Annotated in this window: 821 protein-coding genes, 15 tRNA genes, 2 other RNA genes, 17 pseudogenes and 1 riboswitch (2 of these 856 cut by a window edge); of the genes and pseudogenes, 467 read left to right on the top strand and 388 right to left on the bottom strand. The window is 60.3% G+C overall.

What is annotated here, in order from left to right; genetic code table 11:
* A protein-coding gene (gene alaS / locus H3L91_RS09360; protein WP_040659087.1) for an alanine--tRNA ligase crosses the window boundary here: on the bottom strand, positions 1-13 show its start. Its footprint begins 2876 nt before the window's first position; 13 of the gene's 2889 nt are visible here — the first part of the coding sequence; it begins with the start codon at positions 11-13; its stop codon lies beyond the left edge, outside the window.
* 218 nt (positions 14-231) lie between these two features.
* Between alaS and H3L91_RS09355 the strand changes: the two genes are divergently transcribed.
* On the top strand, positions 232-1083 hold the full coding sequence (locus H3L91_RS09355; RefSeq protein ID WP_040659086.1) for a 23S rRNA (adenine(2030)-N(6))-methyltransferase RlmJ: 852 nt from the start codon (positions 232-234) through the stop codon (positions 1081-1083).
* A gap of 94 nt (positions 1084-1177) precedes the next feature.
* On the opposite strand, the gene H3L91_RS09350 is transcribed toward H3L91_RS09355, so the two are convergent.
* The 4 genes from H3L91_RS09350 to H3L91_RS09335 all read right to left on the bottom strand — a co-directional run bounded on the left by H3L91_RS09350 (position 1178) and on the right by H3L91_RS09335 (position 4878).
* Positions 1178-1924, bottom strand: coding sequence for a TatD family hydrolase (locus tag H3L91_RS09350; protein ID WP_007343547.1), 747 nt, complete (start codon positions 1922-1924; stop codon positions 1178-1180).
* A 506-nt stretch (positions 1925-2430) separates the two neighbouring features.
* The gene (thiD, locus tag H3L91_RS09345) at positions 2431-3252 is read right to left on the bottom strand and encodes a bifunctional hydroxymethylpyrimidine kinase/phosphomethylpyrimidine kinase (protein ID WP_007343545.1); all 822 of its coding nucleotides are present in this window, start codon (positions 3250-3252) and stop codon (positions 2431-2433) included.
* A 97-nt stretch (positions 3253-3349) separates the two neighbouring features.
* Positions 3350-3982 carry a pyridoxamine 5'-phosphate oxidase gene (pdxH, locus tag H3L91_RS09340; RefSeq protein WP_040659083.1) on the bottom strand — a complete coding sequence of 211 codons (633 nt, stop codon included), beginning with the start codon at positions 3980-3982 and terminating at the stop codon, positions 3350-3352.
* Between the two features lie 92 nt (positions 3983-4074).
* Positions 4075-4878: an outer membrane protein assembly factor BamD gene (locus tag H3L91_RS09335; protein ID WP_007343543.1), complete on the bottom strand. Its 804-nt coding sequence runs from the start codon at positions 4876-4878 to the stop codon at positions 4075-4077.
* Here H3L91_RS09335 and rluD point away from each other — a divergent pair.
* The 5 genes from rluD (at position 4877) to tatC (ending at position 8621) form a co-directional block, all read left to right on the top strand.
* Positions 4877-5998 carry a 23S rRNA pseudouridine(1911/1915/1917) synthase RluD gene (rluD, locus tag H3L91_RS09330; RefSeq protein ID WP_007343542.1) on the top strand — a complete coding sequence of 374 codons (1122 nt, stop codon included), beginning with the start codon at positions 4877-4879 and terminating at the stop codon, positions 5996-5998. The genes H3L91_RS09335 and rluD overlap by 2 nt on opposite strands.
* 626 nt (positions 5999-6624) lie before the next feature.
* Positions 6625-6957: a histidine triad nucleotide-binding protein gene (locus H3L91_RS09325; RefSeq protein WP_040659081.1), complete on the top strand. Its 333-nt coding sequence runs from the start codon at positions 6625-6627 to the stop codon at positions 6955-6957.
* A 53-nt stretch (positions 6958-7010) separates the two neighbouring features.
* A complete protein-coding gene (gene tatA, locus H3L91_RS09320) occupies positions 7011-7214 on the top strand; it encodes a Sec-independent protein translocase subunit TatA (RefSeq protein ID WP_007343538.1) in 204 nt (67 codons plus the stop codon).
* 3 nt (positions 7215-7217) lie between these two features.
* The gene (tatB, locus tag H3L91_RS09315; RefSeq protein ID WP_007343537.1) at positions 7218-7682 is read left to right on the top strand and encodes a Sec-independent protein translocase protein TatB; all 465 of its coding nucleotides are present in this window, start codon (positions 7218-7220) and stop codon (positions 7680-7682) included.
* 177 nt (positions 7683-7859) lie between these two features.
* Positions 7860-8621 (top strand): twin-arginine translocase subunit TatC, encoded by a 762-nt coding sequence (tatC, locus tag H3L91_RS09310; protein WP_040659077.1) that lies wholly within the window; start codon positions 7860-7862, stop codon positions 8619-8621.
* Positions 8622-8909: 288 nt separating this feature from the next.
* Here tatC and H3L91_RS09305 read toward each other — a convergent pair whose 3' ends face one another.
* Together H3L91_RS09305 and H3L91_RS09300 are read right to left on the bottom strand one after the other, a co-directional pair.
* Positions 8910-9548: a hypothetical protein gene (locus H3L91_RS09305; protein WP_040659075.1), complete on the bottom strand. Its 639-nt coding sequence runs from the start codon at positions 9546-9548 to the stop codon at positions 8910-8912.
* A 387-nt stretch (positions 9549-9935) separates the two neighbouring features.
* Complete coding sequence (locus H3L91_RS09300) at positions 9936-12764, bottom strand: Rne/Rng family ribonuclease (protein ID WP_182109827.1); 2829 nt, start codon at positions 12762-12764, stop codon at positions 9936-9938.
* A 446-nt stretch (positions 12765-13210) separates the two neighbouring features.
* Between H3L91_RS09300 and H3L91_RS09295 the strand changes: the two genes are divergently transcribed.
* From H3L91_RS09295 to galU, 5 genes are all read left to right on the top strand, one after another.
* Positions 13211-14203, top strand: coding sequence for an RluA family pseudouridine synthase (locus tag H3L91_RS09295; RefSeq protein WP_040659074.1), 993 nt, complete (start codon positions 13211-13213; stop codon positions 14201-14203).
* 91 nt (positions 14204-14294) lie between these two features.
* Complete coding sequence (ampD, locus tag H3L91_RS09290; RefSeq protein WP_007343530.1) at positions 14295-14873, top strand: 1,6-anhydro-N-acetylmuramyl-L-alanine amidase AmpD; 579 nt, start codon at positions 14295-14297, stop codon at positions 14871-14873.
* Positions 14874-14959: 86 nt separating this feature from the next.
* Positions 14960-16315: a cell division protein ZipA C-terminal FtsZ-binding domain-containing protein gene (locus H3L91_RS09285; RefSeq protein WP_007343529.1), complete on the top strand. Its 1356-nt coding sequence runs from the start codon at positions 14960-14962 to the stop codon at positions 16313-16315.
* 265 nt (positions 16316-16580) lie between these two features.
* Positions 16581-19055 (top strand): NAD-dependent DNA ligase LigA, encoded by a 2475-nt coding sequence (gene ligA, locus H3L91_RS09280; RefSeq protein ID WP_040659072.1) that lies wholly within the window; start codon positions 16581-16583, stop codon positions 19053-19055.
* A gap of 88 nt (positions 19056-19143) precedes the next feature.
* Positions 19144-20049: a UTP--glucose-1-phosphate uridylyltransferase GalU gene (galU, locus tag H3L91_RS09275; RefSeq protein ID WP_050783159.1), complete on the top strand. Its 906-nt coding sequence runs from the start codon at positions 19144-19146 to the stop codon at positions 20047-20049.
* A gap of 307 nt (positions 20050-20356) precedes the next feature.
* On the opposite strand, the gene H3L91_RS09270 is transcribed toward galU, so the two are convergent.
* Positions 20357-21424: an MBL fold metallo-hydrolase gene (locus H3L91_RS09270; protein WP_040659070.1), complete on the bottom strand. Its 1068-nt coding sequence runs from the start codon at positions 21422-21424 to the stop codon at positions 20357-20359.
* A 141-nt stretch (positions 21425-21565) separates the two neighbouring features.
* Between H3L91_RS09270 and waaA the strand changes: the two genes are divergently transcribed.
* Positions 21566-22837, top strand: coding sequence for a lipid IV(A) 3-deoxy-D-manno-octulosonic acid transferase (gene waaA / locus H3L91_RS09265; protein WP_007343524.1), 1272 nt, complete (start codon positions 21566-21568; stop codon positions 22835-22837).
* 731 nt (positions 22838-23568) lie between these two features.
* Here the strand turns inward: waaA and H3L91_RS09260 are convergent.
* From H3L91_RS09260 to H3L91_RS09250, 3 genes are all read right to left on the bottom strand, one after another.
* The gene (locus tag H3L91_RS09260; RefSeq protein WP_007343522.1) at positions 23569-24201 is read right to left on the bottom strand and encodes an NAD(P)H-binding protein; all 633 of its coding nucleotides are present in this window, start codon (positions 24199-24201) and stop codon (positions 23569-23571) included.
* 71 nt (positions 24202-24272) lie between these two features.
* Complete coding sequence (hutW, locus tag H3L91_RS09255; protein WP_007343521.1) at positions 24273-26099, bottom strand: heme anaerobic degradation radical SAM methyltransferase ChuW/HutW; 1827 nt, start codon at positions 26097-26099, stop codon at positions 24273-24275.
* A 401-nt stretch (positions 26100-26500) separates the two neighbouring features.
* Positions 26501-27172, bottom strand: a complete 672-nt coding sequence (locus tag H3L91_RS09250; RefSeq protein ID WP_007343520.1) for an RBBP9/YdeN family alpha/beta hydrolase — start codon at positions 27170-27172, stop codon at positions 26501-26503.
* An 88-nt stretch (positions 27173-27260) separates the two neighbouring features.
* Here H3L91_RS09250 and H3L91_RS09245 point away from each other — a divergent pair, with 88 nt between their 5' ends.
* Positions 27261-27608, top strand: coding sequence for a MerR family DNA-binding transcriptional regulator (locus H3L91_RS09245; RefSeq protein ID WP_007343519.1), 348 nt, complete (start codon positions 27261-27263; stop codon positions 27606-27608).
* Between the two features lie 136 nt (positions 27609-27744).
* Here H3L91_RS09245 and ftsH read toward each other — a convergent pair whose 3' ends face one another.
* Both ftsH and H3L91_RS09235 read right to left on the bottom strand, forming a co-directional pair.
* Positions 27745-29793 (bottom strand): ATP-dependent zinc metalloprotease FtsH, encoded by a 2049-nt coding sequence (gene ftsH / locus H3L91_RS09240; protein ID WP_007343518.1) that lies wholly within the window; start codon positions 29791-29793, stop codon positions 27745-27747.
* 75 nt (positions 29794-29868) lie between these two features.
* The gene (locus H3L91_RS09235) at positions 29869-30489 is read right to left on the bottom strand and encodes an RlmE family RNA methyltransferase (RefSeq protein ID WP_040659068.1); all 621 of its coding nucleotides are present in this window, start codon (positions 30487-30489) and stop codon (positions 29869-29871) included.
* 124 nt (positions 30490-30613) lie between these two features.
* Here H3L91_RS09235 and yhbY point away from each other — a divergent pair, with 124 nt between their 5' ends.
* The 8 genes from yhbY to H3L91_RS09195 all read left to right on the top strand — a co-directional run bounded on the left by yhbY (position 30614) and on the right by H3L91_RS09195 (position 39496).
* The gene (yhbY, locus tag H3L91_RS09230) at positions 30614-30898 is read left to right on the top strand and encodes a ribosome assembly RNA-binding protein YhbY (protein WP_040659630.1); all 285 of its coding nucleotides are present in this window, start codon (positions 30614-30616) and stop codon (positions 30896-30898) included.
* 67 nt (positions 30899-30965) lie between these two features.
* Positions 30966-31616, top strand: coding sequence for a DMP19 family protein (locus H3L91_RS09225; RefSeq protein ID WP_007343515.1), 651 nt, complete (start codon positions 30966-30968; stop codon positions 31614-31616).
* An 89-nt stretch (positions 31617-31705) separates the two neighbouring features.
* On the top strand, positions 31706-32551 hold the full coding sequence (gene serB / locus H3L91_RS09220) for a phosphoserine phosphatase SerB (protein WP_007343514.1): 846 nt from the start codon (positions 31706-31708) through the stop codon (positions 32549-32551).
* A 295-nt stretch (positions 32552-32846) separates the two neighbouring features.
* Positions 32847-34796 (top strand): RNA polymerase sigma factor RpoD, encoded by a 1950-nt coding sequence (gene rpoD, locus H3L91_RS09215; protein ID WP_007343513.1) that lies wholly within the window; start codon positions 32847-32849, stop codon positions 34794-34796.
* Between the two features lie 192 nt (positions 34797-34988).
* The gene (locus tag H3L91_RS09210) at positions 34989-35132 is read left to right on the top strand and encodes a hypothetical protein (RefSeq protein WP_169310111.1); all 144 of its coding nucleotides are present in this window, start codon (positions 34989-34991) and stop codon (positions 35130-35132) included.
* Positions 35133-35319: 187 nt separating this feature from the next.
* A complete protein-coding gene (locus tag H3L91_RS09205) occupies positions 35320-37326 on the top strand; it encodes a site-specific recombinase (protein WP_040659628.1) in 2007 nt (668 codons plus the stop codon).
* Between the two features lie 299 nt (positions 37327-37625).
* On the top strand, positions 37626-38249 hold the full coding sequence (gene tmk / locus H3L91_RS09200; RefSeq protein ID WP_007343510.1) for a dTMP kinase: 624 nt from the start codon (positions 37626-37628) through the stop codon (positions 38247-38249).
* Between the two features lie 239 nt (positions 38250-38488).
* Positions 38489-39496 (top strand): IS5 family transposase, encoded by a 1008-nt coding sequence (locus H3L91_RS09195; RefSeq protein ID WP_182109825.1) that lies wholly within the window; start codon positions 38489-38491, stop codon positions 39494-39496.
* A gap of 295 nt (positions 39497-39791) precedes the next feature.
* On the opposite strand, the gene dapC is transcribed toward H3L91_RS09195, so the two are convergent.
* Positions 39792-40979, bottom strand: a complete 1188-nt coding sequence (dapC, locus tag H3L91_RS09190; protein WP_007343509.1) for a succinyldiaminopimelate transaminase — start codon at positions 40977-40979, stop codon at positions 39792-39794.
* A gap of 98 nt (positions 40980-41077) precedes the next feature.
* Positions 41078-41281, bottom strand: a complete 204-nt coding sequence (locus H3L91_RS09185; protein WP_040659065.1) for a heavy-metal-associated domain-containing protein — start codon at positions 41279-41281, stop codon at positions 41078-41080.
* 350 nt (positions 41282-41631) lie between these two features.
* Here H3L91_RS09185 and lnt point away from each other — a divergent pair, with 350 nt between their 5' ends.
* Positions 41632-43185, top strand: coding sequence for an apolipoprotein N-acyltransferase (gene lnt / locus H3L91_RS09180; RefSeq protein ID WP_007343507.1), 1554 nt, complete (start codon positions 41632-41634; stop codon positions 43183-43185).
* 310 nt (positions 43186-43495) lie between these two features.
* Here lnt and H3L91_RS09175 read toward each other — a convergent pair whose 3' ends face one another.
* Both H3L91_RS09175 and H3L91_RS09170 read right to left on the bottom strand, forming a co-directional pair.
* Entirely contained in the window at positions 43496-44380 is an 885-nt protein-coding gene (locus H3L91_RS09175) for a lysophospholipid acyltransferase family protein (protein WP_040659626.1), read from the bottom strand.
* A gap of 113 nt (positions 44381-44493) precedes the next feature.
* Complete coding sequence (locus tag H3L91_RS09170; RefSeq protein ID WP_007343504.1) at positions 44494-44757, bottom strand: helix-turn-helix domain-containing protein; 264 nt, start codon at positions 44755-44757, stop codon at positions 44494-44496.
* A 75-nt stretch (positions 44758-44832) separates the two neighbouring features.
* Between H3L91_RS09170 and dndC the strand changes: the two genes are divergently transcribed.
* The 4 genes from dndC to H3L91_RS09150 all read left to right on the top strand — a co-directional run bounded on the left by dndC (position 44833) and on the right by H3L91_RS09150 (position 49855).
* Entirely contained in the window at positions 44833-45951 is a 1119-nt protein-coding gene (gene dndC, locus H3L91_RS09165) for a DNA phosphorothioation system sulfurtransferase DndC (protein WP_007343503.1), read from the top strand.
* On the top strand, positions 45948-46166 hold the full coding sequence (locus tag H3L91_RS09160; protein ID WP_007343502.1) for a DNA modification system-associated small protein: 219 nt from the start codon (positions 45948-45950) through the stop codon (positions 46164-46166). The genes dndC and H3L91_RS09160 overlap by 4 nt, the downstream gene beginning before the upstream one ends.
* A gap of 6 nt (positions 46167-46172) precedes the next feature.
* Positions 46173-48215, top strand: coding sequence for a DNA sulfur modification protein DndD (dndD, locus tag H3L91_RS09155; RefSeq protein WP_007343501.1), 2043 nt, complete (start codon positions 46173-46175; stop codon positions 48213-48215).
* A 74-nt stretch (positions 48216-48289) separates the two neighbouring features.
* Positions 48290-49855 carry an FtsK/SpoIIIE domain-containing protein gene (locus H3L91_RS09150; protein WP_007343500.1) on the top strand — a complete coding sequence of 522 codons (1566 nt, stop codon included), beginning with the start codon at positions 48290-48292 and terminating at the stop codon, positions 49853-49855.
* 207 nt (positions 49856-50062) lie between these two features.
* On the opposite strand, the gene infB is transcribed toward H3L91_RS09150, so the two are convergent.
* From infB to rimP, 3 genes are read right to left on the bottom strand one after another with little or no spacing between them, the layout of a single operon-like run.
* On the bottom strand, positions 50063-52912 hold the full coding sequence (infB, locus tag H3L91_RS09145) for a translation initiation factor IF-2 (RefSeq protein WP_007343498.1): 2850 nt from the start codon (positions 52910-52912) through the stop codon (positions 50063-50065).
* Positions 52909-54429, bottom strand: coding sequence for a transcription termination factor NusA (nusA, locus tag H3L91_RS09140; RefSeq protein WP_040659063.1), 1521 nt, complete (start codon positions 54427-54429; stop codon positions 52909-52911). Before nusA ends, infB begins: the two co-directional genes overlap by 4 nt.
* 15 nt (positions 54430-54444) lie before the next feature.
* Entirely contained in the window at positions 54445-54876 is a 432-nt protein-coding gene (rimP, locus tag H3L91_RS09135) for a ribosome maturation factor RimP (protein ID WP_040659624.1), read from the bottom strand.
* 294 nt (positions 54877-55170) lie between these two features.
* Here rimP and serC point away from each other — a divergent pair, with 294 nt between their 5' ends.
* On the top strand, positions 55171-56271 hold the full coding sequence (serC, locus tag H3L91_RS09130) for a 3-phosphoserine/phosphohydroxythreonine transaminase (protein ID WP_007343494.1): 1101 nt from the start codon (positions 55171-55173) through the stop codon (positions 56269-56271).
* A gap of 744 nt (positions 56272-57015) precedes the next feature.
* Here serC and aroA read toward each other — a convergent pair.
* Positions 57016-58305: a 3-phosphoshikimate 1-carboxyvinyltransferase gene (gene aroA, locus H3L91_RS09125; protein WP_007343491.1), complete on the bottom strand. Its 1290-nt coding sequence runs from the start codon at positions 58303-58305 to the stop codon at positions 57016-57018.
* An 81-nt stretch (positions 58306-58386) separates the two neighbouring features.
* Here aroA and cmk point away from each other — a divergent pair, with 81 nt between their 5' ends.
* The 14 genes from cmk (at position 58387) to der (ending at position 71742) form a co-directional block, all read left to right on the top strand.
* Positions 58387-59043, top strand: a complete 657-nt coding sequence (cmk, locus tag H3L91_RS09120) for a (d)CMP kinase (RefSeq protein ID WP_007343490.1) — start codon at positions 58387-58389, stop codon at positions 59041-59043.
* Between the two features lie 79 nt (positions 59044-59122).
* A complete protein-coding gene (rpsA, locus tag H3L91_RS09115; protein WP_081458593.1) occupies positions 59123-60886 on the top strand; it encodes a 30S ribosomal protein S1 in 1764 nt (587 codons plus the stop codon).
* Between the two features lie 15 nt (positions 60887-60901).
* The gene (locus H3L91_RS09110; RefSeq protein ID WP_007343487.1) at positions 60902-61210 is read left to right on the top strand and encodes an integration host factor subunit beta; all 309 of its coding nucleotides are present in this window, start codon (positions 60902-60904) and stop codon (positions 61208-61210) included.
* A 138-nt stretch (positions 61211-61348) separates the two neighbouring features.
* On the top strand, positions 61349-62503 hold the full coding sequence (gene zapE / locus H3L91_RS09105) for a cell division protein ZapE (protein WP_007343485.1): 1155 nt from the start codon (positions 61349-61351) through the stop codon (positions 62501-62503).
* A gap of 111 nt (positions 62504-62614) precedes the next feature.
* Positions 62615-63040, top strand: a complete 426-nt coding sequence (gene ndk, locus H3L91_RS09100; protein WP_040659061.1) for a nucleoside-diphosphate kinase — start codon at positions 62615-62617, stop codon at positions 63038-63040.
* Positions 63041-63183: 143 nt separating this feature from the next.
* On the top strand, positions 63184-64272 hold the full coding sequence (gene rlmN / locus H3L91_RS09095) for a dual-specificity RNA methyltransferase RlmN (RefSeq protein ID WP_007343483.1): 1089 nt from the start codon (positions 63184-63186) through the stop codon (positions 64270-64272).
* A 9-nt stretch (positions 64273-64281) separates the two neighbouring features.
* Complete coding sequence (pilW, locus tag H3L91_RS09090; protein WP_007343482.1) at positions 64282-65040, top strand: type IV pilus biogenesis/stability protein PilW; 759 nt, start codon at positions 64282-64284, stop codon at positions 65038-65040.
* 5 nt (positions 65041-65045) lie between these two features.
* A complete protein-coding gene (locus tag H3L91_RS09085; RefSeq protein ID WP_007343481.1) occupies positions 65046-65879 on the top strand; it encodes a helix-turn-helix domain-containing protein in 834 nt (277 codons plus the stop codon).
* A gap of 12 nt (positions 65880-65891) precedes the next feature.
* Entirely contained in the window at positions 65892-67157 is a 1266-nt protein-coding gene (ispG, locus tag H3L91_RS09080) for a flavodoxin-dependent (E)-4-hydroxy-3-methylbut-2-enyl-diphosphate synthase (RefSeq protein WP_007343480.1), read from the top strand.
* A gap of 57 nt (positions 67158-67214) precedes the next feature.
* Entirely contained in the window at positions 67215-67595 is a 381-nt protein-coding gene (locus H3L91_RS09075) for a hypothetical protein (RefSeq protein WP_007343479.1), read from the top strand.
* A gap of 82 nt (positions 67596-67677) precedes the next feature.
* Positions 67678-68970 carry a histidine--tRNA ligase gene (gene hisS / locus H3L91_RS09070; protein ID WP_007343478.1) on the top strand — a complete coding sequence of 431 codons (1293 nt, stop codon included), beginning with the start codon at positions 67678-67680 and terminating at the stop codon, positions 68968-68970.
* The gene (locus H3L91_RS09065; protein ID WP_007343477.1) at positions 68971-69600 is read left to right on the top strand and encodes a YfgM family protein; all 630 of its coding nucleotides are present in this window, start codon (positions 68971-68973) and stop codon (positions 69598-69600) included. It abuts the gene before it with no gap.
* Between the two features lie 158 nt (positions 69601-69758).
* Positions 69759-70184, top strand: coding sequence for a hypothetical protein (locus tag H3L91_RS09060; RefSeq protein WP_007343476.1), 426 nt, complete (start codon positions 69759-69761; stop codon positions 70182-70184).
* An 85-nt stretch (positions 70185-70269) separates the two neighbouring features.
* Positions 70270-71742, top strand: a complete 1473-nt coding sequence (gene der, locus H3L91_RS09055) for a ribosome biogenesis GTPase Der (RefSeq protein ID WP_007343475.1) — start codon at positions 70270-70272, stop codon at positions 71740-71742.
* A 655-nt stretch (positions 71743-72397) separates the two neighbouring features.
* Here the strand turns inward: der and H3L91_RS09050 are convergent.
* The 6 genes from H3L91_RS09050 to H3L91_RS09025 form a co-directional block, all read right to left on the bottom strand.
* The gene (locus tag H3L91_RS09050) at positions 72398-72922 is read right to left on the bottom strand and encodes a C40 family peptidase (RefSeq protein WP_007343473.1); all 525 of its coding nucleotides are present in this window, start codon (positions 72920-72922) and stop codon (positions 72398-72400) included.
* 465 nt (positions 72923-73387) lie between these two features.
* Positions 73388-74122, bottom strand: coding sequence for a toxin-antitoxin system YwqK family antitoxin (locus tag H3L91_RS09045; protein WP_007343471.1), 735 nt, complete (start codon positions 74120-74122; stop codon positions 73388-73390).
* Positions 74119-75468: an aldehyde dehydrogenase family protein gene (locus tag H3L91_RS09040; RefSeq protein ID WP_007343470.1), complete on the bottom strand. Its 1350-nt coding sequence runs from the start codon at positions 75466-75468 to the stop codon at positions 74119-74121. Before H3L91_RS09040 ends, H3L91_RS09045 begins: the two co-directional genes overlap by 4 nt.
* 71 nt (positions 75469-75539) lie before the next feature.
* Positions 75540-76007, bottom strand: a complete 468-nt coding sequence (locus H3L91_RS09035; protein ID WP_007343469.1) for a lysozyme inhibitor LprI family protein — start codon at positions 76005-76007, stop codon at positions 75540-75542.
* 74 nt (positions 76008-76081) lie between these two features.
* Positions 76082-76669, bottom strand: coding sequence for an XAC2610-related protein (locus H3L91_RS09030; protein ID WP_007343468.1), 588 nt, complete (start codon positions 76667-76669; stop codon positions 76082-76084).
* Between the two features lie 72 nt (positions 76670-76741).
* On the bottom strand, positions 76742-77293 hold the full coding sequence (locus tag H3L91_RS09025) for an XAC2610-related protein (protein ID WP_007343467.1): 552 nt from the start codon (positions 77291-77293) through the stop codon (positions 76742-76744).
* Positions 77294-77543: 250 nt separating this feature from the next.
* Between H3L91_RS09025 and cysT the strand changes: the two genes are divergently transcribed.
* From cysT to H3L91_RS09010, 3 genes are read left to right on the top strand one after another with little or no spacing between them, the layout of a single operon-like run.
* On the top strand, positions 77544-78371 hold the full coding sequence (cysT, locus tag H3L91_RS09020; protein ID WP_007343465.1) for a sulfate ABC transporter permease subunit CysT: 828 nt from the start codon (positions 77544-77546) through the stop codon (positions 78369-78371).
* The gene (gene cysW, locus H3L91_RS09015; protein ID WP_007343464.1) at positions 78368-79219 is read left to right on the top strand and encodes a sulfate ABC transporter permease subunit CysW; all 852 of its coding nucleotides are present in this window, start codon (positions 78368-78370) and stop codon (positions 79217-79219) included. Before cysT ends, cysW begins: the two co-directional genes overlap by 4 nt.
* On the top strand, positions 79216-80280 hold the full coding sequence (locus H3L91_RS09010; RefSeq protein ID WP_007343463.1) for a sulfate/molybdate ABC transporter ATP-binding protein: 1065 nt from the start codon (positions 79216-79218) through the stop codon (positions 80278-80280). The genes cysW and H3L91_RS09010 overlap by 4 nt, the downstream gene beginning before the upstream one ends.
* Before the next feature lie 130 nt (positions 80281-80410).
* Here the strand turns inward: H3L91_RS09010 and H3L91_RS09005 are convergent, their stop codons facing one another.
* From H3L91_RS09005 to parE, 4 genes and pseudogenes are all read right to left on the bottom strand, one after another.
* Positions 80411-80842: a hypothetical protein gene (locus H3L91_RS09005; protein ID WP_007343462.1), complete on the bottom strand. Its 432-nt coding sequence runs from the start codon at positions 80840-80842 to the stop codon at positions 80411-80413.
* 106 nt (positions 80843-80948) lie between these two features.
* Positions 80949-81920: a protein C- splicing region gene (locus H3L91_RS09000; protein WP_007343461.1), complete on the bottom strand. Its 972-nt coding sequence runs from the start codon at positions 81918-81920 to the stop codon at positions 80949-80951.
* A gap of 190 nt (positions 81921-82110) precedes the next feature.
* Positions 82111-82212 (bottom strand): annotated as a pseudogene (locus H3L91_RS12635) (IS1595 family transposase); the annotation flags it as partial.
* 38 nt (positions 82213-82250) lie between these two features.
* Entirely contained in the window at positions 82251-84236 is a 1986-nt protein-coding gene (gene parE, locus H3L91_RS08990; protein ID WP_040659058.1) for a DNA topoisomerase IV subunit B, read from the bottom strand.
* 383 nt (positions 84237-84619) lie between these two features.
* Here parE and H3L91_RS08985 point away from each other — a divergent pair, with 383 nt between their 5' ends.
* Positions 84620-85627 (top strand): IS5 family transposase, encoded by a 1008-nt coding sequence (locus H3L91_RS08985; protein WP_182109823.1) that lies wholly within the window; start codon positions 84620-84622, stop codon positions 85625-85627.
* A gap of 192 nt (positions 85628-85819) precedes the next feature.
* Here the strand turns inward: H3L91_RS08985 and H3L91_RS08980 are convergent, their stop codons facing one another.
* Entirely contained in the window at positions 85820-87979 is a 2160-nt protein-coding gene (locus H3L91_RS08980) for a TonB-dependent siderophore receptor (protein ID WP_007343459.1), read from the bottom strand.
* A 229-nt stretch (positions 87980-88208) separates the two neighbouring features.
* On the opposite strand from H3L91_RS08980, the gene tenA reads away from it, so the two are divergent.
* The 3 genes from tenA to H3L91_RS08965 all read left to right on the top strand — a co-directional run bounded on the left by tenA (position 88209) and on the right by H3L91_RS08965 (position 91053).
* Positions 88209-88862: a thiaminase II gene (gene tenA, locus H3L91_RS08975; protein ID WP_040659618.1), complete on the top strand. Its 654-nt coding sequence runs from the start codon at positions 88209-88211 to the stop codon at positions 88860-88862.
* 168 nt (positions 88863-89030) lie between these two features.
* The gene (ispF, locus tag H3L91_RS08970) at positions 89031-89549 is read left to right on the top strand and encodes a 2-C-methyl-D-erythritol 2,4-cyclodiphosphate synthase (protein WP_007343456.1); all 519 of its coding nucleotides are present in this window, start codon (positions 89031-89033) and stop codon (positions 89547-89549) included.
* Between the two features lie 133 nt (positions 89550-89682).
* On the top strand, positions 89683-91053 hold the full coding sequence (locus H3L91_RS08965) for an FAD-binding domain-containing protein (RefSeq protein ID WP_007343455.1): 1371 nt from the start codon (positions 89683-89685) through the stop codon (positions 91051-91053).
* On the opposite strand, the gene H3L91_RS08960 is transcribed toward H3L91_RS08965, so the two are convergent.
* Entirely contained in the window at positions 91032-91178 is a 147-nt protein-coding gene (locus tag H3L91_RS08960) for a hypothetical protein (protein ID WP_007343454.1), read from the bottom strand. The two genes, H3L91_RS08965 and H3L91_RS08960, sit on opposite strands and share 22 nt — an antisense overlap.
* A gap of 511 nt (positions 91179-91689) precedes the next feature.
* Here H3L91_RS08960 and H3L91_RS08955 point away from each other — a divergent pair.
* Positions 91690-93690 carry a TonB-dependent receptor domain-containing protein gene (locus H3L91_RS08955; protein ID WP_007343451.1) on the top strand — a complete coding sequence of 667 codons (2001 nt, stop codon included), beginning with the start codon at positions 91690-91692 and terminating at the stop codon, positions 93688-93690.
* A 387-nt stretch (positions 93691-94077) separates the two neighbouring features.
* Here the strand turns inward: H3L91_RS08955 and H3L91_RS08950 are convergent, their stop codons facing one another.
* On the bottom strand, positions 94078-95559 hold the full coding sequence (locus H3L91_RS08950) for a surface lipoprotein assembly modifier (RefSeq protein ID WP_007343449.1): 1482 nt from the start codon (positions 95557-95559) through the stop codon (positions 94078-94080).
* A gap of 116 nt (positions 95560-95675) precedes the next feature.
* A complete protein-coding gene (locus H3L91_RS08945; RefSeq protein ID WP_007343448.1) occupies positions 95676-96602 on the bottom strand; it encodes a Slam-dependent surface lipoprotein in 927 nt (308 codons plus the stop codon).
* 554 nt (positions 96603-97156) lie between these two features.
* On the opposite strand from H3L91_RS08945, the gene H3L91_RS08940 reads away from it, so the two are divergent.
* The 4 genes from H3L91_RS08940 (at position 97157) to orn (ending at position 103721) form a co-directional block, all read left to right on the top strand.
* Positions 97157-100447: a TonB-dependent receptor domain-containing protein gene (locus H3L91_RS08940; RefSeq protein ID WP_007343445.1), complete on the top strand. Its 3291-nt coding sequence runs from the start codon at positions 97157-97159 to the stop codon at positions 100445-100447.
* Between the two features lie 514 nt (positions 100448-100961).
* The gene (gene hisC, locus H3L91_RS08935) at positions 100962-102029 is read left to right on the top strand and encodes a histidinol-phosphate transaminase (protein WP_007343442.1); all 1068 of its coding nucleotides are present in this window, start codon (positions 100962-100964) and stop codon (positions 102027-102029) included.
* 37 nt (positions 102030-102066) lie between these two features.
* Positions 102067-102987: an imidazoleglycerol-phosphate dehydratase HisB gene (gene hisB, locus H3L91_RS08930; protein WP_007343441.1), complete on the top strand. Its 921-nt coding sequence runs from the start codon at positions 102067-102069 to the stop codon at positions 102985-102987.
* Between the two features lie 179 nt (positions 102988-103166).
* Positions 103167-103721 carry an oligoribonuclease gene (orn, locus tag H3L91_RS08925; protein ID WP_007343440.1) on the top strand — a complete coding sequence of 185 codons (555 nt, stop codon included), beginning with the start codon at positions 103167-103169 and terminating at the stop codon, positions 103719-103721.
* A 339-nt stretch (positions 103722-104060) separates the two neighbouring features.
* Here the strand turns inward: orn and H3L91_RS08920 are convergent, their stop codons facing one another.
* The 4 genes from H3L91_RS08920 to ubiA form a co-directional block, all read right to left on the bottom strand.
* A complete protein-coding gene (locus H3L91_RS08920; RefSeq protein ID WP_040659055.1) occupies positions 104061-106229 on the bottom strand; it encodes a primosomal protein N' in 2169 nt (722 codons plus the stop codon).
* Between the two features lie 146 nt (positions 106230-106375).
* Positions 106376-106744, bottom strand: a complete 369-nt coding sequence (locus H3L91_RS08915; protein ID WP_007343437.1) for a VanZ family protein — start codon at positions 106742-106744, stop codon at positions 106376-106378.
* On the bottom strand, positions 106741-106947 hold the full coding sequence (locus tag H3L91_RS08910; RefSeq protein WP_007343436.1) for a hypothetical protein: 207 nt from the start codon (positions 106945-106947) through the stop codon (positions 106741-106743). The genes H3L91_RS08915 and H3L91_RS08910 overlap by 4 nt, the downstream gene beginning before the upstream one ends.
* Positions 106948-106981: 34 nt before the next feature.
* Positions 106982-107887, bottom strand: coding sequence for a 4-hydroxybenzoate octaprenyltransferase (gene ubiA, locus H3L91_RS08905; RefSeq protein ID WP_007343435.1), 906 nt, complete (start codon positions 107885-107887; stop codon positions 106982-106984).
* 466 nt (positions 107888-108353) lie between these two features.
* Here ubiA and H3L91_RS08900 point away from each other — a divergent pair, with 466 nt between their 5' ends.
* Positions 108354-108515 carry a hypothetical protein gene (locus H3L91_RS08900; protein WP_239665502.1) on the top strand — a complete coding sequence of 54 codons (162 nt, stop codon included), beginning with the start codon at positions 108354-108356 and terminating at the stop codon, positions 108513-108515.
* A 258-nt stretch (positions 108516-108773) separates the two neighbouring features.
* A complete protein-coding gene (gene lolA / locus H3L91_RS08895) occupies positions 108774-109379 on the top strand; it encodes an outer membrane lipoprotein periplasmic chaperone LolA (protein ID WP_007343432.1) in 606 nt (201 codons plus the stop codon).
* 102 nt (positions 109380-109481) lie between these two features.
* Here the strand turns inward: lolA and folE2 are convergent, their stop codons facing one another.
* On the bottom strand, positions 109482-110255 hold the full coding sequence (gene folE2 / locus H3L91_RS08890; RefSeq protein WP_007343431.1) for a GTP cyclohydrolase FolE2: 774 nt from the start codon (positions 110253-110255) through the stop codon (positions 109482-109484).
* Between the two features lie 256 nt (positions 110256-110511).
* On the opposite strand from folE2, the gene H3L91_RS08885 reads away from it, so the two are divergent.
* The 8 genes from H3L91_RS08885 to H3L91_RS08850 all read left to right on the top strand — a co-directional run bounded on the left by H3L91_RS08885 (position 110512) and on the right by H3L91_RS08850 (position 119400).
* Positions 110512-110760, top strand: coding sequence for a BolA family protein (locus H3L91_RS08885; protein WP_040659053.1), 249 nt, complete (start codon positions 110512-110514; stop codon positions 110758-110760).
* A 39-nt stretch (positions 110761-110799) separates the two neighbouring features.
* Complete coding sequence (murA, locus tag H3L91_RS08880; RefSeq protein ID WP_007343429.1) at positions 110800-112050, top strand: UDP-N-acetylglucosamine 1-carboxyvinyltransferase; 1251 nt, start codon at positions 110800-110802, stop codon at positions 112048-112050.
* Between the two features lie 165 nt (positions 112051-112215).
* Positions 112216-113184, top strand: a complete 969-nt coding sequence (locus tag H3L91_RS08875) for an IS256 family transposase, variant Zn-binding type (protein ID WP_425325896.1) — start codon at positions 112216-112218, stop codon at positions 113182-113184.
* Between the two features lie 446 nt (positions 113185-113630).
* Positions 113631-114599, top strand: a complete 969-nt coding sequence (locus tag H3L91_RS08870; protein ID WP_040659051.1) for a hypothetical protein — start codon at positions 113631-113633, stop codon at positions 114597-114599.
* Between the two features lie 62 nt (positions 114600-114661).
* Complete coding sequence (locus tag H3L91_RS08865) at positions 114662-115102, top strand: DUF6636 domain-containing protein (RefSeq protein ID WP_050783141.1); 441 nt, start codon at positions 114662-114664, stop codon at positions 115100-115102.
* Between the two features lie 674 nt (positions 115103-115776).
* On the top strand, positions 115777-117252 hold the full coding sequence (gene trpE / locus H3L91_RS08860; RefSeq protein ID WP_040659049.1) for an anthranilate synthase component I: 1476 nt from the start codon (positions 115777-115779) through the stop codon (positions 117250-117252).
* Positions 117253-117368: 116 nt separating this feature from the next.
* Positions 117369-118508 (top strand): 5-(carboxyamino)imidazole ribonucleotide synthase, encoded by a 1140-nt coding sequence (locus H3L91_RS08855; protein ID WP_007343422.1) that lies wholly within the window; start codon positions 117369-117371, stop codon positions 118506-118508.
* Between the two features lie 409 nt (positions 118509-118917).
* Positions 118918-119400, top strand: a complete 483-nt coding sequence (locus tag H3L91_RS08850) for a GNAT family N-acetyltransferase (RefSeq protein ID WP_007343421.1) — start codon at positions 118918-118920, stop codon at positions 119398-119400.
* Positions 119401-119475: 75 nt separating this feature from the next.
* Here the strand turns inward: H3L91_RS08850 and H3L91_RS08845 are convergent, their stop codons facing one another.
* The gene (locus H3L91_RS08845) at positions 119476-119829 is read right to left on the bottom strand and encodes an arsenate reductase (protein WP_007343420.1); all 354 of its coding nucleotides are present in this window, start codon (positions 119827-119829) and stop codon (positions 119476-119478) included.
* 125 nt (positions 119830-119954) lie between these two features.
* Here H3L91_RS08845 and H3L91_RS08840 point away from each other — a divergent pair, with 125 nt between their 5' ends.
* Positions 119955-120599, top strand: coding sequence for an SEN1982 family lipoprotein (locus H3L91_RS08840; protein WP_007343419.1), 645 nt, complete (start codon positions 119955-119957; stop codon positions 120597-120599).
* A gap of 112 nt (positions 120600-120711) precedes the next feature.
* On the opposite strand, the gene H3L91_RS08835 is transcribed toward H3L91_RS08840, so the two are convergent.
* The gene (locus H3L91_RS08835) at positions 120712-122232 is read right to left on the bottom strand and encodes a succinyl-CoA:acetate CoA-transferase ScpC (protein ID WP_007343418.1); all 1521 of its coding nucleotides are present in this window, start codon (positions 122230-122232) and stop codon (positions 120712-120714) included.
* Positions 122233-122459: 227 nt separating this feature from the next.
* Between H3L91_RS08835 and H3L91_RS08830 the strand changes: the two genes are divergently transcribed.
* The 3 genes from H3L91_RS08830 to H3L91_RS08820 all read left to right on the top strand — a co-directional run bounded on the left by H3L91_RS08830 (position 122460) and on the right by H3L91_RS08820 (position 133060).
* The gene (locus H3L91_RS08830) at positions 122460-123293 is read left to right on the top strand and encodes an FKBP-type peptidyl-prolyl cis-trans isomerase (protein WP_007343416.1); all 834 of its coding nucleotides are present in this window, start codon (positions 122460-122462) and stop codon (positions 123291-123293) included.
* Positions 123294-123490: 197 nt separating this feature from the next.
* Positions 123491-124504, top strand: coding sequence for a 2Fe-2S iron-sulfur cluster-binding protein (locus H3L91_RS08825; RefSeq protein WP_007343415.1), 1014 nt, complete (start codon positions 123491-123493; stop codon positions 124502-124504).
* 675 nt (positions 124505-125179) lie between these two features.
* Positions 125180-133060: a YadA-like family protein gene (locus H3L91_RS08820; protein ID WP_007343411.1), complete on the top strand. Its 7881-nt coding sequence runs from the start codon at positions 125180-125182 to the stop codon at positions 133058-133060.
* 369 nt (positions 133061-133429) lie between these two features.
* Here H3L91_RS08820 and H3L91_RS08815 read toward each other — a convergent pair whose 3' ends face one another.
* Both H3L91_RS08815 and H3L91_RS08810 read right to left on the bottom strand, forming a co-directional pair.
* Positions 133430-134128: an SIMPL domain-containing protein gene (locus H3L91_RS08815; RefSeq protein WP_007343409.1), complete on the bottom strand. Its 699-nt coding sequence runs from the start codon at positions 134126-134128 to the stop codon at positions 133430-133432.
* A gap of 91 nt (positions 134129-134219) precedes the next feature.
* A complete protein-coding gene (locus H3L91_RS08810) occupies positions 134220-134945 on the bottom strand; it encodes a YebC/PmpR family DNA-binding transcriptional regulator (protein WP_040659044.1) in 726 nt (241 codons plus the stop codon).
* A gap of 165 nt (positions 134946-135110) precedes the next feature.
* Between H3L91_RS08810 and H3L91_RS08805 the strand changes: the two genes are divergently transcribed.
* The 3 genes from H3L91_RS08805 to H3L91_RS08795 all read left to right on the top strand — a co-directional run bounded on the left by H3L91_RS08805 (position 135111) and on the right by H3L91_RS08795 (position 139781).
* Positions 135111-135695 (top strand): YqgE/AlgH family protein, encoded by a 585-nt coding sequence (locus tag H3L91_RS08805; RefSeq protein WP_007343407.1) that lies wholly within the window; start codon positions 135111-135113, stop codon positions 135693-135695.
* On the top strand, positions 135688-136149 hold the full coding sequence (gene ruvX / locus H3L91_RS08800) for a Holliday junction resolvase RuvX (RefSeq protein WP_007343406.1): 462 nt from the start codon (positions 135688-135690) through the stop codon (positions 136147-136149). The genes H3L91_RS08805 and ruvX overlap by 8 nt, the downstream gene beginning before the upstream one ends.
* Positions 136150-136364: 215 nt before the next feature.
* On the top strand, positions 136365-139781 hold the full coding sequence (locus H3L91_RS08795) for a PilC/PilY family type IV pilus protein (protein WP_007343405.1): 3417 nt from the start codon (positions 136365-136367) through the stop codon (positions 139779-139781).
* Between the two features lie 101 nt (positions 139782-139882).
* Here H3L91_RS08795 and H3L91_RS08790 read toward each other — a convergent pair whose 3' ends face one another.
* The 3 genes from H3L91_RS08790 to H3L91_RS08780 form a co-directional block, all read right to left on the bottom strand.
* Positions 139883-141019 (bottom strand): methyltransferase, encoded by a 1137-nt coding sequence (locus tag H3L91_RS08790; RefSeq protein WP_007343404.1) that lies wholly within the window; start codon positions 141017-141019, stop codon positions 139883-139885.
* 255 nt (positions 141020-141274) lie between these two features.
* Positions 141275-142084: a 4-hydroxy-tetrahydrodipicolinate reductase gene (gene dapB, locus H3L91_RS08785; protein ID WP_007343402.1), complete on the bottom strand. Its 810-nt coding sequence runs from the start codon at positions 142082-142084 to the stop codon at positions 141275-141277.
* 18 nt (positions 142085-142102) lie between these two features.
* Positions 142103-142483, bottom strand: coding sequence for an outer membrane protein assembly factor BamE (locus H3L91_RS08780; protein WP_007343401.1), 381 nt, complete (start codon positions 142481-142483; stop codon positions 142103-142105).
* Between the two features lie 154 nt (positions 142484-142637).
* Here H3L91_RS08780 and fur point away from each other — a divergent pair, with 154 nt between their 5' ends.
* The gene (gene fur, locus H3L91_RS08775; RefSeq protein ID WP_007343400.1) at positions 142638-143069 is read left to right on the top strand and encodes a ferric iron uptake transcriptional regulator; all 432 of its coding nucleotides are present in this window, start codon (positions 142638-142640) and stop codon (positions 143067-143069) included.
* A gap of 216 nt (positions 143070-143285) precedes the next feature.
* Here the strand turns inward: fur and H3L91_RS08770 are convergent.
* The 12 genes from H3L91_RS08770 to H3L91_RS08715 all read right to left on the bottom strand — a co-directional run bounded on the left by H3L91_RS08770 (position 143286) and on the right by H3L91_RS08715 (position 155483).
* A tRNA-Asn gene (locus tag H3L91_RS08770) sits at positions 143286-143361 on the bottom strand.
* A 92-nt stretch (positions 143362-143453) separates the two neighbouring features.
* Complete coding sequence (locus H3L91_RS08765) at positions 143454-143984, bottom strand: hypothetical protein (protein ID WP_040659036.1); 531 nt, start codon at positions 143982-143984, stop codon at positions 143454-143456.
* A 65-nt stretch (positions 143985-144049) separates the two neighbouring features.
* Positions 144050-144562 carry a YbjQ family protein gene (locus H3L91_RS08760; protein WP_007343399.1) on the bottom strand — a complete coding sequence of 171 codons (513 nt, stop codon included), beginning with the start codon at positions 144560-144562 and terminating at the stop codon, positions 144050-144052.
* Positions 144563-144572: 10 nt separating this feature from the next.
* Complete coding sequence (locus H3L91_RS08755) at positions 144573-145037, bottom strand: YbjQ family protein (RefSeq protein ID WP_244958456.1); 465 nt, start codon at positions 145035-145037, stop codon at positions 144573-144575.
* Between the two features lie 90 nt (positions 145038-145127).
* Positions 145128-145781: a lysophospholipid acyltransferase family protein gene (locus H3L91_RS08750; protein WP_007343397.1), complete on the bottom strand. Its 654-nt coding sequence runs from the start codon at positions 145779-145781 to the stop codon at positions 145128-145130.
* Between the two features lie 333 nt (positions 145782-146114).
* Positions 146115-147383, bottom strand: coding sequence for an RsmB/NOP family class I SAM-dependent RNA methyltransferase (locus H3L91_RS08745; protein WP_007343395.1), 1269 nt, complete (start codon positions 147381-147383; stop codon positions 146115-146117).
* 4 nt (positions 147384-147387) lie between these two features.
* Complete coding sequence (locus H3L91_RS08740) at positions 147388-148248, bottom strand: phosphoribosylaminoimidazolesuccinocarboxamide synthase (RefSeq protein WP_007343394.1); 861 nt, start codon at positions 148246-148248, stop codon at positions 147388-147390.
* A 73-nt stretch (positions 148249-148321) separates the two neighbouring features.
* Positions 148322-148822 carry a DUF1841 family protein gene (locus H3L91_RS08735; protein WP_007343393.1) on the bottom strand — a complete coding sequence of 167 codons (501 nt, stop codon included), beginning with the start codon at positions 148820-148822 and terminating at the stop codon, positions 148322-148324.
* A 76-nt stretch (positions 148823-148898) separates the two neighbouring features.
* Positions 148899-149360, bottom strand: coding sequence for a hypothetical protein (locus H3L91_RS08730; RefSeq protein ID WP_007343392.1), 462 nt, complete (start codon positions 149358-149360; stop codon positions 148899-148901).
* Between the two features lie 160 nt (positions 149361-149520).
* Positions 149521-150522, bottom strand: a complete 1002-nt coding sequence (holA, locus tag H3L91_RS08725; protein ID WP_007343391.1) for a DNA polymerase III subunit delta — start codon at positions 150520-150522, stop codon at positions 149521-149523.
* Between the two features lie 84 nt (positions 150523-150606).
* The gene (locus H3L91_RS08720) at positions 150607-151077 is read right to left on the bottom strand and encodes an LPS-assembly lipoprotein LptE (protein ID WP_040659032.1); all 471 of its coding nucleotides are present in this window, start codon (positions 151075-151077) and stop codon (positions 150607-150609) included.
* A gap of 563 nt (positions 151078-151640) precedes the next feature.
* A complete protein-coding gene (locus H3L91_RS08715) occupies positions 151641-155483 on the bottom strand; it encodes a DUF3683 domain-containing protein (protein WP_007343387.1) in 3843 nt (1280 codons plus the stop codon).
* 220 nt (positions 155484-155703) lie between these two features.
* Between H3L91_RS08715 and ffs the strand changes: the two genes are divergently transcribed.
* Positions 155704-155800: signal recognition particle sRNA small type (ffs, locus tag H3L91_RS08710), an RNA gene on the top strand.
* A gap of 129 nt (positions 155801-155929) precedes the next feature.
* On the opposite strand, the gene H3L91_RS08705 is transcribed toward ffs, so the two are convergent.
* Both H3L91_RS08705 and H3L91_RS08700 read right to left on the bottom strand, forming a co-directional pair.
* Positions 155930-156736: a basic amino acid ABC transporter substrate-binding protein gene (locus H3L91_RS08705; RefSeq protein ID WP_007343386.1), complete on the bottom strand. Its 807-nt coding sequence runs from the start codon at positions 156734-156736 to the stop codon at positions 155930-155932.
* A gap of 71 nt (positions 156737-156807) precedes the next feature.
* Positions 156808-157056 carry an NGO1151 family protein gene (locus H3L91_RS08700; RefSeq protein WP_007343385.1) on the bottom strand — a complete coding sequence of 83 codons (249 nt, stop codon included), beginning with the start codon at positions 157054-157056 and terminating at the stop codon, positions 156808-156810.
* A 66-nt stretch (positions 157057-157122) separates the two neighbouring features.
* Here H3L91_RS08700 and H3L91_RS08695 point away from each other — a divergent pair, with 66 nt between their 5' ends.
* The 3 genes from H3L91_RS08695 to scpB all read left to right on the top strand — a co-directional run bounded on the left by H3L91_RS08695 (position 157123) and on the right by scpB (position 159360).
* Complete coding sequence (locus H3L91_RS08695) at positions 157123-157803, top strand: hypothetical protein (protein WP_007343384.1); 681 nt, start codon at positions 157123-157125, stop codon at positions 157801-157803.
* A gap of 85 nt (positions 157804-157888) precedes the next feature.
* Positions 157889-158659 carry a DNA repair protein RecO gene (recO, locus tag H3L91_RS08690; RefSeq protein ID WP_007343382.1) on the top strand — a complete coding sequence of 257 codons (771 nt, stop codon included), beginning with the start codon at positions 157889-157891 and terminating at the stop codon, positions 158657-158659.
* A gap of 92 nt (positions 158660-158751) precedes the next feature.
* On the top strand, positions 158752-159360 hold the full coding sequence (gene scpB, locus H3L91_RS08685) for an SMC-Scp complex subunit ScpB (protein WP_007343381.1): 609 nt from the start codon (positions 158752-158754) through the stop codon (positions 159358-159360).
* Positions 159361-159794: 434 nt separating this feature from the next.
* Here the strand turns inward: scpB and H3L91_RS08680 are convergent, their stop codons facing one another.
* On the bottom strand, positions 159795-160700 hold the full coding sequence (locus H3L91_RS08680; RefSeq protein ID WP_007343380.1) for a MetQ/NlpA family ABC transporter substrate-binding protein: 906 nt from the start codon (positions 160698-160700) through the stop codon (positions 159795-159797).
* Positions 160701-160881: 181 nt separating this feature from the next.
* Between H3L91_RS08680 and H3L91_RS08675 the strand changes: the two genes are divergently transcribed.
* The 4 genes from H3L91_RS08675 (at position 160882) to H3L91_RS08660 (ending at position 164456) form a co-directional block, all read left to right on the top strand.
* Entirely contained in the window at positions 160882-162573 is a 1692-nt protein-coding gene (locus H3L91_RS08675; RefSeq protein WP_040659030.1) for a glutamine--tRNA ligase/YqeY domain fusion protein, read from the top strand.
* 118 nt (positions 162574-162691) lie between these two features.
* Positions 162692-163162: a hypothetical protein gene (locus H3L91_RS08670; RefSeq protein WP_007343378.1), complete on the top strand. Its 471-nt coding sequence runs from the start codon at positions 162692-162694 to the stop codon at positions 163160-163162.
* Positions 163163-163362: 200 nt separating this feature from the next.
* Entirely contained in the window at positions 163363-163824 is a 462-nt protein-coding gene (locus H3L91_RS08665; protein ID WP_007343377.1) for a hypothetical protein, read from the top strand.
* Positions 163825-163931: 107 nt separating this feature from the next.
* Positions 163932-164456, top strand: coding sequence for a hypothetical protein (locus H3L91_RS08660; protein ID WP_040659606.1), 525 nt, complete (start codon positions 163932-163934; stop codon positions 164454-164456).
* An 86-nt stretch (positions 164457-164542) separates the two neighbouring features.
* On the opposite strand, the pseudogene H3L91_RS08655 reads toward H3L91_RS08660, so the two are convergent.
* The 8 genes and pseudogenes from H3L91_RS08655 to yajC form a co-directional block, all read right to left on the bottom strand.
* A pseudogene (locus tag H3L91_RS08655) lies at positions 164543-164794 on the bottom strand (DNA topoisomerase IV subunit B); the annotation flags it as partial.
* 415 nt (positions 164795-165209) lie between these two features.
* A complete protein-coding gene (gene ylqF / locus H3L91_RS08650) occupies positions 165210-166142 on the bottom strand; it encodes a ribosome biogenesis GTPase YlqF (RefSeq protein ID WP_007343374.1) in 933 nt (310 codons plus the stop codon).
* Positions 166143-166294: 152 nt separating this feature from the next.
* Positions 166295-167155, bottom strand: a complete 861-nt coding sequence (rapZ, locus tag H3L91_RS08645) for an RNase adapter RapZ (protein ID WP_007343373.1) — start codon at positions 167153-167155, stop codon at positions 166295-166297.
* Positions 167136-168098 (bottom strand): HPr(Ser) kinase/phosphatase, encoded by a 963-nt coding sequence (gene hprK, locus H3L91_RS08640; protein ID WP_040659604.1) that lies wholly within the window; start codon positions 168096-168098, stop codon positions 167136-167138. Before hprK ends, rapZ begins: the two co-directional genes overlap by 20 nt.
* On the bottom strand, positions 168098-168547 hold the full coding sequence (gene ptsN, locus H3L91_RS08635) for a PTS IIA-like nitrogen regulatory protein PtsN (RefSeq protein WP_007343371.1): 450 nt from the start codon (positions 168545-168547) through the stop codon (positions 168098-168100). Before ptsN ends, hprK begins: the two co-directional genes overlap by 1 nt.
* Positions 168548-169111: 564 nt before the next feature.
* Positions 169112-170047, bottom strand: a complete 936-nt coding sequence (secF, locus tag H3L91_RS08630) for a protein translocase subunit SecF (protein ID WP_007343368.1) — start codon at positions 170045-170047, stop codon at positions 169112-169114.
* 3 nt (positions 170048-170050) lie between these two features.
* Positions 170051-171901, bottom strand: coding sequence for a protein translocase subunit SecD (gene secD / locus H3L91_RS08625; RefSeq protein WP_007343367.1), 1851 nt, complete (start codon positions 171899-171901; stop codon positions 170051-170053).
* A gap of 60 nt (positions 171902-171961) precedes the next feature.
* Positions 171962-172261, bottom strand: a complete 300-nt coding sequence (gene yajC, locus H3L91_RS08620; RefSeq protein WP_049260637.1) for a preprotein translocase subunit YajC — start codon at positions 172259-172261, stop codon at positions 171962-171964.
* A gap of 290 nt (positions 172262-172551) precedes the next feature.
* Between yajC and H3L91_RS08615 the strand changes: the two genes are divergently transcribed.
* From H3L91_RS08615 to H3L91_RS08605, 3 genes are all read left to right on the top strand, one after another.
* Positions 172552-173532 carry a class 1 fructose-bisphosphatase gene (locus tag H3L91_RS08615; RefSeq protein ID WP_007343365.1) on the top strand — a complete coding sequence of 327 codons (981 nt, stop codon included), beginning with the start codon at positions 172552-172554 and terminating at the stop codon, positions 173530-173532.
* Between the two features lie 291 nt (positions 173533-173823).
* The gene (dut, locus tag H3L91_RS08610; RefSeq protein ID WP_007343363.1) at positions 173824-174276 is read left to right on the top strand and encodes a dUTP diphosphatase; all 453 of its coding nucleotides are present in this window, start codon (positions 173824-173826) and stop codon (positions 174274-174276) included.
* 49 nt (positions 174277-174325) lie between these two features.
* Positions 174326-175396, top strand: a complete 1071-nt coding sequence (locus tag H3L91_RS08605) for an AI-2E family transporter (RefSeq protein ID WP_007343362.1) — start codon at positions 174326-174328, stop codon at positions 175394-175396.
* A 410-nt stretch (positions 175397-175806) separates the two neighbouring features.
* Here the strand turns inward: H3L91_RS08605 and mltB are convergent, their stop codons facing one another.
* Genes mltB through H3L91_RS08590 form a run of 3 tightly spaced genes read right to left on the bottom strand, consistent with a single transcriptional unit; the run spans position 175807 to position 177672 of the window.
* Complete coding sequence (gene mltB / locus H3L91_RS08600) at positions 175807-176880, bottom strand: lytic murein transglycosylase B (protein WP_007343360.1); 1074 nt, start codon at positions 176878-176880, stop codon at positions 175807-175809.
* Positions 176877-177308 (bottom strand): protein YgfX, encoded by a 432-nt coding sequence (locus tag H3L91_RS08595; protein ID WP_007343359.1) that lies wholly within the window; start codon positions 177306-177308, stop codon positions 176877-176879. The genes mltB and H3L91_RS08595 overlap by 4 nt, the downstream gene beginning before the upstream one ends.
* A gap of 4 nt (positions 177309-177312) precedes the next feature.
* Positions 177313-177672, bottom strand: a complete 360-nt coding sequence (locus tag H3L91_RS08590; RefSeq protein WP_007343358.1) for a hypothetical protein — start codon at positions 177670-177672, stop codon at positions 177313-177315.
* 717 nt (positions 177673-178389) lie between these two features.
* Here H3L91_RS08590 and sdhC point away from each other — a divergent pair.
* The 9 genes from sdhC (at position 178390) to lpdA (H3L91_RS08545) (ending at position 189110) form a co-directional block, all read left to right on the top strand.
* Positions 178390-178773, top strand: a complete 384-nt coding sequence (gene sdhC, locus H3L91_RS08585; protein ID WP_007343357.1) for a succinate dehydrogenase, cytochrome b556 subunit — start codon at positions 178390-178392, stop codon at positions 178771-178773.
* Positions 178767-179111: a succinate dehydrogenase, hydrophobic membrane anchor protein gene (sdhD, locus tag H3L91_RS08580; RefSeq protein ID WP_007343356.1), complete on the top strand. Its 345-nt coding sequence runs from the start codon at positions 178767-178769 to the stop codon at positions 179109-179111. The genes sdhC and sdhD overlap by 7 nt, the downstream gene beginning before the upstream one ends.
* A 14-nt stretch (positions 179112-179125) precedes the next feature.
* Positions 179126-180889: a succinate dehydrogenase flavoprotein subunit gene (gene sdhA / locus H3L91_RS08575; protein ID WP_007343355.1), complete on the top strand. Its 1764-nt coding sequence runs from the start codon at positions 179126-179128 to the stop codon at positions 180887-180889.
* A gap of 13 nt (positions 180890-180902) precedes the next feature.
* The gene (locus tag H3L91_RS08570) at positions 180903-181610 is read left to right on the top strand and encodes a succinate dehydrogenase iron-sulfur subunit (RefSeq protein ID WP_007343354.1); all 708 of its coding nucleotides are present in this window, start codon (positions 180903-180905) and stop codon (positions 181608-181610) included.
* A 100-nt stretch (positions 181611-181710) separates the two neighbouring features.
* Positions 181711-181959 carry an FAD assembly factor SdhE gene (locus H3L91_RS08565; RefSeq protein WP_007343353.1) on the top strand — a complete coding sequence of 83 codons (249 nt, stop codon included), beginning with the start codon at positions 181711-181713 and terminating at the stop codon, positions 181957-181959.
* A 55-nt stretch (positions 181960-182014) separates the two neighbouring features.
* Positions 182015-183298, top strand: a complete 1284-nt coding sequence (gene gltA / locus H3L91_RS08560; RefSeq protein WP_007343352.1) for a citrate synthase — start codon at positions 182015-182017, stop codon at positions 183296-183298.
* Between the two features lie 167 nt (positions 183299-183465).
* The gene (locus tag H3L91_RS08555) at positions 183466-186294 is read left to right on the top strand and encodes a 2-oxoglutarate dehydrogenase E1 component (protein WP_007343351.1); all 2829 of its coding nucleotides are present in this window, start codon (positions 183466-183468) and stop codon (positions 186292-186294) included.
* Positions 186295-186359: 65 nt separating this feature from the next.
* On the top strand, positions 186360-187538 hold the full coding sequence (gene odhB / locus H3L91_RS08550) for a 2-oxoglutarate dehydrogenase complex dihydrolipoyllysine-residue succinyltransferase (protein WP_007343350.1): 1179 nt from the start codon (positions 186360-186362) through the stop codon (positions 187536-187538).
* Between the two features lie 135 nt (positions 187539-187673).
* Positions 187674-189110 (top strand): dihydrolipoyl dehydrogenase, encoded by a 1437-nt coding sequence (gene lpdA, locus H3L91_RS08545; protein ID WP_007343349.1) that lies wholly within the window; start codon positions 187674-187676, stop codon positions 189108-189110.
* Positions 189111-189927: 817 nt separating this feature from the next.
* Here lpdA (H3L91_RS08545) and H3L91_RS08540 read toward each other — a convergent pair.
* From H3L91_RS08540 to H3L91_RS08530, 3 genes are all read right to left on the bottom strand, one after another.
* Positions 189928-190638, bottom strand: coding sequence for a hypothetical protein (locus H3L91_RS08540; RefSeq protein ID WP_154647218.1), 711 nt, complete (start codon positions 190636-190638; stop codon positions 189928-189930).
* 275 nt (positions 190639-190913) lie between these two features.
* Positions 190914-191228, bottom strand: coding sequence for a hypothetical protein (locus H3L91_RS08535; protein ID WP_007343346.1), 315 nt, complete (start codon positions 191226-191228; stop codon positions 190914-190916).
* A gap of 196 nt (positions 191229-191424) precedes the next feature.
* On the bottom strand, positions 191425-193674 hold the full coding sequence (locus H3L91_RS08530; RefSeq protein WP_007343345.1) for a nitric-oxide reductase large subunit: 2250 nt from the start codon (positions 193672-193674) through the stop codon (positions 191425-191427).
* Between the two features lie 64 nt (positions 193675-193738).
* On the opposite strand from H3L91_RS08530, the gene H3L91_RS08525 reads away from it, so the two are divergent.
* From H3L91_RS08525 to H3L91_RS08495, 7 genes are all read left to right on the top strand, one after another.
* Positions 193739-193939, top strand: coding sequence for a hypothetical protein (locus H3L91_RS08525; RefSeq protein ID WP_154647217.1), 201 nt, complete (start codon positions 193739-193741; stop codon positions 193937-193939).
* Between the two features lie 98 nt (positions 193940-194037).
* The gene (nirK, locus tag H3L91_RS08520) at positions 194038-195276 is read left to right on the top strand and encodes a copper-containing nitrite reductase (protein ID WP_007343344.1); all 1239 of its coding nucleotides are present in this window, start codon (positions 194038-194040) and stop codon (positions 195274-195276) included.
* Positions 195277-195552: 276 nt separating this feature from the next.
* Positions 195553-196077 carry a c-type cytochrome gene (locus H3L91_RS08515; RefSeq protein WP_040659028.1) on the top strand — a complete coding sequence of 175 codons (525 nt, stop codon included), beginning with the start codon at positions 195553-195555 and terminating at the stop codon, positions 196075-196077.
* Between the two features lie 34 nt (positions 196078-196111).
* Positions 196112-196858: a formylglycine-generating enzyme family protein gene (locus H3L91_RS08510; RefSeq protein ID WP_007343342.1), complete on the top strand. Its 747-nt coding sequence runs from the start codon at positions 196112-196114 to the stop codon at positions 196856-196858.
* A 127-nt stretch (positions 196859-196985) separates the two neighbouring features.
* Positions 196986-197369 carry a hypothetical protein gene (locus H3L91_RS08505; protein ID WP_007343341.1) on the top strand — a complete coding sequence of 128 codons (384 nt, stop codon included), beginning with the start codon at positions 196986-196988 and terminating at the stop codon, positions 197367-197369.
* A gap of 21 nt (positions 197370-197390) precedes the next feature.
* Entirely contained in the window at positions 197391-197669 is a 279-nt protein-coding gene (locus H3L91_RS08500) for a hypothetical protein (RefSeq protein ID WP_007343340.1), read from the top strand.
* 17 nt (positions 197670-197686) lie between these two features.
* Positions 197687-197947 carry a hypothetical protein gene (locus tag H3L91_RS08495; protein WP_007343339.1) on the top strand — a complete coding sequence of 87 codons (261 nt, stop codon included), beginning with the start codon at positions 197687-197689 and terminating at the stop codon, positions 197945-197947.
* Positions 197948-198808: 861 nt separating this feature from the next.
* Here the strand turns inward: H3L91_RS08495 and recC are convergent.
* Positions 198809-202009, bottom strand: a complete 3201-nt coding sequence (recC, locus tag H3L91_RS08490; RefSeq protein ID WP_007343336.1) for an exodeoxyribonuclease V subunit gamma — start codon at positions 202007-202009, stop codon at positions 198809-198811.
* A 201-nt stretch (positions 202010-202210) separates the two neighbouring features.
* On the opposite strand from recC, the gene tsaE reads away from it, so the two are divergent.
* The 9 genes from tsaE (at position 202211) to tkt (ending at position 211131) form a co-directional block, all read left to right on the top strand.
* A complete protein-coding gene (gene tsaE, locus H3L91_RS08485) occupies positions 202211-202696 on the top strand; it encodes a tRNA (adenosine(37)-N6)-threonylcarbamoyltransferase complex ATPase subunit type 1 TsaE (protein ID WP_040659026.1) in 486 nt (161 codons plus the stop codon).
* Entirely contained in the window at positions 202666-203952 is a 1287-nt protein-coding gene (locus H3L91_RS08480) for an N-acetylmuramoyl-L-alanine amidase (protein WP_007343334.1), read from the top strand. The genes tsaE and H3L91_RS08480 overlap by 31 nt, the downstream gene beginning before the upstream one ends.
* 167 nt (positions 203953-204119) lie before the next feature.
* Positions 204120-204371, top strand: a complete 252-nt coding sequence (locus H3L91_RS08475; RefSeq protein ID WP_007343333.1) for a type II toxin-antitoxin system Phd/YefM family antitoxin — start codon at positions 204120-204122, stop codon at positions 204369-204371.
* Positions 204368-204625, top strand: coding sequence for a Txe/YoeB family addiction module toxin (locus H3L91_RS08470; RefSeq protein WP_007343332.1), 258 nt, complete (start codon positions 204368-204370; stop codon positions 204623-204625). The genes H3L91_RS08475 and H3L91_RS08470 overlap by 4 nt, the downstream gene beginning before the upstream one ends.
* Before the next feature lie 73 nt (positions 204626-204698).
* Positions 204699-205136 carry a YiiD C-terminal domain-containing protein gene (locus H3L91_RS08465; RefSeq protein WP_007343331.1) on the top strand — a complete coding sequence of 146 codons (438 nt, stop codon included), beginning with the start codon at positions 204699-204701 and terminating at the stop codon, positions 205134-205136.
* 320 nt (positions 205137-205456) lie between these two features.
* Positions 205457-205912 carry a c-type cytochrome gene (locus H3L91_RS08460; RefSeq protein WP_007343330.1) on the top strand — a complete coding sequence of 152 codons (456 nt, stop codon included), beginning with the start codon at positions 205457-205459 and terminating at the stop codon, positions 205910-205912.
* A 504-nt stretch (positions 205913-206416) separates the two neighbouring features.
* Positions 206417-207526 (top strand): glutamate 5-kinase, encoded by a 1110-nt coding sequence (gene proB / locus H3L91_RS08455; RefSeq protein ID WP_007343329.1) that lies wholly within the window; start codon positions 206417-206419, stop codon positions 207524-207526.
* Positions 207527-207536: 10 nt separating this feature from the next.
* Positions 207537-208805 (top strand): glutamate-5-semialdehyde dehydrogenase, encoded by a 1269-nt coding sequence (locus H3L91_RS08450; RefSeq protein ID WP_007343328.1) that lies wholly within the window; start codon positions 207537-207539, stop codon positions 208803-208805.
* A 340-nt stretch (positions 208806-209145) separates the two neighbouring features.
* Complete coding sequence (tkt, locus tag H3L91_RS08445) at positions 209146-211131, top strand: transketolase (protein ID WP_040659599.1); 1986 nt, start codon at positions 209146-209148, stop codon at positions 211129-211131.
* A 308-nt stretch (positions 211132-211439) separates the two neighbouring features.
* Here the strand turns inward: tkt and H3L91_RS08440 are convergent, their stop codons facing one another.
* From H3L91_RS08440 to H3L91_RS08430, 3 genes are all read right to left on the bottom strand, one after another.
* The gene (locus tag H3L91_RS08440) at positions 211440-212633 is read right to left on the bottom strand and encodes an amino acid aminotransferase (RefSeq protein ID WP_007343324.1); all 1194 of its coding nucleotides are present in this window, start codon (positions 212631-212633) and stop codon (positions 211440-211442) included.
* 150 nt (positions 212634-212783) lie between these two features.
* On the bottom strand, positions 212784-213260 hold the full coding sequence (nrdR, locus tag H3L91_RS08435; RefSeq protein WP_007343323.1) for a transcriptional regulator NrdR: 477 nt from the start codon (positions 213258-213260) through the stop codon (positions 212784-212786).
* A 10-nt stretch (positions 213261-213270) separates the two neighbouring features.
* Positions 213271-214113, bottom strand: a complete 843-nt coding sequence (locus H3L91_RS08430) for a class II glutamine amidotransferase (RefSeq protein ID WP_007343322.1) — start codon at positions 214111-214113, stop codon at positions 213271-213273.
* A gap of 262 nt (positions 214114-214375) precedes the next feature.
* On the opposite strand from H3L91_RS08430, the gene H3L91_RS08425 reads away from it, so the two are divergent.
* On the top strand, positions 214376-214723 hold the full coding sequence (locus tag H3L91_RS08425) for a hypothetical protein (RefSeq protein WP_050783140.1): 348 nt from the start codon (positions 214376-214378) through the stop codon (positions 214721-214723).
* Between the two features lie 87 nt (positions 214724-214810).
* On the opposite strand, the gene H3L91_RS08420 is transcribed toward H3L91_RS08425, so the two are convergent.
* From H3L91_RS08420 to H3L91_RS08335, 19 genes are all read right to left on the bottom strand, one after another.
* Positions 214811-215986 (bottom strand): IS4 family transposase, encoded by a 1176-nt coding sequence (locus tag H3L91_RS08420; protein WP_182109807.1) that lies wholly within the window; start codon positions 215984-215986, stop codon positions 214811-214813.
* Positions 215987-216156: 170 nt separating this feature from the next.
* On the bottom strand, positions 216157-216288 hold the full coding sequence (locus tag H3L91_RS12510; protein WP_007343320.1) for a hypothetical protein: 132 nt from the start codon (positions 216286-216288) through the stop codon (positions 216157-216159).
* Positions 216289-216748: 460 nt separating this feature from the next.
* On the bottom strand, positions 216749-217375 hold the full coding sequence (locus tag H3L91_RS08415; RefSeq protein ID WP_007343319.1) for a TonB-dependent receptor domain-containing protein: 627 nt from the start codon (positions 217373-217375) through the stop codon (positions 216749-216751).
* 118 nt (positions 217376-217493) lie between these two features.
* A complete protein-coding gene (locus tag H3L91_RS08410) occupies positions 217494-217937 on the bottom strand; it encodes a phage virion morphogenesis protein (RefSeq protein ID WP_007343318.1) in 444 nt (147 codons plus the stop codon).
* 3 nt (positions 217938-217940) lie between these two features.
* Positions 217941-218846: a phage head morphogenesis protein gene (locus tag H3L91_RS08405; RefSeq protein WP_007343317.1), complete on the bottom strand. Its 906-nt coding sequence runs from the start codon at positions 218844-218846 to the stop codon at positions 217941-217943.
* A complete protein-coding gene (locus tag H3L91_RS08400; protein ID WP_007343316.1) occupies positions 218843-220345 on the bottom strand; it encodes a DUF935 domain-containing protein in 1503 nt (500 codons plus the stop codon). The genes H3L91_RS08405 and H3L91_RS08400 overlap by 4 nt, the downstream gene beginning before the upstream one ends.
* Before the next feature lie 33 nt (positions 220346-220378).
* Entirely contained in the window at positions 220379-221893 is a 1515-nt protein-coding gene (locus H3L91_RS08395) for a terminase large subunit domain-containing protein (RefSeq protein WP_007343315.1), read from the bottom strand.
* Positions 221890-222435, bottom strand: a complete 546-nt coding sequence (locus tag H3L91_RS08390; protein WP_007343314.1) for a DUF3486 family protein — start codon at positions 222433-222435, stop codon at positions 221890-221892. The genes H3L91_RS08395 and H3L91_RS08390 overlap by 4 nt, the downstream gene beginning before the upstream one ends.
* 1 nt (position 222436) lies before the next feature.
* Complete coding sequence (locus H3L91_RS08385) at positions 222437-222742, bottom strand: hypothetical protein (RefSeq protein WP_007343313.1); 306 nt, start codon at positions 222740-222742, stop codon at positions 222437-222439.
* The gene (locus H3L91_RS08380; RefSeq protein WP_040659594.1) at positions 222739-223062 is read right to left on the bottom strand and encodes a hypothetical protein; all 324 of its coding nucleotides are present in this window, start codon (positions 223060-223062) and stop codon (positions 222739-222741) included. Before H3L91_RS08380 ends, H3L91_RS08385 begins: the two co-directional genes overlap by 4 nt.
* Before the next feature lie 2 nt (positions 223063-223064).
* Positions 223065-223274: a TraR/DksA family transcriptional regulator gene (locus tag H3L91_RS08375; protein WP_007343311.1), complete on the bottom strand. Its 210-nt coding sequence runs from the start codon at positions 223272-223274 to the stop codon at positions 223065-223067.
* Positions 223271-223456, bottom strand: a complete 186-nt coding sequence (locus H3L91_RS08370) for a hypothetical protein (protein ID WP_007343310.1) — start codon at positions 223454-223456, stop codon at positions 223271-223273. Before H3L91_RS08370 ends, H3L91_RS08375 begins: the two co-directional genes overlap by 4 nt.
* A 10-nt stretch (positions 223457-223466) precedes the next feature.
* A complete protein-coding gene (locus H3L91_RS08365) occupies positions 223467-223895 on the bottom strand; it encodes a hypothetical protein (RefSeq protein WP_007343309.1) in 429 nt (142 codons plus the stop codon).
* Positions 223873-224133, bottom strand: coding sequence for a hypothetical protein (locus tag H3L91_RS08360; RefSeq protein ID WP_007343308.1), 261 nt, complete (start codon positions 224131-224133; stop codon positions 223873-223875). The genes H3L91_RS08365 and H3L91_RS08360 overlap by 23 nt, the downstream gene beginning before the upstream one ends.
* A complete protein-coding gene (locus H3L91_RS08355; protein WP_007343307.1) occupies positions 224134-224289 on the bottom strand; it encodes a hypothetical protein in 156 nt (51 codons plus the stop codon). It lies immediately after the preceding gene.
* Complete coding sequence (locus H3L91_RS08350) at positions 224286-224816, bottom strand: N-acetylmuramoyl-L-alanine amidase (protein WP_007343306.1); 531 nt, start codon at positions 224814-224816, stop codon at positions 224286-224288. The genes H3L91_RS08355 and H3L91_RS08350 overlap by 4 nt, the downstream gene beginning before the upstream one ends.
* A gap of 126 nt (positions 224817-224942) precedes the next feature.
* A complete protein-coding gene (locus tag H3L91_RS08345) occupies positions 224943-225197 on the bottom strand; it encodes a hypothetical protein (protein WP_007343305.1) in 255 nt (84 codons plus the stop codon).
* Positions 225198-225206: 9 nt separating this feature from the next.
* A complete protein-coding gene (locus H3L91_RS08340; RefSeq protein WP_007343304.1) occupies positions 225207-225797 on the bottom strand; it encodes a hypothetical protein in 591 nt (196 codons plus the stop codon).
* A 114-nt stretch (positions 225798-225911) separates the two neighbouring features.
* Positions 225912-226565 (bottom strand): LexA family transcriptional regulator, encoded by a 654-nt coding sequence (locus H3L91_RS08335; protein ID WP_007343303.1) that lies wholly within the window; start codon positions 226563-226565, stop codon positions 225912-225914.
* 135 nt (positions 226566-226700) lie between these two features.
* On the opposite strand from H3L91_RS08335, the gene H3L91_RS08330 reads away from it, so the two are divergent.
* The 15 genes from H3L91_RS08330 (at position 226701) to H3L91_RS08270 (ending at position 234539) form a co-directional block, all read left to right on the top strand.
* A complete protein-coding gene (locus H3L91_RS08330) occupies positions 226701-226892 on the top strand; it encodes a DNA-binding protein (RefSeq protein ID WP_007343302.1) in 192 nt (63 codons plus the stop codon).
* Positions 226893-226901: 9 nt separating this feature from the next.
* Positions 226902-227192: a helix-turn-helix domain-containing protein gene (locus H3L91_RS08325; RefSeq protein ID WP_007343301.1), complete on the top strand. Its 291-nt coding sequence runs from the start codon at positions 226902-226904 to the stop codon at positions 227190-227192.
* Between the two features lie 40 nt (positions 227193-227232).
* Positions 227233-228087: a DUF3102 domain-containing protein gene (locus H3L91_RS08320; protein ID WP_007343300.1), complete on the top strand. Its 855-nt coding sequence runs from the start codon at positions 227233-227235 to the stop codon at positions 228085-228087.
* A gap of 3 nt (positions 228088-228090) precedes the next feature.
* Positions 228091-229866 (top strand): DDE-type integrase/transposase/recombinase, encoded by a 1776-nt coding sequence (locus tag H3L91_RS08315; RefSeq protein ID WP_007343299.1) that lies wholly within the window; start codon positions 228091-228093, stop codon positions 229864-229866.
* 9 nt (positions 229867-229875) lie between these two features.
* On the top strand, positions 229876-230049 hold the full coding sequence (locus tag H3L91_RS12380; protein WP_007343298.1) for a hypothetical protein: 174 nt from the start codon (positions 229876-229878) through the stop codon (positions 230047-230049).
* An 85-nt stretch (positions 230050-230134) separates the two neighbouring features.
* Positions 230135-231034, top strand: a complete 900-nt coding sequence (locus tag H3L91_RS08310) for an ExeA family protein (RefSeq protein WP_244958455.1) — start codon at positions 230135-230137, stop codon at positions 231032-231034.
* Between the two features lies 1 nt (position 231035).
* Positions 231036-231302 carry a hypothetical protein gene (locus tag H3L91_RS08305; RefSeq protein WP_007343296.1) on the top strand — a complete coding sequence of 89 codons (267 nt, stop codon included), beginning with the start codon at positions 231036-231038 and terminating at the stop codon, positions 231300-231302.
* Entirely contained in the window at positions 231299-231793 is a 495-nt protein-coding gene (locus H3L91_RS08300) for an HI_1489 N-terminal domain-containing protein (protein ID WP_007343295.1), read from the top strand. The genes H3L91_RS08305 and H3L91_RS08300 overlap by 4 nt, the downstream gene beginning before the upstream one ends.
* The gene (locus tag H3L91_RS08295; RefSeq protein ID WP_007343294.1) at positions 231777-232235 is read left to right on the top strand and encodes a hypothetical protein; all 459 of its coding nucleotides are present in this window, start codon (positions 231777-231779) and stop codon (positions 232233-232235) included. The genes H3L91_RS08300 and H3L91_RS08295 overlap by 17 nt, the downstream gene beginning before the upstream one ends.
* Positions 232228-232839: a DUF3164 family protein gene (locus tag H3L91_RS08290; RefSeq protein WP_007343293.1), complete on the top strand. Its 612-nt coding sequence runs from the start codon at positions 232228-232230 to the stop codon at positions 232837-232839. Before H3L91_RS08295 ends, H3L91_RS08290 begins: the two co-directional genes overlap by 8 nt.
* A gap of 10 nt (positions 232840-232849) precedes the next feature.
* Positions 232850-233104 carry a hypothetical protein gene (locus H3L91_RS08285; RefSeq protein WP_007343292.1) on the top strand — a complete coding sequence of 85 codons (255 nt, stop codon included), beginning with the start codon at positions 232850-232852 and terminating at the stop codon, positions 233102-233104.
* 44 nt (positions 233105-233148) lie between these two features.
* Positions 233149-233280, top strand: a complete 132-nt coding sequence (locus tag H3L91_RS12505) for a hypothetical protein (protein WP_007343291.1) — start codon at positions 233149-233151, stop codon at positions 233278-233280.
* Between the two features lie 2 nt (positions 233281-233282).
* Complete coding sequence (locus H3L91_RS08280) at positions 233283-233576, top strand: HU family DNA-binding protein (protein ID WP_007343290.1); 294 nt, start codon at positions 233283-233285, stop codon at positions 233574-233576.
* A gap of 155 nt (positions 233577-233731) precedes the next feature.
* Positions 233732-234187, top strand: a complete 456-nt coding sequence (locus H3L91_RS08275; RefSeq protein ID WP_007343289.1) for a gp16 family protein — start codon at positions 233732-233734, stop codon at positions 234185-234187.
* Positions 234177-234539 carry a Mor transcription activator family protein gene (locus H3L91_RS08270; RefSeq protein ID WP_007343288.1) on the top strand — a complete coding sequence of 121 codons (363 nt, stop codon included), beginning with the start codon at positions 234177-234179 and terminating at the stop codon, positions 234537-234539. The genes H3L91_RS08275 and H3L91_RS08270 overlap by 11 nt, the downstream gene beginning before the upstream one ends.
* 108 nt (positions 234540-234647) lie before the next feature.
* Here H3L91_RS08270 and H3L91_RS08265 read toward each other — a convergent pair whose 3' ends face one another.
* Positions 234648-234893 (bottom strand): hypothetical protein, encoded by a 246-nt coding sequence (locus H3L91_RS08265; protein ID WP_007343287.1) that lies wholly within the window; start codon positions 234891-234893, stop codon positions 234648-234650.
* Positions 234894-234981: 88 nt separating this feature from the next.
* On the opposite strand from H3L91_RS08265, the gene H3L91_RS08260 reads away from it, so the two are divergent.
* From H3L91_RS08260 to H3L91_RS08215, 10 genes are all read left to right on the top strand, one after another.
* On the top strand, positions 234982-236058 hold the full coding sequence (locus H3L91_RS08260) for a hypothetical protein (protein ID WP_007343286.1): 1077 nt from the start codon (positions 234982-234984) through the stop codon (positions 236056-236058).
* A 27-nt stretch (positions 236059-236085) separates the two neighbouring features.
* Positions 236086-237024, top strand: a complete 939-nt coding sequence (locus tag H3L91_RS08255; RefSeq protein ID WP_007343285.1) for a hypothetical protein — start codon at positions 236086-236088, stop codon at positions 237022-237024.
* Between the two features lie 49 nt (positions 237025-237073).
* Positions 237074-237412 carry a capsid cement protein gene (locus H3L91_RS08250; RefSeq protein WP_007343284.1) on the top strand — a complete coding sequence of 113 codons (339 nt, stop codon included), beginning with the start codon at positions 237074-237076 and terminating at the stop codon, positions 237410-237412.
* Between the two features lie 2 nt (positions 237413-237414).
* Complete coding sequence (locus H3L91_RS08245; protein WP_007343283.1) at positions 237415-237750, top strand: hypothetical protein; 336 nt, start codon at positions 237415-237417, stop codon at positions 237748-237750.
* A 3-nt stretch (positions 237751-237753) separates the two neighbouring features.
* Positions 237754-238188 (top strand): DUF1320 domain-containing protein, encoded by a 435-nt coding sequence (locus H3L91_RS08240; protein WP_007343282.1) that lies wholly within the window; start codon positions 237754-237756, stop codon positions 238186-238188.
* A complete protein-coding gene (locus tag H3L91_RS08235) occupies positions 238188-238667 on the top strand; it encodes a Gp37 family protein (RefSeq protein ID WP_007343281.1) in 480 nt (159 codons plus the stop codon). The genes H3L91_RS08240 and H3L91_RS08235 overlap by 1 nt, the downstream gene beginning before the upstream one ends.
* Before the next feature lie 19 nt (positions 238668-238686).
* Positions 238687-240087, top strand: coding sequence for a phage tail sheath family protein (locus H3L91_RS08230; protein WP_007343280.1), 1401 nt, complete (start codon positions 238687-238689; stop codon positions 240085-240087).
* 12 nt (positions 240088-240099) lie between these two features.
* On the top strand, positions 240100-240618 hold the full coding sequence (locus H3L91_RS08225) for a phage major tail tube protein (protein ID WP_007343279.1): 519 nt from the start codon (positions 240100-240102) through the stop codon (positions 240616-240618).
* A 116-nt stretch (positions 240619-240734) separates the two neighbouring features.
* Positions 240735-241034, top strand: a complete 300-nt coding sequence (locus H3L91_RS08220) for a phage tail assembly protein (RefSeq protein WP_040659586.1) — start codon at positions 240735-240737, stop codon at positions 241032-241034.
* A gap of 43 nt (positions 241035-241077) precedes the next feature.
* Positions 241078-241194: a GpE family phage tail protein gene (locus H3L91_RS08215; protein WP_239669511.1), complete on the top strand. Its 117-nt coding sequence runs from the start codon at positions 241078-241080 to the stop codon at positions 241192-241194.
* 1 nt (position 241195) lies between these two features.
* On the opposite strand, the gene H3L91_RS08210 is transcribed toward H3L91_RS08215, so the two are convergent.
* A complete protein-coding gene (locus H3L91_RS08210; protein WP_154647215.1) occupies positions 241196-241375 on the bottom strand; it encodes a hypothetical protein in 180 nt (59 codons plus the stop codon).
* Between the two features lie 142 nt (positions 241376-241517).
* Between H3L91_RS08210 and H3L91_RS08205 the strand changes: the two genes are divergently transcribed.
* The 15 genes from H3L91_RS08205 (at position 241518) to H3L91_RS08135 (ending at position 254104) form a co-directional block, all read left to right on the top strand.
* Positions 241518-244208, top strand: coding sequence for a phage tail tape measure protein (locus H3L91_RS08205; RefSeq protein WP_007343276.1), 2691 nt, complete (start codon positions 241518-241520; stop codon positions 244206-244208).
* Positions 244208-245107 (top strand): phage tail protein, encoded by a 900-nt coding sequence (locus H3L91_RS08200; protein ID WP_007343275.1) that lies wholly within the window; start codon positions 244208-244210, stop codon positions 245105-245107. Before H3L91_RS08205 ends, H3L91_RS08200 begins: the two co-directional genes overlap by 1 nt.
* Complete coding sequence (locus tag H3L91_RS08195; protein ID WP_007343274.1) at positions 245104-245319, top strand: tail protein X; 216 nt, start codon at positions 245104-245106, stop codon at positions 245317-245319. The genes H3L91_RS08200 and H3L91_RS08195 overlap by 4 nt, the downstream gene beginning before the upstream one ends.
* A gap of 9 nt (positions 245320-245328) precedes the next feature.
* On the top strand, positions 245329-246495 hold the full coding sequence (locus H3L91_RS08190) for a phage late control D family protein (protein ID WP_007343273.1): 1167 nt from the start codon (positions 245329-245331) through the stop codon (positions 246493-246495).
* A complete protein-coding gene (locus tag H3L91_RS08185) occupies positions 246479-247102 on the top strand; it encodes a phage baseplate assembly protein V (RefSeq protein WP_007343272.1) in 624 nt (207 codons plus the stop codon). Before H3L91_RS08190 ends, H3L91_RS08185 begins: the two co-directional genes overlap by 17 nt.
* A 90-nt stretch (positions 247103-247192) precedes the next feature.
* Positions 247193-247552: a GPW/gp25 family protein gene (locus tag H3L91_RS08180; protein ID WP_007343271.1), complete on the top strand. Its 360-nt coding sequence runs from the start codon at positions 247193-247195 to the stop codon at positions 247550-247552.
* A gap of 40 nt (positions 247553-247592) precedes the next feature.
* A complete protein-coding gene (locus tag H3L91_RS08175) occupies positions 247593-248726 on the top strand; it encodes a baseplate assembly protein (RefSeq protein WP_007343270.1) in 1134 nt (377 codons plus the stop codon).
* A 3-nt stretch (positions 248727-248729) separates the two neighbouring features.
* A complete protein-coding gene (locus H3L91_RS08170) occupies positions 248730-249308 on the top strand; it encodes a phage tail protein (RefSeq protein ID WP_007343269.1) in 579 nt (192 codons plus the stop codon).
* Positions 249308-250708 carry a phage tail protein gene (locus H3L91_RS12500; protein ID WP_280525956.1) on the top strand — a complete coding sequence of 467 codons (1401 nt, stop codon included), beginning with the start codon at positions 249308-249310 and terminating at the stop codon, positions 250706-250708. The genes H3L91_RS08170 and H3L91_RS12500 overlap by 1 nt, the downstream gene beginning before the upstream one ends.
* 124 nt (positions 250709-250832) lie before the next feature.
* Complete coding sequence (locus H3L91_RS08160; protein ID WP_007343265.1) at positions 250833-251561, top strand: hypothetical protein; 729 nt, start codon at positions 250833-250835, stop codon at positions 251559-251561.
* A 15-nt stretch (positions 251562-251576) separates the two neighbouring features.
* Positions 251577-251876, top strand: coding sequence for a hypothetical protein (locus tag H3L91_RS08155; RefSeq protein ID WP_007343264.1), 300 nt, complete (start codon positions 251577-251579; stop codon positions 251874-251876).
* A gap of 176 nt (positions 251877-252052) precedes the next feature.
* A complete protein-coding gene (locus H3L91_RS08150; protein ID WP_007343263.1) occupies positions 252053-252235 on the top strand; it encodes a Com family DNA-binding transcriptional regulator in 183 nt (60 codons plus the stop codon).
* Positions 252208-252399, top strand: a complete 192-nt coding sequence (locus H3L91_RS08145) for a hypothetical protein (protein WP_007343262.1) — start codon at positions 252208-252210, stop codon at positions 252397-252399. The genes H3L91_RS08150 and H3L91_RS08145 overlap by 28 nt, the downstream gene beginning before the upstream one ends.
* On the top strand, positions 252396-253523 hold the full coding sequence (locus tag H3L91_RS08140; protein WP_007343261.1) for a hypothetical protein: 1128 nt from the start codon (positions 252396-252398) through the stop codon (positions 253521-253523). Before H3L91_RS08145 ends, H3L91_RS08140 begins: the two co-directional genes overlap by 4 nt.
* Complete coding sequence (locus H3L91_RS08135; protein ID WP_007343260.1) at positions 253520-254104, top strand: formyltransferase family protein; 585 nt, start codon at positions 253520-253522, stop codon at positions 254102-254104. The genes H3L91_RS08140 and H3L91_RS08135 overlap by 4 nt, the downstream gene beginning before the upstream one ends.
* Before the next feature lie 197 nt (positions 254105-254301).
* On the opposite strand, the gene H3L91_RS08130 is transcribed toward H3L91_RS08135, so the two are convergent.
* From H3L91_RS08130 to H3L91_RS08120, 3 genes are read right to left on the bottom strand one after another with little or no spacing between them, the layout of a single operon-like run.
* On the bottom strand, positions 254302-255111 hold the full coding sequence (locus H3L91_RS08130) for a TonB-dependent receptor domain-containing protein (protein ID WP_007343258.1): 810 nt from the start codon (positions 255109-255111) through the stop codon (positions 254302-254304).
* On the bottom strand, positions 255047-255559 hold the full coding sequence (locus H3L91_RS08125; protein ID WP_007343257.1) for a TonB-dependent receptor: 513 nt from the start codon (positions 255557-255559) through the stop codon (positions 255047-255049). Before H3L91_RS08125 ends, H3L91_RS08130 begins: the two co-directional genes overlap by 65 nt.
* A 9-nt stretch (positions 255560-255568) precedes the next feature.
* Positions 255569-256756 carry a TonB-dependent receptor plug domain-containing protein gene (locus H3L91_RS08120; protein WP_007343256.1) on the bottom strand — a complete coding sequence of 396 codons (1188 nt, stop codon included), beginning with the start codon at positions 256754-256756 and terminating at the stop codon, positions 255569-255571.
* Between the two features lie 64 nt (positions 256757-256820).
* On the opposite strand from H3L91_RS08120, the gene H3L91_RS08115 reads away from it, so the two are divergent.
* Positions 256821-258041, top strand: a complete 1221-nt coding sequence (locus tag H3L91_RS08115; protein ID WP_244958454.1) for a porin family protein — start codon at positions 256821-256823, stop codon at positions 258039-258041.
* A 434-nt stretch (positions 258042-258475) separates the two neighbouring features.
* Here the strand turns inward: H3L91_RS08115 and recD are convergent, their stop codons facing one another.
* The 3 genes from recD to H3L91_RS08100 form a co-directional block, all read right to left on the bottom strand.
* A complete protein-coding gene (gene recD, locus H3L91_RS08110) occupies positions 258476-260281 on the bottom strand; it encodes an exodeoxyribonuclease V subunit alpha (protein ID WP_040659577.1) in 1806 nt (601 codons plus the stop codon).
* Between the two features lie 229 nt (positions 260282-260510).
* On the bottom strand, positions 260511-262778 hold the full coding sequence (gene clpA, locus H3L91_RS08105) for an ATP-dependent Clp protease ATP-binding subunit ClpA (protein WP_007343252.1): 2268 nt from the start codon (positions 262776-262778) through the stop codon (positions 260511-260513).
* Positions 262775-263080, bottom strand: coding sequence for an ATP-dependent Clp protease adaptor ClpS (locus H3L91_RS08100; RefSeq protein WP_007343251.1), 306 nt, complete (start codon positions 263078-263080; stop codon positions 262775-262777). Before H3L91_RS08100 ends, clpA begins: the two co-directional genes overlap by 4 nt.
* A gap of 330 nt (positions 263081-263410) precedes the next feature.
* Between H3L91_RS08100 and H3L91_RS08095 the strand changes: the two genes are divergently transcribed.
* The 3 genes from H3L91_RS08095 to mfd all read left to right on the top strand — a co-directional run bounded on the left by H3L91_RS08095 (position 263411) and on the right by mfd (position 268329).
* On the top strand, positions 263411-263857 hold the full coding sequence (locus tag H3L91_RS08095) for a hypothetical protein (RefSeq protein ID WP_007343248.1): 447 nt from the start codon (positions 263411-263413) through the stop codon (positions 263855-263857).
* Positions 263858-263931: 74 nt separating this feature from the next.
* Positions 263932-264375, top strand: a complete 444-nt coding sequence (locus H3L91_RS08090; RefSeq protein WP_007343247.1) for a lysozyme inhibitor LprI family protein — start codon at positions 263932-263934, stop codon at positions 264373-264375.
* An 81-nt stretch (positions 264376-264456) separates the two neighbouring features.
* Positions 264457-268329, top strand: coding sequence for a transcription-repair coupling factor (gene mfd, locus H3L91_RS08085; protein WP_007343246.1), 3873 nt, complete (start codon positions 264457-264459; stop codon positions 268327-268329).
* Between the two features lie 151 nt (positions 268330-268480).
* Here mfd and H3L91_RS08080 read toward each other — a convergent pair.
* Positions 268481-268603 (bottom strand): annotated as a pseudogene (locus H3L91_RS08080) (IS1595 family transposase); the annotation flags it as partial.
* Between the two features lie 96 nt (positions 268604-268699).
* Positions 268700-269569, bottom strand: coding sequence for a DUF4184 family protein (locus H3L91_RS08075; RefSeq protein ID WP_244958453.1), 870 nt, complete (start codon positions 269567-269569; stop codon positions 268700-268702).
* Positions 269570-269774: 205 nt separating this feature from the next.
* Between H3L91_RS08075 and H3L91_RS08070 the strand changes: the two genes are divergently transcribed.
* A complete protein-coding gene (locus tag H3L91_RS08070; RefSeq protein ID WP_007343242.1) occupies positions 269775-270455 on the top strand; it encodes an XAC2610-related protein in 681 nt (226 codons plus the stop codon).
* Between the two features lie 171 nt (positions 270456-270626).
* A complete protein-coding gene (locus tag H3L91_RS08065) occupies positions 270627-270968 on the top strand; it encodes a barstar family protein (protein ID WP_081458589.1) in 342 nt (113 codons plus the stop codon).
* A gap of 292 nt (positions 270969-271260) precedes the next feature.
* Here H3L91_RS08065 and H3L91_RS08060 read toward each other — a convergent pair whose 3' ends face one another.
* Both H3L91_RS08060 and H3L91_RS08055 read right to left on the bottom strand, forming a co-directional pair.
* Positions 271261-271506 carry a hypothetical protein gene (locus H3L91_RS08060; protein ID WP_040659011.1) on the bottom strand — a complete coding sequence of 82 codons (246 nt, stop codon included), beginning with the start codon at positions 271504-271506 and terminating at the stop codon, positions 271261-271263.
* Positions 271507-271577: 71 nt separating this feature from the next.
* Positions 271578-273401: an ABC transporter ATP-binding protein/permease gene (locus H3L91_RS08055; RefSeq protein ID WP_007343238.1), complete on the bottom strand. Its 1824-nt coding sequence runs from the start codon at positions 273399-273401 to the stop codon at positions 271578-271580.
* A gap of 211 nt (positions 273402-273612) precedes the next feature.
* Here H3L91_RS08055 and H3L91_RS08050 point away from each other — a divergent pair, with 211 nt between their 5' ends.
* Positions 273613-273915, top strand: coding sequence for a hypothetical protein (locus H3L91_RS08050; RefSeq protein ID WP_007343236.1), 303 nt, complete (start codon positions 273613-273615; stop codon positions 273913-273915).
* 100 nt (positions 273916-274015) lie between these two features.
* On the opposite strand, the gene cysI is transcribed toward H3L91_RS08050, so the two are convergent.
* The 3 genes from cysI to argF form a co-directional block, all read right to left on the bottom strand.
* Positions 274016-275794 carry an assimilatory sulfite reductase (NADPH) hemoprotein subunit gene (gene cysI, locus H3L91_RS08045; RefSeq protein WP_007343235.1) on the bottom strand — a complete coding sequence of 593 codons (1779 nt, stop codon included), beginning with the start codon at positions 275792-275794 and terminating at the stop codon, positions 274016-274018.
* Between the two features lie 154 nt (positions 275795-275948).
* Complete coding sequence (locus tag H3L91_RS08040) at positions 275949-277133, bottom strand: multidrug effflux MFS transporter (protein ID WP_154647212.1); 1185 nt, start codon at positions 277131-277133, stop codon at positions 275949-275951.
* A gap of 280 nt (positions 277134-277413) precedes the next feature.
* Positions 277414-278418, bottom strand: coding sequence for an ornithine carbamoyltransferase (gene argF / locus H3L91_RS08035; protein ID WP_007343233.1), 1005 nt, complete (start codon positions 278416-278418; stop codon positions 277414-277416).
* 479 nt (positions 278419-278897) lie between these two features.
* On the opposite strand from argF, the gene cls reads away from it, so the two are divergent.
* The 4 genes from cls to H3L91_RS08015 all read left to right on the top strand — a co-directional run bounded on the left by cls (position 278898) and on the right by H3L91_RS08015 (position 283449).
* A complete protein-coding gene (gene cls, locus H3L91_RS08030) occupies positions 278898-280391 on the top strand; it encodes a cardiolipin synthase (RefSeq protein ID WP_040659574.1) in 1494 nt (497 codons plus the stop codon).
* A gap of 336 nt (positions 280392-280727) precedes the next feature.
* Complete coding sequence (locus tag H3L91_RS08025) at positions 280728-281945, top strand: uracil-xanthine permease family protein (RefSeq protein WP_007343229.1); 1218 nt, start codon at positions 280728-280730, stop codon at positions 281943-281945.
* Positions 281946-282239: 294 nt separating this feature from the next.
* A complete protein-coding gene (locus H3L91_RS12370) occupies positions 282240-283187 on the top strand; it encodes a hypothetical protein (RefSeq protein WP_007343228.1) in 948 nt (315 codons plus the stop codon).
* Entirely contained in the window at positions 283174-283449 is a 276-nt protein-coding gene (locus H3L91_RS08015) for a hypothetical protein (protein WP_007343227.1), read from the top strand. Before H3L91_RS12370 ends, H3L91_RS08015 begins: the two co-directional genes overlap by 14 nt.
* Before the next feature lie 140 nt (positions 283450-283589).
* Here H3L91_RS08015 and H3L91_RS08010 read toward each other — a convergent pair.
* Positions 283590-283709: pseudogene (locus H3L91_RS08010) on the bottom strand (IS1595 family transposase); the annotation flags it as partial.
* Positions 283710-284169: 460 nt separating this feature from the next.
* Here H3L91_RS08010 and H3L91_RS08005 point away from each other — a divergent pair.
* The gene (locus H3L91_RS08005) at positions 284170-285534 is read left to right on the top strand and encodes a PFL family protein (RefSeq protein WP_007343224.1); all 1365 of its coding nucleotides are present in this window, start codon (positions 284170-284172) and stop codon (positions 285532-285534) included.
* 266 nt (positions 285535-285800) lie between these two features.
* Here H3L91_RS08005 and H3L91_RS08000 read toward each other — a convergent pair whose 3' ends face one another.
* A complete protein-coding gene (locus tag H3L91_RS08000; RefSeq protein ID WP_040659571.1) occupies positions 285801-286613 on the bottom strand; it encodes an NUDIX domain-containing protein in 813 nt (270 codons plus the stop codon).
* 270 nt (positions 286614-286883) lie between these two features.
* On the opposite strand from H3L91_RS08000, the gene ubiU reads away from it, so the two are divergent.
* The 6 genes from ubiU to H3L91_RS07970 all read left to right on the top strand — a co-directional run bounded on the left by ubiU (position 286884) and on the right by H3L91_RS07970 (position 292879).
* Entirely contained in the window at positions 286884-287894 is a 1011-nt protein-coding gene (gene ubiU / locus H3L91_RS07995; protein WP_040659006.1) for a ubiquinone anaerobic biosynthesis protein UbiU, read from the top strand.
* Between the two features lie 21 nt (positions 287895-287915).
* Entirely contained in the window at positions 287916-288848 is a 933-nt protein-coding gene (gene ubiV / locus H3L91_RS07990; RefSeq protein WP_007343221.1) for a ubiquinone anaerobic biosynthesis protein UbiV, read from the top strand.
* Entirely contained in the window at positions 288835-289278 is a 444-nt protein-coding gene (ubiT, locus tag H3L91_RS07985) for a ubiquinone anaerobic biosynthesis accessory factor UbiT (RefSeq protein ID WP_007343220.1), read from the top strand. Before ubiV ends, ubiT begins: the two co-directional genes overlap by 14 nt.
* Positions 289279-289430: 152 nt before the next feature.
* Positions 289431-291746, top strand: coding sequence for a DNA polymerase III subunit gamma/tau (gene dnaX / locus H3L91_RS07980; RefSeq protein ID WP_007343218.1), 2316 nt, complete (start codon positions 289431-289433; stop codon positions 291744-291746).
* Between the two features lie 305 nt (positions 291747-292051).
* Complete coding sequence (locus tag H3L91_RS07975; RefSeq protein WP_007343216.1) at positions 292052-292387, top strand: YbaB/EbfC family nucleoid-associated protein; 336 nt, start codon at positions 292052-292054, stop codon at positions 292385-292387.
* A gap of 57 nt (positions 292388-292444) precedes the next feature.
* Positions 292445-292879 (top strand): hypothetical protein, encoded by a 435-nt coding sequence (locus H3L91_RS07970; RefSeq protein ID WP_154647211.1) that lies wholly within the window; start codon positions 292445-292447, stop codon positions 292877-292879.
* Positions 292880-293217: 338 nt separating this feature from the next.
* Here the strand turns inward: H3L91_RS07970 and H3L91_RS07965 are convergent, their stop codons facing one another.
* The 3 genes from H3L91_RS07965 to H3L91_RS07955 form a co-directional block, all read right to left on the bottom strand.
* Positions 293218-293517, bottom strand: coding sequence for a hypothetical protein (locus H3L91_RS07965; protein WP_007343214.1), 300 nt, complete (start codon positions 293515-293517; stop codon positions 293218-293220).
* Positions 293518-293565: 48 nt separating this feature from the next.
* On the bottom strand, positions 293566-294072 hold the full coding sequence (locus H3L91_RS07960; protein WP_007343213.1) for a hypothetical protein: 507 nt from the start codon (positions 294070-294072) through the stop codon (positions 293566-293568).
* Between the two features lie 251 nt (positions 294073-294323).
* On the bottom strand, positions 294324-294614 hold the full coding sequence (locus tag H3L91_RS07955) for a hypothetical protein (RefSeq protein WP_007343211.1): 291 nt from the start codon (positions 294612-294614) through the stop codon (positions 294324-294326).
* Between the two features lie 154 nt (positions 294615-294768).
* On the opposite strand from H3L91_RS07955, the gene H3L91_RS07950 reads away from it, so the two are divergent.
* The 6 genes from H3L91_RS07950 to H3L91_RS07925 all read left to right on the top strand — a co-directional run bounded on the left by H3L91_RS07950 (position 294769) and on the right by H3L91_RS07925 (position 300440).
* Positions 294769-295386, top strand: a complete 618-nt coding sequence (locus H3L91_RS07950; protein WP_007343210.1) for a trimeric intracellular cation channel family protein — start codon at positions 294769-294771, stop codon at positions 295384-295386.
* A 299-nt stretch (positions 295387-295685) separates the two neighbouring features.
* A complete protein-coding gene (gatB, locus tag H3L91_RS07945; protein WP_007343208.1) occupies positions 295686-297116 on the top strand; it encodes an Asp-tRNA(Asn)/Glu-tRNA(Gln) amidotransferase subunit GatB in 1431 nt (476 codons plus the stop codon).
* A 91-nt stretch (positions 297117-297207) separates the two neighbouring features.
* Positions 297208-297696 carry a hypothetical protein gene (locus H3L91_RS07940; protein WP_040659005.1) on the top strand — a complete coding sequence of 163 codons (489 nt, stop codon included), beginning with the start codon at positions 297208-297210 and terminating at the stop codon, positions 297694-297696.
* A gap of 130 nt (positions 297697-297826) precedes the next feature.
* The gene (locus H3L91_RS07935) at positions 297827-298681 is read left to right on the top strand and encodes an ABC transporter six-transmembrane domain-containing protein (protein WP_007343206.1); all 855 of its coding nucleotides are present in this window, start codon (positions 297827-297829) and stop codon (positions 298679-298681) included.
* Positions 298682-299015: 334 nt separating this feature from the next.
* Positions 299016-299963, top strand: a complete 948-nt coding sequence (locus H3L91_RS07930; RefSeq protein ID WP_007343204.1) for a glycosyltransferase family 2 protein — start codon at positions 299016-299018, stop codon at positions 299961-299963.
* A 141-nt stretch (positions 299964-300104) separates the two neighbouring features.
* Complete coding sequence (locus H3L91_RS07925) at positions 300105-300440, top strand: hypothetical protein (protein ID WP_007343203.1); 336 nt, start codon at positions 300105-300107, stop codon at positions 300438-300440.
* A 511-nt stretch (positions 300441-300951) separates the two neighbouring features.
* Here H3L91_RS07925 and H3L91_RS07920 read toward each other — a convergent pair.
* The 3 genes from H3L91_RS07920 to H3L91_RS07910 all read right to left on the bottom strand — a co-directional run bounded on the left by H3L91_RS07920 (position 300952) and on the right by H3L91_RS07910 (position 304509).
* Positions 300952-302577 (bottom strand): ABC-F family ATPase, encoded by a 1626-nt coding sequence (locus H3L91_RS07920; RefSeq protein WP_007343199.1) that lies wholly within the window; start codon positions 302575-302577, stop codon positions 300952-300954.
* 108 nt (positions 302578-302685) lie between these two features.
* Positions 302686-303180 carry a DUF456 domain-containing protein gene (locus tag H3L91_RS07915; RefSeq protein ID WP_040659003.1) on the bottom strand — a complete coding sequence of 165 codons (495 nt, stop codon included), beginning with the start codon at positions 303178-303180 and terminating at the stop codon, positions 302686-302688.
* A gap of 354 nt (positions 303181-303534) precedes the next feature.
* Positions 303535-304509, bottom strand: a complete 975-nt coding sequence (locus tag H3L91_RS07910; protein WP_007343197.1) for an asparaginase domain-containing protein — start codon at positions 304507-304509, stop codon at positions 303535-303537.
* Positions 304510-304887: 378 nt separating this feature from the next.
* On the opposite strand from H3L91_RS07910, the gene H3L91_RS07905 reads away from it, so the two are divergent.
* On the top strand, positions 304888-305814 hold the full coding sequence (locus H3L91_RS07905) for a pseudouridine synthase (protein WP_040659001.1): 927 nt from the start codon (positions 304888-304890) through the stop codon (positions 305812-305814).
* A 68-nt stretch (positions 305815-305882) separates the two neighbouring features.
* Here the strand turns inward: H3L91_RS07905 and H3L91_RS07900 are convergent, their stop codons facing one another.
* Positions 305883-306974 carry a hypothetical protein gene (locus H3L91_RS07900; protein WP_007343195.1) on the bottom strand — a complete coding sequence of 364 codons (1092 nt, stop codon included), beginning with the start codon at positions 306972-306974 and terminating at the stop codon, positions 305883-305885.
* A 289-nt stretch (positions 306975-307263) separates the two neighbouring features.
* Here H3L91_RS07900 and H3L91_RS07895 point away from each other — a divergent pair, with 289 nt between their 5' ends.
* Both H3L91_RS07895 and H3L91_RS07890 read left to right on the top strand, forming a co-directional pair.
* The gene (locus H3L91_RS07895) at positions 307264-308625 is read left to right on the top strand and encodes a murein hydrolase activator EnvC family protein (protein WP_007343193.1); all 1362 of its coding nucleotides are present in this window, start codon (positions 307264-307266) and stop codon (positions 308623-308625) included.
* A gap of 334 nt (positions 308626-308959) precedes the next feature.
* Entirely contained in the window at positions 308960-310489 is a 1530-nt protein-coding gene (locus H3L91_RS07890; RefSeq protein ID WP_007343191.1) for a S41 family peptidase, read from the top strand.
* A gap of 336 nt (positions 310490-310825) precedes the next feature.
* Here H3L91_RS07890 and H3L91_RS07885 read toward each other — a convergent pair whose 3' ends face one another.
* Positions 310826-311596, bottom strand: a complete 771-nt coding sequence (locus H3L91_RS07885; RefSeq protein ID WP_007343190.1) for a DeoR/GlpR family DNA-binding transcription regulator — start codon at positions 311594-311596, stop codon at positions 310826-310828.
* A 175-nt stretch (positions 311597-311771) separates the two neighbouring features.
* Here H3L91_RS07885 and ruvB point away from each other — a divergent pair, with 175 nt between their 5' ends.
* From ruvB to H3L91_RS07870, 3 genes are all read left to right on the top strand, one after another.
* The gene (gene ruvB, locus H3L91_RS07880; RefSeq protein ID WP_040658999.1) at positions 311772-312800 is read left to right on the top strand and encodes a Holliday junction branch migration DNA helicase RuvB; all 1029 of its coding nucleotides are present in this window, start codon (positions 311772-311774) and stop codon (positions 312798-312800) included.
* A gap of 67 nt (positions 312801-312867) precedes the next feature.
* Positions 312868-313074, top strand: a complete 207-nt coding sequence (locus tag H3L91_RS07875; RefSeq protein WP_007343188.1) for a hypervirulence associated TUDOR domain-containing protein — start codon at positions 312868-312870, stop codon at positions 313072-313074.
* Positions 313075-313076: 2 nt separating this feature from the next.
* A complete protein-coding gene (locus tag H3L91_RS07870; RefSeq protein ID WP_007343187.1) occupies positions 313077-313610 on the top strand; it encodes a DUF488 domain-containing protein in 534 nt (177 codons plus the stop codon).
* Between the two features lie 432 nt (positions 313611-314042).
* On the opposite strand, the gene H3L91_RS07865 is transcribed toward H3L91_RS07870, so the two are convergent.
* From H3L91_RS07865 to H3L91_RS07830, 8 genes are all read right to left on the bottom strand, one after another.
* Positions 314043-314720 (bottom strand): response regulator, encoded by a 678-nt coding sequence (locus H3L91_RS07865; RefSeq protein ID WP_007343185.1) that lies wholly within the window; start codon positions 314718-314720, stop codon positions 314043-314045.
* Entirely contained in the window at positions 314717-316618 is a 1902-nt protein-coding gene (locus H3L91_RS07860) for a type IV pili methyl-accepting chemotaxis transducer N-terminal domain-containing protein (protein WP_007343184.1), read from the bottom strand. The genes H3L91_RS07865 and H3L91_RS07860 overlap by 4 nt, the downstream gene beginning before the upstream one ends.
* A gap of 155 nt (positions 316619-316773) precedes the next feature.
* Positions 316774-316863: transfer RNA gene (locus H3L91_RS07855), tRNA-Ser, on the bottom strand.
* A 23-nt stretch (positions 316864-316886) separates the two neighbouring features.
* Positions 316887-316977 (bottom strand) — tRNA-Ser (locus H3L91_RS07850).
* Positions 316978-317028: 51 nt separating this feature from the next.
* Positions 317029-317805, bottom strand: a complete 777-nt coding sequence (yaaA, locus tag H3L91_RS07845) for a peroxide stress protein YaaA (protein ID WP_007343183.1) — start codon at positions 317803-317805, stop codon at positions 317029-317031.
* Positions 317806-317886: 81 nt separating this feature from the next.
* Positions 317887-318453 carry a dCTP deaminase gene (gene dcd, locus H3L91_RS07840; protein WP_007343182.1) on the bottom strand — a complete coding sequence of 189 codons (567 nt, stop codon included), beginning with the start codon at positions 318451-318453 and terminating at the stop codon, positions 317887-317889.
* 71 nt (positions 318454-318524) lie between these two features.
* Positions 318525-318950 carry an MORN repeat-containing protein gene (locus H3L91_RS07835; protein WP_007343181.1) on the bottom strand — a complete coding sequence of 142 codons (426 nt, stop codon included), beginning with the start codon at positions 318948-318950 and terminating at the stop codon, positions 318525-318527.
* An 89-nt stretch (positions 318951-319039) separates the two neighbouring features.
* Positions 319040-319939 carry a recombination-associated protein RdgC gene (locus H3L91_RS07830; protein ID WP_007343180.1) on the bottom strand — a complete coding sequence of 300 codons (900 nt, stop codon included), beginning with the start codon at positions 319937-319939 and terminating at the stop codon, positions 319040-319042.
* Between the two features lie 172 nt (positions 319940-320111).
* On the opposite strand from H3L91_RS07830, the gene H3L91_RS07825 reads away from it, so the two are divergent.
* The 3 genes from H3L91_RS07825 (at position 320112) to H3L91_RS07815 (ending at position 321746) form a co-directional block, all read left to right on the top strand.
* Positions 320112-320187 (top strand) — tRNA-Glu (locus H3L91_RS07825).
* A gap of 69 nt (positions 320188-320256) precedes the next feature.
* The gene (locus tag H3L91_RS07820; protein WP_007343179.1) at positions 320257-320844 is read left to right on the top strand and encodes an aminodeoxychorismate/anthranilate synthase component II; all 588 of its coding nucleotides are present in this window, start codon (positions 320257-320259) and stop codon (positions 320842-320844) included.
* 50 nt (positions 320845-320894) lie between these two features.
* Positions 320895-321746, top strand: a complete 852-nt coding sequence (locus H3L91_RS07815; RefSeq protein WP_007343178.1) for a DUF1853 family protein — start codon at positions 320895-320897, stop codon at positions 321744-321746.
* A gap of 371 nt (positions 321747-322117) precedes the next feature.
* Here H3L91_RS07815 and H3L91_RS07810 read toward each other — a convergent pair whose 3' ends face one another.
* Positions 322118-322573 carry a hypothetical protein gene (locus H3L91_RS07810; RefSeq protein WP_152902437.1) on the bottom strand — a complete coding sequence of 152 codons (456 nt, stop codon included), beginning with the start codon at positions 322571-322573 and terminating at the stop codon, positions 322118-322120.
* 56 nt (positions 322574-322629) lie between these two features.
* Between H3L91_RS07810 and H3L91_RS12495 the strand changes: the two genes are divergently transcribed.
* Complete coding sequence (locus H3L91_RS12495) at positions 322630-322755, top strand: hypothetical protein (protein WP_007343175.1); 126 nt, start codon at positions 322630-322632, stop codon at positions 322753-322755.
* Positions 322756-322772: 17 nt separating this feature from the next.
* Here H3L91_RS12495 and tsaD read toward each other — a convergent pair whose 3' ends face one another.
* On the bottom strand, positions 322773-323840 hold the full coding sequence (gene tsaD / locus H3L91_RS07805; RefSeq protein WP_007343174.1) for a tRNA (adenosine(37)-N6)-threonylcarbamoyltransferase complex transferase subunit TsaD: 1068 nt from the start codon (positions 323838-323840) through the stop codon (positions 322773-322775).
* Between the two features lie 242 nt (positions 323841-324082).
* Here tsaD and H3L91_RS07800 point away from each other — a divergent pair, with 242 nt between their 5' ends.
* The 3 genes from H3L91_RS07800 (at position 324083) to accD (ending at position 326849) form a co-directional block, all read left to right on the top strand.
* Positions 324083-324835 (top strand): endonuclease/exonuclease/phosphatase family protein, encoded by a 753-nt coding sequence (locus H3L91_RS07800; RefSeq protein WP_007343172.1) that lies wholly within the window; start codon positions 324083-324085, stop codon positions 324833-324835.
* Between the two features lie 120 nt (positions 324836-324955).
* On the top strand, positions 324956-325747 hold the full coding sequence (gene trpA / locus H3L91_RS07795; RefSeq protein WP_007343171.1) for a tryptophan synthase subunit alpha: 792 nt from the start codon (positions 324956-324958) through the stop codon (positions 325745-325747).
* A 238-nt stretch (positions 325748-325985) separates the two neighbouring features.
* Positions 325986-326849, top strand: a complete 864-nt coding sequence (accD, locus tag H3L91_RS07790; protein WP_007343169.1) for an acetyl-CoA carboxylase, carboxyltransferase subunit beta — start codon at positions 325986-325988, stop codon at positions 326847-326849.
* Positions 326850-327279: 430 nt separating this feature from the next.
* On the opposite strand, the gene clpP is transcribed toward accD, so the two are convergent.
* The 4 genes from clpP to H3L91_RS07770 form a co-directional block, all read right to left on the bottom strand.
* Positions 327280-327915, bottom strand: coding sequence for an ATP-dependent Clp endopeptidase proteolytic subunit ClpP (gene clpP / locus H3L91_RS07785; RefSeq protein WP_007343167.1), 636 nt, complete (start codon positions 327913-327915; stop codon positions 327280-327282).
* Between the two features lie 113 nt (positions 327916-328028).
* On the bottom strand, positions 328029-329339 hold the full coding sequence (gene tig / locus H3L91_RS07780; RefSeq protein ID WP_007343166.1) for a trigger factor: 1311 nt from the start codon (positions 329337-329339) through the stop codon (positions 328029-328031).
* A 250-nt stretch (positions 329340-329589) separates the two neighbouring features.
* Positions 329590-330366 carry a ferredoxin--NADP reductase gene (locus tag H3L91_RS07775; protein ID WP_007343165.1) on the bottom strand — a complete coding sequence of 259 codons (777 nt, stop codon included), beginning with the start codon at positions 330364-330366 and terminating at the stop codon, positions 329590-329592.
* Positions 330367-330439: 73 nt separating this feature from the next.
* A complete protein-coding gene (locus H3L91_RS07770) occupies positions 330440-331258 on the bottom strand; it encodes an HpcH/HpaI aldolase/citrate lyase family protein (RefSeq protein ID WP_007343164.1) in 819 nt (272 codons plus the stop codon).
* 151 nt (positions 331259-331409) lie between these two features.
* On the opposite strand from H3L91_RS07770, the gene H3L91_RS07765 reads away from it, so the two are divergent.
* Both H3L91_RS07765 and H3L91_RS07760 read left to right on the top strand, forming a co-directional pair.
* Entirely contained in the window at positions 331410-331796 is a 387-nt protein-coding gene (locus tag H3L91_RS07765) for a deaminase RidA (protein WP_040659569.1), read from the top strand.
* A 96-nt stretch (positions 331797-331892) separates the two neighbouring features.
* Complete coding sequence (locus H3L91_RS07760) at positions 331893-332813, top strand: LysR family transcriptional regulator (protein ID WP_040658996.1); 921 nt, start codon at positions 331893-331895, stop codon at positions 332811-332813.
* Between the two features lie 53 nt (positions 332814-332866).
* Here the strand turns inward: H3L91_RS07760 and H3L91_RS07755 are convergent, their stop codons facing one another.
* Together H3L91_RS07755 and H3L91_RS07750 are read right to left on the bottom strand one after the other, a co-directional pair.
* Positions 332867-333487, bottom strand: coding sequence for a PepSY domain-containing protein (locus H3L91_RS07755; protein WP_007343160.1), 621 nt, complete (start codon positions 333485-333487; stop codon positions 332867-332869).
* Positions 333484-333768, bottom strand: coding sequence for a PepSY domain-containing protein (locus H3L91_RS07750; protein ID WP_007343159.1), 285 nt, complete (start codon positions 333766-333768; stop codon positions 333484-333486). The genes H3L91_RS07755 and H3L91_RS07750 overlap by 4 nt, the downstream gene beginning before the upstream one ends.
* Before the next feature lie 175 nt (positions 333769-333943).
* On the opposite strand from H3L91_RS07750, the gene H3L91_RS07745 reads away from it, so the two are divergent.
* The 4 genes from H3L91_RS07745 (at position 333944) to panB (ending at position 339683) form a co-directional block, all read left to right on the top strand.
* Entirely contained in the window at positions 333944-334606 is a 663-nt protein-coding gene (locus H3L91_RS07745; protein WP_007343158.1) for a response regulator, read from the top strand.
* 43 nt (positions 334607-334649) lie between these two features.
* On the top strand, positions 334650-337826 hold the full coding sequence (locus H3L91_RS07740; protein ID WP_007343157.1) for a J domain-containing protein: 3177 nt from the start codon (positions 334650-334652) through the stop codon (positions 337824-337826).
* 215 nt (positions 337827-338041) lie between these two features.
* Complete coding sequence (locus H3L91_RS07735) at positions 338042-338689, top strand: deoxynucleoside kinase (protein WP_040658994.1); 648 nt, start codon at positions 338042-338044, stop codon at positions 338687-338689.
* Positions 338690-338897: 208 nt separating this feature from the next.
* A complete protein-coding gene (gene panB, locus H3L91_RS07730; protein WP_040658992.1) occupies positions 338898-339683 on the top strand; it encodes a 3-methyl-2-oxobutanoate hydroxymethyltransferase in 786 nt (261 codons plus the stop codon).
* A 630-nt stretch (positions 339684-340313) separates the two neighbouring features.
* Here panB and carB read toward each other — a convergent pair.
* The 20 genes and pseudogenes from carB to H3L91_RS07635 form a co-directional block, all read right to left on the bottom strand.
* The gene (carB, locus tag H3L91_RS07725; protein WP_007343152.1) at positions 340314-343523 is read right to left on the bottom strand and encodes a carbamoyl-phosphate synthase large subunit; all 3210 of its coding nucleotides are present in this window, start codon (positions 343521-343523) and stop codon (positions 340314-340316) included.
* Positions 343524-343542: 19 nt separating this feature from the next.
* A complete protein-coding gene (locus H3L91_RS07720; protein ID WP_007343151.1) occupies positions 343543-344637 on the bottom strand; it encodes a hypothetical protein in 1095 nt (364 codons plus the stop codon).
* Positions 344638-345251: 614 nt separating this feature from the next.
* Complete coding sequence (locus H3L91_RS07715) at positions 345252-345782, bottom strand: REP-associated tyrosine transposase (RefSeq protein ID WP_040659565.1); 531 nt, start codon at positions 345780-345782, stop codon at positions 345252-345254.
* Positions 345783-346102: 320 nt separating this feature from the next.
* Positions 346103-346370: pseudogene (locus H3L91_RS07710) on the bottom strand (SemiSWEET family transporter).
* A gap of 334 nt (positions 346371-346704) precedes the next feature.
* Entirely contained in the window at positions 346705-348150 is a 1446-nt protein-coding gene (locus H3L91_RS07705; RefSeq protein WP_007343148.1) for a LutB/LldF family L-lactate oxidation iron-sulfur protein, read from the bottom strand.
* On the bottom strand, positions 348147-348848 hold the full coding sequence (locus H3L91_RS07700) for a LutC/YkgG family protein (protein ID WP_007343147.1): 702 nt from the start codon (positions 348846-348848) through the stop codon (positions 348147-348149). The genes H3L91_RS07705 and H3L91_RS07700 overlap by 4 nt, the downstream gene beginning before the upstream one ends.
* On the bottom strand, positions 348845-349615 hold the full coding sequence (locus H3L91_RS07695; RefSeq protein ID WP_007343146.1) for a (Fe-S)-binding protein: 771 nt from the start codon (positions 349613-349615) through the stop codon (positions 348845-348847). Before H3L91_RS07695 ends, H3L91_RS07700 begins: the two co-directional genes overlap by 4 nt.
* Positions 349616-350157: 542 nt before the next feature.
* A complete protein-coding gene (locus tag H3L91_RS12630; protein WP_040658990.1) occupies positions 350158-350394 on the bottom strand; it encodes a surface lipoprotein assembly modifier in 237 nt (78 codons plus the stop codon).
* Positions 350395-350444: 50 nt separating this feature from the next.
* Positions 350445-351587: pseudogene (locus tag H3L91_RS07690) on the bottom strand (surface lipoprotein assembly modifier); the annotation flags it as partial.
* A 268-nt stretch (positions 351588-351855) separates the two neighbouring features.
* The gene (locus H3L91_RS07685) at positions 351856-352494 is read right to left on the bottom strand and encodes a factor H binding protein domain-containing protein (protein ID WP_007343143.1); all 639 of its coding nucleotides are present in this window, start codon (positions 352492-352494) and stop codon (positions 351856-351858) included.
* Between the two features lie 607 nt (positions 352495-353101).
* Entirely contained in the window at positions 353102-353935 is an 834-nt protein-coding gene (locus H3L91_RS07680) for a TonB-dependent receptor domain-containing protein (RefSeq protein WP_182109912.1), read from the bottom strand.
* Between the two features lie 26 nt (positions 353936-353961).
* A pseudogene (locus tag H3L91_RS07675) lies at positions 353962-354608 on the bottom strand (IS1595 family transposase).
* A gap of 645 nt (positions 354609-355253) precedes the next feature.
* Positions 355254-356216, bottom strand: a complete 963-nt coding sequence (locus H3L91_RS07670) for an IS256 family transposase, variant Zn-binding type (protein ID WP_425325895.1) — start codon at positions 356214-356216, stop codon at positions 355254-355256.
* A complete protein-coding gene (locus tag H3L91_RS07665) occupies positions 356189-356908 on the bottom strand; it encodes a TonB-dependent siderophore receptor (protein WP_182109818.1) in 720 nt (239 codons plus the stop codon). The genes H3L91_RS07670 and H3L91_RS07665 overlap by 28 nt, the downstream gene beginning before the upstream one ends.
* A 946-nt stretch (positions 356909-357854) precedes the next feature.
* Positions 357855-358748 (bottom strand): ABC transporter permease subunit, encoded by an 894-nt coding sequence (locus H3L91_RS07660; protein ID WP_007343138.1) that lies wholly within the window; start codon positions 358746-358748, stop codon positions 357855-357857.
* Positions 358741-359718 (bottom strand): ABC transporter permease subunit, encoded by a 978-nt coding sequence (locus H3L91_RS07655; protein ID WP_007343137.1) that lies wholly within the window; start codon positions 359716-359718, stop codon positions 358741-358743. The genes H3L91_RS07660 and H3L91_RS07655 overlap by 8 nt, the downstream gene beginning before the upstream one ends.
* Before the next feature lie 13 nt (positions 359719-359731).
* A complete protein-coding gene (locus H3L91_RS07650; protein ID WP_174258208.1) occupies positions 359732-360856 on the bottom strand; it encodes an ABC transporter ATP-binding protein in 1125 nt (374 codons plus the stop codon).
* 256 nt (positions 360857-361112) lie between these two features.
* A complete protein-coding gene (locus tag H3L91_RS07645; protein ID WP_007343135.1) occupies positions 361113-361655 on the bottom strand; it encodes a bacteriohemerythrin in 543 nt (180 codons plus the stop codon).
* 218 nt (positions 361656-361873) lie between these two features.
* Positions 361874-362368 carry a thiol peroxidase gene (tpx, locus tag H3L91_RS07640; protein ID WP_007343133.1) on the bottom strand — a complete coding sequence of 165 codons (495 nt, stop codon included), beginning with the start codon at positions 362366-362368 and terminating at the stop codon, positions 361874-361876.
* A 91-nt stretch (positions 362369-362459) separates the two neighbouring features.
* Positions 362460-363053: an MlaC/ttg2D family ABC transporter substrate-binding protein gene (locus tag H3L91_RS07635; RefSeq protein WP_040658982.1), complete on the bottom strand. Its 594-nt coding sequence runs from the start codon at positions 363051-363053 to the stop codon at positions 362460-362462.
* A 190-nt stretch (positions 363054-363243) separates the two neighbouring features.
* Between H3L91_RS07635 and H3L91_RS07630 the strand changes: the two genes are divergently transcribed.
* Positions 363244-364302 (top strand): HlyD family secretion protein, encoded by a 1059-nt coding sequence (locus H3L91_RS07630; RefSeq protein WP_182109816.1) that lies wholly within the window; start codon positions 363244-363246, stop codon positions 364300-364302.
* A gap of 544 nt (positions 364303-364846) precedes the next feature.
* Here H3L91_RS07630 and paeA read toward each other — a convergent pair.
* Positions 364847-366142, bottom strand: a complete 1296-nt coding sequence (gene paeA, locus H3L91_RS07625) for a polyamine export protein PaeA (RefSeq protein WP_040658980.1) — start codon at positions 366140-366142, stop codon at positions 364847-364849.
* A gap of 202 nt (positions 366143-366344) precedes the next feature.
* Between paeA and H3L91_RS07620 the strand changes: the two genes are divergently transcribed.
* Positions 366345-367118, top strand: coding sequence for a DUF6796 family protein (locus H3L91_RS07620; RefSeq protein ID WP_007343126.1), 774 nt, complete (start codon positions 366345-366347; stop codon positions 367116-367118).
* Between the two features lie 902 nt (positions 367119-368020).
* Here the strand turns inward: H3L91_RS07620 and H3L91_RS07615 are convergent.
* The gene (locus H3L91_RS07615) at positions 368021-368590 is read right to left on the bottom strand and encodes a FixH family protein (protein WP_007343123.1); all 570 of its coding nucleotides are present in this window, start codon (positions 368588-368590) and stop codon (positions 368021-368023) included.
* A 3-nt stretch (positions 368591-368593) separates the two neighbouring features.
* A complete protein-coding gene (gene ccoG / locus H3L91_RS07610) occupies positions 368594-370126 on the bottom strand; it encodes a cytochrome c oxidase accessory protein CcoG (RefSeq protein WP_040659562.1) in 1533 nt (510 codons plus the stop codon).
* A 234-nt stretch (positions 370127-370360) separates the two neighbouring features.
* Here ccoG and hemA point away from each other — a divergent pair, with 234 nt between their 5' ends.
* Both hemA and H3L91_RS07600 read left to right on the top strand, forming a co-directional pair.
* Complete coding sequence (gene hemA / locus H3L91_RS07605) at positions 370361-371623, top strand: glutamyl-tRNA reductase (RefSeq protein ID WP_007343121.1); 1263 nt, start codon at positions 370361-370363, stop codon at positions 371621-371623.
* A gap of 140 nt (positions 371624-371763) precedes the next feature.
* On the top strand, positions 371764-373401 hold the full coding sequence (locus H3L91_RS07600) for a CTP synthase (RefSeq protein ID WP_007343119.1): 1638 nt from the start codon (positions 371764-371766) through the stop codon (positions 373399-373401).
* Between the two features lie 315 nt (positions 373402-373716).
* On the opposite strand, the gene H3L91_RS07595 is transcribed toward H3L91_RS07600, so the two are convergent.
* Positions 373717-374769, bottom strand: a complete 1053-nt coding sequence (locus H3L91_RS07595) for a sulfate ABC transporter substrate-binding protein (RefSeq protein ID WP_040659559.1) — start codon at positions 374767-374769, stop codon at positions 373717-373719.
* 182 nt (positions 374770-374951) lie between these two features.
* Here H3L91_RS07595 and H3L91_RS07590 point away from each other — a divergent pair, with 182 nt between their 5' ends.
* Entirely contained in the window at positions 374952-376334 is a 1383-nt protein-coding gene (locus H3L91_RS07590) for an OmpP1/FadL family transporter (RefSeq protein ID WP_007343116.1), read from the top strand.
* A gap of 376 nt (positions 376335-376710) precedes the next feature.
* On the opposite strand, the gene H3L91_RS07585 is transcribed toward H3L91_RS07590, so the two are convergent.
* The 3 genes from H3L91_RS07585 to H3L91_RS07575 all read right to left on the bottom strand — a co-directional run bounded on the left by H3L91_RS07585 (position 376711) and on the right by H3L91_RS07575 (position 379243).
* Entirely contained in the window at positions 376711-377493 is a 783-nt protein-coding gene (locus H3L91_RS07585; RefSeq protein WP_040658977.1) for a glycosyltransferase family 2 protein, read from the bottom strand.
* A 116-nt stretch (positions 377494-377609) separates the two neighbouring features.
* Positions 377610-378170, bottom strand: coding sequence for a chorismate--pyruvate lyase family protein (locus H3L91_RS07580; RefSeq protein WP_007343113.1), 561 nt, complete (start codon positions 378168-378170; stop codon positions 377610-377612).
* 2 nt (positions 378171-378172) lie between these two features.
* The gene (locus tag H3L91_RS07575) at positions 378173-379243 is read right to left on the bottom strand and encodes an AI-2E family transporter (protein WP_007343112.1); all 1071 of its coding nucleotides are present in this window, start codon (positions 379241-379243) and stop codon (positions 378173-378175) included.
* Between the two features lie 196 nt (positions 379244-379439).
* Between H3L91_RS07575 and purM the strand changes: the two genes are divergently transcribed.
* Positions 379440-380474 (top strand): phosphoribosylformylglycinamidine cyclo-ligase, encoded by a 1035-nt coding sequence (purM, locus tag H3L91_RS07570; RefSeq protein ID WP_040658975.1) that lies wholly within the window; start codon positions 379440-379442, stop codon positions 380472-380474.
* 338 nt (positions 380475-380812) lie between these two features.
* Positions 380813-383092: an NADP-dependent malic enzyme gene (locus H3L91_RS07565; RefSeq protein ID WP_040658973.1), complete on the top strand. Its 2280-nt coding sequence runs from the start codon at positions 380813-380815 to the stop codon at positions 383090-383092.
* Positions 383093-383632: 540 nt separating this feature from the next.
* On the opposite strand, the gene H3L91_RS07560 is transcribed toward H3L91_RS07565, so the two are convergent.
* The 4 genes from H3L91_RS07560 to pheA all read right to left on the bottom strand — a co-directional run bounded on the left by H3L91_RS07560 (position 383633) and on the right by pheA (position 386942).
* Positions 383633-384205 (bottom strand): hypothetical protein, encoded by a 573-nt coding sequence (locus H3L91_RS07560; RefSeq protein WP_050783138.1) that lies wholly within the window; start codon positions 384203-384205, stop codon positions 383633-383635.
* Between the two features lie 151 nt (positions 384206-384356).
* Entirely contained in the window at positions 384357-385157 is an 801-nt protein-coding gene (locus H3L91_RS07555) for a Rossmann-fold NAD(P)-binding domain-containing protein (RefSeq protein ID WP_007343107.1), read from the bottom strand.
* Positions 385154-385762, bottom strand: coding sequence for an LOG family protein (locus H3L91_RS07550; RefSeq protein ID WP_040659553.1), 609 nt, complete (start codon positions 385760-385762; stop codon positions 385154-385156). Before H3L91_RS07550 ends, H3L91_RS07555 begins: the two co-directional genes overlap by 4 nt.
* A 97-nt stretch (positions 385763-385859) precedes the next feature.
* Positions 385860-386942, bottom strand: coding sequence for a prephenate dehydratase (gene pheA / locus H3L91_RS07545; protein WP_007343105.1), 1083 nt, complete (start codon positions 386940-386942; stop codon positions 385860-385862).
* Positions 386943-387426: 484 nt separating this feature from the next.
* On the opposite strand from pheA, the gene H3L91_RS07540 reads away from it, so the two are divergent.
* A complete protein-coding gene (locus tag H3L91_RS07540; protein ID WP_007343103.1) occupies positions 387427-388530 on the top strand; it encodes a hypothetical protein in 1104 nt (367 codons plus the stop codon).
* Positions 388527-388991 carry a low molecular weight protein-tyrosine-phosphatase gene (locus tag H3L91_RS07535; protein WP_007343102.1) on the top strand — a complete coding sequence of 155 codons (465 nt, stop codon included), beginning with the start codon at positions 388527-388529 and terminating at the stop codon, positions 388989-388991. The genes H3L91_RS07540 and H3L91_RS07535 overlap by 4 nt, the downstream gene beginning before the upstream one ends.
* Before the next feature lie 395 nt (positions 388992-389386).
* Here H3L91_RS07535 and clpB read toward each other — a convergent pair whose 3' ends face one another.
* On the bottom strand, positions 389387-391960 hold the full coding sequence (clpB, locus tag H3L91_RS07530; RefSeq protein WP_007343101.1) for an ATP-dependent chaperone ClpB: 2574 nt from the start codon (positions 391958-391960) through the stop codon (positions 389387-389389).
* A gap of 161 nt (positions 391961-392121) precedes the next feature.
* Here clpB and H3L91_RS07525 point away from each other — a divergent pair, with 161 nt between their 5' ends.
* From H3L91_RS07525 to H3L91_RS07515, 3 genes are all read left to right on the top strand, one after another.
* Positions 392122-392571, top strand: coding sequence for a peroxiredoxin (locus tag H3L91_RS07525; protein WP_007343100.1), 450 nt, complete (start codon positions 392122-392124; stop codon positions 392569-392571).
* 4 nt (positions 392572-392575) lie between these two features.
* Positions 392576-393448 (top strand): site-specific tyrosine recombinase XerD, encoded by an 873-nt coding sequence (gene xerD, locus H3L91_RS07520; RefSeq protein WP_007343099.1) that lies wholly within the window; start codon positions 392576-392578, stop codon positions 393446-393448.
* Between the two features lie 135 nt (positions 393449-393583).
* Entirely contained in the window at positions 393584-394051 is a 468-nt protein-coding gene (locus H3L91_RS07515) for a hemerythrin domain-containing protein (RefSeq protein WP_040658971.1), read from the top strand.
* Positions 394052-394096: 45 nt separating this feature from the next.
* Here the strand turns inward: H3L91_RS07515 and H3L91_RS12490 are convergent, their stop codons facing one another.
* From H3L91_RS12490 to H3L91_RS07470, 10 genes and pseudogenes are all read right to left on the bottom strand, one after another.
* The gene (locus H3L91_RS12490) at positions 394097-394231 is read right to left on the bottom strand and encodes a hypothetical protein (RefSeq protein ID WP_256998604.1); all 135 of its coding nucleotides are present in this window, start codon (positions 394229-394231) and stop codon (positions 394097-394099) included.
* A gap of 249 nt (positions 394232-394480) precedes the next feature.
* A complete protein-coding gene (parC, locus tag H3L91_RS07510) occupies positions 394481-396784 on the bottom strand; it encodes a DNA topoisomerase IV subunit A (RefSeq protein WP_040659551.1) in 2304 nt (767 codons plus the stop codon).
* Between the two features lie 557 nt (positions 396785-397341).
* Positions 397342-398103, bottom strand: a complete 762-nt coding sequence (gene kdsB, locus H3L91_RS07505; RefSeq protein ID WP_007343094.1) for a 3-deoxy-manno-octulosonate cytidylyltransferase — start codon at positions 398101-398103, stop codon at positions 397342-397344.
* A complete protein-coding gene (locus H3L91_RS07500) occupies positions 398100-398282 on the bottom strand; it encodes a Trm112 family protein (RefSeq protein WP_007343093.1) in 183 nt (60 codons plus the stop codon). Before H3L91_RS07500 ends, kdsB begins: the two co-directional genes overlap by 4 nt.
* A 10-nt stretch (positions 398283-398292) precedes the next feature.
* Positions 398293-398841, bottom strand: a complete 549-nt coding sequence (locus H3L91_RS07495) for a DUF2059 domain-containing protein (protein WP_007343092.1) — start codon at positions 398839-398841, stop codon at positions 398293-398295.
* A gap of 3 nt (positions 398842-398844) precedes the next feature.
* On the bottom strand, positions 398845-399891 hold the full coding sequence (gene lpxK / locus H3L91_RS07490; RefSeq protein WP_007343091.1) for a tetraacyldisaccharide 4'-kinase: 1047 nt from the start codon (positions 399889-399891) through the stop codon (positions 398845-398847).
* 1 nt (position 399892) lies between these two features.
* Positions 399893-401455, bottom strand: a complete 1563-nt coding sequence (locus H3L91_RS07485) for an ABC transporter ATP-binding protein (protein ID WP_007343090.1) — start codon at positions 401453-401455, stop codon at positions 399893-399895.
* A 23-nt stretch (positions 401456-401478) separates the two neighbouring features.
* A pseudogene (locus H3L91_RS07480) lies at positions 401479-401652 on the bottom strand (ATP-binding cassette domain-containing protein); the annotation flags it as partial.
* A gap of 64 nt (positions 401653-401716) precedes the next feature.
* The gene (locus H3L91_RS07475; protein WP_007343088.1) at positions 401717-401995 is read right to left on the bottom strand and encodes an ACT domain-containing protein; all 279 of its coding nucleotides are present in this window, start codon (positions 401993-401995) and stop codon (positions 401717-401719) included.
* A 408-nt stretch (positions 401996-402403) separates the two neighbouring features.
* Positions 402404-402649 carry a DUF4926 domain-containing protein gene (locus H3L91_RS07470; protein WP_040658967.1) on the bottom strand — a complete coding sequence of 82 codons (246 nt, stop codon included), beginning with the start codon at positions 402647-402649 and terminating at the stop codon, positions 402404-402406.
* A 293-nt stretch (positions 402650-402942) separates the two neighbouring features.
* Here H3L91_RS07470 and gdhA point away from each other — a divergent pair, with 293 nt between their 5' ends.
* Positions 402943-404280, top strand: a complete 1338-nt coding sequence (gdhA, locus tag H3L91_RS07465) for an NADP-specific glutamate dehydrogenase (RefSeq protein ID WP_040658965.1) — start codon at positions 402943-402945, stop codon at positions 404278-404280.
* A 412-nt stretch (positions 404281-404692) separates the two neighbouring features.
* Here the strand turns inward: gdhA and nrdB are convergent, their stop codons facing one another.
* The 5 genes from nrdB to H3L91_RS07440 form a co-directional block, all read right to left on the bottom strand.
* Entirely contained in the window at positions 404693-405826 is a 1134-nt protein-coding gene (nrdB, locus tag H3L91_RS07460) for a class Ia ribonucleoside-diphosphate reductase subunit beta (protein ID WP_081458614.1), read from the bottom strand.
* Between the two features lie 181 nt (positions 405827-406007).
* Positions 406008-407066 (bottom strand): Gfo/Idh/MocA family protein, encoded by a 1059-nt coding sequence (locus H3L91_RS07455; RefSeq protein ID WP_007343083.1) that lies wholly within the window; start codon positions 407064-407066, stop codon positions 406008-406010.
* Between the two features lie 320 nt (positions 407067-407386).
* Positions 407387-407593 (bottom strand): hypothetical protein, encoded by a 207-nt coding sequence (locus H3L91_RS07450; RefSeq protein WP_007343082.1) that lies wholly within the window; start codon positions 407591-407593, stop codon positions 407387-407389.
* A gap of 11 nt (positions 407594-407604) precedes the next feature.
* The gene (nrdA, locus tag H3L91_RS07445) at positions 407605-409884 is read right to left on the bottom strand and encodes a class 1a ribonucleoside-diphosphate reductase subunit alpha (RefSeq protein ID WP_007343081.1); all 2280 of its coding nucleotides are present in this window, start codon (positions 409882-409884) and stop codon (positions 407605-407607) included.
* Between the two features lie 319 nt (positions 409885-410203).
* A complete protein-coding gene (locus H3L91_RS07440) occupies positions 410204-411736 on the bottom strand; it encodes a helicase HerA-like domain-containing protein (RefSeq protein WP_007343079.1) in 1533 nt (510 codons plus the stop codon).
* A gap of 247 nt (positions 411737-411983) precedes the next feature.
* Between H3L91_RS07440 and H3L91_RS07435 the strand changes: the two genes are divergently transcribed.
* Positions 411984-413999: a TonB-dependent copper receptor gene (locus H3L91_RS07435; RefSeq protein WP_040659549.1), complete on the top strand. Its 2016-nt coding sequence runs from the start codon at positions 411984-411986 to the stop codon at positions 413997-413999.
* A 541-nt stretch (positions 414000-414540) separates the two neighbouring features.
* Here H3L91_RS07435 and zwf read toward each other — a convergent pair.
* Positions 414541-415953 (bottom strand): glucose-6-phosphate dehydrogenase, encoded by a 1413-nt coding sequence (gene zwf, locus H3L91_RS07430; protein ID WP_040658963.1) that lies wholly within the window; start codon positions 415951-415953, stop codon positions 414541-414543.
* A 155-nt stretch (positions 415954-416108) separates the two neighbouring features.
* On the opposite strand from zwf, the gene H3L91_RS07425 reads away from it, so the two are divergent.
* Entirely contained in the window at positions 416109-416342 is a 234-nt protein-coding gene (locus H3L91_RS07425) for a hypothetical protein (RefSeq protein ID WP_007343074.1), read from the top strand.
* A gap of 310 nt (positions 416343-416652) precedes the next feature.
* Here H3L91_RS07425 and ypfJ read toward each other — a convergent pair whose 3' ends face one another.
* Positions 416653-417498, bottom strand: coding sequence for a KPN_02809 family neutral zinc metallopeptidase (gene ypfJ / locus H3L91_RS07420; RefSeq protein WP_040658961.1), 846 nt, complete (start codon positions 417496-417498; stop codon positions 416653-416655).
* A gap of 174 nt (positions 417499-417672) precedes the next feature.
* Positions 417673-418071 carry an RNA-binding S4 domain-containing protein gene (locus tag H3L91_RS07415; protein ID WP_007343071.1) on the bottom strand — a complete coding sequence of 133 codons (399 nt, stop codon included), beginning with the start codon at positions 418069-418071 and terminating at the stop codon, positions 417673-417675.
* A 167-nt stretch (positions 418072-418238) separates the two neighbouring features.
* Between H3L91_RS07415 and H3L91_RS07410 the strand changes: the two genes are divergently transcribed.
* The 6 genes from H3L91_RS07410 to H3L91_RS07385 all read left to right on the top strand — a co-directional run bounded on the left by H3L91_RS07410 (position 418239) and on the right by H3L91_RS07385 (position 425123).
* On the top strand, positions 418239-419198 hold the full coding sequence (locus H3L91_RS07410) for an acetyl-CoA carboxylase carboxyltransferase subunit alpha (protein ID WP_007343070.1): 960 nt from the start codon (positions 418239-418241) through the stop codon (positions 419196-419198).
* 72 nt (positions 419199-419270) lie between these two features.
* Positions 419271-419831, top strand: coding sequence for a hypothetical protein (locus H3L91_RS07405; protein ID WP_007343069.1), 561 nt, complete (start codon positions 419271-419273; stop codon positions 419829-419831).
* A 157-nt stretch (positions 419832-419988) separates the two neighbouring features.
* Positions 419989-421587: an FAD-dependent 5-carboxymethylaminomethyl-2-thiouridine(34) oxidoreductase MnmC1 gene (gene mnmC1, locus H3L91_RS07400; RefSeq protein WP_007343068.1), complete on the top strand. Its 1599-nt coding sequence runs from the start codon at positions 419989-419991 to the stop codon at positions 421585-421587.
* A 539-nt stretch (positions 421588-422126) separates the two neighbouring features.
* Entirely contained in the window at positions 422127-422597 is a 471-nt protein-coding gene (locus H3L91_RS07395; protein WP_040658959.1) for a Dps family protein, read from the top strand.
* 111 nt (positions 422598-422708) lie between these two features.
* Positions 422709-423797, top strand: a complete 1089-nt coding sequence (locus H3L91_RS07390) for a metallophosphoesterase (RefSeq protein WP_007343064.1) — start codon at positions 422709-422711, stop codon at positions 423795-423797.
* Between the two features lie 723 nt (positions 423798-424520).
* Complete coding sequence (locus H3L91_RS07385; protein ID WP_244958451.1) at positions 424521-425123, top strand: DUF2459 domain-containing protein; 603 nt, start codon at positions 424521-424523, stop codon at positions 425121-425123.
* Between the two features lie 234 nt (positions 425124-425357).
* Here the strand turns inward: H3L91_RS07385 and H3L91_RS07380 are convergent, their stop codons facing one another.
* From H3L91_RS07380 to H3L91_RS07360, 5 genes are all read right to left on the bottom strand, one after another.
* The gene (locus H3L91_RS07380) at positions 425358-426422 is read right to left on the bottom strand and encodes a tetratricopeptide repeat protein (RefSeq protein WP_007343059.1); all 1065 of its coding nucleotides are present in this window, start codon (positions 426420-426422) and stop codon (positions 425358-425360) included.
* Between the two features lie 128 nt (positions 426423-426550).
* Positions 426551-427825: a hypothetical protein gene (locus H3L91_RS07375; protein ID WP_182109814.1), complete on the bottom strand. Its 1275-nt coding sequence runs from the start codon at positions 427823-427825 to the stop codon at positions 426551-426553.
* A 183-nt stretch (positions 427826-428008) separates the two neighbouring features.
* Positions 428009-430651, bottom strand: coding sequence for a S8 family serine peptidase (locus H3L91_RS07370; RefSeq protein ID WP_081458587.1), 2643 nt, complete (start codon positions 430649-430651; stop codon positions 428009-428011).
* A 184-nt stretch (positions 430652-430835) separates the two neighbouring features.
* Complete coding sequence (locus tag H3L91_RS07365) at positions 430836-431141, bottom strand: hypothetical protein (protein ID WP_154647209.1); 306 nt, start codon at positions 431139-431141, stop codon at positions 430836-430838.
* Positions 431142-431233: 92 nt separating this feature from the next.
* The gene (locus tag H3L91_RS07360; RefSeq protein WP_040658957.1) at positions 431234-431707 is read right to left on the bottom strand and encodes a hypothetical protein; all 474 of its coding nucleotides are present in this window, start codon (positions 431705-431707) and stop codon (positions 431234-431236) included.
* A gap of 538 nt (positions 431708-432245) precedes the next feature.
* Between H3L91_RS07360 and H3L91_RS07355 the strand changes: the two are divergent.
* Positions 432246-433252 (top strand): annotated as a pseudogene (locus H3L91_RS07355) (IS5 family transposase).
* Positions 433253-433293: 41 nt separating this feature from the next.
* Here H3L91_RS07355 and H3L91_RS07350 read toward each other — a convergent pair.
* Complete coding sequence (locus tag H3L91_RS07350; RefSeq protein WP_182109812.1) at positions 433294-433572, bottom strand: hypothetical protein; 279 nt, start codon at positions 433570-433572, stop codon at positions 433294-433296.
* 638 nt (positions 433573-434210) lie between these two features.
* Between H3L91_RS07350 and H3L91_RS07345 the strand changes: the two genes are divergently transcribed.
* From H3L91_RS07345 to H3L91_RS07335, 3 genes are all read left to right on the top strand, one after another.
* Positions 434211-435947, top strand: a complete 1737-nt coding sequence (locus H3L91_RS07345) for an LTA synthase family protein (protein ID WP_040658955.1) — start codon at positions 434211-434213, stop codon at positions 435945-435947.
* A 235-nt stretch (positions 435948-436182) separates the two neighbouring features.
* Positions 436183-436641: an HIT family protein gene (locus H3L91_RS07340; protein WP_049255934.1), complete on the top strand. Its 459-nt coding sequence runs from the start codon at positions 436183-436185 to the stop codon at positions 436639-436641.
* Between the two features lie 91 nt (positions 436642-436732).
* Positions 436733-437899, top strand: a complete 1167-nt coding sequence (locus H3L91_RS07335) for an LD-carboxypeptidase (protein WP_040659540.1) — start codon at positions 436733-436735, stop codon at positions 437897-437899.
* A 651-nt stretch (positions 437900-438550) separates the two neighbouring features.
* Here H3L91_RS07335 and ppsR read toward each other — a convergent pair.
* Positions 438551-439369, bottom strand: a complete 819-nt coding sequence (ppsR, locus tag H3L91_RS07330; protein ID WP_007343047.1) for a posphoenolpyruvate synthetase regulatory kinase/phosphorylase PpsR — start codon at positions 439367-439369, stop codon at positions 438551-438553.
* A gap of 399 nt (positions 439370-439768) precedes the next feature.
* Between ppsR and ppsA the strand changes: the two genes are divergently transcribed.
* From ppsA to H3L91_RS07300, 7 genes are all read left to right on the top strand, one after another.
* The gene (ppsA, locus tag H3L91_RS07325; RefSeq protein WP_007343045.1) at positions 439769-442156 is read left to right on the top strand and encodes a phosphoenolpyruvate synthase; all 2388 of its coding nucleotides are present in this window, start codon (positions 439769-439771) and stop codon (positions 442154-442156) included.
* A gap of 181 nt (positions 442157-442337) precedes the next feature.
* Positions 442338-445913 carry an exodeoxyribonuclease V subunit beta gene (gene recB, locus H3L91_RS07320; RefSeq protein ID WP_040658953.1) on the top strand — a complete coding sequence of 1192 codons (3576 nt, stop codon included), beginning with the start codon at positions 442338-442340 and terminating at the stop codon, positions 445911-445913.
* A 138-nt stretch (positions 445914-446051) separates the two neighbouring features.
* Complete coding sequence (locus H3L91_RS07315) at positions 446052-446597, top strand: TIGR00645 family protein (protein WP_007343043.1); 546 nt, start codon at positions 446052-446054, stop codon at positions 446595-446597.
* 119 nt (positions 446598-446716) lie between these two features.
* On the top strand, positions 446717-447685 hold the full coding sequence (locus tag H3L91_RS07310; protein ID WP_007343042.1) for a PhoH family protein: 969 nt from the start codon (positions 446717-446719) through the stop codon (positions 447683-447685).
* A 47-nt stretch (positions 447686-447732) separates the two neighbouring features.
* Complete coding sequence (locus H3L91_RS12485) at positions 447733-447861, top strand: hypothetical protein (RefSeq protein ID WP_007343041.1); 129 nt, start codon at positions 447733-447735, stop codon at positions 447859-447861.
* Positions 447862-447937: 76 nt separating this feature from the next.
* Positions 447938-448525: an acyltransferase gene (locus tag H3L91_RS07305; protein ID WP_007343040.1), complete on the top strand. Its 588-nt coding sequence runs from the start codon at positions 447938-447940 to the stop codon at positions 448523-448525.
* A 22-nt stretch (positions 448526-448547) separates the two neighbouring features.
* On the top strand, positions 448548-449636 hold the full coding sequence (locus H3L91_RS07300; protein ID WP_007343039.1) for a DegT/DnrJ/EryC1/StrS family aminotransferase: 1089 nt from the start codon (positions 448548-448550) through the stop codon (positions 449634-449636).
* A gap of 206 nt (positions 449637-449842) precedes the next feature.
* On the opposite strand, the gene H3L91_RS07295 is transcribed toward H3L91_RS07300, so the two are convergent.
* On the bottom strand, positions 449843-450037 hold the full coding sequence (locus H3L91_RS07295) for a zinc-finger domain-containing protein (RefSeq protein WP_040658951.1): 195 nt from the start codon (positions 450035-450037) through the stop codon (positions 449843-449845).
* Between the two features lie 201 nt (positions 450038-450238).
* Here H3L91_RS07295 and queA point away from each other — a divergent pair, with 201 nt between their 5' ends.
* The 4 genes from queA to H3L91_RS07275 all read left to right on the top strand — a co-directional run bounded on the left by queA (position 450239) and on the right by H3L91_RS07275 (position 454263).
* A complete protein-coding gene (gene queA / locus H3L91_RS07290) occupies positions 450239-451273 on the top strand; it encodes a tRNA preQ1(34) S-adenosylmethionine ribosyltransferase-isomerase QueA (RefSeq protein ID WP_040658949.1) in 1035 nt (344 codons plus the stop codon).
* 131 nt (positions 451274-451404) lie between these two features.
* Entirely contained in the window at positions 451405-452514 is a 1110-nt protein-coding gene (locus H3L91_RS07285) for a pseudouridine synthase (RefSeq protein ID WP_007343036.1), read from the top strand.
* Between the two features lie 241 nt (positions 452515-452755).
* On the top strand, positions 452756-453523 hold the full coding sequence (pssA, locus tag H3L91_RS07280) for a CDP-diacylglycerol--serine O-phosphatidyltransferase (RefSeq protein WP_050783137.1): 768 nt from the start codon (positions 452756-452758) through the stop codon (positions 453521-453523).
* A 38-nt stretch (positions 453524-453561) separates the two neighbouring features.
* Positions 453562-454263, top strand: a complete 702-nt coding sequence (locus H3L91_RS07275; RefSeq protein WP_040659536.1) for an epoxyqueuosine reductase QueH — start codon at positions 453562-453564, stop codon at positions 454261-454263.
* Between the two features lie 78 nt (positions 454264-454341).
* Here H3L91_RS07275 and grxD read toward each other — a convergent pair whose 3' ends face one another.
* On the bottom strand, positions 454342-454650 hold the full coding sequence (grxD, locus tag H3L91_RS07270; RefSeq protein WP_007343033.1) for a Grx4 family monothiol glutaredoxin: 309 nt from the start codon (positions 454648-454650) through the stop codon (positions 454342-454344).
* A 178-nt stretch (positions 454651-454828) separates the two neighbouring features.
* Between grxD and H3L91_RS07265 the strand changes: the two genes are divergently transcribed.
* From H3L91_RS07265 to H3L91_RS07245, 5 genes are all read left to right on the top strand, one after another.
* The gene (locus tag H3L91_RS07265; protein WP_007343032.1) at positions 454829-456748 is read left to right on the top strand and encodes an ABC-F family ATP-binding cassette domain-containing protein; all 1920 of its coding nucleotides are present in this window, start codon (positions 454829-454831) and stop codon (positions 456746-456748) included.
* Between the two features lie 4 nt (positions 456749-456752).
* Positions 456753-457256 (top strand): hypothetical protein, encoded by a 504-nt coding sequence (locus H3L91_RS07260; protein WP_007343031.1) that lies wholly within the window; start codon positions 456753-456755, stop codon positions 457254-457256.
* A 308-nt stretch (positions 457257-457564) separates the two neighbouring features.
* Positions 457565-458317: a 23S rRNA (guanosine(2251)-2'-O)-methyltransferase RlmB gene (gene rlmB / locus H3L91_RS07255; protein ID WP_040658947.1), complete on the top strand. Its 753-nt coding sequence runs from the start codon at positions 457565-457567 to the stop codon at positions 458315-458317.
* 195 nt (positions 458318-458512) lie between these two features.
* Entirely contained in the window at positions 458513-460699 is a 2187-nt protein-coding gene (locus H3L91_RS07250; RefSeq protein WP_007343029.1) for a malate synthase G, read from the top strand.
* Between the two features lie 582 nt (positions 460700-461281).
* Entirely contained in the window at positions 461282-461572 is a 291-nt protein-coding gene (locus H3L91_RS07245; RefSeq protein WP_007343027.1) for a hypothetical protein, read from the top strand.
* 360 nt (positions 461573-461932) lie between these two features.
* Here the strand turns inward: H3L91_RS07245 and H3L91_RS07240 are convergent, their stop codons facing one another.
* On the bottom strand, positions 461933-462592 hold the full coding sequence (locus H3L91_RS07240) for a MarC family protein (protein ID WP_007343025.1): 660 nt from the start codon (positions 462590-462592) through the stop codon (positions 461933-461935).
* Positions 462593-462761: 169 nt separating this feature from the next.
* On the opposite strand from H3L91_RS07240, the gene H3L91_RS07235 reads away from it, so the two are divergent.
* The 4 genes from H3L91_RS07235 to H3L91_RS07220 all read left to right on the top strand — a co-directional run bounded on the left by H3L91_RS07235 (position 462762) and on the right by H3L91_RS07220 (position 466103).
* Positions 462762-463397, top strand: a complete 636-nt coding sequence (locus tag H3L91_RS07235; RefSeq protein WP_040659534.1) for an alpha/beta hydrolase — start codon at positions 462762-462764, stop codon at positions 463395-463397.
* A gap of 90 nt (positions 463398-463487) precedes the next feature.
* Positions 463488-464300 (top strand): glutamate racemase, encoded by an 813-nt coding sequence (gene murI, locus H3L91_RS07230; RefSeq protein ID WP_007343023.1) that lies wholly within the window; start codon positions 463488-463490, stop codon positions 464298-464300.
* A 309-nt stretch (positions 464301-464609) separates the two neighbouring features.
* Positions 464610-465248 (top strand): UPF0149 family protein, encoded by a 639-nt coding sequence (locus tag H3L91_RS07225; RefSeq protein ID WP_007343022.1) that lies wholly within the window; start codon positions 464610-464612, stop codon positions 465246-465248.
* A 120-nt stretch (positions 465249-465368) separates the two neighbouring features.
* Positions 465369-466103 carry a hypothetical protein gene (locus H3L91_RS07220; protein WP_040658944.1) on the top strand — a complete coding sequence of 245 codons (735 nt, stop codon included), beginning with the start codon at positions 465369-465371 and terminating at the stop codon, positions 466101-466103.
* 424 nt (positions 466104-466527) lie between these two features.
* On the opposite strand, the gene argC is transcribed toward H3L91_RS07220, so the two are convergent.
* Positions 466528-467673, bottom strand: coding sequence for an N-acetyl-gamma-glutamyl-phosphate reductase (gene argC / locus H3L91_RS07215; RefSeq protein ID WP_007343020.1), 1146 nt, complete (start codon positions 467671-467673; stop codon positions 466528-466530).
* Between the two features lie 158 nt (positions 467674-467831).
* Between argC and panC the strand changes: the two genes are divergently transcribed.
* Both panC and pip read left to right on the top strand, forming a co-directional pair.
* On the top strand, positions 467832-468668 hold the full coding sequence (panC, locus tag H3L91_RS07210; RefSeq protein WP_007343019.1) for a pantoate--beta-alanine ligase: 837 nt from the start codon (positions 467832-467834) through the stop codon (positions 468666-468668).
* Positions 468669-468875: 207 nt separating this feature from the next.
* Positions 468876-469814: a prolyl aminopeptidase gene (pip, locus tag H3L91_RS07205; RefSeq protein ID WP_040658940.1), complete on the top strand. Its 939-nt coding sequence runs from the start codon at positions 468876-468878 to the stop codon at positions 469812-469814.
* Between the two features lie 503 nt (positions 469815-470317).
* On the opposite strand, the gene leuS is transcribed toward pip, so the two are convergent.
* The 3 genes from leuS to queF all read right to left on the bottom strand — a co-directional run bounded on the left by leuS (position 470318) and on the right by queF (position 474321).
* On the bottom strand, positions 470318-472948 hold the full coding sequence (gene leuS / locus H3L91_RS07200; protein WP_007343015.1) for a leucine--tRNA ligase: 2631 nt from the start codon (positions 472946-472948) through the stop codon (positions 470318-470320).
* A 192-nt stretch (positions 472949-473140) separates the two neighbouring features.
* Positions 473141-473842, bottom strand: a complete 702-nt coding sequence (locus tag H3L91_RS07195; RefSeq protein WP_007343014.1) for a 7-cyano-7-deazaguanine/7-aminomethyl-7-deazaguanine transporter — start codon at positions 473840-473842, stop codon at positions 473141-473143.
* 8 nt (positions 473843-473850) lie between these two features.
* Positions 473851-474321, bottom strand: a complete 471-nt coding sequence (gene queF, locus H3L91_RS07190) for a preQ(1) synthase (RefSeq protein WP_007343013.1) — start codon at positions 474319-474321, stop codon at positions 473851-473853.
* A gap of 4 nt (positions 474322-474325) precedes the next feature.
* A riboswitch (PreQ1 riboswitch) is annotated at positions 474326-474370 on the bottom strand.
* Positions 474371-474896: 526 nt separating this feature from the next.
* Here queF and H3L91_RS07185 point away from each other — a divergent pair.
* The 3 genes from H3L91_RS07185 (at position 474897) to H3L91_RS07175 (ending at position 477598) form a co-directional block, all read left to right on the top strand.
* Complete coding sequence (locus H3L91_RS07185; RefSeq protein ID WP_040658938.1) at positions 474897-476495, top strand: isocitrate lyase; 1599 nt, start codon at positions 474897-474899, stop codon at positions 476493-476495.
* A gap of 323 nt (positions 476496-476818) precedes the next feature.
* A complete protein-coding gene (trxA, locus tag H3L91_RS07180) occupies positions 476819-477148 on the top strand; it encodes a thioredoxin TrxA (RefSeq protein ID WP_007343009.1) in 330 nt (109 codons plus the stop codon).
* A 213-nt stretch (positions 477149-477361) separates the two neighbouring features.
* On the top strand, positions 477362-477598 hold the full coding sequence (locus H3L91_RS07175; RefSeq protein ID WP_007343008.1) for a hypothetical protein: 237 nt from the start codon (positions 477362-477364) through the stop codon (positions 477596-477598).
* 92 nt (positions 477599-477690) lie between these two features.
* On the opposite strand, the gene guaA is transcribed toward H3L91_RS07175, so the two are convergent.
* From guaA to H3L91_RS07155, 4 genes are all read right to left on the bottom strand, one after another.
* Positions 477691-479256, bottom strand: a complete 1566-nt coding sequence (guaA, locus tag H3L91_RS07170) for a glutamine-hydrolyzing GMP synthase (RefSeq protein ID WP_007343007.1) — start codon at positions 479254-479256, stop codon at positions 477691-477693.
* Between the two features lie 314 nt (positions 479257-479570).
* Positions 479571-480296 carry a pyridoxine 5'-phosphate synthase gene (gene pdxJ / locus H3L91_RS07165; protein ID WP_007343006.1) on the bottom strand — a complete coding sequence of 242 codons (726 nt, stop codon included), beginning with the start codon at positions 480294-480296 and terminating at the stop codon, positions 479571-479573.
* Between the two features lie 550 nt (positions 480297-480846).
* Positions 480847-482076, bottom strand: a complete 1230-nt coding sequence (locus H3L91_RS07160) for a DUF711 family protein (protein ID WP_007343005.1) — start codon at positions 482074-482076, stop codon at positions 480847-480849.
* Positions 482077-482346: 270 nt separating this feature from the next.
* Positions 482347-483312: a phosphatidate cytidylyltransferase gene (locus H3L91_RS07155; RefSeq protein ID WP_007343003.1), complete on the bottom strand. Its 966-nt coding sequence runs from the start codon at positions 483310-483312 to the stop codon at positions 482347-482349.
* Positions 483313-484094: 782 nt separating this feature from the next.
* Between H3L91_RS07155 and H3L91_RS07150 the strand changes: the two genes are divergently transcribed.
* The 6 genes from H3L91_RS07150 (at position 484095) to H3L91_RS07125 (ending at position 488906) form a co-directional block, all read left to right on the top strand.
* Positions 484095-484481: an MAPEG family protein gene (locus tag H3L91_RS07150; RefSeq protein WP_007342999.1), complete on the top strand. Its 387-nt coding sequence runs from the start codon at positions 484095-484097 to the stop codon at positions 484479-484481.
* A 127-nt stretch (positions 484482-484608) separates the two neighbouring features.
* Positions 484609-485481, top strand: a complete 873-nt coding sequence (locus H3L91_RS07145) for a DMT family transporter (RefSeq protein WP_007342998.1) — start codon at positions 484609-484611, stop codon at positions 485479-485481.
* A 38-nt stretch (positions 485482-485519) separates the two neighbouring features.
* On the top strand, positions 485520-485876 hold the full coding sequence (locus H3L91_RS07140) for a SpoIIAA family protein (protein ID WP_007342997.1): 357 nt from the start codon (positions 485520-485522) through the stop codon (positions 485874-485876).
* Positions 485877-485900: 24 nt separating this feature from the next.
* On the top strand, positions 485901-486515 hold the full coding sequence (locus H3L91_RS07135; RefSeq protein WP_007342996.1) for a lytic transglycosylase domain-containing protein: 615 nt from the start codon (positions 485901-485903) through the stop codon (positions 486513-486515).
* A gap of 267 nt (positions 486516-486782) precedes the next feature.
* Positions 486783-487481, top strand: a complete 699-nt coding sequence (locus tag H3L91_RS07130) for a DUF4190 domain-containing protein (RefSeq protein ID WP_007342995.1) — start codon at positions 486783-486785, stop codon at positions 487479-487481.
* A 444-nt stretch (positions 487482-487925) separates the two neighbouring features.
* Positions 487926-488906, top strand: coding sequence for a malate dehydrogenase (locus H3L91_RS07125; RefSeq protein WP_007342993.1), 981 nt, complete (start codon positions 487926-487928; stop codon positions 488904-488906).
* 198 nt (positions 488907-489104) lie between these two features.
* Here H3L91_RS07125 and H3L91_RS07120 read toward each other — a convergent pair whose 3' ends face one another.
* A complete protein-coding gene (locus H3L91_RS07120; protein WP_040659530.1) occupies positions 489105-489347 on the bottom strand; it encodes a glutaredoxin family protein in 243 nt (80 codons plus the stop codon).
* A 357-nt stretch (positions 489348-489704) separates the two neighbouring features.
* Here H3L91_RS07120 and H3L91_RS07115 point away from each other — a divergent pair, with 357 nt between their 5' ends.
* Both H3L91_RS07115 and H3L91_RS07110 read left to right on the top strand, forming a co-directional pair.
* A complete protein-coding gene (locus H3L91_RS07115) occupies positions 489705-490835 on the top strand; it encodes a M14 family metallopeptidase (protein WP_040658936.1) in 1131 nt (376 codons plus the stop codon).
* A gap of 95 nt (positions 490836-490930) precedes the next feature.
* The gene (locus H3L91_RS07110; RefSeq protein ID WP_007342988.1) at positions 490931-491800 is read left to right on the top strand and encodes a DMT family transporter; all 870 of its coding nucleotides are present in this window, start codon (positions 490931-490933) and stop codon (positions 491798-491800) included.
* 468 nt (positions 491801-492268) lie between these two features.
* On the opposite strand, the gene rpsO is transcribed toward H3L91_RS07110, so the two are convergent.
* From rpsO to greB, 5 genes are all read right to left on the bottom strand, one after another.
* Positions 492269-492535 carry a 30S ribosomal protein S15 gene (gene rpsO / locus H3L91_RS07105; RefSeq protein WP_007342987.1) on the bottom strand — a complete coding sequence of 89 codons (267 nt, stop codon included), beginning with the start codon at positions 492533-492535 and terminating at the stop codon, positions 492269-492271.
* 434 nt (positions 492536-492969) lie between these two features.
* Positions 492970-494208, bottom strand: a complete 1239-nt coding sequence (locus H3L91_RS07100) for a multifunctional CCA addition/repair protein (protein WP_007342984.1) — start codon at positions 494206-494208, stop codon at positions 492970-492972.
* A 287-nt stretch (positions 494209-494495) separates the two neighbouring features.
* Positions 494496-498104, bottom strand: a complete 3609-nt coding sequence (gene putA / locus H3L91_RS07095; RefSeq protein WP_007342983.1) for a bifunctional proline dehydrogenase/L-glutamate gamma-semialdehyde dehydrogenase PutA — start codon at positions 498102-498104, stop codon at positions 494496-494498.
* 343 nt (positions 498105-498447) lie between these two features.
* Positions 498448-499974: a sodium/proline symporter PutP gene (putP, locus tag H3L91_RS07090; protein ID WP_007342981.1), complete on the bottom strand. Its 1527-nt coding sequence runs from the start codon at positions 499972-499974 to the stop codon at positions 498448-498450.
* A gap of 411 nt (positions 499975-500385) precedes the next feature.
* Positions 500386-500874 carry a transcription elongation factor GreB gene (gene greB / locus H3L91_RS07085; protein WP_040658934.1) on the bottom strand — a complete coding sequence of 163 codons (489 nt, stop codon included), beginning with the start codon at positions 500872-500874 and terminating at the stop codon, positions 500386-500388.
* Between the two features lie 233 nt (positions 500875-501107).
* Between greB and H3L91_RS07080 the strand changes: the two genes are divergently transcribed.
* The 5 genes from H3L91_RS07080 to H3L91_RS07060 all read left to right on the top strand — a co-directional run bounded on the left by H3L91_RS07080 (position 501108) and on the right by H3L91_RS07060 (position 508540).
* Positions 501108-502730 carry a peptide ABC transporter substrate-binding protein gene (locus H3L91_RS07080; protein WP_007342978.1) on the top strand — a complete coding sequence of 541 codons (1623 nt, stop codon included), beginning with the start codon at positions 501108-501110 and terminating at the stop codon, positions 502728-502730.
* Positions 502731-502831: 101 nt separating this feature from the next.
* Positions 502832-504631 carry an aminopeptidase P family protein gene (locus tag H3L91_RS07075; RefSeq protein WP_007342977.1) on the top strand — a complete coding sequence of 600 codons (1800 nt, stop codon included), beginning with the start codon at positions 502832-502834 and terminating at the stop codon, positions 504629-504631.
* 298 nt (positions 504632-504929) lie between these two features.
* Complete coding sequence (gene oppB / locus H3L91_RS07070; protein WP_007342975.1) at positions 504930-505850, top strand: oligopeptide ABC transporter permease OppB; 921 nt, start codon at positions 504930-504932, stop codon at positions 505848-505850.
* A gap of 126 nt (positions 505851-505976) precedes the next feature.
* A complete protein-coding gene (oppC, locus tag H3L91_RS07065) occupies positions 505977-506885 on the top strand; it encodes an oligopeptide ABC transporter permease OppC (RefSeq protein ID WP_007342974.1) in 909 nt (302 codons plus the stop codon).
* A gap of 23 nt (positions 506886-506908) precedes the next feature.
* The gene (locus H3L91_RS07060) at positions 506909-508540 is read left to right on the top strand and encodes an ABC transporter ATP-binding protein (protein ID WP_007342973.1); all 1632 of its coding nucleotides are present in this window, start codon (positions 506909-506911) and stop codon (positions 508538-508540) included.
* Positions 508541-508994: 454 nt separating this feature from the next.
* Here H3L91_RS07060 and H3L91_RS07055 read toward each other — a convergent pair whose 3' ends face one another.
* On the bottom strand, positions 508995-510329 hold the full coding sequence (locus H3L91_RS07055; protein WP_007342971.1) for a DEAD/DEAH box helicase: 1335 nt from the start codon (positions 510327-510329) through the stop codon (positions 508995-508997).
* Between the two features lie 328 nt (positions 510330-510657).
* Between H3L91_RS07055 and H3L91_RS07050 the strand changes: the two genes are divergently transcribed.
* Complete coding sequence (locus tag H3L91_RS07050; RefSeq protein WP_007342970.1) at positions 510658-511605, top strand: class I SAM-dependent methyltransferase; 948 nt, start codon at positions 510658-510660, stop codon at positions 511603-511605.
* Positions 511606-511947: 342 nt separating this feature from the next.
* On the opposite strand, the gene H3L91_RS07045 is transcribed toward H3L91_RS07050, so the two are convergent.
* The 7 genes from H3L91_RS07045 to H3L91_RS07015 form a co-directional block, all read right to left on the bottom strand.
* Positions 511948-512571, bottom strand: a complete 624-nt coding sequence (locus tag H3L91_RS07045) for a DUF2238 domain-containing protein (protein WP_040659527.1) — start codon at positions 512569-512571, stop codon at positions 511948-511950.
* Between the two features lie 93 nt (positions 512572-512664).
* Positions 512665-513450: a hypothetical protein gene (locus H3L91_RS07040; RefSeq protein WP_040658932.1), complete on the bottom strand. Its 786-nt coding sequence runs from the start codon at positions 513448-513450 to the stop codon at positions 512665-512667.
* Positions 513451-513529: 79 nt separating this feature from the next.
* Positions 513530-514018 carry an energy transducer TonB gene (locus tag H3L91_RS07035; protein ID WP_007342966.1) on the bottom strand — a complete coding sequence of 163 codons (489 nt, stop codon included), beginning with the start codon at positions 514016-514018 and terminating at the stop codon, positions 513530-513532.
* Between the two features lie 127 nt (positions 514019-514145).
* The gene (locus H3L91_RS07030) at positions 514146-516305 is read right to left on the bottom strand and encodes a heavy metal translocating P-type ATPase (RefSeq protein ID WP_007342965.1); all 2160 of its coding nucleotides are present in this window, start codon (positions 516303-516305) and stop codon (positions 514146-514148) included.
* A 230-nt stretch (positions 516306-516535) separates the two neighbouring features.
* A complete protein-coding gene (gene lipA / locus H3L91_RS07025; protein WP_007342964.1) occupies positions 516536-517528 on the bottom strand; it encodes a lipoyl synthase in 993 nt (330 codons plus the stop codon).
* Between the two features lie 75 nt (positions 517529-517603).
* Positions 517604-518218: a lipoyl(octanoyl) transferase LipB gene (gene lipB / locus H3L91_RS07020; protein WP_007342963.1), complete on the bottom strand. Its 615-nt coding sequence runs from the start codon at positions 518216-518218 to the stop codon at positions 517604-517606.
* Complete coding sequence (locus tag H3L91_RS07015) at positions 518218-518487, bottom strand: HP0495 family protein (RefSeq protein WP_007342962.1); 270 nt, start codon at positions 518485-518487, stop codon at positions 518218-518220. The genes lipB and H3L91_RS07015 overlap by 1 nt, the downstream gene beginning before the upstream one ends.
* A 194-nt stretch (positions 518488-518681) precedes the next feature.
* Between H3L91_RS07015 and lon the strand changes: the two genes are divergently transcribed.
* From lon to H3L91_RS07000, 3 genes are all read left to right on the top strand, one after another.
* Complete coding sequence (gene lon / locus H3L91_RS07010) at positions 518682-521117, top strand: endopeptidase La (protein ID WP_007342960.1); 2436 nt, start codon at positions 518682-518684, stop codon at positions 521115-521117.
* Between the two features lie 191 nt (positions 521118-521308).
* Positions 521309-521578, top strand: a complete 270-nt coding sequence (locus tag H3L91_RS07005; RefSeq protein ID WP_007342959.1) for an HU family DNA-binding protein — start codon at positions 521309-521311, stop codon at positions 521576-521578.
* Positions 521579-521746: 168 nt separating this feature from the next.
* Positions 521747-522730 (top strand): tRNA dihydrouridine synthase, encoded by a 984-nt coding sequence (locus tag H3L91_RS07000; RefSeq protein WP_040658930.1) that lies wholly within the window; start codon positions 521747-521749, stop codon positions 522728-522730.
* Positions 522731-522893: 163 nt separating this feature from the next.
* Here H3L91_RS07000 and H3L91_RS06995 read toward each other — a convergent pair whose 3' ends face one another.
* Together H3L91_RS06995 and H3L91_RS06990 are read right to left on the bottom strand one after the other, a co-directional pair.
* A complete protein-coding gene (locus tag H3L91_RS06995) occupies positions 522894-523709 on the bottom strand; it encodes an undecaprenyl-diphosphate phosphatase (protein ID WP_007342956.1) in 816 nt (271 codons plus the stop codon).
* Between the two features lie 130 nt (positions 523710-523839).
* Positions 523840-524322 (bottom strand): universal stress protein, encoded by a 483-nt coding sequence (locus H3L91_RS06990; RefSeq protein ID WP_007342955.1) that lies wholly within the window; start codon positions 524320-524322, stop codon positions 523840-523842.
* 129 nt (positions 524323-524451) lie between these two features.
* Here H3L91_RS06990 and H3L91_RS06985 point away from each other — a divergent pair, with 129 nt between their 5' ends.
* Both H3L91_RS06985 and H3L91_RS06980 read left to right on the top strand, forming a co-directional pair.
* The gene (locus H3L91_RS06985; protein WP_007342954.1) at positions 524452-525216 is read left to right on the top strand and encodes a tRNA threonylcarbamoyladenosine dehydratase; all 765 of its coding nucleotides are present in this window, start codon (positions 524452-524454) and stop codon (positions 525214-525216) included.
* 93 nt (positions 525217-525309) lie between these two features.
* Positions 525310-525690, top strand: coding sequence for a hypothetical protein (locus H3L91_RS06980; protein WP_007342953.1), 381 nt, complete (start codon positions 525310-525312; stop codon positions 525688-525690).
* Positions 525691-525845: 155 nt separating this feature from the next.
* Here H3L91_RS06980 and H3L91_RS06975 read toward each other — a convergent pair whose 3' ends face one another.
* On the bottom strand, positions 525846-526046 hold the full coding sequence (locus H3L91_RS06975) for a hypothetical protein (protein WP_154647208.1): 201 nt from the start codon (positions 526044-526046) through the stop codon (positions 525846-525848).
* A gap of 49 nt (positions 526047-526095) precedes the next feature.
* Between H3L91_RS06975 and trhP the strand changes: the two genes are divergently transcribed.
* The 8 genes from trhP (at position 526096) to H3L91_RS06935 (ending at position 531902) form a co-directional block, all read left to right on the top strand.
* Positions 526096-527451 carry a prephenate-dependent tRNA uridine(34) hydroxylase TrhP gene (gene trhP / locus H3L91_RS06970; RefSeq protein WP_007342950.1) on the top strand — a complete coding sequence of 452 codons (1356 nt, stop codon included), beginning with the start codon at positions 526096-526098 and terminating at the stop codon, positions 527449-527451.
* Between the two features lie 112 nt (positions 527452-527563).
* Positions 527564-528640, top strand: coding sequence for a peptide chain release factor 1 (gene prfA, locus H3L91_RS06965; protein ID WP_040658926.1), 1077 nt, complete (start codon positions 527564-527566; stop codon positions 528638-528640).
* A 74-nt stretch (positions 528641-528714) separates the two neighbouring features.
* Positions 528715-529119, top strand: coding sequence for a hypothetical protein (locus tag H3L91_RS06960; protein WP_007342948.1), 405 nt, complete (start codon positions 528715-528717; stop codon positions 529117-529119).
* Between the two features lie 66 nt (positions 529120-529185).
* A complete protein-coding gene (locus H3L91_RS06955) occupies positions 529186-529332 on the top strand; it encodes a hypothetical protein (RefSeq protein WP_154647207.1) in 147 nt (48 codons plus the stop codon).
* A 63-nt stretch (positions 529333-529395) separates the two neighbouring features.
* Positions 529396-529767, top strand: coding sequence for a hypothetical protein (locus tag H3L91_RS06950; RefSeq protein ID WP_007342946.1), 372 nt, complete (start codon positions 529396-529398; stop codon positions 529765-529767).
* 133 nt (positions 529768-529900) lie between these two features.
* Entirely contained in the window at positions 529901-530464 is a 564-nt protein-coding gene (locus H3L91_RS06945) for a peptidylprolyl isomerase (protein ID WP_007342944.1), read from the top strand.
* Positions 530465-530586: 122 nt separating this feature from the next.
* Positions 530587-531258 carry a hypothetical protein gene (locus H3L91_RS06940; protein WP_007342943.1) on the top strand — a complete coding sequence of 224 codons (672 nt, stop codon included), beginning with the start codon at positions 530587-530589 and terminating at the stop codon, positions 531256-531258.
* Between the two features lie 164 nt (positions 531259-531422).
* On the top strand, positions 531423-531902 hold the full coding sequence (locus H3L91_RS06935) for a hypothetical protein (RefSeq protein ID WP_040658923.1): 480 nt from the start codon (positions 531423-531425) through the stop codon (positions 531900-531902).
* 354 nt (positions 531903-532256) lie between these two features.
* Here H3L91_RS06935 and H3L91_RS06930 read toward each other — a convergent pair whose 3' ends face one another.
* Positions 532257-532517 (bottom strand): hypothetical protein, encoded by a 261-nt coding sequence (locus tag H3L91_RS06930; RefSeq protein ID WP_154647206.1) that lies wholly within the window; start codon positions 532515-532517, stop codon positions 532257-532259.
* 129 nt (positions 532518-532646) lie between these two features.
* Entirely contained in the window at positions 532647-533075 is a 429-nt protein-coding gene (locus H3L91_RS06925) for a hypothetical protein (protein WP_007342940.1), read from the bottom strand.
* Here H3L91_RS06925 and smpB point away from each other — a divergent pair.
* The 3 genes from smpB (at position 532995) to H3L91_RS06910 (ending at position 535900) form a co-directional block, all read left to right on the top strand.
* Positions 532995-533624 (top strand): SsrA-binding protein SmpB, encoded by a 630-nt coding sequence (gene smpB / locus H3L91_RS06920; RefSeq protein ID WP_256998603.1) that lies wholly within the window; start codon positions 532995-532997, stop codon positions 533622-533624. The two genes, H3L91_RS06925 and smpB, sit on opposite strands and share 81 nt — an antisense overlap.
* A 96-nt stretch (positions 533625-533720) precedes the next feature.
* Positions 533721-534164 (top strand): hypothetical protein, encoded by a 444-nt coding sequence (locus tag H3L91_RS06915; protein ID WP_007342938.1) that lies wholly within the window; start codon positions 533721-533723, stop codon positions 534162-534164.
* A gap of 77 nt (positions 534165-534241) precedes the next feature.
* A complete protein-coding gene (locus tag H3L91_RS06910) occupies positions 534242-535900 on the top strand; it encodes an electron transfer flavoprotein-ubiquinone oxidoreductase (protein WP_007342937.1) in 1659 nt (552 codons plus the stop codon).
* A gap of 600 nt (positions 535901-536500) precedes the next feature.
* Here H3L91_RS06910 and H3L91_RS06905 read toward each other — a convergent pair.
* On the bottom strand, positions 536501-537526 hold the full coding sequence (locus H3L91_RS06905) for an ABC transporter substrate-binding protein (RefSeq protein ID WP_007342935.1): 1026 nt from the start codon (positions 537524-537526) through the stop codon (positions 536501-536503).
* Between the two features lie 143 nt (positions 537527-537669).
* Here H3L91_RS06905 and H3L91_RS06900 point away from each other — a divergent pair, with 143 nt between their 5' ends.
* Entirely contained in the window at positions 537670-538260 is a 591-nt protein-coding gene (locus tag H3L91_RS06900; RefSeq protein ID WP_007342933.1) for an NAD(P)H-dependent oxidoreductase, read from the top strand.
* Between the two features lie 389 nt (positions 538261-538649).
* Here H3L91_RS06900 and H3L91_RS06895 read toward each other — a convergent pair whose 3' ends face one another.
* Together H3L91_RS06895 and H3L91_RS06890 are read right to left on the bottom strand one after the other, a co-directional pair.
* The gene (locus H3L91_RS06895) at positions 538650-539453 is read right to left on the bottom strand and encodes an ABC transporter ATP-binding protein (RefSeq protein ID WP_007342931.1); all 804 of its coding nucleotides are present in this window, start codon (positions 539451-539453) and stop codon (positions 538650-538652) included.
* Positions 539454-539753: 300 nt separating this feature from the next.
* A complete protein-coding gene (locus H3L91_RS06890; protein ID WP_007342930.1) occupies positions 539754-540752 on the bottom strand; it encodes a FecCD family ABC transporter permease in 999 nt (332 codons plus the stop codon).
* Between the two features lie 740 nt (positions 540753-541492).
* Between H3L91_RS06890 and H3L91_RS12365 the strand changes: the two genes are divergently transcribed.
* The 11 genes from H3L91_RS12365 to H3L91_RS06840 all read left to right on the top strand — a co-directional run bounded on the left by H3L91_RS12365 (position 541493) and on the right by H3L91_RS06840 (position 555058).
* Entirely contained in the window at positions 541493-542458 is a 966-nt protein-coding gene (locus H3L91_RS12365) for a TonB-dependent receptor plug domain-containing protein (protein WP_007342927.1), read from the top strand.
* On the top strand, positions 542406-543878 hold the full coding sequence (locus tag H3L91_RS12360; RefSeq protein WP_007342926.1) for a TonB-dependent receptor domain-containing protein: 1473 nt from the start codon (positions 542406-542408) through the stop codon (positions 543876-543878). Before H3L91_RS12365 ends, H3L91_RS12360 begins: the two co-directional genes overlap by 53 nt.
* Positions 543879-544464: 586 nt before the next feature.
* The gene (locus H3L91_RS06880; RefSeq protein WP_007342923.1) at positions 544465-548175 is read left to right on the top strand and encodes a nitrate reductase subunit alpha; all 3711 of its coding nucleotides are present in this window, start codon (positions 544465-544467) and stop codon (positions 548173-548175) included.
* A gap of 95 nt (positions 548176-548270) precedes the next feature.
* The gene (locus H3L91_RS06875) at positions 548271-548627 is read left to right on the top strand and encodes a cupin domain-containing protein (protein ID WP_007342922.1); all 357 of its coding nucleotides are present in this window, start codon (positions 548271-548273) and stop codon (positions 548625-548627) included.
* A 73-nt stretch (positions 548628-548700) separates the two neighbouring features.
* Entirely contained in the window at positions 548701-550272 is a 1572-nt protein-coding gene (narH, locus tag H3L91_RS06870) for a nitrate reductase subunit beta (RefSeq protein WP_007342921.1), read from the top strand.
* Positions 550272-550922 carry a nitrate reductase molybdenum cofactor assembly chaperone gene (narJ, locus tag H3L91_RS06865; RefSeq protein WP_007342920.1) on the top strand — a complete coding sequence of 217 codons (651 nt, stop codon included), beginning with the start codon at positions 550272-550274 and terminating at the stop codon, positions 550920-550922. Before narH ends, narJ begins: the two co-directional genes overlap by 1 nt.
* Before the next feature lie 22 nt (positions 550923-550944).
* Positions 550945-551649 carry a respiratory nitrate reductase subunit gamma gene (gene narI, locus H3L91_RS06860; RefSeq protein ID WP_007342919.1) on the top strand — a complete coding sequence of 235 codons (705 nt, stop codon included), beginning with the start codon at positions 550945-550947 and terminating at the stop codon, positions 551647-551649.
* A 382-nt stretch (positions 551650-552031) separates the two neighbouring features.
* On the top strand, positions 552032-552796 hold the full coding sequence (modA, locus tag H3L91_RS06855) for a molybdate ABC transporter substrate-binding protein (protein WP_007342918.1): 765 nt from the start codon (positions 552032-552034) through the stop codon (positions 552794-552796).
* A 133-nt stretch (positions 552797-552929) separates the two neighbouring features.
* The gene (locus H3L91_RS06850; RefSeq protein ID WP_007342917.1) at positions 552930-553547 is read left to right on the top strand and encodes a DJ-1/PfpI family protein; all 618 of its coding nucleotides are present in this window, start codon (positions 552930-552932) and stop codon (positions 553545-553547) included.
* Between the two features lie 154 nt (positions 553548-553701).
* Entirely contained in the window at positions 553702-554379 is a 678-nt protein-coding gene (modB, locus tag H3L91_RS06845) for a molybdate ABC transporter permease subunit (RefSeq protein WP_007342916.1), read from the top strand.
* Entirely contained in the window at positions 554372-555058 is a 687-nt protein-coding gene (locus H3L91_RS06840; RefSeq protein WP_007342915.1) for a sulfate/molybdate ABC transporter ATP-binding protein, read from the top strand. Before modB ends, H3L91_RS06840 begins: the two co-directional genes overlap by 8 nt.
* A gap of 163 nt (positions 555059-555221) precedes the next feature.
* Here the strand turns inward: H3L91_RS06840 and H3L91_RS06835 are convergent, their stop codons facing one another.
* The 9 genes from H3L91_RS06835 to H3L91_RS06795 all read right to left on the bottom strand — a co-directional run bounded on the left by H3L91_RS06835 (position 555222) and on the right by H3L91_RS06795 (position 565793).
* Positions 555222-555650 (bottom strand): TOBE domain-containing protein, encoded by a 429-nt coding sequence (locus H3L91_RS06835; RefSeq protein ID WP_007342913.1) that lies wholly within the window; start codon positions 555648-555650, stop codon positions 555222-555224.
* Positions 555651-556033: 383 nt separating this feature from the next.
* Positions 556034-556786, bottom strand: coding sequence for a molybdenum cofactor guanylyltransferase (gene mobA / locus H3L91_RS06830; protein WP_007342911.1), 753 nt, complete (start codon positions 556784-556786; stop codon positions 556034-556036).
* A gap of 467 nt (positions 556787-557253) precedes the next feature.
* Positions 557254-557775 carry a molybdenum cofactor biosynthesis protein B gene (gene moaB / locus H3L91_RS06825; protein ID WP_007342909.1) on the bottom strand — a complete coding sequence of 174 codons (522 nt, stop codon included), beginning with the start codon at positions 557773-557775 and terminating at the stop codon, positions 557254-557256.
* 2 nt (positions 557776-557777) lie between these two features.
* A complete protein-coding gene (gene moaA, locus H3L91_RS06820) occupies positions 557778-558764 on the bottom strand; it encodes a GTP 3',8-cyclase MoaA (protein WP_040658919.1) in 987 nt (328 codons plus the stop codon).
* 665 nt (positions 558765-559429) lie between these two features.
* Positions 559430-560659, bottom strand: coding sequence for a molybdopterin molybdotransferase MoeA (locus H3L91_RS06815; protein WP_007342906.1), 1230 nt, complete (start codon positions 560657-560659; stop codon positions 559430-559432).
* 398 nt (positions 560660-561057) lie between these two features.
* Positions 561058-562431 carry a NarK family nitrate/nitrite MFS transporter gene (locus H3L91_RS06810; RefSeq protein ID WP_040658917.1) on the bottom strand — a complete coding sequence of 458 codons (1374 nt, stop codon included), beginning with the start codon at positions 562429-562431 and terminating at the stop codon, positions 561058-561060.
* Between the two features lie 393 nt (positions 562432-562824).
* Complete coding sequence (locus H3L91_RS06805) at positions 562825-564072, bottom strand: MFS transporter (protein WP_040658915.1); 1248 nt, start codon at positions 564070-564072, stop codon at positions 562825-562827.
* A gap of 365 nt (positions 564073-564437) precedes the next feature.
* Entirely contained in the window at positions 564438-565031 is a 594-nt protein-coding gene (locus H3L91_RS06800; RefSeq protein WP_007342902.1) for a hypothetical protein, read from the bottom strand.
* A 93-nt stretch (positions 565032-565124) separates the two neighbouring features.
* Positions 565125-565793, bottom strand: coding sequence for an NAD(P)H-dependent oxidoreductase (locus H3L91_RS06795; RefSeq protein ID WP_007342901.1), 669 nt, complete (start codon positions 565791-565793; stop codon positions 565125-565127).
* A gap of 233 nt (positions 565794-566026) precedes the next feature.
* Between H3L91_RS06795 and moaC the strand changes: the two genes are divergently transcribed.
* The 5 genes and pseudogenes from moaC to znuD all read left to right on the top strand — a co-directional run bounded on the left by moaC (position 566027) and on the right by znuD (position 570915).
* Entirely contained in the window at positions 566027-566500 is a 474-nt protein-coding gene (gene moaC / locus H3L91_RS06790; protein ID WP_007342899.1) for a cyclic pyranopterin monophosphate synthase MoaC, read from the top strand.
* Complete coding sequence (gene moaD, locus H3L91_RS06785) at positions 566484-566738, top strand: molybdopterin converting factor subunit 1 (protein ID WP_007342898.1); 255 nt, start codon at positions 566484-566486, stop codon at positions 566736-566738. The genes moaC and moaD overlap by 17 nt, the downstream gene beginning before the upstream one ends.
* A gap of 1 nt (position 566739) precedes the next feature.
* On the top strand, positions 566740-567174 hold the full coding sequence (locus H3L91_RS06780; protein WP_007342897.1) for a molybdenum cofactor biosynthesis protein MoaE: 435 nt from the start codon (positions 566740-566742) through the stop codon (positions 567172-567174).
* Positions 567175-567388: 214 nt separating this feature from the next.
* Positions 567389-568395, top strand: a pseudogene (locus H3L91_RS06775) (IS5 family transposase).
* 231 nt (positions 568396-568626) lie between these two features.
* Complete coding sequence (znuD, locus tag H3L91_RS06770) at positions 568627-570915, top strand: TonB-dependent zinc receptor ZnuD (protein WP_007342895.1); 2289 nt, start codon at positions 568627-568629, stop codon at positions 570913-570915.
* A 336-nt stretch (positions 570916-571251) separates the two neighbouring features.
* On the opposite strand, the pseudogene H3L91_RS06765 reads toward znuD, so the two are convergent.
* The 4 genes and pseudogenes from H3L91_RS06765 to nadA all read right to left on the bottom strand — a co-directional run bounded on the left by H3L91_RS06765 (position 571252) and on the right by nadA (position 575360).
* Positions 571252-572258: pseudogene (locus tag H3L91_RS06765) on the bottom strand (IS5 family transposase).
* A 70-nt stretch (positions 572259-572328) separates the two neighbouring features.
* On the bottom strand, positions 572329-572589 hold the full coding sequence (locus H3L91_RS06760) for a transposase (RefSeq protein WP_007342893.1): 261 nt from the start codon (positions 572587-572589) through the stop codon (positions 572329-572331).
* 62 nt (positions 572590-572651) lie between these two features.
* Complete coding sequence (gene nadB, locus H3L91_RS06755; protein ID WP_007342892.1) at positions 572652-574196, bottom strand: L-aspartate oxidase; 1545 nt, start codon at positions 574194-574196, stop codon at positions 572652-572654.
* A gap of 51 nt (positions 574197-574247) precedes the next feature.
* Complete coding sequence (gene nadA / locus H3L91_RS06750; protein WP_040659521.1) at positions 574248-575360, bottom strand: quinolinate synthase NadA; 1113 nt, start codon at positions 575358-575360, stop codon at positions 574248-574250.
* Positions 575361-575560: 200 nt separating this feature from the next.
* Between nadA and H3L91_RS06745 the strand changes: the two genes are divergently transcribed.
* The 8 genes and pseudogenes from H3L91_RS06745 (at position 575561) to H3L91_RS06710 (ending at position 586589) form a co-directional block, all read left to right on the top strand.
* Positions 575561-576523, top strand: coding sequence for an NUDIX hydrolase (locus tag H3L91_RS06745; protein WP_040658912.1), 963 nt, complete (start codon positions 575561-575563; stop codon positions 576521-576523).
* A 49-nt stretch (positions 576524-576572) separates the two neighbouring features.
* Complete coding sequence (nadC, locus tag H3L91_RS06740; protein ID WP_040658910.1) at positions 576573-577454, top strand: carboxylating nicotinate-nucleotide diphosphorylase; 882 nt, start codon at positions 576573-576575, stop codon at positions 577452-577454.
* Between the two features lie 79 nt (positions 577455-577533).
* Positions 577534-578540: pseudogene (locus H3L91_RS06735) on the top strand (IS5 family transposase).
* A gap of 484 nt (positions 578541-579024) precedes the next feature.
* Positions 579025-579555 (top strand): PqiC family protein, encoded by a 531-nt coding sequence (locus H3L91_RS06730; protein WP_007342886.1) that lies wholly within the window; start codon positions 579025-579027, stop codon positions 579553-579555.
* A 15-nt stretch (positions 579556-579570) separates the two neighbouring features.
* The gene (locus H3L91_RS06725; protein ID WP_040658908.1) at positions 579571-580902 is read left to right on the top strand and encodes a GTPase/DUF3482 domain-containing protein; all 1332 of its coding nucleotides are present in this window, start codon (positions 579571-579573) and stop codon (positions 580900-580902) included.
* A gap of 185 nt (positions 580903-581087) precedes the next feature.
* On the top strand, positions 581088-582923 hold the full coding sequence (uvrC, locus tag H3L91_RS06720; protein WP_040658906.1) for an excinuclease ABC subunit UvrC: 1836 nt from the start codon (positions 581088-581090) through the stop codon (positions 582921-582923).
* Positions 582924-583385: 462 nt separating this feature from the next.
* The gene (ilvD, locus tag H3L91_RS06715) at positions 583386-585245 is read left to right on the top strand and encodes a dihydroxy-acid dehydratase (RefSeq protein WP_007342880.1); all 1860 of its coding nucleotides are present in this window, start codon (positions 583386-583388) and stop codon (positions 585243-585245) included.
* Between the two features lie 129 nt (positions 585246-585374).
* Positions 585375-586589: a pyridoxal phosphate-dependent aminotransferase gene (locus tag H3L91_RS06710; protein ID WP_007342879.1), complete on the top strand. Its 1215-nt coding sequence runs from the start codon at positions 585375-585377 to the stop codon at positions 586587-586589.
* Positions 586590-587170: 581 nt separating this feature from the next.
* Here H3L91_RS06710 and H3L91_RS06705 read toward each other — a convergent pair.
* The 3 genes from H3L91_RS06705 to H3L91_RS06695 form a co-directional block, all read right to left on the bottom strand.
* Positions 587171-588346, bottom strand: coding sequence for an IS4 family transposase (locus H3L91_RS06705; protein ID WP_182109807.1), 1176 nt, complete (start codon positions 588344-588346; stop codon positions 587171-587173).
* Between the two features lie 268 nt (positions 588347-588614).
* Complete coding sequence (locus H3L91_RS06700; protein WP_182109809.1) at positions 588615-589268, bottom strand: IS1595 family transposase; 654 nt, start codon at positions 589266-589268, stop codon at positions 588615-588617.
* 117 nt (positions 589269-589385) lie between these two features.
* Complete coding sequence (locus tag H3L91_RS06695) at positions 589386-591179, bottom strand: 2-isopropylmalate synthase (protein ID WP_040658904.1); 1794 nt, start codon at positions 591177-591179, stop codon at positions 589386-589388.
* 248 nt (positions 591180-591427) lie between these two features.
* On the opposite strand from H3L91_RS06695, the gene H3L91_RS06690 reads away from it, so the two are divergent.
* Positions 591428-592264, top strand: coding sequence for an RnfABCDGE type electron transport complex subunit B (locus tag H3L91_RS06690; RefSeq protein WP_040658902.1), 837 nt, complete (start codon positions 591428-591430; stop codon positions 592262-592264).
* Here the strand turns inward: H3L91_RS06690 and H3L91_RS06685 are convergent.
* Together H3L91_RS06685 and H3L91_RS06680 are read right to left on the bottom strand one after the other, a co-directional pair.
* Entirely contained in the window at positions 592261-592437 is a 177-nt protein-coding gene (locus tag H3L91_RS06685) for a hypothetical protein (protein ID WP_154647205.1), read from the bottom strand. The genes H3L91_RS06690 and H3L91_RS06685 overlap by 4 nt on opposite strands.
* A 290-nt stretch (positions 592438-592727) precedes the next feature.
* Positions 592728-593903, bottom strand: a complete 1176-nt coding sequence (locus H3L91_RS06680) for an IS4 family transposase (RefSeq protein WP_182109807.1) — start codon at positions 593901-593903, stop codon at positions 592728-592730.
* Between the two features lie 469 nt (positions 593904-594372).
* Here H3L91_RS06680 and H3L91_RS06675 point away from each other — a divergent pair, with 469 nt between their 5' ends.
* Together H3L91_RS06675 and H3L91_RS06670 are read left to right on the top strand one after the other, a co-directional pair.
* Complete coding sequence (locus H3L91_RS06675; RefSeq protein WP_244958450.1) at positions 594373-595356, top strand: TonB-dependent siderophore receptor; 984 nt, start codon at positions 594373-594375, stop codon at positions 595354-595356.
* 242 nt (positions 595357-595598) lie between these two features.
* A pseudogene (locus tag H3L91_RS06670) lies at positions 595599-596245 on the top strand (IS1595 family transposase).
* Positions 596246-596269: 24 nt separating this feature from the next.
* On the opposite strand, the pseudogene H3L91_RS06665 reads toward H3L91_RS06670, so the two are convergent.
* The 3 genes and pseudogenes from H3L91_RS06665 to H3L91_RS06655 all read right to left on the bottom strand — a co-directional run bounded on the left by H3L91_RS06665 (position 596270) and on the right by H3L91_RS06655 (position 599388).
* A pseudogene (locus H3L91_RS06665) lies at positions 596270-597544 on the bottom strand (HlyD family secretion protein).
* An 85-nt stretch (positions 597545-597629) separates the two neighbouring features.
* A complete protein-coding gene (locus tag H3L91_RS06660; protein ID WP_154647204.1) occupies positions 597630-597965 on the bottom strand; it encodes a hypothetical protein in 336 nt (111 codons plus the stop codon).
* Positions 597966-598221: 256 nt separating this feature from the next.
* Entirely contained in the window at positions 598222-599388 is a 1167-nt protein-coding gene (locus H3L91_RS06655) for a JmjC domain-containing protein (protein WP_040659519.1), read from the bottom strand.
* Between the two features lie 199 nt (positions 599389-599587).
* On the opposite strand from H3L91_RS06655, the gene aroC reads away from it, so the two are divergent.
* Together aroC and tehB are read left to right on the top strand one after the other, a co-directional pair.
* Positions 599588-600682: a chorismate synthase gene (aroC, locus tag H3L91_RS06650; RefSeq protein ID WP_040659517.1), complete on the top strand. Its 1095-nt coding sequence runs from the start codon at positions 599588-599590 to the stop codon at positions 600680-600682.
* A gap of 90 nt (positions 600683-600772) precedes the next feature.
* The gene (gene tehB, locus H3L91_RS06645) at positions 600773-601636 is read left to right on the top strand and encodes an SAM-dependent methyltransferase TehB (protein ID WP_007342868.1); all 864 of its coding nucleotides are present in this window, start codon (positions 600773-600775) and stop codon (positions 601634-601636) included.
* Positions 601637-602058: 422 nt separating this feature from the next.
* On the opposite strand, the gene H3L91_RS06640 is transcribed toward tehB, so the two are convergent.
* From H3L91_RS06640 to gatC, 10 genes are all read right to left on the bottom strand, one after another.
* Complete coding sequence (locus H3L91_RS06640; RefSeq protein ID WP_007342866.1) at positions 602059-602616, bottom strand: toxin-antitoxin system YwqK family antitoxin; 558 nt, start codon at positions 602614-602616, stop codon at positions 602059-602061.
* 244 nt (positions 602617-602860) lie between these two features.
* The gene (locus tag H3L91_RS06635; protein ID WP_007342864.1) at positions 602861-603730 is read right to left on the bottom strand and encodes a VirK/YbjX family protein; all 870 of its coding nucleotides are present in this window, start codon (positions 603728-603730) and stop codon (positions 602861-602863) included.
* A gap of 92 nt (positions 603731-603822) precedes the next feature.
* The gene (locus H3L91_RS06630; RefSeq protein ID WP_007342862.1) at positions 603823-604365 is read right to left on the bottom strand and encodes a hypothetical protein; all 543 of its coding nucleotides are present in this window, start codon (positions 604363-604365) and stop codon (positions 603823-603825) included.
* Positions 604358-605167, bottom strand: coding sequence for a DNA-methyltransferase (locus tag H3L91_RS06625; RefSeq protein ID WP_007342861.1), 810 nt, complete (start codon positions 605165-605167; stop codon positions 604358-604360). The genes H3L91_RS06630 and H3L91_RS06625 overlap by 8 nt, the downstream gene beginning before the upstream one ends.
* Positions 605160-605969 (bottom strand): DNA adenine methylase, encoded by an 810-nt coding sequence (locus tag H3L91_RS06620; protein ID WP_007342860.1) that lies wholly within the window; start codon positions 605967-605969, stop codon positions 605160-605162. Before H3L91_RS06620 ends, H3L91_RS06625 begins: the two co-directional genes overlap by 8 nt.
* Before the next feature lie 5 nt (positions 605970-605974).
* A complete protein-coding gene (locus H3L91_RS06615) occupies positions 605975-606289 on the bottom strand; it encodes a hypothetical protein (protein WP_007342859.1) in 315 nt (104 codons plus the stop codon).
* A 190-nt stretch (positions 606290-606479) separates the two neighbouring features.
* Positions 606480-607928, bottom strand: coding sequence for an Asp-tRNA(Asn)/Glu-tRNA(Gln) amidotransferase subunit GatA (gene gatA, locus H3L91_RS06610; RefSeq protein ID WP_007342858.1), 1449 nt, complete (start codon positions 607926-607928; stop codon positions 606480-606482).
* 196 nt (positions 607929-608124) lie between these two features.
* Positions 608125-608694 (bottom strand): hypothetical protein, encoded by a 570-nt coding sequence (locus tag H3L91_RS06605; RefSeq protein WP_007342857.1) that lies wholly within the window; start codon positions 608692-608694, stop codon positions 608125-608127.
* Between the two features lie 31 nt (positions 608695-608725).
* The gene (locus H3L91_RS06600) at positions 608726-609085 is read right to left on the bottom strand and encodes a hypothetical protein (protein WP_007342856.1); all 360 of its coding nucleotides are present in this window, start codon (positions 609083-609085) and stop codon (positions 608726-608728) included.
* A gap of 75 nt (positions 609086-609160) precedes the next feature.
* The gene (gene gatC / locus H3L91_RS06595; protein WP_040658898.1) at positions 609161-609451 is read right to left on the bottom strand and encodes an Asp-tRNA(Asn)/Glu-tRNA(Gln) amidotransferase subunit GatC; all 291 of its coding nucleotides are present in this window, start codon (positions 609449-609451) and stop codon (positions 609161-609163) included.
* Positions 609452-609648: 197 nt separating this feature from the next.
* Here gatC and H3L91_RS06590 point away from each other — a divergent pair, with 197 nt between their 5' ends.
* The 21 genes from H3L91_RS06590 to H3L91_RS06490 all read left to right on the top strand — a co-directional run bounded on the left by H3L91_RS06590 (position 609649) and on the right by H3L91_RS06490 (position 634371).
* Positions 609649-610692, top strand: a complete 1044-nt coding sequence (locus H3L91_RS06590) for a rod shape-determining protein (RefSeq protein WP_040658896.1) — start codon at positions 609649-609651, stop codon at positions 610690-610692.
* A gap of 31 nt (positions 610693-610723) precedes the next feature.
* The gene (mreC, locus tag H3L91_RS06585) at positions 610724-611608 is read left to right on the top strand and encodes a rod shape-determining protein MreC (RefSeq protein ID WP_007342853.1); all 885 of its coding nucleotides are present in this window, start codon (positions 610724-610726) and stop codon (positions 611606-611608) included.
* Positions 611605-612108 (top strand): rod shape-determining protein MreD, encoded by a 504-nt coding sequence (gene mreD / locus H3L91_RS06580; protein ID WP_007342852.1) that lies wholly within the window; start codon positions 611605-611607, stop codon positions 612106-612108. Before mreC ends, mreD begins: the two co-directional genes overlap by 4 nt.
* A complete protein-coding gene (gene mrdA, locus H3L91_RS06575) occupies positions 612105-614195 on the top strand; it encodes a penicillin-binding protein 2 (RefSeq protein WP_007342851.1) in 2091 nt (696 codons plus the stop codon). Before mreD ends, mrdA begins: the two co-directional genes overlap by 4 nt.
* A complete protein-coding gene (gene rodA, locus H3L91_RS06570) occupies positions 614192-615316 on the top strand; it encodes a rod shape-determining protein RodA (protein ID WP_007342850.1) in 1125 nt (374 codons plus the stop codon). Before mrdA ends, rodA begins: the two co-directional genes overlap by 4 nt.
* Before the next feature lie 738 nt (positions 615317-616054).
* A complete protein-coding gene (locus tag H3L91_RS06565; protein ID WP_182109805.1) occupies positions 616055-616768 on the top strand; it encodes a tRNA-specific adenosine deaminase in 714 nt (237 codons plus the stop codon).
* A gap of 197 nt (positions 616769-616965) precedes the next feature.
* Positions 616966-617226 (top strand): putative hemolysin, encoded by a 261-nt coding sequence (locus H3L91_RS06560; RefSeq protein ID WP_007342846.1) that lies wholly within the window; start codon positions 616966-616968, stop codon positions 617224-617226.
* A 137-nt stretch (positions 617227-617363) separates the two neighbouring features.
* Positions 617364-618404: a tRNA dihydrouridine(20/20a) synthase DusA gene (gene dusA / locus H3L91_RS06555; RefSeq protein ID WP_007342845.1), complete on the top strand. Its 1041-nt coding sequence runs from the start codon at positions 617364-617366 to the stop codon at positions 618402-618404.
* Positions 618405-618829: 425 nt separating this feature from the next.
* Positions 618830-619390, top strand: coding sequence for a nitroreductase family protein (locus H3L91_RS06550; protein WP_007342843.1), 561 nt, complete (start codon positions 618830-618832; stop codon positions 619388-619390).
* Between the two features lie 66 nt (positions 619391-619456).
* Positions 619457-620251 (top strand): thymidylate synthase, encoded by a 795-nt coding sequence (locus tag H3L91_RS06545; RefSeq protein WP_007342842.1) that lies wholly within the window; start codon positions 619457-619459, stop codon positions 620249-620251.
* 10 nt (positions 620252-620261) lie between these two features.
* The gene (locus H3L91_RS06540; RefSeq protein ID WP_007342841.1) at positions 620262-621773 is read left to right on the top strand and encodes an HsdM family class I SAM-dependent methyltransferase; all 1512 of its coding nucleotides are present in this window, start codon (positions 620262-620264) and stop codon (positions 621771-621773) included.
* Positions 621774-621797: 24 nt separating this feature from the next.
* Entirely contained in the window at positions 621798-622511 is a 714-nt protein-coding gene (locus H3L91_RS06535; RefSeq protein ID WP_007342840.1) for a hypothetical protein, read from the top strand.
* Between the two features lie 82 nt (positions 622512-622593).
* Complete coding sequence (locus H3L91_RS06530; RefSeq protein WP_007342839.1) at positions 622594-623391, top strand: ABC transporter permease; 798 nt, start codon at positions 622594-622596, stop codon at positions 623389-623391.
* Positions 623391-624083 carry an ATP-binding cassette domain-containing protein gene (locus tag H3L91_RS06525; protein ID WP_007342838.1) on the top strand — a complete coding sequence of 231 codons (693 nt, stop codon included), beginning with the start codon at positions 623391-623393 and terminating at the stop codon, positions 624081-624083. The genes H3L91_RS06530 and H3L91_RS06525 overlap by 1 nt, the downstream gene beginning before the upstream one ends.
* A gap of 179 nt (positions 624084-624262) precedes the next feature.
* Positions 624263-625372 carry an NnrS family protein gene (locus tag H3L91_RS06520; RefSeq protein ID WP_007342837.1) on the top strand — a complete coding sequence of 370 codons (1110 nt, stop codon included), beginning with the start codon at positions 624263-624265 and terminating at the stop codon, positions 625370-625372.
* Between the two features lie 189 nt (positions 625373-625561).
* On the top strand, positions 625562-627298 hold the full coding sequence (locus H3L91_RS06515) for a potassium/proton antiporter (RefSeq protein ID WP_007342834.1): 1737 nt from the start codon (positions 625562-625564) through the stop codon (positions 627296-627298).
* Between the two features lie 74 nt (positions 627299-627372).
* Positions 627373-629040 carry an AMP-binding protein gene (locus H3L91_RS06510; protein ID WP_007342833.1) on the top strand — a complete coding sequence of 556 codons (1668 nt, stop codon included), beginning with the start codon at positions 627373-627375 and terminating at the stop codon, positions 629038-629040.
* Positions 629041-629373: 333 nt separating this feature from the next.
* The gene (ribBA, locus tag H3L91_RS06505; protein WP_040659513.1) at positions 629374-630480 is read left to right on the top strand and encodes a bifunctional 3,4-dihydroxy-2-butanone-4-phosphate synthase/GTP cyclohydrolase II; all 1107 of its coding nucleotides are present in this window, start codon (positions 629374-629376) and stop codon (positions 630478-630480) included.
* 126 nt (positions 630481-630606) lie between these two features.
* Positions 630607-630810, top strand: coding sequence for a hypothetical protein (locus H3L91_RS06500; RefSeq protein WP_154647203.1), 204 nt, complete (start codon positions 630607-630609; stop codon positions 630808-630810).
* 80 nt (positions 630811-630890) lie between these two features.
* Positions 630891-632660 (top strand): DNA primase, encoded by a 1770-nt coding sequence (gene dnaG / locus H3L91_RS06495; RefSeq protein WP_007342830.1) that lies wholly within the window; start codon positions 630891-630893, stop codon positions 632658-632660.
* A 328-nt stretch (positions 632661-632988) separates the two neighbouring features.
* A complete protein-coding gene (locus tag H3L91_RS06490; RefSeq protein ID WP_007342828.1) occupies positions 632989-634371 on the top strand; it encodes a uracil-xanthine permease family protein in 1383 nt (460 codons plus the stop codon).
* Between the two features lie 377 nt (positions 634372-634748).
* On the opposite strand, the gene coaBC is transcribed toward H3L91_RS06490, so the two are convergent.
* On the bottom strand, positions 634749-635936 hold the full coding sequence (coaBC, locus tag H3L91_RS06485) for a bifunctional phosphopantothenoylcysteine decarboxylase/phosphopantothenate--cysteine ligase CoaBC (protein WP_007342827.1): 1188 nt from the start codon (positions 635934-635936) through the stop codon (positions 634749-634751).
* Positions 635937-635995: 59 nt separating this feature from the next.
* On the opposite strand from coaBC, the gene H3L91_RS06480 reads away from it, so the two are divergent.
* The 3 genes from H3L91_RS06480 (at position 635996) to H3L91_RS06470 (ending at position 640731) form a co-directional block, all read left to right on the top strand.
* Complete coding sequence (locus H3L91_RS06480) at positions 635996-636751, top strand: SDR family NAD(P)-dependent oxidoreductase (protein WP_007342826.1); 756 nt, start codon at positions 635996-635998, stop codon at positions 636749-636751.
* A gap of 254 nt (positions 636752-637005) precedes the next feature.
* Positions 637006-639795, top strand: a complete 2790-nt coding sequence (gyrA, locus tag H3L91_RS06475; RefSeq protein WP_007342824.1) for a DNA gyrase subunit A — start codon at positions 637006-637008, stop codon at positions 639793-639795.
* A 156-nt stretch (positions 639796-639951) separates the two neighbouring features.
* Positions 639952-640731 carry a TrmH family RNA methyltransferase gene (locus H3L91_RS06470; RefSeq protein ID WP_007342823.1) on the top strand — a complete coding sequence of 260 codons (780 nt, stop codon included), beginning with the start codon at positions 639952-639954 and terminating at the stop codon, positions 640729-640731.
* Between the two features lie 1154 nt (positions 640732-641885).
* On the opposite strand, the gene H3L91_RS06460 is transcribed toward H3L91_RS06470, so the two are convergent.
* The 15 genes from H3L91_RS06460 to H3L91_RS06395 all read right to left on the bottom strand — a co-directional run bounded on the left by H3L91_RS06460 (position 641886) and on the right by H3L91_RS06395 (position 651604).
* On the bottom strand, positions 641886-643580 hold the full coding sequence (locus H3L91_RS06460; RefSeq protein ID WP_182109803.1) for a DUF927 domain-containing protein: 1695 nt from the start codon (positions 643578-643580) through the stop codon (positions 641886-641888).
* A 95-nt stretch (positions 643581-643675) separates the two neighbouring features.
* Positions 643676-644461 carry a DUF7146 domain-containing protein gene (locus H3L91_RS06455; RefSeq protein ID WP_007343961.1) on the bottom strand — a complete coding sequence of 262 codons (786 nt, stop codon included), beginning with the start codon at positions 644459-644461 and terminating at the stop codon, positions 643676-643678.
* Positions 644462-644962 carry a primase-helicase zinc-binding domain-containing protein gene (locus tag H3L91_RS12355; RefSeq protein WP_007343960.1) on the bottom strand — a complete coding sequence of 167 codons (501 nt, stop codon included), beginning with the start codon at positions 644960-644962 and terminating at the stop codon, positions 644462-644464.
* Complete coding sequence (locus tag H3L91_RS06450) at positions 644959-645204, bottom strand: hypothetical protein (protein ID WP_182109801.1); 246 nt, start codon at positions 645202-645204, stop codon at positions 644959-644961. Before H3L91_RS06450 ends, H3L91_RS12355 begins: the two co-directional genes overlap by 4 nt.
* A 3-nt stretch (positions 645205-645207) precedes the next feature.
* Positions 645208-645429 (bottom strand): hypothetical protein, encoded by a 222-nt coding sequence (locus tag H3L91_RS06445; RefSeq protein ID WP_007342819.1) that lies wholly within the window; start codon positions 645427-645429, stop codon positions 645208-645210.
* Positions 645430-645571: 142 nt separating this feature from the next.
* On the bottom strand, positions 645572-645889 hold the full coding sequence (locus H3L91_RS06440; protein WP_007342818.1) for a hypothetical protein: 318 nt from the start codon (positions 645887-645889) through the stop codon (positions 645572-645574).
* 256 nt (positions 645890-646145) lie between these two features.
* Positions 646146-646631, bottom strand: a complete 486-nt coding sequence (locus H3L91_RS06435) for a DUF1804 family protein (protein ID WP_007342817.1) — start codon at positions 646629-646631, stop codon at positions 646146-646148.
* 11 nt (positions 646632-646642) lie between these two features.
* Positions 646643-647059 carry a Mor transcription activator family protein gene (locus H3L91_RS06430; protein ID WP_040659511.1) on the bottom strand — a complete coding sequence of 139 codons (417 nt, stop codon included), beginning with the start codon at positions 647057-647059 and terminating at the stop codon, positions 646643-646645.
* A gap of 99 nt (positions 647060-647158) precedes the next feature.
* A complete protein-coding gene (locus tag H3L91_RS06425) occupies positions 647159-647443 on the bottom strand; it encodes a helix-turn-helix domain-containing protein (protein WP_007342815.1) in 285 nt (94 codons plus the stop codon).
* Positions 647440-647658, bottom strand: coding sequence for a helix-turn-helix transcriptional regulator (locus tag H3L91_RS06420; protein ID WP_007342814.1), 219 nt, complete (start codon positions 647656-647658; stop codon positions 647440-647442). Before H3L91_RS06420 ends, H3L91_RS06425 begins: the two co-directional genes overlap by 4 nt.
* Before the next feature lie 284 nt (positions 647659-647942).
* On the bottom strand, positions 647943-649139 hold the full coding sequence (locus tag H3L91_RS06415; protein ID WP_007342813.1) for a tyrosine-type recombinase/integrase: 1197 nt from the start codon (positions 649137-649139) through the stop codon (positions 647943-647945).
* Positions 649140-649361: 222 nt separating this feature from the next.
* Positions 649362-649447 (bottom strand) — tRNA-Leu (locus H3L91_RS06410).
* 15 nt (positions 649448-649462) lie between these two features.
* Positions 649463-649801, bottom strand: a complete 339-nt coding sequence (gene secG, locus H3L91_RS06405; protein WP_007342812.1) for a preprotein translocase subunit SecG — start codon at positions 649799-649801, stop codon at positions 649463-649465.
* Positions 649802-649805: 4 nt separating this feature from the next.
* Entirely contained in the window at positions 649806-650561 is a 756-nt protein-coding gene (tpiA, locus tag H3L91_RS06400; RefSeq protein ID WP_007342811.1) for a triose-phosphate isomerase, read from the bottom strand.
* Positions 650562-650734: 173 nt separating this feature from the next.
* Entirely contained in the window at positions 650735-651604 is an 870-nt protein-coding gene (locus H3L91_RS06395; RefSeq protein ID WP_040658889.1) for a lipid A biosynthesis lauroyl acyltransferase, read from the bottom strand.
* Positions 651605-651775: 171 nt separating this feature from the next.
* Between H3L91_RS06395 and rbfA the strand changes: the two genes are divergently transcribed.
* The 4 genes from rbfA (at position 651776) to H3L91_RS06375 (ending at position 654501) form a co-directional block, all read left to right on the top strand.
* Positions 651776-652147, top strand: coding sequence for a 30S ribosome-binding factor RbfA (gene rbfA / locus H3L91_RS06390; RefSeq protein WP_007342808.1), 372 nt, complete (start codon positions 651776-651778; stop codon positions 652145-652147).
* A 4-nt stretch (positions 652148-652151) separates the two neighbouring features.
* On the top strand, positions 652152-652682 hold the full coding sequence (locus H3L91_RS06385; protein ID WP_007342807.1) for a hypothetical protein: 531 nt from the start codon (positions 652152-652154) through the stop codon (positions 652680-652682).
* A 170-nt stretch (positions 652683-652852) separates the two neighbouring features.
* The gene (gene truB, locus H3L91_RS06380) at positions 652853-653770 is read left to right on the top strand and encodes a tRNA pseudouridine(55) synthase TruB (RefSeq protein ID WP_007342806.1); all 918 of its coding nucleotides are present in this window, start codon (positions 652853-652855) and stop codon (positions 653768-653770) included.
* Between the two features lie 86 nt (positions 653771-653856).
* Positions 653857-654501 (top strand): TetR/AcrR family transcriptional regulator, encoded by a 645-nt coding sequence (locus H3L91_RS06375; protein ID WP_007342805.1) that lies wholly within the window; start codon positions 653857-653859, stop codon positions 654499-654501.
* Positions 654502-654613: 112 nt separating this feature from the next.
* Here H3L91_RS06375 and H3L91_RS06370 read toward each other — a convergent pair whose 3' ends face one another.
* The 5 genes from H3L91_RS06370 to xseA all read right to left on the bottom strand — a co-directional run bounded on the left by H3L91_RS06370 (position 654614) and on the right by xseA (position 662882).
* Positions 654614-655450 (bottom strand): DUF4198 domain-containing protein, encoded by an 837-nt coding sequence (locus H3L91_RS06370; protein ID WP_007342804.1) that lies wholly within the window; start codon positions 655448-655450, stop codon positions 654614-654616.
* A 430-nt stretch (positions 655451-655880) separates the two neighbouring features.
* Entirely contained in the window at positions 655881-656474 is a 594-nt protein-coding gene (locus tag H3L91_RS06365; protein WP_007342802.1) for a tetratricopeptide repeat protein, read from the bottom strand.
* A 192-nt stretch (positions 656475-656666) separates the two neighbouring features.
* Positions 656667-658553, bottom strand: a complete 1887-nt coding sequence (locus tag H3L91_RS06360; protein WP_007342801.1) for a tetratricopeptide repeat protein — start codon at positions 658551-658553, stop codon at positions 656667-656669.
* A gap of 71 nt (positions 658554-658624) precedes the next feature.
* Positions 658625-661423, bottom strand: coding sequence for a DNA polymerase I (polA, locus tag H3L91_RS06355; protein ID WP_007342800.1), 2799 nt, complete (start codon positions 661421-661423; stop codon positions 658625-658627).
* A gap of 106 nt (positions 661424-661529) precedes the next feature.
* Positions 661530-662882: an exodeoxyribonuclease VII large subunit gene (xseA, locus tag H3L91_RS06350; protein WP_007342799.1), complete on the bottom strand. Its 1353-nt coding sequence runs from the start codon at positions 662880-662882 to the stop codon at positions 661530-661532.
* A 134-nt stretch (positions 662883-663016) separates the two neighbouring features.
* Here xseA and H3L91_RS06345 point away from each other — a divergent pair, with 134 nt between their 5' ends.
* The 3 genes from H3L91_RS06345 to H3L91_RS06335 all read left to right on the top strand — a co-directional run bounded on the left by H3L91_RS06345 (position 663017) and on the right by H3L91_RS06335 (position 665593).
* The gene (locus H3L91_RS06345; RefSeq protein ID WP_040658887.1) at positions 663017-663430 is read left to right on the top strand and encodes a hypothetical protein; all 414 of its coding nucleotides are present in this window, start codon (positions 663017-663019) and stop codon (positions 663428-663430) included.
* Positions 663431-663481: 51 nt separating this feature from the next.
* Positions 663482-665080, top strand: a complete 1599-nt coding sequence (locus H3L91_RS06340) for an NAD(P)-binding protein (protein ID WP_007342797.1) — start codon at positions 663482-663484, stop codon at positions 665078-665080.
* Between the two features lie 210 nt (positions 665081-665290).
* The gene (locus H3L91_RS06335; protein ID WP_007342796.1) at positions 665291-665593 is read left to right on the top strand and encodes a hypothetical protein; all 303 of its coding nucleotides are present in this window, start codon (positions 665291-665293) and stop codon (positions 665591-665593) included.
* A gap of 546 nt (positions 665594-666139) precedes the next feature.
* Here the strand turns inward: H3L91_RS06335 and H3L91_RS06330 are convergent.
* Together H3L91_RS06330 and H3L91_RS06325 are read right to left on the bottom strand one after the other, a co-directional pair.
* Entirely contained in the window at positions 666140-667723 is a 1584-nt protein-coding gene (locus tag H3L91_RS06330) for a tetratricopeptide repeat protein (protein WP_007342794.1), read from the bottom strand.
* Positions 667724-667823: 100 nt separating this feature from the next.
* Positions 667824-668288, bottom strand: coding sequence for a DUF5339 family protein (locus H3L91_RS06325; protein WP_040658885.1), 465 nt, complete (start codon positions 668286-668288; stop codon positions 667824-667826).
* 209 nt (positions 668289-668497) lie between these two features.
* On the opposite strand from H3L91_RS06325, the gene ubiB reads away from it, so the two are divergent.
* The 7 genes from ubiB (at position 668498) to H3L91_RS06290 (ending at position 677362) form a co-directional block, all read left to right on the top strand.
* The gene (gene ubiB, locus H3L91_RS06320) at positions 668498-670009 is read left to right on the top strand and encodes a ubiquinone biosynthesis regulatory protein kinase UbiB (protein WP_007342792.1); all 1512 of its coding nucleotides are present in this window, start codon (positions 668498-668500) and stop codon (positions 670007-670009) included.
* Positions 670010-670104: 95 nt separating this feature from the next.
* Complete coding sequence (locus H3L91_RS06315; protein ID WP_007342791.1) at positions 670105-671595, top strand: YifB family Mg chelatase-like AAA ATPase; 1491 nt, start codon at positions 670105-670107, stop codon at positions 671593-671595.
* Between the two features lie 112 nt (positions 671596-671707).
* Positions 671708-672535, top strand: a complete 828-nt coding sequence (locus H3L91_RS06310) for an SPOR domain-containing protein (RefSeq protein WP_007342790.1) — start codon at positions 671708-671710, stop codon at positions 672533-672535.
* Positions 672536-672555: 20 nt separating this feature from the next.
* Positions 672556-673251, top strand: a complete 696-nt coding sequence (locus H3L91_RS06305; protein ID WP_007342789.1) for a thiol:disulfide interchange protein DsbA/DsbL — start codon at positions 672556-672558, stop codon at positions 673249-673251.
* Between the two features lie 310 nt (positions 673252-673561).
* Positions 673562-673762 (top strand): hypothetical protein, encoded by a 201-nt coding sequence (locus H3L91_RS06300; RefSeq protein ID WP_007342787.1) that lies wholly within the window; start codon positions 673562-673564, stop codon positions 673760-673762.
* A gap of 22 nt (positions 673763-673784) precedes the next feature.
* Positions 673785-674264 (top strand): DUF4124 domain-containing protein, encoded by a 480-nt coding sequence (locus H3L91_RS06295; protein ID WP_007342786.1) that lies wholly within the window; start codon positions 673785-673787, stop codon positions 674262-674264.
* Between the two features lie 386 nt (positions 674265-674650).
* Positions 674651-677362 carry an FG-GAP-like repeat-containing protein gene (locus H3L91_RS06290; protein WP_007342784.1) on the top strand — a complete coding sequence of 904 codons (2712 nt, stop codon included), beginning with the start codon at positions 674651-674653 and terminating at the stop codon, positions 677360-677362.
* Positions 677363-677824: 462 nt separating this feature from the next.
* Here the strand turns inward: H3L91_RS06290 and rph are convergent, their stop codons facing one another.
* Positions 677825-678550, bottom strand: coding sequence for a ribonuclease PH (rph, locus tag H3L91_RS06285; RefSeq protein WP_007342783.1), 726 nt, complete (start codon positions 678548-678550; stop codon positions 677825-677827).
* A gap of 99 nt (positions 678551-678649) precedes the next feature.
* Between rph and H3L91_RS06280 the strand changes: the two genes are divergently transcribed.
* The 5 genes from H3L91_RS06280 (at position 678650) to H3L91_RS12480 (ending at position 685583) form a co-directional block, all read left to right on the top strand.
* Positions 678650-679522: a YicC/YloC family endoribonuclease gene (locus tag H3L91_RS06280; RefSeq protein WP_007342782.1), complete on the top strand. Its 873-nt coding sequence runs from the start codon at positions 678650-678652 to the stop codon at positions 679520-679522.
* A 121-nt stretch (positions 679523-679643) separates the two neighbouring features.
* The gene (gene trkA, locus H3L91_RS06275; RefSeq protein WP_007342781.1) at positions 679644-681038 is read left to right on the top strand and encodes a Trk system potassium transporter TrkA; all 1395 of its coding nucleotides are present in this window, start codon (positions 679644-679646) and stop codon (positions 681036-681038) included.
* Positions 681039-681359: 321 nt separating this feature from the next.
* Positions 681360-682817, top strand: coding sequence for a TrkH family potassium uptake protein (locus H3L91_RS06270; RefSeq protein WP_007342779.1), 1458 nt, complete (start codon positions 681360-681362; stop codon positions 682815-682817).
* Positions 682818-683078: 261 nt separating this feature from the next.
* Positions 683079-684191 carry an ABC transporter permease gene (locus tag H3L91_RS06265; protein WP_040659507.1) on the top strand — a complete coding sequence of 371 codons (1113 nt, stop codon included), beginning with the start codon at positions 683079-683081 and terminating at the stop codon, positions 684189-684191.
* A gap of 15 nt (positions 684192-684206) precedes the next feature.
* Positions 684207-685583, top strand: coding sequence for a hypothetical protein (locus H3L91_RS12480; RefSeq protein ID WP_040658881.1), 1377 nt, complete (start codon positions 684207-684209; stop codon positions 685581-685583).
* A gap of 427 nt (positions 685584-686010) precedes the next feature.
* Here the strand turns inward: H3L91_RS12480 and H3L91_RS06255 are convergent, their stop codons facing one another.
* Both H3L91_RS06255 and ppk2 read right to left on the bottom strand, forming a co-directional pair.
* Positions 686011-687495 carry an efflux transporter outer membrane subunit gene (locus H3L91_RS06255; protein WP_007342776.1) on the bottom strand — a complete coding sequence of 495 codons (1485 nt, stop codon included), beginning with the start codon at positions 687493-687495 and terminating at the stop codon, positions 686011-686013.
* A 463-nt stretch (positions 687496-687958) separates the two neighbouring features.
* Positions 687959-688822 carry a polyphosphate kinase 2 gene (gene ppk2, locus H3L91_RS06250; protein ID WP_007342774.1) on the bottom strand — a complete coding sequence of 288 codons (864 nt, stop codon included), beginning with the start codon at positions 688820-688822 and terminating at the stop codon, positions 687959-687961.
* A gap of 118 nt (positions 688823-688940) precedes the next feature.
* On the opposite strand from ppk2, the gene mpl reads away from it, so the two are divergent.
* The 3 genes from mpl (at position 688941) to H3L91_RS06235 (ending at position 691012) form a co-directional block, all read left to right on the top strand.
* Complete coding sequence (gene mpl / locus H3L91_RS06245) at positions 688941-690320, top strand: UDP-N-acetylmuramate:L-alanyl-gamma-D-glutamyl-meso-diaminopimelate ligase (protein ID WP_040659503.1); 1380 nt, start codon at positions 688941-688943, stop codon at positions 690318-690320.
* 102 nt (positions 690321-690422) lie between these two features.
* Entirely contained in the window at positions 690423-690665 is a 243-nt protein-coding gene (locus H3L91_RS06240; protein ID WP_007342772.1) for an AbrB/MazE/SpoVT family DNA-binding domain-containing protein, read from the top strand.
* Positions 690665-691012: a type II toxin-antitoxin system PemK/MazF family toxin gene (locus tag H3L91_RS06235; RefSeq protein WP_007342771.1), complete on the top strand. Its 348-nt coding sequence runs from the start codon at positions 690665-690667 to the stop codon at positions 691010-691012. Before H3L91_RS06240 ends, H3L91_RS06235 begins: the two co-directional genes overlap by 1 nt.
* A 177-nt stretch (positions 691013-691189) precedes the next feature.
* Here the strand turns inward: H3L91_RS06235 and H3L91_RS06230 are convergent, their stop codons facing one another.
* From H3L91_RS06230 to H3L91_RS06215, 4 genes are all read right to left on the bottom strand, one after another.
* Positions 691190-692785, bottom strand: a complete 1596-nt coding sequence (locus H3L91_RS06230; protein ID WP_007342770.1) for a peptide chain release factor 3 — start codon at positions 692783-692785, stop codon at positions 691190-691192.
* A 151-nt stretch (positions 692786-692936) separates the two neighbouring features.
* The gene (locus H3L91_RS06225) at positions 692937-693587 is read right to left on the bottom strand and encodes a glutathione S-transferase family protein (protein WP_007342768.1); all 651 of its coding nucleotides are present in this window, start codon (positions 693585-693587) and stop codon (positions 692937-692939) included.
* 247 nt (positions 693588-693834) lie between these two features.
* A complete protein-coding gene (locus H3L91_RS06220; protein WP_154647201.1) occupies positions 693835-694014 on the bottom strand; it encodes a hypothetical protein in 180 nt (59 codons plus the stop codon).
* Between the two features lie 32 nt (positions 694015-694046).
* A complete protein-coding gene (locus H3L91_RS06215; protein WP_007342766.1) occupies positions 694047-694748 on the bottom strand; it encodes a helix-turn-helix transcriptional regulator in 702 nt (233 codons plus the stop codon).
* 345 nt (positions 694749-695093) lie between these two features.
* Between H3L91_RS06215 and H3L91_RS06210 the strand changes: the two genes are divergently transcribed.
* Positions 695094-695693 (top strand): CDP-alcohol phosphatidyltransferase family protein, encoded by a 600-nt coding sequence (locus H3L91_RS06210; RefSeq protein WP_040659501.1) that lies wholly within the window; start codon positions 695094-695096, stop codon positions 695691-695693.
* 257 nt (positions 695694-695950) lie between these two features.
* On the opposite strand, the gene H3L91_RS06205 is transcribed toward H3L91_RS06210, so the two are convergent.
* Genes H3L91_RS06205 through H3L91_RS06195 form a run of 3 tightly spaced genes read right to left on the bottom strand, consistent with a single transcriptional unit; the run spans position 695951 to position 697886 of the window.
* Complete coding sequence (locus H3L91_RS06205; protein WP_007342763.1) at positions 695951-696271, bottom strand: hypothetical protein; 321 nt, start codon at positions 696269-696271, stop codon at positions 695951-695953.
* 32 nt (positions 696272-696303) lie between these two features.
* Positions 696304-697173, bottom strand: a complete 870-nt coding sequence (locus H3L91_RS06200; RefSeq protein ID WP_007342762.1) for a segregation and condensation protein A — start codon at positions 697171-697173, stop codon at positions 696304-696306.
* Entirely contained in the window at positions 697170-697886 is a 717-nt protein-coding gene (locus tag H3L91_RS06195) for an S-methyl-5'-thioinosine phosphorylase (protein ID WP_007342761.1), read from the bottom strand. The genes H3L91_RS06200 and H3L91_RS06195 overlap by 4 nt, the downstream gene beginning before the upstream one ends.
* A 116-nt stretch (positions 697887-698002) precedes the next feature.
* Between H3L91_RS06195 and H3L91_RS06190 the strand changes: the two genes are divergently transcribed.
* The 9 genes from H3L91_RS06190 to H3L91_RS06150 all read left to right on the top strand — a co-directional run bounded on the left by H3L91_RS06190 (position 698003) and on the right by H3L91_RS06150 (position 708261).
* On the top strand, positions 698003-698884 hold the full coding sequence (locus H3L91_RS06190; RefSeq protein ID WP_007342760.1) for a DMT family transporter: 882 nt from the start codon (positions 698003-698005) through the stop codon (positions 698882-698884).
* 152 nt (positions 698885-699036) lie between these two features.
* Positions 699037-699504, top strand: a complete 468-nt coding sequence (gene ribH / locus H3L91_RS06185) for a 6,7-dimethyl-8-ribityllumazine synthase (RefSeq protein ID WP_040659499.1) — start codon at positions 699037-699039, stop codon at positions 699502-699504.
* 81 nt (positions 699505-699585) lie between these two features.
* Entirely contained in the window at positions 699586-700014 is a 429-nt protein-coding gene (gene nusB, locus H3L91_RS06180; RefSeq protein ID WP_007342758.1) for a transcription antitermination factor NusB, read from the top strand.
* Between the two features lie 105 nt (positions 700015-700119).
* Entirely contained in the window at positions 700120-700767 is a 648-nt protein-coding gene (locus H3L91_RS06175; RefSeq protein WP_040659497.1) for a Smr/MutS family protein, read from the top strand.
* 426 nt (positions 700768-701193) lie between these two features.
* Complete coding sequence (gene aceE / locus H3L91_RS06170) at positions 701194-703869, top strand: pyruvate dehydrogenase (acetyl-transferring), homodimeric type (protein WP_007342755.1); 2676 nt, start codon at positions 701194-701196, stop codon at positions 703867-703869.
* A 123-nt stretch (positions 703870-703992) separates the two neighbouring features.
* Entirely contained in the window at positions 703993-705627 is a 1635-nt protein-coding gene (gene aceF, locus H3L91_RS06165) for a dihydrolipoyllysine-residue acetyltransferase (RefSeq protein WP_007342754.1), read from the top strand.
* A gap of 92 nt (positions 705628-705719) precedes the next feature.
* A complete protein-coding gene (locus H3L91_RS06160; protein ID WP_007342752.1) occupies positions 705720-705977 on the top strand; it encodes a SemiSWEET family transporter in 258 nt (85 codons plus the stop codon).
* Between the two features lie 54 nt (positions 705978-706031).
* Positions 706032-707825, top strand: a complete 1794-nt coding sequence (lpdA, locus tag H3L91_RS06155) for a dihydrolipoyl dehydrogenase (RefSeq protein WP_007342751.1) — start codon at positions 706032-706034, stop codon at positions 707823-707825.
* Positions 707826-708087: 262 nt separating this feature from the next.
* Positions 708088-708261: a hypothetical protein gene (locus tag H3L91_RS06150; protein WP_154647200.1), complete on the top strand. Its 174-nt coding sequence runs from the start codon at positions 708088-708090 to the stop codon at positions 708259-708261.
* A 112-nt stretch (positions 708262-708373) separates the two neighbouring features.
* On the opposite strand, the gene H3L91_RS06145 is transcribed toward H3L91_RS06150, so the two are convergent.
* Positions 708374-708955 carry a superoxide dismutase gene (locus H3L91_RS06145; RefSeq protein ID WP_040658878.1) on the bottom strand — a complete coding sequence of 194 codons (582 nt, stop codon included), beginning with the start codon at positions 708953-708955 and terminating at the stop codon, positions 708374-708376.
* A 205-nt stretch (positions 708956-709160) separates the two neighbouring features.
* Between H3L91_RS06145 and serS the strand changes: the two genes are divergently transcribed.
* The 8 genes from serS to H3L91_RS06105 all read left to right on the top strand — a co-directional run bounded on the left by serS (position 709161) and on the right by H3L91_RS06105 (position 717070).
* Entirely contained in the window at positions 709161-710453 is a 1293-nt protein-coding gene (serS, locus tag H3L91_RS06140) for a serine--tRNA ligase (protein ID WP_007342748.1), read from the top strand.
* A 212-nt stretch (positions 710454-710665) separates the two neighbouring features.
* The gene (gene eno / locus H3L91_RS06135) at positions 710666-711952 is read left to right on the top strand and encodes a phosphopyruvate hydratase (protein ID WP_007342746.1); all 1287 of its coding nucleotides are present in this window, start codon (positions 710666-710668) and stop codon (positions 711950-711952) included.
* Positions 711953-711961: 9 nt separating this feature from the next.
* Entirely contained in the window at positions 711962-712240 is a 279-nt protein-coding gene (gene ftsB, locus H3L91_RS06130) for a cell division protein FtsB (protein ID WP_007342745.1), read from the top strand.
* Positions 712241-712497: 257 nt separating this feature from the next.
* A complete protein-coding gene (locus tag H3L91_RS06125; RefSeq protein ID WP_007342744.1) occupies positions 712498-713418 on the top strand; it encodes an energy transducer TonB in 921 nt (306 codons plus the stop codon).
* A 105-nt stretch (positions 713419-713523) separates the two neighbouring features.
* Entirely contained in the window at positions 713524-714186 is a 663-nt protein-coding gene (locus H3L91_RS06120; protein WP_007342743.1) for a MotA/TolQ/ExbB proton channel family protein, read from the top strand.
* 3 nt (positions 714187-714189) lie between these two features.
* Positions 714190-714651, top strand: coding sequence for an ExbD/TolR family protein (locus H3L91_RS06115; RefSeq protein WP_007342742.1), 462 nt, complete (start codon positions 714190-714192; stop codon positions 714649-714651).
* Positions 714652-714990: 339 nt separating this feature from the next.
* Positions 714991-716283 carry a histidinol dehydrogenase gene (gene hisD, locus H3L91_RS06110; RefSeq protein WP_040659495.1) on the top strand — a complete coding sequence of 431 codons (1293 nt, stop codon included), beginning with the start codon at positions 714991-714993 and terminating at the stop codon, positions 716281-716283.
* A 325-nt stretch (positions 716284-716608) separates the two neighbouring features.
* Complete coding sequence (locus H3L91_RS06105) at positions 716609-717070, top strand: hypothetical protein (protein WP_040658876.1); 462 nt, start codon at positions 716609-716611, stop codon at positions 717068-717070.
* Between the two features lie 48 nt (positions 717071-717118).
* Here H3L91_RS06105 and H3L91_RS06100 read toward each other — a convergent pair.
* Positions 717119-717194, bottom strand: a tRNA-Thr gene (locus tag H3L91_RS06100).
* Between the two features lie 64 nt (positions 717195-717258).
* On the opposite strand from H3L91_RS06100, the gene H3L91_RS06095 reads away from it, so the two are divergent.
* The 10 genes from H3L91_RS06095 to xth all read left to right on the top strand — a co-directional run bounded on the left by H3L91_RS06095 (position 717259) and on the right by xth (position 732878).
* Positions 717259-717465 (top strand): hypothetical protein, encoded by a 207-nt coding sequence (locus H3L91_RS06095; protein WP_007342739.1) that lies wholly within the window; start codon positions 717259-717261, stop codon positions 717463-717465.
* 391 nt (positions 717466-717856) lie between these two features.
* The gene (gene earP, locus H3L91_RS06090) at positions 717857-718993 is read left to right on the top strand and encodes an elongation factor P maturation arginine rhamnosyltransferase EarP (RefSeq protein ID WP_007342736.1); all 1137 of its coding nucleotides are present in this window, start codon (positions 717857-717859) and stop codon (positions 718991-718993) included.
* A gap of 45 nt (positions 718994-719038) precedes the next feature.
* The gene (gene efp, locus H3L91_RS06085) at positions 719039-719599 is read left to right on the top strand and encodes an elongation factor P (protein ID WP_007342735.1); all 561 of its coding nucleotides are present in this window, start codon (positions 719039-719041) and stop codon (positions 719597-719599) included.
* A gap of 184 nt (positions 719600-719783) precedes the next feature.
* Positions 719784-722552: a preprotein translocase subunit SecA gene (gene secA, locus H3L91_RS06080; protein ID WP_007342734.1), complete on the top strand. Its 2769-nt coding sequence runs from the start codon at positions 719784-719786 to the stop codon at positions 722550-722552.
* 295 nt (positions 722553-722847) lie between these two features.
* Positions 722848-724722 (top strand): tetratricopeptide repeat protein, encoded by a 1875-nt coding sequence (locus H3L91_RS06075; RefSeq protein WP_007342732.1) that lies wholly within the window; start codon positions 722848-722850, stop codon positions 724720-724722.
* A 327-nt stretch (positions 724723-725049) separates the two neighbouring features.
* A complete protein-coding gene (locus tag H3L91_RS06070; RefSeq protein WP_007342731.1) occupies positions 725050-726336 on the top strand; it encodes a hypothetical protein in 1287 nt (428 codons plus the stop codon).
* A 1000-nt stretch (positions 726337-727336) separates the two neighbouring features.
* Complete coding sequence (locus H3L91_RS06065; protein ID WP_040658874.1) at positions 727337-729583, top strand: DNA internalization-related competence protein ComEC/Rec2; 2247 nt, start codon at positions 727337-727339, stop codon at positions 729581-729583.
* A 433-nt stretch (positions 729584-730016) separates the two neighbouring features.
* Positions 730017-731465 carry an NAD-dependent succinate-semialdehyde dehydrogenase gene (locus tag H3L91_RS06060; RefSeq protein ID WP_007342727.1) on the top strand — a complete coding sequence of 483 codons (1449 nt, stop codon included), beginning with the start codon at positions 730017-730019 and terminating at the stop codon, positions 731463-731465.
* A gap of 205 nt (positions 731466-731670) precedes the next feature.
* Positions 731671-732090, top strand: a complete 420-nt coding sequence (locus H3L91_RS06055) for an ArsR/SmtB family transcription factor (protein ID WP_049256651.1) — start codon at positions 731671-731673, stop codon at positions 732088-732090.
* Positions 732087-732878, top strand: a complete 792-nt coding sequence (gene xth / locus H3L91_RS06050; protein WP_040658872.1) for an exodeoxyribonuclease III — start codon at positions 732087-732089, stop codon at positions 732876-732878. Before H3L91_RS06055 ends, xth begins: the two co-directional genes overlap by 4 nt.
* Positions 732879-733063: 185 nt before the next feature.
* On the opposite strand, the gene mobB is transcribed toward xth, so the two are convergent.
* Positions 733064-733582, bottom strand: coding sequence for a molybdopterin-guanine dinucleotide biosynthesis protein B (gene mobB, locus H3L91_RS06045; RefSeq protein ID WP_040659491.1), 519 nt, complete (start codon positions 733580-733582; stop codon positions 733064-733066).
* A 187-nt stretch (positions 733583-733769) separates the two neighbouring features.
* On the opposite strand from mobB, the gene H3L91_RS06040 reads away from it, so the two are divergent.
* Entirely contained in the window at positions 733770-735065 is a 1296-nt protein-coding gene (locus H3L91_RS06040; protein WP_007342722.1) for a phosphatase PAP2/dual specificity phosphatase family protein, read from the top strand.
* Positions 735066-735104: 39 nt separating this feature from the next.
* Positions 735105-735485, top strand: coding sequence for a hypothetical protein (locus tag H3L91_RS06035; protein ID WP_007342721.1), 381 nt, complete (start codon positions 735105-735107; stop codon positions 735483-735485).
* A 378-nt stretch (positions 735486-735863) separates the two neighbouring features.
* Here the strand turns inward: H3L91_RS06035 and H3L91_RS06030 are convergent, their stop codons facing one another.
* Positions 735864-736886, bottom strand: a complete 1023-nt coding sequence (locus H3L91_RS06030; RefSeq protein WP_007342720.1) for an ABC transporter permease subunit — start codon at positions 736884-736886, stop codon at positions 735864-735866.
* A 198-nt stretch (positions 736887-737084) separates the two neighbouring features.
* On the opposite strand from H3L91_RS06030, the gene H3L91_RS06025 reads away from it, so the two are divergent.
* Both H3L91_RS06025 and ykgO read left to right on the top strand, forming a co-directional pair.
* Positions 737085-737360, top strand: a complete 276-nt coding sequence (locus tag H3L91_RS06025) for a type B 50S ribosomal protein L31 (RefSeq protein WP_040658870.1) — start codon at positions 737085-737087, stop codon at positions 737358-737360.
* On the top strand, positions 737360-737485 hold the full coding sequence (gene ykgO / locus H3L91_RS06020) for a type B 50S ribosomal protein L36 (RefSeq protein WP_007342718.1): 126 nt from the start codon (positions 737360-737362) through the stop codon (positions 737483-737485). Before H3L91_RS06025 ends, ykgO begins: the two co-directional genes overlap by 1 nt.
* Before the next feature lie 76 nt (positions 737486-737561).
* On the opposite strand, the gene H3L91_RS06015 is transcribed toward ykgO, so the two are convergent.
* Entirely contained in the window at positions 737562-738122 is a 561-nt protein-coding gene (locus tag H3L91_RS06015) for a pseudouridine synthase (protein WP_007342717.1), read from the bottom strand.
* A 303-nt stretch (positions 738123-738425) separates the two neighbouring features.
* Between H3L91_RS06015 and icd the strand changes: the two genes are divergently transcribed.
* The 15 genes from icd to H3L91_RS05945 all read left to right on the top strand — a co-directional run bounded on the left by icd (position 738426) and on the right by H3L91_RS05945 (position 749491).
* Positions 738426-739664, top strand: a complete 1239-nt coding sequence (gene icd / locus H3L91_RS06010) for an NADP-dependent isocitrate dehydrogenase (RefSeq protein ID WP_040658867.1) — start codon at positions 738426-738428, stop codon at positions 739662-739664.
* 137 nt (positions 739665-739801) lie between these two features.
* Positions 739802-740164, top strand: a transfer-messenger RNA (tmRNA) gene (gene ssrA, locus H3L91_RS06005).
* 278 nt (positions 740165-740442) lie between these two features.
* Positions 740443-741618, top strand: coding sequence for a tyrosine-type recombinase/integrase (locus H3L91_RS06000; protein WP_007342714.1), 1176 nt, complete (start codon positions 740443-740445; stop codon positions 741616-741618).
* A gap of 651 nt (positions 741619-742269) precedes the next feature.
* On the top strand, positions 742270-742578 hold the full coding sequence (locus H3L91_RS05995; RefSeq protein ID WP_007342711.1) for a type II toxin-antitoxin system HigB family toxin: 309 nt from the start codon (positions 742270-742272) through the stop codon (positions 742576-742578).
* On the top strand, positions 742575-742940 hold the full coding sequence (locus H3L91_RS05990) for a helix-turn-helix domain-containing protein (RefSeq protein ID WP_007342710.1): 366 nt from the start codon (positions 742575-742577) through the stop codon (positions 742938-742940). Before H3L91_RS05995 ends, H3L91_RS05990 begins: the two co-directional genes overlap by 4 nt.
* 147 nt (positions 742941-743087) lie before the next feature.
* Entirely contained in the window at positions 743088-743870 is a 783-nt protein-coding gene (locus H3L91_RS05985) for a hypothetical protein (protein WP_007342709.1), read from the top strand.
* Between the two features lie 170 nt (positions 743871-744040).
* Positions 744041-744274, top strand: a complete 234-nt coding sequence (locus H3L91_RS05980; protein WP_007342708.1) for a helix-turn-helix transcriptional regulator — start codon at positions 744041-744043, stop codon at positions 744272-744274.
* Positions 744275-744368: 94 nt separating this feature from the next.
* Entirely contained in the window at positions 744369-744656 is a 288-nt protein-coding gene (locus H3L91_RS05975) for a helix-turn-helix domain-containing protein (protein WP_007342707.1), read from the top strand.
* 81 nt (positions 744657-744737) lie between these two features.
* The gene (locus H3L91_RS05970; RefSeq protein ID WP_007342706.1) at positions 744738-745043 is read left to right on the top strand and encodes a hypothetical protein; all 306 of its coding nucleotides are present in this window, start codon (positions 744738-744740) and stop codon (positions 745041-745043) included.
* Positions 745030-745437, top strand: coding sequence for a terminase small subunit-like protein (locus tag H3L91_RS05965; protein ID WP_007342705.1), 408 nt, complete (start codon positions 745030-745032; stop codon positions 745435-745437). The genes H3L91_RS05970 and H3L91_RS05965 overlap by 14 nt, the downstream gene beginning before the upstream one ends.
* Before the next feature lie 277 nt (positions 745438-745714).
* Positions 745715-746044, top strand: coding sequence for a hypothetical protein (locus H3L91_RS05960; RefSeq protein WP_007342703.1), 330 nt, complete (start codon positions 745715-745717; stop codon positions 746042-746044).
* A gap of 107 nt (positions 746045-746151) precedes the next feature.
* Positions 746152-746406, top strand: a complete 255-nt coding sequence (locus H3L91_RS05955) for a hypothetical protein (RefSeq protein ID WP_182109900.1) — start codon at positions 746152-746154, stop codon at positions 746404-746406.
* Complete coding sequence (locus H3L91_RS12345; protein ID WP_007343960.1) at positions 746403-746903, top strand: primase-helicase zinc-binding domain-containing protein; 501 nt, start codon at positions 746403-746405, stop codon at positions 746901-746903. The genes H3L91_RS05955 and H3L91_RS12345 overlap by 4 nt, the downstream gene beginning before the upstream one ends.
* The gene (locus H3L91_RS05950; RefSeq protein ID WP_007343961.1) at positions 746904-747689 is read left to right on the top strand and encodes a DUF7146 domain-containing protein; all 786 of its coding nucleotides are present in this window, start codon (positions 746904-746906) and stop codon (positions 747687-747689) included.
* A gap of 95 nt (positions 747690-747784) precedes the next feature.
* Positions 747785-749491 carry a DUF927 domain-containing protein gene (locus H3L91_RS05945; RefSeq protein WP_182109898.1) on the top strand — a complete coding sequence of 569 codons (1707 nt, stop codon included), beginning with the start codon at positions 747785-747787 and terminating at the stop codon, positions 749489-749491.
* A gap of 802 nt (positions 749492-750293) precedes the next feature.
* Here H3L91_RS05945 and H3L91_RS05940 read toward each other — a convergent pair.
* Positions 750294-751334 (bottom strand): lysozyme inhibitor LprI family protein, encoded by a 1041-nt coding sequence (locus H3L91_RS05940; RefSeq protein WP_007342700.1) that lies wholly within the window; start codon positions 751332-751334, stop codon positions 750294-750296.
* 145 nt (positions 751335-751479) lie between these two features.
* The gene (locus H3L91_RS05935; RefSeq protein ID WP_007342698.1) at positions 751480-752811 is read right to left on the bottom strand and encodes a sodium/glutamate symporter; all 1332 of its coding nucleotides are present in this window, start codon (positions 752809-752811) and stop codon (positions 751480-751482) included.
* A 423-nt stretch (positions 752812-753234) separates the two neighbouring features.
* Between H3L91_RS05935 and H3L91_RS05930 the strand changes: the two genes are divergently transcribed.
* Entirely contained in the window at positions 753235-753396 is a 162-nt protein-coding gene (locus H3L91_RS05930; protein WP_182109896.1) for a hypothetical protein, read from the top strand.
* Between the two features lie 49 nt (positions 753397-753445).
* On the opposite strand, the gene H3L91_RS05925 is transcribed toward H3L91_RS05930, so the two are convergent.
* From H3L91_RS05925 to H3L91_RS05890, 8 genes are all read right to left on the bottom strand, one after another.
* A complete protein-coding gene (locus tag H3L91_RS05925) occupies positions 753446-754648 on the bottom strand; it encodes a heme biosynthesis HemY N-terminal domain-containing protein (RefSeq protein ID WP_007342695.1) in 1203 nt (400 codons plus the stop codon).
* Positions 754645-756135: a uroporphyrinogen-III C-methyltransferase gene (locus H3L91_RS05920; protein ID WP_007342694.1), complete on the bottom strand. Its 1491-nt coding sequence runs from the start codon at positions 756133-756135 to the stop codon at positions 754645-754647. Before H3L91_RS05920 ends, H3L91_RS05925 begins: the two co-directional genes overlap by 4 nt.
* Positions 756132-756905: a uroporphyrinogen-III synthase gene (locus H3L91_RS05915; protein WP_007342693.1), complete on the bottom strand. Its 774-nt coding sequence runs from the start codon at positions 756903-756905 to the stop codon at positions 756132-756134. The genes H3L91_RS05920 and H3L91_RS05915 overlap by 4 nt, the downstream gene beginning before the upstream one ends.
* Positions 756906-756931: 26 nt before the next feature.
* Entirely contained in the window at positions 756932-758317 is a 1386-nt protein-coding gene (pntB, locus tag H3L91_RS05910) for a Re/Si-specific NAD(P)(+) transhydrogenase subunit beta (protein ID WP_007342692.1), read from the bottom strand.
* 324 nt (positions 758318-758641) lie between these two features.
* On the bottom strand, positions 758642-758905 hold the full coding sequence (locus H3L91_RS05905; RefSeq protein ID WP_244958487.1) for a hypothetical protein: 264 nt from the start codon (positions 758903-758905) through the stop codon (positions 758642-758644).
* 124 nt (positions 758906-759029) lie between these two features.
* A complete protein-coding gene (locus H3L91_RS05900) occupies positions 759030-759467 on the bottom strand; it encodes a hypothetical protein (protein ID WP_007342688.1) in 438 nt (145 codons plus the stop codon).
* 156 nt (positions 759468-759623) lie between these two features.
* Entirely contained in the window at positions 759624-760253 is a 630-nt protein-coding gene (locus H3L91_RS05895) for a hypothetical protein (protein WP_007342687.1), read from the bottom strand.
* A gap of 93 nt (positions 760254-760346) precedes the next feature.
* Positions 760347-761891, bottom strand: coding sequence for a Re/Si-specific NAD(P)(+) transhydrogenase subunit alpha (locus H3L91_RS05890; protein ID WP_007342686.1), 1545 nt, complete (start codon positions 761889-761891; stop codon positions 760347-760349).
* 195 nt (positions 761892-762086) lie between these two features.
* Here H3L91_RS05890 and gloA point away from each other — a divergent pair, with 195 nt between their 5' ends.
* The 5 genes from gloA to H3L91_RS05865 all read left to right on the top strand — a co-directional run bounded on the left by gloA (position 762087) and on the right by H3L91_RS05865 (position 770515).
* Positions 762087-762494 carry a lactoylglutathione lyase gene (gloA, locus tag H3L91_RS05885; protein ID WP_007342685.1) on the top strand — a complete coding sequence of 136 codons (408 nt, stop codon included), beginning with the start codon at positions 762087-762089 and terminating at the stop codon, positions 762492-762494.
* A 435-nt stretch (positions 762495-762929) separates the two neighbouring features.
* The gene (locus H3L91_RS05880) at positions 762930-763214 is read left to right on the top strand and encodes a hypothetical protein (RefSeq protein ID WP_182109894.1); all 285 of its coding nucleotides are present in this window, start codon (positions 762930-762932) and stop codon (positions 763212-763214) included.
* Between the two features lie 23 nt (positions 763215-763237).
* Positions 763238-765463 carry a TonB-dependent receptor gene (locus H3L91_RS05875; protein WP_182109892.1) on the top strand — a complete coding sequence of 742 codons (2226 nt, stop codon included), beginning with the start codon at positions 763238-763240 and terminating at the stop codon, positions 765461-765463.
* A gap of 491 nt (positions 765464-765954) precedes the next feature.
* Entirely contained in the window at positions 765955-767613 is a 1659-nt protein-coding gene (locus H3L91_RS05870) for a site-specific DNA-methyltransferase (RefSeq protein ID WP_007342679.1), read from the top strand.
* A 181-nt stretch (positions 767614-767794) separates the two neighbouring features.
* Entirely contained in the window at positions 767795-770515 is a 2721-nt protein-coding gene (locus H3L91_RS05865) for a DEAD/DEAH box helicase (RefSeq protein WP_007342678.1), read from the top strand.
* A 63-nt stretch (positions 770516-770578) separates the two neighbouring features.
* Here the strand turns inward: H3L91_RS05865 and H3L91_RS05860 are convergent.
* From H3L91_RS05860 to H3L91_RS05850, 3 genes are all read right to left on the bottom strand, one after another.
* Positions 770579-770654: transfer RNA gene (locus tag H3L91_RS05860), tRNA-Lys, on the bottom strand.
* A gap of 125 nt (positions 770655-770779) precedes the next feature.
* Positions 770780-771583 carry a glycosyltransferase family 2 protein gene (locus H3L91_RS12475; protein WP_040659487.1) on the bottom strand — a complete coding sequence of 268 codons (804 nt, stop codon included), beginning with the start codon at positions 771581-771583 and terminating at the stop codon, positions 770780-770782.
* A gap of 70 nt (positions 771584-771653) precedes the next feature.
* Entirely contained in the window at positions 771654-772232 is a 579-nt protein-coding gene (locus H3L91_RS05850) for a dual specificity protein phosphatase family protein (RefSeq protein WP_007342676.1), read from the bottom strand.
* 105 nt (positions 772233-772337) lie between these two features.
* Between H3L91_RS05850 and H3L91_RS05845 the strand changes: the two genes are divergently transcribed.
* The 5 genes from H3L91_RS05845 to recN all read left to right on the top strand — a co-directional run bounded on the left by H3L91_RS05845 (position 772338) and on the right by recN (position 778813).
* A complete protein-coding gene (locus tag H3L91_RS05845; RefSeq protein WP_007342675.1) occupies positions 772338-772958 on the top strand; it encodes an L-threonylcarbamoyladenylate synthase in 621 nt (206 codons plus the stop codon).
* A gap of 137 nt (positions 772959-773095) precedes the next feature.
* Positions 773096-773800 carry a CPBP family intramembrane glutamic endopeptidase gene (locus H3L91_RS05840; protein WP_007342674.1) on the top strand — a complete coding sequence of 235 codons (705 nt, stop codon included), beginning with the start codon at positions 773096-773098 and terminating at the stop codon, positions 773798-773800.
* 98 nt (positions 773801-773898) lie between these two features.
* Positions 773899-774561 carry a site-2 protease family protein gene (locus tag H3L91_RS05835; RefSeq protein ID WP_007342673.1) on the top strand — a complete coding sequence of 221 codons (663 nt, stop codon included), beginning with the start codon at positions 773899-773901 and terminating at the stop codon, positions 774559-774561.
* Between the two features lie 107 nt (positions 774562-774668).
* Entirely contained in the window at positions 774669-776744 is a 2076-nt protein-coding gene (gene metG, locus H3L91_RS05830; RefSeq protein ID WP_007342671.1) for a methionine--tRNA ligase, read from the top strand.
* 404 nt (positions 776745-777148) lie between these two features.
* On the top strand, positions 777149-778813 hold the full coding sequence (gene recN, locus H3L91_RS05825; protein ID WP_040658864.1) for a DNA repair protein RecN: 1665 nt from the start codon (positions 777149-777151) through the stop codon (positions 778811-778813).
* A gap of 144 nt (positions 778814-778957) precedes the next feature.
* Here the strand turns inward: recN and H3L91_RS05820 are convergent, their stop codons facing one another.
* Positions 778958-779638 (bottom strand): tetratricopeptide repeat protein, encoded by a 681-nt coding sequence (locus tag H3L91_RS05820; protein ID WP_007342668.1) that lies wholly within the window; start codon positions 779636-779638, stop codon positions 778958-778960.
* A 136-nt stretch (positions 779639-779774) separates the two neighbouring features.
* Between H3L91_RS05820 and H3L91_RS05815 the strand changes: the two genes are divergently transcribed.
* Positions 779775-780998 carry an aspartate kinase gene (locus H3L91_RS05815; protein WP_040659486.1) on the top strand — a complete coding sequence of 408 codons (1224 nt, stop codon included), beginning with the start codon at positions 779775-779777 and terminating at the stop codon, positions 780996-780998.
* 188 nt (positions 780999-781186) lie between these two features.
* Here H3L91_RS05815 and H3L91_RS05810 read toward each other — a convergent pair whose 3' ends face one another.
* Together H3L91_RS05810 and H3L91_RS05805 are read right to left on the bottom strand one after the other, a co-directional pair.
* Complete coding sequence (locus tag H3L91_RS05810) at positions 781187-781615, bottom strand: EamA family transporter (protein WP_007342666.1); 429 nt, start codon at positions 781613-781615, stop codon at positions 781187-781189.
* A 79-nt stretch (positions 781616-781694) separates the two neighbouring features.
* A complete protein-coding gene (locus H3L91_RS05805) occupies positions 781695-782207 on the bottom strand; it encodes a thioredoxin family protein (protein ID WP_007342665.1) in 513 nt (170 codons plus the stop codon).
* 173 nt (positions 782208-782380) lie between these two features.
* On the opposite strand from H3L91_RS05805, the gene pcnB reads away from it, so the two are divergent.
* The 4 genes from pcnB (at position 782381) to H3L91_RS05785 (ending at position 785276) form a co-directional block, all read left to right on the top strand.
* The gene (gene pcnB, locus H3L91_RS05800; RefSeq protein ID WP_040659484.1) at positions 782381-783730 is read left to right on the top strand and encodes a polynucleotide adenylyltransferase PcnB; all 1350 of its coding nucleotides are present in this window, start codon (positions 782381-782383) and stop codon (positions 783728-783730) included.
* 75 nt (positions 783731-783805) lie between these two features.
* The gene (locus H3L91_RS05795) at positions 783806-784582 is read left to right on the top strand and encodes a ferredoxin--NADP reductase (protein WP_007342663.1); all 777 of its coding nucleotides are present in this window, start codon (positions 783806-783808) and stop codon (positions 784580-784582) included.
* 11 nt (positions 784583-784593) lie between these two features.
* Complete coding sequence (locus H3L91_RS05790) at positions 784594-784866, top strand: hypothetical protein (RefSeq protein WP_154647198.1); 273 nt, start codon at positions 784594-784596, stop codon at positions 784864-784866.
* Positions 784863-785276 (top strand): hypothetical protein, encoded by a 414-nt coding sequence (locus H3L91_RS05785; RefSeq protein ID WP_154647197.1) that lies wholly within the window; start codon positions 784863-784865, stop codon positions 785274-785276. Before H3L91_RS05790 ends, H3L91_RS05785 begins: the two co-directional genes overlap by 4 nt.
* A 474-nt stretch (positions 785277-785750) precedes the next feature.
* Here H3L91_RS05785 and H3L91_RS05780 read toward each other — a convergent pair.
* The 7 genes from H3L91_RS05780 to H3L91_RS05750 all read right to left on the bottom strand — a co-directional run bounded on the left by H3L91_RS05780 (position 785751) and on the right by H3L91_RS05750 (position 786624).
* Positions 785751-785827, bottom strand: a tRNA-Asp gene (locus tag H3L91_RS05780).
* Positions 785828-785861: 34 nt separating this feature from the next.
* Positions 785862-785937 (bottom strand) — tRNA-Val (locus H3L91_RS05775).
* 41 nt (positions 785938-785978) lie between these two features.
* Positions 785979-786055: transfer RNA gene (locus H3L91_RS05770), tRNA-Asp, on the bottom strand.
* Between the two features lie 34 nt (positions 786056-786089).
* A tRNA-Val gene (locus H3L91_RS05765) sits at positions 786090-786165 on the bottom strand.
* Positions 786166-786206: 41 nt separating this feature from the next.
* Positions 786207-786283 (bottom strand) — tRNA-Asp (locus H3L91_RS05760).
* 34 nt (positions 786284-786317) lie between these two features.
* A tRNA-Val gene (locus tag H3L91_RS05755) sits at positions 786318-786393 on the bottom strand.
* Positions 786394-786453: 60 nt separating this feature from the next.
* Entirely contained in the window at positions 786454-786624 is a 171-nt protein-coding gene (locus H3L91_RS05750) for a hypothetical protein (protein ID WP_007342660.1), read from the bottom strand.
* On the opposite strand from H3L91_RS05750, the gene H3L91_RS05745 reads away from it, so the two are divergent.
* The 8 genes from H3L91_RS05745 to H3L91_RS05710 all read left to right on the top strand — a co-directional run bounded on the left by H3L91_RS05745 (position 786623) and on the right by H3L91_RS05710 (position 794549).
* Positions 786623-788179: a GH3 family acyl-acid amido synthetase gene (locus H3L91_RS05745; RefSeq protein WP_244958486.1), complete on the top strand. Its 1557-nt coding sequence runs from the start codon at positions 786623-786625 to the stop codon at positions 788177-788179. The genes H3L91_RS05750 and H3L91_RS05745 overlap by 2 nt on opposite strands.
* 210 nt (positions 788180-788389) lie before the next feature.
* Positions 788390-788554 carry a hypothetical protein gene (locus tag H3L91_RS05740; protein ID WP_154647196.1) on the top strand — a complete coding sequence of 55 codons (165 nt, stop codon included), beginning with the start codon at positions 788390-788392 and terminating at the stop codon, positions 788552-788554.
* Positions 788551-789591: a Rieske 2Fe-2S domain-containing protein gene (locus tag H3L91_RS05735; protein WP_007342657.1), complete on the top strand. Its 1041-nt coding sequence runs from the start codon at positions 788551-788553 to the stop codon at positions 789589-789591. Before H3L91_RS05740 ends, H3L91_RS05735 begins: the two co-directional genes overlap by 4 nt.
* On the top strand, positions 789588-790166 hold the full coding sequence (locus H3L91_RS05730; protein WP_007342656.1) for a hypothetical protein: 579 nt from the start codon (positions 789588-789590) through the stop codon (positions 790164-790166). The genes H3L91_RS05735 and H3L91_RS05730 overlap by 4 nt, the downstream gene beginning before the upstream one ends.
* Complete coding sequence (locus H3L91_RS05725; RefSeq protein ID WP_007342655.1) at positions 790163-790888, top strand: hypothetical protein; 726 nt, start codon at positions 790163-790165, stop codon at positions 790886-790888. The genes H3L91_RS05730 and H3L91_RS05725 overlap by 4 nt, the downstream gene beginning before the upstream one ends.
* Before the next feature lie 120 nt (positions 790889-791008).
* Positions 791009-791533 (top strand): 3-hydroxyacyl-[acyl-carrier-protein] dehydratase FabA, encoded by a 525-nt coding sequence (fabA, locus tag H3L91_RS05720; RefSeq protein WP_007342654.1) that lies wholly within the window; start codon positions 791009-791011, stop codon positions 791531-791533.
* A gap of 113 nt (positions 791534-791646) precedes the next feature.
* On the top strand, positions 791647-792861 hold the full coding sequence (gene fabB, locus H3L91_RS05715; protein ID WP_007342653.1) for a beta-ketoacyl-ACP synthase I: 1215 nt from the start codon (positions 791647-791649) through the stop codon (positions 792859-792861).
* A gap of 275 nt (positions 792862-793136) precedes the next feature.
* Positions 793137-794549, top strand: a complete 1413-nt coding sequence (locus H3L91_RS05710) for an SLC13 family permease (protein ID WP_370992035.1) — start codon at positions 793137-793139, stop codon at positions 794547-794549.
* 311 nt (positions 794550-794860) lie between these two features.
* Here H3L91_RS05710 and H3L91_RS05705 read toward each other — a convergent pair whose 3' ends face one another.
* Positions 794861-797173, bottom strand: coding sequence for a TonB-dependent siderophore receptor (locus H3L91_RS05705; RefSeq protein WP_007342650.1), 2313 nt, complete (start codon positions 797171-797173; stop codon positions 794861-794863).
* 394 nt (positions 797174-797567) lie between these two features.
* On the opposite strand from H3L91_RS05705, the gene H3L91_RS05700 reads away from it, so the two are divergent.
* Complete coding sequence (locus H3L91_RS05700) at positions 797568-799094, top strand: polyamine aminopropyltransferase (RefSeq protein ID WP_007342648.1); 1527 nt, start codon at positions 797568-797570, stop codon at positions 799092-799094.
* Between the two features lie 585 nt (positions 799095-799679).
* Here the strand turns inward: H3L91_RS05700 and H3L91_RS05695 are convergent.
* Together H3L91_RS05695 and ttcA are read right to left on the bottom strand one after the other, a co-directional pair.
* Positions 799680-801416: a Pycsar system effector family protein gene (locus tag H3L91_RS05695; RefSeq protein WP_007342646.1), complete on the bottom strand. Its 1737-nt coding sequence runs from the start codon at positions 801414-801416 to the stop codon at positions 799680-799682.
* A gap of 209 nt (positions 801417-801625) precedes the next feature.
* Positions 801626-802567: a tRNA 2-thiocytidine(32) synthetase TtcA gene (gene ttcA, locus H3L91_RS05690; RefSeq protein WP_007342644.1), complete on the bottom strand. Its 942-nt coding sequence runs from the start codon at positions 802565-802567 to the stop codon at positions 801626-801628.
* A 129-nt stretch (positions 802568-802696) separates the two neighbouring features.
* Here ttcA and H3L91_RS05685 point away from each other — a divergent pair, with 129 nt between their 5' ends.
* From H3L91_RS05685 to leuB, 10 genes are all read left to right on the top strand, one after another.
* Entirely contained in the window at positions 802697-803944 is a 1248-nt protein-coding gene (locus tag H3L91_RS05685; RefSeq protein WP_040659478.1) for a lipoprotein-releasing ABC transporter permease subunit, read from the top strand.
* Positions 803937-804638, top strand: coding sequence for a lipoprotein-releasing ABC transporter ATP-binding protein LolD (gene lolD, locus H3L91_RS05680; protein WP_007342642.1), 702 nt, complete (start codon positions 803937-803939; stop codon positions 804636-804638). The genes H3L91_RS05685 and lolD overlap by 8 nt, the downstream gene beginning before the upstream one ends.
* Positions 804639-804879: 241 nt before the next feature.
* Positions 804880-806049, top strand: a complete 1170-nt coding sequence (gene metZ / locus H3L91_RS05675; protein ID WP_007342641.1) for an O-succinylhomoserine sulfhydrylase — start codon at positions 804880-804882, stop codon at positions 806047-806049.
* 189 nt (positions 806050-806238) lie between these two features.
* On the top strand, positions 806239-806442 hold the full coding sequence (locus H3L91_RS05670) for a DUF2788 domain-containing protein (protein WP_007342639.1): 204 nt from the start codon (positions 806239-806241) through the stop codon (positions 806440-806442).
* A gap of 40 nt (positions 806443-806482) precedes the next feature.
* On the top strand, positions 806483-807529 hold the full coding sequence (locus tag H3L91_RS05665; protein ID WP_007342638.1) for an ABC transporter permease subunit: 1047 nt from the start codon (positions 806483-806485) through the stop codon (positions 807527-807529).
* Between the two features lie 356 nt (positions 807530-807885).
* Positions 807886-808317, top strand: a complete 432-nt coding sequence (locus H3L91_RS05660; protein WP_040659476.1) for a type II toxin-antitoxin system RatA family toxin — start codon at positions 807886-807888, stop codon at positions 808315-808317.
* Complete coding sequence (locus tag H3L91_RS05655) at positions 808310-808606, top strand: RnfH family protein (protein ID WP_007342636.1); 297 nt, start codon at positions 808310-808312, stop codon at positions 808604-808606. The genes H3L91_RS05660 and H3L91_RS05655 overlap by 8 nt, the downstream gene beginning before the upstream one ends.
* The gene (gene pth / locus H3L91_RS05650) at positions 808603-809175 is read left to right on the top strand and encodes an aminoacyl-tRNA hydrolase (protein WP_007342635.1); all 573 of its coding nucleotides are present in this window, start codon (positions 808603-808605) and stop codon (positions 809173-809175) included. Before H3L91_RS05655 ends, pth begins: the two co-directional genes overlap by 4 nt.
* A gap of 70 nt (positions 809176-809245) precedes the next feature.
* A complete protein-coding gene (locus tag H3L91_RS05645; protein ID WP_007342634.1) occupies positions 809246-809797 on the top strand; it encodes a hypothetical protein in 552 nt (183 codons plus the stop codon).
* A 116-nt stretch (positions 809798-809913) separates the two neighbouring features.
* Positions 809914-810984 carry a 3-isopropylmalate dehydrogenase gene (leuB, locus tag H3L91_RS05640; RefSeq protein WP_007342633.1) on the top strand — a complete coding sequence of 357 codons (1071 nt, stop codon included), beginning with the start codon at positions 809914-809916 and terminating at the stop codon, positions 810982-810984.
* A 188-nt stretch (positions 810985-811172) separates the two neighbouring features.
* On the opposite strand, the gene H3L91_RS05635 is transcribed toward leuB, so the two are convergent.
* Complete coding sequence (locus H3L91_RS05635) at positions 811173-812333, bottom strand: NnrS family protein (RefSeq protein WP_007342632.1); 1161 nt, start codon at positions 812331-812333, stop codon at positions 811173-811175.
* Between the two features lie 138 nt (positions 812334-812471).
* Positions 812472-812840, bottom strand: coding sequence for a hemerythrin domain-containing protein (locus tag H3L91_RS05630; RefSeq protein ID WP_007342631.1), 369 nt, complete (start codon positions 812838-812840; stop codon positions 812472-812474).
* A gap of 83 nt (positions 812841-812923) precedes the next feature.
* Between H3L91_RS05630 and H3L91_RS05625 the strand changes: the two genes are divergently transcribed.
* From H3L91_RS05625 to H3L91_RS05615, 3 genes are all read left to right on the top strand, one after another.
* A complete protein-coding gene (locus H3L91_RS05625) occupies positions 812924-813385 on the top strand; it encodes an RrF2 family transcriptional regulator (RefSeq protein ID WP_007342630.1) in 462 nt (153 codons plus the stop codon).
* Positions 813386-813474: 89 nt separating this feature from the next.
* Positions 813475-814428, top strand: coding sequence for a hydroxymethylbilane synthase (gene hemC, locus H3L91_RS05620; RefSeq protein ID WP_007342629.1), 954 nt, complete (start codon positions 813475-813477; stop codon positions 814426-814428).
* Between the two features lie 229 nt (positions 814429-814657).
* The gene (locus H3L91_RS05615) at positions 814658-814909 is read left to right on the top strand and encodes a hypothetical protein (RefSeq protein ID WP_007342628.1); all 252 of its coding nucleotides are present in this window, start codon (positions 814658-814660) and stop codon (positions 814907-814909) included.
* On the opposite strand, the gene H3L91_RS05610 is transcribed toward H3L91_RS05615, so the two are convergent.
* The 5 genes from H3L91_RS05610 to pyrF form a co-directional block, all read right to left on the bottom strand.
* Complete coding sequence (locus H3L91_RS05610) at positions 814887-815291, bottom strand: hypothetical protein (protein ID WP_007342627.1); 405 nt, start codon at positions 815289-815291, stop codon at positions 814887-814889. The genes H3L91_RS05615 and H3L91_RS05610 overlap by 23 nt on opposite strands.
* 144 nt (positions 815292-815435) lie before the next feature.
* Positions 815436-816383, bottom strand: a complete 948-nt coding sequence (gene rfaE1 / locus H3L91_RS05605) for a D-glycero-beta-D-manno-heptose-7-phosphate kinase (RefSeq protein WP_040659470.1) — start codon at positions 816381-816383, stop codon at positions 815436-815438.
* Between the two features lie 94 nt (positions 816384-816477).
* Positions 816478-817215, bottom strand: a complete 738-nt coding sequence (locus tag H3L91_RS05600; RefSeq protein WP_007342625.1) for a hypothetical protein — start codon at positions 817213-817215, stop codon at positions 816478-816480.
* Positions 817216-817218: 3 nt separating this feature from the next.
* Positions 817219-818196 carry a hypothetical protein gene (locus H3L91_RS05595; RefSeq protein WP_007342624.1) on the bottom strand — a complete coding sequence of 326 codons (978 nt, stop codon included), beginning with the start codon at positions 818194-818196 and terminating at the stop codon, positions 817219-817221.
* Positions 818197-818228: 32 nt separating this feature from the next.
* A complete protein-coding gene (gene pyrF / locus H3L91_RS05590) occupies positions 818229-818978 on the bottom strand; it encodes an orotidine-5'-phosphate decarboxylase (RefSeq protein WP_007342623.1) in 750 nt (249 codons plus the stop codon).
* A 209-nt stretch (positions 818979-819187) separates the two neighbouring features.
* Between pyrF and H3L91_RS05585 the strand changes: the two genes are divergently transcribed.
* Positions 819188-819430, top strand: a complete 243-nt coding sequence (locus H3L91_RS05585) for a hypothetical protein (protein WP_007342621.1) — start codon at positions 819188-819190, stop codon at positions 819428-819430.
* Between the two features lie 155 nt (positions 819431-819585).
* Here the strand turns inward: H3L91_RS05585 and H3L91_RS05580 are convergent, their stop codons facing one another.
* The 3 genes from H3L91_RS05580 to H3L91_RS05570 form a co-directional block, all read right to left on the bottom strand.
* Complete coding sequence (locus H3L91_RS05580) at positions 819586-820221, bottom strand: SgcJ/EcaC family oxidoreductase (RefSeq protein ID WP_040658859.1); 636 nt, start codon at positions 820219-820221, stop codon at positions 819586-819588.
* A gap of 120 nt (positions 820222-820341) precedes the next feature.
* Positions 820342-821514, bottom strand: a complete 1173-nt coding sequence (lapB, locus tag H3L91_RS05575; protein ID WP_007342620.1) for a lipopolysaccharide assembly protein LapB — start codon at positions 821512-821514, stop codon at positions 820342-820344.
* Between the two features lie 7 nt (positions 821515-821521).
* The gene (locus H3L91_RS05570; protein ID WP_040659468.1) at positions 821522-821851 is read right to left on the bottom strand and encodes a LapA family protein; all 330 of its coding nucleotides are present in this window, start codon (positions 821849-821851) and stop codon (positions 821522-821524) included.
* Between the two features lie 191 nt (positions 821852-822042).
* Here H3L91_RS05570 and ilvE point away from each other — a divergent pair, with 191 nt between their 5' ends.
* Positions 822043-823041: a branched-chain-amino-acid transaminase gene (gene ilvE / locus H3L91_RS05565; protein ID WP_007342618.1), complete on the top strand. Its 999-nt coding sequence runs from the start codon at positions 822043-822045 to the stop codon at positions 823039-823041.
* 201 nt (positions 823042-823242) lie between these two features.
* Positions 823243-824250 carry a bestrophin family protein gene (locus tag H3L91_RS12470; RefSeq protein WP_280525958.1) on the top strand — a complete coding sequence of 336 codons (1008 nt, stop codon included), beginning with the start codon at positions 823243-823245 and terminating at the stop codon, positions 824248-824250.
* A gap of 296 nt (positions 824251-824546) precedes the next feature.
* Here H3L91_RS12470 and leuD read toward each other — a convergent pair whose 3' ends face one another.
* From leuD to H3L91_RS05535, 5 genes are all read right to left on the bottom strand, one after another.
* Complete coding sequence (gene leuD, locus H3L91_RS05555) at positions 824547-825188, bottom strand: 3-isopropylmalate dehydratase small subunit (RefSeq protein ID WP_007342615.1); 642 nt, start codon at positions 825186-825188, stop codon at positions 824547-824549.
* 164 nt (positions 825189-825352) lie between these two features.
* Entirely contained in the window at positions 825353-825574 is a 222-nt protein-coding gene (locus H3L91_RS05550) for a hypothetical protein (protein ID WP_007342614.1), read from the bottom strand.
* A gap of 126 nt (positions 825575-825700) precedes the next feature.
* On the bottom strand, positions 825701-826066 hold the full coding sequence (locus H3L91_RS05545) for a VOC family protein (RefSeq protein ID WP_007342613.1): 366 nt from the start codon (positions 826064-826066) through the stop codon (positions 825701-825703).
* A 172-nt stretch (positions 826067-826238) separates the two neighbouring features.
* Positions 826239-826313 (bottom strand) — tRNA-Glu (locus H3L91_RS05540).
* A 14-nt stretch (positions 826314-826327) separates the two neighbouring features.
* Positions 826328-826404: transfer RNA gene (locus H3L91_RS05535), tRNA-Arg, on the bottom strand.
* Positions 826405-826516: 112 nt separating this feature from the next.
* On the opposite strand from H3L91_RS05535, the gene H3L91_RS05530 reads away from it, so the two are divergent.
* Entirely contained in the window at positions 826517-827905 is a 1389-nt protein-coding gene (locus H3L91_RS05530) for a 3'-5' exonuclease family protein (protein ID WP_040659466.1), read from the top strand.
* Positions 827906-828134: 229 nt separating this feature from the next.
* Here the strand turns inward: H3L91_RS05530 and H3L91_RS05525 are convergent, their stop codons facing one another.
* Complete coding sequence (locus H3L91_RS05525; protein WP_007342611.1) at positions 828135-828620, bottom strand: DUF4124 domain-containing protein; 486 nt, start codon at positions 828618-828620, stop codon at positions 828135-828137.
* A gap of 162 nt (positions 828621-828782) precedes the next feature.
* Between H3L91_RS05525 and guaB the strand changes: the two genes are divergently transcribed.
* On the top strand, positions 828783-830246 hold the full coding sequence (gene guaB / locus H3L91_RS05520; RefSeq protein WP_007342610.1) for an IMP dehydrogenase: 1464 nt from the start codon (positions 828783-828785) through the stop codon (positions 830244-830246).
* Between the two features lie 460 nt (positions 830247-830706).
* Here the strand turns inward: guaB and hflX are convergent, their stop codons facing one another.
* The gene (gene hflX, locus H3L91_RS05515; RefSeq protein ID WP_050783155.1) at positions 830707-831840 is read right to left on the bottom strand and encodes a GTPase HflX; all 1134 of its coding nucleotides are present in this window, start codon (positions 831838-831840) and stop codon (positions 830707-830709) included.
* 348 nt (positions 831841-832188) lie between these two features.
* On the opposite strand from hflX, the gene H3L91_RS05510 reads away from it, so the two are divergent.
* Positions 832189-832734, top strand: coding sequence for a hypothetical protein (locus H3L91_RS05510; RefSeq protein ID WP_239669487.1), 546 nt, complete (start codon positions 832189-832191; stop codon positions 832732-832734).
* A gap of 191 nt (positions 832735-832925) precedes the next feature.
* On the opposite strand, the gene H3L91_RS05505 is transcribed toward H3L91_RS05510, so the two are convergent.
* The 8 genes from H3L91_RS05505 to adhP all read right to left on the bottom strand — a co-directional run bounded on the left by H3L91_RS05505 (position 832926) and on the right by adhP (position 838880).
* A complete protein-coding gene (locus tag H3L91_RS05505; protein ID WP_007342606.1) occupies positions 832926-833564 on the bottom strand; it encodes a 7-carboxy-7-deazaguanine synthase QueE in 639 nt (212 codons plus the stop codon).
* Positions 833561-833932, bottom strand: coding sequence for a DUF1304 domain-containing protein (locus H3L91_RS05500; RefSeq protein ID WP_007342605.1), 372 nt, complete (start codon positions 833930-833932; stop codon positions 833561-833563). The genes H3L91_RS05505 and H3L91_RS05500 overlap by 4 nt, the downstream gene beginning before the upstream one ends.
* A gap of 3 nt (positions 833933-833935) precedes the next feature.
* On the bottom strand, positions 833936-834358 hold the full coding sequence (gene queD / locus H3L91_RS05495; RefSeq protein ID WP_007342604.1) for a 6-carboxytetrahydropterin synthase QueD: 423 nt from the start codon (positions 834356-834358) through the stop codon (positions 833936-833938).
* Positions 834359-834492: 134 nt separating this feature from the next.
* Positions 834493-835356: an alpha/beta hydrolase gene (locus tag H3L91_RS05490; protein ID WP_040658857.1), complete on the bottom strand. Its 864-nt coding sequence runs from the start codon at positions 835354-835356 to the stop codon at positions 834493-834495.
* Between the two features lie 224 nt (positions 835357-835580).
* Positions 835581-836327 carry a class I SAM-dependent methyltransferase gene (locus H3L91_RS05485; protein ID WP_040658856.1) on the bottom strand — a complete coding sequence of 249 codons (747 nt, stop codon included), beginning with the start codon at positions 836325-836327 and terminating at the stop codon, positions 835581-835583.
* Complete coding sequence (locus tag H3L91_RS05480; RefSeq protein WP_154647195.1) at positions 836320-836490, bottom strand: hypothetical protein; 171 nt, start codon at positions 836488-836490, stop codon at positions 836320-836322. The genes H3L91_RS05485 and H3L91_RS05480 overlap by 8 nt, the downstream gene beginning before the upstream one ends.
* A gap of 129 nt (positions 836491-836619) precedes the next feature.
* Complete coding sequence (locus H3L91_RS05475; protein ID WP_007342601.1) at positions 836620-837594, bottom strand: ABC transporter substrate-binding protein; 975 nt, start codon at positions 837592-837594, stop codon at positions 836620-836622.
* A gap of 242 nt (positions 837595-837836) precedes the next feature.
* Positions 837837-838880 (bottom strand): alcohol dehydrogenase AdhP, encoded by a 1044-nt coding sequence (gene adhP, locus H3L91_RS05470; RefSeq protein WP_007342600.1) that lies wholly within the window; start codon positions 838878-838880, stop codon positions 837837-837839.
* Positions 838881-839243: 363 nt separating this feature from the next.
* Between adhP and H3L91_RS05465 the strand changes: the two genes are divergently transcribed.
* Entirely contained in the window at positions 839244-840719 is a 1476-nt protein-coding gene (locus tag H3L91_RS05465) for an aldehyde dehydrogenase family protein (protein ID WP_007342597.1), read from the top strand.
* A 75-nt stretch (positions 840720-840794) separates the two neighbouring features.
* Here the strand turns inward: H3L91_RS05465 and H3L91_RS05460 are convergent, their stop codons facing one another.
* The gene (locus H3L91_RS05460; protein ID WP_007342596.1) at positions 840795-840971 is read right to left on the bottom strand and encodes a hypothetical protein; all 177 of its coding nucleotides are present in this window, start codon (positions 840969-840971) and stop codon (positions 840795-840797) included.
* Between the two features lie 116 nt (positions 840972-841087).
* On the opposite strand from H3L91_RS05460, the pseudogene queC reads away from it, so the two are divergent.
* Positions 841088-841741 (top strand): annotated as a pseudogene (gene queC / locus H3L91_RS12190) (7-cyano-7-deazaguanine synthase QueC); the annotation flags it as partial.
* A gap of 42 nt (positions 841742-841783) precedes the next feature.
* A pseudogene (locus tag H3L91_RS12185) lies at positions 841784-842242 on the top strand (SMI1/KNR4 family protein); the annotation flags it as partial.
* A gap of 555 nt (positions 842243-842797) precedes the next feature.
* On the opposite strand, the gene tilS reads toward H3L91_RS12185, so the two are convergent.
* From tilS to H3L91_RS05440, 3 genes are all read right to left on the bottom strand, one after another.
* The gene (gene tilS / locus H3L91_RS05450; RefSeq protein WP_007342594.1) at positions 842798-844123 is read right to left on the bottom strand and encodes a tRNA lysidine(34) synthetase TilS; all 1326 of its coding nucleotides are present in this window, start codon (positions 844121-844123) and stop codon (positions 842798-842800) included.
* Between the two features lie 336 nt (positions 844124-844459).
* Complete coding sequence (locus H3L91_RS05445; RefSeq protein WP_007342592.1) at positions 844460-844807, bottom strand: hypothetical protein; 348 nt, start codon at positions 844805-844807, stop codon at positions 844460-844462.
* A 130-nt stretch (positions 844808-844937) separates the two neighbouring features.
* Positions 844938-847124, bottom strand: coding sequence for an AsmA family protein (locus H3L91_RS05440; RefSeq protein WP_007342591.1), 2187 nt, complete (start codon positions 847122-847124; stop codon positions 844938-844940).
* 341 nt (positions 847125-847465) lie between these two features.
* On the opposite strand from H3L91_RS05440, the gene acnB reads away from it, so the two are divergent.
* On the top strand, positions 847466-850054 hold the full coding sequence (acnB, locus tag H3L91_RS05435) for a bifunctional aconitate hydratase 2/2-methylisocitrate dehydratase (protein ID WP_007342589.1): 2589 nt from the start codon (positions 847466-847468) through the stop codon (positions 850052-850054).
* 115 nt (positions 850055-850169) lie between these two features.
* On the opposite strand, the gene H3L91_RS05430 is transcribed toward acnB, so the two are convergent.
* The 10 genes from H3L91_RS05430 to H3L91_RS05385 form a co-directional block, all read right to left on the bottom strand.
* The gene (locus tag H3L91_RS05430; protein WP_007342588.1) at positions 850170-850388 is read right to left on the bottom strand and encodes a hypothetical protein; all 219 of its coding nucleotides are present in this window, start codon (positions 850386-850388) and stop codon (positions 850170-850172) included.
* A gap of 182 nt (positions 850389-850570) precedes the next feature.
* Positions 850571-850915 carry a hypothetical protein gene (locus H3L91_RS05425; RefSeq protein ID WP_152902369.1) on the bottom strand — a complete coding sequence of 115 codons (345 nt, stop codon included), beginning with the start codon at positions 850913-850915 and terminating at the stop codon, positions 850571-850573.
* Positions 850916-850992: 77 nt separating this feature from the next.
* Positions 850993-851646, bottom strand: coding sequence for an HAD family hydrolase (locus tag H3L91_RS05420; protein WP_007342585.1), 654 nt, complete (start codon positions 851644-851646; stop codon positions 850993-850995).
* 645 nt (positions 851647-852291) lie between these two features.
* Positions 852292-854496, bottom strand: a complete 2205-nt coding sequence (locus tag H3L91_RS05415) for a TonB-dependent siderophore receptor (protein ID WP_007342582.1) — start codon at positions 854494-854496, stop codon at positions 852292-852294.
* Positions 854497-854728: 232 nt separating this feature from the next.
* Positions 854729-855355 carry an NAD(P)H-hydrate epimerase gene (locus H3L91_RS05410; protein WP_007342580.1) on the bottom strand — a complete coding sequence of 209 codons (627 nt, stop codon included), beginning with the start codon at positions 855353-855355 and terminating at the stop codon, positions 854729-854731.
* A 151-nt stretch (positions 855356-855506) separates the two neighbouring features.
* Positions 855507-856676, bottom strand: coding sequence for a sugar transporter (locus tag H3L91_RS05405; RefSeq protein ID WP_007342579.1), 1170 nt, complete (start codon positions 856674-856676; stop codon positions 855507-855509).
* Positions 856677-856947: 271 nt separating this feature from the next.
* Positions 856948-858243: an adenylosuccinate synthase gene (locus tag H3L91_RS05400; protein WP_007342577.1), complete on the bottom strand. Its 1296-nt coding sequence runs from the start codon at positions 858241-858243 to the stop codon at positions 856948-856950.
* Positions 858244-858579: 336 nt separating this feature from the next.
* Positions 858580-859734: an ATP phosphoribosyltransferase regulatory subunit gene (locus tag H3L91_RS05395; protein WP_007342574.1), complete on the bottom strand. Its 1155-nt coding sequence runs from the start codon at positions 859732-859734 to the stop codon at positions 858580-858582.
* Between the two features lie 638 nt (positions 859735-860372).
* Complete coding sequence (locus H3L91_RS05390) at positions 860373-860966, bottom strand: hypothetical protein (protein ID WP_007342570.1); 594 nt, start codon at positions 860964-860966, stop codon at positions 860373-860375.
* A gap of 637 nt (positions 860967-861603) precedes the next feature.
* Positions 861604-862773 carry an alpha-hydroxy acid oxidase gene (locus H3L91_RS05385; RefSeq protein ID WP_040659459.1) on the bottom strand — a complete coding sequence of 390 codons (1170 nt, stop codon included), beginning with the start codon at positions 862771-862773 and terminating at the stop codon, positions 861604-861606.
* A gap of 244 nt (positions 862774-863017) precedes the next feature.
* Between H3L91_RS05385 and iscR the strand changes: the two genes are divergently transcribed.
* From iscR to iscA, 7 genes are all read left to right on the top strand, one after another.
* Complete coding sequence (gene iscR, locus H3L91_RS05380) at positions 863018-863461, top strand: Fe-S cluster assembly transcriptional regulator IscR (RefSeq protein ID WP_040659457.1); 444 nt, start codon at positions 863018-863020, stop codon at positions 863459-863461.
* Positions 863462-863492: 31 nt separating this feature from the next.
* Complete coding sequence (locus tag H3L91_RS05375) at positions 863493-864707, top strand: IscS subfamily cysteine desulfurase (protein ID WP_003764834.1); 1215 nt, start codon at positions 863493-863495, stop codon at positions 864705-864707.
* Between the two features lie 76 nt (positions 864708-864783).
* Positions 864784-865251 (top strand): hypothetical protein, encoded by a 468-nt coding sequence (locus tag H3L91_RS05370; protein WP_007342567.1) that lies wholly within the window; start codon positions 864784-864786, stop codon positions 865249-865251.
* 198 nt (positions 865252-865449) lie between these two features.
* Positions 865450-865578 carry a hypothetical protein gene (locus H3L91_RS12465; protein ID WP_002234986.1) on the top strand — a complete coding sequence of 43 codons (129 nt, stop codon included), beginning with the start codon at positions 865450-865452 and terminating at the stop codon, positions 865576-865578.
* A gap of 68 nt (positions 865579-865646) precedes the next feature.
* Entirely contained in the window at positions 865647-866039 is a 393-nt protein-coding gene (gene iscU / locus H3L91_RS05365) for a Fe-S cluster assembly scaffold IscU (protein WP_007342565.1), read from the top strand.
* Positions 866040-866134: 95 nt separating this feature from the next.
* On the top strand, positions 866135-866383 hold the full coding sequence (locus H3L91_RS05360) for a hypothetical protein (RefSeq protein ID WP_007342564.1): 249 nt from the start codon (positions 866135-866137) through the stop codon (positions 866381-866383).
* 53 nt (positions 866384-866436) lie between these two features.
* Positions 866437-866757 carry an iron-sulfur cluster assembly protein IscA gene (gene iscA, locus H3L91_RS05355; RefSeq protein WP_007342563.1) on the top strand — a complete coding sequence of 107 codons (321 nt, stop codon included), beginning with the start codon at positions 866437-866439 and terminating at the stop codon, positions 866755-866757.
* On the opposite strand, the pseudogene H3L91_RS05350 reads toward iscA, so the two are convergent.
* Positions 866717-866940, bottom strand: a pseudogene (locus H3L91_RS05350) (alternative ribosome-rescue factor A). The gene iscA and the pseudogene H3L91_RS05350 sit on opposite strands and share 41 nt — an antisense overlap.
* Before the next feature lie 70 nt (positions 866941-867010).
* On the opposite strand from H3L91_RS05350, the gene hscB reads away from it, so the two are divergent.
* From hscB to dinB, 7 genes are all read left to right on the top strand, one after another.
* Positions 867011-867520: a Fe-S protein assembly co-chaperone HscB gene (gene hscB, locus H3L91_RS05345; RefSeq protein ID WP_007342561.1), complete on the top strand. Its 510-nt coding sequence runs from the start codon at positions 867011-867013 to the stop codon at positions 867518-867520.
* Between the two features lie 55 nt (positions 867521-867575).
* Positions 867576-869438, top strand: a complete 1863-nt coding sequence (gene hscA / locus H3L91_RS05340; RefSeq protein ID WP_007342560.1) for a Fe-S protein assembly chaperone HscA — start codon at positions 867576-867578, stop codon at positions 869436-869438.
* 94 nt (positions 869439-869532) lie between these two features.
* The gene (locus tag H3L91_RS05335; RefSeq protein ID WP_007342559.1) at positions 869533-869910 is read left to right on the top strand and encodes a TIGR02328 family protein; all 378 of its coding nucleotides are present in this window, start codon (positions 869533-869535) and stop codon (positions 869908-869910) included.
* A 112-nt stretch (positions 869911-870022) separates the two neighbouring features.
* Complete coding sequence (gene fdx / locus H3L91_RS05330; RefSeq protein ID WP_040658848.1) at positions 870023-870364, top strand: ISC system 2Fe-2S type ferredoxin; 342 nt, start codon at positions 870023-870025, stop codon at positions 870362-870364.
* A gap of 238 nt (positions 870365-870602) precedes the next feature.
* Positions 870603-870800, top strand: coding sequence for a Fe-S cluster assembly protein IscX (gene iscX, locus H3L91_RS05325; RefSeq protein WP_007342557.1), 198 nt, complete (start codon positions 870603-870605; stop codon positions 870798-870800).
* Positions 870800-871588 carry a polyamine aminopropyltransferase gene (locus H3L91_RS05320; RefSeq protein ID WP_007342556.1) on the top strand — a complete coding sequence of 263 codons (789 nt, stop codon included), beginning with the start codon at positions 870800-870802 and terminating at the stop codon, positions 871586-871588. The genes iscX and H3L91_RS05320 overlap by 1 nt, the downstream gene beginning before the upstream one ends.
* Positions 871589-871747: 159 nt before the next feature.
* Positions 871748-872824 (top strand): DNA polymerase IV, encoded by a 1077-nt coding sequence (gene dinB, locus H3L91_RS05315; RefSeq protein WP_007342555.1) that lies wholly within the window; start codon positions 871748-871750, stop codon positions 872822-872824.
* Positions 872825-873135: 311 nt separating this feature from the next.
* Here dinB and H3L91_RS05310 read toward each other — a convergent pair whose 3' ends face one another.
* On the bottom strand, positions 873136-874740 hold the full coding sequence (locus tag H3L91_RS05310) for a tetratricopeptide repeat protein (RefSeq protein WP_007342553.1): 1605 nt from the start codon (positions 874738-874740) through the stop codon (positions 873136-873138).
* A gap of 180 nt (positions 874741-874920) precedes the next feature.
* On the opposite strand from H3L91_RS05310, the gene mnmA reads away from it, so the two are divergent.
* On the top strand, positions 874921-876018 hold the full coding sequence (gene mnmA / locus H3L91_RS05305) for a tRNA 2-thiouridine(34) synthase MnmA (protein WP_007342552.1): 1098 nt from the start codon (positions 874921-874923) through the stop codon (positions 876016-876018).
* Positions 876019-876410: 392 nt separating this feature from the next.
* Here mnmA and H3L91_RS05300 read toward each other — a convergent pair whose 3' ends face one another.
* The 13 genes from H3L91_RS05300 to H3L91_RS05240 all read right to left on the bottom strand — a co-directional run bounded on the left by H3L91_RS05300 (position 876411) and on the right by H3L91_RS05240 (position 886927).
* The gene (locus tag H3L91_RS05300; protein ID WP_007342551.1) at positions 876411-877979 is read right to left on the bottom strand and encodes a TerC family protein; all 1569 of its coding nucleotides are present in this window, start codon (positions 877977-877979) and stop codon (positions 876411-876413) included.
* A gap of 100 nt (positions 877980-878079) precedes the next feature.
* Entirely contained in the window at positions 878080-878658 is a 579-nt protein-coding gene (locus H3L91_RS05295; RefSeq protein WP_007342550.1) for a hypothetical protein, read from the bottom strand.
* Positions 878659-878896: 238 nt separating this feature from the next.
* Positions 878897-879433, bottom strand: coding sequence for a CreA family protein (locus H3L91_RS05290; RefSeq protein WP_040658845.1), 537 nt, complete (start codon positions 879431-879433; stop codon positions 878897-878899).
* 276 nt (positions 879434-879709) lie between these two features.
* Positions 879710-880477, bottom strand: coding sequence for an imidazole glycerol phosphate synthase subunit HisF (gene hisF, locus H3L91_RS05285; protein ID WP_007342547.1), 768 nt, complete (start codon positions 880475-880477; stop codon positions 879710-879712).
* Positions 880478-880517: 40 nt separating this feature from the next.
* Positions 880518-880841, bottom strand: a complete 324-nt coding sequence (locus H3L91_RS05280) for a hypothetical protein (protein ID WP_007342546.1) — start codon at positions 880839-880841, stop codon at positions 880518-880520.
* A gap of 48 nt (positions 880842-880889) precedes the next feature.
* Positions 880890-881633, bottom strand: a complete 744-nt coding sequence (gene hisA, locus H3L91_RS05275) for a 1-(5-phosphoribosyl)-5-[(5-phosphoribosylamino)methylideneamino]imidazole-4-carboxamide isomerase (RefSeq protein ID WP_040658843.1) — start codon at positions 881631-881633, stop codon at positions 880890-880892.
* Positions 881634-882367: 734 nt separating this feature from the next.
* Positions 882368-883012 carry an imidazole glycerol phosphate synthase subunit HisH gene (gene hisH / locus H3L91_RS05270; RefSeq protein WP_040658841.1) on the bottom strand — a complete coding sequence of 215 codons (645 nt, stop codon included), beginning with the start codon at positions 883010-883012 and terminating at the stop codon, positions 882368-882370.
* 72 nt (positions 883013-883084) lie between these two features.
* Positions 883085-883861, bottom strand: a complete 777-nt coding sequence (locus H3L91_RS05265) for a TatD family hydrolase (RefSeq protein WP_007342542.1) — start codon at positions 883859-883861, stop codon at positions 883085-883087.
* Positions 883862-883928: 67 nt separating this feature from the next.
* Entirely contained in the window at positions 883929-884318 is a 390-nt protein-coding gene (locus H3L91_RS05260) for a PilZ domain-containing protein (protein ID WP_007342541.1), read from the bottom strand.
* A 20-nt stretch (positions 884319-884338) separates the two neighbouring features.
* Positions 884339-885316 carry a DNA polymerase III subunit delta' gene (gene holB / locus H3L91_RS05255; RefSeq protein ID WP_007342540.1) on the bottom strand — a complete coding sequence of 326 codons (978 nt, stop codon included), beginning with the start codon at positions 885314-885316 and terminating at the stop codon, positions 884339-884341.
* Positions 885317-885439: 123 nt separating this feature from the next.
* Entirely contained in the window at positions 885440-885646 is a 207-nt protein-coding gene (locus tag H3L91_RS05250) for a (2Fe-2S)-binding protein (protein ID WP_007342539.1), read from the bottom strand.
* Between the two features lie 190 nt (positions 885647-885836).
* The gene (crcB, locus tag H3L91_RS05245) at positions 885837-886226 is read right to left on the bottom strand and encodes a fluoride efflux transporter CrcB (RefSeq protein ID WP_007342537.1); all 390 of its coding nucleotides are present in this window, start codon (positions 886224-886226) and stop codon (positions 885837-885839) included.
* Complete coding sequence (locus H3L91_RS05240) at positions 886223-886927, bottom strand: energy-coupling factor ABC transporter permease (protein ID WP_007342536.1); 705 nt, start codon at positions 886925-886927, stop codon at positions 886223-886225. The genes crcB and H3L91_RS05240 overlap by 4 nt, the downstream gene beginning before the upstream one ends.
* A 119-nt stretch (positions 886928-887046) precedes the next feature.
* Between H3L91_RS05240 and H3L91_RS05235 the strand changes: the two genes are divergently transcribed.
* The 3 genes from H3L91_RS05235 to H3L91_RS05225 all read left to right on the top strand — a co-directional run bounded on the left by H3L91_RS05235 (position 887047) and on the right by H3L91_RS05225 (position 891860).
* Positions 887047-890421: a DNA translocase FtsK gene (locus tag H3L91_RS05235; protein WP_182109890.1), complete on the top strand. Its 3375-nt coding sequence runs from the start codon at positions 887047-887049 to the stop codon at positions 890419-890421.
* Between the two features lie 198 nt (positions 890422-890619).
* Positions 890620-890841 (top strand): hypothetical protein, encoded by a 222-nt coding sequence (locus H3L91_RS05230; protein WP_007342533.1) that lies wholly within the window; start codon positions 890620-890622, stop codon positions 890839-890841.
* Positions 890838-891860: a hypothetical protein gene (locus H3L91_RS05225; protein WP_007342532.1), complete on the top strand. Its 1023-nt coding sequence runs from the start codon at positions 890838-890840 to the stop codon at positions 891858-891860. The genes H3L91_RS05230 and H3L91_RS05225 overlap by 4 nt, the downstream gene beginning before the upstream one ends.
* A gap of 566 nt (positions 891861-892426) precedes the next feature.
* On the opposite strand, the gene H3L91_RS05220 is transcribed toward H3L91_RS05225, so the two are convergent.
* The 4 genes from H3L91_RS05220 to purL all read right to left on the bottom strand — a co-directional run bounded on the left by H3L91_RS05220 (position 892427) and on the right by purL (position 898357).
* The gene (locus tag H3L91_RS05220) at positions 892427-893152 is read right to left on the bottom strand and encodes a nitroreductase family protein (protein ID WP_040658836.1); all 726 of its coding nucleotides are present in this window, start codon (positions 893150-893152) and stop codon (positions 892427-892429) included.
* Between the two features lie 45 nt (positions 893153-893197).
* Positions 893198-893677, bottom strand: a complete 480-nt coding sequence (locus H3L91_RS05215) for an SEL1-like repeat protein (RefSeq protein ID WP_007342529.1) — start codon at positions 893675-893677, stop codon at positions 893198-893200.
* A 64-nt stretch (positions 893678-893741) separates the two neighbouring features.
* Positions 893742-894302 carry a hypothetical protein gene (locus H3L91_RS05210; RefSeq protein ID WP_007342528.1) on the bottom strand — a complete coding sequence of 187 codons (561 nt, stop codon included), beginning with the start codon at positions 894300-894302 and terminating at the stop codon, positions 893742-893744.
* Positions 894303-894355: 53 nt separating this feature from the next.
* Positions 894356-898357 (bottom strand): phosphoribosylformylglycinamidine synthase, encoded by a 4002-nt coding sequence (purL, locus tag H3L91_RS05205; protein WP_007342527.1) that lies wholly within the window; start codon positions 898355-898357, stop codon positions 894356-894358.
* 312 nt (positions 898358-898669) lie between these two features.
* Here purL and H3L91_RS05200 point away from each other — a divergent pair, with 312 nt between their 5' ends.
* The 3 genes from H3L91_RS05200 (at position 898670) to H3L91_RS05190 (ending at position 900840) form a co-directional block, all read left to right on the top strand.
* Positions 898670-899008, top strand: coding sequence for a P-II family nitrogen regulator (locus H3L91_RS05200; RefSeq protein WP_007342525.1), 339 nt, complete (start codon positions 898670-898672; stop codon positions 899006-899008).
* Positions 899009-899184: 176 nt separating this feature from the next.
* A complete protein-coding gene (ygfZ, locus tag H3L91_RS05195) occupies positions 899185-900048 on the top strand; it encodes a CAF17-like 4Fe-4S cluster assembly/insertion protein YgfZ (RefSeq protein ID WP_007342524.1) in 864 nt (287 codons plus the stop codon).
* A gap of 180 nt (positions 900049-900228) precedes the next feature.
* Complete coding sequence (locus H3L91_RS05190; RefSeq protein WP_007342522.1) at positions 900229-900840, top strand: riboflavin synthase; 612 nt, start codon at positions 900229-900231, stop codon at positions 900838-900840.
* 456 nt (positions 900841-901296) lie between these two features.
* On the opposite strand, the gene argS is transcribed toward H3L91_RS05190, so the two are convergent.
* Together argS and H3L91_RS05180 are read right to left on the bottom strand one after the other, a co-directional pair.
* The gene (gene argS, locus H3L91_RS05185; RefSeq protein WP_007342519.1) at positions 901297-903015 is read right to left on the bottom strand and encodes an arginine--tRNA ligase; all 1719 of its coding nucleotides are present in this window, start codon (positions 903013-903015) and stop codon (positions 901297-901299) included.
* Positions 903016-903122: 107 nt separating this feature from the next.
* Positions 903123-903752 (bottom strand): GDSL-type esterase/lipase family protein, encoded by a 630-nt coding sequence (locus tag H3L91_RS05180; protein ID WP_007342518.1) that lies wholly within the window; start codon positions 903750-903752, stop codon positions 903123-903125.
* Between the two features lie 99 nt (positions 903753-903851).
* Between H3L91_RS05180 and hemF the strand changes: the two genes are divergently transcribed.
* The 3 genes from hemF to H3L91_RS05165 all read left to right on the top strand — a co-directional run bounded on the left by hemF (position 903852) and on the right by H3L91_RS05165 (position 907278).
* The gene (gene hemF / locus H3L91_RS05175; protein WP_007342517.1) at positions 903852-904760 is read left to right on the top strand and encodes an oxygen-dependent coproporphyrinogen oxidase; all 909 of its coding nucleotides are present in this window, start codon (positions 903852-903854) and stop codon (positions 904758-904760) included.
* Positions 904761-905114: 354 nt separating this feature from the next.
* Positions 905115-905483: a DUF2069 domain-containing protein gene (locus H3L91_RS05170; protein ID WP_007342515.1), complete on the top strand. Its 369-nt coding sequence runs from the start codon at positions 905115-905117 to the stop codon at positions 905481-905483.
* Positions 905473-907278, top strand: coding sequence for a PglL family O-oligosaccharyltransferase (locus H3L91_RS05165; protein ID WP_007342514.1), 1806 nt, complete (start codon positions 905473-905475; stop codon positions 907276-907278). The genes H3L91_RS05170 and H3L91_RS05165 overlap by 11 nt, the downstream gene beginning before the upstream one ends.
* A gap of 99 nt (positions 907279-907377) precedes the next feature.
* Here H3L91_RS05165 and gshA read toward each other — a convergent pair whose 3' ends face one another.
* Together gshA and H3L91_RS05155 are read right to left on the bottom strand one after the other, a co-directional pair.
* Positions 907378-908715 (bottom strand): glutamate--cysteine ligase, encoded by a 1338-nt coding sequence (gene gshA / locus H3L91_RS05160; RefSeq protein WP_007342513.1) that lies wholly within the window; start codon positions 908713-908715, stop codon positions 907378-907380.
* A 307-nt stretch (positions 908716-909022) separates the two neighbouring features.
* A complete protein-coding gene (locus tag H3L91_RS05155; protein WP_040659451.1) occupies positions 909023-910765 on the bottom strand; it encodes a bifunctional alpha/beta hydrolase/class I SAM-dependent methyltransferase in 1743 nt (580 codons plus the stop codon).
* Positions 910766-911060: 295 nt separating this feature from the next.
* On the opposite strand from H3L91_RS05155, the gene H3L91_RS05150 reads away from it, so the two are divergent.
* Complete coding sequence (locus H3L91_RS05150) at positions 911061-912101, top strand: NAD(P)H-dependent flavin oxidoreductase (protein WP_007342509.1); 1041 nt, start codon at positions 911061-911063, stop codon at positions 912099-912101.
* 408 nt (positions 912102-912509) lie between these two features.
* Here the strand turns inward: H3L91_RS05150 and H3L91_RS05145 are convergent, their stop codons facing one another.
* Positions 912510-913123 carry the final stretch of a TolC family protein gene (locus H3L91_RS05145; RefSeq protein ID WP_007342508.1) on the bottom strand. 769 nt of this gene lie beyond the right edge of the window, so only the last 614 of its 1383 coding nucleotides appear in the window; its start codon lies beyond the right edge, outside the window — the gene reads right to left on this strand; its stop codon occupies positions 912510-912512.

Below are 913123 nucleotides of genomic sequence, written 5' to 3'. Positions count from 1 at the left end.
CGGAGGTTTTCATGGTGGTGTGTTCCGTTAAAACGGTTTTCAGACGGCCTCTGCGCAAGCGGTGAGGCCGTCTGAAAACAACAGTTTGAAATAAATGAATCAAAGCCGCGCATTTTATAGCAGAAACGGCGGCAAGCCTATTGCGGCGGCGGAAAACAGCCGCGCCGCGCCTTATCTTTGCGCCGCCCTTGCCGTAGAATCCGCCGTTTCCCTTTTTCAGACGGCCTCACCATGCTCAGCTACCGCCACGCCTTCCACGCCGGCAACCATGCCGACATCCTCAAACACTTCGTCCTCTGGCTGGTGCTCGACTATTTCGGGCGCAAAGACAAGCCCTATTGGTATATCGACACCCACAGCGGCGCGGGTTTGTACGACCTGGGCGGCAGCGAGGCGCAGAAAGTCGGCGAATACCGCCACGGCGCCGCCCGTTTGTTTGCGGCGGCGGAACAGGGCGCGCTGCCCGAGGAGCTGGCGCGGTTTGCAGGCCGTCTGAAAACCATCCTGCCCCGCCCCGGCCTCTATTGCGGCTCGCCCTGGCTGGCGCAGGCCGAAACGCGCGAGAGCGACAAACTGCGCCTTTTCGAGCTGCACCCCGCCGATTTTTTATTGCTGGACAACAACATGCGCGAAGCAGGGCTGAAACGGCGCGGCATCCTCAAACGCGAAGACGGCTTCAAAGGGCTGCTCGCCCTGCTGCCGCCGCCCACCCGCCGCGCCGTCGTCCTCACCGATCCGCCGTATGAGGAAAAACAGGACTACGCCCGCGTGGTGCAGACGCTGAAAGACGCGAAAAAACGCTTCGCCCAAGGCTGCTACCTCGTCTGGTATCCCTGCCTCAGCCGCGAAGAAAGCCGCCGCCTGCCCGAACAGCTGAAAAAACTGTCGCCCGACAAATACCTGCTTGCCGAACTCCACGTCGCCGCCCCCCGCGCCGACGGCTTCGGCATGCACGGCAGCGGCATGTTCGCCATCAACCCGCCCTACCTGTTGCGCGAACAGCTCGCCCGCAACCTGCCCGCGCTGGCAAACCTGCTGGCGCAGGACGCGGGTGCGTGTTTCGTGTTGGACGGCGCGGGATGAAAACGGGCGTTTGGTTTGGATATTCTTTGAGGCCGTCTGAAAAGCAGATTCTGTTTTTCAGACGGCCTCAAAGCGTATTTGAAGCATATGCGGTTCAGCCGAGCAGTTCGGTTGCGTTGTGTTCGGTGGCCTCGGCGAGTGCTTCGAGGGGGATGCCGCGCAGGGTGCGGACGGTTTCGGCGACGGCGCGGGTGTTGGCGGGAGTGTTGGGGGTGTTTTTGAGCATGAAGGGGCTGTCGGTTTCCAGCACCAGCGAGGAGAGGGGCATCTCGGCGGCGGTGCGGCGGGCTTTTTGGGCGCGGGGGTTGAGCACGAGGACGCCGATGCCGATTTTCAGCCCCTGCGCGGCGAAGGCGCGGGCTTCTTCGAGGCTGCCGGAAAAGGCGTGGACGATGCCGCGCCGGATGTTGTGCGCGCGCAGCAGGCGCAGGAGGTCTGCGCCGGCGCGGACGTTGTGCAGCAGGGCGGGACGGCGGTATTGGGCGGCGATGTCGAGCTGGGCGGACAGGCGGTCGCGCTGCCGCCGCCGTTGGGTTTCGTCTGCCGCGTGCAGGTAGTCCAGGCCGGTTTCGCCGAGCATGGCCTGGGGGTGGCGGCGCAGCAGATCTTGCAGAGCCTGTATGTCGTCTGCGCCGCCTTCTTCGGCGGCAAACCAGGGGTGGATGCCGAAGGCGGGGACGATGTGCGGCGCGGCCAGTGCGGCAACTGCCGTCCAGTCGGCGCGGCGGGCGGCGGGGACGAAGAAGCGGGTTACGCCTGTGGCGGCGGCGGCGGCGAGGATTTGCGGCAGTTGCCCGGCCAGCGGGGGGGAGGCAAGGTGGGTGTGGGTGTCAGTGAGCATGGAGGGGTTGGAGGGCGCGGGGTGTTTGGAAAAGCGGCGGTGCTTGGTTTTGCCGCAGGTGGATTTCGGCTGCGCCGACGCGGCATTTTCAGACGGCCTTTTTTATACAAGGGATGAGGCCGTCTGAAAGGTGCGCTTTGGTGGGACGGAATGCGCGATTCTATGGCGGCGGATGCAGACGGCCTTCGTTTGCCGTGCGGCAGGTGGTTTGCGGGGCGGGCGGGTTTTCTTTCCGAGAGGCCGTCTGAAAAACGTCGGACAGGTTTCGGCTGTGCGGTAAAGCTGTGTTTTATAGCGGGCACAAATAAAAAGTGTCCGATGCAGGCCGGGTTTCGGCTCGGCAAAATGTCGGGGAAAGGGCGTTAGCCGGGCTGAAGCCCGGCCTAGGGCGTAAAAGCCGCCAAAATGTTGATTGTCAACACACCCTACGATGTTTATTCCACTATAACTGCGTTGAGGTTGTGCTTTCAGACGGCCTTTTTGTGTGTTTGCCGGACGGTGGCGGTTCAGCGCACGGTGCGCCAGAAGTGGGCGACGGGGCCGTTGCCGTGGCCGAGGTGCCAGTGTTGTCCGGCGTCGATTGCGCCGTGCAGGTAGCTTTTGGCGGCGGCGACGGCGAGATGGAGCTGTTTGCTGTGGGGGTAGAGGGCGGCGATAGCGGAGGAGAGGGTGCAACCCGTGCCGTGCGTATTGCGGGTGGGAATGCGGCTGCCGATGAAGCATTGCGGGTCGGCGTTTTGGCGCACGAGCCAGTCGCGGGCGAAGCCGCCGCTCCAATGGCCGCCTTTGAGCAGCACGGCTTTTGCGCCGCTTTGGAGCAGGAGGCGGCCTTGTTCGAGCATTTCGTTTTCGTCGCGCGGCAGGGAGCGGCCGCTGAGGGCGGCGAGTTCGCTGAGGTTGGGGGTGAGCAGGTCGGCGAGCGGCATGAGTTCGCCAAGCAGGGCTTGGGTGGTGTTTTCGAGGGCGAGGCTGTCGCCGGAGGTGGCGACGAGGACGGGGTCGAGCACGGTGAAGGGTGCGGGGTGGCGGCGCAGGGCGGCGGCGACGGTGCAGATGGTTTCGGTGTCGGGCAGCATGCCGATTTTGACGGCGTCGATGCGGATGTCGGTGAAGACGGATTCGCATTGGGCGCGGATGATGTCGCTGGGGACGGTGTGCACGGCCTGCACGCCTTGGGTGTTTTGCGCGGTTACGGCGGTGATGACGCTCGCGCCGTATGCGCCGAGCGCGCCGAAGGTTTTGAGGTCGGCCTGGATGCCCGCGCCGCCGCCGGAGTCGGAACCGGCGATGGTGAGGACGCGGGGATAGGGTTTTTCGTTGGGCTGCATGGGTGGCTCCTTTGCTGCGGGTCGGTTTGATTTCGTTGGGGGCTTGGTTTTCAGACGGCCTCTGTAATGTTTGGATGCAGGCCGTCTGAAAACAGTGTCAGGGGGCGAGGCGTTCTTTTGTCCACCGGCCGTCTGCGAGGCGGTAGAGGATGCGGTCGTGCAGGCGGCTGGGGCGGCCCTGCCAGAATTCGATGCGCTCGGGGATGACGAGGTAGCCGCCCCAGTGCGGCGGGCGGGGAACGTGCAGGGGGTGTTTGAGGCCGAAGGCGGCGGCGCGGCGCACAAGGACGTTTTTGTCGCTGATGACGCTGCTTTGCTCGCTCGCCCACGCGCCGAGGCGGCTGGCGTAGGGGCGGGAGGCGAAATATTCGTCGGAGGCGGCTTCGGAGAGGCGTTCGACGCGGCCTTCGGCGCGCACCTGCCGTTCGAGTTCCGGCCAGAAGAAGGTGAGGGCGGCGAAGGGGCGGACGGCGAGGGCGCGGCCTTTGCGGCTGTGGTAGTTGGTGAAGAAAACAAAGCCCCGCGCGTTCACTTCTTTGAGCAGCACCATGCGGCTTTGCGGGCGGCCGTCTTCGCCGACGGTGGCGACGTTGACGGCGGTGGGCTCGGCGGCCTGCGCGGCTACGGCTTCGTTCAGCCATTGCTCGAATTGGGCGATGGGGCTGGCGGCGCAGTCTTGTTCGGAGAGCTGGCGTTTGCTGTAATCTTCGCGGATGTCGTGCAGGTTCACCGTGCGGCCTTTCTGTGTTCGGGTGCGGCTATTGTAATACTGTAACAGGCCGTCTGAAAACTTGGTTTCAGACGGCCTGTCCGGTTTGGCGGCTATTTCCAGTAACGCCACCACGGGGCGTCGTTGTCTTTCCACGGGCGGGTGAGGTAGGGGCTTTGCGGGAAGTTCTGCTGCAAGATGCGGCGGGTGTCTTCGGCCAGCTGCGGCCGCCCCATTTTCTGATAGGACAGCTCCATAATCGCCAGGGCTTCTTCGACAAAGCGGGTGTTTTGGAAGCCGGTTACGATGTTTTGCGCGCGGTTGGCGGCGGCCAGATACGCGCCGCGTTTGGCGTAGTAGCGGGCGACGGCCATTTCGTTGCCTGCCAGCGCGTCCACCAGTTTGGCCATGCGGGCGGAAGCGTCTTCCACGTATTTGCTCTGCGGGTAACGCTGCACCAGCTCGGAAAACGCCTGATAGGCTTCGCGGTTGGCCTTCGGGTCGCGGTCGGACCAGTCCTGCGCGGCCAGTTTGTTGAGGAAGGAGGGGTCTTCGTTAAACAAAATCAGCCCTTTGAGGTAGAGGGCGTAGTCCATGTTCGGGTGCTGCGGGTGCAGCTTCTGGAAGCGTTCCACCGCCGCCAGGGCTTTTTCGCGTTCTTCGTCCTTATAATAGGCATAGGCCGTATCGAGCTGCGCCTGCTGCGCGTAGCGGCCTTGCGGGAAGCGCGATTCCAAAAGTTCGTACAGCTTGACAGCGCGGGTATAATTGCTGCTGTTCAACTCGTCCTGCGCTTCGGCGTAGAGTTTTTCCACCGACCAATCCTGAGTGATTTGCGCGTCTTTGTCGCTGGTGCCTTTGCTGGCGCATCCGGCAAGGGCCGCGCCCAATGCCGCTATTAAAAGAATTTTTTTCATGCAGAACTCTTCATTAGAAAACGCCGCGGATTATAGCGACGATTTTGACTTTGGGGCAGCCCCCGCCGGCGAAACTTGCCTCAATTTAACCGTGCCGCTGGAAATGGCCGGACAGCGGCTCGACGCCGCGCTGGCCGCGCTGCTGCCCGACTATTCCCGCTCGCGCCTTGCCGGCTGGATAAAAGAGGGCGCGGTGGCGGTGGACGGCAAAGCCGCCCGCCCGAAAGACAAGCTCATCGGCGGCGAAACGCTGGCCGTGCGGGTTAGGGAGCGTAACGAAACGCTGGCCTTCACGCCCGAGCCCATGGATTTGGACATCGTGTACGAAGACGACAGCGTGATGGTGCTGGACAAGCCCGCCGGACTGGTCGTCCACCCCGCCGCAGGCAACTGGTCGGGCACGCTGCTCAACGGCCTGCTGGCCTACTGCCCCGCGCTGCAAAACGTGCCGCGCGCCGGCATCGTCCACCGCCTCGACAAAGACACCAGCGGCCTGATGGTGGTGGCCAAAACCCTGGCCGCGCAAACCGATCTGGTGCGGCAGATGCAGGCGCGCAGCGTCAAACGCATCTACCGCGCCGTGGCCGACGGCATCGTGCCCTTCGACGGCAAAATCGAAACCCTCATCGGCCGCGACCCGCACAACCGCACCAAAATGGCCGTGGTCGGCTTCGGCGGCAAAGAAGCCGTAACCCACGTGAAAGTGCTCGAACGCTATCTTGCGCACAGCTACATCGAATGCGCCCTCGAAACCGGCCGCACCCACCAAATCCGCGTCCACATGCGCGAAGCCCGCCACCCGCTCGCGGGCGATCCCGTGTACGGCAACCTGCGCCACCCCGCCTCCGACATCGTGAAAACAGCCGTCCGCGGCCTCGGCCGGCAGGCACTGCACGCCTACCGCCTCAGCTTCGCCCACCCGCAAAGCGGCGAAACCATGCGGTTTGAAGCCCCGCTGCCGGCGGACATACACCACCTGCTCTCCGTCCTGCGCCTCGAAAGCGGCATGGATTCGCCGTTAAGCCGCGAAGCGCAATGGCAGGCGCATGCGGCGGCGGAAGAAGACGACGGCTGGAACGAAGACGACTACGACGTGGAAACCGTTTACGTGCGCGACTAGGGGCTGTTTGCATTTGGTATTGCGGCGGTGTTTTTGGTAAAAATCCACGCCTGCCGCGTCAAAAATGCTGGCAAGGTGTCCAACCTTGCTGCGCTTTTTTTCTTGCAGGCGCGGATTTTTCCTCAAAAAACCGTTTCGCAAACCAAATGCAAACAGCCCCTAAGCCGCCGCGCCGCCGCCTCCGGAGGCCGTCTGAAAATACGGATCCGGCGTTGCCGCTGCGGCCGCGCCGCGTTTTATAGTGGATACAGATCAAAAGTATCTATCGCAGGCCGGACTTCAGCCCGGCAAAATATCGGATAAATAGCGAGTTAGCCGGGTTGAAGCCTTTTATTTTGTCCGACCATAACTTCCTTGAAGCCGCGCTTTGAAGCCGCGCTTTTCAGACGGCCTGTGCCGCGCATGGTTCAGGCCGTCTGAAAAACAGATTTGCCAAAACAGGTTTGCCGGACACCGCTGTCGCACGGGCGGCAGAACCCGCCGTGCAACGGAACGTGCGGGCGCAAGGCACAGGCCGTCCGAAATGCGGCGCCCCCTCTTTTGTATTACAATCCGCGCTTTTGCGCCGCAGGGCACGGAGGCCGTCTGAAAAAGGCTTTTTGTCCGGCGGCAACACGGAGAACGATATGGCCGACTGCATTTTCTGCAAAATCGCCGACGGAACCATCCCCGCCGACGTCGTATACGAAGACAGCGAAATGCTGTGCTTCAAAGACATCCGCCCCGCCGCCCCCGTGCACCTGCTGCTGATCCCGAAAACGCATTTCGACTCGCTCGCCCACGCCGCGCCCGAACACGAAGCCCTGCTGGGACGGATGATGCTCAAAGTGCCGCAAATCGCCGCAGAACACGGCCTCGCAAACGGGTTCAAAACCCAAATCAACACCGGCAAAGGCGGCGGGCAGGAAGTGTTCCACCTGCACGTCCACATCCTCGGCACGCCGCAAAAGGCCGTCTGAAAAAAACGCCGCCGGCGTATTCGTCTGAACAAATCACACAAGGAAACAACGATATGGGTATAAGCAGCATTTGGCACTGGCTGGTGGTTCTGCTGATTGTGGTGCTGTTTTTCGGCACGGGCAAACTGCGCAACCTCGGCAAAGACCTCGGCGGTGCGGTGCACGATTTCAAAAAAGGCATCGAAGAAGGCGCGGACGGCGGCAAGGAAGAAACCGCCGCCAAGCAGGACGAATCCGACAGCAGCGGCAAAAGCTAGGCCATGTTCGAACTCGGTTTCAGCGAACTGCTGCTGACCGGCATCGTCGCCCTCGTCGTCCTCGGCCCCGAGCGGCTGCCGAAAGTGGCACGCACCGCCGGACAATGGCTGGGCAAAATCCGCCGCTTCGCCGCCGACATGAAGGGCGAATTCGGCCGCCAAATCGAAGCCGCCGAGCTGCGGGAAGTGAAAGACGGCGTCGAGTCCGCCGTGCGCGGCGTGCAGGAGAGCCTGCCCGACATTCAAATGCCCGCGTGGGAACGCCTGCCGCCGCAGCGTACCCCCGCCGATTTCGGCATCACCGACACTGGCGGCTCGGGGCAGGGCGGGGCGGCGTACGACCACAGCGCGCCCGTCCACCTCTTCACCCTGCGCCGCCGCGCCATGAACCGCCGCCGCGATCTGCGCCCGCGTTTCCACCCCCGCCCGCAGCTGCGCGCGCGCCGCAGAGGCCGTCTGAAAAAGTAGTTCCAACAAAGCTAACCCGGCCGCACCTTAGGGTCTGTTGACAATCAACGTTTTGGCGGATTTCGCGCCCTGAAACGGCATCTGCCGCGTTGAGAATACTCCCCTATGGGCGGCACAGGCTCGTATTCCCGCCTTGTATCTGCCGTTTTATGACGCAAAATCCGCGTCAAAAGTTGAATGTCAACAGACCCTATGAACGAAGAAACCCAAACCCTGATCGAGCATCTGATCGAGCTGCGCCGCCGTCTGGTGTGGATTATGCTGGTGATGCTGGCCGCCTTCGCCGCCGCCATGCCCTTCGCGCAGCAGCTTTACACCTTCGTCGCCCACCCGCTGATGGCGACGCTGCCGCAGGGCACGCAGATGATCGCTACCGACGTGATCGCGCCGTTTTTCGTGCCGGTGAAAGTAACGCTGATGACGGCCTTCCTCCTCACCCTGCCGCACACGCTCTACCAGATTTGGGCCTTCGTCGCCCCCGCGCTGTACCAGAACGAAAAACGGCTGGTGCTGCCCCTGGTGCTGTCCAGCCTGATTCTGTTTGCCTGCGGCATGGCCTTCGCCTACTTCGCCGTGTTCCCCATCGTGTTCAAATTCCTCGCCGGCGTAACGCCGCAGGGCGTGAGCATGGCCACTGACATCGACAAATACCTGTCCTTCGTGCTGGGCATGTTCGTCGCCTTCGGCGCGGCGTTTGAAGTGCCCATCGTCGTCATCCTGCTGTTCCGCATGGGCGCGGTGTCGCTCGAACAGCTCAAAAGTGCGCGCCCCTATGTCGTCGTCGGCGCATTCGTCCTCGCCGCCGTCATCACCCCGCCCGACGTGCTCTCGCAGGTGCTGATGGCCGTGCCGCTGGTCATCCTGTACGAACTCGGCCTGCTTGCCGCGCGGCTGTTCAAACCCGTGCGCAGGGAAAACGAAAGCGCGGATCAGGGGTGAACGGGCTGTTTTTAAAGACACAGGCCGTCTGAAAACGGGTTTTCAGACGGCCTTATGCTTGTTAGGGTCTGTTGACATTTAGCTTGCGAGACGGTTTTTTGACGCGGCAGGCGGGTGTTTTTTGCCAAAAACACCGCCGTAAGGCTGATTGTCAACAGACCCTGCGGCCTATCAGGCAGGGTGCGTCGCTGCGCGACACGCTGCAATAAGCGGCGGAGGCCGTCTGAAAACACTGTTTCGGTGTAGCCGAAATCGGTTTTCAGACGGCCTCTTTGCGTGTGCGGCCAATCAGGGCAGCGGGCGCACTTCGACCAGTTCGAGGTTGTCGGCGTTGTCGATCAGGATGGCTTTGGTGCGTCCCTGCCACAATGCTTGGAACAGGCGCAGCTCGTCCGGCGTAGCGGTGCCGGCGACGGCTTTGGGCATGACTTCGGCCATTTCGGGGGCGAAGGGGACGCGGTTGGCGTGGTAGAACACTTCCACCGCTGCGCCGGTGTCGCGGCGGAGCAGGGCGAGCGTGCCTTCGATTTGGCCGTCGAACGACAGCAGGTTGCGGCGGGCGAAGCGTCCCTGCATGCCGATGCCGCCGAAGCCTTGTTCGGCGGCCGCGCCGGTGAGCAGGGTGGCGACGGCGGCCACGACGCCGGTGGTGCCTTCGCTGCGGCCGCCCTGCATCTGCACTTCGATGCCGCCGCGCTCGGGGGTGTCGCTGCCGTAGAGGGCTTGGAGGCCGCGGTACACCATCAGGTAGGCACCGGCGACGGTGGGGCAGGAGTGGCCGGCGAGTTTGACGGCGTCGAGGTAGCGGTAGGTGATCAGGCCGTGTTCGGACGCGCCGAGGAAGGCGGCCAGCGGGTCGCGCAGGGTGATGGCGGGGGCTTGGGCGAAGTATTCGGGAAAGCCTTCGGGGTTGAAGTTGAGGCTCATGGGTTGGCTCCTTCGTTGGGTGGGGAAAGGTTTTGGCTGCGCCGAAGCTGCGCTTTCAGACGGCCGTTTTTTCAGATGGCCATAGGGTCTGTTGGCAATCAACGTTTTGGCGGCTTTTCCGCCCTAAAACGGCATCTGCCGCGTTGAAAATACCCGCAATGGACGGCATAGGCTCGCATTTTCGCCTTGCATCTGCCGTTTTATGACGCAAAATCCGCTGCAAAAGTTGAATGTCAACAGACCTTGGGGTCGGTTGGCAATCAGCTTTGCGGCGGTGCTTTTTTACTCGAAAAACCAAACCGCCTGCAAGCCGGATGTCGGCAGACCCGAGGCAAAACAGCGGCAGGCCGTCTGAAAAACGGCTGCCGCTGTCCGTTTGCCCTGCCGTCAGTCGCGGCGGGTTTCGATCTGCACCATTTCGGCGGCGGGCGCGGCGGCTGCGGCGTGGTGCGCGCGGTCGGCGCGGCGGGTGCGTTTGGGCGGCTCGGGTTCGGCTGCGGGCGCGGCCAGGGCGTCAGGGCGGGTCTGCACCAGGGTCATGCCGGCGGGGGCGTCGGGCAGGGAGGTTTGCGCTTGTTCGGCCTGCGTTTTGCGGGCGGGTCTGCCGCGTCTGCCTTTGCCGTTTGCGGTTTCGTTTTCAGACGGCCTGTCGGCGTTCGCGGCCTGCTCCTGCGCATCTGTCGCCTGCGCCGCGCCGGTTTCGCTTTGCGCCATGACGTGTTCGACGGCGGCGCGCACTTTCGCGCTGCTTTGGACGACGAGGCCGCTTTCGGCGGCGGGTGCGGCGGGGGTGTCGTCCTGCGGCGCGGGGATGGTGATGACCAGCGGCGCGGTGTCGTCGTTGCGCGGCAGGGCGGCGGGGGCGGTTTCGCCGAAGACGTGGGCGACGGCGGCGCGTACTTTCTCGGCCGCGTCGTCTATCATCAGATACTGCTCGATTTTGGCGGCGGAGGGGATGTTGCGTTTTTTGTCGTTGCGGCGGTTGTTGCCGTTGCGGCCGCCGCGTTCCTGACGGCCGCCGTCGCGGCCGTTGCTGCGGGCGGTTTTCTGCTCCGGCCGCGCTTCGGCGGTTTCGGCGGGCTTGCCGTGTCCGTTTTGTCCGTTTTCAGACGGCCTTTGCGCCGCAACCGGCTGTTCGACGGCGTTGGGCGCGGCGGGGGCGTCGCCGCGTTTGCCGTTGCGGCTGCGGTTGTCGCCGTTGCGGGCGGCGCGTTTTTCGTTGGGCGCGTCCTGCGGCGCGGGGGTGTCGGGCAGGGCGGCGGTTTCGACGGCTTGGACGGGGGCGGCGTCGGGCGTTTGCCGCTCGTTGTTCGGGCGGCGGTTGCGGCGTTCGCCACTGTTGCCGTTACCGTTGCCGTTGCGGCGGGCGCGTTCGCTGTCTTCACCGGCGGTTTCGTCCTGCGCTTGGGCGTCGGCATTCGGGCGCGGGTTGCGGCCGCTTCCGGCGTTGCGGCGGCGGTTTTGCGCCTGGCCGCGTCTGAGCTCGGGATTGCGGCGCGGCTCGGGCTGGGGCTCGGGCTCGGTTTGCTGTGCGCCGCCGAACAGGCTTTTGAACCAGGCTTTGAATTTGTCCCACCAGCTTTCGGGCTGCGGCTCGGCGAAGACGGGGGCGGGCTGGGTGTGTTTCACGCCTTTGACGGCGGGCTCGGGGCGGGCGGCTTTGACGCGTTCGCCGCCGAAGGGGCGGGCGGTGTCGTCGGCTTCGGGTTCGGCGACCTGTTTGTAGCTGGGCGGCGCGTCTTCTTCGACGTCGTCGGTGCGGATGCGGCTGATTTCGTAGTGGGGGTTTTCTAGATGGATGTTGGGAATCAGCATGACGTTGACGTCGAGCCGCTCTTCCATGGCAAACAGCTCGGCGCGTTTTTCGTTCAAGAGGAAGGTGGCAACGTCGACGGGCACTTGGGCGTGCACTTCTCCGGTGTTGTCCTTTATGGCTTCTTCCTGAATGATGCGCAGAACGTGCAGGGCGGTGGACTCGATACCGCGTATCACGCCGGTGCCGGCGCAGCGCGGGCAGGCGGTGTGGCTGGATTCGCCCAGCGCGGGTTTGAGGCGTTGGCGGGAAAGCTCCAACAGGCCGAAGCGGGAGAGTTTGGCTGTCTGCACGCGGGCACGGTCTTTTTTGAGGGCGTCGCGCAGGGTGTTTTCGACTTCGCGCTGGTGTTTGGGGTTTTCCATGTCGATGAAGTCGATGACGATCAGGCCGCCGAGGTCGCGCAGGCGCATTTGGCGGGCGACTTCTTCGGCGGCTTCCATATTGGTTTTGAAGGCGGTTTCTTCGATGTCCGCGCCGCGTGTGGCGCGGGCGGAGTTGACGTCGATGGAGACGAGGGCTTCGGTGTGGTCGATGACGATCGCGCCGCCGGAGGGCAGGTTGACGCTGCGCGAGAACGCGCTTTCGATTTGGTGCTCGATTTGGAAGCGGGAGAAGAGGGGGGTGTGGTCTTGGTAGAGTTTCAGACGGCCTGTGTTGGCCGGCATCACATACGACATGAATTCGGAAATTTCTTCGTACACTTCGGCGTTGTCGACCAGGATTTCGCCGATGTCGGGGCGGAAGTAGTCGCGGATGGCGCGGATGAGCAGCGAGCTTTCCATAAAGAGCAGATAGGGCTCTTGGTGGGCGTTGCCTGCTTCTTCGATGGCCTGCCACAGTTTGAGCAGGTAGTCGAAATCCCATTGCAGCTCTTCCACGCTGCGGCCGATGCCGGCGGTGCGGGCGATGAGGCTCATGCCGCGCGGCACGTTCAGTTCGGCCATTGCGTCTTTGAGTTCCTGCCGCTCTTCGCCTTCGATGCGGCGGGAAACGCCGCCGCCGCGCGGGTTGTTGGGCATCAGCACCAGATAGCGGCCTGCGAGGCTGATAAAGGTGGTGAGTGCCGCACCTTTGTTGCCGCGCTCGTCTTTTTCCACCTGCACGATGACCTGCATGCCTTCTTTGAGCACGTCTTGGATGCGGACTTTGCCGCCTTCGTAGTCTTGGAAATAGGCGCGGGAAACTTCTTTGAAGGGGAGAAAGCCGTGGCGGTCGGTGCCGTAATCGACGAAGCAGGCTTCGAGGGAGGGCTCGATGCGGGTGATGACGCCCTTGTAGATATTGCCTTTGCGCTGTTCCTTGCCCAGCGTTTCGATGTCCAGATCGAGCAGGTTCTGCCCGTCCACGATGGCCACGCGCAGCTCTTCGGCCTGCGTGGCGTTAAACAACATACGTTTCATGATGGCTCCCGGCAGGCGCGTTTTCAGACGGCCTGCCCGTTGGTACCCACGAAGCGCGTAACCGGTTTCCGGCTGTTCCGCCGCAGGATTCCATGCCCTTGCAAAAGCGGCCATGTGCGGCTGTGAAGCGGATGAAAAAGAAGGGATTAAAGAACGCCGCCGGAACAACCGGCGCAGCCCGCACCCCTTTGCGAAAGGCGGCGGGACGGGAAGGAAACTGCCGACATCTTCTTATTATCGTCTGCCTGTTTGCGCCGCGCGGGAAACTGCCGCGTCTTACGCGAAAAAACCGGGCACATACGGACTTCGGTTACTGCCTGCCGTCCGTTTCGCTGCGGGCGGCGGGGAAATGCTTTGCGGAATACGTTTTTAATATAAAATCGCTTTTTTCAATATGTTTTGCGCCGCGAAAGGGCGGCCGCAAAACGCCGCAGATTATAGAGAAAATGCTCCCGACAAGCAAAGTTTCCGCCCGGCCGCTTGCCGTTGCCGAACACGAGGCGGGGCAACGCCTTGATAACTATCTGATAAAAATCCTCAAAGGCGTGCCCAAAAGCCATATCTGGCGCATGATACGCGCGGGCGAGGTGCGGCTGAACAAAAAACGCTGCAAGCCCGAGAGCCGCATTGCGGCGGGCGACATCGTGCGCATCCCGCCGGTGCGGGTGGCGGAACGGCAGAAGCCGTCTGAAAAGGCAGCCGCGCCCGCCCGCGAGTTTGACATTGTTTACGAAGACGACGCGCTTTTGGTGATCGACAAGCCCGCAGGCGTGGCGGTGCACGGCGGCAGCGGCGTGAGTTTCGGCGTGATCGAACAAATCCGCCGCGCCCGCCCCGAAGCGCGTTATCTGGAACTGGTTCACCGTCTCGACAAAGACACCAGCGGCCTGTTGATGATTGCGAAAAAACGCAGCGCACTGGTGAAACTGCACGAAGCCATCCGCAACGACCACCCGAAAAAAATCTATCTCGCGCTGGGCGCGGGCAGGCTGGAAAACGACCGCTTTCATGTGAGGCTGCCGCTCTTCAAATACACCGGCGCGGCGGGCGAGAAAATGGTGCGCGTGAGTGAAGACGGACATAGCGCGCACACGGTATTCAAAGTGTTAAACCGCTTTTCAGACGGCCTGTTGCACCGCGTCGGCCTCTCAAACCTCACGCTGGTGGAAGCCACGCTGAAAACCGGCCGCACCCACCAAATCCGCGTGCACATGCAGTCGCAGGGCTGCCCGATTGCGGGCGACGAACGCTACGGCGACTATCAGGCCAACCGCCGCCTGCAAAAGCTGGGCTTGAAACGGATGTTTCTGCATGCCGCCGAGCTGCACCTCGACCACCCGCTCACGGGCGAAAAACTCGTGCTCAAAGCCCCGCTGCCGCAGGATTTGGCGCAGTTTCTCGCTGTGTTGGAACACGGCGCGGCGGCGCGGGCGCAGTGAACGAAAGGCCGTCTGAAAAACGTGTCGTAAGGTTTTCAGACGGCCTTTTGCTGTTGGGTTATTCGTTTTTTTGTTTTTTAAAGGATAAAAAATGAACGAAACACAAACAGACCGATGGCAGGCCGGCCGCTGGCAGGGGGCGCGGCAGGCGTTTTCGCCCAACTGCGCACCGCGCCCCGAGGGGGAGCGGGTTACGCTGGCGGTGATCCACAATATTTCGCTGCCGCCGTTTGAATACGGCACGGGCGCGGTGGAAAAGCTGTTTGCCAACCGGATTAACGAGGCGGAGCATCCGTTTTTCAGCGTGATTAAAGACTTGCGCGTGTCCAGCCATTTTTTCATCGCCCGCACGGGCGAGACGGTGCAGTTTGTTTCCTGCGACGAGGCGGCCTACCATGCGGGCGTGTCGTCGTTCGGCGCGCGGGAGGGATGCAACGCCTTTTCGGTGGGCATCGAGATGGAAGGCTGCGATTTCGAGCCGTTTGCCGAGGCGCAGTACGACAGCCTGCGCCGCCTGCTGGCCGCGCTGTTTGCGCATTATCCGATCGAGGCGGTAACGGGGCACGAGCACATCGCGCCGGGGCGCAAAACCGACCCGGGGCGTTTTTTCGACTGGGGGCGGGTGGCGCGATGGGGTTTTCAGACGGCCTGTTATGACCGTCTTTTATGACCGTAAAGTAACAGCGGCTGATAGGGGCGGCGGTTTCCGTTATAATCGCCGCCATTTTTGATTCGAGAAGCGACAGACAGACCACTATGGACGGAAAAATCTGGATGGCGGCGGCGTTGGGCCTGCTGGTGATTTTGGGCGTAACCGCCTACAACATGTATCAGGAAAACAAATACCGCCGCAAAGTGCGCGAGCAGTTCGGCCATTCCGACAAAGACGCGCTGCTCGAAGGGCAGCCCGATTCGGTGCGCGACGGGCGCGGCGGCGCGGGCTTGGGAAGCTGGCAGAACAAAGAAGGCCGACAGGGCAAACCGCTGGTGGTGGTGCGCGAGGCCGACGTGTCGAAAAACACCGCCGAAGAACACGCCGCCGCCCGCGCCGCCGACCTGTTCGCCGGTGCGGAGCGGCCGTCTGAAAAACCGGAAACCCCGCCGGTCAAGCCTGTCGGCATGCTGGTGATGGAGGAATTCGGCGGCGACGGCCTCGATGTGGAAGTGGAGGAAGACGAAATCGTCCTCTTGGAAGAGCCGGAAGCCGAGGGTGGCAAATTCGCCTTCTCCGCCGTGCCCTCGCCGGCGCGGGAGCAGGAAAAAACAGCCCGCCGCGAACGCCTGCTGATGGATTTGGACGACATGGTCAAACAGGATTTGCCGTGGTTCGAGCCGCGCTTCGACTACATGGCCTACATCTCCCTGCGCGAGCCGCAGGAATTCCGCACCCTGCCGCGCTTTTCCGGCCGCCACCGCTTTTTCATCGCCGGCTGCACCATGGACGGCCTGTGGCAGGAAGTGGAGCCCGTGCCCAACGTGTATTACCAGGGCTTTATCGTTTCCTTGCAGGCCATCTCGCGCCGTGGCTTGGCCAGCGTGCAGGAGCTGGAAGACTTCGGCGCGCAGGTGGACGCCTTCGCCGCCCGCCTTGACGCGGGCATCAAACTGATGGACATCGCCGCCTTCCTCGACACCGCCCGCCCGCTCGACGAATTGTGCGAACGAGTGGATCAGACCATCGCCATGCACCTCGTTTCCCGCAGCACCATCAGCGGCAGCGAGCTGCGCGCCGCCATGGAGCGCGCCGGTTTCGCCCTCTCGCACGACGGCGCGTTCCACCTCGAAGAAGACGGCCGCACCCTGTTCAGCGTGGTAACGATGGACAACAGCGCGTTCACCGCCGCCCTGCTGGCCTCGCAGCACTACAAGGGGTTCAGCATCCTGTTCGATATCCCCCACGTTCCCGTCGGCAGCCGCAATTTCGACCGCTTTATGGACTTGACCGTGCGTTTTTCCAGCGAACTGGGCTTGGATTTGGTCAACGACAAACTGGAAGAGCTTTCGATGGAATGGCTCAAAGACGTCGGCCGCTACGTTGCCGCGCGGCAGGAGGAGATGCAGAAAGTGGGCATCGAACCCGGCGGCGAGCTGGCGCAGCGGCTGTTTTCTTAGGGGCTGTTGGCATTCGGCTTGCGAGCGGTTTTTTGAGTAAAAAATGCCCGAATGCAAGGAAAAAAGCGCAGCAAGGTTGGACACCTTGCGAGCATTTTTGACGCGGCAGGCGGGTATTTTTTGCCAAAAACACCGCCGCAAGGCTGATTGCCCACAGACCCCAGGCCGTCTGAAAACAAGATACAGGCCGTCTGAAAACCGTTTTCCCCGTTTTCAGACGGCCTCAAACATTTCCGATTCCCTTACGTTTCAAATTGATACCCGTATGAACGACCCCGCCGCAAAAATCCGCGAATTAACCGACCTCCTCAACCGCTACGGCTACGAATACTACACGCTCGACGCGCCCAGCGTGCCCGATGCCGAATACGACCGCCTGTTCCGCGAACTCGAAGCCCTCGAAGCCGCGCATCCCGAACTGAAACTGCCCGACAGCCCCACCCAGCGCGTCGGCGGCGCACCGCTGGCGGGTTTTGCCGAAGTGCGCCACGAAGTGCCCATGCTCTCGCTTACCAACGCCTTTTCGCCGCAAGACGAAAACGGCGTGTTCGACCATGCCGAAATGACCGCGTTTGACGAGCGCGTGCGCGGCGGCTTGGGCGGTGCAAACCCGCAATATGTGATCGAACCCAAATTCGACGGCCTTGCCGTTAGCCTGCTCTACCGCGACGGCGTGCTGCAACAGGCCGCCACGCGCGGCGACGGCGCAAGCGGCGAAGATGTAACGCAAAACATCAAAACCGTCTCCAACATCCCGCTGCGGCTGCACGGCGCAGACACGCCCGCGCTGATCGAAATACGCGGCGAAGTGTTAATGCTCAAAGCCGATTTCGCCGCGCTCAACCGCCGTCAGGAAGAAGCCGGCCAAAAACCGTTTGCCAACCCGCGCAACGCGGCGGCGGGCAGCCTGCGCCAGCTCGATTCGCGCATTACCGCGCAGCGCAAACTGCATTTTTTCCCGTACAGCATCGCGCGGCAGGAAGGCGGTTTTGCCGCCGAATCCCATATTCAGGAACTGGAATACTGCGGCACACTCGGTTTCAGCCTGCCCGAGGGCAATTACGGCTGTTTCGGCAATATCGCCGAAGTTTTGGCGTTTTACGAACAAATGCAGCAAAAACGCCCCGCCCTGCCCTATGAAATCGACGGCATGGTCGTCAAAGTGAACAGTTTGGCGCAGCAGCGCGAACTCGGTTTCATCTCGCGCGCGCCGCGCTGGGCGATCGCGCACAAATTCCCCGCCGAAGAAGCCCTCACCACCGTGGAAGCCATCGACGTGCAGATCGGCCGCACCGGCGCGGTTACGCCCGTCGCCCGTTTGCAGCCGGTGTTTGTCGGCGGCGTAACCGTTACCAATGCCACGCTGCACAATCAGGACGAAGTGTCGCGCAAAGACGTGCGCGTGGGCGACACCGTGGTGGTGCGCCGCGCAGGCGACGTGATTCCCGAAGTGGTGCGCGTGGTGTTGGAACGCCGCCCGATGAAAGCGGCGACGGTTTCAAACGACACAAACGCACAAAACGATTTGTTCGAACAAAGGCCGTCTGAAAAAACACAGCCCGCCTACCCGCCCTACCGCCTGCCCGAAAACTGCCCCATCTGCCGCAGCCCCATCGAGCGCGAAGAGGGCGAAGCCGTGGCGCGTTGCAGCGGCGGTATGCTGTGCAGCGCACAACGCGCACAGGGCCTGATCCATTTCGCCTCGCGCAAAGCGATGGACATCGACGGACTGGGGCAGAAACAGATCGAACAGCTTGTCGCGCAAGACCTTGTGCGCCACTTCGCCGACCTCTACCGCCTCGATGTGCCGGTTTTGCAGAAAATGAAGGAAACGGCGGAACAGAGTGAAAATGTTTCAGACGGCCTTTCAAACACGTCTGCCGCCAAACCCAAAAAACAGCCGACCAAATGGGCGGAAAACATCATCGCGGGCATAGAAAACAGCAAAACGCCCGAGTTGGCGCGTTTCCTGTTCGCCCTCGGCATCCGCCATGTGGGCGAGCGCACCGCCAAAACGCTCGCGCAGGCGTTCGGCACGCTCGACACCGTGCGCCGCGCCCCCGAGCCCGTTTTGGCCTGCCTGCCCGACATCGGCGAAGTCGTCGCCCGCTCCGTCGCCCACTTTTTCGCCCAAGACGCGCAGCAGGCCATGATAGACGAACTGCTCGCCGCAGGCGTCGCCCCAAAAACGCAGCCCGCCACCCTGCCCGTGTTGCGCCATGCCGAACCCCAACGCTGGCTCGCCCGACTGCCCGATTTCAAAATCAGCGAAACCAAAGCCCAAGCCCTGTGGGAGCTGGCGGGCAAAAAAACCGACGCACTGCTCACCGACCAAGCCCTGCCCGCCGACTGGCAGGCGTGGCGCAGCGTGCCGCAAAACGAAACACTGCTGCGGCACACCATCGCGTTTTTAAACGAACTGGATCAAAGGTCGTCCCGAGGGCGGGAGGCTGCGCACTCTGAAAGCTCTATCGCCGATACCGCAAACCTTTCAGACGGCCTCAACGAAGCTGTGGCAGGCAAAACCTTCGTACTCACCGGTACCCTGCCCACCCTCAAACGCGACCAAGCCCAAGCCATGATCGAAGCCGCCGGCGGCAAAGTCTCCGGCAGCGTGTCGAAAAAAACCGATTATGTGATCGCCGGCGAAGCCGCAGGCAGCAAACTGGAAAAAGCCCTCGCGCTGGGCGTGGCCGTGTTGGGCGAAGAAGAACTGCTGGCCATGCTCGGGCGCGGGTAACATGGTTGAGGCCGTCTGAAAAACACGTTTTCAGACGGCCTCAACCATGCCGCCGTCCGGCAAACCCAAACGAATGCAAAGGAAAAACATGACCCCGAAACCCATCAGAAAAGCCGTTTTCCCCGTGGCCGGCATGGGCACCCGCTTCCTGCCCGCCACCAAAGCCAGCCCCAAAGAAATGCTGCCCATCGTCGACAAGCCCCTGATCCAATATGCCGTGGAAGAAGCCGTGGAAGCCGGCTGCACCGAGATGGTGTTTGTAACCGGCCGCAATAAACGCAGCATCGAAGACCATTTCGACAAAGCCTACGAGCTGGAAAGCGAACTCGAACTGCGCCACAAAAACAAGCTGCTCGAACACGTGCGCAACATCCTGCCCGCCGGCATCACCTGCCTCTACATCCGCCAGGCCGAAGCCCTCGGGCTGGGGCACGCCGTCCTGTGCGCCCGCGCCGCCGTCGGCGACCAACCCTTCGCCGTCATCCTCGCCGACGACCTCATCGATGCCCCCAAAGGCGCATTGCGGCAAATGATTGAAATCTACGAACAAAGCGGCAGCAGCGTCTTGGGCGTGGAAACCGTCGACCCCGCCCAAACCGGCTCATACGGCATCGTGGAAGTGGAAAAAACCGAAAACTTCCAACGCATTACCAGCATCGTGGAAAAACCCAAGCCCGAAGAAGCCCCCTCCAACCTCGCCGTGGTCGGCCGCTACATCCTCACCCCGCGCATCTTCGAGCTCCTGACCAACCTGCCGCGCGGCGCGGGCGGCGAAATCCAGCTCACCGACGGCATCGCCCGCCTGCTCGACACCGAACCCGTCCTCGCCCACCCCTTCTCCGGCAAACGCTACGACTGCGGCAGCAAACTCGGCTACCTCGAAGCCACCGTCGCCTACGGCCTCAAACACCCCGAAACCGGCACGGCCTTCGCCGAAATCCTCGGCCGCTACGCCGTGCGCCAAACAGGCGTGGATGCGGAACAGGCCGTCTGAAAGCGCAGCTTCGGCGAAGCCAAAACCGCAAAACAACGGAGTAGGTCGGGCATTTATGCCCGACAAACCGGCGGATTTGAAAAACGTCGGGCATAAATGCCCGACCTACTGACCCATGCCGAAACAAACGTAGGGTGTGTCGCCCCAAGGCGACGCACGCGTTCTCTGCCGCGTAACGAATCCGCGCGTTTCCCGAGAAACCCAAACCGCGTGCGTGGCTTGCGCCACCCTACATAAACGGCAAGAGGCCGTCTGAAAAACCGTAAAACAGGTTTCAGACGGCCTCTTGCCGTTTCTCGGCGGGGGTTTACAGCGGTTCGGCGAACCAGTCCTGCGTTGCCGTGTCGGCATCGAACACCTGCCCCATCAGCGGGGTGAGCGGGTTGACGCCGAGTTTGCGGGCAAGCGGGATGCTTTGCAGCACGGGTTCGTTCCAGGTGTGCAGGGCCATCGGGTATGCGCCCCAGTGGATGGGCATAAAGCGTTTGGGCGCGAGTTTGGCGGCCAACTCTGCGGTTTGTTCGGGGAAGAGGTGGTTGTTCGGCCAGCGTTCGTTGTATTGGCCGTTTTCGATAAAGGCGATGTCGAAGCCGTTGAACTTTTTGGCGATTTCGTCGAAGTGTTTTCCCTGCGCCGAGTCGCCGTGGTAATAGAATTTTTCGCCGCCGTGTTCGATGACGAAGCCCGACCACAGCGATTTGTTGTGGTCGGTCAGGCTGCGGCCGGAGTCGTGGCGGGCGGGCAGAGCGGTGTAGCGGATGCCGTGGATTTCGGTGCTCTGCCACCAGTCGAGTTCGGTGATTCTGTCGGGCGGCACGCCCCATTTGCGCAGCAGAACGCCCAGACCGAGCGAGACCACAAAGCGGCTGCCGCGTGCGGCCAGCTCTTGAACGCTGGCTTTTTCGAGGTGGTCGTAATGGCTGTGCGAAATGAGGACGACATCGGGGGTGGGCACGTCGGCAAGCGGGACGACGGGCGGCTGGAAGCGGTGCATCATGACGGGCACGGGCGAGACGGTGTTGCCGAACACGGGGTCGGTGATAATGGTTTGGCCGCCGATGCGCATCAGCAGGGTGGAATGGCCGAACCAAACAAAGCGGCTTTTGCCCTCGGGCGCGGCGAGGAAGGCCGGCCAGTCTGGCTTGACGGCGGGCAGCGGTTTGGGCGGGCGTTGGGCTTGCTCGTTGACCAGCATTTGCCACATGGCGGACACGAGGTCGGTGGGCGCGGCCTGCGGCTCGGGGTTGAAAAACGTGCGGCTTTTCGGATCGTAATGGTCGCTTTCGGGGTAGGCGGGATAGCTGTCCGGCCACAGCCACCAGAGGGCGGCGGCCACGGCGAGGAAGGCGAGGGCGGATTTCTTTTGGTGTTTCATCAGGTATCTTGGAGGCCGTCTGAAAAGCGCAAAACGCGTTTTCAGACGGCCTGATTGCGGGGCGGGCATTATAGCAAGGGCGCGGCGCGGACGTTGCCGCTACAATACGCCCGTTTTCATCTTTTCAGACGGCCTCTCCCCATGCTCGCTTGGATTTACCGCCAACTCTGGCGCGCCGCGCCGCCGCTTGTCCGCCGCTACCTGCGCCGCCGCGCCCGCAAAAACCCCGCCTATCTCGACCACTGGGGCGAACGCTTCGGCGCGCCGCATCCCGCGCCGGTGCAGAATCCGCTGTGGATACACGCCGTGTCGGTCGGCGAAACCCGCGCCGCCGCGCCGCTGGCCGCCGCGCTGCGCCGCCGTTTTCCCGACGCGCCGCTGCTCATCACCCAGATGACCCCCACCGGCCGCGCCGCCGCCGAAAGCCTGTTTCCCGACGCGCAATGCCGCTACCTGCCCTACGACAAGCCCGAATACGTCGCGCGGTTTCTCGCCGAACACCGCCCGCGTCTGGGCGTGCTGATGGAAACCGAAATCTGGCCGCACCTGGCCGCCGCCTGCGCGCGCGCAAACGTGCCGCTGTTTCTGGCCAACGCCCGATTGTCGGAAAAATCCCTGCGCGGCTACCGCAAAGCCGCCGCCCTCATCCGCCCCGCGCTGCAATCCCTGCGCGGCTGCTACGCCCAAACCGCAGCCGACGCAGGCCGTCTGAAAACGCTGGGCGCGGCCGATCCCGTCGTGTGCGGCAACACCAAATACGACATCGCCCCGCCGCCCGAACAGCTCGAACTCGGCGCGCAATTCCGCGCGCAGGCACTCGGGCGCAAAGTGCTGGTGTGCGGCAGCACCCGCGTTTACCACGGCCAAGACGAAGCCGCGCTGCTTTTGCGGGCATGGCGGCAATACGCCGTCGACGCGCTGCTGGTGATCGTTCCCCGTCATCCCGAACGCTTTGACGACGTTTTTCAGACGGCCTTATCGCTCGGCCTGCGCGTGCAAAAACGCAGCGGCGGCGAAAACATCGCGCCCGACACGCAGGTGTGGCTGGGCGACAGTATGGGCGAGCTTTTCGCCTACTACGCCATGGCCGACGCGGCCTTTGTCGGCGGCAGCCTGGTGGACGCGGGCTGCCAGAACATCATCGAACCGCTCTCCTGCGGCGTGCCCGCCCTGTTCGGCTTTTCCACCTACAACTTCGCCGCCGCCTGCGCCGAAGCCGCCGCAGCGGGCGCGGCGCGGCAGGTGCAAACGCCTGACGAATGGCTGCACGCCGCCGAAGCATGGCTCGCCGACGACACACTGCGCACAGGCTACGCCGCCAACGCCGCCGCCTTCGTCGCCCGCCATCGCGGCGCAAGCGAAAACATGGCGCGGCGGATTGCCGAGTCCGTAACCGCCGATGCCGTGGGATGAGGCCGTCTGAACAACGGATTTCGGCTGTGTTGCGTCGGGTAGGGTGTATGGCGCAGCCACGCACGCGGTTTGGTGTTTGGTGAAACGCGCGGATTCGTTGGGAGGCACAGAATGCGTGCGTCGCACGGGGCGGGGTTGTCCGGGATTTCGCAGGTCGGGCATTTATGCCCGACAAACTCCGGCAAGTTTGAAAAACGTCGCCATAGTCGGGCATCAATGCCCGACCTGCGGGCTGCGGTTTTGGCTGTGCCGAAGCTGCGCTTTCAGACGGCCTTTTGTTTAAACGGCAGAGACCGCGTGCGTCGCCTTGGGGCGGCACACCCTACGTCAGCCCCGCCACACCGTCATTCCCGCGCAGGCGGGAATCTTCTCCGACATTCGATAATGTTTGGATAAACAATCAGTTGCCAGAATCCGCCAAGATTCCCGCCTGCGCGGGAATGACGGGATAAGGGGTTTCAGACGGCCTTTGTGCGGTAGGGAACGTATGCGCCGCTTTGGGGCGGCACCCCCTACCTTGGCTGCCGGTTTGTCGGGCATGAATGCCCGACCTACTCTGTTGCAAACTGCCGCCGCAAAACGGTGGAGGCCGTCTGAAAATGCGTTTTCAGACGGCCTTGTTTGGTGATGCGGCAAAGCATCGTGTCCGCGTGCGTGGCTGCGACGCACCCTGCATGAATGGCTGAGGCCGTCTGAAAAACGGGTTTTCAGACGGCCTTTTTTGCAGCGGTTTAGGCGGTTACGGAGTAGACGGTTTCGGACGGCCATTGTTCCGCCGCGATGAGGGCGGCGATGGCGGCGGCGAGGCCGTTTCTGTCCATGTAGTCGCGGGGAATTTCGTCGATTTGGCGGTGGAGGGTGTGGCTGCCGCCGGCGTCTTGGCCGAGGCCGCAGGGGCGGAGGATGACCCAGGGGAGGCCGCTTTGGCGCAGGTGGTTTTCGGCTTCGGTTTTGGCGAGGACGGCTTCGCCGAGGGCTTGTTTGAACATGGCGCTTGTGCCTTCGTATTGTTCGCCGCAGCCCATGCTGGTTACGAGCAGGAAGCGGGCCTCGGGGGCGGCGGTGCGGGCGGCTTCGATGATGTGGATGTTGCCTGCGGCGTCGCTGCGTTGTCCGGCTTCGTTTTTGCCGCCGACGAAGCTGACGATGGTGTCAGGCTGTGTTCGGCGCACGGCTTCGAGGACGGCTTGGGGGTCGAGGGCGTCGGCGGTGAGGGTTTGGGTGTGGTGTTGGGCGTAGAAGGGGTCGGCGGCCTGTTCGGGGCGGCGCAGGACGGCGGTGAGGCCGTCTGAAAAGCCGTTTTGGCGCAGGCGGGTGATGAGGGCGCGGCCGCTTTTGCCGTTTGCGCCGAATATGGTGAGCATGTTTGTTCCTTTGGTGTGGGGTTGGAGGGTGTCCGGCCGCGTGCGGTGCGGCCGGGGACGGGTTTTGCGTTTTATGCTGTTACGCCGAACAGGGCGCGCATGGCTTGGATTTGGCGTTCGATGAGTTCGCCGTTTTGGTCGCGGCCGACGTAGATTTTGAACATGGCGCCGCCTGCGCGGTTGATGAAGTTGAGGGAGACGGTGCGTTTGCCCATGAAGGGGCGTTCGATGAGGTAGATGGCGGCGCAGTTTTCGTAGTAGATGTGGCCGTGGATGCCGCCGGGTTCGCTTTCTTTGAAGTTGTAGAAGCCGCGTGCGACGCTGCCGTCGGGCAGTTTGCCGGTTACTTCGGCGATGACGTCGGGGGTGTGGGCGATGAAGGTTACGGCTTCGTTCCAGGCGGCAACGGTCTGCATGATTTCGACGAAGCGGCCGCCGTCGGTTTTGTGTACGGTGCCCTCGGGCAGGCAGTTGATGATTTCTTCAAAGCTGCACTGGTGTTTGCCGGCGAGCATTTCGAGGATTTGGCCGGGGTTTTCGGCCAGGGTGTTGCGCAGGACGGTTTTTTGTTCGTCGGAAAGGGGGGTGTTCATGGTTTGCTCCTTGTCTTCGGTTGCGGGTAACGCAAGCATGAGCCTGCGGGTGAGGGTGGGCGACCAGTAGCGGCCGCTGGTGTTGAGACGGATGAGGCCGTCTGAATCGGGTGTGCCCATGAGGCCGAGTCCGGCCCACTGTGCCAAGAGGGCGGCGGCGCGGGGGTGGGGGGCGAAGAGGCGGCTGTCGATGTATCCGAGTTCGATGTCGTGCTGCAAGCGGCCGAGCAGGTATTTGTTGTCGCTGTGGCGGCTCATGTAGGCGATGTTTTTTTCGCCTTCGGGGGTGGCGAGGTAGCTGTCGAGGTCGCTTTGCACTTGGTAGTTGTATCCGCCGCCGTTGCCGCCCGCGCCGGAGCCGAAGGCGAGGCAGGGGATGTTGGATTTGACGAGGCGGTTGTAGAGGTTGCGTTCGCCGCGCCCGGGGTAGGCGAAGTGGTTGTTGCTGATTTGTTCCCAGCCCTGCTCTGCGAGGTAGGCGACGGCATGGGCGTATTGCAGCGACTGGGTGTCGAAGCCGGCCGGCGGGGGGAACGCGCCTTTTTCGATCATGCGGTTGATGGGGAGGAAGGGGTAGCAGTTGAAGGCGTAGGTGTCGAGTCCGGCCAGGGGGAGGGCGGCGGCAATGTGCAGGTCGTTTTGCCAGATTTCGCCGCTCTGGCCGGGCAGGCCGAAGATGAGGTCGGCCACGAGGACGGTGTTCAGACGGCCTAGTCGTTCGAGGTAGGCGGCGGCTTCTTCGCCGCTGTGTTTGCGGCCGAGGCGGCGGCGGATGGCGGTGTCGAAGGTTTGCACGCCGATGGAGATGCGGGTAACGCCGGCGTCGATGGCGGCTTGGGCTTTGTCTGGGTCGAAATGGCTCATGCGGCCTTCGAGGGTGAATTCGCAGTCGTCGGCTAGCGGCAGATATTGATAGCAGGCGCGGATAAGGCGCACGAGGTCGCCGGTGAGTAGGGCGGTGGGGGTGCCGCCGCCGAAATAGACGGCGCGGATTTTGCCGCCGCCTTGGCGGATTCCGGCTTCTTGGGCGAGTTCTGCGATGACTTTGTCGGTGTAGGTTTTGCTCTGCTCGTCTTTCCAGGCGTTGCGGTAGAAGCCGCAGAACACGCAGTGGTTGGCGCAGAAGGGGATGTGCAGGTAGGCCAGCGCGTCTTCCTGCAACACGCTTTCGGCCTGCTGCCGCCAAAGCTGCTGCCATTGGGCGGCGGGCACGGGCAGGCCGCCCCAGATGGGCATCAGTGCCTGCCGCTCGGGAAAGGCATCGGGCACGGCTTGGTCGTTGCGGATGGTGATGGTTCGGCTCATATCATGATATTGTGAAATGAATAGGAATAGTTACTATTTTGTGATAATAGGCCGAAACGGGGCTTGATTCAAGTCAAAGCTTGGGATGGGAAGAGACCGTCTGAAAACTTGGCAGGGAAACCGCGGGCGCGGTTTGCACCATATGTGTTGCGTAAGCGAAGGAGGCCGTCCCCGCCTGCGCGGGGATGACGTTTCTGAAAAACGGGTTTGTGTTTCAACTTCGTTGAAGCTGTGTTTTCAGACGGCCTCTTGTCTGCCGCCCGTGTTGCGGCGCGGCGGGTTGAGTGATGCGGCAGGGAACGCGTGCGCCGCCTTTTGGCGATACACCCTGCGTAAGCGGCGGAGGCTGTCCCCGCCTGCGCGAGGATGACGTTTCTGAAAAACGGGTTTGGGTTTTAACCTTATTGAAGCTGCGCTTTCAGACGGCCTGCGACCGCCTCCACCGCCCGCAGCACCGGCGGCAGTTCGGTGAAGCCTTCGCGGTCGAGGAAGTGGCCGCCGTTCGGGATGACGTGCAGGCGGCCGCCGAGGGCGTCGGCCAGGCGGCGGGTGTTGTCGGGCGGGACGATGGTGTCGTTGTCGGCGGTGAACAGCTCGATGTGCCGCGTCATGCGGCGGATGACGGCGAAATCGATGCGGCAGCGGGCGATGTAGGCGTCGAGGTCGAAACCGTTGATTTCATGCAGCGTCGGAATCGGTGCGCCGAAGGCGGACACCAGCACCAGCCCGCCGATGCGCGGCGGCCGGGTTGCGCTCAGGTAGTGCAGCAGCGAAACCGTGCCCAGGCTGTGGGCGACGAAAATGCTGTTTTCAGACGGCCTGCCGACATACTGCGCCAGCGTCTGCTGCCAGCGGTCGAAATCGGGCGATTCGCTCTCGGGCAGCGGCACGGACACGGCGCGGATGCCCTGCGCCCGCAGCTGGGCGTGCAGCCACGGGAACCAGTGGTTTTCAGTTGTGGCACCGTAGCCGTGGATGATGTAAACAGTGGTTTTTTCAGGCTGCCCTGCCGTGCCCGCGCAGGCGGCGAGTACGCCCGTAGCGGCGGCGGTGCAGAATTGTCGGCGGTTCATATTTGCGCTCCGTTGGGAAAAACGGCAGCATAGGGGCTGACACCGTGTTACGGTCAAGCAGACGGAAACGTATGGAAAGGAAAACGGGATGAAAATCGGCGAATTTTCGCGGCGCAGCGGCCTCAGCGTGCGGATGCTGCGCTTTTACGAAACGGCGGGCGTGCTTGCGCCCCGGCGCACGGCGGCGGGCTATCGGGACTACGACGCGGCAGACGCGGACTTTGTGCGCAAGGCGGCGATGCTCAACCGCGCGGGCGTGCCGCTCAAAGACCTCGCGCTGATGCGCGACTGCCTGCGCGACAAGCCGCAGGATTTCTGCCCCGAACTGCGCGGGCGGCTGGCGGCGGCGCGCGAACGGCTGACGGCGCAGATGGCGGAACTGGCGCAGTCGCAGCGGCTGTTGGAGGAGCTGCTTGCGGCGCGGCAGGGCGGGTAAATGTGAGAGGCCGTCTGAAAACGCCTGCCGCGCAAAGGGTAGGGCGGCGGTGCGTCGGATGAAGCGGATGAAGCGGCGGCAGACGGCAAAACAGCCCGCGTGTGTACGGGCTGTTTTCTTGCGCCGTTGGCACGGTTCAGGCTTGGGGCGGTTTGCCGTTATTGCCGTCGGGTGTGTCGCCGTCGGGACGGGCGGGCGCGTCTTCGTCGGCATCCGGTTGCGCGGAGAGGCCGTCTGAAAGCACTCGGGCTTCTGCGTCCGCTTCGGCCGTGCCGCCGTTTTGCGCGGCGGTTTGTGCCGGTGCGTCGGCGGCTTGTCCGTCATCGGTTTTGCCGTCCTGCCGCACGTTGTGGCTGTAATCCTTCGGCGGGCTGGGCTGTTTGCCGGCCATGATTTCGAGTACCTGGTCGCGGTCGATGGTTTCCCATTCGATCAGGGCGCGGGTCATGGTTTCCATTTTGTCGCGGTTTTCGTCGAGGATTTTGTAGGCCACAGCGTATTGCTCGTCAACAATGCGGCGGATTTCGGCATCCACTTCCTGCTGGGTTTTTTCGGAAATGTTCTGCGAACGGGTTACGCTGCGGCCGAGGAAGACTTCGCCTTCGTTTTCGGCATACACCATCACGCCCATTTTGTCGCTCATGCCGTAGCGGGTAACCATTTCGCGGGCGATTTGGGTGGCGCGCTCGAAGTCGTTGGACGCGCCGGTGGAGATGCGGCCGACAAACAAGTCTTCGGCGATGCGCCCGCCGAACAGGATGGAAATCTGGTTGAGCATCTGGTCTTTGTACATGCTGATGCGGTCGCGCTCGGGCAGCTGCCAGGTCAGGCCGAGGGCGCGGCCGCGCGGCATGATGGTTACTTTGTGCACGGGGTCGGTGCCATCCAGCGTTTCGGCAACGATGGCGTGGCCGGATTCGTGGTAGGCAGTGGCGCGTTTTTCGTCTTCGTGCATCACCATGCTGCGGCGTTCGGGGCCCATGTAGATTTTGTCTTTGGCGTCTTCAAAATCGCTCTGGTCGACTTTGACTTTGTTGCGCCGGCCAGCAAACAGGGCGGCTTCGTTCACCAGGTTGGCCAAATCCGCGCCGGAGAAGCCGGGTGTGCCGCGCGCCAGCGAGACCAAATCCACGGATTCGTCGAGCGGCACTTTTTTGGCGTGCACGTTCAGAATCTGCTCGCGGCCGCGTATGTCGGGCAGGGGGACGACCACTTGGCGGTCGAAGCGGCCGGGGCGTTGCAGCGCGGGGTCGAGTACGTCGGGGCGGTTGGTGGCGGCGATGACGATGACGGTTTGGTTGCTCTCGAAGCCGTCCATTTCCACAAGAAGCTGGTTGAGGGTCTGCTCGCGTTCGTCGTTGCCGCCGCCCAAACCCGCGCCGCGCTGGCGGCCGACGGCGTCGATTTCGTCGATAAAGATGATGCAGGGGGCGTTTTTCTTGGCCTGCTCGAACATGTCGCGCACGCGGCTCGCGCCCACGCCGACAAACATTTCCACGAAATCGGAGCCGGAAATGCTGAAAAACGGCACGCCCGCTTCGCCGGCGATGGCTTTGGCCAGCAGAGTTTTGCCCGTGCCGGGGCTGCCGGCCAGGAGGATGCCGCGCGGCATGCGGCCGCCGAGGCTCTGGTAGCGGTTGGGAGCTTTGAGGTAGTCGACGATTTCGCTGACTTCTTCCTTGGCTTCGTCGCAGCCGGCCACGTCGGCGAAGGTAACTTTGTTGTTGTCGCTGTCGAGCAGGCGGGCGCGGCTTTTGCCGAAGGAGAACGCGCCGCCTTTGCCGCCGCCGCCGGTCTGCATGCGCATGAAGTAGAACCACGCGCCGATCAGCAACAGCACGGGCAGCAGGCTGAAAAACAGGCTGCCGAGCATGCTCTGGCGTTCTTCGGGGGTAACCTGAACGCGGACGTTTTTCGCCAGCAGGCGTTCAGACAGTTTGTAGTCCATCGGCGCGTTGGTTACGAATTTGCTTTTGTCGGTGCGCTCGCCTTTGAGCGTGTAGCCCGCCAGTGCCGAGCCTTCGATGGTTACCGAGGCGATTTCGCCTTTGTCGACCTGCTGCACAAACTGCGAATAATCCACCTGCCGGGCTTCTTCCCGTTTTTCCTTCACGGCGTTGAAGGCGGCCAAGAGGCCGACGATCAATGCAGACCAAATCAAAAGGCTTTTTACGATGCTCCTCACAAAAACGGGCTCCCAAATAATGAAAAATGAAGTGAAAAAACAGGGGCGCGATTGTAATTGACCCCTGTTGCCTTGTCAGCGTTTATTTTTGCCCAGCAGATAGGTTTCGCTGGAACGGCCGCGCGAAGCGTCGGGCTTGCGCGTCTGCACCGTGGCGAAGGTTTCGCGCATCTGTGCCGTGAATTCGGGATAACCCGCGCCTTGGAACGCTTTGACCAAAAAACTGCCGCCGGGTTTGAGGCGGCAGCGGGCGAAGTCCAGAGCCAGCTGGCACAGGCAGAGGCTTTTGGCCTGGTCGGTTACCGAATGGCCGCTCATATTGGGCGCCATGTCGCAGATTACAAGATCAAGGGCGCGGCCGCCGAGCAGTTCTTCGAAACGCGCCAGCACGTCCGCCTCGCGGAAGTCGCCCTGAACGAAGGACACGCCGTCCACCGGTTCCATCGGCAGGATGTCGAGCGCGAACACTTTGCCCGACGCGCCCGCCAGCTTGGCTGCCGCCTGCGACCAGCTTCCCGGCGCGCTGCCCAGGTCGGCCAGCACCGTGCCGGGCTTGATGAGTTTGTCTTTTTCGTTGATTTCCAAAAGTTTGTAGGCGGCGCGGGCGCGGTAGCCGTCTTTCTGCGCCTGATGGACGTAGTGGTCGTTCACATGTTCGCGCAGCCATGCTTTCGACGATTTGGAGCGTGCCGCCATTTGGGTATCCCGAAACACAAAAGGCCGCCATTCTACACGATTTTCAGACGGCCTCCGCCGCCGCATGACGCACCAGGTGCTTTCGCGTAGAATGCCGTTTTTTTCCGACAAACGGCACAATACGATGAGCAAAGCCCCCGACAGCAAGCAAATCCTCGCACTCAAAGCCCGCGCCCACCATCTCAACCCCGTGGTGATGATCGGGCAGCACGGCCTGACCGATTCCGTAATCAAAGAAACCGATGCCGCGCTTTCGGCGCACCAGTTGATCAAAGTGCGCGTGGCCGGCGACGACCGCGCCGAACGCGTGCAGATTGCCGCCGCGCTGTGCGAGGCCGCGGACGCGCATCTGGTGCAGCACATCGGCAAGCTGCTGGTGCTGTGGCGCGAGAAGCAGGACGAAGAATAAACGTGAGGCCGTCTGAAAACCGCAAAACGGCTTTTCAGACGGCCTCAATATAAGATAAGGACACGACATGAAAAACACCGATTTCGACGCGCTGTTTGACGCGTACGACGACGAAGACTTCCAAAATATGCTCTCCGGCATGAGCGAAGCGGAACGCGCCGAATTCAGGCGCGAGTCCGAGCAGCTGTTCGCCGAAGTGGCCGAAATGTTTGAAGCCTTCGACAAGCGCGTCATCCACGAAAAGCTCACCGCCGAAATTCTGGCGCAAACGCCCGACGAAGAGCTGGTGCTCACCGTGTTCGACACCCTCGCCGTGCAGGCGCCGGAGTATTTGTCGGAAGAGGAATACCTCAAAACCCTCAGCCCCGCCCGCCGCGCTGTGTACGCGCTCTATATCCTCGCCGGCGAAGTGGACAACGGCGGCTTCAACCAGTATTACTACAACACCGAAGCCGAAGCGGCCGCCTATCTGCCCGCAGCCTGCGAACTGGTCGGCGCGCCCAAATACGCCGATCTCGTGCGCCGCGCCAACGCCTGCTACGAACGGGAAAAACTGGCGCAGCGGCAGGACGGCTCGCTGGAAACCTTCTGCGCCTCCTACGAAAACAACCCGCTCGAAGCCTTCGACGACGAGTTCTACCTGCTGGAAAACTGCCGCCCGCTCGACAAGCTGCTCACCGCCTTCATCCGCGCCAACCCGGCCGAATTCACCGGTTGAGCGCACCGCACGGCAAAGAGGCCGTCTGAAAAGTCCGGCAGAGCGGTTTGGTTTTCAGACGGCCTCTGCAATAAAAAAGGAGAAAACACATGACCGGCTACCATCTGGTTTTGCAGCACCCGAACATCGACGGCTGCGATTTGTCGTGCCTGCACGCGTTGAGGCCGTCTGAAATTGAAAGCCCGTTTCCCGACAGTGTGCGCCGTTTCGCCGCCAACCCCGGCGACATCCTCGCGCCCAAGGTCGCCGCCGCGCTCGACGCGCAGCAAATCGACTACGCCCTGCTGCCCGCGCTGCCGTTTTCCGCCTTCGGCCTGATTGTCAGCGACATGGATTCCACCCTCATCACCATCGAATGCGTGGACGAAATCGCCGCCGAGGCCGGATTGAAAGAACAAGTGGCCGCCATCACCGAACGCTCGATGCGCGGCGAAACCGATTTCAAACAGTCGCTGCACGAGCGCGTCGGCCTGCTTGCCGGACTGCCCGAAACCGCCCTGCAAAAAGTGTACGACGAAGTTTTGCGGCTCTCGCCAGGCGCGGAATACCTGCTCTCCGAATGCAGAAAACACGGCGTGAAATTCATGCTGGTGTCCGGCGGCTTCACCTTCTTCACCGACCGCCTGCGCGAGCGGCTCGACCTCGACTACGCCTTCGCCAACGTTCTGGAAACCGAAAACGGCCGCCTCACAGGCCGTCTGAAAGGCCGCCCCGTGGACGCGCATGCCAAACTGCGGCTGCTGCGCGAATACCGCGCCCGCCTCGGCCTGAATCCCGAACAGGTCATCGCCGTCGGCGACGGCGCGAACGACATCCCCATGCTGCGCGAAGCCGGTTTCGGCATTGCCTACCACGCCAAACCCAAAACGCGGCAGGCGGCCAGGCTGCACATCAACTACAACGGCCTCGAAGCCCTGCGCCGCTGGTTTTTGTAAACCGAACGCACACAGCCGCCGAAAACCGCCAAACAGGCCGTCTGAAAAAACGCCGCAGCGTTTCAGACGGCCGCCGTTTTCAGTATAATCCGCCCCTTTTTCCTGCTGCCCCTTGTTTTTCCGCAAGCGCGGCCCTACATGGCGGCAACACGCATTTCCCGGGCCTGAAAGCCACGCGCTATCGCAGGCCGTTTCCCCACGGCGCGGCAGACCTTACCGACAAGCTGCACAATACAAACAGGCAGAACACCCCCCCGCACACTCCGCCCGCCGCCCAAACCACCGGAAGCAAAACATGAGCAACCAACCCGACAACCAAGACTACGAAGAACAGGAAGACGGCAACCGCCCGCTCACCCCCGAAGAGCAACGCCAGCGGCTGCGCCTGCTCATCCTGCAAGGCAAAGAGCGCGGCTACATCACCTACGCCGAAATCAACGACGCGCTGCCCGACGACATGTCCGACGCCGAGCAGATCGACAACATCGTCAACATGATTCAGGGTCTGGGCATCCAGGTAACCGAAGAAGCCCCCGACGCCGACACCCTGCTGATGAACGACACCGGCACCGGCATGACCGACGACGACGCCGTGGAAGAAGCCGAAGCCGCCCTCTCCAACGCCGACTCCGAATTCGGCCGCACCACCGACCCCGTGCGCATGTACATGCGCGAAATGGGGCAGGTTGACCTGCTCACCCGCGAAGACGAGATCATCATCGCCAAAAAAATCGAAAACGCCCTGAAAAACATGATACAGGCCATCTCCGCCTGTCCCGGCTCCATCGCCGAAATCCTCGGCCTCATCGAACAGGTGCGCAGCGGCGAAATCAAAGTTGACGAAGTGGTGGAAGCCATCCTCGACCCCAACGAAGTGCTGATGCACGAATTGGGTGTGAGCGATCTGGAAGTCATCCCGCCCGGTAGTAGGCCGTCCGACCGCGCCGCCGAAGAAGAAAACGACGAAGACGGCGACGAAGAAGACGGCGCGTCCTCCGAAGAAATCGACCGCATCAACCTCGAAGAGCTCAAACAGGACGTACTGGCGCACTTTGCCGGCATCAGCGAAAACTACGGCCTGATGGTGGAAGCCTTGCAGGCCAAGGGCAGCAAACACCCCGACTACCTCAAACACCGCGACGCCATCGCCCACAAACTGCTCGAAGTGCGCTTTGCCACCCGCCAGATCGAAAACCTCAGCGGCAGCCTGCGGCAGAAAGTGGACAACATCCGCAAACTCGAACGCGAAATCCGCGACATCTGCCTCGACCGCGTGCAGATGGACAGAGACTACTTCATCGCCCAATTCCTGCCCAACATCACCGACCTGGGCTGGCTCGAAGGCGAAATCGCCCGCCGCCGCGTGTGGGGCGACGCCCTCGAACGCTTCCGCCACGCCATTCTGGAAAAACAGACCGAAGTGGCCGAAATGGAAAAAAGCGCGCAGATTTCCATCGAAGAATTGAAGGAAATCAACAAAAACATGCAAAACAGCGAGCGCGAAACCGCACGGGCGAAAGAAGAAATGATTCAGGCCAATTTGCGTCTCGTCATCTCCATCGCCAAAAAATACACCAACCGCGGCTTGCAGTTTCTCGATTTGATTCAGGAGGGCAACATCGGCTTGATGAAGGCCGTGGACAAGTTTGAATACCGGCGCGGCTACAAATTCTCCACCTACGCCACATGGTGGATACGCCAGGCCATCACCCGCTCGATTGCCGACCAGGCGCGCACCATCCGCATCCCCGTGCACATGATCGAAACCATCAACAAAATGAACCGCATCTCGCGCCAATATCTGCAAGAGCACGGCGAAGACCCCGATTCCGCCAAACTGGCCGAGCTGATGGAAATGCCGGAAGACAAAATCCGCAAAATCATGAAAATCGCCAAAGAGCCGATTTCGATGGAAACCCCCATCGGCGACGACGACGATTCGCACCTGGGCGACTTCATCGAAGACGTCAACAACGTCGCCCCCGCCGAAGCGGCCATGTATTCCAGCCTGCGCGAAGTAACCGCCGACGTGCTCGAAAGCCTCACCCCGCGCGAAGCCAAAGTGCTGCGTATGCGTTTCGGCATCGACATGAACACCGACCACACGCTGGAAGAAGTGGGCAAACAGTTTGACGTAACCCGCGAGCGCATCCGCCAAATCGAAGCCAAAGCCCTGCGCAAACTGCGCCACCCCACCCGCAGCGACCGCCTGAAAAGTTTCCTCGACAGCGAAGAGGGCAAATAGCCGGAGGACGTGTTGACTGGCCGTCTGAAAACCGCATTGCGGGATTTTGGCTGCGCCGAAACCGCGTTTTCAGACGGCCTTCCCGATTTCCATTTCAAATTTCTATCAAAACAGCGGCGGCGATAGTGGGGCGGCGCGCGCTTTTGCCGTACAATGCCTCCGTTTTTAACCCGACAACAGAAAGGTCTCACCATGAGCGAACAGGAAAACAAAATCAAAGTGGACACCGGCGACAACGCCCAAGCGCAGCCGAAAGAAGAAATCGAACTGCCGCTGGCCGACGACAACAAAGGCGAAACCACCGAAAGCGGCTGCTGCGGCGTCTGCGGCGGCTGAGGCCGTCTGAAAGCGCAGCTTCGGCGCAGCCAAAATCCGCTTGCCGCTGCAAACCGCTTCCGAAAACCAAACGGCACATCTGCGTGCCGTTTTTTCTTCGCCCGCATTTTTTCAGACGGCCTTTACAGCCCGCCGCCTTTCCGCTATTTTCCCGCCCCTGTCCGCCAACGCACACAAACCGCCGCATATGAAAAAAATCACCGCCGACAACCTCGCCCCCCTGCTGACCCGCGCCCTGCCGAAAAAAGACATGGCCTGCATCCTCAACGCGCTGGTACAGTTTCTGCGCGGCGGCGGCGCGAAGCGGGCGGGGCAGCGGTTCGACCTACTGCTTGACGCACTGCGGCAGCATCCCGATCTGGCCGCCGAATTCGGCACCCGCTTCCACCAGTGGCTCGGCAGCATCCACATCTATCCCGCCCTCGTCGGGCTGGGCATCTTCTCGCGCAGCGGCTTCGCCCGCGAAATCGCCATCCGCGTTTACGAACGCTTCATGCCCTCGTTCAAAGACCTGAACAACCTGCGCGACGTATTCCTCTATCTTTTCCGCTCGCAAAACGACGAAAAATGGCTGCAAACCGTCAGCCTGCACCAATGGCTCTCACTGTATGAACTTCTGCGCGAACACAGCGAGTCCGCCGCCGTCCAAACCGCCTCCCGCCACCTGCAACAGGCGCGGTTGCACGCGCTGGAAATGCTTTCCGTGTGGGTGGCCGCCGAAGAACTCGAACCCGAATTCACCCGCATCGAACCCAAACTGATGGAAGTGGATTCCGCCTTCGTCGCCCTGCACCAGGAAATCAGCCGCCTCGTCGCCCACTACCGCAGCGGCGCGTCCGAAGCCTTCGACACCGCCCACATCGCCGTCATGATGGAACAATGCCGCGCCCAAGTGGAACGCCTGCGCCGCAAAGGCACCGGCGCGGGCGCGGGCTCCTCGGTAAAAGTGGCGCACCTCTTGGAACGCCTGTCGCAAACCCTCGACCGCATCGCCGTACTGCTCGACATCCAAACCGCCCCCGACGAAAAAACCTGCCGCCGCCACTGCGTGCTGCTGCTCAACTCGCTCACCATGGCCGCCGTAGAACAACACAGCACCGAACTCTTGCGCCGGCGCAGCATCCAAATGCTCGCCAAAAGCATCAGCGAAAACACCAGCGGCCACGGCGAACACTACATCACCCGCAACAAGCGCGAATACTTCGGCATGCTCGCCTCCGCAGCCGGCGGCGGTGTCATCATCGCCCTGATGGCCGGCAACAAAATCCGCATCACCGGCCTCGGCCTGGGCGACTTCACCACCGCCTTCCTCGCCGGCCTCAACTACGGCATCGGCTTCATGTTCATCCACATGGTGCACTGCACCGTCGCCACCAAACAGCCTGCCATGACCGCCGCCCGCATCGCCGAACATGTCGAACAAAACGACAAAGCCCGCGCCGTGGAAAGCAAACTGGCCAAACTCCTCATCGACGTCGCCCGCTCGCAGGCCGTGGCCGTGTTCGGCAATGTCGTCGTCGCCGTCATCGTCGCCTCCATCGTCGCCGCCTCCGTGGCCGAAAGCACCGGCTCCCCCATGCTCGACGCGCACAACACCGCCTACCAGTTCAAATCGCTGCAACCCTTCACCCAGCCCACCCTCTGGTACGCCGCCATCGCCGGCGTGTGGCTGTTTTGCTCCGGCATCATCTCCGGCTTCTACGACAACCGCGCTGACTACCTCAACCTGCGCAAACGCCTCACCGTCCAGCCCCTGCTCAAACGCATCCTCCCCCTGCGCGTGCGCAGCTGGCTGGGCGACTACCTGCACCGCCACTACGGCTCGCTGGCGGGCAACTTCATCTTCGGCATGCTGCTCGGGATGACCGGCTGGTTCGGCCACCTGCTCGGCCTGCCGCTCGACATCCGCCACGTCGCCTTCTCCTCCGCCAACCTCGGCTACGCCACCGTCAGCGGCCACAGTGGCTTTTTCTACTTCATGATGAACCTCGTGTTCGTACTCATGATCGGCATCGTCAACCTCGTCGTCAGCTTCTCCCTCGCCCTCATCGTTGCCCTGCGCTCGCGCGGCGCGCGCATCGAAAGCCTCTCCAAGCTCAGCGACACCCTGTGGCAGCAGATCAAAGCCAACCCGCTCAACCTGTTCTTCCCCGTGCAAAGCCCCGCCGCCGCGAAAGACAAAGCGAAAGAATAAACAAAGGCCGTCCCCGTGAAGACGGGGACGGCCTCTGCCGCTAAGGCAGGGTGTGTGGCGCAGCCACGCACGCGGTTCCGGCTTCTCGGAAAACGCGCGGATTGCTGATGCGGCACAGACCGCGTGCGTCGCCTCGGGGCGACACACCCTGCATCCGCTTCGACATAGCGGCATAAACAGGCCGTCTGAAAACACAGCTGCACCGCAACCGAAACCCGTTCCGAAACCCTGTTTTCAGAAACGTCATCCCCGCGCAGGCGGGGACGGCCTCCCGACACCAACCAACCCAAAGGACACCCATGCACCCCCGCTTCATCACCCTCGACGGCATCGACGGTTCCGGCAAATCCACCCACCTGGCTGCCATGCGCGACTGGTTCGCCGCACGCGGCCTGCCCGTCCTCTTCACCCGCGAACCCGGCGGCACCCCGCTGGGCGAAGAACTGCGCCGCCTGCTGCTCGACCCCGCCGCGCAAGTCGGCCTGCGCACCGAAACCCTCCTCATGTTCGCCGCCCGCCAACAGCACCTTGACGACGTCATCCTGCCTGCCCTCGAACAAGGCGTCCACGTCGTCTCCGACCGCTTCACCGACGCCACCTTCGCCTACCAGGGCGGCGGGCGCGGCCTGCCCGAAGCCGACATCGCCGCGCTGGAACACTGGGTGCAGCGCGGCCTGCGCCCCGACCTCACCCTGATACTCGACGTGCCCGCCGAAGTCTCCTTCGCGCGCGTCGCCAAAGCCCGCGATAAAGACCGCTTCGAGCAGGAGCAGGCCGCCTTCTTCCTGCGCGTGCGCCAAGCCTACCTCGACCGCGCCGCCGCCGACCCGCAGCGTTACCGCGTCATCGACAGCAACCGCGACAAAACCGAAGTCCGCGCCGCCGTGGAAACTGCGCTGGCCGCATGCTTCGAGGCCGTCTGAAAACAAATTCGGATGTTAATGCAGGGTGTGTGGCGCAAGCCACGCACGCGGTCTCCGTTTGCCAAGCGGTTTCTGCCGCAGGGACACGAAAGGCCGTCTGAAAGCGCAGCTTCGGTGCAGCCAAAACCGGAAAACGGGCTTTCAGACGGCCTTTTGTTTTGATTCGGCAAAGACCGAGACCTTTGCAAAAGCCCCCCAAAATCCCCTAAATTCCCATCAAGACATTTAGGGGATTTCTCATGAGCACCTTCTTCCAACAAACCGCACAAGCCATGATTGCCAAACACATCGACCGCTTCCCACTATTGAAGTTGGATCAAGTGATTGATTGGCAGCCGATCGAACAGTACCTGAATCGTCAAAGAACCCGTTACCTTCGAGACCACCGCGGCCGTCCCGCCTATCCCCTGTTATCCATGTTCAAAGCCGTCCTGCCCGGACAATGGCACAGCCTCTCCGATCCCGAACTCGAACACAGCCTCATCACCCGCATCGACTTCAACCTGTTTTGCCGTTTTGACGAACTGAGCATCCCCGATTACAGCACCTTATGCCGCTACCGCAACTGGCTGGCGCAAGACGACACCCTGTCCGAACTGCTGGAACTGATCAACCGCCAACTGGCCGAGAAAAACCTAAAAGTAGAGAAGGCATCCGCCGCCGTCATTGACGCCACCATTATTCAGACCGCCGGCAGCAAACAGCGTCAGGCCATAGAAGTCGATGAAGAAGGACAAGTCAGCGGCCAAACCACACCGAGTAAAGATAAAGATGCCCGTTGGACAAAGAAAAACGGCCTCTACAAACTCGGTTACAAACAACATACCCGCACCGATGAGGAAGGCTATATCGAGAAACTGCACATTACCCCCGCCAATACCCATGAGTGCAACCATCTGTCGCCTTTGCTGGAAGGGATAGCCGAAGGCACGACCGTCTATGCCGATAAAGGCTACGACAGTGCGGAAAACCGGCAACATCTGGAAGAGCATCGGTTGCTGGACGGCATTATGCGCAAAGCCCACCGCAACCGTCCGCTGACGGAAGCGCAAACCAAACGTAACCGATATTTGTCGAAGACCCGTTATGTGGTCGAACAAAGCTTTGGTACGCTGCACCGTAAATTCCGCTACGCCCGGGCAGCCTATTTTGGGCTGATTAAAGTGAGTGCGCAAAGCCATCTGAAGGCGATGTGTTTAAACCTGTTGAAAGCGGCTAACAGGCTAAGTGTGCCTGTTTGCGCCTAAAAGGCGGCCCGGATGCCTGATTATGGGGTATCCGGGGAGGATTAAGGGGGTATTTGGGTAAAATCAGGAGTGATTTGGGGCGGAAACAGCCGAAAACCTGTGTTTGGGTTTCGGCTGTTGGGGGAAAGGCTTTTTTGCAAAGGTCTCAGACCGCGTGCGTCGCGGGGCGGGACACCCTACCTCACGCGCCGCATTTGCGTTGTCGGCGGAATAGCTGTTTTTTGTTGCTTCACGATCAAACAGGCCGTCTGAAAAACCGTTTTGCGGCTTTCAGACGGCCTGTTTCCGTTGCGCGTCAGCTTTGGCCGAACAATTCCACCATGCGGCGCGCGCCTTCGAGGCAGTCTTCGAGGGGGGCGACGAGGGCGATGCGCACGTAGCCGCGTCCGGGGTTGCCGTGTTCGGTGTCGCGGGCGAAGAAGCGGCCGGGCAGCACCTGTACGGCGGCTTCGCGCCACAGTTGCTGCGCGAAGGCCAGGTCGTCGCCGCCGGGCACTTTGAGCCAGATGTAGAACGAGGCTTCGGGCATGTTCACTTCAAACGCCTGCCGCAGCAGGGGGACGACTCGGGCGAATTTTTCGCGGTAGAGGCGGCGGTTTTCGATCACGTGGGCTTCGTCGTCCCAGGCGGCGATGCTGGCGTGCTGTATGGGCAGGCTCATCGCGCTGCCGTGGTAGGTGCGGTAGAGCAGGAAGGGGCGCAGCAGGTCGGGGTCGCCGGCGACGAAGCCGGAGCGCAGGCCGGGGGCGTTGGAGCGTTTGGACAAGCTGGTGAACATGACGATGCCTTTGTTGCTGCGGCCGAGTTCGGCGGCGGCCTGCAACGCGCCTATGGGTTTTTGGTCGAAATAGATTTCGGAGTAGCACTCGTCGGCGGCGATGACGAAGCCGTAGCGGTCTTGCAGCTCGAAGAGTTCGCACCAGTCGTCGAGCCGCATCACGCTGCCGCTGGGGTTGTCGGGCGAGCAGGCGAACAGCAGGCGCACGTGCGGCCAGACAGATTCGGGCACGCTGTTCCAGTCGGGCAGGCAGCGCGGGGGTGTGCTGTTGGCAAAATGGATTTCGCCGCCGCCGAGGAAGGCTGCGCCTTCGTAAATCTGGTAGAAGGGGTTGGGGCAGGCGACGATCTGCCGCTCTTGCGCGGCGGGGTCGAGGATGACTTGGGCGAAGGAAAACAGGGCTTCGCGGCTGCCGAGCACGGGCAGGATTTCGCTTTCGGGGTCGAGTGTCAGGCCGTCGTAGCGGCGGTGCAGCCAGCGGGCGCAGGCTTGGCGCAGTTCGGGCAGGCCGGCGGTGAGGGGGTATTGGGCGAAGCCGGCGGCGGCATCGTTCAGGGCTTGGGTGATGACGGCGGGGGTGGGGTGCTTGGGTTCGCCGATTTGCAGCATGACGGGTTTGAGGTGCGCGGGCGGTTCGATGCCCTGCATGGCTTGGCGCAGGCGGGCGAAGGGGTAGGGTTGGAGTTTGTCGAGCAGGGAGTTCATGGTCGGCGGGCGGCTGGTGGAAAACGCGGATTCTAGCAGAACGCAAAGAGGCCGTCTGAAAAGCGGTTTTTTCAGACGGCCTCTTTGCCCGGAGGCGTTTAGGCGGCGTTAAAGCCTGCGTCGGCGATGGCTTTTTTCACGGCGTCCACATCCAAGCCGTCGGCATGGGTTATCACGACCACGCCGGTTTCAAAATTGGCGTTCACCATGCGCACGTTCGGCACTTCTTCGGCCTTGGCGATGAGTTTGCGCGAGTCTTCTTTGCTTGCCATTCCGGTTACGTTCAGTTTCAGTTGCGGCATATTCTTTACCTCTTTCAAAAGTATCCAATAAAAAATGAGTAATCCATCAGCTTTCCCAGCATCGTCGTTATTTGCTGCCCCGGCAGATTGGGCCGGAAAGGAGATTCGCGGGATTTTGCCTTTATTCCGTCGTATTGTCCAGCATGACAGAGCGGTTTTCCGCCGCGCTTTTCCCGCGCCGCAAATGCCTATGTACCTATTATCGCTTGCGATATTTTCCGCCGTCCGTCCGTGCCGCCGTTTTTTTACAAAACCATTGCAAATGTATAACATTTTTCACACGCGGCGGCACGGCGGAATTTCGGTACAATCCGCGTCTTTGTTTTCACACGCACCAACGGGCGCATCATATGGCCGACATTTTCTCCAAACTCGAAAACCTGTGGCGCAAACCCGCCGTGTACTGGCCGCTGCTGCTGGTGCTGGCCGCCGCCACGCCGCTCTCCTTCGCCCCGTATTACTGCTTCTGGCTGATGCCGCTGCTGTTTGCCGCCTTCGTGCGCCTGCTCGAACTGCGCCCCGAAGTGCACGTGCGCAGCGCGTACCTGTTCGGCTTGGCCGCCTACACCTGCCAGTTTTACTGGATACACACCGCGCTGCACGACATCTCCGGCCTGCCCAACCTCTACGCCCTGCCGCTCACCGCCCTGCTGCCCGCCTACCTCGCGCTGTATCCCGCCGCCGCCGTGTGGCTGTGGGGCAGGGTGCGGCGCAACCGCTGGCTTTCTGTCGGCCTCGCCCTGCCCGTGTTCTGGACGCTGGCCGAGTTCGCCCGCGAACGCCTGCTCACCGGCTTCGGCTGGGGCGCGCTGGGCTACTCGCAGATTGCCGACGCCTCGCCGCTGGCTGGATTCGCCCCGATAGGCGGCATCCACCTCGTTACCTTCGCCACCGCCCTTGCCGGCGCGTGGCTGGTGCTGATTGTGGACAGCAGAGGCCGTCTGAAAACCCGCGCTGCCTTCGCCTGCGCCCTCGCCGCCCTGCTGCTCGCCGGCCACACCGCCCGCCACACCGCCTTTACGCAGCCCACCGGCCAAAGCAGCACCGTCGCCCTCGCCCAGGGCAACATCCCGCAAACCCTCAAATTCCGCGAAGACCAAGTCCTGCCTACCCTGCAACGCTATTTGTCCCAAACCGCCCAAGCCCGCGCCGACATCGTCATCCTGCCCGAAACCGCCATCCCCGTGATTTTGCAGGACCTGCCCGAGAGCGTGCCCGAAGCTTTCGCCCAAGCCGCGCGGCAAAACGGCAGCGCACTGGCCGTGGGCGTCATCCGCTACACCGACGACGGTACCGGCTACCAAAACAGCGTCATCGACCTGACCGGCTACTCGGCACAAAACGCGCAAAACCTGCCGGCCTACACCAAAAACCACCTCGTCCCCTTTGGCGAATACAAACCCCTGCCCGCCCTCACCACCGGTCTCTACACCCTGATGGACATGCCGCTGGCCGACTTCCGCCAGGGAGGCGGCAGCCAAGCCCCGCTGACCATGAAAAACCAGCGGGTCGCCTTCAACATCTGCTACGAAGACGGCTTCGGCGACGAACTCATCCCCGCCGCCGCGCAATCCACCCTGCTGGCCAACGCCAGCAACCTCGCCTGGTACGGCCGATCCAACGCCATGTACCAGCACCTGCAACAGTCCCAAGCCCGCGCCCTCGAACTCGGCCGCTACATGGTGCGCGCCACCAACACCGGCGCAACCGCCGCCATCGACCCGCAGGGGCGCATCACCGCACAGCTCCCCGCCGACACCGCCGCCGTGCTCCCCGCCGCCGTGGAAGGCCGCAGCGGCCAAACCCCATACATGAAACTCGGCGGCTCATGGCCGCTCATCAGCCTGCTCGCCCTCACCGCTGCCGTGCTGTTGCTTGTCGGGCGCGGCAAAAAGGCCGTCTGAAAAACGGATTCCGCATTTTCAGACGGCCTCTGATGTTCGGATAGGGTGTGCCGCCTCGGAGACGCACACGGTTTATGGGGCGGCGTGTTGTAACAAGAAACGAAAGGCCGTCTGAAAAACGGTTTCGACTGAGGGGAACTGTATTTCAGACGGCCTTATCCTATTTTACGGCAAGACCGCGTGCGTGGCTGCGCCACATACACTACCTAAACGGCAGAGGCCGTCTGAAAAACAGTTTTCAGACGGCCTTTGTGCATATGGCGGCCAACACGCTTGGGCGACCCGGTTTTCAGCTTTGCTGAAACGTACTTCACCCGTTTTCAGACGGCCGCTCGGGTGCGCCGGCGGGCTGTTTGTAGCGGTTGTAGGCGAAGAGGTACTGCTGCGGGAAGCGGCGCACCCAGTATTCGACGTTTTCATTGACCACGCGGGCGTCGTGGGCTTTGTCGCCGTTGAGCGTGCCGCGCATCGGTTCGATGTGGAGGGCGAAACCCGCGCCGCCTGCGAGGCGTTCGCCGCAGAAAAACAGGGTTTTCACGCCTTTGACCTGCGCGAGTTTGCCCGCCAGCGTCATGGTGTAGGCGTAGCGGCCGAAAAATTCCGCCCACACGCCGTCGCCGCCTTCTTCGGGCGAGGGGACGTGGTCGGGCAGGAGGATGACGGCTTCGCCCGAGCGCAGGGCTTTGATGAGCTGTTTCACGCCCTGCACGCTGGTGGGGGCGGTTCTGCCTTTGCCGCGCACGCGGCCTGCCTGCATTACGGCATCGAAGGCTTTGATTTTCGGCGGTTTGTACATGGCGGTGAGCGGGAAGGGCAGCCGCTGGCTGATACAGCGTCCGGCCAAATCGTAGCTGCCGATGTGCGGGGTGATGAGCAGCAGCCCTTCGCCGGCAGCAACGGCATCTTCTATGTGCTGCCAGCCGTGGGTTTCTTGAAACAGGGCTTCGATGGCTTCCGGCCGTCTGAAAAAGGCCACGGGCAGCTCCAAACCGCTCTTGGCGGTTTCGCGCAATACGGCTTTGACGGCGGCATTGTCGGCAGCCAGATTGGCGGTGCGCAGGTTGGCGCGTATGGTTTCGCGGTCTTCTCGGCGCAGATAAAAAGCCAAGCCGCCCCAGAAATATGCCAGCGCGTGCAGGCATTTGAGCGGCAGAAGGGCGAGGAGGCGGCAGAGTAGGAAAATCAGGCTTTGCATGGTAAGGGCGGCCGGGTGCGGTGTGGGGCGGGGATTGTAAGGCAAAAGGCCGTCTGAAAAAAAGGCGGCGGGCGGGGCAGGGCGGTTTGGCGGCTTTTGGGTTTTCAGACGGCCTATTCGCTGCTCGTTGCGGTTTGATTGATCACATTGCGCAACACCTCCGGCGCATCCCATTCCAAACCCGCGCAGTAATCCGCGAACTCGAATACGTCCAGCCGCCGGTCGCCCGTTTCCACCTTGCCCACAAACGAATGGATTACGCCCAGCCGTTCGGCCAGCGCACGCTGCGACAGACCCAAGTCCAGCCGCCGCTGGATCAGAATCTGCCGCAGGTAAGTGTGTTCGGCCGAATGCACCGACAGGCGTAAGTTTCCCATTGCACCGATTTTAGGTACAATCCAATCCGCACCTGTTTTGGGTGCAAACAAGACAAAAACACACGCACTGAGCCAATGGACGCCATCCCCATCCACGCCGAAACCCCGTTTGACCGCATCCGCAGCAACATCATCGGCGAATACCTGGACGAAACCCAGATTTACCCGTGGATCGTTACCTTTTCCGGCGGCAAAGACAGCACGCTGGTCGCCCATCTGGTATTTGAATCCCTGCTCGCCCTGCCGCCCTCGTTGAGAAAGCGGCAGGTATATTTTGTATCCAACGACACCCTGGTCGAAAGCCCGCTGGTGGTGGAGCACATGCGCACCATGCTCGGAAAAATCCTGCGGGCGGCGCAAATCTGCAAGCTGCCCGTCGGCGGCGAAATCACCACACCCAAGATCGGCGAAACCTTTTGGGTGCTGCTTATCGGCAAAGGCTACCCATCGCCCAACCGCAGCATGCGCTGGTGTACCGACCGCCTGAAAATCCAGCCCACCAGCCAGTTTATTTTGGACAAAGCGGCCGAAAACGGTGCGGCGGTGATTGTGCTGGGCGTGCGCAAAGACGAATCGGCCACCCGCAAGACCAGCATCAACAGCCACCGAAACCTCGAAGGCAGCAACCTCACTCCGCACGGCAGTCTCGCCAATGCCTTTGTGTACCGCCCGATTGTCGATTTGAGTACCGACGACGTATGGGAATTTCTCGCCGCCAACAACCCGCCCTGGGGCGGCAGCCACAGCGATCTCATCCGGCTCTACCGCGAAGCCGCAGGCGGCGAATGCCCGATAGTGCTATCGCAGGAAGAAGCCCCCGGCTGCGGCACCAATTCCAGCCGCTTCGGCTGCTGGACCTGCACCGTCGTCCACAAAGACAAAAGCCTGCAAGGCTTTATCGATGTGGGCAAAACCGAATTCCAACCCCTTTTGGAATTTCGCGACTGGCTGGTGGAAATCCGCAACCAACCCGAATACCGCCAGGTCGAACGGCGCAACGGCACCGTAACCCTCAAAAGCGGCAAACACATCCCCGGCCCCTTTACCGTTCCCGCGCGACAGATGATTTTGGAGCGGCTGCTGGCCGTTCAGGCTGCCTACGGCAAGCAGCTGATTTCTCAGGAAGAGATTGATTTGATCAAACGGATTTGGGCAGAAGACCTCATCCGTACCCATACAAGGAAAAACGCATGAAAACCGAAACGCAGGAACAAGTGGCCGATCTGCTGCTGTGGAGCGACCCCGCCGCCCGCACCCTGATGGAGCAGATTGCTGCCGAGCACCAAGTCGCCCCCGACGCACTGGCCGAGCTTGTGGCTTGGGAGCGCGAGCAGCAGGAGCGCGTCCGTCGGCGCGGCATGGTCGAAACCTTCGACGAAATATTTGAAAACAGAACATATTGGAGATAAACCCGAATGTGGATTCATTCCATCCGCCTGCGCAACTTCAAATCCTACGACAACGTGCAGTTCACCTTTCCCGAACCCAAAGACGGCAGAAACATCATCCTCATCGGTGCGCAAAACGGCCACGGCAAGACCACGCTTTTGGAAGCCGTTTACCTGTGCCTGTACGACAAAGACGCCGTTACCCACCTGCAACGCGCCGGACTGAACTCCGGCGAAAACGGCTATTCCAACTTCCTCCAATCCGCCCTGCACCATCAGGCTGCCTCCCGATTCGGCCAATACCTGATGGAGCTGGAAATCGAAATCCGCCAAAACCGCCCGCACGGCCAATGCGGCCTGCGCATCCGCCGCAAATGGCATTTCGACCACTACCACAAGCCGACCGGCGAACAGGAAACACACATCGAAATCAGCAAAGACGGCTGCTACGAACCGGTGGACGAAGAACACATCGGCAAATACCTCAACAGCTACGCCCTGCCCATCGACTACGCCCCGTTTTTCTTCTTCGACGGCGAAAAAATCGTTCAAACCGCCCAGCAGAGCGGCACCGGCATCTGGCTGAACACCGCCCTCAAAGGCCTGCTCGGCATCACCCTGCTCGACAAACTGCGCGAGAGCCTGAAAAGCTACCGCAACAAATGCATTTCCGAAAACGCCAGCCAGAAAATGCAGGACGATTTGGAAAAAGCCGAACGCGCCCTGCAAACCGCGCAGGCCGCACTGGACGTATTCCAAACCGAACTCGACCAAACCGCCGAACGCTGGGAAGAGCGCGTACAGGAGCGCGACCGCCTCACCCGCCAGCTCGGCGGCAGCACCGACATCCGCACCTCGCAAGACCTCATCACCCTGCGCGAAAAACTCGAAAAAGAAACCGCCGGATTTGAAGAAAAAATCAAAGCCGCCGTCCAAGCCATGCCGCTGGCCTTCCTGCCCAGAGGCCGTCTGAAAACCTTGCAGACACAGTTGGAACGCGAAAAAAACCGCCTCAACCACGAAGCCGGCAAAAACCAAATCGCCCAACGGGTAAACGACTTCTGGGGCGCGTTTGTCGCCAGCGACAAAGTCAAAGAAGTGCTCGGCCGCTCCGCCGGTATGATTCTCGACGACCCGCTGATGAAAGAAGCCGTCAAAGACTGCTGGGAAGAACTCTTCTACCCCTTGCCCGCCGATTGTGCCGAAACCATCGAACACAACTACCTCTCCGTCAACGCCCACGCCGAAATCCAAAACGAAATCGCCGGCCTTACCGGCATGCCGCAGGACAAAATCGGCAGCTTTCTCGCCGAAATCGACAAACGCGAAGACGAGCGCAAACGCATCGCCGCCGAAATCGAACTGCTCAAAGGCACCGACAACGACGAACTGGTCAGACAGCTCAAAACCGCCAACACCGAAATCGACAAACTCGCAGAAGAAACAGGCCGTCTGAAAAGCAACGTCAGCCAGCAGAGCCGGACCCGCGACCGGCACAAAGACGAAGTCGCCCGCCTGCAAGACAACATCAGCCACAGCAACCCCCGCCTCGTCAAATCCCAACGCGCCGGCAACGTAGACAAAACCATCACACGGCTCACCGAAGAACTGATGAAACAGAAAGTCGGAGAAGTCAGCGAAGCCGCCACCCGCATCAACCGCAGCATCGCCCACGACGAGCGCATCCACAAAATCCGCATCGAAAACAACGGCGGCATGACCCTGTTCGGCCGCGACGGCTGCGAATCGCGCGTCGATTTGTCTGCCGGACAAATGCAGATACTCATCATGTCCCTCGTCTCCGCCCTGGCCGAAGTAACCCGCTACCACGCCCCATTCATCATCGACACCCCGCTGGCACGCCTCGATGCCGGCCACCGCGAAGGACTGTTCCGCCATTGGAGCAGCCTGCCCCAACAAGTCATCCTGCTCTCGCAGGACACCGAAATCACCCCCGAAGTCTCCCGCCGCCTCGAAGCGCACACCGGCCGCACCTATCTTGTAGAAGCCGAATCGCTCGACAGCACCGGCGCCCGCTCCCGCGTCATCCCCGACGTCTATTTCCAATAAGCCCGCCCGCTTTTCAGGCTGCCTCCGATACGCACAAAGGCAGCCTGAAAACACAAAACCACAGGAAAAACAAAATGTACCAACTCAACACCGCCGAAGAATGGGACACCGACTACTTCCACACCCTGATGAGCGAAAAACGCATTTTTTCCAGCAAAGAAGCCAAAGACATCCGCGCCAAACTCATCGTAGAAGGCGCACTGCCCCACCTGAACAACAACTTCGACTGGGCCATGCTCTGCATCGGATACAGCCTCGCCAAAGGCTTTGCCGAACACACACAGCACCTGGTTCCCGCCCCCGCCGCACAAGGCGGCATCGAAATCCCCTCCTTCCAAACCTGCTTCCAAGAACACGCCCGCCTGTGGCTCGTCATCCTCAGCGACACCCTGTTCAAACTCCACCCCGGCAAAGCCCTTAGCAAAGACGACCTCTACCAATTTATCCAAACCCTCTGGCACACCGGCGCCGTAACCCTCGAACGCTTCTGGGAAGACTGCAAACGCTTCAAACGCGAAGACCATCTCGCCGCCCGCCAAGCCTTTCTCAACGAACTGGCCGAAATCGCCGTCAAAAACGCCGGCATCGGCTTTTCAGACGACCTCAACAACAGCGGCGGCCCAAAGCAGCCTGAAAACCAAGAACCCCGCCTGCGCCGCGCCTTCGAGCGGCTCAACATCCCCGTCAGCGAACTCAGCTTCCTGCACAGCGGCGCTCGCTACGACATCTACCGCCTACGCCTCTCTCGCTATACCGACCTCGACCGCCACCACCCCGGCCTCTGCTCCGAACTCGGCATCCAAAGCGAAGCCCTGCACATTGTCCCCTGCCACAACGGTGAAAGCCACGCCTACGACCTTAAACTCCTGCGCGACGAAAAATACTGGCACAAACTCGGCGCGCAAAAATTCGCCCAAGCCCTCGAATCCTACAACGCAGACTACACCCTGCCCGTCTGCCTCGGCATAGACGAATACGGCTGCCCCCGCTTCGCCGACCTCGCCCAAGCTCCGCACCTGATGATCGGCGGTACCACCGGCTCCGGCAAATCCGTCTTCGTCCGCACCCTGCTGCGTAGCCTGTTCGACCTCAACAAAGGCCAAGATAAAATGGAAGTCGCCATCCTCGACCCCAAAAAAGTCGACTACCTTGTCTTTGAAAACGAAGAAGACCTATGGGACGAACACATCATCGATGACTACGAAGAAATGTACCAATTCCTCACCGACACCGTCGCCGAAGCCGAAAACCGCTACCTGCTGATGAAACACTACGGCGTACAAAAACTCGTCCAACTGCCCGAATTCGTCCGCCCCCGCTACCGCGTCATTGTCATCGACGAACTGGCCAACCTCAAAAAACAGCACGACGGCATCGAGGCGCAACTCATCCAACTTGCCGAAAAAGCCCGCGCCAGCGGCATTCACCTCATCCTCAGCACCCAACGCCCCGACGCCCAAACTTTCAACGGCACCCTGCGCAGCAACCTCCCCAGCCGCATCGCCCTCAAAGTGCAAAAAACCACCGAGTCCAAAATCATCCTCGACGAAACCGGCGCGGAACAACTGCTGGGCAAAGGCGACCACCTGGTCAGATGGAACGGCAGCCCCACTGTCTTCCTGCACGGGTTTGATGTGTAATCAAACAGATGAAGACGGTAAGAGGCCGTCTGAAAGCGCATTGCCATGCTTTCAGACGGCCTGAAATTTTTGCAGGATGGCCGGTGATGATTTCCGACCTGTTTCCGAGATTTGCTGATACAGATAATAAAAAGGCCGTCTGAAAACCCGTTTTGCAGTTTTCAGACGGCCTTTTTGCCTATCGGCTTGGTTTCAACAACAAACCGTTTACAGCGAGCGCGCCACTTCGACGATGTCGAAGCATTCGAGCTGGTCGCCTTCCATGATTTCGTTGTAGCCCTTGATCATCAGGCCGCACTCGAAGCCCATGCGCACTTCTTTGACGTCGTCTTTGAAGCGTTTGAGCGAGGAGAGTTCGCCGGTGTGGATGACGACGTTGTTGCGGATGAGGCGGATGTGCGAATCGCGTTTGACCAGGCCGTCTGTAACCATGCAGCCGGCGATGTTGCCCACTTTGGAGACGCTGATGACCTGGCGGATTTCCACCGTGCCTGTAATCTGCTCTTTCTCTTCGGGCGCGAGCATGCCGCTCATGGCGGCTTTCACGTCGTCGATGGCGTCGTAGATGATGTTGTAGTAGCGGATTTCCACGTCTTCGTTTTCGGCCAGCTTGCGGGCGGGGGCGTCGGCGCGCACGTTGAAGCCGATGATGAACGCGCCGGAGGCGATGGCGAGGTTGACGTCGGATTCGGTGATGCCGCCCACGCCGCTGTGCAGTACGTTGACTTTCACTTCGTCGGTGGACAGTTTTTTCAGGCTGCCCGCCAGTGCTTCGTAAGAGCCCTGCACGTCGGCTTTGATGATGACCGACAGCGACTGCGCCTGCGTTTCACCCATGTTGTTGAACATGTTTTCCAGCTTGGCGGCCTGCTGTTTGGCCAGGCGCACGTCGCGGTATTTGCCCTGGCGGAACAGGGCGATTTCGCGGGCTTTTTTCTCGTCAGCCAGTACCATCGCGTCTTCGCCGGCGTTGGGCACGTCGGAGAGGCCGAGGATTTCCACGGGGATTGACGGGCCGGCTTCGGTGATGGCTTTGCCGTTTTCGTCGGTCATGGCGCGGATTTTGCCGAAGGCGGTACCGGCCAAGAGCATGTCGCCTTTTTTCAGCGTGCCGCTCTGTACCAGCAGGGTGGCGACTGCGCCGCGTCCTTTGTCCAGACGGGCTTCGACGATGATGCCTTTGGCGGGGGCGGCCACGGGGGCTTTGAGTTCCAGCACTTCGGCTTCGAGCAGCACGGCTTCGAGCAGCTTGTCGATGTTCAGACCTTTTTTCGCCGATACGTCGACAAACTGCACGTCGCCACCCCATTCGTCGGGCACGACTTCGTGCGCGGTCAGCTCTTGACGGATGCGCTCGGGGTTGGCGGCGTCTTTATCGATTTTGTTCACGGCAACCACAATCGGCACGCCCGCCGCTTTGGCGTGGGCGATGGCTTCGATGGTTTGCGGCATCACGCCGTCGTCGGCGGCCACCACCAGAATCACGATGTCGGTGGCTTTCGCACCGCGCGCGCGCATGGCGGTAAAGGCTTCGTGTCCCGGCGTGTCCAGGAAAGTAATCACGCCTTTGGGTGTTTCAACGTGGTACGCGCCGATGTGCTGGGTGATGCCGCCCGCTTCGCCCTGCACCACTTTGGCACGGCGGATGTAGTCGAGCAGCGAGGTTTTGCCGTGGTCGACGTGCCCCATCACGGTAACGACGGGCGGGCGCGGCAGGGCTTCGGCTTCGGAAACCTGCGCATCGTCGCCCAGGAAGGCTTCGGGGTCGTCTGCGGCGGCGGGTTTGCCGATGTGGCCGAGTTCTTCCACCACAATCAGCGCGGTGTCTTGGTCGATGGACTGGTTGATGGTAACCATCATGCCCATCTTCATCAGGGTTTTGACCACTTCCACGCCTTTGACCGCCATTTTGTGCGCCAAATCGGCCACGGTAATGGTTTCGGGCACCAGCACTTCGTGCACCACGGGTTCGGTCGGGGCTTGGAAGGCGTGCTGGTTGGGTTCGAGTTTGAGTTTTTTGCCTTTTTTGCCGCCGCGCACGCGCTCGTCGTCGCCGCGCCCCGCATTGCGGTCGCGCCCGCCTTTGCCGCCTTTGCCTTTGGCGTTGCGGCTTTGGCCTTCATCGTCGCGACTGTTGCGGCGGTCGTCTTTTTTACGGCTGCCGCCGCTCGGGTTGGCGGCGTTGGCGGAGGTGTCCGCCGTTTTGGAGGAGGGCTGGGCGGCGGCGGCCAGCGGTTTTTGCTCGCTGGGTTTCGCGCTGCGGTTTTCGCCCGCTTTGCCGGCTTTGGCCGCCAGTGCTTCTTCCTGCGCCTGTTTTTTCGCGGCTTCGCGGCGTGCCTGCCGTTCGGCGCGTTCGAGTTTTTCGCGTTGCAGTTTTTCCTGGTGCTCGCGCAGGGCGGCGGCGCGGCGTTCTTCTTCGGCGCGGCGTTCGGCTTCGGCGGCGTTCACCACTTCCACCGGTTTGGGCAGCGGCTTGGCTTTTTTCTCTTTAGCTTTTTTCGCCGGTTTGTCTTCTTTGGCCGCTGCGGGTTCCGCTGCTTCGGCTTTGGCCGGCGCGGGGGCTTCGGAGGCCGTCTGAACGGCGGCCTGCGGCGCGGCCTCGGGCGGTTCGGCGGCTTCGGCCTCAACCTGCACACTCTGCGCTTTCTGCTGCACGGCGGTGCGGACTTTGGCGGCCTCGGCTTCGGCGGCTGCACGGGCGGCGGCGCGGCTTTCGTCTTCACGCGCGGTTTCGGGCGGGGTTTCGGCAGGGGCGGGGGAGGCCGTCTGAACGGCGGCCTGCGGTGCGGCGGCGGCCTGTCCGGCGGCGGAGGGAATCACGACCTTGCGGCTGCGGCGGCGTTCCACGGCCACGCCGGCCACGGTGGTTTTTTCCACTTTGGTGCGGCTGATGCTGATGGTGCTGCCGACGGTTTGTTCGCGCAGTTTGGCTTTGTCGGCCTCAGTCAGGGTGTCGCTGCCGCTGCTTTTGGCGATGCCGTGTTTTTTCAGGTGTTCGAGCATGCGCTCGACCGACATTTTGGATTCGGCGGCAAATTGTCCTACGGTGCTGCTCATACGGCCTCTCCTTGTTCTTGGTTGTTTTCTTCAAACCAGTGGGCGCGGGCGGCGAGGATGATTTTCTCGGCCTCGCCGGTTTCCACGCCGGTGATTTCGATCAGTTCGTCCACCGACAGCTCGGCCAGCGCGTCGCGGTCGGTGATGCCGGCCTGCGCCAGATCGCGCAGCATGTCTTCGTCGGTGCCGTCCAGCGTGCGCAGGTCTTCGGCGATTTCCTGCAATTTTTCCTCTTTGGCCATCGCCAGCGACAGAATCGCGTCGCGGGCGCGGCCGCGCAGGGCGTCCACCGTGGCTTCGTCGAAGCCGATTTCCACCAGTTCTTCGGAGGGTACGTAGGCGATTTCTTCCAGCGAGGTGAAGCCTTCTTCCACCAGCACGGTGGCGGTTTCTTCGTCTACGTTCAGGTGTTCGGTAAACAGGCTGCGGATGGCGGCGTCTTCGGCGGCGTGGCGTTCTTCGGCTTCTTTCACCGTCATGATGTTGAGCTGCCAGCCGGTGAGGTCGGCGGCGAGGCGCACGTTCTGGCCGCCGCGCCCGATGGCGGGGGCAAGCTGGTCTTCGGCCACGATGACGTCTACCGCGTGGTTGTCTTCGTCGATGACGATGCGGCTGACTTCGGCAGGCGAGAGGGCGTTGATGACGAACTGGGCGGTGTCGGGCGACCACAGCACCACGTCGATGCGCTCGCCGCCGATTTCGTTGGTAACGGCGTTGACGCGGCTGCCGCGCACGCCGATGCAGGTGCCCTGCGGGTCGATGCGCTGGTCGTTGGCTTTGACGGCGATTTTGGCGCGGTGGCCGGGGTCGCGGGCGGCTTCGCGGATTTCCAAGAGGCCGTCGGCGATTTCGGGCACTTCCTGCTCGAAGAGCTTGGCGAGGAATTCGCGCGAGGCGCGGCTCAAAATCACCTGTTTGCGGCCGGACTGGCCGATTTCTTCCACGCGCAAAAAGAGGGCGCGGATGCGGTCGCCGCTGCGGAAGTTTTCGCGCGGGATGCACTGGTCGCGCGGAATCAGCGCGTCGAGTTTGCCGGGGATAAGTTCGACGACGATGCCGTGGCGTTCGGTGCGTTTGACCGTTCCGGTGATGATGTCGTCGCGGTTTTCGAGGAAGTCGTTCAGGACTTTTTCGCGCTCGGCGTCGCGGATGCGTTGCAGGATGATTTGCTTGGCGGTCATCGCGGCCTGGCGGCCGAAGCTTTCGTTTTCGATCTGTTCTTCGTAATACTCGCCGATTTGGATTTGCGTGCTGGGGATTTCCTCTTGGATTTCCTCGATGGTTTTTTCCTCGTCGGGGTAGGTGTAGTCTTCGTCGGCCACGATCAGCCAGCGGCGGTAGGTGCGGTGTTCGCCGGTGTCGCGGTCGATTTCGACGCGCACGTTCATGTGTTCGCGTCCGGATTTTTTGCGGGCGGCGGTGGACAGGGCGACTTCAAGCGCGTCGAACACGACGTCGGCATCCACGTTTTTCTCGCTGGCCAGCGCTTCGGCCAGTTGCAGCATTTCACGGCTCATGGTGTATCTCCAAGTTTAGAATTTGAATTCGGGTTTCAGCCGCGCTTTGTCGATATTATCGAGCGCGAGGGCGGCGGTTTTGCCGTCGAAGGACAGGACGACGGTTTGGCCGTCGCAGCTTTCGATGCGGCCGATGAAGTTTTTCTGCCCGTCAACGGGCAGGCGGGTTTTGATTTTGGCCTCTTGTCCGGCGAAGCGGGCGAAGTCGGCGGCTTTTTTCAGCGGCCGGTCGAGGCCGGGGCTGGAAATTTCGAGGTTTTTGTAGTCCACGTCTTCCACGGTGAAGAGGCGGGAGAGGTGGTTGCTGACGGCGGCGCAGTCGTCGATGGTGATGCCGCCTTCTTTGTCGATGAACACGCGCAGCGTGCCTTGCGCGGTCAGCTCGTGATCGACCAGCTCGCAGCCCAGGCCGGGCAGGGTTTTTTCCAACAGGTTTTGAATGTCCATTTTGCTTTCATAGAAAATAAAAAAAATGGCCGCGCGGCCATTTCTCAGAGTTACTTGAAAAATTTGGCGGATTATAGCGCGGCGCGGCGTAAAAGGAAAGATGGCGGCGGACAATTTGTTTTTTTGTTTTTTTTCAGACGGCCTCAAACCGCCAAACCGTTTGAGGCCGTCTGAAAACGTGGCGTGCCGCGCTTTCGGACGACCTGCTTGCCGCCCGTGCGCGGCGGGGCATAAAATCGGCGGCCTCGCGCCTGTATCCGTACGGCCGTTTAAAAAACAAGAAAGCACACAACCATGACCACTGTTTACAACTTCTCCGCCGGCCCGGCCGTGCTGCCCGAAGCCGTGCTGCAAACCGCGCGGCAGGAAATGCTCGATTACCAGGGCACGGGCGTTTCCGTGATGGCGATGAGCCATCGCAGCGACACTTTCCAAAGCATTCTTTACCACGCCGAACAGGATCTGCGCCTGCTGCTGGACATTCCCGCCAACTACAAAATCCTGTTTTTGCAGGGCGGGGCGAGTGCGCAGTTTTCGCAGACCGCGATGAATCTCGCGCACGGGTTTGCGCGCATCGATTCGGTGGTGAGCGGCAACTGGTCGCAGATTGCGCACCGCGAGATGGGCAAACTGGTTGGCGCGAAAGTCCATTTGGCGGCCGACGGCGGCGCACGTTACGGCTTTCTCGACGTGCCGCCGCCCGAGAGTTGGGACATCTCGCCCGATTCGGCCTTCGTGCATTTCGTGGCCAACGAAACGGTGCACGGCGTGCAGTACGGACGGATGCCGCGCCTTGCAGACGGCCTGCCGCCCCTGGTGTGCGATATGTCCAGCGAAATCCTGTCGCGCCGCATCAACGTGGCCGACTTCGGCCTGATTTACGCGGGGGCGCAGAAAAACCTCGGGCCGGCGGGGGCGACCATCGTCATCATCCGCGACGACCTGCTCGACCGCTGCCCCGACACCGTCCCCGCCGTGTGGCGTTACAAGGCGCACGTTGAAAAACAGGGCATGTACAACACGCCCGCCACCTATCCGATCTACATCGCGGGGCTGGTGCTGCGCTGGCTGCACGCGCAGGGCGGTGTGGACAAAATCGAACGCCTCAACCGGCGCAAGGCCGAAACGCTGTATGCCGCCATCGACGGCAGCGGCGGCTTCTACCAAAACCTCATCGCCGCCGGGGCGCGCTCGAAGATGAACGTGGTCTTCACCACCGGCAACGCGGATTTGGACAAGCGTTTCGCGCAGGAAGCCGACCTCGTCGGCCTGCGCCAGTTGCAGGGCTACAAAACCCTCGGCGGCATGCGGGCGAGCATTTACAACGCCATGCCGCTGGCGGGCGTGGAAGAGCTGGTACGCTTTATGGACGAGTTCCGGCGCAGGAACGGCTGAGGCGCGGAATGTCGGGGCATTGAAATAAGGAGAGGCCGTTCCCGCCTGCGCGGGAATGACGTTTCTGAAACCGTGCGCCCCGAGAGGATAAGAGGCCGTCTGAAAAACGGGAAAACGGTTTTCAAACGGCCTCTTGCCGCATTGGTTCGCCAAATTTATTGGGGAAACAACGCAAAGTCGGATGATGAGGCAGGGTGTGCCGCCCCGAGGCAACGCACGCGTTCTTTGCATGGCGACGGATGCTTGCACGGCGGAGAAACATAAAAGAGACCGTCCGAAAACACTTATTCAGACGGCCTCATACCGTAAAAAACCAAAACCGCGTGCATCGTCTCGGGGTAGCACACCCTGCGGCGGATTCGGCAGAGGCCAAACAAAGCAGAGGCCGTCTGAAAATCTGTTTTACGGTTTTCAGACGGCCTCTTGTTGTTTGGGCAGGGATGTGGCGCAGCCATGCACGCGGTCTTTGTGCAACAGGCGCAGTGAGGGTTATACGTAGGGTGTGTCGCCCAAGCGACGCACGCGTTCTTTGCATGGCGGCGGATGGCTGCATGGCGGGGAAACAGAAAGAGGCCGTCTGAAAACACTTATTCAGACGGCCTCATGCCGTAAAAAACCAAAACCGCGCCATCTCGGGGCGGTATACCCTACGACGGGTTCGGTATGTACTAAACAAACAAGAGGCCGTCTGAAATTCGTTTTTCAGACGGCCTCTTGCCTTGAAAACCCATTCGGGCAAGCCGTTTACGCGGTGAGCGACTCGAATACTCGGAAATAGTCGGGAAAGGTTTTAGCGACGCAGCCGGGGTCGTTGATGGTAACGGGCACGCCCAGCAGGGAGACGAGGGAGAAGCACATGGCGATGCGGTGGTCGTCGTAGGTGTCGATGACTGCGTTAGGCGTGAGGGCGGCGGGCGGGGTGATGCGGATAAAGTCCGCGCCTTCCTCCACTGCCGCGCCGATTTTGCGCAGCTCGGCGGCCATGGCGGCGATGCGGTCGGTTTCTTTGACGCGCCACGAGGCGATGTTGCGGATGGTGCAGGGCGCGTCGGCGGCAAGGGCGACGACGGCGAGGGTCATGGCGGCGTCGGGGATGTGGTTGGCGTCGATGTCGAAGGCGCGCACGGGGCGGTCTGCGGGGCGGGAGGCTTGGATGAAGTCGTCGCCCCAAACGATGTCCGCACCGGTTTTTTCGAGTTCGCGGGCGAAGGCGGTGTCGCCCTGCACGGCGTTTTTGCCGACGCCGCTTACGCGGACGGGGCAGCCCGAGAGCAGGCCGGCGGCGAGGAAGTAGGAGGCGGAGGAGGCGTCGCCTTCCACGTTGAGGACGGCGGGGGCATGGTAGCGGGCGTCGGGCGGCAGGCGGAAGGTTTGGTAGCCGTGGTTGGCAACGGCCACGCCGAACTGCGCCATCAGGTTGAGGGTGATGTCGATGTAGGGCTTGGAGATGAGTTCGCCCGCCACGCGGATGTCGAAGGCCGCGCCGGTGAGCGGCAGGGCCATGAGGAGGGCGGTGAGGAACTGGCTGGACACGCTGCCGTTGACGCTGACGCTGCGGGTGCCGTTGTCGCGGCGTTGTCCAATGGCGAGCGGGGGGTAGCCGGGGTGTTCGAGATAGCGGATGTCCGCGCCGATGCTGCGCAGGGCATCGACGAGGTCGCCGATGGGGCGTTCGTGCATGCGTGGGATGCCGCGCAGGGTGTAGCGGCCGCCGAGTACGGAGAGCGCGGCGGTGAGCGGGCGGAAGGCGGTGCCGGCGTTGCCGAGGAACAAGTCGGCCTCCTGCACGGGGAAACGGCCGCCGCAGCCGTGCACTTTGAGGCCGTCTGAAAGGGTTTCGCTGCGGATGCCGAGCGCGGCGAGGGCTTCGAGCATGCGGGCGGTGTCGTCCGATTGCAGCAGGGAGCGGACGGTGCAGGCGTTGTCGGACAGGGCGGCCAGAAGCAGGGTGCGGTTGCTGATGCTTTTGGAGCCGGGCAGGGCGACGGTTGAGGGTTTGAGGCGGCGGGGGGCGAGGCGCAGGGAATCGGTCATGGCGGCGGGCTGGAATAAGCAGGCAAGGCTTGCTATTATGCCAAGAATTGTTAATTTTGTTAATTTTAAGGAACGGACGAGATGGCGGACGTAATCGCAATCGACGGCCCGAGCGCGTCGGGCAAAGGCACGGTGGCTTCGCGTGTGGCGGCGGCTTTGGGCTGGAATTATCTGGATTCGGGCGCGCTCTACCGGCTGACCGCGCTTTATGCGCGGCGGCAGGGCGCGGCATGGTCGGACGAAGCGGTGGTGGCGGCTTTGGCGGCGCGGCTGCCGGCGGCGTTTGCCGGCGGCAGGGTGCTGCTTGACGGCGAAGACGTGGAAGACGAAATCCGCAGCGAGGCCGTCGGCATGGGCGCGTCGGAAGTGGCGCAGCATCCGGCCGTGCGCGCCGCGCTGCTGCAACGCCAGCGCGGTTTTCAGACAGCCTCGGGGCTGGTGGCCGACGGGCGCGACATGGGCTCGGTGGTGTTTCCCGATGCCGCGCTCAAAGTGTTCCTCACCGCCTCGGCGCAGGTGCGGGCGCAACGCCGCGCCAAACAGCTCGGCCTGCCCTGCGAAGGCGTGGCCTTCGCGCGCATTCTGTCCGACATCGAGGCGCGCGACGAAGCCGACCGTCGCCGCGCCGCCGCGCCGCTCAAACAGCTCCCCGACGCGCTGCTGTTGGATACTTCCGATATGGGCATCGAAGAGGCGGTAAAAAAAGTGATTGATTGGTATGAACAAAAACAAAATTAGGATATAATCCGCGCGCTTTCGTTTTCAGACGGCCTCAAACGATAAAAAGGCCGTCTGAAAACATTATGCGGCTTGCAGCATCGGCCGGCCTGCCGGAAGGCCGCGCCGTTTCCCAACCCAAACCCCGCGCCATCCGGCGGCGCAAAAGAAAGATTTAGCAAATATGGAAAATTTTGCCCAGTTGTTGGAAGAGTACTCCGCCGTTCAGGAAATGAACCAGGGAGAAGTGATTACCGCCGAAGTGGTGGCGATTGAAGACAAATTCGTCATTGTCAACGCCGGCCTGAAATCGGAATCGCTGATTGACATCAACGAGTTCAAAAACATGCAAGGCGAAGTGGAAGTCAAAGTTGGCGACTTCGTTACCGTTACCATCGAATCCGTGGAAAACGGCTTCGGCGAAACCAAACTCTCGCGCGAAAAAGCCAAACGCGCCGCCGACTGGATCGCTTTGGAGGAGGCCATGGAAAACGGCGACATCCTCTCCGGCCTGATCAGCGGCAAAGTCAAAGGCGGCCTCACCGTCATGATCAACAGCATCCGCGCCTTCCTGCCCGGCTCGCTCTTGGACGTGCGCCCCATCAAAGACACTTCCCACTTTGAAGGCAAAGAAATCGAATTCAAAGTCATCAAACTGGATAAAAAACGCAACAACGTCGTCGTTTCCCGCCGCGCCGTGCTGGAAGCGACTTTGGGCGAAGAGCGCAAAGCCCTGCTGGAAAACCTGCAAGAAGGCACCGTGGTCAAAGGCGTGGTCAAAAACATCACCGACTACGGCGCATTCGTGGATCTGGGCGGCATCGACGGCCTGCTGCACATCACTGACTTGGCATGGCGTCGTGTGAAACACCCGAGCGAAGTGCTGGAAGTGGGTCAGGAAGTGGAAGCCAAAGTGCTGAAATTCGACCAGGACAAACAGCGCGTTTCCCTCGGCGTGAAACAGCTTGGCGAAGACCCGTGGAACGGCCTCGCCCGCCGCTACCCCGCCGGCACCCGCCTGTTCGGCAAAGTGTCCAACCTGACCGACTACGGCGCGTTCGTCGAAATCGAGCAGGGCATCGAAGGCTTGGTACACGTTTCCGAAATGGACTGGACCAACAAAAACGTTCATCCGAGCAAAGTCGTGCAGCTGGGCGACGAAGCCGAAGTGATGATTCTGGAAATCGACGAAGACCGCCGCCGCATCAGCCTGGGCATGAAACAGTGCCAGGCCAATCCGTGGGAGGATTTCGCCGCCAACTACAACAAAGGCGACAAAATCAAAGGTGCGGTCAAATCCATCACCGACTTCGGCGTGTTCGTCGGCCTGCCCGGCAACATCGACGGTTTGGTGCACCTCTCCGACCTGTCTTGGAGCGAAGCCGGCGAAGAAGCCGTGCGCAAATACAAAAAAGGCGAGGAAGTGGAAGCCGTCGTCTTGGCCATCGATGTGGAAAAAGAACGCATTTCTTTGGGCATTAAACAGCTCGAAGGCGACCCGTTCGGCAACTTCATCAGCGTCAACGACAAAGGCTCGCTGGTCAAAGGCACGGTGAAATCCGTGGAAGCCAAAGGCGCGGTTGTCGCGCTGGCCAACGAAGTGGAAGGCTATCTGCCCGCTTCCGAATTCGCCGCCGACCGCGTGGAAGATTTGACCACCAAGCTCAAAGAAGGCGACGAAGTGGAAGCCGTAGTTATCACCGTCGACCGCAAAAACCGCAGTATCAAGCTGTCGGTGAAAGCGAAAGACGCGAAAGAAAACCGCGAAGCCCTCAGCTCGGTGAATGCGGCCGCCGCATCCAACGCCGGTACCACCAGCCTGGGCGATCTGCTGAAAGCCAAGCTGTCCGGCAATCAGGAATAAGCGCGGGAAACAGCTATGACCAAATCAGAGTTGATGGCTCGTTTGGCCGATGTTTTCGCCGACAAGCACCCCCTGTCGCCCCTTATGTCGAAAGACGTCGAATACAGCGTCAAAATCCTGGTCGATACGATGACCCGCTCGCTAGCGCGCGGGCAGCGTATCGAAATCAGGGGTTTCGGCAGCTTCGATTTGAACCACCGCCCCGCTCGGCAGGGACGCAACCCGAAAACGGGCGATAAAGTGGACGTGCCGGAAAAACACGTTCCGCACTTCAAGCCCGGCAAGGAATTGCGCGAGCGCGTCGATCAGTCGGCCGGTGTCTGACGCACCGTTTTGACAAGTAAGGGTGCCGTATCATGCGGCACCCTTTTTGCGTCCGCGCCCGATGCGTTTGCGTGCGAATAGGCGGGGCGAACATTGTGTATAATGCGCGCCACATGCTAAAAGGCCGTCTGAAAAACCATGTCCGACCACCAATCCAACCGATTCATCCCCCCCTCCTACCAAAACCACAGCCCCCTCACCTGGTATCAGGCCGCCGCCCAGCAGCCTGCGTTCATCCGCGATGCCGCGCAGGCGCGCGCCATCGAGCATCTAGACCGCCTGTGGACGGAACTGATGATGTTCAAACGCAAGCGCAACCGCTTTCTCGGCCGCAGCCTGCGTTCGCCCCAGCTGCCCAAAGGGCTGTATTTCTACGGCGGAGTAGGGCGCGGCAAAAGTTTTCTGATGGACGCGTTTTACGGCTGCCTGCCCTACCGCCGCAAACGACGCGTCCATTTCCACGCCTTTATGGCGGAAATCCACCGCAGATTGCAGGGACTCAAAAGCGAAGCCAACCCGCTCAAAGCGGTAGCCGTTGAAATTGCCAAAGAAACGCGCGTTTTGTGTTTCGACGAATTCCACGTCAGCGATATTGCCGACGCCATGATTCTGGGGCGGCTGCTGGAAAACCTGTTCAACGAAGGCGTGGTGCTGGTGGCAACCTCCAACTACGCCCCTTCAGAACTCTATCCGCAGGGGCAGAACCGCAGCAGCTTCCTGCCGACCATCGCGCTGATTGAAGACAAACTCACCATCCTCAACGTGGACGGCGGCGAGGACTACCGCCACCGCTCGCTCACGGCGGCGGATGTCTTCTACATTCCCGCCGATGCGCAAAACGAACGCAGGCTGGCCGAATTGTTTGCCCAAGTTACTGTCGGACAAGAGAAAAGGCCGTCTGAAATCGAAATCCACGGCCGCACCCTCCAATGCAAAAGCCATACGGAAAAAGCCGTCTGGTTTGATTTCCGCACCCTGTGTTTCGGCCCGCGCTCGCAGGCGGATTACCTTTATCTGTCGGAACGTTATGAGATGATTTTTGTTTCCGGCATCGAAAAACTCAGCGAAAACGAAAAAGCCGAGGCTCGGCGGCTGACTTGGCTGATCGACGTGATGTACGACTACCGCGTCAAATTCTGCGCCACCTGCGCAGTGCCGGCCGACGAAATCTATGTCGAAGGCGATTTTGCCGCCGAGTTCGTGCGCACCGCCAGCCGCCTCACCGAAATGCAGTCGCAGGAATATCTCAACCTGCCCCACCTTGTGTTGGCGCAAACGCCGCCGCAGGGCTGACCGGCAGTGCGTTTTGGCGGCAGGGTCGCCAACAAATTCAGCGTAATTCGGAAAAACTTGCTACAATTCGGCGGCTTTTTGCAGCCCGTTTCAACCGATAAGGAGAATTTCATGACCATCCAGCGCACCCTTTCCATCGTCAAGCCCGATGCCGTCGGCAAAAACCTGATCGGCAGGATTTACAGCCGCTTCGAGGAAAACGGCTTGAAAATCGTCGCCGCGAAGATGAAACATTTGAGCAGGGAAGAGGCCGAGGGCTTTTACGCCGTGCATAAAGACCGCCCGTTTTTCGCCGGACTGGTTGAGTTTATGACCAGCGGCCCGGTCATGGTTCAAGTGCTGGAAGGCGAAAATGCCGTAGCGAAAAACCGCGAACTGATGGGTGCGACCAATCCGCAGGAAGCCGCAGCGGGCACGATCCGTGCCGATTTTGCCGATTCGGTCGGCCAAAACGCGGTGCACGGTTCGGACAGCGCGGAAAATGCCGCCTTGGAAATTGCCTACTTCTTCGCCGCAACCGAAATCTGCCCGCGCTGAATCTTCCCAACTGACCGCTGCCGCATTCCCTGCGGCAGCGAAACCGTTAACGTAAGGCCGTCTGAAAAACAATAAAAAGGCATCGGGCACACCCGCAAGATGCCTTACTTTAACGGTTTGGATAAGTCGTTATTAAAAAATATATGAAAAACAATCTGCTGAATTACGATTTGAAAACCCTGACGGAATGGTTCGCCGAAATGGGCGAGCGTCCCTTCCGTGCAAAACAGGTCATGCGCTGGATGCATTGGGGCGGCGCGGCGGACTTTGCCGAGATGACCGATCTGGCCAAATCGTTGCGCGCCAAGCTGGAAGAGCATGCCTGTGTCGGCGCGCCCGCCCTGATGGCGTCGCAGGAATCGCGCGACGGCACGCGCAAATGGCTGCTGGACGTCGGCACCGGAAACGGCGTGGAAACCGTGTTTATCCCCGAATCGGAACGCGGCACGCTCTGTATTTCGTCGCAAGTGGGCTGCGCTTTGGAGTGTACGTTTTGCTCGACCGGCAGGCAGGGTTTCAACCGCAATCTGACCACCGCCGAAATCGTCGGCCAGCTTTGGTGGGCGAACAAAGCCTTGGGCGCAACGCCAAAAGACGAGCGCGTGATTTCCAATGTGGTCATGATGGGCATGGGCGAGCCGCTGGCGAATTACGACAATGTCGTCCGCTCGCTGTCGGTGATGCTGGACGACCACGGCTACGGGCTCAGCCGCCGCCGCGTTACCGTGTCCACATCCGGCATGGTGCCGCAGATGGACAGGTTGAAAGAAGACATGCCGGTTGCGCTGGCCGTGTCGCTGCACGCCTCCAACGACCATGTGCGCGACCAAATCGTGCCTTTGAACAAAAAATATCCGTTAAAAGATTTGATGGCGGCATGCAGGCGGTATCTTGTGAAAGCCCCGCGCGATTTCGTTACGTTTGAATATGTGATGCTCGACGGCGTCAACGATAAGGCGGAACACGCGCGCGAACTGTTGAAATTGGTGGAAGACGTACCCTGCAAATTCAACCTGATACCTTTCAATCCGTTTCCCCATTCCGGCTATGAGCGTTCGTCTGCCGAGAATATCCGTATTTTCAGAGACATATTGCAACAGGCCGGCTTCGTGGTTACCGTGCGCAAAACGCGCGGCGACGACATAGACGCGGCATGCGGCCAGCTGGCAGGTCAGGTAAAAGACAAAACCCGCCGCCAGCAGAAATGGCAGCAGTTGCTGGTTCAACAATAAGGTGTGGACATGAAACATTTTTGGAAAGCAGCATTATTGGCATGCGTGTTGAGCGCGTGCGGCGGAACTTCGGTAAAACAGCCGAGCAGGCAGGAGCGCACCGAAGAAATCTCGCGCATCAAAACACAGCTGGCAGCCGAATATATGAATGCGAAAGACTACCGGCTGGCCGTTACCACCATTGAAGAGGCTTTGCAGGCCGACCGCAAAAATTCCATCGCCTGGCTGATGCGCGCGCAGATTTACCAGTTTCTCAAAGTGAACGACAAGGCGGATGCCAGCTTCCATGAGGCATTGCGTTTGCAGCCGGACAGCGCGGAAATCAACAACAACTACGGCTGGTTTTTGTGCAGCGTGATGAACAATCCCAACGCGGCCATTCCCTATTTCGACAAGGCTTTGTCCGACCCCACCTATCCCGCGCCCCAAGTCGCCTATATGAACAAAGGCATTTGCAGCGCGAAAATGGGGCAGTATTCGCTGGCGCAGGCTTATTTGGAAAGAGGCATTGCCGCCGCGCCGGACTTCATGCCGCTGCGCAAAGAGCTGGCGCGCACCAAAATGCTGGCTGGACAGATTAAAGAGGCGGACAAACTGTTCCGCCAGTACCAAAGCCAGGTGGACAATCTGGATGCCGGCGACCTGCTGCTGGGATGGCAGCTTGCGCGGGCAACCGGCAGCTCGCAGGCGGCTTACGAATATGAAGCGCAGCTGCGGGCGAATTACCCCTATTCGGAAGAGTTGCAAACCATTTTGGCAGGACACTGAAACAAATGAGCGAGAATATGGAAAACCAAGTGTCGGCGAATCCTGCCGGAGAATTCGGCAGACTGCTGCGCACGCAGCGCGAAAGCAAGGGACTGTCCATCGGCGAAGTGGCGGAACGTCTGAAACTCTCGGCCAAGCAAATCGAAGCGTTTGAGGCCGGGAATTACGAAAGCATGCCGGAATCCGTGTTTGTCAGAGGGTTTTTGCGCACTTACGGCAGATTTCTTGATTTGGACGACGCGGTCGTCTCATCGCATCTCGACCGCATCATGCCCGCTTCCGGCGTGCGCAGCCGCGCACCGGAGGCCGACCGGCAGGGAGGTTTGAATTTTCAAAATCAAAAAACCGGCAGACAGTTTCCGACGTGGATTTTCGGCCTGCTGCTGATTGCCGCCATCGGCGCGGGCGTTTATGCCTGGCAGGGCAAATCCCAGGAAGAAAACAACAGGCAGACCACCGCCAGCGAAGCCGGCGCAGGCTTGGGGCAGGTGGCCACGCCGAATATTGACACCGCCAATGTTTCCGTCGTGCCGATGCAGGCCGCCGCCTCGGCAGCTTCCCAGCCGGAAGAGGCGGCAGCCGACACCGGCGCTGCGGCAGGCGAGCTGCTGCTTAAAATCCGCTACCGTTCGATGCTGGTCGTCAAAGACAAAACCGGCAAAGAGCTGCTGCACCGCATTGTGCCGGCCAACAGCGAACACCGTTTTTCCGGCGGCGCGCCCTATCAGGTTTCAATCGGCATCGCCCGAGGGGCGCAGGCCGCCTATGGTTCGCAAACCATCAATCTTGCCGATCATATGACCGACAAAAAATCAGCCTCGTTCAGTGCCGGCAATTAAAAAACAAACAATATGAACACACCATCGCGCCGCCAGACACACCAGGTCAAAATCGACCACATCACCGTAGGTTCAGAATCCCCCGTCGTTGTCCAATCCATGACCAACACCGACACCGCCGATGCTGCGGCCACTGCCGCGCAGGTTAGGGAGCTGAGCGAAGCCGGTTCGGAAATGGTGCGGATTACGGTAAACAATCCCGACTCCGCCGCCAAAGTGGCCGAAATCCGGCAACGCTTGGACGACATGGGCTGCAACACGCCGCTGGTCGGCGATTTCCATTTCAACGGCGAACGGCTGCTGGCCGAATTTCCCGAATGCGGCAGGGCACTTTCCAAATACCGCATCAACCCGGGCAATGTCGGCAAAGGCGCGAAAGGCGACGAGAAATTCGCCTTTATGATCCGCACAGCGGCGGAAAACGGCAAAGCGGTACGCATCGGCGTCAACTGGGGTTCGCTCGACCAAAGCCTGGCCAAACGCATGATGGATGCCAATCTGGCATCGCCTGCGCCGCAGCCCCCCGAAGCCGTGATGAAGGAAGCTTTGATTGTTTCTGCGCTCGAATCGGCGGAAAAAGCCGTCGCGCTGGGTTTGCCGGAAGACAAAATCATCCTGTCGTGCAAAGTCAGCGCGGTGCAGGATCTGATACAGGTTTACCGCGAACTTGCCGCCCGCTGCCGCTATCCGCTGCATCTGGGGCTGACCGAAGCGGGCATGGGCAGCAAAGGCATCGTCGCTTCCACCGCCGCCTTGTCCGTATTGTTGCAGGAGGGTATCGGCGACACCATCCGCATCTCGCTGACGCCCGAACCCGGCACCTCGCGCACGCAGGAAGTGGTGGTGGCGCAGGAAATCTTGCAGACCATGGGCTTGCGCTCGTTTACACCCATGGTTACCGCCTGCCCCGGCTGCGGCCGCACCACCAGCACCGTGTTTCAGGAATTGGCGCAGGACATCCAGCGGTATCTGCGCGAGCAGATGATCGTTTGGCGTTTGCAGTATCCGGGTGTGGAAAACCTGAATGTGGCGGTGATGGGCTGCGTGGTGAACGGCCCGGGCGAGAGCAAGCTGGCCGACATCGGCATCAGCCTGCCGGGCACAGGCGAAACGCCGATTGCGCCGGTTTATGTGGACGGCGAGCGCAAAGTTACCCTCAAAGGCGACAATCTGGCAGCGGAATTTTTGGCGATCGTGTGCGAATACGTCGAAACCAACTACGGCGAAAACGGCAGAAAGCGCGACCGCAGCCGCATCATCCCGATTCAGACGGCCTGAACGTCCGAACAAGCAAAAAGGCCGTCTGAAAAAGCACAATAAACAAGAGAACACCATATGAAACACGACCTGCGGGAACTCCTCTTGCTGCTGTATCTGAAAAACAACCCCAAGCTGGCGCACCAGATATACATTTACTCCTACCTCGGCATCACCGACGCAGTGCACAACCCCTTCCAGTTTGTCAGCGCGGATCTGCCGCCAAACATGAGAAAAAGCGTCATCCTGCAAAACATCCCCGCCGGCGAAATGCTGCAAGCCTTTATCTCGCCGATAGAGGGCGGCGGATACGAAATCGAAAACTCGGTGATTTACGGCAACAAAGCCGGCGTGCTGGTCGAAATCGGCCTCGACAAAAGCAAAATCGACCGCTCCGGAAAATACAAACAGTTCCAGCAGCTTGCCGACAGCATGCTGCGCCAGTACCGCGATTTCTGAATCCGCCGCACCCTCTTTTCAGACGGCCTCTGCATACCATCAGGCCGTCTGAAAAACGTTTCAACAGAAAGCCATACGATTTATGGGACAAAAAATCCAAGCCGTCAAAGGCATGAACGACCTGCTGCCCGCAGAACAGAAAGATTTCAAACTCAGCTCCGCCTTCTGGCAGGCGTTTGAAGACACCGTCGTCCGCTGGACACGCCGTTTCGGATACAGCCAGATCCGCACGCCGATTGTCGAGCAGACCGGCCTGTTCGTGCGCTCCATCGGCGAAGAAACCGACGTGGTCGGCAAAGAAATGTACACCTTCGCCGATTCCAATGACACGCTCAGCCTCAGCCTGCGCCCCGAAGGCACCGCCTCCTGCCTGCGCGCCGTGGTCGAACACAACCTGCTGTACAACAGTCCGCAGAAACTCTGGTACATGGGGCCGATGTTCCGCCGCGAACGGCCGCAGAAAGGCCGCTACCGCCAGTTCCACCAAGTCGGCGTGGAGGCCTTGGGCTTTGACGGCCCCGACGTCGATGCCGAAATGATCGCCATGTGCGCCGACCTGTGGCGCGAACTCGGCATAGCCGGCGAGCTGACGCTGGAAATCAACAGCCTGGGCAACCGGGAAGAGCGCGCCGCCCACCGCGCCGCGCTGGTGGCCTACCTGCAAACGCACGAAAACACGCTGGACGACGACAGCCGCCGCCGCATGCACACCAACCCACTGCGCGTGCTCGACAGCAAAAACCCCGCCTTGCAGGACATCTGCAACGCCGCCCCGCACCTCTCCGACTACCTCGGCGCAGACTCGCTGGCGCACTACACCGGCTTCAAACGCCTGCTGGACGCGCAGGGCATTGCCTACACCGAAAACCCCCGCCTCGTGCGCGGCCTCGACTACTACAACCTCACCGTTTTCGAGTGGACGACCGACAAACTCGGCGCGCAGGCCACCGTCTGCGGCGGCGGCCGCTACAACGGTCTGATCGGCGAACTCGGCGGCAAAGACGCCCCCGCCATCGGATTTGCCATGGGCATCGAACGCCTGCTGCTGCTGGTGCGCGAATACGGCCGTCTGAAAACCGAAGCCGCGCCCGACATCTACCTCATGCAGCAGGAAGAAGGGCAGGCGGCGGCCATGCGCTGCGCCACCCTGCTGCGCGCGGCGGGTTTCAACGTCTTGCAGCACAGCGGTGCCCAGAGCCTGAAAAACCAAATGAAAAAAGCCGACGCCAGCGGCGCGCGCTTTGCAGTGATTGTCGGCGCAAGCGAAGCGGAGCAGGGCGCGGCCACCCTCAAAGACATGCAGGGCTGGAACGGGCAGCAAACCGTTGCCGCCGCCGCGCTCCCCGAACTCATCAACCAATGGAAGAACGCATAAATGGCCGCGCATATCGACGAACAACAGGAACTTGAAAACTTCAAATATTTCTGGCGCAACTGGGGACGCTGGCTGTTTGCCCTGCTGATTGCCGGCGCGGCGGCCTACTTCGCCTGGGTCATGTACCAGCAGCACCAAAAAACCAAAAACGGCGAAGCCGCCGCCGCCCTGGCCGCGCTGGTCGGCAAAGCGCAAAACAGCAAAGACGACAAAGCCGTGCAGGCCGACCTCTCCGGATTGCAACAAAACTACCCGTCCAGCATCGCCGCCGCCCAAGCCACCATGATGGTGGCCGCCGACGCCTTCGACAAAGGCCGCTACGACGAAGCCGAAAAACAGCTTTCATGGGTGCTGCAAAACCAAAAAGAGCCGTTCGTCCAAGCCCTCGCCGTCCAGCGGCTCGCCACCGTGCAGATGCAGCAGAAAAAATACGACGCCGCCCTCGCCACGCTGAACACCCCGACCGACCCCGCCTTTGCCGCCGCCATCGACGAAACGCGCGGCGACGTGTACGGCGCGCAGGGCAAAGCCAAAGAAGCAGCCGCCGCCTACGCGCAGGCTTTGGACAAAACCCCGCAGGACGCCCCCGGCCGCCCGCTGCTGCAACTGAAAGCCGACACCGCCCAATAAAGCAGACACAGGCCGTCCCCGCCTGCACGGGGATGACGTTTCTGAAACACAGTTTCGGCGCAGCCAAAACCGCCGCCGTTTCCGTCCGCCAAATTTTGCGGGCTTTTCAGACGGCCTCACCGTGATTTTTTATCGCAACAAACCACAAGGAGATACCGATGAAACTTCCCCTCATGCTGATGCTCGGCAGCGGCATCCTGCTGGCCGGCTGCCAAAGCGGCCCGTCGCTGGGTACCGGCGGTACGGAGCTGGCAGACATCCGCCACGTCTGCATCCTTGCCCGTCCGCAGGCCAAAGACCCGAATCCCGAATTAAAGGCAGAGATTGCCGCCGCCCTCAACAAATACGGCATCAGCAGCGAAACCGTCGATGTCGATACCCAACGGCAGCGGCTGTACGAACCCGACTGCCGTTACAACCTGCGCTACAACACCAGCGGCAAAGGCAACGGCACCAACTATATTGCCCTGCTCATCCGCACCCCCGAACACTCGGTCGCCAGCCTGCGCGCCTATCCCGATTTCAAACGCGGCCGCCAGGCGGAAATCGACCGCATCATCGGCCAACTGTTAAACAAAAAATAAACCGTAAGGCCGTCTGAAAAGCGCGGCTTCGGCGCGGCAAAAACCGAACCCCACTTTTTCAGATGGCCTGTATAAAAAGCAAAGCATGAAACCAACCATCGCCCTCGTGGGCAGGCCGAACGTCGGCAAATCCACCCTCTTCAACCGCCTCACCCGCAGCAAAGACGCCCTCGTGCACGACCTGCCCGGCCTCACCCGCGACCGCCACTACGGCCACGGCCGCCTCGGCAGCAAACCCTACCTCGTCATCGACACCGGCGGCTTCGAGCCCGTTGTAGACAGCGGCATCCTGCACGAAATGGCCAAACAAACCTTGCAGGCCGTGGACGAAGCCGACGCCGTCGTGTTTCTGGTGGACGCCCGCACCGGCCTCACTCCGCAGGACAAAATCATCGCCGACCGCCTGCGCCAAAGCCCCCGCCCCGTCTATCTGGCCGTCAATAAAGGCGAAGGCGGGCGGCACGACGTGCTGGCCGCCGAATTCTACGAACTCGCGCTGGGCGAGCCGCGCGTCATCTCCGGCGCGCACGGCGACGGCGTCTACCACCTCATCGAAGACATCCTCGACAGTTTCCCCGACGCGCAGGAAGAAACCGCCACCGAAAAACACCCCGTCTTCGCCGTCATCGGCCGCCCCAACGTCGGCAAATCCACGCTGGTAAACGCCATCCTCGGCGAAGAGCGCGTGATTGCGTTCGACATGGCCGGCACCACCCGCGACAGCATCCACATCGACTTCGAGCGCGAGGGCAAACCCTTCACCATCATCGACACCGCCGGCGTGCGCCGCCGCGGCAAAGTGGATGAAGCCGTGGAAAAATTCTCCGTCATCAAAGCCATGCAGGCCGTGGAAGCCTCCAATGTCGCCGTTCTGGTGCTCGACGCGCAGCAGGACATCGCCGACCAGGACGCCACCATCGCCGGCTTCGCCCTCGAAGCAGGCAGGGCACTGGTCGTGGCCGTCAACAAATGGGACGGCATCAGCGAAGAGCGGCGCAACGACATCAAACGCGACATCGCCCGCAAACTCTACTTCCTCGACTTCGCCAAATTCCACTTCATCTCCGCCCTCAAAGAAAAAGGCATCGACGGCCTGTTCGACAGCATCCAGGCGGCCTACGACGCGGCCATGATCAAAATGCCGACGCCGAAAATCACCCGCGTGCTGCAAAGCGCGGTCGAACGCCAGCAGCCCCCACGCGCCGGCCTCGTGCGTCCCAAAATGCGCTACGCCCACCAGGGCGGCATGAACCCGCCCGTCATCGTCATCCACGGCAACGCCCTGCAACACATCTCCGAGAGCTACACCCGCTACCTCACGCAGACCTTCCGCAAAGCCTTCCACCTGCAAGGCACGCCGCTGCGCATCCAATACAACGTCGGCGAAAACCCCTACGAAGAAACCGCCGAAAAAACCAAATCCAAACCCCTGCGCCGCGCCACCCTCAGCAACCGCATCGCCAAACGCGAAAACCGCAAGGCCGAAAAAGAGCGCAACAGCGGCGGCAAAAAGAAAAAACGCCAAGTGAGCGTGAAAAAGCAGCAGGGCGGGAAGTAGGCATAACGACTGAGGCCGTCTGAAAATTATTTTTCAGACGGCCTTTTGCTGTTCAGATTCAGGCTTTCTTGAATTTCCCCAAATCCGGTAGCCGTAGGTCGGATGCTTGAATCCGACAATCCGGCAGTTCGGCCGAGAGTGTTTTCCCTTGCGGGAAAATGTCGGATACAAGCATCCGGCCTATGGGTTTTCAGACGGCCTTTGCGGTAGATTGAGTTGCAAACCCGACATTGCCCGAATGTCCGCAAATGTCGGGTCAAACTCCAACCCGCCTTGCTGCGCCAAGATTTCCGCCTGCGTCGGAATGACGCTGTTTGGACGATACGGGATTGCACGGGCTTCAGAGTGTGCCGCAGCGGCGCATGGATATTGCGTCCGACAAACAACAGGCCGTCTGAAAAACAGATTTTGTTTTTCAGACGGCCTGTTGCCGTTTGCGCGGGTGTAGTAGCCGTAGGTCGGATACTTGTATCCGACATTTCCCCGCAGGGGAAAACAGCCACGCCCAAGCCGGATCGTCGGATTCAAGAATCCGACCCACGGCTTTTCAGACGGCTCGGACGGCAAAGAACGCGTACGCGGCTTGCGCCACGCCCTACCTCAATCGGTCGCATTTGCGTTGTTGGTTTAACCATAAGGAAAACCGGCGGCGGATTCAGAAAAACGTTCCTGCTTTGACCAGGCGTTTGGCGTAGTAGGGGGTGCTGAGGCTTTCGGTTTGGACGGTGCTGCCGGAGCGGGGGGCGTGGAGGAATTTGCCGCCGCCGAGGTAGAGGCCGACGTGGGAGATGCCGCGTCCGGAGGTGTTGAAGAAGACGAGGTCGCCGCTTTGCAGTTCGCGGGGGCTGATGGTGCGGCTGGCGGCGGCCATATCGCGGGAGCTGCGCGGCAGGTTGACGCCGATGGCGTTTTTGTAAACGTATTGCACCATGCCGCTGCAATCGAAGCCGGTGTCGCTGCTGCCGCCCCAGCGGTAGGGCGTGCCGACGAGGTCGAGGCTGTGCAGCATGAGTTCCTGTCCGCCGACGGTGCGGCCGATGTGGCTGATGCGGATGGTTTTGGGCGCGGGGGTGCGGGCGGTTTGGGTGCGGGCGGCATGTGTTTTGGGGTGTTTGGGGGCGGTGCCGCAGGCGGCAAGCAGGAGGGCGGCGGCGATGAAGGGGAGGGCGGTGTGTTTCATGGGTATGGCGTGCGGGATGGGAAAGGGGGACTGTATCGGGCGGGCGGTGCGGCGGCAGGCGGGCGGGACGGAAGGTTTTCAGACGGCCTGTGCGGTGCGGGCGGGGGCTTTGAGGCCGTCTGAAAAGCGGGTAGGTCGGGTATTCATGCCCGACATGTTTCAATTTCCTGTGCCTGCCTGTCGGGCATGAATGCCCGACCTACGCATAAGCGGCCGTCTGAAAAGTGCAAAAACGCTTTTTCAGACGGCCTCAAACATAGGAGGAGTGTGCCGTCGGCGGGGTGGGTGGGTTTTGACCCGCCATTTGCGAAAGCCAACATGATTGTGGTGGGTCGAGACCCACCCTACGGCATTGCGCAAAACGGCTGTCGTTTATCCGATAACCGCGTGCGTGGCTGCGCCACACACCCTACCTAACGGCAGAGGCCGTCTGAAAACGTTTTTTCAGACGGCCTCTTGCGCGGGTCAGTATTGGTCGGCGATGAGGCCGTTTTCGTCCCAGACGGTGCGGCTGACGAGTTCGTCGTCGTGGTAGACGGATTCGGATTTTTTCGCGCCGTTGTCGTGCCATTCGAGCATGATGCCGCTGCGTTTTTTGCCGGTGAAGGTGAGTTCGGCGGTGAGGCGGCCTTTTTCGTCCCAGGACACCATTTCGGCGGGTTCGTCGTTTTTCATGAGGACTTCGCTTTTGGGGCTGCCGTCGGGATACCATTGTTTCCATTTGCCGTTGGCTTTGTCGGCGTGGAATTCGATTTCGCTTTCTTTGCGGCCGTTGGGGTAGTAGCGCGCGCCGGTGCCTTCGGTTTTGCCGTTTTTGTAGGGCATGACGGCGGATTTGCCGCCGTTGTTGTACCAGTTGGTCCATTCGCCGTCGGGTTTGCCATTGCGGTAGGGGGCGTGCATTTTTTTGCGGCCGTTGAGGTGCCAGAGGGTGAGGGTGCCATTGTCGAGTTTGGGGACGAACTGGCGGATTTGGGTCAGGGCGGTGCGGTAGGGGTCGGAGTATTTGCGGCGGGAGGGGTAGTAGAAGTCCTGCACGCGGGCACTCGCGCCTTCGGGGGTGTATTCGCGCACGTAGGCGTAGGCGGCGGGCTGGTCGGTGGGGCGGCCTTGTTGGTTGAAGTAGATTTTCTGCGGGGCGGCGGTTGCGGCGGCGGTGCAGAGGGCGAGGGCGGCGAGGGTGAGGTGTGTTGTTTTCATATTTGGTTTTGGCGGTAGGTTTTGATGTTGGCGAATTCGTAGAGGCCGAACTCGGAGAGTTCGCGGCCGTAGCCGGAGTGTTTGACGCCGCCGAAGGGCAGTCGCAGGTCGCTACTGGTGTGGCGGTTGATGCAGACTGCGCCGGTGTGCAGTTTTTCTGCCAGGCGCAGGGCGGCGGTTTCGTCGGCGGTGTAGATGCTCGCGCCCAGGCCGTAGGGGTTGCCGTTGGCGAGGGCGAGGGCGTGTTCTGCGTCGCGGGCGCGAAGGATGGCGGCGGCGGGGCCGAAGAGTTCTTCTTGCGCGGCGGGGCTCTCGGGTGGGACGTGGTCGAGGACGGTGGCGGGGTAGAAGGTGCCTGGCCCGGGGGGGATTTGGCCGCCGCAGAGGAGGGTTGCGCCGCAGGCGAGGGTGTTTTGCACTTGTGTGTGGAGTTTTTGGCGCAGGTCGGCGCGGTGCATGGGGGCGAGGGTGGTGGCGGGGTCGAGGGGATCGCCGTATCGGAGTTTGGCGCATTCGGCGAGGAAGAGGCGGATGAAGGGTTCGGCGATGGGGTCGGTGAGGATGATGCGTTTGGCGGCGTTGCACGATTGGCCGGCGTCGCGGAAGCGGGAGTGGCAGGCGTCGCGGGCGGCCTGCTCCAAATCGGCATCGGGCAGGACGATGAAGGGGTTGCTGCCGCCCAGCTCCAAAACGCTTTTTTTCAGACGGCCTGCGGCGGCGGCGGCGAGAAGGCGGCCGGTGGCGGCGGAGCCGGTAAAGGCGAAGGCGTCGGCTTCGGCGATGGCGTGTTCTACATGTTGGTGGGCGAGCCAGGCGGGGATGAGGGGGAGGGCGTCGCCTATGGTGTCGAACAGGGCGGCGGTGATGCGGGGGACGCTGGGGGCGGGTTTGACGGCGCAGGCGTTGCCCAGGGCGAGGGCGGGGACGGCGAAGCGCAGGATTTGCCAGACGGGGTAGTTCCACGGCATGACGGCGAAGACGACGCCCAGGGGCTCGAAGCGGATTTCGCTGCGGGCGGCGGGGGTGGAGACGCGGCGGGGGGCGAGCAGGGCGGGGGCGGTTTGGGCGCAGTGGCGGACGAGTTCGACGGATTTGGCCAGCTCGGCTTGGCATTCGCGCAGGCAGCGGCCGACTTCTTCGCAGATCATGTGTGCAAGGCGGGGGGCGGCGGCTTCGAGGCGGTCGGCGAAGGTTGCAAGCATGCGGGCGCGTTCGGCGGCTTCGAGCGCGGCGAAGGCGGCCTGTTTTTCGCGCAGGGCGGCGAGGGCGGTTTGAAAATCGGCTGGGGTTTGCGGCGGCCTCTCGTAAAGTGTTGCGCCGCTGAGGATGTGGGTGCTGCGGAACAAGGGCGGGTTCTCCGTGTTGCTGGCGGGTGTTGTTGTTTTCGGAACGGGCGGGCGGGATGCCTGCTGGGGTTTCAGGGCTGCCGCGCGGGCGGTTCTTCGGCTGCGGTGTCGGGCTGTGCCGCACTTGGTTTTTCAGACGGCCTCTGCGGCAGGCTGTCGGCGAGGGCGCGGATTTGTTCGGCGCGGCGGTTGTTCAGCTCGGCTTTGCAGGTGTTGCGGCGGATGTTTTGCGCCGCTGCGGGCGCGCCGGAGAGGGTGGCGGCGAGCTGGCATTGGGCGGCGCGGTATTGTTTGAAGGTGTGGCGGGCGTAAATCATGTATTGGCCTGCGGCGTGCGCGCTTTGCTCGTCCGCGCCCCATGCGGCGAGTTTGTCTGCCAGCTCTTTTTCGGCTGCGAGCAGATTGCGTTTGCTCCGGCTCATTTGCGCTTTGGCGCAGCGGGCGGCGTCGGCGCGGGGCAGTCCGTCGGGGCAGGGCTGTGTTCCGGCGGCGGATGCGGCGGCGGTGTACAACAGCAGCAGGCAGGCGGCGGCGCGCATGGGGTGTCCTTTCGTTTGCGGTTTTGGCTTCGCCGAAGCTGCGCTTTCAGACGGTCTTGGTTTTTCAGACGGCCTTATTTGTGTTTGCCGCCTGTGTGGCTTTTGCGGGCTTTGGCGTTTTTCAGGCGCAGCATCTCCCAGCCGCCGTTTTTCCAGCAGTAGTCGTCGTGGCTGTAATCCATGATGCTGCTTTTGTATTCGACGCGCACGCAGCCTTTGCGGATGACTTTGACGTCGCCGTCGTAGGCGAAGCCTTTGCCGTCGGGGACGGGTTTAAACTGCCGCGTGGCGGGGTCGAACAGATACAGCTCGTCGGCGGTGTTGCCGTAGGCGCCGCTGATCGGCACGGCGATATCGGGATGGCCGTCGCCGTTGTAGTCGGTGCTGACATCGGCCAGCCTGCCGGCTACGTCTGCCAGTTTGAGACCGCCGACGGAAGACGGAACGACGCTTTCGGAGGTGATTTGCACTTTGCCGGTTTGTTTGTCGGTGATTTTCAGCCGGTAGCCGTTTTCGGGCAGGATTTGCGCTTCGACGGTAAAGGGAAAGCTGTCCGGCGTGGCGACGGCGTGGGTTTCGACAACAGTGTCGTCGGTAGGCGCGTCGGCGGCGAAAGACGGAAGGGCGGCGGCTAAGAGCAGGGTGGGGATGAAATGTTTCATAGTGTCCTTTCGCGATGGGCTTTCAGACGGCCTTTTACCATCCGGCAACAGGCCGTCTGAAAAACGGTTGGCTTATTTATGGCGTGCTTTGGCTGCTTTGTGCGCTTTGGCGTTGTTCGGGCGCTGTAATTGCCAGCCGCCGTTTTTCCAGCAGTAGTCGTCCTGCGAGTAATCCCTGGCGCTGTTTTTGTAATCGATGCGCACGCAGCCTTTGCGGATGATTTCGACGCTGCCGGTGTGGGCAAAGTCTTTGCCCTCGGGCACGGGCTCGAACTGCCGTGTGGCGGGGTTGAAGAGGTACAGATCGTCGGCGGGCAGGGTGTAGCCGCCGATTACGCGTACAGCGATGTCGGGATGGCCGTCGCCGTTGTAGTCGCGGATGTCGACCGGGCTGCCGGTGTTGCCTTGAATGTAGCCGGGGAAGATGACGATGTCTTCGATGATTTGCGCTTTGCCGGTTTTGCGGTCGGTGATTTTCACTTGGTAGGTGTTTTCGGAGAGGATTTGGGTTTCGACGGCGAAGGGGAAACCGGCGGGGGCTTGGGCGGGGATGGCGCGGAGGGTATCGGCGGCGAAGGTATGGGCGGCGGCGGAGAGCAGCAGGGCGGGGAGGAGGCGTTTCATGTCTGTCCTTTCGGTTTGGTTGGTTTTTCAGACGGCCTCGACGGCAAACCGCGCAGAGGCCGTCTGAAAAAACGCGATGATACGCTGTTTGCGGTTCGGAATGAATCCGTGCGGGCGGCGGCGGATTGTACTGCGGACGGGCGGCGGCAAATATAACCAATCCGTCTTAACATACAACCAGCCGTTCCTTGGTTTTTCAGACGGCCTCCGATAGAGTGGCGGCCTGTTTTTATCCTGCGGAAACCTGTTTATGCGCCTGCTCAAAACCCCTACCGTGCTGCCCGGCTTCAACATCAGCCTGGGGATAACCGTGCTGTGTCTGTCGCTTTTGGTGGTGCTGCCCTTTGCCATGATGGCGGTGTCGGCGGCGCAGGCGGGTTTTGCCGCGTGGCTGGACACGGTGTCCGAGCCGCGCGTGCTCTCGGCGGTGTGGCTGACGCTGAAAATGTCGCTGCTGGCCACGCTGGCCAATGTGGTGTTCGGCACGCTCACGGCCTGGGTGCTGGTGCGCTACGAGTTTCCCGGCCGCGCGCTGGCCAACGCGCTGGTGGATCTGCCCTTCGCGCTGCCCACGGCGGTTACCGGCATCGCGTTGGCCACGGTGTACGCGCCGGGCGGCTGGCTGGGGCGGCTGTTTCCCTTCAAAATCGCCTTCACGCCTTTGGGCATCTGGATTGCGCTGGTGTTTGTCAGCCTGCCGTTCGTGGTGCGCGCAGTGCAGCCGGTGCTGGAAGAATTGTCGGGCGAATACGAGGAGGCGGCGGCCACGCTGGGCGCAAACCGCTTCACCGTGTTCCGCCGCGTGCTGCTGCCGGAAATGCTGCCCGCGCTGCTGATGGGGGCGGGGATGATGTTCGCGCGGGCGACCGGCGAATACGGCTCGGTGATCTTTATCGCGGGCAACGTGCCCAAAGTGTCGGAAATCCTGCCGCTGATCATCATCGGCAAGCTCGAACAGTATGACGTGCAGGGCGCGTCGGCCGTGGCCCTGTTTATGCTGCTGATTTCCTTCGCCATCCTGATGGCTTTAAACATCGGCCAGTGGGCGCTCGGCCGCCGCGCGGGAGCGAAAGCATGAAGCCCAATCCGAACATCACCGAACCGCGCCTTCTGCAATGGCTGCTCACCGCCGCCGCGCTGCTGTTTTTGGCCGTGATGCTGGTCGTGCCGCTGGCGGCGGTGTTCGCCGAAGCCCTCAAAGGCGGCTGGCGGCTCTATTTCGCCGCCCTCGCCGACCCCGAAGCCCTCGACGCGGTAAAACTCACCCTGCTCACCGCCGCCGTGGTCGTGCCCGTCAACGCCGTATTGGGCATCGCCGCCGCCTGGCTGCTCACCCGCTTCGACTTTCGCGGCAAACAGCTCCTCACCACCCTGCTCGATCTGCCCTTTTCCGTGTCGCCCGTGGTCGCCGGCCTGATGTTCGTGCTGCTTTTCGGCGCGCACACCGCCTTCGGCGGCTGGCTCGAAGCCCACGGCATACAGATTATCTTCGCCATCCCCGGCATCATCTTGGCCACCCTGTTCGTAACCTTCCCCTTCGTCGCCCGCGAACTCATCCCGCTGATGCAGGCGCAGGGCGACAGCGAAGAACAAGCCGCGCTGATTCTCGGCGCCAGCGGCTGGCAAATGTTTTGGCGCGTTACCCTGCCCAACATCAAATGGGCGCTGCTCTACGGCATCATCCTCACCAACGCCCGTGCAATGGGCGAATTCGGCGCGGTCAGCGTGGTATCGGGACACATACGCGGCGAAACCAACACCATTCCGCTCCTGGTCGAAATCCTCTATAACGAATACAACTTCACCGCCGCCTTCGCCCTCTCCGGCCTGCTCGCCCTGCTGGCCCTCGCCACCCTCGCCGTGCAACACCTCATCGCCAAAATCCAGGCGCGCAAACTCGCCGCCGCGCAAAGGAACGAACCATGAGCATCACCATCGAACACATCAGCAAACACTTCGGCGCGTTCCACGCCCTGAACAACATCTCCCTCACCGCCCCCACCGGCCACCTCACCTCCCTGCTCGGCCCCTCCGGCTGTGGCAAAACCACCCTGCTGCGCATCATCGCCGGCCTCGAAAACGCCGACAGCGGCCGGATTTTGTTCGACGGCCAAGACGTTACCGCCAAACACGTGCGCGAACGCAAAGTCGGCTTCGTCTTCCAGCACTACGCCCTGTTCCGCCACATGACCGTGGCCGACAACATCGCCTTCGGCCTCACCGTCCGCCCCAAATCCCAACGCCCGCCCAAAGAACAAATCCGCGCCAAAGTGGCCGAACTGCTGCAACTCGTGCGCCTGCCCCGCCTCGCCGACGCCTACCCCCACCAACTCTCCGGTGGCCAACGCCAGCGCATCGCCCTCGCCCGCGCCCTTGCCGTCGAACCCAAACTGCTGCTGCTGGACGAACCCTTCGGCGCGCTCGATGCCAAAGTGCGCAAAGAGCTGCGCGCCTGGCTGCGCGACATCCACCACCAGCTCGGCATCACCAGCATCCTTGTAACCCACGACCAAGAAGAAGCCCTCGAAGTGTCCGACCAAATCGTCGTCATGAACCACGGCCGCATCGAACAGACCGGCAGCGCGGACGACATCTACCTGCGCCCAAAAAACGCCTTCGTAACCGAATTCCTCGGCCACACCGAAGCCTTTGAAGGCCGCATCGGACAAGGCGCGTGGCATTACGGCGGCTACACCCGTGCCCTCGACGGCAAATGGCAGGAACAGACCGCCACCGCCTACATCCGCCCGCACGAATGGCAGATCGAGAGCGAAAAACCCATGCTGCGCGGCACCATCCGCGCCCTGCACCACGCCGGCGCACTCGCCCGCCTCACCATAGAAACCGCCGACGGCCGCCGCATCCGCGCCGACCTCCCCGCCGCCGAAGCCGCCCGCCTCAACCTGCAAACCGGCCAAACCCTGCCCATCGCCCCCCGCCAGATATACGTCTTCGGCCAAAGCGAACTCATCGACTTCGCCATCTGACCGCTTTCAGACGGCCTCTACCGCTTTGTAGGGTGTGTGGCGCAAGCCACGCACGCGGTCTTCTGCGGCCGTTCGGGCAGGGTGTGTCGCCCCGAGGCGACGCACGCGTTTTCTGTGCAGCAGCGGATGTTTACACGGCAGGGAAACGAAAGAGGCCGTCTGAAAACTGCGCTTTCAGACGGCCTATTGGTAATATTCGGCAAGGCGCGCGGCTGCTTTGTTCGGCCTGCTCGGTTACGGCGGCAAGGTCTTGCAGCGAAAGGTCAAAATACTGCGGCGTGGCGGCGGGGGCGTCGGGTTGGTAGTTTTTTACCAGCTCGGCCAGATGCGGCGGCAGGGTTTCGGCCGCCTGCGCGGCTTGGTAGGCAAGATAAGCGGCTTGGTATTTGTAGTAACCGTCGTATTGCTGTTGAGCCTGTCGCAGCAGGGTTTTGCCGTCGGGCTGTTCGGTTTGGTCGGGGGCTTGGCTGGGGCTGGCGGTCATGGCGGGCGGCTCGTGGATGTTTAGATTGGAATCGGTGCAGGCGGCGAGCAGGATAAGGGCTGTGATTAGGGGGCGCATGGGGTTTTCTTTCGGGCGGGGCGGCTTTGATGCCGTCTGAAAATGCAGCCTGAAAAAGGTGGGGCAGGGTTTTCAGGCTGCATTTTGTCGGGTTTTGCAACCCAACCTACGCTTGCTTACCCCTGTGTGCTTCGGGGTTACGGCCGATAAAGTCGCTCAATTCCTTCTTACCGCGGATTTCCAGGCTGTCCACCCGGCTGCGCCGCTCTGCGCCGCAATTCTGGTTGTGCACCAGGATGCCCGGATAATCGACACAATAGGTGTGGTAATCCTCGACCTCGATATTGTAGACCGTGGTGCGGTAGCGGCGGTAATGCCGTTGTCCGTCCTCGTCCACATACAGCAGGTTCTCGTCGTTCGGCACGTCCAGCCAATCCCGTGTCGGACGGTTCCGCGATTCTTCATCCAGCACCATATCATAGGTGTTGCCCCGATCCGACTGCTCCCAGCCGTAGGCCAGATTGATCGGCTGTATCCAAGCCTGGTCGGTATCGCGGTAGGCATACAGCGGGCGGTAATCCTCTACTACATAATAATCACGAACACCCAACACCACATCGCCGCGCTCGAGCTGGTCGGCGCGCTTCCACACCGGCTGTTCGTACAACCGCATTTCATAGGGGGTGTGCTTAAATGCCCACAGGGCTTCGTATCTCGCCCTGCCTTCATCTCCGGCAAACACGTATTCGCCGTCGTCGTAATCGCAGCCCTTCCAATAGGCGCCGAGCTTACCGAATTGGGGATGCTCAAGAATCAGGTTGGTAACCACGCCGTACACGCAGAACGGGTGGTTGGGAGTAACGGCCAGGATTCCCGCCCCCCCCCCGTTCCTTTCGGGGAATTGGGAGAAATTCAACATTACCACTTCCTTGTCTTCATAACGGAAGGTGTTCACCACCCGCTTGGGCACGGCCTCGCCGATGCCGTTTTCCGGCCGCGACATGACAAGGTCGCCTACCTTCAACTCGTCTATCGGCGTCCAGCCTTCTTCCGTTTCTACCAAGGTGCCCTTCATAAAGCAGCCCATGCTGGAGGATAGGGCGTTTTCTTTGGCCTGTTTGTAGATAAATTCGTGCATTGCATCTCCCGAGAGATTGTTTTTCAAGGCATCCGCCTTGAAGTCGTTAAAGGATTTCGCCGATACTACGGCATGTAAGCTAGACCGCTACCCCATGCAGGCTACGCTTGCTGCTTTTTGTTGGGGTGGGCAAGACGAGCTGCGCTCACCTGATAACGTCATATTAATCCAGGGGCTTAGAAAGCAAAAATCATTTCAAAGGATCTTTTCGCAGCATTTTCAGCAGTACTTTGTACAAATCATCATGCCTGTGATTAAAGCGGAATTCGGTTTCTTTCAAGTGCAGGTAAAACGTATGATGAAGCTGTTTTCAGACGGCCTCCTGCCGCATCAGACATCCACTTCGGCGGTGTCGCCCTCGCGTTCCATCCAGCTTCGGCGGGCGGCGGCTTCGCCTTTGCCCATCAGTTTGACGAAGATGCCGTAGGTTTCTTCGCCCGCGCCTTCGGGGATTGCTACCCGCAGCAGGCGGCGGGTGTCGGGGTGCATGGTGGTGTCTTTGAGCTGGTCGGGGTTCATTTCGCCCAAGCCTTTGAAGCGGCTGATGGAATAGGCGGTTTCTTTCACGCCTTCTTTTTGCAGCCGCTCCAAGATGCCGTCGAGCTCGTTTTGGTCGAGCGCGTAGAATTTGCGCGCGGGTTTGCTTTTGCCCTGCGCGTTCACGTCCACGCGGAACAGCGGCGGCTGGGCAACGTAAATATGGCCGTCGGCAATGAGTTTGGGGAAATGGCGGTAAAACAGGGTGAGCAGCAAAACCTGGATGTGCGAGCCGTCCACGTCGGCATCGGAGAGAATGGCGATTTTGCCGTAGCGCAGGCCGGAGAGGTCAGGGCTGTCGTTTGCGCTGTGCGGATCGACGCCGATGGCGACGGAAATGTCGTGGATTTCGGCGTTGCCGAAGAGTTGGTCGGGATGGACTTCGAAGCTGTTGAGCACTTTGCCGCGCAGGGGCAAAATCGCCTGCGTCGCCTTGTCGCGGGCGAGTTTGGCCGAGCCGCCGGCGGAGTCGCCTTCCACCAAAAACAGCTCGTTTTCGCGGATGTCTTCGCTTTCGCAGTCGGTGAGTTTGCCGGGCAGTACGGCCACGCCGCTGCCTTTTTTCTTTTCGATTTTTTTCACGGAACGCATCCGCGCCTGCGCCTGACGAATGGCGAGTTCGGCGATTTTTTTGCCGTATTCGACGTTTTGGTTCAGCCACAATTCGAGCGGGTCGCCCGAGACGGCGGCGACGAGTTTGAGCGCGTCGCGGTTGGTGAGTTTGTCTTTGGTCTGGCCTTGAAACTGCGGGTCGAGCACGCGGGCGGACAACACAAACGCCACTTTGCCGAACACGTCGTCGCTCTGCACTTTCACGCCGCGCGGCAGCAGGTTGTGCAGGTTGATAAAGTTGTTCACGGCTTGGAACACGGCCTGTTTCAGGCCGGCTTCGTGCGTGCCGCCCAGCGGGGTGGGAATCAGGTTGACATAGCTTTCGTTGGCGCACGAGCCTTCTTCCAGCCATGTGAGCGCGAAGGCTGCGCCCTCGCCTTCGCTGAAATCGCCGTTATGGCCGTCTGAAAGATAGTTTTCGCAGGCAAACAGCGGCACGGCTTCCTGCGCTTCGCTGATGAGGTCGTTCAGATAGCCTTTCAAACCCTCGGGATAATGCCAAACCTGCGTTTGCGGCTGGGCCTCGCCTTTGACGGGGCGGGTGAGCGACACGGTAACGCCGGGCAGCAGCACGGCTTTGGCGCGCAGCAGGCGTTCGAGTTCGGCAATGCTGTAATTGGGGCTTTCAAAATATTTGCCGTCCGGCCACACGCGCACTTCGGTGCCGCTGTCTTTGGCGGCGCATTTGCCGGCTTCGTGCAGTGGCTCGATGACATCGCCGCCGGAAAACGCGATGCGGTGGATTTTGCCCTCGCGTTTGACGGTTACTTCCAAGCGGGTGGAGAGCGCGTTGGTTACGGACACGCCCACGCCGTGCAGGCCGCCGGAGAAGGCATACGCGCCCTCGCCGCTTTTTTTGTTGAACTTGCCGCCCGCGTGAAGCCGGGTGAACACGAGTTCGATCACGGGCAGCCCTTCGGTGGGGTGGATGCCCACGGGAATGCCGCGCCCGTTGTCGCGCACGGAAAGCGAGCCGTCGGCGTGGATTTCCACTTCGATGCGGTCGGCAAAACCGCCCAAGGCTTCGTCAGCGGCGTTGTCGATGACTTCCTGACAGATGTGCGTCGGGCTGTCGGTGCGGGTGTACATGCCGGGGCGTTCTTTCACCGGCTCCAAGCCTTTGAGCACGGTGATGCTGGATTCGGAATATTGGCTGTTTCTGCTCATGGCGGCGTCGCTGCGTGCGGAAAAAAAGGCGCGTATTCTAGCACGAAGCCCGCCCCCGCCCGCGCGGCACGGGCGCACGGCGGGTTCGGGGCGGAAAAGGCCGTCCCCGCCTACACGAGGATGACATTTCTGAAAACACACTTCAACGAAGTTGAAACACAGCACACGTTCTCGCCACAAAGCGGTGCACGCGTTCCCTGCCGCATCACGAATCCGCGTGTTTCCCGCCAAACAGAAACCGCGTGCGTGGTTGCGCCACACACCCTACATAGGGTTCGGCACGGGTGGAATGTCGGAAAGGCCGTCTGAAAAACGGTAAGAGACCTTTGCAAAATCCCCCCCAAATCCCCTAAATTCCCACCAAGACATTTAGGGGATTTCTCATGGGCACCTTCTTTCAGCAAACCGCACAAGCCATGATTGCCAAACACATCGATCGCTTCCCACTATTAAAGCTGGATCAAGTGATTGATTGGCAACCGATCGAACAGTACCTGAATCGTCAAAGAACCCGTTACCTCCGAGACCACCGCGGCCGTCCCGCCTATCCCCTGCTGTCCATGTTCAAAGCCGTCCTGCTCGGACAATGGCACAGCCTCTCCGATCCCGAACTCGAACACAGCCTCATCACCCGCATCGACTTCAACCTGTTTTGCCGTTTTGACGAACTGAGCATCCCCGATTACAGCACCTTATGCCGCTACCGCAACTGGCTGGCGCAAGACGACACCCTGTCCGAACTGCTGGAACTGATCAACCGCCAACTGGCCGAGAAAAACCTAAAAGTAGAGAAGGCATCCGCCGCCGTCATTGACGCCACCATTATTCAGACCGCCGGCAGCAAACAGCGTCAGGCCATAGAAGTCGATGAAGAAGGACAAGTCAGCGGCCAAACCACACCGAGTAAAGATAAAGATGCCCGTTGGACAAAGAAAAACGGCCTCTACAAACTCGGTTACAAACAACATACCCGCACCGATGAGGAAGGCTATATCGAGAAACTGCACATTACCCCCGCCAATACCCATGAGTGCAACCATCTGTCGCCTTTGCTGGAAGGGATAGCCGAAGGCACGACCGTCTATGCCGATAAAGGCTACGACAGTGCGGAAAACCGGCAACATCTGGAAGAGCATCGGTTGCTGGACGGCATTATGCGCAAAGCCCACCGCAACCGTCCGCTGACGGAAGCGCAAACCAAACGTAACCGATATTTGTCGAAGACCCGTTATGTGGTCGAACAAAGCTTTGGTACGCTGCACCGTAAATTCCGCTACGCCCGGGCAGCCTATTTTGGGCTGATTAAAGTGAGTGCGCAAAGCCATCTGAAGGCGATGTGTTTAAACCTGTTGAAAGCGGCTAATAGGCTAAGTGTGCCTGTTGCTGCCTAAAAGGCGGCTCGGATGCCTGATTATCAGGTATCCGGGGAGGATTAAGGGGGTATTGGGGTAGAATCAGTGGATATTTGAAACAAAAACAGCCAAAAATCTTTATTTAGGTTTCGGCTGTCGGGGAAAAAGGAATTTTGCAAAGGTCTCGGTAAAACGGTTTTCAGACGGCCTTTTTGCAGGTGCGGCGTTGTTTTAGAACCGGTATTTGAACCCCAGCACCGCGTTGCGCCCTTCGCCGTAGGCGAGGAAGGTGGAGAGGGTGCGGTAGCGGGTGTTGAACACGTTGTTCACGTTCAGCGTGGCTTCGGCGTTTTTGCTGATGCGCCATGCGGCCATCACGTCGAGCAGGGCGTAGGATTTCTGCGTGGCCGATGCTCTGGCGCGCGCGAGGGCGGCGGAGTCGGTTTCGTCGGTGAGCGCGCTTTTGTTGATGTTGGACGTTTTGCTCTGCCAGCGCAGGCTGCCGCCGAGGGTGAATTTCTCGTTCAAGTCGTAGGTGGTGGCGAGTTTGATTTGGTGTTTGGGCAAATCGGCTTCGTAGGAGTCTTCGCCGCCTCTGCGGTTTTGCACGGTGTAGCCTGCGCTGACGAACCAGTTGTCGTTAATGCGGCCGGCGGCTTCGGTTTCAAAGCCGCGTGTGCGGATGTTGTCTTCGGAGACGTAGTAGTCGCCGCTTTCCACGTATTTGGGCATGCCGTTTTTACGGGTGTCAAAGAGGGCGGCGGAGACGTTGAGGCGTTGGTCGAAAAATTCGCCTTTGAGGCCGACTTCGATGTTGCGGCCGGTGGTGGGCTTGAGGAATCGTCCGTCTTGGCCTTTGTCGAACACGGGCTCGAAGGAGGTGCCGTAGCTGGTGTAGGCGGAGAGTTGGTCGGTGAGGTCGTACACGGCGCCGATGTAGGGGGTGGCTTTGCTGCGGCTTACTTTTTCGTTTGTGCCTTCAACGTGTTCGGCTTTCTGCATGGTGATGCGGCTGTACCGTGCGCCGCCGATCAGGGCGAGGCGCTCGGTGGGGCGGAAGCGGGTGGCGAAGTAGCCGCCGAACTGGCGGGCGCGGATGTCGTCGTCGGCGGTGTATTCGTAGTCGGCGGGGTTGGCGGGGCGCAGGCTGCGGTCGTTCAGGAAGTCATGCAGGCCGAAGGCGTTGTCGTAACGGGCAAAGCGGCTGGGGGCGCGGTTTTTGGTGTTGAAGCCGCTGATGCCGAACAGGATGTCGTGTTTGCGGCCGAGAAGGTTGTATTTGCCGTCCACCGAGGCGGCGAAGCTGTGGGTGGTGCTTTTTTCGCTCGAATCGGTTTCGAGCAGGTCGATTTGGCGGGTGTCGTGGTCGGTTTTCATCGCCGCGTAGCCTTGGCGGTCGTGTATGGTGTTGCGCGTCCAGTTGTATTCGAGCTTGGTTTTCCAGTCGGGCGAAAAGCGGTGGCGTACTTCGGCGAACACGTTGCGGCTGCTGTATTTGTAGGATGTGCCTTTGGGCGAATTGTTGGCGTGGCGGCTGATTTCGTTTTTCAGCGGGTAGCCTTCGCTGTCGTAGGCGGTGGGCAGGAAGATGGGGGTGTCGGTTTCGCGGCGGTTTTGCAGCTGGGTGCCGACGGAGAGGGTGGTGGCGGGGGCGGCATCCCATTCGGCCACGGCATAGAGGCTGCTGTTGCGCATTTTCGCGTCTTCGGTTTGGTAGCCGCTGCGGTCATGCCCCGCCACGATGCGAGCGCGCAGGCTGCCCTCGGCGTTCAGGCTGCCTGAAACGTCGCCGTTTACGCCCCAACGGCTGTGGTTGCCGATTTCGGTGCCGATTTCGGCTTTGAAGTCTTTGGTGGGACGTTTGCGCACGAGGCTCACTTGTGCGGAGGGATCGCCCGTGCCGCCCAAGAGGGCGGACGCGCCGCGCAGCACTTCCACGCGGTCGAGCGCGCGGGTATCCACGCCGCCCCAGCCTGTCCACGAGTCTTTGCTGAAACCGGAGCTGCGGTAGGGTACGCCGTCCATCTGGAAGTTTTTCACTTCCATGCCGCGCGAGTGCAGCCCGACATAGCGGTCGCTGCCGCCGCTGCCGCTTTTGACGGTTACGCCGTTGGTCTGCTCCATCACTTTGCGCAGGCTGTCGAGCTTCCAGTCTTCCATCTGTTTGGAGGTGGTTACGCTCACGCTCTGCGGCGTTTCGCGCAGGGTCATGGCGATGCCCAGCGGGGCGTAGGTGCCGTCGGTGGAGTAGCCTTGGTTGAGGCTGGCGGGTTTGCTGCCGGTTACGGTTACGGTGTCGAGGCCGGCGGAAGTTTGCGCGTCGCCGTCGGCTTGGGCGCAGAGCGGCAGCAGGGCGAGGGCGAGCAGGGAGAGGCGGAAGGGAGTTTGCACGGTTTGTCCTTTGAAAATTGGCGGTTAACAGATAACAGAAAATCAATGTGTCGGGATTTTATTACAGAATCACGTGTTATGTCGGGAAAACGTTGCCAAACGGCAAGATATGTTTGCCTTTGCGGACGTTTGGCCGCAACACTCACCCGTTTGCCCGCCCGATGCCGCCGCCGCTATAATCGCCGCGCCGTTTTCAGACGGCCTTATGTCATGCAAACAGGAGCAAACGATGTCCGCCACCCGACGCTTTATCGAAGAATCCGCCGCCCAATGGCAGGCCTATACCGAACACGAATTCGTCTGCCGCCTCGCCGACGGCAGCCTGCCGCCCGAGTGCTTCCGCCACTATCTGAAACAGGACTACCTCTTTTTGCACCACTACGCCCGCGCCCTCGCGCTGGGCATGTACAAAAGCGGCAGCTTCAACGAAATCCGCGCCTTGCAGCAGAGCCTGAACGCCATTCTTGACGAAACCCTGCTGCACGTCGGCTTCTGCGCCCAATGGGGTCTGGCCGAGGCCGACCTGCTGCGCGAACCCGAATCCGCCGCCTGCGTCGCCTACACCCGCTACGTGCTCGACTGCGGCATGCAGGGCACGCTGGCCGACCTCTACGCCGCACTCGCCCCCTGCGTCATCGGCTATGCCGAAATCGGCCGCAACCTCGCCGCGCGCGGCCCCGTGGCCGACAACCCCTATCAGGCGTGGATCGACACCTACGCCGACCCCGCCTTCCAGTCCGCCGCGCAAGACTTTGCCGCCGCCCTCGACGCGCTGTGTGCAGACCAAAGCGCAAACCGCCTCGCCGAGCTGTCCGCCGAGTTCCGCACCGCCACCCGCATGGAAGCCGCCTTCTGGCAGATGGGGCTCGATTGCAGCCTGTGAACGGCATTTGAGGCCGTCTGAAAAACGGATTTTCAGACGGCCTTATATCCGCCAAGCAAATAGGCCGTCTGAGAGCGCGGCTCTACCATAAAAAAACCGTTTGAAGTTTTTAAAAAACAGATTTTCAGACGGCCTCCAATCCCAAGCCAAACCACAAAAGGAAACCCCATGACCCTGCGCATCGGCCAAGGCTACGACGTACACCAACTCACCGCCGGCCGCCCCCTCATCCTCGGCGGCGTGCACATCCCGCACGAAAAAGGGCTGCTCGGCCACTCCGACGCCGACGCGCTGCTGCACGCCCTCACCGACGCCCTCTTGGGCGCGGCCGGCCTCGGCGACATCGGCAGCCACTTCCCCGACACCGCCGCCGAATTCAAAGACGCCGACAGCCGCGCCCTCCTGCGCGCCGCCTGCCAAAGCGTGCGCGATGCGGGCTGGCGCGTCGTCAACGCCGACACCACCCTCATCGCCCAACAGCCCAAACTCGCCCCCCACATACCCGCCATGCGCGCCAACATCGCCGCCGACCTCGGCCTTGCCGAAAGCTGCGTCAGCATCAAAGGCAAAACCAACGAAAAACTCGGCTACCTCGGCCGCTGCGAAGCCATCGAAGCCCAAGCCGTCATCCTGCTGGCACGCGACGACGGCAAACCGCCGCGCCCGCCCGTTTTTCAGACGGCCTGAGGCTGTAAAGGCCGTCCCCGCCTGCACGGGGATGACGTTTCTGAAAAAGGCGGAACACATGTTTTCAGACGGCCTCAGCCTTCCCGCCCGCCAACCCGCCGCGCGATAACGTATAATCCGCCGCAACCGTTGATTGTCAACAGGCCCTGAGAGGCCGTCTGAAAAAGCCGGAAAAGCCAACCCCGCCCCCAACCCGTCCGCCGATATGCCCGAACAACCGAAACTGCTCCTGCTCCACTTCACCCGCAACCTGCGCCTGGCCGCCAACCCGCTGCTGCACGCCGTGCAATACGGCATCCCCGCCGCCGCCGTCTACTTCCTGCCCGCCCACAGCAACCCCCGCCAAATGTATTTCCTGAGCCAGACGCTCGCCGAGCTTTCAGACGGCCTCGCCGAATACGGCATCCCCCTGCACGTTTTCGAGGGCAGCCCGACCGAACACCTCAACGCCCTGATGGCGCGTTACCCCACCGCCCGCCTGATTACCGCGCAACACATCCGCCTGCCCGACGACCCGTCCTGCCGCGTGCAGTATGTGCAGGAAGAAATCCTCCCCCTGCCCGTGCGGCGCACCACCCTCGACACCTCCCTGCCGCCCGACCTTGTCGTCTACCGCGACGCATGGCTGCGCAAAGCGGCCAAAAGCGCGGAGGAAACCGACAGCACGCCCGACAAAGCGGCGGTGCGCCGCGTGCAGCAGCACCTGCCGCCCGAGTTGCGCGACGCCCCGCCGCCGCCCTCCGTGTCCGCGCAAACCCTGCCGCAAACCGGCGGCGAAACGGCGGCCTGGACGGCGTGGCGCGCCTTCACCCCCAAGCTGCCGTATTACGGCCTGATGCGCGACTTCCCCGCGCAAAAAGGCACCTCCCAGCTCTCCGCCGCCCTGCGCTTCGGCCTGCTGCCCGTGCGGCGGCTGGCGCGCACGGTGCAGGTGATGGGCGGCGAATCGGCCGAAAAATGGCTGCACAGCGTGTTCTACGGCGACTACTGCCGCCGCCGCATGCCGTTTGCCGCCGGCCTGTGGGCATGGGAAGACGGCGCACTGGTCGAAATCCGCCCGCCCGCCGCCGCGCCCGCCATGCCCGCTTTGAGCGAAGAACAGGCCGCCGCCTTCGACCTGTGGCGGCGCGGCCGAACCGGCGTGCCCCTCATCGACGCGGCCATGCGCCTGCTCGACGGCGGCGGCTGGATGCACCCCCGCCTGCGCTCCCTGTGCGCCGCCTTCGCCGTCTCCGCCCTCGGCATCCCCCAGGCCGCCGGCGAAGCCTGTTTCGCCGCCGCGCTCACCGACTACGACTATTCCGCCAACCGCGTCGGCTGGCAGACTGCCGCCGCCGCCCGCATGAAAAACCCGTTCGCCGAATCGCAAAACCTCGACCCCGGTGGCCGCTTCATCCGCAGCCACCTGCCCGAAATCGCCCACCTGCCCGACAACATCATCCACGCCCCCCACCGCGCCGGCAGCGGCGTCTCCCTCAACGGCTACCCCGCGCCCATCGTTTGAAACAAACACTGTCGTGCGCCGTAAGTCTGAAACAAGAGGCCGTCTGAAAAACCTGTTTTCAAGGTTTTCAGACGGCCTCTGCTTTGTTTGCCCATGCCGAACCCGTTGCAGAGTGTGTCGCCCAAGGCGGCGCACGCGGTTTATGCCGCTTTCGCGTCAGGCCGTCTGAACAACGTTTTTTCAGACGGCCTCTGCGTTTTGCGCGATTCGGCAGGGTGGGTCTCGACCCGCCATTCGCAGGAAGCGGCACGGTTGCGGTGATTGCGGTGGGTCAAGACCCACCCTACATCTCAACCAATACCGAACCTGCCGTAGGGTGTGTCGCCCCGAGGCGACGCACGCGTTTTCTGCCGCTTAACGGCAGGCCGTCTGAATAATGTTTTTCAGACGGCCTCTTTTAACTATGTTCGCCTCCCCCAATGCGTGCGTAGCTGCGCCACACACCCTACCCGAACGGCAACAGGCCGTCTGAAAATGTGTTTTCAGACGGCCTCTTCTTTCGTGCTGGTGTTATAAAATACAAATGTAAACAAGTCATAATCAGCTATACGGAACAATCAAACTCGTTTACACTACGCTTCGTTTCATCCGATTTGTTTAACCGTTTTCAAGCAAAACCACAAAAAAGGTATTTTTATGTCCGCATCGTCCTTACCTGTCAGACTCAGCCTGCTCACCCTCGCCCTCGCCGCAGGCTTCGCCCATGCCGAAGACCCCGCCGCCGCCGAAGGCAGCCTCGAAACTGTTACCGTCAAAGGCGCGAACCTCTCCACCCACCGCATCACCACCCAGAAAATCGACGAATCCACCGACACCGACCTCAAAGAACTGCTGTTCAGCGAGCCCTCCATCGGCTTCGGCGGCGGCAACGGCACCTCCCAATGGGTCAACATCCGCGGCCTCGGCCAAGACCAAATCGACTTCAAAGTGGACGACGCCTACATGGACACCTCCACCTTCCACCACCAAAGCCGCTTCCTGCTCGACCCCTCGCTGGTGAAAGTCGTCGCCGTGCAAAAAGGCTCCGGCTCGGCCTCCGCCGGCATCGGCGCCAGCTCCGGCGCGATTGTGGCCGAAACCGTCGATCCTTCCGACCTCTTGCGCCCCGACCAAAACTTCGGCTTCAAAGTGAACGCCGGCGTATCCAGCAACAAAGGCTGGAACAGAGGCATCTCCGCCTACGGCCGCGCCGGCGGCTTCGACGGACTTGTCGTCGGCAGCTGGAACACCGAAAAAGACTACAAAGCCGGCAAAGGCTACACCAACCCCGGCGTAACCGGCGGCGAACGCGTCCCCTTCTCCGCCTTGGGCGAACGCGGCCTCTTGGCGAAAATCGGTTACAGCTTCAACCCCGACAACCGCGTCGAACTGAGCCGCCGCCAAGAAAGAACCTACGGCCAGCGCACCATGCGCGAAGAATTCGTCGACTTCGGCCGCAACCCCGCCTCCTACCGCCGCTACACCCAAGACACCACCAACCTCGAATACCAGGGCGCGGACTTGGGCTTCGTCAGCAAAATCAAAACCAACGTCTACCAAATGCAGACCAAGCGCGAAGACGGCGATGACGGCGCAGTCAAAAGCAAAGCCACCGGCGCGAACCTCAACCTCGACAGCCGCATCTTCGACAAACACACCCTCAAATACGGCGTGAACTGGCGCAAAGAGAAAAACCACCCCGACCTCACCGGCAGCGCGGCGGCCAACGAAAACAAAACCGACTACGGCGTCTACCTCGAAGGCATCTGGGACTTCCACCCTGTAACCCTCACCACCGGCCTGCGCTACGACCACTTCAAAGTCAACACCACCGGCCACACCTCCGCCTCCAAAGGCAACGTCAACCCCAGCCTCGGCATCATCTACGACCCGCTGGACAACCTCTCCCTGCGCGCCAGCCTCAACTACGCCACCCGCAGCCCGCGCCTGTACGAAGCCATGCTCGCCGGCAGCCGCAACATCGTCGTCGATCCCGACCTGAAAGCCGAACGCTCGCGCACCACCGAAATCGGCTTCAACTACCGCCCCATCCGTGACCTTTCCCTCACCGGCAGCTACTTCTGGCAGCACATCAGCAACGTGCACGACTTCGTCTGCCTGAGCGGCAGCTGCGGCGGCGGCCGCGCCACCTACCGCAGCGGCATCACCCAGTCCACCAACAACGGCTACATCAAAAACAAAGGCTACGAACTCGGCGCGAACTACCGCTGGCGCGGCCTCACCGCCCGCATGGGCGTCGCATACAGCGACCCCAAACACCACGCCGAAAAAGAGTCTTACGACCTCAACACCAAAGCCCACGCCGTCGGCCGCACCTGGACGGCCGGCCTCGCCTACCGCTTCGACAAACCCAACCTCGAAATCGGCTGGCGCGGCCGCTTCGTCCAAGCCCGCACCGGCACCCCCGACCGCGGCGCGTCGTCCAACACCACCGAACGCCGCGCAGGCTACGGCGTGAACGACATCTACGCCAACTGGAAACCCACCGGCAAAGACAACCTCAAAATCAACTTCGCCATCAACAACGTGGCCAACAAGTACTACTACTCCCACAGCCAGCGCAGCTCCTCCTCTTCCGGCAACTCCCTGCCCGAAGTCGGCCGCGACGTCCGCTTCGCTGTGAACTACAAGTTCTAAACCCGCCCGTTCGGGCACAAACAGGCCGTCTGAAAATCCGTAAAACGGGTTTTCAGACGGCCTGTTTCTATGGTGCGGCGGGGGCAGCCGAATCTTCCGTAGGGTGTGTGGCGCAGCCACGCACGCGGTTTTTCGGGACGCGGGCAGCGGGATTGGTGATGCGGCAGAGAACACGTGCGCCGCCTTGGGGCAACACACCCTGCCTACACGACAGTCGTAGGTCGGATACTTGTATCCGACATTGCCGTTGCGGCGGGATTTTCCCCTTGCGGGAAAACGTCGGATTCGGGAATCCGGCCTGCGGTTAAACAACAGAGGCCGTCTGAAAACTGTTTTTGGCTGCGCCGAAACTGCGTTTTCAGACGGCCTCCTGCATGTCTGCCGTGTTTAAAAACGGTATTTCAAAGCCAGGGCGTATTCGTTTTGGCGGTAGGCGTAGAAATCGGAATTGCTGCGGGCAAGGGTGCGTTTGAAGCGCAGCTCGGGGTAGATGTTTTTAAACGAGAGTTTCGATGCGCCGAGGGCGGCGGTGAAGATGGTTTGGCGGTCGCGGCGCGGCTCGCCTGCGGTGAGGTAACTGCCCGCGTCGTAGCGGCTTTTGCGGTAGAGGGCGGCGGCGTTGAAATAGATGCCGTTTTGGAACATTTTGTAGCCGCCGATTCGGGCGGTGTATTCCTTGCTGCTGGACGCGGCGTAGGGATATTTGCGGCGGGTGAGGTCGATGCCGCCGTAAAGGCCGAGGCCGTCTGAAAAGGTGTAGCCCAGCCCCACGCCGCCGGTGTAAAGCGTGTAGTCGCTGTAATACTGCCGCTCCTGTTCGAGGTATTTGACGCGGCGGCCTTCGGCGCGGGCGTTGAGCGACCATTTGGCGTTGAGATTGCGCTCCCAGCCCGCTTCCGCGCCCCATGCGCGGTAACGGCTGCGGCTGCCGCGATAGTAGTGCTCGAAATAGGGGGTAAGGGTGAAATCGTTGCGGGCATCGGTGTATTCGTAGCCCGCATACAGCGCGGCGGTGTTTTCGCTGTACGGCTCGGGCGGTTCGGACTGGGTGTCGTCGCGGCGGTATTTGGTGCCGTAGGAGAGGCCGCGCAGCAGCAGGTTGTGGTGGCCGCGCAGGGGGATTTTTTTGGCGGCAACCGCGCTGTACTGCCAAAACGCCGAGCCGACCGGCTCGGGCAGGCTGCGGTAGCTGAAACACTGCCCCATAAACATGCCGACGCATTCGCGCTTGCCATTGCCCTGGTTGATGTTGTCGTTGTAGCCGCCGCCGATGCTGAGGCTGCCGTGCCAGCGGCGGCGGCGGTCGAGCGCGGCAAGATAGCCCTGCACCATTTCGCGGGTTTCGGGCGGGATGTCTGTTTTTACGACTTGTTCAAACTGCGCCTGCGATTCGCGGGTTTGGTTGTCCTCGCCGTAGAGCCGCGCCAGTTCCAAGTTGATCCGCACATCCTCGGGTGCGGTTTCATGTGCGGCCTGCATTTTTTCCAGCGCGGCGGCGGTTTTGCCCTCCGAGCGCGCCAGCAAGCCTTCGGCCATCAAGACCAGTTGCGGCTTGTGGTCGGACAAGTTGCGGTAGCGTTGGAGGAATTCGCGCACTTTGCCCCACTGCCTGCCGTCGATTGCGTAGTAAATGCCCAGTTTCAAATCGTTGGCGGTGTTCGGCACGAGATAGGTTTCGCCGTCGATTTCGATGCTGCCGCTGTCGGAGAGGCAGTCCCGAGGGCGGGAGGCTTCGCACTCTGAAAAGGCTTCGGCCTGCTGCTGGCGCATTTGGAAACGCGCGTTGTCGAGCAGCAGGCGGGTGTCGTCGTCGTCGGCAAAGGCGGCGGCAGACAAGAGCAGGGCGGGCAGCAGGGCATATTTTTTCATCGTCGCTCCAAATAAGCGGGGGAAACCGGATTATCCGGTTTCCCCTTGGCTTTGGCATTTTTCAATCTTTAACTTTAAAAGGAGTTCTTGAAACATCTAACCGTTTTCAGACGGCCTTACTGCTTGCGGCCGCCGAAGGCCACATCGTCTTTGCGGTCGTTTGTGCCGCGTGTGGCGATACCGGCCATCGCTTCCGCGCCTTTGCCGAAGAACTGGCCGCTCATGCCTTGCGAAGCATCGGCGAATTTGCCGTCGTTGTTGGTAATCACAGCTTTGTTAAAGCTCAAACTGTCGCTGCCACGGGTAATTGCGCCGCTCATACTGCCTTCTTTTGCTGTGCCGAACTTAGCGGTTACTTTGCCGCGATAGAAGTCGTTCTGACCCGGAACATGCTGGTTGATACCGACCACATCATAGGTAACATTGGCCAAACCTTTGGTGCTGCCGGTCGGATTGTCGCCTGCGTACCAAACGGTATGGTTATTGTCTTTCAGATTCAGGTCAGTGCTTTCTTTGACGACTGCCCCAGATTTACGCGGCGCCCATTCGCCGAAATATACGCCGCTGCCGTCAGAGAGGTTTTTTACTTGGCCGATCACCAAGCCGCCGAATTTCGGAGCAATGGGCAGGAACGGATCACCAAGCTGGCGTACGGAATAGACATCAATATTTTGCGCCCGTTTTTCATACCAAATCTGACCCAAGGTGTCGTTTTTAAAGAATCCGGCTACGGGATTGACATCTTTAACAGTCAGATAATTCTTGAAGTTTGCACCTTGCACATTGGCGGTAAAGTTATTGCCGTTAATGGCTTTACCGCCGTATTTTTTGTTGATGTGTTTGACCGGACCATCACCGATATTGATACGGATAGAACTGTTGTTAATCTGCAAAGCGGCTTTTCCTGCGCCAAACGGGATGGCAGTTGATTCCTTGCTGGTATTTACCAAGTTCGGATTTGACGATTCGCCGCCCACTGCCATTGCAAAAGCGGATGAAGTCAGAGCCAGGGTTGCGGCCAATAATTTGATTTGGGGATTCATAGTAGATTTCCTTTTACGTAAAAAATACAGAAAAAGGCTGTTGTCAAAACCAGCCTGCGTTTTTTGCGCGGGGCGCAAAACTTGCGGCAGATTTGTGTTTCCGAAGATTGGCCGCTTTTTTCAGACGGCCTTATTTTGTTTTGGCGGGGTAAAATTTGTGAATTCCGACGGTGTTTCCGGCAGTGTTGCGATAAGCCGCCGCTGCTGTCGGATTTATGGATGCGGATAATAATCCCGCTTTTTCGGATTTGCAAGCATTTTTTCAAAAAAATTTTATGTGAAGGTTTGTCATTGAAAAATAATATGAAAGTGAAAATTATGATTTACGATATATATGAGCGCAGGTAAGAAAGTCTGTGTATTCCAATCGGGGAAAACCGTTTTCAGACGACCCAAATGTAAAGAAAGCCACTTGCCCTTATCAAATCTTTGCAAATACCGTACTATCTGCCCCAGCCGTCGCAGAACGGTTTTATTTTCTACGAATCCCAAAACACAAACCGCTCCGAAATCCGGCCGCAAAGGCCAAACCCCAATAAAACCAAGGAGCAAAAATGAACAACAGCAAACCCAAAATCCTGGCCGCCTGTCTCGGCCTGCTTTTCTGCGCACCCGAATTGTGGGCGGCGGATGAAGCCTCCCCCCCGCAAAAACCGTCCGAAAGCAACGCGCTCGATGCCATCACCGTGCGCGGCAGGCGGCTGAAAACCGATGAAAAAGGCGAGGCGCAGCAGTTCCGCAAAAACGTGTCCAACGCCTATCTGGGCAAGGAGTATCTCGAACGCTACCAAACCGATGCGGCGGGCGACATCCTCAAAGGCTTGAACGGCGTGTACAACATGAATACCCGCAACGCGGGCAGCGCGATCACACCCAGCATACGCGGCATTTCCGGCAAAGGCCGCATCCCCGTTACCATCGACGGCACGGAACAAACCGTGGATGTGTGGATGAACAACTACGGCACGGCCGATAGAAATTATGTCGATCCCGCCCTGTTCCGCAGCATTGCCGTGGAAAAAAGCCCCGCCATGACGCGGGGCGTGAAATCGGGCGTGGGCGGCTCGGTGGCGATTTCCACCATTGAGGCCGACGATATTGTGCCCGAAGGCGACAAATGGGGCGTGCAAATCAAGGGCAGCTTTTCCGACAATACCGCCAAGCCGCGCGTGGATAATTTGAAATATTTGGGTTGGGAAGATTACCGAACCATTCCCGGCCATCCGATTGCAGACGGTCCTGCGGGCGGAGTGGAAAGCACGGGTGAACGTTATCGGGCGTTGACCTTTACCAATTATGTAACTCCGAGCAGCCGCACCCATAAATTATCCGATTTCAAGGGCGACCGATCGGGGATGATAGCCACAGCCTTTAAAACCAGTCTTGCAGACGGCCTGATTGCATACAGCGATCGTAAAAAGGGCAATTATTTCTCCGGCAAGCGTGGTGCGGGCGGCTATCTCTACAACCCCGTTTACGATTCCGACTATGCCGATTTCGGCAATACATCGGGCACGATGATTCCCAATATGGCCAAGCTCTACCGGCCGGGCGAAGAGGTGTTCAACACCAATGTCGAAAGCAAAAGCCTGCTGCTGAAAAACAACTGGCATCTGCCCGACAATCAGAAAGTCAGCCTCAGCTACCTGCGCACCCGCGTGCGTTTCGGCGAAAACAACCCGTTTTACAATGCGCTGGTGCTCGGTTTCAGCAACGCATACAATTTTGTCGGCCAGCAGCCAAGCTATTATCCGATTCAGGGGCTGGATTCTCGCATCCAAAGCAAAAGCCACAAAATCGGCTATGAATGGAAGCCGGAAAACAGCCGCTGGATAGATTTGCAGGCCAATATCTGGCGCACCCGCACCGACAGCAGCCGCCATCAGAGCGGCGGCCCCGAATTGAATGTCGGTCTTGCCGACAACAACTACGACAACTGGGTTGCCTGCCATATCCGCCACGAAACGCCGGAAGAGCTGCGCCGCTTCGGCATGACTTGCGCGGATGTGCCCAAAGAAGAGCCGAAAAAGGAAGACCCGCCGATTCCCGGCGCATACCGTGTCCGATCGGGTTCGGAACAATACACCCGCGCTACCCGTCTTGGCGCGGACATCAGCAACCGCTTCCGTCTCACCGACAATCTGAGCATGACCGTATCGGCCAATATCCAGCATGAAAAACTGGACGAAAGCACGCAGATTTCCAATAACGACAACGACTTCTACAACATCATCGGCGCAGTCAGCACCGCCACTGCCATTGCCGGCCCGCGTGCCGGCCGCCGCCACGAATGGGGCGGCGGCGTGGTGTTCGACTGGCAGCCGACCGGCCGTCTGAACATTCAGGCAGGCGTGCGCTACGACAAATTCTGGGCATACGACGACGCGCTGGCTAAGGCGCGGCGGGAAAAGAAAAACCCGTTTTATTCTTCCGATATGCAGGGCGGACAGGGTGAGGGCTATATCATTGGTACGAAACTTCCCTACTACGAACTTATTGCCAACAGGGAAGAAGCCGACGATGTACGCCGAATCCAGGGTGCACACAATGGTTCGGATATCGATGAATTGAACAGACTGATCGATCAGTTTAGGAATAAATACGGTTACGAATACAACTCGGTAGACGGCGTAACCAACTTCACAAACTACGATGATATTTTAATTACTGATCCCAACGGAAACCGATCACCGTATGATAAGTTGGATGGTGCCGTTTACCGCCTGAAATTTGCCTACGCACCCTATGTCAACGGCCAGTATCAAGGCCCAATATTTCGCAAGGAACAATTTGACGAAAGAATCGATAATCCTCAGGGGTTAAAAGAGAGCTATTTCAAATATCTGAACGGTATGGCCGAGCATTATCACGGAAGAGATGCGAATTACTTGGAAACAAAAAATTTGCCTTATCAGGCGCGCAATGCTTCTCCGGTCAGAAAGAAACCCGAAACCGAAGAAGAAATCTGGCCGACGCCCAAACACCTCAAAGCGCACGCCTGGTCGCCGATGCTGGCCGTCAGCTACGATTTGACCGACAACGGCCGCCTGTTCCTGCGCTTTGCCCAAGCCACCCGCTTCCCCAGCATCTACGAGGCCACCACCACCAACGTCAACCTATTTGATCCCTACAACACCGAATTCCACCTCAAACCCGAGCGCAGCACCAACTGGGAAATCGGCTATGCCTTTAACTTCGCTCCGTACAGCAAACGGCTCAAAGCAGGCGATGTGCGGCTGACCTACTACAACAACACCATCAAAAACGCCATCGACATCAGCGAAAACAAAAACCTTGTCCAATACGACAAAAAACAAACCGCCGGCATCGAGCTGCAAAGCCGCATCGACAGCGGCAGATGGTTTGCCTCCTTCGGCGCGAATTACCGCCTCAAACAGCGCACCTGCGACAAAACAACGGCGTGGAACTACGACATCTACAACAACCGCATCCCCGAATGCATCGACGGCGGCTTCGGCGCAACCCGCTTTTACCAGAGCATGCAGCCGAAATACTCGCTCAATCTCGATGTCGGCACTCGCCGCTTCAACAACCGCCTGGAAATGGGCATGCGCGGCACCTACCACAGCACCGTTAGCACCAAACAGCAGGACGAGCTGGCCGCGCAGGGTCTGGCGCGCATCCTCGAAGCCAGCGGCCGCCCCTACCACTGGCGCGCCGCGCTGGTATTCGACATGTACGCCAAATACCAAGTCGGCAAACGCTTCGGCCTGAACTTCGGCATCACCAACCTCACCAACCGCTACTACCTCGACCCGATGTCCAACGTCCCCATCCCCGCGCCGGGACGGGCGGTAACATTCGGATTTACTGGGAAATTCTAACGCGCTCGTGAACGATGCGCGACAAAAAGGCCGTCTGAAAACCTGCAAAACGGGTTTTCAGACGGCCTTAAACCTCTGCGCCAGCTTGGATGCCTCTCAACAGCGTCATTCCCGCGCAGGCGGGAATCTTGTCGGAATTTTAGCAAGGGTTTGTTTCTTCAAAATTTATTCAAACTCAGCCAAGATTCCCGCTTGCGCGGGAATGACGGCATTTTCTGATGTTTGGCTGTGAGACAAATAAAACAAATGCTCGTGCCGACAACAATAAAGCCGTTTATGAGGTAGGGTGTAGACGGTAAAACGGGTATTTTCGTGTTGTTCCTATATATAAAAACCACGATTTGATACCGTATGCCGGCATGAGTAATGGGAAAACAGGTAAATATTGCAGTATATTCCCTGTGTTTATGTATAATACGGCAGATGGTTTTATGAATTTCCCCAATGTATTTATATAAAGCATGCCGCTTTGCCAAAACAAAAACGGCATGTCCGATAAAGGAAACAGCCAAGCATGGACGCAATACAAAATCTTGTCCGAGAAAATATCAGAAACATGGCGGCCTATGCCGTGGCCGACGTGCCCGCTTCCTTCGTCAAACTCGACGCCATGGAGCTGCCCTACCGCTTTCCCGAAGACCTGCGCCGCGAGCTGGCAGCCGAGCTGGCGGAGGCGCAAATCAACCGCTATCCCAACCCCGCCGCCTGCGGTTTGCAGCCGTTGCTGCGCGCCACCTTCGATATCCCCGAAGCGGCGCGGATTGTGCTGGGCAACGGCTCGGACGAACTGATCCAGCTTCTGACCATGCTGCTGGCCAAGCCCGGCGCGAAGATGCTCGCCCCCGAGCCCGGCTTTGTGATGTACCGCCACAACGCCGCGCTGTTCGGCATGGAATATGTCGGCGTGCCGCTGAACCCCGATTTCACGCTGAATTTGGATGCCATGCTGGCCGCCATCGAAACCCACCGCCCCGCGCTGGTGTTTCTCGCCTGCCCGAACAACCCCACCGGCGTGCCGTTTTCCCGCGAAGACGTGCAGGCGGTGATCGACGCCGCGCCGGGCGTGGTGGTGGTCGACGAAGCCTACGGCGCGTTCAGCGGCGGCAGCTTCCTGCCGCAGGCGGGCGGCGCGGAAAAACTGGTGGTGCTGCGCACATTGAGCAAAATCGGCTTCGCCGGCCTGCGGCTGGGCTACGCCTGCTGCCATTCCGCGCTGGCGGCCGAGCTGGCGAAAATCGTGCCGCCCTACAATATGAACCAGCTCAGCCTTGCCGCCGCCAAATTCGCCCTGCGCCATTACGGCTGGGTGGCGGAAAAAATCGACATTTTGAAACACGAACGCGCCCGGCTGGCGCAAGAGCTGGCCGCGCTGCCCGGCGTGCGCGTCTTCCCCAGCGAGGCCAATTTCCTCACCGCGCGCGTGCCCGATGCCGCTTCGGTGTTCGACACACTCAAAGCAAACGGCATCCTGATCAAAAAACTGCACGGCGCACATCCGCTTTTGGAAGGCTGCCTGCGCTTCACCGTCGGCACGCCCGAGCAAAACCGGCAGGTGCTTGCCGTGTTAAAAACCGTTTTTTAAAACTTTTTCAAACGCTTCCCGAAAGGAATCAACCATCATGGCCACAGACAAAAAAGCCGTCCGCACCGAAAACTTCCTGCGCCTGGTCAAAGAGGCCGGCAACGTGTCCAAACTCTCCCGCGCCTGCGGCTACAAAAACCCTGCCTCGCTGCACCAGCTCAAAAACCGTCTCGACAAAAACCCCGAAAACGGGCGCGGCATCTCCAACGTGCTGGCTGCCAAACTCGAAGAAGGCATGGGCAAACCCAAAGGCTGGATGGACAGGAAACACACCGAACGCGCCCCGAAAGCCGAAACCCCCGCGCCCGAAGCCGCGCAGCACACCGCCGCGCCCCTGCCCGTCCCCTTCGTGCCGCAGCAGGGCGGCCGCTGCGTAACCGTTACCCGCAACACCAGCGAAACCCAGATCACCATCACCCTGAACCTCGACGGCACCGGCCAAGGCCGCTTCGACACCGGCGTGCCCTTCCTCGAACACATGCTCGACCAAATCGCCCGCCACGGCCTCATCGATTTGGACATCACCTGCAAAGGCGACATCCACATCGACGACCACCACACCGTAGAAGACATCGGCATCACCCTCGGCCAGGCACTGAAACAGGCACTGGGCGACAAAACCGGCATCCGCCGCTACGGCCACGCCTACGTCCCGCTCGACGAAGCCCTCAGCCGCGTCGTCCTCGACCTCTCCGGCCGCCCCGGCCTCGTGTACAACGTCAACTTCGTCCGCGCCTGGATCGGCAGATTCGACGTGGATCTGTTCGGCGAATTCTTCCACGGCATCGTCAACCACAGCATGATGACCCTGCACATCGACAACCTCAGCGGCGACAACGCCCACCACCAGGCCGAAACCGTGTTCAAAGCCTTCGGCCGCGCCCTGCGCATGGCCGTGGAATCCGACCCGCGCATGAGCGGCAGGATGCCCTCCACCAAAGGCACGCTTACCGACTGAGGCCGTCTGAAAGCACGGCTTCGGCGCAGCCAAAAGCAATCCGGCAGGTCGGGCATGAATGCCCGACCTACGCATGAAAGGCCGTCTGAAACCGCACTTTCAGACGGCCTTTCCCTTCCCACCGCGCCCTCGGCTATAATCGCGCCCGTTTTTTTCCAACCCGCGAAAGGCTGCCCGCCATGGCGCAACAAAACGCAAACAATCTCTGCTGGCTCGACATGGAAATGACCGGCCTCTCCCCCGAAACCGACCGCATCATCGAAGTGGCCGTCATCATCACCGATTCCGATTTGAACGTATTGGCGCAGTCGCCGGTGTACGCCGTCCACCAGAGCGACGAGGTTTTGGACGCGATGGACGAATGGTGCACCGCCACCCACGGCCGTACCGGCCTGACGCAGCGCGTGCGCGAATCGCAATACACCGAAGCCGAAGTGGAACAAAACCTGCTCGATTTCATCGCCGCGTGGATACCGGCCCAAGCCTCGCCGATGTGCGGCAACTCCGTCCACCAGGACCGCCGCTTCATGCAGAAATACATGCCCCGCCTCGAAGCGTACTTCCACTACCGCAACCTCGACGTGTCCACCCTCAAAGAGCTGGCCAAACGCTGGAATCCCGCCGTGGCCAAAGGCGTGGTCAAACGCGGCTCGCACAAAGCCCTGGACGACATCCTCGAAAGCATCGAAGAAATGCGCTACTACCGCGACCATTTCCTGAAACTGCCGCAATAGGCGGCAAAACACAATAGAGGCCGTCTGAAAACCCGTTTTACGGTTTTCAGACGGCCTCTTATGCGTAGGTCGGGCATTTATGCCCGACATTTTCCGTTTCCGCTGTCTGCGCGTCGGGCATAAATGCCCGACCTGCCTGTTTTGGCTGTACCGAAACTGTGTTTTCAGACGGCCTCTGTTGTGCAGCCAAGAACGCGTGCGTCGCCTTGGGGCGACACACCCTACAACGGGTTCGGCATGGCGGGGCGGGTAAAATCTCTGCCGCGAAAGTAGGGTGTGTGGCGCAGCCACGCACGCGGTTTGGGGTGTTGGCCGCGCCGAAGCGTTTTTCAGACGGCCTCACATCTCCTGCGGATCAACATCAACCGACCATCTGATTTTGCCGTCGCGCTTGGCTTTGAGTGCGTCTGTCCACATCGATACCGCTTGGTGCAAGGCCTTGCGCGAGGGCGATTCGAGGAAAATCTGGGCGCGTTCGCGTTCGGCCAGCCGCACCATCAGCATGGGGGCTGCGCCGAACTGGGTTACGCCCTCGGGCAGGTGCGGGGCGAGGCTGTCGCGGATTTCGTTGAGAAACGCCATCGCTTCGGCCACGGCGGGCGCGTCGGCGCGTATGGCCGTCTGAAAACCGAAAGGCGGCATGGCAAACAGTTTGCGCTCGGCCAGTTCGGTGTCGGCAAACAGGCGGTAATCCTGCGCTTTGACGGCGGCAAACACGGCGTGTTCGGGGATTTGGGTTTGAATCAGCACGCGGCCGGGGGTGTCGGCGCGTCCCGCCCGCCCCGACACCTGCATGAGTTCGGCAAACAGCCGCTCGGGGGCGCGGAAATCCGCGCTGTACAGGCTGCCGTCGGCGTTGAGCACAATCACAAGGTTGAGCCGCGCGAAATCGTGGCCTTTGGCGAGCATTTGCGTGCCCACCAGAATATCGATGCCGCCCTCGCCGATACGGCGGTAGAGTTCCGCCCAGTCGTTTTTGTGCGAAGTGCTGTCCCTATCGACGCGCACCACGGAAGCCTGCGGCAGAAAGGCGCGCAGGGTTTCTTCCACGCGCTGTGTGCCGTGGCCGACGGCGGTCAAGTCCTGATTGCCGCATTCGGGGCATTTGAACGGAATGGCGGCGCGGTGGTCGCAGTGGTGGCAGCGCATCTGGCGGGCGCGCTGGTGCAGCACCATTTTGGCCGAGCAGTTGGGGCAGCCGAAAGTGTGGCCGCAGTCGCCGCAAAACAGCACGGGGGCGAAACCGCGCCGGTTGAGGTAAACCAGCGACATGCCGCCCGCCTCGAAATTGTCTTTCAACAGCTTCAAAGCCTGCGGCGAAAAGCCGTTGTCGAGTTTCAGACGGCCTACGTTTAAGATTTCCACCTGCGGCGGCTTGGCGGCAGGGTTGGCGCGTTCGGCCAATTCGAGCAGGCGGTACGCGCCGCTTTGCGCTTTGTGCCAGCTCTCCAAACTCGGCGTGGCACTGCCCAGCACCACGGGGCAGCCGCTCTGCTGCGCCCGCCACACCGCCAGATCGCGGGCGTGGTAGCGCAACTCGTTGTCCTGTTTGAACGAGCCGTCGTGTTCTTCATCGACCACAATCAAGCCCAAATCGGGCAGCGGCGCAAACACCGCCAGCCGCGTGCCGATTACGAGTTTCGCCTGACCCGTCATGGCGCGAAGATAGTCCTGCGTGCGCCGCCCCGCTGCGGTCTGGCTGTGCAAAACCGCCGCCGGCACATCGCCGAAACGCGCCGACACCCGCGCCAAAAGCTGCGGCGTGAGGTTGATTTCTGGCAGTAAAAACAACACCTGCCGCCCCGCCGCCAGCACTTTTTCCATCACATCGAAATACACTTCGGTTTTGCCGCTGCCCGTGATGCCGTAAAGCAAAAAGGGCTGGAAACGCCCGAAGGCCGTCTGAATGCTTTGCGAGGCGGCTTGTTGCGCGGCGTTTAACACGTGTTCAGACGACCTCAACACCGGTTTGCCCGCCGTATGGCTGTCTATCCAGCCGTGTTGCGCCCATTCCTCAATCAACTTGGCCGCCTGCGCGTTGGTTTTTTTGAGTTCCGCCATTGAAAGGCCGTCTGAAAGCAGAGCCTGCCACAAGGCAGCTTTTTTGTGAAAACGCGCAGGGGGCGGCTCTTGCAGTCTGCCCGCTTCGTTCAAACGGTAAAACAACGGCGGCTGCGGCATGGCCACCGCTTCGGCCTCTTTCAAACCCTGTGGCAGCGCGATCGACACCGCCTGCCCGAGCGGATAGTGGTAATAGCGCGAGGCAAAAGCAATCAGGCCGCGCCAGTGTTCCGGCAGCGGCATTTCGTCGGCAAAGGCCGTCTGAACGGGTAGAATTTTCGCGGGCGCGATGTCGGGCGCGATGTCGGTTTCCCACACAATGCCCGCCACCGTGCGGTTGCGAAACGGCACGGCCACGCGCGTGCCCAAAGGCAGCGGGGCAGGGTGGGCATAAGTGAGCAGGCCGTCTGAAAGCGGCGTGTTGAGGGCGATGCGGTGGTAAATCATGGCGGGGTGCTGGTTTGGGGGTGGAGGCCGTCTGAAAAAGTTTTCAGACGGCCTTTTGTGTAGGTCGGGCATTGATGCCCGACATTTTCCGTTGCCGGTGTCTGCACGTCGGGCATGAATGCCCGACCTGCCTGTTTCAGACGGCCTCAACCGTTGCGGCTGCGGAAAACTTTGCCGGCCAGCAGCAGGGCGGCGGCTGCGCCGACAAGGTCGGCAAGGGCGTCGAGCAGGTCGCCGCTGCGGCTGCGGGTGAACAGGGCCTGGGCGGTTTCGCTGGCGGCGGCAAGGGCGATGGCGGCGGCGGACAGCGGCAGCAGGGGCGGGCGGCGGTTTTCTTGCAACCATGCGCGGGCGGCGAGCCAGAATTGGGCGAAGAAGGCGGCGCAGTGGGCGGCTTTGTCGAAGTGGGGGAAGGGCGGGGCGGCGTGTGTGCCGCTTTCGCGCAGCAGGAAATACCACAGCAGGGCAAACCAGGCGGCGGCGAGGGCGGTGTATTTGTTGCGCGGCAGGCTCACGGCTGCTCCGTTTCCAGCCAGTCGCGGCACAGGGCGGCGAGGGCGGCGAAGCGTCCGCCGCGTTCGTGCAACAGGGTTTGCCACAGGGCGACGGTGGCGCGGTCGGGGGCTTGGTCGAGGCTGCATTCGTGCAGCATGAATTCGAGGGTTTCGCGGGCTTCGGCGGGTTCGGCGGTGCGGAAAAAGTCGGTGATCTCGTTCATGGCGTTTTGCGGCGTTTGAGGCCGTCTGAAAAGTTTATATGCCCGAGGCGGCGAGCAGTTCGCGGGCGTGGATGGAGAAGAAGTTGGCGGCGACGGCGGCAAACCAGTACGCGCCGAGGCGGTTGTTGTCGAGAAAGGCTTTAAAGCAGGTGTCCCTGTTGCGGGTGCGCACGGCAAGGTATTGTTTGTATTGGAAATGCAGGGCAAACGGGAAAACAAGCCAAAACGGCCAGAGTGCCCGCATTTCCCAGCCGGCCCAGGCCATAAGGGCGGTGGAGGCCAGATGGCAGGCGAGGACGGCTTCGGCGTCGCGGCGGCCGAAAGTGATGGCGGAGGTTTTGATGCCGATTTTTAGGTCGTCGGGCTTGTCGGCCATGGCGTAGGCGGTGTCGTAGGCCAGTGTCCAAAACACGTTGGCGGCAAACAGTATCCACGCCAGCGGCGGAACGATGCCTCTGACGGCGGCGAAGGCCATGGGGATGCCGAAGGAGAAGGCCAGGCCGAGATAGAGCTGCGGGATGGGGAAGAAGCGTTTGGTAAACGGGTAGGTGAAGGCGAGGAAGAGGGCGGGCAGGCTCATCAGCCAGGTGAGGCGGTTGAGCGGCAGCAGGCAGAGGGCGGCAGCGGCGCAGAGCACGAGGATAAGCAGCAGGGCTTCCCTGCCGGACACTTCGCCACGCGCGAAGGGGCGGTTTTTCGTGCGTGCGACGCGGCCGTCGAAATCGCGGTCGGCAAAGTCGTTGGCGACGCAGCCCGCGCTGCGCATCAGGAAGGTGCCGAGCACGAAGGCGGCAAGGACGGCGATGTCGGGCATGCCGCCGGCCGCCGCCCACAGGGCCCACAGCGTCGGCCACAAAAGCAGCATGGTGCCTATGGGTTTGTCGGCACGCATCAGGCGGGTGTAAATGCGCAGTTTTGCTTCGATTTTTTCTTTGTTCATCGCGGGTGTACGGCTAGGGTCTGTTGACATTCAACTTGCGAAGCGGATTTTGCGTCATAAAACGGCAGATGCAAGGCGGGAATGCGAGCCTATGCCGTCCATTGCGGGTATTTCCAACGCGGCAGATGCCGTTTTAGGGCGCAAAATCCGCTTCGCAAGTTGATTGTCAACAGACCCTAAGGCCGTCTGAAAACGGGTTGCTGGGCGGTTGGCGGGCGCGATTATAGCGGAATTGGCCGCGCCGCCGCGCACGGATGGGAAAAGATACCGTTTGTCCGCTTGTTATGCCGTTAGTCTTTACCCGATTTAATCCGCCGTTTGCTTTTTCCCTGTTTTGCACGCGGGTATAATCGCGCCTCCCACATGTTCGGTTTTGCTTATGAAACGCTCGGTTTTCTGCCCGCTTTTGCTGTGTACCGTCGGGATCTGCTATGTTTTCCTGTTTACCTGCGCCGTGAATTTCCTCATGACGTATCTGTTCCACTTCAAAATGCTGGCCAAACCGCTGGCCGTGGTGCTCACCGTCGCGCTGGCCACCTCCTTCCTGTTCGCCTCGCCGCTTCTGCCTGTCTGCCGCCGCCTGATCGACCGCTGCGGCCAAAAATGCAGCCGCTATTTCAGCCACTGATTACCTGCCGCCGTTTTCCCGCCAAGAGGCCGTCTGAAATCCCGTTTCGGCTACGCCGAAGCTGTGCTTTCAGACGGCCTCTTGCCCTATCCGGCAATAAATAAATGTCAAACCCGCCGCGAGTTTCCGCACAAAACCCGAAGCGATACAAAGCACTACACCGTTTACACAACTTAAACCCCCGCCGCGCCCCTTGCCAGCGCGCCTTCCGCCGCTATACTGCCGCCCTTGTTACAGCATAACCGCAAGGACACTGCCATGAAACGCACCGCACTCATCCTCACCCTCGTCGCCGCCTTCTCCGCCGCCTACGCCGGCGGCATCGACGCGCTGAAAAAATTCAACGCCGACACCGACGGCATCGCCGGCACATTCAGCCAAACCGTCAAAAGCAAAAAGAAAACGCAAACCTCCGGCGGCACCTTCCAAATCCTGCGCCCCGGCCTCTTCCGCTGGGAATACACCAAGCCCTACAAGCAAACCATCGTCGGCGACGGCAAAATCATCTGGCTTTACGACATTGATTTGAAACAGGTAACCAAATCCGACCAGTCCAAAGCCATCGGCGACAGCCCCGCCGCCATCCTCTCCGACAAAAACGCCCTCGACACCAGCTACACCCTGAAAGAAGACGGCACAACCGACGGCATCGACTACGTGCTCGCCAGCCCGAAAAAAAACAACGGCGGCTACCAATACATCCGCATCGGCTTCAAAGGCGACACCCTCGCCGCAATGGAGCTGAAAGACGGCTTCGGCAACCAAACCGCCATCCGCTTTTCCAACATCGACACCCACCCGAACCCCCCCCGCAGCGCATTCGCGTTCACCCCGCCCAAAGGCGCGGACGTATTGAGCCAGTAAAGCCGCAGCGTTTGGGTTTGCCCGCCCGCAATGGTCAAAAGGCCGTCTGAAAAACAGTTTTTCAGACGGCCTTTTCATGTTTGCCAACAGATTCAGTCCCGTTTACGGATAGGAAATGCAGGCGTAGGCGGAGTGGTTGTGGATGCTTTCGAAGTTTTCGCTTTCGACGGTGAACGAAGCGATGCGTTTGTCGCTGCGCAGGGCGACGGCGACGTCGCGCACCATGTCTTCGACGAATTTCGGGTTTTCGTAGGCGCGTTCGGTAACGTATTTTTCGTCGGGGCGTTTGAGCAGGCCGTAGAGCTGGCAGGAGGCTTGTGCTTCGACAATGTCGATGATGTCTTCCGGCGGCACGTCTTCCGTGCAGATAAGGGAGACGGTTACGTGCGAGCGTTGGTTGTGCGCGCCGTATTGCGAGATTTCCTTGGAGCAGGGGCAGAGGCTGGTTACGGGCACGAGCACTTTGAGGCCGTAGGCGTATGCGCCGCCGGATACTTCGCCGCTGATGGTTACGTCGTAATCGAGCAGGGAGCGGATGCCGGAGACGGGGGCGGATTTGCTGCGGAAGAAGGGGAAGGAGACGCTGATTCTGCCCGCTTCCGCGCCGAGCAGTTCGAGCATCTGTTGGGTGAGGTTTTGCAACTCGCCGTAGTCCAGCGGGCGTTGGCGGCTTTCCATCAGGGCGACGAAGCGCGACATGTGCGTGCCTTTTTGGTCGGCGGGCAGGCGCACGGTCATGGTGAGGCGGGCAACGGTGGACTGGATGCCGGAGGCGGTGGCGGTTTGTATGGGGAAGCGGAGGTCTTTGATGCCGACCTGGTTGATCGGCAGGTTGCGCAGGTCTTTGCTGCTTTGCACGTCGGCAATGGCACTCATGCGTTTGTATTCCTTGATTGTGGGCGGTGTGCGTCAAAAAGGCGACAGTATATAGCTGCGGCGGTTTGGCGGCAATTTATATTGCGAACGGCTATTGTTTGATAGCGGCCGTCTGAAAGCGCGTTTCTCAGACGGCCGCCAGCGGGGCAGGGCGTTTTCGGCCGCGCCTAAGCTGTGTTTTCAGACGGCCTCTGCCTGCCGATACGGTATAATCGCGCCTTTTTTTAAGACAACATTATTGATAAAGGACACACCCATGCTGTTACCCGAACAGGTCAAAGAGCTGATTGCCGCCGTCGTTCCCTGCGAACACATCGAAGTGGAGGGCGACGGCCACCACTTTTTCGCCGTCATCGTTTCCTCCGCCTTTGAAGGCAAAGCCCGCCTCGCCCGCCACCGCCTGATTAAAGACGGGCTGGCCGAGAAGCTGGCTTCCAACGAGCTGCACGCGCTTTCCGTTTCCGTGGCCGCCACGCCCGCCGAATGGGCGGCGAAAAACGCCTAACGCGCCGCATCCCTTTCCCGTTTCCCACGAAAGCCTGTTATGGACAAGCTCAAAATCTCCGCCAACGGCCCGCTCTTCGGCGAAATCACCGTATCCGGCGCGAAAAACGCCGCCCTGCCGCTGATGTGCGCCGGCCTGCTCACTTCCGGCACGCTGCGCCTGAAAAACGTGCCCATGCTGCGCGATGTGAAAACCACGCAGAAGCTGCTGCAAGGCATGGGCGCGCGCGTGCTCACCGACAATATCTCCGAGTTTGAAATCAACGGCGGCGCGGTCAACAACACCTGCGCCCCGTATGAGCTGGTGAAAACCATGCGCGCCTCCATCCTCGTGCTCGGCCCCACCCTCGCCCGTTTCGGCGAAGCCCAGGTCAGCCTGCCCGGCGGCTGCGCCATCGGCTCGCGCCCGGTTGACCAGCACCTGAAAGGCTTGGAGGCGATGGGCGCGCAAATCGCCATCGAACACGGCTATGTCAAAGCCACAGGCCGTCTGAAAGGCGCGCGCGTAGTGATGGACGTGGTAACCGTGGGCGGCACGGAAAACCTGCTGATGGCCGCCACCCTCGCCGAGGGCACCACCGTGTTGGAAAACTGCGCCGTCGAACCCGAAGTGGTCGATCTGGCCGAGTGCCTCGTCAAAATGGGCGCGAAAATCAGCGGCATCGGCACGGCCACCATGACCGTCGAAGGCGTGAAAGAGCTGCACGGCTGCGAACACAGCGTCGTGCCCGACCGCATCGAAGCGGGCACCTTCCTCTGCGCCGTGGCCATGACCGGCGGCAAAGTCATCCTGCGCAACGCCGCCCCGAAAACCATGGAAGCCGTGCTCGACAAACTGGCCGAAGCCGGCGCAACCATCGAAACCGGCAGCGACTGGATCGCCATCGAAATGAACCGCCGCCCCAAAGCCGTCAGCATCCGCACCAGCGAACACCCCGGCTTCCCCACCGACATGCAGGCGCAGTTTATGGCGATGAACGCCGTGGCCGAAGGCTCGGCCAAAGTCATCGAAACCATCTTTGAAAACCGCTTCATGCACGTGCCCGAACTCAACCGCATGGGCGCGGACATCTCCACCGAAGGCAACACCGCCTTCGTCAGTGGCGTAGAAACGCTCTCCGGCGCAACCGTGATGGCCACCGACCTGCGCGCCTCCGCCAGCCTCGTCATCGCCGGCCTCGTCGCGCAGGGCGAAACCGTCGTCGAGCGCATCTACCACCTCGACCGGGGCTACGAACACATCGAAAGCAAACTCGGCCGCGTCGGCGCGAAAATCGAACGGGTTTCCTGAATCTTCTGCGGCCGCCGCAACGGCACGGCGTTTGAAACACACGGCAAAAAGGCCGTCTGAAAAACACTTTTCAGACGGCCTTTCCGTTTTTTCCGCCCCGCCCGCCGCCCCGCAGGCGCGCAATCCGTTTTTCGGCATAAGTAACAAAAAAGGTGCTACAACCCGCTGCAAGCCTTATGCTGCAAGGCTTTAAGCGGAGTCAAAGGTTTTGAACACAAAAAATGCTTTTTCTGCGGCTCAAAACAGGTCAAAAAGAACGGCAGACAAAACGGCAAACAGCAGTACAAATGTCATGATTGCAGCCGGCGTTTTGTCGGCGGCAGACGGATGAACCCACAATCACTATGGCTAGCCTACACCGCAGGCAAGCAAACCGCCGTACAGCTTGCCGCCGCCTACGGATGCAGCCGCCAAACCATCCTGCGCCATCTCAAAAAGGCAGCGCCCAAGGCACAGTTTGCCGCGCTCAAATGCGCTAACGTCGTGATGGACACTACCTACTTCGGGCACCGTTTCGGCGTCATGGTTCTGTTCGACAGTATCAGCGGCAAAGCGCTTTCTGTTACCGAAGTTAAAAACGAAACCAACGCCCTTTATGCCCAAGCCATAGGCAGCCTGAAAGCCAAAGGCATTGAAATACAAAGCATCGTCTGCGACGGTCGTAAAGGTTTGCCGCAGTTATTTCCCGATATTCCCGTGCAACTTTGCCACTTTCACCAAGTCAAAACCGTCGGCCGCTACCTGACGCGCAACCCGCAAACGGCAGCGGGCAAAGAGCTGTGGTATTTGGCGTTAAGCCTGAAAAGTAGCCGCAGAGCCGACTTTGAAAGCAGCCTGAAAGCCTGGTTCGAACGGCACAAAGACTTCTTGAACGAACGCACGAGAAACCCGGAAACGGGCAGATCCCACCACGCCCACCCAAGACTGCGCAGCGCCTATTTCAGCCTGAAACGGAACATGGGCAATTTGTTTGTGTTTGAGGAGTATCCCAATTTGAATATCCAAAACACCACCAACCTGCTTGATAGGGCATTCGCCGGGTTAAAGCGACATTTAGAATGTCATCACGGCATGAGTAAAGCCAACAAGATAAAGTTTATTAAAGATTATTTCTCTATTTCTGATGATGGGTAGCACCTTTTTTGTTACTTACTGCACACCTTCTCTAAATACAGCACCTTTTTTGTTACTTATGCCCGTTTTTCAGAAACGCCATACCCGCGTTTATGCTCCGCAGGCGTACCGGCGGGGCGGCCTCTTTATCCGATACGGATTAAACTGCTATAATTTTCACGATTCTTAACACTAGGGTCTGCTGATACTCAGCTTGCGCAGCGGTTTTTTGAGGAAAAATCCGCGTATGCAAGAAAAAAAAACGCAGCAAGGTCGGACACCTGCTGGCATTTTTGACGCGGCAGGCGTGGATTTTTACCAAAAACACCGTCGCAGGCCGAATGTCAACGGACCCTGCGTACAGGCCGTCTGAAAGCGCGGCTTCGCGCGGCCGAAATGCGTCCGGCAAAGAATCCGAGAATACGTTTTACCCATCCCCCCGCCCTTTCACCCACCGGAAACCCGCCATGCCCCGCCCGATCTTCCCCCTCCTCCTCGCCGCCCTCGCCCTGCCCGCCCACGCCGAAGACACCCGCGTCCGATCGCTCGACCAAGTGCGCGGCGTCATCAAAAGCCAAGAAGGCCGCACCTTTTACGACGACCAAATGTCCGGCATCAGCCCGCCGCCCGCCTTCAAACCGCTGGATTTGAACAGCGCAGAGGCGCGGGAAATCCTGAACGCCGTCATCCCCGCCGAACTGCAAAACCTGCGCTGGAACTTCCTCGACATCCAGCCCTGGCGCGGCAACCCCGGACACTACATTGCCACCGCCTGCACCGCGCTTGTCCCCATCGACCCCGCCGACGCACAGCCCGACGGCAAACAGACCTGCGCCGATTTCTACCAAGACCGCGCCGCCTACACCGCCGTCGTCGCCGTGCTCAAACAGGAAAACGGCCGCTACGTCCCCGCCGCCGCGCCCCATATCGAAAACACCGCCGACGCTTATTCCGAAGGCGAATACGCCCGCGCCGCCGGCCTGCGCAGCAAAGCCGAACGCGAAGGACGCGCAACCGGCTTCTCGCTGGCCGACGACCACGGCAGCACCGTTGCCGGCGAACTCGTCCGCTACGACTTCGCCCCCTACCAACTCAACCCCGCCACCCGCGCCTTCGGCCTGCGCATCGGCGCACAGGTCGCATACAGCGGCGGCGGCGCATACAACCAGGCCGTCAGCCTGTTTGCCGTCATCGGCGGGCGGCTCCAACCCGTGCTCACCGTCACCGTGTACGCATTTTCCGACACCGCAGGCGAATGGAACAACGACGGCACCCGCCAACACCACCTCTTCGAAAACGCAAGCGTGCTGGTAATGGGAAAGCCGCACGCAGGCTACCGCGACATCATCCTGCGCCAGAGCGGCAAAAACCGGCGTGAGCGCGTTACCTTCCGCTGGGACGCGAAAACCCAGCGTTACCAGTTCGCCTACAAATAAGGCAGCCTGAAAACCCGCCTCACCAAAGTGAAAACCCCACCCCGCCCAATGAAAGAGCCGACATGAAACCCCAAGCCCTGATACTCGCCGCCGCCCTTGCCGCCGCCCCCGCCTGCGCGATAGAAATCTTCGACGCCCCCGGCGGCGGCATCAGCTGCCTGGGCGACAACGACCTCGGCGTCCATCCCGAATACGGCGTATTCTGCACCCTTGCCGGCCGCACCCGCCTCGCCCGCTATGCCGACGATGCCGCCGCTTCCGACACCGCCAACCCCGAATACTGCGAACAGGGCGCGATGTTCATCCTGCGCGAAACCGGCCGCGCCCGCGTGCTCTGCACCATCCCCGACCACCCCGACGGCCTCGGCCTGCTCGGCAAAATCAAAGGCGAAACTGTCAAAGGAAAAGGCTGGCAGTGCAGCGTCCGCCCAAGCGGCATCCGGTGCGCCAACCAAAACGGCCACGGCTTTGAAATCAACCGCGAAAAACAGCGGCTGTTCTGAACCCGTTTTCAGACGGCCTCGCATGGTGGGTCTTGACCCACCATGCCGATACAGATGAAAACGGTGGGTCAAGACCCGCTCTACACACCTTCCAGACGGCCTAAAAGGCAGCCTGAAAACCGCCGCCTTGCGTTAAAAGGAAAACCGGTACAAGGAGATAAGCAAATGAAATGGCTGATGCTGATTGATACCTTGATTTGGAAATGGGGCCTGCTCGCGTTTGCCCTGTGCTGTTTTATCGCACTGATGTATTTATATGCGATACAGTAGAGTCTGTTGACAATCAGCTTGCGAGACGGTTTTTTGAGAAAAAATTCGTGCCTGCAAGGAAAAAAGCACAGCAAGATTGGACATCTTGCGAGCATTTTTGACGCGGCAGGCGCGGATTTTGACCAAAAATACCGCCGCAAAGCTGAATGTCAACAGACCCTAGGCTTGCGAGGCCAAAACAACCACGCCCGCCATTCCCCATCTCTCTCCCCTGCGCCCGCGCGGGGGAGGGTCGGGGAGGAGGTAGCGGTTCGCCGAACCGCTTGGCCGCCGCGCCGAAAACGCCGCCCAAGCCGCAACCGCCCCCACCCCAGCCCTCCCCCGCAAGCGGGAGAGGGGGCGGATTTCAGACGGCCTCAAAGCAGCCTGAAACCCCGTCCAACCACCGAAAGAAAAGACCCGCCATGATCACCAAATCCCAATTTCTCGCCCACGCCGCCGCAGGCTGCAACCGCATCCCGCTGGTGCAGGAACTGCTGGCCGATCTTGACACCCCCCTCTCCCTCTACCTCAAACTCGCCAACCAGCCCTACACCTACCTGCTCGAATCCGTCGTCGGCGGCGAACGCTTCGGCCGCTACTCCTTCATCGGCCTGCCCTGCCACACCTACATCCAAGTTGCCGACGGCCGCACCACCCTCTACCGCAACCATCAGCCCGTCGAAACCGTCGAGGGCAACCCCCTGCAATACATCCAAGCCTTCCACGACAGCTTCCGCACCCCCGAAATCCCCCAGCTCCCCCGCTTCACCGGCGGCCTGGCCGGCTACTTCGGCCACGAGACCATATACAGCTTCGAACACCTCGCCCGCCGCCTCAAACACCCCCAAAAAGCCGACCCCCTGGGCACCCCCGACATCTTCCTCATGCTCTCCCAAGAGCTGGCCGTCGTAGACAACCTCACCGGCAAAATCTACCTCATCGCCTATGCCGACCCCGCCGAACCCGAAGCCTACGAACGCACCCGCGCCCGCCTCGAAACCCTGCGCGAACAACTGCGCCAGAGCGTCGCCATCCCCCTCTCGCTGGGCAGCGCCCAAACCGAGCCGCAACACCACACCGGCGAAGCACGCTACAAAGAATACGTCCGCCGCATCCGCCAATACATCCTCGACGGCGACTGTATGCAGGTCGTCCCCAGCCAGCGCATAAGCCTGCCCTACACCGACAAACCCCTGCACCTCTACCGCGCCCTGCGCACCCTCAACCCCTCGCCCTACCTGTTTTACTACGACTTCGGCGACTTCCACATCGTCGGCTCCTCGCCCGAAATCCTCGTGCGGCGCGAGCGCGACACCGTCATCGTCCGCCCCATCGCCGGCACCCGCGTGCGCGGCGCTACCCCCGAACAAGACGCCGCCAACGCCGCCGAACTTCTGGCCGACGAAAAAGAAACCGCCGAACACGTCATGCTCATCGACCTCGGCCGCAACGACGTCGGCCGCATCAGCCAAACCGGCAGCGTGCGCGTAACCGACAAAATGGCCATCGAAAAATACTCCCACGTCATGCACATCGTCTCCAACGTCGAAGGCAGCCTGAAAAACGGCATGAACAACACCGACATCCTCGCCGCCACCTTCCCCGCCGGCACCCTCTCCGGCGCACCCAAAGTCCGCGCCCTCGAAATCATCGAAGAACTCGAACCCGAAAAACGCGGCATCTACGGCGGCGCCGTCGGCGTATGGGGCTTCAACAACGACATGGATCTCGCCATCGCCATCCGCACCGCCGTCATCAAAAACGGCACCCTCTACGTACAAAGCGGCGCCGGCATCGTCGCCGACTCCGACGAAGAAGCCGAATGGCAGGAAACCCAAAACAAAGCCCGCGCCGTCATCCGCGCCGCTCAGATGGTGCAGGAGGGGTTGGACAGCTGAACACCTTGCCTGCCCCGTTTCGGCTGCGCCGAAGCCGCGTTTTCAGACGGCCTCCAATCCGTCAAGAGGCCGTCTGAAATTTGAAAACATATTGATTTTGCAATAAAGACCGAACCATGAAACCGACCCTCCCCATCCTCCCCCCCGCCATGCTCGGCATCCTCGGCGGCGGCCAGCTCGGCCGCATGTTTGCCCTCGCCGCCAAAACCATGGGCTACCGCGTAACCGTGCTCGACCCCGACCCCGACGCGCCCGCCGCCGCATTTGCCGACCGCCATTTGTGCGCGCCGTTCGACGATGCCGCCGCGCTCGCCGAATTGGCCGAGTGCGCCGCCGTAACCACCGAGTTTGAAAACGTCAACGCCGACGCGATGCGCCTGCTCGCGCAACATACGGTTGTTTCCCCAAGCGGCGACTGCGTGGCCGTGGCGCAAAACCGCATTTTGGAAAAAGAGCGCATCCGCGCCGCCGGTTTGCAGACCGCGCCGTATCAGGCCGTCCGTGTTGCCGACGACCTCGGCGACGCAAGCGCGGCGTTGCTGCCGGGCATCTTGAAAACCGCCACGCTGGGCTACGACGGCAAAGGCCAAATCCGCGTGAACACGGTCGATGAGGCCAAAGCCGCGTTTGCCGAGCTGGGCGGCGTGGCGTGCGTGCTGGAAAAAACGGTGGATTTGCGCGGCGAAATTTCCGTGGTCGTCTGTCGTCTGAACGCCGACAACGTGCAGACTTACGACCCGGCGGAAAACATCCACGAAAACGGCATTCTGGCCTATTCCATCGTGCCCGCCCGTTTGAACGCGGACATTTGCGCCCAAGCGCGGCAGATGGCGGTGCGGCTGGCGCACGAATTGGACTATGTGGGCGTGCTGGCGGTGGAAATGTTCGTCGTCGGCGACGCGCATGAATTGGTCGTCAACGAAATCGCGCCGCGCCCGCACAATTCCGGCCACCACACCATCGACGCCTGCGCCGCCAGCCAGTTCCAGCAACAAGTGCGCCTGATGTGCGGCCTGCCGCCCGCCGACACCAAACTGTTTTCTCCCTGCTGCATGGCGAATATTTTGGGCGACGTGTGGGGCGCAGACGGCAGCGAACCGAACTGGCAGCCGCTGCAAAGCGAGCCCCGCGTCCATCTGCACCTGTACGGCAAAAAAGCCGCGCGCAAAGGCCGCAAAATGGGGCATTTCACCGTGCTGGCCGACGATGCCGCCACCGCGCTGGATAAAGCGCAAAAGCTGCACGGCCTGCTGTAAGCGGCTGTTTGCACAATCATAGAGGCCGTCTGAAAACGCAGTTTCGGCGCAGCCAAAACCGATTTCAGACGGCCTTTCGCAGGGTGTGTGGCGCAGCCACGCACGCGGTCTCGGATGCCCGCATGATAAAACACGCGGCCGCCGTTTTCGGCAAACACACGGATTCGCTGTGATGCAGGGCGTGCATTTCACATTTTTCAGACGGCCTCTAAGGTAGGGTGTGTTGCCCCGGCGACGCACGCGTTCCATGCCCCGCAACAAATCCGTGCGTTTACCGCCAATCCCGCAAACTGCGTGCGTTCCGCATTTTTCAGACGGCCTCTCGCCGCAGGGCAGGGCGGTGGCACGCCTTTATCCGCTATAATCGCCGCCTTCCCGTTTCTCCCGAGTTCCGCCCACAGGATACGCCATGCCCATCCTCACCGTATTGCGTCCCGCCGCCCCGGCCGACTGCGCCGACATCCACCACGTCCACGAATACGCCGTGCAGTACACCTGCCGCAAAAGCTACGACCAAACCGTGCTCGAAGCATGGAGCGCGCTGCTTGCGCCCGAAAGCTACCTTGAAACCCTGGCCGACCCCAAACGCGAGCTGTGGGTGGCCGAGTTCAAAGGCCACATCCAGGGTTTTGTGCAGATCGATTTGAAAGAGGCGCAGCTCGACGCGCTCTACGTCCACCCCTTCATGCACAACCAGGGCCTCGGCACCGCGCTGCTGCACAAGGCGGAAGAACGCGCCGCCTGCGCCGGTTTCGCCTTTTTGAAACTCTACGCCTCCACCAACTCGGTCAGCTTCTACCTGCTCAACGGCTACGACTCGCTGGGCAAGGCCGTTCTGCCGCTCAACCCGACGGTGAAAGTGGAATGCGAGCTGATGCGCAAACGGCTGTGAACGCCGCGCAAAACAAAACAGGCCGTCTGAAACTGCGTTTTCAGACGGCCTCAATGTTTGGCGCGGCCTGCGCGTTTATCCGCCCGTGCCGAACAGTTGGTCGTACAAGGCCGTCTGAAAGCCGCAGTAGAAGCGGCCGCCGTGTTCGAGCACGGGGCGTTTGATCAGGCTCGGTTGCGCGGCCATCAGGGCGAGGGCGGCGGGTTCCTGCGCTTGTGCCTGCTGCTCGGGGGTGAGTTTGCGCCAGGTCGTGCCGCGCCGGTTCAGCAGGGTGTCCAAGGGGATGTCGGCGAGCCAGGCTTCGAGCTGCGCAGTGGTCGGCGGTGTTTTTTTGAAGTCGCAAAAGGTGTAGTCCGCGCCGTGTGCCGCCAGATAGGCGCGGGCTTTTTTCACGCTGTCGCAGTTGGGGATGCCGTATAAAACCGTCATGAGGGGCTTTCGCTGGTGTGGAAAAGGCGCGATTGTAGCAAAGCGCGGCTGTCGGTTGCCTGCGTGCGCGTTTGCCGATATGCTTGGCGCGTTTTCCGCAACCTTTCCCATACAGGAGAAAAAACATGAAAAAAACCGCATTGACCCTTGCCGCCGCGCTGGTGCTTGCCGCCTGCGGCAGCAGCCAGGAAGCCAGCGAGGGCAATTTCAAAAAAGCCGTGGCGCAGTCGGGCGAAGGCCGCGATGTCTGTCTGCCGGTCGCGCTGGATGTGGTGATGCCCGACGGGCAGCCGGCCTTCCGCAATACGCTGGTTGGCGAGCCGCTGCTGCAATACGCCGACCGCGATTTCGAGGGCAAAGAGATAAACAAGTCCGCCGCCAAGCAGTTGGAAATACTGGAAAAAGAAGGTTTCTACCGCAAAGCCGAGGCCGAGCGCGTCGAGGGCGGCAAAAAAGCCGTGGAGGTGGTGTCGTTCCGCCTTACCGAAAAAGGCATGGAGCAGGCGCGGGGTACGCCGCGCGGGCCGCTGTTCTGTTTGGGCAAACAGAAAATCGGCAAAATCAACTGGTTCACCACGCCCACGCCGGATAACGGCTTTACCGTGTCGGAAGTGTCTTATCAGGCCGAACTTGATCCGGAAAAATGGGCGGACAAGCTGATTAAGGCGGGCGGCAAGGAGTGGGAACATCTGCGCGAGCCGCACAATCAAACGGTTACGCTGGTGCAGACCAACCGTGGCTGGAAGGATATGCGCGATTTGAACCGCTGACGGGGTTTGCGCCGTCGCATAAGGCAAGAGGCCGTCTGAAAACCTGTTTTACGGTTTTCAGACGGCCTCTTTAATGGTCTGCCGATTGCCGGCAGACTGTGATGCCTGCGGCTTATTTCACGCGCATGTCGCCGGTTTCGACGAAACGCTGGTGCCACGACAGGGCTTCGTTCAGAAGGTGGGGCGTGTGCAGGCCGCCGGCTTTTTCGGCGCGGTCGAAGTAGTCGCGCAGCGCGTCGCGGTAGTCGGGGTGGGCGCAGTTTTCGATGATGAGGCGGGCGCGCTCGCGCGGGGATTTGCCGCGCAAATCGGCCAAGCCCTGTTCGGTTACCAGCACCATAACGTCGTGTTCGGTGTGGTCGTGGTGGGACACCATGGGCACGATGCAGGAAATCGAGCCGCCTTTGGCCACGGAGGGGGACACGAAGAAGGAGAGGTAGGAATTGCGGGCGAAGTCGCCGCTGCCGCCGATGCCGTTCATCATTTTGGTGCCCATGATGTGGGTGGAGTTGACGTTGCCGTAGATGTCGGCCTCGATCATGGCGTTCATGCCGATGATGCCGAGGCGGCGGATGAGCTCGGGGTTGTTGGTAACTTCCTGCGGGCGCAGGATGATTTTGCCGCGCAATTCGTCGATGTGGTCGTTGAAGCGTTGCAGCGCGTCGGGGCTGAACGACAATGCAGTAGCCGAAGCGGAGAGCATTTTGCCGCTCAAAATCAAATCGAGCATGCCGTCCTGCAATACTTCGGTGTAGCCGGTAAGGTTGTCGAAGGGGCCGTCCTGCAAGCCGGCCAGCACGGCGTTGGCCACGTTGCCCACGCCCGATTGCAGCGGCAGCAGGTTTTTCGGCAGGCGGCCGGCTTTGACTTCGTGCGAGAAGAAGTCGATGATTTGCGCGGCGATGCTTTTGGACATTTCGTCCGGCTCGGCGAATTTGCTGTTGCGGTCGGACGCGTCGGTGAGGACGATGCCGGCGATTTTGTCCAAATCGCAGTGCAGATAGGGGGTGGCGATGCGTTCGCCCGCTTCGGTGAGCGGAATCGGTTTGCGGTGCGGTGCGAGGCCGATGCTGTCGTAGATGTCGGCCATGCCTTCGAGTTTGGCGTTCTGCTGGGCGTTCACTTCGAGGATGACTTTTTTCGCCTGTTGCAGCCAGGTTACGTTGGTGCCCACCGCCAGCGAGGGAATCAGCTTGCCGTCGGCGGCGATGCCGGCCACTTCGACCACGGCCACGTCCATTTCGCCGAAAAAGCCGGCGCGCACCTGCTGTTCGATGTGCGACAGGTGCACGTCCATATAGGCCGCTTCGCCCGCGTTAATCTGGTTGCGCAGGGTGGGGTCGGACTGGAAGGGGCTGCGGAAGGAGATGGCGTTGGCGCGGGAGAGTACGCCGTCGCATTCGTCAGCGGTGGACGCGCCGGTAATCATGCGGATTTTGAAGGGTTTTCCGGCGGCGTGGGCGGCCTGCGCCTTTGCGGCGACGGCGGCGGGCACGGCTTTGGGGTAGCCCGCGCCGGTAAAGCCGCTGATGCCGACGGTCATGCCGTTTTCGATGAATGCGGCCGCCTGTTCGGCGGAGATGATTTTCTGGCGCAAACCTGCGTGTTGGATGCGTTCTGCTGCGGTGGACATAGGGATTTCTCCTTCACAGATAAAGAAACCGCCCTGTATGACACAAGGCGCGGGATGAGGCCGCGTGTTGCGGGACGCGGTGCGGCGGAATATATAGTAAAGGCCGGATGGTGTAAAGTTCCGCACCGGCGGCGGGGCAGGGCGGCTTGGGCGGGGCGCGCCTTTGCCGCGCGGGCGGCAAAACTTGTATAATCCGCGCTTTATTTTTCCGACAGAGAGGATTGCCCATGCAACACAAAACCAAACTGACGCTCACCGCGCTGGCCGCCGCCCTCGCGCTGGCCGCCTGCAAACAGGAAACTTCCGCGCCCGCCGCCTCCGGCGCGCAGGGCAGTGCCCCCGCGCCCGCCGCCGCTTCTGCTCCCGCGCAAGACCCGTCCGCGCTGGGCACGCCCGAGCAGCAGGTCAGCTACGCCATCGGCATGGACATCGGCCGCAACATCAAAAATATGAAAGACCAGGGCGTGAACATCGACCTGGACAAATTCAGCGAAGCCGTGCGCGCCGTGGCCGAAGGCAAAACCCCGCGCCTGACCGACCAGCAGGCGCAGGAAGTGTTTGCCGCCTTCGTCCAGAAAGAACAGGAAAAAGCCAAGGCCGCCGCCGACAAAGAAGCCAAGCCCGCGCTGGATGCCGCCAAAGCCTGGCTGGCCGAAAACGCCAAAAAAGAAGGCGTGAAAACCACCGCTTCGGGTCTGCAATACAAAGTGATCAAAGAAGGCACCGGCAAGCAGCCCAAACCCGATTCGATGGTGAGCGTGGTTTACACCGGCAAACTCACCGACGGCAAAGTGTTCGACAGCAACGCCGAGGCCAAAGAGCCGATGGCCTTCCCGCTGCCCGTGATGATCAAAGGCTGGCAGGAAGCCCTGCCGATGATGAAGGAAGGTGCGGAATACACCCTCTACATCCCGCCCGAGCTGGGCTACGGCGACGCGCCCCCGCCCAACTCCATCATCCCCAAACACGCCGTGCTGATATTCGACGTGAAACTGGCGGCCACAGGCGAGATGCCTAAAGACGCGATGGTCGGCATGCCGCCGGTGGAAGAAGGCAAATAAAGGCCGTCTGAAAACCGAACTTCAACGAAGTTGCAGCCACAGGCCGTCTGAAAACCGCGTTTTCAGACGGCCTCAATACAGCGAAACACAATAAAAGCCGCCCGCCGCAGGCCGGGTTCTGTTTCGGTGAAATACCGGAAAAACATCAGGTTATTCTGAAACCACATTTTCAGACGGCCTCAATACAATAAAAAACCATGAACCACACCATAACCCTCTCACCCGACAACGAAACCTTCGAGGCGGACGAGGGCGAAAGCATCCTTGCCGCCGCCCGCCGCCAAGGCTTCAACCTGCCACACTCCTGCCAGGCCGGCATCTGCGGCCAGTGCAAGGCCGAAGTCCGCTCCGGCCGCTACGAGCAGGGCGAACACGCCGAGCAGGCACTGCCCGCCGAAGAAGCCGCGCAAAACAAAATCCTCATGTGCTGCTGCTACGCCCAAAGCGACATCGAACTCTCCGTGCCCGGCTACAACAGCAGCAGAATGCCCCCCGTCAAAACCCTGCCCGCCCGCGTCGCCGCCGTGGACTACATCGGCGACACCGCCGTCGTCCGCCTTGACATGCCCAAAAAGCCCCCCTTCGTCTTTCTGGCCGGACAATACATCGACATCCTGCTCAAAGACGGCCACACCCGCAGCTACTCGCTGGCCGGCAGTCCCGCGCACACCGAACAGCTCGAACTGCACATCCGCCGCCGCGAAGGCGGCTTGTTCAGCGGCCTGCTGTTCGGCGACGCCCCCGCCGTCAGAGAAAAAACCGTCATGCGCGTGCGCGGCCCGATGGGCACCTTCGTATTGCGCGAAGACGACCAAAGCCCCCTCATCCTGCTGGCTACCGGCACCGGATTCGCCCCCGTGCAAAGCATCCTCCACCGCCTCGCCGAACACGACGCCACCCGCCCCGTGCGCCTCTACTGGGGCGGGCGCACCCTCGAAGAACTTTATTATCACGACCGCGCCGCCGAACTGGCAGGCCGTCTGAAAAACGCCGTCTTCACCCCCGTCCTCTCCCGCGCCCCCGAAAACTGGCGGGGCGCGCGCGGCTACGTCTGGCAGCAGGCACTGCGCGACTGTCCCGACCTCTCCGCCCACCAGGTCTACGCCTGCGGCTCCCCCGCCATGATCGCCGACGCGCAACGGGCGTTTGTCGAAGAAGGCCGTCTAAAAACCGACGCCTTCTTCGCCGACGCCTTCTCACCCGCGCAGTAAAACGCCCAGAGGCCGTCTGAAACCGTGTGTCCCATGGTTTTCAGACGGCCTCAATCAAACAACAGGCCGTCTGAAAACACGCTTGCGGACAAGGCAAAGCGGTTTTTCAGGCAGGGTGTGCCGCCCCGAGGCGACGCACGCGCTCCCTGCCGTTCAGGCCGTCTGAAACCTTTTAGCCGCCAAGCTCTGAAACCGCGTGCGTGGCTTGCGCCACACACCCTACCTGCGGTGTAAACAGCGGAATGGATATGTTTTCAGACGGCCTCAATCAAGCAGCAGGCCGTCTGAAAACCGCCCGCCGCGCCAATCCCGCCGGTTGCCAAAGCCAATCGTCCGACGCGCGGGCGCAATACCGGATATAATTGCGGCAAACCAATGATTCGGCGGGGAAACGCGAAAAACTGTTTTTCCCGCCGCCTGTTTTATTCCTAGGGCGTGTTGACATTCAACGTTTTGGCGGCTTTTACGCCCTAAAACGGCATCTGCCGCGTTGAAAATACTCGCCTATGGGCGGCATGGGCTCGCATTTTCGCCTTGCATCTGCCGTTTTATGACGCAAAATCCGCTGCAAAAGTTGAATGTCAACACGCCCTAGGCCGTCTGGAAGCCCGTTTTCAGACGGCCGCAACCGCATACCGCAAAACCCCTTTTATTTTTTATTTTCAGGAAACCGCCATGAACCGCATCTATAAAGTCATCTGGAACAGCGAAACAGAACAATGGGTGGCCGCCTCCGAGCTGGCGCACGCCAAAGGCAAAAGCAAATCGAAAAACCTCAAACGCCTCGCCGCCCTCGGCCTCTGCGGCATGCTGGCCGGCACGGCCGCCGCCGCCATCCCCGAAGGAGTGGCGCAAAGCTCGACCGATGTCGCCGTCGGCACAGGCTCGGAAGCGAAGGGCACCTATTCCACCGCCTACGGCGAAACCGCCAAAGCAAACACCGTGTTCGCCACTGCGCTCGGATCGAGTGCCCAAGCCCAAGGGCAAAGCGCGATCGCCGTCGGCCGCGAAGCCAACGCCCAGTCGGACGACACCGTGGCCGTGGGCGGCAAAGCCGCCGCCGCCGCAACGAACGCAGTGGTGGTCGGCAAAGAAGCCTCCGTGCGCGCCGCCACTGCATCCGACCTGCCGTCGGGCATCACCGCCGCGCAAACCGGCGCAACGGCGGGCACAGGCTCGGTGGCCGTCGGCGCGAACGCCAAAGCCTACGGCACAAACGCCACCACCATCGGCCAGTCGTCCAACGCCCTCGGCCAAAACTCGCTGGCGGGCGGCCAGGCGGCGAAAGCCTACGGCAAATCCAGCGTCGCCCTCGGCGACGGCGCGCTGGCCAGCAATGACGCGGCCGCAGCAGTCGGCACCAGCGCGCAGGCTACGGCAGGCGGCACAGCGGCCTTGGGCTACGCCGCCAACGCCGCCGGCTTCGGCGCGGCCGCCGTCGGTCGTCAGGCGCAGGCTTTGGGCACGGGCGACATCTCCATCGGCGACAACGCGGGCAAAAACCGCAAAGACTTCGGCACAAACTACGGCGGCGCGGGTCTGTATTATTCAGACGGCCTCTTGTCTTCCGCTGCCGCTGCCAGCGTCGCCACCCACACCAACATCGCGCTGGGCAAAGAAGCGGCGGTGAACAGCGGCGGCATCCGCAACATCGCCATCGGCAGCGGCGCGGGTACTTCGCATTTCGGCGAAGACAGCATCAGCATCGGCACCAACGCCAACAATTTCAAAGCCAACGGCGCGGCCGACGGCACCAAAACCGACACGCCCACCCGTGCGCGGCACACCATCGCCGTCGGCCAAAACGCGATGACCTACGGCGAAAACTCCATCGCCCTGGGCAACGGCGCGAAAACCACCAATTTCAAATACAACACCGGCGCGGCCACACCGTCCTACACCAGTGCCAGCCGGGCAATGGCCATCGGCGAATCCTCCGAAGCCTCAGGTACGTTTGCCACCGCGTTCGGCTTCCAGGCCAAAACCGAGCGCAACGATTCCACCGCCATCGGCAAGCAGGCGAAAATCCTCGCCAATCCGGCGGGCAATGCCGCCACCCTCGGCAACCATCTGGCCATCGGCAACGAATCGCTGGTGGGTCAGAACGTCGGCAGCCATGCGACAGTGGTCGGCTATCAGGCGCAGGCCGTGGGCGCGGGCAACAACAAGCTGGCCGTCGGCACGCGGGCCGTTTCCAGCGGCACGATTGCCTCCGCCGTCGGCGTGGGCGCGAAGGCGCACGGCGACACCACTTCGGCCTACGGCTCTTACACGCAGGTGAGCGGCGGCTTCGACAGCATGGCTGCCGGATCGAGCGCGGCAGTGGTCAGCGGCAGCGGCAGCAGCACAGCCTCCTCGCAGGCCGCTATCGGCTCGGGCAGCATCACCGCCGCCAAAGGCGCAGTGTCCGTCGGCACGGGCACGATGGTGTTCGGCGAAAACTCCGCCTCCATTGGTGCGAACGGCGGCGGCAGTGCCGCGCGCATGGTTCAGGCTCTGGCCAACGGCAAGATGGACGACACCGTGTTCAGCATCATCGGCGGCAAAAACAACCAGTCGGTCGGCAACCGCAACCTGATCGGCAGCACGTCCAACAACAACACGGTGTTCGGCAACGACATCAAAGTGGGCGCGAGCGCGGCCAGCGTTACCAGTGAGGAAGTGGAAATCGACACCGCCGACGGCAAAGTCAAACACACCAACTACAAACCCGCGTTTACCAACACCAAAAACATCGACAGCGCGGTTGCCGTCGGCAACGCGGCCAAAGTGGGCGACAGCAACACCGTCGCCGTGGGCAAAGCGGCCGAAGCGGCAGGCTTGTCGTCCACCGCCATCGGCGAAACCGCAGCCGCCCTCAAACAAAACGGCATCGCCATCGGCAAAAACGCCAAAGCGGGCACGAGTGCCGCCACAGCAAGCAGCGACTCGGACGCCGTCGCCATCGGCACCGACAGCACGGCATACGAAAAAGACACCGTCGCCCTGGGCAACACCGCCAAAGCCACGGCGGACAGTGCCACCGCCTTGGGCAAAGGCGCAAAAGCCTCACAGGTTTACGCCACCGCCGTCGGCCTCGACACCGTCGCCGACGGCAACAGCGCGCTGGCGGCAGGCTCGGGTGCGGCGGCGCGGGCAAACAGCGCGACCGCCGTCGGCAACGACGCCCAAGCACTGGGCACCGACGCTTCGGCCTTCGGCCGCGACGCGCAGGCGGCAGAAGAACACACGGTTGCCGTCGGTTCGTCCACCCGCGCCACCGCTGCCGGTGCAATTGCCGTCGGTAACGACGCGCAGGCTACTGCCGCAGACGCGGCCGCCGTCGGCAAACACAGCCGCGCTTCCGCCACCCGCGCCACCGCCGCCGGCAATTCCGCCAACGCGGCGGGCGTGTCGTCCGTTGCCGTCGGCGACAACGCGCAAGCCCAAAACGATTACGCCGTTTCCATCGGCGCGGGCTCGGCCGCTTCGGCCATCGCAGCCACCGCCATCGGCAACGACGCCAAAGCCAAACAGTGGAGCTCGGTTGCCCTCGGCCGCGCCTCGGAAACCGCCGACGCCGTCGCCACCACCGCCGCCACCGTCGGCGGCATCAGCTACAACGGCTTCGCCGGCACCGCCCCCGAAGCCACCGTCAGCATCGGCAGCGACACCGTCAAACGCACCCTCACCAACCTTGCCGCAGGCCGCATCGCTGCCGACTCCACCGACGCCGTCAACGGCAGTCAGCTCTACGCCGTGGCCGACACTTTGGGCGGCAAGCTCACCCACTATTACAGCGTCAAATCCGCCGAAACAGGCGCAGGCAGCAACTACGACAACGACGGCGCGACCGGCAGCAACGCGCTGGCGGCGGGCGTGAAAGCCTCCGCCTCCGCCCTGAACACCGTCGCCGTCGGCTTCAACGCGCAGGCGGGCAAAGACGGCGCGGTATCCGTCGGCGCGGACACGCAGGCTTCCAACGCCTCCACCGCCCTGGGCAACAAAGCCACGGCGACGGGCGAAAATTCCACCGCACTGGGCTGGGGCGCGAACGCCGCCGGACGCGCCGACGTGTTCATCGGCAAACAGTCGGGCGCGGGTACGGAAAACGCCAATAATTTCAGCAATATCGGCATCGGCGAAGGCGCGGTGAAAGACGCGGGCAAAACCGCTGCGGTAACCAACATCATCGGCATCGGCACAGGCGCGGGCGCCGGCTTGGAAACCAGCCACAACATCGCCCTCGGCGCGTATGCCAACAACAGCACGATAACCGGCACAAGCGTAACCGGCAGCGACAACATCGCCATCGGCCAGCGGAGCGTGGCCAGCGGCGGCGGCTCGATTGCCGTCGGCAACAAGGCGCAGGCTTCCGTGCTCTCCGCCGTGGCCGTCGGCCTCAATGCCGCCGCCACCGGTGCGCAGGCCGTGGCCGTCGGCCGCAACACCCAAGCCGCAGGCGCGGGTTCGGTGGCCGTCGGCGGCTCGGCCAACGACGGCAAAGGCGCGGCCGCCAAGGGCTCGCAGTCGGTCGCCATCGGCCAGTTGAGCAGCGCGTCGAACACCGGCGCGGCCGCCTTGGGCGTGAACGCGCAGGCCGCTCATCAAAAAGGCGTCGCCCTCGGCTACGAATCGGAAACCGACACCAACGTTACCACCACCCAGGCCACAGTAAACGGCATCGCCTATTCGGGCTTTGCCGGTGCGGCCAATGCCAACGTCAGCATCGGCAAAAGCGGCTTCACCCGCACCCTCACCAACCTTGCCGCAGGCCGCATCTCCACCACCAGCACCGACGCCGTCAACGGCAGCCAGCTCTACGCCGTGGCCGACACGCTGGGCGGCAAGCTCACCCACTATTACAGCGTCAATTCTACCGCCACGGGCGCGGGCAGCAACTACAACAACGACGGCGCAACCGGCACGGACGCGCTGGCGGCGGGCGCGGGCGCGTCGGCCAAACAAATGAGTTCCGTCGCCATCGGCAAAAACGCCGTTGCGGACGGCGACAACAGCCAGTCCGACTCCGTCGCCATCGGCACAGCCGCGAAAGCCTCCGGCAACGCGTCGCTGGCCATCGGCCCGGGCGCGTCCACTTCCGGCAGCGACAGTCTCGGCGGTATCGCCATCGGCGCGGCCGCCAGCTCGCAAAACGGCGGCTTGTCGCTGGGCAGCGGCGCGGATTCGGGCAACGGCACGGCACTGATCCCCGGCCTGCCCGTGCGCCTGAACAACAACGTGGCTCTGGGCGACAGCGCCACCGTCAAAAACGACACCAACTTCCGCGTCGCGCTCGGTTCGATGTCGATTGCGGGCGTGTCCGATTTGGGCACCGATCCTTACAAACCCTCGGCCAACGCCAGCGTCAAAGGCATCGCCGAATCCGGCGTAACGCTGGGCGAAGTGTCCGTCGGCGGCGACAACCGCGCAGGCCAGGGCGAAATCCTCTACCGCCGCATCACCAACCTTGCCGCCGGTTCGGCCGACACCGACGCCGTCAACGTCAGCCAACTCAAAGCCCTCGCCGACGCGCGCAGCAAAGTGGCCGGCAGCGGACTGGCCAGCGTCAGCTCCGCCACCGACAGCGCGGGCGCGACCACCTACACCGTCAACGTCGCCCAAGCCGCCGCCCCCACCGTAACGCGCGGCAATGTTGCCGTTGCGGCGGCCGACGCGGGCAAAGTGATGACCGCAGGCGACGTGGCCGCCGCCATCAACAACTCCGAAAAAACCTCCTCGGTTGTTGCCGGATCGACCGCCGTTTCCGTCAGCGCGGGCAGCGAAGACGCCGCCGGCAACACGCAGTACACCGTCGATCTGGGCACGGCCGCCAAAGCCAGCCTGGGCAAGGCCGACAGCGCGTTGCAGAACATCCGCAGCGGCAGCCCCAACCTCAGCGTCGCCAAAAACGGCGACACCGTAACCGTCGGCATGAGCACAACCCCCGCCTTCACCAGCGTAACCACCGGCGACACCGTCCTCAACAGCGGCGGCCTCACCATCGCCCCCGCCGGCAAAACCCCCGTTGTCCTCAATTCAGACGGCCTCAACAACGGCGGCAACAAAATCACCAACGTCGCCGCCGGCAACATCAGTGCCGCCAGCACCGACGCCGTAAACGGCAGCCAGCTCTACGCCCTCGGCGAAAAACCGCTCACCTTCACCGGCGACAGCGGCAGCGTCCGCCGCAAACTCGGCGAAACCCTCGCCGTCAAAGGCGACGGCACCTATGTTTCCACCAAAGCCGAAAACGGCGGCGTCAACATCAGCGTGTCCGAAAACGCCGTGCGCGACACCGCCCGCAAAGCGGTGGACGTGAAAGGCGAAGGCGTCATCACCGTTACCCCGAGCCAAGACAACACCGCCCACACCACCACCTACACCGTCAAATACGACGGTGGCAAAGCGGCGGCGGCCACCGACATCGCCTACACCGCCAACGGCGGCACAGTGCGCAAAACCAGCCTGGCCAAAGGCTTCAATTTCAGCAACGGCGCGAACACCACCGCCGAAGTCGGCGCAGACGGCATCGTGAAATTCAACGCCGTAACCGGCAGCATCGCCACCACCGGCGGCAAAGCGGCCGTAGCCGCCGCCGACGCGGGCAAACTCGCCACCGCCGGCGACGTGGCCGAGGCCGTCAACAACGCCGCATGGAAGGTAACCGCCAAAGCCGACGGCGGCGAACTGGAAAGCGGCGCGAGCGTCGAAAGCGTCAAAGCGGGCGACCAAGTCGGCCTGCAAGTGGGCAAAAACCTGAAACTGAAACAAAACGGCAAAAACTTCACCTACCTGCTGAACGACACCCTCACCGGCCTGAACAGTGCGTCCTTCGGCGGCGGCGCGGGCAAACCCTCGGCCGTGATTGACGGCTCGGGCGTGCGCATCACCCCCGCCGGCGGCGGCAAAGCCGTTTCCCTGACCGACAAAGGGCTGGACAACGGCGGCCAAACCATCGCCAACGTCGCCAGCGGCGGCAGCACCGAAACCAATGCCGCCAACATCGGCGACGTGAAAAAAGCGGCGGCGGCGGCGAAAAACACCGTCTCCGCAGGCGATGCCAACGTTACCGTTACCCCGAAAGCGTTTTCAGACGGCCACACCGACTACGCCGTGAAGCTGGCCGACAAATTGTCGCTGGGCAAGGGCAAAGTGTCCCTCGACGGCACGGGCGGCGACATCTCCGCCGCCAACAGCATCAAAGCCGGTAACACCATTACCGCAGGGCAGGGCGCGAACGCCGTCGCCATCGACGGCACGAAAGCCGAAGTGAAAGCCGGCAAAGTTACCGTAAACGGCAAAGACGGCCACATCACCGGTTTGGCCAACACCACATGGGTCAGCGGCCAAACCGCCCCCGTCAGCGGCCGCGCCGCCACCGAAGACCAGCTCAAAGCCGTGGACAACCAAGTGGCGCAGAACAAAACCGACATCGCCAAGCTCAGCGGCAACATCGGCCAAGGGCTGAACTTCGCGGGCAACACCGGCTCGGTGAACAAAAAGCTCGGCAGCACCGTGAACATCGTCGGCGAAGGCACGAAGGCCGACAGCCGCTATTCGGGCGAAAACGTCAAAACCATGGTGGACGCGAACGGCAATCTGGTGGTGAAAACCGACAAAGACCTCAAAGCCGAAAGCCTCACCCTGGCCAAAGACGGCAAAACGGGCGTCGCCATCACCACCGACAACGGCGCGGGCAACATCAGCCTGAACGGCGCGAACGGCGCGAAAACCGACATCGCCGCCGCCAAAGGCGCGGCCGTGCTTGGCGGCAGCGCACAGGCCGACCGCATCCGCTACACCGGCTCGGACGGCACATCGCGCGAAGCCGCCACCATGGACGACGGCATGCGCTACGGCGGCGACAATCTGGCATCCGACGGCACGATAGACAAAAAACTCAACCAGCGTCTCGACATCGTTGGCGGCGCGGACAAGGCCAAGCTGAGCGACAACAACATCGGTGTCAACAAAGACAGCCAAGGCCGTCTGAAAGTGCAGTTGTCCAAAGAACTCAACAGCCTGAGCAGCGCGTCTTTCGCCGACGGCAGCGGCAATACCGCCGTCGTCAACGGCGCGGGCAGCACCGTCAGAGACAGCGCGGGCAACCAAACCGCCGTCGGCGCGGGCGGCGTCAGCATCACGCCCGCAAGCGGCAACGCCGTTTCGCTCGGCGGCGGCGGTTTGGACAACGGCGGCAACAAAATTACCAATGTCGCCGCCGGCGAGAAAGCCACCGACGCCGTCAACGTCGGCCAGCTCAACGCCAAGCTCGGCGCGATTACCGAAGCCGCCAACCTGAACTTCAACGCCTTGGAACACAAAATCGACAACATCGGCGAAACGGCCAATGCAGGCGTGGCCGGCGCGATCGCCCAAGGCTCGATTCCGCAGGTAACCCGCCCCGGCGCGTCCGGCCTCGGCGTGGGCAGCGGCTACTACGGCGGCCAGTCCGCCCTGGCCGTCGGCATGTCCTCCATGAGCGACGGCGGCAACTGGATTGTCAAAGGCAATATCTCGGTCAACACCAAAGGCCGCGTCGGCGCGGGCGCGGGCGCGCTCTATCAGTGGTAAACCCGCCGCACGCGGGATGGCCGACTATTAATTGAGGCCGTCTGAAAAGCGGAAAGGCCGTCTGAAAACTGTTTTTCAGACGGCCTTTTTTTGTTCTTTGTTATAGCAGATGCAGATTAAAAGCATCCAATGCAGGCCTAGGATCTGTTGACATTCAACTTTTGAAGCGGATTTTGCGTCATAAAACGGCAGATGCAAGGCGAAAATACGAGCCTATGCCGCCCATTGCGGGTATTTGCAACGCGGCAGATGCCGTTTTAGGGCGCAAAAGCTGCCAAAACGTTGATTGTCAACAGACCCTAGGTTCGACCCGACGAAATACCGGCAAATATTGAGTCAGCCATGTTGAAGCCCAGCCTACGATGAAGCCTACATCTGCACCGAGCCGTTTACCGTGATGCGCACTTCTTCGATGCCGGGGGCGGGCGGGGCTTCGTCTTGCGCCGCGCCGTCGGCTGTGCGCAGGGAGGCGGCGTAGGCTTTGGGCATCATCACCTGCGTGTCGCCCGTTTCGCCCAGTTTCAGGCTGACGATTTTGTAGCCGGAAAAGCCCAGCGTCTGCGCCAGCGAGGCGGCGCGTTCTTTGAAGCGCAACAGGGCGGCGCGGGCGGCTTCGTCTATGGCGGCGTTGCGTTTTTGCGCCGAGAGCGAGAAGTAGGTGTTGCGCACTTCGGCTTCCTGGCGCGACTGGGCGATGAGCTGGTTCAGCGCGGAGAAGTCTTTGCTTTTTATGGTGTATTCTATGCTTTCCTGCCAGCCTGTCTGCGTGCGTTTGTTGTCGGCATAGCGGTAAACGGGATAGACGCTGCGGCCGGATTCGGCAGTTTCCAACGCGCCGTTTCCTGCGGCGCGGCGGGCGAAGGCGGTTTGTTTGGCGGCGAAGGCGCGGTGGGCGGCTTCGCGTCCGGGTGCTTCGGCGCGGACGGCGAACACGGCGGTCATGGTGTCGTGCGGCACACTGACGGTCGCGCTTTCGGCAAATTCGACGACGTTGTAGTTCAGCGGCTCGGCCTGCGCGGCGGCGGTGAGGACGGCGGACAGTAGGACGGCCAATAGTTTGGTTTTCATGTGTTTTCCTGTGATTGCGGGGGTGAATATGTTTTCAGACGGCCTCCCTGTGGCGGAAGGCCGTCTGAAAAGTGTGCGGCGTGCGGCGGGTTTAATCGAGCTGCAACACGGCGGAGGTGTAGACGTTTTGCACGTCGTCGAGGTTTTCCAGCGCGTCGATGAGCTTCTGCATTTTCGCCGCGTCTTCGCCGGTGAGCACGGTTTCGTTCTGCGCGCGCATGGTTACGTCGCCGTCCTGCGATTTGAAGCCTGCCGCTTCGAGTTTGGCTTTCACGCCCGCCCAGTCGGCGGGGGCGGTGATGACTTCGATGATGCCTTCTTCGTCGGAGAGCACGTCTTCCGCGCCCGCTTCGAGCGCGGCTTCCATCAGCGCGTCTTCGTCGGCGTCGGTGAACACCAGATAGCCCTGGTGGACGAAGTTGAAGGCCACGCAGCCGTCGGTGCCCAGATTGCCGCCGTTTTTGCTGAACGCGTGGCGCACGTCGGCCACGGTGCGGGTTTTGTTGTCGGTCATGCAGTCCACCATCAGTGCCGCGCCGCCGATGCCGTAGCCTTCGTAGCGCAGCTCGATGTATTCCGCGCCTTCCACGTTGCCCGTGCCTTTGTCGATGGCGCGCTGCACGTTGTCTTTGGGCATGTTCGCGTCCCAAGCCTTGTCCATCGCCAGGCGCAGGCGCGGGTTGGAATTGGGGTCGCCGCCGCCCAAACGCGCGGCAACGGTGATTTCCTTGATCAGACGGGTGAAGATTTTGCCGCGCTGGGCGTCGGCGCGGGCTTTTTTGTGCTGGATGTTCGCCCACTTGCTGTGGCCTGCCATATCGGTATCCTTATATATGTTTTCAGACGGCCTCCAAACAGATGCCGCCTGCGGTTGGGAAAAAAACAAAGGCGCGATTCTAACATAAGAGGCCGTCTGAAAAACGCCGCAGCCGTGCGGCAAACCACCTGCCGCGCGCTTGCAATTTTCCCGCCGCAGCCCAATATGGCCGCGCAACACAGCAAAGCGTTTTCGATTATGGACAAACTCACCAACCATTTCCTCATCGCCACTCCCGCGCTGGAAGACCCGTTTTTCGCCGGCAGCGTGGTTTACATCTGCCGCCACGACGACGACGGTGCAATGGGCGTCATCATCAACAAAGCTTCGCCCATCCCCATGGAAGCCGTGTTCTCCGCCGCCGAAAAAGACGTGCCCGACCGCTTCCAAAACCAACCCATCCTGATGGGCGGCCCCGTGCAGATTGACCGGGGCTTCGTTGTCCACACCCCGTGCGGCGCATGGCAGAGCAGCTTCCCCGTCGGCGGCGACACCGCCCTCACCACCTCGCGCGACATCATCGAGCGGCTGGCGCAGAACGACGCCGTGGAAAAAGCCATCCTCACCATCGGCTGTTCCAGCTGGTCGGCCGGCCAGCTCGAACAGGAGCTGGCGCAAAACTCCTGGCTCACCGTGCCCGCCGACGACGCCATCCTGTTCGACATCCCCTTGCGCAAACGCCACCGCGCCGCCCTCTCCAAACTCGGCATCCAACCCGCCGCCCTGATGCAGGGCGCAGGCCATGCCTGATACCGCCCCCGCCCCACGAGGCACCTGCCTTGCCTTCGACTTCGGCGAAAAACGCATCGGCGTGGCGCAGGGCAGCGCAGAAACGGCCACCGCCCACCCGCTCTCCACCCTATCCGGCGGCAGCAACGAACAAAAATTCGCCGCCATCGCCGCCCTCATCCGGGAATGGCAGCCCGACTACCTCGTCGTCGGCCTGCCCGTCCACAGCGACGGCACCGAACACGAACTCACCCGCCTCGCCCGCAAATTCGGACGCCGCCTGCACGAGCGGTTTGCCCTGCCCGTCTACTTCGCCGACGAACGCCACACCTCCCTTTTGGCCGAGAGCCTGCTCGCCGAAGCGCAAGTGTTCGGCAGAAAACAAAAATCCGTCCTCGACAGCGTCGCCGCGCAGGTGATTCTGTTTGACTTTTTCGACAGCGGCGCGGTGGAACGGCTGAACGGCGGCGGGTGAAGAGCGGAACGCGGTGAGGCTGTCTGAAAAAAATGAAGCACAATTTGGCGTTTTACTCTACTGCCGGATGTAAAAATATTTTTTAAATTAAAAATATTACGATATAATAAGAAAATCTGTAAATCGGGTTTCCGACCGCAAGGGAAGCGTTCGCCGATAAGGTGCAGGTGATTTTAAAAAATCTGTAATTTCGGAGTGAAAACAAGGAAAACAAAATGGAAAAATCAAAATTAAAGCCGTGCTGTTCGGCTGTTCTGGCAGCAATTACTTTGCTTTCAACAAGTGGCGCGGGTGCGCTGGTTATTGAAGAGGACTTTACAAAAGGCGTAACAAAAAATAATTGGTATATGCCTCAACCGGGCGATGGCGTTACCAGTCGTTCAGATTCTCGTGCAATCAATCAGGCATGTTTAACGGCAGGATCTGGCAGTCAAACCGCATCAGCAACAAAAGCTGGTGTGCCAGGAGCTTGTACGAGTGGTACGAGAGATGCATTAGGTAAAGGTGCATTACGTTTAACACCTGCTGAAAATCATCGTGTCGGCGGTATTGTGTCTGAAACGCCTTTTCCAACCAATGAAGGTGTTGAGATTACCTTTACCACTTATGTTTGGGGGGGTAATGGTGCCGACGGTATGGCTTTTTACTTGATGGATGCAGATCGTCCGGTAAGTATTGGTGCGAATGGTGGCTCATTGGGTTATACATGTGCCAATGACAACCCGATTTACAGTGGTGTCGATGGCGGTTATCTTGGTATTGGCATGGACGAGTTTGGTAACTTTGTGAATGGACCTCATGATAGTACCAGCACTGGTTGGGGAAAAATTGATGCTACTCATTGGAGAGATGCACGTTATGATGCATATCCAAATGGCCCATTTAACGCTATTGGTATTCGCGGTGCGGGCAAAACCAACATCACTTATATGTCTGGCGATTTTCTTCGAGATTTGTATAAAGCAAATGGCTGGGGCAATGTGCCGCAGAGTAAGCTTGATGCTTGGAGGCGTGCATGGGACGGCAACAAATATAAATACTATTGGACATGGAATCCAACACCTAATACAACCGATACACCTAAAAATGCGCCTGATGGTGGGGGCGCGGATAATGCACAAAATAAAAACTGGCTGAAAAGTATGTGTCGTACTGGTACGCTTACTGTTCGTTCAGAGTTTTTACCAGCAGGTCGATCGAATATACAATTAAATGCTGACTCAAAAGATCCAAAAACCAAACTTTATAACTATGAATACATTACTAGCAAACGCTTGGATGTATCAATGTGGAGTAATGTAAAAAATCGTGCCAGTGCCGTTCCTATTCAGTATAAGATTAAAATTACCCCAGATAGTAAAGGTAGTGTTTGGTATAGTCGGAATGGCGGTACTTTCCAAACAGTGATGAAAGACGAAGATTTGGTTTCAAGAAATGGTAAGTTGCCGCGTGCATTCCGTTTTGCCTTCGTCGGTTCAACTGGTGGCTCGAATAATAACCATGAGGTTACCTGCTTTAAAGCTGCTCCGAGTACACAGTCGGAAGGTAGTGCCAGCGTAAACTTACCTGATGCCAAAGTAGTTGGCGATACGCAGGTTTATCTCTCTATGTACAATCCTTATGATTGGTCCGGTCAGATGTTAGCGCGTACACTTGTTCATAGTGGTACAGGTGATAACGCTAGATTTGGTGTTAATGAAACAGCCAACTGGGATGCTTCTTGCAACCTCAATGGTGGACTGTGTAAGGAAACTAAAGCAAATAATACGCCGAAGCAGACTGCTAGAAAATTCTTTACATGGAATGGTACAGGTGGCACAACTTTAGAATGGGGTAACCTGACAGCTGATCAAAAAGCCAGCTTGCTTTCTACAGGTGAAGCAGAAACTATTGGTCAACAGCGTTTAGAGTATATCAAAGGTGATCAAAGCCAAGAACAAACCAGTGTGGGTGTTGGTTTATTCCGCGTTAGAAAAAATATTCTAGGTGATATTATTAATTCTAGTCCGGTATGGGTTGGCTATCCTGCAAATACACGTTACCAACGTACATGGCGTGATAAACATGGTGCTGGAACAGGAAATGAAGATGGGTATCGTGAATTTGCTAACAATAACTATAGCCGCGTTAATGCGGTCTATGCTGGATCAAATGATGGTTTCCTGCATGCTTTCCGTAGTGGACACTATGATGCCAATCGTAAGTTTGATATAAGCGATAATGACGGCCATGAACTGTTTGCTTATATGCCATCTTCCGTATTGCAGAGAATGCATAGAAAAACTGCTTCTGGTAATGATGCTCTTGATTTTTCTAGTAATCACTATGCACATAATTTTTATAATGATGCATCTCCTGCAACAGGAGACGTGTATTACAATGGTAAATGGCATACATGGCTGTTAAGTGGTTTGGGTGCCGGTGGTAGTACAATGTATGCATTGGATATTACTGATCCCGCCAAGTTTTCTGCTGCTAACGTAATTGGAGAATGGACTAACCGCAGTGGCGGTGTATGGTCTAATCTTGGCAATACTTATGGCACTCCTGTATTTGGACGTTTCCATAATAATACTTGGGGTGCGGTATTTGGCAATGGCTGGTGCACCAAAACGGATGCAGATAATGGCAACTGTACTGCCAATACGGGACCTGCGGGTATATACATCATGTCTATTAATAAAGACACAGGTACACCGAGCTTCCGCTTTATTAGCACAGGTGTTAGTGGTACTGCTGATGACCCCAATGGTATCGCTTACGTAACACCGACTGATGTGGATGGTGACTTGATTTATGATTATGCTTATGCAGGCGACCTTAAAGGCAATGTATGGCGTTTTAATTTAACTGGTAATATGGATCAAGTAGAGAAAATCTTCACTACTCGTACCGGTCAGCCAATCACGACTAAGATTGTTGTTGGTTTTGGAGATCAAACTGGGCGCGATCCAATCCTGAACTTTGGTACTGGTCGCCGTCAGGAAGGGTATTTGAATAATGCCACGTCATTTGCTGCTGGTGTACAAAGTCTTTATGGTTTGCGTGATCGCACTGCTATAAAATTTGGTGCAGCACAGCAAATTGATCATAGCCAGTTGCAGCAACAGACAGTCAGTGAACAAACAGGATCGTTTGTTGATGGTAATGGTAAAACCCAGGGATCAAAAAAATTAAGTAATGAGTTGGTAAACTGGACTTCACAACATGGCTGGTATATGAACTTAGGTAGTAAGGTAGTAGGTAAAGACGAAAAAGGAAACAATATTGTCAATTATGAGCAAATTATCTACAATCCTTATTTAGAGAGAGGTAAGTATTTAATTGTAAACAGTTATATAGATGGAAGTGCACCTTTGCTGTCTTGTGATACTGTTGCAGCTTCCGGCGCAACATATCCGCTTAATAGCAGCACAGGTGGTGGTATTGCCGATTATTACAAATTGGGAACGGGTTCAATTGCAGCACTCTATGGTGCAAATGGTACCGTAAGTATTTTGAGGGTTACAGACTCAAAAGGTTATACCCATACTGTAATGCTGTATAAAACACCAGATGGTAAGACTCATGTAGTTAAAGTCAATCTGCCTGTACCTCCGGTAAAACGTGTCAGCTGGCGTGAAATTTTCTAAATACACGCAGCGATAGTTTAGAAGGCCGTCTGAAAACCTACGGGTTTTCAGACGGCCTTTTTATTCTTTTATTATTGTCCGGCATGTCCGGAGTGTTTGATTCAGCCCAAAACCGCAGGCTGCAAACGGTAGAGCGTGGTGGTTTCCCTGCTGCGGGCGAAGGCGAGGGGGGCGTTTGGGGCGGCGGCTTTTTTGTGGGCGGGGCGGGTGTGCAGGGTTTGGGCGACGCGCAGGGAGGCCGTCTGAAAAAGGGCAGGCAGGAAGCCGGGGGCACGCAGGTCGAGGTGTTCGGCGAGGTCGGACATGACGAGCCAGATTTCGCCGTTCGGGTTGAGGTGTGCCGCCGCGCCGTTCAGGAAGCCGCGCAGCATGGCGTGGCCGGGGTCGTAGAGGGCGGTTTCGATGGCGGATGTGGGTTTGGCGGGCAGCCAGGGCGGGTTGCAGAGGATGAGGTCGGCGCGTCCTTCGGGGAAGAGGTCGGCTTCCTCTACGCTGATGTTGTCTGCAAAACCGAGGCGGCGGATGTTGGCGCGGGCGCAGGCGAGGGCGCGGGGGTTGTTGTCGGTGGCGGTGATGCAGGTGATGCCGCGTTGGGCGAGCAGGGCGGCGAGGATGCCGGAGCCTGTGCCGATGTCGAAGGCCGTCTGAAAACGGGAATGGGCGGCGGCCTGTGCGACAAGGTCGAGATATTCGCCGCGTATGGGGGAAAACACGCCGAAGGGGACGTGGATTTTCGCGCCGAGCGCGGGGATGTGTACGCCTTTTTTGTGCCATTCGTGCGCGCCGATGAGGCCGAGCAGCAGGTTGAGGGGGAGGAGGAAGGGGGCGGAGTCAGGGCCGGGTTTGCCGTAGAGGTCGGCGAGGGCGGCACGGATGTCGGGGGCGCGGGGGAGGCTGAGGGTGAAGCCCGCGCCGATTTCGACGGCGAACATGTTGGTGAGGCGGCTTTGCTGCGCCTGCCGCAGGCGGTGGCGGTGGAAGGCGGCGGCGGGGTCGGCGGGCTTTTTGTGGTTTTCAGACGGCCTGTTGCCGCGCACGCGCTTTTTCAGGGCGGACAGAATTTGTTTGGCGTTGTGGTAGTCGCCGGTGAAGACGGTGGCGGTGTCGGCGCGGGCGTTTTGCAGCACGGCGGCGGCGTTGGTTTCGCGGGTGAAGACGGCGTTTTTCGGCGGCTTCTGCGTGCTTTCGCTGCGCCATTCGTATGTTGCGGCGCGGTCGGTGGGGATTTGGGTGTACATGGTAGGCCGTCTGAAAAAAAAGGGGATGATTGTAAGAACCTGTTTAGCATCTCTGCGCGGCTGCCGCTAATGCATCTTGGCCGCATGGCTGCGTTGCAAAACTTGGCAATAGTCCCACTATTGCCAAGTTTTGCGCCTTGCCCTGCGGCCAATCTGCATCAGCGGATACCTCGCTCAGAGATGCTAAACAGGTTCTAAGGCCGTCTGAAAAGCGGCTGCCCCGTTTTCAGACGGCCTTATGATGCGTGGGCGGGTTTAGTGGTTTGCCAGGCCGAGTACGTCCTGCATGTCGAACAAGCCTTTTTTGCCGCGCGCCCACACGGCGGCGCGGACTGCGCCGGAGGCGAAAGTCATGCGGCTGGACGCTTTGTGGGTGATTTCCACGCGCTCGCCGTCGGTGGCGAAGAGGGCGGTGTGGTCGCCGACAATGTCGCCTGCGCGCACGGTGGCAAAGCCGATGGTGTTCGGGTCGCGCGCGCCGGTGTGGCCTTCGCGGCCGTAAACGGCGCATTCTTTCAAATCGCGGCCGAGCGCGTTTGCAATCACTTCGCCCATGCGCAGCGCGGTGCCGCTGGGGGCGTCGACTTTGTGGCGGTGGTGCGCTTCGATGATTTCGATGTCGTAGCCTTCGTTTAACACGCGGGCGACGGTGTCGAGAATGTGGAAGGTGAGGTTTACTCCCACGCTGAAATTGGCGGCGAACACCACGCCGATTTTTTCGCCGGCGGCTTTGATGGCGGCTTTGCCCGCGTCGTCGAAGCCGGTTGTGCCGATGACGATGTTCGTGCCGCGTTCCACGCATTTTTGCAGGTGGCGCAGGGTGGGTTCGGGGCGGGTAAAGTCGATGAGCACGTCGCTTTGGGCGATAACGGCGTCCGCGTCGTCGGAAATGGTGATGCCGGTTTTTAGGCCGATGGCAAAGCCTGCGTCGAGGCCGAGCGCGTCGGAGCCGGAATGCTCGATTGCGCCGCCCAATACGGTGTCGGGGTGTTTTTCAACGGCTTCGATCAAAACGCGCCCCATGCGGCCGTTTGCGCCGGCGATGGCGATTTTTAAGGGATTCATGCTGGTGTTCCGTATGGTTTATTGCGCCTGTGCGGCGGATTGGAGCTGCCGGCGGGCGTATTCGATGGCGTTGCCTTCGGCTTTGACCACGCGGTCGTTCTCAAACCAAACGGTCAGATTGCGCGTTTCGGCCTGGTCGATGATGCCGTTGCGGCTGGTTTCGTAGGTATAATCCCAGCGGTTTTGCCGGAAGGCGGAACGCAGCAGCGGCGTGCCCAGCAGCAGCTGCACTTGGTCGCGGCTCATGCCGGGCTGCAAGGCGGCCACGGCGCGGGCGTCGAGGCGGTTGCCCTGGATGACTTTCAGTTTGTAGGACGGAAAATGGGAAACCCGCTCGGACGAGCAGGCGGCGAGGGCGAAAAAAGCCGTTGCGGCAAACAGACAGGCGGTTTTGTTCACGGATTTTACCTTTGCGAAAAGTATGGGAAAATGGGCGAAACGGAACGGCGCGGCCTATATTTGAAAATTTTTATCAAATGATAGTGTGCAAAGCCGTTAAAATTGCGTATTATAGCGGTAATTACCTAACCATGATATGAAAGAGAACCAAACTATGATGGACAGCAACATTGCGCAACTGAGAGATAGCGGCCTGAAAGTAACTGGCCCCCGTTTAAAAATCCTTGATTTGTTTGAAAAACATCCGAAAGAGCATATGAGCGCGGAAGACGTGTACCGCATGCTCTTGGAAAGCGACGTGGAAATCGGTGTGGCCACCATCTACCGCGTGCTGACCCAGTTCGAGCAGGCCGGCATCCTGCTGCGCCACCACTTTGAAACCGGCAAAGCTGTGTACGAGTTGAACACCGGCGGCCACCACGACCACATCGTCTGCGTCAAATGCGGCAGAGTGGCCGAGTTCCACAGCGAGGAAATCGAAGAGTTGCAGGACAGGATGGCCGAAGAACACGGATACCGCATTGTCGATCACGCGCTGTATATGTACGGCGTGTGCAGCAGCTGCCAGAAAAAAGAAAGACGCTGATTTTCCGGTTTTTCGATTTCCAATGAAAAGAAGCATTCGGTGTTTGCCGGATGCTTTTTTAATACCGGCTGTTACAGGTAAGGCTGCTGCAGGAAAAACGAATGCAGGGGCAATCCGAGTGTTCCGAAACTAAAAAATCTCCATGGAAAAGCATGGAGATTTTTCTTTTTTACATCACGTTTTAAGTTTCAAAACGCTCCTTTAAAAAGATGTATTTGGCTCCCCGACCTGGGCTCGAACCAGGGACCTGCGGATTAACAGTCCGTCGCTCTACCGACTGAGCTATCGGGGAAAGTAGACGCGCATTATAGCGGCGGCGGGGGTTTTGTCAAATGTTGCGGCTGTCTGAAAACGGCTTTGGCGGTAAGCGGATAAATAAAAAGGCTATTTAGTTTTCTGTATCGGGGCGAAGTAGCGGGGCAGGGGGTGGCATTCGGGGGATTGGGCGGCGAATGCGCTCAGGAGGCGGCGGCAGGCGGCGGTTTCGGCGGATGCGGGCGCGGTCAGGGAGGCGTAGCAGCGGGCGAGGATTTCGGCCTGCTGCTCCATGTTGAGGGCGGCGAAGTCGCGGATGGCGGATGGGGGCGGGCAGGCGTAGGCGCGGCGGCGCAGGTAGCCGCCGCGTGCGGTGAGGATGAGGCCGCCGAGCCAGGTTTTGAAGCCGTGCTGCCATTGCCAGACGTGGGTGAGTTCGTGGATGAGCCAGAGGGTGTAGCCGGGGGCGGCTTGGGTGTAGTCGGTCAGGTAGTGGGCTTTGGGGAAGTAGATGCGGCCGTTGGGGGAGACGGCGGCGGAGAGGCGGGGCAGCAGGGGCAGGCCGCAGTGGATGCGGACGGCGGGGTAGTCGAGGTGTTGCCCGAATACGGTTTGGGCGGCGCGCGTTTCGGCGGGGGTGAGGCGGCGGGATGGGGTCATTTGGTGCGGGTGTGTGCAGAGGCCGTCCCCGCCTACGCGGGGATGACGTTTCTGAAAAGGTGTTTTCAGACGGCCTTTTTGCCGGTTTTACCCGCCGTGCCGTAGGCGAGGATTTCCACTGTGCCGGTGAGGCCGCCGTTGTTTTGCTGGGCGGGCGGGGAGAGGGTTACGGTGTCGAGGCGGACGTTGTACACGGTGTCCGCGCCGAGGGCGGCGGCTTTTTCTTTCAGGCGCAGGAGGGCTTCGCGGCGGGCGCGTTCGAGCAGGGTTTCGTATACGCCGATGTTTCCGCCGACGAGGTTGCGCAGCCAGGCGAGGAAGTTGCGGAAGCGGTCGGAGGAGAGGACGACGCTGCCGTAGACGAGTTCGCCTTCGCGGAAGTTTTGCGGCGGGTGTTTGACGGCGATGAGGGCGATGTGCCGGAGACCGGCTTCGCGGCGGGAGAGGTCGGCGAGGTGTTTTTTTTCGTTGTGCCGTCCGGTGAAGAAGGCGGCGGCCATGATGATGAGGGGAAGCCATATCGGCCAGGCGGCGATGAGGATTTCGGCGATGCCGATGCCGGTGTCGGGCTGGTTCACGGCGCGCTCCTTAGTCTTCGAGGACGACGGCGGTGCCGTAGGCGAGGATTTCGGCCGCGCCGGCGGCGACGGAGGCGGTGGAGAAGCGGACGTTGACGACGGCGTTCGCACCGGCACGGTGCGCCTGTTCGGCCATGCGGCGCAGGGCTTCGTCGCGGGCTTCGTTGAGCAGTTCGGTGTAGCCTTTGAGTTCGCCGCCGACGATGTTTTTGAGGCCGGCCATGATGTCGCGGCCGACGTGTTTGGCGCGGACGGTGGAGCCTTGGACGAGGCCGATGTGGCGGGCGATGGTGCGGCCGGGGACGGTTTCGATGTTGGTGGTGATCATGCTCGGGTCTCTTTCGTTGCGGTTGGAAACAAGACGGGTTGAGGCCGTCTGAAAAGGGTTCGCATTATAGGGGGAAACGGGACGGGTGCGGTGCGCGGGCTGCGCCGAAGCTGTGTTTTCAGACGGCCTGATTGGGTTGTGGGGCAAAGCAGGCCGCGTGCGTGGCTTGCGCCACACACCCTGCCTCAACGGCAGAGGCCGTCTGAAAAACGGGTGCGGCGTGGGGAGGCTGCGTTTTCAGACGGCCTTTCCGTCGGCAGACGCCAGGGTGAGGAGGGCGGTGCGGGTGCGTTCGAGGAAGGTTTCTTTGTCTTCATTGTCGTGCAGAAACAGGGGTTCGCCGATGTGCACGTCGCACAGGAGGGGCACGGGGAGGATTTTGCCTTTGGGCAGGACGCGGCTGATGTTGTCGATCCAGATGGGGACGAAGCGGGTGGCGGGGCGGCTGCGGGCGAGGTGGTAGATGCCGGATTTGAAGGGGAGGAGGGCGGCGGTGTCGTCGGTGTTGCGGGTGCCTTCGGGGAAGAGGATGAGGGAGCGGCCGCCGTCGAGGGCGGCGGCCATTTTGGCGGTGGTTTCCTGCGCGCGGCCGCTTTTGCGGGGGACGAGCAGGGCGTTGAAGACGGTTTGGATGACGAAGCGTTTGAGGTGGCCGCCGAGCCAGTATTCCGCGCCGGCGACGGGACGGGCGGCGGTGCGCCAGCGGCGGGGCAGGGCGATCCAGACGAGGAGGAAGTCGCCGTGGCTGCCGTGGTTGGCGTAGTAGACGGTGTGCTGCGGGGGGAAGGTCAGGCTGTTTTCGCTTTTGGGGCGGATGCCGGTGAGGAAGGAGACGAGCAGGCAGAGGGCTTGGTCGGTGAGCCAGGCGAGTGCTTGTTTGATCAGGGTCATGGCGGTTTGTTTGCGGGTTTTGGCTGCGCCGAAGCTGCGTTTTCAGACGGCCTGTGGGGCGGGAGGCTCTGTTTCAGGCCGTCTGAAATGCGGGGAATGCGTGCGTGGCTTGCGCCACACACCCTACTTAACGGCGGAGGTTGTTTGGAAATGCGTAAAACGGTTTTTGGCTGCGCCGAAGCTGCGCTTTCAGACGGCCTGTTTGTTTTCCCGATGCCCGAATAAGCACCGTATTCCAAGACCGCGTGCGTGGCTTGCGCCACACACCCTGCCTAACGGCGGAGGCCGTCTGAAAAATGGGGAAAGCGTGTTTCGGCAGCGGCGAAGCGGTTTTCAGACGGCCTCTTTGCGGCGGAAGGCGGCAGCGAAGAAGCCGTCGGTGTGGTGTGCGGCGGTGTCGAGGCGCAGGTATTTTCCGGTGTCGAGGGGGACTTTTTGTGCGGCGAGCAGGGCGGCGCAGTCGAGGGGCTCGAATTCGGGGTGTTCGGCGAGGAAGCGTTCGGCCTGTTGTTCGTTTTCCTGCGGCAGGATGCTGCATGTGGCGTACACGAGGCGGCCGCCGGGGATGACGAGGCGGGCGGCGGCGGCGAGGATGCTGTGCTGTTGTTCGGCAAGTTGGGCGACGGTGGCGGGCGACTGGCGGTATTTGAGGTCGGGGTTGCGGCGCAGGGTGCCGAGGCCGGAGCAGGGGGCGTCAACGAGTACGCGCTGTGCTTTGGCGTTCAGGCGGCTGATGCGCGGGTCGTGTTCGCTGCCGATGCGCTCGGGGTGGATGTTGGTGAGGCCGGCGCGGGTCATGCGCGGTTTGAGTTTGGACAGGCGTTTCTCGGCGGTGTCGAAGGCGTAGATGCGGCCTTTGTTGGCCGTCATTGCGCCGAGGGCGAGGGTTTTGCCGCCCGCGCCGGCGCAGAAGTCGATAACGGTGTCGCCGCGTTTCGCGCCCAAGAGCAGGGCGGTGAGCTGGCTGCCTTCGTCCTGCACTTCGATGCTGCCGTCGAGAAACAGGGGGTGGCCGTAGAGGGCGGCTTTGTCGCGCAAGCGGATGCCCCAGGGGGAGTACGGGGTAGCTTCGGCCTGTATGCCCTGCTGCTGCAAGGCGGCAAGGATTTTGTCGCGGCGGGCTTTGAGGGTGTTGGCGCGCAAATCGAGCGGGGCGGGACGGGCGACGCTGCGGCCGAAGCGCAGGATGTCTTCGTCGGGAAAGCCGCTGCCGCGCAGGGTGTCTGTCAGCCATTGGGGCAGTTCGGCGGCGGTGTTGAGGCCGTCTGAAAATTCGTTTTTGCGCGCTTTGAGGGCGGCGAGGAAGGCTTGTTCTTCCCGGTCGGCCAAACCGTCGAGCCGGCTGATGTTGAAGCCGCGCCCGAGTACCAGCGCGGCAAGGGCGGCTTTGCGGGCTTGGGCGGGCGGGTCGGGCAGGGCGGCGGCGGTTTTCTGGTAGTGGCGGATGGCGGCGAAGGCGGTTTCGGCGATTTCGCTGCGGTCTTGGCGGCCGAGTTTCGGGTGGCGGCGCAGGTAGGCCGACAGGACGGCGTCGGCGGGTTGGGCGAAGGCCAGGATGTCGGCGAGGACGGCGGCGGTGTGGTCGAGCTGGAAGGGGGTCATGGCTTTATTCGGTGAGCAGGCGTAGGGCTTCGCGGTATTTGGCGGCGGTTTTCCCGATGATTTCGGCGGGCACTTGCGGGGCGGGAGGCTGTTTGTTCCAGCCGCTTTGTTCCAGCCAGTCGCGCACGAACTGTTTGTCGAAGGAGGGCGGGCTGATGCCGACGCGGTATTGGTCTTGCGGCCAGAAGCGGCTGGAATCTGGGGTGAGCACTTCGTCCATCAGGGTGAGGGTGCCGTTGTCGTCGAGGCCGAATTCGAATTTGGTGTCGCAGATAATGATGCCGCGCGTCTCGGCGTAGGCGGCCGCTTCGGTGTAGAGGGCGACGGCTTTGTCGCGCACCTGGGCGGCGAGTTCGGCGCCGATAAGGCGTTCGCATTCGGCAAAGGAAATGTTTTCGTCGTGGCCGCCCATTTCGGCTTTGGTTGAGGGAGTGAACAGCACTTGCGGCAGTTTTTCAGCTTCGTGCAGGCCCTCGGGCAGTTTGATGCCGCAGACGGTGCCGGTTTTTCGGTATTCCTTCCAGCCGCTGCCGGCGAGGTAGCCGCGCACGATGGCTTCGATTTTGACGGGGGTGAGGCGTTTGGCGACGACGGCGCGTTTTTCGACGGCTCGGGCTTCGCTTTCGAGCAAAACGTCGTACACGCTTTGGCCGGTGAAGTGGTTGGGCATGATGTGCGCGAGTTTGGCAAACCAGAAGTTGGAGATTTGGGTAAGGATTTCGCCTTTGCCAGGGATGGGTTCGGGCAGGATGACGTCGAAGGCGGAAAGGCGGTCGGTGGCGACGATGAGCATGGTTTTTTCGTCGATTTCGTAGAGGTCGCGCACTTTGCCGGAGTAGGTTTTTTTGAGGCTGATTTGGGTCATGGGAGACTTTCGGGGGCGGGTTGGGAAATGTATCGAGGCCGTCTGAAAGAAACGGTTTCAGACGGCCTTTCGTTTATCTGCCGCTGATTTTATCGGAGCGCGGCACTTCGTGCGGGTTGATGCGGCGCGTTTCTTCCTGCCCGAGGCCGACGAGGCGGCGCAGGCGGGTGATGTAGGCGTTTACGTCCAGGCCGTTGCCGTAACGCTGGGCTTCCCATATGGTTTCGGCGAGGGCTTCCATCATTTGGTGTTCGGCAGCGACCCAGTCGCCGTTGCGGCGGGCAACGAGGGTGTCGCGGAGGGCGCGGATGCCGGGCGGCTGGTCGATGGCGGCCTGCTCTTGGATGGAGAGGTGCAGCGAGAGGTGGAGGAAGGGGTTTTCGCGGCCGTTTTCGGGTTGCCATTCGGCATCGAGGTAGTCTTCGATGTTGTCGAGGTAGGGGGCGTATTCGCGGTGGGCTTCGAGGATGTGCAGGGCTTTTTGCTGCAAGGCGTCGAGGGCGAGGGGGTTGAGGCGTTGCCGCCAGACGCCGGCGAAGAAGCGGCGCACGTCGTGGGTGTTTACGTCGTACATGGTCTGCGGTGTGTGCTTTTGGTTTGAGGCCGTCTGAAAACGGGTTCCGACCCGGTGTTCAGACAGCCTGCGGAATTTAACGGAAGCGGTTGCCTTTGCCCTTGCCTTTGCCTTTGCGCTGCTGCGCCTGCATTTCCTGCATCGCTTTGATTTGCGCCTGACGGGTTTTGGCGTTGAAGGGGGAGGTGTCTTTGAAGAATTTGTGCGCTTCTTCGGGCGGGCAGTTGTTGTTGGCCATGCAGTAGATGAGCACGGCGTCTTTCTGCGCCTGGCCGCCGCTGTTGTACATGCGGCGCAGGTCGGCGGGGTTGATGCGGCCGCTCTGCGGGTCGATGTTGAAGGATTTGAGGCGGTCGGTGAACTGTTTGCGCTGGCGTTTGACCGCCCACACGGCGGCCAGGGCGATGAGGGCGGCGGCCAGCAGCACGGAGAGCAGGGCGACCCACCAGCGCACGCCGAACAGAATCAGGATGCTGGTAATCACGGCGGCGATGAGCGAGATGCGGATGGCGGGCTGGACAAACATTTTCGGATTCATGGCGTTTCTTTGTATTCGTGGTTGCGCAGGGGGCGGATTGTAAACCGAAACGGCGTTTTGGCGCATCTTTCTTAACGCTTATGGCCGACGGGTTTGGCCTGCGCCCGCGCCGCGTTTTCAGACGGCCTGATCCGTTTCACGGACAAAGTCTTCCCATGATTCACACCGCCAAGCCGCACACTGTCTGCCGGAAGACCGCCCACGCGTCGCCCGCTTCCGCGCCTTTGATGAGGCGGTCGGTGCGGGCGCATTCCTGCAAGGCGGCCATCAGGCGGGCGACGCCGATGCGGCGCACAGCCTGCGGAGCGAGGGTTTGTTTGTCGCCCCACAGGCGCAGGCTGTTGCGCACGGCCTGCACGCTCTGGCCTTGTTTCAAGGCGGCGGCCAGACGGATGAGGGTGCGGATGTCTTCGGCCAGCGTCCACAGCAGCAGCACGGGCTCTTCGCCTTCGGCTTCCAAGCCTTCCAGCAGTTTCAGCGTCCGCGCCGCGTCACCGCCCATCCACGCGGCGGCCAGTTGGAACACGTCGAAACGCGCCACGTCGGCCACCGCCTGTTCCGCGTCGGCCATGCTGAGGGTGTGGCCGGCGGGGTGCAGCAGGGCGAGTTTGCCGATTTCCTGCTTGGCCGCCAGCAAATTGCCTTCGACGCGTTCGGCAAACAGGGCGAGCGCGTCGTCTTCGATGGCGAGGTTTTCCTTTTTCAGACGGCCTCTGATCCACGCGGGGAGGGCGGCGGCGGGCACGGGCTTGGCTTCGAGCACCGTGCCGCGTTTGGACAGGGCGGCAAACCATTTGGCCTGCGTCTGCGCCTTTTCCAGCTTGGGCAGGACAATGACGGTAACGGTGTCGGCGGGCAGGTTTTCCGCCAGCGTTTGCAGCGCGTCGCCGCCGGTTTTGCCCGGTTTGCCGCCTGGGATGTGGATTTCCAGCAGCTTCAAATCGGCAAACAGCCCCGCGCTGCCGGCCGAGGCCAGCAGCGTGTCCCAGTCGGCGGCGGTTTCGGGCGTGTGGCTTTCGCGGTTGAGATAACCCTGTTTTTTCGCGGCTTCGCGCAGGGTGTCGAGGGCTTCGACGCGCAGCAGGTCTTCTTCGCCGTGGATAAGGCAGAGCGGCGGCAGCGGGGTGTCGGGGGTGAGGGATTCGATGGGCAGGACGGGCATGGCGGGCGGGTTTCAGACGGCCTGAGGTGTTTCGCGGAACATCAGGCCGTCTGAAAAAACAGATTGGGGAAAAACGCGGGCGGCTCAGCGCGGCAGGAAGGCGAGGCGGCGGACAAGCTGGTCGGCGGCGTCGCGACGCATTTCGCGGCGGATGGTTTCCTCCTCTTCCTGCTTGCCCAGCACTTCGCTGTCGGCGTATTCGAGCTGGCGGCGCACTTCCACCTCCATCGGTCCGCCCAGCGGCTCGCCGTTGCGGTAGGCTTGGGCGCGCACTTTGAGCACCAAGAGGTAGTCGGCCACCAGCGCGGCGCGGGTGATGGTGAGCACGTCTTTCTGCGTGTCCGCCTCTTCCACTTTGAGCACCGCCTGCGCTTGGGCGGCGGGCACGGGCGCGCCGTCGGCGCGGCGCAGCGCGTTTTCCAGCGGCTGCTGCAATTGGCCGCCCTGGATGTTCCAGTTTTTAAACGGCAGCTTGTCGTAAGGCTGCGTGCCTTTGAGGTGGAAGCCGCAGGCGGCCAGGAGCAGCGCGGCGGCGGCAGCGGGGATTTTGTTCATGTGTTTTCCTGAATCCGGGCCGTCTGAAAAAGGCGGTGTGGGCAAACCCGTTTTCAGACGGCCTCAAAACGCAAAGGCCGCCATTCTACCGCAGTTTGCCGCGCTTTTTGCGCGGGCGGCGGCGGGGATCATATGTAGGGTGTGCCGCCCCGAGGCGACGCACGCGGTTTCTGCTGCGCAACGAATCCGAACGGTTTTCCGAAAACTCAAACCGCGTGCGTGGCTTGCGCCGCACACCCTACGTATCATCCTCTTGCCGTCATTCCCGCGCAGGCGGGAATCTTCTCTGACATTCAATGATTCTTGAAGAAACAAATAATTGCCTAGCACCACCAAGATTCCCGCCTGCGCGGGAATGACGGCAGGGATTTTCAGTAGCCGTAGGTCGGATACTTGTATCCGACATCCCGTGTCGCAACTGCGCCGTAATGATACGGAGACAGCGTGCGTGGCTTGCGCCGCACACCCTGCCTAAGGGCAGAGGCCGCCTGAAAAAGCGGGTCTTGGGTTTGTGCGGCGGCGGAACGGGTTTGGCTGCGCCGAAGCCGCGCTTTCAGACGGCCTTATAGCCGTATTTTCTCCACCCCGCCGGCGTTGGCTTTTTTGACAAACTCATCCAGCCAGTTTTCGCCCAGGATGTGCCGTGCCATTTCGATGACGATGTAGTCGGCGGGCAGGTTGTTGTCGTCGGCGTAGCGGCTTAAGCCCTGCAAACAGGCGGGGCAGGTGGTGAGCATTTTTACCGGCTCGCCCTGCGGCAGTTGTTTGAGGTTTTTCTCGATTTCTTCCTGTTTGCGGAATTTGACCTGGGTGGCGATGTCGGGGCGTTTGACGGCGAACATGCCGCTCTCGCCGCAGCAGCGGTCGCTCAATACGACTTTTTGGCCGATGAGTTCGCTGGCCATTTGGGTGGCGTTCATGGTTTTGACGGGGGTATGGCAGGGGTCGTGGTAGAGATACTGCTGGCCTTGCACGCCATTGAGTTTTACGCCTTTTTCCAACAGGTATTCGTGGATGTCGATGATGCGGCAGCCGGGGAAGATGTCTTCAAAACGGTATTTTTCGAGCTGGTCGTAGCAGGTGCCGCAGCTGACGATGACGGTTTTGATGTCGAGATAATTCAGGGTGTTGGCCATGCGGTGGAAGGCGACGCGGTTGTCGGTGCTCATTTTGTCGGCGCGGTGGCGGTCGCCGCTGGCTTCCTGCGGATAGCCGCAGCACATATAGCCCGGCGGCAAAACGGTTTGCACGCCGACATGCCAGAGCATGGCCTGCACGGCAAGGCCGATTTGGCTAAACAGCCGCTCCGAGCCGCAGCCGGGGAAGTAGAACACGGCTTCGGCATCTTCCGTGCTTTGCGGGTTGCGGATGATGGGGATGCTTTTGTCGTCTTCGATGCCGAGCATGGCGCGCGGGGTTTTGGCAGGCACGCTTTTGGGCAGCGGGCGGTTGATAAAGTGGATAACCTGTTCTGTTACCGGCGCTTTGCCGACGGTGGCTTTGGGTTCGGCTTTTTGTTTTTTCGTGCCCAAGGGCAGCAGTTTGCCCACTTTGTAGGCGAAGTGTTGGGCGGGGAAACCGGTGCGTACCATCGCAGTGCGCAGGGCTTTAATCGCGCGCGGGCTGGTGGCGTTGAGCAGGGCTTGGCCGACGGCGGCCACGGGCGTGCTGCGTTTGTGGCCGGCATCGGATAAGTAGTTGCGCACGGCCACGGTTACGTCGCCGAAATCGATGTTTACCGGGCAGGGTTTGACGCAGCGGTGGCAGACGGTGCAGTGGTCGGCGATGTCGCCGAGTTCTTCAAAGTGTTTCACCGAGATGCCGCGCCGCGTCTGCTCTTCGTATAAAAAGGCTTCGGTGAGCAGGCCGACACCGAGAATTTTGTTGCGCGGGCTGTAGAGCAGGTTGGCGCGGGGAACGTGGGTGGAGCAGACGGGCTTGCATTTGCCGCAGCGCAGGCAGTCTTTTACCGATTCGGCGATGGTGCCGAGTTCGGATTTCTCCATAATCAGCGATTCGGCGCCCAAAAGCTCGAACGAGGGCGTGTAGGCGCGGCGCAGGTCGGAGCCTTTCATCAGTTTGTGGCGGTTGAAGCGGCCTTCTGGATCGACGCGGACTTTGTAGTCCCAAAAGGGCTGCATTTCTTCGTCGGTGAGAAATTCGAGTTTGGTAATGCCGATGCCGTGTTCGCCGGAAATCACGCCGTTCAGGCGGCGTGCGATGCGCATGATGCGCTCGACCGCGCGGTGGGCGGTTTGCAGCATTTCGTAGTCGTCGGAATTGACGGGGATGTTGGTGTGGACATTGCCGTCGCCCGCGTGCATGTGCAGGGCGACAAACACGCGGCCGCGCACGGTTTTGCTGTGGATTTTGCCCAGCGCGGCGTTGATTTTGGCATCGGCCTTGCCGCTGAAAATATCGGCCAAGGGCTTCATCACATCGGTTTTCACCGACACACGCAGCCTGAAATCGCGAAAGGCGATAAAGCAGCTTTCGTCGTCGCATGCTTCCGAAGCAGCCTGAACGGCATCGCCGAAGCGGTTTTTATACTCGGACAAGGGCGAATCGAGATGATCGAGCAGCCATTGCCAGCGTTGCCGTACGGCTTGAACATGGGCAAGGGCGTGGCGGGCGCGATCGCCCAACAATTCGGCGCTGGGCAGGTCGGTGTCCATTTTATCCACCGGCAGGCTGCCTGAAAGATATCGGATGAGCGCGTCGCACAGTTTGAGCTTGTTTTGAATCGACAACTCGATGTTGATGCGCTCGATGCCGTCTGAATACTCGCCCAGCCGTTCGAGCGGAATCACTACGTCTTCGTTGATTTTAAAGGCATTGGTGTGTTTGGCGATGGCGGCGGTGCGGCTGCGGTCGAGCCAGAAGGTTTTGCGCGCTTCGGGCGTAACGGCGATAAAGCCTTCGCCTTCGCGCTGGCGTGCCAGCTCGCAAATGCGCTCGGCGGCGGCAGATACGGCGGCTTCGTCGTCCGAGACAATATCGGCCAGCAACACCATTTTCGGCCGCCCGCGTCCGGCGGCTTTGGTGGCGTAGCCGACGGCGCGGACATAACGCCAGTCCAAATGCTCCAAACCGGCCAGCCGCACGCTGTCGTGCGCGAGCAGATAATCGCGGATTTCCACGATGGACGGCGTGGCCTTGGCCACTGTGCCGAAAAATTCCATGCACACCGTGCGCGTATGCTTGGGCATGGTGTGCAGCACAAAAGCCACGCTGGTAATGATGCCGTCGGTGCCTTCTTTCTGCACGCCCGGCAGGCCGCTTAGGAATTTGTCGGTAACGTCTTTGCCCAAACCGACTTTGCGGAATTTGTGGCCGGGGATTTCCAGCCGCTCGGTTTTCACCACTTTAAGGCCGTCTGAATCCAGCGTGTGCACGTCAAACACCGCCGTTTCTTCGTCGTGGATTTTGCCGAAATTGTGGCGCACGCGCTCGATGCGCAGCCATTCGCCCTGCGGGTTGACCATCTGCCAGTAGGCCAGATTGTCCAGCGCCGTGCCCCACAGCACGGCCTTTTTGCCGCCCGCGTTCATCGCCACATTGCCGCCCACGCAGGAAGCGTCGGCCGAAGTGGGGTCAACGGCAAACACCAGCCCGGCCTGATGCGCGGTTTCTTCCACCCGCCGCGTTACCACGCCCGCGCCGCAATGGATGATGGGATGCTTGCCGTCCAAACCGGCCAGCGGCACATACTGCACGCCGCCGTGCAAATCGAGTTTTTCGGTGTTGATCACCGCGCTGTTGGCATCCAGCGGCACCGCACCGCCGGTATAACCCGTGCCGCCGCCGCGCGGAATAATCACCAAATCCAGCTCAATCAGCGCGCGCACCAGCGGCGCGACTTCGGCTTCGGAATCGGGGTTGACCACCACAAAGGGATATTCCACGCGCCAGTCGGTCGCGTCGGTAACGTGGGTAACCCGCGCCAGCCCGTCAAACATAATATTGTGCGGCTTGGTGATTTTCGAGAGCCGCTGCAAGATGCGCTCGCGCTTGGCACGGGTGGCGTCGAAACTTTCGTCAAAACGCTTTACCGCCGCTTCGGCCGCCGCTACGAGCATGGCAACCTGCGGATTGTCGTCGCGCCGCTTGTGGATTTCGCCCAAACGGTGGCGCATCTCGCCCACCAAAGCCGCGCGGCGCTTGGGGTGCGCGAGCAAATCGTCGACCAGATACGGATTGCGCTCCACCACCCAAATATCGCCCAACACTTCAAACAGCATCCGCGCCGAGCGGCCGGTTTTGCGCTGCGCGCGCAAGTCTTCCAGCGTCTGCCAGGCTTCATCGCCCAACAGACGGATTACGATTTCGCGGTCGGTGTAGGAAGTGTAGTTGTAGGGGATTTCGCGCATACGCGCGGGGGCTGCGGCGGGGAGGGCGGTGGTCATGGTTTGTGTTCCGTGTTTTGTTTATTGTTTATTGTTTGATGCAGGCCGTCTGAAAAGCGGTTTTGGTTGCGCTGAAGCTGCGCTTTCAGACGGCCTGTCGGGTTTGTTGCAATGTAATGTAAATTTCAGGCCGTTTCAAGTAAGAATGCCGACAATCCGCCGGCGGGCAAAAATAAGGTTTGCGTTTTGCGGCAAAGCCTCTATAATGCGCCGCTTCGTTGGCGGGTCTCCCCGCATGGCAACTTGGAACAACGGGTCAGGGGCGGAAGCCAGCAGCCCATTCCGACGCGCCAGTGCCGGGGGTCGGGCTCGCCGCCCCATTCGCAAAACAGCCGCAGATTTTGTCTGCGGCTGTTTTTTTTTGAATTTGGTGCGCACAAGTGTTGAGGCCGCCTGAAAGCCCGTTTGCAGGTTTTCAGACGGCCTCTTGCTATGCTGCGGCGGGTTTATTCGCCCTTGGCAAAGTATTTTTCGGCGATTTTGTCGTATTCGCCCGATTCGCGCACTTTTTTCAGCGCGGCGTTGAGCGCGGCTTGGGTTTCGGTGTCGCCTTTGCGCACGACGAAGCCGTAGTTTTCTTCGGGGAAATCGGGCACGGTAACCATGGTGAAGCCTTTGTTGCCGTTGTTTTTCACATAGTTGGCCACCACCGCGCTGTCGCTGACCACCGCATCGAGGCCGCCGTTTTCCAGCTCTTTGGTAACGAGGGTGATGTTCTCGAAACGGGCGATTTTGCCGTTGTCCGCGCCCAGCAGTTTGCCCACGGCCAAATCGCCGGTGGTTCCGGTTACCACGCCGACTTTGTTGGCTTTTTTCAGGTCTTCGGCCGATTTGATGTCTTTGCCCTGCGGCACGAGGATGACCTGGGTGATTTTGTAGTAGGGGTCGGAGAAGTCCATCGACTGTTTGCGCTCGTCGGTGATGGTTACGGCGGAGGCGAGGATATCCACATCGCCGTTGCCCAGCGCGGCAAACAGGCTGTCCCACGGCTGGTGTTTGAATTCCACCCGGAAGCCGCCCGCTTTGGCCATGGCGTTTATCAAATCCACATCAAAGCCCTGCACGTTGTTGTTTGTGTCCATGAATTCAAAGGGGGCGAATTCGGCGTTGGCGGCAACGCGGTAAACCTTGCCTTCCTGCGGCGCGGCGGGGGCGGAAGAGGCGGGGGTGTTGGCGGCCTGGTTCTGCTGCCCGCCGCAGGCGGCGAGGAGGGCGGCGGCGGCGGCGGTGGCAATCCATTGTTTGATGTTCATGTTTTATCCTTTAATCATGCGCGTTGCGGCGCGGAACGTTTATTTTGAAACGATGCGATTTTATCACAAATTTACTCTTTTTCACGGAAGAATGTGTAAGTCGCGTCGTGGAACAGCTCGGCGCGCGCGCTGTCGGCGTATTCCAGCTCGGCCAGCGCGTCGTCGAAGGCCTGGCGCACGGCTTCGGTTACGTCCTGCGCGGTGTCGGCGGGCAGGCCGCGCAGCAGGCCGTTGAAGGCCGCGCCGAGCACGCGGTTCTGCATGCGCAGCGTTTCGACGGTTTCTTCGAGATATTCCAAGCGTTGCTCTGTGTCGCCCATCGTCCGAACCTTTCGTAAATTCTGTTAAAATGGCGGGCATTATAAGCCGTCCAGCCGAAGATAACCATGTCGAACAAGCAACCGGAATGGGAAAAGAAACTGCAAAAGCTGCGCGAAAAACGCGACGCGCAGCCTGCCCGCGCCGCCGCCGCCGAAACGGCCGAGCCGCCGCGCAACCGCCGCGCCCACGAGGGCTATAAAAAGCAGATTCTGCAAAACTATCTGAAAAACTGGCAGAACCGCCACAACGCCGCGCTGGCGGGCGAGCTGACCGAGGCCGATGCCACCGTATTGCTGGAAGAAGACTGGCTGAACGCGCAAAACGCCTTGCAGGGCGGGGCGAAGGCGGAAGAAGTTTTGGAAAAACAAACGGTCTGGTTCAACCCCAAGCCCGCCGCCGCAAAAACGGCCGCGCAGGACGAAGCCGAACCGGTGTTCCATCCGCAGGACATCCCCGTCAGCGTCAACGTGCTCGACCCGCAGGGCGTGCCCGCCGGCCGCCCCGTGTTCTGCCTTTCCGAGCAGGAGCTGGTGGCGCGGCTGATGGGGCGGCTCACCCCGCACCTCACCGACGCGGTGAACGGCCTGGTGCGCACCGCCGTTTCCCGCGAGGCCGCCCACCTCAACAGCCGGCTGTATCAGGCCGTGCAGTCGGAAGTGCCCGCGCTGGTGCAGGACATACTCGATTACAACCTGAAAAACGTGCTGACCGAATTGAAATACGATGTCAAATACGGCAAAAAATAAGCGCGCAACCCTTGTTCCGGCAAACCGGCAGGCCGTCTGAAAACCGTTTTTCAGACGGCCTGCCGCGTTTGCGTCTGCTCCCGCTATGTCCGAAAAAAGCCAAAGAATCAACCACGAACCGGCCTTCCTGCTCGCCGCCGCGCCCTGGCGCGAAAGCAGCCTGCGGCTGGAAATGTACAGCCGCCGCTACGGGCGCGTGTCGCTTTTGGCGCGCAGCGCGCGCAAACGCCAGAGCGAGCTGCGCGGCGTGCTCGTGCCCTTCGTGCCTGTCAGCGTGTCGTGGTACGGCGGCGCGGAAACCAAAACCCTGCACCGCGCCGAATGGCTGGGCGGCTGGCCGCAGCCGCAGGGCAGGGCGTTGCTCAGCGGCCTGTACCTCAACGAGCTGGTGCTCAAACTCACGCCGCGCGAAGACGCGCAGCCCGCCGTTTACGACGCGCTCGCCCAAGCCTTAAAAAGCGTCTGCACCGAAACCGCCCACGCCGCCGCCCTGCGCCGCTTCGAGTGGCGGCTGCTCACCGAGCTGGGCTACGCCCCCGATTTGCAGTCCGACGCCGACGGCAATCCCGTCCGCGCCGGCACGCGCTACCTTATTGCGGCCGAACAGCCGCCCCAGCCCTACGCCGGCGGCAGCGTCCCGCAAGACGCGCTCACCGCCGACGGCGGCATCCTGCGCCAACTGCACGAAGGCCGCTTCGAGGGCGGCGAGAGCCTGCACGAAGCCCTCAAAATCACCCGCCTGCTGCTCGACTTCCGCCTGCCCGAAGGCATCCGCGCCCGCCTCGTGTTGCAGCAGATGCAGCAGTTTGCCCCGCCGCCCGCCCCGACGGATACCGAATCCGCCGCTGCCGAATAATCTGTTTCTGACTACGCCGAAGCTGCGCTTTCAGACGGCCTCAAACCGCGGACAAACCCGAGAGGCCGTCTGAAAAAAACCGAACAAACACCATGAACGACAAACTCCCGCCCGACGCGCTCATCGAAGCCGCCCTGCTCACCCAGCCCGAACCGCTCGGCGAAAAAACCCTGCGCCAACTGTGCGACCCGCCGCTCTCGCAAGACAAACTCATCGACGTGCTCGGCAGCCTCAAAGCCCGCTGGCACGGCCGCGCCCTGCAACTGGCGCACACCGCCGAGGGCTGGCGTTTCCAAACCGTCCCCGCCGCCTTCGAGCGGCTGGGCGCGTTGCAGGAAACCCGCAGCCCGCGCTACTCCCGCGCCGTGATGGAAACCCTGGCCATCATCGCCTACCAGCAGCCGGTTACGCGCGGCGACATCGAAGACATACGCGGCGTGGCCGTGTCGCAAAACGTGATGCAGACCCTGCTCGACCGGGGCTGGATCGAAACCGTCGGTCGGCGCGACACCGTCGGCCGCCCCGCCCTATGGGCCACCACCCCCGCCTTCCTCGCCGATCTGCAGCTCGAATCCCTCGAAAGCCTGCCGCCGCTCACCGAACTGGGCGAACTCGTCCTGCCCGAAACCGCCGCCCTGCCGCCCGCGCCGGACGGGGAAGATGCGGACGGAGACGACGCGGACGGGACGGGGCGCGGATAAACCCGCCGCCGCGCGGCGCATCGGCAAAGAGGCCGTCTGAAAAACGTGTTTTACGGTTTTTCAGACGGCCTCCGATGTTTGAATAAGCGTAGGTTGGGTCTTAGCCCAACATGGTCGGGTAATCGGAAATGTTGGGTTTGCAACCCACCCTGCCTGCTGGAATCCGATGTTTTCCCGCAGGTTTGTTCCGCCGCGCGGGATGTCGGATACGAGTATCCGACCTACGGTTATAGTGGATATAGATAAAAAGTATTCGGTGTAGGCTGGGCTTCAGCCCGGCAAAATATCGGATAAATAGCGAGTTAGCTGGGCTGAAGCCCAGCCTACGATGGGTATCTTTTATTTTGTTTCACCCTACCTTGGAGGCGAAAGGTCGTCTGAAAACCGGAAAACCCGTTTTTCAGACGGCCTTTTTGTATGGTTAAGCCGAATCTTTATTTCGCTGCGGAGGCGGTGGAGGCGGCTTCGGCTTTCGCGCCTGCTGCCGCGCCTTCGCCCCAGGCGGCGGGGTATTTGTAGCCGGCGAAGCGTTGGTGGGCGTAGGCTTTGAAGCTGTCGGTGTTGTAGGCGTCGGTTACGTCTTTCACCCATTTGGCGTCTTTGTCGGCGGTGCGCACGGCCGACCAGTTTACGTAGGTGAAGCTGGGTTCTTGGAACAGGGATTCGGTGAGTTTCATGCCGCTGCTCATGGCGTAGTTGCCGTTTACAATCGCAAAATCAACGTCTTGTCGGCTGCGCGGCAGGTTGGCGGCTTCCATTTCGACAAATTCGATGTTTTTGCTGTTTTCGGCGATGTCGGCGCGCGAGGCTTTGAGCGGGTCGATGCCGTCTTTCAGTTTGATCCAGCCCAGCTCGTTGAGCATCACGAGGGCGCGGGCGAGGTTGGAGGGGTCGTTGGGGATGGCGACGGTGCTGCCGCTTTTCACGTCTTCGAGTTTGGCCAGTTTGCCCGGGTAGATGCCCAGCGGAGCGGTGGGCACTTGGAACACTTCCACCAAATCGAGCTTGTGTTCGGCTTTGAAGCCGTCGAGATAGGGTTTGTGCTGGAAAATGTTGATGTCGATGGCGTTTTCGGCCAGGGCTTTGTTGGGGGTAACATAGTCGGGGTATTCGGTAAGGGTAACGGTGTAGCCCTGTTTTTCCAGCGCGGGTTGGATTTGGTCTTTGATCATGTCGGCGAAGTCGCCCGGGGTGGTGCCGAAGCGGATTTCGGTTTTGTCCGAGGCGGCGGGCGCGCTGCCGGCCGCGCCGGAAGCGGCAGGGCTGCCGGATTGTCCGCCGCAGGCGGCAAGGCCGAAGCCGAGGGCGGCGGCGAGGGTGAGTTTTGCAAATGCGTTCATAATGGTCTCCTGATGGTTGCGGATGGGCGCGTGCCGGTTTTTCAGACGGCCGCAAAGGGCGCGATTATACAGATTGAGGCCGTCTGAAAAACAGCCCCGCCGCCTTTTTCAGACGGCCTGTGCATACGGGCGGCGGGCAAAATCGGGTACAATCGCCGTTTTTTCCACACCCGTTTTCGCCATGCTCCACAAAGACCAATTCGCCGACAACCACTTCATCCGCACCCTTATCGAAGAAGACCTCAAAAGCGGCAAACACACCGCCATCCAAACCCGTTTCCCGCCCGAACCCAACGGCTATCTGCACATCGGCCACGCCAAATCCATCTGCCTCAATTTCGGCCTCGCCTATGTGTATGACGGCCTGTGCAACCTGCGTTTCGACGACACCAACCCCGAAAAAGAAAGCGACGAATACGTCAATTCCATCAAAGAAGACGTGCAATGGCTGGGCTTTGAATGGGCGGGCGAGCCGCGTTTCGCTTCCAACTATTTCGACCAGCTTTACGACTACGCTGTCGGCTTAATCAAAGACGGCAAAGCGTATGTCGATGATTTGACGCCCGAAGAAATGCGCGAATACCGCGGCACGCTGACCGAAGCGGGCAAAAACAGCCCTTACCGCGACCGCAGTATCGAAGAAAACCTCGACCTGTTTACACGCATGAAAAACGGCGAGTTTCCGGACGGCAGCAAAACCCTGCGCCTGAAAATCGACATGGCATCAGGCAACATCAATATGCGCGACCCCGTCATCTACCGCATCCGCCGCGCCCATCACCACAACACCGGCGACAAATGGTGCATCTACCCGATGTACGACTACACGCATTGCATTTCCGATGCCATCGAAGGCATCACGCATTCCTTGTGTACGCTCGAATTTGAAGCCCACCGCCCGCTTTACGACTGGGTGTTGGACAATATCCCTGCGCCGCACGCCACCCGCCCGCGCCAATACGAGTTTTCCCGTTTGGAGCTTTTGTATTCCATCACGTCCAAACGCAAGCTGAACCAACTGGTTGCCGACGGCCACGTTGCCGGCTGGGACGACCCGCGTATGCCGACGATTTCCGGTATGCGCCGCCGCGGCTACACGCCCGAAGGCCTGCGTCTGTTTGCCAAACGCGCCGGCATTTCCAAATCTGAAAACGTCATCGACATGAGCGTACTCGAAGGCGCCATCCGCGAAGAGCTGGAAAACTCCGCCCCGCGCATGATTGCCGTACTCAACCCGCTCAAAGTAACGCTCACCAACTTCGACCCCGACCAAGCGCAAAGCCGCTACGCGCCCTACCACCCCAACCACGAAGAAATGGGCGGACGCGAGCTGCCGATTTCGCCAACGCTCTACATCGAAGCCGACGACTTCGCCGAAAACCCGCCCAAAGGCTTCAAACGCCTCGTCCCCGGCGGCGAAGTGCGCCTGCGCCACAGCTATGTGATGCGCTGCGACGAAGTCGTCAAAGATGCAGACGGCCATGTGGTCGAACTCAAATGCAGCCTTGATTACGACACGCTGGGCAAAAACCCCGAAGGCCGCAAAGTCAAAGGCGTGATCCACTGGCTCTCCGCCGAACACGCCGTACCCGCCACCGTGCGCCTGTACGAGCGCCTGTTCACCGAACCGCGCCCCGATGCCGTGCGCGGCGCAGACGGCGAATACCTGCCCTTCACCGACTTTCTCAACCCCGAATCCGTGCGCGAAATCCAAGCCTGGGTCGAAGCCTCCGCCAACGATTTGCCGCCCGAGAGCCGCTGGCAGTTTGAACGCTTGGGCTACTTCGTTACCGACCGCCGCGACCACGCGCAAGGCAAACCCGTGTTCAACCGCACGGTAACGCTGAAAGATACTTGGCAGGCCAAAGTGTAAAAGCCGTTTCAGGCTGCCTTTGGTGCAATATCAAGGCCGTCTGAAAAGAGATTTTCAGACGGCCTTCAGCCTTAAAGCAGCCTGAAAACATCCACCAACCCCATACAAGGAAACCAATATGAAACTTCCCACTCGCGCCGCCCTGATCGGCAGCCTCTGCCTGCTGGCCGCCTGCGCCGCCAAACCCATCGAAGTCAGCATGCAGGCCGCGCGCAACGCCGACTACGGCCGCTACCCCAAAGACTACCAACAGCACATCCGCAGCTATCTGGACGAAAACCTGCGCGATGCCGGCAGCGCGAAAATCCGCATCATCACCCCGCCGCGCAAAGTGCTCCGCCTCAGCAACCAGGGCGTGCAAGGCAGCGGCCGCGCCGGCTGGGACGCCTTCTACCTGGCCTGCGCCGACGTCAACGCCAAAAACGCCTACGGCGGCTACACCGGCTGGCAGACCAAAATGTTCCGCTTCAAAAACAACACAATAGAAGGCAATCCCACAGGCGCTTACGCCGCCTGCACCAGCAAAGACGAAATCTACATCGACACCACCCTCATCTTCGGCGGCGACCAAGTAAATATCGTCCCCTAAGCGAAACCCGCAGCAGCAGGGTGTGTTGACATTCAACTTTTAAAGTAAGGTAGGTCGGGCATTTATGCCCGACAAACACCGGCAAATTTGAAAAATGTCGGGCATAAATGCCCGACCTACTACTGAAAAGAGATTTTCAGACGAACTTCAGCCTTAAAGCAGCCTGAAAACATCCACCAACCCCATACAAGGAAACCAATATGAAACTTCCCACCCCCGCCGCCCTGCTCGGCAGCCTGTCCCTGCTCTTGGCCGCCTGCACCAGCACTTTTGACGTCAGCATGCAGGCTGTGCGCAATGCCGACTACGGCCCCTATCCAAAAAACTACCAGCAGCTGATCCGCCAACGGCTGGACGGCACCCTGCTCGACGCCCGCAGCGCGCAAATCAGATTCACCACCCCGCCGCGCAAGGTGTACCAACTCTCGCGCGCGCCGTACAAACTGAACGGCCGGGCATACTATGCGGTGTGCGTCGAAGTGAACGCGAAAAACGCCTACGGCGGCTACACCGGCTGGCAGACCAAACGGTACAGCATTTATTACGGCGGTTTGGAAGAGCTCCATTTCGACTCGGTCGGTTTGGACATGTGCGACAGCACGGATGAGATTTACATCACCAGCGGCATCTACAACAAATTTAAGGTCAATATCGTGCCCTAATGCCGCCAAGACGGTACAAAACAGCCAAAGGCCGTCTGAAAGCCAGCGAAGCGGGTTTCAGCGAAGCGAAAACATCGTCCCACCCCAAAACCAAAAGGAAAGAAAATATGAAAACCAAACTCCCCACCCGCGCCGCCCTGATCGGCAGTCTCTGCCTACTGGCCGCCTGCGCCGTTACCCAGCCGTCCGCACAAGTCAGCATGAAAACCGTGCGCAGCGAAAACTACGGCAGCTACCCCAAAAACTACGAACGGCAAGTCCGCCAATACCTCAACGAAACCCTGCTCGACCCCGGCAGCGCGAAAATCCGCATCTCCCCGCCGCGCAAAGTGTTCAAAATATACAATCCTGAGACAAAAATCTACTCTCCGAAAACGCCCAAACAACTGAAATCCGAAGGATATTATCTGGTGTGCGCAGAAGTGAACGCCAAAAACACCTTCGGCGGCTACACCGGCTGGCAGACCCACCGCTACCGGTTCCACAAAGGCGGCCTTGTGGAAGACGAGAAAAACCTGAGTGTTTACGCCCCCGACTTTGGCGGCACCGACTTTGCGGCGTGCACAAGCCGGGACGAAATCTTTATCGACACCGAGAGTGTGGGCAATGTGCAAGTAAACATCGTGCCGTAAATCCGCTTTCAGACGGACGTAAAGGCAGCCTGAAAGGTTTTCAGACTGCCTTTACGCGCCAAAACGGTTTCAGGCTGCCTGAAAACCTAAATATCCGCTTCCACCCGGTCGCCTTCGGCTTGCATCCGGCTGCGGCGGGCGGCGGCTTCGCCTTTGCCCATCAGGCGGGTGAAGGCGGCGAGCGTGGTTTCATTATCGTGCTCGGGAATGCCCACGCGCAGCAGGCGGCGGGTGTCGGGGTTCATGGTGGTGTCTTTGAGCTGGTCGGGGTTTATTTCGCCCAGGCCTTTGAAGCGGCTGATGGAATAGGCGGATTCTTTGACTTTTTCGGCGGCGAGTCAGTAGGTTGGTAACAGGGTGGATTTTAAGGAAAAGAGCAGAGGCAAACGACCCGATTCTTGCGGGGTTTTGGGGTTTCAGACGACCTTTGCGGCAGTCTGAAACCTGATTTCCTCCCCCGCCTGCGGGGGAGGGCTGGGGTGGTTGCGGCTGCGGAAACATTTGCGGTGAGGCAGCCAAGCGGTTCTGCGAACCGCCACCCCCACCTCGACCCTCCCCCGCGCGGGCGCAGGGGAGGGAGATAGGGGCTGGCGTTTCAGCCGTAGGTCGGGCATTGATGCCCGACGTTTTTTCAATTTGCCGCTGTTTGTCGGGCATGCATGCCCGACCTACTGCGCTGAGCCGCGAATATTGCCGAAGCGGCAACCGCCCCCACCCTGACCCTCCCCCGCAGGGCGGGAGAGGAATAAGGTTTCAGACGGCCTTTCCTTTGCGTTCGGCTTTGCGGCGTTCGCGTTCGGCTTTTTGCGCGGCTTCGTTTTGGCGGGCGGTTTTGAGCCATTGTTCCCATTGGCGGGGGGTTTCGAGGGTGATGCGGCCGATGTGTCCGTCGCGGAAGTCGGTGAGGGTGTTTTCGGCGGCTTTTTGGTGGTTGGTGCGGCCGCCGGACAGGAGTGCGCCGCGTTTTTTGGCGATCCATTCGAGCCATTGGTCGTCGCGCCAGTGGCTGCTTTCGTTTTTGTCGGCTCCGTAGCGTTCTTGCAGGAGGGGAAGGTAGTGGCGGCGCAGGTAGTCTAAAAGTTCAAGGGCGACGGTTTCTTCGTCGAGGGCGTTGCGGCCGACTGCGCCACCGGCGGCGAGGTTGTAGCCGGATTGTTCGACGATGATTTTCGGCCACAGCATGCCGGGGGTGTCGTAGAGCCAGAAGTCGTCGGCCAGCAGGAGGCGTTGTTCGGCTTTGGTGATGCCGGGTTCGTTGCCGGTTTTGGCGGATTTTCTGCCGGTCATGCCGTTGATGAGGGTGGATTTGCCGACGTTGGGGACGCCGCAGATGAGGACGCGCAGGGGTTTGTCTATGCCGCTGCGGTGGGGGGCGAGGGCGCGGCAGGCGGTGGTGAGTTTTTGTGCGGCGCGGGTGTCGGAGGCGTCGAGGGCGATGGCGTTGGTGTGGGGGCGGGCTTGGAATTCGGCCAGCCACTGGGCGGTGCGTTCGGGGTCGGCGAGGTCTTGTTTGTTGAGGATTTTGAGTTTGGGTTTGTCGGCGGATAGTTGGCCGAGCAGGGGGTTTTCGCTGGATGCGGGCATGCGGGCGTCGAGCACTTCGATGACGGCATCAATGTTTTTGAGGCGGTCGGCGATGGCTTTTTTGGCTTTGTGCATGTGGCCGGGATACCATTGGATTGCCATGTGTTTTCCTTGTTTTTCATCTTGTTTTTAATGTGGAGACCGTCCTCGCCGGTACTCCTGCGGAGCATAAACGCGGGGATGACGTTTCTGAAAACTGTTTTTCGGTTTGTTGGAAACTGTGTTTCAGACGGCCTGTGTGCGGGCGGGCGGGTTCAGAGGCCGTCTGAAAGGGGGGCGGCAAGGCGCAGGTGGCGGACGAGGACGCGCAGGCGGGGGCGGAAGTGTTCGGCGAGGCGTTCGACGGTGTAGACGGAGCGGTGGCAGCCGCCGGTGCAGCCGACGGCGACGGTGAGGTAGCTGCGGCTTTCGGCCTGTATTTCGGGCAGGCGGCGTTCGAGGAAGGCGGCGATGTCGTCTGTCATGGCGCGGGCTTGGGGCAGGGCGTCTAGGTATTGGCGGATGGGTTCCTGCGTGCCGTTGTAGGGGCGCAGGTCGGGGAGGTAGTAGGGGTTGGGCAGGCTGCGCACGTCGAACATGAAGTCGGCGTCGGCGGGGGTGCCGTATTTGAAGCCGAAGGATTGGAAGACGAGGGTAAGGCCGCCATTGCCGGCGTCGAACCATTGGCGCACGGTGCGGCGCAGCTGTTGGGCGTTCATTTGGCTGGTGTCGATGCGGTAGGCGTGTTCGCGCAGGGGGGCGAGGATTTGCCGCTCGCGGCGCAGGTTTTCGATGAGGGAGTTGTCGGCGGCGGCGAGGGGGTGGCTGCGGCGGGTTTCGGAAAAACGCCGCAAAAGGACGGCTTCAGCGGCTTCGAGAAAGAGGATGTCCGCGCTGTGGCCCTGCTGTTTGAGGCGGGCGAGCTGTTGTTCGACTTCGCCGGTTTTGATGTGGGAGCGGATGTCGATGCTGACGGCGAGGTTGGCCACTTCGCCGCGCCCGATGTGGTAGGCAACCAGGGCGGGCAGCATTTCTATCGGCAGGTTGTCGACGCAGTAGCAGCCGGTGTCTTCAAGGAGTTTGAGGGCGACGGATTTGCCCGAGCCGGAGAGGCCGCTAATCAGGATGATCTTCATGGGAAAGCGCCTGCTCTTTCATGATGGTTTGGTGGCGTTCGAGGAATTCACGGGTGCTGTCTTTGCCGCGCAGTTGCAGGATGTAGTTGCGCACGGCGGCTTCGACGAGGACGGCGAGGTTGCGGCCGGCGGCCACGGGCAGGGTTACGGAGCGGACGGTTACGTTAAGGATGGACTCGGTTTCGCTGCGGATGCTGAGGCGGTCGATCTGTTTCATGTAGTCGTCGTCGGCGGGAACGAGGTTGATGATGAGGTTGAGCGATTTTTTCGGGCGGATGGAGGTTTCGCCGAAGATGTGGCGGATGTTGAGGATGCCCAGGCCGCGCACTTCGAGAAAGTCGCGCAGCAGGGCGGGGCAGCGGCCTTCGAGCAGCTCGGGGGCAGTGCGGTGCAGCTCTACCGCATCATCGGCCACGAGGCTGTGGCCGCGCGAGATCAGTTCGAGTGCCAGCTCGCTTTTGCCGAGGCCGGACTGGCCGGTGAGCAGCACGCCGATTTCAAACACGTCCAAAAACACGCCGTGTTTGACGGTGGAGACGGCGAGGGTGCGTTGCAGGTAGATGCGCAGCACGTCCATCAGGTAGGGGCTTTCGAGCTTGGACGTGAGCAGGGGAACGTTGTTGGCGTGGCAGTGGTCGCGCAGGATTTTCGGCACGGGCAGGTCGTTGGCGACGATGACCAGCGACATAGGCAGCTCGAAAAGCTGCTCGAAGCTGTATGCCAGATCGCCGGTTTCCATGCGCGAGAGGTAGTCGGTTTCGGCCACGCCGAGCACTTGGACCTGGTTGGGGTGGATGAAGTTCAGATGGCCGACCAGCGCGAGCACGGGTTTGTCGGCCTCGACGCCGATGCGCTTGTCCGCGCCGGCCGCGCCGGCCGCCCAGGCCAGTTGCAGCTTGTGCTGGTTGTCCTGATACAGGCGGCGCACGGAAATGCTGGGCATCATTCCTCCGTGAGTATGCGCCGCACTTGGGCGGCATCCTGCGCCTGCATCAGGCTTTCGCGCACGCTTTTGTCGGAAAAGCGGGCGGCCAGTTTGGCCAGCACTTCCAGATGTGCGCCGGCGGCGTCTTCGGGCACGAGCAGCACGGCGGCGAGGGAGACGGGTTTGCCGTCGGGGGCGTCGAAGGGGACGGGTTCTTTGGTGCGGATGAACACGCCGGTCGCCTGTTTCAGGGAGCCCAGCCGCCCGTGCGGCACGGCCACGCCCTGACCCAGCCCGGTGGAGCCGAGTTTTTCGCGGGCGAACAGGCAGTCGAACACTTCCGAACGCGGCACGCCGGTTTCTTGTTCCAAGAGCAGGCCGGCCTGCTCGAACAGGCGTTTTTTGCTGGCGGCGTCGGAATCGAGCAGGATGTGCGACAGGGGAAGAATCTCACCGATGGGGTTCATAATATTTCTTTACAAAATCAAACGGCGCGGATTGTACCGTTTGCGCCCGCCAATCTCAATGCGCGCGGGGGGTTTTACATTGGGCCGGATGCAAACCGTTTGAAAGGCCGTCTGAAAGCACGGTTGAAACATATTTCTTTCCCGTGCGGGCGGAAACCGCGTGCGTCGCCTTGGGGCGGCACACCCTACCTCATGCGCTGCCTTTGGTGGTGTTTCACTGTAAAAGGCTGTCTGAAAACGGTTTTGGCTGCGCCGAAGCTGCGCTTTCAGACGGCCTGAATGGCAAAGAACCGTGCGTTGTCTTGGGGCGGCATACCCTGCTTCATACGCTGCCTTTGCGGTGTAAAAGGCCGTCTGAAAAACGGTTTTCAGACGGCCTTTCTGCTTGTTGCGGTGCGGGTGTTAGGGACTGTTTGCAATTGGTTTGCGAAGCGGATTTTGCGTCATAAAACGGCAGATGCAAGGCGCAAACCGCAGCAAGTTGGACACCTTGCGAGGATTTGTAACGCGGCAGATGCCGTTTTAGGGCGCAAAAGCGGCCGCAATACCAAATGCAAACAGCCCCTAAACCACGGCTTCTTCTTTTTTCTCTCTGACGCGGGCGATGTTTTCGCGGCTGAGGCCGAAGAGCAGCAGCAGGGGGCTGGCGACGAGCACGGAGGAGTAGATGCCGAAGACGATGCCGATGGTCAGTGCCATGGAGAAGCCGTGCAGCGCGGCACCGCCGAAGAGGAGCATGGAGACAACCATGGCTTCGGTGGAGCCGTGGGTGATGATGGTGCGGCTCATGGTGGCGGTGATGGCGTTGTCGATCACTTCGGGCACGGTGTGGTTGCGCATGTTGGGTTTGCGGAAGTTTTCGCGGATGCGGTCGAACACCACCACCGATTCGTTTACCGAGTAGCCCAAAACGGCCAGCACGCCGGCGAGGACGGTGAGGGAGAATTCCCATTGGAACAGGGCGAAGCAGCCGAGGATGATGACGACGTCGTGCATGTTGGCGATGATGGCGGACACGGCAAACCGCCACTCGAAGCGCATGGATAGGTAGATGATGATGCCGGCCACGACCATGCCTAGGGCGATGAGGCCGTTGTGGACGAGTTCGTCGCCCACCTGCGGGCCGATGAATTCGACCTGGCGCAGGGTGGCCGAGGCGTCGTTCTTTTTCAAGATTTCCATGGTTTGGTTGGAAAGCTGGGCGGTGGTGGTGCCGGGTTTGTTGGGCAGGCGGATCATCAGGTGGCGGTTGCTGTTGACGGTTTGCACCTGCACTTCGCCGAGGTTGAGCGCGTCGAGGCTGCCGCGCACTTTGTCCACGTCGGCGGCTTGCGCGTATTCGACTTCCATCACGGTGCCGCCGGTGAATTCGACGGAGTAGTTCAGCCCTTTGGTGGCGAGGAAGAAGACGGCGAGGATGAAGGTGGCAAGCGAGATGAAGGTGGTGAGCCTGCCGTATTTCATGAACGGGATGTCGCGTTTGAAGCGGAAGAGTTCCATTGTTTACTCCTTGTCTGCGGCGGCTGCGGCGGGGCGGATGTCGCCGCCGATGGAGATGCTTTGCAGCTTGCGTCTGCGGCCGTACCAGAGGTTGACGAACATACGGGAAACGACCACCGACGAGAACATCGAGGTGAGGATGCCGATGCAGTGGACGACGGCGAAGCCGCGCACGGGGCCGGAGCCGAACAGCAGCAGGGCGATGCCGGCAATCAGCGAGGTGATGTTGGAATCGACGATGGTGTCCCAGGCGTGTTTGTAGCCTTCAGCGATGGCCGCCTGCGGTTTCATGCCGTCGCGCAGCTCTTCGCGTATCCTTTCGTTAATCAATACGTTGGAGTCGATGGCCATGCCGAGGGTCAGTGCCATTGCGGCGATGCCGGGCAGGGTGAGGGTGGCGTGCAGGAAGGAGAGGGCGGCCACTAAGAGCAGGATGTTGGCCGCCAGCGCGAGCACGGAGAAGAAGCCCATCAGGCGGTAGTAGAACATCATGAACACGGCCACGGCGGCGAAGCCCCACAGGGTGGAGTGCACGCCTTTTTGGATGTTTTCCGCGCCCAGCGACGCGCCGATGGTGCGCTCTTCGACGATTTCCATCGGCGCGGCCAGCGAGCCGGCGCGCAGCAGCAGGGAGATGTCCTGCGCTTCGGCCAGGCTCATGCTGCCGGAGATGATGGTTTTGCCGTTGGGGATGGGTTCGTTGATGGTGGGGGCGGTAACGACTTCGGCCTTGCCCTGTTCCACCAGCACCATCGCCATGCCTTTGCCGACGTTGTTGCGGGTGAGGTCGGCGAAGATTTCCGCGCCGACGTTGTCGAAGCTGACGTTTACCCCGGGCAGTCCTTTGTCGTTCTGGCCGGGCTGGGCGTCGTCGATGTTGTCGCCGGTGAGTTCGACCTGTTTGCTGATTAAGAGCGGCTGCGGGCGGTCGCCGGCGGTTTTGAGCAGTTCGTAGCCTTCGGGCACATTGCCGTCGAGGGCGGCTTGCAGGGCGGCCTGGTCTTCGTTGACCATGCGCACTTCGAGCGTGGCGGTGCGGCCGATGATGTCTTTGGCTTTGGCGGTGTCCTGTACGCCGGGGAGCTGGACGGCGATGCGGTCGGCACCGGCCTGCTGGATGACGGGCTCGGCCACGCCCAGTTCGTTGACGCGGTTGTGCAGGGTGGTGATGTTTTGTTCGACGGCCTGTTTGCGGATGTTGGCCAGTGCCTGTTCGGACAGGGTGAGGACGAGGCGGCTGCCGTCGGTGGTGAGGGTGGCTTCGGGCAGCAGGCGTTGCAGCTGCGGCAGCACGTTTTCCAGCTCGGCGGCGTCTTGGAAGGGGATGGAGAGGCTGTTGTCGTTGATCACGGCCTGGCCGCTGCGGATTTTCTGCTTGGCCAGCTCGCGGCGGATGTCGCCGGCGTAACGCTCGAAGGTTTTCTGCATGGCGGCCTTCATGTCCACTTGCATGGTGAAGTGCACGCCGCCGCGCAGATCGAGGCCGAGGAACATCGGGTTGGCTCGGATTTTCGCCATCCAGTCGGGGGTGTTGGCGATTTGGTTGAGGGCGGTGATGTAGCCTTCGCCCAGCGCGCTTTCGATGACCGAGCGCGCCTTCATCTGGGTTTGCGAGTCTTTGAAGCGCACTTTGAGCGAGCCGTCGGCGATAAACATGCCGTCGTCGGCGATGCCGGCCGTTTTCAGGGCTTGGGCAACGCGCGCTTCGGTTTGGCTGTCAATCGCGAGCGAATGGCGGTTGGTCGAAATCTGCACCGCCAGCGTGTCGCCGAAGAAGTTGGGCAGGGTGTAGAGCAGGCCGAGCGCGAGCACGGCGGTAACCAGCAGGTATTTCCACAGGGGGTAGCGGTTCATAATCAAACCTTTAAAGGACAGGCCGCCTGCGCTGCACGCTTTTCAGACGGCCTGTGGCGGTTATTCGGCGTTGCGGGCGGCAACAGCGTTGCGTTCCACTTGGATTTCCACGTTGCGGGCGATTTCCACGGTGAAGAATTTTTCGCCGGTTTTGGTGATTTTGCCGACGATGCCGGAGGAGAGCAGCACTTTGTCGCCCGGTTTGAGCTCGGAGAGCAGGTTTTGGTGTTCTTTAAACTTCTTCTGCTGCGGGCGCATGATGAGCAGGTAGAAAAACACCAGAATCAGGGCGAGGGGGGCATACTGCATCAGCGCGGAGGGCTGCTGGGCGGCATCGGCGGCGAGGGCTAGTCCAATCATGTTCGGAATCCTTTTCTCTTTCGGGAACGGCGGCCTCAGGCCGCGCAAAACGGCGCATTTTAAAGGCCGCCGCCTTTTTTTCCAAGAAATTTCGCCGATTGCGCCGGGGCGGGGTGGCAGACGGGTTTTCACGGCGTTGCCGCCGGGTTTCAGACGGCCTGCCGTTTTGCGGGTGCGGGGGGATTGTTGAGGCCGTCTGAAAAGGGTATAAACCGCAGCTTTCGTTTTCCCCGATATTTTCAGACGGCCTTTTTTCAGACGGCCTCAACCCGCAAACAAAGGATGCAGCCATGAACACCACTTTCCCCGATTTTCTTTCCGAACACTTCGCACGGCACGGCTTGAACGCGGCACTGGGCGGCGTGGCCGAAACCATTGCTGCCGCCTGCGTGCGCATCGGCGCGCAGGTGCGGCTGGGCGCGCTGGCCGACGTGCTCGGCGAGGCGGGCAGCGGCAACATCCAGGGCGAGGCGCAGAAAAAGCTGGATGTGATTGCCAACAATATCCTGATTGACGCGCTGCGCGCCGACGTGCGGGTGGCGGGGCTGGCCAGCGAAGAGGAAGACAGCTTCGTCGCCTGCAACGCGCAGGGTGGTTTCCTTGTGCTGTTCGACCCGCTCGACGGCTCGTCCAATATTGATGTGAACATTTCCGTCGGCACGATTTTTTCCGTGCTGGCCAAGCCCGAAGGCGCGTTGGACACGTCGTCCTTTCTGCAAAGCGGCCACCGCCAGCTGGCCGCAGGCTACGTGATTTACGGGCCGCAAACCCAGCTTGTGGTTACCTTCGGCCACGGCGTGTCGGTGTTTACGCTGGACGCGCAGAACACCTTCGTCCTCACCCAGAGCAACCCGCGGGTGCCGCCGCACACCAAAGAGTTCGCCATCAACGCCTCCAACCGCCGCCACTGGCAGCCGGCGGTGCGTAAATACATCGACGAGCTGCTCGAAGGCGAAGACGGCGTGCGCGGCAAAAACTACAACATGCGCTGGGTGGCCAGCATGGTGGCCGAAGTGCACCGCATCCTGATGCGCGGCGGCGTGTTCATGTATCCGAAAGACAGCCGCGACCCGTCCAAACCGGGCAAACTGCGCCTGATGTACGAAGCCAACCCGATGAGCCTGATTATGCGCGAAGCGGGCGGCACTGCCTCCGACACCGAACGCGCCATCCTCGACATTCAGCCGCAGGATCTGCACCAGCGCGTCGCCGTCGTCCTCGGCAGCCGCGAGGAAGTGGACTATGTGAACGAACTACATCTGGCCGACTGAGGCGGCTGTCTGACGCTTTGGAAACAGGGTAAAGAGGCCGTCTGAAAACCGTAATACTGTTTTTCAGACGGCCTCTTTGCATATTTTCAACCGGAAAACGCGTGCGCCGCTGTTGCCGCGCCACCTCAAAAGACAGGCCGTCTGAAAACGCAGTTTCGCCGAAACCACGCTTTCAGACGGCCTGTTCTTAATTTTGATTTTGTCGGCGGCCTCCGTCCACGGCGGTTTGTGCAAAAAAACAAGCGTCCGTATAATCGGCGGCCTTTTTGTCCACCCGAGAAAGAGCCCGCCATGCAAGCCGAAGTCGAACTGAAAATCCTCCGCCCCGAAATCGCCGACAGGCTGCCCGCCTATGCCACAAGCGGCTCGGCCGGCCTCGATTTGCGCGCCTGCACCGCCGCGCCGCTTACCGTGCAGCCGGGCGAAACCGTGCTGATCCCCACCGGCATCGCCGTGCATCTGGCCAACCCCGTCTACGCCGCCCTGATCCTGCCGCGCTCCGGCCTCGGCCACAAACACGGCATCGTGCTGGGCAACCTCGTCGGCCTGATCGATTCGGACTACCAGGGCGAACTGCAAGTGTCGCTGTGGAACAGAAGCGGCGAAACGTTCACCGTCCAACCCTTCGAGCGCGTCGCCCAAATGGTGATTGTGCCCGTGGTGCAGGCCGCCTTCAAAGTGGTGGACGAATTTGCCGCGAGCGAGCGCGGCGAAGGCGGCTTCGGCAGCACCGGCAAAGCCTGATTTTTCAGACGGCCTGCCGTTTTTACCGGCACAACACAGAGCAAACGCCATGCAGACACACCCCCAAACCCCCGACGCCAAAGCGCGCAACGCCTCCTACATCCTCATGGCACTCGCCCTGGCCGCAGTGCTGTATTTCCACCTGCTGCCGCTGCTTCTGGCCGTGGTGCTCACCTACGTCTTCATCGACAAAACCAACGGCCTCATCCTGTGGGCGCGCCGCCGCCTGCTGCCGCGCCGGCGCGTGTTTCAGAAAATCCTCACCGCCCACAACATCAACCTCGTCTCCGCCACCCTCGCTATCGGCATGGTGTGCCTGGCCATCTTCCTTTTGTCGCTGGGCGTGTACCACATGGTGCAGGGCGGCCACATCGGCGTGATGCTGGGCAAGCTGGCGGCCATCTTGGAAGACACCAAAAACAGCAAAGAGCTGCCCGCCGCCCTCCTGAACCTGCTGCCGAACAACACCGCCGAAATCAAAGCCCAGGCCGTCGGCTTCATCAACGAATACAGCGCGGCACTCACCCGCATCAGCAAAAACAGCATCACCTCCTTCGTATACGTCCTTATCGGCATCATCATCGGCGCGATGCTCAGCTTCCACCGCCTCAACATGCGCCGCAGCCGCCGCAAAATGCCGCCCTTCAAGGCAGAACTGCTGCGCCGGATACGCAACTTTGAAACCAGCTTCGAGCGCGTGTTCATCGCCCAGGCCAAAATCTCGCTGGTGGACACCCTGCTCACCGGCCTCTACCTCTACCTCGTGCTGCCGCTCTTCGGCGTGGAGCTGCCCTTCCGCCTCACTGTGCTGGTCATCGCCTTCGTCGTCGGCCTGATACCCGTGGCCGGCAACCTGATTTCCAACACCATCATCATCATCCTGAGTCTGGGCACCTCGCTCTACGTCGCCCTCGCCTCGCTGGTGTTTCTGGTGGTGATCCACAAACTCGAATATTTCTTAAACGCCAAAATCATCGGCTCGGAAATCGAATCGAGCGCGTGGGAACTGCTGGTGGCCATGATCGTATTCGAGCGCGTGTTCGGCATCGGCGGCATCATCGTTGCCCCCGTGTACTACGCCTACCTCAAAGGCGAGCTGAAACAACGCAATCTGATCTAGCCGCCCGCAAACAGCAAAAAGGCCGTCTGAAAACTGTTTTTCAGACGGCCTCAAACATATGGAATCCTGCACCGGATTTGCGCCGCCGACGTAGGGTGTGCCGCCCCAATGCGACGCACGCGGTCTTTGCCGCACAACCAATCCCGTATCCTGCGCAAACCGAAACCGCGTGCGTGGCTGCGCCATACACCCTACCTGTAATGCGAACGGCAGAGGCCGTCTGAAAAACGGTTTTCAGACGGCTTCTGGGCTTTTATAGGGTACAGATCAATAGTATCCGATGTAGGCTGGGCTTCAGCCCGGCAAAATATCAGGAAAATAGTGATTTAGCCGGGCTGAAGCCCGGCCTACGATAGGTAGTCTCTATTTTGTTCCACTATAAGCGGACGGAAAAGGGTGGGGCGGTTTGTTTAGAGATTGCCCGCGCCGATGCCGTTGGCGATGTCGCGCACGGCGGTAACGTACATGCGGCTGTGGTTGTACTGCCAGACGGCGTAGAAGTTGTTGAGGCCGATGTAGTATTGGTAAAGCCCGGGCGAGACTTCGAGGCGGTAGAGGACGGCGCGTTCGTGGTCGGCGACGGGTTCTTGGATTTCCACGCCCATCGCGCGCAGCTCGCCGACGGTGCGGTTGAGCGCGGTTTTTTCGTCGATGACGGCCTGTATCTGCGGCGTAGGGGTGAGCAGGACGGGGACAATCATTCTGCCGCCCGTTTTCCAGCCGTGCGCTTTGAGGTAGTTGGCGACGGAGGCGGCGGCGTCGGGCACGCTGCCCCAGATGTCGCGGCGGCCGTCGCGGTCGTAGTCCACCGCCCATTTGCGGTAGCTGGACGGCATGAACTGGGGCATGCCCATCGCGCCGGCGTAGCTGCCGGCAAACCAGTAGGGGTCTTGGTTTTCTTCTTTGGCCATCAGCAGCATTTCGTGCAGCTCTTTTTGGAAGAAGGCGGCGCGGCGGGGGTAGTCGAAGGCGAGGGTGGAGAGGGAGTCGGCCAGGCGGAAGCTGCCCATGTTGCGGCCGTAGTTGGTTTCGATGCCGATGACGGCGGCGATGACTTCGGCGGGCACGCCGTATTCGCGGGCGATTTGGTCGAGCACTTGGCGGTGGCGCATGTAGAAGTTGCGGCCGTCTGAAATTTTGGCGCCTTCTGCGTTGCTTTTTTGGAATTCGTACCACGGGCGGGAGGTGCCGGGGCGGTTCATGATGCCGATGATGTTGTTTTTGTAAACCGCGCCGTTGAAAAACGCCTGCAATTCGGCGCGGCTGTACGGGCCGGTTTGCGCTTCGTGTGTGATAAAACGCTGCACGTTGTCGTTGCCGTTGAAGCCTACTTGTGAGACGGGGGCGGCGGCGGGGTCGAATTCGGGCATTTGCGGCTGCGGGGCGGCGGCTTGCACGGGGGATTCGCCTGCGGGGGCGGGCGGCTGTTCGGCGGTGCAGGCGGCCAGTGCCAGCGCGGCGCACAGGGTGAGTTTTTGTTTCATTGGTTTTTTTCCTTTCTCGGTTGTCCGTAGCGCGCCCAGACGGTGAGACGGCGGTAGGATTCGGGGTCGGCCGCGTCGGCGGGAACGCATTGGCGCAGGGTTTTTTCTTCGGTCTGCCATTTCAGGATGCAGCCGAAGGGGTGGACGATGCTGCCGTCGAGCAGTTTGGCGGGGACGGGTTCGCCGCTGTTTTTCAGTTTCAGCGCGGCGTGCCCTTTCGCGCCGATGCGGATTTCTTCCACGGCACTGCGTCCGCCGTATATTGTGCGCAGGCTGTACGCCAGCGAAAAAAGCAGCGCGGCTAGGCCGAGTATGCGCTCTGCGCCGTAAAACCATGCGGCGCAGGCGGCGAAAGTGGCGGCGTGCAGCAGCAGCGACAAGGCCGCCAGCCGGCGGGAGGGGCGGATGCGGATGCAAAAGGGCGGCACGGGTTTACATCATGTTGTCGAACACGGGCGCAACTTTGATGTCGGCTTCGTCCAAATCGAACACGGCATCGTGGATTTCGGCGTCGAAAAATTCCCAAAACGCCTGCACGCCCATGTCCTGCGGCCAGTGTTTGCGCTCCACTTCCCAGGAGGACACTTCGGCCTCAAAAATCTGGCGGCAGCGTTCGCCGAAATAGCCGAGCACGGCTTCGGGTGTATCGGCCTCGGGCACGAGGTACACCGAGCAGTTGCTGCGGATCTGCGCCAGCGTGAGGTCGGGCAGGTTGCTGTCGGTGGATTTGAGCCAGTCGAGAAATTTCTGGGTCGGTTTCAGCACCACGGCGGTGCGGTCTACAAAATACATTGTTGTGTCCTCGGATACGGAAGCGGCGGATTGTAATACAAACCGGCGGCGGTTTGCCGCGCGGCTTCGGGCGGCGCGGGCGCGTTTGCCGCGGAAGAGGCCGTCTGAAAACAGGTAGGTCGGGTATTTATGCCCGACATTTTCAATTTGCCGGTATCTGCCAGTCGGGCATGAATGCCCGACCTACGAATAAAAGGCCGTCTGAAAGTACAGCTTCGGCGCGGCCAAAACCCCAAACCATGCGCGTGGCTGAGTCATACACCCTACCCATACGGCAGAGATTGCCGCCCGCCCCGCCATGCCGAACCCGTTGTGGGCTGTGTCGCCCCAAGGTGGTGCATGCGGTCTTGGCGGCACAACGGTTGAGGCCGTCTGAAAAAGGGCTGCGGGGCAGGGCGGAAACGGGATGTTGGGGGTAAGGTATTAAAAAATATGGAAATATAAATAATTTGCCATAACCGGATGAAGATGTAGGCGGCAGGGTAGTTTGATGTAGTCCATTGAATCTAAAAATAAACAATGAATCCATATTTTATAATTGTTTCTATTTGTAATTTACTTGTAAAAACAGTTTAAAAAAAATGCCGAAAAGACTACCCAAGCCGCAGCAAACAGGGTAAATTACTGGCGATGTAGCCGAATGCAGTCTGACCGACTGCATTTGTTTGTTTGGTTTTGTAGTTTGAGAAAAATATTATCGTTTAAAGAGGAATTGTAATGCAGACGAAAAAACGGCCTGTATTCTTGGAGATGCCCGTGCTGATACGGGCATTGCCGGTGCCGGGCATAGTCTCCATCCTGCACCGCGCCAGCGGCGTGATTATGTTTCTGATGGTTCCCGTGCTGCTGATGCTGCTCGATGGCTCGCTTTCCAGCGGCGAATCTTTCGCTTCCTATAAGGCGGTGGCTTCCCATCCGCTGGTCAAATTGATTTTGATCGGTGTGCTGTGGGCGTTTCTGCACCATTTGTGCGCGGGCATCCGCTTTTTGTTTTTGGACGCGCACAAGGGGGTGGATTTGCAGACCTGCCGCAAAACCGCCAAGCTGGTGCTGGCCGTTTCGCTTTCGCTGACCGTGATTCTGGGGGTGGCATTATGGTAGACCGCAAACTGGCAGGCGCGCACTACGGCCTGCGCGACTGGGCGGCGCAGCGCATTACCGCCGTGATTATGATTGTTTACGCGGCTGTGTTTTTCCTGTTCCTCATCGGAATGGCGGGCGCGCAAGACTATTCCCAATGGCAGGCTTTTTTCGGAAAAACATGGGTGAAGGTTTTTACCCAAACCACTCTGTTTGCTTTGCTGTTTCATGCGTGGGTCGGCATCCGCGATTTGTGGATGGACTATATCAAGCCCTTCGGCCTGCGCCTGACCCTGCACTGCGCCACCATCGTCTGGCTGGTGATGTGCGCGGTTTATTCGTTTAAAGTCATTTGGTAAGCACGGAGTAAACAATGAGCTTCCCTATCCGAAAATTTGATGCCGTCATCGTCGGCGGCGGCGGCGCGGGTCTGCGCGCCGCACTGCAACTTTCCAAAGCTGGCCTGAATACCGCCGTGCTGTCCAAAGTGTTCCCCACCCGTTCCCACACCGTCGCCGCCCAAGGCGGCATTTCCGCCTCGCTCGGCAACGTGCAGGAAGACCGCTGGGACTGGCATATGTACGACACCGTAAAAGGTTCGGACTGGCTGGGCGACCAGGATGCGATCGAGTTTATGTGCCGTGCCGCACCCGAGGCCGTTATCGAGCTGGAACACATGGGCATGCCCTTCGACCGCGTTGAAAGCGGCAAAATCTACCAGCGTCCGTTCGGCGGCCATACCGCAGAACACGGCAAACGCGCGGTGGAACGCGCCTGCGCCGTGGCCGACCGCACCGGCCATGCCATGCTGCATACGCTCTACCAGCAGAATGTCCGTGCCAATACCCAGTTTTTCGTCGAGTGGACGGCCTTGGATCTGATCCGCAATGAAAACGGCGATGTGTTGGGCGTTACCGTGATGGAGATGGAAACGGGCGACGTTTATATCTTCCACGCCAAAGCGGTGCTGTTCGCCACCGGCGGGGCAGGGCGCATTTATGCTTCGTCCACCAATGCGTTTATGAACACTGGCGACGGTTTGGGCATCTGCGCCCGCGCAGGCATTCCGTTGGAAGATATGGAGTTCTGGCAGTTCCACCCCACCGGCGTGGCCGGAGCGGGCGTGCTGATTACCGAAGGCGTGCGCGGCGAAGGCGGCATCCTGCTGAATGCGCAGGGCGAACGCTTTATGGAACGCTACGCCCCGACGGTGAAGGATCTGGCTTCGCGCGACGTGGTTTCCCGCGCCATGGCGATGGAGATTTACGAAGGACGCGGCTGCGGCAAAAACAAAGACCATGTGCTGCTGAAAATCGACCACATCGGTGCCGAGAAAATCATGGAAAAACTGCCTGGCATCCGCGAGATTTCCATCCAGTTCGCCGGCATCGACCCGATCAAAGACCCGATTCCGGTGGTGCCGACCACCCACTACATGATGGGTGGTATTCCGACCAATTATCACGGCGAAGTCGTCGTGCCCAAAGGAAACAATCTCGAAGAGCCGGTAAAAGGTTTGTATGCGGCGGGCGAATGCGCCTGCGCCTCCGTGCACGGTGCGAACCGTTTGGGCACTAACTCTCTGCTGGATTTGGTTGTGTTCGGTAAATCGGCAGGCGACAGCATGATTGTCTATGTCAAAGAACAGAGCGATTGGAAGCCTTTGCCGGATGATGCGGGCGAATTTACCAAACGCCGCCTGGACCGTTTGAACAACCAGACCGGCGGCGAGAAAGTCGATGCCCTGCGCGGCGAATTGCAGCGCACCGTCCAGCTTCACGCAGGCGTGTTCCGCACCGACGCCATTTTGAAAGAAGGCGTGGAAAAAGTGCTCAACTTGTACGAACGCTCGAAAAACACCGAAATCGGCGATAAAAGTATGGTGTGGAATACCGCGCGCATCGAGGCTTTGGAGCTGGACAATCTGATGGAAGTGGCCAAAGCCACCATGATTGCGGCCGAAGCGCGTAAAGAATCGCGCGGCGCGCACGCATCCGACGACCATCCCGACCGCGACGATGTGAATTGGATGAAACACTCGCTGTTTTATACCGAAGACAACCGGCTGGCTTACAAACCGGTGCACACGCAGCCTTTGACCGTGGAATATATCAAACCGGCAAAACGCGTTTATTGAGGAAGATACACACATGGAAAAAATCCGTTTGAGCGTGTACCGCTACAATCCCGATGTGGATGCCAAGCCGTACATGAAGGACTACGAATTGGAAATCGAGCCCAGTGATGTGAAACTGCTCGATGCCATTATGAAGCTGAAAGCCCAGGACGACACCTTGTCGTTCCGCCGCTCCTGCCGCGAAGGGATTTGCGGTTCGGACGGGATGAACATCAACGGTAAAAACGGCCTCGCCTGCCTCACCGACATCCGCAGCCTGAAACAGCCGATCGTGCTGCGCCCGCTGCCCGGCCTGCCTGTGGTGCGCGATCTGATTGTCGATATGACGCAGTTTTTCAAACAGTATCATTCGATCAAACCTTATGTGGTCAACGACACGCCGGTCGATCCGAACAAAGAACGTCTGCAAACGCAGGAAGAGCGTAAGGAATTGGACGGTTTGTACGAATGCATCCTGTGTGCCTGCTGCTCCACATCCTGCCCGTCGTTCTGGTGGAATCCCGACAAATTCGTCGGCCCGTCCGGCCTGTTGAATGCCTACCGCTTTATCGCCGACAGCCGCGATACCATCACCAACGAACGTCTGGATAATTTGAACGATCCTTATCGCCTGTTCCGCTGCCATACGATTATGAACTGCGTCGATGCCTGTCCGAAACATCTGAATCCGACGCGGGCAATCGGCAAGATTAAAGAAATCATGCTGAAACGGGCGGTATAGCCTGCAACAGGCTGCCTGTGCTTTGTGCGTCGGCAGCCTGTAAAAATAACGATTGCAGCCATAACGAAGCGCGATAACCTGTTTCAAACCCGATTCATTTATGACACAATTTGACGAAACCGCCAAACGGCGCATCCGTTTCCTTACGCGCCGGGGACTGCTTGAGCTTGATATTGTGCTCAAACGGTTCATGGAAACCGAATTCCGGCATCTTAGCGACGAAGAATTGTCGGTGTTCGTGGAAATCCTCGATTTGCCGGATCAGGAATTTCTTGCTCTGGTAAACGGAAAGGAAACCACGGACAGGCCGCAGTTCGAGCCGCTGCTGGATAAGATCAGACGGAGTTGAAGGAGGCCGTCTGAAAACCCCCACTTTGATTTGAGAAGAATAAAGGAGTTAAGAGATGTCCCAGTCCATTAAAGTAGAAATCGCAGGCAAAGAAGTGCTCGAATTGCCGGTTTTGCAAGGCGAATTGGGTAACGATGTGGTGGACATCCGCGCGTTTACCAAAGCCAGCGGAATGTTCACCTTCGACCCGGGATTCGTTTCCACCGCAAGCTGCGAATCGAAAATAACCTTTATCGACGGCGATAAAGGCTATTTGTACTATCGCGGCTATCCGATCGAGCAGCTGGCGGAAAAGGGCGATTATCTGGAAACCTGCTACCTGCTGATTTACGGCGAGCTGCCTACCGCCGAACAGAAAAAGCAGTTTGTCGACACCGTGATGCATCACACTATGGTGCATGAGCAGCTCACATGGTTTTTCCGTGGTTTCCGCCGTGATGCACACCCGATGGCGATGATGGTGGGCGTAGTCGGCGCATTGTCCGCTTTCTATCAGGACAGCTTGGAAATTGCCGATCCCGAGCACCGCAAAGTCGCCATTTACCGGCTGATTTCCAAAATCCCCACCATTGCGGCTATGTGCTACCGTTATTCAAACGGCCTGCCGTTCAACTATCCGAAAAACGACCTCTCTTACACGGCGAATTTCATGCACATGATGTTTGCCACTCCCTGCGAGGCGTACACGCCCAATCCGGTGCTTGTCCGCGCACTCGACCGCATTTTCATCCTCCATGCTGATCACGAGCAGAACGCCTCTACTTCCACCGTCCGTCTGGCGGGCTCGTCCGGTGCGAATCCGTTTGCCTGCATTGCGGCCGGCATAGCCAGCCTGTGGGGGCCGTCGCACGGCGGGGCGAACGAAGCGGTTTTGAACATGTTGGACGAAATCGGCGACGTATCGCGCGTGGCCGAATTCATGGAAGGCGTGAAGGCAAAGAAATACCGCCTGATGGGCTTCGGCCACCGCGTCTATAAAAACATGGATCCGCGTGCGGCCATTATGAAGCAGACCTGCGATGAAGTGTTGCGCGAGCTTGGTTTGGAAAACGATCCCAAATTCAAGCTGGCGATGGAATTGGAAAAAATCGCCCTAAACGATCCTTATTTCATTGAGAAAAAACTGTACCCGAACGTCGATTTCTATTCCGGTATCGTTTTATCCGCACTCGGCATCCCGGTTTCCATGTTCACCGTGGTTTTCGCCTTGGCGCGTACCGTGGGATGGATTTCGCACTGGCACGAAATGATTTCCGACCCGGGGCAGAAAATCGGTCGGCCGCGCCAGCTTTACACGGGTGCGCCGCGCCGGGACTACGTTCCGTTGGAACAACGCTAATCTGATATAAAACAAGGAAGCGGGAGCAATCCCGCTTCCTTTGTCGTTTGCGCGGTAGTAATGGAAAGTTATAAAGGGTAGAATACTCCCGTTGTCTCCAATAAACGTTTCGGATACGCAATTTATCTTTTTGTTTACATTTATTCCCCAGCAGGAAAGGCCATGCCATGATGGATGAAAAACAAAACTTCTCTTATCTTTTCGGCTCCAATGCCCCGTATATTGAAGAGCTGTATGAAGAATTCTTAAACGACCCGAACTCGGTGGAAGAATATTGGCGGCAGTATTTTTCCGAACTGGCCGCCCAGCCCGGCAATACCGAACGCGATGTGGCGCACCGGCCGATTCAGGAATCTTTTGTCAAACTGGCGCAATCCCGTCCCGTTGCGGTCGGCGCGCCCGACGAAGCGATGCTGAAAAAACAGGTTGCCGTGCTGCGCCTGATTTCCGCCTACCGCATTCAGGGTGTCTATGCCGCGCAGCTCGACCCGCTCAAACGCAAACCGCCTGTCTTCATCGAAAGCCTGGATCCCAAATTCCACGGCCTTTCCGATGCCGACATGGCGGTTAAATTCAATGTGGGCAAAGGCGATTTCGGCGGACAATACGAAAAACTGACTTTGTCGGAAATCCTGTCCAAGCTGAAACAGACCTATTGCGGCTCTGTCGGTGTCGAATACATGCACATTACCGACCGCGCCGAACGCCATTGGGTGCGGAACTATTTTGAAGGCGTCTCCTCCTCGCCCAAATACAGTGCCGACGAAAAACGCTTCATCCTGAAACAGCTCACTTCCGCCGAAACGCTGGAACGCTACTTGCAGAACAAATACGTCGGCCAGAAACGCTTTGGCGTGGAAGGCGGCGAGAGCTCGATTCTGGCCTTGAACTATCTGGTGCAGAACATCGGCAAAGACGGTGTGGAAGAAGTGATTGTCGGTATGGCGCACCGAGGCCGTCTGAATGTGCTGGTGAACACGCTGGGCAAAAAACCGAGCGACCTGTTCGCCGAATTTGAAGGCCGCGCCGAAATCAAACTACCCAGCGGCGACGTGAAATACCACACCGGTTTCAGTTCCGACCTCTCCACCCCCACCGGCCCGCTGCACGTTACGCTGGCGTTCAACCCCTCCCATCTGGAAATCGTCAACCCCGTGGTCGAAGGTTCCAGCCGCGCGAAACAGGAAAGACGCGGCGCAGAGGGCAGCAAACAGGTTCTGCCGGTGCTGATCCACGGCGATTCCGCCTTCATCGGCCTCGGCGTCAACCAGGCGGTGTTCAATATGTCGCTGACACGCGGCTACACCACAGGCGGCACCGTCCACATCGTGGTAAACAACCAAATCGGCTTTACCACTTCCGACACCCGCGACACCCGCTCCGCCGTCTACTGCACCGACATTTCCAAAATGGTGGACGCGCCCGTGTTCCATGTGAACGCCGACGACCCCGAAGCGGTCTGCTTCGTGATGCAGGCGGCGATGGACTACCGCAAAACCTTCCACAAAGACGTGGTGGTCGACGTGGTCTGCTACCGCAAAAACGGCCATAACGAAAGCGATGATCCGACACTGACCCAGCCGATGATGTACAAAGCCGTCGCCAAACATCCCGGCACCCGTGCGATCTACGCCGACAAACTGGCTCTGGAAGGCGTGGTCGGCAAAGAAGAAGCCGAATCCTACGTCCAAGCCTACCGCGACGCTTTGGATCGCGGCGAACACGTCGAACAGACCCGCCTGAGCGACTACACCGGCAAACACGCCGTAGACTGGTCGAAATACCAAGGCAAAGACTGGCGCGAAGCCGTCGAAAGCGGCCTGTCCGCCGAAGACATCAAACGCCTGGCCGACAAATTCACCTATGTGCCCGAAGGATTCGCGCTGCACAACACCTCCAAACGCCTGATTGAAAACCGCAAAGCGATGGCGGCGGGCGAGCAGAACGTCGATTGGGGCATGGCCGAAACCATCGCCTACGCCAGCCTGGTGAGCAACGGAACCGGCGTGCGCATTTCCGGCGAAGACTCCGGACGCGGCACATTCTCCCACCGCCAGGCCGTATTGCACGACCAAAACCGCGAAAAATGGGATGCCGGCACCTACATTCCCTTGCAGCACATCAGCGAAAACCAGGCGCCGTTCACCGTTATCGACTCAATTCTGAACGAAGAAGCGGTTATGGCCTACGAATACGGCCATGCCTGCTCCGCCCCCGATATGCTGACCATCTGGGAAGCGCAGTTCGGTGATTTCGCCAACGGCGCGCAGGTTGCCATCGACCAGTTCATCTCCTCCGGCGAAACCAAATGGGGACGCATGTGCGGCCTGACCGTCATCCTGCCGCACGGCTACGACGGACAAGGCCCCGAACACTCCTCCGGCCGCCTCGAACGCTGGCTGCAACTGTGCGCGGAAGAAAACATGCAGGTCATCATGCCCTCCGAGGCCGCGCAAATGTTCCACATCCTGCGCCGCCAGCAGCTGCGCTCCATGCGCAAGCCGCTGATTATCTTCATGTCCAAACGCCTGCTGCGCTTCAAAGACGCCACCAGCCCGCTGGCCGATTTCCTCGAAGGCACAACGTTCCGCCCCGTTATCGGCGATACCGTGCAGCGTGCCGACAACGGCAAAGTGAAACGCGTGATTCTGTGCGCCGGACAGGTTTACTACGACCTGGCCGCAGGCCGTGCCGAACGCGGTTTGGAAGAAGAAGTGGCCATCGTCCGCGTCGAGCAGCTCTACCCCTTCCCCTATGCCGAGGCCGAAGCCGAGCTGGCGAAATACCCGAATGCCGCCGAGCTTTTGTGGGCGCAGGAAGAGCCGAAGAACCAGGGCGCGTGGTATCAGACCGTACACCGTCTGGAACGTTTGGCAAAAGGCCGCAAGGTTCTGTTTGCTGGCCGCCCCGCCAGCGCATCGCCCGCAGTCGGCTACGGCAGCCTGCACACCAAGCAGCTCAAACAGTTGGTCGAAGACGCGTTTGCACCCCGTTAAACCCAATCCGACACAGGCGGTTCGGCCGGTCCGAACCGCAAAACCACACCTACTAGGAGTACAAAATGATTGTAGAAGTAAATGTTCCCGTATTTGCCGAAAGCATCACCGAAGGCACGCTGCTGGCTTGGCACAAAAAAGCCGGCGAAGCCGTTGCCCGCGACGAAGTGCTGGTAGACATCGAAACCGACAAAGTCGTGCTGGAAGTACCCGCGCCGCAGGCCGGCGTGTTGGTGGAAATCATCGTCAACGAAGGCGACACCGTTACCTCGCAGCAGGTTTTGGCGAAAATCGACACCGAAGCCGTCGTCGTCGTTGCCGCGCAGCCTGCCGCCGCACCCGCCCCTGCCGCCGCCGCGTCCGCATCCAACGCCCAAGCCGGCGTCGCCATGCCCGCCGCCGCCAAACTGGCCGCCGAAAAAGGCGTGGATGTCTCTTCCGTGCAAGGCTCCGGCCGCGACGGCCGCGTCTTGAAAGAAGACGTGCAAAACGCCCCCGCCGCGCCGAAAGCCGCCGTGCCTGCCGCCCCGGTTCCCGCCGGTGCGCGCCCCGAAGAGCGCGTGCCGATGAGCCGCCTGCGCACCCGCGTGGCCGAACGCCTGCTGGCTTCGCAACAGGAAAACGCCATCCTCACCACCTTCAACGAAGTCAACATGAAACCGGTGATGGATCTGCGCGCCAAATACAAAGAAAAATTCGAAAAAGAACACGGCGTGAAACTCGGCTTCATGTCCTTCTTCGTCAAAGCCGCCGTGGCCGCGCTGAAAAAATTCCCCGTCGTGAACGCTTCGGTTGACGGCAAAGACATCGTTTACCACGGCTACTTCGACATCGGCATCGCCATCGGCAGCCCGCGCGGCCTCGTCGTGCCGATTCTGCGCGACGCCGACCAAATGAGCATCGCCGACATTGAACGCGCCATCGTCGATTACGCCGTAAAAGCCAAAGACGGCAAAATTGCCATCGAAGACCTCACCGGCGGCACTTTCAGCATCACCAACGGCGGCACTTTCGGCTCGATGATGTCCACCCCCATCATCAACCCGCCGCAGTCCGCTATCCTCGGCATGCACGCCACCAAAGAACGCGCTGTAGTGGAAAACGGCCAAGTCGTCGTACGCCCTATGATGTATCTGGCCCTGTCTTACGACCACCGCATCATCGACGGCCGCGAAGCCGTGCTGACGCTGGTTACCATCAAAGACCTGCTGGAAGACCCCGCCCGCCTGCTGCTCGACCTGTAAACGGTTTTCAGACGGCCTGTTCGCATAACAGGCCGTCTGAAAATCCGCATCAGCCGAATATTCCCGTCAATATTTTTCAGACGGCCTCATTCAAAGCAGAGGCCGTCTGAAAACCGATATAAAAGGATACGCACAATGTCCCAACAATACGATGTCGCCGTAATCGGCGCAGGCCCCGGCGGCTACGTTGCCGCCATCCGCGCCGCCCAACTCGGTTTCAAAACCGTCTGCATCGATGCAGGCGTCAACAAAAAAGGCGACGCCCCCGCGCTGGGCGGCACCTGCCTGAACGTAGGCTGCATCCCCTCCAAAGCCCTGTTGCAGTCGTCCGAACACTTCCACGCCGCGCAGCACGATTTTGCCGAACACGGCATCAGCGTCGGCGAAGTGAAATTCGACGCCGCCAAAATGATTGAGCGCAAAGACGCCATCGTTACCAAACTCACCGGCGGCATCGCCTTCCTGTTCCAGAAAAACAAAATCGCCAGCCTGCACGGCAAAGGCTCGTTCAAAGGCAAAAACGGCGATCTGTACCAAATCGAAGTCGATAACAAGGGCGAAAAAACCGTTATCGAAGCCAAAAACGTCATCGTCGCCACCGGCTCCGTGCCGCGTCCGCTGCCGCAGATTGCCATCGACAACGTAAACGTGCTGGACAACGAAGGCGCGCTGAACCTCACCGCCGCACCGGAAAAACTCGGCATTATCGGCTCGGGCGTGATCGGCTTGGAAATGGGATCGGTGTGGAACCGCGTCGGCTCGCAGGTAACCATCCTCGAAGCCATGCCCACCTTCCTCGCCGCAGCCGACCAGCAGATTGCCAAAGAAGCCTTCAAATACTTCACCAAAGAGCAGGGCTTGAACATCGAGCTGGGCGTGAAAATCGGCGACATCAAGTCCGACGATAAAGGCGTTACCGTGGCCTTCGAGCTGGCCAATGGTGAGAAAAAAACCGAAGTGTTCGACAAACTCATCGTTTCCATCGGCCGCATCCCCAACACCGACGGCCTGAACGCCGAAGCCGTCGGCTTGGAAAAAGACGAGCGCGGCTTTGTCAAAGTGGACGGCGAGTGCCGCACCAATCTGCCCAATGTTTGGGCCATCGGCGACGTGGTGCGCGGCCCGATGCTGGCGCACAAAGCCAGCGACGAAGGCGTGGCCGTGGCCGAGCGCATCGCCGGACAGAAACCGCACATCGACTTCAACAGCGTACCCTTCGTGATTTACACCGACCCCGAAATCGCCTGGGTAGGCAAAACCGAAGAGCAGCTCAAAGCCGAAGGCGCGAACTATAAAAAAGGCACCTCCGGCTTCGGCGCGAACGGCCGCGCACTGGGCTTGGGCAAAGCCAAAGGCACCGTCAAAGTGCTGGCCGACGCCGAAACCGACCGCATCCTCGGTGTGCACATGGTCGGCCCGATGGTGAGCGAACTGATCGCCGAAGGCGTGGTCGGTCTCGAATTCTCCGCCAGCAGCGAAGACCTCGCCCGCATCATCCACGCGCATCCGACCCTGTCCGAAGTGGTGCACGAAGCCTGCCTCGCCGCCGACAAACGCGCCCTGCATGGCTAAGCGGTAAACAGCCGTCCTAAAAAGGCCGTCTGAAGACCCGTTTAACGGTTTTCAGACGGCCTCTTGCTGTTTGTATCGTTAACCGGCCGGGTTTCCGCCGCCACACCCCAACCGCATGCGTGGCTGCGCCGCACACCCTACGCAGAGGCCGTCTGAAAGCGCATTTGGTAGGTTGGGCATTTATGCCCGACGTTTTTATAATGAGACAAAACAGGAAATACGCATCGTAGGCCGGGCTTCAGCCCGGCTAACTCATTATTTCCTCCAATATTTCGCCGGGCTAAAGCCCCGCCGACACTTGGAAACTAAATTTGTGTCCACAATAGCAGCTAGCTTGGGTCTCGACCCGACACGTTTGCCGTTTGCCCAAAAATGTTGGGTCAAGACCCAACCTACAGCTGCCGCCTGAAAAAATCCGCCCGCGCCGAACCGTTCGTAGGGTGTGTCGCCCCGAGGCGACGCACGCGGTCTATGCCGCATAACGCATCCCAAATCTTCCCGCAAACCTCCAACCGCGCACGTGGCTGCGCCATACACCCTACGCAGAAGCCGTCTGAAAGCGTATTTGGTAGGTCGGGCATTTATGCCCGACGTTTTTTATAATGAGACAAAACAGGAAATACACATCATAGCCGGCGTAGGGTGGGTCTTGACCCACCACAGTCATGCCGTTTTCCGCGCATGGTGGGTCAAGACTCACCCTACCTTAGCGGCAGAGGCCGTCCCACTCTCCTCGGGACGGCCTCTTGCTGTTTCGCCGTATCGGACGGACATCGGCGGATAAAGCCACTGTGTGCGGCAGAACCTTGGCGGTGTTTTATGGTTGGTCGAGCAGTTCCTTCCATTGTCTGCGTTCGTTAACCGAATAAGGCGGGTTATCATACCTTTCTAAAAAAACCGGAATCCGGTCATCCAAATGCTGCATCAGCAGCACCACATCGCGCAGGCTGATATAGACAAAATCGTATTCGTCCCGTTTGGATTCCAAATCAGGCGCAATCATGGCTTCCAAATATTTGTCCTTTAAAAAACGCATGTTTGAACCCAGTGCCCATTTTGTTCCGTCCCGATAAGTGATCACCATAGCCAGCCGGTGCTGCTGGGCATCATAATCGGGACGCGGATTCGGGTAACGCCATGTCCGGATGTTGTTCAGCAGAGCGACAAATTCCGAAAACCGCTCCGGCGGAATACGAAAATTTGCCATGTCCGTATCTCCTCCGATGTTGTCCACCAGCAGATTGCTGTCAGGGCCGTATGCCCTAGTATGTGAGAAATTCATTACCTCCAAAAAATAGGTTCTATACACATTGGTCGGCGCAATCCGCATGCCCGCATAATGAACTGCAATCGATTCGATGTTTTGGTCGGATACAGGCATCAGCTGCTCTAGCGGCACGGCGTGTTTGGGAAATTCCAGATCGGTTTTCTTATGGTCTATCAATGCTTCAACATTGCCATACGGCTCGGCTTTTTGCCGCTTTCGCAACGCCTCAAAACTCGGATACTGCTGCTCGGGCAGTGCCATCAGTTTGTCCCATGCCGCCATATTGCGGGCGATTTTGGCTTCGTCTGCTTGGAAACGCCTTTCCTGTTTCTTTGCCGATTCGGGTTGTGTCTGAACGGTTTGCGGCGGCAGGCTTGGCGGCGGGACGGGCTATGCTGTTTTCTGCGGCAGGCAGGCCGTTAATGCCAATGCTGCCAGCCATATTGCGGGATGTTTGCCCATGATGTTTCCTTTTTTGCGCTATCTAAAATTTAAAAACGTGCCGCCTGCCTGTTTTCAGACGGCCTTTTTTTGTTTCACACTTCTGCGTACAGCAGGATGCAGGCGGCTGCGGCAACGGTGATGAGGGAGAGGGAAAACAGCCATTCGGCCAGGATAATCAGGCGGGCGGCATAGGGGCGGCCGCTGTTTTTCTGCGCCAGATAGCCGATGACGACGAGCAGGAAGCCGAGCGAGGAAAAGAGGAACAGGTCGTCGGAAACCATTTCGGTTTTCTGCATCGGCTGTTTGGCGGCGAGGATGCCGACCAGTGCCAGCCCCATGCCGACGATGGTGCTGCTGGTGGAAATCAGGGTGTTGAGGGACTGGCTGTTTGGTGCGTTATCGGACATGGCTGCGGGGTTCGGTGGGAAAAGGTGATTGCAAACGCGTGCCAGGTCGGGGGAAAGGACGGATCTGTTGCTGTCTGTCTTTTTTCGGGCGTTATCGCGGGGATGGTGCTGCCGGATATGCGGTTGGGGGTTCGGCGGATAGAAAGAGGCCGTCTGAAAAATGGTTTTCAGACGGCCTCTGCGGTTTCAAGCCGGATTAGTTGGCGGTTTTTTTACCCAAACCGAAAACGGTTTTGGTGGCCTGCCATGCGAAGCAGCAGCCGCCGGCGATGAAGATGAGGTCGGAGAGGGTGCGGATCCAGCGCAGGGTTTCCAGCAGGTCTTGTTGCAGGAAGTCTTCGCTGCGGGCGTACCACAGGCCGTGGGTGATGCTGGCTGCGGCCTGAATCGCGCCGACGGGCAGCAGGCTGGTGGCGATCATGCCGACCAGGCCGCCGTTAAGCATCCAGAAGCCCCAGGTCATCAGGCTGTCGTTGAAGTGGTCGTTCGGTTTGAGGTAGAGGGCGACCAGGAGGACGAAGCCCAGTGCGAGGAAGCCGTATACGCCGAACAGGGCGGCGTGGGCGTGCACCGCTGTGGTGTTCAGACCCTGGATGTAGAACAGGGAGATTGGGGGGTTGATCAGGAAGCCGAACACGCCCGCGCCGATCATGTTCCAGAAGGCCACGGCCACGAAGCACATCAGCGGCCAGCGCAGGCGTTTGGCCCACGGTGCAGTGTTTTGGTAAGACCAGTGTTCGTAGGCTTCGCGTCCCAGCAGGATCAGGGGCACGACTTCCAGCGCGGAGAAGCATGCGCCGATGGCCATGGAGGCGGAAGTGGAGCCGGAGAAGTAGAGGTGGTGCAGGGTGCCGGGCACGCCGCCGAGCATGAAGATGGCGGCTGCGGCCAAGGTGGCTGCGGTGGCGGTGTTGCGGCGGATGAAGCCCATGTTGTAGAAGATGAAGGCGAACGATGCGGTGGCGAACACTTCAAAGAAGCCTTCCACCCACAGGTGCACTACCCACCAACGCCAGTATTCCATGACGGCAATCGGGGTGTGCTCGCCGTAGAACAGGCCGGGCGCGTAGAACACGCCGACGCCGAACATGGAGGCTACGAAGATGGCCAGCAGGTTTTTGTCGGTGTTTTTCTCTTTAAACGCGCCGAATGTGCAGCGTACCATCAGGAAGAGCCACAGCAGCAGGCCGACCATCAGCAGAAGCTGCCAGAAGCGTCCGAGGTCGAGGAATTCGTAGCCTTGGTGGCCGAACCAGAAGTTCAGGTGGGCGGGCATGTTGTCGCTCAGGGCGAGGAAGTTGCCGCCGTAAGAACCCAATACTACGATAAACAGGGCGATGTAGAGGAAATTCACGCCTGCGCGCTGGAATTTGGGGTCTTTGCCGCCGTTGATGATGGGGGCGAGGAAGAGGCCGGCGGTCAAAAAGCCGGTCGCAATCCAGAAGATGGCGGATTGGATGTGCCATGTGCGCGCCAGGGCGTAGGGCAGCCAGGCGGAGAAGTCGATGCCGTAGAAGTGCTGGCCTTCGATGGTGTAGTGGGCGGTGAGGCCGCCGAGCAGCACCTGTGCGATAAACAGGGCAACGGTCAGGAAGACGTATTTGCCCAATGCTTTCTGCGAGGGAGTCAGCTCGATTTTCGCCAGCGGGTCTTCGGTGGGCGGCTGCACTTCTTCGTGTTTGGTCAGGAAGGAATAACCCCACAGCAGCAGGCCGATGCCGCTGAGCAGCAGCACGATGCTGGTGAACGACCACATGTAGTTTTCAGTGGTCGGCACGTTGTTGATCAAGGGCTCGTGCGGCCAGTTATTGGTGTAGGTGAAATCCTTGTCCGGACGGTTGGCCGAAGCGGACCACGCGGTCCAGAAGAAGAAGTTGGTGAGTTTCTTACGCGCTTCTTCGCTGGGCAGGGTGTTGTCCTTCATCGCGAAGTTGTCGCGGGTCTGCTTCATCGAAGCGTCGTTGCCGTACAGGGTGATGTAGTAGGGCGCGACGGAGTCGATGGCTTTTTTGCGGGTTTCGCTGATGACCACGGTGCCGTCTTCTTTGACGCGGCCTTTGTTGCGGTATTCGTCGGCCAGCTCGGTGCGCAGGGTGGCCTGCTGGGCAACGTCCAGCTCTTCGTATTTTTTACCGTAGCGTTCTTGCGCGGTAAAATCCAGCCAGGCGACCAGCTCGCGGTGCAGCCAGTCGGCCGTCCAGTCCGGCGCCTGGTATGCGCCGTGGCCGAGAACCGAGCCGACTTCCATGCCGCCGGTGGACTGCCAGGCAGACTGGCCGGCGAGGATGTCGTCCTTGGTCATAACGACCTGACCGGACGCGGTAACGACTTTTTCGGGGTACGGAGGTGCTTTCTTATAGACTTCCGAGCCCATATAGCCGAGGATGGTAAAGCAGACAGCCAGTACTGCGAAAAGCAGGAACCATAGCTTCTTATACTGTCCCATGATGATGCTCCTAAGGGGTGGTTGTGTTGAAATTGAAATTAAATTAAAAATTCATAAAATATGAATGTTAAAAATTGTAGCACGACTTTTTCGGGAAAGAAAGCGGCGCGGCAAACGCGCGGCTGTTTTTCCCGCAACATCCGAAATCCTTAACGCTATTGGTTTCTTTTTAGAATTCCGGCCGGCATTTAGTTTGATTTTTCCGCAGTTTAAGTCAGATTGGCCGCGTGTTGGAATGGGTAAAGCAAACGAAATGAAACGTTAATAGCTCATATTTGATTTATATCAAATAGATGTTAAGATGGGTAATCCATAATTACCCCACGTAAATTGTGAACGTAACCCAGTAAAAGGAAAGTAACTATGAAACGCCAAACCTTAGCTGCACTGATTGCCGCCGCATTCGCGCTTGCGGCGTGTAACGACGATAACAAACAGGCTGCCACCCAGCCTGCGGGCGAAAGCAGCACTCCCGCTGTCCAAACCGCTTCCGCCGCTCCCGAAGCTCCGGCTCAATCCGCCGAAGCCGACGTGCCTGTGGATCAGCTGCCCGTTATTGATGCGGTAACCACACACGCTCCGGAAGTTCCGCCCCCGGTCAACCGCGACCACGCCGCCTTGGTTAAAGTAAAAATGGAAACCGTTGAAAAAACCATGAAAATGGCCGACGGTGTCGATTACACCTACTGGACATTCAACGGCGACGTTCCGGGTCAGATGATCCGCGTGCGCGAAGGCGACACCGTAGAAGTGGAATTCTCCAACAATCCGTCTTCCACCGTTCCGCACAACGTGGACTTCCACGCTTCAAACGGCACGGGCGGCGGCTCGGCAGCCACTTTCACCGCTCCGGGACGCACCTCCACTTTCCGTTGGAAAGCCCTGCAATCCGGCCTGTACATCTACCACTGCGCCGTAGCCCCTGTCGGCATGCACGTCGGCAACGGTATGTACGGCTTGGTACTTGTTGAGCCCAAAGAAGGCCTGCCCAAAGTGGACAAAGAGTTCTACATCGTTCAGGGCGACTTCTACACCAAAGGCAAATACGGCGAGCCCGGCCATCAGGCATTCGACATGGACAAAGCCATCCGTGAAGACGCCGACTATGTGGTATTCAACGGCCACGTAGGCGCGATTGCAGGCGACAATGCCCTGAAATCCAAAGTGGGCGACAAAGTACGCATGTATGTCGGTAACGGCGGCCCGAATCTCGTGTCCTCCTTCCACGTAATCGGCGAAATCTTCGACAAAGTTTATGTCGAAGCAGGCAAACTGGTGAACGAAAACGTACAGAGCACCCTGATTCCGGCCGGTGGCGCAGCCATCATCGAATTCAAAACCGATATTCCGGGCAGCTTCACCATTGTTGACCACTCCATCTTCCGTGCGTTCAACAAAGGTGCGCTGGGTCAATTGGTTGTAGAGGGTGAAGACCATCCCGAAATCATGACCAAAAAACTGAGCGACAACGCCTACCAGCCTGCGGGCGGTGCGGCAACAGGTGCTGCTTCCGGCGCATCCGCTCCCGCAGCCTCCGCACCTGCGGCTTCCGCTCCGGCAGCAGCTTCCGGCGCGTCCGCTCCCGCAGCCGAAGGCCACTAATCCCGATTGGGCCGGCATCCGGCCGGCTCAGCGGGACAGCCCGAAAGCCAGGCATCCGTATTCTTGAATCAGGCCGTCTGAAAAACATCCGCAAGGGTATCAGCAACGGAAATTCAGGCGTTACGGATGCCTTTTTTTACACCAAATACTAAGCGCACGCACACTCGCACTGCGCAAAAACGCAGGCAAACAATCCGCCCGTACCAAACCCGCCCACCCGCCGCACGAACAAAACACAACCAACAAACCGGCAGGGTGCCAACAAAGGAACGCATCATGAAACACCCGCTGTCCGCCGCAGTCATACTCGGCCTGCTGCTTACCGGCTGCAACACGCAAGAAACACAGACCAACCAAAACCAAATCCCCGCCGCATCGCAAGCCGCCGAGAGGCCGTCTGAAAACAGCGGCAGCAACCCGCCGCAAAACGCGCAGGCATCCGCCGCGCAAAACACCGTACCGCAAGTGCCCGAACACCTCAAAGCAGGCAAGGCCGTGTACGACAAACGCTGCAAAGCCTGCCACGGCGAAGACGGGCTCGGCTCAAACGCCGCCCTGCCCCCGCTGGGCAAGTCCGACTATTTCGCCCAAGACAAAATGCAGCTCGTCGCCTCCGTCGCCAAAGGCATACGCGGCAAAATCACCGTCAACGGCAAAGAATACGACGGCATCATGCCCTCCTTCCCGCTGAAAGACGAAGAAATAGCCGCCGTGTCCACTTATGTTTTAAACTCCTTCGGCAACGCCGGCGGCGAAGTCAGCGCGAAGGAAGTGGCCGACTACCGCGCCGGACAGAAATAAGCGCACCGATTCAACCGTAAAAAAGAGTCCCGTCATGAAAAAAACCTTCTTATACAGCCTGTTGGCCATAATCTCCGCCACCGCGTCCGCCACCGGCATGTCCGAACTGCCCGGCGGCACCTACCGCCCCCTCTACCTCGCCGCCGACGCCCCCCTGACCAAAGTCGGCCCGTTCAAACTCGACAAAACCCCCGTTACCAACGGCGAATTTTACGAATTCGTCAAGAAAAACCCGCAATGGCAGCGCGGCAAACCCAGCAGCAAACAAAGCGACCAACACTACCTGTCGCATTGGGAAAAAACCGCCGGCGGCTACGCCCCCAAAAAATCCGACCTCAACAAACCCGTCGTTTTCGTCTCCTGGTTTGCCGCCAACGCCTACTGCACCGCCCAAGGCAAACACCTGCCCACCATCAACCAATGGGAATTTGCCGGACAAGCCTCCGAACTCAAACCCAACGGCGCGAACGAAAAAGCCTACCGCGACACCATTCTCAACTGGTACGCCCAAGGCAGCCGCAGCGGCCTGCGCGACGTAGGCCGTCTGAAACCCAACTACTGGGGCATCTACGACATGCACGGCCTGATTTGGGAATGGACGGAAGACTTCAACAGCAGCCTGCTCAACTCCGGCGGCGTCGACAGCTCCATGTTTTGCAGCGGCGCAGCCGCCGGCGCAACCGACCCCAGCAACTACGCCGCCTTCCTGCGCTACGGCTTCCGCACCAGCCTGCAATCCAAATTCTCCGTCCACAACTTAGGCTTCCGCTGCGCCGAATAACAGCGTCAAATCGGCGTGCAAAAGCCGTCAAAATATTAGTTGCCAATACATCCCATACAAAAAGGCCGTCTGAAAACAAACAGGCGGCTTTTATCGAATAAACAGATAACGCAAAAAAGGAAACATCATGGACAAACATCCCGCAATATGGCTGGCAGCTCTCACACCGGCAGCCTGCCTGCCGCAGAAAGCGGCGCAGCCCGTTCCGCTGCCAAGCCCGCAGGCGCAGACCGCAGCGACGGAAAAACGGGTGGACATCTTCCAAGCAGACGAAGCCAAAATCGCTCGCAATATGGCGGCGTGGGACAAACTGATGGCACTGACCGAACAGCAGTATCCGAGTTTTAAGGCGTTGCGAAAGCGGCAAAAGGCTGAACCGTATGCCAATGTTGAAGCTACAATAGATCATAAGAAAACCGATCGGGAGTTTCCCAAATACGCTGTGCCGCTGGGGCAGCTGATGTCTGTATCCGATAAGAATATCAAAACCATTGAGGTGTACTATGCCTGAGTTACTGCTGCACCAACTCATATGCATAAAGTACGTTTCGACGACATAACCCGGCTTATGCCCTATTCCCCTCCCGATTCCGAGGGCAATGTCAACCTCTTGTTGGAGGATGACTATGCCAGATTAAAGCTTCGTCCCGAGCAGTTTGACCAGTTCGTCTTTTTGCTGAACAACATCAAGGCCTGGAAATATCCCGATCCGATCCCTGACTATCATTCACAGCAAAACCGGTTGATGATTGTGGTTTATTATCAAGACGGAAGACAATGGGTTTTGGGTTCTGACAGCCGTTTTGAATAGGATTAATATTTGGAAGCATGATCGCGCCTGATTTGGAATCCAAACCGGACGAATACGATTTTGTCTATATCAGCCTGCGCGATGTGGTGTTGCTGATGCAGCATGTAGATAACCGCGTACCGATTTTCTTGCGATACCCGGTTTTCTTGAACCAGCCTTATTCAATGGAAAGAGCTGCTCGACCAACTATAAAAAAAACACCGCCAAAGTTCTGCCGCACACAGTGGTTTTATCCGCCGATGTCCGTCCGATACGGCGAAACAGCAAGAGGCCGTTAAGGCATGGTGGGTCTCGACCCACCATGCGCGGAAAACGGCATGACTGTGGTGGGTCAAGACCCACCCTACGCCGGCTATGATGTGTATTTCCTGTTTTGTCTCATTATAAAAAACGTCGGGCATAAATGCCCGACCTACCAAATACGCTTTCAGACGGCCTCTGCGTAGGGTGTGTGGCGCAGCCACGCACGCGGTCTTTGCCGCACAACGAATCCCGTGCCTTGCGCAAATCTGCAACCGCGTGCGTCGCCTTGGGGCGACACACCCTACTCAAACGGCAGAGGCCGTCTGAAAAACGGGTTTCAGACGGCCTTTCTTTATTTGTAAACCACCATAGGGCATAGACCGCTCTTGCTGCCGAAGTAGGGTGTGTGTCGCAGCCACGCACGCGGTTTTTGGGTTTGCGGGGCGCGGACATTTGTTGCGGGGCGAAGAACGCGTGCGTCGCCTTGGGGCGACACACCCTACTTAAACGGCAGAGGCCGTCTGAAAAACGTTTTTCAGACGGCCTCTCGGTATTGAAGCAGGTGTAGGGTGGGTCTTGACCCGACATTTTCGGGCAAACGGCAAATGTGTCGGGTTGGGACTCAAGCTACTTGCTACGGCTGAAATCGTAGGTCGGGCATTTATGCCCGACTGATTGAGCGAGCCGACAAAAACGTCGGGCATGAATGCCCGACCTACGGTTTGCCGGACGCGGGCATTTGTTGCAGAGCATAGACAGCGTGCATCGCCTTGGAGTGGCACACTCTACTCAAATGGCAGAGGCCGTCTGAAATTTGTTTTTCGGAGTGCGAAGCCTCCTGCTTTCGGGACGGCCTTTTCACGGCAGCAACTGCGTGCGGGGCTTGCGCGCAAACCCTACGGCGGGGGTGTTTGTTCGGTTTGTTCTGTGGCGGCGAGGAGGTGGGCGAGGTGTTCGGCGAGGAGCCAGAAGGGGTCTTCGTCGATGGGTGGGGTGTTGTTGCGGCCGAAGACTTGGGCGACTTCGGGGTAGTCGGCCTGGGGGGTGCCGGCTTTGTTGGCGAAGTAGGCGGTGTAGGCGGCTTTGTGGGCGGCGCGGCGGCGTTCGGTGTCGCTTTTTTTACTGTTTTTCAGCAGGGCTTCGGCGGCGGCGAGGGTGGTTTTGGGGAAGTAGGGCAGGGGTTGGGTTTGGCCGGTGCGCCACCAGGCGATCCAGGCGTCGAGGAGGGTTTGGGCATGTTGCTGCGGGATGGGGGGAAGGGTGTCGGTGTGGTCGGGCTGTATCCAGTGGCTGCGCAGGTCGGCGGCTTCTTCGGGGCGGACGGCGTTGTAGATGAGGTGTTGCAGGAGGAGGGCGGTGCGTTCGGGGGCGTTGGGGCGGTGGTCGAGGAGGTGGATTTGTCCGTGCCGGTGCAGGCGGGTGAGGCTGCCGTGGAGGGTGAGGCCGTCTGAATGGTATTGGTAGTGGGTGTCGGGCAGGGGGGGGCTGTCGAGCAGGGTTTGGTCGAGGTTTTTGGCGGCGGTTTCGTATTGTCCGCGCCAGAGTGCGCCGATTTGGCCGGCGGGGAGGAGGGAGCGGGCGGTGAGGCGGGCGGCGGTGTCGGTGAAGTTTTGGTGCAGTAGGCGGGCTTGGGTGTAGGCGGCGGCGGTTTCGCGCTCGTCGGTGGGGGCGAAGGGTTCGTTGGTTGGGGTTGCTTGGGTGTGGTAGGGGGCGCGCCAGTCGAGGTTGCGGCGCAGCCAGTGGCGGACGGGGTTTTTCCAGAAGTCGAGGAAGTCGTTGTGGGCGACGCTTTGGGGCGGGGTGTCGCCGGTGAGGGGGGCGGTGTAGAAGGGGGCGGGGTTTTCAGACGGCCTGTTGAGGGCGGCGGCGTAGTCGGCGCGGCTGCTGGTGAGGCCGCTGTTGTCGAAGTAGCGGGGGGAGTAGGCTTGCAGAGGGTGTTGCTGGGTGTGTTGTTCGGTGATGGCGGATGCGGTTTGGCCGGTCATGTCGGCGAGGCAGTCGGCCAGTTCGTTGAGCAGGGCGGAGGGGGCGAGGGCTTCGTTGTTGTGGATGCTGCGGCCGACGTAGGAGAGGTGGAGGTGTTGGCGCGCGCTGAGGAGGGCTTCGAGGAAGAGGTAGCGGTCGTCGTCGCGGCGGGCTCTGTCGCCTCTGCGGGGGTGGCGGGCGATGAGGTCGAAGGCGGCGGCGCGGGTGTTGCGGGGGAATTGGCCGTCGTTGAGGCCGAGCAGGCAGAGGGTTTGGAAGGGGAGGGAACGCATGGGTACCATGCTGCAAAAGGTGATGCCGCCGCGCAGGAAGCCGGCTTCGCTGCGGCTGCCGAGGTAGCGGGCGAGGTGGCGGTTGATGACGCTGCAATCGAGTTCGCCGCCGAAGCGGGCGAGTTCGGTTTCCTGCCGCCAGCGGGCGAGGGCTTGGGCGAGCTGCTGCATGTCTTGGCGGGCTTGGTTGTCTTGGACGAAGAGGTCTTGCAGCATGTCGGTGATGCGTTGTGTCCAGACGGCGACGGTGGCAGGGGTTTGCCAGGTTTGCCGCCAGCGGGCGAGGCGGCGGAGGAAGGCGGCGAGGCGGGCGAGGAGGGGGATGACGGCGGGGTCGGTGTGCCAGGGGGCGTGGTTTTGCCAGAGTTCGCCGTTGTCGGGCAGTATCCAGCCGAGGATGATGCGGTCGAGTCCTTGCTGCCAGGTGAAGAGGGGGTCTGCGCCGCCGCGCATGGTTTCGTCCCAGCCCCAGCGGATGTTGAGGTGTTCGATGGTGTCGTGCAGCAGGGGGAGGTCTTCGCGGGTGAGGCCGAAGCGTTGGAGGACGGGTTCGGTGTCGAGCAGGCCGAGGATTTTGTCGGCTTCAAAGCGGCTCTCGAAGATGGCGAGGGTTTGTTCGGCGGCGTGGAGCAGGGGGCGGCGGCGGCTGAGTTTGACGTCGGCGACGGAGTAGGGCAGGGGGCGGCCGCTTTCTTGTCCGAACACGGCTTCGATGTAGGGGGCGTAGGGTTCGATGTTGGGGGTGAGGACGGCGATGTCGCGGGGTTGGAGGGTTGGGTCGTGCGCGAGGAGTTCGAGCAGGCGGTCTTTGAGGATTTGCAATTCGCGCAGGGGGCTGTGGGCGCAGACGATGCGGATGCTGTCGTCCAGCGTGGCGGTTTTGTCGGGCAGGGTGAGGGTTTGCAGGCCGTATTGCAGGCGGTGGAGGAGGCTGTCGGACAGGGGGGCTTCGGGGTAGGCGGAAAGGTCGGTGGAGGCTTCGCTTTCGGCGAGGGCGTTGAAGAAGTCGCGCCCTTGTTTGCCCAGTGAGGCGAGCAGGGGGTGTCCGGCGGCGGCGGGGTCGGCATCGCCGCCTGCGGCGAGGATTTGCGCGGGTTCGATGATGTTGCCCCAGTATTCGGAGGCGGGGTTGAGGGCGAAGATGTGCACTTCGGTGTGTTGCGCGAGGGCGTGCAGCAGTTGCAGGTACATCGGGGCGAGGGCGGTGATGCCGAAGACGCAGATGCGTTCGGGCAGCAGGCCGTCGGGCGGGGATTGGAGGGCTTGTTCGAGCCTGTGCCACATTTCTACGCGGTGGGGCGCGGTTTGGCCGTCGTTTAGGAAACGCCACAGTTCGGCCTGCCAGGCTTCGTCGCCGCCCAGGCCGAGCAGTCTGTCGCGCTGCCAGGCGTCTATCCAGTCGGGGCGGTAGACGAGGTATTGGTCGAAGATGTCGGCAAGCTCGCCGGCAAGCTGGTAGGCCGCCGCGCCGCCGCCGCAGAGGTAGCCCGAGAGGGCGGCCTGCGCCTGCGCGGTTTCGGGGCGGGAGAGGCCGTCTGAAACAAACAGCCCCAACAGCCGCCAGCGCATGACTTCGGTGTCGAAGGGGCTGAGTTCGGGGATGTCGGGCAGCAGGGCGCGCGTGAGCCGCCAGTTGAAGCCGGCGGGCAGGGAGAAGCGGATGTTGGCGGCGATGCCGCCGTGTTCGGCCAGATAGTTGCCGATGAAACGCCGCATGCCCTGGCTTTGCACGATGATTTCTTCCGGCAGCAGCGGCTCGGACAGCGGCTTGGTCTGCTGCACTTTTTGCAGCATGGCGGCCAAATCTTCGAGGCGGTTGGACTGGTAGAGACGGAGCATGGCACTCTTTCGCGGCGGTTGGGAAAACGGCGGGCATTATAGCGGCAAAGGCTTGGCGGCTGTTTGCAATCGGGATGCCTGCCGACACCCAAAAGGCCGTCTGAAAACGCCCGCCGCGCCTTTTCTGCCGCCCGTGCAGTTTGCAAACGCCGCCGTTTGCCGCATAATCCGCCCTTTTCCCGCAAGCAGAACACACGCCCGATGTCCGAACCCGCCGCCGTTTTCCCCCTGCCCGATGAAGCCGCCGCCGCCGCCTTTGCCGCCGCCTTTTCAGACGACCTCTCTGCGCCGCTGGTGCTGTGGCTGCAAGGGGATTTGGGCGCGGGCAAAACCACCTTCGCCCGCAACCTCCTGCGCGCGCTCGGTTTTACCGGCACGGTGAAAAGCCCCACCTACACCATTGCCGAATCCTACCCGCTGCCCGGTTTCACCCTGCACCATTTCGACCTCTACCGCTTCTCTTCGCCCGAAGAATGGGAAGACGCGGGCTTGGACGAACTGGCAGGCGCGGACGCCGTCTGCCTCATCGAATGGCCGGACAAAGGCGGCGCATACACCCCGCCGCCCGACATCACCCTCACCCTTTCCCACCAAGGTGCCGGCAGGCGTGCCGTTTTGCAGTCCCACACAAACCACGGCCGAAAAAGTTTAGAAGCATGGATCAAAAATATACCCGCCGCCAGATAGTCCGCAGCGCCGCCGCCGGCCTGCTGTTTTCCCTCACTCCCGCCGCCTTCGCCAAAGCCCCGCCCCAGTTCGTCGCCGTGCGCATCTGGCCGGCCAGCGCGTACAGCCGCATCACCATCGAAGCCAGCGAAAAACTGCAATACAACTACTTCACCCTCGAACACCCCCGCCGCCTCGTGCTCGACATCAAAGGCGTGCAGCTCAACTCCGTTTTGCAGGAAATCAACAGCAAAGTCCAACGCGCCGACCCCTACATCGGCATCATCCGCGTCGGCCAGAACACCGCCGACACCGTGCGCATCGTCATCGACCTCAAAGCCGAGGTCAACCCCCAGCTCTTCACCCTCGCCCCCGTCGCCAACTTCAAACACCGCCTCGTCATCGACCTCTACCCCATGCACGCCGACGACGCCAACGACCCCCTGATGGCACTCCTGGAAGACTACTCGCAGGGCAAAATCAGCAACAGAGGCACCGGAGCCGACACCCCGCCCGTACGCCGCCTGCCCGACCCGCCCCGTGCCGAGCGCACCCCGCCGCCGAGCACACCCGACCGCAGCCACCACCGCCAGCCCGTCATCGTCCTCGACCCCGGCCACGGCGGCGAAGACCCCGGCGCCATCGGCAAAAGCGGCCTGCGCGAAAAAGACGTCGTCCTCTCCATCGCCCGCGAAACCAAAAAACGCCTCGAAGGCATGGGCTACAAAGTCTTCATGACCCGCAACGAAGACGTCTTCATCCCCCTGGGCGTGCGCGTGGCCAAAGCCCGCAAACTGCGCGCCGACCTCTTCATCTCCATCCACGCCGACGCCTTCACCAGCCCCAGTGCGCGCGGCACCGGCGTCTACACCCTCAGCACACGCGGCGCGAGCAGCGCGGCCGCCAAATTCCTCGCCCAAACCCAAAACAACGCCGACGCCATCGGCGGCGTCAAAACCGGCGGCAACAAAGACATCGACAGCACCATCCTCGACATGACCCAAACCGTAACCGGCAAAGACAGCGCAGTGCTGGGCAAAAAAGTGCTCGCCGAACTCGGCCGCTACAACAAACTGCACAAAGGCGACCTCGACCAGGCCAACTTCGCCGTCCTGCGCGCCCCCGACATCCCTTCCATCCTCGTCGAAACCGCCTTCCTCTCCAACCCCGAAGAAGAACGCAAACTCAGCGGCATGACCTTCCGCCGCCAATGTGCCGACGCCATCTCCGACGGCGTCAAATCCTACCTCTCCACCGCCATCCTCGCCCGCCGCTGAACACCGGGTGCAAATACCGAAAAAGGCCGTCTGAAAAACGCCAAACCCGCTTTTGGCCGCGCCGAAGCTGCGCTTTCAGATGGTCTCCAACCATTGCGCGCGCACCAAAATGTACATTTTCATGTACAATTTACGCCCGACCAACCGCAAAATACAAGGAATCCTCCATGTATGCCGTCCACGCCTCCGAACTGCGCAAAAACCTCGCCGCCACCCTCGACCGCGTCGCCGACAACGCCGAACCCGTCCTCATCACCCGCTCCGGCGGCGCGGCCGCCGTCCTGCTCGACATCAACGAATACAACGCACTGGCCGAAACCGCCTACCTGCTGGCCAGCCCCGCCAACGCCGCACGCCTGGCCAAAGGCGTTGCCGACGTGGCCGCAGGCAGAACCGCCGTACGCGGGCTGGCCGAATGATGCTGCATTTCACCGATGACGCATGGGACGACTACCTCTACTGGCAGCAAACCGACAAAGCCGTTTTGAAACGCATCAACCAGCTCATCAAAGACATGCAGCGGCATCCCTTTGAAGGCCTGGGCAAACCCGAAGCACTGCGCCACCACCTCGCAGGCTATTACAGCCGCCGTATCAACCACGAACACCGCATCGTCTACAAAGCCGACGACAGCGGCATCTGGCTCATCGCCCTGCGCTACCACTACCAATAAACCCAAAAGGCCGTCTGAAAAGCGTAAAACCCGTTTTTCAGACGGCCTCCGAACCGCCAAACCCAAACCCGCCATGACCGAACAGCAACTGCAAGACTTCCTGCACCGCCACATCCCCGCCACCACCGCCCTCGGCATCCGCGTTGTTTCCTGCGGCACCGACCGCGTGGAACTGCTCATGCCCCACCAAGCCAACCGCAACCACAAAAACACCGTCTTCGGCGGCAGCACCGCCCTGGGCGCGACCGTCTGCGGCTGGGCACTCGTCCACCTCAACTGCCCGCAGGCCGAAGGCAGCATCGTCATCCAAAGCAGCCAAATCCGCTACACCGCCCCCGCCCACGGCGACCTGCACCTCACCGCCCGCAGCCCCGAGCCCGCAGCCTGGGCGCATTTCCACAAAATGTACGCCGAACGCGGCAAAGGCAAAATCGACCTCGAAGTACAAGCCCTTTCAGACGGCCTCACCGCTGCCGAATTCGGCGGCCGCTACGTCGCCCTGGCCGCTTGAATCCGCTCCGCAAACCCTTTCCAAACAGCAGCTTGCGCAGCCAACACAAATGCGGCATGCAAGGCGGGGCGTGTGGCGCAAACCGCGCACGCGGTTTTTCAGACGGCCTGCACAACAAAACGAAGTAGGGTGTGCTACCCGATGTAGGCCGGGCTTCAACCCGGCAGAATATCGGATAAATAGCGAGTTAGCCGGGCTGAATGTCAACAGACCCTACAATGAATATTTTTTATTTTGTTCGACTATAAAAAACCACCCGCCGCGCCAAACATTGATTGCCAACAGACCCCAAACCAAGCCAAAACAAAAAAAGGAACACCATGAACATACCGCTCCCCGCCGCCCTTTTCCCCGCCCTCCTCCTCCTGCTCGCCGCCTGCGGCGGACAGCCCGAAGAACCCAAAGGCGAAGCCTCGCGCAACCGCACCGCCGCCTTCAAAGAAATGATGCCCGAGTTCGCCCAAATGGGTAAGGCCGCCAAAGGCGACGAAGCCTACGACCCCGCAGCCTTCCGCGCCGCAGCCGCCGTATTCGCCGCCAAAGCGCAAGACCCCTTCGCCCACTTCCAAAACGACCCCGAAGGCAACGGCCGCGCCCTGCCGCAAATCTGGCAGCAGCCCGCCGCCTTCGCGCACGAACGCGACAGCTTCCTCGCCGCCGTGGCCGAACTCAACGCCGAGGCGCAAAAAGGCGACCTGCAAAAAATCCGAGCCGCCTACGAAAAAACCGACGCCGCCTGCCAGTCCTGCCACACCGCCTACCGCCGCCCGCGCTAGTCCGTCCCGTCCGCAACAGAGGCCGTCTGAAAGCGCAGTTTCGGCTCAGCCAAAATTGCGTTTGCCTGTTTTCAGACCAACACCCGCACAACCGGCCAATGTTGGATTTGCAGCCCAAGCTACCCGCCAGCCCATCTCGTCCGAACTGAGTAAGAGGCCGTCTGAAAAACAGATTTTCAGACGGCCTCTGCCGTTTTCGCCTGCGAAAACCCGTTGCAGGGTGTGGCGCAGCCACGCCCGCGGTCTCTGCCGCCCGACCCGAAGGCCGCCTGAAAAACCGGAATGATGTTTTTCAGACGGCCTTTTGTGTTCCTACATTTAGAAAAGCGCGGATATGTTAAGAAACCAAAACACGCAACGGCAGAGGCCGTCTGAAAACACGATTAAACGCTTTTCAGACGGCCTCCCGCTTGTTTCCCCCGCCTGCTTTTTCAGACGGCCTGTGGTATAACGCAGGCGGCGGCGCAGGCTGCCGGAAAAGAAAAAAACACAGGAGAATCAAAAATGGCATCCAAAAAACGCATCGTTTTCAAAGTCGGCACCAGCTCGCTCACCGGGGCGGGCGGCGGCCTCTCGTCCGGCAAGCTGCGTGGCATCGTCCGCCAGCTTGCCGTGCTGCATGCGGCGGGACATGAGTTGGTGCTGGTGTCTTCCGGCGCGGTGGCGGCGGGTTTCGCCGCGCTCGGTTTTGAGCGGCGTCCCAAACGTATTGCCGACAAGCAGGCCGCCGCCGCCGTCGGCCAGAGCCTGTTGATGGAAGAATACACTGCCGCCTTTCTGCCCGAGGGCATTGCCGCCGCGCAAATCCTGCTCACACGCGGCGATTTTGCCGACCCGCGCCGCTACCGCAACGCCTTGCAGGCTTTTGACGTGCTGCTCGCCCGCCGCGCCGTGCCGGTAATCAACGAAAACGACGCGGTAACGGTGGACGAATTGAAAGTGGGCGACAACGACACGCTCTCGGCGCAGGTGGCGGCCATGCTGCGCGCCGATCTGCTGGTGCTGCTCACCGACGTGGACGGCCTCTACACCGCCAATCCGCGCACCGACCCGCAGGCGCGGCGGATTGCGCGGGTGGGGCAGATCGGCGCGGATTTGCTTGCGGCCGCCGACGGCGCGGGCAGCGCGAACGGCACCGGCGGGATGCGCACCAAAATCAAGGCGGCGGCCATCGCCACCCACGCGGGCGTGCCGGTGTACATCTGTTCTTCGCAGAAACCGGACGCGCTGTGGCAGGCGGCGTTTGCGCAGGACGACGGCACGCTGTTTGCCGCGCAGCAAACCATGAAGACGCAGAAGCAGTGGCTGGCGTTTTACGCCCCTTCGCGCGGCCGTCTGAGAATTGACGCGGGCGCGGAACACGCGCTCGCACACGAAGGCGGCAGCCTGCTGGCCTCGGGCATTCTGGCGGTAGACGGGCAGTTTGCGGCGGGCGACGTGCTGACGGTGTACAACGCCGAAGGCACGCGCATCCTCGGCAAAGGCAGGGCCAAAACCGGTTCGGGCCGTCTGAAAACCCTCGCCGCCTCGCCCAAACCGCGCGGCGTGGCCGTCCACCGCGACGACTGGATCGGCATCACGCCCGAGCTGGAACTGTTTCTGCAAGACATTTGAGGAGCAAACCGTGAACACAGACAAAGACACGCTCGCCCTGCTCGAACGGGCAAACCGCGCCAAAAAAGCCGTCAACACCGCCGATACCGCAACCAAAAACCGCGCCCTCGCCGCCATGGCCGACGCGCTTTCGGCCGCCTCGGACGACATCCTCGCCGCCAACCGTGCCGACATGGCCGCCGCAAAAGGCACCCTTTCCGAAGCCATGCTCGACCGCCTGCTGCTCGATGACGCACGCATCGGCGCGATGGCCGCAGGCATCCGCGCCCTGATTCCCCTGCCCAACCCCGTCGGCGAAATCCTCGAAACCCGCACCCTGCCCAACGGCCTTGTCATCCGCAAAGTCCGTGCCGCCTTCGGCGTCATCGGCATCATCTACGAAAGCCGCCCCAACGTAACGTCCGACGCCGCCGCGCTCGCCATCAAAAGCGGCAGCGCGGTGGTGCTGCGCAGCGGCAAAGAAGCCCGGCGCACCGCCGGTGCCGTCGTTTGCGCCCTGAAAACCGCGCTCGCGGACAGCGGCCTGCCGCCCGACTGCATCGGCCTTGTCTCCGACACCGGCCGCGACAGTGCCTACACCATGATGAAAGCCACCGGCCTGCTCGACCTGCTGATTCCGCGCGGCGGCGCGGGACTGATCCGCAGCGTGGTCGAAAACGCCGGCGTGCCGGTTATCGAAACCGGCACCGGCATCTGCCACATTTATGTGGACAAAGACGCGGATTTGGCGATGGCTTTGGACATCACCGACAACGCCAAAACCAGCCGCCCTTCGGTGTGCAACGCCGCCGAAGTGTGCCTGGTCCACCGCGACATCGCCGCCGCCTTCCTGCCGCGTTTGCGCCGGCGTCTGATTGAAGACAGACAGGCGCGGGGACTGCCGCCGGTAGAGCTGCGCACCGACGATGCCGCCGCCGCCCTCATCGGCGGCACGCCGGCGCGGCCGGAAGACTTCGACACCGAGTTTTCCGACTACATCCTCGCCGTCAAGATTGTCGGCTCGGCCGACGAAGCCGTCGCCCACATCGACGCGCACAGCACCCGCCATTCCGACGCCATCGTTACCGCCAATCCCGAAACCGCCCGCCGTTTCGCCGAACAGACCGACAGCGCGGCGGTGTACGTCAACGCCTCCACCCGCTTCACCGACGGCGGCCAGTTCGGCCTCGGCTGCGAAATGGGCATCGCCACCCAGAAACTACACGCCCGCGGTCCGATGGGTCTCTCGGAAATGACCACCTACAAATACATCATCGAAGGCAGCGGGCAGGTGCGCTGAGGCCGTATGAAAACGGTTTTCAGACGTCCTTTCATTTACCGTATTGGAAACTGCTTACACGGCAGCAACCGCCTACACCGCCCGGTGAGGCACGCGGTTTGGGCATTGAGGCAGGTGAAGCTGGCGCAGATGCGGCGCAAGCCACGCACGCGGTTTTTGCCGCCCAAACCCGAAGGCTGTCCCCGCCAGTACTTCTTCGGAGCATAAACGCGGGAATGACGTCTCCGAAAGCCGCACCGTTCAATGTCCAAACAGCCTTTTCAGACGGCCTCCTTCCTTGAAAGGCCGTCTGAAAACACGGATAATCGCGGCTTTTTCCCGCTCCGAAAAGGTATCGAAAATGCCCTCCCAATTGGCAAACGCCATCCGCTTCCTATCCGCCGACGCCATCCAAAAAGCCAATTCCGGCCACCCCGGTGCGCCGATGGGCATGGCGGAAATGGCCGAAGTCGTGTGGAACCGGTTTCTGAACCACAATCCCGCCAACCCCAAATTCTACAACCGCGACCGTTTCATCCTCTCCAACGGCCACGCCTCCATGCTGCTGTACAGCCTGCTGCACCTCACCGGCTACAATCTTTCTATTGAAGACCTGAAAAACTTCCGCCAGCTTCACAGCAAAACCCCCGGCCACCCCGAATACGGCTACACCGACGGCGTGGAAACCACCACCGGCCCGCTGGGTCAGGGCATTGCCAACGCAGTGGGCATGGCATTGGCGGAAAAAATCCTCTCCGCCGAGTTCAACAAAGACGGCCTCAACATCGTTGACCACCACACTTATGTCTTCATGGGTGACGGCTGCATGATGGAAGGTGTCTCGCACGAAGCCTGCTCATTGGCGGGCACTTTGGGCTTGGGCAAACTGATCGTACTTTACGACGACAACAACATCTCCATCGACGGCAAAGTGGACGGCTGGTTTACCGAAAACATCCCCGCCCGCTTCGAGAGCTACGGCTGGCATGTTGTGCCCGATGTTAACGGCCACGACACCGCCGCGATTGCCGCCGCCGTGGAAGCCGCCCGCGCCGAAACCGGCAAACCCTCGCTGATCTGCTGCAAAACCCTGATCGGCAAAGGCAGCGCAAACAAAGAAGGCAGCCACAAAACCCACGGCGCGCCGCTGGGTGCGGACGAAATCGAAGCCACCCGCAAACACTTGGGCTGGGCTTATCCCGCGTTTGAAATCCCGCAGGAAATCTACGCCGCTTGGAGCGCGAAAGAAAAAGGCGCGAAACTCGAAGCCGAATGGAACGCGCTGTTTGCGCAATATCAGGCCAAATTCCCCGCTGAGGCCGCCGAATTTGTCCGCCGCATGGACAAAAAACTGCCCGATAACTTCGACTCCTATGTTCAGACGGCCTTGCAGGAAGTGTGCGCCAAAGCCGAAACCATCGCCACACGCAAAGCCAGCCAAAACAGCATCGAAATCCTCGCCAAAGCATTGCCCGAACTGGTGGGCGGCTCGGCCGACCTCACCCCGTCCAACCTCACCGACTGGCCGGGCAGCGTGTCCGTTACCAAAAACAGCGGCGGCAACTACATCCACTACGGCGTGCGCGAATTCGGCATGGGCGCGGTGATGAACGGCCTGTCGCTGCACGGCGGCGTGCGCCCCTTCGGCGCAACCTTCCTGATGTTCAGCGAATACGAGCGCAACGCCCTGCGCATGGCCGCGCTGATGAAAATCAACCCGATCTTCGTGTTCACACACGACTCCATCGGCCTCGGCGAAGACGGCCCCACCCACCAGCCGGTCGAACAAACCGCCACCCTGCGCCTGATTCCCAACATGGACGTATGGCGGCCGTGCGACACCGCCGAATCGCTCACCGCGTGGTCTGAAGCCGTCAAAGCTGCCGACCGCCCGTCCAGCCTGATTTTCAGCCGCCAAAACCTCAAATTCCTGCCGCGCAGCCAAGCGCAGCTTGAAAACATCAAACGCGGCGGCTATGTCGTATCCGAAGCGGCGGGTGAAGCCAAAGCGGTAATTATCGCCACCGGCTCGGAAGTGGAGCTCGCCCTGAACGCACAAGCCGCCCTCGCCAACGAAGGCATCGCCGTGCGCGTCGTATCCATGCCGAGCACCAATGTGTTCGACCGCCAAGACGCGGCCTACCGCGCCGAAGTATTGCCCGCCCACCTGCCCAAAGTGGCCGTGGAAGCGGGCGTGTCCGACGGATGGTACAAATACGTCGGTACCACCGGCGCAGTATTGGGGCTCGACCGCTTCGGCGAATCCGCCCCCGCCGGCGAGCTGTTCAAACTGTTCGGTTTCACCACGGAAAATCTGGTGCGGATCGTAAAATCGGTTTTGCGCTGATTGGGCAAACAAAGAGGCCGTCTGAAAAACGTTTTCGCTTATGCCGAAACTGCGTTTTTAGACGGCCTCTTTGCGTTTGCGGCTGCTTGCTGATAAAGCCGTTTGCAAACAGAAAATGCGTGCCGTTGGGGTAGGGTGTGTGGCGCAAGCCACGCACGCGGTTTGGGGTTTTGGGAAACCGTGCGGATTGGTTGTGCGGCGGGGAACGCGTGCGTCGCCCCGGGGCGGTACACCCTACTTATGCCTATGCAAAACAGGCCGTCTGAAACTGTGTTTTCAGACGGCCTGTTTGCTTGCGCGGGCGCGGTTTACAGCACTTTTACGATGCTTTCGCACAGGTAGCCGATGTTGGCGTTGGTGATGCCGGCGACGTTGATGCGGCCGGATCGCACGGCGTAGATGGCGAATTCGTCTTTGAGGCGGTCAACCTGTTCGGGGGTGAGGCCGGAGAAGGAGAACATGCCGTTTTGGCGGATGATGAAGCCGAAGTCTTGTTTCGCGCCTTTTTCTTTGAGGGTGTCGACGAATTTCTGGCGCATTTCTTTGATGCGCGCGCGCATTTCGTCGAGTTCGGCTATCCATTGCGCTTTGAGGGCGGCATCTTGCAGCACGAGGGCGACGGTGTGGCCGCCGTGGGAGGCGGGGTTGGAGTAGATGGTGCGGATGATGGCTTTGACCTGGCTGAACGCGCGGTTGGCGGTTTCTTCGTTTTCGGCAACGACGGTGAATGCGCCGACGCGTTCGTTGTACATGCCGAAGTTTTTCGAGTAGGAGCTGGCGATCAGCAGCTCTTTGTTGTGTTTGGCGAAGGCGCGCAGGCCGTAGGCGTCTTCTTCGATGCCGTTGGCAAAGCCCTGGTAGGCGAAGTCGAAGAGGGGCAGCCAGCCTTTTTCGGCGGACATTTTGGCGAGGGTGTCCCATTGTTCGGGGGTGGGGTCGATGCCGGTGGGGTTGTGGCAGCAGCCGTGGAACAGTACCACGTCGCCTTTTTGCGCCTGGGCGAGATCGGCAATCAGGCCGTCCCAGTCGAGGGCGTGGGCGGCTTTGTCGTAGTAGCGGTAGTTGCGGATGCTGACGCCGACGGTTTCAAAGATGGCGTTGTGGTTGGGCCAGGTGGGGGTGGAAATCCAGATGTTGGCGGCTTGGGTTTGGCGTTTGACGAATTCGGCGGCGATGCGCAGCGCGCCGGTGCCGCCGAGGCTTTGCGCGGTTTTGGCGCGGCGGGCGGCGATGATTTCGCTGTCTGCGCCGAAGAGGAGTTTCTGCGTTTCGGCGTTGTAGGCGGCCACGCCGTCGATGGTGAGGTAGTTTTTGGTTTTTTCGTCGGCCAGCAGGCGGGTTTCGGCGGCTTTGACGGATTTGAGGACGGGGGTGTCGCCGTTCGCGTCTTTGTATACGCCGATGCCGAGGTTGACTTTCTCGGGGCGGGTTTCGGCTTTGAAGGCTTCGCCCAGTCCGAGGATGGGGTCGGCGGGTGCGGCTTGGATTTTGTCGAAGAACATGTTTTTTCCTTTCTGGAAAACGGGTTGGAAAGAGTTTGCCGCGCGGCTTCGGTGCGCCCGGGCGGTTTTTGTTTTTCAGACGGCCTCTGCGGGAGGAGGCCGTCCCCGCCTACGCGGGGATGGCGTTTCTGAAAAGTGTGTAAAGCGTGTTCAGCCGTCGGTTTGTGCTTCGGCCTGCGGTGTGGACAGGGTGGCGATGGCCTGGGTGAATTCGGATACGTCGTTGAAACTTTTGTACACCGAGGCGAAGCGCACGTAGGCGACCTGGTCGGTGGCGAGCAGGGTTTCCATGGCCATTTCGCCGACGAGGCGGGAGGAGACTTCTTTGCGGCCGAGGCGGTAGAGGCGGCCTTCGATGGCGGCGACGAGGTCGTCCACGTCTTCGCTGTCGAAGGGGCGTTTGTGCAGGGCGCGTTCGAGGCTGGTGCGCAGTTTGTGGGCGTTGTAGGGGACGCGGCTGCCGTTGCTTTTGACGATGTCGGGCAGGCGCACGTCCAGCCGCTCGACGGTGATGAAGCGTTGGTCGCAGGCGTGGCAGCGGCGGCGGCGGCGGACGCAGTTGCCTTCTTCGGCGAGGCGGGAGTCGGTTACCTGCGTGTCGGCGTGTTGGCAGAAGGGGCATTTCATGGCGGTATCCTTAGGCGGACGCGCCGACGGCGCGGGCAAGGGCCAGCCCTTCTTCGGCGGTGAGGTAGCGCGGCGGCTCGGGACGCTCGCGCCGCACGATGGCGCCGTCGCGGAACATGGCCAGTTCGTCGCAGGCAAACTGCCGCCAGGTTTCGTTTTCGGTGAGCGGCAGGGTGGCGATGACGGCGACGCGGTCGTCGGGGGTGGTTACGGCGGAGAAGTCGACGGCGATGTCGTCATCCAGCAGGCGGGCTTCGCCGAAGGGTGCCTGGCGCACGATGTAGTGCAGCAGGGTGCTGGCGTGGGCGAACATGACTTGGCCGTCTGAAAGAATGAAGTTGAAGAGGCCGTGGCTGCGGATTTCGCGCACGAGGGGGGCGAGGGCGGCGAACAGCTCGTCGTCGCCCGGGCGGTCGTCGAAGCGGCGGCGCAGTTCTTCGAGGATGAAGCAGAAGGCGCGTTCGGAATCGGTGTTGCCCACCGTGCGGTAGTAGCGGCCGCGCGCGGGGGCGAAGTTTTGCAGGTGGCCGTTGTGGGCGAACATCCAGTAGCTGCCCCACATTTCGCGCACGAAGGGATGGGTGTTGGCCAGCGAGGTGCGGCCGCTGGTGGCTTTGCGGATGTGGGCGATGACGTTTTCGGATTTGATTTGGTAGGCTTTAACCAGATCGGCCACGGGCGAATTCGCGCTGGGCTTGTCGTCGTGGAACAGTCGGATGCCTTTTTGTTCGAAAAAGCCGATGCCGAAGCCGTCCACATGATGGTCGGTGAGGCCGCCGCGCCGGCGGAAGCCTTCAAACGAGAAAACGATGTCGGTGGGCGTGTTGCAGTTCATGCCGAGAAGCTGGCACATGGCTTTTATCCTTTTTCAGACGGCCTGACAAACATTGTGTACAAAGTGTAAAAACGCGCGGATTCTAACACAGACGGGCGGTTTGCCACAGGCAGAGGCCGTCTGAAAACGCAGCTTCGGCGCAGCCAAAACCGGCGGCGGGGCAGGGCAGGGCGCGTTTGCCGTTTTGCGCCTGCGCGGCACGGTTGGGCGGCGGTGGGGTAGAATGCGGCTTTTTTTCAGAAACGTCATCCCCGCGCAGGCGGGGACGGCCTCTTTGCTTATGAATCTTACCGATACCGATAGCGGCATTTTCCGTGCCGCCGCTTTGTCGCTGTGTCTGGCTGCTGCGGCCTGCACCGCCGCGCCGCAACCCTCCCCCACGCCCGCCGCCGAACAGGCTGCCGCGCCGCGCAACCTGATTGTGTTTTACGACGCGCAAACCGGCAGCGCGCCGCTGCGGCGTGCGGCGCAGGCATACGGCGCGAAAATCATCTACGAATACAAAACGATGAACGGACTCGCCCTGGCCGTGCCCGACGGGGCGGACATGGCGCAGGCCGAGGCGCACTTTGCCCAAGTGCCGGGCGTGCTGGGGGCGAATCGTGATCAGGTGATGCTGCTGCATTGAGCAGGCGTGTGTAAGGCCGTCCCCGCCTGCGCGCACTACTGTCCGGAATAAGTCCCCCTTAAACATCAACATCCTACCCACTTGACATCAAATCAACCTTTCCTGCGCCTCCATCCACACCTCCCTCTCCCGCCTTCGCTGCGCATAGCAGGCATACAGTGTTTGCGGTCGTTCAAACAAACAACCCGCAATCCGTGCGTACAGCAAATGCAGGCTGTCGTAGGTTCGTGTACTTTGTTGGTACAGCTTCAACAGCAGATACGCCATCATCGCGCACAACAGTTGCAGTTTCACCGCATTGGCATTGCGTCCGAAAAAGCGTTTGAGCTGCAAATGTTGTTTGAGCCATTTGAACAGTAATTCAATCTGCCAGCGTTGTTTGTAGGTATCGGCAATCTCTTGGGCGGGGGCGGTCAGGTTATTGCTCACTAGCACCAAAGGGGCTTTGTCTTCGCGTTTGACGGTAATGCGGCGTAGGGTTTTGCTGTGGTAATGGTTGAGTCGGTTGCTGTTCTTCTTGTGTTTGAAGCGGATGTATTCGTCTGCCAAGATGGTTGCATTGGTGTTTGGGTTTTCAGATGACGTTATGCGTTCTACCACTTGAACGGCGGCATTGGCTTTAAGACGGGTAACGAAACAGGCTCCTGCGTTATCCGGTTCTGCCCACCAGTTGTCATCGCAATAGCCTTTGTCAAAAACATAGGCCGCGCCTTTTTCAGGCTGCACGATGTGGCGTTGGTCGATGTCGTTGATGGTGGCATCGGTGATGCTTTGGGCGGTGGGACAGCCGTTGGCATGGTTCATCAGTATATGAATCTTTAAACCAGCAATGCGTCCGTTGTTACTGACCCATTGGTCAAAGCCGCGTCCTTTGAGGGCGATGGGGGTGGAATCGATGAGGTAGGGTAAGTCGGCGGTTTCTTGTGTGGGTTTGCGCAGGGTGCGGCTGCATGTGCGCATCAGTTCGGCGAGCATATCGGCAAAGGGGCGGGTGTCGCGTTTGGCGAGGGCTTCGGACAGGGTGGAGCGGCGGATGCTGCGGACGTTGAGGTGGTAGTGGTGGCTGCTGTTGGCGTTAAAGGATTGTTCCAGGGTGCGCAGGCTGTTGCTGTGGCTGAGGTGGGCGTAAACCATGGAAACCAGTAGGTTGTGGCAGCCGAAGCCTTTATTGTGTTTGTCTGCCTGATATTTGCGGATGTGGTGCCGGAAGCGTCCGTGCATGATGGGCTTGATGATTTGTTGGAGTCGGCTTATGCTGTACATGGTTGCAGTCCTGATGTTTTTGAGTTGACGCTCTGGGGTTTACCCGTAAAAACGTTGGGCTGCAACCTTTTTGTTTTGGGGTGGGGATTTTTATTCCGGACAGTAGTGCGCGCAGGCGGAAATCTTGATGAATGCGGACAAATATTTGTTTCTTCAAACATTGACGAACGTCAGTTGTCGGGCGGGTTCGGCATGGGTTGGGTTTTCAGACGACCTCTGCCGCTGAGGTAGGGTGTGTGGCGCAGCCACGCACGCGGTTTGGGCTTCGCAGCGGTAAGGTAGGTCGGGGCGAGACCCAACATCCGTGCAATCCGCCGATGTTGGGTTTGCAACCCAACCTACCCGCTGCCCTGCAACAGGTTCGGCACGGCGTGATACGTTCAGTAGGTCGGGCATTTATGCCCGACATCTTTCAAATCTGCCGGTGTTTGGTGTTTGTCGGGCATGAATGCCCGACCTACTCCACTGAAAATCCGCAATTTGTATTTTCAGACGGCCTTTGTGCGGCAGAGAACGCGTGCGTCGCCTCGGGGCGACACCCCCTACCTTGGGTTCGGCATGAGCGGTTTTGGTTGTTTGTGGAACGGACGGATTGATTGTGCGGCATGGAAGGCTGAACCGCGTGCGTGGCTTGAGCCACACACCATACATCAAACTCTTAATATATAGAGGCCGTCTGAAGGCGCGGTTTCAACGAAGTTGAAACTGTTTTTCAGACGGCCTCTGCTTTGCCGGGGCTTTCAAATTCCGGTCAGCACCGCGTTAGAACTTTTTGCTGATGCCCAGCCGGAAGGTGCGCCCCGGGGCGGGGTTGTGGGTGCGGGTCAGCGGGTCGAGGTAGTATTGGTCGGTGAGGTTGGTGATGACCAGCTCGGCGTTGAGGTTGTGGCGGAATTTGTAGCTGATCCATGCGTCGAGGGTGGTTACTTTGCCCCAGTAGATGGGGACGTTGAAGTTGTTGCCCGAGCGGCGCACTTTGTCCACCAGGTCGCCGTAGTTTTCGCGGTCGTGGTTGCGCAGGCCGGCATGGTGGAGGATGCGGCTGCCGACTTCGAGCCTGCGGTTGAGGAAACGCGCGCCCGGTGTGAGGTTGAGCGAGTATTTGGGCGGGGTCATGTTGTGCAGGTAGCTGGCGGGCGGGCCGTCTTTGAGGCAGTTGGGGATGCTCCCCATCGGGTCGAGGAAGATCGCGCTGCTTTCGTCGCACACTCCGTTTTTCAGGTTGTATGTGGCGGAAAAGTCGGCGAAAAAGCGACCGTTGTCGTAGCGGCTCTGCAATTCGAGGCCGGCGGTTTTCTGGCTTTCGATGTTGCGGAAGTTAAATTCCACGGTGCGGTCGATCATGTCTTTGATGGTGTTGAAACCCCCTGAGATAAATCCCCACCCCATTCTGCAATAAATGGGATAAATCGGGATGAAGCAGGATTTGGCGGGACGGGCGGAATGAAACGGCGTTGCACACAATGAAACAAAATCAAACGGGCAGTCTTTGCCCGTTTTTGTGTTTTTACAGCCCGTGCGTCAGAGCGTCTAGGGCAACTTGCAGGATGTTCTCTTCGGCTCGGTGTTGGAGTTTGCCGTCACTGTTCATCGGTAAGTAGGGACGGGCGGGGATGCGTACTTTTTTGTTGCGCCCGGCTTTGCCGCCCAAATGGTGGATGGCGGCATATACTTTGTTGCTGCCGATGCGGGCGTAGCTGTTGCCTGCTTTGCCGGTGATACTTGCCACCAGCTGGCCGCTTTTTTGCAGGGTTTTGCCGCCGGTTTCAGCCGCGCGGCGGCTTTGCGGCCATTTTTCCCCGCCCCAGCTTTCGTTCTCGAAATTGTCCTCGGTCAGGCTGAGCAGTTCCGTTGCGATGCCGCGCATCATCGGGCGGGTGTCGCGGGTGTTGGCCAGCAGCCGTCCCAGCCCGGCTTCTACCTGTGAGATATCCAAGTCGATATTCAGCATCTTCTATCCTTCCAGCAGTTTCTTCACCCAAGCCAGTGCCGCTGCGTCGAGTGACCGGCTGAATCTGTCGTTTTCCATCATCTCTTTCAGTGCAACCCGCGCAATTTCGGGATGGACGGCCTGTGCTTTGTCCACGGCAAGCCGTGCGGTGCGTTCGAGCAGGCTTTTGCCCGGGTTGCTGTTGAATCCGGCGTTGGGGGCGACGAATTTTCCGTTGATGCGGATGCCGGTGCGCTGGGCGTAGCGCTCTTCGCCGGTGTAGCGGTTTTCGCCGATGTCGACGGTTTGGGTTTCGAGCGCGGGTGACGGCAGCACCCGCCCTTCGCCACGGCGGCGCGACAGCGGACGGACGCGGCAGCGGCAGCGGTAGTCGAGCGGCGGATACAGGGTGTCCCACACCGGATCGTCGGCTTCATAGACGCGCCCGTGCATCAGGCGGTGGCTTTCGCGGGTGCGCCCGTCGTTTACCGCCACATATTCCCAATAAGGATGGGTGGCGGTAGCGTCCTGCATTTCGACGTAGCGTCCGGCCATATAGGCCGACTGCATATTGGTCAGATAGATGGTTTTCAGGCGGTGCGGGCCGCCCAGTTGTACAGACTGGATGTCGCCGGTGTCGGGATTGGGCGCGTCCTGCCTGCCCCACCAGCCTTTGGCCTGCAATACGGGCGTCAGCTCCCGGCGGAACTGCTCAAAGCTCTGCCCGCTTTCGGCGGCTTTGACGACGGCGGCATAGATGTCGTTGGCCACATCCATGCCGGTGGTTTTGGCAACGGTAAAGGCGGCGGCATGGGCGTCGTCCAGCATGTCCTGCCAGTCCCACGACACGGCGACGCCTTTCTGTTTCAGGTAGGTAACAGCGTTTTCAGGCTGCATGCCGAATACGGCTTGAATGTCGGCGGCGTTCATGCGGCCAGCTCCTGCCGCGCTTCAATGCGGCCGACCAGTTCGGACAGAAAGATTAGCCGTGCCAGCTCGTTTTGCAGGGCTGTGTCATCCAAGTTGGGATAAGCAGCGGTCAAACTGTCCAGCAGCTGTTCCGGCGGCATGCCCTGCTGCAGGTTGTTCACAAGTGCGGCAGTCAGCTCGCGCCCCTGTGCATTCAGACTGCCTGCACCGGGGGTGAGACTGTCGATCACCATGCCTGCATCGGGCGGCAGCTCGGATTCGGCAAAGTCGGCAGCGGTTTTCAGGCTGCCCTGCGGGTTGTGGCCGTCTTCAACAGCAATTCCGGCGATGTCTTCGTCGCTCAGGTTGTACACGCGCTTCCAATAGGATGCGCTGAATTTCACGCCGCAACCTGAAAGGATTTGGTCGCGCTCGGCCTGCTCTTTGCCGCCTTCGGCGGTTTCGTACAGCACAAAACGCGGGCGGGGAGCATCGCCAAAATTAAAGGCGCACACCCAGTCGATCAGCTCGTTCAGGCAGCCTTCGACGATGCGGCAGTCGTTGTCGCGGATGTCGCGCGTTACTTCCAAGCCTGCGGCGGCGCTGGCGTGGTTGGTGTCTTTTTCGGTGGACATGTCCTGTCCGAGCAGGGCGATGGCGATTTCCGAACGGCAGTAGCGGATAAAGCGCTCGTACACATCCGCGCTGCCCTGCTTGCCTGCGGCTTCTTTGATTTCGACGCTGGAATCGTTGGGAATCGAAGCCACGGCGTTGCCGATCATCTGCTCCAAGGCATCGAGCAGCTTTTCGGTGTCGGCGGGGGTGTTGCTGCGCGGCTCTTTGCCGATAATCCACGGCGCACCGAACTTCTCGGCAAACTCCGCCCAGAATTTCAGGCCGCCGCGCTTGAAGACAGTCGGCCAGTACACGCTGGCCAAGTCGCCCGTGCCGTAGGGATTTTGGTAGGTGGCGTTGTGGGTGGGGCAGAGAAATTTGAAATCGGGTACGGGTTCGTTTTTCAGGCTGCCTGAAAAGCTGTCTGAAATATACAGCCGTCCTTCGTCGTCAAAATGAAACCACTCCTGCGGCTTGGCGGTAATCTCGCGCGGCAGCCATACGCTGCCCTGCTGCCACACCACTTCCAAAGGTTGATAACCGAACAGCGCGGCATCGAGTATCTGGCCGATGAGTTTGTACAAGTCCAAACCATCGAGCAGCGCGGATACGGTGTCGGCCACTTTGGGCGGCACGCCGTCATCATCGAGCCGCCAGTCCATGCCGGCCACGGCGGCTTTGCGGCGGCGCACATGGCCTGCGACCACGGGGTCGGCCAGCAGCTCGCGGTAGACGGCAATGTTTCTGCCGAGCTTTTTGAGTACGGGGTCGGGGTTGGCTAGCCAGCCGCCGAAACCGGCCGCCCCCATAAAGCGGCGGGCAACGGCCAGATGGGCGGTCAGGTTTTCAGGCTGCAGGGTAACGCTGCCGGCGGTGGTTTTGAGTTTGAAATGCGGTTTGGGCATGGCGGGATTCTTTCAGACGGCCTTGGGTTGGGTTTAATAGCCGCCGGTAAAGCGGCTGCGCCTTCGGATATTGCGGCCGGATACGCGCACAGGGCCGACCTTGAGTTCTCGGCTGGCGTAATGCGCCAACACAAAGGCAATGGCGGCATCGCCGTGGCGTTTGCGGCCGTCTTGGCCTTTGCTGCGCATGTCGGGAATGCGCGGCACGCCGCGCACCAGTTCGAAGGCGCGTAAATCGTTCAGGATGTCTTCGTCGCGCGGCAGGCCGGTGAGCGTGCCGTCTTCCAGCGCGGCTTTGAATGGCGCGGTGTGGGTGCGGTACCAGTTTTCCGACAACATCACGGCTTCGACAATCTCCGCGCCAAATTCGTCGCGCACGGCTTCGGCCAGCGATTGGCCGTTGCCGCGCGCATCCAGTGCCGCGCCGCGCAGATTGGGCAGGCCGTGCAGCAGGTGTTTGATAATCTGCTCCTGCTGGGCAAAGGGCATATTGCCCAGCTCCAACACAAACGGCGGCTTTAAGGCCAAATCGCGCTGCTGCAACAGCGGCACGATGACGGTGCGGTCGCCCGATCGGGCGAAGTCTTCGCCGACAAAGCTCACGCGCTCGGCATCCAAGCCGTCGAGCAGCGGCTGCAAGGTGTCGGCAATCCAGTCGGAAACTTCGGCGGCGCGGCGCGGCTCGGGCAGCAGGCCGAAAGCGTCGGTTTGGTCGTAGCGGATTACGGGCGTATAGGGGCTCATGCGGCTTTCGATTAAGGCGCGGTTGAGCCATTTGCCGCCGCCGTTTTTGGGGATGCAGTCGAGCTCTTCGCTGGCGTCTTCGCAGTAGAAATCGCGGATTTCTTTGCACCATGCCGCTTCGCCCTCACTCGTCCATTCGCGCCCCAAACGCAGGCAGATGCGGCGGTAAAGGCCGTCTGAAACGGCTTCGTCAAAGGTAATGCGGTGGATGGAATAGGGTTTCTTGCCCGCACGGATGTCGGTAATCAGCTCGTTGAACGGATTGTCCACACCGTCATGCGTAGAGATGATGTGTACCTGACCGCCCCACATCAGCAAGGCCATTGCCGCTTTGAGCAGCTCGCCGAGCTGCTCGTGGAACGCCGCCTCGTCAATGATGACGCGCCCCTGCTTACCGCGAAGGTTTGAGGGGCGGCTGGACAAGGCGGTAACGCGCCAGCCGGAAGCGAAGCGGATAACAAAGGCCAATACGGATTTTTTGTCGTCACCTTCGACAAACACTTCCTCGGTTTCTTCGATTTCGCCGGCGGCAAGATTGTAAAACTTCGCCCAGTTGGCGCAGTCGCGGATAAATTCGAGCGCCATGTCTTTGTTGTAGCCGATATACCAGGCATCCATGCCTTTTTCGGACGCGGCCAGTAAGGCGGTATCGGCGGCTTCGCCCCAGCTTAGGCCGATACGGCGCGACTTTTCGCACAGTTTCACCGGCGATGTGTCGGCGCACCAGCGCTGCTGGTAGGGCAACAAGGCCGCAGGCGTGCGGTCTTCGGTTTTTTCAGGCTGCCTGCTTTCAGACGGCATCATGATGCAATTCCCAAAATCTGTTTGCGGATGGCTTCGGCGGCTTCATCGGAGAGGCCGCCTTTTTTCGCCTGCTTGGCCGCGTCTTCGGCCACTGCGGCCACTTTGGCTTTTACTTTCGCCTGATATTCTTTCAGGCGGGTGCTGGCCGATACCAGTCCGGCGATACGCTTTGCGCCTTCGCTCATCAAATCGAAACGGGCAACCGGCGACAGCTCGTCGTCGTTGATTTCGCCGATCTGCACCAAAGAATCGAACAGCTCGGTCTGCACCATCGCCATCAGGGCTTCGCTGCGGGCGTCTCCTTCGTCGGCCGCGCCTTCGGCAATCAGGCGCGCGGCTTCGGTGCTGGCTTTGATGGACGCAAAACGCCGCTCGACCTTCTGGCCGTAGCGGTGGACGGCGGAACGGCTCACTTCGTAGCCCTGCGCGTTCAGCCAATCGGTCAGCTCGGTGTAATTGGCAAAGCCGTTTTCCGACAGCCTGCGCTCGAGCGCGCGGCGGATGTCTTCGGGCAGGGTGTCGATTGCGCTGCGTTTGGCCATCTCATCCCTCCCAGTATTTTTCCGGACGGGCGATGCCGGCACGGCAGTCCACCGTGTATTCGGCAATGTCCACGCCCAGGCTGGTCAGATCGGCAAACCACATGCCGGAGGGCTGTTTGTTCAGTTCCACCATTTTGCGGTCGGCCAGATAGTCGAGCTGCTGGCGCAATTCGAGTGCGGTGGCGTCGGGATAGATGCCGCGCATCACGTCGAGCAAAAACACTTCGCTGGTGGTGTAGGGACGGGCTTTGTGCAGGGTGTTGACCAAATGCCAGCGCATGCCTTCGCGGCGGGCTTTTTCGTTCATTTTTTCTGGCTTTCCATTTTGTAGAGGTCGGTAAGGGTTTTTTGGATGCTGTCCATCTTGGCTTCGAGAATCGCCTGATTACGGATGTAGTCGTCGCGCAGCACGTATTTTTCCGGCAGCAGCGCTTTTTGTTCGGCAAACTGGTTTTCCAGCTGCTCTACCTTTTCGTGCAGCCGCGCCTGCTGCTTGTGCCGCTCTTCCTGCTGGGCTTGGAACTGGCCGAGCAGCATTTTGCCGAAGGCGAAACAGATGCCGAGAAAGGAGAGCAGAAAGCTGACGAGCTGCCAAAACTCAATGCTGATAAAGGTTTTGTTGTCCATGTTTACGGCCATCCGTGCTCGAAATATTCCTGACAGACAATGCAGCGCGTGCAGCCTGAAACGGCTTTGCGCCGCGCTTCGGGTATCGGCTCGCCGCAGTCGGCGCAGTTTTTCAGGCTGCCTCGGTTTTCAGACGGCCTTTGGTATCTGGCCAGCGCCTCGGCCAGCAGCTCTGCTTCGCGCTCGGATGCGCGGTCGATGATGTCGCTCATTCGGTTTTCACCCCCCGCCGGTACCACGCCTGCCAGCCCGCTACTTGGGCTGCGAGCTTTTGGCAGTAGGCACCGTATTGCACGGCGTGGTTTAACAGCTGTTCGGGCGAGCCGCCGGCCGGGCGCGCGGGGTGCCCGTGTTCGGCCAGCAGCCCAAAGGGGGCGGACGGCATTGCGGGCACGGATACCGTTTTAATCGGCGCTGTAGCCGAAGGCTTGGCGGTAGAGGCGCAGGCTGTCAGCGCCAAGGCCGCCAAAGCAGCGGCCGTCTGCATTGTCTTTACGTATTGCATGGGGTATCTCCTGCCGGATGGCGTGTTGTTTTTGCTCCAGAGTGTGCTCGGCCGCGGCCAGCTTGGCAGACTGCGTTTGGGCGTAATCCGACCAGCGCTGCTTTTCGGCCGCAGCGGCGGCCAGCTTGGCGGAATATTCCTGCTCGGCTTTCAGGCGGGCGGCAGCATGCACCTGCTGTATTTGGGCGGTTTCCAGTTTGGCGGCGGCATCGCGTTTCAGATAACCGGCGCGGTAGCTGTAAGCGGCCAGCGCGGCGGCCAGCAGCAGCGGCAGCGCGGTTTTCAGGCTGCCTGAAAGCAGCGCTTTACTCGGTATCGGCAGCATCATTTTTCGCCTCCGTGCGGATTTGCTCGATTTGCGGCACGGCGGCGATGCCGCGCTTAATCAGGGCGTAGCCGCCGACCATCGCACCGTAGCACCACCACATCCATTCGGCGGATTCGGCGGCGGTGGCGAATTTATAGGTCATCAGCGCGGCGGCGACGTTTGCCCACAGTTTGCTGTGGCTGATTTGTCCGGTGGCGGGGTTGGCAATCAGGCCGGTGAGCCATTTGATCGGTCTCATTCAATTCACCTTTAACGACGTGCCCAGCGCATAGGCCACGGCCAAAAATACAAACCAGCCGTAATACGGCACCTGCTCGCGTGCCGCCAGCAGGGCGATATAGGCCAACATCAGCTTGCCGCCGATGTGCAGGGCGTGTAGGGCGACTTCTTTCATTTTTTGACTTCCGCTGCAATCGCCGCCGCAATCGCGCGGCAAACCGGCCACTTGCGCTGTTTCCAAGTTGCAAGGTCGGCATCGTTGGAAATAAAAAACGGCTCAAAAATAATGCCGCCCGCCCGTGCGTAAGCCAGACGGCTGTGCTGTCCGGCATTGTCCGGCTTGTAGCCGCCCTCGCCGCGCAGTTTCCAGCCGGTGGCATCGGCCACGGCTTGGCACAGACGCTGGCAGGCGGCCTTGTGCTTGGGCAAGGCCAGCGCTTCGATACCAGTGGCGGTTTTATTGGCTGCGGCGTTGGTGTGAAACTCAACGGCCAAAGCGCTGCCGGCAATCAGCCTGACCGCTTCGCGCAGCGGCATATTGCCCTTGCCCTCGCCGTCGGTTTTAACAGATAGGCCGTAATCGCTTTTTAAAATGGCGGCGACGATATTGCGCATATCCTGCGCGATGTCCGCTTCGCGGTCGCTGCCGTTTACCGCGCCGGGATCGGTGTTGCTGTGGCCGGCGGTGAGTGTGATGTGCATAGAAAAACTCCCGTATCAGATGGCGGCATCTTAGATACGGGAGCAGATTCGGGCTTTTAAACGGCTTTAAAAAACAGGGCGAAATGGGAAAAGGCAGCCTGAAACGGTTTTCAGGCTGCCTTGTGTTTAGGAGAAACTGTCGGCGATATCTTCGGGAACTTGGCCGATTTGGCGCAGCAGTACGGTTCTGCCCATTTCGCCGCTTTCCTCGTCATATTCCTGCGACACGGCTACCACGCCGTCAAACTTTTCCGCCATCCGTTCGGCGCGGCGCAGGGCGTCGTCTTCGTAATTGAACTGCATCGGCTTTTCGGGCTTTAACACGATCTGGCCTTTGATTTTCTGCAAAACAAAGGGCTGGACGATATAGGTGGTTTTCATAAGGCACTCCTATTCGGGTTGGGCAGTCAGTACCACGCTGGGCAGGTTGGTGACGGTTACCTTGTAAGCGACGCCGCCGCGCGAGAAAACCGCTGTTGGCTCGCGGCCTTGATTATGGGCGGATACCGCCCGTTCTATTTGGTAGGCGGTGTCTTTTGCCAGCGTCCGGTCTTCGGGAGCGGTTGCCGCCAGCAAAACGGCTGCGGCAGCCGATAACTGTTTGGCTTTTTTCGGCTCGGTATCGCTGTGCCAGATAACACGCAGATTGAGCATGTTCCCGTCGGCATCAGTTTCGGCAACCACATCCAAGCCTTCGGGATAATGGTGTACTACTTTCCGCGTACCCGGCTCGTCCGGTACGGCGGCGAGTTCGATGTTTTCAGGCAGTACCAGTTTTGATTTTTGTTGTTTTAACGCGGCATTGGCTGCCGTTCTGTAGGCGGCATAGTCCAGCGGTAGGGTTTTCCTTTTTTCAAGCGGGGCGGACGCGGCCGGCTCGGCAGTTGCCGCCGGATCGGACGATGGTGCTTCGGTAGCGGCAGGTTGGCCGCCGCAAGAGACCAAAGCCAGCAGGGATAAAACCAGTAACGCGCGCTTCATGGGTTTTCTTTCAAGTTAACGGCGGGGGCAGGAGCTGAGGCGCAGACCGTGATACAGGCGGTAAGCAGGGTCTTTTTCATTTTATACCCCTTTTATACCCCTTGTTTTCTGACTTTAAATAAATTCTTTTGAAATATTAACTACTTGTCCGATGATCTGGATGTCGTGGTGCTGATCGGATCTTAATGTCATCGGCGGATAGGTGCCGTTGTCGCTAATCAGCAGCAAGCTGTTGTCGATATGTTTTTGGATGCGCTTTACCCACAGCGTATCCGCACTGCGGATAACGTAGATATAACCGTCGCGCGGCATGTTGCGCGAGGCATCGACGAGCAGGGTGTCACCATTATTGATAGTAGGCTCCATGCTGTCTCCGCGAGCCTTTACGCAACTCAAATCTTTCGGGTACAAGCCGCGCGATCGCAGCCAGTCTTTTCTGAACGCCAAATAGCTTTGCGGGTGTACCGCGCCGTAGGCATCTGCTCCGTATCCGGCCGACACCTCAACGTCGTAAAACGGGATATATTCATATTCATCAGAAATATTCCCCAGTCCATTAGGATTTTTATGCCCGGTAATCAGCCAGTTGGCGTCAATCTGAAAAACCGACAGTATTTTTTCAATCATATCAAAGGGGGGCCGCTGTTTTCCGTTCAAAACATCGTTCACGCGGCTGCTTTTTTCTTCTATCCGTTCGGCAAATTCGGCGACATTCAAGCCCGAATCATCAATTAATTTCCGAACATTTTCCCTAAAAATCAAACTCATTGGAAATATTCTCTAAATAATTTGGAAATATTCTTGCTTTAAGGAAATAATCCCAATATGATTGCAGCAAGAATTAAGCAAGATAGTTTAATCCTTTAAGTTCCATTTTATCACGAGATTGTTAGGAGATATTCCGTGAATTCAGCAAAAGTGAAACAGCGTTTCAGAAACGAGGGAAAGACCATCAAATCTTGGTGCGAAGAGCGCGGTTATGACCCGACCTATGTATCGCGTATTTTGAACGGTTCGATTAAGGCTAATCGCGGTAAGGCACACCAAATTGCGGTTGAGATCGGCTTAAAGCCCAAAGACGCGGCATCTGCATAGGAGGCCGATATGAGCGGTAAAGGCCAAAGGGTTTTAAGGGTATTTAAAGCATTGGAAGCGCACCCGCTGATTGGTTTGTCCAACAAGGAAATCGCTGCTGGGTTGGATTTGACGCCGACGCAGGTGAGCCGCGATTTGGACGATCTGATTGCGGAGGGGCTGGCGGTGAAGCTGGACAACGGCAATTTCGCCTACAGCATCAAAACGCTGCAAATCGCCGAGCGGTTCCGCAAACAGCAAGAGCGGCTGCAAAGCAAGGTGCAGGAAATCGGTAACCGTGTGGACAGCGGCAGTTTGTAGAAATTGAAATGTGACGACGTCGTCACTTTTGGAGTGAAACATGAGTCAGGAAATTATTGAGCGCGAAGTCGTACAAAACAGTAATCACGCTGCCATGCACAGCGTGATGGTGATGGAGCAGTGGGGCAATGGCGAAACCTATAACGAAGCGACTTGGGTAGAACGTGCCCGTCAGGCAGCCTATAAAACAATGGAAGGCATGTTTGAGCTCGGCCGCGCCCTGATTGTACTGAAAGAGCATACCGAACACGGACGCTTCCGTGCGCTGGCCGAACAGGAACTGGGTATCCACTACCGAGAAGCGGCACGGCTGATGGCGGCCACCCAGCGGTTTGCCACGCCGCAAATGCAAAAGGCCGTGCCGAAACTGTTGGGCTTGGGCAAATCCAAACTGCTGGAACTCTTGGTAGAAGAAGACGTAACGCTGACCGGCTTGGCCGACGGCGAAGAGGTAAACGGCATGACGTTGGACGATGTCGACCGTATGACCGTGAAAGAGTTGCGGCTTGCCCTGCGCGAGAGCCGCGACACCGCTGAAGCCAAAGACAAACTGATTGCCGACAAGAGCCGCAAAATCGACGAATTGGCCGAGAAACTGACCAAAAAACAAGGCAGCCTGAAAGAGCCTGCGCCTGCCGATGTCGGCAGCGAGCTGTCCATGCAGCTGGGCAGCTTGGAAGTGGGCATCCGCTCGCAGGTGAGCCGCCTGAAAGAGATGTTCGAGCAGATGAGCGCGCACGGCGCAGCGCACGGTTTCGACCATGCACCGGCAATGGTGGGCAGCCTGAACCAAATCATCCGCGACTGCGAGCTGCTGCGCGAGCAGTTTGCCCTGCCGCGCGAAGCGCCGACCGATGCCAAACCGGCATGGCTGGGCGATGGCAACGGGGAGTAAGCGATGAATCCCGCCTTAACCGAAAAACTGGCCGCCGTGTCGCGCCATGCCGAGACCTTGGGGCGCGGCGAGAAAACGGCCTATCTGAAACGGCAGGCCGAAGAGTTGGGCATCAGCGCAGCGACGCTCTACCGCAGGCTGGAAGCGGTGGCGGTGAAACCGAGCCGCAAGCGGCGCAGCGATGCGGGCAAATCGGAGCTGCCGCTTGCCGAAGCCAAGCTGATTTCGGCGGTGTTAATGGAAGCGATGCGGCGCAACGGCAAGCGTTTGATGACGGTAGGCCGCGCGGTGGAGATGCTCAGGGCAAACGGGCAAATCGAAGCGTGCCGCATCGATACGGAAACGGGCGAAGTATTGCCGCTGTCAGAAAGCACGATAGTCCGTGCGCTGCGCGAATACCGGCTGCACCCCGACCAGCTTTTGCAGCCCGCACCGGTCAACCGCATGAAATCGGAACACCCGAACCACTGCTGGCAGATCGACCCGAGCCTGTGCGTACTCTACTACCTGCCGCGCCACGGCGACGACAGCGGCCTGCGGGTGATGAAGCAGGAGGAGTTTTACAAAAACAAGCCGAAAAACGTGGAGCGCATCGAAAACGACCGCGTGTGGCGCTACACCGGCACCGACCACGCCAGCGGCACGATTATCGCCCGCTACTACTTCGGCGGCGAAACCAGCGCGAATCTGTGTGATTTTTTCATTTACATGATGCAGGAGAAAGCCGACAGCCTGAAAGACCCGTTTCGCGGCGTGCCGCGCATGGTAATGCTCGACCCGGGCAGCGCGAATACTTCGGCGGCCTTTAAGAATCTGTGCAAGGCGTTGGATGTGCATGTGCAGATTAACAAGCCGGGCAATCCGCGCGCCAAGGGACAGGTGGAAAAAGGCAACGACATTGTCGAAACCGCCTTTGAAAGCGGGCTGCGCTTTACCGAAGTGTCCGATATTGACCGCCTGAATGCGCTGGCCGAGCGCTGGATGCGCTACTACAACGGCACGCAGATTCACAGCCGCCACGGTCTGACCCGTTATCAGGCATGGAACAAAATCAAGGCCGAGCAGCTGATTCTGCCGCCGCCTGCCGATTACTGCCGAGAGCTGGCGGTATCCGCCCCTAAAGAAGCGAAAGTGTCGCCGGATTTGGAAATCAGGTTTGGCGGCCGCTATTACAGCGTGAAAGACATTCCGCACGTGTTGGTCGGCCAGAAGCTCTTGGTAGCCAAAAACCCGTGGGAAACCGACGGCGCGCGCATCGCCACCTACGACGCCGAGGGCAACGAAATCTGGCAGGCCGTGCCGCAGGTAGTGTTTGACGAAATGGGCTTCAGAGCCGACGCGGCTGTGATTGGCAAAGAGTACAAAGGCCAAGCGGAAACCGCCGCGCAGCAGCACGCCAAGGAGCTGGACAAACTGGCGATGCAGGCCGACACGCTGGAAGCGGCGGCGGCCAAACGCAAGGGCAAGGCTGTGCCTTTCGGTGGGCAAATCGACCCATACAAGCATCAGGAAGACACGCTGGCCGCCAGCAATACGCTGTATATGCCCAAGCGCGGGCAGCAGATGGAGTTCAACCGCATGGAAGTACGCGAACAGATTCTGAGCAAAGTGGAGCTGGCCAAGCTCTTAAAACCGCGCATCGAAGCGGCGGGCGGTAACTGGAACACGGCCGTGAAAATCCTGATGCGCGAGTTCCCCGACGGTGCGCCGTCAAGCGAAACCGAAGCGGTGTACGAGCGCATCAGCCGCCGCAGCCATTTGAGAATTGTCAACGGATAAGGAGGTGAAATGGAAACGGAAGGCAGCCTGAAAAGCGCCCTGCAGCAAACCGGCAAATCCTTTGCCAAAGCCGCCGCCGAAATCGGCTGCTCCAAGCCGATGCTGGTGGCAGTAGTCAACCACGGCAGATGGCCGAAAAAAAAACGCAGCGGCGCTGCGTGGGAAATTGAAAGACTTTTTTAAGCAGAACGGTGCGGACATTCCCGCGAGCCTGAGAAACGAGCGGGAAGCCGCACCCATCCCCAACCATGAAAGCGAGGACAGAGAAATGTTACTTCGGAAATCCACCCTGACACAAGCCGCGCGCCGCCACTTCGGCCTGGCACGCGACCCCTTCAACGACGAAATCAACAGTTCGGACGATCTCTACATCACCCCCGACGTGCGCTATGTGCGCGAGGCCATGTTTCAGACGGCCTGCCACGGCGGCTTTATGGCGGCGGTGGGTGAGAGCGGTGCGGGCAAATCCACCCTGCGCGAAGACCTGCAAGACCGCATCAACCGCGAAGGCAGGCAGATTGTGATGATTGAGCCGTATGTGCTGGCGATGGAAGACAACGACCAAAAGGGCAAAACCCTGAAAGCCGTACACATTGCCGAAGCCATCCTTGAAGCCGTTGCCCCCGGCACATCCCCCAAACGCAGCCCCGAAGCCCGTTTCCGCCAAATCCACCGCGCCCTGCAGGAGAGCGCGAAAGCCGGCAACAAACACGTGCTGATTATCGAAGAGGCGCACGGTATGCCGATACCGACACTCAAACACCTGAAACGCTTTTACGAGCTGAAAAACGGCTTTGAAAGATTGTTGGGCATCATCCTGATCGGCCAAACCGAGCTGGCGACCAAGCTCTCGGAAAACAACCCCAACGTGCGCGAAGTGGTGCAGCGCTGCGAAATCGTTACCCTTGAGCCGCTGACCGACGGCAGGCTCGCCGGCTACCTGAAGCACAAGTTCGAGCGCGCCGGTGCCGACATCGCGCAGATTATGGATGCGGCCGCCGTTGATGCCGTTGCCGCACGGCTCACCATTCGCAGCCGCAGCACCCAAGGCAGCCGCGAAACCAGCCTGCTGTATCCGCTGGCCGTCAACAACCTGGTGGCCGCCGCCATGAACAAAGCCGCCGAACTGGGCATGCCGGTAGATGCTGATATGGTGGAGGCCGTTTGAAATGTGGCACGAAACCTTAAAAGCCCTGCGCCGCTGGCTCTTGGCTGCCGCGCTCTGTTTTGCCTATCTCGTACTGTTGTCCGAGTGCGACCGCCCCGCCGTTGCGCAGCCCGCACCGGCCGTGCGGGCGGAACACGCGGCAGACACCGCCGTTCCGCCCGGGCTGGAAGCTCCCGTCAAAGAAGACGCGATGAGCCTCGGCATCGAGCCGCCCATGCCGTTTGAGCCGACCGATGAGGATTTGGCACGGATGGGGGTGACACAATGAAAGTCAGATGCCCGTCCTGCGGCGCAGGCATGAGCCTCGACGTACTCATCGCCCACGACGAAGCCCGCGCCGCGCTGATTGCGCTGGCAGGGATTTCAGACGGCCTGACCCGCGCGATGCTCAAATATCTGACGCTGTTCCGCCCGCGCGAAAAAGACCTGAGCTTTGCCCGCACCGCCCGTCTGTTGGGCGAGCTTTTGCCGATGATACGGGCGGAAGAAATCAGACGTAACAAAAAAACCTACCCCGCCCCGCGCGAGGCATGGATTTGGGCAGTGGAGCGCTGCTTTGAGGCGTTGGAGAAAGAGCGGCTGACCCCGCCGCTGACCAGCCACGGTTTCTTACTGGAAAACATCACTTTTTGGAAGCCGGAGAAAACGGCGGTAACAGCGGTTTCAGACGGCCTCCCCGTCAGGCAGGCCGCACCGAGCACCAAGCTGCGCGAAGGCGCAGCGGACTTAATGGAGTGGGGAAATGGAGGAGGAACTTAACTGGCTGAAAAAAGAAATTGCGCAGGGTTTTACCATGCTGGCCACATTGAACCTGAAAGGCCGCCCCGCCGCAGCGGATCTGAAACCCGTGGCGATACTGTGGTTGAAAATCCTAAGCAGGCAGCAATGGCAATTTGAGCGGGATGCACCGCGTGTCCGCTCGGCATTTGAGAAACTGGCTGCCGAATCAAACGAATGGCCGAACCCTGCGGATTTCACCCGCGTCCTGCCGCCGGAGCCGCTGCGTCTCGAACCGAGACTGGAGGACAAGCACACGGCCACGGAATACGGCCGGCAGATGGCAAAGGAAATCATAGGCCGTCTGAAAGACGCACCCGTATGTCAAACCGAATGGATACACGGAACGAGAAGCCGCTCCGTAGAAGAATGCAGACGAATTTACGCCGCAAGGCAGAAACAGAAAGGCAAACAACATGACTGAAATCGATTTGAGCCGCTACCGCCAAGACGCGAAAGGCAATCTGATCCCGCTGGAAAACATCAAAGAAACCGACCTGCTGCGCGACGAGCTGGTGATGGAAATCGTCGCCAAAGCGCAGGCCGTGCGCGACAACATCGCCGCGTTCAAACAAAGCGCGATGGACGACATCGCCGCCTTTGCCCAGCTTTCCGCCGAGAAATACGGCGCGAAGCTGGGCGGTGCGAAAGGCAATATCCGCCTGATGAGCTTCGACGGCGCCTACCGCATCGCGCTGGCCATGCAGGACACCCTGACCTTTGACGAGCGCCTGGCCGCCGCCAAAGCCCTGATTGACGAGTGCATCAACGAATGGACGGCAGACAGCCGCCCCGAACTCAAAGCCCTAATTAACGACGCTTTCCAAGTGGACAAAGAAGGCAACATCAGCACCACCCGCGTACTCGGCCTGCGCCGCCTGAGCATCGACGACGAGAAATGGCACCGCGCAATGGACGCACTCTCCGACAGCGTGCAGGTGCAGACCAGCAAGCCCTTTGTGCGCGTGTACCGGCGCGAAGCCAACGGGGAGTACAGCCTGATGAGTTTGGATATTGCGAAAGTATAAGGAACTGAAAATGGAAATCTGGGCAAAACTGTTTGAATGCCACGGGCGGCAGGTGCTGGTCTGCAAGTCTGAAACACAAGATGAAGACGAAAGCCCCGCCGTCAAATTCGAGGCTATGTTGCACGGCCTGACTGCCGCCTTTTATCTCGGCTTTGCCACTGAGGAGCTGCGCGACAAAGCATTTGACGAGCTGATCGACCAAGACTTTGCCGACAAGGTGATGGCAGACGTGTTTGCTACCGCCGGCCGGTTTGAAACCGAGTAATACCGCGCGGCACGGCCTGCCGCATTTGAAACAGGAGCATCATTATGCAAATCGAAGACGGACAAATCATCAAAGACTTTTTGGAACAAAACTGGGCAGCCTGGCTGGCCTACTGTGAAGAAAACAACATCAGCGAAACCGACGCAGAAGACATCTGCAACCAATTGGGAGAATAGCCATGCAAGACAAACAAACCATCCACAAAACCGAACTGGTCAAACAGGCCGCCGCCTTGTCTGACATCTCCACCGCTGCAGCGGCGAGGCTTATCGACAACCTGCTGGACACCGTAAAAACCCATTTGCGCAACGGCTTCAAAGTCAGCATAACCGACTTCGGCACATTTGAAGCGCAATCCAAGCCAGAACGCAGCGGCCGCAACCCGCAAACCGGTGAGGCCATCACCATTGCCGCGCACATGGCGGTGAAATTTAAGGCGGGCAAAGCGTTGAAAGACGCGGTCAACGCTTAAACCGCCGCAAGCCAAAGGCCGTCTGAAACCGACAACAGGTTTTCAGACGGCCTTTGTTATTTGTTCCGGATTGCGCTATGATGTTTGCAGTTATTTGATTTTATTTGAAAAAGTGAAACGCCGTTTCACTTTTTGGCGCAGAAACGGGAGGCAGTATGGAAACGACGGCGCAGAAAAAGGCGCGGCTGGTGCGGCTTTTGCACGTGGCCAAAGGGCAGTTGCAGATGGACGATGCCGCCTACCGCACGCTGCTGGCCAACGCTTCGCGCGGCAAAACCAGCAGCAAGGCGATGAATCTTACCGAGCTGGAAACTGCGCTGCGGATGATGAAGGCGCAGGGTTTTGTGGTAACACTCAAGCCGTCTGAAAGCGGCAAAAAAGATTTGCCGGTGCGCGATTACGGCGCACAGGTGGCAATGATACGGGGGCTGTGGCTGGAGTTGCACCAAATGGGCGCGGTACGCAGCTCGTCGGAAATCAGCCTTGCCCGTTTTGTCAAACGGATGACCGGCACCGACCACCACGGCTGGCTGGACGCGGACAATGCGTCAAAGGTGATCGAGCATTTGAAACAGTGGAAACAAAGAGAGGAGGCCAAACATGGCGGATGAGCGCGTACCCGAGCTGGTTACGGATTTGGAAGACCAGATGGCGGCCTGCCTGCTGTCCGAGCTGCCCATCGAGCGCAAAAAGGCGCTGGCGCTGAGCAAAAAAGTGGCACGGCATATCACCGACAACTGGGGCGGCCAGCTGATTTACATCCCGAAAAACCATCTCGGCCAGCTGTCCGAGCGCGATATGCAGGTTTATCGGGATTTCGACGGCCGCAACCATGCCGCACTGGCGAAAAAATACCATCTGACCGTGCAGCAGATTTACAAGATTGTGAAGGAGGTCGGCAGGCGCGAGCGGGCGAAAAGCCAGGGCGATTTGTTCGGCGATGCGGCGGACAAACCAAAATAGCGGTCAGGTTTGCTTCTGACCGCTTTTTTACGGCGTTTTGCCGCGCAAGCGGGTGTTTGCCTGTCTGAGCGCCGAAACGCGCTAAAAACGCAAAATTGGGGTTTTTGTTTAATCGTTCCAATCACGAGTGCAATACCACCGATTGTTCTGGTACTCAAAATTTGCTGTTCGGCGATACTGGGCATCAACAAAACGAACGGCAACAGTAATTTTTCCTTGTCGACTTTCTATCGGTAGTACCACCAACTGCACTTTTTCTGATAACCGCTCTTGCATCAGCTCAGGATAGCGTTTTTGTAACTCTTTCATAAGTTCATTATTTAATTGTTTGCGCGTAAATTCGTTTATAGCCATCTTGGAACTCTCTTTTTTAAAGCGTATTAAAAGATTGGATTATACCCGTGCATGAAAATCGCCCCATCACACCGATGGGGCTTTTTGTATGTCCGAATTTTTTGAAATCTTCCGCGCCGGCACGCACACCGACAACAACGGCCAGCGCATCACCATCAGTGCCGACGACCTGGCGGCGACGGCGGCAGCCTACAACACGGCCGTGCACGAAGCACCGGTAGTCGTCGGCCACCCGAAAACCGACGCGCCCGCCTACGGCTGGGTAGGCAGCCTGAAAGCCGAGGGAAACAGCCTGCTGGCGGACTTTGCCCAGATGGACGCGGCCTTTGCCGAGCAGGTGCGCCAAGGCCGCTACAAAAAGGTGTCGGCCAGCTTTTACCAACCCGACGCCCCCGCCAATCCCGCACCGGGCAAATGGTCGCTGCGCCATGTCGGCTTTTTGGGCGCGCATCCGCCTGCGGTTAAAGGGCTGAAACCGATTGAGTTTAACGAGGCGGAAGCGGGCGTGGTCGAATTTGGCGAGAGCGCCGAACCGGCCACCCTGCTGCGCCGCCTGCTGGCCGCGCTCGGTTTTCAGGCTGCCGATTTTGCCGAAGACCCGCAGCCGAACACATCCCAACCCGAATCCCATCCCACCAACCCCGAACCCAAGGAGCCCGATATGGCCACCGAAGAACAACTGGCGGCAGAGAAAGCCGCCCGCGAACAGGCCGAACAGGCCGCCGCAGCGGCGCAAGCCGAACTGCAGAAGCTGAAAGACGCGCAGGCGCAGTCCGAGCGCGAAGCGGCGCATCAGGAAAACACCGACTTTGCCGAAGGCTTGGTCAAAGCAGGCCGTCTGAAACCTGCCGACAAAGAACTGGTGGTGCAGGCTTTGGACTTTGCCGAGTACCCGCAGCACACCACCGCCGATTTCGGCGAGGGCGACGGCAAGAAAACGCTGTCCGCCGCGTTGCGCGAGTTTCTCGGTGCAGTACTGCCGCAACAGCTGCCTGCCGTCGGCCATCTGGCCAAAGGCGCAACGGCCAAACCCGCGCTTGTGTCCGCCGACTTCGCCGAGAACGCCGACCCCGAAGCATTGAGCCACCACCAGCGCGCGCTGGCGCTGGCGGCCAAAGAAGGCATCAGCTACGCCGAGGCGGCGCGCCGCACGGTATCCGAATAACTTTGATTGTTTGAACAAGGAAACACGATGAGCACTTCTCATTTGAAAAACCTGCGCGGGCAGATCGATCCCGTACTGACGCAGCTGGCGCTGGGCATGAAGCAGGCCGAGTTTGTCGCCGAGCGGATTATGCCCGTTGTCTTTACCGACAAAGAAGGCGTGCGCGTGCCGGTGTTCGGCAAAGGCTCGTTTGTCGAGTACCGCACCGAACGCGCGGTGGGCGCGGCCAGCAATGTGATTACGCTGGATGCGCCGTCCTACCTGCCGGTGGTGCTGGAAGAGCACGATTTGTCGGCGGGCGTGGACTACCGCGAACAGGCCGAAAGCCTGTACGACGAACGCGCCAAAGCCGCCCGCCGTGTGGTGCGCGGCGTGCAGCTGCGCCAAGAAGTCGAAACCGCACAGCTCGTTACCGCCAAATCGGCCTACGAGAGCGGCCACAGCAAAGACCTGTCCGCCACCAAACAATGGAGCGACGGCACGTCCGACCCGATGGAAGACATCGCCAACGCCAAAGAGCTGGTGCGCGCCGCCTGCGGCGTATCGCCGCGCGTACTGGTGGTGGGCGCGAGCGTGCTGCACGCACTGTCCAAGCACGACGGCCTGCGCGGCGCCTTGTCTTCGGGCGAGCGCAAAACGCTGTTGTCGGTCGATCAGATTAAAAACCTGTTGGATTTGGACGACATCATCGTCGGCGCGGCGGTATCCGTGCCCGACGGCAAAAAGCAGACCGCCGACATCTGGGGCAAGTTCGCCAGCCTGATTGTGCGCCCGCACGCCGTTTCAGACGGCAACGACGAGGGCGAACCGGCCTTCGGCTACACCTTCCGCCGCCGCGGTATGCCGCTCGTCGACCGCTTCGACGGCGTGGGCGGCAAGGTGGAATACGCCCGCTACACCGACATCCGCAAAGCGGCGGTGGTCGGCAGCGCGTGCGGCTATTTGTTTGAAAAGGCAGTCGCCTAAACAATTTGAGGCAGCCTGAAAGGCTTTCAGGCTGCCTTGGGAGAGAAAAATGGCTAAAACCAAACAGGTGGTGCTGACCACCACCATCCGCGCGGAAGGCGCAATCGTCGCCAACCGTTTTGTCAACTACGCGGGAAAACAGGCCAAAGCCGGCGAAGCCGTGCTGGGCGTGGCGCCCTACGACACCGCTGCGGGCGATACTGCCGCCGTCGACGCCATCGGCATTGCCGTAGTCGAAACGGGCGGCGCACTGGCCGCAGGCGATGCAGTGGCTGCCGACGCGCAGGGCTGCGCGGTGAAACAGGCGGGCAGTGCGGCCGTTGCCGGATACGCACTCGATGCCGCCGCTGCGGCCAACGACACCGTGCGCATCAAAATCGGAGGCTAGGCATGAAAACCTATATCGCCCACACGCCGCTGATTTTGGAAGATGCAGACGGCCGCGAATACCGCGTCGAAGCCGGCGAAGCGGTGGATTTGACGCCCGAACAGTACGGGCTGGTGGCCGCCCACGTCAGCGAAGCGGAAATCTCCGAATCCGATTTGGCCGCCGCCGGTTATGCGGAAGACGGCGAAACGCCGCTTGAAAACCCGCCCGAGGCGCCGCCGGAAACACCGTCTGAAAACCCGCCCGAGGGGCAGCCTGAAACGGATAAGCAGCCTGAAACGCCGGCTGCCGATGACCAAACGCCCAAACGCGGCCACGGCAAAGGTGCGAAGGAGTAGGCCGTGTACCTCACACGCGAAGACATCGCGGCGGCCGTCGGCAAAGTGGAGCTGGTGCAACTGTCCAACGACGACGGCTACGGCAGCGCGCCGGACTGGGAAATCATCGACCGCGCCATCGCCTACGCCTGCGAGCTGGCCGACGGCTATCTGACCGGCCGCTACCGCCTGCCGCTGGAACCCGCTCCCAGCATCCTGCGGCCGCTGTGCACCGACATCGCACGGCACTGGCTGCATAGCCGCCGCATCAACGCCGCCGAGTTTCCCAAGCCGCTGCAACTCTCTTACGAGAACGCGCTCAAAGTGCTGGCCAATATCCGCGACGGCAAAATCCATCTGGGCGTGCGCGACGATGCCGATGCGCCCGACCGGCCGCAGACCGAAGGCGGGGCGTATCACGTCCGCGCCAAGGCCAAACAAAACTGGGAGGGCTACTGATGGCTGCCACCCTGCCGATACTCACCGCCGTGCGCGACCACCTGCGGGAGCAGCTGGCCGGATACAGCGTCGAGCTGTTTCCCGACAAGCCCGCCCAGTACCGCTTTATGCACCCCAAAGGTGCGGTGCTGGTCGGATACCAGGGCAGCCGTTTCGGCAAGCTGGAAGACACCGGCCGCATTGCCCAGCAGCGCGATCTGACCCTGCATCTGACTGTGTTCGGCCGCGGCGTGCACCACGACGGCGCAGCACTCGACCTGCTCGACGCGCTGCGGCTGGCCGTTGTCGGCTACCGCCCGCCCGACTGCCTGCCCTGCCACTTAATCAGCGAGCAGTTTCTGGCCGAAGACGGCGGCGCGTGGCAGTACCAGCTCTTGGTGCAGACCGAAACCCAGCAGATCGAACAGTACGAAGCCCCGTCCGCACCCAAGCTGACTTCCGTCTATCTGCGGCAGCAGGGCAGCCCGCAAACCCCTTAATCCCAATCAGGAGAACCCTATGGCAGCAGCCTACCACCACGGCACCGAAACCATCCGCATCGATGCCGGTTCCAGCCCCGTCTATACCGTGGACGGCGCGATTACCGCCATTGTCGGCACCGCACCGGCGGGCAAAGTAAACGAAATCGCCGTGTGCCAGACGGCCAAAGACTTCGCCGCATTCGGCGGCGCGCTTACCGGCGCGGGCTTTACCCTGCCCGATGCGGCCAATATCTGGACGCGCTACGGTTCGGGCATCGCCTATGTGATTAACGTCTGCGACCCGGCCAAACACAAAAGCAGCGTGAGCGACGAAGCCCTAAATGTCGATGCCGACACCCTGCGCGCCAAAACCGCGCACCCCGCCATCCAAGCGGGCTACAGCGTATCCGACGGCGCCGCCGCGCTGACCGAAGGTACGGACTACACGCTCGATGCGCTGACCGGCGACATCGTGTTCGCCAGACCGCCCGCCGCCCCGAAAATCACATACAGCTACACCGATCCGGCCAAAGTCAGCGAAGCCGACATTCTCGGCGGCTATGTGGCGGCCACCGGCAAGCGCACCGGTTTGGAGCTGCTTTCCGAGGGTTACAGCCGCTACGGCGCGGACGCCAAAATCATCATCGTGCCCGAGTACGACCAAACCGCCACCTGCGCGGCGGCCATGATTGCCAAGGCCGACAAACTCAAAGCCATCGCCTACATCAGCGCCCCCAAAGGCACCAGCCTGAGCCAAGCCATAGAAGGGCGCGGCTCCTTGGGCACAATCAACTTTCAGACGGCCTCCGACCGCGTCCAGCTGTTTTTCCCGCACGTTGCCGGCCCGCTCGGTTTGGAAAGCCTGGCCACCCATGCCGCCGGCCTGCGCATGAAAACCGACGTCGAAAAAGGCTACTGGTGGAGCATATCCAACCAAGAGCTGCTGGGCGTAACCGGCTTGGAAATCGGCCTGACCGCCCGCGGCGACGACCCGCAGAGCGAAACCAACCGCCTGAACGAAAAAGGCATCACCACCGTGTTCAACAGCTACGGCAGCGGTTTCAAAATGTGGGGCAACCGCCTGGCCTGCTTCCCCAGCGTAAGCCACATCAAAAACTTCGAGGTCGCCCAGCGCACCGGCGACGTGATCGACGAAAGCCTGCGCCGCTACGCCCTGCAATACATCGACCGCCCGATCGAAGACGCACTGCTGGACGCGCTGCTCGAAGGCTACCGCGTCTATCTGGGCAGCCTGAAAAGCATTGTCGGCGCATCGGTGAGCCTCGATTACGACTACGATCTGGCCGACGCCTTTTCCAAAGGCCAGGTGCCGCTGGTATACGACTACACGCCCAAGCTGCCCGCCGAGCGCATCACCAATACCAGCAAAATGACCCGCAAATATCTGGTCAACCTGACCGGACAGGCGGGCAACTGAAAGGTTTGAGACATGAGCATCGAATTAAACGTCATCTACAACGCCGCGCTGTACCTGAACGGCACCACCCAAATCGGCAAGTCCGGCGAAGTGAAGCTGCCCGAAATCGAAATCGAGCAGGACGAATACAAAGGGCTGGGCATGGCCATCGGCGTATCCCTGCCGATGGGCATCAAAGTGGGCGAAGCCGAAATCAACTGGAACGGCTTTTACCCCGACGCCTTCCGCGCGGTGTACGACCCGTTCAAAGCCCAGCAGCTGATGATCCGCGCCGACATCCAGCAGCACAACGCGCTGGGGCGGGTGGAAGAAGTGCCGCTGGTGGCCGTGCTGACCGGCAATTTTTCCAAATCGCCGCTGGGCACCTACAAACCCAAAGAGCGCGCCGAGTTTGCCAGCACCTTTCTCGCCCACGCGGGCAGCCTGAAAGCGGGCGGGCGCGAAATCCTGTATTTCGACGCCTTCACCAACCAGTACCGCGTGGACGGCGCCGACATGTTCGCCAAATTCCGCCGCAACCTCGGCCAGTAATTATTAAAGCCGTTTAAAAGCCGCAAGGCAGCCTGAAAACTAAACTCACCATCTGATTTTGATGGTGGGTTTTGCTTTTGGCCGCCCCACCCGGCGATTTTTTTAAGGACTGGAAAATGGCACAGAACGAAGCGCAGAAGATGCGGGAACAGATGGGCGTTGGCAAAGAAATCAGGCTGTACTGCCCGATCAGGCTGGCGGACGGCACACTGCTGGAAAGCGTAACCGTGCGCCGCGCCAAAGTGGGCGACATCCGCGCGGTGGCGCATTTGGAAGGCGACGCGGCGCAGGAAATCGCCATGATGGCGCGCCTGTCCGGGCTGGTACCCGAAGATTTGGAAAATATGGATTTGTGCGACTACAAGCAGATGCAGGAGTTTTTTCGCACCTGCCAAGAGCCGCCGCGAGCCGTCTGACCCGCAAACCTTCCACCGCCTGCTGGCCGCCGCCTGCGCCGATATGGCGTGGTGGTACGGCTGGCCGCTGCGGGAGATAGACGGGTTGGACATGGAAGACTTCCTGACCTTCCAAAAAGAAGCAGCCCGCCAAATCAAGGCGGGCTATCGGAAAGGCTGATTCAGCGGCGGGCGCGCAGCCTGTGTTTGAGCAGGGCCAGTCCGGCAAACAGACCGCCGGCCAGCGCGCCGGCCAGCAAAACGGGGATTCTGCCCAGCAGCATAAACAGAGCCGCGCCTAGCAGCCAAACCAGCGCGAGCGGCAGCAGTACGGACGCATCCGCAGCGGGGTACGCGGACAATACCCACAAGGCCAAAACCGCCATCCACGCGGCAAAGGACAAAACCGAAACCGCGTCGGCGGTTTCGGTTGAAAATCTTTGCGTATCTGTCGTTCACGGCGCGCTCCTTTTTTCCGGCAAATCATAAGGTCGCAACAGCAATATGGCAAGCAGTTTCTCCATCGGTATCACCATCGGCGCGTCTGTCGGCGCGGCGGTGGCCGGCATCAAAAGCGTCGGCTCGTCTATGAAGTATCTGGGCGAAGTTACCGAAACGCTGAACCGCCGCCAGCGTCTGCTGAAAGAGACGCTGGACAACCCGCTGCGCATGTCCAAACAGCGGGTGGGCGAGTTGCGCCGCGAGTATGTGCAGCTCGGGCAGACCATCGACAAGATTAACGCCAAACGCGCCGACATCGTCAAATTGCGGCATTTGCGCCAGTACCACTATGACAAGCGCGCCGGTTTTAAAGACGAGCTGCTCGGTGCGGCGGCGGCGGGCGGCGTGATTGCCGTTCCCGTCAAGCTGGCTGTCGATTTCGAGTCGGCAATGGCCGATGTGAAAAAGGTGGTGGACTTCGATACGCCGCAGCAGTTCCGGCAGATGGAGCGGGACATTCTCAAACTGAGCCGCGACATCCCGATGGCGGGTAAAGAGCTGGCCGCCATCGTGGCCGCCGGCGGCCAAAGCGGCGTGGCGCGCAAAGACCTGACGGGCTTTGCTTCCGATGCGGCCAAGATGGGCGTGGCTTTCGATATGGCGGCGGGCGATGCCGGCGAGGCGATGGCGACGCTGTCGAACGTGCTGCAAATCCCCATCCCCAAAATCAGCCGTCTGGGCGATGCCATCAACCACCTGTCGGACAATGCCAACTCCAAGGCCGCCGATATCGTCAATGTGCTGACCCGCGTCGGCAGCGACACCAAGCAGCTGGGCCTGACCGAAAACCAGGCCGCCGCGCTGGGCAGTACCTTTTTAAGCATGGGTAAGGCACCCGAGCTGGCGGCGCAGGCGGTGAAAGGGATGGTTACCTCGCTGTCGGTTTTGAAAACAGGCGGGGGCAGGAAAGAACTGGCCAGGCTGGGGCTGACCGCCAAAGAATTTGCCGCCGCCATGAATAAAGACGCCAATGGCGCGATTCTCAACCTGCTGTCGCGCATCAAGCAGCTGCCCAAAGACGAGCAGTTTCCGCTGCTGCTGAAAATGTTCGGCCGCAACTACGCCGACGATGTGATGCTGCTGGCCAACAATGTCGGCGAGTACAACCGCCAGCTGGATTTGCTCTCGGAAAAAGACGCATCGGGCAACTTGAAATACCTCGGCTCGATGCAGCGCGAGTTTGCCAACCGTTCGGCCACCACCGCCAACCAGTTTAAGCTGTTCAAAAACGGTTTGGCCGAGATCGGCATTACCGTCGGCAGCGTGCTGTTACCCGCCATTAACGGCGCGTTGGCATCGGTCAAACCGCTGGTCGGCGCGTTTGCCGACTGGGCGGCGGAAAACCCGAAATTTGTCAGCGGGCTGGTGCATCTGGTTGCGGGTCTTGCCGCTCTGAAAATCGGCGGCCTGGGCTTTCGCTTCCTGCTGAACGAGTGGCGCGGCTTTACCGCCGCCGTAAAACTGGGCAGGGCGTTGCTGGGTGCGGACTGGCTGGTGGCCGTGCTGCGCTTCAAAAGCGGCACGGGCATACTTGCCCGCAGCCTGTCGCTCGGCAAATCGGTTGCGGCGGCGGCTTTTTCCGGTATCGGCAGGGCTTTTTCCGGCCTGCTCCGTTTCCTGTCGCTTGCCCGCACCGCCGTCCTTTCCCTCGGCCGCGCCCTGTTGGCCACGCCCGTCGGCTGGATTGCCGCCGCCCTCGCTGCCGCCGCTTTCCTGATTTACAAATACTGGCGGCCTATAAAGGCGTTTTTCCTCGGTTTTTGGGACGGGCTGACGGCAGCCTTCAAACCCGTGCTGCCGCTGTTTGACGGTTTGGCCGCCGCGCTGGGCGGGATTTGGGAAACCGTGCGCCCGGTGTTGCAGCCGGTTTTGGACTGGCTGGGGGAATTTTTCAGCCTGACGCAGGAATCCGAAGGCGGCGCACGCGGCTTCGGCGAAACCGTCGGCTCGGTTATCGGCGGCATCCTGGCCGCCGTGGTCGAGACCGGCGCGATGATTGTGGACGGCTGGCGGATGATTTTCGACACGCTGTTCGGCGCGGCTGATGCGGCGTGGACGGAAATCAAAACCGCCTTTGACGGCGGCTTGTCGGGCATTTTGGCTTTAATCGTCAACTGGTCGCCGCTGGGCGCGTTTTACTCGGCATTTGCCGCTGTGATGGGCTGGTTCGGCATCGAGCTGCCCGCCAAGTTCACCGGCTTCGGCCAGATGCTGCTGGACGGGCTGGTTAACGGCATCAAATCCAAAGTGGATGCGGTGATCGGCACGGTTACCTCGCTGGTCAACCGTATCAAGTCGGCCTTTACCGGCCCGGTCGCCATCCACTCGCCCAGCCGCGTGTTCAAAAGCTACGGCGGCTATCTGATGGAAGGCTTGCAGCTGGGTATCGGCGCGGCGGCGGGGCGGCCGTTGGCGGCGGTGCAGTCGGTGGCCGGCCGTCTGAAACAGCGTTTCACTGCCGGCAGCGGCCTGTCGGCGGAAATGGCCGCATCGATACGCACCAACGCCGACGAGTTCGCCGCCGCGCGGCAGAATCAGGCAGCGGGCGGCGGCATTACGGTGCATTTTAATCCGACCATCAATGCCCCCGGCGGTGACCCGCAGCAGATTCAGGCTGCCTTGCGGCTGGGTTTGCAGGAATTTGAAACGATGTACCGCCGCATGATGGCGGAAATACAAAGAAGGGCTTACTGATGTACGCGATGCTGGGCGAGGTGCGCTTCGAGCTGTTGCAGAGCTTTACCGAATTTGAAGAGACGCACGGCGCGGATTACGCCAAACACGAAGTGCTGGGCGGCCGCCCGCGCTTGCAGGCGGTGGGCAACGAGCTGACCAAAATCCGCTTCGGCCTGAAACTGCACTGGAAGCTGGGCAGCCCCGATGCCGCCTACAAGGGGCTGGTGGCGGCGAAAGAAGCGCAGCAGGCGCTGTCGCTGGTAACCGGCGCGGGACGTTTTATCGGCTGGTTTGTGATTGAGTCGCTGACCGCCCGCACGCTGGTGCAGGACGCGCAGGGGCGCACGGCGGCGCGGGAATTGGAAGTGTCGCTGACCGAGTTTGTCGGCGACCCGAACAACCCGCTGCCCGCACCCGCCGTTGCTCCGGCGCAGGCAAACCCGCTGCTGTCGCTCCTACCCGAAAGCGTGCGCGGCACGGTTTCCAAGGCCGCCGCGGCAGTGCAGAAAGGCGTGCGCCTGTACCGCGCGGCTGAGCGGGACATCGGGCAGGTGCAGGGTCTGATTGCCCGTGCCCGCGATTTGAAAAACGACCCCGCTGCCGCGTTTTCGGTGTTGGGCGACGCGCTCACGCTCGGCGGTTCGGCCTTGGGCAGGCTCGATGCGCTGCCCGAGTTGGCGCAGTATGCAGGCAGCCTGAAAGGTGCGGCCGGGATGCTGGCCTATGCCGGCCGGGCGTCGCGCCATCTGGCCGACGGCGTGGCGGCCGTGCGGCACGGTGTGGAGAGCCGCAGCATCGGCGCCTGGCTGGACACGGCGGCAGAGTTTGCCGCCGCTGCCAACGACAGCCTGCAAAACGGCGCGGCCGCCGCGCAAAGCCTGACCGCCCATCTGGCGGCGAGAAAGGACGGCGCGTGAAATCGGTATTGCAGCACACCACATCGGCGGGCGAACGCTGGGACTTAATCGCCCACCGCTACTACGGCAACGCGCTGCTGGTCGGCGGGCTGATTGCCGCCAATCCGCACCTGCCGGTATGCGAAGCCTTTGCGGCGGGGCTGACGGTGTTTGTGCCGGTGCTGCCCGCCAAACCGCAGAACCAAGACGATATGCCGCCGTGGCTGCGTTAGGAGTAAAGCATGAACATTACAAATCTGGCCGAACGCCTGTCGGACGCACTTTCAGACGGCCTTGCAGGCAGCCTGAAACCGCCCGCCGCCCATCCGGTTACCCTGCCCGACGTATTGATTCAATACGAGCAAAAAGACATCACCGCCGACATCCGCCCCTATTTTCTGTCGCTGGGCTACACCGACTATCTCGAAGGCCAGTCCGACGAAATCCAGCTCGAACTGGAAGACACCGACGGCCGCTGGCTGCGCTCGTGGTATCCCAATCAGGGCGACAAACTGGCCTTGCAGCTGGGCGACCAGTTTACGGGCATGGTAGATTTGGGCGAATTTGAGATTGCCGAAATCGAATACAGCCATCCGCCGAGCGTAGTCAGCCTGAAAGCGCTGTCCACCGGCATCGGCCATGCCAACCGCACGCTCAAACCCAAAGCCTACGAGCACACCACGCTCGCAGACATCGTGCGGCAGGTGGCCGGCCGTCTGAAACTGTCGGTAACCGGCGAAGTGGCCGACATCAAAATCGGCCGCATTACCCAGTATCAGGAGCGCGACGTCGAATTTCTCGCCCGCCTGGCCCGCGAATACGGCCACAGCTTCAAGATCGTCGGCAAAACGCTGGTTTTTACCCGCAACGACAAGCTCGCGGCACAAGCAGCCGTCGCGCTGCTGCTTCCCGAAGACATCAAAACCGTGCGCCTGCGCGATTTGATTAAAGGCGTGCCGCAGGAAGCGGTGGTCAGCGGCTATGACGCCAAAGCAAAAACCGTGCGCCGCCAAAGCCGCAAGCACAAGCCGTTGCGCCCCAAGGCCAAACGCGCCGCCACCACCGACACGCTCAAAATCACCGCCAATAGGGGTGAGAGCGACGCGCAGCTGGCCGCCCGCGCCGATGCCGCGCTCTCCGATGCGTCGCACAACCAGGTGGCGGGCGACATCACCCTGTTCGGCAATGCCAAGCTGGTGGCCGGGCAGATTGTGCGGCTCAAAGGCTTCGGCCAGTTTTCGGGGCGCTATCTGGTCAAACAGAGCCGCCACGAGCTGCGCCGCAGCACGGGCTACACCACATCGCTGGAAGTGAAGATGGTGGAATACATTGCCGACGAAAGCGAAGGGCAGCCTGAAAGGCCGTCTGAAAACCCAAACAAGGAAACGCAAAATGCAGCAGGACTATGATTTCGGCGCGACGCTCCAATTCGGTACGGTATCGGCGGTGGACGATACGCGCCACGCCGTGCGCGTGAAACTGCCCGCGCTGGAAGACATGGAAACCGACTGGCTGCCGGTGCTGACCTTGGGCGCGGGCGGCAACCGCTTTTACGCGCTGCCCGATGCGGGCGAGCTGGCCGTGTGCCTGTTGGATGCGCGCGGCGAAGGCGGCGTGTGTTTGGGTGTAATCTACAACGATGCCGACCGCGCGTCCGAATCCGACCGCAATATCTGGTGCAAAAAGTTTGCCAACGGCACGGTCATCCGCCACGACCGCAGCAACGGGCAAGTAATGGTCGACACGCCCGGCGATGTACTGGTTAAGGCCGCCAAACAGGTCAAAATCCAAACCCCGAACACCGAAATCACCGGCGACACCGCCATTCTCGGCCATCTGACCTACAGCGCGGGCATGAGCGCGAGCAATGCCGGCGCCGGCGTAGCGGCCAGCATCAGCGGCACGGCCGAGGTGCAGGGCGACATCCTGCTCAACGGCGTCAGTCTCCAAGAGTTTGTCTCAAACCACACCCACCCCGGCGATTCCGGCGGCCAAACCGGCACGCCGCAGCTGTAACCATTTTTAAACCCCTTTAAAAGCCGTTTCAAAGCCCTGCGCCTACCATACGCGCAGGGCTTTGTTATGCCCGCAGATTAAGGAACCCCCGTGAACCCCCGCTCCCGCCACTGGCAGATCGCCCCCGCAGGCAGCCTGAAAGACACCGTCGAAGACGCCGCCGACATCGAGCAGTGCCTGCTCAACATCCTGGCCACCCGCAAGGGCGAAGACGTGTGCCGTCCGACCTTCGGCAGCGGCCACCACGACTACACCGACGCGCCCGAAGACGAGCTGGTGCCCAACTTCGTGCGCGAAATCACGCTGGCGGTGCAAACTTGGGAGAAGCGGGCGAAGCTCGAAGGCATCACCTTCGAAGGCACCGCGCCGCATCTGTATGTGAGCCTGCACTGGCGGGTGGCCGACGATGCCGTCGGCGAAATCTACCGCACGCAGTTTAAGGCAGCCTGAAAGGCCGTCTGAAAGCCGAAACTGAAAAGCAGCCTGAAAAATGGATTGGAACCAAAACGACATCAAAATCGTCGAAGACGATCTGGCCGCCGTACTGGCCGAGACCGTGGCCGACTACGAGCGCCGCGCGGGCAAGGTGTTGCAGCCCGCCCATATCGAGCGACTCATCATCAACACCTTTGCCTACCGCGAAACGCTGTTAAGGGCGCAGGTCAACGAAGCCTACCGCCAGCAGCATCCGCGCTTTGCCACCGGCCTGATGCTGGATTTGTGCGGCGACGACGTCGGCACGCCCCGGCTAAGTGCCCAAAGCGCGCTCACCACCCTGCGTTTTAGCGCGCAGCTTATCGACGGCCAACAGATACCCGTGCCCAAAGGCACGCTGGTTGCAGCCGGACAGGTGTCGTTTGCCACCACCGCAGCGGGCATGCTGACCGCGCAAAGCCCCGCCGTCGAACTGGCCGCCGAGTGCACCCAAACCGGCTTGTCCGGCAACGGCTGGTCGGCAGGGCAAATCAACACCCCGGCCGAGCGGCTGCACCCGACCATCGATGTGGCCGCCGCCAACACCACCGCATCGGCGGGCGGCGCGGAAGCGGAGGACGACGCAGCCTACCGCGAACGCATCCTGCTGGCTTTCGAGAGTTTCAGCGTCGCGGGCCCCGTCGGCGCCTACCAGTATTGGGCGCGGCAGGCCAGCGCCGCCGTGGCCGACGTCCACGTCGCCAACGCGCTTGACGGCGCGGGCAACCCGATAGGCGGGCGCGTCGCCGTAACCGTGCTGGCCAAAGACGGCCTGCCGTCCGCCGAACTCTTGGCCAAGGTTCAGGCTGCCTTATCGGCCGAAGACCGCCGGCCGCTGTGCGACACCGTATCCGTGGCCGCGCCGCAGCCGGTGGATTACCGCCTGGATGCCGAGCTGACCCTGTTTACCGGCGCCAACGCCGCCGAAGTGCTGGCCGCCGCCCGCGCCGCCTGGGCGGACTACGAAAGCCGCCGCCGCGCCAAGCTGGGGCTGGACATCGTGCCGCTCGTTTTTCAGACGGCCTTGAAAGTGGCGGGCGTTTACAACGTAGTGCTGCACGGCCTGCCGCTGACCGAAGTTAAGCCCGACCAATGGGCGCGCTGCATATCGGCCGATATCCGCGCCGCCGCGCATACAGCAGAGGGCTAGGCAATGGCCAAACTCTCCTACGCCGCGATTATCGAACGCGACCAACGCGCCCGCGCGCTGGCCGAACTCGGCCTGCGGCTGGATTTGGCCGAGCTGCCGCGCCTGATGCCGCGCCTGGTCGATTTGGTCGCGCCCGCGCATCTGGAACTCTTGGCCGAAAGCCGCAGCATCTTGGGCGTGGACGGCTACTGGCTGGCCGAAAGCGACGACGCCCGCCGCCGCCTGATTAAAGGCGCGTACGAGCTGCACCGCAAAAAAGGCACGCCGTGGGCCATCCGCGAAATCGTGCGGCGGCTGGGTTTTGGTGAAGTGGAAATTATCGAAGGGCTGTCCAACAAAAAACACAACGGCGAAATCCGCCGCGACGGCCGCTATACCCACGGCCACGCCGACCGCTGGGCGTACTACCGCATTCTGATGTCGGCGCCGATTACCAACGACCAGGCCGCCATGCTGCGTAAAACGCTGGCTGCGTTTGCCCCCGCCCGCTGCGTTTTGGCGTCGCTGGATTACCAACAGGCCGCGCTGCGGCACAACGGTCGCGCCCTGCGCGACGGCCAATTCAACCGAGGAACCGCTTAATGGCAAATCTGACCGAAACCCCTGCCTGGGAAGAAGGCATCTACCAGTTTGAGACATCCGACCCGGTAATGGGCGGCCCAAACGGCATCGACAACCGCCCCACCCGCCAGCTGGCCAACCGCACCCTCTACCTCAAAACCGAACTGGCCAAAGCCGTGCAGGGCATCGGCGGCCTGCAAGCCGTTACCATCGGCGCAGGCGCGGGGCTGACCGGCGGCGGCAGCCTCGCCGCCAACCGCAGCCTCACCCTCGCCACCCCGTCCACCCTCTCCGGCAGCACCGCCAACTGGGCGGGCAGCGGCGGCACCGGCCACACCCACGAGCTGGCCAAAGCCACCGCCACCCTCGCCGGTGTGGTCAGACTCATCGACAACCTCACGGCGGGCGGGCGCGACGCCGCCCTGTCGGCCGAGCAGGGCAAAGAGCTGAAAAAAGCCATAGACGAAGCCGCCGCCGCCTGCCTGCCGCTCACCGGCGGTGCCCTGTCCGAAACCCTCGAACTCAAAGGCTACAACGCCCTCTCGTGGCGCAACGCATCCTCGCCGCGCCCCTACGCCGTCCACCTCATACGCGGCAACGACCCCTACATCGGCCTCGTAACCGACGCGGCCAACATCGACAAAAAATGGGGCAGCGGCAACGACGGCAGCGTCGCGGGCAACTACACCTACTTCTTCCCCAAAGCCTCCGGCACCCTACTGGTTACCGGCAGCGTGGAAAACAGCCTGACATCCAACGCCGCCGCCGTCCCCCTCTCCGCCGCCATGGGCAAAAAACTGGCCGACGAAAAAGCCGACAAAAGCTGGGTAAGCCAGCAGGCGCAGGCCGTGCGCACCGCCCTGAAAAACGAAATCCTCGGCGGCGCGGGCGCGGCCTTCGACACCCTCAAAGAATTTCAGACGGCCTTGGGCGACGACGCCAACTTCGCCGCCACCACCGCAGGCAAGCTGGCCGAAGCCGCCCCCTCCGGCATGATTGCCTACTTCGCCGGCCAAACCGCCCCCGCCGGCTGGCTCAAAGCCAACGGCGCGGCCGTCTCCCGCACCGCCTACGCCGCCCTTTTTGCCGCCGTCGGCACAAGCTACGGCGCGGGCGACGGCAAAACCACCTTCAACCTGCCCGACCTGCGCGGCGAATTTGTGCGCGGCTGGGACGACGGGCGCGGCATCGACGCCAACCGCGCCTTAGGTTCGGCGCAGGCCGACGAATTCCGCGCCCACAACCACGTCACCAACATCAACGCCGACATCCCGACCTACGGCAGCGAGACCGGCGACAGCGTCGGAACGGAAGACGTTTCCCGCGCCGACGACCGCCCCGTCCGCGCCACCACCGGCATGCGCGGCGGCGCCGAAACCCGCCCGCGCAACATCGCCCTCTTGGCCTGCATCAAAATTTGATTTTCAGACGGCCTCCGCCGTTTAGGCAGGGTGTGTTGCGCAAGCCACGCACGCGGTCTCTGCCCGCAAACCAAAGGCCGTCTGAAAAACTTTCAGACGGCCTCCAACCCCGAAAGGAAACAAAATGCCCCAATACCACCCCAAACCCGTCTGCCAGCTCGACGAAAACGGCCTCTACTTCGGCCAAACCCAGGCCGACCCCGACCTCCTGGGCGAAGGCTGGCTGCTCCCCGCCCGCTGCATCGATACCGACCCGCCCGAGCTTTCAGACGGCCAATGCGCTCGCTGGAACGGCACAGGCTGGGACATCCTGCCCGACCATCGCGGCCAAACCGCCTACCGCACCGATACGGGGCAGCTTGAAACCGTCACCGCAGCGGGCGCACTTTCAGACGGCCTCACCCTTATCCCCCCGCCCACTGCCCGCCACACATGGCAACACGGCGCGTGGACACTCACCCCCGAAGCGCAGGCCGAAATCCTCGAAGAAGCCCGCGCCGAACGCCTCACCCAAGCCGCCCGCGCCGCCCAAGCCTTTATCGACACCGCCGCCGGTCTGGCCGAAGTGCCCGAATTTGAAATCCAAACATGGAGCATACAGGCCGCCGAAGCCGCCGCCTGGGAAGCTGACCGCACCGCCGCCACCCCCGTCCTCGACACCATCGCCGCCGCGCGCGGCATCGGCCGCGAAGCCCTGATCAAAAAGGCCGCCAAAAAAGCCAAAGCCTATACCCTGCTCACCGCCCGCACCGCCGGCGAACGCCAGCGCATCGAAGCCCAAATCCGCGCCGCCGAAGATATGGCGGCACTCGCCGCCGTGGAAATCCGCTACACCCTGCCCGAGGCCGTCTGAAAAAAGGAAAAACACATGAAACCAAGCAACGGGCGCGAACGCCTGCGCCTCATCCTGATCGCCGCCGACCAGCTGCTCAACACCCTCGCGGGCGGCTGGCCGGACGAAACCCTGTCCAGCCGCATCCACCGCCGCGCCGTACTGGCCGCGTCGCCCCGCCGCCGCTGGAAAATCGCCCGCGCCCTCGCCAACGCCCTGTTCTTCACCCAGCGCGACCACTGCCAAAGCGCGTACGAGCGGGAACGCACCCGCAGCCACCTCCCGCCCGAAATGCGTGAAGGCCGTCTGAAAAAGGAGAGCGGAACAAAAAGGTAAAGCGCAAAACAAAACCCCGTCCGCAACGGACGGGGCATAGGAAACAAAGACGGCGACGCGGCAGGCGGTTAGGACACCTGCCGCGCCGGCCGAGCAGAAACAGCCTGCATCAGCCAAAGCCGCCACCCTCGAGGGCGGGCGGATTGTATCACTAACGATGTAGGAAACCGCAAAAAATGAAACACCGTTGCACACATTGCAATAAGCTCTTGGCCGTCGGCACGGGAAATTTTGAAATCAAATGCCCGCGCTGCAAGGCCGTGAACCGATTCAGTTCTTTAACAACCCAGAATGCCGCCGAGCATCCGAATCCTCAGAAAGGAAAAAACGGATGCCCGAAAACAACGCCATCCCGCTAAACCCGCCGCCGCAACAAAAAGCGGCCAAACACTACGGCCGTAACGGCTTCCAATACAAACAGCAGTACGGCGTGGTCGTGCTGTGCGAAAGCGAGCCGCACCAGCAGCAGGTGTACGCCGCGCTGAAAGCGCAAGGTTTGAAATTAAAGGTGGTAACCGTATGAAAATCCAAATCAACCATCGCTGTTCGGATTTCGACAGCTACCGCGCCGCCGCTGTGAAATCGCTGTTTAATGTGGAAACCGGGGCAAACTTTAACCTAAGCGCGGATTTGCCGCTGGATGAGCAACCGTGGCAGATCGGCGTGGTGGTCGGCTCTTCCGGCTCGGGTAAAACCAGCATCGGCAAAAAGCTGGGGCACATCTACGCGCCCAAATGGGCGCGGGATGTGCCGATTGTAGATGCGATTGCACCCGATGGCGCATTTAACGACATTACCGCCGCGCTGGCTTCGGTGGGTTTGGGCAGTGTGCCGACATGGCTGCGCCCGTACGCCGTGCTCTCAAACGGCGAGCAGTTCCGCGCCAATCTGGCACGACTGCTGTGCGAAGCACCGTCCTTTGCGGCATTGGACGAGTTCAGCTCGGTGGTCGACCGCCAAATCGCCCAAATCGGCGCGGGCGCGTTTGCCAAAGCATGGCGCCGTACGACGGGGCAGGTAGTACTGCTGTCCTGCCACCACGATATTTTGGACTGGGTGCAGCCCGACTGGGTGCTGGATACCGACACCGGCCAATTCCAATGGGGGTGGGTCAGGCAACGCCCAAAACTCGAGCTGGAAATATACCCTTGCCGACAAGCCGACTGGCGCCTGTTTGAGCCGCATCATTATTTAAAACTGCCGCCGATGATTGCCGCTACCCACTACATGGGTTTGGTCAACGGCCAGCCTGTGGCGCATATCGCGTTCAGTACCCGCCCCGGTTTGGTCGAAGCGCGGGCGTGCCGTTTGGTGGTGCTGCCTGAGTGGCAGGGCGCGGGCGTAGGCATGCGCTTTCTCAATGCCTGCTGCGAGATGTGGCTGCGCGGCGAAAACCGCTACCGAAAGCCCATGCGCACGCTGTTCCACACTTCACATCCGGCGTTGGCCAACGCTCTGCGCCGCGACAAAAAGTGGACGCAGGTATCGGCGGTTTTATACGGCGGCAACAAAGCCCGCTCCGCCGCCAGCATACGCCGCTCGGCGGAGCGCACGAGCGGCGGGAAAACCGGCAACGCTGTGGGCTACGGCGGCCACTTCCGCGCCGTACAGGGCTTCCGCTATCTGGGAGAGGGGGAGGACGCATGAGGATAACCATCATCGGCCAAAAATGGCTGGCCGCCGAGCTTTTGCAGCAATGCCTGCGCGACGGCCATCAAGTCACCGCTGTCTACGCGCCGAACAGCGCGGACAGACTGTTTCAGGCAGCCGCCGCCCACGGCGTACCGGCGCAAACCGCGCTGCCCGCGGCCCTACCCGAATGCGACGTCATCCTTGCCGCCCACGCCCACGTCTTCATCCCGAAGAGCCTGCGCGATCAGGCGCGCTACGGCGCCGTCGGCTACCATCCTTCGCTGCTGCCCCGCCATCGCGGCCGCGACGCCGTGCGCTGGGCTGTCCATATGCGCGAGCCCGTTACCGGCGGCACCCTATACCGCATGGACGACGGCGCCGACACCGGCGGCATCCTGCTGCAGGACTGGTGCCACATCCGCGCCACCGATACCGCACAAAGCCTGTGGCAGCGCGAACTCGCCCCAATGGGGCTGCGCCTGTTCGGCCAATACCTGACCCGCCCCGACATCCCCGCCGTGCCGCAGGACGAAACACTGGCCACCTTCGAACCGGCATTCACGCGGCAGCGGCTTGGGGGCGAACGGCGACCGTGAAAACCGTCCCATTCAAACCGGCTTTAATACCGGTTTGAACAGGGTTTAACAGTAAAAGGGACGATGTCGTCCCTTTTTGCTTTGCCGCTTCCCATCCGTCATCAAACGCGGCACCACCGACCGATACAAAAATTCCCGCCTTTGTCCGGCGGGAATTGAAATGATGTTGCACGGTGTGAAACAAATCAGAGGTCGGTTTATCTCAACGTAAGGCACGGATTTTTCGCGCGCGGCATCATGGTGTTGCGGTAGTAGGCGAGTTTCACGTCGGCGTGTTCGGCTTTCAGACGGCCTGCAAGGTCGTAGGTGTAGCCGAATTCGATGTTGGTGCCGCGCTCGGGTTTTACGGTGTAGAAGGTGGGGGTGGAACCGGAGAAGCCGACGGTGGATTCGAAGATGCTGGGGAAACGGGTGGTGCGGGTGTAGCGGGCATACACGCGGCTGTTTTCGGTGGGGCGCAGGGTTACGGCCAGCACGGGCTGCCAGCCGCTGACACCGCCGGTTTTTTTGACTTCGGGAAACTCTTCCGGCGCGTCGTGGGTACCCGGTTCGCCCATTTTGACATCGTAGCCGTTTTCGGCGGCCAGCATGCCGTTGCCCAGCGGGCTGTCTTCTTTGTGGAATTTGTTGTCGTCTTTGCGGGCATCCCAGCGGTAGCTGTATCCGCGATATGCCGAGGGGTCGCCGCCCTGTATTTCGCCTTCAAAATAGCTGCCGCCATTGCCGAATTTGCCTTTGCGCCGCCATTCGCTGTATGTCGGGTTGTTGTCGATAAAGCCGTAGTAGGTTTTGTACATTTTTTCTTCGCGCGGTTCGAAGGTTTCTTTGATTTTTTCTTCGCGTTCGCCGAATCTGTTTTCCAGCTCGGTGTATTCGTCCCAGAAGTATTTTTCGTCTTCGCAGTCGCTGCGGTCGCTGCCGCTTTTGCCGGCGCATTTGATGTCAAACAGTTTTTGCCCGGGCCTTCCATTGGTAGAGCGGATCGAGGGCGGTGTCTTTTTCAGCATCGATGGCTTCGTTTTCAGTCTTGAAACGGTTGTATGCCTGCTGTAAATCGGCGGGAGCAGGCATTTTCCAGTTGACATAGCGGTATTCTGTTCCTTTGGCACGGTAAAACCGGTCTTTGGCCGCCCGCCCGCGTGCCAGTCTGCGGTCGAAGGCGGCATAGCCGTTTTTGCGTGCGCCCGCGCTGATGCTGATCCAGTCGGCAGGACGCCAGTCGAAGCGGAAGGAGGTGTCCCATTGTTTGTGCCAGCCGTCGCGTGCTTGGGTGCGAAAGATGGAAGGGTTGGCTTTTTCCAAGGGGTCGTTCCACCAGTTGTCTTTGGAGGTGAGGCTTTCGCGCTGGTAGCTGCCGGCCAGCGTGAGATCGAGTTTGTCGTTCAGTTTGAATTTGTTGCTGGTGGTGATGCCCCAGCGTTTGTCGTCGGAATAGGTGAGGGAGGTGTTGCGCAAAACGTTTTCCTAAGGTTTGGTTTCGGGTGTGGAGGGGTAGAAATAGAAAGGCTCGCGCGGGTGGCCGCCGCTGGTGTGGGTGTGCAGGTTGTTGCGGGTGGCCCACAGGTTGGCGTGCAGGTCGATATAGGGGGTGGGCGGATTCCATTTGTAGTCGAGATTGGCGGCTTGGGTGTGCACCCTGCTGCTCGGCCATTGTGCGACTGTGCCGATGGCGTATTTTTGCAGGAAACGGGAGTAAGGGCTGCCGTTGTTGAAATAGCCTTCTTCCTTAAATTTTTTCAGGTTGTATCTGCCTTCCCCCAAACGGGAGGGCATGATTTCGCCGTATTCGGCGCGGGTGTCGCGCCAGCCCAGTTGCAGCCGCTGGTAGGGGGTGGGCTTCCATGTGGCTTTGAGCAGCAGAGATTTCATGTCGCTGGATGTGTTGGGCACTTCCGCGCCGGGGTAATAGAGATGGGCAAGGTAGCGGGTGTAGGCATGGGCTTCTTCGGCGGAGGCGGGGTCTTGCCGATAGTATTTGCTGCCGTTTCTGCCTGCATAGTGGTTGCCTTTGTGCCGCCAGACGTAGGCGGCCATCAAATCAAAATCGCCCCAGCGTTTGGCTAGGGCAATTCTCGCCGCTTGGTCTCTGCCAAGTGCATACCGCCCGCCTTTTTTTGCATGGCGCATCAAGTCAGGATCGACAAAATAGTTGAAATCCAGTTCTTTACCTGAGTTTGGATCATTTTGCACCTTAATCCCCTGCTGCATTGACGGCCAGCGCGGACGCACGGCGTTGGTGCTGGCTTCCACTTTGGCATCGATGCCGAAGTCTTTGCCTTCCTGCAAAATATCGTCGGTTTCCAATGTTTTAATGGCTACGCCGCCGCCGACCGAGTTGGCCACGTCGCGGCTGAGGGCGGGGCCTTTTTCGATGGTCATGCCGCCGATGAGCATGGGATCGATGTAGTTGCGGTTGTTCGCGCCGTTGTAGCCGCGCCAGACGGTAATCGCCTGCTCGGTGCCGTCCACGGTAACAGGCACGCGGCCTTGCCCTTGAATGCCGCGTATATTGGAATCTAATGCGCCGCTGTTGCGCGCATCGCCGCTCTGCACGCCGACCAAGCCTTTGAAAATATCGGCGGGGGCTGCGCCTTTGAAGCGTTCCACTTCCTCCTTGCCCGAGTAAACCGTGGACATATCGTTGTCGTACACGCGGTCTTTGCCCGCTTTGTCGCGGATGCCGTGCCTGCTGCCTTTGACGGTGATTTGTTCGAGATTGGCCGATTCTCTGATTTTTGCGGGTGTATCGTCGGCGTGGGCGGAGGCGGCGCGGCTGCTGGCGGCCTACCGCGCAACGGACGGCCACGATGAAAATCTGGCCGCGTTCACCGAGGCGAGCATCGCGCGTTTGAACGGCGATTATGCGGGGGCGTTGCGCCAATATGCCGATCTGCTGGCGCGGCAGCCGGATTTTGCACGGGCGCGGCTGGACTATGCGAAAACGCTGTTCGACGACAAACAGACGCGCGAGGCGCAGGCGCAGTTTGCCCGGTTGCAGCAGGAAGAGTTGCCCGAGCCTGTGCAGCAGAACATCGCGGCCTATCTCAACGCGGCCAAAGTGCGCGGGGCGTGGCACGGCTCGCTTGCCGTCGGCGGCGTGCGCAACAGCAATGTGCGCGAAACCACCGGCGAAACCTACTGTTTTGACCCCTACGGCCTCACCTGCGCGCTCACCGCCGCGCCCGAAGCGGCCGAAGGATTCACCTACGAAGCCTCGGCGGAAAAACACCGTGCTCTGGCCGGACATCACGGCCTGTTCGCCCGCGCCACGCTTTACGGCACGCGTTACAAGCATTTCCCCGACAGCAGCGAAGACACGCTGAACGTGTCGGCGGGCTACCGCTACTCGTCGGCCAAAAACACCTGGTCGGCCGCGCCCGTGGCCGAGTGGGGCAGGGCGGACAGCAGCCTGCTCTACCGCAGCGCGGGGCTGCGCGGCGAATGGCAGCACGATTTTTCCGAGCGTACCGCCCTGAGCGCGGAGGCCGAATACCGCGAAATGCGCTACGCCGAAGACTACGCGGGCAACGACGGCCGCCTGTTTTCACTCTACGCCACGCTGATGCACGCCCCGTCCGATGCCTGGATGCTCTACGGCGGCGCGAACGTGCAAAAGCGCAAAACGCAGAGCGAGGCCACCGGCTATCTGACGCACGGCTTCCAAGCGGGGGCGCAATACCGGCGCGGCGACGCGTTTTCCCTGCGCCCGCACGCCGCGCTGCGCTACCGCCGCTACGGCGGTTTCAACCCGTGGATACAGGTGCGCCGCAGCGACAGCGAGCAAAGCTACTCGGCCACGCTGAAAATTCCGCGCTGGAAAATCGCCGGCTTCACCCCCGTTTTCCACGTCCGCCACACGCGCGTGCACAGCAACGCTGGCTGGCTGGCCGGCTGGCGCAAAAACGAAGCGGGGATACGCTTGGAGCGGTTTTTCTGACAGGTATGGTTTCGTGAGGCCGTCTGAAAAGCGGGTTTGGCTTTTCAGACGGCCTCTGATGTTGGGTAGGGTGTGTGGCGCAAGCCATGCACGCGGTTTCGGGTTTGGGGGAGACTGGCGGGTTCGTTATACGGCAGAGGCCGTCTGAAAACCGCATTGCGCAGCTTTCAGACGGCCTTTTGTGTGGCGGATGCGGACAACCGCTTGTAAAACAGAAACCGCGTGCGTCGCCTTGGGACGACACACACCCTACCCGATAGGCCGTAAAAGCCGTAGATCGGATACTTGTATCCGACATCCCGTGCAGTGGGACAATTCTGCGGGGACACGTCGGATTCAAGAATCCGACCTGCAACTGTGGCGGGTTTGGCACGGAACGGGTTGGGGCCGTCTGAAAGCGCGGCTTCGGCGCAGCCGAAAGCGGGTTTTGCTTTTCAGACGGCCTCCGGCCGCGCCAGCAGTTCGCGCAGGGCGCTGCGGCGGGTTTCGTTGCGGCGGCAGGCGGCGGCGAGGGTTTCGGGGGCGGCGGCGCAGGCGAAGCGTTCGCGGGCGCGGGTGATGGCGGTGTACAGCAGGGCGCGGTTGAGGCCGCCGCCGGTTTCCTGTGTGCCGTCGGGTTCCTGTGCGCCCTTGTCCGTCGCACCGGTTGCGCCGCCGTTTCCGTTGCCGGTTGGCGCGTGTTCTTCGCCGGGCAGCAGCCAGACTTCGGCGTATTCCGAGCCCTGGCTTTTGTGGACGGTGATGGCGAAGGCGGTAAGGTGGGCGGGCAGGCGGCTGAGGGGGACGGTGCGGTAGCCGGCGGCGGCGGGGAAGCAGGCGGCCAGCGCGCCGGCTTCGCCCTGCGGGTCGGGCAGGACGATGCCGATGTCGCCGTTGTAGAGGCCGAGGGCGTGGTCGTTGCGTTCGATCATGATGCTTTGTCCGGCAAACCAGGGGGCGTCTTCGCGCACGCGCCCCTGCTGCGCGAGCAGGCGGCGGCAGGCTTGGTTGAAGCGGTCGGCCTCTTCGCGGCGGGCGGCGAGGACGGCGAGGCGGCTTTGCGCGGCGAAGGCGGCGGGGGCGTCGCCCGCGTCGGCGGCCTGCCAGAGGGCGGCTTGGGTGCGGCAGAAGCGTTCGGCCAGCTGCGGGATGTTGTCGGGCAGAAAGGCGAGTTCGGCGGGGAAGCGGGCGAACTGGGCGAGGGCGGTTTCGGCGTCGCCGGTACATACGGCGCGGGCGAGGCAGCCGAGGCCGCTGTGTTCGCCGAAGCGGTGGCTGACGGTGAGGCGGGCGGTGTTGGCCGAGAGCGGCGGGGCGTTTGCGGCCGTCTGAAAACGTTGTTCCGCGTCGGGCAGCAGGGTTTTCAGACGGCCTGTAAGCTCGGGGGAAAGCACGGCGGGTTGGGCGAGGGCGGCGAGCACCGCGCCCGCGCCGACGGAGGGGAGCTGGTTTTCGTCGCCCAGCAGGATGACGCGGCAGCCGTCGGGCACGGCGCGCAGCAAATCGAGCATGAGGGCGAGGTCGAGCATGGAGGCTTCGTCGATGACGAGGATGTCGAGCGGCAGGGGGTTTTGCGCGTCAAACTGCGGGCGCATCTGCGGCGGACGCAGTTTGAGCAGGCGGTGGACGGTTTGGCCTTCGAGTTGGGACAGATGGGCTTTGAGGCCGTCTGCCAAGGGGAAACGCTGCAAGGCGGCGTGCAGGGCGCGCCCCATGTGGGCGGCGGCTTTGCCGGTGGGGGCGGCCAGGGCGGTGCGCGGCAGGGGGTCTGCGCCCTCGCACAGCAGGGCGAGGAGTTTGGCGACGGTGGTGGTTTTGCCGGTGCCCGGGCCGCCGCAAATCAGGATGAAGTTTTGCAGCAGGGCGAGCGCGGCGGCGGCCTGCTGGCCTGCGCTGCCGGGTTCGGCAAACCAGTTTTGCAGGTTGCGCGCCGCTGCGGCGGGGTTGGCGGGGGCGGCGGGGCTGGCGGCAAGGCGGCGGATTTCGTGCGCCAAGTCGCTTTCAAGCTGCCACATTCTGCCGAGAAACAGCCGCCGTCCGGAAACCGTCAGCGGCGCGTTGCCGCTGCCGTCGGCCAGCGGGGCGGCAGCGGAGAGGGCGGCGGCTTCGTCGCGGGCGAGCCAGATGAAGCTGTGGCCGTCGGCGAGGGCGGCAAACAGGCGCGGCAGGAAGGGGGCGCAGGTTTCGGCGGCTTGGGGATGGAGGCGGCGGAAGAGTTCGAGCGCGGCATCGGCGGCGGCGTTGGCAAATTCGTCGGACATGGTGCGGGATGGGTTGGCAGGGAGGAGGCGGATTATAGCAAGCGGCGGATGGGGCGGGATGGAGCGGGAGGCCGTCTGAAAATCGTGTTTGGGGATTTTGGCTGTGCTTTCAGACGGCCTTTCATTGAGGCGGGGCAAACCGAGTGTGTGGCTGCGCCACATATCCTGCCTGTGCGGCAAGAGGCCGTCTGAAAAACGGAAACTGCGTTTTCAGACGGCCTGTGTTGCTTTACACGGCGGCGGTGCTGGTGTTTTTTTCAAATTCGAGCAGGGCTTCTTCTTTTTCTGTGTTCCAGCCGATGCGTACGAAGCCGCCGTCGGCGAGGCGGCCGAAGAGGAGTTCTTCGGCGAGGGCGCGGCGCAGTTTGTTTTGGATGAGGCGGTGCATGGGGCGCGCGCCCATTTGCGGGTCGAAGCCTTGTTCGGCGAGGTAGGCGCGCAGTTCGGGGGTGAATTCGGCTTCGACTTTTTTGGCCAGGAGCTGTTGTTCGAGTTGCAGCAGGAATTTGTCGACAATGCGGGCGATGACGGCGGCGCCGAGGGGGGCGAAGGGGATGACGGCGTCGAGGCGGTTGCGGAATTCGGGGGTGAAGGTTTTGTTGACGGCCTGCATTTCGTCGCCGCGCTCGCGTTTGGTGGTGAAGCCGAGTGTGGGGCGGCTGAGGCTTTCGGCACCGGCGTTGGTGGTCATGATGATGACGGTGTTGCGGAAGTCCGCGCTTTTGCCGTTGTTGTCGGTGAGGCGGCCGGCGTCCATGACTTGCAGTAGGACGTTGAAGATGTCGGGGTGGGCTTTTTCGATTTCGTCGAGGAGGATGACGCTGTGGGGCTGTTTGGCAACAGCTTCGGTGAGCAGGCCGCCCTGCTCGAAGCCGACGTAGCCGGGGGGCGCGCCGATGAGGCGGGAGACGGCGTGGCGTTCCATGTATTCGGACATGTCGAAGCGTTGCAGGGGGACGCCTAGGGCGTAGGCGAGCTGGCGGGCGACTTCGGTTTTGCCGACGCCGGTGGGGCCGGAGAAGAGGAAGCTGCCTATGGGTTTGTCGGGCTGGCCGAGGCCAGAGCGGGACATTTTGACGGCGGCGGCTAGGGCGTCGATGGCTGTGTCTTGGCCGAACACCATGTTTTTGAGGTTGCGGGCGAGGTTTTTGAGGGTTTGGCGGTCGTCGTTGGAGACGGTTTTTTCGGGGATGCGGGCGATTTTGGCGACGACAGCTTCGATTTGGGCTTTGCCGATGACTTTTTTCTGTTTGGATTTGGGCAGGATTTTTTGTGCCGCGCCGGCTTCGTCCATGACGTCGATGGCTTTGTCGGGCAGGAAGCGGTCGGTGATGTAGCGGGCGGAGAGTTCGGCGGCGGCTTCGATTGCGCCGTTGGTGTAGCGCACGTCGTGGAATTGCTCGAACATGGGTTTGAGGCCGCGCAGGATGTCGGCGGTTTCGGCTGTGCCGGGTTCGGCGACGTCGATTTTCTGGAAGCGGCGGCTGAGGGCGTGGTCTTTGCTGAATATGGTGCGGTATTCGTCGTAGGTGGTGGCGCCGATGCAGCGCAGGCGGCCTTTGGCGAGGGCGGGTTTGAGCAGGTTGGAGGCGTCCATGGTGCCGCCGGAGGTGCTGCCCGCGCCGATGACGGTGTGGATTTCGTCGATGAAGAGGATGGCGCCTTCGGTTTCGTCGAGGGCTTTGACGACGTTTTTGATGCGGGCTTCAAAGTCGCCCCGGTATTTGGTGCCGGCCAAAAGCGCGCCCATGTCGAGCATGTAGACGGTGCCGCCGGCGAGTGCTTCGGGGACAAGGCCGCGCACGATCTGCCAGGCCAGTCCTTCGGCCAGGGCGGTTTTGCCGACGCCGGCTTCGCCCACCAGCAGGGGGTTGTTTTTGCGGCGGCGGCACAGTACCTGCACGAGCCGTTCCATTTCGGCTTTGCGGCCGATGAGGGGGTCGATGCGGCCGGCCTGCGCTTCGGCGTTGAGGTTGACGGTGTATTTGGCCAGTGCGTCGCCGCCGGCGGCTGCGGGGGCGGCTTCGTCGTCTTCGTTTTCAGACGGCCTGCCGTTTTCTTCCGCGCCGCCGTGGGCGAGGTGGCGCAGCAGTTCGGTGCGGCCGACGGATTGCAGTTGCAGGAAATAGACGGCGGGGCAGTCTTTTTCGTTCATCATGGCCACGAGCACATCCAGCGGGCGCACCTGCCGTTTTTCAACGGATTGGGCGTGGATGATGGCGCGCTGCATGACGCGCTGGAAGCCGAGGGTGGGCTGGGTGTCGGTTTTGTCGAGCAGGCTTTTGGGCAGGGTGGGGGTATTGTCGCGTATGCTGGCGGCAAGCTGGCCGGACAGGATGTCCAAATCCACGTGCAGGGCTTCGAGCGTCTGCTGCACTTCGGCCGAATGCTCCATAAGCGCGAGCAGGAGCTGCTCGAGCGTAATCATCTCGTAGCTGCGCGCGCGCGCATCGGCGTAAAGGTCTTGCAAAATCTGTTCCAAAGCATCCGAAATCATGAAACCTCCTCTATTGTGCATTTGAGCGGGAAACCGGCATCGGCGGCGCGCCGGTGCACCTGCGCCTGCTTGGTTTGCGCCACGTCGCGGGTGAATGTGCCGCAAAGCCCTTTGCCTTCGTGGTGTACCAGGAGCATCACGGCGAAGGCGCGGTCTTCGGACAGGAAAAACACTTCGGTCAATACCTGCGCCACGAAATCCATGGTGGTGTAGTCGTCGTTGAGCAGGAAAACGCCGTATTTGCGCGGCGGGCGCAGTTTTATTGCGCTTTCATCGGCGGACTGCCGGTGCTGTGTTGCCATGTTTTCGGCCTTGTTTGTGCGGATTCAAAGCCGCCCATATGTTGCCGCCGGCACCGTTTTTCAATCTTTCAGACGGCCTCTGCCGCCGTTCTGCTCAAAATAATAATAATTATCCTAACATAGCTTGGCAGAGGCCGTCTGAAAAAAACAGTCGTTTGCAGGAAAATATTTGACGGGCGTCATAAAAAACTGTTTTTATGCGCAGCCCAAGCCGTCCTACTTTTTTCAGACGGCCTCGGTTACAATCCGCCGCGCATCATACAGGCCGTCTGAAAACCTTTTCAGACGGCCTCAGCCGCTTGTCTTCCCGCCGTTGCAAAGGTACGCATCATGAAAATCCTCACCGCTTTCTTACTCGCCCTGCTTACCACCCATGCCGCCGCGCAGCCGCCCGCTGCGGACGCGCTAAAATTGCCGGAAAACGTCCGCATCATCACCGCGCAAAACTGCCGCAACGAAATTTTGCGCATGGACGTGCTGTTCCGCACCTACCTGGGCTTCTGCCCGCAAAGCGACGTGATGAAGCTGGCCGGCAGCGACAAATGGCTGAACAACGCCTTTCAGCGGCAGGGATACCTGATAGAGGATTGCAAGCAGCACGGCGGTCTGAATCCCGAAAAAGCGATTGCCTCCATACCAAACTTGTCGCCGCTGATGGATTTGGCCGAGCGCGAACCCGAGCCGTCCGATGCCGAAATCGCCGCCAAAGCCGCGCCGTTTTGCACCGCCAACCGCGCCGCGTTTCAGCGGCTGATGGAATGGCATAATCCGCAGTAGTGCCAAAGGCAGCCTGAAATATTTTGTCGGATATGCCTATTCGAGCGATACAACCATTAAAAAGAAAACACATCATGTCCAATCCAACCAGCAAAACGGGAACAGTTTTACTCTTTTTATTCGCGTCTGCGAACGCGTTTGCCGATGCCATGCCGCTTGAACACACTATCCGCGATGCGTGCAGCGACCGGCATTTCGCGCAGGTTGATGTGCAAGCCTGCATTAAGCAAAACGCCGACCGCAGCGAAACGGTTTGGCAAAACGCCCAAGCGCAAACCATCGCGAAAATAAAGCAATGGGACGAAGAGCAAAGATACAAAGATGCCGCCCTGCAAAAATATGCGGCGGCGGAACAGTCTTTTGCCGCATACAGAAACCGTTATTGCGATTGGGCGGCTTCATTGGGCGGCGGCGCAATCGGAACGGCAAGAACCATGCGTAAAAATGCGTGTATTGCCGAACAAAACCGCACCCACGCCAAGCAGGTGCAAGAAATAATGAAAAATTGGACGTTTTAATGATTCAGCGCGTAGCTCGGGCATCAATGCCCGACCTGCGAAACTTTACCCCACCCGATAACCTAAAAACCCAAAACCACCATGACCCTCCCCCTCCCCACAAAATCCGCCCCGCGCGTGCGCTGGCTCAATCTCACCGCCGGCAGCCTGCCCTATTTTTTAACGCAAAACCTGCCCGCCAAGCCGCCCAAGCTGATTCTTACGCCCGACGCGGAAACCGCGTTGCGGCTGCAAACGGCGTGGCAGTTTTTCCGCCCAGAGGACAACGCGCTGTTTCTGCCCGACTGGGAAACGCTGCCGTATGAGCGTTTTTCGCCGCATCAGGATTTGGTGTCGGAGCGGCTGTCGGTGTTGTGGCAGCTCAAAAACGGGCTGGCTCACGCGCTGTTTGTGCCGGTGTCCACGGCGATGCAGCGTCTTGCGCCCGCGCCGTTTCTCTTGGGGCGCACGTTTTGGCTGAAAACGGGGCAGCGGCTGGATATTGCGGCGCTGCGGCAGAATCTGGTGGAAGCGGGTTACAGCGCGGTATCCAACGTGGTGGCGGGCGGCGAATTTGCCGTGCGCGGCGGCATCGTGGATTTGTTCCCCACGGGCAGCGACACGCCATATCGCATTGATTTGTTTGACGATGAGATTGACAGTATCAAAACGTTTGACCCCGACAGCCAGCGCACCATCGCGCCTGTGTCGGAAATCCGCCTGCTGCCGGCGCACGAGTTCCCCACCGACGACGCGGCGCAAAAGATTTTCCGCAGCCGTTTCCGCGAGGAGGTAAACGGCAATCCGAACGATGCGGCGGTGTATAAGGCGGTGAGCGGCGGGCAGTTTGGCGCGGGGGTGGAATATTATCTGCCGCTGTTTTTTGAAGACGGCTGCGCGACGCTGTTTGACTATCTGGGCGCGGACGCGCTGGCGGTGTGCGTGGGCGATGTGCACACCGAGGCGCGACGGTTTGAGGCGGAAGTGAAATCGCGTTTCCAAATGGCGCAGGGCGATGCGACTTATCCGCCGCTGCCGCCGCAACATCTGTATCTGGCGGCGGATCAGTTTTCAGGCTGCCTGAAAGGCTATCCGCAGATTTTGCCCGAGCTGGGCGGCGCGGCGTTTGCGTTGCCAAATGTGGCGGTGAACCGCCAAGCCGAGCAGCCTTTGCAGGCCTTGCAGGATTTTCAGACGGCCTTTGACGGGCGGATTCTGCTTACCGCCGAAAGCGCGGGGCGGCGCGAAACGATGCTGGGCTTTTTCGCGCAACACGGTTTGAAACCGAAAAGCGTGGACGGCTGGCAGGCGTTTTTGGAGAGCTGCGAGAAGCTGTGCATCACGGTAACGCCGCTGGCGTATGGGTTTAAGTTGGGGCAGCCTGAAAACGGCGTAGGTCGGATTCTTGAATCCGACACTTCCGCAGCGGCAGACGTTTTGTCGGATACAAGTATCCGACCTACGGACGTTTCAGACGGCATCGAAGGCAGCCTGAAAGCCCAAGCCCGCCCGCGCTACACCGACGGCACGCCTATGCACATCGGCGATTACGTTCGCGTAGAACAGGCATGGCATGGGCGCATTGTCGCCCTGTTTGACCTGAACGAATACGGCGATGAAAGCCTGGCAGGTCTGGCAAACGGCATTATGGTCAAGTTTGACGAAGCAGGCTTGGTGCACTATGAAAACGAACAGTTGGCAGACGAGCTTACCTTCATTGCCCGCGCCGACAGGCAGCCTGAAAACAGCGTAGGTCGGATTCTTGAATCCGACACTCCCGCAGCGTCGGACGTTTTGTCGGATACGGGTATCCGATCTATGGGCGTTTCAGACGACCTTTCAGGCAGCCTGAAAATCGCCCTTATCACCGAATCCGACCTCTACCAATACGTCGCCAAAAGCCGCAGCAGCACCCGCCGCAAAAAGCACGCCGCCGTATCCGATGGTTTGCTGCGCGACCTTGCCGAAATCAGCATCGGCGACCCCGTTGTCCACGAAGAACACGGCATCGGGCGCTATATGGGCTTGGTGTCTATGGATTTGGGCGGCGAAGCGCAAGAAATGATGCTGCTCGAATACGCAGGCGAAGCGCAGCTTTATGTGCCTGTTTCGCAACTGCATTTAATCAGCCGCTACTCGGGCGCGGCGCATGAAAACGTGCAGTTGCACAAACTCGGCAGCGCAGCATGGAACAAAGCCAAGCGCAAGGCCGCCGAAAAAGCGCGCGATACCGCCGCCGAATTGCTCAATCTCTACGCCCGCCGTGCCGCGCAGGAAGGCCACAAATTCCAGTTTGACGAAGACGACTACCGCGCCTTTGCCGACGGCTTCGGCTACGAAGAAACCGAAGACCAGGCCGCCGCCATCGCCGCCGTCATCAAAGACTTAACCCAAGCGCGCCCGATGGACAGGCTGGTGTGCGGCGACGTGGGCTTCGGCAAAACCGAAGTCGCGCTGCGTGCCGCCTTCGTTGCCGTGATGGGCGGCAAACAAGTCGCCGTGCTCGCGCCGACCACGCTTTTGGTGGAGCAGCACGCGCAGAATTTTGCCGACCGTTTCGCCGATTTTCCCGTCAAAGTCGCCCAGCTTTCGCGCTTCAACAGCAGCAAAGAAACCCGCGCCACGCTCACCGGTATGGCAGACGGCACGGTGGATATTGTCATCGGCACGCACAAGCTGGTGCAAGACGACATTTCGTTTAAAAACTTAGGCTTGGTCATCATCGACGAAGAACACCGCTTCGGCGTGCGCCAAAAAGAGCAGCTGAAAAAACTGCGCGCCAACGTGGACATCCTCACCCTCACCGCCACGCCGATTCCGCGCACATTAAGCATGGCCTTAGAAGGCTTGCGCGACTTCTCGCTGATTACCACCGCCCCCAGCCGCCGACTGGCCGTGAAAACCTTTGTCAAACCGTTCAGCGAAGGCAGCGTGCGCGAAGCCGTATTGCGCGAGCTCAAACGTGGCGGGCAAGTGTTTTTCCTGCACAATGAAGTGGATACGATTGAGAATATGCGCGAGCGGCTGGAAACCCTGCTGCCCGAAGCCCGTATCGGCGTGGCGCACGGGCAACTGCGCGAGCGCGAGCTGGAACAAGTGATGCGCGACTTTTTGCAACAGCGGTTCAACGTCTTACTCTGTTCCACCATCATTGAAACGGGCATAGACATTCCCAACGCCAACACCATCATCATCAATCGCGCCGACAAATTCGGCATCGCCCAGCTCCACCAACTGCGCGGGCGCGTCGGGCGCAGCCACCACCAAGCCTACGCCTATCTGCTCACGCCCGAATACATCAGCAAAGACGCTGAAAAACGGCTGGATGCCATCGCCGCTGCCGACGAACTGGGCGCAGGTTTTTCGCTGGCGATGCAGGACTTGGAAATCCGCGGCGCGGGCGAAATCCTCGGCGAAGGGCAGTCGGGCGAAATGGTGCAAGTCGGCTTCACGCTCTACACCGAAATGCTCAAACAAGCCGTGCGCGATTTGAAAAAAGGGCGCCAGCCCGATTTGGACGCGCCATTGGGCGTAACCACCGAAATCAAGCTGCACAGCCCCGCCCTGCTGCCCGAAAGCTACTGTCCCGATATTCACGAACGCTTGGTGCTCTACAAACGCCTCGCCACCTGCGAGAGCGAAGGGCAAATCAACAGCATCCACGAAGAATTGGTGGACAGATTCGGACTGCCCGAGCAGCCCGTAACCACCCTGCTGGAAAGCCACCGCCTGCGGTTAATGGCGAAAAGCCTCGGCATCACCACCATCGACGCATCAAGCGACGCGCTTACGCTCACCTTCGGCAAACACACCAGCGTAGAGCCTGCCGATATTATTTTGCTGATGCAGTCCAACAAAAACTACCGCATGGCGGGGGCGGATAGATTGCGGGTAACCGCCATGATGGAAAGCGTTGCCGAGCGCGTGCGGATGGTAAGGGCGGTGATGAAGCAGTTAAGCCCAAAGGCAGCCTGAAAATCTGGTTTTCCGTTTTCAGGCTGCCATTTAGGCTTTTCAGACGGCATCCAAGGCAGCCTGAAAACCAAACAAGTAGGTCGGGCATTTATGCCCGACTGACAAACGCCGACCAATTTAAAAAAGTTGGGCATCAATGCCCGACCTACCCGCTGATGCCAGTTAATCTGGCAGTATCAGAAGCAGTCAAATCCAAGGCAAATAGCCGTAGAATTTGACGAAATTGTGGTTCAGAAATTTTGCTGAACTTTTGATACTTGTTTTTTAATTTCATTTCAGAAGCTTATCACTGTTTTTGGTGATTTTGCTTCCTAAGCCCCTGAATAGATATAAAAACAACACACTTAACGATTGCCATAAAACCGCTTTTTCAGCCATTTTCCTTTCGGGCAATATGTCTCAGACACACTATCGAAAATGAAATCGCTGCACAATCAATCAGGCGGATTATTTGTGTGGCGGCATGACCCAACGGCACGGGAGCAATGATTTGCCAGATGGAAAAGCCAAACAGTGACAGAATGGTACAGAGAATCCAAAAACGGTATTTTTGTCCAATGGTTTGACGAGAGCGGTATGGCCGGCGGCGGGCGGTGCGGAATACAAAGTACAGGCAGGTGGTTAGGCCTATTACACCGCCGCCATATTGCAGCCATTTAAAGATTGGCAGAAACAATACGGTTTGTTGCAGCACGGGGAAATGCTGCACAAACCAGCCGGTGGGGTGGGTAAACGCATCAAGGAAAAGATGGGTGGCCATGCCGAATAAAGCACTCGGTATGAAGAGGGCGGCTTTGATTTTATGAAAATCTACATTTTTAGACGGTCTATAGGGGGCGGCATTAAGGCAATTGGGTAAAAAATCAGATAAAGCGTCTCGCCACAGGGCAAGATAAAGCCAATAAACCGCAAAGCACAACGCCAGATTCGGCCACAGCATATCGGCCAAACCATGTCCGCCGGATACAGCACGTCCATGCAGAAAATAGACGAAATCAGGAGAAAGGCTTCCGATGACCAATGCAGGGAAATGGCAATAACGGCAACGTGAAAACGGCAAAATAGCAATCGGGTGAGCAAGAGTAAACGGCATATTTTGAAATCCGATGATGATGCGGAACCGCGATTTTAACGCAGCGGGCAAGAGAAAAGGCATTAGCAAGCGTAGCCTGTATGCCGTAGGGTGTGCAGCTTTGCTGCGCACGCGGTTCAAGGCAGCCTGAAAACGGTAAAAACCCATTTTCAGGCTGCCTTTTCAGCAAGTAGCTTGAGTTGCAAACCCAACATTTCCGATTATTCAACTATGTTGGGTTTCAACCCAACCTACCCTTGCTTGTCAGCAAGCCACAGGACAGATACCATTACCCGCGTATTTTGCCGTTTCAGGCTGCCTGAAAGCGGTTTTTTTGTTGCGCCAACTTTTTAAACAACCCCAAGGAAACTCCATGCAAAACAAACTCATAACCATCGCGCTTTTAACCACCGCGCTCGCCGCCCACGCCGAGACCTTTCCGATGACCAATCTGCCCCAAGGCTGGGCAGGCAGCATCCATGTTGACCAATGCGCCGAAGGCAAATGCGCAGGCAAAGGCGAAGTGCAGCTGACGCTCGGCAAGCAAACGCACACGCTGCCCGCCGATTTCCACGAATTTTCCGCGCCCAAAGCCCAAGGTGCCGCACCGCTGGTCAATCCGATTGCCATCGACGATTTTAATTTTGACGGCAAAGACGATGTTGCCGTGCCGCGCGGGCATCAAGGACCATACGGCTCAGCCAGCTACGATATTTATCTGCAAACAGCAGACGGCAAATTGGTTCGCAACGCCGATTTAACCGATTTGACCGATAACTACATGGGGCTGCCTGAAACCGATGCGAAGCGCAAGCTGCTGATTGTTTACGGCAAATCAGGCGCAGCCATTCATTACACCGAACACTACCGCCCCAGCGCCAAAGGGCTGCAAAACGTGTATTCGCGCGTTGATACCCATGACGGCTGCGGTGCAGGCAAAGTGAAAATTGTCGAAAAAGCCTTGCTGCCAAACGGCAAATGGCGCAGCAAAAACCGTTGCCTGTCTGATGCGCAATACAACAAACTGCTTGAGCGCGAAACAGCAAAGCGATAAGCAATCATTAAACGCAAGCAAGCGTAGCCCGCATAGCGTAGGGCGTGCAGCTTTGCTGCGCACGCGGTTCAAGGCAGCCTGAAAACCAATTCCCCTTTTTCAGGCTGCCTTTTAAGTTTTTCAGACGGCATCCGAGGCAGCCTGAAAACCCACTCATACACCTAACCTCCAATCCCAACCATACCCCACTTCACCCAATCCTCCCCCGCCGCCCCCAACCGCCTCACCATAACCATCAGCCTGCGCCACCTCGCCAGCCATGCCGCCCTTATCCGCCGCCTCGCCCAAGCCCTCGCCTTCCCCCAGCCCTGCCCCAATGCCAGCGCACTCGACGACCTCATGCGCGACCTCGCATGGCTGCCCGAAACCCACATCCACATCCGCTTCCAACACCTCAACCAACTGTACGCCCAAAATCCCACCCTCGCCCGCCACACCGCCGACCACCTCGCCACATGGCGCGACTACTGGCAACAGCCACACCACGGCAAAACCGTCTGCATCGATGATTAACCGACTTGCCCCAAAGCAAGCGTTGCATGGCGTAGGGTGTGCAACTTCCCTGCGCACGCGGTTTCCAATGCAGCCTGAAAAGCCCGCTTTCCGAGTAGGTCGGGCATTCATGCCCGACTGACAAACACCGTCCAATTTAAAAAAAGTCGGGCATGAATGCCCGACCTACTCTGTTACGGCGGGTTCGGTATGGAACGGGTTGAGGCCGTCTGAAAGCGCAGCTTCGGCGCGGCCAAAAGCTGGTTTTGTTTTTTCAGACGGCCTTTTTGTTGGCGGAGGCCGTCTGAAAGGTTTATTGCGCTGCTTTTTTGCGGCTTTTTTTGTGTTTGTTTTTTTCAGACGGCCCCTCGGCGGGGGTTTTGCTTTTTTTGTGCAGGGCTTTGAGTTGGTCGCAGGCGGGGGTGCCGTTGCGTTCGCGCAGGAGGGATTCGCGTTGCAGGGTGCAGGAGCGTTGCAGGCGTTCGGTTTCAAAGGGGTCGGCGGCTTGGGCGGCGGCGGGGATGAGGGCGGCGGTGAGGATGAGGAGGGCGGGTTTCATGTTTTTCCTTTTTTTAAATGGTTGGCAGAGACCGTATAACAAACAGACCGTCTGAAAAAGAAGCCGCGCTTTCAGACGGCCTTGGGGGCGGGTGCGGCGGCGGGGGTGTCGCCGTGGCCGACCCAGAGGGCGAGGTTGTGGAAGGCGGCGAGGGTGTTGCGGTGGCCGATGCTGACGATGATGCTGCGGGGCAGGTCTTGGCGGATGCGGCGGTAGAGCATCGCTTCGGTGGGTTCGTCGAGGGCGGAGGTGGCTTCGTCGAGGAGGACGGCGGCGGGGCGGGTGATGAGGATGCGGGCGAAGGCGATGCGTTGGAGTTCGCCCGGGGAGAGCCGCTGCTGCCAGTCGTCGGCGGTGTCGAGCAGGGGGGCGAGGTGTTCGAGGCGGCAGGCGGCGAGGGCGGCAGCGACGGTTTCGGGGCTGGCGGGGGGGGCGGGGTAGCAGACGGATTGGCGCAGGGTGCCTTGGGGCATGTAGGCTTTTTGGGGGACGAACATGATTTGGTGCTGCGGGGGGCGGGCGATGCTGCCGCTGCTGCCGAAGGGCCAGAGGCCGGCGAGGGTGCGCAGGAGGGAGGTTTTGCCGCAGCCGCTGGGGCCTCGGATGAGGAGGGCGTCGCCGGCTTTTGCGGTGAAGCTGACGTTGGCGAGCAGGGTGTCGCCGTTGGGGTGCAGGAGGTTGACGCGGTCGAGGATGAGGCCGTCTGAAATTTCGTTTTCCTGCGGGCTTTGCACAGAGCCGGTTTGGTTCATGCTGTCGATGAAGCCGGAGAGGCGTTCGAGGCGGGCGCGGTAGACGGTGAAGTCTTTGTAGAAGTTGCGGAAGAAGGACATGGCTTTTTGCAGGCGGGCGAAGGATTGGACGGTTTGCTGCACGTCGCCGATTTTGATGAGGCCGGTAAAGAGGCGGGGGGCTTGGAGCATGAGGGGGAGCAGCTGCATGATTTGGCTGAATATGTCGTTGAAGCCGCTGAGGGTGACGCTTTGGCGGGCGATGCGCCAGCGGTTGGCGATGATGGCGCGGAAGCGGTCGGCGAGCTGCTGCTCTTCCTGCCATTCGCCGTGGTAGAAGGCGATGCTTTCGGAGTGGTCGCGGATGCGCACGAGGGAGTAGCGGTAGTCGCCGTTGAGGTGTTCGTTTTCGTAGTTGGAGCGGATGAGGGGGCGGCCTATCCACATGGCGAGGGCGGTGGCGGCGAGGATGGCGAGGTAGACGAGGAAGACGATGCCGTGGGGGATTTCGATGCCGAATACGGGCAGGATGCCGGCCAGCCCCCAGAGGACGACGGTGAATTCGATGGTGGAGATGACGGAGTTGAGCATGCCGCGCAGGAAGGTGATGGTGGAGGTGATGAATTCCTGGGCGTCCATTTGGATGCGCTGGTCGATGTTGTCGGGGGCGTCGCGGCGCATTTGCAGGCGGTAGTAGGTTTTGCCGGCGAGCCAGCGGCGGGTGAGGACGCGGTTGAGCTGTTCGGCCCATTTGATGGCGAGTGCCTGGTCGAGGAAGTCGTTGGCGATGAGGTTGACGGAGCGGATGAGCATGACGGCGGCGTTGGTGAAGACGGCCGTCCAGAAGACGGCGGCGAGCCTGTCCTGCATGGCACTGTACGCGCTGCTGTACAGGAAGGTGTTGAGCACGTAGAGCCGCACTTCGGTGAGCAGGAGGACGACCATCAGGACGACGACCGCCGCCGCTTTGGCCGCGCCGCTTTTGCTCAGGCAGGGTTGCAGCACCTGCCGGAATTCGCGGCCGAAGCGGGTGCGGCCGAGCAGGAGGACGGCGAGGGCGGCGCAGACGAGGATGCCGGTGAGGGTCTGCACCAGCCACATGGGGGAGGCGGCGAGTTCGGTCTGCCATTTTTGCGCGGTTTGGGCGAGGAGGAGTGTGTGCATGGTGCGGGAGAGGCCGTCTGAAAGATTTTCAGACGGCCTTTTTATGTGTCGGAAACGGAAAGGGGCGCAATGATAACCTGTCTGATTGGCGGTGGAAACGGTTTTTTGCGCCGGGTGGGAGCTGTTGCGAATGCCGGAATATCCGCCGGTTCAAAAACCGCGTGCGTGGCTGTGCCGACACCCGACGCGCAGTGGAGTAGGTCGGGCATTTATGCCCGACGAACACCGGCAACAAAAAATGTCGGGCATGAATGCCCGACCTACGGAAAGCGTTATCGCGCCCTACTTGAACGGCGAGAGGCCGTCTGAAAAAAGCGCAAAACACGTTTTGGCTGCACCGAAGTTGTGCTTTCAGACGACCTTTCTCTTTTTTACAAGCAAACACCCATCCGGTTCCAAAAACCGCGTGCGTGGCTTGCACCACACACCCTATCTGAACGGCAAGAGGCCGTCTGAAACCGGTATTCCGTTTTTTCAGACGGCCTGTTGGTGCGCGATATGGAATCCAACGTAGGGTGTGGCGCAGCCACGCACGCGGTTGGTTGAGGGGCAAGAGGCCGTCTGAAAACGCGGTTTCTTTTTCAGACGGCCTCTTGCCGTATCCGCGCGGGGGTTCAGGCCGCCGCCCAGAAGTCGCGCGGTGCGTCGAGTACGGGGGCGGTGATGCCGGTGCGCACGGCGAAGTCGCCGAAGCCTTCGCCTGCGTTGCGGTTTTGCGCCCAATCGGCGACCCATGCGCTGATGATGTCGAGAATTTCCGGCTCGGTGATGTTTTCTTTATAGAGGCGCGGGATGCGCGTGCCTTCGCGGTTGCCGCCGGTGTAGAGGTTGTAGCGGCCGAGGGCTTTGCCGACCAGCCCGATTTCGGCGAGCATGGTGCGGCCGCAGCCGTTGGGGCAGCCGTTGACGCGCAAGACGATGTGTTCGCCCGCCATGCCGTTGGCGGCCATGATTTCGTCCACGCGGTCGATGAATGCGGGCAAAAAGCGTTCGGCTTCGGCCATCGCCAGCGGGCAGGTGGGCAGGGAAACGCAGGCCATGCTGTTTTCGCGCTGGGGCGTGATGCCGTCGTCAATCAGGCCGTGTTCGCGGGCGATGCGCTCGATTTTGGCCTTGTCGCGTGCGGAGACGTTGGCGACGATGAGGTTTTGGTTGGCGGTGAGGCGGAAGTCGCCTTTGTGGATTTTGGCAATTTCGCGCATACCGGTTTTGAGCGGTTTGCCGGGGCGGTCGGTGATGCGGCCGTTTTCGATAAACAGGGTGAGATGCCATTTTTTGTCTTCGCCCTCCACCCAGCCGATGCGGTCGCCCCGCGTGGTGAACCGATAGGGGCGGACGGGTTGGAAGGCCGCGCCCATGCGCCGCTCGACTTCTTCGATGAACACTTTTTCGCCGACGCGCTCGATGGTGTAGCGGGTTTTGGCGTTTTTGCGGTCGCTGCGGTTGCCCCAGTCGCGCTGCACGGAAACCACGGCGGCGGCGCAGTCCAATACTTTATCGAGCCCGATAAAACCAAACTCGCGGGCGGTGTTGGGATAGGTTTTGCGGTTGCCGTGCTCCATCGAGAGGCCGCCGCCGACGAGGACGTTAAATCCGGCAAGGCGGCCGTTTTCTTCGATGGCGACGAAATTCAAATCGTTGGCGTGCAGATCGACATCGTTGTGCGGCGGGATAACGACGGTGGTTTTGAATTTGCGCGGCAGGTAGTTTGCGCCCAATACGGGTTCGGTGGCATCGCCGCTTTTCACGCTTTCGGGCAGTGCGGCGGGGGCGTAGGTTTCGGTGGACTCGACTTTTTCGCCGTCCAGCCAGATTTCGGCGTAGGCGCGGGTTTTGGGCAACAGGTGTTCGCTGATTTTTTTCGCCCATTCCCAAGCCTCGCGGTGCAGGCGGCTTTCGACGGGGTTGCTGGTGCACAAAACATTGCGGTTCACGTCGCCTGCGGTGGCGATGGAATCGAGGCCGAGTTTGTGCAGCCATTGGTGCATGGCTTTGATGTCGGGCTTTAATACGCCGTGGTATTGGAAGGTTTGGCGGTTGGTGAGGCGGATCGAGCCGTAAAGCGTGCGGCTGCCGGCAAATTCGTCTATGCCCAGCCACTGCGCGGGGGTGATCACGCCGCCGGGCAGGCGGCAGCGCAGCATGACGTTTTTGAGGTTGTCGAGTTTCTGGTCGTGGCGTTCGCTGCGGATGTCGCGGTTGTCCTGCTCGTACATGCCGTGAAAGCGGATAAGCTGGAAGTTGTCGCCGTTAAAGCCGCCGGTGAGACCGTCGCCCAGGTCTTCGGCGATGCTGCCGCGCAGATGGCGGCTCTGGCCTTTGAGGCGTTCGTTGTCGGCATGGGGCGCGTTCGGCAGTTTGGCGCGGGGGTCGGCGGTGGCGGTGTCGGTCATCAGTGTTCCTGTTTGGTTTGTGCTTTGGAAGCCGACACTTTAAACAGGCCGTCTGAAAAACAGAAAGAATGCTTGCTTGTATAGAAAGACGCGGTGGTTATAAACAGGCCGTCTGAAAACTGCGCTTTCAGACGGCCTCTGCCCTATCCGGTGCTTATCCCATGCCCGCCCACGCGCTGCGGGAGCAGGCGAGAAGCAGCAGGGTGCCGGCGGTGGTGGCGCACAGCATCAGGGCGGCCATGACGTAGGGCGTGCCGTTGTGCAGCAGGGTGGCCAGCCAGCCCATGCCCGCGCCGATGAGGGAGGTGGCGGCCATCAGCAGGGCGTTCGCGCTGCCGCCGATTTCGCGGAAGTGCGCCATAAAGCAGGCTTGGGTGTTGGCGGTAACCAAGCCCTGCGTGCCGACGGAAAACATGGCGCAGGCGGCCAGCAGGACGAAGGGCGGACTGCCGCCGCCCAGGAACACGGCCAGCAGCATGGCGGCGTTGGCGGCAAGCTGGATGGCGATGCCCCACAGCAGGATGTCTTCGGCGTTGCTGCCGTTTTTCAGCCGCCAGGCGGTGATGCGGTTAAATGTGCCCATGGTGATGATGTTGCAGCCGAAAATCCAGGCGTAGGCGTGCGGCGAGAGGCCGTAGAGTTTCATATAGACGAAGGGCGACTCGGTGAGGAAGACAAACATCGAGCCGAAGCTGAACGCCTGGAAAAAGAGAAAGCCCAGCGCGGCTTTGCTGCGCAGCACTTGGATGTAGCGGCGCAGCATGCCGCCGAAAAAGGCGCGGCCGATGCGGCCTTTTTGCACGTTTGATTTGGGCAGGAAACAGGCGACGAGCAGGAAAACGGCGGCGGCGTAGGCGGTGAGGAAGGCGAAAATCAGCCGCCAGCCGCCGATGCTCTGCAAGGCCGAGCCGAGCATGGGGGCGAGCAGCGGCGCGCCCATCATGACGATGCCGATGAAGGCGAACATCTGCGCGGCTTCGCGGCCTTCGTAGTGGTCGCGCACCACCGCGCCGGCCATCACCGCCGCCATGCCGCCGCCGAACGCCTGCACCAGCCGCAGGGCGATGAGCTGGTCGATGGTGTGCAAAAGGGTGAGGGCGACGGAGGCGGCGGCATACAGGGCGAGGCCGGAGAGGGCGACGGTTTTGCGGCCTTTCACGTCGGACACCGAGCCGCCGAGGAGCTGGCCGAGGGCGACGCCGAACATGAAGCTGCTCATGCTTTTTTCGATCAGGTGGACATCGACGCGCAAATCGGCGGCCAGCGACAAGACGGCGGGCAGGTAGGCATCGACGGAGAAGGGCATGATGGCGGTCATCGATGCCAGGAGAAAGGCCATGCGGCGGCCGTTTTTTTGTGCGTGCGGGGTCATCTTGGTCTTTTCATCATGTTGAGGCCGTCTGAAAACGCGGCTTCGGCGCAGCCGAAAAGCATTTTTCAGACGGCCCGGGGGCTGTCGGCATTCGGCTTGCGAGCGGTTTTTTGAGTAAAAAATGCCCGAATGCAAGGAAAAAAGCGCGGCAAGGTTGGACACCTTGCGCGCATTTTTGACGCCGCAGGCGGGTGTTTTTTGCCAAAAACACCGCCACAAGGCTGATTGTCAACAGACCCTGGTACGTTCAGGGCGCGGATTGTGCCAGCAGGGAAACCAGCACGGCCTTGATGGTGTGCATCCGGTTTTCCGCCTGGTCGAACACGATACTGGCCGGACTCTCGAACACGTCTTCCGTTACCTCCACGCCGTCGAGGCCGAAGGTTTGCCAAATCCATTCGCCGACTTTGGTTTCGCGGTTGTGGAAGGCGGGCAGGCAGTGCATGAATTTGGCCTGCGGCTTGCCGGTGGCGGCCATCATTTCGGCGGTTACACGGTAGTCGCGCAGCAGGTCGATGCGCTCCTGCCACACCTCCTTGGGCTCGCCCATGCTCACCCACACGTCGGTGTGGACGAAGTCCGCGCCGCGCACGGCGTCAAGCGGCTTATCGGTGATGAGCACGCGCGCGCCGCTTTTTTCCGCCAACGCATGCGCCTGGGCAATCACGTTTTCAGACGGCCACAGGGCTTTGGGCGCGCCGATGCGCACGTCCATCCCCATCAGCGCGCCGGTGAGCAGCAGCGAGTTGCCCATGTTGTAGCGCGCGTCGCCGAGGTAGGCGTAGGCGGTGTCGGAGAGCGGCTGCGCGCCGTGTTCGCGCATGGTGAGCAGGTCGGCCAGCATCTGGGTGGGGTGGGACTCGTCGGTGAGGCCGTTGAACACCGGCACGCCGGCATAACGCGCCAGCTCTTCGGCCACTTCCTGGCCGTAGCCCCGGTATTCGATGCCGTCGAACATGCGCCCGAGCACGCGGGCGGTGTCGCGGATGCTTTCCTTGTGGCCGATCTGGCTGTTGCCCGGTTCCAGATAGGTTACCCCCGCGCCCTGGTCGCGCGCGGCCACTTCAAAGGCGCAGCGGGTGCGGGTGGAGGTTTTCTCGAACACCAGCGCGATGTTTCGGCCGGCAAGGCGCGGCACTTCGCGGCCGGCTTTTTTCGCCGCTTTGAGCTCGGCGGCCAAATCGAGCAGGGCGTGGATTTCTTCGCGGCTGCGGTCGGTGAGGGTAAGGAAATGCTGTTTGCGCCAGGTCATATGTTCTCCTTAACGGGCGGTTGGCAAACCGTTTTGCTTTTGCGGACGGATGCTATCTTAAACGGATTTAATCTTTTTTAACAGGGCGGGAGAACAGGCCGTCTGAAAACCTTGAAACGGATTTTCAGACGGCCTGCCAGCCCATATCGAACCCGACGCAGGGTGTGCCGCCCCGGCGACGCACGCGTTCCCTGCTTCCCAACAAATCTTTGTCTTCCCCGCAAATCCGAAACCGCGCGCGCCCTACCTTAACGGCAGAGGCCGTCTGAAAAGCGGATTTTGTTTTTCCGCTCCGTAGGTCGGGCATTCATGCCCGACATTTTTTGTTGCCGGTGGTTGCCGGTCGGGCATAAATGCCCGACCGGCCGGCTGCGCTTTCAGACGGCCGTCCGCCGCAAACCGCCTTCCGTCCCCCGCGCTTTGCCGGCGCGCCGCCGCCGCCTATAATCCGCCGCTTTCCCGCAAAACACACCCGACACATGGCCGTTTCCCCACCCGTTACCTTCGGCGAAATCGTCCTCGCCGCCCACACCGTCGCCGCGCTGGCCTGCATGGTGCGCGTGCTCTACAAACAGCGCAACGTCGGCGCGGCCTTCGCCTGGCTCATCCTCCTCTTCCTCTTCCCTCTGTTCGGCGTGGCCGCCTACCTTTTGGTCGGCGAACCCCGCCTGGGCACCGCCCGCGCCAAACGCAGCGAAGAAATGAACCTGTTTTACCAGGGCTTCGCCGAAAAATACCTTGCCGAACACTACCGCGCCGCAGTCGGCAAAGTCCCGCCCCATTACCACGGCATCAGCCGCATCGCCGAACGCAGCATGGGGCTGGGCGCGACGCAGGGCAACGCCATGACCCTGCTCTCCGACACCCATTCCATCATTGAAGCCATGCTCGCCGACATCGAATCCGCGCAACACTCCTGCCTCTTGGCGTTTTATATCATCGAACCGCAGGGGCGCATCGAAGAACTCATGAGCGCGGTGGTGCGCGCCGCCGAACGCGGCGTGGACTGCGCCGTGCTGGCCGACGCCGTGGGCAGCCGCAGCTTCTTCTCCGGCCGCTGGGCGCAAACCCTGCGCGCCGCCGGCGTGGAAGTGCACGCCTCCCTGCCCGTCGGCATCCTGCGCACCCTGTTCACCCGCAGCGACTTGCGCAACCACCGCAAAATCCTCGTCATCGACGGCAAAACCGGCTACACCGGCAGCTACAACCTCGTCGACCCGCGCTACTTCAAACAAGACTCCGGCGTCGGCGAATGGGTGGACGTCATGATGCGCTGCACCGGCCCCGTCGTATTGGAAATGTCCGCCGTCTTCTTCGCCGACCTGGCCGTGGAAGCCGACGAAAACCTGCACGACATCCAACGCTACCTCACCGAACACCAAGACCGCATCCCCGAGCTTCTGCCCGAAAACATCGGCCAAGGCAGCGTCATCGCCCAAGTCATCCCCTCCGCCCCCGACCAGGCCGACCGCGTCATCTACGAAACCATCGTCAGCGCGGTGCACGCCGCCACCCGCCGCATCACCATCACCACCCCCTATTTCGTCCCCGACGAACCCCTGCTCACCGCCCTGACCACCGCCGCCAAACGCGGCGTGGAAGTCGTCCTCATCCTCCCGGCCAAAGTCGATTCCCTGCTCGTGCGCTACGCCTCCCGCGCCTACTACCCCCTGCTCTTGACTGCCGGCGTGAAAATCGCCCTGTTCGAGGGCGGCCTGCTGCACGCCAAAACCATGACCATAGACGAAGACTACGCCCTCTTCGGCACGGTCAACATGGACATGCGCAGCTTCTTCCTCAACCTCGAAATCAGCCTCGCCATCTACGATGCCCCCACCACCGGCCGCATCCGCGACCTGCAACAAGGCTACCTGGCCGACTGCCGCTTCGTCTGCGCCGACGAATGGCAGCGGCGGTCGAAATGGTGGCTGCTGGCCGAAAACACCGTCCGCCTCGTCAGCCCGCTGCTGTAAAACCTGTTTAAACGCAAAGCGCGTTTTTGACATTCGAGGCCGTCTGAAAAACCGTGTTTGCCGTTTTCAGACGGCCTCTGCCCTTAGGTAGGGTGTGTGGCGCAGCCACGCACGCGGTTTCGGATTTGTAGGGAAGACAAAGATTCGATATGCGGCAGGGAACGCGTGCGTCGCCTCGGGGCGACACATCCTACGTCCGATTCGACATAGGCGGATGGGGAAGAGGCCGTCTGAAACACTGTACCGCAGCTTTTCAGACGGCCTCTCGCCGCATTTCCCTTATCGCCTGCCCTGCCAACCGCTATAATCCGCATGTTTTTGTAAAGAAAGTGTCATATGCAACATGTGAAACAGGCGGTGGCCGGGGCGCAGATTCTGTTTGTCGCCTTTGGCGCGATGGTGCTCGTGCCGCTGCTCACCGGCCTCAACCCTTCTATGGCCTTGCTCGGCGCGGGCATCGGCACGCTGCTGTTCCAGCTTTGCACGCGGCGCAAGGTGCCGATTTTCCTCGGCTCGTCCTTCGCCTTTATCGCGCCGATTATTTACGCGATGCAGGAATGGGGCATGGGCGGCACGATGTTCGGCCTGTTTGCCGCCGGCTTCATGTATTTCGTGTTCGCCGCGCTGATTAAGTGGCGCGGGCTGGACGCGGTAAACCGGCTGCTGCCGCCGGTGGTCATCGGGCCGGTGATTATGGTGATCGGCTTGTCGGTGGCGGCGGTGGCCAGCCAGATGGCGATGGGGCAGGCCGGCGGTGTGCAGAAATACGATTACGCGCAATCGCTGCTGCTGTCGGGCTTCACCTTCGCCGTTACCGTGCTGGTGGCGGTGTTCGGCAGCAAAATGATGAAACTTATCCCGATTCTGATCGGCGTGGCGGCGGGCTATCTGCTGGCATGGACGCTGGGCATGGTGGACACGGCTGCGCTGGCGCAGGCGGCCTGGTTTGCGCCGCCCGAGTTCCACCGCCCCGAAGTCAACTGGCAGGCCGCGCTCTTTATGCTGCCGGTGGCCGTCGCGCCCGCCATCGAGCACATCGGCGGCATCATGGCCATCGGCAAGGTAACGGGGCGCGACTACGCCGCCGACCCGGGGCTGCACAAAACGCTGGCGGGCGACGGCCTGGGCGTGTGCGTGGCCGGCCTGATCGGCGGGCCGCCGGTAACGACCTACGGCGAAGTAACCGGCGCGGTGATGCTGACCAAAAACAGCAATCCGGTCATCATGACCTGGGCGGCGGTGTTTGCCATCTGCATGGCGTTTTTCGGCAAATTCAACGCCTTTCTCGCGTCGATTCCGCTGCCGGTGATGGGCGGGGTGATGATTCTGCTGTTCGGCACGATTGCCTCGCTCGGCCTGAAAACGCTGATCGACGCGCAGGTGGATTTGATGCGGCCGAAAAACCTGGTCATCGCCAGCACCGTGCTGACCACCGGCGTGGGCGGCATGGTGTTCAAAGTGGGCAGCGTGAGCTTCGCCGGCGTAGGGCTGTGCGCCGTGCTGGCCATCGTGCTCAACCTGCTGCTGCCGGACAGGGCGGCGGAGGAAGGCTAGCATCGGAAAGGCCGTCTGAAAAAGCAAAACCCGCTTTTCAGACGGCCTTTTCACGCAGACTCTGCCGCTAAGGTAGGGTGGGTCTTGACCCACCATAACGATGCTGGGGTGAAAACGGTGGTCAAGACCCACTCTGCGCGCTGTTTGGCATAGGCCGCGTGCGTGGCTGCGCCATACACCCTACGGCAGCTCGCCCAAAGCTGGCAGCTTTTTAAAAAACAGTAAAACCGCAATAACAGGTCGGGCGTCCCGCCCGACCACCACTTTTAAAACCACCGAAAGAAAGGCACACCCATGTCCCTCAACCCCGTCTACCTTTGGAACCCGCAAAACTTCCCCGACCCGCAAGCCATGCTGCCCGACGGCTTCGACGCGGCGCACCGCATCGTCTCCGAATGGGCTGACCAACCCCTGCCGCAAGGCGCGGACACAAGCGCGTTTGACAAACTGGCCGAATACATCGCCGAAGCCGCCCGCAGCGGCAAAGCCTCGGCCGACTTCAAAGCCGCTTACGCCGATATAGGAACCCAAGTGGCCGAACAACTGAAAAGCCGCGCCGTACTCGAACTGCACGAACATTATCTTGAGCTGATGCCGATACTGACCTGCCGTAGCGAAAGCCTGGGCCTCGTGCTGTACGACGCCAACGGCTACCTGCTGCTGCCCGACGGCCGCGAGTATCCCGACCAAGAAACCCAAGACGAAATCGCGGCATACTGGCGGCAGCGCGAAGCCGAAGAACAAAAATGGCGGCAGGAAAACAGAGGCCTGCCGAAGAATATCAAAGACTTCTACAAATACTTCCGCCCCAAAGTAGACGAACTGATGGCGCGCCACGGCTTCGAATACGCGCCGCATTTGTTCAATCCGGCAGCATACGGACGCAAAAAAATGGAGCCGGACCTCATCATCTACGCCAAACCGATGACAAACGGCCAGCAGACGATATACATCAACTATCGCGATGTTTATAAAGACGGCGAATACAGCAGTCTGGGCTTGGGCTGGTATCTTTCCGACGAAACCGTGGAGCGGATTTACCTGCACGAGCTGGACAATATTCCCCTGATTTACGGGCAAACCGAGAAAAAACAATTAATTAGGGGGGGTGGTCGATATGGAATATTATCTGAGCCGAACATGGTATCGCGGGGGGCCGACGGGTACATACAAAACCGAAACCGAGATAGAGGCGCTGCTGGCTTATTGGGATCAGAAGCTGCGGGAAGTGGCATGGATTGATACCTACGACGACATCGACCGCTTTTACGAATTGAATACCGTTACCCATGCCGAGAAAGATGCGGGCAAGGGGATGTTTACATTCAACAGTTTCATGCCGCGGCTGGTCATCCTCTATCTGGCGGGGAAAACCGATTTGCGGGAAAGGATGGAATCATGGCTTGCCGTTGATGATGCCTATATTGTCAATCGGGAGTATGTCCGCGAGCGGTACACAAGGACATTGAATCACCTGGAAAACAAGCAGAAGGAAGAAAGTTAGACGCAGGGGCATCCGCCGCCCCTTTTTAAAACCACCGAAAGAAAGGCAAACCCATGTCCCTCAACCCCGTCTACCTCTGGAACCCGCAAAACTTCCCCGACCCGCAGGCCATGCTGCCCGACGGTTTCGACGCGGCACACTGCCGAATTGGGGTGGATGCCCAATAAATCGGCAGCCGAACGGGCGGTAACTTCGAGTACAAAAAATTGGAGCAGTTTCTTTTGAATACTCTTTTTTAGTTTACAACGGGTTATCTTCATTTTTGCAGTCTGACATGACTGCTTGTCTAGTACAGCCCCTTTGTTTTTGCCGCCTTTGACGATGACGGCATCGAGGGTGGCGGATTCGGCGGGGGTGGCGGCCGTGTTTGCCGTGTTGTCGGCGGCGGGGGCGTGGGCTGCGCCGAGCATGGTGATGCAGGCGGCAAGGGTAGTGAGGCGGGTGTTTGTTTGCACGGGTTTACTCCTTGGTTTCGGGCGCAAGGTCGGATTCTTGCTGATTCTTGTTTGTTTGGCCGACGGGGCGGATTATAACGCAGGCTTTACACTAAGCGAACGGAAATTTACGTAGTGCGCGGAGATCTGCCGGTGTACGGCAAGTGCTGCTACAATGGCCGCCCGCCGCCGCTTTACGGTTTTGCCGTCTGAAAACGCAGTTTCAACGAAGTTAAAACCCGTTTCCAGACGGCCTCCCGCCTACTCCGAACCCTATGGAACATTCATGACAAACCACCTCCAATCCGCCGAAATCCTCGAAACCGTCCGCATGGTTGCCGACCAGAATTTCGACGTGCGCACGCTCACCATCGGCATCGACCTGCACGATTGCATCTCGCCCGACCTCGACACGCTCAACCGCAACATCTTCAACAAAATCACCCGCGTCGGCAAAGATTTGGTTGCCACCGCCCAATTTTTGTCCGCCAAATACGGTGTGCCGATTGTGAACCAGCGCATTTCGGTAACGCCGATTGCCCAAATCGCGGCGGCCACGGGCGCAGACAACTATGTTTCCGTGGCGCAGACGCTCGACAAGGCTGCCAAAGCCATCGGCGTGTCGTTTATCGGCGGCTTTTCCGCGCTGGTGCAGAAAGGCATTTCGCCGTCTGCCGAAACCCTGATCCGCTCGATACCCGAAGCCATGCGCAGCACAGACATCGTGTGCAGCTCCGTTGCCGTCGGCAGCACCCGCGCCGGCATCAATATGGACGCGGTGCGGCTGATGGGCGAAACCGTCAAACGCACCGCCGAGATTACGCCCGAGGGCTTCGGCTGCGCCAAAATCGTCGTATTCTGCAACGCGGTGGACGACAACCCCTTTATGGCCGGGGCATTCCACGGCGCGGGCGAAGGCGATGTGATGCTGAACGTGGGCGTGTCCGGCCCGGGCGTGGTTCAGGCTGCCCTTGAAAACTGCCCGCCTGATGCAGATCTGACCACCATTGCCGAAACGGTGAAAAAAACCGCCTTCAAAATCACCCGCGTGGGCGAACTGATCGGCCAGGAAGCCGCCCGCCGCCTCGGCATCCCGTTCGGCATTTTGGATCTGTCGCTCGCGCCCACGCCCGCCGTCGGCGATTCGGTCGCCCGCATCCTTGAAGCGATGGGCTTGTCCGTGTGCGGCACCCACGGCACCACCGCCGCGCTCGCGCTCCTTAACGACGCGGTGAAAAAAGGCGGCATGATGGCCAGCAGCGCGGTAGGCGGCCTCTCCGGCGCGTTTATCCCCGTGTCCGAAGACGAGGGCATGATTGCCGCCGCCGAATCCGGCGTGCTTACGCTCGACAAACTGGAAGCGATGACCGCCGTGTGCTCCGTCGGCCTCGATATGGTGGCCGTGCCCGGCCGCACCTCCGCCGCCGCCATCAGCGGCATCATCGCCGACGAAGCGGCCATCGGCATGATCAACGGCAAAACCACCGCCGTGCGCATCATCCCCGTGCCCGGCAAAGACGTGGGCGACTCGGTGGAGTTCGGCGGCCTGCTGGGCTATGCGCCAATCATGCCGGTGAAGGAAGGCTCGTGCGAAGCGTTCGTCAAACGCGGCGGGCGAATTCCCGCGCCGGTGCAGAGTTTGAAGAATTAGGGTCTGTTGACAGTCAACAGACCCCGGGATTGTCGCTTGGACAAAGGCAATAAAGGCCGTCTGAAAACTGCGTTTGGGGTTTTTCAGACGGCCTCTGCCTTTTAGGTAGGGTATGTGGCGCAGCCACGCACGCGGTTTTTTGGGGGCGGATAGAAAGATCAAAAGGCCGTCTGAAAAGCGGGTTTGCGTTTTTCAGACGGCCTTTGTGCGGCAGAAACCGCGTGCGTGGCTGCGCCGCACACCCTGCGTCTCGGGCGGGGCAGCGTTCAGTGGCCTGTGTCGCTTTCGCCTCCCGCTACGGCCTGTGCGCCGGCTTCTGTCCAGGCTGCGGCGTATTGTGCGGCGAGGGCGGGGGTGGCGGAGACGACGAGGGGGACGGATACGCCGTTTTGCAATACGGCGGACACGTTTTGCGCGGTTTGGCCGTCGGTAACGCGCCAGACGATGACGTCGGCGGTTTCCTGCGCCTGTTCGGCTTCGTGCGCGTTTTCCACGGCCAGCCACAGGCTGGCGGCGGGGGGCAGGTTGTGGCGGCGGGTGCGGTATTCGGCTTGGGTAAGCAGCAGGTTTTGGTCGTCGGGTGTGGCGCGGGAGAGGGGGACGGCGCGGTATGCGCCCGCGCCGTTTGCGCCGTGGAATCCGTTTTTCAGACGGCCTGTGAGGGCGGTGGGGACGGACAGGGCTTTGAGCAGGGGGCCGTTGGCGGGGAGCATGGGGGAGACGGTGAACGCGCCGGGTTGCTGCCATGCCCAGCTTTGGCCTTCTCTGGCCTGTATGCTGCCCGTCCAGCCGTCGGCGGGGATGCGGAAGAAGCGCAGGCGCACGCGGGCGTGCTCGTAGGAGTGGGTTTTCACCAGCCAGGGCAGGGCGCGGGTGATGGTGATGCCGAGCTCTTCGGCGAATTCGCGTTGCAGGGCGGCAAAGGGAGTTTCGCCGGCTTCGGTTTTGCCGCCGGCAAATTCCCAGTAGCCGGCGTAGGGTTTGCCTTCGGGGCGGGAGGATAGGAGGTATTCGCCGCGTGTGTTGGTGAGGATTCCGGCGACGACTTCTACGGGGGTGCGGGTGTCTGTTGCGGGCATGTTGTTCCTTATATTATATTGGTATTTTCCGTATCGGAGGCCGTCTGAAAACTTTTCAGACGGCCTTTTGCTTGCCAAGCGGTAAAAATATTGCAAAAATAAATAAGCGCGATAAAAAAATTTGTCGGCACGGATGTGGGATTTGTGCATTTGGCGTTAAAAGCCGTTTGCATGACTGCTTTGTTAAGCGATTTTAACAAGAAAACCGCTTCTGCGGCCGGCGGCGGACGCGCGTTTTTTACGACGATACAGCATGTGCAAGGAACACAAATGACAAACAGAATTCCCGAACTGGTTTGCCCCTCAGGCAATCTTCCGGCTTTGAAAACGGCGGTGGACAACGGCGCGGACACAGTTTACATGGGGCTGAAAGACGCGACCAACGCGCGCAATTTCCCCGGCCTCAATTTTGATATGAACTCGGCGCGCGCGGGGGTGGAATACGCCCATGCGCGCGGGCGCAGCGTGCTGATGGCGATTAACACCTTTGCCCAGGCGGGGCAGGTGGAACGCTGGTATGCGGCGGTGGACACGGCGGCGCAGCTCGGCGCGGACGCGGTGATTGTGGCCGATCCGGCGGTGATGGCTTACGCGGCCAAGCGGTATCCCGATTTGCGGCTGCATATGTCGGTGCAGGGGTCGGCCACCAATTATGAGGCGGTCAATCTGATGAAGGATTTGTTTAACGTGCGCCGCGCCGTGCTGCCGCGCGTTCTGACCATCGACCAGGTGAAACATGTGATCGACCACACCGATGTGGAAATCGAAGTATTCGGCTTCGGCAGTTTGTGCGTGATGGTGGAAGGCCGCTGCATTTTGTCCAGCTACGCCACGGGCGAGTCGCCGAACATGCAGGGCGTGTGTTCGCCCGCCAAGGCCGTGCGCTGGGAGCAGCTGCCCGACCGCATGGACGTGCGCCTGAACCATATCCTTATCGACCGCTACAAACCGAACGAGCCTGCGGGCTACCCCACTTTGTGCAAAGGCCGTTTCGAGGTGAACGACGAAACCTATTACGCGCTGGAAGAGCCCACCAGCCTGAACATATTGGAGATGCTGCCCGAAATCATCAAAATCGGCGTGGCGGCGGTGAAAATCGAAGGCCGCCAGCGCAGCCCGATGTACACCGCGCAAGTTACCAAATCGCTGCGGCAGGCATTGGACGCGGCGGCGGCCGACCCGTCGCATTTCCGTGTCAACCCCGCGTGGAGCAAGGCATTGGACAAAGTGTCCGAAGGACACCAGACCACGCTGGGCGCATACAGCCGCCCGTGGAAATAGTGAAACAAAGGAGAAAAACACATGGAAAAAATGAAACTCTCGCTCGGCCCCGTCCTGTTTTTCTGGCAGAAAGAAGCCCTGCTTGAATTTTACGCCTCGCTGCTCGATGCGCCGCTGGACACCGTTTACCTCGGCGAAGTCGTCTGCTCGCGCCGCCAGAAAATGCGTTTTGCCGACTGGTTCGGCCTGGCCCAAGACCTTGCCGAAAGCGGCAAAGAAATCATTTTGTCGTCGCAGGTGCTGCTCGAGAGCGAATCCGATTTGAAACGCCTGCGCAAAATCACCGGACAGGACAAATTCAAAATCGAAGCCAACGACATGGGCGCGGTGCGGCTCGCGCGCGAAAACGGCATCCCCTTTGTGGCCGGAGCCAGCCTCAACATCTACAACGAAACCACGCTCGCCCTGTTCAAAAGCCTCGGCGCGTTCCGCTGGCTGCCCCAGAGCGAACTCGAACGCGGCAAAACGGCCGCCATCGCCGCAGCCGCCGTTTCAGACGGCCTCGAAACCGAACTCTTCGCCTGGGGCAAAATGCCGCTGGCCTACTCCTCGCGCTGCTTCACCGCGCGGCATTACAACCTCAACAAAGACAGCTGCGAATTCCGCTGCCTCGATTACGAACAGGGCATGGACATGAACACCCGCGAAGGCAAACCCTTCCTCACCATCAACGGCATCCAAACCATGTCTTACGGCTGCCAATACCTGCTGCCGCACCACCGCGACTTACGCGAAATCGGCATCAGCATGCTGCGCCTCTCGCCGCAGATGCACGGCATGTCCGACATCATCCGCCTGCACCGCCAAGTGCTCGACGGCCAAACCGATATAAACGATGCCACCGCCGAACTGAACCGCCTCGCCACCGGCACGCTGGTGGACGGCTACTGGCGCGGCCAGGCCGGCATCGCCCCCGTACAAACCGTTAAGGAGGAAAACCATGCCGCTGCCTGAAATCGTTCTGCCCGCCTGGGCAGGAAAAATCGGCCGCATCCTGCCCGCCAAACCGCCGCAGGCCGCCCTTGTCGCCACGCTCAACATCATGCTGAAAAAAGGACTGCTGCCCGCCGACATGACCCTGTTTGCCGGACGCAAATTTGAAATCGACGTACTCGACGCGGGCATCAAAGTACGCTTCGGCGCAAACGGCGAAAAATTCACCGCCGACGGTTTCGACGGCACACCCGACCTGCGCCTCGCCGCCAACGGCATCGACTTCATGCGCATGATGCTGCGCGAAGAAGACCCCGACACCCTGTTTTTCAACCGCAAACTGCAAATCGAAGGCGACACCGAACTCGGCCTCATCACCAAAAACCTGCTCGACAGCGTGGATTGGCCGTTCGGCGAATGGTTTTTGCAGCGCGGCACACCGCAGGCATAAGCCCGAAATCGCAGCATAAAGCAAGAGGCCGTCTGAAAACGCAGTTTTCAGACGGCCTCTTGCCTTTCAAACAGCCCCTGCCGTTTCGTTTATAATGCGCCGTTTCCATCCCACCCGCCGCCTGTTTTCAGACGGCCTCACGAGCACTTCCCATGGCATACCAAGTCCTTGCCCGCAAATGGCGGCCGAAAACCTTTGCCGATTTAGTCGGCCAGGAACACGTTGTCAAAGCCCTGCAAAACGCCCTCGACAAAGGCCGCCTGCACCACGCCTACCTCCTCACCGGCACACGCGGCGTGGGCAAAACCACCATCGCCCGCATCCTCGCCAAAAGCCTCAACTGCGAAAACCCCGCCCACGGCGAACCCTGCGGCCGCTGCCCCGCCTGCACCCAAATCGACGCTGGCCGCTATGTCGACCTCTTGGAAATCGACGCCGCCTCCAACACCGGCATCGACAACATCCGCGAAGTGCTCGAAAACGCCCAATACGCCCCCACCGCCGGCAAATACAAGGTGTACATCATCGACGAGGTGCACATGCTCTCCAAAAGCGCGTTCAACGCCATGCTCAAAACCCTCGAAGAGCCGCCCGAACACGTCAAATTCATCCTCGCCACCACCGACCCGCACAAAGTCCCCATTACCGTCCTCTCCCGCTGCCTGCAATTCGTCCTGCGCAACATGACCGCGCAGCAGGCCGCCGCACACCTCGAACACGTCCTCACCGCCGAGGGCATCCCCTTCGAGAAAACCGCCCTGCAACTGCTCGCCCGCGCCGCCAACGGCTCCATGCGCGACGCCCTCAGCCTGCTCGACCAGGCCATCGCCATGGGTGGCGGCAGCGTGGCCGAAGCAGACGTGCGCCACATGATCGGCGCGGTGGACAAACGCTATTTATACGAACTCATCACCGCCCTTTCCGCACAAAACGGCGAGAAACTGCTGCAAAAAGCGCAGGAAATGGCCGAACGCGCCGTCGGCTTCGACAACGCCCTCGGCGAACTCGCCCTGCTGCTGCAACGCCTCGCCCTCGCCCAAACCGTGCCCGCCGCCATCAGTGCCGACGACCCCGAACGCGACACCCTGCACACCCTCGCCGCCGTCCTCGGCGCGGAACAAATCCAGCTCTACTACCAATGCGCCCTGCACGGCAAACAGGATTTGAGCCTCGCCCCCGACGAATACGCCGGCTTCGTCATGACCCTCCTGCGCATGCTCGCCTTCGCCCCCCTCGCCGCCCCCGCCCAAACCGACGCGCGCATCGAAGGCAGCACCCTGCACGACCCCGCCCCTCCACCCGCCCGCCTGCCCCAAACCCCCGCGCAAAACGCGGACACCGTTTCAGACGGCCACAGCCAAACGCCAACCGCGCAAGCCGAAAGGCCGTCTGAAAACGCAAAACCCGCTGCCGCACCTGCCGCGCCGCCGCAGAATGCAGACGGCTTTTCAGACGGCCTCAATGCCGCGCAACCGGAAAGGCCGTCTGAAAAAGCAGTAATCACCGCCGACACACACGTGGCACACGACACCGACACCCCGCCGTGGGCAGAACCCGCCGCCGCATCCACCGTAGGCCGGGCTTCAGCCCGGCATTCAGACGGCCTAAGCGAAACACAAAGCGAAAGGCCGTCTGAAAACACCGTTTCCGCGCCGCCGCAGGATGCAAACGGCTTTTCAGACGGCCGCAACGCCGCGCCAGCCGAGAGGCCGTCTGAAAAAACAGAAGTTCCGGCCGACACACACGCGGAACAAAACACCGACACCCCGCCGTGGACAGAACCCGTCCCCGAACCTGCCGCAAACCGGACAACAGCCCCGCATTCAGACGGCCTCAACCAAATGCAAACCGCGCGACCGGAAAGGCCGTCTGAAAACCCGGCTTCCGTACCGCCGCCGCCCGCCGCCCCCGTCCCCGACGGCCTCGATCCCTTACCGCCCGCCGCTTTCCCGTTCGACCAAGCCGCCGCGCAGGAAGAAATCTTTGACAACGAAGAAGAAAACGCCGAAGAAGCCGATTTTGCCCCCATGCCCGAACTGTCCGCCGACAACTGGCACGCCATCGCCAAACGCCTCGGCAAACGCTTCGGCGCGGCGCAGATGCTGGCCGACAACATGGCCTGGACGGGCTACGACCCCGCCGCCCAAAGCCTGCGCTTCGCCCTCAACGGCAACAGCCGCACCACCACCACCAAAGAATATTTCGACAAAATCCGCCGCGCCCTCGCCGAAGCCTACCGCTTGGACGCCCTCACCGTGCAAACCGAACCGTGGCAGGAAGGCCAAGGCTGGGAAACCCTCGCCATGCGCCGCCGCCGCATCCAGCACGAAGGACGGCAGGAAGCCCGCCGCCGCCTCGAAGCCGACCCCGCCTGCCGAGAACTCATGGCCGCCGTACAGGCGCAAAGCTGGATCGAAGACAGCCTCAAACGCGCCGAAGACTTCGCCGAATACAGCGGCGAACCCTAAAATTATCGGTAAAACAACAGATTCACGCCCCTGTACAGGGTGTGTTGCCCCAAGGCGACGCACGCGGTTTCCGCTAACAACGGTTGTCCGTCCGATAAGAAAACCAGAGGCCGTCTGAAAACACATTAAGCGAACGGCAAAACCAACAGATTTGCGCCCTTACGCAGGGTGTGTCGCCCGGCGACGCACGCGTTCCCGCCGACAACGCCTGTTCGGCCGGCAAGACAGAGAAAGGCCGTCTGAAAAGTTTCCGACCCACAAACCAACCCTAAACCAACCCACAACCCCATACAGGAGTATCCGAAATGTTTGGAAAAGCAGGACTGGGCGGCTTGATGCAGCAGGCCCAAAAAATGCAGGAAAATATGAAAAAAGCACAGGCCGAGCTGGCCGTTACCGAAGTGAGCGGCGAAGCGGGCAACGGCCTGGTCAAAGTCGTGATGACCTGCGGCCACCAAATCCGCAGCATCGATATCAGCCCCGAGCTCATCGCCGAAGCCGCCGAAGACAAAGAAATGCTTGAAGACCTCGTGCTTGCCGCCGTCAACGCCGCCCACGAAGCCGCCGAGCAGCTCACCTCCGCCACCATGGGCAAATTCACCCAGGGCCTGCCCGCAGGCATCGGCGACTTCTTCAAATAAACGCCTTTTCAGACGACGGCCTGACGCATACTAGGGCGTGTTGACGAAAGAAAAACCGTGATTCTGTTTGCCCCGATGTGGCTGCACGAAGTCGAGTGCCTCGGCTTTGCCCGCTGCTCCCGCACCGCCGCCCTGCTGCGTGCCGCCTCCGACTGCTGCACACTCGCCGCCATCGCCCTGCTGATTGCCGCCTTCGCCGTCGGCGTCTCCGCATGGTATGCCGCCGCCGTCTGGCTTGCGGGCAGAATCCTTTACGCGGTTTCCCAATCCGTCGCCGCAAAAAACGGCTTCCGCTACGACGACGACAAAATCATCGCAAGCTGGCGCGGCGCAAACGGCGCAACCTGCCGCTATACCTTCCGCGAGTGTCTGCGCGACAGCGGCTACGGCGCGAAAACATGGTTTAAAGACAAAAAAATCAAACGCCGCCCACAGCGGCATCCCGCACGGCGCGCGCATCGGAGGCCGTCTGAAAGCAGCAAGGCCGTCTGAAAACCCAAAATGCCGTCATTCCCACGCAGGCGGGAATCTTGGTTAGTATCCGACAATTATTGATAAATCAAACGTTTGTTTGAATTCCGACAAGATTTCCGCCTGCGTGGGAATGACGCCGTTTATGGGTATTCGGGGTTTTGCAAAGCGGGTAGGTCGGGTTGCAAACCCAACATTGGCCGGTTGCGCAGATGTTGGGTCTCGACCCAAGCTACCTTGGCTGCGGCAAAATGAAAGCCGCGTGCGTGGCTTGCGCCACACACCCTATGCAACGGCAAGAGGCCGTCTGAAAAACTGTTTTACAGCTTTTCAGACGGCCTCTATATCTATCCGGTGGCCTATTTTTCGCGCCACATCAGATAGTCGCGCAGCGGCGGCACGGGCGGGTTGAGGCAGTGCGGGCAGATGCCGGTTACGTCTTCGTCGTCGTATTCTTCGATGTGCAGGGCGTTGGGGTCGAAGCGCGCCTGCTGCATCACGGCCTGCGCCAGTGCCTGCTCCTGCACCACGTCGAAATCGAAGCGGGCGAGGATTTCTTCGAGCAGGGCGGTTTCGGCGGGGCTGAACGACCGGCTGTGTGCGGCAATCATGCGCACATAGTCGGCGTTGCGGATTTTGCTTTCGAGCAGTGGCGGCATGGCGGATTCCTGTGTGTGTTTTGTGTGTTTTCAGACGGCCTGTGCGGTTTAAAAACGGGGCAGCAGGGCGGCGAGGCGGCGGCCGTTTTCGATCAGGCCGCAGTCGGTGCCGTCGCAGGGCAGGGCGCAGTCGAGCACCAGCAGGCCGTCGCGGCGGGGGCGGGCTTCGGGGGCGAGGGCGGCGGGGGTGAATGGCAGGCGGTGTTCGGCGGCGAAGGCGGCGGCGCGGCGGTTGGCGGTTTCCAGCACGGCCCGCAGGCCGATGCCGGCGCGGACGGTGCGCACGCGCAGCAGCAGGATGCGGGCGGCGAGCCAGTCGGCCTCTTCGGCGAAGGCGGCGGGGCTGGCGCACGAGAAGTCGTGGCGGGCGGCGGCGATCATCATGGCGGCGGTGCGGATTTGCGGCAGCATGGCTTCGGCGGCAAGCGTGCCGCAGTCGGGCGGCAGGCTCTCGGGCAGTGCGGCGGGGCGGCAGCCGTTGCCGTCGGCAAGCAGGCACAGGCGGCGCAGGGTTTCGCGTGCGGCGGCGGGGCGGGTTTGTGCGGCTGTTTGCATGTTTCAGGCTCCTGAATGTTTTTTTCGGTTTTCAGACGGCCTGTACGGATGGAAAATAAGAAAGCCGCCTGTTGGCTGTTAGGCGGCTTTTTTGCTGTTGTGTCGGGATTACGCAGACGCAAAAAGATACCGCACGGTGGTGCGATACCAATAAAAATAAGCGGCGGCGTGAATCTGCATGGTGTTTTCCGTAAACGGAGGTAAAAGGACGAGGCGGACTTTAAACCCGCCTTTACGTTTTGTCAAGCGGTTTAGAACACACCGAAATAGCGGCAGATATAGAGGGCGAACAGCGCGAGCGGCAGAAAGAGCAGGGCGGTTTGTTTTTGCAGGCGTTTTTCGCCGCGCAGGCGGTGGCTGATGCAGGCGAACAGGATGTATTTGAACAGGAAGGTGCACAGGCAGGCCATGATGATGCCGTCGATGAGAAAGCCGGTGCGGTTGGCGGCGGGGCGCAGGTGAAACCACAGCGCGGAGGCGGCCGGCAGCAGGGTAACGGCGGCCAGGCGCAGGGGGATGAGGGAGCGGGCGGGTTTGTCCATAAAAAACAGGGGAGAACGGTGGCGGTTGCGGGGAGGGCGCGGATGTTAGCAGATGCGCGGCCTGTTTTGTTATGTTTTGTTATTTGCTGCAATACGGGCGGACAACATTTGGATATAATCCGCCGCTTTTTACCGACGCAAAAAACACGCCGCCATGACCCCCACCGACCTTATCAACATCATCGGTACCGCCGCTTTCGCCTTTTCCGGCTACCTTGTCGGTTATGAAAAACGGCTGGACATGATGGGCGTGGCCATCGCCGCGCTGCTCACCGCCGTGGGCGGCGGTATGATGCGCGACGCGCTGGTCAGCCGCATTCCGCAGGTTTTCCAGCACACCGATGCGCTGGTGGTGGTGTTCGCCACGCTGGCCGTGTCCTGGCTTTTGCATCTGGAACGCCGCCGCAAGGCCGCGCTCACCGCCGCCTTCATTACCGCCGACGCGGTGGGGCTGGCGGCGTTCAGCATCACCGGCGCGCAAGTCGGGCTGGCGATGCGGCTCAACCTGTTCGGCGTGGTGGTGCTGGCTTTCGTAACCGCCGTGGGCGGCGGCATGGCGCGCGACATTCTGGTGAACCGGATGCCGATGATTTTGAAAACCGACCTGTACGGCACAGTGGCCATCGCCATCGCCGCGCTGCTTTACCTGTTCGACAAAATCGGCTGGAACAACGCCTACACCCTCAACCTGCTGTTTGCCGGCGGCTGCCTGCTGCGGCTGGCGGCCTACCATCTGCACTGGCAGCTTCCGGGCTTTCAGAAGAAGCGGTAGGGCGTGTTGACAATCAATATTTTGGCGGCTTTTCCATCATAAAACGGCATCTGCCGCGTTGCAAACACTCGCCTATGGGCGGCATAGGCTCGCATTTTCGCCTTGCATCTGCCGTTTTCTGCCGCAAAATCCGCTTCAAAAGTTGAATGTCAACACGCCCTAGCTTTTCAGACGGCCTGATGGTGCGAAAGGCCGTCTGAAAAAGTGAAAAACGGTTAAAATACGCCGCTTTGCCGCCTGCCCTGTTTTTCAGACGGCCTGCCAATTTGTCCGCAATACTCCATTCAGAAAGACCATCTATGACCTGGGAAACCGTAATCGGCTTGGAAATCCACGTCCAACTCAACACCCAATCGAAAATTTTCAGCGGCGCATCAACCGCCTTCGGCGCAGCACCGAACGCGCACGCCAGCGTGGTGGAATGTGCGCTGCCGGGCGTTTTGCCCGTGATGAACCGCGCGGTGGTGGACAAAGCCATCAAGCTGGGTTTGGCTTTGGGCGCGAAAATCAATCAGAAAAACGTGTTCGACCGTAAAAACTATTTCTATCCCGACCTGCCCAAAGGCTACCAAATCAGCCAGTTGGATTTGCCGATTGTGGAACACGGCAGGCTAGAAATCGTGGTCGGCAACGAAGTGAAAACCATCAATGTAACCCGCGCCCATATGGAAGAAGACGCGGGCAAATCGGTGCACGAGGGTTTGAACGGCGCAACGGGTATCGATTTGAACCGCGCGGGCACGCCGCTGTTGGAAGTGGTGTCCGAGCCCGAGATGCGCTCCGCCGCCGAAGCGGTGGCCTACGCCAAAGCCCTGCACAGCCTGGTAACATGGCTGGATATTTGCGACGGCAATATGGCCGAAGGTTCGTTCCGTATCGATGCAAACGTTTCCGTACGCCCCAAAGGTCAGGCCGAATTCGGCACGCGCCGCGAGATTAAAAACCTCAATTCCTTCCGCTTCTTGGAGCAGGCGATTAATTATGAGGTGGAAAGCCAGATCGAAATCATCGAAGATGGCGGCAAAGTGCAGCAGGCCACCATGCTGTTCGACCCCGACAAAGGCGAAACCCGCGTGATGCGCCTGAAAGAAGACGCGCACGACTACCGCTATTTCCCCGACCCCGACCTGCTGCCCGTGTTTATTTCAGACGACCAGTTGCAAAAAGCCCGCGACGAAATGCCCGAGCTGCCGCACGAAATGGCCGCGCGTTTTGTGGCCGACTACGGCGTGTCCGACTACGATGCCCGCCTGCTCACCGCCAGCCGCGTTCAGGCCGCTTATTTTGAAACCGCCGCCAAAGCCAGCAGTCAGGGCAAACTGGTGGCCAACTGGATGAACGGCGAGTTAGCGGCAACGCTAAACAAAGAAGGTTTGGAACTTTCAGGTAGCCCCATCACCGCCGAGAGCCTCGCCGCGCTGGTGGGCAAAATCGCCGACGGCACACTCAGCAGCAAGCTGGCGAAAAAAGCCTTTGAAGCGATGTGGGCGGAACCCGAATCGTCAATCGAACAAATCATCGAAAAACACGGCCTGCAACAAATGACCGACAGCGGCGCGATTGAAAAAATCGTCGACGAAGTGTTGGCCGCCAACGCCAAATCGGTGGAAGAATACAAATCCGGCAAGGAAAAAGCGTTTAACGCGCTGGTCGGCCAAGTGATGAAAGCCAGCCGTGGTAAGGCCAATCCGCAGCAGGTGCAGGAATTGCTCAAAGCCAAATTGGGATAAGGCCGTCTGAAAAAGGCCGTCTGAAAAAGCGGTTTTTGCCGAAACCGCGCTTTCAGACGGCCTTTTGAACACACGCCGACGGGGACACACAATGGACATCGGTTTTTCATGCAACATCGAAGGCAGGGGCGGGCACAATTTCGTCCGCCTGTCTTTGCGCGTCGGCGATACCGTGCCGGGCGAAGGCTGGGAAACCCTGGGCCTGACCGCCGCCGCCCTGCAAGAAGCACTGGCAAACCTGGATGCGCTGCACGCCGACCCCCGCGCCACGCCGCCGCGCGACATCCGCCCCGCCCAAGCCGAAGCATACGTTTTCACCCGACACAACATCCTGCTCTGCGGCTCGTCCGCCTTCGACGGCGACCGCCTGCTGCTGTTCAAATCCGAACACCGCAAAAACCCGCAAAACCACCGCTACATCGCCCTCTGCCAAGCATACGGGCAACCGGCAGTTGTGCTCCCCGATTTCCCGTTTGCCGACTACCGCCGCATAATGCGCAGCCTGACGCACCGCCTGCTCGGCATACAGCAGCCGCTGGGCGGAAATCTGACGCTCTGCCAAAGCAAAAAGGCCGTCTGAAAAACGCGGAATACGTTTTTCAGACGGCCTCAAACACCCAAAAAAGCCGATACCGCCCGCCGATAGGCAGAGGCCGTCTGAAAACATCGCTTCCGCGCGGACGAACCCCGTCCGCTTACAGAAAGAAAACATGTCCGCGCTTCGCAATCTGAAAACCATCGCCCGCAACAACAAACGCCGCCTGCTGGGCACCTTCGCGCTGGTGGCCGCCGAAAACCTGCTGCTGCTGGTTTATCCCGTGTTCGGCGGCTTCGCCATCAACGGCGTGCTCGCGGGCAACCTGCCGCAAGCCCTGCTTTACGCCTTCGTCGTGCTGGTTATCTGGCTGGTGGGCGCGGCGCGGCGGGCAGCCGACACCCGCACCTTCACCCGCATCTACGCCGAAATGGTCGTGCCCGTTATCGTCAGCCAGCGTGCGGAGGGCGAGGAAACTTCCGCCGTGTCCGCCCGCGTCGCCCTCTCGCGCGAGCTGGTCGATTTTTTTGAAAACCACCTGCCCACGCTGATTACGGCGGCCGTGTCGATGGCGGGTGCGGTGCTGATGCTGCTGATTATCGAGCCGTGGCCGGGTGTCGCCGCGCTGGCCGTCATGGCCGTTTTCGCCCTGCTGGTGCCGCGCTTTGCCGCCACCAACGACCGCCTCTATTTCCGCCTCAGCAACCGCCTGGAACACGACGTCGGCCAAATCGAACGCGCCCGCCGCCGCCATCTGAACCGCCACTACGGCCTGATCAGCCGCCTGCGCATCCGCATTTCCAACCGCGAAGCCGCCGGCTACCTGCTCATCGGCCTTGCCCTGTGCGCCCTGTTCGGCTTCACCTTCGCCTGGCTCACCCTCGCCGGCCGCCGCGACCCCGGGCACATCTATGCCGTGGTCAGTTACCTGTGGTCGTTTGCCATGAGCATAGACGACGCGCCGCATCTGCCGGAAGAGTTTTACAAAATCAAATACATCGGCAAACGCGTACACGTGGAAGACGCATGAATCCCTGCCGCCAAGGCAGGGCGTGCGGCGCAGCCACGCACGCGCTTTCAGCTTGACGTATAACACCGTTTTGCAGGATCTCGACCGTTTACAGACTTCCCTTTAAATCCCCAACATCCCGCCGTGTATAAAATGGCGGGTCAAGACCCGCCCTACACAATCTGCAACAGGGCGTGCGCCGCAGCCACGCACGTGGATTCAGGGGTAGGAAATAACAGGCCGTCTGAAAAGCCGTTTTCCGGTTTCAGCTGCGCCGCAGCCACATTTTCAGAAACGTCATCCCCGCAAAGGCGGGGCGGCATCTTAGTATTTGTTTTCATGAAAGATTTAACGAATGACACAAACAACGCAAGAAATCTCGCTGGTGTTTATTAACTGGAATTCGGCCGACCTGCTGCTGCGCGCGGCGGCCACGTTCGAGCGGCTGCGCATGTCCTACCGCGTCATCGTTGCCGACAACGGCTCCGCCGACGACTCCTGCGCGCAAATCCGCGCCTGCCTGCCCGAGGCCGAGCTGGTCGAAATCGGTTATAACTCCGGCTTTGCCGCCGCCGCCAACGCCGGACTCGCACGCGTGCGGACACGCTGCGCGCTGGTGCTCAACACCGACATCGAGTTCCAAAACGACGTGGCCACCCTGCTCACCGACGCGCTGCGGCAGCTCGACGCCGCGCTTGCCTGCCCCGAGCTGCGCCGCGAAGACGGCAGCTTGCAGGCCGCCGTCGTGCCCGAACCGACCCTGCTCACCGAACTCACCAACCGCAGCATCGCGCGGCGGCTGCTGAACTACCAAAAAGACGCGCCCTGCCTCGTCAACAGCATCGTCGGCCCCTGCATGGCACTGGATTTGGACAAACTGCGCCATCTGGGCTTGGGCACGGACGGCAGATTTTTCGACGAACGCTTTTTCTTCTTCTTCGAGGAAACCGATTTCTGCCGCCGCATCATCCAAGCGGGCGGGCGCATCGCCTACCAGCCGCAGGCGCACCTGCTGCACTTGCAGGGCGAGAGCGCGAACAAACGGCCGGTGGCGGCGCGGGTGCAGTTCCAAGACTCGCGCTACAAATACTTCGCCAAACACTACGGCGCGGCCGCCGTCGCCCTCCTGTTCGCCGGCACCCTGCTGCGCACGCTGGCAAACGCCCTCGCGCAAAGCCTGATGGCACTGCTGCCCGTGAAAAAACGGCGCAAATACGCCGACAAGGCCTATGTCTATTGGGCACTGGTGCTGTGGCACCTGCTGCTGTGCCGCCCCAAATGGGGCTTCGACCAAAGGGCGTGAAACAAAGCACAGAGGCCGTCTGAAAATCGCGTTCGGGCGTTTTGGCTGCGCCGAAGCTGCGTTTTCAGACGGCCTTTAAATTTCAAAACGTCGGGCATCAATGCCCGACCTGCCGACTTGGAACAATAAAGAGTTGAAACAGTGAAATTTTTTGAATTTTCCTGCGCTGCGGTACAAACCAGCCGCCACCCGCCGGGACTGCTGCTGAGCGAAGATGCGCTGCCGTTGGTGCAAAACTGCTGCTTTGCCGAACGCGCCCCGGGAAAACTGAAAATCGCCTTGGACGACGGCTGCCGCATCCTGCATCTTCCCAACGGCCTCGATGCCGCATTTTTGGATACGGCCAACGATTTGCTGACCCTGTGGCTGACACCCGACGCGCAGCATGAGAGCGGCATTGCCCTGGTGCAAATACGGCTGACCCCGCAGCAGTCGCAGCAGATAGAGCCGTTAATCAACGCGTTTGCGGCGGAATAATAAAGTGAAGGCAAATTGAACAAAGAGGCCGTCTGAAAATCTCCAAACACGATTTTCAGACGGCCTCTGCTGTCGAAGTAGGATGTGCGGCACAGCCACGCACGCGGTTTCGGATTGGCGGGAACACAGGATTCGTTGCGGCGCACGCGGTTTTTTGATGGGTTTGGCAAATCCAAAGCAAAAAGGCCGTCTGAAAAATGCGCTCGCGGCTTTCAGTTGGAGTAGCTTGGCTTTGAATTTCAAAACGTCGGGCATGAATGCCCGACCTACTGATGCCGTCTGAAAAGGTGGACTGCGGAGCGGGGTTGCGAAGCTGAAACTGTTTTACGTATTTTCAGGCTGCTTCAACCGCGTACGCGGCAAGCCGCACACCCTACATTATGCGGGCTGTGTTTGGTGAACAAGCATCGGTAAATTTGAAAATGTCGGGTATGAATGCCCGACCTACTGCCGTCTGAAAAAGGCAGCCTGAAAACATCAAAACTCCGTTTTCAGGCTGCCTCTTTACCAATCAAACCCCTTTCTTCTCCAAATAGCTCTCATAATCCCCCAGATAATGCTCATACCCGCCGTTGCCGTCCAATTCGATGATTTGGGTGGCGAGCGAGGAGACGAACTGGCGGTCGTGGGAGACGAAAATCAGTGTGCCGTTGTATTTTTCCAGCGCCATGTTGAGCGATTCGATGCTTTCCATGTCCATGTGGTTGGTGGGTTCGTCCATCACCAAGACGTTGGGTTTCAACAGCAGCAGTTTGCCGTAGAGCATGCGGCCTTTTTCGCCGCCGGATAATACTTTCACTTGTTTGACCACGTCGTTGCTGCCGAACAGCAAACGTCCGAGCGTGCCGCGGATGACTTGTTCGTCGTCGCCTTCCTGTCCCCATTGGCGCATCCATTCGCTCAAATCCATGTCGCAGTCAAAGTCGGCTTCGTGGTCTTGCGGGTAGTAGCCGACGCTGGCTTTTTCCGCCCATTTGATGCTGCCTGCATCGGGCGACAGACCTTCGGCATATTCGGCGTTGTATGCGCCTGCCAACAGTTTGAGCAGGGTGGATTTGCCCGCGCCGTTGGGGCCGATGATGGCGAGACGCTGGCCGGCTTCCAAAATAAAGCCCAGTTTTTCAAACAATTTTTTGTCAAACGATTTGGCAAGGTTTTCCACTTCAACCGCTTGGCGGTGCAGCTTGGCTTTTTCGTCGGCTTCAAAGCGGATGTAGGGGTTTTGGCGGGTGGAGGGTTTGACTTCCACCATTTCGGCTTTGATTTTGTCCGCCTGTTTCAAGCGGCTGGTGGCCTGGCGGGCTTTGGATTTGTTGGCGGAGAAGCGGGCGACAAACTCTTGCAGTTCTTGCAGTTTTTCTTTGGCTTTGGCGTTGTCTTTTAGGGCGCGCTCGCGCGATTGCGCGCTGGCGAGCATGTAGTCGTCGTAGTTGCCGGGGTAGATGGTGATGGTGTTGTAGTCCAAGTCCGCCATGTGGGTGCAGACTTCGTTTAAGAAGTGGCGGTCGTGGCTGATGATGATCATGGTGCTGTCGTATTGGTTGAGCACGCCTTCCAGCCAGCGGATGGTGTTGATGTCCAAGTTGTTGGTCGGCTCGTCCAAGAGCAGCACGTCGGGCTTGGAAAACAGGGCTTGGGCGAGCAATACGCGCAGTTTGAAGCCGGGGGCGACTTCGCTCATGGTGGCGTTGTGCAGGCTCTCTTCAATGCCGACGCCGCTCAAAAGCTCGGCAGCACGGGCTTCGGCGGTGTAGCCGTCGTATTCGGCAAACTTGGCTTCCAAGTCGGCGGCTTTCATGTAGTCGTCTTCGCTGGCTTCGGGATTGGCGTAAATCGCGTCGCGCTCGGTCATTGCCGCCCACATTTCGGTGTGCCCCATCAATACGACATCCAATACGCGCATGTCTTCATAGGCAAACTGGTCTTGGCGCAGCTTGCCCAAGCGCACGCCGTGTTCGATGGCGACTTCGCCTGCGGTCTGCTCCAAATCGCCGCCGAGGATTTTCATAAAAGTGGACTTGCCCGAGCCGTTGGCGCCGATCAGGCCGTAGCGGTTGCCTTCGCCGAATTTGACGGATACGTTTTCAAACAGCGGCTTGGCGCCAAACTGCATGGTGATGCCGTTGGTGGAAATCATGTTTTGAATCCTTGTGTTTTGTTAAATTGCGTAATCAAAAATGGGCGGATTGTAACATACGGGGTAAGAGGCCGTCTGAAAGCGCATTTTCAGACGGCCTTATGCGTTTCAAAACAGGCTGTACAGCCACACGCCCAGCAGGGTGAGCAAAATGGCGGCGGCGCAGCCGATTTTGGCGGCCGTGCCGACGATGAAGCCGACAAACGCGCCCAGGCCGACCTTGCCCGCGCGCAGGGCGTCGCGCAGGGCGAGGAATTCGCCGGCCGCCGCGCCGAGCAGCGGGCCGAGCAGCAGGCCGGGGATGCCGAAAAACGCGCCGGCGATGCCGCCGAAAAACGAGCCCCACAAAGCCTGCCTGCTTGCGCCGGTGAACTTCGCGCCGAGCATTCCGGCCACATAGTCCATCGCCGTGCCTGCGGCGGCGAGCACGCCCACGGCGGCAATCGTGCCGCCGCCTATGGTTTGGTAGCCGTCGGCATAGCCCAAAAGCCAAGTGCCGGCAAACATTAAAATCAGGCCGGGCAGGGCGGGATACACCGTGCCGAACAGGCCGAGGGCGAGGGCGGCCAGGCCGAGGAGGACGAGGAGGATGGTGGGCGTCATGGGGTTTTCCTTTGGGTAACGGGTTTGCCGACGGAGCGTGCAGAGCGGCGGTTTGGAGGCCGTCTGAAAAACAGAATCTGCGTTTTGGCTGCGCCGAAGCTGCGTTTTCGGAAACGTCATCCCCGCGCAGGCGGGGACGGCCTCATTCTATACATATAGTGAAACGACACAAAAAACAGGCACGCGCGCCGAGAGCGTAAATACGGTGTGAGGCAGGATGTGTGCGGCACGCACGCACGCGGTTTGCGGGTTTTCAGACGGCCTTTCGCACGGCAGAAGCCGCGTGCACGGCTTTGGGGCAACACACCCTATCTGTGTGCAAAAAACGGCGGGACGGGTTTTCGTGTTGCGCCGTCAAACCAGTTTCGCGGCGGCCAGTTCCGCTTCCAGCCGCCGCCTGTCCCAGCCGCCCGAGGCGGCCAGCGTCAGCAGGGCGGTGGCGGTTTCGAGGTTGCAGCGGCCGCCGCAAACCGCGCCCGCCTGCCGCAGGGCGTTGCCCTGGGCGTAGAGGGCGGCGGCGCGGCCGTGCGGCACCTGGCTGATGTTGAGCAGCAGGCCGCCGCGTGCGGTGTAGGCGCGCACGGCATCGGCGAATGCCGCATCATCGGGCGCGTTGCCGTGGCCGTAGCTTTGCAGCACGGCGGCGCGGGCGGAGGTTTGGCGCAGTGTGTCGGCGGCCTGTTGCGCGGCGAAGCCGGGAATCAGGGTGAGGCAGGGCACTTGGGCCTGCGGGTCGAGGGGCAGGACGGTCAGGCCGTCTGAAAACCGTGTTTGTGTTTTTTCAGACGGCCTCTGCGGCGGCGGGTTGTCCAGCGTGCCGAAATGCGGGTTGGCGAAACCGTCGTCGCTTTCGGTGCTGCATTTGCTGCTGCCGACGGCGGGAAAGAGTTTGCCGTTGAAGGCGATAACCGCCTGCGGGCGGCCGGCGGCCAGGGCGGCGGCGGCGGTGGCGAGGTTGCGCGGGGCGTCACTGCCCGCTGCGGCGAACGGGCGTTGCGCGCCGGTGAGGACGAGGGGTTTGTCGAGGCCGCGCAGGGCGAGGGCGAGGAGGGCGGCGGTGTAGGCCAGCGTGTCGGTGCCGTGCAGCAGCAGCACGCCGTCGTATCGCGGGATTTTCTGCGCCAGTATGTCGAGCCAGTCGCGCCAGTTTTGCAGGGAAACGGCGGAGGAGTCGATCAGCGGGGCGCAGGTGTGCACGTCGAACGAGAGGCCGTCTGAAAGCGGGGCGAGGGCGTCGGCGGCAAACGCGGCATCGGGTCGCAGCCCGTGCGCGCCGGGCACCATGCCGATGGTGCCGCCGGTGTAGAGGACGAAAATGTGTTTTTTCATATGCGGAAAACGGGGGAACGGGGGGCGGATTGTAGCAGCAGTCGGCGCGGGTATTTTGCAGAGGCCGTCTGAAAAGCGGATTTTGTTTTTCAGACGGCCTCCGGCGTTGCGCAGGATGTGCGCCGCAGCCGCGCACGCGGTTTTTGTTTTGCAGGGTGTCTGCGCTTTCCTATGCGGACAGATGAAAGGCCGTCTTCGCCTTCGCGGGATGACGTTTCCGAAAACGCGGCTTCGGCGCAGCCAAAATCTTCAAATCTGATTTTTCAGACGGCCTTAAACGGTTTGTCCGTCCGCGCAGGCGCAGGTTGCCCGCAGGGATTTCGGTTTTGGAACAACGCGCCGCGTGCAGGCCGTCTGAAAGCCGTTACAATCGGGTTTATGAACACGTTTTCCTGCCCGCTGCCGCCGCTGGGCGGCGTCCGCCCCAGTTATCTGAACCTGCCCTGCGATTTGTCGCTGGCGGGCACGCCGCTGGCCGATTATCTGTGCCGCCGTTTCCCTTATGTACCGCGCGAAACGTGGCTCTCGCGGCTGGCGGCCGGTGGGATTTTCGATGCTTCGGGGCGGCCGCTTGCGCCGGACGCGCCGTTTGTGCCGGGCGGGCGGCTGTTTTACTACCGCGAGGCGGTGGCGTTTGATGAGCCGGAAATTCCGTTTCGTGAGGAAATCCTGTATGCGGACAAGCACTTGCTTGCGGTGGACAAGCCGCATTTCCTGCCGGTGGTGCCGGGCGGGCGGTTTTTGCGCGAAACGCTGCTCACGCGCCTGCGCCTGCATCCGGAGTTGCAGGACGCCGACCCGGACGGGCTTGCGCCGCTGCACCGCATCGACAAAGACACGGCGGGGGTGGTGCTGTTCTGCCGCCGCCGCGAAAGCCGCCGCGCCTATCAGATGCTGTTTCAGGCGCGGCGGGTGGAAAAAAGCTACGAGGCGGTGGCCGCCGAACGCGCGGGCATGACGTTTCCGCTGCACATCCGTTCGCGCATCGAACGGGGTGAGCCGTTTTTCCTGATGCGCGAAACCGGCGGGGCGGCGAACGCGCACACGGTGGTGGAAGCCGCCGAGCCGCTGGGCGGCGGCCTCGCCCGCTACCGCCTGCGCCCGGTGAGCGGCAAAAAGCACCAGCTGCGCGTCCACATGGCCGCCCTCGGCCTGCCGATTTTGAACGACCCGCTCTATCCCGCGCCGCTGCCCGACGCCGCGCCGGATTACGCCAAGCCGTTGAAACTGCTGGCGCGCTCGGTTGCTTTTGTTGATCCGTTTACGGGGAAACGGATGTGTTTTGAAAGCGGGCGGGGGTTGTAGGCGGAGTTTTGCCGGCAATGTGGGAAAAGGCCGTCTGAAAACGATTTTTCAGACGGCCTCAATCCGTTTCACAGCGCGGCCGCATCGATATACGGCACGCGGTTGTCCAACTCGGGCGGTTCGCCTGCGGACACGGCAAACAGCAGGCCGCCCGCGCCGATGTGCGGGTAGGCCTGCAGCTCGGGCAAGAGCGGGTCGCGCTCGTGCAGGCTGCCGACCATATAGTGCCAGCCGCGCCGCCGCGCTTCGCGGTAGGCCGCGCGCAGCAGGAGGCGGAAGGCTTGCGCGTCGTCGTTGGCCGTCATCGCCAGCGCGAGGTAGCCGTGGCGGATTTCGCCGCCCGCCGCAGGCAGGCGGGGCAGGCGCAGTATTCGGGCGGCGGCGTTGTAGAGCGGTTGGCCGACGCGCCACGCGCCCCGGTAGCCTTCGACGTGGATTTGCCGGAACGGATGCTGGTCCCACAACGCCGCCGCCGCCGCGATTTCCCCGCCGTGCCGCACCGTCAGGAAATCGTGCGCCTGCAAGCCGTTCAGACGGCCTGTGCCCAAATCCGCCGCCGTGTAATGCGGGGCAAACTGGCGGCGGGCGGCGGCGCGGTTTAAAAAGGCAAACAGCGCGGACATGTCCGCCGCCGTGGCGGGGGAAACGGTGAGGCCGTCTGAAAACAGGGCGCGGCGCGGCAGCAAGAGCGGGATGACGGGCGTGTGCACCCGCCCCAGCGGCGTGTAGCGCGGCATGCCGGGGCGGTTGGCGGCGATGGTGGAGAGGGCGGCGGCGTTGTCCTGCAAAATCATGGTGATGTCGGCCGCAAGCGGCTCGGCGGCCATTCTTTCGGCGAGGATTTTGTAGCCGCGATAAAGCAAGAGGCCGCTGCGGTGCGCCTTGTCCACGCGCAAATCGGCCAAATAGCCCGTGTCGCACAGCCGCCCGTTCACATAGGCCGGGCGGCGGAAACGGCTGCCGAGGATGACAATGTTGCCCGCCGCGTCGCAGCCCTTGCGGCTTTCTACTGCCGCGCCCTGCACCGCGCAGGCGGCGAAATACGAAGGCTCGCGGCGGAAGGAGACGCTGATGCCGCCCTCCATCACGTTTTGCGCCATCAGGCGGCGCAGCGCGGCATCGTCGGCGGCGGTTACGGGGGAAAAAACGATTTTTGCCATTTGGTGCCGGGGCTGTTTGCAATTGGTGTTGCGGCGGATTTTACGCCATAAAAAACGGCATCTGCCGCGTTACAAATCCTCGCAAGGTGTCCAACCTTGCTGCGGTTTGCGCCTTGCATCTGCCGCTTTCTGACGCAAAATCCGCTTCGCAAACCAATTACAAACAGCCCCCGGGCCGTCTGAAAACGGAAAACACGGGGCGCGGATTATACAGGCCGTCTGAAAAGCGCGGCTTCCGGGGCGGATTCCGCTATAATCCGCCGCTTTGTCCCCCGTGTTCCGAGCCGCCATGTTTCTGCGCCTTCTCTTTACCGCCGCCCTGCTTGCCGTTTCGCCCGTCCGCGCCGCCCCCGCCGAAGACAGCGGCAGCCTCGACAGCCTGCGCCGCGCCATCAGCGACACCGAAAACGATTTGTTGCAAAAACGGCAGGCGCAGCAGAAAACGCAGCAGACGCTCGACAAAACCCGCGCCGCACTGGCCAAAGCGCGGCAGGAGCTCGCGGGCATCGACCGGCGCAGCCGCGACGCCGAACAACGCCTGCACAGCCTGCAAGGCGAGTTGGAAAGCCTCAAAGCCGAAACCGCCTCCGGCAAAGCCCAGCTCGCCCGCCTTATCGGCGGCCAATACAAAAACCGGCAGAACAACGCCGTCATCCTGTTTCTCAAAAACGCCGAACCCGGCCGCAAAGCGCGTTACCTGCAATACGCCCGCCGCATCGGCGAGGCCAACCGCCAAGTCGTCGCCCGCCTCGTTTCCCAGCAGCAGCAGATGCAGCAGCACGAAGCCGAAATCGACGCCGAGCTGGCCAAACTCGAAGCCCTGAAAAAAGAAAAACAGGCCGCCCTGGCCAAACTCGGCAAAACCCGGGCCGCCGCGCAGGGCGAAAACAGCCGCCTGAATGCCGACATCGCCCGCCAGAACGACAAACTCGCCAAACTCAAATCCGACGAAGCCCGCCTCAACCAAGTGCTCGCCGACATCGCCCGCCGCAACGCCGCCAAACGCCGCCAGGAAGCCGCCGCCCGCGCCAAAGCCGCCCGCGAACGCCTCGCCGCCGCCAAAAAAACGCGCCCTGCCGCGCCGCCCGCCGCAGGCAAAGCCGACCCCGCCGCCGTCCTCGAAGGCCGCAGCGGCAGGCCGTCCGAAAAACCGCCCGCCGCAGCGCAGAGGCCGTCTGAAAAACCCGCGCCGCAAAGCCCGCCGCCCGAGTCCACCCTCACCGCCGAAGACCGCGCCCTGCAAGGCGAATACGCCGACAACGGCAACCTGTTCTCCAAAATGCAGGGCCGCCTGCCCCATCCGGCATCCGGCGCGGTGTCCGGCCGCTTCGGCCAGGCGCGCAGCGGCGGCGGCGTGTGGCACGGCCAACTCTTCGCCACCGCCCCCGCCCCCGTGCGCAGCGTGGCCGCCGGCACAGTCGCCTACGCCGGCAACCTCGGCGAAAACTACGGCAACACCGTCGTCGTCGACCACGGCGGCGGCTATACCACCATCTACACCGGCCTCTCCGCCGTGTCCGCAGCCAACGGCGCATCCGTGCGCGAAGGCACCGTGCTGGGCACCAGCGGCAGCGCGTTCGGCGAACAGGGGCTGTATTTTGAAATCCGCTACCGCCAGCGCGCCATGAACCCCGCCGCCTGGCTGCGCTGAACAGAGAGGCCGTCTGAAAAACGTTTCCAACGCTTTTCAGACGGCCTGAAACCCCGAAAATGCCGTCATTCCCGCACTTATGTTCCGCAGGCGTACCGGCGGGAATCTTGGTCGGCATCGAACAATTTTTGAAGAAACAAACCATCCTCCGAACCCCGATAAAATTCCCGCCCGCGCGGGAACAACGCCTGCCGAAGTTTCAGACGGCCCGAACAGTGCCGCAGCAAAGCGGAATGCGTATTTTTTTATAAAAACAATTGAACAACGGCGGCAAATCCAATAAAGTCCGCACCTTTCCCCGGCCTGCCCGGACACTGAACGAGAAGAAAACGATATGGCAAAACCCATCCTGAAAAAAACCGCGCTTTACACACTGGGCGTCGTCAGCGGCGCATTCCTCACCGTCAGCCTGCAAAGCATCGCGGCGGAAAAGAAAGACGCCCTGCCCGTGCAGTCCATTCGCACCCTGGCCGAAGTGTACAGCCAGATCAAAGCCAACTACTACGAAGACAAATCCGACGAAGCACTGCTCGAAGGCGCGATGAAAGGTATGGTAACCAGCCTCGACCCCCATTCCGAATTCATGAACAAAAAAGACTACGCCGACCTCAAAGAAAACACCACCGGCGAATTCGGCGGATTGGGCATGGAAATCGGCTCGGAAGACGGCTTCGTCAAAATCATCTCCCCCATCGAAGACACCCCGGCCGAGCGCGCCGGCATCAAAAGCGGCGACTACATCGTCAAAATCGACGGCGTCTCCACGCGCGGCCTCACCGTCAGCGAAGCCGTCAAAAAAATGCGCGGCAAACCCGGCACCAACATCGAACTCACCATCTCGCGCAAAGACAGCAACAAACCCCTCACCTTCAAACTCACCCGCGCCATCATCAAAGTAAAAAGCGTGCGCTACAAACTGCTCGAACCCGGCTACGGCTACATCCGCATCACCCAGTTCCAAGAGCGCACCGTCGCCACCCTTAACGAAGCCGCGCAGAAACTGGCCAAAGAAAACAAAGGCCCGCTCAAAGGCCTCATCCTCGACCTGCGCGACGACCCCGGCGGCCTGCTCAACGCCGCCGTCGGCGTCTCCGCCGCCTTCCTGCCCGAAAACGCCAAAGTCGTCAGCACCAAAGGCCGCAACGGCAAAGAAGGCATGGTACTCAACGCCCGTCAGGAAGACTACATCATCACCTCCGGCGGCGACCCGCTCAAAGGGCTGCCCGCCGAATTGAAAAACATCCCCCTCACCGTCCTCGTCAACTCCGGCTCCGCCTCCGCCTCCGAAATCGTCGCCGGCGCGCTGCAAGACCACAAACGCGCCGCCATCGTCGGCACCCAGAGCTTCGGCAAAGGCTCGGTGCAGACCGTCATGCCCCTCTCCGGCGGCAGCGCGGTGAAAATCACCACCGCCCTCTACTACACCCCCAACGACCGCTCCATCCAGGCGCAGGGCATCGTCCCCGACGTGGAAGTCAAAGACAAAACCCGCACCTTCGAGAGCCGCGAAGCCGACCTCGCCGGCCACATCGGCAACCCGCTGGGCGGCGAAGAAGTGAACGGCAAAGTGGTGGACGACAACGAAGCCGAAGCCAAAGAACAGGCCGCATCCGAGCCCGAAGCCAAAGACACCCGCTCCGAAAGCAAAAAACTCGAAGACGAAATCGCCGAACGCCGCAACCCCAACCCCGCCAAAGACGCCCAGCTCAAAGCCGCACTCGATTTGGTGAAAGACCCCGCCAAATGGCAGGAAACCCTCGGCGCGGCGGCGAACAAACCGGCGAAAAAAGACAAAGAGTCCGACAAGGCCGACAAAGCCGATAAGAAAGAAACCGGCAAAAAAGACAGCGGCACAGGCAAATAAACCCCGCCGCCGGTAACAACAGGCCGTCTGAAAACCGTAAAACAGGTTTTTCAGACGGCCTTTTACACACACGCGGTTTCTGCCGCAAACAAAATTTCAGACGGCCTTTTGCCCGTTTACGTAGGGTGTGTCGCCCCGAGGCGACACACCCTACAACGGGTTCAGCATCGCGGGATATAGTTGAATAAAATAAAAACTATCCGTCGCAGGCCGGGCTTCAGCCCGGCTAACCCACTATTTCTCCGAAATTTTGCCGGGCTAAAGCCCGGCCTATGACTGGGTATTTTTGCTCTTAATCCACTATAACGTTTTCAGACGGCTTCTGCCTTGCGCCGCCTACCCTTCGGCAATATGGCAGGGGATGCCCGCGCCGGCGAGTTTTTCGGCCACGGAGGGGGCGACGGGGCGGTCGGCGAAGACGCTGTCGAACTCGGTAACAGAGGCCATGCGCACCAGCGCGGTGCGGGCGGGGGCGGCGTGGCCGATGGAGAGGTAGCGGGTGCGGGCGTTGTTCATCATCGCCTGCATCACGCAGACTTCCTTGTAGTCGTAATCGAGCAGCGAGCCGTCGTCTTCCACCGCCGCCGCGCCGAGTACGGCGTAGTCGGCTTTGAACTGGTTGATGAAATCCACGGTGGCCACGCCGGTTACGCCGCCGTCCACGGGGCGCACCACGCCGGAGGTGATGATGACGGTGTAGTCGCTGCGGGCGGAGGCCAGCGCGGCAACGTGGATGTTGTTGGTGATGATGCGCAGGCTGGCGCGGCTTTCGGCCAGCGCGGCGGCCACGGCCTCCATGGTCGCGCCGATGCCGACGAACAGGCTTGCGCCGTCGGGGATTTGCGCCGCAATCAGGGCGGCGAGGCGGGATTTTTCGTTTTGGCGGCGGCTTTTCTGCAACAGGTAGGCGTCGTTTTGCGCGGCCTCGCCCGGGGTTGCGCCGCCGTGGTAGCGGCGCAGCAGGCCGGTTTCGCACAGCTCGCCGATGTCGCGGCGCACGGTTTGCGCAGTTACGCCCAGCGTGCGCGCCAGCCCTTCGACGGGCATGAAGCCGTGCTCGCGCACCAGTCGGACGATGGTTTCGTGTCGGTGGAGTTTGTGTGTCATGGTGTTTGTTCTTGATGGTTGGTGTGTTCGACGGCCTGCCTTTCTTGGAGGCCGTCTGAAAGAACGCGGATGATAGCAGCACGGCTACGCCCCGTGTCGGCGGCGGGGTGATTTTTTCAGACGGCCTCAGACGTGTTCCGCTATCATACGCCCTTTGTTTTCCCGCCCGATTGCCATGCTCCACACCGACCAGCTCACCGCCGCCGCGCCCGAGCGCATCATCGCCGCCCAATCCCTCTCCTCGCAGGAAGAGCAGCTCGAACGCGCCCTGCGCCCCAAATTCCTCGCCGACTACATCGGCCAGCACAAAGCCAAAGAACAGCTCGCCATCTTCATCGCCGCCGCCAAAAAACGCGGCGAAGCCCTCGACCACACCCTATTGTTCGGCCCGCCCGGGCTGGGCAAAACCACGCTGGCGCACATCATCGCCAAAGAGTTGGGCGTCAACCTGCGCCAAACCAGCGGCCCCGTACTCGAACGCGCGGGCGATTTGGCCGCCCTCCTTACCAACCTCGAACCGCACGACGTCTTGTTTATCGACGAAATCCACCGCCTCAGCCCCGTCGTTGAAGAAATCCTCTACCCCGCGCTCGAAGACTACCAGCTCGATATCATGATCGGCGAAGGCCCCGCCGCCCGCTCCGTCAAAATCGACCTGCCCCCCTTCACCCTCGTCGGCGCGACCACCCGCGCCGGCATGCTCACCAACCCCCTGCGCGACCGCTTCGGCATCGTCGCCCGCTTGGAGTTTTACGGCCACGACGACCTCGCCACCATCGTATCCCGCTCCGCCGGCCTGTTGCAGCTCGACCTCGCCGCCGAAGGCGCGCTCGAAATCGCCCGCCGCAGCCGCGGCACTCCGCGCATCGCCAACCGCCTGCTGCGCCGCGTGCGCGACTACGCCGAAGTGAAAGGCAGCGGCCGCATCGCCGCCGACACCGCCGACGCCGCGCTCACCCTGCTCGACGTGGACCAAGCCGGGCTGGACATGATGGACAGAAAATTCCTCGAAGCCGTGCTGCACAAATTCGGCGGCGGCCCCGTCGGCCTCGACAACATCGCCGCCGCCATCGGCGAGAGTGCCGACACCATCGAAGACGTCATCGAACCCTACCTCATCCAGCAGGGCTTCCTGCAACGCACCCCGCGCGGCCGCACCGCCACCGAAATCTGCCGCCTGCACTTCGGCCTGCCGGTGAAATAAGGCCGTCTGAAAACCCGATGCGGCCGATTGCGCCGCTAAAAAACGATACGGAACAAGGAGACAGCGAATGAATGTTTTTAAAATCGGCGACCACGTTGCCTGGAACAGCGAAGCGGGGCGCGTCAGCGGCACCATCATCGCCGTGCACACCGCCGACTTCGACTATAAAGGCCATACCCACCGCGCTGACCCGCAGCAGCCGCAATACGAAATCAAAAGCGACAAAACCGACCATATCGCCGCCCACAAAGGCAGCGCGCTCACCCTGCTGTAAACATGGATACCGTCTATACCGTCGGCCATGGCGGCCGCCCCATCGGCGAATTTGTCGGCCTGTTGCAGGAAAACGGCGTCCGCAGCATTGCCGATGTGCGCAAACTGCCCGGCTCGAACCGCCATCCGCAATACAACCGGGATACGCTGCGGCAGACCCTCGCCGGACACGGCATCGCCTACCGCCACATTCCCGAACTCGGCGGCCTGCGCGGCAGCACGCCCGATATCCCGCCACAGCGCAACGCACTCTGGCGCAACCGGAGCTTCCACCGCTATGCCGACTATATGTCCACAGCGCAGTTCGCCTCGGGGCTTGCCGTTCTCCTGCATACCGCCCGGCAAACCCCCACCGCCGTCATGTGCGCCGAAACCCTGTGGTGGCGTTGCCACCGCCGCCTGATTGCCGACGCACTGACCGCATACGGCCTGTCCGTTGTCCATATCCTTTCCCTCCACCGCAGCGAACCGGCCGCGCTCACCCCCGGCGCAGTCATCCTGCCCGACCGTACGCTTGCCTATCCCGCACGGGCATAGCGGAACAACACGCAAAGATGCAGGGCAGGGAACACGTGCGAGGCTGTGCCGCACACCCTGCGGCGGGTTGGGCGGGGTGTGAAAAGGCCGTCTGAAAACGCGGATTGCGGCTTTCAGACGGCCTTTCGCTTGAACGGAGGGAACACGTGCGTGGCTTGCGCCACACACCCTGCATATGATTTGACATGGCGCGCAAAGCCGTCTGAAAAAACGGGTTTCGTTTTTTCAGACGGCCTATTATGTAGGGTGTGTCGCCCCGAGGCGACGCACGCGGTCTCTGCCGCATAATAAATCCGTACCTTTACCCAAAAACCAAAACCGCGTGCGTGGATTGCGCCACACACCCTACGGCGGGTTCGGCGTGGCGCGGAAAGGCCGTCTGAAAAACGGGTTTCGTTTTTCAGACGGCCTCAAACGTATGCGCGGCGGGGCTTATTCTTTTTCCGGCGGCAGGGGGACTTTGTGCTGCACGGCGTACACGGCGGCTTGGACGCGGCTGGTGAGTTCGAGTTTGCGCAGGATGTTCTGCACGTAAACTTTGACGGTGGACTCGGCCAAATCGAGGCTGCGGGCGATGATTTTGTTGCTGTGGCCGGCGGCGAGGTAGCCGAGCACTTCGAGTTCGCGGGCGGTGAGTTCGTCGAGGCGGTTTTCTTCTACCGGTTTGGCGGGTTTGATCAGCGACTGCACCATGTTGGCCATCATTTCGGGTGAGAAGACGTTGTTGCCTTCGGCGGCGTTGCGGATGGATTCGGTGAGGAAGTCGGCGTTGATGTTTTTGAGCAGGAAGCCGTGGGCTCCGAGGCGCATGCATTCGAGTAGGTCGTCGCCGTCTTCGGATACGGTGAGCATGACGACGCACTGCTGCGGGCGGACGCTGAGGATTTGGGCGAGGGTTTCGCGGCCGTTCATAACGGGCATGTCCAAATCGAGCAGGACGACGTCGGGGTCGGTCTGGCGCACGGTTTTGATGCCGGTGAGGCCGTCTGAAGCTTCGCCGACGACTTCAAAGCCGCTCTGGCGGGCGAGCAGGGCTTTGATGCCGCTGCGGAAAAGGGTGTGGTCGTCGATGAGGACGATGCGGATGTTTTGGTCTGCGGTGTCGGTCATGCGGGGTGTCTTTCTCGGGCGGGCAGGGTGAGGGTGATGCGGGTCTGCCCGGGTTGGGATTGGAGGGTGAGTTGGGCGCGGATGCGGCCGGCGCGTTCGCGCATGATGTTGAGGCCGACGTGGTTGCCGGAGAGGTTTTCGAGCTGCTCGGCATCGAAGCCGACGCCGTTGTCGGTGATGCTCATCACGAAGTCGCTGCCGTTGGCGATTTCGACGTCTACGCGGCTGGCGCGGGCGTGTTTGCGGATGTTGGACAGGCTCTCCTGCAAGATGAAGATGCATTGCAGCTGCTGGTCGCTGGAAAGGGGCAGCCCCTGGTCCTGTGTCCAGACGATGTGCGCTTCGGTGCCGGTTTGGCGGCGGAAACGGGCGACGACTTCGTCGGCGGCTTCGGCAAAGTCGCGGCGGCCGATTTTGGTGCGGAAGTTTAACAGCAACTCGCGCACGTCGTCATAGCATTCCTGCACGCCGCTTTTGATGGATTGCAGGTTTTCGCCGGCCAGCTCGCTGCTGCCGGAGGCGAGCGCGCTTTCGAGCATCTGCACCTGCAAGTTTAAAAAGGCGAGGGTTTGGGCGATGCTGTCGTGCAGGCCCTGGGCGATCAGGTTGCGCTCCTGCAAGACGGCGAGCTGGCGGCTTTCTTCGCCCAGACGGGTGTTGGTTACGACGACGCCGAATTGGCTGCACAAGAGTTCCAAAAGTTCGCCCACGGTGCCGCCGAGTTCGCGGGTGTGGTGGTAGTAGAGGGTGGCGATGCCGATGTCCTGGTCTTTGTAGCGGATGGGCAGCACGCGCAGGTCGGCAAAGCCGTGGCGGCGGCATTCATAGTCGTACTGCGGGTCGATGTCCGGCATTTCGGGGCGGCTGGCGTAGAAGCGGATGGTGTGCGCTTCGTTGTTCCGCACCGCCGCGCCGCAGAAGCAGTCGCCGATTTTGGAGCAGGCTTCGGAGTGCTGCAAGGATTTGGGCAGGCTGATTTGCGCGGCCAGGTCCATGCGCTGCCGTTCCATGTCGGTGAGGCGCACGCTGCCGGCGTCGGCGTCGGCGATTTTCATCAGCTGCTGCAAAAACACTTCCGCCGCCTCGGACGCAGTCTGTGGTTTGCCCAGCACCGAGGAAAACGAGTACAGCGTGCTCAGAATGAAGTTTTTGCGCTCCAAATCCTGCGTTTTTTCCGCCACCTGCTGTTCCAGGCCGCTGTAAAGCTGCCCCAGCCGCGTGCTCATCTGGTTGAAGCCGCTGTTTACTTCGGCAAACTCGGACGAGCCGGCCGCCTGCATCTGCACGCCGAAATCGCCGTCACGCACCGCCTGTACGCCGCGTAGCAGCTCTTGCAGCGGGGCGATAATCCAGATGCGCGTCAGCCAGATCATTACCGCCGAACTCACCAGCACCAGTGCCAGCAGCGCGCTCTGGAACACGCGCAGCCAGGTGATGTAGGCCGCGCTGGTGCGCTCCACCGCCGCCACGGTGCCGTCCACCGTATGCAGAAAGCCGTCCAGCTGCGCCGAGCCGATTTTGCGCCCCGAGGAGGCAGCCTGAAAAACCGGTTTGATTTCGTTCTGCCACTGGTTCTCCAAAGCCGCCATCCGCGCCAGCACCTGCGGGTTGTCCGGCAGCGACAGCGGCCGCTGCGGGTCGCCGCGCCGGATGGCGGCGAGCACTTCGTCGAAACGGCGGATGCGTTCGTCTATCTGCGCCTGCGGCGTTTTTTCCTCGGCCAAGAGCGCGAGCCGGTAACTCTGGAAGCGCAGGCTGCCCAAGTCGTTGATTGCCGCCGCGTTGCCTTCCAGCCACAGCGAAAGATACAGCGTGAACACGATGGAGGCGACGGACACGGCTATCCATAGCAGGGTGAAGAATTTGAGGCGGAAGGTGAGGCTGTTGAAACGGCTCATGGCTATGGTTTGGGCGGGATAAACGGGGTAATCAATATTGTTGTAGCTTTGTCGAAGCTGTGTTTTCAGACGGCCTAAAAGAAAACAGGGTAAGTGGTGAAGCCCTTACCCTGTTTTGCCTGATTTTCGAGTGCCGCGAGACTTTCACCGTTTGGTGGCGGAAACGGTGGGATTCGAACCCACGAAGGACTTGCGCCCTTAGCGGATTTCGAGTCCGCTGCATTCAGCCTCTCTGCCACGTTTCCTGTGTGCGGTACAAATTGCAAGTTGGCGGAAGCGGTGAGATTCGAACTCACGGGGGGCTATCAACCCCCGACGGTTTTCAAGACCGTTGCATTAAACCGCTCTGCCACGCTTCCGTTTCTTGAAGCCGCGCATAATAGCCGAGCGGCTTTTGTTTGGCAAGTGCCTTATTTCCGGGCTGCGCGCAGGAAGACCCATTGGTTTTCCGAGGAGGCCGCTTCGTTGTAGGCGTAGCCTTCGCTGTCGAACTGTTTGAGCTGCTCGGGGTCGGCGGCGCGGTGTTCGGCGGCGTAACGCGCCATCAGGCCGCGCGCGCGTTTGGCGTGGAAGCTGATGATTTTGTATGTGCCGTTTTTTTCGTCTTTGAACACGGGGGTGATGATGCGGGCGGGCAGTTTGTCGGGCTGCACGGCTTTGAAGTATTCCTGCGAGGTGAGGTTGACGACGGTGTCGGCGTGTTGCGCGCGCAGGGTGTCGGCGAGCAGGGCTGTGATGCGGCCGCCCCAGTATTCGTAGAGGTTTTTGCCGCGCCGGTTGGCGAGAGGGGTGCCCATTTCGAGGCGGTAGGCCTGGATGAGGTCGAGCGGGCGCAGGAGGCCGTAGAGGCCGGAGAGGATGCGCAGGTGCTGTTGCAGGTAGTCGAGGCTGTCGGGGGCGAGGGTGGCGGCGGCCAGTCCTTCGTAAACGTCGCCGTTGAAGAGGAAGACGGCCTGTTTGGCGTTTTCGAGGGTGAAGGGGGTGTGCCAGGCGGCGTTGCGTTCGGCGTTTAAGAGGGCGATTTTGTCGGAAACGTGCATGAGGGCGGCGATTTGCTGCGGGGCGAGGGGTTTGACTTCGTCCATCAGCTGCGCGGCTTCATCAAGCAGGGCGGGCTGGCTGTGTCCGACGGCGGGGGCGGGGTCTGTTTCGTTGAGGTTTTTGGCGGGGGAGACGAGGAGGAGCATGGCGGTGGCGGGTTTGGGTTGGCGGGAGGCGGGTTTCAGACGGCCTGTGTATGTGAGGCCGTCTGAAAAAAAAGCGGCGGTTCAGGTTTTGGGCAGGGTTACGCCGGTCTGCCCCATGTATTTGCCGCTGCGGTCTTTATATGAGGTTTCGCAGACTTCGTCGCTTTCAAAAAACAACACCTGCGCCACGCCTTCGCCGGCGTAGATTTTGGCGGGCAGCGGGGTGGTGTTGGAAAATTCGAGGGTTACGTAGCCTTCCCATTCGGGCTCGAAGGGGGTTACGTTGACGATGATGCCGCAGCGGGCGTAGGTGGATTTTCCGAGGCACACGGTGAGCACGTTGCGCGGGATGCGGAAGTATTCCACGGTGCGGGCGAGGGCGAAGGAGTTGGGCGGGATGATGCAGCAGTCGTCTTCGACGGTTACGAAGTTTTTCGGATCGAAGTTTTTGGGATCGACGATGGTGCTGTTGATGTTGGTGAAGATTTTGAACTCGTTAGCGCAGCGGATGTCGTAGCCGTAGCTGGATGTGCCGTAGGAGATGATTTTTCTGCCGTCAAGCTCTTTGATTTGCCGGGGCTCGAAGGGTTCGATCATGCCGTGCTGCTCGCTCATGCGGCGTATCCATTTGTCGGATTTGATGCTCATGGGGGTGTCCTGTTTGGCGGTTTTCAGACGGCCTCAAACGCTCTCAAACGTATTTGAGGCCGTCTGAAAAATCATTTTTTCGTTTTCGGTTTGGCGGAGAGTTGCAGGTCTTTCATGATACCTTTTTCAAAGCGGGCGTTGAAAACCTGCTGGTTGTTTTCAAACACTTTGTGGCGACCGGTGGCGCGGTTGTTTTGGAAACCGCCTTCGAGGGTCATGCCTTTGAAATACGCGCTGTACACGCCGAAGGGTTCGAGGAAGAGGTCGCCGCGCCGGGTTACGGTGAAGCGGCCTTTGCCGTCGAATTTGCCGTTTTTGAACGCGCCTTCGTAGCGGTTGCCGTTGGCGCACGTCCACACGCCCTGCCCGTCGGGCAGCTTGTCTTTGCCCAGCGCGCCTTCGTAGGCGCAGCCTTGTCCGCCGTAGGATGGCAGCGAGGCGGCGGCGCAGGGCAAGGCGGCGAGGGCGGCCAGCAGGGGGAGGAGGCGTTGGAACATGTTTTTTCCTTTTCGTTTGAATGTGCTTATCTTGCGGCGGTGCTGCGCTTTTCAGACGGCCTCAAAGCGGTTTGAGGCCGTCTGAAAAATCAGTTTTGCCAGCCGCCCAGGCAGGCAACCAGCTCTTCAATCATGCTGCCGAGGGCTTCGGTCATCAGGATTTGCGAGGCGAAGGCCAGGCTGGCGGCATCGTCGCCGTGGTTTTCGGCCTCTTCCTGCAACACGTCGAGATACTGGATGCGTTTGAAGGTGAAATCCTGCGTTAAAACAAAGGCAAGTTGCTCGCGCCACACCAGCCCGAGCTGGGTAACGGTTTTGCCGTTTTTCACATGCTGCACCACTTCGTCGGCGGTCAAGTCCTGCTTGGACACTTTCACCACCGGCACCACGTCGCCCGCGCCTTTGAGTTCGCAGTCGCTGTCCAGCTCGAAGCCGCCGTCGCAATGCCCGTCAAGCAGCCATTGCGTCATCAGGCTCGAAGGCGACTGCTTGGTGTGCGGCAGCGCGGCTTCCAGCCCGCCCAAAGCCTCGCGCAGGCGGGTCAGCACGTTTTCGGCTTTGGCCGCAGCGGCGTTGTTGACCAGCAGAAAGCCGCGCCGCGTATCGAAAACCGCCTGCGTGCGGCTGCTGCGGGTAAAGGCGCGCGGCAGCAGGTCGTCGGTGATTTGTTCTTTCAATTCCTGCTTTTCCTTGCGGCCGACGCTGCGCGCTTCGTTGTTTTGGATTTCGGCCACTTTCTCGTCCAAAATGTCGCGGATCACGCCCGCAGGCAGCACTTTTTCCTCTTTTTTCAAGGCTACACGCCAAGTGTAATCGGCGGGGAAAACCGGCTCGGGCGAAAACGGCACCGCTGCGGCGAAGCCTTCGCTGAACCAGTCCAGCCCCTGGCAATGGGCAAACGCCGCATCGCCGAGTTTCTCCGAGAGCGTTTCCAAATCGGGCAGCTTGTCTTTGTTCAGCGGATAAAAACTGATTTGCTTAAACCACATGGCCTGTATTCCTTATCGTCAAACCGCCGCATTATACAGCAAGCCCGCAGGCTGTTTGTATCCGGCATTGCCGCCGCAGGGCAGCCCGTGCCGCAGGCCGTCTGAAAAGCACGCGCCCCGCCGCGCTTGACGCAAAACCGCCCCTTCCGTATAGTGCGCGCTTTCCCGCAGCGCGCCCATCGTCTAGAGGCCTAGGACACTGCCCTTTCACGGCGGCAACCGGGGTTCGAATCCCCGTGGGCGTGCCAGTTTTCCGAATAAGGGTTTCCAGACTTGCTTTGGAAACCCTTTTGCTTCATCACCGGCAGGTCAATAACATGCTGCTTTTCATCGACAACTACGACAGCTTCACCTACAACATCGTCCAATATTTCGGCGAACTCGGCCGGGAAGTGCTGGTGCGCCGTAACGACGGCATCACGGCGGACGAAATCGCCGCGCTTGCGCCGCAGTATCTCGTCATCGGCCCCGGCCCCTGCTCGCCCAAAGAGGCGGGCGTGTCGGTGGAGGCGATCCGCCGCTTTGCCGGACGGATACCGGTCTTGGGCGTGTGCCTCGGCCATCAGGCTATCGGCGAAGCCTTCGGCGGCCGTGTCGTGCGCGCCAAAGTGCAGATGCACGGCAAAGTATCGCCCGTGCACCATAACGGCGGCGGCGTATTCGCCGGCCTGCCCAACCCCGTAAACTGCACGCGCTACCACAGCCTCGCCGTCGAACGCGCGAGCCTGCCCGAATGCCTCGCCGTTACCGCCTGGACGGACGACGGCGAAATCATGGGGCTGCGCCACAAACAATACGCCGTCGAAGGCGTGCAGTTCCATCCCGAAGCCCTGCTCACCGAACACGGCCACGACATGCTCGCCAACTTCCTGCGCGAATTCGCGGATTTTAAGCCGCAGCGGTAAACACCTTTTTTCAGACGGCCTCAGAGGCCGTCTGAAAACGTTCAAACCATATGAACTACGCCCTCGACGCCCTCTGGTGGCGGCTCGCCGACCCGCACGTCCGCGCCCTTGCCGCCCTGCTCACCGCCCCCGCCCCGTGGCACAGCGGCTGCGAAATGCCCGTGCGCACCCTGCTGGGCGCGCACGGCTTCCGTTTCCTCCTTGCCCTGAACGACGACCCCGCCCCGCTGGCCGCCCATCTGGCCGCCGAAGCCCCGCACGCAGGCCGTCTCGGCCGCTACGCCGAAAGCCTGCTGGCCTTCTGGCTCGCCCGCGCCCCGCACAGCCGCCTGCTCGCCCGCAACGTCCGCGTTTCAGACGGCTCCAACACCGGCGGCGAAATCGACTTCGCCGCCGAAATCGACGGCACGCCCTACCACATCGAACTGGCCTGCAAATACTACGGCGCGGCAGACGGCGCACCCGACGCGCTGGCCGGCCTGAATCCGCGCGATTGTTTTCAGGATAAGGCGGCGAAACTACACAGCCAGCTTGCCCTGCCGCACAGCGCAGCAGGACGCGCGGCACTGGCCGCCGCCGGTGTGCCCGAAAACCTGCGCAGCGTCAGCATCTTGCGCGGCGTGACCTTTGCGGCGGCGGATACCGCTTGGCAGCCGCCCCTAAACCCCCTCGGCTGGCACGGCCTGTATTTCGACGAATGGCCGTCTGAAAACCCGTTTTCAGACGGCCTGCGCTACGCCCCCATCCCCCGCCTGTCCTACCTCGCCCCCGCCCGCCTGCTTGAAGCGCAAACGCAGGATTGGGCGCACATCCGCACACAGCCGCACGGCCTCTTCGCCGCCCTCGAACCCCGCCCCGACGGCTTTTGGCACGAAACCGCCAGAATCATGAAACGCGGCTGAACGGCCACAGCGGCCGGAAAACATTAGAGGCCGTCTGAAAACCTGTTGCGGGTTTTTCAGACGGCCTCTGTCGTTTCAGGTAGGGCGTGTGCACAAGCCACGCACGCAGTTTGGTTTTTGGAGAAAAGCACGGATGCGTTGTGCGGCAGAGAACGCGTGCGTCGCCTCGGGGCGACACACCCTACAACAGGTTCGGCATGGCCATATGGGAAACAGGCCGTCTGAAAAGTGGTTTTTTCAGACGGCCTCTGCCATTGGGTAGGGTATGTAGCGTAAGCCACGCACGCGGTTTCGGAATTTTTGGGAAACGTGCGGATGCGGTGCACGGCACAGGCTGCTTTTGAACGGCGTGCAACCCTGCGGGGGCGTTTTCAGGCTGCCTCTATGTGGGCGGTGAGGTAGTTCCAAAATTGGTGGCACAGGCTGGGATTGATGTCCCACAGCAGGTTGAGGAATAGGAAGTCGTAGCTGTCGGGCTGGTCGTCTTCTTCGATGTTGTGCAGCAGGTTGGGGGAGAGAAAGATAAGGGTGAGCCGTCGGATGTCGGCGGCGGGGTCGCTTTGACGGAGGCATTTTCGGTAATCTTGCCATGCGGTGTCTAGGCGGGTTTCTAGTGCGGCGGTGGTTTTGTCGTCTAGGAAGTCCAGCGCGTGTTGCAGGTCGGCGGTGGCTGGGGTTTGGGTGTTGTGGTGCAGCATGGCTTCGCGGGTGAATTGGATGCACAGGCGGATGAAGTTTTCGTAGCCTAGCTGTTCTATGCAGCGGCTTTCTTCTATTTTTTCGCTGATTTCTAGGTCTGCGTCGTTTTCGGGGTCTGGGGTGGTCATGGGGGTTCCTTTGGCGCGGGTTTCAGGCTGCATGGTAAACGGTGCGCGCAGCTTTAATGTTTAAACTGGCGCAGCAGGCAGTCAAACAGGGCTTCGACGGCGGCTTCGGCGTGGTCGCGGCGGATGGGGAGGTTGAGGTAGTAGCTTTGGTCGGCGAATGGGGCGCGGATGTGGCCGTCTGAAAAAACAAACCCGTTTTTCAGACGGCCTGGGAGACAATCTCCGCCAGCGGCCAGCGGGGTTTGACGTCGAATCCCTGCGCCGGCTGCGCCCGTTCGGGGTGCATTGCGCCGGCCAGTGCGATCATTGCGCCGTTGTCGGTGCAGTATTCGAGGGGCGGGAAGTAGGTGCGCACGGCTTCGGGCGGTGTTTTCAGACGGCCTTTTGCGGCGGCGCGGACGGTGATTTCGGACAGGCGGCGGCGCAGTTTGCGGTTCGCGCCCACGCCGCCGGCAACGACGAGGGTGCGCCAGCCGGTGTCGGCGAGGGCTTTTCGCGCTTTGGCGGCGAGCACGTCGGTAACGGCGTCTTCAAAGGCGCGGCAGATGTCGTTGCGGGTTTGTTCGGGCACGCTGCCGCCGTATTCGGCGCGGACTTTTTCCACGGCGGTGAGCACGGCGGTTTTCAGGCCGGAGAAGCTCATTTGCAAATCGTGCGAGTGGAGCATGGGGCGGGGGAAGTCGAACGCGCCGGGTCGGCCGGATTCGGCCAGTTCGGCCAGTTTCGCGCCGCCGGGGTAGGGCAGGCCGAGCAGTTTGGCGGTTTTGTCGAAGGCTTCGCCCGCCGCGTCGTCCACGCTTTCGCCCAGGAGCGTGTAGTCGCCGATGCCGCGCACGGCCATGAATTGGGTGTGGCCGCCGGAGACGAGCAGGGCGACGAAGGGGAAGGGCGGCGGGTCGGCGGAGAGGAGCGGCGAGAGCAGGTGGCCTTCGAGGTGGTGGACGGGGATGACGGGTTTGCCCAGGGCGAAGGCCAGCGCGTTGGCGTAAGACGCGCCCGCCAGCAGCGCGCCGCCGAGGCCGGGGCCTTGGGTGTAGGCGACGGCGTCGATGTCGGCATGGCTTTTGCCGGCGTCGGCAAGGCAGGCGCGGGTGAGCGGGACGAGGCGGCGGATGTGGTCGCGGCTGGCCAGCTCGGGCACGACGCCGCCGTATTCGGCGTGCATGGCCATCTGCGTGTGCAGGCGGTGGGCAAGCAGGCCGTGCGTGCGGGAATAGAGGGCGACGCCGGTTTCGTCGCAGGAAGATTCGATGCCGAGTACCAACATTTCGGTTTGTCCGCTGGGAGAAAAAAGCGCGCATTTTAGCGCAAAGCGGGCGTGGGGCGGGTTATACTGTAAAGGCCGTCTGAAAGCGCGGTTTTGCAAAAGCAGGCGCACGCGTTTTTTGCCGTTTGGAGGCCGTCTGAAATTTTCCAATGCTGTTTTAGATACTGTTTCAGACAACTAAACCATACAAAACGCCGCTTCACCGTAACTGAAAACAAAACAAAACCCCGACACATTGCGCCATGAATAACCCGATTACCGTTTCCACCTACAACATCCACAAAGGCATGTCGCCGCTCAACCGCAAAGTGCAGATCGGCGACATGGCCGCCGCGCTCGACAGCCTCAAATCCGACATCCTGTTTTTGCAGGAAGTGCAGGGGCAGAACCTGCCGCGCGAAGCGAAGCTGTCCGGTTTTCCCGCCAAGCCGCAGCACGACATCATCGCCGACTATCTCGACTACCACCCCAGCTACGGCAAAAACGCCGTCTTTCCGCACAAACACCACGGCAACGCCATCATCAGCCGCCTGCCCATCCTCAGCGAACGCAACCTCAACATCACGGTCAACCGCCTGGAAAAACGCGGCGTGCTGCACTGCGAAATCCGCCCCGAAGGCTGGGAAACCCCCATCGTCTGCCTGTGCGCCCACCTCAACCTGCTCGAACGCGACCGCGTCAAACAATATGTCGCTATTTTTGAATACGTTACCGCCTACATCCCGCCCGACGCGCCGCTGATACTCGCCGGCGACTTCAACGACTGGCGGCACAAATCCCCGCTCAACATCGGCCGCACGCTCGGCCTCACTGAAGTGTTCCTCGACCGGCGCGGCACGCTGCCCAAAACCTTCCCCGCCCGCCTGCCCGTGCTCAGCCTCGACCGCATCTACACCCGCCACCTCGAAATCCTCGACGCCCGCCTGCACAGCGGCGAACCCTGGCTCTACCTCTCCGACCACCTCCCCCTCTCCGCCACCCTACGCCTGAAATAACTGCGCCCAAACCCGCGCCGGCGCGGCCAAACCGCCTTTTCAGACGGCCTGAAATATAGTAAAAAGGCCGCCTTTTTTGCGCGGGCAAACGCCGCCCGAGTACCAACCGGAAAACCCACCATGAGCAGAATCAGCCAAACCTTCGCCCGCCTTAACGGCGCAAAAGCCCTCATTCCCTACATCACCGCCGGCGACCCCGACCCCGACACTACCCTGCGCCTGATGCACGCCCTTGCCGATGCCGGCGCGGACATCATCGAACTGGGCGTGCCCTTTTCCGACCCGATGGCTGACGGCCCCGTCATCCAGCGCGCCGCCGAACGCGCCCTCGCGCAGGGCGTGTCGCTGCACACCGTGCTCGACATCGTGCGCCGCTTCCGCGCAAGCAACGCCGACACCCCCGTCGTCCTTATGGGTTACCTCAACCCCGTCCACAAAACAGGCTACGCCGCCTTCGCAGAGGCCGCCGCCGCCGCAGGCGTGGACGGCGTGCTCACCGTAGACAGCCCCATCGAAACCGTCGCCCCGCTGCACGACGCGCTGCGCCGCCACGGCCTCGACACCATCTTCCTCGTCGCCCCCACCACCGGCGAAGAACGCATCGCCCGAATCGCCGAACTCGCCGGTGGCTTCGTTTATTACGTCTCCCTCAAAGGCGTAACCGGCTCCGCCGCGCTCGACACCGACGAAGTGGCCGCCAAACTCGCCCTCCTGCGCCGCCACATCAGCCTGCCCATCGGCGTGGGCTTCGGCATTTCCGACGCGGCCAGCGCGAAAAAAATCGCCGCCGCCGCCGATGCCGTTATCGTCGGCAGCCGCATCGTCAAAGAAATCGAAGCCAACCCCGGCCGCGAAGCCCAAGCCGTCGGCGCGTTGGTCAGGGAACTGAAAACGGCAATAGAGGCCGTCTGAAAAACGCCGTGCCAACGCGGCAAAAGCGCAAAACGGTTTTTCAGACGGCCTCTGCTCCGCCTGACCCGTGTCAAATCCGTTACAGGGTGTGTGCACGCGGTTTTCGGTTTTTACGGCATAAGGCCGTCTGAAAACGGCTTTTCAGACGGCCTTGCCTAAACCCTCTTCTTTGGCTACCATCCGCCCCTTCCCAAGCAAGCACCCGACGGCGCAACAGGCCGTCTGAAACGGAGAACCCATGAGCTGGCTCGACAAAATCCTCCCGCCCAAAATCAAACGCGAAGGCAAAGGCGAATCCGCCGTGCCCGAAGGGCTGTGGCACAAATGCCCCTCCTGCGCCGCCACCGTGTACACCACCGATCTCGTGCAGAACGACAAAGTCTGCCCCAAATGCGGCTACCACAACCCGCTGGGCGCGCGCGAGCGCATCAACCTGCTGCTGGACGACGAAGGCCGCGAAGAAATCGGCGTGGCCGTCAAACCCACCGACATCCTAAAATTCAAAGACAGCAAAAAATACCCCGACCGCCTCAGTGCCGCGAAAAAAGCCACCGGCGAAGACGACGCGCTGGTGGTGGTGAAAGGTCGCCTCAACGGCCAGCCCGTCGTCGTGGCCGCCTTTGAATTCCGCTTTATCGGCGGCTCGATGGGATCCGTGGTCGGCGAACGCTTCGTACAGGGCGTGCGCCGCGCCGCCGCCGACGGCTGCTCCTTCGTCTGCGTGGCCGCTTCCGGCGGCGCGAGGATGCAGGAAGGGCTCAACTCGCTGATGCAGATGACCAAAACCAGCGCGTCGCTGCACCTTTTGAGCGAAAAAGGGCTGCCCTTCATCTCCGTACTCACCGACCCGACCATGGGCGGCGTGTCGGCCAGCTTCGCCTTCCTCGGCGACATCGTCCTCGCCGAACCCAACGCCCTGATCGGTTTCGCCGGCCCGCGCGTCATCGAACAAACTGTGCGCGAAACCCTGCCCGAAGGCTTCCAGCGCGCCGAATTCCTACTGGAAAAAGGCGCGATCGACCAAATCACCGACCGCCGCGAAATGAAAGCGCGCATCGCCGAACTCATCACCCTGCTGCGCCGCGAACCCGCCGCCGCATAGTGTTTGCGCCGCATAACAAACAGGCCGTCTGAAAACCGGTTTACGGATTTTCAGACGGCCTCTGTTTCTGTTGTTTAACCGCAGGACGGATTTCCGAATCCGACGTTTTCCCGCAAGGGGAAAATCCCGCCGCAACAACGGCAATGTCGGATACAAGTATCCGACCTACGACTGTTGACCCCCGCCGTACCATAGAAAAAGGCCGTCTGAAAACGCAATGCGGATTTCAGACGGCCTCCACCTCCCGCGTAGGGTGTGCCGCCCAAGCCGTGCACGCGGTCTTGTCCTCATCACACAACCGCCATCCCGCACCCCCCGCCGAAACCGCGTGCGTGGCTGCGCCACTCACCCTGCCTGAATGTCAAAGGCCGTCTGAAAACCGGATTTCCGTTTTTCAGACGGCCTTTTGCTTCGCGGCGCGGCTGTGCCGTCAAGCACCTGCGGGTTTTGCGGCGTCGGCGCGGGTGGCGATGACTTGGTCGATCAGGCCGTATTCTTTGGCGGCTTGGGCGGACATGAAGTTGTCGCGGTCGGTGTCGCGTTCGATTTTTTCGATCGGCTGGCCGGTGTGTTTGGCCAAGAGTTCGTTCAGGGTTTGTTTCAGTTTGATCAGTTCGCGGGCGTGGATTTCGATGTCGGAAGCCTGGCCGCCGAGGCCGCCGCTGATCAGGGGCTGGTGGATCATGACGCGGCTGTGGGGCAGGGCGAAGCGTTTGCCTTTTGCGCCGGCGGAGAGCAGGAATGCGCCCATGCTGGCGGCTTGGCCGAGGCAGAGGGTGGACACGTCGGGCTTGATGAAGTTCATGGTGTCGAAAACGGACATGCCGGCGGTTACCGAGCCGCCGGGGGAGTTGATGTAGAAGAAGATGTCTTTGTCGGGGTTTTCGCTTTCGAGAAACAGCATTTGGGCGACGACGAGGTTGGCGGTGTGGTCGTTTACCGGGCCGATCAGGAAGATGATGCGTTCTTTGAGCAGGCGCGAGTAGATGTCGAAGGCGCGTTCGCCGCGCCCACTTTGTTCGATAACGGTGGGGATGAGGGTGTTGTTGCTGATTTCGGGGAACATGTTCCGCTCCTTTGTGCAGATTGTTTGCTGTGCAGATTGTTTGGAAAAAGCACCAAAGCGCGTCGGCTGCTTCGGTGCTTTGTGTGTTTGAAAATTGCTTTTCAGACGGCCTCTTAGGCTTTGTTGCCCATCACTTCGTCAAAGGTGAGGGTTTTGGCGTTCACTTTGGCTTTGCCCAGCACGAAGTCGGTAACGTTGGCTTCGACGGCGAGGGAGGTCGGGCCGTCGAGGCGGCTTTTTTCGGCGTGGTACCAGTCGACGACTTCCTGCGGGTGTTCGTAGCTTTCGGCAAAATCGGCGATGACGGAGTCGATTTGTTCGGGTTTGGGTTCGAGGCCGTTGGCGCGGACGATTTCGGCGAGAATCAGGCCGAGGCGGACGCGGCGTTCGGCCTGTTCTTGGAACATGTCGGCGGGCAGGTCGAGTTTTTTCGCGTCGGCCATGCCTTGGTTGATAAAGTTTTGTTTCATTTCGGCGGCGAGGCGTTCGGCTTCGTCGGCCACCAGGGCTTTGGGCACGGGGAACTCGCTCACGGCCAGGAGGGCGTCCATGGCGGCTTCTTTATTTTGCGCGGCAACGCGGCGTTTCACTTCGCGTTCGACGTTTTTCTTCACTTCGGCGCGCATGGTTTCGACGCTGCCGTCGGCGATGCCGAGGGCTTTGGCGAACTGTTCGTCCACTTCGGGCAGCACGGGTTCGGCGACGTTGCGCACGGTGATGGCGAACACGGCGGTTTTGCCGGCCACGTCTTTGCCGTGGTAGTCCTCGGGGAAGTTGACTTCCACGTCTTTGCTTTCGCCTTCTTTGAGGCCGTTCACGCCGGCTTCGAATTCGGGCAGCATCTGGCCCTGGCCGAGGAGGAAGGCGTAGTTTTGCGCCGAGCCGCCTTCAAAGGCTTCGCCGCCGATGGTGCCGGCGAAATCGATGATGACGCGGTCGCCGTTTTGCGCGGCACGTTCGACGCGGTTGAAGCGGGTGCGCTGCTGGCGCAGGATTTCGATGGTTTTTTCCACTTCGGCATCGCCGACGGCGGCGTCAACCTCTTCGATTTCCTGTGTGGAGAGGTCGCCGATTTTTACTTCGGGGAACACTTCAAACACGCCGGAAAAACGGAAGTTTTCCGGGTCGTCCTGGCCTTCGATGCCTTCGAGGCGGGGCATACCGGCGATTTTCCAGCCTTCGGCAAGGGCGGCGTCGAAAAACGCTTTCTGCGCCAGCTCGTTCATGACGTCGTTTTGGATGCCTGCGCCGTACATGGACTGAATCATGCCCAGCGGGGCTTTGCCGGGGCGGAAGCCGTCGATGCGGGCGCGGCGGGCGGTTTGTTTCAGGCGTTTGTCGCATTCGGCGTTGATGGCCGCCCAGGGCAGGGAGAGGACGGCTTTGCGTTCGAGATTGTCCAGTGTTTCTAATGTTACGGTCATGGTAAACCCTTAAATTTGGTTCGGTTGGTCGGAGGGGCAGGGCGGCCTGCCCGCAAGGTGTCTGCGCCTGCGCCGGTTTGTGGTTTGCGCGGGCAAAATAAGGGCGCGATTCTAGCACAGTTTCCGTTTTCTTGGCACGGTGTGCCGCTTTTTGTCAGCAGGGCGGAGCGGCCGTCTGAAAAACGCTTGCGCTGCGGCGGAATACGTTTTTCAGACGGCCTCGGTGTATCGGGTTGGCGCGCCCGCGCGTTCAGAAGCCGTTTTCCATCAGTATCTGGCCGGGGATGCGGTTGCGGTGCATGGCAAAGCCCGCGTCGAGCAGGGTTTGGAAGGTGTCTTTGACCATGGCGGGGTTGCCGCAGAGCATGAAGCGGGTGTGTTCGCGGGTGAAGGGGAAGCCGGCGGCTGTGGAAAGTTCGCCGCTTTTCAGCAGCTCGGGCAGGCGTTTGTAGAGGGTTGCGCCGCTTGTTTCGCGGGTGAGCACGGGGATAAAGGTGAGGCGGGCGGCGTGTTCTGCCACCAGCGGGTGCTGTTGCAGCGCGGTGATGCGCCCGTTGAAGATGAGTTCGTTTGCGTGGGAGACGGAATGGGCGAGGACAAGCCGCTCGAAACGCTGCCAGACTTCGGGCTGTTCGAGGATGGAGAGGAAGGGGGCGATGCCCGAGCCGGTGCAGAGCATGACCAGCTCGCTGCCGTCGGGGAAGCGTTCGGGCAGCAGGAAGCCGGTGGCGGCTTTGTCGAGCAGGATGGTGTCGCCCGCTTTCATGGCGGCGAACTTTTCCGACATTGCGCCGCCGGGGATGAGCACGGCGAAATATTCGAGGGTGTCGGCGTATTCGGCGGACACGACGGAATAGGCGCGCCAGACAAAACCTTCGCCGTCGGGAAAGCCGAGGCGGGAGAACTGCCCGGCGGCAAAGCGGTAGGCTTCGGGGCGGGAGATGGCGAAGGTGATGAGTTTGGGCGTGTGGCGTTTGACCCACAGCACGGTTTCTTCGGTGTATTTGGCTTCGGGGGCGGCGGCCATTTTTCTGCTCCTGTTTGGTGTGTCGGAAAAGGCGGATTATACAGAAAGGCCGTTTTGCTTTTTTCAAACGGCCTCAGCCGCGTCCGAGCAGTTTTTTCGCCCGCGCGATAACGGGCGCGTCCACCATTTTGCCGTCCACTTGGAACACGCCCCGGCCGTGTTCGGCTTGGGCGAGCACTTTTTCGGCGAAGGCGGCGTCTTCGGGCGCGGGTTGGAGCAGGATTTTGGCGAGGGCGACCTGTTTGGGGTGGATGCAGAGCATGCCGCCGAAGCCCATGTCGCGCCAGAATACCGTGTGGCGGCGCAGGCCCTCGTCGTCGGAGAAGTTTGGGAAGACGGTTTCGATGGGCGGGAAGAGGCCGTTGAGGCGGCTGTGCAGCAGAAGGTCGGTGCGCAGGCGGTTGAAGAAGGTGTCGGCGGCGGGCGTGCCGAAATTGAGGCCGAGTTCGTTCGACAAATCGAGGCAGCCGTAGGAGAGGGCGTGCAGCCCTTGGGCGAAGGCGATTTGGGGCAGGTTGAGGATGCCTTTGGCGGTTTCGATCAGGGCGATGACGCTTTTGCCGCAGCCCAGGTGCAGCTCGGTGATGTCGGCGGGGCGTTCGGCTTTGGGCAGGATGACGCCTTTGACGGCGGGCAGTTCGGTGAGGGCGCGGCAGTCGCGCGCGAAGCGGCTGCTGTCGGCGGAATTGACGCGCAGCCAGATTTCGCGCGCGTCGCCGCTGCCGCAGTAGGCCGCCAGATCGAGCATGGCCTGGTCTTTTTCGGCTTCGGCCAGCGCGTCTTCCCAATCGACGGCGACTTCGTCCGCGCCGATGCCGAAGGCGTTGGGAATCAGGTCGAGGCGGTTGCCGGGGACGAAAAGAAAGATTTTCGGGGCGGGCTGGGGCTGCATGGTTTTCCTTTTTTGCCGACGGCGTTTCGGAATCTGTTCGGAATTTCTGCGTCGGCGGACACCTTGCGCAGAGATTTTGAACAGCTTCCCAAACGGCCTGCGGTTAAAAAATGTTATTATATGCCGATTTCTTAACGAAAGGGTTATGACCATGAGCAAACAGATTATCCACACCGACGCCGCCCCCGCCGCCATCGGCGCGTACAGCCAGGCCGTGAAGGCGGGCGGCACGGTTTACCTGAGCGGCCAGATTCCGCTTGATCCGGCCACGATGACGGTGGTCGGCGGCGGCGATTTCCGCGCCGAGGCGCACCGGGTGTTCCAAAACCTGCGCGCGGTGGCCGAGGCGGCGGGCGGCTCGCTCGGCGATGTGGTGAAGCTGAACACCTACCTCACCGATTTGTCCAACTTCGCGGCGTTTAACGAAGTGATGGCCGAATATTTCGTCCAACCCTATCCCGCCCGCGCCGCCGTCGGCGTGGCCGCCCTGCCCAAAGGCGTGCAGGTGGAGGCCGAGGCGGTGATGGTGCTGGCGTAAGGCAGAGGCCGTCTGAAAATGCGTTTGCCGCCCGTGCGGTTTGCGTTTTTCAGACGGCCTGTCCGTTCTTGCGTCCTGACCCAACCGGAGCGTTTTGTGAAACTGCCCGCCAATCTCGATTTGAACCTGCTCAAAACCCTGCATGTGCTTTTGCAGGAGCACAGCGTAACCCGCACCGCCGGCCGGCTGGCTCTGTCGCAGCCGGCGGTGAGCGGAATGCTGGCGCGGCTGCGGCAGTATTTCGGCGACGAAATCCTAGTGCGCACGCCGCAGGGCATGGTGCCCACCGAACGTGCCGCCGCCCTGGCCGAACCGCTGGCGCGGATTTTCGGAGACATCGACGCGCTGTTGCAGCCCGCGGCCTTCGAGCCGTCCGAGTTGGACACGGTGTTCAAGGCGGGCATTGCCGACGACGCTTTTTCCGCCGTCGCCATCCCCTTTATTCGCCGGATTGTAGACGCTTGCGCTGAAGGTGAAAACGGCATTTTTCACCCTGGCCGCGAGCAGATGGAGGAAAAACTGGCGCGGGGCAAACTGGATGCGGCGGTGGCCGCCCACGTGGCTGCGCCCGATCGTCTGCGCCACAAAGTGCTGTACCGCGAACGCTTCGTCTGCGCCATGCGCTGCGGCCATCCCGTTTTAAACGAAACGTGGGATACGGACGCTTTCTGCCGCCAGAGCTTTGTGTTGGGCTCGTTTTACGGCGGCAGTTTCGCCGGCGCGGCGGACGAAACGCTGGCGCAGACGGGGCTGCGCCGCGAAGTGGCGGTGTCGGTGCAGAGTTTCGCGCAGATTCCCGAAATCCTGCGCCAAAGCGATCTGCTGGCGGTGGTGCCCTCGCATCTGGTGCGGGGACAGGGCGGCTTGGCGGTACGCGAGCTGCCCTTTGCCGTGCGCGAATACAGCGAGCTGCTGCTGTGGCACGAGCGCAGCCATGCCGACCCGGTGCAGAAATGGCTGCGCGCGCAGCTGGCCGAAGCGGCGGCGGAGGGCGCGGATGGGCAAGAGGCCGTCTGAAAAACGGTTTCCCGCTTTTCAGACGGCCTCAAAGGCTTGTTTATACTGCGTGTTTACAAATCGAGCTGCGAGGAAAGCACCTGTCCGCTGGCGGCATCGACACGCACTTCGTGTTTCTGCACGCCGTTGACGGTTTCCACTTCGTACACCGGCAGGTCGCGCTTGTATTTCAGCTCCGCGTCCTTGGCCTTGCCGCCGGTTTTCGCCTCGGCTGCGGCGATGGCCTGTTTCAACGACACGGCCACATTCGGCACGGGGCGGCGCGGCTTGCTGTCGTAGTCGGGGCGGCTGTCGATGATGCTGCCGTTGTCCGCGCTGACGTACACTTCCTGCTGCGCCGTGCCGTCGGCGATTTCCACCTTATAGTAGCTGCGGCCGTTTTTGTGGCGGAAGTCCACTTCCACCGGCTGCCCTTTGGCCTTGGCGGCGGCATAATCCACCGCCTGCGCCGCGCTGACTTTCGCCTGGGCGAAGGCGGCCTGCTTGGTGCCGGGGACGACGCCTGCGGCATACGCGCCCGCGCCGGACGTGGCGAGGAGGGCGGTGGCGGCAATGGTGGCGATGACGGATTTTTTATTGCGTTTCAACATGTTTGCGGCTTTCATCATTTTTCCTTGTGTCGGAGTTTCGGTTTCGGGGGCGGGATTCGGGTTGTTCGGGGTCGGCTGGTTCATCGGTCAACTTTCTCTTTGATGATTTTCAAATCGGGGTAGGACAACACAATGTCGTATTCTTGGCCGTTTTTGTAGGCGTCGGCTTCCAAAACGGGTTTACCCCAGTGGTCGTCGGCTTCGATGTTGCGCACCTGATAGCCGCGCTGTTCCAGCATCTGCACCGCTTTGGCGCGGTTTTGCGCGAAATTGGCGTCGTTGTAAACCTGCCGTTCGATGCGGTCGTCGGCAAACGAAGAAGCGGCGGCGGCGGCAATCAGGGCGGTGAAAACAAATTTTTTCATGATGGTTTCCTTTCAAGGCGGTTTAAAAAACATGGTTTTTCGGTTTCGGGCGCGTCGCCTGTTCGATGGGGCGTATTAAAACAAAGCAAGATTAAGCGAACCTTAAGAAAACCGTTTTTGGCCGGATATTTTATAACACATTGTTTTTCAACTTAATTAAATTGAGGGAGCAAACGTGCGCATCCTGCTGATCGAAGACGACCCGCACATCGGCGACGGCATTGCCGCCGGTTTGAAAAAGCTGGGCATGGCGGCCGACTGGTTTTCAGACGGCCTCGAAGGGCTTGCCGCCGCCACCGCCGCGCCCTACGACGCGGCTGTGCTGGATTTGGGTTTGCCCAATATCGACGGCATGGACATCCTGCAACGCTGGCGCGAAAGCGGCGTGAACCTGCCCGTGTTAATCCTCACCGCCCGCGACGCGCTGCCCGACCGCCTGGCGGGGCTGAACGGCGGCGCGGACGATTATCTGTGCAAACCCTTTGCGCTGGAAGAACTGGCGGCGCGGCTGAATGTGCTGGTGCGCCGCCATCGGGGCAGGGCGGACAGCGGGCTGAAATTCGGCCGCCTCACCCTCGACACCGCCGCGCAAACCGCCTCGCTTGGCGGCGAACCGCTGGACTTGACCGCCCGCGAATGGCGGCTGTTGGAAATGCTGGTGTCCAACCCGAAACACATCGTCAGCCGCGCCCAAATCGAAGACAAGCTCTACGGCTGGGATCAGGAAGTGGACAGCAACGCCGTGGAAGTGCACATCCACCACCTGCGCAAAAAAATCGGCGCGTCCGTCATCAAAACCAAACGCGGGCTGGGCTACCAGCTTGGCGACGAGCCTTAGGATTTATTGACCCCGAGGCCGTCCCCATCCAAACCATGCGGGGATGACGTTTCTGAAAACCCTCCCATACCACCACAAAACCAAGCCGCCGAAAGAAACCATGTCCTGCTGGCACATCCTCAACATCGCCCCCACCAACGACGAACGCGCCATCAAACGCGCCTACGCCAAACTGCTGAAAACCACCCGTCCCGACGACGACGCGGCCGCCTACCAACGCCTGCGCCAAGCCTTCGACGACGCCCTCGCCGCCGCGCCCTATATCGGCGCGGACGAAGATGAAGACGATGATTGGGCGTTTGACGACAGCGCAGACGGCGCGAAACAAAACGGGAGGCCGTCTGAAAACAGCGAAAACGGTACGGAAGACTTGGCCGGATACCCGCCGCACGGCGATAACGGGTTTTCAGACGGCCTCAATTACACCGCCGAAGCCTTCATCGCCCGCCTGCACCGCATCCACCACCTCGCCGGCGGGCGCGGCCTGCTCAAAACCTGGCCGCAGCTGGCCGCATACATGCAGTCCCTGCCCGAAACCGAACGCGCCGATGCCGCCGCCCATCTGGCGCAGTGGCTCGAACAGCCGCGCGGCCTGCCCAAAAAGCTGCAAACCCTGTGGCGCAAAGCATGCGGCCCGGCGGGGCAGGGCGGCAGGCCGTCCCCGCCCGAACCGTGCAGGGATGACGTGTCCGAAAGCCGCGCAAACGCAGCGGGCGCAACGCCGCCGCAGGGTGCGGACACGCCCGTTGTCGCCGTTTCCGCCGCGCTGGCCGACTACGCCGCACGCGGCGGCAGCGCGGAACTGCTGCACCGCCTGCCGCAGCTGCGCGCGCTGCTCGACGCCGTGCCGCCCGAACAAAACGACGACGCTTCCGACGCCTGCGCCGCCTTCCTGCGCACCGCCCGCATCGACAGCCCGCAGCTGCGCCTGTTTTTCGCCGACTATTTCAACTGGTTCGCCCCGTTTTACCGCCACATCCTCGGCCAAGACGAAGCGCGCGAACTCGAATACTGGCGGCACATGGCGCAAAACGGTTTTTCAGATTTTTCAGACGGCCAGAGCCCTCCGCCCTCCGACAACGTGCGCCTGCTCGCCGCCGCCATCCGCAAAACCTATTGGGACTACGGCAGCACGGGCTTGGCGGCGCAGTGGCCGCAGTTTGCCGGCCAAATCGGCCGCTTCGGCTATGAAGACTACGACGACATCACCGCCGTCCTCGCCGCCTGGCCGTATCCGCACCGCCTGTCCGCCGAACTGGTGGACATCTGGTATGAAAACTACGGCGTGTTGTCGTCCGCCTGGTACGAAAACGGCGGCGAAACACAAAGGCCGTCCCCGCCCAAACCACGCGGGGATGACGTTTCCGAAAACCGCGAAAACACCTTTTCAGACGGCCTCAGCGACGGCGGCGCAGCTCTCGGCCTGCAATATCAAAACCTCTTTCAGCAGCTCGAAGCCTGGTATCAGGCCGGCGGCCTCGCCACCCTCGTCCACCGCCGCGCCCAAACCTTCGCCCTGTTCGATGCCTTCCCCGACGCAAGCCTCGAACAGCTCGAACAGGAAACCTTCCGCTTCCTGCTGCGCCACTACCTCGCCGACAGCCCGCTGGCCGGCCACTGGCGCGAATACTTCCGCCGCCGTGCAGAAAACGCCGCCGACACCGCGCCGCCGCCCGAAACGCAGCCCGCGCCCAAGTGCGGCTCGGACGACGGGTTTGACAACGGCTTCGACATCGGCTCGGACAACAATTTCGACGAACACACCGACCTGCTCACCTTCATCGCCCGCTGCCACGCCGCCGGCGGCAGCCCCGCTCTGGCGCAAAGCTGGCCGCAGCTGCGCGAGCTGCTCGACAGCCTGCCGCTGGGCGCGGCCGAAGAACTTTCGCCGCAGTTTGCCGCCTTCCTGCGCCGCCGCCACATCGCCCACCCGCTGATTTGGACGCAGTGGGCCGACTATTTCCGCTGGGGCGAAGACGTGTACAACCACATCCTCACCCCCGCCGAATCGCAGCAGCTCGCCCACCACCGCCGCATCGCCGCCCTCACCGCCGAAGCCCCGCAGAATGCCGCGAACGGCTTTTCAGAAACGTCATCCCCGCATGATTTCGGCGGGGACGGCCTCCAAGAAGATGGCGGCACCCGCTACACCCGCGCCTTCGACCGCTTCCTCGGCAGCTGCCCCGGCTTCTGGCGCAGATTCCGCGCCGCCTGCGCCGCCATGGTGGTGTGGCCGGAACTCTCGGGCGAAACCGGCGAAGAAGAACGCGCCGCGCTGGCCGCCTACCGCCCCGCGCTCTCCCGCCTGCTCGAATGGGGCGGCGAATGGCGCGGCGCGTGGCTCATCGTCATCCTCGCCGCCTGCATCACCCTCGGCGTGTGGCAATCCCCCGGCGAAGGCAGCCAAACCGCCGCCTTCCAACTGCCCCTTGCCGCCGCCGGTGCCGCCGCCGCCGCCCTTCTGGCCTCCACCCTCTACGCCGTCGGCTTCGGCGCGCTGCTCTACATCCCGCTGCTCGGCCGCTTCCTCGGCGAAAAATGGATGGCGGTGAAATACAGCGCGAAAGCCGCCCCCGTTTACCTGTTCCTCCTGCCCGTGCTTTTCGCCCTTCTCGTGCAGCCCGCCCAACGCTACGGCGAAGGCACGCCCGCCGAGTTCCTCCTCTTCTGCGCCGGCATCGTCGGCTGGACGTATTACTTCCCCTATCTCGGCGCGGAATACGACGGCAAAAACAACATCAACTGGGCACTGGCCAACCTGCCGCTCGCCGGTCTCGCCCTGTGGATTGCCAAAACCACCGGCGACCCCTGGCAAATCCCCGCCCTCACCTCCTGCATCCTCTGGCTCAACGCCGCGCTCTACATCCTGTTCGCCCACACCGGACTGTACGAACGCGCCATCGCCTTCATCCGCCGCAACAGCCGTTTTCAGACGGCCCTCGGCCTGCCGCTGCTCCCCTTCGCCGCCCTGCCCGCCGCCGCATTGTGGCTGCTGCTGCTGCCCGCCCACACCGCCCGCGCCGCCATGCAGGGGCAATACGGCCTGATTTTTGAAACCGCCGCCGCCGCGCTGGTGCTCCTCATCCCCCTGCCCGAAAGCCTCTATCCGCACAGCCTGCTCCTCCTCTACCCCGCACTGCTCCTGGCCGTATGGCTGCGCCGCCTCGCCGCCGCCGCCATCCTGCACCTGCTGGAAAACAGCAGCCGAGGCGAAGGGTAGGGCGGCGCACACGGATATAAAGTAGGGTGTGTGGCGCAGCCACGCACGCGGTTGCAACAGTTGGCGCAATCCCGAAAGGCCGTCTGAAAACCATGTTTCAACTTCCTTGAAACCACGCTTTCAGACGGCCTGTGCCTTCCCCCGATTGGAAAGCCCCCGCCCGATTCCGTATAATCCGCCCTCCAAAAAACACATTGCGAACCGAGCAACACAAAATGGACTACCGATACATCGTGGTCGAAGGCGCAATCGGCAGCGGCAAATCCGAGCTGGCGCGGCGGCTGGCCGGCTACTTCGACGCCCTCTACCTCACCGAAAGCCCCGAAACCAACCCCTTCCTCGAACTCTTCTACCAAAACGCCGCCAACCACGGCCTTGCCACCGAACTGCACTTCCTGCTGCGCCGCGCCAAAGCCATCGACATCATCAACGCCGAAGAAGCCAAAAACGGCCGCGTCGTCGCCGACTTCCTGCTGGAAAAAGACAAAATCTTCGTCCCCGTCGTCCTCGACGACAACGAAAATGCCAACGAACAAACCCTGTTTTGGGAAGCCAAACACAAAATCATGCCCGAAATGCCCGTGCCCGACCTCGTCATCTACCTGCAAACCGGCGGCGCGGCGGCCGAAAAACGCCTGCGCGCGCGCGGCGAAGGCATGCCCAACCTCTTCCCCGAAGGCTACCTCGGCCGCATCAACGAAGAATACCGCCGCTTCTTCCACCTCTACGACAACGCCCCCCTGCTCATCGCCAACAACGACGAAATGGACTTCACTGGCAACGACGACCACTTCGAACTGCTCCTGCGCACCATCAGCCACATGCAGGGCAACCGCCACTACCTGAACCTGAAAGACATATAAACCCGTTTTCAGACGGCCTGATGCAGCCGATATAGTGAAACAGCGCAAACAGATGATGAGGCAGGATGTGCCGCCCCAAGGCGGCGCACGCGTTCTTTAACCGTTCAAGCCGTCTGAAAACCGCGTGCACGGTCGCACCATACCGAAAAGGCCGTCTGAACACCTGTCTTCAAACAAAGTTGAAAACCACCCACACCGAGAACTTCCCATGATTACCGTCAACACCCTCAGAAAAATGAAAGCCGACGGCGAAAAAATCGCCATGCTCACCGCCTACGAAGCCTCCTTCGCCGCCCTCATGGACGAAGCCGGCATCGACGCCCTCCTTGTCGGCGACTCCCTCGGCATGACCGTGCAGGGACACAGCTCCACCCTGCCCGTAACCCTCGCCGACATGCGCTACCACACCGCCGCCGTCGCACGCGGCGCGAAAAACGCCCTGATCGTCGCCGACCTCCCCTTCGGCGCCTACCAGCAAAGCCGCGAACAAGCCTTCGCCGCCGCCGCCGAACTGATGGCCGCCGGCGCGCACATGGTCAAACTCGAAGGCGGCACCTGGATGGCCGACACCACCGAATTTTTGCAACTGCGCGGCATCCCCGTCTGCGCCCACATCGGCCTCACCCCCCAGTCCGTCCACGCCTTCGGCGGCTACAAAGTGCAGGGCAAAGCCGACGGCGGCGCGGCACTCATGGCCGACGCCCAAGCCCACGACGCCGCCGGCGCGGCCCTGATCCTCATGGAATGCGTCCCCGCCGCCCTCGGCAAAGCCGTAACCCAAGCCGTGTCCGCCCCCACCATCGGCATCGGTGCAGGCGCGGACTGCGACGGCCAAGTCCTCGTCATGCACGACATGCTCGGCATCTTCCCCGGCCGCACCGCCCGCTTCGTCAAAAACTTCATGCAGGGACAAAACAGCATCCAAGCCGCCGTCCGGGCCTACGCCCAAGCCATCAAAAACCAAACCTTCCCCGCCGCCGAACACTGCTTCTAAACAGCAGAGGCCGTCTGAAAACGAAGTTCCGGCGCAGCCAAAAACAGATTTCAGACGGCCTTTTCTATGGCACGGCAGGGCAGGGCGCAGGTCGGATATCTGTATCCGACATTCCCCTCCGCAATGGAAGTTCCCCTACGGGAAAACGTCGGATTCGGGAATCCGACCTACAATTTCGGGCAGTCTGAAACCCCGTTCCCTTTCCCGCTCGCTGGGGATTGCTGCGGTTTGGGCAACCTTTGCGGTGCGGCAGTTGGGTAGGTTGGGTTGCAAACCCAACATCGGCGGGTTCACGTGCGCTGTTGGATCAAGACCCAACCTACCTTCTCACAGGGGAGGGGGTGAGTCGGTCGGGCATGAATGCCCGGCCTACCTGTCTTTCCCATGCGGGAACATAAAAGGCCGTCTGAAAAAGCGGATTTCGCTTTTTCAGACGGCCTTTTATGTTCGGGTAGGATGTGCAGTGCAGCCACGCACGCGGTTTCGGCGGGGGTGTATGGGGCGGCGGTTGTGTGATGCGGACAAGACCGCGTGCGCCGTCTCGGGGCGACACACCCCGCCTACATAACAGAGGCCGTCTGAAAAACCTGTTTTCCGGTTTTCAGACGGCCTTTTGCTTTTCAAGCTGCCTTATTTGCCCAAACGCTCGTGCAACTCCTGCACACTGTACACATTGGTTGAATTCAGGTTCTTCACACCTTCGCTCATGGCTTCGCCGCCGGCCACGGTGGTGTATTGCGGCACGCGCTGGGTGAGGGCGCTGCGGCGGATGCTGTGGCTGTCGGCCACGGACTGCGGGCTGCTGGCCACGGTGTTCACCACCAGCGCGATTTCGCCGTTTTTAATCGCGTCCACAATGTGCGGGCGGCCTTCGGGCACTTTGTTGACCGCCTGCACCACCACGCCGTGCTCTTTCAGGTAGCCTGCCGTGCCGCGTGTGGCGCAAACGCCGTAGCCGAGTGCTTGGAAGTTTTGCGCGGTTTTCACGATAAGCGGCTTGTCTTCTTCGCGCACGGAAAGGAAGATTTTGCCGGTGGCGGGCATGCGTTCGCCTGCGCCGAGCTGGGCTTTGAGGTAGGCTTCGCCGAAGGTTTCGCCCACGCCCATCACTTCGCCGGTGGAGCGCATTTCGGGGCCGAGAATGGTGTCCACGCCGGGGAATTTGATAAAGGGGAACACGGCTTCTTTAACGGCATAGAAATCGGGGACGACTTCTTTTTCCACGCCTTGCTCTTGCAGGGAAATGCCTGCCATGCAGCGTGCGCCGACTTTGGCGAGCGGCACGCCGGTGGCTTTGGAGACGAAGGGCACGGTACGGCTGGCGCGCGGGTTCACTTCCAACACGAACACCACGCCGTCTTGTACGGCAAACTGTACGTTCATCAAGCCTACCACGCCCAGCGCGTAGGCCATGGCTTTGGTTTGGCGGCGGATTTCGTCTTGGATTTCTTCGCTGAGCGAGTAGGGCGGCAGCGAGCAGCCGGAGTCGCCGGAGTGGATGCCTGCCTGTTCGACGTGTTGCATGATGCCGCCGATCACAACATCTTGGCCGTCTGAAACGCAGTCCACATCGACTTCAATCGCGTTGTTCAGGAAGAAGTCGAGCAACACGGGGCTGTCTTCGGATACCTGCACGGCTTCGCGCATGTATTTTTGCAGCTCTTCGGCGGAGTGGACGACCTGCATGGCGCGGCCGCCGAGGACGTAAGAGGGGCGCACGACCAGCGGATAGCCGATTTCTTCGGCTTTGACGAGCGCTTCTTCTTCGTTGTGGGCGATGCGGTTGGGCGGTTGGCGCAGGCCTAAGTCGTTCAACACTTTTTGGAAACGTTCGCGGTCTTCGGCGGCATCGATGCTGTCGGCGGACGTGCCGATGATGTTCACGCCGTTTTCAACCAATGCGTTGGCGAGTTTGAGCGGGGTTTGGCCGCCGTAATGCACAATCACGCCCCACGGGTTTTCGGTGCGGACGATTTCCAACACGTCTTCCAGCGTCAGCGGCTCGAAATACAGGCGGTCGCTGGTGTCGAAGTCGGTGGATACGGTTTCGGGGTTGCAGTTCACCATAATCGTTTCAAAGCCCGATTCGCGCAGGGCGAGCGCGGCGTGAACGCAGCAGTAGTCAAACTCGATGCCTTGACCGATGCGGTTCGGGCCGCCGCCGAGAATCATCACTTTTTTACGGTCGGAAGGACGCGCTTCGCATTCTTCTTCGTAAGTAGAGTAGAGATAGGCGGTTTCGGTGGCAAACTCGGCAGCGCAGGTATCGACGCGTTTATACACAGGATGCAGGTTCAGCGCGTAGCGGTGTTCGCGCACTTCTTTTTCTTTTACGCCCAAAAGCTGCGCGATGCGTTTGTCGGAGAAGCCTTTGCGTTTCAGACGACGTAAGGCGGCGAAATCCAAATCTTGCAGGCAGCCTGCACTTACCTGCTGCTCTTCTTTCACCAAGTCTTCGATTTGCGCCAAGAACCAAGGGTCGATGGCGCAGATTTCGTGGATTTCTTCCAGCGTGAAGCCTGCGCGGAACGCATCGGCTACAAAAAGCATACGCTCAGGGCCGGGGTTCGCCAGTTCGCGGCGGATTTCCGCTTTGTCGGAGCTTCTCGGATTGAAGCCGCACAAGCCGGTTTCCAAGCCGCGCAGGGCTTTTTGGAAGCTTTCCTGAATCGTGCGGCCCATCGCCATCACTTCGCCCACCGATTTCATCTGCGTGGTCAGGCGGTCGTCTGCGGCGGGGAATTTTTCAAACGCAAAACGCGGGATTTTGGTCACGACATAGTCGATGGAAGGCTCGAACGACGCGGGCGTGCGGCCGCCGGTGATGTCGTTGCGCAACTCGTCCAGCGTAAAGCCGACCGCCAGCTTCGCCGCCACTTTCGCAATCGGGAAGCCCGTCGCCTTGGAAGCCAGCGCGGACGAACGGCTCACGCGCGGGTTCATCTCAATCACAATCATCTCGCCGTTTTCAGGGTTCACCGCAAACTGCACATTCGAGCCGCCCGTGTCCACGCCGATTTCGCGCAATACCGCTAAGCTTGCGTTGCGCATGATTTGGTATTCTTTGTCCGTGAGCGTTTGCGCCGGCGCAACCGTAATCGAGTCGCCCGTATGCACGCCCATCGGGTCGAAGTTTTCAATCGAGCAGATAATGATGCAGTTGTCGTTCTTATCGCGCACCACTTCCATCTCGTACTCTTTCCAGCCGAGCACGGACTGCTCAATCAGCAGCTCATGCGTGGGCGACGCATCGAAACCGCGTTCGCAAATCGCCAAAAACTCGTCTTTATTGTAGGCAATGCCGCCGCCCGAACCGCCCATCGTGAAAGACGGACGAATCAGCGTCGGAAAGCCGACCTGTTCCTGCGCCGCCAAGGCTTCGTTCATGGTGTGGCAGACAAAGGATTTCGGGCAGGAGAGGCCGATTTTTTCCATCGCCTCCTTAAATCGGCCGCGGTCTTCCGCCTTGTCGATCGCGTCTTCCGTCGCGCCGATCAGCTCGACATTGTATTTCGCCAGCACGCCGTTGCGCGCCAAATCCAGCGCACAGTTCAGCGCGGTCTGCCCGCCCATTGTGGGCAGAATCGCATCGGGCCGCTCCTTGGCGATAATCTTCTCCACCGTCTGCCACATAATCGGCTCGATGTAGGTAACATCCGCCATTTCAGGGTCGGTCATGATGGTGGCAGGGTTGGAATTCACCAGAATGACTTTATAGCCTTCTTCACGCAAAGCCTTGCAGGCCTGCGCGCCGGAATAGTCAAATTCACAGGCCTGACCGATAACGATAGGGCCGGCGCCGATGATAAGGATGGATTTTAGGTCGGTACGTTTGGGCATGGAGGATAGTCCTTATATTTTATTTAGATAGATCCAAAAATAAGTTGTCAATTTTTCCAAATAATAAATCTGTAGCATCCGAAGAATTGTTAAGCATTTCGTATACATCATTATCACTTAACACAATAATTACTTTACCACTTTCTCTAATTGCTCCATTAATAGCAAATTTACCATTATCATCAACTCCCTTACGAGTAAAAATAATTGCAACAGAACGAAAAGCTGTTTTCAAAAGATATTTTTCTGTTAGATGAATTTGCTCTTGTTTAATTTTATTTGTGTAATTTTTAAATTCAAAAGTTATATAATAACAATTTAATGTTTCTCGAATAAATTTCCAAAAAACTGGAAGTTTGTCATAATCATTAATGGGGACAACTAAATCTCTATATTGGAATGTTTCTTCAGTTTCTTCATTAATAATAGAACGTTGGTAAAATTTGTGTAGATTTTCTTGGATACTATCCTTATTCCATTTGCGCAAATGATCACGGAATAAATGATGAATAATTCGGACGCATAGCTCTTCATAAGATTTCCAGGCATTATTTTTTCTGCCTGTTTCAAGATTTCTTAGTTCTTGAGCTAGTTTCCCACTCTCGTTAATAATTTTTTCTAACAGAGAGTTATCTTTTCCAATTATACTTTTAATTTCTTTTTTTGCTGCAAGCAAGTCTATAATACTTTTATCCTCGTTACTTATATATGCATAATCTTTAAGTTCAGGAAAGTAAGCAGTATTGAAGTACCCAGTTTTAAGTATATTATTTCTATCTATAAGAATTAAAGATGGGAAATATTTTTCTAATTCTTCCCTTTGGCTAAGTTCTACATGGCAATTAACAATTAGAATTGGTACTGAATTTTTTTGAGAATACTGAGCATATTTTGTTGCCTGTTCAGCACCTCGATATAATACATCTAATTGGATCAGTGGAGATCGGTAGTATTTTATTTCTACTAAATAATGTATATTTTCATAAAAAAAATCAAGATCAGCATACCAACAATGATCTTTTATCTTTATCGGAGTTTGTGCATTTACTTTAATTGATAGAGTTTGTGATAAAAAGAGTCGTAGTTCTTGTTCATATTGTGTCTCGCTTATCATGTTATGTTCCTTCAAATTACTATATGTAAATTATTTAACATAGCAAGCCGTAGCCTGCATGTAGGGTGTGTGCAGTACGCACGCGTTCTTCATTTTCCCTGAAACCCCAACCCACCGCACGCGTGCCTTGCACCACACACGCTACCGATGGGTTCAAAGGCCGTCTGAAAAACGCTCGCGGCGTCTGCTCCATCTGCCTTGCGATAAAGGCTACCTGAAAAATTCCTGCCGTTGATATTTCAGGCATTCTTTTTCAGACGACCTGCAACGCCTGAATCTGCTGTAACCCGCTCCCTCCCCCGTGGGGGAGGGTTGGGGAGAGGGCATTCTCCGAGTTGCGGCAATCTTTCCCAACACCCTAACCGCCCAAATACAAGCCTTGCGGCTTGTTACCCTCTCTCTAACTCTCTCCCGCGGGAGAGAGGACGGGTGGCTGTTGGGGCTAAGGGTTCTGTAAACTAATCAGGTTGTGCAGGCTGTTTTTTACTTTTCAGACAACCTGAAATTAACGGCTGTAAATCCAAGCAAGCGTAGGCTGGGTCTCAACCCAACAAAATCCGTTAAATCATCCGCCCCGTGTTGGGTTTGCAACCCAACCTACCGTAACCCGCTACCTATGGTTCTCCGAAACCGCTGTCTCCGTCCATATCTCCGCCCGCCCAAGCTGCGGGCAATATGCCCTGCCACACATAACGGTGAAACGAGGGATACGGCCAATCCGCCACGCGGGCAACATAACCGTGTTTGACAGGGTTGATATGGATGTAATCGATATGGGCGTTCAAATCCTCTTGGTTGCGGATTTTGTGTTCCCAATAACGCCGCTGCCAAATGCCGCGCTCGTTTTTCTGCCTGCGCGAAGGGGAAACGTTTTCGATTTTCGGCAATGCCTGAGAAAACTTGGCTTTAATCATGCGCAGGCGCATCGGGTAGTTTTGGTCGTGCTCGGGCAGTTTTACCAGCAGGTGCAGATGATCGGGCAATACGCATACGGCGGTAATTTCAAACGGATGCCGCGTTTTTACTTCGGCAAACGCCTGCCGCAGGGCATCAATATAGCGCACCAGCAAATCTTGTTTTCTGTCTTGCAGGGCAAGCGTGAAGAAATAGCTGCCGCCCGGGGTAAACGCGCGGCGGTATTGCATGGCTTGCTCCTTTTGGTTTTTATTTATTGTTGGTTGGTGTTGGGTTTGCAACCCAAGCTACCGTGCGGTATCCGACATCGGCTGGGATCGTCTGAAACCCGTAGGTTGGGTCTTGACCCAACAAAACTGTTAAATTGTCTGTTTTGTGTTGGGTTTTCAACCCAACCTACTGTGCTTAATCCGTTTTCGGCAGGCGTGGCTTAGGTCTCGAACCGGTAAGCTATCTGTTTTTGTGTCGGATTTGCAAGCCAGGCTGCCTTGTGAGATTTGGCTATCGTATCGAGGCCGTCTGAAAAAGGCTTTTCAGACGGCCTCTTTATTTAGAATTTGATGATGCTGGTAATAAAGGTGATGAGACCTAAAAAGATGCCGGGGGGCGTTGGCGAGGGCGACGGGCCAGTCGCGTTGTTTTTTCAGCAGGGCGTAGGCGACCCAGAGGGTGCAGTTGACGGCGACGACGAGGGGTTGCAGCCATGAGCCAGGCTGGCCGTTGAGGTTGTTTTGGATCTGGGGGATGTAGGAGACGTACATGCCGACGGCGGTGAGGGTGGCGACGACGGACAGGACTTTCATTTGTTTTTCGGTCATATCGGCTTTCTTTTTTGATTTGTGGTGTCAGGGCGGTCAAACGGCGGGGATTATACTCCAATTTGTTTGGATTTGTTTACATTCGGCGTGCTGCGGGAAAGCGTGAGGCCGTCCCCGCCGATACCCTTTCGGGGCATAAACGCGGGGATGACGTTTCTGAAAGCGCGTGCGTGGTTTGCGCCACACCCTGCTTAACGGATAAAAGGCCGTCTGAAAACGTGGGAATGCGGTTTTCAGACGGCTTTTTGTGCGGTGTGCGGCGGGCGGTTTTGGCTGCGCCGAAGCCGGGTTTTCAGACTGCCTCTGTGGTATGCCGGGCCGTCTGAAAAACGGTTTATTCCTGCTTTTGCCGCTCTTTCATCATTTCGTGCAGGGTTTTTTTGGCGGGTTTCATGGGTTTGCGGTGGTTGGTCCAGCCCAGTTGCGAGGAGGGGGTGAGGGCGCGGAAGGTGGTGGCCGCCCAGCCGAAGGCGCGATAGGCTTTTTTGCCGCTGAATATGCCGTCGAAGGTGCGCCATGCCCATTGTTCGGCGATGGTGTGCGACGCGCCCTGGCCGCGTATGGGGTGGGGGACTTTTTCGTCGGGGGCGCGTTGGGCTTCTTCGCGCAGGCGGCGCATTTGGGCAGTGATGGGGATGCGCACGGGGCAGACTTCGTCGCACGCGCCGCACATGGTGCAGGCGGTGGGGAGGTCGCGGGTGGCGTCCAGTCCCAAGAGGTGGGGGGAGACGATTTCGCCGATGGGGCCGGGGTAGGTGGTGCCGTAGGCCGCTCCGCCGATGCGGGTGTAGACGGGGCAGTGGTTCATGCACGCGCCGCAGCGGATGCATTGGAGGGTGCGGCGCATTTGTTGTTCGGCATAGGCCTGGCTGCGGCCGTTGTCGAGGAGGACGAGGTGCATTTCCTGCGGCCCGTCGAGTTCGCCGCTGCGGCGCGGGCCGGTGATCATGTTGAAGTAGGTGGTGATGTTCTGGCCGATGGCGGAGCGGGGCAGCAGGCTGTACAAGGGGGGGATGTCGGTGAGTTTGGCGACGACTTTTTCGATGCCGGTGATGGCGATGTGCACGGGCGGCACGGTGGTGGAGAGGCGGCCGTTGCCTTCGTTTTCCACAAGGCAGAGTGTGCCGGTTTCGGCCACGGCGAAGTTGACGCCGGAGAGGCCGACGTCGGCGGTGCGGTAGATGTCGCGCAGGGCCTGGCGGGCGAAGCCGGTGAGTTGGTCGACGTCGTCGGTGAGGGGGGTGCCGAGGTTTTGGTGGAATAGTTCGCTGACCTGTTCTTTGGTTTTGTGGATGGCGGGCATGACGATGTGGGTGGGCTTTTCGCCGGCCATTTGGACGATGAATTCGCCCAGGTCGCTTTCGACGGCTTTGACGCCCCGGTCGGCAAGGTAGTGGTTCAGTTCGATTTCTTCGCTGACCATGGATTTGCCTTTGACCATGAGTTTGCCGTTGTGCGCGCTGATGATGCCGTGGATGATGCGGCAGGCTTCGTCGGGGGTTTCTGCCCAGTGGACTTTTACGCCGAGGCGGGTGAGGTTGGCTTCGAGCTGTTCGAGCAGCTCGGGCAGGCGGGAGAGGGAGCGTTGGCGGATGTGTTCGCACAGGGTGCGCAAGAGTTGCAGCTCTTCTTCGTCGGAGAGGACGGCTTTGCGTTTGCCCATCAGCATGTCCATGGCGGTGCGCAGGCTTTTGCGCAGGGGCTGGTCGGCGAGGGCGTCGCGGGCGTTTTGTTTGAAGGTTTCGGGTTTGGGGTGGAAGTGTACGGTTTGGGTGCTCATGCGGCGGTCTCCATGTATGACGGGGCGATGTGGTCGGGCAGGACGGCGAGGACGACGAGGTCGCGCGGGCCGTGTGCGCCGTAGGCCAGGGTCAGTTGGATGTCGGCGGTTTTGGAGGGGCCGGAGACGAGTACGACGTTGGTGGGCATGTTTTGCGCCAGGTTTTCGCCGGCGAGGGCGTGGTGGAAGGTGTCGTACATTTTGGCGGTGTCGAACAGGCAGAAGTGTACGGGGGGTACGAGGCTTTGGCTGCGCGGCTCTTGCGCGTCGGGGCAGAGCAGCAGGGTGCCGGTGTGGGCGATGCCGCAGCGGGCGGCGGTGAAGCCGGCGTCGATGCGGGCGAAGTATTCGTCTTTCCAGTCTTCAATCGGGCGGTCGAAGGTTTTGATTTCGATGTCTGAGGCCGTCTGAAAAGCGGCGGCGGCGGCTTGGCCATGTTCGGTGTCTAGCGGCAGCAGGATGTTTTTCAAGCCTTTTTTCTGCGCGGCGGCGAGCATGGCCTGCGGCCAGTTTTGCCGCGTTACCCAACAGATTTCGGTTTTCACCGCGCGCATGGTGTCGGCCCAGTGTTTGAGGCGGGCGGTTTCGCTTTCCCATTCGGGGTGGATTTCCTGGTAATACTCGGCAACCTGCGGCTCTTTCATCGGGTAGGCGTCGGCTTTTTTGAGTTTGGCCAGTATGTTGTCGCGCGCGCTCATGCTTTGCCTCCGGTGCGTTCGAGAAGGAAGGTGGCGATGTGTTTGGGGCGGGGCATCTGCGGTTCGTCTTTGGCGATTTTGCCGCCGATGTTCATCATGCAGCCGGCGTCCGCGCTGACGATTTCCACGGCTTCGGTGGCTTTGAGGGCGGCGACTTTGTCGGCCACCATCGCGCCGGAGATGTCGGGCTGTTTGACGGAGAAGGTGCCGCCGAAGCCGCAGCATTCGCTTTCGTGGTCGTGTACCACGCGTTCGACGTTTTTCAGGCTGTCGATGAGTTTCCAGCCGGTGAGATGCACGCCCATTTCGCGGCGCGCGCCGCAGGAGGTGTGCACGGCCACTTTGATGCTGCCGCCTTTGTCTTCGGGGGTGTAGCCGATGTCGAGCAGGAAATGGGTGAATTCGATGACGCGCGATGCGATGTCTTGGGCTTTGGCTTCGTGGACGCTGCCTTTGAAAAGCTGCGGCCAGTGGTGTTTCATCATGCCGCCGCACGAGCCGGAGGGGATGACGATGGGCCAGTTTTCGGGGAAGAGGTCGAGCTGGGCGGCGGCGACGTCGAAGGCTTCCTGCGGGTGGCCGGAGGTATAGGCGGGCTGGCCGCAGCAGCTTTGCGCCATCGGGAAGTGCACGCGTATGCCTTGCTGTTCGATGAGGGTAACGGCATCCAAACCGGCTTCGGGCATGAATATGTCGAGCAGGCAGGTGCCGAAAAAGTACACATCGGCGGGTTTGCCGCCGGTGTTTTTTCCGGAGGTTGCGTTCATGTTTTTTGGCTTTCTGGTTTGTGTCGGGTCGAACCGGTTTTTGTGTTTTTTATGCTGCTTGTTACGGGCGGCACTTTAAGTAATCCTTTTTGGCCGGTCAAGGAAAAAATGCGCCGGTTTGTTGTTTAACCTTATGAGAAATAAGGATTTATTAAATGATAGGCAAAATTAGTCATCGTCATCAGGCCGTCTGAAAAGGGAAAAGGCGGCCGTTCGGTAGGGTGTGTGGCGCAGCCACGCACGCGGTTTGGTTCTTGGGGAAACGCGCGGATTGGTTATGTGGCATAGAACGCGTGTGTCGTTTTGGGGCGGCGTACCCTACGTTAGCGACATAAACCGCGTGCGTGGCTGCGCCACACACCCTACCTTGTGTTCGGAATGGGTCGGATGGGGAACAGGCCGTCTGAAAAGCGGTTTTCAGACGGCCTGTTTGCTTTGTTCCCACATTTCAAAACTCTTTTTCCAGCGTGAAGGAGATCTGTTTTTTGTTGCGCGGGAAGGCGTAGATGTTGCTTCTGACTTTGAGGTAGGAGAATTCCAGCTTAGGGGGTGATGCCGCCGGGCAGCCATTTTTCTTTCCACACCGAAGCGTCGGCGTAGGTTTCGCAGTCGCTGCGGGTGATGCCGCCGTAGAGGGCGGCGGGGCGGGCGAATTTGCGGGAGACGTAGCGGCCGCCGATGCGGATGTTGGTGCCGTTGGCGAAACGGTAGAGTGTGCCGAGGTTGGCGAAGCGGCGGGTGGAGGTTTCTTCTTTATCGTCGGTTTTTTCGCGCTGCACGCCGAGGCCGCCGAAGGCGAACCAGTTTGGGGTGAGGGCGCGTAGACGGCGGAGGCGGAGAGGCCGTTGAGCGCGGCGTTGTAGCCGGCGTAGCGTTCGTCGCGGTATTTTTTGCGGATGAAGGTGTACGCGCCGGAGAGTTGCAGGCGGGGGGTTGCCCAGCGGGAAAACGAGGCGTTTGCGCCGGTGTTGCGGCTGTATTGGCGGCCGCCGAGCCATGAGGCGGAAACGAGCGGGGTGTGAGGGCGAAGGTGTTGTTGAGCGTGCGGTATTTGTAGCCTGCGTCTAGGGAGAGGGAAAATTCGTCGTCGTCGCGCTAGTGCGGGTAGCGCACGCCTTCGGCTTCGAGGTTGAAACCGATGTTGTGGTTGCCTGCGAGGTTGGTGTCTTTGCCGATTTGCGCGCCGTAGCTGATGCCGCTGCCGCTGTGGCAGGCTTTCGGGGTCGCGCGGCAGTTTGTAGTAGTAGGTTATGCTGCCGACTACGGCAAACGGCCAGAGGAAGTAGTCGTTGGAGGTGGCGTTGTTGGTGTTGTTGCCGTATTGCCAGCCGCCGCGCAGCCTGATCTGCCATGGGTCGGCCTGTTTCACCGCCGCCAGATAGGCGTCGGCCTGCGCCGCCGCTTCGGGTTCGATGTCTTCGCGTTTGGCCTGTTCAAACTCTTTGGTCGCGTCTTTGTAGGCGCGGTTTTCAAACAGCATGCCCGCCAAATCGAGGCGGACATAGCTCAAATCGGGATGTTGACGCAAGATGTCGCGGTACACCTTCGCGGCCTTGCCCGGCCTGCCCTGCGCGCGCAAAAGCGCGCCGCGCACATAGGCGTCCAGCACGGGGTCGTGGCCGGGGATGTCGTGGTAGAAGCCGGAAACGTGTTCCAGTGTGTCCCAGTCTTCGGAGAGCATGGCGGCGTTTAACACGCGGTTGGCCAGCTCGGGATGTTTTTTCAAATCTTCGTCGTCCAAATCGGGGATGTCTTCGCTTTCCTCCTGCGCGGCGGCGTTTTTTTTTTTGCGCAGGCCGCTGTTGGTTTCGATCTGTTCGCGGCGGCTTTCCAAATCGTCGGCAAGGCCGCGCAGCAGGCCGGATTCGGGGGTGGTTTGGATTTTGGCGGAGGGGTCGTCGGCAAGGGCGGGCGCGGAGGAGAGGGTGAAAAACAGCAAGGGGAGCAGCGGGACGGTTTTTTTCGGGAACATGGGTATAGAGCGGGGCGGGTTTGTTTTTTCAGACGGCCTCGGCTTGCGGACGGCCGGAACGTGTGCGCTGCCTTAGGGCGACATACCCTACCTAAGGGGGCAGAGGCCGTCTGAAAACGTTTCTCGGGGCGGCAAAAAAAGCGGATTGTGCCGCAACCCGCTTTTGCAAGGGCATATCAGCGTTTGCCGATGATGGCTACGCCGCCGACGCGGTCGGGCAGGCCGTTGACGAAGCTGGCAACTTCTTCGCCGTTCGGGCCGTACACGTTCAGAGTGTAGCGCGGGTCAACGTCGCCGTAGATTTTTGCTTTATGATTTTTTGTAACCAAATCATACGCAGCTTGGGCAGCGGCAGCGTTGGTAAAATATACTGCTTGCCTTTTTCAGTAGCAGCAGCACCGCGCACTTCTGCTTTGCCGTCGGTTACGCCCAGTGTGCCGTTGGCATTGGCAACAATCGGAGCTTCTTTCAACGTGCCAGCCACATTGATGAAGCGGTTAAGACCTTTCTCTTTACCGGCTTTTTCCACAGCCAAACGGGAGTCAGTAGAGTTGTCAATCCATGCGGCAGGCACCAGCAGTTTGTTCAGCGTAAAATCACCCTTGCCGCGTTTGCTGGCCAGATCGATTTGATAGTTGAAATCGCCCTGCGGGAAGTTGGTAAAGGCCATACCGTGATAGCGGAAAGTACCCGATTTCGGCAGATTGGCGAGTTTGGTGTTGTCGCCGACAATGTGCTTGACAAAATTACGGTTTTTGTATTTGGTACCGTCCGATTTCAGCTTGGTAACGTTGGCCAGAACACCGGAATATTTCTGCCGGTAGATTCTGTAGACCATATTCGAATCCGTGCCTGCCGAGCCGTTGTTGCCGAGCTTGGTTTTGTCGCTGTAGGCCGGGTCTTTCACCTGAGCGTTGTGCAGTTTGTCGGGTGCGAAAGTGTTCAGCGCGATGGTGGTCTGCGTTACCTTGCGGCCGTTCTGTCCGGCAACGGCAATGGACGGGCCATAGGTCTGGCGGCCGTAAGTAAATGATCCGGCATATACGCCGTCAACAGATTTGTCGTAGGGCGAATGCTCGTTCAGGTTAACGCGCTAGCCGTTCCAATCTACGGCGGAAGCCGATTGGGCGGCGAAGAGGGCTGCAATGAGGGCAAGACTTTTTACGGTGTTTGATGCCATGATACAATAACTCCTTTAACGGATAAGAAAATTGAAATGCGTGTAGCGCATTCCCGTTTCTTGACTCGCTGCTTCCCGAAACTGAAATTTTAAGAGACAGCAGCGGGTCAAGTTTTTTTCCGCATTGCTGCGGGAATTCTGTTTTATGGCTTGGGTTCTGAAATGGCGGCTGATGCCGCTTTTTTGTTGCCTGCCGGAAATTACGGCGGCTTACGGCGGCGTTTGGATTTAATGGGACGAATATTAATCCTAAAATTAACAGGGCGCAAGCAAAAACAGATCAAATAACCATATTTATTTTAATACTGTTGTTTTATATGAATAAATTTTTATATTACCACCTTATTTTTATCGCTGCGTTCACACTTCTGGGTTTGCCGTAAAAATTACCCCGTGCATTGGTGTAGTAGCGTTTGTTGAACAGATTGCCGACATTGACTGCAACGGCAGCATGTTTGTTGATTTTGTAAGAAGCCATCGCATTCCATACAGCGTAAGAAGACTGCCACAGTTCCTTCGGTTTGTCTGAAACATAATATTGGCCGTTGGACATTCCGTGTCCCCAAGGTTTCGGCTTCACGCCACTGTTCCATCTCATGCCGATACCTGCGGCAAATTTCGCTGTGAAATCATAGCGGGTAAAGAATTTGAAAGTTTTGGCGGGAGCGGTATAGGTTTCGCCGTAATCCATATTCAGCTCGTCGCCCAATTCGCTGTCGGAATTGGGAGAGGCGTAGGGTTTGCCGATTTTCAGCTTGGTAAAGCCTGCCTGAACCAGCCATTTCGGCGTGATTTTCCCTGCGATATTGATGTCGTAACCGCTGCTTTTGTAGCCGTTGACAATATCGTATTCCAGCGGGCGGTTGATACACTGACCCGAACTGTCCCAGCTTTTACATTCGCCTACGCCTGTCGGCTTGAAGGAGGGGTAGCCGTTCTGCGTCATGGTGAAATAGGCGAGGGAAAAATTGAGTTTGTCGTCAAACAGGCCGCCTTTGATGCCGAATTCTTTCGAGTTGCCTGTAATCGGCGGAAATTTGCCGCCGCCTTTGGGCTGGCGGTCAAACTGGGTTACACCGAATGTATCGTTGTCTTTGGCAATACCCGCATAGCTGGCATAAGCATTAATAGATGGGGTTAGTTCGACAATCAAACCGCCATACGGAATGAATTTGGGGCTGTACTAGATAAGCCCTAAATTCCACACCACCGACGCAGCACTTTGAGCTGCTCGGAAGGTGTGCCAAAGTTAAAACGGAACTCGCATTCTTTCAAGAACAGCGGGAAAGATTTTCGGTCGATTCCGTTGTATTTGCGCAGTACGCGCTTTGCCTGATTCCAGAAATTTTCAATGCCGTTGATGTGGTTCTGCCTGTCGGCAAACAGCTTGCTGTGGTTGATGCGTTGGTGGGTAAAGCCACTCACATCCAATACGTCATAGCTGCCCAGGCAATCCGTATAGACAATGCTGTCCGGCATGATTTTCTTTGTGATAACAGTCAGTAAGGTTTCTCTTTTGGCGTTTTCAACCACTACGGTATAGACCTTGCCGCCGCGTTTGAGAATACCGAAAACCGCCGCCTTGCCTGCCGCACCGCGCCCGCGTTTGCCTTTGCGGTGTCCGCCGAAATAACTCTCGTCCAACTCGACCGAGCCGTTAAAAACCATATCGGCTTCCAACGAGAGATGATGGCTGATGACTACGCGAACCTTGCGGTAAAACAGCACTGCCGAATTGGGGTGGATGCCCAATAAATTGGCAGCTGAACGGGCGGTAACTTCGAGTACAAAAAATTGGAGCAGTTTCTTTTGAATACTCTTTTTAGCTTACAACGGGTTATCTTCGTTTTTGCAGTCTAACATGACTGCTTATCTAGTACAGCCCCTTTAACTTTGGCACACCTTCCGAGCAGCTCAAAGTGCTGCGTCGGTGGTGTGGAATTTAGGGCTTATCTAGTACAGCCCCTTTAATTTTGGTGCATAACCTGTTGTGCCGATATCGCCATAAAGAAAATGCTGTTTGTTACGGATTTGATTATAAGTAGTTTGAAGAGAAAGATTAGAATTAAAAAAGTGCTTGTATTCAATAAAAAAAATTGTCATTTATTTGCTTGTCAAACGCCCAGTCTGCGCCGTTATTGAAATTCGGCGGGGTGTCGCGGGCATCTATCCATTCCAGTTTCTCTTCATATGTATTGGGGTCTAGCCCCAAATTGACGCGGGAGTAGCGGGAAACCCCTCTGCGTGGTGCGCCGCGTACAACACGGTGCTGGTGGCGGTGGCCGAAGGTGAGAAAGTTTTTATTGTCGGGCGACCATTCGACTACGCTGTAGAGCGCGTGCGAACGCTGCCTTACTCTGTCTAGAAAGCTGTTGCTGTGCCCGAGCGTGGCGACAAAGCGGCCTTTGAGGGTTTTCGGGCGTAAGTAACAAAATGGAGGCTGTTTCAGAGGGCTTTGTGTCTAAGTAACAAAATGGAGGCTGCCATTACGATTCAACAGAGAAATAGTCCTTAATAAACTTAACATTGTTTTCTTGTTTCATCCCTTGATGGCAGGCCAAAAGCCGTTTCATGTCGGAGAATATGCCGTCAAGCAGATTGGTGGTGTTTGGGATGCTCAAACCGGGGTATTGCTCGAACACAAACAGCTTATCCAAGTTCCGTTTCAGGCTGAAATACGCGCTTCCGAGCCTCGGATGGGTGTAGCGGGATTTGCCGGTTTCAGGCTGCTTCGTGCGTTCGTTTAAAAAGTCTTTGTGCTCGTCAAACCATGCTTTCAAACCGCTTTCAAAGTCGGCTCTTGTGCTGTTTTTGAGCGTTAGGGCCAAACGCCAAAGTGCCTTTCCCGCTTCGGTTTGCGGGTTGCGCGTCAGGTAGCGTCGGACGGTTTGTATCTGATGGAAGTGGCAAAGCTGTACGGGAATATCGGGAAACATCTGCGCCAGTCCGCGCCTTCCGTCGCAAACGATGCTTTGGATTTCAATGCCTTTGGCTTTCAGACGGCCTATTGCTTGGGCGTAAAGCATGTTGGTTTCGTTTTTGACTTCGGCAACAGACAATGCCTGCCTGCTGATGCTGTCGAACAAAACCATGACGCCGAATGTGCGGCCGAAGTAGGTGGCGTCCATGATGACGTTGGCTGTTGACGGAGCGGCGAACTGTGCTTTTGGCGCGGCCTTTTTGAGATGGCGCAGGATGGTTTGGCGGCTGCATCCGTGGATTTGTGCAAGCTGTGCGGCGGTTTGTTTGCCTGATGTGCAGGCTTGCCACAGTGTCTGCGGATTGGGCCGCCTGCCGCTGTCAAACTGTCTGCCACATGCGAGGCATTTGTAGCATTGGAGGCCGTTGCGGACACCGTTCTTTTTGACCTGTTTTGAGCCGCAGAAAAGGCATTTTTTGTGTTCAAAACCTTTGAACCTCTTTAAAGCCTTATAGGATAAGGCTTGCAGGGATTTTCAGCCTCCATTTTGTTACTTACGCCGGTTTTCGATTCGTTTAACGCGCCGCCGTAGTCGAATTCGATGCGCTTGTCGTTCCACGAGCCGTATTTCAGATTTAACGCCCCCGCTTTGGCGGTAGTGGGACATTTGCGCACAAAATTGATGCTGGCGGCCGGATCACCCGCGCCCGTTGTCAGCCCCGTCGAGCCGCGCACCACTTCCACGCGGTCGTATAAAAAGCTGTCTTGCGCGGTGCGCCCGCCAAGCATAGAACAGCTGACCATCACGCCGTCGAGCTGGTAGTTATCCACAGGAAAGCCGCGCGAATAGTATTCCGCATCGCTCACGCCGGGTATGGAATCGTTAATTACCGTAATGCCCGGGGTTTCTTCGAGAATATCGTTGAGGTTTTGCAGGTTCTGATCCTGCATCTGCTGCTGGGTGAACACGCTGATGCTCTGCGGCGTTTCTTTGAGTTTCAAATCGAGCTTGGCAGCGGAGGTGCTGCCTTTGACGGTGTAATTGTCGCCGCTCTGGCGCGGGGTGTTGCGGCTGCCGCGCACCACCACGGCGGCAACTTTTCCTTCCGCTTCAACAGCTTCAACTGCGGTATTCTGCTCGGGCGGCTTCGCTTCTTCGGCCTGTGCATAAGCGGCAAACAGGGCGGCGGCAACAAACAGGGGGAGGGGCTTTTGGGTCATGGTTATACTCATGAGGGGTTGACAAAAAAGCCGTTTATAAAACGGTTCGCGCATTTTACATATCCATACGCTTTGTTTCAATAATTAAAATCAATATGGATGATGGCAAAAGGAATAAGGCCGTCTGAAAACCGTGTTGCGGGGTTTCAGACGGCCTTTGAGCGATATGGAACGCGTGCGTCGTTTTGGGGCGGCACGCCCTACGTTAGCGGCATAAACCGCGTGCATGGTTGCGTCACACACCCTACGTATGACCCGCTCTGCCGTTATTTCCGCGCAGGCCGAAAAATCCGTAGGTCGGGCATTTATGCCCGACTGACGAACGTCGGAAAATTTAGAAATGTCGGGCATGAATGCCCGACCTACGGACTGTGCGTACTTTCAGACGGCCTTTGCCGTTTGGTGGGTGTATGGCGCAAGCCACGCACGCGGTTTTGTTTTTTTGGGGAAACGCACGGATTCGTTGGGCAGCAGGGAACGCGTGCGTCGCCTTGGGGCGACACACTCTACGAAGCCTCCCTCCTGCCGTCATTCCCGCGCAGGCGGGAATCTTGGCTGAGTTTTGCAACAGTTTGTTTCTTCAAGAATTGCTGAACAGCAGAAAAGATTCCCGCCTGCGCGGGAATGACGGGATAAAGGTTTTGGCTGTGCCGAAACTGCGTTTTCAGACGGCCTTTTGCATGGCAAGACCGCGTGCGTGGCTGCGCCAGACACCCTACGTTTGGCTTGGCATGAATTGGAAAGGCCGTCTGAAAAACGGTTTTCAGACGGCCTCAGTAGGATTATGGTTAGTGCCGTAGGTCGGAGACATCCAATGCTACAACTACTGCGCCACACACCCTGCGTCGGGTTTGGCATGGGTCGGATGGGAAACAGGCCGTCCCCGTCTACGCGGGGATGACGTTTCTGAAAAGCGGTTTTTCAGACGGCCTCGGCAGGATTATGGTCAGTGGTGCAGTGCCTGTTCCATCGCCAGTTTTTCCTGCCGTTCGGCTTCGGCGGCTTCGCGTTCGCGGCGGGTGGTTTGGCGCATGACGTACCAGTTGAGCAGGATGACGAGTGTACCGACGATGCCGATGATGATGGTGGCCAGTACGTTCATCTGCGGGTCGAGGCCGAGTTTGACGCGGGAGAAGATGACCTGCGGCAGGGTGGAGGAGCCGGGGCCAGAGAGGAAGGAGGTGATGACCAAGTCGTCGAGCGAGAGGGTGATGCCCAGCAGGAAGCCGGAGGCGATGGCGGGGGCGATGAGCGGCAGGGTGATGACGAAGAAGATTTTCAGCGGCCGCGCGCCCAAGTCCATCGCGGCTTCTTCGAGCGACTGGTCGAGTTCGCTCAGGCGGGCGCGGATGAGGACGGTGATGTAGGCCATGCACAGGGTGGTGTGGCCGAGGAAGATGGTGAAAAAGCCGTTGCCCAGCCAGTCGGCGTTGCCGAAGATGCCTTTGAGCAGGGTTTGCACCTGCATGATGAGCAGCAGCATGGAGAGGCCGGTGATGACGTCGGGCATGACCATCGGCGCGGATACCATGCCGGCAAACAGGGTGCTGCCCCGGAAGCGTTTGATGCGGGCGAGGGCGTAGCCGGCCAGTGTGCCGAGGACGACGGCGGCCAGCGACGCGCTGACGGCGATGCGCAGCGAGAGCCAGGCGGCGTCGAGGATTTGGTCGTTGTCCAGGAGCTTGGCGTACCATTTGGTGGAGAAGCCGCCCCAGACGGTTACGAGTTTGGAGTCGTTGAAGGAGTAGATGACCAGCACGACGAGGGGGATGTAGAGGAAGACCAGCCCGAGGATGAGCGCGGCTTTGAGAAACCATGAAAGATTTTGTTGTTTAGCCATTTTTTCCCCTTTCCTGTTCGAGTTGGCGGCTTTCGTAGCGGTGGTAGAGGGTGATGGGGAAGACCAGCAGCACGGCCATGACGACGGCCAGGGCGGAGGCCAGCGGCCAGTTGTTCTGGTCGAAGAAGGTCATCCACAGCACTTTGCCGATCATCAGGTTTTCCGAGCCGGCGGTGAGGTCGGGGATGACGAATTCGCCGACGGCAGGCACAAACACCAGCATGGAGCCGGCGATGATGCCGGTTTTCGACAGGGGCAGGGTGATGGTGAAGAATGATTTCACCGGTCCCGCGCCGAGGTCGGAGGCGGCTTCGAGCAGGCGGTGGTCGAGCTTGGTGAGCTGGGTGTAGAGCGGCAGGATCATGAAGGGGAGGTAGGCGTACACCATCACCAGTTGCAGGGAAAAGGCGTTGTAAAACATGTTCAGCGGCTCGCTGATGATGCCGTATTTTTGCAGCAGATGGTTGATGATGCCGTTGAAGCTCAGCAGCCCCGTCCAAGCGTAGACGCGCAGCAGGAAGGAGGTCCAAAACGGCAGCATGATGGCCAGCAGCAGGCCGTTGCGGTAGGCCGGTTTGGCGCGGGAGATGGCGTAGGCCATCGGGTAGCCGATGAGGAGGCAGATGAGGGTGGTGAGGCAGGCGGTTTTGACCGACGACCAGTAGGTGCGCAAATACATATTGCTGTTGCCGTCGGCGGGGGCGAGGCCGGTCATCTGCGCGAGGGTGCCGCCGAAGTTTTGGAAGATTTCCTTGTAGTTCTGCGTTACCAGATGCAGGGTTTGCTTGCCGGTGGCGGGGTCGGTTACAAACAGGTCGGTGTAGGGCGGGATTTTGACGTCCTGTTCGGCGAAGCTGATTTTGAGCACGATGAAAAACGGCACAAGAAACAGCAGCAGCAGCCAGACATAGGGGATGCCGATGACGAATTTGCGCCCCGGGCGCAGGCGGCGTTTGATGTTGACGGACATTTCAGAGGGTCTCCTAGCGGGTCAGCGGGGTGGGCTGGTTTTCCGGCCAGTCGAGATACACTTCGTCGCCCCAGGTCGGCGGGGTGAGGTTGCGCACGTACCAGTAGGGCGCGGGCACTTGGCTTTTGACGATGCGGCCGCTGTCGGTCTGCACGTGGTAAATGGCGTAGCTGCCCAGATAGGCGATGTCTTTGACCGTGCCTTTGGCCCAGTTGTGGGTGTCGCGGTGGGCGGGTTTTTCCTTGTGCAGGTCGATGTCTTCGGGGCGGATGCTCACCCACACGGTTTGGCCGTTTTCCGCCTCGAATTTCTGGTCGGTGTACACCTTGCTCGGCAGTTCGGGGCAGTCGATGAGGGCGTGGCTGTCGTCTTTGTGGGCGACTGTGCCTTCAAAGATGTTGGTTTCGCCGATGAACTCGGCGGTGAAGCGGCTGTTGGGGTAGTCGTAGATGTTGCTGGGGGTGTCCACCTGCTGCAATTCGCCGTCGGACATAATCGCCACGCGGGTGGCCATGGTCATGGCTTCTTCCTGGTCGTGCGTTACCATGATGCAGGTTACACCCACTTTTTCCAGCGTGTTCACCAGTTCGAGCTGGGTTTGCTGGCGCAGTTTTTTGTCGAGCGCGCCGAGGGGTTCGTCCAAAAGCAGCAGTTTGGGGCGTTTGGCCAGCGAGCGGGCGAGTGCGACGCGCTGCTGCTGGCCGCCGGAGAGTTGGTGCGGCTTGCGTTTGGCGTATTTGGCCATCTGCACCAGGCGCAGCATTTCGTCGACGCGTTCGCGGATTTCGGCGGCGGGGACTTTGTCCTGTTTCAGGCCGAAGGCGATGTTCTGCTCCACCGTCATGTGCGGGAAGAGGGCGTAGCTTTGGAACATCATATTGATGGGGCGGTCGTAGGGGGCGAGGGCAGTGATGTCCTGGCCGTCGAGGATGATGCTGCCCTCCGAGGGCGTTTCCATGCCGGCCAGCATGCGCAGCAGGGTGGATTTGCCCGAGCCGGAGCTGCCGAGCAGGGCGAAGATTTCGTGCTGTTCGATGTTGAGGCTGATGTGGTTGACGGCGAAGTTTTCACCGAATTTTTTCACCAGCCCCCTGATTTGCAGATAGGGCTGGGCGGCGGATTCTGTGGTCATCTTCAATGCTCCAAAGAAACTCGATACCGGCTGAAACGGAACTCGAAAGGGTGAATCGAACAGCCCCGCGCGGGGCTGCGGAAAAAAGCCGCATATTATATTGGCGGACAAGCGTTTCGGGCAAACAAAACCGCCGCCGTTGATGGCGGGGCGAAACAAAATGGGAAAGATGCAGGGCGCAGTATATACATATGAGGCCGTCTGAAAACGCGGATGCGGTTTTCAGACGGCCTTTCGCGGAGCGGCTGTGTCTGCCGGAAGGTCAGGCTTGCGCTTTTGGCGCATGTTGCGGGCTGTCGGCTTCCATGTCGGCCACGGTGGCAAAACCGCCGCCGCTGCGGCGCGGACGGACGAAGGCGGCGTTGACCGCTTCTTCCGCCGCTATTGTTTCGTTTTCGGCGTGCCGCGCGGCCAGATGTTTCTGCACCACGGCGATAAAGCCGCGGTCGTGGTGGCTGATGTGGGTGAATAGCCACGAATGCAGCACGTCCAGAAGTGTCTGGCCGATGTCCTGCCCCGCCTGGTGGCTTTGCTGCATTTCGCCCACTTTGGAAACAAAACGCTGGTGTATCGCTTTATGTTGTTTGGACAGGGAGTAGCCCGCCTCGTCCATCAGCCGTTCTTCGTCGGTGAAATGCTCGACGGTGTAGCGGATTAAGTCTTCGATGATTTTCCCTTCTGCCGCGAAATCCTTGCGGCTGTTGGCTTCGTGCAGTTCGTTGATGCAGCGCACGAGGATTTTGTGCTGCTCGTCCACCAGCGCGATGCCGCTGTCCAAGTCCGGTGTCCAATCAAAATAGGCCATGTCGTTTTCCCTTATTGGTATGGTTTTTGAAAAACGCGATTTTAGCGGCGCGCCGTTTTGGCGGCTTAATCCATGTCAATTGAAGCGGAAAAGGCCGTCTGAAAACCGGAAATGCGGTTTTCAGACGGCCTCTGTCCAACCGGCGGATACGCTTTGAGGCCGTCTGAAAACGGTAAAACAGGTTTTTCAGACGGCCTCAACTTGCAAAAACGATGTGTTTACAACACGGTCAGCGCGGCGTCGTAGTCCGGTTCGCGGGCGATTTCGGGGACGAGTTCGGCGTGCAGCACTTTGTCGTTTTCGTCCAAAACCACCACGGCGCGGGCGGTGAGGCCGCGCAGCGGGCCGCTTTCAATGGCCACGCCCCAGTCGCGGGCGAAGCTGCTGCGGAAGGTGGAGAGGGACACCACGTTGTCCAGCCCTTCCGCGCCGCAGAAGCGCGCCTGGGCGAAGGGCAGGTCGGCGGAGATGCACAGCACCACGGCGTTGTCCAGCGAGGAGGCGCGTTCGTTGAAGGTGCGCACCGACTGGGCGCAGACGTTGGTGTCCACGCTGGGGAAGATGTTCAGCACTTTGCGTTTGCCGGCGAAATCGGCCAGCGTTTTGTCGGACAAATCGCCGGCGGCCAGCGACAGGGCGGGTGCGGCGGCTCCGGCGGCGGGGAAGCTGCCGCCGATTTCGACGGGGTTGCCTTGCAGGGTTACTTTGCTCATGGGGTTTCCTTTGCGGGGTTGGTGGGGAAAACGGTTTTTCAGACGGCCTCTTCATGTTTCGCAACAGATCAAAGGCCGTCTGAAAAGGAGTTTATTCGGCTTTTTTCAGGCTTTTGTTTTTCACCGCGCCGATCATGCCGTCGATGCCTTTTTGCGCGATGAGTTCGCCGAACTGGTTGCGGTACACGGTAACGATGCTCACGCCGTCCACCTGGATGTTGTAGAGCTTGTAAACGCTGCCGTTTTGGTAGAGCTGGTAACCCACTTCGTATTTCTTGCCCGAGGGGGTTACGATTTCCGAGTAAACATCGGTTTTGTTGCCGTGGGTCGTCATTTTCGGCAGCACTTTCACCTCGGCGCGTTCGGCGTTCATCATGGCGGAGCGGGCATACATGGCGATAATCATGTCTTTGAACGCGCGGATGAATTCCTGCTTCTGCGCGGCGGAAAACTGCCGCCAGGGCAGGCCGACGGCGGTGGCCGAGAGCCGTTCGTAGTCGAGGAAGCGGTCGGCATACTGCTCCACGCGGCGGATGCGCTGCTCTTCGTTGAGCGATTTGTTTTTCACGATGTCCATCACCGCGTCGATGTTCTGCTGCACCTGCTGCTGCGCGGGGTGGTTTTGCGCCGCCTGCACCACCGGCGCGGCGGCAATCAGGGCGGCAAGCATGCTTGTTCTGTACATAAAAACGCCTTTCTTTTCAAAAACGGCGGCACTTTATCAGCTTGCACCGCCGCTGGCAAAGGCCGTCTGAAAAACGGCATACCGCCTTTTCAGACGGCCTTTGCCACATTTGCGGCCGCCGCGCTTGCCTGCGGCGGGCGGGAAACCTTATCATGACCGCCGTTTTCCCTCCCTTTCAGAAAGCAGAACAATGAACAAAGCGATTTGGCTGCTGCCCGCTGCCGCGCTGGCGGCGGCGGGCGGTTTCTTCTACTACCGCGCACAGCACGCGTCCGCCCTGCCTGCGGGCATCGCCTCCTCCAACGGGCGGCTGGAACTGAACCGCATCGACGTGGCCAGCCTCTACCCCGGCCGCGTCAAAACCATGCAGGCCGAGGAGGGCGCGGATGTGAAGGCGGGCGACATTCTGGCCGAACTCTCGTCCGACACCAGCAGCAGCCGTCTGGAAGAAGCGCGGGCGGCCGAACTGCGCCAGCGCGAGGCGATACAGCGGGCGCAGGCGGCCGGCGAACAGATGCGGCGCACCGTGGCGCGCGCCGAGGCCAATATCGAGGCCGCCCGCCAGCAGCAGCGCGTGGCGAAAATGGAATGGGACAACGCCCGCAAGATGTTGTCCGACAACCTGGTTTCCCCCGCCGAGGCCGAACGCCGCCGCGCCGACTACGAACGCGCCGCCGCCGCCGTGAAGGCCGCCGAGGCCGCCCACGCCGAAGCGCAGTCCACCGTCGCCCAGAGCCGCGCCGCCGAAGCCGAGGCGCAGGCGGGCGCGCAGCAGGCCGCCGCCGCCGTGAAATCGGCCGCGTCGGCCAACGACGACATGAATATCCGCGCGCCGATTGCCGGACGGGTGGAATACAAAATCGCCGAAGTCGGCAGCGTGGTGGCCTCCGGCTCGAAAGTGGTCAGCCTGCTCGACCCGACCGACGTGTCGATGAACATTTTTCTGCCCAACCACGACGCAGGCCGTCTGAAAGTGGGCGGCGAGGCGCGCATCCGGCTCGACAGCGTGGACGCCGTGTTCCCCGCGCAAATCAAGTTTGTCGCCACCGAGGCGCAGTTCACGCCCAAATCGGTGGAAACCGAAAACGAACGCGCCAAGCTGATGTTTAAAGTGAAGCTGAAAATCCCTGCCGACACCGCCGCCAAATACAGCGGCCTGCTCAAAGGCGGCATGACCGGCAACGGCTACGTCAAAACCGACGCCAACACCGCCTGGCCGCAGGATTTGGCAGTGCGCCTGCCGCAGTAGGGTCTTGCCACAGCTTTGGGCTGTGCAAACCGAAAGGCCGTCTGAAAACCGGTTTTGGCTGCGCCGAAACTTCGTTTTCAGACGGCCTCTGCCGCTCGGTAGGGTGTATGGCGTAAGCCAGGCACGCGGTTTGTGTGTTGCGGCGGTTGCTTGTGCGGTGGGGAAACGGGAGGCCGTCTGAAAACCGTAAAAGCGGTTTTTCAGACGGCCTTTCGCATTAAAAAATGGAGAACGCGTGCGCCGCCTCGGGCGACGCACCCTACGAAACTTCTACCGACGTCATTCCCGCGCAGGCGGGAATCTTGGCGAGGTTGCGCAACTGTTTGTTCTTTCAAGCATGGCCGAATGCCGGAGAAGATTCCCGCCTGCACGGGAATGACGGAATCAGGCGGGTAGGTCAGGTTGCGCAGATGTTGGGTTTCGACCCAACCTGCCTTGGCTCAGAATGCAGGCCGGGCTTCAGCCCGGGAATATTGGGAAATAACGGGTCAGCCGGGCTAAAGCCCGGCCTACGATGTGTATTTCCTATTTTGCCCTACTACAATCAATCTGCCGCAACGTCCTGCCGGGTTACCAAAAGCTGGTCGATTTTGAGGTTTTCGGTGTCGATGATTTCAAATTTGTAGCGGCCGTACACCAGAAAATCGGTGCGTTTCGGGATTTTGCGCAGGGAATACATCATAAAGCCAGCGATGGTTTCGTAGTTTTCCGAGTTGGGGAAGGCTTCGATGTCCAGCGCACGCATGACGTCGGCGAGCGGGGTCGCGCCGTCCACCAGCCAAGTATCTTCGGTGCGGCGGATGATTTGCGGCTCTTCTTCGGTGTTGACCAGCTCGCCCATCACGATGCTCATCACGTCTTTGAGCGTTACCACGCCGACCACCAGCGCGTATTCGTTGACGACCACGGCGAAATCCTCGCCCGAGGTTTTGAAGGTTTCCAACACGTCGTACAGCGACAGCGTGTCGGGGATGAACAGGGCTTTGCGCAGCACGCGCTTGTCGGTGAGGCGCACGCTTTTTTCTTTGAGAAACAGGGTTAACAGGGTGTGCGATTCGATGTAGCCGATGACGCGCTCCAAGTCGCCGTCGCAAACGAGGAATTTGTTGTGCGGCTTTTCCGACATGGCTTCGAGCACGGTTGCGCTGTCGTCGTTTTTGTCGAAATAGGCAATGTATTCGCGCGTGCTCATGGTGGAGGTAACGGTGCGCGCCTGCATGTCGAAGATGTTTTCAATCAGGTAGTGTTCCTGCTGTTTGAGCACGCCCGCCTGCGCGCCGGCATCAACCACGGCGTAGATGTCTTCGGAGGTGAGCTGCTCTTGGCGCACGGTGGGGATTTTCAGCAGCTTGAACACGGCGTTGGCCAGGCCGTCGAATATCCAGACAAAGGGTTTCAACAGGAAAATCAGAAACATCATCGGCCGCACGATGCGCACGGCCACGGCTTCGGGATAGGTTATGGCCAGCCGTTTGGGCATCAGGTCGGCCACAAGGATGAAGCTGCCGGTTACCAGAACGAAGGTGAGCAGCGGCGCGGTGGTTTCACCCCAAGTGCCGAAACGGGCAAACCAAGCGGCGAAATAGGGGCGCACCGCCGCTTCGCCGACAATACCGGCCAGAATCGCCACGGCGTTGAGGCCGATTTGGACGATGGTGATGAAGCTGCCCGGCTGCTGCTGCATATTGAGCACGTCGAGCGCGCGGGTGTCGCCGCCGTCTTTGGCCATCACTTGCAGCTTGATTTTGCGCGCCGAGGCCAGCGAGAGTTCGGCACTGGAAACGAATGCGCTGACGGTAATCAGCAGCACGAGGACGAAAAGGGCTTGGAGGATGGTCATCAAACGGTGGGAGAGTGGAAAACGGCGGCATTTTACCATCAAGGCCGTCTGAAAAACCGCGCATCAGGCGCGGGCGGTTTGGACGGCGGGCGGGAATGTGCTTTAATCGCAGCGGTTTATATGAAACGGAACGGCGTTTGAGGCCGTCTGAAACCGTTTTTCAGACGGCCTCAAACAGCCGGCAAACGAAAAGGAGGATGCCATGGGCAAAACAGATGCGGCGGCCGAAGCGGAAAGGCCGTCTGAAAAACGCGGCGGCCATGTCATTGCCACGCAGCCGCTGCTGGCGGCGGGCGCGTTGGCGGCGGTCTGCTGGGCGGCGGCGGATATGCTGCTGGTGGGCTTTGTGCCCGCGCCGGAAAAATATCCGTTGTTGTCGCAAACGCTGGCGGCGGATTTGGATGGAAAAGCGGATTTGGCCTTGCTGATGCTGGACGGTTCGCCCGAACGGCTGTTTTGGGGCGTATTGCCCGCCACGTTCTCTGCGGCACTGTATCTGGCCGCCGCTTTCGGCGTGTACCGGCTGATGCGGCGGAGCGGGGCGGCGGCGTGCTGTTTTGCGCTGTTGTTTGCGGCTTACGCGCTCTCGCCGCTGGGGCATGCGGGTTTTTACTATCTGGGTATGTCGGCGCAGACGCTGCCGAGTGCCGCGCCTGCCGATCATGCGCTGCTGCTGGCGCAGTTTGCCGCTTTCTACCGTATGCTCGCCGTCCATTGGTGGGCTTCTGTGGGCTGCGCGGCGGCGGCATTTCTGATTCTGCTGGTGCAGGCCCTGCGCGGGCAAACCCGCCTGCCGTGCGCCGCCGCGTGGTTCAATCCGCTGCCTGTCGGGCTGGCGGTCGGGTTGTCGTGCAGCCTGTTCCCGCATTCGCCGGTGGCGGCGGCGGTTGGCGGCGCAACCTTTAATCTGGCGCAGTTGGTGTTTTTCGCCGCCGCGCTGTGGTTTGGCCGCCGCAAAGGCTTGGAGGCCGTCTGAAAACGTGTTTTACGGTTTTGGCTGCGCCGAAGCCGCGCTTTCAGACAGCCTCCAAGCCTTTGCGTAGGGTGTGTGCCGCAGGCACGCACGCGGTTTTTGGGCTTGCGGGATGCGGGCATGTGTTGCAGGGCAGGGAACGCGTGCGTCGCGGGGCGACACACCCTACCTTAGCGGCAGCGGGTAGCTTGGGTTCAAACCCAACATCGGCAGGGTTGCGCGGGTGTCGTGTCTTGATCCAACCTGCCTGTTGAATGGCAGAGGCCGTCTGAAAAGCGTAAAACGCGTTTTCAGACGGCCTCTTGCCTTCTTGAATTGCATTGTCCGAACGGCTGCCGCACGCGGAAACCATGTGCGCTGCTTCGGGGCAACACGTCCTGCACTCATCCCGCCGAAATCCGTAGGTCGGGCATTTATGCCAGACTGCCCATTGTCGGAAATTTAAACATGTCGGGCATGAATGCCCGACCTACTGATTTTGAGGCCGTCTGAAAGCGCAGCTTCGGCGCAGCCAACTACCTGTTGGCAGCCGTAGGCCGGATACTTGTATCCGACATCCCTCGCGGCGGGGTGATGCTGCGGGAAAATGTCGGATTCGAGAATCCGACCTGCAACTACTACTGTGGAACGGTTTTTCAGACGGCCTTTCGTTTTTTAAATTGCTTTCGGACAACCGCTGCGAAGGAAACCGCGTGCGTGGCTTGCGCCACACACCCTACACTCATCCCACCGAAATCCGTAGGTCGGGCATTTATGCCCGACTGCCCATTGTCGGAAATTTAAACATGTCGGGCATGAATGCCCGACCTACTGATTTTGAGGCCGTCTGAAAGCGCAGCTTCGGCGCAGCCGAAACCGTAAAACATGTTTTTCAGACGGCCTCAAAGTATGTGGCGGCGGGGTGTTCAGTGTGCCGCGCCGCCTGCTTGTCTGCCCGCCGCTTCGGCGAGGTTTTTCATGGGGTTGAGGCTGACCGCGCCGCCTTGTCCGACGATCCATTTGTTTTCCACGCGCCAGACGCGGGCGGTGTCTTCGAGGCGGACGTACCAGTGTTTCGAGGGGGGCAGTTTGGCGAAGCGGCCGGTGTATTCGGTTTTGTCGCCGGATTTTGGGGCGGGGGAGCGTTGCAGTTCGATGCTTTGGTCGAATTCTTTTTTGGCCGGGTGCATGAGGGTGAGGCGCAGGGGGACTTTGTCGTCGAAGCGGCCGGAGACGTAGACGCGCGCCGCGCTGCCGTCGGGGCTGATGAGCAGTTGGGCGTTGATGCCGCGCTCGACGGCGGCACTGTCGCGCTTGATGTCGAGGTCGATGTGTTTGCCGTCTTTGTAGTAGTCGTCGCTGACGAGGTCGGAGTTGTTGTTGGCGGCGAGCCAGAGGGTTGCGAAGGCGGCGACAACGACGATGAGGGGGCCGGACATTAAGAGCCACGGCCAGGGTTCTTTGTACCAGACTTTCGATTGCTGCCGGTCGGTCATGGTTTATTCTCCGATGAAGTTGGATTTTTCGGTGATGGTGCGGCTACCGTCGCGGCCGTCTTCGCGGTAGGTGAAGGCGAACTCGATGGGGTGGCTGCCTTTGTCGGCGTATTCGGGGATGGTGGAGACCTGGACGGGGACGGTTACGGTTTCCCTGCTGCCGATTTTGATGCCGCCTGCGGGCAGGCCGGTGAGTTTGATGTCGTCGAAGCCGGTTACGGAGGCGGTTACGGTTTGCGGTTTTTCGCTGTTGTTGATGATGCGCAGGTTGTAGGCGTTTTCGAGCCAGCCTTTGCTGTTTTCGCGCACCATCACGCCGCGGTCTTTGATGATGTCCACGCGCAGGGTCTGGCGGGTGGACACACCGATGAGGAAGGCGACGACGGCAGCGGCCAGCACGGCACCATAGCCGATGACGCGCGGGCGCAGCATTTGTTTTTTGATGTCGCCGTCGGTGTATTTGTGTTCGAGCACGTTTTCGGTGGTGTAGCGGATGAGGCCGCGCGGGTAGCCCATTTTGTCCATGACTTCGTCGCAGGCGTCGATGCAGGCGGCGCAGCCGATGCATTCGTATTGCAGGCCGTCGCGGATGTCGATGCCGACGGGGCAGACCTGCACGCACATGGTGCAGTTGATGCAGTCGCCCAAGTCGGTTTCGCCGCGCGCGACGGTTTTTTTGCGCGCGCCGCGCGGTTCGCCGCGTTCGGTGTCGTACGAGATGATGAGGGTGTCGGGGTCGAACATCGCGCTTTGGAAGCGGGCGTAGGGGCACATGTGTTTGCACACCTGCTCGCGCATTTGGTGGGCAAACAGCCAGGTTACGAAGCCGTAGAAGGCGGCGGCAAACAATGCCGTGCCGCCGGCCTGCATGGTGAATACGGCGGGGACGAATTCGCGGATGGGGGTAAACCAGCCGGCGAAGGTGATGCCGGTCCAGGCGCAAACGGCGAAGATAATCAGGTATTTAGTGAATTTGATGCGGATTTTGCGCAGATTCCACGGCTCTTTGTCGAGCTTCATGCGCTTGTTGCGGTCGCCTTCGACGAAATGGTCGATCCACAGCATGATTTCGGTATAGACCGTCTGCGGGCAGGCATAGCCGCACCACAGGCGTCCGGCCACGGTTGTCCACCAGAAGAGGCCGAACGCGCTGATAATCAGCAGCAGGGCGAGATAGATCAGGTCGGCCATGCCGAAGGAGAGGCCGAAGATGAAGAAATGGCGGTTGGGGATGTCGAACAGCACGGCCTGCCGCCCCGACCAGTTGAACCACGGGATGCAGTAGAAGACAAACTGGGTGGCGAGGATGGCGGCGATGCGCAGCTTGGCGAAGCGGCCTTCGGCTTTTTTCGGATGGATGCGCTTGCCCGCTTCGTAGAGTTTGATGACCTGCTCTTTGGGTTTGCCCGCCGCTTTGGCTTTGGCGGCGGGGGCGGTTTTGGCGGCCGGTTTGCCAGCCGGTTTTTCCGACTGCGCGGCGGGTTGTTCCCCCTGCGGCGCGGCGTTTGCCGCTTCGGCTTTTTTGGGTTCGGCCATGATGTGTTCCTTTTGGTGTCGGGGTTTGGTTCGCGGAATGTTTTTGTTTGCATTTATCGCTTGATATAACACGCAATTATACGCCTGTTTGCGCTTTTCCCGCTGCGCGCGCAAGAGCCGTTTATTGCCGCCATTCATGATTTCAATCCCGCCCTGCGGCGGCACTTTCGGGCGGCAGGGGCGTTTGAATTTGCTATAATGCACCGTTTTTTCCGCCCACGCCCCCGTTTTCCCATGCAGCTCACCGTTATCGGACTGAACCACCAAACCGCGCCGCTCGGCATCCGCGAAAAGCTCGCTTTTGCCGCCGAAAAGCTGCCCGATGCGGTCAACAGCCTGCTCGACAGCGGCGCGGCGGGCGAAGCCGTCATCCTCTCCACCTGCAACCGCACCGAGCTTTACTGCGTGGGCGAGCCCGCCGCCGTTACCGAATGGCTCGCCGCCTACCAGTCCCTGCCCGCCGCCGAAATCCGCCCCTATCTTTACACCTACGGCTGTACCGACACCGTGCGCCACGCCTTCCGCGTTGCCTGCGGGCTGGACAGCATGGTGCTGGGCGAGCCGCAGATTCTCGGCCAGATCAAAGACGCGGTAAACGCCGCCCAAGAGCAAAACACCGTCGGCACATGGCTCAACGCGCTGTTTCAAAAAACTTTTTCCGTCGCCAAAGAAATCCGCAGCGGCACGGCCGTGGGCGAGCATTCCGTTTCCATGGCCGCCGCCGCCGTGAAAATGGCCGCGCAAATCTTCCCGTCCGTCGGCAAACTCAACGTCCTTTTCGTGGGCGCGGGCGAGATGATCGAACTGGTCGCCACCTATTTCGCCGCTGAGAATCCGCGCCTGATGACCGTGGCCAACCGCACCCTGGCGCGCGCCGAAGAACTGTGCGGCAAACTCGGCATCAACGCCGAGTCCTGCCTGTTGTCCGACATCCCCGAAATCCTCCATCAATACGACGTGGTCATTTCCTCCACCGCCAGCCCGCTGCCTGTTATCGGCAAAGGCATGGCCGAACGCGCCCTCAAACAGCGCGGGCAGATGCCCGTGTTCATGCTCGATTTGGCCGTGCCGCGCGACATCGAAGCCGAAATCGCCGAGTTGGACGACGTGTACCTCTACACCGTGGACGACATGGCCGGCGTGGTGCAGAGCGGGCGCGAAGCGCGGCAGAAGGCCGCCGCCGAAGCCGAAGTGATGGTGGAACAAAAGGTTGCCGAGTTTCTAGAATGGCAGAAAAGCCGTGAGAACGTCCCCCTCATCCGCGCCCTGCGCGACGAAGGCGAACGCGCCCGCCGCCATGTGCTCGAAAACGCGATGAAGCAGCTGGCCAAAGGCGCGTCGCCCGAAGAAGTGCTCGAACGCCTCTCCGTGCAGCTGACCAACAAGCTGCTGCACTCGCCCACCCACACCCTCTCCAAAGCCGGCGGCAGCGACAGCGGCCTGGTCGAAGCCGTGGCGCAGATTTACCACCTCAGCCATCCGCTGCAAAAGCCTTAGTTGAAGCAGCAGCGAGGCATTGAGGCCGTCTGAAAGCGCAGCTTCGGCGCAGCCGAAACCCGTTTTTCAGACGGCCTCATTGTGTTGCGGCGGCCTGCGGGAAACGTTAAAATCGCGCATTCCAACCAAGCGGTGTCATCATGACTAAATTTATCTTCGTAACCGGCGGCGTGGTCTCTTCCTTAGGAAAAGGCATCGCCGCCGCTTCTATTGCCACCATCCTCGAATCGCGCGGTTTGAACGTAACCATGCTCAAACTCGACCCCTACATCAACGTCGATCCCGGCACCATGAGCCCCTTCCAGCACGGCGAAGTGTTCGTTACCGACGACGGCGCGGAAACCGACCTCGATTTGGGACACTACGAACGTTTCATCAACGCCACGCTCACCCGCCGCAACAGCTTCTCCGCCGGCCAAGTGTACGAAAACGTCATCATGAAAGAGCGTCGCGGCGACTACCTCGGCGGCACAGTGCAGGTGATCCCGCACATCACCGACGAAATCAAACGCCGCATCCACGAAGGCGCGGCCGGCAAAGACGTGGCCATCGTCGAAATCGGCGGCACGGTGGGCGACATCGAATCGCTGCCGTTTTTGGAAGCCATCCGCCAGATGCGCAGCCAGCTTGGCCGCAACAATACCCTGTTTGTGCACTTGAGCTATGTGCCCTACATCGCCGCCGCAGGCGAAATCAAAACCAAGCCGACCCAGCATTCCGTGAAAGAATTGCGTGAAATCGGCATCCAGCCCGACGTACTCATCTGCCGCATGGACCGCATCCTGCCCGAAGACGAACGCCGCAAAATCGCCCTCTTTTGCAACGTGGAAGAACGCGCCGTGGTCGGCAGCTACGATGCCCAAAGCATCTACGAAATCCCCGAAATGCTGCACAACCAGGGCATCGACAACATCATCACCGAGCAGTTGCAGCTTAATGTGCAGCAGGCCGACCTCACCGCGTGGAAAAAAATCGTCCACGCCATTCAAAACCCGAAACACACGGTCAAAATCGCCATGGTCGGCAAATATGTCGATCTTACCGAGTCTTACAAATCGCTGATCGAAGCCCTGAAACACGCCGGCATCCACACCGAAACCGACGTGCAGATTACCTTTATCGACAGCGAAAGCATCGAGAAAAACGGCGGCAACGTGTCCGCGCTCAAAGACATGGATGCCATCCTCGTGCCCGGCGGCTTCGGCTCGCGCGGCGTGGAAGGCAAAATCGCCGCCGTGCGCTATGCCCGCGAAAACAAGGTGCCCTATCTGGGCATCTGCCTCGGCATGCAGATCGCGCTGATCGAATACGCCCGCGACGTGGCCGGTTTGGCAGGCGCGAACTCCACCGAATTTGACCTCAAATGTGCCGCGCCCGTGGTCGCCCTGATCGACGAATGGCAAACCGCCGACGGCAGCGTGGAAAAGCGCGACGAAGGTGCGGATTTGGGCGGTACCATGCGCCTGGGCGCGCAGGAAGTCGAACTCAAACCCGACAGCCTCGCCGCCAAAATCTACGGCGCAGACCACATCCGCGAACGCCACCGCCACCGCTACGAAGTCAACAACAACTACGTGCCCGCGCTGGAAAAAGCCGGTTTGGTGATCGGCGGCGTGTCCGCAGGCCGCGAGCGTCTGGTGGAAACCGTCGAACTGCCGCAAAGCGAACATCCGTGGTTCTTCGCCTGCCAGTTCCACCCCGAGTTCACCTCCAACCCGCGCAAAGGCCACCCACTGTTCACCGCCTATATCAAAGCCGCGCTGAACAACCGCAAATAAAGCCCGAAACGACACAGAGGCCGTCTGAAAATATATTTTCAGACGGCCTCTGCCGTTGGGGTAGGGTGTGTTGCCCGAAGCGACGCACACGTTTTTGGGGTGTGGCGGAAGCGTAAGAGGCCGTCTGAAAGCCAAGGTAGGTTGGGTCGAGACCAACATCTACGCAACCGGCCAATGTTCGGTTTGCAATCCAACCTGCCCGCTACACCGGGTTCGGTACGGGGCGGATGGGAAGAGGCCGTCTGAAAATCCGTAAAACAGTTTTTCAGACGGCCTGTTCTTTATACGCCGCGCCGGTGCGCACGTGTGAGCGGGCTATTTGTCGCGCTCGGCCAGTTGGTCGAACAGGCCGCCGTCGGCGAAGTGTTCGGCCATGATTTTGTCCCAGGGACCGAAGACGGCGTTGGGGTCGAAGGTTTCCAGCGGGGGCAGTTCGGCGGCGTGGGCGGCGAGGACGGCGGGGTCGGCGGGGCGCAGGTAGAGTTTCGCGCCGATTTCCTGCGCGGGTTTTTGCCACAGGCGGGCGAGATATTCGGCGGCGGCTTCGCGTGTGCCGCGTTTGGCGGCGACGCTGTCGACGACGGCGACGGAGCTGTCCATGCGGATGGTGTATGCGGGGTAGACAATTTCGTATTGGCCGTCGCCGAACTGTTTGGCCGACAAATTGGCTTCGTTTTCAAAGGTTACCAGCACGTCGCCGAGTTTGCGCTGCATGAAGGTGGTGGTGGCGGAGCGGCCGCCGCTCTCAAACACTTCGACGTTGGCGAGCATTTTTTTCAGGTAGGCGCGGGCCTGGTCGTGCTTGCCGCCGTTGTTTTTGAGGGCGTAGCCGTATGCGCCGAGGTAGGTGTAGCGGCCGTTGCCGGAGGTTTTGGGGTTGGCGATGACGAGTTTCACGCCGTCTTTGGCCAAATCGCCCCAGTCTTTGATTTGTTTGGGGTTGCCTTTGCGCACGAGGAAGACGCTCGCGCTGGTGAAGGGGGAGGCGTCGTTGGGGAAGGCTTTGCGCCAGTCGGCTTTGACCAGCCCTTTTTTCACCAGCAGGTCGATGTCGGAGCCCTGGTTCATGGTTACCACGTCGGCCTGTAAGCCGTTGGCCACGGCCAGTGCCTGTTTGCTCGATCCGCCGTGCGACTGCTGGACGGTGATTTCGGTGCCGGGGTGTTCGGCTTGGTATTCTTTAACAAACAGGGGGTTGTATTCTTTGTATAAATCGCGGGCGACGTCGTAGGAGACGTTGAGCAGTTTGATGCTGCCGGAGGCGGCGGGCGCGCTGCCGTCGGAGGCGGCGTTTTGCGCGCCCTTGTCGGGGGCACAGGCGGCGAGGGCGGCGGCGAAGGCGAGGGCGGCGAGGGGTTTGGCGGTCATGGCGTGTCCTTTGTTGGCGGATTGCGGAAAAGCGGGCACTGTACGGCAGGCCGTCTGAAAAGGGAAAGAACCGTTTGCGGGCGGGTTATGGCCTTTGGTTATAAACGGTTTGCAAAAAAATGTTTGCCCGATGCGGTGTTTTGTTAAAATCCGAGCTTTTGCTTTAAACAGAAACCAAACCAATGAACCGCCTCCGCACACTCGCCTGCCTTACCGCCGCCGCCTTCGCCGCCCAAGCCCAAGCCTCGGGCTACCATTTCGGCACGCAGTCGGTAACCGCGCAGGGCACGGCCAACGCCGCTGCTGCCGAAGCCGCCGATTCGGCCACCATTTTCTACAACCCCGCCGGTCTGGCCAAACTCGACAGCAGCGAAATCACCGCCGCCGTCAACATCGTCGCCCCGCACATCGCCTACGCCGACGCCGAGGCGCAATACCTGCGCGGCGGCCGCGTGGCGGGCGAAACCTCGGGCAAAATCACCAAAGACATCGTGCCCGCGCCCCACCTCTACGGCGCGTACAAACTCAACGGCAATTGGACGCTCGGCTTGGGCGTGTACGTCCCCTTCGCCTCGTCCACCGAATACGGCAAAAGCTCGGTGCTGCGCCACCACCTCAACAAACTCGGCCTCACCACCATCGCCATCGAACCCGTCGCCGCCTACAAAATCAGCCCGCGCCACGCCGCCGCCGCCGGCCTCATCGCCCAATATTCCACCGCCGAGCTGCGCAAATACGCCGACTGGAACGCCTCCGGCCGCCTCGGCGCGCACAGCGGCCTTTCAGACGGCCACGCCGAAGTCAAAGGCAAGGACTGGGGCTTCGGCTACCAAATCGGCTGGCTGTGGGACGTAAACGAGCGCGTGCGCCTCGGCGCGAACTACCGCTCCAAAATCAGCCACAACATCCGCGGCACCGCCGACTGGCAGCCCGACGGCGCGGCCGTTGCCACCCCCCTGCCGCAGCTGGGCGGCCAATCCGCCTACCAGGCACTCATCGGCGGCAGCTTCGGCTACAAACCACACGAAAAAGCCCATGTGCGCATCACCACCCCCGAATCCCTCTCCGTGCACGGCATGTACAAAGCCGGCGCGAAAACCAGCCTGTTCGCCGACCTCACCTGGACGCGCCACAGCCGCTTCAACCGCGCCGAACTCGTGTTTGAAAACAGCAAAGCCGCCGTGGCCGCCCGCTCCGACCGCACCGTCATCACCCCCAACTGGCGCAACACCTACAAAATCGCCCTCGGCGGCGCATACCAATACAGCGGCCCGCTGCAACTGCGCGCCGGCATCGCCTTCGACCAAAGCCCCGTGCGCGGCGCGCAAAGCCGCCTCAACACCCTGCCCGACGGCAACCGCATCTGGTATTCCGCCGGCGTGAAATACACGCGCGGCAAACGCCACGTGTTCGACCTGGCATACAGCCACATCCACATCAACGACGCCCGCTTCGAGGGCGCGCCCGCCACCGGCTACGACGTGGACAGCAAAGGCCGCGCCGCCGCCTCGTTCAAAAACCACGCTGATATTTTGGGCGTGCAGTACACCTACAAATTCCGCTGAGGCGCGGGCAAACGCCGCACAGGCAAGAGGCCGTCTGAAAACGTACAATCTGCTTTTCAGACGGCCTGTTTGCCATCCCGCCCGTGCCGAAACCGATGTGGTGTATGCCCCCAAGGCGGCGCACGCGGTTTGCGCCGCATAAACCAGAGGCCGTCTGAAAAACGTTTTTCAGACGGCCTTTTGTGTGCCGAAACCGGATTTTGGCTGTGCCGAAGCTGCGCTTTCAGACGGCCTCACAGCGCAGGCGGGGACGGTCTCTCGTGTTCCTGTCGCCCAAGCAATCGCCGCAACACAGAAACCGCGTGCGTGGTTTGCGCCATACGCCTGCCTAACGAAGAGGCCGTCTGAAAAACGTTTTTCAGACGGCCTCTTCGGTTTATTTGTCCTGTTCGGGCGGGGTGTTGGCGGCGAGCCAGAGGGCGGCGTATTTGTTGAAGGCGGATTGGGCGGAGAGGGCGGCGAGGAGGAGGCCGTGGCGGCCGTCGAGGAAGCCGGCTTTGAGGAGGTACATTTTGACGAAGGCGGCGGTGCTGTGCAGGAAGGCGGCGGCAAGGCCGGTGCGTTTCATGTGCAGGCGGCGTTGTTCGGCCCAGGCGGTGCTGTACAGGTTTTGTTTTTGCAGGAATTGGTCGAGGGTGGCGTAGGTGTAGTGCAGGCAGTCGCCGCTGAGTTTTCCGGTGCGGCAGTTTGCGGGCAGGAGGACTTTTTCGTGGATGAGGTCGTCGCTGTATCGGGCGTGGGCGGCGGGGTAGAGGCGGACGACCCAGTCGGGATACCAGCCGCTGTGGCGGATGAATTTGCCGAAGGTGTTGCTCAGGCGGTTGAAGGCGAAGGCGGTCCGGCCGTCGGCGGGGGTGGCGGCGACGGCGGCTTGGATGCTGCGGCACAGTTCTGGGGTGAGGCGTTCGTCGGCGTCTAGCCAGAGTACCCAGTCGGTATGGATGTGGGGGTGGGCGCGGTTGCGCTGCGGGCCGAAGCCGGGCCAGTCGGGGAAGACGTGGAATTGCGCGCCGTAGCGTTCGGCGATGGCGGGGGTGTCGTCGGTGCTGCCGGAGTCGATGATGACGATGGGGCAGGCGAGGGGTTTGGCGCTGTCGAGGCAGGCGGCGAGGTTGGCGGCTTCGTTTTTGGTGATGAGGGCGAGGGTGAGTTTGTCCATGTTTTTGTTCCGGTGGGGATTGGGGGCGGGCGGTGTTTGGGGTGTTTGAGGCCGTCTGAAAACGGGTTTCGTGTTTGAAAACGGGTTGCGGGCGGCGGGCGGTTTTAACTTTGTTTTCAGACGGCCTCTGCGCTTGCCGCCGCTTTTGCAAGCTGCGCGAGGGGGGGCAGGAAGCATTCGGTCAGGCCGAGGGTTTGGCCTTGGTGGGTGAAGAAGGAGCGGCGGGCGAGCAAGGCAGCGGGGGCTTGGGGGATGAGGCCGGGGCGGGGGCGGGCGTATTGCAGGGGGCTGCGGCTGAGGCCGGGGAGGCCGCCGAAGAGGGTTTCGCCCAGCGGGCGGCTGCCGCAGTTTAGGATGTCGCGCCAGAAGGCGGAATCGGGCGGGCACTGGCTGCGCGCCCATATGGCGGGGACGCCGTCGAGGCAGAGGTATACGTCGCGGCAGAAGGGCGGCGCGGCGGTAAAAGTGTCGCCCAAAAGCGGGGAGGCTTCGGCTTCGCCCAGGTGCAGCAGGCGCACGGCGAAGGTGTGCGGCAGGGCGCGCAGGGCGGCGGTGAGCGAGGGGGCGGCGGCGATGCGCGCGAAGGCGGGGTTTTGGCCGTCTGAAAATCCGCGGTATGTGTTTTCAGACGGCCTCCATGCCTGCGGCAGGGTGTTGTGCCAGATGAGGGATGTCATGGTTATTTGTGTTGGTAGAAGCGGCTGGCGAAGTAGGCTTGCGAGCCTTCGCGCAGGAGGACGAGGCAGACGGCGGCCAGCGGCAGACCGACGAGCATGCCGACAAAGCCCATGAGCTGGCCGAAGGCCATCAGGGAGAAAATCACCCAGAAAGGGGAGAGGCCGATGCGGTCGCCGACGATTTTTGGGGTGATGAAGAAGCTTTCGAGAAACTGTCCCACGGCAAACACCGACCAGACGGCAACCATGCCGTGCCAGGAGTTGAATTGCAGCAGGGCGGCGACGGTGGCGAGCAGCAGGCCGGTGAACGCGCCCAGATAGGGGACGAACACGAGGATGCCGGCAATCATGCCGATGGCGAAACCGGAATCGAGGCCGGTGAGCATGAGGCCGGTGCCGTAGACCAGCCCCATAATCAGCATCACCATAAGCTGCCCGCGCAGGAATTCGCCCAGTACGTCGTCCATTTCGCGGCTGATGCGGGTGTAGGTGTCGATGAAGCGGCGCGGAATCAGGGCGCGGATGCCGTGCGACCAGCGTTGCCAGTCGAACAGGAAATAATAAAGCAGCAGCGGCAGCAGGACGAAGTTGCTCACGCCCACGGCCAGCGCGCCGCCCTGCGCCATGAGGGCGGGGGCGATTTGCGAGGCGGCCTGCTGCACTGTGCCGCTGTGGTTTTTCAGCCAGTTGGCGGCGGCTTCTTTGTTCAGCGGCAGGCTGCCGCCGAAATGGGCGTGCAGCCAGGGCAGGGCTTTGTTTTGGGCGAAGTCGATAAGCTGCGGCAGGCGGTTGGTGAGGTTTTCAAACTGGGTGATCAGCATGGGCACGAGGATCAGCAGCAGGGCGAGCAGCAGCAGCAGGGCGAACAGCATCACCAGCATTGAGGCCGCGCCGCGCGGCACGCCTTTGTCGCGCAGTTTTTCCACCAGCGGGTTGAGGATGTAGGCCAGCACGGCGGCCACGATAAACGGCATCAGAATGTCGCGCAGGGCGAGCACCAGCGCGCCGCAGGCGAGGAAAAAGGCCGTGCCGATAATCCACGGCGAGAGGCCGCGTTTTTTCTTGGTGTACATATAAAGTGTGCCAAAGGCGGGACTGTAAAGGCGCGAAGGATAACACGGCGGGGGATGCGCCGCACGGGCAAAGGCTTTAAACGGATTTTGAGGCTGTCTGAAAAACGGTTTTCAGACGGCCTCAGGCAGCCACGGCGGGAGAAGTTCGGGTAAAATGCGCGCCGTTTTTGCAACCTTGATTTTGAAAGCACGGAATATGAGCGAATCTTTGAGCTACCGCGACGCGGGCGTGGACATCGACGCGGGCGACCGTTTGGTCGAAAACATCAAACCCTTTGCCAAACGCACCATGCGCCCCGAAGTGCTGGGCGGTTTGGGCGGCTTCGGCGCGCTGGTGGAAATCGGCAAAAAATACCAAAACCCCGTGCTGGTGAGCGGCACCGACGGCGTGGGCACCAAACTCAAACTCGCTTTCGATTGGGACAAACACGACACCGTGGGCATCGACCTGGTCGCCATGAGCGTGAACGACATTCTCGTACAGGGCGCGGAGCCGCTGTTTTTCCTCGATTATTTCGCCTGCGGCAAACTCGATGTGGCACGCGCTACCGACGTGATCAAAGGCATCGCGCAAGGCTGCGAAGCATCCGGCTGCGCCCTGATCGGCGGCGAAACCGCCGAAATGCCGGGCATGTATCCCGAGGGCGAATACGATTTGGCCGGCTTTGCCGTGGGTGTGGTGGAGAAAGAGCGCGTCATCAACGGCCGCAGCATCAAAGCCGGCGACGTTGTGTTGGGCTTGGCTTCCAACGGCGCGCATTCCAACGGCTATTCGCTGATCCGCAAAATCATCGAACGCGACCGGCCAGATTTGGACGCGGAATTCGACAACGGCAAAACCCTGCGCGAAGCCGTCATTGCGCCGACCCGCCTGTATGTAAAACCGATTCTGGCTGCAATAAAACAGTTTGAAATTAAAGGTATGGCGCACATCACCGGCGGCGGCATCACCGAAAACGTGCCGCGCATCCTGCCGGAAAACACCGTCGCCCAAATCGACGCGAAAGCGTGGGAGCTGCCCAAGCTGTTCCAATGGCTGCAAAAAGCGGGCAATGTGGAGACGCAGGAAATGTACCGCACCTTCAACTGCGGCATCGGCATGGTGGTGGTCGTCGCCGCCGAAAACGCCGACGCACTGGCCGCGTTCCTGACCGAACAGGGCGAAACCGTGTACCGCCTCGGCGCAATCCGCGAACGCGTGGGCGGCGAACACCAAACGCAGGTTGCCTGATGTAAAGAGGCCGTGCCCGCCTTCGCGGGGATGACGTTTCTGAAAACGCAGCTTCGGCGCGGCCAAAACCGGATTTTGGCCGCGCCGAAGCCGCTTTTTCAGACGGCCTCTCCGCTGCCGCGCCGCCGCGCGGCGGGATGGGCGACACGCCGTAATCCCCTGTAATTTCCCGCCCGAGTGCGCCGCCGCGTGTTAGAATCCAGCCTTTGCAAATCTTCACAGGCCGTGCCCGCCTTCGCGGGAATGACGTTTCTGAAAACGCAGTTTCGGCGCAGCCGCAAGCCGGACGCGCTTTTTCAGACGGCCTGTTCCCTACCGACCTTTCAGGAGAAAACAGCATGGACGATATGATCAAAGAAGCCGCGTTGCGCTTTCACGAATACCCCAACCCGGGCAAAATCCAAGTCGCCCCCACCAAGCCCCTGGGCACGCAGTACGACCTGTCGCTGGCCTACTCGCCCGGCGTGGCCGCGCCCTGCATGGAAATCCATGCCGACCCACTCAACGCCTACAAATACACCGCCAAAGGCAACCTCGTGGCCGTGATTTCCAACGGCACCGCCGTGCTCGGCCTGGGCAACATCGGCGCACTGGCGGGCAAACCCGTGATGGAAGGCAAGGGCGTACTGTTTAAAAAATTCGCCAACATCGACGTGTTCGACATCGAAGTGAACGAAACCGACCCCGACAAACTGGTGGAAATCATCGCCGCGCTCGAACCCACCTTCGGCGGCATCAACCTCGAAGACATCAAAGCCCCCGAGTGCTTCCACATCGAGAAAAAACTGCGCGAACGCTGCAACATCCCCGTGTTCCACGACGACCAACACGGCACCGCCATCATTACCGCCGCCGCCGTCCTCAACGCCCTGCGCGTGGTGAAAAAAGACATCGGCCAAGTATCGCTCGTCTGCTCCGGCGCGGGCGCGGCCGCCATCGCCTGCCTCGACCTGCTCGTCGCCCTGGGCATGAAACGCGAAAACATCACCGTCTGCGACTCCAAAGGCGTCATCTACCAAACCCGCGAAGACCGCGAACGCATGGACGAGAGCAAAGTGCGCTACGCCATTGCCGACAACGGCCAGCGCGTGCTCGGCGACGCCGTATCCGGCAAAGACATCTTCCTCGGCCTTTCCAGTGCCAACGTATTGGGCACCGACATGCTCAAAACCATGAACCCCAACCCCGTCGTCCTCGCCCTGGCCAACCCCCAGCCCGAAATCTGGCCGCCCGAAGCCAAAGCCGCCCGCCCCGACGTCATCATCGGCACCGGCCGCTCCGACTTCCCCAACCAAGTCAACAACGTCCTCTGCTTCCCCTTCATCTTCCGTGGCGCGCTTGATGTGGGCGCAACCACCATCAACGAAGAAATGAAACTCGCCTGCGTGCGCGCCATCGCCGATCTGGCCATGGCCGAATCCAGCGCGGAAGTGGCCGGCGCATACGGCGACGCCGAACTCACCTTCGGCCCCGAATACCTCATCCCCAAACCCTTCGACCCCCGCCTCATCGCCCGCATCGCCCCCGCCGTCGCCAAAGCCGCCATGGATTCCGGCGTGGCCACCCGCCCGATAGCCGACCTCAAAGCCTACGCCGAAAAACTCACCGAGTTCGTCTACAAAACCAGCCTCTTCATGCGCCCCGTCTTCAACCAGGCGCGCAAAGAAATCAAACGCATCGTCCTCACCGAAGGCGAAGACGAACGCGTGCTGCATGCCGCCCAACACGTCGCCAGCCACAAACTCGCCTTCCCCATCCTCGTCGGCGACGGCAAACTCATCGAAGAGCGCATCGCCGCCCAGGGGCTCACCATCCAGGCCGGCAAAGACTACGAACTCATCGACATCAAAAACAACCCCCACTACGAAGAAAGCTGGAAAGCGTATTACAGCCTGCGCAAACGCCAAGGCGTAACCGAAGAAATGGCGCGCCGCCGCCTTAAAGCCAACAGCACCCTCGTCGGCGCGCTGATGGTCAAACTCGGCCACGCCGACGGCCTTGTCTGCGGCACCATGGGGCGTTTCCACGACCACTTCGCCGTCATGGAGGAAGTCATCGGCTACAACAACCCCGAAAAAGAAGCCTTCGCCATGAACGCCTTGATTTCCAACAAAGGCAACTTCTTCATCGCCGACACCTACATCAACGAAAACCCCACCGCCGAACAGCTCGCCAAAGGCACCCTGATGTGCGCCGCCGAAATGAAACGCTTCGGCATCAAACCCAAAGTCGCGCTGGTGTCCAACTCCAACTACGGCTCGCGCCGCGATGCGGATGCCACGAAAATGCAGCAGGCTTTGGAAATGATCCGCGAGCTTGATCCCGAGTTGGAAATCGACGGCGAAATGCAGGCCGACGTGGCGCTGGACGACGAAATGCGCCGCAGCATCTTCCCCGAAACCACGCTTTCGGGCGCGGCCAACCTGCTGGTGATGCCCAACGTCGAAGCCGCCAACATCAGCTACAACCTGCTGCGCGTCAACGCCACCAACGGCATCACCGTCGGCCCCATCCTGATGGGACTGAACAAACCCGTGCAGATTGTTACGCCGATTTCCACCGTGCGCCGCATCGTCAACATGATCGCCCTCGCCGCCGTGGACGCCCAACGCCAGTAAACGCGCCAAGCGTCCCCGCGCCGTAAGCAAAGGCCGTCTGAAAACCGCAATACGGGTTTTCAGACGGCCTTTTATGTGCCGGATACGGGCAGCAGTTCAGTAGGGTGTGTCGCCCCGAGACGACGCACGCCTTCTCTACCGTGCAACGCATCCGCGTTTTCCCCGTAATCCTGAAACCGCGTGCGTCGCCTTAGGGCGACACGCCCTACCTGATAAACCGTAAAAGCCGCAGGTCGGATACTTGTATCCGGCATCCCGTACAACGGAATTCCCCTGCGGGGAAGCGTCGGATTCAAGAATCCGACCTACGATTTTCAGACGGCCTCCGGCGTTGGGTAGGCTGTGTGGCGCAAGCCACACACGCGGTTTCGGATTTGGGAGGCAGGCGGGTTCGTTATACGGCAGAGGCCGTCTGAAAACCGCATTGCGCAGCTTTCAGACGGCCTTTTGTGTGGCGGGTGCGGACAGCCGCTTGTAAAACAGAGTCCGCGTGCGCGGCTTGCGCCGCACACCCTACCTGATAAGCGGGACGCCGGTGTGTTACCAGTCGCGGTCGAATTTGTCCAGGCGGGCGTGGAGGTATTCGAGGTCGCAGCGCAGGGCGGCGTTTTCGGTGCGCAGTTCGGCGAGGGCGGTTTGCAGGGCGGCGGTTTGCGCGGCGAGGGCGGCGGTTTGTTCCGCCAGTTGCATGAAATCTGTGCGGGAAACGGGCTCGGCGGTGGCGGCGGGGCGGTGGGTCAGGGTGTGCAGTTTGGCGGCGGCGGTAGTGGCGGTTTGGCGCAGGGCGGGAGTGAGGCGTTCGGCGAGGCGGCGGGGGAGGGGGGCGAGGGCGGCGAGGAGGTTGAGGCCGAGGGCGGTGTCGCCGCTGATGGCGAGGTCGGCGATTGCGGGGGGGTGTCCGGCGAGGAGTTTCGGCCATGCGCCTTCGTGCAGGGTGATGGCGGTGTCGGCGGGGCGGGTGGTAGCGTGAAACAGGCCGTCGGCGTTGATGCGGGCTTTGAGGGTGAGGCCGGCGGTGTGCAGGCTGAGGACGATGCCGTTGTAGCCGGCGAGGGCGCGTTGTGTTTCGGGGCTGAGGCGGATGAGGCTGTTGAGCAGGGCGGTGGCGGGCATGGTGGCTTTCGGAGGCCGTCTGAAAACGCGGCTTGGACGAAGTGAAAACGGTGTCGGCGGGCGGCGCGGGTGTTTGTTGGTATGGCGGGGCTGTTGTGCCGGGTTTTAACTTTGTCGAGGCGGGGTTTCAGACGGCCTGTGTTGTTATGTGTTATGGGTTTGCGGCCAATATATCAGAAAATTCGGGATACAGGGTTGCGACGGTGCGGCGGCTGGCTGCGCCTGATGCGAACGCGGGCGGGGGTAGGCCGAGGCGAGCGGCCTGTTCGGTGTAGAACTGTTGTTTGCTCGGGTGCGGGGTTTCGACGAGGTGGCGCAAGCGGTGTCCGCCGGGGGTGCAGGCCGTCTGAAACAGGGCGGCTGCGGCGCGGCTGCGGTGGAGCATGTTGGCCGGTTCGCGGGCGTGGGGGCGGCTTTGTTTGGCAAGGATGGAAAACAGGGGGTGGCGTTCGGCGCAGTAGAGGCCGCCGAGGCGGAGGATGTCGGTGTGGGGGACGGCGGCGGCGAATACGGCGGCTTCGGCTTCGATGAGGCGGCGGGCGACGGTGTTTTGCGGGTCGGGCTCGGGCGGGGTGTGTTCGCGGCACTCGCCCATGTGGCGGCCGAAGACGCTGATGCTGGATGTGAAGATGAGGTGGTTTGCGCCGTAGTGTGCGGCGGCCTGCGCCCAGGTGCGGACGGCGGCGGGGTAGGCTTCGGGCGTGTGGGCGAAGGCGGAGGGCGGCAGCAGGCAGACCCAGGTTTCTATGCCCTGCCAGCGGGCAAAGGCCGTCTGAAAACCGTTCTGCGCGGCGATGTCGCCGGTGGCGAGCTCGATCGGCAGGGCGATGTCGTCGGAGGTGAGTGTTTTTTTCCACGCGGCGACGCGGCTGCCGTGCTGCCACAGGGTTTCGGCAAGGGGGCGGCCGAGGTAGCCGAGGCCGAGGATGGCGCAGGATGCGGGGGCGTTCATGTTTGCGTCTCTTGCGCCAGCCATGCGGGCTGCGTCCATTTTTGCGCGTTTTGCGCCTCTTGCGGCTGCCACGCGGCCATTTTTTCCAACAGCGCGGCGGGGGTGTCGGCCACGCACAGCAGGCCGAGGTTGGCTGCGGGCATGAAGCCTTCGGCGGCGGTGTGTCGCAACAGGGCGAGCAGGGGGGTGTAGAAGCCGGCGGTGTTGAGCAGGCCGACGGGTTTTTGGTGCTGCCGCAGCTGGGAGAGGGAGAGGACTTCAAACAGTTCTTCAAAGGTGCCGATGCCGCCGGCGAGGGCGACAAAGGCATCGGCGAGGGCGATCATTTTGCTTTTGCGTGCGGCCATGTCGGCGGTTTGGACGAGTTCGGTGAGGCCGCCGTGCGCCATTTCTTTTTCGGCGAGGAAGGCGGGGATGACGCCGCTGACTTTGCCGCCGTGTGCCAGCACGGCATCGGCCGCCGCGCCCATCAGGCCGATGCGGCCGCCACCGTATATCAGGCGCGCGCCGCGTCGGGCGATGAGCGCGCCCAGCTCGCGGGCGGCGTGCAGGTAGGCGGGGTTTTGTCCGTAATTCGAGCCGCAATAGACGGCGATGTTGTTCATTTCGTTCATGGTGTTGTATCGGCTTGGAGACCGTTTGAAAACAATGTTGCAGCGAAGTTGGGACACGCTTGCGGCGCGTGCGGGGTTTCAAACGGTTTCACAAAACGGCGGCGGGATACGAGCCGATGGTTTTGACGAAAACATTGTCGGCGGCGAAGCGTTCGAGTAGGGCGCGCACGGGCGTGTCGCTGCGGTGGCCTTCGATGTCGATGAAGAACACGTATTCCCACAAGCCGGTTTTGCTGGGGCGGCTTTCAAATTTGGTCATCGAAATGCCCGCCGCGCCGAAGGGGGCGAGCAGGGCGGCGGCCGCGCCGGCACGGTTGGGGATGGAGAACAGCAGCGAGGTTTTGTCGCGCCCGCTCGGGGCGGTGTCCTGCTTGCCCAGCACGAGGAAACGGGTGGTGTTGTCCGGCTCGTCTTCGATGTTGCGCGCGAGGGCGGTGAGGGCGTAGCGTTCGGCGGCGGCCGTGCCGGCTATGGCCAGCGCGGTGTCGTCTTCCGAGGCGAGACGGGCGGCTTCGGCGTTGCTGGACACGGGGATGCGTTCGATGCCTGCGGGCAGGTTTTTGTTCAGCCAGTCGTGGCACTGCGCCAGCGCCTGCGCGTGGGCGTACACTTTCTGCGTGCCGTCCAAACCTTCGCGGCGGCGCAAAAGCTGGTGATGGATGCGCAGCACCACTTCGCCGCAGGCTTTGAGCGGCGAGGACACCAGCAGATCAAGGGTGCGGCCGACCGAGCCTTCGGTGGAGTTTTCCACGGGGACGACGGCGTAGTCGGCCTGATCCGCTTCCACGCGGCGCATGCATTCGTCCACGCTGGCGCAGGCGGCGGTGTCGGCGGCATGGCCGAAATGCTTGACCGCCGCCTGCTGGGTAAACGTGCCTTCTGGGCCGAGGTAGGCGATGGTGAGCGGCCGCTCCACGGCCAAGCATTCGCTCATCACTTCGCGAAACAGCCGTGCCATGCCCTCGTCGGACAGGGGGCCTTCGTTCATTTCCTTAATCCGCCGCAACACCTGCGCCTCGCGCTCGGGGCGGTACACCACGCCTGTGCCTTTGAGCTGGCCGATGGCGCGGGCGTGGACGGCGCGTTCGTTTAAAAGTTTCAACACGGCGGCATCGATGCGGTCGATGGCGTCGCGGTGCGGCAGAAGCCGGCGTTCCTGTTCGGCGTTCATGGGAAACCCTTTGCGGTTGGACGAAAGCCGCGCATTCTACCGCAGAATACCCGCCGCGCCGTTTTGAGGCCGTCTGAAAAAACAAAATCCGCCCGCGCCTGCGCCGAAGCCGCGTTTTCAGACGGCCTGCCGCATCCGCCGATGCCGAACCTGACGTAGGGTGTGTTGACATTTCAGCTTGCGAAGCGGATTTCATGTTTCAGACGGCCTCTGCCGCCAAGGCAGGGTGTGCGGCGCAGCCACGTACGCGGTTGCGGAATTTGCGGGGCGGGCATAATAGGGAGGCCGTCTGAAAGTGCCGCTTCGGCGCAGCCAAAACCCGTTTTTGCGTTTTTCAGACGGCCTCACACATGCCGCAGAGGCCGTCTGAAAAACACGGCTTTCGGAAACGCCATCCCCGTGCGGGCGGGTACGGCCTGCAACACAAATTTTGCTATAATCCGCGGCATTTTTTCCGCACCGAACCAGCACAAGAAAGCCCGCCATGTCCGAACACCGCTACCTCCCCGACACCCGCCCCTATCCCGCCGAACCGGTGAAGCGCGAGCTGCTGATGCACGCCGTGCAGGCCGCAGGCGGCGGCGCGGCGGGCAAAATCGCCGCCGAAGCCCTGCGGGCGCAGATACACGGCATGTTGTCGCAAAACTTCTACCTCAACCTCTCCGTCGCCCTGAGCATGACCCCCAGCGCGGATGCCTACCGGCAAATCATGGCGGCGGTGAACGACGTGTTGCAGGCCAAAACCGACGATGAAGCGCAATGGTTCGCCCTGCCCGTGGTTCTGGTGGCCGGCTGCAAAAAAGAAGCCGCCCTGCCTGCCGATACGCCCGTGTCCGAGCTTTGCACCTGCCTTGCCAACTACCCGCACACCCGCGCGCTCACCCGCGCCACCTGGCTGCCGCGCCTCATCACCGCCGGACAGATGTCGGAAATCAACGCCGGACAATGGTTTAAAGCCAAGCAAAGCCCAGAAGCCGCCGCCGCATTTGCCGCCGAGCTGCCGCAAACCGAAAAACTGCCGCTGGCCGAAGGCCAGTCGGTGAGCGCGGCCTTCGCCCTCGGCTACGGCGGCTGCGAACTGGCGGGCGCGTTGGGCAAAAACCTGCAAAACGCCGCCCTGCCGCTGATGCAGGTGTGGATCGAAGCCCTGAAAACCTCCGGCGTAACCCTGTTTGCCAACCCGCTCTCGGCCGACATCCCCCCCGCCGCCCTCACCGCCGCCGGCCACATGCGCCTGCGCATGGCGATGGACGTGTTCGCCGCCAACGCCATCCGCGCCATCCGCATGCAGAGCCCACGCGTCGGCGTGGTGATGGCCGCGCAGGAAGGCGGCAGACTCGTTTTCGGCTTCAACGCCACCGAAAGCCAGTTCGACGTACAGCCGCAAACCTTCACCTGGCCGCTCTCGCCGATGGACGACATCGAAACCGTCCAGCAGAACTTCCTCGACCTTCTGGCCGAATGCCGCGTGGAAAACATCCGCCTGCTGCACGAGCCCATCGGCGAAAACGACGAGCTGCCCGCCTACCCGCAAGCCCTGCGCCTACCCGGCCACAACCCGCTCTACGGCGACGGCGGCGCGTCATGACCCGCGTCCTTTTCGTGTGCCTCGGCAACATCTGCCGCTCGCCGATGGCCGAATACGTCATGCGCCGCACTGCCGCCGAACGCGGCCTGTCCGCCCAAATCCAGGCCGCCAGCGCGGGCACTTCCGGCTGGCACGACGGCGAAGACATGCACCGCGAAACCAAAGCCGTACTGCGCCGCCACGGCATCGACGGCGGCGGCTTCACCAGCCGCCGCGTGGAAAACCGCGACTGGCAGCGGTTCGACTACCTGGTCGCCATGGACAACGCCAACCTTGCCGAACTGGAAAAACGCTTCGGCCGCCATCCCGAAAAACTGTTCAAACTCACCGACCTCATCCCCGAACAGGGTTACAGCCACGTCCCCGACCCGTGGTACACCGGCGACTTCGACGAAACCTACCGCCTGGTCTCCGCCGGCTGCGCCGCGCTGGCGGATAAGATTGCGGCGGCGGGTGGTTAAACGGAGGCCGTCTGAAAAACGTTTTTCAGACGGCCTCTAAACTGTACAAACCGCGTGCGTGGCTGCGCCACACACCCTACGTATCATTCGACATCGAAAAAGGCCGTCTGAAAGTGTAGCTTCGGCGCAGCCAAACCCGTTTTACCGGTTTTCAGAAACGTCATCCCCGCGAAGGCGGAGACGGCCTCTGCCGTTTAGGTAGGGTGTGTGGCGCAAGCCACGCACGCGGTTTGGGTTGCAGGGAAAGTGCGGATTGGTTGAAGCAGCAGAGAACGCGTGCGTCGCCTCGGGGCGACACACCCTACCTTGGGTTCGGCATGGACTGGATGGAAAAAGGCCGTCTGAAAACTGTTTTTCAGACGGCCTTTTCTTCACTTCAAGCCTTCAAGGATTTGTCAGGCAAATGCCAGTCTGCCGTTTTCCACGCCCACATGGATCGTGCTTTCGGGCGCATAGCGGCCTTCGAGTAGGGCTTTGGCCAGCGGGTTTTCGATTTCCGACTGGATGGCGCGTTTGAGTGGGCGTGCGCCGTACACGGGGTCGAAGCCGGCTTTGGCAATCAAATCCAAGGCGGCATCGTCCACTTTCAGGTGCAGGTGCTGCGCTTCCAAACGTTTTTCCAAGCCTTTGAGCTGGATTTTCGCGATGTTGCGGATATTCTCCTGATTCAGTCCGTGGAACACGACCACTTCGTCGATACGGTTGATCATTTCGGGGCGGAAGTAGGCTTTCACTTCTTCCATCACCGCTTCTTTCACGGCTTCGTAATCCTGCGTGCCCATTTGTTGGATGTGCTGGCTGCCGATGTTGGAAGTCATGACGATGACGGTGTTTTTGAAGTCCACAGTGCGACCTTGTCCGTCGGTCAGGCGGCCGTCATCCAATACTTGCAACAGGATGTTAAACACGTCGGGATGGGCTTTTTCCACTTCGTCCAAAAGAATCACGCTGTACGGTTTGCGGCGGACTTGTTCGGTCAGGTAGCCGCCCTCTTCGTAGCCGACATAGCCCGGAGGCGCGCCGATGAGGCGGGCAACGGCGTGTTTTTCCATGTATTCGGACATGTCGATACGGATGAGGTGGTCTTCGCTGTCGAACAGGAAGCCTGCCAGGGCTTTGCACAACTCGGTTTTACCCACGCCGGTCGGGCCTAGGAACAGGAAGCTGCCGTAAGGTTTGTTCGGATCGGCAAGACCGGAACGGCTGCGGCGGATGGCGTCGGACACAGCGCGCACGGCTTCGTCTTGACCGACTACGCGTCGGTGCAATACTTCTTCCATTTTCAACAGCTTGTCGCGCTCGCCTTCCATCATTTTGGCCACGGGAATGCCGGTCATGCGGGAGACGATTTCGGCCACTTCGTCTGCGCCCACTTCGGTGCGGAACAGTTTGTTGGCCTTTTTGCCCTCGGGGTTGCTTTCGGCAGCCTGAAGCTGTTGGCCGAGCTTGGGCAGTTCGCCGTATTCGAGTTCGGACGCGCGGGCAAAATCGCCTTGGCGTTTGGCCTGCTCGATTTTGACTTTGATGTCGTCCATCTGTTTCTTAATGTCGGCGGTGCTGGAAGACGCGGCTTTTTCGGCTTTCCAGATTTCGTCCAAATCGGCGTATTCTTTTTGCAGGCCGTCGATTTCTTCGTCTATCAGTTCCAAACGTTTTTTGCTGGCATCGTCGCTCTCTTTGGCAACGTGCATTTTTTCCATTTTGAGCTGGATGATGCGGCGGTCGAGTTTGTCCATCTGCTCGGGTTTGCTGTCCAACTCCATTTTGATGCGGCTGGCGGCTTCGTCAATCAAATCAATTGCTTTGTCGGGCAGGAAGCGGTCGGTGATGTAGCGGTCGCTCAACTCGGCGGCGGCCACGATGGCAGGGTCGGTGATGTCGATGCCGTGGTGGATTTCGTAACGCTCCTGCAAGCCGCGCAAGATGGCGATGGTATCTTCCACACTCGGCTCGCCCACCAAAACCTTCTGGAAACGGCGTTCCAGCGCGGCATCTTTTTCGATGTACTGGCGGTATTCGTCGAGCGTGGTGGCACCGATACAGTGCAACTCGCCGCGAGCCAGCGCGGGTTTCAACATATTGCCCGCGTCCATCGCGCCGTCGGTTTTGCCCGCGCCGACCAAAGTATGGATTTCGTCAATGAAAATCAGGGTGTTGCCGTCGTCTTTTGCCAAGTCGTTCAACACGCCTTTCAAGCGTTCTTCAAATTCGCCGCGGTATTTCGCGCCGGCAATCAATGCTGCCAAATCCAAAACCAGCAGGCGTTTGTTGCGCAGGGATTCAGGCACTTCTCCGTTAACGATGCGTTGCGCCAAGCCTTCCACAATCGCGGTTTTGCCCACGCCCGGCTCGCCGATGAGCACGGGGTTGTTTTTGGTACGGCGTTGCAGCACCTGAATCGCACGGCGGATTTCGTCATCACGACCGATAACAGGGTCAAGCTTGCCGTCGCGGGCGCGCTGGGTCAGGTCGAGCGTGTATTTTTTCAGAGCATCGCGTTGGTCTTCGGCATTGGCATCGTTCACGTTTTGTCCTCCTCGTACCGCGTCAATCGCGGCATTGATGTTTTGTTCGGTCGCGCCGGCTTCTTTCAAGATTTTGCCGGTGGCGTCGTTTTGCTGCACCAGCGCGAGCAGGAATAATTCGCTGGCGATATAGGCATCGCCGCGCTTCACGGCGGCTTTGTCCATTAAATTCAACACTGCCTGCAACTCGCGGCTGGGCATGATGTCGCCGCCCTGTCCCGACACTTTGGGCAGGCCGTTCAGATGGGCGGCCAGTTTTTGTTTCACCTGCGGCACGTTCACGCCCGCATGCGCCAAGAGCGCGGCCGCGCCGCTGTTTTGGTCGTCGAGCAGGGCTTTGAGCACAAAACCCGCTTCCAGATAGCTGCTGTCGGCGGCCAGTGCGAGGCTTTGGCCTTCCTGCAAAGCCTGTTGGAACTTGGCGGTGAGTTTGTCGAATCGCATAAAGTCTCCTTACATTGTCAATGGTTTCGTCATGGCGGGCTATATAGGGCAGCCTGTGGATAAGTCAAGCGTTAAGATATGCAAAGTGTGGATAACTCGGGCTTGCCTGCGGTTTTCAGACGGCCTACCATCCGCGCTTTTCCCCGTTACAGGTATCTGCCATGAAATACGATTTTACCCTCCCCGCCTCCTCCGGCAAACCTTTCCGCGCCGCCGACCATCTGCCGCTGGTGCTCTATTTCTACCCCAAAGACAGCACCCCCGGCTGCACCACCGAAGGCTTGGAATTCAACGCCCTGCTGGGCGAATTCGCCGCGCTGGGCTACACCGTGGCGGGCGTCTCGCGCGACGGCGTCAAATCGCACCAAAACTTCTGCGCCAAACAGGGCTTCCGCTTCCCGCTGCTGAGCGACGCCGACGAAACCGTCTGCCGCCTGTTTGACGTCATCAAACTGAAAAAGCTCTACGGCAAAGAGTCTTACGGCATCGAGCGCAGCACCTTCGTGTTAAACGGACAGGGCGAAATCGCGCACGAATGGCGCAAAGTCAAAGCCGCCGGCCACGCCCGCGAAGTGCTCGAAACCCTGAAAAGCGGCCAAGGGGCCGTCTGAAAACATGGACGAAACCATCGAACGCCTCATCGACCACCTCTGGCTGCAAGACCGCCTCAGCGCGAACACCCTCGCCGCCTACCGCCGCGACCTCGAAAAAACCGCCGCGCGGCTTTCGGAGCAGGGCAAAGGCTGGCTCGACGCGCAAAGCGGCGACCTGGCCGCAGCCGTTTACCGCGCCGAAGCAAGCCCGCGCTCCCAAGCCCGCGCCCTCTCCGCCTGCAAACGCCTCTACGGCTGGCTGCTCGACACCGGCCAAACCGCCGCCGACCCCACCGAACACCTGCGCAGCCCCAAACAGGAAAAAACCCTGCCCCCCGTCATCGGCGAAGCGCAAATCGACGCCCTGCTCGCCGCCCCCGACGCCGATACCCCCCACGGCCTGCGCGACAAAGCCCTGCTCGAACTGATGTACGCCACCGGATTGCGCGTCAGCGAAGCCGTGCGCCTGCGCCAGGACGAAGCCAAACTGCAAGCGGGCTTTGTTTCCACCATCGGCAAAGGCGGCAAACAGCGCATCGTGCCGATGGGCGAAGAAGCCGTTTACTGGCTCGAACGCTACCTCGCCCAAGCGCGGCCGCAGCTTCTGAAAAACGCCCGCTGCGACGAAATCTTCGTCAGCCAGAAACGGGTCGGCATCAGCCGCCAGCTCGCCTGGATGATTGTGGAAAAACACGCCGCCGCCGCCGGCATCCGCCACCTCTCCCCCCACGGCCTGCGCCACGCCTTCGCCACCCACCTCGTCAACCACGGCGCGGATCTGCGCGTGGTGCAGGAACTGCTCGGCCACGCCAGCATCAGCACCACCGAAATCTACACCCGCGTCGCCGCCGAACGCCTCAAAAGCATCGTCATCGAACACCACCCGCGCGGCTGAAACGCGTGTGTACAGAGGCCGTCTGAAAAACCGTTTTTCAGACGGCCTCATTTGCCCCGTTTTCCAAACATTCCTATAATCCGCACCTTTCAAACCGAGCCGCAGCATAAGCGGCCGAACCACAAGGACCACACCATGACCCTCCACGCCCAATGGCAGAACGCCCCGCTCGGCGACATCACCGCCCACATCGTCCCCCGCTACCATGAAACCCACCGCAGCCAGCTTGCCGCCATGATTGAAGCGGGCGAAGCACTCGACGGCACCGCCGGTTTCCCCGCCGACTTCGTCCCCCTCGTGCAGGCCATTCAAAACGAGCTGCTCAGCCACATGATGAAGGAAGAACGCATCCTGTTCCCCATGATTGAAAACGGCGCGGGCAGCGGCGCGGCCATGCCCATCCGCATGATGATGCACGAACACGGCGACCACCAGGGCGCAATCGGACAACTCGCCGCCGTAACCGCCAACTTCACCGCGCCCGACAACGCCAGCGAAGCATGGCGGCAGCTCTACGCCCTGGCCAAACAGTTTGCCGACGACCTCGCCGAGCACATCGAGCTGGAAGACAACATTCTTTTTGCCCGCACGCTGGCTTCGTAAGCGGCAGCACATCAAAAGGCCGTCTGAAAACCCGTAATACGGTTTTCAGACGGCCTTTTTGCCATTTTGGTGGGTGTGTGGCACAAGCCACGCACGCGGTTTTTGGGCTTGCAGGATGCCGCCAAGGTAGGTTGGGTCGAGATCCAACACCCCCGCAATCCGCCAATGTTGGGTTTGCAACCCAAGCTACCTGCTGAAAAATGTCGGGCATGAATGCCCGACCTACCGACTGCGCTTTCAGACGGCTTCTGTCGTTGGGTAGTGTGTGTGGCGCAGCCACGCACGCGGTTGCGGAGTTGCGGAAAACGCGCGGATTCGCTGCATGGCACAGACCGCGTGCGTTGCCTCGGGGCGACACACCCTACGGAAGATCAGACGCGGTGAGGCCGTCTGAAAACACGCATTGCGGGTTTTCAGACGGCCTCTTGTTCAATCCGCGCCCCTGATGTTTTTCAGACGGCCTGAAAGCTCTAAAACTTTGCCTTTTCTGCTGCGTTTGCCCGCGATGTCTTGGATGCGCAGTTTTTCCTGATGCGCCGCGCCGCGTTTGCCCACCGATTCCACAATAAACTCGGGCGTGGAAACGACGGCGATGTGTTCGAGGCGGAGGTCGTCTGAAAGCGGGGTGAGCTGCAAACCGCGCCCTTTGGGCATCACTTTTAATTCGCCCAGCGGGAAGGCCAGCAGGCGGTTGCCGCTGTCGGCCAGCACCACTTTGCAGTCGGGATTGATGAGCGACGAGGCGTAAACGGGCACGGGCGGCAGCACGGTTTCGCCTGCGTCGAGCGTCATCAGCACTTTGCCGTTTTTGTTGCGGCTGACCATGTCGGCGAGTTTGGCGATAAAGCCGTAGCCGCCGCTGCCGGCCAAAAGATAGTGCTGCTCGGGCACGCCGGTGAGCATGGCGGCAGGTTTCGCGCCGTTTTGTAACTCGATTAAAGACGACACGGGCACACCGTCGCCGCGCCCGCCGGGGATTTCGGCGGCATCGAGCGTGTAGGTGCGCCCCAGTGTGTCGAGGATGATCACAGGCTGCACGGTGCGGCCTTCGAGGGTTTGTTTGAGGCGATCGCCCTCTTTAAAGGCGGTTTGGCTCAAATCGAGGTTGTGGCCCGCCCGGCTGCGTATCCAGCCTTTTTCCGACAGAATCAGGGTAACGGGCTCGTCGGCAGTGGTCTGCGTGAGCACGGCGCGGCCGGCTTCTTCCACCAGCGTGCGGCGTTCGTCGCCGTATTGCTTCATGTCGGCCTGCATTTCTTTGATGATGAGCTTTTTCTTTTCGTTTTCGTCGCCGAGCAGAATGTTCAGACGGCCTTGCTCTTCGCGCAGTTCGTTCAATTCTTTTTCGAGTTTGAAGCCTTCGAGGCGGGCGAGCTGGCGCAGGCGGATTTCGAGAATGTCTTCGGCTTGGATTTCGGTGAGGCCGAACGCTGCCATCAGGTCGGTTTTCGGATCGTCCGACTCGCGGATCACCTTAATCACTTCGTCGATGTGCAAAAAGACTTTCAGACGGCCTTCGAGAATGTGCAGCCGTTTTTCCACCTGCGAGAGGCGGAATTTCAGACGACGTGTAACGGTAACAACGCGGAAATCCAGCCATTCCTGCAAAATGGTTTTCAGGTTTTTCTGCGCGGGGCGGTTGTCCAAACCCATCATCACCAGATTCATCAGCACATTGCCTTCGAGCGAGGTTTGCGCCATCAGCGTGTTGATGAACGCGTCGGTGTCGGTGCGGCTGGATTTGGGTTCGAACACGAGGCGCACGGGGTGTTCGCCGTCGGATTCGTCGCGCACGCGGTCGATCAAATCGAGCATCAGCTTTTTGGTGTTGAGCTGGTCTTGGTTGAGCTGTTTTTTGCCCGCTTTGGGTTTGGGGTTGGTTTGTTCTTCGATTTCGGCGAGGATTTTCGCGGCGTTGGTGTTGGGCGGCAGCTCGGTAACAATCACGCGCCACTGGCCGCGTGCGAGCCGCTCGATTTCGTAACGCGCCCTCACGCGCACGCTGCCTTTGCCGGTTTCGTAAATCTGGCGCAAATCCGCCGCCGGCGTGATGATCTGCCCGCCGCCGGCAAAATCGGGCGCGGGGATAAATTCCATTAGATCAGCCGTTTCCAAATGCGGCTTTTTCAAAAGTGCAATCGCGGCTTGGGTAACTTCGCCCAGATTGTGCGGCGGAATTTCCGTGGCCATGCCCACCGCGATGCCCGACGCGCCGTTGAGCAAAACCATCGGCAGCCGCGCGGGCAGCATGGCGGGTTCTTCAAACGCGCCGTCGTAGTTGGGCACAAAATCCACCGTGCCCTGATGGATTTCCGAAAGCAGCAGCTCGGCAATCGGCGTGAGCCGCGCTTCGGTGTAGCGCATCGCCGCCGCGCCGTCGCCGTCGCGCGAGCCGAAGTTGCCGATGCCGTCGATTAAGGGGTAGCGCAGCGTGAAATCCTGCGCCATGCGTACCATCGCTTCATAGGCCGAGCTGTCGCCGTGCGGGTGGTATTTGCCCAAAATCTCGCCCACCACGCGGGCAGACTTCACGGGCTTCGCACCCGCCGTCAGCCCCATGTCGCGCATGGCGTAGAGGATGCGCCGCTGCACGGGCTTCTGGCCATCGGAAACTTCGGGCAGTGCACGGCCTTTAACCACGCTCATGGCGTATTCGAGATAGGCGCGTTCGGCGTATTGCCCGAGGATGAGGGTGTCGTTTTCGGAAAGGACGGAAGGGGTTTCTTGGCTCATGCGGATGGGATCGGGTGGAAGAAAGGGCGGCATTGTAAAGGAAAACGCAGAGGCCGTCTGAAAACGGGTTTTGGGCATTTTCAGAAACGTCATCCCCGAGCAGGCGGGGACGGCCTCCGATGTTTGGGTGAGCGCAGGTTGGGTCTTGACCCAATATGGTCGGGTAATCGGAGATGTTGGGTTTGCAACCCAACCTGCCTGCTGCACAGCAACCGCGTGCGTGGCAAGCCACACACCCTGCCTTAGCGGTAAGAGGCCGTCTGAAAATGCAGCGTAGTAGGTCGGGCATTCATGCCCGACTGACCGTCGGCAACTAAAACAGGTCGGGCATGAATGCCCGACCTACCGGATACCGGCTCTGCAACAAATGCCCGCAGTCCGCAAATCCCGCAACTGTGCCGCGCACTCTATCCTAACGGCAAAAGGCCGTCTGAAAACTGGATTGTGGGTTTTCAGACGGCCTTTTGTTGCCGAAGGGGTGGTTGCGGGATGGCTGTGCAACAAAGACCGCGTGCGTGGCTGCGCCACACACCCTGCCTTAGGTGATAAAGAGGTCATCAGGCCGTCTGAAAAAGGCGGCGGACGCGGTCGAGGTCTTCCTGTGTGTCCACGCCGGGGGCGGGGGCGGGGGCGGTGTCGGTGCGGACGAGGGCGATGGCGCGACCGTGCCAGAGCACGCGCAGTTGTTCGAGCGATTCGGCCTGTTCGAGCGGGGAGGGGGACAGGGCGGCGTATTCGCGCAGGAAGCCGGCGCGGTAGGCGTAGAGGCCGATGTGGCGCAGGGGCAGGGGCTGCGGCAGTTCGCGCAGGTTCTGCCGCATGGTGTCGCGCGGGTAGGGGACGGGGGCGCGGCTGAAATAGAGGGCGTTTTGCTGCGCGCCGACGACGACTTTGACGACGTTGGGATTAAGAAATTCGTCGAAATCGCGGATTTCGTGGGCGGCGGTGGCCATCGGCGCGTTGCCTGCGGCGAGGGCGGCGGCGGTGCGGTTGACGAGTTCGGGATCGATGAGCGGCTCGTCGCCCTGCACGTTGACGACGACGGCTTCGGGGGCGAGGCCGAGGAGGTCAGCGGCTTCGGCCAGGCGGTTGGTGCCGCTTTCGTGGGACTCGGCGGTGAGCACGGCTTCGATGCCGTGCGATTGGCAGGCGGCTTGGATTTCGGCGGAATCGGTGGCGACGACGATGCGCGAGGCACGGCTTTGCGCGGCGCGTTCGGCCACGCGCACCACCATCGGTTTGCCGCCGATGTCGGCGAGGGCTTTGCGCGGCAGGCGGCTGGATGCGAGGCGGGCGGGGATGATGACGGTGAAGCTCATGAGGCCAGTTCCTCTTCGCTCAATGCGCGGGCTTCGTTTTCGAGCATGTGGGGGATGCCGTCTTTGATGGGGTAGGCGAGTTTGGCCTGGCGGCTCCACAGTTCCTGCTTGTCGCGGCGGTATTCGAGGCGGCCTTTGGTTACGGGGCAGACGAGGATGTCGAAGTATTTTTGTTCCATTGCGGCTTCCTTATTTTGATTTTTGGGATTTTTGCGGTTTGGCGGGTTCGCAGGCGAGGCGTTCGAGTTCGCGGATGTAGGCGCGGGTGCGTTTTTCGGTAAGAGCCTGCGTTTCTTTGATGACGGCAGGCATGATTTTTCTGGTGAAGGCAGCCTGTTTCCGGATAAGCGACTGGCCGACGGGCGTGTCGAAGAAGGCGGTCATGGCGCCCACTTCTTCCTGCGTGTAGGTCGTTTTCATTTCCTGCATCACGATTTTTTTCAGACGGCCTCTGAACTCGGGCGTGGCGGTATCGGCGGCGGTGTCGCGCAGGAATTGTTCGGTGATTTGGGCAAAGCGCGCTTTTTTGCTTTCGGGCACGTTTTCCAGCGTGGCCCGCATTGCGCCGTTGTCGGCGATGATCTGCTTGGCCATGTCGGGGATGGTGGCGGACATGTCTTGCCACATATCGTCGATGTGCTGCACCCGCATCAGTTTTTCCAGCGACGCGTCGGTGGGCGGGGCGGCGAAGGCGGCGGTGCAGGCGCAGCAGAGCAGGGCGGCGGTGAGAATCTTCATGTTTCATCCTTTTTTTTGGGCAGACAAGGTTTTCAGACGGCCTGCAAGCTCTGCGGCCAAATCGGGGCGGATTATCGCACGAACGGGCAGTACCCACACATTTTCGGGAACGGGGGCGGCTGCAAGTTTCACCGCGTCTTTTTCGGTAATGAACACCGCTTCGGCCTCGGGCAGGTCGGCGGCGGTGAGGCGGGCGTGGTCGGGCAGGGCGACGGTTTGCCCGGGGCGGATGCCCGCATCGCGCAGGCTTTGGAAGAAACGTTCGGGGCGGGCGATGCCGGCGAGGGCGGCGGTTTTTGTGTTTTTCAGACGGCCTGCGTCCCAGGTTTCGGCGGGGCGGGAGAGGCGGTAGACTGCGCCGTTTTCCAGTGTGGAAAAAAACACTTTTTCCGGCGGCAGGCCGAGTTGCGCGGCGGCGGAAGCGGCATCCGTGCCGCCGCTGACGATGACGAAATCCGCGCTTTTCAGGCGCGATACCGGCTCGCGCAGGCCGCCGTTGGGCAGCAGATCGAGGTTTGTCCGCCCCAAATCGGCGGCGGGGAAGACGGCGATTTCGATGTCCCGCGCCAGCGCGTAGTGTTGCAGGCCGTCGTCGGCGACGATCACGTCCAAATCGGGATGCGCGGCCAGCAGGGCGCGGGTGGCTTCGGCGCGGCGGCGGCCGACGGCTGCGGGGGCGGAGGTTTGGCGCAGCAGCATCAGCGGCTCGTCGCCCGCCTGCGCCGCCGTATCGCCTGCGCCCAACACGCGCACGCCGCCGTCCTGCCGCCCATAGCCCCGGCTGACGATGCCGGTTTTCAGCCCCTGCGCCTGCAAACCTTTGACCAGCGCGGCGACAATCGGCGTTTTGCCCGTGCCGCCCGCATGGATGTTGCCGACGACGACGACGGGCACGGGCAGTTTTTCGCTTTTCAGACGGCCTGTTCGGTAGAGGCGGCGGCGTAGAAAGGAGGCCGTCTGAAAAACGCGCGAAAGCGGCCACAGCAGCAGGGTGAGCGGCAGGCGCGGGTGTTGCCAGTGGCGTTCGATGATTTGGTGGGGTTTGGGCATTTCAGACGGCCTCTGCGCTATGGGCGGCGGCGTGCGCAGCCAGTTCGCGGGTGTATTCGTGCTGCGGCTTGGCGAACACGGTTTCGCATTCGCCGGTTTCGACCACTTGGCCGTTTTTCAGCACGATGACGCGGTGGGCGAGGGCGCGGATGACGGCGAGGTCGTGGCTGATAAGGATGAGGCTGAGGCCGTGCCGCCGCTGTAAGTCGGCGAGCAGGGCGAGTATCTGTCGCTGCCACTGCACGTCGAGCGCGCTGGTGGGTTCGTCGAGGACGAGGATTTCGGGCTGCGCGATGACGGCGCGGGCAAGTGCCAGCCGCTGCCGTTGTCCGCCGGAAAATTCGTGCGGGTAGCGGCAGGCGGCGTCGGCACTCAGGCCGACTTCTTCGATGGCTTTTGCGGCGCGGCGGCGGCGTTCGGCTTTGTCCAGCTGCGGCGCGTGGATGCGCAGCGGTTCGGAAACGAGGTCGGCGGCGTCCATGCGCGGGTTGAAGGCGGAAAACGGGTCTTGGAACACCATTTGGATGGCGCGGCGCGATTGTTCCGTCCAATCCCGATTGTGGATTTTCAGACGGCCTTTCGCCGCCACCAGCCGCATCAGTGCCTTGGCCAGCGTGGTTTTGCCGCTGCCGCTCTCGCCGATCACGCCCAGCGTTTCGCCCGCTTTCAGCTCGAACGACAAGGGGTGCAGCAGCACTTTTTCGCGCTCGGAGAACCAGCCGGTTTTTTGCCGCACCGACACGCCGATGCCTTCGGTCTGCAATACCGTGGGGCTTGTGTCCGGCAGGGGGACGACGCTGCGCGGCGGCGCGGCATCGAGCAGCATTTTGGTGTATTCGTGTTGCGGCCGTCTGAAAACCTCATGCGCCGCGCCCTGTTCGACGATGCGGCCGTGGCGCATGACGATGATGTTGTCGGCAAAGCGGCGCACCAGATTCAGGTCGTGGGTGATGTAGAGCAGGGTCATGTTGCGCGTTTGTTGCAGGCCGGCGAGCAGATCGAGTATCTGCGCCTGCACGGCGACATCGAGCGCGGTGGTGGGTTCGTCGGCAATCAGCAGCTCGGGTTCGGCCGCCGCCGCCATTGCAATCATGGCGCGCTGCCGCTGGCCGCCGGAGAGTTGGAAGGGGTAGGCGGCGGCCTGCCGCTGCGGCTCGCGGATGCCGGTTTGCGCCAGCAGCGACACGGCTTTTTCCCACGCCTGTTTTTTGTCCAGCCCCAGATGCAGGGTGAGCACTTCGGCAATCTGCGCGCCCACCGTCATCACGGGGTTGAGCGCGGTCATCGGCTCTTGGAACACCATGCCGATTCTGCGCCCGCGCAGTTTCTGCAAGCCGCGCGGCGGCAGGCCGAGCAGGTTTTGGCCGTTGAAATTCAGACGGCCTGCCAGCGACACGGCGGGATTGAGGCGCATGATGCCCTGCGCCAGCACGGTTTTGCCGCTGCCGCTTTCGCCGACAATCGCGGTTTTGCTGCCGCGCGCGACGGCAAAGCCGATGTCGTGCAGCACTTGGCTGCGGCCGAAAAAGGCGTTGAGGTTTCGAACGTCGAGGATGTTGTCCATGGCGGTATTTTTCAGACGGCCTTCGACACGGCGGGATTGAGGCGCATGATGCCCTGCGCCAGCACGGTTTTGCCGCTGCCGCTTTCGCCGACAATCGCGGTTTTGCTGCCGCGCGCGACGGCAAAGCCGATGTCGTGCAGCACTTGGCTGCGGCCGAAAAAGGCGTTGAGGTTTCGAACGTCGAGGATGTTGTCCATGGCGGTATTTTTCAGACGGCCTTTTGCCTGCGCGCGGCGGGGCAAAAGGCCGTCTGAAAACGTTTCAGATGCGGTGCATGGCGTTGAAGAGTTCTTCGTTCTGCATGCGGATGTCCAGCGCGAGGCGTTTGCCCGCTTGGGCGAAGATTTCGAGCATTTCTTCGCGGCTTTGCGGGCATTTGGCGGTGTCGATGAGGATGATCATGGTGAAGTAGTCGTCCATCAGCTGCTGGCTGATGTTGAGGATGTTGATTTGGTGTTCGGCCAAGAGTTTGGACACGTCGTAAACGATGCCGATGCGGTCTTTGCCGATAACGGTGAGGACGGAACGGGATGAGGACATTGCGGGTTTCCTTGTGGTTTGGGGTTGGGTTGGGCTTTCCGAAAAACGGGCGGGGCGGTGTCAACAGCCCCAGGGTTCTTCTTCGACGCGTTCGCAGTAGTCGGCCGGTTCTTTGTCGAAGGGGGCACTCTGCCAGCCGGCGTTTTCGGTTTGGATATAGACGGCGCAGCGGTGGGGGTGTTTGGCGGCGATTTTGCCGATGTCGGCATCAAGTTGCGCTTTGCTGTCCCATGTGCCGCCGCATTCGCCGCAGCCGAAGAAGGGCGCGTCTTCGTCTTCGATGAAGCATACCCAGCCGGTGCAGTGGGAAGTGGGGCAGCGGATTTGGAAGTCGGGGGAAATGGTTTGTATGGTTTGGTTTTCCGTAAATATGGGCGAGCCGTGTTTGGCTGCGCCGAAGCTGTGCTTTCAGACGGCCTTTTGCCGTTGGCGGCCGTCGGCGGGAACGGGTGCGGCGGGGGCGATTTGGTTTGCTTTGAGGATGGGCAGATCCAAGTCGCGGTCTGCCTCGAATTCCACTATAAACGCCGGTTCGGGGCGGTGGAAGATTTCGACAATCGCGCCGACGCTGCCGGCGGGCAGGGTTTGGCCGGATACGTCGGGGATGTCTTCCAGCGTGCGGACGGTGTCGAACAGGCGGTAGGCGGCGGGCATGGCGGGTTTGGCGGCGGAACAGGCGGCGCAATGTATCCCGTATGCGGGAAAAAGGCAAATCGGTGTAAAGGCCGTCTGAAAAGGGCAGGGCATCCGCCTGCGTCTGCGTGGGGGTGTCTGCGCAAGGGCGCAGAGGCCGTCTGAAAAGCGTTTTCCGGAAGATTGTAAACAATTTTGCATTTTCAGACGGCCTTGAAGGCAGGTTTCGGATAAAAAAACGGTTGAAGATTGTAGACAATTATTGCTAGACTGCGCCTGCAATCTGTTTGCAATACTTCACAAAGGAAAAAACCATGAGCGACATCAACACCCTGTTCCAAACCATCAAGCAGCGCGACCCGAATCAGAGCGTTTTCCATCAGGCGGTGGAAGAAGTGTTCGGCAGCCTGAAACCGTTTTTGGACAAAAACCCGCGCTACACCCGCGACGGCCTGCTGGAACGCATCGTCGAACCCGAGCGCGTGATTATGTTCCGCGTGTCGTGGGTGGACGACCAAGGGCGGGTTCAAGTAAACCGGGGCTACCGCGTGCAGATGAGTTCCGCCATCGGCCCCTACAAAGGCGGCCTGCGCTTCCATCCTACCGTCGATTTGGGCGTGCTCAAATTCCTGGCCTTCGAACAAGTCTTCAAAAACGCGCTCACCACGCTGCCGATGGGCGGCGGCAAAGGCGGTTCGGACTTCGACCCCAAAGGCAAATCCGACGGCGAAGTGATGCGCTTCTGCCAGGCCTTTATGAGCGAACTCTACCGCCACATCGGCGCGGACACCGACGTGCCCGCAGGCGACATCGGCGTGGGCGGCCGCGAAATCGGTTTCCTGTTCGGCCAGTACAAAAAACTGCGCAACGAGTTCACCTCCGTGCTCACCGGCAAAGGCCTCACCTGGGGCGGCAGCCTGATCCGCCCCGAAGCCACCGGCTACGGCACGGTCTATTTCGCCCAATCCATGCTGCAAACCAAGGGCGACGGCTTTGAAGGCAAACGCGTTGTGATTTCCGGCAGCGGCAACGTCGCGCAATACGCCTGCGAAAAAGCCATCCAGTTCGGCGCGAAAGTGCTCACCGTGTCCGATTCCAACGGCTTCGTGCTCTTCCCCGACAGCGGCATGACCGAAGCGCAGCTGGCCGCGCTGATCGAATTGAAAGAAGTGCGCCGCGAGCGCGTGAAAACCTATGCGCAGGAGCAGGGTTTGCAGTATTTCGAAGGGCAGAAACCGTGGGGCGTGAAGTGCGACATCGCCCTGCCGTGCGCCACCCAAAACGAATTGGACGGCAAAGACGCCGCCACCCTGCTGGCCAACGGCGTGCAGTGCGTGGCCGAAGGCGCAAATATGCCCTCTACGCTTGAAGCCGTCGAAGCCTTCCTGAAAGCGAAAATCCTCTATGCGCCGGGCAAAGCCTCCAACGCAGGCGGCGTCGCCACCTCGGGTTTGGAAATGAGCCAAAACCACATCCGCCTCTCTTGGACGCGTGAGGAAGTGGACAAACGCCTGTTCGACATCATGGCAAACATCCACGAAAACTGCGTGGCCAACGGTACGGAAAACGGCTACACCAATTACGTCAACGGCGCGAACATCGCCGGTTTCAAAAAAGTGGCCGACGCGATGCTGGCGCAGGGCATCGTGTAACGACGCTTCGAACCGCATCGCATGGCGTTAAAAGGCCGTCTGAAAAATCGTTTTACGGTTTTCAGACGGCCTTCTTTAATGTAATGCCGAACCTGCCGCAGGGTGTGGCGGGTGGGTAGGTCGGGCATTTATGCCCGACGTTGTTTGGTTGCCGACGGTGTCCGGTCGGGCATAAATGCCCGACCTGCGGATTTCGGCGGCGCGGGAATAACGGCGGGACGGGGTGGCGTAGGGTGTCGCCCCAAGGCGGCGCACGCGTTCTCTGTCAAGCCGAGACCGCGTGCGTGGCTGCGCCACACACCTTACCTTAGCGGCGGCCGTCCCCGTCGGTGCACATTTTCAAATGGCATGAAAAAGCCGTCTGAAAAGCTGCAAAATAGTTTTTCAGACGGCCTCTTGTCTTGTTTGGCATTCACAACTCAAACCCGTCCAAATCATCCGCATCGATTTCGGCGTCGATTTGGCCGATGAGGTAGGAGGAGATTTCCACTTCCTGCGGGGCGACCTGCACATTGTCGGACGAGAGCCAGGCGTTGATCCACGGGATTGGGTTTTGGTTGGAGGCGGGGAAGGCGGGGTCGAGGCCGACGGCGATCATGCGGTGGTTGGTGATGTATTCGACGTATTGGCACAAAATGTCTTTGTTCAGGCCGATCATCGAACCGTCTTTAAACAGATAGGCAGCCCATTCTTTTTCCTGCTCCGCCGCTTTTTTGAAGAGTTTGAAACATTCGTCCTGCAATTCGACGGCGATTTCCGCCATTTCAGGATCGTCGGCACCGGCGCGCATCAGGTTGAGCATATGCTGCGTGCTGGTGAGGTGCAGGGCTTCGTCGCGGGCGATGAGTTTGATGATTTTGGCGTTGCCCTCCATCAGCTCGCGCTCGGCAAAGGCAAACGAGCAGGCGAAGGAAACGTAAAAACGGATGGCTTCGAGCACGTTCACGCACATCAGGCAGAGATAGAGTTTCTTCTTCAATTCGCGCAGTTTCACGACCACGGTTTTGCCGCCGACCTGGTGCACGCCCTCGCCCAAGAGGTTGTAATACTGGGTGTATTCGATCAAATCGTCGTAGTAGCAGGCGATGTCTTCGGCGCGGGCGATGATGTATTCGTTTTGCACGATGTCGTCGAACACGACAGACGGGTCGTTGACGATGTTGCGGATGATGTGGGTGTAGCTGCGCGAGTGGATGGTTTCGGAAAAGCTCCACGTTTCAATCCATGTTTCCAATTCGGGAATCGACACCAAGGGCAGCAGCGCGACATTGGGGCTGCGGCCTTGAATGGAATCGAGCAGGGTTTGGTATTTTAAGTTGCTGATGAAAATGTGTTTTTCATGCTCGGGCAGATTGGCGTAGTCGATGCGGTCGCGCGATACGTCGATTTCTTCCGGCCGCCAGAAGAAGGAAAGCTGTTTTTCAATCAGCTTTTCAAACACTTCAAATTTCTGCTGGTCGTAGCGGGCGACGTTGACCGGCTGGCCGAAAAACATCGGCTCTTTGAGCGCGTCGTTTTTCTGTTTGCTGAATGTGCTGTATTGCATGACGAGGTGTTCGCAGGACATGGTGGGTCTCTCTGTATGGGTGGGGGAGGCTACCTGAAAACGGGTTGGCGGGTTTTGGTGCGCCGAAGCTGCGCTTTCAGACGGCCTTTTCAGGTAGCCTTTAAACGGGTGAGGCCGTCTGAAAACGGGTTAAACCGCGTGCGTGGCAAAGCCGCACTCCCTACGGCTGCGGATTTGCCGCCAAATCGAACACGCGCTGCTGGTGTTCGGCGGCGTAGGCAAAGTCGGGGACGGTGTGTGTGCCGTGGTGCAGGTCGTGCCACACGGCGCGATAGGTTTCGACCAGGCATTCGGCGGGGGTGCTGTGGGGCGGCAGGGTTTGGCTTTGGCCTTCGCGGATGATTTCGATGGTGAGCGGTTCGTATTGGATGTGGCCGCTGTTGGCGGTGATGACGAGGCTGAGGTGTTCGCATTCGATTTGCATGGCCAGCCCGCTGCCGCCGCCGAGGTAAACCACGTCTGTGAGCGCGCCGTTGGTGTGGCGGGCTTGGTAGAGGACGTGGTCGGTGGCGGTGCGGCGGAGGGTTTGGCCGTTGTCTTTGCGGCGCACTTGGGGGTGGAGGCAGGCGGTGAGGGCGCGTTCGAGGGGCGGGCGGCCGGTCAGCAGGTTGAGGGCAGCGAGCATGTGGGCGAACGGGATGGTGAGGGTGTTGACGCCGTTTTCCTGCTGCTGGGCATAGAGATAGCGCGGATCGACGATGAAGCCGCGTGTCGGATCGCTGCCTCGCACGGTGCAGCTGAGCAGGCGGCCGGCGGCGGGGTCGTCGAGCAGGGCTTTGATTTTGCGCACGTAGGGGGAGGTGAGGGCTTGCAGGCCGATGAAGGTGCGGCAGCCGTATTTTTCGGCGGTTTGTTGCAGGGTGCGGGACTGTTCGGGCGTGGTGCCGAGCGGCCATTCGCAGTAGATGGCTTTGCCGTAGGGGACGATTTGTTCGATAAGGGCTTGGTGTTGGGGGAGGCTGACGGCGACGACGATGAGGCCGATGTCGTCGCGGGCGGCGAGTTCGGCGGGGTTGTCGCTGTAAAACGGCACGCGGTATTTTTCGGCGGCGAGTTTGGCAGAAGCGGGGCTGCCGGCGGTGAGGCCTTTGATGGCGAACAGTTCGGGCAGGCGGGAGAGTGAGGGGTAGTGCGCCATCGATGCCCAGCCGCCGCCCGCGCTGAGGCCGATGATGCCGACATTGATGGGTTGGGAGGCGGATGGGGATGGGGTGGTCATGGTGGTTTCCTTTGCGCGGAAATGACGGCAGTGGTGGGTTTGCGGTTTTGGCTGCGCTGAAGCTGCGCTTTCAGGCGGCTTTTTTCAGGTAGCCTTTAAACGGGTAAGGTCGTCTGAAAAGGGGTTAAACCGCGTGCGTGGCAAAGCCACACACCCTACGGCTGCTGTCTCTTTGTATGCAGGCTACGGCTTGCTTCAATTTAAATTAGTTTTAGCTGAATGGTGGCAGCCGTAAGCTGGTTTTCAGACGGCCTTTTCAGGTAGCCTTTGAGGCCGTCTGAAAATCCTCAAATGTTGGATACAAGTATCCAACCTACAATTTACATACTTGGTTGATCGAATCGTGCATTAATAAATTCTTCTCGAAGTTGTCTTGCATTTTTTAGCATGCTATTTACCTGCGATATATCTACATCAGGGATCTTTGCAAGGATAGCTTTCCTGATTTCATCATCACTATCACCTTCTCCAAAACCGCTATCAATTTCTTTCCAGATCAACTCAATATTAAAATTATCAGGATTCATGGTGCTCCCCTTTAAATCTTACAAGCCCCCCCCGCGCAGCCGTCGTCTTGGATGTCGGTTTGGGTGTCGTCCGCGCCGTCGCGGGTGTTGTGGTAATACAGGGTTTTCACGCCGTATTTGTAGGCGGTCAGCAGGTCTTTGAGCATTTGTTTCATGGAAACTTTGTTGCCTTCGAATTTGCCCGGGTCATAGGCGGTATTGGCAGAAATCGCCTGATCGACGAATTTTTGCATCACACCAACGAGTTTCAAATAGCCTTCGTTGCCCGGAAGCTGCCATAGGGTTTCGTAGGCATCTTTCAGGGTTTCAAACTCCGGTACGACTTGTTTCAGGATGCCGTCTTTCGATGCTTTGACTGTTACCAGCCCGCGCGGTGGCTCGATGCCGTTGGTGGCGTTGGCGATTTGCGAACTGGTTTCAGACGGCATGAGTGCGGTGAGGGTGGAGTTGCGCAGGCCGTGTTCGACGATGTCGGCACGCAGGCTTTCCCAGTCGCACAACAGCGGTTCGCTGCACACAGCATCCAAGTCTTTTTTGTAGGTGTCGATGGGCAGTTTGCCTTGCGAATAAACGGTTTGATTGAACAGCGGGCATGCGCCGTATTCTTTGGCAAGGTTCACCGATGCTTTGAGCAGGTAATACTGCATGGCTTCAAAGGTGCGGTGGGTCAGACCGAGCGCGGAATCGTCGCTGTAACGGACGCCGTTTTTCGCCAGATAGTAGGCGTAGTTGATGACGCCGATGCCGAGCGTGCGGCGGTTCATGGTCGCGGTGCGAGCGGCTTCGACCGGATAGTCTTGATAATCCAGCAAGGCATCAAGTGCGCGTACGGTCAAATCGGCAAGCCCTTCCAGCTCGTCCAAGCTGTTTAATGCGCCCAAATTGAAGGCAGACAGGGTACACAGGGCGATTTCGCCGTTCGGATCGTTGATGTTGTCCAGCGGTTTGGTCGGCAGGGCGATTTCCATGCACAGGTTGGACTGGTGCACGGGTGCGACGCGCGGGTCAAACGGGCTGTGCGTGTTGCAGTGATCGACGTTTTGGATGTAGATACGTCCTGTTCCGGCGCGTTCCTGCATCAGCGTGGAGAACAAATCGGTAGCCGACAAGGTGCGCTTGCGGATATTCGGGTCTTGCTCGTATTTCGTGTAGAGACGCTCGAATTCGTCTTGGTCGGCAAAGAACGCGTCGTACAGACCGGGAACTTCGTTGGGCGAGAACAGCGTGATGTTGCCGCCTTTAATCAGGCGGGTGTACAACAGGCGGTTGATTTGCACGCCGTAATCCAGTTGGCGGATGCGGTTGTCTTCCACGCCGCGGTTGTTTTTCAACACCAACAGGCTTTCAGCTTCGATGTGCCACAAGGGGTAGAACAAGGTTGCCGCGCCGCCGCGCACGCCGCCCTGCGAGCAGGATTTAACCGCCGCTTGGAACATTTTGAAAAACGGAATGCAGCCGGTGTGCTGCGCTTCGCCGCCGCGAATCTCTGCGCCGAGGCCGCGGATGCGTCCGGCGTTGATGCCGATACCGGCGCGTTGGGAAACGTATTTCACAATCGCGCTGGTGGTGGCGTTGATGGAATCGAGGCTGTCGTCGCATTCGATCAGAACGCACGAGCTGAACTGGCGCGTGGGCGTGCGCACGCCGCTCATAATCGGCGTGGGCAGCGATACTTTGAAGGTGGAAACCGCGTCGTAAAAGCGTTTCACATAATTGAGGCGCGTGTCTTTCGGGTATTTGGAAAACAGGCACATCGCCACTAAAACATACAGAAACTGCGGTGTTTCGTAAATCTGGCGGGTAACGCGGTTCTGCACCAGATATTTGCCCTCGAGCTGTTTCACGGCGGCGTAAGAAAAAGTCATGTCGCGGCTGTGGTCGATGTAGGCATTCAGCTCGTCAAACTCTTCGCGGCTGTAGTCTTCAATGATGTGGCGGTCGTATTTGCCCGCTTCGGTGAGTTTTTTAACATGGTCGAAGAGATGCGGCGGCTCAAACTGGCCGTAGGCGATTTTGCGCAGGTGGAAAATCGCCAGACGCGCAGCGAGATACTGGTAATCGGGCGTTTCCTGCGAAATCAGGTCGGCGGCGGCTTTGATGATGGTTTCGTGGATGTCGTCGGTGCGGATGCCGTTGTAAAACTGGATGTGCGATTTGAGCTCGACTTGGGAGACAGAAACGTTTTTCAGTCCCTCGGCCGCCCAGGTAACAACGCGGTGGATTTTGTCTAAATCGATATTTTCCAAACGGCCGTCGCGTTTGGTTACTTTGAGGTTTTCAGCGGCATTCATCGGGAATCCTTTATGGGGTGAAAATACTAGATATAGTATGAATTGGAGTGTCGGAATACAATATATCGTGTTTTAACCGTGTGAAACAGGTCTTGACAAAACCGTCGCGCAACCCTTTTCGCGGCACGGAAAACGGTGTGTCGCAGCGGGATTTGATGCGGCGGGAATTTGCGGCAGGCGGCTGCCGAAAAAATCAGCAGGTTAAAAAAGGTTAAGGCAAAGAGGCCGTCTGAAAACCTGTAAAACGGATTTTCAGACGGCCTCTTTGCCGTTTTGCCGTTTTTCAGACGGCCAAGGGTCTATTGATTGCCAACAGACCCTATTTCATCATGTTTTTAATCACGCCCATTACGCTGCGGGAGATGGCGTTGGTTACCTGCTTGTTGATTTTGTTGCCGATGCTGTCGGCCAAATCGTAGCCCAGCCCCTGATTGGCTTTTTTGCGGCTGCCGAACAGGCCGCCGAGGAAGCCTTCGATCAGGCCGGGCTGTTTTTTTTCTGCGGCGGCGGGGGCATTCTGCTGCGCGGGAGCGGCGTTTTGCGGCGCGGCGGGGGCGGCCTGCGCCTGCTCGGCGGCGAGCTGTTGCAGGGTTTCGTAGGCGGAGAAGTTGTCCACCGCGTCTTTGTAGTGGCGGTAGAGGATGTCGTTTTGGAAACGCGCGGCGCGCTCGTCGGCGGACAAGGGGGCAAGCTGCGACTGCGGCGGCAGGATAAGGGCGCGCTGCACCGGTTCGGGCATGCCTTTTTCGTCGAGGAAGGAGACGAGGGCTTCGCCCACGCCCAGTTCGGTGATGGCTTCGGCCACTTTGATGCCGGGGTTGCTGCGGAAGGTGTCGGCGGCGGCTTTCACGGCTTTCTGGTCGCGCGGAGTGAAGGCACGCAGGGCGTGCTGCACGCGGTTGCCGAGCTGGCCGAGGATGGTGTCGGGCAGATCGAGCGGGTTTTGGGTAACGAAATACACGCCCACGCCTTTGGAGCGGATGAGGCGCACGACCTGTTCCACCTGCTCCATCAGCGCGGGGGCGGCGTTGTCGAACATCAGATGCGCTTCGTCGAAAAACATGACGAATTTGGGCTGCGCCAAATCGCCCACTTCGGGCAGGGTTTCAAACAGTTCGGCGAGAAACCACAGCAAAAACGCGCTGTACAGGCGCGGCGAGCGCATCAGCTTTTCGGCGTTGAGGATGTTGATGACGCCCTGTCCGCCTTCGGTTTGCAGCCAGTCGGCGAGGTTGAGGGCGGGTTCGCCGAAAAACGCCTGCGCGCCTTCGTTTTCGAGGGTGAGCAGCTGGCGTTGGATCGCGCCCACGCTGGCGGCGGACACGTTGCCGTATTGGGTGCGGTATTCCTTGGCGTGGTCGGCCACGTATTGCAGCATGCCGCGCAGGTCTTTCAAATCAATCAGATGCCAGCCTTGGTCGTCGGCGGCCTTGAACACCAGGTTGAGCAGCCCCTCCTGCGTGTCGTTGAGGTTCATCAGGCGGGCGAGCAGCATCGGGCCCATTTCGGACACGGTTACGCGCACGGGGATGCCGCTTTCGCCGTACACGTCCCAAAAGCGCACGGGGAAGCCTTGTAAATAGGACGTTTTGTCCAAACCGAATTCGGCCATGCGCTCGCCCACCTTGCCTGAGTCGCTGCCCGCACCGCACAGGCCGGACAGGTCGCCTTTCACGTCGGCAAGGAAGACGGGCACGCCGATACGGCTGAAACTTTCGGCCATTTTGCGCAGGGTAACGGTTTTGCCGGTGCCGGTCGCACCGGCGATGAGGCCGTGGCGGTTGGCCATTTTGCCGACGATGTCGAGGGGGGTGTGTTCGCTGCCGTGCACGGCGATGGTGAGCGGGTTCATGCGTTTGCTTTCTGTGAAATGAAAAACGGGCGCGATTGTAGCATTTGTGTCCGCCGATACCGAAAAGGCCGTCTGAAAACCGGATTTTCGGCGCAAACAGGCAAAAAATACTGCCTGCCGTTATTTGTTTTGCGCTAGGTCAACAAGCGGGTTGTTTATATGTTATTCCGTAACTGTGTTGTTATAATTCGCCTGCGTTTTACACTTTATGAACAATTTTAAATCGGATTTTAAGGAGATTATCAGCATGAAACAGAAAACATGGCTGCTGCTGCCGCTGGTATTGGCGGTGTCCCACGCTTGGGCGGACGGCGAAACCGTCGAACAGGAGGGCGGGCTTGATCCCGTGGTGGTAACCGGCGCGGTGCAGCAAAAGGCCAACACCGTCCGCTTCAACCCCAAAGCCACCATCCAGCCCATGCCTGCGGGCGACGGCGCGGACCTGCTGCAATCCGTGCCCAATATGAGCGTGATCCGCAAAGGCGGCAGCTCGGGCGACCCGCTGTTTCGCGGCCTCGGCGGCTCGCGTTTGAGCATCAACGCCGACGACCAATTCATCTACGGCGGCTGCTCCAACCGCATGGACCCGCCCACAGCCTATATTTTCCCCAACACCTACGACGAAGTGATCGTTACCAAAGGCCCGCAGAGCGTAACGCAGGGCGCGGGTCTGGTGGCGGGCGCGGTGCAGTTTGTCCGCAAAGACCCGAAGTTCGACGAAAAACCCTACCAGATTTCCGCCAGCGCGATGGTGGGCAGCAACAGCCGCCTCGACGGCTCGTTTGAAGGCCAAGTGGGCGGCAGATACGGCTATTTCCGCACCAATATCTCCCACAACCAAGCAGACGACTACAAAGACGGCAGCGGCAACGAAGTCCACTCCGAATTCAAACGCGACAACCAGATGGTGCAGGTTGGCATCACCCCCACCGAGGACACCACCGTCGCCGCCACCTACGAGCGCAGCCGTGGCAAAGCCGCCTACGCCGACCGCATGATGGACGGCAGCAAATTCGACCGCGACGCATGGAACGTGCGCTGGACGCAAAAACACCTCACCCCGTGGTTTACCGAACTCGAAATGCGCTACGGCAAAAGCAAAATCGATCATGTGATGGACACCTACACCCTGCGCACCCGCCGCGTCATGCCTGGCAGCATGATGTGGCGCATGATGATGAGCGCGGTCAACCCCGAACGGCGCATCGACACCGGCAACATCAAAGCCACCTTCGACTGGAACAACGTCAACCTGCAAGTGGGCGCGGACTACATGCGCGACCGCCACCGCCAGCGCGCCAGCATGAACATGGAACCCCTCGGCAGCTACACCGCCAAACCCTACATGCCCCAGCAAAACTTCACCCAATGGGGCGTATACGCCGAAGCCGCATGGCAGCGCACCGCCAACCAAAAATTCGTCGCCGGCCTGCGCCGCGACAAAGTGGACGCCGAATACGACTTCGCCGCAGGCAGCACCTACAACGGCCGCCTCGCCATCACCCAAGCCAACCGCCAGCAAAACTACCGCCTCAACTCCGGCTTCCTCCGCTGGGAACAGCAGGCAGGCGCGACCAAATACTACGCCGGCTTCGGCCTCTCCGAGCGCGCCCCCGACTACTGGGAACGCCGCACCTCCACCAGCCTCAAACGCGAACAAAACCGCCAAATCGACGCCGGCATGATCTGGAAAACCGAACACCTGCAAGGCTCGCTCTCCGTCTTCGCCGGCGACGTGCGCGACTTCATCCTCCTGGAAAAATGCCCCGGCATGATGTGCCTCAACGGCCGCAACATCAACGCCACCCGCTTCGGCGGCGAAGCCGAATTCAAATGGCAGTTCGCCCCGCACTGGGAAATCGGCAGCAGCCTCGCCTATACACGCGGCAAAAACCGCACCGACGGCCTGCCCTTGGCGCAAACCCCGCCGCTCGAATGGCGCAACACCCTCGCCTGGGACAACGGCAAATTCAGCGCGGGCGCACTCTGGCGCGTAGCCGCCGCCCAAAAACGCTACGCCGTCGGACAAGGCAACATCGTCGGCCAAGACCTCGGCGCGGCGGGCGGCTTCGGCACACTCTCCCTCAACGCCGGCTGGCGCATCGCCAAATATGCCACCCTGCAAGGCGGCGTAGACAACCTGTTCAACAAAACCTACGCCGAATTCGTCAGCAAAGGCGGCGACCCCTCCGCCGGCACCCAAACCACCCGCGTCAACGAACCCGGCCGCACCGCCTGGGTCAGACTGCAAATGCAGTTCTAAGCCTTACCGGCGGATAAAACCAAACAGGCCGTCTGAAAAACCAAAAATCGGATTTTGGCTTCGCCGAAGCTGCGCTTTCAGACGGCCTTTTTGCATAGGTAGGGTGTGTGGCGCAGCCACGCACGCGGTTTGTGTGTCGCGGCGGCGACTTGGGCGGCGGGGAAACGGGAGGCCGTCTGAAAGCGCAGCTTCGGCGAAGCCAAAATCTGATTTACGGTTTTCAGACGGCCTCTTGTTTAAACGGCAGCAACCGCGTGCGTCGCCTGGGGGCGACACACCCTACGATAGGTTCGGCATAGGAAATGTTATTTTTTCAGACGGCCTCTGCCGTTGAGGTAGGGTGTGTGGCGCAGCCACGCACGCGGTTTCCGTGCTGCGGCAGCTGCTTGGGCGGCAGGAGAAATGAGAGGCCGTCTGAAATTTGTTTTTCAGACGGCCTTTTGTTTAAACGGCAGCAAGCGCGTGCGTCGCTTGGGGGCGACACACCCTACACAAACGGCTGAGGCCGTCCGAAATTTGTTTTCAGACGGCCTCAAACGGTTCAGATGCCTTCAAACCATGCGTCGCCTGCTGCGGGGAGACTGTTTGCGGCGGCGGGGCCGGTGCTGCCGGCGGGGTAGGGGTGGGGCGGGTTTTGCCGCAGGGCTTCGAGGGCGGGGGCGAGCCAGGCCCAGGCGGCTTCGAGTTCGTCGCGGCGGTTGAACAGGGCGGCGCGGCCGGCGAGGGCTTCGAGCAGCAGGGTTTCGTAGGCGGAGGGGCGGCGGCCGGGGCGGGTGTCGAAGCCCAGCTCGGCGGGGGCGGTGTTCTGCGCGCCGTCGGGGGTTTTGACGTTGAGTCGCAGGTGCAGGGTTTCGTCGTCGGCTTGCAGGCTGATGACGAGGCGGTTGGGCAGGGCGGCGGGGAAGAGGGTGTCGGCCGGGGGTTTGAAGGCGATGACGATTTCGGCGGCGCGGCGGGACAGGCGTTTGCCGGTGCGCAGGTAGAAGGGGACGCCCGCCCAGCGGGGGTTGCCGATGAAGGCGCGCAGGGCGGCGTAGGTTTCGGTGCGGCTCTCGGGCGGGACTTTGTGTTCCTGGGTGTAGCCTTTGAGGCCGTCTGAAAAGGTGTATTGGCCGAAGACGGCGTCGGCGGCGGGGTCGAGGGGGAGGAGGTCGCGGATGAGTTGCAGCTTGGCGTCGCGCAGGGCGTCGGCGTCGAGGCTTTGCGGGCGTTCCATGGCGGTGAGGCAGAGTATCTGCATGATGTGGTTCTGCACCATGTCGCGCAGCGCGCCGATGCCGTTGTAGAACTCGCCGCGCGCTTCGACGCCGAGGGTTTCGGCAAGGGTGATTTGCACGGAGCGGATGTGGCGATTGTTCCACAGCGGCTCGAAGAGGCTGTTGCCGAAACGCAGGGCGAGGAGGTTGTGCAGGCCGTTTTTGCCGAGGTAGTGGTCGATGCGCAGGATTTGGCGTTCTTGGAAATACTGCGCCACGCCGTCGTTGATGAGGCGGCAGGATTCGAGGTCGGTGCCCAGCGGTTTTTCGAGGACGACGCGGGTGTTTGCGCCGTTGAGGCCGTGTGCGGCGAGGCTGCGGCAGGCGGGGACGAAGAATTGGGGGGCGGCGGAAAGGTAGAAGACGATGCTTTCGCTGTCGGCTTTGCCGCGTATTTCGGCGGCGAGGGCGGCGAAGTCCTGCGGGTTGCCGATGTCCAGCGGCAGGTAGTCGATTCTTTGGCAGAAGGCGTCCCATTCGGCGGGTGTGGCGGCGGTGTGGGGGCGGGCTTCTGCTGCGGCTTTGGCGAGGAATTGTCCGCGGGTCAGGCGGCTGCGGCTTGCGCCGAGGATGCGCCCCTTCGGATGCAGCCGGCCGGCGGCGTGGGCGTCGTAGAGGGCGGGCAGGAGTTTGCGCATGGACAGATCGCCGGTTGCGCCGAAGAGGATAAGGTCGAAGTTTTTTTGTTCGGACTGCATGGGTTTGGGGACGGGTCGGATGAAAGGCGCGGCCATGCTACACGCGGCGGCGGGGGCTTGTCTATGCGCCGCAGCGGTTGGGGCTTCACAAATTCTGCCAAAACGTTAAAATCCGCCGCATCTCGCTTGGTTTTCAGCATTTTCGGGAATAAAAAATGGATTTCGCACAAAAACAGAAAATTTTACGCTGGGTAAAACTGGCCGCGCTGCTGCTGGCGGCGTTTGCCGTTTGGGAGTTTTACGGGGACAGGATTAAGGAGAAGGCGGCGCAGATTCCGTCGCCGACCGAGGGTTTCGACAAGCCCAGGGACTGGGACGGGCGGGTGCGCAAAACGATAGAGTGCCAGGAGCGCGGCGAAAACGGCTGCAAGCGGAAAACGGCGCAGTAGGTGGCTATATCTATCGCCCTGCATTGAGGCAGTCTGAAAACCGGTAAAACGGTTTTTCAGACGGTTTTTCAGACGGCCTTTCGTTTCTTTATCGGGCAAACGGCTGCGGCAAACGCAAACCGCGTGCGTGGCTTGCGCCACAAATGCAGGTCGGGCATTTATGCCCGACGAACACCGGCAGATTTGAAAAATGTCGGGCATGGATGCCCGACCTACTGAAAGCGTTATCGCCCCGAGGTGACGCACGCGGTTGTTGCCGCTAAATAAGAGGCCGCGCCGGAGCGGTGTGTTCAGACGGCCTGTCTATTATTTACTCGGCGGCGAAGGTGTCGCACTGTTTGATGTCGCCGCTTTGCAGGCCGCGTTTGAGCCAGTACATGCGCTGTTCGGACGTGCCGTGGGTGAAGCTATCGGGCACGGCGTAGCCGCGGCTGCGTTTTTGCAGGGTGTCGTCGCCGACGGCTTCGGCGGCCTTCACCGCTTCTTCGATGTCGCCCGCTTCGAGCAAATCCTGCCGCTGCGCGTATTTCGCCCACACGCCGGCGAAGCAGTCGGCTTGCAGCTCGAGTTTCACTGAGAGGCGGTTGGCCTCGGTTTTGTTCGCCTGCTGCTGCATCTGGTGCACCTGCGGCAGGATGCCGAGCAGGTTTTGCACGTGGTGGCCGACTTCGTGGGCGATGACGTAGCCGAAGGCGGTGTCGCCCGCCGCGCCCAGTTTGCTGCGCATTTCTTCGTAGAACGAGAGATCGAGGTAAACCTTTTTGTCGGCCGGGCAGTAGAAGGGTCCCATCGCCGCCTGCCCTGTGCCGCAGGCGGTTTGCGTGCCGCCGGTGTAGAGCACGAGCGTGGTGGGGGTGTAGCGGGCGTTTTGGCGGGCGAAGTATTCCTGCCAGGTTTTTTCGGTGTCGGCCAGCACCACGGCGGACAATTCTTCAAGCTGGGCTTCTTCCTTGCTGCTGAGCGTGGTCTGCCGCGCGGTGCTTGTGCCCAGCTGCGGCGTGCCGCCGACGATGCCGGACAAGTCCACGCCGTAATACGCGCCGACGAGTACGACGATGAGGCCGACGATGCCCATGCCGCCTCCTCCCCCGCCGCCGCTGCTTTGCCCGCGTCGGTCTTCGATGTTGCTGCTGCGTTCTCTGCCTTGCCAGCGCATGATGGTTTCCTTTCTTTCAATCAAATCTGTGGGTTTGTGTGGTGATACCGTGTGGCAGTGTCGTCCCCGCCCACGCGGGATGACGTTTCTGCAAATGCGGCCGCAAACGGGTTTGGGCTGTGCCGAAACTGTGTTTTCAGACGGCCTCTAAGGCTTTTCAGACGGCCTCTGCGTTTAGAATTCCCCGCGTTTGAGCTTCTCGATCTGGCGGCGGTCGCGTTTGGTCGGCCGCCCGTCGGGGTAGGCCGCGCTGGCGCGGGATGCCTGGTCGAGCAGCTTTTGCGCTTCGCGCTCGGCCGCCACTTTTTCGTCTTCGCGGTAGAGCAGCCGCGCTTCGGGGGCGGGGCGGCGTTGGTGGTTGAGCGCGAGCACGGTGATTTCGTAGGGCAGCGAGTTGAGCGTGAGGCGGATAACGTCGCCCGATGCGATGTTTTTGCTGTTTTTCACCTTCGCGCCGTTCACCAGCACGCGCCCCAGCCCGATATGCTTTTGCGCGAGGGCGCGGGTTTTGAAAAACCGCGCCGCCCATAGCCATTTGTCCAAACGCATCGCGTCTGCCTGCTGCCGCTCCATGCCGCGCCTCCTTTTTTGTTTGTGGCCGTCTGAAAAAGCGCGCAGTTTAACACGGCACTTGCCCGCCTGCCGTTTATCGCGTAGATTGCGCGCTCCCTTCGCCAAACGGCGGCAAAACGCGTATCATGCCGCGCGAAAATTTCCTTCCAATGTGAGACCGTTCCCATATGAAGCCCGTTTTTCTTGACTTCGAGCAGCCGCTGGCCGAGCTGACCAAAAAAATCGAAGAGTTGCGTTTCGTCCAAGGCGAATCTGCCGTGGACATCAGCGACGAAATCGAACGTTTGCAGAAAAAAAGCAGCGAGCTGGCCAAGTCCATCTACGCCAAACTCACCCCCGCGCAGGTGTCGCAGGTGTCGCGCCACCCGCAGCGTCCCTACACGCTGGACTACATCGCCGCGCTGTGCACCGATTTCCAAGAGCTGCACGGCGACCGCCATTTCGCCGACGACCACGCCATCGTCGGCGGGCTGGCGCGGTTCAACGGCCAGAGCGTCGTCGTCATCGGCCACCAGAAAGGCCGCGACACCAAAGAAAAAATCCGCCGCAATTTCGGCATGCCCCGCCCCGAAGGCTACCGCAAAGCCCTGCGCCTGATGCATCTGGCGGAAAAATTCCGCCTGCCCGTGCTCACCTTCGTGGACACCCCGGGCGCGTATCCGGGCATCGGCGCGGAAGAGCGCAACCAGTCCGAAGCCATCGGCCGCAATCTGTACGAGCTCACCAAACTCAAAGTGCCCGTCATCTGCACCATCATCGGCGAAGGCGGCTCCGGCGGCGCGCTGGCCATTGCCGTGGGCGATTATGTGAACATGCTGCAATATTCCACCTATTCCGTGATTTCCCCCGAAGGCTGCGCCTCGATTCTGTGGAAAACCGCCGAAAAGGCCGCCGATGCCGCCGCCGCGCTGGGCATCACTGCCGACCGCCTCGCCAAACTCGGCCTGATCGACAAAGTGATCGAAGAGCCGCTGGGCGGGGCGCACCGCAATTATGAGGAACTGATGGAGCGCGTGCGCGAAGTCCTGTCCGAACAACTGCGCGCCGCGCAGGACATGCCGCTCTCCGACCTGCTCGACCGCCGCTTCGGCCGCATCATGGCCTACGGCCAGTTTGTTGAAAAATAACCCGCAGAGGCCGTCTGAAAACAGATTTTCAGACGGCCTTTTTCTATTTCCCGCCTGAAAAAAGGACATCCCGTGAACACCGCCAAAACCCTCCTCGCCGCCGCCCTGCTGCTGCCCTGCCTCGCCTTCGCGGCGGGCGAAAAACTGCGCACGCCCAAGCTGCCCGCCGGATTCGCCGCCGCCTTCCGCGACAACAGCAACGGCGTGGACATGACCGAATACGTGCCCAAAGGCCAAAGCGTTGAAAAATGGCAGGAAATGATCACCATCCAAGTGATGAACGGCAAAAAACGCCCCAGTGCCGAAGACGCTTTCCGCTTTATCGGACAAGGCTGGCTGAGTGTCTGCCGCGACGGAAGCGTACAGAAAACCGAAGTGCCGCCCACCCTCAACGGCTACCCCGTGGTCGCTTGGGTGGCGGGCTGCCAGAAAAACCCGCAAAGCGGCACGCCCGAATTCACCTTCTTCAAAGCCATCGAAGGCCGCGACGCGCTCTACATCGCCCAATACGCCTTCCGCCACGAGCCGAACGAAGCCGAAGCCGACCGCGCCTCCTACTACCTGAAAGCCGTCAGCGTGTGCGACACCCGCGCCAAAGCGGGCGCGGCAAATTCCTGCGCGGACAAAAAATAAACCGGCGTTTGAGGCCGTCTGAAACCACGCTTTCAGACGGCCTCTACCATTAAGGCAGGGTGTGCGCCACAGCCACGCACGCGGTTTTTGCGCCGCACGCCCCGCACGCTCAAAACAGCCCGGAAACGCCCAATCCCCCGCCCGAAAGGAACCCGCCATGACCGCCGCCTGGAACGCCCCGCCGCCCTTGGCCGAACTCGTCCGTGCGGCACGGAAATACCGCCGCCTGATTGTCTGCCTGCCCGATTTGCGCTTTCCCGAATTTGCCGCCTCCGCCGCGCCGTGCGAAACCGAGCGGCGGTTTCTCGCCCTCTGGCCGCAGCACTCGGCCTGCGTGCAGTTTGCCGCGCCCAACATCCTGCGCGGCCTGCTGCCCGATTGCGAGCTGTGGCTGATGCCGCCCGTGTGCGCCGCGCGGCTGCACGAGCATTTTTCAGAAACGTCATCCCCGCATGTTTTAGGCGGGGACGGCCTGCACTGGCAGACCGAACCCGTGCCGCAAACCGCCGCCGCGCCGTACAAGCCGTGGTACAGGCCGTCTGAAAAACCCGTTCTCCCGCCGGAACACGTGGCCGTGGTCGGCGCAGGCATCGCGGGCGCGGCCACGGCCTACGCGCTGGCCTCGCGCGGCGTGCGCGTTACCGTGCTCGAAGCGGGCAGAGCGGCGCAGGCGGCCAGCGGCAACCGGCAGGGTCTGCTGTATGCCAAAATCTCCGCGCACGACACGGAGCAGACCGAACTGCTGCTCGGCGGCTACGGCCACAGCCGCCGCCTGCTCGACGAACTCCTGCCCGAGCGGGAAAACTGGCAGCCTTCGGGGCTGCTGCACCTGAACCACAACCCCGCCGAAACCCGCCGCAACGCCGCACTCGCCACGCAAAAGCACCACGCCCACCTCTATCGCGGCGTAAGCGCAAAAGAAGCGGGCGCAATCGCCGGCATCGACATGTTTTCAGACGGCCTCTACTGGCCGCAGGGCGCGTGGCTGCACCCGCCCGCGCTGGTACGCGCCCTGCTCTCGCACCCGAACATCACGTTGCGCGAACACACGCCGCTGCTGTCGGCGCAATGGTCAGGCGGCGCGTGGCGGCTGCAAACGCCCGCGCACACCCTGTCCGCGCAGCACATCGTGTACTGTACCGGCGCGCAAAGCCCGCACATCCCCGCCCTGGCCGCCCTGCCGTGGCAGCTCATACGCGGCCAAACCGACCTCTCCGCCGCCACGCCGTATTCAGGCCGTCTGAAAACCGCCCTCTCCGCCGCCGCCTACATCAGCCCCGCATGGCAGGGGCGGCACTGCTACGGCGCGAGTTTCATCCCGCACGACGCGGGCAGCGACTGGCGCGAGGCCGACGCAGAACACAACCGCCGCGAACTCGAACGCCTGCACCCGCAGCTTGCTGCCGACCTGTCCGCCGCCCCCGCCGCCGCAGGCCACGCCGCCGTGCGCTGCGACAGCCCCGACCACCTGCCCGTAGTCGGCCGCCTGGCCGACTACGCCGCGATGAAACAGGTGTACGCCAAACTCGCCCACGACAAAAACTACCCGCTCGACGCACCCTGCCCGTGGCTGCCCAATGCCCGGGTCAACGCCGCCCACGGCAGCCGCGGGCTGGCCACCGCCCCCTGGTGCGCCGAACAAACCGCCGCCGAAATCCTCGGCCTGCCGCAACCCTTCTCCCGCCGCCTGCGCGAGGCCCTGCACCCCAACCGCCACATCGTCCGCGCCCTCGTGCGGCAGCACGAAGCGGGGTAGGGCGGGGCAGCACAAAAAACACGCCCTGCCGTAGGGTGTGTGGCGCAAGCCACGCACGCGGTCTGTGCCGCATCACCCATCCGCGCGTTTCCCCGCAACCCAAACCGCGTACGTGGCTGCGCCGCACACCCTACACCGGCGGCAGAGGCCGTCTGAAAGTTGGTAGGTCAGGTATTTATGCCCGACATTTTTTAGTTGCAGGCGGTTGGCTGTCGGGCATAAATGCCCGACCTACGGATTCTACCTTAACAGCAGAGGCCGTCTGAAAACGGGTAGCTCGACTTGGCTGCCTCGGCTGAAATCCGCCGCCGCGTTTTTTCAGACGGCCTCATCCGCCCGCCCCGATTGACGCGGCATAAGCAAACCGCCATCGTATTTTATAAAAACTATCGAAATGTAAAAAACGATAAAGAAAATTGACTGCACTACTAATAAATCCTATTATCCGCATCATTCAAACGGCAAGGCAGTTTGTGAGGCCGTCTGAAAACGCAGCTTCAACGAAGTTCAAATCTGTTAACCAAACAAGGAGTTCCACCATGAGCATCAACATCGGCATGAGCGACCAACAGCGAGAAAGCATTGCCAAAGGCCTGTCGCAGCTGCTCGCCAACAGCTACACCCTCTACCTGAAAACCCACAACTACCACTGGAACGTGCGCGGCCCGATGTTCCACAGCCTGCACACCATGTTTGAAACCCAATACAACGAACTCGCGCTGGCGGTGGACGAAATCGCCGAACGCATCCGCGCCCTCGGCTTCCTCTCCCCCGGCTCGTATAGCGAATTTGCCGCCCTCTCGTCCATCAAAGAAGGCGACAGCAAAAACGACGCGCACGCCATGATCCGCGAGCTGGTCGAAGGCCAGGAAACCATCGTGCGCATCTGCCGCGAAATCTTCCCGCTGGCCGAAGAAGCCGCCGACGAGCCCACCGTCGACCTGCTCACCATCCGCATGAAGGCGCACGAAAAAACCGCGTGGATGCTGCGCGTTTTATTGGAAAAATAAGCACCGGGGTACAATAAGAGGCCGTCTGAAAACCGCCAAACAGGTTTTCAGACGGCCTCTGCCGCCGTACAGGCCGTCTGAAAAACACAAAAACACCTTGGGAAAACCCGTATGAACCACCCCGAAATCTTCATCGCCGTCGTCATCGTTTTGCAGCTGTTCACCTACGCCCTAGGGCGTTCGCTGCAATGGCTGTTCGCCCCGCTGATCGGCCGCAAAGGCCGCATCTGGCTGATGGCGGCGGCCTTTTTCGTTTCAGACGGCCTCCTCGCCGGCCTGCTGCTGCAACTGGGGCATTTCGTCTTCCGCGTTATGGCCTTCTGGATGGTGCTGCTGCTGTTCGTCATGTATGCCGCGCTCGCCACCTTCCTGCTGCACCTGCTGCTGCGCCGCCTGCTGCCGCAAGCCCGCCTCGCCCGCGCCCTGCGCCTGTTCGCCCCCCTCTTTGTCGCCGCCCTGTTCGGCTTGGGGCTGTACAACGCCTACACCCCCGTCGTGCGCCACCAAAGCATAGTCATCGATAAAAAACTCGCCCGACCCCTGCGCATCGCCACCACCGCCGACCTGCATCTGGGCGTCCTCGTCGGCGGCCGCCAGCTCGACCGCCTCGCCGCCATCATGGAAACGGAAAAACCCGACCTCATCCTGCTGCCGGGCGACCTGATGGACGACGACGTAACCGCCTACCGCCGCGAAAACATGCGCTCCCACCTCGCACGCCTGCACGCCCCGCTGGGCGTGTACGCCACCCTCGGCAACCACGACCTCTTCGGCGACGAGCGCGAAATCTACGAAGAGCTGGAAAAAGCCGGCATCCGCGTGCTGGCCAACCGCGTCATCGAAACAGACGGCCTCATCATCGCCGGCCGCAACGACGACCTCGACAAACGCCGCCCGCCCACCGCCAAACTCTTGGCCGGACACGACACCGCCCGCCCCGTCATCCTGCTCGACCACCGACCCACCCAAATCGAAGCACACAGCCGCCTGCCCGTGGACATCCAAGTCTCCGGCCACGTCCACAACGGCCAGGTCGCCCCCGCCAACCTCATCGTCCGCAGCCTCTACCGCCTGCACTACGGCTACGAAAAAATCGGCAGCGGCCACTTCTTCGTAACCTCCGGCTACGGCTTCTGGGGCATCCCCCTGCGCCTGGGCTCGCAGGCCGAAGTGTGGATTATCGACGTGAAGGGCCGCTGAACCGCTTTTTTTCAGACGGCCTCCGCCATTGAAGTAGGGTGTGTGGCGCAAGCCACGCACGCGGTTTCTGTGTAGCGGCGGCTTTGAGGCGTTTGGAAAAACGAAAGGCCGTCTGAAAGCGCAGCTTCGGCGCAGCGCAACTCCGCGCAATACGGTTTTTCAGACGGCCAAACCGCGTGCGCCGCCTCGGGGCGACACACCCTACGTATGCCCCCTGTCGCATATGCTTGGTTTGTTTTCAGACGGCCTTCGCCATTGAGGTAGAGTGTGTGGCGCAGGCACGCACGCGGTTTCTGTGCGGCGGCGGTTTGAGGCATTTAGAAAAACGAAAGGCAGTCTGAAAACACAGCTTCGGCGCAGCACAAACCCGCGCAATATGGTTTTTCAGACGGCCAAACCGCGTGCGCCGCCTCGGGGCGACACACCCTACGTATGCCCCCTGCCGCATATGCTTGGTTTGTTTTCAGACGGCCTCTGCCATTGAAGTAGTGTGTGTGGCGCAAGCCATGCACACGGTTTCTGCGCGGCGGCGGTTTGAGGCGTTTGGAAAAACGAAAGGCCGTCTGAAAGCGCAGCTTCGGCGCAGCCAAAACCGTATTGCACAGCCCAAACCCGCCCCCTTTCCACTACTCCCCAGCCCCGCCCCATGAAAACAGCCCGCAAAATCCTCACCCGCGCCCTTGCCGCCCTTCTCCTCGCCGCCGTCATTTATTTCGCCGCCGCGTGGGCACTCTCATCCGTCGTCCAACGCGAAAACGAAAGCGGCAACGGCATCACCCTCTATCTGCGCAGCAACGGCGTGCATGCCGACATCGTTATGCCGCTGGACAACGGCGTTTACGACTGGCGCGCCGCCGCCGACCCCCCGCCACCGCAAACGGCCGCAACGGCGCGGCCTACCGCTACATCGCCCTCGGCTGGGGCGAGCGCGATTTTTACCTCAACACCCCGCGCTGGCGCGACCTCACCGCCGCCACCGCCGCCCGCGCCCTCAGCGGCGCGAACGAAACCCTGATCCACGCCGACTACCTCGCCGCACCGCCCGCCGAAGGCGAATACGCCGTGCGCTTCACCGTCTCCCGCGAACAATACCGCCGCCTTGCCGAAAACCTCGCCCGCCACTTCAAACGGCGCGGCGGCAAAACCCTGCCCCTGGCCGACGCACACTACACTGCCGACGACGCTTTCTACGAAGCCGAAGGCCGCTACCACCTGTTCAACACCTGCAACAGCTGGCTCAACCGCCGCCTCACCGAAAGCGGCCTGCGCGGCGTGGTCTGGACGCCCTTCGCCGCCCCGCTGCTGGACGCGTACCGAAAACCGTAAGGCAGCCTGAAAACTGCGTCTGCCTGTTTTCAGACGGCCTCTGCCATTGAAGTAGGGCATGTGGCGCAAGCCATGCACGCGATTTCGGCTCGGCAGCCGTTTGCGTGTTGGAAAAACGAAAGGCCGTCTGAAAACCGTATTGCGGGTTTTTCAGACGGCCTCCGATGCGGCCGCAGGCTGCGCATTGCTCAATGCAAGACGGTTAATGAGCACGTATTACTGCAAAAGACATCCCTATCGTGGCACGTTCTTTGAATTGAGCCTTTTTTGGAGTATCAGGGGCTTACGTAGTACTGCAAAAGCCATCTGTGCCGTAGCACTGTCTTTGGCTTGGACATTTTGGGGCGTATCAGGCTGCGCCAGTACTTTGTTAAACCATTCTATGGCTTGCTGATCATTTTTCGCCACGCCCTCTCCTGCTGCATACATTATCCCCAACTCGTTTTGCGCGTCGGCCTGTCCTTGATCAGCCGCTTTCCGATACCACGCTAAGGCTTGCTGATAATTCCGCTTCACGCCTTCGCCTATGCGGTACATCAAACCCAAATAAAATTGCGCGTCGGCATCTCCTTGATTGGCCGCTTTCCGATACCACGCTAAGGCTTGCTGATAATTCCGCTTCACGCCGTCGCCTGTGCGATACATCGAACCCAAATAGACTTGCGCTTTGGCATGCCCTTGTTCGGCTGCTTTTTGAAACCACGCTGCGGCCTGCTGACGGTCTTGCGCCACACCTATTCCTTCTGCATACATCGAAGCCAAAAAGAGTTGCGCGTCGGCATGCCCTTGATTGGCTGCTTTTTGAAACCACGCTGCCGCCTGCTGATGGTTTTGCGGCACGCCCAGTCCCCAAGCATACAGTTTGGCCAAACGGAATTGCGCATCGGCATGTCCTTGACCGGCGGCTTTTTGAAACCACGTTGCGGCCTGCTGATGGTTCTGCATCATGCCCAGTCCCTCGGCAGACATGATGCCCAAGTTGAATTGCGAGTCGGCATATCCTTGATCGGCCGCTTTTTGAAACCACGCTGCGGCCTGCTGATAATTTTGCGCCACGCCTCTGCCGTGGAAATACAGCAAACCCAAATTATGTTGTGCGCTAACAATAATGCCTTGCTGGGCAAGCGGCTGCATTAAGTGAAATGCCTGTTGGTAATTGCCTGCCTGATAAGCAGCATTGGCTTGTCGGAATTGCGCTTCGATGTCCTCTGCCCAAGCAGGGGCGGCGTAAGCCAGCAGCAGGGCGGCCAAAGCGGCATTAAACGGTTTGAAAAATTTTCGGGTAGGGATAAACATCATTTTGCTTGTCTCATTTGATAAAAATTGATAAGAAACCAAAAACGCGGAGCGGCATTGATTGCCCCCATTTTTCTATCCCGAATTGTTCGGGGATTGGCAGGCAATAAGCTGCCCGCTCCGCAAGGGCGTTATTTGTTTCGGGATATATTTATCGAATAGTTTGCCATGCCGGCTGCGTAATTGGCAGCGACGGTTGCCGCATTGGCTGAAGATATTGCGTTTCTTGCCGCATTTTCGGCATTTTGGGAGGCAGATATTGCAGACTGTATGTTTTTATTTGCCCGCTTGGACTCGGCTAAAACACTGTTCATGCTGTCGGACAGTTGCGATATGTTTTCTTGGAAATACATCGCCTGGTTATTAAGCCGCTGCATCATTTTTTGCTGCATCATCTTATTTTGACGCTTGTAAACAAAATCTTTCACTAAAGCAAAGGCTTCTTTTAATGTGTCGGCCTGGCGGGTATTGAGAAATTCAATAGTTAGGTCAAAATAAATGCTGTTTCCCTCTTTGATTGCCATCACATATTCTGTTGGGTAGTGGGCAAGTTTTTGAAATTCCTGAGATGAAAAGAAGTTCTCTTGTTCCGTGTCTAAATCATTTAATTCAGATTTAAGTAATGATATTTCATTTTCATAATCTTTATACATATTTTCAAAACGTTCACATTCTGATTTATAAAATTGTACGTTGTGTTCATAACGTCCAAGCACTTTTTTAATTATTTCAATTGTTTTTGCATCAGATTCTTTTTCGTTTTTTAAGTAAAGTTCTATTGAAGGTATGCCTAATCGGCCTAAGTCTATTGGTTCGTATGAATTAGATAAATAGAGACAACGCTCATTATCATAGCATTGTAACGTTAATCCACTTATCATTCTATATTTTTTGTTATAGTATTCATTTACTAAATTATTTTTATTATTGTTTTTTAATACCCATAACATAAAAAAATATAATGGAAAAAGTAATGCTGTTGTCAGTAGCAAAATAAAAAGCCAAGGATTTGATTTTTCAATATTGTTAGGTAAATTGAAAAACACTACTTCGAAAATAATAGCAAGTAAGAAAAATATTGCATTTTTTCCAGAATTATTAATTAATTTATTCAAATTATCCTGAATTTTAGTAAATTTATTTATAAAATCACTACACTTATAAATATTATTTTCTGCTATTTTAATATTTTCAGTATAGGATTTTATTGCTTCGCGAGCATTGGCTTTTCGTTCTAATTCTAAATAGTTAATTTGTTCTATTATTTGATGTTTTTTATTTAGAATAAAGTTTATCTTTTTGGAAATATCCAAATAGCCAGTTTGTAGTATTTCATATATGGCTTCCTTCGCTTCCTGGCTGCATTGCGAGAAGATTTGTTTGGTTTGGGGCATGTTTTCAGACATAATTTTTCTCCGAAAAAAATTTAATCAAAATCAGACTGCTGCTTTAATCCAGCGGTTGGGTTGGGGGGATTGGAAAAGACCGCGTTGTTTGCACTTTTCAGGCTGCTTATTTCTGACAAGCGGCGAAACCTGCCGGTTTGGCCTGCATCCGAAAAGCGCAGGCAACGCTGTGATTTCCACACATTAAAAACGGTATTTCAAACCGGCATTGACCGCCGTGTTGTGCCAGTGTGATGCGCGGTCGTGGCGCATGCCTGCGCTGAAACTCCAATTGTCATCGGTTTGATAAACCGCACCGATTTCGATACCGGCGCGGGTGCGGCGTTTGCTTTCGCTGTCGGACACGGTAACGCCTGTTCCTTTAATGGTGGCGCGCTCTGCGGTTTTGTTGTGCAGGTCGCGCACCACATTGGCTTTGCCGAACAGGGCAAAGTGCCTGCCGACCGAATAAGCGGCATGCACGCCCATTGCGGCGGCGGCGGCTTTACTGTCCAAACGGTCGAGGTATTGGGTGGCCGACACATCCGTATTTTTGGTACGGGCGCGGACATATTGCAGACCGATTTCGGGGCGCAGAAACCATTTGTCCCAAGAGAATGCTTTGCCTGCGCCAAAACCGAAGCCGTACAGCCTGCCGCTGTCGATGTGGTTCCAAGCGGCGGTGGCAAACAGGTCAAAACCGTTGCCAAGCAGGTAGGCATAGCCGAAATCCGCGCCGTAGCCGTCGTTTTTCAGCGTTTTTTCCACACCGGCGAAGCGTTCGTTCCAGCGGCTTTCAAAACGGTTGGCGGCGGCGGCGAACAAATGTCTGCCAAAGCGTTTGCCCGCGCCGATGCCGAAGTTGTTTTCATGGCTTTTGCCGCTGATACCGTCTGTATCCAGTTTGGCTGCGGAGCCGGTGTAGTCAACCCACGCATTGCCGCCGTAGCGGACATCCTGCAAACGGCCGGCAAAGCGGCTGTTCTGCATCAGTTCTTGGTCGATACGGTTTTGCAGGCTGTGGCGGCGGGTGGCCGTGCCTTGTTCAAACAGCGTGGCGGTCATATTGGTGCTGTTGGTGTACACCGCAGCGGAATTTTCTTGGGCTTTGGTCAAAGTGCCGTTGTCTTTGGCTGTGTCAAAGCGGCGGAATACCTCTTCGAGCTTTGCTGCATCGGCTTTCGCGCCGCTGTATGCGGATTGGGGGACAACCGTGCCCACATCATTGCGTTTCAGCGTAACCGTAATGTCGCTTGCGCTCTGATGCACACTGCTGTCAATCAAACCGTTGGTTTTGTCCGCCACATTGGCGAACCTGCCGTTGATGGCGTCGGCACTCAACAGGGTTGCCTGCTGCCCCGCCTTGCTGACATAGCCTTTGTATGCGTCGGTTACATTTAAAGTGCTGTTGCCGGAAATGTCAGCCTTGCCGCTGACTTTTATCGCCGAGCCGACGGCTTTGTCCACCGTGCCGCCTTTTACCGCGAGATTGCCGTTTACAATGAAATCGTTGGCGGTTTCGGCAGACAGCCTGCCTCCGTTCAGCGTAACCGAGCCGCTGGTAATGTCGTCGGAAGGGTTCGCGCCCACCACCAAACGCCCGTTGCTGTTCACACGGTTTGCGGCGGTGTTGGCGGAGGCCAGCACCAGCGAACCGTTGTTGACCACGTTTTCCCCGTTATAGGTATTCCTGCCCATTAGAATCAGGGAAGCCGAGCCGTTTTTGGTGATGCCGCCCGTGCCGGTGATGTCGTTGTCGAAGAAGTATTCGCGTTTTTTTCCGGCAACATTCAAAACTTCCTGCCCGTTGACTTTGCCGTATCCGCCCAACGCGCGGGGTTCGTTCAGTATGCCGACGCCGAATATGGAATCTACGCCTTTATTGCCGGCATCGTCGGCAGTGGAAATAATGCTGCGTTTGAGCTCGGCCCCGCCCATCCAGTCGAAACGCGATTTGATGCGGGCGGCGGTGGCGGATACCACGGCAGCGGCATTGGAAGAACCGCCGGTCAGGACGCTTTTGCCGTTTTGCTCGACACGATGGGTTTCGTTTACGGCAATGCAGTTGTCTTTGGCAAGGCCGCATCTGTTGCGGTTGACATCGCCGTCTTTCATTCCGGTGGCAATCAGCCAGTTGCGTTCGACAATTTTGGCGTTTTCCGTGCCGTTCATATAAAGCACGGAGTCAACACCCGGATTGGCTTGCCCGCTGTTGCCCGCAGCCTTAACGATTAAAGGGTTTTTCGTGCGGACAATTTCGGCATAGCGGGCAACAATGCTGGGGTATTTGTCGATTTTGCTGTAATCCTGGTCTTCCAGGCCGAAAGACTGGTTAATCACCGCCACATCATTGCGGTTTTTCAATGCTTCCAGTTCGGCTTGGGCAATGTCTCGGGTGGTTGCCACGCCTGTTATATGCCCTACAACCGCCACTTTTGCACCATTCGCCCCGTGTTGCGACATGATTTGCACCATAGAAGTGCCGTGCGGCGAATTGGTTTGACGGGTAGCGGTGCGGAAAATGTTTTTATCATCATCGATATGCACCATTTCCTTTTCGACATGAATGGACAATTTATCCGCCACACCCATGTCCACGCCGGTATCCGACAACAGAATGGTTGCCCCGTTGCCGTTGGCGGCGGCACGGTCTGCATTGGAATCTTGGGCAAAATTGCGCTGCCCTTTGAATTTGCCGTTCATTTGCGGAACGGCGCGCCCGCCCGCATTGGGGTCTGTGTTGACATTGGGCATTGATGTCGTGCCCGAACCGCTGCCGCCCGAGCCGCAGGCGGAAAGCAGGGCGCAAGACACACATAATGCGATCAGGGATTTTCGGAATTTCATTTTATTTTTCCCGTAATATTCATAAATTCAACGGCGTTACGCCTGATTTGCGGATAGGCCGTCTGAAAGCGCGGCCCCGGCGCAGCCGAAACCGCAAAAGCAGCCTGAAAACAAAGCACCTGTGTTCAGGCTGCTTTTTGCGTTTGATTGGCGGCAATTGCCGAAAAAGTTTTTCCAAAGCCTTCTATCGGTTCTGTTTAAACTGTTTAAAAAGGGCTTCTCCTATTTCTTTATTGGTTTCAGGTTTTCTAAAAGCCTTCTCGCCACCAGGCAATTTGCCTTTGCCATATTCTTTTTCGGAAACGCAGCCTTTGCCTTTGGTGCAGTACATCCATTTGCCGTTTTGTTTTTCCACATAATTCTCGGGAGATATAAAGAGGTGGTGCGATCTGTAAATTGCTTCAGACGAAGCTTTATGTTTGGCCTTGCCTGCAAATGCCGGAGACACGGCAGCAGACATCAGTGCAACGATTAAGATATTTTTCAACATGGTTTTTACTCCTATGGGTGGTTAAAGTGATTGCTGCATTTCCGGAGCCGCCTTGCGGCGGCTGCCAAATTCGGGAATGAAGCCGAGGGGATTCAGACTCTCAATCGTTTGCCTTCTTTTCTCCTTTTTATTCTTTCTATTGTGTATTTGACCGATTCCTTTGTAGGCAGGGGCGCATAGAGGAGTTTAAGAATCTTTGCCACTTCATCAAGAATTCTTTGGTATTTGCGTATGATTGCGTCAAAATCGATTTTCAAAGCATCATTGGGATTTGGTGAATTGCCCACAGAGTCAATTTCCCGTATCAGATTATCAATCCATTCGTTTACAGGTTCGCATGACACGATAACGTTCCAATATGTCTCGTCCTCATAATAACGCTCCATTTCCTCTCTTTCTTCAGGAGAGAGCAATTCTTTGATTTTCTCTAGTTCCGCTTTTTCCACTGCGCTTCTTGCAATTAAAAGCGGTTCTATCAAAAGCAGCATTTCCTTGATTGAGCGGAGTGATTGGGCAAGCTGGCGCAGTTGTGCCTGCTGGATTTCTTTCATAAGTCGTGAACTCATTTGTTTGATTCCTTGTGTTTGATTGCAGAAACCGTTTCCGTCCCAAGCCGCCCTCCGCACGGGTTTTCCCCTTGCGGGCGGAACGGCTGCGGCAGTTTTCGGGCTTTGTTGGGAAAATCAGTTTTTCCGGCGGGGCGTATACACTTGCCGGCAAGATTCCATGGCTTTATGCGTTCCTTGTTGAGGGACAGCTTTGCTCATGCATTTATGGTATTTGTCTTTTGTTTTTTCATAATATTCCAAAGCTTCACGCCTCTCTTGTTCGACTCTGTCCCAATACTTTCTCCTCTCTTCATCCATATCACAGCCATATGCGGAGCCATAAGTCGGATGGAAGCCGTATTGCGACATAACCTCCAAACAGTACTGCTCATGGGAAATGCGCCCTTCCCCATAAGCCTTGCGCAATTGCCCTTCGGGCGAATTTTCCCGTTTCAACCATTTTGCACACAGCCAGTCCCCGTTATATAGATCGAGACCTTTGCAAAATCCCCCCCAAATCCCCTAAATTCCCACCAAGACATTTAGGGGATTTCTCATGGGCACCTTCTTTCAGCAAACCGCACAAGCCATGATTGCCAAACACATCGATCGCTTCCCACTATTAAAGCTGGATCAAGTGATTGATTGGCAACCGATCGAACAGTACCTGAATCGTCAAAGAACCCGTTACCTCCGAGACCACCGCGGCCGTCCCGCCTATCCCCTGCTGTCCATGTTCAAAGCCATCCTGCTCGAACAATGGCACAGCCTCTCCGATCCCGAACTCGAACACAGCCTCGTTACCCGCATCGATTTCAACCTGTTTTGCCGTTTTGACGAACTGAGCATCCCCGATGACAGCACCTTATGCCGCTACCGCAACCGGCGGCGCAAGACGACACCCTGTCCGAATTGCTGGAACTGATTAACTGCCAACTGACCGAAAAAAACCTAAAAGTAGAGAAAGCATCCGCCGCCGTCATTGACGCCACCATTATTCAAACCGCCGGCAGCAAACAGCGTCAAGCCATAGAAGTCGATGACGAAGGACAAGTCAGCAGCCAAACCACACCGAGCAAAGATAAAGATGCTCGCTGGACAAAGAAAAACGGCCTCTACAAACTCGGTTACAAACAACATACCCGCACCGATGAGGAAGGCTATATCGAGAAACTGCACATTACCCCCGCCAATACCCATGAGTGCAACCATCTGTCGCCTTTGCTGGAAGGGATAGCCGAAGGCACGACCGTCTATGCCGATAAAGGCTACGACAGTGCGGAAAACCGGCAACATCTGGAAGAGCATCGGTTGCTGGACGGCATTATGCGCAAAGCCCACCGCAACCGTCCGCTGACGGAAGCGCAAACCAAACGTAACCGATATTTGTCGAAAACCCGTTATGTGGTCGAACAGAGCTTCGGTACGCTGCACCGTAAATTCCGCTACGCCCGGGCAGCCTATTTCGGGCTGATTAAAGTGAGTGCGCAAAGCCATCTGAAGGCGATGTGTTTAAACCTGTTGAAAGCGGCTAACAGGCTAAGTGTGCCTGTTTGCGCCTAAAAAGCGGCCCGGATGCCTGATTATCAGGTATCCGGGGAGGATTAAGGGGGTATTTGGGTAAAATCAGGAGTGATTTGGGGCGAAAACAGCCAAAAATCTTTATTTAGGTTTCGGCTGTCGGGGAAAAAGGAATTTTGCAAAGGTCTCAGATCATATATTGAATCCGACTCAATATGAGGGCAGCCCGGATACTTGGCATTCAACTCGGCAATAATCTGCTGCCGGCTTTTGGGCGGGGCTTTGGGTTTGCCGAAGCTGCCGTCCAAAACGGCACAGCCTGACAAACCGGCCAATACGCATACCATCAACAATTTTTTCATATTTAAAACTCCTGTTTAACAAATCGGTGCAGCCAATACTAGCACAGCGGTTGCGCAGTGCACGATTTTAAAATAAAAAAATTTCAATATTATACAACAAGTTATATTGCATGCTTTACGGTTTGTAACTTTTGCAAACGCCAAAAGGCAGCCTGAAAAACAGGTTTCCCGTTTTCAGGCTGCCTTTTTCAGACGGCCTCTGCCATTGAAGTAGGGTGTGTGCCGCAGGCACGCACGCGGTTTGGAGGGTAGGGAAGGGTGCAGATTGATGATGCGCCAGCGAACGCGTGCGTCGCCTCGGGGCGACACACTCTACGTATGGCACGGAAACCTATTTTATGGAAACCTATTTTTCAGACGGCCTCAAAGCAGCCTGAAAAACATCAGGCCGTCTGAAAACCAAAAATACCGTCATTCCCGCGCAGGCGGGAATCCCGGTTGGTATCCAATCATGCTTGGAGACGCAGACTGCCGCTTGGATTCCGACAAGATTCCCGCCTGCGCGGGAATGACGTTGGCCGGGGATTCACGCAGCAAGCTACCCGCTGGCCGAGGGCAGAGGCCGTCTGAAAACCCGTCCCGCAGCCCGACCCGCCGCCGTTTCGGCTACAATGCCGCCTTTTCCCGCCCCGATTGCCATGCACTATATCCTGCTTGCCCTGTTCGCCGCCGCCGCGCTGGCCGTCGGCGGCAAAGCCCACTACCGCTGGACGCGCTTTTTCGCCGCCTGCCAGTTCGTCCTCTTCTTCTCGCTGATGTTCGCCGCCAGCGGCCAGTGGCAGCGCGGCCTCAACTTCGCCGCCGTGCTGTTTGTCGTCCTCATCCTGTTCCACCGCCTGAAAATCCACTACTACAAACAGCCGCTCTTGGTTTCCGACTTCCTGCTCGCCTTCGACTGGCGCAACTGGGAAACCCTCACCCACTACAAAGGCGCAATCGTTGCCGTGGCCGGCCTTGTCGGCGTGCTCGCCTACGCCCTGTTCGGCTGGTCGGACGCCGCCGTGGCAGGCGGCATCTGGCGCATCGCCGCCGCCCTCGCCGCCGCCGCCAGCCTGCTCTTGATGGCGCGTTACACCCGCGACAAACGCGCCGTGCAGGTGTGGCTCGACTCCCTGCCCGACGACGGCCGCGACGTCTTCCTCAACCTGCCCATGTCCTGCCGCAGCGTGTTCTTCAAAACCCCCGAATTCGACGGCGACGGCGAACGTTTCAGGCTGCTTTTAGAAGAGCAGGGGCTGGCTGAAAAGCAGCCTGAAAGGCCGTCTGAAAACAAGCCCGACATCGTCGTATGTTTGCAGGAATCCACCTTCAACCCGCACCGCATCGCCCTGCAAAGCCACAGCCTGCCGCCCATGAGCATGTTCGCGCCGCAGCGCGACACCCGCTTTGCCGCCCCGCTGCGCGTGCACACCTTCGGCGGCGGCACCTGGAAATCCGAATTCGCCCTGCTCACCGGCGTCCCCTCCACCGACTTCGGCGCGCTTGCCGGCGGCGTGTTCTACTCCGTCGTCCCCCACATGCAGGGCGGCCTCGTCAAAAACCTCAAAGCCCACGGCTACTTCTGCGTCGCCCTTACCCCCTTTACCAAAGGCAACTACAACGCCAAAGCCGCCTACGACCACCTCGGCTTCGACCTCGTCTTGCAGCCGCAGGAACTCGGCTACCCCGCCCCCCTGAGCAAAAACCTGTGGCACATCGGCAGCGGCGAAATGCTCGCCTACGCCCGCCAAATCCTCGAAAAACGCCACCCCGCGCTGGCCGGTATTGAGCAGCCTCTGTTTGTTTACGTGCTCACCATGAAAGAACACGGCCCCTACCGCAGCGACGCCCCCAACCGATACAGCTTGGTTTCAGACGGCCTCTCCGACAAAGCCATAGGCAGCCTGAACGACTACGCCGCCCGCATCGCCGACCTCAACACCGCCACCGAAGCCTTCAACCAATGGCTGCAACAACGCGCCGACGGTTTTCAGACGGCCTCCGACAATGCGGCAAGCACTTTTCAGGCTGCCTCCGGCAAGAACAGCATCCCCAAAAAACGCGACTACGTCTTCGCCTACTTCGGCGACCACCAGCCCAACTTCGAGCACTTCACCCCACCCATCCAAACCGACCACCCGCACCCCGACTACCTCACCCAGTGCGCCGTCCGCAGCAGCCTGCCGCACACCCCCGCGCCGCACCGCCTGCTCGACCTCGCCCTCTTCGGCAGCGTGATATTGGAAACCGCCGGCCTCACCCCGCAGGACGGCCTGATGCACGCCAACACCGCCATCCGCTGCCTCACCGGCGGCACGCTGGAAGACAGCCCCGACCAGCAACTCGTCAACGACTACCGCGATTATCTCTACCGGCATCTTAAAATCACCGGCTGATTCGGCTTTCAAACGGCCTCCGCCGTATGGAGCGTGTGCGCCACAGCCACGCGCGCGGTTTTAGGCGTGGTAGGGCAGGGCGCGGATGGCCGCAGGTCGGATATTTGTATCCGACATCACACCCTACGGCGGTGCAGACGTGGTGAGGCCGTCTGAAAACGCGGTTTGGGCGCGCCCCGAACCGTGCCTGCGCGGTTTGGGCTACAATGCGCCTTTTTTTACAGCAGGTGTCCGAATGAAAGATTGCCCGATTTGCGCCGCGTCCGGCGAAGAGGTTTTGTGGCGCAACGACAGAATGCGTGTGATCGCGGTGCACGACGAAGCCAACGCGCCCGCTTTCTGCCGCGTGATTTGGCACGCGCATGTGGCCGAGATGACCGACCTCTCCGCCGCCGACCGTTACGAGCTGATGGAAACCGTCTGCCATGTCGAGCGGGCGATGCGGCGGGTGCTGCGTCCGGCGAAAATCAATCTGGCCAGCCTGGGCAACGTCGTGCCGCACCTGCACTGGCATGTGATCGCGCGTTTTGCTGACGACGCCTGCTTCCCCGCGTCAATCTGGGCGGCGGCCGAACGCAAGTCGGCGGTGTCGCTGCCCGAGGACTGGACGCGGCAGGTGGCCGATATTCTGGCGGACGAGGCCGGCAAAAAGCTGGTTATCCGCGCGCTCTCACAACATGAATATGGCGTTTGAGGCCGTCTGAAAGCGCAGCTTCGGCGCAGCCAAAACAGTTCGCCGCAGTTAATGCCGACAGGCCCCAGAACCGTTTGAAAGGATGTTTGAAATGACTTGGCAAATTTCCCGCCGCAACCTGTTCCGTGCTTCCGCCGCGATGGCGGGGGCAGGCGTGTTGCAGGCCTGTACCGGCGGCGTGCCTGCGGCGCAGCCCTCCGTTGCCGCAAACCCGAAGCCGCCCGCCGCGCCGGTGCGCCGCACCGACGGAAATGTGCTGCGCATCGTCGCCCCCTCGGGCTTCGCGCCCGACCCCGCGCGGGCGCAGACGGGCATCGAGCGGCTGCAAAACGCCGGTTTCGTGGTGGAAAACCAGGCCGCCGCCTTCCGCCGCCACCAGCGTTTTGCCGGCAGCGACGCCGAGCGGACCGCCGACGTGCAGGACGTCGCCTCCGGCCGCGCCGCCACACCCAAAGTGATGATGGGGCTGCGCGGCGGCTACGGGGCGCAGCGGCTGCTGCCGCACATCGATTTTGCTTCGCTGGCGGCGAGAATGCGCGAACACGCCACCCTGTTTTTCGGTTTCAGCGACGTGTGCGCCCTGCAACTCGCGCTGCTGGCCAAAGGCGGCTATCCCAGCTTCGCCGGGCCGATGGTGTACAGCGAGTTCGGCAAACCGATTCCGGGCAGCTACACGATGGACTCCTTCGTGCAGTGCGCCTCCAACAGCGGCTACACCGTGTCCGTGTCCGCCTTCGGCCGCGAAAACGTCAACATCGGCGGCACGCTGTGGGGCGGCAACCTGAGCGTGCTGGCCGCCCTCGCGGGCAGCCCCTACCTGCCCGACATCAAAGGCGGCATCCTGTTTCTCGAAGACGTGGGCGAGCAGCCCTACCGCATCGAACGGATGCTGCAAACCCTGCTGCTTGCGGGCGTGCTACAAAAACAGCAGGCCATCGTGTTCGGCGACTTCCGCATGGGCAACATCCGCGACGTGTACGACGGCGGCTACGACTTCAACGCCGTCATCCAGGCCGTCTCGCGTATGGCGCGCGTGCCCGTGCTCACCGGCTTCCCCTTCGGCCACATCGCCAACAAAACCACCTTCCCGCTGGGCGCACAGGCGCAAATCCGCAGCGCGGGCGGCGGCTACACCGTGGCGTTTTCCGACTACCCCACGCTGGACAAAAACGGCCTCAACCTCGACAGCCTGCTGCCGCAACTCGATTTCACCGGCGGCGCGGCCGCTTCGCCGGAAGAGAAAACGGATTTGGAGTGAAACCGCACCGGACGGCAAAAAACGGCAGACCGAACACACGGCCTGCCGTTTTTTTATGTTTTCAGACGGCCTCTGCCGTTGGGGTAGGGCGTGTGGCACACGCCACGCACGCGGTTTGCGTTTTACCGCAGCCGTTTGTCCGGCAAGAAAACGAAAGGCCGTCTGAAAAATCCGCTCAACAGGTTTTTAGACGGCCTCTTGTCCGGCAGAAACCGCGTGCGTCGTCTTGGGACGACACACCCTGCAACGGGTTCGGCATCGCGTAATCGTCCAAGGCAGGCTGGGGCGCTCCCCGACACCCGCGCAGTCCGCCGATGTTGGGTTTGCAACCCAAGAAACCCGTTGCGTTTTTCATGTTTTCAGACGGCCTCTTGCCGCTAAGGCAGGGGGGCGCAGCCACGCACGCGGTTTGGGTTGGCAGGGCAGGGCGTGGGTGTGGATGCGGCAGAGAACGTGTGCGTCGCCTCGGGGCGACACACACTACCTTAGGGCTGAATCCGCATACGCGGCAGCCAAGGTAGCTTGGATCGATTCCAAACATCCGTGCAACCGGCCGATGTTGGGTGTGCACTCCAAGCTGCCCGCTGCTTCAACGGCAAGAGGCCGTCTGAAAAACGTTTTTCAGACGGCCTCTTGCTTTGTCGGCGGGTTTCAGAAACGCCGTTTCAGCCCGCAGGCCTGGATGATGCAGGCGGCGAGTTCTTCTACGGATTTGTGGGTGGTGTTGGTGTGGGGGATGTCGAAGCGGCGGAACATGGCCTGGGCGTCGGCCACTTCCTGCCTGCATGTGGCGAGGCTGGCGTAGTTTGAATTGGGGCGGCGTTCTTCGCGGATGTCGGCGAGCCGCTCGGGTTTGATGGTGAGGCCGTAGATTTTGCTGCGGTAGGGTTTCACCATCGGCGGCAGGTCGGGGTTGTCCAAATCGTCGGGGGTGAGCGGGTAGTTGGCGGCGCGGATGCCGTATTGCAGGGCGAGATACAGGCAGGTGGGGGTTTTGCCGCTGCGCGATACGCCCATGAGGATGACGTCGGCGTCTTTGAGGTCTTTGTCGCTCACGCCGTCGTCGTGGTTGAGGGTGAAGTTCACCGCGTCCATGCGGGCTTCGTAGCGCGCGCTGTCGGCGATGCCGTGGGCGCGGCCGGCTTCGTGGCGGGCTTTGGTGCCCAATTCGTTTTCGAGTACGCCCAAAAACGCGTCGAAAAAGCTCAGGTGCAGGCCGGGGCTGCTGCGGATGATGGCGCGGATTTCTTCGTTGATGATGCTGGAAAACACTAAGGGGCGCAGGTCGGTCTGCCGCGCGGCGGTTTCGATGATCTGCACCATGGCGCGGGCTTTTTCGGGTGTGTCGACAAAAGGATAGGTGGAACGCTTGAATTTGATGTCCTGAAACTGGTCGAGCAGGGCTTCGCCCATGCTTTCGGAGGTGAGGCCGGTGCGGTCGGAGATGAAAAAGGCGGCGCGGCGGGTCATGGTGCGGTTCGCTTTGCAAAGGGTTGTAAAGGGGCGGGATGATAGCAAGAGGCTGTCTGAAATTGAAGTGTGCCGCAGAAACTACATGGGGCTACATTTTAGCGGGAAACCGCGTTGGACGTGCTTTGTATGCGGCGTATGCAGCGGCGGAGCGTTTGTTTTTATGCATAAAGGTTGCGAAGTGTATTTAAATGTAAGATTCGGTTGGTTTTTGACGTTTTTTCAGGGTAGGCCGCATATGGGGTTTCAGGGGATTACACCGGCGCGGTCGCGCGTTTTTTCAGACGGCCTGTATGCCTTTGCCGCCGGAAAAACACATGACACATCGGCTTTGGCTGGTTAAAATGCCGCACCTTGATTTCCCTATCCTTCTACAACCTTTGATTTGGACGACATAAAATGGCTGCAAATTACGTTATCTGGTTTGAAAATCTGCGCATGACCGACGTGGACAGCGTGGGCGGCAAAAACGCGTCGCTCGGTGAAATGATCAGTCAGCTCACCGAAAAAGGCGTGCGCGTGCCGGGCGGTTTCGCCACCACCGCCGAAGCCTACCGCGCCTTTCTCGCGCATAACGGCCTGAACGAACGCATCTCGCAGGCTCTGGCCGGTTTGGATGTGTCCGACGTTACCGAGCTGGCGCGGGTGGGCAAGGAAATCCGCCAGTGGATTTTGGAAACGCCGTTTCCCGAAGAATTGGATAAGGCTGTCGGCGAGGCTTGGGACAAGCTGGTGGCCGACGCGGGCACGGACGCCATTTCCGTCGCCGTGCGCTCTTCGGCCACTGCCGAAGACCTGCCCGACGCCTCGTTTGCCGGCCAGCAGGAAACTTTCCTGAACATCAACGGTTTGGATAACGTCAAAGAGGCGATGAAACACGTTTTCGCCTCGCTCTACAACGACCGCGCCATCTCCTACCGCGTCCACAAAGGTTTCGCCCACGACATCGTCGCCCTCTCGGCCGGCGTGCAGCGCATGGTGCGCTCCGATCATGGCGCATCGGGTGTGATGTTCACCCTCGACACCGAAAGCGGCTTCGACCAGGTTGTTTTCCTCACATCGTCCTACGGCCTCGGCGAAATGGTGGTGCAGGGCGCGGTGAACCCCGACGAATTCTATATCCACAAACCCACGCTGCGTGCGGGCAAACCCGCCATCCTGCGCAAAACCATGGGTTCCAAACTCATCAAAATGGTGTTCACCGAAGAGGCGCAGGCCGGAAAATCGGTGCAGGTCATCGACGTGCCCGCCGAACAGCGCAAACGCTTCTCCGTGAGCAACGAAGAAATCGCCGAGCTGGCCAAATACGCCCTCATCATCGAAGAACACTACGGCCGCCCGATGGACATCGAATGGGGACGCGACGGCATCGACGGCAAAATCTACATTTTGCAGGCGCGCCCCGAAACCGTGAAATCGCAGGAAAAAGGCGGCCGCAGCCTGCGCCGCTACGCCATCGAAGGCGGGAAAAAAGTGCTGTGCGAAGGCCGCGCCATCGGCCAGAAAGTCGGACAAGGCAAAGTGCGCCTCATCAAAGACGCCTCGGAAATGGACACCGTGCAGGAAGGCGACGTGCTCGTTACCGACATGACTGACCCCGATTGGGAGCCGGTGATGAAACGCGCCGCCGCTATCGTAACCAACCGTGGCGGCCGCACCTGCCACGCCGCCATCATCGCCCGCGAGCTGGGCATCCCCGCTGTGGTCGGCTGCGGCAACGCCTCGTCCGTTTTGCACGAAGGACAGGAAGTAACCGTATCCTGCGCCGAAGGCGACACCGGTCTGATTTACGAAGGCATCCTCAACGTGGAAGTGAACGACGTGGCCTTGGACAACATGCCCGAGCCGCCCGTCAAAATCATGATGAACGTCGGCAACCCCGAGCTGGCCTTCTCCTTCTCCGGCCTGCCCAGCGAAGGCATCGGCCTGGCACGCATGGAGTTCATCATCAACCGCCAAATCGGCATCCACCCCAAAGCCCTGATCGAGTTTGACCGGCAGGACGCCGACACCCGCGAAGAAATCGAAGCGCGCATTGCAGGCTACGCCTCGCCCGTTGATTTTTACGTGGACAAAATCGCCGAAGGCGTCTCCACCTTGGCCGCCGCCGTGTTCCCGCGCAAAGTCATCGTCCGCATGTCCGACTTCAAATCCAACGAATACATGGGCTTGATCGGCGGCAGCCGCTACGAACCGCACGAAGAAAACCCCATGCTCGGCTTCCGTGGCGCGGCGCGCTATATCTCCGAAGACTTCGCCGACTGCTTCGCCCTCGAATGCAAAGCCCTCAAACGCGTGCGCGACGAAATGGGGCTGACCAACGTCGAAATCATGATTCCCTTCGTGCGCACCCTCGCCGAAGCCGAAGCCGTCGTCAAAGCCCTCAAAGCCAACGGCTTGGAGCGCGGCAAAAATGGCCTGCGCCTGATCATGATGTGCGAAGTGCCGAGCAACGCCCTCTTGGCCGAACAGTTCCTGCAATACTTCGACGGCTTCTCCATCGGCTCGAACGACATGACCCAGCTCACTCTCGGCGTGGACCGGGACAGCGGCGGCTCCATCGCCGCCACCTTCGACGAGCGCAACCCGGCGGTGAAAGTCATGCTGCACCTGGCCATCTCCGCCTGCCGCAAGCACAACAAATACGTCGGCATCTGCGGGCAAGGCCCCTCGGATCATCCCGATTTTGCCAAATGGCTGGTGGAAGAGGGCATCGACACCATCTCGCTGAACCCCGACACCGTGATTGAAACCTGGCTGTATCTGGCCAAAGAAGCCAAACGCTGAACCGGCGGATAAGGCAGGCGGCCGCACCCGAAAGGGTGCGGCCGCCTTTTTCAGACGGCCTTTTTCAGACGGCCTTTTTCAGACGGCCTTTTTCAGACGGCCTTTTTCAGACGGCCGCAAACCGCCCCGCCCGCCTTGCTATAATGCCGCTCCGTCGTCCGAACCCCACGCACACCCCGCCATGCCCCACACCGCCCAACCGTTTGACCCGCTCGCCATCCCCATCGGCGGCACCGCCCTGATCGAAGCCTCCGCCGGCACCGGCAAAACCTACGGCATCGCCGCCCTGTTCACCCGCCTGATCCTGCTGGAAAAGCTGCCCGTGGACAAAGTGCTGGTCGTAACCTTCACCAAAGCCGCCACCGCCGAATTGAAAACCCGCCTGCGCGCGCGGCTGGACGAGGCTTTGCGCCGTATCCGTGGCGACGCAACCGAAAGCCCGGCCGACCCGTTCATGCAGAAGCTGCTCGCGCAGGCGGCGGCACAAGAGCCGCGCGAACGGCTGGAAATGCGCCTGAAAGCCGCGCTCTCGCAGTTCGACAACGCCGCGATCTACACCATACACGGCTTCTGCCAGCGGATTTTGGGCGACTACGCCTTCCTCTGCCAAGTGCCCTTCGACACCGAGCTGGACGAAAACGGCCGCCGCGAGCTGGAAACCTACGCGCAGGACTTCTGGCGGCTCCACGTCGCCCCCGACCCGCAAAACGCGCGGCTGGCCTTCGAGGCCGGCCTGCTGCCCGACACGCTGTTGCAGGAATTCTCCCGCGCCCTCTCACGCCCCGACCTCGTTTTCAGACGGCCTCAAACCGATTTGGCGCAGGCCGAAGCGGCGGCGGCCGAAGAATGGCAGGCGTTCCGGCAGCAGTTTGCCGACGCGTGCGCGGCATTCCGGCGCATCCATCCCGTATTGAACGGCAGCAAATTCCGCAAAAGCAGCTACGAAGACAAATTCGCCGAACTCGCCCGCCTGGTGCAAACCCAAGAACGGCCGTCTGAAAAAATCGTTTCGCTGCTGCAAAACAGCAACGGCGAAGACGTGTTTTCGCCCGAATACCTCGCCCGCGACACCTCGGTCAAAAAAGGCTGCGCCCTCTCCGCAGCCGACATCGCCGCCCTATCGCCCTTCCACCGCGTCCGCCAAGCCGCCGCCGCGCTGACCGCCGCCTCCCGCGACGCCCTCACCGCCCTGCAACTCGACTTTCTGCAATACGTGCGCCAAACCGCCGACGCGCAGCGGCAGACGCGCCAAACGCGCAGCCCCGACGATCTGCTGCTCGACCTCTACCACGCCCTCACCGCCGGCGCGCATTCGGAACAGCTCGCGCAAACCGTGGCGCAAAACTGGCCGTTCGCCCTTATCGACGAATTCCAAGACACCGATCCGCTGCAATACGAAATCTTCCGCCGCATCTTTGTAGCAAACGGCCGCCCGCTGTTTCTCGTCGGCGACCCCAAACAGGCCATCTACGGCTTTCGCGGCGCAGACATCCACGCCTATCTGCAAGCCGCCGCCGACACCCCCAACCGCTACACCCTCGCGCACAACTACCGCAGCCACAGCCGCCTCACCGACACCGTCGGCAGCCTGTTCACGCGCAAAAACCGCCCCTTTGTGCTCGAAGGCATCGCCTATCCCGCCGTGTCCGCCCCCCGCGCCGAAAGCCGCGTCAGCCCGCCGCAACCTGCCGTGCGCGTGCGCTGGCTGCACGGTGCGGACGAAACCGAAGCTAACAAAGACACCCTGCGCCAACGCGCCGCCGACTACTGCGCCGACGAAATCGCCGCCCTGCTCAACCTCGCGGCAGAAGGCCGTCTGAATGTCAACGGCTGCCCCGCGGAATCCGGCCAAATCGCCGTCCTCGTCCACAGCCATAACCAGGGACGCATGGTCAAACGCGCCCTGGCCGCGCGCAACATCCGCAGCGTGTCCGTGCAGCGCGAATCCGTGTTCCAAAGCCCCGAAGCCCAAGCCCTCGCCGCCCTCTTGGACTTCTGGCTCGAACCCCGGCGCGCCGAGCCGCTGCGCTTCGTCCTCGGCGGCGTCCTGTTCAGCCGCACCGCCCAAGAGCTTTACGAGTTGAACCGCAACGAAAAAAGCCTGTCTGAACACATCGCCGCCGCTGAACAATGCCGCGAAATCTGGCAGCGGCAGGGCATCTACGCCGCCCTCACCGCCTTCGCCCGCCGCTACGGCCTCGAAACCCGCCTGCTCGCCCAGCGCAACGAACGCAGCCTCACCAACTTCTGGCAGCTGGCCGAACTCCTCGCCGCCGAAGACGAAGCCGCCCACAGTCCCCCTTCGCTGCGCAACTGGCTGCTCTCGCAGATGCAGGACGCGTCCGCCGCCGAAAACACCGTCCTGCGCCTCGAAAGCGACGAAGCACTCGTCAAAATCGTAACCATCCACGCATCCAAGGGTCTGCAATACCCCTTTGTTTTCTGCCCCTTCTCGTGGGACACCTCCGAAGCGCGCGGCGCAATGTGGCACATCCTGCGCCGCGAACACGGCAGTGAACTGCTCGCCGCCGCCCAACTCGGCGAAGCCGACCAAAACCAGCTCGCCGACGAAGATCTCGGCGAACGCCTGCGCCTGCTTTATGTCGCTCTTACCCGCGCCGAAGAACAACTCGTCCTCTACGCCGCCGCCTGCAAAAGCAAAAAAAACAGCAGGCTCAACACCTTCGCCTACCTGCTCGCCGGCCGCCCCGACGACACCCGCGCCCAAGTTCAGACGGCCTGCGCCAGCGTGGAAAACCCCGCCGCCCTGCTGCGCCAAAACTGGCTGGACTGGATAGACGCCGCCCCCGCAAACGCCGTGTTGTGGCAGGAAGGCGCGCCCCCCGCCGCCGTCCTGCGCCCAAGCCGCCCCCGCACAAGCGAATACCGCGCCGCCGAATACCCCCCGCGCCGCTTCGAGTTTGTCCGCCACACCAGCTTCACCGGCCTCACCCGCAGCCTCGCCCACAGCGGCACGCAGGACGAAACCGCCGACGAAATGCAGCCCGCCCTCGACAACGCCGAACGCCTGCCGCTCCCCGAAAGCGCGCCGGACGCACCGGCCGCATACGACATCTTCCACTTCCCCCAAGGCGCACAGGCCGGCGTCTGCCTGCACGAAATCCTCGAAAAACACCGCTTCGGCCGCCCCGCCGCCGAACAGCACCCCCTCATCGCCGACACCCTCGAACGCTACGGCTACGGCGCGGAATGGCTGCCAGCCGTCGCCCAAACCGTGCAGCACACCGCCGACGCCGACCTCTGGCGGGGCGACACCCTCGCCGCCCTCCCGGGCGTGCGCCGCATCAGCGAAACCGGCTTCGTCATGCATTTCGACCAACTCGACACAGGCCGTCTGAAAAACAGCCTCGCCGCCGCCGGCCTCTCCCCCGCCTGCCTCGCCGCCGCCGAAAAACTCGACTTCGGTACCCTCAAAGGCTTCCTCAACGGCTACATCGACATGACCTGCCTGCTTTCAGACGGCCAACCCTGCGTCATCGACTACAAATCCAACCACCTCGGCCACCGCCCCGAAGACTACGCCCCCGCCGCCCTCGACGCGGCCATGGCCGAACACCACTACTACCTGCAAGCCTGGATCTACGCCCTCGCCGCCGCCCGCATGCTGCAACAACGCCGCCACCCCGTCTCCACCGTGCGCGTCCGCTACCTCTTCCTGCGCGGCCTGAACGGGGCAGGGCAGGGCGGCATCTGGCAGTGGGACATCGCCGCGCAACACCTCACCCCGTGGCTGTAAACAGCAGACAAAACAGCCCGCCCGCAACAGAGTCAGGCCGTCTGAAAAACAGATTTCCGTGTTTTTCAGACGGCCTTTTCACCGCGCCGCCGTTGCAATCCGCGCCTTTGCCAACCAACAGCAGACAACTGTTTTTTTATGGAACACACCCCGCACACCCCCGCCCCGCGCACCCGTCAGGACAACATCTTCGCCCGCATGATTTTCGCCAGCCGCTGGCTGCAACTGCCCATCTACCTCGGCCTTATCGTCGTGCAGGCCATCTACGCCTACAAATTCCTGAAATTATTGTGGCACCTGGTGATCAACCTCGGCCAGATGGACGAAAACACCGTTATGCTCACCGTGCTCAACCTCATCGACGTCGTCATGATCGCCAACCTCCTCACCATGGTGCTTATCGGCGGCTACGAAACCTTCGTCTCCAAACTGCGCGTAGACGAACACCCCGACCAGCCCGAATGGCTCAGCCACGTCAACGCCTCGGTGCTCAAAGTGAAGCTCTCCATGTCCATCATCAGCATCTCCTCCATCCAACTACTGCAAACCTTCATCAACGCCGCCCGGCTTTCCGAAAAACAAATGCTGTGGCAAAGCCTCATCCACCTGAGCTTCCTCATCTCCGCCGTGGCGATGGCCCGGACCGACAAAATCCTGTACAGCACCACCCACAAAGCGCACTGATACCGCCAACAGGCCAAGAGGCCGTCTGAAAACGCAGCTTTCAGACGGCCTCAAACCTTGATTTCCGCCGCCGCAAAGCCCATCATTGCGCCCGTTTCGCACCAACCCCCAAAGCGTCCATGACCCACACCGTACACCTCGCCCTCGACAACATCGGCAACACCGCCCTGCAACGCCTCGCCGGCCCCCTCGACGCCCACCTCGATGCCCTCGGCAAAGCCCTCGGCATCCAAGCCAGCCGCCGCTTTGCCGACTTCACCTTCACCGGCGCACACGCCCACGCCGGCCGCCGCGCCCTCGAAGCCCTCGCCGAACTCGCCCAAAACCGCGAAATCGACGAAAACGACATCAGCCTCGCCGCCGTGGAAGCCAAAGCCGCCGACGCGTCCCATCAGCAAAAAACCGAAGCGACACAATACTATCTGCACACCAAACGCGGCAGCATCGGCGGGCGGACCCCGCGCCAGAACGGCTACATCCGCGCCCTCCTGAACCACGACATCGTCTTCGGCCTCGGCCCGGCCGGCACCGGCAAAACCTACCTCGCCGTGGCCGCCGCCGCCGACGCGATGGAAAAACACCAGATCGAGCGCATCATCCTCGTGCGCCCCGCCGTGGAAGCCGGCGAAAAACTCGGCTTCCTCCCGGGCGACCTCACCCAGAAAGTCGACCCCTACCTGCGCCCGCTCTACGACGCGCTCTACGACCTGATCGGCTTCGACCGCGTTACCAAACTCATCGAAAAAGGGCTGATCGAAATCGCCCCGCTGGCCTACATGCGCGGCCGCACCCTCAACAGCGCATATGTGATTTTGGACGAAGCGCAAAACACCACCCCCGAACAAATGAAAATGTTCCTCACCCGAATCGGCTTCGGCACCAAAGCCGTCATCACCGGCGACACCAGCCAGATCGACCTGCCCAAAAACATCAAATCCGGCCTCAAAGACGCCCGCGAAAAACTGCGCCATGTGGAAGGGCTGTATTTCCACACCTTCACCAGCGAAGACGTCGTCCGCCACCCGCTCGTCCAAAAAATCGTCGAAGCCTACGAAGCCGCCGACGAACGCGCCCAAGAGGCCGTCTGAAAACCGAAAGGCCGTCTGAAAAAACCTTTTCAGACGGCCTCTGTATCGTGAAACAAAATATCCAAACCGCCGTTTGCACCGCAGGTAGGGTGTGCGGCGCAAGCCACACACGCGGTTTCGGCAGGCTGATGGAATCCGTGATGCGGCAGAGAACGCTGCAACTGCCCGAAGATTAAAAACCGATACCGTCCGAAAGCGCGACACGAATTCCGCATTTTCAGACGGCCTCCGAACCCGAAAAGGAAACCCGCCATGAACGACTACACCGCCCACGAAACCGCCGTCATCGACGAGGGCGCAAGCATCGGCGCGGGCTGCCGCATCTGGCATTTCGCCCACATCTGCGCCGGCGCGAAAATCGGGCGCGGCTGCTCGCTCGGCCAAAACGTGTTTGTCGGCAACAAAGCCGTCATCGGCGACGGCTGCAAAATCCAAAACAACGTGTCCGTGTACGACAATGTAACGCTGGAAGACGGCGTGTTCTGCGGCCCCAGCATGGTGTTCACCAATGTGTACAACCCGCGCGCGCTGATCGAACGTAAAAGCGAATACCGCGACACACGCGTCAAAACCGGCGCGACGCTCGGGGCAAACTGCACCATCGTCTGCGGCGTAACCATAGGCCGTTTCGCCTTTGTCGGCGCGGGCGCGGTGGTGAACAAAGACGTGCCCGACTACGCGCTGATGCTGGGCGTGCCCGCCCGCCAAACCGGCTGGATGAGCGAATACGGCGAACGGCTCGATCTGCCGCTCACCGGCAGCGGCCAAACCGTCTGCCCGCACAGCGGCAGCGTTTACATACTTTCAGACGGCATCGTACATAAAGCAGAGGCCGTCTGAAAGCCCACAGCAAGGAAACACCATGCAATTCATCGACCTCGCCGCCCAACAGGCGCGCATTAAAGAGCAAATCGACGCGGGCATACAGAAAGTGCTCGCGCACGGGCAATACATCCTCGGCCCCGAAGTGGCCGAGTTGGAAGAAAAACTCGCCGCCTTTTGCGGCGCGAAATACTGCATCGGCGTGGCCAACGGCACCGACGCGCTGCAAATCGCGCTGATGGCCTTGGGCGTGGGCGCGGGCGACGAAGTGATTACCCCGGGCTTCACCTACATCGCCACCGCCGAAACCGTCGCCCTTTTGGGCGCGAAGCCCGTGTATGTCGATGTGTGCGAACACACCTGCAACCTCGACCCCGCCAAACTCGAAGCCGCGATTACAGAGCGCACCAAAGCGATTATTCCCGTGTCGCTCTACGGCCAATGCGCCGATTTCGACGCGATTAATGCCATTGCCGCCAAACACGGCCTGCCCGTCATCGAAGACGCGGCGCAGAGTTTCGGCGCGAGCTACAAAGGCCGCCAATCCTGCAACCTGTCCACCATCGCCTGCACCAGCTTTTTCCCCAGCAAACCGCTGGGCTGCTACGGCGACGGCGGCGCGGTGTTTACCAATGACGAAAACCTCGCCGCCGCCATCCGCCAAATCGCGCGGCACGGCCAAGACCGCCGCTACCACCACATCCGCGTCGGCGTAAACAGCCGTTTGGATACCTTGCAGGCCGCCATTCTGCTGCCGAAACTGGCGATACTCGACGAAGAAATCCGCCTGCGCGGCGAAGTGGCGCAAATGTATGCGCAGGAACTGGCCAGAGCGGGCATAGCCGCGCCGTTTGTCGAGGCGCACAACGTCAGTGCGTATGCCCAATACACCGTGCGCGTGCCAAACCGCGCCGCCGTTCAGGCCGCCCTGAAAGACGCAGGCATCCCCACCGCCGTGCACTACCCGATTCCGCTCAACAAACAGCCCGCCGTCGCCTCCGATGCCGCGCTGCCCGTGGGCGACCTGCTGGCCGCCGAAGTGATGAGCCTGCCCATGCACCCGTATCTGGACGAAGCGCAGGTGCAACGCATCGCCGCCGCGCTGCAACAGGCCGTTGCCCAAGCGTAAACGCGTTTTGCAAACAACAGGCCGTCTGAAAGCAGCAATCCGCGCTTTCAGACGGCCTGTTTCCCATCCGCGATGCCGAACCCGTTGCAGGGTGTGTGGCGCAAGCCACGCACGCGGTTTGCGCCGCCCAAACCAAAGGCCGTCTGAAAGCCGCGTAATACGCTTTTCAGACGGCCTTTCTGATACGTCGGCGGCGCGGGGATCGGTCAGAAATGATGGTGCCCGATTTCCCCGTCCAGCCGGTAAATCGTGCCGCAGTAGGGGCATTCGATGCTGCCGTTGGACTGGATGGGCAGGAAAACGCGCGGGTGGCCGTTCCAGGTTTCGTGGCGCGGGCCGCTGCAATGCAGCGGCAGCTCCTGCGGCGTGATGACGACGGTTTCTTGGTTCGGGTTGCTCATGGCTGGTTCCTTTATTTCCGGCTGCGTAGGGCAGCTTCTCAAATGGTTCAAAACGGCGGCATTCTACTGGATAAACCACTCCCTGTGCACGGCAGAGGCCGTCTGAAAGCTGCGTTTCAGACGGCCTCGCCGCCGCAGTTGCGCTATAATCGCGCCTTTTCGCAGCGGCTGTGCGTGCCGCGTTTTTTCAGACGGCTTCCCATGCTCCTTTCCGATTTCGACTTCCACCTGCCCGAACACCTCATCGCCCAGCACCCGCCCGCCGAGCGCGGCGCAAGCCGCCTGCTTGTCGCGCTGCCGGACGGGACGCTGCGCGACGAAACTTTCGCCTTCCTGCCGCAGCTGGTTCGCGCGGGCGATTTGTTTGTGTTCAACAACACCAAAGTCGTCAAAGCCCGCCTGTTCGGGCAGAAGGAAAGCGGCGGCCGCATCGAAGCCCTGATCGAGCGCGTGCTCGACGCGCACACCGCGCTGGCGCACATCCGCGCCTCCAAGTCGCCCAAGCCCGGCACGGTGCTGCTGTTTGACGGCGGCATCCGCGCCGAAATGACCGAACGCGCGGGCGAACTCTTCACCCTGCGTTTCGCGGGCGAACAAAGCGTCTGGCAAATCCTCGAACGGCACGGCCGCCTGCCGCTGCCGCCCTACATCGCCCGCGCCGCCGCAGCGGAAGACGAAGCGCGTTACCAAACCGTGTACGCCAAACACCAGGGCGCGGTGGCCGCCCCCACCGCCGGCCTGCACTTCACCGAAGCACTGCTGGCCGAACTTGAAGCGCGGGGCGCGCGCACCGCCGAAATCACCCTGCACGTCGGCGCGGGCACCTTCCAGCCGGTGCGCACGGAAAACGTCGCCGAGCACAAAATGCACAGCGAGTGGTACGACATCCCCGCCGAAACCGCCGAAGCCGTGGCCGAAACCAAGGCGCTGGGCGGGCGCGTCTGGGCGGTGGGTACCACCTCCGTGCGCGCCCTCGAATCCGCCGCCCGCGCCACAGGATGCCTGAGCGCGGGCAGCGGCGACACCGACATCTTCCTCACCCCCGGCTGCCGCTTCAACGTGGCCGACTGCCTCATCACCAACTTCCACCTGCCCAAATCCACCCTGCTGATGCTGGTTTCCGCCTTCGCCGGCACGGAGGAAATCCGCCGCATCTACCGCCACGCCGTCGAGCGGGAATACCGCTTTTTCAGCTACGGCGATGCGATGGTGCTGGGCAGGAAAGAGGCCGTCTGAAAAACGATTTTGCACATCCGCCCACTTTTTTAACCGACCTGCCGTTGCCCCAACCGCAGAAGAACCGCCGCCCGATGCGGTGCAGGGGCTGTTTGCAATGGGTTTGTGAACAGCCCCTAAGGAGACCCCCCATGCCGAACAAGAAAACCAGCAAACGCCAGTGGCGCGACGGCGCGTCCGCCGCACCCGCCAAAACCGCCCTCGCGGCGAAAAGGCCGTCTGAAAACCGCTTTGCCGAAGGCGGCAGGCCGTCCGGACACGGCGGCAAAAACGCCCCGCGCCGCGACCAGCCCGCACGCGGCGGCGCACAGGGCAGGCCGTCTGAAAACCGGTTTTCAGACGGCCGCACGCCGGAAAACCGCGCGCCCAAACAGCGTGCGTCCAAAGCGAAAAAACTGGCGGTGCGCAATCCCAACCAGAAAATCATGGAACGCGCCCGCGATTTGAAAGAACGCCGCAGCGATTTGTCGCGCCAAGAGCCCGAGCGTCTGCAAAAAGTGCTGGCCGCCTCGGGCGCGGGTTCGCGCCGCGAGATGGAAGAATGGATTGCCGCCGGGCTGGTGCAGGTCAACGGCAAAACCGCGCAGCTGGGCGACAAGGTTACGCCCGACGACCAGGTAACGGTCAAAGGCAGCCCCATCAAACTCAAATGGGCCGACCGCCTGCCGCGCATTATTCTGTATTACAAACAGGAAGGCGAAATCGTCTCCCGCGACGACCCGCAAGGCCGCGTCAGCATTTTCGACCGCCTGCCGCAGGCCGCCAGCAGCCGCTGGGTAGCCATCGGGCGGCTGGACATCAACACCAGCGGCCTGCTGATTCTCACCACCTCTGGCGAACTCGTGCAGCGTTTCGCCCACCCCAGCTTTGAAGTGGAACGCGAATACGCCGTGCGCGTGCTGGGCGAACTCACCGCCGAGCAAATGCGCGAACTCACCACCGAAGGCGTGATGCTGGACGACGGCCTCGCCAAAGTGGAGCGCATCTTCGAGCAGGGCGGCGAAGGCGCAAACAAATGGTACAGCGTGGTGATCAAAGAAGGCCGCAACCGCGAAGTGCGCCGCATTTTCGAGCATTTCGGCTTAACCGTCAGCCGCCTCGTGCGCGTCGGCTTCGGCCCCATCGGCCTGCCCAACCGCCTCAAACGCGGCCAGTTTTACGAACTCAACCCTGCCGAAGTGGCCAATATCGTGAAATGGGCGGACATGGGCTTGCCGGGTGAGCGGCGGCGCAGGAAGTAATCTCCCAGAAGCCCGCAGGCCGTCTGAAAGCGCAGCTTCGGCGCAACCAAAAAACGCTTTTGGCACAGCCGCAACCTTTTCAGACGGCCTCAACCATTGTACAGGCCGTCTGAGAAGCGGAGGCTGCGGCGAAATTAAAACGCCGCCCCCCGTTTTGGCCGCGCCAAACCCGTTTCAGACGGCCTGTTGCAAATCGGTTATAATCGCGCCCGTTCTGCAACCAATCCCACAGCACGACACCATGTCCGCCACAATCCGGCCCGAGAGCCGCGCCGCCATCCGGCGCATCCGCGAAAACGGCATCTACATCCTGCCCAATTCCTTCACCATCGCCGCCCTGTTTTCCGCCTTCTTCGCCATCACCCAGGCCATGCACGGCCATTACGAAAACGCCGCCATCGCTGTGTTCATCTCCATGCTGCTTGACGGCATGGACGGCCGCGTCGCCCGCTGGACCAACAGCCAGAGCGCGTTCGGCGAACAGCTCGACAGCCTCGCCGACATGGTGAGCTTCGGCGTCGCCCCCGCCCTGATTGTGTACAAATGGCAGCTCCTGCACTTCGGCCGCCTCGGCTACACCGCCGCCTTCATCTACTGCGCCTGCGCCGCCCTGCGCCTCGCCCTGTTCAACACCCTCATCGGCAGCGGCAAAGGCGACAAACGCTGGTTTGTCGGCGTGCCCAGCCCCACCGCCGCCGCGCTGATCGTCGGCCTGATCTGGGTGAACCACAGCGTCGAAAACTTCGTCGGCGTGAAATGGTGGGCACTCGTCATCACCCTGTTCGCCGGCCTCTCCATGGTGGTGCAGCTTCCCTTTTGGAGCTTCAAAGAAATCAACGTCCGCCGCAAAGTGCCGTTTGTCGCCCTCGTGATCGTCATGCTCGTCCTGCTCGCCCTCGCCCTCAGCCCCGCCCTCGCCCTGTTCCTGCTCGCCCTCGGATACAGCCTCTCCGGCTACCTGCACTACGGCTGGCGGCAGTGGCGCAAACGCCGGCGGCGCACCGCATAAACCGTTTCCACACACAAAAAACACACCAACACCACGCCATGAACACCGTACCCGAAGTTACCCCCATCGCCCGCCCCGTGCTCGTCCCCCCGGGCGGCCACAAAAAAGTGCTGCTGCATTCCTGCTGCGCCCCCTGCTCGGGCGAAGTGATGGAAGCCATGCTCGCCAGCGGCATCGACTACACCATCTATTTTTACAACCCCAACATCCACCCGCTCAAAGAATACCTGCTGCGCAAAGAAGAAAACCTGCGCTTTGCCGAAAAATTCGGCATCCCGTTTATCGACAAAGACGACGACTACGAAAACGACCGCAAAGAATGGTTTGCCAAAGCCAAAGGCATGGAATTCGAGCCCGAGCGCGGCATCCGCTGCACCATGTGTTTCGACATGCGCTTTGAAAAAGCCGCCCAATACGCCCACGAAAACGGCTTTCCCGTGTTCACCAGCTCGCTGGGCATCTCGCGCTGGAAAAACATGGCGCAGATCAACGACTGCGGCCACCGCGCCGCCGCGCCGTATGACGGTTTAGTGTATTGGGATTTCAACTGGCGCAAAGGCGGCGGCAGCGCGCGCATGATCGAAATCAGCAAACGCGAGCACTTCTACCAGCAGGAATACTGCGGCTGCGCCTATTCGCTCCGCGATTCCAACGCCCACCGCAAATCGCAGGGGCGCATCCCCATCAAACTGGGCGTACTGTATTACGGCGACCCCGCCACCGAATACGAAAACCGCTGATTCGTCGGCGATATACAAAAGGCCGTCTGAAAACATAGTTTTCAGACGGCCTCTTAACAACTGCGCGTGCGGCAAACCTTATTGCGCGCCCACCAGTTCCTGCAATTCGCCCGCTTCGTACATTTCCTGCAAAATGTCCGCGCCGCCGACGAATTCGCCGTTGACATAAAGCTGCGGGATGGTCGGCCAGTTGCTGTATTCCTTGATGCCCTGGCGCACTTCCGGGTTTTCCAGCACGTTTACCGTAACATACTGCGCGCCCACGGCGTTCAGCAGCTGCACGGCGCGGGAAGAGAAGCCGCACTGCGGAAACTGCTTGGTGCCCTTCATAAACAGCACCACCGGATGGGTGGTAACCACTTCTTTAATCTGCTCTTGAATGCTCATTTCTGTGTTCCTTTAAAAATATCGTTGGCAAAAACCGCGCCATTATACGCATCCTTTTTACGGATGAGGGGCTGTTTACAATCGGTTTGCCGCAACACCGATTGCAAACAGCCCCGTTTCGACCTCGGCGGGGAAACGCTAAAATGCCGCCTTTTCCGCGCCACCCGCCCGAGTGTCTATGATCGAACTGAAAAACCTTACCCTGCAACGCGGCAGCAAGCTGTTGCTCGACTGCGCCGGCCTCACCATCGCCCCCAGCAAACGCGTCGGCCTGATCGGCCGCAACGGCAGCGGCAAATCCAGCCTGTTCGCCCTGATAAAAGGCGAAATCGCGCAGGAGGGCGGCGACATCTCCATCCCGCCACACTGGAAAACCGCCTCGGTGGCGCAGGAAACCCACGCGCTCGACATCTGCGCACTGGATTACGTGTTGCAGGGCGACCAAGAATTGCAGGCTTTTCAGACGGCCTTGGCGCAGGCCGAGGCGAAAAACGACGGCATGAAGCAGGCCGAATACCACGCCAAACTGGAAGAAATCGACGCCTATTCCGCCCCCGCCCGAGCCGCCAAACTCCTCAGCGGCCTCGGTTTTGCCCAAGAAGAACACGGCCGAGCGGTCAAATCCTTTTCCGGCGGCTGGCGCATGCGGCTCAACCTCGCCCAAGCACTCATGTGCCGCGCCGACCTGCTGCTGCTCGACGAGCCCACCAACCACCTCGATTTGGAAACCGTGCTGTGGTTGGAAAACCACCTCGCCGGCCTGCCCTGCACCCAAATCATCATCTCCCACGACCGCGACTTCCTCAACGCCGCCACCACCCAAACCGTAGAATTGTCCGGCAAAAAACTCACCCTCTACGGCGGCAACTACGACTTCTACCAGGCCGAACGCGCCCGCCGCCTCGCCCAACAGCAGGCCGCCTACCTCAAACAGCAGGCGCAAATCAAACACCTGCAATCCTTTATCGACCGCTTCAAAGCCAAAGCCACCAAAGCCGTGCAGGCGCAAAGCCGCATGAAAGCGTTGGACAAACTCGAGCGCATCGCCCCCGCCCACATCGACAGCGGCTTCTCGTTTGAATTCGACCGCCCCGAGCACCTGCCCAACCCCCTGCTCAAACTCGAAAAAGCCGATCTCGGCTACGGCGGCGAAACCGTCCTGCGCGACGTTTCCCTCTCCCTCGAAAGCGGCGCGCGCTACGGCCTCTTGGGCGTCAACGGCAGCGGCAAATCCACCCTTATCAAAACGCTGGCCGGCAGCCTTCCCGTGCAGGCCGGGCAAATCGTCCGCGCCGACAAACTCAACACCGGCTACTTCGCCCAACACCAGCTCGACACACTGCGTCCCGACCAAAGCCCGCTGTGGCACATCCAAAAACTCTCGCCCCAGGCCAAAGAACAAGACATCCGCAACTTCCTCGGCGGCTTCAACTTCACCGGCGATGCCGCCCTGCAAAACACCGCCCCCTTCTCCGGCGGCGAAAAAGCCCGCCTCGCCCTGGCCATGATCGTCTGGCAGAAACCCAATCTGCTGCTGCTCGACGAACCCACCAACCACCTCGATTTGGACATGCGCCACGCCCTCACGCTGGCCTTGCAGAGCTTTCAGGGCGCGCTCATCGTCGTCTCCCACGACCGCAGCCTGCTCGAAGCCACCACCGACAGCTTCCTGCTCATCGAAGACGGCCGTCTGAAAACCTTTGACGGCGATTTGGACGACTACCGCCGCTACCGCCTTGCGCAGGAAAACGCCGCCGCCGCGCCCGCCGCGTCCGCGCAAAACCAAAACCGCAAAGACGCTAAACGCATCGAAGCGCACATCCGCCAGGAAAAAGCCAAACGCGGCAAACCGCTACAACAAAAAATCGAACGCGCCGAACAAGAAATCGCCGCCCTTTCCGCCGCCCAAACCGCCTATGAAGCATTTTTGGCACAAGAAAACGCCTATTGCGAAGAAAACAAAGCCAAATTGCAGCAAACACTTACCCAACTGGCAGAAATCAAAGTAAAATTAGGACAAATGGAAGAAAACTGGCTTCTCTGGCAGGAGGAACTCGAACAAATCCACCACGACACCGAAGCCGAACTCAGGGGTTAAATCTATGCAAGCAAAACGCAAAACAATCAAACCGGCCATCCTCGCCGCCACCCTCGCCGCCGCCTTCTCCGGCGCGGCACAGGCCAAAGTTTACGAATGCAACATCGGCGGCACAACCGTCTACACCTCCCGCCCGTCGCCGAGCTGCCGCACGCCCGACCTGCCCAAGATCGGCAGCTATTCCAGCCTGCCCGTCTCCCCCCGCGCCTACGCCCCCGCCGCCCCCCGCTCCGGCGGCAGCATGAAAGCCTCCGCCGCTCCCGTGCGCACCGCCCCCCCGCTGCAAACCGCCGAACTCAACCTGCCCAAACCCCCCGGCAACGGCGGCCGCCGCAGCATTTTGGAACAGGAATTGGCCAACGAGCGGCAGGCACTCAACACCGCGCAAAACGAACTGAGCGTCGCCCGTGCCCAGAAAAACCAAAACCGCGCCAGCCAGCTCACCGCCAGCATCCAAGACCGCCAGCAAAACATCCAGGCCTTGCAACGCGAACTGAGCAGAATGTAAACCGCCCCCGCGCCTATTGCCAAAAAAGGCCGTCTGAAAACGGGAAACCGCTTTTCAGACGGCCTCTTGCGTTACAAAAACAGGCGTTTCGCCGACAACGCAAAGGCGGCGCGTAAGGTAGGGTGTGTGGCGCAGCCACGCACGCGGTTTCATTAAGTAGGGTGTGCCGTCCCAAGGCGACGCACGCGTTTCCTGCCGTTCAGGCCGTCTGAAAAACAGCTTCCGCGCTGTTGTCCGCGCCGAAACCGCAATACACCTTTCAGACGGCCTGTATAATCCCGCCTTTTCCGTTTCCCCGAAGCGCAAACATGGCCAACCAACGTCTTATCTACGGCTTCCACGCCGTCAATGCCCGCCTGTGGCAAAACCCCAAATCGATTACCGAGCTTTACGTCCAGCAGGACAAATCCGACGCGCGCACCCGCGAAGTGCTGGAAAAAGCCGCCGACGAAAACGTGCGCGTGCATTTTGCCGACGCAAGCCGTCTAAACGCCATCGCCAAAGGCGCGCGCCATCAGGGCGTGGCCGGATTTATCGACGCCTCGAGAAACCATGTCCATCTTGAAGACGTGCTCGACAACCTGCGCGAGCCGCCGTTTCTGCTGGTGCTCGACGGCATCACCGACCCGCACAACCTCGGCGCGTGCCTGCGCACCGCCGACGCCATGGGCGTGCACGCCGTAATCGCGCCCAAAGACAAAAGCGCGGGGCTGAACGCCACCGTGAGCAAAGTGGCCTGCGGCGCGGCCGAAACCGTGCCCTACATCACCGTAACCAACCTCGCCCGCACCCTGTGCGAGCTCAAAGAATACGGCATCTGGATAATCGGCACCGACACGGGCGGCGAATCCGACCTCTACCACACCGATTTGCCCGACAGCGTGGCGTGGGTGATGGGCAACGAGGGCGAGGGCATGCGCCGCCTCACGCGCGAGCATTGCGACATGCTGGTGGCCATACCGATGTTCGGCACAGTCGAGAGCATGAACGTGTCCGTCAGCGCGGGCATGGTGCTGGGCGAAACCCGCCGCCAGCGGGTGCTGCGGGCAGAGGCCGTCTGAACACATCCGTAGGGTGTGTGGCGCAGCCACGCACGCGGTTGTTTTAGCATCCCCAGCCGTCCAAACCCAAAGGCCGTCTGAAAAGCAGAACCCGTTTTTCAGACGGCCTTTGCCACATCCGCAAAATGATGTTAAGGTTGCGCCGTGCCGCGATAAGTGCGGCACGCATAAGAAAAAACTTTCAGGAGAACCATCATGGCGTACCGCTATATCCCCGCAGCAGGTCTGCAAATCGACCATCATCTCTACCGTTTCATCAGCGAAGACCTTTTGGCAAACCATCCGCAGGTCAAAGCCGAAGCCTTCTGGCCGGGCTTTGCCGCGCTGGTGGCCGAACTCGCCCCGCGCAACCGCGCGCTGCTGGCCGCACGCGATGACATCCAGCAGAAAATCGACCAGTGGCACCAAGCGCAGGGCGGCGTCGGCGACGCGGCAGCCTACCGCGCCTTTCTGCGCGAAATCGGCTACTTCGACGAAACGCCCGCCCCCTTCCGAATCACCACCGCCAACGTGGACAGGGAATTGTCCGAACAGGCCGGGCCGCAGCTCGTTGTGCCGGTCAACAACGCCCGCTACGCGCTCAATGCCGCCAACGCCCGCTGGGGCAGCCTCTACGACGCGCTCTACGGCACGGATGCCATCGAACGCAGCGGCCGCCTCGCCCCGAGCGAAGGCTACAACCCGCAGCGCGGCGAAGCCGTTATCGCCTTCGGCCGCCGCTTCCTCGACGACACCGTCCCGCTCGAACACGGCAGCCACAAAGACGCGGCGGCCTACTACATCAGCGCAGGCCGTCTGAAAGCGCGGCTCATCAACGGCAGCGAAACCGGCCTCCAATCGCCCGAACTGTTCGCAGGCTACACCGGCAGCGAAGCCGAACCCGCCTCGCTTTTGTTCCTGCACAACGGCCTGCATTTCGACATCCTCATCGACAAACACAGCCCCATCGGCAGCCAAGACATGGCGGGCGTCAAAGACATCGTGCTCGAAGCCGCGCTATCCACCATTATGGACTGCGAAGACTCCGTGGCGGCGGTGGACGGCGAAGACAAAGCCCTCGTCTACGCCAACTGGCTCGGCCTGATGCGCGGCACGCTGGAAGAAGCGGTGGAAAAAAACGGTAAAACCTTCATCCGCCGCCTCAACCCCGACCGCGCCTACACCCGTCCCGACGGCGGCGGTACGTTCGAGCTGCCCGGCCGCTCGCTGCTCTTCATCCGCAACGTCGGCCACCTGATGACCACCCCCGCCGTGCTCGATGCCGAGGGCAACGAAATCCCCGAAGGCATCCTCGACTGCGTCATCACCACCCTGACCGCCGCCTACGACTTCGCGCGCGGCAGCGGCAAAAACAGCCGCAGCGGCTCGGTGTACATCGTCAAACCGAAAATGCACGGCGCGGCCGAAGTGCGCTTTGCCGACGAGCTATTCGCCGCCGCCGAAGACCTCTGCCGCCTGCCGCGCCACACCCTGAAAATGGGCATCATGGACGAAGAACGCCGCACCTCCGCCAACCTCGCCGCCTGCATCCGCGCCGCCGCCGAACGCGTCGTGTTCATCAACACCGGCTTTCTCGACCGCACCGGCGACGAAATCCACACCTCCATGCACGCCGGTGCGATGATCCGCAAAGGGCAGATGAAAAACAGCCGCTGGATAGCCGCCTACGAAGCAAACAACGTGCAAACCGGCCTGCAATGCGGCCTGCGGGGCAGGGCGCAGATCGGCAAAGGCATGTGGGCGATGCCCGATCTGATGGCCGACATGCTCGCCCAAAAAGCCGCCCATCCCCAAGCCGGCGCGACCACCGCCTGGGTGCCCTCGCCCACCGCCGCCACCCTGCACGCCCTGCATTACCACCAAGTGAACGTATTTGCCGTGCAGGACAAACTCGCCGCGCAGCCCGCCGCCGACTACCTCCCCGACCTGCTCGCCATCCCCGTCGCCGCCGACACAAATTGGAGCGACGAAGAAAAACAGCAGGAGCTCGACAACAACTGCCAGGGCATCCTCGGCTACGTTGTGCGCTGGGTAGAGCAGGGCGTAGGCTGCTCCAAAGTGCCCGACATCCACGACACCGCCCTGATGGAAGACCGCGCCACATTGCGCATATCCAGCCAGCACATCGCCAACTGGCTGCTGCACGGCATCGTGTCCGCCGAACAAGTGCGCGCCACGCTCGAACGCATGGCCGCCGTGGTGGACAAGCAAAACGCGTCCGACCCGGCCTACACCCCGATGGCCGTCCGCTTCGACACCTCTCCCGCCTTCCTCGCCGCCTGCGACCTGATTTTCAAAGGCGTAGCGCAGCCCAACGGCTACACCGAGCCGCTGCTGCACCACTGGCGGCGCGTGGCCAAAGCCGCTGACGGCGCAATCTGACGCGGCGTTGTTTTGACAAAAGGCCGTCTGAAAACCGGAAATCGGGTTTTCAGACGGCCTCTTTGCCGTAGGGTGTGTGGCGCAGCCACGCACGCGGTTACGGAGCTTGCGGGAACGGGGATTTGTTACAGGACATGGAACGCACCCGCCCAAATCCGTAGGTCGGGCATTCATGCCCGACGGACAACCACCGGCAAACTCAAAAAACGTCGGGCATAAATGCCCGACCTACGGATTCAGACGGCCTCTTGCCGTTCAGGCAGCCGTAGGCCGGATACTTGTATCCGACATCCCGCGCGGCGGGATGATGCTGCGGGAAACGTCGGATTCGAGAATCCGACCTGCAACTGACGCCGTTCAGGTAGGGTGTGTGGCGCAAGCCACGCACGCGGTTGCGGCAGGACGGAATCCGTGATGCGGCAAGGAACGCGTGCATCGCCTTGGGGCGACACACCCTACGGATGGTGCGGCATTGTGGGAGCGCAACCCCGATTTACGCCACACCGGCACCGCCGCCAAAATGCCTGCTTTCCCGCCGACCCGCTATAATCGCGTTTTCGTTTTTTCAGACGGCCTTTCGCTATGAACAAAGAACTGCTCGGACTCTTCTTCCTGCCTGCGGGCGTGTTTGCCATGTGCGCCGCCGGGCTGTGGCAGATGTATGTGGTGATGAACGAGAGCTACACGCTCAACCGCTTCAAAGACCGGCAGCTTTTGTGGGCGGTGGCGGCGATGTTTTTCAGTTTCAGCCTCGCCGTGTACTGGCTGTGCCCCAACGCGCGCAAAAAGGGGATTGTGTTTTTCCTGCTCGGCGGCACAGGGCTGCTGATGTACGTGTTGGCGCGGCTGTGGCTGCCGTGGAAGCAGGGTTGAGCGAACCTGCCGTAGGGTGTGTGGCGCAAGCCACGCACGCGGTTTTGGCCGCGCAAACCCGAAAGGCCGTCTGAAAAACGCATTGTGCGGTTTTCAGACGGCCTCTTGCCGTTTCCGCCACGCCGAACCCGCCGTAGGGTGGGTCTTGACCCACTATTTCCGGCGATATTTTCGGCTGTGCCGTATTAAAAAAAACGGTGGGTCAAGACCCACCCTACGAAACCGGGTTTTCAGACGGCCTTTCGTTCCACACATCGGAAACCGCGTGCGTGGCTGCGCCACACACCCTACATAACGGCAGAGGCCGTCTGAAATTGTGTTTTCAGACGGCCTCCGTATGTTTGGCGTGCCCGCCGCGTTTCAGTTCAGCACCGGAAACGCGCCTTTGAGGCCGGAGACGAGCATCTGCGTGCCGATGACGGCCAGTATCAGACCCATCATCCGCGTTACCACGTTCATGGCGTTTTTGCCCAGCAGCCGCGTGATTTGCGGGCCGAAGATGTAGAGCGTGTAGGTAATCGAGCACAGCAGGAAAAAGGCGGCCACCACCACGGCGGTGCCTGCCAGCGAGTCTCCCGCCGCGAGGTTCATCGCCGTGGCGATCGTGCCCGGGCCGGCCAAAAGCGGCGTGCCTAGCGGCGAGATGGCCACGTTCATTTTTTCTTCGTAACGCTTGGCGTGGGCGGCGGGGTCTTCCGCTGCGGCGGCGGGGGGGCGGTGCATGGGCGAACGGTTGCCCTGCACCATGTGGAAGCCGATTAAAAACACCAGAATGCCGCCGGCGATGCGCAGGGCGGGCAGGGTGATGCCGAACAGCTCGAAGATGTAGCGTCCGGCAAAGGCGAACACCACCACAATCGTGAAGGCAATCATCAGCCCCTTGCGCGCCACCGCCCGCGCCGTGCGCCGGTCGTCGCCGTCTGTGAGGCTCAGATACACCGGCAGGCTGGACACCGGGTTCATGATGGCGAAAAAGGCCATAAAGGCCAGGCCGAACTGGTGCAGGTAGGTTTCAATCATGGTCGGATACCTGAATCGGGTAAAAGCGGCGGATTATACAGGCTGTTGCCCGCCCAAGTATCGGAGGCCGTCTGAAAAACGCACGGCGGAGGCAATGGACAAAGCCGCGCCCGCGCCCGTAAAATCGCGCGCTTTGCGCACAGGCGCGCAAGTTGCAGGAAAGATACGCATGAACCAGCCCGAAACGCTCACCGTCGCAGGCCCCGCAGGCGGCCTCGAAACCATTTGTCTGCCCGCGCAGGGCGCAGAACGCGGCGTGGCCGTGATCAACCATCCCAACCCGCTGCAAGGCGGCACCAACACCAACAAAGTCATCCAAACCGCCGCCAAAGCCCTGTGTCGCATGGGTTTTCACTGCTACCTGCCCAATCTGCGCGGCGTGGGCGGCAGCGCGGGCGAACACGACTACGGGCACGGCGAAACCGCCGACTGCACCGCCGTGATCGATTTCGCCCGCAGCCGCCATCCGCAGGCGGGAAAACTCGTCATCGCCGGCTTCTCCTTCGGCGGCTACGTCGCCCTGTTTGCCGCGCAGCAACGCCGCCCAGACCTGCTGCTGCTCGTCGCCCCCGCCGTGCGCCATTACGATCGCGAACGCGAACCCGACGCGCCCGACCCCGTGCGCACCCTGCTTATCCACGGCGAAACCGACGACGTGGTGAAGCTGCAACAGTCGCTCGACTGGGCCGCGCCGCAGGACATCCCCGTCGTCGTCGTGCCGCAGGCCGGCCACTTCTTCCACGGCAAACTCATCCAGCTGCGCGACACCGTCGCCCGCTTCGCCCCCGCCGTGCTGACGGCATAACAAAAGGCCGTCTGAAAACCGGTTCCGGCTGCGCCGAAGCAGTGTTTTCAGACGGCCTCAAAACCGCAAAAACACAGAAAAAGCAACACCATGAACACAGCCGCGCAATGCCCCGTCGGCGTTTTCGATTCCGGCGTGGGCGGGCTCACCAACGTCCGCGCCCTGATGGAACGCCTGCCGATGGAAAGCATCGTCTATTTCGGCGACACCGCCCGCGTTCCCTACGGCGTCAAATCCCGCGCCACCATCGAAGCCTTCACCGCCCAAATCGTCGGCTTCATGCTCGAACACGACGTCAAAGCCCTCGTCATCGCCTGCAACACCATCGCCGCCGTGGCCGGACACAAAGTGCGCCAGATGGCGGGCAACATGCCCGTGCTCGATGTGATCAGCGCGGGCGCAGAGGCCGCCCTCGCCGCCACCCGCAACAACCACATCGGCGTCATCGCCACCAACACCACCGTCAACAGCAACGCCTACGCCCGCGAAATCCACCGCAAAAACCCCGCCGCCCGCGTCCAGTCCGTCGCCTGCCCCCTGTTCGTCCCCCTCGTCGAAGAAGGCTGGCTCGACCACGAAGTAACCCGCCTCACCGCCCGCGAATACCTCAAACCCATCCTGGCCGACACCGCCGACACCCTCGTACTCGGCTGCACCCACTACCCCCTGCTCAAACCCCTGCTGCACCGCGAAGCCCCCGGCCTCACCCTCGTCGATTCCGCCGCCACCACCGCCGAAGCCGCCGCCCGCGCCCTCTGCGCCCACGGCCTGCTCAACGACGGCAGCGGCGGCGCGCCCGACTACCGCTTCTACGTCAGCGACATCCCCCTGCGCTTCCAAACCATAGGCGAACGCTTCTTGGGACGCAGCCTGCAACAGGTGGAAATGGTCGCGCTCGGATAGCACAGAGGCCGTCTGAAAGCCCGGCTTCGGCGCAGCTATAGTGGATACAGATAAAAAGTATTCGGTGTAGGCCGGGCTTCAGCCCGGCAAAATATCGGATAAATAGCGAGTTAGCCGGGCTGAAGCCCGGCCTACGGTGGGTATCTTTCATTTTGTTCCACTATAAAACCCGTTCCCTCACGTTTTCAGACGGCCTTTCGCCGTTCAAGTAGGGTGTGTGGCGTAAGCCACGCACGCGGTCTCCGTTTTCCGTTTTTCAGACGGCCTCTGCCGCCAACCCATCCCTCAAAACCGCAAGAAAGCACAAAAATGACCCCGCAACAAACCCTCTCCCAACTGCTCGACCCCCGCGCCGCCGAAGGCGAAGCCATGCGCGCCGACGAAATCCAAGCCTACCTCGCCGCCTGGGTTTGCGGCCCCGACGACTGGCGCGACAGCTTCCCCTTCATCCTTGCAGACATCATCGGCGACGCGCAGCCCGCCGATGCCGAGCGCGAACGCATCGCCGAGGCCGTAACGCAATGGGCGCGGCAATTGCAGCAGGCATTCGCCGCCAAACAACCCCCCGCGCTGCTGCTCTACACTTACGAAAACGGCGACCCCGACTACTTCGCCTGGTGCAATGCCTACCTCTACGCCGTCGACCAAACCCCCACCGACTGGTTCGACGCCGCCGCCGACGAAGACTTTGAAGACCTGTTCTACCCCCTCATGCTGCTGGGCGGCATCTACGACGACGAAGACGGCCTGATGCCCGATTTGGACGACGCCGAACAGCAGGAAATCGAAAACAGCCTGCCGCACGCCGTAGCCGACATCGCCGCCTACTGGCACGCCGTCAAAAACAAACCGCAAACCGTCCGCCGCACCGGTGCGAAAACCGGCCGCAACGACCCCTGTCCCTGCGGCAGCGGCAAAAAATACAAAGCCTGCTGCGGCCGCAACTGAACCCCGCCGACGCAACAGGCCGTCTGAAAACCCGCCTTTCAGACGGCCGCTCGTTGCCCGCTTTAACGTAAATTGATAAAATCACGCCCATTTTTCAATCACATTAAGAAACTTCACATCATGGCGAAATTTTCCGGCTCACCGTTCAGAAAAAACACCCCCTTCGACGACAACGCACCCGCGAAAAAAAGCGGCCGCCCCGGCTCGGCCGCCGGCTCCGCCGCCCTCCTGCTGGGCATCCTCGCCTTCGCCGTCCTGCCCCTGCTCAACATCGCCGGCCAAAGCGGCCTGCCCGCCGGCCTGGGTATCCCCGCCTACGCCCTCCCGCTCGCCCTCGCCGTTCTCGCCGTTATTGCCGGCTTCAAAGGGCAGGGCGGCGCGGCCGTCAGCGGCGCGTTTCTCGGCATCGCCTGCCTGATCCTCGCCGGCGCGTGCGCCGCCGTTACCCGCTACGCCCCCCAGTTCAACCACATCGTCCAACCCGTTTACAAACTGGCCGGCCTCGAAGAACCCGTCGCCGTCTCCCCCGTAACCGGCAGCCCCGCCCCGCAAATCGAACAAAAACCCGCCCCCGCCCCCGACTCCCCCGCCGACGCGCTGGTGTCGGCGCAAAACTTCGTCGCCGAACAAGTGTCGCAGGGCGTCGAGCTCAACCGCATCACCGAAGCCCTGCTGCTGAACGAAAACCAGCACAAACACTGGGAAAACGTCAGCATCCTGCAAGGCACCATCACCGCCACCCCCGTGGACGGCGACAACGCCATGGTCATGCTGCCCTTGCAGGAAGGCCAAAACATCACCTGGGTGTGCAGCGGCACCATCCCCCCCGCCGTCCAGTCGCTCTGCGGCAAATAAGGCGGCGCAGTATGGCAGAGGCCGTCTGAAAGATTTGTTCTTTCAGACGGCCTCTGCCCTTACGCAGGGTGGGTCTCGACCCACCGTTTTTTTCAATACGGCACAGCCGCAAATATCGCCGGAAACGGTGGGTCAAGACCCACCCTGCGGCGGGTTCGGCGTGGCGGAAACGGAAGAGGGCGTCTGAAAACCGCACAATGCGGCTTTCAGACGGCCTTTCGGTTTGCACGGCCAAGACCGCGTGCGTGGCTGCGCCACACACCCTACATCAGTTTCGGCATTGGGTGCGAACGGCAAACAGCCCGTAGGTCGGGCATTCATGCCCGACATTTTTTAGTTATCAGTCGGGCATGAATGCCCGACCTGCCGATTGTTTTTCAGACGGCCTCTGCTTTTGCGTGGGGTATACCGCCCGACCGCCGTCTCAGGGCAGCAGGGCGGCTTGGGTCAGACCCGCCGTTTCGTCGAGGCCGAACATGACGTTCATGTTCTGCACCGCTTGTCCGGCCGCGCCTTTGACCAGGTTGTCCTGCACGCTCATCAGTATCCACACGTCGCTGCCGGGGGCTTTCTGCGTGGCGATGCGGCAGACGTTCGCGCCGCGCACGCTGCGGGTTTCGGGGACTTTTCCGGCGGGCAGCACGTCGGCGAAGGGGCTGTTGCGGTAGGCGTGTTCCAGCAGGGTTTGCGGGTCTGCGCCGTCTTTGAGGCGGGCGTAAACGGTGGCCTGCATGCCGCGTATCATCGGGGTGAGGTGGGGGACGAACACCAGTCCGGCGGCCACGCCTTCTTGCAGCGCGTCGATGGTTTGGCGGATTTCGGGCAGGTGGCGGTGGCCGGCGACGCCGTAGGCTTTGAAGTTGTCGGCCGCTTCGCCGAAAAGGGTGTTGACCGCCGCTTTGCGCCCCGCGCCGGAAACGCCGGATTTGCAGTCGGCAATCAGCGGCATGCCTTCGCGCAGCGCACCGGCGCGCAGCAGCGGCAGCAGGGCGAGGGAGACGCAGGTGGGGTAGCAGCCGGGGTTGGCGACGAGGCGAGCGCGGGCGATGTCGTCGCGCCGCCATTCGGTGAGGCCGTACACGGCCTGCGCCGCCCATGCGGGGCTGGCGTGTTCCATGCCGTACCATTGCTGCCATTCGGCCAGGTTTTTCAGGCGGAAATCGGCGGAGAGGTCGATGACGCGCACGCCCGCGTCCAGCAGGGCGGGGGCTTCTTTCATGGCCACGCCGTTGGGGGTGGCGAAGAAGACGACGTCGCACGCGGCCAGCGGGGCGTCTTCGGGGGCGGAAAAGGCGAGGTCGTACACGCCGCGCAGGCTGGGGAAATAGTCGGCCACGCGCACGCCGGTTTCGCTGCGGCTGGTTACGGCGGCCACTTCGGCATGGGGGTGGGCGGCGAGCAGGCGCAGCAGTTCCACGCCGGTGTAGCCGGTTGCGCCGACGATGCCGGCTTTGATTTTTCTGGGGTTTGCGTTGTTCACGGGTTTGCTCCTTTGCGGGAAAGCGGGAAGTGTAAACCGTTTCTTTACACGGGAAAAGGCCGTCTGAAAAGCGTTTTTCAGAAACGTCATCCCCGCGTAGGCGGGGGCGGCCTTTGCGCATTTTGGGCACGGCGTGCGGCACGGATGGCACGCAGGGCGTATAATCGCGCTTTTTATGGCTTATCGGAGCGGTTTGCATTTGGTTTGGCGGCCGTCTGAAAGCGTATTTTGCAAGAGGAAAAGACAATATGGACATCATCCGCACCATCCGTGAAATGCGCACGTGGCGCAAAACCGCCGGCACAGTGGCCTTTGTGCCGACGATGGGCAATCTGCACGAAGGCCATCTGGCTTTGGTGCGCGAGGCGAAAAAGCGGGCGGACAGCGTGGCTGTGAGCATTTTCGTCAACCGCCTGCAATTCGGCCAGGGCGAGGATTTCGACCGCTACCCGCGCACCTTGCAGGAAGACGCGGCCAAGCTGGAAGGCGAGGGCGTGTCGGTACTGTTCGCGCCCGACGAGCGCGAGCTGTATCCGCGCGTGGCGCAGCGTTACAACATCGAGCCGCCGCACCTGCAAAACGAATTGTGCGGCCGCTTCCGCCCCGGGCATTTTCGCGGCGTGGCCACCGTTGTGGCCAAGCTGTTCAACATCGTGCAGCCGGATTTTGCCTGCTTCGGCAAGAAAGACTACCAGCAGCTTGCCGTGATTAAGGGGCTGGTGGAAGATTTGGACTTTCCGGTGCAAATCGTCCCCGTCGATACCGGCCGTGCCGCCGACGGTCTCGCCCTGTCCAGCCGCAACCGCTATTTGAGCGAGACCGAACGCGCCCAAGCCCCGCGCCTCTACCGCGAGCTGCAAAACATCTCCGCCGAACTGCGCGGCGGCAATCTGGCCTACGCCGAACTGGAAGCGGCCGCCCTGCGCAACCTGCAACAGGCCGGCTGGACAACCGACTACGTGGAAATCCGCCGCGCCGACACGCTGGAAACCGCCCACGCGGGCGACAAAAAACTGGTCGTCCTCGCCGCCGCGCGGCTGGGCGGCACCCGCCTGATCGACAACATCGAAACGGATTTGGATTAGGCCGTCTGAAAAATAAGGTAGCTTGGGTTGCAAACCCAACTCCCGAGCAGCCTGCCGACAAGCTGCGGCCACTTTTTCAGACGGCCTGTACGCGGCATTGCAGCACGGCGCACGAACATGCGCATAGGCCGTCTGAAAGCGCAGCTTCGGCGCAGACAAAACGCGGCTTCGGCAAAACAGTCTCCCCAAACACGAAAGGAAACCCTGATGTATCCGATAGAAGAACCCCTGCGCAGCGGCATGCTGCAAGTGTCCGCCCTGCACCAAATCTACTGGGAAGAGAGCGGCAACCCCGACGGCATCCCCGTCATCTTCCTGCACGGCGGGCCGGGCGCGGGCGCGTCGCCAAAGTGCCGGAGTTTTTTCAACCCGGAAAAATACCGCGTCGTCATCATCGACCAGCGCGGCTGCGGCCGCTCCAAGCCCTACGCCGAAACCCGTGAAAACACCACCTGGGATTTGGTGGCCGACATCGAAAAAGTGCGCGAAATGCTCGGCATCGAAAGCTGGCTGGTATTCGGCGGCTCGTGGGGCAGCACCCTGTCGCTGGCCTACGCCGAAACCCACCCCGAATGCGTGCGCGCCCTCATCCTGCGCGGCGTCTTCCTCTGCCGCCAGTTTGAAATCGACTGGCTCAACGAACGCGGCGGCGTGAGCATGATTTACCCCGAACAATGGCAGCACTACCTCGCCCAAGTGCCGGTAAAACAGCGCGGCGAACTGGTGGAAAGCTACCACGAACTGCTCAACTCGCCCGACCGCCACACCGTCCTCGCCGCCGCCAAAGCCTGGGCAGACTGGGAAAACTACCTCGTGCACTTCGAGCCGCAGGAAAGCAACGAAGACCCCGAAGCCTCGCTGGCCATCGCCCGTTTGGAAAACCACTATTTCGTCAACCAGGGCTGGTTCAACAAAGGGCGCGGCATCTTGGACAACATCCGCAAAATCCGCCACATCCCCACCGTTATCGTGCAGGGACGCTACGATTTGTGCACCCCCACCCGCAGCGCGTGGGACTTGAAACAGGCCATGCCCGACGCCGAGCTGCGCATTGTACAGGGCGGGCATTCCTCCTTCGAGAAAGCCGTATCCGACGCGCTGGTGCAGGCCACCGACGAATACGCCGCGCGGCATGAGGGAAGCTGACAAAGGCGGCGCGCGCCCGTGCACGCCGTTTGAACGGGAGGCCGTCTGAAAAGGTTTTTTTCAGACGGCCTCTGCCGTGCAAGTAGGGTGTGTCGCCCCGAGGCGACGCACGCGGTTTTTGTTCCGTAACATATCCGCGCTTTCTAACGCGGACATATGAAAGCCGTCTGAAATTCTCAAATCTGATTTTCAGACGGCCTCTACGCATCCAGCCCGAGCCGTTGTAGGTCGGATTCTCGAATCCGACGTTTTCCCGCAGCGTCATGCCGCCGTATCCGTATGGGATGCCGGATACACGTATCCGACCTGCGGCTGAAAAGGGTTTTTCAGACGGCCTTTACCGTTAGGCAGGGTGGGTTCCGACCCACCGTTTTTTCAACACAGCCGCAAATGTCGTCGGAGATGGTGGGTCAAGACCCACCCTACGGCGGGTTTGGCATGTGGAAACGGCGAAAGGCCGTCTGAAAGAAACCTTTTCAGACGGCCTCTGTGCGTTTGCCGCGTTAAACGACGATGTTTACCAATCTGCCGGGCACGACGATGATTTTCTTGGGCTCTTTGCCTTCCATGAATTTCACTGCACCTTCGGTGGCGAGGGCGGCGGCTTCGATTTGGTCTTTGGGCGCGTCGGCGGCGACGGTGATTTTGCCGCGCAGTTTGCCGTTAACCTGCACCATGATTTCGATTTCGGATTTCACGAGTGCGGCTTCGTCGGCTTGCGGCCAGCCTGCGCTCCACAGGTTTTCAGACGGCCTGATTTCGCTCCACAGCACTTCGCAGATGTGCGGCACGATCGGCCACAGCAGGCGCAGGGCGGCTTCTAATACTTCTTGGGCGACAGCGCGGCCTGCTTCGGAGGCGGTGTCGGTTTTGTCGTATTGGTTTAAGAGCTCCATCACGGCGGCCACGGCGGTGTTGAACTGCTGGCGGCGGCCGTAGTCATCTGAAACTTTGGCAATGGTGGCGTGCAGTTTGTGGCGCAGGTCTTTGAGTTCTTTACCCAAGCCGCTTTGATCGCCCGCAAAGGCTTTAACCGCGCCCTGTTTGGCGTGTTCGTACACGGTGCGCCACAGGCGGCGCAGGAAGCGGTGCGCACCCTCTACGCCGCTGTCGCTCCATTCGAGCGACTGCTCGGGCGGGGCGGCAAACATCATAAACAGGCGGGCGGTGTCTGCGCCGTAGGCATCGATAAGCTGCTGCGGATCGACGCCATTGTTTTTGGATTTGGACATTTTTTCCGTGCCGCTGATGACGACGGGCAGGCCGTCGGCTTTAAGGACGGCGGAAACGGGGCGGCCTTTGTCGTCAAAGGTCAGCTCGACATCGGCGGGGTTGATCCAGTCTTTGCTGCCGTTGGCGTTTTCGCGGTAGTAGGTTTCGCAAACGACCATGCCTTGCGTCAGCAGGCGTTCAAACGGTTCGTCAACATTGACCAAGCCCTCGTCGCGCATCAGTTTGGTGAAGAAGCGCGCGTACAAGAGGTGCAGAATCGCGTGTTCGATACCGCCGATGTATTGGTCGACCGCACCCCAGTATTTCGCGGCTTCAGTCGATACCATGCCTTCTGCGAACTTGGGCGACATGTAGCGGAAGAAATACCAGCTCGATTCCATGAAGGTGTCCATGGTGTCGGTTTCGCGTTTCGCCGCCTCGCCGCAGCATGGGCAGGTGGTTTCGTAAAACTCGGGCATTTTTGCCAGCGGCGAACCCATGCCGTCGGGTACGACGTTTTCAGGCAAAACGACGGGCAGTTGGTCGGCGGGGACGGGTACGTCGCCGCATTGTTCGCAATGGACGATGGGAATCGGGCAACCCCAGTAGCGTTGGCGCGAAATGCCCCAGTCGCGTAGGCGGTATTGGGTTTTCGGTTCGCCCGCGTTTTGGCTTTGCAGCTTGGCGGCGATGGCGTCGAAGGCCGTCTGAAAATTCATGCCGTCTAAGTCGCCGCTGTTGACCAATACGCCGTTTTCTTTGTCGCCGTACCATTCTTGCCATTGGTTTGCGTCAAATACGTTGTCGCCGACGGCAATGACTTGTTTTTTCGGCAGGTTGTATTTGGTGGCGAACTCGAAATCGCGTTCGTCGTGCGCCGGAACCGCCATCACTGCGCCGTCGCCGTAGCCCCACAATACATAGTTGGCAATCCACACTTCCAGCTTGTCGCCGTTGAGCGGGTTGACGACGTAGCGGCCGGTCGGCACGCCTTTTTTCTCCATTGTCGCCATGTCGGCTTCGGCAACGGAACCCGCTTTGCATTCGGCGATAAATGCCTGCAATTCGGGTTTGTCGGCGGCTGCGGCGGTTGCCAGCGGATGCTCGGCGGCAACGGCAACATAAGTCGCGCCCATCAGCGTGTCGGGGCGGGTGGTATAAACTTGCAGGAATTTCGCGTAATCGCCTTCCAAGCCTTGTTTGCTGTCGTCTGAAACGGCGAAGCGCACGGTCATACCGCGTGATTTGCCGATCCAGTTGCGCTGCATGGTTTTGACTTGTTCCGGCCAGTGTTCCAGCTTGTCCAAGTCGTTGAGCAGCTCTTCGGCGTAATCCGTGATTTTGAAGTAATACATCGGGATTTCGCGTTTTTCGATCAACGCGCCCGAACGCCAGCCGCGTCCGTCGATGACTTGCTCGTTGGCAAGGACGGTTTGGTCGACAGGGTCCCAGTTTACCGTGCCGTTTTTGCGATAGACGATGCCTTTTTCAAACAGCTTGGTAAACAGCCATTGCTCCCAGCGGTAGTATTCGGGTTTGCAGGTGGCGACTTCGCGCTCCCAGTCAATCGCAAAACCCAGGCTTTTGAGCTGGGTTTTCATGTATTCGATGTTGTCGTAGGTCCAAGCGGCGGGGGCGACGTTGTTTTTCATCGCCGCGTTTTCGGCGGGCATGCCGAAAGCATCCCAGCCCATAGGCTGCATGACATTAAAGCCGTTTAAGAGTTTGAAACGGCTCAACACGTCGCCGATGGTGTAGTTGCGCACGTGCCCCATATGCAGCTTGCCGCTGGGGTAGGGGAACATGGAGAGGCAGTAGTATTTGGGTTTGGAAGCGTCTTCGGAGACGTTGAAAATACGGGCTTCGTCCCATTTTTTCTGCGCCGCAGGCTCGACGGCGGAGGGGTGGTAGTGTTCGTGCATGGTTGCGTGGGCTTTCGTGAAAAATTAAGGCGCGGATTATACCGTTTCCGCAGGCGGCGGGCGGGGTTTCAGGGGCGGCGTTTTCAGAAACGTCATCCCTGCGTTTATGCTCTGAAAGAGTACTGGCGGGAACGGCCTCATCAGGGCAGGGCGGAGAAACGGGAGGCCGTCTGAAAACTGAATTGGTGTTTTTCAGACGGCCTTTTGCCGCCCGATAGCGCATTCGTTTTCCGCATCGCAGGGTAGGGCGGTGAGGCGTTTGGCGAGCAGGCCGAGGAGGATGCCGTAGGCGGGCAGGAAGAAGAGGGCGCAGATAACGAGTTTGAACAGGTAATCGACCAGGGCGATGTGCGGCCAATGCTCGGCCATGTAGGCGTTGCCGCCCGCGTAAAAGGCGATGGAGAAAAACAGCAGGGTGTCCACGGCGTTGCCCGCAAACATCGAGGCCGAGGGCGCGACCCACCACGCTTTGAGGCGGCGCAGGCGGTTGAAGACGAAAATGTCGAGCAGCTGGCCGACGGCGTAGGCGGAGAAGCTGGCCAACGCGATGCGGAAGATTTCACGGTCAAAACGCGCCAGAGCCGCCCAGCCCGTCCACGCGCCCTGTTGGAACAGCACGGAAAACGCATAGGAGAGCAGCAGCGCGGGGAACATCACGCAAAACACAATCCGCCGCGCCGTGTGCCGCCCGAAAATGCGCACGGTGAGGTCGGTGGCAAGGAAGATGAACGGAAAAGTGAGCGCGCCCCAGGTGGAATGGACGACAAAACCGTCCGGCAGGGGGATGTCAAACGGAAACTGCACGAGATAGTTGCTCGACGCAATCACGGCGATATGGAAAAGGCTCAGCCAAAACAGGGCGTTGGCCTGCTGGCGTTCGGTGAAGCGGTACATGGCGGACCCTACTGCATATCGTGGCGGAACAGGCGTTCGCGTGCCATTTGCGCAAAGGGCGTGTCCGGACGGCCGTAGTTGGCGAAGGGGTGGATGGCGATGCCGCCGCGCGGGGTGAAGATGCCGGACACTTCGATGTATTTCGGATTCATCAATGAAATCAGGTCTTTCATGATGATGTTGACGCAGTCTTCGTGAAAATCGCCGTGGTTGCGGAAGCCGAAAAGGTAGAGTTTCAGCGATTTGCTTTCCACCATTTTCGCGTCGGGAATGTAGCGGATGAGGATGGTGGCGAAATCGGGCTGGCCGGTCATCGGGCACAGGCTGGTGAATTCGGGGCAGACGAATTTGACGAAATAGTCGTTGCCGGGGTGTTTGTTGTCGAACGCTTCCAATACTTCGGGCGCGTAGCGGTCGGGATACTGCGTGCTGCCGCCCAAAAGGGACAGGCCGCGCAGCTCGTCGGAAGAACGGGTCATGAAGGTTTCCTTAGTTTTTTATTGTGGGAGGGTTGCGAACCACACTGGATAAAAGAAAAGCGGCGGATTGTAAGGGAAACGCACGCTTTTTCAAAGGCAGGCCGCGTTTTTCAGACGGCCTCATGCCTTCTGCCGCAGCGTGCAGGCCGTCTGAAAAGGGCAGGGCAGTATGTGCGGGCAGCGGGGCAGGGCGGCGCAAACGGGTTTTCAGACGGCCTCCGAGTTCAAACTACAATAGATTACACAAAGATGAATGTTTTATTCCTTTTAAATCATTGCGTTTAAAATGTAGACAAATTTGCAAAAGGGCGAAATAACCACAAAATAGCAAGAAACCGCCCGCCGCCGTTATAAAATCCGCCCGATGCCGCAAAAGAAATCGGAAAATTTTAAAAACCGCCGCAAAAATGCCTGCCGCAAGGCTTGATTTTACGCGTGAAAACCAAATGCCGCTTGGCAGGATACGCAAACGCAGGTACATTCCGTCCCACGCCGTTTTGACTACATCGAGTTACGCGCAGTCGGAGCGGCAGACCCGTCCACAAGAAGCAGACAACAAACAAAGGAGCAGAAAAATGGCCGAATATCAGCAAGAAATCCGCACGGCAGAGCAAATCAAACAGGCAAACGGCAGCGGCTGGCACGCCGTGTCGCCCGAACACGCCGCCCGCATGCGCCTGCAAAACCGTTTCAAAACCGGCTTGGACATCGCCAAATACACCGCCGCCATCATGCGGCGCGACATGGCCGCATACGATGCCGACCCCGCGCAGTACACCCAGTCGCTCGGCTGCTGGCACGGCTTTGTGGCGCAGCAGAAAATGATTGCGGTGAAAAAACACCACCAGTCCACCGCCAAACGCTATCTCTACCTCTCCGGCTGGATGGTGGCCGCGATGCGCTCGCAGTTCGGCCCGCTGCCCGACCAGTCCATGCACGAAAAAACCGCCGTGCCCGACCTGATTGCCGAGATTTACGGCTTTCTGAAACAGGCCGACGCGCGCGAACTCGACCTGCTGTTTGCCGCGCTCGACGATGCCCGCGCCGCAGGCGACAAAGCAGCCGAAGACAAAATCCTCGCCGACATCAACGGCTTCCAAACCCACGTTGTGCCGATTATCGCCGACATCGACGCCGGTTTCGGCAACGCCGAAGCCACCTATCTCTTGGCGAAAAAAATGATCGAAGCGGGCGCGTGCTGCATCCAAATCGAAAACCAGGTCTCCGACGAAAAACAATGCGGCCACCAAGACGGCAAAGTAACCGTGCCGCACGCCGATTTTCTCGCCAAAATCAACGCCGTGCGCTACGCCTTCTTGGAACTGGGCGTGGATGATGGCGTCATCGTCGCCCGCACCGACTCGCTGGGCGCGGGGCTGACCAAACAAATCGCCTATTCCGCCAAACAGGGCGATTTGGGCGACCAATACAACAGCTTCTTGGACGGCGAAGAAATCACCGACCTCGGCCAAATCCGCGCCGGCGACGTGATTGTCAACACGGCCGGCAAAACCATCCGCCCCGTGCGCCTGCCGAGCAACCTGTTCCAATTCCGCAAAGGCACCGGCATCGAGCGCGTGGTGCTCGACTGCATCACCTCCCTGCAAAACGGCGCGGACTTGCTGTGGATCGAAACCGAAAAACCGCACGTCGGCCAAATCAAAGAAATGATGGACAAAATCCGCGCCGTCATCCCCAACGCCAAGCTGGTCTACAACAACAGCCCCTCGTTCAACTGGACGCTCAACTTCCGCCAGCAGGTATTCGACGCATGGCAGGCCGAGGGCAAAGACGTGTCCGCCTACGATCGCGCCAAACTGATGTCCGCCGACTACGACGGCAGCGAACTGGCGGCAGAAGCCGACGAGCGCATCCGCACCTTCCAGCGCGACGCCTCTCGCGAAGCCGGCATCTTCCACCACCTGATCACCCTGCCCACCTACCACACCGCCGCCCTCTCCACCGACAACCTGGCGCACGGCTACTTCGGCGCAGAAGCCATGTTGGCCTACGTCAAAGGCGTGCAGCGTCAGGAAATCCGCCAAGGCATCGCCACCGTCAAACACCAAAACATGGCCGGCTCCGACATCGGCGACCGCCACAAAGAATACTTTGCCGGCGAGGCTGCGCTCAAAGCCGGCGGCAAAGACAACACCATGAACCAGTTTGCCTAGACAAAAAACGTTTTCAGACGGCCTCACAGCGTATTTTGCCCAAGAGGCCGTCTGAAAACCCCGTCTTTGCCCGCACGACGCAAACCGTGCAGGCAGAGTGCAGGCGCAGAGCCTGTATGTTTGTGAAGCGCAAATCTCCGATTGAGGTATTCGGCAGCCCTAGTGGTTGCCGCTTTTTACGGCCGTCTGAAAAACGCATGGGCAGGCAGGAAATGCCCGCTTGCGCATTGTTTCACGCTATCCCCGCAAACAACCCTTGAAATCGGCCGCCTTATCCACTATGTTACCGCCCTGTTTCATCCACAACCGAAAAAGGACACACTATGAGCAGCGAACTGATCATCCACACCACCGACGTAAACTTCGAGCAGGACGTGTTGAACTCCGACATCCCCGTCCTGCTGGACTTTTGGGCTCCCTGGTGCGGCCCCTGCAAAATGATCGCCCCCATTCTCGACGAAGTCGCCGCCGAATACCAGGGCCGTCTGAAAATCGTCAAAATCAACATCGACGAAAACGAACAAACCCCCGCCAAATTCGGCGTGCGCGGCATACCCACGCTGATGGTGTTCAAAGACGGCCAAAACACCGCCACCAAAGTCGGCGCACTGGCCAAAGGCCAGCTCACCGCCTTTATCAACGCATCGATTTGATTTGCAGGAAATAAAAAAGCCGCCTCGTTATCGGGCGGCTTTTTACGTTTGCGGGGCATGTCGTGATAATGGCGCACGCTCTGCGCCGCCAAGGCCGTCTGAAAAAACGAAATCCGCTTTTTCAGACGGCCTGTTTGCCTCTGGACTTCTTTTCTGATTGAAAACCTTTCGTATAGCGTTTTATACTGGCACAACATCGTGAAAGGAGAAAAAATGGCCAAGAAAACCCTGCAACAACGCAAAGTGCGCATGTGCGACGGAAAAATCGGCTACGCCGGCAGAGAGGCCGCACTGGCTACCATACATTCCATGCGCTCATACAACGAACGCAACGGCAACGTCCGCGCCGCCGCCGTACGCGCCTACCTGTGCCATTGTGGCAAATGGCACATCGGCCATACCCGCAGAATCGACTGGAAATATCTGACAAAAATCCTGCATCCTGCATAAAGCATAAGGCCGTCTGAAAAGTTTCAGACGGCCTATTGCCGATAATTCACCAAACCTACGTGTGCAGAAAAAAACAATAAAAATGCAAGTTTTTACTCCCATTCAATCGTGGCAGGCGGTTTGCCGCTCACGTCGTACACCACGCGGTTGATGCCCTTCACTTCGTTGATGATGCGGTTGGACACGCGGCCGAGCAACGAATAAGGCAGCTCTGCCCAGTGTGCGGTCATAAAATCGCTGGTAACCACGGCGCGCAGGGCGACCACATAATCATAGGTGCGGCCGTCGCCCATCACGCCCACGGACTTCACGGGCAGGAACACGGCAAAGGCCTGACTGGTAAGGTCGTACCATGATGTGCCGTTTTCGTCGGCGGTGTTACGCAGTTCCTGAATGAAAATGTCGTCGGCCTGACGCAGCAGGTCGGCGTATTCTTTTTTCACTTCGCCCAAAATGCGCACGCCCAAACCGGGGCCGGGGAAAGGATGGCGGTACACCATTTCGCGCGGCAGGCCGAGGGCGACGCCCAACTCGCGCACTTCGTCTTTAAACAAATCGCGCAGCGGCTCGAGCAGCTTGAGCTTCATGTTTTCGGGCAAGCCGCCGACGTTGTGGTGCGATTTGATGGCGTGGGCTTTTTTGGTTTTTGCACCTGCGGATTCGATTACGTCGGGGTAAATCGTACCTTGCGCCAGCCATTTGGCGTTGGTGAGTTTTTTCTCTTCGGCATCAAATACTTCGATAAATTCCGCGCCGATGATTTTGCGCTTGCGCTCGGGGTCGGTAACGCCGGCCAGTTTGTCGAGAAATTGTTTTTCGGCGTCAACATGAATCACGCGCACGCCCAGGTTGCGGGCAAACATGTCCATCACCATTTTGCCTTCGTTTTGGCGCAGCAGGCCGTGATCGACAAACACGCAGGTGAGCTGGTCGCCGATGGCGCGGTGGATCAGCGCGGCGGCCACGGAGGAATCGACGCCGCCGGACAAGCCCAAAATCACTTCGTCGCTGCCGACCTGCTCGCGGATTTTGGCCACGGCTTCGTCGATGTAGTTGGGCATCGTCCAGCTTGGTTTGGCGGCGCAGATGTCGAGCACAAAGCGGTTGATGAGGGCGCGGCCTTGTTTGGTGTGGGTTACTTCGGGGTGGAACTGGATGCCGTAAAACTGTTTGGCGGCGTTTTCCATCATAGCAATCGGGCAGGAGGGCGTGTCGCCGATGATACTGAAGCCTTCAGGCAGTTTGGACACTTTGTCGCCGTGGCTCATCCACACGTCGAGCGTGTTGGGCTGGCCGTCCGAAAGGCCGCGCGTGAGCTCGCTGTCGATGGTTTTCACTTGGGCGTAACCGAACTCGCGCTGGTTGCCGGGGGAGACTTCGCCGCCGAGGTGGTGCGCCATAAACTGCATGCCGTAGCAGATGCCCAATACGGGAATGCCCAAATCGAAAATGCCGACGTCGGCCTGATAGTCGGATTCGTAAACGGAATTGGGGCCGCCGGACAGGATAATGCCTTTCGGATTAAAGGCTTTGATTTCGTCCAAAGGCATATCGAAAGAATGCAGCTCGCAGTAAACATGGGCTTCGCGCACGCGGCGGGCAATAAGCTGGGTAACTTGCGAACCGAAGTCGAGAATAAGGATTTTGTCTTGGGTCATGGCGGGTTGGTTTTGGAGGCTGAAAAACGGGGCGGAATTCTAGCATAAAGGTTGTCAGGACGTTTTACCAGACGTAACTGTGATTTGGACACTTGCAATTCATGATTGTGCATTCAAAAACTTACTCAAATAATTTAACATAATATAAATTATGCGAATATGTAGATGTATGATACAATTACAGCATATGCTGATTACGGTTCTGTGTCTCAGTCATTTCCAACAAGAACACGAGCAGTATTTGCTAACAGTTTTAGGCAGTATTGCCGACTGGTGTTTTTGGTGGTTTCCGCTTGGCAAATCCACAGATGTTTTCAAACCCCGTTTCGGGCGCGGTGGATGGTTTCTTTCATTTGGCGGATGGCGGCGGGCAGGCCGAGGAAGAGGGATTGGGCGATAAGGGCGTGGCCGATGTTGAGTTCGGCGATGGGCAGGATTTTGGCGACGGGGGCGACGTTGTGGATGTTGAGGCCGTGGCCGGCGTTGACGGTGAGGCCGCGTTCGGAGGCGAAGTATGCGGCCTCTTCTATTTTGGCCAGTTGGCGGGGGCGTTCGTGTGCGGGGGCGTCGGCGTATGCGCCGGTGTGCAGTTCGATGGCGGGCGCACCGGTGTCGAGGGCGGCTTGGATTTGGGTTTCGTCGGGGTCGATGAAGAGGGAGACGCGGATGCCGGCAGCAGTGAGTTGGTGTGTGTAGTCGGCAATTTTTTGTTGCAGGGCGATGACGTCGAGGCCGCCTTCGGTGGTGATTTCCTGCCGTTTTTCGGGGACGATGCACACGTCTTGCGGGCGCACGCGCAGGGCGTGTTCGAGCATTTCTTCGGTGAGTGCCATTTCGAGGTTGATGTGGGTGCGCACGGTGCGGGCGATGGCGGCGACGTCGTCGTCGCGGATGTGGCGGCGGTCTTCGCGCAGGTGGAGGGTGATGTAGTCGGCACCGTGGGTTTCGGCGGTGAGGGCGGCTTCGAGGGGGCTGGGGTAGGTGGTGCCGCGTGCGTTGCGCAGGGTGGCGACGTGGTCGATGTTGACGCCGAGGAGCATGGGGTTTCCTTTCGGTGGTTGGGTTGCTTGCGGGGCGGAAGCCGCGTGTATCGTCGGACGACACGCTCCGCAATGTGGTTGGCGGTTTTAACTTCGTTAAAGCTGTGAGCTGTGCTTTCAGACGGCCTCAAATGTGAAACGTAGTGGAGGCTGTCTGAAAATATACGGAAATACAGCCGCAGAGCCGGGCGCGGCTGAGCGCGTGGCTTGCGCCACAAAGGCAGTCTGAAATCATGTTGCGGGGTTTTCAGACGGCCTCCGAGTGGCAGAGAACGCGTGCGTCGCCTCGGGGCGACACACCCTACGTATGATCCACGCTACGCTTACTGTCTGAAAATATAGTGGAGCAAAATAAAAATTATCCATTGTAGGCTGGGCTTTTAGCCCAGCAAAATATCGTGAAAATATCGAGTTAGCTGGGCTGAAGCCCAGCCTACGATAGGTACTTTTAATCTTTATCCAGTATATGTGGCTGCGGGTGAAGCAGTGCCTTCTTATTCAAACAAAAAAACCGCGTGCGTGGCTTGTGCCACACACCCTGCTCCGCTATTTAGGGCACGGCCAGGATGGCGCAGTCGCACAGGTCGCCGCTTTCAAAGGCGGTGTGCTGCCCTGCCCGCTTGCCGGGGATGGGGAAGAGGCGGACGGTGAGGGGTTTGCCGAGGCGGTAGGCCATGACGGCGGTGTCGCGCATGAGGGCTGCGGTTTTTTCGGGCAGGGTGTCGCCGGGGATGGGGACGGTGTCGAGGCCGATGCCGCAGACGCTGCTGTATGTGAGCAGGGCGCGGATGTCGAAGCGGCCTTCGCGGGCGGCTTGGGCGAGTCCTTCGTCTTCGGTGGGGGCGAGCATGAGGCCGCAGAAGCCCTGCATGGGGACGTTTTGCGATTTGAACACGCGGGTAAGCAAGGCGGAGGCTTCGACTGTGCCGGCCGCGCCGAAGTGGGGGACGCGCAGCAGGCGGTAGATTTCGGCCATGGAGGTGCAGTTTTTCGAGGGGGCGGCGGAGGTGTCGATGCCGGCGTATGTCCAGCCGCTGCCGAGGGTGGTTTGGGCGGCGGTGGTGTGGATGCGGTTTGTGTGGTGCTGCAGGGCGTCGCGCATGGCGGTGTAGGCCGTCTGAAAATAGGCGGTGTGTTCTTCGGGGCGGTTGTGCAGGGTGCGCAGGGCGTCGGCGAGCAGATCGGGGGTTTCGAGGCCGACGACGAGGCAGTTGCCGTTTTCGCTGCGGTGGTAGCCGGCGGGGAAGTAGGGGATGAGCGGCGGGCAGTTGAAGTTGACGGTGAAGTTGAAGTTGCCTTCGCCGCGCGGGGCGGCCAGGGCGGTTTGGCGGACGGCTTCGGCGCAGCGGAGGATGGTTTCGTTGTCGGGCAGACCGTTTTCGTCGGCTCGGATGTTGACGCAGGCGTTGCACAGGTCGCCGAATTCGCGGATGAGTTCGGGCAGGAGGGCGATTTCGGCGGGGTTGCGGGCTTCGCCGGCGGCAAAGCGGATGCGTAGGCCACTGCTGCCCAAGCTGTTGAGGATGGCGCGGATGGCACTGAGGCCGGCTTTGGCGGCGGCGGGGCTGCTTGTGTCGAGGTATTCGCCGAAGGGGTTGGCGACGATGCGCAGGGTTTGGACGGTGTAGCCGGCCGTCTGAAAAGCGGCGGCGAGGGTGCGGCATTGTTGTTCGGCATCGGCCAAAACCGCTTGCCATTGTGTGCTGTCGGGCGGCAGGGTGGCAAAGGCGGTTACGGTGCGCACGCGGCAGAGTTCGGGGGCAGTGAGGGTTGCGCTCATGTTTTTTCCTTTGTGTGCGGGTGTTGGAACGTGGTTTTCAGACGGCCTCTAACTAAACGTGATAAAGCCGCAGAGGCCGTCTGAAAATATGCTGCCGTAGAGTAGAAGCCGCGTGCGTGGCTGCGCCACACGCCCTACATTGGCGGCGCGGGGTTTGCCTGCGTTTTGTTAAAACGGGTAAGGCGGGATTATCGCCGCGTGCCGCGCCCGCTTCAAGGGCGGCGGGGGAACAGGCCGTCTGAAAAACACAAAATACGGTTTCAGACGGCCTCAGCTCCAAAAATAGCGTAGGAAATGGAAAAACACCGGCGCGGCGAAGCAGACGGAATCGACGCGGTCGAGCATGCCGCCGTGGCCGCTGATCATGCTGCCCCAGTCTTTCACGCCGTAGTCGCGCTTGATGGCCGACATCACCAGTCCGCCGAAAAAGCCCATCAGGCAGATCAGGAGGCCGAACAAGGCGGCCTGGGCGTGGGTGAAGGGCGTTATCGGCGCGAGCAGCGCGGCGAGCGCGGTGGCGGAGGCGATGCCGCCCACTGTGCCGGACACGGTTTTCGAGGGCGAGAGCGCGGGCATGATTTTCGGCCCGCCTATCAGCTTGCCCCAGATGTATTGCAGCACGTCGGAAGCCTGCACCACGGCAATCAGGAACATCGGCAGCAGGATGTTGTTTTCGCTGTTGAAGCCGTCCAAATGCAGAAACATCAGCGCGGGCACGTGCGAGAGGCAGAAGATGCAGATCATCGCCATCCACTGCGTTTTGGCCGCGCGGGCGAGGAAGTCTTCGGTTTGGCCGCTCAGGCCGGTGATGATGGGCAGCAGCAGGAAGCCGTACATCGGGATGAAGATGGCAAACAGGCCGTACCACTCGCGCCACACCAGCCAGTACTGCACCGGCAGCAGCACGTAAAAACAGGCCGCCATGCTGTAATAGTCGCAGCGGCGGCGGTAGATCAGGGTCATGAATTCGCGCAGCGCGGCGAAGGAAATCAGGAAAAACAGCACCACCGCGCCGGTTTTTCCGAACCAGAACGCCGCCAGCAGCACCAGCGTCATCAGCCACCAGGCGTAAATGCGGGCGTTGAGGTTGGCGATGACGGCGTTGCCCGCGCCTTTTTTGCGTTTGAGCCACTGCCCCACCAGCGAGGCGGCGGCCAGCGCGGCGAACACGGCGGCGAAAATCCGGCCGGCCTGCGGCACGAGTCCGGCGGCGGCAATCAGGGGAATGGCAGACATGGCGGCTCCCGGCGGTTGCGAAAAAAGCGGCATTATAGCCGAGACGGGGCACGGGCTGCCCGAACGGGATGGGAGGCCGTTTGAAAGCGCGGCTTCGGCGCAGCCAAAACCTGTTTTACGGATTTTCAGACGGCCTCTGCCGTTAAGCAGGTACGTAGGGTGTGTGGCTCTGCCACGCACGCGGTTTGCGGTTCGCCAACAGCCGCTGCCGCCTTTTCAGACGGCATTCCGCTTGCCCGCCACCGCGTGCGTGCCTGCGGCACACACCCTACATCCGTGTCGCCATTCCAGCGCAGATACACGGTATTCGAGGGCGACCTGCACAAAAAAACAGGTAGTTAAGCAGGTCGGGCATTGATGCCCGACGTTTTCAATTTGCGGCATATTGGGATAAACAGATTCCGTGTTTGTCGGGCATCAATGCCCGACCTGCGCCACGCATGCGGTTTCAAATTCAAATTCGCAGCCTGCACAAAAAACAGGCAGCATCGGAATCTTCCGCCAAATCAGCCGCCAAGGCGGTTTTTCCACAAACAATCCACGCCGTTTTGCCGCGCAGCGCGGGATAAGGCGCATCAGGCCGTCTGAAACATGCCCCCTGCCCCGCCCTTATCCTCCGAAACGCGGCAGAGTGCCGTGGATTTGCTGTGGACAAGCCGCCCATGCCCTTCATCCGCCGACAAATTCCGCCGCTGCCTGTTTTTTGTGCAGACAAGCCGCCCCGCCACCCTGCCCCGCTGTATAATGCCGCCCTTTTCCACCGCAAACCGAAAGGACACACAATGACCCTCGCCTACTGGTGCGTGCTCTTTGCCGCCCTGCTCCCGATTTTCTGCGCGATGTACGCCAAAAAGCGTGGCGGCTTCGACTTCAAGCGCGACAACGGCAACCCGCGCGCGTTTCTGGCGCAAACCGAAGGCGCGGCCGCACGCGCCAACGCCGCCCAGCAAAACGGCTATGAAACCTTCGCCCCTTTCGCCGCCGCCGTGATTATCGCCCACGCCACAGGCGGCGCGTCGCAGGCGGCGGTCAATTTCTGGGCGGTGCTGTTCGTGATTTCGCGCATCCTGTTCTGCCTGTGCTACATCGCCGGCGAAGCACGCCTGCGCTCGGCGGTGTGGGGCGTGGGTTTCGTCTGCATCATCGCGCTGTTCATCGCCGCCGCATAAGGCGTGCCGACATGGCGTATTGAGGCCGTCTGAAAACCGGTTTTTAACTTCGTTGAAGCCGCGCGTTCATACGGCCTCCCGCCCTTTTTCAGATTTTCAGACGGCCTCTGCGCCGCAAAGCAAAAACATGAACCGCACACGCAGCCAAGAAACACGCGAACTCATCGGCTCGGCCTGGATGATAGCCGCCGCGCTGTTTTTCACCCTGATGAACCTCGCCATCAAAGCCGCCCACCAGAAATTCGGCATGGGCAGCGGCGAACTCGTCTTCTGGCGCATGGTGTTCGCCGCCGCCGTGCTCGGCGGCATGGCCAAAGCGCAGGGCAAAACCTTCGCCACGCCGCACCTGAAAAGCCACCTCAGCCGCAGCGTCAGCGGCACCGTCGGCATGACCTGCGGCTTTTACGCCGTGATGCACCTGCCGCTGGCCACCGGCGTTACCCTGGCCTACACCTCCTCCATCTTCCTCGCCGTGCTCTCCGCCCTCGTGCTGCGCGAAAAAATCTCCCGCTACACGCAGGCCGTTTTGCTTTTGGGCTTCGCCGGCGTGGTGCTGCTGCTCAAACCCTCCTTTTCCGCCGGACAGGAAGGCGCGGCGGCGGTCGGCCTGTTCGGCGGGCTGGCGGCGGGCTGGGCGTACATGCAGGTGCGCGAACTCTCGCTCTTGGGCGAACCGGCCTGGCGCGTGGTGTTCTACCTCTCGCTGGTGGGCATGGCGATGGGCGCGGCACTGGCCACCCTCACCGGCTGGCACAGCCTCTCGCTGCAATCGCTGCCCTATCTGCTGGCTGTGGGTGCAACCGCCGTGCTGGCGCAGCTGGCCATGACCCACGCCTATGCCGTCGGCCGCAAATTCACCGTTGCCGCGCTGGCCTACCTTACCGTGGTTTTCTCCACGCTGGCCGGGATTTTCTTCTTCGGCGAACAAATCGGCTGGCAGGAATGGCTGGGCATCGGTATCATTATTGCAAGCGGCATTTTGAGCGGCTTGAAAAAGTAAATCCGTAAAGCGTACAAACCAGAAAGAAAGGCTGAACCATGATCTCCATCCGCGAACAAAACTACGGCTTGAACGTCGCCCTCTACAACGAATTCACGCTGGACGACTTCCGCGAACTCGAACAGGCCGTCATCGCCGCATCCGCCCGCGTCCACCGCCCCGATATGCTGCTGGATTTGAGCCTGCTCAAAGACTTCACCATCGACATGGCCTGGGAGCAGCTCAAATTCGTGCGCGAACACGACCGCGACTTCGGCCGCATCGCCGTCATCGTGGACGATATCTGGATCAAATCCGCCGCCCTCATCTCCGAGCTGATCACCCAAACCCACCCCAAATACTTCACCGACGCCGCGCAGGCGCAGGCGTGGCTCTTGGAAGAAGCCGCCGAATAAACCGTCCGCCCTTAATATAAAAAAATGGAAAACCGATTACCCGATGCCGCCCGCCGCCGCCTTATCCTCACCGGCGGCGCACTCCTTATCGCCCCGCAAACCCTGCTGGCCGGCGCGCAGCGCGAAGAAACCCTCTCCGACGACGTGGCCTCCGTCATGCGCACCTCCGTCAACAACATCAACCCCGCCCGCCTCGTCTTCTCCAACCCGCGCGACGGCGAACGCTGGCTTGTCGACATGTCCTCCCGCCTCACCCGCTTCGTGCCCGACGAAGCCGCCCGCCGCCGCCTCTTAACCAATATCCAATACGAAACCACCCGCGCAGGCCTCGACACCCAGCTCATCCTCGGCCTGATCGAAGTGGAAAGCGCGTTCCGCCAATACGCCATCAGCAACGTCGGCGCGAAAGGACTGATGCAGGTCATGCCCTTCTGGCAACGCTACATCGGCAAGGCCGAGCACAACCTGTTCGACATCCGCACCAACCTGCGCTACGGCTGCACCATCCTGCGCCATTACAGCAACGTGGAAAACGGCAACATCACCCGCGCACTCGCCCGCTTCAACGGCAGCCTCGGCAGCAGCAAATACCCCAACGCCGTCATCGGCGCGTGGCGCAACCGCTGGCAGTGGGTTTAGGGTCTGTTGACATATAAACCAAGCGCAGAGGCCGTCTGAAAAAACATTGTGAAACAACGCAGATACAGCCCATAAGGTAGGGGGTGTGGCGCAGCCGCGCACGCGGTTTTCAGACGGCCTCAACGGCAAAGAACGCGCACCAACGCAGGGATGACGTTTCTCAAAACCGCAGAGGCCGTCTGAAAAACGGGTTTGATATTTTTTCAGACGGCCTCCGATGTGACATAACAGCAGCCTTCCAACTTCCAACCCCCTACGAGGAAAACCATGAACGATTACACCAATCCCGACCCGCAGCAGTCCGGCAACGACAACCGCTACTACCAAGCCCCGCAATGGCAGCCGCCCGCCGCCAACGGCACCAACGGCCTCGCCGTCGCCAGCCTCGTCTGCTCCATTATCGGCTGGTTTATCCCCGTCATCATCGGCCTGCTCGCCATTATTTTCGGCCACATCGCCCGAGGCCAGATCCGCCAAAGGAAACAAGGCGGAGACGGCCTCGCCATCGCCGGCCTCGTGATGGGTTACATCCAAGTCCCCATCATGGGCTTGAGCATCGCCGCCGCCATCGTCCTGCCCGCCTACCAAGACTACGTTACCCGCGCCAAACTCACCGAAGCCAATCAGGAACTCACCCGCCCGCTTGCCACGCTGGGCGGCAAACTCGCCACTGCTGCGGAAAACGGAAGCCGCTCCGAGAACGAAACGGAGGAAGAAACCGCAACGAAAACCGAAAACGACGGCTTCACCCTGCCCCCGAACAGCCGCTACTGGCAGGATGTTTACGTTGAAGACGGCATCGTTTACGCCCGCCTCAAAGCCGACCCCGCCCTCGCCGCCCCCGTGCGCGGCAAAACCGTGGTTTACACCCCGCGCATCCACGGCGGCAGTGTCTCCTGGCGTTGCGACTTCGCCGACGACACCAGCCGCAGATTCCTGCCCCGCATGTGCGCCGACATCGAATAAACCCCGCGCAGCAGGTTTTGACTGCGCCGGAACCGCGCTTTCAGACGGCCTGAATCCTGCGCGAAACCGAATGCCCCTAAACGAAACGCCGTCATTCCCGCGCAGGCGGGAATCTTTCCCGGATTCAAGCAAATAGCTTGTTTCTTCAAGAATTGTTGAATGCAACCGAGATTCCCGCCTGCGCGGGAATGACGGCATTTTTTGGTTTTCGGGCTGCCATCGGGGTTTCTTGCAAAGGTTGCAGGCCGTCTGAAAACGCAGTTTCGGCGCAGCCAAAAAGCAAAAATCGCCAAAACGTTGATTGTCAACAGACCCCAAACAACGGTTTGCCGTTTCTTTACAAACCTTGATTCAATCCCGCCCGTTCAAGTAAACTCATTCCCCGCGCAACGGCATCAAGCCCTTGCCCATCCCTAAACTAACCTACGCAAAGGAGCGTTAAATATGAAAACCCCCGTCCGTGTTGCCGTAACCGGCGCAGCCGGCCAAATCGGCTATGCCCTGCTTTTCCGCATTGCATCCGGCGAAATGCTTGGCAAAGACCAGCCCGTGATTTTGCAGCTTCTCGACCTGCCGCAGGCGCAGAACGCCGTCAAAGGCGTGATGATGGAATTGCAGGACTGCGCCTTCCCGCTCTTGGCCGGTATGTTCGCCACCGACGACCCCGAAGTTGCCTTTAAAGACGCGCAAGTCGCCATCCTTGTCGGCGCGCGCCCGCGCAGCAAAGGCATGGAACGCGCCGACCTCTTGCAGGCCAACGCGCAGATTTTCACCGTACAGGGCGCGGCCTTGAACAAAGTGGCCGACCGCAATGTGAAAGTGCTGGTCGTCGGCAATCCCGCCAACACCAACGCCTACATCGCCATGAAGTCCGCCCCCGACCTGCCCGCGAAAAACTTCACCGCCATGCTGCGCCTCGACCACAACCGTGCCGCCAGCCAGATTGCCGAAAAAACCGGCAAAGCCGTCGCCGACATCGAAAAACTGTGCGTCTGGGGCAACCACTCGCCCACCATGTATGCCGACTACCGCTTCGCCACTATCGGCGGCCGGAGCGTGAAAGAGATGATTAACGACCAGCAATGGAATGCCGAAGTGTTCCTGCCCACTGTCGGCAAACGCGGCGCGGCCATCATCGAAGCACGCGGCCTCTCCTCCGCCGCCTCCGCCGCCAATGCCGCCATCGACCACATCCGCGACTGGTGGCTGGGCACCAACGGCAGATGGGTAACCATGGGCATCCCCTCCGACGGCTCCTACGGCATCCCCGAAGGCACCGTGTTCGGCTTCCCCGTTACCTGCGAAAACGGCGAATACAAACTGGTGCGCGATTTGGAAATCGACGATTTCAGCCGCGAGCGCATCAACGCCACTTTGAAAGAGCTGGAAGACGAAAAAGCCGGCGTGGCCGACCTGCTGAAATAAATCGCCGCACAAAGAAAAACTGCCGGACACGCCGTCCGGCAGTTTTTTATTGCGGATACAGAACAAAGCATCCATCGTAGGCAGGGCTTCAGCCCGGCAAAATACCGTAAAAAGAGGGCGTTAGCCAGTCTTGGTTTTCAGACGGCCTCAAACCGCATGTACCGACTCGGGCGGAACGCCCTACCCTGCCCCGCCTTTTCAGACGGCCTCTCCCGCCAAATACGCCCGCAGCCGCGCCTCGTCCAAATGCCAGTGGCAGATTTCCGTCTCACCGTGCAGCAGCACCGGCACAAGCTCGTTGTAACGCGCCTCCAAATCCGCATCGTCGTCCACATCGAAAATTTCCAATTCAAAGCCGAACGCCTCCTGCAAAGGCCGCAGCGCGTCGCGCATGGCGTGGCACAGGCTGCAATATTCGCGGAACATCAGGGTCAGTTTCATCATGTGTTTCCTGTTTTCAGACGGCCTCGGATTATACAGGCCGTCTGAAAATGCAGCGGATACAGAATGGACAAAGGCCGTCTGAAAACGCAGTTTTCAGACGGCCTCCGGGGTGTGTTGACATTCAGTTTGCAAGCGGTTTTTTGAGTAAAAAATGCCCGAATGCAAGGAAAAAAGCGCAGCAAGGTTGGACACCTTGCGCGCATTTTTGACGCGGCAGGCGGGTGTTTTTTGCCAAAAACACCGCCGCAAAGCTGATTGTCAACAGACCCTGCGCCCCGCAGCGGCGCGATATGGCGGCGCGGCGCGGGAAAAACTATAATGCCGCCTTTTCCCAACCGCCCCTTGCGCATTCCTATGCTGAAAATCTCTACCCAATTCGATGCCGGCTCAATCGTCGTGCACGACCTGTCCGACCCGCAAAACATCCGCCTCGCCCTGCGCCCCGACAACGCCGCCGGTTTTGCCCAATGGTTTTACTTCCGCCTGCAAGGCGCGGCCTACCAAAACTGCGTCATGCGCTTTGAAAACGCCGCCGTCGCTGCCTACCCCGCAGGCTGGGAAGGCTATCAGGCGCGCGCCTCCTACGACCGGCAAAACTGGTTCTGCGTGCCCACCCGCTACGAAAACGGCGTGCTCGTCATCGACCACACCCCGCTGGCCAACAGCGTCTATTACGCCTATTTCGAGCCTTATTCCAGCGAACAGCATCTGAACCTGCTGGGCGAGGCGCAAGGCAGCGGCCTGTGCCAGATTGACGACTTGGGCAGCACGGTAGAGGGGCGCGACATCAACCTGCTCACAATCGGCAACCAGGTCGAAAGCGATTTGAAAATCTGGGTCATCGCCCGCCAGCACCCCGGCGAAACCATGGCCGAATGGTTTGCCGAAGGGCTGCTCGGCCGCCTGCTCGACCCGCAGGATCCCACCGCCCGCGCCCTGCTCGATTGCGCCACCTTCTACATCGTGCCCAATATGAACCCCGACGGCTCGGCACTGGGCAACCTGCGCACCAACGCCGCCGGCGCGAACCTCAACCGCGAATGGCAGAGCCCGAGCGAAAAACGCAGCCCCGAAGTGTTCCATGTGCGCCGCAAAATGGAGGAAACCGGCGTGGATCTGTTCCTAGACATCCACGGCGACGAAGCCCTGCCCTACATCTTCCTCTCCGGCGCGGAAGGCGTGCCGGGCTACAACGAGAAAACCGCCGCGCTGGCCGCGCGTTTCAAAGCCGCCTTCGCCGCCGCCAGCCCCGATTTCCAAGACGAATACGGCTACCCGCAGGACGCGCCCGGCCAGGCCGATTTGGGCTGGGCAACCAAATGGGTCGGCCACCGCTTCGGCTGCCTCGCCTACACACTGGAAATGCCGTTCAAAGACAACGACAACCTGCCCGACGACGATTTCGGCTGGAACGGCCAGCGTTCCCTGCGCCTGGGCGAAGCGGCCTTGTCGGCCATACTGAACGTATTGCCCGATTTGCGTTAAAACGGTTTTTCAGACGGCCTCAAATCATTTTTGAGGCCGTCTGAAAACGCAGCTTCGGCGCAGCCGAAACCTTTGCCCCACCATCGGGAAACACCATGCACTACCTCATCATCAGCATCTGTTGCAGCGTTGCCGTATCGGTTTTGCTGAAAATGGCGCGCAAACAGAAAATCGACCTCGGCCAGGCCGTGGCCGTCAACTACATCGCCGCCGTCGGCCTCACCGTCGCCGTGCTGCAACCCGACCTCGCCGCATGGCGGCACTACCTGCCGACCTGGTGGCTGTTCGCCGTGCTCGGCGTGCTGCTGCCTGCCGTGTTTATCGTAATGGGGCGGGCGGTGGACGCTGCGGGCATCGTCAAATCCGACGCGGCGCAGCGGCTGTCGCTGTTTCTGCCCGTGCTCGCCTCCTTCACCCTGTTCGGCGAACCGCTGACACAGGGGCGGCTCATCGGCCTGGTGCTCGCCTTCACCGCCCTCGCCTGCCTGCTGTACAAGCACGAGGGCGGCAAAAAAGGCGGCCTGCAAAGCGTATGGCTGTTGCTGGCCGTGTGGGTGGGCTACGGCCTGATCGACATCCTGTTCAAACAGCTCGCCAAAAGCGGCACCGCCTTTTCCGGCAACCTGCTCGTCGCCTTCGCGTTGGCGGCCGTATTGATGTTCGGCATGCTGTTTTACCGTGGCACGAAATGGACGGTGCAGGGCATCACCGGCGGCCTTTTGCTCGGCTGCCTCAATTTCGGCAACATCCTCTCCTACATCCGTGCCCATCAGGCCATGGCCGACAGCCCGACGCTGGTGTTTGCCGGTATGAACATCGGCGTCATCGTCTGCGGCACGCTCACCGGCGCACTGCTGTTCAAAGAAAAAATCTCCGCCGTCAACGCCGCCGGCATCGCCCTGGCACTCTGCGCCGTCGCCTGCCTGTTCTACTGGCCACAGCTGGCCGCCCTGCTGGGCGTGTAATTACCGGCAAACAACAAACAGGCCATCTGAAAACTGAGTTTTCAGACGGCCTGAAACTTTTACAAAACCCCAGCCAGCTCCTTTTTAATTTTTTATAAAACTACCCATCGTAGGCCGGGCTTCACAACCGAGCCGCGCGACGCAGGCCGCTGCAAAGTTGCAACCTGTTTGCACCAAACAGTCAAAAAAAAGCGGTGTGGCCGACAAGCCACACCCAAACACACACACATCAAGAGGAAAGGAAAGAAAGATCCAACGGTTGAATACCCAAATCTGACAATACCGGCGGTGCCGTTTATGTCGTTCCCGTCAGATGAATGTAATTATATGCAGTTTCACATATTCGGTTTTGATACAGGTCAAGATTCCCCCTATTGGCGCAAACAAAGGGTTTGCGGCGCGGCCGAAGATAAGCAAAGGCCGTCTGAAAACACATTTTCAGACGGCCTTTTCACTTTCAAGCGCAGATTATTTGCGCAGACCCAAGCGGGTAATCAGCTCGCGGTAGGTTTCGGGCTTGGTGCGGCGCAGGTAGGCCAAGAGACGGCGGCGTGCGCTGACCATTTTCAACAGGCCGCGGCGGCTGTGGTGGTCTTTCGGGTTGGCTTTGAAATGCGGGGTGAGGTCGTTGATGCGGAAGGTCAGCAGGGCGACCTGCACTTCGGACGAACCGGTATCGCCTTCTTTACGTTGGAAATCTTTGACGATTTGCGCTTTTTGTTCTACGGATAACATGTGGAAAACTCCAAAAAATAAAGCCTTGCGGCAGACAAGTCCGAACAGCCGGAACCGGACGGACTCCGAAAACCGCCCTGTTTCGGGCGACGCGCGGATTATACTGCAAGTACCTGTCGGCCGCACGTTTTTTCGTTACAAAGCAAAACATAAAAATACGGAACACACCGTTTCAGACGGCCTGCTGTTTTTTGCCATCAAGACATAAAAACCGCGTGCGTCGCCTCGGGGCGACACACCCTACCTGTTGGGCAAACAACAGGTCGGGTATCCTCGTGTCGCTTCACTATTTAATTTTTATCTCAAACAATACTTAGCAGCAAAAGCGCGGCGAACAGGAGGAAGGAGGCGGTTGCGGTCATATGGTCTGCTTTGGGCGTTTGAGGCCGTCTGAAAATACGCTTTGCGGTTTCGGCTGCGGCCAAGCCGCGTTTTCAGACGGCCTGTTTGCGGTAGGGCTCGTGTATCAGGTCGATTTTTTCCAAACGGGCGAGGTGGATGGCTTCGGGTATCCAGCCGGGTTTGCATTTGTGTTTGCGCTCGGAGATAACGGCGGCGGCATCCACGCTGTCGGCGGCTTCGAGCAGGGCGAGCCAGTGGGCGGACTGGGGGTAGGCTTCGTTTTCTTTGCCCTGCCTGCCTTGGGTGTCGGCCAGGCAGACGTTGAGCATCATGCGGAAGCGTTCGGGGCGGCGGAAGGCGTCGGTGCGCTGCAAAACGTTGAGGACGGTTTTGCCGCGCAGGGTTTTGACGCTGTGCAGCATGATGTGCCAGCGGCAGACGGATTCGGCCAGTTCGGCACAGGCTTTGGGGACGCGCAGGCGGGTGTTGACGGCTTGGACGGGTTCGACGCCGGCGAGGTCGTGGCCGTGGTGGCGCGGCAGGATTTCGGCGGGAGTGCGGGCTTTGCCTAGGTCGTGCAGCAGGGCGGCGTAGCGTTCGGGCAGGGTGAGGCCGAGGGCGGCGGCGCGGCGCAGGGTGAGCAGGGTGTGGATGCCGCTGTCGATTTCGGGGTGGTAGTCGGCGCGCTGCGGCACGCCGAAGAGTGCGTCCACTTCGGGCAGGGCGACTTTGAGCGCGCCGCATTCGCGCAGCACTTCGATCATGCGTTCGGGATGATCTTCCATCAGTCCTCGGGCAAGCTCTTTCCAAACGCGTTCGGGCACAAGGGCGCGGGCTTCGCCGCTTTCTACCATGCCGCGCATCAGACTCATGGTTTCGGGGGCGACGGCGAATCCGTAGCGGGCGGCGAAGCGGGCGGTGCGCAGGATGCGGACGGGGTCTTCGGCGAAGGCGGGGGAAACGTGGCGCAGGATTTTGCCGCGCAGGTCGGCCTGTCCGCCGAAGGGGTCGATGATGCGGCCGTCTGCATCCTGCGCCATGGCGTTGATGGTGAGGTCGCGGCGTATCAGGTCTTGTTCGAGGGTTACGTCGGGGGCGGCGTAGCAGGAGAAGCCGCTGTATCCTTTGCCGGTTTTGCGCTCGGTGCGGGCGAGGGCGAATTCTTCGCGGGTGAGCGGGTGGAGGAAGACGGGGAAGTCGCGGCCGACGGGTTTGTAGCCTTGGCTGAGCAGTGTGCGGGCATCGCTGCCGACCACCACCCAGTCGCGGTCTTTCACTTCGAGGCCGAGCAGTGCGTCGCGCACCGCGCCGCCGACGAGATAGGTTTCCATGTTTTGCCTTTTATTTTATCAGATAAGAATGGTGTCGATTATACTGAAAGGCCGTCTGAAAGTTTGAATGTTTTTCAGACGGCCTCTGCTACTTGTGCCTGATGGTGGCTCGGTTTGCTATATAGCGGATGCAGGCCGGGCTTCAGCCCGGCAAAATAACGGGGAAAAAATATCGGGGAAATAGCAAGTCAGCCGGGCTTAACCCGGCCTGCATTAAATGCTGCTATACGTTTAAAGGCCGTCTGAAAAGTTTTCAGACGGCCTTTTTGCTGCAAATTCAGGCTACATCAGTCGTCGCCCATGGCCATCAGGCTGGCGTTGCCGCCTGCGGCGGTGGTGTTGATGCTGCACGAGATTTCCTCGAACACTTGCAGAACGTCCAAGCCGTGTTCGGAGGGCAGGATGCGGACGAGCGCGCCGCTGCCGGCGGCCAGTTTCTGCTTGCGTTCGCTGCCCAGCGCATCGAGCGCGGCAACGTGGACGGCACCGCTGGTTTCGGGCTGGCTGCTGACGAGGAGCAGTTCGCCCAATGCGTCGGCGTGCGCGGCAAGCGGGTGGCCGGTTTCAACGACGGTTTGGATGCCGGAGGCGGCCAGCTGGGCCAGCGCGGCAAAACTGCGGGCGAGGTCGCCGCCGTGCACCCAGACGCGTTTGGGGGCGCGCCATACGGCGGCGTTGGTTTCGCCGGTTGGGCCGGTGAGCAGGGCTTCGGCCAGACGCAGGGTGCGGAAGCGTGCCTGGCCGAGTGCGGCGGCGGCGGCAAGTTTCTGCTCCTGGGTCAGCGGCAGGCCGTGCAGCAGGGTTTCCAGTTTTTTCAGCGCGGCTTCGTCGGCCCGGCCGGGTTGGGTGAGTTCGGGCTGTACCCAGTTGGCAAGGCGGCTGAGGCGTTGCAGGTAGAAGGGGCCGCCTGCTTTGGGGCCGGTGCCGGAGAGGCCGTGGCCGCCGAAGGGCTGTACACCGACCACTGCGCCGACGATGTTGCGGTTGACATAGACGTTGCCCGCTTCGATGCGGCTGCGGATGTGTTCCACGGTGCTGTCGATGCGGCTGTGGATGCCGTGGGTGAGCGCGTAGCCTTTGCTGTTGATTTGGTCGAGCAGGCTGTCAAGCTCGCCGACGCGGTAGCGGACGACGTGCAGCACGGGGCCGAACACTTCGCGTTGCAATTCGCCCAAGTCGTTCAGTTCAAACAGAATCGGGCAGACGAAGGTGGCATTTTCTGGGTTGACGTCGGGCGCGGTTTTGACTTCGTGGTAGGACTTGGCCGAGCCTTTCATTTTGTTGATGTGGGCGAGCAGGTTCTGCTGCGCTTCGGCATCGATGACGGGGCCGACGTCGGTGTTGAGGTGCTTGGGATTGCCGACAACCAGTTCGTCCATCGCGCCTTTGATCATGGTGATCATGTGGTCGGCCACGTCTTCCTGTACGCAGAGGATGCGCAGGGCGGAGCAGCGTTGTCCCGCGCTGTCGAAGGCGGAGTTGATGACGTCGGCGCACACCTGCTCGGGCAGGGCGGTGGAGTCCACAATCATGGCGTTCTGTCCGCCGGTTTCGGCAATCAGCACGGTGTTGTCGCTGCGTTTGGCCAGGGTTTGGTTGATGAGGCGGGCGACTTCGGTGGAGCCGGTAAAAATCACGCCGCCGATACGTTCGTCCTGCGTGAGCGCCGCGCCGACTTCGCCTGCGCCGAGCACCAGTTGCAGGGCTTGGGCGGGGATGCCGGCCTCGTGCATCAGTTTGACGGCGTAGTGGGCGATGAGGTTGGTCTGCTCGGCGGGTTTGGCGACGACGGTGTTGCCTGCGGCCAGCGCGGCGACGACTTCGCCGGTGAAGATGGCCAGCGGGAAGTTCCACGGGCTGATGGCGACAATGGTGCCGACGGCAGGGGTGTCTTTGATGACTTCTTCGGCCTGGTCGGCGTAGTAGCGGCAGAAATCAACGGCTTCGCGCACTTCGGCGATGGCGTTGTTCAGGGTTTTGCCGGCTTCGCGCACGGCAAGCATCATCAGCGCGGGGGTGTGCTGTTCGAGCAGGTCGGCGAAGCGGCGCAGGGCAGCGGCGCGTTCGGTGGCGGGGGTGCTGCCCCAGGTTTTCTGCGCGGCCACGGCGGCAGCGACGGCTTCTTTGGCGGTGTCGGCATCGGCGAAGCTGACTGTGCCGACGATGTCGCTGTGGTCGGCGGGGTTTTTCACTTCGCTTTCGGGCTGCGCGGCGCGGGCTTTGCCGTTGATGATGGAGGCCGCCTGAAACTTCCCGGCGGCGGCGGCGTTCATGTCGGCCTGCAACTGCTGCAAGACGTTTTCATTGCTCAAATCCACGCCGCGCGAATTCAGACGGCCTTCGCCGTAAAGGTTGCGCGGCAGCGGCAGCGCGGGGTGCAGGTGGATGCCTTCTTGCGCGATGGTTTCAAACGGGCTTTGGATAAGCTGGTCGATGCTGATGTTTTCGTCGACGATTTGGTTGACGAAGGAGGTGTTCGCGCCGTTTTCCAGCAGGCGGCGCACCAGATAGGCCAAGAGAGTTTCGTGTGTGCCGACGGGGGCGTACACGCGCACGCGGCGGCCGAGGTTCTGCGGGCCGACAACCTGGTCGTACAGGGTTTCGCCCATGCCGTGCAGGCATTGGTGCTCGAAATCCTTGCCTTTGCCCATTTGGTAGATGGCGGCCAGCGTGTAGGCGTTGTGGGTGGCGAACTGGGGGAATATGGCGTCTTGCGCGTCCAGCAGTTTGCGGGCGCAGGCCAGATAGGAAATGTCGGTGTGGACTTTGCGGGTGTAGAGCGGGTAGCCGTCCATGCCGTCCACCTGCGCCCATTTGATTTCGCTGTCCCAGTACGCGCCTTTGACCAGGCGAACCATCAGTTTCTGGTTGTTGCGGCGGGCAAGGTCGATCAGGTAGTCGATAACGAAGGGGCAGCGTTTCTGATACGCCTGCACCACGAAACCAATGCCGTTGTAGCCGGCCAGATCGGGATCGGACACCAAGCCTTCCATCAGGTCGAGGGAGAGTTCGAGGCGGTTGGCTTCTTCCGCGTCGATGTTGATACCGATATTGTATTGTTTGCCAAGGAGATACAGCTCTTTCAGGCGCGGCAGCAGCTCTTTCATTACGCGGTCGTGCTGGGCGCGGGAATAGCGCGGGTGGATGGCGGAGAGTTTGACGGAAATGCCGTTGCCTTCATATACGCCCTGCCCTGCCGCGTCTTTGCCGATGGCGTGGATGGCGTCCACATAGTCTTTGAAATAACGGTCGGCGTCGGCTTCGGTCATCGCGGCTTCGCCGAGCATGTCGAAGGAATAGCGGTAGCCCATTTTTTCGCGCTCTTTGCCGTTTTGCAGGGCTTCTTCGATGGTTTGGCCGGTTACGAACTGTTTGCCCAGCATGCGCATGGCGTAGTCCATGCCTTTGCGGATCATCGGTTCGCCGCCTTTGCCCAAGAGGCGGGTAAGCGCGGAGCCGAGGGAGTCATCGCTGGTGGGAGTGGTGAGTTTGCCGGTAATCAGCAGACCCCATGCGGCGGCGTTGACGAACATGGACGGGCTGTTGCCCAAGTGGCTTTTCCAGTTGCCTTCGGAGAGTTTGTCCTGAATCAGTTTGTTGCGGGTTTCTTTGTCGGGGATGCGCAGCAGGGCTTCGGCCAGGCACATCAGGGCGACACCCTCTTCGCTGGACAGGGAAAATTCGTGCATCAGCGCGTCCACGCCGCTGGCTTTGGTGCGGTTGGCGCGAACCTGGGTTACGAGGCGGCGGGCGAGTTCGTCGGCGTTTTTGCGTTCTTCGTCGCTCATTTGCGCGCGTTGCAGCATGTCGTTTACCGCTTCGATTTCGTCGCGGCGGTAGGCATCGGTTACGGCTTGGCGCAGAGGGGTTTGTGTCGGAAAGGCAAAATCGAACATTTTTCGGGTTCTCCAGAGGTTTCGGTAGTGTTTTCAGACGGCCTCAAAGGCCGTCCGAAGGGTTTGAAATACTTCTTTTCATGAGGCGCGGCATCAGGCTGCGTATGCCATGTGCCGCGCATTTTATCGTAACCAATCGCGCCTGCGGAAACAAGCGGATTGCGGGGCGGGTTTGCACAGGGTCAAATATTTTCCGGCGGCGGCCTGCAAAGCATAAAGGCCGTCTGAAAACATCCTCCCGCCGTTTCTGCGCGGCTCGGTTTTCCGGCCGCCGAACCGGTTTTCAGACGGCCTCAAACGGATTTTCAGGCTGCCCCGTGCGGTGGGACAGCCTGAACGTTTTTTATTTCGCCGCGCGGTAGTCGGCATCGGCTTTGGCGAAGCGTTCCTGCACTTCTTGCGACGGTTTTTTGTTGGCCAGCGACACAATCACGGCCACCAGTGCGCAGGCGATAAAGCCGGGGACGATTTCATACACGGTTGTCCAACCGTTTTGTCCGGCGGCCAGCGCGGGTTTTTTCACGAATTCCGCCCACAGCACCACGGTCAGCGCACCGGCCACCATGCCGGAGAGCGCACCGTAGGCGGTAATGCGTTTCCACAGCACCGACAGAATCACAATCGGACCGAAAGCCGCGCCGAAGCCCGCCCAAGCGTAGGCTACCAGCCCCAGCACTTTGCTGTTCGGATCGGCGGCAATCAGAATCGACACCACGGCAATCGCCAGCACCATTACACGGCCAACCCACACCAGCTCTTTCTGCGGCGCGTTTTTGCGCAGGAAGCCTTTGTAGAAGTCTTCGGTAATCGCGCTGGAACACACCAAAAGCTGGCAGGACAGGGTGGACATCACCGCCGCCAGAATCGCGCTCAAAATCACGCCGGCGATCCACGGGTTGAACAGCAGGGTGGACAGGGCAATGAACACGCGCTCGTGGTTGCCCTTCATGGCGGCAACCTGCTCGGGGTGCGCACCGAAATAGGGGATGCCGAAATAGCCCACGGCCACCGCGCCGCCCAGGCACAGAATCATCCACGTCATGCCGATGCGGCGGGCGGAAACCAGCGATTTTGCGCTTTCGGCTGCCATAAAGCGCGCCAGAATGTGCGGTTGGCCGAAGTAGCCCAAGCCCCATGCGGCGGTGGAAACAATGCCGACAAAAGTCGTGCCTGCCAGCAGGCTGTCGTATTGTTTGCCGGTTTCGGCGGCCACGCTCTGCATGGCGGCGGCCATCTGCTCCGCGCCGCCCAAGCCCAGATACACCATCACCGGGGTCAGAATCAGCGCGAAAATCATCAGCGAGGCTTGCAGGGTGTCCGTCCAGCTCACCGCCAAAAAGCCGCCCAAGAAGGTGTAGATGATGGTTGCGCCCGCACCCAGCCACATCGCCTGGTTGTAAGTCATGCCCTCAAACAGGCTTTGGAACAGCGTGGCACCGGCCACAATGCCCGAAGCGCAGTAAATGGTGAAGAAAAACAGAATAATAATCGCGGAAACCACCTTCATCAGATGGCCGCCGGCGCCGAAGCGGTGAAAAAAGTAATCCGGCAGCGTCAGCGCGTTGTTGGCGTATTCGGTGTGCACGCGCAGGCGTCCGGCCACCAGCAGCCAGTTGAAATACGCGCCGACGGTCAGGCCGATGGCAATCCATGCTTCGCTCAAACCGCTCAGATACACCGCGCCGGGCAGCCCCATCAGGAGCCAGCCGGACATATCGGACGCACCGGCCGACATGGCGGTAACGAAGGGGCCGAGGCTGCGGCCGCCGAGGATATAGTCGTCGAAATTACGGGTGGAAAAATAAGCCGCGAGGCCGATGAGGAGAACCGCGATCAGATAGATCGCGAAGGTAACATACATAGGATTCATGGGATTTCTGCTCTTTCAGATGTTTTTCTTGTAAAAACCTCAAGCGGCGCACGGACGGGAAGACTGTAATCCGTTGTAGCCGCCTGTTACGGCAGCTTTATACTTGACTCCGCTATTTTCTGTCAATATTTGCAAAGTAAACTTTATTTGCGCTAAATCAGGCCGTCTGAAAGCAGGGGTAAGACCCTTCCCTGCCGCAGATGCAGGCCGTCTGAAAAAATCTGCCGGTTTACTGGCATAACTGATGGAACAGGCTGTTTCAGGCGGCTTTTAAACCGTTTTTTTTTTCAAATCAGAGGCCGTCTGAAAATATGATTCTGAAACAAGAAGCAAGTGATAGAGAGAAATGATGGAAGGCCGTCTGAAAAACCATTGCAGCAGGTAAGCCTGTCTTCAGACGGCCTGATAGGATTAAGCGATACGGATGTAAGCCACTTCGAGTATTTCGATGTCTTCGCGGCCTTCGGGGGTGCGCAGCACGACGGCGTCGCCCTCGCGCGCTTTAATCAGGCAGCGTGCCAGCGGCGAAATCCACGAGATTTTGTTTCGCGCCGCGTCGGTTTCGTCGATGCCTACGATGCTCACCACCTGCTCGCTGCCGTTGCCGCGCAGCAGGGTTACGGTTGCGCCGAAAAATACCTGGTCGGTGGCTTCGCGCGTTTCGGGGTCGATGACCTGCGCCGCTTCGAGGCGTTTGGTTAGAAAACGGATGCGGCGGTCGATTTCGCGCATCCGGCGTTTGCCGTAGAGATAGTCGCCGTTTTCGCTGCGGTCGCCGTTGGAGGCCGCCCAGTTCACGACCTGCACGATCTCGGGGCGTTCCTTGTTTACCAGGCTGTACAGCTCGTCTTTCAAAGCCTGCCAGCCTGCGGGGGTGATGTAGTTGGGCGTGTTGTTCATGAATGAGGCCGTCTGAAAAAAGGCGGATTCTAACAAAATCCCGCCGCCGCGCCCGCCGTCCGCCTGTCCGCCGCCCTGCCCCACTTACCGGAATTTACTTAAAATTAAAGATAAATAATACTATTTGACAATCGGTAAAAAAATAAATACATTCCCGACTTCACGCCACAACAGAACACCCGTCGCGGCGGCCGCCGAAGAAGAAAAAGAAAACCGCAAAGAGGAGCGCGTTTATGCCCGCAAACCGATATACCCTGACCGCCCTGACGGCGGCCGGCTGCCTCGCCCTTGCCGCCTGCGGCGGGGAAACCGTCATCACGCCCTCGAAATTCGAGCGCAAGGACTACAAACGCATCGTCGTCGGCAACGCCGTCGAACCCGGCTCGCTCGATCCGCAAAAAAGCGGCGACATGGCCGCCGGCGCACTCATCCGCCAAATGATGGACGGCCTGGTCGGCTCCGACGCCGCCGGCAAAACCGTTCCTGCGCTGGCGGAAAAATGGGAAAGCGACGGCGACAAAGTCTGGACTTTCCATCTGCGCGATGCCAAATGGTCGAACGGCGAACCGATTACCGCCGACGATTTCGTGTACAGCTTCCGCCGCCTTACCGACCCTGAAACCGGCGCGCCCTACGCCAGTTATCTGGCCGACGGCAAAGTGGTCAACGCCGAGGAAGTCATGCTGGGCAAGGCCAAGCCCGAAACGCTGGGCGTGAAGGCTTTGGACAAGAAAACGCTGCAATTCACGCTCACCGCGTCTGTGCCGTATTTCCCCGACATGCTGATTCAGCAATTCACCTATCCCGTCCACCGCGCCACAGTCGAGAAATTCGGCGACAAATGGACGCAGCCGGAAAATTACGTTTCCAGCGGTGCGTACAAGCTCAAAGAGTGGCGCGTAAACAGCCATATCGCGCTGGAAAAAAACCCCGCTTATTACGACGCGGACAAAGTTACCATTCCCGAGGCTACATTCCTGTCCACCGGCAAGGAATTCGACCGCTACCGCGCCGACGAAATGGACGTAACCTACGCCGTCCCCACTGACCAGATCAAAACTGCCGACAAGGAATTCTCCGGCCAGGTCAAACGCACCACCCTGCTGTGCACCTGGTATCTCGAGCCGAACGAAAGCGTTGTGCTGTTCAACAATCCGAAAGTGCGCCGCGCGCTCAATATGCTGATCGACCGCGACATCATTACCAAAGTAAGCGGGCGCGGCGACACCCCCGCCTTCCAGATGACCCCGCCGAACATGCAGGGCAGCGAACAGGTTGCGCCCGACTGGAAAGCGTGGAGCAAGGAAAAACGCGCCGCCGAAGCCTTGAAGCTGCTCACCGAAGCCGGTTACAGCGAGAAAAACCCGCTCACCTTTGAAGTGCTGTACAGCACCAACGAATCCTCGCGCAAGCAAATCACCGCGCTGCGCTCCATCTGGAAAACCGCCGTGCCCTTCATCCAGCCCAACCTGCTCAACCAGGAATGGAAAACCTATCAGGACACGCGCCAGACGGGTAACTTCGCCATCGCCTTCTCCGGCTGGTGTTCCGACTACAACGAACCCTCCGGCATGCTCAACGTGTTCCGTTCCAACAACCCGAACAACCGTTTCTTCTACGCCAATCCCGTTCTCGACAAAACTCTCGACGACACGCTTACCGCCGGCATCAAGCCCGAAGAGCGCGTGAAACTCTACGGCCGCGCCGAATCGATCATCCAGCAGGATTCGGTTATCCTGCCGCTCTACCATCAGGTTTCCGTCCAGCTTGTCAAACCCGACATCGAAGGCTTCTCCACCGAAGACCCGATGAAAAACTACGTATTGAAAAACTGGTCTTTCGCACCGAAAAAATAAACCGTGCGGTTTTCAGACGGCCTGTTGCGCCCGCAAGGCTTGGAGGCCGTCTGAAAAACCCGTTTCCAAAACCCGTTTCCGAACATCAAGGAGCAAAAAATATGACTACCGCCGATCAGAATCTCGCGGCACTGCGCCAAGCCATGCAGCGGCACGGCTTGGATGCTTTCGTGATTCCTTCCGCCGACCCCCACCTTTCCGAATACCTGCCCGAACACTGGCAGGCGCGGCGCGACCTTTCGGGCTTTACCGGCTCGGTGGGCACGCTGGCGGTTACGCCGCAAAAAGCCGGCCTGTGGGTGGACAGCCGTTATTGGGAGCAGGCCGAACAGCAGCTCGCAGGCAGCGGCATCGCCTTGCAGAAAATGGGCGAAGTCGCGCCCTACACCGAGTGGCTGGCGGAAAACCTGCAAGAAGGCGCGGCCGTCGGCGTGCCGGCCGATATGCTCTCGCTCACCGGAAAACGCGGTTTGGAAGCCGCGCTGGCGGCGAAAAACATCCGCGTCGAACACCCCGAAACGCTGCTGGACGAAGTGTGGCCGCAACGCCCCGCGATGCCGTCTGAAAAAGTTTACGTCCACAATCCCGCTTTCGTTTCCGAAACCGCCGCCGAAAAACTCGCCCGCGTGCGTGCCGCGATGAAAGAACACGGCGCGGATGCCCATCTGGTTTCCTCGCTCGACGACATCGCCTGGATCACCAATCTGCGCGGCAACGACGTGCCGTTCAACCCTGTGTTTTTGTCGTTCCTGCTGATCAGCGCGGACACAGCCGTTTTGTTTGCCGACCACAGCCGCTTCTCCGCCGAAGCCGCCGCCGCGCTGCAAGCGGCGGGCATCGAGGCGCGTGATTACGCCGCCGCCGCCGCCGCATTGGCGGATGTGCGCGGCAGCCTGCTGGTCGAGCCGAACAAAACCGCCGTCAGCACCCTGCGCCACCTGCCCGAATCCGTGCGCCTGATTGAAGACATCAACCCGAGCACGCTGTTCAAATCGGTCAAATCCGATGCCGACATCGCCCGCTGGCGCGACGTGATGGCGCAAGACGGCGCGGCCTTGTGCGGCTTTTTCGCCGAGTTCGAGCAGAAACTGGCCGCAGGCGAGCGCGTAACCGAGTTCGACATCGACGGCATGCTGCTCAAACACCGCAGCCGGCGCGAAGGCTTTATCTCGCCGAGCTTCGGCACGATTGCCGGCTTCAACGCCAACGCGGCGATGGCGCATTACAGCGCGACCGCCGAGCATTACAGCGTTATCGAGGGCGACGGCATGCTGCTCATTGATTCCGGCGGCCAATACTGGGGCGGCACCACCGACATCACCCGCATGGCACCCGTCGGCACGCCCTCCGAAGCGCAAAAACGCGATTACACGCTGGTGCTCAAAGCGCACATCGCGCTGGACGAAACCGTGTTTCCCGACAACATCGCCGCGCCGATGATAGACGCCGTATGCCGCAAACCGCTGTGGCAGGCACAATGCAACTACGGCCACGGCACGGGGCACGGCGTAGGCTATTTCCTCAACGTGCACGAAGGCCCGCAGCTCATCGCCTGCGCCGCCACCCCCAACAAAAACCACGCCATGAAAAAAGGCATGGTTACCTCCATCGAACCCGGCCTCTACCGCCCGGGCAAGTGGGGCATCCGCATCGAAAACCTGGCCGCCAACATGCCGGTGCCCAACCCTGCGGAAACCGAGTTCGGCGAATTTCTGTATTTTGAAACGCTGACGCTCTGCCCCATCGACACCCGCCTGATGCTGCCCGCAATGATGGACGACAACGAAATCCGCTGGGTCAACGACTACCACGCCGAAGTGCGCCGCCGCCTCGAACCCTTGACCGAAGGGGATGCGAAGGCATGGCTCTTGGAACGTACCAAACCGCTGGTACGCGCATAAACAGCCCACAAGGCTATTCCACCACGGCAGGCCGTTTGAAAACGGCAAAACGCCTTTTCAGACGGCCTGCCCCGACCAACCCTTGCCGGACCTGCGCCGCCGCACAGCCGAATGCCTGCAAAAGAAGAAAAAGAAGACAATACACAGGCAAACGCCCGACAAACCGGCGATTGCGCCCGAGCCGTTTTGCCACGGCTTTGCGGCAGTGTTTTCCCCTTTCTCCATTTGAAGCATTCAGGTCGCCGCGCAAAAACGGCAACACAGACGGTTTTACACCGTTGGGGATACAGACCTGATTATGCTGAAATTTATCATCAAACGGATATTGGCCGCGATTCCCACCATGCTGGTGCTGATTACCGTGTCCTTCTTTATGATGCGGCTCGCCCCCGGCAGCCCGTTCACCGGCGAGAAAAACCTGCCGCCGGCGGTGCTGGCCAACATCGAAGCCAAATACCACCTCAACGACCCGATGTACCTGCAATATTTCCACTACGTCAAACAGTTGGCGCACGGCGACCTCGGCCCCTCGTTCAAATACAAAGACTTTTCGGTTAACGAACTTTTGGCGCAGGCTCTGCCCGTGTCAGTGGAAATCGGCCTTTACGCCTTCGTAATCGCCGTTATCGGCGGCCTGCTTTTGGGCATCCTCGCCGCCTTGAAACAAAACACTTGGGCGGATTACACGCTGATGACGCTGGCGATGACCGGCGTGGTCGTTCCCAGCTTCGTCAAAGCCCCTATTCTGGTGCTGATTTTCGCCATTATCCTGAAATGGCTGCCGGCCGGCGGCTGGAACGACGGCGCGTTCATCAACCTGATCCTGCCCGTGGCCGCCCTGTCGATCAGCTATGTGTCCAGCATTGCCAGGATTACGCGCGGCGCGATGATCGAAGTGCTCAACAGCCCCTTCATCCGCACCGCCCGCGCCAAAGGCCTGTCGATGACCGCCATCGTCCTGCGCCACGCCCTGCGTCCGGCCATGCTGCCGATCGTGTCCTACCTCGGCCCGGCCTTCGTCGGCATCATCACCGGCGCGATTGTGATCGAAACCATCTTCGGCCTGCCGGGCATCGGCCAGCTTTTCGTCAACGGCGCGCTCAACCGCGACTACGGCATGATTTTGGGGCTGACCATTCTGGTGGGCGTGCTGGCGATTGCGTTTAACGCCATCCTCGACATCCTGTATGCCCTGATCGATCCGAAAATCCGTTACTGACACCAAACCGCCGTTTTCAGACGGCCTCTGCGCCGCCGTGGAAAAACAGGCCGTCTGAAAACCTCCGGTTCGTCCGAAACTCCCCCGTTTGCCGGGCGCATCGCCTGCCCGGATAGAGAGAGCACCATGATATTCAAGAAAAAACAAACCGAAGCACTGGCCGACGCGACAGAACGCGCCCAAATCAAAGGCAGCAGCCTGTGGCAGGACGCGTGGCGGCGTTTCCGCAAAAACAAAGCCGCGCTGTACAGCCTCACCGTGATGGTGCTGATTACCCTGTTCGTCATCTTCGCGCCGCTGTTCACCCACTACGCCTACGACTTCACCGACTGGGACAATATGTCCGCCGCCCCCTCCGTTGCCAGCCGGCATTATCTGGGCACCGACTCGCTCGGTCGCGATTTGCTGTCCCGCGCCGCCGTGGGCGGGCGCATTTCCCTGTTGGTGGGTTTGTCGGGTGCGCTGGTCGCCGTGGTCATCGGCACGCTCTACGGCGCGCTGGCCGGCTTCTTCGGCGGCAAAATCGACTCGCTGATGATGCGTTTCCTAGAAATCCTCAACGCCTTCCCGTTCATGTTTTTCGTCATCCTGCTCACCACCTTCTTCGGCCGCAACCTCATCCTGATTTTTGCTGCCGTCGGCTTGGTGTCGTGGCTGGATGTGGCACGTATCGTGCGCGGCCAGACTTTGAGCCTGAAACACAAAGAGTTCGTCGAAGCCGCCCGCGTCAGCGGCCTCTCCCGCCGCAAAACCGTCATCCGCCACATCATCCCCAACGTACTGGGCGTGGTGATGGTGTATGCCTCGCTGCTCGTGCCCGGCATAATTATGTACGAATCCTTCCTCAGCTTTTTGGGCTTGGGCGTGCAAGAGCCGATGACCAGCTGGGGCTCCATGCTGCAAGAAGGCGCGCTCACCATCGAAACCGCCCCCTGGCAGCTGCTCGTGCCCAGCTTCTTCCTCGTCGCCACACTGTTCTGTTTCAACTTCCTCGGCGACGGCCTGCGCGACGCGCTTGACCCGAAAGACCGATAAACCGCAGCCCAAAGGATACGGCCATGACAGAAAACACAACCAACACAGAAACCCGGGACATCCTGCTACGGGTGGAAAACCTCAACGTCTATTTCGACCTGCACGACCAAACCGTCCACGCCGTGCGCGGCATCAGCTTCAAAGTCGCCCGTGGCGAAACCCTCGCCCTCGTCGGCGAATCCGGCTCGGGCAAATCGGTAACGTCCATGTCCGTCATGCGGCTTCTGGACGAAAAAATGACCCGCTACGGCAAAGACTCGCGCATCACCTTTGAAGGCACCTCCATCCTCGATGCCGACGCGAAAACCCTGCGCAACCTGCGCGGCGGACGCATCGCCTTCATCTTCCAAGAGCCGATGACCTCGCTCAACCCCTTTATGCGCATCGGCCGGCAGCTCATGGAAGCCGCCCTGCTGCACAACAAAGACTGGAACCGCGCCGAAGCCCGCAAACGCGTGCTCGAACTCTTGCAGCGCGTCGGCATCCGCGAAGCCGAACGCCGCATGAAACAATATCCGCACGAATTTTCCGGCGGCCAGTTGCAGCGCGTCATGATCGCCATGGCACTCATCAACAACCCCGACCTTTTAATTGCCGACGAACCCACCACCGCGCTCGACGTAACCATCCAGGCCGAAATCCTCGACCTGCTGCACGATTTGCAAAAGCAGATGGGCATGGCGATTATCTTCATCACGCATGATTTGGGCTTGGCCGAGCATTACTCCAAAACCGTCTGCGTCATGCGCCACGGCGAAATCGTCGAACGCGGCAAAATCAAACAAGTATTTGCCGAACCCAAGCACGAATACACCCGCGAACTCATTCACTCCATTCCCACCGGCGTGCGCGAACCCGTCAAAGGCGATCCGGATGTCCTGATCGACGCCAAAGACGTGCGCGTCGAATTTGTCTTGGAAAAAAACTTCTTCGGCAAACCCACCAAAGTGTTCAAAGCCGTCAAAGGGCTGAACGTCAAAATCCGGCGCGGCGAAACGCTCGGCATCGTCGGCGAATCCGGTTCGGGCAAATCCACCTTCGGCAAAGCCGTGATGCAGATGCTGCCCTACACCGGCGAAATCAGCTTTGAAGGCCGCAACCTGCGCGACTTCTCCAAAGAAGAAGCCCGCCGCCTCAAAGCCGAACGCCAAATCGTCTTCCAAGACCCCTACGGCTCGCTCTCGCCCCGCCTCACCGTGGGCGAAATCGTCGGCGAAGGGTTCAGCATCCACCAGCCGCAGCTCTCCAAAAAAGAGCGCATCGAACGCGTGCTCGACGTGCTGGACGAAGTGTCCCTGCCCACCTCCGCGCTCAACCGCTACCCGCACGAATTTTCCGGCGGCCAACGCCAGCGCATCGCCATCGCCCGCGCCGTCATCCTGCGCCCGAAATTCATCCTGCTCGACGAACCCACCTCCGCTCTCAACCGCTCGGTGCAGGTCAAAGTGGTCGAACTCCTGTGCGACTTGCAGGACAAATACGGCCTGACCTACATGTTCATCAGCCACGACCTCTCCGTCGTGCGCGCCGTCAGCAACAACGTCATCGTCATGCAGCTTGGCGAAATGATGGAATACGGCACCTCCGAGCAGATATTCAGCAACCCGCAAACCGAATACACGCAAAGGCTGGTCAACGCCGCATTCGATTTGTAAACCTTAGGGTCTGTTGACAATTAGCATGCCCCAAAGCAGCAGAGGCCGTCTGAAAAACAGGTTTACGGTTTTTCAGACGGCCTCTGCTGCTTTGGGGCGCACGCGTTTGCTGCTTATGTAGGGTGCGTCGCCCCAAGGCGACGCACGCGGTCTTTGCCGCGCAACGAATTCCGCGTCTGCACAAAGCCGAATCCGTGTGCACAGCTGTGCCACACCCTGTCTTAACGGTAAAGAGGCCGTCTGAAAACTCCGTTTGCGTTTTTCAGACGGCCTCTACTGCTTTGCAGCACACACAGCTTGGGCTTTTGGGGAAATACGCGGATTCGTTATGCAGCAGAGAACACGTGTATTGTCTTGGGCGACACCCTACCTGTGTTCCAAACAAGCAAAGAGGCCGTCTGAAAAACGTTTTTCAGACGGCCTCTTTGCCTTATCCGCGTATATTTAAAGCATTTTACGCGCGTTTGCCTGCGCCCTCTTTTCGCGCTTTAAACCCGCCGCTTTTCTTAAATCCTTCTTTCTTAAAGCCGCCTTCTTTTTTGAACCCGCCCTCGCGGCGGCCGAAAGATTTTTTGTCTTTGTCGAAGCCGCCTTTGCCGCCCCAGCCGCCGCGTCCTTTCGGCTTGCCGCCGGCTGCTTTGCGTTTGCGGGTGGGCTCCATGCCTTCCACAGTCAGCTCGGGCAGTTTGCGGCCGATGTATTTTTCGATTTTGTGCACTTTCACATATTCGTTCACTTCGGCAAAGGTAACGGCAATGCCGCTGCGGCCTGCGCGGCCGGTGCGGCCGATACGGTGCACATAGTCTTCGGCCTGTTTGGGCAGGTCGTAGTTGATCACATGGGTGATGGTCGGCACGTCGATACCGCGTGCGGCCACGTCGGTGGCCACCAGAATTTTGCAGCGGCCTTTGCGCAAATCCATCAGTGTGCGGTTGCGCCAGCCCTGCGGCATGTCGCCGTGCAGACAGTTGGCGGCGAAACCTTTTTCGTAAAGCTCGTCGGCGATCACTTCGGTCATGGCTTTGGTGGAAGTGAAAATCACACACTGGTCGATATTGGCATCGCGCAGAATGTGGTCGAGCAGGCGGTTTTTATGGCGCATGTCGTCGCAGTAAAGCAGCTGCTCTTCGATTTTGCCCTGCTCGTCCACGCGCTCGATTTCCACCACTTCGGGGTTTTTGGTGAGTTTGCGGGCGAGTTTGCCGACCGCGCCGTCCCAAGTAGCGGAAAACAGCAGGGTTTGGCGGTCTTCAGGCGTGGCTGCGACGATGGTTTCGATGTCTTCGATAAAGCCCATGTCGAGCATGCGGTCGGCTTCGTCGAGAATCAGCACTTCCAAGCGGGCGAAATCCACTTTGCCGCTGTCCATCAAGTCCATCAGACGGCCCGGAGTGGCGACAATCAGGTCAACCGGCTTGCTCAATGCGCGGGTTTGATAGCCGAACGACGCGCCGCCGACGATGCTGACGGTGCGGAACCATTTCATGTTTTTGGCGTAAGTGAGCGCGTTTTTTTCCACCTGCGCGGCCAATTCGCGCGTGGGGGTCAACACCAGCGCGCGCGGGCCTTTGCCCGGTTTTTCGCTGCGGCGGGTTAAGCGTTGCAGCGTGGGCAGCAGAAATGCGGCCGTTTTGCCCGAGCCGGTTTGCGCCGAGGCCATGATGTCGCGGCCTTCTAAGGCAAACGGCACGGCCTGCGCCTGAATCGGCGTGGGCGTTTCGTAGCCCGCGCTCACGAGTGCGGAAAGAATGTTTTTATCGAGATTCAAATCGGAAAATTTAATAGACACGGCTATCCTTCAAGAAACAACAACACGCTGCGCCCGAAATGTTTATCAGACGACCTCGAAGCAAAGATGGGTAGCGGCAAATACAGAATTGGCGTTACAGGGTTGTCGCAGGCGGCTTCGGCCTGTGGTTAACATCGACAACAACCTGCAAATACATTTTCCGGAGAAAAACAAGAGAACGCGCCCGTAGCGGGCGGTTTAGGCAGAAGACGATGGCTTCGTAATAAAAAGGCGAACAGCGGATAATATAGACGTATGCCGACACGGTCAAGCGCGGCGGCGTTAATTACGGTAAAATCAATCCCTTTCACAAAACCGTCCGAACGCCATGACCGACAACACCACTCCCTTCGCCAACCGCCTCGGCAAAAACATCAAACACCTTATGAAATGGGCAAAACGCAACGGTATCGAAGCATGGCGCATTTACGACCGCGACATCCCCCAGTTTCCCTTTGCCGTCGATGTTTACGGCTCGCAAATCCACTTGCAGGAATACGATACCGGCTGGCTCATGCAGCCCGAAGAATACGAAGCGTGGCTTGCCGAAATCATTGAAGCCATTGTTTTTGTAACCGGATTTTCTTCAGACGACATCCATCTCAAACGCCGCGAACGTCAAAAAGGCGTGCAGCAGTATGAAAAAACCGGCCGCGCGGGCGAAGACTTCGTCATCGAAGAAAACGGCCGCAAGTTTTGGGTAAACCTCGACAAATACCTCGACACCGGCCTGTTTCTCGACCACCGCAACACCCGCAAAAAAGTGGGCGACACCGCAGCGGGCAAACGCTTTTTAAACCTGTTTTCCTACACCGGCAGCTTCACCGTTTACGCGGCCACGGGCGGCGCAGTTTCCAGCGAAACCGTTGATTTATCCAACACCTATCTCAACTGGGCGCGGCGCAATTTTGAGCTCAACGGCATCGATTTGGCAAAACACCAAATCATCCGTGCCGACGTATTCCAATATCTTCAGACGGCCTTTGAAGCAGGCAAACAGTTCGACCTCATCGTGATGGACCCGCCCAGCTTCTCCAACAGCAAAAAAATGAGCGACACCCTCGACATCCAGCGCGACCACGCCCGCCTGATACAGGGCGCAATGAAACTGCTTGCCCCAAACGGCCTGATGTATTTCTCAAACAACCTGCGCTCGTTTGCGCTCGATGAAAGCATTGCGGAACAATACCTTGTGAAAGACATTTCCAAACAGTCCGTGCCAGACGATTTTCGCAACAAAAAAATCCACCAATGCTGGGAAATCCGCCACCGCTGACCGCCCGCCCGTATGCTTTGAGGCCGTCTGAAAGCGCAGCTTCAACGAAGTTATAGTGGATACAGATAAAAAGTATTCGGTGTAGGCCGAGCTTCAGCCCGGCTGACTCGCTATTTATCCGATATTTTGCTGGGCTGAAGCCCGGCCTATGATGGGTATCTTTTATTTTGTTCAACTATAAAATCGGTTTTACGGCTTTTCAGACGGCCTTTCGTATTTCCAAACGCTTCCAAAACCACCGCCACACAGAAACCGCGTGCGTGGCTCGCGCCACACACCTACCTTGGCGGCAGAAGCCGTCTGAAAACTCAAAATCCCTTTTGCTTGTTTTCAGACGGCCGCCTACGTCCCCTGCCCTGCCCGCTTGTCCGGCCGCAAAACCAGAAACAGCGCGAGCGAGGTGAGCGCGCCAAGTGTGTCGGCGAGCATGTCTTTCTGCGCGTCCCACACGTCGCCCTGCGAGCCGAGGAACTCGATGCCCGCGCTGCCGCCGTCGATCACGGCATACTGCCATTCGATGATTTCGTAGGCCGCCGCCACGGCCATGATGAAAAACAGCGCGAAAAACACGGCCACGCCCAAGCCGGCGAGCCGGCGGCGGGTCAGCCATTCGGCCATCGGGAAGGCGTAAAAGCCGATGATGTAGTGGCCGACGCGGTCGAAATGGTTGCGCCCTTCGCCCAGCAGCGGGGCGAGCAGGCGGTTCGCCCAATCGAACGGCACTTCGGCGAAGGTGTAATGCGCGCCGACGCTGTGCATCGCCAGCCACAGGCTCATCAGGAAATAGGCGGTGTTGCTGAAACGGAAGCGGCCGGCGGTGGCGGTTAAGACGAACCACACCGCCGCGACGGGGACGATTTCGGCATACCATACGGCACGGTCGTGCGGCGAAATGCCCGACCAGACAATCAGCGCACCGATCATCAGGGCGAGCGCGGCGGGGAATGCAATGCTTTGTTTGTTCATGTTTTTTACTTCAAATTCACGGTTGGAGGCCGTCCCCGCCTGCACAGGGATGACGTTTCTGAAAAACGCTTGCGCACGCTTTTCAGACGGCCTTTATTTCTGCCGCACGAAATAAAGGCCGTCGAAGCAGTAGCGGATGCGCCCGGCCGTTACCCGCCCGTCGCCGTCGCTTTCTTTTTCCGCCACCACCAAGGGCAGGCTGAGGGTGCGGGTTTTCGCGTCGTAGGCGATGTAGTTGTTTTCCCGCCCTTCGGGCAGACGCGGTTCGGCCATCAGGTCGGCTTCGTAGGACAAAGTGTTGCCCAAACGGGCGGTGCGGATGATGTTTAAGGGTTTCAGACGGCCTTTTTCGATGTGCAGCAGCTCTACTCTGTCCAGATACAGCCTGCTGCTGCCGACAAAGCGGGAGACGGCGAAATACACTTTACCGTAGCGCGGCAGGGTGTCGGCGGCAATCTGCCGCACCCAGCCGCCGGACACGCCTTCGGCGAGCAGGGCGGTTCGGCCGCCGCTGCGGTATTGCAGCAGGTTTTTGTCGTTGTGCATCGTGCCGCCGGTTTGCTCATCCCAAGAAAAAGCGCGGACTCTGCCGTCGGCCGCCGCCGCGATGCCCGCGCCCGCGCCGAGCAGTCTGGGGAAGACGCAGCCCCACGATTCGGGGCGGGCAAGGTAGGCGGACAATTTGGCGTAAAAGCGTTTGCCCGCCGCAGCCAGACGGCGTTCGCGCGCTTCGCTCCATTCCCCGCCGCCATAATTGCCGTTTTCCTGCATTTTGCGGTATTCGGCGGCAACCGCAGCATCGGCTTCGCGGCAGCTTTGCGCGTACAGCGGGGCGGACGCGGCCAGGATTGCGGCGGTAAAAATCAGGGTTTTGCGCACGGTTTGTTCCTTTTGCTTTCGAGAGGCCGTCTGAAAAAGCGTTTTCGGTTTTTCAGACGGCCTCATATTATTGAAAACACTAAAATTCAAATTCCACCAAAATAATGTCTTCCACCCGCTCGAAACCTTTGGTTGCGGGCAGATACATGCCGTTTTTCGCGGCTTTCAAGGCGTATCTGTCCAAGATTTCGTGGCCTGCGGTCTGCGCCAGTTTCACATCCTTCACCTGCCCGCCCGCGCCGATAAGTACATGGATTTTCGCTGTGCCGTGCAGGTTGCGTTCCCGCGCAAACTCGGGATATTCCACCGTGCCGCCGATGTGCTGTGCGGGCGTGAACCGTTCGGTGTGTTCTTTGAGTTTTTCCGCTTCCGCCTCCATCAGCTTGCCGATACCGGCCATCAGCTGCCGCTGATATTGGTATTGCCGGTATTCGACATACAGCTTCAAACATCCCGATAAGACGATAACGATAAAAATCACCACCGCCGACAAGGCGGCCAGCGTATCACCCGCCGATGCGGCGGGCTTGGTCTTGTCTGCTTTTTCTATTCCGTCGCCCCAAGCCATGATTTTCCCTTGTAATCAAAAAACAGCGCATTTTATCCCATTATTAAACCGCTTGTCAGAAGGCGAACCGAAATAAAAGGCCGTCTGAAAAAGTGTTTTTCGGTTTTTCAGACGGCCTCATGCTTTGTCAGTCGATTTTCACCCGTTTGAGCCGCAGGGCGTTGCCCAAAACCGACACCGAGCTGGCGGCCATCGCCGCGCCGGCGATCACAGGGTTGAGAAAGCCCAGCGCGGCCAGCGGGATGCCGAGGGTGTTGTAGAAAAAGGCGAAAAACAGGTTTTGGCGGATGTTTTTCAGCGTGGCGCGGGCGATGAAGAGCGCGTCGGCAAGCTGGTTTACCGAGTGCTGCATCAGCGTGGCCGAGGCGGTGTGTTCGGCTGCGTCCGCGCCGCCTTTCATGGCGAAACCAGCATCGGCGGCGGCCAGCGCGGGCGCGTCGTTGATGCCGTCGCCCACCATCGCCACGGTTTTGCCCGCCGCTTTAAGCTCGCGCACGCCCTCGGCTTTGCCGCGCGGGGTCATGTTGCCGCGTGCGTCGGCGATGCCCAGTTGCGCGGCGATGTAATCGACCGTGCCCTGATTGTCGCCGCTCATGATGCACACTTCGATGCCGCGCGCTTTCAGACGGCCGATTGCGGCGGCGGCATCGCTTTTGAGCGTGTCGGCCAGCGCGAACGCGCCGACGGGTTTGCCCTCTGCCGACACGGCCACGATGCTGGCAATGCGCCACACGTCGTCTGAAACGGCGGGCAGGGCGACACCGGCAAAATCGGGTTTGCCCGCTTTCACCAAGCCCGCGCCTGCGATTTGGGCACTGATGCCCGCGCCGACGGCGGTTTGCGCGTTTTCCGAAGCGGGAATCTGCAAACCGCGTGCCTGCGCGGCGGCCACGATGGCGGCGGCCAGCGGGTGGGCGGCGTTTTGTTCGACGGCGGCGGCGAGGCGGTACAAATCGTCTTCGTTAAAACCGCTGTTTTCGGCCAGCCACACGGCGGCCACTTGCGGGCGGCCTTCGGTGAGCGTGCCGGTTTTGTCGAGCACGACGGTATCAATGTGCGCCGCCGCTTCCATCGAGGCCGCGTCTTTAAACCAAATACCGTGTTTCACCGCCTTGCCCATGCCGACCATAATCGCGGCGGGCGTGGCCAGGCCGAGGGCGCACGGGCAGGCAATCACCAGCACGGCCACGGCGTGCATGAGCGCGGTTGTCCAGTCGCCTTTAAACCACCAGGTCAGCGCGAAAGTGATCAGCGCGACGGCGACCACGGCGGGTACAAACACCGCCGCCGCTTTGTCGGCCACGCGGGCAATCGGGGCTTTGCTGCCCTGCGCTTCGGAAAGCGCGTTCATCATGTCGCCCAGCAGGGTTTCGCTGCCCAGCTGCGCGGCGCGGTACACAATGCTGCCGTCGGTCATCAACGCGCCCGCCAAAACTTTGCTGCCTGCCTGTTTGATTTCGGGGTTCGACTCGCCGGTGAGATGGCTTTCGTCTGCCCAGCCGCTGCCGCGCTCGACGATGCCGTCGGCGGCGATGCGCTCGCCGTGGTTGGCGCGGATGAGGTCGCCGACCATGATTTGGTCGGCGGGCAGGCTCTGCCATTGGCCGCCGCGCTCGACCGTTACCTGCTTGGGCGTGAGTTTCAGCAGCAGGCCGAGGCTGTTGAGGCTGGATTTTTTGGTGCGGTGTTCCAAAAATTTGCCCAGAGATACGAATCCCACCACCATCACGCCCGCTTCAAAATAAACGTGCGCCATGCCGTGCGCCGCGTGCGGGCTGAAAAACAGCATATAGACGGAGTAAAGGTAGATCGACACCGTGCCGACCGTTACCAAAACATCCATGTTCGCCAGCCCGCCTTTAATGCTCGCCCACGCGCTTTTGTAAAACGGCACGGCCAGCCAAAGCTGCACAATGCTCGCCAGCGCAAACTGCCACACAGGCGGCAGCATCCAGTCGTGCCTCCCGAGCATCATGCCCGCCATGCCGATAACAAACGGAATATTAATGGCCAATAGCAGCCACAGCCGCCAGCCGACGTGCACTTTCTCTTCGGGCTGCGGCAGCGCGTCGGTTTTCTCCTTTGCGCCGTAACCGGCCTTTTCGATGATTTTGGCGATGTCGTCGGCGGAGGCTTTTGCGTCGTCAAACACCACCTGTGCCTCTTCGCCCGCGAAGTTCACGCCCGCCGTTTCGATAAAGTCTTTTTTGTTCAAAACTTTTTCGATACGCGAAGCGCAGGCCTGGCAGGTCATGCCTTCGATTTGGAAACGGACTTTCTGCTGCATAGTGTTTTCCTTTCTTGCTTAAACATGCCGTCCCCGCCTGCGCGGGGATGACGTTTCCGAAAAACGGTTTTCAGACGGCCATATCGTACCGCTGCGGCGAAACGGCAAGGGCGCGAATATTTGAGGCCGTCTGAAAACCGGCAAAACGGTTTTCAGACGGCCTGTATGGCCGGTTGCGCCGCCTTGCGGGCGGTGCGAAAACCGCAGTATTTCTGAAAACCGCAGTATTTCTAATGATGGCCGCAGCCGCCGTGGCTTTCGCGCAGGGCTTCGGCGGCCTGCTCATCGGCGTGGTAGCTCGAACGCACCATCGCGCCGCAGGCGGCGTTGGTGAAGCCTTTGCTGTAGGCTTCGCGCTCGAACTGCTTGAACATGTCGGGCGTTACGTAGCGCAGCACGGGCAGGTGGCCGTCGGAGGGTTGCAGGTATTGGCCGATGGTAATCATTTCGATGTCGTGCGCGCGCATGTCGTCCATGATTTCGCGCACTTCGTCGTCGGTTTCGCCCAGGCCGACCATAATGCCGGACTTGGTGGGCACGTGCGGCATCATTTGTTTGTAGCGGCGCAGGAGTTCGAGCGAGTGTTTGTAGTCCGCGCCCGGGCGCGCCATTTTGTAGAGGCGCGGATGGGTTTCGAGGTTGTGGTTCATCACGTCGGGCGGGGTTTGCGCGAGGATGTTGAGGGCGATGTCGAGGCGGCCGCGAAAATCGGGCACCAGCACTTCGATTTTGGTGAACGGGCTGGTCTGGCGGATGGCGGTGATGCAGTCGGCGAAATGCTGCGCGCCGCCGTCGCGCAGGTCGTCGCGGTCAACCGAGGTGATGACGACGTAGCGCAGGTTCATGGCGCGTACGGAGTTGGCGAGGTTTTGCGGCTCGTCGGGGTCGAGCGGATTCGGGCGGCCGTGGCCGACGGCGCAGAAGGGGCAGCGGCGGGTGCACATGTCGCCCATAATCATGAAGGTGGCCGTGCCTTTGCTGAAACATTCGCTGATGTTGGGGCAGGCGGCTTCTTCGCACACGGTGTGCATTTTCTGCTCGCGCAGGATGTCTTTAATCTCAAAAAACTTTTTCGGATTGGGCAGCTTGGCGCGTATCCATTCGGGCTTTTTCAGCTTTTGTTCGAGGGGAACGACTTTGATGGGGATGCGGGCGGTTTTGGACGCGCCGGTGTGTTTGACGCCCTGGCGGTTGTCGAGGGGGTTGGTGGTTTCTGTACTCATGGTGTGTCTTTCTTTTCCGTTTTTTCAGACGGCCTTTTCGGCGCAGTTTGTTGTTTGGTATCGGTTATTTTGTTTTCAGACGGCCTCAAAGGCCAGTTTTTCCCGCAGCTGCGCCACCAGATTGTCGGCCACGTTGTCCAAAGACGGGGCGGGCTGCACGAAGTCGGCGATTTGGGTCATCTGCAAGCCGGCGTAGCCGCAGGGGTTGATGTGGGTGAACGGGGTGAGGTCCATGTCCACATTGAGGGCGAGGCCGTGATAGACCGCGCCGTTTTTGATGCGCAGACCGAGCGATGCGATTTTTTTTCCGCCGACATACACGCCGGGACGCTGCGGGTCGGCGGCGGCGGCGATGCCGTAGGCGGCCAGGGTGGCGATGATGCTGTTTTCGAGGGCGGAAACGATGCGGCGCACCGAGGTTTTGCGCCGTTTGAAATCGATCATGGTGTAGACGACGAGCTGGCCGGGGCCGTGGTAGGTAATCTGGCCGCCGCGGTCGATCTGCACGACGGGGATGCCGTCCCGCACCAGCAGGTGTTCGGCCTTGCCCGCCAAGCCCTGGGTGAAGACGGGATTGTGTTCCACAATCCACAGTTCGTCTTCGGTGTCGGCCGTGCGGCGGTCGTTGAACGCCTGCATGGCGTGGAAAACGGGCAGATAGTCGCGGCGGCCGAGGCGCACGGTTTTCATCACAGCACCACTTTCACCAAAGGATGCGCGGTGAGGCTGCGGTAGATGTCGTCCAGATGTTCTTGGTTTTGCGCCTGCACGGTAACGGTGGCGGAGAGGTAGTTACCGCCGCTGCTGGGGCGGGAAGTGATGTGCTCTTCGGCCGTGTCGGGCGCGTGGCGTTGCACAGCGGCGAGGATTTCGGGCAGGAAGTCGGGATGCTGCGCACCCATCACTTTGATGGGGAAGGCGCAGGGGAATTCGATGAGGCTGTCTTTTTGCTGGGTCATGTCGTCGTCCTTATGGTTTTCAGACGGCCTGCACGCATCGGGAGGCCGTCTGAAAAACGGCGGAGCGTATTCTAACGCAATCGGCCGGCCTCGTCTGCCCGAGCGGCGGTTTTCAGACGGCCTCATAAAAGCTGTCTTGAAAAAAAGGCGCGCAGCCCAATTTGGCGGCCTGACTTTGTAAAGGAAGCATAAATATGGCCAATACACAACGCCCCGCCTACGACCGCGCCCTGGCTCTGCTGCCGCTGCGCGATGTGGTGGTTTACCCGCACATGGTGCTGCCGCTGTTCGTCGGCCGCCCCAAATCCATCGCCGCCTTGGAGCGGGCGATGGAAAGCGACGAGCCGGTTTTCCTGCTGGCGCAGAAAAACCCCAACGACGACGACCCGCAGCCGCAAGACCTGCACCAGATGGGCACGATTGCCAACGTGCTGCAAGTGCTCAAACTGCCCGACGGCACAGTGAAAGTGCTGGTGGAGGGCATCCGCCGCGCCCGCGCCGTGGACATCGAAAACAACGGCGACTATTTCTTCGCCTACGTGGAAACCGAAGACGAGGAAACCTCGGCCGGACACGATATGGAAGCCCTGCGCCGCACGCTGCTGAACGAGTTTGAGCAGTTTGCCAAGCTGAACAAGAAAATCCCCGCCGAGGTGCTCTCCACCATCACCGGCATCGAAGACAACGGCCGCCTCACCGACACCGTGGCCGCCCACCTGCAACTGAAACTCGAACTGCGCCAGGCCGTGCTCGACAAGGTCGACGTGGCCGAACGCATGGAGTTCCTCATCGGCCAGATCGATGCCGAGCTGGACATCCTGCAAGTGGAAAAACGCATCAAAGGCCGCGTCAAACGCCAGATGGAAAAATCGCAGCGCGAGTACTACCTCAACGAGCAGGTCAAAGCCATCCACAAGGAATTGGGCGAAGAAGACGAACGAGCGGAGCTGGACAAGCTCGAAGCCGACATCAAAGCGGCCGGCATGAGCAAAGAGGCCGAGGAAAAAGCCCTGTCGGAATTGAAAAAACTCAAAATGATGCCGCCGATGTCGGCCGAGTCCACCGTGGTGCGTAACTATATAGATACGCTGCTCGAACTGCCGTGGAAGAAAAAAACGCGTGTCATCAAAGACATCGCCAAAGCCGATCTGGTGCTCAACGCCGACCACTACGGCCTGGAAAAAGTCAAAGAGCGCATCTTGGAATATCTGGCGGTGCAAAAACGCAGCGAAAAACTCAAAGGCCCCATCCTCTGCCTCGTCGGCCCCCCGGGCGTGGGCAAAACCTCGCTCGGCCAGTCTATCGCCAAAGCCACCGGCCGCAAATACGTGCGCATGGCCTTGGGCGGCGTGCACGACGAGAGCGAAATCCGCGGCCACCGCCGCACCTACATCGGCTCGATGCCCGGTAAAATCATCCAGGGCATCATCAAAGCCGGCGTGAAAAACCCGCTGTTCCTGCTCGACGAAATCGACAAGCTGGGCAACGACTTCCGTGGCGACCCGTCCAGTGCGCTGCTGGAAGTGCTCGACCCCGAACAAAACAGCACCTTCTCCGACCACTTTGTCGAAGTGGACTACGATTTGAGCGACGTATTGTTCATCGCCACCTCCAACAGCATGAACATCCCCTCCGCCCTGCTCGACCGCATGGAAATCATCCGCCTCTCGGGCTACACCGAAGACGAAAAAGTCAGCATCGCCATGCAGTACCTCGTGCCCAAACAGATGGAGCGCAACGGCGTGCGCGAAGGCGAAATGGACATCCGCGAAGCGGCCGTGCGCGACATCGTGCGCTACTACACCCGCGAAGCCGGCGTGCGCTCGCTCGACCGCGAAATCGCCAAAATCTGCCGCAAAGGCGTGATGGCGGCGCAGCTGGCCGAAGACGCGCACAAAAACGGCGGCGGCCAAACCGAAACCATCGTCGTGGACGCGGGCAACCTGCACGACTACCTCGGCGTGCGCCGCTTCGACTTCGGCGTGGCCGAAAACGAAAACCGCGTCGGCCAGGTAACCGGGCTGGCGTGGACGGAAGTGGGCGGCGAGCTGCTCACCATCGAAGCCGTCGCCCTCAAAGGCAAAGGCAACATCGTGCGCACCGGCAAGCTGGGCGACGTGATGCAGGAATCCATCACCGCCGCATGGAGCGTCGTCCGCTCCCGCGCCGAAGGGCTCGGCCTCGCGCCCGACTTCTACGAGAAACACGACATCCACGTCCACGTGCCCGAAGGCGCAACCCCCAAAGACGGCCCCAGCGCGGGCATCGGCATGACGCTGGCCATGGTGTCCGCCTTCACCGGCATCCCCGTGCGCGCCGACGTGGCCATGACCGGCGAAATCACCCTGCGCGGCGAAGTGCTGCCCATCGGCGGCTTGAAGGAAAAACTGCTCGCCGCCCTGCGCGGCGGCATCAAACACGTCCTCATCCCGCAGGGCAACGTCAAAGACCTGGAAGAAATCCCCGCCAACGTCAAAGAAGGCTTGGAAATCCGCCCGGTCAAATGGATAGACGAAGTGCTCGACTTCGGCCTCGAACGCCGTCCCGAACCGTTCAAAGCCGATCCCGTCCCCGCCGACCCGTCCGTCGCGACAGCGGCAAAGTCAAGCGCAAACGCCCAACGGCACTGACACGGCGCATGTTATGTTGTAAAAAAAGATAAGGGCGCACAAACAGACGGAAAATGTCCGCCGTTTGTGCGTTTGTCCTTGACACGGCAAATCCCGCCTTGCTATAAAGCCGCGTCATTATCCATCCGCATTCCCGAACGCGGAGCGTTTGGGAATTTTCCATGTTTTAATTAAACAGAAAGGGACTTATCGTGAACAAGTCTGAATTGATCGAAGCCATGGCTCAGGAAGCCGACATCTCCAAGGCCGCCGCCGCCAAAGCACTCGACGGCATGGTGAACGCCATCACCGCCGCCCTGAAAAAAGGCGACACCGTAACCGTAGTCGGCTTCGGCTCCTTCTACGTCGGCGAACGCGCCGAACGCCAGGGCCGCAATCCCAAAACCGGCGAGCCGCTCACCATCGCCGCCGCCAAAACCCCGAAATTCCGCGCCGGCAAAACACTGAAAGACGCGCTGTAAAACGCAGCGTCCCAAACGCCCGCATGAAGCGCAGAGGCCGTCTGAAAAACGTTTTCAGACGGCCTTTGGCATACATGCAGGCAACACGCCGCCCCCTGCCGCCGCGCCGCATTTTCAGACGGCCTCCGCTATAATCCGCCCCTTTGCCCGTGCCCGCCGCCCAAGCCGATGACCGAACCACCTTGTTACCTTGTCCTCGCCCCGATGCAGGGGCTGACCGACGCGCCGATGCGCGATTTGCTCACCCGCATCGGCGGCTTCGACGAATGCGTGAGCGAGTTCGTCCGCATCACCCACACCGTGCACTCCCGTGCCGCCTGGCTCAAATACGCGCCCGAAATGGCGCGTGGCAGCCGCACCCCCTCGGGCATCCCCTGCACCGTTCAGCTTCTGGGCAGCGACGCGGCAAACATGGCCGCCAACGCGCTCGAAGCGGTGCGTTTCGGCGCGGAAAAAATCGACCTCAATTTCGGCTGCCCCGCGCCCACGGTCAACAAACACCAAGGCGGCGCGGTGCTGCTCAAAGAGCCGCAGCGCGTGCACGCCATCGTCAAAACCCTGCGCGAAGCCCTGCCCGCGCACATCCTGCTCACCGGCAAAATGCGCCTCGGCTTCGACGACAAAACGCTGGCTTTGGAAAACGCGCAGGCCATCGCCGAAGGCGGCGCATGCGCCCTCACCGTGCACGCCCGCACCAAAGTTGAAGGCTACGAGCCGCCCGCGCACTGGGCTTGGGTGAAAAAAATCGCCGCAGCGGTGGACATTCCGGTAACGGCCAACGGCGACGTGTTCACCTTGCAGGACTATCTTGCCATCCGGCGTGAAAGCGGCTGCGCGGGCGTGATGATCGGGCGCGGCGCGGTCATCCGCCCGGGTTTGGCGCGGCAGATCAAGGCGTATGAAAACGGTGAAGACGCGCCGGAAATGGCGTTTGCCGAAACGCTGCAATGGATGCGGCTGTTTGTGGATTTGTGCCTGAACGCGGCGGGCGGCAGCGAAAAATACGCCCTAGCCCGCCTGAAACAGTGGCTGGGGATGATGAAACAGGCCGAGCCGCAGGCGCGGGATTTGTTCGACGCCGTGCGCACGCTGAAAGAGGCGGACGCGGTAAAACGGGTGCTGGCAGCGTTTGCGGACAAAGAGGCCGTCTGAAAAACGCATTTCGCCGCAGCCGAAACGCTTTTTCAGACGGCCTCAAAGCAAGTGCGGATAAAGAACGAAAACACCGCCCGGCCTACAAGAGATGCTTTATATTTCACGACAACGGTTGAGGCCGTCTGAAAACCGCATTTTCAGACGGCCTCAAACCTTTGCTTTATTTCAGCACCGCGAAATACAGCAGCACCAGCGCGCCCAGCACGATTCTGTACCAGCCGAAGATTTTGAAATCGTGGCGTTTGATATAGGCCATCAGGAATTTGATGGTGAGGACGCTCACGATAAAGCTCACCGCCATGCCGCAGGCGAGCACGGCCAGTTCGTGCCCCGAAAAGGCCGGGCCGTGTTTGGCGATTTTCAGCAGGCTCGCGCCGAACATCACCGGCACGGCGAGGAAAAAGGTAAATTCCGCCGCCACTTCGCGGCTGAGGCCGACGGCGATGCCGCCCAAAATCGTCGCGCCCGAGCGGCTGGTGCCGGGCAGCACGGCGGCGATGACCTGAAACAACCCCACCCACAAAGCCTGCATATAGGAAATGCCCGCCAAATCGGCCGTTTTCGGGCGGTGGTGTTTGTTGCGGTTTTCCACAACGATAAAGGCCGCGCCGAAGGAAATCAGCATCACGGCCACGGTGAACGGGTTGTAGAAATGGCGGTCGATCCAGTTATCCAGCGACAGGCCGACCACGGCGGCGGGCACGCAGGCAAGCAGGATTTTGCCCCACAGCGGCACGGCTTCGGGTTTCAGCCGCAGCCCGCGCGCAAACGGCCACAGTTTGTCGAAATACAAAACGGCCACCGCCGCAATCGCGCCAAGCTGGATGACGACGAGAAACATTTTCCAAAATTCGGGCGACACATCGAGCCGCACAAACTCGTCCAGCAGAACCATATGGCCGGTGGAACTGACGGGCAGCCATTCGGTAATACCCTCCACAATGCCGAACAGCGCGGCCTTCAAAATATCAAGCATAAAACTTCTTCAATCCGTGGCAACAAAAGCGGCGGATTCTACCCGATTTTGCCCCCGCCCATCCCGCAGGATAACAAAAGGCCGTCTGAAAAACGCTTTTCAGACGGCCTGCAATGTTTTGCTGCGGCGTTTACGCTTCATCTTCGCCGCCGCCCCCTTCGCTGCGGATAATCAGCAGCGGCAGATGGCTCTGGCGCATCACGGTTTCGGCGAAGCTGCCCATCAGAAGGTGCATCAGGCCGGTGCGCCCGTGCGTGCCCAGCACCAGCAGATCCGCGCCCTGCTTGTCGGCGTAGTCCACCAATTCCTGCGCCATCTCGCGCGCGCCCTTGTTGGCCAGCAGCAGGTGCGTGTTCACACCGGTGATGCCCGGCTCCGCGCCGTTGGTGATTTCCAAAGCCTCGGCCAAAACCGCGTTGCCGTTGGCCACAGCCGCCTCCTCATAGCTGTCCTGCTGCAAAAACTCCGGCGCGAGTGCCATATATTCGGCGGGGTTGGCAACATGAACCAAAGTCAGTTGCGCCTTCCCCGCCGCCGCCACGCTGCACGCATGTTTCAAAGCATTGGCCGAAGTTTCGCTGCCGTCCACTGCTACCACCAGATGTTTGTACATAACACGCTCCTTGTCGATAAATATTGATATGGATTGAGACTTCTGCTTTGCGGACATCCCGCACGGCGCGCAGTATAATCCAGCCCGCGCCCAAATGCGCATTTTTTCTGTTTTCCTTGACCTGACACAATGACCGCCTCCCCCCCCTCCCGCCGCTTCGGCGGCATCGCCCGCCTCTACGGCGAAAACGCCCTGCAACGCTTCTCCCAAGCCCATGTCTGCGTCGTCGGCCTCGGCGGCGTCGGCTCGTGGGCGGCCGAAGCCCTCGCCCGCAGCGGCATCGGCAAGCTCACCCTGATCGATTTGGACAACGTCGCCGAATCCAACACCAACCGCCAAATCCACGCCCTCACCGACAATTTCGGCAAAGCCAAAACCGCCGCCCTTGCCGAACGCATCGTCCAAATCAACCCCGCCTGCCGCGTGCGCCAAATCGAAGACTTCGTTACCGAAGACAACCTGCCCGAGCTTTTCAGACGGCCTTACGGTTTCGTCATCGACGCCATCGACCAAGTGCGCGTCAAAGCGGCCATGGCCGCGCATTTCGTCCGCACCCGCCAGCCCTTCGTATTGAGCGGCGGCGCGGGCGGCCAGCGCAACCCCGCCCAAATCCGCACCGCCGACCTCGCCGCCGTAACCCACGACCCCCTGCTCGCCAGCCTGCGCTACACCCTGCGCCGCCGCCACTGTTTCCCGCGCGACCCCAAACAGAAAATGCGCGTCCCCTGCGTCTATTCCCTCGAAAACGTTGCCCCGCCGCAAACCGCAGCCGCCTGCGACGCCGCCCCGCAGGGACTCTCCTGCGCAGGCTACGGCGCAAGCATGGTGGTAACCGCCGCCTTCGGCCTCCACTGCGCCCAAGCGGCAATCGAACACCTCGCCGCGCAAGCGTAAAACCACTTGGTTTTGCGCGTGATAAAGCGCGATAATCAGGCCGTCTGAAAACACACGGGAAACCGTTTTCACAACAGAAAAAGGAGCAACAAAATGAAATACGCCGCCCTCGCAGCCGCCGCCGTTTTACTCTCCGCCTGTGCCCTCACCCCCGAACAGCGCGCCGAACGCGAAGCCGCCCAAATCCGCGCCCGCCAAAACCTGCAAGTCGCCCTCGCCGCCCAGTGCGACCCCGACACCGCCGCCATCATGCGCCGCCAGTTCGACGGCCAAACCGGCGCGGACGCCAAAGAAAAACAAGCCTTCCGCCTCGCCTACATCGACAAAGTGAACGACAAAATGTTCCAAGCCTGCTACCGCATGGCCTGGCAGAGCTACACCGCCCAACAGCGGCTGGAAGACCTGCGCCGTTACAGCTACTACTACGACGACTGGTGGTACGGCCCGCGCCCCTGGGGCCCGTGGTGGTGGTGAGGCCGTCTGAAAACAGCCTTTCCGCCCCCCGATTTTTCAGACGGCCTCAAAGGCCGTCTGAAAACGCAAGCCTAACCCGCCAAATTGACCCCTCATCCGAAAGCACGGATAATCCGCCTCGCTTAAAAACCATTAGAACCTGTTTTCAGACGGCCTCAAAGCACAAAGAGGCCGTCTGAAACCTTTGCACCCCCCCAACAGCAGTCTGAAACCCAAAAAACGCCGTCATTCCCGCGCAGGCGGAAATCTTGTTTGATATTCGATAATTCTTGAAAAAACAAGCCATTGCTTAAATCCCGCAAGATTCCCGCCTGCACGGGAATGACGCCGATTAGCGTCATACCGAATTTTGCCAAGGTTTCAGCCTGAAAGCCGTTCCCTCCACCCAAACACAACACAGACACCATGAAATCTCCCGAACTCCTGCTGCCCGCCGGCGGCCCCGAGCGCATGCGCACCGCCTTCGACTACGGCGCCGACGCCGTTTACGCCGGCAGCCCGCGCTATTCGCTGCGCGCACGCAACAACGAATTTGCCAAGCTCGACGTCCTTTCAGACGGCATCCAAGAAGCGCACCGGCGCGGCAAAAAATTCTTTCTCACCTGCAACACCCTGCCGCACAATTCCAAGCTCAAAACCTTTGTCGCCGACATGGAACCGCTGGTCGCCATGAAGCCCGACGCCCTGATTATGGCCGACCCCGGCCTGATTATGGTAACGCGCGAGCGCTGGCCGGAGATGCCGATACATCTTTCCGTGCAGGCCAACACCACCAACTACTGGGGCGTGAAATTCTGGCAGAACATCGGTGTCGAACGCATTATTCTGTCGCGTGAATTGTCGATGGAAGAAATCGCCGAAATCCGCCAGGAATGCCCGGATATCGAGCTGGAAGTGTTCGTGCACGGCGCCCTGTGCATCGCCTATTCCGGCCGCTGCCTGCTCTCGGGCTACTTCAACCACCGCGACCCCAACCAAGGCACCTGCACCAATTCCTGCCGCTGGGACTACAAAGTCCACGACGCGCAAATCGACGAAATGGGCGACGCCAAACTGCTCGAAGGCTTCGACTTCAACAAAGCCCAAGAAGAAGCCAACCAAGCCTTCGAGGGCATCAACGGCCAAGTGCGCCACCCCCGCGCCGACAAAATCTTCCTGCTCGAAGAGTCCAACCGTCTGGGCGAATACATGCCGATTATGGAAGACGAACACGGCACTTATATTATGAATTCCAAAGACTTACGCGCCGTAGAGCAAGTGGCCGAGCTGGCAAAAATCGGCGTGGACAGCCTGAAAGTGGAAGGCCGCACCAAATCCGTGTATTACGTCGCCCGCGTCGCCCAAGCCTACCGCAAGGCGATTGACGACGCCGTCGCCGGAAAACCCTTCGATTACAGTCTGTTGGCCGAACTCGAAGGCCTCGCCAACCGTGGCTACACCACCGGCTTTTTGGAACGCCACCAAACGCAGGACTACCAAAACTACCTCGCCGGCCACTCGCTGGCCAAACAAAGCCAATACGTCGGCCACGCCGTTGCTGTGGACGACGAAGGCTGGGCCACCGTGGAAGTGAAAAACCGCTTCGCCGTGGGCGACACCCTCGAAATCATCCACCCCGAGGGCAACCAAACCATCGTCTTGCAGGCCATGAGGCGCAACGGCGAACCGGCCGACACCGCCCCCGGCAACGGCATCCGAGTGCAAATTCCCAATATGCGCGGCCGGGAAAAAGCCCTGATTGCGCGGGTGCTGAACCCGTAAGCCCGTTTTCAGACGGCCTCATGCCGTCTGCTTGAAAACTGCTATAATCCGCCCCGTTTCAGGCCGTCTGAAAAACGTTTTTCAGACGGCCTCAGTATAAATGAGACGCTTCATGAAACCCTCCATCCTAGACAAACTGCAAAACCTCGCCCACCGCCTCGAAGAAGTAACCGCCCTGCTCGGCTCGCCCGAAGCCGTGGCCGATATGGACAACTACCGCCGCCTCAACCAAGAACACGCCGAACTCACCCCCGTGGTGGAAACCTACCGCGCCTACACCCGGGCGCAAAGCGACCTGGCCGACGCGCAGGAAATGCTGTCCGACCCCGACATGAAAGACTTTGCCGCCGAGGAAACAGAAGCCGCCAAAGCCAAAATCGACGCGCTGGACTTGGAACTGCAAAAACTGCTGCTGCCCAAAGACGCCGACGACGACAAAAACATCTTCATCGAAATCCGCGCCGGCACCGGCGGCGACGAAGCCGCGCTGTTTGCCGGCGACCTTTTGCGCATGTACAGCCGCTACGCCGAGCGCAACCGCTGGCAGGTGGAAATCGTCTCCGCCAACGAAAGCGATTTGGGCGGCTACAAAGAAGTGATCGTGCGGCTGATCGGACTGGGCGCGTACAGCAAACTCAAATTTGAAAGCGGCGGCCACCGCGTGCAGCGCGTCCCCGCCACCGAAAGCCAAGGCCGTATCCACACCTCCGCCTGCACCGTTGCCGTTATGCCTGAAGCGGACGAACTCGAAGACATCGAGTTGAACCCTGCCGACCTGCGCATCGATACCTTCCGCGCATCCGGCGCGGGCGGCCAGCACATCAACAAAACCGACTCCGCCGTCCGCATCACCCACCTGCCCACCGGCATGGTGGTCGAATGCCAGGACGGCCGCAGCCAGCACGCCAACAAAGCCCAAGCCATGAAAGTCTTGGCCGCCCGCCTAAACGACGCGCAAAAACGCGAAGCCCAAGCCAAAGAGGCCGCCGAGCGCAAATCGCTGATCGGCAGCGGCGACAGAAGCGAGCGCATCCGCACCTACAACTACCCGCAGGGACGCGTTACCGACCACCGCATCAACCTCACCCTGCACAAACTGGATTTCGTAATGGACGGCGATATGGAAGAAATCACCGCCGCGCTGATTGCCGAACATCAGGCAGAACTCTTGGCGGCGATGGGGGATTAAGCGCAAAGGCCGTCTGAAAAACCGCAAAACAGCTTTTTCAGACGGCCTGAAAGACGATCGGAAAGGACAGTAAAATGGCACAGCAAACAAGCGGTTTCAAACAAGACGGTTGGAAAATCCTGTGGTCGGTCTGCGCCCTGATGCTGACCGTCGGCGCATTGTACCTGCTGATGGCTCTGATACTTACGGATTTCCACATCGGGCTGAAAATCGTGGGTGCGCTGTGGCTGCTGACCGGCCACATCTGCCTGTGGCAGCCCCTGCTGGCGTACCGCTACGGCGCAGACAAACTGCACCGCTGCGGCATGGCCGCCCTGATGGTGCAAACCATCATCACCGCAATGGTTATCTTTGAATTCGTCCTGCCTTCCCTGCCCGAACCGTTAGAAAAATCGGCATACATTCTGTTTTGCGCGGCATGGATGTTGTCGCTGGCCTTATTGCCGCCCACCCTCGCCCGCAAACCGAAAGCAGGCTGAAACGTAAGAACCTGTATTCAGGCTGCCTTGAATACGATATCAGCCAATATCGCAAAGGACTAAGCTATGCCTCTATCCGAATCTGCCGATTTAACCAATCTCGGTTCCGTCCGCTCCCGCAAATATCCCGTTTACATCCTGCTGCTGGGCGGATTGGTGCTGTGGTGGCTCGCCTGCCTGCCGGAGTTGTTTCACGGCAAAGTGTCGCGATAGTTCCTTGCATTGAGCACCTGCCTGATCCTCAGCTGGAATACACTCGGAGGCCGGCTCCGCACCATGCGCCGCATCCGCTGCAACCTGCGCGGCCAAACCCTGTTGATTGAGCAATTTGTTTGGAAAAAATTATCGTGGCAGCCCGAACGCCGTTTTGCACAAGGCGAAATCCGCGCCATCGTTTACGGCGTGCTGTACGGCAACATGGCGCAGATTTGGCTGCGGCCGCAGGAAGGGGAAGACATCCTGTTTTCAGACGGCCTGCCCTCCCGCCCACGCCGAACCCGACGTAGGGTGTGTCGCCCCGAGGCGACGCACGCGTTTCCCGCCGCACAACGAAACCGCGCTTTCCCCGCACCCGCGAAACCGCGTGCGCGGCTTGCGCCACACACCCTACCCCAACGGCAGAGGCCGTCCCCGCCTACGCGGGGATGACGTTTCTGAAAGCGCAGCTTCGGCGCAGCCCAAAACGGAAAACACAGTTTTCAGACGGCCTCAAAGCCGCCAAACCATTGATTACCGACAAGCCCGTCAAACAAACATCCGACACCAAACGAAAGGACCAACCATGAACCGCCCCGCCCGCCTCCTCCTCGCCGCCCTCCTCTGCGCCGCCCTGCCCGCACAGGCCGACACCCCCGTCGAAATCGACACCAGCCTCGGCAAAATCAGCCTCACCCTCGACGAAAAACGCGCCCCGAAAACCGTCGCCAACTTCGTGCGCTACGCCAAAAGCGGCTTCTACGACAACACCCTGTTCCACCGCGTCATCGACGGCTTCATGATCCAGGGCGGCGGCTTCACCTCCGGCATGACCCAGAAAGACACCGAAAAAGCCATCGCCAACGAAGCGGCCAACGGCCTGAAAAACACCACAGGCACCATCGCCATGGCGCGCACCGGCAACCCCCATTCCGCCACCAGCCAGTTTTTCATCAACCTCGCCGACAACCCCAACCTCGACCACAAAAACGACAGCCCTTCCGGCTACGGCTACGCCGTGTTCGGCAAAGTAACCGGCGGCATGAACGTCGTGCGCGCCATCGCCAAAGTGAAAACCGGCGACTACGGCTTCCATCAGAACGTGCCCGTGCAGCCCGTCGTCATCCGCAAAGTAACCGTATTGAAATAACCGGCCGCGCAAAGAGCAGAGGCCGTCTGAAAAACCGGATTTGCCAACCTGCTTTTCAGAAACGTCATCCCCGCACAGGCGGGGACGGCCTCCGATTCCCCCGCCAACACAGAGAGAACCCCGTGAAACACCCCGTAAAAACCCTCGCCCCCCTCCTCGCCCTCGCCGCCGCCCTGTCCGCCCCCGCCGCCGAACTGCCGCAAAACGCCGAGCTGCAATACAGCGGCCCCTACGGCATTCCCGCCACCATGAGCTTCAAGCGCAGCGGCAACGCCTACACCATCGTCTCCGTCATCAAAGTGCCGCTTTACAACTTCCGCTTCGAGAGCGGCGGCACCATCAGCGGCAACGCCCTGCACCCGGCCTACTACAAAGACATCCGCAAAGGCAAAACCTATGCCGAAGCCAAATTCGGCGGCGGCAAAATCACCTACGGCAAAGCCGGCCAAGAACAAACCGAAGCCGCCCCCGGCCAAATCCTCGACCTCTTCGCCCTCGCCTGGCAGCTGGCCGCCACCGACGGCAAACTGCCCGCCGGCATCCGCATCACCAACGGCAAACGCCTCTACAACATCGGCGGCCTCTCCAAAACCGGCTCCGCGCAATACGCCTTCGCGGGCGGCAAAACCACCGTCGAAAACTACACCGTCAAACGCGGCGACGACACCGTCAACTACGCCTTCGCCCCCGCCTTCGGCAACATCCCCGCCAAAATCAGCTACATCGACAACGGCACCACCTACAACCTCAAACTCACCGGCCTGAAAATCAACGGCCAAACCGTCAAACCTTAAACCGCCGTTTTGTGCGCAAAGGCAAGACGATAAGGCGCGGACGAACCCCGTACACATGGCAGAAGGCCGTCTGAAAACCGAACAAGGGCTTTCAGACGGCCTTAACACAGAACCGGCCTGCATGCAGGTTGCGTTTGCTGTGAATTTCAGATGAAGGAAAATTGATGGGTTACCATGTCAGAATTATTAATACTGCAAAGGATACTGCTGCATCAGCGAAAATGCTTAACCGGCCTCAGGTATTGGCCGCATGGCTGCGGAAAAATTTCGATTTTTACGCCGATACCGACGATAGCGGCCAACAGTATTTTTACCGTGCCGACGATCAAGAACGTACTTTGTTTTACGAAGTGTGTGATGAAGGAAACAGAGAACTATTGGCCATCGGTCCGGATGATACGTTGCTGGCTCTGATGATCGACATCGCCCGTTTGCTGGGCGACGGCTCAAGAGTGGTTGGAGATGAGGGCGAAACCTACGTCAGCCCTGTTCGCTCCTACACCCATCCGGATGATGCCGCCACGCTTGCTGCTGTATACGGGCATAACAGTCTTGGCCGGAAACTGTTTGATTTCCTGCTCAGTATTTGGATTCTATTGCTACTGTGGCTGATTGTGTTTTTGTTCAAACTTTGGAAAGAATAGCCCGCATACCGTAAAGAGTCGCCCCGCGACGCACGCGGTTTGGGGTTTTGCGGGAAACTGTGCGGGCAGACACTTAAAGGCCGTTCCCGCCTGCCCAGGAATGACGTTTCCGAAAACGAACTCCCGTGCAATTAAAAGCAGGTTTGGGACATTCAGACGGCCTTTGGCGCGGCAGGTATCGCATGGAGCGTGTGCGACGCGGGGCGGCACACCCTACGTATAACCCGCGCTGCGCTTGCCCGCAGTGATGATGCGTCAATTACAAATGCCTAAGGATTTGCCTTTGTCAGTGCAATTCGACGGGCTGATGATTGCATACCCTTTCTGTTTGAGGCACTTGTATATAGCGTTTCTTCATATATCCACCTGCTCGTCAGACATATCGGGATATCGAACATTTACATCTAATGTTCCGTTGTTTAATTTTCTTACTCCGCAATCTAAAACGTCTTTCTTTCTTTTGACTATGTCGGTGTGTCCCATGCTGCCGTATTTCTGAATGCCCTGTATTACCGTGTAATTATTATAAACATCAGGGCTGTATTTGGAGACGACACGTATGGGGATACAGGCGCTAACAAGCAAAACAGCCGGCAATATTGATTTTTGCATCATGACTTTCCGAATTTAAAAAGTAATTCCATAGCAAACGCAGCCGCAAGGCCGATTGTTAACAGGCTCTATAAGGCCGTCTGAAAAACAGAAAAGCTTTTTTCAGACGGCCTTCTGCCGTATCCGCAACAGTCAGTAAGCCGAAAACGGCACGCTGTACACCCTGCCGTCTACCGCCACGTCGGCCGAGAAATCGTGCCGCGCTTCGGTGCACAGCGGCAGGCGCACGCCGGCGGCCGACCATCTGCCCGCCGCATCGCGCCGCAAATCGTAGCGGTTGAAACCCATGTCCATATCGCGCATGGAAAAGCTCACCGACACTTCGCGCGCGCCATCCGCCCCGTCGAGCACAATGTCAAACGGCTTTTGCAAGGCGGCGGCGGGGGCAAAACGCAGCACCGCGCCGCCGGGCAGCGTGCAGCCCGCCGCGATGTCGCAGGCCGCAACCTCCACGGCGGCGGGCTGCCGCTGCGTCCACCAATGCAGAGCCGCCAGCTTCACGGCGGCAAACGCCAACAGCAACACGGCGGCCGTAATCCATTTGCCCTGCGCGCGCATCATCCGTCTCCACAAAAAAGCGCGATTATAGCGGCAACGTTGACGGGGCGCGGCGCAAAACGCTTTCTGCTACAATGCCGCCCTGCCAAAAACAAGGGTCGCCCAATGAGCATCGCCAACAACAGAAAAGCCTATCACGACTACTTTATCGAAGACGAAATCGAAGCGGGGCTGGTACTCGACGGCTGGGAAGTGAAAGCCGTGCGCGCCGGCCGCGTCCAGCTCAAAGAAAGCTACATCCACTGGAAAAAAGACGCCTTCTACCTCGTCGGCAGCCACATCACCGCCCTGCCCACTGCCTCCACCCACGTGCGCCCCGACCCCGTGCGAGCGCGCAAGCTGCTGCTCAAACAGGGCGAAATCAACAAGCTCATCGGCAAGGTCGAGCGCAGCGGCTACACCCTCGTGCCGCTCAACCTGCACTACAAACGCGGCTACATCAAAATGGACATCGGCCTGGCCAAGGGCAAAAAACAGCACGACAAACGCCAAAGCCTGAAAGAAGCCGACTGGAAACGCGAGAAACAGCGTCTGATGAAAAACACGCGCTAAGGTCTGTTTTGCCATACGCTTTCACTTTTCAGACGGCCTCAGCGGGACAGGCCGTCTGAAATTTTTACCCCCCAAAAAAAAACACAGGAAAACACCATGAACGCCAAACAAACCGCCGCCCTCCTCCTGGCCGCCGCCGCGCTGGCCGCCTGCCAGTCGTCCTCCGCCGTCAAATACGCCAAAAAAGACGACCTGCCCAACATCCGCAAAGTCTGCATCATCCGCAACGACAGCGCGCGCCCCGTCGGCCTCGACCGCCACTTCGCCGCCGCGCTGCAAAAACGCGGCATCGCCAGCGAAACCGTCGCCGGCTACGACAAAAAACTCTATCAGCCCGAATGCCCCTACAACCTGCGCTTCAAATCCGGCGGCAACGATGCCACCGTGCGCAAAGCCTCCCTCATCCTGCGCACGCCCGAATACGCCGTCGGCGCAGTGAAATACTCGGTCAACGACGAAAAAACCTACCGCACCGCCCCCGATTTGCAGGCGCAGGCCGACGGCATCATCGCCCGCCTGTTCGAGGGCATCAAAAAATAAACACACAGGCCGTCTGAAAGCGCAAACCCGTTTTCAGACGGCCTCACGCCACAGCAAACCACATAAAAAACAAAAACATGGACACCACCACCATCGAACGCGAAAGCATGTACTACGACGTGCTCATCGTCGGCGCCGGCCCCGCCGGCCTCGCCGCCGCCATCCGCCTCAAACAGCTCGCACAGGAAAACGGCCGCGACATCGGCGTCTGCATCGTCGAAAAAGGCTCGGAAGTGGGCGCGAACATCCTCTCCGGCGCGGTCATCGACCCCAAAGCCCTCACCGAACTTCTGCCCGACTGGCGCGAAACCGGCGCGCCCCTCACCCGCAGCGTCAGCGAAGACCGCGTCCTCTTCCTCACCGAAAAACACGCCTTCACCCTCCCCACCGCCCCCAGCTTCCGCAACGAAGGCAACTACATCATCAGCCTCGGCCTGCTCACCCGCTGGCTGGCCGAACAGGCCGAAGCGCTCGGCGTCGAAATCTACCCCGGCTTCGCCGCCTCCGAAATCCTCTACCACCCCGACGGCTCGGTCAAAGGCATCGCCACCGGCGACATGGGCGTCGGCAAAGACGGGCAGCCCACCGGCAACTTCCAGAGCGGCATGGAACTCTGCGCCCAACAAACCCTGCTTGCCGAAGGCTGCCGGGGCTCGCTTGCCAAACAACTCATCCGCCGCTTCGGCCTCGATAAAAACAGCCAGCCGCCCACCTACGGCCTCGGCATCAAAGAAATCTGGGAAATCCAGGCCGAACACGCCCGCCCCGGCCTCGTCCTCCACAGCACCGGCTGGCCGCTCGATCGCAAAACCTACGGCGGCTCCTTCCTCTACCACCTCGACGGCAACAAAGTCGCCGTCGGCTTCGTCGTCGGCCTCGACTACCAAAACCCCTACCTCTCCCCCTTTGAAGAATTCCAACGCTTCAAAACCCACCCCGCCATCGCCCCCACCTTCGCGGGCGGCCGCCGCATCGCCTACGGCGCGCGCGCGCTCAGCGAAGGCGGCCTGCAAAGCCTGCCCCGCCTCACCGTCCCCGGCGCGGCACTCATCGGCGACGCTGCAGGCTTTCTCAACGTCCCCCGCATCAAAGGCATCCACTGCGCCATCAAATCCGCCATGCTCGCCGCCGAAGCCGTCTTCCCCGTGCTGGACGACGACGGCGAAACCGCCCAAAGCGGCAAAGAAGCCGCTGCCTACCAAAACCTGTTCGAGCAAAGCTGGCTCTACCGCGAACTTCACGCCGCCCGCAACATCCGCCCGGCCTTCAAATGGGGCATGTGGCCGGCCTTCGCCTACACCGCCCTCGAACAATACCTGTTCAAAGGCCGCACCCCCTGGACGCTCAAACACCACGGCACCGACCACGACAGCCTGCAAAAAGCCGCCGCCTGCCGCCCCATCGCCTACCCCAAACCCGACGGCGTCCTCACCTTCAACCGCAGCGACAGCGTCTTCCTCGCCAACGTCAGCCACGAAGAAAACCAGCCCTCCCACCTCCTGCTGCGCGACCCGCAGGCCATGATAGCCGTCAACTACACAGAATACGCCAGCCCCGAAACCCGCTACTGCCCCGCCGGCGTGTACGAAATCCACCACGAAAACGGCACGCCCCGCCTGCAAATCAACGCCGCCAACTGCATCCACTGCAAAACCTGCGACATCAAAGACCCCACCCAAAACATCACCTGGATCTGCCCCGAAGGCGGCGGCGGCCCGAACTACGGCGAAATGTAAACCGGCAAAACAGACAAAAGACCGTCTGAAAAGCGGATTTTGCTTTTTCAGACGGCCTTTGTCGTTCAGGCAGGGTGTGTGGCGCAGCCACGCACGCGGTTTCGGTTGTCGGGAAAACGCGGATTTGTTGGAAGCAGAAATAGAGGCCGTCTGAAAAGCAGATTTTGTTTTTTCAGACGGCCTCTGCCATTGAGGTAGGGTGTGTGGCGCAAGCCACGCACGCGGTTTCGGTTGTCGGGAAAACGCGGATTTGTTGGAAGCAGAAATAGAGGCCGTCTGAAAAGCGGATTTTGCTTTTTCAGACGGCCTCTGCCGTTGAGGTAGGGTGTGTGGCGCAGCCACGCACGCGGTTTCGGTTTGGTTTCTTGGAAACGCGCAGATTTGTTGCAGCGGCAAAACCCGAAAGTCCGTCCCCGCCAGTACTCCTGCGGAGCATAAACGCGGGGATGGCGTTTCTGAAAACCCGATGTAGGGTGGATCTCGACCCACCATTGCCGAATCTGTCTCTGAAACGGTGGGGCAAGACCCACCCTGCAATGCGGCAGAGGCCGTCTGAAAACACCATTTCAGACGGCCTCTTTCTGTACGGCTGCGGTTCGCCTACTGCGGATCCAGCCCGTCCACAATCCTTTGCGCGTCTCCTTTGCTCAAATCGTAGCGGTAGTATTTTTTATAAAACGCCTGCGTTTTGGCGGCGATGTCCACGTCGCGGAAGCGGTCGGGGTGGAGCAGTTTGCCTGCCCACAGCACTTGCAGTGCGCCTTCCGCGCTGTATCTGTCCCAGCCGAAGGTGCCGCCGGGGTTGGCGTGCAGGCGGTTGTTTTTGACGGCTTTGATGCTTTGCCAGGCGGGGTCTTTTCGGATTTTGGCGATGGCCTGCGCGGCGTTGCGGCCGCCGATGATGATGATGTCGGGGTTGGCTTTGACGATTTCCTCCATCGGCACTTCGGCCAGGTTGGCGGTGTCCGGCAGGGCGGTGCGGCCGCCGGCGATGCGTATCCAGTCGCCGACGATGGAGCGGCCGCCGTCGATTTTGCGCAGGTTGCTGCCGTCGGAAATGTGCAGCACCAACGGTTTTTGCGCGTCAGGGATGTTTTTGGTGCGCTCGGAGACGAAGCGGATGTTGGCGTCCAGCTCGGCATTGTACTGTTTGGCGATTTGCGGGGCGTTGCCGCCGATCACGTCGGCGGTGATGCTGACGGTTTTTTTCAGGCCGTCGTAGTTTTGGAAGTTGACCAGCACGGTTTTGAGGCCGGCGCGCTGTACCTGCTGCTGCATGGCGGGCTGGGAAAGCAGGACGACATCGGGGCGGGCGGCAAGCAGGGCTTCGCTTTGCACGGTGGTGCCGTTGGAGAGCGCGGGCACTTTTTTGATGTGCGGATAGACTTTGGCGTACCACGGGCGTTGCTGGATGGCTTCGACGGTGCCGACGAGTTTGTCCGCGCCGCCCAGCAGCAGGACGACTTGGTTGTTGGCCGGCCATAAATCGGCGATGCGATTGACCTGGTTGGGGATTTCGACGGTGTTGCCTTTGATGTCGCGCACGCTGCGGGCGTGGGCGGGGGTGAGGGCAAGAGCTGCGCCGAGCAGGGCTGCGGCAAGGGTTTTGACGGGTTGTCGGAACATTTCGGGTTTCCTTTGCTGGGTTGGTGGATGGGTTTTCAGGCTGCTTTTTCGGTTTTGGCTGCGCCGAAGTTGTGCTTTCAGACGGCCTTTAGGTTTGGGACTATAATGCAAAGCCTCTCCAACGCAGAAGAAAAGACTCTGCAATGAAAACGCTGATCAATGTTTTCCATCCCAAATTGGAACAATCCACCGTAAACCGCCTGTGGGCGCAGCGGCTGGAAGGGCTGCCCGATGTAACCGTGCGCCGCGTGTACAGCCTGTATCCGGACGGCAAAATCGATGTTGCCGCCGAACAGACCGCACTGTTGGCGCACGACCGCTTGGTGTTTCAGCACCCGTTTTTCTGGTATTCCGTGCCGCCCTTGATGAAACAATGGTTTGACGACGTGCTCACCTACAACTGGGCATACGGCCCGACAGGAAAAGCGTTGGCGGGCAAAGAATGGGTGTCGTCCATTTCCACAGGCGGGCCGGCGGATTCTTACCAGGCAGGCGGCTACAACAGCTATTCCATGAGCGAATTTTTGAAGCCGCTGCAACAAACCGCTAATCTCATCCAAACCAAATTCCTGCCGCCGTTTATTTTCCACGGCGCAGTCGGCGCAAACGAAGCGGCAATCCGGCAGTCTGCCGACAATATGGCGGCGCATATCCTTGACCCGCTGCTTGACCCGCAGAAAAAACTCGCCGCGCTGCTGGCGAAAATGCAGGAAGACGGCATTACGCTGGAATAGCCGCCGTGCCCTCCGAAGGCAGCTTGAAAACCGTTTCAGGCTGCTTTTTCGGTTTTCAGACGGCCTTTCGGGTTTGTGTAGGGTGTGTGCCGCAAGGCACGCACGCGGTTTGCCGGTGTTCGGGCACGGGCGGCGGTTCGGACATTGTATCCGCGTGCGTGGCGGAGCCACACACCCTACGTTAGGTTTCCGGCTGCCTTGCTCCCTCTCCCACTTGCTGGGGAGGGCTGGGGCGGTTGCGGCTCGGATAATATTTGCGGCGCGGCAGCCAAGCGGTTCGGCGAACCGCCACCCCTCCCCGACCCTCCCCCGCGTAGGGCGCAGGGGAGGGAGTTGGGCAGTCGGCGTTTGTGTTTTTTTCAGACGGCCTTTGCGGTTTTCAGGCTGCCTTACGTCTGCGCCCGTTGCGGCAGCGGGGCGTGGGCGCAGACTTGGCGCGGCCAGCCGGGGACGGCGAGCAGGCGCAGGTCGGTTTGGTACAGCTCTTGCAGGGCGGTTTCGGTGAGGACTTCGGCGGTGCCGCCTGCGCGGACGCTGCCGTCGGCCAGCAGCAGGGCGGTTTGGCTTTGGGGGTGGCGGCCGTGCAGCAGCAGGGGGGGTTCGGGGTTGTGGGTGGTGTTGACCACGGTGTAGCCGTCTTCGGCAAGGTCGGCCATCAGGCTGAGGATGGCGGCGGCGTTGCCGTAGTCGAGGGCGGAGGTGGGTTCGTCGAACAGGATGACGCGGGGTTCCTGTACGAGGGCGCGGGCGATGGAGGCGAGCTGTTTTTCGCCGCCGCTGGTTTCCATATAGATTTTATCGGCAAGGCGCTCGATGCCGAGGCGTTCGAGGGCGGCGCGGGCGACGGCGTAGTCGGCTTCGGCGGGTCGGGCGTACAGGGGCAGGCGGGCGGCGCGGCCGAGCAGGACGTATTCGAGGATGGTGTAGCGGTAGGTGTGCGGGGCGTTTTGGGAAACGTAGGCGACGCTGCGGGCGAGTTCGCGCGGGTTGAGTGCGGCGGTGTCGCGTCCGTCGAGCAGCACGCGGCCTTGCTGGGGTTTGAACAGTCCGGCAATGCAGTTGAGCAGGGTGGATTTGCCCGCGCCGTTGCGCCCGAGCAGGGACAGCAGGGTGCCTGCGGGCAGTTCGAGGCTGATGCCGTGCAGCACGGGTCGGCTGTGGTAGGCGTAGTGGAGGTTTTGGATTTGGAGCATTTTTTTGTCGGGGGTTCGGGCTGTTTTTGGGGGCAGAGACAGCCATGTAGGGTGAGTCTTGACCCACCGTGTTTTTAAAACGGCCGCAAATGCCGTCTGAAATGGTGGGTCGAGACCCACCCTACATCGGTTTTCAGACGGCCTTTACGAGCCTTTTATGGTGTGTGCCGCAAGACACGCACGCGGTTTGCTGATTCGGGCACAGGCGGGCGGTGCGGTTCGAGCATGGTATCCGCGTGCGTGGCAGAGCCACACACCCTACATCGGGTTTTCAGACGGTCTTTGGTGTTTTCAGGCTGCCTAATCCGCCGGTTTCTGCCACACCAGCACCCAAGCGAAAAACGGGGCGCCGATAAAGCCGGTGAGGATGCCCAGCGGGATTTCCTGTTCGTAGAGGTTGCGCGAGAGGGTGTCCGCGCCGAGCAGGAACAGTGCGCCGAACAAGAGGGCGAGCGGCAGGCTGCGGACGTTGTTGTCGCCCGCCGTCATCCGCGCCAGATGCGGCACAACCAGCCCGAGCCAGCCGATGGTGCCGCTCAGGCAGACGGCGGAGGCGGTCAGCAGGGTGGCGCAGACGATCATCAGCGTGCGCTCTTTGCGGGTGTCCGCACCGGCGAGGCGGGCTTCGCGCTCGCCCAAAGACAGCACGTTGACGCGCCAGCGCATCAGCAGCAGCACGGCGGCGGGCAGCAGCATCAGCGGGGCGAGCCAGATGAGCTGTTCGGTCTGCGCCCGCGCCAGGCTGCCCATCTGCCAATAGACGATTTCGGCCAGCTCGGTTTCGGGGTCGGCCAGGTATTTGATCAGGCCGAGTGTGGCCGACATAAAGCCGGATACGACAATGCCTGCCAGCACAAGCACCACCGCCGAATCGCGCCCGATCAGGCGCGGCAGGGCAAGGGTGAGGGCGACGGCCGAAAGCCCGCCCGCAAAGGCCGCGCCCTGCATCATCAGGATGCCGCCGCCCGCCAGCACCGCCGCCGCCGCGCCGACACACGCGCCGGACGATACGCCCAAGAGGTCGGGCGACACCAGCGGGTTGCGGAAAATACCCTGGTACACCGCACCGGCCAGCGACAAGGCCGCGCCCACCAGCACGGCGGCGGCAATGCGCGGCAGGCGCAGGTTGAAGATGATGTTGGCGTAGGTTTCGTCGGGGTTTTGTCCGGCAAGGGTCTGCCAGACGGCGTTCAGCGGGATGGGGTAGCGTCCCCAGGAAAGGGAAAAGGCGGCGGCGGCCAAGAGGGCAGCCAGCGTGAGGGCAATCAGGACGGGATAGGGGATGCGGCGTGCGGACATAGTGTTTGGGCGGATAAACGGAGGCAGCCTGAAACAGCAACAGCGGTTTCAGGCTGTTTTTTTGTTGGGTTTTGTCGGGTTCTCGGACGGCGGTTGTTGTATTTCAGGCTGCCTTTACGGGTTTGGCTGCGCCGAAGCTGTGCTTTCAGACGGCCTCTTCGGGTTTTTGTAGTGTGTGTGCCGCAGGCACGCACGCGGTTGCCGGTGTTCGAGCGGGCGCGGGTGGTGCGGTTCGGGCGTGGTATCCGCGTGCGTGGCAGAGCCACACACCCTACGCGGCATGGTTGGGCAGTCTGAAAGGTTTTTCAGACGGCCTTTTCGGTTTTAACTTCGTTGAAGCTGCGCTTTCAGACTGCTTTGCTCCCTATCCCGCTATCCCGCCTGCGGGGGGCTGGGGTGGGGGCGGTTGCGGCTTGGGCAAAGTCTGCGCAGAAAACCGGCATTGCGTTACGGCACCCGAAGATTCCCGCCTGCGCGGGAATGACGAAATTTGGTTTTTCAGACGGCCTTTCGGGTTTTCAGGCTGCCAGACGGCGGCGGATTCCACCACAAAAGGCAGGCCGCCGTGATTGGCCGGAAGGATTAGTCCGTCGGTGCAGTATTTTTCCGTTGACGGAGTTTTACAATGCCGCCGCTTTTGTAAACAGGCGGATGGCAAGCCGGTCTAACCGTCAAAAGAAAATAGAAAAACGCCTTAACAAACCGCCCATAAACCAACCAACCCCAAATCGGAAAACACCATGAAACCCAGTCTGATCCAACTCAATATCCTCGCCGCACTCGCGCTCTGCGGCACGGCCTTTGCCGACACCGAAGCCGACGCCGCCGAAAACGGCAGCGAGCTGCAAACCGTCCACGTTACCGCCGAACGTCAGGCCAAACAGCAGCTCGGCGTATCGGTGATTACCGCGCAGGACTTGCAGAAGATGCCCGTTACCAACGACATCTCCGAAATCGTCAGCAAAATGCCGGGCGTCAACCTCAGCACCAACTCCCCCGGCGGCGAGCGCGGCAACAAACGCCAGATCGACATCCGTTCGATGGGGCCGGACAACACACTGATCCTCATCGACGGCAAACCCGTCAACTCCCGCAATTCCGAACGCTACGGCCGCAGCGGCGTGCGCAACTCGCGCGGCGACTCCAACTGGGTGCCGCCGGAAATGATTGAAAAAATCGAAGTGCTGTGCGGCCCGGCCGCCGCCCGCTACGGCTCCGGCGCGATGGGCGGCGTGGTCAACATCCGCACCAAAGGCGTCAGCAACGAGTTTCGCGGCAGCGTCGGCCTGTTTTACGACCAGCCCGCAAGCGGCACACAGCAGGGCAACACCCGCCGCGCCAACTTCCTGCTGAGCGGCCCCATCGTGCAGGACAAACTGGGCTTCCGCATCTACGGCAGCCTGAACAAAACCAACCCCGATGCGTTCGACATCAACGACAGCGTCAAATCTTCGCGCACCGCCCTCTCCGCCGGCCGCGAAGGCGTGCGCAACCGCGACATCGCCGGCCGCCTCACTTGGAACATCACCCCTGAACAGCGTCTGGCGTCTGGCCTTCGACGCCGCATACAGCCGTCAGGGCAACATCTACAACGGCGACACCCAAAACAGCAATGTACTCATTGCCGCCGTCCAGCGCGTCGCCCCCCAGCTTTTGGGCAGCGAAACCGCCAAAATCTACCGCCAAAGCTACACCCTCACCCATAACGGCATCTGGGACTGGGGTGAAACCGAAAGCTATGTCAGCTTCGACAAAACCGTCAACAGCCACCTGCCCGAAGGCCTGCTCGGCAGCACCGAAGGCGCGTACAACAGCACCACCGGCTTTGCCGACAGCGTGCTGAAAAACTACCGCTTCGGCACCAAAGCCGACCTGCCCTTCGGCCGCCACACCGTAACCGTCGGCGCGGAAGCCAACCGCTCTGTGCTCGACGACTCCCTCTCCATGACCGCCACCGCCCGCGCCTACGGCCAAATCCCGTGGCTGGCCGCCAACGGCCGCAGCGGCAAAGCCTCGCAGAACAACTACGCCCTTTATGCCGAAGACAACATCTCGCTCAACGAGGGCAAAACCTACCTCATCCCCGGCCTGCGCTGGGACTACAACACCGCCTTCGGCTCAGTGTTCTCGCCCTCGTTCAACTTCTCGCACGCGGTAAACGGCAACTGGAAAATCAAAGGCGGCATCGCCCGCGCCTTCAAAGCGCCCAACCTGTACCAAACACAGGAAAACTACCTGCTGATCAACGCCAGCAACGGCTGCCCCATCGACAGCCACAACCACTGGAACAACCCCAACGCCCAAACCAATACAAGCGGCAGCGGCACAGCCGCCAACCCCTACAAAAACGCCAATCCCGGCGGCTACGACTGGGCGCGCGCCTGCTACTTCTTGGGCAACAGCAACATCAAACCCGAAACCAGCCTGAACAAAGAAATCGGCTTCGAGTTCAAAAAAGACGGCTATCTCGCCTCACTGGCCTTCTTCCACAACAACTACAAAAACCGCATTGTTGACGAAGGCGACTACGTCGGCACCGTCAACGGACCGGCAAACGGCTACGACCGCGAAATCCGCTCCGACAACACTCCCAGCGGTACCCCCGTTTACCGCAACTACACCACCACCACCGTTTACCGCTGGGGCAACGGCGGCAGCGCGGTACTGGCAGGCTTGGAAGGCAACGTTACCCTGCCGCTTATCCGCGACAAGCTCACCTGGTCGACCAACTTCACCTACATGAGCCGCAACAAAGAAAAACGCCACGGCAACCCGGTTTCCATCGTGCCCAAATACACGATCAACAGCACGGTAAACTGGCAGATTACCCCCGCCTGGGACTTCAACGCCGTCTATACCTACTACGGCCGCCAGCAAACCCGCAGCAACCCCGTGCGCTTTATGGACGTGATCTACACCAACGGCCAAAGCGTCGTCAGCAAATACGAGCTGGGCAGCTACGGCGTATTCGGCTTCAACGTCGGCTACAACTACAAAGACCGCATCAACGTCCGCGCCGGCGTGAACAACCTGTTTGACAAAACCATCCTGCGCACCGCCGGCACCGCCCGCACCTACAACGAACGGCGCAGAAGCTACTATATGAGTATGAAGTATTCGTTCTGACCTCTAATCTAAGTTAAGAAGGATGGAGAGGCCGTCTGAAAAACGTTTTTCAGACGGCCTCTTTATACCCGCGCAGTCCGTAGGGTGTGCCGCCCCAAGGCGGCGCACGCATTCTCCGCCGCATCACGAAATCCGGGCATCCCGCACCCCCGAAGCCGCGTGCCGGAAACAGAGAGGCCGTCTGAAAAACCGTTTTCCACGTTTTCAGACGGCCTCTGCCGCTGATGCAGGATGTGCCGCAAGGCACGCACGCGGTTTCAGAGCTTGGCAAAACAAAATGGCGATACTTCGACACGGCACAAAGAGGCCGTCCCTGCCTACGCGGGGATGACGTTTCTGAAAGCGCGGCTTAGGCGCAGTCAAAACTTTTCAGACGGCCTCAATCATCCCTTGCACCTACTCCCAAAGAACTATCCCGCCCTACCCCCTCTGCCCTACTTCCGCCCTACCCCGCCGCCTCTTTCGGCGCATTTTCTTTGTTTTCTCTTTCCCTTACCATTGCGCGCCATAACGGATACCGCGTTTTCAGGCTGCCTGAAAGCGCGGCAGACAAAACCGAATCCGCATAACCAACAGGAATACACCAATGAGCCTTTTCTTAGACCGCCTGACCTTTTTCAAGCGCAAGCGCGAGCCTTTTTCCGACGGCCACGGCATTTTGATTGAGGAAGACCGCACGTGGGAGAACGCCTACCGCAGCCGCTGGGCGCACGACCGCATCGCCCGCTCCACCCACGGCGTGAACTGTACCGGTTCGTGTTCGTGGAAGATTTACGTCAAAAACGGTATCATCACCTGGGAAACCCAGCAGACCGACTATCCGCGCACCCGCCCCGACCTGCCCAACCACGAGCCCCGGGGCTGTCCGCGCGGCGCGTCTTACAGCTGGTATGTGTATTCGGCGCAGCGCATCAAATATCCGATGATGCGCGGCGCGCTGGCCGAACTGTGGCGCGAGGCGCGCAAAACCAAAGACCCGATCGAGGCGTGGACGTGGATTGTGGAAGACCCCGAGCGTTCCAAGTCCTACAAATCGCAGCGCGGTTTGGGCGGCTTTGTGCGCTCCAACTGGGACGAAGCCTATGAAATGGTGGCGGCGGCCAACTGCTACACCATCAAAAAATACGGTCCCGACCGCATTATCGGCTTCTCGCCGATTCCGGCGATGTCGATGATCAGCTATGCCTCGGGCGCACGCTATCTCGGCCTGATCGGCGGCGTGCCGCTGTCGTTTTACGACTGGTACTGCGACCTGCCGCCCGCCAGCCCGCAGACTTGGGGCGAGCAGACCGACGTGGCCGAGTCGGCCGACTGGTACAACTCCAACTATCTCTTGGTATGGGGCTCGAACCTGCCGATGACGCGCACGCCCGACGCGCACTTTTATACCGAAGTGCGCTACAAAGGCACGAAAACCGTGGCGGTGTCGTCCGACTTCGGCGAAATGGCGAAGTTCAGCGACATCTGGCTGGCACCGCGCCAGGGCACGGATGCCGCGCTTTCGATGGCGATGGGGCATGTGATTTTGCAGGAGTTCCACATCAACAAGCCTTCGGACTATTTCCAAGACTACTGCCGCCGCCTCACTGACATGCCGGTGCTGGTGCGCCTGCAACGCGACGGCGAGCACTACAAACCCGAATACACCCTGCGCGCTTCGCAGCTTGACAACAATTTCGGCGAAGAGAAAAACCCCGATTGGAAAGTGCTGGTGTGGGACGAAACGTCCGACACGCTGGCCGTGCCCAACGGCTGCATCGGCTTCCGCTGGGACGGCAGCAAAAAATGGAATCTCGAAACCAAAGCGCAGGGGCGCGACAACGTGCACGCCGCGCTGAGCCTGAAAGAGCGTTCAGACGACATCGTGCGCGTGGGTTTCGACTACTTCGGCGGCGAATACGACGAAGACAAGGTGTACCGCAAAGTGCCGGTCAAACACGTGAGATTGGCCGACGGCAGCATTGCACCGGTGGCCACCGTGTTCGACCTCTTGGTGGCGCAATACGGCGTGAACAACGGCCTGGACGACGAAGCCGCCGCCCGCGACTATTTCGACGACAAGCCCTACACCCCGAAATGGCAGGAAAAACACACCGGCGTGCCTGCCGAGCGTGTGATTCAGGTGGCCCGCGAGTTCGGCCAGAACGCGCACGACACCAAAGGCCGCAGCATGGTCATCGTCGGCGCGGGCATCAACCACTGGTACTACCTCGACATGAACTACCGGGGCATCATCAACATGCTGATGATGTGCGGCACTGTCGGCAAATCCGGCGGCGGCTGGTGCCACTACGTCGGCCAGGAAAAACTGCGTCCGCAGTCCGGCTGGACACCGCTCACTTTCGGCCTCGACTGGCACCGCCCCGCCCGCCAGATGGCCGGCACTTCCTTCTTCTACAACCACACCGGCCAATACCGCCACGAAACCGTGTCTGCCGACGAACTCCTGTCGCCCGACGCTTCAGACGACATGCGCCGCCTGACCATGATCGACTACAACGCCAAAGCCGAACGCATGGGCTGGACACCCTCCGCCCCGCAGTTGGAAACCAACCCGCTGGACGTTGCCGACGCGGCCGAAGCCGCCGGCATGGCACCTGCCGACTATGTGGTGAAATCCCTCAAAGAAGGCAGCCTGAACATGTCGTGCGACGACCCGGAAAACCCGAAAAACTGGCCGCGCAACATGTTTATCTGGCGTTCCAACATTTTGGGTTCGTCCGGCAAAGGCCACGAATACTTCCTCAAATACCTGCTCGGCACGCAAAACGGCCTGATGAGCGACGAAGCCGACTGCCTCAAACCCGCCGAAGTGAAGCAACGCCCCGGCGTAGAAGGCAAACTCGACCTGTTCACGCTCTTAGACTTCCGCATGAACACCACCTGCCTCTATGCCGACGTGATTTTCCCCACCGCCACTTGGTACGAGAAAAACGACCTCAACACCTCGGACATGCACCCCTTCATCCACCCCTTTACCGAAGCCGTGCAACCCCTGTGGCAGAGCCGTTCCGACTGGGAAATCTACAAAGGTCTGGCTAAAAAATTCAGCGAGCTGGCCAAAGACTATCTGGGCGTGCGCAAAGACATCGTGCTCACCCCGCTGATGCACGACAGCCCGCAGGAACTCGGCCAGCCCTTCGACCCGAAAGACTGGAAACTGGGCGAATGCGAGCCTATTCCCGGCAAAACCATGCCCGCGATGACCGTTATCGAGCGCGACTACGGCGCCGTGTATGAAAAATACACCTCCATCGGCCCCCTGCTGGAAAAAGTCAACAACAACGGCAAAGGCATGGCCTGGGACACCAAGCACGAAGTCGAATACCTGCGCAAACTCAACGGCGTGCGCAGCGAAGGCGCGGGCAAAGGCCAGCCCAAGCTCGAAACCGCCATCGATGCGGCCGAGATGATTCTGACCCTCGCCCCCGAAACCAACGGCCACGTTTCCAAAAAAGCATGGCAGGCGCTGGGCAACATCACTGGCCGCGACCATACCCATCTGATTAACGCCAGCGAACACACCCATATCGCCTTCCGCGACATCGTCGCCCAGCCGCGCAAAATCGTAACCTCGCCGATCTGGTCGGGCGTGGAAAGCGAAACCGTGTGCTACACCGCCGGTTACACCAACGTGCACGAGCTGATTCCGTGGCGCACCCTGACCGGCCGCCAGCAGTTTTACCAAGACCACAAATGGATGCGCGACTTCGGCGCGGGCTTCTGCGTGTACCGCCCCGCCGTGGACACCAAAACCACCAAAAAACTGCTCGGCATGCGCCCCAACGGCAACCCCGAAATCACGCTCAACTTCCTCACCCCGCACCAGAAATGGGGCATCCACAGTACCTATTCGGAAAACCTGCGCATGCTCACGCTTTCGCGCGGCGGCCCGCACGTGTGGGTGTCGGAAACCGACGCGAAAAAAGCCGGACTGGTCGATAACGACTGGGTGGAAGTATTCAACACCAACGGTGCGATTGCCTGCCGCGTGATTGTCAGCCAGCGCATTCCCGAAACCATGATCCTGATGTACCACGCGCAGGAAAAACTGGTGCACACCCCCGCAGCGGAAACCACCAAAAAACGCGGCGGCATCCACAATTCGGTAACCAAAGCCGTACTGAACCCCACGCACATGATCGGCGGCTACGCCCAGCTTGCGTACAGCTTCAACTATTACGGCACCGTCGGCTCCAACCGCGACGAGTGGGTGATCGTGCGCAAAATGCGCGACATCGACTGGATGGACGAACCGGCCGCCGAAGGCGAAAAAGTCGAGCTGCACAGCATCTAGCCGTTCGGACGGACTTTTCAGGCTGCCTTTCAGACGGCCTGTACCAAGCAGCCTGAAAGGCCGTCTGAAAAACACAAACCGCAAAGGAAACCACCATGCAGACCCCGCAAATCATCCGTTTTGCCGACTACCTCAAAGACGGCGGCACCGAATCCGTGCGCACCGTGCTGCACCGCGACAGCCACGACAACATGGTGCTGTGGCAGATACCGCCCGGTACCAGCCTGCCCGCCCACCGCCATCCGCACGGCGTGGACATCTGGATCGTGCTGCAAGGCGAAGCCGAGCTGCTCGACGACGAAAACAGCGGCCGCACCATCCGCGCGGGCGAAAGCGTCATCGTCGGCCTGCACCAGATACACGGCGCGCGCAACCGGCCGGATGCCAAAGAGGACTGCATCCTCGTTTCCGTTATCAGCCCCCGCGCAGGCTTTGAAGCCGCGCCGCAGTAACACACCAAACCTTTTCAGACGGCCTTAAAGGCAGCCTGAAAACACAGAACACAAAACCACAAGGAACACCCATATGAAAATCAGAGCGCAAGTCGGCATGGTACTCAACCTCGACAAATGTATCGGCTGCCACACCTGCTCCGTTACCTGCAAAAACGTTTGGACAAGCCGCGACGGTGTGGAATACGCCTGGTTCAACAACGTTGAAACCAAGCCCGGCATCGGCTTCCCGAAAAACTGGGAAGACCAGGAAAAATGGAACGGCGGCTGGGTGCGCAAACCCAACGGCAAACTCGTGCCCAAGCAGGGCGGCCGTCTGAAAATCCTGTCCAACATCTTCTCCAACCCCAACCTGCCGCAAATCGACGACTACTACGAGCCGTTTACCTACGACTACGAGCATCTGCAAAACGCCCCCAAAATGAAAACCCCGCCCACCGCGCGGCCGATTTCCGTGCTCACCGGCAAAAAAATGGACAAAATCGAATGGGGTCCCAACTGGGAAGACGACTTGGCCGGCGAATTTGAAAAACGCGCCAAAGACACCTTGTTTGAAGGCATCCAGAAAGAAATGATGGGCGCGTTCGAGCAGACCTTCATGATGTACCTGCCGCGCCTGTGCGAACACTGCCTCAACCCCACCTGCGTCGCCTCCTGCCCCTCCGGCAGCATCTACAAACGCGAAGACGACGGCATCGTCCTGATCGACCAGGACAAATGCCGTGGCTGGCGCATGTGCATTTCAGGCTGCCCCTACAAAAAAATCTACTACAACTGGGTAAGCGGTAAAGCCGAAAAATGTATTTTCTGCTACCCGCGCATCGAAGCGGGCGAACCGACCGTCTGCTCCGAAACCTGCGTCGGCCGCATCCGCTATCTGGGCGTGCTGCTGTATGACGCAGACCGCATCGAAGAAGCCGCCAGCGTTGAAAACCCGCAAGACCTGTACGAAGCCCAGCTCGGCATCTTCCTCAACCCGCACGACCCCGAAATCGAACGCGAAGCCCTCAAACAAGGCATCAGCCAAAGTTGGATAGACGCAGCCAAACGCTCGCCCGTCTATAAAATGGCGATGGACTGGAAAATCGCCTTCCCGCTGCACCCCGAATACCGCACCCTGCCGATGGTGTGGTACATCCCGCCGCTCTCGCCCATCCAGTCCGCCATCGAAAACGGCTTTGTCGGCGAAAACGGCATCATCCCCAGCGTGGACGAAATGCGTATCCCGCTGCGCTATCTGGCCAACCTCTTGACCGCAGGCAAAGTCGAACCCATCAAAGAAGCCTTGGAGCGCATGATCGCCATGCGCCGCTTCAAACGCGGCCAGATAGTCGAAGGCGAAACGCTGGAACAAACGCTCGACGGCACCGGCCTCACCCCCGAAATGGTCGAAGACATGTACCAGATTCTCGCCATCGCCAACTACGAAGACCGCTTTGTCATCCCCGCCTCGCACAAAGAAATGGTGGAAAACAGCTTTGAAGACAAAGCAAGCTGCGGATTCAGCTTCGGCAACGGCTGCTCCGGCGACAACGGCGACGGCCTCACCCAGGAAAACCTGTTCGGCAAACGCAAAGCCACGCCGATTATCTTTGTGGACCGGCGCAAAGACCTCCAGAAAAACCGCGAAGAAGGAGTACGCTGATGGCCGCCAACCCCATGGTGTACAAATGGCTCTCCGCCCTGATGTGCTACCCCGAACAAGACCTGCTCGACGCACTGCCCGAATTTCAGACGGCCTTAGACCAATGGACGGAACTCGCCCCCAAACGCCAAGAGCTGCAACAACTGCTCGACCACCTCCGCAGCCAAAGCCTGCGCCGGTTGCAGGAAGACTATGTGCTGGTGTTCGACCGCACCCGCCAGCACGCGCTCTACATCTTCGAGCACGTGTACGGCGAAGACCGCGACCGGGGCAGCGCAATGGTCGATCTGCTCGAAGAATACCGCCGCCACGGCTTCGAGCTCGGCGACGAAGAACTGCCCGACTACCTGCCCGCGCTGCTGGAATTTTTCGCCCACATCCCTGCCGAAGAAGCGGAAAAACTCTTGGGCGACGCCGTGCACGTCATCCACCACATCGGCAAAAACCTCGCCGCCTACGGCTCGCCCTACGCCGCACTGCTGCAAGCCGCCGTGTCGCTCAGCCCCGTCGAGCCGCAGCCCCTCGTCGAGCCGCCCGTGCGCGACATGGACGAAGCCATGGAAACCTTCGGCCCCGACCCGCAGGGCATCGAACCGCTGCTCAAACCCGGCATCCAAACCGTACAGTTCTACCCCGGCGGCCGCCCCTGAGGCAGCCTGAAAAGGAAAAATCATGAACGAACTCAACACATTCCACCAGTTTTTCTTCGGCATCTACCCCTATATCTGCCTGGCCGTATTCTTTCTCGGCAGCCTGTTCCGCTTCGACCGCGAGCAGTACACATGGAAAAGCGATTCCAGCGAACTGCTCTATCGTGGGCAGTTGCGCGTCGGTAGCGTCCTGTTCCACGTCGGCGTACTCGCCGTCTTCGGCGGCCACCTGTTCGGCCTGCTCACCCCCCTGTGGTTCTGGGACGCCATCGGCGTCAGCCACGGCGCAAAACAGGTTTTCGCCATGACCATGGGCGGCATCTTCGGCCTCACTGCCCTGGTCGGTCTGATTATCCTGATCAACCGCCGCTTCAAGGTCGACCGCATCAGCATCAACAGCACCTGGCGCGACAAACTCGTCCTTATCTGGCTGCTGCTCACCCTGCTGCTCGGCCTCTCCACCATCTTCGTCAGCATGGGGCATCTGGACGGCCACGAAATGGTCAAACTCATGCAGTGGGCGCAGCACATCGTTACCTTCCGCGGCGGCGCGGCAGGCTATATCGAAGATGCCAACATCCTGTTCAAACTGCACATCTTTATGGGCATGACCTTCTTCTTTATCTTCCCCTTCACCCGCATGGTGCACGTATGGAGCGGCTTTGCCAGCGCGTTCTACCTCATCCGCCCCTGGCAGCTCGTACGCCGCCGCAACGGCACCCGCTGATCGGCAAGCACAGGCATCCTGAAAATCGCATTCGGCGCAACCCCTCTTTCGGATTAGTCCGAACACACGGTTTCCAGCACCGACCGCAAACCGCAAAATCGCGCCCGTGAGGAAGCCTGAAACCGTAAAACCCGCCAAACGGCCGTCCTGCAACCCGCAAGACGGCCGTTTTCCCTTGCCCGCCGCCGTCTGAAAACCGATGCAGGGTGGGTCTTGACCCACCATGGCCGAATCCGTCTGAAACGGTGGGTCAAGCCCCACCCTGCAACGCAGTAGAGGCCGTCTGAAAACCCGTGCAGCGTGTGTAGCACCGCCACACACGCCGCCCCTGTTTTCAGGCTGCCTTATCCGTCCGTCATCCGCAACCAAAGGAAAACCAAACATGAACATCCGCAACACTACCCTGATCGCCGCACTCGCCCTGGCCGCCGCCCCCGCGTTGGCCGACGATCTCACCGTCTCCGCCGCCGCCAGCCTCAAAGAAGCCTTTCAGGAAATCAACGCCGCCTACCAGAAAGCCCACCCCGGCACCGCCGTCAAGCTGAACACCGCCGCCTCCGGCGTCCTGCTGCAACAACTCTCCCAGGGCGCGCCCGTCGACGTCCTCGCCACCGCCGACCAGGCCACCATGGACAAAGCCCAAGAGCAGAACCTCATCGACAAAGCCGCCCGCCGCACCTTCGTCCTCAACAACTTGGTTGTCGTCCAACCCAAAGACAGCCGCCTCAAAATCAAAACCCTCAACGACCTGAAAGCCGCCACCGTCAACCGCATCGCCGTCGGCAACCCCGACAGCGTACCCGCAGGCCGCTACACCAAAGGCGCGCTGGAAAAAGCCGGCCTCTACACCACCCTGCAACCCAAAATCGTCTCCACCCAAAACGTCCGCCAGGCACTCGACTACGTATCGCGCGGCGAAACCGAAGCCGGCTTCGTTTACCGCACCGACGCCGTACTGGCCAAAGACAAAGTCAACATCTCCTTCGCCGTACCGCTGGAAACCCCCGTTTCCTACGCCATCGCCCCCACCGCCGCGCCCAAAAACAAAGAGGCCAAAAGCTACGTCGATTTCGTCCTCTCCCCCAAAGGCCAGGCCATCCTGAAAAAATACGGCTTCAGCTCCGCCAAAGGCTTCAAAGCCAAATAAACCGCAGGCAGCCTGAAAAAAAACAAAAGCAGCCTGAAAACGGGTTTGTCCGTTTTCAGGCTGCTTTTCAGACGGCCTCAAAGGCAGCCTGAAACCCGCCTAGCCCAACGGACACCATCAAGAAAGGCAACATATGGATTCTGTAAAAATTTACTGCCTCGTTTACCACAACTACACCGCGCTTGATTTAATCGGTCCGGCGGATTTTCTCGGGCGCATTCCCAATGCCGCGCTGCATTATGTGTCGCCAAACGGCGGCAGGATACGCAGCGGTGCGGGCTTTGTGATGGAAACCGAAGCCTGCCCGCCATTGCCCGCAGGCTCGGTTTTGCTTGTCCCCGGCGGCATGGGCACGCGCACGCTGGTGTCCGACAACACGTTTTTGCAAATGCTCGCCGCGCGTGTGCGCGAAGCAAAATGGTGTCTGTCGGTCTGCACAGGCTCAGCGTTGCTGGCGGCGGCGGGTTGTTTGGACGAACGCTCGGCAACGTCCAACAAAAAAGCCTTTGGCTGGGCAAGCAGCTTTGGCAGCGGCGTGGATTGGAAAAAATCGGCACGCTGGGTGGCGGACGGAAAATTCTACACATCATCGGGCGTGGCGGCGGGTATGGACATGGCTTTGGGTTTCATCGCCGACCAATACGGCGAAAACTTGGCGCAACAGATTGCCAACGATACGGAATACGCCCGCCAGACGGATTCAGCGCAAGATGATTTCGCCAAACTGTACGGCTTGGATATGCAGCCGTAGCGCGTAGGTCGGGCATTGATGCCCGACAAACACCGGCAACAAAAAACGTCGGGCATCAATGCCCGACCTACTCCGCAAACGAAGCAAGCAGTTTTCAGACGGCCTCAAAGCATCCTGAAACGCCCACCAACCCAAGCAACCCGAACCCGAAAAAATGTCCGAATTCCAAGAAGCCCTTCCCGCCCTGATGCTGTCGCTCAAAGTCGCCGGCTGGGCGACCCTGTTCAACCTCGTCCTCGGCATCGCCGTCAGCTGGCTGCTTGCCCGCAAACGCTTTATCGGCCGTAACTTCCTCGACACCGTCCTCACCCTGCCGATGGTGCTGCCCCCCACCGTTATGGGCTACTACCTGCTCGTCCTGTTCGGCCGCAACGGCACACTCGGCCAATGGCTGCAACAGCATTTCGGATTCAGCCTGATCTTCACCTGGCAGGGCGCAGTCGCCGCCGCCATGGCCGTAACCTTCCCCCTCGTCCTCAAACCCGCCCGCGCCGCCTTTGAAGAAGTCAACCCCCAGTTCGAGCAGGCCGCCCGCGTGCTCGGCCTTTCCGAAACCGCCGTCTTCTTCCGCGTAACCCTGCCGCTGGCCTGGCGCGGCATCCTCTCCGGCCTGCTGCTCACCTTCGCCCGCGCCCTCGGCGAATTCGGCGCCACCCTCATGATTGCCGGCAGCATCCCCGGCCAGACCCAAACCCTCTCCATCGCCGTTTACGAAGCCGTACAGGCCGGCAACGACCAGCTCGCCAACCGCCTCGTCTGGCTGATTTCCGCCGTCTGCATCACCGTGCTGTGGAGCGTAACCCGACTAAACGGAGACAAAAACCGTGGCTGAACAACAACCCACCTTCGATTTCACCTTTCAGACGACCCTTGCCCACGGCAGCCGCACCTTCACCCTCGATGCCGCCGTGCGCACCCCCGCCCGCCGCCTCGCCATCCTCGGCCCCTCCGGCTCCGGCAAAAGCCTCACCCTGCAACTGCTGGCCGGACTCATCCGCCCGCAGCAGGGGCGCGTCGCCATCGGCGGCGCAAACTACGGCGACACCGCGCAAAACCTCTGGCTGCCCCCCCAGCAACGCCAAGCCGGACTGCTGTTCCAAGACTACGCCCTGTTCCCCCACCTCACCGTCGCCCAAAACATCGCCTTCGGCCTGCACAAAGGACTGCGCAGCCCCGGCCGCCGCCGAGCCCGCAGCGAAGCCGCCCCCTGGCTCGAAAAAATGCAGCTTGCCGCCGTCGCCGACCACTACCCACGCCAAATCTCCGGCGGCCAACGCCAGCGCACCGCCCTTGCCCGCACCTGCGCCACCTGCCCCCGCTGGCTGCTGCTGGACGAACCCTTCTCCGCCCTCGACACCGCCCTGCGCGCCCAAATGCGCGAACACATGTCCGCCTTGCAGCGCGAACTCGGCATCCCCCTGCTGCTCATCACCCACGACCCCGAAGACGCCCAAGCCCTTGCCGACGAAACCGCACGGATTGAAAACGGAAGGCTGCGGCATGAAGCATAAGAAGGCAGCCTTAGTACCCTAAACAGCAGCTTGAAAAGCAAAAAAGGCCGTCTGAAAACCATAACACAGGTTTTCAGACGGCCTTGCACCCTGCCGAACAAGCAAGAAAAGCAGCCTGAAAAACTTTTCAGGCTGCCTTTTATGTTTTTGGGAACAGGCTGTGTTACGCCGGCACGCCCAAGATCACGCTGCCGGCTTTGAAGAGGGCGGTGGCGGTTTGGCCGACGTGCAAATCGAGGCCGTCGGAGCTTTCGATGGTGATGCCGGCAATGATGGAGACATCGTTGCCGAGGTCGATTTCCACGAGGGAATACACCGCGCCACGGCTGATGTTGCTGATGGTGCCGGTGAGGCGGTTGCGGGCGGAGAGTTTGATGTGGGCGGCGTCGGTGGCGATGATGACACTGGTGGATTTGATCAGGGCGACGACGGGTTTGCCTTCTTTGAGTTCGAGATATTCGCGGCTGTCGCAGGTGATGGTGGCGGCCAGCTCTTGCCCTCCACTGAGGGTTACGATGATTTCGTCGTTCACCGCGCCGTGTTTGATGCTTTTGACGGTGCCTACCAGTTGGTTGCGCGCGCTGGTTTTCATGGGTGATTCCTTCATAATATCTGTATCTGTCTGATTTGTTTGGTTGAAAATATTGTAAAGACTGCGTTGCCGCCGCCCCTGCCCGAAAGCGGGCGCAATCTTAGCGGGAATGGGGTTTTTTGTAAATCGGACGGGGGGATTAGGGTGTGTTGCAATGGGTTTTCAGACAGCCTGAAAGTTTTGCCAAACCTCGGACACTTTAATAAGCGGCGTCATTCCCGCGCAGGCGGGAATCTTAGTTGGCATCCAACAATGCTTGAAGAAACAAATCATTGACAAAATTCCAACAAGATTCCCGCCTGCGCGGGAATGACGCCGTATTGGCATCCGTGATTCCACAAACTCTTCATACAACAATTTGATTCACAACATATTATAGTTTTTCAGACGGCCTGCTGCGCCTGCCATGCGGCGAGGGCGGCGGTGTATTGTCCGGGGGTGTTGAAGTTGGCGTAGGGCTGCCATGCGGGGGGCATGAGGACGGGGCGGGTCGGGGTTTGGGCGATCCAGCGCATGACGCGGCGGCTGCCGCTGCCGAGGTAGGCGGCGAGGGCGTCGGCGAGGGCGGCCGGCCACCAGGCCAGCAGGGGGTAGTCGGTTTCGGGGGTGCGCAGCATCAGGATGCTGCCGGTGTCGGGCGCGCCGGCTTTTTGCAGGCGGGCGATCATGTCTTCGGGGGCGATAAGGGTGTCGCAGGTGATGAGGAACACGCCGGCCAGGTTGTGCCGCTGCGCGTGTTGCAGGGCGGCGAGGACGGCGGACAGCGGCCCTTCGCGGCCGTCGAGCGCGTCGGGCAGGCGCAGGGCGCGGGGCGGCAGCGGCAGGCGGTTGCCGCCGTCGGCCAGCCACAGGGGGCGGTCGGGGGCGGTGTGCGCAGCAAGGTGTTCGAGCAGGGTGTCGCCGCCTGCGGGCAGCAGGGCTTTGGGGCGGCCCATGCGGGTGCTGCCACCGCCGCAGAGGATGAGGAGGGGAAGGGGTTGGTCGGTGTCGGGCATGGCGGATTTTGGGATGGGTTTCAGACGGCCTTTTCGGGGTTTCAGGCTGCCTGTGAGGCCGTCTGAAAAGAAACGGCGTGCGTGGCGGAGCCACACACCCCACATCAGGTTTTCAGACGGCCTGTTTGGTTTTAACTTCATTGAAGCTGTGTTTTCAGGCTGCCTGCGGATTGTAACGGACGGCGTGCGGCTTGGCGAACCGGGTATTTGTATCGGCAGGCGCAGCTTGGGGCTGGCTTCAATTATTCCTTAAATAGGTCCTGAAACCGTTGGGTTTGGCATGCTTCGCATAGCCTTAAAGAAGGCCGTCTGAAAAAGTAGTAAAGGGTTCTCAGACGGCCTTTGAACGGCAGAAACGGCGTGCGTGGCGGAGCCACACACCCTACCTTAGGGTCGGAGGCCGTCTGAAAAGGCAGCCTGAAAGTAAAGCGGTTTGGGTCGAGACCCAATTTTTGGGCAGACTGCCATGTTGGGTTTGCAACCCAAGCTACCCTGCTTGGTCGGGCATAAATACCCGATGTTTTCTTGTTTTGTTGTCCGTTTTTTGTCGGGCATAAATGCCCGACCTACGCCGTCTGAAAACAATCAAAGCAGCCTGAAAACCTACGCTATTTGTCCCACGCATTAAACACTCGGGTGAAGCCGCAGCTGTTGATGCGGGGGTCGAGCTGGGGGGCGATGACTTTTTCCCAGGCGGTGCGGCATGCGCCGGTGGAGCCGGGGAGGCAGAAGACGAGGGTGCGGTTGGCGATGCCGGCTGTGGCGCGGGACTGGATGGTGGAGAGGCCGATTTCTTCGAGGGAGACGGCGCGGAAGATTTCGCCGAAGCCGGGGATGGGGCGGTCGAAGAGGATTTCTACGGCGTCGGGGGTGATGTCGCGGTCGAACATGCCGGTGCCGCCGGTGATGAGGAGGATTTCTACGGCGGGGTCGGCGATGGCGTCGGAGGCAGCGGCGCGGATTTGGTATTTTTCGTCGCGGCAGAGTTGGCGGCCTTCGAGGGTGTGGCCTGCGTTTTGCAGGGCGGCGGCGAGGTAGTCGCCGCTTTTGTCTTCGGCCGCGCTGCGGGTGTCGCTGGCGGTGAGGATGCGGATGTTGAGGGGGCGGAAGGGGGGCGGGGTTTGGTGCATGGTTATCCTCCGGTCATGGATAGGTTGGTAATCAGGCCGACTTTTTTGTCGTGCAGGTAGTGGTGTTCGGGTTTTTGGGCGACGGTTTCGTAAAGATAGCGGCGCAGGCCGTCTGAATCGGCGTTTTTGAGATAGTCGCGCAAATCGTAGGCGATGCCGCCAAACAGGCACAGGTGCATTTTGCCTTGGGCGGTAACGCGCAGGCGGTTGCAGCTTTTGCAGAAGTCTTGGCTGTAGGGGGCGATAAAGCCGATGCTGCCGGCAAAATCGCGGTGGAAGTATTCGCGCGCGGGGCCGGCGTGGGGCTGGCGGGGGTGGAGCTGCCAGCCTTCGCGTTGCAGGCTGCGTTCGATTTTGGCGGCGGAGAGGTGCTCTCTGTTGAAGAAGCCGAGGTTGTCTCCGGTTTGCATGAGTTCGATGAAGCGGAGGGTTACGGGGCGGGTTTTGATGTAGGCGAGGGCGTCGGGCAGGGTTTGCCCGGCGTATTGGCGCAGCAGCAGGGTGTTGATTTTGATGCCGTAAAAGCCGGAATCGAGGATGGTTTCGAGGTCGCGCAGGATGTTTTGGCACTCGTTTTTGCCGGTGATTTTTTGGAAGGTGTCGGGGTTGAAGCTGTCGATGCTGACGTTGAGTTTGTCGAGGCCGGCGGCGCGGCAGGCAGGGAAGATTTTGCCGAGGCGGTAGGCGTTGGTGGTGAGGGCGACGTTTTCGATTTGGGGGGCGGCTTTGCAGGCGGCGATGATGTCGGCCAAATCGCGGCGCAGGGTGGGTTCGCCGCCGGTTACGCGGATTTTGCGGGTGCCGCTGGCGGCGAAGGCGGTTACGAGGGTTTGGATTTCGGGGAGGGTGAGTTCGTCGGGCTTGGCTTTGCCCTGGTAGCCGTCGGGCAGGCAGTAGGTGCAGCGGTAGTTGCACAGGTCGGTTACCGAGAGGCGCAGGTAGCTGAGGCGGCGTTGGTAGGGGTCGGTGAGGGGGCGGGTGTCGGTCATGGTGCGGGGCTTTGGTGTGTGGGGTGGTTGTTTTGAGTTTTTCAGGCTGCCTTTGAGGCCGTCTGAAAAGCGGGTTGCGCTGCTTGGTAGGGTGTGTCGCTCTGCCACGCACGCGGTTTGCGGTTTTGGCTGTCGCTGCGGTTTGGATGTTCCGTATCCGCGTGCGTGGCGGAGCCACACACCCTACGGCAGCGGTTGAGGCCGTCTGAAAAGCGGGGTTTTATGCCCCCCTCTCCCGCTTGCGGGGGAAGGCTGGGGCGGCTGCGGCTTGGGCAGGGTTTGCGGCGCGGCGGCCGGGCGGTTATGCGAACCACCACCCCCTCCCCGACCCTCCCCCGCGCGGGGCGCAGGGGAGAGAGACGGATGCCCGACGTTTTTCAAATTGGCCGGCGTTGGTTTGTCGGGCATGAATGCCCGACAAACTACGCGCTATTGTCCGTCATTCCCGCGCAGGCGGGAATCTTGGTCGGGGCTTGTGCGGCGGTTTGTTTTTTCAAAAATTGTTGGATGTCAGCCAAGATTCCCGCCTGCGCGGGAATGACGGCAGTTGGAGGCTGGCGGCCTTTTCAAGCTGCCTGTGAGGCCGTCTGAAAAGCAGGTTTGCCGTTGTTATGGTGGGTCAAGACCCACCCTACATGGCGGTATTGTACTCTGCCTGCCCCGCCTTATAAAAACGCGCCGTCAAAGGGCTGCACGGTTACGGTTTGGCCTGCTTCTAGAGAGCCGCTTTCGGCGGGGAGGATGATGTAGGCGTTGGCGCGGGAGACGTGCAGGATGCGGTGGGAGTCTTGTTTGCCGCAGGGTCTGGCGTGCCATGTGCCGTCGGGCTGCCGCTCGATGATGCCGCGCTGGATGTCCATGCGGCTGTGGTTTTTGCTGACAGGTTCGCTCAATACGGCGGTAAAGCGCAGCGGCTCGGGGATGTCGGTTGCGCCGCAGAGCTGCCAGAGGGCGGCTTTGAGGAAGATGTCGAAGCCGACGAAGCCGGAAACGGGGTTGCCGGGCAGGCCGAAAAACCAGGTTTTCATCATTTGGCCGAACACGAAGGGTTTGCCGGGTTTGAGGCCGACTTTGTAGTGGTGGACGCTGCCGACGCGCTCGACGGCGGTGCGCATGAAGTCGTAGTCGCCCACGGATACGCCGCCGGTGGTGATGAGTACGTCGGCGGTGCGGATGACTTCGTCGAATACGTGCAGTACGTCTTCTAAATCGTCGCCGACTTGTTTGAAGTCGATGATTTCGACGGGCAGGCGGGCCAGGCGGGCGGCGAGCATGGCGCGGTTGCTGTCGTAGATTTGGTCGGTGCGGCCGTTGTTGGGTTCGCCGGGTTCGCACAATTCGTTGCCGCTGGAGAGGAGGGCGACGCGGATTTTGCGGCGCACGGGCACTTGGGCGAAGCCGAGGGCGGCCAGCAGCATGATGTCGGCTTCGCGCAGGATGCGGCCGGCGGTGAGTACGGTGTCGCCGGCGGCGATTTCTTCGCCTTTGCGGCGGATGTTCGCGCCTTGGGCTACGTCTTTTTCGAGGCGGATGCTGCCGTTTTCAAATTTGACGTTTTCTTGAACAATCACGGTGTTGCAGTCGGCGGGGACGACGGCGCCGGTCATAATCCGCACGCACGCTCCGTCCAAGAGGCAGCCTGAAAACGCGCCGCCGGCGACGGATTCGCCCGCCACTGCCCATTCGCTGCCTGCGGCGGCGGCCGATTGCAGGGCGTAGCCGTCCATGGCGGAGATGTCGGCGGGGGGGAGGTTGACGGGCGAGACGATGTCTTCGGCCAGCACGCGGCCGACGGCGGCCACGGCGGGGACGGTTTCGCTTTCGACGGCTAGGGGGTGGGCGGCGATTTTGTCGCGGATCAGGGCTTGCAGTTCGTGTACGGCGGTGAGTGCCATGATGGTGTTCCTTTGGGTTGTTGCGGGTTTGGGGCGCGGGGCTGGCTGCTTTTGCGGCGGTTGAGGCCGTTTGAAAACGGTTTAACCGTTTGCGTAGGGTGTGTACCGCCAGGCACGCACTCGGTAGGCAGGTTGGGCGCGTTTCTTTGTTTGGGCATCCGAAACCGCGTGCGTGGCAGAGCCACACACCCTACGGCTGGTATTTTCAGGTAGCCTGTGAGGCTGTCTGAAAACCTTGCCGCCGCGTTCCCTGCCCCGCTTGCGGGGGCGGGTCAGGGTGGGGGTTAGCAGAACCGCTTGGCGGCAAAGGTTTCTGCTGCGGCAGCCGCCCCCACCCCAGCCCTCCCGCGAGCGGGGGAGGTGGCGGGCTGCTGCGGATTTTCAGGCTGCCCTGCCCGTCAGCATTTGGCTTCGGCGTTTTTGCGCAGGTAGTACCACCAGTTGATCAGGGCGCAGACGGCGTAAAGCACGATAAACAAATAGAGGGCGGCGTTGACGCTGCCGGTCATTTCGATGGATGTGCCGTAGCTTTTGGGGATGAAGAAGCCGCCGTAGCCTGCGAAGGCGGCGGTGAAGCCGATAACGGCGGCGGCTTCGCGGATGGCGTCTTTTTCGGCTTCTTCGCGGCTGACCAGCCCTGCGTCGGCGCGTTTTTGGTGGTAGATGTTGAAAATAATGGGTATCTGCATGAAAGTCGAGCCGTTGCCCAAGCCGGCCAGTGCGAACAGCAGCATAAAGCAGGCGAAGAAGCCCCAGAAGCTGCCGCCGTTGCCGGATGCGTCGGGCAGGAAGGCGAGTACGCCGAATATGCCGAGTATCATGCCGGTGAAGACGATATTGGTGATTTTCGCGCCGCCGACTTTGTCGGAAATCCAGCCGCCGAGCGGGCGTACGGCCGCGCCGATCAGGGGACCGAGAAAGGCGTAGGCGGTGGGCATGTCGGGAAACAGGGTTTTGGTGAGCAGGGGGAAGCCTGCGGAAAAGCCGAGGAAGGAGCCGAAGGTGCCGAGGTAGAGGATGCACATCAGCCAGTTGTGTTTGCGCTTAAAGATGGCGGCCTGGTCTTTGAAGCTGGCTTTCGCGCTGGCCAGATCGTTCATGCCGAACCAGGCGGCGATGGAGGAGGCGAGGATGAAGGGTACCCAGACGAAGCCGGCGTTTTGCAGCCAGATTTGTTTGCCGCTGTCGGCCAGTATCTGCGGGTTGCCGCCGAGTGCGCCGAAGAGGCCGGCGGTGATGACGAGGGGGACGACGAACTGGACGGCGGATACGCCGAGGTTGCCCAAGCCTGCGTTCAAACCCAAAGCCGTGCCTTTTTCGGCGCGGGGGAAGAAGAAGCTGATGTTGGCCATGCTGGATGAGAAGTTGCCGCCGCCGAAGCCGCACAGCAGGGCGAGGATGATCATGGTGCTGTAACTGGTGGTGGGGTCTTGCACGGCGAAGCCGAGGCCGACGGCGGGCAGCAGCAGGCTGGCGGTGGAGATGGCCGTCCAGCGGCGGCCGCCGAAAATGGGCACCATAAAGGAATAGACGGCGCGCAGGGTGGAGCCGGAAAGGGCGGGCACGGCGGCGAGCCAGAAGAGCTGGTTTTTGGTGAACTGGAAGCCGATGTTGGGCAGGTTGAGCGTGGCGACGCTCCACACCTGCCACATGGCAAAGGCGAGAAACAGGGCGGGGATGGAAATCCACAGGTTGCGTTTGGCAGTCTTTTTGCCGGTGGTTTGCCAGAATTGGGGGTCTTCCGGCCGCCAGTCTTGGATAAGGTGGGACATGGGTTCTCCTCGGGGAGGGGTTGGAATGGGGTTGGCGGTTTTTTCAGACGGCCTGTGTTGCGTTTCAGACTGCCTTTGGTTTTCAGGTAGCCTTTGGGGTTTCAGGCTGCTTTTACCGTTTGGCTCGGGTCGTCTGAAACTAGCCTTCGTAGGGTGTGTGCCGCAAGGCACGCACGCGGTTTGGTGGTGCTGCCGCCCTTTGCTTGGGCATTTCTGCCAACTGCGTGCGTGGCAGAGCCACACACCCTACGGCTTGCTTCCCGTTGCCGTCATTCCCGCGCAGGCGGGAATCTTGTTCGGGCTGCAAGTGGCGTTGCCTGCCTTACAGGCCGTCTGAAAGCACATCAGGCAGCCTGAAAAACCGTTTTTCCGGTTTTCAGGCTGCCTTGCTGTTTACTGCCCGCGATTGGGTTTGAAAGAAAAGTGCATCCAAATCAGGGATACGCACACAGTGCCGTAGAGCAGCATAAACGCGGTGGAGCGGATGCCGGTGTAGTCCAGCAGGATGCCGAACATAATCGGCAGCAGGAAACCGCCCAAGCCGCCCGCCAAGCCTACCACGCCGGAGACCGCACCGATGTTGTCGGGATAATCGTTGGCCACGAATTTGAACACCGAAGCCTTGCCCACCGCCATCGCGATGCCGGCGGTAAACATCAGCAGCGTGAACACCACCACGTTCAGCCCGATATGGAAGCTCTGCGCCCCTTTGGTGCTGGCCACCACAAAATCAGTCTGCGGATACGACAGGATAAAGAAGCATACCCACAGTACCCACATCACATACCAAGTAACCTTGTACGCGCCGAATTTGTCGGAGAGATAACCGCCCAGAGCCCGCAGCACGCCGCCCGGCAGCGAGAAACACGCCGCCAGCAGCGCGGCCGTCTGCAAACTCATGCCGTATTCGCCGATGTAGTAGTGGGTCATCCACAGCGCAAGGCCGACATAGCCGCCGAATACTACGGAATAATACTGGCTGTAACGCAGCACGCCCGGGTCTTTCATCAGCGCGAGCTGGTCTTTGATGCTCACTTTGGAATCGGTAAGGTGCTTCGGATCGTGGTAACTGGTAAACCAGAACAAAATCGCAGTAATCAGCATAATCGCCGCATACACGTTCGGCACGATTTTCCACGCGCCCGCCGCCACCATCGCGGCCGGTGCCCATTTGATCAGCTGCGGCGCAATCAGCTTGGTAAGCGCGCTACCCGCATTGCCCGCGCCGAACACCCCCATCGCCAAACCCTGCTGCTCCTTCGGAAACCAGCGGGCAACATAGGGCGTACCGACCGAAAACGAACCGCCCGCCAGACCCATCACCAGGCCGATGGCGAGAAACTGCCAGTATTCGGTGGCAAACTGCATCAGGAAAATAAACGGCACACTCGCCAGCATCAGCACAAACAGCACGATGCGGCCGCCGAATTTGTCGGTGAGAATCCCCAGCGGCACGCGCACCAGCGAGCCCGAAAGCACGGGAATGGCAGTAAGGATGCCGAACTGCGCTTCGGTCAAACCAAGCTGTTTCTGAATCGGCACGCCGATTACCGCCAGCATCATCCAAATCATAAAGCACACGGTAAACGACACCGTGCTCGACACCAATACCGAATAACGTTTGTAATTTTCGGATTTCATTTCCGACTTCCTTTGTTTGATTAAACGGGTTTTGCGACAAATCAACCGCTTGCACAACACACCCCGCCTTACGCGGAATATGCGCCATACCAAACGGCATATTCCCATTCTATGCGCCGCCCCGCGAAAAAATCAGTTGCCCTAATGCGGAAACCACCCTACCCGAAAGAAGTAGCGCGGCTAACCCTTTTGTATCCGATTGGCACTATCGTTTGCCCGAGTCGGGGGAAAAGGCAAAAAAAGGCCGTCTGAAAACGGGACTTTTCGTTTTCAGACGGCCTCTCAAAGGGAAAAGGACGTGTGCGTTGCCGGGTGATACACCCTGCCCATGCACGCTGCGCTTGCTTGGATATAGGTGGGTTGGTTTAAGGTTTTAAGATTTCGCGCAGTTTGTTGAGGTCTTGCTTGAAGTAGCTTTGTTTTTCGCCGCTGGCTTGGTCGGTGAGTTCCAGCATATCGGGTTTGCCGTCCCACAGCAGCATACGCGCTTTGGCGGTGCTGGTTTTGCCGATTTGGGATTTGTCTTGTTGGGTGGGATCATTGTCGCGGGTGGTGGAAAAATCGGTGATGCGTTGGGTGAAGGTTTGTGTTTTTTCGTTAAATTGCCATGTGAATTGTTGTCTGATTTTCAGGCTGCTTTTGGGGTTGTTTTTTGTGAGAATCATTAAGTCTGTACCCGTGCCGTCTTGGCTCATTATCGTCATATTGAGCATTGAGCCTTCGTCTATTGTAACGCCTTGACCCCATACGCCGATAAGGTCTTCGGTTTGGATGTGTTGGGCGAGTTGCATGGGGCTGTCGTTTTGGCTATGCCGAAATTCGCTGCGCTCATTTTCAGGCTGCCTTTGGGCTTGGGTTTCTGCTTTGGTTGGCTTGGCGGCTTTGGGTGCGGCGAGGGCGGGGGCAGCGAGGGCGAGCGATGCGGTAAGCAGGGCGGTAGTTAGGATGTTGCGGGGCATAAGGTTTCTTTGTAGGTTTTGTGGATTGAGGCAGCCTGAAAACGTATCGGGCGTTTTAGCTTCACTCGTTTTCAGGCTGCCTTGGGCTGGACTTTACTCTAACCAAGTTACCACGTCTTCCATGGCTTTGCGTGCCTTGGGAGCGATGTCTTTGGCGCGGTAGCCAAAGGTTACGGCTACGGATACACCCCATTCGGCGGGGTCAAATGCGCCTGTTGCGGCGAGGGTGCGGTTCATGTCGTCGTAGTTGAAGCCTTCAATCGGGCAGCTGTCTATGCCGATAAGGGCTGCGCCTGTCATCATGTTGGCCAGGGCGATGTAGGTTTGTTTGCTGCACCAGTCAAACAGGGTGCGCTCGTTATCAAGCAGGTGGGCATCGTCGGCTTGGAAGCTGTGGTATTTGGCGAGGGTTTTGCCGATGGCTTCGGGCTCGGTGATGCCGCGCCGTTTGATGCCGTCCAGCATAAAGGGGCTGTCGTAGCGGGCGTTTTTCTTGGCAAGAATGACGACGATGTGGCTGGCGGTGTCCAGCGTGGCGGCCATGCCCCATGAGAAGGGTTTGAGCTTTTGGCGCAGCTCGGGGTTTTGCACGACGAGGAACCGCCACGGCTCGCTGCCCACGGAGCTGGGGGAGAGGCGGGCGAGTTCTAGAATGTAGTTGAAATCTTCGGCGCTGATTTTGCGGCTGGGGTCGTAGTGGCGGCAGGACTTGCGGTATTGGTAGGCGGGGAGGATTTGGGCGGGGGTGAAGAATGTGGTCATGGTGGTTTCCTTTGGGTGGGTTGAAAAGGGGGATTATAGTGATTTTTTCAGGTCGGATTTACCTTCAATAGCAAGAGAACGCCTCGGCAGCGCACGTGTCCTCCGCCGCTGCGCAGGCCGTCTGAAAACCCAGCTTCCCGCTTTTCAGACGGCCTTTTCCCGCCGCACTTGCCAGCGCGGGGCAAAGCCTGCATGATGCGCCGTTTTTTGCATTCCATCCCGAAAGGAAACCCATGTCCCTCACCCATTTGGACGACCAGGGCAAAAGCCGCATGGTCGATGTCGGCGAAAAAGCCGTAACCCGCCGTGTGGCCGTGGCGGGCGGCCGCGTTGTGTTCCCGCCCGAGGTTTACGCGCAGATTCAGGCGGCCAACGGGCAGACCGCCAAAGGCGCGGTTGCCGAAGTCGCCCGCATCGCCGGCATTATGGCCGCCAAAAACACCGCGTCGCTGATTCCGATGTGCCACCCGATGATGCTCGAACGCTGCAAACTCGAATTTGAATACGACGACGCGTCATGCAGCCTGAACATCACCGCCGAAGCCGCCGTTACCCACAAAACCGGCGTGGAAATGGAAGCCCTTACCGCCGTTACCGTGGCCGCGCTCACCGTGTACGACATGACCAAAGCCCTCAGCCACGACATCGAAATCCAAAACGTGCGCCTGCTGCACAAAACCGGAGGCAAACATGACTTTACCCGCTGAAATCCGGATTTTATATTTCGCCGCCCTGCGCGAAACGGCAGGCAAAGAGGGCGAAACCGTTGCCCTGCCTAACGGCGCAACCGCCGCATCTGTTTACGCGCAACTGGCCGCGCAATACGGTTTCACCCTGCCGCAGGAGCGGCTGCGCTGCGCGGTCAACCACCGGTTCGCCGCATGGGAAACCGCCCTGAAAGCGGGCGACATCCTGGCCTTTATCCCACCCGTTGCCGGAGGTTGAAATGTTTGAACTGACCGAATACCCCATCGATGCCGCCGCCCTGCGCGTTCGGCTGCTCGGCAACGAAAACTGCGGCGCATTCAACAGCTTCGAGGGCTGGGTGCGCCGCCAAAACGAAGGCAGCCGCGTCGAATATCTGGTGTACAGCACCTACCGCGAACTCGCGCTCAACGCGGGCAATGCCGTCATCGAGGAAGCCAAACGCCGCTTTGCCATTGCCGATGCCGTGTGCGTGCACCGCTACGGCCGCCTCGAAGTGGGCGAAATGGCCGTGTGGGTGGGCGTGGCCGCCGGACACCGCGACGCAGGCTTTGCCGCCTGCCGCTTTATTATCGATACCGTCAAAGCCCAAGTGCCGATTTGGAAAGAAGAGTTTTACACCGGCAAAAACGAGGGCGCGTGGCTGGTCAATCCCGAATCGCACGGGGCGCAGTGAGCCGCAGTTTTTGCCGAATAGGAGACAAGAGGCCGTCTGAAAAACAAATTTCAGACGGCCTCTTGTCTCTAAGGCAGGGGGTGTGGCGCAGCCACGCACGCGGTTTCGCATTCAAACGACAGACCCATCCCGTCAATCACACAGCAGGCCGAGACCTTTGCAAAATCCCCCCCAAATCCCCTAAATTCCCACCAAGACATTTAGGGGATTTCTCATGGGCACCTTCTTTCAGCAAACCGCACAAGCCATGATTGCCAAACACATCGATCGCTTCCCACTATTAAAGCTGGATCAAGTGATTGATTGGCAACCGATCGAACAGTACCTGAATCGTCAAAGAACCCGTTACCTCCGAGACCACCGCGGCCGTCCCGCCTATCCCCTGCTGTCCATGTTCAAAGCCGTCCTGCTCGGACAATGGCACAGCCTCTCCGATCCCGAACTCGAACACAGCCTCATCACCCGCATCGACTTCAACCTGTTTTGCCGTTTCGACGAACTGAGCATCCCCGATTACAGCACCTTGTGCCGCTACCGCAACCAGCGGCGCAAGACGACACCCTGTCCGAACTGCTGGAACTGATCAACCGCCAACTGGCCGAGAAAAACCTAAAAGTAGAGAAGGCATCCGCCGCCGTCATTGACGCCACCATTATTCAGACCGCCGGCAGCAAACAGCGTCAGGCCATAGAAGTCGATGAAGAAGGACAAGTCAGCGGCCAAACCACACCGAGTAAAGATAAAGATGCCCGTTGGACAAAGAAAAACGGCCTCTACAAACTCGGTTACAAACAACATACCCGCACCGATGAGGAAGGCTATATCGAGAAACTGCACATTACCCCCGCCAATACCCATGAGTGCAACCATCTGTCGCCTTTGCTGGAAGGGATAGCCGAAGGCACGACCGTCTATGCCGATAAAGGCTACGACAGTGCGGAAAACCGGCAACATCTGGAAGAGCATCGGTTGCTGGACGGCATTATGCGCAAAGCCCACCGCAACCGTCCGCTGACGGAAGCGCAAACCAAACGTAACCGATATTTGTCGAAGACCCGTTATGTGGTCGAACAAAGCTTTGGTACGCTGCACCGTAAATTCCGCTACGCCCGGGCAGCCTATTTTGGGCTGATTAAAGTGAGTGCGCAAAGCCATCTGAAGGCGATGTGTTTAAACCTGTTGAAAGCGGCTAATAGGCTAAGTGTGCCTGTTGCTGCCTAAAAGGCGGCTCGGATGCCTGATTATCAGGTATCCGGGGAGGATTAAGGGGGTATTGGGGTAGAATCAGTGGATATTTGAAACAAAAACAGCCAAAAATCTTTATTTAGGTTTCGGCTGTCGGGGAAAAAGGAATTTTGCAAAGGTCTCGGCCTTTTTTTCTCAAAAATCTTATCATATAAACAATGGAATGCTATATAATAACAGCCTTTCGAAATATGATGAGAAACTAAAATGACACAAACCACACTCAAACCCATCGTTTTATCTATTCTTTTAATCAGCACTCCCATCCTCTCCCAAGCGCATGAAACCGAGCAGTCGGTTGACTTGGAAGAGGTTACCGTCGTCGGTAAAAGCCGTCCGCGCGCCACTTCGGGTCTGTTGCACACTTTGACCGCCTCCGACAAAATCATCTCCGGCGATACCTTGCGCCAAAAAGCCGTCAACTTGGGTGATGCTTTAGACGGCGTACCGGGCATTCATGCCTCGCAATACGGCGGCGGCGCATCCGCTCCCGTTATTCGCGGTCAAACAGGCAGACGGATTAAAGTATTGAACCATCACGGCGAAACGGGCGACATGGCGGACTTCTCGCCCGACCATGCCTTGATGGTGGACAGCGCCTTGTCGCAACAAGTCGAAATCCTGCGCGGTCCGGTTACGCTTTTGTACAGCTCGGGCAATGTAGCCGGTTTGGTCGATGTTGCCGATGGAAAAATCCCCGAAAAAATGCCTGAAAACGGCGTATCGGGCGAAGCCGGATTACGTTTGAGCAGCGGCAATTTGGAAAAACTGACATCCGCAGGCATCAATATCGGCTTGGGCAACAACTTCGTGCTGCATACTGAAGGCTTGTACCGCAAATCAGGCGATTACGCTGTACCGCGCTATCAAAAAGAAGAAGGCCGTCTGAAACGACTGCCCGACAGCCATGCCGATTCAAAAACAGGCAGCATCGGCCTGTCTTGGGTTGGGGATAAAGGTTTCCTCGGCGTGGCGTACAGCGACCGTCGCGACCGCTACGGCCTGCCTGCCCACAGCCATCTCTACGACGACTGCCACGCCGACATCATCTGGCAGAAAAGTTTGATTAACAAACGCTATTTGCAGCTTTATCCGCACCTCTTGACCGAAGAAGACATCGATTACGACAATCCGGGTTTGAGCTGCGGTTTCCACGACGATGATAATGCACACACCCATGTCCACAACGGCAAACCGTGGATAGACCTGCGCAACAAACGCTACGAACTCCGCGCCGAATGGAAGCAACCGTTCCCCGGTTTTGAAGCCCTGCGCGTACACCTGAGCCGCAATGACTATCACCACGACGAAAAAGCAGGTGATGCAGTAGAAAACTTCTTCAACAATAAAACACACAACGCCCGTATCGAGTTACGCCACCAACCCATAGGCCGTCTGAAAGGCAGCTGGGGCGTACAATATTTGGGACAAAAATCCAGCGCGCTTTCCGCCATTCCCGAAACCGTCCAACAACCGATGTTGATTGACAACAATGTGCGCCATTACAGCTTTTTCGGTGTAGAACAGGCAAACTGGGACAACTTCACGCTTGAAGGCGGCGTACGCGTGGAAAAACAAAAAGCCTCCATCCAGTACGACAAAGCATTGATTGATCGAGAAAACTACTACAACCAACCCCTGCCTGACCTCGGTGCGCACCGCCAAACCGCCCGCTCGTTCGCACTTTCGGGCAACTGGTATTTCACGCCACACCACAAACTCAGCCTGACCGCCTCCCATCAGGAACGCCTGCCGTCAACGCAAGAACTGTACGCACACGGCAAACACGTTGCCACCAACACCTTTGAAGTCGGCAACAACCACCTCAACAAAGAGCGTTCCAACAATATCGAACTCGCGCTGGGCTACGAAGGCGACCGCTGGCAATACAATCTGGCACTCTACCGCAACCGTTTCGGCAACTACATTTACGCCCAAACCTTAAACGACGGACGTGGCCCCAAATCCATCGAAGACGACAGCGAAATGAAGCTCGTGCGCTACAACCAATCCGGCGCCGACTTCTACGGCGCGGAAGGCGAAATCTACTTCAAACCGACACCGCGCTACCGCATCGGCGTTTCCGGCGACTATGTACGAGGCCGTCTGAAAAACCTGCCTTCCCTACCCGGCAGAGAAGATGCTTACGGTAACCGTCCTTTCATCGCACAGGACGACCAAAACGCGCCTCGCGTTCCGGCTGCGCGCCTCGGCTTCCACCTGAAAGCCTCGCTGACCGACCGTATCGATGCCAATTTGGACTACTACCGCGTGTTCGCCCAAAACAAACTCGCCCGCTACGAAACACGCACGCCCGGACACCATATGCTCAACCTCGGCGCAAACTACCGCCGCAATACGCGCTATGGCGAGTGGAATTGGTATGTCAAAGCCGACAATCTGCTCAACCAATCCGTTTACGCCCATAGCAGCTTCCTCTCTGATACGCCGCAAATGGGCCGCAGCTTTACCGGCGGCGTGAACGTGAAGTTTTAAAATCGGACAGGCAGAGACCTTTGCAAAATTCCTTTTTCCCCGACAGCCGAAATCTAATTAAAGATTTTCGGCTGTTTTTGTTTCAAATATCCACTGATTCTACTCAAATACCCCCCCTTAATCCCCCTTGGATACCTGATTAATCAGGCATCCGGCCGCCTTTTAGGCGGCAACAGGCACACTTAGCCTGAGACCTTTGCAAAATTCCTTTTTCCCCGACAGCCGAAACCTAAATAAAGATTTTTGGCTGTTTTTGTTTCAAATATCCACTGATTCTACCCCAATACCCCCTTAATCCTCCCCGGATACCTGATAATCAGGCATCCGAGCCGCCTTTTAGGCAGCAACAGGCACACTTAGCCTATTAGCCGCTTTCAACAGGTTTAAACACATCGCCTTCAGATGGCTTTGCGCACTCACTTTAATCAGCCCAAAATAGGCTGCCCGGGCGTAGCGGAATTTACGGTGCAGCGTACCGAAGCTCTGTTCGACCACATAACGGGTTTTCGACAAATATCGGTTACGTTTGGTTTGCGCTTCCGTCAGCGGACGGTTGCGGTGGGCTTTGCGCATAATGCCGTCCAGCAACCGATGCTCTTCCAGATGTTGCCGGTTTTCCGCACTGTCGTAGCCTTTATCGGCATAGACGGTCGTGCCTTCGGCTATCCCTTCCAGCAAAGGCGACAGATGGTTGCACTCATGGGTATTGGCGGGGGTAATGTGCAGTTTCTCGATATAGCCTTCCTCATCGGTGCGGGTATGTTGTTTGTAACCGAGTTTGTAGAGGCCGTTTTTCTTTGTCCAGCGAGCATCTTTATCTTTGCTCGGTGTGGTTTGGCTGCTGACTTGTCCTTCGTCATCGACTTCTATGGCTTGACGCTGTTTGCTGCCGGCGGTTTGAATAATGGTGGCGTCAATGACGGCGGCGGATGCTTTCTCTACTTTTAGGTTTTTTTCGGTCAGTTGGCAGTTAATCAGTTCCAGCAATTCGGACAGGGTGTCGTCTTGCGCCGCCGGTTGCGGTAGCGGCATAAGGTGCTGTCATCGGGGATGCTCAGTTCGTCAAAACGGCAAAACAGGTTGAAATCGATGCGGGTAACGAGGCTGTGTTCGAGTTCGGGATCGGAGAGGCTGTGCCATTGTTCGAGCAGGATGGCTTTGAACATGGACAGCAGGGGATAGGCGGGACGGCCGCGGTGGTCTCGGAGGTAACGGGTTCTTTGACGATTCAGGTACTGTTCGATCGGTTGCCAATCAATCACTTGATCCAGCTTTAATAGTGGGAAGCGATCGATGTGTTTGGCAATCATGGCTTGTGCGGTTTGCTGAAAGAAGGTGCCCATGAGAAATCCCCTAAATGTCTTGGTGGGAATTTAGGGGATTTGGGGGGGATTTTGCAAAGGTCTCAGCCTGTTAGCCGCTTTCAACAGGTTCAAACACATCGCCTTCGGGATCGGAGAGGCTGTGCCATTGTCCGAGCAGGACGGCTTTGAACATGGACAACAGGGGATAGGCGGGACGGCCGCGGTGGTCTCGAAGGTAACGGGTTCTTTGACGATTCAGGTACTGTTCGATCGGTTGCCAATCAATCACTTGATCCAACTTCAATAGTGGGAAGCGGTCGATGTGTTTGGCAATCATGGCTTGTGTGGTTTGTTGGAAGAAGGTGCTCATGGAAAATCCCCTAAATGTCTTGGTGGTAATTTAGGGGATTTTGGGGGGATTTTGCAAAGGTCTCAGCCTACTTCCCGCTCCTGCCAGTTGAAACATGCCGCCAAATCGGTATTGAAATGTGCGCCGATGTTTTGCCGCCTTGCGTATGCGGCTTGGGCGACGGCGAGGCTGCATTCGAGCAGGTTGCGGTTTTCGTATTCGGACGCGGTGTGCGGCTCGGCTTGGTTTTGCTTCCAAAGCCGCAGTTGGGCGATGGCGCGGCGCAGGCCGGTATCGTTGCGGAGGATGCCGAGATGGCGTTGGTTGAACGCTTGCAGGACGGGGCGGCTGAATGTGTTTTGGAGGTCGTCTGAAAAGATGCCTGCTTCGGCGGAGGGTTTTTCAGACGACCTTTGGGGCGGTGCGGTTTGGAATGCTTGTCCGTCTGCGATGGTTTGGGCGGCAAGCCTGGCGGTAACGACGCATTCGAGCAGGGAGTTGCTGGCGAGGCGGTTGGCTCCGTGTAGCCCTGTGCAGGCGGTTTCGCCTAAGGCGTAGAGCTGCGGCAGGGAGGTTCTGCCACTGGGGTCGGTTTGGATACCGCCGCAGGTGTAGTGTTGCACGGGGCGGACGGGGATGGCTTGGCGCGTGATGTCCAAACCGCATTGGGACAGGCAGTGCCGATGGATGGACGGGAAATGCTGACGGACGAACTCTGCAGGTTGGCGGCTGATGTCGAGCGAGACGAAATCTTGCGTTTGTTTGGCGATTTCGGCGGCGATGGCGCGGGCAACGATGTCGCGCGGCGCGAGTTCGGCGCGGCGGTCGTAATGCGGCATAAACCGTTCACCCGCTTGGTTGGTCAGAATGCCGCCTTCGCCGCGCACGGCTTCGGAAATCAGGAAGGTGCGTCCGTTTTCAGACGACCTTGCCAAGCCTGTGGGGTGGAATTGGATAAATTCGAGGTTTTCGACTGCGCAGCCTGCGCGTATCGCCATGGCGATGGCGTCGCCCGTGCATTCGGGTGGCGTGGTGGTGGCGGCGTAAATTTGCCCGAGGCCGCCGCCCGCGAGTACGGTATAGCGGGCGCGGATGCGGTAGGTTTCTTGCGTTTGGCGGTCGAGGACGGTCAGTCCGTACGCCGCGCCTGATTCGGTTTGGATATCCAACGCTATCTGCTGCTCGTAAACGCGGATGTTCGGGCGGCGGCGTATTTGGGCAATCAGGCTCTGCATGACGGCTTCGCCCGTGTAGTCGGCGACGTGGGCGATTCGGCGGCAGGTATGCCCGCCTTCGCGCGTCAGGTGCAGGTCGTTATGATTCCGGTCGAACGCCACGCCCTGCGCCAACAGCCATTCGATTGCCGGTTTGCCCTGCGACAGGATAGTGCAGACGGCGGCTTCGTCGCACAAACCCGCGCCCGCTTCTAAGGTATCGGCAACGTGTTTTTCGATGTCGTCCTCTCCCGACCACGCCGCCGCAATCCCGCCTTGCGCATGACGGCTGGCGGTGTCGTCCAGCCGGTTTTTGCACAAAATGACGATGCGGAACGATTCAGGCAGAGACAGGGCGAGCGTCAGTGCCGCCAGCCCGTTTCCGGCAATCAATACGTCGCAATCGGTTTGCATGGTGTTGTCCTTGTTTGAGAGGCCGTCTGAAACGGCAATATTGACGGCAAATCAGGCAGGGCCCATGCCGTTGAACACATCCCCGCGTTTGAGTCCTGCCGCGAAGTCGAGCATACGCTGCAAAGGCAGTTTGGCGGCTTCGCCCAGCTTTCTGTCCAACAGGATTTCGTTGTGTCCGCTTGTCAGGGCGTATTTGATGCCGCCCAGCGAATTCATCGCCATCCACGGGCAGAACGCACAGCTTTTGCAGCTTCCGCCGTTGCCCGCCGTCGGTGCGGCGATAAATTCTTTGTCGGGCGCCTGCTTTTGCATTTCGTGCAGGATGCCCAAATCGGTCGCCACGATGAATTTCTTTTCAGGGCGCGATACGGCGGCTTTGAGCAGTTTGCTGGTCGAGCCGACCACGTCGCCCAGTTCGATGACGCTTTGCGGCGATTCGGGATGAACCAGCACCACCGCGTCGGGGTGTTCCGCTTTCAACACCGCCAGCTCCTGCCCTTTGAATTCGTTATGGACGATGCACGAACCCTGCCACAACAGCATATCCGCGCCCGTTTCGCGGCGGATGTAGTCGCCGAGGTGGCGGTCGGGCCCCCAAATCAACTTCTCACCGCGCGATTTCAGATACGACACGATTTCCAACGCCACCGAAGACGTTACCACCCAATCGGCACACGCTTTCACGGCGGCGGAAGTATTGGCGTACACTACCACCGTACGGTCGGGGTGTTGGTCGCAAAACGCCGAAAACGCTTCTTCCGGACAACCCAAATCCAAAGAACATTCCGCTTCCAAATCAGGCATCAGCACCGTTTTTTCAGGGCAGAGGATTTTCGCGCTCTCGCCCATGAAGCGCACGCCCGCCACCACCAATGTACCGGCTTCATGTTCCGCACCGAAGCGCGCCATTTCCAGCGAATCGCCCACACATCCGCCCGTTTCCAAAGCCAAATCCTGAATCAGCGGATCAACATAATAATGCGCCACCAAAACCGCGTTTTTCTCCTTCAGCAAAGCCTTGATTTCGTCTTTCAGACGACCTGCCGTCTCGCGGTCGGGCGTATCGGCAACCTTCGCCCACGCCTGACGGATTTGGCAGGCGGAAGTCGGCGTTTGGATGAGGGGCATATCGTAGTCGAACGAGCGGCGGGTGGCGGTTTGCATGATGTTTCCTTGTAGCTGGTTTTCAGACGACATGAAGGTTTGCCGTCTGTTTTTCAAACAGTTTTATATTATGCTCAATTTGAGTATAATATGCAAGGTCGTCTGAAAACAGGTTTGCGATACCGCAAAACCGACCCGCTTCGTTCCGACAAACCGCTTTGGTTTACAATAAAACCTTTCCCACCCGCAGAAAGCCGAGCATGGATGCCTACTCCGAAGCCGAAGCCCCGCCACAAAGCATCGTCGAGCTGGTTCCCGTATTGATTGCCGTTACCGATGGCGGCCTGCGGGTGTTGACCGTCGCCCAAGGCACGCTCCTGCCCAACGGCCCGCTCTCCCCCCTGCGCAATTCCCTGCAGGCAGGCGTGAAGCTGTGGGTCGCCAAGCAGACTTCGCAGCCTATGGGCTATGTGGAACAGCTTTACACCTTTGTCGATACCCACCGTCGCAACGAACACGGCATGCCCGTCTTGTACGTCAGCTACTTGGGGCTGGTGCACGAGGCAGCCGACAGCATCCTGCATCCCGACGCGAAATGGCAGGACTGCTACGACTATTTCCCGTGGGAAGACTTGCGCACCGACGGCGGGCAGCGAGACGCCATCGTCAGCCGCCTGCGCATTTGGGCAAACTCGGCGGACACGGAGGAAGTCCGCCAAAAGCGGCTCAAACGCATTCATTTGTGTTGGGGGGTCGAACTGGAAAACTGGTCGGAAGAATACGTTTTGCAACGCTATGAAATGCTGTATGAAAGCGGCCTGATAGTGGAAGCCGCCGAGCCGCAGGCAAACTTCGACTTCGCGCTCACGGGGCAGCCCATGCGCCACGACCACCGCCGCGTGTTAGCAACCGCCCTGTCCCGCCTGCGTGCCAAAATCAAATACCGCCCCGTGATTTTCGAACTGATGCCGCCCGAATTCACGCTGCTGCAACTGCAAAACAGCGTCGAAGCCATCAGCGGCAGATTACTACACAAGCAAAACTTCCGCCGCCAAATTCAGCAGCAAAACCTCATCGAGCCGTCGGATACCGGCGTATCGGGCAGCAAAGGCCGTCCCGCGCAGCTTTACCGCTTCCGCGACGACGTCCTGCCCGACAGGCTGATTTCGGACATCGGACTGCCGCTGGGCAGCCGTTGCCCGTTTTCAGACGACCTCAAATGAAGTTTTGCCCATCGGTGCAACATCAATCTTTTTCAACAAAGGAAACCCCATGTCGTCTGAAAACACCCTCTTCCCCCTGCCCGACACCCTGCTGCACCCCATAGTCGAACAAGCCCTAAGCGAAGATTTGGGCAGGCGCGGCGACATTACGTCCGCCGCCGTCATCGCGCCCGACAAAACCGCCAAACTCTTCCTTGTCAGCCGCGAAGACGGCGTCATCGCCGGCATGGACTTGGCGCGTCTCGCCTTTCAGACGATGGATCCGTCTGTCCGCTTCCAAGCCGAAATCCACGACGGGCAAGCCGTCCGCGCAGGTCAGACGCTGGCTGCCGTCGAAGGCAACGCCCGCGCACTGCTTGCCGCCGAACGCACCGCGCTCAACTACCTCACGCACTTAAGCGGCATCGCCACCGCCACCGCGCTTGCCGTTGCCGAAGTCGCCGAATACGGTACAGACATCGTGTGCAGCCGCAAAACCATCCCCCTGCTGCGCGTCCTGCAAAAATACGCCGTCAGGGCGGGCGGCGGCGTGAACCACCGCATGGGTTTGGACGACGCCGTACTCATCAAAGACAACCACCTCGCCTATTGCGACAACATCGCCCAAGCAGTTCGGCAGGCAAAACGGGCGGTCGGACCGTTGACTTGCGTAGAAATCGAAGTGGACACGTTGGCACAACTGGACGAAGTCATCGTGGCGGGCGCGGAACGGATTTTGCTGGACAACATGGACGATGAAACCCTGAAAGAAGCGGCAAACCGCTGCCACACGCAAACCACCCACACACACACCATCTATTGCGAAGCATCGGGCGGCATCGGCTTCGACCGCCTGAAGCGCGTAGCGCAAACCGGCGTGGACGGCATCGCCCTCGGCTATCTGACTCACAGCAGCCGATCGCTGGACATAGGTTTGGATTTCGTGGCGTAAGTTCAATTACACATCGAGACCTTTGCAAAATCCCCCCAAAATCCCCTAAATTCCCATCAAGACATTTAGGGGATTTCTCATGAGCACCTTCTTCCGGCAAACCGCACAAGCCATGATTGCCAAACACATCGACCGCTTCCCATTGCTAAAGTTGGATCAGGTGATTGATTGGCAGCCGATCGAACAGTACCTGAATCGTCAAAGAACCCGTTACCTTCGAGACCACCGCGGCCGTCCCGCCTATCCCCTGTTATCCATGTTCAAAGCCGTCCTGCCCGGACAATGGCACAGTCTCTCCGATCCCGAACTCGAACACAGCCTCATCACCCGCATCGATTTCAACCTGTTTTGCCGTTTCGACGAACTGAGCATCCCCGATTACAGCACCTTGTGCCGCTACCGCAACCAGCGGCGCAAGACGACACCCTGTCCGAATTGCTGGAACCGATTAACCGCCAACTGACCGAAAAAAACCTAAAAGTAGAGAAAGCATCCGCCGCCGTCATTGACGCCACCATTATTCAAACCGCCGGCAGCAAACAGCGTCAAGCCATAGAAGTCGATGACGAAGGACAAGTCAGCGGCCAAACCACACCGAGCAAAGATAAAGATGCTCGCTGGACAAAGAAAAACGGCCTCTACAAACTCGGTTACAAACAACATACCCGCACCGATGAGGAAGGCTATATCGAGAAACTGCACATTACCCCCGCCAATACCCATGAGTGCAACCATCTGTCGCCTTTGCTGGAAGGGATAGCCGAAGGCACGACCGTCTATGCCGATAAAGGCTACGACAGTGCGGAAAACCGGCAACATCTGGAAGAGCATCGGTTGCTGGACGGCATTATGCGCAAAGCCCACCGCAACCGTCCGCTGACGGAAGCGCAAACCAAACGTAACCGATATTTGTCGAAAACCCGTTATGTGGTCGAACAGAGCTTCGGGACGCTGCACCGTAAATTCCGCTACGCCCGGGCAGCCTATTTCGGGCTGATTAAAGTGAGTGCGCAAAGCCATCTGAAGGCGATGTGTTTAAACCTGTTGAAAGCGGCTAACAGGCTAAGTGTGCCTGTTGCCGCCTAAAAGGCGGCCCGGATGCCTGATTATGGGGTATCCGGGGAGGATTAAGGGGGTATTTGGGTAAAATCAGGAGTGATTTGGGGCGGAAACAGCCGAAAACCTGTGTTTGGGTTTCGGCTGTTGGGGGAAAAGAAATTTTGCAAAGGTCTCAGGCCGTCTGAAAAATGCCGTTTCGCAGTTTTGGCTGTGCCGAAGCTGCGTTTTCAGAAACGTCATCCCCGCGTTTATGCCCCGAAGGGGTACTGGCGGGGACGGTCTTACGCTGGTAAGACAAGGTGTGCCACAGGTTTTGCCGTTCAAGCCAAAAACCGCCGCAACACAGAGGCCGCGTGCGTGGCTGCGCCACACACCCTGCATAAGCGGCAGAGGCCGTCTGAAAGCGCAGCTTCAACGAAGTTAAAACACGGTTTCGGCGTTTTCAGACGGCCTCCCCTACCCCTCGTGTATAATGCCCGCCGTTTCAGCCCGAGCCACGTCTTCGCACACTATGAACAAAGCCCTTCTCTCTGCCGCCGCCGTCTGCGTGCTGGCTGCCTGCGCCTCGCCGCCCGCTGCCTATTTCACCCTGCCCGACAGCCGCTTCCAAATGCCCGAGCACACGCAGGGCAAAAGCGAAACCGCCGTGCGCGTCGTCCTTGCCGAGCCGCTGAACCGTGGCGGCCTGGCCTACCAGCCCGACGCGCTGCAACTGAACCACGCCCGCAGCCATCTGTGGGCGCAGCCGCTGGATCAGGCCGCCGCCGCCCGTTTCGCCAACGAATTCAACCGCGCGGGCGACGCACGGCGTTATTTTGTCCCCGCCCACCAAAGCAGCGCGGCGCAGTCGCTCACCGTCTATCTCGAAGCCTTCCAGGGCACATATAAAGGCAGCACCGTGGTCGAAGGCTACGTCCGCTCCGATGCCGGCAGCCGCCGCTTCCGCGCCGAAACGCCGCAGCGGGGCGACGGCTACGAAGCCATGCTGCAATCGCTCTCGCAGGGCGTGTCCGCCGCCGCTGCGCAGGTGTCCGGCAGGTAAAACCCGTTGCGCGCCATGTCCGACTCTCCCGTCCTCAATCTCGCCGTCGTCGGCCACACCAACACCGGCAAAACCTCGCTGATGCGCACCCTGCTGCGCGACGCGGCCTTCGGCGAAGTGAAAAACGCCCCCTCCACCACCCGCCACGTCGAACGCTCCGCCATAACCGACGGCGCGGACACCCTCGCCCTGCTCTACGACACCCCCGGGCTGGAAGACGCGGGCGGTGTGCTCGACTGGCTGGAAACGCACACAAGTGCCCGCGCCGACGGCATCGAACGCCTGCAACAGTTCCTCGCCTCGCCCGAAGCCGCCGCCGAGTTCAACCAGGAAGCCAAAGTCCTGCGCCAGCTGCTCGACAGCGACGCCGCGCTGTATATCATCGACGCGCGCGAGCCGGTGCTGGAAAAATACAAAGACGAACTCACCGTTTTGTCGTGGTGCGCCAAGCCCGTGATGCCCGTGTTCAACTTCACCGCCGGACGCGACCTTTCGGCGTGGACGGCTATGCTGGCGCGGCGCGGCCTGCACGTGTGCAGCAGCTTCGACACCGTCGCCTTCGATTTTGACGGCGAAATCCGCCTGTGGCAGAACCTCGCCACCATGCTCCCTGACGGCCGCATCCTCGAACGCCTCACCGCCGCACGCCGCCGCGAATGGGACACACTCGGCCGCGAAGCCAGGGAAGCCGTCGCCCTGTTCCTTATCGAAGCGGCCGCCTGCCGCCGCGAAGCGGGTGAAAACGACGACACCGCCGCGCTCGCCGCCCAAATGCAGGAAGCCGTGCGCAGCCTCGAACAGCGTCTGCACCAAAACCTGCTGCACCTCTACCGCTTCTACACCGACGGCGTGGAAAGCGCGCAATGGGTGCTGGCCGCGCAACGGCAAGACCCCTTCGACGGCAACACGCTCAAAGAATACGGCATCCGCACCGGCACCGGCGCGGCGGCCGGCGCGCTCATCGGCCTCGGCCTCGACTTGGCCACCCTCGGCGGCTCGCTCGGGCTGGGCACCGCCATCGGCAGCCTGCTCGGCGGCGTGCTGCCCAATGTGAACGATTTGTCCGACAAACTCAGCGGCAGGCAAACCCTGCTCGCCGCCCCCGAAACCCTCACCCTGCTCGCCGCCCGCGCCCTCGACCTGCTCGCCGCCCTGCAAACGCGCGGCCACGCCGCGCAAAGCCCCGTCGTCCTGCAAAGCGGCAAAACCCCGTGGCCGCCCGCCAAACTGCCGCCCGAGCTGCAAAAAGCCCGCAACCGCCCCCGCTGGTCGCCGCTCAACGGCGCGGACACCGACGCGGGCGAAGGCAAAGCCGCTGCCGTCAAAACCCTGGCCGCACGGCTGTAAGGCTGTCTGAAAAAGGAAAAGGCCGTCTGAAAAGGCCGTTTACACAGTTTTCAGACAGCCTCTGCCCTGAGTAGGGTGTGTGCCGCAGGCACACACGCGGTCTCCGCCGCCCGACAACACAAAGGCCGTCTGAAAATACCGTTTGCAGCTTTTCAGACGGCCTCCAAAGCAACTCCTATCCCGCCATGCAGCCCGATTTCGATATTCCCGCCTTTTTGAAAAACCTGCCTAACCTGCCCGGCGTATACCGCTTTTTCGACAGCGGCGGCAATGTGCTGTATGTCGGCAAGGCGGTCAACCTCAAACGGCGCGTGTCGGGCTATTTTCAGAAAAACGACCATTCGCCGCGCATCGCGCTGATGGTGAAACAAATCCGCCACATCGAAACCACCGTTACCCGCTCCGAAGCCGAAGCCCTGATTCTTGAAAACAACTTCATCAAAGCCCTGTCGCCCAAATACAATATTCTTTTTCGCGACGACAAAAGCTATCCCTACCTCATGCTCAGCGGCCACGCCTTCCCGCAGATGGCCTACTATCGCGGCACGCTGAAAAAGCCCAACCAATACTTCGGCCCCTACCCCAACGGCACGGCCGTGCGCGACAGCATCCAGATTCTGCAAAAAGTGTTCATGCTGCGCACCTGCGAAGACAACGTGTTTGCCAACCGCGACCGCCCCTGCCTGCTCTACCAGATCAAACGCTGCACCGCGCCCTGCGTCGGCCATATCGGTGAAGCAGACTACCGCGACAGCGTGCGCCGCGCCGCCGCGTTTCTCAACGGCAAAACCGACGGCGTGATCCAAGATTTGCAGCGCAAAATGCAGCAGGCCGCCGACAACCTCGAATTTGAAGAAGCCGCCCGCTGCCGCGACCAGATCCAAGCCCTCGGCATTATGCAGAGCAGCCAGTTTATCGACAGCAAAAACCCCTACAACCCCAACGACATCGACCTGCTCGCGCTGGCCGTTTCAGACGGCCTCGTCTGCGTGCACTGGGTGAGCATACGCGGCGGACGGCACGTCGGCGACAAAAGTTTCTTCCCCGACCTCAAAAACGACCCCGACCCGCAAGGACAGGAATACGCCGAAGCCTTTGTCGCCCAACATTATCTGGGCAAAGCCAAGCCCGACATCATCATCAGCAACTTTCCCATACCCGAAAGCCTGCGCGAAGCCTTAGAAAGCGAACACGGCAGGCAAATCCAGTTTGTAAACAAAACCATAGGCGAGCGAAAAGTCTGGCTCAACATGGCCGAACAAAACGCCATGATCGCCATCGGCCAACGCCGCCTGCAACACACCGGCCAGCAGCAGCGCATCAGCGAGCTGGCCAAAATCCTCAACATGGATGCCGACGGCCTCAACCGCCTCGAATGTTTCGACATCAGCCACACCCAGGGCGAAGCCACCATCGCATCCTGCGTAGTGTACGACGAACAAAACATCCGCCCCGACCAATACCGCCGCTACAACATCACCACCGCCAAACCCGGCGACGACTACGCCGCCATGCGCGAAGTGCTCACCCGCCGCTACGGCAAAATGCAACAGGCCGAAGCGGCGGGCGAAACCGTCAAATGGCCGGATGTCGTGCTCATCGACGGCGGCAAAGGCCAAATCGGCGTGGCCGTGGCCGTGTGGGAAGAACTCGGTCTCACCATCCCCCTTGTCGGCATCGCCAAAGGCCCCGAGCGCAAAGCCGGCATGGAAGAACTCATCCTGCCCTTTACCGGCGAAACCTTCCGCCTGCCCCCAAACAGCCCCGCCCTGCACCTCTTGCAGACCGTGCGCGACGAATCGCACCGCTTCGCCATCACCGGCCACCGCAAAAAACGCGACAAAGCCCGCATTACCTCCTCGCTCAGCGACATCCCCGGCGTGGGCGGCAAACGCCGCCAAGCCCTGCTCACCCGCTTCGGCGGCCTGCGCGGCGTAACCGCCGCCAGCAAAGAAGACCTCGCCCAAGTCGAAGGCATCAGCAAAGCACTGGCCGAGAAGATTTACGAACATCTGCATTAGGGTCTGAAAAACCGTTGCGCCGTTTTCAGACGGCCTCTTCCTACTCTGCCCATGCCGATCCTAAGGTAGGGTGTGTCGCCCCAGGCGACGCACGCGGTTTCGGTCTCACCAACGGCAGCCATGTCCCGCCAACCTCACAACAGGCCGTCTGAAAAAGCCGTTTTGCAGCTTCCCGCCGCCCCGCCCCCGCTTTCCCGCCATGCCCCGCTGGTATAGAATGCCGACCTATCCAGGGTCTGTTGACATTCAACTTTTGCAGCGGCTTTTGCGTCATAAAACGGCATCCGCCGCGTTGCAAATACCCGCAATGGACTGCACAGGCTCGCATTTGCGCCTTGCATCTGCCGTTTTATGACGCAAAAGCCGCTGCAAAAGTTGAATGTCAACAGACCCTAGGTCGTCTGAAAAAAGGCTTTCAGACGGCCTTTCATTACAACAAACAACAAACCAAGGACACACCCCATGCCCGACTACCGCTCCAAAACCTCCACCCATGGCCGCAATATGGCGGGTGCACGCGCATTGTGGCGCGCCACCGGCGTGATGGAAACCGACTTCGGCAAGCCCATCATCGCCGTTGCCAACTCGTTCACCCAATTCGTGCCCGGCCATGTTCACCTGCACAACATGGGCCAACTGGTTGCCCGCGAAATCGAAAAAGCCGGCGCAATCGCTAAAGAATTCAACACCATCGCCATCGACGACGGCATCGCCATGGGGCACAGCGGCATGCTGTATTCCCTGCCCAGCCGCGATTTGATTGCCGACTCCATCGAATATATGGTCAACGCCCACTGCGCCGACGCGCTGGTGTGCATTTCCAACTGCGACAAAATCACCCCGGGAATGCTGATTGCCGCCATGCGCCTGAACATCCCGACCATCTTCGTTTCCGGCGGTCCGATGGAAGCGGGCAAGGTCATCGGCGTGGCCAACATCCAGCCCGAACGCCGCTTGGACTTGATTGACGCCATGATTGAATCGGCGGACGACAATGTCAGCAACCAACAGGTCGAAGAAGTCGAACAAAACGCCTGCCCGACCTGCGGCTCCTGCTCCGGCATGTTCACCGCCAACTCCATGAACTGCCTGACCGAAGCACTCGGTCTGTCCCTGCCCGGCAACGGCTCCTACCTCGCCACCCACGCCGGCCGCAAAGAATTGTTCCTCGAAGCCGGCCGCATGATTGTCGAAATCACCAAACGCTATTACGAGCAAGACGACGAAACCGTGTTGCCGCGCAGCATCGCCACCAAAAAAGCGTTTGAAAACGCCATGACCATGGACATCGCCATGGGCGGTTCCACCAACACCATCCTGCATTTGCTCGCCGTTGCCAACGAAGCGGGCGTGGATTTCAAAATGGCCGACATCGACCGCTTAAGCCGCGTCGTCCCCTGCATCTGCAAAACCGCGCCTAACAACCACGACTACTACATGGAAGACGTGCACCGCGCCGGCGGCATCTTCGCCATCCTGAAAGAATTGGACAAAGCGGGCAAACTGCACACCGACGTGTACACCATCCACGCGCCAACGCTGAAAGAAGCGATTGAACAATGGGACGTAACCAATCCCGAAAACACCCACGCCATCGAACGCTTCAAAGCCGCGCCCGGCGGCGTGCGCACCACCCAAGCGTTCTCGCAAAACCGCATGTGGAAAACCCTCGACCTCGACCGCGAAAAAGGCTGTATCCGCAACGTCGAACACGCCTACTCGCAAGACGGCGGTTTGGCGGTCTTGTTCGGCAACATCGCCGAACGCGGCTGCGTGGTGAAAACCGCGGGCGTGGACGAGAGCATCCTCAAATTCACCGGCCGCGCCCGCGTGTTCGAAAGCCAGGAAGCCGCCGTCGAAGGCATTTTGGGCAACCAAATCGTCGCCGGCGACATCGTCATCATCCGCTACGAAGGCCCGAAAGGCGGCCCTGGTATGCAGGAAATGCTGTATCCGACTTCCTACCTGAAATCCAAAGGCCTCGGCAAAGCCTGCGCCCTTTTAACCGACGGACGCTTCTCCGGCGGCACATCAGGCCTGTCCATCGGCCACGCCTCACCCGAAGCAGCGGAAGGCGGCGCCATCGGTTTGGTGCACGAAGGCGATACGATTGAAATCGACATCCTCAACCGCAGCATCAACCTGAAAGTGTCCGACGAAGAACTCGCAAAACGCCGCGCCGAAATGGAAGCACGCGGCAGCAAAGCGTGGAAACCGGAAAACCGCGATCGCTACGTCTCCGCCGCCCTGCGCGCCTACGGCGCAATGGCCACCTCCGCCGACAAAGGCGCGGTGCGGGATGTGTCGCAGATTGAGCGTTAGGCCGTCTGAAAACCCGCTTTCGGCACACAAAAGGCCGTCTGAAAAACATTTTTCAGACGGCCTTTTGCCATCGCGGGGCAAACAGAGTACATTTACGCCCTGTTTGCATCTTTTTACGGAACACGCACCATGGAACAATTCGCCAAATCCTCCAAACTCGACCACGTCTGCTACGACATCCGCGGCCCGGTTCACAAAAAAGCCCTCCAACTCGAAGAAGAAGGCCACAAAATCCTCAAACTCAACATCGGCAACCCCGCCACCTTCGGCTTCGACGCCCCCGACGAAATCCTCGTGGACGTCATCCGCAACCTGCCCACCTCGCAGGGCTATTGCGACTCCAAAGGGCTGTATTCCGCCCGCAAAGCCATCGTCCACTACTACCAAACCAAAGGGCTGCGCGACGTAACCGTCAACGACGTCTACATCGGCAACGGCGTCTCCGAACTCATCACCATGTCCATGCAGGCACTTTTGAACGACGGCGACGAAATCCTCATCCCCGCGCCCGACTACCCCCTGTGGACGGCCGCCGCCACCCTCGCCGGCGGCACCGTGCGCCACTACCTGTGCGACGAAGAAAACGACTGGTTTCCCAACCTCGCCGACATCGAAGCCAAAATCACCCCCAAAACCAAAGCCATCGTCGTCATCAACCCCAACAACCCCACCGGCGCGGTGTACAGCAAAGAAATCCTGCTCGAAATCGCCGAGCTTGCCCGCCGCCACGGCCTCATCATCTACGCCGACGAAATCTACGACAAAATCCTCTACGACGGCGCACAACACCACCACATCGCCGCCCTCGCTCCCGATTTGCTCACCGTAACCTTCAACGGCCTCTCCAAAGCCTACCGCGTGGCCGGCTTCCGCATGGGCTGGATGCTGCTCAACGGCCCCAAGCAGCACGCCAAAGGCTACATCGAAGGGCTGGACATGCTCGCCTCCATGCGCCTGTGCGCCACCACCCCCATGCAGCACGCCATCCAAACCGCCCTCGGCGGCTACCAGAGCATCAACGAATTTATCCTCCCCGGCGGGCGGCTTTTGGAACAGCGCAACAAAGCCTGGGAAATGGTAACCCGAATCCCCGGCATTACCTGCGCCAAACCCATGGGCGCGCTCTACATGTTCCCTAAAATCGACACCGAAATGTACGGCATCAAAGACGACATGAAATTCATCTACGACCTGCTGGTACAGGAAAAAGTCCTGCTCGTGCACGGCACCGGCTTCAACTGGACGCGCCCCGACCACTTCCGCATCGTAACCCTGCCGCACGTCTACCAAATCGAAGAAGCCATGGAAAAACTCGAACGCTTCCTGAAAAACTACCGCCAGTAAACCGGCAAAGCATGAGGCCGTCTGAAATTCGTTTTTCAAACGGCCTCTTCATGCCCGCTCCGTAGGGTGTGCGGCTGAACCACGCATGCGGTTTGTGCCGCTTCGTCCGCAATCCGCAGATCGGGTATTCATGCCCGACATTTTTATAGTGGATATAAATCAAAAGTATCCGTCGCAGGCGGGGCGTAGGCTGGGCTTTAGCTCGGCTAATTCACTATTTCCACGATATTTTGCCGGGCTGAAGCCCGGCCTGCGATGGGTAGTCCGTAGGCAGGGTGTGTCACCCCGAGGCGGCGCACGCGTTCCCTGCCGCCCAACGAATCCGCGTTTCCCCAAAAACCGAAACCGCGTGCGTGGCTTGCGCCACACACCCTACCTCAATGGCAGAGGCCGTCTGAAAGCACAGCTTCGGCGCAGCCAAAACCCTTGTTCCGTCATTCCCGCGCAGGTGGGAATCTTGGTGGAGATTAAACAATTCTTGAAAAACAAAATATTGCTTGAATTCCGGCAAGATTCCCGCGCAGGCGCACTACTGTCCGGAATAAATCCCCCTTAAACATCAACACCCTACACACTTGACATCAAATCAACCTTTCCTGCGCCTCCATCCACACCTCCCTCTCCCGCCTTCGCTGCGCATAGCAGGCATACAGTGTTTGCGGTCGTTCAAACAAACAACCCGCAATCCGTGCGTACAGCAAATGCAGGCTGTCGTAGGTTCGTGTACTTTGTTGGTACAGCTTCAACAGCAGATACGCCATCATCGCGCACAACAGTTGCAGTTTCACCGCATTGGCATTGCGTCCGAAAAAGCGTTTGAGCTGCAAATGTTGTTTGAGCCATTTGAACAGTAATTCAATCTGCCAGCGTTGTTTGTAGGTATCGGCAATCTCTTGGGCGGGGGCGGTCAGGTTATTGCTCACTAGCACCAAAGGGGCTTTGTCTTCGCGTTTGACGGTAATGCGGCGTAGGGTTTTGCTGTGGTAATGGTTGAGTCGGTTGCTGTTCTTCTTGTGTTTGAAGCGGATGTATTCGTCTGCCAAGATGGTTGCATTGGTGTTTGGGTTTTCAGATGACGTTATGCGTTCTACCACTTGAACGGCGGCATTGGCTTTAAGACGGGTAACGAAACAGGCTCCTGCGTTATCCGGTTCTGCCCACCAGTTGTCATCGCAATAGCCTTTGTCAAAAACATAGGCCGCGCCTTTTTCAGGCTGCACGATGTGGCGTTGGTCGATGTCGTTGATGGTGGCATCGGTGATGCTTTGGGCGGTGGGACAGCCGTTGGCATGGTTCATCAGTATATGAATCTTTAAACCAGCAATGCGTCCGTTGTTACTGACCCATTGGTCAAAGCCGCGTCCTTTGAGGGCGATGGGGGTGGAATCGATGAGGTAGGGTAAGTCGGCGGTTTCTTGTGTGGGTTTGCGCAGGGTGCGGCTGCATGTGCGCATCAGTTCGGCGAGCATATCGGCAAAGGGGCGGGTGTCGCGTTTGGCGAGGGCTTCGGACAGGGTGGAGCGGCGGATGCTGCGGACGTTGAGGTGGTAGTGGTGGCTGCTGTTGGCGTTAAAGGATTGTTCCAGGGTGCGCAGGCTGTTGCTGTGGCTGAGGTGGGCGTAAACCATGGAAACCAGTAGGTTGTGGCAGCCGAAGCCTTTATTGTGTTTGTCTGCCTGATATTTGCGGATGTGGTGCCGGAAGCGTCCGTGCATGATGGGCTTGATGATTTGTTGGAGTCGGCTTATGCTGTACATGGTTGCAGTCCTGATGTTTTTGAGTTGACGCTCTGGGGTTTACCCGTAAAAACGTTGGGCTGCAACCTTTTTGTTTTGGGGTGGGGATTTTTATTCCGGACAGTAGTGCGCGCAGGCGGGAATGACGTTTCTGAAAAACGTTTCCCCGCCGCAACCAGTGAGGTTGCGCTTTCAGACGGCCTGTGCAACAAAGGCCGCGTGCGCCGTCTTTACATTTGTATTGCCGACCCAGTGCCTGCTTTTATTTTGGGGCTGTACTAGATAAGCCCTAAATTCCACACCACCGACGCAGCACTTTGAGCTGCCCGGAAGGTGTGCCAAAGTTAAAACGGAACCCGCATTCTTTCAAGAACAGCGGGAAAGATTTTCGGTCGATTCCGTTGTATTTGCGCAGTACGCGCTTTGCCTGATTCCAAAAGTTTTCAATGCCGCTGATGTGGTTCTGCCTGTCGGCAAACAGCTTGCTGTGGTTGATGCGTTGGTGGGTAAAGCCACTCACATCCAATACGTCATAGCTGCCCAGGCAATCCGTATAGACAATGCTGTCCGGCATGATTTTCTTTGTGATAACAGGCAGTAAGGTTTCTCTTTTGGCGTTTTCAACCACTACGGTATAGACCTTGCCGCCGCGTTTGAGAATACCGAAAACCGCCGCCTTGCCTGCCGCACCGCGCCCGCGTTTGCCTTTGCGGTGTCCGCCGAAATAACTCTCGTCCAACTCGACCGAGCCGTCAAAAACCATATCGGCTTCCAACGAGAGATGATGGCTGATGACTACGCGAACCTTGCGGTAAAACAGCACTGCCGAATTGGGGTGGATGCCCAATAAATTGGCAGCTGAACGGGCGGTAACTTCGAGTACAAAAAATTGGAGCAGTTTCTTTTGAATACTCTTTTTTAGTTTACAACGGGTTATCTTCATTTTTACAGTCTAACATGACTGCTTATCTAGTACAGCCCCTTTATTTTTATATATCGTAGGCCGTCTGAAAAACCGCGCGATGCGTTTTTCAAACGGCCTTTGTGTATCGTCGGCGGTTCAGATGCCGCCTTGGGCTTTGACTTTTTCCGCGCCGGTTTCCAGTTTGGAGAGGGCAGCGAGGTAGGCTTTGGCGGCGGCGGCGAGGATGTCGGTGTCCGCGCCCTGTCCGCTGACGACGCGGCCGGCGCGCTCGAGGCGCACGCTGGTTTCGCCCTGGCTTTCCGTGCCTGCGGTTACGGCGTTCACCGAGTAAAGCTGCAACACTGCGCCGCTTTGCGCCACGCTTTCGATGGCTTTGAATACGGCGTCCACGGGGCCCGAGCCGGTGGATACGGCGTGTTTTTCTTCGCCGCACAGGTTGAACACGATTTCGGCGCGGGGGGCTTCGCCGGTTTCGGTGGTGATTTTCTGCGAGACGAATTTGTAGATTTCGGCGTGCAGGCTGCCCATTTCGTCGGACACGAGGGCGTGCAGGTCTTCGTCGAAGATTTCGCGTTTTTTGTCGGCCAGCTCTTTGAAGCGGGCGAAGGCGGCGTTAAGGGCTTCTTCGCTTTCCAGCGCGATGCCCAGCTCGGCGAGCTTGGTTTTGAAGGCATTGCGGCCGGAGAGTTTGCCCAGGCTCAGGCGGTTGGTGGCCCAGCCGACCGATTCGGCAGTCATGATTTCATAAGTTTCGGGGTGTTTCAGTACGCCGTCCTGATGGATGCCCGATTCGTGCGCAAAGGCGTTTGCGCCGACCACCGCCTTGTTGGGCTGCACGGGATAGCCGGTAATGGTGGACACCAGTTTCGATGCCGGCACGATTTGCGTGGTGTCGATGCCCGTTTCCAAGCCGAACAAATCGTGGCGTACTTTCAGAGCCATCACAATTTCTTCCAAGCTGGCATTGCCCGCGCGTTCACCCAAACCGTTGATGGTGCATTCCACCTGGCGCACGCCTGCCTGAACGGCGGCCAGCGAATTGGCGACCGCCATGCCTAAGTCATTGTGGCAGTGTGTAGACCAGATGACCTTATTGCTGTTGGGCACACTTTTAATGATATTGCTGATACGCTCATACCAAACGGAAGGGATGGAGTAGCCGACGGTATCGGGAATATTGATGGTGGTCGCGCCCGCTTCAATCACCGCCGTAAAAATTTTAGCCAAAAAGTCCAAATCGGAACGAACCGCGTCTTCGGCGGAAAATTCCACATCATCCGTATATTCTTTGGCGATTTTCACCGCTTTCACCGCCGCATCAATCACCTGCTGCGGCTTCATTTTCAGTTTGTGCTCCATATGGATGGGGCTGGTGGCGATGAAGGTGTGGATGCGCTTTTTCGGCGCGGGGGAAACGGCTTCGCCCGCCTTGCGGACATCGTTTTCAACGGCACGTGCCAACGAGCAGACGGTGGCGTTAGTGATGATTTTGGCAATCGCGTTCACCGATTCGAAATCGCCCGGGCTGGCGGCGGCAAAGCCTGCTTCAATCACGTCCACGCCCATTTTTTCCAACTGGCGAGCAATACGGATTTTCTCTTCTTTAGTCATGGATGCGCCGGGCGACTGTTCGCCGTCGCGCATGGTGGTGTCGAATATGATGACGCGGTTGTTTTGGCTGGTGGTCATGGTGTTTTTCTCCAAGGTGGTTTGCTGCTGCATAAAGGCATTCAAGTCCAACGGCCGCCCCTGCGCTTCGGCCAGAGCGATCAGCCTGTTGAGCTGGGCGAGCGGCAGCGAGCCGCGCACGCGCCATTTGTAGATGGCGGCCGTGCTGGCGGCGTTTTCGGGGTCTTGCTGCTTCAAAGCCTCGGCCAGCGCGTTCACGCCGCCGAAATAGGCGATTAAGCGGTCGATGTTCAGTTGCATGTTTTGTCCAATCGTCATCGGGCAGTTCTTTAAAGAAGCCGCGATTATACTGAAATTGGACATTTTGACAACATAAAAAGTAAAAATTGTGTGCATCCCATGTCTGAAAACTCGTTTTAAGACTTTTTGTCTAATTTATTGCCGCTGCGGCGGGTAAACGGGTTTGCAGGCCGTCTGAAAAACGGCGTCGGGCTGCTGCTACGGACAATCTGTTAAAATACCGCCGTTTACGTTTACGGATGCCTGCCATGACCGCCGCTTGTGCCGCCCAAATCGACCGCCTGCTGCCGCAGACCCAATGCCGCGAATGCGGCTACGACGGCTGCCTGCCCTATGCCCAAGCCCTCGCGGCCGGCGAAGCGGCGGTGAACCTGTGCACCCCCGGCGGCGAGGCCGTGATGCGCGACATCGCCGGATTGCTCGGCAAACCGCCGCTCGCCCCCGTCAAAATCCAAACCCCCGCGCTGGCGTGGATAGATGAAGCCGCCTGCATCGGCTGCACCGCCTGCATCCGCGCCTGCCCCGTGGACGCCATCATGGGCGCGTCCAAACTCATGCACACCGTCATCGCCGCAGAATGCACCGGCTGCGGCCTGTGCGTCGCCCCCTGTCCGGTGGACTGCATCCATATGAGGCCGTCTGAAAACAGCGTCCTGCCGCAGGCGTGCAGCCTCGCCGCACCCGGCCTCGCGCCCCGTTTCGCCGCCGCCGCCCACGCCCGCGCCCGCTGGCAGAACCGCGAAACGCGCAAAAGCCGCGAGGCGGAGGAAAAACAGGCCGAGCGCGCCGCCAAAGAAGCCGCCGCCCGCGCCGCCGCCCAAAATCCCGCCGCCGCGCCGTCCGCCAAACCTGCCTTCGACCCCGCAAGCCTGATTGCGCAGGCCATGGCGCGTGCCGACGCGCAACAGGCGCAGCGCAGCACACCCGCCAACCGCACCCGTTTCCAAACGCAGCAAATCGAAGCCGACCGCCAAAAAGCCGCCCTGCGCCGTTACCGCCGCGACGCGCAATACGGCAGCCCGCAGGAAAAAGCCGCCGCAATCGAATGGCTGCGGCGGCATCAGGCGGAGCAGGAGGGGGTTTAGTGGCTGCTTGGGTATGAGGCCGTCTGAAAAGCGGGTTTTGCTTTTTCAGACGGCCTCTGCCGTTTAGGTAGGGTGTGTGGCGCAAGCCACGCACGCGGTTTGGGCTTCGCGGCAATAAGGTAGGTCGGGGCGAGACCCAGCATCCGCGTAATCTGCCGATGTTGGGTTCGCAACCCAACCTACCCGCTGCCCTGCAACAGGTTCGGCACGGCGCGATACGTTCAGTAGATCGGGCATTTATGCCCGACATCCTTCAAATTTACCGGTGTTTGTCGGGCATGAATGCCCGACCTACTCCACTGAAAATCCGCAATTTGTATTTTCAGACGGCCTTTGTGCGGCAGAGAACGCGTGCGCCGCCTCGGGCGACGCACCCTACGTATGACCCGCCATCATTCCCGCGCAGGCGCACTACTGTCCGGAATAAATCCCCCTTAAACATCAACACCCTACACACTTGACATCAAATCAACCTTTCCTGCGCCTCCATCCACACCTCCCTCTCCCGCCTTCGCTGCGCATAGCAGGCATACAGTGTTTGCGGTCGTTCAAACAAACAACCCGCAATCCGTGCGTACAGCAAATGCAGGCTGTCGTAGGTTCGTGTACTTTGTTGGTACAGCTTCAACAGCAGATACGCCATCATCGCGCACAACAGTTGCAGTTTCACCGCATTGGCATTGCGTCCGAAAAAGCGTTTGAGCTGCAAATGTTGTTTGAGCCATTTGAACAGTAATTCAATCTGCCAGCGTTGTTTGTAGGTATCGGCAATCTCTTGGGCGGGGGCGGTCAGGTTATTGCTCACTAGCACCAAAGGGGCTTTGTCTTCGCGTTTGACGGTAATGCGGCGTAGGGTTTTGCTGTGGTAATGGTTGAGTCGGTTGCTGTTCTTCTTGTGTTTGAAGCGGATGTATTCGTCTGCCAAGATGGTTGCATTGGTGTTTGGGTTTTCAGATGACGTTATGCGTTCTACCACTTGAACGGCGGCATTGGCTTTAAGACGGGTAACGAAACAGGCTCCTGCGTTATCCGGTTCTGCCCACCAGTTGTCATCGCAATAGCCTTTGTCAAAAACATAGGCCGCGCCTTTTTCAGGCTGCACGATGTGGCGTTGGTCGATGTCGTTGATGGTGGCATCGGTGATGCTTTGGGCGGTGGGACAGCCGTTGGCATGGTTCATCAGTATATGAATCTTTAAACCAGCAATGCGTCCGTTGTTACTGACCCATTGGTCAAAGCCGCGTCCTTTGAGGGCGATGGGGGTGGAATCGATGAGGTAGGGTAAGTCGGCGGTTTCTTGTGTGGGTTTGCGCAGGGTGCGGCTGCATGTGCGCATCAGTTCGGCGAGCATATCGGCAAAGGGGCGGGTGTCGCGTTTGGCGAGGGCTTCGGACAGGGTGGAGCGGCGGATGCTGCGGACGTTGAGGTGGTAGTGGTGGCTGCTGTTGGCGTTAAAGGATTGTTCCAGGGTGCGCAGGCTGTTGCTGTGGCTGAGGTGGGCGTAAACCATGGAAACCAGTAGGTTGTGGCAGCCGAAGCCTTTATTGTGTTTGTCTGCCTGATATTTGCGGATGTGGTGCCGGAAGCGTCCGTGCATGATGGGCTTGATGATTTGTTGGAGTCGGCTTATGCTGTACATGGTTGCAGTCCTGATGTTTTTGAGTTGACGCTCTGGGGTTTACCCGTAAAAACGTTGGGCTGCAACCTTTTTGTTTTGGGGTGGGGATTTTTATTCCGGACAGTAGTGCGCGCAGGCGGGAATGACGGCGGTTGGGGCTGGCGTAGGGTGTGTGGCGCAGCCACGCACGCGGTTTCCACAGTTCAGAGGCCGTCTGAAAGTGCGGCTTCAACGAAGTTAAAATCCCCAAACCCGATTTTCAGACGGCCTCTGCGTTTTGCGCGACGGGTAGGATGGGTCTCGACCCACCGTTGCAGGAAGCGGCGCGTTGCGGCGGTTTTGGTGGGTCAAGACCCACCCTACTTGAACAACAGAGGCCGTCTGAAAACCCCTACCCGCCCACCAACTGATTCCAATTCTTGAAAATCTCCCGGCTCTTTCTGTAAAATCCCGTAAACCGCATTTTACATCAACAGACAAGGAGCAAAGAATGTCCCCGAAAACCCTGCCCGTCGTGATTGCCGCGCTGTTTGCCGCTTATGCGCAGGCCGAAGAGGCCAAGCCGCCCGAGCAGAACACCGCCGCCGAAGCCGTTGAGGCGGAAGGAAAAGTTGCCGCCGTGGTGGTGCGCGGCAGCCGCAACACCCCGCGCCAGAGCGGCGACAATTACACCGTCAAAGGCAGCACCTCCGCTGCCAAGCTCGATTTGAAACTCAAAGAAACGCCGCAGAGCATCAGCGTGTTCACCCAGCAGCAGATGCAGGATCAGAACCTGCAAAACCTCAACGATATTCTCGAAGAAACCCCGGGCATTACGGTAATTAACGATTCCATACCCGGCGTGAGCGATGCGGAATACTATTCGCGCGGCTTTCCTGTGGATAACTACCAGCTCGACGGCGTGATGGTCAGCTGTTCTATGCTTGGCGGGCGCACCGCGCAAGACAGCTTTTTATACGACCGCGTGGAAGTGGTGCGCGGCTCGACGGGGCTGACAACGGGCGCGGGCGATCCTTCGTCCAGCATCAATTTTATGCGCAAACGTCCCACTGCCACCAAAGCGGGGGCGTTAAATCTGAAATACGGCTCGTGGAACGACAAGCGCATCGAATTCGACTACGGCGGCGCGTTAAACGAATCGAAAACCCTCAAAGGCCGCTTTGTCGCCACGCTCGGGCACAGCAACAGCTTTCTAGACAGAGTAAGGCAGCGTTCGCACGCGCTCTACAGCGTAGTCGAATGGTCGCCCGACAATAAAAACTTTCTCACCTTCGGCCACCGCCACCAGCACCGTGTTGTACGCGGCGCACCACGCAGAGGGGTTTCCCGCTACTCCCGCGTCAATTTGGGGCTAGACCCCAATACATATGAAGAGAAACTGGAATGGATAGATGCCCGCGACACCCCGCCGAATTTCAATAACGGCGCAGACTGGGCGTTTGACAAGCAAATAAATGACAATTTTTTTTATTGAATACAAGCACTTTTTTAATTCTAATCTTTCTCTTCAAACTACTTATAATCAAATCCGTAACAAACAGCATTTTCTTTATGGCGATATCGGCACAACAGGTTATGCACCAAAATTAAAGGGGCTGTACTAGATAAGCCCTAAATTCCACACCACCGACGCAGCACTTTGAGCTGCTCGGAAGGTGTGCCAAAGTTAAAGGGGCTGTACTAGATAAGCAGTCATGTTAGACTGCAAAAACGAAGATAACCCGTTGTAAGCTAAAAAGAGTATTCAAAAGAAACTGCTCCAATTTTTTGTACTCGAAGTTACCGCCCGTTCAGCTGCCAATTTATTGGGCATCCACCCCAATTCGGCAGTGCTGTTTTACCGCAAGGTTCGCGTAGTCATCAGCCATCATCTCTCGTTGGAAGCCGATATGGTTTTTAACGGCTCGGTCGAGTTGGACGAGAGTTATTTCGGCGGACACCGCAAAGGCAAACGCGGGCGCGGTGCGGCAGGCAAGGCGGCGGTTTTCGGTATTCTCAAACGCGGCGGCAAGGTCTATACCGTAGTGGTTGAAAACGCCAAAAGAGAAACCTTACTGACTGTTATCACAAAGAAAATCATGCCGGACAGCATTGTCTATACGGATTGCCTGGGCAGCTATGACGTATTGGATGTGAGTGGCTTTACCCACCAACGCATCAACCACAGCAAGCTGTTTGCCGACAGGCAGAACCACATCAACGGCATTGAAAATTTCTGGAATCAGGCAAAGCGCGTACTGCGCAAATACAACGGAATCGACCGAAAATCTTTCCCGCTGTTCTTGAAAGAATGCGAGTTCCGTTTTAACTTTGGCACACCTTCCGAGCAGCTCAAAGTGCTGCGTCGGTGGTGTGGAATTTAGGGCTTATCTAGTACAGCCCCTTATTCAATTCATCCTCCCTGTAACACTGTACAAAGGATCAAGTATCCATTCATATAATTTCTTGTTTTCATGCAAAATATCCGCTTCCAACGTCATGCCGATTTGCAAAGATTTTTCTTCACCGTAAGCCGTTATTGTCTGCCTGTCCAGCTTAGCCTTTACCAAATATACCGGTTCATTCGGTAATGTTAAATTAGTGAAAACCTGTCCTAATCCTGCAAATTCCTGCTTTCCAAGTGAGGTTTTGGCAATTGATACGATCACACCTTCGGCATGACCAAATTTCTGATACGGATAAGCCTAATAACGCAGTACTACCTTTTTACCCGGCTTAATGAAGCCTGCCGCTTTGCTCGGCACATATAGATTGGCATAAAGTTCACTGTGTTCAGGCACAATGCTCATCAAAAGTTTTGACGGATCGACCTGTTGTCCAACCTCCACATTCGGTGTGGCCGCGTAGCCCGAACGTGGGGCACGGATGATTTGTTCCGAACGCATTTCAAAATCCAATATTTCCTGAGAAATATCGGCAATTGCCCGTTCAAGTTGGCTTTGTTCGGTTTGATGGCGTTGAGGAAGGCTGGCAGCAGACAGTTCCTGCGCTTTGATTTCCTGCATCAGCCCCACTTCCTCACGCCGGTAAGCATCAAGCTTGGCTTTCTGCTCAAGCATATCGGCTTCCGCATTCATCTCTTCTTGTTTTGAAGCGGCATCACTGGTGGCGAGAAAACGGTATTTATGCAACAACTCTCCAGTAAGTTTTACCCTCCGTTTTTGACTTTCAACCTGCCCTTTAATATACAGGAGCTGACTGTTGAGACGATTTATCGTATTACGAAGGCTGCGCGTTTCATTGTCATGAATTAACTTCAGCCGCACCAATTCCTGCTGCGCCAGTGTTTTCTTCAAAACAGCTTCTTTCGCCAACCGCTGCTGGATGCTGCCACTGCCGTCAAAACGAGAAGTTGAAAGTGCAAACAGCTTGTCGCCGGCATTTACTTTTATCTCGTCTCCGACATATTTTTCCGTAATCACACCCGTATCCGGCGCATACACGCGTACTACACCCGACACAGGCAGCAGCTGCCCCTCAACCGTGGTTTTTTCCGTGTAACTACCGAATATCAGGAACAGCAGCACCGCCGAAGCCGCCGCTGCCGCACACCAAGTCAGCACCACGCCCGAATACGGGCGCGACAGGACAATCCTGCCCGTCCAGCGGTTTTGCCGGGCATCAAATACTTCAGGACGGAAAAAGGGGGTCGGATCATCCATGATTGTTCAAACGGTTTCTTTTTACAAATCGGGGGTTGATGATAATGTTTCAGACGGCCTTGAAAATAAGCCGTTTAAAAAGGAATCAGCAATAATCACAGCCGTCCGAATAGCCATTGCCGGTTTTGTCTCTTCCGGAAGAAGATTTCATTGCATTTGATTCATTCATTTTAATAAAAGCTTGGCATTCCGAACTTATCTTTGTTGCTACAGCTCCTCCAACTAATGAAAGAACTCCTGCCGCATAGACATTTTTTGTCAAAGCCCCCACAGATGCTCCTGCACCTATACCCATAACTATGTCATCCCTACATTCTTTTGCTAATTCCCGCTTACTAGGGGAGCTTGCATTTCCTCTGCTTGGGGAAACTGATGCCCCAGCAACAACCAAACATAGATCTTTAATACTCAATTCTTTCATTAATAATCCTTAATATTATATTAATAAATTTTAATTTAGCTTCTATTTTACATCTTCTTGTATATATCTAGATAATGTTTCAAATATTGAACCAAGAGATGCACCTAAAAATGATCCAAATAAGATATTTAATACACCTGTTTTCGATAATACAACATCTTTTCCAAAATACATACCAAATAACAACAAGAACCCTATTAAAAAAACAAACATAAAATAAATAAATTTCACAATAAAAAAAGTCCAATATTCCATTTTAGAAAACCTCCACCGCATCCAAATCGGCCAATCGCGTCAAAAGCTCTCTGATTTCCTCATGCTTGGCGGCATCGAACTGCGCCAGTACCTTACTAATGGCAACCGGTTGATGCGTGGAAATAAAAGCCAAAACTTCACATCCTGCTCCTTGCGCGTTAATTTTCGTACCGTTGGCAATCAGAAGCCCCTGTTTCGCAGTCGATGCGTTAACGGTATTCAGGCGGACCTTAAGGTCGTCTGCAAGGATGGAGGCTTGAGGATTGGCAAATTTTTCCAAATTAAATATGCTGTCGGTGCGCTTCTCGCCTAAAAATTCTTCCAAAAAGGCAGCGTAGCGTTCAGGCGAACAGATGATACAGGCAATTTTTTCAGCGACATCAACAAGACGTTCTTTATCGGTTTGCCAGTCTGTAAAGCTATGGCGCAGGCTTTCAATTTCGGGAATTTTGCCTTGTCCTTTCCACATCAGCCATTCAAGGTAGTCATAGCCGTTGGGCGGAAATGTACCAACGGCAAGATGGAAAGATTCGCAACCCATCGGTATCGGATTGTGCCACCAGCCGCGCGGAATGTAGAGCACATCGCCCGCTTCAAGCACAATGTCGTAATCAACAGTATCGGGTTCTGTAACATTCAAATCTTTGGTTTGCTGCATATACAGCGGCTGTGGAAAATTAGGGGCGGAAAGATACCAGCGTTTTTTACCGACAAGCTGAACGGCATATACGTCGCGCGTATCCCAATGGTTTTTGTAGGATTCGTCGCTACCAAAGCAAAGATAGGCACTGGTTACGGTATGCGCCTGCGCTAATGCGCCGATTTGCCGGGCGATGCCGTCTGAAAACGGTTCGTTGTTAATATGATTATAAATAAGTGACGCACCGTTACGCATGTGTTCATAGATAACGGGTTTGATAAAACGGTGGCGGATATTTCCCAAGTCATCAAATATTTCGACATATTCTTCTTTGGGAACAATCACGCCTTTTTTGCGCAAATGAAACAATGGAGCAGCAGGATTGGCACGTTGGTAAAGCCCGTTGATCTCATCCCATGATACGGCTTCAAGGTTTATTACTGCATTCTTGAACAACTTTGGTTTTTGGTATAGATATTCTTGCCTGAAAGTTTCAGGTGCAATATCAAAATTAAGGAATATAGACATGGTGCTTTGAGTATCTTCCATATATTTATAACTTGCTTTCAAAATTATCATATTTTTTTTTTGTCAATTTTGATTTGTTTTTGTCATTTGTCTTAATCTGATCCGCAATGTCCATTTTTCCAATCTCTGTTTTCAGACGGCTGCCGTGCTAGAATTCGCTAATTTGGCGTTGGCGCACACCGCCGCACAGGAGCAAAACATGGCAGGCAACACCTTCGGACAACTCTTCACCATTACCACCTTCGGCGAAAGCCACGGCGCGGGCATCGGCTGCGTCATCGACGGCTGCCCGCCCGGCCTCGCCCTCTGCGAAGCCGACATCCAAGCCGACCTCGACCGCCGCAAACCCGGCACCAGCCGCCACGTTACCCAACGCCGCGAAGCCGACCAAGTGGAAATCCTCTCCGGCGTGTTTGAAGGCACAACCACCGGCACCCCCATCGCCCTCTTCATCCGCAACACCGACCAGCGCAGCAAAGACTACGGTGCAATCGCCCGCCAGTTCCGCCCCGGCCACGCCGACTACACCTACTGGCACAAATACGGCATCCGCGACTACCGGGGCGGCGGCAGAAGCTCCGCCCGCGAAACTGCCGCCCGCGTCGCCGCCGGCGCAGTGGCAAAAAAATGGCTGCGCGAGCAGTTTGCCATCGACATCATCGCCCACGTAACCCAGGTCGGCGAGAAAAAAATCGCCTTCGAGGGCTACGAACACATCGCCCGCAACCCCTTCTTCGCCGCCAACCACTCGCAAATCGCCGAACTCGAACACTACATGGACAGCGTGCGCAAAGACCTCGACTCCGTCGGCGCGCGCCTCGCCGTAGAAGCGCGCAACGTGCCCGTCGGCTGGGGCGAACCCGTGTTCGACCGGCTGGATGCCGACATCGCCCGCGCCCTGATGTCCATCAACGCCGTCAAAGCCGTGGCCGTCGGCGACGGCTTCGACGTCGTATCCCAGCGCGGCAGCTTCCACGGCGACGAACTCACCCCGCAGGGCTTCGCCTCCAACCACGCCGGCGGCATCCTCGGCGGCATCTCCACCGGCCAAACCCTCCGCGCTGAATTTGCCGTGAAGCCCACCAGCTCCATCGCCACCCCCCGCCGCAGCATCGACATCCAGGGCGAACCCGTAACCATCGCCACCCACGGCCGCCACGACCCCTGCGTCGGCCTGCGCGCCGCCCCCGTCGCCGAAGCCATGATCGCCCTCGTCCTCATCGACCACGCCCTGCGCCACAGAGCCCAAAACGCCGGCGTGGAAGTGTTCACCCCCGACATCGAACGCCGCTAAGCCCAAAAAGGCCGCCTGAAAAACCATGAAAACGGTTTTTCAGACGGCCTCAAACCACCGCCCCACCCGCTTACCCAAAGGAAACCCGCCATGACCCCCGATCTCATCTGCTACAAACAAATGCCCGTCTGGCACGCCGACACCGTCCCCGCCGCCTTCCTCGCCCGCCACAACACCCAGGAAGGCACATGGGGCAAACTGCGCGTCCTCACAGGCCGTCTGAAATTCTTCCTGCTCGACGAACAAGACAACATCCTCGCCGCAACCGAACTCACCCCCGAATCCGGCACCCACACCATCGAACCGCAGCAGTGGCACAAAATCCAACCCCTCGGCGACGACCTTTCCATGCGGCTCGAATTCCACTGCGACAAAGCCGACTACTTCCGCAAAAAATACGGCATGACCGCCACCCACTCCGCCGTCAAAGCCGCTGCCGCCCGCATCGCCCCCTGCGCGGCACTCGACCTAGGCTGCGGACAAGGACGCAACGCCCTCTACCTCGCCCTCAAAGGCTTCGACGTAACCGCCGTCGACCAAAACCCCGCCCCCCTCTACGCCCTCGCCGACCTGGCCGCGCAGGAAAACCTGCCCGTACAGCCCGCCACCTACGACATCAACGCCGCCGCCCTCGATGAAGACTACGGCTTCATCGCCGCCACCGTCGTCTTCATGTTCCTCAACCCCGCGCGCGTCCCCGCCGTCATCGCCGACATGCAGGCGCACACCCTCCCCGGCGGCTGCAACCTCATCGTCTCCGCCATGGACACCCCCGACTACCCCTGCCCCATGCCCTTCCCGTTCAAATTCAAAGAAAACGAACTGCGCGAATACTACGCCGGCTGGGAAATGCTCGAATACAGCGAAGAACCCGGTGCAATGCACGCCACCGACGACGCCGGCAACCCCATCCGCTTCAAATTCGCCACCATGCTGGCGAGAAAACCGCAATAAACCGCAGCGGCACAGAGGCCGTCTGAAAAACAGTTTTCAGACGGCCTCTGCCCGTATGCAAACCGTAGGTCGGATAACTGTATCCGACATCCCGCGCGGCAGGACAACCCTGCGGGGAAACGTCGGATTCGAGAATCCGACCTACGGCATTTTCAGACGGCCTCTGCCGTTGAACCCAATCTACCTGCTTACCTGCTGGGGCAGGGTGTGTGGCGCAGCCACGCACGCGGTTTTTGGGTTGGACGGTTATTGTGGTGTTGGCAATGCAGAAGGCTATCGAAAACCGTGTTGCGGGGATTTTCAGACGGCCGTTGAAGAGCATAGAACGCGTGCGTCGCCTTGGGGCGACACCACCTAAAAACAGCGGAGGCCGTCTGAAAAGCCGTATCGCGTGCTTTTCAGACGGCCTGTTTCGTGCGGGTTCAGCGCGGCAGTTGCTGCCCGTCTTGCCATTTGATGACGTAGTCCACGCGTTGTTTGCCGCTTTTGGGGCGGTCTTTGTAGTGGGTTTCGTCGCCGTCTTTGACGCCGTGTTTCCATTGTACGGTGCAATCCATCATCACTTTGCCTTCTTTGTTGAGAACGGGCCGGCCGTCGCGGTAGAGGCCGAAAATTTCGAGGCCGTGCGGCCTGCCCTGCGGGTCGTAGTGCTGCTGGCGTTTGAACGCGCCGTTGTCGTCAAATTCTTGGCGCATTTCCAAGTTTCCCTGCTCGTCGTATTCCAGCACAGGGGCGCAGCGGCGTCCGTTGCAGTTTTGCGTGGAAAACATGAGTTGGCCGTTCCGATACCAGCCTTTATACGAGCCGTGCTTTTGGTCGTTTCGGAAAAACACGGAGTATTCGGGTTTGCCGCCGGGGTAGAACCGGCGCATTTCGCCGTCGAGTTTGCCGTTGCGGTATTGGGAGATTGATTTGATACTGCCGTCGGGGTAGTAGTCTTTATATATGCCGTCCAATTGGTTTTGTGCGTTAAGACCCATTTCGTGGGTCAAAGCATTTGTTGTTGTAAGAATTGCAGTTGCTGTTCGTGCGCGAGCCGTTGCTGGTGGTAAATGCAGCCGTGGTAATCGTTGTGGTGCGGATTGCACGCGGTGGCGGGCTACGCCCACAGAAGGACGAGGGCGGCGCAATAAAACAGGTTGGGTTTGGACATTTTGATTCCCTTTATCGGGCAATGTGTTGCAATCGGGTGGGAATGAACGCAGGCCGTCTGAAAACACGTTTTCAGGCCGTCTGAAAATGTGTTTTCAAAGCTGCTTCAAGGTCGTCGAGCATTTGGTAGCGTTTGCGGTACATGGAGCGTTTTTTGCTTTCGATGTCGGCTATGTCTTTGCGCTGGGGTTCGGCAGGGAGGTGCCAGTGGCCGTCGCTGCCCAATGCGGCGCCGGATTCCTGCCAGAAGTGGTCGTAGTTCATTTTGACGCGTTTTTTGAGTTTCCAGCGCAGTTTGGCTTGGCGGCTGTGGGCGATGCCGAGGGCATTGAGGCCGAGGGCGGCGGCGAGGTATTGCAGGGCGGCGGTCATGAGCTGCTGGGGGCGCAGGCCGTGGAGTTGTTTGGTGAGGCGGCGCACGGTGTCTTTGGCTTCGCTGCCGGCGGGGCCTTGCACGGAGGCGGCGAGCAGGCCGGCACGGGTGAAGGCGAAGGTGGCGGTGTAGAGGCGGCTGCGGTTTTCGTCGGTGAGGGTGAGCGCCCACATGCCTTCGTCGGTGCAGATGCCGTTGCGGTTGAGGACGAGGGTGAGGCCGTCTGAAAGGGTGGCGAGGGGGACGGGGGTGTCGGGGGTGTCGAGCCGGGCGAGGGTGGCGGCGGGGAAGTGGCGGACGGCGGCGGCGAGGTCGTATTCGATGGCGGCGAGGCGTTGGGTGGCGTTGAGGCGTTTGTCGATAAAGGCGTGCAGCAGGGGGTAGGCGTCCTGCGGGCGTTTCTCATACAGAGCTTGGTATTCGGGGCGGCTGTTGATGAGGGTTTCAAAGGCGCGGATGTGGCGGCGGTGCAGCAGGGTGCGCAGGGTGTATTTGAGGTATTGGCTGCTGAGCTTGGGGGTTTGGGTGTAAACGGTGGGGTAGTCGGGGAAGGTGAAGGGCTGGGGCATGGTGTTTTTTAGGGTGTGTGTCGGGGTTGGGAGGAGGCCGTCTGAAAATAGGTTTCGGACGGCTTTTCAGGCTGCTTTTATTGGAGCATTAATCATTTATTGGGCAATCCCAACCATTTAAGTGGAATTTCATTAAACAGATAATGGCAGTTCATACTGTGAATATAATCAAGCGTATCTTTATATTTTTCTTGCTTGAACCAATCGCTCAATACATAAACATACTCAACCCGCCAGCCTAAATTATGTACTAATTTGGTGTATTGCTTTCTCTTAAAATCACAGGTTTGTAGCTTCTCATCAACAGAACCTTCAACCTGTTGGAATTTGATTTCAATGATAAATAACGTATCACGCACAATAACAAATAGCGCATTATCAGGCTCTAAGCGTTTAGACAAATGATCTTGCCATTTGACGTTATATGGTTCTTGCTCCAAGAAGCGATACAGCTCTCTTTTTTTGAAACAGTAAGCAAGTTTTTCTCCATTAAACCAAATTTCATATCCAGTCTTGTTTTCAGATTCTTTCAAAGAGTACCCATCGATTTGCTCAAATAATCGTTTGATGTCTGTACGATGCTCAAAATGCAAACCTGTTGTGGTGTTGCCACCACCTTTTCCACCTTTAATCATTTTTTAGCCTCTTCTTAGCCAACTCAAAAAACTCTTCTTCCTTTTCACATCCGCAAAATCTTCGTCCGTGTTTCAACGCCGCTGCGCCGGTTGTGCCGCTGCCTGCGAACGGGTCGAAAACCAAGTCGCCGATATTGGAAGCAGCCAGTATGCAGCGTTCCAGCAGGGCAAGCGGCTTTTGGGTAGGGTGTTTGCCGTGCGTTTTTTCCGTTTTGTTTGGCGGGGTAAGCTGCCAAACTGATTTCATTTGTTTGCCGCCGTTTTGCGCTTTCATGACTTTGTAGTGAAACGTGTGTTTGGCAGTTTTGTTTTTCTTTGCCCACAGTAATGTTTCTGTTGAATGCGTGAAAAAACGGCAAGACAAATTAGGTGGCGGGTTGGGCTTTTCCCATGTGATGTTGTTCAAAATATGGTAGCCGACGCTCTGCATGAGGTAGCCGACAAGATAAATATTGTGTTGCGTGCCGCATACCCAGATTGTGCCGTTGGGTTTGAGTAGGGCATAGCACAATCTCAGCCATTCTTCGTAAAACTCCATATCCGCCGCCATGCCCTGCGATTTGTCCCAGCCGCCTTTATTGACGGAAACCATTTGCCCGTTTTGGCAGGTAAAGCCGTTGTTTGAAAGAAAATACGGCGGGTCGGCAAAAATCATGTCGAAACAGCCTTCCGGGTGTTTGTCTAAGATTTTCCGCATGACGGTCAGCGCGTCTTCGTGATACAGCACGAGGCCGTCTGAAACGTGTTTTTTCAGGCTGCTTTGATACGGCGCGGCGGCTTCGGCTAACAGATTTTTATTCATAAACGGCCAGAATCTCGCCAACTTTCTGCCTGCTGCTGCCTTTGGCGGCGATGTTGCGCTGCACTTCGATGGCTTCCAAGCGGGCGTGGCGGTAAAGATCGCGGGTAAACGGCGTGTCATGGTTGGAAATCAGCACGCCTTGCGACTGTTTGGCTACGCGTTCGGCGGTGGCAGCAAGGCGGCGTTGGTCGTCGGCGTTAAAGCTGTTTTGCGCGTAGGCGGTAAATGAGGCGGTCTCGCTTAACGGTGCGTAGGGCGGGTCGCAATAAATCAGGTCGTCTGAACCTACTGCGTTTAAGGCAGCCTGAAAATCTGCGCACATTAATTCTATGCGGTCGGCTTTTTGCAAAAATGCCAGTATTTCGGCTTCGGGGAAATACGGGGCTTTGTATTTGCCGAACGGCACGTTAAACCCGCCTTTGCTGTTGTAGCGGCACAAGCCGTTAAAGGCGTGGCGGTTCAGGTAGACAAACAGAGCGGCGCGTTCGACGGTATCGCGGCTGTTGTTAAACTGTTCACGTAATTCGTAATAGCGGCCGCTTTCGTTGTTTGCGGCTGTGAAAAACGAACAGGCGTAGGCGATAAATTCCTGCTTTTGGTTTTTCAGGCTTTGAAACAGGCCGATAAGGTCGGCATTGGTGTCATTTAAGAGGTAAGACTCAAATTCCAAAGACAATGACACAGCAGCCGAACCCGCAAACGGTTCAATCAGGCGTTTGCGGGTGGGGCTTGGCAGATGGGTTTCAATGAAATGAGCGAGCTTGTATTTGCCGCCCGCCCATTTGAGAAAGGGTTTGGACATGGGTTTCAGGCTGCAAACAAGGCTTGGTTGGCTTTGAGTTGCGCCAGTGCTTCGGGGGACATTTTGGTCATTTGGGCATCTGTGGCGCGGTCGAGAATCCAACCTTGTGCTTCCTCAATAACTTCTTCGAGAGTCATTTCGTCATCTTCAATATCGAAATTATCGTAAAAGGCTTCATCATGATTCCTAATGGATGAGATGAATAAGAAAACAGAATACAGGCAGGCTTCTTCATCATATGTAATTTCAATGTCTAATGTATTTTCATCATTGGAGCCTGAGTAGATGAAAGTGTCGGTTGATTCATATTGGGTGTTCATTTTTTGTTTCCTTTGGTGGCTATCTTTGATAAACCGCGTGCGTGGCAGAGCCACACACCCTACGCGTTGGTTTCAGGCTGCCTTGCGGGTGTAGGATACAAGTATCCGACCTACGGGTTGGAGGCCGTCTGAAAAGTGGTGTAACGGTTTTTCAGACGGCCTTTTCTGTTTTCAGGCTGCCTTGTGCTGTTTACAGCGCGGGGGCTTGGCTGTGCCAGTCGCTCGCAAGCTGGATTTGGTGGGCTGCGCCGAGCAGGCGGGCTTCGGTGAAGTGGTTGCCGATAAGCTGTGCGCCGATGGGCAGGCTGTTGGCGGCGAAGCCTGCGGGCAGGCTGAGGGCGGGCAGGCCGGCGAGGTTGACGGCGATGGTGTAGATGTCGGACAGGTAGGTTTGCACGGGGTCGCTGCTGCTGCCGATTATCGGGGCGGCGGTGGGGGCGGCGGGGGCGAGGATGAGGTCGCACTGCTCAAAGGCCGTCTGAAAGTCTTGGGCGACGAGGCGGCGCAGTTTTTGGGCTTTGAGGTAGTAGGCATCGTAGTAGCCATGGCTCAATACATAAGTGCCGATCATGATGCGGCGTTTGACTTCGCTGCCGAAGCCTTCGGCGCGGCTGCGGCTGTACATTTCGTCGAGGTTGGCAAACTGCGCGGCGCGGTGTCCGTAGCGCACGCCGTCGTAGCGGGAGAGGTTGGTGCTGGCTTCGGCGGAGGCGATGACGTAGTAGGCGGGGATGGAGAGGGCGGTTTGCGGCAGGGAGACTTCGACGGTTTGCGCGCCTTGTTCGCGCAACAGGGCGATGGTGTTTTGCAGGGCGGCCTGTACGCCCTCGTCCGCGCCGTCGGCAAAGTATTCTTTGGGCAGGCCGATGCGCAGGCCTTTTAGGGGGCGGTTCAAATCGCGGGTGTAGTCTTCTTTAGCGCGTTCGATGCTGGTGGAGTCGCGCTCGTCGAAGCCGGCAATGGTGTTGAGGAGGATGGCGCAGTCTTCGGCGGTTTGCGCCATGGGGCCGGCCTGGTCGAGGCTGGATGCGTAGGCAATCATGCCGAAGCGGGAAACGGTGCCGTAGGTGGGTTTGAGGCCGGTGATGCCGCAATGTGAGGCGGGCTGGCGGATGGAGCCGCCGGTGTCGGAGCCGAGGGCGGCGGGGGCGAGGCGGGCGGCGACGGCTGCGGCGGAGCCGCCGGAGGAGCCGCCGGGGACGTGGGCGGTGTTCCAGGGGTTGCGGGTTGCGCCGTAGTAGGAGTTTTCGTTGCACGAGCCCATGGCAAATTCGTCCATGTTGACGCGGCCGAGGGTTACCATGCCTTCATCGAGCAGGTTTTGCACGACGGTGGCGGTGTAGGGGGAGACGAAGTTGTCAAGCATTTTGCTGGCACACGCGCTGCGCCAGCCGGTTTGGCAGAAGATGTCTTTGTAGGCTATGGGTACGCCGGTGAGGGCGGTTGCGCTGCCTGCGGCGATACGCGCGTCGGCGGCGCGGGCTTCGGCGAGGGTTTTTTCTTCGTCGAGGGTGATGTAGGCGTTGAGCGCGGGATTGTGCGCGGCGATGGCTTTGAGATATTCGCCGGCCAATTCGACGGCGGAGATTTGTTTGGATTGCAGGAGGGCGGAGGCTTGTTTGAGGGTGTATTGGGGCATGGTTTCGGGTCTTTGTTTGGAAAAGGGTGGAAAGGTGTTTTCAGGTAGCCTTTGAGGCCGTCTGAAAGGTGGGGTTCGGGCTTTGGTGTTGCGGGAATTTTGTTTTCGCTGCGTTGAAACTTCGCTTTCAGGCAGCCTGTAATCGGCTTGGAGGCTACCTGAAAACTGCGTTTCAGTGAAGCTAAAACGGTTTGGCTCAATCGGGTGCGGCGGCGTCTATCCAGAGGCGGGGCAGCGCGCTGTCGTGCATTTCCAGCACGAAGCCTTGGATTTCATCGGGATAGCGGCGGGCAGCTTCGGCGAGAATGCGGCGGTAAACGTGTTGGCTGAACACGTTGTCCGCTTCGTTTTCTGCGGTGAAGCCGACGGTTTGCCATTCCGTGCCGTTGGAAATAATCTGCCAAGTGCCGGATTGCAGTGTGATTTCGCCGCGCTCTTCGCCCTCTTGCAGCCGCCAGTCGGCTTCGCTCCACTCGTACACGCCTTCCAGCTCGCGCGCGCCGGGAACTTCGTCGTCAGCCTTGTTTTCATAAGCGTCGGCATAGTCCCAAATTTCGCCGCCTGTTTCGTATTCCAGCGGCAGCTGCGGGTCGCTCACCGCCGCGCCCGCGCCAAACTCGAACGCCGCGCCTTCTTCAAAGCCGTGCACAAACAGCCAGCCGAAGGAGCGGGCGGCGTTTCGGGCGCGGCTGGCGGCGCGGATGCGGAAAATCAGGTGTTCGATGACGGTTTCGAGGTTGGCTGGTTGGAGGGTGGTAATCTGCATGGGGTTTCTCGGTTGGTTGGATGGCGCAGGCTTAGGGCACAAAAATATTGGCGATTTCCACGCCGCCGCCGGTGTAGAGGTAAAACACCACCAGCACATCGGATGCCTGCCCGTTTGCCAGACGCAAATCCACGCCGAACTCATAGCCGATTTGTTCGCCGAGCGCAGTGTCGGCATAGAGCGGCGTCAACTCCAAACGCTGCAATTCTTCCGCAGGCGGGGCAGACAAGGCAGCCCCGGCGGCACTTTCATCGAACATCCGCAAATAATCCGCTACCGTGCCGTAGCGGCTGATGCAGCCTGCAAGCGCGGCCTCGTCCCTTGCCAGCAGGGCAGTCAGGGCAGCGCGGGTTTGCGCTGCTGCATGGGGAATATCGCGCAATTTTGGCATGGGGTTTCCTGTTTCTTTCATCTTGCGCGCCGCATTTTCAGACGGCCTTTTGCCGCAGCTGAGGCCGTCTGAAAATTATTCCTCAATCACCTGCGGCACGATATACAGCCGGTTGCGCACGTCGGGGGCGCAGGCTTGGTATTCGGCGGCGTGATCGGCTTCGGTAACGGTGTCTTCGCGCAGGCGCAGGGGCAGGTCGTGCGGGTGGGTCATCGGCGCGATGCCGTCGGTGTCGGTTTGGCGCATTTTTTCCACCATGGCAAACACGCTGTTGAGTTCGCCGAGCATGGCGGCCTGTTCGTCCGCATTGAGCTCCAAACGCGAGAGGCGGGCGATCTTTTCGACGTCGGCGGGGGTGAGGGACATGAAAATTTCCTTAAAGTTAATTAGCAATAATGGCAATTTAGGGTATGATAGCGCGCTTTGCACACACAGGCGCGGAATTATAACCGAAACCCGCCCCTGTCATTGAAGTTCCCCTGTTCAGACGGCCTGATGCAGCAGTGTTGAGGCCGTCTGAAAACATATATGTCATCCACACTGTTTTAGTTTCAGGAAACCTTATGCTCCCCCGCTTCATTACCCGTTATTTTTCCAACGACTTAGCCATCGACCTGGGCACGGCCAACACGCTGATTTACACCAAATCCAAGGGCATTGTTTTGGATGAGCCTTCGGTGGTCGCCATGCAGATCGACCCGAACACCGGCCGCAGCGCGGTGCTGGCGGTGGGCACGGACGCGAAGAAAATGCTGGGACGCACGCCGGGCAGCATCCAGGCCATCCGCCCGATGAAGGACGGCGTGATCGCCGATTTCGACGTTACCGAAAAGATGCTGAAAAACTTCATCAAAAAGGTAACCAACAGCCGCTTTGCCGCCACGCCGCGCGTCGTGATCTGCGTGCCCTGCGGCTCGACCCAGGTGGAACGCCGCGCTATCCGCGATTCGGCCGAAGAGGCGGGCGCGTCGGCGGTTTATCTGATCGAAGAGCCGATGGCCGCGGCCATCGGCGCGGGTCTGCCGATCGAAGAGCCGACCGGTTCGATGGTGGTGGACATCGGCGGCGGCACCACCGAAGTGGGCGTGATGTCACTCTCCGGCGTGGTTTACTCGCATTCGGTGCGCGTGGGCGGCGACGCTTTCGACGAAGCCATCATCAATTATGTGCGCCGCAACTACGGCATGCTCATCGGCGAAGCCACCGCCGAGGGCATCAAAAAAGACATCGGCACCGCCTTCCCCGGCATGGAAGTGAAGGAAATCGAAGTCAAAGGCCACAACGTCGCCGAGGGCATCCCGCGCTCGTTCACCATCTCCTCCAACGAAGTGCTCGAAGCCATTACCGAGCCGGTCAACCAAATCGTCCAGTCGGTCAAAACCGCGCTGGAACAAACCCCGCCCGAGTTGGGCGCGGACATCGCCGAACGCGGCCTGGTGCTCACCGGCGGCGGCGCGCTGCTCAAAGGGCTCGACCGCCTGCTGGCCGAGGAAACCGGCCTTCCGGTGATGATTGCCGAAGACCCGCTGACCTGCGTGGCGCGCGGTACCGGACGCGCCCTCGACCTGATAGGCCGTCTGAATTCCATCTTCGTCGCCAATCCGTAAACCCAATCCGCCAACCGCCCCGCCGCACGCCATGTCCCGTCCCCTGAGTTTCGCCCGCAGCCGCATCCGCAACCGTTCCGCCAACCGGCTGATCGTGTTGTCGCTTGCGTCTGTCGCGCTGATGGTGCTCGACGGACGCTATGCCGCCGTGCAGCAGATGAAAGCCTATCTGTCGGCCAGCCTCAAACCCTTGCAGTGGCTGGCCGACAAGCCCGTCGAACTGTACGAATACGGCAGCACCTTCATGCACACCCAACAGTCGCTGATCGCTTCCAACCGCGATTTGACGGCGCAAAACCTGCGGCTGGCGGTCATGCTGCGCCAAAGCGCGGCGGCGCAGCGCGAGCTGGCCGAGCTCAAACGGCTCAACGGCCTGAAAACCGAAGCCCTGGGCGGCGGCACGGCGGCGCAAATCGTCTCCAACGGCAAAAACCCGCTCTCCGACAAGCTGCTGCTGAACAAAGGCGGCAGCAACGGCCTGCGCCCGGGCGACGCGGTGGTGGACAACAACGGCCTGATCGGCCAGCTTACCGCCGTCCACCCCTTCGTTTCCGAACTCACCGTCCTCACCAACGCCCAATCGGTCGTGCCCGTCATGGTGGAACGTACCGGCATGCGCAGCCTGCTCTACGGCGACGGCAGCGGCGTCGTGCTGCGCTATTTTCCGGTTGACGCCGACTTGCAGGCGGGCGATTTGCTGGTAACTTCCGGGCTGGATTCCGTTTACCCGGCCGGCATTCCCGTTGCCCGCGTCGATCAGGCCGAACGCTCCTCCGGCACGCCCTACTACCGCACCACCCTCTCCCTGCCCGCCGCCCTGCACAGCAGCAAATACGTTTTGGTGCTGCCGCAAACCGAACCGCCGCCCGTTCAGACGGCCTCCGAAGCCGCCCCCGCCACACCCCAACGCCCATGAACGATTTCGACGACTTCCACAACCGGATTCCCAAACGCCTGGTCGCCGCCACTTTCGCCGCGTCGCTGCTGTTTGACCTGATCCCCTTTCCCGCGCACCTGTCGTTCTGGCTGCCTGAAGCCACCGCCCTCACCCTGCTCTACTGGTCGCTCAACCGCCCGCAGTGGGTCGGCGTGTTCACCGCCTTCGCCTGCGGCCTGCTCATCGACATCAGTATCGCCGCCCCGCTCGGCCAGCACGCGCTCGCCTATATGCCGATGGTGTTCTTCATGCAGCGTTACCAGCGCATCATCGTCCTGCAAAGCTACGCCTTCCAGTCGCTGGCCGTGTTCACCGCCCTTTTGGCCGGCCGCCTGATCGTCCTGTTCCTCAACCTGATTACCGAACACCGCCTGATCGGCCTGCCCGGCCTGCTCGCCCCCGTGGTCGGCGCGCTGGCCTGGCCGATGCTCAACAAACTGATGCTGGCCATCCTGCATTTTTCCCGCCGCCGCCGATGAAGAAATACCGCCCCTACCCCCCTTCGCGCAGCGACAACGCCTCCGTCCAACGCGATTTCCGCATCCGCCTGTTTGCCGCCTTCGTGTTTGTTTTCGTCCTGTTCGGCATACTGGCGGCGCGTTTTGCCTACCTGCAAATCCACAAACACGGCGAATTCACCGCCCAGGCCGCCTCCAACCGCATATCCCTGATCCCCACCCCGCCGATACGCGGCGAAATCGTCGATGCCAACGGCGTGGTGCTGGCGCACAACTACCCCGCCTACTCGCTCGAAATCATCCCCGGCCGCATCGAAGGCAAACTCGACGACACCGTCGCCGAGCTGCAAAAGCTGGCCGAAATCACCGAAACCGACCTCAAACGCTTCAAAAAATTCCGCGCCGAATACCGCTCCTACGAAAAAATCCCGCTCAAACTCAAACTCACGCCCGACGAAGCCTCGCGCATCGCCGCCCGCCTCTACCGCCTGCCCGGCGTGGAAATCAACGCCCGCACCTTCCGCGAATACCCCTACGGCGAGCAAACCGCCCACTTTCTCGGCTACATCGGCCGCATCAGCGACAAAGACCAGGCGCGGCTGAGCGAAGAAAAACTCACCGCCCTCTACCGGGGCAGCACCCACATCGGCAAATCCGGCCTCGAAAGCTATTACGAACGCCAGCTCCTGGGCGTTCCGGGCTACCGCGAAGTGGAAAAAGACGCCTACGGCAACGTCATCCGCACCATCAAAACCGTGCCGCCGCAAAACGGCCAAACCCTCAAACTGGCAATGGACATCCGCCTGCAACAGTACGCCATGCGCCTGATGAAGGGCAAACGCGGCGCGATGGTGGCCATCGACCCGCAAACCGGCGGCGTGCTGGCCTTTGTCTCCAACCCCTCCTTCGATCCCAACCTGTTTATCGACGGCATCGACAGCGAAAGCTGGAAAGCCCTCAACGAAAACTGGCAAAAACCCATGATCAACCGCGTAACCCAGGGTCTCTACCCGCCCGGTTCCACCTTCAAACCCTTCATGGGCATGACTCTGCTCGAAAGCGGCAAAATCGGCCCCGGCACCGTCGTCCCCGCCCCCGGCACGTGGAGCATCCCCGGCACCAAACACATGTTCCGCGACTCCGTGCGCAGCGGCCACGGCTCGGCCAACCTGATGAAAGCGATACAGGTCTCCTCCGACACCTTCTTCTACCGCCTCGGCTTCGAGCTGGGCATCGAAAAAGCCCACCCCTACCTGTCCCAGTTCGGCCTCGGCCAACAAACCGGCATCGACCTGCCGCACGAATACAGAGGCGTACTGCCCTCGCCCGAATGGAAGGAAAAACGCTTCGCCAAACTCCCCCCCGCGCGGCGCAAATGGAACGTCGCCGAAATGGTGCCCATCAGCATCGGCCAGGGCTACAACGCCTACACCCCCCTGCAAATGGCGCACGCCACCGCCACCCTTGCCAACAACGGCACGGTATACCGCCCCCACCTCGTCAAAGAACTGCTCGACCACAACAAACAGCAAATCACCCTCATCGACCCCAAACCCGTCCGCACCCTACCCTTCAAACAGGCACACTTCAACTACATCAAAGCCGCCATGGCCAAAGTGCTGCAACCGGGCGGCACCGCCCGCAAAGTCGGCGCGGGACTCAAATACAGCATGGGCGGCAAAACCGGCACCGCCCAAGTCGTGCAGATCGCCCAAGGCAAATCCTACAACGCCGCCGCCCTCGCCGTGCAGCACCGCGACCACGCCTGGTTCATCGCCTTCGCCCCGCTGGACAAACCCAAAATCGCCATCGCCGTCATCCTCGAGAACGGCGGCTGGGGCGCGAACGCCGCCCCCCTCGCCCGCGCCCTGTCCGACTACTACCTGCTCACCCTCAAAGCCGGCGGCGACCGCGAAATCCCCGTCGACAACAGCGGCAAAACCACCGTCGCCAACCCCCTGCTGGCCGGCGGCGCAGTACAGAGGCCGTCTGAAAACCCCGTTACCCGCGCCTTCCGCGCCGCACAGCCCGAAGCCGCGCAGACACCCGCCTCCGCACCCGTTTCAGACGGCCTCCCCGCCTCCGCCGCCTCCGAGCCCAAGCCATGAACCCGAACGAAAACATCATCGCCAAGGCCAAACGCCTCATCTGGCAGCCCATCGACCCCTGGCTGTTTTACGCCATGCTCATCATCTACGTCATGAGCCTCTTTTTGCTCTACTCCGCCGACGGGCAGGACATCGGCCGCCTGGAAAGCAAAACCATGCACACCGTCATCGGTTTCGCCCTCATCTGGCTCATCGCCCGCACCAAACCGCAAACCCTCGCCAAATTCGCCCCGCCCGCCTACCTGCTCGGCGTACTCATGCTCGTCGGCGTGCACTTCTTCGGCGTAACCGTCAACGGCTCCACCCGCTGGCTCAACCTCGGCATCCGCATACAGCCCTCCGAAATCATGAAAATCGCCCTGCCCATGATGGTTGCCTGGTACCTGCAACGCAACAGCGGCAACCTGCGCTGGCACCACTACCTCACCGCCACCGTCATCGTCATGGTGCCCGTCTTTCTCATCCTCAAACAGCCCGACCTGGGCACCGCCACCCTCATCATGGCCTCCGGCCTCTTCGTCGTCTTCTTCGCCGGCCTGCCCTGGAAAGTCATCCTCGCCGCCCTCGTCGCCGCCGTCGCCGCCCTGCCCCTGATGTGGAACTACGTCATGCACGACTACCAGAAAACCCGCGTCCTCACCCTGCTCGACCCCACCAAAGACCCCCTGGGTGACGGCTACCACATCATCCAATCCATGATCGCCATCGGCTCGGGCGGCGTGTGGGGCAAAGGCTGGCTCAACGGCACGCAAACCCACCTCGACTACATCCCCGAATCCACCACCGACTTCATCTTCGCCGTATACGGCGAAGAATTCGGCCTCATCGGCAACTTCCTGCTCCTGGCCGTCTACCTCATCATCCTCGCCCGCGGCCTCTACATCGCCGCCCAAGCCCCCAACCTGTACAGCCGCACCCTCGCCGGCGCGCTCACCATGACCTTCTTCTGCTACGCCTTCGTCAACATGGGCATGGTCAGCGGCATCCTCCCCGTCGTCGGCGTCCCCCTCCCCCTCGTCAGCTACGGCGGCACCGCCACCCTCTCCATCATGACCATCCTCGCCCTGCTCATGGGCATCGCCAACCAGAAAAAAGACAACAAAGGCCGTCTGAAAAACTAACCCCCCGCTTTCAGACGGCCTCTGCCGCCAAGGTAGTGTGCGCCGCCCCAAGGCGACGCACGCGACCCCTGTTTTACCACTCTCCCGAACACAAAAGGCCGTCTGAAAACCCATACCGGAACAACAAAAGCAAACATTCCGCCCACAACGGCAAAACAGGCGATGAAGTAGGGTGTGCGGCGCAGCCACGCACGCGGTTCCCGTTTTACCACCATCCCGAAACACAAAAGGCCGTCTGAAAACCTATATCGGAACAACAAAAGCAAACATCCTGCCCACAACGGAAAAGCGGGCGATGAAGTAGGGTGTGTGGCGCAGCCACGCACGCGGTTCCCGTTTTACCACCATCCCGTAACACAAAAGGCCGTCTGAAAACATATTGAGAGACAACGCAAACCCGGCCGATAAAGCCGATAAAGTAGGGTCTGTTGACAATCAGCCTTGCGGCGGTGTTTTTGGTAAAAATCCACGTCTGCCGCGTCAAAAATGCCCGCAGGTGTCCAACCTTGCTGCGCTTTTTTCCTCGCATACGCGGATTTTTCCTCAAAAAACCGCTTTGCAAGCTGAATGTCAACAGACCCTAGAGTGTGCCGCCTCGAGGCGACGCACGCATTCCCGCTCCCGCCTGCCGCGCAAACAGCAGAAAAACCCCGCAACCCCGTTTTCAGACGGCCTCAAAGCCCCACAGGCCGTCTGAAAGCACAGCTTCAACGAAGTTAAAAACCCCAACCGCCAGCCATGCTCACCACCCCGCCCCTCGCCCCCTCCGTCCTGCGCGCCCTGCACAGCCTCGGCATCCGCAGCCGCAGCGACCTGCGCCGAACTGGCGCGGCCACTGCCTTCCTCCTGCTCAAAGCCGCCGGCCTCACCATCACCCGCAGCACCCTCTGGCAGCTGGCCGCCGCCGAAGCAGGCATTTCGGCACACCAACTGCCTGCCCCCGACAAAGCCACCCTGCTCCACACCCTCAAACACCACCCCCCCGCCGCCCTCCCCCCGCCGCCCGACCAGGCCGCCCGCCTCATGGCCGCCGCCCTCGATAAAGCGCGGCAGGCCGCCGCCGAAAACGAAGTCCCCGTCGGCGCACTCATCGTCCGCGACGGACAAATCCTTGCCGCCGCACACAACGCCTGCGCCGCGCAAAACAGCGTCGCCGCCCACGCCGAAATCCTCGCCCTCACCGCCGCCGGACAAAGCCTCGGCACCCCGCGCCTCGACAGCTGCGACGCCTACATCACCCTCGAACCCTGCCCCATGTGCGCCTCCGCCCTGATGCAGGCGCGGATAAAACGTGTTATCTTCGCCGCCGCCGAGCCCAAAAGCGGCGCGGCCGGCAGCGTGTGCAACCTCTTTGCAGACACCCGTCTCAACGCCCACACCGCCGTATTCGGCGGCATCATGGCCGAAGAAAGCCGCACCCTCTTGCAGGCATTCTTCCGCAGCCGCCGCTAGGGTCTGTCGGCATTTGGTTTACGGCTGCTTTTGCGCCCTAAAACGGCATCTGCCGCGTTGCAAATCCTCGCAAAGTGTCCAACCTTGCTGCGGTTTGCGTCTTGCATCTGCCGTTTTATGACGCAAAATCCGCTTCATAAACCAAATGCAAACAGCCCCGTAAACCCGACTAACCGCCAACAGAGAAAGGCACAAATATGAAAAACGCAACAACCCTCTGCACCCTCGCCGCAGCCGCAGCCCTCGCCGCCTGCGCCGCCCCTGCGGAAAAACCCGTCGGGCAGCCCGAAGGCGCGATGGTCGGCATGGCCAACCCCGCCTCCGTCTTCTGCGAACAGCAGGGCGGCAAATCCGAAGTGCGCAAAGACGAACAGGGCAACGAATACGGCATGTGCCGCCTGAGCGACGGCAGCGTGGTGGACGAATGGGACTACTACCGCAAAAACCACAAAGAGTAAGCCCAAAAGGCCGTCTGAAAACCTTTCAGACGGCCTTTGAACTTGTCCGCCGCCGACACACGCGCCAAACCGCCGCTTTTTACCAACCGCCCCGCTTTCGGTACAATCCGCCGCCCGCCCAACTGCTTTCCCGTCCCATGCCGCCAACAGAAAAAACCACCCCCGACACCCTCCCCCGCCGCCTTTCCGTCGCCCCCATGCTCGACTGGACCGACCGCCACTTCCGCTTCCTCGCCCGCCAAATCAGCCGCCACGCCCTCTTGTACACCGAAATGGTCAACGCCGGCGCGGTGGTACACGGCGACGCGGCGCGTTTCCTGCTGAAAAACGACTGCGAAAACCCCGTCGCCCTGCAACTGGGCGGCAGCGAACCCGCGCTGCTGGCCAAAGCGGCGGCCGAAGCGGCGGCGTGGGGCTACGACGAAATCAACCTCAACTGCGGCTGCCCCAGCCCGCGCGTGCAGAAAGGCGCGTTCGGCGCGTGCCTGATGAACGAGGTTGCGCTGGTGGCCGACTGCCTCAACGCCATGCAGGACGCCGCGCCCGACTGCGCCGTTACCGTCAAGCACCGCATCGGCATCGACCGGCAGACCGACTATCAGCCGCTGGCCGATTTCGTCGGCACGCTCTCGGAAAAAACCGCCTGCACCGTCTTCATCGTCCACGCCCGCAACGCCTGGCTTGACGGCCTCTCGCCCAAGGAAAACCGCGACGTGCCGCCCCTGAAATACGATTATGTCTACCGCCTCAAACGCGAGTTTCCCGCGCTGCAAATCGTCCTTAACGGCGGCATAAAAACCAACGCCGAAGCCGCCCTGCATCTGCAACACACCGACGGCGTGATGGTCGGGCGCGAGTGCTACCACAACCCCATGCTGATGCGCGACTGGGACAGGCTGTTTTACGGCGACACGCGCGAACCCGCCGTATACGCCGAACTGGCAGAGCGTCTGCGCGACTACGCCGCCGAACGGCTGGCCGACGGGCGCGGCAGCATCCTGCGCCACATCACCCGCCACTGCCTCGGCCTGATGCACGGCCTGAACGGCGCGCGCCAGTGGCGGCGCATGCTCTCCGACGCGGAACTGTTAAAAGACAACGACCCCGAACTGATTATGCGGGCGTGGCGCGAAGTGGAAAAAGCCGGCCGCAGGGCAGACACGGCAGAGGCCGTCTGAAAGCGCAGCTTCGGCGCAGCCAAAAACGTGTCGCGGGGGGATTTTCAGACGGCCTCCGCTTATGTAGGGTGTGCGGCTCTGCCACGCACGCGGTTTGGAGGCCGTCTGAAAAACATAAAGAAACCGTCCCCGCCTACGCGGGGATGACGTTTCCGAAAGCACCGCTTCGGCGCAGCCAAAACGGCATTAAGGGTTTTCAGACGGCCTGTCCGAATCCCGCAAGGCGGCAAACGCGCCGCCGCCCGCAAACCGCATCCGCTCCCGCTTTCGGTTTCCCCGCAGCAAAAACCGCCAAGAGAAAATGGCCGTTCCCCGCCGCGCTTCACTATAATTGCGCCTGTTTTCACCCGCAGGCCGTCTGAAAACGCAGTTTCGGCGCAGCCAAAAACCGTTTTCCGGCAGCCCCCAACCCGAAAGGACACCCGATGGACGCACTCGACCTCCTCACCACCCGCCGCTCCGTGCGCGAACTCACCGCCCCCGCCCCCGACGAACTCGAACTGGAAACCATCTTCCAATCCGCCACCCAAGTGCCCGACCACGGCGGCCTCACCCCGTGGCGGTTCGTCGTGATCCACGGCGACGCAGCCAAAGCGCGTTTCCGCCGCGCCCTTGAAGAAACCGTCGTCCAAATGAAGCTGGGCGACGAGAGCATGAAAAAAGCGGAAAAAGTCGCCGACTTCGCGCCGATGGCCATCGCCGTCATCTCCAAAATTGCCGTCGGCGCGGAAAAACCCAAGCCCGAATGGGAGCAGCTGCTCAGCGCGGGTGCAGCCGCCTACGCCGTGCAGCTTGCCGCCAACGCGCTGGGCTACGACAACGTCTGGATCACCGGCCTGTGGTGCGGCAGCCCCGTCTTGCGCGCAGAAATGGGCTGCGGCGAAAAAGACCGCATCATCGGCTTCATCATGGTCGGCACCGCGCAGCACAGCTTCCCGAAAGAAGAAAAAAACACCAATTTGGAACAATTCGTTACCTATTGGTAAACCCCGCAAAAGGCCGTCTGAAACCTTTCAGACGGCCTCAACACAGGCAACACAAACAGGAAAAACATGCGCCAATACCTCGACCTGATGCGCCGCGTCCTCGACAGCGGCACCGACAAATCCGACCGCACCGGCACCGGCACCCGCTCCGTGTTCGGCCACCAGATGCGCTTCGATTTGCAGGACGGCTTCCCGCTCCTAACCACCAAAAAGCTCCACCTGCGCTCCATCATCCACGAACTGCTGTGGTTTCTGCGCGGCGACACCAACATCCGCTACCTGCACGAAAACCAAGTAAGCATCTGGGACGAATGGGCCGACGAAAATGGCGAACTCGGCCCCGTGTACGGCTACCAGTGGCGTTCCTGGCCCGCCCCCGACGGCCGCCACATCGACCAAATCGCCAACGTAATCGCGCAGATTAAAGCCAATCCCGACAGCCGCCGCCTGATTGTTTCCGCCTGGAATCCCGCCCTCGTGGACGAAATGGCGCTGCCCCCCTGCCACGCCCTGTTCCAGTTTTACGTGGCCGACGGCAAACTTTCCTGCCAGCTCTACCAGCGCAGCGCCGACATCTTCCTCGGCGTGCCCTTCAACATCGCCAGCTACGCCCTCCTAACCATGATGGCCGCCCAAGTATGCGGCCTGCAAGCGGGCGAATTCGTCCACACCCTCGGCGACGCCCATCTCTACCGCAACCACTTCGAGCAGGCCAAGCTGCAACTCACCCGCGAACCGCGAACCCTGCCGAAAATGACGCTGAATCCCGCCGTTCGCGACATTTCCGCCTTCACATTTGACGACTTCACACTCACCGGCTACGACCCGCACCCGCACATCAAAGCCGCCGTGGCCGTCTGAAAGCAAGAATATGGACAAAGCTAAAACACTCGGACAGGTGCTCACGCCGCATCACATCGTCTGCGCCATTTTGGATGCGTGCGGATACTCGGGCTGTGCGGTTTTAGGCCGCTTTGTCATGGAGCCTTCCTGCGGCGACGGTGCATTTCTAACCGAAATCGTGCGCCGCTATATCGCCGCCGCCAAAGAAGCGCGTATGACGCCGGAGCAAACCGCCGCCGACTTGTCAAAATATATCTTCGGCATTGAAATCGACGAAGACATGTGGCACAAATGCTTGGCGAGATTAGATAAAATAGTTTCCGAAACACTCGGCAGCGTTCGCGTGCAATGGCAAATCATGCACGGCGATACCCTGCATCTTTACGCAAACTACCCGCAGACATTTGACTGGGTGATCGGCAACCCGCCCTATGTCCGCGTCCACAACTTGCCCGAAGACACCCGCCGGTTTATCAAACGGCATTTCCAATTTGCCGTCGGCACAACCGATATGTATCCCGTGTTTTTCGAGACGGCGTTTGCTATGCTCAAACCCGACGGCAAACTCGGTTTCATCACACCCAACAGCTTTCTCTACAACACCTCCTACCGCCGTTTCCGCGCCTTTTTGCGGCAACAGGGCAGCCTGAAAACGCTGTGCGACCTGAAAGCGGAAAAAGTGTTCGCGGGCTTTTCCACCTACACCGCGATTACCATAATGGACTTCGCACGGAAAAATGCCGAATGCTTTGATTACGCCGAGTATGAGGCAGGCCGTCTGAAAACCGTCAACCGCATCCCTTTTGCCACGCTCGACAGCACCCGCTGGGCGTTGTCCGCCCCCGAAAGCAGCCGGTTTTTGCAGCGGCTTGCCGACGGCAAAAACGCACGGCTCGGCGACTTTTTCGACATCCAATACGGCTTTGCCACCCTGCGCGACAAAATCTTCATCGGCCGCGCGGCAGACCGGGGCGACGGCACATCCGACTTCAACGGCGCGATCGTCGAAACCGCCCTCCTGCGCCCAATCGTCAAAGGATCGCGCTACAAAGGCAGCCTGCACGACGAAGCCGAGCGGATTGTTTTCCCTTATTACAAAAGCGCAAACGGACGGCAGACGCCCTACACCGAAGACGAGCTGGCTTCACGTTTCCCTTTGGGCTACACCTATCTGGCAAGCCATAAAGAAGAACTGTTGAAACGCGATTTGGACGACAGAACCGCATGGTACGAATTCGGACGCAGCCAGGGCATCCAAAGCGCAGACAAAGAAAAAACCGTATTGAGCACACTGGTTTACGATCAAATACGGTTTTTCAGGCTGCCGGAGAAAGTCTGCGTTTATTCGGGTATTCTGATTGCCGCCAAGTCTGAGCACAGCGACTGGCAGCTGTTGGCCGACACCCTTTCCTCGCCCGAGTTCTTTCACTATGTGCGCCTTACCGGTAAAGATTTCTCCGGCGGCTACAAATCGGTTTCCACCAAACAAATCAAAGAGTTCCCAATTTTCGCACCCGCAGCGCAGAGCGCATTGTTTTAAATAAATCAAGAGAAAGAAACGGCAATGGACAACAATCGTTTTCTGGGCGTTTTACAGGCATCGTTTGTCAAATTCCTGCAAACCCATTCGCGCAGCAATGAAAAACTGAAAATCCTGCACGGCGCGATAGCCGCAGATTTGGCCGCACGGCTGGGCGCGGATTACACCGTACAGTCGCTTGGCTACGGCAACGGCAAAGAGGGGCAGATCGAAGGGCGGTATATCGACAAAAATGTGGATATTACCGTAACAGACAGCCAAAACCGCGCTGTGGCAGGCATCGCCGTCAAGTTCGTGATGCAGAACTACGCGCAAAACGCCAACAACTACTTTGAAAACATGCTTGGCGAAACCGCCAATATCCAAAGCAGGCGCATTCCCTATTTCCAGATTTTCATCATTCCGTCCAGGCTGCCGTATTACAAAAACAACGGCGGATTCAGCAAATGGGAAACCTTCAATGCCCGTCATTTGGACAAATACCAGAAGCTGTCGTACGACAACAACTCGGCATGGGTGCACCCGCCCGCAAAAACGCTGCTTTACATTATCGATCTACCCGAAACCGACGCACCGGCCGACAAAGACGACTATGTGCGGCGGTACCTCAAGCTGGCGCAAAACGACGGACTGACCCTACGCACCGCGCCCGTTGCCGCGTCTTTCGGCATCGGCCTGATATGCAACGATTACGAAGCATTTATCGCCAAAGCCGTCCACAGAATCCTGTCCGAATAAACTGAGAGGCCGTCTGAAACTGTTTCCGACTTTGCCAAAGCCGCACTTTCAGACGGCCTGTATCCCGAAAAACCAAACCGCCATGATCAAAACCGACAAAATCCGCAAGCCGCAGCCTGTGTTGTTTTACATTGCCGACTACCTTTGGAGCGGCTTTGCGGGCTTGGGCGTGGCGATGGCGGCGGTGGCATTGTGGGCGTGGGGCAGTGCGGTGTTCGGCGCGTTTATGCTGCCTGCGCCCTCGGAAGTGTTTGCGCACGCTTGGGATTTGCTCAAACAGTTTCAAACCGCCGAAATCGGCGTGTCGCTGTGGCGGGCGGCGGCGGGCATCGGGATTGCGCTGGTGTCGGGCGTGGCGGCGGGGCTGGCGGCTGGGCGGTTTAAAACGGCGATGGCCTTGCTCAAACCGCTGATGACGGTGCTGCTGGCGATGCCGCCGATTATTTGGGTGGTGATGGCTTTGTTTTGGTTCGGTTTCGGCAATCCGAGCGTGCTGTTTGCCGTGATTGTGCTGGTTGCGCCGCTCACGTTTGCAAGCGCGGCGGTGGGGATGGCGAGCGTGGACAAGAAAAACGAAGAGCTGTTTGACGCCTACCGTTTAGGCCGTCTGAAAAAAATCCGTTATCTCTATCTGCCGCACCTCACGGGCTATCTGATTTCGAGCATCGGCGTGGCGGTGGCGATGGGGGTGAAGGTGGTGATTATGGCCGAGCTTTTGGGCGCAAGCGAGGGCATCGGGGCGCGGATTGCCGATGCGCGGGCGATGCTGGAAACATCCGCCGTGATGGCTTATGTGGTGCTGGTGATTGCGTTTGTCGCCTTGTTCGACTATCTGATCATCAAGCCTTTGGAAATTCTGTTTATGCCGTGGAGACGCTGATGCTGGCAATCGAACATCTGCGCTTTGAGATTCTGCGCGACGCGGTGGTGCGCGATTTTTCGCTCACGCTCGCTGCGGGCGAAGTGAAAACGCTGTTCGGCCCCAGCGGCTGCGGCAAAACCACGGTGCTGCGGCTGGTGGCGGGGCTGGAAACGCCCAAATCCGGCCGCTTGGAAAACACGTTCCGCAAAACGGGTTTTCTGTTTCAGGAAAACCGCCTGTTGGACAACCTCACGGCGATGCAGAATATCGCAGTGTTTATGGAGCGTGCCAATGAAGGTGAAATCGTTGCACTGGCGGAAAAAGTCGGCCTCACGGCGGGCGATCTGCACAAATATCCGGCCGAACTCTCAGGCGGTATGGCCAAACGGGTGGCGTTTTTGCGGCTGATGCTGTGCGGCTGCGATTTGGCTTTGCTCGATGAGCCTTTTGTGGGGCTGGACAGGGATTTGCGCGATATTCTGGCGGCCATGCTGGCGGAAAAAATCGAGCGCGAAGGCTGGGCTTGTTTGCTGGTAACGCACGACCGTTTCGAGGCCGCGCGTTTGAGCCGCGAAATCCTGCTGCTTGCCCCCAAAGGCATGGGCGTGGAAAAAACCATTCTGCTGCCCGAGCCGCTGTCGGTGCGCGGTTCGGCCTACGAAGAAGCCGCCGTGGCACGGGAATTTGGCGGGATTCGATATTATGAATAGTTTGATAGATTTGGGGTTTCCCCAGTGTCGTCATTCCCGCGCAGGCGGGAATCTTGTCAGCATTTTAACGATGGCGTGTGTTGCAAAATATGGCCTGCCGTCCGCCAAGATTTCCGCCTGCGCGGGAATGACGGCATTTTTTACCGGCCTTTTGCCGGAAATGTCGCAAAGGTTTTAAATTGAATACCGGTCAATTTTTCACTCATCCCATGCGCCCGTTTTTCACGGCGGCGGCAGCGGCGGTGGTATTCGGCGCGGCGGCGTTTTTCCTGCGCAGCGATGTGGTGGTGTTTCACCGCTTGGTGTTTTTGCAGCTTTTGCCGGTGTGCGCGTACAGCGGTTTTTTGTTAACCGCATTTCCAGACTGGACAGACTATAAAGGCCGTCTGAAAACCATCGCTTTCACGCTCGCCGCGCCGCTGGCCTTTGCCGCCCTTGCACTGCCGTTTTTCCCGCAGGCGGCTGCGTTTGCCGTGGCGGCGGCTTGGGCAATTCTGTTTTCGTTCTGCACTTGGCTGGCATGGCGCGGGCGCAATACCGATCAGTTCGCCATCCTGCTGCTGCTTTTGCTGTTTGCCCTCGTTCAGACGACCTTTGCCTGCACCGCAGATTGGCGTTTTTTGCGCACGCTGGTTCATCTCAACATCGCCGCCGTGATGCTGGTGTCTTTCCGCGTGAGCGTGGTTTTGGGCGCGGAGGCACTCAAATCATGCCGTCTGAAAGACCCGGTGTTCATCCCCAATTTTGTCTATAAAAACATGGCCATCTTGTTTCTGCTGCTGTATGCCGCCGCCGAGTTGCGGCTGCCGCCCGAGGCGGTAGGGTTTATGGCTTTGGCCGTCGGCTTTGTGATTTTGGCGAAACTGCGCGAGCTGCACCATTGGGAACTGCTGCGCAAACATTATGTGGCGTTTTACTACCTCATCCAGCTTGCCGCCGCTGCGGGTTATCTGTGGCTGGGCGCGAACACGCTGCTCGGCAGGGGGCAGGGCGCGCCGCTGCACCTGATTACCCTCGGCGCGATGTGCGGTGCCATCATGCTGGTTTTTCTCACTGCCGGCCTGCGCCACAGCGGGTTTGCCCGCCTCGATTACCCCGCCTCCGCCCGCGCCGCGTTTGCCTGTTTGGCCGCCGCCGCGCTCAGCCGCGCCGTGCTGTCGGCGTATCATCCGCTGTTTTTAATCACAGTTCCCGCCGCGCTGGCGATGGCGGCGTTTGCGCTTTATCTGTACGGCTTCATTCCGATATTCCGCGCCCATGCGTTTAGCGACGATCCCGACCCCGAATAAACGCAGAGGCCGTCCCCGCCTGCACGGAGATGACGTTTCTGAAAACACCTGCCGTGATGTTTTCAGACGGCCTCGATAGCTGATAGTGCGTATTCATGTGCTAGAATCCGCCCGTTTTTTTGCCGCGAAATCCGCTGCAAATTTAATTGCCGACACGCCCGATAACCCGCAACCGCAGAAAGCCCGTCCGTGGAGTCATCCGTCAATACTTTTTTCCTGATCATCGCCCTTTTGCTGTTTATCAGCGTCGTCGCCTCGCGCGTGTCCACCCGTTTCGGCATGCCGCTGCTGTTGGTGTTCCTCGGCGTGGGCATGCTGGCGGGCGACGAGGGTTTGGGCGGCATCCATTTCGACAATTTCGCCGCCGCCAATATGATCGGCCAGCTTGCGCTGGCGGTGATTCTGCTCGACGGCGGCCTGCGCACCAAGTTCGACAGCTTCCGCCTCGCGCTCAAACCGGCCGCCGTGCTGGCCAGCTGGGGCGTGATTGCCACCGTCGCCCTGCTGGGCGCGTTCACCACCTTCTTCCTCCATATCGACTGGCGCATGGGGCTTTTGATGGCGGCGATTGTCGGCTCGACCGACGCGGCGGCGGTGTTTTCCCTGATGCGCAGCAGCGGCGTGCGCCTCAATTCGCGCATCCTCGCCACGCTGGAACTGGAAAGCGGCTGCAACGACCCGATGGCCATCCTGCTGGTGAGCGCGCTGATCGGTCTGATTATGAACCCCGCCGAAACGGGGTTTTCCTCCATGCTGACGCTGCTGGCGCGCCAGCTCGGGCTGGGGCTTCTTTTGGGCTATCTGGCGGGCAAGGTTTTGGCGCGTATGCTCGAACGCATCCGCCTGGCCGAGGGGCTGTATGCCATCCTGATCGCCTCGGGCGGGCTGCTGGTATTCGCCACCGCCAATCTTTTGGGCGGCAGCGGCTTTCTGGCCGTGTATCTGGCCGGCGTGTTTATCGGCAACTCGCGCAACAGCTCCACCGAACACGTTTTAAACGTGATGGACGGCCTGGCCTGGCTGGCGCAGGCATCGATGTTTTTGGTGCTCGGCCTTTTGGTCAGCCCCGCGCGGCTGTTGGAAAACGGCCTGCACGCCGTGGTCATCGCCGCCTTCCTGATACTCGTCGCCCGCCCGATCGCGGTGTGGACCTCGCTCAAATTCTTCCGCTACAAACCGCGCGAAGTGGCCTACATCAGCTGGGTCGGCCTGCGCGGCGCGGTGCCGATCACGCTGGCGATCGCCCCGCTGATGGAAGGCGTGCCCGACGCGCTGATGCTGTTCGACGTGGCCTTTGCCGTGGTGATTCTGTCGCTGCTGATCCAGGGTACCACCATCCCCTTCTTCGCCCGCGTGCTCAAAGTGGTGCTGCCGCCGCGCCCCGAGCCTTTGGCACAGCGCGAAATCTGGCTGGCCGACAAGCTGGCGGTGAGTTTGCAGTCGTTCAAAGTGGAGGACGGCTCGGAGGCGGCGGGCAGCCATCCTTCGGCGATGACGCGCGACCGTTTTTCAGACGGCCAAATCTTCGCGCTGATACGCGGCGGGCAGACGGTAAACGTGCAGCCCAGCACCCAGATGCAGGCGGGCGACATCGTGTGGTACATCCTCGACGAAAAACTCGGCGACGACTTCGCCAAGCAGTTTGCCGCCGCCGACACCGCCGAGCGCAACTTCTTCGGCGCGTTCAACCTCAACCCCGACACAATAGTGGGCGACCTGGCCGAAGTGTACGGCCTGCCGGTGGACGAAGCCGAACGCGGCCTGCGGCTGGACGAACTCTTCCGCCGCCACTTCGGCGACATGCCCGTGGCGGGCGACCGCATCCTCATCGACGGCTTCCAAATCACCGTGAAAGAGCTCGACAACAAAGCCCAAATCCGCCTGCTCGGCCTGAAAATACCCGAAAGCGGCGCGGCGGCGGCATAAACAGTGAGGCCGTCTGAAAAAAGGTTTTCAGACGGCCTCAACCCTGTTTTTCAAAACACCAAGAAAGACCCGACATGGAAAAACCCTGGCTCAACAGCTACGAACCCGGCATCAACGCCGAAATCGACATCACCCGCTACAAATCCATCACCGACGTATTCGCCCAAAGCGCGGCCAAATTCGCCACCAAGCCCGCCTTTCAAAACATGGGCAAAACGCTCACCTACGCCGAAACCGCCAAGCTCATCGCCGACTTCGCCTCCTACCTGCAAAACGTGCTCAAACTGCCGCGCGGCGAGCGCATCGCCATCATGCTGCCCAACCTGCTGCAATACCCCGTCGTCCTGTTCGGCGCGTTGCAGGCGGGCATGGTGGTCGTCAACACCAACCCGCTCTACACCCCGCGCGAACTCGAACACCAGCTCAAAGACAGCGGCGCGTCCGTCATCGTCGTACTGGAAAACTTCGCCGCCACCCTCCAAGCCGTGCTGCCGAACACCCAAGTCAAACACGTCATCGTCGCCTCCGTCGGCGACATGTTCGGCGCAATCAAAGGCGGCATCATCAATTTTGTGGTGCGCAAAATCAAAAAAATGGTGCCCGCCTACCACATCAAAAACGCCATCCCCTTTCAGACGGCCATGAAACAAGGCGCGGCGCAGCCCTTCCAAAAAGTGGAACTCACCCGCTCCGACACCGCCTTTTTACAATACACCGGCGGCACCACCGGCGTGGCCAAAGGCGCGGTGCTCAGCCATGGCAACATCTGCGCCAACATGATGCAGGCGGCCGAATGGATCAAAAACCGCCTGCGCCAGGGCGAAGAAACCGTCATCGCCGCCCTGCCCCTCTACCACATTTTCGCCCTCACCGTAAACCTAATGATCTTCACCGACGCCGGTTCCAAAATCGTCCTCATCACCAACCCACGCGACATGAAAGCCTTTCTCGGCGACATGAAAAAAGAGCGCGTCAGCGTCTTTGTCGGCGTGAACACCCTCTTCAACAGCCTCGTCAACAACCCCGCCTTCGCCGAACTTGATTTCAACAACCTGCGCCTCACCCTCGGCGGCGGCATGGCCACCCAGCAGGCCGTGGCCGAAAAATGGAAACGCATCACCGGCACCCCCATCGTCGAAGCCTACGGCCTCACCGAAGCCAGCCCCGGCGTCTGCTGCAACCCCTTGAACATCGAAACATACAGCGGCGGCATCGGCCTGCCCATCCCCTCCACCGAAATCGAACTGCGCGACTCAGAGGGCAACACCGTGCCGCAGGGGCAGCCGGGCGAAATGTGGGTGAAAGGCCCGCAGGTGATGCAGGGCTATTGGAACAGACCCGAAGAAACCGCCAAAGCCATCGACCCGCGCGGCTTCCTCGAAACCGGCGACATCGCCGTCATGGACGAAAAAGGCTGGTTCAAACTGGTCGACCGCAAAAAAGACCTCATCGTCGTATCCGGCTTCAACGTTTACCCCAACGAAATCGAAGAAGTCATCGCCCACAACGACAAAGTGCTGGAAGTGGCCTGCATCGGCGTGCCCAGCGACAAAACCGGCGAAGCCCTCAAAGTGTTCGTCGTAAAAAAAGACCCCAGCCTCACCAAAGAAGAACTCACCGCCTTCTGCCGCACCGAGCTGACCGCCTACAAAGTGCCCAAAGACATCGAATTCCGCGACGAACTGCCCAAATCGAATGTCGGCAAAATCCTGCGCCGCGAGCTGAAAGAAGCGCAGAAATAAAGCAAGAGGCCGTCTGAAAGCGCAGCTTCGGCACAGCCAAAACCGGTTTTTCAGACGGCCTCTTACCATCCGACCCATGCCGCCCCAAACGCAGAGTGTGTGGCGCAGCCACGCACGCAGCCTATGCGGCCAAAAAGCCCGTAGGGTGGGTCTTGACCCACCGTTTCCACCGGCATCATGAACCATACGCAGGGCGTGCCGCCCAAGGCGACGCACGCGTTCCATGCCGCCAAAAGGCCGTCTGAAAACTGTTTTTCAGACGGCCTCATTGCCATTCCCCCGCCCCGCGCATACAATCCGCCGCTTTTGCACCCACCCACGAAAGAAGCCGCCATGACCGCCGCCGTTTCCCCCATTCCCGAAATCCTCGCCGACATCAAAGCCGGCAAAATGGTCATCATCACCGACGCCGAAGACCGCGAAAACGAAGGCGATCTGATTATGGCCGCCCAGTCCGTTACCCCCGAGGCGGTCAACTTTATGATCAAACACGCACGCGGCCTCGTCTGCCTGCCGATGGCCGACGAGCTGGTCGACCGGCTCAACCTGCCGCAGATGACGCAGAAAAACGGCGCGCAATACGGCACCAACTTCACCGTGTCCATCGAAGCGGCGCAAGGCATCTCCACCGGCATTTCCGCCGCCGACCGCGCCCACACCATCCGCACGGCCGTCTCGCCGGCCGTGCGCCCCGAAGACATCGTCCAGCCCGGCCACATCTTCCCGCTGCGCGCGCAAAAAGGCGGCGTGCTGGTGCGCGCCGGCCACACCGAAGCCGCCGTCGACCTCACCCGGATGTGCGGCCTCATCCCCGCCGGCGTGATTTGCGAAATCCTCAACGACGACGGCACCATGGCGCGGATGCCCGAGCTGAAAAAATTCGCCGCCGAACACAACATCAAAATCGGCACCATCGCCGACCTCATCGAATACCGCAGCCGCACCGAAAGCCTGCTCGAAGAAATGGGCGACAGCGAAATCCGCACCCCCTGGGGCGCGTTCCGCCAGCACGTTTATGTGGACAAACTCACCGGCGAAACCCACCTCGCCCTGGTCAAAGGCCGCATCCTGCCCGAGCGCGAAACCCTGGTGCGCGTGCACGAACCCTTCGGCGTGATGGACTTCCTGCACACCGCCCCCGGCCACTCCTGGCCGCTGCCCGCCGTGCTCGAACGCCTGCAAACGTGCGAAAGCGGCGTCGCCATCCTGCTGCACCGCACCGAAGACGGCGCGTCGCTGCTCGAACGCACCCTGCCGAAAAACGCCTTCCAAATCAAAAAATGGGACAGGAAAACCTACGGCATCGGCGCGCAAATCCTCGCCGGCCTCGGTGTGAAAAAAATGCGCGTGATGGGCAAACCCTCCTCCATGAATGGCCTCACCGGCTTCGGCCTCGAAGTGGAAGGCTTTGAGGAATACGCCGCCCCCGCCGCGCAATAAGCCAAAAGGCCGTCTTAAAACGGTGCTTCAAATGAAGCCAAACCCGTTTTCAGACGGCCTTTTCGCATGGCGGCGGCAGCCTTTTTTCAGTATCCTTGCCTTATTTCGCAACCGGAGGAAAACGCCGTGAACCACCGCGCCTTCACCATAATGGTCATCCTCGTAACCTTCGCCGCCAGCCTTGTTTTCGGCGGCCTGTTCGTTTTCGATTACATCGACGGCGGCCGGTTTTTCCTGTGCATGATCGCCACCGTGCCCGCCCTGCTCGTCTTCCGCTCCGTTTACGCCTATTTCTTCTGCAAAAACAGCGACAACGAAGAACAAGAATGAAACAGGCCGTCTGAAAACACCGGCCGCACCTTGCAATAACGCCGCCCCTGCAAAGCGGGCGGCCTCCGTATTCCCGCCCCATGATTCCATCCGATTTCATAGACGAGCTGCTGTCCAAAGTCGATATTGTCGATATTATCGACCAACAAGTGCCGCTGAAAAAAAGCGGCGCGAACTACATGGCCTGCTGCCCGTTTCACAAAGAAAAAACACCGTCGTTTTCGGTGAGCCCCACCAAGCAGTTTTACCACTGCTTCAGCTGCGGCGCACACGGCTCGGCGGTGGGCTTTGTGATGGAACATCAGGGGCTGTCGTTTCCCGAGGCCGTGCAGTATCTGGCCGACCGCGTCGGCATGGTCGTGCCGCAAACGCGCGGCCGCAGCGACAATCCCGAAGCGCGGGCGCAGCGCAAAAAAACGCAGCAGACCCTCGAAGAAACCACCGCCGCCGCCGCTTCTTTTTACGCGCAGCAGCTCAAATCCTCCCCCGCCGCGCAACAATATCTGAACACGCGCGGCCTGAGCGCGGAAATCATCGCGCACTACGGCTTGGGCTACGCGCCCGAGGGCTGGCAGCCGCTCGCGCAGGTGTTCCGGCCCTATCCGAGCAGCCCGCTCATTGATAGCGGCATGGTGATACACAACGAAGAGCAAAACCGCCATTACGACCGTTTCCGCCACCGGATTATGTTCCCCATCCGCGACATACGCGGGCAGGTGATCGGCTTCGGCGGGCGCGTGCTCGACGACTCCAAGCCCAAATACCTCAATTCGCCCGACACGCCGCTGTTTGACAAAGGCAAAAACCTCTACGGCCTTTACGAAGCGCGTGCCGCCATCAAAGACGCGGGGCGGATTTTGGTGGTGGAAGGCTATATGGACGTAGTCGCCCTGTCGCAGTTCGGCATCGGCTACGGCGTGGCCGCACTGGGCACGGCTACCACCGCCGAACACGTCAAAATCCTCATGCGGCAGACCGACGACATCTATTTTTGTTTCGACGGCGACGCGGCAGGGCGCAAAGCCGCATGGCGCGCGCTGGAAAACGCCCTGCCCCAGCTCAAAGACGGCAAATCGCTGCATTTTCTGTTTCTGCCCGAAGAGCACGACCCCGACAGCTATGTCCGCGCCTTCGGCAAAGCGCAGTTTGAAGACGCGCTCATTCATCAGAGCAAACCGCTTTCCGAATATTTCTGGTACGCGCTTTCAGACGGCCTCAATCTGAACACGCAGGAGGGCAAGGCCGAACTCGTCAAAAAAGCCTCGCCGCTTCTGGCGCAGATTACCGCGCCCGCGCTCGGTTTTCTCTTGAAACAGCGTTTGGGCGAGATGGTGGGCATCGACCCGGCCGACCTCGCCGTACTGCTCGGACAAGAAATGCCGCAGCGGCGCGTACAGGCCAAAAGCTACAAACTGCCCGCCTACACCGCCCGCCAGATGCGCATGCCCACCCTCGCCCAACGCCTCATCCGCAGCCTGATGGCCAACCCCGCTTGGGCCGCGCACGTCGAACTGCCCGACTACCTCCCCCCCGAAGAAGACGCCGCCTGCCTCGTCGACATCGCCGACTTCATCCGCAGCCGCCCCACCCTGCCCGACCACGCGCAAATCTGGGAACACTTCCGGGGCAGCCGCACCGAAACCGTGCTGCACACCATCTACCGCCAAAGCGGCATGACCGATTACGACGACGCGGGCGAAGAAGACGAAACCGCCTTCGCCGACGGCCTCGCCAAACTCGCCAAATCCCTGCGCGCCGCCCAGCTCGACATCCTCAAACAAAAAACCGCCCAAGGCGGCCTCACCCCGGCGGAAAAAAAACTGCTGCTGCAACTGCTGGCCGAACGTTAGGCAAAGGCCGTCTGAAAATGGGGGTTTTCAGACGGCCTGTTCCCCATTCCGCCCATCCCGAACCTAATGTAGGGTGTGTCGCCCCAAGGCGACGCACACGTTCCCTGCTGCATAACAAAATCCGAACTTCCCCCGAAAATCCGAAACCGCGTGCGTGGCTGCGCCACACACCCTGCCTAAACGGCAAAAGGCCGTCTGAAAAACAGTTTCGGCGCAGCCAAAAACGTTTTTCAGACGGCCTCTGCCTGTTTATAATCCCGCCTTTGCAAAACTTCACATCCGCCGCCCGCCGGCGGCCGCGTTTCCCACTCCTTCCCGAAAGCACATAATGTCCGCACCCGCCCCGCAAAATGCCGATCTGGTTTACCGCCTCGAAGACAAGCCGCCCTTTGCCAACGCGCTGTTGAGCGCGGTTACGCATCTTCTGGCGATTTTCGTCCCCATGATTACCCCTGCGCTGATTGTCGGCGGCGCATTGAAACTGCCGCCCGAAATGACCGCCTATCTGGTGTCGATGGCGATGGTGGCCTCCGGCATCGGCACGTTTTTGCAGGTCAGCCGCTTCGGGCCGGTCGGCTCGGGGCTGCTCTCCATCCAGTCGGTGAACTTTTCCTTTGTCGGCGTGATGATTGCGCTGGGCAGCGGCATGAAGGAACAGGGCATGGACGTGCACGCGGTGATGTCCGCGCTTTTGGGCATCGCCTTTTGCGGCGCGTTTCTGGTGGCCGCTTCGGCCTGGCTGTTGCCCTATCTGGAAAAAGTGATCACGCCCACCGTGAGCGGCGTGGTGGTGATGATGATCGGGCTGAGCCTGATCGGCGTGGCAATCACCGAATTCGGCGGCGGCTTCGCGGCCTTGGCCGACGGCAGCTTCGGCTCGCTGCGCAACATCGGCCTGGCGGCATTCGTGCTCGCGGTGGTGCTGCTGTTCAACTGCCTGAAAAACCCGCTGCTGCGCATGAGCGGCATCGCCGTGGGCATGGTGGCGGGCTATCTGGCCGCGCTGTATCTGGGCATGGTGGATTTTTCCGTGCTGCGCGGCCTGCCGCCCGTTACCGTGCCGCAGCCCTTCAAATACGGCTTCGATTTCCGGCCCGTGCCCTTTCTCGTGGCCGCGCTGGTGTATCTTTTGAGCATTTTCGAAGCGGTGGGCGATCTGACCGCCACGGCGATGGTGTCGGGCGAAGACTACGAGGGCGCGGAGTTCCGCAAACGGCTGCGCGGCGGCGTTTTGGCCGACGGGCTGGTGTCGGTCATCGCCACCGCGCTGGGCTCGCTGCCCCTGACCACCTTCGCGCAAAACAACGGTGTGATCCAAATGACCGGCGTCGCCTCGCGCCACGTCGGCCGCTACATCGCCGCCATTTTGGTGCTGCTGGGGCTGTTTCCCGTCGTCGGCCGCGCCTTCACCACCATCCCCAGCCCGGTCATCGGCGGCGCGATGGTGCTGATGTTCGGCCTGATTACCGTGGCCGGCGTGCGCATCCTGATGAGCCACGGCATCAACCGCCGCGAAACCGTCATCGCCGCCACCTCCATCGGCCTGGGGCTGGGCGTGAGCTTCAAGCCCGAAGTGTTCGACCTGCTGCCGCTCAAAGAGCTGTTCCAAAACCCCATCTGCATGGGCGGCACCGCCGCGCTGCTGATGAACCTGCTGATGCCGCGCGACGGCGGCAGCCGGGTGTACCTGAGCGACGATTTGGAAGTGTGAGGCGCAAGGTTTGTGCAAAGGCCGTCTGAAAACCGATAAAACGTTTTTTCAGACGGCCTTTAAACGGCATAGAACGCGTGCGTCGCCTCGGGGCGACACACCCTACGTCGGGTTCGGTATGGATGGGATGGGGAAACAGGCCGTCTGAAAAACAAATCTGAGCTTTCAGACGGCCTCTTGCCGCATAGGTAGGGTGTGTGGCGCAAGCCACACACGCGGTTTGGTTTTTTTTTTTGGAAAGGCGTGGATTCGTTGTGTGGAGCAGACCGCGTGCGTCGCCTCGGAGGGCGACACCCCCTACCTTAGATCCGGCATGGGAGTATGTGAAACAGGCCGTCTGAAAACGGGCTTTCAGACGGCCTCTGCGCCTTTCTCCGTTACCCTTCGTCCAACAAATGCGCGATGCGCCCGACGATGGCGGCCGCCGCTTGGTCTTTGCCGCTTTCGGGCAGGGCGGTTTCGCCGTGTTTGTCGATCAGGGTGATTTGGTTGTCGTCGCCGCCCATGGCCAGGGACACGTCGTTGGCGGCGATGAGGGGGATGTTTTTTTTCAGGCGTTTGGCGCGGGCGTATTCCAGCACGTTGCGGCTTTCGGCGGCGAAGCCGACGCAGAAGGGCGGGTGCGGCAGGGCGGCGGCGGCGGCGAGGATGTCGGGGTTTTCGGCCAGTTCGATAACGGGCGGCGTGCCGCTGCCGTCTTTTTTGATTTTGTGCGCGGCGGCGTTTTTTACGGTGTAGTCGGCCACGGCGGCCACGGCGATGAAGATGTCGTTGTCGGCGGCGCGTGCCATGACTTCGCGGTACATGTCCTGCGCGCGGGCGGCGGAGACGGTTTCGTGCAGGGCGGCGGGCAGGGCGGCCTGCATCAGGCCGTGCACGAGGGTAACGCGCGCGCCGGCGGCGCGGCAGGCGCGGGCGAGTGCCGCGCCCATTTTGCCGCTGGACAGGTTGGTGATGCCGCGCACGGGGTCGATGGGCTCGAAGGTGGCACCGGCGGTGATGAGCACGTTTTTGCCGCGCAGGATTTTTTCCGTCCACAAATCGGGCAGCAGTTCGGCCAGTGTGGCGGGCTCGGCCATGCGCCCTTCGCCGGTTTCGCCGCAGGCCAGATCGCCGCTTTCGGGCGGGAAGACGGTGATGCCGTCGGCGGTGAGTTGGGCGATGTTGCGTTGGTTGGCCGGATTGCGCCACATGTGCACGTTCATGGCGGGCGCGGCGGCCAGCGGGCAGGTGCGGGCGGCGGCGAGGTTGGTGAGCAGGTTGTCGGCGATGCCGTTCGCGATTTTGGCGAGGGTGTTGGCAGTGGCGGGGGCGATGAGGAAGGCGTCGGCTTCGCGGGTGAGGCGGATGTGCGCCATGCCGTCAGCGGCCGCGCCGTCGTGGGTTTCGCTCAAAACGGGGTTGCCGCTGAGGGCTTGGAAGGTGAGTGGGGAGACGAATTCGGCGGCGGCGCGGCTCATGGCGACGCTCACTTCGTGCCCTTGTTTTTTTAACAGGCGCACGAGTTCGCAGGCTTTGTAGGCGGCAATGCCGCCGCTGACGCCGAGCAGGATGTGTTTGGGCATGGCGGTGTTCCGTTTGCGGGTAAAATGGCGCGCATTGTAGCGTATGAAAAAGGGTTTTTATGGACAAGCTGATCATCACCGGCCACACGCGCGGGCTGGGGCGGGCGCTGGCGGAACTCTATCTGCAACGCGGCTGGCAGGTTTTGGGACTGGCGCGGGGGGCGGCGGCTTTGCGGCCGTCTGAAAACCTGCATCAGGTGTCAATCGATTTGGCCGACGGCGCGGCTTTGGCTGCCTGGCTTTCAGACACGTCATCCCCGCATGGTGGAGACGGGGGCGGCCTGCTGTGGGATTTTCTGGCCGATGCAGGCAAAATCCTGTTAATCAACAACGCCGCCGCCGTGTCGCCCAACGCCGTTTCGGGGCGGCAGAGGCCGTCTGAAATCCTGTCTGCCGTGTCGTTAAACGTGGCCGCGCCGCTGCTGCTGGCCAACGCGGTTTTGGCGGCGCGGCCTGCGCTGGTGCCGCTGGACATCCTGCACATCGGCAGCGGCGCGGGGCGCAAAAGCTACGCCGGTTGGAGCGTGTACGGCACAAGCAAGGCCGCGCTCGACCACCACGCCCGCTGTTTGGCGGCGGAGCATCATGAAAACGTGCGCGCCGCCTGCCTCGCCCCGGGCGTGGTGGACACCGACATGCAGGCGCAAATCCGCGCGTCGGACGCGGCGGCCTTCCCGCTCAAAGGCCGTTTCGTGTCGCTGAAAAACGAAGGCGGCTTGCAGACGGCGGCCGATACGGCGGCAAAAATCGCGGCCTATGTCGAATCGGAACGCTTCGGCACGGAAGCGGCGGCGGACATCCGCGATTTTTGGTGAGACACGGAAAACGGCGGCGCGGACAAGCGTGAGGCCGTCTGAAAAAATGCGTAAGGCTTTTTAACTCTGTTGGAGCTGCGCTTTTCAGACGACCTCTTCGCGCCTGCGCCGTACCTAACGGGGCAAACCGACGCAGAGGCCGTCTGAAAACACACACCGCCTTTTAACTTCGCCGAAACTTCGCTTTCAGACGGCCTCAAAGCCTTTTGTGCTAAAATCGCGCGTTATTTTTGTTCCCGCAAAGCCCCACAGCCATGACCGACGATACCATCCGCCACGACCACAAATTCGCCCTCGAAACCCTGCCCGTCAGCCTTGAAGACGAGATGCGCAAAAGCTATCTCGATTACGCCATGAGCGTGATTGTCGGCCGTGCGCTGCCCGATGTGCGCGACGGTTTGAAGCCGGTGCACCGCCGCGTTCTGTATGCGATGCACGAGCTCAAAAACAACTGGAACGCCGCCTACAAAAAATCGGCGCGCATCGTCGGCGACGTGATCGGTAAATACCACCCCCACGGCGACTCTGCGGTGTACGACACCATCGTGCGCATGGCGCAGGATTTTTCCATGCGCTATGTCTTGGTGGACGGTCAGGGCAACTTCGGCTCGGTGGACGGCGACGGCGCGGCGGCCATGCGTTATACCGAAATCCGCATGGCGAAAATCGCCCACGAAATGCTGGCCGACATCGAAGAAGAAACCGTCAATTTCGGCCCCAACTACGACGGCAGCGAACACGAGCCGCTGGTGCTGCCCACCCGCTTCCCCGCGCTTTTGGTCAACGGCTCCTCGGGCATCGCCGTGGGCATGGCCACCAACATCCCGCCGCACAACCTCACCGACACCGTCAACGCCTGCCTGCACCTTTTAGACGCGCCCGAAACCGACATCGACGAGTTGATCAACATCCTCCAAGCCCCCGATTTCCCCACCGGTGCCACCATTTACGGCCTCTCCGGCGTGCGCGAAGGCTACAAAACCGGACGCGGCCGCGTGGTCATGCGCGGCAAAACCCACATCGAGCCCATCGGCAAAAACGGCGAACGCGAAGCCATCATCATCGACGAGATTCCCTATCAGGTAAACAAAGCCAAGCTGGTGGAAAAAATCGGTGATTTAGTGCGCGACAAAACGCTGGAAGGCATCGCCGATCTGCGCGACGAATCCGACAAATCCGGTATGCGTGTGGTGATCGAGCTCAAACGCAACGAAAACGCCGAAGTCGTGCTCAACCAGCTCTACAAACTCACCCAGCTTCAAGACAGCTTCGGCATCAATATGGTTGCGCTGGTAGACGGCCAGCCGCGCCTGCTCAACCTCAAACAGATTCTCAGCGAATTTCTGCGCCACCGCCGCGAAGTCGTTACCCGCCGCACCCTGTTCCGCCTAAAAAAAGCGCGGCACGAAGGCCACATCGCCGAGGGCAAAGCGGTGGCCTTGTCCAACATCGACGAAATGATCCGCCTGATCAAAGAATCCGCCGACGCGCCCGAAGCCAAAGAAAAACTGCTCGCCCGCGCATGGCGCAGCAGCCTAGTGGAAGACATGCTCGGCCGCACCGATTTGGATTTGCGCATGGCGCGTCCCGAAGGGCTGCCCGCAAATCTCGGTTTGCAGGGTGAAGGCTACTATTTGAGCGAAATTCAGGCCGACGCGATTTTGCGCATGAGCCTGCGCAACCTCACCGGCCTCGATCAGGAAGAAATCGTCGGCGACTACAAAAACATCATGGCAAAAATCATTGATTTTCTGGATATTCTCGCCAAACCCGAACGCATCACGCAAATCATCCGCGAAGAATTGGAAGAAATCAAAACCGGCTTCGGCGACGGGCGCAAGAGCGAAATCAACCCCTTCGGCGGTGACATTGCCGACGAAGACCTGATTCCCCAGCGCGAAATGGTGGTAACGCTTACCCACGGCGGCTACATCAAAACCCAGCCTACCACCGATTATCAAGCCCAGCGTCGAGGCGGTCGCGGCAAACAGGCCGCCGCCACCAAAGACGAAGACTTCATCGAAACCCTGTTTGTCGCCAACACCCACGACTATCTGATGTGTTTCACCAACTTGGGAAAATGCCATTGGATCAAGGTGTACAAACTGCCCGAAGGCGGGCGCAACAGCCGAGGCCGCCCGATTAATAACGTGATCCAGCTTGAAGAGGGTGAAAAAGTTTCCGCCATTCTCGCCGTGCGCGAGTTCCCCGAAGACCAATACGTCTTCTTCGCCACCGCGCAGGGCATGGTGAAAAAAGTGCAGCTTTCCGCGTTTAAAAACGTGCGCGCACAAGGCATCAAAGCCATCGCCCTCAAAGAAGACGACTGCCTCGTCGGCGTGGCCAAAACCGGCGGTTCAGACGACATCATGCTGTTCTCCAACCTCGGCAAAGCCATCCGCTTTAACGAATTTTGGGAAAAAACCGGCAGCGACGACGCGGAAGAAACCGACAACGAAAACGACGTTTCAGACGACCTTTCCGACTCCGAGGACGAAGAAGGCGGCGACACCGCCGCAATCAGCGGCAAACACGGCGTGCGCCCGAGCGGACGCGGCAGCGGCGGCCTGCGCGGTATGCGCCTGCCCGAAAACGGCCGCATCGTCAGCCTGATCACCTTCGCCCCCGAGTGCGAACAGGGCGATCTGCAAGTGCTCACCGCCACCGCCAACGGCTACGGCAAACGCACCCCGATTGCCGATTACAGCCGCAAAAACAAAGGCGGACAAGGCAATATCGCCATCAACACCGGCGAGCGCAACGGCGATTTGGTTGCCGCCACGCTGGTGGGCGAAAGCGACGATCTGATGCTGATTACCAGCGGCGGCGTGCTCATCCGCACCAAAGTCGATCAAATCCGCGAAACCGGCCGCGCCGCCGCAGGCGTGAAACTGATCAACCTCGACGAAGGCGAACAGCTCGTCAGCCTCGAGCGCGTGGCCGAAGAGCCGGAAGACACCGCTGCCGAAGACGAGAGTGATGCCGACACCGGCGCGCTTGAAAACGAAGCGGAAAACAAGGGCGCGGAAGAAGCAGAGGAATAAGCCCCGCGCAGGCAAAAGGCCGTCTGAAAACACTTTTTCAGACGGCCTCTCCCTTCACTGCGCACCCGCCAAGCACAGGCCGTCTGAAAGCGTCGCTTCAACGAAGTGAAAACGAAGCCGCAACACAGTCAAAACACCGTTCCAAAACAAACACCCATGAAACAAATCGCCTCCCCGCACAACACGCAGCTCAAACACCTCGCCAAACTCGGCGTGTCGGCCAAATACCGCCGCCAATACCGCCAAACCGTACTCGAAGGCGCGCACCTGCTCGACGCGCTGCTGCAAAGCGGCGCGCAGCCGCAACAAGTCTTCATCGCACAAAGCCGCCTGCACACCCCCGAAACACAAAGCCTGCTCGCGCGTCTGCCGTCCGAAAACACCGCCGCCGTCGAAGACCGCCTGCTAGCCAAAGCCTCCGCCCTCTCCGACGGCGGCGGCATCCTCAGTCTGGTCGAAATCCCCGAAACCGCCGCCCCGCCGCAAAACGGTGACTGCGTCGTACTCGAACGCATCCAAGACCCCGGCAACATCGGCACCATCCTGCGCAGCGCAGCGGCGGCGGGCGTGCGCCAAATCATCGCCGGCGAAGGCTGCGCCGACCTCTGGTCGCCAAAAGTCCTCCGTGCCGCCATGGGCGCGCACTTCCTGCTGCGCCTCCACCCCGCCTCCAACCTCGCCGTATGGAGGCAAACCTACCGCGAACCCCTGTTTGCCACCGCCCTCACCGCCAACAGCACCCCCCTCTACCGCCTCAACCTGCGCCCCCCCTGCGCCTGGCTGTTCGGCAACGAAGGCGGCGGCCTCACCGCCGCCGCCCGCAACACCGCCACCCGCACAGTAAAAATCCCCATGTCCGGCGCAACCGAATCCCTCAACGTCGCCATGGCCGCCACCGTCTGCCTGTTCGAGCAACTGCGCCAGCGGTCGGAGTGAACGCAAGAACTACTGAGACTATTGATATTTAAGAGAACCTAAAACACCACCGTAAGGCCGGTTTTCAACAAAATCTGCATACAGAAAAGGCCGTCTGCCAGCTTGTAGGGCTTGGCGGCGGGCTTGGCATTCCTGATTTGGCGGTCGTTTAGCGGCATTTTGGGGGTATTTTTCGAGGGTGTTTGCAGATGCCTCCAATACCCCCGCGATTTGGTCGATTCAATCAGACGGGATTAGACGGCGTTAGACGGTCAAGGCGGGGAAACGGCGGGCGTGAATTTGATGCAAAGCCTTATACGGCGGGATTTTGGTTTACGGCATTAGACGGCGTTAGACGTAAAAAAACAGCCCGCACGTTGGGGCTGTTTTTTATATTGGTGCGACAGCTAGACTTGAACTAAATACTTAATACATTGATTTTTATAAACTGTTTAAACAGCAAAAACCAAAATACCCCCAAAAATACCCCCATTTTGCAAAGGTCAGGCGGTTTTTTGGCTGTTTTGTGTTTTTTCCGCCGTCATCTGCGCCGCCGTTTCCGGCGGTTTTTTTTCGTGGTTGGCTTGCATTCGGATTGAATATACCGTAAGGGTGGCCGTCGGGCAGGCGGGAAAACATGCGTATATAAAACGCAAAACGCGTTTTTTAGTGGGTATGTGGGAATTTACATTTTATCTTTTTGTTTATATTGTAAAAAGTGCATACCCACATACATAAATTTACTGGGTAGCCCGTGGGTATGTGGGTATGCGGTGCTTCCAAGTGTTTGTTTTTTAACTCATACCCAGCATACCCACAACATACCCACGTAAATTTATTCAGTGGGTATGCAAAGATGCCCGTATATCAAGGCTTTCAGAGGCGCATACCCACATACCCACTAAAAACGCGTTTTTCTCGCGCGTATAGCGTTTTTTTGATGAAACAATCACGGCTGATTGTTTCCTGATAGGAAAACTTCACGCAGGGCGCAAAAGCGGCGTTTTTAGCGCGTTTGGCGGTGTGATAATGGTTGGTATGGGAAAGGTTGGAAAAGGCCGTCTGCGTGCATCTGTGGGGCGGAAAAGGGCATGTTGCGAGGTTTGGCTGTTTGAGGGCATGAAAAAACCGCCTTGCGGCGGTTTGTTTAACGGGGTTTTTCAGACGGCCTTTGCTTATTCGGCTTCGGGCGGCTCTGCGCCGAGTAGTACATAAAAGCGGCCTTTGCCGTATTTCTTGCATTTCCAGCGGCCATCCGCCGCTTTCATCATCCAGCCGATGCCGTGCAAGACGGCGCAGGCTTTGTTTTTGTCTCTGCCCTTCATGATTTCGTCCTCGAAAATGACGGGGATTATCCAGTATTCGGCCTTTTCGCCCTGCCCGTTGTCTTTGCGGTAGCCTGCATGGTCGCGGTTGGTGTATTCGTCGCGCCAGTCGGCAAAGCGCAGGCCGTGGGCGTGTTGCTGCATGAAGGCGGCCATGTTGCGGATGATTTGGTGGTCTTCATGTTTGCCGCTGCCGTTGTCGGCGTGCCATTCGTCAAAGCATTGCTTGATACCGGCCATGCCGACACCGGCAGGCAGGGCGGTTATGTCGGCGGCCAGTTCCAGCGCGGCGGCGGCAAGGGCGAAGCGGCGGGCGACGCGGGCGGCTTGGCCGTCCATCTCGGGCAGGGCGGCAAGGAATGCTTCAAAGGCGGCGCGGATGGTGTCGGCGGGCAGGGTTTGCAGTTTGGCTATCCATGCGCGGATGGCCGTGCCGTGGTATTGCCGGGCGGCCTGTTGCAGGTGGTCGGCAAGGGCTGCGCCGTTGGGGTGGCCGTGCAGGGTGTCGAAGATGCCGTAGCGGGCGGCGGCGCGGATGCTGGGAAGGCGCACGGCCTGCCCTGCTTCCCATGTTTCGCCCGCCCGTTCCATGTAGGCTTGCAGGGCGTATTCGCCGGTTGAGAACAGCAGGATGCGCCATTCTTGGGCGGGGCGGTTGCCGCCCTCTTTCGCGCCCTGAATCTTGGATTTGCCGTTGATGACGGAATAGGCGGTTTTGCTTACGGTTTTGGGGTGGGCTTCGCCGATTTCGTCGAGAACAAGCAAACCGTCGTTGCGGGCAAGGGCGGCATTGGAAAAGCCTAAATCCGTGCCGCGCCATGCGAGTTTGAGGGCGGCGGGCGTGCCGTAGACGGACAGGCCGACAAGGGCGGCGGTGGTTTTGCCGTCGGATGAGTCGCCGTAGATGTGGAAGCCGCCGTTTGCTTCGCCGAACAGGTGCAGCAGCGGGGCGGCCAGTGCCGTGCCGATTGCCAGCAGCAAGCGGGAATTACCGGCGGCGCGGGCGGCTATTTCGCGCTGCCAGTCGGCAAGGCTGCCGCTTTGGGTGTAGGCGGGGGCGGGGTCGCCGTTGTAGATGATGTGTTCTTTGTCTGAAACGATGGTTTCGCCGTTGGGCAGGATGTAGCCGCCGCCGTGCCAGCCTGCTTTATCGGTTACGGTGTATGGGGTGGTTTGGCCGTCTGTTTGCAGGTAGTCGGCCAGCAGTTCGCGTTTGCGCCGTCCGCTCATGACGGTTATGCCCCATCCTTGCAGACGCTGCCAGCTTGGCGGTGTGCCGATGTCGGCGCAGGATAGCGCGGCGGTTTTGCTTTGGCGGGTGAGGGTGTCCCGCCATTGGATGATGCGGTAGTAGTGGCCGCCCGCGTCGATGCCCCGCCCGATTAGTTCGATTTGGTCGGACAGGCGCAGGGGCGGTTTTTCGATGATGCCGCCGTCTTTGTCGGTTTCAATGTGGCAGTAGTAAACGCCGCTGCGGGTGCAGTCGTAGTAGGGGCGGTCGGCCACGGGTTCAAAGTGGGCTAACGGGTCGTTTGCTGCGCTCATGGTGTCTGCTTTCTGTGTTTGCTGCGCCTCTGTTGCGTTTTCCTGCGGTTTGGGCGCATGGGTAAGGGGGTGGGACGTCTGAATGGGGAAGCGGGCTATACGGGCGGTTTTGGGGCGTTTGTAGCGGCCTGCCGCCTGTTCAGTTCGTCCAGTGCGTCAAAGCCCGCTGTTTCAGGCTGCCAGATGCCGCCGCCTATGCCTGCGCGGGCAGCGCGGCGGGTGAGGGCTTCGGCGGCCTTGCGGCCTGTTTGACTATGGTCGTTGTCGGCGGCGATTAGCAGGGTTTCCGTGCCGTGCGGCCATTGCAGGTTTTGCAGGCCGTGGGCGGACAGGGCGGCTATGGCCGGTGTTTGGAACAGCTGCCATGCGGCAAGGGCGGTTTCTATGCCCTCCGCTGCGATGATGCGGCCTTGAAAATCGGGCGGGTAAAGGTGTACCGCCGCGCCGTGCAATGCTCCGCCGTAGCGGGCGGCCATTTTCTTGGCGGGCAGGGGGTCGCCCGTGTCGGGGTGGATGCCTGCGAACTTGCGCCCGTCTGTTTGCAGGTAGGTTTTGTGCAAGCCCTGCAATGTGCCGTCGGGGGTGCGGATGGCGGCCAGCATGGCGGGGCAGCTGCCGATGCAGGCGGGGCGGTTGTCGGCGCAGCGGGTTATCCAGTAGGGCAAGGCGGGGCAGTAGCGCAAATCGGGGCAGGCGTCGAACAGTTCGGGCGAAAGGCCGCGCCCTTTGAGGTACAGGGCGGCGGGCGTGCCGTCTATCGGGGCGGCGGCGTTGAAAAGGCGGATTAGTTCGGGCTGTTTGTCGGGTTTCGGCTCGGGGCTTTCAGGCTGCCTTGCGGCGGGCGGGTTTTCAGACGGACTCATGCCAAGCAAGGCGGCCACTTAGCGGGCGGCTTCGGCAAATGTCCAGCCATACACCAGCATGAGTAAATCAAAGCCGCTGCCGCCTTCGGGGGTGCATTGGTTGCAGATGTAGCCGCCGCCGTCTTGGTAGTCTGTGTAGCGGTAGCGGTCTTTGCCTCCGCAATGGGGGCAGGGACGGTGTCTGCGTTTGTCCAGCAGGTCGGCGGGGATGCCTAGCGCGGCATGGATGGCAGGCCAGCGGCCTTGCGCGGCGGCTTTGAGGTCGGATAAGTCGGGGCGGTTCATTCGGCGGCCCCTATCAGGATGGCGTCGGGGGCTTGCGCCGCGAAAGAAGAAGGGCGGCAGGGTTTGGCTGATGTGCCGTTTGATAACGGGATGGCGGGCGGCGTAGATGTCGCAGGCGGCTTCCGCTTCTTCGCGGGTGGGAAACTCGCCGATGGGGGCGTAGCACTCTGTGTAGGCTTCTCCGGCCACGGGGCGGGGGTTGGGGATGGTTACAACGGCGATATAGGGTTTCATTGCGTTCTCCTTTCGGGCGTTTCGGGCAGGATGCCCATGCTTTCGGGGCTTGCGCCTGCCGCTTCCAGCACGGCATGCAGCAGGCTGCGCATTTGGGCGGCGGTTGCTTGGTTTTCGGGGTGGGCGCAGGATGTTTGGCCGCATTTCGGGCAGGGCGGCAGGGTAAGAATCCGCGCCTTTTCCTCTGTGCTTAAATCCAGTTTTACCAGCCCTGCGAGTAGAACGGCGGTTGCGTCTTTCACGGCTTACCCCCTTGCAGAATCAGGCAGCCGCCTGCCTTGAAAGAAAAAGCGCGGCAGGGCTTGGCTGATACGGCTTTCCTGTACTAGGTTTTCTGCGGCGTAGAGGTCGATAGCGGCCTGCGCCTGTTCGGGTGTGGGGTATGCACCAAGCGATGCCCAAACGTGTGTAAAGGCTTCGCCCGCGCGGGCTTTGGGGTTGGGGATGGATACAACGGCGATAAACATGGCTTTGCCTTTCTTCCCGCGCAACTGGCGCAATAATGGCTTTGTGTGCGCTTTTGGCGGGGTTTGGGGTATGGGAAAGGGGTAGATATGCCCCGCGCCGCAAAAGGCCGTCTGAAAGCCTGTGCGGGGCGGGAATGGGGGATTAGCAGCCCTGCGCCTTGTCGGCGGCCTCTACGGCTTCCCAAAGGGCATAGGCGTGCGGCTCGGGCGGGCGGACGTTTTCGGCCAGCGATGCCAGCAGTTCAAGCTGGTATCGGGCGGTTTGGATGTCGCCTGTTTCCAGCAGGCGGCGGGCGGTCATGCCGATGGTGTCGGCGTGTTTGAGAAAGGCGATGAAGTCAAACAGGGATGTTGATGCCTGTTCGGCAAGGGCGCGGGGAATGGTTACGGTTTTTTCCTGATGGGAAACGGGGGATGTTTGGATAGATTGCGCGTCGGCGCGGGTTTGAAGTTTTGCCATTTGATGGCCTCCTAAGTTTTTTGAGAGTTTGAGAATCCCCAAAATTGGGGGCGGTGCTCTCTCCGGTAACTTAGAAACCGGCCTGCGCCTTACGGTTGGCAGACACCGCCATAGCTTGACGGCTGCGCCTGAAAAGTTTTCAGACGGCCTGAAAGATATAGGCGTGAAAAATCGGCGTTTCACCCTGCCGATTCGGGCTAAGTTTTTTTGGAGAGAGAGGCCGCGATTCTGCAATCTCTGGGTTTGGTTGTCAAGTTCAGACGGCCTTTTCCAGCACTTCGCCGAAAGGCTCGATGATTTCGGCCAGCGCGGCGGCGTGCTGCGGATAACGTTCCACCGTAAAGGCCGTCAGCAAGCCCAGCGCGCGCACTGCCGCCGCCAAATCCGAGGTTTCCGGCATCAGCCGCTTGTTGGCGGCGACGGTTTTCGCCAACGCGTCGGCCAGCGTCGCCAGCACTTCGGCACGCTTGACGGCGGGCAAATCGGGGTCGGCCTCCAAATCCAACGCCGCCTTGTCATACTGCCCCATCATGCGGCGCAGCACGCCCTGCGCCGTCGCCTCCACGTTTGACAGCGTGTACACCGCCCGTAGTCTGTTCCAGTCGTCGCCTGCGGCCTTGGCCTCGGCCTTCCATGCGTAGGCGGTTCGCAGGCATATCCCGCAGTCTGCCGCCGCCGTTTCCATGTTTGCGCCGTTGATGTAGGCGTTGCGCAGGGCTTGGCGTGTCGTTTCGTGATGCATGGTTTATCCTTTCATTCGCTGCGTTTGAGGATGTTGAAGATTGCCCGTTGGCTCAATCCGTAGCGGCGGGCAAGGGCGGCGGGGGTCATGCCCGAACCTTCCGCCATATCGTAGGCGGCGCGGATTTCGCGGTTGCGCAGCACTTCCCGCGCCTTGCGGCAGGCCGGTATGGCAATGTTGCGCTGTTGTCCGTAGGCGGCGGCAAGGCGCAGGGCGGCGGCTTCGCCGATAAGGGCGGCAATACGGGCGGTGCGCCGCCTGCCCTGTTTCGTTGCGCCTTTGGCAACGGGGTATTGTTCCCCGCCATGCTCGGACACCAGCAGTAGGGCGGTTTGCGTACCGGCCACGGTTTCCAGTTGCAGGAAGGTATCGGGCAGGTAGGGGCGGACAGTCGGCAGGTTTTCGGGGGTGAGTTTGGGCAGTTTCATGTTTTCCAATTCGGCAAGGTTAGGGGTGTTTGCTGTTGTTTTCTGCCATATCATTGCTTGAAAACGATATTTCACGCAATAAAATTGCAATAATTGCAGTTATGCCAGCGTGAATACTCCGCGCTTGACGGTTTTGCCGTGCTTGTTCTCATGGGCGGTCATGGTGCAGACAACGGGGAAGCCCGCCGCCCTGATTTCGTTGATGCGGGCGGTAAAGGCCATGATGCCCATCTGTGCGGCTTCGTAATGGGTAAGGCTCTGCCCGCTTTGCAGGATGGCAAGGATTTCCGCGTTTTGGCTGTTGGGGCGGAAAGGGTTACAATGGCGGCTCGCTTTCTGTGCCGCGCCTGAAATGCCTTTACCGGTGTTTCGGGCGTTTTTCATTGGGCGGCCTCCCGTGCTGCGGCTAAATCGGCCATGTAGGCGGCCACTTCGTCGGCAGGCCAGCGGGTAGCGTTGGCGGATACTTTGACGGGCTTGGGAAAGTTTGGGCGGTAGTGGCGGCTTTTGGGGTTGTTCCAGTTCCAAATTGTCGATACGGAAACGCTGAAAGCCTGCGCAAGGCCGTTGGCGTCGATAAAGCTCGGTATGGTTTGCATAGTCTGCCTTTCTGCCGTGTTGGGCGTGGTTGGATGATGGGCGGATGGTAGGCGGGCGGGCGGCTTTCCCCCGCAAAGTCCCGTTTCAGTACAAAGGCCGCTTTTTTTGCTTGGAAAGGGAAAAGGCCGCCCGAACGGTGTTTCAGGCGGCCTTTCAATCGGGCGTAAAAAAGCCCGCATTTCTGCGGGCGGCGGTTTCAGACGGCCTTTACTCGAACGGGTCAAACAGTTTCACGCCCGCGCAAATCATGACAGATAAAAAAAGCCGCCTTTCGGGGCGGTCTTTATCGGGTGTCCGTCATGGCGGCCTGATAGTGCCGCCGCAGAAAGTCGGCGTACCAGTCCATCATTTCTCGCCGCTCGGCCATGTAGTCGGCGCGGTTGTATGCCGCCCTGATTCTGTTTTCCTCTACATGGGCAAGCTGCCGTTCGATGGCGTCCCGATTGAATCCCTGTTCGTTCAATACGCTGCTTGCCAAGCTGCGGAAGCCGTGGATTGTGGCAATGCCTTTGTAGCCCATCCGCTCGATGATGCGCGTTAATGTTGCGTCGGATATGTAGCCTTCCGCGTTGGTGCGGCTCGGAAACAGATAGGGCGTGTTGCCGGTGAGGGTGTGCAGTTCGCGCAGCAGTTCCAGCGGCCAGGCGGCCAGCGGCACGGTATGCACGCGCGGGCGTTTCATCCGTTCGGCGGGGATTGTCCAAAGGCGGGCTTCATAATCAATTTCCGCCCATCTGCCGCCGCGCAGTTCGGTATTGCGCACAAATACCAGCATAATCAGCAGCAGGGCTATTTTGTTCTGCCGCTTGATGTCGGCGGCGGTCAAGCGGCGGTAAAACTCGGTCAGTTCTTCGCGTGGCAGGGCGGGCATATGTTCGGTTGCACGCTTGGGCAGAAAGCCTTTCAGGGCGCGGGCGGGGTTGCGGTCTGTGATTTCCAGCATGGCCGCATAGTCGAAAACCGCCCCTATCCAATCGCGGATTTTTTCCGCCGTGTTGATTGCTCCCCGTGCCAAAACGTCGGCTAACAGGCTTTTGATGTCGTTTACCCTGATTGCGTCTATCGGCTCGCCGCTGATGGCGGGGAAAACGTCCTTTTCCAAATAGGCCAGCAGGCGGGCGGCGTGGTTGGGCTTCCAGCGGTGTCGGTTGTCGGCATACCAGCGGCGGGCGATGTTCTCAAACGTGTTTTGCAGTGCGGCCTGCCGCTGTGCTTTGGCCTGTTGCTTGGCGGCGGCGGGGTCTGCGCCCCTTGCCAAGCCTGCCCGCGCCTGTTCGGCGGCTTGGCGGGCTTCCAGCAGGGAAACGGCGGGATATTTGCCGATAGTCAGCAGCTTTTCTTTCCCGTCGATACGGTATTTCAGCCGCCACGATTTCCCGCCTGCGGGGGTAACGGCCAAATACAGCCCGCCGCCGTCGGCCAGCTTGTAGGGCTTGGCGGCAGGCTTGGCGTTTCTGATTTGGCGGTCGTTTAGCGGCATTTTGGGGGTATTTTTTCGGGGATATTTGCAGATACCCCAAATAATACCCCCTGAGTTTGGTTGATTCAATCGGATGGGATTAGACGGCGTTAGACTGCCAAGACGGGAAAACGGAAAGAGGGAAACAGGCGCAAATCCTTACTGGGCGGGCGTTTGGTTTACGGCGTTGGACGGCGTTGGATGTAAAAAAACAGCCCGCGCGGTGGGGCTGTTTTCGGATGTTGGTGCCGACAGCGAGACTTGAACTCGCACGATCTAGGATCACTACCCCCTCAAGATAGCGTGTCTACCAATTTCACCATGTCGGCAGGAAAATCAATTTTTTACTTCACTTCGCCGTTTCCGGCAGGTGCGGCAGGCTGTGTTTTTACGGGTGCACTTTGCTGTACGTTGCTGAAATCCAGCTTGCCTTTGCCCGAATGGCTGTATATATAGGTCAGAGCGAGGCAAGTGGCGAAAAATACGGTTGCGGCGATATAGGTGCTGCGGCTGAGGAAGTTGCCGCTGCCTGCCGAGCCGAATACGCCTTGCGCGCTGCCGCTGCCGCTGGCAAAGGAAGCACCTGCGTCCGCACCTTTTCCGTGCTGCATGAGAACGAGCAGGATGATGGCTAATCCGGCGAAACCGTTCAAAATCATAATCAGGGTTTTAAATGCTTCCATAAATTCAGGCTTGTTCTGCGGCTCGGATGATGGCGGAAAACTGTTTGCCCGAAAGCGACGCTCCGCCTACCAAGGCTCCGTCTACATGGGCTGCGGAGAAGATTTCCGCTGCGTTTGTTTCGTTGACGCTGCCCCCGTAAAGAATGCGGATATTAGCACCGCTGTTTCCGAATGACAAGACTTCGTTGTAAATAAAATGGTGCATTTGCGCAATTTGTTCTTTATTGGCGACTTTTCCTGTGCCGATTGCCCACACGGGTTCGTAGGCGATGGCGAATGTGTCGGTTTGCAGACCTTTCAATACCGACAACTGGCGGGCAACGGTAGTTTTTTCGTCGCCGTTTTCGCGCTCTTGCAGGTTTTCGCCGACGCACAGCAGGGGGATTAATCCGGCAGCGAGAGCGTTTTCGATTTTTTGTCTGCGCTCGTCGTTGGTTTCATTGAAATACAGGCTGCGTTCGGAGTGGCCGACGAGGACGGCTTGCGCGCCTGCGTCTTTGAGCATGGCGGCCGAGATTTCGCCGGTGTATGCGCCTGTTCCGGGGAAGCGGCTGAGGTCTTGGGCGCAGGGGAGGATGGTGTTGTGTGGGGCGTTTTGCGTTGCGTTTCGCACCTGTTGCAGGTAGACGGCGGGCGGAGCGATGCCGATGCAGACGTTCGGCTGCGGCGGCAGGGCGAGGATTTCGGACAGCAGGGTGTCGTTTTCGTGCAGGCGGCCGTTCATTTTCCAGTTGCCGACCACCCATTTTTTGTTCCACATATTCTTTATTCTTTCAAATTTTCCGGTTTCGGGCGGGCGCGATTGTACCCGAATTTGCCTGCCGCCTGCACCGCCTGCCGCACCTGCGGGGGCGGGCGGCGGCGGAAAGGCCGTCTGAAAACACAGCGGCGGTGTTTTTCAGACGGCCTTTCGGGCAGCTTCGGCTTGTGCGTTCAGTAAAACCCCGCTTCTCCTTCGGGGCGGGTTTTGAAGCGTTTGTGCAGCCAGTAGTATTGTTCGGGCTGCTCGCGCACGCGCGCTTCGATGAAGTCGTTCATGCGCTGCGCGTCGGCTTGCGCGTTGTCGGTGGGGAAGTTTTCCCAGGCGGGGTAGAAACGCAACTCGACCGTGCCGTCGGCCTGCCGCGTGGGGATGGCGGGGATGACTTTCGCACTGGTGAGGGCGGCGATGCGGCTGAGTCCGGCGATGGTGGCCGTCTGAATGCCGAAAAAGTTTACGAACACGGAATCTTTGCGGCCGAAATCCTGGTCGGGCAGGTAGAGGAAGGGCGCACTGCTTTTTTTCAGTTCTTTGATGATGGCGCGCAACCCTTCGGTGCGGCCGATGAGGAAGACATTGTTGTAGCGGTGGCGGCCTTTGAGGATTTGCGCGTCGAGCGCTGCGTTTTTCTGGTGGGAGTACATGCTCACCAGCGGCACATCCTGGTTGAGCGCGTACACGGCCAACTCGAAGGCGGTGAAATGCGGGTAGAGCAGGATAACTTTTTCGCCCGCCGCGAGCGCGTCGTCGAGATAATGTTTGTCGCGGTAGCGCACCAGCTTTTTCAGACGGCCTGCATCGCCGTACCAATACAGGCCGTATTCGGCCACCAGTATGCCCATCTGTTTGAAATGTGCTTTGAGCACCGCTTCGCGTTTGTCTGCATCCCATTCGGGAAAGCATTTTTCCAGATTGACGCGTCCGATGCGGCGGCGCGGCGCGGCCAGCCAATAGGCGGCCAGCCCCAGCGCGGCACCCGTTTTCTGGATTAGGGAAAACGGCAGAAGCTGTATCAGATACAAAAGGGCAAACAGAATCTTCATAGGGGATACGGATTTGGGCGGCGCGAAAGCGTGTTTTTCAGACGGCCTAAGGTCTGTTGGCATTGGTTTTACGCATTGCCGACCCGCCCTAAACAAAGGAAGGCGGGCATTATACGGCAATTGGGCTATAATGCGCCCCGACTTGCCGAGTGCTTTTTTAAAGGACGCCGAATGAACAAAACCCGCAGGGGCTATGCCCGCCAAGACCGTGTCAAAGAACAAATCATGCGCGAGCTGGCCGAAATGGTGCGCACCGGCCTGAAAGACCCGCGCGCCGGTTTCATCACCATCAACGAAGTGGACGTAAGCCGCGATTACAGCCACGCCACCATTTATTACACCGTGCTCGACGACAGCACCCGCGACATTACCGAAGCAGCCCTCGAACATGCCAAGGGCCACCTGCGCAGCGAGCTGGCCAAACGCATCAAGCTCTTCAAAACGCCCGAACTGCATTTCAAATACGACCAATCGCTCGAACGCGGCATGAGCATTTCCCACCTGATCGAACAGGTTGCCGCCGAAAAACCCGTGGAAGGCTGAACCGATGGCACACCTCGTCCTGCGCCCGCTCGAAGGGCTGGAAATCGCCGGCAGAGGCCGCCTCGGTTTCGGCTGCCGCAAAGAAGACGCCCTCGCCCTCCTGGGCGAACCCTGCAACCGAAACAACCACGCCTTCTACTACGAAACGCTCGACTGCCACGTTTATTTCGACACACAAGGCATCGTGGACTTTTTCGACATCCCCGAAGGCCCCTTCCTGCAAAGCGGCAACAGCGTGGAAATCTACGGCCAAGACCCGTTCGCCCTGCCCTCGGGCGAACTCTACGCCCTGCTCGAGCGGCACAACGGCGGCGCGAAAATCACCGGCGACGCGCCCTACTCCTACCGCTTCTGCGGCATCAACACCGCCATCTGGCGCGAAACCTACGAAGACGAAATCCGGCAGATGATGGCCGAATACCCGCACGAAGCCGAACTGCTCGCCCTCGAACTGCCCAAAGGCAACAACTATTGGAGCATCGGCATCGGCTCGGCCGACTGTTACAGCAAAAAGCCCAAACGCTGCCTGCCCTGAATACCGCAGAGGCCGTCTGAAAAGCGCAGTTTCAACGAAGCCAACACCCCGTTTCAACAAAAAACCGGTTTTCAGACGGCCTCAAACATAGCGACAAGACCAATCGGACAAGCCGTCTGAAAAACACTACTCCCGCCGACTCCCGCCCTCCCTCCCCCATTGCCCGAACCATGACCGCCCAACCCGCCAAACGCCCCGTTCACGGCGTGCTTCTGCTCGACAAACCCGCCGGCCTTTCCAGCAACGCCGCCCTGCAAAAAGCCCGCCGTCTCTACTGCGCCGAAAAAGCCGGGCACACCGGCGTGCTCGACCCGCTGGCCACAGGGCTTCTGCCCGTGTGTTTCGGCGAGGCCGCCAAGTTCGCCCAATACCTGCTCGATGCCGACAAAGCCTACACCGCCACGCTGAAACTGGGCGAGGCCAGCAGCACCGGCGATGCCGAAGGCGAAATCGTCGCCACCGGCCGCGCCGACATCAGCGAGGCCGAATTTCAGACGGCCTGCGCCGCGCTCACAGGCAGCATCCGCCAAGTGCCGCCCATGTTTTCCGCACTCAAACACGAGGGCAAACCGCTGTACGAATACGCCCGCAAAGGCATCGTCATCGAACGCAAAGCGCGCGACATCACCATTTATTCCATAGCAACCGAACGCTTCGCCGCGCCCGAAGCCATGATACACGTGCGTTGCAGCAAAGGCACCTACATCCGCACCCTCAGCGAAGACATCGCCAAACACATCGGCACCTACGCCCACCTCACCGCCCTGCGCCGCACCGAAACCGCCGGTTTCACCATCGCCCAAAGCCACACGCTCGAAGATTTGGCCGCGCTCGATGAAGCCCAACGCGACGCGCTGCTGCTGCCCTGCGACGTTCTGGTGCGGCACCTGCCCAAGCTGGTGTTAAACGACACCGCCGTGGAAATGCTGCGCTGCGGCCAGCGTCCGCAGTTTTCAGAAGACTTCCGCGCCGACAGCCCCATCCGCGTATACAGCCGCGCCGGCCGCTTTATCGGACTGGTTACTTATCAGAAAGACATAGGCCGTCTGAAAGCCCTGCGGCTGATGAACACCGCGCAGGCGGCATAAAAACACGGGAGGCCGTCTGAAATCTTCCAATCTCATTGAAACAATGTTTTCAGACGGCCTCAAACTGATAAAAAGGCAGAAAAAACATGAGCAAAGAAACCCGCAGCAACACCTACAACCGCATACTCGACGCCGCGCTCAAACTCTTCAACGAAGAGAGCGAGCGCGCCACCACCACCAACCACATTGCCGCCCATCTCGCCATCAGCCCCGGCAACCTCTACTACCACTTCCGCAACAAAGACGAAATCATCCTGCAACTGCACCGCCGTTACAGCGGCAGCATGATGGCTTGGATACGCGAAGCCGACGCCCCGCAAAGCCTCGCCGACGTGGCCGCCTACCTCAACGGCATCTTCGCCATCATGTGGGACTACCGCTTCCTGTTCAGCGACACCAACGCCCTGCTCTCGCGCAACGCCGAACTCTTGGGCGACTACAACGAATTCACCCGCGCCAAAGCCTCGCCGCTGGTGCTGCACTACCTCGAACACCTCGCCGCCATCGGCATCCTGTGCGCCGACAAAGAAGACCTGCAAAACCTCGCCCTCAATATGTGGATCATCACCAAATACTGGTTCGACCTGCACGGCTCGCTGCGGCGCAGCGGCAAACTGCCCGAAGACACCAAACGCCTCGGCGTGCTGCGCAACCTCAGCCTGCTCAAACCCTACATCCACCCGAATCACCGCGCCGACTTCGCGGCCATCTGCGCCGACTTGAAGGCGTAAACCGGCCGGTTTTACCCGGAATTATCGCCAGTCAACAAACACCCTGCCCCAAAAACATTTCAGGCCGTCTGAAAAACAGTTTTCAGACGGCCTGTTGCCACTATCTGCCCGCTTAATGGTGGTGATGGTGGTGGTGCGCCCCAGTGTTGGCGCGTTCGCTGCCGACGGGCACGATCAGCGTGGAATAAGCCGCCGATTCGCCGCAAACCTTGCTGTCGCCGAACGGGGTTTTGTGCACCACTTTCACTTTCCACAGCCCCTCAACCAGCGGCAGGATATTGACTTTGCCCTGCTTGTCGGTTTTGCCCGAGAACGCCTGCGGCTCGCGGTGGTCGTGCGCCGCTTCCATATCGCGCACGACAATGGTGTCGGCGGTGGCGGTAACCGTCGCGCCGGAAAGCGGCTCGCCCTGATAGAGAATCTGCACGGGGAACAGCTCGCTGGGTTTGGCCGCGTTCGGATTGGCCAGCGGCACGATTTCAAGGGTTTGGCCGATCGGGCGGCTGATGGCGGCCTGATCAACCGCGCCATCCACAATCACAATGCTTTTGCCGAACATGCGGCTTTGCTCGCACGAAACCGCCTCCGGCCGCTCGGCCAGGCTTTTCTGCTCCCATTTGCCCGCCGCGTCTTTCGACCAGAAGGTCGGCTTGTACATTGCGCCGACGATGTAGCTGCCTTTTTTCAGACGGCCTGCGGTGTACTGGTAGTTTTCGCCCTGCCGCTTCATCGCCGTGGTCGTGCCCTTGGCGTTGGTCAGCGTCAGCGGCACGAAAATATGTTCGCGGTCGGCGGCGATTTTTTCGGCATGGGGAAAATCGTGGCTGTACGCCAGCTCGGCATTCAAAACGTCGGCGGACGACAACTCGGCGGGCGCGTTCACCCAAACTTCATGCGCCTGCGCAACGGCGGCGGCGCACAACAGCACGGCAAGGAGGGATTTTTTCATGTTTCTCTTTCTGAATTTCTGAATGGACAAACCGGACAAATCCGGACACAAACAAACAGGCGGCGCGCCTGTTTTCCTGTTTCGTTATGGTATTGCATTTGTAAAAACGGGTCAAGACGGGTGCGGCAAGGAGAATTTTCCGGAAAGTAGGTTTTGGCTACGCCGAAGCTGCGTTTTCAGACGGCCTTTCGTTCCCCCCAAGCAACCGTGTGATGCAAACCCAAAAACCGCAAACCGCGTGCGTCGCCTTGGGGCGACACACCCTACCTGAATGGCAAAAGGCCGTCTGAAAAACTGCGCTACGGTTTTCAGACGGCCTTCCTTGTCCCTCGCTGCCTAATTGATAAACGGATTCCAACTGCGGCAGGCGGGTTGCGAATCCGGCGTGTTTGAAACGGATAGAGGTGTTTGTCGGGTTTGACCACCCAAGCTACCCTTGCCGTGCCGACCGGATATATTCCACCGACTGCCAATATCCCTTTTGCGCCGCTTTGGCTATCCAATCCAGTGCCCGGCTGCGGTGGTTTGGCAGCAGCAAAATCCCCAGTTCGTGCATGGCTTGCGCATTTCCTTTTTCGGCGGCGGATGCCAACAGGCTGATGCATCTGCCAAAATCGGCTTCCACGCCCAAATCGCCTGTTTTGTAGATTTCCGCCAGCGTGATGGCGGCTTCGTCCCATCCTTCTGCCGCGCACTGCTGATAGATGAGCAGGGCTTTTTGATCGTCTTTGGCAATATGGTTGGCGGCATGGAACCGCAATGCGCCGGCCAGCTTCATGCCGGCGCGCAGATTGCCGCGACGGAAGTCTTGTTCCAAGGCTGCGTAATAGTTTCCATAGGCTGCCGCGACGGTTTGTTCGTCCGGGCTGCCAAAATTTTGGTGCTTGTAATCATATATATAGGCCAGCATGCCATAGGCTTCCGTTACGCCCGCACCAGCCAACGATTGAACCAGCGGCAATGCTTTATCGACTTCAAGATTGTCCAACAGTTCTTCGGCTGTTTTTAAAACTTCATGATTCATCACAAAATTCCTCAGCGTTATCGGGAAAGGCTACCTGAAAAACAGCTTGGCAGGTTTCAGACGGCCTTTTTGTCTCATACCGCCTGATTTAATTTATGAACGGATTCCAACTACCGGCAGCGAGGCTGCAACCCCGCCATGTTTCAGATAGATAAAGGTATTTGTTGGATTTGAAAACCTAACCTATGCTTACTAGTATCTGTTTGGCGGGTTAATCGGCAATGACGAATGCCTTACTTTGATGTGCGGCTGTTTGCGTTTGAGCAGATGGCGGAATACTTCTACTTTAAGACCAGCATTGGTACGTTCGTAATTGGTGCCTAAAATCACCTCATCCAGCCGAGTGCAAACATTGCCGTATTCCAAAAAAGCGGTATTGGTATCTGGGCAATATTGCACTTTGTCCGAGCCGATTTCTTCGATTTGCAGCAGGCGGAATTCTTCTTCGTCGCGGAAAGCGTGGTCTTTAAACAGATAGCGGATGTATTCCAATGCCGCTTTGTTTTCTTGGAACTCTTCCTTGCTCTGATCAGTATCTTTCCAATATCCGCACAAGCCTTTTAAGGCCGTCTGAAGCTGTTGTTTTCTGACTTCATGCCAATCTAGGTTGTCGCTGATTGGCTTTAAGCGGATGCCGAAATCTGTCTTGCCGTCCATCACATCGTATTCTTTATCCTGCGTATATTCGTCGCGGTAGAAAATATAGGCGATTTGGTACAGCGGCAGGTTTTCAGACGGCCTTTGCGCCGTGGTTTCTTTTACAACGCTACCCGTGAATCCGTCTTGATCGTTCAGGCGGTGGAAAGACGCTTCGAGGTCGGGCTCGCGTATCCAATTGCCGCGTCTGTTGAGCACCAGGCAGCAGCCCGAGGCTTCGACATTGCCGACTTTGCCGTACAGGCGGAACTGGTTTAAATCGTTTACCCGCGAAGAAAAACAGGCGAAAAAAGCATTGTGGCGGCTGAGTTCTGACAGGTTTTCCAAATCCGGCTCCTGAATACCCAGCAGGTCATACAGGCTTTTGCCTTCATAGGGGTCGTTCATATAGGCCGAGCTGTTCATTCTCATTTTGCCGGCAACGATATTTTCCTGCTTGGACTCTTTTTGTCCTATGCCCAATAATTTTTCGCATACAGCCGGGCTGGTGTAATGCGCCAGAGGTTTGTCAAATTCAATCGGGTCTATGCTCAATACCGCCAAAACCGCAGCGATGTTTTCTTTCAGACGGCCGTTTATCTTTTTATTTTTAGACAGCTTTTGTTGGATATGCTCTTGTTTGGATTTGAAGTAACCTTCGTAATTACCTTTTACAAAATCAAGTTCTCTGAAATCGCGTCTCAGCTTCGCAATCGCTTGCTTTTTAAAAGATTTATCTTTTGATTTTTCTACTAGCTTAGACACTTCATCAAAACATTTTTCTGCTTCGGACAAATAATCTTCGCTTTGCTCTATGTTGCCTTGGTTTTGCTTGGCCTGTTTCAAATAACAACGACCCAACCAAAATTGGGCAATAATCTGTTTTTCAATACTATTATTGCCATTTAACTGTTTAGCCCATACCAATCGTTTTTGAAAGTGCTCTCTTGCCATGTCAAACAAGACTGCGTTACCGATTTGAAGTGCCTGTTCAAAATAACAACGCCCCAGCCAATGTTGGGCATAACCTTGTTTTTCAATGCTCTTTTCTCCGCTTAATTGTTCAGCCCATACCAATCGTTTTTGAAAGTGCTCTCTCGCCATGTCAAACAAGACTGCGTTACCGATTTGAAGTGCCTGTTCAAAATAACAACGCCCCAGCCAATGCTGGGTATCACCTTGTTTTTCAATAATCTTTTCTCCGCTTAATTGTTCAGCCCATACCAATCGTTTTTCAAAGTGTCCGCGTGCTTTGTCAAACAAGATTGTGTCATTGGTTTGAAGCGCCTGATCGAAATAACAACGCCCTAACCAATATTGGACATTAACTTGTTGTTGCGGATTGTTTGCTGTCTTCAAAGCCTCATCCAGCTTTTGAATAGCTTCGGCATATTTTTCAGAGTTAAAGAGTTCAATGCCTTGCTTAATTAAATCGTTTGCCATCACTTATCCTTTGTTTATCCCTATTGCTCGGTATTTTTGTCGCAAGCGTTTTGTGCGGCAGTTTATCCAAATCAATGCGCATCATCCCAATTTCCGCCCACTCCCACTTCCGCCAACAGCGGCACGTTCAGACGGCCTTGCGCCACTTCGGCCATCACTTGCGGCAGCATTTCTTTTACGGTTTCCAATTCGTTTTCAACCACTTCTAATACCAATTCATCATGCACCTGCATAATTAGTTTGCTTTCAAGGCCGTCTGAATGCAGGCGGCTTGACACGGCGATCATGGCGCGTTTGATGAGGTCGGAGGCGGTGCCCTGCATGGGGGCGTTGATGGCGGCGCGTTCGGCGCCGGCACGGGCGTTGGCGTTTTTGGCGCGGATGTCGGGCAGGTAGAGGCGGCGGCCGAACAGGGTTTCTACGTAGCCTTGGGCGGCGGCTTCTTCTTTGGTGCGCTGTATGTATTCGGCCACGCCGGGGTAGCGGGCGAAGTAGCGGTCGATGAAGTTTTTGGCGGACAGGTTGTCGATGCCCAGCGATTTGGCGAGGCCGTATTGACCCATGCCGTAAATCAGGCCGAAGTTGATGGTTTTGGCGTAGCGGCGCTGCTCGGGGCTGACGTTTTCGGGCGCGATGCCGAACACTTCGGCGGCGGTGCGGCGGTGTACGTCTTCGCCGTTTTGGAAGGCGGCCATCAGGGTTTTGTCGCCCGACAAATGCGCCATGATGCGCAGCTCGATTTGCGAGTAGTCGGCCGACACAATCAGGCTGCCTGCGGGCGCGGTAAAGGCGCGGCGCACGCGGCGGCCTTCGGCTGTGCGGATGGGGATGTTTTGCAGGTTGGGGTTGCTGCTGGCAAGGCGGCCGGTGATAGCGACGGCTTGGGAATAGGTGGTGTGCACGCGGCCGGTGCGCGGGTTGATCATTTCGGGCAGCTTGTCGGTGTAGGTGGATTTGAGTTTGGCCAGGCTGCGGTTTTCCAAGATGATTTTGGGCAGGGGGTAGTCGGGCGCGAGCTGTTCGAGCACGGCTTCGTTGGTGGAGATGCCGCCGGATGCGGTTTTTTTCAGCCCTTTGGTGGGGATGCCCATTTTGTCGAACAGGATTTCTTGAAGCTGCTTGGGCGAGTTGAGATTAAACGGTTGTCCGGCCGTCTGAAACGCCTGCTCTTCGAGTTTCAGCAGCGCCGCGCCCAATTCGCTGCTTTGCGCGGCCAGTTCGGCGCGGTCGATGTGCACGCCGTTGCGCTCCATTTCAAACAGCACTTGGGCGACGGGCAATTCCAAATTCAGATACATTTCAAGCTGTTTTTCGTCCATTTGCGCGCGCAGATGCGCTTCAAGGCGCAGGGCGAAATCGGCGTCTTGCGCGGCATATTCGGCGGCCTGTTCGACGGCGACATCGGCAAAAGAAATCTGCTTCGCGCCCTTGCCGCACAAGGATTCGTAAGTAATCGTCGGCAGGCCGAGCCAGCGTTCGGACAATTCGTCCAAACCGTGTCCCAAATGGCTCTCGACAATATACGAAGCCAGCATGGCATCGCCCGCAATGCCGCGCAACGCAATGCCGTAGTTGGCGAAAACGTGTTGGTCGTATTTCAGATTCTGGCCGATTTTTTTCAGGCTGCCGTTTTCGAGATGGGGTTTCAGACGGCCTAAGGTGTCTTGCAAATCAAGCTGCTGCGGCGCGGCGGTCATGCTGTGGCCGAGCGGGATATACGCCGCTTCGCCCGCTTCAAAGGCGATGCTGATGCCGACAAGCTGCGCGTTCATCGCATCAAGCGACGTGGTTTCGGTGTCGATGCCGATGCGTTCGGCTTTGGATAATTTGTCCAACAGGGCGGCGAACTGGGTTTCGGTGGTAACGGCCTGATAATCGAGCTTTTCCGGCGCGGCGGCTTTTTCAGGCTGCTTTTCAGACGGCATCTCTAATGCCAAAGCGGCGATCTCGCCCACATCGGCGCTGCCAAACAAATCGCTCTCGGCCGCTTCGTGCATCCGGCTTTCGGCTTCTTTGAGCCAGCTTTTGAAACCCCAGCGTTTGAAATCCGCCGCCAGCTGCGCCCATTTGGGCGGCGTGCGGCGCAGGCTTTCGAGGCCGTCTGAAAGTTCGGCGTGCAAATCCACATCGGTTTTAATCGTAACCAAATCGTAGGACAAGGGCAGCTGCGAGAGCGCGGCTTGCAGGTTTTCGCCCACTTTGCCCTTGATTTCGCCCGCATGTTCCATCACGCCCGCCAAAGTTTCATAGGCTTCGAGCCATTTCACCGCCGTTTTCGGCCCGCATTTTTCCACGCCCGGCACGTTGTCCACCTTGTCGCCCATCAGCGCGAGATAGTCGCGGATTTGGTCGGGGCGCACGCCGAATTTGGCTTTTACGCCGTCTGTATCCAGCGTTTCGCCGCTCATGGTGTTGACCAGCGTAACGCGCTCGTTGACCAGCTGCGCCATGTCTTTGTCGCCGGTGGAAATCACCACGTCCCAGCCCGCTTCGCCGCCCTGCACCGCCAGCGTGCCGATTACGTCGTCGGCTTCCACCTGCGGCACCACCAATACCGGCCAGCCCATCAGCCGCACCAAATCGGGCAAGGCTTCGGCCTGCGGGCGCAAATCGTCGGGCATCGGAGGGCGAGTGGCCTTGTAGTCGGCAAACATTTCATGGCGGAAATTTTTGCCTTTGGCGTCAAACACCACCGCGCAATAGTCGTGCACATAATCCGCACGCAGCCGCCGCAGCATGTTCAGCACGCCGTACAGCGCACCCGTGGGCACGCCGTCGGGCGCGGTAAGCTGCGCCATCGCGTGGTAGGCGCGGTAGAGATAGGAAGAGCCGTCGACGAGCAGGAGGGTTTTGGGGTTTGATGCGGACATAATGGGAGGCCGTCTGAAAAATAAAGAAGCGGATTATACGTGAGGCCGTCTGAAAAACCCGTTTTCGGTTTTCAGACGGCCTCTTCATGCCGCAGCGCGGCGGATTTCACGAAAAATCAAACAAATCCGGCTGCGCGGTGTCGCTGCTGACGCGCACGGCGGCTTCGCCCTCGGCGAAGGTGATGTGCAGCGTCTGCCCCTGTTTGAGCGCGGCGGCGTCGCGCACCACCTGCCCGCGCGTGTTTCTCACCACCGAAAAGCCGCGTGCCAGAATGTGCTGCGGCGACACGGCATCCAAGAGCGCGGCCTGTTTTTCCAAACGCTGCTTTTTCGCCGCAAGCAGCACGCCGGCGTTGCGCGTCAAGGCCGTCTGAAAAGCGTTCAGACGGCCTGTTTGCGCCGCCGTGTCGGGACGGGCGTGTTGCAGCAGCAGGTTTTGGCGCGACAGCTTTTCATCCGACAGGCGCAGGCAGGCGCGGGCGGCGGCGGCGAGGCGGGCGGCGCATTCGGCCACGCGTGCGCGCTGCGCGTCGAGCTTTTGGCGCGGGTGGCGCAATTGGCGGGCGCACCAATCGGTGCGCTGCGCCGCGTCCTGATAGCGGTAGAGCGCGGCGGTTTTCAGACGGCCTTCGGCCTCTGCGAGCCGGTGCAGCAGCGTGGCGCGGTCGGGCGCGGCCAGCTCGGCGGCGGCGGTGGGCGTGGGGGCGCGGGTGTCGGCGGCGAAATCGGTGAGGGTGAAATCGGTTTCGTGCCCCACGCCGCTCACCACCGGAATGCGGCAGGCGGCCACGGCGCGGACAACGGCCTCTTCGTTAAACGGCCACAAATCCTCGATGCTGCCGCCGCCACGGCACACAATCAGAACGTCGCACTCGCCGCGTTCCGAGGCCGCGTTCACCGCGCGGACAAGCTGCGGCGCGGCCTCCGCGCCCTGCACGGCGGCGGGATAGAGGATCACGGGAAGATCGGGCGCGCGGCGGCGCAGCGTGGAGAGCACGTCGCGCAGGGCGGCAGCGGCGGGGCTGGTTACAATGCCGATGCGCTGCGGATGGGCGGGCAGCGGCCGCTTGCGCTCAGCGGCAAACAAGCCCTCGGCCTGCAAGGCGGCTTTGAGTTGTTCGTAGGCTTCGTAGAGCCGCCCCAGCCCCTTCACGCGCACCTCGTTCACGGTAATCTGAAACTCGCCGCGCGCCTCATAAATGGAAATACGCCCGCGCACCTCGATATGGTCGCCCTCCTTCATCGCGGCAAACCGCTGCGCCACGCCTTTGAACATGGCGCAGCGCACCTGGGCGCGCGCGTCTTTGAGCGAGAAATAATAATGCCCGCTGGCGGCGCGGGTGAGGTTGGACACTTCCCCCGCCACCCACAGGCCGGAAAAGTGTTCTTCCAGCAGGAGTTTGGCGGCGGCGTTCAGCTCGGAAACGGAAAGGGCGGCATCGGAAAACAAATCGGGCATGGCGGAGCGGGCGCAGGCGGGGAAAAGCGGCGGATTATACGGGAAAACGGCGGGCGGCTATAATGCGCCCCGCGTCGCCTGACCCCGTTTTTTCAGACGGCCTCATCCTGTTTTGCTACCTAAGGAGAACCACCATGAAACCCCGTCTTACCGCCCTGCTCTGCGCCCTTGCCTGCCTGCCCGCCTTTGCCGCGCCGCAGGAAAAACCCGTTTCCGCCGAATGCCGCGCCGTGATGCGCGATGCCGTGCTGCTGCAAAGTGCCGTCATCTTCTGCCCGAAAGAAGCACTGGCGGCGGCAGGCAGCATGGAAAACCTGAGCCAAGCCCACGACCGCCTCGATGCGCCGACGGCCTCCTGCGAGCAGCAATACGGCCGCCTGTCGGAACAAGACGGCATCCTGCGCAGCATTCCCGGCCTCACCGATCTGCTCGGCACGGTGAAAATGGCCGACATGAAAACGCCGACCCCCGCGCTGCAAAAGAAAGCCGCCGCCTTCTGCGCCGCGCACCGCGCGGAAATCGTCCGCGTGGCCGGCAAATACAAATAAAGACAGAGGCCGTCTGAAAACCGTTTCCCCAACGCCCCCGCCGCCCCAGCCATGCCCACCCGCCGCCGCTTCCTCCTCTCCGCCGCCGCCCTTGCCGCCGCCTCCGCCGCCTCGTGGAAGCTGTGGCGGCCGCAGCTTCCCCCCGTCAGCGTAAACCGCCCCGGCCTGCCCTTCGGCCACACTCTGCGCGACGGCGGCTTCTCCCTGCGCCCCGAGCGCACCGTCCGCTGCGGCACGCTCATCCTCGGCAGCGGCGCGGCCGCCCTCACTGCCCTCTGGTACCTTGTCAGACACGGCCGCCGCGACATCCTGCTGGCCGAAGGCTTGGAGCGCAACGGCAACAACGCCGGCTTCTACCACGGCGAGCTCGCCGCCCCCACCGGTGCCCACTACCTCGCCCTGCCCTCCCCCGAAAGCGCGTATGTACGCGAAATGCTCGCCGATCTGGGCATCATGCGAAACGGCGCGTTCAACGAAACCGATTTGGTCTACGCCCCACAGGAACGCCTGCTGTACCAAGGCAAATGGCAAGACGCCCTGCTGCCGCGCCAAGACGCCGACAGCCGCCGCTTCTTCACCCTCACAGGCCGTCTGAAAACCGCCTACGGCCGCGACGGGCGCAAAATCTTCGCCATCCCCATCGCCCTCTCCTCGCACGACGAACAATGGCGGCGGCTCGACGCCCTCACCTTCGCCCAATGGCTGCGCCGCGAAGGCTACCGCTCCCCCACCCTGCTCTGGTACCTCGACTACTGCTGCCGCGACGACTACGGGCGCGGCATCGCCGACGTGTCCGCCTTCGCCGGCCTGCACTACTTCTGCGCGCGCGGCCCGCACGCCGACACCGTCCTCACCTGGCCCGACGGCCTCGCCCACATTTCCGAAGCCCTGCGCCGCCGCAGCGGCCTGCGCCCCCTCACCGAGCCGCCGCAGGAAAACGAATGGCGTTTTTCCACCCCCGCCTCGTGGGACGCTTCCGCCGTCAAAATCCAAGCGCGCGGCAGCCGCGTGGCCGTGTGGCTGCGACACAACCAAAGCGGCCGAACCATCCTCGCCGACGCGCAAAACGTCATCTGCGCCATCCCGCCCGAAGTGGCCGCGCATATCGTGGAAAACGCCGCACAATACGGCCTGAGGCCGTCTGAAACCGCCCCCTGGCTCATCGCCAACTTCGTCCTCAACCGCTTCCTGCAAGAGCCGGAAAACAGCGAACTGGCGTGGGACAACGTCATCTACGGCAGCCCGCATCTGGGCTACGTCGCCGCCGGCAACCAGCTCATCCGCGCCGCCAAACCCCCGCGCACTGTCTTCACCGCCTACACCGCCCCCGTCCACGACACCACGCAAAACATCCGCCGCCTGCTGCTCGATGCCGACGCCGAAACCCTGCTGCGCCCCGCCGCAGCCGACCTGCTGCACGCCTACGGCAGCCACTTCTGGCGCAGCGTCGAAACCGTCTCCCTCACCGTGCGCGGCCACGGCATGGCCGTCCCCCGCCCCGGCTACCTCACCGATCCCGCCCTCCTGCGCCTGCGCCAAACCCGCCCTCCGCTCCTCTTCGCCCACAGCGGCATGAGCGGCTACTCCGTATTCGAAGAAGCCGCCTACTGGGGTGCGGAAGCGGCCAAAAAAATCATCGAGGCCGTCTGAAAACGCAGCTTCGGCGCAGCCAAAACCGTATTTTGGGATTTTCAGACGGCTCCAGCCGACGCGCCCGCCCAAACCGTACGCCGTCATAAAAACCCGATTTGCATTTTTCCAACGTTTCGGGCCGCACACAAAACATTTGCGCGGAAAAATGGAAATTTTCGTCTTTTTAACGTAATCTTGCCCTACTCCTGTACACCCTACCGAACCGCCATGTCCGCCCCCAGCCACGCCGAAGCCTACACCGCCTTCAAAGACTTCTATCAGGAAGAACTCGACCGCAACCCCTTCTACCGCTACATGGCCGAAATGCTGCGCCGCCCCGGCTGCCTGCCGCCGCACACCCGCCTCGAAGCCGTGGGCGAGCTGCACGACTTCGAGCGCGAATGTTTCCAAACCGCCTTCTTCCGCCTCAACATCCTCTCCGAAGGCCATGCCGCCGAAATCGTCAAGCCGAACGACTTTTTCTTCTTCCGCACCGCGTTTGAAGAATTTGAAGCAGAAACACAGGAATAAACCTGCCTGCCGCACAAAAGGCCGTCTGAAAAAACGGAATCCGCTTTTTCAGACGGCCTCTTTTGTTTTCTACACGTTCAAGCGTCTCTGTACACAGGCCGAAACCTTTGCAAAGGTTTCAGACCGCGTGCGTGGCAAAGCCACACACCCTACCTGAACGGCCAGAACCGTCTTCGCCCGCCGTTCCATACCGAACACGTTGTAGGCTGTGTGGCGCAGTCCGTAGGTCGGGCATTTATGCCCGACGTGTTCAAAATTTACCGGTGTCCGCCAGTCGGGCATAAATGCCCGACCCACCCCGATTTTCGGCCAGGCCGCAGGAGGTTTGGTGCAGCCGTTCACGCGGCTTTCGGTGTGCGGGCGCATCCGTCGGGCGGCAGAAAACGCGTGCGTCGCCTTGGGGCGACACACCCTACGTAGACGGCGGAGGCCGTTTCTGTACACAGACCGCGTGCGTGGCGAAGCCACACACCCTACACAAGCGGCAGAGGCCGTCTGAAAAGTGTTTTTCAGACAGCCTCTTTGCCTTATTGCCGGTGCGGCGGCTTATTCGCCGGTTTTCTGCCCGTCTCGGACGCGTTCGAGGTAGGCGCGGGCTTCTTTGCTGCCCTGGGCGGCGGCTTTTTCCAGCCAGACGCGGGCTTGGGCGGGATCCTGGCCGATGCCGAACAGGCCGGTGTTGTAGGCCATGCCCAGCAGGGTTTGGCTGGTGGCGTCGCCTTGTTCGGCCGCCGCGCGCAGAAGTTCCATGCCTTTGGCGGTGTCCTGCGGCGTGCCGGTGCCGGTGATGACGAGGGCGGCGAGTTTTTTCTGGGCGTGGATGTAGTCGTGGCCGGCGGCTTTTTCCAGCCATTCGGCGGCCTGTTTGTCGTCTTGGGCGACGCCCTCGCCTTTGAGGTAGAGGCTGCCGAGGTCGTATTGGGCGAGCACGGAGGCGGAGGTTTCGTGGGCGGCGGCTTTTTTCAGCCATTCGATGGCTTTGGCGTCGTCTTTTTCCACGCCGCGTCCGATGCGGTAGCGCACGGCCATGTTGTATTCGGCGCGGGGGTCGCCCTGCTCGGCGGCTTTGGCGAGCCAGTAGGAGGCTTGTTTGTCGTCCTGCGGCACGCCGTTTCTGCCTTGGGCGTAAAGGGAGTAGAGCAGGTATTGCGCGCTGAGGCGGCCTTGTTCGGCGGCTTTGGTGAGCAGGTCGATGGAGCGGGTGCGGTCTTGCGGTACGCCGCGTCCGAGGTTGTACATCAGGCCGAGGTTGTATTGGGCGAAGGCGTCGCCTTTTGCGGCGGCTTTGGCAAACCATTCGGCGGCCTGTTTGTCGTCTTTGGCCACGCCGTTGCCGGTCAGGTAGCGCGAGCCGAGCAGGCCGGCGGCGGCGGTGTGGCCTTTTTCGGCGGCTTTGCGGTACCAAGCGGCGGCCTGCGCGTCGTCTTTCGCCACGCCGCGTCCGAGGCCGTAGCGCAGGCCGAGGGCGTATTCGGCTTCGGTGTAGCCTTGGCGGGCGGCTTTTTCCAGCCATTCAAACGATTTTTCGTCGCTCTTTTCCACGCCGCGCCCGCCGCTGTACATCATGGCAAGGTTGAACTGCGCCTGCGCGCTGCCTTGGGCGGCGGCTTTTTCGTAGCCGGCGAGGGCTTTTTTGTACCATTTGGCGGCTTCGCGCGGGTCTTTTGCCACGCCGAAGCCGTCTTCGTAGTCTGCGCCGAGGTTGCGCTGCGCCTGCGGCAGTCCCTGTTCGGCGGCTTTGCGCATCCATTGGACGGACTTGGCGGGGTCTTTGGCGACGCCGTGGCCGTAGTAATACATCACGCCAAGGTTGTTCTGCGCCAGCGCGTTGCCCTGCGCGGCGGATTTTTCAAACCACTGCACGGCCTGCGCGTAATCCTGCAGCACGCCGCGCCCCTGGTAATAGGCTTTGCCCAGCCGCGCCTGGGCTTGGGCGTTGCCCGTTTCGGCCAGCGGCTGCCAGATGGCGACGGCGTCGGCGTCGCGTCCGGCGTTGAAGGCAGTTTCGGCCTTGTCGAGCTGCTGCTGTACCGCTGCGGGAGCGGCGGGAGCGGCGGCAGGCGCGGCGCAGGGCGCGGCGGCGAGGAAGGCGGCGGCGGTGAGGGCGGCAAGGTGTTTTTGTACGGTCATGGTGTCGGTCTTTCCAAATCAGAAACGTATCGGGCGGATGGTGGAAAGGCCGTCTGAAAACCTGTTTTTCAGACGGCCTTCCGCCGTGTTTGATGCCGTGTTACTTGGCTTTCTCTTTGGCCTCTTCGGCGGCTTCCTGCGCGGCTTCTTTGGCGTCGGAAGCGGCTTCTTTGGCGTCTTCGGCCGCCTCTTTGGCGTCTTCGGCCGCCTCTTTGGCGTCTTCGGCCGCTTCAGAGGCGGCTTCTTTCGCATCTTCGGCAGAATCGGCGGTGCCCTGCATGCCTTTGAGCGATTCGCGGCAGGCGGCTTCGCGCTGGTCTTCGGGCAGGGCTTTCATGGCTTCTTTGGCCACTTCAAAGATTTTCTGCTGCGCGTCTTTGGCTTCGCCGCTCAGGCCGGCGATCATGTCGGCATAGGCTTTTTCATACTGTTCGCAGGCCGAACCGGCGGCTGCGGGGGCGGCGGAGGCCGCGCCGGAAGCGGCGGGGGCGGCGTTGTCGCTGCCGCCGCAGGCGGCCAGTGCGCAGGCGGCGGCAAGGAGGGCGGCGAGGGATGTTGTTTTCATGCTTTTCTCTCTTTCAAAAACGGTTTTCGTTGGAAAAGCGCGATTGTTAAGCCTTTTAGGCAAACTGTCAAGTTTTGTCATAACCGCCGTATCTCCTTGCCGCGCGGGGCTTGGCGGGGATTTGGAGGCCGTCTGAAAACGCGGCTTCCAACCGCCGTTTTGCGCCATGCCTTATAATCCTGCCGTTTTTTGTCTTACGGAAACCCGCTATGAAATGGCTCAAACGCAGCAGAACCCTTTGGAAAACCGTGCGCCGCCACGGCCTTGCCGAGCTGGCCGTGCCTCTGGCGCGCGGCGGCTGGCGGCGCAGGCTGCTGCGGCTTGTGCCCGTGCCGCGCGAGGCGGCGGCGCAGCCGCTGCCGGTGCGGCTGCGGCTGGCTTTGGAGGAGCTGGGGCCGGTGTTTGTGAAGTTCGGCCAGGTGCTCTCCACCCGCCCCGACCTGATTGCGCCGTCCTATGCCGCCGAGTTGGCGAAGTTGCAGGACAAAGTGCCGCCGTTTGACGCGGATTTGTCGCGCCGCCAGATTGAGCGGGCTTTGGGCAGGCCGGTGTCGGAGCTTTATGCCGAATTTGAAACCGTGCCGGTGGCCAGCGCGTCGGTGGCGCAGGTGCACCGGGCGCGGCTGTTTTCGGGCGAGGAAGTGGCGGTGAAGGTGCTGCGGCCGGACATCCGCCCCGTGATCGAGCAGGATTTGGCACTCTTGCGCTTTTGCGCCGGCTGGGCGGAGCGGCTGTTTGCCGACGGCAAAAGGCTGCGCCCGCGCGAGGTGGTGGACGAGTTTGACAAATACCTGCACGACGAATTGGATTTGCTGCGCGAGGCGGCCAATTGCAGCCAGCTCGGGCGCAATTTCAAAGACAGCCCCATGCTCACCGTGCCCAAGGTGTTCTACGACTACTGCGCGCGCGAAGTGCTCACCATCGAATGGATGGACGGCACGCCGGTGTCCGACATTGCCGCGCTCAAAGCGCAGGGCACAGATTTGCACAAGCTGGCCGAATACGGCGTGGAAATCTTCTTCACCCAAGTGTTCCGCGACGGCTTTTTCCACGCCGACATGCACCCGGGCAACATCCTCGTCGCCCCCGGCAACCGCTACATCGCCCTCGATTTCGGCATCGTCGGCAGTCTCACCGACTACGACAAACGCTATCTGGCCATCAATTTCCTTGCTTTTTTCAACCGCGACTACCACCGCGTCGCCACGGCGCACATCGAATCGGGCTGGGTGCCGCCCGACACCCGCGCCGAGGAATTGGAAGCGGCGGTGCGTGCCGTGTGCGAACCCGTGTTCAACAAACCGATTTCGCAGATCTCCTTCGGCCTGGTGCTGATGCGCCTGTTTGAAGTGAGCCGCCGCTTCCATGTGGAAATCCAGCCGCAGCTTGTCTTGCTGCAAAAAACCCTGCTCAACATCGAAGGGCTGGGGCGGCAGCTCGACCCCGATTTGGACTTGTGGGCAACTGCCAAACCCTTCCTCGTCAAATGGATGCACGCCCAAGTCGGTCCCAAAGCCCTGTGGCGCAACCTGAAAAACGAAGCCCCCGACTGGGCGGAAATCCTGCCCGCCCTGCCGCGCAAAATCGCCGCGCTGGTGGACGAAAACCGCCAGCAGGAAATGCGCGACGCCTATGTCCGTCTGGTGAAAATCCAGCAGCGGCAAAGCCTGTGGCTGGCCGTCATCGCCCTCGCGCTGGTGCTGATTTTGCTGTTCAAATAGGCCGTCTGAAAGCGCAGCTTCGGCGCAGCCAAAAACGCCGGACGGACTTTGAGGCCGTCTGAAAACACATTGATATATTGATACAAGGACAACCCATGACCTTCGCCGTCGTCCACAGCCGCGCCCTCGCCGGCGCAAACGCCCCGCCCGTGGAAGTGGAAACCCATCTGGCCAACGGCCTGCCGCAGTTCAACATCGTCGGCCTGCCCGACACCGAAGTGAAGGAAAGCCGCGACCGCGTGCGCGCTGCCATCATCCAGAGCGGCTTCGAGTTTCCCGCAAAAAAAATCACCGTCAACCTCGCCCCCGCCGACCTGCCCAAAGAATCCGGCCGCTTCGACCTGCCCGTCGCCCTCGGCATCCTCGCCGCCTCCGGCCAAATCAGCCCCGAACAACTGCCGCAATACGAATTTGCCGGCGAACTCGCCCTCTCCGGCCTGCTGCGGCCGATACGCGGCGGGCTGGCGATGGCCTGGCAGGCCAAACAGGCGCGCCGCGCCTTCGTCATGCCGTCCGAAAACGCCGCCCAGGCCGCCGTGATGCACGGCGTGGAGGCCTACGGCGCGGACAGCCTCGCCACCGTTGCCGCCCACCTCAACGGCACCGTCCCCCTGCCCCGTGCCCAAGCGCAGATCAGGCCGTCTGAAAACCAAAACCTGCCCGACCTCAAAGACGTCAAAGGCCAGCACACCGCCCGCCTCGCCCTCGAAATCGCCGCCGCCGGCGGCCACAGCCTCCTGATGATGGGCCCGCCCGGCACCGGCAAATCCATGCTCGCCCAACGCCTGCCCTCCATCCTGCCGCCGCTCACCGACGACGAACTGATCGAAGTGTGGACGGTGCAGTCGCTGCTGCCGCACCACACCCAGAATTTCAGCCGCAGCCGCCCCTGCAAAAGCCCCCACCACTCCGCCAGCGCGGTCGCCCTCGTCGGCGGCGGCTCCGACCCCCGCCCCGGCGAAATCTCCCTCGCCCACAAAGGCGTGCTCTTTCTCGACGAATTGCCCGAGTTCGACCGCAAAGTGCTCGAAGCCCTGCGCGAACCCCTCGAAAGCGGCGAAATCCACATCTCCCGCGCCGCCCGCCAGGCCGTGTTCCCCGCCGACTTCCAACTCGTCGCCGCCATGAACCCCTGCCCCTGCGGCTACCACGGCCACCCGTCCAAACCCTGCCGCTGCACGCCCGACGCGATACAGCGTTACCGCAGCAAAATCTCAGGCCCGCTTATCGACCGCATCGACCTCGTCATCGAAGTGCCCGCCCTCCCCGCTGCCGACCTCGTGCAGGCCGCGGCGGGCGAACCCAGCGCGGCCGTGCTCGAACGCGTCCTTGCCGCCCGCGAACGCCAAAACGCGCGGCAGGGCAAGCTCAACCGCGCCCTCAGCCCCACCGAGCTGGACACCGCCGCCGGCATATCCGCCGAAGCCAGGGAAACCCTCGGCGGCATACTGGAAAAACTCTCCCTCTCCGCCCGCAGCTTCCACCGCATCATGCGCACCGCCCGCACCATCGCCGACCTTTCCGGCGACGACACAGTAAACCGCAGCCACATCCTGCGCGCCGCCGCCCTGCGCCGCGCCCTGTAAACCACAGCGGCAAACAAGCGCAACAGGCCGTCTGAATTTTGCTAGAATACGCCGCCCGCCTGTTCCCACACTTTTTCAGACGGCCGAAACACATCGAAAAAAGGTAGTTTTTATGAAAACAGCAAAAGCCCACGGCAAAGGACTCACCGGCTTCATCGTCGGCCTCCTTCTGGCCACCGTCATCATCGGCGGCCTCGTGTACACCCTCGAAAGCAGCCGCAAACGCGACTTCAAAGCCCCCATCGAAGAAAAAGAACTCACCCCGCCCGAAATCCTCTCCCCCAAAAAACCCGAACCCGCGCCCGAGCCCAAAAAGCCCGCCTCCGCGCCCGAAGCCGAACCCGTCCCGCCCGAAAGCGGCAAACCGGCACAAAAAAACACCCCCGAACAAACCGCCTCCCAACCCGAAAGCGGCCAAGAAGGCAAAGAAGGCAAAGAGTCCGACAGCGGCAAAGAGCCGGAAACCATCCCCGGCGTGCCCGACCTGCTGCCCGATAGCGGCAAACCCGACACCAAAACCAAACCCCACGCCGAACGCCCCCGCCGCGACAAAGCCAAACCCGGCCCCGAGCAAATCCTCAACGGCAAAATCGGCCGCGACCAAAAACGCGCCGACCGCGAAGCCGACCGCCGCAAAGCCGAAGCCGCCCTCAGCGGACAGGCCGGCAATGAAAACGGCGCACGCAGCGAACGCAGCGGAAGAAACAGCGGCGGCGGCGTTATCGTCCAGGCCGGCTCCTACGGCAGCCGCGACAAAGCCGAATCCCAACGCGCCCGCCTCGCCGCCGCCGGCGTAGACACCCGCGTCGTCGAAGCCCAAATACAGGGCAAAACCATGTACCGCGTGCAAACCGCCCCCGCCTCCGCCGAAGCCGCCGCGCAAACCCGCCGCGAACTGCAAAGCAAAGGCATAGACAGCTTCGCCCGCCCCGCACAATAACCCCAACCACAGGAAACACCATGAAACTGAAACACACCCTCCTCGCCGCCGCCCTCACCCTCGGCCTCGCCTCCGCCCAGGCCGCCCTCGTCGAAGGCCAGGACTACACCGTGCTCGACAAACCCCTCGCCCAGCAGCAGAACGGCAAAATCGAAGTCGCCGAATTCTTCGGCTACTTCTGCATCCACTGCTACCACCTCGAACCTGAAATGGAAAAACACAGCAGAAAATGGGCGTCCGACACCTACCTGCGCCCCATCCACGTCGTCTGGCAGCCCGAACACATGCAGCTCGCCCGCATCGCCGCCGCCGTCAACAGCAGCAACCTGCGCCACCAGGCCAACATGCCCGTGTTCAACGCCATCTTCGAGCAGCGCATCAACCTCGCCGACCCCGCCGCCTTCAAACAATGGGCAGGCGCGCAAAGCAGCTTCGACGGCAAAAAACTGCTCGCCGCCTACGAATCCTTCGGCAACGAAGCCCAAGCCAAACAAATGGCCGACCTCACCGAACAAATGCAGATTGAAAACACCCCCACCATCATCGTCGGCGGCAAATACAAAATGAAATTCACCGGCGGCGACTGGAACGCCTCCATGAACAAAGTGGACGAAATGATCGCCAAAGTGCGCCAGGAACGCGGCATGAAAGAACCCGCCCCCCAAGCCCCCGCCCGCAGCAAAGGCGTAGCCGCCGCCCGCGCCGCCAACAAATAAACGCAGGCCGCAGCCTGTTGCAAAGGCCGTCTGAAAACCTGTTTTACGGGTTTTCAGACGGCCTTTTTTGCAGTGGGAAACACTTGCCCAGATAATGCAAAGGCGGTTTTTAAAGTAGGGTGTGTCGCCCCAAGGCGACGCACGCGGTTTTCGGGTTTGCGACGGATGTTTGGATGTTTTTGGGGAATAAAAAGGCCGTCTGAAAACCTGTTTTACGGGTTTTCAGACGGCCTTTCCCCTGCCCCGCCCGCGGATTCCCGTTATATAATCGCGTCATGAACAAACGGCAGCCCGCCGGAAAGGAAAAGGCATGACCACGGAAAAAGCCTACTATGCGGCCGTTATCCTCACCGCCGCCGTCTCCGTCCTGCTCTCGCCCTTCTTCCTCGTCCGCCGCAGCCGCAGCGGCCTGAAAGCCGCCCCGCCCTCCAAACGGCAGTGGCGGATCGCTTTTGCCATCAACTTTGCCGTTGCCGCCGTCCTCCTGCTGGCCTGGTATCTCTGGTTTTAACCCCCGAAAAGAAAGGAAACCCATGAAAACGAAATACGCCGCCGCCCTGCTGCTGGCCGCCGCCTTGCCCGCCTGCGCCGCCTCCGTTTACACCTGCACCGACAGCAAAGGGCGCACCACCTACACCTCCACCCCTGCGCCGGGTGCCAACTGCGCGAAAAGCGATTTAGGCCGTCCGGCCATATATTCGTCGCTGCCCCCTTCTCCCGGCAGCTATCAATCAGCGCAAACATATGAAAAACAGCTGTCAGAGCAGCCTTCTGTTGCCACCTTAGGCGCAAGCCAACAATCAACAGCCAGTCAAGAACAAATTGCCGCTGCACGTCGTCGCTTGAGTGATGCAAAAAAAGCATTGGAAGAAGGAAAGAAAATCCGTTATGGCAATGAGAGAAACTATGCCAAATATCAGGCGCGAATTGCCGATTTGGAAAATGCCGTCAAACAAGCAGAAGCGGATTTGGCGAAGCTTTTAGGAAGCGGCAGCGGCATATCTGCCCGTTAACACGAACCGAGTCCAAACAAAGGCCGTCTGAAAGCGCGTTTTGCGTTTTTCAGACGGCCTCTGCCGTTAAGGCAGGGTGTGTGGCGCAGCCGCGCACGCGGTTTAGGCTTGGGAAACACGTGGATTGCTTGCGCGACACAGACCGCGTGCGTCGCGGGGCGACACACCCTACGCCAGCCCCATTCTGCCATTATTCCCGCGCCTGCCCAATCTGGGTTGCCGCCGTTTCCTTAATCTGCCTGTTCATATCCTTAAAACACAATCTTGAAGTTTCCAATAAGGTTTAGCAGCCCAGAGGCCGTCTGAAAACGCGTTTTGGCTTTTCAGACGGCCTCTGCCTTGCCGTTTGCCCTATAATCCGCCCCTTTTTCAGACGGCCTCTTCCCATGATTCCCTTAGACCGCGTTCCCGCGAAAAACGACCCGCGCCTGCCCGTTTTGCTGCTGCAATTCACCTTTGTGTTCTGCGGCATCACCTTTTGGGGCTTCAACCGCAGCCCCGCGCAGGTCGGCCTGATTTTGGCCGTGTGCGTCGCGCTCGACTGCACGCTGCACTATCTGTTGCGCAAGAAAACGCTGCTTGTCCCCGTCAGCGGGCTGATTACCGGGCTGGGGCTGTCGGTGCTCACCAATTTTTCCCACGGACTGTGGCTCGCGCTGGTGCCGCCGTTTTTCGCCACCGCCTCGAAATACGTCTTTACCGTAAACGGCCGCCACATCTACAACCCCGGCCTGTTCGGCGTGATTGCCGCGCTGGTGTTGAGCGACGGCATGATCACCCCCGCGCCGGCCTACCAGTGGGGCGGCGCGGGCGTTACCGCCTTTTTCATCGCCACCGCCGCGCTGATGCTGTTCGCGCTCAACATCCGCCGCAGCGTGTTAATCGTGTCCTTCCTCGCGTTTTACGCCATGCAGCTCGGCCTGCGCGCCTGGCTGCTGCGCCACCACATCCCGCCGCAAACCCTGTTTATGGGCGCGTTTTCCTCGCCCGCCTTCTACCTCTTCACCTTCTTTATGATCACCGACCCGCCCACCTCGGCCGAGTCGCGCAAAGGGCAGGTGTTCATGGCCTTTTTCATCGTGTTCGTTGATTTGCTGCTGCACAAATTCCAGAGCTTCTCCACCCTGTTTTACTCGGCCTTCGCCTACATGACCCTGCGCGGCCTGTGGCTGCTGTGGCAAAACCGCGCCCGCTACCGCCACCCCGCCGCCATCCTGCGACAAGAGGCCAAAGCCCTGCTGCTCACCGGCCTCATCGGCCTCACCGGCTGGGGCGCATACCGCGCCACCCACGCCTTCGCCGCCGACGAAGCGCGTTTCCGTTTCGTCGAAATCTCCGCCGCGCACAGCGGCATAGGCGGCGCGCAGGGCGATATTTGGCAGCGCACCGACCCGCGCATGCACCACATCGCCAAATGGCTGCTCTCCGTCGGCGACGCCGCCGCCGTGGCCGATGCGGACAACGACGGCCTGCCCGACATCTTCCTCACCCAGCCCTTGAAATCCGAGCAGGACCGCGCCCAACTATTTTTAAACAAAGGAAATTTCCGCTTCGATCGTTTCGACATCCCCGCCCTTGCGCCGCACCGCACCCGCCCCGAGCAACACGGCCTCATCGCCTCGGCCACCTGGTTCGACATGGACAACGACGGCGACCAAGACCTGCTTCTGGGCACTGGCTTCGGCAAAGGCCGCCTGCTGCGCAACGAACTCAAAGAAACAGGCCGTCTGAATTTCAGCAAAATCGGACAGCAAAGCGGCCTCGACAACTACCAAATCAGCGTCGCCACCAACGTCCTCGACTTCAATGGCGACGGAAAACTCGACATCTTCGTCGGCAACGTCATGCAAACCCACCTTCCCGGCTACGGCCACAGCGTCCCCTACAACATCTTCAAACTCCCCGAGCCCGAATACCCGGGCGACCGGCGCATGTTCGACGTGATGCACCGAAGCTGGCACAACGCCAACAATGCCGACGAAAACCTGCTCTTCCGCAACCTCGGCGGCGGCCGCTTCGCGCGTGTCCCCCAAGCCCAAACCGGCTTTGAAGGCAAACGCTGGACCATGGCCGCCGCCACCGGCGATCTCAACGCCGACGGCTACCCCGACCTCTACATCGCCAACGACTTCGGCCCGGACGAACTCTATTTCAACCAACAGGGCAAAGGCTTCCTGCCCGTCAAAGGCAGCTTCGCCGGCGCGATCGGCCGCGACACCTACAAAGGCATGAACGCCACCTTCGGCGATCTCGACGACAACGGCCGCCCCGACATCCACGTCTCCAACGTCCACGAAAAACTGCAAGCCGAAGGCAGCCTGCTGTGGATGAATTACAGCCGCCCCGGCCAGACCGACGCCGCCGCCTTCACCGACGAAGCCGCCCGCCGCAACGCCCTCAACGAACGCCGATTCGGCTGGGGCGCAGCCTTCGGCGACCTCGACCGCGACGGCCGCCTCGACATCGTGCAGGCCAACGGCATGGCCGACGATGCCTACGACAAAAAAGAAGCCGTCTGCCCCGACTACTGGTACTGGAACGCCCAAATTGCCCTCACCAACCCCGACGTGCACGGCTACGCCGACCGCTGGGCCGACGTGCGCGGCCGCTGCGTCTTCGGCAGCGAAGCCAACCGCATTTATATGAATAAAGGCAGCTATTTTGTCGACGTGGCCGAACAGGCCGGCTGGACGAAAAAAGGCACCTCGCGCGGCATGATCCTCGCCGACTTCGACAACGACGGCGACCTCGACAGCCTCGTAACCCACATGACCGCCGCCCCCTCCCTCTACCGCAACGACAGCCAGGCCACCAACTGGATCGGGCTGCAACTCGAAGGCAACGGCACCGGCTGCAACCGCGACGCCCAAGGCAGCCGCGCCACCCTCGCCGCCGCCGACAGCCCCACCGCCGCCCCGCAGCACCGCGAGGTATACGCCAACAACGGCCTCGCCGCCCAAAACGACCGCCGCCTCCTCTTCGGTCTCGGCGGCAAACCCGCCCGCAGCGTGCACATCGCCGTCCAATGGTGCGGCCGCGGCCCGGCGCAAAGCTACACCCTGCAAACCGGCCGCTACCACCGCATCCGCCAGCAATAGGCGTTGCGCAAACGGCAAGAGGCCGTCTGAAAGCGCAGCTTCGGCGCAGCCAAAAACCTGTTTTACGGTTTCAGACGGCCTCTTGCTTAAACGGCACAAACCGCGTGCGTCGCCTCGGGGCGACACACCCTACGACGGGTTCGGCATGGCGCGATAACGCTTCCAGTAGGTCGGATACTCGTATCCGACATCCGATATGGAAAAACGTCGGATTCAAGAATCCGAGCTACAACTGCGTAGGGTGTGTGGCGCAGCCACGCACGCGGTTTGCGGTTTGCAACATCCGTCTCCACGGCCAAAGAACGAAAGGCCGTCTGAAAGCCGCGTAACACGACTTTCAGACGGTCTCTCGCTTAAACGGCAAAAGCCGCGTGCGTTGCCTCGGGGCGACGCACACTGCAACGGTTCGGCGCAGCCTCATCAGGTTTTCAGACGGCCTCTTGCTACCCGCCCTGCCTTGGCTTACGCCGCCAGTGCCCGTTTCTGTTCGGCCATGAGTTCGCCGATGCCTTTTTGCGCCAGGCGCAGCAGTGCGGCGAGTTCGGCGGGGGAGAAGGGCGCGCCTTCGGCGGTGCCCTGGATTTCGATGATGCCGCCTGCGCCGTTCATCACGATGTTCACGTCGCTGTCGCAGCCGGAGTCTTCGGGGTAGTCCAAATCCAACAGCGGCACGCCGCCGACGATGCCGGCGGAGACGGCGGCGATTTGCGACACCAGCGGGTTTTCGGCGATGAGGCCGTCTGAAAGAAGTTTGCGCACGGCCAGGGCGAGGGCGACGTATGCGCCGGTGATGGAGGCGGTGCGGGTGCCGCCGTCGGCTTGGATGACGTCGCAGTCGATGAGGATTTGCCGCTCGCCCAGTTTTTGCAGGTCGGCGGCGGCGCGCAGGGAGCGGCCGATGAGGCGTTGGATTTCCTGGGTGCGGCCGCTTTGTTTGCCGGCGGCGGCTTCGCGGCGGCTGCGGGTGGCGGTGGCGGCGGGGAGCATGCCGTATTCGGCAGTGATCCAGCCTTGGCCCTGTCCGCGCAGGAAGGGCGGCACGTTTTCATCTATCGAAGCGGTGCAGATGACGCGGGTGTTGCCGCATTCGATGAGGGCGGAGCCGTCGGCGTGGGGCAGGAAATGCGGGGTGATGCGCACGGGGCGCAGTGCGTCGGCGGCGCGTTCGGTACGGGCGGGGGCGGTCATGGCGGCTCTTTCTGTTAAAAAATGCAAATTATAGCACGGGCAAATGTGCTATATTGCCGCCTGCTTTCACTCGTGAATTTTTAAACAACGGAGTAAAACATGAGCATCCGCAGTATGACCGGTTTTGCCAACGCCGCAGGCGAATGCGGCGGCAAACGCATCAATCTCGACATTCGGGCGGTGAACCACCGCTATTTGGACGTGCAGTTCAAAATGCCCGACGAGCTGCGCCATTTGGAGGCCGCGCTGCGCGAACGGGTGGCCGAAACGGCGCAGCGCGGCAAAATCGAGTGCCGCATCCAAATCCAGAAGGCGGTGGCAACGGGGGCGGCTTTGTCGCTCAACCGCGAGCTGGCCGCCGCGCTGGCGGATTTGAACGACGAGTTGCGCGGGCAGTGGGGCGGCTTGGGCAAGCTGACGGTGGCCGACATTCTGAATTTCCCCGGCGTGCTCGCGGCGCAGGACGAAGACGGCGAAACGCTGGCTCTGGCGGTGAAATCGCTGCTGGACGACGCGTTGGGCGAGTTTGCCGCCGCACGCGCGCGCGAGGGGGAAAAGCTGCGCGAGCATATTTTGCAGCGGCTGGACGCGATGGAGCAGACTGTGGCCGCTTTGGAGGCGCGTTTCCCGCAGCTTATCCAAGTTCATTTGGACAAAACCCGCGCGCGGCTGGCCGAGGCGGTGGCCAATATCGACGACGACCGGCTGAAACAGGAATTCGTCCTCTTTATGCAGAAGGCGGATGTGGACGAAGAGTTCAGCCGTCTGAAAACCCATATCGGCGAAGTGCGCCGCGTGGTGTCCGGCGCGAAAGGCAGCGTGGGCAAGCGGCTGGATTTTCTGATGCAGGAACTCAACCGCGAAGCCAACACGCTGGGCAGCAAGGCCGTGGCCGCCGAATCCACGCAGGCTTCGGTGGAGCTCAAAGTGCTGATCGAGCAGATGCGCGAGCAGGTTCAGAACATCGAATAAGGTTTTTCAGACAAGGTTTTGGCTGCGCCGAAGCTGCGCTTTCAGACGGTCTCTGAGGCTTTTGAGGCCGTCTGAAAAGCCGTTGCAACAAAGCAAAACCGTTTTCCCCATTTGAAACAACGTGAAAATCATCATCCTCGGCAGCGGCCAGGTCGGCTCCACCGTAGCGCAGAACCTCGCCGCACTGCCCAACAACGACGTAACCGTCATCGACACCGACGAAAACGCCCTGCGCCGCACCGGCACGCAGCTTGACGTGCAGACCATCACCGGCAACGGCGCGTCGCCCGCCGTGCTCGCCGCCGCCGGCGCGGGCGACTGCGACCTGCTGCTCGCCCTCACCCGCCACGACGACACCAACCTCGCCGCCTGCCGCATCGCCGCCGACCTGTTCAACATTCCCGGCCGCATCGCCCGCGTGCGCCAGTCCGACTACCTCGAATCAAACGGCCAGAGCGACAACCGCGTGCTCGACGCCTTCGCCGTAACCGACTCCATCCACCCCGAACAGCTCGTAACCGAACGCATCACCGCCCTGTTGAGCTACTCCTGCGCCTTGCAGGTGCTGCGCTTTGCCGGCGACAAAGCCCGCATGGCCGTGGTACAGGCGCACAGCGGCGGCCTTCTGGTCGGCCGTCCCATCGCCTCGGTGAACGGCCACCTGCCCGAAGGCGTGGACTGCCAAATCTGCGCCATCTACCGCAACAACCGCCTCATCGTCCCCACCGCCGACACTGTAATCATCGAAGGCGACGAAGTGTTTTTCCTCGCCGACAGCCGCCACGTCAAAACCGTGATGCGCGAGTTGCGCCCGCTGGAAAACCGCACCCGCCGCGTCATGATTGCCGGCGGCGGCAACGTCGGCTACCGCCTGGCCAAGCAGGTGGAAAGCCTCTACGACATCAAAATCATCGAACACAACCCCCAGCGCGCCGAATGGCTGGCCGAACACCTCGACACCAGCCTCGTCTTGCAGGGCTCGGCCACCGACGAAAACCTGCTCGCCCACGAATACATCGACGAAATCGACGTGTTCCTCGCCCTCACCAACGACGACGAAAACAACATCATGGCCAGCCTGCTGGCCAAAGACCTCGGCGCGAAACGCATCATCACCATCATCAACCGCACCCGCTACGTCGATTTGCTCGAAGGCAACCAGATCGACATCGTCGTCTCCCCGCACATGATGACCATCGGCAACATCCTCACCCACATCCGCCAGGGTGACGTGGCCGCCGTGCACCCCCTGCGGCGCGGCCACGCCGAAGCCGTGGAAGTCGTCGTGCACGGCACCAAAGACACCTCCGCCCTCGTCGGACGCCGCGTCTCCGACATCAAATGGCCCTCCGGCGCGCACATCGCCGGCCTCGTGCGCGGCGACGAAGTCATCATGGGGCACAACGACGGCGTGAAAATGCAGGACGGCGACCACCTCATCTTCTTCGTCTCCCGCCGCCGCGTCGTGCGCGAGTTGGAAAAACTGATACAGGTGAAGGTCGGCTTCTTCGGCTGAGGCCGTCTGAAAAACCAATGACGGCAGACTGGCAGGGTATCTTGAAGCTGCGCTTTTCAGACGGCCTCTACCCCGCAGGTAGGGTGTGTGGCGCAGCCACGCACGCGGTTTCGGATTGTCGGGAAGGCGCAGATGCGTTGAACGGCAGGGAACGCGTGCGTCGCCTCGGGGCGACACACCCTACCCACGCCCTGCGCACCACACCCGTTTTCAGACGGCCTCCAAGCCGCAAAGAGGCCGTCTGAACGCACAGCCTCAACGAAGCAAAAACACCAAACACCGCCACCGGCGCACACCCAAACCCGAACGGCAACCAAGCCCATGTATTACAAAATCGCCCCCATCCTCCACGCCCTCTCCAAGCTCGCCGCGCTGTATGCCGTGCTGATGCTGGTGCCCACCGCCGTGTCCTATCTGTTTCACGATTCTACCTTCCACGCCTTCGCCGGCACCTCGCTGGTTACCCTCGCCGGCTCGGTGGCCGTGTGGGCGGCCACGCGCCACCGCCGCCGCGAGTTGCGCGCGCGCGACGGCTTCACCCTCGTCTTCCTGCTCTGGCTCGGCTTCGCCGCCATCTCCGCCCTGCCTTTTTACTTCTACTTCCCCAACGCCGGCTACACCGACGCCTTCTTTGAAGCCATGAGCGGCCTCACCACCACCGGCGCAACCGTCATATCCAGCCTCGACACCCTCGCCCCCTCGCTCAATTTCTGGCGACACATGATGAACTGGTTCGGCGGCATGGGCATCATCGTGCTGGCCGTCGCCATCCTGCCCATGCTCGGCGTGGGCGGCATCCAACTGTTCAAAGCCGAAATCCCCGGCATCGACAAAGACAGCAAAATGGCGCCGCGCATCTCGCAAACCGCCAAACGCCTGTGGCTGGTGTACCTCGGCTTCACCCTCTTAACCTGCGCCGCCCTCAAATGGGCGGGCATGGGCTGGTTCGACGCCGTGTGCCACGCCATGTCCACCTTCTCGCTGGGCGGCTTCTCCACCCACGACGCCAGCATCGCCTTCTACAAATCACCCGTCATCGAAGCCGTCATCGCCGCCGCCACCCTGTTTGGCGCGTTCAACTTCGCCAACCACTTCGCCATGGCGCGGGAAAAATCGCTGCGCCCCTACTGGCGCGACGAAGAAGCCCGCGTCATGCTCATCGTGCTTTTCGCCAGCATCGCCGCCGCCGCCCTCTACCTCTGGCAGCAGGGCTACTACCCCCTGCCCGACGCGCTGCGCTACGCCGGTTTCAACTTCATTTCCATCGGCCTGGCCAACGGCTTTGCCAACGCCGACTTCGCCCGCTGGCCGCTTCTGGTAACACTGTGGATGTTTTTCCTCTCCAACGTGCTGGCCAACACCGGCTCGATGGGCGGCGGCATCAAAATGGCGCGCGCCCTCGTGCTGGCCAAATTCAGCCTGCGCGAAGTGTCGCTGCTGCTGCACCCCAACGCCGTGCGCACCGTGAAACTGAACAAACGCTCCGTGTCCGAGCGCACCGCGATGGCGGTGATGGCCTTTATCTTTGTATACTTCATGACCGTCGTCATCTTCACCCTCGGCCTGATGGCCGGCGGCATGGATTTCGTAACCGCCCTCTCCGCCACCGTCGCCTGCATCACCAACGCCGGCCCCGGCCTCGGCAGCGTCGGCCCGGGCGACAACTACGCCGCCCTCACCGACCTGCAAAAATGGATGTGCTGCGCCGTGATGCTGCTGGGACGCTTGGAGATTTTCACCGTCTTCATCCTCTTCACGCCCGACTACTGGAAGAAATAGGCCGTCTGAAAGCGCAGCTTCAACGAAGTTAAAACCCAAACGGGAGTCGGGCAGACAAGTAGGGTGTGTGGCGCAAGCCACGCACGCGTTCTTTGCCGCAAAACCGAAATTCAGACGGCCTCTGCCGCCAAGGTAAGGTGTGTGGCGCAGCCACGCACGCGGTCTGTACCCGCCCGCAAAGCCAAAGGCCGTCTGAAACCCAAAACCGGCCGCAAACGCGCCCCCCGCAACACCAAAGGCCGTCTGAAAAAAGGAAACCCGATGCGCACTCTGAAAAATATCCTCACCCTGATGCTCAAAGAATTCCGCAGCGTGCTCACCGACCCCGTGCTGATGGTGCTCATCGTCTACATTTTCACCGCCACCATCGCCCAAATGGCGCAGGTCAGCTCCGACGTGAAAAACGCCTCCGTCGGCATCATCGACCAAGACCGCTCCGAGCTCTCCATGCGCATCCGCGACGCTGTCCGCCCGCCCTATTTCAAACCCCCGCAGGATGTGAAGCGCGAAGAGGCCGACGAAATGATGGACAAGGGCGAAACCATCTTCATCCTCGAAATCCCGCCCGGCTTCCAGCGCGACGTGGCGGCCGGACGCAAACCCAAAGTCCAGCTCCTCATCGACGCCACCTCCATGACCCAGGCCGGCGTCGGCGCGTCCTACCTATCGCAGATTTTCAGCCGCGAAATCAACAGCTTTGCCAACATCACCCTGCCCGAAGCCGTCAACCCCGTCATCAACACCAAATTCAACCCCAACGGCGAAAGCTCCTGGTTCATGCCCACCTCGCAAATCGGCACCATGGCCTTCATGCTCCTCATGCTCTTGGCCGGCGCGGCCGTCATCCGCGAACGCGAGCGCGGCACCATCGAACACCTGCTGGTCATGCCCGTTACCGCCTTCGAACTGATGATGGGCAAAATCCTCGCCAACGGCACCGTCATCCTCGTTGCCGCCGTCGCCTCGCTCTGGTTCGTCGTCCACCTCGGCATCGGCGTGCCGCTGGCCGGCTCCGTCGGCCTCTACGCCGCCGGCCTCGCCCTCTTCCTCTTCTCCGTCGCCGCCCTGGGCATCATGATCGCCACCTTCGCCCCCACCATGGGGCAGTTCGGCATGCTGATGCTGCCCATCTACATCGTCATGAACCTCTTTGCCGGCGGCTCCTCCCCGCGCGACAACATGCCCCGCGCCGCTCAAATCGTCAGCGAATACTGGCCGCTCACCCAGTTTATGAAATTCTCGCAAAACATCCTCTTTCGCGGAGCGGGGCTGGAAACCGTGTGGCCGCAGATGCTCGTCATGACCCTCATCGGCGCGGCGTTTTTGGGACTCGCCCTGCTGCGCTTCCGCAAAATGCTCGAACAACAAGGCTGAATACTGTTCCCCGCCATGAAAAAACTTCTCTTCACCCTCGTCCTCCTCATCCTCGCCGCCTACGCCCTGCTGTATGCCGTGCCGCAACACCTCATGCAGCGCGAAACCGCCGCCGCCGCCCCCACCCTCGCCCTGCTCACCCCCGCCCCCGAGCCGCAACCCCCGGTGAAAAACGGCATCGACGCCCTCTGGCTGCTCCCCTACCGCACCGAAAACGACGCCGAACGCGCCCGCATCATGCGCGAACACGGCGCGGCCGTCATGCGCGGCGAAACCCCGCGCGAGCTGGCCGACATCCTCCTGCCCCAACCGCAAAACGACGAACTCACCTGCGGCCGCAACGGCATCGAATGCCTCGCCGCCGTCCGCGCCAAGCCCCAAGCCTACCGTGCCGCCACCGAAAAATACGCCGCCCTCGCCGCCAACGTCGCACAACTCGCCGCCTACGACACCTTCGCCCAACGCGGCTGGCCCAACGACACCGACAACCTCGCCGAACTGCGCCTGCCCGCATTCCAACACCTGCTGCACGCCCCCGCCGCAGCTGCCGCAACAGAATGGACAAACGGCCAACACACCGCCGCCTTCGCCCGCCTCTGCCGCAGCATCCGCACCGGCCGCGCCCTCCTCAACGGCCGCCCCGGCCTCATCTACCCCATGATCGGCAACGCCATCATCCGCAAAAACACCGAACTGGCCGCCGCCATGCTCGCCGAACAGCCCGAACAGGCCACCCGCCTGCCGCAGGAATGCGACGGCATGTTCGCCCCCCTCACCCCCGCCGAACAAAGCATCTGCCCCGCCATGCGCGACGAATTCCACTCCGCCGCCAACCTCTACCGCACCCTCGCCCGCTCTCCCTACCAAACCGCGCAAAGCCTTACCGCCAACCTCGCCGCCGACAACGGCCAAGCCGACAGCCAATGGCTCGCCGGCATCGTCCCCATCCCCACCATGAACGCCGGACACACCGCCGCCCGCACCGCCTACGCCTACGTCCCCGCCTGCCTCCCCCAAGCCGCCGCGCAGCTTGCCCAAGACCAAGCCGTCTCCCTGCCCCCGCCCCCGCCCGACGGCCTCACCGAAAAATGGGCCTGCCTCGCCGACGCCCAAGGCTGCATCATCACCCGCACCGCCCTGCCCGACCACACCGCCTACGCCCGCCGCCTGCAAGACACCGCCATGCAGCAGCGCGCCTTCCAAGCCGCCCTCGAACTCTACCGCCTGCCCAAAACCCAACGCCGCGCCGCCCTCGAAAAAACCCTTGCCGTCCACGCCACCCCCGCCCGCCGCCTGACATGGGACGAAGCAACCCGCACCCTCACCTTCCCCCACTACACCCGAACCGGCAACAACAACACCCCCGCCCCCATCCCCCTGCGGCTCGAATAAACACCGCCCGCCGATAAAGGCCGTCTGAAAAACCGGTTACACGGATTTTTCAGACGGCCTCCCGTTTTTGTCGGGCAGCGGGTAGTTGTAGGTCGGATTTTTGAATCCGACGTTTCCCCGAGTTTTCCCGCATTGAGTGTCGGATACGGGTATCCGACCTACGGCACTTCGACGGCAGAGGCCGTCTGAAAACGCAACGCAGTAGGTCGGGCATTTATGCCCGACAAACACCGGCAAATTTGAAAAATGTCGGGCATAAATGCCCGACCTACGGAAAGCGTTATCGTGCCATGCCGAACCGTTGTAGGGTGTGTCGCCCCGAGGCGACGCACGCGGTTTGTGCCGTTCAAGCAAAAGGCCGTCTGAAAAGCGTATCGTGCTTTTCAGACGGCCTTTCGTTTCTTATCCGCCAAACGGCTGCGCCGCCTTACGCGGGATTCGGTGCGGCTGGTTCGGGCGTTTCTTGTGTCCAGCCACCGCCGAGGGCTTTGTAGAGGCCGACGGCGGCTTGGGCGGCGGCCAGTTGGGCGCGGATGAGGTTTTCGCGGGCGTCTTGGGCGGAAACTTCGGCACGCAGGGCCTGGTCGAGGGTGATTTTGCCGTAGCGGAACAGCCCCTGCGCGTCGGCGGCCTGTTTGGCGGCAGCCTGTTCGGCGGTGCGCAGGAGGGCGGTTTGGCGGGTGGCGGCGGTTTGGGCGTGGTAGGCGGTGTCGGCTTCGCCCAAGGCGGTGAGCAGCACTTGGTCGTAGCTGAGGAGGGCGGTTTGCAGGCGGGCGTCGGCGGCGCGGATGTTGGCTTTGATGCGGCCGTTGGTGAAGATGGGGATTTGGATGTCCAGCGAGAGCATGCTGCCCCAGCCTTTGAGCGCGCTGTCGCCGTCGAGTTCGATGCGGCCGTCCTGCCCCATGAAGCGGAGGGTGAAGCGGGGCAGGAGGTCGGCTTTGGCGGAGGCGAGGCGGGCGGCGTAGGCGCGCACTTGGGCGGCGTTGGCGCGGATGTCGGGGCGGCGTTCGATCATGCCCTGCGGGGTTTGGCCGGATGGGGCGGCGGGGGGGGTGTCCAGCGCGGCGGCGGGGCTGTCGGGCAGGGCGTAGCCTTGTGGCACTTGGCCGGTGAGGACGGCGATGCTGCGCACGTGGGCGGCGCGTTCGGCGGCAATGGTGCTGTGTTTGGCCTGCATGGCGGCGAGGGCGGCACGGGCTTGTTCGAGGTCGTAGGCGGTGGCGTGGCCGGCGGTGAAACGGCCTTGGACGTAGCGCAGCATGTTTTGCAGGGCACTGATGCTGCGCTCGGCGGTTTTCAGACGGCCTTCGGCGGCGCGGGCTTGGAAGTAGTGGTCGGCGATGTCGCCGGCGACGAGCAGTTGTGTGCCGTAGAGTTGTTCCTGCCGGCCGAGGGCGGCGTAGCGGGCGGCGTCGGCGTCGCTGCGTTTTTGGCCGAAGATGTCGGGCTCCCATGAGGCGGTGAAGCCGACGGCGGCGGTTTTGCTGCGGCCGCCGAGGGTGTCGTCGGCGAGGGCGGCGGCCTGCGGCAGGCGGGCGAGGGCGTTGCGTTCGGCTGCGTCGAGGGGGTTGTCGATGTGGCTTTTGCCGACGGAGGCGAGGGCGGACGCGCCGAGGGTGGGGCCGAGGTCGGCGCGGGCGAGGCGGGCTTGTTCGGCAGCTTCGGTGAGGCGGCTGCGGGCGGCGAGGATGTCGCGGTTTTCGCGCAGGCCGCGTTCGATGAGGGCGTTTAACACGGGGTCGTGCCAGTTTTGCCACCATTGGGCGAGGTTTTCGCTGCCGTGCGCGGCTTGGTTTTGCTCGAAGGTTTGCGGGACGGGGACGCTGCCGGAGAGGTTGACGTCGGTGCTGCGGCAGGCGGCGAGGAGGCAGGCGGCGGCGAGTGCGGCGGCAAGGGGGAGGCGGGGCATGGGGTTTTCCTTTTTGGGTTTTAACTTCGTTGAAGCTGCGCTTTCAGACGGCCTTTTGTTTGCTTGTCGGGCAAACGGCTGTAGAAGCTGGGAACGCGTGCGTCGCCTCGGGGCGACACACCCTACCTTAGGTTTAGAGGCCGTCTGAAAAGGCTGTTTTCGTTTTTCAGACGGCCTTTCGTTTTCTTAATCGGGCAAACGGCTGTTGCGGGGAAAACCGTGTGCGTGGCTTGCGCCGTACATCCTACCTTAGGACGGAGGCCGTCTGAAAAAGCGGTTGCGCGGGTTTCGTCGGTGTTTTCAGACGGCCTCTTAGTTTGCTTGGCGGGCGACGGTTGCGGCGGAGAGACCGCGTGCGTGGCTGCGCCACACACCCTACCTTAGTGGTAGAGGCCGTCCCCGTCGGTACTCCTGCGGAGCATAAACGCGGGGATGACGTTTCTGAAAAGGCGGTTTTCGTTTTTCAGACGGCCTTTTGCGCCGTTTGCGCCGTTTCGCCGTCTGTGTCCGCGCCACGGCCCTGCGGTGCGCCGTAGTGGTCGGCCACCATGCGCAGGCTGTTTTTGCTTTCGCGGCAGGATTTGTTTTTTTTGCGGGCGGGGAAGTGCACTTCGGGCACGGGCAGGTGGCGGTAGGGGATTTGGGCGAGGATGTGGCGGATGATGTTGAGGCGGGCGGTGCGTTTGTCGTTGCTGTCGGCCACAAACCAGGGCGACCAGGAGGTGTCAGTGGCGGCGAGCATGTCGTCGCGGGCTTGGGAGTAGTCGTCCCAGCGGCGGTAGGATTCGATGTCCATCGGCGAGAGTTTCCACACTTTGCGCGGGTCGGCGATGCGGTTTTTCAGGCGGCGTTCCTGTTCCTCCATGTCGATTTCCAGCCAGTATTTCAACAGGATGATGCCGCTGTCGATCAGGGCTTTTTCAAAAAAGGGCATGATGGTGAGGAATTTGCGGGTGTCCTCTTCGGTGCAGAAGCCCATCACGCGCTCGACGCCGGCACGGTTGTACCAGCTGCGGTCGAAAATCACCACTTCGCCGGCGGCGGGCAGGTGGGGGATGTAGCGTTGCAGGTAGATTTGGCTTTTTTCGCGCTCGGTGGGGGTGGGCAGGGCGATGGTGCGGAACACGCGCGGGCTGACGCGCTCGGTGAGGGCTTTGATGGTGCCGCCTTTGCCCGCGCCGTCGCGTCCCTCGAAGATGATGCACACTTTCAGCCCCTCCTGCTGCACCCAGCGTTGCAGGGCGACGAGTTCGCCGTGCAGGGTTTTGAGTTCTTTCAGGTATTTTTTCAGGCTGATTTTGTGTTGGGTTTTGGATTTTTTCACCATGCTGCCGCTCCTGAGGCCGTCTGAAAAAAGGAAGGCCGACTATACCATATCCGCAGGGTCGGGCGCGGCGGCCGTTTCGCTTATAATGCGCGGCTGTTTTTTGTTTTCGGAACACATCATGAAACACATCCACATTATCGGTATCGGCGGCACATTTATGGGCGGCGTGGCCGCGATTGCCAAAGAAGCGGGTTTTAAAGTCAGCGGCTGCGACGCAAAAATGTATCCGCCGATGAGCACCCAGCTTGAAAACTTGTGCATCGAAGTGCACGAAGGCTTCGATGCCGCCCAACTCGACCAATATCCCGCCGATATGTATGTGATCGGCAACGTCGCCAAGCGCGGCATGGATGTGGTGGAAGCCGTGTTAAACCGCAATCTGCCCTACACATCCGGCCCGCAGTGGCTCGCGGAAAACGTGTTGCAAAAACACTGGGTGCTGGCCGTAGCGGGCACGCACGGCAAAACCACCACCGCCTCCATGCTCGCGTGGGTATTGGAATACGCGAATCTTGCGCCCGGTTTTCTCATCGGCGGCGTGCCGCAGAATTTCAGCGTGTCCGCCCGACTGCCGCAGGCAACGCGGCAAGACCCCGACTCCACATCGCCGTTTTTCGTGATCGAGGCCGACGAATACGACACCGCCTTTTTCGACAAACGCTCCAAATTCGTCCACTACCGCCCGCGCACGGCCGTGTTGAACAATCTCGAATACGACCATGCCGACATTTTCCCCGATTTGGCCGCCATCCAAACCCAGTTTCACCATCTGGTGCGCACCATTCCTTCAGACGGCCTCATCGCCGCCAACGGCCGCGAGCAGAGTTTGAAAGACACGCTGGAAAAAGGCTGCTGGACACCCGTGGAAGCCTTCGGCACAAGCGAGGGCTGGCAGGCGAGCGAAGCGGACGCACAAGGCGCGTTTGACGTATTCTTGCGCGGCGAAAAAGCAGGGCGCGTGGCGTGGGATTTGATGGGCGAACACAACCGCATGAACGCGCTGGCCGTGATTGCCGCCGCCCGCCATGCCGGTGTCGATGTCAAAACCGCCTGCGAAGCCCTGAGCGCGTTTAAAAACGTCAAACGCCGCATGGAAATCAAAGGCCGGGCGCGCGGCATCACCGTTTACGACGATTTCGCCCACCACCCCACCGCCATCGCCACCACCATCGCCGGCCTGCGCCAGCGCGTCGGCGGCGCAAGAATTTTGGCCGTGCTCGAGCCGCGTTCCAACACCATGAAACTGGGCACGATGAAAGCCGCCCTGCCCGAAAGCCTCGCCGAAGCCGACCAAGTGTTCTGCTACGCAGGCGGCGTGGACTGGGATGTCGCCCAAGCCCTCGCCCCGCTGGGCGGCAAACTGCATGTGGGCAAAGACTTTGATGCTTTCGTGGCCGAAATCGTGAAAAACGCCGCAAGCGGCGACCATATTTTGGTGATGAGCAACGGCGGTTTCGGCGGCATACACGGCAAACTGCTGGACGCGTTGGCGAAATAGGACAGAGGCCGTCTGAAAAACGTTTTTTCAGACGGCCTTTTATCATTGACGGCGACACCGCGCGTTTCTACAATGTATCGACAAATTAACGGAGAACCAAGCATGTTGAAACTGCAAAAATGGGGCAACAGCGCGGCCGTGCGCCTGCCTGCCGAAATATTGAAACAATTAGACATGAAAATCGGCGACACATTAGAAACCGAAATCCGCGACAACGAGCTGGTGGTCAGAGCCGTCAAACGCCCGCGCTACCGCCTGGCCGAACTTTTGGCGCAAATGCAGCAGGAGCCGCCGCGCGAGGCAGGATGGGAAGAAATGGCCGACGCCGGCGCGGAGGCGCGCTGATGTATATTCCGGAAAAAGGCGATATTTTCCATCTCTCTTTCGACCCCGCCACCGGCAGTGAAATGAAGGGCGGGCATTACGCGCTGGCTCTGTCGCCAAAAGCGTTTAACCGCGCGGCGGGATTGGTCTTCGCCTGCCCGATTTCACAGGGCGGCGCGGCGCAGGCCAGAAGCAGCGGCATGATTTCCACACTCTCGGGCGCAGGCACGCATACACAAGGCAATGTCCACTGCCACCAACTCAAATCGTTGGATTGGAAAATCCGCCGCGCCACATTCAAAGAAACCGTGCCCGATTACGTGTTGGACGACGTATTGGCACGCATCGGCGCGGTATTGTTTGACTGACTGAAACCTTTGCAAAACCCCGATAGCAGCCTGCAAATCAAAAAATGTCGTCATTCCCGCCTGCGCGGGAATGACGGCGTGTTTCGTGGTTCCTGGTTTGGCAAAGGTTTCTGACTGCCAAACAAAGAGGCCGTCTGAAAAACGTTTTTTCAGACGGCCTCTTTGTTTGCACGGTGCTTACAGCTTCACCGAATGCTCGCGCGTTTCGTGGAACACAATATCCGGCCAGCGTTCCTGCGTGAGGTTCAGATTCACGCGGTTGGGCGCGAGGTAGGCGAGGTTGCCGCCTGCATCAATCGCCAGATTGCCCGCGTTCGCCTTTTCAAACTCCGCCAGCTTTTTCTTGTCGTCGCACGACACCCAACGCGCCGACCAAATCGACGCGCTGTCAAACACCGCTTCCACGCTGTATTCGTTGGCCAGGCGCGACGTTACCACTTCAAACTGCAACACGCCCACCGCGCCCAAAATCAAATCCGCGCCGCTCATCGGCTTGAACACCTGCACCGCGCCTTCTTCGCCAAGCTGCTGCAAGCCTTTTTGCAGTTGCTTGATTTTCAGCGGGTTTTTAATGCGCACGCTGCGGAACAGCTCGGGCGCGAAAAATGGAATGCCGGTAAACGCCAGCGCTTCGCCTTCGGAAAAGCTGTCGCCGATTTGGATATTGCCGTGGTTGGGGATGCCGATGATGTCGCCGGCAAAGGCTTCTTCCACCAGCTCGCGGTCGTGCGACATAAAGGTAACCACGCTGCTGGCGGCGATTTCGCGGTTGATGCGCAGGTGTTTCATCTTCATGCCGCGCTCAAACTTGCCCGAACACACGCGCAAAAAGGCGATGCGGTCGCGGTGTTTCGGGTCCATATTGGCTTGGATTTTGAACACGAAGCCCGAGAATTTTTCTTCATCGGGCGCAACTTGGCGCACGGTGGCATCGCGCGGCTGCGGTGCGGGCGCCCAGTCAATCAGCGAGTTTAAAATTTCCTGAATGCCGAAATTGTTAATCGCCGAGCCGAAAAATACGGGGGTGAGTTCGCCCGCCAAAAATGCTTCTAAATCAAACTCGTTGGAGGCAGCCTGAACCAACTCGATTTCGTCGCGCAGTTGTTGGATTTCCAGCGGGAAACGCTTTTCCAACTCGGGATTGTCTATGCCCTTGATGATGTCGAACTCGTGCGGCAGCCGTTCGCCGCCCGCTTCAAACAGATAAATTTCATCGTTGAGAATGTGGTACACGCCCTTGAAATTTTTGCCCATGCCGATCGGCCACGTTACCGGCGCGCAGCGGATTTGCAGAATGTTTTCCACTTCGTCCAAAAGCTCGAGCGAATCGCGCACCTCGCGGTCGTATTTGTTCATAAAGGTAACGATGGGCGTGTTGCGCAGGCGGCAGACGTTTAAGAGCTTGATGGTTTGCGCTTCCACGCCTTTGGCCGCGTCGATCACCATTAACGCGCTGTCCACGGCGGTGAGCACGCGGTAGGTGTCTTCCGAGAAGTCTTGGTGGCCCGGGGTGTCCAAAAGGTTGACCGTGTGGTCTTTGTAGTCGAACTGCATCACGCTGGATGCCACCGAAATGCCGCGCTGCTTCTCGATTTCCATCCAGTCGGAGGTGGCGAATTTGCCGGTTTTTTTGCCTTTGACGGTGCCCGCGCTTTGGATTGCACCCGAAAACAGCAAGAGTTTTTCTGTGAGCGTGGTTTTACCCGCGTCGGGGTGGGAGATGATGGCGAATGTGCGGCGGCGGCGCACCTGATCGAGAATTTCTTGGGACATGGTTTCTTGAAAATCAAAAATATCAGGCCGTTTTTTCAGACGGCCTGACGGGTGTTGGAAAGGCGCGGATTGTACGGAAAAACGCTGCGCCGTTCAATGTGAAAGGCCGTCTGAAAACTGCTTTTCAGACGGCCTTTTACGGCTTTGACCCTTAGCCCATCTTCGCCATTTCCGCTTCCACCCAAGCCATGGTTTCGCCAAAGGCGGCGCGGGCGGTGTGGCGGGCGATGTAGGCATCAAACACGTCACAGGCGATGCCTTCCACGGGCATCACGCGAGTGAACTGCACCAGCAACATGGTGTAGTAGATATCCAGCGCGGAAAATTGCTTGCCGACGATAAAGTCGTGCCGCGCCAAATGGTCGCGCAACACACCGAAGGCGGTGTCGCAGTCGCCGTAGCCGATGCGTTTGTGCCGTTCGGCATCGCTGGTGGTTTGATCGCGGCGGTCAAATGCGGCGTATTCCAAATTGATGGCGAAGCAGAGCCAGCGGTAGTATTCGCCCCGCGCCAAGCTGCCTGCGGCGGGAATCAAGCCGCGCTCGGGAAACTGCTCGGCAAGAAAGGTAACGATGGCGGCGGCTTCGGTGATGACGGTGTCGTCTGCTTTGAGCGCAGGCACTTTGCCCATCGGGTTCACGGCGAGATAGTCGGCGGATTTTACGGCGAGGTGGTCGGGGGATTGGGTGGTGTCGCCGTAGGACAGCAGCACGGTGTCAAACGTTGCGCCGCATTCTTTGAGCATCCATACCACGCTTATGCCGCGCGATTTGGGGTAGGTGTAGAGGGTGAGGTTTTTCATGGTGTTGCCTTTCGTTGGTTGGGGGAAAACGTGATGATACACGGAGGCTGTGTCAGGTTTTGTCAGCAGGGTTTCAGGCTGCCTGAAAGGTCGTCTGAAACGGTTGCCGCCTCTATCCCCTCCCCCGCAGGCCGCAGGTCGGATTCTCGAATCCGACGATCAGGCTCGGGCGCGGGGGTTTTCCCTTGCGGGAAAAATGTCGGATACGAGTATCCGACCTACGGGTTTCAGACGGCGTTTGCCACCTTTACGCCGTCATTCCCGCGCAGGCGGGAATCTTGTTTGGTGCGCGGCAATATGTAAAAAAAAAAACAAACTGTTGCCCAAATTCCGCCAAGATTCCCGCCTGCGCGGGAATGACGGCAGTGAGTGCAGCAGGTCGGGCATTCATGCCCGACGTTTTTTGTTGTCGGGATTTGTCGGGCATAAATGCCCGACCTACGGCCTTTCAGACGGCCTTCAAATCTCAAACGCCGACAAATCAATCTCTTCGCGCCGCTGCCATTGGCGCAGCAGCACGGTGCGCGGTGTGGAAAACGCTTCGCCGACCGTGATGTTTTCCATGCGCTCGGCGCGGAAGTGGCGGAAGTCTCCGCGCAGCGTGCACCATGCGGCGAGCACGCGGGCATCGTCGAACCAGCCTACCGCCAGTGGGCAGACTTGGCGGCGGCTACGGCGGTTTTGCGCGTCGGTGTAGTCGAAAACGAGCGTGCGGTTGCCGCGCATGGCGGTGCGGATTTGTTGCAGCGCGGGCTGTTCGGCGGCGGGGCAAGCGTGCGCGGCGAGCGGGTAAAACGATTGCGCGTTTGCGCTTTCGCGCAGTTTTTCGGGCAGCACGGCGCGGATTTTCGCCAGCACGGCGCGGGCGTTTTGCGCGGTTTCATCATCGGCACGCGCCGCCGCCCAGCGCATGCCGAACACCAGTGCTTCGATTTCGGCTTCGGTAAACATCAGGGGCGGCAGGCCGAAATCGTGTTTTAAAACAAAGCCCACGCCCGCTTCGCCGCGTATGTCCGCGCCCTGTGCGACCAAATCGGCGATGTCGCGGTACACCGTGCGCGTGCTGACCCCCAGCCGCGCCGCCAGCGTTTCGGCAGCAAGCGGGCGGCGTTGGCGGCGGAGCAGGTCTAACAGGGCGAGCAGGCGGCGGGTTTTGGACATGACGGTTGGGCGGGGCGGAAACGGCGGATTGTATGGCAAACCGGCGGCGCGGGCGAACTGTGCCGCACGAGCCCCTGTGGCAAGAGGCCGTCTGAAAAGCGTGCAAACGGTTTTTCAGACGGCCTTTTCCTTGCCGTCTCCGCCCGCAGCAGGCATATTGGGTCTTGCCCCAACATTGGCGGCTGTTTCGTTGGGTCGCGACCCAACCTACGGGGGCTGATACCATATGCGGAGAGGCCGTCTGAAAAATGGGCAGGCCGGGCATTCATGCCCGACGTTTACTGTTTAAACCCGGCGTTTGGCTATAATCGCGCCTTCTCCAACCTGTTTTCAGACGGCCTCATCATGAGCATTTACGCCCTCAAACCCAAATTCCAAAACCTGCTGCGCCCGCTGGTGCGCCGCCTGTACGAAAACGGCGTTACCGCCAACCAGGTAACGCTGGCCGCCTGCGCCGTCTCGCTGCTACTGGGGCTGTTCCTCACCGTGCTCGCACGGATTGCGCCGCTGTTCTGGCTGCTGCCCGTGTGGCTGTTCGTGCGCATGGCACTGAACGCCGCCGACGGCATGCTGGCGCGCGAGTTCGGCCAGAAATCCGCGCTGGGCGGCTATCTGAACGAAACCACCGACGTGCTGGCCGACGCCGCGCTCTACCTGCCCTTCGCCTTCATCGCCCCCTTCGGCGGCCTGCAAACCGCCCTGTTCGTCTGGCTTGCGGCAATGACCGAATTCTGCGGCGTGCTCGGGCAGGTGCACGGCAACGGGCGGCGTTACGACGGCCCTTTCGGCAAAAGCGACCGCGCCTTCTTCACCGGCGCGCTGGCGGTGTGGTACGCCGCGTTCGGCGGCTTCCATCCGGCGTTTTACTGGCTGATGTGGGCGGCCTGCGCCGCGCTGGCGTTTACCTGTTACAAACGGGTGAAAAACGGCTTGCAACCCGCTTAAACATCCCGCCGCGCTTTTCAGACGGCCTCTGCCGTTGGGTAGGGTGTGTGGCGCAAGATGCGCACGCGGTTTGGGCTTTGAGGGAAAGGCACGGATCCGTTATGCGGCGCAGACCGCGTGCGTCGCCTTGGGGCGACACACCTACAACAGGTTCGGCATGGGCCGAATGGGAAAACAGGCCGTCTGAAAACGGGTTTTGGCTGCGCCGAAACTGCGTTTTCAGACGGCCTGTTTGTGATGCCGCGCGTGGTTTTGGTTCAGTCGTGGGCGCAGCCGCAGGTGCAGGTGTGGGGCGGGGGTTCTGTGCCGTCGTCTGCGTCGTCGAGGTGGTCGAAGTCGCCGTTTTCGGCCATGTGTACGAGTTCGGCCAAATCTTCCGCACCTTCTACCCAGAAGCAGGGTTCGCCGGCGGGAGTGTCGGGGGGGAGGACGGCGGCGGGGGTGTCGGGGTCGTGCCAGGCGATCCAGTGGCCGTTGGCGGTTTGGATGAAGCGGGCGTCGGGGCGGATGGTGTCGTTTGCTTCGCCGCCTGCGAGCATGCGGGCGGCAATTTCGGGCTGGTATGGGAGGGTGTTCATGTTCGGCCTTTGTTCGGGTTGGGTTTGGGTTTTCAGACGGCCTCTGCGGTATCGGAGGCCGTCTGAAAATGTGGGTTTTGGTGTTCCGTGCCTTCGTGCAGGGCGATTTCGATGTCGCCGCCGGGGTGGGTTTGGCGGATGAGGACGAGTCCTTCTTTGGCCAGTTCGAGCAGGGCGATGAAGTTGACGACGAGGTAGGCCGCGCCTCGTTCGGGGCGCAGGAGCCGGGTGAAGCGGCAGGGGGCGGCGGCGAGGCGGCGCAGGATGTCGGCCATTTGGGCGCGTACGGAGAGGGCTTCGCGCGCGACTTGGTGGCTTTTGTTGTGGCTGGCGCGGGAGAGGATGGCGAGCCAGGCTTGGGTGAGGTCGGCGGTGTGCACTTCGGGCAGGCGGGTTTGGACGGCAATTTCGAGGGAGAGGTACACCCAGGCGAAGTCGCGGCCGGCGCGGGGGAGTGCGTCGAGGTTTTGCGCGGCGCGTTTCATTTGTTCGTAGGCCAGGAGGCGGCGGACAAGTTCGGCGCGGGGGTCTTCTTCGGCCTCTTCTTCGGGGTTGGGCTGCCGTGGCAGGAGGAGGCGGGATTTGATTTCGATAAGGACGGCGGCCATGAGGAGGTATTCGGCGGCAAGGTCGAACTGCTGCGCTTGGATGCCGGCGATGTAGTGCAGGTATTGCTGGGTGATGCGCAGCATGGGGATGTCGAGCACGTCGATGTTTTGCTTGCGGATGAGGTAGAGCAGCAGATCGAGCGGGCCTTGGAAGCTGCCGAGGATGACGTGCAGGGCGTCGGGGGGGATAAAGAGGTCTTGGGGGACGTCGGTTACGGGTTGGCCGAATATCCAGGCGACGGCGTTTTCAGACGGCCTCTGTTGCGGCGGCTGCGTTGCGGCGGACGTGTTCATGCGTGCGGCCAGTCTGCCAGCAGGCGGCGGATTTGGGCGATGGTGTCGCGCGAATGGCGTTCGCGCTGTTGTGGGTCGGGGTCGCAGGCGGCGGCAACGATGCCGCACAGGCAGGCGTAGGGCAGGCGGGCTTCGCGGGCGAGGACGGCTTCGGGCATGCCGGTCATGCCGTAGATGTCTGCGCCGTCTTGGCGCAGGCGGCGGGCTTCGGTGCGGGTTGGGCTGCGCGGGCCTTGGATGCAGGCGTAAACGGCGTGCGGCAGGAGGGGGGCGGCGCGTTCGGCGGCGTGGTCGAGCAGGGCTTGGCGCAGGCGGGGGTCGTAGGGTTCGGTGAAGTCGGTGCGCACCACTTCGCGGCCGTCGCGCTCGAAGAAGGTGGCGGCGCGGCCGCAGGTATAGTCGATTAAGTCGTGCGGCAGTACCAGCGCGCCAGCGGGCAGGGTGTCATCCAGCGAGACGGCGGCGGACACGGCGACGATTTCTTCTGCGCCGGCTTCGCGCAACGCCCAAATGTTGGCGTGGTAGTTGATTTCGTGCGGGGCGAGGCTGTGGTTGAGGCCGTGGCGGGCGAGGAAGAGGATTTCGCGGCCGGACACGCGTCCGAAGAGCAGCGGGGCGGAGGGCAGGCCGTAGGGCGTGCGCACGATGCGCCGTCCGGTGATTTCGAGTTCGGGGATGTGGGTAAGGCCGCTGCCTCCGATAACTGCCAGCATGGCGGGGTGTCCGTTGCGAAAAAAGGCGGCATTGTAAACGATGTGAGGCCGTCTGAAAAACAGAAAAACGCTTTATAATTCGCCGCCAATGCAATCTCCAATAAGAAAAACGCAATATGTCTGCAAAACCGCAAAAATACGCCGCGCCGCTTTTGGTGCTCGGCTGCGTGGTGTTCGGGCTGGGCAGCCTGATTGTCAAATTCGTGCCCGTGGGCAGCTATGCCGCCGCGTGGTGGCGGCTTTTGGTGGCGGGGGCGGTGTTCTTGCTGCTGATGCGCCGTTTCGGCCAACGCCTGCCGCAAAGCCGCGCCGCCGTGCGCTACGCCCTGCTCTCGGGCGCGGCTCTGGGCTTCGATCTCGCGCTGTGGCACGAAAGCATACGCGCCGTCGGCCCGGGTATTTCCACCCTGCTCAACAGCCTGCAAATCTTCTTTCTCGCCGCCGCCGGCTTTTTCTTTTTCGGCGAGAAACTCTCGCGCCTGCAAACGGCCAATCTGTTTCTCGCCGCCGCCGGCGTGGCGATGATTGCCGCGCCCGAGTTCGGCCGCAACGCCGGCGCGGCCTGGGGCTTTGCCAGCGGCATCGCCTCGGGCGCGATGCTGGCCTTGTCGATGGCCTGCGTGCGAAAAACCCACCAGGCCGAACCCACCGCCCTGTTTCCGCTGATGTTTCTGGTGAGCGCGGGCGGCGTGCTCGCCCTCTCCGCCCCCGCCCTCCTAGCCGACGCGCAGCGTTTTTTCCCCGCCACGCCCCGCGACATCGCGCTGATACTGGTGTACGGCATCGTGATGCAGTGTTTCGCCTGGGGGCTGATCGCCTACGCCATCCCCCTGCTCTCGCTCTCGCTCACCGGCCTGCTGCTGCTGAGCGAACCCGTGGCCGCGCTGGCCATCGACTGCCTGCTGCTGGGCAAACCGATTACCACCGTGCAGTGGTGCGGCGCAGCACTCACCCTGCTGGCCATCTACCTGGGCTCGTCCAAAAGCGGGGCGCACTGAATTTTTCGTGTAAAATCGCGCCCCCAACGCAACAGGCCGTCTGAAAGCACAGCTTCGGAAAAGCCGAAACAGGCTTTCGAACGCGCCGGATATTCTTTTCAGACGGCCTCAAACCCCCGTCCGCCCCAATGGCAAACAAAAAAGGAAACCTCATGAACACCATCCCCCGAAACCTCGACGGCACCCACCTGCGCATCGGCATCGTCCAAGCCCGTTTCACCAACGAAGTCGGCTCCGCCATGCTCGAAGCCGCCGCCGCCAAGCTGCACGAATTGGGCGTGAAAGACGAAAACATCACCGCCGCCACCGTCCCCGGCGCGCTGGAAATCCCGCTGGTGCTGCAATCCATGGCCGGCACCCAGCAGTTTGACGCCCTCATCGCCATCGGCTGCGTCATCCGGGGCGAAACCTACCACTTCGAACTCGTGTCCAACGAATCGGCCTCCGGCATCACCCGCACCGTCCTCGATTACAGCATCCCGATCGCCAACGCCGTGCTCACCACCGAAAACGACGAACAGGCGCACGCGCGCATCATCGAAAAAGCCCGGGAAGCCGCCATAGCCGCCGTCGAATGCGGCAACCTCGTCAACCTCCTGCTCGGCGAACAGGACGACTGACCGGCACAACCGCCCCGCCCCGCCGCCGTACAGGCCGTCTGAAAAACGCAGCCCGCCGCCGACCCCGAACAAAGGAAACCCATGAAAACCAGCCCCCGCCGCCGCGCCCGCGAATTCGCCGTGCAGGCACTCTACCAATGCGCCCTCAACGGCGCGTCCGCCGTCCAAGTGGCGCAAAACATCCGCGAAGCCTCCGACTACCCCCGCGCCGACGGCGAACTCTTCACCGCTCTCTTCTTCGGCGCGCACGACAACGGCGGCGAATACATGCAGCGCATCCGCCCCCTGCTCGACCGCGACGAAAAAGACATCAACCCCGTCGAACGCGCCATCCTCCTCATGGCCTGCCACGAACTGGCCGCCATGCCCGAAACCCCCTACCCCGTCATCATCAACGAAGCCATCGAAGTAACCAAAACCTACGGCGGCACCGACAGCCACAAATTCGTCAACGGCATCCTCGACCGCCTCGCCGCCGAACTGCGCCCCGACGACCCCAAACGCCACTGAGGCCGTTTGAAAAAGGCCGTCTGAACCAGCAGTTTGAGGCCGTCTGAACGCCGGTTTTACAGCTTTTCAGACGGCCTCAACCGTTCCCACCCGCAGCAGAAAACCATGAACCCGAAAAACAGCTTCCAAGACACCCTCCAAGCCCTCGGCAAACAGGCGAAAAAACAAAGCGAAGCCGCAGAACAACAACGCCGCGCCGCCGCCCGAAAACAGGCCGAAGAACCCGATTTCGCCGCCCTCATGGCCGACGTAACCCCGCTGAAAAACACCAACCGCCGCGAACCCGAGCGCGACACCGCCCCCATCAAACCCCGCCCCAAAGACACAGCCGCCGACAACGGCGAGGGCAACTTCTACGTCGGCGACGGCCAATGGCTCGACATCCCCGCCCAATTCAGCAAAAACGGACGCGGCCAAGCCGACATCAAACGCCTGCAAAGCGGCTACTACACCGTCGCCGCCGACGTCGACCTGCACGGCTACACCCAAGAAGAAGCCCAGCAGGTGCTCAACGAATTCATCGCCTTCGTGCAAAAACGCGGCGTGTGCGGCGAAATCATCCACGGCAGCGGCTTGGGCTCGGCCGGCTACCAACCCAAACTGAAAAACCTCGTCCGCCGCTGGCTGATGCTCCACCCCGAAGTGCTGGCCTACGCCGAACCGCACAAGAACAACGACGGCGCAGTGCGCATCCTGCTCAAACGGCGGCGCGGCGAAGACAACGACAACGGCAAAAACGGCGGCGCATACTGATTGCCCGCCGCCGCGCCCGAGTCGTCCGTCTTTACCCTTTTTAACCTGCCTCAGGCCGTCTGAAAACCGTTCCCGCTACGCCCGCCGCGTTTTCGTTTTTCATCGTTTTGCAGCCTTTCCGAAACCGAATCCCGCCAATCCCGTCCCTTGCGCGTTCACAAACGAAAAACCGCCCGTTTTGCCCGCGCGTGTTTTTTGATTCCGCACAAACAAACCCGCCGCCGGATTTGCAATCCCCGCCGATAACTGATAGCATTTTGCACCAATCAATCCCGCCTGCCCAACCGCCGCAAACGCGCGGCAGGCAGTCGGAGAACCGACACACGGGCGCAGGCCGTTTTCTCTTTTTTCAGACGGCCTGCCCCGCTGCATCACAAGGGCGGCTCCGCCGTGTTCCGTAACTCTCAAATATAGAAGGAATAATCCATGTCCAACAAACCCAACGACATCGACCCGATCGAAACCCAAGAATGGCTGGATGCGCTCAGTTCCGTGCTGGAAAACGAAGGCTCGGAACGGGCGCATTTCCTATTGGAAAACCTGGTGAAATACACCCGCCGGCGCGGGGTACACCTGCCGTTTGATGCGACGACCGCCTATCTGAACACCATTCCCGCCGGCAAAGAGCAGAAATCGCCCGGCAACCACGAGCTCGAACACCGCATCCGCTCCATCATCCGCTGGAACGCGGCGGCGATGGTGCTGCGCGCAGGCAAGAAAAATCTGGAACTGGGCGGCCACATCGCCTCCTTCCAGTCTGCCGCCACCCTGTACGACGTGGGCTTCAACCACTTCTGGCGCGCCAAAAACGAAGCGGCCGGTGAAGAAGGCGATTTGATCTACATTCAAGGCCACTCCGCGCCCGGCTTCTACGCCCGCGCCTACGTTGAAGGCCGCCTCACCGACGAACAGCTCGACAACTTCCGCCAAGAGGCCGCCGGCAAAGGTCTGCCCTCCTACCCGCACCCGCACCTGTTGCCCGACTTCTGGCAGTTCCCCACCGTATCGATGGGTCTGGGCCCTTTGATGGCGATTTATCAGGCGCGTTTCCTAAAATATCTGGAATCGCGCGGCCTGGCCAAAACCAAAGGCCGCAAAGTGTGGTGTTTCTGCGGCGACGGTGAAATGGACGAGCCCGAAAGCCAGGGCGCGATCGCGCTGGCCGCCCGCGAAGGCTTGGATAACCTGATTTTCGTCATCAACTGCAACCTGCAACGCCTCGACGGCCCGGTGCGCGGCAACGGCAAAATCATCCAAGAACTGGAAGGCAACTTCCGTGGCGCGGGCTGGAACGTGCTGAAAGTTATCTGGGGCAGCCGCTGGGACGGCCTGCTCGCCCGCGACACCAACAACGCCCTCAAACAGCGCATGGAAGAATGTCTCGACGGCGACTACCAGACCTTCAAATCCAAAGACGGCGCGTATGTGCGCGAGCACTTCTTCAACACCCCCGAACTCAAAGCCCTCGTTGCCGACATGTCCGACGACGAAATCTGGGCGCTGAACCGTGGTGGCCACGACCCGCACAAAGTCTATGCCGCCTACTATGAAGCCGTGAACCATCCCGACGGCCGCCCCACCGTTATCCTCGCCAAAACCATCAAAGGCTACGGCATGGGCGCGTCCGGCGAAGGCCAGAACATCGCCCACCAGGCGAAAAAAATGGACAAAGCCTCGCTCAAACAGTTCCGCGACCGCTTCGGCATCGACGTAAGCGACGAGCAAATTGAAAGCGGCGATCTGCCCTACTTCCGCTTCCCCGAAGACAGCCCCGAAATGCAGTACCTGCGCGAACGCCGCAGCAGCCTCGGCGGCTACCTGCCCCAGCGCAACCCCAACACCGAAGCCCTGCCCATCCCCGCCCTGGGCGACTTCGACGCCCAGCTCCAATCCAGCGGCGAGCGCGAATTCTCCACCACCATGGCTTTCGTGCGCATCCTCGCCACCCTGCTCAAAGACAAACAAATCGGTCGCCGCATCGTCCCCATCGTCCCCGACGAAAGCCGCACCTTCGGCATGGAGGGCATGTTCCGCCAATACGGCATCTGGAACCCCAAAGGCCAGCAGTACACCCCGCAGGACAAAGACCAGCTCATGTTCTACAAAGAGAGCGTGGACGGCCAGATTTTGCAGGAAGGCATCAACGAACCCGGCGCGATGGCCGACTGGATTGCCGCAGCCAGCAGCTACGCCAACAACCGCTTCGCCATGATCCCGTTCTACATCTACTACTCCATGTTCGGCTTCCAGCGCGTCGGCGACTTGGCCTGGGCGGCGGGCGACATGCACGCGCGCGGCTTCCTCCTGGGCGGCACCGCCGGCCGCACTACCCTCAACGGCGAAGGCTTGCAGCACGAAGACGGCCACAGCCAGGTACAGGCCGACATCATCCCCAACTGCGTGTCCTACGACCCCACCTTCTCCTACGAAGTGGCCGTAATCGTCCACAGCGGCTTGCAGAGAATGTACGTCGATAACGAAGACGTCTTCTTCTACATCACCCTGATGAACGAAAACTACACCCATCCCGCCCTGCCGCAGCGCGAAGGCATCGAAGAACAGATCCTCAAAGGCATGTACCTGCTGCGCGAAGGCGGCAAAGGCGACAAACGCGTACAGCTCATGGGTTCCGGCACCATCTTACGGGAAGTCATCCACGCCGCCGACCTGCTGAAAAACGACTTCGGCATCGAAGCCGACATTTGGTCCTGCCCCTCCTTCAACCTGCTGCACCGCGACGCCATCGAAGCCGAACGCTACAACCGCCTGCACCCGCTGGGCGAGCGCAAAACCCCCTTCGTAACCGCCCAGCTTCAAGGCCACGAAGGCCCCGTAGTCGCCGCCACCGACTACATCCGCAGCTTCGCCGACCGCATCCGTGCCTACATCCCCAACGACTACCACGTCCTCGGCACCGACGGATTCGGCCGCTCCGACAGCCGCGCCAACCTGCGCTCCTTCTTTGAAGTCGACCGCTACCACGTCGCCGTAACCGCCCTCAGTGCACTGGCCGACCAGGGCAAAATCGACAAAAAAACCGTCCAGCAGGCCATCGAAAAATACGGCATCCAAGCCGACGTCGCCCCCAGCTGGAAACGCTGATCCGTGGCAGACAAGGCAGTCTGAAAACCCGCTTTACCGTTTTCAGGCTGCCTCCGAAAGGCTTTCAGACGGCCTCCAAAGCAGCCTGAAACCCTTTCCCTAACGAATAAACTAAGGAAAATCATGAGCATTGTAGAAATCAAAGTCCCCGACATCGGCGGCCACGAAAACGTGGACATCATCGCCGTAGAAGTCAAAGCCGGCGACACCATCGCCGTGGACGACACCCTGATCACCCTCGAAACCGACAAAGCCACCATGGACGTGCCCGCCACCGATGCCGGCGTCGTCAAAGAAGTGCGCGTCAAAGTCGGCGACAAAATCTCCGAAGGCGGCGTCATCCTCACCGTCGAAACCGGCGCAGCCGCCGCAGCCGCCCCCGCGCCTGCCGCAGCCGCTCCGGCCGAACAGCCCGCCGCCCCCGTTCAGGCTGCCCCCGCCCCCGCAGGCGGCGCAACCGTGCAGGTTGTCGTACCCGACATCGGCGGCCATACCGACGTGGATGTCATCGCCGTCGAAATCAAAGTCGGCGACACCGTGGCCGAAGACCAGACCCTGATCACCCTGGAAACCGACAAAGCCACCATGGACGTGCCCTGCACCGCCGCCGGTGTCGTCAAAACCGTTTACCTGAAAGTGGGCGACAAAGTATCCGAAGGCACCGCCATTATCGAAGTCGAAACCACCGGCGCAGCCGCCGCACCCGCACCGGCCGCAGCAGCACCTGCTCCCGCACCGGCCGCACCCGTTCAGGCTGCCCCCGCGCCCGCCGCAGCCCCCGTAGCGGCCGCTGCGCCCGTTGCCGCCTTCGGCAGCACCCCCGTCAACGAAGCCGGTTTCGCCAAAGCCCACGCCGGCCCCTCCGCCCGCAAACTCGCCCGCGAACTGGGCGTGGATCTCAGCCTCGTCAAAGGCAGCGGCAACAAAGGCCGCATCACCAAAGACGACATCAAATCCTTCGTCAAAGCCGCCATGCAGGGCGGCGCGGGCAAACCCGCCGCCGCAGGCGCATCCCTCGGCGGCGGCCTCGACCTGCTGCCCTGGCCGAAAGTCGATTTCGCCAAATTCGGCGAAATCGAAGTCAAAGAGTTGTCGCGCATTAAGAAAATTTCCGGCCAAAACCTCTCGCGCAACTGGGTGGTGATCCCGCACGTTACCGTCCACGAAGACGCCGACATGACCGAGCTGGAAGAATTCCGCAAACAGCTCAACAAAGAATGGGAGCGCGAAGGCGTGAAACTCTCGCCGCTGGCCTTCATCATCAAAGCCAGCGTCTCCGCCCTCAAAGCCTTCCCCGATTTCAACGCATCGCTCGACGGCGACAATCTGGTATTGAAAAAATACTTCCATATCGGCTTCGCCGCCGACACCCCCAACGGCCTGGTTGTGCCCGTGATTAAAGACGTGGACCAAAAAGGCTTGAAACAAATCAGCCAAGAGCTGACCGAGTTGAGCAAAAAAGCCCGCGAAGGCAAGCTCAAACCGCAGGAAATGCAGGGTGCGTGCTTCACCATTTCCAGCCTCGGCGGCATCGGCGGCACCGGCTTCACCCCGATTGTGAACGCCCCCGAAGTGGCCATTTTGGGCGTGTGCAAATCGCAGATGAAGCCGGTATGGAACGGCGCATCATTCGAGCCGCGCCTGATGTGCCCGCTGTCGCTGTCCTTCGACCACCGCGTCATCGACGGCGCGGCCGGTATGCGCTTCACCGTGTTCTTGGCCAATCTGCTGAAAGATTTCCGCCGCATCACGCTGTAAGCATTTCGGACGGTTCTTGATGCAAAAGGCCGTCTGAAAACGCGAATCCGGCGGTTTCAGACGGCCTTCCTCCTTTTAAAATCGAGATATCAATGAACGAAAAACAGATCCGCATCCTGTCTGTTGTCGCCACCATCACCGCCGTGTGTATGTATGTGGCCTACATCCCGCAGATTCAGGCCAACCTGGCCGGACACAAAGGCTCGCCATGGCAACCTTTGGCTGCGGCGATAAACTGTACGTTGTGGGTAGCTTACGGATTATTCAAAAAACCGCGCGACCTGCCGGTGGCCATCGCCAACGCGCCAGGCATCGTGTTGGGATTATTTGCCTTCATAACCAGTTTTTAATATCGAATTCGGCAGGCCGTCTGAAAACACCGGCCTGCCCGCGAAAGGTTTGAAATGAGTTTAATCGAATTAAAAGTCCCCGACATCGGCGGACATGAAAACGTAGACATCATTGCCGTGGAAATCAAAGCCGGCGACACGATTGCCGTTGACGACACCCTGATTACTTTGGAAACCGACAAAGCCACGATGGACGTGCCTGCCGAAGCCGCAGGCGTGGTGAAAGAAGTGAAAGTCAAAGTCGGCGACAAAATCTCCGAAGGCGGCCTGATTGCCGTGATTGAAGCGGCCGGTGCGGCCGAAGCCCCCAAAGCCGAAGTTGCACCCGCGCCCGCAGCGCAGGCCGAAGCCCCCAAAGCCGCCGCCCCCGCGCCGCAGGCTGCCGCGTTTGCAGGCACAGCCGACGCGGAATACGACGTGGTGGTATTGGGCGGCGGCCCGGGCGGATATTCCGCCGCGTTTGCCGCAGCCGACGAAGGCTTGAAAGTCGCCATCGTCGAGCAGTACAAAACCCTCGGCGGCGTGTGCCTGAACGTGGGCTGTATCCCGTCCAAAGCACTGCTGCACAATGCGGCGGTCATCGACGAAGTGAAACACCTCGCCGCCAACGGCATCAAATACCCCGAGCCTGAAATCAATATCGACGAGTTGCGCGGCTATAAAGAAAAAGTGGTCGCCCGTCTGACCGGCGGTTTGGCAGGCATGGCCAAAGGCCGCAAAGTGGATGTGATTCAGGGCAAAGGCGAATTTGTCGGCGCGAACCACATCGAAGTGAAACTGACCGAAGCGGCCAAATACGACGGCGAAATCACCGAAACCGGCGCGAAAAAAACCATCGCGTTCAAAAACGCCATCATCGCCGTGGGCAGCCGCGTGGTGAACCTGCCGTTTATCCCGCAAGATCCGCGCATTGTCGATTCCACCGGCGCGCTCGAATTGCGCCAAGTACCGCAGAAAATGCTGATGATCGGCGGCGGCATCATCGGCCTTGAAATGGGCACGGTGTACAGCACGCTGGGCGCACGCCTCGATGTGGTCGAAATGATGGACGGCCTGATGCAGGGCGCAGACCGCGATTTGGTCAAAGTGTGGCAGAAGATGAACGAACACCGTTTCGACAACATCATGACCAACACCAAAACCGTCGCGGTTGAAGCCAAAGAAGACGGCATTTATGTGAGCTTCGAGGGCGAAAAAGCCCCGAAAGAGCCTCAGCGTTACGATTTGGTGCTGGTGGCCGCAGGCCGTGCGCCCAACGGCAAACTGTGCGGCGCGGAAAAAGCCGGTGTGGCCGTTACCGAACGTGGTTTCATTGAAGTGGACAAACAGATGCGCACCAACGTGCCGCACATCTACGCCATCGGCGACGTGGTTGGCCAGCCCATGCTGGCGCACAAAGCCGTACACGAAGGCCATGTTGCCGCCGAAAACTGCGCCGGCCACAAAGCCTACTTCGATGCCCGCGTGATTCCGGGCGTGGCCTACACCGACCCTGAAGTGGCTTGGGTGGGCGTTACCGAAGAAATTGCAAAACGCGACGGCATCAAGATTACCAAATCGGTATTCCCGTGGGCGGCTTCCGGCCGCGCGATTGCCAACGGCCGCGACGAAGGCTTTACCAAGCTGATTTTCGACGCCGAAACCGGCCTGATTATCGGCGGCGGCATCGTCGGCACACACGCGGGCGACATGATCGGCGAAATCTGTCTGGCCATCGAAATGGGCTGCGACGCGACCGACATCGGCAAAACCATCCACCCGCACCCGACTTTGGGCGAGAGCATCGGCATGGCCGCCGAAGTAGCGATGGGTACTTGTACCGACCTGCCGCCGCAGAAGAAGAAATAAGCGTTTAAACCCATAAACGCACAACACAGGCCGTCTGAAAACCCATAAAACAGGTTTTCAGACGGCCTCTTACGATTTCCCTGCCCGAAACAAGCGAAGAAAACCGATATGTCGTGCGAACTGTATATTTTCACCGAACCGAAATGCCGGATAAGGGACAACTTTGATCTGCTTGTCGAATTTTTTTACCAAGCCGGACTCGTTTGAAAAACAATCCGACGATGTCTATCTGTTGGCAAACAAAGGCGCAGGCAGACAGACCATGCCGGATGTCGTATTCCGCTTCGACCACGCCTCGTGCGCCGCCATGATGGAAATCAACGCCCACCCGCCGCCCGTGAAAGATGACTTGCTGAAACTGTTTGCCGAAATCAAAAAACACACCCGCCTTACCATCCGGGATGAAGACGGGGAAATATCTAACTGGTGTATGTAGAGCGTTTTAACAATCAAAGTGTTGCCGGATTTTCCCAATCAAAAAGGCCGTCTGAAAACCCGTAAAACAGGTTTTCAGACGGCCTTTTCGGCTTATGCCGGATTCGGAAGCCTTATGCGGCGAAGCGGCGGGCGACTTCGTCCCAGTTGACGATTTCCCAGAAGCCGTTGAGGTAGTTCGGGCGGCTGTTGCGGTAGTCGATGTAGTAGGCGTGTTCCCACACGTCGCAGGTCAGCAGCGGGATGTTGCCGCTGTTGAGCGGGGTGGCGGCGTTGGAGGTGGAGACCAAATCCAACTCGCCCGACGGGGTTTTCACCAGCCATGCCCAGCCCGAGCCGAAGGTGCCGACGGCGCAGGTGTCGAAGGCTTTTTGGAAGGCTTCAAAACTGCCCCATTTGGCGTCGATGGCTTCGGCGAGTGCTCCGGAGGGGCGGCCCTGGCCTTTGGGGGTGAAGCCGAGCCAGTAGAAGGTGTGGTTCCAGGTTTGCGCGGCGTTGTTGAACACGCCGCCTTCGGCTTTTTTCACAATCTCTTCCAAAGACGCGTTTTCAAATTCGGTGCCTTTGATTTGGTTGTTGAGGTTGGTGATGTAGGTTTGGTGGTGCTTGCCGTAGTGGTATTCCAGCGTTTCTTTGGACAGGTGCGGTTCGAGCGCGTCCAAGGCGTAGGGCAGTTCGGGCAGTTTGTGTTCCATTTTGGTGCTCCTGTTATGTGTTTTATGAAAGAGGCCGTCTGAAAACGGCCGGGGCGGATTGTACCCGCAACGCGCCGCCGCGCCGATTGGACTTTTCTCTGCCGCCCATAGGCAGAGGCCGTCTGAAACGCCCGCCGCGCCGTTTTTCCCCGCTTTAAAATCGTTTACAATGCACGCCGTTTTGTTTACCGAATAAGGACGCGCCATGCTCGACATCCAACTCCTCCGCAACGACACCGCCGCCGCAGCCGCCCGCCTGGCCGCGCGCGGCTTCGATTTTGACACCGTGCGCTTTGACGCGCTGGAAAACAAGCGCAAGCTGTTGCAGGTGAAAACCGAAGAATTGCAGGCCGAACGCAACGGCGAATCGAAGAAAATCGGCATGCTCAAAGGGCAGGGCAAACACGAAGAAGCCGAAGCCGCCATGGCCGCCGTCGCCCGCATCAAGGCGGATTTGGAGCAGGCCGCCGCCGATTTGGAAGCCGTGCAGGCCGAGTTGGACGCGTGGCTCGCCGCCATCCCCAACCTGCCGCACGAGAGCGTGCCTGTGGGGCGCGACGAAACGCAAAACGTGGAAGTGCGCCGCGTCGGCACGCCGCGCGTGTTCGATTTTCCCGTGAAAGACCACGTCGATTTGGGCGAAAAACTCGGCCTCGATTTTGAAACCGCCGCCGCCCTCTCCGGCGCGCGGTTCAGCCTGATGAAAGGCAAAATCGCCCGCCTGCACCGCGCCCTCGCCCAATTCATGCTCGACACCCACACGCAGCGGCACGGCTACACCGAGTGCTACACCCCCTACATCGTCAGCGACACCACCCTCTTCGGCACCGGCCAGCTGCCCAAATTCGGCGAAGACCTGTTCCACGTTACCCGTGGCGGCGACGAAGCCAAAACCACGCAATACCTGATTCCCACCGCCGAAGTTACCCTCACCAACACCGTGCGCGAACGCATCCTGCCCGCATCCGAACTGCCGCTCAAACTCACCGCCCACTCGCCCTGTTTCCGCAGCGAAGCCGGCTCGCACGGCAAAGACACGCGCGGCCTCATCCGCCAACACCAGTTCGACAAAGTGGAAATGGTGCAGATCGTGCGCCCCGAAGCGTCCTACGCCGCGCTGGAAGAAATGGTCGGCCACGCCGAAAAAATCCTGCAACTGCTGGAACTTCCCTACCGCGTCATCACCCTCTGCACCGGCGACATGGGCTTCGGCGCGGCGAAAACCTACGACCTCGAAGTGTGGGTGCCCGCGCAAAACACCTACCGCGAAATTTCCAGCTGCTCCAACTGCGAAGACTTCCAAGCCCGCCGCATGAAGGCGCGTTTCAAAGACGAAAACGGCAAAAACCGCCTCGTGCACACCCTCAACGGCTCCGGCCTCGCCGTCGGCCGCACGCTGGTGGCCGTGCTGGAAAACCATCAGAACGCCGACGGCAGCATCACCATCCCCGCCGCCCTGCGCCCGTATCTGGGCGGAATCGAAGTGCTGGCGGCGTAACGCCCGTATCAAGCGTTTTTGCAGCGTTTGAGGCCGTCTGAAAACACAGTTTCGGCGAAGTTAAACCCCGTTTTACAGCTTTCAGACGGCCTCTGCAGGTATAATCCCGCCGTTTGCGCCCCGCCGAGTGTAAGGCCGTCTGAAAACGCGGTTTCGCGGCGGCAGCCGCTTCCCCACACCATCCCAACCCACAAAATTTAGGAGCCAACCCCATGAGTGCCATCATCGACATCCTCGCGCGTGAAATTCTCGACTCGCGCGGCAATCCCACCGTCGAATGCGACGTTTTGCTGGAAAGCGGCGTGATGGGTCGCGCCGCCGTGCCCAGCGGCGCGTCCACCGGCCAGAAAGAAGCCCTCGAACTGCGCGACGGCGACGCCGCCCGCTATCTGGGCAAAGGCGTGCTCAAAGCCGTTGCCCACGTCAACAACGAAATCGCCCAAGCCCTCATCGGCATTGACGCGTCCGAACAAAGCTACATCGACAAAATCATGATCGAACTCGACGGCACGGAAAACAAAGGCCGCCTCGGCGCGAACGCCACGCTGGCCGTATCGATGGCCGTTGCCCGCGCCGCCGCCGAAGACGCCGGCCTGCCGCTCTACCGCTACCTCGGCGGCGCAGGCCCGATGGCCATGCCCGTGCCGATGATGAACGTCATCAACGGCGGCGCGCACGCCAACAACAGCCTGGACATTCAGGAATTCATGATCATGCCCGTCGGCGCGCCCACCTTCCGCGAAGCCCTGCGCTGCGGCGCGGAAGTGTTCCACGCCCTGAAAAAGCTGTGCGACAGAAAAGGCTATCCCACCACCGTGGGCGACGAAGGCGGCTTCGCGCCCAACCTGTCCACCCACGAAGAAGCCCTGCAACTGATGCAGGAAGCCGTGGAAGCGGCAGGCTACAAAACCGGCGAAGACGTGCTGTTCGCCCTCGACTGCGCGTCCAGCGAGTTTTACAAAGACGGCAAATACCACCTCTCCGCCGAAAAACTCGCCCTCACCGGCGCGGAATTCGCTGACTACCTCGCCCGCCTCGCCGACAAATATCCCATTGTTTCCATTGAAGACGGCATGGACGAAAACGACCGCGAAGGCTGGAAGCTGCTCACCGCCAAACTCGGCGGCAGAGTGCAGCTCGTCGGCGACGACCTGTTTGTTACCAACCCGAAAATCCTCGCCGAAGGCATCAAAGACGGCATCGCCAACGCCCTGTTGGTAAAAGTGAACCAAATCGGCACGCTGAGCGAAACCCTCAAAGCCGTGGAGCTGGCCAAACGCAGCCGCTACACCAGCATCATGAGCCACCGCTCGGGCGAAACCGAAGATTCCACCATCGCCGATCTGGCCGTCGCCACCAACTGCATGCAGATCAAAACCGGCTCGCTCTCGCGCTCCGACCGCATGGCCAAATACAACCAACTCTTGCGCATCGAAGAAGAGCTGGGCGAAGCGGCCTGGTATCCGGGCAAAGCCGCGTTCTACCAAATCAGCCGCTAAGGCCGCGTTATGAAGTGGGTAACGCTGGTGCTGCTGGCCGCGCTGGGTCATTTCCAATACAAACTGTGGGCAGGCAAGGGCAGCTATGAAGACCTTGCGCAGATCGATCGGCGCGTGCAGGCGCAGCTTGCTGCCAACCGCGTATTGGAGCTGCGCAACAACGCCCTCGCCGCCGAAGTGGCCGACCTGCAAAACGGCCGCGACGCCATCGAAGAAATCGCCCGCACCGACTTGGGCTACATCGCAGAGGGCGAAATCTACTACCGCTTTGTCAAACGCAGCGAATAAGCAGCATCAGACAGTACGACAGGCCGTCTGAAAACCACAAAATCCGGTTTTCAGACGGCCTTTTTATGTTTTTCCGCCTGCTGCGGGTGCACCGGCGGGAATCTTTCGCCGTGCCGAAGACATGTTTTCAGACGGCCTGCTGCCGCTCCCGCAACCCCACCCCGTCCGAATAAAAAAATTATTATGTAAAGAGAAAACAACGGATTGAAAAAAAACAGCTTGCAACGAGTAATAGTATTAATTAGTATGCCGCCCCTATGAAAAACGACCGCCTACTAATCTTCTCCGTAACCGTATTTGTCGCACTGATGCACGCGGCTCTGTTCGCCCTGCTCATGCTGCTCACCACCGCTCCTCCGCCGCCCGTGGAGGAGATGGAGTTTGTCGATCTGGCCGGCTTCGGCCCGCCCGGCGGCGGGGGCGGCGGCGAGCCCGAAGCCGCGCCCGCCCCCGAGCCCCAGCCGGAAGCGGCCAAGCCCGAACCGGAAAAACCCGAGCCGCCCAAGCCCGTGGAAAAACCCAAGCCCGTGGTGAAAGAGCCGGAAAAACCGAAAATTAAGCCGGTGATCACCCGTGACAAAAAGGCCGACATCCGCGTGCCGAAAGAAGAAAAACCCAAACCCGAGCCCAAGCCGGAATCCGAGCCCAAGCCAGTTCCCAAGCCCGAACCCCGCCCCGCGCCCCCTGCCCCGCAGCCGGCGAAAAAACCCGAATTCACCGCCCCCGGCGGCACCGGCAGCGGCGAAGGCCAGGGCACCGACCCAAAAGCCCACGGCAAACCCGGCAGCACCGGCACGGGCGGCGGCAAAGGCGGCGGCGACGGCACGGGCGAAGGCTCCGGCAGCGGCCCGGGCAAAGGCCCGGGAGACGGCGGCGGATCGGGCGGCGGCGACGGCGCGGGCAGCAGTGTCGGCAACGCCATCGTCAAAGCCGGCGGCCGCCTCGCCACCCCCGAATATCCTTCCATGTCGCTGGAAAACGACGAAGAAGGCACGGTCGTCATGGATCTGCTGGTCGATCCCAGCGGCCGTGTAACCGACGTGAAGATCGTCAAACGCAGCGGCTTCGCCCGCCTCGACAAAGCCGCCGAACGCGGCGCGCGCGGCGGCCACTACCAAACCAACGGCAAATGGGTGCGTTTCAAAGGCGCGAAAATCGTCTTCGAACTTTCAAAATAGCCTTTTGCCGACACCGCATACGGGCCGTCTGAAAAACCGCAGCTCCCTTTTCAGACGGCCTCAACGGAAAAATTTTCAAATCAACAACCAAGGAAGCATGACAACATGAATTTATTACACGTTTTCCAACAAGGCGACTTCGTTCTCATCACCGCCTTCATCATCCTCATCATCATGAGCATGGCCACCTGGGCGGTGATGATCGTCCGCGCCATCAAACTGCGCCAGGCCAAAGCGGGCAACGCCCGCGTCAAAGACCTCATCTGGAACGCAAAATCCCTCGACGAAGCGGTGAAAATCGCCCGCGAGAACGAATCGCCGATGAGCGACATGCTGCTGGACGCGGTCAAAACCGACGAAGCCTTCCACCGCAACAAAGACGCCAACCTCGCCTCCGGCGTGCCCTTCGGCCCCTACCTGATGCGCCAGATCCAATACAACATCAGTCAAATCATGCGCCGCTTCGACGGCGGCCTCACCGCGCTGGCCTCCATCGGCTCGAGCGCGCCCTTCATCGGCCTGTTCGGCACCGTGTGGGGCATCCACAAAGCCCTGCTCAACATCGGCCAGAGCGGCCAGGTCAGCATTGCCGCCGTGGCCGGCCCCATCGGCGAAGCCCTGATCGCCACCGCCGTCGGCCTCTTCGCCGCCATCCCCGCCGTTTTGGCCTACAACTTCCTCGTGCGCGGCAACAAAACCCTGTTGCAGGACTTAAACGCCTTCGGCCACGACCTGCACGCGCAAATCCTCAACAAAAACGGAGAATAAGCCATGTCCTTTTCCATGAACGAAGGCGGCGATGACGCACCGGTAAGCGACATCAACGTAACCCCGCTGGTAGACGTGATGCTCGTGCTGCTCATCGTCTTCATGATCACCATGCCCGTGCTGACCCACTCCATCCAAATTGATTTGCCCACTGCATCAGAAAATGCGCAAGATGTAGATGGGAAGCAACCAACTGATCCCGTGTGGCTTACCGTTGATGATGCAGGAAAATACTATCTAAACCGAGAGACCACACCTATCGCCAAAGAAAATTTAAAATCGGCATTTGAGCAGGTAGTTGCTGAAATAAAAGCAAAAAACCCAAAAAATAATGCTGTTTTGGCGGTTGATGCCTCAAAAGATGCCGATTATGAAACAGTAATCTCTGCGGTAGAAATTGCCAAAGAAGCAAAAATCGACAAAATAGGCTTCAACTTCGAGCTAAAAAATATTCCGGCACGATAGTGTTGCACAGGCCGTCTGAAAACGCAGTTTCCGCCTTTTCAGACGGCCTGTTTCCCGTCCGCACGATACGGGTTTCAAACCGGTTCGCCACACCGCCCGCAACGCACCGGCCTCAGCGGCAGAGGCCGTCTGAAAGCAGGTTTGCCCAACCGAAACCGTTTTGCAGACAGCCTCAACCTTTTGCCCCCCGCCCCGTTGTCCGTCCCCTGCGGCAAATGGTATAAAGCAGCCCGCCTCCCGCCCGCCGCGCAAACATTTTCAGACGGCCTCAAACACCGCAAAGGCCGTCTGAAAACATGTGCGCCACACCCAAACCAAATCCGCCCACGGAACAACACCATGAAAAAACTCGACACCCGCTCCCCCGCCTTCCAAGCCGAACTCCAAGCCCTGCTCGCCTTTGAAACCGCGCAAAACCCCGAAACCGAACGCATCGTCGCCGACATCTGCGCCGACGTACAGCGGCGCGGCGACGATGCCCTCATCGAATACACCAACCGCTTCGACGGCACCGACGCGCAAAGCATGGCCGACCTCACATTGACGCAGCACGAATTGCAGGCCGCCTTCGACCGCCTGCCGCGCGACATCCAAACCGCCCTGCAAACCGCCGCCCACCGCGTAGAAAGCTACCACCGCCGCCAGAAAATGGAATCGTGGAGCTACACCGACGAAGACGGCACCCTGCTCGGCCAGCAAATCACCCCGCTCGATTCCGTCGGCATCTACGTCCCCGGCGGCAAAGCCGCCTACCCCAGCTCCGTCATCATGAACGCCATGCCCGCCCACGTTGTCGGCGTCGGCGAAATCATCATGGTCGTCCCCACCCCCAAAGGCGAGCGCAACGACATCGTACTGGCCGCCGCCCACGTCGCCGGCGTAACCCGCGCCTACACCGTCGGCGGCGCGCAGGCCGTCGCCGCACTGGCCTACGGCACCCAAAGCATCCCCCAAGTGGACAAAATCACCGGCCCGGGCAACGCCTTCGTCGCCGCCGCCAAACGCCGCGTGTTCGGCGTCGTCGGCATCGACATGGTGGCCGGCCCCTCCGAAATCCTCGTCATCGCCGACGGCAGCACCCCCGCCGACTGGGTGGCGATGGACCTGTTCAGCCAGGCCGAACACGACGAAATCGCCCAAGCCATCCTCATCGCCACCTCGCAGCAGTATCTCGACGACGTTGAAGCCGCCATGAACCGCCTGATACAAACCATGCCCCGCCGCGCCATCATCGAAGCCTCCCTCAGCGGCCGTGGCGCAACGATACTCGCGCGCGACCTGGACGAAGCCTGCGAAATCGCCAACCACATCGCCCCCGAACACCTCGAACTCTCCGTGGAAAACCCGCAGCACTGGGCGCAAAAAATCCGCCACGCCGGCGCAATCTTCATGGGACGCTACACCAGCGAAAGCCTCGGCGACTACTGCGCCGGCCCCAACCACGTCCTGCCCACCAGCCGCACCGCCCGCTTCTCCTCCCCGCTGGGCACATACGACTTCCAAAAACGTTCCAGCCTAATACAGGTTTCCGAAGCCGGCGCGCAAAAACTCGGCCGCACCGCCAGCCTGCTCGCGCACGGCGAAAGCCTCACCGCCCACGCCCGCGCCGCCGAATTCCGTTTGAAAGAGTAAACCGGCAAACGCAGCAAAGCAAAAAGGCCGTCTGAAAAACAGTTTTTCAGACGGCCTCTTCTTTAAAAAAAACAACCGGCAACGGACAAACGGATAACGAGGTAGGGCGCATCGCCCCAAAGCGACGCACACGTTCCCCGCCGCATCACAGATTCCCGACCATTAACACCCAAAAAGGCCGTCTGAAAAACAGTTTTCAGACGGCCTCTTCACTTAAAAAAACCGCCGTCCCCAACGCCGCAAACAAAAACGCAAACCCCTTTCCATCCCCTGCCCCGCCGTTTCCGCTATACTGCCCGCATTTCCAACCGCAAGGATCAAACACATGAAAAAAACCGTCCTTCTCACCCTCGCCGCCGCCACCCTCGCCGCCTGTTCCGGCTCGTCCGTCAACCTCGGCATCGGTGGCTTCGGCCGCCATCTCGGCCTCGGCACATCCGTCAGCATCCCCGTCGGCGGCAAAAAAGCTCCCGACGCCTACACCCCCGACTCCAAAGAAGAAACCGTTGTTGTCCGCTTTACCGCCGACGGACAACCCACCGACAACCCCGCAAAAGGCGGCAGCTACCGCCAGCTGCTTAGCAAACGCGGCGACAACGAATACCTGGTGCAGGACTTCTACGAAGAGGGCGGCGCAAAACGCACCGACCCCATGCCGCTCACCCGCGCCACCCTGTTCACCGCCGACGCGCACCCCCAAGACGGCACCCTCACCGTCTACGCCCCCGACGGCAAAATCCTGCGCCACCAGCTCTACCGCAACGGCCGCCCCGCCGCCCGCCCGTAAACGGCACGCGGAAAAACAGCCCGATTGCAAAATCGGGCTGTTTTGTATTGGTGCCGGCGGCAGGATTCGAACTCGCGACCCCCTGATTACAAGTCAGGTGCTCTACCAACTGAGCTACACCGGCTGAAAGAAGGGCGCATTATGCGTATTTTTCCCCGCCGCCGCAAGCGTTTTGAAAGAAAAATCCGATGGAGAATTTTCAGTTTCCTGTTTTTTCTAACCAAATATTTACCGCAAATAATAAAACCGGCGGCAGGTTGCCGGATTTTGCCGCCGACGGGCGCAGGCGGGTATGCCTTGTCCGCTATGTTCCAAGCGGCAGCGGCGTTGTGGCCACGCCGAAGCTGCGCTTTCAGAAACGTCATCCCCGCGTTTATGCTCCGCAGGAGTACTGACGGGGACGGCCTCTGCCACGGTTCGGATGCCGTTCAAACGCAAAGCCGAACGTGCGTTTTGCGGCAAATCCGCGATAAAACAAGGCTTCGCCGAGTTGCCCACAAAAGTTGTGGATAAGTTTGTGGGTTTTTTGTGGGCGGCGGCGGATTTTGCCAATTATCTGTGGTTCTCCCCGTTTTGATTAAAAAATAGGCATTTAAATAAATCTTTTATAATCATATTGTTAAATAACATAATACCTTGTCAAGAGGCAGATTTGAAATTTTCTTATGGCATTCAGATATTTCCGTTTGGTGTGGATAAAAAGATATTTTTCCGCCCGTTTGCGCTTGACAAAACGGCGCAAGGGGGTAAAACCGCCGTCCGATTAGACTTTACGGATGACCCCCGATGAACACGTCCCCTTCCTGCCATATTTTCTGCACGGTGATCGACAATTTCGGCGACATCGGCGTCAGCTGGCGGCTGGCGCGCATTCTGCAAAACGAATGCCGCTGGCGCGTTACCCTGTGGCTGGACGACGAAGCGGCCTTGCGCGCCCTCTGCCCCGGCCTGCCCGCGCTGCCCTGCCGCTACCGCGACACGGATTTGCGGCTGTGGCGCGAAGGCGGCGACATGCCGCAGTGGGACGAAACTGCCGACATCGTTATCGAAACCTTCGGCTGCAATCTGCCCGAGGATGTGAAAAAAAGCATCGCGCGGCAAAAAGCCCTGTGGCTGAACTGGGAATACCTCAGCGCGGAGGAATGGGCGGCGGCCATGCACGGCAAGCCTTCGCCGCAGGCCGACGGTACGGAAAAGTTTTTCTGGCTGATGGGTTTCGACGAACGCGGCGGCGGACTGCTGCGCGAAAAAAACTATACCGAACTCTGCCGCTGCGACCCGCCGCTTTTCAGACGGCAGCTCGGTTTGCCGGAAAGAAACGCGCCCGAATGGCTGCTGTTCGGCTACCGCAGCGGCGTGTGGGCCGACTGGCTGCGCACCTGGCAGGCGGCGGGCGAAGCGATGACGCTGCTGCTCTGCGGCACTCAAGTTGCAGACAGCCTGAAACAGTCCGGCATCATCCCGCAGGAGTGCCTCAACCGCGACGGCGACGTTTTTCAGACGGCCTGTGTGCGCCTCGCGCGCCTGCCCTTTGTGCCGCAACACGATTTCGACCGCCTGCTGCATCTTTCAGACGGCCTCATCGTGCGCGGCGAAGACAGCTTCGTGCGCGCCCAGCTCGCCGGCAAGCCGTTTTTCTGGCACATCTACCCGCAGGACGAAATGGCGCATTTGGACAAACTGTCCGCCTTCTGGCAGAAGGTTTACCCGCTGTTTCCGCCCGAAGCCGCCGCCACCCACCGCGCCCTATCGGAAGAAATCAACGGAAAAGGCCGTCTGAAAAACGAAGAGCGGCTGGCGCACTGGCTGTTTTTAAACGAACACATGAGCGCATGGCGGCAAGCCGCGCAGGCGTGGCGGCAAAAGCTCTTTGCGCAGCCGACGGCGGCGGAAAAACTGGCAAACTTCATCAAACGCCGCTAAAATGCCGCGCTTTTATTTTTGACCAGACAGATTGGACACAACAGCATGAAAACCGCACAAGAACTGCGCGCCGGTAACGTATTTATGGTCGGCAACGACCCGATGGTGGTGCAGAAAACCGAATACATCAAAGGCGGCCGCTCCTCGGCCAAAGTGAGCATGAAGCTGAAAAACCTGCTCACCGGCGCGGCCTCCGAAACCATCTACAAAGCCGACGACAAATTCGACGTGGTCGTTTTGGCGCGCAAAAACTGCACATACAGCTACTTTGCCGACCCGATGTACGTCTTCATGGACGACGAGTTCAACCAATACGAAATCGAAGCCGAAAACATCGGCGACGCACTCAAATTCATCGTTGACGGCATGGAAGACGTGTGCGAAGTTACCTTCTACGAAGGCAACCCGATTTCCGTGGAACTGCCCACCATCATCGTGCGCGAAGTAGAATACACCGAGCCGGCCGTCAAAGGCGACACCTCCGGCAAAGTGATGAAAACCGCGCGTCTGGTCGGCGGCACCGAAATCCAAGTGATGTCCTACATCGAAAACGGCGACAAAGTGGAAATCGACACCCGCACCGGCGAATTCCGCAAACGCGCCTAATCCGTTTAAAAACAGCAGCAAAAGGCCGTCTGAAAACTTTTCAGACGGCCTTTCCCATCCGTTTTGCCCCAAAAACGCGCCCCGCCGCCTTATCCCGCCTGATTATCGGTTTTCAGACGGCCTGTGTTAAAATGCGCGGCTATTGCCTTTGGAAAACCTTACAAGGTTCAGGAATTTTTCTCACATGCTCACACAACTCGCCAAAAAAGTATTCGGCAGCCGCAACGACCGCCTGCTGAAACAGTACCGCAAAACCGTTGCGAAAATCAACGCGCTAGAAGCGCAGATGCAGGAATCGGACGATGCCGCGCTGCAAGCCAAAACGGCCGAATTCAAACAGCGCATCGCCGAGGGCGCGGATTTGGACAGCATCCTGCCCGAAGCGTTCGCCGTCTGCCGCGAGGCTTCGCGCCGCGTGCTGGGCATGCGCCATTTCGACGTGCAGCTGATCGGCGGCATGGTGCTGCACTACGGCAAAATCGCCGAAATGCGCACCGGCGAGGGCAAAACGCTGGTGGCCACCCTGCCGGTGTACCTCAACGCGCTCTCGGGCAAAGGCGTGCACGTCGTAACCGTCAACGACTACCTCGCCCAGCGCGACGCCGCCACCATGGAGCCGCTGTACAACTTCCTCGGCTTGCAAGTGGGCGTCATCATCAGCGATTTGGAACCGCACGAGCGGCAGGACGCCTACGGCGCGGACATCACCTACGGCACCAACAACGAATTCGGCTTCGACTACCTGCGCGACAACATGGTTACCACGCTGGACAGAAAAGTGCAGCGCGGCCTGAACTTCGCCGTGGTGGACGAAGTGGACTCCATCCTGATCGACGAAGCGCGCACCCCGCTGATTATTTCCGGCCAGGCCGACGACAATGTCAGCCTGTACCAAATCATGAACCAAGTCCCCCCCCTGCTGTTCCGCCAGGAAAGTGAAGAAGGCGAAGGCGACTACTGGGTGGACGAAAAAAACCACAGCGTGATTTTGAGCGAGGCCGGACACGAACACGCCGAAGCCGTGCTTGTCCGCATGGGGCTTTTGGAAGAAGGCGACTCGCTCTACTCCGTTTCCAACATCGCCCTGATGCACCACCTGATGGCCTCGCTGCGCGCGCATTCCCTGTTCCACAAAGACCAGCACTACGTCATCCAAGACGGCGAAATCGTGATTGTCGACGAATTCACCGGCCGCCTGATGTCCGGCCGCCGCTGGTCGGACGGCCTGCATCAGGCTGTGGAAGCCAAAGAAGGAGTGGAAATCAAACGCGAAAACCAAACCCTCGCCTCCATCACATTCCAAAACTACTTCCGCCTCTACACCAAACTCGCGGGCATGACCGGCACGGCCGACACCGAAGCCTTTGAATTCCAAAGCATCTACAACCTCGAAACCGTCATCATCCCCACCAACCGCCCCGTCCAGCGCAAAGACTACAACGACCAGATTTTCCGCTCGACGGAAGAAAAATACGAAGCCGTCGTCAAAGACATCATCGAATGCTACAAGCGCGGCCAGCCGGTGCTGGTCGGCACCACCAGCATCGAAAACTCCGAGCTGGTTTCCAACCTGCTCAATCAGGAAGGCATCCCGCACAACGTGTTAAACGCCAAAGAACACCAGCGCGAAGCCCTGATTGTGGCGCAGGCGGGCAAAGTCGGCGCGATCACCGTCGCCACCAACATGGCCGGACGCGGCACCGACATCGTGCTCGGCGGCAACGTCAAGCACCAGTCCGAAGCCGTCCGCGCCGACGAAACCCTCAGCGAGGAAGAAAAAGCCGACCGCATCGCCAAGCTGGAAAACGGCTGGCAGGAAGAACACGACAAAGTCATGGAAGCCGGCGGCCTGCACATCATCGGTACGGAACGCCACGAAAGCCGCCGCATCGACAACCAGCTGCGCGGCCGCGCCGGCCGCCAGGGCGACCCCGGTTCCAGCCGCTTCTACCTCTCGTTTGAAGACCCGCTCCTGCGCCTCTTCGCCCTCGACCGCGCCGCCGCCATCCTCAACCGCCTCGCCCCCGAACGCGGCGTGGCCATCGAAGCGGGCATGCTCACCCGCCAGATCGAAGGCGCGCAGCGCAAAGTGGAAGGCCGCAACTTCGACATGCGCAAACAGGTGTTGGAATACGACGACGTGGCCAACGACCAGCGCAAAGTCATCTATTTCCAGCGCAACGACATCCTGTCCTCGCAGGAAATCTCCGGGCTGGCCAAAGAATTCCGCGAAGAAACCATCGCCTCGGTGGTGGACACCCACATGCCGCCCGAAAGCATGGAAGAACAATGGGACCTGCCCGCGCTCGAAGCCCGCCTCGCCGCCGACTTCCGCATCCATGCCGACATCCAGGGCTGGCTCAAAGCTGACAACACCCTCGACAACCAAGACGTCAAAGAACGCCTGATCGCCCAGGCCGAGCAGGAATACGCCGCCAAAACCGAGCTGGTCGGCCGCGAAGAAATGCAGGAATTCGAGCGCAACGTCATGTTGCAGGTCATCGACGGCCAATGGCGCGACCACCTCGCCGCCATGGACTACCTGCGCCAGGGCATCCACCTGCGCGGCTACGCGCAGAAAAACCCCAAGCAGGAATACAAGCGCGAAGCCTTTGAAATGTTCCAAAACCTGTGGAGCGGCATCAAATACCAAATCGCCTCCTTCCTCAGCTCCGTGCAGATCCAGATGAACGAGCCGCTGGCCGAAGAAAGCGAACCGGCCGAACTCTCCGACCTGCACGCCCACGCCGTCCATGCTGACGCGCCCGACATGGAAGAAGTGCTGTCGCAGTCGCGCACCGAACTAGCCGCCGAAGCCTTCGACCCCAACGGCGGCGACGGCGACTACACCCCCGAAGCACTGGCCGCGCGCGGCATCGTCGTCCACCGCAACGAACCCTGCCCCTGCGGCAGCGGCCTGAAATACAAACAGTGCCACGGCAAACTCGCCTGATGCCCCGCACCCGCCCGACCGCGCCTTCTGACGGAACCCGTTCCCCGCCGAAGGCGCGGTTTTTCAAAATCCGCACGCCGGCCGCACACGGCTCTGCCGCCGCCGCCATCCTGTGTTAAAGTAGCCCCCTTTTTTTCGACCTGTCCGGCCGCCGAACGCCGGACAAACGCTTACAGGCCGTCTGAAAACACAAGGTCTGCCGCCATCTGGCCTGCGCAACGGTTTCCGCCCGAAACACCGCCAAAGCCGGACACCGGCCAACCCTGCCCAGCGGCCGACCGCACGAGGACAAAACATGCCTGCCGCCACACCCCGCCTCACCGCCGCCGCCTGCGCCCTGCTCCTGCTCGCCGCCCCCGCGCTCCAAGCCGCCGGCAAAACCAAACAGCCCGTCGCCAAAGTCGCCCGCGTGCGCCACACCCACATCGACGCGGCCGAAGCCGCCCGCCGCGAAGCCGTCGTGCGCCACACCAACGACACCTTCACCCTCTTCGGCGCGGAACTCGCACTGCAAAAAGGCGACCCCGGCACCGCGCTGGGCACCTACATCGCCATGCTCGAACGCACCCGCGACCCCGAAGTGGCCGAACGCGCCATCGACATGGCCGTCGGCCTGGGCGCATACCAATACGCCGAACAGGTTTACCAAAGCTGGCTCAAAATCGAACCCGCCCCCGGCCCCGCCCTGCAACGCATCACCTGGATGCGCGACATGGTGCGCGGCAACTACGCCAACGCCCGCGACGGCTTCACCGCCGCCCTCGAAGGCGCGGACGAAGCCCAGCGCAGCCGCATCTTCCTGCTCGTCGCCCAAATCGCCGCGCAAAACCCCGAAGTGGCCAAAATCATGGAAGAAACCGTCCACCGGCAGGCCGCCGCCCACCAGGACAAACCCGACGCCGTCATCGCCGACGCCATCCTCAGCGCGCTCAACGACAAACCCTCCGCCGCCGTCGCCGCCCTGCAACGCCTGGCCGCGCTCGACAGCGAAATCCTCCCCCCCACCTACCTCACCCTGCGCCTCATCGGCCAGCGCAAACCCGACACCATCAACCGCTTCTTCGCCGAAACCGACACCGACCAACTCTCCCCCGTGTGGCAGGAGCTGCAAATCGAAGCCCTCGTTTACGCCGGCAAAAAAGACGAAGCCGGCCGCCTGCTGCAAAACCTGATCGACAAACGCCCCAGTGCCGACCTCTACATCCAGGCCGCCCTCCTCGCCGCCAACCGCAAAGCCCCGCTCGAAGAAACCGTCGGCTACCTCACCAAAGCCTACCAGAGCGGCACACAGGAACAACAAAGCCGCGCCGCCGTCATCGCCGTTTTGCGCAACGCCGACAACAAAAACTTCGCCGCCGCCCGCAAATGGGTGGAAAAAATCCACGCCCCCGACTACGCCTTCGACAAAGCCGTCCTCACCGCCTCCCTCGACGCCGAAGAGCGCAAATGGCCGCAGGCCGCCGCCCAAGTGCGCCGCGCCCGCGCCATGACCGCCAAACAGGGACGCTTCTTCGACAGCAGCCACCTCGACCGCATCGAAACCCTCACCGCCGCCCGCCTCAGCACCCCCCAGCAGGCACTCGCCGCCCTCAACCGCCTCTACACCCGCGCCGTCAAAGAAAAAGCCGAACCCGACATCCTCGGCAACATCCTCTACCAACGCGCCCTCGTATACAGCGACCGCCTGCACCAGCCCGAAAAAGCCGTCGCCGACCTGCGCCGCTTCATCCAACTCGCCCCGGGCGACCCCAACGCCCAAAACGCCCTCGGCTACACCCTGCTCACCCTGCCCAAACCGCAAACCGACGAAGCCTTTGCCCTCATCAGCGCGGCCTTCGAGCAAGTGCCCGAAGAACCCGCCGTCAACGACAGCATCGGCTGGGCCTACTTCCTCAAAGGCGACCCCCAAGCCGCCCTGCCCTACCTGCAATACGCCTTCCAAGAACAGCCCGAAGCCGAAGTTGCCGCCCACCTCGGCGAAGTCCTGTGGACACTGGGCAGAAAAGACGAAGCCCGCGCCATCCTCAAACAAGGCCAAAGCCTCGATGCCGGCCACCGCACCCTGCAAGACACCCTGCGCCGCCTCGGCCTGAGTGCCGACAAACCCGCCGCCGACACCGGCAAAAGCAAAGGCAAAGCCGCCCCCGCCAAAAAGAAAAAGGCCGTCTGAAAACACCGCCGAAGGCCGTCTGGAACCGTTTTCCCCTGTGAAACCGCACTTTCAGACGGCCTCCGCCGCCAAGCAGGACGTGTGGCACAGCCACGCACGCGGTTCATGCCGTTCAGAGGCCGTCTGAAACCTTGCCCCCTCTCCCGCTCGCGGGGGAGGGTTAGGGTGGGAAGCTGCCACCGCTGCGGAAACCTTTGCGGCGCGGCGGCCAAGCGGTTCTGCGAACCGCCCCTACCCCGACCTTCCCCCGCGCTCTCGCAGGGGATGGAAACGGATAGTATAGGTTTTCAGACTGTTTTTTGCTTTTTCAGACGGCCTTTGCAGGGTGTGCTGCAAGCCACGCACGCGGTCTCTTCCGTTCAAACAAAAAACCGTTCAGCACGTGCCGCACAACCCAAAGGCCGTCTGAAAACACGGCCTCAACAAAGCAAAAACCGTCCAATCCGTTTTTCAGACGGCCTAAACCCCATCCAAGAAAGCCCTACCCGCCATGTTTTCCTTCTTCCGCAAAAAACCGCCCACACCGCCCAAGCCGAAACCCCGCCCGAAACCCAGCTTTCAGACGGCCATAACACACCCGAAGCCAACCCCCTAGCCGCCATGCTCGGCCGCAACCTCGCCCAGCTCCAACAAGACCCCACCTCCCGCAAAGCCGTGCGCCGCGAATGGCTCAAATATTTCGAGCAGCACCCGATAGCCGACCTGCGCCACTACTACACCTTCCTCTTCCCCATCCTCGAACAGGCCGCCGCGCAGCAATGGCAGCAATGGCAGGGCTTGGACGAATTCGCCGCCCTGTTTGCCCAGCGCAAATTCATCGCCGAACGCTACGACAACACCCGCCAAACCGGCGAAGTCCTCGCCGAATACGGCGCACAACTGGCCAAACACCTCGCCGCCGCCACCGCCGCCCCGCTGCCGAGCGACACCCGCGCCGCAAACTGGCTCGGCAGCCTGCTCGACCTCTACTTCCACCACAGCACCCACGACCAGCCCGAAAACCTCACCCCCGCCGCTGCCCTCGTCCGCCCCTACCTGCAACGCTTCCCCGAACAATACAGCGGCTTCTTTGAAAGCTACCTCGAACAAGCCCCCGACCCCGCCGCCGCCTTCGCCACCCTGCTCGCCCTCGGTGCGCAAAACCGGCAGGACTACTGCCTCAGCCAAATGTTCGGCGACGGCGACACCGACAGCTTCCCCTACCGCCACGCCGCCGCCATCCTCCAAACCGCCCTGCCCCAATGCGGCGCGGCACAAATCGAAACCCTGCAACAACAAGTGCTGGAAGAATTTGAATTGACAGAGAACGGCGCAAGCGACATCGCCGACACCCGCCCCGGCCTCGTCAAATGGCTCAAACGAAGCCGCGTCGTGCGCGACAACATCCGCCTGCTCGCCGAAGCCGCCCCCGACACCCCCGCCGCCGCCGTCCTGCGCGGTCTGATCCCCGCCGCCCAAGCTGCCATCGAAGACCTCGCCCATCTGCCCGAACTCCGACGCATCACCGGCCTCGAAAACCTCAACCCGCCCCCCGCCCTCGTAGCCGAATTGCAAAAACGCGGCATCCGGCTGGCAACGCAGGAAGAATACGACCACGCAGCCGAAGAAGACTGATGGCCGCAAACCGAAAGGCCGTCTGAAAAACGGATTTTTCAGACGGCCTCCGCCGCTAGTAGGTCGGGCATTTATGCCCGACAGGCACCGGCACATTTCAAAAACGTCGGGCATAAATGCCCGACCTACAACAACGGTTCGGGCTTTGGGAAAACGCGCGGATTCGTTGTGTAGCAGGGAACGCGTGCGTCGCCTCGGGGCGGCACACCCTGCGTCAGATTCGGCATGTGCCGTATGAGAACAGGCCGTCTGAAAAGCCGTAGGTCGGATACTTGTATCCGCAACATCCTGTGTGCCAAGATTATTCTGCGGGAAAACAAGGCAGTCTGGGTTAAGACCCAACGCCCGCGCAACCCGCCGATGTCGGGTTTGACAACCCAAGCTACCCGCTGAAAAACAGATTTCCAGTAAGTAGGTCGGGCATTTATGCCCGACAGGCACCGGCACATTTCAAAAACGTCGGGCATAAATGCCCGACCTACGACTACCCGCTGCGTTTTGGCTGCGCCACATGCCCTGCAAAGGCCATCTCCTCTCCCGCTCGTGGGGGAGGGCTAGGGTCTGTTGACATTCAACTTTTGCAGCGGATTTTGCGTCATAAAACGGCAGATGCAAGGCGAAAATGCGAGCCTATGCCGTCCATTGCGGGTATTTTCAACGCGGCAGATGCCGTTTTAGGGCGTAAAAGCCGCCAAAACGTTGATTGTCAACAGACCCTAGGGTGGGAGCGGTTGCGGTTTGGAAACCCTTTGCGGCGCGGCGGCCAAGCGGTTCTGCAAACTGCCCCCGCCCCTCCTCCGCGCTTTCGCAGGGGAGAAAAAAACGGCAGCCATGCAGGGTGGGTCAAGACCACCCCGCATGGCTTTTCAGACGGCCTCTTTATCTTTTCTACGCCCCACACGGTTTGCCCGCCGCCTGCGCCGTGCTATCCTGCCGCCGTCTCCGTTTTCAGAAATGTCATCCCCGCGCAGGCGGGGACGGCCTTTTTCCGCCAGCCGCCATGCCGTTTTACCTGCTCAGTGCCCTTGCCGCCGGCATCGTCCTTTCCTTCGCGCTGCCTTCCGTGCCGCCGCTTCCCGTTTGGGCGGCGGCTTTCTGCTGCGCGGCGGCGGTGTTTTGGCGGCGCAGGCGGGCGGGTTTGTGGGCGGCGGTGTTTGTGGCGGGCGCGCTGTGGGGCGTGTGGCGCACCGAAGCCGCGCTCGATGCCCGCTGGCCGTCTGAAAAACAGGGGCAGAGCGTCGCGCTCACCGTGCATGTGGCCGGTTTGGCGCAGGACGACGGCCGCCGCGTGCGCGTTTTGGCCGACGCACTCGCCGACGACGGCCGCCGCTACCGCGTGCAGCTGGCCGATTTCGGGCGGCGCGAGTGGCCGGCGGGCAGCACCTGGCGGCTGAACGTGCGCCTGCGCGCGCCCGTCGGCGAAGCCAATCTGCGCGGTTTCGACCGCGAAGCCTGGGCTTTGGCCAACGGCATCGACGCGCTGGGCACAGCGGGGGCGGCGCGGCAGGCGGCGCAGTGGCCAGGCGGTTTGTCCGACGCGTTTTCAGACGGCCTGCTGCGCCTGCGCGAACGCATCAGTGCAAGCTGGCAACGTATGCCGCCCGAGGCCGCCGAGGGCGCGGCACTGATGCGCGCGCTGGCGGTGGGCGAGCAGGACGCGCTGGACAACCAATGGTGGCAGGCGTTCCGCCCGCTCGGCCTCAACCATCTGGTGAGCGTGTCCGGCCTGCACGTTACCATGGTGGCGGTGCTGTTCGGCTGGCTGGCGCACGGCCTTTTGCGCCTGCTGCCCGCCCCACCGCACCGCCCCCGCGCGTGGGTGCTGGGCGCGGGCGCGGCGGCGGCTTTGTTTTACACCGCGCTGGCCGGTTTCGCCGTGCCCACCGTGCGCTCGCTGCTGATGATTGCCGCCGTGTCCGCCGCCTGGCTCGCGGGCGGCACCGCGCTGGCCTGGCGCGGCTGGTGGTTCGCGCTGGCCGCCGTGCTGTTTGCCGACCCCGCCGCCGCGCTCTCGGCCGGAAGCTGGCTCTCCTTCGGCCTCGTCGCCGCGCTGTTGTGGACGGACGCCTGGCGCGTCGGCGGCGGCACATGGTACGGCACCGCCCTGCGCGCCCAGTGGGCGGCCACCCTTGCCACCGTCCCCGCCGCCGGCCGCCTGTTTTCCGCCCTGCCCGCCGCCTCGCCGCTGGCCAACGCCCCGGCGATTCCGTGGTTTTCATGGATACTCGTCCCCCTCGCGCTGGCCGGTTCGCTGCTGCCGTTTTACCCGCTGCAATACGCGGCATCATGGCTGGGCGGGCAGACCCTGCACGCGCTGGCTTGGGCGGCGCGTTACGCGCCCGAATGGGGCGTGGCCGCCGCCCCGCTGCCGCTGCTGCTCTTGGCCTGCGCCGCCTGCTCCGTCCTCATGCTGCCGCGCGGCGCGGGGCTGCGGCCGTGGGCGGCGTTGGTGCTGGCGGGTTTTGTGTTTTACCGCCCCGCGCCGCCGGAGAAAGGCCGTCTGAAAACCGTCGTGATTGATGTGGGACAGGGTTTGTCGGTGTCTTTTCAGACGGCCTCCCACAGCCTGATATTCGACACCGGCACCGCAGGCGCGGCGCAGATGCAGACCCTGCCCGCCCTGCGCGGCGCGGGCGTGCGCCGCCCCGACATCCTCGCCCTCTCCCACCACGACGCCGACCACGACGGCGGCGCGCCGCTCATCGCCGCCGCCCTCGCCCCCCGCGCCGTGCTGGCCGGACAGCCGCAGTATTACCCGCAGGCGCAAAGCTGCCGCAGCGAAGCGGCCTGGGAATGGGACGGCGTGCGCTTTGAGTGGCTGGACACCGGCGGCGGCGGCGCGGGCGACAACGGCCTCAGCTGCGTGCTGCGCGTCGTCGCGGGCGGCACGGCCGTGCTGGTAACGGGCGATTTGGACGCGCGCGGCGAAGCCGAACTCATCCGCCGCTACGGCGCGAAACTGCGCGCGCAGGTGCTGGTGCTCGGCCACCACGGCAGCAAAAGCGCGTCCTCCGGCGCGTTCCTCAACACCGTCGCCCCGCAATACGCCGTCGCCTCCGCCGGCTTCGGCAACCCCTACGGCCACCCCGCCCGCGAAGTGCAGACCCGCCTGTCCGCCCACGGCATCACCCTGCTGCGCACCGACCGCCAAGGCGCGTGGCAGTTCGACACCGTCGGCGACACCGTCTCCGCCCGTCCCGCCGCGCCCAAACGGTTTTACTGGCAGCAGAAACCGTTTGACGATTAAGCCGCCCCGATAACGGAGAGGCCGTCTGAAAAACGGCAGACACGGTTTTTCAGACGGCCTTTGGGTTTGCGGCAAAAACCGCGTGCGCGGCTGCGCCACACACCCTACAACGGATTCGGCATGGGCGGAACGGCAACAGGCCGTCTGAAAAGATTTCATTTTTTCAGACGGCCTCCGCCCTTGGGTAGGGTGTGTCGCCTCAAGGCGACGCACGCGTTTTATGCCGCTTCGACAAATCCGCGCTTTCCAATGGCAGAAACACGAAAGGCCGTCTGAAAACTGCACCACGCGGCTTTCAGACGGCCTTTGGGTTGCGGCAAAAACCGCGTGCGCGGCTGCGCCACACACCCTGCCTTGGCGGCACAGACAAGCGGAGCAATCGCGGGTATAGTGCCGCCGTATCCCGTTCCAACCGTTTTGAAAGGAAACCGCCATGCAGCTTGCCGATCCCGCCCTGTTGCAGACCCGCTGCCTGATCGGCGGGCAGTGGCGCGATGCCGACAGCGGCCGCACCCTGCCCGTTGCCAACCCCGCCACGGGTCAAACCGTCGCCGCCGTGCCCGATATGGACGAAGCGGAAACGCGCCGCGCCGTGGATGCCGCATGCGCCGCGCAGAAAGAATGGGCATCGCGCCCCGCCGCCGAACGCGGCCGCCTGCTGCGCCGCTGGTTCGATCTGATGACGCGGCATCAAGACGACCTCGCCGCCATCCTCACCGCCGAGCAGGGCAAGCCGCTCGCCGAAGCGAAGGGCGAGATTGCCTACGGCGCGTCGTATGTCGAATGGTTCGCCGAAGAGGCCAAACGGGTTTACGGCGACACCATTCCCGCGCTCAACGCCGACCAGCGCATCAGCGTCATCCGCCAGCCGGTCGGCGTGTGCGCGGCGGTTACGCCGTGGAACTTCCCCAATGCGATGATTACGCGCAAGGCCGCGCCCGCGCTGGCCGCCGGCTGCGCCTTTATCGTGCGCCCGGCCTCGAAAACGCCGCTCTCCGCCCTCGCGCTGGCCGAGTTGGCGCAAAGGGCGGGCATTCCGGCGGGGGTGTTCAACGTGCTGACCGGCTCCTCGCGCGCCATCGGCGGCGTGCTCACCGGCGACGCGCGGGTGCGCAAATTCAGCTTCACCGGCTCGACCGAAGTCGGCCGCGAACTGATGGCGCAGTGCGCGGCCACGGTGAAAAAAGTGTCGCTGGAACTGGGCGGCAACGCGCCCTTTATCGTGTTTGACGACGCCGACATCGACGCGGCGGTGGCCGGCGCGATCGCCAGCAAGTTCCGCAACGCGGGGCAGACCTGCGTGTGCGCCAACCGCTTTTACGTGCAAAGCGGCGTGTACGACGAGTTTGCCGCCAAGTTCGCCGCCGCCGCAGGCCGTCTGAAAACCGGCAACGGCATGAAGCCGGACACCGACATCGGCCCCCTAATCGACGAAGCCGCCGCCGCCAACGTGCGCCGCCTGCTGGACGACGCGCTGGCCAAAGGCGGCCGGCTCTTGTGCGGCGGCGTTTCAGACGGCCTCTTCATCACCCCCGCCGTGATTGCCGATGCTGCGGCAGAGATGGCCGTATCGCGCGAAGAAATCTTCGGCCCGCTCGCACCGCTGTTCCGTTTCCACACCGAAGAAGAAGCCGTCGCGCTGGCCAACGACACCGAATACGGCCTGGCCGCCTATTTTTACAGCCGCGACATCGGCCGCATCACCCGCGTGTCCGAAGCCCTCGAATACGGCATGGCCGCCGTCAACACCGGCGCGCTCTCCAACGCCGCCGCCCCCTTCGGCGGCGTGAAGCAGTCGGGTATCGGCCGCGAAGGCTCGCGCTACGGCATGGACGAATATCTGGAAATGAAATACATCGTAACTGCGGGCATCGGGGCGTAGGGTCTGTTGACAATCAGCTTTGCGGCGGTGTTTTTGGCAAAAAACACCCGCCTGCCGCGTCAAAAATGCTCGCAAGCCGAATGCCAACAGACCCTAGACCGTCTGAAAAACACGCACACAGGCCGTCTGAAAAACGGGTTTTCCCTTTTTTCAGACGGCCTCTGCCGCATTGCGCCGCCCGCCAATCCTCCATAAAATGCCGCGCATGAACGAAAACCTCCAACGCCTCAACCCCGCCGGCGGCGGCAACCCACTGCGCAACGCCGAACACGTCGCCTCCATGCTCAAACTGATGGCGCACCCCCACCGCCTGATGCTGCTGTGCCTGCTCTCAGAAGGCCAGCGCAGCGTGAGCGAGCTGGCCGACATCCTCGGCATCAGCCAAACCACCCTCTCCAACCACCTCACCAAGCTGCGCGACGCCAAACTCGTCGACTACAACCGCTACCACCGCATCCTCGAATACCGCCTCGCCGCGCCCGAAGCGCAAACCATCCTCGACGTATTGAGCGGCATGTGCCTCAACCGCAGCCCGAAAGCCGATTCCGACCCCGCCGCCCCTGCCGAAGCCCCCGCGCCGCAGTGTCCCTTTTCCGCCGACAAAAAACCGCCCCGCAAACCATGAAAATCGCCACCTGGAACGTCAATTCCCTCAACGTGCGCCTGCCGCAGGTGCAAAACTGGCTCGCCGAACACCAACCCGACATCCTCGCCTTGCAGGAACTCAAACTCGACCAAGACAAATTCCCCGCCGCCGCCCTCGCCATGATGGGCTGGCAATGCGCGTGGAGCGGCCAGAAAACCTACAACGGCGTGGCCATCGTCAGCCTCCACCCGCTGCACGACGTGCGCACCGGCCTGCCCGCCCTGCCCGACGACCCGCAGCGGCGCGTCATCGCCGCCACCATTGGCGGCGTGCGCGTCATCAATGTCTACTGCGTCAACGGCGAAGCCCCCGACAGCCCCAAGTTCCAATATAAAAAACAATGGTTTGCCGCGCTCACCGAATTCGTGCGCGGCGAGCTTGCCCGCCATGACAAACTGGTTCTGCTCGGCGACTTCAACATCGCCCCCGCCGACGCCGACTGCTACGACCCGGAAAAATGGCGCGGCAAAATCCTCTGCACCGACCAAGAACGCGGCTGGTTCCAAACCCTGCTCGGTTTGGGCTTGACCGACAGCCTGCGCCGCATCCACCCCGAAGGCGCGTTTTACACCTGGTTCGACTATCGCGGCGCGATGTTCCAACGCGGCCTCGGCCTGCGCATCGACCATCTGCTCACCACCCCCGCCCTCGCCGCCGCGTTGCAAAACGCGGCCGTGGATTTGGACGCCCGCGCCCAGGAACGCCCCAGCGACCACGCGCCGGTGTGGGCGGAGTTTGCTTTGCAGCCAACGGATCAGGCCGTCTGAAAAGGTTTTCAGACGGCCTCTGCCCTGAGGCAGCTGGTGTAGGATGTGTGGCGCAAACCGCGCACGCGGTTTCGGATTTGCGGGAAGGCTCGGATTTCGTGATGCGTCAAAGACCGCGTGCGTGGCTTGCGCCACACACCCTACAAAAGGTTCGGCATGGGCGGATACGGCAAGGTTTCGTTTTTTCAGACGGCCTGAACGGCAAAAACCGCACCCGCATACCAGTCGGCCACAAAACGCGCAATCTGCGCCGCGTCGTTGATGTCCAGCAGCGGGCAGGCGCAGTTTGGCGTGTAGTCCGCCGCCACCGCCAGCACATGGCCGTCCATTTCGGGCAGCGGTTTGTCTATGCCTTTGCGGTGCAGCATGATTTTCGGCAGCGGCTCGTGTTTGAAACCCTCCACCAGCACCAAATCCGCCAGCGCGGGGTCGAACTGCCGCGCCAGATAATCAAATGGAGCGGGCTCTTGCGGCGTTTCGGTCATCAGTGCCCAGCGGTTGCCGCAGGCCATGATCACCTGCGCCGCGCCCGCTTCGGTCATGCGGCGGCTGTCTTTGCCGGGGCGGTCGGTCTGCGCGTCGTGGTGGCTGTGTTTGACCACCGCCGCACGCAGGCCGAGGACGCGAAGCTGCGGCAGCAGTTTTTCCAGCAGCGTGGTTTTGCCGCTGCCGCTGTATCCGGTGATGCCGAGGATGGGGAGCATGTTGTCCTCCTGTAACTGATTTATCTGTTTCAAACTTTGCATAGGGTGTGGCGCAAGACGCACACCGCCGTTACTGCAAAACGGGTGTGTCTTACGCTGCACACCCTACATTTTGTGTTGTTTCACCATATCATTATAGGCCGTCTGAAACCTTTTCAGACGGCCTCCGAATACGGAATCCCCCGCCATGAAACCGGCTTTCAAACCCACCTTGCTCAAACTGTTTGCCGTCGGCGTGCTGTTTTACAGCAGCTACGGCCTGGCCAATTTCCTTGCCTCGCGCCGCGCTTTTGTGCCCGAAATCGCGTTCGGCTGGGAGCGCGGCATTCCGTTTTGGGCGTGGACGGTCGTGCCCTACTGGTCGCTGAACCTGATGTATGCGGCGGCGTTTTTCCTCTGCCGCAGCGTGCGCGGACAAAACCGCTATGTTTCGCGGCTGGTGGCGGCGCAGTGCGTCGCATTTGTCTGCTTTGTCTTGTTTCCGCTGCATTTTTCTTGGGAAAAACCGCCCTATGGCGGCCTTGCTGGACTGCTGTTCGACGCGCTGCTGGCGTTTGACGCGCCGTATAACCAGGCCCCGTCGCTGCACATCGCGCTCACGGTGATCGTCGGCGCGTTTTATTGGCGGCGGTTTCCCAAAATCCGCCTGCCGCTGCTTGCCTGGCTGGGGCTGATTGCGCTGTCGGTGCTGACCACCTACCAGCACCATTTTATCGACGTTCCCACCGGTGCGCTGCTGGGTTTCGGAGTGTTGTGGGCGTTGCCGCAGCACGGTGAAAGCCCGTTAAAACAGTTTTTCAGACGGCCTTTCAACCGAAACGGCCGTTATGCCGGCCGTTATCTGGCGGGCGCGGTTTTGGCCGCCCTGCCCGCCTTTTGCGGCGGCGCATGGCTGTGGACGCTGTGGCTGAGTGCGGCACTGCTGATGGTTGCCTGCGCCTATTTTTGCGCCAACCCCGCCGTGTTCCAAAAACAGCAAAACGGCAGGCTCTCCCCCGCCGCCGCCGTCCTGCTGCTGCCTTATCTGGCCGCCGCGCGGGCGGTCTGGGCGGTTTGGCTGCGCGGCCGCGAGAAAAATTCCGCCGTGCAAGGCGGCGTGTTTGTCGGCAGCGTCCATCACGCCGCCGGTTTTCCCGCCGTGTTCGACCTCTGCGCCGAATACCCCTGCCGCCACCATGCCGCCGCCTACCGCGCCATGCCGCTGCTCGATCTGCTTGTTCCTACCCCAAACGACCTGGCACGCGCCGCCGCCGAGATCGAACAGATGCGCCGCACGCACGGGCGCGTATTGGTCTGCTGCGCCTTGGGCTACGGACGCAGCGCGGCGGCCGTGCTGGCCTGGCTGGCGGCCTGCGGCGGCTGCAAAAACATCGGCGAAGCCGCCGCCGTTCTGCAACAGGCAAGGCCGCATGCGGTTTTGACACCCGCCGTTACCGCCGCCGAAACGGCCGCCGCCCTCGTCCGCAAGGCTGAGGCCGTCTGAAAAACCCCAAACGCCCGCCCATACCCGCGAAAGCCGACCATGACCGACGACCAAACCCAAGCCCTGCTCACCGCCCGCCTGCTGGCCACCCTGCCCTACACCGCCGCCGCCAACGCCCTGCTGTTCGCCCTCTCGGCACAGGCGGGCGGCCTCGGTTTCGCCCTGCACCTGCCGCTGGCCGCCGCGCTGGCCTGCTGCCACATCCGCCTCGATTTCGACCGCCGCATCTTTGCAGACTTCGCCCTCGGCCTCTGCACGCCCGCAGCCTTCGACCAAGCCCTCGCGCAAAGCGGCCTGCGCCGCAAAATTCCGCCCGCCCGCCCCATGGCGCGGCGCGGCGCGGGCGCACTGTCCCTGTGGCGCAAATACCTGTACCTCACGGCGGCGCAAATGCTGCTGCTGGCGGCACAGGCCGTCTGAAAAACGGTTTTTTTATGTTTTCAGACGGCCTCTTACCGTTTTGTCCGCACCGAACCGCGCAACGGTTGCGGCACGGCGGCGGGTGAGGCTGATGCAGGGTGTGTGGCGCAAACCACGCACGCGGTTGCTGTTTGGGGGAACGGGCAGATTCGTTGCGGCGCATGGAACGCGTGCGTCGCCTCGGGGCGACACACCCTACCTCGGCGGCAAGAGGCCGTCTGAAAAACGGATTTTGTTTTTTCAGACGGCCTTTCGTGTTTCCCGTATTGGAACGCGCGGATGCGTTGTGCAACGGAAACCGCGTGCGTTGCCTTGGGGCGACACACCCTACCTTGACGGCAGAGGCCGTCTGAAAAAAACAAACCTTTTCAGACGGCCTTATGCTCTGGCGCGCACGTCGAATGCCTGGCGCAGTCCTTCGCCTATCATCACCAGCAGCAGCAGCATGACGGTGAGTGTGGCGACGGCGGGCAGGCCGATCCACCAGGCGTCGAGGTTGTCTTTGCCCTGCGCGAGCATTTCGCCAAGGCTGGCCTGCGATGCGGGCACGCCCAGGCCGAGGAAGTCGAGGCTGGTGAGGGCGAGCACCGCGCCACAGATGCGGAAGGGCAGGAAGGCGAGCACGGGGGTGAGGCTGTTGGGCAGGATGTGCCGCCACATAATCGCGCCGCTGCCCGCGCCCATCGCGCGGGCGGCCAGCACGTAGTCGGCCTGGCGGTTTTTGAGAAATTCGGCGCGCACGTAGTCAGAAAGCCCCATCCAGCCGAACAGCGACAGCAGGGCCAGCAGCAGGAGCAGGCCGGGGTTGAAAAACGAGGAGAGGATGATCAGCAGGTAGAGTTCGGGCATGCCGCTCCAAATTTCGATCAGGCGTTGCATGACGAGGTCGGTTTTGCCGCCGAAGTAGCCCTGCACCGCGCCGGCGGCGGTGCCGATGGCGGTGGTGAGGGCGGTGAGGGCGAGGGCGAACAGCAGCGAGTCGCGGAAGCCGTATACCAGCCGCGCCAGTACGTCGCGCCCGCGGTCGTCGGTGCCCAGAAGGTGGGCGGCCGAGGGGGCGGCGGGGTCGGGGGCGGTGTCGGAATCGTTGAGGGTGGCGGCGGCGTAGGGGTTGGGCGGGTAGAGGGCGTGATTGCCGCCGGTGGTGATGTTGCGGCGTGTCAGCGGGTCGAGGTAGTCGGCAGGGGTGTCGAAATCGCCGCCGAAGTCGCGGTCGTGGTAGCCGGCAAACAGCGGGAAATAATGCGCGCCGCGATACTGTATCCACAGGGGTTTGTCGTTGCTCCACAGCGGGGCGGCCAGCGCGGCGGCAAAGAGGGCGGCGAGCAGCAGGAGGCTGCAATAGCCGCGTTTGTGGCGTTTGAACGCCTGCCACGCGCTGCGGTTCGGGGTGTCGGGCATGTTGTCGTTCCGTTTTTGAATTTGAGGCCGTCTGAAAAACCGTTTCGCGCTTTTTCAGACGGCCTTTGCGTGTGAGGACAAAGGCCGCGAAGATAGCAGTTTTCAGACGGCCTTGCCATGCGCGGATAAAAACGCTTGCCAATGCGCGACGGTGCGTTTAGAATGTTACAGCATAACAAAACAAGGAGTGTTACCGATATGAAAGCAGGCATCCATCCGGAAAACTACCGCACCGTGCTGTTTTTCGACAGCGGCGCGGACGAGGGCTGGCTCATCCGCTCGTGCGCCGACACGCACGGCAAAACGATGGTGTGGCGCGACGGCAACGAGTATCCCGTCTTTATGCTCGACACCTCGTCGGCCTCCCATCCCGTGTACACCGGCAAACGCCGCGAGTTTGCCAACGAAGGCCGCGCCAGCCGCTTCCAGCAGCGTTTCGGCGGCCTGTTCGATTCCGTAAGAAAGGACAAATAATGCAGGTTCTATCCTCCCTGAAAACCGCGAAAACCCGCCACCGCGACTGCCAAATCGTGCGCCGCCGGGGCAAGGTTTATGTGATTTGCAAGAGCAATCCCCGTTTCAAAGCACGGCAGCGTTGATTCCGAGACGTTGCGTTCACAGACAAAGGCCGTCTGAAAAGCGTTTTTCAGACGGCCTTTGTCTTTGCGCGGCCTACTACGGCAGATGCGGCGCAAACCGCCATTCGCCCGGCCGCAGCGCGCAGCCGGACAGATTCAGACGGCCTATCCCCACCCGCACCAGCCGCAGGCAGGGATAGCCCGCCTTGGCCGTCATCCGCCGCACCTGCCGGTTTTTTCCCTCCGCAATTTTGATTTCCAGCCAGAAATCCGGCACGGTTTTGCGCAAGCGCACCGGCGGCACGCGCGGCCACAGCGCGTCTGTTTCACCCGCATCGGGCAGGCGGATTTTGGCCGGACGCGCGACAAAGTCCCCCAAATCCATCGGCCTTTGCAGCGCGGCGAGTTTGTCCGCCTGCGGGCTGCCTTCGAGCTGCGCCCAATAGGTTTTTTCCAGCTTGAACTTCGGATGCGCAATCCGTGCCTGCATGCGCCCGTTGCACGTCAAAAGCAGCAGCCCTTCGCTGTCGGTATCCAGCCGCCCCGCCGGATAAAAGCCCGGCGCGTCGATAAAGTCTTTCAAACTGCGGTGTTTTTCGTGCGCGCCAAACTGGCAGACCACGCCGCAGGGCTTGTTGAACACAATCAAATCATCCATTTTTTACGCAAACCGTTTTTCAGACGGCCTATTGTAACCGCCGCTGGCAAAAATTTACCAAATCCCGCATAATCGCGCGGCTGCACGCCGCTTACAAGACGCGTGCGTTTTTAGGGCGTGCCGACATTCAACATTTTGGCGGCCTTTACGCCCTAAAACGGCATCTGCCGCGTTGGAAACACTCGCCTATGGACGGCATAGGCTCGTGTTTCCGCCTTGCATCTGCCATTTTATGCCGCAAAGTTCGCTTCAAAAGTTGAATGTCAACACGCCCTACAAGAAAACGACCAAACAGGAGACACCATGAGTCATATCAGCGTACCCGCCGCAGGCGCGAAAATCATCCCCGGCCAAGCCGTTCCCAACAATCCGATCATCCCCTTTATCGAAGGCGACGGCATCGGCGCGGACATCACGCCGGTGATGAAAGACGTTATCGACGCGGCCGTGGCCAAAGCCTACGGCGGCGCGAAAAAAATCCACTGGATGGAAGTGTATGCCGGCGAAAAAGCCACCAGAATCTACGGCGAAAACGTCTGGCTGCCCGAAGAAACCCTTGCCGCGCTCAAAGAATACGCCGTTTCCATCAAAGGTCCGATGACCACGCCCGTCGGCGGCGGCATCCGCTCGCTCAACGTCGCCCTGCGCCAAGACCTCGACCTCTACCAGTGCGTGCGCCCCGTGCGCTACTTCAACGGCGTGCCCTCGCCGCTCAAAGACCCAAGCAAAACCGATATGGTCATCTTCCGTGAAAACACCGAAGACATCTACGCCGGCATCGAATGGGAAGCCGAAAGCGAAAACTGCAAAAAAGTCATCGATTTCCTGCAAAACGAAATGGGCGTCAGCAAAATCCGCTTCCCCGAAACCTCCGGCATCGGCATCAAACCCGTTTCCAAACAAGGCACGCAGCGCCTGGTACGCGCCGCCATCCGCTACGCCGTCGACAACGACAAACCCAGCGTAACCCTCGTGCACAAGGGCAACATCATGAAGTTTACCGAGGGCGGCTTCCGCGACTGGGGCTACCAGGTTGCCAAAGAAGAATTCGGCGCGCAAGCCATCGACGGCGGCCCGTGGTGTTCGTTCAAAAACCCGAAAACCGGCCGCGAAATCATCGTCAAAGACGCCATTGCCGACGCCTTTTTGCAGCAAATCCTGCTGCGCCCCGCCGAATACAGCGTCATCGCCACCCTCAACCTCAACGGCGACTACATCTCCGACGCGCTGGCCGCGCAGGTCGGCGGCATCGGCATCGCTCCCGGCGCGAACATCTCCGACCAATACGCTATCTTCGAAGCCACCCACGGCACCGCGCCCAAATACGCCGGCCAAGACAAAGTAAACCCCGGCTCGCTGATTCTGTCGGCCGAAATGATGCTGCGCCATCTGGGCTGGACTGAAGCGGCCGACCTGGTGATTAAAGCGATGGAAAAAGCCATCGCCGACAAACAGGTAACCTACGATTTCGCCCGCCTGATGGACGGCGCAAACGAAATCTCCTGCTCCGCTTTCGGCAAAGCGATGATCGATCGGATGTAAACACGCCACGAGCGACAAGAGGCCGTCTGAAAACCATAAAACACGGTTTTCAGACGGCCTCTTTACCATCGCGCCGCAACAGAAATACAGAATATGGAAACTTCGGCCGAATCCTGTATAATCCGCCCTTCCTATCTGGGGGCGATCTTGGTTTCGACGGGGGTTGCGAAGCAGATGCGGGCATACCGGGGTCTCAGATTTCCCGTAAAACACTGAACGAAAATAGTCGCAAACGACGAATCTTACGCACTGGCCGCCTAAGGCCTGCCGTTGCAGCAGCTTGTCAATGGGCTGTGCGGGGCAACCCGCCGCAACGTCATCCCACATTGACTGGTTTTCCGCCGGGTTACTTGGCGGGAAATAAGATCTAAGGTAACTGGTTTCCCGAGAGCCCGTCTGCCGGCGCGAGGGGAACAAGATTCCAAGTTGGCAAGACTAAGTATGTAGAACGCTTTGTAGAGGACTTTCGGACGGGGGTTCAATTCCCCCCGCCTCCACCAAACCCACTATTCCGGCGTATGCAGGAATGACAAAAACCGCTAATCCGACAAAGATTTAGCGGTTTTTTTATTACCTGCCGTGTGCTGGCGTATTCTTGCGTATCCGTGCTTTATGGGGTAACTTTTGGGGTAACTTTTTCGAAACCACCCTAAAACCTGCCTAAAAAGCAGGCAAATTACAGGCCGTTTTTTGCCGAAAGTTACCCCAAAAACCGCGCAATCCATTGTGCCGCAATGCTTGCAGCGGTTTTTCATGTTACCCCAAAAGCTACCCCAAAATGCCGAAAGCCGTTACCCCTTTGACTGACGCCCAATGTAAACGCCTTGCCATCCCCGAAAGCGGCACGGCGCAGCTTGCCGACGGCGGCGGGCTGACTTTGCAGGCTGGCAGGGGCGGGAAGTACTGGCGGCTGCGCTACTACCATCCGCAGACGGGAAAGCGTGAGGAGATGCGCTTAGGCGTTTATCCGGCGGTAAGCCTGCGGGCGGCACGGGCAAAACGTGAGGAGGTGCGCCGCCTGATCGAACAGGGCATAGACCCGAAACAACGCAATAATCAGGCTTTGGGCAGCTTTGAGGCTGTTGCCCGCCGCTGGCACGCCGACCAGTGCGCCAAGCCGGACAAGTGGACGGATGGCCATGCAAAGCGCGTTTTGCGCAGCTTGGAATTGCACGTTTTCCCCGCTTTTGGCGGCCTGCCCGTGGACGGTATCGAGCCGCTGCGGGTATTGGAAACGCTGCAAAGGCTGGAAGCGGCAGGCAAGAACGATACCGCCCGCAAAGTGTTTGACGTGGTAAATCAGGTTTTCGGCTATGCCGTGCGCCTGCACCTGATTCCCTACAACCCTGCATCCGAGCTGCGGGCGGAACTGGCAGAGGTGCAACAGCGGAACTTTGCCCATTTGTCCGACACGGCAGAGTTACGGCAGATGCTGCTGGATTTTGACGGCTACACGGGCAGCCCGCAGGTGCGGACGCTGTTACGGCTTTCCCCGCTGGCGTTTGCAAGGCCGTCTGAATTGCGTTTGATGAGATGGGCGGAACTGGACTTGCCCGCCGCCCTTTGGGAGAAAGACGGGCGGGATATGAAAAACGGGCTGGATTTTGCCGTGCCGTTAAGCAGCCAAGCCGTGAAGCTGATTGAGGATTTGCGCCCTTTTACGGGGCATTATGAATTTGTGTTTGCCCGCAGCGGGCGGGTATTGAGCGAAGGGGCAATCAGGAAAGCCCTTGAACGCATGGGCTATAAGGGCAGGCAGACGGCGCACGGCTTCCGCCATATCGCAAGCACGCGGCTGAACGAGATGGGTTTTAACCGCGACTGGATAGAACGGCAGCTTGCCCATAAAGAGCCGAACCAAACCCGCGCCGCCTACAACAAAGCGCAATACCTGCCGCAACGGGCGCAGATGATGCAGGCATGGGCGGATTATCTGGACGAGCTGAAAAAATAGCGTTTCCCGCCCCGGAAATGCACGGCGTTTCTGCCGCTTTCCCATGCACAAGGGAATCGCGCTAGAAACGCTGTTTTTGCGCGCAAAAGTTTCCCATCAGGAAACAATCATGCCTGATTGTTTCTTCCGAAAACGCTATACGCGCGAGAAAAAACGCGTTTTAGGTTGTTATGTTGTTATGTTTGGTATTAACTTATTTATTTTTAAAAGAAAAAAACATAACAACCTGCATAACAACTGCCGTTTTCAGGTTGTTATGGTTGTTATGTTTTCAGCCTGAAAAGCCAAACCGCCGCCAATACCCCCAGAACGCGCTAGGATTGATTTTGCACCCTGCCCGCTACCTACCATTGCCAGCGCATTTAACCGCGCTAAAAACGCAACATAGGGGCGGGAAACGGCATCGCACTTGAAAAGGCCGTCTGAAAATCCCGTTGCAAGGTTTCAGACGGCCTCAAATGCCGTTTTGAATTTCAAGTTTTTTCAAGTTCTACTCGCCAATTTGCCGTCTCCGCACTGTCCCCCGCCATAATCGCCGCCCGATAGTGTTTGAATAATAACATTTGCTAACAGGGGCGGGATTTTTGCGAATATCCCAGCATACGCAAGAACGCGGTTGACTACACCCCGAAACGGGATTATATTGCCCGCATGAAAATCATATCCGTATCCGCCCTGCGGGCATTTTGGGAAACGCACCCCGACGCGGAACAGCCCCTGAAAGCGTGGCATGAAGAAGCGAAGACCGCCCAATGGTGCACCATGCACGACATCAAGCGGCAGTTCGGCAGCGCAAGCATCCTGAAAAACAACCGCGTTGTTTTCAACATCAAGGGCAACCGCTACCGCCTGATCGTGGCGTTTTGGTTTGCCGCCCAATACGGCTACATCAAATTCATCGGCACACATGCCGAATATGACAAAGTGGACGCGGAAACGGTAGAAAGGCCGCAATCATGAACATCAAACCCATACGAACCGATGCGGACTACCGCGCCGCCCTGCAAGAATTGGGCGTGTTTTTCGACAACGACCCCGACAACGCGACCCAAGACGAGGCCGACCGCTGCGAAGTGCTGGCCGCGCTTGTGGAGCAATACGAGGCCAAACACTGCCCGATTGATCCGCCCGACCCCATCGAGGCCATCAAGTTCCGCATGGAGCAAGGCGGCCTGACCGTGAAAGACATGGGCGGCATCATCGGCAGGCCGAACCGCGTTTACGAAGTGTTCAGCGGCAAACGCCCGTTAAGCCTTGCCATGATCCGCCGCCTGCATTCGGAGCTTGGCATATCCGCCGACATCCTGATACGAACCGTGTAGCGTCTGAAAACACCAGCCCCCGCGCCGGTGTTTTTTGCGCTTATGCGGCCTTATCCGGCAGCCCGTTTTTGCTTGGATTATTGAAAATATCGAGGCCGTCTGAAATTTTCAGACGGCCTTTACCCCTTCCCCCGATAGGACTTGAATATGTTTTTTGCAGACCGTGAAATCCTCACCCCGCAAATTTCAGAAACCAATCACGAAGCCTTCCGCATCCATCCCGCCGCCATGCTGCTGGACATTTTGGAACGCATAACCAAATCACGCGGCATCCGCCTTCCGAAACCTTCCCTGCAATACTGCGCAAAACGGCTGGCCGCCCTGCCGGACAATCCGGGCTACACCCTTCCCGAAATCTGCAAGGCGGCAGAGCGGACAAAAGCCGGTATTGCCGACCTGCTGCGCTTTCACGCCCACACATACAGCGGCCAACTGTTCAGAATCCGTGCCGACGGCCTATTGCAAGCCCTTGAATCATTCCCGCACACCAACCCGCAGAGCAACGCCAAAGGCAACCCGCGCAGGCGGCAGATACTGTTCAACATATGGCAGATTGTCCGAACGGAATTGAGCATAGAGCCTGACAACCGCCAAACCTTCGATTTGTACCGCGCCGCCATGTACCGCGAAATCCGCGAAGACGAAAAGCAGGACATAACGGAAAGATGGATTGCCGACCACCTCACCGAACGGGTAAAGGAAAAAATCAGGCAACAGGCCGAAAACGAAAAGGCCGCGCGGGCGGAGCTGGAACACAGGCGGCATCTTGAAACATTGCGGCAGGCCGCCACCCTGCCCGCAGCCCGCCCCCTGCCCGAGATGCTGGCAGCCGTGCGGCAGATGCTGACGGCCATTGCCGAAACCCGCCCCGAAATGGGCAACGCCATGATATACGCATTAGACGAAATCATCTTGCAATACAAAGAGTAAACGACCAAACCCCCAAAAAAGGCATTTTGTCCGTAACGGCCAAAGCCCGAAAAACCCGTTTTTCACGTTGCAAAAAATCCCCTGAAAAACCGATTTGCCAACATTCACGCCGCCCCGCAAGGGCGGCTATTCTTTCGCCCATCGCAACACCAGCAACGAAAGGACAACCCGTGCAAAACCTAGACAACATCGACAACAACGCGCAGCTTACCATTGCCGAACTGGAAACCAGCGCGGCACGCAAACGGCGCGGGCTTACCCGCCTGTCCGCCTCACAAATCCGCCGCCTTGAATCGCGCGGCCTATTCCCCCAAAGCCGCCAAATCACCGGCACGCGCAGCCGTTTCTATGTGGCGGGCGAAATCAAAGCATGGCTGCAACAGCAAGCGGAGGGGCAGGCATGAATACCCTGATAAACATCCCATTCCACAGCAGGCCCCTATGCCTGATAGATGCCGACGGCAAACCCTATGTAGTTGCGCCAATGGAGGAAACCGCATGAAAAACGCCCGAAACACCGGCAAAGGCATTTCAGGCGCGGCACAGAAAGCGAGCCGCCATTGTAACCCCTTCCGCCCCAACAGCCAATGCGCCGAAATTCTGGCCGTCCTGCAAAGCGGCAAAAGCCTCACCCATTACGAGGCCGCGCAGATGGGCATCATGGCCTTTACTGCCCGCATCAACGAAATCAGGGCGGCAGGCTTCCCCGTTGTCTGCACCATGCGCCCGTTTGAAAACAAACACGGCCACACCGTCAAGCGCGGAGTATTCACGCTGGCAGCCTGAAAGGCAAATGCGAAAACAACCCCATGCAAACCCCGTTTGCAACGTCAATCCCATGCAGTCCCCGATTTGAAAGACAACCCCATGCAAGCCAAACAACCCAAGCGCAACCCGCCCGCCCCCAAACCCTGCCTTGCCGCCTATGCCCTGCCAAGCGGAGAAGGCAGCCTGAATTACACCTTTACCCCATTAGGCTATTTCCCGACCAAACGCGCCGCAAAAGCCGCCCTTGCCGACATCATCGCGCAGCACCCCGCCGCCGTTTGGCTGGTGTTGGAAACCAAGCGCAAAACCCCTAGCGCGGTTTTCGACCTGCTGGCATCGGAGGCGCAAAAACGCGGTATAGGCCCCACAACCGAAAGCACGGAGAAGCAGCATGAAAACCGATAAAGCCGACATCATGGAACGCATCTGCGAGCTGCTGGCCGCAGGGCAGAGCATGGCGCAAATCTGCCGCAGCAAAGCCATGCCGGCGCAGTCCACCGTTTACCGCTGGATAGCCGAAAGCGCGGAATTTTCGGAGAGATACGCGCACGCGCGCGAGATGCAGGCCGATATGCTGGCAGATGAAATCATCGAGATTGCCGATTCATGCGAGCCGGAAGCCGCCGCAGTAGCTAAAGCCAAAGCGCGGATAGATGCCCGCAAATGGCTGGCCGCCCGCCTTGCGCCCAAGAAATACGGCGACCGCGTGGACGTATCCGCAGGCGTGGCCGTCAAAGTGGAAACGCGCAGCCTTGCCGACATTTTCAGCGAGCCGCAAAAGACGGAGGGGCAGCCGTGAACGCCCTGATACTCGACTACAGCGGCCTTGCCATGCTTGACAAACCCCCGCAGAGATTGCAGAATGCAGATTCTCTCTCAACACGTATAGCCGAAATCTGCACGGCTTGCAGATTTTTTTGCGCCACCATTTCCCAAAGGCCGCCTGTTTCAGGCGCAGCCGTCAAGTTATGGCGGGTGTGCGGTATCGGCAACGACCGCGCCGGACTATACGCCGGAGAGAGCACCCGCCCCCATATGGGCATTCTCAAATCTCAAACCGTATAGGAGGCCATCAAATGGCAAAACTTCAAACCAGCGCAGCCGCGCAATCTTCAATCCAAACTTCCCCCGTTTCCCATCAGGAAAAAACCGTAACCATTCCCCGCGCCCTTGCCGAACAGGCCGCTCACGGCCTGAATGATTTGGCGGGATTCGTGCAACACGCTTCCACCATCAAAGACACCGTTTTCCGTCTTTTGGGCGACTGCGACCCGCTTATCGCACGGCAGCTAATCATACTTGACGACCTTATCGCCAAAGCCGACGACATAAACGGCTTTGATTTGGCTACCGCCCTTTGGGAGCTTCCCGAAGCGGCAGCGCAATCCGATAGCGAAGCAGCCTAATCCCACCCCCGCAGAGGCTTTCAGACGGCCTTTGCGGGCATCCCCCCTACCCATCCCCGCCGCACAAAAGCCCGTATTGCGCCCCCACGGCGGGAGAAAGGCCGCACATGGACACCGAAGCCGCCAACCGCGCCATTTTGGCCGACGGCCTGCGCAGGCTGAATCTAGACTTTGCCGAACTGCAACGCATCGCCGATCTGCCGCCCTGCCCGATATGCGGCAAAACATCCTGCCCGCATCCCGAAAACCAAGCAACCGCCGCCCAAATGCGCAGCCTGCTGCATGCCGTGCTGGAAGCGGCAGGCGCAAGCCCCGAAAGCATGGGCATCCTGCCCGAAACGCCCGAAAGGAGAACGCAATGAAACCCTATATCGCCGTTGTAACCATCCCCAACCCCCGCCCCGTGGCCGGAGAAGCCTACACAGAGTGCTACGCCCCCATCGGCGAGTTTCCCACCCGCGAAGAAGCGGAAGCCGCCTGCGACATCTACGCCGCCCGCCATCCCGTTATCAAACGGCACATCAGCCAAACCCTGCCGCCCTTCTTCTTTCGCGGCGCAAGCCCCCGACGCCATCCTGATAGGGGCCGCCGAATGAACCGCCCCGACTTATCCGACCTCAAAGCCGCCGCGCAAGGCCGCTGGCCTGCCATCCATGCCGCGCTAGGCATCCCCGCCGACCTGCTGGACAAACGCAGACACCGTCCCTGCCCCCATTGCGGAGGCAAAGACCGCTACCGCTACACAGACTACCAAGACGGCGGCGGCTACATCTGCAACCAATGCACCCCCGAAGGCGGCAGCGGCTTTGATTTACTCATGCTGGTGTATGGCTGGACATTTGCCGAAGCCGCCCGCTAAGTGGCCGCCTTGCTTGGCATGAGTCCGTCTGAAAACCCGCCCGCCGCAAGGCAGCCTGAAAGCCCCGAGCCGAAACCCGACAAACAGCCCGAACTAATCCGCCTTTTCAACGCCGCCGCCCCGATAGACGGCACGCCCGCCGCCCTGTACCTCAAAGGGCGCGGCCTTTCGCCCGAACTGTTCGACGCCTGCCCCGATTTGCGCTACTGCCCCGCCTTGCCCTACTGGATAACCCGCTGCGCCGACAACCGCCCCGCCTGCATCGGCAGCTGCCCCGCCATGCTGGCCGCCATCCGCACCCCCGACGGCACATTGCAGGGCTTGCACAAAACCTACCTGCAAACAGACGGGCGCAAGTTCGCAGGCATCCACCCCGACACGGGCGACCCCCTGCCCGCCAAGAAAATGGCCGCCCGCTACGGCGGAGCATTGCACGGCGCGGCGGTACACCTTTACCCGCCCGATTTTCAAGGCCGCATCATCGCAGCGGAGGGCATAGAAACCGCCCTTGCCGCATGGCAGCTGTTCCAAACACCGGCCATAGCCGCCCTGTCCGCCCACGGCCTGCAAAACCTGCAATGGCCGCACGGCACGGAAACCCTGCTAATCGCCGCCGACAACGACCATAGTCAAACAGGCCGCAAGGCCGCCGAAGCCCTCACCCGCCGCGCTGCCCGCGCAGGCATAGGCGGCGGCATCTGGCAGCCTGAAACAGCGGGCTTTGACGCACTGGACGAACTGAACAGGCGGCAGGCCGCTACAAACGCCCCAAAACCGCCCGTATAGCCCGCTTCCCCATTCAGACGTCCCACCCCCTTACCCATGCGCCCAAACCGCAGGAAAACGCAACAGAGGCGCAGCAAACACAGAAAGCAGACACCATGAGCGCAGCAAACGACCCGTTAGCCCACTTTGAACCCGTGGCCGACCGCCCCTACTACGACTGCACCCGCAGCGGCGTTTACTACTGCCACATTGAAACCGACAAAGACGGCGGCATCATCGAAAAACCGCCCCTGCGCCTGTCCGACCAAATCGAACTAATCGGGCGGGGCATCGACGCGGGCGGCCACTACTACCGCATCATCCAATGGCGGGACACCCTCACCCGCCAAAGCAAAACCGCCGCGCTATCCTGCGCCGACATCGGCACACCGCCAAGCTGGCAGCGTCTGCAAGGATGGGGCATAACCGTCATGAGCGGACGGCGCAAACGCGAACTGCTGGCCGACTACCTGCAAACAGACGGCCAAACCACCCCATACACCGTAACCGATAAAGCAGGCTGGCACGGCGGCGGCTACATCCTGCCCAACGGCGAAACCATCGTTTCAGACAAAGAACACATCATCTACAACGGCGACCCCGCCCCCGCCTACACCCAAAGCGGCAGCCTTGCCGACTGGCAGCGCGAAATAGCCGCCCGCGCCGCCGGTAATTCCCGCTTGCTGCTGGCAATCGGCACGGCACTGGCCGCCCCGCTGCTGCACCTGTTCGGCGAAGCAAACGGCGGCTTCCACATCTACGGCGACTCATCCGACGGCAAAACCACCGCCGCCCTTGTCGGCCTGTCCGTCTACGGCACGCCCGCCGCCCTCAAACTCGCATGGCGCGGCACGGATTTAGGCTTTTCCAATGCCGCCCTTGCCCGCAACGACGGTTTGCTTGTTCTCGACGAAATCGGCGAAGCCCACCCCAAAACCGTAAGCAAAACCGCCTATTCCGTCATCAACGGCAAATCCAAGATTCAGGGCGCGAAAGAGGGCGGCAACCGCCCCGCCCAAGAATGGCGCATCCTGCTGTTCTCAACCGGCGAATACGCCCTGCAAGCCTACATGGAACGGGCGGGCGAAACATGGGAAGCAGGGCAGGCCGTGCGCCTTCCCAGCATCCGCGCCGCCGCCCGCTACGGCATCTTCGACACCCTGCACGGCCACCCCAACGGCGCAGCCCTTGCCGACCACCTGCAACAGGCCGCCCGGCAATACCACGGCACGGCCATCCGCGCATGGATAGCCAAACTGCAAACCCTGCCCGCCGACACCATCCGCGCCGCCTTTGAAGCATTCCTTGCCGCCCTGCCCGAGATGGACGGCCAAGCCGCCCGCGTCGCCCGCCGCTTCGCCCTTGCCGCCGCCGCGCTGGAACTGGCCGCCGACATAACCGCCCTGCCTGCCGGTGTCGGCATGGCCGGTATCAAGCAATGCTTTGACGAATGGCACGCCGACAACGGCAGCGGCAAACATGAAGACCACCAAATCATCCGCAACATGGCCGCCTTCATGCAGCAACACGCCCACGGCCTGCGCTTTGCCGACTGGCGCGACGAATACACCAACCGCGACCATGCAGGCTACCGCAAAGACAACGGGCAGGGCGAAAAGGCCGAATACTGGATAATCCCCGTCATTTTCGAGGACGAAATCATGAAGGGCAGAGACAAAAACAAAGCCTGCGCCGTCTTGCACGGCATCGGCTGGATGATGAAAGCGGCGGATGGCCGCTGGAAATGCAAGAAATACGGCAAAGGCCGCTTTTATGTACTGGCAGGCGCAGAAACCGCCCGAGGAATGAAAAAGGCCGTCTGAAAATCCCGTTGCAAGGTTTCAGACGGCCTCAAAGAACACAACTATCGTAAACCGCCCCCGAAAAGGGCGGTTTTTTTTTTGCCAAACCCGCAAAAGACCATTTGTTAAACTAACGTTAAGAAAACAGCCTAATTTAGTAATATCATAATGATAAATACCAAAAGCATAGATGAGACTTTTATCTCAAAAATACCAGCAAAAAAGTCAAAATTATAACAACTATAACAACCAGGCTTTTTCAGGATGTTATAAATTTATACATTAAAAACAAAGCCATAACAACCATAACAACCATAACAACCATAACAACCATAACAACCATTTTTGCGCAATTTATATATTTCACACCCTGCAATCTTAACATTAAATTAACAATAACACCTTTGCCCATCCAACCGCTTCATCATCCTGAAACCGTATTTTCAGACGGCCACACACAGAAGCGGCAAACACCCCCTACCAAGCGATTATAGGGTAACTTTTGGGGTAACATTTGCAGATTTATAAAAATTAAAATTATTTAAATCAATTATTTAATTAAAAAGTACGAAGTACCCCGCCTCCACCAAACCCACTATTCCGGCGTATGCAGGAATGACAAAAACCGCTAATCCGACAAAGATTTAGCGGTTTTTGTTGCCTGCCGTGTGGCGGAGGGTATTTTCAACGCGGCAGATGTCGTTTTAGGACGTAAAAACCGCCAAAACGTTGGATGCCAACAGACCTGTACATGCCGAATGACAAAAACCGCCAATCTGACAAAGGATTAGCGGTTTTTTGTTGTCTGCTGCAACCGAACTGCCTACTCGGCCTCGCCGAATCCGCGCAGATAGCCGGTGCGCTCGCGGGTTTGCTGCGCGTCGCATTGCAGGCGCAGGTATTCGGCGCGGGCGGGGTCGTCCGCTTTGGCGGCGGCGCGGCGGCAGGCGGTGTTTTTGCGGCCTATCCATTCGCGCTGTTCGTCTTGCAGGCTTTGTTGGACGGTGGGGTTGAGGCCGCGCCAGACGGCGTTGATTTCGCGCTCGGAGGCTTGCTGGTCGCTGCGGGCGGAGTCGAGTTCGGCTTCGGACACGGCGGGTTTGGGCGGTTCTGATTCGCGCGGCGGCGGCAGGATGTCGGGTGCGTCGGGTGCGGGCGGGGTGTTCTGCGCCGGAGTCGAGGCGGCGTTTTCGGCCGGCGCGGAGGCGGGTTCTTCGATGATTTCGATTTTGCCGCCATTTTTCGCCTGTTTCAGCGCGTCTTCGATGGAAACGGCTTTGCCGTCGATGAGCAGCAGGCTTTTGACGCCGTAGGGCAGCAGGGTGCCGGACAGGGCGTTGGCGGCGGTGTCGAGGCCGTTTTCGGCGTATTGGATGCCGAAACTGCCGTTTTCCTGTTTTTCAGGGGTGTATTTCAGGGTTTGGGCGAAAGTGCCGTTGTTGTAGGCGAGGCCGCTGCCGAGGATGCGTTCGGCGATGACTTTGTCGAGGGCTTTGTCGCCGTAGATGAGGGGGGCGTTGGTGTGGGCGGTTTGGAGGATGGCCGCCGGTACGGCGACGGCCAGTTCGGCCTGGCAGAAGGAGCGTGTGCCGCTGTTGTCCTGCTGCGGGTTGTTGAGGGAGACGGTGAGTTCGGAGGCGGCGGCGATGACTTTGTCGGCATCGACGAAATGGCGGATGTCGTTGTCGGCAAAGGTTCTGGCCTGCCCTTTTATGGCCTGTTGCAGGTTGTCACGGATGTTTTGCAAAACGGCGGGGTCGGCGCAGGCCAGATCGGCCGGTTTGGGGTCTTCCTTTTTGCCGCAGGCGGCCAGCAGGCAGACGAGGGCGGCGGCGGTGAGGACGGAAAGGCGGTTGGCGGTCATGGGTATCCTTTGCAGGCTGTGTCGGGGTTGGTTTTTCAGACGGCCTCAAACAAGGAAGGCCGTCTGAAAAGTCGCGCCATCATAGCAAAAGCACCCGTGCAGGTTAAGCCGCAGCAGGTGCTTTTGCTCACTGTTTACAGTTTGTTTATTGTTTCAGGAAATCGACGAAGCCGGAGAGAATCAGGGCGTTGATGATGTCCACGAAAAACGCGCCCACCATCGGCACAATCAGGAAGGCTTTGTGCGAGGGACCGAAGTTTTGGGTGATGGACTGCATGTTGGCCACTGCCGTGGGCGTCGCGCCGAGACCGAAGCCGCAGTGTCCGGCCGCCAGCACGGAGGCGTCGTAGTCGCGCCCCATCAATACATAGGTAACGTAGGTGGCATAGAGAATCATGACCACGGTTTGCACGGCGAGGATGACGGCCATCGGGCCGGCAAGGTCGGCCAGCTGCCACAGTTTCAAGTCCAACAGGGCGATGGCGAGGAACAGCGACAGCGAGGCGTTGCCGAACACGTCCACGGCGCGGTCGAACATATTCATTTTGAAGCCCAGCGTCAGCACGTTGCGCAGAATCACGCCGGCAAACAGTGCCCACACAAACTGCGGCATGCCGACAATCGCCAGCGCGACGCGGGTGGCGACGCGGGCAGCCATGCCGTCCGCACCCTCGGCCAGCGGCGTGAGGATGCCGACCATATACGGGCGGAACACGTCGTACATAATGGCCGACACGGCCAGGCAGGCGGCGAACATGGCCAGCGTTTCGATGGCGGAATTGGCGGTAATCAGGCGGGTTTGCTCGGCACGCTCGAACATATCGTCGGTGCTTTTGTCGGGATCGTCGTCGGCAATGTTGAGGCTGATTTTTTCCTGTTCCTCCTCGGTCAGCGGCTTGCGCCCCATTTTATTGATGAGGCGGCGGGCGACCGGGCCGCCGATCAGGCCGCCGAATACCAGCCCGAAGGTGGCCGCCGCCATGCCCAGGCCGGTTGCACCGACAAAGCCGTAGTTTTTCTCAAAAATGCTGCCCCACGCCCCGGCCGTGCCGTGGCCGCCGGTGAGCGTGATCGAACCGGCAATCAGCCCGATCAGCGGGTCTTTGCCCATCATCGTCGCCAAACCGACGCCGACAAAGTTCTGCACCAGGATAAACGCGCCCACAACCATGGTGAACACAATCAGCGGCAGGCCGCCCGCTTTGAGGCGGGAAAAATCGGCACTCAGGCCGATGGAAGTGAAAAAGACCAGCATAAAGGCGGTTTGCAGCGATTTGTCGAACTGGAAGCTCACTTGGAACAAAGCATGCAGAACGGTCAGCACCAGCGCGGCCAGCAGGCCGCTGGACACAGGCTCGGGAATGTTGAAATCGCGCAGGAATTTGATTTTTTTCACCATCAGCCTGCCGATGAGCAGAACGATGGTGGCGGCAATCAGGGTGTAGTAACCATTGAACACCCATTCGGTGTTTTGCATGAAACAGCTCCAATCTTTGTGCAAAGCAAAAAAAATGTTAAGGCGCGATATTAGGGCAAGCGTCAGGCTTTGTCAAAAAAGGATAAGGCGGCACAAACTGCCCCGCCAAAGGAAAAGGCCGTCTGAAAAAACCGTGTTTGGGTTTTCAGACGGTCTTTTATGCCCCTATTGACGGTTTATGGCAGACACACGGGAAACGCATCCGCGCAGACGGCTTTCCACCCAAAGGCAGCACACGCGTTTCCTGCCATTCAAAGGCCGTCTGAAAATCTGGAAACTAGGCTTTTCGGCCTATGCCGCTAAGGTAGGGGGTGTGGCGCAGCCACGCACGCGGTTTGGGCTTTTTGGAAAAGCGCGCATTTGTTGAAGCGGTAGGGAGCGCGTGCGTCGCCTCGGGGCGACACACCCTACCTTGGATTCGGCATGGGTTGGATGGGAAACAGGCCGTCTGAAAAGCGGATTCGGTTTTTGGGCTTCGCTAAAACTGCGTTTTCAGACGGCCTCATCGATATTTCCGCCACACACCAAAAACCGCGTGCGTCGCCTCGGGGCGACACGCCCTACGTAACGGCAGAGGCCGTCTGAAAAACCGTTTGCGGTTTTTCAGACGGCCTTTTGCGTGCTGCCGCTTTATTTATCTGTCTGTTTCGTTTTGCGCCAGAGCCAGAGCCTGCAAACGCTGGTTTTCCGCGCCGGTGGTGTCGCCGGTTTGGTCGAAGACTTTGGCCAGGGCGAGGCGTGCCTGCGGGGTGTCGCGTTCGGCGATGCCGGCTTCGAGGTAGCCCTGCGCTTTGCCCCAAAGCTGTTTGCCGTAGGCCAGCAGGCCGAGGCTGACCAGCAGGTCGGCGTCTTTGGGGCGGGTTTGCAGCCAGCCTTCGGCGGCGTCTACGGCTTTACGCTGTTCTTTGTCGGCAAGGTAGGCCACGCTTTGCACGAAGGGCGGCAGCAGGGCGGGCTGGCCGTTTTGCGGGTAGTATTTTTCCACCCAGGCGGCGGCGGACTGGTAGAGGCCGAGGTTTTCGTATTTTTCGGCCACGGCGGCGCACAGGCTGCCGGATTTCAGGGGGTCGGGGATGCGTTTGAGCACGCGTTTGAGACCGTCGGCGTCGCTTGCGCCGGCCAGCAGGCGACGATAGGCCCAGTCGCGGTATTGCGCGGCTTCGCCGGTGTTGGCGGCGTGCTGTTTTTCCAGTTCGGCGGTTTGGGCGAGCACGGCTTCGGCGTCGCCGTGGTCGAAGGCGTAACGCAGTTGCAGGCGCAGCAGGCGGGTCAGACGGGGGCTGATTTTGGCGGCGGCGGCAAGGTTGCTTTCGGCGGCGGGGTAGTCGCAGCGGTTGAGCGCGTCTTCGGCCAGCATCAGGTAGCGTGAGAGCTGGCGGTCGGCGGGCAGTTCGGCGATTTCTTCGAGATAGCGGCCGCGCAGTTCGGCATCGTTCATGCGGTCGGCGGCGTGGGCGGCGATCATCAGGGCGAGGGCGCGGATTTCGCCCGCTTCTTTGTTTTTCAACACTTTCGCCGCTTCCTGCTCGGCTTTTTGGTAGCGGCCTTCAAAATAGGCCAGACCGGCGGCGTTGAGGCCGATGCCTGCTTTGCGCTCTCTGCGGGATGTGCCGAAGCGTTGCAGGCGGGCGGGGATGCCGGCGAGGCCGCCGAGAAACTGCACCAGTATGTAGAACAGAACGACGGCCAGAATCAGCGCGGGCACGAACAGTTTCAGATCCACGCGCGCCAGTGTCGCGCCGATTTGGAAATAGACGTTGCCGCTGAACATGGTGGAGGCGACGGACAGGCCGACGGCGGCGGCGAACAGGATGAGTATCCAAAGCAGTGCTTTCATGCCGCACCGCCTTTCGCTTTGGCCGGTTCGGAGGCTTTGTGTTCGGCGGGTTTGGCGTTTTCGGCGGGTTTGGCTTTGGCTTCATCCGCTTTGGCTTTTTCCGGCTCGGGTGTTTTGGCGGGGGCGGAGGCGGCCTGCCCAGCGGCGGGCGCGGTTTGCGCGGCGGGGGCGGAGGCTTCGTTTTCAGACGGCCTTACTGCGGGCGCGGAGGCTGGTGCGGGCGCGGAGGCGGAAGCCGCGTTTTCGGCCGGGGCGGCGGGCTTGGCCTCGGGCAACGGCACGGCCTGCGTACCGCGCACGGTGTCCTGATACTGGCGCACGGCGGCGAGGCTGGCTTTGAGCGCGTCGTTGGAAACCAGGCGCATGTCCAGCGATTTGAGTTCGGCCAACTCTTTGAGCCATGCCTGCGTGGCGGGCGAGTTGGTGTCGAAATAGCGGCGCACGGCGGTTTCGGCGGCGTTGAGGTCGCTCAGGTACACTTCGCCGTTGTGCTGCATCAGGGCGGTGCGGGCGTCGATCAGGCGCAGGCGCAGGTTTTCGCGTACGAAATACGCCTGCTCGGGGGCAAGCAGCATGGCGTCGCTGTTATCGAGTTTGCGCACCTCCACCAGCGCGCCCAGCCCGTGCAGGGTTTTGCTCCATGTGCGCTGCCACCACGAGGCGTTCGGGTCGTCCTGCGGGGCGGCTTCTTCCGCGCCCGGCTGCAAGGTGCTTTCCAGCACCAGCGGCATGCCGGAGACGGCGGTTTCCAGCCGGTCCAGCCGCAGGGCGGTGCCGGTAACGTCGAGATAGGGGCGGTTTTTCAGGGCGGCCAAATCGCTGCTCACCGCCTGTTTGATGGGCAGCAGGTCTGCCTGCTCGAAGCGGTTCAGACGGCCTTCGATGTTTTCCAATACGGTAACGGCCACGGGGACGTTGCCCGACAGCAGGAGCTGCTGCGAGGCCATGTTGAGCGTGGCTTCGGTTTCGTCCACCAGCCAGTCGGCGCGGCTGCGCAGCAGTTCGCGGTAGGCGGCGGCGGCGTTGTCGATTTGTTCCTTATTCGCCCGCTGGCCTTCGGAAAGCTGCATCAGGGCGGCGGCCAGCTCGTTTTGGCGGCGGCCGGTTTCTTGCAGGATTTTGGCGTTTTCGCTCTCGCCCACGGCGGCCTGATCGATTTTCTGGTTGAAGGCCATTTCCTGCGTTTTCAACACGTTCTGCCCCTGCACGAACAGGAATCCGCCCGTACCCAAAGCGAGGAGCGCGAGCACCAGCGCGCCGGCGGCCAAGCCTTTGCCGCCGGACTGCTGGATGATGACGGGTGCGGGTGCTTGGGTTTGGGCGGTTTCGCGTTCTTCCTGCGCGGCGGGTTTCGTGTTTTCCTGCTGCGGTGCGGACGCGTTTTCAGATGGCCTGTTTGCGTTTCGGCCGTCTGAAACGGTGGGGGTTGGGTTTTCGCTGGCTTCGTTGCCGTTTTCTACGGCTTTGTCGGTTTCTTGTCCGCTCATCGGCTTTGCTCCGTGTAACGTTTTAAAGTGTCGGCGGCCAGTCTTCCGACCACGGCCGCCCGTTTCGCGCCCGCCGCATATAAGGCATCGGCCACGCGCTGATGGTTGGTGAAGTATAGCAAGGATTGCAGGATTTGCGTAAACGCCGGCCCGGCCTGTGTAAAGAGGCCGCGCACCGCTTCGGCGGAGGCCACCCATGCCGCGTCGGGTTCGGCTTCGGCCACGGCCTGCCAGTTTATGCTTTGCGGCCGTCTGAAATACACTTCGGCAAACCCGACGGCAAAGCCGCGCCGGCGCAGGTTGTCGGCCAGAAAGCCGCGCCCGCCTTTCCCGCGCACGATCAGGACGTTTGCCCCGCGCGGCAGGCTGTCCCACACCGCCATGCGCAGCACGGCTTCGCTGTCGCTGCCGGTGTCGGGCGACAAAACGGGGTGCGGGCAATATGTCTGCAAAGCCTGCCGGCTGCCCTGCCCCACGGTAATCTGCGCTTTGCGGCCGTCTGAAAAATCCAGATGCGGCGCGGCCACGGCCACGGCGGAGGGGCTGACCCAAAACACGGCGTCGGCCGTCTGAAAACGCGGCGGCAGCGCGGCCAGCGCGGCGGGGTCGGCCTCGACGGCAAACGGGGCGGCGGCCACGCCGCGCCAGCCGGCTTCGGCACAGATGCGCAGGTCGGCGGCGGCCTGTTCGGGCGGGCGGACGATGAGGAGGGTGGGCATGGCGGTTTGGAAACGGATTGCGGCAAAACGGGAAAAGACGGGACGGCGCAATGCGTCCCGCCTGTTTTCAGACGGCCTTATTTTTTGAGGTCGGCCAGAATCTCGTCCACCGTTTTCTTCGCGTCGCCGAAGCACATTACGCTGTTTTCATTGAAAAACAGCGGGTTCTGCACGCCTGCGTAGCCGGTGTTCATCGAGCGTTTGAAGATGACGACTTCTTTGGCTTTCCACACTTCCAGCACGGGCATGCCGGCAATCGGACTGTTGGGGTCGGTTTGCGCGGCGGGGTTGACGGTGTCATTTGCGCCGATGACCAGCACCACATCGGTTTCGGGGAAATCGCCGTTGATTTCGTCCATTTCCAGCACGATGTCGTAGGGCACTTTCGCCTCGGCCAAGAGCACGTTCATGTGGCCGGGCAGGCGGCCGGCGACGGGGTGGATGCCGAAGCGCACTTCGGTGCCGTTTTTACGCAGAAGCTCGGTGATTTCGGCCACGGGATACTGCGCCTGCGCCACGGCCATGCCGTAGCCCGGGGTGATGATGACGCTTTTGGCCTCTTTGAGCATTTCGGCCACCTGCGCGGGCGTGGCTTCGCGGTATTCGCCCACTTCCTCACTGCCCGCAGCGGCGGCCGCGCCGTCGGTGCCGAAGCCGCCGGCAATCACGGAAACAAAGGAGCGGTTCATCGCCTTGCACATGATGTAGGACAGAATCGCGCCGCTGCTGCCGACCAGCGCGCCGGTTACGATCAGCAAATCATTGGAAAGCATAAAGCCCGCCGCCGCCGCCGCCCAGCCGGAGTAGGAATTGAGCATGGAGACAACCACCGGCATGTCCGCGCCGCCGATGGAGGCGACCAGATGCCAGCCGAAGGCGAAGGCGATTGCCGTCATCAGCAGCAGGGCGAAGCCGCTGCCGCCTGCGGACACGAACACCAGCAGCAGGACGAACGACACCAAGAGTGCGGCCAGGTTCCATTTGTGTTTGTGCGGCAATTGCAGCGGCGCGCTGCTGATTTTGCCGTTGAGTTTGCCGAAGGCCACCAGCGAGCCGGTGAAGGTAACCGCGCCGATAAAGATGCCGAGGAACACTTCGACCAGGTGGATGGTTTCCATATCGTGCGGCACGCTGCCCGGCTCGATGTAGCTGTTGTAGCCCACCAGCACGGCGGCCAGGCCGACGAAGCTGTGCAAGAGGGCGATCAGCTCGGGCATTTCGGTCATTTCCACCTTTTTGGCCTTGTAAATGCCGATTGCGCCGCCCGCCAGCATGGCGATGATGATCCAGCCGACGGCCTGCGTCTGCTCGGCAAACACGGTTACAAACAGGGCGACAGCCATACCGGCGATGCCGGCATAGCAGCCCTGCTTGGCGGTTTCCTGCTTGGAAAGCCCTGCCAGCGAGAAGATGAAGAGGATGGCGGCAACGATATATGCCGCCGTTACAAAGCCTTGGGACATTGCGTGTTCTCCTTAACGGGTCGGATTGGTAAAGAAACCGGTGGTTTCAGCTTCGTTAAAGCTGCGCGTTCAGGCTGGCTTTGAGGCCGTCTGAAAACAGAAAAACGGGATTGAGCCGCGCCGCAGCCGTGTTTTCAGACGGCCTGCATGCCGTCCTGCCTGCAAAGGCGGGCATCTTATCCGACTTTGGGCATGATTGGGGAAAACGGGCTGTTTTTTTTCGGCGTCGGGCGGTTTGCCCGGCTTTCAGACGGCCTTTGGGGCGGAAACCGCGTGCATCGCCTCGGGGCGGCACACCCTGCGGATAATCCGGCCTGCGCTTGCTTATTTTTTCATCTTCGGGCGGAACGAATGCTTGGCATCAAAGCCTTTGCCGGTGATTTTAATGCTGTCGGGCAACGGCGCGGGCAAATCGGCGCGGGCGCGGCGGTCAAACACCGGAATGGGGTCTGTGCCGTATTTAGCGACTTTGAAGTCGTAGAAATCTTTAAATTTGCTGATTATTTTCATGTGGTTGCTCTGTTTCAGCAAGTGCAGTCCGCATGGTGTAGGGTATGTCGCCCAAGCAACGCCCGCGTTTTTAGCCATTGACAGGCCGTCTGAAATCTTCAATGCCGTTTTTCAGACGGCCTCTGCGGTTCGGCAACCGTGTGCGCGGCTGCGCCACACACCCTGCGGATGAACCGCGCTGCGCTTGCTTGTTCGGCATTGTTTATAAGCCGTCGGTCAGTTCGCGCACGATACCTTCGTTGATGCCCGGTGCGCCGTGCCAGGCTGAGGCGGGGAAGACGGGGTCGGCGCGGGCGGGGAGGCGGCTGTGCAGTTCGTCTTCGTAACGGCGGATTTGGTCGTAGGGGTAAAAGGCATGCAGGATGCTGTAATCGGGGGCGAGGCGGTTGGGGAGCACGCCCGGTTCGGCCAGGATGCGCACCAGCCATGTGCGGTCGGTTTCGTTGCTGCCGGGCAGGATTTTTTCGCTGCCTAGGCGTTTGATGAGGGCATGGGCGGTTTCGTTGGCATCAGCGCTGCGGACGGTGTCCAGCAGGCGGTGGAAAACGGCGGTTTCTTCGGGGTTGCCGTCGTCTTCGTCGTTTTGGTTTTCCCAACGGTAGATTTTGGCGAGGGTTTTGATGAGTTGGGGGGTGAGCATGGTGTTTTTTCCTGATTGTGTTTTTCAGGCTGCCTTTGGCGTTCGGAGGCTGCGTGTGTGGCAAGCCGCACACCCTGCGGATGCCCCGCGCTGCGCTTGCTTCGGAGGCCGTCTGAAATCTCTAATGCGGTTTTTGATTTCGCCGAAACTGCGCTTTCAGACGGCCTGTTCGTTTTCCGCCGCGCCGTTTTCGTTTGCGGTTTGGCTGTGAAACTCACGCGCCTGCCGCTGGGCCTGTTTGCCCAAGTCGTCGAGCATCAGGCCGACGTATTCGGGGAAGATGGCGGCCGCGCCGAGTTTGGCGCGGGCGGCTTCGGTGGCGGGCATCAGGCTGGGGATGGGGGTGGACTGGTCGATTTCGCCGTCCCATTCGATGATGAAGCGGCGGTTTTCGTAGCGGATGGGGGCAATCGGGCATTCGCGTTCGCGCCGCACGAGGCAGAGGGCTTGGCGGGTGAACACGTCGTACAGCCAGCCGTCGCCGTGGTCGGTGGTGAACAGCAGGAAGGCGGAGGGCTCGGCGGTCTCGAAGCCGGTGGCGGTAACGTAGTCTTCGCCGCGCCGGACGTGTTCTTCCAAGGTGAGGCATTCTTCGGTGAGCGGGGTGCGGCCGTAGCGTTCGCCTGCGGCATGGCAGGCTTGGGCGTGCGACCAGTTTTGGTAGCCGGCTTCTTTGGCCGCTGCCCCCAAAAGCGCGTTCATTTGGCCGCCGTGTTTGGCCTGCTGCTTTTTGGCCTGTTTTTTCAGGTGTTCGAGGGTGTCATCGGTGGTATGGATGTATTTCATGGTTGCGCCTTTGCGTTTTGCGGTTTTTTTTTTGTAAAAGAGGCCGTCTGAAAAACCGTTTTTCTGTTTTTCAGACGGCTTCTGTGCGCGGCATCAGCCTTTGCGGAACATATTGAGCATTCTGCGGGTTACGAAGAAGCCGCCGAAGATGTTGATGCTCACCAGCAGGATGGCGGCGAAGGAAAACAGCGACACCCAGCCGTTGCCCTGGCCGATTTGCAGCAGCGCGCCGACCACGATGATGCCGGAGACGGCGTTGGTTACCGACATCAGCGGGGTGTGCAGCGAGTGGCTGACATTCCACACGACGTAGTAGCCGATGACGCAGGCCAGCACGAACACGATGAAGTGGTTGAGGAAGGCGGCGGGGGCAACCGCGCCCATCCACAGCACGAGGACGGCGGCGATGACGGCGGGGGCGAGTTTTTTCCACGCGGGTACGGGTTTGGGCTCGGGTTTGGCCGCCGCAGCTTTTTCAGACGGCCTCTGCGCCTGCTGCGGCGCGGCGGAAACCTGTATCGCGGGGGGCGGGAAGGTGGTTTCGCCGTCGCGGGTTACGGTCATGTTGCGGATGATGACGTCCTCGAAATCCAGCGCGATTTCGCCGTCTTTGTTGGGCGAAAGCAGCTTGGTGAGGTTGACGAGGTTGGTGGCGTAAAGCTGGGACGACTGCCCCGCGAGGCGGTTGGCCATATCGGTGTAGCCGATGATTTTCACGCCGTTGTCGGTAACAAACAGTTCGCCGGGTTTGGTCAGCTCGCAATTGCCGCCGGTGGCCGCCGCCAAGTCCACAATCACCGAACCGGGCTTCATGCTCCGCACCATTTCGGCGGTAATCAGCTTGGGCGCGGGTTTGCCGGGGATGGCGGCGGTGGTGATGATGATGTCCACCTCTTTGGCCTGCTCGGCAAACAGCTTCATTTCGGCGGCGATAAATTCGTCGCTCATCACTTTGGCGTAGCCGTCGCCCGAGCCGCCGCTTTCCTGCGGGAAATCCAGTTTCAGGAATTTGCCGCCCATCGATTCGATCTGTTCTGCCACTTCGAGGCGCGTGTCAAACGCGCGAACTACTGCGCCCAACGAGTTGGCCGTGCCGATGGCCGCCAAGCCCGCCACGCCCGCGCCGATCACCAAAACCTGCGCGGGCGGCACTTTGCCTGCGGCGGTAATCTGGCCGGTGAAGAAACGGCCGAAGGCGTTGGCCGCCTCAATCACGGCGCGGTAGCCGGAAATATTGGCCATCGACGAGAGTGCGTCGAGCGACTGGGCGCGGGAGATGCGCGGCACCATGTCCATCGCCAGCACGTTGACTTTTTTGTCGGCCAGCTTCTGCACCAGCTCGGGGTTTTGCGCCGGCCAGATAAAGCTGACCAGCGTCTGCCCCTCTTTCAGGCGGCGCATTTCGTTGCCGTTGGGCGCGTTTACCTTGTACACCAGCGGGCATTTCCACACCTCGGCGGCAGTGCCGGTTTGCGCGCCCGCCGCTTCGTAGGCCGCGTCGTCCAAACTCGCCGCCGCGCCCGCGCCGTGTTCGACGCAGACTTCAAAGCCGAGCTTTTTAAGCTGGGAAACAGTGGCGGGCGTGCAGGCCACGCGGGTTTCGCCGGAGAGGGTTTCTTTCGGAATGCCGATCATCATCTTGAATGCTCCTTTACGGGGGACGTTTTGAATACGGGAAAACGGTTAGACAACGCCGTTAAAATTTGTCCGCCTTATAACCGAAACGCTTTACACGGGCAACTGTTTTCCCTCTGCGGCGGCCAAACTTTGCCCTGCCGGGTGCGCCGCCTTACAATCGCGCCTCCCGAAAACACAAACCGAAAGGAACACACCATGCGCCTGCTGCACACCATGCTGCGCGTCGGCAACCTGGAAAAATCGCTGGATTTCTATCAAAACGTGCTGGGCATGACCCTGCTGCGCAAGAAAGACTACCCCAAAGGCCGCTTCACCCTCGCCTTCGTCGGCTACGGCGAAGAGTCCGGCCACACCGTGATCGAGCTGACCCACAACTGGGACACCGCCGCCTACGATTTGGGCAACGCCTACGGCCACATCGCCATCGAAGTGGACGACGCCTACGCCGCCTGCGAGCGGGTGAAGGCCAAAGGCGGCAAAGTCGTGCGCGAGGCCGGGCCGATGAAGCACGGCAGCACCGTCATCGCCTTCGCCGAAGACCCCGACGGCTACAAAATCGAGTTTATCCAGAAAAACAGCGGCGGCGACTCGGTGCAATACTGACCGCCCTGCCCTGCACGTGTACAAGCGGCATCAAAGAGGCCTTCTGAAAAACCTGTAAAACGGTTTTGGCTGCGCCGAAGCTGCGCTTTCAGACGGCCTCTTTGATAGTAAAACACCACAAACACAGGTATTCACCGACAACGCACATACGGCGTGTAAGGTAGGGTGTGTCGCCCCGAGGCGACGCACGCGTTTCCCGCCGCATAACAAATCCGCGTTTTACCCGAAAAACCAAACCGCGTGCGTGGCTGCGCCACACACCCTACCGAACGGCAGAGGCCGTCTGAAAACCCGTTTTCAGACGGCCTTTTACATGCCTTTCCCCGCACTGCGCAAACGCTTTGCAATCATTAATTTACACTAAGCATTAACCGTTTAACCGAAATTAACTAAAATAGTTACGGTATAACACAATCAAAATAACGGTCTGCAAACATGAACCAGAAGAAAATCATCGCCCTATCCCTGCTCTCCTGTTCCGCCCTCGCTGCCGCCGCGCAGCATGAGGAAGCCGCCGAAAGCGGCGCATTGGAAACGGTGCGCGTCAGCGGCAAACGCCAAGCCGCCGAGTCCCCTCCCCTTCGGCAGCAGCCGCAAAGCAAGCGATGTCGTCATCGACGGCAGAAAATTCCAATCGCGCTCGGCCACTTTGGGCAACGCGCTTGCGGGCGAAAACGGCGTGCACCAATCCTTTCGGCGGCGGCGCGAGTGCGCCGGTGATACGCGGGCAGGAAGGCGTGCGCGTGAAAATGCTGCAAAACGGCTCGGATGTGGTGGATATGTCGGCGATTTCGCCCGATCACGTCGTGGCCGCCGACACGCTGCTGGCCAAGCAGGTGGAAATCGTGCGCGGCACGCCCACGCTGCTGTATTCCTCCGCCTCGCCCGCCGGCGTGGTCAACATCACCGATTCGCGCATTCCCGAAAAAGTGCCGGAAAAAGGCTATGAGGGCGAAGTATTTGTCCGCGCCGATTCGGCCAGCAAAGAACGCGCCGCCACAGCGGGCCTTACCCTCGGCTTGGGCAGCCGCGTCGCGCTGCGTTTGGAGGGTTTGAGCCGCAAATCCGATTTGTACAAAGTGCCGGGCGTGAAGCTGGAAGAAACGGTTTACCGCCTGCCCGATTCCAACAACAAATCCCACGTCGGCACGCTGGGGCTGTCGTATGCGGGCGAAAAAGGCTATCTGGGCGCGGCATACAGCTGCCGCAACGACGATTACGGCGTGGTCGGCCACAATCATATGTACGACCCGTGCAGCGCGCACATTTTCAACCCCGAAAACCGCACCACCTTTGAAAACCGCGATTATCTGCTGATGTATCCGCACCTGATGGATGGCAGCGACCTCATACGCGAGCTGCATTTCCACTGCGGCACGCCGCACGAAGAAAACAAGCCGCACAGCCACGACAACATCTACGGCCACCACCACGACCACAGCAGCCCCGGCCCGCAAATCGCCCTGTTTTCGCGCCGTTTCGATGTGCGCGGCGAATGGCGGCAGCCCTTTGCCGGCCTCGACAAACTCAAAATCAGCGCGGCACACGCCGACTACCTCCACGACGAGTTGCACGACGGCAAGTTCTACACCGACCCGCTCTACCCCGAAGCCGAGCAGAAACGCCGCGCCGACACCGCCGCCGCGCGCAAAGGCAAACCAGAAACCGTGTTCGCCAACAAAGGCTTCAACGCCCGCATCGAAGCCTACCACAGCCCCATAGGTAGCCTGAAAGGCTTAATCGGCGCGCAATACCAAACCCAAAAAAGCAGCGCGGTGCGCCTGATGGAAGACCGCGACGTCGAAAAAAACCGCTTCGCCCTCGTGCCCAACACCGACAAACGCGCCTCAATCTTTGCCCTCGAACAGCTCAAACTCGGCAGCCTCACCCTCGAAGCCGGCGCACGCTGGGAGCGGCAGCGCATACCCGTGCATTACGACCGTGCCGCGCTCGACGAATTTATCCGCCGCCACACCACCCCCTTCCGCCGCAGCGCGAAGCCCAATCTGGCCGACCGCCGCGAAAGCGCGTTTTCCTATTCCGGCACACTCCTGTGGGATTTCACCCCCGCCAACCGCCTCTCCCTCACCGCCTCGCACAACGAACGCCTGCCCGCCCCGATGGAGCTGTATTACCACGGCAAACACCTTGCCATCCAATCCTTCGAGCACGGCAACAAAGAGCTGAAAAAAGAGCGTTCCGACAACTTTGAAATCGGCCTCGCCCACGACAGCGGCCGCCTGCACTACAAAATCAGCGTATACCACAACCGCTTCGCCAACTACATCCACAACGAAAACCTGCACCGCAGCGGCAACCTCTTCATCCGCCGCTACAACCAGACCCCCGCCCGCTTCACCGGCGCGGAAGGCGAAATCGGCTGGCGCATCACTCCCAAACACGACATCACCCTGTTCGGCGATTTTGTCAAAGGCCGTCTGAAAAACCTGCCCGCGATTACCGGCGAAAAAATCTACAGCCGCGAAGAAGACTGCGAAGACGAAGACGGAGAACCCACCTACTGCGTACTCGGCACGGACACAATCAGCCCGCCCAACCGCAATGCCGCCCGCCCCCCCCCCCCCCCGCCCGACTCGGATTCAGACTCACCAGCGAAATCGGCCGCCACTGGCTCGCCCCCCACGAATACACCCGCGTCTTCGCCCAACGCCGCACCTCGCAGGGTATGTTCACCAAAACCTACGAAAAAGTGGATCAGGACGACGAAGACATCAGCGACGAAGAAAAAGCACGCTCCGGCCGCCTCTACGCCGTACCCGTGCCCGAAGATTCCACACGCGGCTACCACCTCGTCAACGCCGGCATCAGCTACCGAGGCAAATGGGGGCGCGAGGGCGAATACACCGTATCGCTGCACGGCAACAACCTGCTCAACCAAAAAATCTACATCCACAACTCCTACCTGCCCTACGTACCGCAGATGGGACGCAACTTCGTGTTTGGCGTGAATGTGAAGTTTTAGGCGGCGGAAACAAAAGCAGCCCGAAAACAGACGCAGGCTGTGTGCCGCAGGCACGCACGCGGTTGGCGGAATCAGGCAGCCTGCGGAACCAGCAAAGTTGCGAAGCTAAAACGGCAGCGGAGTAGGTCGGGCATTTATGCCCGACAAGACACCGGCATCGGAAAAACGTCGGGCATCAATGCCCGACCTACTTGGGTTTCAGACTACCCCGATGACAAAGGCAGCCTGAAAGCGAAAGGCCGTCTGAAAAACAAATTTTCAGACGGCCTCACAGCGCGGATGGTACAAACCGTTTGCGGTTCGGGTAAAATCCGCGCATTTTTTCTTTCCCGTTCACAGGACGCAGCTATGGCACCGCACCGCACCGCACCGCACCGCACCGCACCGCACCGCACCGCACCGCAATTATACTCTATTTTATCTAAATAATTCAACAAATTGCGCTGTTTCCCACCTTGAAAAAGCAAAGGGGGAATCATGCCGCAATTGACTTGGATGGGGAAAGACAAAGTCAAGAACCATCATCACCACGTTCCCTTTCATCTTTTAGACAAGCTCTACGATTTTCAGGCTGCCGAGGGCAAGCCAGCCAACCGTCGCGACAATCTTTTGATTCACGGCGACAATCTGCTTGCGCTCAAAAGCCTGCTGCCCGAGTTTGGCGGGCGCATCAACTGCATTTACATTGACCCGCCGTATAACACGGGCAACGAGGGCTGGGTGTACAACGACAATGTGAACGACCCGCGCATACAGAAATGGCTGGGCGAAGTGGTCGGGCGCGAGGGCGAGGATTTGAGCCGCCACGACAAATGGCTGTGCATGATGTATCCGCGTTTGAAACTGTTGAAGCAGCTTTTGGCGGATGATGGGGTGATTTTTATCTCTATTGATGATAATGAGCAGGCGGCATTGAAGCTAGTTTGCGATGAGATTTTCGGAAGTGCGAATTTCATCGGCAATATTGTTAGAGCAACAGGAACTACTGCACAAGATACCCACGGCTTAGGAAAGGCTTACGACAATATTCTCGTTTTTTCCAAAAGTTCTAATTATTTGATTGGTGGTATCCCTTTATCGGAAAGCGATGAAAAACGCTATAACTTAGAAGATAAAAAAGGCAAATTTTCCATTTTGCAATTAAGGCGGACAGGTGGAGAAGACAGAAGAGAGGATAGACCCTCAATGTATTTTCCAATTCTTGCACCAGATGGAACAGAAGTTTTTCCAATCGGACCGACAGGGTATGAAAGCAGATGGCGAGTTGGAATCGAAACTGTTAAAGAAATGGAAGCAGAAAACAAGCTGTACTTCAAAAAAGATAACGATGGAGAATGGAAAGTCTATTACAAATATTATTTTGAAAACAGGACTAAACGCCCATCTGATTTGTGGACGGATTTAGACGGCAATAAAAAAGCATCCATTGAGTTAAAAGAAATTTTTGCTAGCAAGGTTTTTGAAACTCCAAAGCCCGTAGCTTTATTGGAAAAAATCTTAACCATCGCCGCCTCCCCCAACGCCATCATCCTAGACAGCTTTATCGGCAGCGGCACCACCGCCCATGCTGTTTTAAACCTCAACCGCAAAGATGGCGGCAACCGTCGTTTTATCGGCATTGAAATGATGGACTACGCCGAAAACGTTACCGCCGAACGCATCCGCCGCGTCATCAACGGCTACGGCACAAAAGCCGAAACGCAAGGCGGCACGGGCGGCGGTTTTGCGTTTTACCGCGTGGGCGACGCGCTGTTTGACGCGGAACACAACCTCAACTCTGCCGCGCCTGTGGCATCGGTGCGCCGCTATATCGCCTATACCGAAGGTTTGCCCGTGTCCGCAAGGCAGCCTGAAAACGGAGTAATGCCGTCTGAAAACAGCAATAGGCAGCCTGAAAACCCCGTTTCGCCGTATTTTCTCGGCGCAAAAGACGGCACGGCATACGTTTTCCATTACGAACCCGACCGCGCCACGGATTTGAGTTTGGCGTTTTTGCAGACGATACGCGCCGAAATGCTGCCCGAACCGCCCGAACGCTGGGTTATCTATGCCGACCGCACGCTGCTTTCAGACGAGCAGATGCAGCGGTTGAATATCCGATTCAAGCGCATTCCGCGCGATATTTCCAAGCTGTAAACACACCGCTGCCGTCATTCCCGCGCAGGCGGGAATCTTTGCTGAATACCGCATATTTTGCTGAAAAATCAAATAACTAATCAGACCAAACAAGATTCCCGCCTGCGCGGGAATGACGGCAGGTGGCGGCAACGGAAAATTTCTGCTTTGAAGAAACAATCAATCTATCAGGGTTCAAGTTATGGAATTGAAACAATACCAACAGCGCGTAATGGCGGATTTGCAGGATTATTTGGATTTACTGCTGCGCCCCGATTCAGGCAGCCTGAAAAACGTGTTTGCCGAATATTGGCAAAGCAAGGGCATGGCGGCGGACAAAATCGCGCTCTATTGCGACAAGCTGGGCAGTGTGCCGAATGTGTGCCTGAAAGTGCCGACGGCTGGCGGCAAAACGTTTTTGGCGGTCAATGCCTTAAAGCCCGTGTTTGACGCGCGCGCGCACTACGGGCGACAGCCGCCGCAAATGGTGGTGTGGCTGGTGCCTTCGGAAGCGATTTTGTCGCAAACGCTGAAAAATCTGCACGATGTGCAGCATCCTTACCGCCAGCGGCTGAACACGGATTTTGGCGGGCGCGTGCAGGTGTTTGACAAGGAAGACGTGTTGCACGGCAACGGTTTTGACGCGGATACGGTGCAAAGCGGCGTGTCGGTGTTGGTGATGACGTTTGACAGCCTGAAAGGGCGCAGCAAAGACGCGCTGCGGGCATTTCGTGAAAACGGCAATCTGGCTTCGTTTGCGGGCATGGGGTCGTCTGAAAGGCAGCCTGAAAACCTGTTGCCCGAATACGATGAAACGGCGTTGATTAATGTGTTGCGCGGTTTGAATCCGATGATTGTGGTCGATGAAAGCCACAACGCCGCCACGCCTTTGTCGCTGGATATGATAGGCAGCCTGAATCCGTGTTTTGTGCTGGAACTTACCGCCACGCCGCGCGAGTCCAGCAACATCATCAGCTATGTGGGCGCGAGTGCCTTGAAAAACGAGCAGATGGTGAAGCTGCCTGTAATTGTGAGCCGCCAGCGCACGCAAAACGAAGTGTTGATGGCGGCGGTAACGCTGAGGGCGAATTTGGAACGCGCGGCGACAGAGGCGCAAAAACAGGGTGGCGCGTATATCCGCCCGATTGTGCTGTTTCAGGCCGAGCCGCGCAGCAAAGACGACAAGGCCACGTTTGAAAAAGTGAAAACCGCGCTTACCGACATCGGTATTCCACCCGAACAAATCGCCGTCAAAACCGCCGAGATTAACGAGTTGAAAAACCAAAACCTGCTTTTTCCCGAATGCCCGATACGCTTTGTGATTACGGTAAACGCGCTCAAAGAAGGCTGGGACTGCCCGTTTGCCTACATTCTCGCCAGCTTGGCGAACCGCTCGTCTGAAACCGATGTTACGCAGATTGTCGGGCGGATTCTGCGCCAGCCTTATGCCCGCAACCATGCTTTGGCGGATTTGAATATCAGCTATGTGTTTACCTCGTCCGAACAGTTTGACCACACGCTCGGCAAAGTGGCAGAGGGCTTGAACAAGGCGGGTTTCAGCGAACACGATTACCGCGTGGCGGAAGCGGCACAGCAGGATGAAAGGTCGTCTGAAAACAACAGACAGCCTGAAAACGCAACGGCGCAGCCTGAGTTTGATTTGACTGGTGAGGCCGCGCAGGATGACGACGGTTTCCGCCTGAACATCCCCGCAGATTTCAGGCTGCCTGAAACAAGCGCGGATACGGATAACGGCGTGCAGGAGGCAGCCGAAAGGCAGCCTGAAAACCAAAATCCCGTTGCAGAACACATTGCCCGCCTGCAACAGCAGGCTGCCGCCGCAGGGCAGGCGTTTGCCGAACGGGCGGCGCAAAACGAAGCGCAGCAACAGTCGCCCGAGGAGATTAAAGACAAAATGAACACCCAAGCCATGCGCCCCGAGTTCGCGGAAGAGCTGGCGGATTTCAGGCTGCCGCAGTTTGTATTTACCCAGTATTCGCAAGTGCTGTTCGGCGGTGGCGAAGCCCTGCTGCTGGATAAAGCCAACCTGCTGCAAGGCTTTGCGCTGGGCAAATGCGATTCCAACATCCCTTTCGGCAGCATGGACAGCTCCGTTTGGCTGGGCGATACCGACCAAAACGACCGTATCAGCTTCCAGCCGATGAAAGGCAGCGACAAACAGCATTTTATGAACATGTTTGCCAAGCAGTCTGCGCCCACCCAGCAGGTACAACTGGTGCAAAAGCTGTTTGAACTGGCTGGCAGAAAAGCGTTTTACCCCATAGAAGACGGCGAAATCCGCAAATACCTCAGCCGCATTGTGGAAGACATGGATGCCGAACGGCGCGAGCACTGTTTCAACCATGCGCATACGCCGCAGTATTTCACCGAAATTAAGCGCAAAATAGACAGCCTCGCCGCCGCCCATGCCGAAACCGAGTTTGACAAAGGGCTGCAAACCCGCGACATCGTTATCCGCCCGCATTACCCGCTGCCGCCAAGCATCAACCCCAACAGGCTGTATCCATTGGATATTTCCAACAGCCTGTATAAACGGGAAGGCGAGATGAACAGCTTTGAAGCCGAAATGCTGCGCCGCATACTCGCCGATGAAGAAGTGTCGCTGAAATGGTGGCACAGAAACGACGGCCGCAAAGGCTTCTGCATCAACGGCTTTATCAACCACTATCCCGATTTTGTGCTGATGACCGCACGCGGCACGCTGGTTCTGTTGGAAACCAAAGGCGGCCAGCTCGACGGCAGCGACAGCGCCGCCAAAATCCGCCTCGGCAAAGCATGGGAAAACGCCTGCCGCAGCTTGGGCGACGGGCGCAATTATGTATATATGATGGTGTTTGAGCAGCAGAAATTGGATGGGGCGTTGAGTTTGGCGGAGGCTTTGAAGATGCTGGGGAGGGTGTGAAAGCGGCTATTGAAAAGCCGTCCAAATCAAAAAAGCCAAGTCATCGACTTGGCTTTTTTGATTTGGTGGGTCGTGAGCGATTCGAACGCTCGACCAACGGATTAAAAGTCCGCTGCTCTACCGGCTGAGCTAACGACCCGGGAAAAAAGAAGCGCGGATGATAATGGCGGCGGCGGGCGGCGTCAAGCGGTTTTCGGGTTTTCTGTTTGTCTGGCGGTAAAACGGGGGCAGGAGGCCGTCTGAAAAACGAAAAACAGGCGGGGTTTACGGCGCGTAGTCGGCGCGGAGGGCGGTGATGCCGGTTTGCGGGTGGGCGAGTGTGGTTTTGAGGCTGTCGAGGGCGGCGCAGATGCGGCGGGTAACGGCTTCGGCTTCGGCCTGGTGCTGTGCGGTGAGGCCTGCGGGGGCGGTGCCGTAGAGGGCGGCGTCGAGCAGTTTTTCGGCGTGGATGCCGGGGCGGTGGCGGTGGACGACGGCGGCGTCGTTTTCGCCGAAAAGTGTGCCGACCACCGCGCTGCGGGTGAGGGCGATGCCGAGGGCGGCGTCTTCGCCGCCGAAGCGGCGGAACAGGGCGTCCTGCGGGAAGCCGCCGCAGGCGAGGAGGACGCTGCGGCGGAAGACGGTGTTGCCGCCGACGGTCATTGCCAGCCGCTGCCAGGCTTGGGGGAAGGCGGGGTGGGCGGTGTAGTGTTCGGGGAAGCCGGCGGGGCGCAGTTTGAGGCGGACGAGGGAGAGGTAGGGGAGGTGTTGCAGGGCGAAGGCGGCGGCGGCGAGGGCTTCGGCTTCGTAGGCGTCGTCGGCGTCGAGGAAGGCGGTGTAGTCGGCTGTGCTGTGCAGTGCGCCCCAGTTGCGGGCGGCGGCCGCGCCGCTGTTTTGCGGCAGGCGCAGGCTGCGGATTTTGGGGTGGCGGGCGGCGAGGGCGGCGATGACGCGGGGTGTGTCGTCCTGCGAGGCGTCGTCCACCAGCCAGACGGTTTGGGCGACGCTTTGGGCGAGCGCGCTTTCGGCGGCTTCGGCGAGGGTGGCGGCGGCGTTGTAGCAGGGGATGATGATGTCGAGTGTGGGCATGATGGCGGGGCTTTTTTGTGGGGTGAGGCCGTCTGAAAACATGGAATGTGTATTTTCAGACGGCCTGTTGCTACTGCTGCGTTTGGAGGGCGGCGAGTTCTTCTTTCACTTGGCGCACTTTGTCTGCGGTGAAGAGTTTGCCGAGGTTGCGCCAGATGCTGTGGTAGCCGTAGGGGCCCTGCTGCATTTCGCGGCGGGCTTCTTCTATCGGCCAGTTTTGGTAGACGATGCGGTACATGGCGGCGATGAGGCCGGTGCGGTCCGCGCCGTGGTAGCAGTGGATGAGGACAGGGCCGTGTCGGCGGCGTTGTTCGATGAGGTGGAGGGTTTGGGCGATTTGTTTGGGGGTGATGCGCCAGGTGAGCAGGGGTTGGTTGAAGAGTTCCGCGCCGCTTTGCGCCAGCGCGGTGTGGTTGTCGTTGCGGTCGAAGTAGCGCAGGTTGACGACGCTTTTGATGCCGAGGGCTTTGATGTGGGGCGCGTCGGCGCGGGTGAGCTGCTCGCTGCGGTAGAGTTTGTCGTCGATGCGGTAGAGGTTGGCGTCTTCTTTGACGGGTTCGGCCCAGTGGTAGACGGGTTCGGCAACTTCGTTTTGCGCGTCGGCCAGGGGGGCGAGGGCGATAAGGAGGGCGGCAGTGAGGCGGCGCATGGCGGTTTTCCTTTTGCTGTGGGGGCAGCTAGGGTATCATTTGTGGCTTTTTTCGGCCAATCTGTTTTTCAGACGGCCTGTGCTGCAAATTAAGGAGTTTTCGTTATGGCCCAGTTTTTCGCCATCCATCCCGACAATCCGCAGGAACGCCTTATCCGGCAGGTGGCGCAAATCGTGCGCGGCGGCGGGGTGGCGGCCTATCCCACCGATTCGTGCTACGCGCTGGGCTGCCGCTTGGGCGACAAGGAGGCGATGGAGCGGATTTTGCGCATCCGCAAAATCGATTTGAAGCACCATCTCACGCTGATGTGCGCCGATTTGGCGGAGCTGGGCACGTATGCGAAGGTGGACAACGCGCAGTTCCGCATGCTCAAAGCGGCCACGCCGGGCAGCTATACGTTTATTTTGCAGGCCACCAAGGAAGTGCCCAACCGCACGCTGCATCCGAAGCGCAAAACCATCGGCCTGCGCGTGCCCGACAACGCCGTCGCCCTCGCCCTGCTGCGCGAGCTGGGCGAGCCGCTGCTTTCGTGTACGCTGATGCTGCCGGAAGACAGCGAGCCTTTGTCCGACCCCTACGAAATCCGCGACCGCCTGGAACACGCGGTGGATTTGGTAATCGACGGCGGCTGGTGCGGCACCGAGCCGACCACGGTGGTGGACATGACCGACGGCGTTACCCTGGTGCGCGAGGGGCGCGGCGACAAGGCCGTGTTCGGGCTCTGACCCGTCTGCCGCCTTTTGAGGCCGTCTGAAAAGACATTAAGGCCGTCCCCGCCAGTACTCTTTCAGAGCATAAACGCGGGGATGACGTTTCTGAAAAACACAAAACAGCGTCCGCGCTGCCTGCCTTTACCACGCTTATGCAAAAATTCGTCGAAATCCTGAAATTCTTCTGCGGGCTGGTGCTGCTGAACGCCATTCCGATTCTGGTGTTCATGTTTGTGCGCATCAACCAGGAAGCCGGAACCATCAGCGATACGGCCGCGCTGTATCAGAGCGTAATCTTCGCTCTTGCCGTCTGCATCGTGCTTTCCATGTTCTACCACCTCTACCGCTCGGTGCGCTTTGCCCATGCCTATTTTCTCGAAGCGCGCCAAATGCCTGCGGCGCGCAAGGCCGGCTGGCTGCTGTTCTACACCGCGCTGATGCTGCTGGCGGGCGAGTTCGTCCTGCCCATGATGCACGCGCTGTTCGGCACGCCTTTGGACACGGAAAACCAACGCCTGCTGCTGCACTGGAAAGACAACCTGCCTGCCGCCGTATTCGCCGCCGACGTGGTGCTGGTTGCGCCGCTGATGGAAGAATGGCTGTTTCGCGGCGTGCTGCTGGGCATGTTCGGCCGCGCGCTCGAACACCCCGCCGGCAAGGTGCTGGCCGCCGCCGTGTCCGCCCTGCTGTTTGCCATTATGCACGGCCTCGGCGCCGCGCCGCTTGCCGTTTACGGCCTGATGGGGCTGGTGCTTGCCGCCGCCTACCTGCATTTCCGCGACATCCGCTACCCCATCGCCGTGCACATGGCCAACAACGCCGTCGCCCTCGCCCTTATCTATTATCAGGCCGTCTGAAAACCGTGCCGCCGGGCTCAAACGGTTTTTCAGAAACGTCATCCCCGCGTAGGCGGGGACGGCCTTACCGCCGTTTAACGTAAAAACGAAAGCGAAACATGAAATTCGATCCCGCCCAAATCCTGCTGATGATTCCCCCCGTGCTGCTGGCCATCACCATGTCCGAAGCCGCCCGCGCCTACGCCGCCCGCTACTGGGGCGACAATACCGCCGAAAAGTTCGGCCGCCTCAGCCTCAACCCCTTCGTCCACATCGACCTGTTCGGCACAGTTGCCGTCCCCCTGCTGCTGGCCTTCACCGGCGCGCCCTTCCTCTTCGGCTGGGCCAAACCCGTGCCCGTCAACAGCCGCAACCTGCGCGACGTGCGCCTGGGCATCCGCAGCATCGCCGCCGCCGGCCTCTTGGCCAACCTGCTGATGATGTACGCCTGGGGGCTGCTGCTCGCCCTGCTGCCCATCATCCCCGCCGCCTTCCGCGAACCCTTCTCCGGCATGGCCGGCTACGGCATCACCTTCAACGCCGTGCTGTTCGTCCTCAACGCCCTGCCCGTCCTCCCCTTCGACGGCGGCCGCATCATCGACACCTTCCTGCCCGCCAAATACTCCGTGCAGTTTCAAAAAACCGCCCGCTACGGCACCTGGGTCGTCCTCATCCTGCTGCTCACCGGCATCCTCGGCTACCTCATCCTGCCCCTGGCCGCCGCCCTCTCCTACACCGCCTACCTCCCCGCCACCCTCATCGCCGCCCTGTTTCTGCGTTAGATGGCACACGGTTCACAGAGGCCGTCTGAAAAACAGCTTTTCAGACGGCCTCTGCCTTTGTGGCATAATGCCGCCTTTTCCCGACAAACCCCAACCGTCCGACAATCATGACCCAAAAACGCAAAATCCTCGTAACCTCCGCCCTGCCCTATGCCAACGGCAGCATCCACCTCGGCCACATGGTCGAGCACATCCAAACCGACATCTGGGTGCGCTTTCAAAAACTGCGCGGCCACGACTGCCGCTACTGCTGCGCCGACGACACCCACGGCACGCCCGTGATGCTGGCGGCGCAAAAACAAGACGTGCAGCCCGAAGACATGATCGCCCGCGTGCGCGAAGAGCATCTGGCCGACTTTACCGGCTTTCTCATCGGCTACGACAACTACTACTCCACCCACTCGCCTGAAAACAAAGAGCTTTCCGAAAAAATCTACCTCGCCCTGAAAGCCAACGGCAAAATCGAAAGCCGCACCATCGAGCAGCTTTTCGACCCCGAAAAACACATGTTCCTGCCCGACCGCTTTGTCAAAGGCGAATGCCCCAAATGCCACGCCGCCGACCAATACGGCGACAACTGCGAAGTGTGCGGCACCACCTATTCCCCCACCGAACTCATCAAGCCCTATTCCGCCGTGTCGGGCGCAACGCCCGTGCTCAAAGAATCCGAACACTTTTTCTTCAAACTCGGCAAGTGCGCGGACTATCTGAAACAATGGACGGCGGGCAGCACCACCCTCCCCGACGGCCGCGAACAGCCGCATTTGCAGCCCGAAGCCTTAAACAAAATGAACGAATGGCTCGGCAAAGACGGCGAAACCACCCTTTCCGACTGGGACATCTCGCGCGACGCGCCCTATTTCGGCTTTGAAATCCCCGGCGCACCGGGCAAATATTTTTATGTGTGGCTGGATGCGCCCGTCGGCTATATGGCCTCGTTCAAAAACCTGTGCGCGCGCGCCGGCATTGAGTTTGACGACTACTTCCGCACCGATTCCGACACCGAGATGTACCACTTTATCGGCAAAGACATCTTGTATTTCCACGCGCTGTTCTGGCCGGCGATGCTGCATTTCTCCGGCCACCGCGCCCCCACCGGCGTGTTCGCCCACGGCTTTTTAACCGTGGACGGCCAAAAAATGTCCAAATCGCGCGGCACGTTTATCACCGCCAAATCCTATTTGGAACAAAAACTGAATCCCGAATGGATGCGCTACTACATCGCCGCCAAACTCAACAGCAAAATCGAAGACATCGACTTAAACCTGCAAGACTTCATCTCGCGCGTCAACAGCGATTTGGTCGGCAAATATGTGAACATCGCTGCCCGTGCATCCGGTTTCATCGCCAAACGCTTTGAAGGCAGCCTGAAAGACGTATCCGGCAGCGCCCTGCTGAAAAAACTCGCCGCCGAGAGCGAAACCATCGCCGCCGCCTACGAAGAGCGCGAATACGCCCGCGCCCTGCGCGACATCATGGCGCTGGCTGACGCGGTAAACGAATACACCGACGCCAACAAACCGTGGGAACTCGCCAAGCAGGCAGGCCAAGAAGTGCGCCTGCACGAAGTGTGCAGCGAGCTGATTAACGCCTTTGCCGTATTGAGCGTGTATCTCGCGCCCGTGTTACCACGTGTTGCCGAACAGGCCGCCGCCTTCCTGAACATCCCCGCGCTTTCGTGGGATATAGCCGCGCAAACCCTGCCCGCAGGCCACGCCATCAACAAATACGAACATTTAATGCAACGAGTGGAGCAAACCCAAGTGGACAACTTAATCGAAGCCAACAAACAGAGCATTCAGACGGCCGCCGCGCCCGAGCAAACCGACAGCAAATACGAAAAAGTCGCCGAGCAGGCAAGTTTCGACGACTTTGTCAAAATCGATATGCGCGTGGCCAAAGTCATCAACTGCGAAGCCGTCGAAGGCAGCACCAAGCTGTTGAAATTCAACCTTGATTTCGGTTTTGAGCAGCGCATCATCTTCTCCGGCATCGCCGCCAGCTACCCGAATCCCAGCGAACTCAACGGCCGCATGGTCATCGCCGTCGCCAACTTCGCCCCGCGCAAAATGGCCAAATTCGGCGTATCCGAAGGCATGATTCTGTCGGCCGCCACCGCCGAGGGCAAACTGAAACTCTTGGATGTCGATGCAGGCGCGCAGCCGGGGGATAAAGTCGGTTAAAGCCAAACAGCAAAGCAAGAGACCGTCCCCGCCAGTACTCTTTCAGAGCATAAACGCGGGGATGACGTTTCTGAAAACGCAGTTTCCATGTTTTCAGACGGCCTTCTGCCCTTTACGTAGGGTGTGTGGCGCAAGCCACGCACGCGGTTCATTGCCGCACAACAAAAGACCGTCTGAAAGCACACATTCCATGTTTTCAGACGGCCTCCTGCCCCTTACGTAGGGTGTGTGGCGCAAGCCACGCACGCGGTTCATTGCCGCACAACAAAAGGCCGTCTGAAAGCACACATTCCATGTTTTCAGACGGCCTGTCCGCATCCCCCGCCGCACCCCGCCCCTGCCGCTTCCCCCGCCACAGCTATATAATCCGCCCTTTTTCAGACGGCCTTATCCGGAGGACAACCATGCTGCTGGCACTCACACTGGACGACTTCGTCATCGTCGACCACCTCGAACTCGATTTCCAACCCGGCTTCACCGTGCTCACCGGCGAAACCGGCGCGGGCAAATCCATCACCCTCGACGCCATCGGCCTGCTGTTGGGCGACAAGGCCGACTACGCCCAAGTGCGCGCCGGCGCGAAAGAAGCCCGCCTTTCCGCCCTGTTCGACCTCGCCGCCCTGCCCGAAATGCAAACCGAGCTGGCCGCGCAGGGGCTGATCGAAGAAGGCGCAACCGAGCTCACCATCCGCCGCGTCATCGACGCCAAAGGCAAAAGTCGCAGCTACATCAACGGCCAGGCCGCCACCCTCGCCCACCTCAAAAACATCGGCAGCCGCCTCATCGACATCCACGGCCAAAACGCCCACCAGTCGCTCAACCGCGAAGCCGTCCAACGCGAACTGCTCGACGCCTACGCCGGCTGCGCCGCACTGGCCGCCGAAGTCAAAACCGCCTACCGCAGCCGCCAGGCCGCCCTCGAAGCCCTGCGCGCCGCCCGCGAAGAAGGCGAACAGCTGCAAATCGAACGCGAACGCCTCGAATGGCAGGCCGGCGAACTCGAACGCCTCGCCCCCCTCCCCGGCGAATGGGAAAGCCTCAGCCAAAGCCACGACAGCCTCGCCCACGCCGCCGAACTCATCGCCGCCGCCCAAGAAACCGAAGAAACCATCAACGGCGAACACGGCCTGCAATACCACGTTTACCGCTGCCGCCGCACCCTCGAAAGCCTCAGCCACCTCGAACCGCGCTTTGCCGAAAGCGTCGCCCTGCTCGAAAGCGTCGAAGCCGAACTCGAAGAAGCCGCCGCCGCCGCCCGCAGCGTCGCAAACCGCACCGAACTCGACCCCGCCGAGCTGGCCGCCCAAGAAGAACGCATGGGCGAACTCATGTCCGCCGCCCGCAAATACCGCATCGAACCGCAAGAGCTGCCCGCCAAACTGGCCGAAACCGCCGAAGCCCTCGGCCGCCTCGAAGCCGCCGCCGACACCGAAGCCCTGCAAAAGGCCGTGCAAAAATGCGAACAAGCCTACATGCAGGCCGCGCAAAACCTGTCCGAACAACGAAACGCCGCCGCCGAACGCCTCGGCGCGGAAACCACCGCCTACATGCAGACCCTCGCCATGAAAGGCGCGCAGTTTGCCGTTACCCTGCCCCCCTGCCCCCCCTCCGCCCACGGCCTCGAACAAGTGCAGTACCAAGTGTCCGCCAACAAAGGCAGCCCGCTGCGGCCGCTGGACAAAGTCGCCTCCGGCGGCGAACTCGCCCGCATCAGCCTCTCCCTGCAAGTGGCCGCCAGCCGCCACACCGCCATCCCCACCCTCATCTTCGACGAAGTGGACACCGGCATCGGCGGCGGCGTGGCCGAAACCGTCGGCCGCGCCCTCGCCAAACTCGGACAACACCGCCAAGTGCTCGCCGTAACCCACCTGCCCCAAGTGGCCGCCTGCGGGCAAAACCACTGGCAGGTCAGCAAAAACAGCGACGGCAGCCAAACCCTCAGCCGCATCCGCGTCCTCGACGGCGAGGGCCGCACCGGCGAAATCGCCCGCATGCTCGGCGGCGAAACCATCACCGACACCACCCGCCGCCACGCCGCCGAAATGCTGGAAAACGCGCAAAAGGCATAAACCCCGTTTTTCAGACGGCCTCTTGCGGCCAATGTAGGGTGTGTGGCGCAGACACGCACGCGGTTTTCCGCCATGAAAAAGGCCGTCTGAAAAACCGATAAAACGGCTTTTCAGACGGCCTCTCTGTTGCCAAACCGAAGCGAGCTAACGCGCCATCGGCGCGCCTTTCACTTCGACGCGCCCGGCCTGCGCCGCTTCGAGCATATGTTTTGCCTGCTCGTCTCGCGGATACTGTTTCACATAGGCGCGGATTTCGCGCAGTGCCTGCTCCTTCTGTCCTTTGGTCAGCAGCACGATGGCCAGCGGTTTGCGGGCTGCGCCGTTGCCGCCGTCCACCGCCTGCCGCAGCACGCGCAAAGCCGCGTCGGTTTGTGCGGAGGCGGCGAGGAAGCCGCCATATTCGCCCAGGGTCTGCGCCCGCTGCGCCTTGGGCTGCGCCGAGAGCAGCTTGCGGTAGTAGCCGTCGGCAATCTGTGCCGCGCCTTCCACGTCCAAGTTGTGGGCGATCCAGGCCGTTTGCGCGGTGCGGTGCAGCATGGGGATGTAGGCCTCGTCGCCTGGTTTGATGATGTCCGTTTCGATAAGGGAGCGGGATATGCGCAACAGCTCGGCCGCGTCGCGTGCGGCGCGTTTTTGGTCGGCGGCGTTGTCGAAGCGCACGGGATACTCGCCCGCGTGCGCGGCCAAATCGTTGTAGATTTTGTCGGCCGCCGCGCCGCTGAAACGCTCGGGCGTGATCACGCTCTGCATGTTCTGCTGCGGATAGGGCGCGGCAAAGGCGGCGGCGGAGAAGGCCAGCAGGGCGGCGGCGAGGATTTTTTTCATGTTGTTGCTCCATGTGCTTGTTGGCGGAAAACGCAATTTTATGCAACAAAGCGCGCGCCCGCCAAATTCCTTGTCGGCGCGACGAAAAATGGCAATAATGCCGCCCTTTCGCATTGTTCAAACAGAAAGCACGAAAATGGCACTAATCGTACAGAAATACGGCGGCACTTCGGTGGGTTCGCCCGAACGCATCAAAAACGTCGCCAAACGTGTCGCCCGCGCCCGCGCCGAAGGTCATGACGTGGTGGTGGTGGTGTCCGCGATGAGCGGCGAAACCAACCGGCTGGTGGCTCTGGCGCACGAAATGCAGGAGTTTCCCGACCCGCGCGAGCTGGACGTCGTCCTCGCCACGGGCGAGCAGGTAACCATCGGCCTTTTGGCCATGGCTCTGAAAGACATCGGCGTACCGGCCAAAAGCTACACCGGCTGGCAGGTGGCGGTGCGCACCGACGACGCGCACACCAAAGCCCGCATCGACCACATCGACGCCGACAAAATGCGCGCCGACCTGGGCGAAGGCCGCGTCGTCATTGTGGCCGGTTTCCAGGGCGTTACCGCCGGCGGCGACATCGCCACGCTCGGGCGCGGCGGCTCGGACACCTCCGCCGTTGCCCTGGCCGCCGCGCTTAAAGCCGACGAATGCCAGATTTACACCGACGTAGACGGCGTGTACACCACCGACCCGCGCGTCGTACCCGAAGCGCGGCGCATGAGCACCATCTCGTTTGAAGAAATGCTCGAACTAGCCAGCCTCGGCTCCAAAGTGCTGCAAATCCGCTCGGTGGAATTTGCCGGCAAATACAAAGTTCGCCTGCGCGTATTGAGCAGCCTGACCGACGAAGGCGAAGGCACCCTGATTACCTTTGAAGAGGACGAAAACATGGAAAAAGCGGTTGTAAAAGGCATCGCATTCGACAAAAACCAAGCCCGCATCAACGTGCGCGGCGTATCCGACAAACCCGGCATCGCCTACCAGATTCTCGGCAGCATCGCCGAGGCCAACATCGAAGTGGACATGATCATCCAAAACGTCGGCGCGCAGGGCACCACCGACTTCTCCTTCACCGTGCCGCGCGGCGACTACAAGCCCACCCTCGATTTGATGAACGGCCTCAAAGCCGATCTGGGCGCGGCCGAAGTGAACGGCGACGACACCGTGTGCAAAGTCTCCATCGTGGGCGTGGGCATGCGCTCGCACGCCGGCGTGGCCGCGCAGATGTTCCGCGCCCTGGCCGAAGAAGGCATCAACATCCAGATGATCTCCACCTCGGAAATCAAAGTCTCCGTGCTGATCGACGAAAAATACATGGAACTGGCCACCCGCGTGCTGCACAAAACCTTCGGTTTGGAACACGCCTGACGCAGACGCGCAATAACGCGGCAAACGGATAAAAAGGCCGTCTGAAAACCTGTAAAACGGGTTTTCAGACGGCCTCTGTGCAAACAGGTAGGGTGTGTGGCTCTGCCACGCACGCGGTTTGTGCCGTACAAAAGGCCGTCTGAAAACCGGATTTTCGGGTTTTCAGGCGGCCTTTTCCTGTTCCCAACCTACCGCTTCAAAGCCAGCGTTAGCACGCCGCCGGCAATCAGGGCGATGCCCAGCCATTCCTGCGACGAGGGACGTTCTTTCAGAAAAACAACGGCGAACAGAGCCACCAGCACGATGCTGAATTTGTCCACCGGCGCGACTTTCGACGCTTCGCCCATTTGCAGGGCCTTGAAATAGGCCAGCCACGACGCGCCGGTGGCCAGCCCCGACAAAACCAGAAACGTCCAGTTTTTCGCGGTGAACGAGCCCACGCCCTGCCATTTGCCCGCGTAGCTGAGGAAGGCCGCCAGCGCGGCGATGATGACCAGCGTGCGGATGAAGGTGGCGAAGTCCGAATCGATGCCCTGCAAGCCGGCTTTGGCGAAAATCGCAGTGAGCGCGGCGAAAAAGGCCGAGGCCAGAGCCCAGTAAAACCATGTGTGTTCCATTGCTTTCTCCTGTTTTCAGAGTGCGAAGCCTCCCGCCTCGGGACGGCCTGCACGGCGCAGAGGCCGTCTGAAATCCTGTTTACAAACCGTTCAGTTGCAGCCAGCGTTCCAAATCCGCGCCGCCGATGCCGCCGTTTTCCTCGAAATCCAGCTTGTTCTGCTGCCGCCCGTTTGCGTATTTGGCCAGCACCGGCGTGCCTGAGAGGCCGTAACGCTGTTTGAACGCTGCCCACGCTTCGGGGTTTTGGTGCAGGCGGTGGACGTTGACAAACCAGATTTTGCCGTCCAGCCTGTGCGCGGCGATGTAGCGTTTGAACAGCGGCTCGAAGGCGTTGCAGTCGCCGCAGCTGGGGCGGCCGATGTAGGCGTACACCGTTTCGCCCGAAGCCGCGCGCCGCTCGAATTCGGCCACGGTGAGGCTGCCCAAATCGAAATAGATGTCGCTGTATGTATCCTGATAGCTTTTGGTGTTTTCTGCCGCCAGTTTCGCGGCGGTGCGCGCCTCAGCCAGCTCGGCGCGCAAATCCGCAGCGGATGCCGAAGCCGCCAGCGTAGCGGCCAAAACGGCGGCGGCAAGGTGTTTCGCGTTCACAATCGTCCTCCTTTTCGGTTTGAAAACCCGATTTTACGCTTTCAGACGGCCGCCGAACAAATCCGCGCAGAGGCCGTCTGAAAAGCCCTTTGTTTTATTTCCCGCCCGCCACGGGTATAATGCGCCCCATTTTTATGTCGGCGGGGCGCAAATCCCCGTTTTTCGAGAAACACATGCTGAAAAAACTCTGGCGCAAAATGGCCGGCAAAGCCGACGCCGCAAGCGTCAAACACACCATCCCCTACGCCGAACACGGCCTCACCGCCGACGACATCAGCTTCGCCGCCGAAAAAACCGTCTCCCGCCTGCAACAGGCCGGCTACGAAGCCTACGTTGTCGGCGGCGCGGTGCGCGACCTGCTCATCGGCGCGCAGCCCAAAGACTTCGACGTCGCCACCGACGCCACCCCCGAAGAAGTCCGCGCCCTCTTCCGCCGCAGCCGCATCATCGGCCGCCGTTTCCGCATCGTCCACGTCCAAGTCGGCCCCGAAACCATCGAAGTAACCACCTTCCGTGGCAACGGCGGCGCGGTGCAGAACGAGCAGGGACGCATCATGAAGGACAACACCTACGGCACGCTCGCCGAAGACGCCGGCCGGCGCGACTTCACCTGCAACGCCCTCTACTTCGACCCCGTCAAACGCGAAATCCACGACTTCCACCACGGCGTACAAGACGTCAGACAACGCCGCATCGTCATGATCGGCAACCCCGCCGAACGCTATCAGGAAGACCCCGTCCGCATCCTGCGCGCCATCCGCCTCGCGGGCAAACTCGGCTTCACCATCGAAGAGCGCACCGCCGCGCCCGCCGCCGATTATGCAGGCCGTCTGAAAGAAGAGCCCCCCGCCCGCCTGTTCGACGAAATCACCAAACTCCTCTTCTCCGGCCACGCCGGCCGCTGCCTCGGCCAAATCCGCGCCCTCGGCATCGCCGCGCGCATCCACCCCCTGCTCGACGCCTTGCAGCAGGCCGCCGCCGACGGCAGCGGCGGCATCATCGGCGAATCGCTGCGCAACACCGACGAGCGCGTGCGCGCCGACAAATCCGTCTCCGCAGGTTTTGTCCTCGCCGCCCTGATGTGGGACAAACTCAACGCCCTCTGGCAGCAAAACCAGGCAAACGGCCTCAAACCCGCTCCCGCCCTCAGCCGCGCCATCGCCGACTTGGACGACACCGTGGAAAGGGGCTGGGGCGTGCCGCAGAAATTCTCCGCCACCATGCGCGAAATCTGGATACTCCAACCCCAGTTCGACAACCGGCGCGGCATGCGTCCGCACCGCCTGCTCGCCCAGCTGCGTTTCCGCGCCGCCTACGATTTCCTCGTTTTGCGCGCCAAAACCGGCAGCGCGCCGCAGGAGCTGGCCGACTGGTGGACAACATTCCAGCACGCCGAACCCGAAGAGCGCGAGCAAATGTCCGCCGCCATGACCGCCGCCGCCAACGAACTGCCCTCGGCAAACCGCAAAAAACGCCGCAGATCGCGCAAACGCAAACCCGCAGCGGCTGCCGCCAACGGATAAAGGCCGTCTGAAAACCATCCGGCCGTCTCCCCCTTTTTCAGACGGCCTTTCCCCCATTTCACACAGGAAACCCAAATGGCAGCATTCAACACCGAAAAAGTCCTCAGCGTCCACCACTGGACCGACGCCTACTTCACCTTCACCTGCACCCGCGACGAATCGTTGCGCTTTGAAAACGGCCAGTTCGTCATGGTCGGCCTGATGGTGGACGGCAAACCCCTCATGCGCGCATACAGCGTCGCCAGCGCAAACTACGAAGAACATCTCGAATTTTTCAGCATCAAAGTCCAAGACGGCCCGCTCACCAGCCACCTGCAACACCTCAAAGTCGGCGACGACGTGCTCATCAGCAAAAAGCCCACCGGCACCCTCGTCGCGGGCGACCTCAACCCCGGCAAACACCTCTATCTCTTGTCCACCGGCACCGGCATCGCCCCCTTCCTGGCCGTAACCAAAGACCCCGACATCTACGACATGTTTGAGAAAGTCATCCTCGTGCACGGCGTGCGCTACCAGAAAGACCTCGCCTACTACGACCGCTTCACCCGCGAACTGCCCAACGACGAATACCTCGGCGAGATCGTGCGCGACAAACTGATCTACTACCCCATCGTTTCCCGCGAAGACTACCTCCACCACGGCCGCCTCACCGACCTGATGCGCTCGGGCAAACTGTTTGACGACATCGGCCTGCCGAAAATCAACCCGCAGGACGACCGCGCCATGCTCTGCGGCAGCCCCGCCATGCTCAAAGACACCCGCCAAGTGCTCAACGATTTCGGCCTCGTCGAATCCCCCAAAGTCGGCGTGCGCGGCGACTTCCTGATTGAACGGGCGTTCGTCGACCAATAACGCGCCGCCGTTTGCCCGCAACAGACAAACCCGCCGAAAACCGCCTGCCGCAGGCCGGACACCCGTCCGCTCTGCGGCAGGTGTTCTCTTATCTTGTGAATATCCGAAAGCTGAATATGGGCAAAAAAGACCGTGCCAGAGAGAAAAAAAATCCGCAACAACGAAATCCTGCAAGCCTATTACGGCGCGAGCGAACGGGATTTGTTCGACCATATCCCCAGGGTCTGTTGACAATCAACGGTTGCGGCGGCTTTTACGTCATAAAACGGCATCTGCCGCGTTGAAAACACTCGCCTATGGACGGCATAGGCTCGTGTTTTCGCCTTGCATCTGCCATTTTCTGCCGCAAAATCCGCTTCGCAAGTTGAATGTCAACAGACCTTACCGCGACCTGCCCGACATCTGGCTGGACTTCATCGAAACATGCGTCCTGCCTTTCAGCACGCAGGAAGACCCGGCAAGCGATCTGGCCTACACAAAAAATTTCCCGGCCGGGAAAATCACCCATCACGAACTGCGCACCCGTGCAACATACGCGTGGAAAAATTACGAAAACTCGGAAGGCACAGAGAAAAACATCCGGCGTATCACAGTACATTTCCTGTTCCCAAGAACACTGGAAGGCAATCCCCTGCCGGGCGCGATCTATGAAGACTTCCTAATGCTGCTGGAACAAATGTTTGAAATAAAATAAGGGCTTTGCACGGATTTTCTGGTTTTCCTGCAAGAGAAAATCCCACCCTCGCCGCAAAGCCGCAATACGGAATAAAAAAACGTTTGCGCGGCGTTTTTCAGAGTGCGAAGCCTCCCGCCTCAGGACTGCCTCCAAACCTTTGGAAACGCCAAAGGCCGTCTGAAAACCAAATCGCAGCAAAGCAATCCGGCTTTTCAGACGGCCTTTCAACGGCACAAACCCTAAAACACAAGCGGAAGCCGTTGCATAAGCTCGGACACCTCCGCACAGCGTCATTCCCGCGCACGCGGGAGTTTTGTCGAAATTTTAGCAACGTTCTGTTTCTTCAAAAATTGTTTGCATCCGACCAAGATTCCCGCCTGCGCGGGAATGACGGTATTTTTTGATTTCCAAACTGCCGTTTGGGTTGTGCAAAAATTTCAGGCAACAAAAAATCCGGCTTAAAGCCGGATGTTTACTGTTGTATCAATTAATTGGCGCGGCGGACGGGGCTCGAACCCGCGACCCCCGGCGTGACAGGCCGGTACTCTAACCAACTGAGCTACCACCGCGCATCATTGTCCAACCGACAACGAAAGGAGAAACTGGTGGGTGATGACGGAGTCGAACCGCCGACATTCTGCTTGTAAGGCAGACGCTCTACCAACTGAGCTAATCACCCGTAAAACAAAATACCGACTGCCTCGGTATTTCGGGAAACTTTGGCGCGGCGGACGGGGCTCGAACCCGCGACCCCCGGCGTGACAGGCCGGTACTCTAACCAACTGAGCTACCACCGCGCATCATTGTCCAACCGACAACGAAAGGAGAAACTGGTGGGTGATGACGGAGTCGAACCGCCGACATTCTGCTTGTAAGGCAGACGCTCTACCAACTGAGCTAATCACCCGTAAAACAAAATACTGACTGCCTCGGTATTTCGGGAAACTTTGGCGCGGCGGACGGGGCTCGAACCCGCGACCCCCGGCGTGACAGGCCGGTACTCTAACCAACTGAGCTACCACCGCGCATCATTGTCCAACCGACAACGAAAGGAGAAACTGGTGGGTGATGACGGAGTCGAACCGCCGACATTCTGCTTGTAAGGCAGACGCTCTACCAACTGAGCTAATCACCCGCTGCTTTTCAGCGAAGCGCGGATTAAACCAAATTATCCCCCGCCGCGCAAGCAGTCTCTTTACATAAAGGCGCAATATATTGAATAAACGTATCTTTTATTTTCAGACGGCCTTTTGCCGCGTGATAAGGCCGTCCCGAGGCGGGAGGCTTCGCACTCTGAAAACGCCGCGCCGTCTTTCCACACCGCGCGGATGCGGGTAATCTTGCCGCTTTTTGCAACCGCCGCCATGATGCCGCCCCTTCCCGCCCTTGCCGCCGCCCTTGCCGCTTTTCAGACGGCCTTGGCCGACCCGCAGCGCGCGCAGCGGCGCATACTGGCCGACATCCTCGCCGCCAACTGCGGCACGCTCTACGGGCGGCGGCACGGTTTCGCGCGCATCAGCTGTTATGAAGACTTCGCCCGCGCCGTGCCCGTGGCCGCTTACGAAGACCTGCGCCCGCTGATAGAACGCACGGCGGCGGGCGGGCGCGGGCTGCTTACCGCCGAAGCCGTTGTCTGTTTTGAGGAAACGGGCGGCAGCACCGGCGGCGCGAAGCCCGTGCCCTACACCGAGAGCCTGTATGTCGCCTTCCGCCGCGCCGTGCTGCCGTGGCTGGCGGATTTGCGGCGGCGGCGGCCGCAGGCGTTTGTGGGCAGACTGTTTTTCATCGTCAGCCCCGCCGCACGCGAACGCACGCACACCGAGGGCGGGATTCCTTTGGGCAGCGGCAGCGATTTGGACTATTTCGGCACAGAAACCGCCGCCGCGCTTGCGCCGCGCACGCTGTTTCTGCCGGAGCTTTTGTCGGCGCAAACGGCGCAAGAATGGCAGTTTGCCTGCGCGAAATTGCTGCTGGGGGCACCGGATTTGAGTTTCGTGTCGCTGTGGAGCCCGACCATGCTGCTGCTGTTTCTGCACACCATGCAGACGCGGCAGGACGAGCTTCTGCCACACATCGCCGACCCGCGCCGCCGAGCCGCGCTTGCCCGTGCCCTGTCGCGCGACATTCCCGACACCCGCGCCATCTGGCCGCAGCTGGACACGGTAAGCTGCTGGACGAGCCACACCGCCGCCGCGCCCGCCGCCGCGCTGCAAAAGCGGCTGCCGCATGTGTTTGTCGAAGGCAAAGGGCTGCTGGCGACGGAATTTGCGGGCAGCATTCCGTTTTCTCCGCCCGAGAGGCCGTCTGAAAACGGCGGCGGGCGGTTTTCAGACGGCCTCCTGCCGCTGTTGGCCGTGAACAGCCATTTTTACGAGTTTCACGGCGCGAACGGCATTGTGCCCGTTTGGCAGACCCGCGCGGGTGAAGACTACCGCCTGATTGTTACCACCCAGGGCGGGCTGTACCGCTACGACACGGGCGACCATGTGCGCGTGCACGCCCTGCGCGGCGGCGTGCCGCAAATCGAATTTGTCGGACGCGGCGGCCTGAGCAGCGATTTGTGCGGCGAAAAACTCAATGAGGCGTTTGTCCGTGCCGCGATGGAAAAGGTGTCGCCCGATTTGCCCGAGGCCGCGCTGTTGCAGGGCGTACAGGCCGACCCGCCCTACTACCGCCTGCTGTGCGCCGGCCGCGCTTGGGCGCAAAACCCCGCTTGGGCGGCGCGGCTGGACGACGCGCTCGGCGGCAACCCGCAATACGCCTACGCCCGCCGCACCGGCCAGCTCGCCGCCCTGCGATTGCACTTTTGCGCCGACCCGCAGGCTTACGCGGCGGGCTTTTTCCGCGCGGAACAGCGTTTTGCCGTGCGCAAAATCCCGCTGCTGCTGCCGCCGGTTGCGGAAGACGGTGAGGCCGTCTGAAAAAGCGTTTTGCCCGTTTGCCGCAGCAAAGCCGTGTTTTGTCTGCGCCGAAGCTGCGCTTTCAGACGGCCTCAACGAGTACAGAGGCCGTCTGAAACCATATCGCGCGATAAAAAAGGCTGAAACCCTGCGCAGTTTGCGCCACAGTAGGGTGGGTCTCGACCCACCATTAACGATGCGGCTGAAACGGTGGGCCAAGACCCACCCTACATGCCGCGCGCGCAGAGGCCGTCTGAAAACCAAACAGCCGCGCCCGTGCGCCAAACCGTTTTTCAGACGGCCTCAAACACCCGCAGAGGCCGTCTGAAAGCGCAGCTTCGGCGCAGCCAACACCATAAAACCAAACCAAAACAGCAAACAAGGAACACGCCATGACCACCCCCGAACAGCCCGCCGCCGACGGCCTGCATAACTATTGGTACATCACCGCACGCGAAAAAGACGTGCGCAAAAAGCCGCAGGCCGTGCGGCTTTTCGGGCGGCACTACGCCGTTTTCCATCAGGGCGGCGGCCGCTATGCCGCGCTTGTCGACTGCTGCCCGCACCGCAACGTGCCGCTGTCGATCGGCAAAGTGGAAAACGGCTGCCTCAAATGCGCCTACCACGGCTGGTCGTTCGACGGCGACGGCAGGCTGGCGGAGATTCCCGCCCTGTGCGGCTGCGGCGGCACGCCCGACGTGCGCGTGCCCGCCGTACACTGCACGGCGCAGGACGGCTATGTCTGGCTGTGTATCGGCACGCCCGCCACGCCCGCGCCGCTGCCTTTCGCCTGCCTGGACGAGGCGGGCTACACCACCTTCCGCATGAAAACCCGCTTTGCCGCGCCCGTCGACTGGTGCTTGGAAAACTTCCTCGACTGCCCGCACGCGGTGTATGTGCACAACTCCTGGTTCCGCACCCCCACCGGCAAACCCGTGCGCGCCCTGCTGCGGCGCAATGCCGACGGCGCGCAAATCGAATACGCAAACGAGCCGCGCGAAAAAAGCCTGGTGTGGAAGCTGCTGCAAAACAGCGATACCGAAATGTCGCACACCGACCGCTTCATCGCCCCCGCCACCTCGCGCGTCGACTACCGCTTCTCCGACGGCAAACACTACATCGTTACTTCCTCCTGCACGCCGCTGGATAAGGACACCACCGAAGTGCACACCGTCGTCAGCTACAAATTCGGCCGGCTGAACCCGCTTATCCGCCTGGTGTTCCAGCCGCTCTCGCAGCTTATCATCCGTCAGGACGTCGCCATGATGAAGCAGCAGCGCGACAACATCGACCGTTTCGGCGGCCGCGCCCGCTTCTGCAACAGCGCGGCCGACCTGCTGATGCCGGAAATCACGGCCTGGCGCAAAACCCTCGCCGAAGGCGGCACGCCGGAAGCGGCGGGCGTGGTGCGCGAACAGGAGCTGCATTTGTGAAACGCGCTTTTCAGACGGCCTCTTGGCTGACGCTGGCCGCCGCGCTGCTGTTTTATGTTTGGCAAAACCATTTCGCCGCAGCGGGCGGGCAAATCGCTCTGCCCAAAGCCCTGTGGCTGGGGGCGACCGTGTTGTTCTGGCTGCTGCTGCCGCCCGTGGTGTTTTGCGCCGAACGCGTTTCAGGTCGTCTGAAAACTGCCTATCTCGTTTTCTGGCTGCCCATGCTCGCCCGCGCCCTCGCCGAAGTGTTTTTAATGTACGGCTGCGGCTGCTGGCAGTACGCCTACGGCATCGCCCACGACCTCGCCAGCATCGCCGTCCTGCTGAGTGCCGCATGGCTGTGCCGCCGCGAAACACCGCGCCTTTTGGCCGCCAACCTCGCCGTTATGGCCGCCATGTTCGCCGCCGAAGCGTATTTCGCCGCCTACATCGCCGCCTTCCACCGCCACCACCCGCACGCAAAAGTGTGGTTTGTCGGCTGGGAAAGCCCCCATCTGGCCAACCAGGCCGCCACCGCCGCCATCGTTTCCGCCCTCGCCCTCTGGCTCGTCCACCTCACCCGCAAGCTGCCATGAACAAACTCGCCACCCGCACCGATACCCCGCAAAACCTCTCCGCCGCCCGCACCGCCGAGCTCTACGCCCTCTATGCGCGCTACTACGGCGGCACTTCACCCGAACTGTTCTCCCGCGACCTCGCCGAAAAAGACCACATCCTGCTGCTGGAAGACGAACACGGCCGAACGCGCGGCTTCACCACCCTGAAAATCCTGCCGTTTTCCCACGAAGGCCAAACCGGCCGCGCCCTCTTCTCCGGCGACACCATCATCGACCACCGCTACTGGGGCGAACAAACCCTGCCGCTGGCCTGGTGCGAACTGGCAGGCCGTCTGAAAGCGCAGCAGCCCGACACCCCGCTCTACTGGCTGTTAATCGTCAAAGGCGACCGCACCTACCGCTACCTCAACGCGTTCAGCAAAAACTACTACCCCAACCGCCGCCGCCCCACCCCGCCCGACATACAGCGGCTTATCGACCGCCTCGCCGCCGCCCGCTTCGGCGCACACTACCGCCCCGACAGCGGCCTCATCCGCTACCCCGAATCGCAAGGCCACCTCAAAAGCGAATGGCTCAACGAAAAAACCGCCGCCAACCCCGAAGCCGCCTACTTCCGCAGCCGCAACCCGCGCCACGCCGAGGGCGACGAGCTGGTCTGCCTCACCCTGCTCGCGCCCGAAAACCTGCGCTCCTTCGCCCTGCGCGGCTTTCTCGCCGGACTGCAACGGGGCGCGCTGTGAACACCCGCCCGCAATCTGCGGCGCGGCATACAAACAAAGTTGCGGCACCGCCCCGCGTGCATATAGAATGCGCCCTTTTAGAGCATAGTCTCTAAACTCAAAACCAGTCTAAGGAACCCCATGACCACCTTCACTCCCCAATCGAGCTACACCAAAGAAGAACTCCTCGCCTGCGGGCGCGGCGAACTGTTCGGCGCGGGCAACGCCCAGCTCCCTCTGCCCGACATGCTGATGATCGACCGCATCACCGAAATCAACAGCACCGGCGGCAAATACGGCAAAGGCGAAATTGTCGCCGAACTCGACATCAACCCCGATTTGTGGTTTTTCGGCTGCCACTTTATCGGCGACCCCGTCATGCCCGGCTGCCTCGGCCTGGACGCCATGTGGCAGCTTGTCGGCTTCTATCTCGGCTGGACCGGCGCACCCGGGCGCGGCCGCGCGCTGGGCTGCGCCGAAGTCAAATTCAGCGGACAAGTGCTGCCCAAACACAAAAAAATCACCTACCACATCCACATCAAACGCGTGATGAACAGCAAGCTGGTGCTGGGCATCGCCGACGCCGAAATGAGCGTGGACGGCAAAAAAATCTACGAAGGCAACGGCCTGCGCGTCGGCCTCTTCACCAGCACCGACGATTTCTAAGCCCTTTTTCAGGCTGCCTGAAACGCACCCACCCGCTTTTCAGACGGCCTCATCCATATAAAAAGGCCGTCTGAAAACCCTTTCAGGCTGCCCACCACACCGGAGTTTGAACCATGAAACGAGTCGTCGTAACCGGCATCGGCATCGTATCCAGTCTCGGCAACAACTGCCGCGAAGTCCTCTCTTCCCTGCAAAACCTGAAATCCGGCATTTCGTTTGACGAAAGCTACCGCGAAATGGGCATGCGCTCCCACGTGGCCGGCAACATCAAAATCGACCCCAAAGACCACATCGACCGCAAAATCCTGCGCTTTATGGGCAACGCGGCGGCCTATGCCTACATCGCCATGCAGGAAGCCATCGCCCATGCCGGCCTGACCGAAGAGCAGGTTTCCAACATCCGCACCGGCATCGTAACCGGCAGCGGCGGCGCGTCTTCGTCTTCTCAGGTGGAAGCAGCCGACACCCTGCGCGCCAGCGGCGTGAAGCGCATCGGCCCCTACGGCGTAACCAAATGTATGGCTTCCACCGTATCCGCCTGTTTGGCCACCCCGTTTAAAATCAAAGGCGTGAACTATTCCATCAGCTCCGCCTGCTCCACTTCCGCACACTGTATTGGCCATGCCGCCGAACTCATCCAACTGGGCAAACAAGACATCGTTTTCGCCGGCGGCGGCGAAGAAGTCCACTGGGCGATGAGCAGCCTGTTCGACGCCATGGGCGCACTGTCCAGCAAATACAACGACACCCCCGAAAAAGCCAGCCGCGCCTACGATGCCAACCGCGACGGCTTCGTGATTTCAGGCGGCGGCAGCATCCTCGTCATGGAAGAGTACGAACACGCCAAAGCGCGCGGTGCGAACATCCTGTGCGAACTGACCGGCTACGGCGCGACTTCCGACGGCTACGACATGGTGCAGCCTTCCGGCGAAGGCGCAGTGCGCTGTATGCAGATGGCATTGGCGCAGCACGGCGGCAAAGTCGATTACATCAACGCCCACGGCACATCTACGCCGGTCGGCGATACCAAAGAATTGGGCGCCATCCGCGAAGTGTTCGCCGGACAGGAAATCCCGTTTATCAGTTCCACCAAGTCGCTTTCCGGCCACGCACAAGGCGCGGCAGGTTCGAACGAAGCGATTTACTCGATTCTGATGATGCAGAACGATTTTGCCTGCGCCAGCGCCAACATCGAAACGCTCGACGAACACGCCACCGGTCTGCCCATCGTCCGCGAAAACCGCCCCGCCAAACTCAACGCCGTCATGTCCAACAGCTTCGGCTTCGGCGGAACCAATGCCACGCTGATATTCAGCCGGGTCAAATAGCAAACCGTACCCCGCCGCACAAGAGAGGCCGTCTGAAAACACAGTTTTCAGACGGCCTTTTGCCTTGCCACCGCCAAACACGCAGCCCCCGCTTTTCAGACGGCCTTGTGTCTGCCGCCCTGCCCTTGCGCCGCCCGCAAAGCCGTTCCTCTGCCTTTTTCAGACGGCCTCCCGCCGTTCGCGCAATCCTTTTGCGCCGCCGTGTAAACTCATGTTATCTTATGCGGCAGGCGGGTAAACCGCCGCAAGAAGAATCCAACCCGGGAGAGATTTCCATGACCGACAAACCGAAAAGCGAACAGCAGCCGGAAAACGTCGAGTTATTGAGCGCGCAGGCGCCGATAACCGATTTTCGCGGGCTGGTGATCGCCATCGTTGCCGCGCTTATCAGTGCGGTGCTCTACCAAATCCTGCCCTACGACAGCGATGTCAATAAGGGGCTGACCATTCTGGCCTTCGTGGCGATTATGTGGTTCACCGAAGCGGTACACATTACCGTGACCGCGCTGATCGTACCGCTGTTTGCCATTCTGTTCAAAATCCCCGATATGGACACCAAGGCCGCGCTGGCGGGCTTTGCCGATCCGATTATCTATGTGTTTTTCGGCGGCTTTGCGCTGGCGACGGCGCTGCATATGCAGAAGCTCGACCGCAAAATTGCCGTGTGGCTGATTTCGCTCTCGCGCGGCAATACTTTTGTCGCCGTGCACCTGCTGTTTGCCGTTACCGCATTTTTGTCGATGTGGATCAGCAACACGGCCACGGCGGCGATGATGCTGCCGCTGGCAATGGGGCTGATGAGCCATCTGGACAAGGAAAAAGACCGCAACACCTTTGTCTTCGTGCTCTTGGGCATCGCCTACTGCGCCAGCATCGGCGGGCTGGGTACGGTGGTCGGCTCGCCGCCGAACGCGATTGCCGCCAAGGCGCTGGGCTTGGATTTTGCCGGCTGGATGAAGTTCGGCCTGCCGATGATGCTGGCGCTCTTGCCGCTGATGCTGTTTTCGCTGTTTGTGGTGCTCAAGCCCAATCTGTCGGCCAAAGTACAGGTGGAACACGAAGACATCCCGTGGACGCTGCACCGTGTGATTGCCATGCTGATTTTCCTGGCTGCCGCCGTGGCGTGGATCTTCGGCGACACGCTGAAAAAAGAGCTGGGCATTTCCAGCCCCGACTCTTTCGTCGCCCTCACCGCCGCCGTGGCCGTGGTGATTTTCGGCGTGGTACGCTGGCGCGAAGTGGCGCGCAATACCGACTGGGGCGTGCTGCTGCTCTTTGGCGGCGGCATCACCCTGAGCACGCTGCTGCAAAAATCGGGCGCTTCCGCCGCGCTGGGTCAGGAAATGGCGAGCACCTTCGTGCTGGCGCATCCCTTTATCGTGATCCTCGCCGTGTCCGCCTTCATCATCTTCCTCACCGAGTTCACCAGCAACACCGCCTCCGCCGCCCTGCTCGTGCCGGTGTTTGCCAGCGTGGCCGAACAGATGGGCATGCCCAAGGAAGTGATGGTGCTCATCATCGGCATCGGCGCCTCCTGCGCCTTTATGCTGCCGGTGGCTACACCGCCGAATGCGATTGTGTTCGGTACCGGCATCGTCACCCAGCGCGATATGCTCAAAGTGGGTATGGTGCTCAATATCCTCAGCATCGCGCTGGTAGCGGCGTGGGCGTATTTCTTTTTGATGTAAACGCCGTTGCTTAGTTTGCCAGAGGCCGTCTGAAACCGTTTTAAGGATTCCAGACGGCCTTTTGCTTTCCGCACCACCGTTGGAATAATTCAGAAAAGAGGCCGTCTGAAAGCAAAAAACGGGCTTTCAGACGGCATTGATGATGGTTCGGGCAGACCGTCTGAAAGTGTCCACCCATTGCCGAAAGGCCGTCTGAAAGGTTTTTCAGACGGCCTGCGGATCAGTATGGAGAATGCGGTCTGAAACCGTCCGTTTGTTTGCAAAAGGCAGCCTGAAAAGGCTTTCAGGCTGCCTTGCCGATTGCGGGCGGCTTAAAACTGCCAATTTACTTTGAAGGTCAGGGTGCGCGGGGTGCCGTAGAAGTTGTAGCCGCCGTTGCTGCGGTTGGCGTTGTTTTCAAAGTAACGCTTGTCGAACAGGTTGTTGCCGATGAGGCTGAGGCGGATGTTGGGGGTGGGCTGGTATTGGATGTCGGCGTTCCACAGGGTGTAGCCGCCCTGGCGCAGGTGGGGCTGGTCGTAGTAGTCGGAGGTGCGGCTCTGGCTGCTGAGGCCGCCGCCTATGCTCCATTTGGCCGCCGCGCCGGGCAGGCGGTAGCGGGTGTAGAGGCGGAAGATGTGGCGCGGGGTGTGGCGGCTGTAATTCGCGCCGGCTTCGCCTTCGTCGCCGGTGTTGCGGTGTTTGCTGGCGTTGAGGGTGTAGCCGGCAAACAGCTGCCAGTTGTCGGTGAGGTGGCCGGAGATTTCGGCGTCCATGCCCCGGCTGACGACGCGGCCGCTGTTGTTGTACACGGCGATGCCGTCGTCGTCGTCGTGGGAATACACGGCGCGGTTTTTCTGGTCGATCCAAAACAGGGCGACGGCGGTGTTCAGCCGGTTTTGCCGCAGGGCGGTTTTCCAGCCGATTTCGTAGTTGGTGCCGGTTACGGGCGGCAGGTAGCTGCCGTTTTCGCCGCGCTTGTCGAGCTGGGGCTTGAAGATAGCGGTGTAGCTGGCGTACAGGCTTTGCTGCGGGGTGAAGTCCCAGGTGATGCCCAAATAGGGAACGAAGCGGCTGCGTTTGCTGTTTTGGGCGAGGTCTTCGAGGTAGCGGGGGGTGGGATGGAGGATGTCGTAGGCATCCAGCCGGTATTTCCAGCGGGTGTAGCGGCCGCCGGCGAGGATGTGCAGGTTGTCTGTGGGGTTGAAGCGGATGCCCGCGCTGACGGCGTGCGAGACGGTTTTTTCTTCCTGGCGGCGGTGGATGGGGTTGTATTGGTAATCGAGATCGGCGAGTTTGTCCCACTGTGGGCGGGGGATCAGGCCGCCGTTAAAGGGATTGAGCGGGAAATAGCGGCTGAGCGTGGGATCACACCAGCGCGGCCAGCCCATGCCGGCGCAGAACTGGTTGTTCGGGTCATTGGGATCGACCCACAAATCCCAGTGCTGCATGGTTTCGGATTCGGTGCGGCGGCGGTTGTAGCCGTAGGTGGCGAATACGTCGTGGCTGCGGCCGAGGGCTTGGAAGCGGCCGGTGAGGATGTTTTGGAAGGCGATTTGTTTGGCGTCGTTGTCGGCGCGGCGGCTGCCGCTGGCGAAGATGGAGCCGTTGCTGTTCTGCCAGAACTGGGTGCTGTTGAGCGCGGAATATTCGCGCAAAGCGTGGTCGCGGCGGTAGTCGAGGGTGCTGGTGAGCCGCCAGTTGTCGTCAAACTGGTGGCGCAGCTCGGTGAAAAAGTTGAGTTTGCTGAAACGGCTGTCGTTCCAATACGCGCCGGAGTAGCTGTCGCGCGGCAGATCCAGCGGGTGTTCCACGCTGCCGCGCGGCAGGCCGAAAACGTCGGGCACGGCGTCGCGGTGCTGGTGCATCGCGCCGGCGGTGAGGGTGGTGCTGTCGGCGAGGTCGAAATCCATCACGCCGTAGAGCAGGCGTTGTCGGCTGTTGACGCGCTGGGTGAAGGAGCCGGATTTTTCGCCGGCGGCGACGAAGCGGCCGCGTATGCTGCCGGAGGCGTTCAGACGGCCTGAGGCGTCCAGTTCGGCGCGGTAGGCGTCGTAGCGGCCGAAGCCGAGGCTGCCGCTGAGTTTGCGCTCGGCAGTGGGGCGTTTGCGCACGGCGTTGACGGTGCCGCCGGGTTCGCCGTCGGCCTGGGTGAGGCCGGTTGCGCCTCGCACGACTTCGATGTGGTCGTAGAGTGCGAGGTCGGTGAGGCTTTCGGCGTTGTGGATGGTGTCGCCGACGAAGCTGGAAATGGAGGAGGAGATGCCGTCTTCTTCGATCTGGTCGATGTAAAAGCCGCGCGACTGGAAGCGGGCGCGGTCGGAATCGCGCAATACGGTTACGCCGGTGGTGGTGCGCAGCGCGTCTTCAAGGCTGCTGATGCCGCGTCCTTCGAGCTGGGTTTTGGTGATGACGCTGACCGACTGCGGGGTCTCTTTGGGTGAGAGTGCGAGGCCGGTGGTGGTGCGCATGGCGGAGGTGGTGAAGGAGTCGCGGTGTTCGGTGCGGGTGGAGCGGCTTTTGCCCTGCACATGCACGGCTTCGAGTTGGGCGGCGGGCGCGCCCTCGTCCTGCGGCTCGGCCGCCAATGCGGGTGCAGCGGCCAGCAGCGGGGCGGCGAGGCCGACGAGTATTCCGGTTTTCATTGAGTGTTCCCTGTGTAAATTTAAGCGAAGAATTATAGAAACAAAGTAAAACTGGCTTTATCGGTACAACGGAATAGTTAAAAAGGATTAACTGCCGCGCCGGTAATGGGTGCAGGCCGTCCCATGCCGAACCAAACGTAGGATGCCACCCCAAGGCGACGCATGCGCTCCCTGCCGCACAACGCATCTTCGTCCTCCCCGCAAATCCGAAACCGCGTGCGTGGCTTACGCCACACACCCTACAAAGCGGCAGAGGCCGTCCCCGCCTACGCGGGGATGACGTTTCTGAAAAACCGATAAAACGCGTTTTGGCTGCGCCGAAACTGCGCTTTCAGACGGCCTCCCGCCCCGTCTGCCGTATAATCCGCCGCTTCGCAACAGGCCGTCTGAAAACATGAATCTCCGTCCGCATTCGCACCGCACTCTGATTATTTCCGTCTTCGTCGTCGCCAGCTGCGGGCTGGCCTACGAGCTGGTCATCGCCGCGCTGGCCAGCTATCTTCTGGGCGACAGCATTTTGCAGTTTTCATCGGTGATCGGCCTGTATCTCTTTTCGATGGGTATCGGCGCGCACCTCACCAAATACATCAAAGACGAAGACACGCTGGCGCGGTTTGTCGAAATCGAACTGCTGGTGGGCGTGGTGGGCGGCCTGTCCGCGCTGGCTTTGTTTGTCGCCTTCGGGCTGTCTGCCGCGCCGTTCCGCACCCTGCTTTACGCCTTTGTGCTGATTGTCGGCACAGTGGTGGGCATGGAAATTCCCTTGGTAATGCGCGTGTTAAACCGCCAAGAGGCCGACTTTAAAGAACTGGTCTCGCGCGTGTTAACCTTCGACTATCTCGGCGCATTGGCGGTGTCGCTGCTGTTTCCGCTGGTGCTTGCGCCGCGTTTGGGCATGGCGCGTTCGGCCTTGCTGTTCGGCATCCTCAATGCCGCCGTCGCCTACCTCACCGCCCGCGTGTTCAAAGCCGATCTGCCAAACTACCGCACCGTGCGCCTGCGTGCTTTTCTCGTCTTGGCCGTGCTCGCCGCCGCCTTTGCCTACGCCGACCGCATCACGCTCAAAGCCGAGCAGAGCTATTTCGGCGACCCGATTGTGTACGAAAGCCACTCGCCCTATCAGCGGCTGGTGGTAACGCGCTGGAAAGACGACACCCGCCTTTACATCAACGGCAACCTGCAATTTTCCTCGCGCGACGAAGCCCGCTACCACGAAGCCCTCGTGCTGCCCGCCATGCAGACCGCCGCACACGCCGAACACATCTTAATCCTCGGCGGCGGCGACGGGCTGGCGGCACGGGAAGTGCTGAAATATCCGCAGGTTAAAAAAATCACGCTGGTCGATCTCGACCCCGCCATGACCGCCGTGTTCAAAACCTCCGCCGCCCTGAGCGCGTTAAACCACGGCTCGCTGTCGCACCCGAAAATGCACGTTGTCAACGCCGACGCCGCCAAATGGCTGGAAACCGCGCGGGAAAAATTCGACGTGATCATCATCGACCTGCCCGACCCCTCGAATTTCTCGCTGGGCAAACTCTATTCCGTGCCAATGTACCGCCTTGTCTCGCAACACCTTGCGCCGCAAGGGAAAATCGTCGTGCAGTCCACCTCGCCCTATTTCGCCCCCAACGCCTACTGGTCGGTGGTCGCCACCCTCGAAGCGGCGGACTTGCACACCGCGCCCTATCACGTTTATGTGCCCTCGTTCGGCGAATGGGGCTTTGTGCTGGCCGGTTTCGACACAGATTTTGCCGTGCCGCAAAAATTCGACGTGCCTGCCCGCTACCTCAACGCCCAAACCGCTGCCGAAATGTTCCGCTTCCCGCCCGACATGGCACGGCGCAAGGTTGAGCCGAATCATTTGAACACACAGATTCTGGTGAACTATTTTGAAAACGACTGGCGCAACGTGATCCGTTAGCCATGAGAAGATTCGGAAGCCGTCCCCGCTTACGCAGGGGGATGACGTTTCTGAAAAACCACCCCATGTCGAACCAAACGTAGGGTGTGTCGCCCCGAGGCGACGCACGCGGTCTGTGTCGTGCAGCGAATCTTCGTCTTCCCCGCAAATCCCAAACCGCGTGCGTGGCTTGCGCCACACACCCTACACAGCGGCAGAGGCCGTCTGAAAAGCATACTGCCAAGTTTCAGACGGCCTCTTTACCATATCCGGCGTGCCCAACCAAACGTAGGGTGTGTCGCCCCGAGGTGATGCACGCGGTCTGTGTCGTGCAGCGAATCTTCATCTTCCCCGCAAATTCCAAACCGCGTGCGTGGCTGCGCCACACACCCTACAAAACGGCAGAGGCCGTCTGAAAGCGCGGCTTCGGCGCAGCCAAAAACACTTTTCAGACGGCCTCTTTGCCGTATCGGATGTTTTAAGCAGGCGTGCCAGACCATGGGAAAGGCCGTCTGAAAACATCGCTTCGGCGCAGCCAAAACCTATAAAACGGTTTTTCAGAAACGTCAGCCCGCGTAGGCGGGGACGGCCTTTTGTCCGCCAATCTTATTCGTTGTGCCCGAGCCGGTTGTAGTCCACCAGCATGTATTTGGCGGTCATGCCTTTTTCCGCGCTGCCCTCGTCGCCCATCAAGAGCAGCATCTGCCTGCCGTTGATATTTACTGAATCAACGGCTTCGACATTGGTCATGTGGTGCAGGTTGGGCAGGTTGAGCTTCTGCGGCTCGTCTTTGGGGTTGCCGCTCCATTTCCACAGGGTTGAGGATTTCTCGCCGGTATCGCCTTTGACTTCGTTGGCAATGATGTAGGCTTTGAGCACGGGGTCGTAGTTGAGCGAGCGGATGCCGCCGCCGTCGATATCGAGTATCGCCACCTCGTCAAACACCGGCTTGGCGTTTTTCTCCATCATCTCTTTGGGGTTGGCGATAAAGGCGATCAGCGCCATATTATTGAACTCGGGATCGCGGAAACCCAACGCCAGCCGTTTTTTCACGGGGTCGAAGGCCAGCCCTTCGATGTTGATTTCGTCGAATACCACTTCGGCGCTGGTTTTTTCGCGGATCAGATCATGCAGGGCTGGGTCTTTTTCCAAAACATCGGTCAGGCCGTCGTAGCTGGTCAGCCCGATCACTTCGCCGTTTTGGATTTTAAAGCGCATCAGGTGCTCGCGGTCGGGCGAACGCTGGCCTTTGCGGTTGCGCGAATGCGAAGTCATGGCATACATAAAGCCCTCGTCGTCGCGCGTCATGGCTTCGAGGTCGTTGAGCTTGCGTTTGAAGCCGGTGATGATGCGGGTATCAAGTGCTTCGTCTTCAACGAAATTACCGTTTTTATCGATACTTAAAATACTGAACGCATGGTTCGGCTCGTCTTCGGCCACCATAATGCGCCCGTCGGGAAGCTGCTGCACGGCCGAAGGTTCGTACACGCCTTTGAACACATTGATGCCCATCGTGCGCAACTCAGCCAGATTGCCCTGCTGCGGCGCGGTAAGCGAGGGAATGGTTTTCACGCCGACAAAGGCCGCCAGCGAGGCCAGCAGCCCCCAGCGGAACACGGCATAGGAAAGGTTGATGTATTTGAACTGCTTGTCGGCCAAGAGGCCGAGCCAGTAGAGATGGTCGCTCATCTTTTCATAGACCTGCGTGCGGTCAGCCATCACGTCCTGCATTTTCTGCCAATGCTCCTCGCGCGGGATTTTGACGCAGTCTTCGTAAATCAGCACATTGGGTTCGCCGCCGAAAAAGCGGTTGTCTTTGGCCAGCACGCGGCTTTTGAAATCGGAGAGCTTCGCCCTGCGGAATACCCAGTCTTTGAGCCATTCGCGCAGGGCGCGCATTTTGCCGATGCGCTCGGGCGAGGCGGACAGCAGCGCAAACACGATAGACGCAGCCGCCGTTACCATAAAAGTGCTGGCGGGAATCAGAAATTCGGGCGAAGACGAGAAAACAAACGCCCCCGAAATCATCAGTGCCGACACGATAAAACCGTTCAGCGAAATCATAATATTGGCTTTGGTGGCCGCCAGCGCCAACAGCTCCATTTCGGAGCGCACGGCGTTGCGGAACATGGTTTCCACGCCCTTGCTGGTGCCCAGCGCGTTATCGGCACGGCGGCCTCTCCTGTTTTTTTTGCGGCGTTTGGCTTTTTTCTCCTGCACCGGAGCAGCATCCGCCGCCGTGTTTTCCTTGTTTTCCGTGTTTTCAGACGGCCTCTGCGGCTGCGGTGTACCGTTTGGCCGTGCGGCTTCCTCAGGCGGCAGGTTTTGGTTTTGCTCTTGCATATTGCTCTCCGTTTGTCGGTTGAATCGGCAAAGATGCGGCAAAATCGCGCGTTTTCGCCGCATTTCGCGGGACATTCTAAACGGCCTGCACCGCAGGGAAGAGTATGTTGCGGATAATTTACATATGCGGATGAAGGGTGAGAATAAGTAAAGGCCGTCTGAAAAACGTGTTTGACGTGTTTTTCAGACGGCCTTTACGCTTGCGCCATTCAGCCTTTGGCCCGGTTGTCGAGAATATTGAATACTTTGCGCGGTTTAGCGATTTTGACTTCGCCTTCGTCTTCATCGAGGCCGTCTGAAAAACGCTCCGGCACGCTTTCGCTGTCAAAGGCCAAGTCGCCGCCGTGTTTCAGCGTTTGGCCGCGTTCCAAGCCGGCGAAGTCGAAAAGCTCGGTGTCGGCCAGATGCGAGGGAACGACGTTGCGCAGGGCGGAGAACATCGATTCGATGCGGCCGGGGAAGCGTTTGTCCCAGTCTTTGAGCATGTCGCCGATCACCTGGCGTTGCAGATTCGGCTGCGAGCCGCAGAGGTTGCACGGAATAATGGGGAACTGCTTGATTTCGGCGTAGCGGATCAGGTCTTTTTCTTTCACATAGGCCAGCGGGCGGATCACGATATGCTCGCCGTTGTCGGAAACGAGTTTCGGGGGCATGGCTTTGAGTTTTCCGCCGTAAAACATGTTTAAAAACAAGGTGGCGAGGATGTCGTCGCGGTGGTGGCCGAGGGCGATTTTGGTGCAGCCCAGCTCTTTTGCCGTGCGGTAGAGGATGCCCCGGCGCAGGCGGCTGCACAGCGAACAGGTGGTTTTGCCTTCGTCGAGCACGCGTTTCACGGTGGAATAGGTGTCTTCTTCCACGATTTTATACGGCACGCCGATGCTTTCGAGATAGGTCGGCAGCACTTCTTCGGGGAAGCGGGGCTGTTTTTGGTCGAGGTTGACGGCGACGAGTTCAAAATCAACCGGCGCGCTCGATTGGAGCTGGCGCAGAATGTCCAAAAGGGCGTAGCTGTCTTTGCCGCCGGAGAGGCAGACCATAATTTTGTCGCCCGGCTCGATCATGTTGAAATCGTTGATCGCGTCGCCCACGGCATGGCGCAGGCGTTTGTGCAGCTTGTTGTTTTCGTGTTCGGTTTTCGGTTTGTGGGACATGGCAGCGTTCCGCGCAAAAAAGGCGGCATTGTACCCGAAAGGCCGTCTGAAAACTTTGAAACGGGATTTTCAGACGGCCTTTCGGGTACAATGCCGCCCTTTGTTTGGCAACACAGCGGTAAACCCACAATGCTTTCACTGGAAACATGGATCGGCCTGCGCTATCTGCGGGCGAAAAAACGCAGCGGCTTCATGTCGTTTATCGGCGCGATTTCGATCATCGGCATCGCCATCGGCGTAACCGCCCTGATCGTGGTGCTCTCGGTGGTGAACGGCTTTCAGAAAGACGTGCGCAGCCAGCTTTTCAGCGTCGCGCCGCACGCCGAAATCGGCTACTACGACCCCGCAGGCGGCACATGGCAGGAGTTGCGCAAACTGGTATCGGGCAACAAAAACGTCGTCGGCTCCGCGCCCTACATCGCCGATCAGGCACTTTTGGCCAACAACGGCGAAGTGCGCGGCGTGCAGCTGCGCGGCATCGAGCCGGCCGAGGAAAAACAGGTGGCCGACTACTGGCAGAAAATGCCCTACGGCCGCTTTGAAGACCTCAAAGCGGGCGAGTTCGACATCATTCTCGGCCAGGATTTGGCCGACGCGCTGGGCGTGGAAAAAGGCGGCAAAGTAACCGTCATCACCCCCGAAGGCAACGTAACCCCCGCCGGCATGGTGCCGCGCCTGAAACAGTTCAACCTCGTCGGCACGGTGAAAACCGGCATCTACGAACTGGACAACTCGCTGGCCATGACCCACATCCGCGACGCGCAAACCCTCTACCGCACCGAAACCGGCTTCGGCGGCCTGCGCCTGAAACTGGCCGACCCGCAAAACGCCCCCACAATCGTCGCCCGCCTGCTGCCCGCCGCCGCAAGCGACAAAGTGTGGGCGCGCGACTGGACGTTCAGCAACCAGTCCTACTTCAACGCCGTGGAATTGGAGAAAAAAATGCTGTTCGTCATCATGTTTTTCATCAGCCTCGTCGCCTCCATCAACCTCATCTCCACCCTCATCATGACCGTAACCGAAAAGCAGTCAGCCATCGCCATCCTGCGCACCCAGGGCCTGCCGCCCGCAGGCATCATGAAAATCTTTTTCGTGCAGGGCGCGCTGCTCGGCCTCATCGGCACCCTCGCCGGCACCCTGCTCGGCCTCGTGCTGGCCTACAACATCGGCGCGATACTCAAATGGTTTGAAGGCTTAATGGGGCGCAAACTGATTGAATCGAAAGTGTATTTCCTCGACTACCTCCCCTCCCACGTCGTATGGAGCGACGTGGCCGCCATCGCCGCCATCTCCATCGGCCTCTCGCTCCTGGTAACCCTCTACCCGAGCTGGCGCGCCGCCAAAACCGAACCTGCGGAGGCACTGCGCTATGAATAAACCCAACCCCGCCGCCCCCGGCCAAACCGTGCTGCACTGCGAGGCCGTCTGCAAAAGCTACAACGACGGCGTACTCGATGTGCGCGTGCTCGACCGCCTCGATTTGCGCGTCGCCGCCGGCGAAAGCGTCGGCATCGTCGGCGCGTCCGGCAGCGGCAAATCCACCCTGCTGCACATCCTCGGCGGCCTCGACAAACCCACCTCCGGCCGCGTTTCCCTGCTCGGCAGCGACCTCGCGCAGATGAGCCAGAAAGCCCTCAGCGCGCTGCGCAACCGCCACCTCGGCTTCGTTTACCAGTTCCACCACCTGCTGCCCGAATTTTCCGCGCTGGAAAACGTGATGATGCCGCTCTTAATCGGCAAAACCCCCAAAGCCCAAGCCCGCGAACGCGCACTGGCCATGCTGGAAAAAGCCGGCCTCAAAGAGCGCGTGCGCCACCGCCCGGGCGAACTCTCCGGCGGCGAACGCCAGCGCGCCGCCATCGCCCGCGCCCTCGTAACCGAACCCGCCTGCCTGCTGGCCGACGAGCCCACCGGCAACCTCGACCGCCAAAACGCGCAAAAAGTGTTCGACATGATGCTCGACTTGAAAGCCGAAATGGGCACCGCCCTCGTCGTGGTAACCCACGACGACCAACTCGCCGCCCGCTTCGACCGCGTGCTCACCATGACCGACGGCCAGCTGGAAGGATAAGGCCGTCTGAAAACGCAGACAGGTAGGTCGGGCATTTATGCCCGACGGACAAACACCGGCCGATTGAAAAAATGCCGGGCATAAATGCCCGGCCTGCCTCGAATGGTAAGGCCGTCTGAAAGCCGTTTTTAACCTCATTGAAACCCCGCTTTTCAGACGGCCTCCAACCGCCCCGCCTTGAAACCGCCCGCAAACAGGCGCAGAATGCCGCCTTTACCCGATTTCACAAACGGATTTCCCCATGAGCGACACCCTCCACCCGCAAACCCTCGCCATACGCGGCGCGAAAGAACAAACCCAGTTCAACGAACACAACCAGGCCCTCTTCCTTACCAGCAGCTTCATGTTCGACAGCGCGGCCGACGGCGCAGCCCTCTTCAAAGGCGAAAAACAAGGCTACACATACAGCCGTACCGCCAACCCCACCACCGCCGCATTCGCCCGCCGCATCGCCATCCTCGAAGGCGCGGAAGCCGCCGTTGCCACCGCCACCGGCATGGCCGCCATCAACGCCGCCATCCTCACCTTTTTAAGCGCGGGCGACCACCTCGTATGCAGCCGCAGCCTGTTCGGCACCACCGTCGGCCTGCTCAACAACCACATCGCCCGCTTCGGCATCGACATCAGCTTCGTCTCCCAAACCGACCCCGCCCAATGGCAGGCCGCCGTCCGCCCCAACACCAAAATGTTCTTTTTGGAAACCCCGTCCAACCCCCTCAACGAAGTGGCCGACCTCGAAAAACTCGCCGCCATCGCCCACGCCGCCGGCGCGCTTTTGGTAGTGGACAACAGCTTCCTCACCCCCGCCTTGCAGCAGCCCCTCAAATTCGGCGCGGATCTGTCCGTCCACTCCGCCACCAAAGCCATCGACGGCCACGGCCGCGTGCAGGGCGGCGTCATCGTCGGCCGCAAAGAACTCATGCAGCAGGTGCAGATGTACATGAACGCCTGCGGCCTCTCCATGTCGCCCTTCCATGCCTGGGTGCTGCTCAGCGGCGTGGAAACCCTGCCGCTGCGCATCGAAAAACAATGCGCCAACACCGACAAAATCGCCGCCTGGCTGCGCGACCAGCCGCAAGTCAAACACGTCTGCCACGCCGGTTTTGCCGACCACCCGCAGGCGGATTTGGTGCAAAAACAGCAGGCCGCCGGCGGCATCGTCATCGCCTTTGAAGTGGAAGGCGGGCAGCAAGCCGCGTGGAAACTGCTCGACGCGGTCAAAATCTTCTCCAAAACCGCCAACCTCGGCGACGTGCGCTCCACCATCACCCACCCCTGGACCACCACCCACGGCCGCATGTCCCCCGAAGCCAAACACGAAGCCGGCATCCGCGAAGGACTGCTGCGCATCGCCATCGGCCTCGAACACCCCGACGACCTCATCGCCGACCTCGCACAGGCCATGAAATAAACCGCCCGTCCGTCCGCTTTTTCAGACGGCCTCCTCCCCTAAGGTAGGGTGTGTGGCACGGCCACGCACGCGGTTTACCCCGACGCAAACAAAAGCTGTTTTTCAGACGGCCTCAAACCCGAAGTAAAGAGAAAGAGGCCGTCTGAAAAACCAAAACCACCCCCGCACAACCCCGAAAGGAAACCCGAAATGAGCGAAGCGGAATTCACAGCCTGGACCATGCGCGTCTGCCTCACCGTCCTCGTCATCTTCCTCGGCTTTATCGTTTACGACCTCGGCAAAAAATCCAACGCCGGCAAATTCGGCATGTTCATCCTCTTCTTCGTCCTCGGCCTCGGCGTGTTCGGCTTCCTGTTCAAAGAACTGCTGATCGGCTTCCTCATCAAAAAATAAGCCCGAGCTTTCAGACGGCCTCCCGCCGCACGGAGCAGACATGACCCGATACCTCCTCAAACGCCTGCTGCTGGTCATCCCCACCCTCATCGGCATCCTCGCCCTCACCTTCGCCGTCATCCAATTCGTCCCCGGCGGCCCCGTCGAACAACTCGCCGCCCAACTTTCCGGCAGCGGCGCGGCCGGCGAAGCCGCAAGCGGTGGCGCGAAAACCCTCGGGCAAAACCGCCTTACCGCCGACGACCTCGCCGCCCTCAACGCCCTCTACGGCTTCGACAAACCCCCGCTGCAACGCTTCTGGGAAATGTCCGTCCGCTTCGCCCGCTTCGACCTCGGCCAAAGTTTCTTCCACCAAGAAAGCGTCGCCGAACTCATCGCCCAGAAACTCCCCGTCTCCGCCAGCCTCGGCCTGTGGAACTTCTTCCTCACCTACCTCATCTGCATCCCCCTGGGCATCGCCAAAGCCGTGCGCGACGGCAGCCGCTTCGACCTCGCCACCGGCTTCGCCATCCTCGTCGGCTACACTATCCCCCCCTTCGTCCTCGGCCTGCTGCTACTCGTCTTCTTCGGCGGCGGCAGCTTCCTCGCCTGGTTTCCCCAAGGCGGCCTCACCGGCGACAACTGGGAAACCCTCGGCTTCTGGGGCAAAACCGCCGACTATCTCTGGCACATCGCCCTGCCCGTAACCGCCTCCGCCGCCGGCAGCCTCGCCGTAACCACCATGCTCACCAAAAACATCTTCCTCGAAGAAATCCGCCGCCAATACGTCTATACCGCCCGCGCCAAAGGCCTGGACGAAAAACGCATCCTGTACCGCCACATCTTCCGCAACGCCGCCATCCCCCTCATCACCGGCTTCCCCGCCGCCTTCATCGGCGCGTTTTTCACCGGCAGCCTGCTCATCGAAACCCTCTTCTCCCTCGACGGCCTCGGCCTGCTCTCCTACGAAGCCGTCATCAAACGCGACTACCCCGTAGTCATGGGCACCCTCTACATCTTCACCCTCGCCGGCCTCCTCGCCCGCCTGCTCACCGACCTCTGCTACGCCGCCGCCGACCCCCGCATCCGCTTCGACAAAAACACCTGAACCGCCACGCCAAAGGCCGTCTGAAAACGCAGTTTCGGCGCAGCCAAAAAGCAAATCCGCCTTTTCAGACGGCCTCTTTCCACTCACGCCCATGCCGAACCTGTTGTAGGGTGTGTCGCCCCAAGGCGACGCACGCGTTCCCTGCCGCACAACAAATCCGCGCCTTTCCCCAAACCCAAACCGCCTACACAGCCGTGCCGGACACCGCCACAACGGCAGAGGCCGCCCCGCCTGTATTCCTGCGGAGCATAAACGCGGAGATGACGTTTCCGAAAGCGCAGCTAAAACCCGTTTTCCGTTTTTCAGACGGCCTCAAATGCTATAATCGCCGCCTTTGCCCCACCCCGCCCGCCCACATGAAAACCGTAGAAAAAAACGTCCTCGTCCCCCACAGCGCAGCGCAGATGTACGAACTGGTGGACAAAGTGGAAGACTACCCGACATTCCTGCCCTGGTACGGCAAAACCGAAATCCTCTCCCGCACCCCGAACGAGCTGCAAGCCCGCCTGCACATGGACTACAAAGGCGTGAAGCAGTCTTTCGCCACCCGCAACCGCAACATCCCCGGCCGCGAAATCCGTATGGACCTGCTCGACGGCCCCTTCAAAACCCTGCGCGGCGCGTGGCAGTTTGAAGACCTCGGCGGCGACTGCTGCAAAGTCGCCTTCAAACTCGAATACGACTTTGCCAACCCCGTGCTCGCCGCCCTCATCAGCCCCGTGTTCGGCCACCTGGCCGGCAAACTCGTCGAAGCCTTCGTGGCCGAAGCCGGAAAACGCCATGGCTGAAACCGTCAATATCGAAATCGTCTACGGCACCGCCGAAAAACAGTTTCTGCAAAGCCTGCGCGTCCCCGAAGGCACCACCGCCCGCCGCGCCGTATTGCAGAGCGGCCTCGCCGCCGCCTTCCCCGAAGCCGACCTTGCCGCCCCGCTGGGCATCTTCGGCAAACGCGTCGCCGACGACACCCCCCTGCTCGGCGGCGAACGCGTCGAACTCTACCGCCCCCTCCTCATCGACCCCAAAGAAGCCCGCCGCCGCCGCGCCGCGCAAAACACCCAAAAAGGCACAGCATGACCATCAAACTCATCGCCGGACTCGGCAACCCCGGCACAGAATACGAACACACCCGCCACAACGCCGGATTCTGGTTTGTCGACGAACTCGCCCGCCAATGGAAGGCCGCGTGGAAACACGAAAAAAAATACGCCGGCCACGTCGCCCGCGTCTCCCGCCCAGAAGGCGAGGTATGGCTGCTCAAACCCGACACCTACATGAACCTCTCCGGCAAAGCCGTTGCCGCGCTGGCGCAGTTTTACAAAATCCGCCCCGCCGAAATCCTCACCGTCCACGACGAACTCGATCTCCCCTGCGGCAGCGTCCGCTTCAAACTCGGCGGCGGCAACGGCGGCCACAACGGCCTCAAAGACATACAGGCCAAACTCGGCACGCCCGACTTCTACCGCCTGCGCCTGGGCATCGGCCACCCCGGCGAGCGCACCCTCGTCATCGGCCACGTCCTCAACAAACCCTCCGCCGCCGAGCGCGAACTCATCGACCGCAGCATCGGAAAAGCCCTCGCCGCCATGCCCCTCATCATGGCCGAAGACCGCGAAGCCATCCCCCGCTTCCTGCACAGCAAATAAACAGAGGCCGTCTGAAAACCCGTTTGATGGTTTTCAAACGGCTGCCAAACAAACCCCAAAAAGGAAAACCATGAACAACACATTACGCCTCCTCCCCGCCCTCCTCCTCTTGGCCGCCTGCTCCCGACAAACGGCCGACACCCCGCCCGCCTCCGCCCCCGCGCAGGCCGCGCCCGTCCAAGCCGCAGCCAAACCCGCCCAAACCCCCGCCCCCGCCGCAACACTCCCGCACGGCAGCGGCACAATCGAAAAAACCGACATCCCCGAACTGATGATAGACGGCGCAAGCCGCAACAGCCTCACCCTGGTTTACGACCCCCAAGGCCGCCCCGAAAAACTCGAATACGGCTACGGCAGCAACTACCGCGTCCACCACTACCAATACCTCTACCGCGACGGACGCCCCTCCTCCGCCCGCGCCGAAACCCGCTACTACCGCCCCGACGGCAGCCCCGACCCCGCCAAAACCCGCAGCCAGCACATCCTCTTCGACGACCAAGGCGGCATCGCCGTCAACGACCCCGGCAACCCCCCGCCCGAACGCCCCATCGACCCCGCCAAATGGCAGACCGAAACCCGCCTGATGGGCGACATCGCCGCCAAATACGCCGCCAAACAGTAAACCCGTTTTTCAGACGGCCTGATGCAGGGTGTGCGGCGCAGCCACACACGCGTTTCCTGTTTTTCAGACGGCCGTCTGAAACCCCCGTTTTTCCACCATCCGCAAGGAGACCCAAAATGACCCACCAAATCGCCATCCTACGCGGCGACGGCATCGGCCCCGAAATCACCGCCCAAGCCGTGCGCGTGTTAGACAAACTGATAGAACAAGGGCTGGACGCGCAATACCAATACGCCCCCCTCGGCGGCGAAGCCTACGACCAATACGGCGCGCCCTACCCCGAGTTCACGCAAAACCTCTGCCGCGCCGCCGATGCCGTGCTGCTCGGCGCAGTCGGCTCGCCCCAATACGACAGCCTAGACCGCCCCTTGCGCCCCGAGCGCGGTTTGCTCGCCATCCGCAAAGACCTCAACCTGTTCGCCAATCTGCGCCCCGCCATCCTATACAAAGAACTCGCCAACGCCTCCACCCTCAAACCCGAAGTCGTCGCAGGGCTGGACATCCTCATCGTGCGCGAGCTTACGGGCGACATCTACTTCGGCGAACCGCGCGGCATCCGCACGCTGGAAAACGGCGAGCGCGAAGGCTTCAACACCATGCGGTACAGCGAAAGCGAAATCCGCCGCATCGCCCACGTCGCATTTGCCGCTGCCCAAAAGCGCAGCAAAAAAGTATGCAGCGTCGGCAAAGCCAATGTGTTGGAAACCACCGAGCTGTGGCGCGAAATCTTTGACGAAGTCGCCACGCAATACCCCGATGTGGAACTCAGCCATATGTATGTGGACAACGCCGCCATGCAGCTCGTGCGCGCGCCCAAACAGTTTGACGTGATTGCCACCGGCAACATCTTCGGCGACATTTTGAGCGACCAAGCATCTATGCTCACCGGCTCCATCGGCATGCTGCCCTCCGCCTCGCTCGACGAAAACGGCAAAGGCTTATACGAACCCTCGCACGGCTCCGCGCCCGACATCACAGGCCAAAACAAAGCCAACCCGCTGGCTACAATTTTGTCGCTGGCCATGCTGCTGCGTTACAGCCTGAACGACGAAAAGCGCGCCGCGCAAATCGAAAACGCCGTGCAAACCGTGCTGCAACAGGGCTTGCGCACCGCCGATATTTTTGAAGCAGGCTGCACGCAGGTTTCCTGCTCGCAAATGGGCGACGCGGTACTGGCCGCGCTGTAAAAACAAGAGGCCGTCTGAAAAACCTTTCAGACGGCCTCTTGTTTTACCGTTCGACAACACCCGCCCTCAAACCCCAAACCGCGTGCGTGGCTTGCGCCACACACCTTACCCTAACGGCAGAGGCCGTCTGAAAAACGGTAAACATGTTTTTCAGACGGCCTCTGTCATGAGGAAAACCGCGCGGCGGTTCAGCCCGGTTTGCCGTCGAGGCGGGGGCTCAGCAGCCAGGGGGTGTAACGCCAGGCGTAGATCAGCAGTGAGGCGGCGAAGAGGGCGGCGGAGCAGCGCAGGCTGTGCTGGTAGGCGGTGGGGTGGACGTAGAGCATGGCGGCGGCCAGAAGGCGCATGGCGAGGGCGGCGAGCATGAGGACGAAGGCCAGCGGCATGGGTTTGGGCGCGGGGTAGAGCGGGCGGCCGGTGTGGCCGAGGGCGGTGCGGGTCATCATGCTGACGGTGAGGAGGCCGATGCCGCCGACGGCGACGCTGTGCACGCCCGCGCTCATCAGTTCGGGCCGCCACTGGCCGATGCCCATGATGATGAGGCCGAGGGCGGTGGCGGCGTAGCCTGCGTGCAGTGTCCACAGCAGGGGTTCTTTGTCCGTGCCTTTCGCCCACCAGCGCACGGTTTGCACGAGGCCGAGGACGCCGCAGGCGATGCCGCAGAGGGCGGCCAGCGGCAGGGCGAGATGGAGGGTCATGAGGGCGGCCATAATCATGGGCAGCACGAGCGGGGCGAGCAGCGCCCATTGCGGTGAGGCGGGCTGGGGGGTGTTGAGGCGGCGCGAGGTGAAGAAGGCGATGATGCGCGAGCCGATAAGGCCGATGAAGCCGGCCACCATGACGAGTCCGGCGAAGAGGTTGTCCTGCAAGCCGGCCAGCCGTCCGAGCGAGAGGGCGGCATGGAACGCGCCGAGGGTGATGCCCATGAGGACGAGTGCGGCGACGGCGATGTAGTTGCGCGTGCTTTTGGCGGCGAAGACGGCCTGCCCCATGTAATAGGCGGCCAGCCAGTAGAAGGCGACGCCCGCGAGGCCGCAGAGCAGTGCGGCGTGGGGGACGAAGGCAAACAGGCGGGCGGCCAGCCAGCAGCCGACCAAAAGGCCGAGGCGCGCGCCGCCGACGGGGGGCTGTTTGGTCCAGGTGGCGACGGCGGTGAGCAGGAAGGCGACGACCACGCCGCCGGCGTAGCCCCAAATCATTTCGTGGGCGTGCCAGAAGAAGCCGGGAAGCTGCGCGGTGCCTTGGTAGCCGAAGCCCCAGAGGAAGACGGAGAGTGCGCCGTAAAGGGCGGTGAGCGAATAGAGCGGGCGGAAGGCCATCGCCCAGACGGGGTGTTGGAAGAATTTCATGATGTTGTGTTTTCTGTTTTGGTTGGTGGTTTGGTGGTTTGGAAACGGTTGGAGGCCGTCTGAAAAGCGTTTTTTTGCCGTTTGCCGGTTTTGGCTTCGCCGAAGCTGCGCTTTCAGACGGCCTGTTTTGTTGTTTGTTTATTCCGCCGGCGGCAGCAGGGCTTCGACGGCGGGGAACAGCTCGCGTTCTTCAAAACGGGCGTGGTCGCGCAGCAGGGTGGCGAATTGTACGTTCCATTCGGGATTGGTGTAGTCGGGCGCGAGGTGCATGGCGCGCAGTTGGGCGTGTTCGGCCTCAAAGCGCGCGCGCAGATCGTCGCGGCACAGGGCGTCCCACAGCGGGGCGAACATGGTTTCTTCGCAGACGAAGTGTTTTTCCAGATCGATGTAGTGCTCGGTGATGTCGGCGCGGTGGTCGGCTTCGGGACTGCGCAAAATGCGCGTGCACAGGGCGAGTGTGTGGTGGTGCTCGTGCGAGAGCGGCACGAGCAGCGGGTGGCGTTTCATGGCTGTTCCTTACGGCGCGGGGCGCGGTTGGTGTATAATATTATGTTGCATATATTATGAAACTTTAACATTCCGCTGGCAATATGTACCTCACCCAACAAACCGACTACGCCCTGCGCGTTTTGGCCTACGCCGCCGTCAACAGCGAAGAGTTGGTCAACATCGCCACCATCGCCGAAGTGTACGGCATCTCCAAAAGCCACCTGATGAAAGTGGTAACCGCGCTGGTGAAAGGCGGCTTTCTCGACAGCGTGCGCGGCAAAGGCGGCGGCCTGCGCCTGCGGCGGCAGGCGGAACTCATCCGCTTGGGCGACGTGGTGCGCCACATGGAGCCGATGAAGCTGGTCGAATGCATGGGCGCGGGCAACCAGTGCCTGCTCACCTCCTGCTGCCTGCTCGCCTCCGTGCTCAACGACGCGGGCAAAGCCTTCCTCGAACACCTCGACAAATTCACCCTCGCCGACCTCATCAACAAGCCCACCTTCGACATGCTCTACTCGCCGAAAATCTCCCTCGCCGCCCGCCCCATAAGGCCGCAGGCTTAGAAAACAAATCCGAGGCCGTCTGAAAACACCGTTTTCAGACGGCCTGATTCTGTTAAACTGCGCCGTTTCCCGCCCATCAAGGATCAGCCGTGAACGCACCCGACAAACTCACCATCGCCAGCCGCCAAAGCGCGCTCGCCATGTGGCAGGCCGAACACATCAAAGCCCGCCTGCACGCCCTCTACCCCGCCTGCGACATCCGCATCCTCGGCCTCACCACGCGCGGCGACCAAATCCTCGACCGCACCCTCTCCAAAATCGGCGGCAAAGGACTGTTTATCAAAGAACTCGAACAAGCCCTGCACGACGGCCGCGCCGATCTGGCCGTCCACTCCATCAAAGACGTGCCCATGGAGCTGCCCGAAGGCTTCCTCCTTGCCGCCATCGGCGAACGCGCCAGCCCCTTCGACGCCTTCGTTTCCAACCGCCACAACACCCTCGCCGCCCTGCCCGCAGGCGCGGTGGTCGGCACATCCAGCCTGCGCCGCGAAGCCCAAATCCGCGCCAGACACCCCCATCTCACCGTCAAACCCCTGCGCGGCAACGTGCAAACCCGCCTCGCCAAACTCGACAACGGCGAATACGACGCCATCATCCTCGCCGCCGCCGGCCTGCAACGCCTCGGCCTTAACGGCCGCATCCGCGAAATCCTCTCCCCCGACGAATGCCTGCCCGCCGCCGGACAAGGCGCGCTCGGCATCGAAATCGCCGAACACCGCAGCGACCTGCTGCCCCTGCTCGCCCCGCTCAACCACGCCGAAACCGCCGCCTGCGTTACCGCCGAACGCACCCTCGCCCAAGCACTCGGCGGCAGCTGCCAAATCCCCCTCGCCGCCTACTGCACCAGCGACGAAGGACTGCTCACCCTGCGCGGCCTCGTCGGCCACCCCGACGGCTCCGTCCTCATCGAAGCCGCCGCCCAAGCCCCCGCCGCCTACGCCCGCACCCTCGGCCGCGCCGTCGCCAAACGCCTCGCCGACCAAGACGCCGAAGCCCTGATCGACGCCGTACTCGCCGGACAAAACACCGCGCCGCACGGATAAGGTTTTTTCAGACGGCCTGTTCCCCATCACACCATACCGAACCCAAGGTAGGGGTGTCGCCCCAAGTCGACGCACGCGTTCCCTGCCGTACAACGAATCCGCGCATTTCCCAAAAATTCGAAACCGCGTGCGTGGCTTGCGCCACACACCCTACCTTAGCGGCAGAGGCCGTCTGAAACCCCGAATCCGCCCATGCCGAACCTGACGTAGGGTGTGTCGCTCCAAGGCGGTGCACGCGTTCCCTGCCGCGCAAAGGCCGTCTGAAAATCCCCAACCCGATTTTCAGACAGCCTCTTGTTCTTCCCGCCCGCCCCAAACCGTGTGCGTGGCCGCGCCGCACACCCCCGACGGCAGAGGCCGTCTGAAAAAACAAAAAACAGGATGGAAATCCATGCCCATCCTGTTTTTCGCCTTTTTCAGACGGCCTTTTTTTCAGACGGCCTGTGCGCTTGGAACGCCTATCTGCCCAGCCAGCGGCTGAACCAGCTTTTGCCTTTGTTGCTCAGGTTTTCCGACACCTGCCGCTCGAAGGGGCCGGCGGAGAAGACGGTTTCGCCGTTGAAGTATTCGCGCAGCCACATATTGCTGAAATCCTCGCCGATGCCGCGCACGTAAAAGCGCACGGCGGGAAACTGGCGGGCGATTTCGTCGAAGAGGCCGATGACGGTGGCGGTATCCAGGCCGTTGAAGGCGAAGGAAAACGGCTCGTCCACCACGGTTTCGATGTCCATGACGGCATGGCGGCTGGCGTTTTTGTCGGCCAGCCACACGGCGGCGACGGCCTGCACGGCGTTGATGTCGAGTTTGTTGCGGCTGCGGCTGTCGTCCCAGTTGAGTTCCAGACGGGTCATGCTGACGGGCATATCTCTGTCCCCTTAAAAAATAAATTGTCCAAAGCTGTGAAGGTGTTATTGGAAGCCGTTTGCCGCCGAAAGCGGCCTTTTGTCTTTAATTTTTAAATAAAACAGCATGTTTTTCAACACAAAGCGGCGGATTATTACGCTACTTTACAATGATTGTGCCAGTTCGTCAAACGTGCAGACGGCGGTGCCGACTTTGCCCACCACCACGCCGGCGGCGGCGTTGGCCAGGCGCATGGCTTCGGGCAGGTCGAGGCCGGCGGCGAGGCCGAGGCCGAGGGCGGCGATGACGGTGTCGCCCGCGCCGGACACGTCGAACACTTCGCGCGCGCGCGTGGGCTGGTGGTGCGGTTCGCCGTCGCGGTAGAGGGTCATGCCCTCTTCGCTGCGGGTGAGCAAAAGTGCCTGCAAGCCGAGGCTGCGGCGCAGGGCTTGGGCTTTTCCGGCCAGGTCGGCTTCGTTCTGCCAGTTTCCGGTTACTTCGCGCAGCTCGGAGCGGTTGGGAGTGAGCAGGGTGGCACCGGCGTATTTGGCGTAGTCGCCGCCTTTTGGGTCGATGAGGACGGGTTTGCCGGCCTGCCGCGCCCATTCGATGAAGGAGGAGACGTGGGTGAGGCCGCCTTTGCCGTAGTCGGAGAGGATGACGACGTCGCAGTCGGCCAGTTTGGCGCGGAACTGCTGTTTGACGCTGTCGAGGATTTCGTGGGTGGGGGCGTCTTCAAAGTCGAGGCGGATGAGCTGCTGGTTGCGGGCGACGACGCGGGTTTTGACGGTGGTGGCGATGGTTTTGTCGTGGGAAAACAGGGTTTCTACGCCGCAGTTTTCCATCAGTTTTTGCAGGGTGTCGCCCGCTTCGTCGTCGCCGGCCACGGACACCAGCGCGGCGCGGCCGCCCAGGGCGGTGATGTTGCGGGCGACGTTGGCCGCGCCGCCGGCGCGGTGTTCGGTGCGGTCGATTTTGGCAACAGGCACGGGGGCTTCGGGCGAGATGCGCGCCACGTCGCCGAACCAGTAGCGGTCGAGCATCACGTCGCCGGCCACCAGCACGCGCGCCTGTTGCAGGCGGGGTTTGAGGGTTTCGCTGTAAAAGGTCATTTTGTCGTTCCTGTGGTTTTGGCTGCGCCGAAGCCTTGCGTTCAGACGGCCTGTGCGCTTTGGAGGCCGTCTGAAAACGCGGTTCGGCGGCGTTTTACCTGCGCCGCCTGCGCCGTCTGCCACGCAGTTCGTCGATGCGGTGGCGCATGCCTGCCGCGCCGTATGAAAGGGGCGTATTGTTGCGCGGAAGGGTTGCCGAGTAAAGCAGGAAAAACGGCAGGGTGGCGATAAAGAGGCTTACGCCGTCGAAAAACACCGCGCTGCCGTAGCGCAGCATGGGGCGGGCGAAAGCCTCGGCGGTGCGCGCGCTGTCGGCTTCCAGATGCGCCAGCACGCCGCGCTGCCACGGCCACAGCGCGTCAAACACGGCGGCGTAGTTGGCGGCAAACTCAGGCGAACAGGCGGCCAGCGCGGCCAGACCCCAGGCGGCGGCAAACACGCACCACACGCAGAAGGCCGTGCCGAAACAGGGGCTGCCGCTGCGGATTTCGCCGTGCAGCAGCGGCAGCAGCGGCAGATTGGCTGCGACCAGCACGGCGCAGAGCCAGGCGTTGTTCCACCAGCGCAGCACAGTGATGTCGTGCACGTGGCGGGCGGCGGGCGCGGCGGCGGCGAAGTCGGCCAGCAGCACGGGAAACAGCAGATAGCCCAAGAGCGCGGCATATAGCCACATCAGCGGATGGCGGGCGGGCGGCAGGCGGCGGCACATGGCAAAGGCGGTTCGGGCGGCGGCAGACAGGATGACAAAAGCAGAGTAGCCGGTGGCCGCCGCCACAAGCAGCAGCACGACCACGAATATAATCAGAATATAAACAATAAGATAAGAAAACACGGCTCAATCCCCCTGCGACGCAGCGGTTTGCGCCGTTTCGTTTTTCAGACGGCCTGCCCCCTGCCCTGCCGCGTCCAGCAGAATGGCGGGTTCTGCGCCTTCGGCCACGGTGATGATCGGGTGCACGGCGGGGTTGCGGAATACCGCCGCGAGGGTCGCGTCCTGCCACATGTCTTCGCTGTAATAGCCGCTAAGCTCCGCACCGCCGGGCAGTTCGACGCATTTTTTTCTGATGTTGGGGTAGTCGAACGAATTTTTTATCACCGCTTCGGAGACGGCGGACGTTTCGCCGTCGTAAATTTCCGAGCCGATCAGCGTCAGGCTTTTCGCGCCGTCGGGCAGTTCGAGCTGCCACACGGTGTCCCAATCGGCGGTGTACAGCACCAGATGCGCCTGCGCGAAATGCACCGCGCGCACTTTGACTTTCTCTTTGACATTCTGTTCCACGCCGCGCGCCTTTTTCGGCGGCACAAACACCACATATACGGGGCCGTTTTGCCAGTCGGGTGTGTTGGCGGCGGCCAGGCGGCCGCACCAGTTGGCCTTCGCCAGCGCGTGTTCGCGTTCGGTCAAACCGGCGACGATTGCGCGCTCGCCGCAGTCCGAGTCCGCGCCGCGCACGCTGTCTTTCACCCCCGCCCAGCACCGCCAGCGGCCGCCCTGCGGCGAGAGCCAGATGCTGCGCCGTTCGAGAAACTCGGGATTGTGTTCGTCGAAGGTGTAGTCGAAGGTGTATTTGTAGGCTTTGCGTTCGGCGTAATACAGCATGCCCTCGCGCAGGCGCGGCAGCTTTTGCGGCATGGCGGCGGCATCGGCCTTGTCGGGCGGCGGCAAGCGGCGGCGCAGCTCGGCAACGGTGTCGCGCAGTATCCGCCGCGCCTCTGCGCGGCCGTCGTACAGCCGGTATGCCTGCGACCCGCCGCACAACACCAGCACGAAAAGCACAAAGAGCAGGAAAAAACGGGGAAAACCCGGGTTCATTTTCAATGGTTCCGTTGGCGGCGCACCGCTTTTCAGACGGCCTCCGCCGCCCGATACGCGGTTTCGCTGACTTCGCGCAACACGGCCACGGGGTCGGCAGCCTGCGTTACGGGCCGCCCCATCACGAGGTAGGTCGAACCTGCGGAGAGCGCGTCGGCTGGGGTCATGATGCGGCGTTGGTCGTCATTGTTCGCGGCGGTGTCGAGGCGGATGCCGGGCGTTACCAGCACAAAATCCTGCCCCAATTCACTGCGCAGCGGCGCGGCTTCGAGCGCGGAGCAGACCACGCCGTCCAAGCCCGAGCTTTGCGCGAGTTTGGCCAGACGCAACACCTGTTCTTCAACCGGAGCGGATACGCCTGTTTCGGCCAAGTCTTGCTGCGTCATGCTGGTGAGCACGGTTACGCCGATCAAGAGCGGTTTGTTTTGATAATTGGCGACGGCTTCGGCGGCGGCTTCCATCATGCGGCGGCCGCCCGAGGCGTGCATATCCACCATCCACACACCCATTTCGGCGGCGGCCTTGCAGGCTTGGGCGACGGTGTTGGGAATGTCGTGGTATTTCAAATCGAGAAACAGCTCAAAGCCCTGATGAATCAGTTTTTCGGCCAGACTGCGGCCGGTAGCGGTAAACAGCTCTTTGCCGATTTTGAGGCGGCACAGGTCGGGCGAGAGGCGGCGCACAAATTCGAGCATGCTTTTTTCGTCGGCAAAATCCAGCGCGACGATGACGGGTGTTCGGCGGGCGGCGGGGTATTCGGTGTCGGCGATCAGGGGGTTCACGGGATGTCCTTTTTGCTGCTGTTGCGGGGGCGGTTTGCACAGGCCGTCTGAAAAGCGGTTTCGACGCAGGCAAAACGTTTTTTTCAGACGGCCTGTGGCGCAATGCTTTGCGTGCCGTTGCTATTTTTAGCGTAATCGGCTAGATTGTAAAACAGAGTAAGCGTTTGGCGACGCTTTCAACATGAAATTTTATTTTAAGGAAACGCATAATGTCGAATCAGACAAACAATCCGGCCGCGTCCGATTTGTCGGTGATGATCAAACGGCTGCCGCACAACCAGACCTACAAACTCGATCTGCTGGTGATCGAAAACGGCAAGCCGGGCAAGGTGGAAGTGCATATCTGCCAGACGCTGGAAGAAGCCTTTAAAAAGGCGGCGGTGTTCGAGGCGGAGAATTTGGATAAATTTGAAAACGTTATCGAATACACACCGTCCAACTGGCAGCAGTAGTCCGCCGGGCTTGCGGCTCCGTACGCAAAAACCCATGAGGCCGTTTGAAAAACATTTTTCAGACGGCCTCACGGGTGTGTCGACATTCAGCTTGCGGGCGGTTTTTGAGTAAAAAACACCGCCGTAAGGCTGATTGCCAACACACCCATGTATTTTCAGACGGTCTTTCTGCGCCCGCGCCGGCCGAGGGCGAAGCCCAGCGCGAGGGCGGCGAGGGCGGTTGCCGCACCGCCGCCGAGCAGCAGTTTGCGTTGGGCGGCGAGCACGGGGTTGTCGAGCATGTTGACCGAATAGTGGAACTGGGCGATGCGCCAGCGGCCGTCCTGCCGCACGAGGGTCGCGCTCCACTGCGGCGACACTTCCCACACTTCGCCGCCGGCGAGTTCGTAGCGGTCGCGGCTGTGGCCGAAGGAGACGGCGGTGTCGCCGTAGAGGTGCGAGAGCGCGTCGGCTTCAAAGTGCACGTCGATGCTTTTGACCACTGCGCCACTGCCGCCGAGCATTTTTCCGTAGTAGGCGCGCACGGCTTCTTTGCCCTGCACGCGGTCGCCGTTCATGGTGGTGAACACGACGTCGTCGGTTAAGTTGTCGAGCAGGGTGTCGAGGTCGCGTCGGTTGAGGGCGGCCTGCATGGTGTCGCGCAGGGCGCGCAGTTCCTGATGCAGGGTTTCGGCATCGGAGGGCGCAGTTTGGGCGGCGGTGGCAGGCGGCGAGGCGGTGTCGGGCGCGGGTTCGGCGCAGACGGGCGCGGCGGCGAGGAGCAGGGCGAGGGCGGCGGCGGTGCGGGTCATGGGATTTCCTTTTTTCGGTTCGGCGGACGGTTTCAGCTGCGCCCGGGCTGCGCTTTCAGACGGCCTTTGCGCTTTACAGGCCGTCTGAAAGCGCAGCTTTAACGAAGTTAAAAACGGGTTTCACACTTCGATGCGGTTGGGGGTAAAGGTTTCCCATTTGTTGCAGGCGGGGCAGTGCCAGAAAAATGCCTGCGATTTGAAATGGCAGTTGCGGCAGCGGTAGACGCGGCTTTTCTGCAACTGGCGGCCGATAACGGCGCGCGCCATGTCGGCGTCGGCTTTGAGCATGGGGCTCAGGCCGCTGATCTGCACGCCGAGCAGGCGGTACACGCCGTTGAGGTCGGGCTTGGCGCGGACGAGTTCGGCGACGGTTTCGCCGGCTTTCTGTTCGCCGTAGAGCAGCAGGGATTTTTCGTAGACGACATCGAGCAGGTCGAGCTGGGGAAAGGTTTTCATGTAGCCGATAAGCACGTCCAGCCCTTCGGCGGCGCGGTTTTGCGCGTCGTAGGCGTCGTAGAGCTTTTCGCCGGCCATGCCCAGATAGGCGTAGTTTTGTTTTTCGACGGCGGTGTAGGCTTCGATGGCAGCGGCGTAGTTGCCTTCTTTTTGTTCGATGTCGCCGAGGATGATGCTGGCGCGGCTGCATTTGCCGTTGGCGTCGAGGGCGGAGGCAACGCGCTCGCGGGCGGCGGCGTAGTCGGATTTGAACAGGGCTGCCTGCGCCATTTCGCAGTAAAACTGGGCGGTTTCAAAACGGTAGGTCTGTTCGTCGTGGCTTAACGCCTGCGCGGCGGCAACGGCTTTTTCCCAGTCCCGATCCTGCTGGTAGATGTTGAGCAGCCGCTCGCGCGCGCCTTTGGCCGTGTTGCCGTTTTCGAGGGAGAGGAAGATTTGCTCCGCCCGATCCACCAGCCCCGCGCTTTGGTAGGTCAGCCCCAGCTCGAAAAGCACGGCTTCTTTCCTGCCGCCCACGGTGTCGGGCGAGTCGGCCAGTTTCTGCAACAGGCGGGCGGCTTTGTCGTTTTCGCCGCGCGAGCGGTAGAGTTTGGCCAGCGTGAGGTTCAATTCGTAAGACTGCGGCTGGGTGTCGGCCGCTTCGGCCAGCTCCCGCGCCGCCTTGCCGCTGTTTCTGTCCACCAGTGCTTCGAGGGCACAATAGAAGGCGGCGGGCAGGATTTTGGCCTGTTTGAGCACAGTTTTCATGTCCACCCGCGCGGCAAACCAGCCCAGGGCGAAGCAGATGAAGGGGGTCAGGGCGAGCAGCGGCCACCAGACGGGGATGTCGTTTTCCATCGGCGGCTCAGTCCTGCTTGGCGGGCGCGGGCGCGGCGGGCGCGGGCATGGCGGCGGCGGCCGGTGCGGCAATGTCGGTATTGTTGAGGCGGGCGGCTTTTTTCACTTCGGCGCGCAGGCGGCTGTTTTCCGAACGCAGGCGCAGCAGGCGGCCGAACAGGGCAAACAGGCCGAACAGCGAGCCGGTGAAGAACGCGCCGAACAGCACCACAATCAGCGGCCACTCCACGCCCTGCCCGGGCAGGTAGTTGAAGGCGACGGTTTGGGTGTTAATCACGGCGAGAACAAGGAAAACCAACAGAATCAAAACTTTGAAAATCAGCGAGACGGCTTTCATAAACGGCTCCGTAAAGGTTTGAAAAGACACCGGCAAGGCGGGCGCGGCGGGGAAAAGGCCGCCAGTGTAAACGATTTGCCCGCCGCGTGCATGGTTCGTGCATAGTTTGGGCACGGCCGCGCACCTTGCCAAAAGGCGCGCGAAAGGCGTATCTTTGCGTTTTTTCACATCCGGTTTTGAAAGTATCCGCCATGAGCAGACCCGTCCCCGCCGTATTCGGCAGCGTTTTCCACGCCCAAATGCCCGTTACCGCCTACAAAAACCAAGCCTGGCAGCCCGTAGAATGGCAGCCCTCGCAAACCCTCGCCCTGCCGCCGGGCGCACACGCCCTGCACTACGGCAGCGAATGCTTCGAAGGGCTCAAAGCCTTCCGCCAGGCAGGCGGCAAAACCGTGCTGTTCCGCCCCGAAGCCAACATCGCCCGCATGCGCCAAAGCGCGCAAATCCTGCGCCTGCCCCAGCCCGATGCCGCCATCTTCCGCGACATGCTGCTGCAACTGGTGCGCCGCGCCGCCGACGAAATCCCCGACGCGCCCGCCGCCCTCTACCTGCGCCCCACCCTCATCGGCACCGACCCCGTCATCGGCAAAGCCGGCGCGCCCTCCGATACCGCCCTGCTCTACATCCTCGCCTCACCCGTGGGCGACTACTTCAAAGCCGGCTCGCCCGTCAAAATCCTCGTCGAAACCGAACACATCCGCTGCGCCCCGCACATGGGCCGCGTCAAATGCGGCGGCAACTACGCCTCGGCCATGCCCTGGGTGCTCAAAGCCAAAGCCGAACACGGCGCAAACCAAGTGCTGTTCTGCCCCAATGGCGACGTGCAGGAAACCGGCGCGTCCAACTTCATCCTGATTAAAGACAACGAATTAATCACCAAACCGCTCACCGACGAATTCCTGCACGGCATCACCCGCGACTCCGTGCTCACCGTCGCCCGCGACGCCGGCTACACCATATCCGAGCGCAACTTCACCGTCGCCGAATTGCAGGAGGCAGTCGAAAACGGCGCGGAAGCCATCCTCACCGGCACCGCCGCCGTCATCTCCCCCGTAACCTCCTTCGTCATCGGCGGCCGCGAAATCCCCGTACAGAACACCGAACGCGGCTACGCCCTGCGCAAAGCACTCACCGACATCCAATACGGCCATTCCGAAGACAAACACGGCTGGCTGGTCGAAGTCTGCTGACGCCCTAAGGTGTGTTGACATTCAACTTGCGAAACGGATTTTTCGACAGAAAATGGCAGATGCAAGGCGGAAACACGAGCCTATGCCGTCCATAGGCGAGTGTTTCCAACGCAGCAGATGCCGTTTTATGGCGCAAAAGCCGCCGCAACCGTTGATTGTCAACAGACCCTAGCCCGCTGAGGCCGTCTGAAAACCTGTTTTATGATTTTCAGACGGCCTCAAAATCTGCCCGCCGCCCAACCGCCCGCCATGATCATCCGCCCCGTCCACCGCATCAGCATCCTCTACATCCTGCAAGGCTCGTTTTTCAACCGCCTGTGGAAACCACTGCTGCTGCTCTTTCTCTTCTCCACCGTCGTCTCCTACTACCAAAGCCACCTGCTCAAATACCAAATCCCCCTCAACGCCTCCGTCTTCACCCTGCTGGGCATCGCCCTGGCCATCTTCCACGGCTTCTGCAACACCGCCGCCTACGACCGCTTCTGGGAAGGCCGCAAACAATGGGGGCGGCTCTTGCAGCAAAGCCGCAGCTTCACCCGCATCATCGGCAGTCTGCCCATCCCCGAGTCCGACCGCCGCGACATGCTGCAACTGGAAATCGCCTTCGCCCACCTCCTGCGCCGCCAGCTTCGCCACGAACCCTACCGCGACGACATCCTGCGCACCGCCCCCGAACAATGGCGCGACACCCTGCTCGCCGCCCGCTACCCCGTGCTTGCCGCCTGCCGCATCCTCGGCGCATACAACGCCCGCCTGCTGCGCGAAGGACACACCGACAGCATCCAGTGGCAAACCGTCGAACACAGCCTGAACGAACTCACCGAAGTGCACACCGCCTGCGAACGCCTCAACAACACCCCCCATCCCCTTCGCCTACTTTGTCCTCATGCACCGCACCATCTACGGCTACTGCTTCATGCTCCCCTTCGGACTGGTCAACACCATCGGCTGGGTAACCCCCTTCATGACCACCTTCGTCGGCTACACCTTCATGTGCCTGAACGAAATCGTCGACGAAATCAGCGACCCCTTCGGCAAAAACGAAAACGACCTCGCCCTCACCGCCATGTGCCGCCTGCTGGAAAACCAAATCTGCGACGCCGGCGGCCTCACCTTGCCACCCGATACAGAAAACCCCAGCCCGGCCAAACACATCGTGCAATAAACAACGGACACGGAAACCGCAAAATATGCAAAGAGGCCGTCTGAAAACACAGTTTCGGCACAACCGAAAACGTTTTTTCAGACGGCCTGTTCTCCCACCCATACCGAACCTAACGCAGGGTGTGTCGCCCTAAAGCGACGCACGCGTTCCCCTGCCGCACAAAACATCCGCGCCTTTCCCACGACCCCGAAACCGCGTGCGCGGCTTGCCACACACCCCACCCAACGGCGCACATTTTCTGTTTGCAAACGGCTTTACCGGCAAGCCGCTGCAAACGCAAAGAGGCCGTCTGAAAACCTGTTTTACGGTTTTCAGACGGCCTCTGTTTATTTTTCCGCGCCTACCCGTGAAACAGCCACGGCTGGCTTTGGCGGCGTTTGGCTTCAAATTCTTCGATTTCGCCAGCGTGCTGCAAGGTCAGGCCGATTTCGTCCAAGCCGTTGAGCAGGCAGTGTTTGCGGTGTTCGGTAATGTCGAAGGCGAAAGACTCGCCCGAGGGCGTGGTAACGGTCTGGCGTTCCAAATCGACTGCAAGCGCGTAGCCTTCATTGGCCTCTACTTCCTGAAACAGCCGCTCTACAATTTCTTCGTCCAGCACAATCGGCAGCAGGCCGTTTTTGTAGCAGTTGTTGAAGAAAATATCGGCGAAGCTGGGCGCAATCACCGCGCGGAAGCCGTAGTCGTCCAAAGCCCACGGCGCGTGTTCGCGCGAAGAGCCGCAGCCGAAATTCTTGCGCGTGAGCAGGATTTGCGCGCCGCGATAGCGCGGCAGGTTCAGGGAAAAATCGGGGTTGAGCGGGCGTTTGCTGTTGTCCATGCCCGGCTCGCCGTGGTCGAGGTAACGCCATTCGTCAAAAGCGTTCGGCCCGAAGCCGGAGCGTTTGATGGATTTGAGAAACTGTTTGGGGATAATCGCGTCGGTATCGACATTGGCGCGGTCGAGCGGGGCGACGATGGCGGTCAGTTTGGTAAATGCTTTCACGGTGTGTTCCTATATCTGCGTTGCAGCGTTGGCACTCAGGTGCAAAGAAGCAGCCCGAAGCGGCTTCGGGCTGCCCGAAGTGTGTTGGCAATCAACTGTGCGGCGGTATTTTTGGGGAAAATCCGCTTCGCAAACCGAATGCCAACAGACCCTGCGGATAACGCTTATTCGGTGGCGTTTTCAATTTTCTCGCCGACATGGCTGATACCGCGACCGACCGCGTTACCGCCTCTTTTCACCGCGTCTTTGGTTTTGTCCCAACCACGTTCGATGCCTTCGCCGGTTTTTTCCACGTTTTCGGAAGTATCTTCCTTCATACCGTGCCAGGTGCTGGAACAGGCGGCCAGGGCAAGTGAGGCGAGTGTCAGTGCAAGTACTTTTTTCATACTGGTTTCCTTCAAAAATATTACGGGAACAGATACACGGCGCAGGCCGTGTGCGGGCGATTATATAGCCAAACACCCGCCGCGCAAGCCGCGCTCTGCGCAGGGTGGGCGGCGTTTACACAAAAATCACCGCTGCGAATGCAGGCCGATGCGGTTGCCCTCGCTGTCTTCGACAAAGGCCGCGAAGCCGTTGGCGATGGGGAATTTTTCCTGCAACAGTTTGCCGCCGCAGGCCACCGCCTTTTGCGCCGCCGCCTCGCAGTCGTCGCAGCTGAAAAACAGCGTGCAGCCGCCGCAGGCCGCGGCATCCGCGCCCTCGTCGTGCCAAATCATGCCGCTCACGCCGTAGCGTTGCCAGTCTGCGCCGAACAGATAAAAACGTCCGCCCGCCACTTCCTGCAAAGGCTGTCCGAACACGTTTTCATAAAACGCCCTCGCCCGCGCCATATCCCGCGCGTGAATGCCGAACCAGCCGACCGGATTGCCCGTCATGTTTTTTCCTTTCTTAAACGGATTTAACGGTTTTCAAAATCCGGATTCTACACTTTTCAGACGGCCTTTTGGCTGTTTGACGGCGCAAGAAGCGTCTGCGATGCAGGTTTTCCGCAAGCAAACACGAAAAAAAGGATTTCCGGCTGAAAAACGGAAATCCTTTTGGAGAAACTGGCACGCCCACGGGGAATCGAACCCCGGTTACCGCCGTGAAAGGGCGATGTCCTAACCGCTAGACGATGGGCGCGGCGATGAGTTGTTTGGCGCACCCGGAGCGATTCGAACGCCCGACCCTCTGGTTCGTAGCCAGATACTCTATCCAACTGAGCTACGGGTGCGAGAAAAACGCGGATTATATGGAGCGTTTGCAAAATCGTCAAGCGTTTGTGCTGTGAATTTGCCTTCGGCGCGGTAAAATGCCGCGTTTTGTTTGAAGCGCAAAGGAATTTTATGGACGACATTTCGCAACGCCCGCTGCTGGCGGCGGCTTTGGCGATATTCGGCCGGCCGGCGGCAATCGTCGATTTGGAAACTACCGGCGGCAGTTTCGACACTGACCGGATTACCGAAATCGCCTTTCTGCGTTTCGACGGCGGCACGGTTACCCCTTATCACAGCCTGGTTCATCCCGAACGGCCGATTCCGCCCTTTATCCGCAGGCTGACCGGCATCGGCGACGAAACCGTGGCCGGCGCGCCGCCGTTTTCCGCCCTGGCGCACGAGCTGCTGCCGCTCTTGCGCGGCTGCATCCTGCTGGCGCACAACAGCAAATTCGACTACACCTTCCTGCGCCGCGCGTTCGCCCGCTGCGGCCTGCCCTTTGCCGCGCCGACGCTGTGCACGGTGCAGCTTTCGCGCCGCCTGTATCCGCAGTTTTACAAACACAGCCTCGAAAGCATCATCGAACGCCACGGCATCGCCGCAGCATCGCGCCACCGCGCGACGGACGACGTGCTGGCAGTGGCCGATTATCTGGAAACCGCCCTGCGCGAGCAGGGTTCTGAAACCTTTGCGGCGCACGCGTGCCATTTGCTGCAACCCAAGCTGCCGAGCGCGCTGCCCGCCGCCTTAGAAGAACAGCTTTACGCGCTTTCGGACGGCTGCGGCGCGCTGCTGTGGCTGGACGAATCGGGCAGGCCGCTGCATTTGGCGGCACACCGGCACGCGTTCTCCGAAGCGGCGCGCCGGCTGGCCGCGTCGGAACAGGCGCGGGCGGCGGCATCGCTGCGCTTCCTGCCCGCCGCCGGCCCGCTGCACGCGCTGACGCTGAAAGCGCAGCTGGCGGCGGAATACGGTTTGAGGCCGTCTGAAAACCCGCAACACGCGGCGGCGCAGCAGGATTTCCTCACCGTGCGCCTGCGCAGCAGCGAAAACGGATGCATGCAGACGAAGTTGGAACGGCTTTCAGACGGCCGCTTTGCCGAACAGCCGTACGGCCTGTTTCCCAACAAAAAAGCGGCGCGGCAGGCTTTGGTGGAATGGGCGAGGGGCAACGGCCTTTGCCCGCAGCGGCTCGACATTCTGCCTGATGGCTATTCCCGCGACACGCCCTGCCCCGCCGCCTTGTCGGGCGGCTGCGCCTGCCTTTCGGACGGCCTCGAAGAACACAACCGCCGCACAGCCGCTGCGGCGCGGCTGCTGCCAGTGGCCGGCTGGGGGAGAGCGCACGCGCTGGAAATCACGGAGACCGACGCCGACACCGGCGTGCGGATAACATCCGTCTGCTCCGGCGGCGCGCTGCGCCTGCCCGACGGCTCTTGGTATTTCGACCATTCCCTGCCCGCCCTGATCAAAGAGAAATTCAAAAAAGAGCGGCACAATATCCGCGTCTGCGATTAGGGTTGTTTTTTAGGGCTGTTTTTATAGTGGAACAAAATACAAGATACCCATCGTAGGCCAGGTTTTAGCCCGGCTGCCTTGCTATTCCCCCGATATTTTGCTGGGCTGAAGCCCGGCCTACACAGGATACTTTTCATCTGTATCCACTATAAAACCGGCGGTGGTGAAACGGCAAAGAGGCCGTCTGAAAATCGTTTTTCAGACGGCCTCTGTGTGTTACGCCGATACTTTATTTACAGTATTTGGAAACGTCCTGGTTAAAGCGTTCGATCAGGGCTTCGCGTTTGTCGGTTTTCGCGGTTTGCGCGTAGGACAGGTTCATCTGGGCGGTTTTGCAGTTGGCTTCCGCCGCCTGCTTGTTCTGCTCTTCGATTTCCTTGTTGCGCTGCTCGGCCGCTTTGTTTTCCTCGGCGATTTTCGCGCTGATCGCGGCCTGCTGCTCGGCCAGCGAAGGCTGGGCGTTGGGCGGTGTGGCGTTCGGGTCGCCGACGGTGGTTACCGGCGAGGGCTGTACCGAAGAAGTGGCCGGCGGGGTTACTTTGTGCGTGCGCACGTTGATGATGGTGGACTCGGTTGGTTTGAGGCCGCGCGGCACGTCGGAGTATTTGTTGTATCCCGCTTTTTCTTTCCAGCGGTAAACTTCTTTGGCGGAAAGGCTGCCCGACACCAGCAGGCTGGCCAACAACAGTGCTTTTGCAAGGGGAGTAATGTGCATCGTTTGTCTCGCTTTTCTCAAAATAACGGAAAATAACGCTTATTGTACTGTATTTGCCGGTATGCCGCCATGTTATCGGGAAAAGCCTTTGGGACGGGCGCGGCAAATATGCTACAATTGCGTGCATTTTAAATTTCCAACCGCTGAAAGGTAAAATGCATCATGCGCATCGTAGAAAAAGCCTACACCTTCGACGACGTTCTGCTCGTTCCCGCCCATTCCCAAGTCCTCCCCCGCGACGTTTCCCTCAAAACCAAGCTCACCCGCAACATCACGCTCAACCTGCCCCTGCTCTCCGCCGCCATGGACACAGTAACCGAAGCCCGTCTGGCCATTTCGATGGCGCAGGAAGGCGGCATCGGCATCATCCACAAAAACATGACTCCCGAGATGCAGGCCAAAGCCGTGGCCAAAGTCAAACGCCACGAAAGTGGCATCGTCAAAGATCCCGTCACCGTTGCGCCCGATGTGCTGATCGGCGAACTTTTACAACTGCGCGCCCAGCGCAAACGCAAAATGTCCGGCCTGCCCGTGGTGCAAAACGGCAAAGTGGTCGGCATCGTAACCAACCGCGACCTGCGTTTTGAAAACCGCCTCGATCTGCCCGTTTCCGCCATCATGACCCCGCGCGAACGCCTCGTTACCGTGGCCGAGGGCACCAGCATCGACGAAGCCCGCGAACTGATGCACGCGCACAAAGTCGAGCGCGTTTTGGTGTTAAACGATCAAGACGAACTCAAAGGCCTGATTACCGTTAAAGACATCCTCAAAACCACCGAATTTCCCAATGCCAACAAAGACTCCGAAGGCCGTTTGCGCGTGGGCGCGGCGGTCGGCACGGGTGCGGACACCGAAGAGCGCGTGTACGCGCTGGTTGAAGCGGGCGCGGACGTGATTGTGGTCGATACCGCGCACGGCCACAGCCAGGGCGTGCTCGACCGTGTGAAATGGGTGAAAGAACACTTCCCGCAAGTGCAGGTCATCGGCGGCAACATCGCCACCGCCAAAGCCGCGCTGGACTTGGTGGCCGCAGGCGCGGACGCGGTGAAAGTGGGCATCGGCCCGGGTTCGATCTGCACCACCCGTATCGTCGCCGGTGTGGGCGTGCCGCAGCTTACCGCGATTCACAATGTGGCCGAAGCCCTGAAAGACACCGGCGTGCCGCTGATTGCCGACGGCGGCATCCGCTTCTCGGGCGACATCGCCAAAGCCCTCGCGGCAGGCGCGTCCAGCGTGATGCTCGGCGGCATGTTTGCGGGCACGGAAGAAGCCCCGGGCGAAATCGAGCTTTATCAAGGCCGTTCCTACAAATCCTATCGCGGCATGGGTTCGCTCGGCGCGATGAGTCAGGGCTCAAGCGACCGCTATTTCCAAGACAAACAGGAAAGCGCGGACAAATACGTTCCCGAGGGCATCGAAGGCCGCGTGCCCTACAAAGGCCCGATTGTAAACATCATCCACCAGCTCACCGGCGGCCTGCGATCCAGCATGGGCTACCTTGGCTGCGCCACGATTCCGCAAATGCACGAAAAAGCCGAGTTTGTCGAAATCACCTCGGCGGGCATGAGCGAATCGCACGTCCATGACGTACAGATTACCAAAGAAGCCCCGAACTACCACCGCTGATTCGGCCACCATCAACAGAGGCCGTCTGAAAATCGGATTTACGGTTTTCAGACGGCCTCTTTGCTTTTCAGACGGCCTCCCGTTTCATCGCAAACCCCCACCACCAAACAAAACCGCGTGCGTGGCTTGCTCCACACACCCTACCCCAACAACGAAACCGCATTTTCAGACGGCCTCTGCCGCTGACGTAGGGTGTGTCGCCCAGGCGACGCACGCGTTCTTTGCCGACCGGGCGAACGCCGCCCGAAACACGACATTCGTTTTTTCAGACGGCCTCTTACACATCACCTGCCGCATTCAGGGTTTTGGAGCGGGTGGACGTATCAAAGAAACCGTCTGAAAACGCCGTTTCGGTTTTTCAGACGGCCTCTGCCGCGTTGCAGGGTGTGCCGCCCCGAGGCGACGCACGCGTTCTTTGCCGACCAAACGAAAACCCGCCCGAAACACGCAATCTGTTTTTTCAGACGGCCTCTTGTCTTGCCTGCCGCATTCGGAGGCCGTCTGAAAGGGCGAGTTCGGTGAGGGCTTGGCGCAGGTCTTCGAGACCCGCGCCGGTTTTGACGGAGATGCTGACGGCGGCGGGGCGGCCGTCGGCTCGGCGCAGGAGGCCGGCGGGGCGGCTGTCTGCGGGCAGGAGGTCGGTTTTGTTGTACACGAGCAGGCGGGGGATGTCGCCCGCGCCGATTTCTTCGAGTACGCGGTTGACGTCGTCGGCCTGGCGTTCGTGATCGGGGCGGGAGGCGTCGATGACGTGCAGGATGAGGTCGGCGAGCGCGGTTTCTTCGAGAGTGGCGGAGAAGGCGGCGACGAGGCTGTGCGGCAGGTCGCGCACGAAGCCGACGGTGTCGGTGAGGATGACTTCGGTTCCGGGAGCGAGGTAGAGGCGGCGGGCGGTGGTGTCGAGGGTGGCGAAAAGCTGGTCTTTGGCGAGGACGTCGGCTTTGGTCAGGCGGTTGAACAGGCTGGATTTTCCGGTATTGGTGTAGCCGGCGAGGGCGAAGGTGGGCAGGCTGCCGCTTTGGCGGGCTTTGCGGCGGGTGGCGCGCTGCCGTTTGACGGCTTCGAGCCGTTTTTTTAGGGCGGTGATTTTTTGTGCGATCAGGCGGCGGTCGGTTTCGAGCTGGGTTTCGCCCGGCCCTTTCAGGCCGATGCCGCCTTTTTGGCTTTGCAGGTGGCCGTAGCCGCGCACGAGGCGGCCGGAAAGGTGGGTCAGCTGCGCCAGTTCGACCTGTAATCGCCCTTCCTGGCTTTGCGCCCTTTGGGCAAAAATGGCCAATATCAGGCCGACGCGGTCGAGCACGCGGCATTGCAGGGCTTTTTCGAGATTGCGCTCCTGGGTGGGGGTGAGTTCGTGATTGAACACGGCCAAGTCGATTTGTTGTTCGCTCACGGCCTGCGCCAATTCTTCGGCCTTGCCGGTGCCGACAAACAGGGCGGGATGGGCGCGGTCGCGTTTGGCGGTTTGGCGGCAGACGAGTTCGCCTCCGGTGGCGCAGACAAGTTCTTCCGCTTCGGCCATTGCAGCGGCAAAGGCGCGTTCGCGGCTTTCGTTCGCGCCGGTGTAGTCGGCATCGAGCATCATGCCGACCAGCATGATGCGTTCGGGTTTGCTTAAGGATTTATCGGGCTGTTTGGACACTGGCTTTCCTCGGATTTCGGGTTTGTCCGCGATGATACGGCAAAGGCTGTCTGAACGGCAGATTTCGTGTAAATTTTAGCAAATGATATTTGATTGATATTTCGATATTAAATAAAAAGGAGTAATATGAATTCGATATTTATCCTTACCAACCAAAGGAGTATGTTATGTCCCAACCCTGCAAAGAACAAGATAAAATCCGTGGCAAATTTATCCGCGCCTACTATTCCAATTCAGCCGGCGGCGGCCTGCACAAGGAGACAACTATACAAAAACAATAATTTCTACAAATAAGGGTTGAAAATGAATAAACTTTATCCCGTCATCACCATAATGTTATTTTTCATGACAGATACTGCATTGGCAAAAGTTGTATTCTATAGCAGAGAGACACCTAACAGTATCTGTGGGGAAACCCGCATCCGCAGTCCTCGAATGACTGACAATTCCGAAGAACATAGAAAAAAATGGGAAGATTATCATAATATGTATGATGAGTTCACCAAAGAAGTGTTGGTATTTATGAGGGACAATAACGGTTTTGCCTACTTGGATAAAACCAATAACCCTAAAGGAGAAATAACAGCTTTACCTGAATACCGGATGGTAGAATTCTCCTCAAAAAACTGTAAAACATTTTTAGAGTCCAATAAGCTCTTAATTTATAGTGCTGTTGCAAAAAATAATTCAGTGAAGAATGCTAGAAAATCAATAGATGTTACAGATTATCTGATAAACTTACTAGTGCAACTTTATGGTTATGGTGAAAGAAATCGGGTAGTTGGCATTATTTCAGAGATATTTTCCAACCAGCCCAAAATAAAGGAAAAACTACATGATGAATTCTAAAAATCAATTATAGTAAAAAAATTGTATAATATTTCAGATAAAGACTTTATGCCTTCACATAATTCGTTACATCAAAAAGAAAGGGGCTGACGATTAGCAGTTATGCTAGGCTACGTCAGCCCCTAAAATCCTGCGGGATTGGTGTGGAATTTAGGGCTAATCTACGTCAACCCCAAATATTAAGAACGCCCCTACTCTATCCCCGCCCATTTGTGCGTCTGCACGCTCAACTGCCAATGCACGGGCGCGTCGGGGCGGCTGTTTAAGATACCGATTTGGCGGATGGTGTCGTAGATGTTCATCGCGCCGTTTTGTTCGCAGGGCGAAAGGTAGTAGCGGCGGGCGCGGATTTTTTGTTCCAGCGCTTCGCAAAACGAGATGACATCGCCGTCGGCCACAATCCGCACTTCGTCGGCGGCGGCAATACAGCTTTTTTCGTATTTGGCGGCGTAGCATGCTTTGGGGCTGGCGGCCACATAGTCGATTTGCGGCGGCGCGGGGTTGAGGCCGTTGGTTTCGATGCAGAGCCGGTAGCCGGCGTTTTTGAGCGCGTCCAGCAGCGTGTTCAAATGCGGCTGGATGGTCGGCTCGCCGCCCGTGATGATGATGTTGCGGGCGGTGTAGTTTTTCAGACGGCCTAAGATTTCGGAAAGCGGCATCATGCTGAATTTCAGATAGTCGGTGTCGCACCACGAGCAGGCCAGATTGCATTTACCCAGCCGCACGAATATGGCAGGCATGCCCGTGTTCCAGCCCTCTCCCTGCAAGCTCTCGAAAATTTCGACGATGCGGTATTGCGGGTCGGCAGGGGCAAGGTCGATGCGCGTCATGCGAACACCACGGCTGCGGCGGCCAGCGCGGCAGGCAGGCCCTGTTTGAGCAGAATGCCTTTGTTGCCGGTGGTAAACGTGCCCCATGCGGCGGCGATTAAAACAAAACCGAGAAACAGCACGGTTGCGCCGTAAACGGCGTTATCGGGCGCGGCAAACTGCGCCCACACCAGCGCGACGGCGAGAAAGCCGTTATACAGCCCCTGATTGGAAAACATGGTCTGCACGCGCTTTTGTTCCAAAAATTCGTAAGGCATACCGAAAGTTTGTGCCACTTTTTCGCTGGGCACTTGCGTCATTTCCAGCCATGCGATGTAAAAATGTTCCGCCGCCACCAAGAGCGTGAGAATCGTGCCTAATAATTTCATTGTTTATGCTCCTTCAAATTCCGCACACGAAGTGGGTGTTTCCCATAATTTGACGCTGCACACGTTCACGCCCGCCGCTTTCAGACGGCCATAGATTTCGGCGGCCATGTTTTCGGCGGTGGTGCGGCAAGGCAGGCGCAGGGTTTTCATCTGCCAGCCTTCCAACAGCGCGGCGATTTGGCACTCGCGCGCGTTGTCGGCATGGTAAAGAAAGGCGTGGTCGAACGGCGCGATGATTTCGCGCTCGGCGATGGTTTTGAGGTCGGCAAAATCCATCACCATGCCGTCTTTCGCCCCGCCGCAAATCAGGTCGTCTGAAACCGTGATTTCAAGGCGGTAGGTGTGGCCGTGCAGGTTTTTGCATTTGCCGTCGTGCCCGTCGAGCAGGTGCGACGAGTCGAATGTGAAGATTTTGGTGATTTTCATGGTTTGGTTTTCTTTTATCAAAATGGTTTCAGCGGCGTCGGGGCGGCTTTCAGACGGCCTGCGTAGCGTAGCGCAGTTGCGAAGCTAAAAGCAGAAAACAGGCTTTCAGGCTGCCTAAAAACAGTCTTCCTTTGTTAAACGTGTTCGGCAATAAACGCCTGCATCAGGTCAGACAAGGCGGTATCGCCCGTATTGACGGCAAATATATCCGACATATGGCTGTGCCCCGTCAGCAGATAATACGGTGCGCCCAGCAGAGCTGCCTGTTGGCGGAACTCGGGCGGGTCAAGTTCGGCGCAGGCAATCAGCAGCGGCATGCCGCACTGTATCAGCCCTGCTTGGGCGGAACGGGCGGCGATTTGGGCGGGGTCGCTGCCAAAGTAGGCGCGGCGGGCGGGGTTGTCGCCAAATGCTACGGTGTCGTAAATGCCTGAAACCAATATTGCGCCGCGCACGCCGTCGTTGCCCAAACGCAGCGTGGGGTGGGCAAGGTATTGGGCGATGTGCGCCGCGCCTGCGGAATGCCCGCATAAGATGATGCGTTGCGGGTCGCCGCCGTGCGCGGCAGCGTGGCTTTGTATCCACAGCAGGGCGGCGGCAATATCCTGTTGGGCTGCGGGCCACGGATATTCGGGGGCAAGCCGATAGTTGATATTGATGCCCAGCAATCCGCTGCCTGCCGCCCAGAGCATGATGTTGTCGTAAAACGGGCTGTCTGCATCGCGCTTGTCGCCACGGATAAAGCCGCCACCGTGCACAAACAGCAATATGGGGCGCGGTGTGTTGCCGGATTGCGCGGGCGCAAAAACATCAAGGCATTGCAGCGGGTGGCTGCCGAAGGCTTGGTTGCGGGTAACGGCTGCGGCGGCGTATGGCTCGCGCGGTTGCAGCGGGGCATAAAGCTGCGCGGTTGCGGGCGGGTTGATGCCTGCGCCGAGTTGGCGTAGCGCGGCGGCAATGGAGGCGGGGATTTGGGTGGGGAGGATAGTGGGCTGCATGATTGGTACTCGGAATAAAAAGGGGAAATGGAGGTGCCTGCGCAGCGCAGTTGCGAAGCTAAAAATAAGAAATGCCGTCATTCCCGCGCAGGCGGGAATCTTATTTGATATTAAAAAGTGATTGCAAAAACAAACTACTGCTTAAAATTAAGCAAGATTCCCGCCCGCGCGGGAATGACGGAGAACTGACTATTTCCGGTTTGATTTCAGGTTTTGCAAAGGTTTCAGGCTGCCTTACCAAACGTCATCGCATAAAACCGCCCGTCCCACAGAATATGCACTTGCCGCTCTATTGCGCCATCGGGCAGCGCGTTTTCAATTTCGGACAAATCAAAATGCCGGTCTTGATACGCATCGCGGGTGAACACGCTTTTTTGGTATTGCTGCTCAATCAAATCCTGTGTTTCATCGGCAATCATCAGCCGTGTGCTAGGCTTGGCAAGGGCGCGGCGTTTGTCGGAAAAGAAATTGATGCCGCCCACATGGAATACGATGTCGAAACTGTTGTCGGCAAAGGGCAAATCTTCGGCGGCGCAGTGCACCAACGACAAATCAAGCCGCCGCCGCCATGTTTTCTGCGCCCGCCGCAGCATACCGAGCAACAAATCCGCACCGACGATTTTCAGACTGCCCGCGTTTACCGTATCGGGAAAATAACGGAAATCGTTGCCCGTGCCGACCGACACATACAGCACGCTTGCGCCGTCTTGCCAGTCAATCAGCCGCATCATTTCGCGGCGCATTTTGGCGATGCCGTTGCCGTATTTCAGCCGCGCCAGCCATTCGCCGATGTTGTACAGCGGGGCGAGGCGGTCGTAGAGCTTTTGGTATTTGCCGTTGTCGCCTGCCAAATCGGCGGGGTTGAGGTAGCGCAAGATGCCGTTCTCTTCGGCAAGGTAGGCGGGATTCAAATCGGGGCGCAGAAACAGAGCGAGGGCTTGGCGGATGCCGCGTGCATTTGTTTCATTCATTTCTGTCTCCTGTTTCAGACGCTCCCGCCGGACGGCGGCACGCCCGCCGCAATGGTGCGGCCGCATGGCTTTCATCACACTGAAAGCCGCCGTCGGCAGTCCAAATGTTTTCGCCGAAGGGTTTGAGGGTGTTGAGCGGATGGTAGAGGCAGGTGGCGGGCATGGTTTGCTCGGGTTGGCGGCAGGCAAAGGCGCAATGATACAGGAAGCTGCGGCGGCGCAAACGCGTGAGGCCGGCCGTCTGAAAACCCGTTTTACCGGTTTTCAGACGGCCTCTTGCCGGATATACCGCTTAGGCGAGGAAGAACCCGTTATCCGGCATTTTGCCACCCAAGAGTTTGGGGTTGAACTGCATCAGGATTTCGTAAAAATGCAGGATTTCGTTTTTGATTTCCGATGCTTTGGTAACGGTGAGCCTTGCGCCGTCCAAGCCCATCACCAGCGCGGGTTCGGGCGCGGGCAGGTAGTTTTTGCCGATTTTGGCCGCGCTCTGGCGGTTGGCGTTGATCCACGCGAGGGCGTTTTTCAGGTCTTGATGGAAGGTGTCGAACTGCGCTTTGTGTGCGCGGAAATAGGCTTCGTCGGCGATGATGCCCGCCATCGGAATCAGCGGCTTGGTATTGAACGCCTGCCCCCAAGCCTTCACCAGATCAAAGCCGCGCACGATGTTTGCGCCCATGACTTTGCCGCGCAGAATGCACGCGCTGGCCATCGGCTCGGGCAATACGGCGGCGTGGTAGTCTTTGCCCAAAAACAGCCCCACGGCTTCGGCGGGCGTGGCGGCATAAGTGAGCGACACTTTGCTTGCGTCGATTTTGAGTTTTTTCAACAGCGACTGCAAAACGATGTCTGGCATGTCGTTTTTAAACGGCAAAATCACTTTTTTGCCCGCCAAATCCTGCGGCGCGGCGATGGTTTGTTTGCACACCAGCTGCGTGATGCCGTTGGTGAGGATGTTCACCATGCCCACTTTGCGGCCTTGGTTGCGCAGGTTCGCGCCGACATTGCTCGGGCTCATCATCACTTTAAACTGCCCGCTCGCCACGCCCGCGCGAAGCTGGTCGGGCGAACGCCAGATTTTCAGCGACACATCGGCCTGTTTGGCCAACTGCCCCTGCTGCGCCGCCACGGCGATGGTTACGCTGGGCATGGCGGGCGCGCCGTAAACAGTGAACGCCTCTTTGCCCGCCGCCCGCAGCACGGGGGCGGCACCGGCGGCGGCCAGCGCGGCGGTGATTTTTAAAAATTCTCGTCGTTTCAAATCCATATCAGGCTCCTTGTTTGCGTTGAGGCCGTCTGAAAAACGGGAAACAGGCTGGAAACGGGTTTTCGCTATGCCGAAGCCGCGCTTTCAGACGGCCTGTTTGTTTGAGATAAAGTTTGCCGTTTCATTCTGCACCCGGGGGCTTATCCGTGTAAAGACAGAAAGGCCGTCTGAAAAAAACGGGGCGGAACATCCCGCCCCGTTTTTCAGACGGCCTCAAACACCGGCCGTGCGGCAGACTGCCGTCAGTGCGCGTGTCCGCAGCCGCAGGCTTTCATGTCAATCACCATGCGACCCTGGATTTTGCCGTCGCGCATTTCTTGGAAAATGGCGTTGGCTTCGTCCAGCTTGCGCAGCTGCACTTTGGGCACAACCAGTCCTTCCGCGCCGAATTGGAAGGCTTCGACCAAGTCTTCGCGCGTGCCCACCAGCGAGCCGACCACTTCGATGCCGTCGAGCACCAGGCGCGGGATGGACAAATCCATCATTTCGGGCGGCAGGCCGACGGCCACGAGGCGGCCGCAGGCGCGCAGGCAGTCCACGGCGGAATTGAACGCGGCGCGGGACACGGCGGTTACCACCGCGGCATGTGCGCCGCCGGTTTTTTCCTGAATGGCTTTGGCCGCGTCTTCTTTGAGCGGATTCACGGTGAAATCCGCGCCCACTTCCTTGGCCAGCGCGAGTTTGTCGTCGTTGATGTCCACCGCGACCACGTGCGCGCCGAACACTTTTTTCGCATACTGCACGGCCAAGTTGCCCAAGCCGCCCGCGCCGTAAATGGCAATCCACTGCCCCGGGCGCACGCCGGAAACCTTGATGGCTTTATAAGTGGTAACGCCCGCGCAGGTGATGCTGCTGGCTTGGGCGGGGTCGAGGCCGTCGGGCACTTTCACCGCATAGTCGGCGTCCACGATGCAGTGCGTCGCCATACCGCCGTCGGCGGTGTAGCCCGCGTTGAGCACGCTGCGGCAGAAGGTTTCGCGGCCGCTCACGCAGTATTCGCACGAACCGCAGCTGGCAAACAGCCAGGCAATGCTCACACGATCGCCCGGTTTCAGGTTTTTCACGTCGGGCGCAACTTCCTTCACAATGCCGATGCCCTCATGGCCGAGCACGCGGCCGGGCTTTTTGCCGTAATCACCGGCGGCCACGTGCAAATCGGTGTGGCACACGCCGCAGTATTCCACTTCCACCAAGGCTTCGCCGCTCTGAATCGGGCGGATGTCACGTTCGACGATTTCAACATTGCCGTCGCTTGCGGCGGTTACCACTGCTGCTTTCATTTTCATGACGATACTCCTGTTGTCGTTGGTTGCTCACGCGGCAGAGTATGTTAACGAAGCGGCGCAGCGTCAAGCCATTGGCAACGGCTAAATGTTTGAAATAATTAAATTTGTTATACTATATCAAACCAAACAAATCCAAACCTTCTATAAAAACGGCAGGAAAAAACCGCTTTATGAAAAATTTAACATATTTTCCGATTTTACATGAATAATTATCATATGTAAAAATGTTTTACATGATAATCGTCAAACAAACCCTTGCTTTTGTGCGGCGAAAAGTCATATTCTGCGGGCAGGCAGTCCGGCGGCAACGGCGGCAACTGCTGTATTTTGTTAAAACGTTAAACGATTTTTGGAGATAGAAAAATGGCAAAAGATTTGAATGTATTTGACAAAGAATACGGCTTGCTGATTAACGGCGAGTGGACAAAACCCGGCGCGCTGCTCGATTCCTACAACCCCGCCGACGGCAGCCTCTTGGCGAAATTCACCGACGCATCCGACGCGGATGTGGATGCCGCCGTGTCCGCCGCGCAGCAGGCGTTCAAAACCTGGCGCAAAACCACCGCCGCCGAACGCGCCGTGATTCTGAACAAAATCGCCGACGTGATTGACGAAAACACCGAACTCTTCGCCTTGCAGGAAACGCTCGACAACGGCAAACCCATCCGCGAAACCCGCGCCGCCGACATCCCGCTGGCCGCCGACCATTTCCGCTACTTTGCCGGCGTGATTCGCGGCGAAGAAGGCACCTGCAACCAAATCGACCAGGAAGATTTGTCCATCGTATTGCGCGAACCCATCGGCGTGGTCGGCCAAATCATCCCGTGGAACTTCCCTTTCCTGATGGCCGCCTGGAAAATCGCCCCCGCACTCGCCGCAGGCTGCACCATCGTCATCCACCCCTCTTCCAGCACCTCGCTGAGCCTGTTGTCGTTCGCCCAAAAAATCAATCACCTGCTGCCCAAAGGCGTGCTGAACGTCATCACCGGACGCGGCAGCAAATCGGGCGAATACATGCTGCACCACAAAGGCTTCAACAAACTGGCCTTTACCGGCTCTACCGAAATCGGCCGCCGCATTGGCATCGCCGCCGCCGAGATGCTGATTCCCGCCACGCTGGAGTTGGGCGGCAAGTCGGCCAATATCTTCTTCGACGACATGCCCTTTGACAAAGCCCTTGAAGGCGCGCAAAAAGGCATTCTGTTCAACCAAGGCCAAGTCTGCTGCGCCGGCTCGCGCATCTTCGTGCAGGAAGGCATTTACGATCGTTTCGTTGCCGCGCTGGCCGAAGAGTTCAAAAAGGTCAAAGTCGGCCTGCCGTGGGAAGACGACACCCAAATGGGCGCCCAAGTGAGCGCCGGCCAGCTCGACACTATTTTGAAATACGTCAAAATCGGCGAGCAGGAAGGCTGCCGCATCATCACCGGCGGCAAAAAGGTTGAAGGCGAATTGGGCAAAGGCGAGTTCCTCGAACCCACCCTGATTGAAGCGCCCGACAACAGAGGCCGCGTGGCGCAGGAAGAAATCTTCGGCCCGGTGGCCACCGTAATCAAATTCAAAACCGAAGAAGAAGTCATCGCCATGGCCAACGACAGCGACTACGGCCTGGGCGGCGCGGTGTGGAGCCGCGACATCAACCGCTGCCTGCGCGTTTCCCGCGCGCTGGAAACCGGCCGCGTGTGGATCAACTGCTACAACCGCCTGCCCGCCGGCGCGCCGTTTGGCGGCTACAAAACCTCCGGCATCGGCCGCGAAACCCACAAAATGATGCTCGCCGCCTACACACAGGTGAAAAACATCTACATCAGCACCCGCGAAGAGCGCGAAGGCCTGTATTGATATGATGTGATGCCCGCTTGAAGCGAAAGGCCGTCTGAAAAACATTTTTCAGACGGCCTCTTTGCCAGTTTGACCCTAACTATCCGACGCTTCGTCCTTCTTCACCGCAGGCTGCGGCCCCAACCCGAAGCGTTTTTCATATTCCGACACCTCCTTATGGTCCCGCTCTTCCATACCGAACGCACTGGCGTTCACCCACACCACCAACACAGCCACCACAATCGAACACGCGGAAATAATTGCCCAAAACATACTTTTTCCTCTTGAATATTTGTATTTGAAACGGCGGCGCATTCTACGCCCATCAGCCCCTGCCGCCAAATCCGCTATAATCCGCATATTTTTCAACCCATTGCCAAGAACACACCATGAACAGCGAAAAAGCCCTCGTCATCTTCTCCGGCGGACAAGACTCCACCACCTGCCTCATCCAAGCCATCCAAACCTACGGCCGCGAAAACGTCCAAACAATCAGCTTCCAATACGGCCAACGCCACGCCGTCGAACTCGAACGCGCCCGCAGCATCGCCCAAGACTGGGGCGTCAAACAAACCATCCTCGACCTCTCCCTCATCAAACACATCACCCAAAACGCCCTCACCGACAACACCGCCGCCATTCAGACCGCCGCAAACGGCCTCCCCAACACCTTTGTCGACGGCCGCAACGCCCTGTTCCTGCTTTACGCCGCCATCTGCGCCAAAGGACAAAACATCCGCCACATCATCACCGGCGTATGCGAAACCGACTTCTCCGGCTACCCCGACTGCCGCGACGTATTCGTCAAATCCATGAACGTAACCCTCAACCTCGCAATGGACTACCCCTTCCAAATCCACACCCCCCTGATGTACCTCACCAAAGCGCAAACCTGGGAGCTGGCCGACAAACTCGGCTGCCTCGACTACATCCGCGACCACACCCACACCTGCTACAACGGCGTCATCGGCGGCTGCCACCAATGCCCCGCCTGCCAACTGCGCGAACGCGGCCTGGCCCAATACCTCCAAAACAAAGCCGCCGCCCCCGCCTTTTATGACTGCGAAAAAAACCTCACCGAACACGACCTCGCCCAAGCCGAACACACCCTTGCCGCCACCCTGCCCGACAGCTTCAAAGCCCACTACCTCAAATACAACGGCGGCACCCCCGCCCGCACCCTCTTTGATGCCGGCGGCAGCGGCTGCGACAACATCGAAATCAGCGACTTCATCCCCATCCGCTACGCCCAAGCCTTCGCCGACGACCCCGACTTCACCCTCGAAGGCCGCGCCGCCGCCGAATGGGCGCGGAACGAAATCCCCCCCGCCCTCATCCCCTTCGCCCTCGACTGGGGCGGCAACTACATCTGCCTCGAAAAAGACAGCGGCAAAATCACCTACTACGTCCGCGACGTATGGAGCGACAAACTCTCCCGCGAAGCCAACTTCAAAAGCAACACCCGCCCCCTCGCCGACACCTTCCCCGCCTTCCTCGCCCGCCTGCGCGACAACCCCGACGACGTGGATTCGGACGACGAATAAAACCGGCAAACGGCAGAGGCCGTCTGAAAATCCGTTTTTCAGACGGCCTGTCTGTATCCCGCCCTGTCTAAATCCGCCGTAAGGTGTGTCGCCCCGAGGCGACGCACGCGGTTTCTACTGCATAAACGGTTTCCGATACGGGGAAACGAAAGGCCGTCCCAGCCTACACGGGGATGACGTTTCTGAAAGTGTGGCTTCGGCGCGACCAAAATCACACAATGTGACTTTCAGACGGCCTTTCGTGTTTGGCGGCAAAGGCCGCGTGCGTGGCTTGTGCCTACGTGCTACGGCGGGTTTGGCGCGGGTGAAAACGGAGGAGGCCGTCTGAAAAAGCAAAATCTGCTTTTTCAGACGGCCTTTTATTAGGGCGTGTTGACAATCAACATTTTGGCAGCTTTTACGCCCTAAAACGGCATCTGCCGCGTTGCAAATACCCGCAATGGGCGGCATAGGCTCGTATTTTCGCCTTGCATCTGCCGTTTTATGACGCAAAATCCGCTTCAAAAGTTGAATGTCAACACACCCTAACAGACTCAAACGGTATCCGTGCGCTGTTTATGCTGTTTGTTCTATGGGCGGTACAAAGCGGTCGAAGGCGGGGTGGCACAGGATCAGGCCGTCTGAAACGGTATCGCGCTCGGGGGCGGAGAGGTTGGCGAGGGCGAGGGGGCGGTTGTTTTCGTCGGCGATGAGCGGCCAGCAGGGGCGGATGAAGGGGGGGATGCGGTGCTCGTGCAGGATTTGTTTGGGCGGTTTGCGGCCGACGGGGGTGGCGAGCAGGTCGCCCTTTGCTGCCGGGCGGATGCGCAGGGGGCGGGCGAGGGTTGCGGGCGGCAGGCCGTGAGGGGCGGGGCGCAGCTGCCAGCCGGCGGCCTGCCAGTCTTTCAGGCTGCCTGTTTGGTCGGCGGGGGTGTATTGCCGCTGCCAGTCGTTTGGTAAACAGTACAGGCGGTTTTGGCTGGCGATGAGGGTGCGCGCGCCCAGCGGCCATTGCGCTTCGCTTGTGCCGATTTGGTCTAATACACGGCAGAAGTCGGTGAGGAAGGCTTGGTTTTTCAGGCTGCCGCCCAGTTCTAGCAGCAGGCGGCGGGCGGTTTGGCGGCGGCGGGCGGGGGTGAGCTGCCGCCAATCAACCGTATTGAAGCCGTGCGCGTCGTGTACGGTTTGCCAGTCTGCATCAACGGTTTCTTGTAATACGGCCAGTTCGTCTTGCAGGAGTGCGACGGCGGCGCGGATGTGGGCGTCGAGCTGCGGCTGTATGCGGCGCAGGCGGGGCAGGCCGTCGTGGCGCAAGCGGTTGCGCAGGTAGGCGGGATCGGCGTTGGCGGGGTCGGTGATGTAGTCGAGACGGTGTTCGGCGGCGTAGGCGGCCAGTTCGGCGCGGGTGTGGGGCAGCAGCGGCCGCCAGATGTGCACGGCGGGGTTTTCGGCCAGCGGGCGCAGCTCGGGCATGGCGGCGAGGGCGCGCAGGCCGCCGCCGCGCAGGGCGGCGAGGAAGAAGGTTTCGGTTTGGTCGTCGGCGTGGTGGGCGGCGGCGAGGATATCGGCACTGCTGCGGGCGAAGGCTTGGTAGCGGGCTTGGCGGGCGGCGGCTTCGATGCCTTGTCCTGCGGGGCGGACGGTAACTTTTTCGACGCGCAGGGGGATGCCGAGGTGCTCGCAGTAGTCGCGGCAGAAGTCGAGCCAGCAGTCGGCTTGGGCGTGCAGGCCGTGGTGGACGTGGACGGCGGACAATTCGGCGTTCAGGCTGTCTTGGAGCTGGGCGAGGGTGTGCAGCAGGACGACGGAATCAAGCCCGCCGCTGAGGGCGGCTTCGATGCGGCGGGCGCGGCGGACGGGATCGGGCAGGGCGCGGAGGACGGCGGCGGGGACGGGGTGCATGGCGGCGGTTTTTGGTGGAAGTGGTTCGGGAGGCCGTCTGAAAAACAGAAACGGGTTTTCAGACGGCCTTTCTGTATGTTGCAGGTCGGATGCCCGAATCCGACGTTTTCTGCAAGGGAAAACCTGTTTTCAGGCTGCCTGCGTTTGTTGTTCGGCAAACGCTTGCCGGATACGGGTATCCGACCTGCGGGCTATGCTGCTCAAAGGCCGTCTGAAAATACAAATTGCGGATTTTCAGGCGGGTGGCTTGGGTTGCAAACCCGATATCGGCGGCGCGGATGTTGGGTCTCGACCCAACCTGCCTTGCTTTGAGGCCGTCTGAAAAGCGGGGATGCGCTATCGGGCATGGATAAAAAATGCCTGCCCGTCCGAGTGCCTGATTTGGATGGCAAAGTTTCCCTTGCCGCCCCTTTGTTTGGGGTCTTGGTTTTTCAGGGTGAAGGAGACGCAGTGGTACAGCGCATTGTCTGCGTCCCGGCACGGGCGGATGGCAATATCGTATTGCGCCAGATCGTAAGACTGCCGCACGGCGGCGTGCATGGCCTGATACAGGGCTTGTGTGTGTTCGTGGCGGACGGCGGTTGCTTCGTCGTATTGCACGATGTTCGGGTAGGGCTGGTTTGCGGCCACGGCTGATCCTGTTATCAGGGAAAATACAATGGAAATAATCTGTTGCTTGGTCAAGCGGTTGTCCTTTCGGGGCGGACTGAACGGTTTTGGCTGCGCCGAAGCTGCGTTTTCAGAAACGTCATCCCCGCGTTTATGCCCCGAAGGGGTATAGGCGGGGACGGCCTTTTTTGTTTGCCGCACGCTGTTACGGTTTGGCGGGCGGGGTGGGTTTTAACTTCGTTGAAGCTGCGCTTTCAGACGGCCTTTCTTGTGTTTTGGCGGTTTTGGGGGCGTTGAGCCACTGCCATTGTTCGCGCAGGGCGCGGGCAAGTGCCTGTTGTTTTTCTTCGGCGGTGTCGAGCCCTTCGGTGAGGCTTTTGTAGTCGATGGTTACGGAGGGGTTGTCGGGTTTGCCGCGTATGTTGAGGGGGACGGGGCTGCCGTCGCCGCCGGCGGGGTAGAGTTTGAGCTGTTCGTTGAGGGTCATGGTGTTGAAGTCGGTGTTGCCGGTGAGTTCGACGCGCAGGTTTTCGGAGCGCAGTTCGGCTTTTTCGTGGCGGCCGATGCCTTTGCGGATGACGCTGCTGATGGTGAATTGTTCAAAGGGGGTTACGGATTGGGCGTCGGTTTTGACGGGGCGGTTGCCGAGGAGGTTTTGCAGGGCCTGGTTGAGGTTGATGCCCAGCCATGTGCCTTTGGCGAGGTTGAGTTCGAGGGTGCCGGCGAGGGTGCGGGTGAGTGCGGCGCGGTCGCCGCCTTGGGCGGTGATGTCGATTTCGGCGTCGCCGCTGCCGCTGATGCTGCCGTAGCGCAAGAGGTCTTGCATGAGGGGGCGGATGCTGATGTTGCGGGCGTATTGTTGCAGGTGGTAGGTGGGGGGGCTGGTGTTGGCCATGCTGATGCCGCCTTCGGTGCTGCCGTTGTAGAGTTCGGCGCGGAAGTCGGGCAGGACGATGCGGTTTTTGTCGGCCAGAAGGCGGGTGGATAGGCGGTTGATTTCAAGCTGGGCGGTTTGCAGGGTGTTGACGGAAATATCGGCTTCGATTTCGGGCGCACCGCTTTTTTGCAGCCAGGCGGGATAGGCAGCCGCGCCTTCGGGCAGGTTTTCGAGGTAGGGGGTGAGGATGAGTTTGTCCAGTTGCAGTTTGGCGGTGAGGCGGGCGGGATGCGCGCCGCCTTCGGCGGGGGTGTAGCCGGCTGTAATAGAGACGGCTTCGCGGTCGAGTTGGCCTTTCATGCTGCCCTGCCACGCGCCTTTGCTGTATGTCCACACGCCTTCGAGTTCGGAGATAAGGCGGGGGCGGGGGTTGCCGGCGGCGTTTTCCATGCGGGTGGTGAGTTTGGCGGCGGGCATTTCCCAGCCGCCTTTGCGCCAGGCCAGCGGGGTGTCGAGGGTGAAGGCGGTGTGGGTGGCATCGGTTTTGCGGCTGCCTTTGAGGCCGATTTGTTCGGCCGAAGCGCGATCCGGCCATACGCCGATGTTTTTCGCGTCCAGCGTGCCGTCCCATGCTGCGCCGCCATATTTGGCGGTGAGCACGGCATTGGCGGCGGCGGCGGTGAGGCTGTCGCCGTCGGCTTCGAGCGCGGGCGATTCGGCGTTCAGATGCATCTCGTAATCGGGGATGTCGAGTTTGAGGGCGGCTTTGGAAAAGCGGGCTTTGCCGCTGTCGCGCCGCCATGCGGCATCGGCGGCGAAGCGGAAGGAAAAGGCCGCGCCGCGCCATTTGCTGCCGCCTTCGATTGCCAGCTCTGGCATGCGCCAGCCTTGGGCGTTGCGGTTGAGCGTGCCTTGCAGTTTCCATTCGGCGTCGTTTTCCCACAGCGGGGTTTTCAGACGGCCTGCGGCTTTGATTTGGGTTTGCGCGTCGTCGGCGTTGTTGACGTTCAGGCTGACGTTTTCCAGTGTGTGCCGCCGCTCGGGCGTGTCCAGCAGCAGGCGGCCGTCTTCGACGATAATCCTGTCCACCGCGAACCGGCTTTCTTTGGCCAGCAGGTCGGCCACGTTCCATTTGCCCGCCGCGTCGCGCGAGAGGGAAAGCTCGGGGCGCAGCAGCACCCATTTTTCAATGCGCGGCTCGCCCCAGAGGCTGCCCCAGCCGATGCCCAGCCGCATTTCCTCCGCGCGGATTTCCGCCGCCTCGCCGTGGGCGCGGGTGATTTCGACCTGTTTGAGCGTTACCGTCGGACGCGGGAAAACGGTGGTGCGGCCTTCGTCGACAAAGCGCACCTTGCGCCCCGTGCCCGCCACCGCCGCATCGGCCGCCTGCCGCAGCTTTTCCGGCGAGAACAGCCACGCGAGCAGGAGGTGTTGCGCGGCAAAGCCCGCCGCGAAAAGCAGCACGGCGGCGGTAAGCGATTTGAGCCAGAATTTACCCGATTGCAGACGTTTCATGTTTCAAAAAAGGCGGTGCGAAAACAGCCGCGCAGTATAGCAGATTGCGGCAGGCACTCAGGCGCGGGAGGCCGCCTACGCCTACGCGGGTAGGCCGTCTGAAAGCGCGGCTTAGGCTCGGCCAACCCCGTTTTCGGCCGCCGACGCTTTTTCAGAAACGTCATCCCCGCGCAGGCAGAGACGGCCTGTACGCCATATTGCTTTTGTTTATCAGCACCCTTTTCACAGGGTAAACCCGCGCCCGCGCGTATTCCTATTTGGCCGGATTTGGTTTATAGTTCGCCGACTACTTCGGACTACATCCGCAGCAGCCAAAAGAAAAACACATAAAGGAACGACACATGTTAGCAGCCTATCGCAAAGCCGCCGCAGAGCGCGAATCTTTGGGCATTCCTGCCCTTCCCCTCACCGCAGTGCAGACCGCCGACTTGGTGGAACTGCTGAAAAATCCCCCCGCAGGCGAAGATACTGAATTTCTGGTGCACCTGCTCGCCCACCGCGTGCCGCCGGGCGTGGACGACGCATCCAAAGTCAAAGCCTCGTTTTTGGCCGCCGTGGCCGAAGGCAGCGTGCAGAGTCCGCTGGTGTCGCGCGAGTATGCCGCCGAGCTGTTGGGCACGATGCTCGGCGGCTACAACATCCATCCGCTGATCGAGCTGTTGGACGACGAAACCCTCGCGCCGATTGCGGCCAACGGCCTGAAACACACGCTGCTGATGTTCGATGCCTTTCACGATGTGCAGGAAAAAGCCGCCAAAGGCAATGTCCACGCGCAGGCGGTATTGCAGTCTTGGGCGGATGCCGAATGGTTTACCGCCCGCGAAAAAGTGCCGGAAAAAATCACCGTAACCGTGTTCAAAGTCGATGGCGAAACCAATACCGACGACCTTTCCCCCGCGCCCGACGCATGGTCGCGCCCCGATATTCCGCTGCACGCGCTGGCGATGCTGAAAAACCCGCGCGAGGGCATCACGCCCGACAAAGCCGGCGAAATCGGGCCGATCAAATTACTGGAAGAACTCAAAGCCAAAGGCCATCCCGTTGCCTACGTCGGCGATGTGGTCGGCACAGGCTCGTCGCGCAAATCGGCCACCAATTCCGTGATTTGGCACACCGGTCTGGATATTCCCTTTGTGCCGAACAAACGCTACGGCGGCGTGTGCCTCGGCGGCAAAATCGCGCCGATTTTCTTCAACACGCAGGAAGACTCGGGCGCGCTGCCAATCGAAGTGGATGTGTCCGCGCTGAACATGGGCGATGTGGTCGATATTCTGCCTTACGAGGGCAAAATCGTGAAAAACGGCGCAACCGTCGCCGAATTTGAATTGAAATCGCCGGTACTGCTCGACGAAGTGCAGGCAGGCGGGCGCATCAATCTGATTATCGGGCGCGGCCTCACCGCCAAAGCCCGCGAAGCCCTCGGCCTGCCCGCTTCCGAAGTTTTCAGGCTGCCTCAAGCCCCCGCGCCGAGTAATGCAGGCTTTACGCTGGCGCAGAAAATGGTCGGCCGCGCCTGCGGCCTGCCCGAAGGACAGGGCGTGCGCCCCGGCACCTACTGCGAACCGCGCATGACCACCGTCGGCTCGCAGGACACCACCGGCCCGATGACCCGCGACGAACTCAAAGACCTCGCCTGCCTCGGCTTTTCCGCCGACATGGTGATGCAGTCGTTCTGCCACACCGCCGCCTATCCCAAGCCGGTTGACGTGAAAACGCACAAAGAACTGCCCGCCTTTATTTCCACGCGCGGCGGCGTATCGCTGCGCCCGGGCGACGGCGTGATCCACTCGTGGCTCAACCGCCTGCTGCTGCCCGACACCGTCGGCACCGGCGGCGACTCGCACACCCGCTTTCCCATCGGCATCTCCTTCCCCGCAGGCTCGGGTTTGGTGGCCTTTGCCGCCGCAACGGGCGTGATGCCGCTGGATATGCCAGAGTCCGTACTCGTGCGTTTTTCAGGCAAGCTCCAACCGGGCGTAACCTTGCGCGACATGGTCAACGCCATTCCGCTGTACGCCATCAAACAAGGCCTGCTCACCGTCGCCAAAGCCGGTAAGAAAAACATCTTCTCCGGCCGCATCCTCGAAATCGAAGGCCTGCCCGATTTGAAAGTCGAACAGGCCTTCGAGCTGACCGACGCGTCCGCCGAACGCTCCGCCGCAGGCTGCACCGTCAAGCTTAACAAAGAACCCATCATCGAATACATGAAGTCCAACATCGTGTTGATGAAAAACATGATTGCCGACGGCTACCAAGACGCGCGCACGCTGGAGCGGCGCATCAGGGCAATGGAAAAATGGCTCGCCGACCCGCAGCTGCTCGAAGCCGACCACGATGCCGAATACGCCGCCATAATCGACATCAATATGGACGACATCAAAGAGCCGATCATCGCCTGCCCCAACGACCCCGACGACGTGTGCTTCATGTCCGAACGCGCCGGCACCAAAATCGACGAAGTGTTCATCGGCTCGTGCATGACCAACATCGGCCACTTCCGCGCCGCCTCCAAGCTCTTGGAAGGCAAGAGCGACATCCCCGTGCGCCTGTGGATGGCACCACCGACCAAAATGGACGCGCACCAGCTCTCCGACGAAGGCCACTACGGCGTACTCGGCCGCGCCGGCGCACGCATGGAAATGCCCGGCTGCTCGCTGTGCATGGGCAATCAGGCGCAGGTGCACGAAGGCGCGACCGTCATGTCCACCTCCACCCGCAACTTCCCCAACCGCCTGGGTAAAAACACCTTCGTCTATCTCGGCTCGGCCGAACTGGCCGCCATCTGCTCCAAACTCGGCCGCATCCCCACCGTTGAGGAGTATCAGGCCAATATCGGCATCATCAACGAAAAAGGCAGCGAGATTTACCGTTATATGAACTTCAACGAGATTGAGGAATACAACGAAAAAGCCGAAGCCGTGAACGTGTAAACGAGGCTTTTCAGAAAGAAACGGAACAGCATCAAAGTTGTTCCGTTTTTTATTGCGGCTTGCGAAAAAGAGGCCGTCTGAAAACCGCGTCAAGGGATTTTCAGACGGCCTCAAACTAATTGGTCAACCGCCGTCCAATTGCATGAATCAAACGCTGTAAATCTTCGGGGCTGGGTGCATCGGGAAGCAGGGCTTGCCAATCTGCCAACGTGAAACGATGCCAATCAGATAGATATTTGCCGCAACGCGCTTCCAGCGTATTTTTAGGGTAATAGCGGTATCTGCCTTTGGGGATGGGCATGAAATAGAGCGTAAAGTTTTCAGACTGCCCCATGCCGATTACGTGCGTAAAATACGAATGGCATCAGATAATTCCTTTTTCAGCACCCATAGCGCGTAGCCGGGCAATACCGCCCAAAACAACATGCCAAGCGTAATGGTGCGCTGTTCACTAAAATTCCATAATGCCCATCCCGACACAACAAGCGAAAAAAATATTATGTAAAACAAATGTTTTCATGCCTGCTGGTGGTCTTTTTTGCTAATGGGCGTAATTTTTTGCCATGAAATTTTCGGCGCGCCTGATTGCACTTCGCTCAATAAACGCGCAAACGTAAGCAGTGCATCATAATGGCTTGGTTTCATCGTATGCTCCCGTTTCAAACCACCTTCAATCATAGACAGAAATGAAATCCGCCGCACAATCACATCCTGCTTGCGAAATATCCAATACTCACCGCTCCACGTTGCCGCAAACACTTCCGGCAGCGGCTTGCCCGCTTCCCGTTCCGCGCTGTTACGCGATAGTCTGCCGACATTTGCCTGTTGGCACATCGCGCGAAAAAACCAGCCGGATGGCAAGGTTTTCGCAAGACGTTTCCCCAGCGATTCAAATGTTTCCCAACTTTGCGTGGGCTAGCGGCTATGTTGCGGTGCGTTCAGGCATCCAGAAAGGCGGTGATTTCGGCGGGTTGGTGTGCGGTGAAGTCGGCGCCCCAGTTTTCGGGGTGGTCGGCGGGGGCGATGTAGCCCCACATGGCCAGTATGGTTTTCATGCCTGCGTTGCGGCCGGCCTGTATGTCGCGTTCGGCGTCACCGACGTACAGGCATTGGTGCGGCGCGAGGTTTAGTTGGGCACAGGCGTGGAGCAGGGGTTGGGGGTTGGGTTTGGCTTGGGGGCAGGTGTCGCCGCTGACGACGGCGGCGGGCGGCGCGGGGAAGCCGAGCTGTGGCACGAGGGCGTCGGTGAAGCGGGCGTGTTTGTTGGTTACGATGCCCCAGCGGATGCCGCGTGCGTGCAGGTTGGCGATGAGAGGGGCGGTTTGCGGGAAGAGGACGGTGTCGCGCCCCGAGCAGCTTTGGTATTCGGCCAGGTATTGCTGCCGCAGGGTTTCGTGTTCGGGGTGTGATGCGGCGATGCCGAAGCCGAAGGAAACCAGCGTGCCCGCGCCTTGTCCGGCCAGGGGGCGGATGTCGGCGGGGCTTTTTTCGGGCAGACCGTGGCGGCGCAGGAGGGTGTTGAGCGCGCCGCCGAGGTCGCGGGCGGTGTCGGCCAGTGTGCCGTCCAGGTCGAATAAAACGGCTTGTATCATGGTGTGTCCGTGTGTTGGAAAAGGGTGGCATTGTAGCCTTTGGCGCGGGTCAAAGGAGAAAAGGCCGTCTGAAAACTTTTCAGACGGCCTCCTATGCCTGCCCCTCCGCAGGGTGTGCCGCCCCGGCGGCGCACGCGCTCCCTGTTCTGCAACAAATGCCCGCATCCCGCAAATACCGAAACCGCGTACGTGGCTTGTGCCACACACCCTGCCTTGGCGGCAAAAGGCCGTCTGAAAACGCGGTTGCGGCGCAGCCGGTATGTTTTTCAGACGGCCTTTCGGTTGCAAACCGGAACGGCGGCGATTTAGAACTCCAATTCGGCTTCCAGCCAGTAGTCGTAGGTCGGATACTTGTATCCGACATCCCACGCGGCGGAATGATCCTGCGAGAAAATGTCAGATTCGAGAATCCGACCTACAACACTTCGTTGATGCTGCGCTTTCAGACGGCCTCCCTATGCCAGCCCTCCGCAGGGTGCTCCGTCCCGGCGGCACGCGTTCCCTGCCCTGCAACAAATGCCCGCATCCCGCAAATCCCGAAACCGGGTGCGTGGCTTGTGCCACACACCCTGCCTTGGCGGCAAAAGGCCGTCTGAAAACGGGCTTTCAGACGGCCTTTCTGTTGCAAACCGGAACGGCGGCGGTTTAGAACTCCAATTCGGCTTTCAGCCAGTAAGTGCGCGGCATGCCGACGACGGCGAAGCTGCGGTCGAAGCGGCCTCGCTGGATTTGCCAGTAGTTTTTGTTGAACAGGTTTTCCACTGCCGTGCCGACGGTAAGCGTGTTGCCGCCGAGTTTGGTTTTGTAGCGTGCGCCGACGTCAACCAGTGTGTAGGAGGGCAGTTGGTATTTCCGTTCTGCATCCTGATACGACTTGCCGTAGTGCTGGACGTTGGCGTTGAGCGTCAGCCCCTTGGCAAACGGCGTATCCCATTCCACGCCTGCTTTGGCGATGAATTTGGGGCTGGTTACCTGATGGCCGCGCGCGACAAGCATGTCGTCCCATTTGGGAAAATCGATCAGGTCGGAGCGGATGAAGCTCATGCCGATGCTGGGGCGCAGGGTTTTGTTCAGCAGATTGGCATAGGCATTCAGTTCCAAGCCGCGATAGCGTTCTTTGCCTTGTTCCTGGCCGGCCATTGCCAAGCTTGCGGCTTTGAGACGGGCATAGTCGGTGTTGCGTGTGGTGTTGCCGCGCCAGTAGCCCGGGCGGGTGATTTGGTAGATGTTCGCAGAGGTTACGATGTCGCCCCAGTTTTTGCGCACGCCCAGTTCGATTTGTTTGCTGACGCGCGGTTTGGAGGCGTTGCCCTCTTCGTCCACTTCGCCAGGTTCAAGGTCTTCCATGTAGTTGCCGTACACCACGAAATCCGGTGAGGGCACCCACGAGGCGGCCAGCATCGGGCCGAAGCGTTTTTTGCTGTTTTTGTCGCCTGTGCGGTAGTCGTCCTGTTTCACCCACTGGTAGCGTCCGCCGAAGGTGAGGCGGATGGTGTTGTTGTTGAAGCCCAAAGTGTCGGAAACGGCGATACTCGGGGTGGTCTGCTTCATATCGACGGTTTGGCGGGTGGCGGATGAGATGCGCGGGGCGAGGCCGGAGAAATCGGGCGCGTAAATCGTGTGGCCGCGCAGCGGGTCGCCGAAGTTGAGCGGGCCGCTTTTGTGGTCGCGCGAGCGGGAAACGTAGTCGAACGAGGCTGCCCAATTGTGTACGACCGGGCCGGTGTCAAATTCACCACGCGCTTTGAGCGTACCGCTGGTGGTGCGCGAACGAATGTCCCACGGAGTGGCGGCTGCTGCGGAATATTGGCCGGTGGCCGGGTTGACCATCCGAAGCTGGGTGAAGCCGCCTTCGTATTTCGATTCCATATAGCCGATACCGCCGGAGAGCTGCATGTTCCAGTCGGTGTCGTACTCGAAGGTGGCCATGTTGGTAACGGTGCGGGTGGTCTGCTCCTGCCAGCTCGGTACGAGGTTGATTTTGCCGTCGGGTGCTTTGGGGAAGGCGAAGGCGTAGTTTTGCATGTCTTGGAAACGGGCGCGGCTGCCTTCGGTGTTGCGGTGGTTGTACATGAAGTCGTAGGACACGCGCAGTTTTTCGCCGCGATAGTCGGCGTTCAGGCCGAATTCCTGGTTGTCTTCCTTATAGCCGTGGCGCGGGGTGTTGCCGTGGCGGTATTTGCCGGCAAAGTGTACGCCCCATTCTTTATTCGCGCCGAAACGCTGTCCGAAATCAAATGAAGCCTGCGGGCGGCTTTTGCCGAACCAGCCCAAGCCGATTTTGCGGTTGCCCTCGTCGGACGCTTTTTTGGTTTCGATGTTGACGGAAGAACCGGTCGCGCCCTCGGGATCCATGCCGGTGGTGGAGCTGGACGCGCCTTTAATCAGTTGCGCGGAGGCCACGTTGGCGGTGGGCGTATGCCAGTAGGAATAGAGGCCGGGCAGGCCGTTGATACTGAACTGCTTGGCGTCCAGTTGCAGCCCGCGCACATACAGTCCTTGCAGCGTGTTGCTCTCGCCGCCGAACTGCATCACCGAAGCGTCGGTTTTGGCGATGGTGTCCACCAGCGTGCGGGATGCATTGTTTTCCAGTACTTTTTCGTCGTAGTTGACAACGGTAATCGGTGCGGTGAAGGCATTGGCGCGGCCGAGCAGACCCAGGTTCACTCGGTCGCGCAAATCGCCGTCGCTGGCGATGGAGTAGGAGCGGGCGGCGTGGACTTTTTTCGTGTCGGCGCGGACGGTTACGGTTTCCAGCCCGCCCTCTTCCTGCGCGTTCTGGTCGTCGGCGCAGGCGAAGGCGGCGGCCACCATCAGCGGCAGCAGGGCAAGTTTTTGTTTGTTTTTCATATTTTGCTTTCTTTCAGCTTTGGAAATTTGGAGATGGCACGGCCGGTTCGGCCGATAAAACGATAGCGGCGCGCATTATCTTTCATAAGGGGTGAAACTTAAAACAAGGCGATGAATTGCTTACAATAATTAACCGGATTTGTTGCAAATTTGGTCTGCGGCGGGAGGTTTGGGAGAAAGGCCGTCTGAAAAACGTTTTTCAGACGGCCTGTTTGCTTTTCCGTAGCGGTTTTCAGTCGATGCCGATGTCGAGGCAGACGGTTTGGCCGCACAGTGCCTTGCCCGCCGCGCTGTGGTGGGCGGGTTTGCAGGCGGCGAAGGTGCAGGTGAGGTCGGCGCGGAAGGTGTCGGGGTCGGCTTCGCCGCTGTCGCAGTTGAGGCCGGTGGGGAGGTCGAGGGCGGTTTTGTAGCCCGAGGCTTGGTTGAGCAGGCGGCAGAGGGCGGCGAGATTGGCGGGCAGCGCGCCGGTGAAGCCTGTGCCGAAGATGCCGTCGATAATGGCGGCGTAGCCGTTTTTCAGACGGCCTTCGATCTCGTCCGTGCCGATAAACGCCACGCCGTCGAGGCCGCGCAGGCGTTGGCGGTTGGTTTCGGCCAACTCGGACAGGGTGTCGCCGGCGGTAAAGAGGATGTCGGCCTGCCAGCCCTGCGCCTGCATGATGCGCGCCATTACCAGCGCGTCGCCGCCGTTGTTGCCTTTGCCGCAGACAAACAGGGCACGGCCGGGGATGTTCAGGCGGCGCATCAGCTCGGCGGCGGCGGCGCGGCCGGCGTTTTCCATCAGTTGCTCGAAACTTGTGCCCGCGTCAACGGCGGCTTGTTCGCGTTGGCGCATTTGCGCGGCGGTGTAGGTTTTCATGTGTTGTCCTTTCGGGTCGGTTGGCGGGTGAGGCCGTCTGAAAATACGGTTTGGGAGGACTGGCAGGCTGTTTTTATCAGGCAGAGAACGCGTGCGCCGCCTTGGGGCGACACACCCTGCCCTAACGGCGGAGGCCGTCTGAATAAGCCGTTTATTTGTCGGCAAAATCGGGCCGGCGGACGAGGTACAGGCCGAGGATGAGGGCGGCGGCGGCGAGCAGGCCGCCGGTATAGCCGATGTTGTGCAGGCCGAAGTGCTGCGCGGCGAGGCCGCCGAGGAGTGCGCCGCCGCCGATGCCGACGTTGTAGAGCGAGGAGTAAATCGAGGCGGCGACGTCGGTGGCGTCGTCGGCAAAGCGCAGCACGCGCGAGAGCATGGCGAGGCTGAGGGCGGTGATGGCGACGCCCCAGGCGAAGCAGAGGGCGGCCAGCGGCCACAGCGAGCCGGAGAGGGGCAGCAGCAGGAACATGGCGGCGGCCAGGGCGGCGGCGCAGGCGGCGAAAAACAGGCGGGGGCGGCGGGCGAAGCGGCGGCCGAACAGATACGAGCCGGCGAAACCGGCCGCGCCGTACACCAGCAGCAGGAAGGTGGCCTGCTGCGGCGGCAGGCGGGCGGTTTGCAGGGCGAAGGGTTCGATGTAGCTGTATGAGCAAAAGTGGGCGGTGATCATCAGCACGGTGAAAACATAGAGCAGCATCAGGCTTTTGCGTTTGGCGAGCACGGGCAGGCTCTCGAGCGAGCCGGTGTTGACGCTGGGCAGTTTGGGCAGGGTTTGGGCCAGCACGGCGGCGACGAATGCGGCGGCGATGCCGATAAGCAGGAAGCTGAGCCGCCAGCCGTAGGTCTGCCCCGCCAGCCGCCCGAGCGGGATGCCGAGCACCATGGCCAGCACGGTGCCGGTGCTGAGCAGGCCGAGTGCCTGGTTGCCTTTGCCTTTGGGGGCGATGCGCACGGCCAGCGCGGCGGTGATCGACCAAAACAGGGCGTGGGTAAGGGCGATGGCGACGCGTCCGGCCAGCAGCATGGCGAAACTTTGCGCGAAATAGGACACGACGTGGCCGGCGGCGAACACGGCAAAGATGCCCAGCAGCAGGCTGCGCCGTTCGGTATTGCGGGTGGCGAGCATCAGCGGCAGGGACATGAGGGCGACCACCCAGGCATAAACGGTGAGCATGATGCCGGTGTCGGCGGGGCTCATGGCGAAGCCTGCGCCGATGTCGCTCAACAGGGCGATGGGGATGAATTCGGTGGTGTTGAAGATGAAGGCGGCGCAGGTGAGGGCGAACACGCTGAGCCAGCGGGCGGATTCTTGGTTTTTCATGGCGGCGGATGCGGTTTGGTTTGATTGCGTTCGGTGTTGTCTGGACAGCCTTTGCCTTTGTATGCAGAGAGGCCGTCTGAAAAGTGCAAAACGCAGGCATAGCGGGGCAGTTGTCCGGTTTGGCAGCGCAGCCGTGCGGCCAAGATGCTTTGGCGGCAGCCAAACGGATTTTCAGACGGCCTTCTTTGTTATGCGGAGGCCGTCTGAAAAGCGGGAAACGGCTTTTCAGACGGCCTCCGGTGCCTTTTTTACGCGGGTTTCACCCGGAAAATCAGGCGAAGGGGTGTTGCAGCAGGATGGTCTGCTCGCGGTCGGGGCCGGTGGAGATGATGGCGACGGGCGCGCCGCACACTTCTTCGATGCGTTTCAAATAACGGCGGGCGTTTTCCGGCAGCGCGTCGTAGCTTTGCGCGCCGAAGGTGGATTCCGCCCAGCCGGGCAGGGTTTCGTAAACGGGCGTGCATTTGGCCACCGCGTCCGCGCCGAATGGCAGGATGTCGGTGTGTCTGCCTTCAAACTCGTAGCCGGTGCAGATTTTGATTTCCTTCATGCCGTCCATCACGTCGAGTTTGGTGATGCACATGCCGGTGATGCCGTTGATTTGGATGGAGCGCTTGAGCGCGGCGGCGTCGAACCAGCCGCAGCGGCGCGGGCGGCCTGTTACCGAGCCGAACTCGTTGCCGCGCTCGGCCAGCCCCGCGCCGACGTCGTCGAACAGCTCAGTGGGGAAGGGGCCCGAGCCGACGCGGGTGGTGTAGGCTTTGACGATGCCCAGCACATAGTCGAGCATGTGCGGCGGCACGCCCGCGCCAGCTGCGGCCGCACCGGCGGAGCAGTTGGACGAGGTTACGAAGGGGTAAGTGCCGTAGTCGATGTCCAGCAGCGTACCCTGCGCGCCTTCAAACAGCAATCGCTCGCCGCGCGCGTTTTTCTCGTAGAGCGTGCGGGCGACGTCGTGCACCATCGGCAGCACGCGGGCTTTGAAGCCTTCGATTTTGGCCATGATTTCGTCGAAGGACACGGGCGGCGCATTGTGCAGGTGTTGCAGTTGGACGTTGTACAGCTCCACGTTGGCGCGGACTTTTCCCGCCAGACTGCCCGCGTCGAACAGATCCACCACGCGCACGGCGCGGCGGGCGACTTTGTCTTCGTAGGCCGGGCCGATGCCGCGTCCGGTGGTGCCGATTTTCTGCGCGCCCCGGCTCGCTTCGCGCGCCTGGTCGAGGGCGATGTGGTAGGGCAGGATGAGGGTGGCGGTGGGGGCGATTTTCAGACGGCCTTCCACGTTTTTCACGCCGGCGGCGGTGAGTTCGTCGATTTCGCCCAACAGGGCTTCGGGGGAAACCACCACGCCCGAGCCGATGTAGCAGTCGAGTTTTTCGTGCAGGATGCCGCTGGGTATCAGGCGCAGGATGGTTTTCCTGCCGCCGACCACCAGCGTGTGCCCCGCGTTGTGGCCGCCCTGGAAGCGCACCACGCCGCTGGTCTGTTCGGCCAGCCAGTCCACAATTTTGCCTTTGCCTTCGTCGCCCCATTGGGAGCCGATCACTACTACGTTTTGTGCCATATTGGTTCTACCTGTTTGCTGAATGGAAAAAACGGCGGCCGCCCGAGTGTGTCGGGCGGGCGTTGCATATATTGTACGGTGCGTTGCGCGGCGGACGCTTTTTCAGGCGGCCTCCGCGCCTTTCATCCTTAAAACCGTGTTTTCAGACGGCCTCTGTATTGTATTGTGATGAGGCCGCCTGAAAAACCTTGTCTGCAAAGGCTTCTTGCGGGGCGCGATGCCCGTTCGCGCAGACAGCCACCCTGCCCTGCTGCTCCGGTTTCATCGAAACCGCGTTTTCAGACGGTCTCTGTATGCAATGAGGCAATGAGGCCGTCTGAAAACGCGAAACGCAGTTCAAGGCTGCTCCGTTACCACCCACGCGCCGTCCTGTTTGCGCAGGCGGCGCGTGCTGCCGACGGTGCTGTTGGAAGGAACGCCGTAATCGACCGCCACCGCCTCGCCCGCCGCACGCAGCGCGGCAACGGCTTCGGCGGCTTCGGCCATATCCGCCGCATCCACGGCGATGGCGGGGCGGCGTTCGTGCTGCGGCAGCCTGCCGAGGAATTTGCGCAAATCGAAGCTGAACCCCGTGGCCGGGCGGGCGCGGCCGAAACAGCCGCCCAGCCCGTCATACCGCCCGCCGCGCGCCAGCGCGTCGTGGCCGTCGGCGGCGTAGGCGGCGTAAAGCAGGCCGGTGTGGTAGTTGTCTACGCGCAATTCGGACAGGTCGATGTGCACGTCCTGCTGCGGGAAGGCGGCGCAGACGGCTTCGATTTCGTCCAAGGCGCGGCCGACGACGGAGAGTTCGGGCAGTTTTTCCCGAGCCGCCGCCAGCACTTCGCGCCCGCCGTAGAGCGCGGGCAGCAGGGCGAAGGCTTTGCGCCACATGCCGTCCAGCCCCCATGCTTCGGTTTGGACGCGCACGGCGGCGGTGTCCTTGTCCTGCATCATGGCCAGCAGCGCGGCCGACTGCGCCGCGTCCAGCTCGGCGGCGGCGGCCAGCGCGCGGAACACGCCGATGTGGCCGAGCGAGAGCAGGATGCCGCCGAAGTCGGCCACCGCGAGGCTGTCGAGCATCAGGCCGACGGTTTCGATGTCGGCCGCCACGCCCGCGTAGCCGTAAAATTCCGCGCCCACCTGCAAGGGTTCGCGCGTGCTCAAAAAGCCTTCGGGGCGGGCGTGCAGCACCGGGCCGGCGTAGCACAGGCGGTTGATGCCGTCGTTGGCCGACAACAGATGCGCGTCGATGCGGGCGACCTGCGGCGTGATGTCGGCACGGATGCCGAGCTGGCGGCCGCTGAGCTGGTCGGCGATGCGGATGGTTTTGAGGGAAAGGCCGGAATCGATGTGGGTGAGCAGGGAATCGCTGTATTCGAGCAGCGGCGGATGCACAAGCTCGTAGCCGTGCGAGCGGAACAGGGCGAGGATTTTTTCTTTCGCGCTTTCAAGCTGCCGCGCCCCGGTGGGCAGGATGTCGGCGACGTATTCGGGAAGTTGCCAAGACTGCATGGTGGTGTTTGCGACGCACAAAAAAAGCGGCACGCCGCCCTGCGTCTGTATTGTTTTTTAAAGCGGCACTTTAACATAAAAAAACGTTTTGTGCAGTGTGCGCTGCGGCGTGCGGCAGAGGCCGCCTGAAAAGCGGATTTTGTCTTTTCAGACGGCCTCTGCCGTTGAGGCAGGGTGTGCCGTCCCCGGGCGACGCACGCGGTTTTTGGAGGGGGCGGGTGTTTGGTTTTGGGGAAACGGAAGGCCGTCTGAAAAACTATGTTGGCCGGTTTTCAGACGGCCTTTGACACTAATAGCGCAAGCCACGTACAACGAATCCTCACGTTTCCCGCAAACCCGGAAACCGCGTGCATTGCCTTGGGGCAACACCCTGCAAAGTCCCGACCCGCCGTCATTCCCGCGCAGGCGGGAATCTTGGCAGGATTTAACACAAATGACTGTTTCTTCAAGCATTGCCGAATGTCAAACAAAATTCCCGCCTGCGCGGGAATGACGGAATAAGGGTTTTCAGACGGCCTCTGTTGTCAAGGTAGCACGCGGTTTGAGCTTTTGGGAAAGGCACGGATTTGCTGGCGGCAGAGAACGCGTGCGCCACCTCGGGGCGACAGACCCTACCTTGGGCTGCGTCTGCTTGACTGTCAGAGGATTTGGACTTCAACCAGCTCTTCAATTTGACGGATCATTTCGCGCCGTTCGGCTCGGGTCAGGCCGCGTATGGTGCGCAGGGCGGTATCGATGGGGACGGCTGCGCCGCCGTGGCGCGGGGCGAACGCGAGGCAGTTGCCGTGGTAGCGCACGGGTTCAAAGCTGTTGCCGGAAAATTCGATTTCCTGCGTCTGCCCGCCGATTTCGGCGTTGTAGGCGTAAAAGGTTTGGCTGCGGGTATGGCGTGAAACGTAAAACGGGATGGCGACCAGCTTCCACGGCTGCGCTTCGGGGCGGTTGAGGGCTTGGAGGATGGCGCGGACATTGCGGCTCAGGCGCAGGGTTTGCGGTATGCGGACGAGGCAGAAATAGGCAGTCAGTCCTATACCGACGGCAGCCAGCAACAACAGGCTGCCGAAACTGTTTGGCGGCTGCGGTGCGGCGGTAAAGGCGGCGGCCTGTGCGATGCAGAGGACGGACACCAGCAATAGAGTAAAATCAACGGCAACCGCCAAATTGATATTGAAGCCGCCTATGCCGCCGACGGCAAGCCGCTTGGCGGGAAGGCGGATGGGAAATTGCTGCATGGACTTGTCCTTAATGAATGAGGTTGGGAATGACGGCAGTCGGATAGGCTCGTAGTTTACCAAGCAGGCATAGCTTGAATCCAGACTCAACAATTCCCGAAAATTCCCAAAACCGTCGGGCTTGGCAAGCCAAGCGGCTCTTGAATGTTTAGGCCGTCTGAAAGCGCAGCTTCAACGAAGTTAAAACACAGCTTCGGTGCGGGTAAAACCGTATTTGCGGCGTTTTCAGACGGCCTTTGCCGTTAGGTAGGGTGTGTGGCGCAAGCCACGCACGCGGTTTGAGTTGCTGGGAAGGCGCGGATTTGTTGAAGCGGCAGAGAACGCGTGCGTCGCCTCGGGGCGACACACCCTACTTTGGATTCGGTATGGGTTGGATGGAACAGGCCGTTTGAAAAACCGTTTTCCGTTTTTCAGACGGCCTCTGCCGTTGAGGTAGGGTCTGTGGCGCAAGCCACGCACGCGGTTTGAGCTTTTGGGAAAGGCACGAATTTGCTGGGCGGCAGAGAACGCGTGCGCCGCTTCGGGGGCGATACACCCTACACTAGCTTACCCAATGTGCCGTGGTTTGACAGACAGGCCGTCTGAAAATCGGTTTTCAGACGGCCTGTTTGCATTTTGTCGCTTTATTTGCAGACAATCAGCGGCGCGGCAGGGGGTATGTGCCTTCGACCAAGATGTTTTTGTCCACTTCGGAGAGGTTGCGGTGGCCGGTGAAGGCCATGGTTACGTCCATTTCGTTGTACATGATTTCTAGGGCACGGCGCACGCCGTCTTCGCCGTATGCGCCCAGGCCGTAGAGGAAGGCGCGGCCGGTGAGGAAGCCGCGCGCGCCCATGGCCCAGGCTTTGAGCATGTCTTGGCCGCTGCGGATGCCGCTGTCGAGCCACACTTCGGTTTGGCTGCCCACGGCCTGTACGACGTCGGGCAGGGCGTCGATGGTGGAAGGCGCGCCGTCGAGCTGGCGGCCGCCGTGGTTGGAGACGACGATCGCGTCCGCGCCGTGTTTGACGGCCAGTTCGGCGTCTTCGGGTTCCATAATGCCTTTGATGATGAGTTTGCCGCCCCACAGGTCTTTGATGCGGGCAACGTCGTCCCACGACAGGCGCGGGTCGAACTGCTCGGATGTCCAAGACGAGAGCGAGGACAAATCGCCGACATTTTTGGCATGGCCGACGATGTTGCGGAAGGTGCGGCGCTCGGTGTGCAGCATGTTCCAGCACCATTCCCATTTGGTTGCCAGGTTGATGCAGTTCATGATGGTGGGCTTGGGCGGCGCGGACAGGCCGTTTTTGATGTCTTTGTGGCGCTGGCCGAGCACCTGCAAATCGGCGGTGAGGATAAGGGCGGAGCATTTGGCATCCTGCGCGCGTTTGATCAGGTTTTCCATAAATTCTCGGTCGCGCATGACGTAAAGCTGGAACCAGAACGGCGCGGAGGTGTTTTCGGCCACGTCTTCAATCGAGCAGATGGACATGGTGGACAGGGAAAACGGCACACCGAATTTTTCCGCCGCCCGCGCGGCGTGGATTTCGCCGTCGGCCCAGGCCATGCCGGTGAAGCCGGTCGGCGCGATGGCCAGCGGCATTTTCACTTTCTGCCCGATCATTTCGCTTTCCAGCGAACGCCCTTCCATGTTTACCAGCACGCGCTGGCGGAATTCGATGGGCGCGAAATCGGTGGTGTTGGCGCGGTAGGTGTGCTGCGTCCACGAGCCGGAGTCGATGTAGTCGTAAAACATCTTCGGCATTTTGAATTTCGCTACGCGGCGCAGGTCTTCGATACAGGTCATTTTGCTTAAATCGCGCATCTGCCCTTTTCCTTTCGTTTGGTTGGTCGGTTCGGATTCGGTTGCCGTCCTGCATTTTTGTTTTTCAGACGGCCTTTTCCATAAGCGGAATCCGCGCACTTTATCCGAATCGGCCAAATTTCGCAAACACTTATCATTTAAAATGCTATTACTATTTGATTTTTGTCAAGAAAGATGCAAATACTTGACTGATTCACTCAACTATCGCACAATCCCGCCCGACAAAAAAATAACAGCACAAACCATGCGACTGACTACCAAAGGACGCTTCGCCGTTACCGCCATGCTCGACTTGGCCATGCACGCGCAAAAAGGCGCGGTCAAGCTCAACGACATCAGCGAACGCCAAAACATCTCCCTGTCTTACCTCGAACAATTATTCGGCAAACTGCGCCGCGCCGGCCTGGTGGACAGCATACGCGGCCCGGGCGGCGGCTACATTCTGGCCGCCGACGCGCGCAACATCAGCATCGCGCAAATCATCACCGCCGCAGAAGACAAACTCGACGCCACCCTGTGCAGCGGCAAAACCAACTGCCACAACGGCGCACCCTGCCTCACGCACGATTTGTGGGAAAACCTGAACCGCACCATCAACCAATACCTCAGCAGCGTAACCTTGGAAACCGTGCTCAGCCAAAAAGACCACCATTCCGGCAAGGCCGTCAGCCTCACCTACATAAACTGACACACAAACACATCAAAAGGAAGACCAAACCATGACCGTCAAAACCCCCGTCTATCTCGACTACGCCGCCACAACCCCCGTTGACAAACGCGTTGCCGAAAAAATGATTCCCTATCTGACCGAAACCTTCGGCAACCCCGCTTCCAACAGCCACGCATTCGGCTGGGAAGCAGAAGAAGCCGTCGAAAAAGCCCGCGCCGACATTGCCGCGCTGATCAACGCCGACCCCAAAGAAATCATCTTTACCAGCGGCGCGACCGAGTCCGACAACCTCGCCATCAAAGGCGCGGCAAACTTCTACAAAACCAAAGGCAAACACCTCATCACCGTCAAAACCGAACACAAAGCCGTGCTCGACACCATGCGCGAACTCGAACGCCAAGGCTTTGAAGTAACCTACCTCGGCGTACAAGAAAACGGTTTAATCGATTTGGAAGAACTCAAAGCCGCCATCCGCGACGACACCATCCTGATTTCCGTAATGTGGGTGAACAACGAAATCGGTGTCGTGCAAGACATTCCCGCCATCGGCGAAATCTGCCGCGAACGCAAAATCATCTTCCACGTCGATGCCGCCCAAGCCTGCGGCAAAGTGCCTGTTGACGTAGAAGCCGCCAAAATCGACCTGTTGTCCATGTCCGGTCATAAAGTATACGGTCCAAAAGGTATCGGCGCACTGTACGTCCGCCGCAAACCCCGCGTCCGCCTCGAAGCCCAAATGCACGGCGGCGGCCACGAGCGCGGTTTCCGTTCCGGCACCCTGCCGACCCACCAAATCGTCGGCATGGGTGAAGCCTTCCGCATCGCCAAAGAAGAACTCGAGCAAGACATGGCGCACTACCGCAAACTGCGCGACATCTTCCTCAAAGGCATCGAAGGCATCGAAGAAGTCTATATCAACGGCGACCTCGAACACCGCGCCCCGAATAACCTGAACGTCAGCTTCAACTTCGTCGAAGGCGAAAGCCTGATTATGGCGGTGAAAGAACTCGCCGTATCCAGCGGCTCCGCCTGCACCTCCGCCTCACTCGAACCCAGCTACGTCCTGCGCGCGCTCGGCCGTAATGACGAACTGGCACACTCATCCCTGCGCATCACCTTCGGCCGCATGACCACCGAAGAAGAAGTGCAATTCGCAGCAGAACTGATCAAATCCAAAATCGGCAAACTGCGCGAACTGTCGCCGCTGTGGGAAATGTTCAAAGACGGTATTGATTTGAACTCGATTGAATGGGCGGCGCATTAAATTGGCTTGTAAATAGAGCAATGAAACGTGAACACAGGTATTCACGTTTCGAAGCCATATAACTTATGAAATATATATGGAAAAAAATTTACGGTTTCAACGCAAAAATGCTTCTTCCAATGCATCCGTAGGTAGAGAATTTGAAGTCTGGGCTGAACAATATTTTGCTCAAGCAGAAAGGTTAGATTTAACGAGAAACTTCAAATTAAGTATTGGTGCAGGAGAAGTAAAAAAAGAACATAATTTTGATTTGGGCTGCGATTACGATACTAAAAAAATACTAGTTGAATGCAAATCACATACATGGACGGATAGTGGTAAGGTACCAAGTGCAAAACTGACTGTTTGGAATGAGGCAATGTTCTATTTTTTACTTGCTCCAAGTGAATATCGAAAAATAATGTTTGTGCAAAAAGATTTTAATTCCAAACTTAAAAAAACTTTAGCCCAGTATTATCTACAGCGGTATTCTCATCTTATCCCTGAAGATGTTGAACTTTGGGAATATGATGTAGTTAGTCATAAACCAACTAGATTGCGCTAAATACCCAATCTATATTTACATCTTAAAAGTAAAAATGCAGCAGATGTGGGGAAACCCAACAAATCCGTTAAACCACTCGAAACGTTAGGTTTGGCAACTTAACCTGCATATTAAAAACAAAAAAGGTCGTCTGAAAACCATATAAAGACCTTTTCAGACGACCGAAAAGCCACAACCTTCAAACCAAGGATGCAATCCATGAACGAACAAGATTTAGATTTGGACAATCTCGACAACCTGCTTGAAGATTTTGACGGCGTTACCGTGGAAGGCGGCGTCGATTCAGAAAACGACGACGGCTGCGAAGGCGGCGCGTGCAAAATCTAAACTTCAGGCCGTCTGAAAATCGGCAAACAAACTACTTAAACTATCAAAAACATTAAGGAAACCACATCATGGCATACAGCGATAAAGTAATCGACCACTATGAAAACCCCCGCAACGTCGGTACTTTCGACAAGGGCGACGATTCCGTCGGCACCGGCATGGTCGGCGCACCGGCCTGCGGCGACGTGATGCGCCTGCAAATCAAGGTAAACGATGCCGGCATCATCGAAGACGCCAAATTCAAAACCTACGGCTGCGGCTCGGCCATCGCCTCGTCCAGCCTGATTACCGAATGGGTCAAAGGCAAAAGCCTCGATGACGCGCTGGCCATCAAAAACAGCGAAATCGCCGAAGAGCTCGAACTGCCGCCGGTGAAAATTCACTGCTCGATTCTGGCCGAAGACGCGGTCAAAGCCGCCGTGGCCGACTACCGCAAGAAAAAAGAAACCGCTTCCGCGTAAACGCCTTAATCTTGCAAACAGGTTTTCAGACGGCCTTTGAGCCAAAATGCAGATATAAGGCCATCTGAAACCAAGTTTCACAGCAAGGAAACGCCATGCCCTTTACCGAAGCGCAAATCAGCAGCCTGCTTGCCGTAAAAGGCGTAGGAAAAACCGTATTGCAACGCTTGCAGCAAATGGGTTTGAACGACGCGGCAAAACTGGCGGCGGCCGATCCCGCCGACATTCTGCAACAAGGCGCAAACCTGACCGGCTCGAGCTGCTGGAAAAACAGCCCGCAGGCCAAAGCCGCCATCACCGCCGCAGTCGCATGGGCAAAGCAAACCGTTTCAGACGGCCTTTAACGGCAAAATCCGAAAAGGCTGTCTGAAAAACCAAGCAAAGGAAAAAGAAAAACATGATCACCATCACAGAAAACGCCGCCAAATACATCAACAGCTATCTGACCAAACGCGGCAAAGGTCTCGGCGTGCGCTTGGGCGTGAAAACCAGCGGCTGCTCGGGCATGGCCTACAATCTCGAATTTGTCGATGAGCCCAATGCCGAAGACCTGGTATTTGAAGAACACGGCGCAAAAGTGTTTATCGACCCGAAAAGCCTCGTCTATCTCGACGGCACTCAGGTCGATTACACCAAAGAAGGCTTGCAGGAAGGTTTCAAATTTGAAAACCCGAATGTCAAAGACTCATGCGGCTGCGGCGAAAGTTTCCACGTTTAAACCGCAAAAAAAGACGGGACAGTTGCCAAAACCGTCCCGCCATTTTTTCGCAGCCTGCCTGTTGTAACTGCCTTTGCCTTTCTTGTTCTGCTGTGTTTTATGCCGGAACAGATTGGATCTCACCAGGGCTTTGAGCGCGTTGTCGCGGATTTTGCCCTTATTGTGCTGAAATTTTGAAGCCATTGTTTTTCCTTTCGTTTAAACGGTGGCAGATTATAAAAAAGGTCGTCTGAAACAGCAAGAAGAAAGAATCATGAGCCAATACTTCGATTTGTTCCAACTGCCCGAAGGCTTCGCACTCGACGAAGCCGAACTGGAAACCCGCTACCGCGCACTCGCCGCCCGTTTCCATCCCGACCGCTGCGCCGCCGCGTCCGCATTCGAGCAGAAACAGGCCGTGATGATGTCGGCCACCGTCAACGAAGCCTACCGCACCCTCAAAAACCCCACCGACCGCGCCGCCTACCTGCTCAAACAGCAGGGCATCGATGCCGACGCGCCCGAACACACCTCCTTCGCCCCCGAGTTTCTCATGCAGCAGATGGAATGGCGCGAAACGCTGGCCGAAGCCCGCGCGGAACAAGACCGGGCCGCGCTGGCTGCGTTAAGCGGAGAAACCGCCGCCGCGCAACAGGAATTGCTGCGCAGCCTACAACAGGCGTTTGCCGCGCGGCAATACGAAGAAGCCGCGCAACTGGTGCGGCAGGGGCGTTTCCTCGACAAGCTGGCCAAAGAAATTTCCGCATCCGCAGAGGCCGTCTGAAAACAAGAAAACAGACCGCCCGTTTTTTTTATCCCACCACACACACAACATCACTATGGCACTCCTCCAAATCGCCGAACCCGGCATGTCTGCCGCGCCACACCAGCACCGCCTCGCCGTCGGCATCGACTTGGGCACGACCAACAGCCTTGTCGCCACCGTCAAAAGCGGCAGCGCAAGCTGTCTGCCCGACGAACAAGGCCGCGTTACCCTACCCTCGGTCGTGCGCTATCTTTCAGACGACCAAATCCGTGTCGGCTACGAAGCCCTTGCCGAACAAAAAACCGACCCGCTCAACACCGTCAGCTCGGCCAAACGCCTGATCGGCCGCACGCTGGCCGATTTGTCGCAGCAGCCGCACTACCTGCCCTACCGTTTCGGCCAAAGCGGCCAAGTGATCGAGCTTCACACCCGCCACGGCCTCAAAACGCCCATCGAAGTGTCGTCTGAAATCCTCAAAACCCTCAAAACCCGCGCCGAAGAAAGTTTGGGCGGCGCACTCGTCGGCGCAGTGATTACCGTGCCCGCCTATTTCGATGACGCGCAACGCCAGGCCACCAAAGACGCGGCGCGACTGGCCGGATTAAACGTATTGCGCCTGCTCAACGAGCCTACCGCCGCCGCCATCGCCTACGGCCTCGACAACGGCTCGGAAGGCACGTTTGTCGTGTACGACCTCGGCGGCGGCACGCTCGACGTATCCGTGCTCGAATTGAGCAAAGGGCTGTTCCAAGTCAAGGCCACCAACGGCGACAGCGCGCTCGGCGGCGACGATTTCGACCAACGCCTGTTCTGCCACCTGCTCGAACAGCACGGCCTCTCGCAGCTTAACGAACAAGACGGCAGCCACCTGCTCGCCCTCTGCCGCCGCGCCAAAGAAACCCTCACCCGCGAACCCGAAGCCCTGATCGAAACCGCGTTTTCAGACGGCCGAGCGTTCCGCGCCACCGTTACCCGTCAAGAATTTCACGACCTCACCCGCCATCTCGTGCAAAAAACCATCGAGCCGGTGAAACAGGCATTGAAAGACGCGGGCGTGTCCAAATCCGACATCAAAGGCGTGATTATGGTTGGCGGCTCGACCCGAATGCTGCACGTCCAGCAGGCCGTCGCCACCTTCTTCGGCCAAACCCCGCTCAACAACCTCAACCCCGACGAAGTCGTCGCGCTCGGCGCAGCCATGCAGGCCGATGTGCTGGCGGGCAACAAAAGCGGCGGCGAATGGCTGCTGCTCGATGTCATCCCCCTCTCGCTCGGCCTCGAAACCTACGGCGGTCTGGCCGAAAAAATCATCCCGCGCAATGCCACCATCCCCACCGCCCGCGCACAGGATTTCACCACATTCAAAGACGGCCAAACCGCCATGACCGTCCACGTCGTGCAGGGCGAGCGCGAGCTGGTGGCCGACTGCCGCAGCCTCGCCAAATTCACCCTGCGCGGCATTCCGCCGATGACCGCCGGCGCGGCGCGTATCCGCGTAACCTTCCAAGTCGATGCCGACGGCCTGTTATCCGTGTCCGCGCAAGAGCAGTCTACCGGCGTTCAGGCGCAGATCGAAGTCAAACCCTCCTACGGCCTCGACGACGAAACCATCACCAAAATGCTGCAAGAGAGCATGAGCAAGGCTTCAGACGACATGGCCGCCCGCGCCCGTGCCGAAGCCGCCGTCGAAGCCGAAAGCCTGCTCGGTGCCGTGTCCGCCGCGCTCAAACTCGATGCCGACCTGCTTGGCGAAACCGAGCTTGCCGCCATCCGAAACGACATCGCCGCCCTCGAAGGCCGTCTGAAAAACGGCACAGCCGAAGACATTCGCGCCGCCACCGCCGCCCTCGGCGCAAGCACCGACAACTTCGCCGCCAAACGCATGAACCGCAACATCCAACGCGCACTGGCGGGGCAGAGTATCGACGATATTTGAATCAACCCCTTTCAGACGACCTTTTGTGTTTTAAAACAAAGGCCGTCTGAAAACACAGCTTCAACGAAGTTAAAACACACGCAACACAATATATATGAGACTCTGGCACGAAACCCTCATCCCCCGCCTGCCCCACTCCCAGCTTCTGGGCCAGCACCGCGAATGCGCCGCCCTGCGCGGCGCGGGCTGGGGCAGGCCGCATGCCACGGTAAACTACGTTTTCCGCCATCCGCCCTACCTGCTCTACCGCTACCACCTGCTCATCATGCAGGAAATGGCCAAACGAGGCTACAAACCCGACCAACAATGGCTCAACCCGCGCCATCGCGGCAAAACCCTGCCGCCCTACGAACACGACAACCCCGCGCCCGCCGGTAGCCCGATTTACCCAGAACACAACGACGACTATCTGCAAGAATGCCTCGACAACCTCAAAAGCAAAGGCATTATTCTGCCTGCCGACTCCGTATAGGGTGTGCGGGTCTGCCACGCACACGGTAAGCAATATTTTAAAAAACAGCCGCCAAGGTCGTCTGAAACCATCAAACACAAACCAAACCACCTTCATTAAAGAGAAAACAACAATGCCCAAAATCACCGTATTGCCACACGCCGTCCTCTGCCCCGAAGGCGCAGTCATCGAAAACGCCCCCGAGGGCCAAACCGTGCTCGACGTTTTGCTCGATCACGATATCGAAGTCGACCACGCCTGCGAAAAATCCTGCGCCTGCACCACCTGCCACGTGATTATCCGTAAAGGCTTCGACAGCATGGAAGAGCCGACCGAACTCGAAGAAGACCTGCTCGACCAGGCCTGGGGCTTGGAAGCCGACTCGCGCCTGAGCTGCCAGGCCGTCGTCGCCGATGAAGACTTGGTGGTCGAAATCCCCAAATACACCATCAACCACGCCCGCGAAGATCATTAAACAGACAAAAGGCCGTCTGAAACACCCCCGGCCGACGTCATTCCCGCGTAGGCGGGAATCTTGGTCAGTATTCAATAATGCTTTAAAAAACAAACCAATATCCAATCCGCAACAAGATTCCTGCCTGCGTGGGAATGACGGCATTGAGACATATTCCGGCGCAAACGGCCAAAACGCCGATACCCAAGGCCGTCTGAAACACAACCACCCTTCCCGCCACGCCACAAGGAGCACCCTCATGAAATGGACCGACACCCAACGCATCGCCGAAGAACTCTACGACCTGCACGGCGACACCATCGACCCGAAAACCCTGCGCTTCACCCAACTGCGCGACATGATTCTCGCCCTACCCGAGTTCGACGACGACCCCGCCCGCTGCGGCGAGCGCATTCTCGAAGCCGTGCAGCAGGCCTGGATCGAAGAGGCGGAATAATGCCCCGCCACCCCTACCGCCGCCTGCGCGCCGCCCAAAACACCCTGCCCGAAGTCGGCATCTCCGAATCCGGCAACATCCGCTCCCTGCACCTGGGCAGCAACACCATCCAAAGCTCAATGAACCTCGACGACCCCGCCGAACTCGTCCTCTCATACAGCCGCGCCATGATGGGCTGGCTGCTGTTTGCCGACCCGCCCGCACACATCACCCAAATCGGCCTCGGCGGCGGCTCGTTCGCCCGCTGGATAGACGCGCACCTGCCCGACACCCGCCAAAGCGTCGTCGAAATCAACCCCCAAGTCATCGCCGTCGCCCGCAGCCTGTTCGAGCTGCCCTTTGAGGGCGAACACTTTGAAATCATCGAAGCCGACGGCGCGCAATACGTCAAAACCCTGCTCGGCGGCACCAACATCCTGCTGGTTGACGGCTTCGACGGCGAACAAATCATCGACAGCCTCGTATGCCCCGAATTCTTCCGCGACTGCCGCCGCGCCCTTTCCGAAAACGGCATCTTCGCCGCCAACTGGTGGAGCGGCGACAAACGCTACCCCCGCTTCCTCGCCGAACTCTCCGCCGCCTTTGAAGGCCGCGTACTGCAAATCCCCGCCGAAACCCACGGCAACATCGCCGTAACCGCCTTCTGCCGCACCCCGCGCGAACTGCGCTTCGACACCCTGAAAAAACGCGCCGCCAAACTTGCCGGCCAATACGGCCTCGACTTCCCCGCCCTGCTTGCCGCCGCCAAAGCCGCCAACCCCCACAACGGCAGCGCGTTCACCCTCTGAACCGCAGGCCGTCTGAAACCGCATTGCGCAACAAACGCGACACCGCCTAAGCCCCAACCCGCTTTTCAGACGGCCTCTTACCCCCAAAGCGGCGCACACAGCCCTTGCCAAACAACACAATCAGGCCGTCTGAAAACCGAAACCGCCAAGCCCCACAACATGCAGCAGCGCAAAATCATCCACATCGACATGGACGCCTTCTACGCCTCCGTAGAACTGCGCGAACGCCCCGAACTGCGCGGCCAACCCCTCGTCGTCGCCTGGGAAGGAGCGCGCTCCGTCGTCTGCGCCGCCTCCTACGAAGCCCGCCGCTTCGGCCTGCACTCGGCCATGTCCGCCGCCGCCGCCCGCCGCCGCTGCCCCCAAGCCGTATTCGTACCGCCGCAGTTCCCCCTCTACCGCCAAGTCTCCCAACAAATACACGGTATCTTCCGGCGGCACACCGACCTCATCGAACCCCTCTCCCTCGACGAAGCCTACCTCGACGTAACCCGCAACAAACAAAACCACCCCTACGCCGGCGACATTGCCCGCCTCATCCGCGCCGACATCCTCGCCGAAACCGGCCTCACCGCCTCCGCCGGCATCGCCCCCAACAAATTCCTCGCCAAAATCGCCTCCGACTGGCACAAACCCGACGGCCAGTTTTCCCTGCCCCCGCAGAAAATCGAAGCCTTCCTCGCCGCCCTGCCCCTGGGCAAAATCCCCGGCGTCGGCAAAGTAACCCTGCAAAAAATGCACCGCCTCGGCCTCAAAACCGCCGGCGACTTGCGCCGCATGGAACGCGGCGAACTGGCCAACCTCTTCGGCAAATGGGGCTACCGCCTCTACGACCTCGCGCGCGGCATCGACAACCGCCCCGTCAAAGCCGAACGCGAGCGCGTCCAGATTTCCACCGAAATCACCCTGCCCGAAGACCTGCCCCTCGCCCTCATCCTGCAACACCTGCCCCACCTGGCCGCAGACCTCTGGGCGCAGGCCGCACGCAAACAATGCCGCGCCCGCAGCGTAACCCTCAAACTCAAAACCGCCCGCTTCCGCACCCTCACCCGCAGCCTCACCTACTCCTCCCCCCTGCCCGACACCACCGCCCTCCTCGCCGCCGCCCGCGAACTCGCCGCCCGCATCCCGCCCGACACCGAAGGCGGCTACCGCCTCATCGGCCTGGGCGTCTCCCACCTCGAACAACCCGGCATCCAGCCCGATTTATGGCCGCAAAACGAAGAGGCCGTCTGAAAAAACCTTCTGCCGTCATTCCCGCGCAGGCGGGAATCTTGGCGGAACGCAGGCAATGTCCTGTTTATTCAAAATATTGCCGAATATCAAACAAGATTCCCACCTGCGCGGGAATGACGACCGTGGAAGTAGGGTGTGTCGCCCCACGGCGACGCACGCGCTCTCTGCCGCCCAACGAATCCGCGCGTTTTCCAAAAATCCAAACCGCGTGCGTGGCTGCGCCACACACCCTACTTAACGGCAAGAGGCCGTCTGAAAAAACAAAATCCGTTTTTTCAGACGGCCTCTGCCGTTCGGGCAATACGTGCGGGTCAGAACAACTCGTCCAGCGTGTCGCCGCCGGAGGGGCGGTTTTTTTCCGGCGGTGCGGTTTTGGCGGTGGCCTTCAAACGCGCGACGGCGGGGGCGTAGTGTTGCGTGGCGGCGGCGAGATACCAGGCGGCGGCCGCGTCGGTGTCCCGGCCCACGCCGCGTCCCTGTTCGTACATTGTGCCGAGCTGGTACTGGGCGGCGGCCAGACCCTGTTTGGCGGCTTTGAAATACCACAGCGCGGCGGTTTTGTCGTCTTTGGGAACCTGTTTTCCTTCCGCGTAGAGGTTGCCCAAGGCGTTTTGCGCTTCGGCGTCGCCCGCTTCGGCCTGTATGCGCAGGCGTTCTTCTTCCGTGAGGCTGCTTTTTGCCGGTTCGCCGTCGCGCCATTCGCCCTTGAAACGAATCCGCCCTTCCGCGTTGGTAAGGGTGCCCTGCCCTGCGAAATTCAGGCTTTTCCCGTCAAACCCGCCACGGTAGCGGCTGCCGTCGTCAAAACGGCAGGCGGCATCGGAGCGGGTGAAACGGCCTGCGCAGCCGCCGTCGGCCGTTATCAGTACGCCTTCACCGGCGGGGATGCCGTCCCGGGAAACGTAGCCGGTATAGCGGTTGTTGCTGGCGGTTATTTCGCCCTGCCCGTCGGGGTCGCCACCGGAGAAGCCGCCGGTGTAAACCACGCCGTCGGGATAGGTGATTTTGCCTTGCCCGCTGCGCAGGCCGTCGGCAAAGCCGCCCTGATAGCTGCCGCCGTCGGCGTAGCGGCAGACGGCTTGGCCGTTGAGTTTGCCGCCGGAAAAGCGGCCTTCGCATGTGCCGCCGTCGGGATAGGTGATTTTGCCGTTTTCGGCTTCGGCCAGGCCGTTGGCGATGCCGCCCCGATAGACGCTGCCGTCGGGGTAGCGCAGGATGTTGCTTTCGGGCGCGGGCGCGGCGGGCGCGGCGGCGGTTTCGCGTTTTTCAGACGGCCTTTTGGCAAGGGCGGACAAAACGTAAAACGCAAACAGAACGCCGACGACAACCGCCGCAATAGCCATGCCTGCGGCCACACCCGAACCGCTGCGGTACGGTGCGGCGCGGTTTTGCAGACGCTGCACGGCCGCCTGCGGCGCGGCAGCGGGATTGGCGAAACAGCGCGGCGCGCGCGGCGGCTGCGCGGCAGGATAATGTTCGGCCAGTTGGCGGCACAGGGCGTGGAGGTGGTCGAGCGCGGCGGCGGCATCGGCTTCGGTGTAGGGGTTTTCCGCGTCTTCGTGGGCGGCGGCGTTGCCTTTGAGGCGGATGAAGTCGAAGCGTTCGGTTTTGTCCTGATAGCTGATGATTTCTTCTTTGAGCAGCACAAACAGGCGGTCGGCCTGTTTGGACAAATCCAATTCGGGTTTGGAGCGCGGGTTGGCGGGGCTGTAAAACGGGTTGGCAATCATGCCTTTGGCGGGCAGGCCGGTTTGAATCAGGAGGAATTCGGTGATTTTTTCCGCAGCGGTGCGGCAGGCGACGAGCGACGCGCCGAAACGCCCGGGACAGTCTGCCTCGGCTTCCCGCGCTTTTTTGGCCAGTGCGGCGGGGAAATGGGGATAACGCTCGAGAAAGGAAAAACGGGATTCGGTCATTTCAGACGGCCTGTTTGCGCAAAGCGGCGATTATACAGGCGCAGGCAGCCGGATGCCGCCCGTCATGTTTTCAGACGGCCTGTTAAAGGCCGTCTGAAAAACGTACAATCCGCCGCTTTGCCGCACAGGGTGTGTTGACATTCAACACACCCTAGGCATCCCGCACCGCAGGATTTTTTTATGACAGACACACAGCACAACATCGTCGTCGGCCTCTCCGGCGGCGTCGATTCCTCCGTAACCGCCGCGCTGCTCAAACAGCAGGGGCACAGCGTGCGCGGCGTGTTCATGCAAAACTGGGAAGACGACGACAACGACGAATATTGCAGCATCAAACAAGATTCCTTCGACGCCATCGCCGTGGCCGACATCATCGGCATCGACATCGACATCGTCAATTTCGCCGCGCAGTATAAAGACAAGGTATTCGCCTATTTTCTCAAAGAATACAGCGCAGGCCGCACGCCCAACCCCGATGTGCTGTGCAATGCCGAAATCAAGTTCAAATGCTTCCTCGACTACGCGCTGGAACAGGGCGCGGACGTGATCGCCACCGGCCACTACGCCCGCAAAGAAATCATCGGCGGCCGCCACTGCCTGCTCAAAGGCTTAGACGGCAACAAAGACCAAAGCTATTTTCTCTACCGCCTCAAACCGCACCAGCTCGAGCGCGCCGTTTTCCCGCTCGGCGGCTTGGAAAAACCCGAAGTGCGCCGCCTTGCCGAAGCGTTCAAACTGCCCACCGCCGCCAAAAAAGACAGCACCGGCATCTGCTTTATCGGCGAACGCCCGTTCCGCGAATTTTTGCAGCAGTATCTGCCCACCAACCCCGGCAAAATGATCACGCCCGAGGGCAAAACCATGGGCGAACATGTGGGGCTGACCTTTTACACCATCGGCCAGCGCAAAGGTTTGGGCATCGGCGGCGCGGGCGAGCCGTGGTTTGTGGCCGGCAAAAACCTGCCGCGTAACGAGCTTTTGGTGGTGCAGGGGCACGACCATCCGCTGCTTTACACAAACAGCCTGGTGATGAACGATTTGAGTTTCACCCTGCCCGAACGCCCCAAACCCGGCCGCTACACCTGCAAAACCCGCTACCGCATGGCCGACGCGCCTTGCGAGTTGCGCTATCTCGATGAGGACACCGCCGAACTCGTTTTCGACATGCCGCAATGGGCGGTAACGCCCGGCCAGTCGGCCGTGCTGTACGACGGTGATGTCTGCCTCGGCGGCGGCATCATTGTTTCCACCGACAAACCGCTGATTGTCGGCGCGTAAACCCGTCCGACGGAACGGCAAAGAGGCCGTCTGAAAAACCGATATAGTGGGGTACAGATCAAAAGTATCCGATGTAGGCTGGGCTTCAGCCCGGCAAAATATCAGGAAAATAGTGATTTAGCCGGGCTGAAGCACAGCCTACGATAGGTAGCTTCTATTTTGTTTCACTATATCAACCTATGCCGAACCCAAGGTAGGGTGTGTCGCCCAGAGGCGACGCATGCGTTCTCTGCTGCTTCAACAAATCCGCGCTGTTCCCAACAGCCCAAACCGCGTGCGTGGCTGCGCCACACACCCTACCTAAACGGAAAAGGCCGTCTGAAAGCCGGATTTACGGATTTTCAGACGGCCTCTTGTTTGCAGAACGGCGTATGTGGGCAGCTTGGTGAGATTTACTGCCCTTCCTCGGGCAGGCGGCTGATGCGGACTTTTTCGATGCGCTGGCCTTCTTTTTCCAGCACTTCAAACCGCCAGCCGCAGTAGTCCGCGCTTTCGCCGACTTCGGGCAGGTTTTCCAGCTCTTCCATGATGAGTCCGGCCACGGTGTGGAAGGGGGCGTCTTCTTCCGGCGGCGGCAGGCCGATTTGGGGGGCGAGTTCGACGTATTCGAGGCTGCCTTCGACTATCAGGCTGTCGGCCTGCGCGCCGCTTTCGGGCTGCGCGCTTTCTTCTTCGCGCTCGAATTCTTCGGGGAATTCGCCGGCGATGGTTTCGAGCAGGTCTTTCATGGTAACCATGCCCAGCACCGCGCCGAATTCGTCCACCACCAGGGCGTAGTCCGCGCTGCTTTGGCGGAAGAGTTCGATGGCGTTGAGGGCGGTGGTGCTGTCGGGCAAAACGAGCGGCTGGCGCAGGGCGGCGAGGATGTTGATTTCGCCGCCGTCGAGCACTTGGTTGAGCAGGTCTTTTTTGCTGACGTAGCCCAGGGGTTCGTCCACGCCGGCTTTGCCGACGACGAGCAGACGGGAATAAGGAGTGGTTTGCAGCTGGCGGCGTTGTTCTTCGCGGCTTTGCGAGATGTCGAGTTTTTCGATGTCGCGGCGCGGCACCATCACGCCGGGGATGGGGCGTTCGGCCAGGGTGAGCACGCTGCGGATCATGGATTTTTCGTTTTCTTCAAAATGCCCGTTGTCGCTGCCGCCTTCGTCGGTTTCGGCGAGGATGCTTTCGCGGATGCCCATCATGCCGAGCACGTTTTCGGCGGTGCGCTGCCGCCACGAGCTGCCGCTGTAATCTTTGCGCTTGGTGTTGCGCTGGGAGATTTGGTTGAAGATTTCGATGAGGATGGAGAAGCCGATGGCGGCGTAGAGGTAGCCTTTGGGGATGTGGAAGTGGAAGGCTTCGGCGATGAGGCTGAATCCGATCATCAGCAGAAAGCCGAGGCAGAGCATGACGACGGTGGGGTGTTTGTCGACGAATTCGGTGAGGGCTTTGCTCGCCCACATCATGACGCTCATGGCGACGACGACGGCGGCCATGGCGACGACGATGTGTTCCACCATGGCCACGGCGGTGATGACCGAGTCGATGGAGAACACGGCGTCGAGGATGAGGATTTGGGCGACAACGCTCCAAAAGGGCGAGTGTTTTTTGCGGCTGTCGGCTACGGCGAAGTGGTTCGCGCCTTCGAGGCGTTCGTGCAGCTCGGTGGTGGCTTTGTAGAGGAGGAAGAGGCCGCCGGCGAGCATGATGAGGTCTTTGCCGGAGACGGCATACGCGCCCAGATGCATAAAGGGGGCGGTGAGGGTCATGATGTGCGCCATGAAGGCGAGCATGACGATGCGCAGGAGGACGGCGAGGGAGAGGCCGGTGAGGCGGGCTCTGTCGCGGGCTTGGGGTTTGACTTTGTTGGCGAGTATGGCGACGAAGACGAGGTTGTCGATGCCGAGTACGACTTCGAGCAGCAGGAGGGTGGCGAAACCTATCCAGGTCTGCGGCTCGGCCAGCCAGCTTAAATCCATGAGTGTGCGTGTCCTTGGGCGGAAAACCGGTTTTCAGACGGCCTCAAAACGCTTTGGGGCTTTCTGAAAAGCGGGGGCGTGGAAAAGGCGCGATTATAGCTTATTTGCCTGATTGGGGCGGGGCTTCGTCGTGGTGCAGACCGAAAAGGTCGGGCGCGCCGGGGCGGCGGTGGGCGAGGTAGTACCAGTCGCCGCTGCCGGTCAGCATACCGAGGATGCCGTGGTTTTTCAGGCCGGTGAGCGCGGCAATCTGTTGTGCGAGCTGTTCGGAGGCTTCGTGGCGCAGCGGCGGGCGGGTGAAGCGGCAGGGTGTTTCAAACACGATTTGCGTCGGCGCGAATTTGTCGCGCGGAATCAGGGCGGTTTGCACGAGATGCCCCGGCCGGTAACCGGTTTGCTGGATTGCGTCGACGCCGACGCCTTCGTAATCGGACAGTGGTATCACTTCGGCTTTGCCGTATCGCCGCTGCCTGCGGACGCAGGTGGGCGTGATGACAATACTGTAATCGTAACGGCGGATACGGTAGAGCAGCAGGGCGGCAGCGGCGCACAGGGCGAGCAGAAAAATCAAGCGGTTCGGCCCGACTCTCCAAATCATGAGTATGACGATGACGCTTTCGAGCAGGTCGGTTGCCACGCTTCCTGCGGTAGGGGGATTGCGGAGGATGATTTCGTTCATGGGAAAGCCTTGTTATCGTATTGTCGTTTGAGGCCGTCTGAAAAGCGCGGGATGCGTTTTCAGACGGCATCTAGGGTCTGTTGACATTCAGCTTGCGAGTGGTTTTTTGAGGAAAAATCCACGTATGCAAGGGAAAAAGCGCAGCAAGGTTGGACACCTGCGGGCATTTTTGACGCGGCAGACGTGGATTTTTACCAAAAACACCGCCGCAAGGCTGATTGTCAACAGACCCTACGGTTTATTGCTGCGGCGCGGTTGCGATGACGCACGCGCCGTAAACCTGCCCGCCCGCGCTGTCGGCGGCGGTTGCGCCGCTGTGGCACGACCACGCGCTGAGGGAGTTTTTCGGCGAGCCTTGGATGACTTTGTCGCTGTACACCATGTAGGCGAAGGCTTTGCGCTTGGCGTCGTAGTAGCGCATCACCTGCATGCTTTTGAACACGAGGCTGGAACTGCGTTTGAACACCTGTTTGGGCTTGGCAACGGCGCGTTCGGAAAAGCGCACAGCGGGAGCGGTCTGCACGCAGGAGACGGAGGCGTCGCTGGCGTCTTCTTCGAGGTTGACGGTTTCTTTGAGGCCGCCTTTTTTGGCGTAGGACAGGTAGCAGGTCAGCCCCTGCACGTCTTCGTCGTCGAAGCCTTCGATTTCGATGCGGTCGTTTTTGCCGAGGAGGTTGAAGACGGTGCTGGCGTTGCCGATTTTGTCGGCCTGCGAGTCGCAGGCGGCCAGCGCGGCGGCGGCCAAAAGGCAGGCGGCGGTTTGTTTGAGTTTCATGGGGTTTCCGTGCGGTGTGTGAAAGAGGCGGCATTCTGCCACAGCGTGGGCGGCTTTCCAAACGGCGGCGGTTGGCAAGACGTTTTCAGACGGCCTCAATAGGCTTTGAGGCCGTCTGAAAAACGGGTTGGAACATTTTGGGGAAAGGCTTTGCGGCGTTCCGTATGCCGCCGCTTATCCGCCAAGTGCGTCGCGGGGCGGCACACCCGACATGATGCAGGCCGCAAAATTTTTCAGACGGCCTCAACAGGCTTTGAGGCCGTCTGAAAAACGGGTTTACAGCCGCACTTCGATGCCTGCTTCGCGCATGGCCTCTTTGGCCCGGCGGATGGAGATTTCGCCGAAATGGAAGATGCTGGCGGCCAGCACGGCGTCGGCCTTGCCTTCTTGGATGCCGTCGATCAGGTGCTGCACGCTGCCGACGCCGCCGGAGGCGATGACGGGGATGCCGACGGCTTCGCTGACGGCGCGGGTGAGCGGCAGGTTGAAGCCCTGGCGCGTGCCGTCCCTGTCCATGCTGGTGAGCAGGATTTCGCCCGCGCCGCGCCGCTGCATTTCCCGCGCCCATTCTACGGCATCGAGGCCGGTGGGCTTGCGGCCGCCGTGGGTGAAGATTTCCCAGCGGCTGTTGTCGGGATTGACGGCTTTGGCGTCAACGGCAGCGACGATGGCCTGCGCGCCGAAAAAGGCGGCGGCTTCGGAGACGAGTTCGGGCTTGGTTACGGCGGCGGTGTTGATGCTGACTTTGTCCGCGCCGGCGTTGAGCAGGCGGCGGATGTCGGCCACGCTGCGCACGCCGCCGCCGACGGTGAGGGGGATGAAGACGTGTTCGGCCACTTCCTCGATGACGTGCAGGATGGTGTCGCGGTTGTCGGAGGAGGCGGTGATGTCGAGGAAGGTGATTTCGTCCGCGCCCTCGTCGTTGTAGCGTTTGGCCACGGCGACGGGGTCGCCCGCGTCGCGCAGGCCGAGGAAGTTCACGCCTTTGACCACGCGGCCGTCTTTCACGTCCAAACAGGGGATGATGCGTTTTGCCAGTGCCATGTTGCGTTTCCGTAAGAAACCGCCGCAAGCGGGCGGCGGGTCAGCCGATAAACGGGGAGAGGACGGCTTTGGTGTTTTCCGGCTGGCCGAGCCAGTAAAAGCCCATCGAGCCGAGGGCGGCGATGGCCAGCGTGGCGGCGAAGCTGCTGGATAAGCGGTTGACGGCGGTGAGCACCAGCGCGGTGTAGAGCCACTGCACGGCGATGCCGGCCATCCAGATGCCGTCCATCGGCGGCAGGCTCATGGTCATGAAGCCGCGTATGATGACGACGATCACCATGAAGCCGAGGCTTTCCGAGAGGGCGTAGATGTCGCGGTTGGCCGACCAGATGATCCAAAAGCCCAAAACGAATGCTTCCAACATTTTTCTATTTCCTTAAATCGTTGTGTTTTACCCGTAAAAATCCGTGTGTTACCGCTGCGTGAGGCTGTCGGCCAGCCGCTGCGCCTCGGCAAAATCAATACTGCCCTCGTAGATGGCGCGGCCGGTGATTGCGCCGCTTACGCCGTGGGGTTCGGCGGCGGCGAGGGCGCGCACGTCGTCGAGGTTGGTGAGGCCGCCCGAGGCGGTAACGGGCAGGCCGGTTTCCTGCGCCAGCCGGACGGTGGCCTCGGTGTTGATGCCCTTCATCATGCCGTCGCGGCCGATGTCGGTGTAGATGATGCCGTTCACGCCGTCGCCGGCGAAACGCCGCCCCAGATCGGCGGCGCGGTGCGGCGTGATTTTCGCCCAGCCGTCCACGGCCACCATGCCGTCTTTGGCGTCGAGGCCGACAATGATGCGGCCGGGAAACTCGCGGCAGGCTTCGCGCACGAAATCGGGGTTGTCCACGGCGGCGGTGCCGATGATGACGTCGTTCAGCCCCAGCGCGAGGTATTTTTCGATGGTGGCGAGGTTGCGGATGCCGCCGCCGAGCTGCACGGGGATGTGTTGCGCGACGGCCGCGAGTATCTCTTTGATGGCGGGAAAGTTTTTCGGCTCGCCGGCAAACGCGCCGTTCAAATCCACCAGATGCAGGCGGCGCGCGCCCTGTTCGAGCCAGTGGCGCGCGGTTTCGGCGGGCCGGTCGGAAAAGACGGTGGCATCGTCCATCACGCCCTGGCGCAGGCGCACGCATTTGCCGTCTTTGAGGTCGATGGCGGGAATCAGCAGCATGGTTTTATCCTTGGCTATCGGGACATTGAGGCCGCCCCGCCTGCGCGGGGATAACGTTTCCGAACAACGGTTTGCACGCTTTGCGACGGCGTTTTCAGACGGCCTTTTCGGGCGGTAAAAGCCGCCGTTATGGCTTTTGAATACATGCACAGCGGCATGTAAAGCGCATTTTACACAAATTAGAGATTACTCACAATTAATTTGCAAGTATTTTTTGACGGGCCGTGTGTAAAGGAAAACGGGCGGTATTCAACTTTTAAGGTTTAGAGAACATCGGAAAATGTCAGGTCAGGAATATGGCGGGACAACATGAAAATATCCGCTCTGATATTTGCACGGCAGGCAGGGTGTATGACGCAGCCACGCACGCGGTTTTTCGGGAGCGCGGGGTGGCGGGATTGGTGATGCGGCGCAGGACACGTGCGCCGCCTTGGGGCAGCACACCCTACCTACATATACAGAGGCCGTCTGAAACCTGTATTGCGTTTTCAGACGGCCTTTTTTATGGTGCGGCGGAGATCGGTCGACCTTCCGTAGGGTGTGTGGCGCAGCCACGTATGCGGTTTTTCGGAGACGCGGGCGGCGGAATTGGTGATGCGGCGGGGAACGCGTGCGCCGCCTTGGAGCGGCACACCCTACCTTAGAGACGGAGGCCGTCCCCGCCTACGCGGGAATGACGTTTCTGAAAAGCGGCAAGCCGGTTGGCGTTTTTTTATTTTAATACAAACAAATTGTTATACCTGCCACGTCAAAAAGTTGCGCAGCAGGATGAGGCCGGCGTCGTGGCTTTTTTCGGTGTGGAACTGGGTGGCAAACACGTTGTCGCGGCCGACGATGCAGGGGAAGGGGGCGGGGTAGTCGCTCTCGGCCAGCACGATGGTTTCGTCCTGCGGCGCGAAACGGTAGCTGTGGACGAAATAGAAGCGGGTGTTTTGCGGGATGTCGCGGAACAGCGGGTGGGGGCGGGTTTGGCGCACGCTGTTCCAGCCCATGTGCGGCACTTTCAGACGGCCTCCGTGCGCGTCGGTGAGGCCGTCTGAAAAGCGTATGACATCGCCGGCAAACCAGCCCAGTCCGGTGGTGCCGCCTTCTTCGCTGTAATCGAACAGGAGCTGCGCGCCGACGCAGATGCCGAAGAAGGGTTTGTTTTTCAGGCCGTCGGCCACGGCTTCGCCCAGCCCGCTGCGGTTCAGCGCGGCCATGCAGTCGGGCATCGCGCCCTGGCCGGGGAAGACGATGCGGTCGGCGGAGGCCACTTCTTCGGGTTTGTCGGTCAGCACGATTTGGGTGCGGCTGCCGGCGAGGCGGGCGGCTTCGCGCACCGAGCCGAGCACGGAGTGCAGGTTGCCCATGCCGTAATCGACGATGGCGGTTTTCATGGTTTTCTCCTTCGGGTGGTATTTAGGGCGTGTTGACAAGCAACACGCCCTACGCAAGTTGAAGCCGCGTTTTCAGACGGCCTCTTGCGGGATTTTGGCAAACAGGCGCAAGAAGTTTGCGGTGGTGGCGGCGGCGATGTTTTCGAGGGTGTCGCCGCGCAGGGTGGCGAGGAATTCGGCGGTGTGGCGCACGTAGGCCGGTTCGTTGGTTTTGCCGCGTTTGGGCACGGGGGCGAGGAAGGGGGCGTCGGTTTCCACCAGCATCCGATCGAGGGGAACATAGCGGGCGGCTTCCTGTATCTGCGCGGCGTTCTTGAAGGTTACGATGCCGGAGAAGGAGATGTAGAAGCCCAAATCGAGGGCGAGGCGGGCGACGCGGGTGTCTTCGGTGAAGCAGTGGATGACGCCGGCGTGGGCGCGGTGTTCGCGCAGCAGGCGCATGGTGTCGTCGGCGGCTTCGCGGGTGTGGACGATGAGCGGCAGGCCGCTTTGGTTGGCGGCTTCGATGTGGGTGATGAAGCGGCGGTGCTGCCAGGCAAGCTCGCCCTTGCACCAGTGGTAGTCGAGGCCGGTTTCGCCAATGGCGGCCACTTTGGGCAGGGCGGCGCGTTCGGTGAGTTCGTTCAGGGTGAATTCTTCGGCTTCGGGGTCGTCGGGGTGGATGCCGACGCTGGCGTAGATGTTGGGGTGCGCCTCGGCGATGGCGTGCACTTGCTCGAAACTGTCGCGGCTGACGCTGACGGCCAGGGCGAGGGCGACTTGGTTTGCGGCCATGTTGGCCAGCACTTCGGGCAGGCGTGCGGCGAGGTCTTCAAAGTTGAGGTGGCAGTGGGAGTCGATGAGCTGCATGGTCTGACATGGGCAAGAGGCCGTCTGAAAAAACGGTCGGGCTTTTTCAGACGGCCTCTTGCCGGATTTACATGGTGAAGGTGGGGCGGTCGCTTTTGAGGGAGGTGCCGAGCTGTTTTTCAATCAGGTTTTTGACGGAAATGCAGATTTCGTCTTTGCCGAAGGCCACGCCGATGCCGCGCGGGCGCACGGGAGTGGAGCGGGCGAAGTTGACCCAGCCGACGTTGGTGCGCAGGAATTTTTTGTCCTGGCTGTTGCCCAGCGAGAGGGCGAGCAGCACTTCGTCGCCGAGGGAGAATTTGTCTTCGGTGGTAACGAACAGGCCGCCGTGCTCGAAGAAGGGGATGTAGCAGTTGTAGAGCGATTGCAGGTCGGGGATGTGCAGGTTGAGCATTTTGCCCGGGATGGGGATGTTGGTCTGGCGGCTGAAATCGAAGTCTGAATTGGATTGTGCCATTTTCGGTTTTCCTGTGTTTGCTATTTGTTCTGCCAAAAGCGCAGATATTCGGTGAGTAGGGATTCGGCCTGCATTCTAACACTCAATGTGTGGCGGCCGTAAGGGACAAGGGCGTTGAGGCGGGTATTGAGGGCGAACAGGGCGGCGGGGGCGGTGCGGTGTGCGACGGCGGCCGACTGGGCGGCGAAGGCGGGGTAATAAAGGGGCGACATCTGCCGCTGCGCGAGGCCGACGTCGAGCAGCCATTTGTGCATCCAGTCGAGGAACACGGCCAGCGGCAGCTTGTGTTTGTCGAAGGCGGCGGCGTAGTCGAGGGCGGCGATGAGGCGCGGGGCGGCGAAAAACTGCAACAACTCGCCGCGCAGGGCGGTTTGGGCGGCCTCTTCTTCAAACAGCGGCGCGCCGCTGTGGAAGGCGAGCAGCTCTTCGGCGTGCTGCGGGTGGTACCGGCGGACGTAGTCCAGCGCGGCGGCGCGGCCGGGGGCGGGCAGCACGGTTTGGCGGCAGCGGCTTTTGACGGTGGGCAGCAGGCGGTCGCGCTCGTGCGACACCAGCAGGAAAACCACATCGGTCGGCGGCTCTTCGAGGATTTTCAACAGGCCGTTGGCCGCCTGCGCGTTCATGGCTTCGGCCGGATGCACCAGCGCGACGCGACGCCCGCCGCGCACGGCGGTGAGGCGGATGTGTTCGATCAGCTCGCGCACGGCGTCGATTTTGATTTGTGGCAGCCTGCGGGCGGCGGTTTCGCCTTCGGGGGTTTCGGGAGCGAGTTCGTAGAAGTCGGGGTGGCTGTTTTGCGCAAACAGGTGGCACGAGGGGCAGACGCCGCAGGGTTCGCCGTCGGCGGCGGCGTTTTCGCACAGCAGCGACTGCGCCAGATGGCGGGCGAAGGCGGTTTTGCCGGTGCCGCGTTTGCCGGCAAACAGCATGGCGTGCGGCAGACGCTGCCGCTGCGCGGCAATCTGCCGCCATTCGTATTCGTGCCAGGGATAAATCATGGAGCGGGCGGGGAAACAGGGAAAAGGGGCGCATTATAACGGCTTTGCGCGGCGGGAAAACAAAGTGAGGCCGTCTGAAAGCCCCGTTTTGCGGTTTTCAGACGGCCTCTGTATTGTCCGACATCAGCCGCTGACGCGGATGCCCTGCGCGGCGGTGTTGCCCTGCTGGCCGCCCGCCGCGCTGAGGAAGGACGAGGCCAGATCGGTGCAGCAGCCGCAGCAGGTGGCCACGCCCAGCTGCGACTGCAAATCCGCCAACGTGGATGCGCCGGCGGCAACGGTTTCTTTGATTTGATGGTCGGTAATCGCATTGCAGATGCAGACAAACATGGCGGTTCCTGTGCTGAAATTCGTTCTGTCAAATAGGATTAAATTATGTTACCGAATATAAATGGAAACGGTTAGTGTTGCAAGGGGGTAGAGTGTAAAGACGGGGCGCGGATGTTTTTCAGACGGCCTTTTTGTTTGGCGAAAGGCCGTCTGAAAAACGGCGGACGGGAAACGCCATGCGCGGCGGGCTTTACCGCGCCGGCAGCCGCGCCAGCCACAGCCCGAACGTAGTCAGGCACAGCGAACCGGCCAGGTGCAGCGCGGCATTGAGCGCGGCGGCGGCATAGCGTTGCTGTTGCAGCATGGCGACGGTTTCCAGCGAAAAGCCGGAAAAAGTGGTGAGGCTGCCGAGCAGGCCGGTTACAAACCACAGCCTCCAATACGGCGGCAGGCCGGGGAACAGCTCGGACACACCCGCCGCCAAGCCGATGAGCAGCGCACCGATCCAGTTGGCCAGCAGCGTGGAAAAAGGAACGGGCCGGATAAAGGAAGCGAGCCACACGCCCAGCAGCCAGCGGGCGGACGCGCCCAACACCGCGCCGCAGGCCACAGACAGAAAAGCAGGCAGCGGCGCGTTCATGATTCGCTTTCAGACGGCCAGATGCTGTTGCGGTGCCGCAGATAGTGCGCGTCGTCGAAGGAGGCGAGCAGCTGCGGCTTGAAGGCGACGAACACGGCGGCGAACAGGCCGCTGAGGAAGGCTTCGCCCCAGCCCAAGAGGAAAAACACGGGGAAGGCACGGTGCCACAAACCGGCGGCGGCGAAGGTTGCCGTGTGCGAGAGCAGGGCGACCGAGGCCGCGCCCGTGGCCAGCATCCCCAGCGCGGCGGCGAAAAAGCCGTTGATGAAGATATAGAGGAACAGATTGGGCGGCAGGAAGCGGCGCACGGCGTATTTCAGCGTTTCGGCCACCGCCGCCGCAGGCAGCACGGCAAACAGCACGTCCAGCGGCCAGGCCGCCAAACCGCCCTGCCCCGCCGCGAGCCAAAGGTGCGGCAGCATAAACAGCGCGGCCAGCCACAGCACCGATGGCGCGCCCAGCATCAGGCAGCCGAGCGACACGCCGAGCAGGTGGTAGCGCAGGCCGCCGGTGAGTCCGCCGTCCGCGCCCGCGTCCAGCGACCAGAACACGGCGAAAAAACACAGCAGCACGCCCGCCGCCTGCGGCCGCGCCCGCAGCGCGGCGAAGGCGGGCTTGGCGCAGGCGGCCAGCAGAAGCAGCAGCACGGCGAGGGATGCGCCGTGCAGCGCGGGGGAAAACCATTCGGCTCGGAAGTCCATAATTATTCGGCGTTTGCGGCAAAGCCTCGCATTATAGACCAAACGCGGCGAAGTTTTCCGGCCGCGTCAAAACGGGTTAAAATGCCGCCCGTTTCTTAACACACGGGAGCGTCGGACACATGTTTTGGTTCACCCTCTGCCTCATCCTGCTGGCCGCCCTGGCCGCCCTCTGCCTGTTCCGGCTGTATCTCGACCGCATCTGGCAGCGCGACCTGCGCTATCTCAACCGCCACGAACACGGCAGGTCGTCTGAAAACGGCCCGTCGCAGGACATCAAAACCGTCTGGGGCGCGAAACCGAACTTCAACAGCAGCCGCGCCGAAACGCGCGAAGCCGACGAAAGCCGTGCCGTGTACGAGCGCACGGTGGAAAAGCTGCGCGAGCTCTCGCCCAAACGCTACCGCCGCCTCAAACCCGAAATCCCGCCCGAACACGACAACCACGACAGCCTGCCGATTTTTTCCGCCCATGCCGACCAAACACTCGAACAAGCGGCTGAAAAAGAACAAGAAACCGTTTCTCAGACGGTCTCGGAAGACGGCGGCGCGGCAGCGGCGCGGCCGGATGGCGAACCCGCCGCCGAACGCATCACCGAAGACGAAACCAGCCGCAGCAAACGCCAAAGCGTGCAGGAAATCATCGCCGAAGAGTTCGCCCGCACCGGAGAAGCGGAACAGGCCGCCGCAGACGAAAACCCGTCCGCCGCCCCCGACCCCGCCGAAGCCGCGCCGCACGCCCCCGACCCCGACGCGCCGGTGATCACGCCCGACGAAATCGGCCGTTTCAAACGCAAAAGCGTGCAGGAAATCATCGAAGAAGAATTCGCCCGCACCCACGAAGGCGAAGCGGCGGAAGACGGCGAAGGCGGCGAACCCGAAACCGAAGCCCCGCCGCACGCGCCCGCGCCCGACGCGCCGGTGATCACCGAAGCCGAACTCGGCCGCTTCAAACGCGAGCCCGCCGAGTCGATTATCGAAAAAACCAGCCCCGAAGCCGAAACCCGCAAACCCGCGCCCGACACGCAAATCATCACCCTGGAAGAGCTGCAACGCGCGCAAAGCATCCGCCAAAACCGCCGCCCCGCGCCCGCGCCGGTGGCGGTTGACGACCCCGTGTTTGCCGGTGTGCGCGAGCGTGCCGAGCTGCGCCGCATCGAGCGCGACAACCGCGTGTTTTCAGACGGCCTCCACACCCCGCCGCCCGCCGCCCCCGCGCCTGTTCCCGCAGAAGAAACCGCCCCTGCGCCTACCCCCGCCGCGCCGCCTGCGCAGGTGATGGACGAGGGCGACATCCGCAGCAACCTGCTGCGCCAGCGTTCCCGCCGCCTGCGCCCCACCGCCGACACGCTGCGGCACACCCCGCCACGCATCATCGCCGAAGAGGAAGTGCGCGCCAATCTGGCCGGACGCGGCGCGCCCGAAACCCGCCGCCTGCGCCGCGTCAGCACCGTGGAACACGCCAGCTTCCTGCCCGCCGCCGCGCCGGTGTCGGCCTACGGCGGCGAAGTGGTGAAAAACCCGCCCGAAGGCCGCGCCCGCGCCGCCGAAAGCCCCCTGCCCCGCACCGTCCGCACCGTGTCGCGGATGCGCCGCGCCGCCGACGTGCCGCCGCCCGACGCCACCGTGGTCGAGCCGCCCGCCGTGCCCGACACGCCGCCGCTGGCCGTGGACGTGCCCCCGCCCGCCGCCCTCGCCTTCTCCGCCGAGATGCTGCCGCCGTGGGAAGACGACAGGCCGTCTGAAAACGGCCGTACGGCGTTTGCGCACAACGAAAACCCCTATTCCGGCCCCGCCGACGTCTTTGCCGCCGTTTCCAACGTGCAAGAAACGCAGCCGCAGGAAGACGGCGCGGCAGCCGACTGGGCGGACGCGCCGTGGAACGAACCCGAATGGCCGTCTGAAAACCCCGAAGCGGGCGAAACGGAAAACGCGCCCGACCCCTATGCCTACGAAGGCGAAAACCTGCCCGCCTTTCCGGTGGAACTCGACGAAGAAGGCCGCTACCCGCTGCCCGACACCGGCCTGCTGCTGCCCGCCAGCCACAACCCCGAAGCCGAGCAGACCGAAGAAGAACTGTTGGAAAACAGCATCACCATCGAAGAAAAACTGGCCGAGTTCCGCGTCAAAGTGAAAGTGCTCGAAGCCTACGCCGGCCCGGTCATCACCCGCTACGAAATCGAGCCCGACGTGGGCGTGCGCGGCAACGCGGTGATGAATCTGGAAAAAGACCTCGCCCGCTCGCTGGGCGTGGCCTCCATCCGCGTGGTCGAAACCATCCCCGGCAAAACCTGCATGGGCTTGGAGCTGCCCAACCCCAAACGCCAGATGATCCGCCTGAGCGAAATCTTCGCCTCGCCCGCCTTCACCGAATCCCAATCCAAGCTCACCCTCGCGCTGGGGCAGGACATCACCGGCAACCCCGTGGTAACCGACCTCGCCCGCGCCCCGCACCTTCTGGTGGCCGGTACCACCGGCTCGGGCAAATCCGTGGGCGTGAACGCCATGATCCTGTCGCTGCTGTTCAAAGCCCGCCCCGAAGACGTGCGCATGATCATGATCGATCCCAAAATGCTCGAACTTTCCATCTACGAAGGCATCCCCCACCTGCTCGCCCCCGTCGTAACCGACATGCGGCTGGCGGCCAACGCGCTGGCCTGGTGCGTCAACGAAATGGAAAAACGCTACCGCCTGATGAGCCATCTGGGCGTGCGCAACCTCGCCGGCTACAACCAGAAAATCCGCGAAGAAGCCGGACGCGGGCGCAGCATCGGCAACCCGTTCAGCCTCACCCCCGACAACCCCGAACCGCTGGAAAAACTGCCATTTATCGTCGTTGTCGTGGACGAATTCGCCGACCTCATGATGACCGCCGGCAAAAAAATCGAAGAACTCATCGCCCGCATCACCCAAAAAGCCCGCGCCGCCGGCATCCACCTGATTCTGGCCACCCAACGCCCCAGCGTGGACGTCATCACCGGCCTGATCAAAGCCAACATCCCCACCCGCATCGCCTTCCAAGTGTCCAGCAAAATCGACAGCCGCACCATCCTCGACCAAATGGGCGCGGAAAACCTGCTCGGCCAGGGCGACATGCTCTTTTTGCCGCCGGGCACCGGCTACCCCCGGCGCGTGCACGGCGCGTTCGCCTCCGATGCCGAAGTGCACGGCGTCGTCGAATACCTCAAACAGTTCGGCGACCCCGCCTACGTCGAAGACATCCTCACCGGCGGCGTCGGCAGCGACGACATGTTCAGCAACGCCAACGAAGGCCGCAGTAACGAAGGCGGCAGCGACCCGCTCTACGACGAAGCCGTCGCCTGCGTCGTCAAAACCGGCAAAGCCACAATCTCCTCCGTGCAACGCCACCTCAAAATCGGCTACAACCGCGCCGCCAACCTCATCGAACAAATGGAGGCCGACGGCATCATCTCCGCCGCCGACACCGCCGGCAAACGCACCGTCCTCGCGCGCGACAACAGCCATCTGGACGCATAGGCCGTCTGAAAAAGGCCGTCTGAAAACGCAATACAGGTTTCAGACGGCCTCTCCCGCTTACGTAGGGTGCATGGCGCAGCCACGCACGCGGTCTTTTAACGGCAGCCGTCCGTTTGAGCGTTGGAGAAACGGGAAAACGTTTTTTCAGACGGCCTCCGCCGTTCGGTAGGGTGTGAGGCGCAGCCACGCACGCGGTCTTTGCGGGAGTCTGCCAATCGGACAACCGGAGCAACAAAAGGCCGTCTGAAAAACGGTTTTGACCGCACCGAAACCCTGTTTTTCAGACGGCCTTTAAACAACAAAAACCGCATGCGCGGCTGCGCAACACCCTGCCCGACCGCGTTTTCAGACGGCCGCCAAGCGCAAATCCCGCCGTGCCGCTACAATGCCGCCTTTACCCGCCCGCCGCCCAGCCCATGACCCGACAAGCCTTCATCCTCAGCGACTACGCATCACCCGCCGGCGGCAAGCCCTTCGCCCTGCTCACCGCCAACCCCACCCGCGAACACCACTACACCGCGCAGACCGAACAGCGGCAGTATGCCCACAACCCGCAGGTCGCCCCGCAAAACCAAAACGTCTACCGCCTCGACAAAACCCTCTTCGCCGCCCCCGCACCCACAAAGGCGCGGGGCGAGAGCGTCAACATCAACGGCAATCTGGCCGCGCAAAACCTCTACACCCTCACCCGCGCCGCGCAGGCATCCGAGCAATACAACCTCGAAAGCTGGTTCAACCGCCACGAAAGCGGCTACGAAGACGCCTGCACCCGCCTGCGCCTGGCCGCCGCGCACACGCAGCCCGTCTCCGAAGCTCTCTGGCGCATCCTGCGGCTCAAATTCCTCGGCATCCTGCGCAACCCGCACAACCACGCCGACCCCTTCGCCCGCCGCCTGCACCGCGCCCTGCACGCGCACCTGCCCGAAGCCGGCTTCGAGTTTGTCCGCCTCATCAGCCGCCGCAACCCCGAACGCATCGCCGCCATCATGGACGGCTTCGGCTTCACCTTCCTCGGCTACGTCGGCTGGCTCGCCGGCCTCTACGGCATGTTGAGCGAAGGCGTGATGCAGCCCTCCCTGTTCGAGCGCATGTTCCGCGCCGCCTTCGCCCGCCCCGACGCCGTGCGCATCGAACTTTACCGCTACCCCCAAGGCGGCCGGTGTCTGTTTTCCGACCGCAGCTTCTGCGTGCAGACCACACCGCAGCTGGTCAACATCGGCGTCGGCATCGCCGCCGACATGTTCGCCACCGTCCGCATCCGCCAAAGCCGCTGGCGCGAACTGAAACACAGCTTCCACCTCGCCGCCGCCCCGCTGCACGGCACAGTACACATCCGCGACGGCAGCCAAACCCGCCGCCTGGCGTTCAACCGCCTGTGCATCGCCCAAGCCCGCCGCGCCGTGTTCGGCCAAAGCCCCGAACCGCAGGATTATTTGTAAGGGAGCAAACGCGGCAACAGGCCGTCTGAAAAACCGTTTTCAGACGGCCTTTCACGTTCCCGCAGACGCGTAGGTCGGGCATTCATGCCCGACGGCAAACGGCAAATGTCAAAACGTCGGGCATAAATGCCCGACCTACCCCGCCCATGCCGAACCCGCCGTAGTCTTTGCCGTATCACGCAACCCGCCGCCCCGCGCATACACCGGCCGCAACCGCGTGCGTGGCTTGCGCCACACACCCTACATAAGCGGCAGAGGCCGTCTGAAAAACGTATCGTGCAGACAGGTAGGTCAAGCATTCATGCCCGACGGCAAACGGCAAATGTCAAAACGTCGGGCATGAATGCCCGACCTACACCGCCTACGCCGAACCTGCCGTAGGGTGTGTGGCTTTGCCACGCACGCGGTCTTTGCCGTATCACTCAACCTGCCGCCCCGCGCATGCACCGGCCGCAACCGCGTGCGTCGCCTCGGGGCGACACCCTACCCAACGGCAAAGGCCGTCTGAAAACGAAGTTTCGGCGCAGCCAAAAACTGTTTTCAGACGGCCTCTGCCGCTCATGTCGTCAAATGCGGCGGTACACTTCGTCAAACGGCAGGCGGAAGCGTTCGCCCCAGATGCCGTGGCCTTGTTTGCGGATGCCGCAGGCGGCGATCATATTGATTTGTGCGCCGCGCGGCAGGTTGAGAATGCGTTTGACGCGGCGGCTGTCCAACCCTTCCATCGGGCAGGTGTCGAGGCCGTTTTCCGCCATGGCCAGCATAAAGGTTTGCGCGGCCAGCGCGCAGCTTTTGTGTACCACGGTTCGCACATCGGCTTCGGTAACTTCGCGCTGCATGGGGCGGAACAGGCCGATGCTGCGGGAAATCAGCCAGCGCAGGCCGCCGATGAGGCCGAAGCAGCGGGCGTAGAGAAACGGCATCAGTTTGCCGTAGTAGCCCTCGCTTGCGGCAATGCGTTTGGCGTGTTTTTCGGGCGGGCTGTTGCGGCGGATGTTGCCGCGCTCGAATTCGAGTACGGCGCGGGCGCGTTCGGCAAACAGGTCTTGGCGGGTAACGAACACCACCATCTGCTGCGCGGTGGCGGCGGCCTGCTGGTTGAAGCAGGCTTCGGCGAGCCGTTTGAGCACGGCGGGGTCGGTGATGTGGTAGAACTCGTAAAGCTGCATGTTCGAGCTGCTGGGCGCAAGCTGTGCCATTTTCAGGCAGCGGCGGACGGTTTCGGGATCGATGGGCGTGTCGGCGTAGTGGCGTACGGAACGGCGGTGTTCGAGCAGGTTTTGCAGGGGCATGTGCTTCCTTTCGTATAATGCCGGGTCGTCTGAAACCGACACGCGCTAATGTTCCGATTCCGCCTGCAGGGCGCGGCAGGCGGCTTCGTCTTCGTGCAGGCAGGCGGTTTGGAGTTTTTGCAGACGCTGTTCGCGGGATAAAGCGGGCTTGCTTTGCGCGCTTTCCTGATTCAGTTTTTCCAAATTGGTACAGGCGTTCGCATAGCCGCCCCGACAGGCTTTTTGGTACAGCGCACGGGCTTTGTCTCCGTCTTCGCCCAAGCCGCCGTAGGGGTCGAGATAAAGATTGCCCAAGACATTGCAGCCTTTCATGTGTCCGCCGTCGCAGGCTTTTTTCAGCGGCGCGTAGGCATCGGCAGGGGCTTCCAGATCATCGCGCGTCCATATGGCGAATTTGACGCAGCTTTCGAGATTGTTTTTGCCGCATTCGGCGGCCAGCCGTTTATAGGTATTCTTGTCGAACGCTTCTTCTGCGTGGGCAAACAGCGGCAGTAAAACGGCGGCTGCGATGAGGAATTTTTTCATTTTTTGTCTCCGGATAAATAAAAAGGCCGTCTGAAATTCTTACGGACGGGATTGCGGTCATAACCTAACTGCCGTGATACCCGCCGAACAAATCGGGCGAGCCGGGGCGGCGGTGCGCCAAGTAATACCAGTCGCCGTCGCTCGTAAGCCTGCCGAGCAACCCGTAATTTTCCAAGTTTGCAAACTCTGCAATCTGCTGCGCGAGCGTTTCTGCTTCGGGGTAGGCAATCGGGCTTTTCATGTCGTCGCGGTAGGCGGTTTCCCATACCAGCGCCGCTTGGGCCAATTTGTTGTGCGGAATCAGTGCCACTTGCGCCACCGAGGTCAAGTGATACATACCCACGCGCGTTACTGCCACGCCCACGCCGCTGTAATCCGACAAAGGCAGCATTTGCGCCCTGCCGTAACGGCGTTGGCGGCGCAGCTGCGTGCGCGTTAACGTTACCGTGCGGCCGTCGTTGCGGATGCGGTAGGCCAGCAATGCAGCCGCCGCGCAGAGTGCAAGCACCGCCGCATAGCGGTTCGGCCAAGCCAGCCAAACCGCCAAAGCGGCGCACACGCTTTCAAAAATATCGCCCACGATCAGATAGGCGGACGACTTCTGTTTTAAAACGATTTTATCCATGCTGTTTGACCAAAAAGGCCGTCTGAAACTCTTTCAGACGACCTTTTTTGGTTTTAACCCAACACCTTACGCGCGGCGGCGAACATCCGATACCAGCCGCCCAATTCGCCCCAGTTTTCAGGCTGCCAGCTCATTTGCGCGGTTTTGTACACGCGCTCGGGGTGGGGCATCATGATGGTGATGCGGCCGTCGGCGTTGGTGATGCCGGCGATGCCCTGCGGCGAGCCGTTGGGGTTGAGCGGGTAGGTTTGGGTAACGGCGCCGGTACCGTCGATGTATTGCAGGGCGATGTTAAGGCCGTCTGACACCGAATTGCCGTCGCGTCCCAAGTGGGCGAAATCGGCGCGGCCTTCGCCGTGGCTGACGACCACGGGCAGGCGGCTGCCCTGCATTTCGGCCAGAATCAGCGAGGGAGATTTGGCAACTTCCACCATGCTCAAACGGGCTTCAAACTGTTCGCTGCGGTTGCGTTTGAACTTCGGCCAGCCTGCGCTGCCGGGGATAATTTCGGCGAGGTTGCTCATCATTTGGCAGCCGTTGCACACGCCCAGCGCGAGGGTGTCTGGGCGCGCGAAGAAGGCGGCAAACTGCTCGCGCAGCGCGGGGTGGAACAGGATGGTTTTCGCCCAGCCTTCGCCTGCGCCGAGTACGTCGCCGTAGCTGAATCCGCCGCAGGCGGCGAACATTTGGAAGTCGGCGAGCTTGGCGCGGCCGGCCATCAAGTCGCTCATGTGCACGTCGTAAGCATCGAAGCCCGCGCGGGTAAAGGCGGCGGCCATTTCCACCTGGCCGTTGACGCCCTGTTCGCGCAATACGGCGATTTTCGGTTTTGCGCCGCTGTGGATAAACGGCGCGGCGATGTCGTCTTGCGGGTTGAAAGTCAAATCGGCAGACAGGGCGGAGCGCGCGTCGTCAGCCAACAGGGCAAACTCGCTGTCGGCGCATTCGGGGTTGTCGCGCAGGCGCTGGATTTGGTGGGAGGTTTCCTGCCAGGCTTTTTGCAAATCCAACAGCGGCTCGTTGAACACGGTGCGGGTGCGTTTTTCAACCATCAGGCAGTCTTCGCCGTTTTCGTCTTTGCCCATTTTCGGCGTAAGCATGGTGTAGCTGATTTTCAGGCTGCCTGTGTCGTTGGGCTTGGCTACCTGAAAACGGCCGACATTGGTAACCACGCGGTTGAGCTCGAAGAGGGAGTGGATTTCGGCCTCGTCTTCTTTGCGTACCTGCAACACCGCGCCCAACTCTTCGTTAAACAGGCAGCGGAGCATGGCTTCTTCGTCCGGCCATTTGGTGATCAGCGAGTTGACCTGCATAAAGCCGGACACGTCCACATCCAGCCCCACCCGCGCCGCAAACGCCATTTCCGCGAGCGTGGCGAACAAACCGCCGTCGCTGCGGTCGTGGTAGGCCAAGAGTTTGTCTTCGGCCACCAGCTTCTGCATCACTTCATAAAACGCTTTCAGACGGCCTATATTATTGATGTCGGGCGCTTCGCCGCCGGTTTCGTTGTACACCTGCGCCAGCGCCGAGCCGCCCATGCGGGCTTTGCCGAAGCCCAAATCGATAAACAGCAACACGCTGTCGGCTACATTTTTCAACTCAGGGGTAACGGTTTTGCGTACGTCGGCCACCGGCGCAAAGCCGGTAATCACCAGCGACAGCGGCGAGGTTACGGATTTTTGCGCGCCATCGTCCTGCCACACGGTTTTCATCGACAGCGAGTCTTTGCCCACGGGAATGCTGATACCCAAATCCTGACAGGTTTCGGACACGGCCTGCACGGTGCGGTAGAGTTTTTCATCTTCGCCCGCGTTGCCGCAGGCGGCCATCCAGTTGGCGGAAAGTTTGATGTTGCCGATGTCGCCGATGTTCACCGCCGCCAGATTGGTGATGGCTTCGCCGATGCACATTCTGCCCGACGCGGGCGCGTCAAACAGGGCGACGGCGGGTTTTTCACCCATCGCCATCGCTTCGCCGCGATAGGTGTCGAAGCCCATCATGGTTACGGCGCAGTCGGCCACCGGCGTTTGGTAGCGGCCGACCATCTGGTCGCGCGCAGTGAGGCCGCCGACGCTGCGGTCGCCAATGGTAATCAGGAAGTTTTTGGCAGCCACGGCAGGCAGGCGCAACACGCGGTAGGCGGCTTCTTTCAAATCGATTTGGCAGCCTGAAAAACCTGTTTTCGTGTTTTCAGACGGCCTTACGGTCTCGTCGCGGCGCGTGGTTTTGGGCGGTTTGCCGAGCAACACGTTGAGCGGCAAATCGACGGGATTGTTGCTGTACAAATCGTCGCGCACCTGCAAATGGCCGTCGTCGGTGGCTGTGCCGACTACGGCAAACGGGCAGCGTTCGCGCTCGCACAGGGCAGAGAAAGTGTCGAGATTTTCCGGCAATACGGACAACACATAACGCTCCTGCGCTTCGTTGCACCAGATTTGCAGCGGCGTTAAACCGTGTTCTTCCAGAGGCACGTCGCGCAGCTTAAACACCGCGCCGCGCCCTGCGTCGTTCACCAATTCGGGGAAGGCGTTGGACAAACCGCCCGCGCCTACGTCGTGAATGGCGATAATCGGATTGGCGTCGCCCAGCTGCCAGCAGCGGTCGATCACTTCCTGCGCGCGGCGTTCGATTTCGGGGTTGCCGCGCTGTACCGAGTTGAAATCCAGGCTGGAATCGTTGCTGCCGGTGTCCATCGAAGAAGCCGCGCCGCCGCCCAAACCAATCAGCATCCCCGGGCCGCCGAGTTGGATTAACAACGCGCCTTCGGGGATTTCGTTTTTATGCGTCTGCTGCGCCTGGATGTTGCCCAAGCCGCCGGCAATCATAATCGGCTTGTGGTAGCCGCGCATTTGGCCGTCAAACTCCTGCTCAAAGGTGCGGAAATAGCCCAAGAGATTGGGGCGGCCGAATTCGTTGTTAAACGCCGCGCCGCCGATGGGGCCGTCGATCATAATATCCAGCGCAGAAGCCAGATGGCCGGGTTTGCCGTAGGGCTGCTCCCACGGCTGCGCAAAGCCCGGGATATTGAGGTTGGACACGGTAAAGCCGGTCAAACCCGCTTTCGGCCGTGCGCCGCGACCGGTTGCGCCCTCATCGCGGATTTCGCCGCCCGCGCCGGTGGCCGCGCCGGCAAAAGGCGCGATGGCGGTGGGGTGGTTGTGGGTTTCCACTTTCATCAGGATGTGCGTGTCTTCCTCGGCGAAACGGTAGCCCTGATTTTCCGCCGCATGCGGATAAAAACGCCGGATTTTCGCGCCCTCGATAATCGACGCATTGTCTTTATAGGCCACCACCGTGCCCTCGGGGTGCGCCTCGTGGGTGTCGCGGATCATGCGGAACAGGGATTTCGCCTGCGCTTCGCCGTTCAAAATAAAATCAGCGTTGAAAATCTTGTGGCGGCAATGCTCCGAGTTGGCCTGCGCGAACATCATCAGTTCAACATCTGACGGATTGCGGTTCAACGCGCGATAGTTTTCCACCAGATAATCAATCTCGTCGGGTGAGAGCGCCAAGCCCAGCTCGGTATTGGCTTTGACCAGCGCGTCGCGGCCGCCGCCCAATACGTCCACCGTGGCGAAAGTTTGTGCTTCGGGGTGGGCAAACAGCTTTTCGGCAGCCTGAAAATCGGGCAATACCGACTCGGTCATGCGGTCGTGCAGCAGCGACGCCCATTGGCGTTTTTGTTCGTCGTTCAGACGGCCTGACACCCATACCGCCATGCCGCGCTCGATACGGGTAATTTGCGAGAGGCCGCAGTTGTGCGCGATGTCCGTCGCCTTCGACGCCCACGGCGACACCGTGCCCAAACGCGGCGTAACCAAAAACAGATTCAGGCCGTCTGAAAGCTGCGGCGCGGCCACGCTCTGCGCGTCGATCAAGGCTTCGAGTTTCGCCGCATCATCCGCCGCCAAAGGCGCGTCGGACGCGGCAAAATACCAAAATTCGCTGGACAACTGAGCCACAGGCAAACCCAGCGCAGCGGCCTTTTGCAGCAGTTTTTCAACACGGAAATCAGAAAGGGCGCGGGTGCCGCGCAGGGGGAGGACGACGGACATGGGGGACTTTCAAAACAGGGTTGGCAAAGCCGCGCATTATACGCCAAGCCGCGCGGTGCTTGGCGCGGGGCGCGTGTAAGAATGCAGACAATCCGAGGAGGTGTTGGCAATCAGCCTTGCGGTGGTGTCTTTGGCAGAAAACACCCGCCTGCCGCGTCAAAAAACCGCTTCGCAGGCTGAATGCCAACACACCCCGGCGCGTTTTTCAGACGGCCTCTGCGCCACGGATACCGATTGAAGCGCACCGGCCTTTGTGTTACTTTCCGCGCCTTTGGCAAACCCGTTTCCGACCCGCAACATCACAGGTATCCCATGAAAAAAATCGAAGCCATCATCAAGCCCTTCAAACTCGACGACGTGCGCGAAGCCCTCACCGACATCGGCATCACCGGCATGACGGTAACCGAAGTCAAAGGCTTCGGCCGCCAGAAAGGCCACACCGAAGTGTATCGCGGCGCGGAATACGCCGTCGATTTCCTGCCCAAAGTCAAAATCGAGATGGTTTTGCGCGACGAGCAGGTCGAGCAGGCGGTGGACGTCATCATCGAAACCGCCCGCTCCGGCAAAATCGGCGACGGCAAAATCTTCATCCTGCCGGTGGAGGAAGCCGTGCGCATCCGCACCGGCGAGCGCGACGACGCCGCCGTGTAAAACGCCCGCAAAGGCCGTCTGAAAAACCGCTTACCGCCGCGCCGCCGCGTTTTTCAGAAACGTCATCCCCGCGCAGGCGGGGACGGCCTTTTTCAGACGGCCTGCCGTTTGAGGCCGCCGCCGCAGGCGTTACAATACGCGCCCTTTCCGCCCACCGACCCCCACAAGGATTCCCCATGCACACCTCGCTTCTGCCCTTTTTCGCCGTTATCCGCGCCACCGGCGACGACCGCGCCTCCTTCCTGCACGGCCAGCTCTCCAACCACATCGAAGCCCTCGCCGAAGGCGAAGCCTGCTACGCCACCTACAACACTCCCAAAGGCCGCGTCATCGCCAATATGATTGTTGCCAACACCGGCGGCGAACTCCTGCTGGTGCTCGCCTCCGACCTCGCCGAAGCCGTGGTCAAACGCCTGCGCATGTTCGTGCTGCGCGCCAAAGTGTCGTTTGAAATCCTCGAAAACCACGGCGCGGCAGGCCGCCTGCCCGACGGCACCGTCCCGCAGCCCGCCGCCGAACCGCAGCTGAGCTTCCCGTTTCATCTTTCAGACGGCCTCATCGAAATCCCCCTGCCGCACGGCGGCATGTTCCTGACCGGCGAAACCGCCGTCCTGCCCGCGCACGACGCCGCCGCCGAAAACGCCTGGAAACTGCACGAAATCCGCAGCGGCTATCCGTGGATTTGCGCCGCCACCAAAGAAAGCTGCGTCGCGCAGATGCTCAACCAGCACACCATCGGCGGCGTGCACTTCAAAAAAGGCTGCTACCCCGGCCAGGAAATCATCGCCCGCGCCCAGTATCGCGGCCAGGTCAAACGCGGCCTCGCCGTACTCTTCGGCGGCAGCGTCGAAGCGGGCGCGGCCGTATTGCAGGACTTGACCGAAGCCGGCACCGTCATCAACTGCGCCGACACCCCCGAAGGCCGCCTCAGCCTCGCCGTCATCAAACACAGCGCGGCCGAAGGCACGCTCACCGACGCATCCGGTAACACACTGACGCAGCGTCAGATTTTCTTCAATACTGCGGAAAAAGAGGCGTAAACCGACTATTGAGGCCGTCTGAAAAAACATTTTCAGACGGCCTCAAAACAGGGCAGCATGATGTATAGCGGGTCTTGCCCCGCCATACCGGTGCCGATGAAAACGGTGGGTCAAGACCCACCCTACGCAAATTTGTTCCGCCATATCTGCCAACCCACAACCCCTGCAAGGAAAACCACAATGTTCACAGGCATCGTACAAGGCATGGGGCGCGTCGTCCTCATCGAACAGCCCGCCCCCGACTTCCGCCGCCACACCGTCGAGCTGCCCGAACACATGGCGCACGGCCTGCAAACCGGCGCGTCGGTCGCCCACAACGGCTGCTGCCTCACCATCGCCGCCGCAAACGGGCGGCAGGCGGCCTTCGACCTGATGGACGAGACGCTGGCCAAAACCAACTTAGGCCGTCTGAAAACCGGCGACATGGTGAATCTGGAACGCGCCGCCCGCATCGGCGACGAAATCGGCGGCCACCTGATGAGCGGCCACATCACCTGCACCGCCGCCATCACCCGCATCAAACGCGGCGCGCACAACACCGCCATGTGGTTCGCCCTGCCCGCAGCCGTGCGCCCCTATATTCTGCCCAAAGGCTTCGTCGGACTGGACGGATGCAGCCTCACCGTCGGCGACGTGTCCGACACCGAATTCTCCGTCCACCTCATCCCCGAAACCCTGCAACGCACCCTGTTCGGCACACGCCAGGCGGGCGACGCCGTCAATCTCGAAGCCGACCCGCAAACCCAGGCCGTCGTCGACACCGTCGCCCGCGTGCTGGCACAGCGGGCGTAAGGGCGCGGCAACGGCAAGAGGCCGTCTGAAAGCGTGGCGTCAACAAAGTCAAAACGCGGCTTCGGCGCAGCCGAAAGCAAAAACGCCGTCATCAAACCAAAAAACGCCGTCATTCCCGCGCAGGCGGGAATCTTGTCGGGCATCAGGCAACTTTTTGTTTATTCATGAATTGTCGGACACCAAACAAAATTCCCGCCCGCGCGGGAATGACGGGATAAAGTTTCATACGGCCTCTCTCTCGTAGGTCGGGCATTTATGCCCGACCGGCAGACAGCGGAAAATTTGAGAAATGTCGGGCATAAATATCCGACCTACCTGTTTTCAGACGGTCTCAACACCTTGCGCGGCAGAAAACGCGTGCGTCGCATTGGGGCGACACCCTACCTCATAACAGAGGCCGTCTGAAAAACCGTTTTACCGGTTTTCAGACGGTCTCTTTTGTTTGCAGCGGGCGGTTTACATCACTTCCAGCACTTCAATCCCCAACAGCTCCAAGCCCTGTTTCAGGATGTTGCCGGTGAGCCTTGCCAGTTGCAGGCGGCTGTTGCGTGCTGTGCCTTCGGCTTTGAGGATGGGGCAGGCTTCGTAGAAGCGCGAAAACAGGGTGGCAAGCTGGTAGAGGTAGGCGGCCAGATAGTGCGGGTAGCCGGTGTCGGCCGCGCTTTGCAATACGTCTTCAAATTTCAGAAGTTCGAGCGCAAGCTGTTTTTCTGCCGGTTCGGTCAAGACCAAATCGGCCGCCGCGTCCCATTCTTCCGCTTTGCGGAACACGCTTTGTACGCGGGTGTAGGCGTATTGCAGGTAGGGTGCGGTGTTGCCTTCAAACGAGAGCATTGCGTCCCAGTCGAATATGTAATCGCTGGTGCGGTTTTTGCTCAAATCGGCGTATTTCACCGCGCCGATGCCGACGGTTTGGGCGATTTTTGCCGCGTCGTCTGCGCCCAAATCGGGATTTTTTTCTTTCACCAGCGCGGCGGCGCGTTCGACTGCTTCGTCAAGCAAATCAACCAGTTTCACGGTGTCGCCCGAACGGGTTTTGAACGGGCGGCCGTCTTTGCCCATCATTGTGCCGAAGCCGACAAATTCGGCTTTCACGCTGTCGGGCAGATAGCCTGCTTTGCGCGAGGTGGCGAAAAGCTGCTCGAAGTGCAGGGCTTGGCGGTGGTCAACCACATACAGCAGGCGGTCGGCGTGGAGCGTGCCGACGCGGTAGCGCAGACAGGCCAGGTCGGTGGAGGCGTAAAGGAAGCCGCCGCCTTGTTTCTGCACGATAAACGCGGCCGGTTCGCCTTCTTTGTTTTTAAATTCGTCGAGAAACACGACTTTCGCGCCGTCGTCTTCAACGGCCAAACCCTGCCGCACTAAATCGTCCACCGTGTTTTGCAATTCGGGGTTGTATTTCGATTCGCCCGCCACATCGGCCGGCGTGAGTTTCAGGCCGAGCGTGTCGTAAACCGCCTGTGCGTGGCCGAGCGAGATTTCGACAAACTGCTGCCACAGTTTCAACACGTTTTCATCGCCGCCTTGCAGCTTGACGACATACTCGCGCGCGGTGTCGGCAAAGGCTGCGTCTTCGTCGAAGCGCACTTTGGCGGCGCGGTAAAACTGTTCCAAATCAGAGAGTTCAAACGCGGCATTGTCTTTTTGCTGTTCCACCATATAGGCCACCAGCATGCCGAACTGCGTGCCCCAGTCGCCGACGTGGTTTTGGCGGATGACGGTGTCGCCCGCAAATTCGAGCACGCGCGAGATGCTGTCGCCGATGATGCTGGAGCGCAAATGGCCGACGTGCATTTCTTTGGCGAGGTTGGGCGAGGAATAATCGATAACCACGGTTTGCGGCGTATCTTTTTTCGCCACGCCGCAGCGCGGGTCGTTTAAGGCCGTCTGAACGTGTTCGGCGAGAAAATCGGGGCGCAGACGCAGGTTGATAAAGCCCGGCCCGGCCACTTGTGCGCTTTCAATCACAGCATTGCCTGCGAGAGCGTCGGCTACCTTTTGCGCCAGCTCGCGCGGATTTTGCTTGGCCTGCTTGGCCGCGCCCATCACGCCGTTGATTTGGTAGTCGCCGAAATCAGCGTTTTTGGCCGGTTGGAGCACGACATTGGCACCGGCGATGCCTGCGGCGGCAAAGGCGGCGGCGGCTTCGCGCTCGACGGTTTGGTGTAGATTCATGGTTTGCTCTTTCGTTCAGGCCGTCTGAAAAGGTTTTCAGACGGCCTCTTCAATGTGAAAACGCGGCATTTTACCCGAAAGGCCGTCTGAAAAGGTTTGGGAAAGGTTTAGCCGCGCCAAAATCCCTGCTTCTGCAAAAACGCCGCCAACCGTTCGGCAAACAGGGCATAACCCTCGGCGTTGGCGTGAATGGCATCGGATTTGAGCGCGCCGTCGCTCAGGATGTGCGACCAGCCGTCGGCAAACAGCGGCACGCGGTATTTTTCGGCCAAACCGGCATACAGCGGATGGTCGGACAGGCTGCCGACCAGCGCGCCGAGGCCGGGTTTCGGTTCGGCAATCAGCACGATCGGCACGCCCGCGCCCTGCACGGCGGCGATGGTGTCGCCGATATGGCGGCGGGTGTCGCTTTCGGGCAGGCGGTGCAGGAAGTCGTTGCCGCCGATGCCGAGCAACACCAGCTTGGGCGCGCGTTTGAGCAGCGCGGGCAGACGCGCCAGAGCCTGCGCGGAAGTGTCGCCCGACACGCCGCCGTTGACGACCTTCCAGCCCGTGATGGCGGCAAGGCGCACGGGATAGGCGGCTTCGGGCGGCGCACCGTAGCCGTAGGTGAGCGAGTCGCCCAAGGCCACAACCGTGCTGCCGCGCGAAATGGCGGCATGGCGGGCGGTTTTGGTGCAGGCGGCTGCGGCCAGCGCGGCGGCGAGGGCGAGGAAGCGGCGGCGGGTGAGGGGCATGGCGTGTTCCGTATCCGTGGAGAAAGCGGCGGATGATACAGGCAAACCGCCCGCCCGTTCCGCTATAATCCGCCGCCAACCGCAACAAAAGGAAAAAACATGGATATTCAGGCCGTCTTAAACGTATTGCGTACCCTGCAAAACCACATCTGCGCCGCGCTGGAAGCCGAGGAGGAAAACGGCGCGGTGTTTCTCGGCGAACACTGGCAAAGCCGCCTCGGCACAGGCGAGAGCCGCGTGCTCAAACAAGGCGCGGTGTTCGAGCAGGCGGGCGTCAACTTCTCCCACGTCAAAGGCGGCGTGATGCCCGCCTCCGCCACCGCAGGCCGCCCCGAGCTGGCGGGCGCGGCCTTTGAAGCGGCGGGCGTGTCGCTGGTTATCCACCCACGCAACCCCTATGTGCCGACCAGCCATGCCAACGTGCGCTTTTTCTGCGCCCGCCCGCAGGGGGAAGAGCCGGTTTGGTGGTTCGGTGGCGGCTTCGACCTCACGCCGTTTTATCCGTTTGACGAAGACATCCTGCACTGGCACCAAACGGCGAAAAAGCTGTGCGACAGGTTTTCAGACGGCCTTTATGCCGAATACAAAAAATGGTGCGACGAATATTTCTACCTGCCGCACCGAGGCGAAACGCGCGGCGTCGGCGGCCTGTTTTTCGACGACCTGAACCGCTGGGACTTCGCCACCTGTCTCGACTTTATCCGCCAAACCGGCGAAGCCTATACCGCAGCCTACCGCCCCATCGTCGCCCGTCGCAAACACACGCCCCACGGCGAGCGCGAACGGCAGTTCCAACTCTACCGCCGCGGCCGCTACGTCGAATTTAACTTAGTGTTCGACCGCGGCACCCACTTCGGCCTGCAAAGCGGCGGGCGCACCGAAAGCATTTTGATGTCGCTGCCGCCCTTGGTGCGTTTCGAATACGGCTACGCGCCCGAAGCGGGCAGCGCGGAAGCGCGTTTGCAGGACTATCTGAAACCGCGCGACTGGCTCGCGAAACTGGGGTAAGCGTTTCGCCCGCCACAGGCCGAACCTGACGTAGGGTGTGTCGCCCCGAGGCGACGCACGCGGTTTCTACCTCCCAACAAATCCGCGCGTTTCCCCGCAAATCCGCAACCGCGTGCGTGGCTTTCGCCACACACCCTACCCCAACAACGAAACCGCGCTTTCAGACGGCCTGTCCCTTATCCGGCAAGACCGCATGCAATGGCGGGGCAAAACCTGTCCTGCGGATTTTCAGACGGCCTTTTCGGTTATAATCCGCCCCCTTTGCGGCCGCCTGTTGCGGCTTGTTTTTTTGTTTGCCAACAGGCCGTCTGAAAGCGCAGTTTTCAGACGGCCTCCGACAAGGCGGTTTCGATTATGGATGTTCCAAACGACGCGCGGCGGCCGCAGTATCTGGCGGCGTTCTGCCTGATTGCGCTGATTGCGCTGTGCCTGGCCTGGGAGCTGTGGCTCGCGCCGCTGCGGGAAGGCGGCTCGTGGCTGGCTTTGAAAGCCCTGCCGCTGTGCCTGCCGCTCTCGGGCGTGCTCAAAGGGCGGGTGTACACCTTCCAATGGTCGTGCATGCTGATTCTGCTGTATTTCGCCGAGGCGGTGATGCGGCTGGCAGACGTGTCGGCGGCCTCGCGCCTGTGCGCGGCGGCGGCGGCTGCCTTGTGCGCGGGCTATTTCGCCGGCTGCCTGTGGTTTGTGCGCAGCGCGCGGAAAGGAGCAGGCGGTGAACACTGAATTTCCGGGCGCAAGCCGCGCGGGTTTCGCCCTGCTGCTGGCCGCCTTTGGCCTGATTTGCACCGTGCCCTTCCTGTCCATCCTGCGCATCGGGCCGCAGCCGGGCTTCTATCTGGAAAGCGGCGCGCTGCTGCTCGCGCTGCTGTTTGTGCTGCTCACCTTCGCCGCAGGCCGTCTGAACGTACTGCCGCCGCGCGGCACGGCTTATTTTTGCGCGCTCGCGCTGTTCTGGCATGTGCAGGCGCGGGTAATGGGGCTGGATTATTTCGGCATGTCCGATATGGCGGTGTGGACGTTTGCCGTGCTCGCGCTGACGTTGTGGGCGTGCCGGGGCTGGGTGCTGTCGCTGGGGCAGGAAAAAGTTGCCGACGCGCTGGCCTGGGCACTGCTTGTCGGCGGCTGTTTGCAGGCGGCGGTGGCGGTGATGCAGTATCTGGGCTGGGCGGCGCACTTCACCGGCTATCTGGCCGCCGGTGCGAAAAACAACATCACCGGCCAGCTCGGCCAGCGCAACCATCTGGGGCATTATCTGATGTGGGCGCTGGTGGCCGCCGCCTACCTGTGGGGCGGCCGCAGGCTGCACACTGCCTTCGCCCTGCCGCTGGTTTTGTATCTGGCAGGCACGCTGGGGCTGGTCAACTCGCGCACCATGTTGCTGTATGTGGCGGCGGTGGCCGCTTTGGCGGTACTGTGGCGGCTGCGGCAGGGCAAAGCGGGCAACCGCCTGTTCGCCGCCTTCGCCTTCTCGCTGGCGGCGGTGGTGGCGGTGCAGCTCTCGCTCAACACCCTGCTCGGCTGGCTCGGCGGCGCGCCGGTGGAAACCGCCTTGCAGCGCGTCGGCGGCAGCTCGTTCGCCATGTCCGCCCGCGACCTGGAATGGCGCGACGCCTGGCACGTGTTCCTCACCGCCCCCCTGTTCGGCCACGGCTGGGACAGCTTCTCGCTGCAAGGCTTCCTCGCCGCCGAATTTCCGCAGGGCTACAGCCCCAACGGCATCAGCGTCCTCTTCACCCACTCGCACAACATCGTCTTGCAGCTTCTGGCCGAAATGGGCATCGTCGGCACGCTGTTGGTGTTCGGCGGCTTCCTCTGGCTGGTCATCCCCTATTTCAGACGGCCTGCCGATGCCGAACGCATGTTCCCCCTCGCCCTGATGGCCGTCAGCCTGTGCCACAGCATGCTCGAATACCCGCTGTGGTACGTCTATTTCCTCGTCCCCTTCGCCGTCATGGTCGGCATTGCCCCCGCCCCTGCCGGCCGCCGCCCCTTTCAGACGGCCTGGGGCATACCCGCCCTGCTGCCCGCCGCCGCCGCCCTCGTCATCGCCATCGGAGCCGTCAAACTCGGCTTCACCTATTACGAGCTCATCCGATTCTCCCGCATCGACAAAAACGACGACTACATGGCCGTCAGCCGCAAAATCGACGGCCTGCGCGCCATCGCCGCCAAAGAGCCGCTCTTGGCCTACTACGCCGAGCTCTCCCTCACCCGCCGCGCCTCGCCCGCCGACAACGTCATCAAACCCTGGGCGGAGCAAGCCGCCCGCCGCGCCCTGCGCCACCGCCCCTACGCCACCGCCTCGCAATACGGCCTCTACCAATACCGCACCGGCGACCCCGAACAGGCCGCCCGCTGGATGCGCCAACTCTACCGCTACTACCCCACCTCGATGCCGTACTACGTCGGCCAAATCCACCGCTCGCCCCACTTCGCCCCCCTCTACCCCGACCTCTACCGCGCCTGCAACGAATACCAGAAACTCAAACCCCGCACCGAAAGCTGCCCGAGGCCGTAGGGTTTTAAGAAACAAGCAAAAGGCCGTCTGAAAACCGTAAAACGGGTTTTCAGACGGCCTTTTGCTTCGGGTTTACGCTGTTGCGGCCTGCGGGGCGGTTTATTCGAGTTCCAGCGCGGCGGCGAGGAGGGAGAGGCGCGCCATCACGCCGTAGACGTAGAGGCGGTTGCAGCCGCAGTCGGGGTCGGCGGCGTTGGTTTGCGGCACGCCCAATTCCTGCCACTGCTCGAAGACGCGGCGGCCGCAGTCGTCGTTGTAGGCTTCGGCGTCGGTTTCGGCCACGGGGATGATGTGGTTGAGCTGGACGAAGGACATGCCGGTGGCGTTGAGGTTTTCGTCGGCGGCGCGGCCTTCGTGGACGCGGAAGAAGCCGCCGACGACGAAGCGGTCGATCATGTACACCACGGGTTCGGACACTGCGCCGTGCAGGGTTTCGTAGGTGTAGATGCCTTCCTGTACGATGACTTCGCTCACTTCCAGCCCTTCTTTGACTTTGGCCATTTTGTTGCGGTTTTTGCGGTTGAGGCCGCGCACTTCGTCGGCGGATTTGACGCTCATCACGCCCATACCGTAGGTGCCGGCGTCGGCTTTGACGATGACGAAGGGGGTGTCGGTGATGCCTTTTTCGTTGTATTTGGCTTGGATTTTTTGCAGCATTCTGTTCACTGCGTCGGCCAGTGCGTCTTCGCCTTCGCGTTCTTGGAAGTTGAGGCCGGAGATTTGCTCGAAGTAGGGGTTGATCTGCCACTCGTCGATGCCGATGAGGGCGGCGAATTCGGCGGCTATGGTGTCGTAGGCGGCGAAGTGGGCGGTTTTGCGGCGGGTGGTCCAGCCGCCGTGCAGGGGCGGGAGGACGGTTTGGGAAAGGTCTTTGAGGATGTCGGGCACGCCGGCGGAGAGGTCGTTGTTGAGCAGGATGAGGCAGGGGGAGAAGCCGTCGGCGAGGTGGACGCGGCCGCGCGTGCGTTGCAGCGGTTCGAGGGTGATGGCGTCGCCCAGGGCGGTGGTGAATTCCGTGGGTGCGGTGATTTCGGGGTTGAGGCTGCCCAGGCGCACTTCAAAGCCTGCGGTGCGCAGGATGGTGCTGAGGGCATGGACGTTTTGCAGGTAGAAGGTGTTGCGGGTGTGATTTTCGGGCACGATGAGCACGGATTTGGCCTGCGGGCAGGCGCGCTCCACCGCGTCTTGGGCAGCGTGGGCGGCGAGTTGGACGAATTGGGGGTTGAGGTTGTTGAAGCCGCCGGGAAAGAGGTTCATGTCGATGGAGGCCATTTTGTAGCCGGCGTTGCGGATGTCCACCGAGCCGTAAAACGGCGGGGCGTGGTCTTTCCATTTGCTGCGGAACCAGGCTTCGATTTTGGTTTGCTGCGACAGGATGGTGCGCTCGAAGGCCTGCAGGTCGGCGAGGCGGTTTTCGGACATGACGGCTAAGGGCATTTGATTCACCTGTGGGGAATGTTAAAAAAGGCGCATGATAGGGGCTTGGCGCGGGCGGTTCAAGTTCGGTTTGCGCCGGGCTTTATCGCGGGCGGTTATATCGGGGCGGGGCGGTTGGCTTTGAGGCCGTCTGAAAACGGCTTCAAGGCAGAGTGTGCCGCTCCGGTAACGCACGCATTTTTTGTTGCGCAGGCATTCTGAAACCGTGTGCGTCGCCTCGGGGCGGCACACCCTACCTTAAACATGGCAAGAGGCCGTCTGAAAACCGGTAAACCGGTTTTCAGACGGCCTCAATATATAAAGCCGCTTATTCCTTCACGGCAAGGCTGACGGTGAAAATCCCGTCGTCGTCAATCCACTGGCGGATTTTGCGGAAACCGGCTTTTTCAACAAGCTGGTCGGTTTCCTGCTGGCTGCGGCGGCGCATCACCCAGTCGGGGCTGCCTGCTTTGTGGCTGGTGAGGGCGCGGGCGATCATTTCGAGCTGTGGGTGCCAGGGCTGGCCGGTGTAAATCAGGTAGTTGCCGCTTTCGATGGCGTCGCCGAAGCCGTAGAGCGACTGCATCACCAAGCCGTTGTCGGAAAACAGTTCGTGCAGGCCGGAGACGATGCCCAGCGTGGGGCGCGGGCTGAGGTTTTGGTAGTTGGCGCGGTTGAATGCGTCGGTTTCGGTGAAGGTGGTGATGTGCGCCAGGCCGCGTTCGGCGATCAGTTTGCGGCCGGCTTCCACGTTGATCGGGCTATAGTCGCGCAGGCGCACGGAATCGGGCAGGTTGTCGGCGGTGAGCGCGTCGAGCACATAGCGGCCGTGGCCGGAGGCGATGTCGAGCACGTGCACGGGGCGGCCTGCTTCGCGCAAGAGGCACGCGGCGGTTTGGACGGCCAGCGCGATGTTGGCTTTGCGCTGGCGGATGCCGCGCCAGCCGACGGCGTTGAGATAGTGTTTGTCGATCATGCGGCCGAAGGCGTTGCTGCCCTGCGGCTCGTTGCGGTAAACGTAATCGAGCGTGCTGCCCGAATCGAAGCCGGTGTCCCGGCCGGTTTTCAGCCCTTCGCTCCAGCGCGCGCCCAAGCCGATGGCGGCGCGGTAGCCGCGCCAGAACAGGCCGCGCGGCGAGAGGGCGGGCAGCGGGGAGGCGAGTTCGTCGGCTTCGCGGCGGCTTTCGCTGTACAGGTGGTCTTGGGTGCGGTCGGGAATTTCAAGCGGCGAATCGAAGCGTTCGCGGATAAAACGGCGCATTTCTTTAAATGCGGTTTCGCGGTTTTTTTCGCCGAGGGTGTCGTGGTAAAAGCCTTTGAGGATGTGCCGCTCTTTGATGCGGCTGCCGAGGCGGTTGTAAAAATCGTGCTGCGGTTTGTGGTGTACCACCCAGTCGTCACCCGAAATCAACAGCTGTAGCGGCACGGTAACGGCCTGCGCGTCGGCCACCACGCGCTCGGCGGCCTCGTATAAACCCAGCAGGATGCGCACGGAGATGGCGCGGGTAATCAAGGGGTCGCTGTCGTAGCTTTGCTGGCGTTCGCGGTTATGGGTGAGGTAGTGCGCCTTAACGTAGCTGTTGACAAAAAAATTGCCGCGATATTTCTGCATCAGTTTCAGGCCGCTGCGGGCGAAGGGAACATACAGTTTCACTTTGAACGCGGGCGAGGCGAGCACGGCGCAGCGGATTTTCGGCGCGTAGTCGTGCAGCCAGGCCGACACCAACACCGCGCCGACGCTTTGGGCAATCACGCAGATGTTTTCCGGCGCGATGCCGTATTCGGCACGGATGTGGCGGATGAAGTCGTCCACGTCGGCGACAGAGGTGCCGATGCTCGGGCTGTCGCCGCGCTCGCCGGGGCTTTGGCCGTGGCCGCGCGCGTCCCACGCGAAACAGGCGAAATCGTCGAAGCCGAGCTCGTCGGCCACAAACATCATGCGACCGGAATGCTCGTGGCCGCGATGAAACAGAACAACGGCTTTGTCGCCTCTGCCGTTTTGGGCGGGGCGGTAGCGGTAGAACAGTTCGGTGCCGTCGGCGGTTTGGAAGGTTTTTTGCTGCTCCTGCATGGCAGGCTCCTTTTGGGTGCGGAAAAATGCCGGAAACATTATCACGGCGGTTTGCGCGGCGCAACAGGCCGTCTGAAAGCGCAGCCAAAACCCATTCATCCGTTTTCAGACGGCCTGTTCCATCCCACCCGTGCCGAACCCAAGGCAGGTGTGTCGCCCCGAGCTGCGCCACACCTACCCAACGGCAGAGGCCGTCTGAAAACGCAGCTTCGGCGCAGCCAAAAACGGCAACGGTTTTTCAGACGGCCTCTGCTATACTGCGCCTCCCGACAACGCAAAACAAAAGGAGAAACCCGTGTCCCGCGTCCTCCCTGCCCTGCCCTACCCGATTATCCAAGCCCCGATGGCCTTCGCCCACGACACCGCCCTGCCGCTGGCCGTGTGCCGCGCCGGCGGCCTCGGCTCGCTCGCCTGCGCCGCCTACGCCCCCGACGCGCTCGAAGCCGCCCTGCGCGACATGAACGCACAGGCGCAGGGGCGGCCTTACAACGCCAACTTCTTCGCCCACCGCACGCCGCAGGCGGACGAAACGCAGCGGCAGGCGTGGCACGATGCGCTGCGGCCGTTTTTCGACGAATTCGGTTTGAACGCAGACAACATCCCCGCCGGCAGCGGACGGCAACCGTTCGACGAAACCGCCCTGCATCTGGTGGAACGCTACCGCCCGAGCGTCGTCAGCTTCCATTTCGGCCTGCCCGACGATGCCGCGCTAGCGCGGGTAAAACAGACCGGCGCGGAAGTTTGGGCCAGCGCGACCACCGTGGCCGAAGCGCGTTATCTCGAAGCGCGCGGCGCGGACGCCGTTATCGCCCAAGGCTGGGAGGCGGGCGGCCACCGAGGCTGGTTTCTCACGCAGGACTGGAACAGCCAGAGCGGCATCTTCGCCCTGCTGGCGGCCATCACCCGCGCCGTGCGCCTGCCCGTGATTGCGGCGGGCGGCATCGCCGACGCGGCCGCCGTCCGCGCGGCCATGGCCTTGGGCGCGGCGGCGGTGCAGGTGGGCACGGCCTTCCTGCTGGCCGACGAAGCCCTCACCCGTCCCGCCCACCGCGCCGCGCTGCAAAGCGCGCAGCCCGAAGACACCGCCCTGACCAACCTGTTCAGCGGCGGCGCGGCACGCGGCATCACCAACCGCTTCATGCGCGAAACCCGCGCCATGCACCCCGCCGCCCTGCCCTTCCCGCTGGCCGGTGCCGCCGCCAACGCCCTGCGCGCCGCCGCCGAAGCGCAGGGCTCGTTCGACTTCACCCCGTTTTGGGCGGGACAAAACGCCGCCCGCTGCCGCCCCGGCAGCGCGGCGCAAATCGTCGCACGCCTGGCGGCGGGCTTGGCTTGAACGGCAAACAGGCCGTCTGAAAACGTATATCAGCCCGGACAACTCGCTATTTATTCGATATTTTGCCGGATTTTGCCGGGCTGAAGCCCAGCCTACATCTTTGTTTTTCAGACGGCCTGTTTCACATCTGACCCATGCCGAATCTGACGCAAGGTGTGTCGCCCAAAGGCGGCGCACACGGTCTTTGCCACACAACGCATCCGCGCGTTTTCCAAAACCCAAACCGCGTACGTGGCTTGCGCCGCACACCCTGCCTTAGCCGTAGGTCGGATACTTGTATCCGATATTCCGCACGACGGGATTTCCCCTGCGGGAAAACGTCGGATACAAGTATCCGACCTACAACCGCCCAACGGCAGAGGCCGTCCGAATGCTTTTTCAGACGGCCTTTCTTTCCGCGTACGCGGCTTATTTCGGCGTGTAACGCCCCGCCATGGCTTTATAGACCATGTTTTCGTATTTCAGGGTTTCGTAACGCTGGTTCAGCACGTTTTGCGCCGTGCCGTATTCGCTGTTCAGCGCGGAGATCCAGTCTTTAAGCTCGTTTTTGCCGTGTTGGTAGCGCACTTGGTAGTAGCGGCTGTTTTTGCGGTCGAGTGTGTAACGCTGCTCTTGGTTGGCAAGCTGGGCTTGGGCGTTTTGGTAGGCCAGATAATTGGTGTTGACTTCGTTGAGCGCGGTGGTGAGGGCTTTTTCAAACGAGAGGCGGGCGTTGTCGAAATTGGCCTGCGCGGTTTTATCGTTCCATTTCAAAGTGTTCCAGTTGAGAAACGGCAGGTTGACCGCCACCGTGCCGCCCAGCATGGGCACGTTGAACGCGCTTTTGGCTTGGTTGGACGAGGTGCTCAAAGTCGCGCCCAGTGTGATGCTCGGATACCAGCTTCGTTTTTGCGCGGTGAGCGATTGCAGGGAAGACTGCACGCGGTATTCGGCGGCGCGCAAATCGGGACGGTTGGCCAATACGGTGATGGGCACGTTCAAATCCACGCCTTTGACACCCGGCAGGCGGTAGGCGGCGGGAT

The sequence above is a fragment of the Neisseria bacilliformis genome (genome assembly GCF_014055025.1).
Lineage (GTDB): Bacteria > Pseudomonadota > Gammaproteobacteria > Burkholderiales > Neisseriaceae > Neisseria > Neisseria bacilliformis.
This window is presented reverse-complemented; position numbering and strand designations above follow the sequence as displayed.

What these genes read in the sequence shown, in the direction of transcription:
- fabA (WP_007342654.1), top strand. Translation starts at nt 791,009, where the DNA reads ATGACCACCTTCACTCCCCAATCGAGCTACACCAAAGAAGAACTCCTC.
- H3L91_RS08405 (WP_007343317.1), bottom strand. Translation starts at nt 218,846, where the DNA reads ATGAACGCCGCCGACATTCAAGCCGTATTCGGCATGCAGCCTGAAAAC.
- guaB (WP_007342610.1), top strand. Translation starts at nt 828,783, where the DNA reads ATGCGCATCGTAGAAAAAGCCTACACCTTCGACGACGTTCTGCTCGTT.
- H3L91_RS06075 (WP_007342732.1), top strand. Translation starts at nt 722,848, where the DNA reads ATGCCTGCCGCCACACCCCGCCTCACCGCCGCCGCCTGCGCCCTGCTC.
- H3L91_RS09000 (WP_007343461.1), bottom strand. Translation starts at nt 81,920, where the DNA reads ATGCACGAATTTATCTACAAACAGGCCAAAGAAAACGCCCTATCCTCC.
- murA (WP_007343429.1), top strand. Translation starts at nt 110,800, where the DNA reads ATGGACAAGCTCAAAATCTCCGCCAACGGCCCGCTCTTCGGCGAAATC.
- H3L91_RS05170 (WP_007342515.1), top strand. Translation starts at nt 905,115, where the DNA reads ATGGATGTTCCAAACGACGCGCGGCGGCCGCAGTATCTGGCGGCGTTC.
- H3L91_RS06625 (WP_007342861.1), bottom strand. Translation starts at nt 605,167, where the DNA reads ATGAATAAAAATCTGTTAGCCGAAGCCGCCGCGCCGTATCAAAGCAGC.
- orn (WP_007343440.1), top strand. Translation starts at nt 103,167, where the DNA reads ATGGCGCAACAAAACGCAAACAATCTCTGCTGGCTCGACATGGAAATG.
- tig (WP_007343166.1), bottom strand. Translation starts at nt 329,339, where the DNA reads ATGACCGTAACATTAGAAACACTGGACAATCTCGAACGCAAAGCCGTC.
- H3L91_RS07345 (WP_040658955.1), top strand. Translation starts at nt 434,211, where the DNA reads ATGCACTATATCCTGCTTGCCCTGTTCGCCGCCGCCGCGCTGGCCGTC.
- H3L91_RS05840 (WP_007342674.1), top strand. Translation starts at nt 773,096, where the DNA reads ATGCAAAAATTCGTCGAAATCCTGAAATTCTTCTGCGGGCTGGTGCTG.
- H3L91_RS05625 (WP_007342630.1), top strand. Translation starts at nt 812,924, where the DNA reads ATGTACCTCACCCAACAAACCGACTACGCCCTGCGCGTTTTGGCCTAC.
- H3L91_RS08840 (WP_007343419.1), top strand. Translation starts at nt 119,955, where the DNA reads ATGAAAAAAACCGCATTGACCCTTGCCGCCGCGCTGGTGCTTGCCGCC.
- H3L91_RS08345 (WP_007343305.1), bottom strand. Translation starts at nt 225,197, where the DNA reads ATGAAAACCACCTATATCGTCCAGCCCTTTGTTTTGCAGAAAATCAAA.
- H3L91_RS06850 (WP_007342917.1), top strand. Translation starts at nt 552,930, where the DNA reads ATGGATTCTGTAAAAATTTACTGCCTCGTTTACCACAACTACACCGCG.
- H3L91_RS06990 (WP_007342955.1), bottom strand. Translation starts at nt 524,322, where the DNA reads ATGTACAAACATCTGGTGGTAGCAGTGGACGGCAGCGAAACTTCGGCC.
- H3L91_RS08185 (WP_007343272.1), top strand. Translation starts at nt 246,479, where the DNA reads ATGCAGCAGGACTATGATTTCGGCGCGACGCTCCAATTCGGTACGGTA.
- ispG (WP_007343480.1), top strand. Translation starts at nt 65,892, where the DNA reads ATGAACACACCATCGCGCCGCCAGACACACCAGGTCAAAATCGACCAC.
- H3L91_RS07580 (WP_007343113.1), bottom strand. Translation starts at nt 378,170, where the DNA reads ATGACATCCCTCATCTGGCACAACACCCTGCCGCAGGCATGGAGGCCG.
- recD (WP_040659577.1), bottom strand. Translation starts at nt 260,281, where the DNA reads ATGTCCGACGAATTTGCCAACGCCGCCGCCGATGCCGCGCTCGAACTC.
- H3L91_RS08500 (WP_007343340.1), top strand. Translation starts at nt 197,391, where the DNA reads ATGCATAAAGTACGTTTCGACGACATAACCCGGCTTATGCCCTATTCC.
- hemF (WP_007342517.1), top strand. Translation starts at nt 903,852, where the DNA reads ATGGATATTCAGGCCGTCTTAAACGTATTGCGTACCCTGCAAAACCAC.
- narI (WP_007342919.1), top strand. Translation starts at nt 550,945, where the DNA reads ATGAACGAACTCAACACATTCCACCAGTTTTTCTTCGGCATCTACCCC.
- H3L91_RS06030 (WP_007342720.1), bottom strand. Translation starts at nt 736,886, where the DNA reads ATGCCCGACACCCCGAACCGCAGCGCGTGGCAGGCGTTCAAACGCCAC.
- clpP (WP_007343167.1), bottom strand. Translation starts at nt 327,915, where the DNA reads ATGTTCCCCGAAATCAGCAACAACACCCTCATCCCCACCGTTATCGAA.
- H3L91_RS05545 (WP_007342613.1), bottom strand. Translation starts at nt 826,066, where the DNA reads ATGACGGGCAATCCGGTCGGCTGGTTCGGCATTCACGCGCGGGATATG.
- H3L91_RS09160 (WP_007343502.1), top strand. Translation starts at nt 45,948, where the DNA reads ATGAAAACCGAAACGCAGGAACAAGTGGCCGATCTGCTGCTGTGGAGC.
- zapE (WP_007343485.1), top strand. Translation starts at nt 61,349, where the DNA reads ATGTCCGACCACCAATCCAACCGATTCATCCCCCCCTCCTACCAAAAC.
- mltB (WP_007343360.1), bottom strand. Translation starts at nt 176,880, where the DNA reads ATGAAACAAAAACTCACCCTGTGCGCCGCGCTGGCACTGGCCGCCTGC.
- eno (WP_007342746.1), top strand. Translation starts at nt 710,666, where the DNA reads ATGAGTGCCATCATCGACATCCTCGCGCGTGAAATTCTCGACTCGCGC.
- H3L91_RS05595 (WP_007342624.1), bottom strand. Translation starts at nt 818,196, where the DNA reads ATGAACCCGGGTTTTCCCCGTTTTTTCCTGCTCTTTGTGCTTTTCGTG.
- hisS (WP_007343478.1), top strand. Translation starts at nt 67,678, where the DNA reads ATGGGACAAAAAATCCAAGCCGTCAAAGGCATGAACGACCTGCTGCCC.
- H3L91_RS08505 (WP_007343341.1), top strand. Translation starts at nt 196,986, where the DNA reads ATGGACAAACATCCCGCAATATGGCTGGCAGCTCTCACACCGGCAGCC.
- H3L91_RS08795 (WP_007343405.1), top strand. Translation starts at nt 136,365, where the DNA reads ATGGAAAAATCAAAATTAAAGCCGTGCTGTTCGGCTGTTCTGGCAGCA.
- H3L91_RS06760 (WP_007342893.1), bottom strand. Translation starts at nt 572,589, where the DNA reads ATGAGCACCTTCTTCCAACAAACCACACAAGCCATGATTGCCAAACAC.
- H3L91_RS07655 (WP_007343137.1), bottom strand. Translation starts at nt 359,718, where the DNA reads ATGTCCGTCAACATCAAACGCCGCCTGCGCCCGGGGCGCAAATTCGTC.
- H3L91_RS05180 (WP_007342518.1), bottom strand. Translation starts at nt 903,752, where the DNA reads ATGCCCCTCACCCGCCGCCGCTTCCTCGCCCTCGCCGCCGCGCTGGCC.
- queA (WP_040658949.1), top strand. Translation starts at nt 450,239, where the DNA reads ATGCTCCTTTCCGATTTCGACTTCCACCTGCCCGAACACCTCATCGCC.
- H3L91_RS08285 (WP_007343292.1), top strand. Translation starts at nt 232,850, where the DNA reads ATGGAAATCTGGGCAAAACTGTTTGAATGCCACGGGCGGCAGGTGCTG.
- H3L91_RS05975 (WP_007342707.1), top strand. Translation starts at nt 744,369, where the DNA reads ATGAAAAACGCCCGAAACACCGGCAAAGGCATTTCAGGCGCGGCACAG.
- H3L91_RS08885 (WP_040659053.1), top strand. Translation starts at nt 110,512, where the DNA reads ATGCTGTTACCCGAACAGGTCAAAGAGCTGATTGCCGCCGTCGTTCCC.
- trxA (WP_007343009.1), top strand. Translation starts at nt 476,819, where the DNA reads ATGAGCAGCGAACTGATCATCCACACCACCGACGTAAACTTCGAGCAG.
- H3L91_RS06440 (WP_007342818.1), bottom strand. Translation starts at nt 645,889, where the DNA reads ATGGCAAAACTTCAAACCCGCGCCGACGCGCAATCTATCCAAACATCC.
- hisB (WP_007343441.1), top strand. Translation starts at nt 102,067, where the DNA reads ATGGCCACAGACAAAAAAGCCGTCCGCACCGAAAACTTCCTGCGCCTG.
- ygfZ (WP_007342524.1), top strand. Translation starts at nt 899,185, where the DNA reads ATGCACACCTCGCTTCTGCCCTTTTTCGCCGTTATCCGCGCCACCGGC.
- secG (WP_007342812.1), bottom strand. Translation starts at nt 649,801, where the DNA reads ATGGAAGCATTTAAAACCCTGATTATGATTTTGAACGGTTTCGCCGGA.
- H3L91_RS07875 (WP_007343188.1), top strand. Translation starts at nt 312,868, where the DNA reads ATGAATGTTTTTAAAATCGGCGACCACGTTGCCTGGAACAGCGAAGCG.
- H3L91_RS08420 (WP_182109807.1), bottom strand. Translation starts at nt 215,986, where the DNA reads ATGTACAGCATAAGCCGACTCCAACAAATCATCAAGCCCATCATGCAC.
- H3L91_RS05200 (WP_007342525.1), top strand. Translation starts at nt 898,670, where the DNA reads ATGAAAAAAATCGAAGCCATCATCAAGCCCTTCAAACTCGACGACGTG.
- leuB (WP_007342633.1), top strand. Translation starts at nt 809,914, where the DNA reads ATGACCCACCAAATCGCCATCCTACGCGGCGACGGCATCGGCCCCGAA.
- H3L91_RS12500 (WP_280525956.1), top strand. Translation starts at nt 249,308, where the DNA reads ATGGCAAATCTGACCGAAACCCCTGCCTGGGAAGAAGGCATCTACCAG.
- H3L91_RS06565 (WP_182109805.1), top strand. Translation starts at nt 616,055, where the DNA reads ATGCTCACCACCCCGCCCCTCGCCCCCTCCGTCCTGCGCGCCCTGCAC.
- H3L91_RS07415 (WP_007343071.1), bottom strand. Translation starts at nt 418,071, where the DNA reads ATGGAGCGGCAGCAGGCAGACGCGATGCGTTTGGACAAATGGCTATGG.
- H3L91_RS08700 (WP_007343385.1), bottom strand. Translation starts at nt 157,056, where the DNA reads ATGGGCGACACAGAGCAACGCTTGGAATATCTCGAAGAAACCGTCGAA.
- kdsB (WP_007343094.1), bottom strand. Translation starts at nt 398,103, where the DNA reads ATGAGCTTCACCGTCATCATCCCCGCCCGCCTCGCATCCAGCCGCCTG.
- H3L91_RS09170 (WP_007343504.1), bottom strand. Translation starts at nt 44,757, where the DNA reads ATGGGAAACTTACGCCTGTCGGTGCATTCGGCCGAACACACTTACCTG.
- hutW (WP_007343521.1), bottom strand. Translation starts at nt 26,099, where the DNA reads ATGAGCCGAACCATCACCATCCGCAACGACCAAGCCGTGCCCGATGCC.
- aceF (WP_007342754.1), top strand. Translation starts at nt 703,993, where the DNA reads ATGAGCATTGTAGAAATCAAAGTCCCCGACATCGGCGGCCACGAAAAC.
- H3L91_RS06065 (WP_040658874.1), top strand. Translation starts at nt 727,337, where the DNA reads ATGCCGTTTTACCTGCTCAGTGCCCTTGCCGCCGGCATCGTCCTTTCC.
- H3L91_RS06105 (WP_040658876.1), top strand. Translation starts at nt 716,609, where the DNA reads ATGAAAAAAACCGTCCTTCTCACCCTCGCCGCCGCCACCCTCGCCGCC.
- gltA (WP_007343352.1), top strand. Translation starts at nt 182,015, where the DNA reads ATGTCCCAGTCCATTAAAGTAGAAATCGCAGGCAAAGAAGTGCTCGAA.
- H3L91_RS07225 (WP_007343022.1), top strand. Translation starts at nt 464,610, where the DNA reads ATGACCCCGCAACAAACCCTCTCCCAACTGCTCGACCCCCGCGCCGCC.
- H3L91_RS08235 (WP_007343281.1), top strand. Translation starts at nt 238,188, where the DNA reads ATGGCTGCCACCCTGCCGATACTCACCGCCGTGCGCGACCACCTGCGG.
- tenA (WP_040659618.1), top strand. Translation starts at nt 88,209, where the DNA reads ATGTCCGCCACCCGACGCTTTATCGAAGAATCCGCCGCCCAATGGCAG.
- H3L91_RS12465 (WP_002234986.1), top strand. Translation starts at nt 865,450, where the DNA reads ATGAACGAACAAGATTTAGATTTGGACAATCTCGACAACCTGCTTGAA.
- H3L91_RS08810 (WP_040659044.1), bottom strand. Translation starts at nt 134,945, where the DNA reads ATGGCAGGCCACAGCAAGTGGGCGAACATCCAGCACAAAAAAGCCCGC.
- H3L91_RS08375 (WP_007343311.1), bottom strand. Translation starts at nt 223,274, where the DNA reads ATGAGCGACATCATCGACCGCGCATCCGAGCGCGAAGCAGAGCTGCTG.
- dcd (WP_007343182.1), bottom strand. Translation starts at nt 318,453, where the DNA reads ATGAGCATCAAATCCGACAAATGGATACGCCGCATGAGCGAGCAGCAC.
- H3L91_RS08825 (WP_007343415.1), top strand. Translation starts at nt 123,491, where the DNA reads ATGAACCACACCATAACCCTCTCACCCGACAACGAAACCTTCGAGGCG.
- H3L91_RS07940 (WP_040659005.1), top strand. Translation starts at nt 297,208, where the DNA reads ATGGACATCGGTTTTTCATGCAACATCGAAGGCAGGGGCGGGCACAAT.
- H3L91_RS05960 (WP_007342703.1), top strand. Translation starts at nt 745,715, where the DNA reads ATGGCAAAACTTCAAACCAGCGCAGCCGCGCAATCTTCAATCCAAACT.
- H3L91_RS08835 (WP_007343418.1), bottom strand. Translation starts at nt 122,232, where the DNA reads ATGTCCACCGCAGCAGAACGCATCCAACACGCAGGTTTGCGCCAGAAA.
- H3L91_RS09325 (WP_040659081.1), top strand. Translation starts at nt 6,625, where the DNA reads ATGGCCGACTGCATTTTCTGCAAAATCGCCGACGGAACCATCCCCGCC.
- prfA (WP_040658926.1), top strand. Translation starts at nt 527,564, where the DNA reads ATGAAACCCTCCATCCTAGACAAACTGCAAAACCTCGCCCACCGCCTC.
- H3L91_RS08190 (WP_007343273.1), top strand. Translation starts at nt 245,329, where the DNA reads ATGAACATTACAAATCTGGCCGAACGCCTGTCGGACGCACTTTCAGAC.
- H3L91_RS07915 (WP_040659003.1), bottom strand. Translation starts at nt 303,180, where the DNA reads ATGACGCCCACCATCCTCCTCGTCCTCCTCGGCCTGGCCGCCCTCGCC.
- H3L91_RS08660 (WP_040659606.1), top strand. Translation starts at nt 163,932, where the DNA reads ATGAAAACCAAACTCCCCACCCGCGCCGCCCTGATCGGCAGTCTCTGC.
- H3L91_RS08475 (WP_007343333.1), top strand. Translation starts at nt 204,120, where the DNA reads ATGTATGCCGTCCACGCCTCCGAACTGCGCAAAAACCTCGCCGCCACC.
- nirK (WP_007343344.1), top strand. Translation starts at nt 194,038, where the DNA reads ATGAAACGCCAAACCTTAGCTGCACTGATTGCCGCCGCATTCGCGCTT.
- H3L91_RS08220 (WP_040659586.1), top strand. Translation starts at nt 240,735, where the DNA reads ATGGCACAGAACGAAGCGCAGAAGATGCGGGAACAGATGGGCGTTGGC.
- H3L91_RS07000 (WP_040658930.1), top strand. Translation starts at nt 521,747, where the DNA reads ATGACCGAACCACCTTGTTACCTTGTCCTCGCCCCGATGCAGGGGCTG.
- ndk (WP_040659061.1), top strand. Translation starts at nt 62,615, where the DNA reads ATGACCATCCAGCGCACCCTTTCCATCGTCAAGCCCGATGCCGTCGGC.
- uvrC (WP_040658906.1), top strand. Translation starts at nt 581,088, where the DNA reads ATGCAGCCCGATTTCGATATTCCCGCCTTTTTGAAAAACCTGCCTAAC.
- H3L91_RS08665 (WP_007343377.1), top strand. Translation starts at nt 163,363, where the DNA reads ATGAAACTTCCCACCCCCGCCGCCCTGCTCGGCAGCCTGTCCCTGCTC.
- H3L91_RS08250 (WP_007343284.1), top strand. Translation starts at nt 237,074, where the DNA reads ATGGCTAAAACCAAACAGGTGGTGCTGACCACCACCATCCGCGCGGAA.
- ypfJ (WP_040658961.1), bottom strand. Translation starts at nt 417,498, where the DNA reads ATGCGCTGGCAAGGCAGAGAACGCAGCAGCAACATCGAAGACCGACGC.
- lipB (WP_007342963.1), bottom strand. Translation starts at nt 518,218, where the DNA reads ATGAAAACCGTGCGCCTCGGCCGCCGCGACTATCTGCCCGTTTTCCAC.
- H3L91_RS05695 (WP_007342646.1), bottom strand. Translation starts at nt 801,416, where the DNA reads ATGCAAGAGCAAAACCAAAACCTGCCGCCTGAGGAAGCCGCACGGCCA.
- H3L91_RS08820 (WP_007343411.1), top strand. Translation starts at nt 125,180, where the DNA reads ATGAACCGCATCTATAAAGTCATCTGGAACAGCGAAACAGAACAATGG.
- H3L91_RS08715 (WP_007343387.1), bottom strand. Translation starts at nt 155,483, where the DNA reads ATGACCACCGCCCTCCCCGCCGCAGCCCCCGCGCGTATGCGCGAAATC.
- H3L91_RS08830 (WP_007343416.1), top strand. Translation starts at nt 122,460, where the DNA reads ATGCAACACAAAACCAAACTGACGCTCACCGCGCTGGCCGCCGCCCTC.
- H3L91_RS07395 (WP_040658959.1), top strand. Translation starts at nt 422,127, where the DNA reads ATGAGCATCAACATCGGCATGAGCGACCAACAGCGAGAAAGCATTGCC.
- H3L91_RS06955 (WP_154647207.1), top strand. Translation starts at nt 529,186, where the DNA reads ATGCCTCTATCCGAATCTGCCGATTTAACCAATCTCGGTTCCGTCCGC.
- argS (WP_007342519.1), bottom strand. Translation starts at nt 903,015, where the DNA reads ATGAATCTACACCAAACCGTCGAGCGCGAAGCCGCCGCCGCCTTTGCC.
- H3L91_RS08170 (WP_007343269.1), top strand. Translation starts at nt 248,730, where the DNA reads ATGGCCAAACTCTCCTACGCCGCGATTATCGAACGCGACCAACGCGCC.
- H3L91_RS05215 (WP_007342529.1), bottom strand. Translation starts at nt 893,677, where the DNA reads ATGAAAAAATTCCTCATCGCAGCCGCCGTTTTACTGCCGCTGTTTGCC.
- znuD (WP_007342895.1), top strand. Translation starts at nt 568,627, where the DNA reads ATGACACAAACCACACTCAAACCCATCGTTTTATCTATTCTTTTAATC.
- H3L91_RS06125 (WP_007342744.1), top strand. Translation starts at nt 712,498, where the DNA reads ATGAAAAACGACCGCCTACTAATCTTCTCCGTAACCGTATTTGTCGCA.
- moaD (WP_007342898.1), top strand. Translation starts at nt 566,484, where the DNA reads ATGACTTTACCCGCTGAAATCCGGATTTTATATTTCGCCGCCCTGCGC.
- H3L91_RS07305 (WP_007343040.1), top strand. Translation starts at nt 447,938, where the DNA reads ATGAACGACTACACCGCCCACGAAACCGCCGTCATCGACGAGGGCGCA.
- H3L91_RS07525 (WP_007343100.1), top strand. Translation starts at nt 392,122, where the DNA reads ATGAAATACGATTTTACCCTCCCCGCCTCCTCCGGCAAACCTTTCCGC.
- ribH (WP_040659499.1), top strand. Translation starts at nt 699,037, where the DNA reads ATGAACACCATCCCCCGAAACCTCGACGGCACCCACCTGCGCATCGGC.
- H3L91_RS06340 (WP_007342797.1), top strand. Translation starts at nt 663,482, where the DNA reads ATGCCCACCCGCCGCCGCTTCCTCCTCTCCGCCGCCGCCCTTGCCGCC.
- H3L91_RS05660 (WP_040659476.1), top strand. Translation starts at nt 807,886, where the DNA reads ATGAAAACCGTAGAAAAAAACGTCCTCGTCCCCCACAGCGCAGCGCAG.
- paeA (WP_040658980.1), bottom strand. Translation starts at nt 366,142, where the DNA reads ATGACCATCCTCCAAGCCCTTTTCGTCCTCGTGCTGCTGATTACCGTC.
- serC (WP_007343494.1), top strand. Translation starts at nt 55,171, where the DNA reads ATGACCACTGTTTACAACTTCTCCGCCGGCCCGGCCGTGCTGCCCGAA.
- H3L91_RS05670 (WP_007342639.1), top strand. Translation starts at nt 806,239, where the DNA reads ATGAGCGAAGCGGAATTCACAGCCTGGACCATGCGCGTCTGCCTCACC.
- earP (WP_007342736.1), top strand. Translation starts at nt 717,857, where the DNA reads ATGAACACGTCCCCTTCCTGCCATATTTTCTGCACGGTGATCGACAAT.
- H3L91_RS07820 (WP_007343179.1), top strand. Translation starts at nt 320,257, where the DNA reads ATGCTGCTTTTCATCGACAACTACGACAGCTTCACCTACAACATCGTC.
- iscX (WP_007342557.1), top strand. Translation starts at nt 870,603, where the DNA reads ATGAAATGGACCGACACCCAACGCATCGCCGAAGAACTCTACGACCTG.
- H3L91_RS06460 (WP_182109803.1), bottom strand. Translation starts at nt 643,580, where the DNA reads ATGAGCGCAGCAAACGACCCGTTAGCCCACTTTGAACCCGTGGCCGAC.
- nadB (WP_007342892.1), bottom strand. Translation starts at nt 574,196, where the DNA reads ATGCAAACCGATTGCGACGTATTGATTGCCGGAAACGGGCTGGCGGCA.
- H3L91_RS07755 (WP_007343160.1), bottom strand. Translation starts at nt 333,487, where the DNA reads ATGAACCAGCCGACCCCGAACAACCCGAATCCCGCCCCCGAAACCGAA.
- H3L91_RS08730 (WP_007343392.1), bottom strand. Translation starts at nt 149,360, where the DNA reads ATGAATCCGAAAATGTTTGTCCAGCCCGCCATCCGCATCTCGCTCATC.
- H3L91_RS06530 (WP_007342839.1), top strand. Translation starts at nt 622,594, where the DNA reads ATGATCAAAACCGACAAAATCCGCAAGCCGCAGCCTGTGTTGTTTTAC.
- H3L91_RS12505 (WP_007343291.1), top strand. Translation starts at nt 233,149, where the DNA reads ATGCAAATCGAAGACGGACAAATCATCAAAGACTTTTTGGAACAAAAC.
- H3L91_RS07565 (WP_040658973.1), top strand. Translation starts at nt 380,813, where the DNA reads ATGGACGATATGATCAAAGAAGCCGCGTTGCGCTTTCACGAATACCCC.
- modA (WP_007342918.1), top strand. Translation starts at nt 552,032, where the DNA reads ATGAACATCCGCAACACTACCCTGATCGCCGCACTCGCCCTGGCCGCC.
- H3L91_RS05725 (WP_007342655.1), top strand. Translation starts at nt 790,163, where the DNA reads ATGAACAAACTCGCCACCCGCACCGATACCCCGCAAAACCTCTCCGCC.
- ubiV (WP_007343221.1), top strand. Translation starts at nt 287,916, where the DNA reads ATGGAAAAAATGAAACTCTCGCTCGGCCCCGTCCTGTTTTTCTGGCAG.
- H3L91_RS07335 (WP_040659540.1), top strand. Translation starts at nt 436,733, where the DNA reads ATGACTTGGCAAATTTCCCGCCGCAACCTGTTCCGTGCTTCCGCCGCG.
- ampD (WP_007343530.1), top strand. Translation starts at nt 14,295, where the DNA reads ATGAACGAAACACAAACAGACCGATGGCAGGCCGGCCGCTGGCAGGGG.
- holA (WP_007343391.1), bottom strand. Translation starts at nt 150,522, where the DNA reads ATGCCCGTCCTGCCCATCGAATCCCTCACCCCCGACACCCCGCTGCCG.
- H3L91_RS08135 (WP_007343260.1), top strand. Translation starts at nt 253,520, where the DNA reads ATGAGGATAACCATCATCGGCCAAAAATGGCTGGCCGCCGAGCTTTTG.
- H3L91_RS05465 (WP_007342597.1), top strand. Translation starts at nt 839,244, where the DNA reads ATGGCAAAAGATTTGAATGTATTTGACAAAGAATACGGCTTGCTGATT.
- H3L91_RS06190 (WP_007342760.1), top strand. Translation starts at nt 698,003, where the DNA reads ATGTCTGCAAAACCGCAAAAATACGCCGCGCCGCTTTTGGTGCTCGGC.
- H3L91_RS06560 (WP_007342846.1), top strand. Translation starts at nt 616,966, where the DNA reads ATGAAAAACGCAACAACCCTCTGCACCCTCGCCGCAGCCGCAGCCCTC.
- grxD (WP_007343033.1), bottom strand. Translation starts at nt 454,650, where the DNA reads ATGAGCATTCAAGAGCAGATTAAAGAAGTGGTTACCACCCATCCGGTG.
- H3L91_RS05930 (WP_182109896.1), top strand. Translation starts at nt 753,235, where the DNA reads ATGGGTTGGATGGGAAACAGGCCGTCTGAAAAGCGGATTCGGTTTTTG.
- H3L91_RS07370 (WP_081458587.1), bottom strand. Translation starts at nt 430,651, where the DNA reads ATGAAATTCCGAAAATCCCTGATCGCATTATGTGTGTCTTGCGCCCTG.
- pheA (WP_007343105.1), bottom strand. Translation starts at nt 386,942, where the DNA reads ATGAACGCCGAACAGGAACGCCGGCTTCTGCCGCACCGCGACGCCATC.
- H3L91_RS06780 (WP_007342897.1), top strand. Translation starts at nt 566,740, where the DNA reads ATGTTTGAACTGACCGAATACCCCATCGATGCCGCCGCCCTGCGCGTT.
- H3L91_RS08985 (WP_182109823.1), top strand. Translation starts at nt 84,620, where the DNA reads ATGGGCACCTTCTTTCAGCAAACCGCACAAGCCATGATTGCCAAACAC.
- H3L91_RS05420 (WP_007342585.1), bottom strand. Translation starts at nt 851,646, where the DNA reads ATGATACAAGCCGTTTTATTCGACCTGGACGGCACACTGGCCGACACC.
- H3L91_RS07960 (WP_007343213.1), bottom strand. Translation starts at nt 294,072, where the DNA reads ATGCAAACAGCCGCACAAACCCGCCCCGCCGCCGCACGCGAAACCCTG.
- H3L91_RS06900 (WP_007342933.1), top strand. Translation starts at nt 537,670, where the DNA reads ATGAAAACGCTGATCAATGTTTTCCATCCCAAATTGGAACAATCCACC.
- H3L91_RS08850 (WP_007343421.1), top strand. Translation starts at nt 118,918, where the DNA reads ATGCCCATCCTCACCGTATTGCGTCCCGCCGCCCCGGCCGACTGCGCC.
- H3L91_RS07750 (WP_007343159.1), bottom strand. Translation starts at nt 333,768, where the DNA reads ATGAAAAAATTTGTTTTCACCGCCCTGATTGCCGCCGCCGCCGCTTCT.
- H3L91_RS07620 (WP_007343126.1), top strand. Translation starts at nt 366,345, where the DNA reads ATGGGCAAAACAGATGCGGCGGCCGAAGCGGAAAGGCCGTCTGAAAAA.
- H3L91_RS08865 (WP_050783141.1), top strand. Translation starts at nt 114,662, where the DNA reads ATGAAACCCCAAGCCCTGATACTCGCCGCCGCCCTTGCCGCCGCCCCC.
- ttcA (WP_007342644.1), bottom strand. Translation starts at nt 802,567, where the DNA reads ATGTCCCACAAACCGAAAACCGAACACGAAAACAACAAGCTGCACAAA.
- H3L91_RS08530 (WP_007343345.1), bottom strand. Translation starts at nt 193,674, where the DNA reads ATGGGACAGTATAAGAAGCTATGGTTCCTGCTTTTCGCAGTACTGGCT.
- H3L91_RS05935 (WP_007342698.1), bottom strand. Translation starts at nt 752,811, where the DNA reads ATGCAAAACACCGAATGGGTGTTCAATGGTTACTACACCCTGATTGCC.
- modB (WP_007342916.1), top strand. Translation starts at nt 553,702, where the DNA reads ATGTCCGAATTCCAAGAAGCCCTTCCCGCCCTGATGCTGTCGCTCAAA.
- H3L91_RS07835 (WP_007343181.1), bottom strand. Translation starts at nt 318,950, where the DNA reads ATGTTCCAACGCCTCCTCCCCCTGCTGGCCGCCCTCGCCGCCTTGCCC.
- H3L91_RS09245 (WP_007343519.1), top strand. Translation starts at nt 27,261, where the DNA reads ATGAAAATCGGCGAATTTTCGCGGCGCAGCGGCCTCAGCGTGCGGATG.
- H3L91_RS05370 (WP_007342567.1), top strand. Translation starts at nt 864,784, where the DNA reads ATGGAAAAAAATTTACGGTTTCAACGCAAAAATGCTTCTTCCAATGCA.
- recO (WP_007343382.1), top strand. Translation starts at nt 157,889, where the DNA reads ATGTCCGAAAAAAGCCAAAGAATCAACCACGAACCGGCCTTCCTGCTC.
- H3L91_RS09195 (WP_182109825.1), top strand. Translation starts at nt 38,489, where the DNA reads ATGAGCACCTTCTTCCAACAAACCGCACAAGCCATGATTGCCAAACAC.
- H3L91_RS07220 (WP_040658944.1), top strand. Translation starts at nt 465,369, where the DNA reads ATGGCGAAATTTTCCGGCTCACCGTTCAGAAAAAACACCCCCTTCGAC.
- H3L91_RS08540 (WP_154647218.1), bottom strand. Translation starts at nt 190,638, where the DNA reads ATGGCACTGCCCGAGCAGCAGTATCCGAGTTTTGAGGCGTTGCGAAAG.
- H3L91_RS08005 (WP_007343224.1), top strand. Translation starts at nt 284,170, where the DNA reads ATGACAAACCACCTCCAATCCGCCGAAATCCTCGAAACCGTCCGCATG.
- H3L91_RS08510 (WP_007343342.1), top strand. Translation starts at nt 196,112, where the DNA reads ATGAAAAAAACCTTCTTATACAGCCTGTTGGCCATAATCTCCGCCACC.
- H3L91_RS08495 (WP_007343339.1), top strand. Translation starts at nt 197,687, where the DNA reads ATGATCGCGCCTGATTTGGAATCCAAACCGGACGAATACGATTTTGTC.
- H3L91_RS06690 (WP_040658902.1), top strand. Translation starts at nt 591,428, where the DNA reads ATGACCGCCGCTTGTGCCGCCCAAATCGACCGCCTGCTGCCGCAGACC.
- H3L91_RS08075 (WP_244958453.1), bottom strand. Translation starts at nt 269,569, where the DNA reads ATGGGTTTTTACCGTTTTCAGGCTGCCTTGAACCGCGTGCGCAGCAAA.
- H3L91_RS12480 (WP_040658881.1), top strand. Translation starts at nt 684,207, where the DNA reads ATGAAAAAACTTCTCTTCACCCTCGTCCTCCTCATCCTCGCCGCCTAC.
- H3L91_RS06540 (WP_007342841.1), top strand. Translation starts at nt 620,262, where the DNA reads ATGGACAAAGCTAAAACACTCGGACAGGTGCTCACGCCGCATCACATC.
- H3L91_RS09050 (WP_007343473.1), bottom strand. Translation starts at nt 72,922, where the DNA reads ATGAAACACACCGCCCTCCCCTTCATCGCCGCCGCCCTCCTGCTTGCC.
- rimP (WP_040659624.1), bottom strand. Translation starts at nt 54,876, where the DNA reads ATGGACATTCAAAACCTGTTGGAAAAAACCCTGCCCGGCCTGGGCTGC.
- H3L91_RS06420 (WP_007342814.1), bottom strand. Translation starts at nt 647,658, where the DNA reads ATGCAAACCATACCGAGCTTTATCGACGCCAACGGCCTTGCGCAGGCT.
- H3L91_RS06305 (WP_007342789.1), top strand. Translation starts at nt 672,556, where the DNA reads ATGAAACTGAAACACACCCTCCTCGCCGCCGCCCTCACCCTCGGCCTC.
- fabB (WP_007342653.1), top strand. Translation starts at nt 791,647, where the DNA reads ATGAAACGAGTCGTCGTAACCGGCATCGGCATCGTATCCAGTCTCGGC.
- H3L91_RS06810 (WP_040658917.1), bottom strand. Translation starts at nt 562,431, where the DNA reads ATGTCCCACCTTATCCAAGACTGGCGGCCGGAAGACCCCCAATTCTGG.
- cysI (WP_007343235.1), bottom strand. Translation starts at nt 275,794, where the DNA reads ATGACCGACACCGCCACCGCCGACCCCCGCGCCAAACTGCCGAACGCG.
- H3L91_RS08470 (WP_007343332.1), top strand. Translation starts at nt 204,368, where the DNA reads ATGATGCTGCATTTCACCGATGACGCATGGGACGACTACCTCTACTGG.
- serB (WP_007343514.1), top strand. Translation starts at nt 31,706, where the DNA reads ATGACCGGCTACCATCTGGTTTTGCAGCACCCGAACATCGACGGCTGC.
- H3L91_RS06385 (WP_007342807.1), top strand. Translation starts at nt 652,152, where the DNA reads ATGGCACACCTCGTCCTGCGCCCGCTCGAAGGGCTGGAAATCGCCGGC.
- H3L91_RS05505 (WP_007342606.1), bottom strand. Translation starts at nt 833,564, where the DNA reads ATGACGCGCATCGACCTTGCCCCTGCCGACCCGCAATACCGCATCGTC.
- H3L91_RS06195 (WP_007342761.1), bottom strand. Translation starts at nt 697,886, where the DNA reads ATGCTGGCAGTTATCGGAGGCAGCGGCCTTACCCACATCCCCGAACTC.
- rodA (WP_007342850.1), top strand. Translation starts at nt 614,192, where the DNA reads ATGAACCCGAACGAAAACATCATCGCCAAGGCCAAACGCCTCATCTGG.
- H3L91_RS06215 (WP_007342766.1), bottom strand. Translation starts at nt 694,748, where the DNA reads ATGTCCAAAACCCGCCGCCTGCTCGCCCTGTTAGACCTGCTCCGCCGC.
- dndC (WP_007343503.1), top strand. Translation starts at nt 44,833, where the DNA reads ATGGACGCCATCCCCATCCACGCCGAAACCCCGTTTGACCGCATCCGC.
- H3L91_RS08140 (WP_007343261.1), top strand. Translation starts at nt 252,396, where the DNA reads ATGAAAATCCAAATCAACCATCGCTGTTCGGATTTCGACAGCTACCGC.
- H3L91_RS06655 (WP_040659519.1), bottom strand. Translation starts at nt 599,388, where the DNA reads ATGTCTATATTCCTTAATTTTGATATTGCACCTGAAACTTTCAGGCAA.
- H3L91_RS08200 (WP_007343275.1), top strand. Translation starts at nt 244,208, where the DNA reads ATGTACGCGATGCTGGGCGAGGTGCGCTTCGAGCTGTTGCAGAGCTTT.
- H3L91_RS08060 (WP_040659011.1), bottom strand. Translation starts at nt 271,506, where the DNA reads ATGAAACCCGCCCTCCTCATCCTCACCGCCGCCCTCATCCCCGCCGCC.
- H3L91_RS09065 (WP_007343477.1), top strand. Translation starts at nt 68,971, where the DNA reads ATGGCCGCGCATATCGACGAACAACAGGAACTTGAAAACTTCAAATAT.
- H3L91_RS08355 (WP_007343307.1), bottom strand. Translation starts at nt 224,289, where the DNA reads ATGAAAGAAGTCGCCCTACACGCCCTGCACATCGGCGGCAAGCTGATG.
- infB (WP_007343498.1), bottom strand. Translation starts at nt 52,912, where the DNA reads ATGAGCAGCACCGTAGGACAATTTGCCGCCGAATCCAAAATGTCGGTC.
- H3L91_RS09060 (WP_007343476.1), top strand. Translation starts at nt 69,759, where the DNA reads ATGAAACTTCCCCTCATGCTGATGCTCGGCAGCGGCATCCTGCTGGCC.
- ribBA (WP_040659513.1), top strand. Translation starts at nt 629,374, where the DNA reads ATGACCGCCGCCGTTTCCCCCATTCCCGAAATCCTCGCCGACATCAAA.
- H3L91_RS05635 (WP_007342632.1), bottom strand. Translation starts at nt 812,333, where the DNA reads ATGAAATTCTTCCAACACCCCGTCTGGGCGATGGCCTTCCGCCCGCTC.
- H3L91_RS05740 (WP_154647196.1), top strand. Translation starts at nt 788,390, where the DNA reads ATGCCGCGCGCGCAGAGGCCGTCTGAAAACCAAACAGCCGCGCCCGTG.
- narH (WP_007342921.1), top strand. Translation starts at nt 548,701, where the DNA reads ATGAAAATCAGAGCGCAAGTCGGCATGGTACTCAACCTCGACAAATGT.
- aceE (WP_007342755.1), top strand. Translation starts at nt 701,194, where the DNA reads ATGTCCAACAAACCCAACGACATCGACCCGATCGAAACCCAAGAATGG.
- H3L91_RS06935 (WP_040658923.1), top strand. Translation starts at nt 531,423, where the DNA reads ATGGGTTACCATGTCAGAATTATTAATACTGCAAAGGATACTGCTGCA.
- ubiT (WP_007343220.1), top strand. Translation starts at nt 288,835, where the DNA reads ATGCCGCTGCCTGAAATCGTTCTGCCCGCCTGGGCAGGAAAAATCGGC.
- tpiA (WP_007342811.1), bottom strand. Translation starts at nt 650,561, where the DNA reads ATGTGGAACAAAAAATGGGTGGTCGGCAACTGGAAAATGAACGGCCGC.
- H3L91_RS08380 (WP_040659594.1), bottom strand. Translation starts at nt 223,062, where the DNA reads ATGGACAACAAAACCTTTATCAGCATTGAGTTTTGGCAGCTCGTCAGC.
- pdxJ (WP_007343006.1), bottom strand. Translation starts at nt 480,296, where the DNA reads ATGCTCCTCGGCGTCAACATCGACCACGTCGCCACCCTGCGCAACGCA.
- H3L91_RS07935 (WP_007343206.1), top strand. Translation starts at nt 297,827, where the DNA reads ATGTCCGCGCTTCGCAATCTGAAAACCATCGCCCGCAACAACAAACGC.
- rapZ (WP_007343373.1), bottom strand. Translation starts at nt 167,155, where the DNA reads ATGAAGATCATCCTGATTAGCGGCCTCTCCGGCTCGGGCAAATCCGTC.
- queD (WP_007342604.1), bottom strand. Translation starts at nt 834,358, where the DNA reads ATGAAAATCACCAAAATCTTCACATTCGACTCGTCGCACCTGCTCGAC.
- H3L91_RS08815 (WP_007343409.1), bottom strand. Translation starts at nt 134,128, where the DNA reads ATGAAAACCAAACTATTGGCCGTCCTACTGTCCGCCGTCCTCACCGCC.
- H3L91_RS06315 (WP_007342791.1), top strand. Translation starts at nt 670,105, where the DNA reads ATGACCTTCGCCGTCGTCCACAGCCGCGCCCTCGCCGGCGCAAACGCC.
- H3L91_RS08590 (WP_007343358.1), bottom strand. Translation starts at nt 177,672, where the DNA reads ATGTATTTTGTAGACCGCACCGCCGTGGTGCTGAAACCGACCCAGAAA.
- H3L91_RS09250 (WP_007343520.1), bottom strand. Translation starts at nt 27,172, where the DNA reads ATGAACCGCCGACAATTCTGCACCGCCGCCGCTACGGGCGTACTCGCC.
- H3L91_RS06040 (WP_007342722.1), top strand. Translation starts at nt 733,770, where the DNA reads ATGAAACCGGCTTTCAAACCCACCTTGCTCAAACTGTTTGCCGTCGGC.
- H3L91_RS05265 (WP_007342542.1), bottom strand. Translation starts at nt 883,861, where the DNA reads ATGCAGCTCATCGACTCCCACTGCCACCTCAACTTTGAAGACCTCGCC.
- lnt (WP_007343507.1), top strand. Translation starts at nt 41,632, where the DNA reads ATGGCCGACATTTTCTCCAAACTCGAAAACCTGTGGCGCAAACCCGCC.
- H3L91_RS08215 (WP_239669511.1), top strand. Translation starts at nt 241,078, where the DNA reads ATGGCGTGGTGGTACGGCTGGCCGCTGCGGGAGATAGACGGGTTGGAC.
- H3L91_RS07860 (WP_007343184.1), bottom strand. Translation starts at nt 316,618, where the DNA reads ATGAGCCGTTTCAACAGCCTCACCTTCCGCCTCAAATTCTTCACCCTG.
- H3L91_RS06335 (WP_007342796.1), top strand. Translation starts at nt 665,291, where the DNA reads ATGTCCGCCCCCAGCCACGCCGAAGCCTACACCGCCTTCAAAGACTTC.
- H3L91_RS09005 (WP_007343462.1), bottom strand. Translation starts at nt 80,842, where the DNA reads ATGCGCCCCCTAATCACAGCCCTTATCCTGCTCGCCGCCTGCACCGAT.
- H3L91_RS05940 (WP_007342700.1), bottom strand. Translation starts at nt 751,334, where the DNA reads ATGACCGCCAACCGCCTTTCCGTCCTCACCGCCGCCGCCCTCGTCTGC.
- H3L91_RS08765 (WP_040659036.1), bottom strand. Translation starts at nt 143,984, where the DNA reads ATGACCCCATCCCGCCGCCTCACCCCCGCCGAAACGCGCGCCGCCCAA.
- H3L91_RS05815 (WP_040659486.1), top strand. Translation starts at nt 779,775, where the DNA reads ATGGCACTAATCGTACAGAAATACGGCGGCACTTCGGTGGGTTCGCCC.
- metZ (WP_007342641.1), top strand. Translation starts at nt 804,880, where the DNA reads ATGAGCGACACCCTCCACCCGCAAACCCTCGCCATACGCGGCGCGAAA.
- H3L91_RS07920 (WP_007343199.1), bottom strand. Translation starts at nt 302,577, where the DNA reads ATGATTTCCACCAACGGCATCACCATGCAGTTTGGCGCCAAGCCGCTG.
- H3L91_RS05965 (WP_007342705.1), top strand. Translation starts at nt 745,030, where the DNA reads ATGAAAACCGATAAAGCCGACATCATGGAACGCATCTGCGAGCTGCTG.
- H3L91_RS05210 (WP_007342528.1), bottom strand. Translation starts at nt 894,302, where the DNA reads ATGGATAAAATCGTTTTAAAACAGAAGTCGTCCGCCTATCTGATCGTG.
- H3L91_RS08480 (WP_007343334.1), top strand. Translation starts at nt 202,666, where the DNA reads ATGGATCAAAAATATACCCGCCGCCAGATAGTCCGCAGCGCCGCCGCC.
- H3L91_RS07950 (WP_007343210.1), top strand. Translation starts at nt 294,769, where the DNA reads ATGACCCCCACCGACCTTATCAACATCATCGGTACCGCCGCTTTCGCC.
- H3L91_RS09110 (WP_007343487.1), top strand. Translation starts at nt 60,902, where the DNA reads ATGACCAAATCAGAGTTGATGGCTCGTTTGGCCGATGTTTTCGCCGAC.
- H3L91_RS07715 (WP_040659565.1), bottom strand. Translation starts at nt 345,782, where the DNA reads ATGCAATACCGCCGCGCGTTTACCCCGGGCGGCAGCTATTTCTTCACG.
- H3L91_RS05895 (WP_007342687.1), bottom strand. Translation starts at nt 760,253, where the DNA reads ATGAAATACATCCATACCACCGATGACACCCTCGAACACCTGAAAAAA.
- H3L91_RS05395 (WP_007342574.1), bottom strand. Translation starts at nt 859,734, where the DNA reads ATGCAGTCTTGGCAACTTCCCGAATACGTCGCCGACATCCTGCCCACC.
- tpx (WP_007343133.1), bottom strand. Translation starts at nt 362,368, where the DNA reads ATGAGCAAAGTAACCCTGCAAGGCAACCCCGTCGAAATCGGCGGCAGC.
- H3L91_RS07390 (WP_007343064.1), top strand. Translation starts at nt 422,709, where the DNA reads ATGAACCACCCCGAAATCTTCATCGCCGTCGTCATCGTTTTGCAGCTG.
- H3L91_RS07495 (WP_007343092.1), bottom strand. Translation starts at nt 398,841, where the DNA reads ATGAAGATTCTCACCGCCGCCCTGCTCTGCTGCGCCTGCACCGCCGCC.
- H3L91_RS07100 (WP_007342984.1), bottom strand. Translation starts at nt 494,208, where the DNA reads ATGGAAACCTATCTCGTCGGCGGCGCGGTGCGCGACGCACTGCTCGGC.
- fdx (WP_040658848.1), top strand. Translation starts at nt 870,023, where the DNA reads ATGCCCAAAATCACCGTATTGCCACACGCCGTCCTCTGCCCCGAAGGC.
- H3L91_RS08315 (WP_007343299.1), top strand. Translation starts at nt 228,091, where the DNA reads ATGAATCCCGCCTTAACCGAAAAACTGGCCGCCGTGTCGCGCCATGCC.
- adhP (WP_007342600.1), bottom strand. Translation starts at nt 838,880, where the DNA reads ATGAAAATGAAAGCAGCAGTGGTAACCGCCGCAAGCGACGGCAATGTT.
- holB (WP_007342540.1), bottom strand. Translation starts at nt 885,316, where the DNA reads ATGATTTATCCCTGGCACGAATACGAATGGCGGCAGATTGCCGCGCAG.
- H3L91_RS05820 (WP_007342668.1), bottom strand. Translation starts at nt 779,638, where the DNA reads ATGAAAAAAATCCTCGCCGCCGCCCTGCTGGCCTTCTCCGCCGCCGCC.
- H3L91_RS05190 (WP_007342522.1), top strand. Translation starts at nt 900,229, where the DNA reads ATGTTCACAGGCATCGTACAAGGCATGGGGCGCGTCGTCCTCATCGAA.
- parE (WP_040659058.1), bottom strand. Translation starts at nt 84,236, where the DNA reads ATGAGCAGAAACAGCCAATATTCCGAATCCAGCATCACCGTGCTCAAA.
- H3L91_RS05750 (WP_007342660.1), bottom strand. Translation starts at nt 786,624, where the DNA reads ATGGCGGCGGTTGCAAAAAGCGGCAAGATTACCCGCATCCGCGCGGTG.
- H3L91_RS05510 (WP_239669487.1), top strand. Translation starts at nt 832,189, where the DNA reads ATGAATAAACTTTATCCCGTCATCACCATAATGTTATTTTTCATGACA.
- H3L91_RS06290 (WP_007342784.1), top strand. Translation starts at nt 674,651, where the DNA reads ATGATTCCCTTAGACCGCGTTCCCGCGAAAAACGACCCGCGCCTGCCC.
- H3L91_RS07870 (WP_007343187.1), top strand. Translation starts at nt 313,077, where the DNA reads ATGGATACCGTCTATACCGTCGGCCATGGCGGCCGCCCCATCGGCGAA.
- H3L91_RS12475 (WP_040659487.1), bottom strand. Translation starts at nt 771,583, where the DNA reads ATGCCCACACTCGACATCATCATCCCCTGCTACAACGCCGCCGCCACC.
- ccoG (WP_040659562.1), bottom strand. Translation starts at nt 370,126, where the DNA reads ATGGCCGAACCCAAAAAAGCCGAAGCGGCAAACGCCGCGCCGCAGGGG.
- H3L91_RS07140 (WP_007342997.1), top strand. Translation starts at nt 485,520, where the DNA reads ATGATCTCCATCCGCGAACAAAACTACGGCTTGAACGTCGCCCTCTAC.
- H3L91_RS06615 (WP_007342859.1), bottom strand. Translation starts at nt 606,289, where the DNA reads ATGAACACCCAATATGAATCAACCGACACTTTCATCTACTCAGGCTCC.
- H3L91_RS07470 (WP_040658967.1), bottom strand. Translation starts at nt 402,649, where the DNA reads ATGCCCGCCGCCTACCGCCTGTTCGACACCGTCCGCACGCTGGAAGAC.
- H3L91_RS05880 (WP_182109894.1), top strand. Translation starts at nt 762,930, where the DNA reads ATGAACCAGAAGAAAATCATCGCCCTATCCCTGCTCTCCTGTTCCGCC.
- folE2 (WP_007343431.1), bottom strand. Translation starts at nt 110,255, where the DNA reads ATGAGTGCCATTGCCGACGTGCAAAGCAGCAAAGACCTGCGCAACCTG.
- gatC (WP_040658898.1), bottom strand. Translation starts at nt 609,451, where the DNA reads ATGTCCCTCACCCCCGCCGACGTCGAAAAGATCGCCCGCCTCTCGCGT.
- H3L91_RS09085 (WP_007343481.1), top strand. Translation starts at nt 65,046, where the DNA reads ATGAGCGAGAATATGGAAAACCAAGTGTCGGCGAATCCTGCCGGAGAA.
- H3L91_RS08565 (WP_007343353.1), top strand. Translation starts at nt 181,711, where the DNA reads ATGACACAATTTGACGAAACCGCCAAACGGCGCATCCGTTTCCTTACG.
- H3L91_RS06705 (WP_182109807.1), bottom strand. Translation starts at nt 588,346, where the DNA reads ATGTACAGCATAAGCCGACTCCAACAAATCATCAAGCCCATCATGCAC.
- nusA (WP_040659063.1), bottom strand. Translation starts at nt 54,429, where the DNA reads ATGAGCCGTGAAATGCTGCAACTGGCCGAAGCGCTGGCCAGCGAGAAA.
- H3L91_RS07175 (WP_007343008.1), top strand. Translation starts at nt 477,362, where the DNA reads ATGGCCAAGAAAACCCTGCAACAACGCAAAGTGCGCATGTGCGACGGA.
- H3L91_RS08365 (WP_007343309.1), bottom strand. Translation starts at nt 223,895, where the DNA reads ATGATGCTGCCGATACCGAGTAAAGCGCTGCTTTCAGGCAGCCTGAAA.
- H3L91_RS07235 (WP_040659534.1), top strand. Translation starts at nt 462,762, where the DNA reads ATGAACCAGCCCGAAACGCTCACCGTCGCAGGCCCCGCAGGCGGCCTC.
- H3L91_RS08720 (WP_040659032.1), bottom strand. Translation starts at nt 151,077, where the DNA reads ATGAACAAAATCCCCGCTGCCGCCGCCGCGCTGCTCCTGGCCGCCTGC.
- H3L91_RS05235 (WP_182109890.1), top strand. Translation starts at nt 887,047, where the DNA reads ATGTTTTGGTTCACCCTCTGCCTCATCCTGCTGGCCGCCCTGGCCGCC.
- H3L91_RS06330 (WP_007342794.1), bottom strand. Translation starts at nt 667,723, where the DNA reads ATGACCGTACAAAAACACCTTGCCGCCCTCACCGCCGCCGCCTTCCTC.
- hisC (WP_007343442.1), top strand. Translation starts at nt 100,962, where the DNA reads ATGGACGCAATACAAAATCTTGTCCGAGAAAATATCAGAAACATGGCG.
- H3L91_RS06035 (WP_007342721.1), top strand. Translation starts at nt 735,105, where the DNA reads ATGACCGACGACCAAACCCAAGCCCTGCTCACCGCCCGCCTGCTGGCC.
- H3L91_RS05155 (WP_040659451.1), bottom strand. Translation starts at nt 910,765, where the DNA reads ATGCAGGAGCAGCAAAAAACCTTCCAAACCGCCGACGGCACCGAACTG.
- H3L91_RS08515 (WP_040659028.1), top strand. Translation starts at nt 195,553, where the DNA reads ATGAAACACCCGCTGTCCGCCGCAGTCATACTCGGCCTGCTGCTTACC.
- H3L91_RS08440 (WP_007343324.1), bottom strand. Translation starts at nt 212,633, where the DNA reads ATGTTCTTCGACAAAATCCAAGCCGCACCCGCCGACCCCATCCTCGGA.
- H3L91_RS06060 (WP_007342727.1), top strand. Translation starts at nt 730,017, where the DNA reads ATGCAGCTTGCCGATCCCGCCCTGTTGCAGACCCGCTGCCTGATCGGC.
- odhB (WP_007343350.1), top strand. Translation starts at nt 186,360, where the DNA reads ATGATTGTAGAAGTAAATGTTCCCGTATTTGCCGAAAGCATCACCGAA.
- H3L91_RS06490 (WP_007342828.1), top strand. Translation starts at nt 632,989, where the DNA reads ATGTCCGCACCCGCCCCGCAAAATGCCGATCTGGTTTACCGCCTCGAA.
- H3L91_RS08230 (WP_007343280.1), top strand. Translation starts at nt 238,687, where the DNA reads ATGGCAGCAGCCTACCACCACGGCACCGAAACCATCCGCATCGATGCC.
- H3L91_RS12365 (WP_007342927.1), top strand. Translation starts at nt 541,493, where the DNA reads ATGAAACCCAGTCTGATCCAACTCAATATCCTCGCCGCACTCGCGCTC.
- H3L91_RS05320 (WP_007342556.1), top strand. Translation starts at nt 870,800, where the DNA reads ATGCCCCGCCACCCCTACCGCCGCCTGCGCGCCGCCCAAAACACCCTG.
- H3L91_RS08910 (WP_007343436.1), bottom strand. Translation starts at nt 106,947, where the DNA reads ATGAACGAGATCACCGACTTTTTCCGCACCGCCGAACCCGCCGAAGCC.
- H3L91_RS09300 (WP_182109827.1), bottom strand. Translation starts at nt 12,764, where the DNA reads ATGAAACGTATGTTGTTTAACGCCACGCAGGCCGAAGAGCTGCGCGTG.
- lpdA (WP_007343349.1), top strand. Translation starts at nt 187,674, where the DNA reads ATGTCCCAACAATACGATGTCGCCGTAATCGGCGCAGGCCCCGGCGGC.
- hprK (WP_040659604.1), bottom strand. Translation starts at nt 168,098, where the DNA reads ATGCCCAGCATTTCCGTGCGCCGCCTGTATCAGGACAACCAGCACAAG.
- H3L91_RS05290 (WP_040658845.1), bottom strand. Translation starts at nt 879,433, where the DNA reads ATGAAACTCAAACAAACCGCCGCCTGCCTTTTGGCCGCCGCCGCGCTG.
- gloA (WP_007342685.1), top strand. Translation starts at nt 762,087, where the DNA reads ATGCGCCTGCTGCACACCATGCTGCGCGTCGGCAACCTGGAAAAATCG.
- H3L91_RS05260 (WP_007342541.1), bottom strand. Translation starts at nt 884,318, where the DNA reads ATGGCACAATCCAATTCAGACTTCGATTTCAGCCGCCAGACCAACATC.
- H3L91_RS07350 (WP_182109812.1), bottom strand. Translation starts at nt 433,572, where the DNA reads ATGAAAAAATTGTTGATGGTATGCGTATTGGCCGGTTTGTCAGGCTGT.
- H3L91_RS06325 (WP_040658885.1), bottom strand. Translation starts at nt 668,288, where the DNA reads ATGAAAACAACATCCCTCGCCGCCCTCCTTGCCGCCGCCTGCGCACTG.
- H3L91_RS09075 (WP_007343479.1), top strand. Translation starts at nt 67,215, where the DNA reads ATGAAACACGACCTGCGGGAACTCCTCTTGCTGCTGTATCTGAAAAAC.
- lolD (WP_007342642.1), top strand. Translation starts at nt 803,937, where the DNA reads ATGAATAAACCCAACCCCGCCGCCCCCGGCCAAACCGTGCTGCACTGC.
- H3L91_RS06095 (WP_007342739.1), top strand. Translation starts at nt 717,259, where the DNA reads ATGGAGAATTTTCAGTTTCCTGTTTTTTCTAACCAAATATTTACCGCA.
- H3L91_RS07600 (WP_007343119.1), top strand. Translation starts at nt 371,764, where the DNA reads ATGACTAAATTTATCTTCGTAACCGGCGGCGTGGTCTCTTCCTTAGGA.
- yaaA (WP_007343183.1), bottom strand. Translation starts at nt 317,805, where the DNA reads ATGCTCCTCCTCGTCTCCCCCGCCAAAAACCTCAACGAAACAGACCCC.
- H3L91_RS07275 (WP_040659536.1), top strand. Translation starts at nt 453,562, where the DNA reads ATGAACACCGTACCCGAAGTTACCCCCATCGCCCGCCCCGTGCTCGTC.
- H3L91_RS06545 (WP_007342842.1), top strand. Translation starts at nt 619,457, where the DNA reads ATGCGCCAATACCTCGACCTGATGCGCCGCGTCCTCGACAGCGGCACC.
- pilW (WP_007343482.1), top strand. Translation starts at nt 64,282, where the DNA reads ATGAAACATTTTTGGAAAGCAGCATTATTGGCATGCGTGTTGAGCGCG.
- H3L91_RS07115 (WP_040658936.1), top strand. Translation starts at nt 489,705, where the DNA reads ATGCTGAAAATCTCTACCCAATTCGATGCCGGCTCAATCGTCGTGCAC.
- H3L91_RS07700 (WP_007343147.1), bottom strand. Translation starts at nt 348,848, where the DNA reads ATGAGCGCGCGCGACAACATACTGGCCAAACTCAAAAAAGCCGACGCC.
- H3L91_RS06055 (WP_049256651.1), top strand. Translation starts at nt 731,671, where the DNA reads ATGAACGAAAACCTCCAACGCCTCAACCCCGCCGGCGGCGGCAACCCA.
- secD (WP_007343367.1), bottom strand. Translation starts at nt 171,901, where the DNA reads ATGAACCGCTACCCCCTGTGGAAATACCTGCTGGTTACCGCCGTGCTC.
- H3L91_RS06345 (WP_040658887.1), top strand. Translation starts at nt 663,017, where the DNA reads ATGAAACCCCGTCTTACCGCCCTGCTCTGCGCCCTTGCCTGCCTGCCC.
- H3L91_RS07575 (WP_007343112.1), bottom strand. Translation starts at nt 379,243, where the DNA reads ATGTACACCAAGAAAAAACGCGGCCTCTCGCCGTGGATTATCGGCACG.
- H3L91_RS06930 (WP_154647206.1), bottom strand. Translation starts at nt 532,517, where the DNA reads ATGATGCAAAAATCAATATTGCCGGCTGTTTTGCTTGTTAGCGCCTGT.
- oppC (WP_007342974.1), top strand. Translation starts at nt 505,977, where the DNA reads ATGATATTCAAGAAAAAACAAACCGAAGCACTGGCCGACGCGACAGAA.
- narJ (WP_007342920.1), top strand. Translation starts at nt 550,272, where the DNA reads ATGGCCGCCAACCCCATGGTGTACAAATGGCTCTCCGCCCTGATGTGC.
- hemA (WP_007343121.1), top strand. Translation starts at nt 370,361, where the DNA reads ATGCAGCTCACCGTTATCGGACTGAACCACCAAACCGCGCCGCTCGGC.
- H3L91_RS08425 (WP_050783140.1), top strand. Translation starts at nt 214,376, where the DNA reads ATGAATCTTACCGATACCGATAGCGGCATTTTCCGTGCCGCCGCTTTG.
- H3L91_RS08070 (WP_007343242.1), top strand. Translation starts at nt 269,775, where the DNA reads ATGCAAAACAAACTCATAACCATCGCGCTTTTAACCACCGCGCTCGCC.
- H3L91_RS06795 (WP_007342901.1), bottom strand. Translation starts at nt 565,793, where the DNA reads ATGACCACATTCTTCACCCCCGCCCAAATCCTCCCCGCCTACCAATAC.
- H3L91_RS07590 (WP_007343116.1), top strand. Translation starts at nt 374,952, where the DNA reads ATGAACCGCCTCCGCACACTCGCCTGCCTTACCGCCGCCGCCTTCGCC.
- H3L91_RS08260 (WP_007343286.1), top strand. Translation starts at nt 234,982, where the DNA reads ATGTCCGAATTTTTTGAAATCTTCCGCGCCGGCACGCACACCGACAAC.
- rpoD (WP_007343513.1), top strand. Translation starts at nt 32,847, where the DNA reads ATGAGCAACCAACCCGACAACCAAGACTACGAAGAACAGGAAGACGGC.
- H3L91_RS07245 (WP_007343027.1), top strand. Translation starts at nt 461,282, where the DNA reads ATGAACAAAGAACTGCTCGGACTCTTCTTCCTGCCTGCGGGCGTGTTT.
- H3L91_RS06445 (WP_007342819.1), bottom strand. Translation starts at nt 645,429, where the DNA reads ATGTTTATCGCCGTTGTATCCATCCCCAACCCCAAAGCCCGCGCGGGC.
- H3L91_RS06675 (WP_244958450.1), top strand. Translation starts at nt 594,373, where the DNA reads ATGTCCCCGAAAACCCTGCCCGTCGTGATTGCCGCGCTGTTTGCCGCT.
- polA (WP_007342800.1), bottom strand. Translation starts at nt 661,423, where the DNA reads ATGTCCGCATCAAACCCCAAAACCCTCCTGCTCGTCGACGGCTCTTCC.
- H3L91_RS08145 (WP_007343262.1), top strand. Translation starts at nt 252,208, where the DNA reads ATGCCCGAAAACAACGCCATCCCGCTAAACCCGCCGCCGCAACAAAAA.
- smpB (WP_256998603.1), top strand. Translation starts at nt 532,995, where the DNA reads ATGCAGAGCCGCCAGCTTCACGGCGGCAAACGCCAACAGCAACACGGC.
- tsaD (WP_007343174.1), bottom strand. Translation starts at nt 323,840, where the DNA reads ATGTTGGTACTCGGCATCGAATCTTCCTGCGACGAAACCGGCGTCGCC.
- hscB (WP_007342561.1), top strand. Translation starts at nt 867,011, where the DNA reads ATGAGCCAATACTTCGATTTGTTCCAACTGCCCGAAGGCTTCGCACTC.
- H3L91_RS08255 (WP_007343285.1), top strand. Translation starts at nt 236,086, where the DNA reads ATGAGCACTTCTCATTTGAAAAACCTGCGCGGGCAGATCGATCCCGTA.
- ylqF (WP_007343374.1), bottom strand. Translation starts at nt 166,142, where the DNA reads ATGGCAATCCAATGGTATCCCGGCCACATGCACAAAGCCAAAAAAGCC.
- rluD (WP_007343542.1), top strand. Translation starts at nt 4,877, where the DNA reads ATGCAGAACTCTTCATTAGAAAACGCCGCGGATTATAGCGACGATTTT.
- H3L91_RS08790 (WP_007343404.1), bottom strand. Translation starts at nt 141,019, where the DNA reads ATGTACACCCAAATCCCCACCGACCGCGCCGCAACATACGAATGGCGC.
- H3L91_RS05705 (WP_007342650.1), bottom strand. Translation starts at nt 797,173, where the DNA reads ATGAAAACCGGAATACTCGTCGGCCTCGCCGCCCCGCTGCTGGCCGCT.
- H3L91_RS07830 (WP_007343180.1), bottom strand. Translation starts at nt 319,939, where the DNA reads ATGTGGTTTAAGCAAATCAGTTTTTATCCGCTGAACAAAGACAAGCTG.
- H3L91_RS07150 (WP_007342999.1), top strand. Translation starts at nt 484,095, where the DNA reads ATGACCCTCGCCTACTGGTGCGTGCTCTTTGCCGCCCTGCTCCCGATT.
- H3L91_RS09335 (WP_007343543.1), bottom strand. Translation starts at nt 4,878, where the DNA reads ATGAAAAAAATTCTTTTAATAGCGGCATTGGGCGCGGCCCTTGCCGGA.
- tmk (WP_007343510.1), top strand. Translation starts at nt 37,626, where the DNA reads ATGCACCCCCGCTTCATCACCCTCGACGGCATCGACGGTTCCGGCAAA.
- H3L91_RS05925 (WP_007342695.1), bottom strand. Translation starts at nt 754,648, where the DNA reads ATGAAAGCACTGCTTTGGATACTCATCCTGTTCGCCGCCGCCGTCGGC.
- H3L91_RS05440 (WP_007342591.1), bottom strand. Translation starts at nt 847,124, where the DNA reads ATGAAACGTCTGCAATCGGGTAAATTCTGGCTCAAATCGCTTACCGCC.
- H3L91_RS06295 (WP_007342786.1), top strand. Translation starts at nt 673,785, where the DNA reads ATGAAAACGAAATACGCCGCCGCCCTGCTGCTGGCCGCCGCCTTGCCC.
- H3L91_RS08460 (WP_007343330.1), top strand. Translation starts at nt 205,457, where the DNA reads ATGAACATACCGCTCCCCGCCGCCCTTTTCCCCGCCCTCCTCCTCCTG.
- H3L91_RS07965 (WP_007343214.1), bottom strand. Translation starts at nt 293,517, where the DNA reads ATGCCGCCACTGCTCGAAAGCAAAATCCGCAACGCCGACTATGTGCGC.
- truB (WP_007342806.1), top strand. Translation starts at nt 652,853, where the DNA reads ATGACCGCCCAACCCGCCAAACGCCCCGTTCACGGCGTGCTTCTGCTC.
- ruvB (WP_040658999.1), top strand. Translation starts at nt 311,772, where the DNA reads ATGCTCCACACCGACCAGCTCACCGCCGCCGCGCCCGAGCGCATCATC.
- H3L91_RS09355 (WP_040659086.1), top strand. Translation starts at nt 232, where the DNA reads ATGCTCAGCTACCGCCACGCCTTCCACGCCGGCAACCATGCCGACATC.
- H3L91_RS07110 (WP_007342988.1), top strand. Translation starts at nt 490,931, where the DNA reads ATGCACTACCTCATCATCAGCATCTGTTGCAGCGTTGCCGTATCGGTT.
- H3L91_RS05955 (WP_182109900.1), top strand. Translation starts at nt 746,152, where the DNA reads ATGGACACCGAAGCCGCCAACCGCGCCATTTTGGCCGACGGCCTGCGC.
- rbfA (WP_007342808.1), top strand. Translation starts at nt 651,776, where the DNA reads ATGAACAAAACCCGCAGGGGCTATGCCCGCCAAGACCGTGTCAAAGAA.
- argC (WP_007343020.1), bottom strand. Translation starts at nt 467,673, where the DNA reads ATGACGTTTCTGAAAAACGCTTTTCAGACGGCCTTTTCCCGTGTAAAG.
- H3L91_RS08300 (WP_007343295.1), top strand. Translation starts at nt 231,299, where the DNA reads ATGAAAGTCAGATGCCCGTCCTGCGGCGCAGGCATGAGCCTCGACGTA.
- H3L91_RS06435 (WP_007342817.1), bottom strand. Translation starts at nt 646,631, where the DNA reads ATGCATCACGAAACGACACGCCAAGCCCTGCGCAACGCCTACATCAAC.
- mobA (WP_007342911.1), bottom strand. Translation starts at nt 556,786, where the DNA reads ATGAAGTTAAAACCAAACAGGCCGTCTGAAAACCTGATGTGGGGTGTG.
- H3L91_RS06600 (WP_007342856.1), bottom strand. Translation starts at nt 609,085, where the DNA reads ATGCCAAAATTGCGCGATATTCCCCATGCAGCAGCGCAAACCCGCGCT.
- H3L91_RS05335 (WP_007342559.1), top strand. Translation starts at nt 869,533, where the DNA reads ATGAGACTCTGGCACGAAACCCTCATCCCCCGCCTGCCCCACTCCCAG.
- H3L91_RS09260 (WP_007343522.1), bottom strand. Translation starts at nt 24,201, where the DNA reads ATGCTCACCATATTCGGCGCAAACGGCAAAAGCGGCCGCGCCCTCATC.
- der (WP_007343475.1), top strand. Translation starts at nt 70,270, where the DNA reads ATGAAACCAACCATCGCCCTCGTGGGCAGGCCGAACGTCGGCAAATCC.
- H3L91_RS07485 (WP_007343090.1), bottom strand. Translation starts at nt 401,455, where the DNA reads ATGGACAACATCCTCGACGTTCGAAACCTCAACGCCTTTTTCGGCCGC.
- H3L91_RS06000 (WP_007342714.1), top strand. Translation starts at nt 740,443, where the DNA reads ATGCCGAAAGCCGTTACCCCTTTGACTGACGCCCAATGTAAACGCCTT.
- H3L91_RS06805 (WP_040658915.1), bottom strand. Translation starts at nt 564,072, where the DNA reads ATGAAATCCGAAAATTACAAACGTTATTCGGTATTGGTGTCGAGCACG.
- H3L91_RS07135 (WP_007342996.1), top strand. Translation starts at nt 485,901, where the DNA reads ATGGAAAACCGATTACCCGATGCCGCCCGCCGCCGCCTTATCCTCACC.
- mreD (WP_007342852.1), top strand. Translation starts at nt 611,605, where the DNA reads ATGAACGATTTCGACGACTTCCACAACCGGATTCCCAAACGCCTGGTC.
- H3L91_RS07260 (WP_007343031.1), top strand. Translation starts at nt 456,753, where the DNA reads ATGCAAGCAAAACGCAAAACAATCAAACCGGCCATCCTCGCCGCCACC.
- H3L91_RS09210 (WP_169310111.1), top strand. Translation starts at nt 34,989, where the DNA reads ATGAGCGAACAGGAAAACAAAATCAAAGTGGACACCGGCGACAACGCC.
- H3L91_RS08735 (WP_007343393.1), bottom strand. Translation starts at nt 148,822, where the DNA reads ATGTACGACGTAAACACCCACGACGTGCGCCGCTTCTTCGCCGGCGTC.
- proB (WP_007343329.1), top strand. Translation starts at nt 206,417, where the DNA reads ATGGCATCCAAAAAACGCATCGTTTTCAAAGTCGGCACCAGCTCGCTC.
- H3L91_RS05225 (WP_007342532.1), top strand. Translation starts at nt 890,838, where the DNA reads ATGACCCGACAAGCCTTCATCCTCAGCGACTACGCATCACCCGCCGGC.
- H3L91_RS05920 (WP_007342694.1), bottom strand. Translation starts at nt 756,135, where the DNA reads ATGAGCGGACAAGAAACCGACAAAGCCGTAGAAAACGGCAACGAAGCC.
- H3L91_RS12510 (WP_007343320.1), bottom strand. Translation starts at nt 216,288, where the DNA reads ATGTTGGGTCTCGCCCCGACCTACCTTACCGCTGCGAAGCCCAAACCG.
- H3L91_RS08945 (WP_007343448.1), bottom strand. Translation starts at nt 96,602, where the DNA reads ATGAATCCCCAAATCAAATTATTGGCCGCAACCCTGGCTCTGACTTCA.
- ilvD (WP_007342880.1), top strand. Translation starts at nt 583,386, where the DNA reads ATGCCCGACTACCGCTCCAAAACCTCCACCCATGGCCGCAATATGGCG.
- recN (WP_040658864.1), top strand. Translation starts at nt 777,149, where the DNA reads ATGCTGCTGGCACTCACACTGGACGACTTCGTCATCGTCGACCACCTC.
- H3L91_RS07770 (WP_007343164.1), bottom strand. Translation starts at nt 331,258, where the DNA reads ATGCAGCCCCAGCCCGCCCCGAAAATCTTTCTTTTCGTCCCCGGCAAC.
- H3L91_RS07340 (WP_049255934.1), top strand. Translation starts at nt 436,183, where the DNA reads ATGAAAGATTGCCCGATTTGCGCCGCGTCCGGCGAAGAGGTTTTGTGG.
- H3L91_RS06985 (WP_007342954.1), top strand. Translation starts at nt 524,452, where the DNA reads ATGACCGCCTCCCCCCCCTCCCGCCGCTTCGGCGGCATCGCCCGCCTC.
- H3L91_RS05405 (WP_007342579.1), bottom strand. Translation starts at nt 856,676, where the DNA reads ATGAAAAACCAAGAATCCGCCCGCTGGCTCAGCGTGTTCGCCCTCACC.
- H3L91_RS12495 (WP_007343175.1), top strand. Translation starts at nt 322,630, where the DNA reads ATGTTTAAACTGGCGCAGCAGGCAGTCAAACAGGGCTTCGACGGCGGC.
- nusB (WP_007342758.1), top strand. Translation starts at nt 699,586, where the DNA reads ATGAAAACCAGCCCCCGCCGCCGCGCCCGCGAATTCGCCGTGCAGGCA.
- H3L91_RS08320 (WP_007343300.1), top strand. Translation starts at nt 227,233, where the DNA reads ATGAGTCAGGAAATTATTGAGCGCGAAGTCGTACAAAACAGTAATCAC.
- H3L91_RS06175 (WP_040659497.1), top strand. Translation starts at nt 700,120, where the DNA reads ATGAACCCGAAAAACAGCTTCCAAGACACCCTCCAAGCCCTCGGCAAA.
- H3L91_RS05375 (WP_003764834.1), top strand. Translation starts at nt 863,493, where the DNA reads ATGACCGTCAAAACCCCCGTCTATCTCGACTACGCCGCCACAACCCCC.
- ruvX (WP_007343406.1), top strand. Translation starts at nt 135,688, where the DNA reads ATGCCTGATACCGCCCCCGCCCCACGAGGCACCTGCCTTGCCTTCGAC.
- H3L91_RS05835 (WP_007342673.1), top strand. Translation starts at nt 773,899, where the DNA reads ATGAAATTCGATCCCGCCCAAATCCTGCTGATGATTCCCCCCGTGCTG.
- H3L91_RS06620 (WP_007342860.1), bottom strand. Translation starts at nt 605,969, where the DNA reads ATGTCCAAACCCTTTCTCAAATGGGCGGGCGGCAAATACAAGCTCGCT.
- tilS (WP_007342594.1), bottom strand. Translation starts at nt 844,123, where the DNA reads ATGCACCCCGTCCCCGCCGCCGTCCTCCGCGCCCTGCCCGATCCCGTC.
- H3L91_RS05865 (WP_007342678.1), top strand. Translation starts at nt 767,795, where the DNA reads ATGGAATTGAAACAATACCAACAGCGCGTAATGGCGGATTTGCAGGAT.
- H3L91_RS05845 (WP_007342675.1), top strand. Translation starts at nt 772,338, where the DNA reads ATGGCCCAGTTTTTCGCCATCCATCCCGACAATCCGCAGGAACGCCTT.
- H3L91_RS08430 (WP_007343322.1), bottom strand. Translation starts at nt 214,113, where the DNA reads ATGTGCCAGCTTCTCGGCATGAACTGCAACACGCCCACCGACATCGTT.
- H3L91_RS08680 (WP_007343380.1), bottom strand. Translation starts at nt 160,700, where the DNA reads ATGAACGCATTTGCAAAACTCACCCTCGCCGCCGCCCTCGGCTTCGGC.
- lolA (WP_007343432.1), top strand. Translation starts at nt 108,774, where the DNA reads ATGAAACGCACCGCACTCATCCTCACCCTCGTCGCCGCCTTCTCCGCC.
- H3L91_RS07410 (WP_007343070.1), top strand. Translation starts at nt 418,239, where the DNA reads ATGAAGCCCGTTTTTCTTGACTTCGAGCAGCCGCTGGCCGAGCTGACC.
- H3L91_RS09285 (WP_007343529.1), top strand. Translation starts at nt 14,960, where the DNA reads ATGGACGGAAAAATCTGGATGGCGGCGGCGTTGGGCCTGCTGGTGATT.
- H3L91_RS06025 (WP_040658870.1), top strand. Translation starts at nt 737,085, where the DNA reads ATGAAAGCAGGCATCCATCCGGAAAACTACCGCACCGTGCTGTTTTTC.
- ykgO (WP_007342718.1), top strand. Translation starts at nt 737,360, where the DNA reads ATGCAGGTTCTATCCTCCCTGAAAACCGCGAAAACCCGCCACCGCGAC.
- H3L91_RS06590 (WP_040658896.1), top strand. Translation starts at nt 609,649, where the DNA reads ATGCTCCCCCGCTTCATTACCCGTTATTTTTCCAACGACTTAGCCATC.
- H3L91_RS07060 (WP_007342973.1), top strand. Translation starts at nt 506,909, where the DNA reads ATGACAGAAAACACAACCAACACAGAAACCCGGGACATCCTGCTACGG.
- xerD (WP_007343099.1), top strand. Translation starts at nt 392,576, where the DNA reads ATGGACGAAACCATCGAACGCCTCATCGACCACCTCTGGCTGCAAGAC.
- H3L91_RS07535 (WP_007343102.1), top strand. Translation starts at nt 388,527, where the DNA reads ATGACCCGCGTCCTTTTCGTGTGCCTCGGCAACATCTGCCGCTCGCCG.
- mfd (WP_007343246.1), top strand. Translation starts at nt 264,457, where the DNA reads ATGACCCTCCCCCTCCCCACAAAATCCGCCCCGCGCGTGCGCTGGCTC.
- H3L91_RS05475 (WP_007342601.1), bottom strand. Translation starts at nt 837,594, where the DNA reads ATGGATTTGAAACGACGAGAATTTTTAAAAATCACCGCCGCGCTGGCC.
- H3L91_RS07475 (WP_007343088.1), bottom strand. Translation starts at nt 401,995, where the DNA reads ATGTCCTCATCCCGTTCCGTCCTCACCGTTATCGGCAAAGACCGCATC.
- H3L91_RS08310 (WP_244958455.1), top strand. Translation starts at nt 230,135, where the DNA reads ATGTTACTTCGGAAATCCACCCTGACACAAGCCGCGCGCCGCCACTTC.
- H3L91_RS08360 (WP_007343308.1), bottom strand. Translation starts at nt 224,133, where the DNA reads ATGAGACCGATCAAATGGCTCACCGGCCTGATTGCCAACCCCGCCACC.
- moaC (WP_007342899.1), top strand. Translation starts at nt 566,027, where the DNA reads ATGTCCCTCACCCATTTGGACGACCAGGGCAAAAGCCGCATGGTCGAT.
- lpxK (WP_007343091.1), bottom strand. Translation starts at nt 399,891, where the DNA reads ATGCCCAAACCCCACCAAATCATCGAACGCCACTGGCAACACCCGCGC.
- metG (WP_007342671.1), top strand. Translation starts at nt 774,669, where the DNA reads ATGACCCAAAAACGCAAAATCCTCGTAACCTCCGCCCTGCCCTATGCC.
- H3L91_RS08400 (WP_007343316.1), bottom strand. Translation starts at nt 220,345, where the DNA reads ATGCCCAAACCGCATTTCAAACTCAAAACCACCGCCGGCAGCGTTACC.
- H3L91_RS07425 (WP_007343074.1), top strand. Translation starts at nt 416,109, where the DNA reads ATGGATTTCGCACAAAAACAGAAAATTTTACGCTGGGTAAAACTGGCC.
- H3L91_RS07890 (WP_007343191.1), top strand. Translation starts at nt 308,960, where the DNA reads ATGGCAAAACCCATCCTGAAAAAAACCGCGCTTTACACACTGGGCGTC.
- H3L91_RS07905 (WP_040659001.1), top strand. Translation starts at nt 304,888, where the DNA reads ATGAACACGTTTTCCTGCCCGCTGCCGCCGCTGGGCGGCGTCCGCCCC.
- H3L91_RS06630 (WP_007342862.1), bottom strand. Translation starts at nt 604,365, where the DNA reads ATGATTAAAGGTGGAAAAGGTGGTGGCAACACCACAACAGGTTTGCAT.
- H3L91_RS07435 (WP_040659549.1), top strand. Translation starts at nt 411,984, where the DNA reads ATGAAACAGAAAACATGGCTGCTGCTGCCGCTGGTATTGGCGGTGTCC.
- H3L91_RS08740 (WP_007343394.1), bottom strand. Translation starts at nt 148,248, where the DNA reads ATGACCCAAATCAGCCTCAAAAAAACCTACTCCGGCAAAGTGCGCGAC.
- H3L91_RS08410 (WP_007343318.1), bottom strand. Translation starts at nt 217,937, where the DNA reads ATGCTGAATATCGACTTGGATATCTCACAGGTAGAAGCCGGGCTGGGA.
- H3L91_RS07455 (WP_007343083.1), bottom strand. Translation starts at nt 407,066, where the DNA reads ATGACCACCCCATCCCCATCCGCCTCCCAACCCATCAATGTCGGCATC.
- H3L91_RS07315 (WP_007343043.1), top strand. Translation starts at nt 446,052, where the DNA reads ATGGAACACACCCCGCACACCCCCGCCCCGCGCACCCGTCAGGACAAC.
- H3L91_RS09225 (WP_007343515.1), top strand. Translation starts at nt 30,966, where the DNA reads ATGAAAAACACCGATTTCGACGCGCTGTTTGACGCGTACGACGACGAA.
- H3L91_RS06725 (WP_040658908.1), top strand. Translation starts at nt 579,571, where the DNA reads ATGTCCGACTCTCCCGTCCTCAATCTCGCCGTCGTCGGCCACACCAAC.
- recB (WP_040658953.1), top strand. Translation starts at nt 442,338, where the DNA reads ATGCCCCACACCGCCCAACCGTTTGACCCGCTCGCCATCCCCATCGGC.
- H3L91_RS07185 (WP_040658938.1), top strand. Translation starts at nt 474,897, where the DNA reads ATGGCCGAATATCAGCAAGAAATCCGCACGGCAGAGCAAATCAAACAG.
- H3L91_RS07265 (WP_007343032.1), top strand. Translation starts at nt 454,829, where the DNA reads ATGATCGAACTGAAAAACCTTACCCTGCAACGCGGCAGCAAGCTGTTG.
- aroA (WP_007343491.1), bottom strand. Translation starts at nt 58,305, where the DNA reads ATGACCGATTCCCTGCGCCTCGCCCCCCGCCGCCTCAAACCCTCAACC.
- H3L91_RS07900 (WP_007343195.1), bottom strand. Translation starts at nt 306,974, where the DNA reads ATGGCAAAAATCGTTTTTTCCCCCGTAACCGCCGCCGACGATGCCGCG.
- waaA (WP_007343524.1), top strand. Translation starts at nt 21,566, where the DNA reads ATGCTCGCTTGGATTTACCGCCAACTCTGGCGCGCCGCGCCGCCGCTT.
- ppk2 (WP_007342774.1), bottom strand. Translation starts at nt 688,822, where the DNA reads ATGGTGAAAAAATCCAAAACCCAACACAAAATCAGCCTGAAAAAATAC.
- nadC (WP_040658910.1), top strand. Translation starts at nt 576,573, where the DNA reads ATGTCGTCTGAAAACACCCTCTTCCCCCTGCCCGACACCCTGCTGCAC.
- H3L91_RS05585 (WP_007342621.1), top strand. Translation starts at nt 819,188, where the DNA reads ATGTCGAATCAGACAAACAATCCGGCCGCGTCCGATTTGTCGGTGATG.
- H3L91_RS05280 (WP_007342546.1), bottom strand. Translation starts at nt 880,841, where the DNA reads ATGTTGGAAGCATTCGTTTTGGGCTTTTGGATCATCTGGTCGGCCAAC.
- H3L91_RS08100 (WP_007343251.1), bottom strand. Translation starts at nt 263,080, where the DNA reads ATGGCAACACAGCACCGGCAGTCCGCCGATGAAAGCGCAATAAAACTG.
- H3L91_RS06430 (WP_040659511.1), bottom strand. Translation starts at nt 647,059, where the DNA reads ATGAAACTGCCCAAACTCACCCCCGAAAACCTGCCGACTGTCCGCCCC.
- scpB (WP_007343381.1), top strand. Translation starts at nt 158,752, where the DNA reads ATGAACGACAAACTCCCGCCCGACGCGCTCATCGAAGCCGCCCTGCTC.
- H3L91_RS07720 (WP_007343151.1), bottom strand. Translation starts at nt 344,637, where the DNA reads ATGATAAGCGAGACACAATATGAACAAGAACTACGACTCTTTTTATCA.
- H3L91_RS07295 (WP_040658951.1), bottom strand. Translation starts at nt 450,037, where the DNA reads ATGAGCAACCCGAACCAAGAAACCGTCGTCATCACGCCGCAGGAGCTG.
- H3L91_RS08280 (WP_007343290.1), top strand. Translation starts at nt 233,283, where the DNA reads ATGCAAGACAAACAAACCATCCACAAAACCGAACTGGTCAAACAGGCC.
- mnmA (WP_007342552.1), top strand. Translation starts at nt 874,921, where the DNA reads ATGACAGACACACAGCACAACATCGTCGTCGGCCTCTCCGGCGGCGTC.
- iscU (WP_007342565.1), top strand. Translation starts at nt 865,647, where the DNA reads ATGGCATACAGCGATAAAGTAATCGACCACTATGAAAACCCCCGCAAC.
- H3L91_RS05990 (WP_007342710.1), top strand. Translation starts at nt 742,575, where the DNA reads ATGAACATCAAACCCATACGAACCGATGCGGACTACCGCGCCGCCCTG.
- H3L91_RS06145 (WP_040658878.1), bottom strand. Translation starts at nt 708,955, where the DNA reads ATGGAACACAAACTGCCCGAACTGCCCTACGCCTTGGACGCGCTCGAA.
- H3L91_RS09205 (WP_040659628.1), top strand. Translation starts at nt 35,320, where the DNA reads ATGAAAAAAATCACCGCCGACAACCTCGCCCCCCTGCTGACCCGCGCC.
- H3L91_RS06160 (WP_007342752.1), top strand. Translation starts at nt 705,720, where the DNA reads ATGAACGAAAAACAGATCCGCATCCTGTCTGTTGTCGCCACCATCACC.
- H3L91_RS06225 (WP_007342768.1), bottom strand. Translation starts at nt 693,587, where the DNA reads ATGAAAAACCTCACCCTCTACACCTACCCCAAATCGCGCGGCATAAGC.
- H3L91_RS07035 (WP_007342966.1), bottom strand. Translation starts at nt 514,018, where the DNA reads ATGGCTTGGGGCGACGGAATAGAAAAAGCAGACAAGACCAAGCCCGCC.
- H3L91_RS08270 (WP_007343288.1), top strand. Translation starts at nt 234,177, where the DNA reads ATGGCGGATGAGCGCGTACCCGAGCTGGTTACGGATTTGGAAGACCAG.
- dusA (WP_007342845.1), top strand. Translation starts at nt 617,364, where the DNA reads ATGCCGCCAACAGAAAAAACCACCCCCGACACCCTCCCCCGCCGCCTT.
- H3L91_RS07240 (WP_007343025.1), bottom strand. Translation starts at nt 462,592, where the DNA reads ATGATTGAAACCTACCTGCACCAGTTCGGCCTGGCCTTTATGGCCTTT.
- H3L91_RS05630 (WP_007342631.1), bottom strand. Translation starts at nt 812,840, where the DNA reads ATGAAACGCCACCCGCTGCTCGTGCCGCTCTCGCACGAGCACCACCAC.
- purL (WP_007342527.1), bottom strand. Translation starts at nt 898,357, where the DNA reads ATGTCCGTCGTCCTCCCCCTGCGCGGCACCCGCGCCCTTTCTGATTTC.
- greB (WP_040658934.1), bottom strand. Translation starts at nt 500,874, where the DNA reads ATGAACAACACGCCCAACTACATCACCCCCGCAGGCTGGCAGGCTTTG.
- H3L91_RS08385 (WP_007343313.1), bottom strand. Translation starts at nt 222,742, where the DNA reads ATGAACGAAAAAGCCCGCCGCGAAGGCATGCGCTGGCATTTGGTCAAC.
- ppsA (WP_007343045.1), top strand. Translation starts at nt 439,769, where the DNA reads ATGGCTGCAAATTACGTTATCTGGTTTGAAAATCTGCGCATGACCGAC.
- trpE (WP_040659049.1), top strand. Translation starts at nt 115,777, where the DNA reads ATGATCACCAAATCCCAATTTCTCGCCCACGCCGCCGCAGGCTGCAAC.
- H3L91_RS05385 (WP_040659459.1), bottom strand. Translation starts at nt 862,773, where the DNA reads ATGCGCGATTTAAGCAAAATGACCTGTATCGAAGACCTGCGCCGCGTA.
- H3L91_RS12345 (WP_007343960.1), top strand. Translation starts at nt 746,403, where the DNA reads ATGAAACCCTATATCGCCGTTGTAACCATCCCCAACCCCCGCCCCGTG.
- dndD (WP_007343501.1), top strand. Translation starts at nt 46,173, where the DNA reads ATGTGGATTCATTCCATCCGCCTGCGCAACTTCAAATCCTACGACAAC.
- H3L91_RS08025 (WP_007343229.1), top strand. Translation starts at nt 280,728, where the DNA reads ATGCAACATGTGAAACAGGCGGTGGCCGGGGCGCAGATTCTGTTTGTC.
- H3L91_RS06415 (WP_007342813.1), bottom strand. Translation starts at nt 649,139, where the DNA reads ATGCCGCTAAACGACCGCCAAATCAGAAACGCCAAGCCTGCCGCCAAG.
- H3L91_RS07695 (WP_007343146.1), bottom strand. Translation starts at nt 349,615, where the DNA reads ATGAACGCAACCTCCGGAAAAAACACCGGCGGCAAACCCGCCGATGTG.
- hisH (WP_040658841.1), bottom strand. Translation starts at nt 883,012, where the DNA reads ATGAAAACCGCCATCGTCGATTACGGCATGGGCAACCTGCACTCCGTG.
- H3L91_RS08920 (WP_040659055.1), bottom strand. Translation starts at nt 106,229, where the DNA reads ATGATTTACCACCGCATCGCCCTCAACACGCCGCTTTCAGACGGCCTG.
- H3L91_RS07365 (WP_154647209.1), bottom strand. Translation starts at nt 431,141, where the DNA reads ATGTTGAAAAATATCTTAATCGTTGCACTGATGTCTGCTGCCGTGTCT.
- H3L91_RS08955 (WP_007343451.1), top strand. Translation starts at nt 91,690, where the DNA reads ATGTCCGCATCGTCCTTACCTGTCAGACTCAGCCTGCTCACCCTCGCC.
- H3L91_RS06945 (WP_007342944.1), top strand. Translation starts at nt 529,901, where the DNA reads ATGAACCGCCCCGCCCGCCTCCTCCTCGCCGCCCTCCTCTGCGCCGCC.
- H3L91_RS08155 (WP_007343264.1), top strand. Translation starts at nt 251,577, where the DNA reads ATGAAACCAAGCAACGGGCGCGAACGCCTGCGCCTCATCCTGATCGCC.
- mrdA (WP_007342851.1), top strand. Translation starts at nt 612,105, where the DNA reads ATGAAGAAATACCGCCCCTACCCCCCTTCGCGCAGCGACAACGCCTCC.
- H3L91_RS08225 (WP_007343279.1), top strand. Translation starts at nt 240,100, where the DNA reads ATGAGCATCGAATTAAACGTCATCTACAACGCCGCGCTGTACCTGAAC.
- H3L91_RS07125 (WP_007342993.1), top strand. Translation starts at nt 487,926, where the DNA reads ATGAAAACCCCCGTCCGTGTTGCCGTAACCGGCGCAGCCGGCCAAATC.
- H3L91_RS08415 (WP_007343319.1), bottom strand. Translation starts at nt 217,375, where the DNA reads ATGGGGTGGGGATTTATCTCAGGGGGTTTCAACACCATCAAAGACATG.
- H3L91_RS05890 (WP_007342686.1), bottom strand. Translation starts at nt 761,891, where the DNA reads ATGATGATCGGCATTCCGAAAGAAACCCTCTCCGGCGAAACCCGCGTG.
- dapB (WP_007343402.1), bottom strand. Translation starts at nt 142,084, where the DNA reads ATGAATCCCTTAAAAATCGCCATCGCCGGCGCAAACGGCCGCATGGGG.
- H3L91_RS08950 (WP_007343449.1), bottom strand. Translation starts at nt 95,559, where the DNA reads ATGAAAAAATATGCCCTGCTGCCCGCCCTGCTCTTGTCTGCCGCCGCC.
- sdhA (WP_007343355.1), top strand. Translation starts at nt 179,126, where the DNA reads ATGAGCTTCCCTATCCGAAAATTTGATGCCGTCATCGTCGGCGGCGGC.
- H3L91_RS05645 (WP_007342634.1), top strand. Translation starts at nt 809,246, where the DNA reads ATGAACAACACATTACGCCTCCTCCCCGCCCTCCTCCTCTTGGCCGCC.
- H3L91_RS09150 (WP_007343500.1), top strand. Translation starts at nt 48,290, where the DNA reads ATGTACCAACTCAACACCGCCGAAGAATGGGACACCGACTACTTCCAC.
- purM (WP_040658975.1), top strand. Translation starts at nt 379,440, where the DNA reads ATGAGCGAATCTTTGAGCTACCGCGACGCGGGCGTGGACATCGACGCG.
- H3L91_RS08350 (WP_007343306.1), bottom strand. Translation starts at nt 224,816, where the DNA reads ATGCACATCACACTCACCGCCGGCCACAGCAACACCGATCCCGGCGCG.
- H3L91_RS06995 (WP_007342956.1), bottom strand. Translation starts at nt 523,709, where the DNA reads ATGCTTGATATTTTGAAGGCCGCGCTGTTCGGCATTGTGGAGGGTATT.
- sdhC (WP_007343357.1), top strand. Translation starts at nt 178,390, where the DNA reads ATGCAGACGAAAAAACGGCCTGTATTCTTGGAGATGCCCGTGCTGATA.
- H3L91_RS05985 (WP_007342709.1), top strand. Translation starts at nt 743,088, where the DNA reads ATGTTTTTTGCAGACCGTGAAATCCTCACCCCGCAAATTTCAGAAACC.
- H3L91_RS07130 (WP_007342995.1), top strand. Translation starts at nt 486,783, where the DNA reads ATGAACGATTACACCAATCCCGACCCGCAGCAGTCCGGCAACGACAAC.
- H3L91_RS07515 (WP_040658971.1), top strand. Translation starts at nt 393,584, where the DNA reads ATGACCCTCCACGCCCAATGGCAGAACGCCCCGCTCGGCGACATCACC.
- aroC (WP_040659517.1), top strand. Translation starts at nt 599,588, where the DNA reads ATGGCAGGCAACACCTTCGGACAACTCTTCACCATTACCACCTTCGGC.
- cysT (WP_007343465.1), top strand. Translation starts at nt 77,544, where the DNA reads ATGCGCCTGCTCAAAACCCCTACCGTGCTGCCCGGCTTCAACATCAGC.
- H3L91_RS07500 (WP_007343093.1), bottom strand. Translation starts at nt 398,282, where the DNA reads ATGGAACAAAAATACTTCGACATCCTCGTCTGCCCCGTAACCAAAGGC.
- H3L91_RS06200 (WP_007342762.1), bottom strand. Translation starts at nt 697,173, where the DNA reads ATGAACACGTCCGCCGCAACGCAGCCGCCGCAACAGAGGCCGTCTGAA.
- rlmB (WP_040658947.1), top strand. Translation starts at nt 457,565, where the DNA reads ATGGCCAACCAACGTCTTATCTACGGCTTCCACGCCGTCAATGCCCGC.
- H3L91_RS08605 (WP_007343362.1), top strand. Translation starts at nt 174,326, where the DNA reads ATGCAGACACACCCCCAAACCCCCGACGCCAAAGCGCGCAACGCCTCC.
- H3L91_RS08000 (WP_040659571.1), bottom strand. Translation starts at nt 286,613, where the DNA reads ATGCCCGCAACAGACACCCGCACCCCCGTAGAAGTCGTCGCCGGAATC.
- H3L91_RS07195 (WP_007343014.1), bottom strand. Translation starts at nt 473,842, where the DNA reads ATGTACCGCTTCACCGAACGCCAGCAGGCCAACGCCCTGTTTTGGCTG.
- H3L91_RS06950 (WP_007342946.1), top strand. Translation starts at nt 529,396, where the DNA reads ATGCGCCGCATCCGCTGCAACCTGCGCGGCCAAACCCTGTTGATTGAG.
- H3L91_RS05580 (WP_040658859.1), bottom strand. Translation starts at nt 820,221, where the DNA reads ATGACCCGCACCGCCGCCGCCCTCGCCCTGCTCCTCGCCGCCGCGCCC.
- H3L91_RS05570 (WP_040659468.1), bottom strand. Translation starts at nt 821,851, where the DNA reads ATGAAAGCCGTCTCGCTGATTTTCAAAGTTTTGATTCTGTTGGTTTTC.
- H3L91_RS07595 (WP_040659559.1), bottom strand. Translation starts at nt 374,769, where the DNA reads ATGACCGCCAAACCCCTCGCCGCCCTCGCCTTCGCCGCCGCCCTCGCC.
- H3L91_RS08750 (WP_007343397.1), bottom strand. Translation starts at nt 145,781, where the DNA reads ATGACCCTGATCAAACAAGCACTCGCCTGGCTCACCGACCAAGCCCTC.
- H3L91_RS12470 (WP_280525958.1), top strand. Translation starts at nt 823,243, where the DNA reads ATGATTTTCAGACGGCCTCAAAATCTGCCCGCCGCCCAACCGCCCGCC.
- ilvE (WP_007342618.1), top strand. Translation starts at nt 822,043, where the DNA reads ATGAGCAGACCCGTCCCCGCCGTATTCGGCAGCGTTTTCCACGCCCAA.
- H3L91_RS08395 (WP_007343315.1), bottom strand. Translation starts at nt 221,893, where the DNA reads ATGATGCCGTCTGAAAGCAGGCAGCCTGAAAAAACCGAAGACCGCACG.
- H3L91_RS06425 (WP_007342815.1), bottom strand. Translation starts at nt 647,443, where the DNA reads ATGAAAAACGCCCGAAACACCGGTAAAGGCATTTCAGGCGCGGCACAG.
- H3L91_RS08090 (WP_007343247.1), top strand. Translation starts at nt 263,932, where the DNA reads ATGTCCAATCCAACCAGCAAAACGGGAACAGTTTTACTCTTTTTATTC.
- gdhA (WP_040658965.1), top strand. Translation starts at nt 402,943, where the DNA reads ATGAGCGACATCAACACCCTGTTCCAAACCATCAAGCAGCGCGACCCG.
- dnaG (WP_007342830.1), top strand. Translation starts at nt 630,891, where the DNA reads ATGATTCCATCCGATTTCATAGACGAGCTGCTGTCCAAAGTCGATATT.
- H3L91_RS12380 (WP_007343298.1), top strand. Translation starts at nt 229,876, where the DNA reads ATGGAAACGGAAGGCAGCCTGAAAAGCGCCCTGCAGCAAACCGGCAAA.
- secA (WP_007342734.1), top strand. Translation starts at nt 719,784, where the DNA reads ATGCTCACACAACTCGCCAAAAAAGTATTCGGCAGCCGCAACGACCGC.
- putA (WP_007342983.1), bottom strand. Translation starts at nt 498,104, where the DNA reads ATGTTCGATTTTGCCTTTCCGACACAAACCCCTCTGCGCCAAGCCGTA.
- H3L91_RS08095 (WP_007343248.1), top strand. Translation starts at nt 263,411, where the DNA reads ATGAAAATCCTCACCGCTTTCTTACTCGCCCTGCTTACCACCCATGCC.
- H3L91_RS08805 (WP_007343407.1), top strand. Translation starts at nt 135,111, where the DNA reads ATGGCCGCGCAACACAGCAAAGCGTTTTCGATTATGGACAAACTCACC.
- H3L91_RS06880 (WP_007342923.1), top strand. Translation starts at nt 544,465, where the DNA reads ATGAGCCTTTTCTTAGACCGCCTGACCTTTTTCAAGCGCAAGCGCGAG.
- H3L91_RS08290 (WP_007343293.1), top strand. Translation starts at nt 232,228, where the DNA reads ATGACTGAAATCGATTTGAGCCGCTACCGCCAAGACGCGAAAGGCAAT.
- H3L91_RS08340 (WP_007343304.1), bottom strand. Translation starts at nt 225,797, where the DNA reads ATGAAGCGCGCGTTACTGGTTTTATCCCTGCTGGCTTTGGTCTCTTGC.
- dut (WP_007343363.1), top strand. Translation starts at nt 173,824, where the DNA reads ATGCAAGCCGAAGTCGAACTGAAAATCCTCCGCCCCGAAATCGCCGAC.
- rph (WP_007342783.1), bottom strand. Translation starts at nt 678,550, where the DNA reads ATGACCGCCCCCGCCCGTACCGAACGCGCCGCCGACGCACTGCGCCCC.
- H3L91_RS05300 (WP_007342551.1), bottom strand. Translation starts at nt 877,979, where the DNA reads ATGGATTTAAGCTGGCTGGCCGAGCCGCAGACCTGGATAGGTTTCGCC.
- H3L91_RS06300 (WP_007342787.1), top strand. Translation starts at nt 673,562, where the DNA reads ATGACCACGGAAAAAGCCTACTATGCGGCCGTTATCCTCACCGCCGCC.
- H3L91_RS07310 (WP_007343042.1), top strand. Translation starts at nt 446,717, where the DNA reads ATGACCCACACCGTACACCTCGCCCTCGACAACATCGGCAACACCGCC.
- H3L91_RS06890 (WP_007342930.1), bottom strand. Translation starts at nt 540,752, where the DNA reads ATGTCCGCACGCCGCATCCCCTATCCCGTCCTGATTGCCCTCACGCTG.
- tsaE (WP_040659026.1), top strand. Translation starts at nt 202,211, where the DNA reads ATGTCCGAACCCGCCGCCGTTTTCCCCCTGCCCGATGAAGCCGCCGCC.
- H3L91_RS07645 (WP_007343135.1), bottom strand. Translation starts at nt 361,655, where the DNA reads ATGGCCTATTTTGATTGGACACCGGACTTGGACAGCGGCATCGCGCTG.
- H3L91_RS08525 (WP_154647217.1), top strand. Translation starts at nt 193,739, where the DNA reads ATGTTAAAAATTGTAGCACGACTTTTTCGGGAAAGAAAGCGGCGCGGC.
- H3L91_RS05610 (WP_007342627.1), bottom strand. Translation starts at nt 815,291, where the DNA reads ATGCCCGTCAGCATGACCCGTCTGGAACTCAACTGGGACGACAGCCGC.
- iscR (WP_040659457.1), top strand. Translation starts at nt 863,018, where the DNA reads ATGCGACTGACTACCAAAGGACGCTTCGCCGTTACCGCCATGCTCGAC.
- H3L91_RS05850 (WP_007342676.1), bottom strand. Translation starts at nt 772,232, where the DNA reads ATGCGCCGCCTCACTGCCGCCCTCCTTATCGCCCTCGCCCCCCTGGCC.
- H3L91_RS08670 (WP_007343378.1), top strand. Translation starts at nt 162,692, where the DNA reads ATGAAACTTCCCACTCGCGCCGCCCTGATCGGCAGCCTCTGCCTGCTG.
- ptsN (WP_007343371.1), bottom strand. Translation starts at nt 168,547, where the DNA reads ATGAACCCCATCGGTGAGATTCTTCCCCTGTCGCACATCCTGCTCGAT.
- mnmC1 (WP_007343068.1), top strand. Translation starts at nt 419,989, where the DNA reads ATGACCGCCGCCTGGAACGCCCCGCCGCCCTTGGCCGAACTCGTCCGT.
- xseA (WP_007342799.1), bottom strand. Translation starts at nt 662,882, where the DNA reads ATGCCCGATTTGTTTTCCGATGCCGCCCTTTCCGTTTCCGAGCTGAAC.
- H3L91_RS05480 (WP_154647195.1), bottom strand. Translation starts at nt 836,490, where the DNA reads ATGCCCGCCACCTGCCTCTACCATCCGCTCAACACCCTCAAACCCTTC.
- H3L91_RS05655 (WP_007342636.1), top strand. Translation starts at nt 808,310, where the DNA reads ATGGCTGAAACCGTCAATATCGAAATCGTCTACGGCACCGCCGAAAAA.
- H3L91_RS06635 (WP_007342864.1), bottom strand. Translation starts at nt 603,730, where the DNA reads ATGCCCCAGCCCTTCACCTTCCCCGACTACCCCACCGTTTACACCCAA.
- H3L91_RS06230 (WP_007342770.1), bottom strand. Translation starts at nt 692,785, where the DNA reads ATGTCCCAAGAAATTCTCGATCAGGTGCGCCGCCGCCGCACATTCGCC.
- lipA (WP_007342964.1), bottom strand. Translation starts at nt 517,528, where the DNA reads ATGAGTACAGAAACCACCAACCCCCTCGACAACCGCCAGGGCGTCAAA.
- ubiB (WP_007342792.1), top strand. Translation starts at nt 668,498, where the DNA reads ATGAAATGGCTCAAACGCAGCAGAACCCTTTGGAAAACCGTGCGCCGC.
- zwf (WP_040658963.1), bottom strand. Translation starts at nt 415,953, where the DNA reads ATGCAGTCCGAACAAAAAAACTTCGACCTTATCCTCTTCGGCGCAACC.
- H3L91_RS06205 (WP_007342763.1), bottom strand. Translation starts at nt 696,271, where the DNA reads ATGAACACCCTCCCATACCAGCCCGAAATTGCCGCCCGCATGCTCGCA.
- dapC (WP_007343509.1), bottom strand. Translation starts at nt 40,979, where the DNA reads ATGAACTCCCTGCTCGACAAACTCCAACCCTACCCCTTCGCCCGCCTG.
- H3L91_RS07050 (WP_007342970.1), top strand. Translation starts at nt 510,658, where the DNA reads ATGACCGACAACACCACTCCCTTCGCCAACCGCCTCGGCAAAAACATC.
- H3L91_RS08205 (WP_007343276.1), top strand. Translation starts at nt 241,518, where the DNA reads ATGGCAAGCAGTTTCTCCATCGGTATCACCATCGGCGCGTCTGTCGGC.
- H3L91_RS07540 (WP_007343103.1), top strand. Translation starts at nt 387,427, where the DNA reads ATGTCCGAACACCGCTACCTCCCCGACACCCGCCCCTATCCCGCCGAA.
- H3L91_RS06875 (WP_007342922.1), top strand. Translation starts at nt 548,271, where the DNA reads ATGCAGACCCCGCAAATCATCCGTTTTGCCGACTACCTCAAAGACGGC.
- H3L91_RS05745 (WP_244958486.1), top strand. Translation starts at nt 786,623, where the DNA reads ATGATGCCGCCCCTTCCCGCCCTTGCCGCCGCCCTTGCCGCTTTTCAG.
- H3L91_RS05735 (WP_007342657.1), top strand. Translation starts at nt 788,551, where the DNA reads ATGACCACCCCCGAACAGCCCGCCGCCGACGGCCTGCATAACTATTGG.
- H3L91_RS07285 (WP_007343036.1), top strand. Translation starts at nt 451,405, where the DNA reads ATGCCGAACAAGAAAACCAGCAAACGCCAGTGGCGCGACGGCGCGTCC.
- H3L91_RS08615 (WP_007343365.1), top strand. Translation starts at nt 172,552, where the DNA reads ATGAACACCACTTTCCCCGATTTTCTTTCCGAACACTTCGCACGGCAC.
- serS (WP_007342748.1), top strand. Translation starts at nt 709,161, where the DNA reads ATGCTCGACATCCAACTCCTCCGCAACGACACCGCCGCCGCAGCCGCC.
- mpl (WP_040659503.1), top strand. Translation starts at nt 688,941, where the DNA reads ATGAAACACATCCACATTATCGGTATCGGCGGCACATTTATGGGCGGC.
- gatB (WP_007343208.1), top strand. Translation starts at nt 295,686, where the DNA reads ATGACCTGGGAAACCGTAATCGGCTTGGAAATCCACGTCCAACTCAAC.
- H3L91_RS07015 (WP_007342962.1), bottom strand. Translation starts at nt 518,487, where the DNA reads ATGACCCAGCAAAAAGACAGCCTCATCGAATTCCCCTGCGCCTTCCCC.
- H3L91_RS07360 (WP_040658957.1), bottom strand. Translation starts at nt 431,707, where the DNA reads ATGAGTTCACGACTTATGAAAGAAATCCAGCAGGCACAACTGCGCCAG.
- tehB (WP_007342868.1), top strand. Translation starts at nt 600,773, where the DNA reads ATGACCCCCGATCTCATCTGCTACAAACAAATGCCCGTCTGGCACGCC.
- H3L91_RS05550 (WP_007342614.1), bottom strand. Translation starts at nt 825,574, where the DNA reads ATGAAAAAAGTACTTGCACTGACACTCGCCTCACTTGCCCTGGCCGCC.
- H3L91_RS05870 (WP_007342679.1), top strand. Translation starts at nt 765,955, where the DNA reads ATGCCGCAATTGACTTGGATGGGGAAAGACAAAGTCAAGAACCATCAT.
- H3L91_RS08870 (WP_040659051.1), top strand. Translation starts at nt 113,631, where the DNA reads ATGCCCCGCCCGATCTTCCCCCTCCTCCTCGCCGCCCTCGCCCTGCCC.
- hisD (WP_040659495.1), top strand. Translation starts at nt 714,991, where the DNA reads ATGAAAAAACTCGACACCCGCTCCCCCGCCTTCCAAGCCGAACTCCAA.
- H3L91_RS07865 (WP_007343185.1), bottom strand. Translation starts at nt 314,720, where the DNA reads ATGACCGACACCGCAGACCAAAACATCCGCATCGTCCTCATCGACGAC.
- ispF (WP_007343456.1), top strand. Translation starts at nt 89,031, where the DNA reads ATGACCCTGCGCATCGGCCAAGGCTACGACGTACACCAACTCACCGCC.
- H3L91_RS08675 (WP_040659030.1), top strand. Translation starts at nt 160,882, where the DNA reads ATGCTCCACAAAGACCAATTCGCCGACAACCACTTCATCCGCACCCTT.
- thiD (WP_007343545.1), bottom strand. Translation starts at nt 3,252, where the DNA reads ATGCAGCCCAACGAAAAACCCTATCCCCGCGTCCTCACCATCGCCGGT.
- H3L91_RS06360 (WP_007342801.1), bottom strand. Translation starts at nt 658,553, where the DNA reads ATGGCAAACGATTTAATTAAGCAAGGCATTGAACTCTTTAACTCTGAA.
- H3L91_RS07120 (WP_040659530.1), bottom strand. Translation starts at nt 489,347, where the DNA reads ATGAAACTGACCCTGATGTTCCGCGAATATTGCAGCCTGTGCCACGCC.
- moaB (WP_007342909.1), bottom strand. Translation starts at nt 557,775, where the DNA reads ATGCACCAAACCCCGCCCCCCTTCCGCCCCCTCAACATCCGCATCCTC.
- nrdR (WP_007343323.1), bottom strand. Translation starts at nt 213,260, where the DNA reads ATGAAATGCCCCTTCTGCCAACACGCCGACACGCAGGTAACCGACTCC.
- nrdA (WP_007343081.1), bottom strand. Translation starts at nt 409,884, where the DNA reads ATGAATGCCGCTGAAAACCTCAAAGTAACCAAACGCGACGGCCGTTTG.
- H3L91_RS07145 (WP_007342998.1), top strand. Translation starts at nt 484,609, where the DNA reads ATGAACCGCACACGCAGCCAAGAAACACGCGAACTCATCGGCTCGGCC.
- pip (WP_040658940.1), top strand. Translation starts at nt 468,876, where the DNA reads ATGTATCCGATAGAAGAACCCCTGCGCAGCGGCATGCTGCAAGTGTCC.
- clpB (WP_007343101.1), bottom strand. Translation starts at nt 391,960, where the DNA reads ATGCGATTCGACAAACTCACCGCCAAGTTCCAACAGGCTTTGCAGGAA.
- H3L91_RS08305 (WP_007343296.1), top strand. Translation starts at nt 231,036, where the DNA reads ATGTGGCACGAAACCTTAAAAGCCCTGCGCCGCTGGCTCTTGGCTGCC.
- H3L91_RS07630 (WP_182109816.1), top strand. Translation starts at nt 363,244, where the DNA reads ATGAACAAAGCGATTTGGCTGCTGCCCGCTGCCGCGCTGGCGGCGGCG.
- H3L91_RS06535 (WP_007342840.1), top strand. Translation starts at nt 621,798, where the DNA reads ATGGACAACAATCGTTTTCTGGGCGTTTTACAGGCATCGTTTGTCAAA.
- H3L91_RS08845 (WP_007343420.1), bottom strand. Translation starts at nt 119,829, where the DNA reads ATGACGGTTTTATACGGCATCCCCAACTGCGACAGCGTGAAAAAAGCC.
- H3L91_RS06960 (WP_007342948.1), top strand. Translation starts at nt 528,715, where the DNA reads ATGGCACAGCAAACAAGCGGTTTCAAACAAGACGGTTGGAAAATCCTG.
- H3L91_RS07155 (WP_007343003.1), bottom strand. Translation starts at nt 483,312, where the DNA reads ATGTCTGCCATTCCCCTGATTGCCGCCGCCGGACTCGTGCCGCAGGCC.
- H3L91_RS05665 (WP_007342638.1), top strand. Translation starts at nt 806,483, where the DNA reads ATGACCCGATACCTCCTCAAACGCCTGCTGCTGGTCATCCCCACCCTC.
- carB (WP_007343152.1), bottom strand. Translation starts at nt 343,523, where the DNA reads ATGCCCAAACGTACCGACCTAAAATCCATCCTTATCATCGGCGCCGGC.
- H3L91_RS07560 (WP_050783138.1), bottom strand. Translation starts at nt 384,205, where the DNA reads ATGCCCGCCACCGCCCTGCTCAACAGCCTCATCCGCCTCAGCCCCGAA.
- ubiU (WP_040659006.1), top strand. Translation starts at nt 286,884, where the DNA reads ATGACAAACAGAATTCCCGAACTGGTTTGCCCCTCAGGCAATCTTCCG.
- trpA (WP_007343171.1), top strand. Translation starts at nt 324,956, where the DNA reads ATGAGCAGAATCAGCCAAACCTTCGCCCGCCTTAACGGCGCAAAAGCC.
- H3L91_RS05530 (WP_040659466.1), top strand. Translation starts at nt 826,517, where the DNA reads ATGGACGACATTTCGCAACGCCCGCTGCTGGCGGCGGCTTTGGCGATA.
- H3L91_RS07080 (WP_007342978.1), top strand. Translation starts at nt 501,108, where the DNA reads ATGCCCGCAAACCGATATACCCTGACCGCCCTGACGGCGGCCGGCTGC.
- cls (WP_040659574.1), top strand. Translation starts at nt 278,898, where the DNA reads ATGGCCGTTTCCCCACCCGTTACCTTCGGCGAAATCGTCCTCGCCGCC.
- H3L91_RS06255 (WP_007342776.1), bottom strand. Translation starts at nt 687,495, where the DNA reads ATGCCCCGCCTCCCCCTTGCCGCCGCACTCGCCGCCGCCTGCCTCCTC.
- H3L91_RS05360 (WP_007342564.1), top strand. Translation starts at nt 866,135, where the DNA reads ATGCCCTTTACCGAAGCGCAAATCAGCAGCCTGCTTGCCGTAAAAGGC.
- gatA (WP_007342858.1), bottom strand. Translation starts at nt 607,928, where the DNA reads ATGCCCCAATACACCCTCAAACAAGCCTCCGCCCTCCTGCAATCCAAA.
- H3L91_RS05810 (WP_007342666.1), bottom strand. Translation starts at nt 781,615, where the DNA reads ATGGAACACACATGGTTTTACTGGGCTCTGGCCTCGGCCTTTTTCGCC.
- H3L91_RS06265 (WP_040659507.1), top strand. Translation starts at nt 683,079, where the DNA reads ATGCGCACTCTGAAAAATATCCTCACCCTGATGCTCAAAGAATTCCGC.
- H3L91_RS06395 (WP_040658889.1), bottom strand. Translation starts at nt 651,604, where the DNA reads ATGAAGATTCTGTTTGCCCTTTTGTATCTGATACAGCTTCTGCCGTTT.
- H3L91_RS07885 (WP_007343190.1), bottom strand. Translation starts at nt 311,596, where the DNA reads ATGACACACAAACTCCACCGACACGAAACCATCGTCCGACTGGTGCGC.
- lpdA (WP_007342751.1), top strand. Translation starts at nt 706,032, where the DNA reads ATGAGTTTAATCGAATTAAAAGTCCCCGACATCGGCGGACATGAAAAC.
- dinB (WP_007342555.1), top strand. Translation starts at nt 871,748, where the DNA reads ATGCAGCAGCGCAAAATCATCCACATCGACATGGACGCCTTCTACGCC.
- ligA (WP_040659072.1), top strand. Translation starts at nt 16,581, where the DNA reads ATGAACGACCCCGCCGCAAAAATCCGCGAATTAACCGACCTCCTCAAC.
- H3L91_RS06270 (WP_007342779.1), top strand. Translation starts at nt 681,360, where the DNA reads ATGTATTACAAAATCGCCCCCATCCTCCACGCCCTCTCCAAGCTCGCC.
- cmk (WP_007343490.1), top strand. Translation starts at nt 58,387, where the DNA reads ATGGCGGACGTAATCGCAATCGACGGCCCGAGCGCGTCGGGCAAAGGC.
- hisF (WP_007342547.1), bottom strand. Translation starts at nt 880,477, where the DNA reads ATGGCACTGGCAAAACGCATCATCCCCTGTTTGGACGTGAAAGACGGC.
- H3L91_RS08150 (WP_007343263.1), top strand. Translation starts at nt 252,053, where the DNA reads ATGAAACACCGTTGCACACATTGCAATAAGCTCTTGGCCGTCGGCACG.
- pcnB (WP_040659484.1), top strand. Translation starts at nt 782,381, where the DNA reads ATGCTGAAAAAACTCTGGCGCAAAATGGCCGGCAAAGCCGACGCCGCA.
- parC (WP_040659551.1), bottom strand. Translation starts at nt 396,784, where the DNA reads ATGAGCCAAGAAACCCCTTCCGTCCTTTCCGAAAACGACACCCTCATC.
- yajC (WP_049260637.1), bottom strand. Translation starts at nt 172,261, where the DNA reads ATGATTGGACTAGCCCTCGCCGCCGATGCCGCCCAGCAGCCCTCCGCG.
- queF (WP_007343013.1), bottom strand. Translation starts at nt 474,321, where the DNA reads ATGACCCGTTCTTCCGACGAGCTGCGCGGCCTGTCCCTTTTGGGCGGC.
- murI (WP_007343023.1), top strand. Translation starts at nt 463,488, where the DNA reads ATGAACACAGCCGCGCAATGCCCCGTCGGCGTTTTCGATTCCGGCGTG.
- H3L91_RS06905 (WP_007342935.1), bottom strand. Translation starts at nt 537,526, where the DNA reads ATGTTCCGACAACCCGTCAAAACCCTTGCCGCAGCCCTGCTCGGCGCA.
- H3L91_RS06745 (WP_040658912.1), top strand. Translation starts at nt 575,561, where the DNA reads ATGGATGCCTACTCCGAAGCCGAAGCCCCGCCACAAAGCATCGTCGAG.
- H3L91_RS06695 (WP_040658904.1), bottom strand. Translation starts at nt 591,179, where the DNA reads ATGCAACTGAACATCGACCGCTTAATCGCCTATTTCGGCGGCGTGAAC.
- H3L91_RS09305 (WP_040659075.1), bottom strand. Translation starts at nt 9,548, where the DNA reads ATGAGCCTCAACTTCAACCCCGAAGGCTTTCCCGAATACTTCGCCCAA.
- efp (WP_007342735.1), top strand. Translation starts at nt 719,039, where the DNA reads ATGAAAACCGCACAAGAACTGCGCGCCGGTAACGTATTTATGGTCGGC.
- mreC (WP_007342853.1), top strand. Translation starts at nt 610,724, where the DNA reads ATGTCCCGTCCCCTGAGTTTCGCCCGCAGCCGCATCCGCAACCGTTCC.
- H3L91_RS05700 (WP_007342648.1), top strand. Translation starts at nt 797,568, where the DNA reads ATGAATCTCCGTCCGCATTCGCACCGCACTCTGATTATTTCCGTCTTC.
- H3L91_RS05390 (WP_007342570.1), bottom strand. Translation starts at nt 860,966, where the DNA reads ATGCAGCAATTTCCCATCCGCCTTCCCGCCAAGCGGCTTGCCGTCGGC.
- H3L91_RS06910 (WP_007342937.1), top strand. Translation starts at nt 534,242, where the DNA reads ATGGACACCACCACCATCGAACGCGAAAGCATGTACTACGACGTGCTC.
- H3L91_RS08855 (WP_007343422.1), top strand. Translation starts at nt 117,369, where the DNA reads ATGAAACCGACCCTCCCCATCCTCCCCCCCGCCATGCTCGGCATCCTC.
- H3L91_RS07585 (WP_040658977.1), bottom strand. Translation starts at nt 377,493, where the DNA reads ATGGACAAACTCACCCTCGCCCTCATCACCAAAAACGAAGCCGCCAAC.
- H3L91_RS06220 (WP_154647201.1), bottom strand. Translation starts at nt 694,014, where the DNA reads ATGCCCGACAAATCCCGACAACAAAAAACGTCGGGCATGAATGCCCGA.
- H3L91_RS06240 (WP_007342772.1), top strand. Translation starts at nt 690,423, where the DNA reads ATGTTGAAACTGCAAAAATGGGGCAACAGCGCGGCCGTGCGCCTGCCT.
- hscA (WP_007342560.1), top strand. Translation starts at nt 867,576, where the DNA reads ATGGCACTCCTCCAAATCGCCGAACCCGGCATGTCTGCCGCGCCACAC.
- pssA (WP_050783137.1), top strand. Translation starts at nt 452,756, where the DNA reads ATGTCCGCCACAATCCGGCCCGAGAGCCGCGCCGCCATCCGGCGCATC.
- nrdB (WP_081458614.1), bottom strand. Translation starts at nt 405,826, where the DNA reads ATGCAATACAGCACATTCAGCAAACAGAAAAACGACGCGCTCAAAGAG.
- H3L91_RS05310 (WP_007342553.1), bottom strand. Translation starts at nt 874,740, where the DNA reads ATGACCGAATCCCGTTTTTCCTTTCTCGAGCGTTATCCCCATTTCCCC.
- H3L91_RS06605 (WP_007342857.1), bottom strand. Translation starts at nt 608,694, where the DNA reads ATGCAGATTACCACCCTCCAACCAGCCAACCTCGAAACCGTCATCGAA.
- H3L91_RS08040 (WP_154647212.1), bottom strand. Translation starts at nt 277,133, where the DNA reads ATGGCCTTTCTCCTGGCATCGATGACCGCCATCATGCCCTTCTCCGTC.
- H3L91_RS07895 (WP_007343193.1), top strand. Translation starts at nt 307,264, where the DNA reads ATGTTTCTGCGCCTTCTCTTTACCGCCGCCCTGCTTGCCGTTTCGCCC.
- H3L91_RS07030 (WP_007342965.1), bottom strand. Translation starts at nt 516,305, where the DNA reads ATGCAGCAGAAAGTCCGTTTCCAAATCGAAGGCATGACCTGCCAGGCC.
- H3L91_RS07075 (WP_007342977.1), top strand. Translation starts at nt 502,832, where the DNA reads ATGACTACCGCCGATCAGAATCTCGCGGCACTGCGCCAAGCCATGCAG.
- H3L91_RS05945 (WP_182109898.1), top strand. Translation starts at nt 747,785, where the DNA reads ATGAGCGCAGCAAACGACCCGTTAGCCCACTTTGAACCCGTGGCCGAC.
- gshA (WP_007342513.1), bottom strand. Translation starts at nt 908,715, where the DNA reads ATGCCCTTAGCCGTCATGTCCGAAAACCGCCTCGCCGACCTGCAGGCC.
- yhbY (WP_040659630.1), top strand. Translation starts at nt 30,614, where the DNA reads ATGAGCAAAGCCCCCGACAGCAAGCAAATCCTCGCACTCAAAGCCCGC.
- rfaE1 (WP_040659470.1), bottom strand. Translation starts at nt 816,383, where the DNA reads ATGACCTTTTACAGCGAAACCCTCAAACCCCGCCTGCAACAGGCGCGC.
- H3L91_RS06280 (WP_007342782.1), top strand. Translation starts at nt 678,650, where the DNA reads ATGAGCATCCGCAGTATGACCGGTTTTGCCAACGCCGCAGGCGAATGC.
- H3L91_RS06370 (WP_007342804.1), bottom strand. Translation starts at nt 655,450, where the DNA reads ATGAAAAAATCCCTCCTTGCCGTGCTGTTGTGCGCCGCCGCCGTTGCG.
- H3L91_RS08900 (WP_239665502.1), top strand. Translation starts at nt 108,354, where the DNA reads ATGACGTATCTGTTCCACTTCAAAATGCTGGCCAAACCGCTGGCCGTG.
- pntB (WP_007342692.1), bottom strand. Translation starts at nt 758,317, where the DNA reads ATGTCCCAAGGCTTTGTAACGGCGGCATATATCGTTGCCGCCATCCTC.
- iscA (WP_007342563.1), top strand. Translation starts at nt 866,437, where the DNA reads ATGATCACCATCACAGAAAACGCCGCCAAATACATCAACAGCTATCTG.
- H3L91_RS08295 (WP_007343294.1), top strand. Translation starts at nt 231,777, where the DNA reads ATGGAGGAGGAACTTAACTGGCTGAAAAAAGAAATTGCGCAGGGTTTT.
- H3L91_RS05710 (WP_370992035.1), top strand. Translation starts at nt 793,137, where the DNA reads ATGACCGACAAACCGAAAAGCGAACAGCAGCCGGAAAACGTCGAGTTA.
- H3L91_RS07300 (WP_007343039.1), top strand. Translation starts at nt 448,548, where the DNA reads ATGCAATTCATCGACCTCGCCGCCCAACAGGCGCGCATTAAAGAGCAA.
- icd (WP_040658867.1), top strand. Translation starts at nt 738,426, where the DNA reads ATGAGTCATATCAGCGTACCCGCCGCAGGCGCGAAAATCATCCCCGGC.
- H3L91_RS08390 (WP_007343314.1), bottom strand. Translation starts at nt 222,435, where the DNA reads ATGGCCAAACGCAGCGCAATCGACACCCTGCCCGAAGACATCCGCCGC.
- lapB (WP_007342620.1), bottom strand. Translation starts at nt 821,514, where the DNA reads ATGGAAAACGACATCCCCGTCTGGTGGCCGCTGCTCGCCCTGACCCCC.
- H3L91_RS08335 (WP_007343303.1), bottom strand. Translation starts at nt 226,565, where the DNA reads ATGAGTTTGATTTTTAGGGAAAATGTTCGGAAATTAATTGATGATTCG.
- tatB (WP_007343537.1), top strand. Translation starts at nt 7,218, where the DNA reads ATGTTCGAACTCGGTTTCAGCGAACTGCTGCTGACCGGCATCGTCGCC.
- H3L91_RS06365 (WP_007342802.1), bottom strand. Translation starts at nt 656,474, where the DNA reads ATGAATCATGAAGTTTTAAAAACAGCCGAAGAACTGTTGGACAATCTT.
- H3L91_RS06310 (WP_007342790.1), top strand. Translation starts at nt 671,708, where the DNA reads ATGAAAACAGCAAAAGCCCACGGCAAAGGACTCACCGGCTTCATCGTC.
- trhP (WP_007342950.1), top strand. Translation starts at nt 526,096, where the DNA reads ATGAAATCTCCCGAACTCCTGCTGCCCGCCGGCGGCCCCGAGCGCATG.
- H3L91_RS06800 (WP_007342902.1), bottom strand. Translation starts at nt 565,031, where the DNA reads ATGCCCCGCAACATCCTAACTACCGCCCTGCTTACCGCATCGCTCGCC.
- clpA (WP_007343252.1), bottom strand. Translation starts at nt 262,778, where the DNA reads ATGATTTCGGATGCTTTGGAACAGATTTTGCAAGACCTTTACGCCGAT.
- putP (WP_007342981.1), bottom strand. Translation starts at nt 499,974, where the DNA reads ATGAATCCTATGTATGTTACCTTCGCGATCTATCTGATCGCGGTTCTC.
- H3L91_RS12355 (WP_007343960.1), bottom strand. Translation starts at nt 644,962, where the DNA reads ATGAAACCCTATATCGCCGTTGTAACCATCCCCAACCCCCGCCCCGTG.
- H3L91_RS05460 (WP_007342596.1), bottom strand. Translation starts at nt 840,971, where the DNA reads ATGTTTTGGGCAATTATTTCCGCGTGTTCGATTGTGGTGGCTGTGTTG.
- H3L91_RS09025 (WP_007343467.1), bottom strand. Translation starts at nt 77,293, where the DNA reads ATGAAACGCCTCCTCCCCGCCCTGCTGCTCTCCGCCGCCGCCCATACC.
- H3L91_RS09035 (WP_007343469.1), bottom strand. Translation starts at nt 76,007, where the DNA reads ATGCGCGCCGCCGCCTGCCTGCTGCTGTTGTACACCGCCGCCGCATCC.
- hisA (WP_040658843.1), bottom strand. Translation starts at nt 881,633, where the DNA reads ATGCTGCTGATTCCCGCCATCGACCTCAAAGACGGCAAATGCGTGCGC.
- H3L91_RS05795 (WP_007342663.1), top strand. Translation starts at nt 783,806, where the DNA reads ATGGCAGCATTCAACACCGAAAAAGTCCTCAGCGTCCACCACTGGACC.
- H3L91_RS08130 (WP_007343258.1), bottom strand. Translation starts at nt 255,111, where the DNA reads ATGCTGAAAAAGACACCGCCCTCGATCCGCTCTACCAATGGAAGGCCC.
- H3L91_RS06510 (WP_007342833.1), top strand. Translation starts at nt 627,373, where the DNA reads ATGGAAAAACCCTGGCTCAACAGCTACGAACCCGGCATCAACGCCGAA.
- tkt (WP_040659599.1), top strand. Translation starts at nt 209,146, where the DNA reads ATGCCCTCCCAATTGGCAAACGCCATCCGCTTCCTATCCGCCGACGCC.
- H3L91_RS06815 (WP_007342906.1), bottom strand. Translation starts at nt 560,659, where the DNA reads ATGGCACTCACCGCCGTACACGAACTGCAAGCCCTGATCCGCGACAAA.
- H3L91_RS06700 (WP_182109809.1), bottom strand. Translation starts at nt 589,268, where the DNA reads ATGAAGATAACCCGTTGTAAACTAAAAAAGAGTATTCAAAAGAAACTG.
- H3L91_RS05900 (WP_007342688.1), bottom strand. Translation starts at nt 759,467, where the DNA reads ATGCTCACCCCCCAACTCATCAAAACCCTCGCCAAAATCTACCGTTGG.
- H3L91_RS09175 (WP_040659626.1), bottom strand. Translation starts at nt 44,380, where the DNA reads ATGCAAAGCCTGATTTTCCTACTCTGCCGCCTCCTCGCCCTTCTGCCG.
- H3L91_RS07705 (WP_007343148.1), bottom strand. Translation starts at nt 348,150, where the DNA reads ATGAGCACCCAAACCGTACACTTCCACCCCAAACCCGAAACCTTCAAA.
- dnaX (WP_007343218.1), top strand. Translation starts at nt 289,431, where the DNA reads ATGGCATACCAAGTCCTTGCCCGCAAATGGCGGCCGAAAACCTTTGCC.
- H3L91_RS05685 (WP_040659478.1), top strand. Translation starts at nt 802,697, where the DNA reads ATGCTTTCACTGGAAACATGGATCGGCCTGCGCTATCTGCGGGCGAAA.
- H3L91_RS07930 (WP_007343204.1), top strand. Translation starts at nt 299,016, where the DNA reads ATGACACAAACAACGCAAGAAATCTCGCTGGTGTTTATTAACTGGAAT.
- H3L91_RS06895 (WP_007342931.1), bottom strand. Translation starts at nt 539,453, where the DNA reads ATGCTCCAAATCCAAAACCTCCACTACGCCTACCACAGCCGACCCGTG.
- moaA (WP_040658919.1), bottom strand. Translation starts at nt 558,764, where the DNA reads ATGACCGACACCCGCCCCCTCACCGACCCCTACCAACGCCGCCTCAGC.
- guaA (WP_007343007.1), bottom strand. Translation starts at nt 479,256, where the DNA reads ATGACCCAAGACAAAATCCTTATTCTCGACTTCGGTTCGCAAGTTACC.
- H3L91_RS09010 (WP_007343463.1), top strand. Translation starts at nt 79,216, where the DNA reads ATGAGCATCACCATCGAACACATCAGCAAACACTTCGGCGCGTTCCAC.
- oppB (WP_007342975.1), top strand. Translation starts at nt 504,930, where the DNA reads ATGCTGAAATTTATCATCAAACGGATATTGGCCGCGATTCCCACCATG.
- H3L91_RS05415 (WP_007342582.1), bottom strand. Translation starts at nt 854,496, where the DNA reads ATGAAAAACAAACAAAAACTTGCCCTGCTGCCGCTGATGGTGGCCGCC.
- gyrA (WP_007342824.1), top strand. Translation starts at nt 637,006, where the DNA reads ATGACCGACGATACCATCCGCCACGACCACAAATTCGCCCTCGAAACC.
- H3L91_RS08050 (WP_007343236.1), top strand. Translation starts at nt 273,613, where the DNA reads ATGCCCGACGAACACCGGCAACAAAAAATGTCGGGCATGAATGCCCGA.
- H3L91_RS08695 (WP_007343384.1), top strand. Translation starts at nt 157,123, where the DNA reads ATGTCGAACAAGCAACCGGAATGGGAAAAGAAACTGCAAAAGCTGCGC.
- H3L91_RS09295 (WP_040659074.1), top strand. Translation starts at nt 13,211, where the DNA reads ATGCTCCCGACAAGCAAAGTTTCCGCCCGGCCGCTTGCCGTTGCCGAA.
- H3L91_RS07765 (WP_040659569.1), top strand. Translation starts at nt 331,410, where the DNA reads ATGAGCAAACAGATTATCCACACCGACGCCGCCCCCGCCGCCATCGGC.
- tatA (WP_007343538.1), top strand. Translation starts at nt 7,011, where the DNA reads ATGGGTATAAGCAGCATTTGGCACTGGCTGGTGGTTCTGCTGATTGTG.
- secF (WP_007343368.1), bottom strand. Translation starts at nt 170,047, where the DNA reads ATGGAACTCTTCCGCTTCAAACGCGACATCCCGTTCATGAAATACGGC.
- H3L91_RS06235 (WP_007342771.1), top strand. Translation starts at nt 690,665, where the DNA reads ATGTATATTCCGGAAAAAGGCGATATTTTCCATCTCTCTTTCGACCCC.
- cysW (WP_007343464.1), top strand. Translation starts at nt 78,368, where the DNA reads ATGAAGCCCAATCCGAACATCACCGAACCGCGCCTTCTGCAATGGCTG.
- H3L91_RS07550 (WP_040659553.1), bottom strand. Translation starts at nt 385,762, where the DNA reads ATGAACAACATCGCCGTCTATTGCGGCTCGAATTACGGACAAAACCCC.
- H3L91_RS08745 (WP_007343395.1), bottom strand. Translation starts at nt 147,383, where the DNA reads ATGACCCCCTTCCAGCTCGACCACACCGCCGCCGTCCTCGCCGACATC.
- rlmN (WP_007343483.1), top strand. Translation starts at nt 63,184, where the DNA reads ATGAAAAACAATCTGCTGAATTACGATTTGAAAACCCTGACGGAATGG.
- galU (WP_050783159.1), top strand. Translation starts at nt 19,144, where the DNA reads ATGACCCCGAAACCCATCAGAAAAGCCGTTTTCCCCGTGGCCGGCATG.
- H3L91_RS09350 (WP_007343547.1), bottom strand. Translation starts at nt 1,924, where the DNA reads ATGCTCACTGACACCCACACCCACCTTGCCTCCCCCCCGCTGGCCGGG.
- H3L91_RS06550 (WP_007342843.1), top strand. Translation starts at nt 618,830, where the DNA reads ATGGACGCACTCGACCTCCTCACCACCCGCCGCTCCGTGCGCGAACTC.
- H3L91_RS07975 (WP_007343216.1), top strand. Translation starts at nt 292,052, where the DNA reads ATGTTTGGAAAAGCAGGACTGGGCGGCTTGATGCAGCAGGCCCAAAAA.
- ppsR (WP_007343047.1), bottom strand. Translation starts at nt 439,369, where the DNA reads ATGACCCGCCGCGCCGCCTTTTTCATCTCCGACCGCACCGGCCTCACC.
- ftsB (WP_007342745.1), top strand. Translation starts at nt 711,962, where the DNA reads ATGAAGTGGGTAACGCTGGTGCTGCTGGCCGCGCTGGGTCATTTCCAA.
- H3L91_RS08175 (WP_007343270.1), top strand. Translation starts at nt 247,593, where the DNA reads ATGGATTGGAACCAAAACGACATCAAAATCGTCGAAGACGATCTGGCC.
- H3L91_RS06015 (WP_007342717.1), bottom strand. Translation starts at nt 738,122, where the DNA reads ATGGATGATTTGATTGTGTTCAACAAGCCCTGCGGCGTGGTCTGCCAG.
- H3L91_RS07615 (WP_007343123.1), bottom strand. Translation starts at nt 368,590, where the DNA reads ATGACCGACCGGCAGCAATCGAAAGTCTGGTACAAAGAACCCTGGCCG.
- H3L91_RS07815 (WP_007343178.1), top strand. Translation starts at nt 320,895, where the DNA reads ATGAACTACGCCCTCGACGCCCTCTGGTGGCGGCTCGCCGACCCGCAC.
- H3L91_RS05400 (WP_007342577.1), bottom strand. Translation starts at nt 858,243, where the DNA reads ATGGCACAAAACGTAGTAGTGATCGGCTCCCAATGGGGCGACGAAGGC.
- tatC (WP_040659077.1), top strand. Translation starts at nt 7,860, where the DNA reads ATGTCAACAGACCCTATGAACGAAGAAACCCAAACCCTGATCGAGCAT.
- lon (WP_007342960.1), top strand. Translation starts at nt 518,682, where the DNA reads ATGGCCAATACACAACGCCCCGCCTACGACCGCGCCCTGGCTCTGCTG.
- H3L91_RS06470 (WP_007342823.1), top strand. Translation starts at nt 639,952, where the DNA reads ATGAAACAAATCGCCTCCCCGCACAACACGCAGCTCAAACACCTCGCC.
- H3L91_RS07380 (WP_007343059.1), bottom strand. Translation starts at nt 426,422, where the DNA reads ATGATGTTTATCCCTACCCGAAAATTTTTCAAACCGTTTAATGCCGCT.
- H3L91_RS08275 (WP_007343289.1), top strand. Translation starts at nt 233,732, where the DNA reads ATGGAAACGACGGCGCAGAAAAAGGCGCGGCTGGTGCGGCTTTTGCAC.
- H3L91_RS09235 (WP_040659068.1), bottom strand. Translation starts at nt 30,489, where the DNA reads ATGGCGGCACGCTCCAAATCGTCGAAAGCATGGCTGCGCGAACATGTG.
- acnB (WP_007342589.1), top strand. Translation starts at nt 847,466, where the DNA reads ATGTTAGCAGCCTATCGCAAAGCCGCCGCAGAGCGCGAATCTTTGGGC.
- recC (WP_007343336.1), bottom strand. Translation starts at nt 202,009, where the DNA reads ATGCTCCGTCTCTACCAGTCCAACCGCCTCGAAGATTTGGCCGCCATG.
- H3L91_RS05295 (WP_007342550.1), bottom strand. Translation starts at nt 878,658, where the DNA reads ATGAACGAAATCATCCTCCGCAATCCCCCTACCGCAGGAAGCGTGGCA.
- H3L91_RS05220 (WP_040658836.1), bottom strand. Translation starts at nt 893,152, where the DNA reads ATGCCCCTGCAAAACCTGCTCGAACACCGCCGTTCCGTACGCCACTAC.
- H3L91_RS06115 (WP_007342742.1), top strand. Translation starts at nt 714,190, where the DNA reads ATGTCCTTTTCCATGAACGAAGGCGGCGATGACGCACCGGTAAGCGAC.
- H3L91_RS07955 (WP_007343211.1), bottom strand. Translation starts at nt 294,614, where the DNA reads ATGGACAAACCCGCCCGCTCCCTCATCCCCCTGCGCCTGGCCGCCGTT.
- H3L91_RS07910 (WP_007343197.1), bottom strand. Translation starts at nt 304,509, where the DNA reads ATGAAAAAACACATTTTCGTCCTCTACACCGGCGGCACCATCGGCATG.
- H3L91_RS05905 (WP_244958487.1), bottom strand. Translation starts at nt 758,905, where the DNA reads ATGGCTAAAAACGCGGGCGTTGCTTGGGCGACATACCCTACACCATGC.
- H3L91_RS08055 (WP_007343238.1), bottom strand. Translation starts at nt 273,401, where the DNA reads ATGCACACACTCCTCCTCGCCCAAACCGCGCAAAAATGGCAGACCGAA.
- H3L91_RS07810 (WP_152902437.1), bottom strand. Translation starts at nt 322,573, where the DNA reads ATGACCACCCCAGACCCCGAAAACGACGCAGACCTAGAAATCAGCGAA.
- crcB (WP_007342537.1), bottom strand. Translation starts at nt 886,226, where the DNA reads ATGAACGCGCCGCTGCCTGCTTTTCTGTCTGTGGCCTGCGGCGCGGTG.
- H3L91_RS07740 (WP_007343157.1), top strand. Translation starts at nt 334,650, where the DNA reads ATGACGTTTCTGAAAACCCTCCCATACCACCACAAAACCAAGCCGCCG.
- H3L91_RS05410 (WP_007342580.1), bottom strand. Translation starts at nt 855,355, where the DNA reads ATGAAAACCTACACCGCCGCGCAAATGCGCCAACGCGAACAAGCCGCC.
- H3L91_RS05240 (WP_007342536.1), bottom strand. Translation starts at nt 886,927, where the DNA reads ATGGACTTCCGAGCCGAATGGTTTTCCCCCGCGCTGCACGGCGCATCC.
- hflX (WP_050783155.1), bottom strand. Translation starts at nt 831,840, where the DNA reads ATGCTGGTCGGCATGATGCTCGATGCCGACTACACCGGCGCGAACGAA.
- mobB (WP_040659491.1), bottom strand. Translation starts at nt 733,582, where the DNA reads ATGCTCCCCATCCTCGGCATCACCGGATACAGCGGCAGCGGCAAAACC.
- H3L91_RS06680 (WP_182109807.1), bottom strand. Translation starts at nt 593,903, where the DNA reads ATGTACAGCATAAGCCGACTCCAACAAATCATCAAGCCCATCATGCAC.
- H3L91_RS05485 (WP_040658856.1), bottom strand. Translation starts at nt 836,327, where the DNA reads ATGAATGAAACAAATGCACGCGGCATCCGCCAAGCCCTCGCTCTGTTT.
- H3L91_RS08940 (WP_007343445.1), top strand. Translation starts at nt 97,157, where the DNA reads ATGAACAACAGCAAACCCAAAATCCTGGCCGCCTGTCTCGGCCTGCTT.
- H3L91_RS07160 (WP_007343005.1), bottom strand. Translation starts at nt 482,076, where the DNA reads ATGAGCGCAACCCTCACTGCCCCCGAACTCTGCCGCGTGCGCACCGTA.
- H3L91_RS07555 (WP_007343107.1), bottom strand. Translation starts at nt 385,157, where the DNA reads ATGAACGCCCCCGCATCCTGCGCCATCCTCGGCCTCGGCTACCTCGGC.
- H3L91_RS06730 (WP_007342886.1), top strand. Translation starts at nt 579,025, where the DNA reads ATGAACAAAGCCCTTCTCTCTGCCGCCGCCGTCTGCGTGCTGGCTGCC.
- accD (WP_007343169.1), top strand. Translation starts at nt 325,986, where the DNA reads ATGAGCTGGCTCGACAAAATCCTCCCGCCCAAAATCAAACGCGAAGGC.
- H3L91_RS08245 (WP_007343283.1), top strand. Translation starts at nt 237,415, where the DNA reads ATGAAAACCTATATCGCCCACACGCCGCTGATTTTGGAAGATGCAGAC.
- H3L91_RS06660 (WP_154647204.1), bottom strand. Translation starts at nt 597,965, where the DNA reads ATGAAAGAATTGAGTATTAAAGATCTATGTTTGGTTGTTGCTGGGGCA.
- H3L91_RS06915 (WP_007342938.1), top strand. Translation starts at nt 533,721, where the DNA reads ATGAACGCCAAACAAACCGCCGCCCTCCTCCTGGCCGCCGCCGCGCTG.
- H3L91_RS06980 (WP_007342953.1), top strand. Translation starts at nt 525,310, where the DNA reads ATGAAATACGCCGCCCTCGCAGCCGCCGCCGTTTTACTCTCCGCCTGT.
- H3L91_RS07635 (WP_040658982.1), bottom strand. Translation starts at nt 363,053, where the DNA reads ATGTACAGAACAAGCATGCTTGCCGCCCTGATTGCCGCCGCGCCGGTG.
- H3L91_RS05490 (WP_040658857.1), bottom strand. Translation starts at nt 835,356, where the DNA reads ATGCAGCCCACTATCCTCCCCACCCAAATCCCCGCCTCCATTGCCGCC.
- H3L91_RS08570 (WP_007343354.1), top strand. Translation starts at nt 180,903, where the DNA reads ATGGAAAAAATCCGTTTGAGCGTGTACCGCTACAATCCCGATGTGGAT.
- H3L91_RS06375 (WP_007342805.1), top strand. Translation starts at nt 653,857, where the DNA reads ATGAGCAAAGAAACCCGCAGCAACACCTACAACCGCATACTCGACGCC.
- H3L91_RS05970 (WP_007342706.1), top strand. Translation starts at nt 744,738, where the DNA reads ATGCAAGCCAAACAACCCAAGCGCAACCCGCCCGCCCCCAAACCCTGC.
- H3L91_RS06150 (WP_154647200.1), top strand. Translation starts at nt 708,088, where the DNA reads ATGCCGGATGTCGTATTCCGCTTCGACCACGCCTCGTGCGCCGCCATG.
- H3L91_RS05525 (WP_007342611.1), bottom strand. Translation starts at nt 828,620, where the DNA reads ATGCACATTACTCCCCTTGCAAAAGCACTGTTGTTGGCCAGCCTGCTG.
- H3L91_RS08535 (WP_007343346.1), bottom strand. Translation starts at nt 191,228, where the DNA reads ATGTCCGATAACGCACCAAACAGCCAGTCCCTCAACACCCTGATTTCC.
- H3L91_RS08160 (WP_007343265.1), top strand. Translation starts at nt 250,833, where the DNA reads ATGCCCCAATACCACCCCAAACCCGTCTGCCAGCTCGACGAAAACGGC.
- H3L91_RS07450 (WP_007343082.1), bottom strand. Translation starts at nt 407,593, where the DNA reads ATGAATCCTGATAATTTTAATATTGAGTTGATCTGGAAAGAAATTGAT.
- H3L91_RS09270 (WP_040659070.1), bottom strand. Translation starts at nt 21,424, where the DNA reads ATGAAACACCAAAAGAAATCCGCCCTCGCCTTCCTCGCCGTGGCCGCC.
- leuS (WP_007343015.1), bottom strand. Translation starts at nt 472,948, where the DNA reads ATGCACGAACACTACCACCCCTCCGCCGTCGAGCCTGCGGCGCAGAAA.
- H3L91_RS08465 (WP_007343331.1), top strand. Translation starts at nt 204,699, where the DNA reads ATGACCGAACAGCAACTGCAAGACTTCCTGCACCGCCACATCCCCGCC.
- H3L91_RS09045 (WP_007343471.1), bottom strand. Translation starts at nt 74,122, where the DNA reads ATGAAAACAACACACCTCACCCTCGCCGCCCTCGCCCTCTGCACCGCC.
- H3L91_RS06210 (WP_040659501.1), top strand. Translation starts at nt 695,094, where the DNA reads ATGAGCATTTACGCCCTCAAACCCAAATTCCAAAACCTGCTGCGCCCG.
- H3L91_RS06710 (WP_007342879.1), top strand. Translation starts at nt 585,375, where the DNA reads ATGGAACAATTCGCCAAATCCTCCAAACTCGACCACGTCTGCTACGAC.
- coaBC (WP_007342827.1), bottom strand. Translation starts at nt 635,936, where the DNA reads ATGCCCAAACACATCCTGCTCGGCGTCAGCGGCGGCATTGCCGCCTAC.
- H3L91_RS07775 (WP_007343165.1), bottom strand. Translation starts at nt 330,366, where the DNA reads ATGGCCGCCGCCCCCGAAGCCAAATACACCGAAGAAACCGTGCTGTGG.
- rpsO (WP_007342987.1), bottom strand. Translation starts at nt 492,535, where the DNA reads ATGTTATCCGTAGAACAAAAAGCGCAAATCGTCAAAGATTTCCAACGT.
- H3L91_RS07045 (WP_040659527.1), bottom strand. Translation starts at nt 512,571, where the DNA reads ATGAACAAACAAAGCATTGCATTCCCCGCCGCGCTCGCCCTGATGATC.
- H3L91_RS09030 (WP_007343468.1), bottom strand. Translation starts at nt 76,669, where the DNA reads ATGAAACATTTCATCCCCACCCTGCTCTTAGCCGCCGCCCTTCCGTCT.
- ubiA (WP_007343435.1), bottom strand. Translation starts at nt 107,887, where the DNA reads ATGAACAAAGAAAAAATCGAAGCAAAACTGCGCATTTACACCCGCCTG.
- argF (WP_007343233.1), bottom strand. Translation starts at nt 278,418, where the DNA reads ATGACCTGGCGCAAACAGCATTTCCTTACCCTCACCGACCGCAGCCGC.
- H3L91_RS07250 (WP_007343029.1), top strand. Translation starts at nt 458,513, where the DNA reads ATGGCGTACCGCTATATCCCCGCAGCAGGTCTGCAAATCGACCATCAT.
- H3L91_RS07665 (WP_182109818.1), bottom strand. Translation starts at nt 356,908, where the DNA reads ATGACCCAAAAGCCCCTCCCCCTGTTTGTTGCCGCCGCCCTGTTTGCC.
- H3L91_RS07660 (WP_007343138.1), bottom strand. Translation starts at nt 358,748, where the DNA reads ATGGCTAAACAACAAAATCTTTCATGGTTTCTCAAAGCCGCGCTCATC.
- H3L91_RS06480 (WP_007342826.1), top strand. Translation starts at nt 635,996, where the DNA reads ATGGACAAGCTGATCATCACCGGCCACACGCGCGGGCTGGGGCGGGCG.
- panB (WP_040658992.1), top strand. Translation starts at nt 338,898, where the DNA reads ATGATTACCGTCAACACCCTCAGAAAAATGAAAGCCGACGGCGAAAAA.
- H3L91_RS07800 (WP_007343172.1), top strand. Translation starts at nt 324,083, where the DNA reads ATGAATAACCCGATTACCGTTTCCACCTACAACATCCACAAAGGCATG.
- xth (WP_040658872.1), top strand. Translation starts at nt 732,087, where the DNA reads ATGAAAATCGCCACCTGGAACGTCAATTCCCTCAACGTGCGCCTGCCG.
- H3L91_RS07735 (WP_040658994.1), top strand. Translation starts at nt 338,042, where the DNA reads ATGGACTACCGATACATCGTGGTCGAAGGCGCAATCGGCAGCGGCAAA.
- H3L91_RS05250 (WP_007342539.1), bottom strand. Translation starts at nt 885,646, where the DNA reads ATGTTTGTCTGCATCTGCAATGCGATTACCGACCATCAAATCAAAGAA.
- H3L91_RS06925 (WP_007342940.1), bottom strand. Translation starts at nt 533,075, where the DNA reads ATGATGCGCGCGCAGGGCAAATGGATTACGGCCGCCGTGTTGCTGTTG.
- H3L91_RS07440 (WP_007343079.1), bottom strand. Translation starts at nt 411,736, where the DNA reads ATGAACCCGCTCACCATCGCCGTGCACGGCAGCGAACACACCCCCCTC.
- fur (WP_007343400.1), top strand. Translation starts at nt 142,638, where the DNA reads ATGATGGACAGCAACATTGCGCAACTGAGAGATAGCGGCCTGAAAGTA.
- H3L91_RS06835 (WP_007342913.1), bottom strand. Translation starts at nt 555,650, where the DNA reads ATGAAAACCAGCGCGCGCAACCAACTGGTAGGCACCGTCAAAAGCATC.
- H3L91_RS05430 (WP_007342588.1), bottom strand. Translation starts at nt 850,388, where the DNA reads ATGGGGCAGTCTGAAAACTTTACGCTCTATTTCATGCCCATCCCCAAA.
- H3L91_RS07375 (WP_182109814.1), bottom strand. Translation starts at nt 427,825, where the DNA reads ATGTCTGAAAACATGCCCCAAACCAAACAAATCTTCTCGCAATGCAGC.
- H3L91_RS08555 (WP_007343351.1), top strand. Translation starts at nt 183,466, where the DNA reads ATGATGGATGAAAAACAAAACTTCTCTTATCTTTTCGGCTCCAATGCC.
- H3L91_RS05995 (WP_007342711.1), top strand. Translation starts at nt 742,270, where the DNA reads ATGAAAATCATATCCGTATCCGCCCTGCGGGCATTTTGGGAAACGCAC.
- H3L91_RS05500 (WP_007342605.1), bottom strand. Translation starts at nt 833,932, where the DNA reads ATGAAATTATTAGGCACGATTCTCACGCTCTTGGTGGCGGCGGAACAT.
- H3L91_RS06640 (WP_007342866.1), bottom strand. Translation starts at nt 602,616, where the DNA reads ATGGGTCTTAACGCACAAAACCAATTGGACGGCATATATAAAGACTAC.
- H3L91_RS08705 (WP_007343386.1), bottom strand. Translation starts at nt 156,736, where the DNA reads ATGAACATCAAACAATGGATTGCCACCGCCGCCGCCGCCGCCCTCCTC.
- H3L91_RS08325 (WP_007343301.1), top strand. Translation starts at nt 226,902, where the DNA reads ATGAGCGGTAAAGGCCAAAGGGTTTTAAGGGTATTTAAAGCATTGGAA.
- panC (WP_007343019.1), top strand. Translation starts at nt 467,832, where the DNA reads ATGGACATCATCCGCACCATCCGTGAAATGCGCACGTGGCGCAAAACC.
- H3L91_RS12370 (WP_007343228.1), top strand. Translation starts at nt 282,240, where the DNA reads ATGTCCCTCAACCCCGTCTACCTTTGGAACCCGCAAAACTTCCCCGAC.
- H3L91_RS08265 (WP_007343287.1), bottom strand. Translation starts at nt 234,893, where the DNA reads ATGGCTATAAACGAATTTACGCGCAAACAATTAAATAATGAACTTATG.
- H3L91_RS06120 (WP_007342743.1), top strand. Translation starts at nt 713,524, where the DNA reads ATGAATTTATTACACGTTTTCCAACAAGGCGACTTCGTTCTCATCACC.
- nadA (WP_040659521.1), bottom strand. Translation starts at nt 575,360, where the DNA reads ATGCAAACCGCCACCCGCCGCTCGTTCGACTACGATATGCCCCTCATC.
- sdhD (WP_007343356.1), top strand. Translation starts at nt 178,767, where the DNA reads ATGGTAGACCGCAAACTGGCAGGCGCGCACTACGGCCTGCGCGACTGG.
- H3L91_RS06525 (WP_007342838.1), top strand. Translation starts at nt 623,391, where the DNA reads ATGCTGGCAATCGAACATCTGCGCTTTGAGATTCTGCGCGACGCGGTG.
- pth (WP_007342635.1), top strand. Translation starts at nt 808,603, where the DNA reads ATGACCATCAAACTCATCGCCGGACTCGGCAACCCCGGCACAGAATAC.
- H3L91_RS09185 (WP_040659065.1), bottom strand. Translation starts at nt 41,281, where the DNA reads ATGCCGCAACTGAAACTGAACGTAACCGGAATGGCAAGCAAAGAAGAC.